This window comes from Streptomyces sp. NBC_00376, from assembly GCF_036077095.1.
Taxonomy (GTDB): domain Bacteria; phylum Actinomycetota; class Actinomycetes; order Streptomycetales; family Streptomycetaceae; genus Streptomyces.
Genome location: NZ_CP107960.1, coordinates 3843611 through 4766356, shown reverse-complemented (window position 1 = coordinate 4766356; position 922746 = coordinate 3843611). Strand labels below are relative to the sequence as shown.

Here is a 922746-nt window from a genome sequence, read left to right as displayed (position 1 = left end):
GCGACCAGGGCGAAGATCCGCGGGTCGCCGACGTGCGAGGTGATCGCACCATCGGTCACGCCGTCCAGTTCAGCGTACGAGGACGGCAGGTAGACGAAGACGGCCACGGCCACCAGTACCAGCGAGATCACCGCGGAGACGAAGAATCCGCGGTTGATCGCGGTCATTCCGCTGCGGTCCGCGCGGCGCGGGGCGACCGCGAAGATCCCGATCATCGCGGTGATCACGCCGATCGCCGGAACGATCAGCGGGAAGGCCAGTCCGGCGTCGCCGAAGGCGGCCTTGCCGAGGATGAGCGCGGCGACGAGCGTCACGGCGTACGACTCGAAGAGGTCGGCCGCCATGCCGGCACAGTCGCCGACGTTGTCGCCCACGTTGTCGGCGATGGTGGCGGCGTTGCGCGGGTCGTCCTCCGGGATGCCCTGCTCGACCTTGCCGACGAGGTCGGCGCCGACGTCCGCGGCCTTGGTGAAGATGCCACCACCGACCCTCATGAACATGGCGATCAGTGCGGCCCCGAGGCCGAAGCCCTCCAGCACCTTCGGGGCGTCGGCGGCATAGACGAGCACGACACAGGACGCACCGAGCAGGCCGAGGCCCACGGTGATCATGCCGACCACGCCACCGGTACGGAAAGCAATCTTCATCGCCTTGTGCGAAACAGCGGTGAGATCTTTCTCCGGCTCGCCCTCCGCGGGAGTCGCCTCTCGCGCAGCAGCGGCCACACGGACATTACTGCGTACCGCGAGCCGCATCCCGATGTATCCGGTGGTCGCCGAGAAAAGCGCACCCACCAGGAAGAACAACGAACGGCCTGCGCGCTGCGACCAGTTGTCGGCCGGTAGCAGCAGAAGCAGGAAGAAGACCACGACGGCAAAGATGCCGACGGTGCGCAGCTGCCGGGCAAGATAGGCGTTCGCGCCTTCCTGGACGGCGGCCGCGATCTCCTTCATGCGGTCGGTGCCCTCGCCGGCCGCCAGCACCTGGCGCACCAGCAGTCTGGCGACGACCAGGGCGGCGACGGCGACGACCGCGACGACGATCACGATGACGCGGTTGTCATCGGTGAGAACGGCGGCCGCCAGAGAAGCGGACCGGCCTGAAGGTGCAGAAAATGCGGAATCTTGTGCGGGTCCTGCCAGTGGGGTGTTGAAGAACTCCGCCATACGTCCTCCTCGACGCTCAGCGCTCAAGACGTGGACGGATTGTAGGGAGCGAGAGCTGATCAAAACAGTGCGCCGTAAATGTAATTGACCTTCACCAGCCGATCGATAAATGATCGGCCTCTCGGAGAGGCCCGAATGCAGTAATGGGGCAGGCACATTTTCTGCAGATCATTGATCACGCATAAATGAAAAAGGCCCTGCTCAGCAGGGCCTCAAAAGACGGATCAAGACATGGACCGGGGAAGAGGTTCAACCGGACCGGGGCGGGCGGATCGGGACGGTGGGCCGCCCGCGAGCGTGCGTCGCCCGTGGCGCCTCAGGGGAGCAGCGTCATGGCAGCGCGGTCACGGGCATCAGGGCAGCACGGTCGTGGGCGTCTTCGGCCAGCTCATGCGGATCACTCCGCCCTTGGCTCCCGATCTGACTTCCACATCATCGACGAGGCCGCTGATGACCGCGAGACCCATCTCGTCCTCGCCATCGGCGTCGCTCTCGTGATCCGGCTCATCGAGCCCACCGCCGGGCGTGGCGTCGCGTGTCGCGGAGGCTCCGACGGGTCCGCCGAGAGCGGGATCGGCCCCGGGGCCGGGCACCTCGTCGGCCACCTCGACGGAGAAGGACTTCTCCTCCTCGATCAGGGCGACGGAGACGGGAGCGATGATGTCATGGCTGCGGTGCAGCCCGACTGCGCGGCTGCAGGCTTCACCGACGGCGAGTCTGACCTCGTCGAGCACGGCTTCGTCGACCCCTGCCCGGCGCGCCACGGCGGCCGCCACGAGGCGGGCCGTCCTGACGTGTTCGGGTTGGGCGCTGAAGCGGAGTTCAACGGTGGCCATGCGATCCCCCTCAGACGTACGGGCGTGCATCCCAGGGGTCCGGGCGCGCTGCCCGGCGTCCCTGCTCTTCTTCGCGCTTCTTCGTTCTATTTCGCGCTTCTTCTCAGAGCCGACGACCCGCGGGTTCGCCGATCTCGCTGATCGCGTCGCCGACCACCGGACGCCGTCGGAAGCGACGTACAGCCGTCGGCCGACGGACCGACAGACATCCGTCCGGCAGCCGGGCCGCCCGCAAACGAGCGGTCACCGAGCGAACCGGAAGAGCCGAACGAACGGCCCCGTCCGGCAGCCGGTCGAACGACAGCCCACCGGCCGACCGCCAAACGGCTCACGCCGACCAGCCCGGTCGTCCGAGCACCCGGCCGACCGGAGCACCGGTCACCCGGCTCCCCGACCGACCACCTGACCGTACGGCCACCGGGCGACAACCCGACCGTGCGATCGGTCTGCCTCGCGGCAGCCGACCGTCAGGCACGCCCGGGTCGCACCGGCCGCCTGGCGGGCCGCCGGTGCGTCGGCTGCGTACCGGACCGGCCTGAGCCGGCCCGACCGGCGGACCGGCCACGGGCCGACCGTCAGTCGGTGGCCGCGACGGCCTCGTCGACCGTGGTGTGAATCGGGAACACCTTGGTCAGACCGGTGATCCGGAAAATCTTGAGAATGCGCTCCTGGTTGCAGACCAGGCGCAGTGAGCCCTCATGGGCCCGGACACGCTTCAGGCCACCCACGAGCACGCCGAGGCCGGTGGAGTCGAGGAAGTCGACGCCTTCCATGTCGACAACCAGGTGGTAGCTGCCGTCATTCACCAACTCGACCAACTGCTCGCGCAGCTTGGGCGCGGTATACACATCAATCTCGCCACCGACCTCGACGACCGTACGGTCGCCACCAGGGCCGGACACATTGCGAGTCGACAAGGACAGGTCCACGGATCCTCCAGCACCTTGCTATCGAGCGGTCGCCCCTCGGTCTCCCCGGCGGAGCCAGGGAACGGATCGCCAGCCGCGATGGCATTCAATCACTTACCAGCAGCCATGCACGACGGCTTGGGGCCATTGTCCGTCACGCCAGTGACACACTCGGTGCCGATGGCCAAGAATCACCGCCCCAGTCGACCACCCGGGAACAGCGACACCAGTCACTCTCCCGCCATGGTCCTCGACCGGCTCGCCGCAGTGGCGGGCCGGTCCGCGCGCATCACTCATACGGAGCACTTGCCCCCGCGTGCGGGAACCCATGCCATCTGGCCCGATCGCATCCGGCCGGAAGTCGTCGCCGCGATCCAGCGTGCCGGAATCGAACATCCGTGGGCGCACCAGGCGGCCGCCGCCGAGCACGCCCTGGACGGCGAATCCGTGGTCATCGCCACAGGAACCGCGTCCGGCAAGTCGCTCGCCTACCTCGCCCCGGTCCTCAGCGCCCTGCTCGACGGCTCCGGGGCCCCGAACGGCCGCGGCGCCACCGCCCTGTACCTGGCGCCCACCAAGGCCCTGGCAGCCGATCAGAGGCGTTCCGTGAAGCAGCTCGCGGCACCGCTCGGCAACGCCGTCAGGCCCGCGGTCTACGACGGCGACACCCCGGTCGAGGAACGCGAGTGGGTGCGTCAGTACGCCAACTACGTCCTGACCAACCCCGACATGCTGCACCGCGGGATACTCCCGTCCCACCCCCGCTGGTCCTCCTTCCTGCGCGCCCTGCGCTTCGTCGTCATCGACGAGTGCCACACCTACCGCGGCGTCTTCGGCTCCCACGTCGCCCAGGTCGTACGCCGGCTCCGCCGCCTGTGCGCCCGTTACGGAGCCGACCCGGTCTTCCTCCTCGCCTCCGCCACCGCGGCGGAACCCTCCGTCGCGGCCGGCCGCCTCACCGGTCTCCCGGTCAAGGAGGTCGCCGACGACTCCTCACCCCGCGGCGAGCTGGTCTTCGCGCTGTGGGAACCGCCCCTGACCGACCTGCACGGCGAGAAGGGCGCCCCTGTCCGCCGCACCGCCACCGCCGAGACCGCCGACCTGCTCACCGATCTCACCGTCCAGGGCGTCCGCTCGGTCGCCTTCGTGCGCTCCCGGCGCGGCGCCGAGCTGATCTCCGTCATCGCGAAGGAGCGCCTCGCCGAGGTGGACCGCTCCCTGCCGGCCCGGGTCGCCGCCTACCGCGGGGGCTACCTCCCCGAGGAACGCCGCGCCCTGGAGCGCGCCCTGCACTCCGGGGAACTGCTCGGACTGGCCGCCACCACCGCCCTCGAACTCGGCATCGACGTCTCCGGCCTGGATGCCGTCGTGATCGCCGGCTATCCCGGCACCAGGGCGTCGCTGTGGCAGCAGGCGGGCCGCGCCGGACGCTCCGGCCAGGGCGCCCTGGCCGTCTTGGTGGCCCGCGACGACCCACTGGACACCTTTCTCGTCCACCATCCCGAGGCGCTGTTCCAGCAGCCCGTGGAGTCGACCGTCCTCGACCCGGACAACCCGTACGTACTCGCCCCCCATCTGTGCGCCGCCGCCGCGGAGCTCCCCCTCACCGGGCCCGACCTGGAACTCTTCGGCCCGGCCGTGCCCGAACTGCTGCCGCAGCTGGAGGCCGCGAAGCTGCTGCGCAAGCGGCCATCGGGCTGGCACTGGACCCGCCGGGAACGAGCCGCGGACCTCACCGACATCCGTGGCGAGGGCGGCCGCCCCGTCCAGATCGTCGAGGAGGGCACCGGCCGGCTGCTGGGCACCGTCGACGAATCGGCCGCACACACCGCCGTCCACGAGGGCGCCGTCCACCTCCACCAGGGCCGCACCTACCTGGTCCGGAAGCTGGACCTGGAGGACTCGGTGGCCCTGGTCGAGGAGGCCGTCCCGCCGTACTCGACCACCGCCCGCGACACCACCTCCATCGCCGTCCTGGAGACCGACACCGAGATCCCGTGGGGTGACGGACGGCTCTGCTACGGCTCCGTGGAGGTCACCAGCCAGGTCGTCTCCTTCCTGCGTCGCAAGCTGATCACCGGCGAGGTCCTCGGCGAGACCAAGCTGGACCTGCCGCCCCGCACCCTGCGGACCCGAGCCGTCTGGTGGACGGTCACCGAGGACCAGCTCGATGCCGCCCGTATCAATCCGGAGATCCTGGGCGGCACCCTGCACGCCGCGGAGCACGCGTCGATCGGGATGCTGCCGCTCTTCGCCACCTGCGACCGGTGGGACATCGGCGGCGTCTCCGTGCCGTTGCACCCGGACACCCTGCTGCCCACGGTCTTCGTGTACGACGGCCACCCGGGCGGTGCCGGATTCGCCGAGCGGGCCTTCCACACCGCCCGTGCCTGGCTGACCGCGACCCGCCAGGCGATCGCGTCCTGCGAGTGCGAGGCCGGCTGCCCGTCCTGCGTCCAGTCCCCCAAGTGCGGCAACGGCAACGAACCGCTGCACAAGCGTGGCGCCGTCCGCCTCCTCACCGAACTCCTGCGATACGCACCCCCGCCCCCCGAGGAACCGGACCCCGAAGAGCCGTCGGAACCGAACCCCGCGCAGCCGCCGGAGCCGGAGTCGGCTCCGGTGCGGGAGGCGGAAGCGCCGGAGATGCGGGAGCAGCCGCCGGAGGACCGGCCCGGGACCTGACCGCCGGTTCGTACGGCCCGAAACTCACCCGGGCCGTCACATCGGCGATCTCCCCGCGCACCGCACACCGGACCACCACGGCCCCCTGCGCCGCAGCCACCTTCTCGGCGGCCCCGCATGCCTCCCCAGGGCCTTGCAGGGCCCGGTCGGCCGCGGCCAGCGCCGCCAGATCCGCCGCACCGCCCGCCCGGTGCCGGACGGCCACCACCTGCCCGAGGGCCAGCACGACCGCGAACACCGCGCACAGCGTGGCCGTGGTCATCGCCACCCACACCGTGGCCAGCCCCCTGTCCTCGCTCCGCCCAGCCCTGCCCAGCCGCGCAGGGTCGGCTGTCCGCAGCCACCCGAGCGCAGCCGCCCGCCACCTCCCTCCCGTCCGGTTCATTGCGTCGCCCCCACCGTGTCCTCGGCCAGTGCGGCCGCCTCCGCATGCAGCGTCAGGGCCAGCGGGCCCGGCCCCGGCATCGGAGCCGCCACCCGTACCCGCCACAGCTCCCCGGACCGTTCCATCGCGACTTCGGCTCCGCCAGGTGCCGCCGAACGGGTGACCTCAAGCACCTGTGCCTCCGGCTCGGAACGGGCGGCCGCCCTCGCCCCGGCCCTCGCCGCGTCCACGCACCGGATCTGGGCGGAGGCCGCCATCAGCGCCCAAACCAGCGCCAGGGCGAACATCGCCAGCACCGGAACCGCCATGGCCGCCTCCGCGGTCACCGCGCCCCGATCCGACGCCCGGACACCCGGTCTCCCGCCCTCGGTACGGGAACGGCCTCCGGCGCACGCTCCGGGACCGCTCTCAGAACTTCGCATCGAGCGCGTCCTTCAGCAGCGACTGCAATGCGGACATCACCGGCTGGCTGGTGACCACCTTGTAGAGCACCGCCGCGAACGCGCAGGCCGCGATCGTCCCCACCGCGTATTCGGATGTCGTCATTCCGCTGTCCGACCGGGCCCGGAATGCCATGCCACGCACCCAGCCCCTGATTCGCTGAATCATTTCAACCCCCGTGAAATCGGTAATTCATATTGAATGGTTTTTTATTGACACTTTTCTGTCACGTGGTCTGAAGCAGTCCGGTCGCCAGGCCGATCACCACGGGCGCCACCCCGACCATCAGGAAAGCGGGCAGAAAGCAGAGCCCGACGGGACCGGTGATCAGCACGCCTGCCCGCTGGGCGCGCGCCACGGCCGCACTCGCACGTTCGGCCCGCATCGCCTCGGCCAGCCGCGCCACCGGCTCCGCTGCCGGAGCCCCGGTCGACCCCGCCCGCTCCAGGCAGCGGGCCAGCGCACTCGCACCCGGTATCTCCCCGAACCGCCCCCAGGCCGCCGCAGGTTCACCACCGAGCCGGATTTCCGCGGCCGTCCGCGCCAGGCACCTGCCGACGGGCCCGCCCAGCGACTCGCCCACCGCCTCGGCCGCCTCCCGGGGCCCGGCCCCGGCGGAGATGCAGGCCGCCAACAGGTCGGCCGCCAACGGGAGCTGACGTGCGGCCTCCGCCATCTCCGCGAGTCCGGCCCCCGGTTCGGTGCTGCGCCGGCCCCGCTGCCACCGCCAGGCGCCGTACGCCCCGAGCAGCCCCGCCGCGCAACCCGGCAGGCCGCCGACCAGGACCCAGCCCACCGCCACAGCGCCCAGCGGCGCGATCCACTCCTTCACCCGGGCTCCGGGCGCCGCATGTCCACGCCCACCCCAGCGCTCGCGCCGGCGTTCCGGCCAGCCGATCGCCAGCAGCGCCGCGCCCCGGCGGCGCACCGCCCGCCTACGCCCGAGCCCTGCCAGGGCAAAGGCCGGACAAGCGACCGCACTCACCACCGCGCACACCGCCGCCACCCGGTGGACGGCTTCGTGGGCGACCCCGCTCACCCCGCCTCCCCCGCCCGTACGATCCGGGCCGCCCAGCAGAGGCCGGCCGCCTCCAGCAGTCCGCCCGCCACCAGACAGACCAGCCCGGCCGGGGTGTGCAGCAGCACCCGCAACGGATCGGCCCCGAGCGCCGCCCCCAGCCCCAGACCCAGCACCGGGAGCAGCGCCAGCACAGCCACCGTCGACCAGGCACCCGCCAGTTGGGCCCGCAGTTCCTCCCGTCTGCGCCGCTCGGCCCGCAACGCGCCCTCCAGGCGGTCCAGCCCCGCCGCGAGCCCGGCCCCGCCGTCGACCGCCACCCGCCAGCAGGCCGCCACCCCGGCGAGTCCGTCCAGCCCCGGCTCCCGCGCAGCCTGAGCGAGCGCCCCCGGCACGTCCCCACCGAATCGCGCCGCAGCGGACACACTCGCCTCAGCCGCCCCCATCACCCCGTTGCCTCGGAGGGCGACGAGCAGCGCCTGCCCTGGTTCGTGTCCGGCCCGCAGTTCACCCACGGTCGCGCCGCACAGCGCCACCACCCCGGCTTCCCGGCGCTCCCGCTCCTTACCCAGGGCCCGCCTGCGCAGCCACCGCCGCACCAGCGGCACAGCCGCCGCCCCGCCCAGCAGCGGCAGCACGGACTCCCCCAGCACGGCGACGACCAGCGCCACCGGGAGGCACAGCCACTCCCGCCGCTCCCTCGACCGCTCCAGCAGCCACGCCACGGCCTGCTCCCGGAGCACTCGCAGCGGCGGCCGGACCTCCCCATCGGCAAACAGCACCCGGACCCTCCGCCGGCCATGGTCCTGCGCCGCCACCAGCCAGGCCGCCGTCCCGACGCACAGGGCCACCGCACCACTCACGCCCACCGACAGCCCCATCGGCGCATCCCCCGTCACAGCGCACCCCCGATCAGCGACCGCAGCCGCTCCCAGCCCCGCTCCCGCACGAATCCATCGGCGCCCCAGCGCAGCGCGGGCACGGTCACCACCAGTCCCGCCGCGTCCCGCTCCAGAACCTGCACCTCGGCGATCCGCCGCTGCCCGGCCCGGTCCCGTACTAGATGGACCACCACCGACAGCGCGGCCGCCAACTGGCTGTGCAGCGCCTTCCGGTCCAGCCCCGCCGCCGTCCCCAACGCCTCAAGACGGGCCGGTACGTGCTCGGCCGCATTGGCGTGGACCGTCCCCGAGCCGCCCTCGTGGCCGGTGTTCAGAGCGGCAAGGAGCTCGGTGACCTCCGCGCCCCGCACCTCTCCGACCACCAGCCGGTCGGGCCGTATCCGCAGGGCCTGCCTCACCAGATCCCGGAGGGTCACCCGGCCCGCCCCCTCCTGGTTGGCGGGGCGCGACTCCAGGCGCACCACATGCGGATGGTCCGGCCGCAGCTCCGCCGAGTCCTCTGCCAGCACGATTCGCTCCCGTTCCCCGACCGCGCCCAGCAGACTCGACAGAAGAGTCGTCTTCCCGGCCCCCGTCCCTCCACTGATCAGATACGAGACCCGGGCCTCCACCAGAGCCCGCAGCACCCGGTCACCGCCCGGCGGCACCGTCCCCGCCTCGACCAGCTCCGCCAGCGAGAAGGCCCTGGGCCGAACCACCCGCAGCGACAGGCACGTCGAGCCGACGGCAACCGGCGGCAGCACGGCATGCATCCGGGTGCCGTCCGGAAGCCTGGCGTCCACCCAGGGGCGGGCGTCGTCCAGCCGCCGCCCCGCCACGGCGGCCAGCCGCTGCGCCAGCCTGCGCACCGCGGCCGCGTCCGTGAAGGTCACCTCGGTGAGTTCGAGACCGCCGCCCCGATCCACCCACACCCGGTCCGGCGCGGAGACCAGCACATCCGTCACCACCGGATCTGCGAGCAGCGGCTCCAGAACCCCGACCCCTACCAACTCGCCCCGCAACTCATCGGCCGCGCCAAGTACTTCGGCGTCCCCGAGCAGCCGCCCCTGGGCCCGCAGCGCCGCCGCGACCCCGGCCGGCGTCGGCGCCGTGCCACTCTGCGCGAGCCTCTGCCGTACGGCATCGAGCAGCGTCTGGGTCATGACGCACCTCCACCGTCTCGTCCTCCCGCGCCTTCCGGGGCGAGCGCCCGCTCCCAGAACGCCGCGCAGAACCGGGCCAGCGGACCGCGCGCACTGCCACCCGGTGGCGCGCCGCCGTCCTGGGCGGCCAGCAGCCCGGTGTCGATGGGGAGTTCACCGGCGAGCGGCAGCCCCAGCGCCTGTGCCACCCACCGCTCGTCGAGGCCCGCCGCGTACGGCCCGCGGGACACCACTCGAAGGTCGTCCAGGATCATCCCGACCATCGACGCCACACGCTTCGCCGCCGCGACCGCGCGAAGTTCCCCCGGGACCACCAACAGCCCGAGGTCCAACTGCGCGAGCGCCTCGGCCACCGATTCGTCGACCCGGCGCGGCAGATCGACGACCACCACCCCGCCGAGCCTGCGCGCGGCGGCCAGCACGGCCTGTATGGCCTGCGGCGGGATGGTCACGCAGTCGTCGCGGCCCCAGCTGAGAACCCGCAGCCCGTGCAGCGCCGGCAGTGACTCCTCCAGCGCACCCCCGCCGACCCGCCCCTTGGAGTGGGCGAAATCCGGCCAGCGCATTCCCTCGGCCCGTTCGCCACCGAGCAGCACGTCGATGCCACCGCCGAGCGGGTCGCCGTCGATCAGCATCGTCCGCCGCCCGGCCCTGGACGCGGTCACCGCCAGGGCGCAGGCCAGTGTGGACGCGCCCGAGCCGCCCCGTCCGCCGATCACCCCCACGGTGAGCGCCGGCCGGCCCACCCCCTCCGCCGCGTTGGCGATCTGGTCGACGAGCCAGCTCTCCGAATCGGGCAGCCTCAGCACATATTCGGCCCCGATCTCCACGGCTCGGCGCCAGACATCCGGGGCGTCCTGTTCCCTGCCGACGAGCATCACGCCCCGCCTGCGAACCGCCCCTCGGCAGCGCTGGGCGGCATCGTCGCCCACGAGAACCATCGGAGCCTGCTCCCAGCTGCCCCTGTCCTCGGGTGGCGAGTGATGAACTTCCGGTTCCGCTCCGGCGGCCGCACACAGCCTCAGCAGATCGTCGAGCAGTTCCACATCCTCGGTCACGATCAGCGGTCCGCCCTGCCGCCCTCCGGCGGCCGGCAGAGGATCCCGCACGATGGACTCGGCCACGATCTCCGCCCCCCTTCTCACTGCACCTTCATCGCGGTTCGCGGTGATCTCGGAGCGTTCCGGGATCGGCGATTCCACAACCCGCGGACTTCGCGGCTGGAATCACCGTGCAGCGCTTCGGAAAATCGTGTGGATCTTGCTCGAAAACTGTGGACAACTCCACCGTTGTGAATATCTCCGTCGCCCATACCGGCGACTTCCGGAGTGCAGCCCTTCCGCTACGCACCGTTACGAGTCATGGTGGTGAGGGCAGCCCGAGAAGCGGGCCGCAACGACCGAAACGGGGGCGGAATGCTTGATTCCGAACGCCAGAAACGCGTCCGGACATGCGACGACCCCCGCCGGGGGGGAGAGCGGGGGTCGTCCCCACGGCCGACTCGGGGGGGGGAGGAGCCGGACCGGGTTAGCACGGTCGCGAACGATCCGTGACTTCCATGGTGTACCCGAGAGCCTTCTCAGGCAAACCCACGCACCGGAGTTTACGCCGAATGATGTCCCCCTATGCTCTGCCTTGTGGAAAACCGCTTCTTGCCGCGCACAGCCGCCTTCTTTGACCTGGACAAGACGGTCATTGCGAAGTCTTCGACGCTGACCTTCAGCAAGTCCTTCTACCAAGGCGGACTGATCAACCGCCGCGCCGTACTGCGCACTGCGTACGCACAGTTCGTGTTCCTTGCCGGGGGTGCAGATCACGACCAGATGGAGCGGATGCGGGAATATCTCTCCGCACTCTGCAAGGGCTGGAACGTCCAGCAAGTGAAGGAAATCGTCGCCGAGACCCTGCACCAGCTGATCGACCCCATCATCTACGACGAAGCGGCGACGCTCATCGAGGAGCATCACACCGCCGGACGCGATGTGGTGATCGTTTCGACCTCGGGCGCCGAGGTCGTCGAACCGATCGGCGAGCTGCTCGGCGCCGACCGGGTCGTCGCCACCCGAATGGTCGTCGGTGACGACGGCTGTTTCACCGGCGAAGTCGAGTACTACGCCTACGGGCCGACGAAGGCCGAGGCGATCAGGGCCCTCTCGGTATCGGAGGGGTACGACCTCTCACGCTGCTACGCGTACAGCGACTCCGCCACGGATGTACCGATGCTGGAGTCGGTCGGCCATCCGCACGCGGTCAATCCGGATCGCGCGCTGCGGCGTGAGGCGACCCTCCGCGAGTGGCCGATTCTCGTCTTCGACCGGCCGGTCCGGCTCAAGCAGCGACTGCCCGCGTTCTCACTGCCGCCACGTCCGGCATTGGTCGCGGCGGCAGCGGTGGGCGCGGCCGCCGTCACGGCGGGACTGGTCTGGTACTCCTCGCGTCGCCGCGCCGCGGCCTCCGCCTGACGCACTGACGCACCCCTGAGCGAAGACCCGGCGCGACCCCTGAGCGACAGCCCGGCGTGCCGACTCGGCGGCCGGCGCGAAATATCCAACTCGCCCGTAATTGAACCTAAAAGTAAAGAAGTGGGGCCAGCACTACCGCTCACCCCGGCTCTGGAGTACAAATGACTCAACGGCCCGCGAGACCAAGGACATCCGAGAGGATTACCTGTAACGCAGAGACGGCCCCACGGACCGAGCATGAAAACCGAGCACCCACGCGACGTCGACCCGTCGATTACGGGCCAGCCGCACCAGGGAACGGGCAAAGCATCCCGACCTGATGGGCATATATCGAGGACGCATGGTAACTGGGTAGACATGCCAGCGGCGGTACCGAGGACGGTACCGCCGCAACCCTTTTGCCAGGCGGTGAAGTCGACTCGACAAGTCGACATGGCGAAGACAATTCGCGAGTTACCGCGATGAAGTTACCTCGGTGGTTTTATCGCGACGCACACCGCGAAACCGGCACCCGACGGGCTCGCAGCCTCGGGCCGAAATCCAGCCGTTTCCCCATTGCGCGATTTCCACGCGACTTGCACGCGACTTCTTGCGCAGCTTCCACGCGACTTCTTGCGGGACCTCTACGCGGCCCCGCGCTGGAGCGCCTCGCACACCGCCGTCGACTCCCTGACGCCCAGTTCCACGGAGCGTCCGCAATGCGCGATCCAGGCCGCCATGCCCTCCGGCGTCCCCGACAGATAGCCCTCGAACGCCGCGACGTACGCCGCCCGCCCCTGCTCGGCGTGACCCACCTCTGCGGGGCAGATCGATTTGGGGTCGAGCCCGCTTCCGATCAGCACGATCCGCTCTGCGGTCCGCGCGACGAGACCGTTGTACGAACCGAAGGGACGCAGGGCCAGCAGTTCACCGTGCACTACCGCCGCCGTGACAAGCGCGGGCGCCGAAGTGCCGGAAAGAATCAGCCCGGAGAGCCCCTCCAGCCGCCCGGCCACCTCGTCGGCATCCGGCAACGGCGCCTCGACCAGCGGCTCGTCCACGGGCTCGCCCGCCAGCCTCGGCCGGCCGACGGCATCGTCGGGTACCGCTCCGCCGGCTGCGACCAGGTGCAGCCGCGCCAGCACCCGCAGCGGTGACTGCCTCCAGATGGAGAGCAGTTGGCCCGCTTCGGCGGTCAGCCGCAGGGCCGCCCCGATCACGTGCGCCTCGCCGTCACCACTGAAGTCGGTACGCCGGCGCACCTCCTCCAGGTTCCAGTCGGCGCCCGACAGCGCCGCCGAACCACGGGCACCACGCAGCGCCGCTTCCGCAGTGACCTCATTGCTGCGGCGCCGCATGACGCGGTGACCGTAGACCCGGTCGACGGCCTTGCGTACGGAGTCCACCGCGTCGGCGACCCCCGGCAGGGTGCCCAGGGCGGCGAGCGGATCAGGGGCAGGCGTACTCATAAGTAGCGAGGCTACGCGTCCACCGTGCCGATACCGCCCGGGAGTGGCCTTCTTCACGAAGTGTGACAACAGAACGCGATTGCACAGCTACCCTAGGTGAACATGAAGATCGCTTTCGTAGGGAAGGGCGGCAGCGGCAAGACGACGCTGTCCTCGCTCTTCATCCGCCACCTCGCCGCCAATGAAGCCCATGTCGTCGCGGTGGACGCCGACATCAACCAGCACCTCGGGGCCGCGCTCGGCCTCGACGACCAGGAGGCCGCAGCGCTGCCCGCCATGGGGGCGCACCTACCTCTGATCAAGGAGTATCTGCGCGGCAGCAACCCCCGCATCACCTCCGGCGAGACGATGATCAAGACGACTCCGCCCGGCGAGGGCTCACGACTGCTGCGGGTCCGCGAGGACAACCCGATCTATGACGCATGCGCGCGTACGGTCCGGCTGGATGACGGGGAGATCCGGCTGATGGCCACCGGGCCGTTCACCGAGTCGGATCTGGGCGTGGCCTGCTACCACTCCAAGGTCGGCGCGGTCGAACTCTGCCTGAACCATCTCGTCGACGGCCCCGACGACTATGTCGTCGTTGACATGACAGCGGGGTCGGACTCCTTCGCCTCCGGGATGTTCACCCGTTTCGACATGACGTTCCTGGTCGCGGAGCCGACCCGTAAGGGCGTCTCGGTCTACCGCCAGTACAAGGAGTACGCGCGGGACTTCGGGGTCTCTCTGAAGGTCATCGGCAACAAGGTGCAGGGCGAGGACGATCTTGAGTTCCTGCGCGCCGAGGTGGGGGACGATCTGCTGGTCAGCGTCGGGCACTCCGACTGGGTACGGGCGATGGAGAAGGGCCGCCCCGCTCGCTTCGAGCTGCTGGAGGCAGACAACCGGATGGCTCTGCAGGCGCTGCAGAACGCCGCCGAGGACTCGTACGAGCAGCGGGACTGGGGGCGCTACACGCGTCAGATGGTCCATTTCCATCTGAAGAACGCGGAGAGCTGGGGCAACGAGAAGACGGGCGCCGATCTGGCCGCCCAGGTCGATCCCGCCTTCGTTCTCGATGAGCGGTACGCCCAGGACGGCGCCGCTCAACCCGCCTGAATCCTCGGCGCCCCGCCGGACGGGTTCGCCCCTCCCGGAGGAAGCCGTCATCTCGACAGAGCGCCGGGCAGGATCGGATCTCCGGCCCGTCCGGCGCTCGACGCACAGCCCCGCCGTCCGGCCGATCCGGCGCTCGACGCACAGCCCCGCCATCCGGCCGGTCCGGCGCACGACGCGTCGGCCACGGCCGGCCGCGCGGCTCAGCGGCTGTTCTCGTCCTCGCCCGGCCCCGCGTGAGCCTTGTCGGCGCCCGCTGCCCGGCCGGCTTCGGAAGTCCCGGTTCCGTCGAGGAACGCGGACCATCCCTCCTCGGGCGCCTGGCCGACATCGAGCCTGCCGAGCTTCGCCAGCGTCGCCGGGTCCTGCGCGTCCAGCCAGTCGGCCAGTTGCCGGAAGGAGACGCAGCGGACGCCTTCCTTGGTGCAGACCGACGCGATGGTGTCCTCGACTGCGCGCATGTAGGTGCCGCCGTTCCAGGACTCGAAGTGGTTACCGATGATCAGCGGGGCGCGGTTCCCGTCGTACGAGCGGTCGAAGGCCTGGAGCAGGCCGTCACGCATCTGGTTGCCCCAGTACTCGTGCATGCCCGGGTCGCCCTGCGTCTCCGCGCCGGACTGGTTGACCATGAAGTTGTAGTCCATCGACAGGGTCTCGAACTTGCGGCCCGGCACGGGGACGAGCTGCAGCGAGAGGTCCCAGACGCCGTCCTTCTTCTTCGGCCAGACCTGGTTGTTGACCCCGCTGGAGTCGTAGCGGAAGCCCATCGTCCTTGCTGCCGCCACCATGTTCTTCTGCCCTTCCAAGCAGGGGGTGCGGCCGCCGATGAGCTCCTTGTCGTAGTCGAAGGGAAGCGGCTTCTCCGCTTCGAGGCCCGGGTCGTTGGTCTTCCAGCTCTTCACGAAGGACTTGGCCTGGCTGATCTCGCTCTTCCACTGATCGACGGACCAGGTCCCGACGCCGCCCTCGGGACCGCAGAAGTGCCCGTTGAAGTGGGTGCCGATCTCATTACCGTCCTCCCAGGCCCCGCCCACCTGGGTGATGGTGTTCCGGATTCCCTCGGTGTCGTTGAAGCCGATGTCGGAGCTGCCGGCGTTGTGCTTCGGTGGGTCGTAGAGCTCCCGCTTGTCCTCCGGCAGCATGTACACGCCGCTGAGGAAGTACGTCATGTTCGCGTGGTACTTCCTGCCGACCTCACGGAAGTAGGAGAAGAGCTTCTGGCTGTCCTCGCCTGCGCCGTCCCACGAGAACACCACGAACTGCGGCGGCTTCTGACCAGGCGCCAGGCGCTTGGCCACAGGCTGCTTCGGCTGGCTGCCGGTGAACGCGGTGGACCCGTCGCCGATGAGCCGGAAAACGCTGTTGGGCGCGGCCGGGGCTTCAGGGGCCTCCTTCTTCGTCTCGGGAGCCGTCTTCACCTCAGGGGCCCTCTTCGCCTCAGGGGCCTTCTCCGCTTCGGGGGCCTTCTCCGCCGCCCCTGGGCCGGCAGCTCCGGTGTCGTCGCCGGAGCCGCCGGAGCACCCGGCCACTCCCGCAGTCAGCGCGACGGCCACGACGCCCAGGGCAACCCGCCCGGCGGCCGCCCTCTCCGTGGCGGCCCTCCGCGAAACGACTCTCGTCGTGGCAGCCATCGTCCGCCCACCTCTTCCTTGCGGGTTATTCGCGTCGAAATGCCGACACGGCGCGGTCAAGTTCGCACGCGGCCGGTCGAGACCAACAGGACATACCGAATGAAAAGATGCTTATTCACTTGATTGGGTGATCGACTTGCCCATTCGATCACAAGTGTGGACACAGATCTTTACTCTCCATTACGATCTGTTTACTGAGAGTTGAGAAATTCCGCCGCTGCACGCCGTGACCCATGGCCGCGTCCCTACATTCCGCGACCGCGCTGCCCGGAGGAGACGGGAACATGTCTGCTTGCGTCCCCACTCGCCACAACCGCACATCCCGTAGTTCGCGTCCCTCACGCGCCTCGGGAGTCAAGCGACCACACAGCCCGCCGCCACCGCGCGGTGGTCGATTCCGTATCGCGGGCGCCGATCTGTCCGCATCGATCACGGTTTTCCTGCTCGCCGTCCCCATGTCGCTCGGCCTTGCCGTCGCCATGGACGCCCCGCTGGAAGCCGGCCTCATCTCCGCCGCGATCGGCGGCATCGTCGCCGGGCTGCTCGGCGGCACCCCGCTCCAGGTCAGCGGCCCGTCCGCCGGACTGACCGTGGTCACAGCCGAGTTGATCCAGATCTACGGCTGGCGCACCACCTGCGCGATCACCATCGGCGCCGGGCTGCTCCAGATCCTGCTCGGCTCGCTGCGAGCGGCGCGCAGCGCCCTCGCCGTCAGCCCCGCCATCGTCCACGGCACCCTCGCCGGGATCGGCGTGGCCATCGCGCTCGCCCAGCTGCACATCGTGCTCGGCGGCTCGCCACAGAGTTCGGCCGTCGCCAACGCCCTCGCGCTCCCCGATCAGTTGGGCCGGGTGAGCCCGGCCGCCCCGCTCATCGGCGTACTGACCATCACCATCCTGATCCTTTGGCCACGGATTCCGGGCAGGGTCGGCAGAGCCGTACGGCGGATTCCGGCCGCCCTCGCCGCGGTGGTGACCGCTACGGCGATGGCCGCGATCGTCGCGCCCGGGATCGCCCGGGTCGATCTGCCGTCCTGGCGCTCGCACGCCCTGCCCGAAATGCCGCACGGCCCCGTACTCGCCCTGGCCACCGCCGTCTTCACGGTGATGCTGGTGGCCAGCCTGGAATCACTTCTCGCTGCGGTGGCCGTGGACAAGCTGTCGGCCGACCGCACCGCCGAGAGAACGGCCGCCAGACCCGGTGCGGGTGCGATGTCGGCACCCGCCCCGGCGGCAACCTCAACCGGGGCACCCGCACCCGCGCTCGGACACGCACCTTCGACGTCCACTCCGGCCACGACCCTCGCACACGCACCTTCGACGTCTGCTCCGGCCGCGCCCCTCATCCTGCCCGCCAGACGCGCCGATCTCGACCGCGAGCTGCGCGCCCAGGGCATCGCCAACACGCTGTCCGGGCTGGTGGGAGGGCTGGCCGTGTCCGGTGGCGCGGTGCGCAGTTCGGCGAACGTACGCGCCGGGGCGACCGGACGCGCCTCCACCGTGCTGCACGGCGTCTGGGTGCTGCTCGCCACCGGACTGCTGGTCACCGTGCTGGAGTGGATCCCGCTGGCCGCGCTCGCCGCGCTGGTGATGATGGTCGGGATCCAGATGGTGAGTTTCGCCCACATCCGCAACGTCCATAAGCACCGCGAATTCCTGGTGTACGGGGCGACGATCACCGGCGTGGTCGTCTTCGGCGTACTGAAGGGCGTGGTGATCGGCATCGCGGTGGCAGTGGCGGTCGCCCTGCACCGGCTGGCCGGGACCCGGATCACGGTCACCGATCAGGGCGGACAGCATCTGGTCGTCGTGCGCGGCCAGTTGACATTCCTCGCGGTGCCCCGGCTCAGCCGTACGCTCGGCCAGCTGCCCCAGGGCGGGGATGCCGTCGTCGAGCTGGACGGCTTCTTCATGGACCATGCGGCGTACGAGGCGATCCAGGACTGGAGCACCGCCCAGACCGCCCATGGCGGCAGGGTCGTGTTCACCGGCAGGTCCGGCAGCCGGATCGCCGAGCCCGCCTCGGCGGAGCACTCCTGCTGCCGCCCCTGGACACCGTGGCGCAACCATCACTGCCACGACGAACCCGGCCGTGCGCCCGAAGCGGGCCACGGCCCCGGCGAACCGTCCGCTGCCGCCCGCCCCGGCAGCGCCCACGACATCGGCAATGTCAGCGATACCGCCGATGTCGGCAGTATCAGCAATGCCGTCACTACCGGCCACATCAGCCCCGGCGACCACCGCACCGCCCACGACACGGCCCCCGGCGCCCCGGACAACACCCACGCCCCAGGTCGTGAGCCGGCCACCGCAGCCCCCCGCCCGACCGGGGGCAACCGGCTGATCAACGGTCTGAGTTCGTTCCAGCGCAACACCGCTCCGCTGGTGCGCGACGAGCTGGCCCGGCTGGCCATCGAGGGGCAGCGCCCGTCCCAGCTCTTCATCACCTGCGCGGACTCCCGCCTCGTCACCAGCATGATCACGGCGAGTGGCCCGGGCGACCTGTTCACCGTGCGGAACATCGGCAATCTGGTGCCCCTGCCGAACGCCGAGTCGGGGGACCACTCGGTGGGTGCGGCGATCGAGTACGCGGTGGACGTGCTGAAGGTGGAGTCCATCACCGTCTGCGGGCACTCCGGCTGCGGAGCGATGCAGGCACTGCTGGGCGCCGAACCGGACCAGGAGACTCCGGCCACGTCCCTGTGGCGGTGGCTGAGACATGGGCTGCCGAGCCTGGAGCGGATGGCGTCCCGGCACCACGCCTGGGCCCGGATCTCCGGACGGCTGCCGACCGACGCGCTCGAGCAGCTCTGCCTCACCAATGTGGTCCAGCAGTTGGACCATCTGCGGGCACACGAATCGGTTGCTCGGCGACTGGCCGAGGGCACGATCCGGCTGCACGGCATGTACTTCCACGTGGGCGAGGCACAGGCCTATCTGCTGACCGAGGCGGCCAGCAGCGGACTGGAGCTCGACGAGGTCTTCGACCGGGTGGACCCCGGCGACGCCCCCGGTTCCGGCCAGTTGGAACGCACGGGCGTCTGAACCGCATTCGCCCCGGGTCCGTGAGACCTTGTGGTCCTGCCTCCGCACCGCTCCGAGTCGCGCCGCGGCGCATTGCACAGCTCCCTCCGCACTGCGCCGTACCGCGTCGCACCGCACGTGGATGCGGGACCGTGTCTCCATACACGAGACACAGGTCTAAACCAATTCCGGGCAGACACTTGTCACCCGGCCTTTGGCCTGATGAGCTATGCCCCGGGACACAACGGACACCCTGGGAATGGGAGATGTCGTGAGCAACGAAAGCTTGGCCAATCTGCTTCGTGAGGAGCGGCGGTTCGCACCGCCTGCCGATCTGGCCGCGAACGCCAACGTCAAGGCGGAGGCGTACGAGCAGGCCGAGGCGGACCGGCTGGGCTTCTGGGCAGAGCAGGCCCGTCGCCTGACCTGGGCCACGGAGCCGACCGAGACGCTCGACTGGAGCAACCCGCCCTTCGCGAAGTGGTTCGCGGACGGCAAGCTCAACGTCGCGTACAACTGCGTGGACCGCCACGTCGAGGCCGGCAATGGCGACCGGGTCGCCATCCACTTCGAGGGCGAGCCCGGCGACAGTCGCGCCATCACCTACGCACAGCTCAAGGACGAGGTCTCCCGCGCCGCCAACGCCCTCACCGAGCTCGGTGTCGGCAAGGGCGACCGGGTCGCCGTCTACCTGCCGATGATCCCCGAGGCCGCCATCGCGATGCTGGCCTGCGCCCGCATCGGCGCCGCCCACTCGGTGGTCTTCGGCGGATTCTCCGCCGACGCCATCGCCGCCCGCATCCAGGACGCGGACGCCAAGGTCGTCATCACCGCCGACGGCGGCTACCGTCGCGGCAAGCCGTCCGCGCTCAAGCCCGCCGTGGACGACGCCGTCTCCCGTATCGACACCGTCGAGCACGTCCTCGTGGTCCGTCGCACCGGGCAGGACACCGCGTGGACCGAGGGCCGCGACGTCTGGTGGCACGAGATCACCGGCCGGCAGTCCGCCGAGCACACCCCCGAGGCCTTCGAGGCGGAGCAGCCGCTCTTCATCCTCTACACCTCCGGCACGACGGGTAAGCCGAAGGGCATCCTGCACACCTCCGGCGGCTACCTCACGCAGGCGGCGTACACCCACCACGCGGTCTTCGACCTCAAGCCGGAGACCGATGTCTTCTGGTGCACCGCCGACATCGGCTGGGTGACCGGCCACTCGTACATCGTCTACGGCCCGCTGGCCAACGGCGCGACGCAGGTCATGTACGAGGGCACGCCCGACTCCCCGCACCAGGGGCGTTTCTGGGAGATCGTGCAGAAGTACGGCGTCACGATCCTCTACACCGCGCCGACCGCGATCCGTACGTTCATGAAGTGGGGTGACGACATCCCCGCCAAGTTCGACCTGAGCAGTCTCCGAGTCCTCGGTTCGGTCGGTGAGCCGATCAACCCCGAGGCGTGGATGTGGTACCGCAAGCACATCGGCGCCGACAAGTGCCCGATCGTGGACACCTGGTGGCAGACCGAAACCGGCGCGATGATGATCGCGCCGCTGCCGGGCGTGACGGAGACCAAGCCGGGCAGCGCCCAGCGTGCCCTGCCCGGCATCTCGGCCACCGTCGTCGACGACGAGGCCAACGAGGTTCCGAACGGCGGGGGCGGCTACCTCGTCCTCACCGAGCCGTGGCCGTCGATGCTCCGCACCATCTGGGGCGACGACCAGCGCTTCATCGACACCTACTGGTCGCGCTTCGAGGGCAAGTACTTCGCGGGCGACGGCGCCAAGAAGGACGAGGACGGCGACATCTGGCTGCTCGGCCGGGTCGACGACGTGATGCTGGTGTCCGGGCACAACATCTCGACCACCGAGGTCGAGTCGGCGCTCGTGTCGCACCCCTCGGTCGCCGAGGCGGCCGTGGTCGGTGCCGCCGACGAGACGACCGGCCAGTCCATCGTCGCGTTCGTGATCCTGCGCGGTACGGCCGACGCCTCCGACGAACTGGTCGCGGAGCTGCGCAACCACGTCGGTGCCACGCTCGGCCCGATCGCCAAGCCGAAGCGGGTCCTGCCGGTCGCCGAGCTGCCGAAGACCCGCTCCGGCAAGATCATGCGGCGCCTGCTGCGTGACGTCGCCGAGAACCGCAAGGTGGGAGACGTCACCACGCTGAGCGACTCCTCGGTGATGGACCTGATCCAGGCCCAGCTGCCGTCGTCCTCCTCCGAGGACTGACCGCGGCAGACGGAACAGAGCTGTACGTCCCCGAGGGGCATCCGGCAACGCGCCGGGTGCCCCTCGGGCATCTAAGGTGAAGATCACCGGATACAACCCCGCACACCACGGGTACAGTGGCAGTTGCGTCAATAAAGCAATAAGAAATCTCCACAGGGTGTGCCGGGAAGTCTGGTCGGCAAGTGCATCAGCCATGCCATCGCTGCCGTACCGACCCGGAGGTCTCCACACGTGGCCGCGCCCACCCCCGCACCCCCTTCGCCCCGCCGCACCCTGCTCGGACGGCTGTCCCTCCCTGAGCGGAACTATCTCGCGGAGGCACTGCGCACCGAGACCGTCGGCGGCATGATCCTGCTGGTCGCCGCGATAGCCGCCCTGGTGTGGGCGAACACCTTCGGTTCCAGCTACGCGTCCGTCAGTGACTTCCACTTCGGCCCCCAGGCGCTGGGCCTCAACCTCTCCGTGGAGCACTGGGCGGCGGACGGGCTGCTCGCGATCTTCTTCTTCGTCGCGGGCGTCGAGCTCAAGCGGGAACTGGTCGCGGGCGAACTGCGCGACCCGAAGGCAGCCGCCCTCCCGGTCGTCGCCGCACTCTGCGGAATGGCGGTCCCGGCCGTCGTCTACACGCTGGTGAACGTGGTCGGCGGAGGTTCGACGGGCGGCTGGGCCGTCCCCACCGCCACCGATATCGCCTTCGCGCTCGCCGTCCTCGCGGTCATCGGCACCTCGCTGCCGAACGCGCTGCGCGCCTTCCTGCTGACCCTCGCCGTCGTCGACGACCTCTTCGCGATCCTGATCATCGCGGTCTTCTTCACCGAGAAGATCGACTTCCTGGCGCTGACCGGCGCCTTCATCGGCCTGGCCGTCTTCTACCTGCTGCTGCGCAGAAACGTACGCGGCTGGTACATCTACGTACCGCTCGCCCTGGTCATCTGGGGCCTGATGTACAACAGCGGCGTGCACGCGACGATCGCCGGGGTCGCGATGGGCCTGATGCTCCGCTGCACCCGGCGGGACGGCGAGACCCACTCGCCCGGCGAGCACATCGAGCACCTGATCCGCCCGCTCTCGGCCGGTCTCGCCGTACCGCTGTTCGCCCTCTTCTCGGCCGGCGTCTCCCTCTCCGGCGACGCGCTGGCGGATGTCTTCACCCGGCCCGAGACCCTCGGCGTCGTCCTGGGTCTCGTCGTCGGCAAGACCGTGGGCATCTTCGGCGGCACATGGCTGGCCACCCGATTCACCAAGGCGGAGCTGAACAAGGATCTGGCCTGGGCGGACGTCTTCGCGGTCGCCTCGCTCGCCGGCATCGGTTTCACCGTCTCGTTGCTCATCGGCGAGCTGGCCTTCGCCGGCGACGAGGGCATGATCAACGAGATCAAGGCCGCCGTGCTGATCGGCTCTCTGACGGCCGCCGTGTTCTCCGGTGTACTGATCAGACTCCGGGTGCGCAGATACCAGGCGCTGCACGAGGCCGAGGAGCTCGACGAGGACGAGGACGGGGTGCCGGACATCTACGAACAGGGCGACCCGGCGTACCACCTGCGGATGGCCGCGATCCACGAGAGGAAGGCGGCCGAGCACCGTCGCCTTGCCCAACTGGCGGGGGCAGCGAGCAACGAGCCGGACAGTCCGGCATGATCTGACACCAGATGTGTTGAGCAGCAGGACTGGAGAGGGAGTCAGGGATGAGCGACCCCGGCAACAACGCGGGCAGCGCCGACCGCAGTCTCGGGCAGTTGGTCGCCGCGGCGACGGCCGAGATGTCCGCACTGGTGCACGACGAGATCGCCCTGGCCAAGGCAGAGGTGCGGCAGGACGTCAAGCGCGGGGCGATCGGCAGCGTGGCGTTGATCGTCGCGGCCGTGCTGCTCCTGTTCATGATGCCGATGCTGAGCTTCGCGGCCGCCTACGGAATCCACAACCTGGGCCTGGGTCTGGCGTGGTCGTTCCTGATCGTGGCCGGCGGATTCTTCCTCCTGGCCCTCCTGCTCGGGCTGATCGGCTGGCTCAAGTTCAGGAAGGTCAAGCCGCCGGAGAAGTCCATCGCTTCGGCGAAGCAGACGGCAGCCGTGCTGCAGGGCGTCAAGCCGCACCCGCGGCCCGCCATCACGGCGAGGACGAGCCTCCCGACCGCCTCGGGCAGCACGCTGACGGGCAAGGCCATGGAGAAGGCTCCGGTCAAGGACAAGGGCTCCTCTGTGGCACGCTCGTCCACATGACGGTCCCCGATTCCAGCGCATTCGACCCGGTAGGCCCCGTAGGCCCGGAAGGTCAGGCAGCCCCTGCGGACAGGGACGGCCGGACAGGCTCGGGCAGCCGGGCAGGCTCGGGCGGCGCCTCAGACACTGCAAGCTCTGCGGGCTCTGCAAGCTCAACGGCCTCGGTCGGCCCGGCCGCCCCAGCCGCTCCGAGCGGCTCACCCGCCCCGTCCGCCCCAACCGCCTCACCCGCCCCGTCCGGCTCCGGCGGGCCCGTGCGGATCGACGGGCCGTGGACCCACCGGGACGTGGCGGCGAACGGCGCGCGTTTCCACATCGCCGAGCTCGGCGAGGGCCCGCTGGTGCTGCTGCTGCACGGCTTCCCGCAGTTCTGGTGGACCTGGCGCCACCAGCTCACCGCGCTGGCCGACGCCGGTTTCCGGGCCGTCGCGATGGACCTGCGCGGGGTCGGCGGCAGCGACCGTACGCCCCGGGGTTACGACCCCGCCAACCTGGCGCTCGACATCACCGGCGTGATCCGCTCGCTCGGCGAACCGGACGCGGCCCTGGTCGGCCACGACATGGGCGGCTACCTCGCCTGGACCGCCGCGGTGATGCGTCCGAAGCTGGTGCGCCGCCTCGTGGTCTCCTCGATGCCGCATCCGCGCCGCTGGCGCTCCTCAATGCTCTCCGACTTCGCGCAGTCCAGGGCCGGCTCGTACATCTGGGGTTTCCAGCGCCCGTGGGTACCGGAGCGTCAGCTCGTCGCGGACGACGCGGCGTTGGTCGGCCGGCTGATCCACGAATGGGCCGGCCCCCGGACGCCGGACTTCCCCGACGACGCGACGGTGGACGTCTACCGCCGCGCGATGTGCATCCCGTCGACGGCGCACTGCTCGATCGAGCCGTACCGCTGGATGGTGCGTTCCCTCGCCCGTCCTGACGGAATCCAGTTCAACCGGCGGATGAAGCTGCCGGTGCGGGTACCGACGCTGCACCTGCACGGTTCACTCGATCCAGCGATCCGCACCCGGAGTGCGGCGGGCTCCGGCGAGTACGTCGAAGCGCCGTACCGTTGGCGACTTTTCGACGGTCTGGGGCACTTCCCCCACGAGGAGGACCCGGCCGGGTTCTCGGCCGAACTCATCAGCTGGCTCAAGGATTCGGAGCCCGATCGGTAGCCGTAGGGGCACGGTTGTCCGCCGAACGGCCAATTGCCCGGCGCATAGGCCAATTGGCTGACGGATGGGCGGTTACCGACCATGAGGCACGGGCAGACGTCCCGGTATGGGCTGGACGCACGACTTCGGTGACACAGCACGCAACCGCCGCTCGACCGCCACGGCGAGTCCGAGCACTCATGAGGGGGACGGCCCCCAGGGCCGGGTGCACGATATGCGGGTTCTGCATGACCCCCGGCTCGGTATTCCGCGCATTCTGCGCCGTCGGGCCCGCTGGGTCTCGGCGCGGCTGCGCCATCCACGCGGATGACGTCCGCCCCGGTCGGCCGGTGAGAGCTCACCGGCCGGGCGGGACTTCATCACACTTCCAAGGTGCTCAGAGCGCGCACGCCTGGCTGTCGACCTGCTGGTTGGCGGAGCGGCCGCGCTCGACGTCCTGGCGGATCTCGTCGGCCGTCAGCGCGTAACCGGTGTCGGGGTCGTCGAGCGACTTGGCGAACACGACGCCGTACACCTCGCCCGCGGGGGTCAGCAGCGGTCCGCCGGAGTTGCCCTGACGGACCGTCGCGTAGAGCGAGTACACATCGCGGTGGACGGTGCCCCGGCGGTAGATGTCCGGGCCGCCGGCGTCGATACGGCCCCGGACCCGCGCCGCTCGTACGTCGTACGAGCCGTTCTCCGGGAACCCCGCGACGATGGCGCTGTTCCCCGTCCGGGCGTCGTGGTCGGTGTCGGCGAACCGCAGCGGCTTCGCGTCGAGGTCCGGTACGTCGAGCACGGCGATGTCGCGCCGCCAGTCGTACAGGACGACCTTCGCGTCGTACAGCCGCCCCTGGCCGCCGATCTGTACGGTCGGCTCGTCGACCCCGCCGACGACATGGGCGTTGGTCATCACCCGGCGGTCGGAGAAGACGAAGCCGGTGCCTTCGAGGACCTTGCCGCAGCTCGGGGCCGTGCCGACGACCTTGACGATGGACTGCTTGGCTCGGGCCGCGACGGGGCTGCCCACCAGCGCCGGGTCCGGAGCCTTGACCTCGGTGATCGGCTCGTTGGCGAACGGGCTGAAGACCTGCGGGAAGCCGTTCTGCGCGAGGACCGAGGAGAAGTCCGTGAACCAGGTGGAGGCCTGTGTGGGCATCACCCGGGAGATGCCGAGCAGAACCGAGGAGCTGCGGACCTCCTTGCCCAGCGTCGGCAGCGTGGTGCCGGCCAGCGCGGAGCCGATCAGCCAGGCGACCAGCAGCATCGCGACGACGTTGACCAGGGCGCCGCCGGTGGCGTCGAGGGCGCGCGCGGGCGACCAGGTGATGTACCGGCGGAGCTTGTTGCCCAGGTGGGTGGTGAAGGCCTGGCCCACCGAGGCGCAGACGATCACGATGACGACGGCGACGACGGCTGCCGTCGACGAGACCTCGGAGCCGTCCGTCAGCTGGTCCCACAGGACCGGCAGGAGGTAGACGGCGACGAGGCCGCCGCCCAGGAATCCGATCACCGACAGGATGCCGACGACGAACCCCTGTCGATAGCCGATGACCGCGAACCACACGGCGGCGACCAGCAGCAGGATGTCCAGCACGTTCACCGTCTATAGCCTCGCAGATTCGTCACCGGGCCCGTTCCTTCTGCTGGGTCCGGGCGGGGCCGGACAGCGCAGCACGGGAGTCAGCCTGTCATGCGCGCCAGTCGAGCGGCACCTGCTTGGCCCTGTCCCAGGGGCGCTCCCAGCCCGCGAAGTGCAGAATTCGGTCGATCACTCCGGCCGTGAAACCCCAGACCAGGGCGGATTCGACCAGAAATGCCGGGCCCCGGTGGCCACTGGGGTGGACCGTGGTCGCGCGGTTGGCCGGATCCGTGAGATCCGCCACGGGAACGGTGAAGACCCGGGCCGTCTCGCCCGGATCGACGACGCCGACCGGACTGGGCGAGCGCCACCAGCCGAGGACCGGTGTCACGACGAAGCCGCTCACGGGGATGTAGAGCCGGGGCAGCACGCCGAAGAGCTGGACCCCGCGGGGATCGAGGCCGGTCTCTTCCCGGGCCTCCCGCAGAGCGGCCCTGAGCGGCCCTGTCGTCGCCTGGTCGCCGTCCTCCGGGTCCAGGGAGCCGCCGGGGAAGGAGGGCTGCCCGGCGTGGGAACGCAGGCTTCCGGATCTCTCCATGAGGAGCAGTTCGGGGCCGCGCTCCCCCTCGCCGAAGAGTACGAGCACGGCGGACTGCCGCCCTGCGCCGCTCTCCGGCGGGAGGAAGCGGCTGAGCTGGTCGGGCTCGATGGTCCGCGCGGCGCGGGCCACGGGGTCGAGCCAGGCGGGCAGCCCCTCGGTCGTGACGGTGATCGTGCCGTCCTCTCCGGTGCCCGCCGCGGCGGCGGCCGCCGCGACCGCCGCGGCGGGGCTGACCACTGCGGGGCCGACCGCTGCCGGGTCTCCCATGGCAGAGGCGGCAGGCGCGGCGGGTCCTGCAGCTGCGGGGCCGGCCGCTGCCGAGCTTTCCGCTGCGGGCGCGGCTGCCGTTTCCGTGCTCTGTTCGTGCGTCTTCATAGGCACCCCTCGTCTCACAACGCCTTTCATCACGCATTTCGTTCCGGCCGTTGCGGTCACCCGTGCCGTTCCGGCCACATCGGCCGTCCGCCAGCCGATGCCGGGTGTCAGCCTGCCCCGAGGGCCGGCGCGGGCTTGCCGGGATAGTCCGCGGGCGGGCTCAGCCGCTGGCCCGGCTGTCCGCCCATCTCGTACTTCAGCAGCTTCCTGGCCTTCTCCGGATCCGTCTCGCCCTCGCCGTACGCCGGGCAGAGCGGGGCGATGGGGCAGGCGCCGCAGGCGGGCTTACGGGCATGGCAGATGCGGCGGCCGTGGAAGACGACCCGGTGCGAGAGCATCGTCCACTCGCTCTTCGGGAAGATCGTGGCGATCTCGGCCTCCACCTTCTCCGGGTCCTCCTGGTCCGTCCACTTCCAACGGCGGACCAGACGGCCGAAATGGGTGTCGACGGTGATCCCGGGGACCCCGAAGGCATTGCCCAGCACGACGTTGGCGGTCTTCCGGCCGACCCCCGGAAGCGTGACGAGATCGGCGAGCCGGCCCGGTACCTCACCGCCGAAGTTGTCCCTGAGCGCCACGGAGAGGCCTATCAGCGACTTGGTCTTGGCCCGGAAGAAGCCGGTCGGCCGGATCAGCTCCTCCATCTCCTCCGGGACGGCGGCGGCCATGTCCTCGGGGGTGGGGTAGGCGGCGAAGAGCGCGGGAGTGGTCTGGTTGACCCTCAGGTCGGTGGTCTGGGCGGAGAGGACCGTGGCGACCAGGAGCTCGAAGGGATTACGGAAATCCAGCTCGGGATGGGCGTACGGATAGAGCTCGGCGAGCTCGCGGTTGATCTTGCGGGCCCGGCGCACCATCGCCAGCCGCGACTCCGGCTTCGTCGTCGCCGAGGACCTCGCCGAGGACTTCGCTGCGGCCGCCGTGGCCTTCACGGCCGACTGCTTCACCGGCTTCCCCACCGACTCGCCGGTGGGGCGTTTTGTCGCTCTTTCCGGGCGAATGGCACCCTGTTCGCCCACAGCGGAATCACGGCCTCCCGACACCCCATCAGCCCCCTTGGCCTGCGCTCTCACCGGCGATTTGGACACCCGGCCAGCCTAGAGCCACGCACCGACATCTGCCCCGCTCACCGTGCATCCGCCACCAATCCGCCCCCTGCCGCACGATTGGGCACGCCCGTGCGTCAAACTGGTTTGTGATTGATCGCACTGTTTTACCGTCCGGCATGATGGGGACCACGGTTCCCTGAACAGGCCGACAAGGAGAGAACTCGTGGACGACGTTCTGCGGCGCGCCCCGCTTTTCGCGGCGCTCGATGATGAGCAGGCCGCGGAGCTCCGCGCCTCGATGAGTGAGGTGACCCTCGCACGCGGCGACGCGCTCTTCCACGAGGGCGACCCGGGCGACCGCCTCTACGTGGTCACCGAGGGCAAGGTGAAGCTCCACCGCACCTCCCCCGACGGGCGCGAGAACATGCTGGCGGTCCTCGGCCCCGGCGAGCTGATCGGTGAGCTGTCGCTCTTCGACCCGGGCCCCCGCACCGCGACCGCGACCGCGCTGACCGAGGTCAAGCTCCTCGGCCTCGGCCACGGCGACCTCCAGCCCTGGCTGAACGCCCGCCCCGAGGTGGCCACGGCCCTGCTGCGCGCCGTCGCCCGCCGCCTGCGCAAGACCAACGACCAGATGTCCGACCTGGTCTTCTCCGACGTGCCGGGCCGCGTCGCCCGCGCCCTCCTCGACCTGTCGCGCCGCTTCGGCGTCCAGTCGGAGGAAGGCATCCACGTCGTCCACGACCTGACCCAGGAAGAGCTGGCCCAGCTGGTCGGCGCCTCCCGCGAGACGGTCAACAAGGCGCTCGCCGACTTCGCCGGACGTGGCTGGCTGCGCCTCGAGGCGCGCGCCGTCATCCTGCTGGACGTGGAGCGCCTGGCGAAGCGGTCCCGCTAGCCGGACCCCTCCTCCGCACGACGTGGAAGGCCCCGCCGCCCGGTGGGGCCTTCCCGCGTTCCGCCGCAGGTCAGATCAGCCCGTGCTCGCCCAGGTACTCCAGCTGGGCCAGCACCGAGAGTTCCGCGGCGGGCCACAGGGACCGGTCCACGTCCGCGTACACCTGAGCCACCACCTCCGAAGCCGTCCGGTACCCGGCCTCGACCGCCGTCTCCACCTGGGCCAGCCGGTGCGCCCGGTGCGCGAGGTAGAACTCGACCGCGCCCTGCGCGTCGTCCAGCACCGGACCGTGCCCCGGCAGCACCGTGTGCACGCCGTCGTCGACGGTCAACGAGCGCAGCCTCCGCAACGAGTCGAGGTAGTCGCCGAGCCGCCCGTCCGGGTGCGCGACGACCGTGGTGCCGCGCCCGAGGATCGTGTCCCCCGTCAGCACCGCCCGGTCGGCGGGCAGATGGAAGGAGAGCGAGTCCGCGGTGTGCCCCGGGGTCGGCACGACCCGGAGTTCCAGGCCGCCGGTGGTGATCACATCGCCCGCGGTCAGACCCTCGTCGCCCAGCCGCAGCGCCGGGTCCAGGGCACGTACCTTCGTACGGGTCAGCTCGGCGAACCGGGCCGCGCCCTCCGCGTGGTCGGGGTGCCCGTGGGTCAGGAGCGTGAGCGCGATCCGGCGGCCGGCCCGCTCGGCGGTGTCCATGACGGCCCGCAGATGTATGTCGTCCAGCGGGCCCGGGTCGATGACGACCGCGAGATCGGAGCCGGGCTCGGCGACGATCCAGGTGTTGGTGCCGTCCAGCGTCATCGGCGAGGCGTTGGGGGCGAGGACGTTGACGGCGCGGGCCGTGGCGGGGCCGGACAGGACCGTGCCTCGCGGCTGTCCGGGCAGCGCTGCCGCATTGCTCATACGGATTCGCCTCCCGCTCCACCGGGACCCTCGCCGGCGCCGCCACCGGGACTCTCACCGGCGCCGCGACCGGGACCGCCACCGGTCGGCCCGCCCGGGATGCGCTTGGTGAACTCGTCGTGTCCCGGCCAGCTCAGTACCAACTCGCCGCCCTCCAGCCTCGCCTGTGCCAGCACCGGCGTGAGGTCCTGGGAATCCGCCGCCTTCAGGGCCTCGGCGGCCGTCCCGTACGGCCTCAGCGCCCGCAGCGTCGACACGGTCGGCGGCATCATCAGCAGCTCGCCCCGGTCGTATCCGTCGGCCGCCTCGCCGGGCCGGATCCATACCGTCCGGTCGGCCTCCGTGGAGGCGTTGCGGGTGCGCTGGCCCTCGGGGAGCGCGGCGACGAAGAACCAGGTGTCGTAGCGGCGGGGCTCGAACTCGGGCGTGATCCAGCGCGCCCACGCGCCCAGCAGGTCCGAACGCAGCACCAGACCTCGCCGGTCCAGGAACTCGGCGAAGGACAGCTCCCGGGCGACCAGTGCCTCGCGGTCGGCCTCCCAGTCGGCACCGGTGATGTCACTGACCACCGTGTCGGCGCTCGGCCCCGCGAGCAGGACGCCGGCCTCCTCGTACGTCTCCCGGACCGCCGCGCAGACGATGGCCTGGGCCTCGGCCGGAGTCCCGACGCCGAGCCGCTCGGCCCAGCTCTCCAGCGCGGGCCCGGCCCAGCCGACGAGCCGGTCGTCGTCGCGCGGGTCGACCCCGCCACCCGGATAGGCGTACGCCCCGCCGGCAAAAGCCATCGAGGTCCGGCGGCGCAGCATGTGGACGGCGGGACCGCCCTCGGTGTCAGCGGCGGAATCCCGGAGCAGCATCACGGTGGCGGCCCGCTTCGGGGTCGCGGCGCTCAGTTCACCTGCGGCAAGTGCCCGGATCCGGTCGGGCCATTCCGGTGGGTACCACTGACCATTGGACATGGCCGGAGGCTATCCGGAACCGCGCCGATGTTCGAGAGGTGCAGTGATCCGTACACGCCCCGTGCATGCCTGCACACCCGTGCACACAGATGATCCCGCCCGGTAGTCGCGACCGGGCGGGATCAAGAAGGAAACGGGATCAAGAAGGAAATGAAGGGAACGTACGGCTCAGGCCCCGGCCAGCTCGACCTGGACCTCGACCTCGACCGGCGCGTCCAGCGGCAGCACCGCGACGCCCACCGCGCTGCGCGCGTGCACGCCCTTGTCGCCGAGCACCGCGCCCAGCAGCTCGCTGGCGCCGTTGATCACGGCGGGCTGCCCGGTGAAGTCGGACGCCGAGGCGACGAAGCCCACGACCTTCACCACACGCGCGATCCGGTCCAGGTCGCCCGCGACGGACTTCACGGCGGCCAGCGCGTTGAGCGCGCAGGTCTTCGCCAGCTCCTTGGCCTCGTCGGGCGTGACCTCCGCGCCGACCTTGCCGGTGACCGCGAGCTTGCCGTCCACCATCGGCAGCTGGCCCGAGGTGTACACGTACACCCCGGACTGCACGGCCGGCTGGTACGAGGCCAGCGGCGGCACGACGTCCGGCAGCGTCAGCCCGAGCTCGGCGAGCTTCGCCTCGATCGCGCCCGCCACTACGCCTTCTCCCGCTTCAGGTAGGCCACGAGCTGCTCGGGGTTGTTCGGGCCGGGAACGACCTGGACCAGCTCCCAGCCGTCCTCGCCCCAGGTGTCCAGAATCTGCTTGGTCGCGTGCACGAGAAGGGGCACGGTCGCGTATTCCCACTTGGTCATGGGCCCGACTGTAACGCCTGTGTAATCCCTGGCACGCGCAGCCTCGTGCGTAGCCTGCGGTGTGACTGGTTAGGCTCGAATACGTGAGCAGGTTCCAGGTCGTCAGCGGCAAGGGCGGTACCGGTAAGACCACGGTTGCCGCCGCCCTCGCGCTCGCCCTCGCGACCGAGGGCAGGCGCACCCTTCTCGTGGAGGTCGAGGGCAGGCAGGGCATCGCCCAGCTCTTCGAGACGGAGTCCCTTCCGTACGAGGAGCGCAAGATCGCCGTCGCGCCGGGCGGCGGCGAGGTGTACGCCCTCGCGATCGACGCCGAGCGCGCCCTGCTCGACTACCTCCAGATGTTCTACAAGCTGGGCAGCGCGGGCCGGGCGCTCAAGAAGCTCGGCGCGATCGACTTCGCCACCACGATCGCGCCCGGTGTGCGGGACGTGCTGCTGACCGGCAAGGCCTGCGAAGCCGTACGCCGCAAGGACAAGCAGAACCGGTACGTCTACGACTACGTGATCATGGATGCCCCGCCCACCGGGCGCATCACGCGCTTCCTCAACGTGAACGACGAGGTGGCGGGGCTGGCCAGGATCGGCCCGATACACAATCAGGCGCAGGCCGTGATGCGGGTGCTGAAGTCCCCCGAGACCGCGGTTCATCTGGTGACGCTGCTGGAGGAGATGCCGGTCCAGGAGACCGCGGACGGCATCGCCGAGCTGCGCGCCGCCGAACTTCCGGTGGGCCGGGTCATCGTGAACATGGTGCGGCCCCATCTGCTGGACGAGGACACCCTGCGCACCGCCGCGGGCGGCCGCCGCAAGGAGATCGCCAAGGCGCTGACCCGGGCGGGAGTGACCGGCTCCGCAGGGCTCGTGCGCCCGCTGGTCGAGCAGGCGGCCGAGCACGCCCAGCGGGTCGAACTGGAGCGTGAACAGCGCGCCGTGCTCGCCGGACTGGAGCTTCCCGGGTACGAACTCCCGCTGATCGGCGAGGGAATGGACCCGGCCGGTCTCTACGACCTGGCGACCGAGCTGCGCAAGCAGGGCGTGGGCGAAGCGGGGGACGAAGGGGCGGGACAAGGGGCGGGACAAGGGGTGGGTGCATGACACAGCGCACGGACGCGGCCACGACCGCAAGAACGGACACGGCCGCGTCAGTGGGCTCGGCCGCGTCGGTGGACACGGCCGGCTCGACGGACGCGTCGGCGGACGCGGTCGATTCCCCCTACCCCGAACCGGCCCCCGCGCTGGACACCGACGCACTGCTCGACGATCCGGACATCCGGATCGTCGTCTGCTGCGGTTCGGGCGGCGTCGGCAAGACCACCACCGCGGCAGCACTGGGCGTACGGGCGGCCGAGCGCGGCCGCAAGGTCGTCGTCCTCACCATCGACCCGGCCCGCAGACTCGCCCAGTCCATGGGCATCGACTCGCTGGACAACGTCCCGCGCCGGGTGCCGGGCATCGACGGCGAGGGCGCCGGGGAACTGCACGCCATGATGCTCGACATGAAGCGGACCTTCGACGAGATCGTCGAGGCGCACGCGGACGCCGAGCGGGCTCGCGCGATCCTGGAGAACCCCTTCTACCAGTCCCTGTCGGCCGGTTTCGCGGGCACGCAGGAGTACATGGCGATGGAGAAACTCGGGCAGCTGCGCGCACGCGACGAGTGGGACCTGATCATCGTCGACACCCCTCCGTCGCGCTCCGCGCTGGACTTCCTGGACGCGCCGAAGCGGCTCGGTTCCTTCCTGGACGGAAAGTTCATCAAGCTGCTGATGGCCCCGGCGAAGATGGGCGGCCGGGCCGGGATGAAGTTCCTGAACGTCGGCATGTCGATGATGACCGGAACGCTCGGCAAACTGCTCGGCGGTCAGTTCCTGCGCGATGTACAGACCTTCGTCGCGGCGATGGACACCATGTTCGGCGGATTCCGCACCCGGGCCGACGCCACGTACAAGCTGCTGCAGGCACCCGGCACGGCGTTCCTCGTCGTCGCGACGCCGGAGCGGGACGCGCTGCGCGAGGCGGCGTACTTCGTGGAACGGCTGGCCGCGGAGGACATGCCGCTGGCCGGCCTGGTGCTCAACCGGGTCCATGGCAGCGATGCCGCCCGGCTCTCCGCCGAGCACGCCCTGGTCGCCGCAGAAAATCTTGACGGGGTCGGCATTGTGGATCAGACGGCCGGGAAGGCTGGACTTCGTGACCGGACCGACCGGTCGGCCACCTCTCCCGAGGCCGTTCCCCCGCCCGACAACTCCGAGTACGAGTGCGAGGACACCGAAGACCGCGAGCCGACGCCGGGACACGTTCCCGATCCACCCGCTCCCGATACGTCCGGGACCGCTTCCGTCGAGGAGCTGACCGCAGGTCTGTTGCGGCTGCATGCCGAACGGATGCAGGTGGTCGCGCGCGAGCAGCACACACGTGACCGCTTCACCGCACTGCACCCCGAGGTCGCCGTGACCGAAGTGGCCGCGCTGCCCGGTGATGTACACGATCTCGAAGGGCTCAGGGCCGTCGGAGACCGGCTCGCGACCGGTTCCGCCCCGGCCGGAGCTGCGTGAACAACCCGCCGGTCCTATCCCACTGCGGCGTACCTCTCGTGCAGTTCGTCGTCGTCCAGTCCGATCGCGACGGGCAGGATGCCCGTCGACTGCTCGTACTCGCTGCGTGCGGTCTCCAGCAGCCGGCGCCAGGACGTGACGGTCGGTCGCCTGCGCAGCAGTGCGCGGCGCTCCCGTTCGGTCATTCCGCCCCACACGCCGAACTCGACGCGATTGTCCAGCGCATCGGCCAGGCACTCGGTCCGCACCGGGCATCCGGTGCACACCGCCTTGGCCCTGTTCTGCGCTGCCCCTTGTACGAACAGTTCATCCGGATCGGTAGTGCGGCAGGCTGCCTGCGCACTCCAGTCGGTTACCCAGCCCATCACGGCGCCGTCCTCTCCCGAATCGAGGCTCCCCCACGGCGACAGCGGCATATTCACCGCTGCCAGTTGAGGACGTTACGGAAGGTGGCGACAGCACAACACCCCCTTCGGGCCCAATCTTGAATGGCCCGAACGGACTATGCGTATGCGGCAGATCACCCAGGGGAGTGAGGCGAGGGCATACGCGACCATCCCGCCAGAATCGGGACAGATCACCTGGATCACAACGGACGTTCAATGACCAACGAGGCGAATTCGGGAGCGCCTGCGGTCGTGGCCGGGACTTGCACGGGGGTTGATGCGGAACCGGACTGCTGTGACAGTTGAGAGCAGCTTAGGCCAAGGCATATACGTGTGTCCGGCGAATGAGAACGTAGGCTGCCCCCATGCCAAAGAAGCGCTCGGGCGGGGGTCTCTCGACGACCCAGCAGGCCGCCAAGTTCCTCGGTGTCGCCGCGCTCTCCGGAGTCGTGCTCGCGGGCATCGCGCTGCCGGCCGCCGGAGCACTGGGCCTCGCCACCAAGGGAACGGTCGAGGGGTTCGACGAGATCCCGGCCAATCTGAAGACTCCGCCGCTGAGCCAGCGCACCACGATCCTGGACAGCAAGGGCGGGCTGATCGCCTCGGTGTACTCGCGCGACCGCACGGTGGTCCCGCTGAAGAACATCTCGCCGTACATGCAGAAGGCGATCGTCGCGATCGAGGACGCCCGGTTCTACGAGCACGGGGCCATCGACCTCAAGGGCATCCTGCGCGCTCTGAACCGCAATGTGCAGACGGGCGGGACCACCGAGGGCGCGTCGACCCTGACCCAGCAGTACGTGAAGAACGTCTTCGTCGAGGAGGCGGGCGACGACCCGGACAAGGTCGCGCAGGCCACCCAGCAGACGATGGGCCGCAAGGTCCAGGAGCTGAAGTACGCGATCCAGGTCGAGGAAGAGCTCGGCAAGAAGAAGATCCTGGAGAACTACCTCAACATCACCTTCTTCGGGCAGCAGGCCTACGGCATCGAGGCCGCCTCCCAGCGCTACTTCTCCAAGTCGGCCAAGGACCTGACGCTGGAGGAGTCCGCGCTGCTGGCCGGCGTCGTGCAGTCGCCGAGCCGCTACGACCCGGTCAACGACACGGCCGAGGCCACCAAGCGCCGCAACATGGTGCTCCAGCGCATGGCGGACGTCGGGGACATCTCGAAGGCCCAGGCCGAGAAGGCGAAGGCGACCCCGATCAAGCTGAAGGTCAAGAAGCCGCAGAACGGCTGCATCACGGCCGTCAGCGGCGCCGGCTTCTTCTGCGACTACGTACGCCATGTCTTCCTCACCGACCCGGTCTTCGGCAAGACCAAGGAGGACCGGGCCAAGATCTGGAACCGGGGCGGCCTGACGATACGGACAACGCTCGACCCGCAGTCCCAGCAGTCGGTGCAGGCCTCGATCAAGAGCCACGTCTACAAGACGGACAAGGTCGCGACGGCCGTGACGCTGGTCCAGCCGGGCACCGGCAAGATCATGGGCATGGGCCAGTCCAAGCCGTACGGCTTCGGGACCAACGAGACCCAGTACAACTACTCGGTCAACAAGTCCATGGGCGGCTCCAACTACGGCTTCCCGACCGGTTCGACGTTCAAGCCCTTCCTCGCCGCCGCGGCCATACAGGGCGGCAAGCCGGCCACGCAGGTCTATCCGTCCCCGTACGAGATGGACTACCCGGACACGGTGCGCTCCTGCGGGAAGCCGTGGGTCAACGACGGGGTGCCGAAGTATCACCTGGAGAACGAGAGCGAGACCGAGAAGGGCCCGTACGCGCTGCGGGAGGCGATGGAGAAGTCGGTCAACACCTACTTCGTCCAGATGCTCCAGGACATCGGCATGTGCCCGGTCTCGCAGATGACCGACAAGCTCGGCGTGGTGCAGGGCGACGGCTCCAAGCTCCCGCAGAACCCGTCGACCCTGACCCTCGGCTCCAACGGCCTGTCGCCGCTGACGATGGCGAGCGCGTACGCCGCCTTCGCCAACCGCGGTACGTACTGCACGCCGATCGCCATGGAGTCGGTCAGCACGGCCGACGGCACCTCGCTGCCCGTGCCCAAGACTTCCTGCTCGCAGGCGATGTCCCCGACCACGGCCGACACCATCAACACCCTGCTGCGCGGAGTGGTCGACTCCGGTACCGGCCAGGAGGCGGGGCTCCAGAACCGCGACAACGCGGGCAAGACCGGTACGACCGACGCCCGCAAGAACGCCTGGTTCGTCGGGTACACGCCGAACATGTCCGGTGCCGTCTGGGTCGGCAGCCCGTCCCAGAGCGTCGAGATGGAGCGCATCACGATCGGTGGCGTGTACCAGGACAAGGTGTACGGCGGACAGGTCCCCGGACCGATCTGGCGTGACGCGATGACGGGCGCCCTCAACGGGGTGGCCGCTCCCCCCTTCAACACCGTCGACATCCCGGACCCGCCTATGCACGACGAGCGGGACAGGGGCAGGGGCCGTGACCGCGGGGACGAAGGACGGCCCGGCGCCGGGGGCAAGAAGCCCGGCGGCAAGAACCCGTTCCCCGGCATCACTGTCCCGCCGAACCTGATCGGCGGGAACAACGGCGGCGGCCACCGCGGTCAGACCGGCGGCACGCAGGGCCCCTGAGCGGCAAGGGCCCCCGAGCCACACGGCTCATACGCGTGAAGGCGGGTGCCCCGGATCGATCCGATCCGGGGCACCCGCCTTCGCGTGTTCCTGCGCTTCCTGCGCCGCTCAGCCCGCGAGGAGCCTCTTCACCGAGGCGGCCACCCGGCCGCCGTCCGCGCGCCCGGCCACCTTCGGGTTCACGATCTTCATGACGGCACCCATCGCGCGCGGCCCCTCGGCCCCGGCGGCCCTGGCCTCCTCGACGGCGGACGCCACGATCGCGCCCAGCTCGTCGTCGCTCAGCTGCTTCGGCAGGTACGCGTCGAGGATCTCGCCCTCCGCCTTCTCACGCTCGGCCTGCTCGGTCCGGCCGCCCTGGGCGAAGGCTTCGGCCGCCTCGCGGCGCTTCTTCGCCTCCTTGGCGATCACCTTCTGCACCTCGTCGTCGGAGAGCTCGCGGGCCGTCTTGCCGCTGACCTCCTCCTTCGTGATGGCGGTGAGTGTCAGCCGGAGCGTGGACGAGGTCAGCTCGTCGCGCGCCTTCATGGCCGTGGTGAGGTCTTCCTTGAGCTTGGACTTGAGCGTGGTCATGTGCTGATTGTGGCAGGTACGGGGCGAGCGGCGCCCGCCGGTTTTCTTCCCGCCGCACGGTTTCTGCGACGATGGGCGCATGCGCGCACGCTACGGAGTACCCCTGAAAGTCACGGCAGTCGGCGCGGCGGTCGGCGCAGCCGGCATCGCCTACGCCGCCGGATTCGAGGCCCGCTCGTTCCGCCTGCGACGGCTCACCATCCCCGTACTCCCGCACGGGGCACGCCCGTTGCGCGTGCTCCAGGTCTCCGACATCCACATGGTGAGCGGCCAGCGCAAGAAGCGGGCCTGGCTCCAGTCGCTGGCCGGCCTGCGCCCGGACTTCGTCGTGAACACCGGCGACAACCTCTCCGACCCCGAGGCCGTGCCCGAGCTGCTCGACGCCCTCGGCCCGCTGATGGAGTTCCCGGGGGTGTACGTCTTCGGCTCCAACGACTACTACGGTCCCAAGCTCCGCAACCCCGCCCGCTACCTCATCGAAAAGGCCCGGGGCAAGCACGGCCTCAACGGGAACGCGCCCGCGGTCGGCGTCGTCCACAACCCCTGGGAGCCGATGCGCGACGCCTTCGACGAGGCGGGCTGGCTGGGCCTGTCCAACACCCGCGGCCGCCTCAAGATCGACGGCCTGGAGCTCGCCTTCACCGGCCTGGACGACCCGCACATCAAGCGCGACCGCTACGCGGAGGTGTCCGGCGGACCCGAGACGGGCGCCGACCTCTCCATCGGTGTGGTCCACGCCCCCTACCTGCGCTCCCTGGACGCCTTCACCCAGGACGGCTACCCCCTGATCCTGGCCGGTCACACCCACGGCGGCCAGCTCTGCATCCCCTTCTACGGGGCCCTGGTCACCAACTGCGACCTGGACACGGACCGGGTCAAGGGCCTCTCCACCCACACCGTCGACGACCGCCGCGCCTACCTCCACGTCTCGGCCGGCTGCGGCACCAACCGCTACACCCCGGTCCGCTTCGCCTGCCCGCCGGAGGCGACCCTGCTGACCCTGACACCCCGGGACTGAGGCCCCTGCCCCGGGGCCCGGCCCTTCCCCGGCCGACGCATCAGAAACCGGATTTCGTCTGCGGGCGCGGGTGGGCTAAAGTAATCGATGTCGCCAGGACATCGGCGGCGATCGGGGTGTAGCGCAGCTTGGCAGCGCGCTTCGTTCGGGACGAAGAGGTCGTGGGTTCAAATCCCGCCACCCCGACAGCTGAAACACCAGGTCAGGCCCGGTACTGAGAAATCAGTACCGGGCCTGACCTGCGTTCTGGAGTCATTTCGGAGGCCATCCGGGAGCCATCGGGGAGCCGGTTTCGGCAGGCGGCTCCCCGGAGGCGCGGGAGCTGATGATGTGCTCGGCCGTCACCGCTGTGCCACGCCCTCGGCCAGTGTCGGCGTCCCCCTGCGCAGGGTCGCCGCCGTATGGCGAAGGGTCGCGGCCGGGCGGGGTAGCTCCATGGCGTCGGCCGGGCCGCTGAGCGAGATGGCCGCCAGTGGTGAGCGGTCGCCCGCGCCGATGACCGGGGTCGCCACGCAGCCGATGGTCGACGCGTGGAGGCGACTCCCGACGAACCGGCGGGACGGGATACCGACCGGCGCCCCACCTGGAGGAGGTACACCACCTTGTCCTCGTCCAGGACGGCCGGCTGCGGGCGACGACCGCACGGCCCCGGCGGCCGGGAAGCGGGACCTGGTGGCCAAGCTGCACGAGGCGGAGATCCCGTTCCCGACGGCCGGGAGCCGGCCCGTGCCTATCTGGACGCCACCGTCGGCGAGCGCGTACCCGCCGCCCGCAAGGAGGCGTACCTCGACCAGGCACCCCGCATGGTGAAGGAGTTCCACGACCGCACCGACGTCCGCTTCGTCTACACGGACGGCTACAGCGACTACTGCCCCGAACGCCCCGGCGGCTTCGCCTGCGCGAGGACGGCTCCCCGATCGCGGGCCTGTACGCGGCGGGGAACGTGGCCGCGGCCGTGATGGGGGAGACGTACCCGGGCCCCGGTGCCACGATCGGCCCCGCGATGGCCTTCGGCTGGATCGCGGTGGAGCATCCGGCGGCCTCGGGTCCGACGGACTGACGGCCTGACAGCCCGTCGGACCGAACCCCCGGTCACCGGCGCCGCCCCGGATCAGCGCAGCGGCTCGGGCAGTTCTTCCCTGTGGACGATGCCCAGCCGCTGTGTCGCCCGGGTGAGCGCCACGTACAGGTCGCTGGTCCCGAACCGCCCCGGCTCCACGACCAGGACATGGTCGAATTCGAGCCCCTTGGCCTCACGCGGGCCGAGCAGCACCACGGTACGGGTGAGGTCGGGTTCGGCGCCGGCCGTGACCCCGTCGATCCCGGACACGATCTCCTCGTGCAGGGCGCGCGGCGCGATCACCGCGAGGCGCCCCTCCTCGGGCGTCAGCTCCGCGACGGCCGCCGCCACCGCGCCCGCCAGATCCGCCCCGGCGTCCCGTGTCCACGGCGTCCGGCCGGTGGACCGTACCGACCTGGGCGGTTCGAACGAGGGGTCCTCGGCACGTACGACACCGGCAGCCAGCTCCATGATCTCGGCGGGCGTGCGGTAGTTGACCCCCAGCCTCACGTGCTCGAAGCGATCGCCCACGTACGGCTCAAGGATCCTTTCCCACGAGCCGACGCCCGCTTCCTCGGAGGTCTGCGCCGGATCGCCGACCAGGGTCATCGAGCGTGTCGGGGACCGGCGCATCAGCAACCGCCATGCCATCGGCGACAGTTCCTGCGCCTCGTCGACGATGATGTGCCCGAACGCCCAGGTCCGGTCGGCGGCGGCCCGCTCGGCCGCGCTCCGGTGGTCGGCCTCCTCGTGCCGCTCGGCCATCCGTTCGGCGTCGATGACATCGTGGGCGGCCAGGACCTCGGACTCCTCGTCCTCGAACTCGTACGTCTCCGAACCCCGGGAAAGGTCCAGAACGCCCTGCGCGTAGGCGACCCGCCGCAGGCGCTCGGCCTCGGCGGCGGCCCGCTCGGCGCTGTCGTCCGCCCCGAGCAGTTCGGCCACCTCGTCCAGGAGCGGCACATCGGCCGGAGTCCACTCCCGGCCGCCGGTAACGCGCCGGATGGTCTCGGCGTCCTCCTGGGGCACGTGGACCGGCTCGGCCAGATAGTCGGCGAGGAAGTCCTCGGGGGTGAGCGCCGGCCACAGCGCTCCGACGGCGGCGTGCACCTCCTCGCTCGCGGCGACGCCCTTGCCGAGCTGGGCGATGTCGTCCGGGCCGAGGAAGTTGGGGCCGCCGTACGGATCCGCGCCGATGCGTTCGGAGAGCTGGGCGGTGAGGGCGTCGATGACGTGGAACGCGAAGTACGGACGGGCGAGGTTGTGCGGCAGCCGGGTCTCGCGGGCCGCCCGGCGGGCCTCGTGGGCGATCTCCCGGTCCAGGACGAGATCCCCGTCGTCGTGCGGGATGACCACCGGCGCGCCTGGCTCGGGCAGCCCCTGCCGGTCGCGTACGGCGAGGGCGAGTGCCTCGGCCATTGCCGCGTCGCCCTTGACGGCTGCCGCGCGGGGGGTGTCGGTGCCGCGGGCGTGGACACCGGGGAAGAGCTCGGCCTGCGTGGCGAGCATGACCCCGGTCTCGCCGAGTGCGGGCAGCACCTCGCCGATGTAGCGCAGGAAGGCCGGGTTGGGGCCCACGACCAGGACCGCGCGCTTGGCCAGCTGCTCACGGTGCTCGTACAGCAGGAAGGCCGCACGGTGCAGGGCGACCGCCGTCTTGCCCGTGCCGGGGCCGCCCTCGACGACGAGGACACCGCGGTACGGGGCACGGATGATGAGGTCCTGCTCCGCCTGGATGGTCCGCACGATGTCGCCCATGCGTCCGGTACGGGCTGCGCCGAGCGCGGCGAGCAGCACGGCGTCGCCGCGCGGGTCCTCGAAGCCGCTGCGTTCACGGTCCCCGAGATCGAGGATCTCGTCGTGCAGCTCGGTGACCGTGCGGCCGTCGGTGGTGATGTGTCTGCGCCTGCGCAGCCCCATGGGCGTATGCCCGGTGGCGAGATAGAAGGGCCGGGCGACCGGTGCCCGCCAGTCGATGAGAAGAGGTGTGTGTTCGGTGTCGTCCTCACGAATTCCGATACGGCCGATATGGTGCGCCGCACCGTCACGAAGATCGATTCGGCCGAAACAGAGTGACCCGTCCACCGCGTTCAGCGCTGCCAGCAGGCCGGAACGTTCGGCGACGAGCACATCGCGTTCGAGGCGGGCCTGCAGCCCGTTCCCCACGGGAGTAAGCGCGTCCTCGACGTGCTGCGCGGCGTCCCCGCGCAGCACGTCGACGCGGTCGTAGAGCCGGTCGATGAATTCCTGCTCCTTCTGCAATTCGACGTTTTCGCGAGTTGACAAAATCGCTCCCTGCCGGATACGGTGATTCTCGTAGGCCCCTTTGAGGGGCCTTTTCCTGTGGCACACAGAACCACTCAATATACGTGAGGAAATCCCCGTTCCGCAATTGCGGAACGGGGATTTCCTGTGCTTATGGCGCGGTCCGCGGGCGCCGCGGGTCCCGGCACGAGCGACCCGCCACCGGACCCGGACCCCAGGGGGAGTCGCACCAGGCACCCGCCACCCGGAATGCACCTTTCGTACCTGCATGCGAGTCTGGTGATGGCCCATCGTCCGAGATCCGCAACAGGAGGCACGATCGTGGGCAAGAAGCAGAGTCGGCAGAACCGGGGTGCCCGCACCGGCGGCCACGAACGCAGCGCTGCTCCGGAGACGAAGGAGCAGACGCGGCCAACGGCCGCCCAGGAGACGGTGCACTCGATCTCAGAACAGGTCTCCCACCGGAAGCAGCGGAGGTTCGGCCACAACTGACCCTCTCAGAACCACGACAACCGCCCTCCGCGGCGGCGCCCCCACCCCTGGGGACGGCCACCGCGGAGGGCGGTTTTTTTATGTCCGCCTGATCCTGTAGGTCCGCGCGCCCGCCGAGCGGGCGCGCGCCGCCGTACCGCCCCCACCGGCGTGCGACCTCCCGCCGACGCGCGAACTCCCTCCGGCAGACCGCCCATTCGGGGCGCTCCCAGAGGTTTATCTACGCGCGGAGCTACCGCACCCGAACGATCATTCGGGCATATCAGACCAGTTCTTCCGCAGCTATTACCGGCCGGTACCAACAGCTGCTAGAAACGTGGCGCTCAACCAACCCCCCACCCACCCCCCACACTTCGGAGGGCTGACAGTCGTGTCAGTACGGAGATTCTGGGCGTCCGCATCCACTCTGGTCCTCGCCGCCGTGGCCGCGCTGGGCGTTGCCCAGCCGGCCTCGGCAAACTCCTCGGCCGCCGCCGACGGGTACGTCGCCCTCGGCGACTCGTACTCCTCCGGCGTCGGTGCGGGGAGCTACCTTTCCGACAGCGGCGACTGCCGTCGCAGCACCAAGTCCTACCCCTACCTCTGGGCGGCCGCCAACTCGCCTTCCTCCTTTGCCTTCGTGGCCTGTTCCGGCGCCACGACCACTTCGGTGGCCGGTTCTCAGCTGGGGGCGTTGAACTCGTCCACCGGCCTGGTCAGCGTCACCGCGGGCGGCAACGACGTCGGGTTCGCCGATGTCATGCAGGACTGCGTGCTCTCCGGCGAGGCCGCCTGCCTCAGCAGCGTCGGCTCGGCCGTCTCGCAGGTCCAGAACTCGCTTCCGTCCAAGCTGAGTTCGCTCTACGGTTCCATCCGGTCGCGGGCCCCGCAGGCCCATGTCGTGGTGCTGGGCTACCCGCGCTTCTACCAGCTGAGCGGCAGTTGCATCGCCGGGCTCTCGGAGAAGGAGCGGGCGGCCATCAACAACGCTTCCGACGTGCTGAACGGGGTCATCGCCAAGCAGGCGGCCGACGCCGGGTTCACGTTCTCCAGCGTGGTCGACGAGTTCACCGGGCACGAGCTGTGCTCCGGTGACGCCTGGCTCCACAGCGTGTCGATCCCGGTCTACAACTCGTACCACCCCAAGGCCGCCGGGCAGTCCGGCGGTTACCTTCCGGCCTTCCGCTCGGCCGCGTAGGACGCGGACGACGGAGGTGCAGAAAGTGCGGCGGGCCGCCGGGGTTCTCCCGGTCGTCCGCCGCACTGCTGCCCCCGGTCAGGCGGGGGCCGACGCGGCGTCCGGCCGGTGCAGGGCCGGGGCGGCGAACGCGGCGAGTACGGCGGTGGCCGCGGCCACCCACCAGCCGTGGCGGAAGGCGTCGAGCGCCTCGCCCGGCCCGTCCGGCGCACCGAGCAGCGTGACCATCAGCGCCACCCCCAGCACCGAACCCGTCTGGCGGGCCATCGTGGTGACGGCCGATCCGGTGGCGAAACGGGTGGGCGGAAGGGCCGCGGCGGCCGCGCCGACCAGGGTGGGGAGAGCGAGGCCCACTCCGATGCCGGTGACCACCATGCCGGGCAGGAAGCCGCTCGCGTAGTGCGGAGCCGCGCCGAGTGCGACGGCCCACCAGGCGAGCCCGCAGGCGAACAGCAGGCAGCCGAGTGCCGCCGTGCGGCCCGCCCCGAGCCGGCGGACGACCGGTCCCGAGAGAACGGCGAGCACGGGCACGACCAACGGCCCCGGCGCGATGGCGAGTCCGGTACGGATCGCCGAGTATCCCCACACCTGCTGGCACCAGAGCACCGACGTCAGCAGCATCGCCGCGAACGCGACGGTGAAGAGCAAAGCCGCGAGGGTGGCCGTCGCGAAGACCCGGGTGCGCAGCATCGGCAGCTCGACGACCGGGGCCGGGTGCCGGGCGGACCGTATCCAGAAGCCCGCGGCGAGAACGGCCGTCGCAAACAGCGGAACCAGGACTTCCGGCGAACTCCAGCCCCAGGCATCGGACTTGACCAGCGCGAGCGCCAGCGCGGCGATCGCGAGGGTGAGCAGCGCCGCCCCGACGAGGTCCGGGAAGGGGCCCTCGCGGTGCGGGCGGGCATCGGGCAGCAGCCGGGCGCCCGCGAGCAGCCCGATCACGCCGACCGGCACATTGACGAGAAAGACCCAGCGCCAGTCGGCCTCCACGAGCACGCCCCCGACCACCGGACCGAGGCCGGCCGCGATGCCGCCGATCGCCGCCCAGCCCCGGATGGCCCGGGGCCGGCGCTCCGCCGGGGTGTCGACCAGCAGGAGGGCGAGGGACGTCGGCATGAGCGCGGCGGCTCCGGCGGCCTGCAGCGCACGGGCGGCCACCAGCCAGCCGACTCCGGGTGCGACGGCGCAGAGCGCGGAGGCGACGGTGAAGACCGCCAGCCCGAGGAGGAAGCCGCGGCGGTGCCCGTACCGGTCGGCGAGCCTGCCCGCGACGACCAGCAGTGCGGCGAAGACGATCGCGTACGCGTTGAGCACCCAGGACAGCGAGGCCAGGGAGCTGCCGTCGAAGGCTTCGTCGAGGGCGGGTACCGCGACATTGACGATGAACAGGTCGAGATTCACGACGAAGACACCGGCCGAAATGATCCAGCCGGAGGCCCGCGAGGAGGGTGCGGAGGCGGGCGGGGCGGAGGACGCGAAGGCGAGTGAGTTTGATTTTCCAACTGTCATGGCGGCAAGGTAGCGCCAGTGAGTTTGAGATGGCAACCTTGTGGTGATGAGTGCTGCACAGGAAACCCACGCCCGCACCGCCCCGACGGTCACGCTGCCCGGCCGGCCCTGCTCGGCCGCCGCCGCGCTGCACGTGGTGGGTGAGAAATGGGCGCTGCTCGCGGTGCGCGAGATCTTCTTCGGCAACCACCGGTTCGAGGCGATCGCCCGGAACACCGGGGCACCCCGCGACCGTCTCGCGGCGCGGCTGCGCTCACTGGAACAGGCAGGAGTGGTCGAGCGGCGGCCCTACAACGAGCGCCCGCCGCGCCACGAGTACCACTTGACCGAATCCGGACGCGATCTCGCGCCGGTCATCCGGGCGCTGCTGGACTGGGGCGACCGGTGGGTGCTGGAGGACCGGCCGGTGGTCATGGTCCACGAGCCGGTCGCGGACGCCGCCGGGCGTGCGGCCGAGGACGCGGGCGGGGACACCCATACGCACGATCTCGACGCGGCGTGGATCTGCCGCACCTGCGGCGAGGAAGTCGCGATGAACACGCTGACGGTCGACGTGCGCGCCCCCGGATGGGACCGCTCGGGTCCCAGGCAGCCGGACCCGTCCGACGGCTGAGGCCGGGAACCGGGCTGCGAGCCGGGGCCGTTCGCTCAGTACCGCTCGACGAGGTGCTCCCGGCCCGCCGGGGGCTCGTACGGCTCGGGCCAGAAGTCGGTGATCCCGCTGATCCGCCCCGTCGCGTCGAACACGAAGAAGTGAATGGCGTGCAACTCCTCGCCGCCGGCCGTGAAGCGCGTGCGGACGGCGGCGTGCTGCTCCTGGCCGTCGGCCACCACGCGCTCGACGCGGACCCGCCAGTCCCCCGGGTACTCCCGGTTGAACCGCACGTACCGCTCCTTCCCGCGAATGCGCTCGCGGGTCTGCGGCAGGTCGTACAGCACCTCGTCGGCCAGCGTCGCGGCGAAGGCGTCCCAGTCGCGAGTGTCGGCCGCGCTCCAGTACGTCTCCACCACGGCGCGCAGATCGGCAGTAGTCGTCATGGGTCCGAGTCTGGACCCCACCACTGACAATCCGCCCTTGTTCAGGAATCGGCCGCCCGCGACGCCTTGATGGAGTACATCAGCGGGATGCGCGGCCGGTCGGCCGGGAAGCGGTAGTAGCCGTCGCTCTGCCGTTCCAGCGTCGGGAAGCGGGCGAAGAGCGAGGCGTCGTGCTCGTGCAGGAACTCGATCCGCAGCCCGGTGGCGGCCAGCGCCGACACCACCTCGCCGATCGGGTGCTGCCACTCGACGCTGCGGTTGTGGACGGTGGGCGCGTCGAAGTCCGCGTACGTGCCCGGCGTCTCGTCCACCCACGCGTCGCGGCTGAAGTAGTCGTGGTCGACCTTCGTCCCGGTGTCGTCGTCGAGGCAGTCCGTCATCGGATGGAACTCCACGAGGTAGAGGAACCCCCCGGGCGCCACGAGCGATGCGGCGGTCTCGGCCCAGCGACGGATGTCGGGCAGCCAGTTCAGCGCGCCGATGCCGGTGTAGACGATGTCGTACGACGAGTCGGGGACGGCCTCCGCGGCGTCGTGGACGTCGGCCGCGACGAACGCCGCCCGGTCCTGGCCGAACCCGAGCTCGCGGGCCAGGACGCGCGCGGTCTCGACGGCCGGCTCGGAGAAGTCCAGGCCGACGACCTGTGCGGCGCCGTGCCGGGCCCAGGAGAGGGTGTCGACGCCTATGTGGCACTGAAGATGCAGCAGGGTCCTGCCCTTGACGTCTCCGACCTCGGCGAGTTCGAAGTCGCGCAGGGCGTCCTTCCCCGCGCGGAACGATTCGAGATCGTAGTAGTCGCTCGTGACGTGGATGGGGACGCGCTCGTCCCAGAGGGCGCGGTTCGCCTCGCGCCAGTCTTCAGGGGTCGGTGCATGCATGCCGGGAGGTTATCCACAGGCTGAGGACGACGCGAACGAATTGTCGGTGTTCCGACGCAGAATGGGGGGCATGACTGAGATCACTGGCTCGACGACGGCCCCTTCCGCTCCGGGCCCCACTGCTGCGGCGGCCGCTTCCGCACCGAAGTGGGAGCAGCGCTTCCGGGCGCCCCGGGTGTCGTTGCCCGACTGGGCGGAGGACGCACCCGACCGTGCGCTGTTCGTCTCCAACGCCACGGGGACGTACGAGCTGTACGCGTGGGACCGCGCCACCGGCGCGCAGCGCCAGGTGACCGACCGGCCGAACGGCACGACGGACGGGTTGCTGACGCCCGGCGGGGAGTCGGTCTGGTGGTTCGACGACACCGATGGCGACGAGTTCGGGGTGTGGATGCACCAGCCGTTCCACGGCGGCGAGGACGGGCAGCCGGGTGACGAGCCGGCGATGCCCGGTCTCGCCCCTTCGTACCCGGCCGGGCTCGCGATCGGGCGGGACGGCACGGCGGTGGCCGGCCGCTCGACCGACGAGGAAGGGACGACGGTCCACGTCGTGCGGCCCGGCGCGGCTCCCGTGGAGATCTACCGGCACCGCGAGTCGGCGGGCGTCGGCGACCTCAGTCATGACGGGACGCTGATCGCCCTGGAGCACACCGAGCACGGCGATGCGATGCACTCCGCGCTGCGCGTGGTGCGCCCGGACGGGACGACGGTCGCCGAGCTGGACGACACCGAGGGCGGCACGAAGGAGCTGGGCCTGTCCGTGCTGGGCTTCGCCCCCGTCGCCGGGGACCCGAGGCTTCTGGTCGGGCACCAGCGGCGGGGCCGCTGGGAGCCGATGATCTGGGACCCGACGACCGGCGTGGAGACGGAGCTCGCGATCGATCTGCCCGGCGATGTGGTCGCCGAGTGGTATCCGGACGCCTCCGCGCTGCTGGTCGTGCACGAATTCGAGGCCCGCAGCGAGCTGTGGCGGTACGAGCCGGAGGCGGGCGGCGCGCTCGTCCGGGTGGAGACGCCTGCGGGTTCGGTGTCAGGTGCCACGGCCCGGCCGGACGGCACGGTGGAGTACCTGTGGTCCTCGGCCGAGCAGCCGCCCGTCGTCCGGTCCACGTCGGGTGCGGTGGTGCTCGACCCGCCCGGCGCGAAGGCCCCGGCTTCCGTTCCGGTGGAGGACGTGTGGGTGGACGGGCCCGGGGGCCGCGTCCACGCTCTCGTCCAGCGGCCCGCCGCCGCGGCTCAGGGGCCGTTCCCCACCGTCTTCGAGATCCACGGCGGCCCGACCTGGCACGACAGCGACGCCTTCGCCTCCGGCCCCGCCGCCTGGGTGGACCACGGCTACGCGGTCGTCCGGGTCAACTACCGCGGTTCCACCGGATACGGCCGCGCCTGGACGGACGCGCTCAAGCACCGGGTCGGCCTGATCGAGCTGGAGGACATCGCCGCGGTACGGGAGTGGGCGGTCAAGTCCGGCCTCGCGGATCCGGAGAAGCTGGTCCTGGCCGGGGGCTCCTGGGGCGGCTATCTGACCCTGCTCGGCCTCGGCACGCAGCCGGACGACTGGGCCCTCGGCCTGGCGGCGGTCCCGGTCGCCGACTACGTCACGGCGTACCACGACGAGATGGAGAACCTGAAGGCGATGGACCGCACGCTGCTGGGCGGTACGCCGGAGGAGGTCCCGGAGCGTTTCGAGGCGTCGTCCCCGCTGACGTACGTCGACGCGGTCCGGGCGCCGGTCTACATCTCGGCGGGCGTCAACGACCCGCGCTGCCCGATCCGCCAGGTCGAGAACTACGTCGAGCGGCTGAAGGACCGGGACGCGGTGCACGAGGTGTACCGGTACGACGCGGGCCACGGCTCGCTCGTCGTGGAGGAGCGGATCAAGCAGGTCCGCCTGGAGCTGGACTTCGCCCGGCGCCACCTGGCCGCGGGGACGGACCCGTCCGGCTCGTAGCGGACAGGCCCGGCCCTCGGTCGGCCCCCCGCTCCGGGCGACCGGAGCGGGGACCGTACGGTGGAGGGGTGTACCGGTTCCTGCTGACCCCGCGATGGTGGGGGATCAACCTCTTCGTCGTGCTGGCCATCCCGTTCTGCGTGTTCATGGGCACCTGGCAGCTCGGCCGCTTCGAGGACCGCGTGCAGACGCACGACGCCGCCGAGAAGCAGCCGGCCCCCGGCACGAGGCCCGCCAAGCCGATCGACGAGCTCCTGCCCGTCGACACGGTGACCTCCGGCCGCCCCGCCACCGCCACCGGCCGGTACGCCGACCAGTTCCTGGTGCCCGGACGGAAGTTGGACGACAAGAGCGGCTTCTACGTCCTGAACATGCTCCGTACGGACAGCGGCAAGGCGCTGCCCGTGGTGCGCGGCTGGCTGCCCGGCGAGCCCGGCAGCACCGCCGTGCCCGCCGCACCGACCGGCGAGGTCACGGTGACCGGCGACCTCCAGGCGTCCGAGAACGCCGGCACCGCGGGTGTCGACACGGCGGGCGGGCTTCCCGACGGCCAGCTGGGCATGATCAGCGCGGCGTCGCTGATCAACCTCGTCCCGTACGACGTCTACGACGCATGGGTGACGCTCCAGGACACGGGCGCCGACTCCGGCACCGGCTCCGGCTCCGGGGACAAGGCGGCTGGCGCGCTGCGTCCCGTGCCCGCCGCCGCGGCGCAGGGCACCGGGCTCGACCTGAAGGCGTTCCAGAATCTCGGCTACACCGGCGAGTGGTTCGTCTTCGCCGGGTTCGTGCTCTTCATGTGGTTCCGGCTGGTCCGCCGCGAGGCCGAAGCCGCGCGCGATCTGCAACTGGGCCTCGTCGAGGAAGAGGAAACGGAAACGGAAGCCGAGTCCGGCAAGGGCAGGAGCAAGGACGCTGTGGGCTCCGGAACGGCCTGAGGCACACGCAGGCACAGACGCAGGCACGTACGACGAGGGGCCCGCCGGATCGATCGTCGATCCGGCGGGCCCCTCGTCGTAAACGTCTACGTCATGGGCCATACCGCGTCACATCGCGGGAGCGAGCACCCCGGTCCGGTAGATCGTGCCCGAGCAGGCGTTGGCGATCTTCGTCTCGGCGACCGGCGCCCCGGGCTCCGGCGTGTGCATCACCGCGACGCTGCCGTCCTGCGTCCCGCCGCCGTCCTCGCTGCCGAACTGCGTCTCCGTCCCCGACGTCCCGTCCGCGCTTCCCGTACCGGCTCCGGCGGCCGCCGCGCCGCTCGCACCGCCCGCGTCGTCGGTCGGCGTCGGGCTCGGCGAGCCTCCGACGGTCGGGCAGGTGTCCCTCGGCACCCAGGCGAACTTCACCTCGTACGCCATGGACGGCTTCAGCAGCACCGTCCCCTGCTCCTGCGAAGGGTCGGGCAGTCCGGCCGCCGCGTCACCCGCGGTGTGCTGGACGACCGCGATCCTCGCCGGATCGGCCGCGCCCATCGCCTGGAACCCCACGCTGCCGCCGCTGCTCACCGAGCATTCCGTGCCGGAGACATTGGCGATCCGGAAGGTGCCGTAGACCGTTCCGTCCGCACCGGCCGCACCGGTCTCGGCCGAGGCGACACCGAGCTGTTCCGGGTTGCACGCCGGCATCGCCGCCATCTGCGAGCCGGACGGATCGGCGACCCCGCCCGACAGGTGGCCGTCGGCGCCCTGGCCGCGGCTGTCGGAGGGGCTGCTCGTGCTGCTGGGCCGGCCCGGACCACCGTCGGCCTGCCCGTCGGTGTTGCCGCTGCCGGCCTCGCCGCCGGACTGCGAGTCGACGTCGGCGCCGTTGCCGCCCTGCGCCTGCTCGCCGTGCCCGGCTATCGCGGGGTTGGCGGCGTTCGAACCGTCGGAGTTCGCGACATGGACGAAGGCGGGTACCGCGGTGCCGATGAGCAGCGCCGCGGCCGCCAGTCCGACTACGGCCTGGCGTCGCTTGGCGCGCCGGACGGGAACCGCGCGTTGCAGATGGTCGAGCGTGCCGTCGCTGGGCTCGATGTTCCGGACGGCCCCGTGCAGCATGCGACGCAGTGCGACCTCGTCGAGATCCCAACCGTCACCGACGTCCGGACCGGCACCCGGGCCGCTGTCCGGGCCGAGTCCCGAGCCGAGCCCCGAGCCGAAGAGGCTGCTCAGACTGCCGAGCTCAGCGGTCTCCGCAGCCTCGGCAGTCTCGGCGGTCCTGGTGGTCTCAGCGGCCTCCGCCGCCCCGTCAGCTCCAGCCGCCTCAGCCGCCCCAGCCGTTCCAGGGTCGTGGTTCACAATTCCGTTTCCAGTCCGGTCATTCCGACGCTCACGCCGATGCTCCCGTTCGGAGCCGCTCGCATCTGCGGGGCCGCTCGCGCCTTCGGGGCCGTTCTCGCCTTCGGGGCCGTTCTCGTAATCGCGCCGGCTCACTTCTGCGCCTCCATCACGACGCGCAGCGCCGCGATCCCGCGGGATCCGTAGGCCTTGACCGAGCCCAGGGATATCCCGAGCGTCTCGGCCACCTGAACCTCCGTCATGTCCGCGAAGTAACGCAGCACCAGCACTTCCCGCTGGCGCCGTTGCAGCCCCCGCATCGCCTTGATCAGCGCGTCCCGCTCCAGCTGGTCGTACGCGCCCTCCTCCGCGCTCGCCATGTCCGGCATGGGCTTGGAGAGCAGCTTCAGCCCGAGGATGCGGCGGCGCAGCGCGGAACGCGAGAGGTTGACGACGGTCTGGCGCAGATACGCGAGCGTCTTCTCCGGGTCCCGTACGCGGTTGCGCGCCGAGTGCACCCGGATGAACGCCTCCTGCACCACGTCCTCGCACGAGGCCGTGTCGTCCAGGAGCAGGGCCGCGAGGCCGAGCAGCGATCGGTAGTGGGCGCGGTAGGTCTCGGTGAGATGGTCGACCGTGGTTCCGGCAGCCACGCTCTCCTCAGCGCCCTCGCGCTGCGCGGGCAGCCGTGCGGAACGCGCAGCGGGCATGGGCGCGATCACCGGCATACCGCCGGGCGCGCGGGGCCGTCGGAGCGGGCGAACCGAAGCGCCGCGCAAGGGGCCCACCACTGTGATTTCGAGAACCTCTGCCACGCCAGTTGGACACGTTTCCCCCCATCAGGGTTGTACGCGCGCGGCACCACGTTCACCGCCGTGCGACATGCCCTCATACGTACCTGCACTTCCCCGAACACCCCGACTGCCCCGAATCGTTCCCCCCGCCGCGCCAGAGGTGACCGCATAGACGCGCAGTCCCCGGTCGGCGGTTGCAGCAGGCCGAAAGTCATCGTCGGATACCCCGACACCCCATCTCAAGAGGTTGAGACCTTCAACTTACTCACAGGACGTTCACAGAGAGTACAAAATCGGTTCGATCAGGACCGGGGGAACTCCGCGGCCACCGATTCGGCGATCTGTGCCACGTTCAACGCCGCCCCCTTGCGGAGGTTGTCGCCGCAGACGAAGAGTTCCAGACCCCGGGGATCGTCCAGTGACCTGCGCACTCGTCCGACCCAGGTCGGATCGGTGCCGACGACGTCGGACGGTGTCGGGAAGTCCCCCGCCGCCGGGCTGTCGTACAGCACCACGCCCGGTGCCGTCGCCAGGATCTCGTTGGCCCGGTCGACCTCGATCTCGTTCTCGAACCGGGCATGCACGGACATCGAGTGCGTCGCGATGACGGGTACGTACACACAGGTCGCCGCGATCCGCAGGCCCGGCAGGTCCAGGATCTTGCGGCACTCCTCGCGGATCGCCATCTCCTCCGAGGACCAGCCGTCCCCGGCCTCGGTCCCGGCCCAGGGCACCACGTTGAGGGCGACCGGGGCGGCGAAGGGGCTGCCTTCCGCATCCCCCAGGGCCCTGCGCACGTCCCCCGGCTTCGTGCCCAGTTCCGTACCGGCGACCATCGACAGCTGTTCGCGCAGCGCGGCGACACCGTCCCGGCCCGCCCCGCTCACCGCCTGGTACGAGGAGACGACCAGTTCCCGTACGCCGAATTCGGCGTGCAGCGCTCCGACCGCGACGATCAGTGCGAGCGTCGTGCAGTTCGGGCTCGCGACGATGCCGCGTGGCCGGATCCGTGCGGCGTGCGGATTGATCTCGGGCACCACCAGCGGAACGTCCGCGTCCAGCCGGAACGCGGCCGAGTCGTCGATGACGACCGTGCCCTTGGCGGCGGCGATCGGCGCCCACTGCGCGGAGACCTCGTCGGGCACCAGGAAGAGCGCCACGTCGACGTCGTCGAAGACCTCCTCGGTGAGCTGGAGGACCTCGCTCTCCTCGCCGCGCACGACCAGCTTGCGGCCGGCCGAGCGCGGCGAGGCGATCAGCTTCACCTCGCCCCAGACATCCGCGTGCTGCGAAAGGATCTGGAGCATGACGCCGCCGATCGCCCCGGTCGCTCCGACGACCGCGAGCGAAGGACGGCGCGCGGTCATCGGCCGGTGCCCCCGTAGACGACGGCTTCGTCGGAGTCGCTGTCCAGACCGAAGGCGGTGTGCACGGCGCGCACGGCCTCCATGACGTCGTCGGCGCGGGTGACCACCGAGATGCGGATCTCGGACGTCGAGATCAGCTCGATGTTCACACCGGCGTCCGACAGCGCCTCGAAGAAGCCCGCCGTGACTCCCGGGTTGGTCTTCATGCCGGCGCCGACCAGGGAGATCTTCGCGATCTGGTCGTCGTAGCGCAGCGACTCGAAGCCGATGGTGCCGCGGTTGCGCTCCAGTGCGTCGATGGCCTTGCGGCCCTCGGCCTTCGGCAGCGTGAACGAGATGTCGGTCAGACCGGTCGACGCGGCGGAGACGTTCTGCACCACCATGTCGATGTTGATCTCCGCGTTCGCGATGGTGCGGAAGATCGCGGCGGCCTCGCCCGGCTTGTCGGGCACGCCGACGACGGTGATCTTGGCCTCGGAGACGTCATGGGCGACTCCGGAGATGATCGCGTGCTCCACCTTCTGGTCCCCTTGCGGCTCGTTGCTGACCCAGGTTCCGCGCAGTCCGGAGAAGGACGAGCGGACGTGGATCGGAATGTTGTAGCGGCGTGCGTACTCCACGCACCGGTGCAGCAGCACCTTGGAGCCGGACGCGGCCAGCTCCAGCATGTCCTCGAAGGAGATCCAGTCGATCTTCCGGGCCTTCTTCACGACCCGCGGGTCGGCGGTGAAGACACCGTCCACATCGGTGTAGATCTCACAGACCTCGGCGTCCAGCGCGGCCGCGAGCGCGACGGCGGTGGTGTCGGACCCGCCGCGGCCGAGGGTGGTGATGTCCTTCTTGTCCTGGGACACACCCTGGAACCCCGCGACGATCGCGATGTTCCCCTCGTCCAGCGCCGTACGGATACGGCCCGGCGTCACATCGATGATGCGCGCTTTGTTGTGGACCGAGTCGGTGATGACGCCTGCCTGGCTACCGGTGAACGACTGGGCCTCGTGGCCCAGGTTTTTGATCGCCATCGCCAGCAGGGCCATGGAGATCCGCTCCCCGGCGGTCAGCAGCATGTCGAACTCACGCCCGGCAGGGATCGGGGATACCTGCTCGGCGAGATCGATCAACTCGTCCGTCGTGTCGCCCATCGCTGACACCACGACAACCACCTGGTTGCCGTTCTTCTTGGCATCGACGATTCGCTTGGCGACGCGCTTGATGCCTTCGGCATCGGCTACGGAGGAGCCTCCGTACTTCTGCACGACAAGGCCCACGTGCGCTCCTCGCTCAGTCCATTACTGCGGTCGGCTCAGTTTAACGAGCAGTCCGGAATCGCCCCGCTGATACCACATGGTGAGATGTCCCGCTCAGCACGTGATCATCGGCGTGTCGCTCCGGACCGCTCGTACGGGGTTGCTGCCCGCCGATCGGCTCACCACTCCATTATGTGGCCCAGCACACACATGAGCGCTGAGCCACATGATGGAACACGGTCAGCAGCCGAGGCAGGGCTCCACGCCGTGCCCGAGCATCGCCACGGCTCGCTCGCTCAACGCCCCGGAGTAGACCTGCACCTCGTCGACCGAACCGTGCAGGTACTCGCCCCACCCGTCGGCCGTGCGGCTGCGCCCCACCTGGAGGCCGCCGGTGCTCGTCCAGGCCGAGTGGAAGGCCGCGCCGGCGCTTGCCTGTCCGTCCACATACAGAGTGATCCGGTCCGAACCGTCGTCGTACACGACCGCGATCTTGTTCCCCCGCGATACAGCGTTGTTGGGCATCTGCTTGCGTCCGGTCACCGTCTCCTCCGCCCCCTGCGCATCCGCATGGCTCATCACGAGCTCGAACGTGTGCGTCGCGGGCACGTACCGCACCTTGAACGCGTCGCCGTGCTCACCGCCCTGCGAGAGCACGGTCATGGGATGCGCGGGCTCCCGGTCCGCGAAGCGGACCACCGCACCGATGGTGAAGCTGTCGCCGGTGTCGACGACCGGGCTGTCCGTCGCGGCGTAACCACCGGCCCCGTCGAGTTCCAGGTGCCCTTCGCCCACGAGCGGGTCCCGGCCCGCGACCGGTTCGCACTCCGGGTCGGCAGCCGGGTCGCAGGCATCGGCCGGCACGTTGTAGATCGAAGCACCCGCCGCGAGCTTCAGCGGCGCACCACCGTGGACCTCCGGGCTCAGGCCTCCGGGCCCGGTCTCCAGGGCCCAGTGCCCCCGCTCCTGCGGGATACGGCGGGCAAGCTGCGCCACCTCCGCGGGAACGACGACCCGGTCGTACGCACGGACGTCACCGATCTCGCCCTGCCAGCGATCCCGGTAGCCGTTCTTGCCGCGAGCCCGGCCGATCTGGAAGTCACCGGTGACCGTCGAAGGCGTGGCCTCGGTGGCGATGCCCGCCTCCTGCCCGTTCACGTACAGGTGCGCCAGCCCCGTCTCGGCGTCGTACAGTCCGAGCACATACGCCCATTCACCGGTCTCCGGGCGGCCCCCCTGGACACGCGCGCCGCCGGTGCCGAACGACCAGACCGGCTCACCGTCGCCGGTCCGGACCCCGAGAGTGAAGCCGGCAGCGGTACCCGCGTCCTGGCTGGTGATCGTCATGTCATGGTCCAACGCCGCGGGCCGGACCCATCCGCCGACCGCGAAGGTCTTTCCCGCCCCGACGACCGGTGCCGCAGGTGTCAGGAAGCCGTACCCCGTCCCGTCCAGCGTCGCCGTGGACGTCACCGAGGTGCCCGAAGGCGCCGGCCCGCCGAAGGCGACCCCCGCTCCGGCACGGGCCGCGGGCCCCGAGGTCGCTTCGGCGGACGTGGAACCGGCCGGGTCGGACAGCTTCCACTGCCCGACCGGGGCGCGCCCCTCCTTCACGAAGAAGTCGTAGGTCGTGCTCGGGCTGCGGCGCCCCGAGCGGTCGCTCGCATACACCTCGACCCTGCCGGACCCCGACGACGTCGGCATGAAGCGGATCTCCGCCGAACCGTCCGGCCCGTCCGCTTTCACCGTCTCGTTCGAACCGCCGAGAAAGCGGTACGTGTAGCCGACGACGTCATCGGACGGCGAATCGAAACGGAACGTCCCGTAGACCCCGACACCGTCCGACCAGAACACATCCTCCGGATACTCGGCCGAGACGACCGTGGGCTTCGCCGGGCTCTCGTCGTCGATCACGAACTCACAGCCCGCTCCGCTGTCGTCGGCCGCGCTCCACGGCGAGACGGCCTTGCCGTCGTCGGCCCGCACCCGCCAGGAGATCACCGTCCACGGCGGAAGGTCGGAGGGCAACTGCCACCCCGCGCGCGCCCCTGAGGGCAGAAGCCCCACGGGGCTGTATCTCCGGCGCTGCTCGGTTCCGCTCGCGTCCTTCCACCACACCTCGAACTCGGCGTCGACGAGGTTCCCCTCCCCAGGAACGTCGTCCTCCACCGGGTCGTTCAGCACTGCGGTCACCCGCGGCGCCGCCGGTACGTATGGGCGGCCCTCCCCCGCGGCACATGGCTCCGACTCGGTGTTCAGATCTGCGGCGACCGGCTGGAGCGGCGGCAGATTGTCCACGGCCACGGCTGCGCCGGGTGCGGCCATCACCGCGGCAACCCCGACCGCCAGCGCTCCGAGCCACCTGGCTCTCCGGGTTCTCGTCCCTCTTGCCATGCTTTCGGTCCCCTCCCCTGCGATACCCGTGGCTGTCACGGGCTGGGGGAGGCTAACAGCAGGCACGGACAATACCGCCGGCATTTTCCACACGCCGCAGGAAGTCCGTCGCCGGGTGGCTCACCGCGCCTACGGTGAACCGGAGCCCCCTGGTCCGCCCCCGGAGGTCCCCCGCCCATGCGCAAGCCGCTCCGTGTGCTCCCGCTGCTCCTGGCGCTGTCCGCCGTACCCCTGACCGCGTCCCCCGCCCACGCGGGCTCCGCCTGCTTCGCCACCCATGCCGACGCCCCGGTCTACGCGGGCGCCAACCCTGTCCCGACACCGTCCGACATCGTCGGCTACCTGGACCCGGGTATTCCGGTGAATGCCACCCGACAGGGCGCGGACGAGCTGTGGCGCGTGTCGCGTACGGACGACGGCGCACCGCTGGGCTACATGCGCGACGGCGACCTGCGGTGCGACGGGGGCTGAGAGAGCCTTGAGGCAGCGACGGCGGCGTCTACTGCACCGGCCGCAGCCCCAGCGGTCCCGCGATCTCCTCGGCCATCACCCGGCCGGCCTCCTCGGCGAGGTCGTCGTCGAGGGTCTCCGTGTCGGTGTCCAGGCCGTCCAGCTCCTGGAGGGGCTGGTTGAGGCGGATGTGGGCGATCAGGGACTGGAGGGCGCGCAGGGTGGCGGAGGCGGTGGAGCCCCAGTTGGAGAAGTAGGAGAACTGCCACCACCACAGCGCCTCGGTGGTGCGGTCCTCCTCGTAGTGGGCCAGGCCGTGGCGCAGGTCGGTGACCAGGTCGGCCAGGTCGTCCGAGATCCGGGCCGGGACCGGGGCCTTGCGGGGCTCGTACGGGTCGAAGACCTCGGAGTAGACGTCGATCGGCTCCAGCAGGGCGGCGAACCGCTCGCGCAGCCCGTCGGCGTCCGGCTCGGCGCCCAGGTCCGGCTCGTAGCGCTCGTCGGGGACGATGTCCTCGTACGCGCCGAGCCGGCCGCCCGCCAGCAGGAGCTGGGAGACCTGGAGCAGCAGGACGGGGACGGCCTCCTCGGGCTCCTCGACCTTGGACACCTCGGTGACCGCGACGATGAACGTCTTGATCTGGTCGGCGATCTGGACGGCGAAGTCGTCAGGGTCCTGCGTGACGGAGTTCAGCGTGGCGTCAGACATCGAGGGGACCTCCCGTGGGCACGGTCGCGAACGGTGAGTAGAACATAGCGTCGCTGAACGTAAAGCCGCCGTGAGTCGCGGGAACGCCCCTCGAAACGGTCACGGGAAGAACATCGGAAGACGTAAAGGCGTCACACATCGAGCAGGCGCCTCCCCTCGAAGGCGCGGCCCAGGGTGACCTCGTCCGCGTACTCCAGGTCGCCGCCGACCGGCAGGCCGCTGGCCAGTCTGGTGACCCGCAGGCCCATCGGCTTGACCATCCGCGCCAGGTACGTCGCGGTGGCCTCGCCCTCCAGGTTGGGGTCGGTCGCCAGGATCAGTTCCGTGATCGAGCCGTCGGCGAGGCGGGCGAGCAGCTCGCGGATGCGCAGATCGTCCGGGCCGACGCCCTCGATCGGGCTGATCGCGCCGCCGAGCACGTGGTACCGGCCCCGGAACTCACGGGTCCGCTCGATCGCGACGACGTCCTTCGGCTCCTCGACCACACAGATCACCGACGGGTCCCGGCGCGCGTCCCGGCAGATGTTGCACTGCTCCTGCTGGGCGACGTTGCCGCAGACCGAACAGAACCGGACCTTGTCCTTGACCTCCAGGAGGGCATGGGCGAGGCGGCGCACATCGGTCGGCTCGGCCTGCAGGATGTGGAAGGCGATCCGCTGCGCGCTCTTGGGACCGACGCCGGGCAGCCTGCCCAACTCGTCGATGAGGTCCTGAACCACGCCTTCGTACAACGGGAACGCCTTCCTTTCCTGTTCTGTTTCTGTTCCTGACCGGTCGGAAGGGACGGGTCAGAAGGGGAGGCCGGGCATGCCGCCCAGGCCCTGGGCCAGCGGGCCCAGCTTCTGCTGCTGGAGCTGCTGCGCGTTCTCGTTCGCCGCCTGGACCGCGGCGACGACGAGGTCGGCGAGCGTCTCGGTGTCCTCCGGGTCGACGGCCTTCGGGTCGATCACCAGATTGCGGAGCTCGCCGGAACCGGTCACGGTCGCCTTCACGAGACCGCCACCCGCCTGGCCCTCGACCTCGGTCCTGGCCAGTTCCTCCTGGGCCGCGGCGAGATCCTGCTGCATCTTCTGGGCCTGCTGCAGCAGTTGCTGCATATTGGGCTGACCACCACCGGGAATCACGGTCACTCCTGGCAATTCGACGACAAAATGTTTCGGTAAGCCGAGCCTACGTGGTCCCCGGGCAGCGCGCCCCACTCACTGGCGCGCAACTCTTTCGAGTGAGTTTCAGGCAGCCCTTGCCGGGCTCCTATACCTGATCACAGGCCCTGCGCACCCGGGAATACCGCGTTTTCTCCTCCGCAGCCCACCATTCGGCGGTAGGAAGGGCACACGCATCAGGACACCCAGGCACACCGATCGTCACGCAAAGTTACCCACTCGGGACAGTCGGCCATGCCGGAGAGCAGTGAGCACCCCACCGTCTCGAAACACATCGCCACATCAGGCGTCGCTACGCAGAATGCAGAGGAGTACCCGGTGAGTCAGCCGGAGAAGCAGCCCGAAGGGCCGCCCCGCAACGAGCCCGGTCCGGCCGGCTCGGACTCCCGCGCACGGGGCCGGGATCTGACCGGTACGCCATTCCCGCTCGGCGACTGGGGCGAACCCGCCGACCGCCTCGACGAGTTGTACCGCTGGGTCGAGGCGGACGCGCTGCGCACCGCCGACTGGTACCTGAACGACCGGGTGCGCAAGCGCCGGGGCGCCAGGGCGCTGCGGATCGGCACCGCGCTCGGGACGGTCGCGGGCACCGCGCTGCCGCTGCTCGATCTGACCGGGGCGCTGCCCGGGGCGGCGGGCTGGGGCTATCTGTCGCTGCTGCTGGGCGCCGCGTGCATGGCGTGCGACCGGTACTTCGGCCTCACCTCGGGCTGGATAAGGGACCTCGCCACCGCCCAGGCCGTGCAGCGGCGCCTCCAAGTGCTGCAGTTCGACTGGGCGTCGGAGTGCGTACGGGAGGTGCTCGGCCCGACCGAGGGGACGGCCAGCGAGGCGGCCGAACGGTGCCTGGGGGTGCTGCGGCGGTTCTCGGAGGACGTCATGGAGCTGGTGCGCACCGAGACCGCGGACTGGATGGTGGAGTTCCGGGCCGGGCCCGCGCCGATGGGGCTGCAGGCGCTGTCGTCGGGCTCGGGGAACGGCGGGCGTCCGGATCAGGGGGTGCTGTCGGGGCGGTTCCCGCTCCAGACGATGACCCGGCCGAACATGCCGCGCCAGCGCCCGCCGGAGTCACCGCGATGACCTCGCGGTGACCCCGGGGGGGCGCCCCAGGGGCCTTGCCGGCCTCAGCTGAAGATGATCATCGAGCCCTGGGCGAGGCTGCGGGTGGCCGCCGCGTGCAGGCCCAGCCAGACGTGCCGCTCGCGGGCGAACGGGCTGTCGTCGTACGGGATCGGCGCCGCCGGTTCCTCCAGGGAGGTCGGCGCGGCGGGCGGCAGCGGGGCGGCCGGCGGGTTCGCAGGGTCGATGCCGATGGAGGGGGCGACGTACTGCAACTCCCGCAGCAGCCCGTGCGATGAGCCGAGCGGGCCGCCGCCCGCCAGCAGGTCGTCGTTGGAGAGCGGGGCGGCGAAGTCCAGCGGGACGTACGCCCCGGCATGGTCGTAGTGCCAGACCAGGTGGGACTGCTGGGCCGACGCCTCGAACATCTCCAGCAACTGCTCGTAGTCCCCGCCCAGTTCGCCGATCGGCGTGACGGCGAGGCCACTTAGCTGGAGCAGGAAGGCGCGGCGCAGGAAGTGCAGGGCGTCGTAGTCGAAGCCCGCGACCGGGGCGACGTCGCCCGTCAGGCCCGGCATGTAGGCGTACACGGGAACGGGCGGCAGTCCGGCCTCGCCCAACGCCTTGTCGTAGACGGCTATCTCTTCGGCGAACGGGTTGTCGGGGCTGTGGCACAGCACATCGACGAGGGGGACCAGCCACAGGTCACAGGCCACGAAGTCTCGCTCTCCCCTTGGGTGCGCATGGAACGTGTGGAACGTTCGGGTTGGTCGGGACAGCGTAATGCTGTGGGTGCGTTGCGCACAGTGGCCGGTACCGACAGGGGCAGGAGGCAGGCCCTACGGCTCCGGCGTACCCGCGACCGGCTCCGGCCCGCCGCGCCCCGGATGCTCGAGCTCACCGGCCGCGAGCCGGTCCGCCCAGTTCAGCGCGTGCGCGCTGTAGTCGTCCATCACCGCGCGCACCGCGTCGTGGTCGCCGAGGGTGATCGCCGCGACCAGGTCCGGATGACCGTGCCAGAGCCAGTCCCGGGCCCTTGCGTCATGGCGCAGGTACGGCACCGCGAACACCCAGGCCTGGACGCGCAGTCGGTGCAGGAAGTCGTTGATGTAGGTGTTGCCCACCAGCACGCCCAGCTCGCGCCAGAACCGCAGGTCGTAGCCGATGAGGATGTCGAGGTCGCCGCCCAGCGCCGCCCGCGCCGCCTCCTGGGCCCTGCGGCGCACGGAGACCAGGCAGTCCCGGTACCCCGCCAGTTGCGTGGGCGAGGGCCCGGGGCCGAAGAAGACCCCGCGGATGACTCCGTCGATGACCAGGCTGCGGGCCTCGACCAGCGACCGGTAGTCGGCGACGGTGAATTCCCGTACCCGGAAGCCCCGGTGCTGGTCCGACTCCAGCAGCCCCTGCGCGGAGAGGTCGAAGAGCGCCTCGCGCACCGGCGTGGCCGAGACGCCGTACTGCTCGGCGATCTGCTTGACCGTGAATTCCCGCCCCGGCTGCAGACGCCCGGCGAGCACTTCGTCACGCAGCGCGTCCGCGATCTGCTGCCGCAACGTGCTGCGGGTCACAGCTCCGCTCGCGCACATGGCGCCCCTCCCCGATCTTTGCTTCCGGTCACCTTAAGCCAGGGCCGCTGTGCCCGGATCCGGGCAGGGGAGGGGCGTCGTACCGCGGGGCGCGTGCTAGGCGGCCCCGCGGGCACGGGTCACGCTGTGTGCTCGTCCGCGACCGAGAGCGCCGCGTCGAGGGCAGCGAGGCCCTCCTTGGCCTCGGCCTCGGTGATGTTGCAGGCCGGAACGGCGTGCGTGCGGTTCATGTTGATGAAGGGCCACAGGCCGTTCTTCTTGGCCGCGGCACCGAAGGCCGCCATCGGCGCGTTGGCCTCGCCCGCCGCGTTGTACGGGACCAGCGGCTCGCGGGTCTCCTTGTTGCGGACCAGGTCCAGCGCCCAGAACGCGCCGAGGCCGCGGACCTCGCCGACCGACGGGTGGCGCTCGGCGAGTTCGCGCAGGCCGGGGCCGAGGACCGTCTCGCCGATGTGGGCGGCGTTCTCGATGACCTTCTCGTCCTCCATCACGTGAATGGTGGCGACGGCGGCCGCGCAGGCCAGCGGGTGACCGGAGTACGTGAGTCCGCCCGGGTAGGCGCGGGTCTCGAAGGTCGCGGCGATCTCGGCGGAGATCGCGACGCCGCCGAGCGGCACATAACCGGAGTTGACGCCCTTGGCGAAGGTCATCAGGTCCGGCACCACGTCGAAGTGGTCGGCGGCGAACCACTTGCCGGTGCGGCCGAAACCGGCCATGACCTCGTCGAGGATGAAGACGATGCCGTACCGGTCGCAGATCTCGCGGACGCCCGCGAGGTAGCCGGGCGGCGGCGTCATGATGCCCGCGGTGCCGGGGATCGTCTCCAGGATGATCGCGGCTATGGTGCCGGGGCCCTCGAAGGCGAGGGTGTCCTCAAGGTGCTGGAGCGCGCGGGCACACTCCTCGGCCTCGGTCTCGGCGTGGAACGGCGAGCGGTAGAGGAACGGCGCCCAGAAGCGGACGACGCCCGCCGAGCCGTTGTCGGACGGCCAGCGGCGCGGGTCACCGGTCAGGTTGATCGCGGTGGAGGTGGCGCCGTGGTACGAGCGGTAGGCGGAGAGCACCTTCGAACGGCCGGTGTGCAGCCGGGCCATCCGGACGGCGTTCTCGACGGCCTCGGCACCGCCGTTGGTGAAGAAGATCTTGTCCAGGTCGCCGGGGGTGCGCTCGGCGATGAGGCGTGCGGCCTCGGAGCGCGCCTCGATCGCGAACGCGGGGGCGAAGGTGGCGAGCTTGCCCGCCTGCTCCTGGATCGCGGCGACGACGGTGGGGTGCTGGTAACCGATGTTGGTGTAGACGAGACCGCTGGTGAAGTCCAGGTAGCGGTTGCCGTCGTAGTCCCAGAAGTACGCCCCCTCGGCGCCGGCGACGGCGAGCGGGTCGATCAGGCCCTGGGCGGACCAGGAGTGGAACACGTGCGCGCGGTCGGCGGCCTTCACGGCCGCACCGGCAGCGGGGTCGACATGCGGTGCATGCGGGGCATGAGGGGTCATGCGGCGAGCGTAGGCGGTACCGGGAGCGGGTCGACATGGCCACCTTGTATGGCGTGGGGCGCTCCGCTGGGCAGGGTGTCGGGTTGCCGCCGTACGGGGCCGGGGCGGAACGGAGGGAGCCCGGATCGCAACCGGCCCGGCCACGCGCTGCGTGGATCCCTATGATCGAGCGAGCCACGCGAGGCATCGCTCAGTTCGAACCCGGGGGAAGGACGTTCAGCGCCATGCAGAGCCTGACGCCACAGGATCCGCGTGCCATCGGCGCGTACCGGCTGCTGGGCCGTCTCGGCGCCGGCGGCATGGGCCAGGTCTATCTGGCCCGGTCCGACCGCGGCCGCACCGTAGCGATCAAGCTGGTACGGGGCGAACTCGCCGAGGAGCAGGAGTTCCGCGACCGCTTCCGCCACGAGGTACGGGCCGCCCGCCAGGTCGGATCCGTCTGGACCGCCCCCGTGCTGGACGCCGACACCGAGGCCGCCGTGCCCTGGGTCGCCACCGGCTACGTCGCCGGCCCCTCCCTGCACGCCACCGTCACCGGCCGTGCGCGCACCCCCGAGGGGGCGGCCTCCGGCGCGTACGGTCCCCTGCCGGAACGTTCGGTCCACATCCTGGGGGCCGGTCTCGCCCACGCCCTCCAGGACATCCACGCCGCCGGGATCGTCCACCGCGACCTCAAGCCCTCCAACATCCTGCTGACGATCGACGGGCCGCGCGTCATCGACTTCGGCATAGCCCGCGCACTGGACACCGTCATCGACGGCGCCGTCACCCGTACCGGGGCCCTGGTCGGATCGCCCGGTTTCATGTCGCCCGAGCAGGTGCGGGGCGAGCGGGTCACCCCGGCGTGCGACGTGTTCTGTCTCGGCTCGGTACTGGCGTACGCCTCGACCGGCCGGCTTCCGTTCGGGCCGTCCGACAGCAACCCGCACGCGCAGATGTTCCGGATCGCGCAGGAGGAACCGGACCTGACCGGCGTTCCCGTGGACCTCGTCGAACTGGTCCGGGACTGCCTGCACAAGGACCCGGCCGCCCGTCCGACGACGGACGCGATCCTGGAGCGCCTGGCCGACGGCGACACGGCGGAACCCTGGCTCCCGGGCGCCCTGATAGCCCAACTCGGCCGTCATGCGGTGGAGTTGCTGGACTCCGAGGACCCGGAGGAGAGCCCGGCGGAGGCCGCGCCCCAGGAGCCACAGACGCCCCCGGCGCCCGCCGCATCCCCGGAGCCCGCGCCGCCCACGCCCGCGCCCATGCCGACGCTCACCCCTCCCACGCACGTCCCCACGCCCACGCCCGCCCCCACGGCTGTCCCCACGCCCGCCCCCGCCTACGGATACCCGCCGCACCCCGGCCAGGGCTTCGGCCCCCAGCAGCCCCCCGCCGGCTACGGATACCCGCCGCAGCAGCAGTACCACCAGCAGCAGCCCGGATTCGGCAGCACGCCCCCCTACGGCCCCGGCCCCGGCTACCCCACCGCTCCGCAGCAGCCCGCCCCCGAACCGGCCCGGCGCCGGAGGGGCTCGACCATCGCGCTCATCGCCGTCGCCCTGCTCGTCGCGGTAGGGGCGGGCGGATCCGTCTACGCGCTCATGAACGGCAAGCCGGTGGGACCCACCCCGGGCCCCACCGGCTCCGCGCCCCCCACGGACACCTCGTCGGACTCCCCCGGGACCGACGACCCGTCCTCGCCGGACCCCTCCCCCAGCGACGGCAAGAAGAACAGCGACGGCTCCATCCCGTCCGGCTACCTCGGCACCTGGTCGGGCTCCATCGAGAACGCGGCCGGCCACTCCACCAGGAAGCTCGTCATCCAGCAGGGAACGGTCGGACAGAGCGTCCTCACCCTCACCGCGGACGGCCCGCTCGACACCGGCGGCACCTACCACTGCGTCTTCCAGGCCGAGCTGACCACGGAGCCGGCCCCGGGCGGCCCCGTCGAGGTCGGCCCCTCCACGGTCACGGTGGGCGAGCCCATGACGTCCTGCACGGCGGGCAAGGCCACCACGCTCACCCTGCTCCCGGACGGTTCGCTGCGCCGCGAGAACAACGACAACGGCGAGCAGCTCACGTACACGAAGGACGACTGATCAGGCCAGACTGCGCACCGTGAGGCCGATTCCCACCGCGAGGACGGCCAGCGCGCTCAGGACGCTCCCGTACGGGGTGTAGCGCCGCAGGGCGGGCAGCCGCCGCTCGCCCAGGACGGCGAGCCGGTTACTGCCGCCGGCCAGCAGCAGCCCGGCGGAGGTGAGGGTGAGCGCCATGCCGACGCCGTAGCCGACGACCAGCAGGACGCCGAAGAACGTACGGCTGAGCGCGACGGCCCCCAGCAGGACGACCAGCGCGGACGGACTGGGCACCAGCCCGCCCGCCAGCCCGACCCCGAGCAGCGCGGGCAGCCCGGTACGACGGGAACGCCCGTGATCAGACCCGTGATCGTGATCGTGGTGATGCCCATGCGCGTGCGCACGCGCATGGCTGTGCCCGTGTCCATGTCCGTGCCCGTGCCCATGCCCATGCCCGTGTCCATGGCTGTGCGAAGCCCGGTGCCCCGTCCGCAGTGCGCGTACCGCCGTCACCACGAGTCCCGTGCCCAGCACCGCGATCACCGCCCCGCTCACCGCCCCCAGCCACCCCAGCAGCCGCTCCCCCAGGAAGCCGCCCCCCGCCGTCAGCACCAGCCCCACCGCCAGCACCCCCGCCGTGTGGGTCACCGTCACCGTCGCACCCACCGCGAACGCGGCCCGCACGCCGCCCTCCTTCCGTGCCAGGCAGGCGGCGACGGCGAGCTTCGCGTGCCCCGGCAACGCCGCGTGCCCCGCACCCAGGAGCATCGTCAGCAGGACCGCGAGCAGGCCCACCGGCACCGTCAGGTCGCGGCCCGACGTCAGACCGGTGAGCCGGTCCTCCAGCGCCGGGAAGAGAATCGCCCCCCGGTCCACGGCCGGGGCCGCGCCGGGCAGCCGGGACCCGCCGGCACCCGCCCCTCCCCCCGTACCCGCCGCACCCGGCTCCGTACGGATCCGCGCATCGACCACGCCCGACGACCGCCCGCCGTCCCCACCCGTCGGGTAGCTTCGCAGCGCATCGCTCGAACTGCGCTCCGGCACCGAGGAGTCGACCAGCCGCACCCCGCTCCCGACCGCCGTGATCTCCTTCCAGCCCGTCCGCGCCGCCTCCGCCCCCGAGGCGAACGTCACGTCGGCGGGCCCCGACAGATCGGCGTCCGCCCGCAGTACACAGGTCAGCCGGGCGATGGGCAGGCCCGCCGCCCCTTTCCCGTACGTCAGGGAGGCGCGCCCGACGTGCCAGTCGAGCGCCTCGCCGCCCACCGAGGCCCGGGTCCGCCCGGCCAGTTCCGCGCACCGGGCCTTCGCGCGGGCGGCGGCCTCCGCCGCCGAGACCCTCCCGTCCCGGTCCCGGTCGGTGGCCTCCTCGTCCTGGGCGGTGGGGATCTCCGCGCTGTCGACGACGGCCGTGTCCTCGATCCCGTCCGGCACGAGCCGCAGCCCGTCGTAATGATTCAGGCTGAAGTTCCCCAGGGGATGGGCGGGTTGGGCGTGCACCTGCGGTGCCGTGGTCAGGCAGAGGAGCAGCGCGGCAGGCACCGCACCGCCGATCCGCTTCGTCATCAACAACAACGCGAGAACTCAGTTCTGTCGGTTCTTCTGCTGGGCCTTCTGCTTCAGCATTCGGGTGGCCAACGGAGCGTGGTACGGCGAGAAGTTCGGGTTCAGGGCGAGCGCCTCCCGCAGGTGGCGGTCGCCCTCGGGCAGCCCGAGAGTGTGCTCGATCGCGCCCCGGTGGTACCGGAACAGCGCGTTGCCCCACCCCGTCCGCGCCGCCTGCCGGGCGTACCCGACGGCCTCCGCGTCGTGCCCCGCGCGGTGCAGCGCCCAGCCCAGCGCATCGGCCACGATCACGCTCCGGGACCGCATCCACTCCCCGCGCATCAGCTCCACCGCGACCTCCGGGTCCCCGTGGTCGGCCACATACAGGGCGAGATGCGGGTCGACCGGCCCGCCGGAGGCGCGCAGCAGCCGCACCTGCGCGTCCAGCGCCGCCTTCTCCCCCCGCATTCGCTCCCCGCCCCCGCCCAGCTCCACGGCCTCCGCCAGGAACTGCGGCAACGGCGTCCGCGCCACCAGCCGCCGGTACATGCCCAGGGCCTTCGCCGTGTCACCGCGCACCGCGTACACCTTGGCCAGCCCGGCCTCCCCGTACGGATGCCCGGGTACGGCGTCCACCGCCCGCCGGAAGCGCCACTCGGCCCGGTCCACCGCGCCCTCGTTCCAGGCCAGGTCACCCAACCGGGCCTCCGCGAAGGCCCGTTCGTCGGCGGTGGCCGCACTTTCCAACGCCCTCCCCAGCGCGATCGCGGCGTCCTCCGGCCGGCCGTTGGTCTCCAGGTCGTACGCCGCCCTGCTGTACGCGGCCCCCGCCGGAGCGATGTCCAGCAGGCGCTGCACGGCCGACCTGGCCGCCTGGTAGTGGCCGAGCTGGATCTCCGCGTCGGCCAGCACCGCGTAGCCGTCCGCCCGGTCCGGCGCCATCCGGGTGGCGCTCAGCCCGAACTTCCGGCCGTCCGCGAACTCGTGGCGGGCGTTGGCCACCAGCCCCTGGCCCGTCACCGCGGCGTAGTTGTCCTTGCGCTTGAGGGCCAGCGAGCGGCGCAGGGCCTCGTCGGCCGCGTCGAGCCGGCCCGCGTCGAGCGTGACGCGGGCCTGTTCGACCTCCGCCCGCGCCAGGCCCGACCAGCCCGTCGGATCGTCCGGGTAGCGCTCCGTGCGCTTGCGGGCCGTGGCGACCGCGCGGGCCACGGCGTCGGGCGCCGCACCGGCCCGCGGGGCGGTGGCTGTCGGGCGGTTTCCCGTGCCGGGACCGAGGTACAGCAGTCCCGCCACGCACCCGGCGACGGCCACCGCCGCGCCCGCCGCGGAGATCGGAAGCCTCACGGGCCCGCGTGCGGGAGGTTGAGGTACGGGAAGGTGCTCTGCGCGTCGGCGACCTCCAGGGCGACCACCGGCTCCGGCAGCAGTCCGGGCGGCGACGGCTGGGCGGGTTCGCCCTCCAGCATCCGCAGCAGCGGCCCGTCGATGTTGTCGTTGAGCCGGCGCCCGTTGGGGAAGCCCTGCCGGTCGCCGTCGAGGACGCCCATGGCACGGGGTGCGGCGGTGATCGGCGTCGTCAGGTTCAGCCGCAGTTCCTCGGCCATCACGATGCGGCTGCGGTCGGCGTCCGCGTTCATGGTGTGGGTGTTCAGGTCGAAGCCGAACTTCGAGCCGTTGTCCGCGCCGAGGCCCTTCAGGAACAGGGCCTGGATGTCGGTGCGCGGGGTCGCCGGTGCCGGGTACCCCTGGGCCGCCTGGATGCGGTGCGGCGGTACCGGGTCCAGGGTGTCGGCGAGGAACTCGTTCTCCAGGTGGTCGTCCTTCGGCGCCCGTGCCTGGAAGCGGTCCTCGGGCCCGCCCGGCCTGGCGAGGCCGATGGTGGAGCCGTACACCGTGAACGCCAGGTGCGGATTGCCCTGCCGCGAGACCTGACGGAACGTCGGGGCCTGCTTCGCCAGGCTGCGGCCCAGGTCCGCGCCCGGCCTGGAGACGCTCGCCCACACCCCGATCACCGGGTTGCGCGCCGGGTCGCCCTTCAGCGCCACCTCGCTCTTGGGCACCTGGATGATCAGGCTGTTCACATTGAGCACCGACAGCGGCTGGGCGTCCGGCAGCCAGCCGGGCACGGGCCCCCGCGTCCCGACCGTGTACAGGCCGAAGACCTGGGTGTCCGCCTTGAACGAGTCCGCGACCTGGCTCGCGAGGGTCTGGCCGCCGCCCGGCAGCCTGCGGATCGCCTGCGCGCGCAGCTTGCCGTAGTCCGGCATCAGGAACCGGCCGGTGTTGGTGGGCGCGGCGATCGCGTCGCTCAGCAGCGTCTGGCCGGCGCCGCCCGCCGTGACCCGCTCCAGGTTGTACTTCTGACGCACCCCGAGCGACCGGTCGTCCAGCGAAGTCACCGGCGCCGGACCGACCTTGGGCCCGAGCCCGAAGGGTCTGCGGTCGTCGTCCCGGAAGGTCCAGCGGTACGTGGTGTCGGGTGCCCCGTCACCGTCGGCGTCCGTGTGGATCTCGTACCGCGCACCCGTCGCGAACGGATAGTCCACCAATGCGTTCAGCGCGGTCCCGGGCATCTCGAACGGCCGGACGTTCGCGATGAGGGTGACCATGTCGGGGTTGTCGGGGCTGCTGAACGCGTACACGTCGGTGAGGTCCGCCGCCGTGTCCAGCACCGACGAGGGAGCGTCGATGTGGCCGCCCGCCTCGCTGCTTCCGGTCAGCGGTCCCCACAGGGACGCGGCGGTCAGTGCGGCGGCGGTGGCGGTCAGTGCGGCGAGACGGCCGGATGGAAAACGGCGTGGCTGTCGGGCAGTTGCGGACATGCGACGCTCCAGTGCTCGGTGGGGGAGTCCGCCCAGACTGGTGCGCTGTTGATCATGATGCGAACTCAGCGCGCCGATCGCCGCCAATCGCGTGGAGCTTTTCCGCCGGGCGGTCTAAGGACCGTTTGACCGCGCGCGTATGTACGCATTGATGGACATGCCCGACGGGCGGTCGAGAACCATGACGCTTCCACGTCAATCGGTCAACTCCACTTTCCATACAAGCTGTTGGGCCGCTCGGACAGCTCCGTCCGGCAACTCCCCCCACGCACCATCAGATCAGGAAGGCCCCATGAGCATGCGCGCAATCCGCCGTCTCACCGCCCTCGCCGCAGTGGCCGCACTCAGCGTGCCGCTCGGCCTGGCATCGGCCGGAGCGGCCGACTCGAAGTCCGCCCCCGCCCCCCACACGGCGATTGCCGACCCGTTCCCCGGCGTGTACATCTCCCCGTGGGGAGACGCCCAGGTGGAGCTCAGCCCGGAACTGCTGACCTGGATGCGGACCGAGGGCATCACGCTGGAGGCCATCAGCCCGTTCGTGATGGACGCGGACGCCCGGGGCTTCTCCATGCCGATCGGTTCGACGGCGGGTGACGGCCTCGACTCCCGGGGCCGCATCTTCTACCCCGGTGGCCTCAACTTCCATCACGCCGCCTCGAACAAGACCATCACGTTGAAGCCGACGTACATCCGTGTGATGCCGACCCCGGGCTACTCCGCCGGGGTGGCGGTGAACGGTGTGCCGATCGCCGACGAGGTGATGATCGCGGACACGACCCCCGCCGAGGTGCTGCTCGGCGCCCGCCCGAGCCCCACGGGCTTCCGGCTGGAGAAGGTGCCGTTCCGCTTCACCGCCGAGGCATCGACGCTGTTCGCCCAGGTGACGGGTCGTCCGGGTCCTCGCGTCGGCAGCCTGCTCGGCACGCTCACGCCGAACTTCGACTACATCCCGGGCCAGACCTCCTCGCCCATCGGTTTCCCGAGCTTCTGACCGGCTCTTCCGTCTCGGTCGACGCCCGTCCGGGTCCCGTTCGCGGGGGCCGGCCGGGCGTCGGCCGTTTCGTGCTGCCCACGCCCGGTCAGCAGAGCAGGGCGGTCGCGGCGTGCAGCAGCAGCATCGTGTGGACGAACCGGTCGGGCGCCATGGGCGGGAAGTGCCAGGCCAGTGGCCAGGTCCGGCCGCTCAGCGCGGGGATCGGTACGTAACTGATCCGGCCCGCAGTCGCGTTGAGCCGGGTCACCCCCGCCGGCCACGGTTTGCTCTCCGTGCTCCCCACCGGGACGAGGAAGTACACCGCCCGCCGCCCGTTCGCCTCGGTGACGACGGGGCCGGGCTCGCCTCCCGTGATCGCCTCCATCAACCCGGCCAGCCGACGCCCTTCTTCCCCGTCCACGCGTACGGCGTCGAATTGCACGCCTGCTCTGCGCAGTTGAAATCCGGAGTACGGAATCCACTGGAGGTTCATTTCACTTTTCGGCCCATTCACAGGACCAGTCTGACCCTGGTTGGCTACCGTTTTACGTGACTGACGAGGGGCGTCGCACACCCGTTGACCTGCGCTAACTCCCCTGAACCTCAGTTGAGTTCGGCTGGGCTGGGTAGTGACCGGTTGAGACCGGTTGAGTCGAAAAGGGATCGCAATGGCGCGAGCGGAAAACAAGGAAACGGCTAGTCCGACAGCCAAGTTGGTGGCCGATGTGGCCAAAAATGCCCGCATGCGGAAGAAGCTGACTCAGGAACAGCTCGGAAAAGAGATCGACTTCTCGGCGGCGGCGGTGAGCGCCATGGAGACGTGTGCACAGCCCGCGAGCGACGACATGTTGGCGGGGGTGGAGCGGGTACTCGGGGACGGCATGGGCGTGTTCGAGCGGGCGCGGCTGTACATGCGGATGGAGGCGTATCCGCCGCAGTTCAAGAACTACCCGCTACTTGAGCAAAGCGCGGTCAGGCTTGAGCTGTACTCCGCATTTGTGGTTCATGGGCTTTTCCAGACGGAGGCGTACGCGCGGGCTCTTATCGGAGGCGGCTACCCAGCACTGTCCGACTCGCGGGTGGAGGAGCTGGTCGAGGCGCGGACCGCTCGCGGGGCACTGTTCGACCGAGAGCCGACGGCCCTGATCGAGCTGATCCTGGAGGAGTCCGTACTGACTCGGGCCATCGGCAGCGAGGAAATCATGCGGGGCCAGATGCGGCACCTCGCGAAATGCGCGCAACGCCGCAACGTCACGCTTCAGGTACTGCCGCTGGACTGCGGACTGAGCGGAGAGCACGCTGGAGACCGAGGGGACATGAACCTGATCGAGACCCCGGATCACGAGCGCCTGCTCTTCTTGGAGGTTCAGGACGAAAGCCTGCTGATCGGCGATCCCGCTGAGGTGAGCACGCGCGCCCGGCGATATGCGAAGATCCGATCACAGGCCCTGGGCCCTCGTGAATCGCTGGGCCTCATCAAGCGGTTGGCAGGAGACGAGGAATGAGCAACACCCTTCGGTGGTTCAAGTCCAGCTACAGCGACAGCGGCGGCGGCAACTGCATCGAGGTGGCCTTCGGCTGGCGCAAGTCCTCGTACAGCGCAGCCAACGGCGGCGAGTGCATCGAGGTCGCCACCTGCCCCCATGCCGTCCACATCCGGGACTCCAAGGTGCCCTGCGGGCCCACCTTCGCGGTCGCTCCCGGCGCCTGGGCGGCGTTCCTCACCTGGGCGGACTGACGTTTCGCGGGGCCGGGGAAGGCGTCCTGCCCCGGCCCCGTAAATGTGTAGGAGTTGTGGACGCCATGGCATACCCTGCGTTCGTGGGCCGCACCCCTCTCATCTCGGGTGCCACGGCCCTCTCTTACCGTGGGGGTAAACAATTTTGCGCACGCGCAGAATCTCGGCCGCGACCTCGCTCGCGGTTCTCTTCAGTTCCGTAGTTCTGATCGGCGGTGCGGCGAATCCGGCCGCTGCCGACTCCACCAAGGTCATTCCCGCCGCTTCGGTCGGCGACATCGTCGCGGACGGTGTGCACAAGCGGGTCTTCATCAGTGACCCGACCGGCGGCAAGGTGCTCGTCACCGACTACAACGGCGCGGTCGTCGGCACCATCGCCTCTCTGCCGGGCGTGACCGGCCTCGAACTCTCCGCCGACTCCGGCACGCTGTACGCCGCCGTGCCGGGTGCCGACGCGATCGTCACCATCGACACGGCCGGGCTCACGGAGTCCGCCCGGTACGCGACCGGCGAGGGCACCGACCCGAAGCACCCGGCGCTGGCGGGCGGCAAGCTCTGGTTCGGCTACGGGGCGGCGGCCGAGGGCAACATCGGGTCGCTCGACCTGTCCGGCGCCGAGCCGGTCGTCACCCTGGACCAGGACCCGGACCGCACCTGGTACTCGGCCCCGACCCTGGCGTCCGCGCCCGGTGCGCCGGACACGCTGGCCGCCGGGATCGAGAGCCAGAGCCCGACGGAGCTGGCCGTGTACGACGTCGCCTCGGGGACGGCCACGCGGACCGCGCACGTGCGCACCGACGGGGGCAACCTGCGCGACCTGGCGCTGAGCCCGGACGGACAGCAGGTCGTGGTGGCCAGCGGGTACCCGTACCACCACCAGGCGTACCGGACCTCGGACCTCACGCCCGGGACCACGTATCCGTCCGACGCGTACCCGAACGCCGTGGACATCGCCCCGGACGGGACGGTCGCCGCGGGCATCGACGGTTCCTACGAGCCGGACGTGTACGTCTACAAGCAGGACACCACCAAGCCGATCCGGACGTACGACTTCCCCAACACCGGTACCAGCAGCGGTTCGGACCTCCTGGTGCCTGCCGGGCTGGCCTGGGCGCCGGACACCAGCCGGCTGTTCGCGGTCACCGCGAGCAGCAATGGCACCCGTTCGCTGCGGGTGCTCACCGACGCCGTGAAGTCCGCGAGCACCGTCACGGTCGACGCCCCGGCGAACTCCGCGCTCGGCAAGAAGCTCACCGTCACCGGCCGGGTGAAGTCCGACGGCGCGTTCCCGGCGGGCGCCAAGGCCACCGTGACGCGTACGGACATCGAGTCGCCCAAGGGCAAGGCGCTGCCCTCGGTGGCGCTGAAGTCCGACGGCAGCTTCTCCTTCACCGACACCCCGACCGCCGGTGGCCAGGTCACGTACAAGGTCTCGTACGCGGGCGACGCCACCCACTCCGCGGCCTCCGGCTCCGACAAGGTCGCCGTGCCCCGGACGGTCACCTCGCTGACCCTGAACCACAACAAGGCGCTGTACTCGTACGGCGCCGACGTGACGTTCACGGCGCACCTCGGCAAGACGTACAAGAACCGCACCGTCGAGCTGTGGGTGGACCCGTTCGGGTCGGACAAGCCGAACAAGCTGGTGAAGACCGGCAAGGTCAACTCCAAGGGCAACCTGTCGACCACGGTCGACATGACCCGGGACACCACCGTCACCGCGGTCTTCAAGGGCGACGGCCGGTACACCTCGAAGAAGGTCACGTCGACCGCGTACGCCAAGGTGAAGGTCTCCACCTCCATCTCGAAGCAGTACAAGACGGCGAAGATCGGCAAGACGTCGTACCGGTACTTCCACAAGAAGACCGACCCGGTCTTCACGACGACGATGACGTACTACAAGAACCGCTCGCACAAGCTGTCGCTGGAGCTGTACTACCAGGGCAGGTGGTACGACGCGGGCTCGCAGTACTTCAAGCTCGGCACCAACGGGAAGACCATCGTGACGCTGAACGGCACCCATGACACGGGCTACCGGATGCGCGTCCGTGCCTCGTACGTCAACGGCACCTCGGGCGACACGGTGAACTCGACCACGCACGGCGCCTGGCAGTACTTCATCTTCACGAAGTGACCAAGCACGAGTGGTCGGCATGAATGCGGGGTCGGGCAGATCGCCCGGCCCCGCATGCGAGACCCTAGAGCAGCGGCTTGGCCGACATCAGCAGATGCTGGTGAGCGGGCCGGGAGCCCTCCGGGTCCGCGCCGGGCGTCCGGCCGGTGACCATCGCGCGCTGGCCGGGGCCCATCAGCTCGAACCTGATCACGGGGGTGCCGAACGAACCCAGCGCGTCCATCAGATACGCGGGGTTGAAGGCGACCGTCAGGTCCTCGGCACCCTCCAGCAAGGCGGGCAGGCGCTGGGAGGCGACGTCGTCCTCGTAGCCCGCCTGGAGCAGCACCGAGCCCTCGGAGAAGACGAGGTGGAGCGGGCTGCCGCCCTCCGCGACCACGGCGACCCGCTTGACGGCCTCGACCAGGGGCGCCCGGTCCGTCTCGGCCGTGACCGCGCCGGTCATCGCGAACAGCTTGTCGTGGCGCGGCAGCCGGCCGTCGAGCAGACGCACCGTCGTACGCATCCCGGCCAGTTCGAACCCGGCCGAACCTCCGTCCAGGGCCAGGCTGACCATGCCGCCCCGGCCGAAGGAGCGGGCGATCTCGGTGAGCCTGCGGGCGGAGACCACGACATCGGCCGAGACCCCGTCCGAGGCGCCGTCCGGGACACCAGCCACGCCAGGCTTCCAGGAGAGGGTGCGCACCGCGAAGCGGTAGCGGTCCGTGGCGGCCAGGGTCATCGTGTCGCCGTCCAGCGCCAGCCGGATGCCGGTCAGCGTCGGCAGCGAGTCGTCCCGGCCCGCCGCCACCGTCACATGGGCGACGGCCGCCGCGAACTCCTCCGCGTCCACCGCACCGAGCACCTCCGGCAGCGACGGCAGCGCCGGGTAGTCGTCGAAGGGCAGCACCGAGAGGCCGAACCGGGCACCGTCACTCGCCAGCGAGAACCGCGAACCCTCGACCGCGCACTCCACCACCTTCTCGGGCAGCACCTTGCAGACATCGAGCAGCCGCCGGCCCATGACCAGCACCTTCCCGGCCCGTACGGTCTCCGCCTCCACCTCGATGCGGGCGGACGCCTCGTAGTCCAGCCCCGAGATGCTCAGCCGGCCATTGGCCGCCTCCAGCAGCAGGCCGCCCAGCACGGGAACGGGCGAGCGCGTGGGCAGCACCCGGGCCGCCCAGGCCACGGCATCGGTCAGTGCGCTGCGCTCAATGCGGAATTCCATGGCGGCGGCCTCTCCCGGTCGGCTTCGATCGCGGACGTGATCGTGAGCCGACACTAGGGGCCGCCACTGACAACGGAAGATGAGGAACGGTTGCGGCCGACGCGACAGCGGCCACCCCCGTGAGCCGCTGCTGTCGCCCCCGTACCCCTCCCCCAAGGGGTGCCGCAACCGTGTTCGGACTCTAGGTCCTCGGGTACGTACCTGAAAGCTTCAATCAGCACTGTGTGGGCCGTGGCAGGTATCAGTCCGCACAATCAAACCGGTAGCCTTTATTCCGGTTTTTGAGCAGGGGTGGAGGACTTGTGCGCGCGCGGGAACGGGCCGATGACGTACTGCGGATGTACCGGCTGGCCCGGTCGGGCGGATCGCGGGAGCTCCTGCGCTGGGTGTCCGGCCGGGCGGCGGGCTGGGCCGGGCTGCTCGACGGGGACGGCACCGTGCTGCACGGCGTGACCCGGAGCCCGGACGGTACGGGCGTGGAGGCGGCCGCGCTGGCACGCGAGTACGCGAGGAACCTGCCCGGTCTCGACGCCCGCTCCTTCTCCTTCGACCGCGGGGCGCACACCGCGCTGCTGTTCCCGCTGGACGGCCGGCCGGACGCCGCCGCCCCCATTCTGGCCGTGGTCGCACCGCGCCCGCTGCCGGACGGGCTCGCCATACTGCTCGCCGACGTGGCGATGCCGCTCGCCATGTGCTGGGCGGCGGAGGCCGTGGAGCGCAAGCGGCGCCGCGTCGACCTCGCGGAGTCCCGCAGCCGGGAAGCGGTGCTGCATCTGCTCATGACGGGTCAGCTGTCCATCGCGCACCAGGTGGCGGGCGCGCTGAAGCCCAACCTGCCCGATCCCGTCCGGGTGTACGTCGTGGAGTGCCCGCCCGGCCGCCGGGACGAGGTGGCGCGGATCTGCACGGAGCTCTCCGGCGGGCGGTCCTGGATCGTCCGGTGCCCGGTCTACGCCCGCCATCTGATCCTCGTAGTGCCGGCCGACGCGGGCACGGCCGAACAGCGGCTCGGCATCCGGGTCGCCGAGGCGGTCACCGAGTGCGTCGCGGGGGTGAGCGAGGACGTGCCGCTGGCGGACACGGCGACCGGTTACCGCCAGGCGTTCCACGCGCTGGCGGTGGCCCGCGGGCTGCCCGCCCGGCACGCCTGTTACGGCTCGGCGCCGGATCCGGCCGTGGCCGCCGGGGCGGCCGGGGCGCTGTGGGCCGACGAGCTGCTGCACCCGTTGCTCACGCACCTGCCCCGGCGCAGCCAGGACCCGGGAAGCCAGGAACTCGCGGCGACGCTCGCCTCCTGGCTGGCGTTCTCCTCGCACGCGACCCAGCATCTGAAGATCCACCGCAACACCCTGGCCGCCCGGCTCCGGCTGATCGGCGAACTGCTCGGCCTGGACCTGAACCGGGTCGGCGACCAGGCGGCCCTCGATCTGGCCCTGCGCATCCGCGCCACCCCCACCGCGCCCGGCAGGGCCCGCCGGGACGAACGCGAGCCCCGGCCGCCGCTCGGCCTGGACGGCATCCTGGGCGTGGTGGCCGTACGGGAGTGGGCGGCCCAGCAACTGCGTCCGCTCGCCGGACCGGGCACCTCGCGGAGTTCCGCCGACCCGCGGGAGACCCTCCGCACCTGGCTGGAGTGCGAGGCCCAACTCGCCGGTACCGCCGAGGTGCTGGGCATCTCGGTGCCGGGCGTCCGCAAGCGCCTCACCCGGCTCGAATCGGTCCTCGGCCGCTCACTGCTCCAGCCGCCCACCGCCCGTTACGACCTGTGGCTCGCCTTCCGGGCCCTGGACCTCGCAGAGGCCGGCACCGCCCGCTGAACCGGAACGGGGGCGTGTCCGGCCGGAGCCGGGCACGCCCCCGCCGGGTGGGGAAGAACAGGAGCCGCTGGTCAGCAGCTCAGGTTGGAGCCGGGAGTGGTGCCGAGGATCTGCACGAACGCCTTGTAGCGGTCGATGCGGCTCTGGACCTGGGCGGGGTTGCCGCCGTTGCACTCCAGGGTGCCGTTGATGGACCGGATGGTCTCGCCGAACCCGGCGCCGTTCACCATGGCGTTGTGGGCGGTCATGGTGCCGGGGCCGTTCTGGGTGTTCCAGTACCAGAGGCCGGTCTGCCAGGCGACCGAGGCGTTCTGCTCGACCAGGTACGGGTTGGCCAGCAGATCGATGCCGAGCGCGTCACCGGCGGCCTTGTAGTTGAAGTTCCAGCTGAGCTGGATCGGGCCGCGGCCGTAGTACGCGGCCTGACCGGCCGGGCAGCCGTAGGGCTGGCTGCTGTCGCAGTAGTGGGGGTAGTTGGACGTGTTCTGCTCGACCACGTACACCAGGCCGCCCGTCTCGTGGCTGACGTTGGCGAGGAACGCCGCCGCCTCCTGGCGCTTGACGGTGTCGCTGCCGGTGTTCGCGAAGGCCGGGTAGGCGCTCAGGGCCGCGGTCAGCCCCTCGTACGTGTAGAACGAATTCCGGTTCGGGAACATCTGGTTGAACTGCGCCTCGCTGACGACGAAGCCGGACGGGTTGCCCGGGTCCGTGCCGCCACCGCCGCAACCCCCCTGGTCCGACCAGACGTCGGAGCTTCCGGGGGTCTCGTTCTGGGTCCACCACTTGGCGGTCCAGTTGTGTCCGTTGTAGGAGGCCGTCCCGCCACCGGTGTACACGGACGAGGAGTTCCAGGGGGCCGCGCAGTCGGCCTCGGCCGCCGCGCCGGACGCGTTGGCCACCGGGAGAAAGACGACCGTTGCGACGACCGCGGCCAGCGCGGCCAGCAGACCCGTGAAGCGCCTGATCATGCGATCACTCCTTCGGCGCGGCGCACCGGACTGGACGGTGCGCCGCCATGGGGGTTGCCCGCCACTCAAGCGGCACTGGTCTGAACCTGTCAAGGTCTAGACCAGAACGGAACTCCTTTCGGGGGTGCATCCGGGGGCGCACCGACGGCGCACCGCATGACCCGGCGTCAGCAGGTCAGCCCGGAGCCGGGTGCCGTGCCGAGGACGGACGTGATCCGCTCGTACTTGGCGACCCGGGCCGCGACCGAGGCGGGGTTGCCGCCGTCGCACTCCAGGGCACCGTTGAGCGACCGGATCGTCTCGCCGAAGCCCGCACCGCCGACCATCGCCTCGTGCGAGGTCATCGTGCCGGGGCCGTTCTGGGTGTTCCAGTACCAGAGCGCGGTCTGCCAGGCGATCGACGGGTCCTGCTCGACGAGCCAGGGGTTGCCCAGCAGATCGAGGCCGAGCGCGTCACCCGCGGCCTTGTAGTTGAAGTTCCAGCTGAACATGATCGGGCCCCGGCCGTAGTACGCCTTCTGCCCCGCCGGGCAGCCGTACGGCCGGCTGTAGTCGCACTTGCGCCAGTAGTTGTCCTCGTTGATCTCCTTCACGTACTGGAGCCCGACCGACTCGAAGTCCGCGTGGGTGAGGAAGGCCGCGGCCTCCTGGGCGCGCGTGGCCGGCGTTCCGGTGTTCGCGAAGCGCGGGTAGGCGTGCAGGGCGTCGATCAGGCCCTGGTACGTGTAGAAGGGGTTGCGGTCCGGGAAGATCTCGTCGAACCGCGCCTCGCTGACGACGAAGTCCGAGACCCCGCCCGTGCAGGCCCCCTGGTCGGCCCAGACTCCCGTGGCACCCGGATTCTCGTTCTGCGTCCACCACTTGGCCGTCCAGTTCCGGCCGTGGTGCGAGACCGCGCCGCCCGCCGCGTAGGCGGTCGACGAACTCCACCCGGGCGCACACCGCGCGGCCGGCCCGGTGGCGGCGGAGGCGGAGGCGGCGGGGACGAGGGTTGCCGCCGCGAGGGCCGAACTCAGCACGATCAGAAGGCTCTTGATCCGTTTCAGCGCCGCTCACTCCTTCGGCAGGGCACGCCGAACACCTCAGCGGGCCGTCTGGATGTCCCGCCACTCAAGCCCCGCCGGTCTGAACCTGTCAAGGTCTGGACCAATCGGCGAACAGCGGGCGAACACCGCCCGACAGGACCCTCCCGTCGCCCCCAACTCCCGTTCCCCGTACTTACGGTGGCCACCGGAGCCCTTGGGGAGGGTGCGAGGACCATGGAGTGGCTCAACGCCGAGAACATCGTGGCCGTGGCAACCGCCGTACTGGGCGTCCTGGCCTCCGTCGGAGTGCTCTGGTACGAACGCCGGGTGCCCCGCCGCAAGCGGATCGGCTACCGCGTCCAGATGGACACCCCGATCGGCGGCGACGTCAGCCGGGGGCGGGCCAATGTGCGGCTCGGCCTCTTCAACGAGACACCGGACATGGCCGATGCCACGCTCGTACTGCTCCGGATCGAGAACGACGGCTCGCAGTCCATCGCCGACAACGACTACACCGGACGTGAACTGCACGGGCTGACAGCCGAGTTCACCGACCGGACGGTCCGCGGCGTCGCGGTCACGCATTCACCCGGCGCCGACCATCTGATGGAGCACTTCACCCCGGCGGCCGGGCTGCGCCAGAGCGGCTCGCTGATCCGGCTGCCGCGCGTACCGCTCAACCGGGGCGAGCACTTCAAACTGCTGGTGCTGCTGACCGGGGCGGCCGTGGGCAGCCGCGTCCGCATCATCGGCGGCATCCGGGACGGCGAGGTCAGCCCGAACCGGGCGCTGCGGCCGGACGACAAGCCCCCGCTGTTCGGCCGGGCCGCCCGGCTGATCACCGTCGCGCTGACCGTCTGCGTCGTCACGCTGGCCTCGATCATCCTGGTGCGCGACGACACCCCGCCCCCGCTGGGCTGCCGCCGCGGCACCCTGACCCTGACCGGGTCCACGGCGTTCCGGCCGGCCCTGCTGGATCTGAAGAAGAAGTACGAGAAGGAGTGCGAGGGCTCCCTCATCCGCGTGGACGTGCACGGCAGCAACGCCGGGATACGGGACCTCGCCGACCGGGGCGCCGGGGCCGGGAAGTCCGGCCCGCCCGCCGTGATCGCCTTCTCCGACGGCCCCAGGCCGGACGGCTTCCCGCAGCTGCGCGAGAACCGGGTCGCCGTCTCGCTCTTCCGCCTCGTCGTCAACGACCGGGTGGGGCTGAAGAACCTGAGCCTCACCGACATCCGGCGGATCTACCGCGGCGAGATCCGCAACTGGAAGGAGCTGGGCGGGACCGACCTGCCCGTGCTCCTGGTCAGCCGGGACGCCAACTCCGGCACCCGCGAGGTCTTCCAGCGCCGCGTGCTCGGCTACAACGAACCGGCCCAGTCCTCCCGCGACTGCACCACCAAGGACGACACGGAGGCCCGGGTGGTCCGCTGCGAACTGGACTCCACCGAACAGGTCCTGGCCATGGTCGGCCGGCGCGACGGCGCGATCGGCTACAGCGAACTGCGCCGGGGCACGCCGCTGCGAGGAGCCCATCAGGTCGCCATCGACTCGGCCACCCCGTCCGTCGAGACGATCGGCTCCAGCACGTACCCGTACCGGGAGGTCGAGTACGCCTACACCTACGGCCGCCCGCCCACCGGCTCTCTGGCCGCGGGCTTCCTCGGCTACCTCACCCGGGGCAACGGCCAGGACGTGATCCGCGCCCACGGCCATCTGCCGTGCGCGACGCCGGAGGGGCTGCGGATCTGCGGCGGGGAGTGAACGGAACACCAAAAGGGCCGGGACTCGCCGTCCCGGCCCTTTTGGTGTTCGCCGCTGGCGGCGGCCGCTCCTAGAGGAAGGAGTTGATCTCGATGGTCTCGGTGCGGCCGGGGCCGACACCGATCGCGGAGATCGGGGCGCCGGACATCTCCTCCAGCGCCTTCACGTACGCCTGCGCGTTCTTCGGCAGGTCACCGAAGGTCTTGGCCTTGGTGATGTCCTCGGACCAGCCCGGCAGCATCTCGTAGATCGGCTTCGCGTGGTGGAAGTCGGTCTGGCTGTACGGGAGTTCCTCGACGCGCTTGCCGTCGATCTCGTACGCCACGCACACCGGGATCTGCTCCCAGCCGGTCAGCACGTCCAGCTTGGTGAGGAAGAAGTCGGTGAGACCGTTGACCCGGGTCGCGTACCGCGCGATGACCGCGTCGAACCAGCCGCAGCGGCGGTCGCGGCCGGTGGTGACACCGCGCTCGCCACCGATCCGGCGCAGCGCCTCGCCGTCCTCGTCGAGCAGCTCCGTCGGGAACGGGCCGGCGCCGACGCGGGTGGTGTACGCCTTGAGGATGCCGATGACCCGGCTGATCTTCGTCGGGCCCACGCCGGCACCGGTGCAGGCGCCGCCCGCGGTCGGGTTCGACGAGGTGACGAAGGGGTACGTGCCGTGGTCGACGTCGAGCAGCGTGCCCTGACCGCCCTCGAAGAGGACGACCTTGCCCGCGTCGATGGCGTCGTTCAGGATCAGCGTCGTGTCGGCGACGTAGGGCTTGATCTGCTCCGCGTACTGGAGCATCTCCTCGACGATCTTGCCGGACTCGATGGCGCGGCGGTTGAAGACCTTGGCCAGGAGCTGGTTCTTCTGCTCCAGGGCCGCGTCGACCTTCTGCTCCAGGATCGACTCGTCGTAGAGGTCCTGGACGCGGATGCCCACCCGGTTGATCTTGTCGGCGTACGTCGGGCCGATACCGCGACCGGTGGTGCCGATCTTGCGCTTCCCGAGGAACCGTTCCGTCACCTTGTCGATCGTGACGTTGTACGGGGTGATCAAATGGGCATTGCCGCTGATCAGCAGCTTGGACGTGTCCACGCCGCGGTCGTTCAGCCCACTCAGCTCGGAGAGCAGGACGGCCGGGTCGACGACGACACCGTTTCCGATGACCGGGGTACAACCCGGCGAAAGGATTCCGGAGGGGAGGAGATGCAGTGCGTACTTCTGGTCACCTACGACCACCGTATGGCCGGCGTTGTTGCCGCCTTGGTAGCGCACCACATAGTCCACGGATCCACCGAGGAGGTCGGTGGCCTTTCCCTTGCCCTCGTCACCCCACTGAGCACCGAGCAGCACAAGTGCGGGCACAGGCGTACACCCCTTCCGGGCGGGGCATGTCCAAGGTCAGGGGGCGTACGTAAACGTCGTACATGCCGTACGACGATGTACGACAAGGCCTGAACCGTCGAACCGGGTGCCCCGGAATAGACGAAGCCCCTGGCGCAATAGCGCAAGGGGCTCTTGCACCAAGATGCTACCCGAGGAAGGACCGAGGTGTCGGCTGCCCAGCCCCCCGGCGACGGTGCGCACCAGCTGCTGGTGGTCATCGACCCGGTCGCCCGCCGGACCGACGGCGAGTCCGTGCGTATCGCGAAGGACGTGCTGAGCGCCGGTTCGCACGCCAAGATCTGCCTGCCCGACGGGCCCGAGGAATTCGCCAGGGCCCTGTCCCGCCGGGGCGGGAGGCGGCCGGTGGTGGTCGGCGACGACCGCGCGCTGCGGCGGGCGGTGGCCCAGCTGCACCGGGAGCGGGAGCCGGACGGGAGCGTGCTCTCACTGATCCCGGTCGGCAGCGCGGCCGCGCTGGAACTGGCCCGTTCGCTCGGCGTGCCCCTGGGCGCGGTGGCGGCGGCGCGCACCGCGCTGGACGGCGCCGCGCGCAAGCTGGACCTGCTGGTGGACGACAGCGACGGCGTGGTCCTGGGCGCGCTGCACATCCCGGCACAGAGCGCGCTGCCGGGTGCGTCGGCCGCGCACACGGGGGTCACGGCGGTGTGGGACACCTGCCGCAACCTGGTCCGCACCCTGGTGCGCCCCGCCCCGCAGACACTCGCCGCCCCGCCGCCCACGCACCGCCTGCGGGTCGAGGCCGACGGCGTCCTGCTGAACGACCTGGACCGCCCGGTCGAATCGGTGACGGTGACCTCGCAGGGCGGCGACGGGGGCCTCGCGGAGGTGGTGATCCGCCCGCCTGCGGCCGATCCGGTGACGGCGGAGGCGAAGGCCGTCACGGTCTCGGGCGCGGACTTCCGCTACCGGGCGGACATACAGGTCGGCGGCCCGGTCCGGACGCGGACGTGGACGGTGCGGGCGGGGGCCTGGGGACTGATGCTGCCGGTGGCGGAGGGCTAGCCTCCGGCCGAGGAATGGGGGAGACGGATGTCGGACGTTTCGGGGAACTCGGACGGTTCGGGAGAGGCTGTCGCTTCGGGGAAATCGGACGGTTCAGGGAAATCGGACGGTTCAGGGAAGTCGGACGCTTCAGGGAAGGCTGACAGACCGGGCCCGGACGGTGGCGCGGCCGTTCGGCCGGCTCCGGTCGCGCTGGATCTGCCGGGGACGGCGGCCGCGCTGGAGTGGTACCGGGCATCGGCCTGGCGCTGGTTCGGTGGCGGCGCCGCGGGGCTGTGCTCGGCGGTGGTCGGCGCGGTGTTCGTCACCGGGTGGTCCGTGATTCCGATGCTCGGTGGACTCGGCGGGGCGCTGCTGATAGGCGGGGCCACGGTGAGGCACCGGGCGCGGCGGATGCTCCGGGTGCTGGGGACACGGCCGTGGACGGCCCATTCCTCGGTCGCCCTCCAGCGCGGGACGAGCGGGGCGGCGGTGGTGCTGGGCGGCCCTGCGGCGGGCGAGCTGCTGCCGCTGACGCCGCACGCCGCGCAGTGGCGTTTCCCGCTGCTGAACGGCCCGACCGGGGTGCTGTGGTGGTGCGGCGACGCCCGTACGGGAGGTGTGCTGGCACCACCCGGCGGCACGGAACTGATCTGGGCCAGGCCGGTACGGGGCCGTCGGGCCCGTACGCTCGCGGCCGGGCCGCAGGCCGCCGGCCTCCACGGCCGCCTGGCTCCGCGGCAGCCGCAGGGCGCGCCGGACGGCACGGCCGGGCCTGCCCGAGCGACGGCGGCCCCGGCGGTGGCGGCGTCGGCGGTGGCGGCGTCGGCGGTGGCGGCGTCGGCGGTGACGGCTCGGTCGACGGCGGCCCGGAGGCGGCGGCCCTGGTGGCGCGGGACGTTCCGCTGGGTGGTCGTCGTCGGCTGCCTCCTGATGGCGCTCGCGACCAGCTGGTCGGTGGCGTCCGAGAACGACCCCCTGGTCGACCTGACGGTGACCGGTGACAGCGCCGACGGCCGCTGCCTCGTGCGGTGGACCGATCCGTTCGACGGGCGGACACGCACGGGGCCGTTCCACTGCGAGGGGCCCAGGGGCCCGGTCGAAGGCTGGGAGACCGGCTTCGTCGTCTCGTACGGGCCGTTCAAGGGCGATCTCTACGACAGCGAGCTGCGCGGCACCTCGGCCGTCACCGCGACGGACACCGCCGGGCTCGGCGGCCTTGCACTCGCCGCGGTCGGGGGCGTCGGTGGCGTGACCAGGCTGGTCGTTTCGGCCCGGAGGCGGCGCGAGAAGCGGGATGCGGCGCTGTACGCACCGGCCGTGGCGGCCGTGGCGGACTCCGGCGACGGGACGGACCGAGAGGCGGGCGACGGGGCAGCCACGAGGTCTTCCGGGGGCTCCCGTGTCGACTACGCCTCGCTGGCCGCCACGGCGGAGCGGCAGGCCGGGCTGCGGGGCCCGGACACGGCGAAACCGCGGGCGACGGGCGACGTACGGGCCGGGCAGACGGTGACCTGGTGGCGGGTGCCCATGCTCCGGCGGGTCGCCGGAATCACGCGGACCTCGGGGCTGCTCGGGTACACGGTCGCCATCGCCGCGCTGTGCTGGTTCCTGGGTACCGACACGGTCCCGGGGGGACCGAGGGCGGCCGCGGTGCTCACCGGGATCGCGGGGGGCTGGTCCGCCTGGCGGATGTTCCGCTCGGGCATCCCGCTGGCGGGCCGGACGGCCCGTGCCGCCACCGCCCCGGAATCCCGGACGCGGCGTTATGTCCTGCTGTTCGACGTGAACGACGCGAATGCCGGGCCCCTGCTCATGCTCTTCCCGGCCGGGGCGGCGGGCGAGGAGCCGGATCCGGGGGTGGTCGCCGATGGCGGCGACGCCTTGCCGGAGGGGCTGCTGCGGATCATGCCGCCGGGGCCTGACAAGTGCCCCTGGGCGGGGCTGCCCGCGGCCACCGGGACGGTCGAGCTGCGTGGGTGGCTCGACGAGGAGCCGGTGGCCGTCGCCTGGATCGGGGGGCGGGCGTACTGGCCGCAGGACCCGTACCAGGCCATCGACCGGTCCGACCCCGAAGCCCTCGAAGCCGTGGCGGAGCTGCTCCCCGGCCCGATGTGACGGGCCCGAGAACGACCCCGCGCGCCCGCCGGGTGCGCACGCCCGCCGGGCCCCGCGCGCCCGCCGGGTGCCGCACGCCCATCAAGGCGGTCGCGTGTCCGTCAGGCGGTCGCGTGCCCGTCGCGGGTCGGGAGGTCGAGCGTCTTGCGGTGCTCGTGCCAGCGGTCCATCATCCCGACCAGCTCCGCCTGCAGGAACTCGAAGAACGCCACCGTCTCGGCGAGCCGGGCGCCGGCCGGGGTGTCCTCGCCCAGGATGCGGACGCCTTCCTTGAGGGTGTTCTCCCAGCGGGTCAGCACCCGGTCGCGGCTGGCGAAGGTGGCGAACCAGACCTCGTCGAGCAGGCGGTAGCGGTCGCGGCGCGAGCCCGGGTCGCGTTCGCGGCTGACCATGCTGACCTGCGTGAGGTAGCTGACCGCGCCGGAGACGGCCGCCGGGCTGATCTGCAGCGCCAGGGCGAGCTCGGCGGAGGTCATGGAGCCGTCGTCGTCCGCGAGGAGCGCGGCGAAGACCCGGGACGCCATCCGCTGCATCCCCGCCTCGGTCATCTCCGACGCGAACCGCTCCACGAACCGCGACACGGCCTCCGCGTCACGCCCGGAGCCCGCGCTCTGCCCGGTTCCACCGCTCTCGGTCCCGTTCCCGGCCCCGGTCTGGGTCTGGGTCTCGCTGGTCATCACCCGATCGTCTCCCCTGTTTTCCCGGCCCCCGCCGCAACGCCAACTTTATACGCTTCCTTAACTTCACAAAATTGTGAAAGTAGCGTACGTTCAGAAACATGACGAAGGCGATCACGGTGGCCGGACTGCACAAGTCCTTCGGCCGGACACACGCGCTGGACGAGCTCGACCTCACCGTCGAGACCGGCGAGGTCCACGGCTTCCTCGGGCCCAACGGCTCCGGGAAGTCCACCACCATCCGGGTGCTGCTGGGCCTGCTGCGGGCCGACTCCGGCGCCGCCCAACTGCTCGGCCGCGACCCGTGGCGCGACGCGGTGGAGCTCCACCGGAAGGTGGCGTACGTCCCGGGTGACGTCACGCTGTGGCGCAACCTCTCAGGCGGCGAGGTGATCGATCTGTACGGGCGCCTGCGCGGCGGCCTCGACCGGGCCCGGCGCGCCGACCTCGTCGACCGGTTCGAGCTCGACCCGACCAAGAAGGGGCGTACGTACTCCAAGGGCAACCGCCAGAAGGTCGCCCTCGTCGCCGCTTTCGCCTCCGATGTGGATCTGCTGATCCTGGACGAACCCACCAGCGGGCTCGACCCGCTGATGGAGGAGGTCTTCCAGGGCTGCGTGGCCGAGGAGCGTGCGCGCGGGCGGACGGTCCTGCTCTCCAGCCACATCCTCAGCGAGGTCGAGACGCTCTGCGACCGGGTCAGCATCATCCGCCAGGGACGGACGGTGGAGACGGGCTCGCTGGCGGACATGCGCCACCTGACGCGTACGAACATCAGCGCCGAGCTGGCCGGCCCGCCCAACGGACTCGCCCGGCTGCCCGGTGTCCACGACCTCGAAGTCCAGGGCCTGCGGGTCACGCTCCAGGTCGACACGGACAAGCTGGACGCCGTCCTCAAGTCGCTCACCGCGTCGGGCGTACGGACGCTGACCAGCACTCCGCCCACGCTGGAGGAGTTGTTCCTGCGCCACTACGCGACAGACACGGCAGACGCACCCGGAAACGACGAGGGCGCGGGGGTGGTGGCGCGATGACTGCCGTGACCATGACCACCCCGGCCGGCGCCCGGCGCCGGACCCGGGCCGCGACCGGGCAGCTCGCCGGCACGTGGACGCTGCTGCGGCTCGCGCTGCGGCGCGACCGGATCATGCTGCCGATCTGGGTGCTCGCCCTCGGCGGCTCCTTCTCCTCCGTCGGCGGTTCCATCGCCTCGATCTACGACACCGCCGCGCAGCGCGCCGAACTCGCCGCGTCGATGAACGGCAACAGCTCCCTCCGCGCCATGTACGGCCCGGTCTTCGACGACTCGGTCGGCGGGCTCGTGAGCTGGCGGATGGCCGCCTTCGGGGCGGTGCTGGCGGCCGTGATGAGCTTGATAGTCGTCGTACGGCACACCCGGGAGGAAGAGGAGACCGGCCGTCAGGAGATGCTCTCCTCCGCGATGGTGGGGCGCCGCGCCCCGCTGACCGCCGCCCTGCTCGCCGCCGTGATCGCCAACGCGGCACTGGCACTGGTGATGGGCGCGGGCCTGGCGGGGTCGGGCGCGGGCGGCACGGGGGCGGTGGCCCTGGCCCTGGCGGTCGCCGGGACCGGTGTGCTGTTCGCCTGCACGGCGGCGATCGCCGCCCAGTTCACCGAGAGCGCCCGGCTCGCCAAGGGGCTCACGGCGGCGGTGATCGGTGCCGCGTTCGTCCTGAAGGCGGCGGGCGACTCGGCTTCGGACGACGGCTCGTCCGTGCTGACCTGGCTCTCCCCCATCGGCTGGGCGGAGAACGTCCGGGCGTACGCGGACGAGCGCTGGTGGGTGCTGCTCGTCCTCACGGCGGCCGTGGTGGTCCAGGCCGCCCTCGCCTACGGGCTGGCCGGGCGGCGCGATGTCGGGATGAGCTTCCTGGCGACGAGACCGGGGCCCGCGCAGGGACGGATCTCCACGGCGTTCGGTCTCGCGCTGCGGCTCCAGCGCGGTGCGCTGACCGGGTGGACGCTCTCCTTCGCCGTGGTCGGTGTCGCCTTCGGCGGGCTGACCGGCGGGGCGGCCGATCTCGTCGGCGACAACGCGAAGACCAGGGAGATCTTCGAGCGGATGGGCGGACAGGCCGGGCTGACCGACGCGTTCCTCGCCGCGATGGTCTCCGTGCTCGGGATGGTCGCGGCGCTGTACATCGTCGCGTCGGTGCTGCGGCTGCACGGCGAGGAGACCGCCGGACGCGCCGAGCCGGTGCTGGCGGGCGGAGTGGGCCGGACCGGGTGGGCGGCCGGTCATCTGGTCATCGCGTTCGGCGGCGCGGCCCTGCTCATGACGGCCGGCGGCCTCGGCCTCGCCGTCGGCTACGGCCACGAACTCCCGGCCGTACTGGGTGCGTCGCTGGTGCAGCTCCCGGCGATCTGGCTGCTGGGCGGGGTGACGGTCCTGCTGTACGGGGCTTTCCCGAAGGCGGCGGTGGCGTCCTGGGGCGTCGCCGGGATCTGTCTGGCGCTGGGGTGGCTCGGGCCCGCCGTCGACATGCCGCAGGCGGTGATGGACGTGTCGCCGTTCACGCATCTGCCGAAGCTGCCGGGCGGCACGGGAATGGAGTGGGGCCCGGTGCTCGCGCTCACCGCCGTCGCGGTGGCACTGGTCGGGGCCGGGGTGGGGGCGTTGCGCAGGCGCGATGTCCTCACGTGATGGGACATGACGGGGCGTTACGGGCCGCGACGGGGTGGTGACTCGCGGGGCAGCGGAGCCCTGGGCAGGGCCTGGGAAACCCGGCGGGTGCAACCCCGCCGGGTTTCCCAGGCGTCACTGCGTTCATGGAGAACCGAAGCGAAGCCGTCCGTGGGGCCGTCGGATGCCTGGTCGTCGCCGCGGGCGCGGCGGCCGGGGTGCTCGCCTGGGCGCCGTACGGCAGGCATGGCGTCTTCGGCGGCTTCGAGGGCGAGTCGGAGTGGAACGTGCTCTGGCTCGGGCTGCCGGTCATGACGCTCGGCGGCATCGCGGCCGGGCTCGTCCTCGTCGCCCTCGCGGGGCGGAAGTGGCGGCGGGCGCTCGGGGCGGCGGTGGCGCTCGCCGCCCTCACCGGTTTCGGGGTGGCCTTCGACGTACTGGAGGGCCCGCCCCTGGCCTGCGGACCGGGGTGCTGAGCGCGGGGGGCGGCCGGACGCCCGGTCCGCGGCCCGCACCCTCGCCCCTGTCCCCGCCCGCGCCCTGGCCCCGCACTCTCGCCCCCGCTGCCGTCACAGCTCCACGCGGAGTTCCTTCAGGCCCCTGATCACATAGCCCGGGTTCCACTCCGGCTCGGCCGCCAGCCGCATCCCCGGGGCGCGGCGCAGCAGTTCACCGAAGGACGCGGCCAGTTCGACCCGGGCCAGCGGGGCGCCCAGGCAGAAGTGGATGCCCGCACCGAAGGTGATGTGCGGGTTGTCCTGCCGGGCCAGGTCCAGGGTGTCCGGGTCGGTGAAGCGGGCCGGGTCGCGGTTGGCCGAGCCGAAGAGCAGGGCCACCTCCGAGCCACGCGGAATGACCGTGCCGTCGATCTCGATGTCGTCCAGGACCCAGCGCTCGAACATCTGCAACGGGGTGTCGTACCGCATCAGCTCCTCGATGGCCGTCGGCAGCAGGCCGTGGTCGGCGCGCAGTGCGGCCAGCTGCTCGGGGTGGCGCAGCAGCGTCCACCAGCCGTTCACAGTGGTGTTGACGGTCGCCTCGTGGCCCGCGTTCAGCAGCAGCACACAGGTGGAGATCATCTCCTGTTCGCTCAGCCGCTCCCCCTCGTCGTGGGCGGCGATGAGCGCGGAGATCAGATCCGTACCGGGGTTCTTGCGCCGCTCCTCGATCAGCTCGCGCAGATACGCGGAGAAGTCGAGCGAGGCGCGGACGGCGGCGTGCGCGGTCTCCTCGGACGGGTTCAGCTCGAACATTCCGCAGATCGCCGCGGACCAGGGCCGCAGCGGGCCCCGGTCGGACTCCGGGATGCCGAGCATCTCGGCGATGACGGCCACCGGCAGCGGCTCGGCGACCGCCGTGAGCAGATCGCCGCCGCCCGCCTCGACGAACGAGTCGACCAGCTCGGCGGCCAGCCGCCGCACGGTCGGGACGAGTTGCTCGACCGTACGCGGAGTGAACGCCTTGGAGACCAGGCGCCGGATCCGGGTGTGGTCGGGGGCCTCCAGGTCGAGGAGCCCCTGTCCGTTGAGGGTGTGGAAGGGCTCGTGCTCGGCGGGCGGCGGCGTGCGGCCGAACTCCTCGTGGGTGAAGCGGTGCAGGTACGTGCGGCCCAGGCGGCGGTCGCGCAGCAGCGCGGACACATCCGCGTGGTGCGGGACGAGCCACTGGTCGGTCGGCTCGAAGCGGTGCACCCGGCCGGTGGCGCGCAGTGCGGCGTAGGCGGGGTACGGGTCGGCGACGAAGGCCGGGGACCAGGGGTCGAAGGGGGCATCGGCCGCGGAACGGGGGGACTGGTGCATAGCCGGACGCTAACCGCACCTCCGGGCCACAGACCACCCCCGGCCACGGACCGACCCCAGCCATCCCCCGGCCACGGACCGACCCGGCCGTCCCCCGGCCGCCGACCGCCCCCATCCGCCTCCCATCCACCACCCCCTCTCAGGAAGGTGTGACCAGGCGGGCCTCGTACGCGAAGACGGCCGCCTGAGTGCGGTCGCGCAGCCCCAGCTTCACCAGGATCCGACTCACATGGGTCTTGATGGTGGACTCGGCCACCACCAGATGCGAGGCGATCTCGGCGTTGGACCGGCCCTGCGCGATGAGGACGAGCACCTCCGTCTCGCGCTCGGTGAGGTCGCCGACCCGTGCCAGCGCGGGTGAGCGCGGGGCCTCCGCGAGCTTCGAGAACTCGTTGATCAGCCGCTTGGTGACGGTCGGCGCGAGCAGCGCCTCGCCCGCGGCCACCACCCGTACCCCGTCCGCGAGCTGGCGTGCGGAGGCGTCCTTGAGGAGGAAGCCGGAAGCCCCGGCGCGCAGCGCCTGGTACACGTACTCGTCGAGGTCGAAGGTGGTCAGCACCAGGACCTTGGCGTCCGCGTCGGCGGCGACGATCTCGCGGGTGGCCTCGATGCCGTTGAGTTCCGGCATCCGGATGTCCATCAGGACCACGTCGGGGCGCAGGGCCGCGACCTGTGCGATGGCCTGCCGGCCGTCGACCGCCTCGCCGACGACCTCGATCCCCGGCATGGCGTTGAGAAGTACCGAAAAGCCCTCACGGACCATCATCTGGTCGTCCACGATCAGCACCCGGATGGACGGGGACGGGGCGGTGGGAGTGCTCATGCCGCTCATGCCCGGTCCGCCTGTTCCAGGGAATCGGAACCGGCCTGTACGGGGATGAACACCGTGATCTCGTACCCGCCGTCGGTGGTCGCGTCGGCCGTCATGTCGCCGTTCAGCATCGCGACCCGCTCCCGCATCCCGGTGATCCCGTGGCCCGCGCCCGGCGAGGGCTTCACCGGACCGGTGGGCGGCCCGTTGACGACACGTACACCGAGCCCGCCCAGCACATAGCCGATCTCCACCCTGGCGGTGGCGCCCGGCGCGTGCCGCAGCGTGTTGCTGAGGGCCTCCTGGATGATCCGGTACGCCGACAGCTCGACCCCCTGCGGCAGTTCGCGCACCGCACCGGTGACGGTCTTCTCCGCCGTCAGGCCCGCCTCGCTCACGTTGGCGAGGAGCCCGTCGAGCTGGGCGAGCGTGGGCTGCGGGGCGTCCGGCGCATGGTAGTCCTCGGCGCGTACGACACCGAGGACCCGGCGCAGTTCGGTGAGGGCGGCGACGGCGTTCTCCCGGATCGTGACGAATGCCTGCTCCAGCTCGGGCGGCGGATTCTCCACCCGGTACGGGGCGGCCTCGGCCTGGATCGCGACGACCGACATGTGGTGCGCGACCACGTCGTGCAGCTCACGGGCGATGGTGGTGCGCTCCTCCAGCAGGGTGCGCCGGTCGCGCTCGACGGCGGTCACGGTCCGCTGCACCGTCACCTCGCGCTCCGCGTCACGGCGGATCTGCACCGTGGAGACCACCAGCAGGGCGAACGCCGAGGTCAGAGCCATCCCGAAGGTGGTGGTCCCGGGCCGCCAGACGAGGTTCTCCATGACCACGCCGAGCAGCACGGTCAGGCCCCACATCCAGGCCGCGGTGCGCCGCCCGGTCCTGGCCGCGACGACGATCAGCACGACCAGGTGCGTGAAGAACGTGACCGGCCCCCACGGCCACCCGCCGTTGCCGAACACCGCGGTCACCGGCGTCAGCAGCAACGACATCCAGAACGCCCCGACCGGCCTGACCAGCGTCATCGCCACACCGATGGCCGGGAACACGGCGAGCACCTCGGCGAGCGGATACTCCGCCTGGGCCACCCCCAGCAGAAAGGCGATGAGCGCGGCCAGCAACACGACCGCGTGCAGCGCCCAGGTGGCGCGCTCCTGCATCCGCTTCGGCAGCCGGCGGATCACCGGCCCGTCGGTCCCCAGCCGCGGCATCGGGCGGTAGGCGAACGCGTCGTTGAAGAGGGCCTGCCGGAGGCCGCCTATCGCCCCCGCCGCCAGCTGGAACTCCGGGCTTCTGCTCTTGGTCTCGGTCACGCTTCCACGTTAGGCGGGCGGGCCCGGCCCGGTCGTCAGCAGTGATACGGATTCCGGGCCGTCCATCGCAAGTACTACGGACTCCGCCGAGCGGCCTGCCCGGCTCTCACCAGGCGACCGGAAACGCCCCTCACCAGGCGAGCTGTGCGAGCTCCTCCGCCACCACCGCGCACGCGTCCGCCGCCGGGTCGATCAGCGGGTAGTGACCCACCTCGGGCAGCAGGGTCAGCCCCACCGTCTCGCCCGCCTTCGCCGCCGCGTCGACGAATGCCTCCGCGACCGCCTGCGGCACATCGATGTCGGTGGTGCCCTGCACCACGGTGGTGGCGATGCCGGTGGGCAGCAGCACGGCCGGGTCGGCGTGCGCGGCACGCTCCGCGAAGTCCTCCTCGCCGCCGAGGAGTTGGCCGACCGCCCCCGAGCACACGTCCAGCTCGACGGCGGTGGCGAAGTCGGCGATGGGAGCGAGGGCGACGACGCCCCGCAGCTGCGGCGGCGCGGGCAGCCGCCACGGCGACCCCTCGGGCAGTACGTGCCGGGCGGCGGCCCACAGCGCCAGCTGCCCGCCGGCCGAGTGCCCGGTGACGACTATCCGCCGGGCGTCGGCCTCCGGGAGCTCCCTGGCCAGCAGCGCCGGCAGCGCGTCCATCGCCGCGGCGACGTCGTCGAAGGTCTCCGGCCAGCGGCCCGCGACCGGTCCGGAGCCCCGCTGCTGCGGGATCTCGCCGCCGCGCCGGTACTCGACGCTGGCTACGGCGAACCCGCGCCGGGCCAGGAAGTCCGCGAACGGCGACACATGCTGCCGGTCGTACGGCGCCCGCCATGCCCCGCCGTGCAGCACGACCACGACCGGCGCCCCGGTCCGCCCGTCGCGCGGGGCGTAGAAGTCGATCAGCTGGTCGGGGTGGCTGCCGTAGGCGGCGGACGCATCGGGGGCGACCGGTGGATGCGAGAGGGCCGACTCGGTCTCGGCTGCGTCCCGATCACGCGCGGCAGAATCCGACATGCTGCTCCAACCGTCCTGTAGCTGTGCCCAACTGGCCTGACCTGCGGGGACGGTACCAGTACGGAAGGTTCCCGTCCCCGCGGAGGATCACGGCCCCGGGGATGCCCGTGGGCTTCCCCTGCTACTGCTGGGCCAGCACCTCGCCCAGCACCCGCGCCGCCCGCTCCACGTCCGCGAACCCGACGTACAGCGGCGTGAATCCGAACCGCAGCACGTCCGGCCGGCGCAGGTCACCGACGACGCCCCGGGCGATGAGTCCACCCATCACCTGTTCCGCGTCCTCGCAGCGCAGCGCGACCTGGCTGCCGCGCTCCGCGCGTGCGGGGGTGATGGAGGGGACCCGGCCCTCGGGCGCGTACCGGGCGACGCACTCCTGGAAGAAGTCCGTCAGCGCCAGGGACTTGGCCCGTACCTCGTCGATGGACACCCCGTCCCACACGTCCAGCGCTGCTTCGAGCGTAAGCATGGAGACGATGTCGGGGGTGCCGACCCGGCCCCGTACCGCGCCGTCGGCCGGGGTGTACTCAGGGGTCACGCCGAACGGGTCGGCGTGCGAGGTCCACCCCGGCAGGGGCGAGTCGAAGGCCGCTTGGTGGCGCTCGGCGATATAGATGTACGCGGGCGAACCGGGGCCGCCGTTCAGGTACTTGTACGTGCAGCCGACCGCCAGGTCCACGCCGTGTTCGTCGAGGCCGACGGGCAGGGCGCCCGCGCTGTGGCACAGGTCCCAGACGGCGATGGCGCCCGCCCCGTGCACGGCGGCGGTGAGTCCGGGCAGGTCGTGGAGCCTGCCGGTGCGGTAGTCGACATGGTTGAGCAGCACGGCCGCGGTACGGGGGCCCAGCGCGTCCGGCACCTCGGCGGGGGCGACCGGGACGATCCGGTGGCCGGTCATCCGGGCGGCGGACCGGGCGATGTACCCGTCCGTGGGAAAGGTCGTCGCGTCGACGAGGATCTCGTCGCGGCCCTCCGGCGCCAGCCGGGTCGCGGCGACGACGGCCTTGAAGACGTTCACGCTGGTGGAGTCGCCCACCACGATCTGCCCGGCGGCGGCGCCGACGAGCGGGGCGATCCGGTCACCGATCCGTTCCGGCGCGGTCCACCAGCCGCTCTCGTCCCAGGACCGGATGCGCAGCTCGCCCCACTCGCGGGTGAGGACCTCCTGCACCCGGGCGGGCACGTGAGCCGGCAGCGCGCCGAGCGAGTTGCCGTCGAGGTAGACGGTGTCGTCGAGGGCGAAGAGCTTGCGCCGGTCCGCGAGCGGGTCGGCGGCGTCGAGTGCCGCGGCCCGCGCGGCAAGGGACTCGGAGGTGGCAACGGAGTTCTCGGGCACGGCAGCGAAGGTCTCAGACATGGCTGCGCGCCGTCCACAGCTCGGGGAAGACGTTCTTCGTGGCCCGCTTCTCCAGCCAGGCGACCCCGGCGGAGCCGCCGGTACCGGTCTTCGAGCCCATGGCGCGCCGGGTGGCGACGAGATGGTCGTTGCGCCAGCGCCACACCAGCTCGCCGACGTCGGTGAGCGCCTCGCCGAGCCGGACCAGCTCGTCGTGGCGCTCGGGGTCCGCGTAGATCTCCGCCCAGACCGCCTCGACCTCGGGCGACGGTTCGTACTTCCGCGTCAGGTCCCGGCCGAGCACGGCCTTCGGTATGGCGAACCCGCGCCGGGCGAGCAGTGCCAGCGTCTCGTCGTACAGCCCCGGCTCGGCGAGCGCCTTCTCCAGCTCGGCGTGGACCCGGGGCGCGCCCCGGTGCGGCACCAGCATGGACGCGGACTTGTCGCCGAGCAGGAACTCCATCCGCCGGTACATCGCCGACTGGAAACCGGAACCCTCGCCGAGCGCGGAGCGGTAGGAGTTGAACTGGGCGGGGGTGAGCTGGGCCAGCGGCGTCCAGGAGGCGTTGAGCGCCTCCAGCTCCCGCACCGACCGCTTCAGCGCGTCGCGGGCGACATTCAGCCGGTCCTGGCGCAGGGCGTGCGCGGCGGTCTCCCACTCATGGACGATGACGGTGAACCACAGCTCCATGACCTGGGTGGTGACCAGGAAGACCATCTCGCCCGGATCGTCGGAGCGAGGGTGCTGGAGATGGGTCAGGACATCCGCCTGGACATAGTCCTCGTACGGAGTCGTACCCGCGAAGTCGAGGTGCGGGGTCTGCGCACCGGTGGCTTCGGGGTCGGGGTGGATCGTCGACATTGCTGTCTCCTCGACACAAGCTTCCGGGTAGCGGTCCGCCCCTTCCGTGAGGTGATGGAGCTCCGGTCCCCTGTCGGCATCCTAAGCGGATGCCGGGAGAACGTGCAGGCCCCGCGGACGACGATACGTCCGCGGGGCCCGGAACACCTTCTCGGAGCCCTTGGAGGGCCCGGCGACCCTAGGGCCTCTCGTTTGGATCATGCCGGGCTCGCGGGGCCTGATCCAAACGAAAGACCCTAACCCAGCGTTTCGGCGGCGGTGGGCGAGGAGTCGCGCAGGAACGTCGAGCAGCGCTCGTACTCCTCCTGCTCGCCGATCGCCCGCGCGGCCCGCGCCAGGGCGTGCAGGGCGCGCAGGAAGCCGCGGTTCGGCTCGTGCTCGAACGGCACGGGGCCGTGGCCCTTCCAGCCGGCCCTGCGCAGCGCGTCGAGGCCGCGGTGGTAGCCGGTGCGGGCGTAGGCGTACGACTCGACGACGCGGCCGGCGTCGTACGCCTCGTCGGCGAGCTGCGCCCAGGCCAGGGACGAGGTCGGGTACTTCGCGGCGACGTCGGCCGGGGCCACGCCGTTCGCCAGCAGTTCGCGCGGCTCCGGGTCGTCGGGCAGGTGGGTCGGGGGCGGGCCCCCGAGCAGGTTCTCGTGGATCGACATGGGTTCAAGTGTGCCTGGCGCCCGCCCGCCGGGGGTACCCGGGCGTCGGCGTGCGCGGTCAGCGTGCGCCCGGATTCTGCTCCTGCTCGTGCGCCGGGTTCTGCTCCTGCTCGTGCGCCGGTTCCAGGGGCGGTGCGGCGATCCCGCAGTGCACGGTGCACTCGGGCCGCGCCTGCTCCTTCTCGTCCGCCGTGGCCAGGGGTCTGCGTACGGTCGCCCAGGCGATCGCCGCCCCCAGCACGAGGAGCCCGGCACACATCGGCATGGCCCGGCGGAAGGTCGCGGCGAACTCGTCGGCGTTCCGGTAGGCCTCCGGTCCCATTCCGGCGAGCAGCGGCAGCGCGGCCACCGCGATCAGCCCGGCGGCGCGGGCGGCCGCGTTGTTGATCCCGCTGGCGAGGCCGGCCCGTGCGGTGTCCACCGAGGCCAGGACGGTCGCGGTGAGCGGTGCGACCAGGGTGACCAGTCCGACGCCGAGGACGGCGACCGCGGGCAGCACGTCGGTGAGGTAGCCGGACACGGTGTTCGACCCGGGCCCGACCCGCAGCATCAGCAGCATTCCCGCGGCGGCGACCAGTGGCCCGACCGTGAGCGGGATACGGGGCCCGATGCGCTGGCCCAGCTCGCCCGAGGCGGCCGAGAAGAGCAGCATCAGGACGGTCGACGGCAGCAGCGCCGTGCCCGCGCCGAGCGCCGAGTACCCGGCCACCACCTGGAGCTGGATCGCGGAGAGGAAGAAGTAACCGCCGAGCGCCGCGTACACGCAGAGGGTGATCACATTGACGGCGGTGAACTGCCGGGACGCGAAGACCGAGGGCGGCAGCATCGGTTCCGCCCGGGTGCGCTCCACCCGTACGAAGAGCGCCCCGAGCAGCACCCCCGCGACGGCCGCCCCGATCACCGCCCCGGACGCCCCCTGCCCCGGCGCCTCGATCAGCGCGTACGTCACCAGGGCGAGGGCGAGCGCCGCGAGCACGGCGCCCAGCACGTCGAAGCGCCCGTGGGCATGCGGGTCACGCGATTCCGGTACGTGGCGCAGCGCCACCGGCACACAGACCGCGGCGAGCGGCACATTGAGCAGGAACACCCACCGCCAGCCCGGCCCGTCGACCAGCCATCCGCCGACGAACGGCCCGATGGCGGCCCCGACCCCGCCCAGCCCCGACCACAGCCCGACCGCGCGGGCCCGGTCGTCGGGGTGGAAGCTGGCCTGGATCAGGGCCAGCGAACCGGGCGTCAGGAGCGCCCCGCCGATGCCCTGGAGGGCGCGGGCGGCGATCAGGACGGCGGCGTTCGGCGCCAGACCGCACAGCACCGACGCGGCGGCGAACCAGACGACGCCGACGACGAAGACCCGCCGCCGCCCGTACCGGTCGCCCAGGGCGCCGCCGAGGAGGATCAGCCCGGCGAGGGTCAGCATGTAGGCGGTGACGGTCCACTGGAGGTCGGCCAGGTCGGTGCCGAGGTCCTTGCCGATACGGGGCAGCGCGACGTTGATGACGGTGGAGTCCAGCATGGCCATGCTGGAGCCGAGGACGGTGGTGAGGACGACCCAGCGTCCGGCGGCGGAGGCGACGCGGATGGCGCCCGGGGTTCCCGTCTCGGCTGCGTCAGGCATACGAGCAGCATCCCCGCTCCGGACCGCGAGGGCCATCGGGCGGCGCCAGGAAACCTGCGACGCCCTACGACGCCCGCCCCGTCACCGCCCGCACGCCCCGGATCAGCGCGTCCACCCCGGCCTCCGCCTTGGCACGCGGGCACCCCACGTTCAGCCGCACGAAGCCCTCCGCGCCGTACACCCCGCCCGGCATCACCGCGACCTTCTCCCGCTCGATCAGTACCCGCTGCAACGCCTCGTCGCCGTCGACACCGGCGGGCCGCAGATCGATCCACGCCAGGTATCCGGCCTGCGGCGGCCGCCACCCCAGCTCCGGGAACGCCTCGCCCAGCCGCTTCGCGACCAGTGCCAGGTTCCCCGCGACGTACTCCCGCGCCGAGTCCAGCCACTGCGCCGACTCCCGGTACGCGGCGATGTGCGCGGTCAGCGACAGCACCGCCGGGGAGGCGAGCCCCTCGGCCGTCTCCATCCGGCGCAGGAACTCCGTCCGGTCGGCGGGATCGCCGATCAGTCCGTAGGAACCGGTCAGCGCCGGGAAGTTGAACGCCTTGGACGCGGAGGTGACCAGCGCCCAGCGCCCGTCGCCCGCGACCCGCGTCCACGGCACATGGGTGTGCCCCTCGTGCACGAAGTCCGCGTGTATCTCGTCGCTGATCACCGCGACCCCGTGCCGCGCGGCGAGCGAGGACATCGCCTCCAGCTCGGCCGTCGTCCATACCCGGCCGGTCGGATTGTGCGGGGAGCACAGGATCAGGACCTTGCTGTCGGGGCGGGCCAGCTCGCGTTCCAGCGCGGCCGGGTCCCCCACCGGCACACCCCGCAGCTCCCGCCCGAGCCCGGTGATCGCCTTGCGGAAACCGTCGTACGTGGGGGTGTGGACGACCACGCCCTCGCCCGGCGCCGTCCACATCTGCAGCAGCTGCGAGAGCTGGCTGAGCACGGAGGGCCCGTACACCAGCTGCCCGGTGTCCACCTCGGTGCCGTACCGGGTCGCGTACCAGTGGGCTATCGCCGAGCGGAAGTCGTCCTGCCGCCAGTCGGTGTAGCCGAACACCCCGTGGTCGAGGCGGGAACGGAGCGCGTCCAGCACCTCCGGGGCCGTCTCGAAGTCCATGTCGGAGATGGTGAACGGCAGCAGCCCGTCCACCCCGAACCGGTCCGCGACCCCGTCCCACTGGACGCACCAGGTGCCCCGGCGGTCGACGACGGTGTCGAAGTCATAGCGCGCACTGGAACCCACAACGACCCCTTACGTATGCATGTGTCGGAAACATGTACCTCGGACATGCCGTGGGCCCGGCACCCCACGGGGTACCGGGCCCACGGCCACACTTCGTACCGGCTGCCGCTACTTCAGCTTGGTGCCGGTGGAACGCAGGTTGGCGCAGGCCTCGGTGACGCGCTTGGCCATGCCCGCCTCGGCGGACTTGCCCCAGCTGCGCGGGTCGTAGACCTTCTTGTTGCCGACCTCGCCGTCGACCTTCAGCACACCGTCGTAGTTGCGGAACATGTGGTCCACGATCGGGCGGGTGAAGGCGTACTGGGTGTCGGTGTCGAGGTTCATCTTCACGACGCCGTTCTCCAGCGCGGTGGCGATCTCCTGCTCGGTGGAACCGGAGCCGCCATGGAAGACGAAGTCGAACGGGGACTTCTTGCCGTACTTGGCGCCGACGCCCTCCTGGAGGTCCTTCAGCAGCTCGGGGCGGAGCACGACGTTGCCCGGCTTGTAGACGCCGTGGACGTTGCCGAAGGAGGCGGCCAGCAGGTAGCGGCCCTTCTCGCCCAGGCCGAGCGCCTCGGCGGTGCGCAGCGCGTCGTCGACGGTGGTGTACAGCTCGTCGTTGATCTCGTGCGTGACACCGTCCTCCTCGCCGCCGGTCGGGGTGATCTCGACCTCAAGAATGATCTTGGCGGCGGCGGCCTTGGCCAGCAGCTCCTGGCCGATGGCCAGGTTGTCGGCCAGCGTCTCGGCCGAACCGTCCCACATGTGGCTCTGGAACAGCGGGTTCTCGCCCCGGGCGACGCGCTCGGCGGAGATGTCGAGCAGCGGACGCACGTAACCGTCCAGCTTGTCCTTGGGGCAGTGGTCGGTGTGCAGCGCGACCGTGATGTCGTACTTGGCGGCGACGATGTGCGCGAACTCGGCCAGGGCGACGGCGCCGGTGACCATGTCCTTGTTGTACTGGCCGCCCAGGAACTCCGCCCCACCGGTGGAGATCTGGACGATGCCGTCGCTCTCCGCCTCCGCGAAGCCGCGCAGTGCAGCGTGCAGGGTCTGGGTCGACGTCACATTGATGGCCGGGTAGGCGAACTTGCCTGCCTTCGCCCGGTCGAGCATCTCGGCGTAGACCTCGGGGGTTGCGATGGGCATCTGACCGCTCCTTGGGATATGCGGGTGTGCGTTGCTGGTTCCCTGACCTGGGGGCGACGTCATCGTCGCCCCTATCTTCCCAGACTCTCGTTCCGGCTCCACCCGGCCCACCACCGGGCCGGTCCGGCAGACGCTCGGCAGACATGCGGAAGGGGCGGACCGTTTCACGTGAAACAGCCCGCCCCCGGAAAAAGCCGCAGGTCAAAGCCGGATGTCAGGCCAGGTCGAGATCGGCCACCGAGTAGACGTGGACGTACGGCAGGCCCGCCTCGGCGATGGCCGGAGCAGCACCCCGCTCCACGATCACGGCCACGGCCACGACCTCGCCACCGGCCTCGCGCACCGCCTCGACGGCCGTCAGCGGCGAACCACCGGTGGTCGAGGTGTCCTCGACCACCAGACAGCGGCGGCCCTTCACGTCCGTGCCCTCGATGCGGCGCTGCATACCGTGCGCCTTCTGGGCCTTGCGGACGACGAACGCGTCCAGCTCCTGCCCGCGCGCGGCGGAGGCGTGCAGCATCGAGGTGGCGACCGGGTCGGCGCCCAGCGTCAGCCCGCCCACGCAGTCGTAGTCCAGCTCGGCGGTGGCGTCGAGCATGACCTGACCGACCATCGGAGCGGCCTTGCCGTCCAGCGTGATGCGGCGCAGGTCGATGTACCAGTCGGCCTCAAGACCCGAGGAGAGGGTCACTTTGCCGTGTACCACGGCCTTGTCCTTGATCTGCTGGAGCAGCTCAGCACGTACGTCACTCATGGCTACGAGCTTAGAGGCTGCCCGGCGGACCGCCGCCGGGGCCGGATCCGGAGCGCGAACCAGTGCCCGGGGCAGAGCCGGGGCCGGAGCCTGAGCGCGAACCGGCGCCCGGGTCAGAGCCGGCGCCAGCTCCACGTCGTCGCGATCTCCAGCGGATCGATCGGGGTGACGTAGCGGGGCGCGGTGTTCAGCCCGTTCGGCGGGCCGGACTGCGGCTCCACGCAGACCGCCTCGTCCTGCTCGTCGTAGATCACGACCCACTCGGTCCGGCTCTTCACGGTCAGCTCCAGCTGCTCCGGCCAGGTGAGCGTCACCTCGACACCGTCCGGCATCCCGAAGCAGTCGTCCCAGGGCCCCTCCAGGGGCGGGATGCGGCGGCCGGTCGGCAGATGGTCCTCGCCCCGCTCCTCCTGCCAGGCCGCGTCGAATGCCACCTCCACGTCCTTGCCACCGCCGCCGAGGTTGCGCAGGAACCAGGGGTGCCAGCCGGCCTGCGCCGGGAACGAGTCCCCGTACGTCTCGATGCCGAAGGCGAGGGTGAGCGAGTCCTCGGCCAGTTCGAAGGTCTGGGTCACCCGGCCCGGGTACGGCCAGGGGTCGGCGAGGTCGTAGTAGAACGACGCCTCCCGTTCGGCCAGCCGGGCGGTGTGCCAGGCGGTGTCCCGGCCGGTGCCGTGGATGGCATGCGGCGGGGCGTTCAGGGGCAACCGGTGCGGGACGTCGCCGTTGTGGAACAGCCCGTTCCCGGTACGCCCGCACCACGGCACCATCGGGAAGCAGCCGTACCGCTCCCCCTGCCGCAACAGTTCGGTGCCACCGATCCGCAGGCTGTCGATGCGACAGCCGTTGGCGGGATTCACGGTCAACTCTGTGTCGCCGACGGACAGCCGGACGTCCTTCTCGCTGCTACTCACCCGCCCGACATTACTGGCGCGACCGCTACCGCCGCCGCCTCAACGCCCTGGTCACCACCACGGCGGACGCCAGAGCCAGCGCGGCGGCCGGGGCGACCCAGCGGAGCGTGGCGCCCGCGGTGGTCGAATCGGGTGACGGGACGGGGGCGTACCGGCCGCGCGGCGGCGCGTGGTCGACCTCCTCGGCGCTGCGGCCGATCATGGTCCGCCTGGCGTGCGCGGCCTCCGCCGGGGGGTTCCCCGGGGCGGTGAACTCCGTCTCGGAAACCGGGTCGAGCGACGGCGGGGGCACGGGCGCGTCGAAGACGGAGCCGGAGCCGGAGCCGGTGCCCGGCGGGTTCCCTGGAGTCCCCGGCTCCCCCGGCTGCCCTGCTGAGGGCGCCTCGTCCGCCGCGGCTTCATGGGTGGGCGGTACGTCATCGGTGTCGTCGGGGCCGACGGCTTCCGGGGTGATGTCGCGGGCGGTGGCCGCACCCGTCGCGTCGGCCTCCTCGGCCGCCTCCTCGATGGCCTGCTCCACGGCTTCGCCGAGCGGCCCGTCGGGCTCACCGGTGGCCGCCAGCGTCTCCGTCACCAGCTGCTGGGCGAAGCGGTCCAGCAGCCGGCGGGCCGCCGCGAGCACCGCCGCCGCGTCCAGTTCCAGGAGCCGGCCGTCACCGCTCGCGGTACCCGTGAACCCGATCGCCGTACCGCCGTCGCGCTCGGTCAGCCCGATCGTCAGGCTCAGCTTCACCGAGCCGCTGCCCCGGGCCTCGGCGCCCTCGCCGGTCACCAGGATCCCGACACCGGCCCCGGCCCCGGCCCCGGGCGAGCCCTGCGGGCCGTCCTGCGGCGCATCGGTGAGCCGCAGCGCGCCGCGGTAAGTGATCGTGTGGCCGTCGACCCGGATCCTGAGCCGGCCGGAGAGCGGGCCCGCGGACGAGTCGGCGTCCTGCTGCAGGCCCGGCACGCATCGCGCGACGCGGGCAGGGTCACCCAGCGTCCGCCTCAGGGACGGGACCGGAACCGGAACGAACACCTCATGCTCCATGGAAACCGAGCCTACTCAGCCCCGACCGTCGCGTCAGCGGTTCCGCCTCCAGAAGCCACCCACCACGATCGCTCCACCCCCGCGCCCGCCCCGATCACGCCACCCGGCCCAGGCCCCCCACGCTCACCGGTCCTCCCAGTACCGCGGGTGCACCAGTGTCGACGGCGGCAGCCCCGGCAGCCGGGCGCTCTCCGTCCGCCGCCCCGTGTCGACCAGTCCGGGCTCCGTCATCGACCGCAGCGCCGGGGCCTTCCGGGCGAGGCCGAGCTCCGGTCCGCGCCCCGCACCGGCGAGGACGAAACCCCAGCCGTGCGCGCGCTGCTCCCGGTGCGTGGCCCGGTCGGGTCCGGCCGCGGAGTCGACGGCCGGGCCGCTGATCCGGTACGGGCGGGTCCCCAGGCCCGCCGCCCTCATCGACGCCTCGACCGTCCAGAACGTACGCGGCCGGGACGCCGGCTGGCCCCCGTGCACCACCACCCGGCCGCCGGGCGCGAGCGCCTGGGCGACCAGGCCGTAGAACTCCGCCGAGTAGAGCTTCGTGCTGGCGGAGATCCCGGGATCGGGCAGATCGGAGATCACCACGTCATAGCTGCCGTACGCCGCCCGCATCCAGTTGAAGGCGTCGGCGGTGACGGCGGTGAGCCGGGGGTCGCGGAACGCGTGGCCGTTCAGCTCCGAGAGCGCCGGGTCGGTACGGGCCAACCGGGTGACGTCCCGGTCGAGCTCGACCACCGTGACGTCACGTACGTCCGGGTAGCGCAGCACCTCCCGGGCGGCGAGGCCGTCGCCACCGCCCAGGATGAGCACGTGGGCGTGCGGCCCGTTCATCGCCGGGTGCACCAGCGCCTCGTGGTAGCGGTACTCGTCGCGCGCGCTGACCCGCAGCCGGCCGTCCAGATACAGATCCAGGGAGTCGCGGCCCGACCCCGTCAGCACCACCTCCTGGACCTCGGTCTGCACCGCGACCCGCACCGCGTCCCCGTACACCGCACGCCGCGCCGCCCGCTCGAAGTCGTCGACCAGCGCGGTGGCGACGGCCAGCAGGGCGATCACCGCCACGTTGAACACGATCAGCAGCCAGCGGGAGCGCGGGGTGAGGTCCTGCCGGAACACCCACAGCACCAGCGCCCCGCCCGCCGCCGCGTTGACCGCGCCGGTGAACAGCGCCCCGGTGAGCTGCCCGAGCATCGGCAGCAGCAGGAACGGGAACGCGAGCCCGCCGACCAGCGCGCCCACGTAGTCGGCGGCGAAGAGATCCGCGACGGCGCCGCCCGCGTCCTGCCGGTCGACGCGCTGGATCAAGGTCATCAGCAGCGGGATCTCCGCACCGATCAGGATCCCGATCGTGAGCGAGAACCCGACCAGGGCGTAGCGCGACTCCCCGATCCAGGCGAACGACGCGTACAGCACCAGCGCCGAGGAGCCGCCGACGAGCGCGAGCGCCGCCTCGATCAGCCCGAAACCCACTGCGGCACGGCTGCGTAAACGTTTCGCGAGAAGCGAGCCGACGCCCATCGCGAAGACCATCACGGAGAGCACGACCGATGCCTGGGTGACCGAATCACCGATCAAGTAGGAGGCGAGCGCCACCAGTTCGAGCTCGTACACCAGTCCGCAGGCGGCACAGACGAAGACCGCGGCCAGTACGAGATACCGGCCGGCCCTCGGCCCTACGGGAAGAAACGCCGCGCCCCCTCGCAGCGACACCTGCTGATCGATCATGATGCGAACGCTACGTCACGATCACGTGGCAGCCTGTCACCCACAAGGGTGTAAGTGGCGCGCACACAACGGAGTTGGGACTACTCAGAGCACTGCCGCCGGCTTCCGCACTCCCACTCGGGTGCGCGTCACCACCAACTGCCCCTCCTGCGGGTACGCGTGCCAGGTGCGCCACCACACCTGGCCCTCGGCCCGCTGGGCGAGCATGGCGGTGAAGGCGTGCGGGCTGCCGGGGAACGTACCGGCGAGACCCTGCGGATGGTCGGCGACCAGCGCGAGGAGTTCCTGCGCGCGGCCCGCGAACGAGCCCTCCGAGAGCGTCTCGACGCGCGCCGCGAATTCGTACTCCCATTCCCCGAGCCGCTTGGAGACCCCGAGCGGGAGCGGGGTGCTGCTCCCGGGAATACAGGCCACGGTTTCGGAACAGGTGCCGCGGTCCTCTTCGAGGAGCACCTGGTGGGAGGCGCCGAGCAGGCGCATCTGAATGCCGGCACCCGCGAGATCGAGGTCGAGCACGGCCAGGGCGGGGAGCGGTTCGCGCCCCAGCGTCCAGGCCAGGTCGGCGGCGCGGGTATCGGAATAAGCCGTCTGGAGGGTCGTGAGCATGAGTCGGCTCCGCAAGCAAGCATGGACACATGGACAGGGGACGCCCCGACGTGGTGCACGTGGGAGGGGTAGCGCCCAATCAGGTCCAACTGGGGTCCGAGGGCTGAATGTTCTCTCAAACCGAGGGAACCACGAATAAGCCGCATCCACAGCATTTTTGCCCAACTTGCCGTGGTTTCCATCCCGTCGGGGGCCTCTCGGATCATCTGTTCACCGGCAACTCGCAAAAAGCCCCAACAAAAAGGTGCCCGGCGGGAGTTCACCCGCCGAGCACCTCCGTAACCAGCTGTCCGGATCAGCTTCCGCCGCCGCATCCGCCCCCGCCGCCACACGAAGAACCGCCACCGCACGAGGAGTGGCCGCCGCCGCACGAATGACCTCCGGAGTGCCCGGAGTGCCCGGAGCTTCCGCTTCCGCAGGACGAACCGCCGCCGCCGTCACCCCCCGCCCACCAGCCGCCCCCCGCGCCGCTGCCCACGGCCCCCCGCCGCGCGCCCCGCCTGCCCGCCTTCGACCGGTTCCCGGCCTTCACCAGGACCGAGACGAGCAGCACGATCAGACCGACCGCGATCACCACACCGACGAATACCTTCACCGACCTCACGCCCTTCCGTCCCCCGAAGCGAGGTCCCCCGCTTCCACGCGCTTCCCGCGTGTGTGGGGGATGCCCCCGGCCCCGAACGGCCAAAGCAGACTTGAGCAACTCCAGAGCTTCCGCGCAGGATGACAGCCATGACACAGGGACGACCGCTGCTCAACCGCCGCCTCGACGGGTTCGGCACGACGATCTTCGCGGAGATGTCGGCGCTCGCCGTACGGACCGGCTCCATCAACCTCGGCCAGGGCTTCCCCGACACCGACGGCCCCGAGCAGATCCGCGAGGCCGCGGTCCGGGCGCTGCGCGACGGGCACGGCAACCAGTACCCGCCGGGCCCCGGCATCCCCGAACTGCGCACCGCGATCGCCGACCACCAGCAGCGGCGCTACGGCATCTCCTACGACCCCGACACCGAGGTCCTGGTCACCGCCGGAGCCACCGAGGCCATCGCCGCAGCCATGCTCGCGCTGCTGGAACCCGGCGACGAGGTCATCGCGTTCGAGCCCTTCTACGACTCGTACGCCGCCTGCATCGCCATGGCGGGCGGCGTCCGCGTACCGCTGACCCTGCGCGCCCCGGGCTTCCGCCCCGACCTCGACGCCCTCCGGGACGCGATCACGCCCCGCACCCGGCTGCTGCTGCTGAACAGCCCGCACAACCCGACGGGCATGGTCCTCACCCGCGAGGAACTGACCGCGATCGCCCGACTGGCGGTGGAGCACGACCTTCTCGTGGTCACCGACGAGGTCTACGAGCACCTGGTCTTCGAGGGCGAACACGTCCCGCCGGCCTCGCTGCCCGGCATGCGCGACCGCACGGTCTCGATCTCGTCCGCCGGCAAGACCTTCTCGTACACCGGCTGGAAGGTCGGCTGGGTCACCGCGAGCGCCCCTCTGACCGCAGCCGTCCGGACGGCCAAGCAGTACCTGACCTATGTCAGCGCGGGCCCGTTCCAGTACGCGATCGCCGAGGCGCTGCGCCTGCCGGACTCCTACTTCGACGACTTCCGCGCCGGCCTCCGCCGCAGGCGCGACCTGCTCGGCGACGGACTGCGCGCGGCCGGGTTCGAGGTCTACCGGCCCCAGGGCACGTACTTCATCACCACCGACATCGCCCCGTTCGGCGAGAAGGACGCCTACGCCTTCTGCCGCGCCCTCCCCGAACGCTGCGGCGTCGTCGCCGTCCCCAACTCCGTCTTCTACGACGACCCGGACGCCGGCCGCGGCCAGGTCCGCTTCACCTTCTGCAAGCAGGACGAGGTCCTGCACGACGCGGTCGGCCGGCTGCGGCGGCTGGCGCCCTGAAACGGCGCCACCCCGGGGCGGCGGTCACGAGGACCGCCGCCCCGGGGTGGGGTGTCACCGCCGTGCGAGGGCTCAGGCGCTCGGGGGGACCGGGTCCCCGCCGTCCGCCTTCTCCTCGGCCGGGGTCAGGCCCAGGCGCTCCTGCAGCCACTTGTCGAACTCGATCGAGGCGCGCACCCAGCTGACCGTCGACGAGACGAAGTGCTCCAGGCTGACGCCCGTACCGATGAGCATCTGCGCCTCACCGATCAGACGGACCGAGACCTCGGTGTCCTCGGAGCCCTCCTCGGGCTCGTGGGTGTGCGTGTAGACCTTGGGCCACAGCGTGCGGCGGTTCCAGTCGTCGATCGCGTCGAGCAGGACCGGGCGCTGGTCCGCGGCGTGCGGGCGGTCGTAGAACGTACGGACGGAGAAGACCTGCTGCTCGTCCTCGCCCCGGAACATGAAGTACGTCCGGAAGTCCTCCCACGGCGCCGCGAGGTCGCCCTCGTCGTCGACGACGAACTTCAGCTCCATCTGTTCGAGGAGCTGCTTGACGAGGTCCTGGTCAGGGACAACGGGGCCCTCGGGTCCTGCCGCCTGCGGTTCGGGCTGGCCCCCGAAGTTCGGAATCGAGGACGGATCGATAGACATCGCTGGGTACTCCTGTGGATCGCTCGTGGTTTCCTGCCGACGACCCTAGCCGCGTTTCGCCGCCAGGGGGGGCCAGGCCCTGCCTATGCCTTCCGCGGAATCATCTGCGCATCCGTTGCCCGCGCCCGTGACCAGGCGGCGGCGGCAAGGATCGCGCACAGCACCCCGAGGAGTCCGGACGCGCCGATGGTGTTCGCCGACGAGCCGGTCAGCTCCGTCGCGACACCCCCGAGGGCGACGCCGATCCCCTGCATGGCGGTCACCCCCGACCTGGCCAGCCCCAGCGCCTGGCCGCGCTGGTCGACCGGTGTCAGGAGTACGAAGGTGGCCCCGGCGGTGATCTGGTAGGCGGAGCACACCCCGGCCACCATCAGCAGGAACATGGCCGCGCCGACACCGGGATCGAGCCAGTAGGCGACCAGCGGCAGATTCGCACCGATCGCCAGCGGCCCGAGCAGACGGCGCCGCGACTCGTCGCCGACCCCGGCCCGCCCCAGCAGGGCCGCCCCCAGCACCATTCCCGCCGGATGCGAGGCCAGCAGGAGTCCCACCGAGTACGCGCCACCGCCGGCCTCGTCCGCGAACGGGGCGGCCAGCCCTTCCGGCAGGACGACGAACCCCGCGAGCCACCCCAGCGCGAGCAGCGACCGGAGTCTGCGGTCCGACCAGATCAGCCCGGCCGCGCCCCCGACCTGTGCGCCGAGCCGCTTCTTGCGGGCGTCGGCACTCGCCGCGGGACGGGCCTTCACGCCGAACCTGACCAGCATCGCCGAGAGGAGGAAGGTCAACGCGTTCACGCCCAGCGAGAGGTTGCTGCCCAGCCACGCGGCCAGCAGACCTCCGCCGGCGAAGCCGACCAGCTGTCCGGTCTGGTGGGTGATCTGCATGACCCGCTGGCCGCGTTCGTACCGCTCGGCACCGAGCACGGTGGGCAGCAGCGCGCCCTGGGCGGCGCCGAAGGGTGCCTCGGCCAGCTGCGCCAGCACCAGCAGCCCCGCGAGCAGCGGCAAGGGCATCCCGGGCAGGGCCATCAGCCCGACCAGCACCATCCGCACGAGGTCGCAGCTGATCATGACGGTACGCCGGGGGAACCGGTCCGCCAGGCCGGACAGGAGCACCCCGGACAGCAGCGCGGGCAAGGTGGTCAGCGCATACGTCGCCGCGGTCCACCCTGGCGAGTCGGTGCGTTCGAACACGAGCAACGACAGGGCCACGCGTGCCAGCTGATCACCCAGGATCGACTGCGCATAAGCGGCCCAAAGGGTACGGAATTCGCCAAGGTGAAAGAGATTGTCAGATCTGGGCTTTTTGGGCCCCGAATTTATCTCATCGCCTATCCGCTCGTTCATGCGGGCACGCTACCGACTGCCGAATTCCGCCCCTAACCGTGCCCGCGAGCAGGCCACGACGGACGCCGCGAGGTGTCCTGATTATTCGCGCGGCACCGGGCGGAGGCCGCCCGCGCCCGAACAGAAGTCCCTTGTCAGGGGCGGGTGGTGCAGCCGGGGGCGGGGGCGGTCCGGGAGATGCCGCCCATCGGTGCGGAGCAAGGCGTTTGGCTCAATATCGATGTTGAACGATGGATCACCGATGGCGGTGGCTATTTTCGACTTTCTCCCGACATCATCGTAATTCCTCGCCCCTTGCCCGGCAGGGGAATGGCGGGGGACCTTCGGAGGACCCACGGAGGACTGACGGCACGAATGACGGGGCCCCGGCCCGAGGACCATGCGGTCCTCGGGCCGGGGCCCCGTCATCGGCAGGCCGTACGCCCTCTACGCGGTCGCGGGCCCGACGAGCAGGTCGTCACCGACCCGGTCCACTCGGACGGTGTCGCCGTCCCTCACCTCGCCGGAGAGGATCTCCTTCGCCAGCCGGTCACCGATCGCCGTCTGGATGAGGCGGCGCAGCGGCCGTGCCCCGTACGCCGGGTCGTTGCCCTCCTCGGCCAGCCAGGCCAGGGCCTCGGGCGTGACGTCGAGCGTGAGCTGCCGGTCGGCCAGCCGCTTGGCGAGCCGGTCGATCTGGAGCTTCGCGATGTGCGCGAGCTCGTCACCGGACAGGGCGGAGAAGACCACCAGGTCGTCGAGCCGGTTGAGGAACTCCGGCTTGAACGAGGCCCGTACGACCTCCAGGACCTGTTCCTTCTTCTCCTCGGGCTTGGTCAGGGGATCGACCAGGAACTGGCTGCCGAGGTTGGAGGTCAGGATCAGGATGGTGTTGCGGAAGTCCACCGTCCGGCCCTGTCCGTCGGTGAGCCGGCCGTCGTCGAGGACCTGGAGCAGGATGTCGAAGACCTCGGGGTGGGCCTTCTCGACCTCGTCCAGCAGTACGACGCTGTACGGGCGGCGGCGGACCGCCTCGGTGAGCTGGCCGCCCTCCTCGTAGCCGACGTATCCGGGCGGGGCGCCGACGAGCCGCGCCACGCTGTGCTTCTCGCCGTACTCGCTCATGTCGATGCGGACCATGGCCCGCTCGTCGTCGAACAGGAAGTCGGCGAGCGCCTTCGCGAGCTCCGTCTTGCCGACACCGGTCGGGCCGAGGAAGAGGAACGAGCCGGTGGGCCGGTCGGGGTCGGCGATTCCGGCGCGGGTGCGGCGTACCGCGTCCGACACCGCCCGCACGGCCTCGCTCTGCCCGATGAGCCGCCTGCCGAGCTCGTCCTCCATGCGCAGCAGCTTCTGGGTCTCGCCCTCCAGCAGACGTCCGGCCGGGATGCCGGTCCAGGAGCCGACGACGTCGGCGATGTCGTCCGGGCCGACCTCCTCCTTGACCATCGTGTCCTTGGCGGCCTCCTGCTCGGCCTCGGACGCCTCCGCCAACTCCCGCTCCAGGCCGGGGATCTCCCCGTACAGCAGCTTGGAAGCGGTGTCGAAGTCGCCGTCGCGCTGGGCGCGTTCGGCCTGGCCGTGCAGCCCGTCGAGACGCTCCTTCAGCTCACCGACGCGGTTGAGTCCCTGCTTCTCCTTCTCCCAGCGGGCGTTGAGGCCGCGCAGCTCCTCCTCCTTGTCGGCGAGGTCGCGGCGGAGCTTCTCCAGGCGCTGCCGGGAGCCGGGGTCGGTCTCGTTCTTGAGGGCCAGCTCCTCCATGTGGAGGCGGTCGACGGCGCGCTGGAGCTCGTCGATCTCGACGGGCGAGGAGTCGATCTCCATGCGCAGCCGGGACGCCGCCTCGTCGACCAGGTCGATCGCCTTGTCGGGGAGGAAGCGGGAGGTGATGTAGCGGTCGGACAGGGTTGCGGCGGCCACCAGCGCGGAGTCCGCGATGGAGACCTTGTGGTGGGCCTCGTACCGGCCCTTGAGCCCGCGCAGGATCGCGATGGTGTCCTCGACGCTCGGCTCGGCCACCAGCACCTGCTGGAAGCGGCGCTCCAGGGCGGGGTCCTTCTCGATCCGCTCGCGGTACTCGTCGAGCGTCGTCGCGCCGACCATGCGGAGCTCGCCGCGGGCCAGCATCGGCTTGAGCATGTTGCCGGCGTCCATGGCGGAGTCGCCGCCGGCGCCCGCGCCCACGACGGTGTGCAGCTCGTCGATGAAGGTGATGATCTGCCCGTCGCTCTCCTTGATCTCGGAGAGGACGGTCTTCAGCCGCTCCTCGAACTCGCCGCGGTACTTGGCGCCCGCGACCATCGCGCCGAGGTCGAGCGAGACGAGCCGCTTGTTCTTCAGGGACTCGGGGACGTCGCCCTTGACGATGCGCTGGGCGAGGCCCTCGACGACGGCCGTCTTGCCGACGCCGGGCTCACCGATGAGCACGGGGTTGTTCTTGGTGCGGCGGGAGAGCACCTGGACGACGCGGCGGATCTCCTGGTCACGGCCGATGACCGGGTCGAGCTTGCCCTCGCGTGCGGCCGCGGTGAAGTCCGTACCGAACTTCTCCAGCGCCTTGTACTGGCCCTCCGGGTCGGGTGTGGTCACCCGGCGCCCTCCCCTGCTCTTCTCGAATGCGTCCAGCAGCCTCTTCGCACTGGCCCCCTGCCCACTGAGGATCTCACCGGCGCGACCGCCCTCGGCCGCGATGCCGATCAGCAGGTGCTCGGTGGAGATGTAGTCGTCGCCGAGCTCCTTCGCGCGCTGCGCGGCGTCGGCGATGACGGCGAGCAGCTCGCGGTTGGGCTGCGGCGGGGCGACGGTGGACCCGGTGACGCTGGGCTGGGCGCCCAGGAGCCGCTCGGTCTCGGTGCGTACGGCGATCTGGTCGGCCTCGACGGCGGCGAGCAGATCGGTGATGTTCTCGTTGTCCTCGCCCGCGAGCAGCGCAAGGAGCAGGTGCCCGGGGGTCAGATCGGGGTGCCCGTCCTTCACGGCCCTGCTGGTGGCCGCGTTGATGGCGTCCCGGCTCTTGTTGGTCAGCTCGGCGTCCACGTGCGCTTTCTCCTCCTTGCGGTGACTGGTCTCTCCACAGCGCTGACTCTGACTATGCCAACGTGCGTAAAGTTGAGTCTACCCCACTCAAGGCAATATTGAGCGACCTCCACTCAACTTGATGACGAGGGGGCCGCCGGCCCGTCCGCCGCCGGGTTGCTTCGAGTGAACCGGCCGCACCGGCCCGCCGCCACCGGGGCGGTGGCGGCGGGCGGGGGCGGCACCGCGGGGCCGCCCCCGTGCTGCCTACGCTGTGCCCATGGCAGTCGACGTGACGAACCCCGGCCCCGAGTACCTCGCCTTCTGGCGGGCACGGCATGTGTGCACCCTGACCACGCCCCGCCCCGACGGCACGCCGCACGTGGTGCCGGTGGGCGTGACGTACGACCCCGAGACGAGGCTGGCGCGGGTCATCACCGGCAAGAACACCAGGAAGGCCGCCAACGTCCTGGCCGCCGGCCCGGACGGGGCACGGGTCGCCGTCTGCCAGATCGACGGGCGCCGCTGGGCGACGCTGGAGGGGCGCGCGACGGTGCGCACGGAGCCGGAGGCGGTGGCCGACGCGGTACGCCGCTACGCGGAGCGCTACGAGCGGACTCCGAAGCCCAACCCGGACCGGATCGTCATCGAGATCGCCGTGGACCGGGCGCTCGGCAGGGCCTGACCGGCCCGCGGGCCGGTCGGGCCGGGCCCGGCCGGGAAAAGCACACCGGCCGGAAAAGGCACAACGGCGCCATCGTGTTCAGGTCACGATGGCGCCGTTGTGTGGGGGAGTGACTGAGCGACATGGAACGACGGGGGATCGCTCAGGCACTGCGGGGGGTGGCGGAAATAGTCTCTGGCTCGAACAGCTGGTGGTCCCGCCGGTCGAGGTTGACGAAGATCATGTCGTACCGGATCGCGCAGCGAACGGGCTGCGGGGCTCCACGCGGCTTGCGGAGGCAGCGGTACGCGCGCACTTCGTCGTCTTCTTCACGTGCGACAACGATGGGGTCGCCGAACAGAGTGACCATCAACGAGTCGCCACAGTGGGGGATGGCAGTGACGAGATCGATGAAATGCCAGCCTGATCGGTAGGCCGTGGCCATCTCTCGCCGGAAGGTCCGGTCGTCCGGCGGGATGGTCATGCGCCTGTGCGGGCCGTGGCGGATCCGGTACCGGTGGGCGAGACCCAGCCGATGTCGGTGGGCGAGACCCAACCGATGTCGGACGACTTGGCGGGCGAGACCCAACCGATGTCGGACGACTTGGAAGGTGCGACCGGCCAGCCGATGTCACCGTCGGCCGAGGCCTGGACGACCCACCCGATGTCGGACGACTTGGCAGGCGCGACCGGCCAGCCGATGTCACCGTCGGCTGCGGCCTGGACGGCCCACCCGATGTCGCCACCGGCAACGCTGTCCTCGCTCCAGCCAATGTCGCTGCCGCCCAGCAGCCCGATCCCCAGGGCCGCGACGAACGAGACGGCAAGCGCCGAGCGATGCATTCGCTTATACATAGTCGGCTTCGTCCTCACTTGTGGATTCTTCTCCCCCGCACCTAAGACGATGTCTCACCTGGGCACGCAAGCACCACCGCGTAGATGCATCATGTTCTTGCATGTTCAGGAACCTGGGGGGTGACGATATGACCACAAGCAACACAAAGCCGACACATTCTCATGGGATCACCGAACTGTGCGACGCGGGAGCACGCCTTTACGCCAGCGCTTTGCGGCTGGGACGCATCGCCCGCGCCGAAGTGGAACCGGCGCCCTGCCTGATGGAGTTCGCGCTACTGCATCCCGATCCGGACGACCCGGCCTGGCTCCGGCCCGTTCCACCGACCACCGCTCTCGCACAACATCTGTATCCCATCGAGCGCGAGATCCTGGAACGGCGCCGGCACTCGGTCGAACTGACTGAATCGTTCGAGCCGTTCATGGACATCAGCACTCTGGGGCCGCCCAGCACCCACGCCATCACCGTGCTGGAGGGCGGGAACCGGATCAACGCGGCCCTCGATCTCGCCACCGCAGAGTGCCGCACCGAAGTGCTCACCGTCCAGCCCGGCGGCGGCCGGACCGAGCATCGTCTCAGCAAGTCACTGGAACGCGGCCTGTCCGTGATCCACCGCGGCGTCGGCATGCGCACCCTCTACCAGCACACCGCGCGCCACAGCCCCAGCACACTCGCGTACGCGGAACGCATGACCGACGGCAACGTGGAGATACGCACGCTCGAAGAGCTCATCGGCCGCCTGATCGTGTTCGACCGGGCCGTCGCCTTCATCCCTGCCAGTGACGACGACCAAGTCGCCCTGGAACTCCGCCACCCCGGGCTCGTGCAGTACCTGGCCAACGTGTTCGAGCAGCTCTGGACCAGAGCGGCTCCGCTGCGGGAGGAGGTCAAGTACGAACCGACCTCCCTGGGCATCAGCGGGGTGCAGCGCTCCATCGCCCAGCTCCTCGTGGAGGGCCATGTGGACGACTCCATCGCCCGCCGCCTCGGCATGAACGTCCGCACCTGCCGGGCCCACGTCGCCAAGCTCGCCGCCGCGCTCGGCAGCAACAGCCGGGCCCAGCTCGGCTATCTGATAGCACGGTCGGGGATGCTGGAGGAGGAACAGCGCTGAGGGCCCCGCCCCGCGAACGGCTTCACCGCTTCGCGGCGGCGTACGGCAAAGGGCCGGGGAACCGGCCCGTAAGCCGCCTCCCCGGCCCTTGAGGCCTGCGCTCAGTCCTTCGGCCGCTTCGGCCGCCAGACCACCAGCGCGCTGGTCTGCTGCACGTCCTGATAGGGCACCAGATCGCGCCGGTACGAGGCGTGCACCTGGGCCTCGCGCTGCTGCATCGCCTGTGCCGCGCCGTCCACCGCCGCCGAGAGCTCGGCGACGCGCTGCTGGAGCGCGGCAACCTGGTTCTCCAGCTCGATGATGCGCTTGATGCCGGCGAGGTTGATGCCCTCGTCCTGCGACAGCTGCTGCACGGTGCGCAACAGCTCGATGTCGCGGGCCGAGTAGCGCCTGCCGCGCCCGGCCGTGCGGTCGGGCGAGACGAGGCCGAGACGGTCGTACTGGCGCAGTGTCTGCGGGTGCAGGCCCGAGAGCTGGGCCGCGATCGAGATCACGTACACCGGGGATTCATCGGTCAGTTCGTACGGATTGCGTCGTCGGCCGTCCACCTCAAGCTCCCTTCGCTGCCTGGAACAGCTCCGCCCGCGGGTCCTGGCCCGCGGTCGCCTTCCGGTAGGCCTCCAGGGCGTCCCTGGCCTCGTTGCTGAGGTCGCCCGGCACCTTCACCTCGACGGTGACCAGCAGGTCGCCCCGGGTGCCGTCCTTGCGTACGGCGCCCTTGCCGCGGGCGCGCATCGTGCGCCCGTTGGGAGTGCCCGGGGGCAGTTTCAGCGTGACCGCCGGGCCGCCGAGCGTGGGCACCTTCACCTCGCCGCCGAGCGCCGCCTCCGTGAAGTCGACGGGCACGGTGACCGTGAGGTTGTCGCCCCTGCGGCCGAAGACCGGGTGGGCGTCGACGTGGACCACGACGTACAGATCGCCGTCCGGTCCGCCGCGCTCGCCCGGACCGCCCTTGCCGCGCAGCCGGATCCGCTGGTTGTCCGAGACGCCCGCCGGAATCCTGACCTGCATGGTCTTGGAGGACTTCGCCCGTCCGCTGCCCTTGCAGACATCGCACGGGTCCTGGGCGATGAGGCCCCGGCCCTTGCAGTCCACGCAGGGGTCGGTGAGCGAGAAGCCGCCGCCGGTGCCGCGCGAGACCTGGCCGGTGCCGAGGCAGGTCTGGCAGACCCTGGGGGTGCCGTTCTTGTCGCCGGTGCCGGAACACGCCTTGCAGGGCGCCTGGCTGGACATCCGCAGCGGGACCGTGGCCCCCTCGACGGCCTCGGTGAAGCTGAGCGTCACCTCGGACTCGATGTCCTGGCCGCGACGCGGCTGCACCCGTGTCCCCGTACCGCCCCGGTTGAACAGGCCGCCGAAGACATCGCCCAGACCGCCGCCGCCGAAACCGCCGGCCGCGCCGCCCTGGCCCCCGCCCTGGGCGCCTCCGAAGAGGTCGCCGAGGTCGAAGTTGAAGTTGCCTCCCGCACCGCCGGGTCCGGCCCGGAAGCCGCCGTTGCCGAAGAGGGCGCGTGCCTCGTCGTACTCCTTGCGCTTCTTGCTGTCACCGAGGACGTCGTTCGCCTCGGAGATCTCCTTGAAGCGCTCCTCGGCCTTGTCGTCGCCCTTGTTGGCGTCCGGGTGGAACTCGCGGGCGAGCTTCCGGTACGCCTTCTTGATCTCGGCGTCGGTGGCGTCCTTGGGGACGCCGAGGACCTTGTAGTAGTCCTTCTCGACGAAGTCCTTCGTGCTCATCGACGTCCCTCCTTCCGGACGATCGGCCATGCGACCGGCCCGCTGGCCGGTCGCATGGCCGGGCGGTGGGCCGCGAGGTGGTCGGACGGAATGTCAGACCTCCTCGGTGCCACCGCTCTCCTCGTCGGTTGCCTTCTCTTCCTTCGTTGCGGCCGGTGTCGCACCCGGCTGGGGTTCGGCCACCGCCACCCGCGCGGGGCGGATGGTGCGCTCGCCGATCCGATACCCCGGCTGCAGGATCGCCACGCAGGTCGTCTCGGTGACATCCGGCGCGTACGAGTGCATCAGGGCTTCGTGGATCGTCGGGTCGAAGGGCTCGCCCTCCTTGCCGAACTGCTGCAGGCCCAGCTTGGCGACGACCGTCTCCAGGGATTCGGCCACCGACTTGAACCCGCCCACGAGCTCGCCGTGGTCCCGGGCCCGGCCGACGTCGTCGAGCACGGGCAGGAGCTCGGACAGGAGACCCGCGACCGCGATCTCCTTGACCGTGGCCCGGTCCCGCTCGACGCGGCGGCGATAGTTCTGGTACTCGGCCTGGAGCCGCTGGAGGTCGCCCGTGCGCTCGTTGAGCGCGGTGCGGACCTGGTCCAGCTGGGCCGTCAGGCCGACTGTCTGTACTGCGTCCCCGGCCGGGGCCGCCCCCTCCTCCGAAGAGGAGGAAGAGGCGTCCTTCGGCTCAGCTCCGTCAGGGGTGGCGCCGGAGGGGACGTCGGGCTTCTCCTCGAAACCCGGGGTCTCCTCGGTCACACCGCACCGCCCTTGGCGTCCTTCTCGTCGTCCACGATCTCGGCGTCGACGACGTCGTCGTCGGCCTTGGCCTGGGCACCCGGCTGCGGGTCGCCCTGCGGGGCGCCGTCGGCCTGGGCGTTGGCGTACATCGCCTGGCCGAGCTTCTGCGAGACGGCCGCGACCTTCTCGGTGGCGGTACGGATCTCGGCGGTGTCCTCGCCCTTGAGCTTCTCCTTCAGCTCGGTGAGCGCGGTCTCCACCTCCGTCTTCACGTCAGCGGGGACCTTGTCCTCGTTGTCCTTGAGGAACTTCTCCGTCTGGTAGACGAGCTGCTCGCCCTGGTTGCGCGACTCGGCGGCCTCGCGGCGGCGGTGGTCCTCCTCCGCGTACTGCTCGGCCTCCTCACGCATCCGGTTGACCTCGTCCTTCGGCAGCGAGGAGCCGCCGGTGACGGTCATCTTCTGCTCCTTGCCGGTGCCGAGGTCCTTGGCGGCGACGTGCATGATGCCGTTCGCGTCGATGTCGAACGCGACCTCGATCTGCGGGACGCCACGCGGGGCCGGCGGCAGGCCGGTCAGCTCGAACATCCCGAGCTTCTTGTTGTACGCCGCGATCTCGCGCTCGCCCTGGTAGACCTGGATCTGCACGGACGGCTGGTTGTCCTCGGCCGTCGTGAAGATCTCGGACCGCTTGGTCGGGATCGTGGTGTTGCGCTCGATGAGCTTGGTCATGATGCCGCCCTTGGTCTCGATACCGAGGGACAGCGGGGTGACGTCGAGGAGCAGTACGTCCTTGACCTCACCCTTGAGGACACCGGCCTGGAGCGAGGCGCCGATGGCGACGACCTCGTCCGGGTTCACACCCTTGTTGGCCTCCTGGCCACCGGTCAGCTCCTTGACGAGCTCGGCGACGGCCGGCATACGGGTGGAGCCACCGACAAGAACGACGTGGTCGATCTCGGAGAGCTGGATGCCCGCGTCCTTGATGACGTTGTGGAACGGGCTCTTGCAGCGGTCCAGGAGGTCGGCCGTGAGCTGCTGGAACTGCGAGCGCGTGAGCTTCTCGTCCAGGTGCAGCGGGCCCTCGGCGGACGCCGTGATGTAGGGCAGGTTGATCGTGGTCTCGGTCGAGGACGAGAGCTCGATCTTCGCCTTCTCCGCGGCCTCGCGCAGACGCTGGAGAGCCATCTTGTCCTTGGACAGGTCCACGCCGTGCCCGTTGGCGAACTGCTTCACCAGGTAGTCGACGACGCGCTGGTCCCAGTCGTCACCACCGAGGTGGTTGTCACCGTTGGTGGCCTTCACCTCGACGACGCCGTCACCGATCTCCAGGAGCGACACGTCGAAGGTGCCGCCACCGAGGTCGAAGACGAGGATCGTCTGGTCGTCCTTGTCGAGCCCGTACGCCAGCGCGGCGGCGGTCGGCTCGTTGACGATACGCAGGACGTTCAGGCCCGCGATCTCGCCGGCCTCCTTGGTCGCCTGACGCTCGGAGTCGTTGAAGTACGCGGGGACGGTGATGACCGCGTCGGTCACCTTCTCACCCAGGTACGACTCGGCGTCACGCTTCAGCTTCTGCAGGATGAAGGCGCTCATCTGCTGCGGGTTGAAGCTCTTGCCGTCCAGGTCGATCTTCCAGTCGGTGCCCATGTGGCGCTTGACCGAGCGGATCGTCCTGTCGACGTTGGTCACTGCCTGGCGCTTGGCGACCTCGCCGACCAGCACCTCGCCGTTCTTCGCGAAGGCGACGACGGACGGCGTGGTCCTGGCGCCCTCTGCGTTGGTGATGACGGTGGGCTCGCCGCCTTCGAGAACGCTGACGACGGAGTTAGTCGTGCCCAGGTCGATGCCGACCGCACGTGCCATTTCAATTCCTCCAGCTTGACTACTTGAGTGGATCTGACTCAAGGATGCACGACCGCCGCCCCACTGTCAACAGACCTGAGTCGTGGCGACTCAACTATCGTGCACAGACCCCGCGCGGCCCACGATTCCCCGGCCGGGCGGCCACCCCGACCACGCACGACACCCCCCGACCCCCGGGCGGCGCAGTCCGCCCCCATCATCGCCTCATGGGATCGTTCTGTCACAAAATGCCGTGAGCCACGCAAAACCGGCATTCGATCCGCCGCGATCCCAGGCAGGTGCGAACGATGCAGACACAGAAACGGGGACGAGCGCGGTCATGGGCACGCGTACGACAGTGGGAGCGCCCGCCGGTCAAGCGCGTACTGGACGTGACCCTCGGCTCGGCCCTCCTGACCCTGGCCTCCCCCCTGCTCGCCGCAGGCACCCTCGCCCTCGCGGCGCGCAGACCCCCCGGCGGCGTGCTGACCCGCTCGCCCCGGATCGGCCTGAACGGCCACGTCTTCGTGCTGCGCTCGCTGCGCACCCGGCACCTGCGGCTGGACCTGCTCTCCCGGCTGCCGTACGTCGTGCGGGGAGACCTCTCCCTGGTCGGCCCGGAGCCCCTGGCCCCGGACGACGCCGACCCCGCCGCGGCACACTGGCGGCAGGAGTTGAAGCCCGGCCTCACCGGCCTGGCACAGGTGCACTCCCGCTCGGGAATGCCGTGGTACGAGCCGGATCTCCTCGACCAGCACTACGCCGAGCACCACGGGATGGGGCTGGACCTGGCCATCCTGGCGAGGGCCGTACACGCTCCGCTGCGCGAGGCGGCCCGCGGGCTCACGCGGCGCGGAAGGGCACGCCTGAGCGACACAGATCACCGCCCGTCCGGCTACAGCACGACGGAAGAAGTGGGTACTGTCAGCACAGACTGATTAAGTTACTGCTTAGTAAGCACTGTGATCACTGATAATCGGCAGTACTCGTCTCATTGACGCTGGATCCGACCCTCCCCACCCTCGCAGGCCCGAGGAGCCCCCAAATGCAACTCGCCGCGATCATCGTGTCGCTGGTTCTGATCGTGGTCGGCGTGGCCCTGTTCCTCCGCGCCCTCCTGCAGATCTACAACTTCATGCGGCTCGGCCAGAACGTGCCCGCCGGCACCCGCACGGACGAACCCGCACAGCGCACCGTCACCGTGGTCAGGGAGTTTCTCGGCCATACCCGGATGAACCGCTGGGGCATCGTCGGTGTCGCGCACTGGTTCGTGGCGGTGGGCTTCTTCTCGCTGCTGCTGACGATCGTCAACGCCATCGGCCAGCTCTTCAAGGCCGACTGGCTCCTGCCGATCATCGGCGACTGGGCACCGTACAACGTCTTCGTCGAGTTCATCGGCACGATGACCGTGCTCGGCATCCTGACCCTGATCGTGATCCGGCAGCTGGCCCACCCGCGCAAGCCGGGCCGCAAGTCCCGCTTCGCCGGGTCCAACTTCGGCCAGGCGTACTTCGTCGAGGCCGTCATCCTCATCGTCGGCGTCTGCATCTTCATGCTGCACGCCCTCGAAGGCGCGCAGCACCACGTCGACGGCTACGAGTCCTCCTTCTTCATCTCGTACCCGGTCGTCAACTGGCTGGAGGGCATGGACGTCTCCACCCTCCAGAACCTCACCTACTTCTTCGCCGGCCTGAAGATCGCGACCTCCTTCATCTGGATGATCACGGTCGCCCTGAAGCAGGACATGGGTGTCGCCTGGCACCGATTCCTGGCCTTCCCGAACATCTGGTTCAAGCGCAACGCCAAGGGCGAGACCTCGCTCGGCGAGCTGCTGCCGATGACGTCGGGCGGCAAGGAGATCGACTTCGAGGACCCGGGCGAGGACGACGTCTACGGCGTCTCGCAGATCGAGCACTTCTCCTGGAAGGGCCTGCTCGACTTCTCCACCTGCACCGAGTGCGGCCGCTGCCAGTCGCAGTGCCCCGCCTGGAACACCGGCAAGCCGCTCTCCCCCAAGCTCCTGATCATGTCCCTGCGCGACCACGCGCACGCCAAGGCCCCGTACCTGCTGGCCGGCGGCGGCAAGGACATGGAAGGCAACGAGAAGGCGTCCGAGGAGCAGCTCAAGGACGTCCCGGCCGCCGCTCTCGCCGAGGCCGAGCGCCCGCTGATCGGCACGGCCGAGGAGAACGGCGTCATCGACCCGGACGTGCTGTGGTCCTGCACCACCTGCGGTGCATGCGTGGAGCAGTGCCCGGTCGACATCGAGCACATCGACCACATCGTCGACATGCGCCGCTACCAGGTGATGATCGAGTCCGCGTTCCCGTCCGAGGCGGGCACGATGCTCAAGAACCTGGAGAAGAAGGGCAACCCCTGGGGCCTGGCGAAGAAGCAGCGCGTCGAGTGGACCAAGGAGGTCGACTTCGAGGTCCCGATCGTCGGCAAGGACGTCGAGGACCTCACGGAGATCGACTACCTGTACTGGGTCGGCTGCGCGGGCGCCCTGGAGGACCGGGCGAAGAAGACCACCAAGGCCTTCGCGGAGCTGCTGCACATCGCGGGCGTCAAGTTCGCGATCATGGGCGGCGACGAGAAGTGCACCGGTGACTCCGCCCGCCGCCTGGGCAACGAGCCGCTGTTCCAGCAGCTCGGCCAGGAGAACGTCGCGATGCTGAACATGGCGTTCGGCGAATCCCTCGACGAGGAAGAGGGGGTCGACTCGACCAAGAAGGCCAAGTCCGCGAAGAAGATCGTCGCGACCTGCCCGCACTGCTTCAACACCATCGCCAACGAGTACCCGCAGCTCGGCGGCGAGTACGAGGTCATCCACCACACCCAGCTGCTCCAGCACCTCATCGACGAGGGCAAGCTGATTCCGGTGACCCCGGTCGAGGGCCTGATCACGTACCACGACCCGTGCTACCTGGGCCGTCACAACAAGATCTACACCCCGCCGCGCGAGATCATCGCGAAGGTCCCGGGCCTCCGGAACGAGGAGATGCACCGCCACAAGGAGCGCGGCTTCTGCTGCGGCGCCGGTGGTGCCCGGATGTGGATGGAGGAGCGGATCGGCAAGCGCATCAACAACGAGCGCGTCGACGAGGCTCTGTCCCTCAACCCCGACATCGTCTCCACCGCCTGCCCGTTCTGCCTGGTCATGCTGACCGACTCGGTCAACGGCAAGAAGAACGACGGCAAGGCCAAGGAGTCGATCCAGGTGGTCGACGTGTCGCAACTGCTGCTGGACTCCGTGAAGACCCCGGCCGACCCGGCCGGTGAGGCGGAGGCGGCGGACGCGCCGGAGCCGGAGCCGGTGAAGTAACCCGGCGAGCCGCACGACGGAAGCGGCCGGACCTGCCCAGGGGGCGGGACCGGCCGCTTCCGCTTTCCGTACCCGGCCGCCCCGCCGCCCTGGGGCTGTCCCCCCGGGGTTCCCCTAGGGGATGTCACAGCTCGGCGGCAATGGCGGGCAGGTTCCCCAGGCCCCCTGACCGCACCGGCCCGGACCAGGTACGTTCGATGACGTGGCTGGATTCAGGATCGGACGCGGCCGGGACAACCGCACCCCGCAGCAAGCGCAACAGCAACCGCGGCAGCAGCCGTACGGCACACAGGCACCGCCGCCGTACGGTCAACAGCCCTGGCCACCGGCAGGAGGCAACGCGGCCCCGCCGCCGTACAACAACGGCGGCTACAACGGCGGCGGTCATGGCGGCTACAACGGCGCCGGCGCCGGCAATGGTGGCAGTCACGGCGGCGGTCACGGCGAACCGGAGTACTTCGGCGACCCGTACAACCAGCCCCAGCACCCCCAGAACCCCCACGGCTCCCCCCAGCACGGCGACCCGTACGCCAACTCCCCGGGCCATACGCAGGCGTTCAGCATCGGCGAGGACCCGTACGGCCCCGGCGACACCTACCGCGCCGGCCAGGCCCCCGCCCAGCCCGCAGGCCCCCGGCTGCCCTGGAAGGAGCTGCTCACCGGCATCGTGCTCCGCCCGGGACCGACGTTCTGGCAGATGCGCGACTACCCCGTCTGGGGTCCGGCGCTCATCGTCACGTTCCTGTACGGCCTGCTCGCGCTCTTCGGCTTCGACCAGGCCCGGGACGACGCGATCCACGCGACGATCTCCACAGCGGTGCCCTACGTCGTCATCACGGGCATCGGTTTCGTCATCGGCGGCCTGGTCCTGGGCGCGGTCACGCACACCCTCGCCCGCCAGCTCGGCGGCGACGGCGCGTGGCAGCCGACGGTGGGCCTGTCCATGTTGATCATGTCGATCACGGACGCGCCCCGCCTGATATTCGCGCTCTTCCTCGGCGGCGAGAACTCCCTGGTCCAGATCCTCGGCTGGGTCACCTGGCTGGCCTCGGCCGCGCTCTTCACCTCGATGGTGAGCAAGTCGCACGACCTGCCGTGGCCGAAGGCGCTGGGCGCGTCAGCGATCCAGCTGATCGCGCTGCTGTCGATCATCAAGCTGGGCACGATCTGACACCCGCCCGCTCCTGTTCGTACGACGAAACCCCCGGCGCATTCCGTCCGCCGGGGGTTTCTTCGTACAGAGGCGGACTCGGATGTCGAAAACCCGTGACCTGCTCCGTCCCAGCGGTGAACGCGACCAGAATGGGTCGCACCGGCACCGAGGAGTACACGATGGCCAAGTACCTGATGCTCAAGCACTACCGCGGCGCTCCGGACGCGGTGAACTGCGTCCCCATGGACCAGTGGACGCCGGAGGAGATCACGGCGCACGTGCAGTACATGAACGACTTCGCGGCCCGGCTGGAGAAGACCGGCGAGTTCGTCGACGCCCAGGCGCTCGCCCCCGAGGGGACGTGGGTCCGGTACGACGGCGAGGGGCGCCCGCCGGTCACCGACGGCCCGTTCGCCGAGACCAAGGACCTCATCGCCGGCTGGATGGTGATCGACGTCGACAGCCACGAGCGCGCCGTGGAGCTGGCCGGGGAGCTGTCGGCCGCCCCCGGGGCGGGCGGGAAGCCGATCCACGAATGGCTGGAGCTGCGCCCGTTCCTGACCGCCGAGCACACCATCACCGAGTGACCGCTCCGGCTCGCCGATGAAGGACCCATCCACGAACGAGGCCCTGCTCCGGAGCCTCACGCCGAGCGTGCTCGGCATCCTCGTCCGCCGAGGAGCCGACTTCGCGGCGGCCGAGGACGCCGTGCAGGACGCGCTGGTCGAGGCGGTTCGCGTCTGGCCGGCCGGCCCACCGCGCGACCCGAAGGCCTGGCTGATCACCGCGGCCTGGCGCAAGTTCCTCGACGCGACCCGGGCGGACACCGCCCGCCGCCGGCGCGAGGACCTGGTCGACGAGGAACCGGCGCCCGGACCGGCACCCGCGGTGGACGACACGCTCCAGCTCTACTTCCTGTGCGCCCACCCCTCGCTGACCCCGTCGTCCGCGGTCGCCCTCACACTGCGCGCCGTCGGCGGGCTGACCACCCGCCAGATCGCGCGGGCCTATCTGGTACCCGAGGCGACCATGGCGCAGCGCATCAGCCGCGCCAAGCGCACCGTCTCCGGCGTCCGGTTCGACCGGCCCGGGGATGTCGCCACCGTGCTGCGCGTCCTGTACCTGGTCTTCAACGAGGGCTACTCCGGCGACGTCGACCTCTCCGCCGAGGCCATCCGGCTCACCCGGCAGCTGGCGGCCGTGATCGACCACCCCGAGGTGTCCGGGCTGCTCGCCCTGATGCTGCTCCACCACGCCCGGCGCGCCGGCCGGACCGCACCGGACGGGAGCCTCGTACCGCTCGCCGAGCAGGACCGCAGCCGTTGGGACACCGCGTTGATCACCGAGGGCATCGGCATCCTCCAGGCGGCCCTCGCCCGCGACCGGCTGGGCGAGTTCCAGGCCCAGGCCGCCATCGCGGCCCTCCACGCCGACGCGCCCACCGCCGGGGAGACCGACTGGCCGCAGATCGTCGAGTGGTACGACGAGCTCGCCCGCCTGACCGGCAACCCGGTCGTCCGCCTCAACCGCGCGGTGGCCATCGGCGAGGCCGACGGACCACGCGCCGGCCTGGCGGCACTCGCGGCGCTGGACGACTCGCTCCCCCGCCACACCGCGGTGGCGGCCTACCTCCACGAACGCGACGGCGACCTGTCGACAGCGGCACGCCTCTACGCCGAGGCGGCCCGGAAGGCACCCAGCCTCCCCGAACGCGACCACCTGACCCGCCAGGCGGCCCGCCTCAACACCCACCACCGCCAATGAACCGACCCTGAGCAGCCCCGCTCCGGGTACGGGGGGTCAGGCGTCGAGAACCTGCCCACTGCGCCGCACGACGGGCTTGTCCACACTCCACGGGAAGTTGATCCAGCGGTCGGTCTTCTTCCACACGTATTCGCACTTCACCAGCGAATGCGACTTCTCGTAGATGACCGCGCTGCGCACCTCGGCGACATGATCGATACAGAAATCACGCACCAGCTTCAGCGTCTTCCCGGTATCGGCGACATCGTCGGCGATCAGGACCTTCTTGTCCGAGAAGTCGATGGCATTGGGAACGGGCGCCAGCATGACCGGCATTTCCAGGGTGGTGCCCACGCCGGTGTAGAACTCCACGTTCACCAGGTGAATGTTCTTGCAGTCCAGCGCGTAGGCGAGCCCGCCGGCGACGAATACCCCGCCCCGCGCGATGCTGAGCACCACATCGGGCTCGAATCCGTCGTCCGCCACGGTCTGCGCCAGCTCACGCACGGCACGGCCGAACCCCTCGTAGGTCAGGTTCTCCCGCACGTCGTCCACGTTCACATCACCGCTCACGGAAATCACACCTGGGTCCGATGGAAATTCATGAAGGAACGCGACGCCGTCGGCCCGCGCTGGCCCTGGTACCGCGACCCGTACCGCTCGGAGCCGTACGGGAACTCCGAGGGCGAGCTCAGCCGGAACATGCACAGCTGCCCGATCTTCATCCCCGGCCACAGCTTTATCGGCAGCGTCGCGAGATTCGACAGCTCCAGCGTCACGTGCCCGGAGAAACCGGGGTCGATGAACCCGGCGGTCGAATGCGTGACGAGCCCGAGCCGCCCCAGCGAACTCTTGCCCTCCAGCCGCGACGCAAGATCGTCGGGCAACGAAATGACTTCGTAAGTCGACGCGAGCACGAACTCACCGGGGTGGAGGATGAACGCCTCGTCCCCGTCCGGCTCGACCATGCGCGTCAGATCGGCCTGCTCGACGGCCGGGTCGATATGCGGATAGCGGTGGTTCTCGAACACCCGGAAGTAGCGGTCGAGCCGCACATCGATGCTCGAGGGCTGCACCATCGACGCATCGAACGGATCAATGCGTACACGTCCGGCGTCGATCTCGGCCCGGATGTCCTTATCTGAGAGAAGCACGCCCCGAGGATACGCAGAACGCGCGGGCCCACCCCAATCCGGGACCACCCGCGCGCCTGCCACCGCCGTTACCGCCGCTCGAACACCACGGGCACGGCATGCCGCAACCGAGCGCAACGCGGACAGCGAATAAGCCGCCCGGGACCGATCCGCCCGGACCCGAGATGCTGCATCGGGAACGAAGCGGTAGCGAAAACGTGCCCTTCGGCACAGCGGACGACGGTGCGCTCCATGGAGTCCATCAAGTCCCTTCCCCAACAAGCCTTGGACGAGAACGCCACATTAGGGGATGAACGGGACGCCACTCCACACGGCACTCCGACCCCCCACGCTACGCCCCCAACTCCCGCCCGCAGCACGCACATCCGCCCTCTCGCCACAGCAAAAAGGCCCCACGGCTCAAACGCCGGGGACCTGGCATGGGGTACAGTGTGCAGCGGTAGAGGCCGCTCAGGCGGCCCGCTTTGCGGGTGTAGTTTAATGGTAGAACATGAGCTTCCCAAGCTCAGAGCGCGAGTTCGATTCTCGTCACCCGCTCTACGACGAAGGCCCAGGTCAATGACCGGGGCCTTTCTTGTTGCCTAGACCATTTGGTGGGGGGGCGTGCCCTCCGCGTGCCCCAAGTCGCAGGACCCCGCGCCCACAGGGCATGAGGCGGCCCTCATCCAGCAGCCGAAAGCCGGAGGTGCCCCCCTGGCCCCCACCGTGGCGCGCATCACACCCGCCGCGTATTGGTGGGCGCGAAGTGGCAGCACCGACAGGCTCCTACTTTCCTACCTCATCCTCTTTTCCGGCACCCTCTTGGGCATCGAACGCGTAGGGGTGGACGTACCTGCCTTCGTTGAAGGGGGTGAACCAACTCTTGATGCCCATCGGCGCGACCCCCAGGGATGCAAGCGCCGGTTCCTCGTCAATCCCGTCCGCCGCATCGTCGTACAGCCACTCGTGGTCCATGTCCTCATAGACCTGGTCGGCAAATGAGTCGAGCGCTGACGAAGTGCCCGAGTCAAGCAGCCCGTATAGGTCCAGGGTGCTCTTCGCCTGTTCCAGCAGCAGTCTCAGTACCAGTTCCTCCGCGACACAGCTGAGCTGCTGGAAAGAGCCACGAGTGAAGCGGGTGGTCAGCGCGATCGCTGTGACGAGGAACCGGCGCGCAAAGGAGACGTTGTACTGAAGCGCGTAGCGGCCCGGAAGCCCTTCGAGGAGCCAGAACGGTCGCTCGCTCTCGGCAACGGTTGTCCGGTGCTGGGTGAGGGTCTGCAGGTCCTGGAAGAGTTCGTCCACGAGCAGATGAGTGCCGTGTACCAGCGCTCCGGCTGCAAGCCCGGCGTCCTCCGCAGAAACGCCGAAGGCACAATCATCCTCCCCGTCGATATCTCCGTCTTCTTCGCCGCCGACCCCGAACGATGCCGCGAGCTGGGGCTGATCTCCGACGCGACTGCCAGCCGGACGTATCAGCGTCTACGCGCTCTCGACGGCCAGCCGGGCTTCACCGCGGAATCCGTCTCGAACTTCCCCGGTGAACGGCCTTCGCTGCTTGGGCAAGCTTTCGACCTGGCTGCCAGGGAAGCGGGCCTATCGGTTTCCCGACTGGCTCATGAGCTGGCGCGGACAAGCGAGAGGGTGCAGAACCTGCTGGACGTTCAGGAACAGAAGCCGGTGCTCCGGCTGGTCCAGTAGCAGCGCCGCTCGACCCGAGGAGACGCGGGCGCGGCTCGTTTTCCGTTACTACGTACAGGGCGTGCGGCATCGAGCCGACGTTAAGCCAGTAGCGCGTACGGACGCCATCAGGGCCGGGTCATCTCAGAGTCGGCCCTGATGGCGTGCTGACGCACTCGAAGGCTCAGAGCGATGCCTCGACTCCGAGGCTTCCGGCCCTGATGGCTCCCCGTAGGACGTGGGCGATCTCCTCGGGCTTTAGGTCGATGCCGTCGAGCCCCTCCATGGTCAGCGGAATCTCCTCCAGCGCGTATTCACCGCGGCCCTCGGCGCTGAACTCGGGACCGGTGCGGTCGTCGAAGGACCAAGTCGCGATACGGGCGAAGTAGAAGAGCTGCCGCTCATCGTCGGACTCCATCGTGTGGAGGAGGCGGATGATGTCGGCCTTCCCCGCGATCTCCTCGTGGATCTCCCGGTGGAGGGCCGCCTCCCGGGACTCGTCGCTGGGTTCGACGCCGCCGCCGGGCAGGACCCAGTATTCGGGGATGCCGGGCCGGGTACGGCGGATGACCAGCATCGTGTCGTCTGCAGTGACGAGGACGGCGCGGACTCGTTCCATCATTTCGGTTTGTCTCCTTGCTTGTTGGTGGTCTCAGTGCAGCAGCCAGCCGCCGTCGACGTGGACGGACTGCCCCGTGATGAACGAGGCGGAGGGGCCCACGAGAAACGCCACCAGGGCCGCGACATCCTCGGGCCGACCACGACGCGGGACACACTGGCGCTTGATCTGATCCTCCGGCCGCGCACGGTGCTGGGCGGGGAGGGTGTTCTCGGCCTCGACCTGGATGGCCCCAGGCATGACGGTGTTGACGCAGATCCCGTACGGACCCAGTTCGCGGGCGAGGGAGCGGGTCAGTCCCAGCAGCCCTGCCTTCGCAGTGCTGTACGCGACGAGGTTCGTCCGGCCGGCGCGGGCGTTGACACTGCCGATGTTCACGATCCGGCCCCAGCGGCGTTCGATCATGTCGGGGGTGAGCACGTGGCAGGTGCGGTAGTGAGCGGTGAGGTTCACGTCGAGGGAGTAGTTCCAAGCGGTCTCGTCGGTGTCCTGCCAGGCAACGCGGGGGTAGGAACCGGCGTTGTTCACCAGGATGTCGACGGGTCCGATCTCGGCCCGGACGAGGCCGGCCATGGTCTGGACGGAGTCTGGATCGGTCAGGTCGGCGTTCACCGCGATCCCGGGGCTGCCCGCGCGCTCGAAGGCGGCGAGGAGGGCGTCGGGGTCCTGGCCGAGGTGGTTGACCGCCACGGTTGCTCCGGCGGCCGCGAGCGCCCGTCCGATCTCGGCGCCGATGCCGGTGGCCCCGCCGGTGACGAGGGCGGTGCGCCCCTGGAGCGGCCGGGTCTGGAGAGGAGTCTCAAGCAGGGGCAGGGACATTGCTGCTCCGTTCGCCGGGGTGGGGGTGAGGGGCCGGTGTGGTGGTGAAGAAGGTGTCGAGCGTCGTGTGCGGGTCCTGGCTCTCGGCGAGTTTGATCAGGACGAGCAGGAGGTCGTGTCCGGTGAGCCGGGAGGGCGGGATGACGCCGAGGACGCGCAGGGCGAGAAAGGCACGGATCTCCTCCAGGCCGCTGCCGTTCTCCCTGCGGAGGCCGTCCAGGGCACGGGTGATGGCCGCAGCGCGGCCGGGGCTGGTGTTCCAGGAGTATCGGACATCGATGTGGCGACTGCTCCGGTGCAGTTCCAGGTGCTCGATGCGCGGGCGGGCCAGGGGCGGCAGGGCGAGGCGGAGGGTGCGGGCGTACACGTCGGGCTGGTAGTGGGGGACGAGCCAGCCGCCCAGGGCCATCAGGTACCAGAGCAGGTTGGCGGCCTCGCCCGCGACGGTGTTGCGCCCGGCGAACTCGAAGTCGAGCCAGCACAGCGGGTCGGCGATGTTGGGTTCCGTGGGGTCGCCCTGCGTCAGGCCGGCGAGCCTGCGGCGGTCGGGAGCCAGGGCATGGCGGAGGTTGTCGATGGTGTCGGCGACGTTCAACGTCAGCGGTCTGCCGTTGGCAGTGAGGGTGAAGTCAGCCAGTTCCCGGAGGGTGAGGGTCGTATCGGTGTGGGGCAGGGTAAGTGGCTGGTCGCGGCGCAGGTACCAGCGGTCCAGTCGGCTACCGGGGCGGATGCGTTCGAGGTAGAGGTCCGGGACGCGCTCGGCCAGCGGCACGCTCCTCCCGGTTTCCTCAGCCGCTGCTCGCAGGTCGGCGCAGACCCCGTCCACGAGGCGGGCCAGGCGGGGCTGGACGGCCGGATCGCGGTCGGCGAGGGCGATCACATCGCCCATCAGCAGCTCGCACCGGCCGGTAGCGAAGACGTCCTCGTAGACGAGGAGCTGCCTGTCCGGTAACGCGATCTGCCCGTGAAGGGCCGGAACTGCTATGCGGGAGGCAAGCCGTGCCCATCCCTTCGCCTCGGCTTCGGCCCGCTCCCGGGTCGCCACCGGCTTGTGGAAGACACCCGTTGTTGCCATGGGCCGTCGGGCGTTCGCGCTCACCGCGTCTCTCCAGGGAGGGTGTCCAGCCAAGCCTGGAGAACGAGGAGCGCGAGCGCTTCGGCCGCGAGCGGCTCGGTGCGGGCGGTGGTGACCAGGCTCGTGTCCTGCCGTGTGGTGTCGAGGAGGACGGTAAGGGCGTCGCTGTCGGAGGGGCACTCGATCCCACTGAAACGGAGCTGAATCTTCGCGAGCAGCGCAGTGACCTTGTAGAGGGCGCGGAGGTCGGGGCTTCCCTTGAGGAACTGGCGGCGGATCTCGATGGCGGCCTGGATGCCGTCGCGCAGGCTTACAGCGACGTCGGTGGCCGCGTCCGGAGCGGGCAGAGCCAGTCCGGGGGTGGACCACAAGGGGACCAGCGACCCGCTTCCGATGAGAGCGAGGACGTGAAAAAAGTCGAGAGGTGATGGCGCCGGCCCGGCACTCGGCGCGGGTCAGTACGGTCATGCCAAGCTTGACCCCGCCGAGTTCGGTCTCCAGATCCGCGAGGATCTGGCGCATCTCGTCGAGGGCGGACGCGTCGGCCACGACAAGGACGTCGAGGTCGCTCCAGCCGTGCTGGTACTTGCCCCGGGCGCCGCTGCCGGTGACGGCCAGCAGATCGATCAACGGGCGCAGGCCGGTGGTGCGGTCGAGAAATTCGGCCAGGTAGGACTCCAGGTTCACGGGGAGTCCTAGCGCCTTGACCGGCATGGTGGAGGGCTGGTGCTCCGGCCGGGGGCGGCGATCGAGCGCGATGCGGTCCAACCGCCGCTCCAGCTTGAGGCGCGGCCCGTCGTTGCCGATGACCTCATGGGCGATCGAGACGATCTTGTCCGCGCCTCGTTCCCTTTTGATGAGGTCTCGGTCGGCGACGTCCTGGGAGCCGGCGGTGCCCCGCCGGGTGCGCGTGGCCTCAGAGGCGTTCAGGTAGGCGACGGTGAGCTGAGGACCGAGCATCCGGGCGAGTTCGGCGGTCGAGTCGAAGTCGTGCAGCGACTCGATGCTGACGGAGTCGAGGAAGTGGTGGGCCTGGCAGAAGCGGTCCAGCGAGTCCACGATCAACTCGGCCTGCACGACGGACCCCAGCCGATACGGGTCATGGATCCCCGCCCGGTCGGCCGCGTCCTCAATGAGGTACCCGATCTTGAGGCGCGCGTGGCTGTGCTGGGTGCGCAGGTACTCGCCGGCCGTGCTCTTGCCGCTCTCCGACATGCCACCCAGCGCGGTCACGTGCACTCCTGCCAGAGCCCTCCCGGGCACGTCCGGGTACAGGGGCGCCAGGAGCTGGCGGACCTCGTCCTGGACGGCGACGGTCGGCCGGTCGCCGATGCGGATCGCCATCGGGAAGCGCCCCTCGTCGACAAGCCGGTTGATCTGCTCGTGGAGGTGACGTTGGTACGTCGCGTAGATCTCGGTGACGGTCACCTCGTGGGCCAGGCTCCGGCGGGTACCTTCCTCCCAGTCGTCGCAGTGCAGGAGGACGAGGGCGTGCTCGCTCTCCTCGGCGGTCCGCAGGTCGGTCTCGTACGGGGCCAGCAGGAGGCGGGCCCGGTCCGCGGCCTGCGCGGCGCCCAAGTCCTATGGCGGCGGCGCCGGTCATCTCGCCACCCTCGATTGAGCCGACAGCCGCCTCCATTACGGAGCCAAAGCCCCCGCAGCCCATCCGCCGTTCGGCAAGCCATCCTCGGCCCGATGGACGAAGGCAGCCGTCACTGCCGGAACCGTTCAGTCTCCGGACGCCACTTTTGCTTGTCGGTGCTGAGGACTCGTCCCAGGCGGGCATTCGTCACTCGGCATACTCCACTGTGCTCGCCACGCGAACTCCCCTTCCCGGAACGACGGTTGACCGGCGAAGGTCGGCGGGCTCGCGGCTACAGGGTCTCCTGCGGGCTGTCGGGAGGGCTCCCCGGGGCGCAGACGCAGGTTCCGATGGGCTGCAGACGTCGCAGCCGATTGGCCACCTTGCTTTCGAAAAACGCTGCACTCGAGGTAAATGAATACCTGTGCCGGCCGCCTCAGAATTTAACGGCCCTTACTGGGAGAGTTTCTGCCGCAGCGCGCACGGGGAAATATTTGTCGCACGCAATCCTCCATGGCGTGCTACTGTCGGACTCGGTTGCAGTTTTGGTACCCAAAAACTTCAAGCGCCTCCGGTCGGCCTCGATGCCGCAGGGTAGCGCTTTGTAATTCCGGTCATTTTCCGGGCGGGGCATCATCGCGGCGACGCGGTTTCCGTGCAGTGCGGATTCCGGTGTACTGCCCAAAGGAGATATGACATGGCTACTGGCACCGTGAAGTGGTTCAACGCGGAAAAGGGTTTCGGCTTCATCGAGCAGGACGGTGGTGGCGCTGACGTGTTTGCCCACTTCTCGAACATCGCCGCCCAGGGCTTCCGCGAACTGCAGGAAGGCCAGAAGGTCAGCTTCGACATCGCGCAGGGCCAGAAGGGCCCGACGGCCGAGAACATCGTTTCCGCCTGACGCTGGCGCGCATTTCGTGGCTGGGGCCCGCATCCCTCGGGGTGCGGGCCCCAGCTGCAGGCATTTCCGCAGCGATTCATCCACGGGAATAAAATATTGAGGCGCACAGGCTCCTCGGAGCCGCGCCCGGCGATGCACCGGATTCTTTTTCGCACGCCATCTCCCATTTTTGCGTACGTCGACACGAATTTCCCGTGGGCCACGTTCGCATTCCATTCGGCCCGTGCCTGTGATTCCCAGCGCTGCTCTTATGCTGCGGAATTCCTTGATACGCGCCGTATCAAGGAAGGTTCTGCATGAACCCCACACGCACGAAAAGCCGTTCCTCCCGTGCCCGCCGCAACGGCGGCCACGGGTACGACTCCGCTGCTGGTTCGATTCGGGGCAGTCGCTTCGGTTCGTCCGCCCCGAACCGTTCGGCAGGTCCGAACCGTTCAGCAGGTCCGAGCCGTTCGGGTGGTCGGCGGCCCGCCGCGATGCAGGGAGAGTTCGCCCTGCCCGAGACGATCACTCCGGCGCTGCCCGCAGTCGAGGTGTTCAGCGACCTCGACATGCCGAGGAGCCTGCTGGCCGCGCTCACCGCGCAAGGCGTGGCCATGCCGTTTCCGATCCAGGGTGCGACGCTGCCGAACTCTCTGGCGGGCCGCGACGTCCTGGGCCGCGGCCGGACCGGCTCCGGCAAGACTCTCGCCTTCGGCCTGGCCCTGCTGGCCCGCACCGCCGGGCAGCGCGCCGAGCCCCGTCAGCCGCTGGCCCTGGTTCTGGTTCCCACCCGGGAACTCGCTCAGCAGGTCACCGATGCCCTCACCCCTTACGCCCGCGCTGTGAAGCTGCGCCTGACCACTGTCGTCGGCGGGATGCCCATCGGCCGGCAGGCGAATGCGCTGCGGGGCGGCACCGAAGTCGTCGTGGCCACCCCCGGTCGCCTCAAGGACCTCATCGACCGCGGTGACTGTCGGCTGGACCAGGTCGCGATCACTGTCCTCGACGAGGCCGACCAGATGGCCGACATGGGCTTCATGCCGCAGGTCACCGCGCTCCTGGACCAGGTCCGCCCCGAGGGCCAGCACATGCTGTTCTCCGCGACCCTGGACCGTAACGTCGACCTTCTGGTCCGTCGCTACCTCACCGACCCCGTCGTCCACTCCGTGGATCCCTCCCAGGGTGCCGTCACCACGATGGAACATCACGTCCTGCACGTGCACGGCGCCGACAAGCACCGGCTGACGACGGAGATCGCGGCGCGCGACGGCCGGGTGATCATGTTCCTGGACACCAAGCACGCCGTGGACCGCCTCACCCAGGACCTCCTCACCAGTGGTGTCCGGGCTGCCGCTCTCCACGGCGGTAAGTCACAGCCGCAGCGCACCCGCACCCTCGCCCAGTTCAAGACAGGGCACGTCACCGTCCTGGTCGCGACGAACGTCGCGGCGCGCGGCATTCACGTCGACCACCTCGACCTCGTCGTGAACGTGGACCCGCCGACCGACCACAAGGACTACCTCCACCGCGGCGGCCGTACCGCGCGGGCCGGCGAGTCCGGCAGTGTCGTCACCCTGGTCACCAACAACCAGCGCCGCGACATGACGCGCCTCATGGCAGCCGCCGGCATCGTGCCCCGGACCACCCAGGTCCGCTCCGGCGAGGAAGCACTCAGCCGGATCACCGGCGCCCGGACCCCCTCCGGCACCCCCGTGACGATCACCGCGCCGACACCCGAGCGGCGCAAGCGCGGCACGGCCTCCCGCGGTCGACGCAGCCCGGCCGCGGCTGCCCGGCGCGTGAGCGGGCGACAGTCCGCCTTCGATGCGGCGGCCTGAGCACCGCGTGGTCCGGAAGCTGACCCATCTCTGCAGGAGGCACGTTGTGACACTGGTCCAGATGCAGCCCCACCCGGCGAACGCCGGCCTCGTGCCCCGGACGGCGCTCAAGGCCATGAACACGGCCGGGCCACAGGTCTGCGACGACATGACCGTCGAGGTGGCCCTGTCCGTCATGGCCAGTGCCAGGACTGGACACCTGAGAGTCTGCGACAACGACAGCCTGTGCACCGGACTGGTCACCCGGGCCCAGCTCACCATCGTCCGCGACGGCCCCGCCTACACGGACCGGCTCCAGCTGCGCGACATCCTCGGCGACCGCGGGCCGCACACCTCGCCCGCCACCATGATGGCCGAGCACGCCACGCACCGCCGCCGGCTCGCTACCCAGTCCGTCGTGGACGAGCAGGACAGCGCCCCGGGCGTCCTCGCCCTGGCCCTCTGAACCCTCTCACCACGGCGGAACAATCCCCTTCTTCTCCCTGTGAGGCATCGTGCGCTGTGTCATCGCCCGCTTCCCGTTCGAACTCACCAAGAGCGGCGTCCTGGAATCCATGAAGGGCATCAAGCCCGAGGAGGTCGTCGGCGAGTCCGTGACCATCGGCCGCCGCGCCTACCCCGTCAAGCAGGTCGGCGAGGTCATCACCCGCCAGGATCGCCGCGACTTCAGCGCCGACGAAGTCCTCCGGGCCATGACCAAGCTCGGCTTCACCTGCCGCAGCCTCCCCCGGACCGCCGCGCCCACCCGCGCCCTCAGCCCACTCCAGCACGCCTCCGCGATGCTCGGCACCCCGGTGGCCGTCTGACCATCTGGCCACCTGGCCGATGGGAAGCGCGAGCTGACACCTGAACAGTCGGGAGGGCCCGACCGGCACACGCCGGTCGGGCCCTCCCGCGTACCGGTGAGTTTCTCTACGCGGCGCGACGTCAGTGATCGGAGTAGCTGAAGTCGCCCATGGTCCAGGCGCTGACATCCGCGATCGAGACGCGGTACATCCCACCCGTCTCCGGAATCCCCACCGTGCCCTGAAGGATCCGCGCCATATGGAAGTGCAGATACGCGGGCGGCCCGTCCCCCCGCGTCGTACCGGTGAACGCGGCGGAGAACTCGCCCAGACGGGACGAGTCCGTCAGGACCTCCGACACCCGTTGCCTCCACACGGCTTCGGGCGCCAGCCGGCCGGTGATGACAGCACCACCGGTGACCACGGTCAGGGACATCTGATTGTTGTGCCCGGACTCCACCAGCGTGGCGACGTCAACGAGCAGCTCGTCAGGCTTCGACATGAGAGCCGATCCTATTCGCGGGTCCGTCCCGTCCGTCCCCTCGACCGGTCGTACTGCCGAGCGAGACGGGCAGTCGCCGTCTTCCCCTCAGAGGCCCGCCGGCTGACCGCGGTCGCTCTGACGGGTCGGTTGACCACGGGCCGGCCGAAGTCTCCGGCGAGGTCGATTACCTCCTCACGAGACACACAAAAATCTCTATTGGCCAGAGTAGACATTGGGTGGTGGCGTGGTTATGGTTTCTCTCGTAACCCAGAGAGACAGCAAGACCTGGCAGAGACGAACTGCCGGTAGTACATGTAGTTGCAGGGCGGTGCGGCAGTGGAGTTTCGAAGCCAGGGTTGTTGAAGGACGGCGACGGGACTGACAGCCGGACCGGGTGGCCCGCAGTGAGGGGCCGCCGGAGCGGGACCGCTGTCATGGCAGTTGCGGTGCCCGTGAGTGCAGTCCGCAGTACCCAGCAGTGAAGTGACTGAGCGGTACCTCGGTGAAGGCGTCGGCTGCGGACGCGCGCACCGGGAAGTTCGGCAGTGGGGTTCCAAGCCAGAGCAGACGCAGGACGGGCAACGGGGCTGGCTGCCGAAGAGTGGCGCTGTCACAGGCCACTGAGCAGTTCGCACACCAGCAGTACGCAGTAGAGCAGTACCAGTAGTACGCAGTACCCCCATGGTAGGTAATTGATCACCGAGGGAAGAACGGAGGAGCCCGCGCCATCAGGATCGCCTGGGCTGGAGTCTTTGGCCCGGGTACCGCAGGACATCGATAGTGAGGTGGTCTCCGGTCAAGCAACCGCGATCCCCGCACTCCCGACAGCAGCCAGGTCGGGGCCGCGGATACAGAATGCCGGTGCAGTATCAGGGCCGGCAGGTGGTGTAGTAGTTCCTTCGGGGCCCTGGTGCCGTACGGCACCAGGGCCCCTCCACGCGTTCCACAAGAGAGGTGCAAGTGACAGCAGACGACTCGTACGGCCGTCTTGACGACGACGACTACCCCGCCTACACGATGGGCCGGGCCGCCGAGATGCTCGGCACCACCCAGGGCTTCCTCCGCGCCATCGGCGAAGCCCGTCTGATCACCCCGCTGCGCTCGGAGGGCGGCCACCGCCGCTACTCCCGCTACCAACTGCGCATCGCCGCCCGCGCCCGCGAACTGGTCGACCAGGGCACGTCCATCGAGGCCGCATGTCGCATCGTCGTCCTGGAAGACCAGCTGGAAGAGGCGCAGCGCATCAACGCCGAGTACCGCCGCGCCGCCGAATCGGCAGAGCCGCCGACCGCGGACTGAGGCGGTGCCCGCCGGACACCGGCGGGCACCCGCACAGGTGCAGGCGATTCCTCTGGTGACGGAGTGTGCGGACGTGTACCGTCCCGGTGAGTTGTCGTGGTTCGGAAGTTCCCTCTGCCCACCCCTTCGGTGTGGGCGTTTTGCTGTGCTGTGCCGCAGGAACCAGGACGATCACCTCCGCCTTCCGCATGGAGCGGGAGGCGTCAGTCGACTGGAAGGCATGAGACATGGCTACGGGAACCGTGAAGTGGTTCAACGCGGAAAAAGGCTTCGGCTTCATCGCTCAGGACGGTGGCGGCCCGGATGTCTTCGCCCACTACTCGGCGATCAACTCCTCGGGCTTCCGTGAGCTCCAGGAGGGTCAGGTCGTGACGTTCGACGTCACCCAGGGCCAGAAGGGCCCCCAGGCGGAGAACATCAACCCGGCCTGACCTTCCCCATCCCTCCGGCGGAACCGGGATCCTCTGGGTCCGGCCGCAGGCTACGGCGGCCCCGGACCGCCCCGGTCCGGGGCTCGCTCACGCAATCATGCGGGTTCTGGATGTATGCGTGTGGGGTGACGGCCGGGAAACGACGGTACTGGGCAGGAGCTTCACCTCCTCCGCCCCTGACAGCACCGCATGCCACAACGTGCCAGTAGCGGCGGTGAACAGCGGTCGACAAGGCATCGGCCAAGGTGGCAAGAACAGTACCTTCAGTGGATGTTCTCGCAGGTCAGCAGCCCTGTGGTCCATCACGTGCAGAGTGATTCCCAAGCTCGGAGCGCGAGTTCGATTCTCGTCACCCGCTCCATGCAGAAGCCCCAGGCCGGCAGCCGGGGGCTTGTTTGTTGGTAGCTTCACCGCTGGTGGGGCGGCGGTCGGTTGGGCCCGTCTCCTGCTCACAGGAGTGTTGCCTGCGGCCCGAGCGGCTCATCGTCGGCTCTTCCTGGATAATCGACGTATGGCATCACAGCCCGGTCTTTCCGATCTCCGTCGTGCCAAGTTCGCCCGGCGCCTGCCCGCAGCGCTCTCCGAGCTTGCCGGTCCCGAGCACGGCCCGGTACGCCTGCCGCTCCACTCACCAAGGTCCGCGCCTTGGCCGACCGTGGACTCGCCAGGGATCTGATCGATGTACAGGCCGCCACGGACCGCTGGAACCCCGTCGAACTCGAGGAGCTCGGTCGGCGCCATGCCCGCGACTCCTTCGACCTCAGCGAGCTTCAAGCTCGGCTGAGCGGAGCCGACTGGATCGACGACACGGAATTCGCCGCCTACGGACTCGACGAGCGGGCAATCGCCGGGCTGCGGCAGTGGGCACAGGCCTGGGCCGACGACATCGGGGAACGGCTCCACGAGCTTGAGGCTCCGCACGAGGACTGATGGCCTCACGGATGCCGACCGCTCGACAAGAATGCGGTTCGCAAGAGAGGCTGCCAGCCCCGCGGTCGCCATGCCCCATCCATGCCCTTCGGGGCGGACAACAGCGGTCAAGCTCGGCGCCCTGGGACCACGCCGGCCTCGCATCTCAGGGTCGAACATGCAGGCCAGAAGCACTTCGAGCGTGCAAGCACCGGTGATTCCCAAGCTCAGAGCGCGAGTTCGATTCTCGTCACCCGCTCCACGAGGAAGGCCCTGGGCGGCGACCAGGGCCTGTTCGTTGTCTAGACCTCTCGGGGCCCGCGCGCCATTCGCGTGCCATCAATGCCATAACGGGGGGGCGGCTACCTGGTCCCTCTTCATCGCCTTGACCTCCCGGATGTCGACGCCCGACAGGCCAGGACCTCGTTCCGCTTCGTCCGGCGCACTCGGCGCCGGTGGCATGCGGCGTGGGAGCGGCCTCCGGCGGCACCCGTGTGGCGTGTCCTGCCTCCGAGGCGCATCCTGGTGGCGAGATCGCCGGCAACGGGCCTGGCTCCCGTGCCCGCCGGGCCGCGGCGCAGGCGCTGCACGGCCCCTCCGTCGCCCTGCGGAAGGGAACGGGATGACAGTCGGATCGCCGCCCGGGGATCCGGATCGCTCGGAGAGCTTCGGAGAGGGGCTGCTGGGCGGGCTCCTGGACCGGGCCCACGAGCTGCCGCCCCATCTGGTCGGGCCGATCCTGGCCGACACGGTGGCGCGGCTGGGGGGACGGGATCCGGAGATCCTGCTCCAGGACTACGGGCAGCAGAGGCTGGTCCCCCTGCCGGGCGAAGGGCTGGCGGGCGGCGAACCGCAGACCATCGACGGCTCCGAGGCCGGGCGGTGTTTCCTCACTTCGCGCCCGGTCGAACTCGCGCTGCCCGACGGCGTACGGGTCCTGCTGCCGTTGCCGGACGGGGGCGACCAGTCGGGTGTCCTGGCCGTCACGCTGGACGCCGTCGATGACGACGACCGCCGCCTCCTGCGCAGGATCGCCGGCCTGATCGCCGACATGATGCAGACCAGGAACGGCCACACCGATCTCTTCTCCCGCACCCGCCGCAGCGAACCGATGAGTGTCGCCGCCGAGATCCAGTGGTCGCTGCTGCCGCCTCTGTCGATGGTGACGCCGCGCGTCGCCCTCGCCGGCGTTCTGGAGCCCGCTTACGACGTGGCGGGCGACAGCTTCGACTACGCCCTGAACAGGGACACCTTCCACCTCGCCGTGATCGACGCCATGGGTCACGGTCTGGACGCGGCCACGATGGCCACGGTGGCCATCGGTGCGTACCGGCACGCCCGCCGGATCAGCGTCGAACTGTCCGAGATCTACCTCTTCATGGACCGGGCCGTGGCCGAGCAGTTCGCGCCCGACCACTTCGTGACCGCGCAGATGATGCGGCTGGACACGAACACCGGCCGCCTCCAGTGGGTCAACGCCGGGCACCCCGCCCCCATGCTGATCCGCCGGCACCGCGTCGTAGGCCGCCTGGACAGCCCCACGACCCTGCCCGTCGGCTTCGGAGGAGCACAGCCGCAGGTCAGCGAGGTGACGCTCGAACCGGGGGATCGCGTCCTCTGCTTCACCGACGGGCTGATCGAGGAACACGAGAGCGGACAGGAAGAGTTCGGCGAGGACCAGCTGATCGACTGGGTGAACCAACTGGAGAAGGCGGAACGGCAGGTCCGCGCGGTGGCACGGGACCTCTCCCACACCCTCAAGCGGGCACGCCGCGACGCCACTTCGGACGACGCCACGCTCGTCCTGGTCGAGTGGCGAGGATGACGGAGGGACGTGTCACGCCGGCTCCTGGCGGTGGGTCACCCGCTCGGGAAGCGTGGCGACGAGGATCTCGGCGGCCCGGGTGACGTTACCCGCGTCGACCGCACGGGCCATGGCGTCACGTGCCGCGTCGGGTGTCGTGTCCGGGGGCACCACCAGGAGGGCGAAGTGGTCGTTGTCGCCACGGGTGATGAGGACGGTGTCGTCGCCGACGGGGAAGGAGTCGAGGTGCACGACCCGGTCGTCGACAACAACACGAGTCGGGACCTCCTCCCAGGCGTCCTTGTCCAGGCCGACCCGCGTGACGGGGCCGAGGTGCGTGGTGAGCGCCTGGATCAGGGCGGGCAGCTCGGCCGCGACGTCCCGGGAGCGGGGCCACCACGCGCCGTCGAGGACGCCCTCGCGGGAGTGCGTCGTCCGCAGCCGGAGCAGGGCCGTGCCGGGATTCACCGCTCGGTGGATCTCGTCCGGAAGGAGCTTGGGAGGGGTCGGGCTGTCGGATTCGGCCATGATGGTCCGCCTGCCTGCGCGGGGGCCGCCGGCACCTCACGGCCGGCGAGACACCGCCGTGGTCACACGGTACTCCGCGTGCCGGTGGTCATGCCCGCGGCTGTCGGCCGGACGGCGTGCCCGGCGGGAAATCGCCTGGTCAGAGCGGCTCGTCCGACCGCTGGGCGGAGTACGCTCAAAATACCGGGAGTACCTCGTACACCCGCTCCCACGCGGACGTCGTTTCCGGCGATCAAGACACTGGGCCGCCCTGCAGGACGGCCCGGAGACGGGTCCGCATCATGACCACGACCGTCGAACGCGGAGTGGCACGGGCGTTTGTTCCCCCGCTCCCGACGCGGCTTTCCCTGACGCCGAAGACCACCCTCGCCGGCCAGTTGGACGGTGCCTGGTGGCCCTACTCACGGGACCTGCCCACCGAGCTTCCGTCCCTGGTCGAAGCGCTGGAAGGGCGCTGGGGACGCATCACGCGCGCCATGGTGAATCCCACCCGCTGGCCCATCGTCCCGCACAAGGTTCCCGCCGCCGGGCACATCGTGCACGTGGGCTGGTTCACCGAACAGGATCCCGACAAGATGATTCTGCTCTCCTACACCGGAGGCCGCTGCGACCTGCTGGTGATCCCGCCCGAGACCGGGCCCGCCGCGGCCGCCCGGCTGATGAGCGCCGCCGCCGTCCCCGGCAGCGTCCTCACCGCCGGTGTGCTGATGTCCGACGAAGCCGCGACCGGCCGCCGTATGCGGGACGCCCGAAGCAGCCAGGAGGCTTGGGAGACCGATGGCGGGACCGTCCTGCTGCCTCTCCGGCACCCGGTCGTCGGCGCGCGGATGATTCCCCTGCCGGGGAACACGCGGAGATGATGACATGGAGACCCTGATCACGCTCGCGGCAGGCGCCCTCCTGATCGCGCTCGGCATGCTCCTGATCCACCGGCTCAACGCCCAGCACGACGCACGCATCGCGGTCTACCACTTCAGCGATCCCTTCCCGGCCATCAGCCGGCCACCCGGCCACAGCCACGGCTACGACAGCTCGACAGGGCAAGCCTCCAGCCGCGGGCTCACGGGCATCCGGCCCTGACCTCAGACCACTCCTCCGACCGAAGGCCGCGGGTGGGGCGCCCGACACCCGGGACAACCCACCCGTCGGCCTCTCGCTTCGCCCCGAAGGGAACACACCGCCTTGTACCCCGTCGAGAACGAGCCCCTGCCGCAGGCAGGACACGCCGAGATCCGGATCGTCGCCGCAACTCCCGAAGCCGCCCGCGCGGTCGCCGAAGTAATCCGCCGCTGCTTCGCCGGAACGGAACAGCGCAGCTACCCCGCTCCCAAAGGCGGCACCCGGCTCCACCTCACCGTGGACACCGAATCCGCCGCAGGACCCGCCCTCTCCTGGCTCACCACCAGCAGACCGTCCGCGCACACCGGCGCCCACGGCAACGAAGTCTGAGAAGCACCGGACCTTCACATGCACGAAAGGACTCGATCATGGCGACCCTCCGCGAGCGGCAGATCTACCGCGAGCGAGTCCTGACCGCCCTCTACGAAGCCACCGAAGGCAACCGTCTCCTCGGAGTCCCTGGGCGGAAGCTGCGGGACGACCTGCGCATCCCGGAGGAAGACCTGGCCGCCGCCTGCACGTACCTCGTCGGCGAGGGCCTGATCACTGTCGACTGGGAACCGGGCAACACACCCGCGATGGTCTCCCTGACCCACCAGGGAATCCGCCGCATGGAGGCCGCAGAAGAAGAACGCGACTGAGCCGGACTGTCCAAGGGCCGAGTCGTCCACCGCTCAGCCCGGCACGTACGGCCTGCACGGCCCCCTGCGCGCACACGAACGAGGGGGACGGGGCCTGCCCGATGACCCGCTCGCCCCCCCGGTCCGTCCGGCCCGCAGTCGTACAATTAAAGGTGGATCGAGCACTCTCACGTGTGACGATCCGGAAGGGCGGCCCCGGCGGAGTGAATGCGCTGGGGCCGTTGCGACGACGCCCGCCATCAGGCCCACGCGCCGGGCGTCATGTGGCCGCCTCACGTCAGCAGCGGCGCAGAGTGTTCCATTCAGATGGTGTCGCCCTGCCGGACTGCAGCCCAGAACTGGTTCGTGCACTTCCGGCACGGACGGCCCTGACAATCGGAGCGGGCTTCTGTTACGAGGTCGCGCAGGGCTCAGTCTGTCCCTCGGCCCCCCAGCGCGTGCTGCCGGGTCAGCCGTGAAATGTCCTTCGCGGTGACGATCCCCACCAGATGGTGCCCGTCCACGACGAGAATGCGCATGCCGGTACCTGGGCGGAGCTTGTCGAGAGCCTCACTCAGAAGATCACTCGGGGCGGCAACCGCGCACTGTGACAGCGGGATCGCCACCTCGCGCACGCGCAACGCCTCCCGGCGCGCTCCCGGTATCCGGGCAAGCTTGCGTATCTGAACGATCCCGCTGGGGCGGCCTTCGAAATCGAGCAGCGGCACGGCGGAATGGCGGGAGCTCGCTGCCACCTCGTCGATGAAATGCCGGATGGTCAGCCAGTCGGCGCCGGTGGTCACCGGGCTGGACATGGCATCGGCGACCTTGATGCCCCGCAGCGCTGTGTGGATCACGGCGCGCTGCCGTTCGGCGCCGGCGACGACCGCGATGAAGAGACCGACGAAGACGAGCCACAGCCCGCCCGGCGCCCCGCGCAGGAAGGAGATCCAGCCGAAGGCCATCAGCAGCCCGCCCACGATCTGACCGCTTCGGGAGGCCGCCCGATCCGCACGTTCCCGGTCTCCGGTACGCCACCACAACAGCGCCTGCACCACCCTTCCGCCGTCGAGCGGCGCAGCGGGAAGGAGATTGAACGCGCCCAGGAACAGGTTCGCCCACCCGAGCCACACCAGAACGGCGGCGGGCACCGCCCAGCCGGACATCGCGTGCAGCCCGATTCCCGCTCCGAGCGCGGCGCTTCCGATGGCCAGGCTGGTGAGCGGCCCGCCGATCGCCACTGCGAAAGCCACCGCGGCCGTCGGCGGTCGCCCCATCCGGGTCATCCCGCCCAGCGCCCACAGCGTCACATCCTGTACCGCGATCTTCTTCCTGCGGGCAATCGCAGCGTGTGCCGTCTCGTGGAGCAGGAGGCTGCCCATGAGCAGCACGGCCCCCACTGCACTGGCGAAGGTGTAAACCGCATCCGAGCGCCCTGGAGTCCATACGGGGAGGGTCTGGCGGCCAAGACCGTACGCGAACAGAACGACCAGCAGCGGCACGCTCCAGTGCATCCGCAGTGGTACCCCGACAACTTGTCCGACACGGACCGAGCCGTTCATCGTCGTCTCCCGCCGGCTCGGCACCCGGTCCACCGGACAGGACCTCGCGACCCGACTCCATGGACCGACCAGCACGGCACCCACCCACAATTGTCGCTCTCGGAATCTCCCGCAGTCGCCCAGGGCCCGGAACGAACTTGCTGACCGGCGAACTGCCCGAAGAGCCCGCCCGCCCATTCCGGATCCGGGTACGCCAGCCGCCCCTCGTCCCCTCCGAACCCAGACGCACGGCTCCAGCCGATCCGACACACCCCGCGTGCCACTACGTGCCATTCGTGTGGGTATAGAGCGGTCACCCCAGGGCACCGTCCGGCCGTCGGCCAGCAACACACCTGTGCAGCGTTTCCGCTGCTCAGGAACATGTCTGGCGATCACGCGCTGGTTGATTCCCGAGCTCAGAGCGCGAGTTCGATTCTCGTCACCCGCTCCACTGCAAAGCCCCAGGTCACATGCCTGAGGCTTGCTTGCTGCCCATACCCCTCGGGGCCCGTGTGCCCTCGTGTGCCACAAGTGCCCTCGTGGCGCGTCGGGTCGGTTCTGGACGCTACTCAAAATTCCGAGTCGCTGCCGTCAGTCGCTCTCTGCTGTGAGGCCGACAGGCGGGGCGTCATCCGTGTGCCTCGCTTCGCAGTCGCCATCATGCGGACCTTCGCTGTGCGTGGCAGCGTGATCCGAGAGGAATCCGTACCCCCACGCATCAAGAGGAGCGCCGTCATGGACGGTACGCAGGACGAGCGTCAGGAGCCGGGCAAGGGCCGGGGCCGCGAGGCGCAGGAACACCATCGCCCCGGAGACCCCGCGCAGCCCCGACCGGGCAGGCAGACCCGTGAACAGGGACGGAAGCCCGGGCAGAAGGAGAGCTCGCGCCGCCGCGAGGACGACCTGCTGCGCGAAGAGGACCTGCACGACGAGGGGCTCTGACCAGGGCACCGCACGCCCGGAGCCCGGCCGGTACGCAACACTTCGGCCGGGCTCTGTCGCATCCCGCCCGACGCCGAAGGAGACCGGGCCGCCCACCACGGTGGCGCCGCACTCTCGGCTCGGCCGCCGTGAATTCGGGGGTCAGCCTTCCGCATCGGCGGCGCTGTCCTGAGGCACCCTCGACCGGACCGCGCCCGGCGACCTCGCCGCAGAGTTCCCGGCCCGCTTGTCCCTCACCCCGAAGGCCACGCTCGCCGGCCAGTTGGACGGGGCCTGGTGGCCCTACTCCCGCGACCTCGAAGCCGAGTTCCCACCGCTCGCCGCCGCCCTGGAGGAACCCTGGGGTCGCGTCACCCGCGTCACCGTGAATCCCACCCGCTGGCTTGTCGTACCGCACACAGTTGCCGTGGACGGGCGCGCGCTGCACGTGGGCTGGTTCACCGAACAGGACCCCGACAAGCGGGCAACACCCCGGCGATGGTCACTCTCACCCCCGAGGGAATCCGGCGCCTGGAGGCCGAGGAGGAAGGGACGGCCTAGATGCGGGCGAACTTCTCGGTCTGGTGGGCGAACTCCTGGGCCATGGCGGCGCTGACCGTGGGCCTGGTTTCGCCGATCGTGCGCAGGTAGTCCTCGGTGGTGGGGCGGGCCCGGGCTCCGGTGTCGAAGGTACGCTCGAATTGGGCTTGGGAAACGGTGCGCGCCACATGGGCGATGTCGGCAGGGGTGAACCCCTCGCTGGCGGACGCCAGCGCCGTGCCGTCGGCCTCCGCGCCCGCTCGGGTCAGATAGCTCTCCCACAGCGCGGTCCTCGCGCGGTCGTCGGGCGGGCCGATCGGCAGCACGTAGTCGAAACGGCCGTGCCGCAGGAACGCGGAGTCGAGCGTGGTCACGTCGTTCGTGGCGCAGACGAGCAGCCGCCCGTCTTGGCCCCGGAACCGGACGATCGCCTTGAGCAGTTCGTTGACGACACCGACCGCGGTCGCGTCCGCACCGCTCCGAGTCCCCGCGATCTCCTCGACCTCGTCGATGAAGACCAGGACGTGGTCGAGCCGGGCGATCTCGTCGAAGCGCCTTGTCAGCCCGCTGGCCAGCCCGTACTCGGCGGCCAGCCGGGCTGGGAACAGTTCGAGGAACGGCCATCCCAGACGGCTGGCTATCGCGTGCGTGAACGTGCTCTTGCCGGTCCCGGGCGGACCGAACAGCATTACCGCCCGCGGCAGCTCCACCCCGTGCTGGGCGGCCATTTCGGGATGGGCCAGTGGCAGGACCAGACGCCGCTCGATGAGCTTCTTCTCCCTCTGCATGCCCGCGACCTTCTGCCACAGTCCCCCTGGCGGCAGCTCCGCTCCGAGCGACGAGAGCATGCTGACCGCCTGAGGGGTCACTCGCCCGCGCTTCTCGAAGAAGACCAGGCCCGGACGGGCGCCGAAGCCGCAGTTACGCAGGGCGGTGGCACCGGTCTCGCCGTCGGGCAGGACCGCGTGCACCGTTCGGACGCCACCGGCGAACAGCCGGTCCTCCAGGGCCGTGATCAGGTCGCTGCCCAGCCCCTGGTGCCGCCAGGCAGGCGCCATGCTGATGCGCAGGATCCACGCCCGGTCACCCTCCACCCTGCTCACCGCGGCGCCGACCACCTCCTCGTCCGCGGTGGCCACCACCGCCGGGTGGAGGGCCTGAAGGGCCGCCACAGCGTCCGAGAGCGGAAAGAGAGGTGCCTCTTCGGCCGTGCCGCTCTCCGCGTCGACTCGGATCACCGCTTCGAGATCTTCCTGGGTGTAGTCCCTGACACGCCAACCCGTCATGCTCAGCTCCGCGCGTTCGGCCGTACTCCCATCATCAGCCGATGTAAGCCGGAACGCGCGCGGCAGCGGCCGCGCGCCGAAGCCCTGGTCAACGGTGACCACCGCGATGCGGTCGCCCGCTCCCACTCCGCCACCCACATACTCCGCCGCACGCTGGCGAGCGACCACGCGCCGGCACGGCTCCCTCGTCGACGCCGGACGCCAAGGATCTGAGGCCGAGGGATCGAGGGAACGAGCCGTTTGGGCATGACTTCACGTACTGGTACCGAAGTTGGCTCTCGAAACCTGGCAGGGGGAGGACCATGCAGTACTGCGAACGCCATGAAATGCACAACTGCGCAGACTGCGCTCCGTGCGCACCCCGCGGCAGCACACCCACCAGCGACTGGGACGGCTGGCCGGTGGCTGCGATCATCATCCATGCCAGCGGCAAGGCCCACCTTCCCGGCTGCACGCACATCGTCCCGGCCGACATCCGGCCACCCGTCTACGGCTGGGTGCTCACCCCCTCACCCGGGGCATGGCGTCGTCTCGCGCCCTCCGGCCCGCTCCGCGCCACCCAGGGCAACATCGAACGGACGGCCGTAAGCCGCTGCCAGGATTGCGACGCGCCGCAATAGGGACGTCGCTCGACTCCTTGATGGGAAGAACCTGCCCATTCAGGCTGGCCGACCGTGCCCTTCGGGGCGATGAACAGCGGTCGGAACGAGTACGACCGGATCACCGCCATGAGCTGCCCATGAGAGCGTTCCAGCAGGTCAGGTAGCGGACGATCCCACCGAGCAAAGATGATTCCCAAGCATGGCCTGGACTGCCATCTCCGCCGTCTTCGCCGTGATCGTCATCCTCGGTGCCACGACCGCCCGGACGCTGTCGCTGCGGAATCCAACTCACGCCCACGCAGAACGCTCGGCTGGGAAACTCCAGCCGAGCGTCTGACTGAACTGCTGACAACAGCCGCTCGACCAGCGGGTCGCTACGCCCTCTTGAATCCGTCACCGGGAGCGGGCCTGCGCATCCGGCGTGGCCTACAGGCTGCCATCAGGTCAGATCGTCGGCGTGTCGTCGACGATCTCCTTGTGCGGTTCGACAATGAACTTCCAGCCCTCACTGGGCTCCAGGAACCGCACTCGGGTCGGGTAGATGTCCAGGGCGCGGCGGTCGCGGTTCTGGCTGTTCGTGTTCTTCCGCGCCCGGGCCGGCTCCTCGTACAGGTCGACCTTGACGTCCGGCACCGCGACGACTTCCTCGCTCCAGCGCTGAACGACCCCCGCACCGAACGCGTCCCGCGCGGCGGAGTAGAGCGACTCCAGGGATTCCTTGTTCCCGCTGGGCACGAAGAGGGCAAGGTTCAGGAGGACACCGGCACTCTGGAGAACCTCGATCTCCTCCCCCTCCTTGTCAGCAATCCAGATCCCGGCCTCTTCGGCATTGTCCGGGAGGACGTGAATCTCCTCACCGAAAACCGTCCTCGCAGCGAAGGACCCTCCATCGAAATTTTTGCCCGGCTCCGTGAGAAAAGCCGGGGCATAGCAGTCGAGAGGAAGGCCACCCATCCCTGCCGAGACGAAGATTCCGTCCTGGGGGCCCAAGCCTGAAATCTCCTCGGCCGTAAGACGTCGAGCCGTAACCTTCTCGGTATTCACGCCATTCCCCTTTTAATCGCGGCGTCCTGTGAATTCATTGAGACTCTACCACGAAAAGGATCACTCACTCCCCATTACGCATGGCCTCGCACTCACAGTGGCACCGGCCAATCTGCGAGTAATTCCTCCCGGGAGAACAGTGGACAAACCCTCCTGCATCATCGAAAAAGCGCAGCACTCATAGAGAAATACGGAGGGGCCCAAGAGGAACCATATAAAAGTTCTGCGATCGCGGATGTCAACAGCGGTCTCTGCCAGTTCCGGGATCGCATTCTCGGCACCGGCATGCAGAGGTGCGGACGAGAAACACAGAAGCCCTCCGCGGAGCACAGCGACTCCACTCATACGCCGGTGTCGGGGCACGTAGGCCCTTCGCGGGAAGCTCGGGCGTGCATCCGGGCATCGTGGCTCCTCAAGGCGTACGAACAGCAACGGAACGCTGCGGGAACGCTAGTACGCGCCACCGACAACCCGTACAGCGACGACCCGTACAGCGACGACCTCGTCCTCGTGGGCCCGCCGCGTCCCGGGGGGGAAGCGCAGCACGGTCACCGGTGCACCGAATCGTTCAGAGACGGCCACCGGGCGGGCGGGTGGTGCCAGGGTGCACGGAACACCGCACCCAGGAGCCTGTGGCATTGATCACAGTGAAAGTGTAGGCGGTGAACACAACTGCACCCTTTTGTCTTTTCTGTCGGTCGCAGTTCTGTGGTATTAGCCGGAACAGGTGAAGAACTCGTGGTGGTGGACCGTTGGCCCGGCCATACGATCCCCTCAAGTCGCATCTGCGTGCCCCCCTCCCGCTGCGACCCCTTCTTCTTTTTCGGACACCGAAGGGCTCTTGTGAAGATTCGCCCGATTCTTGCCACAGCTGTTGCCGCCGCAGTGACCATGCCTGCTCTCCTGCTGTCGGTCACCCCCGCGTTCGCCGACGAAAAGCCGGCAGCACAGACGCAGGACAAGACGCAGGACAAGCCGTCCATCGCGGAACTGGAAAAGGCCGCCGCCGCTGCGAAGGCGGCGTACGACGACGCCGTAAAGGCCGAGAGTGCCGCCGAGGCGGCTCTGGAAGCCATCCTGTCCGACACCAATCCTCTGGCCGTGGCCGCCAAGGCCGCCGAGGCCGCGGCGGCGGACGCCGCCGCCGCGAAGGCGGACGCCGACCAGGCGGTCATCGACGCCCAGGCCGTGGTCGACGCACTCCCGGAGACGGCCACCGAGGAGGAGAAGGCCGCCGCCGCGACCAAGCTCACCGAAGCGAAGGCCGACGCCGAGACCGCCAAGGAGACCAAGGCCGCCGCCGATGCCGCGGTCGTGGAAGCCCTGGACGCGCGGGACGACGAGCGGGTCGCCGCGGTCCGGAAGCTGGACCAGGCGCAGAAGGCCACCAAGGCGGCCCTCGCCGACAAGACCGCCGCCGACGAGGCGCTGGCCAAGGCGAAGGAGGAGGGTGGCGAGGACGGTGAGGACTGCGTCCCGGAGGCCAGGCTCACCACGGTCGTCACGGGTCTGCCGTCCACCGTCGTCGCCGGTACGAAGGTCGACTTCAACCTCCGGGTGACCAACGGCACCGACAAGACGATGGACGAGGTGCTTCCGTTCGCCTACGTCCACGCGACCGACCGGAGCGGGCTCAAGAGCATCGATGACCTGGTGCACCTGCAGTGGTCCTCCGCCTCGTCCTCGAAGTGGAAGACCGTCGACAACAAGCACTACATGGACGCCATCAGCCCGCTGAAGGCCGGTGCCCACGCCGACATCAAGATGCGCCTCAAGATCGACGCCTCGGCCCCCGCAGGCAACGGCGTCACCTTCGTCGCCGGTGACTACTTCAACGACAACGGCACCTGCGGCGGAAACCCGGACCTCGAAGGCTACGAGTTCCTGATCGCCGCCGCGGGCAGCAAGCCCGGCAAGGTCGACGACGCCAAGCCCGGCACCACCAAGCCGAACACCTCGGACGTCAAGACACAGACCAGCGCGTCCCGTCCGGTGAACGGCAGCCTCGCCGCCACGGGCTCGTCCTCCGCGATGCCGCAGCTTGCCCTCGCGAGCGGCACGGCCGTGGCGATCGGCGCAGGCGCGGTGTTCCTCGTACGCCGTCGCAAGGCCGGCACCCACGCCTGATGCATGAGGTGGGGTGCCGACCGGGCACCCCACCCCACGCGCCGGCCGTCCAACGGGCCCGACACCGAGCAGTTCCAAGCCCCTGGCCAGCGACCTGGGACTGCGTTTTCGTCCTGGTCCCGCCAGTGACGCCTTCCCCGAGCCCCACGCTTTTCGACGGCCGATCCCACAGCCCCGTGCGACGCTTCGCAGCGACACCGCGGCCCGTTCTGAGCCGGCCACGTCGGGCAGCCAGTCCTCGTGGGCGCGCGGACCGACCGCGACGAAAAATACCGGTTGCGGTACATCTCCGCTGCCATCTTCCATGTACCGGCATCGGGACCCGGCTGCGGACCGCTCTGCCGGGCGGGCTCGATCTCGCTGTTCATCCGGGCCCTTCTCACCGGGCATCGAGCTGAAAACGACGAACGTGAGTCTCCGAACGGATTCCATGTCGGCGTACGTTGGCTTCAAGCCATGGCAACGGCAATTCCCCCGTCCTCATCAGGCGAAGGCGGTCCTCAGCGCGGACCAGGCGATCCTCGGGTCGGCCAGGCCGTGGTACATCGGCGGGATCTGCTTGTCGACGCCGAAGTGGTGGTAGACGGCGATCATGGCCGCGCGGACGGAGTACTCGACGGTGAAGACGACGTCCTCGGGGATCTCGACGAACTGGCCGAGGAAGGCGAAGTTCTCGGCGCCGTCCGGGACGACGAGGGGGCGGTCGGCCACGACGCGGCGCTGGAACTGGGCGTCGATGTAGGGCATCTGGACGGTGGTGACCTTGGTGGTGGCGCGTACCTCGTCGGCGATGTCGTCGAAGCCGAGGTGGCCGAGGAGCTCGTCGAGGATCTCGGCGCCGGTGCAGTCGTCCATCTTCTTCGGCACGTGGTCGCCGGGGACGTCGCCGAACAACGAGTATCCCCACAGGGTGTACGTGTTCTCCTGCTGGTCGCGGAAGTGCGGCTGGGCCGGGACCACGACGGAGAGCAGCCAGCGCGAGTCCTTCCAGGTCATCAGGGCGCCCTCGCCGGGCACGTTGCCGGTGTACTCCTGGATGCGGTCCAGGAGGGTGCGGCCGGTCATGGTGAGGGTGAAGGATTCCCACTTCGTCTCGTCGATGTTGCCGCAGAAGGCGGTCGGGCGTCCGAAGTCCGGAGCCTTCTTGGCGATCGACTCCCACAGCCGCCAGGAGCCGTCCCGCTTGTCGCGGATCAGCTCGGGGACGGTGGTGCGGTCACCGTAGGTGGTGTCTGCGGTCATGGAGCCGATGGTCAGGAACGCGTAGTCGTCCTTGCCCAGTTCGATCGTCCCGGCTGCGGCACCGTCCCGCTCCAGGTACAGCCGGGAGATCCGGCGCGCGGCGGGATCGGAGAACTCGACGTCGGCGACGGTCACTCCGAAATCGGTGTGGACGCCCTGGGCGGTGAGCCAGTCCTGGATCGGGCGGATGACGGAGTCGTACTGGTTGTACTTGCTGCGCCGCACTCCGGACAGGGTGTGGATGCGGTCGAACTCCTGTACGAAGGCGAGGAAGTACCGCTTCAGCTCGATCGCCGAGTGCCAGGTCTGGAAGGCGAAGGTCGTGCGCCACATGCACCAGAAGTTGGTGGTGAAGAAGTGCGGCTGGAAGAAGTCGTCGATGCGGCGGGCGCCGATGACCCGTTCGGGCAGCGCGAGCAGCCGGGTCATGTCGGCGCGGTCGCGGATGTCCAGGCCGAGCCGGGAGGCGTCGGCGACGGTGCGGTCGCCGTTGATGATCCGGGCCTTGGCGTTCGTGGGGTGCTCGATGTTGAAGGCGAGCATCTCCTGCCGTACCGAGATCGCCGGGTCGTCCAGGGTCGGGATCGTCTCCAGGAGGTTCCACAGGCACACGTAGTGCTCTTCCTCGAACATCCGGCCGCCCCGGGTGACGTACCCGCCCTCGGAGGTGGGGGCGACGGCCCCGTCCATCGATCCGCCGGCGATCGACAGCTGCTCCAGGATGTGGACGTTCTCTCCCGGAACTCCCGCGTCCCGCACGAGGAAGGCTGCGGCGGCGAGCGAGGCGACGCCTCCGCCGACCAGGTGGACCTTGGAGTTCTTCGATACCGGCACGGGCGGACCTCCGGTGCGTCGCGGTGCGGATCGCGGCGCACGTCGGCTCCGGGGCGGGGCCGAGTCATGAGCGCGCGCTCACACGAGCCTGCCCCAGATGCGCTCCCGCCGCGATCGGAGACGTGCGGCCCCGCGGTGCGGCGCTCGTCACCCTCGTCACGTTCCTCGGTGCGTTCAGCTGGAACGGCGTGGAGAACGTGCGCGCCGCCGGCTCGCCCGAGGGCTTCCACTACTGGGTGATGACCGCCTGCTATCTGCCGCTGCCCGCCTGGGGGCCGCTGCTCGCGGTGGTGACGGTGGCCTACTACCGCCGCCGGCGCCGGGCGGCTTTCACGCGGGGTGCGGTGCGGTGCAGCGTGAACCAGGAAGTCGGGACGTCATTCGTGCCGGGTGTCACGTCGGTCAGTTGCCAGTGGGTGAATCCGGTGCGCGGTTCGTCGGCGGTGACGCCGGAGATCGGGTCGTCGAAGGCCTCGGGCCCGTATCCGAACATCAGTAGCCGTGCGCCGGGGGCGGCACGTTTGTGCGGCCGGCCGCGTAGGCGTCGCAACGGTGAGAGATCGCCGCGGAGTGGTCCGTCGGCCCGGACCCTCGCCACACCGTCCAGCACGCCGCGGCGGAGGCACTGACCACCGAGCCCGACGCCCGCCCCGACCGTCGACACCGCCCGCGCCGCCGACCTGCTGCACGGGCTGCTCAGCCCCGAGCTGTACCTGGTCTTCGTCCGCGATCGCGGCTGGTCCCCGGACGCCTGGGAGGAATGGGCCTGCGCGGCTCTGACCGGTCACCTGTGCATCGGCTTCGGGTAGGGCTCGGGGGCAGGGGGGCCGGGCGCGGGGCTTTCGCTGCGTACCGGTGTCCCGGCCCCGCTCGGGCAGTGCTCATCCCGCACCCCGGTGCGGCAGGGTTTTCAAATCGGTTCAAGCCGGTTCGGGTTGCGATTCCGGTTGCCGCGTCGGGGCGGTTCTCGGTTCCCACCGTGCGACGGTTCTTACGTACACGTAGATCACCGAGACCATCGCCAGTACGAGAAGCGGTCCGGCCAGCCACGGGTGCTTCGCCATCTCCAGCGGCAGATAGCGATAGGACACCAGGAGCGCGGCGAACACGGTCGCGCCGTAGGCGACCACCCGTAGCCCCGATCGGTCCCAGCCGCGGTCGAACGTGCGCAGGGCCGCCTCGATGGTGAGCGTGAACACCACGCCGGCGAGGAGGTCCGCGCCGTAGTGGTAACCGAATCCCAACGTGGCGGTCAGCGTGGCGATCAGCCAGAACGTTCCTGCGTACCGCAGGAACCGTGGGCCCTTCCGGGAATGGATGAAGATCGCGGTGGCCCACGCCGTGTGCAGGCTGGGCATGCAGTTCCGCGGGGTGATGCCGTCGAACGGCATGTGGTGCGGGGCACTGACCGGTGGCAGCGTCTCCGGCCACAGGTTGGCCACCGCCCATTGCCCGGTGGGCGGCGATTGCGACCACCACAGGCTGACGGATGTCCAGTGCTCGGTGCCGGTGCCGTACGCGTAGAGCGGTCCGACCACCGGGAAGATCATGTAGAAGGCGGGCCCGAGGAGGCCGATCACCAGGAAGGATCGCACCAGGTGGTGGCCCGGGAAGCGGCGCTCGTTCGCCACGTTGCGGAGTTGGTACAGGGTGACCAGGACCGCGGCCACCGCGAGCTGCCCGTAGACGATGTCGAGGAGGTTGAAGCCGATCGGGCCGGTGGCCGTGACGAGCCGGCCCACCAGCCACGACGGGTTCCCCAGCGCGTGATCGGCGGTCGCCACGTACTGGTCGAGCACTTCCGGGCGGGTCTTGGAGGTGATGAGCAGCCAGGTGTCCCCGGTCTTGCGGCCGGCCACCAGCAGCAGGCCCAGCCCGACGCCCTTCAGCAGCAGGACGCGTTCCGAGCCGGTACGGCGGGTGACGGCGATGACCGCGCAGCCCAGGATCACCCACAACGCGCCGTTCCCGAAGGGGTGGCCGTCGGTCACCTCGGCATCGGCCAGCCACCGGACCACCCAGAAGACGACGTCGATACCGATCGCGGCGCCGAGCGCGATGAACCGTTCCCGCCAGGTGAGCACCAGCATCATCAACGCCATGCCGGCATACAGCAGGGGGCCTGATTTGGGGGCGACCACCACCTCCTTCGCCTGGCTGGCGAGCGGCCCCGGCAGACCGTAGTGATGAGCGGCGATCTCCAGCGCGATGAGGAAACCGAGGGTCACGACACCCGCCACGGCCCAGAGTCGTGCCCGTGGTCGACGCCAGACGGAGAGCGCGGTTCTGTAATTTATTCGCGGAAAAGACCGCGATGTTATGTTTCTCAATTTTCGGCCGATTTTCTATATTTTGGTCAAGCGCAAGGGCGGGTTCGTGCGCCACCTTCCGATCGGGTCGAAAAGATTACCGTCCGGGTTCGAACATGGGCCGAGCCGCCCTGGGTTCCCGAGCAGCCCTTTCCGGCTACGCGCCCGGCGTGTTCGTCGCACATCCGAGTCCGGGCGCGGACCCCGTACTTCTGCGTGGTTCCACGCGGTTCCACCCGGCTTTACGCAGTCGGCCTGCGAGGGGGCGGGACGGCCCGGAGCAGTTCCCACAGCGGGCGTGAGCCGGACGCCCACGCCGCGAGGGTGTGGCGGTCGACCACATGCAGCCGCTGCTGCTCGGCGAAGGCCACGGCGGGTGCGGTCACCCGGCCGTTCGTCACGATCACCGCGACATCGGCGCCGTGGACCTGGCGTGCGGTGCCGTTGAGCACCTGAAAGTCCGGCGTGCCCACCGCGGAGCCGGCGAGGCCGTCGCGCCGGTGCTTGCACTGGATCACCCAGAGCCGCCCGTAGGGATCGGTCGCCTTCACATCCGCGCCCAGGTCCCCGCCACCGCCGACCCGGACCGCGTCCCGGCAGCCGTCGCGGCACATCAGGTCCCGCACCGCGTCCTCGAACCGGGTGTGGTGCAGGGCGTCCAGCTGGGACAGCCCGAACCGCAGGCCCCGGGCCCGTACCGCTTCCCACAGCATCCGCTGCTGCTTCCGGCGCAGCCACACGCCGCCGGCCGCCACCGCGAGCGCGGCCACGACGATCAGGACCCACCAGTGGGCCAGCAGCCAGTCGACGAGGGCCACCACCAGCACCACGGCCACCAGGGCCCCGATCAGCCGACCGTCCGCCCGCTGCCCCGACTTGCCCCGCTTTCGGGGACGCCGCCGCACGGGCGGTCGCCTGGCCGCCCCAGGGCGTCCGGTCGCCCCAGGTCGTCCGGCCCCGCCAGGGCGTCTGCTCGCTCCCGGCCGCCTCTTGCGCGCGCCGGTGCTCATCGGCCGACCTGCGCGACGCAACTCCCGGGCCGGCCCGGGAAGCCCACGGCCAGGACGACGACTGCGAGCAGCAGCACTGCACCCACGTAGTTGCTCAGCAAGCGCTCAGACCTCCCCCGGCGACCGGCCGACCCATCACCACATCGGGAAGGCTGCGCGCCACCCCGGCCCTCCTGTGTAGCCGCACCTCGGCGATACCGGAGGCAGGTTGCCGACGAATGGCACAAAGCGATCGGACCTGGCTGAATTCCTAATGGCCGACTTGCCAGACGTGGCCGGCAAGTCGGCGTCCTTCGCGAGAGGTGAGAGGTGAGAGGCGCGTCATGATGACCGCCATGACCTCCATGACCGATGGAATAGCCTGGCTCGCCGCCCCCGGTCGATCGCCTTCGGGGGCTACAGCGTGCTGCTGGCCCGGGGGCTGGACTCCGCCCCGCCAGGACGCGCACCGCATCGCCCTCGCCGTCCTCGAAGGGCACTTCGCCCTCACACTGCCCCGCACACGGATCCTGGAAGCCCCGCTCCCCACCGTCGTCCTGGAGACCGCCTGATCTGCAGGACTCACGCGGCGCGGGGCACGGAGCCGCGCGGTGTCATGCGTCCGTGTCCTTCATGAAGTCCAGCATCCGGTCGTTGATCAGGTCGGGGTGGTCGATCTGCGGGCCGTGGCCGGTCGCGGCGATGATTTCGGCTCGGGCTCCGGGGATCAGGCGCGGTACCCGTTCCAGTTGCCGTTTCGGGTGCACCAGGAGGCTGCGCTTGCCCATGATCAGGTGGAACGGGGTGCGGATGGTGGCCAGTTGGTCGTCGGACAGGGGCAGGGGCGCGGGGCGGCGGATACGGAAGGCCCTTACGCCCGAGCGGATCATCGCGCGCAACTCCGGGACGATCAGGACCGGTTGTTCCAGCCAGGCCGCCAGACGGGGGCGCAGCGCCTTGGGCGCGGAGGTGGCGAAGAGGCTGGCGAAGATCCAGACGAAGAAGCGCAGGCCGACCTTCTCCAGGCCGCCCGGGTCGAGGGCGGTGACCGAGGCGAGTCGTCCGGGGCGCAGGTGTGCCTGGTTGATGACGAGCCAGCCCCCGTAGGAGGAGCCGACGAGGTGGATCCGGTCCAGGCCCAGCGCGTCCAGGGCCTCGTCCATCCACTGGGCGGCGCGCTCGGGCTGCCACATGGGTTCCCGGTGCACGCTGCGGCCGGGGTCGCCGGGGGTGTCCAGGGCGTAGACGGGGCGCTCGGCGGCGAGCGCTCGGGTGTTGGGGTACCACTGCGCGGAACAGCCGCCGGAGCCGTGGATCAGGACGACCGGGGTGCGGGACTCGGCGGCCGGGTCGGTGGAGCCGTAGCGGTAGACGTGGGTCGTGCCGAAGGCGGTCTCGACGTCCGTCTCGGAACGGGCCGGGGCGCCGAGCGCGTAAACGGCATCGCAGGCGGCGAAGTACCGGTCGCGCAGGGTGTCGTTGGCGTATCGGCCGATGTCACGGCGTACGCGGGTCGTGTTTTCGGGCACGGCGGCACCTCCGGTGAGGATCTCGTTCTTCGCGTTTCGCACTTCGTGCTTCGTTCTCGCCCTTCGTAATACGACCGTATCACTACGTTGGTACAGCGGTACCATGAAGGCGTCCGGGCAGCCGGACCACGCAGGCGCGACCGACGGGTGGAGACACGAGAGCATGCCGAAACGCGTGGACCACGAGGAACGGCGGGGGCAGATCGCCGAGGCGCTCGTCCGGGTAGCCGGGCGGCGCGGACTGCACGCGGTCGGCATGCGGGACGTGGCGGCCGAGGCCGGTGTGTCGCTGCGGCTCGTGCAGTACTACTTCGGGACCAAGGAGAAGCTGCTGCTCTACGGGCTCCAGCACCTGACCGACCGGTTCACCGCACGGGTGGGCGCCCGCCTGCAGGCCGGCGGTACGGCTCCGGGCCCGCGCGCGACCGCCGAGGCGCTGCTGCTGACCTCTCTCCCGACCGACGAGGAGGGCCGGACCTTCCACCTCCTCTACAGCTCGTACGCGATCCTGTCCGTGACCGACGAGGCCTTGGCCGCCCAGCCGTTCATCGCGAACCCGGACGCCGCCGAGGACGCCCTGACCGGCCTGTTGCGACAGGCGCAGGAGGCCGGTCTCGCCGATCCCGGGGTGGACGCCCGCACGGAGGCCATCGGCCTGCTCGCCATGGCGGCCGGCATGGGCACCAGCATCCTGGTGGGCCAGCGGCCGGCGGAATCGGCCGCCGAGGTACTGCGCCACCACCTGGACCGCATCTTCACCCCGCCGACGCCGGCGTGACCGCCCGTCGGGCACCCGCCGGTTCGGACCCGGACGGCGGACGGGACGCGGGCTGTTCCAGGTGGTCGCGGTGGTGCCGGTTCACCCGGCGGAGGGCGGCCAGGGCCGCTGCCCCGGGCCCGTCGGGTGGGTGCCGGTGACGCTCATGACCACCGAATAGAGGCTGGTCTCGGCGGTGATGAAGAGACGGTTGCGCTTGGCGCCGCCCCAGGAGATGTTGGCCACCGCCTCGGGGATGTCCAGCCGCCCGATCAGGGTGCCGTCCGGGTCGTAGCAGTGCACTCCGTCGTTCAGCGCGGCGGCCCAGAGCCGGCCGTCGTCGTCGAAGCGGAGGTTGTCGAAGCGGGCCGCCGGGCGGGCCTTGGCCACGGCGAAGATCTCGCCGTCCGACAGCGTGCCGTCGTCGCGCACGTCGAAGACCCGGATGAGGCCCGCCCTGGTGTCGGAGACGAACAGCCGCTGCTCGTCGGCCGAGAAGACCAGGCCGTTCGGGGCACCGAAACAGTCGGCGACCAGGCGCACTTCACCGGTGGACGGGTCGATGCGGTAGACGTTGTTGGAGCCGATCTCGCTCTCGGCGCGATGGCCCTCGTAGTCGCTGGTGATGCCGAAGTCCGGGTCGGAGAACCAGATCGAGCCGTCGGACTTCACCGTCGCGTCGTTCGGGCTGTTGAGGCGTCTGCCCTGCCAGTGGGAGGCCAGCACGGTGATCGTGCCGTCGTGTTCGGTACGGGTAACCCGGCGGTTGCCCTGCTCGCAGGTGACGAGCCGGCCCTCGCGGTCGAGGGTGTTGCCGTTCGTATGCCCCGCCGAGCGGCGGAAGACACCGACGGCGCCGGTCTCCTCGTCCCAGCGCAGCATCCGGTCGTTGGGGATGTCGCTCCAGACCAGCTGCCGCCAGGCGGGTACGTAGAGCGGCCCCTCGGCCCAACGGCAGCCGGTGTACAGGACCTCAAGACCCGCATCGCCGTTCATGCACCGCCCGGTGCGGAACCGGTCGTCGAGGGCCTCGTACAGCAAGGGGCGTTCGCTGGTCATGGTGTCCATCCCTCCCAGAAGGTGCCGAATAATCTACGGCATCCAGCACCGACCGCAAGATGACATATGGTTCGAGCGAATGTCTGCCGAACACGGATTGGAGAGTCGTGGATCACATCGACCGCGTCCTGCTGGCGCAGCTCCAGCAGGACGCCACCCGGTCCTACGCCGCGCTGAGCAAGTCCGTCGGGCTCTCGGCCGGGGCCACTCATGAACGCGTCCGGAAACTGCGGGAACGCGGCGTGATCCGGCGCACCGCGGTCGAGGTCGATCCGGCGGCGGTGGGGCACGGCGTACTCGCGTACGTGACGGTCGACTCCACGTCCTGGATGGGCGATTCGGCGGAGCACTTCGCCGCGCTCCCCGAGATCGTCGAGGCCCATGTCATCGCCGGCAGCGCATCGGTGCTGGTGAAGGTCAGGACCGCGACCACCGAGCAGTTGCAGGACGTGCTGCGCCGGATACACGCGATCGAAGGAGTCAACGGGACGCGGGCCACGGTGGTCCTGGAGACCCTCTTCGAGCGGCCGGTCTCCCCTTACACCAATGGTGGCGTCGATGGTCAGGAGTGAGTCTTCGGTTCGTTGAGTGCGGGGATCACGAAGCAGGCCGCGACGGCCAGCACTCCGGCCAGCATGAAGCCACGCGCGTACCCGGCCGAGGCGATGAGCCCGCCCAGCAGCGGCGGTGTGAGCGACGCGGCGAGGTTCTGGCCGGTGTTCTGGACGCCCATGGCCCGTCCCGACCAGGCGCTTCCGGCGAGTTCGGCGGTGGCGGTGAAGGCCAGGCCGTTGGTGCTCGCGGTGATGCCACAGGCGACGATCACGGCGAGATCCGTCAGCGGCGAGGGCCGGAGCGCGCCCAGCGCGGTGGCGCCCATGACGACGGCGATGCACACCGACAGCTGCCGCATCGGCCGCACCCGGCTGCCGACCCGGTCGGACCAGCGCCCCGCCACCACCCGCGAGAGGGCTCCCAAAACCTGGGACAGCACCAGGAGTTGACCCGCATGCACGGCGCTCCATCCTCGTACGTCGATCAGGAACACCATCGCGAAGGCGTTCGTCGCGAACTGCGGTACGCACAGCAGCGCACTGGAGGCGTGGATGCGCCACAGGCCGGAGTGGCGGTAGGGACTGGCGGCCGGTTCCCCTCCCGCCGGCCGCGCGGCGCGGGGCGGGTCCGTGGTCAGCGAGCCGACGAGCACGGCGACGACACCGCACAGCGCCGCGCAGAACAGGACGGTCCCCTCGACTCCGTCGTGCGCGGCGAGCGTGGGGACCACCAGGGCGGCGATGCCCATGCCGAGCGGGGTCGACGTCTGCCGTATCCCCATGGCGAGACCGCGCTCCCGGGCGGAGAACCAGCCGACGACGAGCCGGCCGCTGGCCGCGGAGACGGATGCGCTCGCCGCCCCGGCCAGTGCCAGGAACACTCCCAGGGGGACCAGGCCGTTCACCGTGGCTCCCAGGGACAGGAGTACGGCGGTCATGGCCAGGCCGGAGGTGATGACGACCCGTTCGCCGAACCGGTCGGCCAGGGCTCCCCAGGCTATGAGCGTCAGCAGGAGGCCGAAGGTGGGGCAGGCGACCAGCAGTCCGACTTCACCGAGGGTCAGACCGTTGTCCCGCCTCAGCGTCTCCGAGGTGTACGGAAGTCCGTAGAGGAAGGTGCAGGCGACGGTCTGCGCCGCGGTCCCGAGAGCGAGCATCATCCAACGGCGCACGGCAGCCTCCCCGGCAGATGTGTGTGCAGGGTGCAACCATGACATCGCATCCACCATTCAAGACAGCTCGTCTCGCATTGTGACCGAATCCGAGTGGATCCCGGCCTGGCGCCTGCACCGGCGGAGATCTTCGCGAGAGCAACACACCTGCTACGCACAACCTCCCGTGGGAGCCGTTACGTTGTTGCCCGCTCGGTCAGGAGTGCGAACTCGAACAGGTCGCCGGAGTGCCTGGTGGCGCGGTCGGTACAGAAGGATCGCGGATGGACTACTGCTCCTCGTGCCGCCGGACCCTCAACGGGGCCCTGGTGTGCCCCGGCTGCGGCGCGTACGCACCGGACATCGCCCCCTCCGGCCATCACCGCCACAGCGCGGCCCCGGCAACCATCGCTTCGGCGGGGGCGGGCCGGCCCGCGCAGGAGTTCCCGGAGCAGGCTGCCCATCCGGACTCGGCGCACTGTTTCGACTTCGGCTTCGCCGACGACACCCCTGACGCCCCCGACGCCCCGGCCGCGTCCACCACTTCCTCCACATCCGCCATGCCCACCACTCAGGGCCGCGCCGCCCGGCGTCGCCAACTGGCGCGCTGGAAGAAGCACCGGCGCCGTGCCGTGCTCGCGTCGACCGTCGCGCTCGTCGGGGGCGGCCTCACCCTCGCCGTACTGCCGTCCTCCCGGCCGTCCACCGGCCACGACGCACAGGCGGCCGCCACGGCACCCGAGCCGAGGGCCACCGCCCCGGACCGGGCCGACGCCCCCGGTACCGGTACCGACAACGCCACCGAAACCGACTCGTCGTCCACCCGGCCGAGTACCCGCGCCCCGCAGAGCTCCGGTACCGACACCCACCCGGCCACCACGAGCGGCTCGTCGCGGAGGATCACCGTCGCGGTGTCCACCGCCCGCACGAAGCGCACGCGGCTGCCCGTCGTCGCGGCCCGCCCCGCCTCGGCGACGACCCCGAAGCCACGCACCACGCCCGCGACGGCCGAAACGCCCGCCACCAGCGCCCCGGCCCCGGGCACGACCACCCCTCCGGCCGCCCCCGCGGCGGACACGCCGTCCCGGAATCCCGCCCCCGCGGCAACACCGCCGGACCAGCTCTGCCTGCTCGTCATCTGCATCGGCTGACCGCATCTGCATCAGCGCTGTCAGTGGGCGCTGTTAGCTTCCTGCCTGCGTCACCGAGGAGATCGAAGCCGCCCCCCTCCGTCCGGCTTGACCGGCACTGTCATTCGGTGACGCGTGTGCAGCCCCGTTCCGGCTCACCGGGACGGGCAACGCTCCCGCAGGAGGAAGAACCTTGATGAAGAGCAGCACGACCGGACGCAGGGCGGCCCGCGCGGCGGCCGTCCTCACGGCGGCGATGGCCATGGCAGTGGCGGCGGCTCCGCTGTCCGGCACCGCACAGGCCCACGAAGCGGTCTCGGGTTCGCTCGCGTTCAGCGGCGAGGCGGGTGAGTTCGTCTCGGACGGCCGGTCCCAGGAGTTCACGGCCGGCTCGGTCGAGATGTTCGACGTATCGGGGCCCACCGCCCAGAGCGCCGTGGGCGTCACGATCGTCACTCCCGAGGGCAAGCGCTGGTCCCTCCACCTCCAGGCCCCCGAGGGCCAGAAGCTGACCGAGGGCGCCACCTACACCGGGGCCTCCCGCTGGCCCGACGCCCAGCCACAGGACCCGCGGCTGGAGTTCGGGGCCGACGACCGGTGGTGCACCACCAGCACCGGTTCGTTCACCGTCTCCCACATCTCCTACGGCCCCTACGGCTACGTCCGTGAACTCGACGCCACCTTCGAGCAGTACTGCAACGGCTCCGCGCTGCCCCTGCGCGGCGAGGTGCACGCCCGCACCGCCGAGCCTCCGGCCGCGCTGGCCATCGGGCTCGGCCTGAACCCCGAGGGCAAGGTCGACACCAAGACCGGACAGGTCGCCGTCGGCGGTACCGCCACCTGCAACAAGCCGGCCCGCATATCGCTCTCGGGCCTGGTCGCCCAGACCCAGAAGACCGGCGAGGCGGTCGGCAGGTTCGAGGGCGGGGTGGTCGACTGCACTCCCGGCGCCCCGGTCCCGTGGAACGTCACCATTCCCACCACCGCGATGGAGCCCGGGTCGGTCTTCCGCCCCGGCACCACGCTGTTCCGCGGCTTCGGCTCGGCGGACGACCGGGACTACCCGGTGACCGTGAACGCCGTTGACAACACCGCCCAGATCACCCTGGTCAAGGCCTGACCCGTTGACACATGACGCGTCGCATCGCGGGTGGGCCCGCCCGCGATGCGGCGCGTCCCGCCTCCCCTGTCCCAGCACCACGAGCGCCAGGACCTCTGTCGGGACGCCGACAGGACATCGGCCCCGACCGGAGCCCTCCAGGGGTTCGACGCGCACAACCGCATCCCCATCACCCTCGCCATGGACCCCGCCTTCCCCGTGACCACGCGCGCCACCGCCTCGCTGCCGCCGCGAAGCTCACGCGGTGGCGGTCCGCGCGTGGGCGGGCCGTACGGGCCCTGAAGGACGTGTTGGGGGACGGGGCCGCGCCCGCCGCCGCACTCGTCGACGCGGCCCGGCGGCTGATCTCCGTGCCGGAGACGGCCGAGGCCCATCTGGGGTTGCTGCGGCCGGCGGTGGGGCCGGAACCGGACGCCGGGGAGCGTGCCCGCATCCTGTTGCTGCTTCCGGCGGATCTGCGCCGGTTCGCCGAACCCGGCGCGGGGCCGGGGGGCAGATCGACCGGCCCCGTAGCAAGGCGCCACGGCGCCTGCTTGTGAACATTCCGCAGCGGTAGTGCAACTGGCGTGTCGGTCTTGACAATTGCCCGCCTGACCGATGTTAAGATCATCTTACTTCCAGTGGGCTGATGGCGTATGGGGGCATTCCGGGAGGGATGGACTCCTCGGCCCCACATCCGGAGGGGCCTCCCCTGGGTGGCGCAAGCCTGGGCTCGACCGGCCCGGCGCCTGCGGCACATGAGGGAGCGTCAAGCCGTATCCATAGCCATGGCACTTGAAGTGAGTCTCATGACATTTGCACAGGGCCCTCTTCTGTGGGCACTGGTTGTCGTCGCGCTGATCGCCGTAGGTGCCGTTCTGCGGGCTCGCAAGACCAATATCGGGCTTCGCAGACAGAACGCCGAACTACACCAGCAACGCGACATGTTGCAGCGTCAGCGTGACGAACTCCATGTCGCGCACACAGGTCTGACGCATCAGCACTCCACCGAGCTGGCCGACGTCCGCAGGGACGCCGAGGAGGAGACCAAGGCGGTCCTCAAGGCCGCCGTGCGTACCCTCCAGGGGCTCGCGGACGAGCAGCAGGTGGTCATCGAGAACGCCCAGCAGAAGTACGGCGACGACCCCGGCATGCTGGCCGACCTGATGGCCATCGACCACGCCAACAGCCAGTTCGGCCGCCGGGCGCAGGGCATCGCGGTGCTGTGCGGCGGCTGGCTCGGGCGCCGGGAGACCGTCGCCTCCGTCTTCGACGTGGCCCGCAGCGCCCAGGGCCGTATCCGGCAGTTCGACCGGGTGCGGATCAACGGGCAGGTGAACTTCTCGGTCGTCAGCAAGGCCGTGGAGCCCGTCGCGGTCGTCCTGGCCGAGCTGCTGGCCAACGCAACCAACTACTCCGCCCCCGGCACCCCGGTGGAGATCAACATCCAGGCCGTTCCGACGGGCGTCTGCCTCATCGTCGACGACGCCGGCCTCGGCATGGGCCAGGAGGAGAAGGACCGCGCGGCGGCCCTCCTCGCGCCGCAGGCCGCGATCAGCGTCTCCAGCCTGGGCATTCCCCCGCAGTTCGGGTTCGCCGTCTCCGGTGTGCTCGCCGCCCGTTACGGGTTCAGGGTCTCGGTGGACTCCGTATCGCCCTATGGAGGTGTACGCGCGGTGGTCCTTCTGCCCGACGAGCTGCTCACCGGCGATGTGCCCTCGCCGCCCCCGGTCGCCGCCCACCACGAAGCGGAAGTGGCGGCACTCCCCCGGCGTCGGGCGCCCGCACCGTCCCCGACACCGCTGTTCCCTCCGGTCGCGCAGCCGATCGCCGCTCCGCAGCCCAGCGGACCCGTCTCCACCACCGCCGGTGGCCTGCCCAAGCGTCGTCGCAAGAGCCCGGTTTCGGTGGTGCCGTCCACCGAGCCGGAGCCGGTGCGCAGCAACGAGGAGACCGCTTCCCGACTGGGCGCGTTCCAGCGCGGAACACGGTCCGGGCGTGACATGACGACGATGGAAGGACCCGAGTTCCAGTGAACCCCGATCTGTCCTGGGTGCTCAACGATGTGCTCCAGGTACCCGGCGCGCGGCACGCGATCCTCGTCTCCGCCGACGGTCTGCTGCTGGCCAGCTCCAGCGAGATCGGCCGGGACGACGCCGAGACCGTGGCAGCCGCGATGAGTTCCATGCAGTCGCTGAGCCGGGCCGTCGCCCCCTTCATCGGGGCCCAGGCCCCGGGCCGCTGGCGGCAGACGCTGCTGGAGTACGACCACGGCTGGATCTTCCTGATCGCGGCGGGCACCGGCGCCTACCTGGCGGCGGCCGCCGCGGCCGATGTCGACATGGAGGCCATGTCCTTCCGCATGCAGCAGCAGGTCTCCGCGCTGGGGAAGGCGATGACCACACCTCCCCGCCAGGACGTGGGAATGGACGCATGACGACGCCGGGCGAGGAGCAGGCGGTCAACAGCGGGTTCGTCCGGTCCTACGTCATCACCGGCGGGCGCGGCCTGCCCGACGCGGAGGGCCTCTCCCTCGTCACCCTGGTCACCATCGCACCGGACCGGCAGCCGCCCCCGAACCCGAGTCCGGAGGTCCGGGCCATCTGGGAGCTGTGCTCCGGCGGCTATCTGTCGGTGGCCGAGGTGGCGGGCCACCTCGGCCAGCCGGTCGGGGTGGCGAGGCTGCTGCTGAACGATTTAGCGGAACAGGGTCATCTGGTGCGCCGCAAGGCGCCACCGCCGGCTCAGCTCGTTGACAGGAAGATCCTCGAAGAGGTGTTGCATGGACTCCACGTCCGGTTCGGCTGACAGCATCTATGTGCCGGACGCAGTGCGGCGTGCGGCGAAGATTCTCGTCGTCGGGCACTTCGCCGTGGGCAAGACGACGCTCATCGGCACCCTCTCCGAGATCACTCCGCTGCGCACCGAGGAGCGGATGACGCAGGCCGGCGCGCACATCGACGATCTGCGGGGCGCGCCCGACAAGGTGACCACGACGGTCGCGCTGGACTTCGGCCGTCTGACGCTCAGCGACGAACTGGTGCTGTACCTGTTCGGCACGCCGGGCCAGCAGCGCTTTGTCGAGCTGTGGGAGGACATGGCCCGCGGCTCGCTCGGCGCGCTGCTCCTGGTCGACCCGGCCCGTCTCGCCGACACCTTCCCGGTGATCGACCTGGTCGAGACGTACGGGCTGGAGTACGCGGTCGCGGTCAACAGCTTCGATCCGTACTCCCGGCATGCCGAGGAGGAGTTGCGCGAGGCGCTCGATCTGCTGCCGGACACCCCGGTGGTGTACTGCGACGCCCGGGACGAGAAGTCGTCCGCGCAGGCCCTGATCACCCTGGTCCAGCACCTTCTGGCACACGTGGCCTGAGAGGCTGTCACCCGACCGCCGTGCGTACGACCGCCGTACGTACGGGCCGGGTCGGGCCATCGCTTCCGGGCCCCGTTCACCTTCCGCCGTCCGGGCCCTCGGGTCCGCGTTCACACCTAGGAATCACACATGGACTCGTCGCCGGGATCCACCCCGTACAGCGCACCCACCGGGTGCCCGATGCGCGGTGGGCGCCAGACGTCGCTCTACGGGCCGGAGTTCGCCGCCGACCCGCAGCGCGTGTACGACGAATTCCGGGCGCACGGGCTCGCCGCTCCGATCGAGCTGGCCCCCGGCGTGGAGGCCACCCTGATCGTGCAGCACGAGGCCGCGCTCCGGGTGCTGCAGAACCCGTCCTACTTCGCCCGGGACTCGCGGCGGTGGGCGGCACTGCGGGAGGGCCGGGTACCGCTGGACAGCCCGGTGCTGCCGATGATGGCGTACCGGCCCAACTGCCTGTTCACGGACGGCACCGAACACCTCCGGCTGCGCAAGGCGGTCACCGAGAGCCTCGGCCGGCTCAGCACCACCCGGCTCAGCCGGGACGTGGAGCGGATCGCCGACTACCTCATCGACCAGTTCATCGAGCGCGGCAGCGCGGACCTGCTCGGCGACTACGCCAAGCTGCTGCCGCTGCTGCTGTTCAACCAGCTCTTCGGCTGCCCCGGCGACATCGGCGACCGGCTGACCCGCAGCATGTCCGCGATCTTCGACGGCGAGGACGTGCTCCGGGCCAACGCCGAGCTGACCGAGTGCCTGATGGAGCTCGTCGCGCTCAAGCGGCGCCAGCCCGGCGAGGACATCACCTCCTGGCTCATCCAGCACCCGGCGGGGCTGCGGGACGAGGAGCTCAAGGACCAGCTCGTCATGCTGATGGGTGCGGGCGTCGAGCCGGAGCGCAACCTCATCGCCAACGCGCTGCTCCTCATGCTGTCCAACGACACCGGGGTCTCGCACCGGCGGGGTACCGGGATGCTGGTCGAGGACGCCCTCGACGACGTGCTGTGGAACAACCCGCCGATAGCCAACTACGCGACGCACTACCCGGTCCAGGACATCGACCTGGGCGGGGTGACGCTGAAGGCGGACACCCCGGTACTGATCAGTTTCGCCGCCGCGAACAGCGACCCCGCGCTCACCGACGCCCGCCAGACCCTGAGCAAGGGCGCCCATCTGGCCTGGGGCGCGGGCCCGCACGTCTGCCCGGCGAAGTCCCCCGCGCAGCTCATCGCCCTCACCGCGATCGAGAAGATCCTCAACTCGGTGCCCGACCTCGCTCTCGCCGTTTCGCCCTCCGCGGTCGAATGGCGGCCGGGGCCCTTCCACCGTGCCCTGGTGTCACTCCCCGTGCACTTCACCGCCGCCCCGGCCCGCCGGACCACCACGGCATCGGTGGCGCAGTCGCCCGTTCCGTCCCGGAATGCCTTCCCGGACGAGGCGCCGGCCGCGCACCACGACCACACCCACGCGGAGCCGCAGAAGAAGACCAAGGGCTGGTGGAGCTCCTTCCTGGACGTCTTCAGGGTGTGACGCACCGGACATGATCAAGGTGCGCCGGACGACTTGTACGCATAACCCGGCCTATCGCACACGCAACTGGAGTGACACAGGAGGAAGTTGGGGCACGAGGGGCCGATGACAAGGGGCTGAAGCAGGGTTTCTCTGTGATACGGGCAACAAAGATCCACGCATGGCTGGCATATGCGGAGGGGTAGGTTCTGCCGGTAACCATGAGCCCAGGTCAAGGAACTCTGCGTGAGCGCTATATGTGGCACAGACAGGCCCCCCGTAGACCGCCGTGCCCTCATCTCCCTCCTGAGACGTCTCAAATCGCCCGAGGGGCAGGCTGATCCCTACCCCTTGCTGGCCGATCTGAGGAACATGGGCGACGTCGTACGCGCCCCCTGGGACGCGTACTTCGTCACGGGTTTCGACGCGTGCAGCGAGGTGCTGCGCGGGCGCAACTGGCTGGCGCCCGACTTCGCCTGGCAGGAACGCCAGGCGGACACCGAGCGCTGGGAGGCCGTCGCCACGCAGGAGATGACCAAGACGCTCTCCCGGCTCAACGCACCCGAGCACACCTGCCAGCGCCGCAGCCTCGGCAACCTCTTCGACCGGTCGACCATCGAGCGGCTGACCCCGCAGGTCGAGGAGCACGTCACCCGGCTCCTGGACGAACTGGCCGACAAGCTGCGCTGGGGAGAGGCCGACCTCGTCAGCACGGTCAGCGAGCAGCTCCCGATCAGCACCATCGGCGCCTGGCTGGGGATACCGCCCGAGGACTACGCCCACATCCTGCAGATCACCCACAACCAGGTGCACGCCCAGGAGCTGCTGCCCACCAAGAGCCAGCTCGCCGTCTCCGCCGAGGCGACCCTCCACCTGCGCAGCTACTTCACCGAGCTCGTGAAGCAGCGCCGGGCCAGCCCCGGCAACGATGTCCTCACCGACTGGATCCACACCTGGGACGCGCGGGAGCCCGACCGCGACACGGCGGACGAGATCCTCTACCGGCTCACCATGTTCGTCACCATCGCCTCGCTGGAGACGACCGCCACGCTGCTGTCGGCCATGGTGGATCTGCTCCTGCGGGAACCCGGCCGGTGGGCGTGGCTCGCGGAGAACCCCGGGTACATCGACGCAGCCGTCGACGAGGTCCTGCGGTACGACCCGCCGATCCACATCAACACCCGGATCGCGGCCGAGGACACCGTGCTGGCGGGCGTTCCGATCGCCAAGGACAGCATGGTCCACGTGATGTACGGCGCCGCCAACCACGACCCCCGGCGCAACGACGACCCGGACGCCTTCGACGTGCAGCGCACCGGCGGAACGCACCTGACCTTCGGCGGCGGTGTGCACTACTGCCTCGGCGCGGCCCTCGCCCGCCTGGAGGCACGCACCCTCCTGACGCAGCTGCTGAAACGCTTCCCCACCCTGCGCTCCGTCTCGCCGGCCGGTTACGCCTCCCGGCTGGTCTTCCGGCGGATCACCTCGCTGGGCGTGGCGACATGAAGCTCTCGCTCCCGCAGTACCTGACCCCGTTCCGGCGGCCGAGCACGGTACGCGCCGAGCGCGAGGGCGCCGTCCTGCGCGTGGAGCTGGACACCCCGGAGAACGGCAACGCGGTCACCGAGGCGATGCTGGACGATCTGCTGACGGTCCTGGCCGTGCCGGACCCCGACGTCCGGGTGCTGGTGCTCAGCGGGGCCGGTGACGACTTCTGCCTGGGCGGCGACCGGACCGAGTTCGCCGACTGGCTCGACGAGGACCCCACCGGGCGGGGAATCCGGATCGCCGGCGACAAGGCCCGCCGGGTCTGCGAGGCGATCTCCACCAGTCAGGCCGTCACCATCGCCCGGATCCAGGGCAAGGCGATCGGCGCGGGCCTCGCGCTGGCCCTCGCCTGCGATCTGCGCGTGGGCGCCGACACCGCCGGTTTCCGGCTGCCGGAGCTGGCGCTCGGGCTGCCCACCGCCTGGGGCGGCGTACTGCCACGGCTCATCCACGAGGTCGGCGCCGCCCGCGCCCGCGAACTCATCCTCACCGGACGCGCCTTCGACGCCATCGAGGCGCACGAGCTGTCGGTCCTCCAGCGCATCGTGCCCGAGCGCGAACTCGACGCGGCCGTCACCGCCTGGGCCAAGCCCATCGTGCGCCGCCCCGAGGCCGCCCTGCGCGTCACGAAGGCCCTGCTCAACTCGTACGCCGCCCCGACCCGGCTGGCCGACCCGTCCGTACTTGACGCGGAACTCATGGCCACCGTCGCGGCGGCGACCCGGCGGCGGTAGGAGGACGGACAATACTGGGAGCGACGACGGCGGCAGGAGTTCGGACGGCGCGACGGGGACGGCGGCGCCCATCGGCGTCCCGGCCGACGGCTGGGCTCCTCGCCACCGGTGGTGACAACGGAGCCATGCGGCTCCGCGACCCCGGGTAGTGCTCCCCGCTGCCCCGCAACCACGAGCGAGGTCCCATACGTGAGGAAGCACCGCAGGAAGATGCCCTACCGGAAGATGACCGTCGCTGTCGTCGCAGCGGGGGCCGTGAGCATCCCCACCGCCGCCATGGCCGGCAGCCACGCCCCGCCCGAGAAGCCCGCCGCTTCCACGAGCGCCCCGAAGGCGTCCGGCGCCGACGCCCGCGTGCTGAAGCTCGTCAACAGAGAGCGCCGCAAGGTGGGGTGCCCGCCGCTGAAGATGAACGCAGAGCTGAGGAAGGCCGCCCAGGCCCACAGCACGGACATGGCATCGCGCGAGAATATGTCCCACACGGGCTCCGACGGTTCGGCTCCGGACGACCGGATCGCGCGCGCCGGTTACGGCTGGCATGCGTACGGCGAGAACATCGCCCACGGCTACACCACCCCCAAGAGCGTCGTGGCGGGCTGGATGAACAGCCCCGGCCACCGGCGCAACATCCTCAACTGCGCGTTCAAGGAGATCGGCGTGGGCCACGCCCGGCCCGGCAACTACTGGACGCAGGACTTCGGGACGGCCTCGGGCTGAACCCGGCAGTCCCGCGTGCCGCGCGGCACGCCGTCGGGATCAGCCGAGTGCGTCGCGGGAGTCCTCCGCCTGGAGCACGAGCGAGCTCCACCGGACGCTGTCCCGGCCATGGAGATCGGCACGCTCGCTGCTCAGGACCGTCCGCAGGCGGTGCGCAGCACCCAGCTCGACGGTCTCAGCAGCGGACACGTCGAACATGTGGCGGCCTTCGGGCACGGGTCCGTGGCGGAGGTTGACGAAGAACCGGCCGCCGGGCATCAGCAGGGCGGCGATCCTGGCCATCGCCTGCCCGCGTTCCCCGGCGTCCAGATGCATCCACACCGCAGTGGCGAAGATCGCGTCGAACCGGCCCGGATGCTGACGCAGCGCCAGCTCAGGAAGAAGGTCGTCGACCCAGCCGATCGCGCTGCCCGCATGGATGCGCTGTCCGTGCGCCCGCAGCTCCGCCGTCGGCTCGACGGCCACGACGTCGTGGCCCAGGGCTGCCAACGCGGCAGCATCGCGCCCCGTACCCGCGCCGATGTCGAGGATCCGCACAGGCTCGGCGGGTACCAGGCCCAGCACGTCGCGGTGGACCTCGCCGAAGGTGACTTCCTCGTACTGGACCGCCAGCGCGTCCGCCGCCCCGGCATACCCGGTCGTTCCCCTGGCCCGGCGGATGCTGTCTCCGTCAGCGGTCATCCGATCGCTCATGGCGGAAGGCTACTGGCCCGCGGGCCCGCCCTATTCGGGAATGACCGCGACCGCGTCGATCTCCACGAGCGCGCCCGGTCGAGCGTGTCCTGCGGTGGAGACGACCGTGATGGCCGTGCGGTGATCGCCCCACACCGATCGCGACGCCGCGTACGCCACCTGCGCGTCGACTCCGTTGACGAGGTAGATGTTGAGTTTGGCGACATGCTCGGGACCGCTGCCCGCGGCGGCAAGCACGGTCAGCACGTTCCGCATGGCCTGAGTGGACTGCGCCTCGATGCCGTCGAGCAGCTTCCCGGTTCCGTCGGTGCCGAGCTGACCACCGACATGGACCGTGCGGGCGGCGGCGGGTGTGATCACCCCCTGCGTGAAGGCAGGGTTGTTGTGGAGCTCTTCGGGGTCGAGGTGTGTCGTCCTCGCGGCCATGTGTCGCTCCCCAGAGGTGCCGGGCTTCGTGTGCAGGTAGAGGTCGCGCAGCAGGCAGACCTCGGACAGGTGGTGGATCAGTTCGCGGTTGATGTGCAGCACCAGGTCGGCCATGGGCAGCTCGGGGAAGGGCTCCTTCTCGCCGACCGGGACCCGGAGCCCGGCGTCGCCGAGGCCGCGCACCCCTTCCAGCCAGACGTCGAGCTGGGTCTGGAGCTGGTCGAGCGCGGTGGCCGCGTTACCGGCGTACTCCCAGGTCTCGTACGACGCCGCCGGTGCGCCGAAGTGCGCCGCGTTGCGTGCGGCGAGCACGCCGACGATGACGTGGCCGAGGCGCCAGGCGATCGTGGTGAACGCCGCGGGGACCGGCTGCGGGAAGGCGAAGTCGATCGTGAAGTCCCCGGCACCGGCCTGCACGGGCGCCGTCGAGCTGCCGCGCGGCCGCACGCTCCAGGCATCCGGCACCGGCGACCAGAAGTACTCGTCGTCGGTCATGCCCTCCAGCCGGGCTCGGAGCTGGTGGTTCCAGTGGAACTCCAACTGCTCGCGCAGCGTGCGGTTCAAGTCGAGTTCGTTTGCGTCCATGGCGTCACTCTGACACCTCTGGCGGACAGGATCGGTCCGCTATTTCTGGCAGGGTGGGGCGGCATGAATACGGCGAGCGGGGACGAGCGGGGTACGACGGAGCGGGTGCTCACGCTGCTCGGGCTGCTGCAGCAGCGCCAGGTCTGGACGGGCCCCGAGCTCGCCGACCGGCTCGGGGTCACGCCGCGCACGATACGGCGCGATGTCGAGCGGTTGCGCGCTCTCGGCTATCCGGTGCACGCCGCCCAGGGCGTCGGCGGCGGCTACCGGCTCGGCGCGGGGCAGGAGCTGCCGCCGCTGCTTCTCGACGACCAGGAGGCCATCGCCACCGCGGTCTCGCTGCTCGTCGGCGCGGGCGGCGCGGTCACCGGCGCCGGCGACGCCGCGCTCCGGGCGCTCACCAAGCTCGACCAGGTGCTGCCCGCCCGGCTGCGGCACGAGGTGCGCGCGCTCTCCGGCTCGGTGGAGTCCTTCGACACAGGGCGCACGCCGGTCGACCCCGAGGTACTCATGACGCTGGCCAGGGCCTGCCGCGACGAGGTCGAGGCAGGCTTCGACCACCCGTCCGGGGGCGAGGTGCGACGGCGGCGGGTCGAGCCCTACCGCCTGGTCGCCTCCGACCGGCGCTGGTACCTCTTCGCGTACGACCTCGATCGCGCCGACTGGCGCAGCTTCCGCGTCGACCGGATGACCGAAGTCTCCGCACGCACCTGGCACTTCCGCCCGCGCGCGGCGCCCGACGCGGTGACGTACGTGCAGGAGGGCGTGGCGAGCCGGGTCTACCCGCAGCGGGCGCGCTTCCTCGTGCACGCGTCGGCCGACACGGTGCGCGCGCAGATTCCGGCGTCGGCGGCCGTCGTACGACAGCGCGGGAGCGAACGCTGCGAGGTGCTGAGTGGCGCCGAGCGCCTCGACGCCGTGCTCATGCACGTACTCCTGCTGGGACACGACTTCGAGGTACTCGACCCTCCGGAGCTCGGGGCGCGCTGCCGCGAGCTGGCGCAGCGGCTGCTGTCGGCCGGCGCAGCGATCTCCCCGGTGGAGGACGACCGCGCCGGGGATCGCGTCCAGCGATGAATCCCGGTGGCGCGCCTTCCCGTTTCCCGCCACGCGATCTCCCCTCACGCGAACGGAACTTCGCGCGATCGCACCGCCGGCACGGGCGGGACCTCCGCCCCGGAGCCAAAAACCTGTTGGCGGACCACGGCGGCCACCTGCTAGCTTTCCGGAGGCCGTGCGAGAGAACGAGGAGGTGGTACCCGTGAACGCAGTATCGACATGGGTGCTCCCCTCCGGGGTCACGGTCGGGCGATAGGCAGGTCGTCCGGGAGCGCCGTTCAAGCGCACTCCCGAAAGGCACGACCATGCGATTCACTTCCGAACAGCGTCTCGACGACGGCGTCCTCGAACGCGAATTCACCCTCGGCGAGATCCCCGGCATCCTGTGGACGCCCGCATCCGCGTCCTCATCCGCACCGGCACCACTGATCCTGCTCGGCCACCCTCCCCTCGGGCTGCACAAGATGTACCCCCGGCTGGTGGCCCGGGCCCGGCACTCCGCGGCGGACGGCTTCGCCGCGGCCACCATCGAGCTCCCCGGAAGCGGCGACCGGCCCCGTTGGCCCGCCGTCGAGCAGGCCCGCGCCGACCTGCGCCGGGCGCTGGCGGCCGGCGAGCCGGTCAGCGACGAGATCGTCGACGCCCTCGTCCTCCCGCTGGTCGAAAAGGCGGTTCCGGAATGGCAGGCCGCCCTGGACGCCCTCCTTGCCCTGCCCGAGATCGGCGGCCCGGTCGGGTACTCGGGTGGAGTGATCTCCATCGGGACCCGGCTGGCGGTGGTCGAGCCGCGCGTCTCGGCCGCCGTTCTGTTCGCCGGGAGTTTCGTGCCTCGCACCATGTTCGATGAGGCCCGGCAGGTCACCATTCCGCTGCACGTCCTGCTGCAGTGGGACGACGAAGGAAACGACCGGCAGTCGGCCCTGGACCTGTTCGACGCCTTCGGCTCCGAGGAGAAGACGCTGCACGCCAACATGGGCGGACACACCGGCGTCCCGCAGTTCGCGGGGGACGCCGCGGCCCAGTTCTTCACCCGGCACCTGAAGTAAGGCCGGGCGGCCGGCAGCAGGCGGTAGGCGCGTCGGCCAGGCCGCCGCCATCGAGGACAGGCCCCGGCCCTCCTCGATGGCGGCGGCCGACACGACACGCCCGCGGCGTCCTCTTCAGGGGGCAGGGCGGACCGGCCGCGTACTGCAGCGACAGTACGTACGACTCCATGCAGCCGCACGACGACGATGACGCACCCGTTCGCGAAGGATCGAGGCATTCCTTCGAGAGACTGGAGCGCCTCCTCGTGGCTGTTTTCCTTTACCGGCTGGGCCGCTTCTCCTTCCGGAGACGCCGGCTCGTCGCCCTGCTCTGGGTGGTGGTCCTGGCCGCGTGCGCCTTCGCCGCGGCCAAGGCCCCGGCCGCCCCCGAGGACGGGTTCTCGATGCCCGGGACGGAGTCGCAGAAGGCGTTCGACCTGCTGGACCAGCGCTTCCCCGGCGGCAACTCCGACGCCGCCGACGCCCGGATCGTCTTCGTCGCGCCCGAGGGCCAGAAGGTCACGGCGGGCCCGAACAAGGCGGCCATCGAGAGGATCGTCGCGGACGTGGCGGGCGGCGACCAGGTCAAGGGCGCCCTCGACCCGTTCAAGATGGCCGGGGCGGTGAGCAAGGACGGCACCACCGCGTACTCCACCGTCTCGTACGACGTACAGAGCATCGATCTCACCGACGCCACCACCAAGGCGCTGGAGGACGCCGCCGAGAAGGGGCGGGACGCGGGGCTGACCGTCGAGCTCGGCGGATCGGCCCTGGTGCCGGAGGGCGAGCTGGGTGGTACGACGGAACTCGTCGGCGTCGCCGCCGCCGCGGTCGTCCTGCTCATCACCTTCGGTTCGCTCGCCGCGGCGGGCCTCCCGCTGCTCACCGCGATCGTCGGCATCGGCATCGGGGTGGCCTCGATCGTCGCGATCGGGATGTCCACGACGACGACCACGCTCGCGCTGATGCTGGGGCTCGCGGTCGGCATCGACTACGCCCTGTTCATCGTCTCGCGCTACCGGACCGAACGCGCCGAGGGCCACGACGCCGAGGAGGCCGCGGCACGGGCCGTGGGCACGGCGGGCTCCGCGGTCGTCTTCGCCGGTCTCACCGTCGTCATCGCGCTGGCGGGCCTGTCCGTGGTCGGCATCCCGGTCCTGACCAAGATGGGCCTCGCGGCGGCGTCCACCGTCGTGATCGCCGTCCTGGTCGCGATGACCCTGCTGCCCGCGCTGCTCGGCTTCTTCCGCGATGCCGTCCTGCCGCGTACCCGGCGCAAGGGGAGCAAGGGGCGCGGCGGCCAGCGTGCCAGGGACGGCCGGCCCAACCTGGGCACCCGCTGGGCCCGTTTCGTGATCCGCCGGCCGCTCGCGGTCCTAATGCTCGGCATTCTCGGCCTCGGCCTGATCTCCGTACCGACGCTCGATCTCCAGCTCGGCATGCCGGGCGACGAGTCGAAGTCCACCTCGACCACCCAGCGCCGCGCCTACGACGCCCTGGCCGACGGCTTCGGCCCCGGCTTCAACGGACCGCTGACCGTCGTCGTCGACGCGAAGACCGCCGAGGACCCGAAGGCCGCCGCGGCACGGGCCGCGAAGCGGCTCACCGCCACCGACGGCATCGTCGCCACGACTCCTCCCGCCTTCAACGAGGCCGGTGACACCGCGGTGCTCACCGCCGTACCCTCCACCGGGCCGAGCTCCGCGGACACCACGGACCTCGTCCACAGCATCCGCGACGAGGCCCGTGACCTGAAGTCCGAGACCGGCGCGAATGTGCTCGTCACCGGCGCGACCGCGGTGAACATCGACGTGTCGCAGAAGGTCAACGACGCGCTGCTGCCCTATCTCGCGCTCGTCGTCGGCCTGGCGTTCCTGCTCCTGATGGTCGTCTTCCGCTCGCTGCTGGTCCCGCTCAAGGCGGCACTCGGCTTCCTGCTGTCGGTGGCGGCGGCCTTCGGCGTGATCGTCGCGGTCTTCCAGTGGGGCTGGCTCGCCGACACCCTCGGCGTCGAGCAGACCGGGCCGGTGATGAGCATGACGCCGATCTTCCTGATCGGTGTGGTCTTCGGGCTGGCCATGGACTACGAGGTCTTCCTCGTGACCCGGATGCGGGAGGCGTACGTCCACGGGGAGCGGCCCGGCGAGGCGATCGTCACCGGGTTCCGGCACAGCGCCCGGGTCGTCGGCGCCGCGGCCGTCATCATGATCGCGGTGTTCGCCGGGTTCATCGGGATGAGCGAGTCGATGATCAAGATGATGGGTGTCGGCCTCGCCTCGGCCGTCTTCTTCGACGCCTTCGTCGTCCGGATGACGATCGTCCCGGCCGTGCTCGCCCTGCTGGGCGACCGGGCGTGGTGGCTGCCGAAGTGGCTGGCGGGCGTCGTGCCCCAGGTGGACGTCGAGGGCGAGAAGCTGAGCCACGGCGACCCGTCGGCGCCCGCGTCGGCGGCGGAACCCGCCCCCGATCCCGTACGCGCGTGAGTCGCGGTGGAGTGATGTGAGGCGGCCGGAGGCCCGTCCGTCGTGCGTGTGACGGACGGGCCTCCGGTCTCACCGCGCAGGCGGGCGGGCGAGTCGAGGACCATGGATGGTCGGACAGGGACTTTTCGGAAGAGCTGGAAGAGCCGGAAGAGAAGGAGAGACTGCGTGTTCGCCGACTGGTGGCAGTGGGCCCGACGCCACCCACGGGCCGTCGACGTGGCGATTGCCGTGGTGCTGTGGCTCCTCGCGGTCTTCTCCAGCACCCTGACCGGCGCCCGGATCGTCCGCGTTCCGACGCTCGACTTCTCCCTGGTCGCCGTCGTGCCCTCCGCCGTTCTGCTGCTGGGACAGCGCAGGTTCCCGCGCACGGTGGTCGCGGTGACGACGGTGTGCGGCGGCGTCCTGGGCGTCATGGGCGGCCGCATCGGGTTCGACCCCAGCCCCAGCGTCGTCGGCGCCGCCCTGGTCGCCCTCTATCTCCTGGCCCTGCGCACGGACCTGCGCACGACCATCACGTACACGGCCGGGATGGCCGTCGCTCTCGCCCTCGTCTCCGTCGGCTGGGGCCACGGCGCGCTGCTGCGGCCCGACCAGGTCGGCACCCTCTCGTGCGTGCTGCTGGCGGGCGCCGTCGGTGAGTCGGTACGCAACCGGCGCGACCATCTCGCCGCCGTGGAGGCACGGGCCGAACTGGCGGAACACACCCGCGAGGAGGAGGCGCGCCGCCGGGTGAGCGAGGAACGGACCAGGATCGCCCGCGAGCTCCACGACATCGTCGCGCATCACATCGCCCTCGCCCACGCCCAGGCGGCCACCGCCGCGTACCTGCTGCGCAGCCGCCCCGAGCAGGCGCAGGACATGATGGACCAGCTCGCCGGAACCACCTCCTCCGCCCTGCGCGAGCTCAAGGCGACCGTGGGCCTGCTACGCCGCGAGGGCGACCCCGAGACGCCGCTGGAACCCTCCCCCGGGCTGGCCCAGCTCCCGGAGCTGGTCGCCTCGTTCGAGCGGACGGGGCTCGTCGTCTCGGTGTCGGTGGAGGGCGAGGAGCGGGCCCTGTCGTCGGGCACGGACCTGACCGCGTACCGGATCGTGCAGGAGGCACTGACCAATGTCACCAAGCATGCGGGGTCCGCGACGGCGTCGGTCCGGCTCCGCTACACGCGCCGGCTGCTCTCCCTCACCATCACCGACGACGGACACGAACCCCGCACGGCGGGCGAGCCGGGCTACGGCCTCATCGGCATGCGCGAACGGGCCCTGTCCGCGGGCGGCTGGCTGGCCGCCGGGCACCGGGCGAGCGGCGGTTTCGAGGTGACCACCGAACTTCCCCTGGAGGCCCCGGGGCCGGCGGAACCCGACCCCCACCAGGACGACGAGGAGAGGACGGCGCGGTGACCATCCGGGTACTGCTGGCCGATGACCAGGCGCTGCTGGCCGGGACCTTCCGGCTGCTGATCGAGTCGAACGACGACATGGAGGTGGTCGGTGTCGCGGCGGACGGCCGGGAGGCGGTGAAGCAGGCCCGCGCCACCGCGCCGGACGTGGTGGTGATGGACATCCGCATGCCGGGCATGGACGGGCTGGCGGCCACCGAGGAGATCTGCCGCGACGAGGCGCTGCGACAGACCCGCATCCTCATCCTCACCACGTTCGAGATCGACGATTACGTGGCCGGCGCCCTGCGTGCGGGCGCCAGCGGCTTCCTCGGCAAGGACGTCGGCCCCGAGGAGCTCCTGGACGCGATCCGGACGGTGGCCGCGGGCGACACGCTCCTGTCCCCGACCGCCACCCGGGCCCTCATCACCCGTTACCTGGCCCGCCCGGAGGGCGGCGTCGCCGCGCCCGAGTCCCTGGACGTGCTGACCGCCCGCGAGCGCGAGGTCATGGCGCAGGCCGCCGAGGGCCTGTCGAACGACGAGATCGCCGCCCGGATGCACGTCAGCCCGCTGACCGTACGCACCCACGTGGGGCGTGCGATGACGAAGCTGGGCGCCCGGCACCGGGCCCAACTGGTCGCCATGGCCTACCAGTCGGGCCTGGTACGGGTGGACCCGCCGCAGGGCCGGGGCGCGGCCGGGTAGCCCGGGGCCCGCGTGCTCGGCGCGCGGGGAGGCGGTCCGCTGGCTAGCGTGAAAAGCCGGACCACCCCCACCGAGCGCGAAGGAGTCAGGGTCATGGCTGTACAACCGGAGGGCACACCGTGCTGGGCCGACGCGATGTTCGCCGACCTGGAGGGCGCGAAGAGCTTCTACGGTGATGTGCTGGGCTGGACGTTCGGCGAGTCCTCGTCCGAGTTCGGCAACTACACGCAGGCGTACGCCGACGGCAAGGCGGTCGCCGCGGTGGTGCCGCCGATGCCCGGCCAGGAGGGCCACTCGGCCTGGTGTCTGTACCTGGCCTCGCCGGACGCCGAGGCCACGGCCGCGAAGATCCGCGACAACGGTGGCGAGACCCTGATGGACCCCATGCAGGTCGGCGAGTTCGGCACGATGCTGCTGGCCCGCGACCCCAGCGGCGTCGTCTTCGGCGTGTGGCAGGCCGGCACCCACGAGGGCTTCGAGGCGCAGGCGGTGCCCGGCGCGTTCTGCTGGGCCGAGGTCTTCACCCGGGAGCCCGAGAAGTCCGACGCGTTCTTCCCCGCCGTCTTCCCGTACTCGATGGTGGAGATGGCGGACGAGCACGTCGACTTCCGGATGTTCAACCTCGGCGACAAGACCGTCATGGGGCGGATGAAGATGGGCGACGAGTTCCCGCCCGAGGTTCCGCCGCACCTGAACGTGTACTTCACGGTCGCCGACTGCGACGCGGCGGTGGCGAAGGCCACCGAGCGCGGCGGCGTCCTGCGGTTCGGGCCGATGACCATGCCGTTCGGCCGGTTCGCCGCGCTGACGGACCCGCAGGGTGCGGCGTTCTCCGTCATCGACGTCAACACGACCGAGGGCGAGATCCCGAAGACGAAGCCGGTGTCCTGAGCCGTCAGGACCGGGTCTGCCGCTCCAGCAGGTCGGGCAGGTCGGCGAAGGAGTCGATCACGTGGTCCGGGGTGCCCTCGGCCGCGCGGTGCGTCTCGGGGAGGTACTTGCCGGTCCTGACGAGTACGCCGGTGAGCCCGGCGGCCTGGGCCGCCAGCACGTCCGACTCGATGTCGTCGCCCACCATCAGGGCCTCGGACGCGGTGACGCCGAGGTGGGCCAGGGCCGCGGCGAAGAACGATCCGGCCGGTTTGCCGGTGATCTCCGCCTCGGTCCGGGCCGCCCGCTCCAGTCCCAGGAGGAAGGCCCCGGTGTCGAGGTCGAGCCCGGCGGCCGTGCGCCAGTACAGGTTCCGGTGCATGGCCACGAGCCGGGCGCCGCGCTGCAGATGCCGGAAGGCGCGGTTCAGCTCCGCGTAGCCGAAGGCGTCCCCGGCCCCGCCGATGACGACGACATCCGGCGCCTCGCCCTCGCCCTCGTCCTCGCCCCCCTCATCGACCAGGGTCACGCCCGCCAGATCGTCCCGGATGTCCCCCGAGTTGATCAGCAGACAGCGGGCGCCCGGGTGGTGCTCGCGCAGATGCGCCGCGGTGGCGGCCGGGGCGGTGAGGATGTCCTCGGCCGTGACGGGAAAGCCCTGGCCCGCGAGTTTCGCGGCGACCGAGGCACGGGTGCGGGAGGTGGTGTTGGTGACCAGGACCAGCGGGAGGCCCGCCTCGCGCAGGCGCCGCATCGCCGCGACAGTGCCGGGCAGTGGTTTCCACGCCACCGTGAGCACTCCGTCGATATCGATCAGAACCGCTCCGATTCGTCCCATACAACCGACCTTGCCCGAGTTGCGGGGGTGTCGCACATGGGGTTGTTTCGAAGGTAGGGAAGCCTGCTTGGGGGTGAACCACCGTGCTGTTCTCCGACCGCGAGGACGCGGGCCAGCAGCTGGCCGAGGCGCTGCACCACCTCGAACGGGAGAACCCCGTCGTGCTGGGACTGCCCCGCGGCGGAGTCCCGGTGGCCTTCCAGGTGGCCCAGACGCTCGGTGCCGAACTCGATGTGATCGTCGTCCGCAAGCTCGGCGTGCCGCACCACGAGGAGGTGGCGTTCGGCGCCATCGGCGAGGGCGGGGTCCGGGTCATCAACGACGACATCGCCTTCCGGCTGCGGGCCGGGAAGCAGGATCTCGCGGCGGTCGAACGGGTCGAGGAGGCGGAGCTCGTACGGCGGGCACAGGTGTACCGGGCCGGCCGGGTACGTACCCCGCTCGCAGGCCGGACGGTGATCGTCGTGGACGACGGCATCGCGACCGGCGCCACCGCCGAGGCGGCCTGCCAGGTGGTACGGGCACAGCAGCCGGCGCGCGTGGTGGCGGCCGTCCCGGTGGCACCGCCGGACGCGGTCGTGCGGCTGCGCCGGAGCGCGGACGAGGTGGTGTGCCTGTCGGTGCCGCCCCTGTTCTACGCGGTCGGCGAGTGGTACCGGGACTTCACGCAGACCTCCGACGAGGAGGTCGTCTCCCTGCTGGCACAGGCCAGGAACAGCGGACATGTGACACCGGGCTGCGACTGAGCGGGGGCGCCCGCCCGGCCACGGCCCGGCGCCGCGGTCAGCCCGCGCAGTACGCGTCCCGCTCCGGCCGGGTCCCGGTGTTCAGGAACGTGGTGACCACGCCGTCGCCGCAAGCGTTCCCGTTGCCCAGGTACATGCCGTGCCCACCGTGGTCGACGGCGACCATACGGGCCCGGTCCCCGAAGGCCGCCCGCATCTTCAGCGCGCCGGAGTACGGCGTCGACGGGTCGCGCAGGCCCTGGATCATCAGGACGTTGGACGGTCCCTGGTCCGTGATCCTGGTCGGCTGCTCGGCAGGAGCGTCCTTCCAGAAGGCGCACGGGGTGACGTTCACCGGAATCCCCGCGGTCAGCGGATGCTTCGCGCGGTCGGCGGCGACGGCGCGCCGGTACGAGGGGACGGTGCCCCGCCAGCGCACGTCGTTGCAGACCACGGCCATCGAGACCGCCGCGTCCGCGTCCGGCAGCGGCCCGCTCAGTGCGGCAGGCAGCACGGGCTTCACCGAGGCGCTCCGGGCCGCCTGGACGAGCCTCGCGAACTCGGCAAAGGCGTCGTCGCCGTACATGGCCATCTGGAGCGCCTGACGCAGCCGGTTGCCGGTCAGCGGAACGCCCGGCGTGGTGGACTCCCTCGGTTCCCGGTCCAGCCGCGCCGCCAGCCCCAGCACCAGCGGCCGCACGTCCTCGGCCCGCTGCGCGAGCCGCAGCCCCTCCTCGTCCCTGGCCGGGTCGGAGGCCCACCGCGCGAAGTCGGGGAACCGGTCCTCCGCCGCCACCGCCATGTTCGCCATCCAGCCCTGCGCGACGCGCGACGGGTCCGGGTCGCCGCTGCTGTCCAGCACCCAACGGTCCGTGTGCTGCGGGTACTTCTGCGCGTACACGGCGCCGACGTAGGTGCCGTACGAGATCCCCCAGGCCGACAGCTTCTCCTCACCGAGCGCCTGCCGGAAGCGGTCGATGTCCCGCACCTCGTTGGCCGTGGTGAGGCTCCGCAGCACCGCTCCGCCGTTGCGCGCACAGGCCTCGGCAATGCGCCGGGAGCGCGTCACGTTCCCGGTGATCGAGCCGTCGGCGGCGGGCCAGGACCGCATGTTCACCAGCTCCCGGTCCTCCGGGTCGAGTCCGCAGCTCGCCTTCGTGCTGCCGCCGACCCCGCGAGGGTCGAGGCTCACGATGTCGTACCGCCCCTCCGTCGCCTGCCGCAGCCGCTCCCCCTTCTCCGTCACCCGCTGCACCCCGGAGGTACCCGGACCACCGGCGATCACCACCAGCGTCCCGCGCCGCGCGGCGGGCCGGTCGCTGCGGACCCGGGTCACCGCGAGCGAGAGCTGCGGGCCGTCCGGGTCCCGGTAGTCCAGCGGTACGGGCAACTCGGCGCACTCCCGCCCGACGGGCCCGCCGGCCGTGTCGCAGGGACGCCAGGAGAGCGCGGGCGCGGTGTTGGCCGAGGCGACGGCTCGCGGGGTCGCGGCCCCGGTGAGAACGGTGGCGACGGCGGTGACGGACAGGGCGACGAACGCGGCGGATTTTCCGTAAGTCCTCATGCCACAAGGCTGGTTGAGCGCGACCGCTCAACCCAGCCGGGAGGCATGACGGTGTGCGGTGGGGTTAGCCCCCGGCGAACTCTCCGGCTTTCACGCCCGCCACGAAGGAGGAGAACGAGGAGGCGGAGGCGTTCAGAACCGGGCCGCCGGGGTTCTTGGAGTCGCGGACGGGGACCAGGCCGCGCGAGGCGACGAGGTTGGCGGCGACCTCGATGCAGTTGCCGCCGTTGTCGCTGTATGAGGATTTGAACCAGCGTGGGGACTCGGTCGTGGTCGTCACGGGGTGCCCTTTCGTACCTCATTGATCATGGCCACCGATGCCGCCTGGGACAGCGCTTCGGCCTGTAGTTGATGGTAGGCCGTCAGCAGCGGGAACACGGAGGTCGTATCGCGCTCCAGATGTCCCCGCATCTGGGATTCCGCATAGGCGATCACGGACATGTCCGACAGCGTCAGCAGATTCATTGGAAGGTTGAACGTGCGACGCTCCCCCATGTCGAACGGAGCAATCTGGAGCACGGTGTTCGGCAGCGTGGCGAACTCCACCAACCGGTCGAGCTGGGCGGCCATGACCTCGCCCCCGCCGACCCGCCTGCGGATGCAGCTCTCGTCCATCACCACCATCATCATGGGAGGGCGGGGACGCACCAGAGCAGCCTGGCGCTCCGCCAGGAAGGAGACTCGCTCGGCCGCTTGCTCCGGAGCGATCGCCCCTCTCCGCAGCGCGCTGTCCGCCAGTACCCCCGCGTACTCCTGCGTCTGCAACAGCCCTGGGATGATGCCGATTTCGTACAGCCGGATCTCCACCGCGCGGCCCTCGTGCCCCACGTACTGCGGGAAGCCCTCCAGCAGCGAACCGTGCCGGATCTCGCGGTACTGGCGTTCGAACGTGTCGGCTGTTTCACCGGTGCCGAAAACCTGGTCCGCGTTGCGCGAGAACCGAAGAGTCGGCATCTTGCGACCGGTTTCGACGGCGGAGATGTGTGTGCCGGAGTAGCCCATCCGATCGGCTAACTCCTCCTGCTTCCAGCCGTGTTCCTCTCGCAATCTGCGGATGCGCGCACCGAAGGCCGCCTCCGGACTGCTCTCGGGGTCCAACTCCTTGCGGTTCAACGGCTTCACCTGACTTTTCGCTCGCACCCAACAAGTTGAAGCACCCCTGACTCTAGGCCAATCTGAGCTCGCTCAGTAGCGGAATGACTACGGAGAGGAGCTATTCGTGTTAGCCGAGAACAGGCGTGAGAGAGAAAGCTGTTGTCCCGAGTGCCAGCAGCTCCGGCTGGCCGTGGCCCTCGCCAATGATCAGTACGACTACAGCGGGGCGACCGACTGCCGGGTGCTGCTCCGGCGCCACCGCGACACGGCGGACTGCACGGAACGGGGGTCGGCATGAGCGAGCAAGTTCCCGCACCCGAGCCCGACCTGCCCGAGCTCAACCCGCTGCGGTGGCCCCCCTGCGAGTGCGCGAGGTGCCGCTCCGGCGGGGGCGGCGAGCCTGCGGACTCCACGCTGATACGGCAGCTCCGGGCCAAGGTCACCGAGGAGAACGGGCTGCGCAGCTCGCTCCGGCGGGCGCGGTGAGAATTCCGGACGCCGCTCTCGTCACACTTCCGCTCCGCCGTCCGTCAGTGCAGTGAGGGCGCGGCGAGAACGCCGCCGCGGCCGTGACGGACAGCGAAGGAGAGACATCATGCAGGCACGTATCGAGAACCCGGCCGAGATCCTTCCCGAGGCCCTGCCGCCCGTACTGGGCCTGGTCAAGGCCATCAGCAAGGGCGGGCTGCCGGAGACCACGCTCGAACTGGTCGGTCTGCGGGTCAGCCAGATCAACGGCTGCACCTTCTGCGTCGACGGGCACGTACGCAACGCCAGGAAGGCCGGGGAGAGCGACGAGCGGCTGTTCGCCGTGTCGGCCTGGAGCGACGCGCCGTACTTCACCGAGGCCGAGCGGGCCGCGCTGGCGCTCGCGGAGCACGCGACCCGGCTCAGCGACCGCTCCGATCCGGTGCCGGACGCCGTCTGGGACGAGGCCGCCCGCCACTTCAGCGAGAAGCAGCTCTCCGCGCTGGTCCTCGCGATCGGTCTGACGAACCTGTTCAACCGCATCACCGTCACCACCAAGCAGCCCCCGGGCAAGACCTGGTAGAGGTCACGCGCCGGGGACTGCGGAGGCGACTGTGCCGGGGCCGTCAGTTCGACGGCTTCTGGGCGGTCTCCTTGATGAAGAAGCCGGCCAGTGCGCCGATCACCAGCAGGATCGGCATCATCAGCAGGGCGGTTCCGTAGTCGGACAGGCCCGGGTCGTCCGGGAGGAGCCGGCCGGGCACGGCCTGGAGCACACCGCCGACGATGAAGCAGATGCCGTTGACGATGGCCGCGGAGCTGCCGACCAGGGCACCGCCGACGGACTCCCCGGCCACGGTGAAGCCCAGCATGTGCGCACCGGCGAACAGCCCGATGGCGAACATGACGACCATGGAGACGCTGTTGGTCTCCTCGGGCAGATAGATCAGCAGGGCGATGGCCACCGCCTGGAGCAGTACGCCGACGATCGCCGGGGTGCGGCGGTCGTGCCAGTGGTCGGAGAGCAGGTTGAACAGCGGCGCGCCGACCGCGAGGCCCAGCCAGGACATGGCGGTCAGCGTCGCGGCGAACCCCGGGTCGGCGCCGCGCGCCTCCATCACCCGGGGCCCCCACAGCACGCCGACGGCCAGCATCGAGCCGAAGGAGACCCCGGCGAGCACGGACGACAGCACCACGTTGCGGTTGGCGAAGCACTTGCCGAGGTCCTTGAAGATGCTGGCGAACAGCGGCGGCCTGGATGTGGCCTGCCTGAGCGTTTCCGACCCCGGCGCCGGATTGCGTACGAGCAGGAGGAACAGCACGATCAGCAGCACGCCCATCGCGCCGAAGCCGTTGAGCAGCTGCTGCCAGGTCATGTGGTCGAGCTGCCAGGAGATGGCCGGCTGCCCCACCGCGGAGCCCAGCGACGCCAGCGTCTGCACCAGGCCGAACATCAGCCCGTAGCGGGCCGCCGGGAACCACTGGCCGCCGACGTAGCCCGCGCCGACGAAGCCGAAGGACGAGCCGATGGCCAGCACGATCTGGGCGATGATGAGCGTGGCCATGTTCGTCGTCTGCGCGTACAGGAAGGCGCCCACGGTGACGAACGCGACGCCGATCGCGAGCAGCGGACGCGTGCCGAAGCGGTCCAGCAGCGCCCCGCTGAAGAACTGGCACAGCGCGAACGCCCAGGTGTAGACCGAGCTCGCCAGGCTGATCTGGGCGACGGTGAGGGACGCGGTCTTCTGGATCTCCGGGGAGACGACGGCGTACCCGGTCTGGATGGCGAACAGCCAGACGACGAAGAGCGCGCAGAGCCCCCAGACGATCCAGGCCTCGGCCCCGCCGATGGTGCGGTGCGGGCCGTGCAGGATGCGGGCGCCGGGATGGTGCCGGTACTCTGCGGCGGGCCGGTCGGTGCCCGAGCCCGAGCCCGTGCCCGTGTCCGTGGTCGTCGACATGGCTCAGGCCTCCCGGTCGTGGGCGAGCGCGCCGGCCACGTAGGTCGCGCGTACGGTCCGGTCGTCGCCCATCACGGCGAGCACGAAGAGCAGTTCCTCGATGTCCTCGACCCTCGCGGTGCGCTGCGCGAGCAGCGGGGTGGCCTCGGGGTCCAGGACCACGAAGTCCGCCTCCTGGCCGGGTTCGAGGGAGCCGATGGTGTCCTGGAGGCCGAGGGCCTCGGCGCCGCCGCGGGTGGCGAGGTAGAACGCCTTGACCGAGTCCAGCGGGTAGTTGGTCAGCTCGGCGACCTTGTACGCCTCGTTCATCGTGGACAGCAGCGAGAAGCTGGTGCCGGCGCCGATGTCCGTACCCAGTCCGACCTTCATCGGGCGCATGGGGTCCTTGGCGTCGTGGACGTGGAAGAGGCCGCTGCCCAGGAAGAGGTTGGAGGTCGGGCAGTGCGAGACGGCGGTGCCGGTCTCGGCGCAGCGGGCGCGCTCGCGGCCGGTCAGATGGACCCCGTGGGCGAGGACCGCGCCGTCGCCGAGGAGCCCGTAGTGGTCGTACACGTCGAGGTAGCCGCTGCGTTCGGGGAACAGGGACCGCACCCAGGAGATCTCGCCGGTGTTCTCCGAGACATGGGTGTGGACGAGGGTGCCGGGGTGTTCCTTCCACAACTGCCCGGCCGCTTCCAGCTGTTCGGGGGTACTGGTGGGCGCGAATCGCGGTGTGATGGCGTAGAGGTTGCGGCCCTTGCCGTGCCATCGCTCGATGAGCTTCTTGGAGTCGTCGTAGGCGGACTGCGCGGTGTCCAGGAGGGCGTCGGGGGCGTTGCGGTCCATCAGGACCTTGCCGCCCACCATGCGCATGTCGCGCCTGGACGCCTCCTCGAAGAGGGCGTCGGCCGAGTCCGGGTAGACGGCGGCGAAGGTGAGCGCGGTCGTGGTGCCGTTGCGCAGCAGTTCGTCGCAGAAGGCGGAGGCGACCTCGCGGGCGTACACGCCGTCGTCGAAACGCTGCTCCTCGACGAAGGTGTAGTGGTTCAGCCAGTCGATGAGCTGCGAGCCGAACGCGGCAATGATGCCGGTCTGCACGTAGTGGATGTGCGTGTCGATGAATCCGGCGCTGATGACGTGGCCCGGGTAGTGCACGGGGGTGACGCCGGGGGGTATTCGGTCGCGCAGCGCCGTGTAGTCACCGGCCGCGGTGATCTTCCCGTTCTCGCAGATCAGCAGGCCGTCCGGTTCATGGACGAAGGCGTCCTCCCGGCTCGTCAGGAATGGGTCGTTCCGGTAGCGGATGAGGGTGCCTCGTACGGCGGTGGCGGTGGCGGTGGCGGTCTGAGGGGAGCCGGGCGTCATCTCGGGCGTACCTCCGGGTGCGGCAGCGTGTCCGTCGTGCTGACAGCCGTGCTGGCAGTCGTCCTGACAGTTGAGCCGTCGGAGTCACTCCCCGCCGGGTGGGCGGGGCCGATCGGGTGACGGGGCAGGGGCCCGGGGCGGTGCCGTCTCCCCTACGAAGAGCCCGGCGAAGGCCCCCAGGCCGGGCAAACCCCCGGGCGATAGCCTGGTGCGTACGGCAGGCAGGAGAACGTGCCCATGGGAACCCCGAACCCACAAGGTTCCGTCGTCGCGGTGGTCGCGCTCGGCGGTGCGATCGGGGCGTCCGCCCGCTACGGGGCCGCGCTGGTCTGGCCCACCGCCCCGGGCGGCTTCCCGTGGACGACGCTGGTCGTGAACGCCGTCGGATGTGCGGTGATCGGCGTCTTCATGGTGGTGATCAGCGAGGTGTGGACGGCACACCGGCTGGTGCGGCCGTTCTTCGGTACGGGGGTGCTCGGCGGGTTCACCACGTTCTCGACGTACGCGGTGGACATCCAGCGCCTGCTCGACGGCGGCCGGCTCCGTGCCGGTCTGGGGTATCTGGGACTGACGCTGTTCGCGGCTCTCGCGGCGGTGTGGAGTGCGGTGTGGGCGACCCGCCGCGTGCTGGCCTGGAGGCAGTCATGACGACGCCGGGGACGGAACGGGGCCTGCGCCTCACGGTTCTCGTGGGCGAGTCCGACGGGTGGCACCACCGGCCGGTCTTCACGGAGATCGTGCACCGGGCGCACCTGGCCGGGCTGTCCGGCGCCAGTGTGTTCCGGGGCATCGAGGGCTTCGGCACCTCGTCGATGATCCACACGCAGCGGCTGCTCTCGCTGAGCGAGGACCTGCCGGTGGCGGTCGTGATCGTGGACACCGAGGCAAGGATCAGGGCGTTCCTGCCGCTCATCGGGGAACTGATCGCGGGCGGCGGAGTGGCCTTCCTGGACGAGTGCGAGATCGTGCGCTTCGGCGACGAACGGGAGCGGGAGCGGGGCCGTTGAACTGGCTGCTGGTGATCGTCGGGGCGGCGGTCGGGGCGCCGCTGCGGTATCTGACCGACCGGGCGGTGCAGTCCCGGCACGACAGCGTCTTCCCATGGGGGACGTTCACGATCAATGTGTCGGGTTCGCTGATCCTGGGTCTGCTGACCGGCGCGGTGGCGGCCGGCGCCGCCTCCTCGCATCTGCAACTGCTGATCGGCACGGGGCTGTGCGGGGCGCTCACCACGTACTCGACGTTCAGCTACGAGACGCTGCGGCTCGCGGAGGACGGTGCGAAGTCCTACGCGGTGGCCAATGTCGTGGGAAGTGTGGCGGCGGGGCTGGGCGCGGCGTTCGCCGGGGTCGCACTGGCGCGGGCGCTCTGGCCGTAGGGCTGTGGCCTGCGGTCGGCGTCCCCTGCCACCGCAATGCGAGACGGTGGCAGGGGAACGCCGTTGGGGAGGAACCGTCACCGAGCGCCGGGCGATTCAACCCGTCTCGCGCCGACAGCGGTCCGTCAGATGCCGACGCTAGGCAACCGCCGGCGCCCCGTGCAGGGCACCACGCCGGTGCCGTCACCCGGCGCCACTCCAACAGCAGGCACCGCGCCGGGATACGGGCGCCGGCGGCCTTGATCCACCGGCGCCCGCAGTGATTCGCTGCGTAGCCGAATACCGGATGAAGCACGGCGTGAAGTACCGCGTGATCCGCGAGCGAAGTGAGAGGCCCTCCAGTGCCGGACAACAGCACCACCGTTCCGTCTCGCCCCGTCACCGTCGTCACCGGCGGCAGCCGGGGGATCGGCGCCGCGACCTGTATCCGTCTGGCGAGGGACGGGCATGACCTCGCCCTGGGCTTCGTGAGCAACGCCGAGGCCGCCGAGCGGACCGCGGCGGCGGTACGGGCCGCGGGGGCGCGCTGCGTCACGGTGCGGGTGGACACCGCCGAGGAGGCCGAGGTGGAACGGCTCTTCGACACGGCGGCCGAGCAGCTCGGGCCCGTGACCGGGCTGGTCAACAACGCGGGGGTGACGGGCCCGCTCGGGCGTCTCGCCGACACCTCCGCCGAGACGCTGCGCCGCGTCGTGGACGTGAACCTCCTCGGCTACCTGCTGTGCTGCCGCCGGGCCGCGAAGGACATGGCGGCCGGCGGGGCGGGCGCGATCGTCAATGTCTCCTCGGCCGCCGCCACCCTCGGCAGCCCCGGGGACTTCGTCCACTACGCCGCCACGAAGGCGGCGACGGACGCGCTGACGATCGGGCTCTCCAAGGAACTGGGGCCCGACGGCATCCGGGTCAACGCGGTCGCCCCCGGCATGATCGACACCGATATGCACGCCACGGCGGGCGATCCCGGCCGCGCGGACGCGGCCGTCCCCGGGATCCCGCTCGGCCGCGTCGGCTCCGCCCCGGAGATCGCGGCCGCCATCGCCTGGCTGCTGTCGGGCGAGGCGTCCTACGTGACCGGGACGGTCCTGCGGGTCGCGGGCGGCCGGTAGCGGGGCGCGGACCGGGCCTGCGGGGTGGCGTGGACGCCGCGCTACCCGCCGCGGTTCGCGCGGCGCTGCTTCGCGGCGGCGAGTGCCTCCGCGGTGGGCAGGTCGGAGCGGCGTGACCGGCCCGCCTTCGTGGGGGCGCTGCCCCGGCCCCTGAAGGGCACACTCCGCGGGCGCTCCGTCGCCGCCGGCGCGCTGCCGTCGACGGGCACCCCCGAGGGCTTCCGCGCGCCGGTGATCCGGCTCAGCTCGGCCTCGCCCGAGCGGACCTGGGCGATCTTCGGGGTGATCCCGGCGTCGGCCATCAGCCGGGTCATCTCCCGGCGCTGTCCCGGCAGCACCAGCGTGACGACGCTGCCGGACTCCCCGGCACGGGCGGTACGGCCGCCGCGGTGCAGGTAGTCCTTGTGGTCGCTCGGCGGATCGACGTTGACGACCAGGTCCAGGTTGTCGATGTGGATGCCGCGCGCCGCTACGTTCGTCGCGACCAACACCGTGACCTGCCCGTTCTTGAACCGGTCCAGGGTGCGGGTGCGCTGCGGCTGGGACTTTCCGCCGTGCAGCGCGGCGGCCCGCACCCCGCTGCCGAGCAGATGGTCGGTGAGCTTGTCCACGGCGTGCTTGGTGTCCAGGAACATGAGCACCCGGCCGTCGCGGGCCGCGATCTCGGTCGTGGTGGCGTACTTGTCCGCGCCCTGCACGTAGAGGACGTGGTGCTCCATCGTCGTCACGGCACCGGCCGCCGGGTCGACCGAGTGGACCACCGGGTCGTGCAGGTAGTTCCGTACGAGCAGGTCGACGTTACGGTCCAGGGTCGCCGAGAACAGCATCCGCTGGCCCTGCGGCAGCACCTGGTCGAGCAGTTCGGTGACCTGCGGCATGAACCCCATGTCGCACATCTGGTCGGCCTCGTCGAGAACGGTGACGGAGACCCGGTCCAGCCGGCAGTCGCGGCGCTCGACGAGATCCTTGAGCCGGCCCGGTGTGGCGACGACGACCTCGGCGCCGCCGCGCAGCGCGGTGGCCTGCCGGCCGATCGACATGCCGCCGACGACGGTGGCCATCCGCAGCTTCAGCGCGCGGGCGTACGGGGTGAGCGCGTCGGTGACCTGCTGGGCCAGTTCCCGGGTGGGGACGAGGACCAGGGCCAGCGGGCGGCGGGCGTCGGCCCGGTTGCCCGCGATCCGGGCCAGCAGGGCCAGGCCGAAGGCGAGCGTCTTGCCGGAGCCGGTCCGGCCGCGGCCCAGCACGTCGCGCCCCGCGAGCGAATTCGGCAGGGTGGCCGCCTGGATCGGGAACGGCGTGGTGACGCCCTCGGCGGTGAGCGCCGACCGCAGCGCCTCGGGCAGGTCCAGCTCGGCGAAGGCCGAAATTGCGGGCAGCGCCGGGGTGATGGTCTTCGGCGCCGCGAACTCCCCCTGCACGGGGGCGGGCCTGCGGCTGCCGGAACGGGGACGGGAATATCGGTCGTTCGAACGTGCTGTGCGGTCGCGGTCCATACGGAACCCTTCCTCGACAGGGCGCGTATCGAGGAATTCGCTGCGGCGGCGGGCGGCGCAGGAATCGCAAGAACGGGCCATTGACAAGCCTGGACGGAGCCCGGCTGCGAAAAACGAGCCGCGCCGGAGTGGCTCGGGCGGGCGCCGGACGGCGCGGACGACAGCGAACCGGGGCCCGCACCCTCAGGTGCGGGCCCCGGTCGTGCAAGTCGTCACAGCGCGTCGGCGCCGGAGCGGCGGGATCAGGCCGGGGTGATGTTCTCCGCCTGCGGGCCCTTCTGGCCCTGCGTGACATCGAAGTTGACCCGCTGGCCTTCCTGGAGCTCACGAAAGCCGGTGGCCGCGATGTTCGAGTAGTGGGCGAAGACATCGGGGCCGCCGCCGTCCTGCTCGATGAAACCGAAGCCCTTTTCCGCGTTGAACCACTTGACGGTGCCAGTAGCCATATTTTGTCTCCTTCATGGGGGGGCAGTTCTCGGGGATCCGCGTGGTGCGGACCCCACGTCGCCGCGATGATTACCCCATCCGGAAAAGCACCGGAAAACACAGCAGGGCAACCCTCGGCACATTGAGCCGAGGGGCGCACTTGGAGTCTTCGGGAACCACAACTGCAACTGCTTCCAGAATAACACGGCGGCAGCAAGTGCGCAGGAAATCTAATTCCGGTCCGCCGGATTCGAATTAAAATCGCGCAGAATTCCCTTCCGCCGTAAATCGAAATTCACGCGACCGGTCAGGACGCCCGCGATCCGGCCGCCGGACACCCCGCACCGACCCCTCTTCCGGCCCCTCTTCCGACCCTTGTCCCGGACACGCCGCTCCGGAGGGCAGTTGATGACGGCCTGACCAGCAGTCATAATGCATGCGTAGCCCTTCACGCATCCCCCGTCGTGAAGGGCTACACCCATGTCCGCACATCATGCATGTGCGTCATGCACCTTTTGTCCGTGGCGAATTCACACGGAACCCGTTGATTTCACGAGCAGGGGACTCCCCTCGTGGTCCCCTGCTCGTGTTTTTTCGAGTTAACAGTGACGTTGCGTGTTTACGCAAGCCCGTTCCCGTACCGCGCCCACCGCACTGAGAACGAGGCGTCAGGGTTCGTTACAGTACGAGCCCGTTGACCGAATCAACGACCGTGAAGAACCTCGATCGCCGGGAGCGGATACGTGGGGGGCCGGATGGACAGCGCCGAGGAACGCACGCCGGAGCTGCGGACGTTGCAGCAGAAGGTCGAGTACATGGTGGAGAAGACCTTCCCCGGCCAGAAGATCTCGGGGCGCTTCTTCGCCGATCTGGTCAAGGAACGCGGCGGCTCCCTCTCCCACAGCTACTTCTCCAACATCCTGGCCGGCAAGGTCACTCAGCCCTCCGAGGACATCCTCAAGGCGCTCGGTCTGGGCTTCGGTGTGGACTGGCGGTTCTTCAAGGAGGAGTCCGAGGTGGTCGACGACGTGGTCGCCGGGCTCCAGTTCCTCGCGATGCGGCGTACGGGGGAGATCAGCGGAGTGGCCGGGCGCGGCCTCGACGAGGACGGTCTCCCGCCGGAGCTGCTGCAGTTCGCGCTCTCGCTGCTGGAGGACGCCAAGGGCCGGCAGGGCGCGGCCGAAGGCGGCCTCGTCCACGGCGAGCCGGAGAAGTAGATCTCCATGTCGCTGCGCGAACTACGGAAGGAGTGCGAGGCCGGGCTGGCCGACCTGCCCATTCCCGCGCCCTTCTCCATCGACGCCCTGGTGGCGAACATGGAAGCGGCCCGCGGCCGCACCATCGTGCTGCACGAGATGCCCGACCGGCTGGCCCGCGTCAACGCCGCCTGCGGGCTGCGGCTGAAGACCGGCGGGACCAGCTTCGTGCTCTACCGCCGCCGGCCGACCGCGTACCAGACCCAGCACGTCATCCTGCACGAGCTGTGCCACGAGTGGTTCGACCACGGCACCTCCCTCGACGCGGAGCAACTGCGGCGCCTGCTGCCGGTCTTCGACACCTCGCTGATCAGCCGGGTCCTCGGGACCGAGCCCCCGCCGTCCCCGCCGTCACCGGTCGCCGCCGAGATCGTGGACGCGCTCCGGTCAGGGGACGGCACCGTGCAGGCCCGCGCGCAGTACGACACCCACGACGAGCGCATGGCCGAGTTCGGCGCCTCGCTCATCCCCCGCATGGCCATGGACGTGACGAGCGACGACATGGTGGGCCGGCTGGCCAACTCCCTGTCCCGCCCGGTCGCCACCAACCGCCGTCGCGGCCTGTTCCGCCGCTCCTGAACACCGCACGCTCCCCCGTCCCTCTCCCCCATCCCGAGGACTCCGCCGTGACCCCGCTCGACCTCGCCGGCTATCTGGTGGCCGTCCTGATGACGGCCGTCGCCCTGTGGCGCATGCCCGCCGCCCTGTGGGGCGACGAAGAAGACAAGCGTCGCCGGGCCCTGTGGGGCTGCTACGCGGGCTTCGCCGCCGCCCTGTGGACCAAGACCCGGGCCGTACGCATCGCGCTCAACGACAGCGCCGTCACCGACCTCGCCGTCCTGATCAAGCACTACACGGCGACGATCGCGATCCTGGCGATCCTCAGCTACATCGTCGCGATCTACGGCCAGTACCCCGACGGCGGGACCGTCCCGCGCCACGTACGGTTCGCCCGCGTCATCCAGCAGGTGGCGGCCAAGGCGTCGATCGCCACGCTGATCCTGCTGACGGTGCTGTTCTTCACGGTCGTCGACCGCTCCGTCCCCTCGGACCGCTTCGTCGCCGACCACGCGGGACAGTGGGGGGCCACGCTGTACATGAGCGTGTTCTACCTCTACCTCGGTGCCGCGTCCGCCGTCTGCGCGTACCAGTGGGCGCTGGCCACCGCCGGTGCCGGGCTGCGTCATCTGCGGGTGGGCCTCGGGATGATGACGTTCGCCATGTTCATCGGCGTCGGCTACACCGTCAGCCGGACCCTGTTCCTGTGGGTCAGCGTGATCGACACCCCGAGCGAGTCCTTCGCGCTCCGCTTCGACGAGATCACCGAGGCCGCGCAGGTGGTGCTGTTCGCCTTCTTCGCCGTGGGTGCCTCCATCCCCGCCCTCAGCAAGGGGCAGCGCCGCGCGAAGCTCTGGCGGGCCCAGGTCAAGCTGCACGGCCTCTGGCGCGAGTTGATGACCGCGTTCCCCGAGCAGCCCTTCGACCCCCCGGCCTCGCTGGCCCGCGAGCTCACCCGCTTCGACACCCCCGCGGACCTGCGCATCGACCGCTGGGCCGCCGACATCGCGGACGCGGTGGAGAAGCTGCGCCACTACGTGCCCGACACCCTGCTCCCGGCCGCGAAGGACGCCGCCGCCGCGGACGGCGTCACGGACGCGGAGCGGACGGGCCCGCTCGCCGAGGCGTACTGGATCAAGGCGGCACTCACCGCGAAGAACGGCGGGGCGTCCGCCTCCACCGCCGCGGCGGTCGAGACCCAGCACGCCACCGACCAGGACGGCGAGGTGGCCTGGCTGGTCCGGGTCGCCACCGCCTACCGGACGGTCCCGCAGGACCGGGCCGCGCAAGTACTTGCGGCCGCCCTGCCCGCCGCCGTACCCGGCCCGTCCACCGCGACCGCAGCACCCCGCACGGCCTCCACCGAGGAGACAGCATGACCTCCACCGAAACCCCCGGCCCCACCGACACCCCCGCGGCACCGGACAACGCCGCCGCGCGCACCGTCACCGACGTCTTCCAGCCCCGCAACGTCCTGCTGATCGGCATGCTCGGCATCGGCCTGGCCGCCGCCGGACACTGGACCGGCCTGCTCTGGGGATTCCTCGGCGCCCTGTGCGCGGGCCTCATACCCGCCGGGTACATCGAATGGGAGCGCGGACGCGGCACCTGGGGCGACCGCCATGTCGTCGACCGCACCAAGCGGGCGCCGATCTTCTTCGTCATCCTCGGCTCCATCGGCACCGGTTCGGTGGTGATGGTGCTGGGCCACGCCCCCACCGGCATCCTCGCGGCGATGCTCGCGCTCTGGGCGATGACCGTGGTCCTGCTGGCCGTCAACACGGTCTGGAAGATCTCGGTGGACGCCGCGGTCGCCTCGGCGGTCGTCGCCCTGCTCGCCGCGGTCCACTCGCCGTGGTGGCTGCTCGGATACGTGATGACGGTCGCCGTGTGCTGGTCGCGGGTGGCGCTCGGGTACCACTCGGTGGCCCAGACGGTCGCCGGAGGGGCGCTGGGGGCCGCGACGGCGGGCGCGTTCCTGTTTGTCTGATTCCTCCGTTGGAACGGTGGATCAGGCGGGTACAGGTGCCCCGTGCCGAACTTCGAGATCACCAACGCAAGCGCCGACGACCTCACGATGCTGGCCGAGTGGGCCCACGAGGAGAGCTGGAACCCCGGGCTGACCGACCGTCACGCCTTCTTCGCCGCCGATCCGCGCGGCTTCCTGATCGGCCGGCTCGACGGGGAACCGGTCTCCTGCGTCTCCGTGGTCCGTTACGGCACCGGCTTCGGCTTCCTCGGCTTCTACCTCACCCGCCCGCGCCTGCGCGGCCAGGGGTACGGCATCCAGCTCTGGCGGGCCGGCATGGCACGGCTGGACGGGCGCAACGTCGGCCTCGACGGGGTGGTGGCCCAGCAGCCCAACTACCGCAAGTCCGGCTTCCGTTCCGTGTGGAAGAACATGCGCTACGAGGGCCTGCCGCCCGCCGGTCTGCCCGCCCCGGCCGGTACGGAGCTCGTCGACGGCCGCTCCGTACCCTTCGACCGGCTCGCCGCCTACGACCGCCGCTTCTTCCCGGCCGACCGCGACAGCTTCCTCGCGCCGTGGATCGCCCACCCCACCCGTACCTCGCTCGCCGCCGTCCGCGACGGGGAGTTGTGCGGCCTGGCCGTGCTGCGGCCCTGCCGTACGTCGTCCCGGATCGGCCCCGTGTACGCCAAATCGCCCGAGGTGGCCGGAGCCCTGGTCAGTGCGCTGGCGGCGGCCGATCCCGGTGTGCCGGTCGCGATCGACGTGCCGGACGTCAACCCGGCGGCCGTGCGCCTGGCCGAACAGCTGGGCCTCACCCCGTCGTTCGAGACCGCCCGGATGTACACGGGCCCGGCGCCGGACATCGACCACGGCGGACTTTTCGGCATCACCAGCCTGGAACTGGGCTGACGAGCCGCGTCCGAACGGCGTCAGGAGGTACCGAGCAGATCCGGCTCCGGCCCCGGTTCCGGCTTCCGGCCCGGGGCGGTGCCGGACGCTTCCCGCTCCGGCTTCCGGTCCGGGTCCGGCTGCGGCTTCAGGGGCCGGGAGCGGGAGGCCAGCACCGCTATGTCGTCCTCGGCCCCCGGACCGAACCTTTCGAGGACGTCGTCCAGCAGGTCCTCCAGGCTGCCGTCGGCCGACAGGGTCAGCTCCTTGAGCCGGCCGACCGAGGCGTCTATGTCCTCACCGCGCCGCTCGACCAGCCCGTCCGTGTAGAGGAACAGCACCGTGCCCGGGTCGAACTCCACCCGCGTCGTCCGGTACCCGCCGAACCCGGTGCCGAGCGGCGGCCCCACCGCCATCTCGTCGCACACCCTGGTGCCCGCCCGCGGATCGATCAGTACAGGCGGCAGATGCCCGGCGCTGGCCACCTCGCACGCCCCGCCGAAGCGGTCGACGACGGCCAGCAGACAGGTCGCCGCCCGGTCGAGACCGGACCGCTCGACCAGCCGGTCCAGGCGTTCCAGGATGCGGTGCGGGGGCAGATCGTCGTCGGCGAACATCCGCAGCAGGGAGCGGTAGTGGCTCATGGCGACCGCCGCCTCCACCCCATGCCCCATCACGTCGCCCATCGCCTTGAGATGCCGCCCGTCCCGCAGCGGGATGACGTCGAACCAGTCGCCGCCGACCATCACGCTCCGGTCGGCCGGCAGGTAGCGGGTGGCGATCTCGATGTGCGGGTGCGGCGGGCGCGGCTCGGACAGCAGGGAGCGCTGGAGCTCCAGGGCGATGGTGTGCTCGTGGGCGTACCGGCGGGCGTGGTCGAGATCGACGGCGGCCCGGGCGGCGAGCTCCCGGGCGACCACCACGTCCTCGTCCGTGAAGACCGGTGAGTCGCCCGCCCGGATCAGGCCGAGGACGCCGAGCGGGCCGCTGCGCACGGTGACGGGCACGATGACCGCCGAGTGCATCCCGAGGGCCCGGTAGGCGGCGAGCCGTTCCGGGCCGGGGGCCGAGCGGACGAGCTGTTCGTCGGTGGTGAGGTTCTCCACCACGGGCTGGTTGGCCGCCAGGCAGCGCTGTACGGCCGCGCCCTCCTGGTAGTCGATGTACTCGCCGCTCAGCCCGAAACCGGCCAGCTCGTCGCGGAGCGCGGGCACGGACCGCTGCGCCGCCCGCCGCAGCCTCAGCACACCGGGCGGTGCGGGCCGGACCGGCGCGGCGACGTCGGGCGGGAACACCTCGACCGTCGCGATGTCCGCCAGCCCCGGCACGACGAGTTCGGCCAGTTCGGCACAGGTGGTGTCCATGTCGAGCGTGGTGCCGATCCGGCCGGCGGCGGTGTCGAGCAGCGTCAGATGGCGCCGGGCCTGCTCCAGCTCGCGCTGCCCCTGGTCCGAGGCCATGACCTCCAGCACGATCCCGGCCAGCCCCACGATCCGCCCGTCGATCTCCAGCCGGTGGTACGCCCCGTGCCAGTACCGCCGGACCGTGGCGGCCGCGGCGGTGAATCCGCTGGACGTGATCTCGCGGGACTTCCCGTCGGCGAGCACCGCCCGCATCATGTCCTCGCGCGCGTCGACCCCGGGCAGCACCTCGGAGACGGTGCGCCCTAGGTGCTCGGCGGCCGGGATGCCGTTGAGCCGTTCGAGGGCGGGGTTGACGTACAGATAACGCAGCGCGGTGTCGAGCACGCCCACCCCGGCCATCGTGCCGTCGACCAGGGCGGCCATGGCGCGGGGGTCGAACGGCGCGGGGCCGTCGGCGTACGTATCGGCCTGCACGTCAACCTCCTGGACGGGCGCGGAACACCCGCGGCCCGGCCCTCAATCGTCAGCCGCCCGGCCCTGCCGCGCATCCGCAGTCCGGGCCGGGGTCACATACGCCCCGGCCCCGCGCCACGCGCCGCCCCGCGTCAGCTGAGCGGGTGCGAGGTCCGGCCGGAAACCTCGTCGATCTCGTCGTGCGCCTTCGTCAGCATCTTCATCGCCAGTTCGTTGAGCGCTCTGGCTCCCGCGATCTCCTCGCCCACTCTCGGCTGGTTCTTGTCGGAAGGATGGCGGCTCGCGTATCCGTGGGCCCGCACCTCGGTCCCGTCCGGAAGCCGCACCATGGCGGCCGCGCGGGTGCGGTGGGTGTCCTCGTCGAATTCGAGCTCGATGTGCCATCCGACGGTTGTCATCACCATGACGATCACCTCCCTACCAGGGTGCGCCCGTTCCCCCGCCCCTGCACCACGGCGCCAGGGGAGTGTCCGCGGGCGCGCCGCGTCACGGGCGTGTCCGTGGGCCCGCGCCCCGTCACGCCCCCAGCAGGTCCAGGTCGAGGGTGCCGTCGACCGCCGGGGCGTCCGGCGGCAGCGCGAGGGCGGCCCCGACCGGCCCGGGGAGCGGGCCCAGCCCCAGCAGCCCGGCGACGATCCGGGCCGTCAGCGCGTGCCACTGTCCGGCGCGCCGGAGCATCGCGTGGTCGCTGCCCCGGATCGCGACCAGGCAGGAGCGGGCACCGGCCGGCCGGGCACGGGCGGTGAGGCGCTGGGAGGCGCGGGGGCTGGTGATCCGGTCCCGGGTGCTGTGCAGCAGGACGATGTCGCGGCCCGCCAGCTGGTCGACCGGGTCGTCGTCCGGACACCACGCGGCGAGGCCCACCACCCCGCACACCAGCGGATGACCGGCCGCGCGGAGGGCGGCGCGGGCGCCCATCGAGTGGCCGACCAGGACCACCGGGATCTCCCCCGCCTCGCGGCGCAGCGCGTCCAGGGCGCGTACGGCGTCGTGCAGCGGGTCCTCGCGGGGGCCGTTCCAGCCTCGGTGGGCGTAGCGGGCGGTGCGTACGAGAACGCCTCCGGGGCCGCCTCCCGTCGCCCCGGCGATGGACCGGGCGAACGGGCGCATCCGTACGGCGGGCAGGTTCAGCGGACCGGGCGGCGGCGCGGCCAGGCCGGTCTCCGCCCCGCCGTGCAGCAGGAGCACGGCCGCGGACGGGCGGCGTGCGGACGGCGGTCGTGCCATTGCCTACCTCCTGGTGCGGGAGCCGGACCCGTACCGAGCATGCTGTACGGACACACTTCACGGAAAACCCGGCAGCGCCGGACCACGGAGGAATCGACATGGGATCGTCACCGCAACTCGGCCTGCCCGCCCCGGACTTCACCCTGCCGGGCGGTCTGCTCACCGGCGAGGAGGGCGAGGAGTTCGAACGCCGCGACTACACCCTCTCCGAGGCGCGCGGCCGGTCCGTGGTCCTCGCGTTCTACCCGGGCGACAACACGGCCGTCTGCACCAAGCAGCTCTGCTCGTACTCCTCGGGCCTGGAGGCCTTCGGCGAGCTCGACGCGGAGGTCTGGGCGATCAGTCCACAGGGTGTGGACAGTCATGAGTCGTTCGCCCGCGCCCACGGCCTGCGGATGCCGCTGCTCGCGGACGCCGGACGGGAGACCGCCCGCGCGTACGGCGTCGCGGCGCCCGGGATCGGGGTGCGTCGCTCGGTGTTCCTCATCGGGCCCGACGGGGTGCTGCGCTGGAAGCACGTCGCGCTGCTCGGCGCCACGTTCCAGTCGGCGGCCAAACTGACCGAGCAGCTCTCCGGCATCAAGAACGCGTAAAAGATTGCCGGAACCCGGCAGTGCCCATGAGCCGGTACGTATGGGATCATCCAGCCAGTTCGACGGAAATGTTCGGGGCATTTCGAGCATCGGGGAGGGTGACCAGGTGACCTTGTTTCTTGGTCTCGGCATTGCGGGAATCGTTCTGCTCGTCCTGTCCCTGATCTTCGACGGCGTCCTCGAAGGCCTCTTCGGCGGCGTGCTGGACGGCCTCTTCGACGGCCTCCTGTCCCTCCCGGTCATCGCCGGGTTCCTCTCGATGCTCGGCTTCGGCGGAGCGATCGTGCTCGGCACCACCGGCGCCGGAACGGTCGTCGCGACCGCCGCAGGAGTACTGGCCGGACTCGTCGCGGCCTTGCTGACCTGGAAGTTCAGCCGGGCCCTGATGCGGGACCAGACCAGCGTCACCCCGCGCAGCGACGACCTCGTCGGCACCTCCGGGTCGGTCGTCACGGCCATCCCGGCCGACGGATACGGCGAGGTCCTGCTGCAACTGGCGGGCCAGCACGTGAAGTTGGCGGCGAAGAGCGCGGCGCCGGTCGAACGCGGCACCGAGATCTGGGTGGAGGCCGCACTCTCGGCCACCTCGGTCGCGGTCCGCCCCGTCGAACGCTGACCACCGCCCGAGCCAAGACGCCGTGCCGCGCGGCGACACGGTGCCCGAAACCAAACTGCCGTCCCCGCAGGGAGGCAGGGGGGACACCACATGAGCCCAGTCGTGACCGCAGTCGCCGGAGTAGTCGTACTCCTGGTGCTGCTCGCACTCGTCGTCATCACCCGCTACAAGGTCGCCGGGCCCAGCGAGGCGTTCATCATCACCGGCCGCCGCGGCAAGAAGTCCACCGACCCGGTGACCGGTCGCACCAGCATCGACAACAGCGGCCAGAAGGTCGTGGTCGGCGGCGGCGTCTTCGTCGTCCCGTTCGTCCAGCAGAAGTTCACCCTTGACCTCTCCAGCCGGCACATCCCGATCGCGGTGCGCGGCGCCGTCACCCTGCGCGGCGTGAAGTCCAACCTGGAGGGCGTCGCGATCGTCAAGGTCGGCGGCAGCGAGGAAGCGATCCGGGCCGCGGCCCAGCGGTTCCTCCAGCAGCAGGACGGCATCGTCGGCTTCACCCAGGAAGTGCTCTCCGGCGCACTGCGCGCCATCGTCGGCCGGATGTCGGTCGAGGACATCATCCGGGACCGGGCCGCGTTCGCCGGCCAGGTCGCGGAGGAGGCGGAGGCCAGCCTCTCCGGCCAGGGCCTGATCCTGGACGCCTTCCAGATCCAGGACATCACCACCGAGGGCTCCTACCTGGAGGACCTCGGCCGCCCGGAGGCCGCGCGCGCCAAGCAGGAGGCGGACATCGCCGAGGCGATCGCCAAGCGGGCCTCCGAGCAGGCCCGGCTGAAGGCCGCCGAGGAGATCGCCATCGCCGAGCGGACCTTCTACCTCAAGCAGGCGGAGATCAAGGCCGAGACGGAAGCCGCCGCGGCCAAGGCCAACGCGGCGGGCCCGCTCGCCGAGGCGGCCCGCCAGCAGGAAGTCCTCGCCGAGCAGGAGAAGGTCGCCCAGCGCCAGGCCGCGCTGACCGACCGCGAGCTCGACACCAAGGTCCGCAAGCCCGCCGACGCCGCCCGCTACCAGGCCGAGCAGGAGGCCGAGGCCCGCCGGATCGCCCAGGTCAAGGAGGCCGAGGCGGACGCCGAGCGCTCCCGGCTGACCGGTCAGGGCGAGAAGCTGCACCGCTCGGCGCTCGCCGACGCCGTACGCATCGAGGGCGAGGCGGAGGCCGCGGCCATCGCGGCGAAGGGTGCGGCCGAGGCCGAGGCCATGCAGAAGAAGGCGGACGCCTTCGCGCAGTACGGCGACGCGGCCGTGCTCCAGATGCTGGTCGAGGTGCTGCCGCAGGTCGTCGCCAAGGCGTCCGAGCCGCTGAGCGCCGTCGACAAGATGACCGTGATCTCGACGGACGGCGCGAGCCGGCTGTCACGTACGGTCACCGACAACGTCGCCCAGGGCATGGAACTCCTCAGCTCCACCACGGGCGTCGACCTCGCCGCCCTGCTGAAGAACCTGAAGGGCGCGGGCCCCAGGGCGGAGGTCCCGGCCCAGCCGGAGCCCACCGCCGCGAACGCCACCGCGAACAGCGACCAGAACGGCAAGATCGAGATCACCGACTGATCCGATGGACCGCCTTCACGTGCCCGGGTGGTTTGTGGCCCCCGGGCATGTGCAGGGGTCAGCCCTCAAGATCCACCCGCACCGTCAGCAGCTCCGCACCCACCGCCCGCACGACAGCACTGTTGTAACGAGGCAGCGTCCTGAGCCGGGCGCGGGCGTCGTCCTGGGGCAGCGGATGCGCGATCCCGTCGTACCAGCGTCCCGCGAGACGAACCCGGACCCGGGGGTCGGCCCGGATGTTGCGGATGTACTGCGACTTCTCGCCGAACTCCGAGACCAGCCAGAACTCCTGACCCACCCGCCGACCGCCGACCGGGGTACGGCGCGGCAGCCCGGAGGTCCGCCCCGTCGTCTCCAGCAGGATCTGCGACCTCGACCGTCTCGCGAGCGGGTTCACGACATGCCGCTGGAGCGACGTGACCGCCCGGAACTTCAGATCTTGAAAGCCCGCCACCGCGCGCCCCTTCCGCCCGTAGCCGCTGACGACTATGCCCGCGACCCTACGAAGCTACGAAGCTACGCCCCCGCTGCCACCCCTGGCCCTCGTTCCCGCCCCTGCTCGCTCTCGATGATCGCCGCGATCCGCTCCCGCCACGGCAGCGGATCGGGTTCGTTCTCCATCTCGACCCGCCGGGCGGCCCAGTAGGCCGAGCTGGCCTCACGGGCACACGGCCCGCACATGGTCTCGTCCCCGACAGGACGGAAGACGTGCTCATCGCCCTCCCCTTCGCAGACGACGAAGTCCCGCAGAGGCGGGGGCGCGGGCGCCACAGGCGGAACCGGAGCGGCGGCGACCGGCGCCGGAAGCTTCTGGACGAGCCGGTGACGCAGGAACCCGACGGCGGACCGTACGCCGTCCCTGGGCAGCTCACTGCTCAATGCCCGCCGCAGATCCGCAGCACTCACACCACGCCGAATCCACTCCCCGGCGGCCTCGGCCAGCCCCCGAGCCTCCCGGACCCCGAGGTGCAGCTGCGGATTCGCATGCCGCAACGAGAGCAACACCCGCTCCCCTTCAGCGAATTCGGGCGCTTCGGAGGCTTCGCGCTCTTCGGCCTCTTCGGTCCTTTCGGAGGGCGGGTGGGAGTAGTTCTCCCCAAGTTCTTCATCTACCGGTTCACAGCCACCGACCGCCCGACCCCCCGGCCGACCGACGGCCCGATACTGCGCACCCGGACGGGAAACCGGGCCCGCAGGAGCAGACGGGGCACCATCCCCGCCGACCCTTTCGTTCCGCACCGCGTAAGCCTGTTCAGCCGTCAGGGGCACATTCGCGAAGAGCTGGTCGGTCACCCAGAATCCACGCTCCCCCTGCCGCTTCCACTCGTGCACGAACCCGTTCTCGATCAGCTGCCCCTTGGCCTTCTGATACGCCCGCCCGGTGATCCCGAAATTCTTCGCGTGCTCACTGAGCGCCTTGTCGGCCTGATCTTCGGGAAGCCCCTGCACGTACAGGAGAAGCATCTTCGCGTCACTGTTCAGACGCGGATGGCGCACGACGTCGTGCGAGGCCTTCGTGAAGCGCCGAGACGGCGCGATAGCATGCCAAAGCATCCCGGTGGACTCTCTTTCCACTCGTGGTGAAGGCCCTCGGAATGGTGCTGCTAACACCGCCGGGGGCCGCTCCATGCGCACAGGGGCACACGGAGCGTGATGACGCGATCACGGTACCGCATGGATTCAACCCGCCGCGCCACAACCAAGAATTCACATACAGGGCATCCCACCCCCAACTCCGGCACCTTCTCACGACCGTTGGGCCTCCCCCATCTGTCGCCGATCCCCTGCGGATTCGTCCGCGATCGGTAACAGAGGGATCCCCTGCGGGCGTTCGTATGTCTTCATGGATGCACGGCATCGGCGGAGACAGCAAAAGGGGCGGGCGGACATGGCGAAGCACAAGGGAAGGGGATGGCACAGCCGGCTTCTGGGGGCGGCGCTCGGAGTGACGGCGTTGGCCGCTGCCACCTCGGTGTGGACCGCGCAGGCCGACACCGCCGCAGGGCAGCAGCCGGAGGCATCCGTCTCGGTGCCGGACGCCCGGCATCAGGACCGGCCCGTGACCAAGGTGGCGGAGGAGATCGCACACGCCTCGGACCGCGGCGCCCGCGGCGTCAACATCACCATCGACGACGGACCGGACCCGAACTGGACGCCGCAGGTGCTGCAACTGCTGAAGGACAACGGCGTGAAGGCCACGTTCTGCATGGTGGGCACGCAGGCCCAGGCGCACCCGGACCTCGTCAAGGCGGTCGTGGCGGACGGGCACCGGCTGTGCAACCACACGGTCTCGCACGACACCGCGATGGACTCCAAGTCCGAGGCGTACCAGTCCAAGCAGATCCTGGACGCCGAACGCATGATCACCAAGGCCTCCGGCGGCGTCCGCCCCCAGTACTACCGAGCCCCGGGCGGCGCCTTCACCCCGTACAGCCGCCACCTCGCCGCGTCCCGCGGGATGCGTCCGCTGGGCTGGAACGTCGACTCCAAGGACTTCGAGCGCCCCGGCGTGGACACCATGGTGGCCACCGTCAAGCGCGAGATCGCCAACGGCCCGACCGTCCTCTTCCACGACGCGGGCGGCGACCGCTCCCAGACCCTGGCCGCCCTGCGCGAGATCCTGCCCTGGCTGAAGCAGCAGGGATACTCCTACGGCTTCCCGGTGCGGTGAGCGGGGCGACCCGCAGGTAGTCGACTTCTCTTCGAATGAACGGTGTGCATTGTGAAAATGCCGCACCGGAACAAGGGGCATTCATGGCGTACCCCCGCAGCCCCCCAGCGGCAGTTGAGTTTGTCGGCGGAGATGTCCGCTGCCCTTGGTACGCTCCGCGGATCCCACGCACCCTCACCCCTAGGAGCACTTCTGTGAGCAGGACCTCCCGCACCTTCGCCACCCTGGCGATCGCCACCATGGCGCTCGGCGCCACCACCCTCGGCACCGCGGGCACGGCCTCCGCCGACACCAACTATCACTGCAAGACCAGCAGCCACTCCGTCGACAATCCCGTCTACGGCGGCATATACGGCGACAACTTCGACTTCGATGTCAAGCTGTGCGCCAAGCGATCCGGTGGCTACATCTCGACCTACGCCTACGTGAAGTGGGACGGGCCCGCCTGGTTCGTGGACGGGCCGTCGGAGTTCGATGCCGCTCGCTTCCACCTCCAGGTGAAGAAGTCCGTGAGTGGCACCGACCCGGTTGTGAAGTGGGCCAACTACACGGGCATCAAGAACAAGCTCGAACACGGCGACACCAACGGCAACGGCAGCTACACCACCGGAGTCCTCAAGTACAAGGCGGGCAGCGGCCGATACCTCGCCGACGGCTTCATCCAGTTGGACTGGGACCGGGACGGCAAGGGCTACCGGAACACCCACTTCTCCGCCTCCCCGACGGTCTGACCCGATCCGCCGGTCCACGCGCGGCGCGGCGGCCGCATGACCGCCCAGGCACCCGGACCCCGATGGCGCACGCCGCATGACCAACGACTGACGCCGGTACCCGGAGCGCTCCGGGTACCGGCGTCGGTGCGCAAGGGCGGTGGTTGTGCCGGCGACGGACGTTCATCGTCCGCTTTTCGCCCGGAGCACTGCTGCCCGTGACACCTCGAGGACGGCGCATCCCGCCTGGCTCTCCCCCGACCGAAGCGGCATGTGAGACGAGGCAGCGCCCGCTCCACCGCACTCCCGTGACGTCCTAGCAGCGAGCTGCACTCGCCGGCAGGGCAGAGCGGAAGGCACCTCCGAGTCGCTTGAGTCCCTCATTGGGCTGGACGATCACCTTGGTGCCCATGTAGTCGTCCTCGCTCCACACACACCAGTACTCGTTGGTGCGGTTCCATGCCGAGCGAACGGCAGGGATGTTCTGCCGCTTCACGTCGTCCGTTCCCTTCGTGTAACTGCCTCGGAGGCCAGAGCCGTCCGAGTACTCGTAGAGACAGAAGTGGTCGATCTCGCAGACCGCCCCGGCCGACGACGGAGGCTGGGAGCGGGGGGCCGCCGTTCCAGCGGGCAACAGAGCGGCGGCAGCAGCCGCGGTCGCCACAGCCGCGACAGACAGAAACTTACGCATGGCATCCCTTTCGAAGCACGTTCCGGGCACGAAAAGGATCACCAATCAATCGCAGCGCCGACAATTCCCCAAAAGTGTGGATTGCTCAGACTTGTCCCGTAAGTGATGGTCAGAGGTCATGTCCCCCGGTAGCAGCGTGGCGCGCAACCCAGGTCGGCGAAGCGGGCCCGGCAGCCCGCGCACCGGAGGCGGCGGAACCCTCCGGATAGGGTAATGCGCAGATAAAGAGATCACCAAGTGCGTCAAGAGCCGCCGCACACTCGGGAGGAAGCCATGGGAACCCACCGCACCACGCTGCCCGGAGTCGGTGTGCAGTACGACTACACGACCGAGTCGGGACAGCACATCTCCGTCGTCGTCCACCACGACGGGCGGCGGTTCATCGGCTTCTACGACCAGGACGACCCTGATTCGTGCCGGCTCTCGGTACCCCTGACACCGCAGGAGGCCACCGGCCTCGCACACCTCATCGACTCGGCGCCCATCGACGCCGTACGCACCGAGGGCATCGACCTGGTCACCGAGCACATCCCGCTCGGGAGCCGCTCCCCGTACGGCGGACGGCTGCTCGGGGACACGAAGGCGCGGACCCGGACGGGGGCCTCGATCGTGGCGGTGCTGCGGACGCACAGTGCGCATCCGTCCCCGGGGCCGGACTTCCGGCTGGCCATCGGCGACACCCTGGTCGCCGTCGGAACGCGTGAGGGCGTCGACGCGCTCTCCGAGATCATCGCGGAGGGCTGACCGTGCACGACACGACCGCACTGCTGGTGGAGCTCGGCTCCGTCATTCTGGGACTGGGCATCATCGGCCGCTTCGCCGGGCGGATTGGGCTCTCGCCGATCCCGCTGTATCTGCTGGCCGGGCTCGCGTTCGGCGAGGGCGGGCTGCTGCCGCTCGGGGCCAGTGAGGAGTTCACCGCCGTCGGCGCCGAGATCGGCGTCATCCTGCTGCTGCTCCTGCTCGGCCTGGAGTACAGCGCCTCGGAACTGGTGACCAGTCTCAAGACCCAATACCCTTCCGGGGCCGTGGACTTCGTACTCAACGCGACCCCGGGAGCCGTCGCCGCGCTGCTGCTCGGCTGGGGGCCCGTGGGAGCGGTCGCACTGGCCGGGGTCACCTGGATCTCCTCGTCCGGGGTCATCGCGAAGGTGCTCACCGACCTCGGACGGCTGGGCAACCGGGAGACACCCGTCATCCTCGGCGTGCTCGTCATCGAGGACCTGTCGATGGCCGTATACCTGCCGCTGCTCACCGCGATGCTCGCGGGAGTCGGCCTCGCCGGGGGCAGCATCGCCCTGCTCATCGCGCTCGGCACCGTCGGGTTCGTCCTCTATCTGGCGCTGCGGCACGGGCGGCTGATCAGCCGGGCCGTGTCCTCGGACAACCCTGAGATGCTGCTCCTGGTCGTCCTCGGGCTGACCGTACTGGTGGCGGGCGTTGCCCAGCAGTTGCAGGTCTCCGCCGCCGTCGGCGCGTTCCTGGTGGGGATCGCACTCTCGGGCGAGGTCGCCGAGGGTGCGCGCAAGCTGCTGACGCCGCTGCGGGACCTGTTCGCAGCCGTCTTCTTCGTGTTCTTCGGGCTCTCCACCAACCCGGCCGAGATCCCGCCGGTGCTGCTCCCCGCGGCGCTGCTGGCGATCGTCACCGTCTTCACCAAGATTGCCACCGGCTGGTACGCGGCCCGGCGCGCCGGAATCGGTTCGCGCGGGCGGTGGCGGGCCGGCGGGACGCTCGTCGCACGCGGTGAGTTCTCCATCGTCATCGCCGGACTGGCCGTGGCGACCGAGCCCCGGATCGGGCCGATCGCCACCGCGTACGTCCTCATCCTCGTCATCGTCGGACCGCTCACCGCCCGCTGGACCCAGCCCGTCGTCGCCAAGATCCAGGCGTGGCGCGGCCGGGACGGCAGTGGCAGCAGTAGCGGCAAGGGTGGCAGCGGTGAGGTGCCTGCGGTGCGTACGGCGTCCGCCGAGCCCGCAGCGCCCGCCGCTCAGGAGGAGTTCGCCGCCTCCGCCGACTGAGGCGAAATCAGGGGACGTCCGGCTTCCAGGCCAGCGGGTACGCGTCCGTGCCGTCCTCCGGCACGGACGGCTCATAGCGGGGTCGTCGCGCGCAGGATCCCCACCAGCGTCACGGCCGCGTTGAGCGACGACAGCGCCGAGGCCGCCGTGCCCACCGTCGCGACCAGCGCCGCGAAGGCGACGTGGGCCGACGACGGCGGCCACAGCCGGACCGCGGGCACCGGGGCGAGCAGCGCCGCGACCCTGCGCGGGACGGGGCCCGCCGGGGCCGCGAAGGCCGCGAGACCGGCCGAGACGTCCGGCGCCCGGTGCGAGTACAGCGCCGCCTTGCCCACCGCGATCGCCACCACCCTCCGGTCGCCGACCGCGCACGCGGCTTCCTCGTCCGCCCACCGCTCGGTGCTGAACGACACCGCGGTACGCAGCGGCAGCAGGAACGGGTTGGCGCGCGCCGCGAGTTGGGCGACCAGCAGGTAGCGGTGGTGCCGGCCGGCCAGATGGGCCCGCTCATGGGCGATCAGGGCCCGCCGCTCGCGGGCGTCCAGACACTCGGTCATCGCGGTCGAGACGACGACCCGGCCCGGACTTCCGGGCAGCGCGTAGGCGTACGGCTCCGGGTCCGGGAGCAACGCGACGTCGCCGGAGACGACGGAGGGCGCGGCAGCCAGCGCACGGCTCGCGCGGATACGCAGCCGGACATGGCGGAACACCGTCCACCCGCACGCCCCGAGCACCGCCGCCAGCGCCCCGATCGCGACGATGCCCGCCTTCACCTCGTACGGCACCGCGTCCCGCACCTCGGGGTCCGACCAGCTGTCCGGCAGCGGGTTGCCCGGGAGTTGCGCGGTGCCCACCACCATCAGCAGGCCCAGGCAGAGCGTGCTGCACAGGGCGAGCAGCGCGCCGACGACGGCGAGCAGCCGGGTCGCGCTGCGGGGGTGCAGATGCTGTTCGGCCAGGCGCGCGATCGGCAGCGCGGTCAGCGGCAGCACGAGCGGCAGGCAGACGAAGACACCCATCGGTGGGCTACAGGCCTTCCGTGTCACGGGGGTTGACCGGATCATCCGGGTCGCCCTGGTGATCCGGGGCGTCCGCCCTCGCCAGCAGGGCGCGCAGGCGTTCCTCGTCACCGGGGGAGAGGGCCGAGATGAAGCGGGCGAGCACGGCGTCCCGGTCACGTTCGCCGTCCAGCACCCGGCGCATCCGCAGGGCGGCGAGACCGGCCTCGTCGGAGGCCGAGGTCCAGGTGTAGGAGCGGCCTTCGCGGGAGCGGGTCACGGCCTTCTTCGCGTAGAGGCGGGAGAGGATCGTGATGACGGTGGTGTACGCGAGGTCGCCTTCGAGGTGCTCCTGGACCCAGCCGGCCGTCGCGGGGCCGTTCGCCGAGTGCAGCACGGCGAGGACCTGGGCCTCCAGTTCGCCCTGCCCGCGCCTGCGCAGCCGCGGACTTTCCGCAGGGGCGGGCACTCCGTCGCACGGTGGTTCGTTGTCCGGGTGGTGGCCGGGCCTGGCCGAGTCCATCGGGGGTCCGCCCTTCTGCGATGCCGCGTCGGCTGCGGCGTCGCAGCATCCTACTTACCGCCGTTTCCGGAACACAGCGGGCGCCCCTGCTGCTAACTTCTACACGCCTGTAGAGTTGGACTTCATCCGGCAACGCAACGCAAGCAACGTATGGAGACGTCATGGCACTGTGGGATCGGATCAAGGAATCCGCCTCGTCGATGCAGTCGCAGCTGGAAGCCAAGAAGAACGACCTGAAGAGCGGGGCGTTCCGCGACGCGAGCATGGCGATGTGTGCCCTTGTCGCCGCTGCCGACGGTTCCATCGACCCGTCCGAGCGCCAGCGCGTCGCCTCGCTGATCGCCTCCAACGAGGTCCTGCAGAACTTCCCGGCGGACGACCTCCAGCGCCGCTTCAACGACTACGTGAACAAGCTCACCGCCGACTTCGCCTTCGGCAAGGTCAGCGTGCTCCAGGAGATCGGCAAGGCGAAGAAGAAGCCCGCCGAGGCTCGTGCCGTCATCCAGATCGGCATCGTCATCGGCGGCGCCGACGGCGACTTCGACAAGTCGGAGCAGGCCGTCGTGCGCGAGGCGTGCTTCGCGCTCGACCTCCCGCCGCACGAGTTCGACCTGTAGGACCGCCCGACACGTAGGGCCGTACAACACGTAGAACCGTTCGAGCTGTGAAACCGTTCGAGCGTCCGCCGCACCGGCTGCCCGGCACGGCGCCCCGAACCGCCGGAACAAGCGCTGCCGACTGACCACCGGCCGGCGCCCGGCAGGCCGGGGGTGCGCGATCCCCCTTGCGCACCCCCGGCCACCTTTTTCTCCGGACCCCGCAGCTTTCACGGGACCCCGCAGCTTTCTCCGGACCCCGCAGCCGGGTCAGATCTCCTTGGCCGGCCAGTCGAGCAGCTGTGCGCCTATGACCGCCGTCTGCAGGGTGTAGCGGTGCATCGGGTCGGACGGGTCGGAACCGGTCAACTGATGGATCCGCTCCAGCCGGTAGGTCAGCGCCCGCACGCTCAGCGACAGCCGGCGGGCCGTCTCCGCGGCCACACAGCCCGCGTCGAAGTAGGCGGCGAGCGTCTTCAGCAGGGGTTCGGCGCCACCACGGGCCTGCTGGAGCGGGCCCAGCTGACTGCGGACCAGATCGGCCATCGCCTGCCGGTCACGGGTCAGCACCGGATAGACCAGCAGATCGGCCGCGTACAGCACCGGATCGTCCAGATCCATCCGCTCCGCCAGGTCCAGCGCTTCCAGCGCCTCGTCGTAGGAGTGGACCACGCCGCCGGGCCCGTGGTGCGGTCGGCCCACCGCGACCCGGCCGCCGTCCGTCGCCGCGTGCGACTGCTTGGCGAAGTACCGCAGGACGTCGGGCTGACTGCCGGGGGCGATGCAGACCAGCCGCCCGTCCTTCGTCGTGAGCAGGATCTTCCGGCCGCTGAACCGGGCGAGCAGCGCCGCCTCGACCGTGCGCGGCACGGAGTCGGTCTCCGTGTACGCCTCCGGGCCCGTCGCCACCGCGACCGCGTGCGCGCGGGAGAGCCGCAGCCCGAACCGGGTGGCCCGCTCGGCGAGCCGGCCCAGATCGCTGCGCCCGTACAGCAGGTCGTCGATGAACTCGCGGCGCGCCGCCTCCTCCCGCCGCACGGTCATCCGCTGGGCCCTTTCGAAGCCGTCCGCGAAGGCGTCCACGGCCTGCTGGACCGCGGCCAGCACCGAATCCGTGGCCGCGCCGTCGGCCGTGGCGCCGAGCGGCCAGGCGGCGCGGGTCTCCGCGATATGCCGGACGACCAGGGCGCGCAGCTGGAACCCGGACTCGGCGGCCTCCCGGCCCAGGAGGCGGCGGTCATCCAGCTCGTCACGGGTGAGCCGGCGGCCGGTGGCGGCCACATCGGTCAGGATGCGGTCATATCCCGCCAGAAGCTCATCGGGGATCTCCGGCTCCGGCACGCGTTCTCCTCACAGTCCTGACGCGACGTTGACACTCACCCAACGCTTACCGGCCGATGCCGGTGCCCGGCATCAAGGACGGGTAAAGATTGCCGGATTCCGGCAGTGCGGCGTCATACCCCTTAATGACACGATCCGGGCAGCACCAACCGGGGGAAACACGGGGGGACACGGGGGAACGACCCGGCTGCTGCGGCACCGCGCCACGCGGTGCCGCAGCAGCGGAGTCACCACCGGCCGCCCAGCAGGAGAAGGGCTGGACGGATGCAGGAGTTCCTGAGCGCAGCGACCGCCTTTCCCGCAGTTCTCTTCGGCGCGGCGCTGGCCGTCGTCGTCCTCTTCTGGCTCCTGGTGCTGGTCGGTGCGGCCGACCACCACTCCTTCGACGGCGACCTCGACACCGACCTGGCCGGGATCGGCGGGGTGCCGGTCACCGTCTCGGTTTCCGTGATGGTCGTCGTCGGCTGGTTCATCAGCCTCACCGGTACGGTCCTGGTGCACCGAAGCGGCACCACCGGCCTGACCCGGGCCGCGTTGGCCTGCGGCGTGTTCGCCGGGGCGCTGCTGCTCGGCTGGGCCGTGCTGCGGGTCCTGGTGCGCTGCTTCCGCCGGCGCTTCCCGGACGAGCCGCCTCCGTCGCGGCAGGACTTCCTGGGCCGGGTCTGCACGGTCCGTACCGGCTCCGTCAGCTCCGACTTCGGCCAGGCCGAGGTCACCGCGGACGACGGCTCCACCGCGATCGTCCAGGTCAGGCTGCTCGCTCCGGCGGACGGCCCGGTCCTCACCGCGGGCAGTGCGGGGCTCCTGTACGCGTACGACGACGAGGGCGAGTTCTTCTGGGTCTCGCCCTACGACAAGGCGCTGGACCCGGGCCCGCCGACGCCACGACCACGCACGGGTGCGCGCCGCACCCCACGCCGCACCGGCTGACCGCCCGGACCACCCGGACAGCGCGGGCCACTCGAATCGCCCGGTCCGCGTGGGCCGGCCGGACCGGCCGCCGCGTCGCCGCCCTGTGATCGGTCGCCCGCCGTCGGGCCGCCCGCTGCCGCACCCCTCCTCTTCCTTCACCATCTTCCTCACCAGCCGCAAGGACTGTCATGGATGCCATCACCCTGGGCTTCGGTGTGCTCGTAGCCGTTGTTCTGCTCATCGCCGTCGCCCTGCTCCTCGTCATCAGCCGGCTCTTCCGCAAGGTCGAGCAGGGCAAGGCGCTGATCATCTCCAAGACCAAGAAGGTCGATGTCACCTTCACCGGGGCCGTCGTCCTGCCGGTCCTGCACAAGGCCGAGACCATGGACATCTCGGTGAAGACCATCGAGATCCGCCGTACCGGGCGCGAGGGCCTGATCTGCCAGGACAACATCCGCGCCGACATCCACATCAATTTCTTCGTGCGGGTCAACAAGACCGTCGAGGACGTCATCAAGGTCGCCCAGTCCATCGGGACCGAGCGGGCCAGCGACAAGGTGGCGATCCAGGAGTTCTTCGGCGCGAAGTTCGCCGAGGCGCTCAAGACCGTCGGCAAGCAGCTGGACTTCGTCGATCTGTACACCAAGCGCGAGGAGTTCCGGGACCGGATCATCCGGGTCATCGGCACCGACCTGAACGGCTACCACCTCGACGACGCCGCGATCGACTTCCTCGAGCAGACGCCGATGACGCAGCTCGACGGCGCCAACATCCTGGACGCGCAGGGCATCCGCAAGATCACCGAGCTGACGGCGATCGAGCACGTACGCACCAACGAGTTCCAGCGCACCGAGCAGAAGGAGATCACCCGGCAGGACGTCGACGCCCGGGAGACCATCCTGGAGCTGGAGCGCCGGCAGGCCGAGGCCGAGATCAAGCAGCGCCGCGAGGTCGAGACGCTGCGGGCCCGCGAGGAGGCCGCCACCGCCAAGGTCCAGGAGGAGGAACGGCTCGGCGCCCAGGCCGCGTTCATCCGTACCGAGGAGCAGCTCGGCATCCAGCGCGAGAACCAGGCCCGGGAGATCGCCGTCGCGCAGAAGAACCGTGAGCGGGTCATCGCGGTGGAGAACGAGCGCATCGAGAAGGACCGGCTGATCGAGGTCATCGGGCGCGAGCGGCAGACCGAGCTGAACCGGATCGCCGCGACGAAGGAGGTCGAGGCCGAGCGCCGCGAGGTCGCCGATGTGATCCGGGAGCGGATCGCGGTGGACCGTACGGTCGCCGAGCAGGAGGAGTCGATCAAGACGCTGCGGGCCGTCGAGGAGTCGGAGCGCACCCGCAGGTCGGTCATCATCGCCGCCGAGGCGGAGGCCCAGGAGAAGCTGGTCAAGGACATCAAGGCCGCCGAGGCGGCGGAGGCCGCGGCCACCCACCTGGCCGCCGAGCAGCTGACGCTCGCCGAGGCCCGGCTGAAGACCGCGGACCTGGACGCCCAGGCGAAGCTGCGGCTGGCCGAGGGCATCCAGGCGGAGTCCGCGGCGCCCGGCCTCGCCGAGATCCAGGTCCGTGAGGCGGAGGCGGATGTCATCGAGAAGGCCGGTCTCGCCGAGGCCGAGGCCACGTCCGCCCGGCTCAGGGCCGAGGCGGAGGGGGCCAGGCTCAAGGCACTCGCGGCAGCCGAGGGCACCCAGGCCCAGGCGACGGCCGACGCGGCGATGATCGGCGAGAAGCTGAAGGCCGAAGCGGCGGGCCTCACCGAGAAGGCGGCCGCGATGGCGGCGCTGGACGACGCCTCGCGCGGACACGAGGAGTACCGGCTGCGGCTCGCCGCGGAGAAGGAGATCCGGCTGGCCGGCCTCGACGTGCAGCGGCAGGTCGCCGAGGCGCAGGCCACGGTGCTGGCCACCGGCCTGGAGAACGCCGACATCGACATCGTCGGCGGGGAGTCGGTCTTCTTCGACCGGCTGGTCTCGGCCGTCTCGATGGGCAAGAGCTTCGACGGGTTCGTGAAGAACTCGGACACCGCGCAGGCCCTCGCGGGTCCGTGGCTGAACGGCACCTCGTCGTTCACGGACGACCTGACCCGGGTGCTCGGGTCGGTGTCCACGGGCGATGTGCAGAACCTGACGGTGTCCGCGCTGCTGATGCGGATGATGAAGGCGCCGGGAGCGGGTGTCTCCTCGGGGCAGATCCAGCAGCTGCTGGCCGCCGCGAAGGAACTGGGCCTCGCCGACCAGCCGGTCTCCGTACTGACCGGGCCGGATGTCCCCGCGGCGACGGGGGCGGCGGACGCCACCGCCGTACCCGTCTCGCGGAACGGGTCCGCGCCGGTCGCGTAGGGCACACAGGGCGAACCTCGATCGCCGGACGGGCGGGCAGATCAAGCCCGTCGAGGGGTCCCCCCATGCCTTTCGGGCTATGGGGGAGATCGAGGACAGAGCGCGGCCGGAGGCCGCGCGACCCGACAGCCCGACGCGCCCCCGCACCACCCGCGCCCCGGCACCACCCGCCCCGTAACACCTCGCAGGGAGAGTCGTACGCATGGACACCGACACCACGACCGCAGCGCCCACCGGCGGCCCCGTGGACGCGGGGACGTACGACGTGCTGCGCCGCCGGCTCGGCGACCGGGCCGCCGAACTCGCACGCCGCGCCGAGGAACTGAACGCGCGCCGCACCGCGGAGTTCGGCTCGACCGAGCTCCGGCTCGCCGGCACCGAGCAGATCCGCACCGGCCACGCGGCGGTCCCCCGCGACCTGGTGGCCGTCGGCGGGCAGCTGCTGTTCGGCTTCGAGCGGGGCCCGGGAGCGGCGGACCCGGCCGACCTGTCCGACGTACTCGCCCTGTACGGATCGGAGTTGGGGTCGCCCGCCGCGGGCGGCCTACTGGCCGACGAGGACTTCGTACGCGAGTTCACCGCGCTGCACCGCTACTACCGCGACGCCCGGCTGCTGCGGCTGCGCCTGGTGGACGGAAAGCTGCTCGCCGTCTTCCGCACCGGCGAGAGCGCGGACGGCATCCGGGTGCTGCGCTGGGCGCTCGCCCCGGACGGGTCGCCGGGCGCGTTCCTCGACGCGCGCGGCGACCGCGACCACGTCTTCCCGCCCTCGCACGACTTCACCTGGACCGCCGCCGGGCGCGAGTCGCACGTTCTGGGCCGGCACCCGCACATCGCGGTCGGCGGGGACGGCCCGGACAGCGCCGCGCTCTACGTCGACACGCTCGGCGGGACCCTCACCGTCAAGACGGTCAACGACACCGACACCCCGGACGGGATCTACCGGGAGCCGGTCGCCGAACCCCTCCAGTCGCTCGCCGACGCGGAGGTCGAGCACGCCACGATCGGACCGCTGGTCCTGCTCCGTATCCGCCCGTACAACGAGGAGTCCTGGCGGTACCTGGTCTTCAACTCGCTGCTCGGCACCGTGCTGCGGCTCGACGGCATCGGGCCGGCCTGCCACCGGCTCCCGGAGGACCAGGGGATCATCTTCCCCGGCGGCTACTACCTCACCACCGGCACCGCCAAGACCTTCGACATCGCCGAACCCCTCACCGGCCCGGTCTTCGAGGGCGCGGTCCGCTCCCCGAACGGCGAGGACGTCCTCTACGTCTTCCGCTCCCCCGACGACGGCCGCGCACTGCTCCTGCCCTACAACCTGATCCGGCAGGAGGTCGCCACCCCGCTCCAGGGCCGGGGCCACGCCCTGCTCGACGACGGCACCCTCGTCCTGCTGCGCACCACCGCCACCGGCGACGAACCGGCCCGGGTCCACCCCTTGCAGCGCTGGCGGACCCCGTACGTCTCCGACACCCACGCGGCCTCCCGCCCCGCCGGAACCGGCCCGCTGGCCCGGGTCGGCAACGCCGATCTGGTGCGCGGGATCTCCGACTGCCTGGCGCTCGCGCACAGCGCCGCCGAGACCACCCCGACCGCCGCCGTGTACGCGCAGCTGGTCGCGGACTGCACCCGGGCCACCGACCGCTACCACTGGCTCACCGACGCCGAACTCGGCGAACTCGCCGCCCCGTTGGCGGAGCTGAAGGCCACCGCCGAGCAGGTCCTGACCGAGTTCGAGACCGTGCGGGAGCTGACCCGGCAGGCCGCCGACGCGCTCGACGAGACGGCCGACCGGCTCACCGCGCTCGTCCGCCGCATCCGTGGCGAGGCCCCCCGCTCGGCCGCCGCCTGGGTGGACCAGCTCACCGAACTGCGCCGCGCCCATGGCCACTTGGCGACGCTGGCCGAGATGCGGTACGCGGACACCGAGCGGATCGCCGAACTCTCCGCCGCGACCGCCGCCGACCTCGAATCGGCCGCACAGCGCGCCGTCGCCTTCCTCGGCCGGGACGACGCCTTCACCGGCTACCACGAGTCGATCGCCGCTCTCACCGCCGAGGCGTCCGAACTCGCCACCGTCGCGGACGCGGCGGCGCTCGGCGAGCGACTGAACGGAATGACGGACGGGCTGAGCACCGTCACGGACGTCGTCGCCGGTCTCGACATCGGGGACACGACGGTCCGCACCTCGATCCTGGAGCGGATCGCCGAGGTGCTCGGCGGGGTCAACCGCGCCCGCGCCACGCTCGAAGCCCGCCGCCGCGAACTCCTCGACCACGAGGGACGCGCCGAGTTCGCCGCCGAGTTCGCGCTGCTCGGGCAGGCCGTCACCGGGGCGATCGCCGCCGCGGACACCCCGGACGCCTGTGACGATCAACTTTCCAGGTTGTTGCTCCAGCTGGAAAACCTGGAGTCGCGGTTCGCTGAGTTCGACGACTTCCTCGCCGAGCTGGCCGAGCGCCGGACGGAGGTGTACGAGGCGTTCTCGGCCCGCAAGCAGACCCTCCAGGACGCCCGCGCCCGGCGCGCCGAGCGGCTGGCCCAGTCGGCGGCCCGGGTCCTGGAGACGGTCTCCCGGCGGTTGACCGCGCTGCCGGACCTGGATTCCGTGAACACCTTCCTGGCCTCCGACCCGATGGCCGCCAAGATCCGCCGCACCGCCGATGAGCTGCGCGAACTCGGCGATCCGGTGCGGGCCGAGGAGCTCGACGGGCAGCTGCTGGCCGCCCGCCAGGAGGCCGGACGCGCCCTGCGCGACCGCAGCGAGCTGTACGCGGACGGCGGTGCTGTGATCCGGCTGGGCCGGCACCGGTTCGCGGTGAACACCCAGCCCTTCGACCTGACGCTCGTCCCGCACGGCGACCGCCTCGCCTTCGCGCTCACCGGTACGGACTACCGGGCGCCGGTCACCGACCCGGAGTTCGAGGCGACCCGCCCGTACTGGGAGCAGACCCTCCCCTCCGAGTCCCCGCGGGTCTACCGGGCCGAGCACCTGGCCGCCCGGCTCCTCGACGAGCGGGGCGCGGACACCCTCGCCGCCCTGACTCCGGCCGAACTCACCTCCCTGGTGCGGGAGTCGGCCGCCGCCGCATACGACGAGGGCTATCAGCGCGGCGTCCACGACGAGGACGCCACCGCGATCCTCACCGCCCTGCTGCGGCTGCACGCCGGGGCCGGCCTGCTGCGCTGCCCGCCCGCCGTCCGGGCAACCGCTCAACTCTTCTGGGCGTACAACACGGACGAGGCGCGGCGCACCTCATGGACCCGGCGGGCCCGCTCACTGGCCCGCGCCCGCGAGACCTTCGGCCTCGCCCCGGCCGTCGACGCCCTCCAGGAGGAGTGGGCGGCCGTCATCGGCGGCGAGGGCGCGGCGGACGCGCCCGAGGACCCGTCCGCCGTCGCCGCGTACCTCTTCGAGGAGCTGACGAGCGGCCCGGCCGGCTTCGTGACCAGCGCCGCCGTCCGCACGTTTCTGGACAAGTTCCGCCGTACGACGGGCACTTCGGCGTACGACGAGGATCTCGCCGCACTGGGCGACGACCTGCCGGCCCGCCGCCAGCTCGTCGAGGGCTGGCTCACCTCGTACGCCACCGCGAGCGGCACCGCGATCGACGCGGGCGATCTCGCGGAGGCCGTCGCCGTGGAGCTCTGCCCCGAGCCGGTGCTCGACCGGTACGACTGCGAGGCCCCGCTGACCGCACGGGTGGAGGGCCTGCTCGGCACACACCCGCGCGTCGAGAGGGGCGCACTGACCGTCCGGATCGACGAACTCCTCGCCCGTACGGCCGAGTTCCGCACCGCGACCGTCCCCGGCTTCCGCGCCTACCAGCGCCGGCGAACGGCACTGGTGAACACCGAACGGGCCCGGCTGCGGCTGGACGACCACCGGCCGCGCGTCATGTCGGCGTTCGTCCGCAACCGGCTGCTCGACGAGGTGTACCTGCCGCTGATCGGGGACAGCCTCGCCAAGCAGCTCGGCACCGCCGACGCCGACCGGCGCACCGACTCACAGGGCCTGCTGCTGCTCGTGTCGCCGCCCGGCTACGGCAAGACGACGCTGATGGAGTACGTCGCCGACCGGCTCGGCCTGGTCCTCGTCAAGATCAGCGGCCCGAACCTCGGTCACGACGTGACCTCGCTCGACCCGGCCCAGGCCCGCACGGCGACCGCCCGCCAGGAGATCGAAAAGATCAACTTCGCGCTGGAGTCCGGCAACAACACGCTCCTCTACCTCGACGACATCCAGCACACCTCGCCCGAACTGCTCCAGAAGTTCATCCCGCTCTGCGACGCCACCCGCCGCATCGAGGGCGTGCGGGACGGCGAGCCGCGCAGCCACGACCTGCGGGGCAAGCGGTTCGCGGTGTGCATGGCGGGCAATCCGTACACGGAGTCGGGCGAGCGGTTCCGGATCCCCGACATGCTCGCCAACCGGGCCGACGTGTGGAACCTCGGCGAGGTGCTGAGCGGCCGCGAGGACGTCTTCGCGCTGAGCTTCGTCGAGAACGCGCTGACCGCCAACCCGGTGCTGGCACCGCTCGCCGGGCGCTCCCGCGACGACCTCGCCCTGTTCGTACGGCTCGCCTCCGGCGACAGCGCGGCGCGCGCGGACCGGCTGGAGCACCCGTACGCCCCCGCCGAGGTGGACCGGATCGTCGCGGTCCTGCGCCATCTGCTGACCGCCCGAGACACCGTCCTGGCCGTGAACGCCACGTACATCGCGTCGGCCGCGCAGACCGACGCGACGCGCACCGAGCCGCCGTTCCGGCTCCAGGGCTCGTACCGCAACATGAACAAGATCGCCGAGCGGATCGTGCCGGTGATGAACGAGGCGGAGCTGTCCGACGTCGTCGACGACCACTACACGGGCGAGGCCCAGACGCTGACCACCGGCGCGGAGTCGAACCTGCTCAAGCTCGCCGCGCTGCGCGGCCGGCTCACCCCCGAACAGTCCGCGCGCTGGTCCGCGATCACCGCCTCCTACGTCCGCACCCAGGCACTCGGCGGCCCGGACGGCGACCCGATGACCCGGGCCGTCGCCGCGCTGGGGCTGCTCGCGGACCGGATCGCGGCGGTCGAGACGGCGATCGTCCGGGTCGCGGACCCGCGCCATCTGCTCACCAACCCGCAGGCCCGCCACGCGGCACCCCCTCCCGCCGGACCGACAGAAGATCACTGAGCCGCCGGATATACGGGAGAGGAACAAGGCATGCTGAGTCACGTGCCCCCACTTCCCCAGCAGCCCCAACGTTCCCCGTTCAGCGGACACATGGTCGTCTGCGGCGACGACGCCCTGGCCCGGCGCCTCGCCGTCGAACTGCGCTACGTGTACGGGGAGCGGGTAACCCTTCTGCTGCCGCCCGGCCGTGACGCCCGCCGCCCCGAACTCCCCCTGACCGGACGCGGGCTGGCATCCGCACTGTTCGGCCGCATGTCCTCGGCGATGAACCGCAACGGCGGCAACGGCGGAGGCGGTGGGGCCGACGCGCTCGGGGACGACACCAACGCCGGGGTCGACCCGGTCCGCATCCTGGAGGCGGCGGAGCCCTCCGACGAGGCGTTCGACGAGGCGGGCGTCGCCTCGGCCGCCGCCCTGGCCCTGGTGTACGACGACGACGAGCGCAACATCCGCGCCGCGCTGACCGCCCGCCGCCTCAACCCCCGCCTCCGGCTGGTCATCCGGCTCTACAACCGCAAGCTGGGCCAGCACCTGGAGACGCTGCTCGACCAGGCCGCCGCCCTCGCCACCCCCGGCCTGGACCGGGCCGCCCTGGACGCCTCCACCACCGTCCTCTCCGACGCCGACACCGCGGCCCCCGCCCTCGCGGCCACCGTCCTCACCGGCTCCAGCAAGGTCATCCAGGCGGAGGGCCTGCTGCTGCGCGCCGCCGAACGCACCCCGCCCGGGGGCGGCCAGATCGCCGACCCCGGCCTGTGCACCCTCGCCCTGCTCTCCTCCACCACCCATGACCCGGCGGGCACCGAGGGCTCCGACAGCAGCGGCGACGAAGGCCCCCGGCTGCTGCCCGACGAACGGCAGGTGGCCGCCGCGACGGGCCGGGGCACGGTGGTCCTGGAGGCGGTCAGCCAGGCCGGCCCGCCCGGACCACCGCCCCGGATGGGCGGCCGGGGCGCACCGCTCGGCCAGGTCTTCTCGCGGCGGCTGCGCTGGTCGGCGCTGGGCGTCGGCCTGGCCGTGCTGGGCCTCGCCATCGCCTCCACGCTCACCACCGGCGACGACCCCCTGCACGCCACCTACCTGACCCTGCTCGACCTCTTCGCAATGGGCGACCCGGCGACCGGGGACCCGCTGGCCCGCCAGATCATTCAACTCCTCTCCGGCATAGCCGGGTTGATGCTGCTGCCGCTCCTCGTCGCGGGTGTCCTGGAGGCCTTCGGCTCGCTCCGCACGGCCTCCTCGCTGCGCCGCCCGCCACGCGGCCTGTCCGGCCATGTGGTGCTGCTCGGCCTCGGCAAGATCGGCACCCGGGTCCTGGTCCGGCTGCGTGAACTCGGCATACCGGTGGTGTGCGTGGAGGACGACCCGGACGCGCGCGGCATCGCGGTCGCCCGCCGGCTGCACGTACCGGTGGTCCTCGGCGATGTCACCCAGGAAGGCGTCCTGGAAGCGGCGAAGATCCAGCGCTCCCGCGCCCTCCTCGCCCTGACCAGCGCCGACACCACCAACCTGGAGGCGGCCCTCTACGCCCGCTCGGTCAAGCCGGACCTGCGGGTGGCACTGCGGCTGTACGACGACGAGTTCGCCACCGCCGTCTACCGCACCCTGCGCACCGCCCACCCCCAGGCCGTCACCCGCTCCCGCTCCGTCTCCCATCTGGCCGCCCCCGCCTTCGCGGTCGCCATGATGGGCCGCCAGATCCTGGGCGCGATCCCCGTCGAGCGCAAGGTGATGCTCTTCGCCGCGGTCGAGGTGGCGGGCCACCGGCAGCTGGAGGGCCACACGGTGGAGCAGGCGTTCCGGGCGGGCGCCTGGCGGGTCCTCGCCCTGGACGCCACCCCACCCGGCGACCGCCGCCCGGATCTGGCCCCTGTCTCCCCGGACAATCCGTCCGGCCTGGTCTGGGACCTGCACCCCGGGTACGTACTGCGCCCCGAGGACCGCGTGGTCATCGCCGCGACCCGCCGAGGCCTGGCCGAACTGCTGCGGGGAGGGCGCCGGGTGACCCCGGGGACGTGAGGCCCACGCACGGGCTCACCGGAAGGAGACGGCACTCCAGCCATGTGCGGGCAGGACAAAACCGACCCCACCCACGAGTTCCGGCGCCTCCGACGCCTCATGGCCGTACAGCTGCTCGAACTCCTCGTTCGACATGATGACGGTGTGCTGCGGCTCTTCTCCGGTGTCGTCGCCCACCGCCTGCGCGGAGGGCGCAAGGAGCAGAATGCCGCCGGCCGCGAGGCAGGCACCGGCAAGAAGAACGTGACGCATGGGGAATCTCCAAGTCTCGTCGGAGCCAGGCACGCTAGGCCCTCGCCCCGCCCTCGGCGCCGCGCCGCACCACAGCCTGTCCGCCCTTCACCCGACCGTGCCGGCACAGGTCCGGCCGACGACCGAAATCCACATGCCCCGCGCTCCCCTCCGCCCCTAGCCTGCCCCCATGGACACCGACGCCCCCGACCTCCTCAACGTGATCGACATCGAGGCGACCTGCTGGGACGGGCAGCCGCCCCCGGGGGCGGTGAGCGAGATCATCGAGATCGGCCTGACGGTCGTCGACCTGCGCGCGGCCGATGGGGTCTCCCCTGCTCGAAAGGAGTTGAGAGCTCGGGGAAGGCTCGCCCGCCACCGGATCCTCGTCCGGCCCGCCCGGTCCACGGTCAGCGCCTTCTGCACCGAGCTGACCGGCCTCACCCAGGCCGAGGTGAACACCGGAGTGTCCTTCGCCGAGGCCTGCCGCCTGCTGGCTTCCGAGCACCGGTCGGGCACCCGGCCCTGGGCCAGCTGGGGCGACTACGACCGCAACCAGTTCACCCGCCAGTGCCGGGCCACCGGCACCCGGTACCCCTTCGGCCACCGCCACACCAACGCCAAGCTCCCCTTCACCGCCGCGCACGGCCTGCGCAAACGCCCCGGCATGGCCCAGGCCCTGGAGGTGGCGGGCCTCCCCCTGGAGGGCCGCCACCACAGCGGCGCGGACGACGCCTGGAACATCGCGGCGCTGATCCTGGACGTGGCGGCCCGGGGCGCCTGGCCGGAGGCCACCGCCTGACGGGCTAGAACAGCGAGAGCCCGCCGCCCATCACCCCCCGCACCTCCTCCAGCGTCGCCGTCGCGATCTCGTTGGCGCGCTCGTTCCCGGCGCGGAGCACCGACCGTACGTACCCCATGTCCCGCGCGTACTCCGCCCGCCGGGCCCGGATCGGCGCCATCCGGCTGTTGACGGCCTCGGTCACGGTCCGCTTGAGCGCGGCCGCACCGCCCCCGCCGATCTCCTCCGCCACGGCGTGTGGTTCCCGTCCCAGGCAGAGCGCCGCCAGCAGCACCAGCGAGGACACCCCGGGCCGGTTCTCCGGGTCGTACGTGATGTGCCGCTCGGCATCCGTCTTCGCACCCTTGATCAGCCGGGCGGTCTCGTCCGCGTCGGCGCCCAGCGCGATGGAGTTCCCCCGGCTCTTGCTCATCTTGGTGCCGTCGGTGCCGAGGAGGAGCGGCGCGTCGGAGAGCAGCGCTTCCGGTTCCGGGAAGACCGTCCCGTACCGCTCGTTGAAGCGCCGGGCGACGGTCCGCGTGACTTCGAGGTGCGGCAGCTGGTCCTGCCCGACCGGCACCAGGTTCCCCTTGCAGAACAGGATGTCGGCGGCCTGGTGCACGGGGTACGTGAACATCAGCCCGCTGACGGCCGACTGCCGGGAGTGCGCGATCTCGTCCTTCACTGTGGGATTGCGGTTCAGCTCGGCGACGGAGACCAGGCTCAGGAACGGCAGCATCAGCTGATTGAGCGCGGGCACGGCGCTGTGGTTGAAGACCGTCGAACGTGCCGGGTCGATCCCGACGGCCAGGTAGTCCAGCAGCATCCCCTCCATGTGCTCGCCGAGCCGGTCGGCGACGTCCCGGTCGGTGAGCACCTGGTAGTCGGCGATGATCACGAACACGTCCACCCCCAGCTCCTGGAGCCGGACGCGGTTGTGGAGAGTGCCGAAGTAGTGCCCGAGGTGCAGGGGCCCGGTGGGCCGGTCCCCGGTCATCACCCGGAACTCCTGCGGGGCCTGCCGGATCCGCGTCTCCAGCTCGGCGGTGGTTGCGGCGATTGCGGCTGTGGCTGTGGCTGTGCTCATTGGTCTTCTCTCCTCGCGAGTGCTGGTTGCGTGGAGGACGGCCCGCCGTGATCACCGGCATCCGTACCCGTACGAGGGCAGAGAAAAGGGCCGTCCATATCGAACGGCCCTGATTCCGTGCAGAGGGGAGGCGGCCGCTCCTAGAAGGAGCGCCACCAGTTTCGGCACGGTACGGAGGTCATGACCCGAGCGTAACCGAACCGTTCTCCGCCCACACGGCCTTTCCGGCTCCGCGCCGCGCCGCGTACCCCCAGCGGGCGAACTCGGCTTTCTGACACTTCAGTGGTTGGGCGACGCCCTGACGCCCCGCCTCGCCCCTTCTCCAGCAGCGTCCCGCGGCTCAGGCGGCGGAGGCCGGCGCGAGTTCCGCCGGCAGTCGCGGCGGCGAGCCCTGGGTCCACACCACACGCAGCGCCGAGGCGGAGATCCTCCAGCCGTCGGCCGTCCGGACCAGTTCGGTGTCGGCATGGCCGGCGGAGACGAAGAGGCCGCCCGAGCCGTCCGCCAGGACATGGGTGCTCAACTGGGCACCCCGGGCGGTGGCCCGGTCCCCGTCGACCTCGATGACGGCGTTGGTGCCCAGGTGCACCGTTCGGTCGAACAACGCCATACCTCGCCGGATGTGCGCGAGCAGGGCGTCACGGCCGTGGACGGTGCCGATGGGCATCTCCGCGGTGACATCCTCGGTGTGGAACGCGCGCGCCCACTCCTCGTCGAAGACGCCCTCGTCCAGGGAACGCAGATAGCGGTCCATCAGGTCGGCGATCTCGGCCCGGTCGGTCAGTGCGCGCAACTGCCGCCGCATCTCTACGGTGTTCATGGCAGAAGACTTCTGCCTCAAGCGCACTTGAGGTCAAGGCGCTTGGCCCTACGCGTCCGGGTCCCAGGCCAGGAGCCGATCGAAGATGCGCCGGTCGCCGTCGAGCTTCAGGGAGTCCACCGGGACGCGGCCGTACAAAGCTCTGGCTGGCCAACAACTGGTCCAGGCTCGTCCCGCCAACCGGCGGCACCGGCCTGGTCGAACTCATCGGAGCCGCCACCCCCGTCTGCACCCCCTTGCAGCCTCTGCCGACCCGCCCGGCATCCACCGGCGCAACCGCCTGCCCCACCCAGACCGGCACGCAGAGCAAGTGACGGAGGTCCAGGCAGCCGCCGCTGCTCCGTCAGGCGTTGCTCCACCCGCGCCGGCACAGGACGAGGCGGTACCCGTCCGGGTCCTCCACGGTGACGCCCCACTCGTTCCAGTACGGATTCGGCGACGGGACCCGCTTTCCGCCGTGCTCCTCCAGGCGGTCCACCATCTCCTCCGGTACCGGACCGTCGAGATAGAGGACGAGCAGGTCCTCGTCGGTGGGGCGGGGGTCGGTGGGGTGGTCGCCGCCGTGGACGAGTTCGAGGTGCCAGGGGGCGTCCGGGTGGCCCAGCATCAGGAGGTCGTGCGTGCCGGGTTCCCGTTCCGCGTCGGCGCGGTACAGGACGTTCAGCCCGAGGCCGTCCGCCCAGAAGCGTTCGGCGGCGGCCAGGTCCCGGGACGGGCGGGCGATGCGGATGTGGGTCTGTCCGGTGAACGGCACGGCGGGGCTCCTGCCTGGCGGCGGCACGCCCTGCGCGTGCCCGGCCCGCAGCGTAGGCGGACGGGGGGCCGGGCCGCATCGGTCCGGGGGCGGGCCGCGCCTCCGCCGACTGTCCTACATCGGTCCGTCCCGGGATGCGCCGCGCCTCTGCCCGCCGTCCTGCAACTGCCCCAGCACCTCGTCGAACGCCTTGCTCCAGCCCGTCTCCGGGCCCCAGTTGTCCTCCGCCCTCGACAGGAGCAGGACCCTGGCGGGTACGCCGGCCACCGCGTAGGCGGCGAGCTTGTGGTGGCCGTCCAGGACGGCGGCCGCCAAGAAGCGTTCGGGGTACTCGGCCTCTACGTAAATGTCCTCGACCCAGGCGAGGGCCAGGGCGGCGGGGCGGTGGCCCGCCGTGATGGCCGAGGCATACCGGGTCACCGTGGCCGCGTCGAGTGCGTCCAGCGGCTGGGACGGGAGCAGCGCGCCGTACGTCGGGACCTCGCCGGGGATGCGGTCGCGCAGCTGGAAGTGGGCGGTGCCCGGCCAGCCGTCGAGGGGGTCCTCGGTGTACGGCTCGTCCTCGCGCTCGCGCAGTTCGCGGCGCCGGACCCACCACGACGCCGCCGGGTCGGTCACCCGCTCCAGGGCGAGGTCGGCCAGGTGGGCGCGGTAGTGGCCGGTCGGGAGCTCCGCGATGAGGGGAGCGGCCGCGTCGAGGACGCCGGAGCCCAGGTCGTCCACGTCGGCGAGTGCGGTGCGCAGGCGGTCCGCGCCCTCCCGGGCCGTCCGGGGCGGCCAGCCGAGGAGGGTCATCGTCGTCTCGCACGTACCGCAGTCCGAGCCGACGTGATAGACGCGCTCGCCGTCGATCCGGAGGGACTTGTCCCAGCGGGGCCAGGACGTGCCGGGCGCGGGCGGGTCGTAGTCGATACGGATCCTGCCCCGGCCGTCCTCGACGGTGAAGCGCGCGTGGCGCGGGGAGTCGAGTGCGAACGGGCCCACCGACGGCGGGACCGGGCCGTCCAGCCGGCGCTCGGACCAGATGCCGTGCAACAGCCTGCCGTGGTCGCCGTCAGGAGGATCCAGGGGGAGCAGCGGGTGCCTGCCGGTCAGGGCGACCAGGGCGTGGTGCACGTCGCCCGCGGGCTCCCGGTTCGTCTCCAGCTCCCGCAGGAGGTGGGGTATCGCCGCCGGGTCGTCCAGCAGTTCCAGGGCCACGACGAAGGCGCCGTGCTGCAGTCCGGTCAGGCCGGGGAGTCGTTCCGCGACCGGCAGCGTCCACTCCCGGGCGCCGAGCCGCCCCAGCGCCATGGCCGCGCGCCCGCTCAGGCGCTCGTGGTCCAGCAGCCCGCCGAGGAACGGTGCGAAGCCCGCGTCCTCGGAGAGCCCCATCGCGTCCACCAGCGGTTCCACCGCGCCGAGCTCCTCGGCGAGCCGGTGCAGCTCGGCCGCCGGAATGCGCAGCCTCCGCTGCACCGCCGTGCCCAGCAGCTCCTTCGCGCCGTCGCCGTCACCACCGCTCTCGGCCAGCAGGCGCAGGAACACCGGGACGGCCGGTTCGCCGAGGGCCCCGAGCAGCCAGGTGAGGTGGCGCCGCTCGTCCTGCGCCGCCCGGCCGTAGCGGACCCCGATCGCGTCGGGCAGGCCCGCCGGGGCGTCCTCGGCCAGTGCGAACAGCGCGCTCCAGATGTCGTCCGCCGCGAGCACCGCCGCCAAGCGCTCCGGTGCCGTGCCGTCCATGCCGGCCGTGCCGTCCATGTCTCCCGCCCCCACCCCTGCCCCGCTCACTTCACTACTTCTTCGCGTGCTCGCCGACGTAGAACAGGATCCAGATGAAGCCCGCGAAGAGATGCGTGGCGAATACGTAGACGAAGACGCGCAGGGCCACGCCGCGCTCCTTCCAGCGCTCGCTCTCGCCGCCGCTCCCGCTCACGGTCCCGCTCTCCGTCCGGGCGCGGTCCGTGCCTGGTCCACGCGTCCCGCCCAGGGTACGCACCGGTCCGGAGCCCCCTCGGGGACCACGGAATAGGTCAGGGGGGTGCTCCGTTGTAGGGTGTGTTCACATAGTTCAATGTTCAACAAATCTAGTTCTGGAGGCGGGCGCCATGCAGTTCGGGATCTTCACCGTCGGAGACGTCACCACCGACCCCACGACCGGCCGGACGCCGAGCGAGAACGAGCGGATCAAGGCGACCCTCGCCATCGCGCAGAAGGCGGAAGAGGTCGGCCTGGACGTCTTCGCGACCGGCGAGCACCACAACCCGCCGTTCGTCCCGTCCTCGCCGACGACCACGCTCGGCTACATCGCCGCCCGCACCGAGAACCTGATCCTGTCCACGTCCACGACGCTGATCACCACCAACGACCCGGTGAAGATCGCAGAGGACTACTCGACGCTCCAGCACCTCGCGGACGGCCGCGTAGACCTGATGATGGGCCGCGGCAACACCGGTCCGGTCTACCCGTGGTTCGGCAAGGACATCCGGCAGGGCATCCCGCTCGCCATCGAGAACTACGCCCTGCTGCACAAGCTGTGGCGCGAGGACGTCGTCGACTGGGAGGGCAAGTTCCGTACGCCGCTGCAGTCCTTCACCGCGACCCCGCGCCCGCTGGACGGCGTCCCGCCGTTCGTCTGGCACGGCTCGATCCGCTCGCCGGAGATCGCCGAGCAGGCCGCGTACTACGGCGACGGCTTCTTCCACAACAACATCTTCTGGCCCATCGAGCACACCGCGAAGATGGTGAACCTGTACCGGCAGCGGTACGCGCACTACGGGCACGGCACCGCCGAGCAGGCCATCGTCGGCCTCGGCGGCCAGGTGTTCATGCGGAAGAACTCGCAGGACGCGGTACGGGAGTTCCGCCCGTACTTCGACAACGCGCCGGTCTACGGACACGGGCCCTCGATGGAGGACTTCACCCGGCAGACCCCGCTGACCGTCGGCTCCCCGCAGGAGGTCATCGAGCGGACCCTGTCCTTCCGGGACGCCGTCGGTGACTACCAGCGCCAGCTGTTCCTGATGGACCACGCGGGGCTGCCGCTGAAGACGGTCCTGGAGCAGCTCGACATCCTCGGCGAGGAGGTCGTCCCGGTGCTGCGCAAGGAGTTCGCCGCGCTGCGCCCGGCCGGGGTCCCGGACTCCGCGCCAGTCCACCCGGCCGTCGCCGCCCGCGCCGCCGATGCCACCACTTCTGCCACTGCCGCCACCGCCACCACGAAGGAGGCCTGACCACCGTGTCCAACACGTCCAACGCCTTCGTCACCGAGCCCCTGCGCATCGTCGCCGTATCGGCCGGGCTGAGCAGCCCGTCCTCGACCCGGCTGCTGGCCGAGCGGCTGGCCGGCGCCGCCCGTGAGCGGCTGCTGACCGAGCAGGACCGCACGGTCGAGGTCCGGGTGATCGAGCTGCGCGACCTGGCCGTCGACATCGCCAACCACCTGGTCACCGGCTTCCCGCCGGCCGCCCTGGACGAGGCGATCAAGGAGGTGACGGAGGCGGACGGACTGATCGCCGTCTCGCCCGTGTTCACCGCCTCGTACAGCGGGCTGTTCAAGTCGTTCTTCGACCTGATCGACAACACGGCGCTGACCGGCAAGCCCGTCGTCGTCGCGGCGACCGGCGGCACCGCCCGCCACTCTCTGGTCCTGGAGCACGCGATGCGCCCGCTCTTCTCCTATCTGCGGGCCACCGTCGTACCGACGTCCGTGTACGCGGCGTCGGAGGACTGGGGCTCGTCCGGCGACGAGTACACCGACGGGCTGCCGTCCCGCATCCGGCGGGCGGGCGGCGAGCTCGCGGCCATGATCACGGGCGGCCGGGCGGCGTCCGGGGCGCGGAGGACCCTCGGGCTGGACGACGAAGTCGTGCCGTTCGAGCAGCAGCTCGCCGACCTCCGCCTGGACTGAGGCCCCACCTCCTGCACCTCTGCCTGGTTTGACTAGAGTTGGCACGAAAGATGCGCCGTGCGGGGTTTCCGGTACGTACGGCGCCTCTGCGCACTGAGCCGAACCGAGCTGGAGGCAGAGATGGGCAGGATCGTGGTGGGCGTGGACGGCTCCGAGTCGTCGGTCAAGGCGCTGCACTGGGCCGTACGCCAGGCGGAGCTGACCGGCGACACGGTGGAGGCGGTCAACAGCTGGGAGTACCCCGCGACGAGCTGGGCGTCGATGATGCCCGGCATGCCGGAGGACTTCGACCCGCAGGCCGTGGCGACCGTGGCCCTCAACGAGACACTGGAGGAGGCCCTGGGCGCCGAGGGTGCGGCGGCGGTCAGCAAGATCGTGGTGATCGGCAACCCGGCCCAGTCCCTGCTGGACCGCGCCAAGGGCGCGAACCTGCTGGTCGTCGGGGCCCGCGGCTACAGCGGCTTCAAGGCGACCCTGCTCGGCTCGGTCAGCCTCCATGTCACCCAGCACGCACCGTGCCCGGTGACGGTCGTACGTGACGCGTGACCGTCGTGCGTGACGCGTGACCGTCATGCGGTGACGCGTGACCGTCATGCGGTGACGCGTGACCGTCGCCGGTCGGGCATGAGAACGCGAAAGGGCGGGCCCGCACGAACGTGTGCGGGCCCGCCCTCGTGTCCGTACGGGACCGTACGGACTCACGTCTTCTCGTGCGTGTAGTAGATGTAGAAGGTGCTGATGAACATCCCGAGGCCGACCGCCAGCCCCAGCGCCGCGGACCGCAGCACGCTCGAATCGGTCAGTCCGACCAGCAGGCCGATCGCCGCCGCGGTCAGCGCGCCGTAGGCCACCGCCCGCACCAGGGGCAGCATGGTGTGCTGGATCCGGCCCAGCACGAAGCACAGGGCGGCGAGTACCACCGCGGTGGCGAGGCCGTACCAGAACTGCCGGCCGGCGCTCGCGCCGTTGTTGCGGAGGATGAACGAGGCGTAGAGGCCGTACGCCGCGCCCAGCGTGACGGGGACGGCCCAGGAGCTCCTGCTGTGCCCGCGTGCGTGTGACCTCGGCCGGGTCCGTCCGCCGGCCGGCATTGCCGCGTGTGTGGACATGCGGGGTTCTCCTTCCGTGGCTCCGTTTCCTTCCAGGGCACACCCGGCCGCGCCACCCGGCAACTCGGATGGCGTACGGCCCGGGGCGCGCCGCCCCGGCACGGGATTCCCTGGACGGGTGCGGACGTATCTCTCGGCGGCTCTCTCGGTGGTACTGGTGGTGCTGCTCGCCGTCCTGGTGCCGGTCGCCGCGCTGTCCGCCTGGGTGGACCTGGAGATCGACAACACGGACCGCTACGTCGACGCGGTGGCCCCGCTCGCCTCCGACCCCGATGTGCAGAGCACCGTCACCGACCTCATCACCGACGGGGCGATGAAACAGATCGACGCCGGGCCGCTCCAGGACACCGTGCGGGAGTTCCTGCGCCAGGCGGTGCTGTCCTTCACCACCACCGACGCCTTCCAGGACGCCTGGAACGCCGCCAACCGCACCGCCCACGAGGCCGTCACCGCCGCCCTGAACGGCAACACCGGCGAGGCCGTGACCATCGATCTGGCCCCCGTGACCGAGCGGGTCAAGCAGAACCTGGAGGAGAACGGGGTGCCGTTCGCCGACCGGATCCCGGTCCAGCACACCGACATCACGCTCATCTCCGCCGACCGCGCCGACCAGCTGCGCCAGACCTTCCGCCTGCTGCGGACCGGCAGCATCTGGCCGGCCGTGGCCACGCTCGTGGTCGCCGTCCTGGCCGTGGCCGTGGCCTGGCTGCGCGGCGGCGGACCGGGGCACAGACGCTCCTGGCCCGCCGCGCTCTCGGCCACCGCCGTGGCCGGGCTCGGCTTCGCGCTCGGGGCACTGGTGCTGCGCGCGGTGCTCGCGTACACCCGCGACCGGGTGCTGTCCGAGGTGCCGGACAGCGAGACGGCGGGGGCGGCGGCGGTGTACGACGCGCTGACGGGCTCGCTGCGCACGACGGTCTGGGCGGTGTTCGCCGTGGGACTGGCGGTGGCCCTGTGCGCGGGGCTGGTGCGGGGGTGGGTGCGGATGCGGGGACGGAAGCGGGTGGGCCGGGGTGAGGTGGGACGGCCGGGAAAGCCGGGGCGGCCGGGTCCGGAATGACCCGGTCCGCAGAGCTCCGCACGGCCTTTTCCTCTCGACATGCGGCAGCGGGCGGGCCGGGGAAGAGTGGTTCTCGTGACTGCCGGATCGGGGGCGACTGAGAGGTCTTCCGCATGCGAGCCATAGCCGTCGGCGCGTTCCGGGCCGACCCCGCACTGGTGGAGATGCCCAAGCCCGAACCGGAGGCCGGAGAGGTACGGGTCAGGATCGAGTACGCCGCGCTCAACCCGTCCGACTGGCAGGCCGCGCAGGGCTCCCCGGACGACGGACCGGCACCGCGCGTGTTCCCGATGGTCGTCGGGGTGGACTTCGCGGGCCGGGTCGACATGATCGGCAGCGGCGCGAACCGGTTCCGGGTCGGCGACCAGGTCTTCGGCCGGGTCGCCCGGCCGAACGCGGCGGGCAGCGGCACGTACTGCGACTACGTGTCCGTGCCGCAGGACTCCGCCATCACCGTCGTACCGCCCGGCCTCCCCCTGCGGGCCGCGGCCGCGCTTCCCTCCGCCGGAATTGCGGCCGCCCAGATCCTGGAGATCGCGGTGTTCCGGGGCCACGAGACCCTGCTGGTCATCGGTGCGGCGGGCGGCGTCGGCAGCTATCTGACCCAGCTCGCCTCCGCCCGCGACATACGGGTGATCGCCGCCGTGCGCGGCCACGAGCACACCCGGATGACGGAGCTGGGCGCCGCCGTCACGATCGACATCACCGACCGGCCGCTGGAGGCGGCGGTACGGGAGAGCTGCCCGGACGGTGTCGACGCACTGGTCGACCTGGTCTCCACCACCCCGGAATCCTTCGCCGGACACGCCGCCCTGGTACGCGGCGGCGGCATCGCCCTCACCACGCGCGGCATCGCCTCCGGGGCCGCCCTGCCCCCCGGCGTGACCGGTATCGACTTCCGGCTCGAACCCACCCCGGTCCTGCTGGACGTCCTGGCCGCGGGCGCCGCCGAAGGCGTACTGCGGGTGCCCGTCGACATCGAACTCCCACTGGAGAAGGCCCCGCAGGCCCTCGACCGGAACCGGACGGGCGGCGCACGCGGGAAGACCGTCATCGTGCTCTGACCCCCTGCGCCCCCTCTCCCCCGCCACGAAGGAGACGTCATGGACGACCGGGAACACGACATCATCGACGAGATCGGCGGACTCATCTCCGAGGAACGGAGCCTGCGCGACCGCTCCACCCGCGAAATGGGCCTCAGCGAGGAAGAGAAAGCACGGCTGCGTACCGTTGAAGTGCGGCTCGACCAGTGCTGGGATCTGATGCGACAGCGCCGGGCGCTGAGCGAGTACGGCGAAGATCCGTCCGAGGCGCGGGTCCGGCCCGCCGACGAGGTCGAGGGCTACCGGAGCTGAACGCACGACCGAGGGGGGACGCGTTGACCGACACGGAGACCGGATCCGGACGGCGGCGGACGGCGCCACCCCCCTGGCTGGCGCCACCCCCCTGGCTGCTGAGCGGACTGCGCCCGAAGCCGTCCACGCCCATCGCCTGGGCGGGCGTCGCCCGCGCCTCCGTCTCCCTGGCCACACCGCTGGCCGTCGGCTTCGCGCTGGACCGCCCGGCGTACGGCGCGCTCGTCTCGATGGGCGCGCTCTCCGGCGTCATCGGCGACACCGCCGACGCGTACCGGATGCGGATACTCAACATCGCCGTGCCGCAGCTCTTCGGCGCGCTCGGCATCATGCTCGGCACGCTGGTGTACGGAACCGGCTGGGGGGCCGTCGCCGCGCTGACGCTGGTCGGCCTGGTCTCCGGGATGATGTCGACGATCGGCGCGGTCGCCTCGGTCTCCGGGCTGCTGCTCCTGCTCAACGCGGTGGTCGGGGCCGGGCTCCCGATGCCGCAGCCCTGGTGGGTGGCGCCGCTGCTGCTCACGGTCGGCGGCCTGTTCGTACTCACCCTGACCCTGCTGGCCTGGCCGCTGCGCCGGAAGCTCCCGGAGCGGGTCGCGGTCGCGGACACCTACCTCGCGGTCGCCGACCTGCTCGCCGCCGCGGGCACCGACGCGTACGAGGAACGCCGCCAGGCCGTCACCCAGTCCCTCAACACGTCCTACGACCTGATCCTGGCCCGCCGGGCCCGCTACCACGGCCGCAGCAACGCCATGGTGCGGCTGCTCGCCCAGCTCAACGTCGTCATCCCGCTCGTCGAGGCGGCCCCCGCCGTCCATGTGCGCCGTCTCAGGCTCCCGGACGAGATCCCGGCGGCGGTGCGCGAACTTGCCGTCGCCGTCGAGGAGAGCCGCACCGGCCGCCCCGAACTCACCCTGCCCGCACCGGACTCACCCGCCACCCGTGCGGTGGACAGCGCCCTGCGGCACGCGGCGGTCGTGGTGCACAAGGCCGACCCCGACCCGTACAACGTCGACGACCGGCTCGGCCGCCCCGCCGTGCTCGGGGTACGGATCCGGCGGGCCACCCGCGACGTGCTGTTCTCCGGGGCCTCCTGGCGGTACGGGCTGCGCCTCGCCCTCTGCATCGGCCTGGCCCAGGCGCTGACCTCACTGATCCCGGTGCCGCGCTCGTACTGGGTGGCGCTGACCGTCACGTTCGTCCTCAAGCCGGACTTCGGCTCGGTGTTCTCGCGGGCCGTGCTGCGTTCGGTGGGCACGGCGGCCGGGCTCGTGATCGCCGCACCGGTGCTCGCCGCGGTGCCGGTGGGCTGGTGGGACGTGCCGGTGATGGTGGTGCTCGCCGCGCTGATCCCGGCGCTCACCGCGAAGGGCTACGCCTTCCAGACCGCGGCCATCACCCCGGTCATCCTGCTCCTGTCCGACCTGCTGAACCATCAGGGCTTCCACCTGGTCTGGCCGCGCTTCCTGGACAGCCTGATCGGCTGCGCGATCGTGCTGGTGGCGGGCTATCTGCTGTGGCCGGAGAGCTGGCACGTACGGGTCGGCCACCGGCTCGCGGACGCGGTGGCGGACATCGCCGACTACGTGGCGTGCGCGTTCGAGCCGGGCGGCTCCGGCGACCGGGCGGAGCGGGTGCGGGCCCGGCGCCGGATCTACCGCGACCTGTCGGTCGTACGTTCCGAATTCCAGCGGGCCCTGACCGAACCGCCCCCGGTCGGCACCCGGGCCGCCGCCTGGTGGCCGCTGGTCGTCGCGGTCGAACGCATCGTGGACGCGGCGACGGCGGCCCGGGTCCGGGTCAATCACGGAGCACCCGAGCCGCCACCGGCCGAGGTCGCCGAGGTCCAGCGGCAGCTGCGGGAGCTGGCCGAGGGGATACGGGCCAGCGAGGTCCTGGTGGAGGTGCGCACCGAACTTCCGGGCGACAAGGAAGGCGTACTCGCTCCGCTGCGCCAGGAGGTGGCGGCGGCACGGGCGATCGCCTCGCCCCAGCCGTAGGGGCTGCTCCACGGCGGGACGGTCGCCCGGTGGGGCCGGCCCGGTGGTGGGGCGGTCGCCCGGTGGGGCGGTCAGCCCGTGGGGCCGGCCCCCCGCAGCCGTTCCATCTCGCGCCGGTCCCGCTTCGTCGGCCGGCCCGCGCCCCGGTCCCGTACCGGAACCTGGATCGCCGCCTCGCGCGGCGGCGGGGGCGGGCTGTTGTCGATGAAGCACTCCGCCGCCACCGGAGGGCCGACCCGCTTCTTGACGATCTTCGACACGACCACGATCCGGTCGCGTCCGGCGTGCCGGAGCCGTACCTCGTCGCCGACGCGCAGCGCCTGGGCGGGCTTGGCGCGCTCGCCGGCGACCTTCACATGACCCGCGCGGCAGGCGGCAGCGGCCTGCGAACGGGTCTTCGTCAGCCGGACCGACCAGATCCAGACGTCGACCCGAACGCTGCCCTCCGCCTGCGGCGCCTCACCGGAAACCATGTGTCCGACTGTAGGGCCTGTCGTGGGGTCGTAGGGGTTGTCGGGGTCGTGGGAATCAGCCGAAGTCGCTGATCACTTCACCCATGTTGTAGCTGTACACCTCGCGCTTGCACGCCCCGCACTTGCTCGGCGCGTGCTCGCTCAGCGACCACAGCTGCGGTGCGAAGCCGTCACCGCGCCCGTGCGCGAGGTAGAGGTCCTCGGGCCCGAACGCCGACTCCAGCGTCTTCGCGTTGCCGACGAGCTGGGACGTCCCGTCTACGGTGCCCGGCGTGGCCTGGAGCAGCCGGCCGTTGTCGTCCGACGCGGAGTCCTGGAGGCAGTTGTCGCGGTCCTTGGCGTAGTTGCTGCGGCCAGGGTTCTCCGCGTCGTAACCGGCCACGGCGATCGGCTCGGCGTTGGACGTGCCCCAGTCCTCGTCCTCCTGCGCGTCCGAGACACCGGTGATGGCCTGCGGCACCCACTCCGAGGAGGTGGCGTCGTCGCTCTGCCAGCAGACACGGTGGTTGACCGCCAGATCGGAACCGTAGATTCCGGCGGTTCCGCAGGCGCCTTCCCACTTGGAGGGCCGATTGGCCTGCTCCATCAACTCGGTGAGGCCCTGCTTGGGCAGCGCGGCGTCTAATTTCGTGACGAGACCGGAGACATCGGTGCTCTTCGCCAGCTTGAAGTCGGCGGCCCGGCCGGGGACGGGGGCGGCGAGAGCGGAGACGCCCGGGGCGGCCGAAGCCGAGGACGAATCCGAGGCCGCTGCGGTTCCGGTTCCGGTTCCGGTTCCGGCGAAATCGTCCTGCTCACCCTCGGATTCGTTGTCGAACCCGTCGTCCGGCATTCCCTCGTTGCCCGGCGGTGGGTCGTCGGCGGCCCGCACCGAGGAGGGCGGGGCGGACGCCGGAGCGGCGGCGGCACCGACCGCCGGGACGAGGCCGGAAAGCATCGCACCCGCCGCAACGGCACAGGCGGCAAAACGTGTTCTACGGGTTGGTTTCCCCATGTGGGAGCCCTTCTTGAGCAACGCTGTCGACAACGGACAACGGTGCGCCTGACTTCGCGTCAGGAACACCGTCCGTTCACGCCAACAAGGCAACTCGGGACCGGGTGCGCACATTTGAACGACGTACATGAGGCCCGCACGGCATCGGCACAGGACTCGTTCGGGGCTCGGTTGCAGCTCAGTTCCCACACGGGCGGGCCGCACCACCGAAGGGCCGGATCCGGCCGCTAACCTTACGTATCCGTCCTGGCCAGGGATCAATTCCCACAGGTCGGACATTTCTCGCACCCAACTCACGCGAAAGGCCTCGCCCATGGGCATTCGGAGCTTGCTGCGCAAGGTGTTCGGCCGCGACCGCGCGGAGCAGGACGCGCCGACGGCCACGGTCCCGCCCCAGACCGAGCGCACCGCGCCCACGGAGTCGGAGCCGGCCGCGACGACGGAGACCACGTCCACCACGGCGGACGAGCGGGTCGCGGAGTCGGCCCCGGTCCTCGAAACCACCCCGCCCACCAAGGCTTCGGTACCGGCGCCCGCCTCTCCCCGGTCCGCCGGGGAGGACAGCGGTCTGGCCTCGGACCTGGTGGCCGCCGCCTTCGACAAGGCGTCCCTCCCCACGGTCCCGGCGCAGAGCCCGGCCCCGAAGTCGGAGTCGACGGAGCCGAAGGTGGAGGTGGAGCCGGAACCGGAGCCGGTCAAGGCGGAGGCGAAGGCGGAGGAGCCGGAGCCGGAGCCGGTCAAGGCCGAGGCGGAGGTCAAGGCCGAGGCGGAGGTCAAGGCCAAGGCGGAGGTCAAGGCCGAGGCGGAGGTCAAGGCCGAGGCGGAGGTCAAGGCCAAGGCGGAGGTCAAGGCCGAGGCGGAGGTCAAGGCCGAGGTCGCCATCGAGCCGGAAGTCGAACCGGAGGCAGAGCCCACCGTCGAGGCCGAGGTCGAGCCCGCCATCGAGGTCAAGGCCGAGGCGGAGGTCGAGACGGAGCCGAAGGTGGAGGCGGAGCCGGAGCTCACCGCCGCCGAGCCCAAGGCGCACGCCGAGCCGGAGGCGCAGGCCGAGCCCGCCCCCGCCCCGGTGGCCGAGCCCGCCCCCGTAGCCGAGGCCGAGCCCGCAGCCGAGGCCGAGCCCGCAGCCGCCCCCGTGGCCGAGACGGCCCCCGCAGCCGCCCCCGCTGCCACACCCGCCCCCGCCCCCAAGCCCGCGCTCACCCTCGCCAAGGTCAAGTCGCGGGCCCCGGGGCTCGTCGACCCGTACAAGGCGGCCCAGGCCGGGCTGAAGGCGCACGGGCTGACCGGGCTGCGCGCCACCGTCTACCTGGTCCTCGACCGCTCCGGCTCCATGCGGCCGTTCTACAAGGACGGCAGCGCCCAGCACCTGGGCGACCGCACCGTCGCGCTCGCCGCGCACCTGGACGAGAACGCGACCGTCCCCGTGGTCTTCTTCTCGACGGAGATCGACGGCACCGGCACGGTCGGCCTCGCCGACCACGAGGGCCGGATCGACGAGCTGAACGCGGGCCTCGGCCGCCTCGGCCGTACGAACTACCAGAGCGCCGTCGAAGAGGTCGTCGCGCACTACGAGAAGTCGGAGGCGACCGGCCCCGCCCTGGTGATCTTCCAGACGGACGGCCCGCCGGACGCCAAGCAGGCCGCCAAGCAGGCGCTGGCCGACGCGGCGCGACTGCCGCTGTTCTTCCAGTTCGTCGCGTTCGGCGAGGAAGACGCCAAGGGCTTCGACTTCCTGCGCAAGCTGGACGCCCCGAACGCCGGGTTCTTCCACGCGGGCCCCGCGCCCCGGGAGGTCGCGGACACCACGTTCTACCGCGAGGTCCTCGCCGCGCTCCCCGCCTGGATCGCGGCCCGCGAGACGGTGACCGCCGACTGATCCACCGGCAGCCGTACGGTCACGGCGAGCCCGCCCCCGGGCCCCGGCACCGCCGTGACCGTACCGCCGTGCGCCACCGCTATGGAGCGCACGATCGACAGGCCGAGGCCCGACCCGCGCCCCATCCGGTCCTTGCCCTCGCCCCGCCGGAACGGCTCGAACAGCCCGGGGATGTCCGCCGCGTCCACCACCGGCCCGGTGTTGCGGACCTCCAGCCGTGCCCCGCCGCCGGCCGTCACCAGTGACACCTCCACCGTCCCGTCCGGCACGTTGTACGTGACGGCGTTGGCCAGCAGATTCGCCACCAGCTGCGCGAGCAGCATCCGGTTCCCCCGCACCGTGCAGAAGTGGGTGTCGGCCCGCACGCCGGGATGCCGGGCCGTCTCCTCCGCCACCACCTGCGCGAGATCCACCGGCTCCCGCTCGCCCTCGGCCAGCCCGCGCTCACTGCGCGCCAGGACCAGCAGCCCCTCTATGAGCCGCTCGCTGCGCCGGTTGTTGTCCAGGAGCGTCTGCCTGGTCCGTACGAGATCCTCCGGGGTCGGGTCGTCCAGGCCGATCTGGATCGCGGCCCGCTGGGTGGCGAGCGGGGTCCGCAGCTCGTGGGAGGCGTTGGCGATGAACCGCCGCTGACTGTCGAAGGCCTTCTCCAGCCGGGCCAGCAGCGCGTCGAGCGTGTCGCCGAGCTCCTTGAGCTCGTCGTCGGGGCCGCTGGACGCGATCCGCTCGTGCAGATTGTGCTCGGAGAGCCGGCGCGCCTTCTCCGTCATGGCGTGGACCGGGCGCAGCACCCGCCCCGCGGTCCACCAGCCGACACCGACCGCGCAGGCCGTCATGACGAGCAGCGCGGCCACGGACCAGATCAGCAGCTGATGGCCGGCCGCGTCACTGACGTTGTCGGTGAGGTCGTAGACGGTGGGCGGCCCGAGGCTCCGCCGGGTGATGAGCGGACCGTTCACCGCGTAGCCGGGCTGCGCGACGGCCGCCGTGCGGGCGATGTCGCGCGCCTGGGAGTCCGTACCGGCGCGGGAGGCGAGGTTGACGGTGGCGAGCAGCGCCGTACCGAGTACCAGGAACACGCCGCCGTACACGAGCGCGATCCGGGCCCGGATCCTGGAGTGCGGCACACCGGACAGCCGCCTCACAGTGCGTACCCCACGCCCTGCACCGTACGGATCAGCGCCGGCTCGCCAAGCTTCCCGCGCAGCTTGCTCATGCAGACGCGCACGGCGCCGGTGAACGGGTCGGCGTTGGCGTCCCAGGCCCGCTCCAGCAGCTCCTCCGCGCTGACGGTCCCGCCGTCCGCCTCCAGCAGCAGCTGGAGCACCGAGAACTCCTTCGGCGAGAGGTCCAGCCCCCGACCGTCCCGCGAGGCCGTGCGCCGTACGGTGTCGAGCCGTATGCCGTGCCGTTCCAGCTGCGGCGGCACGGGGCGGGCGCTGCGGCGGCGCAGTGCCCGTACCCGCGACACCAGCTCGGGGAACTCGAACGGCTTGCCCAGGTAGTCGTCGGCGCCGAGGTCGAGCCCGGCGACCCGGTCCTCCATGGAACCGGCGGCGGTGAGCATCAGGATCCTGGTCCGGGAGCCGGAGGCGACGAGGCCGCGCGCCACGTCGTCGCCGTGCACCCGGGGCAGGTCGCGGTCCAGGACGACGACGTCGTAGTCGTGCAGACCCAGGTAGGCGAGGGCGGCGTCACCGCTGTACACCGTGTCGACGGCGAAGCCGGCCCGCCGCAGCCCCGTGGCGACCAGCTCCGCCAGGATCTCCTCGTCCTCCGCGACCAGTACCCGCATCGTGATGTCCCCTGCCTCGTACACGCGTGTCCACTCCCTCCCAGGATGCGCTTTTGCTACCGGAAGGGATGTTTCGCAAAGGTCTCCACGCCCCCGGTCCGGGGGTGACCGGCCGTAATCGGTGTGAGTCGGTCGCCCGCGGGCCGTTAGGATTTCGACCATGGCGGCCACTGGATCCGAGAAGCAAGGGGGCGACGGCGTGAAGAATTTCTACGTATCGACCCCCATCTACTACGTCAACGACGCTCCTCACCTGGGCCACGCCTACACGACCGTCGCAGGCGACGTGCTCACCCGCTGGCACCGCCAGCGCGGCGAGAAGGTGTGGTACCTCACCGGCACGGACGAGCACGGTCAGAAGATCATGCGCACTGCCCAGGCGAACGACGTCACCCCGCAGGAGTGGTGCGACAAGCTCGTGGAGGAGGCGTGGAAGCCCCTCTGGAAGCACCTGAACATCGCGAACGACGACTTCATCCGTACGACGGAGAAGCGCCACACCGACCGGGTGCAGGAGTTCGTCCAGGACCTGTACGACAAGGGTGAGATCTACAAGGGCGGCTACGAGGGCCCCTACTGCGTGGGCTGCGAGGAGTACAAGCTCCCCGGCGACCTCATCGAGGACGAGGCCGGCGTCAAGCTGTGCCCGATCCACAAGAAGCCGGTGGAGATCCTCAAGGAGGAGAACTACTTCTTCAAGCTGAGCGCCTACGGCCCGAAGCTGATGGAGTTCTACGCGAACAACCCGGGCTTCATCCAGCCCGAGTCCGCCCGCAACGAGGTCGTGAACTTCGTCAAGCAGGGCCTCCAGGACCTCTCCATCTCCCGCTCGACCTTCGACTGGGGCGTCCCGGTGCCGTGGGACGAGAAGCACGTCATCTACGTGTGGGTCGACGCCCTGCTGAACTACGCCACGGCGGTCGGCTACGGCGCCAACCAGGAGAAGTTCGACGGGACGTTCCCCGCCAATGTCCACCTGGTCGGCAAGGACATCCTGCGCTTCCACGCGGTGATCTGGCCCGCGATGCTGATGGCGCAGGGTCTGCCGCTGCCCGGAAAGGTCGCGGCCAACGGCTGGCTGATGGTCGGCGGCGAGAAGATGTCGAAGTCGAACCTGACGGGCATCAAGCCGCAGGACCTGACCTCGCACTTCGGCGTGGACGCGTACCGCTGGTACTTCCTGCGGGCGATCGCGTTCGGCAGCGACGGCTCGTTCTCCTGGGAGGACTTCTCAGCCCGCTACACCTCCGAGCTCGCCAACGACTACGGCAACCTCGCCTCGCGCGTCGCGGCCATGGTCGGCAAGTACTTCGGCGGCGCGCTCCCCGAGGCCACCGCCCCGGGTGACGCCGAGAAGGCGGTCCAGGAGGGCCTGGCCAAGGCCGTCGCCACGGCCGACGAGAAGATCGGCGAGGAGCTGGACTTCCAGGCCGGCATCCTGGCGATCTTCGACTTCGTGAAGCAGGTCAACGGCTACATCACGGAGCAGGAGCCCTGGAAGGTCGCCAAGGACGACTCCCCCGAGGGCCAGGCCCGCCTCGCGACGATCCTCTACACGGCCGCCGAGTCGCTGCGCGGTGTCGCGGTGCTGCTGAACGCCGTGATGCCGGAGACCTCGCAGAAGCTGTGGGAGTCACTCGGCGCCGAGGAGTCCCTGGGCGCGCTGGCCGACCAGCGCGTGCAGGACGCGGGCACCTGGGGCCGGCTCCCGGCGGGCGCCACGGTCACGAAGGGCGCGGTGCTGTTCCCGCGCCTGGAGGAGAAGCCGGCGTAACGGGAGTACGTGCACGGCGAAGGGCGGGACCGGCAGCAAGCGGTCCCGCCCTTCGCCGTACTGTCGCTCGTACGCTCCGCCCCGGGTCAGCGGACCCAGTTCTTCAGCGGCTCGGTGTCCAGTTCGATGCCCACGGGGTCGGGCAGTTCGACGGTCTTCCCGTACGGAACCGTCACCACCTGCTCGTACCGCACTCCGTCGGGCTGCGAGTGCACCTTGACCTCACAGGTTTCGCGGTCGATGAGCAGGTAGACGGGAATCCCGGTCTCGGCGTAGGCGCGCGGCTTCTCGACCCGGTCCCGGCGGTCGGTGTCCTCGTCGTACGAGGTGACCTCGACGACCATCAGGACGCCGCTGGGGTCGGCCCATTCGCCCTGGCCGACGAAGTTCTCCAGCGGGGCGAGCACAGCGTCCGGGCGGGCGTTGCCCTTGCGGTATGTCTCGACTCGCAGACCTTGTTCGGCGAAGAGCCAATTGCCAGGTCCCGACTGCATGCAGATCTGTGTGAGCCAGGCGATGATCCGCCCGTGATCCCCGTCCGGCACAGCCTTGACCCCCATTTTCCCGTTCACGAACTCCAGACGCAGTGCTTCCTCGGCACGTATGGCGTGACGGGCAAGGTCCTCGAAGACCTCCTGTGTCAGCACACTCTCGCCAGTCACGGCCATCACTGCCTCCTGGTAAGGAAACGGGCTTCCTCCAGCCTACGGGCCCCCTCCCGGCCCGTCCCCCGTTCACTCCTCCAGTGCCTCCGCGTCACCCATCACGACGACCGGCTTCTTCGCCGGGTCGAGGGTGCTCAGGAGTTCCCGCATCCGGTCCAGGGGGAGCGAGATGCAGCCCTGGGTCGGGCCGCCGTGGTCGACGTGGATCCAGATGCCGCCGCCGCGCTCCTGGCCGAGGGGGCGTTCCGGGTCCAGCGGGGTGACGCCGGGGGTGCGGTTGTAGTCGATGGCGACGACGTAGTCGAAGGACCCTTCGAGCTGCTCCCCGTCGAAGCCCTCGCCGCTCACCACGAACGCCGGGTTCCGGTCGTAGGGGAACGCCGTGTCGGGAGGGTCGAACAGGCCGCCCGCGTACGTCAGACCGTAGACGCCGACCGGGGAGCGCAGGTCGCCCTCCCAGTGCTCGTCGGTCCAGCCGTTCAGCGCGTTGTGGGCCGGCCAGCGGGTCGTGACGGGCAGCCAGCCGAGGGCCGGGTTGTCGCGGGCGTAGAGGACCGCGGTGGACAGGCTGGAGTCGTAGTCGTCGCCGGTGACGACGAAGACCTGTTTGGAGGACGCCGGGATCGCGGCCCGGGTCTTCGGTCCCAGCGCGGGGATCTCGCGCGGCCGGACGACCGGCGCGTGCGGCCCGGGGGCGGCCCGTTTTCGTGGCCCGTCGGCCTGTGGGCCCGCGACACCGGTGGAGGCCGTGGCGCCCGTCCGGACGGAGGGGGACTTGGGAGCGGCGGTCCCGGAGGTGTTGCCGCATGCGGTGAGCAGCAGCAGCGCGGCGGCGCAGGCACCGGCAGGTACGGCGTACGGGGGACGCCGGAGGGCCGACGGACGGAACACGGACACGGGAACTCCTCAGCGCTCGTGGGGTGACGGCGGCACAGACGGGCTCCCCGTCACGTCTCCTGCCGCCGCACCCAGTTAACGCCGCGTCGCGCGAGGGCGAATCCGTACAGGGGCCATACGGCTGTATCCCCGCCGGACATGCACGCCGAAGGCCACGGAACCGTTTCGTGCGTGTAGGTCCGGGACCTTCCGTCCGGTGCTGAGCGGGGAGGTCTGATTGCCGGTCAGTCAGCCGTTGAGGAACTCAGGGCACCGGTACGGGCCCAGCGCTTCGCCCTCGGACGGTCGCAGGGTGACCTCGACGTCGTCGGTCCTGACCTTCGGTTCGAGCACGGACTGGGCGCGCGCCAGCGTGCACACCAGCTGGCCGGTGGCCTGGTCGCGTCCCGACTCCCCGTAGAGGCCCTCCAGCCGCACCGTGACCCGGGTGCCCGAGCCGGTCGCCGAGTAGCCGCCGAGGTGGACGAGGGAGGTGAGTCCGCCCTGGTCGGCGGGTGGCGTCCGCGCGCCGAGCAGCTTCAGCACGCCGTTGAGATCCTTGACCTCCTGGTCGATCAGCGGCACCGCGCGCAGCCCGGCGGCGGAGGCGTAGTACAGCCGCATCCCGCGCGTCGGACCGGACGCGGGCTCGCCCGCGCCTATCACCCCGGTCGGCTGGACGCCGCAGCCCACGAGGGCGAACCCCAGCGCGGCGACCGTGATCGCGATGCCCTTTCGGATCCTCACTCCGTGTCCTCTCCGGTACGCCGCAGGGGCAGCCGCAGCGTGAACACCGCGCCGCGCGCCGGTCCGTCCGCCGTGTCCGCCGCGTCGGCCACCTCGATCGTGCCGCCGTGCAGCCGGGCGTTCTCCAGCGCGATCGCCGTGCCGAGGCCGCTGCCCTGTCCGCTGTCGTCGGCCGCGCCGCGTGTGCGGGCCGCGTCCGCCTTGTAGAACCGGTCGAAGACCCGCTCCCGTGCCTCCGGCGGCAGCCCCGGTCCGTGGTCGGCGACGGACAGGACCACCCACTCGCCGTCCGCCGCTTCGGCCGTTGCGAGCGTCACGGTGACCGGCGGGGCGCCGTGCCGCAACGCGTTGCCCACCAGGTTCGCGACGATCACGTCGATCCGGCGCCGGTCGACCACCGCCCGCAGCCCCTCGGGGAGGTCGGTCCGCACCCGGTCCGTCCAGCCGCGCAGCGCCAGCGAGGCCCGTACGGTGTCGGCGAGATCCGCCTCGGCCGCGTTCAGCCGTACCGCCTTCGCGTCGAAGCGGGAGATCTCCATCAGGTCCTCGACCAGCCGGGAAAGCCGTGCCGTCTCCGCGCCGACGGTACGGGCCGCCCGTGCCGCGTCCGGCGGCAGCTGGTCGGCGTCCTCCTCCAGGACGGTCGCCACCATCGTCATCGCCGCGAGGGGCGTGCGCAGCTCGTGCGACACGTCCGCCACGAAGCGGCGCGCCTTCGCCTCCTGCTCGCGCAGCTCCGTGTCGGAGGACTGGAGCGCGTCCGCGGTCTCGTTGAACGTCCGGGCCAGGTCGGCGAGTTCGTCGTGCCCGGAGACGGCGACCCGGGTGCCGAGGTCTCCGGCCGCCAGCTCACGGGTGGCCCGGCCCAGCTTCCGCACCGGCCGCAGCACCGTGCCCGCGGCCAGCAGTGCCAGGACGGCGGCCAGCACCACCACCGGCACCATGCCGGCCCGTACGGAGTCCAGCAGGGCGGCGGTGTCGTCGCGCTCGGCCCGCAGATCGGTGATCGCGTAGACCTCCAGGCCGGAGGTGCGGCGATCCCCGTCGTCGAACCGGACGGGCGTGCCTACGACCAGATAGGGATCGCCCCGCCACCGCACCCGCTGGAACCGGGCCTGGTCGCCGGTCGTGACGGCGGTGCGCAGCTCGGTGGTGATCCTGGACGTGGTGTCGGCGAGCGAGTCGGAGACGGCGGAGAGGTCCTGGTAGCGGGCGACGACGATGTTCCCGCCGAGACCCTCCGACACCTTCGCCGCGAACCGGGACAGCGACTGCTGGTCGGGCGGTACGTCGAAGTCGGCGGCGACCGCGGTGACCCGCTCCCGCAGGTCGTCCACGGCGGCGTTCTGGGTGCGCTGGAGGACTGCGGTGCGGGCGTCCCGGTAGGCGAGGGCGGTCGCGGTCACCGCGCTGACGAGCGCGACGACGACGAAGGTGACGACGAGCCGGACGCGCAGCCCGCCGACAAGGCGTCGCGAGCGCCGCGTCGGGGCGGCGCCGCGCCTGCCCTTGTCCGTACGGTTCAAAGCGACGTCCCTACGCCTACGGTTCACAACGGCGTCACTACGGTTCGCAACGGCATCCGTACGGTTCACAGCGGACCGAATCGGTAGCCGAAGCCCCGCACCGTCTGGACGTACCGCGGCTTGGCCGGCACGTCCTCCAGCTTGGCCCGCAGCCGCCCGACTGCCGCGTCCACCAACCGGGAGTCGCCCAGGAAGGTGTGGTCCCAGACGGATTCGAGGAGCTGCTCGCGGCTGAGCACCCGGCCCGGGGCGGCCGACAGCTCCAGCAGCAGCCGCAGTTCGGTGGGCGGCAGCGGGACCGGTGTGCCGTGCTTGGTGACGGTCAGCCCGGCGCGGTCGATCACCAGCCCGGCGAGGTCGGCGGCGGCCCCGCGCACCGGCCCGGACGGTTCCGCCCGCCGCAGCGCGGCCCGGATACGGGCCTCCAGGACGGGCGCGGTGACCGGTTTGACGACGTAGTCGTCGGCGCCCGCCTCCAGGCCGGTCACGATGTCCTGGTCGTCGCCGCGTGCGGTCAGCATGATGACGGGCAGGACCGCCGAGCGGGCGCGGATACGGCGGCACACCTCGAAGCCGTCCATGCCGGGCAGCATCAGGTCCAGGACGGCCAGTTCCACCCGTGCGCCCCGTTCCCCGTCCAGCAGGGCGAGGGCCTGCTCGCCGGTGGCGGCGGTCTCCACGCCGTACCCGTGCCGGCGCAGCACGAGCTCCATTCCGTCCCGTACGGACGCGTCGTCCTCGATGAGCAACACATGCGGCATGGATCCGATTATGTGCATGCCCGGACCGCCCGCGTCTGCCCCGGACGGGGGTGGAGGCGCAGGCCGGGGGCATTGTTACGTTCCCATCATGTGGCCATGGAGGGGCCATCATCCGGGGCGGCGAACGTACAGCGCATGACTTTTCCCAGGACGAACCCCCGCGCCACCGCCCGGCTGCGCATGACCGCGCTCGTGGCCCTGCCCGTGCTCGCCCTCTCCGTCGCCTGCGGAGGCGGGAGCGGTGACGGTGACGGCGGCGGCACGAAGAAGAGCGACGTGATCGCCGACGTACCGGACACACGGGACACGCCGACCACGCCGGCCAAGTCGGGCGCGAGCGCCGCGCCCACTGCCAAGAGCGCCTTCTACGACGCCCAGCTGAAGTACGTCCGGTGCATGCGCGTCAAGGGCGGCTACAAGGACTTCCCCGACCCGAAGCTCAGCGGCTACCTCGACTGGGACAAGGTCAACGAGATCGGCTCCCAGCCGGGCCGCAACGAGGGCATCAAGGGCGGCAAGGACGGGGCCTGCGTCGCCGAACTGCAGGCCGCCATGGACGCCGAGCCCGAGCGCGACCAGCAGAAGTCCTACGAGTCGATGCTCGCGCACGCCAAATGCATGCGGGACAACGGCGTCTCCCGGTTCACCAACCCGACCATGAGCGGCGGCAACGCCCAGCCGGGCGGCGACCCCAACCCGGCGTCCCCGTCCATCGACACCGACTCACCGGCGTACAAGAAGGCCCGCGAGGCGTGCGAGCCGAAGCTGCTCGACGGTCTGGACGGCATGCAGTGAGGCGCCGTGCCACCCTCCTCGCGCTCGGTACGGCGGCCCTCGCCGCCGTCACCGGGGGCGTCCTGCTCCTCGGCGACGGCGGCTTCCTCCGCGACGGCGGCGACGCGGGCGCCGCCGCGCGGGGCGGCGGCCCGCCGCCCGCCACCGCGACCGTCGTACGCACCGACCTCGTGCGGTCCACGACGGTCGACGGCAGGCTCGACTTCTCGCAGCGCCGCGCCGTCAAGGCCGCCGTCGAGGGAACCGTCACGGTCGCCGCCCCCGAAGGGAGGACACTGACCATGGGGCAGGCGCTGTACGAGCTGAACGACAAGCCCGTCACCCTCCTCTACGGGCCGGTCCCTATGTTCCGCGAGATGAAGCCAGGCGACCGGGGCAGTGACGTGCTCCAGCTGGAGCGCAGTCTGCGTGACCTGGGGTACGGATCGCGGCTCTACGTCGACGTCCGGTACGACGAGGACACCGCGGCCGCCGTCGAACAGTGGCAGAAGTCCCTCAACCGCGAGCCCACCGGCAGGGTCGGCAAGGGCGATGTCGTCTTCCAGCCCGGCCCGGTCAAGGTGGTCTCCGCCGACGCGGCACTCGCCGACCAGGTCGGCCCGGACGAGCCGGTCCTGACGATCGCCTCCACCCGGCCCGTCGTACGGGCGGAACTGGAGCAGACCGACGGCGCGCTCACCTCGAAGGGAACCAAGGTCGAGGTCACCCTGCCGAGCGGGAAGACCGTGGCCGGCCACGTCGCCGGTACGGTGCGCCCCGAGGAGCAGGCCTCCGGCGGCGACGCGGGCACCGGGGACGGCATCACCGTCGAGGTCGTCCTGGACGGCGGGGCGGGCGCCGCGTCCGGCGAGGACACCGGGAAACCGGTGAGCGTGAAGTTCGTCAGCGAGGCACGCAAGGGGGTCCTCGCGGTCCCCGTCGAGGCGGTCGTCGCCCTGCGCGGCGAGAACGGCGGCTACGGCCTCCAGGTCGTCCGGGGAGCCACCTCGAAGATGATCCGGGTGGAGACGGGCATGACCGCCGACGGGCGGATCGAGGTCAGCGGCCCCGACGTGCGCGAGGGCCTGAAGGTCGGAGCGGCCGCGTCATGACACCGGCCCCGGTGATCGCACTGCGCGACGCCACCAAGTCGTACCCCGGCGGCGTCCACGCCCTGCGCGGAGTGAACCTCACCGTCGAGGCGGGCGAACTGCTCGCCGTCGTCGGCCCGTCCGGCTCGGGCAAGTCCACGATGCTCAACATCATGGGCACCCTCGACAAGCCCACCACGGGCACCGTCGAGGTCGCCGGGTACGACGTGTCCGGGCTCTCCGACTCCCGGCTCTCCGCACTGCGCGCCCGCCACATCGGCTTCGTCTTCCAGCACTTCCACCTGGCGGCCGGGCGCGACGCGGTGGACAACGTCGCCGACGGACTGCTGTACGCGGGCGTCGCGCCGAAGGAACGGCGCAGGCGTGCCCGGGAGGCGCTCGCCAGGGTGCGGCTGGACCATCGCGGCTCGCACACCCCGAACGAGCTGTCCGGCGGCGAGAAGCAGCGGGTGGCCATCGCCCGTGCCCTGGTGGGCAGCCCCCGGCTGCTGCTGGCCGACGAGCCGACCGGGGCGCTGGACACCGCGTCCGGCGAGATCGTCATGGAGCTGCTGCACGAGCTGAACGCGTCCGGCACCACCGTCTGCGTGATCACCCACGACAACGGGATCGCGGACTCACTGCCGCGCCGGGTCCGCTTCCGGGACGGCGAGATCGTCTCGGACTCGCGCTCCGGCACACCCCTCGGCCCACGTACCGCGCTTCTCGGCCCACGTACACGGAAGGCCGGTTCATGAAGAACGGTCTCAGGCCCGCCCGTCTCTCCCCCCGCGACGTCCTGCGCGTCGGCGCGGTCGGTCTCCGCGCCCGTCGCGCACGCGTGGTGCTCTCGGCGCTCGGCATCGCCATCGGCATCGCGACGATGGTCGCGGTCGTCGGCCTGTCCGAGTCGAGCCGCGCGGACCTGATGGCCCGGCTCGACCGCCTCGGCACCAACCTCCTGACCGCCGAGGCGGGCCGCGACGCCATGGGGCAGCCGGTCCGGCTGCCGAAGAACGCGGTCGCGATGGTCGAGCGCATCGGCCCGGTGCGGCACGCCACGGCCACCGCCGACATCGACGCCCGCATCCGCCGCAGCGACGTGGTCCCCGAGGAGCGCACCGCGGGCGTCACCGCCCAGGCGGTCCGCGCCGACCTGCTCTCCGCGCTCGGCGGTGAGGTCGGCGAGGGCACCTGGCTGACCCCGGCCGGTGAACGCCTCCCGACGACGGTGCTCGGCGCGGTGGCGGCGGAGCGGCTGGGCATCACCCGCACCGGCGAGACGATCATGATGAACGACATCCGCGTGGCCGTCGTCGGCATCCTCGAACCGCTCGAACTGGTCCCCAACCTGGACCGGGTGGCCATGGTCGGATTCCCCGCCGCCGAGCGCCACTTCGGCTTCGACGGCCACCCGACCACCGTCTTCGAGCGCTCCACCGACGCCTCGGTCGAGGACGTACGGGCGGTCCTGGCCCGCACCATCAGCCCCGGCAGCGAGGCGGGCATCAAGGTCTCCCGTCCCTCGGACGCGCTGGCCGCCAAGGCCGCCACCGACGAGGGGCTGACGAACCTGATGCTCGGCCTGGGCGCGGTGGCGCTGCTGGTCGGCGGGGTGGGCGTCGCCAACACGATGGTCATCTCCGTCCTGGAGCGCCGTCAGGAGATCGGCCTGCGGCGCTCGCTGGGTGCGACCCGGGGCGCGATCCGGCTCCAGTTCCTGACCGAGTCGCTGCTGCTGTCGGCGCTGGGCGGGGCGACGGGCGCGCTGCTGGGCGCGGCGGCGACGTACGGTTTCGCGCGGGTCCAGGGGTGGACGGCGGTGGTCCCGCCGTGGTCCCTGGCGGGCGGTCTGGCCGCCACCCTCCTGATCGGTGTGGTCGCGGGCCTCTACCCGGCGATCCGCGCCTCCCGGCTCCACCCGACGGTGGCCCTGAACGCGACGTGAGACAGGCCACCGGAAACGTGAAACATCCCCCGGCCGGGGTCGGCCGGGGGATGTTTCACGTGGAACCGGATCAGAACGCGAGCGGCACCGGTGCGGAAACGGACCGAACCGGAGCGGAACCGCCGGCGCCTACTTCGCGCCGGTGTCCCTCGCCACGGAGTCCTTGGGGTCCGCCTTCTCCTTCGCCGTCGCCGCCGGCTTGCGGAGCTGGATGTTCAGCTCGCGCAGCCGGGTCTCGTCCAGCTCCGTCGGGGCGCCCATCATCAGGTCCTGGGCGTTGCCGTTGAGCGGGAAGGCGATCGTCTCGCGGATGTTGGGCTCGTCGGCCAGCAGCATCACGATGCGGTCGACGCCCGGGGCGATGCCACCGTGCGGCGGGGCGCCGAGGCGGAAGGCGCGGAGCATGCCCGCGAACTCGTGCTCGACGGTCTCGCGGTCGTAACCGGCGATCTCGAAGGCCTTGAGCATCAGCTCGGGCTCGTGGTTACGGATGGCGCCGGAGGACAGCTCGATGCCGTTGCAGACGATGTCGTACTGCCAGGCGAGGATGTCCAGCGGGTCCTTCTCCTCCAGGTCCTTCAGCCCGCCCTGGGGCATCGAGAAGGGGTTGTGGGAGAAGTCGATCTTCCCGGTGTCCTCGTCCTTCTCGTACATCGGGAAGTCGACGATCCAGCAGAACCGGAAGACGCCCTCCTCGAAGTGGCCGGCGCGCTTGGCGGCCTCGACGCGGACGACGGACATGATCTTGGAGACCTCGTCGAACTCGCCCGCGCCGAAGAAGACCGCGTGGCCGGGGACGAGGGAGAGACGCTCGGTGAGGGTCTTCACGTCGGTCTCGGTGAGGAACTTGGCGATCGGTCCCGCCAGGGTGCCGTCCTCGCCGACGCGGACCCAGGCCAGGCCCTTGGCGCCGTGCTGGACGGCGTAGTCGCCGAGGCCGTCGAAGAACTTCCGGGACTGACCGGCGGTGTCCGGGACCGGGAGGGCGCGGACGTGCTTGCCGGCGAACGCCTTGAACTCCGAGTCGGCGAAGACGTCGGAGATGTCGACCAGTTCCAGCTTGGCGCGCAGGTCGGGCTTGTCGTTGCCGTACTTCAGCATCGACTCGCGGAACGGGATGCGCGGGAACGGCGAGGTGACGTGGCGGCCGTTGCCGAACTCCTCGAAGAGCTCGGTCATCAGCTTCTCGATCGGCCGGAAGACGTCCTCCTGCTCGACGAACGACATCTCGACGTCGAGCTGGTAGAACTCGCCGGGCGAACGGTCCGCGCGGGCGTCCTCGTCGCGGAAGCACGGCGCGATCTGGAAGTAGCGGTCGAAGCCGGAGATCATCAGCAGCTGCTTGAACTGCTGCGGGGCCTGCGGCAGGGCGTAGAACTTGCCCGGGTTCAGACGGGACGGGACGACGAAGTCACGGGCGCCCTCGGGGGAGGTCGCGGTGAGGATCGGGGTCGCCATCTCGTTGAAGCCGAGGGCCACCATCTTGGCGCGGATCGAGGCGATGACCGCCGAGCGCAGCATGATGTTGCGGTGCATGCGCTCGCGGCGCAGGTCGAGGAAGCGGTACTCCAGGCGCCGCTCCTCGTTGACCCCGTCCTCGGTGTTGATCGTGAAGGGCAGCGGGGCGGCCTCGCCCAGCACCTCGACCTCGGTGACCTCGATCTCGATCTCGCCGGTCGGGAGCTCCGGGTTGACGTTGTCGGCGCCGCGCGCGGAGACCTTGCCGTCGATCCGTACGACGGTCTCCTTGGTGAGCTTCGCCAGCGCCTCGTTGCCCGGGGTGCCGGGGCGGGCGACCAGCTGCACCAGACCGTAGTGGTCGCGCAGATCGATGAAGAGGATGCCACCCAGGTCTCGGCGATTGTGCAGCCAGCCGCTCAGTCGGACGTCGGTGCCGACGTCAGAGGCGCGGAGCTCGCCGCAGGTGTGGGACCTGTACCGATGCATCGTCGTTCATCCAGTCTTCGCGGTTCGGGGTGGATTCAGCCACCCCAGGCTACCGCCCGCACCCGCACCGAATCATTGACATTGACATTTCAAGATCATCCGGGGCTCGCCGAGGCCCTGTGGAGGCCACCCCTCGGTGGCGTCCACCGGGCAGATCTTCTTAAAGTAGGGCAATGCGCACCGAGGACGTCCTGGCCGCGACCGCGACCGGTCTGTGGCGCTGGGACAACGCAGCCGGGACCGTCACGCTCGATGCGGAGGCGGCCCGGCTCCTGGAGCTGCCGGCCGCGGCCGGTGTCTTCCGCGAGTCCGCGGTGCGCTCCCGGTTCCACCCCGTCGACTGGAACGAGATCTACGGAGTGGTGAGCCTCGCCCGCGCCGAGGGCACCCTCGCCGAGGCCCGGCTGCGGATCGTGGACGAGAGCGGCCGGGTGCTGCGCATCGTCCGCAGCCGCTCCAAGCCGATCCCGCCAGGGACGCCCGACGGCACCGACTACGTACTGGTCGGCACCCTCCAGGAGGTCGCCGAGCCGCAGCCCGGCACCACCGGGGCGCACACCCCCATCACCGGGGACTGGCGCCGCTCCCGCGAGGCCTTCCTGCTGGACGCGGGCCGGGCGCTGGCCGAGGCCAGGTCGACCGCGGAGGTGCTTCGGGTCGCCGCCTCGCTCTCCATGCCGGGCTTCTCGCCGGACGGCCTGGCGGTCTTCGGCGTCGCGGGCGACCGGCTGACGATCATCGGGCACCACGGGCACAGCGTGGGCGACGAGGACCCGTTCACCGACATGCCGCTGGACACCGACTACCCGGCCGCCGAGGTGGTACGGACGGGGCGGGCCATCTATCTGCCGTCGCCCGAGGACTACAGCCGCCGCTACCCGGTCACCTGGCCGCTCGCCCGCCGTTTCGGGCGCCGGTCCTGGGCCTTCCTGCCGCTGATCGTCGCGGGGCACACCATGGGTGCCTGGATGGCGGGGTTCAAGCACCCGGTGTCCTTCTCGCCGGACGAGCGGTCCGTGCTGACGACCGTGGCCCGGATGCTGGCGCAGGCGCTGGCCCGGGCCGGGGTCGCCGAGACCGAGCGGGAACTGTCGCTGGGGCTCCAGCGCTCGATGATGCCGACTCTCGGCCCCGACATCCCGGGGATGACGGTCTCCGCCCGCTACATCCCGACCGGCGGCGGCCTCCAGGTCGGCGGCGACTGGTACGACATGATCTCGCTGCCCAACGGCCGCATCGCCCTGGTCATCGGCGATGTCCAGGGCCACGACGTGCGGGCCGCCGGGCTGATGGGGCAGCTGCGGATCGCCCTGCGCGCGTATGCCTCCGAGGGGCACCGTCCGGACGCGGTGCTCTCGCGGGCGTCGCGCTTCCTCGCCGGGCTCACGGACGCCTACGAGGACGGGGAGGAGACCGGGCCGCGCTTCGCCACCTGCCTGTACGCGGAGACCGATCCGAAGACCGGCACGCTCGACATCGCGCGGGCCGGCCACCCCGACCCGGTGGTGATCACCGCCGACGGGACGGCGATGATCCACCAGACCGAGGGCGGAATGCCGCTCGGCATCGACACGGACGCCGACTATCCGACGAGCCGGCTCACCCTGGGGCCCGGAGAAACGGTCATGTTCTGCACGGACGGGCTGATCGAGACCGGCGGCCACGACATGTTCTCCGGCTGGGAACGGCTTCGGCCGGTCCTGGAGCAGCAGACCGCCGACCTGGAGAAGCTCGCCGACGCCCTCGTGCAGGCCGTGCACGGGCCTACTTCGCACTACACGACGGGCCCGCTGGCGGACCGCCGGGAGGACGACATCGCGCTGCTGCTGCTCCGGTACGACGGAGGGGCGCGGCGGCAGCCGGTGCCCCGGCGCACTGCGCTGACCATCGCGCAGGCCGAGCCGGAGCGGGTCGCGGCGGCCCGGCAGCAGATGCGGGACCTGCTGCACGACTGGGCGGATCCGGAGCAGGTCGACGCGGCGGTCCTGATGATCTCCGAGATGGCCACCAACGTCCTCGTCCACACGGACGGGGACGCGCTGATGCTCGCGCAGGCGACGGGGGAGCACGGCGAGCGGCGGCTGCGGGTGGAGGTGTCCGACGGCAGCGACGAGCTGCCGCACAAGCGGCGCCCCGGGGAGATGGCCTCCAGCGGCCGCGGGCTGGTGCTGATGGAGATGCTCGCCGACGCGTGGGGGGTGGACCCGCAGGGGGCGGGGAAGTCGATCTGGTTCGAGCTGTACGAGTCGGGGCCGGCGAACTGAGCCGGGGTCGGCGAACCGGGGCGCCCCCGTTCGCCGGCCGGTCCGGGTCAGGCGCCTTCCGGGGCCGGGCCGGGCTGCGGACCCTGGCCGGACGGCGGGCCCGTGCGGTCCCGGCGCAGTTCGCCGAGGACGCCGAAGGCCGCCGCGCAGACCGGCACCGCGAGCAGCATGCCCAGCAGACCCGCCACGCTGGCGCCCGCGGTGAGCGCGATCATGATCATGGCGGGGTGCATCTGCACCGTACGGCTCTGGATCACCGGCTGCAGGACGTGCCCCTCCAGCACCTGCACTGCGAGCACGACGCCCAGCGCCCAGAGCGCGATCACGAACCCCCGGTCGGCGAGCGCGACCAGGACCGCGACGGCGCCCGAGAGGAACGCCCCGAGGTAGGGGATGTAGGCCCCGACGAAGACCAGAGCCCCGAGCCCCACCGCGCCGGGAACGCGCAGGATCAGCAGGCCGATGGTGATGCAGAAGGCGTCGATCAGCGCGATGAACGTGGTGCCGCGCATGAAGCCCTCCACGGCCTCGAAGGCCCGCCGCCCCATCGCCTCTACCAGCTCCCCGGTGCCGCGCGGCGCGATCGAGTGGGCGAGCTGCGCGGCCCGGTCGGAGTCGCGGAGGAAGAAGAAGGTAAGCAGCAGGGCCAGGACGCTGGTGGCGATGAGCGAGCCGACCAGGCTGAGCCCGGAGAGCAGCCCGCCCGCGGCGCTCGCGCCGAACTTCTCGACGAGCTTCCGGGCGTTGGCCACCAGGTCGTCCACGCTGGTGTTCCTGCCGATCCCGAAGTGGTCGACGACCCACTGCGCGGTGTCCTTCAGCGACCGGACGATCTGGTCACCGGTGTCGACGAGCGCGGTGACGACGATGTACCCGGCGCCGCCGACCACCGCGACGAGCAGCACACAGGTGAGCCCCGCGGCGAGCGAGCGCTTCAGCCCGCGGTCCGTCAGCCAGCGGTGCACCGGCCCGAGCAGCGCCGTACCGAGCAGCGCGAGCAGCACGGGAGTGACCGCGGTCTTGAAGACGATGCACAGCCAGATGGCGACTGCGGCGACCCCGGTGACGAGGAGGACCACGCCGCACCACGCCGCTGTGCGCCGCGCGGCATCGGGCAGGAGGGGCTTATGGTTCTGCACCCTCCCACCCAATCACGGCCGGGGTGTGATGTCCCGCTTGTGGGGCCTTATGAATGACGGACTGTCACACTCCGGCTGGAAGTGTCACATTCCGTGGACCGCGGGCACGGTACCGAGGCGGCCGGCCTGGAAGTCCTCGAAGGCCTGCTTCAGTTCGGCCTGGCTGTTCATCACGAACGGCCCGTAGTGCGCCATCGGCTCACGGATCGGACGGCCGCCGAGCAGCACGACCTCCAGGTCCGGGGCGTTGCCGTCCTGCTTCTCGTCCGCGCGGACGGTCAGCGAGGAACCGGTGCCGAAGACCGCGGTCTGCCCCATGTGGACGGGGCGGCGCTCCGCACCGACGGTGCCGCGGCCGGCCAGCACGTAGGCGAGTCCGTTGAAGTCCTCGCGCCACGGCAGGGTCACCTCGGCGCCGGGGCGCACGGTGGCGTGGATCATCGTGATCGGGGTGTGCGTGATGCCGGGGCCCTCGTGCCCGTCGAGCTCACCGGCGATGACGCGGAGCAGCGCGCCGCCGTCCGGGGAGGCGAGGAGCTGGACCTGGCCGCCGCGGATGTCCTGGTAGCGGGGGTTCATCATCTTGTCGGCCTTGGGCAGGTTCACCCAGAGCTGGAGGCCGTGGAAGAGGCCGCCCGACATCACCAGGGACTCCGGCGGGGCCTCGATGTGCAGCAGCCCGGAGCCGGCGGTCATCCACTGGGTGTCGCCGTTCTGGATGGTGCCGCCGCCACCGTTGGAGTCCTGGTGGACGAAGGTTCCGTCGATCAGGTACGTGACGGTCTCGAAGCCGCGGTGCGGGTGCCAGGGGGTGCCCTTCGGCTCGCCGGCCGCGTACTCCACCTCGCCCATCTGGTCCATCATGATGAACGGGTCGAGGTGCTTGTAGTTGATCCCGGCGAACGCGCGGCGAACCGGGAAGCCCTCGCCCTCGAATCCGCTCGGCGCCGTGGTGACGGCGAGCACGGGACGGGGCGTCGCATCGCCGGAAGCGGCGACCTTGGGCAGGGCCAGCGGGTTTTCAACAGTCACTGCGGGCATGGGAGCCACCTCCGGGATCGTCGTGCCTTCAATTTAGTTGAATGGTGAACATCTCGCAAGGCGCACTTCATTCCCCAGCCGTCCGGAGCAACGCAAAAGGCCCGCACCGAGCGGTGCGGGCCCCTTGCGAAGGATGCGGTCTCAGCCGTACATGCGGCGCATCGCGAAGTCGACCATCTGCTCCACGGCCTTCGCGTCGAAGACCATGCGGTGCTCACCCTCCATGTCGAGGACGAAGCCGTAGCCGGTCGGCAGCAGGTCGATCACCTCGGCGCCGGTGATCACGAAGTACTTGGACTCCTTGCCCGCGTAGCGCCGCAACTCCTTGAGCGTGGTGAACATCGGGATCACCGGCTGCTGGGTGTTGTGCAGCGCCAGGAAGCCGGGGTTGTCGCCGCGCGGGCAGTAGACCTTCGACGTCGCGAAGATCTGCTGGAAGTCCTCGGCGGACAGCGAGCCGGTGGTGAAGGCCCGTACCGCGTCACCCAGGGACGGCGGCGAGGGCTCGGGATACAGCGGCTGCTCGCCGTAGCCGCCGCCCATCTGCTGCTGTGCACCCGGGTTCTGGTCGTAGCCGTACATGCCGCAAAGAGTAATCGGACACATCGGGGCCTTGAGGGGTTGCGTCTTATTACTGACGGGTAGCATCATCGTAGAGGTCAGCTGATATACGCACCGCCACCTCGTCGCCCGCCCGGCCGACACCCCGTCCCGGGGCATTGCGCGCCACTGCTATTGATTACGGAGCCTTCCATGGGGCACTACAAGTCGAATCTCCGCGACATCGAGTTCAACCTCTTCGAGGTGCTCGGGCGCGACAAGACGTACGGCACCGGCCCGTTCGCCGAGATGGACGTCGAGACGGCGAAGAGCATCCTCGACGAGGTCAACCGCCTCGCGGAGAACGAGCTGGCCGACTCCTTCGCCGACGCCGACCGCAACCCGCCGGTCTTCGACCCGGAGACCAACACCGCACCGGTCCCGGCGACCTTCAAGAAGTCGTACCAGGCGTTCATGGACTCCGAGTACTGGCGCCTGGGCCTGCCCGAGGAGATCGGCGGCACCACCTCGCCGCGCTCCCTGATCTGGGGCTACGCGGAGCTGCTGCTCGGCGCGAACCCGGCCGTGTGGATGTACTCCTCCGGCCCGGCGTTCGCCGGCATCCTCTTCGACGAGGGCAACGAGGCGCAGAAGAAGATCGCCGAGATCGCCGTCGAGAAGCAGTGGGGCTCGACGATGGTGCTGACCGAGCCGGACGCGGGCTCCGACGTCGGCGCGGGCCGCACGAAGGCCGTCGAGCAGGAGGACGGCTCCTGGCACATCGAGGGCGTGAAGCGCTTCATCACCTCGGGCGAGCACGACATGTCCGAGAACATCATCCACTACGTGCTGGCCCGCCCCGAGGGCGCCGGCCCCGGCACGAAGGGCCTCTCGCTCTTCATGGTCCCGAAGTTCCACTTCGACTGGACCACCGGCGAGCTGGGCGAGCGCAACGGCGTGTACGCGACCAACGTCGAGCACAAGATGGGTCTCAAGGCGTCCAACACCTGCGAGATGACCTTCGGCGACCAGCACCCCGCCAAGGGCTGGCTGATCGGCGACAGGCACGACGGCATCCGGCAGATGTTCCGCATCATCGAGTTCGCCCGCATGATGGTCGGCACGAAGGCCATCGCCACCCTGTCGACCGGCTACCTGAACGCGCTGGAGTACGCCAAGGAGCGCGTCCAGGGCACGGACCTGTCGCAGTTCATGGACAAGACCGCCCCCAAGGTCACCATCACGCACCACCCCGACGTGCGCCGCTCCCTCATGACCCAGAAGGCATACGCGGAGGGCATGCGCTCCCTGGTGCTGTACACCGCCGCCGTCCAGGACTCGATCCAGGAGAAGGAGGCCGCGGGCGAGGAGGCCAAGGCGCTGCACGGCCTCAACGACCTGCTGCTCCCGATCGTGAAGGGCTACGGCTCCGAGAAGTCCTACGAGCAGCTGGCGCAGTCGCTCCAGACCTTCGGCGGCTCCGGGTACCTCCAGGAGTACCCGATCGAGCAGTACATCCGTGACGCCAAGATCGACACGCTGTACGAGGGCACCACGGCGATCCAGGGCCAGGACTTCTTCTTCCGGAAGATCGTCCGCGACCAGGGTGCCTCGCTGAACGCCCTCTCCGAGGAGATCAAGAAGTTCCTCGCCGGTGCCCAGGGCAACGAGGAGCTGTCCGGTGCGCTGGACTCGCTCGCCAAGGCGGCCGTGGACCTGGAGGCGATCGTCGGCACGATGATCACCGACCTCACCGCGACCGGCGAGGACGTCAAGAACATCTACAAGGTGGGCCTCAACACCACCCGCCTGCTGATGGCCTCCGGCGACGTCGTCGTCGGCTACCTGCTCCTCAAGGGCGCGGCCGTCGCGGCGGAGAAGCTGCCGACCGCCAACGCGAAGGACGTCGCCTTCTACCAGGGCAAGATCGCCGCCGCGAAGTTCTTCGCCGCGAACGTCCTGCCGGGCGTCTCGGCCGAGCGCGCGCTCGCCGAGTCCGTCGACAACTCGCTGATGGAGCTGGACGAGGCCGCGTTCTAGCCCCTCCTGTTTCAGGATCGCCAACACGCACCGTCACCCGGACACGCTTTCGGGTGGCGGTGCTGTCGTATCGGCTACGGCAGCGACCTGACCGCCATCGACCGTCTGTGGACCTGGCCCGACCCCACCGCACCGGCCCTCTCTAAGATCGGACGTCAGGTAGCCGGAGGGGGCGGGTTCATCATGGGCGGCAAGGGTTTCGTGGGTACGCGACGGGGTCGGGGGCTCCTGGCGGTCGGGGCGGCGGCACTGCTGCTCGCGGGGTGCGGGGGCGGGGGCGGTGACGCCGAGGCGGCCGCGCTCGGCAAGAAGCAGGCCACCTCGGTGCTGCCGAACGCGAAGGCCGTGCCGGGCTGGCGGATGTACATGAAGCCGGACGCCCAGGAGCCGGTCCCCGAGTACCCGCCGTCGACCTGCGTGGCCAGGACGAAGGAGCAGCGGAAGACCGCCTGCGACCCGGTCACGTTCTGGGGCGCCTCGGCCTTCTCCCGCAAGTCGGACAAGACCACGCTCAATTTCTGGGTCCTCGCCTACAAGGACGAGAAGACCGCGGACGCCGCGTACGACGTCCTGGCCGAGTGGTACGGCGGGGACCGGGTCGGCCAGAACGCCGAGAAGGTGGAGATCGGCGATCCGGGCGCCGAGCACGTGGCCAACCGGGCCGCGGTCGGCACCATGGCCGGACCGGGCACGATCACGCAGATCCGGGTGGGCACGACCGTCCTCGGCATCAGCACCGGCACCACGGGCAAGGCGGCGGTTCCCGACAAGGAGGTCGAGGCGTTCGCGGCCATGTTCGCCGAGCGGGCGCAGCAGGCCCAGAACGGCGAGAAGCCCTCGGCCGCGATCCTGGGCAGCTGAGCGGATTCCCCCGCGCGACGGGGGTGAGGCCGTCCGGCCCGCTCTCGTTACAGTGAGGAACATGAGTTCCTCCCTCCGCTTCGACCGCGGGCACACCGACGACCTGATGGCCTTCCTGATGGCCTCCCCCTCCCAGTACCACGCCGTGGCCACCGCGGCCGGCCGGCTGGAGAAGGCCGGGTTCCGGCAGGTCGAGGAGACCGCGGCCTGGGACGGGACCAGCGGGGGGAAGTACGTCCTGCGCGGCGGCGCGATCGTGGCCTGGTACGTGCCGGAGGGCGCCTCGGCGCACACCCCGTTCCGGATCGTCGGGGCGCACACCGACTCACCGAACCTGCGGGTCAAGCCGCGGCCCGACACCGGGGCGTACGGCTGGCGGCAGGTCGCCGTGGAGGTCTACGGCGGAACGCTCCTGAACACCTGGCTCGACCGGGACCTCGGCCTCGCGGGCCGGATCTCGCTGCGCGACGGCACGCACCGGCTGGTGAACATCGACCGGCCGCTGCTGCGCGTACCGCAGCTGGCCGTGCACCTGGACCGTTCGGCCAACCCCGACGGTCTCAAGCTCGACCGGCAGAAGCACATGCAGCCGATCTGGGGACTCGGGGACGTCGAGGAGGGCGACCTGATCCGGTTCGTCGCCGAGGAGGCGGGCGTCGACGCCGAGGACGTGACCGGCTGGGACCTGATGCCGCACGCCGTCGAGCCGCCCGCCTACCTGGGCCGGGACCGCGAGCTGCTGGCCGGGCCCAGGATGGACAACCTGCTCTCCGTGCACGCGGCGACCGCCGCGCTCGGTGCCGTCGCCGGGCAGCCGGACGAGGAGCTTGCGTACATCCCGGTCATGGCCGCCTTCGACCACGAGGAGAACGGCTCGCAGTCCGACACCGGCGCCGACGGACCGCTGCTCGGCACGGTCCTGGAGCGTTCGGTCTTCGCGCGCGGCGGTACGTACGAGGACCGCGCCCGTGCCTTCGCCGGGACCGTCTGCCTCTCCTCCGACACCGGTCACGCGATCCACCCCAACTACGCCGAGCGCCACGACCCGACCCACCACCCGGTGGTCAACGGCGGACCGATCCTCAAGGTCAACGTCAACATGCGGTACGCGACCGACGGCAGCGGCCGGGCCGTGTTCGCGGAGGCGTGCCGGAAGGCGGACGTGCCGTGGCAGACGTTCGTCTCCAACAACTCGATGCCGTGCGGCACCACGATCGGCCCGATCACCGCCGCCCGGCACGGCATCCAGACCGTGGACATCGGCGTCGCGATCCTTTCGATGCACAGCGCCCGTGAGCTGTGCGGGGCGGACGACCCGTACCTGCTGGCCAACGCTCTGACGTCGTTCCTGGCGGGCTGAGCCCGGCCACCGCGAGGCCGTCGACGGGCCCGTGCGCAGGACGCTCCGGCCCGTCGGCCCGCCGTCGCGCAGCGCCCGTCGTGGGCGCACCCCGCCGATCGGGCACGACCCGTCGTCGGCTCCTGGGCACCCCCGATACCCTGGGACTTTTCCGTGCCCGACCCCGGGCGCATCCTGCCCGGAAGGGAAGCCCCCAGTGGAGTTCCGGCTGCTCGGCACCGTCTCCGTCGACACGTTCACCGGGCCGCTGCCGCTCGGTCCCGCCAAGCGCCGCAGCCTGCTCGCCGCGCTGCTGCTGTCCGCCAACACCCCCGTCTCCATCGCGCGGCTGACGGACTCCCTGTGGGACGACACACCTCCGCTGCACGCCCGCAGCGTCATCCAGGGACATGTGTCCCGGCTGCGCGCCCTCCTGGTGGGTGCGGACGCGGAGGCGTACGGGGTGGAGCTGGTCACTCTCGGCGACGCCTATGTGCTGCGGCTGCCGGAGACCCTGCTGGACTCGCAGCGGTTCGAGGAACTGCTGACGCTGGCGCGGGGTCAGCGCAGCCCCGCCGACATGGTGCTGATGCTCAAGGAGGCGCTGTCCCTGTGGCAGGGCCCGGCGCTCAGCGGCGCGTTCGCCGGGCGGCCGCTCCAGGCCGCCGCGCACTCGCTGGAGGAGTCCCGGCTGGCGACGGTCGAGCAGCTGGCGCACGCCTACGCGGCGCTGGGGGAGCACAACCGGGCAGCGGCGGTGCTCCGGGCGGAGGCCGTCGCGCACCCGATGCGGGAGTCGCTGGCGGCGGCCCTGATGGCGGCGCTGTACCGGGCGGGGCGTCAGTCGGAGGCGCTGGACTGGTTCCACCGCACGCGGCGGCTGCTCGCCGACGAGCTGGGGATCGATCCGGGACACGAACTCGCCGACGCGTACGCGCTGATCCTGCGCGGCGACCCCGGGCCGGACGCCGGCCGCGAAGGCGGACGGAACGCGCCCGACCGGCAGGGGACGGCGGCACGCGGTCCGGTCCGGGCGGGCGGCAGCGGTGACGGCGGCGGCCCCGGCAGCGGTGCCGGTCCCATGCCCGCGGCCCGTCCGGCGGCGGACCGGCGGACCGGACCGGACGGCGGGGCCGCGGCCGAACCGGCCGCCCGGTCGGACGAGTCGCCCGGCGGAACGGGCGGCGGTACGGGCAGCGCCCCCAGCCCCGTGCCGCCCCGGCCGCTCCCCGTGCCGTCCCTCGCGAGCGGGCCGCACCCCACCGATCTGCTGCCCCGCGCACCCCGCGGCTTCCAGGGGCGGACCGCCGAACTTGCCGCGCTGACCCGGGCCGCGGCGGGCGAGGCGCCCGTCTGCCTGGTCACCGGACCGGCCGGGGTGGGCAAGACCGCGCTGGCCCTCCACTGGGCGCACCGCAACCCGGCCGCCTTCCCGGACGGGCGGCTCTTCGCCGATCTGCGCGGGTTCAGCGACACCGGTGAGCCCGCGCTCATCGAAGTGCTGCGCGAGTTCCTGCTGGCGCTCGGCGTGGCACCGCGCCGCGTCCCGGAGTCCGTCGCGGCCGCCGCCGCGCTCTTCCGTTCGCTGACCGACCGGCGCCGGCTGCTCGTCGTACTCGACAACGCCCGTCACTCCGCCACCGTCCGGCCGCTGCTGCCGGGCGGCACCGACTGCGTCACGCTGGTCACCAGCCGCCACCGGCTGGAGGGCCTCATCGCCTCGGACGCGGCCCGCCCCGTACCGCTCGACGTGCTCGAACCGCCGGACGGCACGGCCCTGCTGGCCGGTGTGCTCGGTGAGGACCGGGTGCTCGCGGAGCCGGTCGCGGCCCGTCGGCTCGCCGAACTCTGCGGCGGGCTGCCGCTCGCGCTGCGGGTGACCGCGGCCCGGCTGGCCGGGCGTCCGTCGTGGACGCTGGCCGGTCTCGCCGACGAACTGGCCGACGAGCGCAGCCGGCTGACGTTCCTCGACGTGGACGACACCGGTGTCTCGGCCGCGCTGCGGCTGACCGTGCAGCAGCTGCCGCAGGACGCCGTGCACCAGCTCGCCCGGCTCGGCCACCACCCCGGCAGCCACTTCGACCCGTACACGGCGGCCGCGCTGGCCGGCACCGACCCGGTCGTCGCCACGGCGGCGCTGGAACGGCTCGCCGCCGCCCATCTCGTCACCGAGACGGCGCCCGGACGCTGGGTGCTGCACGACCTGATACGCCTCTACGCCCGCGGCATGGACCCCGAGGGCGGGGCCGAGGCGTTCATCGGGGTCCTCGACCACTACATCGCCACCGCGCTGGCCGCCGCCGACACGGCCGAGCCCGGCGGCGAGCCCTGCTTCGTCCTGCCGGAGGACTACCACCGCCCGGCCGCCGTACGGGACTTCGTCGACCGGGCGGCGGCGATGCACTGGCTGGCGGCCGAGCGCGACGATCTGGCGCTGGCCGCCGTCGCGGCCAGGACCGCCGGGTTCCACGACCGGGCGTGGCGGATCATCCTGCTCCAGTGGCCCCAGATGGTGTGGCGGGTGCGGGACAGCTGGTCCCCGCTGCTGGAACTGGCGCTGGACTCCGCCCGCGCCCACGACGACGCGTACGCCGAGTCGCGGGTGCTCAACCTGCTGGGCTGGGTGCTGACCGAGGAGGGCCGGAGCACCGAGGCCGTCGCCCTGCTGGAGCGCTCGCCGATACTGGCCCGGCAGGCCGGCGACCGGCTCGGCGAGGCGACCGCGCTGATCAATCTCGCCGTCGTCCAGGCCGAGCAGGGGGAGCTCGACACGGCGCTGGAGGGCTGCGGACGGGCCGTCGAGCTGGCCCGTGAGGAAGGGGACGCGCACACCGAGATGCTGGCGCTCCAGCACCTCGCGCGGATGCAGCTCACCGCGAACCGGCCGCACGAGGCCCTCGAATCCGTCCGGACCGCGCTCGACCTGGGGCCCGAGCACGAGGAGGTCGCCCGCAGGGTGCTGCTGCTGACCACCAGCGGCGAGGCCCGGCTGGCGCTCGGCGAGGAGAGCGAAGGGATCCGGCTGCTGGACCTGGCGGCCGGCGAGGCGGAACACGCCGGCTACGACGAGGGCGCGGTGCGGGCCCTCCAGGCACTGCTGCGGGTGACGGCGGAGCCGGAGTACCTCAAGCGGTACGAGCAGGCGGTACGACGGCTCACCGACGACGGGTGAGCCGCTCCGGGCCCGGTTTCACCGCCGGGCCCGACAGCCTCTCAGCCCTGCTCGTCCATTCCCGCCAGCACCAGCGGCAGCCGGGCCGTTCCCGTGGCGCTCACCCGGACGGGGACGCCCCAGTCCTGCTGGTGGACGTGGCAGGCCGGGTACTCGTTCGCGGGGTCGTCGTCGCAGGACGCCGCCATCGCCGACACGTGCAGGACGCCCTCGGTGACGTCGTCGGCCAGGACCAGGTCGCGGAACAGATCCGTGCCCGGCCCCGCGCCCTGTGCCAGCAGCTCGGGCGGGGTCGCCGAGACCAGCAGCCGGGTCGAGGGACCGTACCGGGTGTCCAGCTTCTGCCCGGCAGGCGCCTGGAAGACCACATCGAGCCGGAGCGTGCCCGGGGCGATGTCGGTGGCCGCCCGCTGCGTGCGGTGCGCCTGGTCGGCGACGCGCACGGCCTCCTCGGGCAGCCGAAGCCGGGTCAGCCGGTGCCGGGCGGACTCGACGACCACGAGATCGCCGTCGACCAGCACGGCGTCGCTGGGCTCGCGCAGATCCGTGGCCAGGGTGGTGACCTCGCCGCTCGCGGGGTCGTAGCGCCGCAGCGCGTGGTTGTACGTGTCGCAGACGGCGACGGACCCGTCGGGCAGCGCGGTCACCCCCAGCGGGTGCTGGAGCAGGGCCTGTCCGGCGGCGCCGTCGCGGTGCCCGAAGTCGAAGAGCCCGGTGCCGACGGCCGTACGGACGGCGAAGCCGTCCCCGTCGCGCTCGACGTACCGCAGGGCGGACGTCTCCGAGTCGGCGACCCAGAGCCGCTCGCCGTCGGCGGAGGCGGCCAGCCCGGACGGCTGGGCGAACCAGGCCTCGCCGGCCGGTCCGTCGACCAGGCCCTCGTTGGTGGTGCCCGCCGCGACCTGGACGGTCCGCGTCGCGGAGTCGTACGTCCACAGCTGGTGCACGCCCGCCATGGCGATCCACAGCCGGTCCGCGAACCAGGCGACGTCCCAGGGGGAGGAGAGGTCGACCTCCCGGGCCGGTCCCGAGGTCGGCGAGCCCTGCCACCACTGGCGGCCGGTCCCGGCGAGCGTCGTCGTCTCCCCGGTGGCGAGGTCGAGGGCGCGGATGGCGTGGTTGACCGTGTCGGCGACGGCGATCCGGCCGTCCGGCAGCACGGCGAGCCCCTGCGGCTCGGAGAACCGGGCCTCGTCCGGCCCTCCGTCGAGGAACCCCCTGCCCCCTGTACCGACGTGACGGCGAACCGTTTCACTGTCACGTTCGATCTCGACCAGGCGGTGGCGGGTGGTGTCGGAGACGAGGAAGCCGCCGTCGGGCAGGAGCAGCGCCTTGCCGGGGAAGCGCAGATGCGTGGCGACCGGTTCGGGCGCGACGTAGGGGCCGTCGCCGCGGCGCAGCGTGCCCTTCGCCCCGTGCTCGGCCTCCAACTCCTCGACCAGCTTCGCGATGGCGTGCGCATGGCCCTCACCGGCGTGCTGGGCGACGACATAGCCCTCGGGGTCGATGACGACCAGCGTGGGCCAGGCCCGTACGGCGTACTGCTTCCAGGTCGCCAGTTCCGGATCGTCGAGGACCGGGTGGTGGACCTCGTACCGCTCGACGGCGTCGACGACCGCCTGGTGCTCGGCCTCGTGGACGAACTTCGGCGAGTGCACCCCGATGATGACCAGGGTGTCGCGGTGCTTCTCCTCCAGCTCGCGCAGCTCATCGAGGACATGCAGACAGTTCACACAGCAGAAGGTCCAGAAATCCAGGATCACAATGCGTCCTCGCAGGTCAGCGAGGGTGTACTGCTGGTCGCCTGTATTGAGCCAGCCACCCTTGCCGACCAGCTCGGGGGCCCTGACGCGCGCACGTGTTGCCATGTGAACAGTCAACATCACCGTGGCGTCCACACATTCCTCAGGTACTCGGGGAACCTGTGAGCCATGAGATTCCTGGTGCGTGAACGGCTCTTCGCCGTCGGTGACGACTACTGGATCGAGGACGCGGACGGCCGCAAGGTGTTCCTCGTCGACGGCAAGGCCATGCGGGTGCGGGACACCTTCGAGCTGAAGGACGCGCAGGGCCGGATCCTGGTCGAGATCCGGCAGAAGCTGCTCAGCCTGCGCGACACGATGCTCATCGAGCGGGACGGCGAGCAGCTCGCCAGGATCAAGCGCAAGCGGCTGTCGCTGCTGCGCAACCACTACCGGGTCACACTGGTCGACGGCACCGAACTCGACGTCAGCGGCAAGATCCTGGACCGCGAGTTCGCCATCGACTACGACGGGGAGCTGCTGGCCCAGATCTCCCGGCGTTGGCTGACCGTCCGGGACACCTACGGTATCGACGTCGTACGGGAGGACGCCGACGCGGCGCTGCTCATCGCCGTATCGGTCTGCGTCATCGTGCTCGCGGAGAAGGAGCACGAGGGCTGAGGACCCACGAGGCCGAGCGCTGTTTCACGTGAAACAGCGCTCGCCGCGCCCTAGGAGGGCGCGTTCAGCCCCAGACGACGGTCCTTGAGGGCCGGGAACTGCTCTCGGGTCTCCGCCACCCTCGCCGGGTCGAACTCCACGTCGAGCACCTCCTCGGCCGCACCCGCCTCCGCGAGCACCTCGCCCCACGGGTCGACGACGATGCTGTGCCCGGCCTGCTCGACGCCGGCATGGGTGCCCGCGGTGGCGACGGCCAGGACGTACGACTGGTTCTCGACCGCGCGGGCCTGGGCCAGCAGCGTCCAGTGGGCGCGGCGCCGCTCGGGCCAGCCCGCCGCGACGATCAGCGTCTGGGCACCCGCGTCGACCAGGCCGCGGAACATCTCCGGGAAGCGCAGGTCGTAACAGGTGGCGAGGCCGAGGGTGGTCTGCGGCAGGGCGACCGTGACCAGTTCCTCGCCGGCGCCCATCATGACCGCCTCGCCCTTGTCGAAGCCGAAGCGGTGGATCTTGCGGTACGCGGCGGCCCGCTCGCCCTCGGGCGTGAAGACGAGCGAGGTGTTGTAGAGGGTGCCGTCGGCGGCGCGCTCGACGAAGGAGCCCGCGTGCAGCCAGACCCCGGCGTCGGCGGCGGCCTTCGCCATGATGTCGTGGGTGGGCCCCTGAAGCGGTTCGGCCTCGTCCTCGAAGGCGGTGTACGCGAAGGCGCCGACCGGCCAGAGCTCGGGAAGGACCACCAGATCCGCCCCGCGTCGGCCCGCGACCAGCGAAGCCGCGCGTTGCCTGCGGGAATCGACGGATTCGTCCGGGTCTACTGCGATCTGGATGAGGGAGGCGCGCACACTACCACCGTCCTGGCATTAGAGCCGTCAACACGGGCCTACGATCGTCACACGAAAGCACTGCCGGGGTGCCTGCTCGCAGCGTAACTTAGCGATCGAACCTCCCACGCAGACCGCCGCCCGCAGACCGCCGCCCGCGCCCGCCGCCCAGCTTCTCCAGCCCATGCACCGCAGAACCGCACGAGGGGTCCCGTGACCGTCCATCCCAGCCTCCAGACCTACGCCGATGCCTGGACCCACTCCATCGAGTCGATAGCCGAGCTGGTGAAGCCGCTCGCCGAGGGAGAGTGGAACCGCCGTACGCCGTGCCCCGCCTGGTCGGTGCGTGACATCGTCTCGCACGTCATCGGCATGGAGTGCGAGCAGCTCGGCGACCCGCGCCCGATCCACTCCCTGCCCCGCGACCTCTACCACGTACAGAGCGACTTCGCCCGCTACATGGAGATGCAGGTCGATGTGCGGCGGCACCACACCGCGCCGGAGATGACCTCCGAGCTGGAGTACACGATCATCCGCCGGGCGCGTCAGCTGCGCAACGAGACACGTGACCCCGAGACCATGGTCCGCGCGCCGCTCGGCGCCGAGCAGACCCTCGAACTGGCGCTGCGGATGCGCGTCTTCGACGTCTGGGTGCACGAGCAGGACCTGCGCGCGACGCTCGGCCGGCCCGGCAATCTGGACTCCCCCGGCGCGAGCGTCGTCCGGGACACGCTGCTGGAGGCGCTGCCGAAGGTGGTCGCGAAGGACGCGGGAGCGCCGGCGAATTCGGCGGTCGTGCTCGATGTGCACGGGCCGCTGGAGTTCCTGCGCACCGTCAGGGTCGACGCGGAGGGCCGGGGTTCGGTGGACGGTTCGCCGTCGCTCGGGCCCGTGGTGACGCTGGCGATGGACTGGGAGACGTACTACCGCCTCGCCTGCGGGCGGGTGCGCGCGGCCGCGGTCGCCGAGCAGATCAAGGTCGAGGGCGACCAGGAGTTGGCGACGGCGATCCTGCAGAACTTCGCCGTGACGCCGTGACCGCGTGACGCCATGACCGGCGGCGCCCGTCGCAGGTGAGGACGGGCGCGCCGCCGGTCCGGCGCGGTCAGCGGTCACACGGGGACGTGCACGGCCTCCACCCGACTGACCACGTGGTGGTCCCGCTCGCGGTGCGTGGCCCTGGAGTACAGCCGCAGGATCTGTACGACGCCGAGCGCCTCCAGCACGAAGACCGAGGCGAACGCGATCCGGTAGTTGTCGCCGGTGGCGTCCAGCAGCACACCGACGGCGAACAGCGTGGTCATCGAGGCGATGAAGCCACCCATGTTGACGATGCCCGAGGCGGTGCCCTGGCGCTCCGGCGGGTTGGCCGGGCGGGCGAAGTCGAAGCCGATCATCGAGGCCGGACCGCACGCACCGAGCACCACGCACAGCACGATCAGCAGCCACATCGGGGCGTGGTCGCCCGGGTAGAAGATGGCCGACGCCCAGAGCAGCGCCGTCATCGCGACCGTGCCGAGGGCCAGCGGGGCGCGGGCCGCGTGGTGGCGGGCGATGATCTGCCCGTAGACCATCCCGAACGCCATGTTGGAGAGCACCACCAGGGTGAGCAGCTCACCGGCGGTGGACCGGCTGAGCCCCTGCGCCTCCACCAGGAACGGCAGCCCCCACAGGAGCAGGAACACCATGGCCGGGAACTGCGTGGTGAAGTGCACCCACATACCGAGCCGGGTGCCGGGCTCCCTCCAGGAGGCGGCGATCTGCTTGCGCACATAGGCGGCGCCCGCGTGCTCCACGGGCGGCGGCTCATGGCCCTCGGGGTGGTCCTTCAGGAACAGCAGCAGCAGGACGAGGACGACGACCCCGGCGACGGAGCTGCCGACGAACGTGGTCGTCCAGCCGAATCCGTGCAGGGCCCGCGCGATGAAGAGCGTCGAGACGAGGTTGCCCGCCATCCCGAAGAGCGCGGCGACCTGACCGATCAGCGGACCGCGCCGGGCCGGGAACCAGCGGGCGCCGAGCCGCAGCACGCTGATGAACGTCATCGCGTCGCCGCAGCCGAGCAGCGCCCGGGACGCCAGCGCCATGCCGTACGAGGGGGAGAGCGCGAAGCCGAGCTGTCCGAGGGTGAACAGGACGGCCCCGAGGGTGAGGACCTTCTTGGTGCCGAGCCGGTCGACCATCAGGCCGACGGGTATCTGCATGCCCGCGTAGATGAGCAGCTGAAGGATGGAGAACGTGGAGAGCGCGGAGGCGTTGACGTCGAACCGGTCGGCGGCGTCGAGCCCGGCGACGCCCAGGCTGGTACGGAAGATGATGGCGACGAAGTAGACGGCGACACCGATGCCCCAGACCCACGCGGCACGCCGGCCGCCGGGTGGATCGCCGGGCAGGGACAGGGTGGGAGCGGCGGCAGAACTCACCGGTCCTCACCCCTGACCAGCACCTTGACCCGGCCGACATGGCGCCGCACGACCTGCGCGGCACCGTCCGCGTCCCCGGCCCTGATCGCCTCCAGCAGCTCACCGTGCTCGGTGATGTTGGCGGCGATCCTCCCCGGGTGCGCCTCCATCACGGCGACGCCCATCCGCAACTGCCGGTCGCGCAGCTGGTCGTAGAGGCGCGAGAGGATTTCGTTTCCCGCGTTGCGCACGATCTCGGCGTGAAAGCAGCGGTCCTTCACGGACACCGCCGCCAGGTCCCCGGCCTCGGCCAGCTGCCGCTGCTCCTCCAGGAGTTCTTCGAGCCGGCCGATCAGCTGCGCGGAGGCGGGCACGGCCTTGCGGGCCGCGAACTCCTCGACCAGCAGCCGGGTCTCCACCACATCGGCGATCTCCTGCGCGGAGACGGCGAGCACGAGGGCGCCCTTCTTCGGATACAGCTTGATCAGCCCCTCGACCTCCAGCCGCAGCAGCGCCTCGCGCACAGGCGTACGGGAGACCCCGACGGCCTCTGCGAGATCGCCTTCGGTCAGGAGCGTGCCGCCCTCGTAACGGCGGTCCAGGACCGCCTCCTTGATGTGGGCGTACACGCGCTCGGCGGCGGGCGGCTGCTTCACAGCCGACTTCGCAGCGGACTTCACGGACGACTTCGCGACAGGCTTCACGGCTGGGGGTGCGGCAGGCATGCACACAGCATAGATACAAGATGTGTGCATGGGAAACGAGTCCGCGATACGGACGGACGCTCACCGGCACCACCCCGCCCCCACCCCCTGGCCGGAATCACCCGTAGCCCCGAAATTGCCCCAGGAATCAGTACATCCATCCCCCGCTCTCATTAGTCTCACCACCGAGCGGCACCTTCATGTGGCCGCATTCCAGGGGCATTTGGAGCATTCACGTTGAAAATCGGCATTAAGGGCATAAGACGCGCCACCGCCACTGCCACCGTGGCGCTGACGGCAGGCGCCGTCATCGCGGGCAGCGCGTTCGCCTCCACCGCGCAGGCCGCCACGCTGCCCAACCCCAAGATCACCGCCGCGGGCGGTTACACGATGAACAACGGCACGGCGAAGTCCCTGTTCGCCAAGGCCGCGGACACGCGCCGTTCCACCGGCTCCACCACCAAGATCATGACGGCCAAGGTGGTGCTGTCGCAGAAGAACCTGAACCTGGATTCCAAGGTCACGATCCAGAAGGCGTACAGCGACTACATCGTCTCCAAGGGCGCCTCCTCGGCCCGCCTCATCGTGGGCGACAAGGTCACCGTCCGCCAGCTGCTGTACGGCCTGATGCTGCCGTCCGGCTGCGACGCCGCCTACGCGCTGGCCGACAAGTTCGGCTCCGGCACCACCCGCGCGGCCCGCGTGAAGTCGTTCGTCGGCAAGATGAACGCCCAGGCCAAGGCCCTCGGGTTGAAGAACACCCACTTCGACTCGTTCGACGGCATAGGGAACGGCTCCAACTACTCGACGCCGCGCGACCTGACCAAGCTCGCCAGCAGCGCCATGAAGAGCTCCACCTTCCGCACCGTCGTCAAGACCAAGTCGACCAAGCAGAAGGTCACCACGAAGTCCGGCGGCTACCGGTACATGTCGTGGTCCAACACCAACACCATGCTCAGCAGCTACAGCGGCGCCATCGGCATCAAGACCGGCTCCGGCCCGACGGCCAAGTACTGCCTGGTCTTCGCCGCGACCCGCGGCAGCAAGACGATCGTCGGCACGGTGCTCGCCTCCACCAACGCGACCAACCGCTCGGCGGACATGAAGAAGATCATGGACTACTCCTTCAAGAAGTAGCCCGCCAGGCAAGCACGCAAAGAGGGGGCCCGCGCCATGCGGCCCCCTCTCGCCGTACCGGAGGGTGCTCAGTCGAGACAGAACTCGTTGCCCTCGACGTCCTGCATGTTGATGCACGACTCGTTGTCCTCGTCGGCATACAGCACCTGCGTGCACACCGCGCCGAGCGCCACCAGCCGATCGCGTTCGGCCTCCAGCACGGCCAGCCGCTCCGCACCCACGAGCCCGGTACCGGCCCGCACGTCGACGTGCACCCGGTTCTTGGCGACCTTCCCTTCGGGAACGCGCTGGAAGTACAGGCGCGGGCCCTCGCCCGTGGGATCGGAGCAGGCGAACCACGCACCCCGCTCCTCGGGCGGCAGTGAGCCGTTGTAGGCGTCCCAGGAGTCGAACCCCTCCGGCGGCGGAGGTGCGACGTACCCCAGCACCTCGCACCAGAAACGGGCGACACGCTCGGGGTCCGCACAGTCGAAAGTGATCTGGATCTTCCTCACCGATGCCATTCGGCCACCCTAACAGCGGTCCTACGCACGCCAGTTCCCCTTTTTTGAGCCCGGGATTCCAAGCGCCGTTCCAGACGCTGACGGCGTCTCCCCGCTCAGCGAAGACCGCGCTTCTCGCGTTCGGCTTCGATCAGCTCCTCCATGAGTTTCTCCGGGTTCACCGTGTACTCGGTGTCAGCGAGGGCGCCGTAGTCCCGGGTGCTCAGCGGCAGGCCGAGCTCGGCGAGTTCGGCGGCCAGTTGCGTGAACGCGATTCGCTCGTCGGGCTCGTCCTGGTAGCTTGCCCGCTCGGCGGCGACCCCCTCGGTCAGGGTGCGGCCGACCAGGCCCCAGAAGGTGAACTCGGTGTCCAGCTCCATGAGGTGCCAGGCACGATCCGTGGGTTCGTCGGGGTGCAGCCAGTAGCCGATCCACCCCTTTCCGCCCTTCGCCACGAGCTTGACGTACTTGGCCATCTCCGCGGCTGCGGCGTTGACGGCCTGCATCTCCGGGTCCGCGAGTTCCTTTTCGCTCAGATAACTGGTGTCCAGGAGCGGGTGGACCTCTCCCGCCTCGAAGAAGTCGAGGTCGAGAAGGTGAGTGAAGTCGGTGCGGCCTTCCCACTGCGCCACCAGCAGCACGCGCAGATCGTCGGGTATCGGACGGCCGTCCAGCCGCTCCCGGGAAAACCCTGCGAGCCGTTCGTCGTACATGCGCCCTCTCCAGAGGTCGAAGCGAGATCCTCGCGTCAACGTAACAACGGTGTCTGACAAGAGGCTGGACCCAGGGCGAGAGAGGGGCCGCCGTACCGCGCTGATGAGGTTCTGGGGCGATCCCGCGGCCGGCCTTGACCTCAAGTCCGCTTGAGATCCCAGAGTGATCTGCATGAACACCGAAACCGCAGACATCAAAGCCATCGAACAGGTCGTCGCCACCGTCGAACGCGCTCAGCGTGCCAAGGACGTCGAGGGCTTCCTCGCACTCTTCCACCCCGACGCACTCTGGACGACCGGCCACGGCAAGGTCCTGATCGGCTTCGACGCGATCGCCGAGTTCACCCGCACCGTGCTGCCCGCGGCCAACTGGGAGGGTGAGATCACCTACGAGGCAGTGCACACGCAATTCCTGCGGCCCGACGTGGCGGCCGTCAAGGTCCGGCAGGTCTACCACTCACCGGAGGGCGAAACGGAAGGCGCTCCGCTCTACGTCATGACGAAGCAGGATGACGGAAGGTGGCTGCTGCACGCCTGCCAGAACACGGCAGTGTGGGTGGAATAGACAGCTCGAAGTCACGGACGGCGACGGCGCGGGGGATATTGCAGGCACCCTCCTCGCCCTCGCCGTTCCACCGCCGCGCCTACGGTTGCCGACGCAGGCCCGCCGTGAAGCTGTCCCACGCGGCGGGAGCGAGGACGAGAAGCGGGCCGTCGGGCCGCTTGGAGTCGCGGACGGCGACGGTACGAGCGATGTTGCGGGCCACTTCGACACACTCCTGGCCCGCGTTGCCGCCGCTGTAGCTGGACTTGACGAACTCGTACCCGGGCACGCGGTTCACAGCTCCCTGAGGATGGTGTTGATGAGTCTGACCGAGGTGTGCTGCGCAAGCCCCAGACGCGAGATGCGGTCGAAAAGGCTGCTGTGGCGCTCGGCATCAGTATCGCTCTCCAGCCAGAGAGTGGTCGAGGTCGTATCCATGTGAACCACATCGAGCGCCCCCGGTTCAGCGAAGGACACGATGGTGAAGGCGCTTGTCATGCCGGGGTGAGCACCGGCGATGTACGGCATCACCTGAAGCTTCACGTTCGGCTGCCGCGCCACGTCCAGCAGCCTGCCGAGCTGTTCCCTCATCACCTCGCGTCCGCCCACCAGCTGACGCAGGGCGCCTTCGTGCACCACCACCCGCAGCTCAAGCGGGCGGTCGCCACTCAACCGCGCCTGCCGCGCCATCCTGGACTCGACGAAGGGTTCGATCTCGTCGGGGTCCTCCCAGGACCCGTTTCCCACGGCGAGCGCTCTGGCGTAGTCCGGGGTCTGCAACAGTCCAGGCACGATGGCGACTTGCCAGGTGCGAAGACTGGTGGCAATGTCCTCCAGCGCCACGTACTCGGCCATGGACTGGAGTCCCGGGTACTGATTCCACCAACCACTTGCCTTGCGACGTTCGCGGTCGGTCTTGGCGAGTGCCAGCAACCTGTCGATGAAATCGGCGTCGACCTCGCCGTACAGGTGGCACAGGGCCCTGATGTCGGGATCCCGTATCGGTACGAGGCCCCGCTCGATCTTCGCGACCTTGGCCACCGATGCCGTCAGCGCCTCCGCAGCGTGCGATTGCCGCAGGGAGCGCCCCTCGCGCATGCGCAGCAACTCCCCGCCGAGACGGCGCCCGAGCACAGTCGAAACCGTCCGGCCCCGATCAGGGCTGTTACCTGCCACGTCGCATCCCTCCGCCGAGTCGCCCAAGTCTCGGACTCATTCTCCTCGAACACCAACTAGGGCAGAGAACTTTCTGCCCAAACTTATTGCTGCACACGCGATCACACCGCTACCGTCGGTGCTCCACCGCTCGCACAGCGGAGCCGAATCCGGCGGAAGTGCACCGCCCTGCCCGCAGGCGCGACATCGCCACCGCCACCTCACCGAGAGGTACGCGCCCATGACCGCAGCTCAAGAGGTTCCGACACCCGAACCCGTCCTCCGCGAGGACCGGCTCGACTTCGCCCCCACCGCTCGCAGCGTCTCCTTCTCCCGGCGCCGTACCGCGCGTCTCGTACGAGAGTGGGGGTATCCGGGGCTGGCCGGCGACGCGGCCTTGCTGGTCAGCGAGTTGGCGACCAACGCGTTACTGCACGGCGCCATCCGGGGGCGGCTCTTCCGCGTGCACCTCACGCTCAGCGCGGCCACGCTGCGCATCGCGGTCAGTGACCCGCGAGGCGAACGGCTGCCCGGGCTGCGCGAGGCCGCGGACGACGAGTGCTACGGGCGGGGGCTCCTGATCGTCGCGGGGATCGCGGACCACTGGGGCGTCGAGCCGCGCACCGTCGGGAAGACCGTGTTCGCCGAACTCGCCCTGCGGCGGAAGCCGGACATGCCGATGGGCCCGCGCGAAGCCGTTCGCGCGGGCCCATCTCGTACAGCTACGCCCAGGTGATCAGGCGCTTCGGCTGTTCCAGGATCGCGGCGACGTCCGCCAGGACCTTGGAGCCGAGCTCGCCGTCGACCAGGCGGTGGTCGAACGACAGGGCCAACGTGGTGACCTGACGGGGCTTCACCTTGCCCTTGTGGACCCACGGCTGGAGCTTGATCGCACCGACCGCGAGGATCGCGGACTCGCCCGGGTTCAGGATCGGCGTGCCCGTGTCGACGCCGAAGACGCCGACGTTGGTGATGGTCACCGTGCCGCCCGCCATCGCGGCCGGGGACGTCTTGCCCTCGCGGGCCGTGGAGACCAGCTCGCCCAGGGACGCGGCCAGTTGCGGGAGCGTCTGCTCGTGCGCGTCCTTGATGTTCGGGACGATCAGTCCGCGCGGGGTCGCGGCGGCGATGCCCAGGTTGACGTAGTGCTTCTGCACGATCTCCTGGTTCGCCTCGTCCCAGGCGGCGTTGACCTCCGGGTTCCGCTTGATCGCGACCAGGAGCGCCTTGGCGATGATCAGGAGCGGGTTGACCCGCACCCCCGCCATCTCCTTGTCCTCCTTGAGCTCCGCCACCAGCTTCATCGTGCGCGTCACGTCGACGGTGACGAACTCGGTGACGTGCGGAGCCGTGAACGCGCTGCCGACCATCGCCTGGGCGATGGCCTTCCGTACGCCCTTGACCGGGATGCGGGTCTCGCGGGCGCCCACCGTGGTGACCACGGCCGGAGCCGGGGCCTCGGGAACGGGGAGGGCCTCCGCGGCGACGGGCGCGGTGGCCTGTGCCGGTACGGGCTTGGCCGCCGCGTGCACGTCCTCGCGGGTGATGATGCCGCCCTCGCCGGTCGGGACGACCGTCGCCAGGTCGATGCCCAGGTCCTTGGCCAGCTTGCGGACCGGCGGCTTGGCCAGCGGCCGGCTCTCCGGGACGACGGTGGCGTGGCCGTTCATCTCGCTCTGGATCGCCGTCGCGGCAGCCGACGCGGCAGCGGCCGTGCCCTTGCGGGCCCGTCGCTTGGTCGAGCTCTCGGAGACGCCGTAGCCGACCAGGACCGGCTGGCGGCCCTTCGGAGCCTCGGGCTCCGGTTCGGGCTGAGCAACCGGGGCAGGTTCGGCCGCCGGGGCCGGGGTCGCGTCACCGCTGCCCGGGGCCACGTCCACCGCGATGATCACCTGGCCGACGTCGACCGTCGTGCCCTCGGGGAAGCGCAGCTCGTGCACCACGCCGTCGAACGGGATCGGCAGCTCCACGGCCGCCTTCGCCGTCTCGACCTCGCAGACGACCTGGCCGTCGGTGACGGTGTCGCCGGGCTGGACGTACCACTTGAGGATCTCGGCCTCGGTCAGTCCCTCGCCCACGTCGGGCATCTTGAACTCACGGAAGCGAGCAGCGTTGGAAGTGTCGGTCATCGTTGTCACGTCCCAGTCCTCAGTACGCCAGCGAGCGGTCGACGGCGTCGAGCACGCGGTCGAGACCCGGCAGGTACTCGTCCTCCAGCCGCGCCGGCGGGTACGGGGCGTGGTAGCCGCCGACCCGCAGCACCGGTGCTTCCAGGTGGTAGAAGCAGCGCTCGGTGATCCGGGCGGCGATCTCGGCCCCGGAGCCGTAGAACACCGGCGCCTCGTGGACCACGACGAGCCGGCCGGTCTTCTCGACCGAGGTCTGGATGGCGTCGAAGTCGATCGGGGACATCGAGCGCAGGTCCAGGACCTCGATCGACTTGCCCTCCTCCTGGGCGGCCGCGGCCGCCTCCAGGCAGACCTTCACCATCGGGCCGTACGCGACGAGCGTGAGGTCGGTACCGGTGCGGGCCACCGAGGCCTTGTGCAGCGGGCCCGGGATGGTGTCGGTCTCGACCTCGCCCTTGTCCCAGTAACGGCGCTTGGGCTCGAAGAAGATGATCGGGTCGTCGCTCTGGACGGCCTGCTGCATCATCCAGTAGGCGTCGCTCGCGTTCGACGGCGAGACCACCTTCAACCCCGCGACGTGCGCGAACAGGGCCTCGGGCGACTCGCTGTGGTGCTCGACCGCGCCGATGCCGCCGCCGTACGGGATACGAATGACGACCGGCAGCTTGATCTTGCCGAGCGCGCGGGCGTGCATCTTGGCGAGCTGGGTGACGATCTGGTCGTACGCGGGGAAGACGAAGCCGTCGAACTGGATCTCCACGACGGGCCGGTAACCGCGCAGGGCCAGGCCGATCGCGGTGCCGACGATGCCGGACTCGGCGAGCGGGGTGTCGATCACCCGGTCCTCGCCGAAGTCCTTCTGGAGTCCGTCGGTGATCCGGAAGACCCCGCCCAGCTTGCCGACGTCCTCACCCATGATGAGGACCTTGGGGTCGTTGTCGAGGGCCTTGCGGAGCGACTCGTTGAGAGCCTTCGCAATGGACATCTTTTCCATGGCCATGGCTACTTGCCCTCCTCGGCGGTGTCTGCGAACGATGCCTGGTAGGCGGCGAACTGGGCGCGCTCCTCGTCGACGAGGGGGTTCCCGTCGGCGTAGACGTTGTCGAAGATCGCGATCGGGTCGGGGTCGGGCATCGCCCGTACCGCCTCGCGGACCCGCTTGCCGAGGGCCTCGCTCTCCTCGTCCAGCGCGGTGAAGAACGCCTCGTCGGCGGCGCCCTCCTTCTCCAGGTACGTGCGCAGCCGCAGGATCGGGTCCTTGGCCTCCCAGGCGGCCCGCTCCTCGTCGGCCCGGTACTTCGTCGGGTCGTCGGAGGTGGTGTGCGCGCCCATCCGGTAGGTGAACGCCTCGACGAGGGTGGGCCCTTCACCCCGGCGGGCCCGCTCCAGCGCCGACCTGGTCACGGCCAGGCAGGCGAGTACGTCGTTGCCGTCGACCCGGACGCCGGGGAAGCCGAAGCCCTGCGCGCGCTGGTAGAGCGGGACACGGGTCTGCTTCTCGGTCGGCTCCGAGATCGCCCACTGGTTGTTCTGGCAGAAGAAGACGACCGGGGCGTTGTAGACCGCGGAGAAGGTGAAGGACTCGGCGACGTCCCCCTGGCTGGAGGCGCCGTCACCGAAGTACGCGATCACGGCCGAGTCCGCGCCGTCCTTGGCCACGCCCATGGCGTAACCGGTGGCGTGCAGGGTCTGCGAGCCGATGACGATCGTGTACAGGTGGAAGTTGTTGGTGTTCGGGTCCCAGCCGCCGTGGTTCACGCCGCGGAACATTCCGAGCAGATTGGTCGGGTCGACCCCACGGCACCAGGCGACGCCGTGCTCCCGGTAGGTCGGGAAGACGTAGTCGTCGTCGCGCAGGGCCCGGCCGGAGCCGATCTGGGCGGCCTCCTGGCCGAGCAGCGAGGCCCACAGGCCCAGCTCGCCCTGGCGCTGGAGGGCGGTGGCCTCGGCGTCGAAGCGGCGGGTCAGGACCATGTCCCGGTACAGGCCGCGCAGCTCTTCTGCGGTCAGGTCGATCGAATAGTCCGGGTGCTCAAGCCGCTCGCCCTCGGGCGTCAGCAGCTGTACGAGCTCGGGCTCGGAACTCTGTGGCGTCTTCGCGGACGTCTTCGCGGTCGTTTTCACGGCGCTGGTCCGCTTGCTGCTGCGTCGCGGTTTGCGCGCGGCAGTGCTCTCCACGGTCACGTGCGTGCTCCTCCGTCGGTCCGGCCCCCGGGGTCTGCCGGGAAGCCAGTGCGGCTCGCCTGTGTCCGTACCCGTGCACGGGGTGGGTGCCGCTCGGTCCGGGAACAGGCGTGACAGGTGCCCCGGCGAGCGCCCTGCCGAAAGCACGTTACCCAGTACGCCGCATAACTGCGAAACCCTATCTGACCTGCGATTTTGCTTGGATTTCCAAGTAAATCGAAAAAGTCGGGAACTCTCGCTGGTCACAGCACTGGTAACAGCCTCGCAGGCCGCCGGAACAACGGCACGTTATCCCGCCGTTCGGCGGCAGGGAAGGGGTGAGTGTGTGAGACTGCGTTTTGTGCGCGAACAAGGAAAAATCACCGTTTTTCTGCTGGACGACCATGAAGTCGTGCGACGCGGAGTCCACGAATTGCTCTCGTCCGAGGACGACATCGAGGTCGTGGGCGAGGCCGGCACCGCGGCGGACGCGCTGGTCCGCATCCCCGCGACCCGGCCCGATGTGGCGGTGCTCGACGTACGGCTGCCGGACGGCAGCGGGGTGGAGGTCTGCCGGGAGGTCCGCTCCCAGGACGCGGACATCAAGTGCCTGATGCTCACCTCGTACGCCGACGACGAGGCACTGTTCGACGCGATCATGGCGGGTGCGTCGGGATATGTACTGAAGGCGATCCGGGGCAGCGAACTGCTGAACGCGGTGCGTGAAGTGGCCGCCGGGAAGTCGCTGCTGGACCCGGTGGCGACCGCGCGGGTGCTGGAGCGGCTGCGCGACGGCAAGAAGGGCCGGGGCGAGGACAAGCTCGCCGGCCTCACCGAACAGGAACGCAAGATCCTCGACCTGATCGGCGAGGGGCTGACGAACCGGGTGATCGGCGAGCGGCTGCACCTCGCCGAGAAGACGATCAAGAACTATGTCTCCAGCCTGCTCTCCAAGCTGGGCATGGAACGGCGCTCGCAGGCCGCCGCGTACGTGGCCAGGATCCAGGCGGAGAAGCGCTGAGGAGCACCAGGGGGTGCCGGGAAGCGGGTGATCTTCGGGACTTTGGTCCCTGATCAACCGGGGCCGCAGCCTCTTTCTGCGGCTTCCGCGGTGGCGGAGAGTGGAGGTCATGTCCTTCGAGGAACTCCAGGCGATCGAACTGCTCGGCCGCGTCCGGTACGGCCGGCTGGCGACGAGCATGCGGGCCCTTCCCTTTCTGTCGGTGGCCCGCCACGTCGTGATCGAGGGTCGCGTGGTCCTGCGGATGCACAGCGGCTTCGGGTACCACAACGCGTGCGACGGCACGGTCGTGGCGTACGGCGCGGACAACTTCGGCGCCGCTTGCCCGGGAGGCGGTGGCGTTCCGGGAAGCGGAGGTGGGGGCGACCTGTGGGCCGTGCAGTTCACCGGCACCGCCGAGATCGTGCACCCGACGCCCGGCCAGCGCGAGCTGTTCGGCGACGGTCCCGCCCTGGTGAACGGCGAGCCCTTCGCCCCTGCGTACCTCAGGCTCGAACCGCACTTCGCCTCTGTGCACACTCTGGACTTCGACGCAAGTCAGCCGATCGGCAACACAGCGTGATCTAACATTTGGTGAGTGCTGCGCTCATTTGTCACCCTTCCGTCCGCTCCGTCGGACGGCGAGGTCCGGTTCCCGTCCGCACCTCCTGCGCCCATGTCCCCGGTGGACCGGGCTCTCTTCCCGTCCGTGCCACGGCGGCCACCGGTGCCTCCGGTGAACGAGGTGCTGCGCCGCTACCCGGACGCCGGTGAACCCCTGAGCTGCAAGCCCATCACCAAGGGCCTGCTCAACCACGGCTACCGCGTCTCCACCACCCGCGGCTCCTACTTCCTCAAGCACCACCTCGACGACTCCACCGGCGACCGCGCCACGATCGTCCGCCAGCACCGCGCCACCCAGCGGCTCCAGTCGCTGGGCGTGCCCGTCGCCCCGCCCGTGCAGGACACCGAGGGTGAAACGGTCACGGAGATCGGCGGACGGTGCTACGCCCTGCACCCCTGGGTGGACGGGCTGCACCGGGCGGGCGACCAGCTCACCACCGCGCAGTCGGAACGGCTCGGGGCGCTGCTCGGGGCGGTGCACACCGGGCTCGAACAGGTCATGGGCTCGGGCACCGTGCCCGAACAGGCCATGGGCTCGGGCACCGGGCTCGCGCACCGGTCCTGCGGGTACCGGAGCGCCGATCCCGGCGACACCTTCGCGCTCATCGACGACCTGCTGACGGCCGCGCGCGGACGCCACCGGCGGGACTGCTTCGACGAGCTGGCCGAGCACCGCCTGCTGGAGCGGCGCACCCTGCTGGAACGTCACGCCGACCGCAGGCCCCCGACGCCCGGCGCCCCGGCCACCGGCTGGGTGCACGGCGATTTCCACCCGCTGAACGTCCTGTACCGGGGCGCGGACCCGGTCGCGATCCTCGACTGGGACCGGCTGGGGGTCCAGCCGAGGGCGGAGGAGGCGGTACGGGCCGCGGCGATCTTCTTCGTACGGCCTGCCGGGGAGCTGGAGCTGAAGAAGGTACAGGCGTACGCGCGGGCCTACCGGCGGGCGGCCGGGGCGGGGGCGGCGGAACTGGCCGCCGCGGTGCACCGGGTGTGGTGGGAGCGGCTCAACGACTTCTGGATACTGCGCTGGCGGTACTGCCTGGACGACCGGAGGGCCGACCCGCAGTTCCCTGCGGTGTCGGCCCTGGCGGTCTGGTGGACGCGCGAGTACGAGACGGTGCGCGAGGCGTTCACGGGCTGATTCCCCCCGTGAACGGCCGGGTCAGCGGGTGTTCACGGGGTGGTGGTCACTGGGTAGTGCCCGTACCTGTCGACGCGGACGTACCGGTGGCGGCGCCGCTGTCGGCCGCACCGGTGCCACCGTCGGCCGCACCGCTACTACCGTCCGTCGCTCCCGTACCACCGTCGGCCGCACCGCTACCACCGTCTGCCGCTCCCGTACCACCGTCGGCCGCACCGCTACCGCCGTCCGCCGCTCCCGTACCACCGTCGGCCGTGCCTCCGGTCGTCGGGGTGGTCGGTTGGGTCGTCGGCGGTTCGGAGGGCTGGGTCGGGGTGGTCGACGGGGAGTAGGTCCGCGGCGGAGGCGTGTCGTGCTGGTTGCCGGTGGAATTCTCCGGCACCTGGGTCTGGTCGCTCTCCTCGTCGGTCGGCCCGGACGAACTCTTCTCCGGGGACGGCGAACTGGAGACCTTGTCGGGCTGCTTCTTGTGCTTCGAGCCGGTGTCCTGCGCGGCGTTGACCGCGATGGCGACACCCGCCCCGATCGCGATCAGCGCGAGCACGACGAACAGCCACAGCTTGCCGCGGCCGCCGCCACCGCCGTTGTGCCCGCCGTCGTAACCGCCGTCGTCGGGGTTCATCGGCGGCAGGATCGGCCCCTGCGAGGTGTCCCCGTGCGGCGGGTGGCCCATCGCCATCGTGCCCCCGGCCATGCCCATGGCCGGGGTGTGCCCGCCCTCGTGCATCGCGACCGGGCCGGTGTTCCACGTACCCGTGTGGCCGCCCTGCACCTGAAGCATCTGGAGGCTGTACTGGACCAGGCCGCGCATCTCCTCGGCGCTCTGGAACCGGTCGTCCGGGTCCTTCGCCAGGGAACGCATGACCAGTCCGTCCAGCTCCGGCGGCACCGAGCCCAGGACCTCGGACGGCGGGACCGGGATGTCCTGGACGTGCTGGTACACGACGGACAGCGGCGTCTCGCCCGTGAACGGGGGCCGCATGGCCAGGAGTTCGTACAGCAGGCAGCCGGTGGCGTAGAGGTCGGAGCGGTGGTCGACGGCCTTGCCGAGCGCCTGCTCCGGGGAGAGGTACTGCGGCGTGCCCATGACCATGCCGGTCTGCGTCATCGTCGACTGCGCGCCGTGCAGCGCACGGGCGATGCCGAAGTCCATCACCTTGACCGCGCCGGAGTTGGTGATGATCACGTTGGCCGGCTTGATGTCACGGTGCACGATGCCGTGCTGGTGCGAGTACGCGAGCGCTTCCAGTACGCCCGAGACGATGATCAGGGCCTGCTCGGGCGGCGGCGCCTCGGCGCTGATCAGCAGGTCGCGGATGGTCCGCCCCTCGACCAGCTCCATCACGATGTAGGGGACGGTCGCCCCGCCCACGACGTCCTCGCCGGAGTCGTACACGGCGACGATCGCGTGGTGGTTGAGCCCGGCGACCGACTGCGCTTCGCGCGTGAACCGGGCCTTGGAGACCGGGTCCTCGGCGAGATCGGAGCGCAGCAGCTTCACCGCGACCGTCCGTCCGAGCCTCACGTCCTCGGCCGCGAAGACCTCCGCCATACCGCCCCGGCCGAGGCGGTGGGTCATCCGGTAACGTCCGTCACCGACGACACCGTCAATGCCCCAGGCGTCGGTGCCATCCGATACTCCGCCGCCGTTTGCTTCGGAATCGGGTGCCATCAGTCCTCGCCGTCGTATCTGTCCGCGCGTCCGCGGGTTCTCACGGTGTCTAGCTGCATTGCCACGTCACGCTACAGCCTCTTCCGGACACACCGTTTCCGAGAGGGACCGGTTATCCAACCGCCCGGCGTGCCGTCCACGCAAATTTCATGCGGTTCCTGTAACGCTTCCGAGACGCTTCTTGTGCGTAGGGTCACGGAACGGGCACCCGGCTTGACGTGTCGTACCCCTCGGGCAGACTTGGCGCGTAATGGATGATCGCGTGAGTCGCGCGCCGAGGGGGAGCAAGTCATGAGCCAGGACGGCGCACACGGCGCTCAGGGTCGCTATGCGGGCGGTTCGGTCGCCGGCGGCCGGTACCAGCTTCGCGACCTGCTCGGCGAAGGCGGGATGGCGTCCGTATACCTGGCGTACGACACCGCCCTGGACCGCCAGGTCGCGATCAAGACACTCCACACGGAGCTGGGCCGCGAGCAGTCCTTCCGCGAGCGGTTCCGGCGCGAGGCGCAGGCCGTCGCCAAACTGCAGCACACCAACATCGTCTCGGTCTTCGACACCGGTGAGGACGAGCTCGGCGGCGCGCTGATGCCGTACATCGTCATGGAGTACGTGGAGGGGCAGCCGCTCGGCTCCGTGCTCCAGGCGGACATCCAGAGCCACGGCGCGATGCCGGCCGACCGGGCGCTGAAGGTGACGGCCGACGTGCTGGCCGCGCTGGACACCAGCCACGAGATGGGCCTGGTCCACCGCGACATCAAGCCCGGCAACGTGATGGTGACCAAGCGCGGCATCGTGAAGGTCATGGACTTCGGAATCGCCCGCGCCATGCAGTCGGGCGTCACGTCGATGACGCAGACCGGCATGGTCGTCGGCACCCCGCAGTACCTCTCCCCCGAGCAGGCCCTCGGCCGCGGCGTGGACGCCCGCTCCGACCTGTACTCGGTCGGCATCATGCTGTTCCAGCTGCTGACCGGGCGGATCCCGTTCGACGCGGACTCCCCGCTGGCCATCGCGTACGCGCACGTGCAGGAGGAGCCGGTCGCGCCCTCCACGATCAACCGCGCGGTCACCCCGGCGATGGACGCGCTGGTCGCCCGCGCGCTGAAGAAGAACCCGAACGAGCGCTTCCCGAGCGCGGCGGCGATGCAGGACGAGATCGCCCGGGTGCTGGCCGCGAGCGGCCCCACGGGCGCGCCGGTGATCGTCGCGGGCGGCGGCGCCCCGGCGAACAGCGGCTCGGGCGTCGGCTCGGCGGTCTTCCCGCCGGTCGACCAGTCCGGCGCGACGCCCCAGAGCGTCCAGACCCCGTACCAGCCGGGCCCGTACCAGTCGGGTCCGTACCAGTCGGGCCCGTACGGTCCGGCGACCCCGGCCCCCACGCCGGCACCGTCGTACGGCTACCCGCAGTCGGCCCAGCCGTACCAGAGCCAGGCCCCGGTGCCGCAGCAGACCCCGCCGCCGTACTCGACCTCACCGCAGACACAGACGCAGTCGCACTCCGGCTCGGGCGGGAGCGGCTCCAAGCGGAACATGCCGGTGATCGTGGGCTCGATCGTGGTCGCCCTGATCGCGATAGGCGGGCTGATCACGGTCCTCGCCCTGAAGGACGACGACAAGGGCGGCACGACCGCGAACGAGTCGCCGGCCGCGAGCGAGCACAAGGATCCGGAGCGGAACCGGACGATGGACACCGAGAAGTGCACGGACGCGATGGAGGACAGCGACGACCCGAACAAGGTCGACGCCCCCAACTTCCTGTACAAGGACATCCTCTCCGCGAGGACGTGCGCGGACGAGGCCGGCTGGACCATCAAGGTGATCAAGGTGCCGGGGAACACCTACGCGGAGGACCAGGTCATCGACCAGTTCCCCACGACGGGCACCGCCGTGCCGAAGACCGGCGCCCACTTCGAGCTGCGCGTCGCGACGGGCGACCCGGCCTGATCCTGACCGCTCCGGGCCCGAGGGGGCTCGTGCAGCCGCTTGCCAGGGTGCCGCGCGCCGCGCGCCGGGTACCGCGCGCTGGGCACCTCATAACCGAGATGCCGGACATACCGTCACATGTGACGCTGAGCCCATGGCTTCAGGACTTCTCCCCTCACGGCCCACGAGGTGCGTGGCCTGCCTCGTCCTGACGGCGGGTGCGGCGCTGGGGGCCGCGGCGGGAGAGGCGCCGACGGGCCAGGGTTCATCCGGCCGGCCGACGGGGCCGCGCAGCTCCCCGGCGCCGCCGCCCGCGCACGCCTCGGCCGGAACCCCCGCCCGGCCTTCCGGCGTCCCCGGTACCGGTCCGTCGGCCGAGGAACCGGCCGGCCCCGCGCCCGCACCGACGGCCGTTCACCCGGACGGCGGGCCGGCCGCCCCCGCACCTCCGGGCCCTCCGCCGTCGCCCGCCCCGGCTTCCGGCTCCCCCGCCGGCTCCGCGACGGCCACTCCGTCCGCCTCGCCCTCGTCGACCGACGACTCCGCCTCCGGTTCCGATTCCGATTCCGATCCCGCCTCCGGCTCCAGCTCCGATCCCGGCTCGGGCCCCAACTCCGATCCCGGCTCGGGCCCCAACTCCGATCCTGGCTCGGGTTCCAGCTCCGGCTCCGCCTCCGCCTCCTCCGACGGGGAGCCGCCGGCCGACGATGCGCAGTCGCCGCTGGCCGGACGTGAGGCCGGGGAAGGGCGGCTGCGGCCCGGGCGGCAGCTCTCGCCGTGGGAGTTCGCGCACCCGGACGGTCCGCTCCAGAACCCCTACGCGCCTCCGGCGGCCACCGCTCCGGGGCCGACACCGACGCCCGGGGTGAGTACGTCCGCCGGGGCCGACCAGCTCTCGCGGCAGGCCCTGGACTCGCCGGCCGTGCGGCAGGTGAAGCAGCTGTCGCTGGGCGCGGGAATCGCGCTGGTCGGGTTGGGGCTGGGCTTCCTGGCGTACCGCATGCGCCGTACGGACTAGGGACCGACCGACCCTGATCCGCTGTACAGGCCCTGGAGCCTGCCCAGCCCCCGAGCAGCCCCGAGCAGCCCCGGGCAGCCCCGGGAGGGATTTGCATCGCGCAACATACTCGGTATACATACTGGGTATGTCGATCCGCCACGGGCTGCTGGCCCTACTGGAACGGGGGCCCCGATACGGCTCCCAGCTCCGTACCGAATTCGAGTCGCGCACCGGCTCCACCTGGCCGCTCAATGTCGGCCAGGTGTACACGACGCTCAGCCGACTGGAGCGCGACGGCCTGGTCGTCCAGGACGACGAGGACGACCAGGGCCATGCCCTCTACGCGATCACCGACGACGGACGCACCGAGCTGCGGAACTGGTTCGAGACGCCCGTCGACCGCAACAACCCGCCCCGCGACGAGCTGGCCATCAAGCTCGCCATGGCGGTCGGCGCGCCCGGGGTCGACATCCGCGCCGTCATCCAGTCCCAGCGCCACCACACCCTGAAGGCGATGCAGGACTACACCCGCCTCAAGGCGCAGTCGCTCAGCGACGTCCCGGCCAACCGCGACGAGGTCGCCTGGCTGCTCGTACTGGAACAGCTGATCTTCCAGGCGGAGGCCGAGGCGCGCTGGCTGGACCACTGCGAGACCCGGCTCGTCCGCCTCGCCGAGGCCGCCGCCACGGAGCCGGACCCGGAGATCCGTACGACCGGCCGCACCGCGCCCTGTGCCGCCCTCCCGCGCAGCCGACGCTGACGCACACCACGAACCGCGCACCACGAAACGCACACCGCACGCCGCACACCACGAACCGCGAGCTGCAGACCACGGCCCGCAGACCGGACCGCGAACCGCGGGACCTCGTCACCCACACCCGTTCCGAGGGGGGAACCACTCACCATGTCCTCGCACGTCCCGCCCCGATCCACGCCACCGGCCGGCACACCGGTACCGGCCGACGCACCGATACCTTCCGGCGCTCCGGTGCTCGAACTCCGGGCGCTCACCCGCACCCACGGCTCCGGCGTCGCCGAGGTGCACGCCCTGCGCGGCATCGACCTCTCCGTGTACGCCGGTGAACTCGTCGCCGTGATGGGGCCGTCCGGCTCCGGCAAGTCGACCCTGCTGACCATCGCGGGCGGTCTCGACACCGCGACCAGCGGCCAGGTCGTCATCGAAGGCCAGGACATCGCCGGGCTCGGCCGCAAGGGCATCGCCGCCCTGCGCCGCCGCAGCGTCGGCTACGTCTTCCAGGACTACAACCTGATCCCCGCGCTCACCGCCGCCGAGAACATCGCCCTGCCGCGCGAGCTCGACGGCGTCTCCGTCCGCAAGGCCCGCAAGGAGGCCCGTGCGGCGCTGGAGGAGATGAAGCTGCTGGAGATCGCCGACCGGTTCCCGGACGAGATGTCCGGCGGCCAGCAGCAGCGGGTCGCGATCGCCCGTGCGCTGGTGGGGGACCGGCGCCTGGTGCTCGCCGACGAGCCGACCGGGGCGCTCGACTCCGAGACCGGCGAGCAGGTCCTCGCGCTGCTGCGCAACCGCTGCGACCAGGGCGCGGCCGGCGTGATGGTGACGCACGAGCCGCGGTACGCGGCCTGGGCGGACCGGGTCGTGTTCCTCCGGGACGGTTCGGTCGTCGACCAGACACTCACCGCCGACGCCGACTCGCTCCTCGCCTCCGAGGCCGCCAAGTGAGCGTCTTCACCGGCTGGCGCGCCGCCCTGCGGATAGCCCGGCGCGACGCGGTGCGGTCCAAGGGCCGCAGCGCACTGGTGGTCGCGATGATCGCCGTACCCGTCCTCGGCGTCACCGCCCTCGACGTGACGTACCGCAGCGTGACACCGACCACGGCCGAGCAGCTGACGGCCTCGATGGGCTCCGCCGACGCGCTCTTCAGCGACGAGGGCATCGGCCCCATCCTGCAGCTGCCCGACGCGGAGAGGTACGAGCAGGTCGACGAGAAAGCGCTGGTGGACGAGGACGGCCCGTCGATCGACGTCACCACCACGTTCCCCAAGGGCTCACGGGCGATCAGCATCCAGTCCGTCCCGGCCGGCATCACCACCGGTTATGGCATCGCCACCACCGAGATCTACGAGTTCCGGACCTCGGACCAGCTGGCCCGCGGCAAGATCGACCTCGTACGCGGTGCGTTCCCGCACGGCAAGGACCAGGTGGCGGCCACCGAGCCGTTCCTGAAGTCGACCGGCCTGCACGTCGGTTCGACCACCACCGTGCGCAACTTCGGCAAGAAGTACACGATCACCGGCGTGGTCGAGCAGCCGGACCAGCTGAATGCCGAGGCGCTGTACGCCGATCCGGGAGCGGTCATCGCCCCGTGGCAGGCCAGGGCCGACCATGACAAGAAGGTGCTGCCGCCGAACGTCGGCTCCAAGACGTGGCTGGTCAAGGGCCCCGAAGGGGTGGGGGTGACTTGGCCTGACGTCATGGCGGCCAATAAGTCGGGCGTCCTCGTCAAGTCCCGTCAGGTCGTCCTGGACCCGCCGCCGGACTCCGAGGTTCCGCTGGCCAGGAAGGGTGTCGAGGCGTACCCGGAGAGCTCCGAGGTGAGCGCGGCGCTGGTCACCGTGGTCGCCATGGCGGTCCTGGAGATCGTGCTGCTCGCCGGACCGGCCTTCGCCGTCGGTGCGCGCCGCTCCCGCCGCCAGCTCGGCCTTCTCGGCACCTGCGGCGGGGACCGGCGTCATGTCCGGGCCGTGGTGCTCGGCGGCGGCCTGGTGCTCGGCGGCGTCGGGGCCGCGGCCGGTGTGGGGGTCGGGCTGGCAGCCACCGCGGTGTTCCGCCCCATGATCGAGGAGTGGGCCGGGAACCGCTTCGTCTCGATCTCCCTCAATCCGATGGAGCTGCTGGTCATCGCGGTGATCGGTCTGATCACGGGTCTGCTGGCGGCGTTCGCCCCGGCGATCGTGGCGAGCCGGCAGTCCGTGCTGGAGTCGCTCACCGGACGCCGCGGCGTCCGCCGCTCCTCCCGGGTGCTGCCCGTTCTGGGCGCCTGCGTACTGGCCGTCGGATGCGCCGTCGCCGTCTACGGCGGCACCGACGGGAACTCGACGCTGGTCGCCGGCGGCTCGGTGACCGCCGAGCTCGGGCTGCTCGCCTGCATCCCGGTGATCGTCGGCTTCCTCGGACGGCTCGGCAGCAGGCTGCCGCTCTCGCCCCGGCTGGCGCTGCGCGACGCGGCCCGCAACCGCGGCCGTACCGCTCCCGCGGTCGCGGCCGTGATGGCGGCCGTCGCCGGTTCGGTCGCCATCGCCACGTACATGTCCAGCACCATGGCCGAGGCGAAGTACAACTACGTTCCCTCGCTGAACGAGGGCACCGTCGTCATCTCCGCCTTCGACGACAAGACTGTCGCCCGGCTCCCGCAGGCACGGGCCGCCGTCGAACGGAACATGGCCGTCACCGGCGGGCACGCCGACTTCCGGCACGTGTGGGCGGGCAGCGACTGCAATGTCTACGGCGATGCGGAGAACGCCTGCGGCTCGGTTGAGCTGGTCAAGCCCGCCGGCAAGGCCTCCTCCTGCCCGCTCACCGGCAAGGGTGCCAAGGAGCTCGCCGCGCGGCTCACCGCCGACGAGCACAAGAAGCTGATGCGTTCCCCCGCCTGTCTCGTCGGCATCATGACGTCGGGCGTCTTCAACGCCGGTGAGCACGGCATCGTCGTGGCGGACGAAGCCATGCTCAGCACCTATGTGAAGCTCGACGACCCCGCCGCCGCCAAGGCACTGGCGGCGGGCACACCGGTACTGCTCAACCCGGTGTTCGCGAAGAACGGCGAAGTCACCATCAAGGCCGTCCACGCCTACAGCGACAAGGACAAGCAGGGCCGGAAGCTGCACCCGGGCAAGGCGCGGACCACCACGGACAAACTGAAGGTGTACGTGGCACCCGAGAAGTACGCCGCCACCCCCGGGATCAACATGATCCTGCCGCGCCAGACCGCGGAACGGATCGGCCTGCGCACCCAGGTGAGCGGAAGCGTGTACGCGGTCGCCCACCCGCCCACGGACGCCGAGGAGCAGCGGACCTACGGCGCGATCGAGCAGTCCGGCGGTGGCATCTGGACGCAGTCCGAGTCCGGCCCCGGCGGGATCGACAACTCCATGCTGCTGATCCTGACCCTGTTCGCCGGAATGGTGACACTGGGCGCCGCCGCGATCACGACGGGCCTCGCCAAGGCGGACGCCGAAGCCGATCTCAACACGCTCAGCGCGGTCGGCGCGCCCCCGGGCGTGCGGCGGAAACTGTCCGGCTTCCAGTGCGTGGTGGTGGCGCTCACGGGTGTGGTGCTCGGCACGCTGGCCGGACTGGTGCCGGCGGTGGCCCTGCGGATGGTCGATCTGCGCCAGGCGCTGCAAACGATGCGGATGCAGCCCACGGAGTCGGCGTACACGCCGATCGTGCTGCCCTGGGCCACCCTCGGCCTGCTCGTCGTGGGCGTGCCGCTGCTGGCCGGCCTGCTCGCCTCGGCGCTCACCCGCTCCCGCCTCGCCCTGGCACGGAGGGCCGGGTGATGCCGGAGGCCGCGGTGGTGGCGTGGCCGGTGGTGCGGCCGATGGCGCGGCTGGTGGGCTGACCGGCTGACTCGGTGCCCCCGTGGACGGTGGATCAACCGTTTACGGGGGCACCACAGTGTCGTACGGCAGGTGTGCGAGACAATGGCGCCATGGAGATGCCGAGGAATGAACGGTCGCAGGAGCACCCCCAAGTCCTCGTGGTGGGGCAGGACGGCATGGCGATCGGCGGCGGTGGCACTGACGACGAGTCGCGTGAGGTCCCGGTGACGGAGATGGTCGAGCAGCCCGCGAAAGTCATGCGCATCGGAAGCATGATCAAGCAGCTCCTGGAGGAGGTCAGGGCGGCTCCTCTCGACGAGGCGAGCCGGGTCAGGCTCAAGGAGATCCACGCCAGCTCCGTGAAGGAGCTGGAGGACGGCCTCGCGCCGGAACTGGTGGAGGAGCTGGAGCGGCTCTCCCTGCCGTTCACCGAGGAGTCGGTGCCCTCCGAGGCGGAACTCCGAATTGCCCAGGCACAGTTGGTGGGCTGGCTGGAGGGCCTGTTCCACGGCATCCAGACGGCTCTGTTCGCTCAGCAGATGGCGGCTCGGGCCCAGTTGGAGCAGATGCGCCGCGCACTTCCGCCGGGCAGCGCGCACGAGGACGAGGACGGCAGCGGGGACCCGCACGGGGCGATCCGCTCGGGCCCGTACCTGTAGCCCTCGGCCCCTGCACCTCCGATATCCCTGACCCCTGACCCCTGACCCCTGACCCCTGATCCCTGATCGCTGATCCCCGATCCCCGATCCCTGATCGCTGATCCCTGATCCCCGATCCCCGATCCCTGATCGCTGATCCCTGATCGCTGATCCCTGATATGTCCCCCGGCAGCGGGCGACACCGAGGCCCGGCGCACATGGTCCACGACCTGTGCGCCGGGCCGGTTTCAGGCCGTCGGGGCCTGCAGCAGTACCTTCCCGATGTGCGCGCTGGACTCCAGCACCCGGTGGGCCTCGGCGGCGTCCGGCATCGGCACGATGCGGTCCACGACCGGCCGTACGACCCCGTCCGCGATCAGCGGCCAGACGTGCTCACGCACGGCGGCGACAATGGCAGCCTTCTCCGCGAGCGGGCGGCCGCGCAGCGAGGTCGCGGTGACGGCGGCCCGCTTGTTCAGCAGGGCGCCGAGATTCAGCTCGCCCTTGATACCGCCCTGGAGGCCGATGATGGCCAGCCTGCCGTTGACGGCGAGCGCCTGCACGTTCCGGTCCAGGTACTTCGCACCGACGATGTCGAGGATGACGTCCGCACCGGCCCCGTCGGTCGCCTTGTGCAGCTCCTCCACGAAGTCCTGCTCCCGGTAGTCGATCAGGATGTCGGCCCCGAGCTCCGCGCAGCGCGCCAGCTTCTCCGGTCCCCCGGCGGTGACCGCGACCCGCGCGCCCACGGCCTTGGCGAGCTGGATCGCCATCGTGCCGATGCCGCTGGAGCCGCCGTGCACCAACAGGGTCTCGCCGGGGCGCAGATGGGCCACCATGAAGACGTTGGACCAGACCGTGGCCGTCACCTCGGGCAGCGCCGCGGCCAGAGCCGGTTCGACGCCGTCCGGCACGGGCAGCAGCTGCCCGGCGGGCACCGCGACCTTCTCCGCGTATCCGCCGCCCGAGAGCAGCGCACACACCTCGTCGCCGACCGACCAGCCCGTCACGCCGGGCCCGATCGCCGAGATGCGGCCCGAACACTCCAGGCCGGGATACGGGGACGCACCGGGCGGCGGGTTGTAGAACCCCTGCCGCTGCAACACATCGGCGCGATTGACCGCGCTGGACACGACATCGACGAGGACCTCGCCCTCGCCGGCAACCGGATCGGGCACCTCGGCCCAGACGAGTGCCTCGGGGCCGCCCGGTTCAGGGATCGTGATCGCATACATGGCGGCGAGGCTACTCCGTCGCAGATGAAGGACCACGAAGGACGCCGCACGGGGCCGGTCCGGTCATCCGCAGACGGGAGCGAAGCCTGCCGTACGCAGGGGGCGAAACCAGCCGCACGCAGGGGGCCGCCTGCCGTACGCAGGTGGCGAAACCAGCCGCACGCAAAGGGCCGGACCGGTCAGTCGCGTGGGCGCGGCAGTCCGGTGGGCGTGCCGTCCGACGGCGACTCGTTCGAGGCACGCACGATGGTGATCAGCCGGTCGGTCAACTGCAAAGGGCTGGCCGCCGGATCGTCGTAACCCAGCAGCCGATGCCCCCGCAACACGCTGACCACGAGGTCCTCGGTCTCCCGGACGCTCTTGCCCACCTCGGCCTTTATCACCGGCCGTTCGACGAGATCGAGTCCGCTGCCCTGCTGGATCAGATCCTCCATCACCGTGCCCGCGCTGGGGCTGAGGACGGAGAGGCCCAGCAGCCGGCCCGCCGCACTGGCACTGGTGATCACCGCGTCGGCACCGGACTGCCGGAGCAACGGGGCGTTCTCCTCCTCGCGCACCGCCGCGACGATCTTCGCGCCACGGTTGAGCTGCCGGGCCGTCAGCGCCACCAGCACCGCCGTGTCGTCGCGCTGGGTGGCGATGATGATCTGACGCGCCTTCTGGAGCTCGGCCCGCAACAGCACCTCGCTGCGCGTCGCGTCGCCGACCACCCCGACGAACCCTTCGGCGTTGGCGATCTCGATCACCTTGGTCGCCGGGTCGACGATGACGATCTGTTCCTTCTTCAGGCCGGTGGCACACAGGGTCTGGATGGCCGAACGGCCCTTCGTCCCGAAGCCGACGACAACGGTGTGATCACGCAAGTTGGTTCTCCAACGCTTCAGCCGGAAATCCTCCCGGGTCCGCTCCGTGAGGACCTCAAGAGTGGTGCCGACCAGGATGATCAGGAAGAGCACCCGCAGTGGCGTCACGAGCACCACATTGGTGAGCCGGGCGCCGTCCCCGTACGGGGTGATGTCGCCGTAGCCGGTGGTGGAGAGGGTGACCGTCGCGTAGTACACCGCGTCCAGCAGATCGACCTTGTCGTCAGCTGCGTCGTGATATCCGCCGCGGTCCAGCCAGACGATCAGCACCGTTGTGGCAAGCACCAGCAGCGCCATCATCAGCCGCTTGGCAACCTGCCTCGCCGGTCCGTCGACAACCCTGCGTGGCAACAGCACCCGTGTGGGTACGGCATGCTCGTCAGCGCGCCTGGCCATCGCATCGTGGCCGGGAAGTTTCACGTGAAACACCCTTCCGTCCACGGCATCGCCGAGGCCCACGGTAGATCGAGGATCTCCACCTCGGTGCCGGACCGTACCCCGCCCGGCGGTACGACGGCCAGCCCGTCGGCGGCAGCGATCCCACGAAGCATCGCCGGACCGTTGTAGTGCAGCGGTACGACGTACTCGGCACCGCTCCCGGTTCCCGCGCCGCCGCTGTCGTACCCGCCGCCCGACCGCCCGTCGGCGGCGCTGCCCGCTCGGTGCACGACGGGCACCAGGCGGGTGTCATGCGGGTGCCCCTGCACCTCGTCACGCACGACGACCCGGTACGGCGCCTCCGCCTCCCGTCCCGCCAGCCCGCGAAGGAGGGGCTCGGCGAGGGTGAGAAGCCCGGAGACGGCTGCCAGGGGATTGCCCGGCAACCCAACGAGATACGGACCGTCGTTCTTCTTGAGTTCCTCGCCCTTCTTGAGGCGGGCCAGCAGCATCGGGTGGCCGGGGCGGACGGCGACCCCGTCGACCAGCAGCTCGGCCCCGATATCGGCAAGGACCGGGTGGACGTGGTCGACGGGGCCCGCGGCCGTACCGCCAGTGGTGATGACCAGATCCGCGTCGGACGTGGTGAGGGCGCGCCGCAGGGCGGCCGCGTCGTCGCCGAGCCGCTGCGGGGCCGAGACCTCAGCACCCAGCGCACGCAGCCAAGGGCCGATCATCGGGCCGAGCGCGTCACGGATCAGCCCGTCGTGAGGCAGACCGCCGGTCAGTAGTTCGTCGCCGAGAACGAGCACGTCGACGCGAGGCCGGGGCACCACGACGAGCGCGTCGTACCCGGCAGCGGCGGCCAGGCCGAGGACGGCGGGCGTCACCAGCGCTCCGGAGGGCATGAGCTGATCGCCGGCACGGCATTCCTGGCCACGGGGCCTGATGTCCTGTCCGGGGAGCACCTGATGTTTCGCGTGGAGCAGCCCCGTGGCCTCGTCCACGCGAGCGTGTTCGCTGCGGATCACGGCGTTGGCATCCGCCGGGATGCGGGCGCCGGTGGCGATCCGTACGGCGTCCCCGTCGGGAAGCGTGGCGGGGGCGCTCCGCCCGGCGAGGATGCCCAGATCCCGGTTCGATCCGGCATCGGCCCCGGCGGTCTTGCGGACGTTCCAGGGACCCGGCCCGGAGACGACCCAGCCGTCCATGGCCGAGGTGTCGAAGGGCGGCAGGTCGGTGAGCGCGACGAGCGGCTCGGCGAGTACGTGTCCGAGCGCCCGGCCAAGGGGAAGCCGGCCGGCTCGGACCGCCCCGGCCCGCCCGGACTGCCCGGACCTCCCGGACCGGGCGGCCAGCGCACGCGCCTCCCGCCAGGAGGTCGTGGGCCCGTGCCCGTGCTTCCGGCCGTGCCGGTTACGGTCCTGCCCGGGGGCAGCGTCGGTGCTCGGGTCCAGGGCCGGCGAACGGGGCGCTGCCTCGGCTTCGTCAGCGGAGCGGGGCGGCGCGGAGCAGCGCGACTGCACCGAGGAACCGGGTTCGGGTTCGGGTTCCGTTTCCGTCGGCCGCGGACGACCCGCGGTGCCGGGCCTATCCGCGACGCCGGGCCTATCCGCGGCACTGGAGCGAACCGCGACGCCGGACCTATCCGCGGCATGATGCCGACCCGTTGGGCGGGGCTCACTTGACGACCGGCTGCCGACCAGGGCGAGGGCCTGCTCGACGGCCCGTTCCTCCTCGGCCGCCCGCGCCGCAAGTCCGCTGCTCACCACGGGCCCGCCGCCCGCCGACGGAACGCCCGCGGCCGGAGGCCGGTCGGACCCGCCGCTGCCGGTGGTCATTGCGTCCCGTTCTCGTCCGCCCAGCGCAGGGCGAGCGCGGCAGCCTTCCGGGCGGCCTCGGCCACCGCCGTGGCGCCGTCGCCGTCAGCTTCGCTGCTCGCCATGGCCGCCGCGTACCCGACGAGGAAGGTCGTCAGCGGTGCGGCGGGCCGGGCGACGCCGTGGGCGGCGTCACGGGCGAGATCGAGCAGGACGTCGGTGTCGACGTCCAGTTCGATGCCGAGTTCGTTCTTGACTGCGGTGATCCATTCGTCCAGCACGGTCCCATGCTCTCTGATGCGGGCCCGAGCCGATGCGATGTCCTCCCAGGTGTCGCAGTCGAAGGAGGCGAGGGGATCGGCCTCCACCCGGGCAAGGTCGAGCTCAGGCGTCAGCAGACGCAGGGGAAGCCCGGACAGACTGCCGTGCTCGGTGGCGAGCAGAGCGAGTTCACGGCGCAGTGGCTCGGCGCGGTAGACGGCGACGAGAGGCTGGTCGCGCCCCTCCTCATCAATGCACAGGGCCCCGTCCCGCTGCCCTTCTCCGGCAGCGGCCAGGAGCGCTCCGACCGTCCCCGCTCCGAGGAACGGCAGGTCGGCGGAGAGCACGAGAACCCGCTCCGTCGTGGTCCGCCGAACCCCCGCGTCGAGCGCGGCCAACGGACCTCCCCCCGAGGGCACTTCGCGCGTCCAGACCACCGGCCGCACGGTGGACCGGCGCCCGCCCACCACCACCGTCGTCGACGCGCCTGCGCAGGCCGCGAGCACCCGGTCGAGCAGCGCACGGCCCCCGACCCGGATCCCGGGCTTGTCGGCGCCGCCGAGCCGCTTGGCGGCCCCTCCGGCAAGAACGATGGCGTCATACGCGGTCATGCATCCGAGTATGCGTGCCGCAGGCTTCCGTCGATCCGCCCGGTCGGCGATCGAGCCGATCAGCCGGACCGAGCGAGGGGAGGAAACGGAAGCCTGCGGCTGTTCTCGTCTACAACGTGCGCAGCAGCACCGCCGGTTGTTCCACGCAGTCGGCTATGTAGCGCAGGAAGCCGCCCGCCGTGCCGCCGTCGCAGACCCGGTGGTCGAAGGTCAGCGAGAGCTGGACCACCTGTCGTACGGCCAGCTCGCCCTGGTGCACCCAGGGCTTGGGCACTATCCGGCCGACGCCCAGCATCGCCGCCTCGGGGTGGTTGATGATCGGGGTCGACCCGTCGACTCCGAACACCCCGTAGTTGTTCAGCGTGAACGTGCCGCCGGTCAGCTCGGCCGGGGTCAGCCGCCCGGCCCGCGCCGCCTCGGTCAGCCGGGCGATCTCGGCCCCGATCGACTCGGCATTCCTGGCCTGCGCATCCCGCACCACGGGAACGACCAGGCCCCGCTCGGTCTGAGCAGCGAACCCGAGATGGACCTCCGGCAGGCGCACGATCTCCCGCGCTTCCAGGTCCACCGTGGAATTGAGCTCGGGGAACCGGGCCAGCGCCGCGGTGCAGATCCGCGCCAGCAGCGCCAGCACCGACACCTTGGGCCCGGCAGCCGGACCGGCGGCGCTGTTCATCGCGGCTCGGGCCGCCATCAGCTCGGTGGCGTCGGCATCGACCCAGCACGTGGCGTCGGGGATCTCCCGCCGGCTGCGCGACAATTTGTCGGCGACCGCGCCCCGTACACCGCGCAACGGAACCCGCTGTGCGGCTGGGCCCGCCACTGCACCGGAAACCGACTCCATCACCACCTCCGGCGTCGGCACCGAGGCCGGCCGGGGAGCCGCCGTCCCCTCCGCCAGCGCCCTGATCGCGGATTCGACGTCGGCCCGCAGGATCAGCCCGTCCGGACCGGATCCCACCAGCTGCCGCAAGTCAAGATCATTCTGCCGCGCCAGCTTCCGTACCAGCGGGGAGACCACCGCCACCGGACCCGGCACCGGACCCGGCCCGGGATCGGGAGCCGACACCGGAGCCACCGGCACCCGCGTCGGAACAGCCGCAGCCGGAACAGCCGCAGCCACGGCAGCGGGACGGACCCGACGACGGCGCGCCACCGGTGCACCCGTCCCGTACCCGACCAGCACATTGCCGGACGACTCCGCCTCGGCCCCGGAACCAATCCCCGAGCCCGAACCGGAACCGGCCCCGGAACCATCCCCCGAGCCCGAACCGGACCCCGCTCCCTCCTCATCCGCCCCCACCGAGACCGCCACTGTCAGCAGAGGTGCCCCGACCGGCAGTTCCGAGCCCTCCTCGCCGAACCGCGCGGTCACCACGCCCCCGTACGGACACGGCACCTCCACCATCGCCTTGGCCGTCTCGACCTCGACGACCGGCTGGTCGATGGCGACGACATCGCCGACCTCCACCAGCCAGCGCACGATCTCCGCCTCGGTGAGCCCCTCGCCGAGGTCCGGCAGCTTGAATTCGAGTACCTGGGGCATCAGCTCTCCGCCTCCCACTGCAAGCGGGCGACCGCGTCCAGTACCCGGTCCACGCCCGGGAGATGGTGCTTCTCCTGCATCGGCGGCGGATACGGAATGTCGAACCCGGCGACCCGCAGCACCGGCGCCTCCAGGTGGTGGAAGCAGCGCTCGGTCACCCGGGCCGCGATCTCACCGCCCGGACCGCCGAATCCGGAGGACTCGTGGACGACGACCGCACGCCCCGTACGCCGGACCGAAGCGGCGACGGTCTCGTCGTCGAACGGCACCAGCGAGCGCAGGTCCACGACCTCCAGGTCCCAGCCCTCCTCGACGGCCGCTTCCGCCGCCTCCATGCAGACGGGCAGCGACGGCCCGTACGTGATCAGCGTCGCGCTGCGGCCCGGCCGACGGACCACGGCCCGGCCGATCGGCTCCACCGCCACCGGCGCCTCCGGCGACCAGTCCGCCTTCGACCAGTAGAGCCGCTTCGGCTCCAGGAACACCACCGGATCGTCCGAGGCGATCGAAGCCCTCAGCAGCCCGTACGCGTCCTCGACCGTGGCGGGCGTGACGACATGGAGACCGGGCGTCGCCATGTAGTACGCCTCCGAGGAGTCGCTGTGGTGCTCGACCCCGCCGATCCCGCCGCCGTACGGCACCCGGACCGTTATCGGCAGCGGCATGGCGCCGGCCGTCCGGTTCCGCATCTTCGCGACATGGCTGATGAGCTGCTCGAACGCCGGATAGGCGAAGGCGTCGAACTGCATCTCCACCACGGGCCGCAGCCCGTACATCGCCATGCCCACGGCCGCCCCGAGAATGCCCGCCTCGGCCAGCGGGGTGTCCGTGCAACGGTCGTCCCCGAACTCCTTCGCCAGACCGTCGGTGATCCGGAAGACCCCGCCGAGCGTGCCGACGTCCTCACCGAGTACGTGCACGGCCGGGTCCTGCGCCATCGCGTCGCGCAGTGCCCGCCCGAGTGCCTGCGCCATCGTGGCGGGCTTGGCCTTCGCCGTCCGCTCTCCGGCCGTCGCCGCTGCGGTGGTCATCGTCCTTCCTCCATGTCGTCCTGGCCGTGCTCGGCGTCCAGCTCGACGCGCAGCCGGGCCGCCTGCTCCCGCAGTTGTGCGGTCTGTTCCGCGTAGACATGGGCGAACAGATCCATCGGGTCCAGCACCGGATCGGCGTTCATCCGCTCGCGCAGAGCGGCCGCCATCCGCTCCGCGGCCGCGCGCGCCTCCTCGATCCCCTCGTCACCGAGCAGCCCCCGCCCGGTCAGCTCCCGCTCCAGAATCTGGATCGGGTCGTGCGCACGCCATGCCTCCACCTCGCTGTCGACGCGGTAGCGGGTGGCGTCGTCGGCGTTCGTATGGGCGTCCATGCGGTACGTCACCGCCTCGACGAGCGTCGGCCCGCCGCCGCTCCGGGCCCGCGCCACCGCCTCACCGAGAACCTGGTGCACCGCGGCCGCGTCGTTCCCGTCCACCAGTCGGCCCGGCATCCCGTACCCCACGGCCTTGTGCGCCAGGGACGGGGCGGCGGTCTGCTTCGCCAGCGGTACGGAAATCGCGAAGCCGTTGTTCTGCACGAGAAAAACGACCGGGGCCCGCCAGACAGCCGCGAAATTCAGCGCCTCGTGGAAATCGCCCTCACTGGTACCGCCGTCGCCGACCATCGCGAGCGCCACCACGTCGTCGCCCTTGAGGCGCGCCGCGTGCGCCAGCCCGACCGCGTGCGGCAGCTGGGTGGCTAGGGGGGTGCAGAGCGGTGCGATGCGGTGCTCACGCGGGTCGTATCCGGTGTGCCGGTCGCCGCGCAACAGTGTCAGGGCCTCGACCGGGTCCAGGCCGCGGGCCACTGCCGCAAGGGTGTCCCGGTAGCTGGGAAAGAGCCAGTCCCGCTCCTCCAGCACCAGAGCGGCCGCTATCTCGCAGGCCTCCTGCCCCGTGCTCGACGGGTAGACGGCGAGCCGGCCCTGCTTGGTGAGGGCGGTGGCCTGCGCGTTGTACCTCCGGCCTCGGACCAGCTCCGCGTAGAGCCGCAGCAGCAGCTCGGGGTCGGCATCGGCCACGGCGTCCGTACCGAGCACGCGATACGGCTCGGGGTCCGGGAGCAGCGGCGCGGGATCGGTGAGCGGCTTCCAGGCCGGGGGCGGCGTGGGCCGGTAAGCAGCCGCGCCGGGCAGCTCTTGGACCGTCATGACAAGCACCTCCTGGCATCGAGGGTTTTCGAGCGGCGTGTGTCGGCATCAGGGGATCGTCCGATACCGAGGGGTGTCGAAATGCATCGAAATGTCGAGCGCTGTCCGAGGCACGGATGTGGGGCGCCTCACCTACCGATTGTTCGGTCGCGAGCGCATTTTGGCTACAGGCACCTTCAGCCTGTGGACAAACGGTTCTCCACAGCCTGGGATAGAGACAGGTCGTCCAGGACGGAGAGGCGGGGGCACATGTCAGCTGAACAAATGGCCGACGGGGGCGAGGACATCGGCCAGGTTCCGCCCGCGCGGCCGCTCGATGCCATCGACCGCGGCATCCTGCGACTGCTCCAGACGGACGGCCGCGCCTCGATACGGTCGGTGGCCGATCGCGTCCACGTGTCCCGGGCCAACGCCTACGCCCGGATCAGCCGGCTCATCGACGACGGCGTGATCCGGGGCTTCACCGCGCGCGTGGACCACGAGCGGGCGGGGCAGGGCGCCTCCGCATACATCACTCTCAAGATCGTCCAGAATTCCTGGCGCACGGTGCGCGAGGAGCTCCAGGCGCTGCCGGGGGCGACTCATATCGCACTGGTCAGCGGCGACTTCGACGTCCTGCTGCTGGTCCACACCCAGGACAACAGGTCATTGCGCGAACTGGTCCTGACAAAGATCCAGGCCATCCCGGAGGTGCTCTCCACCCGCACACTCCTGGTGTTCGAGGAGACGGACCTGACCCCCGGCACGGACAGACCCCCCGAGCTCACCTGACCGAGGCCTGCCGGACGCCCCGCGTCCGTCAACGGTTCAACGGTTCAACCCCTCAACGGCTGGACCGCATCCCCTCGAAGGCCACACGGACGAGCGTGTCCGCCAGCCGCTCCCCGTCGGCCCCGCCGTCGGGCAGCGGCCGGTACCACTCCACCAGGGAGTTGACCATTCCGAAGAGCAGCCGGGTCACCAGTCGTATGTCCACGTCCGAGCGGAGGTCGCCGTCCGCGACCGCGGCCCTGAGCAGATCGGTCACCCGGTGGTCGAACTCGCGCCGCCGCTCCATGGCCCAGCGCTCCGTCTTCGTGTTGCCCCGCACCCGCAGCAGCAGCGTGACGTAGGGCAGTTCGGCTATCAGCACATCGACGGTGCGACGGGTGACGTACTCGACCCGCTCGATCGCACGCCCCTGCGTCGCTCCCGGCTCGTCGAGAATTCCGAAGAGTCCGTCCAGCGCACGGCTGACCGCGCGGCGCAGGAGCTCCTCCTTGCCCGCGACGTGGTGGTAGATGGAGGACTTGGAGATGCCCGCCGCCTTGGAGAGGTGCTCCATGGACGTGCCGTCGTAGCCGCGCTCGTTGAAGACACGGACGGCAACGGTGAGCAGAGTCTCGGGGGTGTACGTGTCCCGCTTGGCCGTGGTCATGTCCGCGATCCTCCCCTACGAGTTGTCCACAGGTTTGGCGGGCCCCCTTGTCCCGACCGATCGTTCGGTTACTCTAACTCTGTCCACCCGTCCCTGCCCAGCTCGATGAGGAGTTGGTCCGTCATGGCCGCCGAGCTCTCCCCGCACCTGCTCTCCGAGAAGCACCGCCCCACGCTCGACCAGGCCCTCGACGCGATCCGTACGCGCGCCTACTGGTCCCCACACCCCGAGCATCCGAAGGCATACGGCGAGGGCGGCGCCCCCGGCAGCCTCGGCGCCGCCGAGGGCAAGGCCGCTTTCGACGCCGTGCTGAACACCCGGCTCGACCTCGGCCAGCCCGGCACCGACGGCTGGACGGGCGGAGAGATCTCTCCGTACGGGCCGGAGCTCGGCGTCGAATACCCTCACGCCGACCTGGACGTCCTGCTTCCGGCGATGCGTGCGGCCATGCCCGCCTGGCGTGCGGCCGGCCCCGAGACCAGGGCCCTGGTCTGTCTGGAGATCCTCGCCCGGATCAGCGCCAGGACCCACGAATTCGCCCACGCCGTGATGCACACCAGCGGCCAGGCCTTCATGATGGCGCTCCAGGCCGGTGGCCCGCACGCCCAGGACCGCGGCCTGGAAGCTGTGGCGTACGCGTACGAGGAGCAGATCCGCACCCCCGCGAGCGCCGACTGGTCCAAGCCGCAGGGCAAGCGCGACCCGCTCCAGCTGCAGAAGTCCTTCACCGCGGCACCGCGCGGCATCTCGCTCCTGATCGGCTGCAACACCTTCCCCACGTGGAACGGCTATCCCGGCCTCTTCGCCTCCCTGTCCACCGGTAATCCCGTCCTGGTGAAGCCGCACCCCCGCGCCGTGCTCCCGCTCGCGCTCACGGTGCACCTGGCCCGCGAGGTGCTCGCCGAGGCGGGCTTCGATCCCAACCTGGTCGCCCTTGCCGCCGAACGGCCGGGCGAAGGCATCGCGAAGACCCTGGCCCTCCGCCCCGAGATCAAGATCATCGACTACACCGGGTCGACCGCCTTCGGCGACTGGCTGGAGACCAACGCCCGCCAGGCCCAGGTGTACACGGAGAAGGCCGGGGTCAACACGATGGTCCTCGACTCCACGGACGACTACCGCGGCATGCTGTCCAACCTGGCGTTCTCCCTCTCCCTCTACAGCGGCCAGATGTGCACGACCCCGCAGAACCTGCTGATCCCCCGGGACGGCATCACCACCGACGCCGGCGACAAGACGTATGACGAAGTGGTCGCCGACATCGCTGCCGCGGTCACCGGCCTGCTGGGCGACGACGCCCGGGCGAACGCCCTGCTCGGTGCCCTGGTCAACCCCGATGTGAAGGCCCGCCTGGAGGCGGCCGCAGATCTCGGCGAAGTCGCCCTGCCCTCCCGCGAGGTGGCCAACCCGGAGTTCCCCGACGCCGTGGTCCGCACCCCCGTCGTCGTCAAGCTGGACGCCACCAAGCCGGACGACGAGCAGCACTACCTGTCGGAGTGCTTCGGCCCGGTCGCCTTCGCGGTAGCGGTCGACTCGACGGCCGACGCCGTGGAGCTGCTCCGCCGCACGGTCCGCGACAAGGGCGCGATGACGGTCGGCGCGTACACCACCTCACCGGAGGTGGAACGCGCGGTGGAAGACGTCTGCCTGGACGAGTCGGCCCAGCTGTCGCTGAATCTGACCGGCGGGGTGTACGTCAACCAGACCGCGGCCTTCTCCGACTTCCACGGCTCGGGCGGCAACCCGGCAGCGAACGCGGCGCTGTGCGACGGAGCCTTCGTCTCCAACCGCTTCCGCATGGTGGAGGTCCGCCGCCAGGCATGACCGCGGCCTCCGTCGCCCCCGCTCCCCCTCAGCCCTTCCGGCGCCCGGGGAGCAGGGGCCCGGGGCCCCGGGCCCCGGGCCCCGGGCCGACCATGATCCACCGGACCGGCCCCGGACCACAGGCCCTAGCCGAGTTCTCCCGCCTCAGCGATCTCCGCGTAGCGCTGCACCCAGGCATGCATGGCAATGGCGGCCGCGGCCCCCGCGTTGATCGACCGCGTCGACCCGAACTGCGCGATGGAGCACACCATCGCCGCGTGCTTACGGGCCTCCTCGGTGAGCCCGGGCCCTTCCTGCCCGAAGAGCAGTACGCAGCGCCGGGGCAACTCGGTCCGCTCCAGCGGCACCGCCCCCGGCAGATTGTCGATCCCGATGATCGGCAGGCCCTCGGCCTGCGCCCACGCGGTCAGCGACTCCGTATCGGGGTGGTGCCGCACATGCTGGTACCGGTCGGTGACCATCGCACCGCGCCGGTTCCAGCGCCGCCGCCCCACGATATGGATCTCCTTGGCGAGAAAGGCGTTCGCGGTGCGCACCACGGAACCGATATTGAAGTCGTGGCCCCAGTTCTCGACCGCGACGTGGAAGTCGTGCCGCCGCAGATCCAGATCGGCGACGATCGCCTCCCGGGTCCAGTACCGGTAGTCATCGCCCACATTGCGCCGGTCGCCGTGGGCGAGCAGCTCGGGGTCGTACCGCTCGTCCACGGGCCAGGGCAGCGGGTGCGGCCCGACGCCGATCTCCGTCCCGAACCCGTCGTCGTACTGCATCGGTTCCGCGGACGCACCGGGCTCCGCCGACGCCGCGGACGCGACGGACGCATCGGGCCCGACGGCCTCCTCGGTCGACGATTCCCCACCGCTGGTACCCGCGCTGCCCGTACTGCCGCTCTCACTACTCACCCGACGAGCGTATGGCCCCCGTCGCCGCTGTGCTGCCGGGCCTCCTCGTCGTCGCCGCCACGCCGCTGACCGGGAATCTTGGTCCTGACCGGGAACAGCCGCTCGCGGGCCAGCGTCACCCGGCCGCCGAGCCAGACCAGGAAGACGGTCGGCAGGAAGACGGAGTCGGCGGCGATCATCGCCATGGAGAAGAAGGGCAGCCCGAGCAGCAGAGCGATGCCTGCGTGCTCAAGAATCATGGCGACGAGCAGGACGTTCTTGACCCGCCGGTTGAAAAGGGTGAAGGGAAACGCGACCTGGACGATGACCGTGCCGTAGGTGAGCACCATCACCATCACGGAGTTGGAGGCGAGGATGTCCGACAGTCCGGGCCAGGGCGTGAAGTAGTCGAGCTTGAGCGGGTAGTACAGCGCCGTGCCGTCCTGCCACCGCGAGCCCTGGATCTTGTACCAGCCCGCGGTGGCGTAGATCAGACAGACCTCGGCCATGATCACGACGAGGGTCGCGTTGTGGGCGAGATTGGCGACGACATCGAGCAGCGTGCGTGACTGGCTCTGCGGTGCGTAACGGTTCACGGCCCACCAGGCGCCTTCGCCGACCCACAGGAACCAGAGCAGAGTCGGCAGCCACCAGGTACCGCCGAGCCCGTCCGTCACACTGGCCACGATCAGCACGAGGCCGAGCACCACCCAGAGCACCGGGCCGGCCAGATTGCCGAGCACCGGGCTCCGCGTCCCGTCCGCTTCCGCGCGCGCCTGCCGCGCCGCCCGCCGGGCGTCCAGCGACCAGACCCGCCCGCAGCGCGTGAGCACCAGATAGATCGCCATGAGGTGGATGACGTTGTCGCCGCCGTCGCCCATGAAGATGCTGCGGTTCTGCAGGGAGAGCACCCCGGCCATGAAGAGGACCGACGTGGCCCGGGTGTGCCAGCCGACCATCAGCAACGCCGCGGAGATCAGCGCGACCGCGTACACGACCTCGAACCAGACGGTGCTGTCCGACCACATGAGCGCGGTGAACGACTGGTTGCCGGATATGAGCTGCTGCGCCATGTCCCAGCGCCACGGGGCGTCGGGGCCGTACATCTCGTGGCGGTGCGGCAGCTCGCGCAGCAGGAAGAGTAGATAGGTGGCCGAGAAGCCGATCCGGATGACGGCACTCTGATACTGGCCGAGGGCCGTGGAGGTGATGCGCTGGATACCGCGGGCGAGCTTGTTGTCGGCCTTGCGGTCGAGAATGACCGTACTCACTTGTCCGCCCCCTCGGTGCCCTTGGGAAGGTCCTCGGGAGTTACCGTCCACCACGGCAGTACCCGGTAGGACGGCCGTGTGCTGATCTTCTCCTCGCTCCACGCGGGCGCCGCGACGGACCGCACCTCGGAACGGACCTGGATGCGCTCGACGGTGCCGCCGTAGTCGTGTTCGCCGAGGCGCAGCATCACGATGCGGCGGATGTAGCGCTCGGAGAGCTGGCCGCGAAGGCCGTTGGCGCGGTTCTGGTTGTCGTGGGAACTGATGTAGAAGTCCCAGCCGCGGCGGAGTTCGTTCTGCTGGACGTGGCTGGGGAGGAGATTGCCGCGTATCGCCTTGCCGTCCTCGCCGGAAAGGCTCATCCAGGGTGTGGTGCGGCGCCCGTCGGGGCCGGCTATCTCGGCTCGGACGTGGACGGCGACGTTCTGCTGGAGCGGATTCGGGGCGAAGAGCTTCCAGTTCTGCTCGAACTCGGGATAGACCCACTCGTCGACCGCTTCGCCGTGCTGCTTGGTCAGGGTGTTGGAGGGTGCGACGTGCAGAAACACCATGACCAGTTGTCCACAGGCGACCAGGCCGATGACCGACAGTGCTATCGCGGCAACGATCTGGTACGGAAGAGACAGCGCGGCCATACCCTCACGAGGAGCTGCCTCCAGGATCTGACCAGCACCGGAAGGCTCGTCCGCCCGCTGATCCGGCCCCGGCTCGGCCCTCCAGCCCCCGCCTTCGGCACTCCCGTTCCCGCTCTCGGAGCCCCTGTCGTCGTACGAATCCATCCCGCCCCGATCCCCGTCGATCCCCGGTCAGTTATCCACAGGGTTGACACCCTACGGGCCACCGACTCACCATTGAAGACATTGAACCGAACGATCGGTCGGTAGGGAGTCCGGGATGGCGGCAGTGACTGCGGACCAGACAGCGCAGGCGAGAGCGGACAGGCCCGAAGGGGCGGACGAGGCCCTGGAGGCGGCATTCGACGCCGCGGTGGCGGCGGACGAGCGCATCGAGCCACGCGACTGGATGCCCGATGCGTACCGCGCCTCGCTGGTCAGGCAAATGGCCCAGCATGCCCACTCCGAAATCATCGGCATGCAGCCGGAGGCCAACTGGATCTCGCGCGCGCCCTCGCTGCGCCGCAAGGCGATCCTCATGGCCAAGGTGCAGGACGAGGCGGGCCACGGCCTTTATCTGTACAGCGCGGCGGAGACCCTCGGCACCGGCCGCGAGGAGCTGCTCGACAAGCTCCACGCGGGCCGCCAGAGGTATTCATCGATCTTCAACTACCCGACGCTGACCTGGGCGGACGTCGGCGCGATCGGCTGGCTCGTGGACGGTGCCGCGATCACCAACCAGGTGCCGCTGTGCCGCTGCTCCTACGGCCCGTACGCCCGGGCGATGGTCCGCATCTGCAAGGAGGAGTCCTTCCACCAGCGCCAGGGGTACGAGCTGCTGCTCACCCTCAGCGGCGGCACCCCGGCGCAGCACGAGATGGCGCAGGACGCGGTGAACCGCTGGTGGTGGCCGTCCCTGATGATGTTCGGCCCGCCGGACGACGCCTCGGCCCACTCGGCACAGTCGATGACCTGGAAGATCAAGCGTCACTCCAACGACGAGCTGCGGCAGCGCTTCGTGGACATCTGCGTCCCGCAGGCCGAGGCGCTGGGGCTCACTCTCCCGGACCCGGACCTCCGGTGGAACGAGGAACGCGGACAGCACGACTTCGGGGCGATCGACTGGAAGGAGTTCCAGGAGGTCCTCAAGGGCAACGGCCCGTGCAACGAGCAGCGCCTCACCCAGCGCCGCCGGGCACACGAGGAGGGCGCCTGGGTCCGGGACGCGGCGGTTGCCTACGCCGAGAAGCACACATCGACGCACACAGCGACGCAAACAGCAGCGAGGAACGGGGAGGCGACAGCATGAGCAGCTCGACCGAATGGCCACTGTGGGAGGTGTTCGTGCGTTCCCGCCGCGGCCTTTCCCACACCCACGCGGGCAGCCTGCACGCCCCGGACGCGGAGATGGCCCTGCGCAACGCGCGCGATCTGTACACCCGCCGTTCCGAGGGCGTCTCGATCTGGGTGGTCCCGTCCGCACAGGTCACGGCCTCGTCCCCGGACGAGAAGGACTCCTTCTTCGAGCCGGCCGCTGACAAGCCGTACCGGCATCCGACGTTCTACGAGATCCCGGAAGGGGTGAAGCACCTGTGACCGCGGCCCTCGCCCTGGGCGACGACGCGCTGGTGCTCTCGCACCGGCTGGGGGAGTGGGCGGGCCATGCGCCCGTGCTGGAAGAAGAAGTGGCCCTGGCCAACATCGCCCTGGACCTGCTGGGCCAGGCCCGGGTGCTCCTCACCATGGCCGGCGACGAGGACGAGCTGGCGTATCTGCGCGAGGAGCGCGCCTTCCGCAACGTCCAGCTGGTCGAGCAGCCGAACGGCGACTTCGCCCACACCATCGCCCGCCAGCTCTACTTCTCCACCTATCAGCGGCTGCTGTACGAGCAGCTGGCCTCGGGCGAGAGCGCGTTCGCCGGTCTGGCGGCGAAGGCCGTCAAGGAGGTCGCGTACCACCAGGACCACGCGGAGCACTGGACGCTGCGGCTCGGCGACGGCACGGACGAGAGCCATGACCGGATGCAGCGCGCGGTGGACGCCCTCTGGCGGTTCACCGGCGAGTTGTTCGAGCCCGTCGAGGGCGTGGAGATCGACTGGCAGTCGCTGCGGGGCGGCTGGCTGGAGTCCGTCTCCGCGGTGCTGGACCGGGCCACTCTGACGCTGCCGGCCGGTCCGCAGTCCGGGGCGTGGACGGCGGGCGCGGGGCGCCAGGGCATCCACACGGAACCCTTCGGCCGCATGATCGCCGAGATGCAGCACCTACATCGCAGCCATCCGGGGGCGTCATGGTGACCGAGACACTCCTGGAGGAGGAGCTGCACCGCCTCGCAGGCTCCGTGCCCGACCCCGAGCTGCCCGTGCTCACCCTGGACGAGCTGGGCGTGCTCCGGGGCGTGGACGTCCTCGCCCCCGGCAAGGTCACCGTGCGTCTCACCCCGACCTACACGGGCTGCCCCGCGATCGAGGCCATGTCCGCGGACATCGAGCGGGTTCTGCACGACCACGGCATACCGGAGGTCTCCGTGGTCACCGTGCTCTCCCCGGCCTGGTCAACGGACGACATCAGCGCGGAAGGGCGGCGCAAGCTGGCGGAGTTCGGCATAGCGCCCCCGCGCCCGCACGATGTCACGGCCCCCGCGGGCGGCCCGGTCCCGCTCACGCTCTCGGTGCGCTGCCCGCACTGCGGCTCGACCGATACGGAGCTGCTGAGCCGGTTCTCCTCGACCGCGTGCAAGGCGCTGCGCCGCTGCGTGACGTGCCGCGAACCGTTCGACCACTTCAAGGAGTTGTAGATGTTCCATCCGCTCCGGGTCCGCGCCATCGAACGGCTCACGGACGATTCGGTGGCCGTCACCCTCGCCGTGCCGCCCGAGTTGCGCGAGACCTTCCGCCACAAGCCCGGCCAGCATCTCAACGTGCGGTACACGGTCGACGGCGAGGAGATCCGCCGCTCGTACTCGATCTGCTCCCCGGCCGTCGAGGAGCCGCACGACCCGGTACTGCGGGTGGGCATCCGGCTCGTCGACGGCGGCGCGTTCTCCACGTACGCCCTGAAGGAACTCGCTGTCGGTGACGTGGTCGAGGCAATGTCCCCGATGGGCCGCTTCGTGCTGGCGCCCCGCGCCGGGCACTTCGCGGCGATCGTCGGGGGCAGCGGAATCACACCGGTGCTGTCGATCGCGGCCACGCTGCTGGCGCGGGAACCCGACGCCCATTTCTGCCTGATCCGCAGTGACCGGACAGCGCTCTCGACGATGTTCCTGGACGAGGTCGCCGACCTCAAGGACCGCTACCCGGACCGGTTCCAGCTGGTCACGGTGCTCTCCCGGGAAGAGCAGCAGGCCGGCCTTCCCTCCGGACGGCTGGACCAGGACCGTCTCACCGAGCTGCTGCCCGCGCTGCTGCCGATGGCCGAGGTGGATGGCTGGTACCTCTGCGGGCCGTTCGGGCTGGTCCTGGCCGCGGACCGGGCGTTGCGCGGCCTGGGCGTCGACCGGACCCGCATCCACCAGGAGATCTTCCATGTGGACGAGGGCCCGAGCGCATCCGCCCGCCCCCGGATCGAGTCGCCCGCTCACAGCCGTCTCACCGCGACCCTGGACGGCCGCTCCGGCACCTGGCCCGTGGAGGAGGGCGAATCGCTGCTGGAAACGGTGCTGCGCAGCCGTGCCGACGCACCGTACGCCTGCAAGGGCGGGGTATGCGGGACCTGCCGGGCGTTCCTGGTCTCGGGCGAGGTGAGGATGGACCGCAACTTCGCGCTGGAGCCCGAGGAGACGGGCGCGGGCTATGTGCTGGCTTGCCAGTCGCATCCGGTCACACCGGAGGTGGAGCTCGACTTCGACCGTTGAGCGACCCCGTCGCTGCTCCTCCTCTGTTCCCTTCTCATAGAACCTGTTCTATCTTGACGATCCGTCAGATTCAGGCGGTCATCGGTCAACGGGAGGCCAGGACAGTGGACTTCACCTTCACCGAGGAACAGCAGGCAGCCGCGGAGGCAGCGCGAGCGGTCTTCTCGGGAGTCGCACCGGACGGGGTTCCCAGCCCCGCTCTCGTGCCGGGCGCGGTGGCCGAGGACATCGACCGCCCCCTGTGGGCCGGGCTGGCGTCGAGCGATCTGCTGAGCCTGACGCTTCTGCCGGAGCACGGCGGGGCCGGACTCGATCTCGTGGCGCTCTGCGTGGTGTTGCGCGAGTCCGCCAAGGTGCTCGCGAGAGTGCCGTTGCTGGAGACCTGCGCGGTCGCGATGGCGCTCCAGCGGTACGGGGACCCGGGGCTGGCCGGCGAGTTGCTGCCTCGGGTCGGCCGGGGCGAACTGGTCCTCACCGCCGGGTCCAACGGCCGCTCCGGCCACGATCCGGCCGAACTCGCCGTCAAGGCCCGCCGGAAGGCGACAGCCGGCTGGGTGCTCGACGGAATGCAGTCGGCGGTGCCGTGGGCACAGGCAGCGGACTGGATCGCGCTCCCGGCCCGCACGGACGAGGGCCGGGCGGTCGTCGCCCTGGTCCAGCCCGCCCAGGACGGTGTCACCCTGGCCGAGCAGGTCTCCACCAACGGTGAACGGTTCGCCGAGGTCCGGCTGGAGTCGGTACGGATCGACGACCGCGCGCTGATCGACGGCGCCGGGGCCTGGGAGTGGCTGCGCGCCCTCCTCACCACCGGAACGTGCGCGCTGGCACTGGGCCTGGGAGAGGCCGTGCTCGCCATGACGAGCCAATACACCGGCAAGCGCGAGCAGTTCGGTTTCCCGGTGGCGACGTTCCAGTCCGTCGCCGTACAGGCCGCGGACCGGTACATCGACCTGCGGGCCATGGAAGTGACACTCTGGCAAGCGGCCTGGCGGATCTCCACCGGGGCCGACGGGGCGCTTCCTGCCGAGGGCGACATCGCCGTGGCGAAGATCTGGGCGTCGGACGGCGTACGCCGCGTCGTGCAGACGGCACAGCATCTGCACGGCGGTTTCGGTGCGGACACGGACTACCCGCTGCACCGCTTTCATGCCTGGGCCAAGCAGATCGAGCTGTCCCTCGGCCCGGCGGCGGCACACGAGGAGGCGCTGGGCAGCCTGCTGGCCGCACACCTCCTCGGCTGACACCGGCCGAACGAAGATCAGACCGGCCGACAGCCGGCCGACAGCCGACGGCCGACGGCCGACCGACAACAGAGCCGCCCCGGCCAGGGGAGCCGTTCCGCCTTGGGCTCCCCGGCCCGGAACGGCTATCCGGCCCGGAACGGCTATCCGGCTCAGAGCACGAAGGCCGGGGTGCCGCTGTCCGTGACCATCGGGCGTCCGGCGCCGTCCCAGGCGAGCATCCCGCCGTCGATGTTCACGGCGTCGATGCCCTGCTGCACCAGGTACTGGGTGACCTGGGCCGACCGGCCACCGACCCGGCACATGACGTGCACGCGTCGGCCGTCCTCGGCGGCCTGGGTCAGCTCCCCGAAGCGGGCCACGAAGTCACTCATCGGGATGTGCAGGGCGCCCTCGACGTGCCCGGCCGCCCACTCGTTGTCCTCCCGGACGTCCAGCACGAAGCCGTCCGACGGAACCGCCGCGACGTCCACCGAGGGCAGCGGGGCGAAATTCATGGGTCATGCCTTCTCTCGTACGTACGCGCCAGAGTCACCTGGAACGCTACTGCACCAATCCCGCCAGCTCCGCCTCGCGCTGCGCGACCTCGCCCAGCAGCTGCTCGGCGATCTCTTCGAGCAGCCGGTCCGGATCGTCCGGCGCCATCCGCAGCATGGCCCCGATCGCGCCCTCCTCCAGCTCCTGGGCGAGCACCGTCAGGAGCTCCTTGCGCTGAGTCAGCCAGTTCAGCCGGGCGTAGAGCTCCTCGCTCTCGCTGAGCTCCGCCTCCGGGGCCACCGGACCTGCCGCCCATTCCTGCGCCAGCTCCATCAGGAGCGCCTCGTCCCCCCGCCCGTATGCGGCGTTCACACGGGCGATGAACTCGTCCCGGCGGGCCCGCTCCGTCTCGTCCTGCGCCAGGTCCGGGTGGGCCTGGCGTGCCAGGTCGCGGTAGAGCTTGCGCGCCTCCTCGGTCGGCCGGACCCTCTTGGGCGGCCGGACCGGCTGCTCGGTCAACATCGCCGCGGCCTCGGGGGACAGCCCGTCGGAGTCGATCCAGTCGTGGAACAGCTCGTCGACACCCGGCATCGGCATGACGACCGACCGGGCCTCCTGCGCCTTGCGGATGTCCTCCGGGTCGCCCGTCCTGGCGGCCCGGGCCTCCGCGATCTGCGCATCGAGCTCGTCGAGGCGGGCGTACATGGGCCCAAGCCTCTGGTGATGCAGCCGGGAGAAGTTCTCGACCTCGACCCGGAAGGTCTCCACCGCGATCTCGAACTCGATCAGCGCCTGCTCAGCCACCCGGACCGCCCTCGCGAGCCGGGCCTCGGGCCGCTCGTCCCCAGCACGACCATCCGTCCCGCCACCGTCGGCACCGGCGCCTCCCGCAGCAGCGCCGGAACCGCCGTCGGCACCGGTCTCCGGACCGGCATCGTCCGACCGGCCGACCGGCTCAAGCGGCTCGCCCTGGCCGTGCTGCTCAAGCGGCTCGTTCCGGGCGTGCTGCTCGCGCCACCGGTCGTTGTCCTGCCGGTCGTTGTCCTGCCGGTCATCGTCGTTCCGGGTGGTCGGCACCCCGGCGGCTTCGTGGGTCACCCGTCCAGCGTATGGCCACCGCTCACGTCCCGAGGACGCGCGGTCGACCCGATGCCCCTCAGACGCCCAGTTCGGCGGTTATTCGCCCCGACCCGACGGCCCGCACCAACTCCGCGTGGTCCGCCTCCGTACGGTCCGCGTAGGTCACCGCGAACGCCGCCACCGCCTCGTCCAGTTCCTCGTTCTTGCCGCAGTAGCCCGCGATCAGCCGCGGATCCGCGCTGTGCGCATGGGCCCGCGCCAACAGCGCACCGGTCATCCGGCCGTAGTCATCGACCTGATCGGCCGCCAGCGCCGCCGGATCCACGCTCCCCTTGCGGTTCCTGAACTGCCGCACCTGGAACGCACGCCCGTCCACCGTCGCCCAGCCCAGCAGGATGTCGCTGACGACCTGCATCCGCTTCTGCCCGAGCACCACCCTGCGCCCCTCGTGCGCCACCTCCGGCACATCGAAGCCGACCGCCGGCAAGTACGGCGCCAGCACGGAGGGCCGCGCCTCCTTCACCTGGAGCACCAGGGGCTCGCCGCGGTGATCGAGCAGAAGCACCACGTACGAGCGGGTGCCGACGCTCCCGGTGCCGACCACCCGGAACGCCACGTCATGGATCGCGTACCGGGCCAGAAGCGGAACCCGGTCCTCCGAGAGCGTGCCCAGATAGTCACCGAGCCCCGCAGCGACCGCTGCGGCCTCCTCGTCCGGCACCCGCCGCAGCACCGGCGGCGCATCGACGAAGCGGCGTCCGCCGTCCCCGGAATCCTCGGTGGACTTGGCCGCGAAGCGGGCGCTGGTGTTGTTACGGGCCTTCTCAGAGACCCGCTCCAGGGTTCCGAGAAGATCCCGCGCGTCCGTGTGCGAGACCAACTCCTCGTCCGCGATGGCGTTCCAGGCGTCGAGCGCGGACAACTTGGCCAGCAGCCGCATCGTCCGCCGATACGCGCCCACCGTGTCGTACGCGCCCTGCCGGCAGGTGTCCTCGTCCGCCCCGGCCTCGCGCCCCGCGAGCACCAGCGAGGTGGCCAGGCGCTTGAGGTCCCACTCCCACGGGCCGTACACGGTCTCGTCGAAGTCGTTGAGATCGATGACCAGGCTGCCCCTCGCATCGCCGTACAGCCCGAAATTGGCCGCGTGCGCATCGCCGCAGAGCTGGGCGCCCACCCCGCTGACCGGTGTACCAACGAGGTCATGGGCCATCAGCCCGGCCGAACCGCGCAGAAAGGCAAAGGGCGTGGCCGCCATCCGCCCCACCCGTATCGGGGCGAGCGCGGGCACCCTGCCCCGGCTCGACTCCTCGACCGCCCGCACCGCATCGGGCCGCCCGGCCGGAAGGTCCAGGCGCGAGTGCGAGGCCCTGGGCACCCGCTCCCGCAGCGCCTTGCCCGCCGCCCTCGGCGACCGTGCCGCGCCCCCGCCCGCCGCGGACACCCGCCGCGCGAATCCGGGCACGACCGGAATCCGCAGATCACCTGTCGCAGCCCGCTGAACCAGCACTGTCGCTTCGATGTCACCCATGGCGCGCAGCCTCCCCCGCTCTCGCCCTGCGCTTCTGGCCCGACGCCCTGTCGCACAGCAGATCAATTGCGACGAAGGTACCGCCGTCGACCGAAAGCCGTCTGCCCCTGTGGAAAACCCACCTTGCGGCCTGTGGACAACGATCCGTCCTGGTCAGACACCGACGGTCTCTTCCATCTCTTCCTCGACCTCCTCCGCGTCGCCCGCCTCGGTCCGGGTCCCGGCCCCGGTCCTGGCGGCGTGCTTGGGCCCGTGCGCTCCGTCGGCCTCGACGGAGCCGGCGACGGCACCGGCTCCGGTGTCGGCCGCTGCCGCCTCCGCCGCGGCCTTCCGCCGCTTCGACTCGGCCAGCCCAGCCAGACCTATCAGGGCCAGGCCCACCACGAACCAGAGCGCGAGCACCAGCACATGCCCGCCGAGCCCGTGCCCGCCGAAGTACACATGGCTGCGTACGCCCTCGACGAAGCCCGCACCGTTCCAGAAGGAGTGCAGCGAGGCGAAGAAGCCGGGCTGGAGTTCGGGCCGGAAGATACCGCCGGAGCTGGTGAAGTTGAGCATCACGAACAGCACCATCAGACCGAGCGTCGTCCAGCGCTTGAGGAAGGTGTGCAGTCCGACACCGATCAGCAGGATGCCCGCGGAGTACAGCCAGGCCATCGCCCACAGACCGCCGAGCCCGTGGTCCACGAGGCCGAACAGCGGCCCCGCGAACACCACGCCGATCACGCTCACCACCAGCGACGCGGCAACGGCCAGCGCGGCCCTGATCCGCAGCGCCAGCACGGCGCCCGCACCGCCGATGACGGCGACCGATGCGTACGAACCGATGCTCACCGCGACCAGCAGGAAGAAGATGCCCTGGCCGGTCGGGTCACCGTCCGCGGTCGGCGCCGTGTCCGTCACCTTCAGCGGGTCGCCCTGTCCGGCGGCCACCTTGGTGAACACCTTCTCGACCACCGTGGCACTGGTGTCCGAGGACGCGCTGGCCACGAGCAGCTCGGGGTGCTTTCCCGGCAGGTAGGCGCCGTAACTCGCCTGTGTCTTCAGGTGGTCCACCGCCGCGGCACGGTCAGGAACCGTACGTACGCTCAGCGCCCCGTCACTCTTGTCCTGCAGCGTCTGCGCGAGCACCTGCGCGCTCGGCCCCGAACCGACCACATCCACCCGGAGATCGTGCGGCTCCGGGGCGTGGAAGGCCCCGAGGTAGGCGAGCCCCATACCGATGCACATCAGCAGCGGCGTGACGAAATGGCTCAGCACATGGCGGAGAGCGGCGGCGGTCGAGCCGGTGGCGGCACTCGAGCCTGTCGACATGCGGAACTCCAATAGTTGGCTTTTACAACTCTTAATTCGTTGTACTATACAACTGAAATTCGGAAACCGCGAGACGGAAGGCGGAACAGTGCCAGGCACCCCCGAAGAACGCGAGGAGTCGCTGGACGTCATCCAGCGAGAACTGACCGCCTTCGCGCGCCGCGCGCGAGCTGCAGCGGCCCGCCTCCACCCGGAGCTCCCCCTGGTCTCGTACACGCTGCTGGCGCACATCGAAGACCGGCACGGCTGCCGCGCGACAGATCTGGCCACGCACTACATGCTGGACAAATCGACGGTCAGCCGACAGATCGCCACCCTGGAGAAAATGGGACTGGTCGAGCGCCACCCGGACCCCGATGACCACCGAATCCAGGTACTGCACCCCACTGCGGCCGGAACCCAGGCCCTCGCCTCCACCCAGGCCAGCCGCCGCACGGCCTACCGGGAGCGCCTCGCTGACTGGACAGAGGAAGATCTCGCCCGGTTCGCGGAGTACCTGCTGCGTTACAACTCGGCCGGCAACGCCCCCACGCCCGCCCCGCAGACACCGCGAGCCTGACCCGGCAATCCAGCAGCCCGACAGCCCAGCAACTCGGCAGCCCAGCCGGACCGCAGGGTGCCCCGAACCAGACGTTTCACGTGAAACCAGAATCCGCGACGGAAACGGGGCGCAAGAAAAAACGCGCGACCGACCCGAACCGGAACCCGATGAAACCCGAGCCAGACCCCGAATCAGACCCTGAACCGAATCCCGGGAACGAAGAAGCCCCACAGACCGTTGGCCTGTGGGGCTTCTCTCTTGTGCGCGAGGGGGGATTTGAACCCCCACGTCCCTAAGGACACTGGCACCTGAAGCCAGCGCGTCTGCCGTTCCGCCACTCGCGCAAGAGTGGTGTTTCCAGACTCTCTCACCGTTTGGTGCGATCGCCTGGCGACATCCGGAAGATTAGCACGCTGGACAGGGTGGATTCACATCCGTTGTTTCACCGGCCGACTGGAGGGAAGCGGGAACGCCGAGCAGTCGGCCCCACTCCTCCTTTGTGCACCCCGGGTGCGGGACACTGTGAGGAGGCCGCCTCTACGATCCGTGTGAGAGGTGACACTCATCCACAGGGCAGACAAGGGGAACCAGCCGATTTCCCGACGCGTGGATACGATCAGTAAGCAGTACAGGGACGACTACAACGGAGGAGGTGCCCCATGGGAGTCATGAAGCGTTTCGAGCAGCGTCTCGAAGGTCTGGTCAACGGCACCTTCGCCAAGGTCTTCAAGTCCGAGGTCCAGCCGGTCGAGATCGCGGGAGCCCTCCAGCGCGAGTGCGACAACAACGCGACGATCTGGAACCGCGAGCGGACCGTCGTCCCCAACGACTTCATCGTCGAGCTCAGCACCCCTGACTACGAGCGGCTCAGCCCGTACTCCGGCCAGCTGGGCGACGAACTCTCCGGGCTGGTCCGCGACTACGCCAAGCAGCAGCGGTACACCTTCATGGGCCCCATCAAGGTCCACCTGGAGAAGGCCGACGACCTCGACACCGGGCTCTACCGGGTACGCAGCCGCACCCTGGCGTCGAGTTCGTCACAGCAGGACCCCCAGGGCCGCCAGGGACCGCAGGGCCAGCCTCCCTACCCGGGTCCGGGCCGGTCCGCGCAGCCCACCGGCGGCTACGGATACCCGCCCAGCTCCGGCCCGCCCATGCCCGCGGCCCCGCCGCCGGGCGCCGGCCGGGCCGGAGCCCCCAGCACCGACCGGCACCCGCCGGCCGGGCCCAGCCCCCTGCCGAACGCGCAGGTGCGACGCTGGATCGAGATCAACGGCACCCGCCATCAGATCTCCCGCCCGACGCTGGTGCTGGGACGCAGCACCGACGCCGACGTGCGGATCGACGACCCCGGCGTATCGCGCCGGCACTGTGAGATCCGGACCGGAACGCCCTCGACGATCCAGGATCTCGGGTCTACCAACGGCATCGTGGTAGACGGGCAGCACACCACCCGCGCTACGCTCCGCGACGGCTCGCGGATCGTCGTGGGCAGCACCACCATCGTTTACCGGCAAGCCGAAGGGTGAAGCGGGGGCAATGTCAGAGCTGACCCTGACGGTCATGCGGCTAGGTTTCCTGGCTGTTCTGTGGCTGTTCGTGATCGTGGCCGTCCAGGTCATTCGTAGTGACCTGTTCGGAACGCGTGTCACGCAGCGCGGCTCACGCCGCACTGCGAACGACGCGCGGCCTCCACAGGCACGCCAGAATGCTGCGGCGCCGCCGCAGCAACGCCAGCAGCCGCCGGGCCGCCAGCGCCGGGGGGCACCCACAAAGCTGGTCGTCTCCGAGGGCAGCCTCACCGGCACCACGGTGGCGCTCCAGGGGCAGACCATCACCCTGGGCCGGGCGCACGATTCAACGATCGTGCTGGACGACGACTACGCGTCCAGCAGGCATGCCAGGATCTACCCCGACCGTGACGGCCAGTGGATCGTCGAGGATCTCGGGTCCACCAACGGCACGTATCTCGACCGGACCCGACTCACCACCCCGACACCCGTTCCGCTGGGCGCGCCGATCCGGATCGGCAAGACCGTCATCGAGCTGCGGAAGTAATACGACAATGAGCGAGCGGAGCGAGCGAGCCGCGGCAGTCCGGGCAACGGACCCCGCCCGGCTCCCGACCGGAGGGTGGGCAGTGTGGCTCGAGACCGGCTGTACCCCGAGCCGACGGGCGAGGTGCGCATGAGTCTTTCCTTGCGCTTCGCCGCCGGATCGCACAAGGGCATGATCCGGGAGGGCAACGAGGACTCCGGCTACGCCGGCCCACGCCTTCTCGCCATCGCCGACGGCATGGGTGGCCAGGCAGCCGGCGAGGTCGCCAGCTCCGAGGTGATCTCCACGCTCGTCCAGCTCGACGACGACGTCCCGGGCTCGGACATCCTCACCTCGCTCGGTACCGCGGTCCAGCGGGCCAACGACCAACTGCGCATGATGGTCGAGGAGGACCCCCAGCTGGAGGGCATGGGCACCACGCTCACCGCCCTGCTCTGGACCGGCCAGCGCCTCGGCCTCGTCCACGTCGGCGACTCCCGCGCGTACCTGCTGCGCGACGGCGTGCTCACCCAGATCACCCAGGACCACACCTGGGTGCAGCGGCTCGTCGACGAGGGCCGGATCACCGAGGAAGAGGCGACCACCCACCCGCAGCGCGCCCTGCTGATGCGGGCACTGGGCAGTGGCGACCACGTCGAACCCGATCTCTCCATCCGTGAGGTCCGGGTCGGCGACCGCTATCTGATCTGTTCCGACGGCCTGTCCGGCGTCGTCTCGCACCAGACGATGGAAGAGACGCTCGCCAGCTACCAGGGTCCGCAGGAGACCATCCAGGAGCTGATCCAGCTCGCCCTGCGCGGCGGCGGCCCCGACAACATCACCTGCATCGTCGCCGACGTCCTCGACGTCGACAGCAACGACACCCTGGCCGCACAGTTCAACGACACCCCGGTCATCGTCGGCGCGGTCGCCGAGAACCAGGCGGCGCAGATGAGCGACGCCGAGAGCACGGCCGCCATGCAGACCCCCGCCGGACGGGCGGCCGGCCTAGGCCGCCCCGTACCACCGCCCCCGGGAGGTTTCGGCCCGCCCGGAAGCGGCGACGCTGTCGACGGCGGCTACGGCGGGATGCCCGACGGCTCCTTCGACGCGTACACCGACGAGGACTTCGTGAAGCCCGGCGGCGGCCGTAAGTGGCTGAAGAGGTCCCTGTACACCGTGCTGGCGCTCGCCGTCGTCGGCGGCGGCCTCTACGGCGGCTACCGCTGGACCCAGAACCAGTTCTACATCGGCGCGAAGAACGAACACGTCACGCTGTTCCGCGGCATCAACCAGGACCTGGCCTGGGTCTCGCTCTCGAAGGTCGAGAAGGACCACCCCGAGATCGAACTCAAGTACCTCCCGGTCTACCAGCGCAAGAAGGTCGAGGCGACCATCCCCGAGGGCGACCTCAACGCCGCCCGCGCGAAGATCGAGGAACTCTCCGTCCAGGCGTCCGCCTGCAAGAAGAACGCCGAACGACGTGCCGCCGAGAAGGCCAGCGCCGACGAGGGCCAGGCACCGGGTACGGACGCCGCCAAGACATCCAGTGGCGCCAAGACGTCCGATGCCGCCAAGACCAAGCCGACCAAAACTCCCACTCCTGGTCCCAGCCTCTCGGAGGAAGAGAAAAAGCTGGTCCCGCAGTGCGGTAAGCAGTAAGCCGTAGGGGGCCTTCAGCACCATGAGCGTTGTCACCAACACGACCACGATCGGCGCGATCGACGCACCGAGCCGTCGCAACACCGAGCTGATGATGATGGCCTTCGCCATCGCCATCTCGGTGTTCGCCTACGCCAATGTCGGGCTCGCCATCGACGGCAAGCTCCCGTCCGGCATGTTCGGATACGGCGCGGGACTCATCCTCCTCGGCGGCGTCGCCCACCTCGTGGTGCGCAAGTTCGCGCCGTACGCGGACCCGCTGCTGCTCCCGCTCGCCACCTTGCTCAACGGCCTGGGGCTGGTGCTGATCTGGCGGCTGGACCAGTCGGAACGGCTGATCCAGCGTGCGGAGACCCTGTATGGGTCATACAGTCCCGACGCCCCCAAGCAGCTGCTGTACTCGGCGATCGGTGTCGCCTTCTTCGTCGCCGTGTTGGTGATCCTCAAGGACCATCGCATCCTCCAGCGCTACACCTACATCTCGATGGCCGTTGCGCTGGTCCTGCTGATCCTGCCGGTGTTCTTCCCCGCAGTGAACGGCGCGAAGATCTGGATCAGCCTTGGCCCTCTCTCGATCCAGCCAGGAGAGTTCGCCAAGATCCTGATCGCGGTGTTCTTCTCCGGCTATCTCATGGTGAAGCGTGACGCACTGGCGCTGGCCAGCCGCCGCTTCATGGGTCTGTACCTGCCGCGCGGACGCGACCTCGGACCGATCATCACCATCTGGGCCCTGTCGATCCTGATCCTGGTCTTCGAGACGGACCTCGGCACCTCGCTGCTGTTCTTCGGCCTCTTCGTCGTGATGCTGTACGTCGCCACCGAGCGGACCAGCTGGATCGTCTTCGGTCTGCTGATGTCCGCGGCGGGCGCGGTGGGTGTGGCGTCCTTCGAGTCTCATGTCCAGGCCCGTGTGAGCGCCTGGAAGGACCCGTTCTCCTGCTACACGACCAATGGCGCCTGCGAGCAGATCTCCAACGCCATCATGTCGTTCGGTTCGGGCGGCACGCTGGGCACCGGCTGGGGCCAGGGCCACTCCGACCTGATCGGCTTCGCCGCCAACGCCGACTTCATCCTCGCCACCGTCGGCGAGGAACTGGGGCTGGCCGGAATGATGGCCATCCTGCTGATCTACGGTCTCATCATCGAGCGGGGCGTACGCACCGCGCTCGCCGCCCGTGACCCCTTCGGCAAGCTGCTCGCCATCGGGCTGTCCGGAGCCTTCGCGATCCAGATCTTCGTGGTCGCCGGCGGTGTCATGGGGCTCATCCCGCTCAGCGGTATGACCATGCCGTTCCTCGCGTACGGCGGTTCGTCCGTGTTGGCCAACTGGGCACTGATCGCCATCCTGATCCGGATCAGCGACACCGCCCGCCGTCCCGCACCTGCGCCCGCACCGTCCCCCGACGCCGAGATGACCCAGGTGGTCCGACCGTGAACAAGCCCCTGCGCCGGATCGCGATCTTCTGCGGAATCCTCATCCTCGCCCTGCTCGTACGGACCAACTACCTCCAGTACGTCCGCGCCGACGAACTGAACAGCCGCGACGAGAACCGTCGCGTCCGCATCGAGCGCTACGCCCACGAGCGCGGCAACATCATCGTCGACGGCAACCCCGTCACCGGGTCCGTCGAGACCAAGGGCAGCGACTTCAAGTACAAGCGGGTCTGGAAGAACGGCCCCATGTGGGCGCCCGTCACCGGATACTCCTCGCAGGCCTTCGACGCCTCGCAGCTGGAGAGCCTGGAGGACGGCATCCTCACGGGCAACGACGACCAGCTCTTCTTCGACCGCACCCTCTCGATGTTCACCAACGACAAGCAGCAGGGTGGCAACGTCGTCACCACCCTGAACGGCGCCGCGCAGAAGGCCGCGTTCAAGGGGCTCGGCAAGAAGAAGGGCGCCGTGGCCGCGCTCGACCCGCAGACCGGCGCCATCCTGGCTCTGGTGAGCACCCCGTCGTACGACCCGTCGGTCTTCGCGGGCAACTCCGACAAGGACAGCAAGGCCCGGCAGCAGCTCCTGAAGGACAAGAACAAGCCGATGCTCAACCGGGCATTGCGCGAGACCTACCCGCCCGGCTCGACCTTCAAGGTCGTCACCGCCGCCGCGGCCCTGGAGAACGGGCTGTACACCGGCATCGACGAGCCCACCAAGTCCCCGCTGCCCTGGCGGCTCCCGCTGACCACCGGCAACCTGGCGAACGAGGGCAACATCCCCTGCGAGAACGCCACGCTCCGGGAAGCGCTGCGGTGGTCCTGCAACACCGTCTTCGGCAAGATCAGCGACGATCTCGGCAACCAGAAGATGATCGACGAAGCCGGCAAGTTCGGCTTCAACAAGGAAATCTTCACCCCGGTCCGCGCCGACGCCAGCGTCTACCCCAAGGACAACCGTCCTCAGAACGCCATGGCCGGCATCGGCCAGGCGTCCAACCGCGCGACCCCGCTCCAGATGGCCATGGTCGCCGCAGCCGTGGCCAACGACGGCAAGCTGATGCAGCCGTACATGGTCGCCGAGCGCCAGGCCCCCAACCTGGACACGATCTACACCCACGAGAAGGAGCAGTTCAGCCAGCCCCTCTCGGGTGAGAACGCGCAGAAGCTCCAGCAGATGATGGAGACCGTCGTCAAGAACGGCACGGGAACCAACGCCCTCATCGATGGCGTCACCGTCGGCGGCAAGACCGGTACCGCGCAGCACGGCCTGAACAACAGTGAGAACCCGTACGCCTGGTTCATCTCGTACGCCAAGACCGACAGCGGCTCCCCGGTCGCCGTCGCCGTGGTCGTCGAGGACAGCCAGGCCAACCGCGACGACATCTCCGGTGGCGGCCTGGCCGCCCCGATCGCACGGGACGTGATGAAGGCGGTCATCGACAGCAAGAAGTGATGCCCATCACATCGGGTGCCCTACCTGCACATCGGGATACCGGTCAGGTATCAGGTCCGGACTCCGGGCCGATCAGGTAGTGCGCGGCCGGTAGCGTATGCGCGAGCAGCACACCGCCGGACCACACACCGGTGCGGTCGGGACTGACGGAGAGGGCTGGAACTGTTATGGAAGAGCCGCGTCGCCTCGGCGGCCGGTACGAGCTGGGCTCGGTGCTCGGCCGTGGTGGCATGGCCGAGGTCTACCTCGCACACGACACCCGGCTCGGCCGCACCGTAGCCGTGAAGACGCTCCGGGCCGATCTGGCCCGCGATCCGTCCTTCCAGGCCCGGTTCCGCCGTGAGGCCCAGTCCGCCGCCTCGCTCAACCACCCGGCGATCGTCGCCGTCTACGACACCGGCGAGGACTACGTCGACGGGGTCTCCATCCCGTACATCGTGATGGAGTACGTCGACGGGTCGACGCTCAGAGAGCTCCTGCACTCCGGCCGCAAGCTGCTGCCCGAGCGCACCCTCGAAATGACCGTCGGCATCCTCCAGGCGCTGGAGTACTCGCACCGCGCCGGCATCGTCCACCGCGACATCAAGCCGGCGAACGTCATGCTGACGCGCACCGGCCAGGTCAAGGTCATGGACTTCGGCATCGCCCGCGCCATGGGCGACTCCGGAATGACGATGACCCAGACCGCCGCCGTCATCGGCACCGCCCAGTACCTCTCCCCGGAGCAGGCCAAGGGCGAGCAGGTCGACGCACGCTCCGACCTCTACTCGACCGGCTGTCTGCTCTACGAGCTGCTGACGGTACGGCCGCCCTTCATCGGTGACTCACCGGTCGCGGTCGCCTACCAGCACGTACGGGAAGAGCCGCAGAAGCCCAGCAACTTCGACCCCGAGATCACGCCCGAGATGGACGCGATCGTGTTGAAGGCCCTGGTCAAGGACCCCGACTACCGCTACCAGTCGGCCGACGAGATGCGCGCCGACATCGAGGCGTGCCTCGACGGCCAGCCGGTCGCCGCCACCGCGGCGATGGGTGCGGCCGGTTACGGCGGATACGGCAACGACCAGCCGACCACCGCGCTGCGCGCCGCGGACCAGAACGGCGCGCCCACGTCCATGCTGCCCCCGGTCAACCCGGACGACGGCGGCTACGGCTACGACGACCGCCCGGACCGCCGCCGCCAGAAGAAGAGCAACACCTCGACGATCCTGCTGATCGTCGCGGGTGTCCTGGTGCTGATCGGCGCGATCCTGATCGGCCAGGCGGTGTTCAGCGACCGCAACAGCGGCGGCGACAAGTTCGATGCGCCGAACATGGTCGGCTCGACGGTGAAGGAAGCGGAGAAACTCGCAGAGAACGCCGAGATCGTCCTGAAGATCGGCTCGCGCGAACCGTGCGAGGAGCAGCCCAAGGGCAAGATCTGCAGCCAGACCCCGACGCCCGACGAGCAGATGGCGAAGAACGACACCGTCACGGTCGTCGTCTCCACCGGGGCGCCGAAGGTCGATGTCCCGGACGTCGTGGAGAAGACCGAGGCGACGGCCCGCAAGGAGCTGGAGGCCAAGGGCTTCACGGTGAACGTCACCGCGGTCGAGTCCGAGAAGACCGCGGGCACGGTCATCAAGCAGAACCCCGACGGCAACTCGAAGGCCGAGAAGAACTCCGAAGTCACGATCACGGTCGCCAAGCAGGCCACCCAGAAGGTGCCCAACGTCGCCGACCGGGACTACAACGCCGCCGTGGCCCAGCTCAACGGCCTGGGCTTCACCAACATCTCCAGGACCGACGTCGATTCGGAGAAGCCGGCGAACCAGGTGATCAGCCAGACACCACTCCCCGACTCGGCGCAGCCGCTGACCGCCCAGATCGTGCTGACGGTCTCCAAGGGCCCGCAGCAGCCGGAGCAGACCTCGGTTCCCGATCTCCAGGGCAAGACGCTCGGTGAGGCGAAGGCCCTGCTCGCCGCAGCGGGTCTGCAGCTCGGCCAGGTGCAGGGGCCGAATGACGACAAGGCGAGGATCGTCGGCTTCCAGCCCAACTCGGGCCAGCAGGTCGACAAGAACAGCGCGGTCAACGTCCAGACCATGCCGGGCGGCGGAGACGGAAACATCTTCGGCGGCCCGTCCGGCAGACGAGGCTGACCCGGACACACCATGACGAAGGGCCCCGGCCGCCGTATGGCGGCCGGGGCCCTTCGTCATGGTCGTCGGGCGTCCGCGCCGGGGACGTGGTCCGCCGTGCGCCCGTTGCATGCCTGTCGGGCGTCCGCCGAGGTCTGCGGCGGGACATCCGGTCAGCGGCGCAGCTCCGCCGGCTTCGTACGGTCCTTGTCCACCTTCTCCGTACGCACCAGCTCGCCCCACACGATGTAGCGGTACTTCGACGTGTAGACCGGCGTGCAGGTCGTCAGCGTGATGTAGCGGCCGGGCTTCTTCGCACCCGAGCCCTTCGGGACCGCCTGCAACACGTCGACGTTGTACTTCGACGTCTCGGGAAGCTCCTCGAAGACCTTGTAGACGTACCAGGTGTCCCTGGTCTCGAAGACGACCGCGTCCCCGGTCTTCACCTTGTCGATGTTGTGGAACTTGGCGCCGTGCCCGTCGCGGTGGGCGGCCAGGGTGAAGTTGCCCTTCTCGTCCCACGGGAGAGCCGACTTCACCGGGTCCGTGTAGTAGCCCGCGATGCCGTTGTTGAGGTTCTCGGTGTCGGTGCCCTTCTTGACCAGCACCTCGCCGTTCTTCATCGACGGGACGTGCAGGAAGCCGATGCCGTCCTTCGTGTCCAGCGCGCCCGGTCCGCCCGCCCAGCGGTCGCGGACGGTGTGTCCCTGCTTGGTGGCCTCGCGGTCGGCGAGCACGTTCGTCCACCAGAGGGAGTAGACGACGAAGAGGCCGAGCACCAGGCCCGCGGTGATCAGGAGTTCACCGAAGAAGCTGACCGCGGTCGCGACGGGATGGCGGCCCCTGCGCCGGGGCGGGGGCGCGGACTCACCGGTTCGCTCTTCGTGCTCGGTCCTCGCTGTCACCGCACCCGTCCCCTGTCGTGATGATGATTCAGCCCACGAGCGCGTCGGGCTTCCCCTCGCTGCGCGGTCGTTCGTCGACCATCTTGCCCCAGACGATCAAACGGTACGTACTCGTGAATTCCGGCGTACAGGTCGTCAGAGTGATGTACCGACCGGGCCCGTCGAACCCGGAACCGCGCGGCACCGGATCGATCACCGAGATGTTGGACGGCGATGTCTGCGGCAGCGTCCTGGCCGTCTCGTAGGTGTAGTACGCGTCCTGCGTCTCAACCACGATCAGGTCGCCGGGGCTCAGCCGGTTGATGTAGCGGAACGGCTCGCCGTGCGTGTTCCGGTGACCGGCGAGGGCGAAGTTGCCTCGCTTGGCCGAAGGCATCGCGGTGCGGAGCGTGCCCTCGCTGTAGTGGCCGACCATGCCCCGGTCGAGGACCTTCTCCTTGCTGATGCCCTCGGCGATCGGAGCGACCACATCCAGCTTGGGGATGTGGATGATGGCGAACCCCTGCCCCGCTTCGAACACGCCGGGGTTGCGGTCGCCCTTCGCCCAGTCGTCCTGGATCTTGTGCGTCTCCTTGCCTGCGTACTGATCGGCCCGCACATTCGTCCACCACAGCTGATAGGTGACGAACAACAGCATCAGCACGCCGAGCGTGATGAACAGCTCACCGGTGACGCGGCTGGCCACCACGGCCGGGCTGTCCTTGGCCGCACGTGCCGCACGCCGTGCCTCCACGCGCGACATCGGCTTGTCGGCCTGTGTGGCGGCCGTCGCCACGGCCTCCGGCCGCTGATCGGTACGGCGGCGGCCCCGCCCCTTGGCGGCGCGACGGCGCTCGGCACGGCCTCCGGTGCGCGGCTCCGCAGCGGAGGCGTCGGAGTCCCGGGCAGGGTCCGACGAGGGGTCTGTCGCGGGGTCTGTCGTGGGGTCTTCGAAGCGATCCGCGTCGCTCGCGAGATCGAAGTCCGGGGACGGGTCAGCATCCGGCCCCGGACCCGGACCCGGCCGCCGGGTCGGCGTCACGCGGCCGGCCGGGCGGCGGGTGTCGGCCGTCCGCAGACCGATCGTCTCGTCATGGACCGGGAAGGGAACGGCGAGAGGCTGCGTCAACTGTTCCGGAACAGACTGCTCCGGAACAGGACCCGGCATGGGCGTCGGCATGGACGCCGGTATGGGGGTCGGCATGGGTGCCGGTGCCGGCGTCGGTACGGCCGCCTGCTGCCCGTACCAGTCCCGTTCGAACCCCTCGGGGTCGTACCACTCCTGCGGAGCACCCTGGCGCCCCTGCGCCCCGTATACCGCCTGTGACTGGGACGCCCCCGGCTGCGTCTGCGCCGGCAAGTCCGGGGCGCGGTGCTGTCCTTGCCCCGCCACCGGTGCCTCGGCCGCCCCGTCCGGGCCACTCCCTGCCCTGAACCACGGCGAGGAGTGCGGCAGCGGATCGTTCAACGGGTCCGCCAGCCGGTCGACCGCCGCCTCGAACGCGCCTGCGGCCCCGTACGCCCCTTGCTCGTACGGGCCGTCCTGATCGGCGTCGTGCTCGGGGCGGAGCTCGGTCACGCGACGGCCTTGCCCACCACCGGCGCGAGCCCCGCCGACCTCGCGACGGCTCCCGTGTCGCCGCACTGCGCCAGCCAGTTGGCCAGCATCAGATGCCCGTGCTCGGTCAGCACCGACTCCGGATGGAACTGCACGCCCTCCACCGGCAGGTCACGGTGGCGCAGCCCCATGATGATCCCGTCGGCAGTCCGCGCCGTCACCTCCAACTCCGCCGGGACGGTGTCCGGTTCGGCCGCCAGCGAGTGGTAGCGGGTCGCGGTGAAGGGGGACGGCAGGCCGGCGAAGACCCCCACGCCCTCATGGGTCACCGGCGAGGTCTTGCCGTGCAGCAGCTCCGGGGCACGGTCCACCACGCCGCCGTACGCCACCGCCATCGACTGCATCCCCAGGCAGACCCCGAAGACCGGAACGCCCGTCGCCGCGCAGTGGCGCACCATCTCGACGCAGACGCCCGCCTGCTCCGGGGTGCCGGGACCGGGCGACAGCAGGACGCCGTCGAAGCCGTCCTGGGCGTGTGCCGTGGTCACCTCGTCGTTGCGCAGCACCTCGCATTCGGCGCCGAGCTGATAGAGGTACTGGACGAGGTTGAAGACAAAGCTGTCGTAGTTGTCCACGACGAGAATGCGGGCACTCACTGGCCGCCCTCCGTCCCGGTCGAGCCGTCGACCGTCACGTCACCGAACGGAAGCAGCGGCTCCGCCCAGGGGAAGACGTACTGGAAAAGCACGTAGACAACGGCCAGTGCCAACACGAGCGAGATGAGCGCACGCACCCATGCGTTGCCCGGCAGATGCCGCCAGATCCAGCCGTACATGTTGTCCCCTCCATTCGGTACGAGACCAGACTAAAGGGCTGGGGCAGAAGCGTGGGTCAGCTGTGGAAAGCTGCCAGCTTGCCTTCGGACACGGGCCGGGTGGCATCGAGGTGGGCCCAGGCGATCAGCCGGTGGCTGCTGCCCCACTCGGGGTCGCAGGTGGTCAGCGTCAGATAGCGGCCGGGCCCGTCGAAGCCGGACTTGCGGGGAACCGGGTCGATGACCCCGATGTCGCTCGGCACGGTCCGGTAGGGCCGTTTGTCGACGCGGTACGTGAACCACGTCGTCCCGTCGGTCAGCACCACCGCGTCGCCCGGACGCAGCTTCGGGAAGTCCTTGAACGGGTCCCCGTACGTACGGCGGTGTCCGGCCACCGCGAAATTGCCCGTCGCGCCGAGGCGGGCGGTCCCCGAGTAATGACCGAGACCCTTCTGCAAGGTTCTGACCTCGGTGTTCTCCAGGACGGGCCACTCCCAGCCCTTGCCGAAGCGGGGTATGTACATCATCGCGAACGGCTTGCCGTCCCGGTACGCGGCAGGGGCGGGGGACTCCTTCGGCGCCTTCGGCTTCCCCGGCGCCGGGGAGGACTGCGGCGCGGATGCGGACACCGGTCCCTGCGCCCACCGGCTGTGCAGGGCGTCGATCTGCCCCTCGGTCGCGTCGGCCGCCTTCACCCCGGTCCAGAACAGCACGTACACCACAAAGAGCACGATCAGGGCTCCGACGGTGATGCAGAGTTCGCTGAACGTCCTGACGATCAGTCGCACCGACAACTGGCCGGCCTCCCCACAGCCGCTCGCTACTCCACGGGCTCCGCATAGTGGAGGTCCACTGTGCCCGAGTAGCCGGGAAGAGTCACCGCCTCGTGCTCGTCGACTTTCCAGCCGAGCCCGTACGCCTTCACGTACAGCAGGTAGTTGCTGATCGCCGGGGAGTCGTTGAGCGCCTGCTTGAGCTTGCCCGGGTCCCCGACCGCGGTGATCTTGTACGGCGGTGAGTAGACCCGGCCCTGGAGGATCAGGGTGTTGCCGACGCAGCGCACCGCGCTGGTGGAGATCAGCCGCTGGTCCATGACCTGGATGCCGCGGGCACCGCCCTGCCAGAGAGCGTTGACGACCGCCTGGAGGTCCTGCTGGTGGATGACCAGGTCATTGGGTTGCGGGTCGGGGTAGCCGGGGTTGGCGGTGGCGTTGGGCGGGGCGTCGTTGAGGGTGACGGACACCGAGCGGCCGGTGAGCTTCGTGGTGCCCCCGGCCCGCTCCAGCTCCTTGAGCCGGGCTTCCTCCGCCTTGGTGCTGCCGTCGTCCCGCCCGACGAGGGCGTCGATGTCGTCGCGCACGGCCGCGGTGGTCTCGTCCAGCTGGGCGTTCTTGTTGCTGCGCTGCTGGATGAGATCGGAGAGCTTCAGCAGTGAGGAATCGGTGCGGATGTTGGTGCCCTTGGCCGTGTTGGCGCTGGTGACGAAGATCAGTCCGGCGAGGGCGAAGACGGCAGCGGTGAGCACGCGGGCCGGGTTCCGGAAGGTGCGCCGGACCGGCCCTTGGGGGGAGTCGGCAGAATTGCTCAACGTACCCTTATCTCCTTCGACGCCAGGGAAGCACTACGCTAACGGACGCCTGAGGGAGGCAGTATTCCCCTCGGGCTCCGCCCCGGCGCCAGCCACAGTTCCCTGCGCGGTCACGCAGCGCATCGACAGGAGAGTTCCTCGTGCCGAAGTCACGTATCCGCAAGAAGGCCGACTTCACGCCCCCTCCGGCGAAGCAGGCAACCAACATAAAGCTGACCAGCCGCAGCTGGGTGGCGCCCGTGATGCTGGCGCTCTTCCTGATCGGTCTGGCCTGGATCGTCGTCTTCTACGTGACCGACGGCGATCTGCCGATCAAGGACCTGGGGAACTGGAACATCGTCGTCGGCTTCGGCTTCATCGCCGGCGGCTTCGGCGTCTCCACACAGTGGAAGTAGCCCCCACAGCGGAAGCAGCACCGCAGCGCTCGTAGTTGCACAGCGGGGCCCTGTCCCGCAACCCTTGCCCCGAGTTACCCACAGCGTTATCCACAGGCAGGGGAAAAGGTCAGACGATCTGTGGATAACTTGCCGGCTGTTGACGCCGATGTGACTGCAGTCTCCCCCATCGGGGAGCGGCACGCCCCTTGTCCCTGCTGGAAAAACCCAGCTCAGCGACAAGGGGCACAGCTGTTCCCACAGAATGCACAAGATCCGGTACCCGCTGTGGACAACCACAGCTGTGGACAAGCACTCCGGGGACGATGAGCGCTCAGGTGAGCGCGGCCGTTCTGGCGACGACGATGAGGATCACGGCCGCCAGCACCAGGGCGCAGGTGCCGTACTGCACCAGCGCACGCCGCTCTCGGGGGGCGTGCACCATGCCGATCGCCATCAGCGTGCCCGCGACCAGACCGCCGACATGCGCCTGCCAGGCGATCCCGCCCCAGGGGTTGAAGGTGATGACCAGGTTCACCGCGAGCAGCGCGAGGACCGGGCGCATGTCGTAGTTGAGCCGGCGCATGAGCACGGCGGTGGCGCCCAGCAGTCCGAAGATCGCCCCGGAGGCTCCGAGCGAACCCTGCTCGGGCGCGGAGAGCCAGTAGGTGAGAGCACTGCCGGCCAGGCCGGAGACCATGTACAGCGTGAGGTAGCGGGCGCGGCCGAGCGCCGCTTCCAGCGGCCCGCCGAGCCACCACAGCCCCAGCATGTTGAACGCGATGTGCCACACCTCCTGGTGCAGGAACATCGACGTCACCAGTCGGTACCACTCGCCCGCCGCGACGCCTTCGAGCGGACCGCCGTAGTGGGTCGGGGCCCGGCCGAGCAGCATCAGCTCGTCCACCAGCGCGGTGCCCCTCGCCAGCACCGCGAGGTACACGGCGACATTGATGGCGAGCAGGATCTTGGTGACGAGGCGGGGATCGGCGGTAATGCCGCCGCCCGCGACGGTACGCGGCCGTCCGGCGGCCGGTCCGTGCCCCGTACCCGAACCGTGGCGTACACAGTCCGGGCACTGGAAGCCGACCGAGGCGTCGATCATGCACTCGGGGCAGATCGGGCGCTCGCAGCGGGTGCAGCGGATGTTCGCCTCGCGACCGGAGTGGCGGTAGCAGCTGAGCGAGCCGTCCGCGGCGGCGGACTGGTCACCGCCTCCCGGCGGCTGCTGGTCCATCGGTCCCATCGCTTCCCGGTCCCTTCGGTCCTGGTCATGACGGGCACGGCACGCACGACGCCGCCCTGCTCGTCCGCTATTTATCAGTACGGACGGGCAGGGCGGTTGGTTCCCGAACGGGCCATCAGCGTGTGATCAGCCGATGACCACAGGTGATCAACGGGTCTCGATGACGACCGACTCGATCACGACGTCCTGCACCGGGCGGTCGGTGCGGGCGTTGGTCGGGGTGGCGGCGATGGCGTCCACGACCTTCTTGCTGGCGTCGTTGGTGACCTCGCCGAAGATGGTGTGCTTGCCGGTCAGCCAGGCGGTCGGCGAAACGGTCACGAAGAACTGCGAGCCGTTGGTGCCCGGACCGGCGTTGGCCATGGCCAGCAGGTACGGCTTGTTGAAGGCGAGGTCGGGGTGGAACTCGTCCGCGAACTCGTACCCCGGGCCACCGGTGCCGTTGCCGAGCGGGTCACCGCCCTGGATCATGAAGCCGCTGATGACACGGTGGAAGACGGTGCCGTCGTACAGCTTGTCCGTCGACTTCTGACCGGTCTCGGGGTGCACCCACTCGCGCTCGCCCTTGGCGAGCTCGACGAAGTTCTTGACCGTCTTGGGCGCGTGGTTCGGCAGGAGCCGGACTTCGATGTCGCCCTGGTTGGTCTTCAAGGTGGCGTAAAGCTGCTCAGCCACGATCTGCCTTCCGTAAGTCTTCGGTGACGTTGAGTCTTCTTCGGTGACGTTGGGTCGTCGGTGACGTCCACCGATCCTCGCACGGACCGTACGTTCCGGCGCCCGGCCGCGACCGGAGGGCGCGTGACGCTCACCTACCTGCCCCATTTCCGCATGCGGCAGCCCACGGCCCACAGCCCGCCGCAACAAATGCGGCCAAGTGCGTGACGAAGCGGCGCGATCCGGGACGAACCGTGGCATTGTCATCGACAAGCTCCCCTTGCACCGCGTTGCCCAAGGCGTCACTCACGACCTGAATGACCCGGATGCCCGCCCCGCATGCCAGACAGGAATTCAGCGGGCATGATCTCGAAATGGGTGGAAAGGCGGAGTGTCTACCCGCCACCAAGGAGGAGGATCCCGTGACCCGCATCGACAGCGTGCGCGCCGCAACCGACTCGGCGAAGGACAGCGTGCAGCACGCCGCGGAAGTGGTGGCGCCCTACGCCGACACGGCCAAGGACCAGGCCGCACATCTCGCGCACGAGGCCCGCACGCGGCTCGCGCCGAAGGTGTCCAAGGCGGCCCAGCAGGCCCGCGTCCAGTACGACGCGCATCTGGCACCGCGTATCGAACTCGCCCTGACTCATGTGCCGCCCAAGGTCGACGAGGTCGGCCGGCGCGCCGCACTCCGTACCCGCCAGGCGGCCCGGACCGCAGCGGACTACACGGTGCCGCGCGTCGAGCACGCGATGGCCGTCGCCCAGCCGGTGGCCGAGGAGGCCACGGCCCGCAGCGCCGCCGCACTGGCCGCACTGCGCAGCCAGGTCACGGCCGAGGAGATCCGGCAGCTGGCCCGGAAGCATGAGCGGCGGGCGCGGGCCGGCCGGCTGTTCAAGGGGCTCGTCGTGGCCGGCCTCGTAGCGGGCGGCGTCTATGCCGTCTGGCGGTGGTGGGACAAGCAGGCCAACCCCGACTGGCTGGTCGAACCGCCCGCCGCCACCGAGGTCTCCGACCGTGCACCGCTGACCTCGGTCGACGGCAGCGGCCCGAGCTCGCTCGACTCCGAGGTCCGGGCCAGGCAGGCCGAGGCGGAGGCGGACGGGACGGACGGCTCGGAGGGCCCGGACGGCACCAACCCGGACGACCGCCACTGAGCCGGCACCCGGACCAAGCCCCCGGACCAGCCCCCGTTATCTTTTTCGCGGTCCTGCAAGAGGGCCGCTGGCCTCCGGGCCCGGCATGACTGTGTCCCCCTGTCGACGGGATGACCTGGGGGGTGGTGTCACCGAGTCCGGGGGTGTTCGTCGGAGACGCTGATCAGAGGTCCGGCCACCGCCCGGTCCGGCGCAACGCCGGACGGTTCGCGGGCGGCAGGTCTGCATAACGTGGATGCGCGAGCACGACACCCGAGCCGAGGCCGGCACCGCCAACACCCCCGAAAGGGCACGATGTTCGAGATCGAAGACGTGGGTGTGTTCCTCGGCCTGGACGTCGGAAAGTCCGCTCACCACGGCCACGGGCTGACCCCAGCCGGGAAGAAGGTCTTCGACAAGCCGCTGCCCAACAGCGAGCCGAAGCTGCGGGCCGTGTTCGAGAAGCTGACCGCGAAGTTCGGCACCGTCCTGGTCATCGTGGACCAGCCCGCCTCCATCGGCGCCCTGCCGTTGACCGTCGCCCGCGACGCCGGCTGCCGCGTCGCCTACCTGCCCGGCCTGGCCATGCGCCGGATCGCCGACCTCTACCCCGGCGAGGCCAAGACCGACGCGAAGGACGCGGCCGTGATCGCGGACGCCGCACGGACGATGCCGCACACCCTGCGCTCGCTGGAACTCACCGACGAGATCACCGCAGAGCTGACCGTGCTGACCGGCTTCGACCAGGACCTCGCCGCCGAGGCCACCCGCACCTCCAACCGGATACGCGGCCTGCTCACCCAGTTCCACCCCAGCCTGGAACGCGTCCTCGGCCCCCGCCTCGACCACCAGGCCGTGACCTGGCTGCTGGAACGCTACGGATCCCCGGCCGCCCTGCGCAAAGCCGGACGCCGCAGACTCGTGGAGCTGATCCGCCCGAAGGCCCCGCGCATGGCCACCCGGCTGATCGACGAGGTCTTCGACGCCCTGGACGAGCAGACCGTCGTCGTCCCCGGGACCGGCACCCTGGACATCGTGATCCCTTCCCTGGCCGGCCAGCTCACCGCCGTCCACACCCAGCGCCGGGCGATGGAAGCCCAGATCAACAGCCTGCTGGAGGCCCACCCTCTTTCCAAGGTCCTGACGTCGATGCCCGGCGTCGGTGTCAGGACCGCCGCAGTCCTGCTGGTCACCGTCGGCGACGGCACCAGCTTCCCGAGCGCCGCCCACCTGGCCTCCTACGCCGGACTCGCCCCGACCACGAAGTCGTCGGGCACCTCGATCCACGGCGAACACGCGCCCCGAGGCGGCAACCGCCAGCTCAAACGCGCCATGTTCCTCTCCGCCTTCGCCTGCATGAACGCCGACCCCGCCTCCCGCACCTACTACGACAAGCAACGCGCCCGCGGCAAAACCCACACCCAGGCCCTCCTCCGCCTCGCCCGCCAACGCATCAGCGTTCTGTTCGCCATGCTCCGCGACGGCACCTTCTACGAGTCACGAGTCCCCGAAACAGCTACCGCATGACCGGCCTCGGACTTGCGTAGCTGAACCAAACGGCCTCACAGGCAGTCGCATCCTGTGGAGTAGAGCAGCAGGAAGAGGGCCGTCATGGCGGTCACGGTGAACCCGACAGCGGTCAGGGCGGCGAGGCCCCGACGGCGCCCCTTCGCGGGGGTGCGGAAGGTCTGCCAGGCGCCGTGGGCGAGGAGGAGACTGAGCAGCCCAGCCCCCGCGATGGTGAAGCGCGGGCTGAGGGACCAGCTCAGGTAGGCGATCAGAGCCAGGCAGCCGAGCAGGGCACAGGCGAGCAGGCTGAGGATCACCTCGGCGACGGCTTCTCCCACCGTCTCGACCAGGAACTCGCCGACGCCTTTCGCTGCCCTGCGGACCCCCATGACGCTCCTCCCCCTTGCGTCGATGGCCCCGAGCGGGGCCTGGTATGGAGGACCCCCGCCGAGCCGGAATGGTTGCCGGGGTGCTCAAGAGTCGCCGACTGCGGCACACGGTCACACCTTGACGAAGGACATAGAGGCACCCCCCCGAGCCCGTGCCTGAAACCCGTTCCTGGGCCGGCTCCCGTACGACGAACCCGCGCCGGAAGACCTCGATCACGTGGTCTCCGGCGCGGGTTCGGTTTTCCGTGCCGCTGGGCAGGTTCAGTGGCGCAGGCCCCTGGAGCCGTGCGGCGTGCCCGACGCGTCACCCGCCGACGCGGAGGCAGTGGCCCCCAGAACCCCGGGCTTCGCCGCACCGTCCGCCTTCGCCCGGCACGGCCTCCGTGAGGGTGAAGGGCAGCGGGTCCTGCCCCTCGGGCGTCATCGTCCCCGTCGTACCCGCCGCGAACGGCCCGTCCAGGGTCACCTGCACGATCCCCGTGCCCCACTCGGGCCAGGTCGAGAACGGCTCAGCGGCGGGAGACGGGGCCGGGCATGCCCCCGACAGATACGAAAATGCCCTCCGATGCTGCGTTTTCGCAGATCGGAGGGCATTTATCACGTGGAGCCTAGGAGATTCGAACTCCTGACATCTGCCTTGCAAAGGCAGCGCTCTACCAACTGAGCTAAGGCCCCGAACAACAGGCAGCCCCGGACGCTCCGGCGTCTTGGCCACCGCTGCGGACAACAGTACCGGGTACCCCCCGGAAACCTGCAAAAATATGGGGGCTCCCGGTCGGCGACCACTCTCCGTAGGATGCTCGACAAGGTTCGCAGCAGCGAAGCCGCAGCGAAGGGGAGACGCCATGGACGCAGCGCAGCAAGAGGCAACGGCCAGAGCCAGAGAGCTTCAGCGCAGTTGGTACGGAGAGCCTCTCGGCGCGCTCTTCCGCCGCCTGATCGATGATCTCGGCCTGAACCAGGCCAGGCTCGCCGCCGTCCTCGGGCTGTCCGCCCCCATGCTCTCCCAGCTGATGAGCGGCCAGCGGGCGAAGATCGGCAACCCCGCGGTCGTCCAGCGGGTCCAGGCGCTCCAGGAGCTGGCCGGTCAGGTCGCGGACGGCAGCGTCAGCGCGGGCGAGGCCACCGACCGCATGGAAGAGATCAAGAAGTCCCAGGGCGGCTCCGTCCTGACCAGCACCGGCCAGACCTCCCAGACCGGCGGTGCCCCCACCGTCCGGCGCGTGGTCCGCGAGATCCAGTCGCTGATGCGGTCGGTCGCTGCCGCCGGTGACATCATCGATGCCGCCGACTCCCTCGCCCCGACCCACCCGGAACTGGCAGAGTTCCTCAGGGTGTACGGCGCCGGGCGCACCGCGGACGCGGTGGCGCACTACGAGGGGCACCAGAGCTAGGGGCACCGGAGCCAAGGGCCTGCCCGGCGGATCAGGGCCGGGCACTGTCCCCGAGAAGCCGGCCACGGGCCGAAACAGGAACTGGGAGCGGGCACAGCGCAATGGGTGAGGTCTTCGCCGGTCGGTACGAACTGATCGATCCGATCGGACGTGGTGGGGTCGGCGCCGTCTGGCGGGCCTGGGACCACCGGCGCCGCCGCTATGTGGCGGCCAAGGTCCTCCAGCAGAGCGACGCGCACACACTGCTGCGCTTCGTCCGCGAGCAGGCGCTGCGGATCGAGCATCCGCATGTGCTCGCCCCGGCCAGCTGGGCGGCGGACGACGACAAGGTCCTGTTCACCATGGATCTGGTGAGCGGCGGTTCGCTGGCGCACGTCATAGGCGACTACGGGCCGCTGCCGCCCCGGTTCGTCTGCACGCTCCTCGACCAGCTGCTGTCCGGGCTGTCCACGGTGCATGCGGAGGGCGTCGTGCACCGGGACATCAAGCCGGCCAACATCCTGATGGAGGCGACCGGTACCGGACGGCCGCATCTGCGGCTGTCCGACTTCGGCATCTCCATGCGCAAGGGAGAGCCGCGCCTCACCGAGACCAACTATGTGGTGGGTACGCCGGGTTACTTCGCGCCCGAGCAAATGATGGGCGCGGAACCCGATTTCCCCGCGGACCTGTTCGCGGTCGGTCTTGTCGCGCTCTATCTGCTCCAGGGCAGGAAGCCCGACGCGCAGGCGCTCGTCGAGCACTTCGCCTTGCACGGCACGCCCTCCGCCCCGGAGGGGATTCCCGAGCCGTTGTGGCAGGTCCTCGCGGGGCTGTTGCAGCCGGATCCGCAGGCCCGCTTCCGTACGGCCACGGGTGCGCGCAAGGCGCTGACGGCGGCGGTCGAGATGCTGGCGGAGCCCGGGGCCGAGGACGAACCGGTCGAGGTCTTCGACCAACTCGGGCCGCTGCCCGCCGGTTTCGGCCCCGACGGACCGGCCCCGGCCCCCGTCCAACAGGAACAGCAGGCCCAACAGGCCCAGCACGCGCAAGCCGCCCAGCAGCCCTACGCCCAGCCGCCGGTCCCGATGTCGGAGACGGGCAGCTTCCACCTCCCGCCGCCTCCGCAGCAGCCCACACCGCCCCCCCAGCAGGCGCATCCGGTCACGCCTCACACCCCGCTCCCGGCGCAGGCGGCGCCCCCGTACGCCACTCCCGCCCCGGAGCCCTCGCAGGCGCCCACGGCCGCCGTGCAGCACGAACCGGCGCTCACCCGTGCGTACACCGTCGGACAGCCGCAGGCAGTGGCGCAGGCGCACCCACCGGCGCCTGCTCCGGCGCACACCCCGCAAAGGCGTCCGGGACCGTCCCCGAAGGTGGCGGTCCCGGTACTGCTGGTGGCATTGCTCTGTTTCGCGGTGGGCATCTGGGCGCTGACCCAGAGCTGAGCCCGACGGCCCCAACCCGACGGCTCGAGCCCTGCGGCCCGAGCCCCGCCGTACGGGGGTCGGGCCCGGCAGTCGCGGCTACCAGGTCTGCGGCGGACCCCCGTACGGCTGACCGCCGTCGACCGGGGCTGCCGGGGCGGTGGCAGCGCGGCGCCGGGCCAGCAGCGTCCACACCCCGAGCCCGAGCACCAGCACCGAACCCGCGCCGATCCCGGCCACGGCAACCATCGTCATCCGGTCGCTCTTGGCGGCCTGCGGGCCGCTCCTGCCATTCCTCGCGTCGTCCCTGTCGTCCTGCGTGACCGAGAAGTCCCCGGCGTCCCCCGCGTACGGCGACTGCCCGGCCTTCCCTTCGACCTTGACCCTGAGGGTCAGCGGAATCCCGTTCCTGCCGTACGACTTCGCGATCTGCGGGCTGAGCGTCACCGACAGGTAGTACCAGCCGGCGAACCGCATGGCGCTGACGCTGCTGTTGGAGTCGTACCGGTTCTCGTAGGCCACCGGGGGCAGCGGGTCCAGCGAGACGGACGTGGGCTTGCCGGAGTACGAGAGCGGCATCGCGGAGTCGACGTGGCCGTGCGCCGGGTTGTCCAGGGACAGCGCGAGCGCGTTGCCGACGTATTCGTCCGAGGCGTTGTCGTTGCTCAGGGTGGCGGTGGCGAAGACCTGCTGCCCCCAGTCCACCGGCACCCGGTAGAAGAGGGTCTGTCCCGGCTTGATGCCGCCCTCCTCCTTCCACTCGCCGGTCTCCAGACCCGTCGCGTCGTAGTAACTGGTGCCGCCCGACCGCTTCTGCGGGGCGGTGGTGGGCGGCACGGGCGAGGCCGACGGCCAGTTCTCCGGCGCGTCGGTCGGCATCGAACCGGCCGACTTCAGCTGCGGCTCCGACTCGTAGCGCAGCTCCAGGTCCCACTCGTCGGGGGCGGAGGTCTCCTTGCTCTCCCGCTCGATCAGGACGTTGTACGTGCCGGCGTCCTGGCAGATGCTGGCGTCCTTCTCCACGGTCCGGTAGGCGTACGCCGCGATCGGGCGCGGGAACTCCGCCGACTCGAACCGCGCGTCCTCCGAGCTGCACTGCAGGTCCGTGCTGTCTCGGATGCTGACCGTGATCCCGTCCCCGTAGGCGACCCGGCCGTCGCCCCTGGGCACGGCCACCGCCGAGACGTACCCGTTCGTCTTCGCGTCGAGGTTCAGGCGGTAGTAGAGCTTCTGGCCGGGCTTGATCGAGCTCCGGTAGACCGATCCCGGCGTAAGCGCCGACGCATCGGTGCTGGCCTCCGCACCGTCGACCTTCTCCGCCCCGGGAGCGAAGGTGTACGCGGCGGGCTCCCCGGCCGCGTACGCCTGCCCCGGCAGCGCCGCCGCCGCGCACATCGCCGCGACCGCGGCCAGCGCGACCCGGCCCCTGTTGCGCTGCCTCATCACGCGCTTCCCCTCGTCGTCTGTGCGGCCCGCCCGCGATGCCCGCGTACGAACACGAGCCCTGCGATCACCACCACCACGGCGCCCGCCCCGGCAGCGGCCGCAATGCCGGTCCATCCTGCCCCGCCCGTACCGCCGCTGTCTCCGGCGCTGATCGGATTGCCCTTCTTGTCCGCCTTCTTCGCTGCGACGGGAGCGTTGTGCTGGGGGCCGGCCAGCTCGTCGCCGAGGACCGACACCCGCAGCACCACACCGACCCGCGGGTTCCACGCGATGTCCGCGGCCCGCGCCCCCAGCGTCACCGAGATGTAGAAGTCGCCTCCGGCGTGCACCGGCCGGACCTGGGCGCCGTTCTCGTAGCGGTTGGTCCAGGCGACCGGCACACCGCCCATCCCGATCGCCGCCGGGCGGCCGCTGTACAGGGTCGTCGGGTTGAACTCGCCGCCCCCGGTGAGCGGGAACCGAGCGGGTGTGAACAGCCGCGTCGCCCCGTACGAGTAGGTGGCGGAGCCGCCCCGCTCCACCGTGGGCTCGTTCGCGAACTCCACTTCGTAGCGCACCTGCTGGCCCCAGCCGGCCGGGACCTTGTACCAGAGGGTCTGCGCCGGAAGGATGCGGTCGCGCCACACACCCCGGCCGATCTCCTCGGCATCGTTGAAGCCGGTGCCGCCCCGTACGTCGCGCGGGTCCCCGGACGGCAGCACGGCGTCCTCGCCGCCCTTGCCGTACTCCGGCTGCGACTGCGCGGGCGTGACGCCCTTCTTCAGGGGCTCCTCCACCCCATATACGAGTTCGAGCGGCCAACGCGCGGCGTCGGAGCCCTTCTTGGTCTCCCGTTCGACCACCAACCAGTACCGTCCCTCCCGGTCGCAGCGGCTCGTGCCCCGCGCCGAGGGGATACGGGCGATCGCCGAGGTCAGCGGGGTCGCACCCTCCTTCTGGGAGAAGTTCGCGGTCTCCGAACCACAGGAACTGTCAGTGCCGTACGCGATGCTGGTACGCATCGCGTCGAAGGTGTCGACGGCCGCCCCGGGCTGCGGCGCCACCGTCGCGGAGAAGTCCGCCGTCGAGGCGGCGTCCAGGTCGACGGCGTAGTACCGCTTCTCGCCCGGCCCGATGGTGTCGAGGTACTGCCCCGGCGCGAGCACGGGCGCCCCCGCGCCCGCCGCCGTGCCCGTGACCCGCTCGCCCCGGAACCGGTAGCCGTCCACGGAGAGTTGCGACGCCCGCTGGAGCTGCCTGGCCAGCGAATCGGCGTCCGGTGCGTCGTAGTAGCGGCCGTTGCCCGCCGCCGCGATGCATTCGAGCTGTCCGCGGGCCGCGCCCTTCACCGGAAGCCCACGGTGTCGATCCGCAGCCCGACGCCACGCCCTCCTTGCCGAGCCGCTCTGCGACCTCACAGGGCCGTGGCGCACCGCAGTTGTCCTCGCCGTCGGAGACCAGCAGGATCGTGCGTGTACCGATGGCGCCGCCCGAGGGCCGCGGGAGGTCCTCGGCGGCCTTCCGCAGCGACAGACCGATGGGGGTGTCGCCCCTGGGCCGCACGGCCGCCACGGCCTGTTTCAGGGCCGCCCGGTCGAGCCCGCGCACCGGCTTCACGAGCCTGGTGTCCATGCAGCCCCGGGCGCGGTCGGCGCCGTACACCCGCAGTCCGGTCGGATACCCGTCGGGAAGCCCGTCTACGACGGTCCCGACGGCCGTACGGGCGCTCTCCATCCGGGAACGCCCCGTACCGTCGTCGTCGGCCATGGAGCCGGACGAGTCGAGGACCATGACCAGGCTGCCGTTCCCGCCGGCTCCGGACGGCTCGGGCCCGGCGGGCGCACCGCCCGGGGGCGCCGCCACGGCCGGCGTCGCGCCCGCCACCAGGGCGAGCAGCACCCCGCCGGTCCATGCCCCCGCGACTGCGGTACGACGGTGTCCCCGTGCCTTCACCCGTGCCCCCTCGACCCACCCGATTTTTTGCTCACGCAACGTATTGATTTGCTCGGGTGAACTCAAGAGCACAGGTGTCACGGTCCCGCAACAGCACGAAGCCCCGGCCGCTCAGCGACCGGGGCCCGCAATCAGGCTGTTCTGTCTCACACACCCGAACCTGCGGGCACGGAGTCAGTCGCCTCCGTCCACAGATCCTGCTCGGCGCGATCCGCCTGGATCTGGCGGTACACGAGGAGCCCGCCGATGGCGGCCAGTGCGACCAGGAGAAGCTTCTTCACCGCGCGACCTCGTCTTTCCTTGACGTAGGGGACTTCTGCCGCCCGACTATACACACCGGCCGATATCAACCGGTGACCTGCCCGCAACCCAACTGGCGCCCGGGGAAGAGCGACCATCCGAGGGCCGCTCCGCCCGGAGGATCCGACCCTGTTCCACGACCGGGTCCGCAGCCCGGTCCGCAGCGCGATCCACAGCCTCCGCATAAGCCCGTCAACTCCGGTTGAACCATACGAGTGGTGTTCATCCGAAGATCGGCGCATCGGTGGCGTCGGTCCGTGAAATCGCGAGCCAGATCCACATCATCGGAAAGGTAAGCAAACCGGACCACCCGAAAGCGAGGGGCCATGAGCACCGTCAAGCCCAAGAACATCTGGACCGCCTTCGTCACCGCCCTCTTCGCACTGCTCGCCGCACTGGGATTCATGAGCACCCCGGCGGCGGCCACGGAGCAGAGCGCCCCGGAGCCGACCACCACGAACCAGGAGCACACGGGTGCGACCGCGGCAACCGCGACCACCCCGTCGGTGCGATGGACCCTTCCGCGTGACAGGGCGCTGCCACCCACGATGAAGCAGCGCATCCGCGCCGAGGCACACGGCTCCTCGCCCGCCGCCCGACATATGTCCGTCGACGCCACGGGCGCCACGGAGACCAGGAACGTCGCCCGCACCGCCCACGGCGCCCCGGCGGGGGACACGTCCCTGCTGCCGCCCTGAGAGCCGCTCCGCTGACGTACAGAGCCCCCGGGCCGGTTCACACCGGACGGGGGCTTCTCCGTGCCTTCCAGCGGCCTTCCCGGCCACCGGAGCCGGAGCCGGAGCCGGAGCCGGCTCCGGTGGCCGGTGACGAACACGGGGGCGGCCTGCGGCACATGGCGGCGGATCAGATGCACGACCGCGGTCCGCTCGAAGCAATGGCAGCAACTGCTCGGCTGCTCGGCCTTGCGCTCGGTCGCACGGACCCCGATCCCGACGACCGCCATGCCCGTCAGCCACAAACGCCGCACAACCACAGACCCACAGCCGCCGCAATTCAGCCGCAACGCCGAAGGCCCCTCACCGATACCGGTGAGGGGCCTTCGTAACTGTGGGGCTAACAGGATTTGAACCTGTGGCCTCATCCTTATCAGGGATGCGCTCTAACCAACTGAGCTATAGCCCCGCCGCGCTGCTGCGCTGACTTCTGAAGATTAGCGCACGTCGGGGCCAGTCCCAAAATCGATACCCGGCGCTCTACTCGTCCTCGGCCAGCGTGAGCTCGATACCGCCCACGAATCCCGCCGACAAGTTGTAGATGAAGGAGCCCAGCGTCGCCAGGGCGGTCGCCAGGACGACGTCGATCACCGCGATGACCGAGGTGAAGATGAGGACCCTCGGCAGCGACAGGAACGACTGGAGATCGAAACCGTTGCCCTCGTTCGAACCGCTGGCCTCGCTGATCGTGCCGCCCACGGTGGAGAAGACGCCCATCGCGTCCATCACCATCCACAGCACCGCGGACGCCACCACCGTGCAGATGCCGAGCGCGATGGAGAGCAGGAAGCTGACCTTCATCACCGACCACGGATCGGCCTTGGCCACCCGCAGCCGCGCCTTGCGGGTACGCGGAGTCGTCCGCGCCCCCGTCCGCGGCCGCCGGGCCGCCTGAGCGGCGGCCTGCGCACCGCCCTGCGTGCCGTGCGGCCGGCCGCCCTGGGTCCCGCCCGCGGGCGAGGGGTACGCCTGCGGCGGGTGGTACGGCCCACTCGCCTGCCCCGGCGCGGGCTCGCGCTCACCCGGCAACGGCCCGGTCGCATAGCCCTCGTACTGGGGCTGAGGCCCCCGGGTATCCGTCACAATGCCCCCTTGGGAGTCCGTGGCAGGGCCACGGGCACCGTTCGCTCCTGCTCCGGAAGCGGCCGAACCGGCGCCCGTGGCTCCACTCACGCTCTACTCCTCGTGCTCCCCGGCCGAAGGCGACGTGCCTTCGACATTGCCCTCGACCGTGCTCTCGGCACCCTCCGCCGTCGCGGCCTCGGAGTCCTCGGACCCCTCGACTTCTTCGGCCTCACGACCGGCTTCGGCGTTACGGGCAATACCGACGACGGCATCGCGCTTGCCCAGATTGATCAGTTGGACGCCCATGGTGTCACGGCCCGTCTCCCTGACTTCATTGACTCGCGTACGAATCACACCACCGCCGAGCGTGATGGCGAGGATCTCGTCCGTCTCCTCGACCACCAGCGCGCCGACCAGCGAGCCCCGGTCCTCGACGATCTTGGCAGCCTTGATGCCCAGACCGCCACGGCCCTGAACCCGGTACTCGTCGACGGGGGTCCGCTTCGCGTACCCGCCGTCGGTGGCAGTGAACACGAACGTACCCGGCCGGACAACATTCATCGAGAGCAGTTCGTCGCCCTCGCGGAAGCTCATGCCCTTGACGCCCGAGGTCGCACGGCCCATCGGGCGCAGCGCGTCGTCCGTCGCGGTGAACCTGATCGACTGGGCCTTCTTGCTGATGAGCAGCAGATCGTCCTCGGCCGAGACCAGCTCCGCACCGATCAGTTCGTCAGCGGTGCCTTCGGCGCCATCCGCCATCTCGCGCAGGTTGATCGCGATGACACCACCGGAACGCGGCGAGTCGTAGTCCTTCAGCGCGGTCTTCTTCACCAGACCGCCCTTCGTGGCCAGGATCAGATAGGGCGCGGCCTCGTAGTCGCGGATCGCCAGGATCTGGGCGATCCGCTCGTCCGGCTGGAAGGCCAGCAGGTTGGCCACGTGCTGACCGCGGGCGTCGCGGCCGGCGTCCGGGAGCTCGTACGCCTTCGCCCGGTACACCCGGCCCTTGTTCGTGAAGAACAGCAGCCAGTGGTGGGTCGTCGACACGAAGAAGTGGTCGACGATGTCGTCTTCCTTGAGCTTCGTGCCGCGCACGCCCTTGCCGCCGCGCTTCTGCGAGCGGTAGTCGTCCGTCTTGGTGCGCTTCACATAGCCGCCGCGCGAGATCGTGACGACGATGTCCTCCTCGGCGATCAGGTCCTCGATGGACATGTCACCGTCGAAGGGCACCAGCTTGGAACGCCGGTCGTCGCCGAACTTCTCGACGATCGCCGCCAGCTCCTCGCTGACGATCTTCCGCTGCCGCTCCGGCGACACCAGGATCGCGTTGTACTCGTTGATCTTCGCCTGGAGCTCGTCGTGCTCGGCCGTGATCTTCTGGTGCTCCAGCGCGGCCAGCCGGCGCAGCTGCATCTCCAGGATCGCGTTCGCCTGGATCTCGTCGATCTCCAGCAGGCCCATCAGGCCCTCGCGCGCCACCTCGACCGTCTGGCTGCGCCGGATGAGCGCAATGACCTCGTCGATCGCGTCCAGCGCCTTGAGCAGGCCGCGCAGGATGTGGGCCCGCTCCTCCGCCTTGCGCAGCCGGAACTTCGTACGCCGGACGATGACCTCGATCTGGTGCGTCACCCAGTGCCGGATGAACGCGTCGATCGAGAGGGTGCGCGGCACCCCGTCGACCAGCGCCAGCATGTTGGCGCCGAAGTTGGTCTGGAGGTCGGTGTGCTTGTACAGGTTGTTCAGCACGACCTTGGCGACCGCGTCCCGCTTCAGCACGACGACCAGGCGCTGACCGGTGCGCGACGAGGTCTCGTCACGGACGTCCGCGATCCCGCCGATCTTGCCGTCCTTCACCAGGTCGGCGATCTTCTGGGCCAGGTTGTCGGGGTTGGTCTGGTACGGAAGCTCCGTGACGACCAGGCACTGCCGGTTCTGGATCTCCTCGACCGCGACGACCGCGCGCATCGTGATCGAGCCGCGGCCGGTGCGGTACGCCTCCTCGATGCCCTTGCGGCCCACGACGAGCGCGCCGGTCGGGAAGTCCGGGCCCTTGATCCGCTCGATCAGCGCCTCCAGGAGTTCCTCCTGCGAGGCCTCCGGGTGCTCCAGGTACCACTGCGCACCGGCGGCGACCTCGCGCAGGTTGTGCGGCGGGATGTTGGTCGCCATGCCGACCGCGATCCCCGCCGAACCGTTGACCAGCAGGTTCGGGAAGCGCGCCGGCAGGACCGTCGGCTCCTGGTTGCGGCCGTCGTAGTTGTCCTGGAAGTCGACGGTCTCCTCGTCGATGTCCCGGACCATCTCCATGGACAGCGGCATCATCTTGCACTCGGTGTACCGCATGGCGGCGGCCGGGTCGTTGCCCGGGGAACCGAAGTTGCCGTTGGAGTCCACCAGCGGCATGCGCATCGACCACGGCTGCGCCAGACGCACCAGGGCGTCGTAGATCGACGAGTCACCGTGCGGGTGGTACGTACCCATGACGTCACCGACGACACGGGCGCACTTGTAGAAGCCCTTCTCGGGCCGGTAGCCGCCGTCGTACATCGCGTACAGCACCCGGCGGTGGACGGGCTTGAGACCGTCCCGTACGTCCGGCAGCGCACGCGAGACGATGACGGACATCGCGTAGTCGAGGTAGGAGCGCTGCATCTCCGTCTCGAGCCCCACGGGCTCGACACGCATGCCCACCGCGGCGGCGGACTCCTCTTCGGGTGTCACAGGGGTGTTCTCGTCGGCCATTGCTGGTCAAAGTCCTTTCGGGCGGCGTCTTGCTGGTACGGCCGACTCAGATGTCGAGGAAGCGGACGTCCTTGGCGTTGCGCTGGATGAACGAGCGCCGCGCCTCGACGTCCTCGCCCATCAGCACCGAGAAGAGGTCGTCGGCCTGCGCCGCGTCGTCCAGCGTGACCTGACCGAGGACCCGGTGGTCGACATCCATCGTGGTGACGCGCAGCTCCTCGGCGTTCATCTCGCCGAGACCCTTGAAGCGCTGGATCGAGTCTTCCTTGATCCGCTTGCCGTTCTGCTTGCCCAGCTCGACCAGGGCGTCGCGCTCACGGTCCGAATACGCGTACTCGAAGTCGTCCCGCCCCCACTTGATCTTGTAGAGCGGCGGGCGGGAGAGGTACACGTGTCCGGCCTCGACCAGCGGACGCATGAAGCGGAAGAGGAACGTCAGCAGCAGGGTGTTGATGTGCTGACCGTCGACGTCGGCGTCCGCCATCAGGATGATCTTGTGATAGCGCAGCTTCTCGATGTCGAAGTCCTCGTGGACCCCGGTACCGAAGGCCGAGATCAGCGCCTGGACCTCGGTGTTCTGCAGGATCTTGTCGACCCGGGCCTTCTCGACGTTCAGGATCTTGCCCCGGATCGGCAGGATCGCCTGGTACATCGGGTTGCGGCCGGACTTCGCCGAACCACCGGCGGAGTCACCCTCGACGATGAAGATCTCGCACTTCGTCGGGTCGTTGGACTGGCAGTCGCTCAGCTTGCCCGGCAGCGAGGCGCTCTCCAGGAGCCCCTTGCGACGGGTCAGATCGCGCGCCTTGCGGGCCGCGACGCGCGCCGTGGCCGCCGAGATGCCCTTGCGGATGATGTCGACAGCCTCGTTCGGATTGCGGTCGAACCAGTCCGTGAGCTGCTCGTGGACGACCTTCTGGACGAAGGTCTTCGCCTCCGTGTTGCCCAGCTTGGTCTTTGTCTGGCCCTCGAACTGCGGCTCGCCCAGCTTCACCGAGATGATCGCCGTCAGACCCTCGCGGATGTCGTCACCCGTGAGGTTGTCGTCCTTCTCGCGCAGCAGCTTCTTCTCGCGCGCGTACTTGTTGACCAGCGTGGTCAGCGCGGCACGGAAGCCTTCCTCGTGGGTACCGCCCTCGTGCGTGTGGATCGTGTTCGCGAAGGAGTAGACGCCCTCGCTGTACTGCGTGTTCCACTGCATGGCGATCTCGGCCGAGAGGAGGCGCTCCTTGTCCTCGGCCTCGATGTCGATCACCGACTGGTGGATGACATCGCCCTTGCGGGAGTTCAGGTACTTCACGAAGTCGACGATGCCGCCCTCGTAGTGGTACTTGACCGTGCGGGCCTGCTCCGCCTCGGCGGCCTCGGCCACCTCGGCGACCTCCGCGCCCAGCGTCGCCTTCGCCGACTCGCGCTCGTCGGTGAGCTTGATCGTCAGACCCTTGTTGAGGAACGCCATCTCCTGAAAGCGGCGCGACAGGGTCTCGAAGGAGTACTCGGTCGTCTCGAAGATGTCCCCGTCGGCCCAGAAGGTGACGGACGTCCCCGTCTCGTCGGTGGCCTCGTTGCGGGCCAGCGGAGCGGTGGGCACACCGAGCTTGTAGTCCTGGGTCCAGCGGTAACCGTCGGTCCGGACCTCGACCGAGACCCGCGACGACAGCGCGTTGACCACGGAGACACCGACACCGTGCAGACCGCCGGAGACGGCGTAACCGCCGCCGCCGAACTTGCCGCCGGCGTGCAGCACCGTCAGTACGACCTCGACCGCGGGCTTCTTCTCCGACGGCACGATGCCGACCGGGATGCCACGGCCGTTGTCGATCACGCGGACCCCGCCGTCGGCGAGGATCGTGACGTCGATCGTGTCCGCGTGCCCGGCCATCGCCTCGTCGACCGAGTTGTCCACGACCTCTTGCACGAGGTGGTGGAGACCGCGCTCACCGGTCGAACCGATGTACATGCCAGGTCGCTTGCGGACCGCGTCCAGACCCTCGAGGACGGTGATCGCGCTGGCGTCGTACGAGGCCTTTGCCTCGCCGCCGCCGGCTGACTCGCCTGCGGCGACAGCCTCGGCGCTCTCACCGGGTGTGGACGGAATGTTCTCGTTGGGGTTGCCGGAATCGGCCACGAAGCGCCCTTTCTGGCACAGCACAGGCCGTTCTCCGGGCAAACGGGAGCGGCTGCGTCGTTCGGCTTGTATCGACGACTCCCGCCACGATGCGGGATTGTCCACCAGTCTACCGGTAGCGCTGACATGAATGGGGGTTTGCCGGTACCTGAGTACGCATGTGCCGCCCTGAATGAGCGGCTGACGACTCCCCATATTCAGGAAGGGCCCTCAGGAGGCTCACACCGGCCTTGAGCGCTTCGGCCTGTCAACCTCTCGCTACCGTGAGGGACGCCCCACTCTCGCCGCGTGGTTTCAACCACCGCAGACCGCACGACACGGACCCGAAGGACAGCCGCCCCGCGCGGACAGCAAGGGGTCCCGGCAGAGCCGGGAGCGGGGTCCGCAGAGCACCCGGGAACAGCTCGGACGTCGGCAGAAAATGAGAAAAGGCCAGGTCAGCCGTATGTATCGCCGGGGCCGGTACTCCCCGGCGCCCGCAGCGGACCGAACCTGCGCTGCGGGCCACCGGGCCCCAGCACCTTGATCAACCTGACCGTGCCCTGCCCCAGGTCCGCGTTCAGCCGGGCCACCAGCTGGGGCGCCAGCAGCCGCAGCTGAGTCGCCCACGCCGTGGAGTCGCACTGCACCGTCAGCACCCGCTCGTCCGGATCCTCGTCGTACCGCAGCGGCACACAATGTTTGGCCAGATCTTCACCCACGATCTGCGGCCAGCGCCCCATGACCCCGCCCACCGCCGCCGGAGTCTCCCAGCCGCGCTCGGTGATCAGACGGTTGATCGCGGAGCCCAGCGGAAGCGGATCACGACCGTCCGCCCGCGCGCCCGAGCGCAGCCCGCCGCCCCGCCTGGCCTGCTTCTTCTGCTGCGCGGCCGCGCCACGCGCCCGCGCCTGCTCCTTCGCCGCGCGCAGGGCCACCCGCGCCAGGTCGACACCCGAGGGCTCCGGAGCCCTGCCCCCGCCGGAACGCCCCTGCGACGGCTCGCCGGATCCCTCGCCGCGGCCGCTCACAGCCGCTCCACCTCACCCGCGGACACCGCGAACCGGGTCCCCGCCAGCACCCCCGGGACGTCGTCGTCCACCGCGGCCGTCACCAGCACCTGCTCGGCCGGGGCCACCAGCTCCGCCAGCCGCTCCCGGCGCCGTGCGTCCAGCTCCGCGAAGACGTCGTCGAGGACCAGCACCGGCTCATTGCCCTCACTGCGCAGCAGGTCGTACGAGGCCAGCCGCAGCGCCAACGCGTACGACCAGGACTCGCCATGGCTCGCGTACCCCTTGGCCGGCATGCCCCGCAGCCCCAGCAGCAGATCGTCGCGGTGCGGTCCGACCAGCGTCACGCCCCGCTCGATCTCCTGCTTGCGGACATCCGCCAGGGCGGCGATCAGCTGCTCGTACAGCTCCTCGCGGGTACGCGCGGGCTCCGCGCCCGCCCCGACCGAGCTGCGGTACTCCAGCGCCAGCGGGCCGCCGCCCGGCGCGACATCCGCGTACGCCTTGTCCGCCAGCGGCTGCAGGGTGGCGATCAGATCCAGCCGCTGCGCCAGCAGCTCCGCGCCCACCCGGCCCAGGTGCTGGTCCCACACGTCGAGCGTGGACAGGTCCATAGACCGGCCACCGTGCCGACGCGCCATCGCCGCCGACTTCAGCAGGGTGTTGCGCTGCTTCAGCACCCGCTCGTAGTCCGAGCGGACCCCCGCCATCCGCGGCGAACGGGCCGTGACCAGCTCGTCGAGGAAGCGCCGACGCTCCCCGGGATCCCCCTTGACCAGCGCCAGGTCCTCCGGCGCGAACAGCACCGTACGCACTATCCCCAGCACGTCACGGGGCCTGACCTGCGACGATCTATTGATACGCGCCCGGTTGGCCTTGCCGGGATTGAGCTCCAGCTCGATCAGCTGCGAACGCTCCCCCTGCGTCACGGCAGCGCGGATGACGGCCCGGTCCGCGCCCATCCGCACCAGCGGCGCATCGGAGGAAACCCGGTGGCTGCCGAGCGTCGCGAGATAGCCGACCGCTTCGACCAGATTCGTCTTGCCCTGGCCGTTGGCCCCCACGAAAGCGGTGACGCCCGGATCGAGAGGCACCTCGACCCGGGCGTACGAGCGGAAGTCGGCCAGCGAGAGATGCGTGACATGCATGGTGTACGCCGACCTTCCCGGCTTCCTGCTCCGTGCTTCGTGGAGCGGACCGGACGTTTTGGACCAGCCCGCTTCCCGTTGCGGTTACTTCTTGTTCTCGACCGCGTGGCCACCGAACTGGTTGCGCAGCGCGGCGATCATCTTCATCTGCGGGGAGTCCTCCTGGCGCGAGGCGAAACGCGCGAAGAGCGACGCGGTGATCGCGGGCAGCGGCACCGCGTTGTCGATCGCGGCCTCCACCGTCCACCGGCCCTCGCCGGAGTCGGCGGCGTAGCCGCGGAGCTTGTCGAGGTGCTCGTCGTCGTCCAGCGCGTTGACCGCCAGGTCGAGCAGCCAGGAACGGATGACCGTGCCCTCCTGCCAGGAGCGGAAGACCTCGCGCACATCGGTGACGGAGTCGACCTTCTCCAGGAGCTCCCAGCCCTCGGCGTAGGCCTGCATCATGGCGTACTCGATGCCGTTGTGGACCATCTTCGCGAAGTGGCCGGCGCCGACCTTGCCCGCGTGGACGGAACCGAAGTCGCCCTCGGGCTTCAGTGCGTCGAAGATCGGCTGGACCTTCGCCACGTTCTCGGCGTCGCCGCCGTACATCAGCGCGTAGCCGTTCTCCAGGCCCCAGACGCCGCCGGAGACGCCGCAGTCCACGAAGCCGATGCCCTTGATGCCCAGCTCGACCGCGTGCTTCTCGTCGTCGGTCCAGCGGGAGTTCCCGCCGTCCACGACGATGTCGCCGGGCGAGAGGAGACCGGCGAGCTCGTCGATCGTGGCCTGGGTCGGGGCACCGGCCGGAACCATCACCCAGACGACCCGGGGGCCCTTCAGCTTGCCCACAAGCTCTTCGAGGCTGTGGACATCGGAGACGTCCGGGTTGCGGTCGTAACCGATGACGGTGTGGCCTGCGCGGCGGATGCGCTCGCGCATGTTGCCGCCCATCTTGCCGAGGCCGACGAGACCGAGCTCCATCAGAGATTCCTTAAGCGTTGTGCCGATTCGTACCCGAGGACGAGCCTACGCCCGGCCGGGGACGGAGCGACGGGCATGCTCGGCGTCGAGCGTGCCCGTCGGGAACCGCCGTGACAGGACCTATGACCGGATCAGCCGGAGAGGCGGACCGGCATGATCAGGTACTTGTACGCGTCGTCCGCCTCGGCGTCCACGGCCGGGCGGCCGCTGAGCAGCGCGGGCTTGGTGGACGTCGTGAACGAGAGCTGGGCGACCGGGGAGTCGATCGCACTCAGCCCGTCCAGCAGGAAGGTCGGGTTGAAGGCGATGGAGATGTCGTCGCCCTCCAGCACCGCGTCGACCCGCTCCACAGCCTGTGCGTCGTCGCTGGAACCGGCCTCCAGGATCAGCACGCCCTGCTCGAAGCTGAGCCGCACCGGAGTGTTGCGCTCGGCGACGAGGGCCACACGCTTGACGGCCTCGACGAACGGCGCCGTCTCGATGACCGCGACCGAGTTGAACTCGGTGGGGAAGAGCGTGCGGTACTTCGGCAGATCGCCTTCGAGCAGCCGCGTGGTCGTACGACGGCCGGCACCCTCGAAGCCGATCAGGCCCTCACCGGCGCCCGAGCCGGAGAGCGCCAGGGTCACCGTGTCACCGCTGGTCAGGGCCTTGGCGGTGTCCAGCAGCGTCTTGGCGGGCACCAGGGCGACGGCGGAGGCGTCCGGGTTCTCCGGCTTCCAGAGGAACTCGCGGACCGCAAAGCGGTAGCGGTCGGTCGAGGCCAGGGTGACGGTGTCGCCCTCGATCTCGATCCGCACACCGGTCAGCACCGGCAGCGTGTCGTCGCGGCCCGCGGCGATGGCGACCTGGGCGGCGGCCGAGGCGAAGACCTCGCCGGGGACCGTGCCGGTCGCGGTCGGCATCTCGGGAAGTGCCGGGTACTCCTCCACAGGAAGGGTGTGGAGTGTGAATCGCGAGGAGCCGCAGACCACGGTCGCCCGTACACCGTCTGTGGAAATCTCCACCGGCCGGTTGGGGAGGGCGCGGCAGATGTCGGCGAGCAGCCGGCCGGAGACCAGCACCGTGCCGTCCTCCTCGACCTCGGCGTCCACCGAGACCCGGGCCGAGACCTCGTAGTCGAAGCTGGAGAAGCTGAGGGCGCCGTCCTCAGCCTTCAGCAGAAGGCCCGCAAGAACGGGCGCCGGCGGACGGGCCGGGAGGCTACGGGCCACCCAGGCCACAGCCTCCGCGAGTACATCGCGCTCCACCCGGATCTTCACCGGAACCGCCTCCTGCTGTTGCTCGCTCGCCCTGCTGGCCTTCGTCGTCTGATCGCGTCTTCCGCCGCTGAGGCAGCGAGGACGCCGGGGACCAGTCTGACGTACGGCACCGACACTCGGTGCTGCTCGGGGTCAAGTCGCGACAAGAGGTTCGGAGAGCTCCGGCGCCGAGTTGTGCACAGGCCCCACTTCGAAGCGGATTCCGGGCTAACTCTATGTGGCAGTAGTAGTAGGGCCTGTGGAAACCGTGGATAACGTTGTTTCCGCAGGTCAAGCCCCGTTTTTTATCCACTGCCCCTGTGGGGGGCACCGGTGGACAACACGGTGCTTCTGTGGACACAGGAAAGTTCTGCACACCCGATGCACAGGGCAGGGGGGTTTCTCCCCAGGGCTGTCCCCAGCTTTACCCAGGTTCCCCACAGCCCAACCGACCCTCTTGGTGTGACGCCTTTCACTCGGCGCGGTGAAAGGCGGTGCAGCGTTGCCGAACAGTGGACAGAGGTGTGGAGAAGCAGCAGGGAGCTGGGGACAAGACGGCTCGGTCTGTGGGTCGCCGGTGGACAACTTCATCCACGCCCTGTGGACGAATATTTTGTCCACAGGCTGTGGATCACCGTTGACCACAAATCCCCAACCCCTTGACCTGGCCTGATGGAGTATCGGCAGTCGCCCCTGTGGAAGCAATATGGACAACTTCCGGATTCCCAGGCTGTGGAAGGGGAAAACTCCCCAGATCTGTGGAGAACAGGCGGTCAGCTGCGGGTATTCGAACAGCGCGACGGCGCCGGAGCGGCGGCAGCGGGTTCTGGAACGGGTCCGGGGAGGGTCTCGGGGCGGCTGCGGACGGTTCCCGAGCGCCGTCCGGGCGGTCTCCGGACCCGTTTCCGGGCGGTCCCCGGACCGTTCTCCGGCGCTCCCCAGGACGCTGCCGGGCGTGCCGCGGACGTTCCCCCGGTGCTGCCCAGCCGCTCCCCGGGCGTTTCTCAGACGTTCGCCGGGCGCTGCCCAGCCGCTCCCCGGACGCTCTCCAGGCAACGAAAAGGGCGCCCGAAGCCCCCTGTTGAGGGTTCCTCGGGCGCCCTTCCGGCGCGTACGGAGCGTCTGCCGACGGCGGTGCGTCAGCCGTTCTTGATGCGGTTGGTGAGCTCGGTGACCTGGTTGTAGATGGAGCGCCGCTCAGCCATCAGCGCGCGGATCTTGCGGTCCGCGTGCATCACCGTCGTATGGTCGCGGCCACCGAACTGCGCACCGATCTTGGGCAGCGAGAGATCGGTGAGCTCCCGGCAGAGGTACATGGCGATCTGGCGGGCCGTCACCAGTACCCGGCTGCGGGAGGTTCCGCAGAGATCGTCCACCGTGAGACCGAAGTAGTCCGCGGTCGAGGCCATGATGGCCGTCGCCGTGATCTCCGGAGCCGAGTCCTCGCCCCCCGGGATCAGGTCCTTCAGCACGTGCTCGGTCAGTCCGAGGTCCACCGGCTGCCGGTTGAGGCTGGCGAAGGCCGTGACCCGGATCAGCGCCCCCTCCAGCTCCCTGATGTTGCGGGAGATCCGGGAGGCGATGAACTCCAGTACCTCCGGCGGGGCGTTGAGCTGCTCCTGCACCGCCTTCTTACGGAGGATCGCGATTCGCGTCTCCAGCTCCGGCGGCTGCACATCGGTGGTCAGGCCCCACTCGAAACGGTTCCGCAACCGGTCCTCCAGGGTCACCAGCTGCTTGGGCGGCCGGTCGGAGGACAGCACGATCTGCTTGTTGGCGTTGTGGAGCGTATTGAAGGTGTGGAAGAACTCCTCCTGCGTCGACTCCTTGCTCGCCAGGAACTGGATGTCGTCGACGAGCAGGATGTCCACGTCCCGGTAGCGCTTGCGGAAGGTGTCGCCCTTCCCGTCGCGGATCGAGTTGATGAACTCGTTGGTGAACTCCTCGGAGCTCACGTACCGCACCCGGGTGCCCGGGTAGAGGCTGCGGGCGTAGTGACCGATGGCGTGCAGCAGGTGGGTCTTGCCGAGCCCGGACTCCCCGTAGATGAAGAGCGGGTTGTACGCCTTGGCCGGGGCCTCGGCGACCGCGACCGCCGCGGCGTGCGCGAACCGGTTGGACGCGCCGATCACGAAGGTGTCGAAGAGGTACTTCGGATTCAGCCGGGCCGCCGGCTCGCCGGGACCGGGCGTGGGGGCGGGCTGCGAGCCCATCGGCCCGGTGGCGCCACCGGGCCGTCCGGTGCCGGCGCCGCCCTGCCGGTGCTGCGGCTCCTGCATGTCGTGGTGCTCGGGGCGCTGCTGCTCGTAACCCTGGCGCTCGGGCGGCTGCGGACGGTAGTCGTGCTGCGGCTGCTGGGGGCGGCCGCCGCCGTACGGCTCGCGCCACTGCTCCGCGGGCGCTTCCCGGTCCTGGAACCCGCCGAGCCGGGGCTGCTGCCAGGAGAGGTCCTCCTGGGTGCGCGGCCACGCGCCGGGTTCGGGGCGCTGCTGCTGGTAGTCGGGGTAGGCCGGCCGGGCGGTCGGCATGCCGTCGTCGGTGGGCCGGTGTCCGTACCCGTCGTACGCGTCGTTGTGCTGCCGCTCGTCGTGCTGCGGTCCCTGGTACCGGTGCGGCTGGGGCTGCTGGGGCTGGTGCATCGGCGGCGCGGGCGGGCTCGGCGGTTCGCCCGCGGAGTCGTCGACGGTGATCGCGATGCGGATCGGGCGGCCGCATTCGCGGCTCAGCGTCTCGCTGATGAGCGGCGCGAGCCGGCCCTCCAGGACGCGCTTGCCCCATTCATTGGGCACCGCGAGCAGCGCCGTGTCGGCGACCAGGGCGAGCGGCTGGCAGCGCTCGATCCACTGCTTGTCCTTCGGCTCGATCCCTTGCTGGCCCTCCCCGAGGAGTTGCTCCAGCACTCGTGGCCACACTGCGGCAAGATCGGCAGGTACGTCAGCCACGGGGCACGCTCTCTCGCTGGTCCCACGAATGTGTGGTTCTCGGGACGGTATGGGTCGGTATGGGTGAGGACCGGCAGGCAGGAAGAAAAGAACCGGAGCTAAGCCACGGTAGTCAGGGCGACCCGCGTGGTTCAAGTTGTTGTCCACAGCCTGTGCACAGCGGGGGGTGCTGGGGAGCCGGTTTGACCGGATGGCGTAGCCGCGCGTACCGTGACCAGGTCGAGTTGTCGATGGCTGCTGCCGCCTGCCTCCGATGGGCAAAGATCACGATCTGTGATTGTGAAGCGGTGCACTAGAGCGTTTACGCGAGTCTCTCGTGGGCGCACGGTGACAGCCAGGCGATGTCCCGCCAACACACGAGTCATTTCTGGAGCCCCCTAGTGAGCAAGCGCACCTTCCAGCCGAACAACCGTCGTCGCGCGAAGACCCACGGCTTCCGGCTGCGCATGCGCACCCGTGCCGGCCGCGCGATTCTCGCGTCCCGCCGTGGCAAGGGTCGCGCCAACCTGTCCGCCTGATCGCTTACAGGTCATGACGTGCTGCCTACCGAGAATCGGCTGAGGCGGCGCGAGGACTTCGCGACCGCAGTACGTCGAGGACGCCGGGCCGGTCGCCCGCTACTCGTCGTTCATCTACGCAGCGGTGCAACGGACCCGCACGTGACTGGGGAGAATGTTCCCCCGCCGCGTGCGGGTTTCGTTGTCAGCAAAGCTGTGGGTGGAGCGGTTGTGCGCACAGCAGTGAAGCGGAAGCTTCGCCACCTGGTCCGCGAACGGCTTGCCCTGCTGCCCCCCGGTAGCCTGGTTGTCGTACGAGCGTTGCCCGGAGCGGGCGACGCCGACCATGAACAGCTGGCCCGAGACCTGGACGCCGCTCTCCAGCGGCTGCTGGGAGGGGGCGCGCGATGAAGTACCCGCTGCTGGCTCTTATCAAGCTGTATCAGTGGACGATCAGCCCACTCCTCGGGCCTGTCTGCCGTTACTACCCGTCGTGTTCCCACTACGGATATACGGCGATCGACCGGCACGGAGCGATCAAGGGAACCGCGCTGACGGCTTGGCGCATCCTGCGGTGCAATCCGTGGTCACCCGGTGGCGTGGACCACGTTCCACCACGCAAACGTCCGCGTTGGCATGAACTCCTTCGTAATGCCATGCGCGGTGGCAAGGGCGGGGACTCCGCCGCTGATGCGCCTGTCCGGGGACCGGTCTCCGAACCCCCGAGTCAGGCCGCAGAGACTTCGCCCAATGCTCAAGGAGCCTGATTAGTGGACACGATTGCCAGTCTGTTCAGCTTCATCACCTGGCCCGTCTCATGGGTCATCGTCCAGTTCCACACGATGTACGGGGCGATCTTCGGACCCGACACCGGCTGGGCCTGGGGCCTGTCCATCGTGTCCCTGGTGGTGCTGATCCGGATCTGCCTGATCCCGCTTTTCGTCAAGCAGATCAAGTCGACCCGCAACATGCAGGTGCTCCAGCCGAAGATGAAGGCGATCCAGGAGCGCTACAAGAGCGACAAACAGCGTCAGTCCGAAGAGATGATGAAGCTGTACAAGGAGACGGGCACCAACCCGCTCTCCTCGTGCCTTCCCATCCTGGCGCAGTCGCCGTTCTTCTTCGCCCTGTATCACGTGCTGTCGGCCATCGCCTCGAACAAGAAGATCGGTGTCATCGACCAGTCGCTGCTCGACAGCGCTCGTCAGGCACACATCTTCGGTGCTCCGCTCGCTGCCAAGTTCATGGACAGCGAGGAGAAGGTCCAGGCTCTCGGCGCCTCTCTGATGGATGTCCGGGTCGTCACCGCGGTCATGATCGTGATGATGTCGGCCTCGCAGTTCTTCACCCAGCGCCAGCTGATGACGAAGAACGTCGACCTGACGGTCAAGACGCCGTACATGCAGCAGCAGAAGATGCTGATGTACATCTTCCCGGTGATCTTCGCCGTCATGGGTATCAACTTCCCCGTCGGTGTCCTCGTCTACTGGCTGACCACCAACGTCTGGACCATGGGTCAGCAGATGTACGTGATCAACCAGAACCCGACCCCGGGCAGCAAGGCGCAGGACCAGTACCTGACACGTCTGCTGAAGAGCGTCACCGCGCACGGCGAGGTCCGCGGCAGGACCCGGCGCAACACCGTCAAGCGGATCGTGGCCAAGGGCCCGGACCGCAATGACATCGAGCGGAAGTTCGTCACGGGGCTGGCCAAGATGGGCCTCGCCGCCCAGGAGGACGGCACCGTGATCAAGAGCGAGACCGCTGTCGCCGAGGCCGAGGGCGGAGCCGCGCAGCGGCGTCAGCAGCCCAAGCGCCAGACCAAGGCCCAGCGCCAGACCGGTACCGCGCAGGCGGGGACCAAGGACGCCGACTCCACCGAGTCGGGTTCCAAGACCTCCCTGCAGAAGCGGGACGCCGCGCAGGACGAAAAGCCCAAGCCGGCGGGCAAGCCCGTGTCCGGCTCCTCACGCCAAGCCAAGTCCGGACAGCGCAAGGGCCCGCAGCGGCCCAAGCACCCGTCCAAGAAGTAAGAAGGAGTCCATCCGTGACGGAAGGCACCACCTCCACGGCCGCTGAGGGCAGCGACACCTTGACCCGCCTTGAGCAGGAGGGCGAGATCGCAGCGGACTACCTCGAGGGTCTGCTCGACATCGCCGACCTCGACGGCGACATCGACATGGATGTCGAGGCGGACCGGGCCGCGGTCTCGATCATCAGCGACTCGGCACGTGATCTGCAGAAGCTCGTGGGCCGCGACGGTGAGGTGCTGGAGGCGCTCCAGGAGCTGACGCGGCTCGCCGTTCACCGGGAGACCGGGGACCGCAGCCGGCTGATGCTGGACATCGCGGGCTTCCGGGCCAAGAAGCGGGCGGAGCTCGCCGCGCTGGGTGCCAAGGCCGCGGACGAGGTCAAGAGCACCGGCGAGCCGGTGAAGCTGGACCCCATGACGCCGTTCGAGCGCAAGGTCGTCCACGACGCGGTCGCGGCCGCCGGTCTGCGCAGCGAGTCCGAGGGCGAGGAGCCGGAGCGCTTCGTCGTCGTCCTCCCGGCCTGACTGGACCCTAGTTCTGTCGGCCCCGTCTGTTCGCAGGCGGGGCCGATCTTTGTCAGCCTGATAGATCAGCCACCCACAGTGCGGTAGTGCGGTATGGAAGGACGGTTCCCGTGACGGCGGAAGTAGAGCTTCCCCAGGCGCCCGAAGGGGCGCGGGCGGTTTTCGGCGAGTTCTTCCCGGAGGCTGTCCGGTACGCGGAACTGCTGGCGGACGCCGGGGTGAAGCGGGGGCTGATCGGCCCGCGTGAGGTGCCGCGGCTGTGGGAGCGGCATTTGCTGAACTGCGCGGTGCTCTCCGAGGTCGTGCCCGAGGGCGTCACCGTCTGCGATGTGGGCTCGGGGGCCGGCCTTCCCGGTATCCCGCTGGCGCTGGTGCGCCCCGACCTCAAGATCACCTTGCTGGAGCCCCTGCTCCGGCGCACGAATTTCCTTCAGGAAGTAGTGGAGCTGCTGGGCCTGGACCATGTGACGGTCGTGCGTGGCCGGGCCGAGGAGGTTCTGGGCTCGCTCCAGCCGGTGCACGTGGTGACGGCTCGTGCCGTGGCACCGCTGGACCGGCTGGCCGGCTGGGGCGTTCCGCTGCTGCGTCCGTACGGGGAGATGCTGGCGCTCAAGGGGGACACCGCAGAGGAGGAGATCGCCGGGGCACGCGCGGCCCTGAGCAAGCTCGGCGTGGTGGAGACCGAGGTGCTGCATGTCGGGGATGGCGTGGTCGACCCGATGTCCACGGTGGTGCGTGTGGTGGTCGGTGAGAGTCCCGGCGGTGTGAGGTTCGCCGCAAAGAGGGCCAAGGCCGCCAGGACGAGCCGCACGAGGCGCCGCCGCTGACGTCTCCGGTCGCTCCGCGGGATCAAGTGCCGCGTGCTGTTCATGCCGTCTGCCGGCGGCGGGTCCGGTACGTAGCCTTATGACCCATACGGAGTGTCGTGCCCCTGTAGCTAAGCTGCGGGGGCATCGTGTTTCACGTGAAACGTCGCTCTCTGCTGCATGGAATCATCAGCCGCGGTCGCGCGGCTGCCGCGCCGCGGCATCGCAGGCCCGTTAGGGCTACGGAGTTGTCCACAGAAGTGGATTCATCCACAGAAGAGCGGGCCTCGCTGGTTCACGACCCCGAAAGCATGGCAGGCTCTGCTCATTGCGAGCCTGAAGTCGAGGAGAGTGAATCCTTGCGGTCCGACGCCAACATCGCGGGACCGATGACCGATCCGGTCCCCGGTCCCCGAACCGAATCGGCGGGGGACGGTGTTTCACGTGAAACACCGCCGCCGATGGACGACACACCCATCGGTCGCGCGGCCCAGCTGGCGGTCGAGGCCCTTGGCCGCGCCGGTGAGGGCCTGCCCCGTCCTGACCGGACGCGCGTCATGGTGGTGGCCAACCAGAAGGGCGGAGTGGGCAAGACGACCACGACGGTCAACCTTGCTGCCTCGCTCGCGCTTCACGGCGCCCGTGTTCTGGTGGTCGACCTCGACCCGCAGGGGAACGCCTCTACGGCTCTGGGTATCGATCACCACGCCGAAGTCCCCTCCATCTATGACGTCCTGGTGGAGAGCAGGCCGCTCTCCGAGGTGGTTCAGCCCGTACCGGACGTCGAAGGCCTCTTCTGCGCCCCCGCCACCATCGATCTCGCCGGTGCGGAGATCGAACTGGTGTCGCTGGTGGCGCGGGAGAGTCGACTGCAGCGAGCGATCCAGGCGTACGAGCAGCCGTTGGACTACATCCTCATCGACTGCCCGCCTTCGCTCGGTCTGTTGACGGTCAATGCCCTGGTCGCCGGGGCCGAGGTGCTGATCCCCATCCAGTGCGAGTACTACGCGCTGGAAGGGCTGGGTCAGCTGCTGCGCAATGTGGACCTGGTGCGGGGGCATCTCAACCCCGATCTCCATGTGTCGACGATCCTGCTCACCATGTACGACGGCAGGACCAGGCTCGCTTCGCAGGTTGCGGAGGAGGTGCGCAGCCACTTCGGCAAGGAGGTGTTGCGGACGAACATTCCGCGATCGGTGCGGATCTCGGAGGCGCCCAGCTACGGGCAGACCGTGTTGACCTATGACCCGGGTTCCAGTGGGTCGCTGTCGTACCTTGAAGCGGCGCGTGAGATCGCCCTGCGGGGCGTCGGGATCCACTACGAGCCCCAGCATGCCCGGACGGGCATGGGGAACAGCCAGCAGAGCATTTCGGAGGGGATTCAGTGAGCGAGCGTCGAAGAGGGTTGGGGCGTGGGCTGGGTGCCCTGATCCCCGCCGCTCCGCAGGAGAAGCAGGTGCCGTCAGCGGGGATGGGATCGACCTCTGCCGGGGCGAATCCTGTCCTGACCGCGGAGCGAGGGGTGGCTGCGGCAAAGGTGGCCGCTCGCGCGGGCGCTCCGATCGTGCCGGAGCCGAGCGCGCCGTTGTCGGAGTCCGGAGCGGCTGCCGGGCCGGCGGAACCTACCGGGGCGTACTTCGCCGAGATTCCTATCGGCGACATCACTCCGAACCCCCGCCAGCCCCGTGAGGTGTTCGACGAGGACGCGCTTGCGGAGCTGGTGACCTCCATCAAGGAGGTGGGTCTCCTTCAGCCTGTCGTCGTGCGGAAGGTGGGGCCGGAGCGCTACGAGCTCATCATGGGCGAGCGGCGCTGGAGGGCCTGCCGTAAGGCGGAGCTGAAGCAGATTCCGGCCATCGTCCGGGCCACGGACGACGAGAAGCTGCTCCTGGACGCGCTCCTGGAGAACCTCCACCGGGCTCAGCTGAATCCGCTGGAGGAGGCAGCCGCGTACGACCAGCTGCTCAAGGACTTCAAGTGCACGCATGACCAGCTGGCCGACCGGATCGGGCGTTCGCGGCCGCAGGTGTCCAACACACTGCGTCTGCTGAAGCTGTCGGCTCCGGTACAGCGGAGGGTGGCGGTCGGGGTGCTGTCGGCCGGTCATGCGCGGGCCCTGCTGTCCGTGGACGACTCGGAGGAGCAGGACCGGCTGGCCCATCGCATTGTGGCCGAGGGGCTGTCGGTGCGTGCGGTCGAGGAGATCGTGACGCTCATGGGCTCCAGTTCCACGAGCCCTGCCAAGGCCAGGGGGCCGCGGGCCGGCGGCCGGGTGTCGCCCGCCCTGTCCGATCTCGCCACCCGCCTCTCGGACCGCTTCGAGACCAGGGTGAAGGTCGACCTCGGTCAGAAGAAGGGGAAGATCGTCGTCGAGTTCGCGTCGATGGAGGATCTGGACCGCATTCTCGACAGCCTGGCACCGGGCGAGGGGCGCGTGCTGGATCGGGCATCCGCAGAGGAGCCCACAGAGGAATCCTCCGAGGGCGACGAGGGCTGACCCTGCCGATGGGGATGTCGGGCGGGCTGTGTTCCGGTGGTTACCGGAACACAGCCCGCCCTTTGCTTTCTCTCGGTGTCGGCTTCATCCCTGGGTCGATACGATGCGTTCTGGTATGGCACATCCGGGTTGAGCCACCTCGGTACAAGGGGCCATACGGTCAGTGAACGGAGTGCACTGACCGTCGCACGCGATGCGGCGGGCGAAGGAAGCGAGGAACAGCCTTCATGGGGCGTCGGCTCGTACCGCTCACACTGGACAACCTTTCCGATCTCCCCAGACGATGCCGCTCATGTGTCTTCTGGGAGCTTGATCCGGTCAGTGGGGAAGCTGCGGTAAAGGCAGGGACGCCCGAGCTGGAGAAGGAGGCATGGATCTCGGCCGTTCTCCTGGAATGGGGGTCGTGCGGCCGCGTTGTCCATGTCGACGATGTCCCGGTGGGCTACGTGCTCTATGCGCCGCCCGCCTATGTACCGCGCTCGACCGCTTTTCCCACCAGCCCCGTCTCCTCCGATGCCGTGCAGTTGATCACTGGCTGGATCATGCCGGGCTACCAGGGGCAGGGGCTGGGCCGGGTCATGGTGCAGACCGTCGCCAAGGATCTGCTGCGCCGGGGGTTCAAGGCGATCGAGGCTTTCGGCGACGCCCGGTGGAAGGAGCCGGCCTGTGTGCTTCCCGCGGACCATCTGCTCGCAGTCGGCTTCAAGACCGTACGACCGCATCCCGTTCATCCTCGGCTGAGGCTGGAACTGCGCACGACGCTGTCCTGGAAGGAAGACGTCGAACTGGCGCTGGACCGGCTGCTGGGCGCGGTACAGAAGGAGCCGGCGCTGAGGCCGCTGTGATCCGAGAGCCCATGGCGATCCGAGCTCCCATGACAACGTGAAACGGGTCCATCCCCCCGAGGGACGGACCCGTTTCACGTGAAACAGTGGCGTGCGGTACGCCTAGCCGAGGAAGGCTTCGAGGTCGCGGACGATCGCGGCCTTCGGCTTCGCGCCGACGATGGTCTTCGCGACCTCGCCGCCCTGGTAGACGTTCAGGGTCGGGATGGACATGACGCCGTACTTGGCAGCCGTGGCCGGGTTCTCGTCGATGTTGAGCTTGACGACCTCGATCTGGTCACCGTGCTCGGCGGCGATGGCCTCCAGGGACGGAGCGATCTGGCGGCACGGGCCGCACCAGGCTGCCCAGAAGTCCACCAGCACAGGCTTCTCGCTCTTCAGGACGACCTCGTCGAAGGAGTCGTCGGTCACGTTCTTCAGGGCGCCGGCCACGGCGGCCTCCTTAACTTCTTGGGGTGTAGTGGGGTGCGAGGCGTGAGTCAGACGGTGGCCGCTGCGGCCTTTTCCTCGTCGGCGAGCGCGGAGAGGAAGCGCTCGGCGTCGAGGGCGGCAGAGCAGCCCGTGCCGGCAGCCGTGATGGCCTGCCGGTAGGTGTGGTCGACGACGTCACCGGCGCCGAAGACGCCGGTCACGTTGGTACGGGTCGAGGGGGCTTCGACCTTGAGGTAGCCCTCCTCGTCGAGGTCGAGCTGGCCCTTGAAGAGCTCGGTGCGCGGGTCGTGGCCCACCGCGATGAACAGGCCGGTCACCGCGAGCTCGGACGTCTCGCCGGTCTTGGTGTTCCGCAGGGTCAGACCGGAGAGCTTCTGCTCGCCGTGCACTCCGGCAACCTCGCTGTCCCAGGCGAACTTGATCTTCGGGTCCGCGAAGGCTCGTTCCTGCATGGCCTTGGAGGCACGCAGCGTGTCCCGGCGGTGGACGATGGTGACCGACTTGGCGAAGCGGGAGAGGAAGGTCGCCTCCTCCATCGCGGTGTCGCCGCCGCCGACCACGGCGATGTCCTGGTCCTTGAAGAAGAAGCCGTCACAGGTGGCGCACCAGGAGACGCCGCGTCCGGAGAGGGCGTCCTCGTTGGGCAGGCCGAGCTTGCGGTGCTGCGAGCCGGTCGTCACGATGACGGCCTTGGCGCGGTGCACCGTGCCGGCCGTGTCCGTCACCGTCTTGATGTCTCCGGCGAGGTCCACGGAGACGACGTCGTCGGGGACCAGCTCGGCGCCGAAGCGCTCGGCCTGGGCGCGCATGTTGTCCATGAGCTCGGGGCCCATGATCCCGTCCTGGAAGCCCGGGAAGTTCTCCACGTCGGTGGTGTTCATCAGCGCGCCACCAGCGGTGACGGCGCCCTCGAACACCAGCGGCTTCAGAGAGGCGCGTGCGGTGTAAAGGGCGGCCGTGTAGCCCGCGGGGCCGGAGCCGATGATGATCACATTACGGACGTCGCTCACGGGTTTCTTCCTCGTCTCTGCAGACTGCCTACTGTCCACGCCTACTGGGGCCGGTTCAACGACTCTCACCCCACCCAACGGATCCTACGGGGGATGCATTCCCCGACGTGCCGAGGCGGCATCCGGCCGGATTCTCAGGGGCGCGGGTAGGAGTGGGTCAGCAGGAGTTCACCCTTGCCCGCGGGCGCGGTCCGGACGCAGGCCGCATCGACGACGTACGCCTGTACACGGGTCGCGTCGGACGGGTGCGGAAGGACGACGAGGAACGCATCCGTGCCCTTGTAGGTGCCTTGTTCCACGGCGAGGGCGGCAGCATCGCGTCCGGTGCCCTGCTGCACACACGGCGGGACGGGCACGGTGGGTGCGCGCAATGGCGTCTGAGGGGACTCGGATCCGGCGGAGCTGCCCTTGGGCGTCGACTGCGCCCCGACGGACGGCGCCTGCTTCTCGGCCTCCATACCGTCCGCCGACTTCGACGGCTTCGAGCCGGCACTCAGAAGAAGCGTGTGCACCCGGTCCCCGAGGGTGGACTCCGAGAACGCTCCTCCGCTGTTCTCCCCGGCGGTGGAGCTGCGGTCCGCTGCCTTGAGGCTCCCGGACTCCTGGGACGGCTGGAGGCTCTGCAGCATGAAGACACTCACGCCGACCACGGCCGCACCGAGAGCGGCTCCGAGCACGGCTTTGCGACGGCGGCGCCGGACCGACCGGCGGCCGGGGCCGGTGGTCGCCCGGGGACGTCCTGCGGGACGGTCCGAGGGACTGGGTTCCGTGTTCGGCTTCTCTGCTGCCGGCCGCTCTGTTTCACGTGAAACATGCGCCGAGCCGGATGGCTTCGTGATGCCGAGAGCCGCCTCGGCGAGGAGTGCCGCATCGATGCGGTCCGCGATGTCGTCAGGCATGCGCTGCGGCATGGGCACGGTGCCGAGCAGCTCGCGGATCTCTACGAGAGAGGCATGAACCTCACCACAGAGTTCGCAGCCGTCCACATGGTCACGTACCTCTGCCGCACGTGACGGTGGGAGCAGCTCCTCCGCCAGCTCGGAGATCTCCGTGACATCCGGATGCTGGGTCGTGCCGGTCGTTGATGTCATGTGCGCCCACCTCCGCCCTTCACTGCAGCGGGATCGCTTGTGCCCGCATCTCTCGGCCCCGATGCCGGTGGGACGGATGCACGCGGCGTCCGGTTCCTTCCGGCCCTCTCGTCGACTCCTGCGACCTCGCCGCGCAGGTGGAGGAGAAGCGGTGCCAGCCGGGACCGTCCCCGCGCACAGCGGCTCTTCACGGTGCCTGTCGGTACGTCGAGGATGCGTGCCGCCTCGGCCACCGGGTAGCCCTGCATGTCCACGAGGACGAGTGCGGCCCGCTGCTCGGCGGGCAGAGTGGCGAGGGCGGCCAGGAGCTCGCGGTGGAGGTCCTGGCGCTCCGCCGGTGCCTCCGCGGATTCGTGCGGTTCCAGGAGCTGCTCGAACCGTTCGGTGTCGTCGACCGGAGCGGTCCTGCGGGTGGCCGCCTTGCGGACGCGGTCTAGGCAGGCGTTGACCGTGATGCGATGCAGCCAGGTGGTGACGGCGGACTGACCGCGGAAGGTATGGGCGGCCCTGAAGGCGGAGACAAGGGCGTCCTGGACGGCGTCCGCGGCTTCCTCGCGGTCTCCCAGGGTCCGTATCGCCACGGCCCACAGCCGGTCGCGGTGGCGCCGTACGAGCTCACCGAAGGCGTCCGGGTCACCGGCCACATGGCGAGCGAGGAGGTCTGAGTCGCTGAGTGGTTCCGACGGCTCGGCGGCCACCTCCCCCTCCCTCCCTTTCGCTGCGTCAAGGTGCGTCTGTCTATCACGATTCGAGCGGACGGGGCAGGGGCGCAGGAGGCACCGGCCTGGACCGGACGCGTCCACCGGTGCGAGGCGTACCGGTGGACGCGGGAGGCAGATGGGGGCGCCCCCACCTGCCTCGCGGTCACTTGAGTACGGAGATCTCCGAGATCCCGCCCCGGTAGCCACCCGTTCCGTCCGAAGGCAGTTCCGCGAGACGGACCAGGACGTAGCGCGTCCTTACCGGCTTGGAGAAGGTCTTCTTCAGGTCGCTTCCCACCGTTGCGAGCTCTGTGAGGCGCTGGGGGAAGTCCGAGAGGGACGACGGGGCGGAAGCGCTCGGATCGGCAGCCAGCACCTCGGCCTTCTGCCCACTGCGGTACATCTTGGCAGCGATGCCCGCGACGTCCTGAACGCTGCCCAGGTCCACGACTATGCCGCTGCCGTCCCTGCGGTTCGGGTAGTTGCCGAAGTTCGCGAAGCCCAGGTACCGCGGCGTGACCCAGGCCGTGCCCGCATCGCCGTCGACGGAGTTCGGCACCTGATCAGTCTGGATCCCCGAGCCACCGGGCATGAACTCCGTCGCTCCGGCGATGCGCAGCGGCTCGGTCGCGGGCTGAGGCTTGTTGTCGCTGTTCTCCGGGTCGGTCTGTGTGCTGTCGCCGGGGTCGGAACTCTTGTTGTGGTCGATGAGTGTCTCGGCGAGCTGCCAGCTGCCGAGGCCCAGCGCGGCGATGAGCAGCGCGGACACGGCCCACTTGAGGGCCTTGCCGGTGCGGCTCTGGAGCGGTGCCGGGGGCGCCACGATCTTGGGCTGAGCGGCGACGGGCCGGGCCGACGGGCGCCCGTAGGAACCCTGCTGGTAGGTGGTGCGCTGGTACTCGGGAGGCGCGGTGAAGGCGGGCTCCGGAGGGCGGATGCGGGGCATCGCGGCAACGGCCTTGGCCAGCTCGTCCGGCGTGGTGCACGGCTGCTCCTGCCTGGAGGCAGTGGCGCCGTCGTTGGCGAGTGCGCGCATGGCGAGCTCGGAAAGGCCCCGGTGGACGCCGGCGCGCACCTGGTCGGGGGCGATCAGCCCCACGCCCTTGGGCAGCCCGGCCAGGCCGTACGCGTCGCTCTCGTACGGCCAGCGCTGGGTCAGCGCGGCGTAGAGCAGGGCGCCGATCGCCTCGGTGTCCGCACGCTGGGGACCGTCGGCGGTGATGCCCCGCAGGGCGGCGTTCACCGCGAGGCCGCGGATCCGGTACTGCCCGGTCGAGCTCCGCAGCACCGCCCCCGGGGTGAGCCTCAGATGTGCGAGGCCTTCCCGGTGGGCTGCCGCCATGGCCTGGGAGACCTGGCTGACGAGCTGGTAGGCATCGTGCGCGTCCATCGGCCCCGAGGCCAGCAGTGAGGTGAGCTCGGTGGCGTCGGGGAGCCATTCGTGGACGACGTAGACGACGTCGTCCTCCTCCACCGCGTCGAGGACCTGCACGAAACGTGGGTCACCGAGCAGTGCGGAGGAACGGGCCGCCGCCAGCACGGAGCGGGCACGCGGGTGGTCGGCCGGAAGCAGATGAACGCCCACCGCGCGCCGCAGTTTCTCGTCGACGGCGCGCCAGCTGCTGAAGCCGTCCAGACGGGTGACGCACTCCTCCAGCCGGTAGCGTCTGGCCAGTTTGTGCCCGCTGTGCAGATCGAGGGTCGGCAGAGAGGCCTCGGAACCGATGCGCTCACCATCCGTGTCCTGCGGCTTCGTGCCCTTGGTGTCCTGAGCTTCTGCCGTCCCGTCGGCCGTGGTCTCGTCCGCCTTGGCGGTCAGCGGCTCATCACCGCTGTTGTCGGCCACGTCGACGGCAGCCGTGCTACGTTCCGCCACCGTCGTTCCTGCCTCCCCATCCGTTGCGCGATGCCAGCCAGCTCTGCACAGTCACGCCAATTGTGCCCACACTCCGGCGCTATGCACGACACGCAAGGGGTGGTGATGGTTGTGCGGCGGTTGATCCTCAGCGACCGAGACGCCCTCGGACCATGCCGACCATGCCGTTGATTTCCTCGATCCGCATCCGCTTGGCGGCGACGAAGAAGACGCCCAGCAGTACGGCTCCACCGCAGATCAGCGCAGCGAGCGAACCGAAGGCACCCTCGCCGAGGCCCTGGAGCACGGCAAAGCCCACGCCCCCGCCGAGTACCGCTGCGGGGATCGCAGCCAGGCACAGCCGGGCATAGGTACGTACGACATGGGCACCGTCCAGATCTCCGCCCAGGCGGTTGCGGAGCCGCCGCCAGGCGATGCCCACGCCGACGGCGTAGGCGAGCCCGTACGAGGCGGCCATGCCGACCACGGCCCACCGGGCGGGCAGAACCACGTAGCAGAGGGCCGAGGCGGCCGCGTTGACCGCGGCGACGATGACCGTGTTGTAGAAGGGCGTGCGGGTGTCCTCGTACGCGTAGAAGCCGCGCAGCACGACGTACTGCACGGAGTACGGGATCAGGCCGAGACCGAAAGCCATGAGGATGAAGCCCATGGAGCGGGCGGCCTCGGTGCCCGCGGAGGCGTACAGCAGGGTGCACATCGGCAGGCCGAGCGCGAGGAAGGCGAAGGCCACCGGCACGATCGCGACGGCCGAGTTCCGCAGCCCCTGGGAGATGTCGTCACGGACGGCGCCCGGGTCGTCGTCGTGGGCGGCGCGGGAGATGCGGGGCAGCAGCGCCGCCATGACGGAGACGGTGATGATCGCCTGCGGCATGCCCCAGATGAGCTGGGCGTTGGAGTAGGCGAGGAAGCCGGTGCCGTCCTTGCCGGACAGCTTGCCCGCGGACGTCGCGAGCTGTGTCACGACGATCACGCCCGCCTGGTTGGCCAGCACGAACAGGACGGTCCACTTGGCGAGCTTGATCGTCTTGCCGAGCCCATGTCCCTTCCAGTCGAAGCGCGGGCGGAAACGGAACCCGGCCTCGCGCAGATACGGGACCATTGCCAGGGCCTGTACGACCAGGCCGAGCAGCGTGCCGATGCCCAGGAGCCGGACGCCCTCCGGCGGAATGGTCTGGACGCCCATCTGGGACTCGGCGGACGTGCCGTAGACCCAGATGAACATGCCGAACGTGAAGATCATGACGATGTTGTTGAGGACCGGCGTCCACATCATCGCGCCGAACTTGCCGCGGGCGTTGAGGATCTGGCCCATCACGACGTGCACGCCCATGAAGAAGATGGTCGGCAGGCAGTACCGGGCGAAGGTCACGGCGACGCTGTTGGCAGCGGTGTCCTGGGCGATCGTCGGCGACATCATGTGGATCAGCCAGGGAGCGGCGAAGACCGCGATCGCGACGATCACGCCGAGCGCGACCATGACGAGGGTCAGCAGCCGGTTGGCGTAGGCCTCGCCGCCGTCCTCGTCGTCCTTCATGGAGCGGACGAGCTGGGGTACGAAGACCGAGTTCAGGCCGCCGCCCACGGTGAGGATGTAGATCATCGTGGGCAGGGTGTAGGCGATGGTGAAGCTGTCGCCGAGCAGCGCCGCGCCGAGCGCGGCGGTGATCACCAGGCTGCGGACGAATCCGGTGAGGCGGGACACGAGCGTGCCGGCCGCCATCAGCGCGCTGGACTTCAGCAGGCCGGAGGCCCGTCCGCCGGACTTCGGCGGGGCGGGCGCCGGGGCCGGCTCGGGCTCCGGAGGTACGGGGGCGGACCCGGCCGGGCCCTCCTGGTCCCGGAAGAGGTGTGCGAAGGCATCCGGCTGCTCGTCGTCCCGGGAAGCCTGGCTGACGAGGTCGTCCACCCCGACGAACTGGGTGGTCGCCGGATTGTCGCCGTACGGCAGGTGCCGCGACGGACCGTCGGGCTCGGGCGGCGGGGTCTGCGCCCAGATGCGTGGGTCGGGCGGGTACTGGGCCGCAGGCGGCTGCTGGTAGAGCGGCTGGGGCTGCTGGTAGGTGCCCGGGGGCGGCGGCGGGTGCGCGGCACGGTCGTACAGCGCCTCGGTCACCGGGTCCTGGACGGACAGATCCTGGGCGCGGTAGGGATCGCGGTCATAGGCGTCCTGCAGGTACGGATCGGGCGTCGGCGGAACCTGGCCAGGGCCCGGGGGCATCGGAGGCCCGCCGGAAGACCCGGCTCCGCCCGCACCCTGACCGCGGTCACCGTCGTACGGCGCGTTCATCGAAACCCCACCTCATCGTCCCCGGCCGACCGGCCACGACAGACATCGCTCAACGTTCCACTTTCTCACCCGAGCCCGACGGCTCCCCGCTTTCCGGACCGGTGTCCGGAGTCGGGTCACTCGGCTGCTCGGGTTCACCGCCGTCTTCGCCGGGCGCGCCGCCCGCGTTGGCGCGCTTGCGGTGGGTGTACATCCTGATGCCCGCGAGGACCAGGAGCAGCAGCCCGCCGGCGATGACCAGCAGCACGGTCGGGGTGAGCTCGGAGACCTTCACGGTGAAGTTCATCTCTTCGCCGTACGGCGTGCCGTCCTCGGTGTAGAGCTGCGCCGTCATCTGCACCTGGCCGTTGACGTTGGCCGCCGCGTCGAACTTCACGGACTGGCTGTGGCCGGGGCCGATCCGGATCGGCTGCTCCGCCACGGCCCCGCCGTTGTTCAGCTTGAGGCGTGTCGCGTTCTCCGACTTCAGCCGGAGGACGAGATGGTCCACGCCCTGCAACAGCCTGTTCTGCACGGTCACCGGGATGGTGGCGCTGCGGCCGGACAGGGTGACGTCGGACTTCGAGATGAGCTGGACCTCACCGACGAGGTCCTGCAGATAGCCGCGGACCGAGTCCCGGTACTGCTGGGCCTCCAGCGGCCTGCCGCGCCATGACGTCGACATGGACCGGTTGAGCGCGTTGCCGAAGGGGGTCACCACCCGCTCGGGCTGGGTGAGGATGACCTGGAAATTGTTCAGCGAGACCTGGGTGGACTTGATGTCCTGGAAGGCCTGGGTGGGCAGCTCCTGGCTGCGGAGCTTCTTCGGGTACTGGGAGGCACTGGGGACGCTGGTCGTCGCGCCGGCGTCGGGCTTCGCCGCGGCTGCGTCCACCAGCCCGAGGGGCTGGGTCCAGCGCCCGTCGTCGAGCCCGTGCAGGGCCTGGGCCATCGACTGGGCCTGGGCCACGGTGGGCATCCGCTGCGGTGCGACGACGATGCTCCGCTCGGTGTCCGTGTCCTGTTCGGCCAGAGCGAGAGTCAGAGCGAGGAATTTCTGGACGGCGAGGGTGGAGTTCCCCGCCTTCGACATGTCGCCCTGGAAGGCCGTGGAGAGCCGGGCGTCGGCGACGACCGCGGTGGTGCCGCCACCGATCGGCCGGGCCGCGGTCGGCGTGTACGTCAGACCGCCGGTCTCCTGGAGGCTGTCGCTGCGGGCGATCACCTTGTGGGCCCCGGCCGAAGTGGCGACATCGACGACCGACGGGTCGATGGCCCCGTCGACGGGCCATGCGAAGTCGGTCGACGGTTTCACGTGGAGGATCGTCTGTACCGTCGTCCCGGCCGCTTCGGTGGCGGTCTGCAGATGGCCGAGTGTGCCGGAGACGTTCTTGCCGCGGTGCGCGATGGACGCCAGATCGGGGTCGGCGAACGGCAGCGCGACGACCTTCCCGTCCGACACGGCGGCTTCGAGCGAGGTGAGCCACTGCTTGGCGACGGCCTGGTTCTTCCCCGCGACGGTGGTGTCGCCGGACTTGACGCGGTAGTTCCCCGCCATCGCGTCGACGCTGGCCAGCAGATCCGGGTCGATCACCCAGGTCACGGGCAGCTGGCTGCCCAGCGAGACCAGCTGTTCGAGCCGTCCGCCCGGAGCCAGCTCAGCGGCCAGGTCGTCGTCCGCGAACACGGGCGTCCGCTGATCGTCGGTGCCCGTCTCGGCGGTGACATGGGCCGATGCGATGAGCGGCCAGAGATAGGTGACGTTCGTCCTGGAATCACGCTCCTCCTCCTGCCAGGGCAGGAAGGTGCGCTCGATCCCCAGCACCTGCTCGTACCGGGCCTGGGAGGTCTGCCCCGACAGCGAGACGCCGAGCTGGTAGACGCCGTCGTCGCCGAGTCCCAACTTGCCGACCGGAATGGAGAGCGTGAAGTCCTGGCTGATCCCGGAGGGGAGCTTCGCGAACTTCACCGTGTACTTGCCGCCGACCGGGGCGGGGTCGCCGCCGGGCACGTACCCGGTGCGCTTGGCAGCGGTGTCGATCTCCGTCCGGCCGAGGAGCTTCGGGCCCACCCGCAGGTCGACCACGGCCTGCGTGATCGTGTCCTTGCCCCGATTGGTCACGGTGCCGGAGACGGTCAGGGTGTCCCCCTTGACCGGCGCGCTGGGAGCCAGGGTGTCCAGGGACACGTCGACCGTTCTGGACCCGGTGTGGGCCTTGCCGGTCCCGCCGGCCTGCGCCACGGGTGCGGTCGGGCCGGCCAGCAGCGCCGCGACGAGCGGTGCCCCGATGACCAGGGCGGCTGTGCGGCGCAGCCACCGGCGGGCAGGAGAGGGACCGATCCCCTGAATGTCTGCCGCCTCGGCCACGCGCCTACCCGTCCCTCGTCGTCGTCAGCTGGTGTCGATGGTTGTCGGTTCTTGCGTCCACGCATGGTAACGATGTGCGCGGGTGCCAAGTGCTGGGGAGTTCGCTACATGATCGGAAGAGTCTTGCAGGGCGGACCGAAACCAGGACGACCGGGCCGGTCCGGGCACGTACCCTTTTCTGTTGTGTCGAACGCCAATGAAGACAGCTCCCGTGCCCTGACCCAGGTGCAGCACCGCGCAGTCAGCGAACTGCTGCGGGTGTCCCCGGTCGCCGACGACCTCGCTCGCCGTTTCCAGGACGCCGGGTTCAGTCTCGCCCTGGTCGGCGGATCGGTCCGGGACGCGCTTCTCGGCAGGCTCGGGAACGATCTGGACTTCACGACCGACGCCCGCCCCGAGGCCGTGCTGAAGATCGTCCGGCCGTGGGCCGACTCGGTCTGGGAGGTCGGGATCGCCTTCGGCACGGTGGGTGCCCAGAAGGACGGCTACCAGATCGAGGTCACCACCTACAGGTCGGAGGCGTACGACAGGACCTCGCGCAAGCCCGAGGTGTCCTACGGTGACTCCATCGAGGAAGACCTCGTCCGCCGTGACTTCACGGTCAACGCGATGGCCGTCGCCCTTCCGCAGAAGGAGTTCATCGACCCTCACGGCGGCCTCAAGGACCTGGCGGAGCGCGTTCTGCGTACTCCCGGAACACCCGAGGAGTCGTTCTCCGACGATCCGCTGCGGATGCTGCGCGCTGCCCGCTTCGCGGCTCAGCTGGACTTCGATGTCGCTCCCGATGTGGTCACCGCGATGACGGAGATGGCCGGGCGCATCGAGATCGTCTCCGCCGAGCGGGTCCGGGAGGAGCTCAACAAGCTGCTGCTCTCCACCCACCCCCGCAAGGGACTGGCGTTGCTCGTCGACACGGGGCTGGCGCAGCAGGTGCTGCCGGAGCTCCCCGCACTGCGTCTGGAAAGTGACGAGCATCACCGTCACAAGGATGTCTACGAGCATTCGCTGACCGTTCTGGAGCAGGCCATGGACCTGGAGCAGGACGGCCCCGATCTGGTCCTGCGCCTTGCCGCTCTTCTCCATGACATCGGGAAGCCGAGGACGCGACGCTTCGAGAAGGACGGCCGGGTCTCGTTCCATCACCACGAGGTGGTGGGGGCGAAGATGGTCAAGAAGCGGATGACCGAGCTCAAGTACTCCAACGACATGGTCAAGGACGTCTCGAAGCTGGTGGAGCTTCATCTGCGCTTCCACGGATACGGCGACGGCGAGTGGACGGACTCCGCGGTCCGCCGCTACGTGCGGGACGCCGGCCCCCTTTTGGAGCGGCTGCACAAGCTGACCCGCTCGGACTGCACCACGCGCAACAAGCGCAAGGCCGCCGCCCTCTCGCGGACCTATGACGGTCTTGAGGAGCGCATCGCGCAGTTGCAGGAGCAGGAGGAGTTGGATGCCATCCGCCCCGACCTGGACGGCAACGAGATCATGAAGACCCTGGGCGTCGGCCCCGGGCCGGTGATCGGCAAGGCGTACGCGTTCCTGCTGGAGCTGCGCCTGGAGCACGGACCGATGGAGCATGACGTGGCAGTCGGGAAGCTCAAGGAGTGGTGGGCCGCGCAGGGCTGAGACCGCGGGAGCGGTGGGTCATGTTTCACGTGAAACATGACCCACCGCTCTGGTGCCCGAGGGGCGCTGTTTCACGTGAAACAGCGCCCCTCGCTCGGCTCCGCCTCGGTCACTGGGCGGCTTCTCCGGTGCGGCTCCACCGGAACATCAGCACCGCGACGACCGCGTAGAGAACGGCCACCCCGACCACCACCACGGCCGATCGCCCATCAGGAGGCAGCATCAGTGCGGAGACCGCGGCGGCTCCCACAAAAGCAACGTTGAACAGCACGTCGTAGAGGGAGAAGACCCGGCCGCGGAAGGAGTCCTCCACCGCGGTCTGCACCACGGTGTCGGTCGCGATCTTCGCCCCCTGGGTGGCCAGCCCGAGGATGAACGCTGCGACCAGCATGGGTACGGGGACGAACCACAGCCCCAGCGCGGGTTCGAGGACGGCGGCCCCTGCCGCGCACACCGTCAGCCAGCGGACCCGGCCGAGCCGTCCCGCCGCCCAGGGGGTTAGTACGGCCGCCGCGAAGAACCCCGCACCGGAGGCCCCCACGGCCAGCCCCAGAAGAGCCAGGCCCTCGGATTCGCTGTCGGTCCAGGCGTACCGGCACAGCATCAGCACCGTGACGGTCAGCGCTCCGTAGCAGAAACGCATCACGGTCATGGCGGCCAGTACCCGGGTGGCCTGCTTCCGCTGCGCCAGATGACGCAAGCCGTCGACCAGCCCCTGGGCGGTGTCGCTCAGGGCCTCCCCCAGCCCGATCCGGTGTCCGTCCCGATCCGGTCCGAGGAGCCCGGTGGCAAGGGTCAGGGAGGCCAGTGCCGACGTGAGGTAGAGCGCCGCGCCCAGCAGTACCACCGCGGCATCGGAGTCCGAGGCCAGCAGCCTCACGGCGAAGGCGAGGCCGCCGCCCGCCGTGGCCGCGAGCGTCCCGGCGGTCGGCGAGAGAGAGTTGGCCAGCACCAGCCGGTCGCTGTCGACGACGCGCGGCAGCGCCGCCGAGAGCCCGGCCAGGACGAAGCGGTTGACCGCGGTGACGCACAGCGCCGAGGCGTAGAAGAGCCAGTCGGGCGCGGAGCCGAGGATGAGGAGCGCTGTGCAGCAGGCGAGCGCGGCACGCAGCAGGTTTCCGTACAGAAAGACCTGGCGGCGCGGCCAGCGGTCCAGCAGAACGCCGGCGAAGGGGCCGATGAGCGAGTACGGCAGCAGCAGCACCGCCATGGCGGACGCGATTGCGCCCGCCGAAGCCTGTTTCTCCGGCGAGAAGACGACATGAGCCGCCAGTGCCACCTGGAAGACGCCGTCGGCCGACTGGGAGAGAAGTCGTACGGCCAGCAGACGACGGAAGTTCCGAAGGCGCAGAAGAACGCGCAGATCACCCACGACGGCCATGTGATCAAGAGTCACATACGTTGAGGGTCCCCGGGCAGATTGCCCGGGGACCCTCAACAGCACGGAACGGAATGAGCGTTGCCGCTCAGCACCCGGCCGTGTGGACGTGCCGTGTCCGGCTGCGTCAGTTGGAGACCTCGCCGCGGATGAACTTCTCGACGTTCTCGCGGGCCTCGTCGTCGAAGTACTGGACCGGCGGGGACTTCATGAAGTAGGAGGACGCGGAGAGGATCGGGCCGCCGATGCCGCGGTCCTTGGCGATCTTCGCGGCGCGGACGGCGTCGATGATGACACCGGCGGAGTTCGGGGAGTCCCAGACCTCGAGCTTGTACTCCAGGTTCAGCGGAACGTCACCGAAGGCACGGCCCTCGAGGCGCACGTACGCCCACTTGCGGTCGTCCAGCCAGGCCACGTAGTCCGACGGGCCGATGTGGACGTTGTCCGCACCGAGCTCGCGGTCCCGGATCTGGGAGGTGACGGCCTGCGTCTTGGAGATCTTCTTGGACTCCAGGCGCTCACGCTCGAGCATGTTCTTGAAGTCCATGTTGCCGCCGACGTTCAGCTGCATCGTGCGGTCCAGGATGACGCCCCGGTCCTCGAAGAGCTTTGCCATCACGCGGTGCGTGATGGTGGCGCCGACCTGCGACTTGATGTCGTCGCCGACGATCGGGACACCGGCCTCGGTGAACTTGTCCGCCCACTCCTTGGTGCCGGCGATGAAGACCGGGAGAGCGTTGACGAACGCGACCTTGGCGTCGATGGCGCACTGCGCGTAGAACTTCGCAGCGACCTCGGAGCCGACGGGCAGGTAGCAGACGAGGACGTCGACCTTGCGGTCCTTGAGGACCTGGACGATGTCGACCGGGGCCTCGGCCGACTCCTCGATGGTCTGGCGGTAGTACTTGCCGAGACCGTCGTGGGTGTGGCCGCGCTGGACGGTGACGCCGGCGTTCGGCACGTCGCAGAGCTTGATGGTGTTGTTCTCGCTGGCACCGATGGCGTCCGCGAGGTCGAGACCGACCTTCTTCGCGTCGACGTCGAAGGCGGCGACGAACTCGACGTCCCGCACGTGGTAGTCGCCGAACTGGACGTGCATCAGACCGGGCACCTTGCCGGCCGGATCGGCGTCCTTGTAGTACTCGACGCCCTGGACCAGCGAGGCGGCGCAGTTGCCCACGCCGACGATGGCTACGCGAACCGAACCCATTCCGGTTGCTCCCTGTGTGTTTTGGATGTTTCCGATGAAGGCCCCGCGGATCTGCGGGGGACCTCACTCTGCGGTGTCGTCGGACGGATCCGGCGGGGTGTCACCCCGGCGCCGGGGCAGGCCGCCCGTCTCTCCTGCGGTGTTCTGCTGAGCTTCGCTCCCGGGCGAGGATCGTCGCTGATCCCGTCCCGACCGCTCGCTCTCGATGAGCTCGTTCAGCCAGCGCACTTCGCGCTCCACGGACTCCATGCCGTGTCGCTGCAGCTCAAGTGTGTAGTCGTCGAGGCGCTCCCGGGTGCGGGCCAGTGAGGCCCGCATCTTCTCCAGCCGCTCCTCGAGCCGGCTGCGCCGGCCTTCCAGCACGCGCATCCGCACCTCGTGCTCCGTCTGTCCGAAGAAGGCGAAGCGGGCTGCGAAATGCTCGTCCTCCCAGGAGTCGGGGCCGGTGTGCGAGAGCAGCTCCTCGAAGTGCTCCTTACCTTCCGCCGTCAGCCGGTAGACGATCTTGGCGCGGCGTCCGGCCAGTGAGGAGGAGGGGGCGACCGCACGGCCGGTTGCGGGCGGCTGGTCGACGGGGGCGGCACCCGGCTCCTCGATCAACCAGCCGTTGGCGACCAGCGTCTTGAGGCAGGGGTAGAGGGTGCCGTAGCTGAAGGCACGGAAGATCCCCAACGAGGTGTTGAGGCGCTTGCGCAGCTCGTAGCCGTGCATCGGGGACTCGCGGAGCAGGCCGAGAACGGCGAATTCGAGGATGCCGGAGCGTCTGCTCAACTTCGCCTCCTCCTTCTCCGAGTGCGCCCGGGTGTGTCCGAGTGCTTTGAGTGCGTCCGAGTGCTTCTGCGGAGCCCGATGCCGGGCCGATGTACCGAGCTGATGTATCGACTCGATACATCCCGACGATAGATCGGGAGTCGCGATGCGACAAGGGGAGTCATCGTGAACGGCGTCACATCGTGAATTCATAGGCACCGACTTGCGTTGTTTGGGGTGAAGTTCGGCCCTAGGGGGGTTTTGGCCGTGCGTAGTCTGTGCGGCATGCAGACCACCGGTAACCGCGCGACGCGCCCGCGCGTCACTCTCCGTGGGCCAGCCGGACGCATGGCGGACGAGCCCGTCTCAGGGCTTGTCCGTAATTCGGGGGACCGGATCTCAACTGCCGCTTCCAGGCGCTCTCGCCTGCCCGAGGAGTAGTCGTTCGATGAGCGAGCACCGTCGCAAAACGCCGCAACCGCAAGGTGGCGGGCGTGCAGCGGCCAGACGAGCCGCCCAGCAGTCCTCATCAGGACGCCGCGCCGCTCCGTCACGTGGAGTAACTTCCGAGTCACCTTCCGGTTCGAGCGGCGGTGACAGCCCGTACGGCGGACGCGCCGAGGCCAGACGTGCCGCCCAGCGGGGCGGCGGGAGCCGTCGTGCCGCCGAGGGCGGCGGAGCAGGTCGCGGCGGCGGCGGACGCCGTCGTGGTGGCGGTGACGGCGGGCACGAGGGGCCGGGCAGGGGGCGGGGCCGAGGCCCCCAGCGCCCTGCCAAGAAGCGGTTCATCGACTACCCGCGCGCCGGCAAGTACGGCTTCCGACGCTGGGTTCCGTCCTGGAAGCTGGTCTCCAGTCTCTGCGTCGGCTTCCTCGGCCTGCTCATGGGCGTCGCCGGTATCGCATACGCGATGGTCGAGAAGCCCAAGGTGAACGAGGCCGCGGAGGCGCAGAACAACGTCTACCTCTGGGACGACGGCTCGCAGATGGTCGCCACGGGCGGTGCGGTCAACCGCCAGATCATCGGCTACGAGCAGATTCCCGAAGCGATGCGGGACGCCGTCATCTCGGCCGAGAACAAGTCCTTCGAGCATGACCGGGGCATCGACCCCATGGGCATCGCGAGGGCCCTGTTCAACATGGCCACGGGCGGTGAGACGCAGGGTGGATCGACCATCACCCAGCAGTACGTGAAGAACTCGCGTCTGTCCCAGGAGCAGACCCTGAGCCGGAAGTTCCAGGAACTATTCATCACGCTCAAGGTCAGCAACGACATGAAGAAGAACCAGATCATGGCGGGCTACCTCAACGTCTCGTACTACGGACGAGGTGCTTCGGGGATCCAGGCGGCGGCCCGTACGTACTACGGCAAGGACGCCGTCGACCTGGATCCGAGCGAGTGCGCGTTCCTGGCCACGCTGCTCAAGGGCGCGTCCTACTACGACCCGGCGGGTGCCACCGACGTCGACCCTGTGCAGGCGACGGAGAAGCTGAACACCGAACGGGCCAAGAAGCGCTGGAAGTGGATCCTCGACGAAGAGGTGAAGGACGGGCGTCTTTCGAAGGCGGAGCGCGCCAAGTACACCGAGTTCCCGATGCCGGACCTGCCGAAGAAGAACGCCCAGCTGGAAGGCCAGACCGGTTACCTGGTCGAACTCGCCAGGCAGTACTTCCTCAGCAACAACAAGCATGGCGTCACGGCGGAGATGCTGTCCCGCGGCGGCTACCAGATCAAAACGACCTTCAACAAGAAGAAGGTCAACGAGCTCAAGAACGCGGTTCAGAAGGTCTACGACAGCAAGATCAAGCCGAAGCAGCGCCCGAAGACGGACACCCACGTCCAGTTCGGCGGCGGCTCGGTGGACCCCGAGACCGGGGCCATCGTGGCGATCTACGGCGGTCAGGACGCGACCAAGCACTTCACCAACAACGCCAACCCCACCGGTGCGCAGGTCGGTTCGACCTTCAAGCCGTTCGTGCTGGCGGCGGCGATGGAGTACGGCAAGCGGAACCCCGCGCTCTCCGAGGACCAGGACGACTCGGAGCGCACCAAGGTCTCGCCGCTCAGCATCTACAACGCCGATAACAAGCTGAAGATCAAGAAGTACAACGGCGAGATCTGGACCGACGAGAACGGCAAGGAGTGGCTGCAGGCCAACGACGGCGGTGAGTCGAAGGGCAACATCACCCTTCGCGAGGCGATGCAGTGGTCGGCCAACTCCCCGTACGTGCAGCTCGGCATGGACGTCGGCACCGACAAGGTGAAGAACGTCGCCATGGCCGCGGGGCTCAAGGACGACGAACAGATGGCGGATTCGCACGTGCCGTCGTTCTCCATCGGTACGTCCTCGCCCAGTGCGATCCGGATGGCCGGTGCGTACGCGACCTTCGCCGCCAGTGGCCAGCAGCGCGAGCCCTTCTCGGTCTCCGAGGCGAAGTTCGACGGCAAGACCATCTACCGGCACAAGGACGCCCCCAAGCGTGCCTTCGACGCCGCGATCGCCGACAACGTCACCGATGTCCTGAAGAACGTCGTCGAGAAGGGCACCGGTACTCCCGCGCAGATCCCCGGCCGGGACGTGGCGGGCAAGACGGGTACGACGGACGACAACAAGTCGGCCTGGTTCGTCGGTTACACGCCGCAGCTGTCCACAGCCATCAGCATGTACCGGCTCGACGACGACGCGACGAACAAGAACCGCAAGTTCGAGAAGATGTACGGCACGGGTGGCGAGCGGACGATCCACGGTGCTTCGTTCCCGGCCCAGATCTGGCACGACTACATGGTGGGTGCGCTGAAGGGGAAGCCGGTCCTGACCTTCCCGGAGCCGGGTCCGATCGGTGACAAGGTCTACGGCGGCGGTGCGCAGAGCCCCACGCCGACGCCCACGGCGCCGACGACGCCCTCGCCGACCATGTCGGTGACGGAGTCGCCCTCGATGACCGAGTCCCCGTCGGAGCCCGACCCCACCGAGACCTGCGGAACGTTCGACTGGGACTGCCAGCACAACAACGGCGGGACCAACAGCGGCGCGAACGGCGGCGGCCCCGGTGGCGGCAGCACCAGTCCGACGACGACACCCGATCCGCCGACCGGCGGGAACGGGAACGGCGGCGGAAACGGCAACGGCGGGAACGGCAACGGCGGATTCTTCGGCGGGCCGACCGGATAGCGTTCGCGCGGCCGATGGGCCGACCCGGTCATGAGGGCCGCCGCACCACATGGTGCGGCGGCCCTCGTCGTTTCCACAGTCCGGTACGGCAGGATGAGCGGCATGCCAAGCGCAGAAGACACGAGTGTGCACCAGCCCGAGGAACGGTCGGTCGTACGGCCCACCCACCAGGACGAGGTGGCTGCGGCCGGAAGCGAGCTGATCGGCGGGAGGTCGGGGCGCTGGACACGGCTCGGCAGCACGGCGCTCACGCCCGTGGGCGCCATCGCGCTGGTGGCTCTCGGGATGTTCGCGCTGGGCATGGTGCAGAAGCTGCCCTGTTACAACTGGGCGTGGTTCCGGGGCGCGGGTTCGCAGTACACGCACGCCTGTTACTCGGACATCCCGCATCTCTTCGCCGCCCGGGGCTTCTCCGACGGGCTGGTGCCGTACTTCGACCGGCTGCCCGGTGACATGCAGTTCCTGGAGTACCCCGTCCTGACAGGTGTGTTCATGCAGGTAGCCGCCTGGCTGACACCGGGCGGATCCATTCAGCACCGTGAGCAGATGTACTGGATGGTCAACGCGGGCATGCTGATGATCTGCGCCGTGATCATCGCCGTCTGCGTCGCCCGTACGCACCGGCGCCGCCCCTGGGACGGGCTGCTGGTCGCTCTTGCGCCGGCCTTCGCGCTCACCGCGACGATCAACTGGGACCTGCTGGCCGTCGCGCTGACGGCCGCGGCGATGCTCATGTGGTCCCGGGGACGGGTGCTGGCGTTCGGCATCCTCATCGGGCTCGCCACGGCCGCCAAGCTCTATCCCGTGTTCCTGCTGGGGCCGGTGTTCGTCCTGTGCTGGCGGGCGGGCAAGTGGCGGGAGTTCGGCATGGCGACGCTCGGGGCGGCGGTGTCCTGGCTGGTGGTGAACCTGCCGGTGATGGCCCTCGCGCCGGAGGGCTGGAAGAAGTTCTACACGTTCAGCGAGGAACGGGGCATCGACTTCGGTTCCTTCTGGCTGATCATCACCCAGCGGACCGGCGAGAGCATCGAGGTCTCGACCGTCAACACCGTCTCGACCCTGACGACGGTCCTGCTGTGCGCGGCGATCGGTGCACTGACCCTGATGGCGCCGCGGCGGCCGCGCTTCGCGCAGCTCGCCTTTCTCGTCGTCGCGGCGTTCATCCTCGTCAACAAGGTCTACTCGCCGCAGTACGTGCTGTGGCTGATCCCCCTGGCCGCCCTGGCCCGGCCGCGCTGGCGTGACTTCCTGATCTGGCAGGCGTGCGAGGTCATGTACTTCCTGGGGATCTGGATGTACCTCGCGTACACGACGAGCGGGGACAAGCACCAGGGGCTGCCCACGGAGGGGTACCAGCTGGCGATCGCCCTGCATCTGCTGGGCACGTTGTACCTCTGCGCCGTGGTCGTACGGGACATCCTCATGCCGGAGCGGGACGTCGTACGGCGCGACGGGTCGGACGATCCGTCCGGCGGGGTGCTCGACGGGGCCCCGGACGCGTTCGTGCTGGGGCGGGCGGCGCATCCGGAGCGCCATGCCCACCCGGCGGTGGAAGGGCCACGGGTGGAATGGGGCGCGGCGCGCGGACCGGTCGCCGACTGAGAGCCTGTCGCCCGACAGGCTCCGAGAGCCGGGTCTCTCCCGTCCGGAGGGACCCGGCTGCTTCCTAACGGTCGACGAGGCGGTCGAACTGGGTGGTCGTGTGGCGCAGATGGGCCACCAGCTCGTCGCCGACCTTCGGCTCCTGGGCGTCCGACGGGACGAACAGGATCGAGACCTGCATGTGCGGCGGCTCGGCGAACCAGCGCTGCTTGCCCGCCCAGACGAACGGCGACAGGTTGCGGTTGACCGTGGCCAGGCCAGCGCGGGCGACGCCCTTGGCGCGCGGCATCACACCGTGCAGGGCCTTCGGGGCCTCCAGGCCCACGCCGTGCGACGTACCGCCGGCGACGACCACCAGCCAGCCGTCCGAGGCGGCCTTCTGCTGGCGGTAGCCGAAGCGGTCCCCCTTGGCGACGCGCGTGACGTCCAGGACGGCACCCCGGTACTCCGTCGCCTCGTGGTCGCCGAGCCACAGCCGGGTACCGATGCGGGCGCGGAAACGGGTCTGCGGGAACTGCTGCTGGAGCCGGCCCAGCTCCTCGGCGCGCAGATGGCTGACGAACATGGTGTGCAGCGGCAGCCGGGCCGCGCGCAGCCGGTCCATCCAGCCGATGACCTCCTCGACCGCGTCCGAGCCGTCCGTGCGGTCCAGCGGCAGGTGCAGGGCGAAGCCTTCGAGCCGTACGTCCTCGATGGCGGCGTGCAGCTGCCCGAGCTCCTCCTCCTTGACGCCGTGGCGCTTCATCGAGCTCATGCACTCGATGACGACCCGTGCGCCCACCAGGGCGTGCACGCCGTCCACGGAGGACACGGACCGGATCACGCGGTCGGGCAGCGGCACCGGCTCCTCGCCCCGGCGGAACGGAGTGAGGACCAGGAGGTCGCCGCTGAACCAGTCCTTGATGCGGGCCGCCTCGTAGGTGGTTCCGACGGCGAGCATGTCGGAGCCGAAGCGGATGGCCTCGTCGGCCAGCCGTTCGTGGCCGAAGCCGTATCCGTTGCCCTTGCAGACCGGTACGAGGCCGGGGAACTGGTCGAGGACGGATTTCTGGTGCGCCCGCCAGCGCGCGGTGTCGACGTAGAGGGAGAGCGCCATGGCCGGTCCGGAACCCTTCTGGTGACTGCTGTGTGGGAGGTGTGTGAAGCCGAAGCCCCATTCAAACCAATGAAGCCGGATTCGTCAGCGGGGCGACGCGTATCGGCGGGGCGTCGTGTACGGCGCGACGCGGGCCGGCGGCGTGGGTCAGCGGCGCGACATGTAGATGTCGAGCGCCTTGTGCAGCAGCTTGTTGAGCGGGAAGTCCCATTCGCCGAGGTACTCGGCCGCCTGGCCGCCGGTGCCCACCTTGAACTGGATCAGACCGAAGAGGTGGTCGGTTTCGTCCAGCGAGTCGGAGATGCCGCGCAGGTCGTAGACGGTGGCACCCATGGCGTACGCGTCGCGCAGCATCCGCCATTGCATCGCGTTCGAGGGCCGGACCTCGCGCTTGTGGTTGGCGGACGCACCGTAGGAGTACCAGACGTGCCCGCCGACGATCAGCATGGTCGCGGCCGCGACGTTCTCGCCCTCGTGCCGGGCGAAGTACAGCCGCATCCGGTTGGGGTCCTCGTTGTTGAGGGCCGTCCACATACGCTGGAAGTAGCCCAGCGGACGCGGCCGGAAGTGGTCGCGCTCCGCCGTGATCTCGTACAGCCGCTGCCACTCGTCGAGCTCGGCGTAGCTGCCCTGGACGACCTCGACGCCGGCCTTCTCGGCCTTCTTGATGTTGCGTCGCCACAGCTGGTTGAAGCCCTTGTGGACGTCTTCGAGCGAGCGGTTGGCCAGCGGCACCTGGAAGACGTAGCGGGGCTGTACGTCACCGAATCCGGCGCCGCCGTCCTCGCCCTGCTGCCAGCCCATCTTCCGCAGCCGGTCCGCCACTTCGAAGGCGCGCGGCTCGATGTGGGTGGCCTCGACGTCGCGCAGACGCTTCACTTCCGGGTCCTGGATGCCCGACTTGATGGCGGCCGCGTCCCAGCGGCGGATGATGACCGGCGGGCCCATCTTCACGGAGAAGGCACCCTGCTGCTTGAGGTGCGCCAGCATCGGACGCAGCCAGTCGTCCAGGTTCGGGGCGTACCAGTTGATGACCGGGCCCTCGGGCAGATAGGCGAGGTAGCGCTTGATCTTGGGCAGCTGCCGGTAGAGCACCAGTCCGGCGCCGACGAGCTGTCCGGTCTTGTCGAACCAGCCGAGGCTCTCCGAGCGCCACTCGGCCTTCACGTCCGCCCATGCCGGGACCTGCATGTGACTCGCCGCAGGCAGGCTCTGGATGTATGCCAGATGCTGCTCTCGGCTGATGGTCCTCAGGGTCAGGCTCATGCGGGGCGCTCCTCGGCAGGTGTGTCCCCATCGGTCAGGGGCTCCGGCTCTCGCGCCGAAGCCTACTGTGGCCGACGAGTACGCCGACTGGCCCTATGGGGACCAGCCGTTCCGCCGCCGTCGCGACCCGGGTTGCGGGGGTTTCTTGTACGGGGAACGGCGCGGGGACCCTGTGTGGTTCCCACGCCGTTCCGCCTTCCGGTTGCGACTGTGCCGGGTCAGCCCACCACGCCGCCGAAGAGGCCGCCGTGTGCCATGCCCAGGAAGAAGCCGATGGCGGCCGCGCCCATGCCGATGATCAGCGGGAACCGCTCGCGCGTGGTCACCGAGATGTACTGGCCGTACGCGCCTGTGAGGATCCCGATGAGTCCGGCCCACGAACTGATCAGATGCAGGTTGTGGAACATCGCCGTCACGAAGGCGAGTAGGCCGAGGACCAGCGTCACCGCCACAAAGGTCTGCTGGAGCGGATGGGGCTTGCCGTCCGTGGCGAGCAGTGAGACGGGGGGACGGGGTCGTATTGCCTGTGCCATGGAGTACCTCCTGGCCGAATGGGGCGCGTGGTGGCGCCGCTCACACCCGATGTGTCCAGATTGCGTCTCCTGACCACCGGATTTCAACCGGAGGCCGGTCTGCGGGTACTCTGTACGGTCTGCACCGGTGTCTGCCCAGGCCAGCACGGCAGCCCCTCTCCATGGAGGGTGTTGTCAGTGGCGGCTGTTTTACTCGGAGACATCGATGCTCACGCATCACGACCCTCCTGCCACGGAACGACCGTGGCCGCTGAGTCCAAAGGAGGTGGGTTCCACATGCGTCACTACGAGGTGATGGTCATCCTCGACCCCGATCTCGAGGAGCGCGCTGTCTCCCCGCTGATCGAGAACTTCCTCTCCGTCGTCCGTGAGGGCAACGGAAAGGTCGAGAAGGTCGACACCTGGGGCCGTCGTCGTCTCGCTTACGAGATCAAGAAGAAGCCCGAGGGCATCTACTCGGTCATCGACCTGCAGGCCGAGCCTGCGGTCGTCAAGGAGCTCGACCGCCAGATGAACCTGAACGAGTCGGTCCTCCGGACCAAGGTCCTCCGTCCCGAGTCCCACTGAGCGTCTAGCTCAGTGGTCATCGGGTTCGAGTAGCAGCAAGCAGCCAGAAGCAATCCCCGCCGAGAGGTTCATCCATGGCAGGCGAGACCGTCATCACGGTCGTCGGCAATCTCGTCGACGACCCCGAGCTGCGCTTCACCCCGTCCGGTGCGGCGGTCGCGAAGTTCCGTGTCGCGTCCACTCCCCGCATCTTCGACCGGCAGACCAATGAGTGGAAGGACGGCGAAGGCCTGTTCCTCACCTGCTCGGTCTGGCGGCAGGCGGCGGAGAACGTCGCCGAGTCGCTCCAGCGAGGCATGCGCGTTGTCGTGCAGGGCCGGCTGAAGCAGCGGTCGTACGAAGACCGCGAGGGCGTCAAGCGCACGGTCTACGAGCTGGATGTCGAGGAAGTCGGCCCCAGCCTGAAGAACGCCACGGCCAAGGTCACCAAGACCACCGGTCGCGGTGGTCAGGGCGGCCAGGGTGGATACGGCGGCGGCCAGCAGGGCGGCGGCAACTGGGGCGGCGGTCCCGGTGGTGGCCAGCAGGGTGGTGGCGGCGCTCCCGCCGACGACCCGTGGGCCACGAGCGCGCCCTCCGGCGGCCAGCAGGGCGGGGGCCAGCAGGGCGGCGGAGGCGGCTGGGGCGGAAGCTCCGGCGGCTCCGGCGGCTCCGGCGGCGGCTACTCGGACGAGCCTCCCTTCTAGGGCAGCTCGTACCCCCACTTCTTGATCACACAGGAGAAACACCATGGCGAAGCCGCCTGTGCGCAAGCCTAAGAAGAAGGTCTGCGCTTTCTGCAAGGACAAGACCCAGTACGTGGACTACAAGGACACGAACATGCTGCGGAAGTTCATTTCCGACCGCGGCAAGATCCGTGCCCGCCGCGTCACCGGCAACTGCACGCAGCACCAGCGTGACGTCGCCACGGCAGTCAAGAACAGCCGTGAGATGGCGCTGCTGCCCTACACGTCCACCGCGCGATAAGGGAAGGGTGACCGAATCATGAAGATCATCCTCACCCACGAGGTCTCCGGCCTCGGTGCTGCGGGCGACGTCGTCGACGTCAAGGACGGGTACGCCCGTAACTACCTGGTTCCGCGTGGCTTTGCCATCCGCTGGACCAAGGGTGGCGAGAAGGACGTGGCGCAGATCCGCCGCGCCCGCAAGATCCACGAGATCGCCACGATCGAGCAGGCCAACGAGATCAAGGCCAAGCTCGAGGCCGTGAAGGTCCGTCTGGCCGTTCGCTCCGGCGACGCCGGCCGTCTCTTCGGCTCCGTGACGCCGGCCGACATCGCCTCGGCGATCAAGGCCGCCGGTGGCCCCGACGTCGACAAGCGTCGCGTCGAGCTCGGCTCGCCGATCAAGACGCTCGGCGGACACCAGGTGTCCGTGCGTCTGCACCCCGAGGTCGCTGCGAACCTCGGCGTCGAGGTCGTTGCTGCCTAAGGGCACAGCTCACCTGAGCAGCTGAAGGGCCGCACCCCCCGGGGTGCGGCCCTTCGTCGTGCTTTCGGCCTTTCGGTCCTTCGGCCTGGCGGTTCCCCGGTCTCGCGGTCTCACGACCTCGCGGTTTCACGGTTTCACGTGAAACGGGACCATGGCCGGTGGCTCAGCGGGTGGCCCCGGTGACGACCCACTTGCCGGAGCGGGTGCGCAGCCAGAGCGTCACCATGCGGACGGTCATCATCAGCGCCATCGCCCACCACAGCGCCGTCAGGCCGCCCCCGATCACCGGGACCAGCAAGGCGACCGGAGCGAAGACCGCGAGCGTGACGAGCATGGCCCACGCCAGGTATCGCCCGTCACCGGCGCCCATCAGTACTCCGTCCAGGACGAAGACCACACCCGCGATCGGCTGGGACAGCGCTACCACCAGCAGCGCCGGGAGCAGGGTTTCCTGCACGGCCCGGTCGCTGGTGAACAGGGGCACGAACAGCGGCCGGGCAAGGATGATCAATGCCCCGAACACCACCCCGGAGACGATGCCCCACTGCACCATGCGACGGCATGCCTCGCGTGCGCCCTTTGTGTCGTCGGCTCCCAGGTAGCGGCCGATGATCGCCTGACCGGCAATGGCGATCGCGTCGAGAGCGAAGGCCATCAGGCTCCAGAGGGAAAGGATGATCTGGTGCGCGGCGATCTCGGTGTCGCCGAGACGGGCGGCGACGGCGGTGGCGATCAGCAGTACGGCACGGAGTGACAGCGTACGGACCAGCAGTGGAACGCCGGCCTGGGCGCTGGCCCTGATGCCTGCCGCGTCGGGGCGCAGCGAGGCGCCGTGCCTTCGGGCTCCCCGTACCACCACGACCAGATAGGCGACGGCCATCGCGACCTGTGCGATCACGGTGCCCCAGGCCGATCCGGCGATCCCGAGTCCGGCGCCGTAGACCAGTCCCGCGTTGAGGGCTCCGTTGGCCGCGAAGCCTCCTATGGCGACGTAGAGCGGGGTTCTGGTGTCCTGCAGGCCGCGGAGAACGCCGGTCGCGGCCATCACCACGAGCATGGCCGGGATGCCGAGGCTGGAGATCCGCAGATACGTGGTCGCATAGGGGGCTGCCGTGTCGGAGGCGCCGAATACCTCCACCAGCCAGGGGGCCGTGGGGAGAGCGATGGCGATGACGGCGACGCCCAGCAGGACCGCCAGCCAGATGCCGTCCATGCCCTGCCGGATCGCGGAGGCCAGATCGCCCGCTCCGACCCGTCGTGCCACTGCCGCGGTGGTGGCGTAGGCGAGAAAGACGAAGATGCTGACGGCGGTGGTCAGCAGGGCGGCGGCGACGGCCAGGCCGGCCAGCTGCGGGGTGCCGAGATGGCCGACGATGGCACTGTCGACCATCACGAAGAGCGGCTCGGCGACGAGCGCGCCGAAGGCAGGAACGGCGAGCGAGATGATCTCGCGGTCGTGCCGTCGACGACTGGGCGGCGGGGACGCCGGGGCCTGGATCATGGGGGCCAATCTAATCTTCCACAGGTAATGGATGCAATGGCATAGCATCCCTTACATTTGCTCACGCCCGGCGTTCTCCTGTGTGCCGTTTGTCGTGATCTTGTGCTGACTCGGAAAGTTTTTCTCCCCCACAGGCCGTGGATGGGGAAACGCCAGGTCAGGGCGCTGTTGATGCGGGTGCTATGAGTTTGTCCACAGTGCTGTCCCCCGCTCCGTGCACAGGTTCCGCAGAGTTCTCCACAGCATCTGATCGGTCGTCCACATGCCCTGTGGATAACCAGATTGGCTGACGGTGCCGAGCGGCCTACCGTGGACCGGCGCCCGCACCCCGTTCCGGACTCGGAACCACTCAGAACTCGACGCGCCGGAACCGGAGTCGGGCGTCTTGTTTGTCGGTGCTGTGCCGTAAGAAAGAGTGGCATGGCGAGGTCCGCGGAGCGGACGGGAGGAGGTGGCCCGGTGAGCATTCCCGAGCCTTTGGACGACCCCTGGGCCGAGACCGGTCCCAGCGACCGTCTGCCCGTTTCCCGGCAGCGCCGCGGTGAAGGCAGGGACCGCGGCGAGCAGCACGAACGCGGCAGGGAGAGCGGCGGCTGGGAGGGTGGCTCACCCGGTTTCGAGCGGGTTCCGCCCCAGGACCTCGATGCCGAGCAGTCGGTCCTCGGTGGCATGCTCCTGTCCAAGGATGCCATCGCCGATGTCGTGGAGATCATCAAGGGCCACGACTTCTACCGGCCCGCGCACGAGACCGTCTACCAGGCGATCCTCGACCTCTACGCGAAGGGCGAGCCGGCCGACCCGATCACGGTGGCGGCCGAGCTGGTCAAGCGCGGCGAGATCACCAAGGTGGGCGGGGCGCCGTATCTGCACACCCTCGTCCAGTCCGTGCCGACCGCGGCCAACGCTTCGTACTACGCGGAGATCGTCCATGAGCGGGCGGTCCTGAGGCGGCTCGTCGAAGCCGGCACGAAGATCACGCAGATGGGATACGCGGCGGACGGCGATGTCGATGACATCGTGAACTCCGCGCAGGCCGAGATCTACGCGGTCACCGAGCAACGCACCAGCGAGGACTATCTGCCGCTCGGCGACATCATGGAGGGCGCGCTCGACGAGATCGAGGCGATCGGTTCGCGCAGCGGCGAGATGACCGGTGTGCCGACCGGTTTCACCGACCTCGATGCCCTGACGAACGGTCTGCACCCGGGGCAGATGGTCGTCATCGCGGCCCGTCCCGCCATGGGTAAGTCCACGCTGGCCCTCGACTTCGCACGGGCTTGTTCGATCAAGAGCAATCTGCCCAGCGTGATCTTCTCCCTCGAAATGGGACGCAACGAGATCGCGATGCGTCTGCTCTCCGCCGAGGCCCGGGTGGCGCTGCACCACATGCGTTCCGGCACCATGACCGACGAGGACTGGACGCGGCTGGCCCGCCGGATGCCCGATGTCTCGGCCGCCCCGCTCTACATCGACGACTCCCCGAACCTCTCCATGATGGAGATCCGGGCCAAGTGCCGCCGTCTCAAGCAGCGCAACGACCTCAAGCTCGTGGTCATCGACTATCTGCAGCTGATGCAGTCCGGCGGCTCCAAGCGTGCCGAGAGCCGCCAGCAGGAAGTTTCGGACATGTCCCGAAACCTCAAGCTGCTTGCCAAGGAGCTTCAGCTTCCGGTCATCGCGCTCTCCCAGCTGAACCGTGGTCCCGAACAGCGCACCGACAAGAAGCCGATGGTCTCCGACCTGCGTGAATCCGGATCCATCGAGCAGGACGCCGACATGGTGATCCTGCTGCACCGCGAGGACGCGTACGAGAAGGAGTCCCCCCGCGCCGGTGAGGCCGACCTGATCGTGGCCAAGCACCGTAACGGTCCGACGGCAACGATCACAGTGGCCTTCCAGGGCCACTACTCGCGCTTCGTGGACATGGCACAGACCTGACCGGCGCCGTCGGAGGCCCCGGGCGCGGTCCGGCGCGGTCCGGGTGCCGGTAAATGGGCTCGCCACCGCTTGGTTCTGCGGGTAGTTGTTTGAGCATGACCTACTCACCCGAACAGTTGCTACCGGGGACACAGCGTGCCCTCCTGCACCGCATCGCCACCGCTCAGTCGGAGGGCCGGGCGCCCTCTCTCGTCGCCGCGGTGCGGAGGCAGGGGCGGACCGTCTGGAGCGGTGCCCGCAGTTGTGTGGACGGCCACGCCCCCGACGGCGACACGCAGTTCAGGATCGGCTCCCTCACCAAGACCTTCACCGCGGTGCTGGTGCTGCGCCTGCGCGACGAGGGCCTCCTGGACCTGGAGGATCCGCTGGAGAAGCATCTGCCCGGCACCGGCGTCGGCGACGTAACGATCCATCAATTGCTGGGGCACAGTGCGGGACTCGGTGCCGAGGCGCCCGCGCCCTGGTGGGAGAGGACCCCGGGCACGCTGCGGCCCGAGTTGGCCGATGTGCTCGGCGAGCAGACCCGGATGCACAGCCCGGGTCAACGTCACCACTACTCGAACCCTGGCTACACACTGCTGGGTGCGCTGGTCGAGAAGGTGCGCGGGGCGAGCTGGGCGGAGGTGCTGCGGCGCGAGATCCTGGAGCCGCTCTCCATGCACCGCACCGGCCCCCACCCGCAGTCGCCACACGCGGGCGGCTGGGCCGTGCATCCCTGGGCCGACGTCATGCTGCCCGAACCGGCGGAGGATCTCGGGCTGATGGCCCCGGCCGGCCAGCTCTGGTCCACGACCGATGACCTCCTGCGCTTCGCGGCCTTCCTGGCCGAGGGGGACGACAGGGTGCTCCGTGCCACCTCCGTGAAGCAGATGCGCGTACCGTCCGCACCGGCCGAGCCCGGTGAGTGGCAGGTCAACTACGGTCTGGGTCTTCAGGTGGTGCGGAGCGGCAGCCGCACCCTCATCGGTCATACGGGCTCGCTGCCCGGATTCCTGGCTGCCCTGTGGATCAGCGTCGAGGACGATGTGGCGGCCGTAGCGCTCACCAACACGACGGCGGGGCTGATGGTCGGCGGTGTCGCAGCCGACCTCGTGGACATCGTGGCCGAGTCCGAGCCCCGTATTCCGGAGCCCTGGCGCCCGTTGCCGGAGGCGGATGCCGAACTGCTGGCGCTGACCGGTCCCTGGTACTGGGGCACGCGCTCGAACGTCCTGCGGATGGCCGCGGACGGCGGGCTGGAGCTTGGACCCCTGCAGGGCGCCGGTCGTGGCGCCAGGTTCACCGCACAGCCCGATGGCACCTGGATCGGTCTCGATGGCTACTACGCGGGGGAGACGCTGCGCGTGGTCCGTAACAGCGACGGCAGTGTGAACCACCTCGATCTGGGGTCGTTCGTCTTCACGCGGGAGCCGTACGACCCTGCGGCAGCCGTTCCCGGTGGAGTGGACGAGGGCGGATGGCGGGGCCTGGAAGGCTGAGCGTCACGTTTCACGTGAAACAGCGGGAGGGAGTGGGCCGGCTCAGGCCGTCAACTCCCGTTCCAGCGGGGTGCGGAAGCGCGGAGTGATCCGTGCCTGGCCCACCCATTGCGAGAACCGGGATGCTTCTGCCTCAATCGCGGCGGAGGCATCCCGGCCCGTGTCGGACAGCAGCCGCCAGACCGGCTCACCATCGGCTCGCTGGGCCCAGCCGCCCACGATCCGGCCGTTCCACCACACGGTCGGGCCGATGTTGCCGGACCGGTCGAAGAGGGCCTCCCGATGCCCGGCCGGGAGATGGAAGCCACGATCGGCCCACCCCATGGCGCTGGGGTCAAGGGCCGGAAGCAGCGCCGCCCAGGGTTCCGGAGCGGGTTCCGGTGCCATGTCCTCTGGCAGTACCCACCCCGTGGCGCCGCCGTCGAGCCGGACCGGCTCGGCCCCGACGGCCGCGAGTGCCCTACGGACCTGGCCCACTCCCCAGCCCGTCCACCACTTGAGGTCGGCTTCGGTCGCCGGGCCGTAGGAACGGAGCCAGCGCCGGGCCAGCTCGGCCTGCGCCTGAGCGGGCTCCTCGAACGGCCAGGGCTCGGACGTCGTCCAGCGGAACTGGCTGGAGGTCCAGGAACCGCGTGGCCGGTCCCGGCGGATGCGGTTCTCGGCGGCCAGGATCCGGATGACCCGGGAGGCGACGCCCTGCACGGTCTCGGCCCTCTTGCCGGGGAAGAGGGTGATCTTTGTACGCAGAGCAGCCACGGCGGCGGAGAGCTCGGTGCCGGTCGCGGTGCCGCGGTCGGCCAGAGCGGCGAGTGTCTGCCGTTCCGCGTCGGCGAGCCAGCACTCGTCCAGGCCGTTGCCGTCGTCCGCCAAGTGTTTGAGGAAGGCCCGGCGCTCCTTGGCAGCCACGGTCCGCGCGTTCGACGCGTCGACACAGGGGGCGAGATCCCGCGACACGACGAAGAGGGTGTTCCGCATGGAGAGTTGCCGGACCAGCGAGACCTCCCCGTAGAGAGCCTCTTCCACCGGGGCGACGTCCGCCTCGGTCATGCGGGCACACGCCGAGAGGAAGACGGTGGCGGCGTCGGTGGCGTGCAGTGCGACGAGCGCGTCGGCCACGGAGACCGGGGAGGCGGTCCGTACCGACGGGGCCAGGAGATGACGTCGTCCGAGCCTGATCCTGCGCTGTTCGTCACTGATGCGGTGCATGGACGACCCCTCTCCCGGATTCCGAAGCGCGATCAGAGTGCGAGCTTGAAGCCCACATGGCTGGCGGTGAATCCGAGCCGCTCGTAGAAGCGATGGGCATCGGTCCGGGTCGCATCCGACGTCAGCTGGACCAACTGGCAGTCCTGCCGCCGCGATTCGTCCACGGCCCACTCGATCAACAGGGTGCCGAGGCCGCTGCCGCGCTCGTCGGCGTGGATGCGTACGCCCTCGATGACCGAGCGGGTCGAGCCGCGCCGGGAAAGCCCGGGAATCACGGTCAGTTGCAGGGTTCCGACGACGCGGCCTTCGCGTACGGCGACCACCAGGTGCTGGTTCGGATCGTCCGCGAGCCGTTGGAACGCGGCGCGGTACGGGGCGAGGTCGTCCGGCGACTCACGCCGGGCACCCAGCGGATCGTCGGCGAGCATGGCCACGATCGCCTGGATGTCGGCGAGGGCGGCGGGGCGTATCTCCAGATCGCTCATGATCGGCAGGGTACGCAGCCCGGCCGGGCGGCGCACGGCGTCGGTCCGTCCCGGGCAGGCCGGACCCACGCGACCGGCCAGGCCGGCTTCCGTGACATGGCGCAGATGCCGCGGCGACCAGGATCACGGCTTTGCGACGGCCGTCGTGCAGTCGCTCGTCCGAAGTGTTCCACCGGCCCGCAGCCGATGGCGGCTCCGGGCCGTGCGGGCGTCGGCGGTCAGCCCATGGCAACGGTCAGCGGGGCGTAGCGACGGGTCCAGTCGCCCGGCACATCCGCGGCTCCATGTGTCATCACCGCCGTCGTGGAGCCGGGCCGCAGACCGTGCTCCTCGAACCAGTCGAGCAGCTGGGTATGGCGCGTGTCGATGTCCGCGCGCAGCGGCAGATCCGTCGCCTCCGCGAGCGAGGCGACAAGGGTCTCAGCCGTGGCGGTGTCGCGCGCGACCAACGGGCCGATCGCATGGGTCCGGTCGCTGGGCCAGACCGCCGCGTAACCGATGAGACGCCCCCCGTCCTCCGCGACCCGGATGTGGTCGGCGTACGCGGGGAGCCGGGCGAGGACATGGGTCCGGTCGGCGCCGAAGACATCCGCGTCCAGCAGGACCATGGCTCGCAGGTCCTCCGCCGTGGCCGGGCGGACGGAGACAGCAGGGGGCCTGCCGTCGGTCGGCCGGAAGAAACCGGCGACCCGCTGGGAGTGGCCCACGACCGAGAAGCCGAGCTGTTCGTAGAGCGGTTGCCCCGCAGCCGTCGCGTAGAGGCTGAGCGGGATGTCCCCGGACTCGGCGATCACATGGTGCATCAGCTGCCGCGCGATTCCCTGCCGCGCATACCGCTCCGCGACGAGCACCATGCCGATGGCTGCCAGCCCGGTGCCGTACGAGGTCACCACGCAGCTGGCCATCAGGCCCTTGCCGTCGGGGTCATCCACGCCGTAGCCAGTTCCGGCGGCGAGGAGCAGGCCCCACCTGTGCTCATCGCGTGGCCAGCCACGGTCTTCGCTGAGATCGGCGCAGGCGACCAGGTCGCCCGGGGTGAGGCGCCGGACATGCAGTTCGGTGATCGGACGGGGCAGTGAGCTAGGCATGAAGGTCAGGCTGTCCGACCCGATGTCCGCCCGTCCACCCCTTTACCTGTTCCGGACGAGTGACGCAGCCGACGGCCGCGCCGGGTCGGTCCCCAGGGCTTCAGCACCGATATCGCGGTGACGAAGAGGTACGTCGCCGTTGCCACCGACGGCGCGACCACCAGGTCGATGTCGACGGCCCCACGTGCCGCGGCCTCGTCGATGCCGGGACGCAGGGAGAAGACGGACAGTGCCACGGTGATCAGGGTGAGCCAGAACTTCGTCCAGACCCACCGGTGCCTGGCCAGCCCCCATGGGGTGCCGAGCGCCAGAACGAGGCCGCTGAAGAGGGAGAACAGGGCGACCGGCACGATCAGCCAGTCCCCGAAGATTTTCATGGCACGGGTGGCGGCCTGCGCGGTGGCGGGGTCCTTGGTGGAGAATGCCGCGATTCCGAGCGCCAGCAGTCCGACGGTCAGTCCCAGCCAGCTCACGGATACCGCGACATGTGCCACCAGGAGGCTGCGACGGGCGGGGCGTTTGAGTGGTTTCACGTGAAACACGGTGCCGGGAGCGGGGCGATCGGGCGTCTGACAGCGGGAGTAATCGCGCGTACTAGCCTCGGCGTACGGCACGCGTTCTGCGGGCTCCACACGTTCCTCCGCGGGCTTCTCTGTCAGGGGAGTCGCCGTCCTGCCTGGTGCTGATGCGTTCTTGGGCGGCTGTCATGGGTCCACGACCCGTCCGTGTCCGTCACAAGGCATGCTGGGCCAGGGGATCGCGGACAGTGGCCGAACGACGGCCGTCAGCGGGGCCCGACTGTGTCTGCAGACCAGGGGCTTGCGGGCCGTGCTGGTGCTTAAGGCGACCACGAGACGTACGAGGCGAGGCACAGTATGGATGCTCCGGCCACCGGGTGGACCGACGACGGAACGGGCAGATCCACCGACGCGACCCTGATCCACCGCACCCTGGCCGAGATATCGCCCGTCGCGGATCAGGCGACCTCGTACTTCTACGCGCTGCTCTTCGTACGCCACCCGGAACTGAGGAACCTGTTCCCGGTCGCGATGGACGTCCAGCGCGACCGGCTCCTCCGTGCGATCCTCACCGCGGCCGACCGGCTGGACGACGCACACGCACTGGCCGAGTACCTCGGCGAACTGGGGCGGGGGCACCGCAAGTACGGCACGTTGCCCATGCACTATCCCGCGGTGGGGGAGGCGCTCATGGGCGCCCTGAGCCGCTACGCGACCACCACCTGGGACGGGGAGACCGAAGCGGCGTGGGTGCGTGCCTACACCGCGATATCGCAGATCATGATCGACGCGGCCGCCGCGGACGAGCAGCGGGCCCCCGCCTGGTGGCACGCGGAGGTCGTGGCGCACGACCTCAGGACCCGTGACATAGCGGTGCTCACGCTCCGGCCCGACCAGGCCTACCCTTTCATCGCCGGCCAGTACACGGCCGTGGAGACCCCGTGGTGGCCCCGGAACTGGCGGCACTATTCCTTCGCTTCGGCACCCCGCCCCGATGGCCTGCTCACCTTCCATATCAAGGCGGTCCCGGCCGGCTGGGTCTCCAACGCCCTGGTGCACCGGGCCCGGCCCGGGGACATCCTGCGCCTCGGCCCGCCCACGGGCTCGATGACGGTCGACCACTCCACCCACAACGGTCTGCTCTGCCTGGGCGGAGGCACGGGCATCGCGCCCATCAAGGCGCTCGTGGAGGATGTCGCGGAGCACGGCGACCGGCGTCCGGTGGAGGTCTTCTACGGGGCACGCAGCGATCACGACCTGTACGACATCGACACGATGATGCGGCTCCAGAACACCTTTCCCTGGCTCGAAGTGCGGCCTGTGGTCGCCATCGGTCCGGGAAGGGGAAGCGGCCTGATGAGGGGACTGCTGCCCGAGGCGGTGCGGCAGCACGGCCCGTGGCACGAGTACGACGCCTATCTCTCGGGCCCGCCCGGCATGATCCGCAGCGGCGTGGACGTGCTCCGGGGCATCGGGATGCCGGCCGGGCGTATCCGCCACGACTTCCTCGACGAACCGGCCGACACCGGCCCCGCCTGACCGCGACAGCCGCCGTCACACCGGAGCACCGGCCGCCGCCTCTCCTCCCGGATCGGTGGCGGTCAGCCCAGATCGGGCGCGTGCATCGCGCGTACGCCCTCGATGTTCCCGTCCAGATAGTGCCGCAGCGACAGCGGTACGAGGTGGACGGCGGCGATCCCCATTCGGCTGAACGGAACCCGTACGACGTCGTACTCCCCGCAGGGATCGTCGATCTCGGGGCCGTGCCGCCGGGACAGGTCCATCGAGTCCAGTCGGCAGACGAAGAAGTGCTGGACCTTCACGCCCTTCACTCCGCCGCCCTCGATGTGCTCCACGGTGTCGACGAAGCAGGGGACCACATCGGTGATCTTGGCGCCGAGCTCCTCGTCCACCTCGCGGTGCAGGGCGTCGACCACGGTCGCGTCCTCGGGCTCGACCCCGCCGCCGGGCGTGAGCCAGTAGGGATCCACTCCGGGCTTGGTGCGCTTGATGAGGATCAGGTCGTTGCCGTCGAGCAGAATGGCGCGTGCGGTGCGCTTGACCACGGGACGTTCGGTCATGGCAAGAGAGTGGCCCGCAGAACCGGTTCTGAAACACCGGACCGGTGCTGGGCGGCCCTGAGGTCACCAGTCGGCGGCAGCACGCAGCAGCCACTCGTGCGCCCGCGCGATGTGGGGCAGCGCGAGTGTGCCGGTCCGCACCGCCAGGAAATAGGTGCGCAGGGGAGGAACCGGAGGGTCCAGGAGGGCCACGACCTCGCCCCGCTCCAGCGCCCTCTCGCACAGGTAGCGCGGCAGCACGGCGAGTCCGGCGCCCGCTGCGGTGCACTCCAGGACCGCCCGGAGGTCGGGCACGATGACGGTTCCCGCGAGGGCGGGCCGACTGTCGAAGACGGCGGCCCAGTACCGGGAGACGAGCGGCAGGCTCTCATGGACCTCCACGACGGGCAGCTGCTCCAGGACCACGGGCCCCTTGTGGCGCAGGGTCCCGGGGCCGAGGCGCCCGGCCCAGCGCGGCGCGGCGACCAGGACGTGTTCTTCGTCGCAGAGCGCGGACGCGGTGAGCAGCCCACCGCGCGGACGGGCGGTCGCGATGGCCAGGTCATGATGTCCGGCGGCCAGCCCTTCCAGTGCTTCTTCCGCCCCGGTGAAGAAGGAGCTGCGCAGGGCCAGGCCCTGGGCGACGAGTGGGGTGAGCGCGGGCAGGGCGCGCATCGACGAGAATTCGGGCGGCCCGGCCAGATGCAGCGTCCTTACGCCCGACTCCTCGTCGAGCTCCGCCTCGGCGATCTCGATCAGAGCGTCCAGATGGGGCGCCGCCCGGTGCGCGAGTTCGTCGCCGATGGTCGTCGGGGTCACGCCGCGGGCCCTGCGCAGGAAGAGCGGGCGGCCGAGCTGCCGCTCCAGGGTCCGGATCTGCGAGGTGACCGCGGGCTGGGAGAGGCCGAGCAGGGCGGCGGCCCTGGTGAAGGAACCGGCCCGGTGCACCGTGACGAACGTGCGCAGCAGGGTCAGGTCCATGTCCTGTCCTTCCTACCTTCGCGATGCTTCGGACCCGTACAACTATAAATATGTCGATAGGTCGCTGTCGCTACTGTGATTGGACACTGACGGAGAGTCAACTAGCCTTGTTCGGGCGGTTCTTCGCAGGAGGAACCGGGGGCGGTCCGAGCCACGAGGGGGGAGGCTCGGACCGTCCATCTTTCGTACGGCGACCAGCTGCGGGTTCCTTGCCGGGGTACGCCTTCCAGATGGGTGCTGGGGGAGTTTCAGCGTGAGGGGAGCCGTGAGGCGGTTGCCCGCGGCGATAGGTGGTGTCAGCAGGCGGTTCACGGCTGCCGCGCCCTTGGCCCCGGATTTCGGCATGAAGTGGGCGTAGTGCTCAAGCGTGATGGTCGGCGTCTCGTGGCCGAGCCAGTGCGAGAGCGTAACGATGTCCTCCCCTTCGGGGAGCGTCACGGAGGCGTACGCATGGCGGGTCATGTGGAAACCTCGTTGGGCGACTCAGCGTGCGCTCCCCTACGCGCGCCCGGCTCGGGCTTCGGGATCACTCCGGCCGCGGCGAGCGCGGGCCTCCAGGTCGTACGTTCCAGCTCTTGAAGTTGTTCGAGTTACCGGCGGCGTTCGTGAGAACGAGGGCGTGGGCCTGCTTCTTCTCCGAGTCGGCTTCGGCCCAAGGCAGTTCGATCGCGGCAGGCGCGTACGTGCGCATGTGGAGCAGTAGCTCCGCCGCGACGGATGCGGACATCGGGACTACGCAGGCTTTCTCGTCCTTCGGGAGCTTGTAGAACATCGTGTTGCCGTCGAGTTGGACCTGGCGGCATACGTGGATCTCTTTGGCGTCGAAGTCGATGTCCGTGGTCACCGCACCGAAGACCTCGCCCTGGCGGAGGCCGCAGCCGACGCCTAGGACGACCGCGATGCGGTGGCTGGGGTTGATGGCGTCGGGGACGGCCCGGACTACCTCGGTCGCCCATGCCTCCCGCTTCTTCTCCGGCAGTCCCTCCGGCCGCATCGACATCGCACCACCCCCACGGTCGCACGACGGGAGCCGTCCGCACAGACGATCACCCGCGCCCGCCATCACCCGCACGGAATTGCGCAGCAGAGTCCTCGATGGCCGCCCGGCCGACTACAGCCCGAGCCGATGTCCCCCAGGCCTTCCGCTCATCGCGGAGGCGATCACCACGCAGTCGTCGATCCAAGCGTCCGCCGATCTCGACCTCGGGCGCACCGAGGACCGCCTCGCGGATTACCTCGATGGCTCGGAGGGCGCGGTGTTCTTGTCGGGGATCACACTGCTGCACACCGACTGGACTTCGGACAACGTCCTTGTCGTCGCTGGCGCGTCCCGAGTCGTCGACTGGGCCTGGCCGACGCGCAGCGCCGTCTGGATCGACGCGGCGTGCTGGGTCGTCTGGCTCATCTCCGCCGGCCACACACCAGAGGCCGCCGAGCAGTGGGCGGCGAAGATCCCAGCCTGGCCCACGGCGACGTCGCGCGCACTCGACGTGTTCGCCACCGCGCAGGCCCGCCTGTGGGAGGGCATCGCCAAGGACGACCGGAATGGAAACGGAACCTGTCCATGGCGGCGACGGCTTCATCGCCCACTACCAGGGCTACGCCCTGCTGAAAATGCCGCGCCCAGATTCCCTGAGCCTGGTCACTCCGCTCGCTGCGACGCCGAACTTCGGCCGTCGCGTCACCCGGCGTTGGCAACCGGGTTCGTGGCGCATGGGCCATCGGCGCCTGGCAGCACGGCGTCAGAAGGCCTGGAGATATACCCGGACCTGATCGTCCTTGAGCGCCTGAACGTAGACATCGATCCACTGCACTTTCTTGCGGCGGTCATCGTTTACGCACGGAGGGCACACTCCCGCCCAGCGTGTCCCTGCCAGCGTCTGTGGCTCGGCCAGCCCGAGGTGCTTGAAGCGCTCTCTATCCGGGACGAAGTTCTTCTTCTGCGCCTTCAGGGGATCCCCGGAGTGCAGGTCCTCCGCGATGCCCTCGGCGTTCTTCTCGCTGGTGACGAAGGACAGGAGGTAGATGTCCTCCTGCGGATTGATCTGGACGGCGCCCTTGGTCTGTGTGGCGTCCTTGGGCACGGTGACGTTCATGAACGCGGATGCCTGGGGCGCGCCCGCGTTTTTGTCCCAGTGCCAGTCACGTCCCTCGGTCACGCGGCGATCGTCCCCATCCGATCCGGAGCACGAGGCCAGAAGAACGACGGCGGCGAGCGCCGCGAGGAAGTGGGCGCCACGTCGGATCTTCAACGATTCTCCTCGTCACCGCGGGACACGTCTCCGCGGGTACCTTCGCGGCCCTGGTCCGGTGGGTTCACCGTAGAGGGTGTGGGACTGTTCAGGTCGTACGTGTAGGTGGAGCTGCTTCCCCTCATATCGAATTCCTGGGCGAGGCCCGTCTTGTGCAGACGGCCCATTTCGGAGTCTGGGACCTCACCGATGACGGGAAAATTGGCCGACTTGCCTGCGTCCCAGTTGTACCGGTCCCAGACGTTGGCCTGGTAGTCGAGCGAGACCTTCGGTTTGCCGTCCGCCCCGGGACTGACGGTGACCATGCCTGAGACGTTCTGCTGGTGCGAGCCGACTGCGTGGAACCACTCGTCGCTGTTGAAGGTCCGACCGACCGCCTTGCTCTCCACCGGGACGACGACAGTCTGGTCGCCGCCGGCCTTCTTGAATGCGTCGGGCCCTTGCTGCTTCCACGCGTCCTGGTTCTGGGCGATGTGGACGTTGACGTCGTCGCGGAACCCGGAGTCGTCCTGCAAGATCCGGTCCACGTCGAGATCCAGCGGCTCGCCGGTCTTGCCCAGGTAGTGCTCCATGTTGCGCGATGCCGCGTTCTCTCCGGTGAAGTCGCCGCCGGCTGCGATGGCCTGAGCACGGGACAGGTACCAGAGGTCTTTGGCCGTGGGGTCCTCGGTGTTGAACGCTCCGGAGCCCTCGTCCGCCGCATGCCACTTGTACAGCGGGCTCATGATGCCGGCCTTGCGCAGCTCGTCTCCCCTTTTCTGGAGCAGGATGGCGCGGGTGACGGGAGCCAGGTCGTGCCACCACTCGGCGACCGCGCGCTTGCTCTTGGGGATGTGCTGAGCCTTTGCCGCCTCTTCCAGGGACGGGTACGGGTTACCCTTCGGGTCCCGGTTGAAGCCGCCCACCGTGCCGTCCAGAAGATTCGAGTCCTGCGTCAGTGATGCCAGGGCGAGCTTGAACCCCTCGTCGGCGTCGTTCACCGCCTTTACGGCGACATCGATCTGTTCGTTCCAGCTGCCGGCCGCCGTACGGGCGCTCTCCTGATAACCAGGGTCATGCATGTAGGCGACGTACGCTCCGCGGTCGAGCTTGGACGTATCGAAGGCGACCACACCGCGCTCCGACACCCGCATGCCCGCCTTCACAGCGTCATCGCGGACGCCCTCGATCTTCTTCCTCAGCCGGGTGAACTGAGGGGGGAGGCTCGGACCTGCACATACCTCTGGCCGGTCGCCACCCGTGCCACCGGTCGGTCAGCGCTCGCTCATCGCCGCGTCGAGCGCCCGTTCCACATCCGCCACCAGGTCCGCCGGGCTCTCCGCGCCGACCGAGAAGCGGATGAAGCCCTCGGGCACGGCGTCACCGCCCCAGCGCGCCCGGCGCTCGGCGGTGGAGCGCACTCCGCCGAAGCTCGTCGCGTCGTCGACCAGCCGCAGCCCGGTCAGGAAGCGCTCGGCCCGTTCGCGGTCGGGCAGCACGAACGACACCACGGAGCCGAAGCGCCGCATCTGCCGCACGGCCTTGGGATACGACGGATCGGAGGGGAGTCCGGGATAGCGCAGCCCGGTCACCTCGGGCCGCTTGCCGAGCGCCTGCGCCAGCGTCAGTGCGGTGGCGCACTGCCGGTCGATCCGCAGCTCCAGCGTGGCCAGCGACCGGTGAGCGAGCCAGGCCTCCATGGGGCCGGGGATGGCTCCGACCACCTTGCGCCAGCGCCGTACTCCCGCTGCCAGCTCGGGATCACGGCAGGTCACATGGCCGAGCAGGATGTCCCCGTGTCCGGTCATGCCCTTGGTGTCACTGGCCACCGAGAAGTCGGCCCCCAGCTCCAGCGGGCGCTGGCCGAGCGGTGTGGCGAGGGTGTTGTCGACGGCCACCAGCGTGCCGGCCGAGTGCGCTGCCTCGACGAGCCGGCGCACATCGCAGACGTCGAGCCCCGGATTGGACGGGGTCTCGATCCACAGCAGCTTGGCGCCTTCGAGGACCGCCGGCTGGGCATCGCCACCGGTCGGCGCGGTCCGCACCTCGACGCCGTACGCCTCCAGCTGCTCGCGCACCAGCGGCAGGGCCTGGTAGCCGTCGTCGGGCAGCACGACCACATCGCCGGTGCGTACCTGGGACAGCAGCACGGCCGAGATCGCCGCCATCCCGGAGGCGAAGACCGTGGTCTCGACGGGCTCCCCCGGTGCCTCCAGCTCACCGATGGCCCGTTCCAGATGGGTCCAGGTCGGATTGGTGTCCCGGCCGTAGGTGTACGGACCGGTCGGCTCACCGGAGAGATGGAAGTGCGCGGCGAAGACCGGCCCGGGGAGGGTGGGCTCGAACTGCTCCGGTTCGGGCAGCCCGGCCCGTACCGCTCGTGTTCCGTCACCCAGGGTGCTCATACCGCTTCCTCGCTTCTCTCACCGGCGCTTCTCTCTCCGGTATGCCATGGACCTGAACTGCACTGTCTCAGGAGGCTTCGGGTCAGTCCTCGTCGGGCAGGATCACGTTCAGTGCCCACGACACGATGGAGATGATCAGTCCGCCGAGCACGGCGGTCCAGAAACCGTCGACATGGAAGCTCAGATCGAACAGGCCCGCGAGCCACGAGGTCAGCAGCAGCATGAGCGCGTTGACCACCAACGTGATCAGCCCGAGCGTGAGGATGAAGAGCGGCAGGGTGAGCAGCTTCACGACCGGCTTGACGACGAAGTTCACCAGACCGAAGAGCAGGGCCACCACGATCAGGGTGAGCGCCTTGCGACCGGTGCTGCCGCCGGTCAGCGTGATGTCCTGGATCAACCAGATGGCCACGGCCAGCGCACCTGCGTTGGCGATCGTCTTGACTACGAAATTCTTCATGTGTCTGATCGTGGCAGACCTGATCGGTGGCGGACACCGGCAGCGCAGAGGCAAGGGGCGGACAGGGCATGAAGGCGTTCAGACTGGACGAACTGGAGGCGGAACGGGCCGCCAACGACGGCGCGTATCTGCAGTTCGTGAAGGAACGGAACATGTCCGTCGGCCTGTACGCACTGGATGCCGGTGAGCTCGACCCGCAGCAGCCGCACAATCAGGACGAGGTCTACTTCGTCGTCAGCGGCCGCGCAGCCATCACGGTCGGCATGGAAACCACGCAGGTGGGCAGAGGGAGCGTGGTGTACGTACCGGCCGGTGTCGCCCACAAGTTCCACCACATCACCGAGGACCTGCGGGTGATGGTGGTCTTCTCACCCCCGGAGAGCTGAGCCCCGGGGCTGAGGCGCCCGAGAGCTGAGCCCCGGAGGGCTGTGGCACCCGAGGGCTGGGCCCCGGAGGGCGGGGGTCCGGTCTCAGGGATCCCTCAGGGGTCGATCAGGGGACTTCAAGGGCTGCGGACCCACCGCTGGCCCCCTCCGCGCCTCTAGCATCGAAGCAGGAACTCATGGAGACGAGGTAAGGACGATGGCGGTGCGGGAGATATTCGCGGGGATGCCCTGGTGGGTGAAGTGGATCGCGGTGCCGGTCATCGCGATCGTCGTGTTCGGCGGTCTCATCGCCAGCGTGATCGGGTTCGTGATCGGACTGCTCTTCAAGGTCCTGATCTTCGTGATCCTGGTCGGCGGGCTCATCTTCGTCGTACGCAAGTTCATGTCGTCGTCCTCGTCGCGCGGCGACTGGTAGGACGATCGGAAGCCGGCCGGGGCATTAGCCCAGCTGAGCTAAGCGGAAGACGAAACGACACCCCTCGCGGACCCGGCGGATAGGGTGGCAGTTCGCTGCCACCACCTGGGAATCAACAGTCCGTCACCACGCTGACCAGTGGCCAGTACGGCGTTCGTCGTCCGGACCCCAGCCATGCGGCAGTGCGTGGGGGCGGCCCCCACAGGCGGGCTGACTACCCGTCACCATGCCTGGGGGTGACTGTTGACCACGGCATCGAGCACTGCTGCCCCGACGCTGATCGGTTCGGTTCAGCGAGCGCTGAGGCTGCTGGAAGCCGTGGTGACCCATCGCGACGGGGCACCCGCGAAACAACTGGCCAGGGAAGCGGGTCTTCCCCTTCCCACGGCCTACCATCTGCTGCGCACCCTGACTCATGAGGGTTATCTGCGCCGGGAGAACGGCGTCTTCCTCATCGGGACCGCGGCCGAACGCCTGGTCGACGAAGGGGCGTTGCAGAATCGTCGCGGCAGAATGGCCGAGTCGCTGGGCCGCTGGCGCGACATCATCGGCGCACCCGTGTACTGCGCCGTCTACCGCGAGGGCGAGATCGAACTCATCGCGGTCGCCGACACCCCCGCCATCCCCGCCGTCGACGAATGGGCCTCCTTCCGGGAGACCGGGCATGCCCACGCGATCGGTCAGTGTCTGCTGAGCCAGCTCGACGAGAAGGCCCGCGAGGACCACCTCGACCGTCACCCTGTGCGTCCGCTGACCCGCTACTCGGTCAAGGACCGGGCCACGCTCCTTGAGCGACTGCGGTCGATGGAGCGGACGGAACCTGTCATCGAGCGACAGGAGTACGCCCTGGGGACGGTCTGTGCGGCCATCCCGATCACGGCCGGATTCACCGCTGCCGCGATGGCGATTTCCGTACCCCTGGAGCAGGAAAGTCGGTTGCTCCCCGCAGTCGAACAACTACGTGGCGAAGTGGCCAACCTCTTGCGTTCGTTCGTGTTCTCTATCAGTATCTGAAAAATCACTCCTTGTGATCTGCTATCGCGTGCACCACGATGGCGTCAATAGGGCCACGGGGGATCATTCCTGGCCAGATTCATCTACTGCGGGGTTGAACGATGCGCGAGTCGGTTCAAGCTGAGGTCATGATGAGCTTCCTCGTCTCCGAGGAGCTCTCTTTCCGGATCCCGGTGGAGCTCCGGTACGAGGTCTGCGATCCGTATGCGATCCGGATGACCTTCCATCTGCCCGGTGACGCCCCCGTCACCTGGGCATTCGGCCGTGAGCTGCTGCTCGACGGCCTCAACAGCCCCAGTGGCGACGGCGATGTGCATATCGGTCCCACTGAACCCGAGGGGTTGTCCGACGTACATATCCGGCTCCAGGTCGGCGAGGACCGGGCTCTCTTCAGGGCCGGTACGGCACCACTTGTGGCGTTTCTCGACCGGACCGACAAGCTCGTGCCACTCGGGCAGGAGTGCACGCTGGGTGACTTCGAGGGCAACCTGGAAGACGCCCTGGGCCGAATTCTCGCCGAGGAACAGAACGCAGGCTGAGCGGAAACGGCGCCGCCGACCGGCTCGCCGGTCGAACACGGTACCTGCCGAATGGGTGAATTGCTCAGCGTGGAGAAGCTCAAGGCCTTGCCCTGCGACGACGGCCCTTCCCGGTCCGTACGGGTGCCGAAGCTCCGGCTTCCGCGCCGGGCCCTGTGCGGTCCGCGGAGACGACCAGCGCAGCGAGCACCGTCGTCACCGGCACCGAGGCGACCAGTCCGATCGAGCCGACCAGCGTTCGTACGATCTCCTCCGCCACCAGCTCGCTGTTGGCCACCGTCCCCACGCTGCTCTGGGCGATGGAGAACAGCAGCAGCAACGGCAGTGCGGCGCCCGCGTAGGCGAGCACCAGCGTATTGACGACCGAGGCGATGTGGTCGCGTCCGATCCTGATCCCTGCCCGGTAGAGCCCCCGCACACCCAACGTCGGGTTCGCCTGGTGGAGTTCCCAGACCGCCGACGTCTGGGTCACGGTCACATCGTCGAGGACCCCGAGCGAACCGATGATGACACCGGCCAGAAGTAGACCGCTCATGTCGATGTGCGGGTACAGACCATGGATGAGGCCGGTGTTGTCGTCGGTGTTGCCGGTCAGGCTCGCCCAGCCGATGAAGAGCGATCCGAGCAGTCCGATCAGCAGCAGCGAGATCAGTGTGCCGATCACCGCCACCGAGGTGCGGGCGCTCAGGCCGTGGCACATGTAGAGCGCGATCAGCATGATCGCACTGGCCCCGACCACCGCGACGAGCAGCGGGTTGGAGCCCTGGAGTATGGCCGGGAGGATGAACAGGGTCAGCACGGCGAACGAGACGGCGAGCGCGACCAGCGCCATCACCCCGCGCATGCGGCCCACCGCGACCACGACCAGGGCGAAGATCCCGGCCAGCAGGGTCAGCGGGAACTTCCGGTTCACATCCGTCACCGAGTACTGCAGGTCACGGGGCGCGTCGGGGGCGTACGCCACGACCACGCCCTGACCGTCGCGCAGCTGACGCGTCGCGTCGGGCTGGACGATCTCGGTGAAGGTCCGGCCCTTGTCGTGACCGGTCGCCACCTCGATCGTGGCCTTCTTGCACAGCCCCCTCGCGCTTCCCGAGGGCGGTGTGGCGGCCCCGTCCATGGGCGTCTGGACCGCGTTCACCTCCTTGCAGTCCACCATGTCGACATTCACCACCTTTCCCTGCTGGGTCTGCCGGTCGAATCCGACGCCGGTCCGCTCGTGCGACGGCGCACCGCCCGGCCAGAGCGCCACCAGACCGACGAGGACGGCGGTGGCGAACGGGATCAGTACGGCCGCGATGACTTTGCGCAGATGTCTGGAGACGGGTGCGGCGGGGCCATGGCTGTGCGAGTGACCGTGCTGATGGCCCTGCGTTTCGAGGTCGATAGGGGGGGACGTCACCGGCCGATCATCGCAAGAAGAGACGGGCCCACTGTTCATCAGGCCGGACGGGGCGCTAGCGTGGGGGAACCTTTGCACACGCGGGAGCTCGGAGCACCGGGCTGAGAGGGCGCTGATCTCCGTACGTCCGTACGGGACAGGCTGCGCCGACCGCCGAACCTGTTACCGGGTAATGCCGGCGTAGGGAGTAGGTCTCATGACCACATCGGACGCACGCACGCCTGCCTCGAACCAGAGCGACGAGGCCGGGAAGTCCATCGGTTGGCACAAGGGGTACGTCCGGGGCTCGCGTCCGGACCTCCGGGTGCCGGTCCGTCAGGTGCACCTCACCAACGGCAAGGACGTGACGCTGTACGACACGTCGGGTCCGTACACCGATCCCACCGTCGAGACGGATGTCCGCCGCGGGCTCGCACCGCTGCGGGAGAACTGGATCACCGCCCGCGGCGACACCGAGGAGTACCCGGGCCGCCCCGCCCGCCCCGAGGACGACGGGCTCAAGCACACCTCGCCGCGCGGCGGACTGCGCAACCTCGACGCGGTCTTCCCCGGTCGTCCGCGGCTGCCGCGCCGCAGCCGGGACGGGCAGCCGGTGACCCAGCTCGCGTACGCCCGCCGGGGCGAGATCACCCCGGAGATGGAGTACGTGGCGATCCGGGAGAACGTCGAGCCCGAGGTGGTGCGCGAGGAGATCGCGGCCGGCCGGGCCGTGCTGCCGGCCAACGTCAACCACCCCGAGATCGAGCCGATGATCATCGGCAAGCGATTCCTGGTGAAGGTCAATGCCAACATCGGCAACTCCGCGGTGACGTCCTCCATCGAGGAGGAGGTGGAGAAGATGACGTGGGCGACGCGCTGGGGCGCCGACACCGTCATGGATCTGTCCACCGGCCGCAACATTCACACCACCCGTGAGTGGGTTCTGCGCAATTCACCCGTTCCGATCGGAACCGTCCCGCTCTACCAGGCCCTCGAAAAGGTCGACGGCCGGGCGGAGGAACTGACCTGGGAGATCTACAAGGACACCGTCATCGAGCAGGCCGAGCAGGGCGTCGACTACATGACGGTCCACGCCGGCGTGCGCCTGCCGTACGTACCGCTGACCGCCCGCCGCAAGACCGGCATCGTCTCGCGCGGCGGCTCGATCATGGCGGCGTGGTGCCTCGCGCACCACAAGGAGTCGTTCCTGTACGAGCACTTCGAGGAGCTCTGCGAGATCCTCGCGAGCTACGACGTGACGTACTCGCTGGGCGACGGGCTGCGACCCGGCTCGATCGCCGACGCCAATGACGAGGCGCAGTTCGCCGAACTGCGCACGCTCGGCGAGCTGAACACGGTCGCCAAGAGGTTCGGCGTCCAGACCATGATCGAGGGGCCGGGACATGTCCCGATGCACAAGATCAAGGAGAACATCGACCTCCAGCAGGAGATCTGCGAGGAGGCGCCGTTCTACACGCTCGGCCCGCTGACCACCGATGTCGCGCCGGCGTACGACCACATCACCTCCGGCATCGGCGCGGCGATGATCGCGTGGTGGGGGACGGCGATGCTCTGCTACGTCACGCCGAAGGAGCACCTCGGCCTGCCCAACCGGGACGATGTGAAGACCGGCGTCATCACCTACAAGATCGCGGCGCACGCGGCGGACCTCGCCAAGGGGCACCCGGGGGCGCAGGACTGGGACGACGCGCTCTCCGACGCCCGGTTCGAGTTCCGCTGGGAGGACCAGTTCAACCTGGCCCTCGACCCTGACACCGCACGGGAGTTCCACGACGAGACGCTGCCCGCCGAGCCGGCCAAGACGGCGCACTTCTGCTCGATGTGCGGCCCGAAGTTCTGCTCGATGAAGATCTCCCAGGACATCCGGCGCGAGCACGGCGGTTCGCAGTCGGAGATCGAGGCGGGCATGGCGGAGAAGTCCAAGGAGTTCGCGGCGGCGGGCAACCGGGTCTATCTGCCGATCGCGGACTGATCCGGACCCGGGACGAGGTATCGCCCCGGAGGCTTCCGCCTTCGGGGCGACCGCTCCTGCCGTCCGGCAGGTATGAGGAGATGGTCAGTGCGCTCCTGCCGGACGGCAGGTGTGCGGACCCGGTCAGTCCAGTTCGTGTTCGGGGCCGCCGAAGTCGGGGCTGGTGAAGTCCGGTGAGGTGAACGTCGGCCGGGGGCCCGCCGCCGGGCCGTCGCCCGGACTGGAGAAGTCCGGCGGGCTGTAGCCGACCTTCGGGATGCGGTTCGCCGAGCGGACCGGTGTGCGCGAGGCGGGCCCGGCCTCGGGATCGGCGAGCGCGTCCCGCAGGAACGGCAGGATGCCGCGCTCCAGCAGGGCGTGACGCCAGGCCTCCCTGGCCCGTGCCACGTCCTCCGGCAACTCCTCCTCGTCGTCCTCGACGGGCTGCGGCTCCGAGCCGTTGCGCAGTGCCGTGATGAGCAGCCCGACGGCGGCGGCCAGGATGGCGGCGGCCGTGACCGCGGCGAAGAACCAGCCCGCGGAGACCATGGTCGAGGCGAAGGACGGCGCCGGGTCGAGCAGCCTCAGCAGGTAGCCCGCCAGCAGGAATATGAACGCGGCGGTACCGGCGAGCACCGGCGCCAGGACCGTGACGACGGCTCCTATGCCGGCGCCCGACTGGTGCGGACGGCCCGTGCCGGAGCCGGGGAGCGCGTCCTGGTCCGTCCCGTCGGCAGGGCCGCGAAGTTCCTCGCGGGCCTGCACGTAGTGCTTGTACTCGGTGGCGGCGGTCGCGGTGATCAGCTCCGTGGCGTCCAGCGCCATCGTGCGCAGCTGGACGGCGTTGAGCCGTTCGCCGACCGCGGCCAGATCCGGCCGTTCATGGGCATGACGCAGTGCGTCATCGAGGATCCGCTCGTACTCGGGGCGGTCCTCGGCCAGCAGGTGCGGAGCGCTGTTCATGTGCATCCCCCGATGCTCCGTCGGGCCTGAGTGCCCGTTGGAGACGGGCAGTTGGGCGGAAACGGAGGAGAGCCTGCTACTGATACGCCGATGGTAGAGCGCCCACGGCACGGGGTGACAGGGGGTTTCCGGAAATAGGCCCAGTGGTCGGCGTGGTCAGGTCGTGGAGCGTCTTCCCGGAAGAGCGTCAGTCATGCAGAGGCAGCTGGACGACCAGTAGCTTTCCGGCCATGGTCACTCCGCCGTCCATGGCGATGGCGAGCCCGTCCGCGTACACGTGCGGACCGTTGACCACGGGGCCGGAGCCGTCCTCGCCGTCCTCCGAGCCGACCTCGCCGAGGAGGTACGGAATGGGGCTGTGACCATGGACGATGCGCTGTCCGCCGTAGGCCGACATCAGTTCCCGGACGGCCTGCGGACCCGACTCGTCGCGGAAGGCGAACCGCTTGGTGAGCTTGCGGAAGAGGTCCCAGCACTCGTCGGCGTCGTTACGCGTGAGAATGGCGTGCACGGTGTCGTTGACGTCCTCGATGGTGGTGCCGTATTCGAGGTACGCCGTCGTGTCGGAGTGCATCAGCAGATGCCCGTCCTCCTCGACGATCGCGTCGAGCCGGGACATCCACTGGAGGTGGACGTCCTGGAGGCGCTCCATGTCGTTCTTCTGGCCGCCGTTGAGCAGCCAGGCCGCCTGGAAGGTGGCGGTGCCCGCGCCGGAGTTGACCGGGGTGTCGCTGAACCGCTTGGCGCCCAGGAGCAGCAGCTCGTGATTGCCCATCAGGGCCTTGCAGTAGCCGCCGGCGGCCGCGGCCTCGGCGGACAGGCGCATCACGAGGTCGATGACCCCGATGCCGTCCGGGCCCCGGTCGGTGAAGTCGCCGAGGAACCAGAGCCGGGCGTTGCCCGCCGACCATTTGCCGTCGGCGTCGATGAGGCCCTGCTCGGCGAGGGCGGCGTGGAGCTCGTCCAGATAGCCGTGGACGTCGCCGACGACGTACAGCGGTCCGCGACCCTGCTCCGGAACGGGGCGCGGGTCGGGGACGGTCGGTACCTGCAGGGTGTCACCGCGGTTGATCACGGGAAGATCGCGCGCGGTGGGGGTGTAACCGTCCGGCGGCATGTCACCGGGGACGGCGTTGCCCGGGTGCGGTGATGCAGGCGGCACCGGGCTCTGGGCATAGGGCGGTACGCGGAAGTCGCGCAACGTCGCCGTCCGCACCACGGGTTCCTGACCGGCCCCCTGTGTCATCGACCCCTCCACCACCGTCGCGCCGCCGTACACCTGACGGGCCCTGCTGGTCGGGGCGGTCCGCGGTGTCGTGCGCCCATCATAGGAATGCGGATCGTGCTGTGTGACGCACCAGGGGTGGTGAATCCGGACGCACGTCGGGTTCACCGGCCGATTGGTCCGAAATCGCCTGATCAATCCCCTGCCGGAGAGCGGGGTGCGCTGACCGTGGTGCGGGGTGGACGGCGTTGCGAGGAGGTCCGGACGATGAGTTCGGTCGGTATGACCTGCTCCACCGGCCGGTCCTGGTCCACACCCTCGATGGCGTCGATCAGGAGCTGGACGACCGCGGTGCCGATCCTGCGCGGCTTGAGCGAGAGGGTGGTGATGGGCGGCTCGGTCGTCGCGTACACGGTGGACTCGCTGCAGCAGACCAGCAGCAGGTCCTCGGGGACGCGTAAGCCGTACCGGCGGGCCGCCGCCAGCAGATCGGTGCCGTTGGGGTCGAAGAGCCCGTAGACGGCGTCCGGCCGGTCGGGGCGGGCGAGCAGCCGGTCGGCGGCGACCGCGCCCGCGCACGGGTCGTGGGCGGGGTACGACTCGTACACCGGGTCCTGGCCCACGCGCTCGCACCAGTGGAGGTACGCGGTGGTGGAGAGGCGGGTGTACGTGTCGGTGGTGGTGCCGGTGAGCAGGCCGATGCGGCGGGCGCCGGCGGCGGCGAGATGGTCGAGCAGGTCGAGGACGGCGGCCCGGTGGTCGTTGTCGACCCAGGCGGTGACCGGGAGCGTCCCGGCCGGGCGCCCGTCCGAGACGACGGGCAGCCCCTGGCGCACGAGTTCCGTGACGACCGGGTCCTGGTCGGAGGGGTCGATCACGACGGTGCCGTCGAGTGCGACGTTCGACCAGACGTCGTGTCGCGAGGTGGCGGGCAGGATGACGAGGGCGTAGCCGCGGGCGAGCGCGGCCGAGGTGGCGGCTCTGGCCATCTCCGCGAAGTACGCGAATTCGGTGAAGGTGAAGGGTTCGTCCCCGTAGGTCGTCACGGTCAGGCCGATGAGGCCGGACTTGCCGGTACGGAGGGTTCGGGCCGCGGCGGAAGGGCGGTAGCCCAGGCGCTCTGCGACCTCGCGGACATGGCGGCGGGTGGCGTCCGGGAGCCTGCCCTTGCCGTTGAGCGCGTCGGAGACGGTCGTGATGGAGACTCCGGCGGCGGCGGCCACGTCCCGGATTCCCGCTCGTCCCTGCCGGCCGCCGCGCCGGGGTGTGTCCGTCCGGCTCACCTGGTGCTTCCCTGCTGCTGTCATGGCGAGCCGATAGTAGGGCTCGGAGGGGTGGTTGGCCTGGTCGCATATTCACTCGTTGACAGGCACGTTTCTGCATGATCATTGAAGATCAAATGCCTTGTAAAACAAGGGTGTTGAAGGGTTTGACCGTAGTGTGTCATGCGTCGAACCCGATGGGCCTGCTAAATGGTCGATGTCTCGAAGAGGTCTCATCTCACCTCTTCGGGGGACGCGCGCCACGGAGTGAGCCACCGGCGCGCGACGGGGCGACGAGCGCTCCCCCCATTCCTGGTCGCACCGGACGATTGGACGCTCCGGCCATTCGCAGCGGCGCCCAATCCTCATAAGGTGAGCAGTATTGATGTGTACAGACGATCGAGGAGGACCTGCGGTGAGCGAGACGAGCCCCAAGCTGCGTGCCGAGCTGGACGGCGTCCCCGCCTATGTACCGGGCAAGCCGGCCGCCGCCGGTGGACCGGTCGCGTTCAAGCTGTCCTCCAACGAGAATCCGTATCCGCCGCTGCCCGGAGTGATGGAGTCCGTCCTGGCGGCGGCCGCGAACTTCAACCGCTACCCGGACATGGCCTGTACCGGTCTGATGAACGAGCTGGCCGACCGTTTCGGTGTGCCCCTCTCGCACCTCGCCACCGGAACCGGCTCGGTCGGGGTGGCGCAGCAGCTGCTCCAGGCCACGTCGGGCCCGGGTGACGAGGTCATCTACGCCTGGCGCTCCTTCGAGGCGTACCCGATCATCACGCAGGTCAGCGGTGCGACCTCGGTGAAGGTTCCGCTGGACGAGGGTGAGGTGCACGACCTCGACGCGATGGCGGACGCGATCACGGACCGCACTCGGCTGATCTTCGTCTGCAATCCGAACAACCCGACCGGCACCGTGGTGCGCCGGGCCGAGCTGGAGCGGTTCCTGGACCGGGTGCCGGGCGATGTCCTGGTGGTGCTCGACGAGGCGTACCGGGAGTTCATCCGCGACGTCGAGGTGCCGGACGGCATCGAGATCTACCGGGACCGGCCCAATGTGGCGGTGCTGCGGACCTTCTCCAAGGCGTACGGCCTGGCGGGCCTGCGGGTCGGTTTCGCCGTGGCCCACGAGCCGGTGGCGGCCGCGCTGCGCAAGACGGCGGTGCCTTTCGGGGTCAGCCAGCTCGCGCAGGACGCGGCGGTCGCCTCGCTGCGCGCCGAGGACGAACTCCTGGGGCGGGTGGGCTCCTTGGTGTCCGAGCGACAGCGGGTGCAGCGGGCGCTGGCCGGGCAGGGGTGGACCGTGCCGGATTCCCAGGCGAACTTCGTCTGGATACGGCTCGGGGACCGTACCGCCGACTTCGCCGCGGCGTGCGAGCGGGCCGGAGTGGTGGTCAGGCCGTTCGTGGGCGAGGGCGTGCGGGTCACGATCGGGGAGGACGAGGCGAACGACCTGTTCCTGAAGGTGGCGGAGTCGTTCCGCGAGCAGCTGTAGGGCGGCGGCGCAGGCCGCCCGCGCGACGAAGGGCCCCGGCCCCGTACCTCGTTTCGACGAGGTACGGGGCCTTCTCGCCATTGAGGGCCGGAGCGTCTGGTTCGGGCTGATTGATCGGAACGTCCCAAGACGGGTACCCCGCCCGAACGTCCCGAAAGTCTGTGCGCCATAATGCTTGTGAATGTGAACGCGTTCACAAGCGCGTCCTGTTCCTCCCGTGATTAGTCGGATTTAAAGGGCAAACTGCCGGTGTGATTACGGCGACGTAAGGAGAAGACGACGTGGAGCTAGCTCTGGCGCCGGAGACGCTGGCGCGATGGCAGTTCGGTATTACCACCGTCTATCACTTCCTGTTCGTCCCTCTGACGATCTCGCTCGCCGCGCTCACCGCCGGCCTGCAGACCGCCTGGGTCCGGACGAACAACGAGAAGTACCTCAGGGCGACGAAGTTCTGGGGCAAGCTCTTCCTGATCAACATCGCCATGGGCGTAGTCACCGGCATCGTCCAGGAGTTCCAGTTCGGCATGAACTGGTCCGACTACTCGCGGTTCGTCGGTGACATCTTCGGCGCCCCGCTCGCGTTCGAGGCGTTGATCGCGTTCTTCTTCGAGTCCACCTTCATCGGGCTGTGGATCTTCGGCTGGGACAAGCTGCCGAAGAAGATCCACCTCGCCTGCATCTGGATGGTCTCCATCGGGACGATCCTGTCCGCGTACTTCATCCTGGCGGCCAACTCCTGGATGCAGCACCCGGTCGGCTACCGGATCAACAAGGAACGCGGCCGGGCCGAGCTCACCGACTTCTGGCACGTGCTCACCCAGAACACCGCGCTCGCCCAGTTCTTCCACACCATCACCGCGGCCTTCCTGGTCGGCGGCGCGTTCATGGTCGGCATCGCCGCCTTCCACCTGGCGCGCAAGAAGCACATCCCGGTGATGCGGACCTCGCTGCGGCTCGGCCTGGTCACCGTGGTCGTCGCCGGACTGCTCACCGCCATCAGCGGCGACACGCTCGGCAAGGTCATGTTCAAGCAGCAGCCGATGAAGATGGCCGCCGCCGAGGCCCTCTGGGAGGGCGAGAAGGGTGCGCCGTTCTCGGTCTTCGCCGTCGGTGACGTGGCCAAGGGCCACAACACCGTGGAGATCTCCATCCCGGGGATACTGTCCTTCCTCGCGGACGACAGCTTCACCTCGTACGTCCCCGGCATCAACGACGTCAACAAGGCGGAGCAGGAGAAGTTCGGCCCCGGCGACTACCGGCCAAACATCCCGGTCGCGTTCTGGAGCTTCCGCTGGATGATCGGCTTCGGGATGGCGTCCTTCGGCCTCGGCATCCTCGGACTGTGGCTGACCCGGAAGAAGTTCATGCTGCCGCCGGCACTGCGGACCGGTGAGGACGAAGTGCCGAACCTGGTCCTCTTCAAGAGCAAGGCACTCAGCCCGAAGCTCACCAGGTGCTACTGGATCGTCGCGCTCTGGACGCTGCTCTTCCCGCTGATCGCCAACTCCTGGGGCTGGATCTTCACCGAGATGGGCCGCCAGCCCTGGGTCGTCTACGGCGTGTTCCAGACCCGCGACGCGGTCTCCCCCGGCGTCTCGCAGGGCGAGGTGCTCACCTCGATGATCGGCTTCACCCTGCTCTACGCCGTGCTCGCGGTCGTCGAGGTCAAGCTGCTCGTGAAGTACATCAAGGCAGGCCCGCCGGAGCTCACGGAGGCCGACCTCAACCCGCCCACCAGGATCGGCGGCGACCACGACGACGCCGACCGGCCGATGGCCTTCTCCTACTGAGAGCAGAGGAGCTGAGAGATGGAACTCCACGACGTCTGGTTCGTGCTCATCGCCGTCCTCTGGACCGGCTACTTCTTCCTGGAGGGATTCGACTTCGGGATCGGCGTCCTCACCAAGCTGCTGGCCCGCGACCGCAAGGAACGACGGGTCCTGATCAACACGATCGGGCCCGTCTGGGACGGCAACGAGGTGTGGCTGCTCACCGCGGGCGGCGCGACCTTCGCCGCCTTCCCCGAGTGGTACGCCACGCTGTTCTCCGGCTTCTACCTGCCGCTGCTGATCATCCTGGTCTGTCTGATCGTGCGCGGGGTCGCCTTCGAGTACCGGGCCAAGCGGTCCGGCGAGAAGTGGCAGACCAACTGGGAACACGCCATCTTCTGGACCTCGTTGATCCCGGCCGTGCTCTGGGGCGTGGCCTTCGGGAACATCGTGCGCGGCGTGAAGATCGACGCCGACATGGAGTACGTGGGCAACTTCTGGGACCTGCTCAACCCGTACGCCATTCTCGGCGGACTGGTCACGCTCTTCCTCTTCACCTTCCACGGCGCCGTGTTCGCGGGGCTCAAGACGGTCGGGGACATCCGGGAGCGGGCGGGCAGGCTGGCGCTGAAGCTGGGGATCGTCACCGCGGTGCTCGCGCTCGGCTTCCTGATCTGGACCCAGCTCGACAACGGGGACGGCTGGAGCCTGCTGGCGATGATCGTCGCCGCGGTGGCGCTGGTCGCCGCGGTCGCCCTGATCGCGGCGGGACGAGAGGGCTGGGCGTTCGCGTTCTCCGGCGTAACCGTCGCGGCCGTGGTCGCGATGCTCTTCCTGACGCTCTTCCCGAACGTCATGCCGTCCTCACTGGACGACGCCTGGAGCCTCACGGTCACCAACGCCTCGTCCACCCCGTACACGCTGAAGATCATGACCTGGTGTGCCGGGATCGCCACCCCCGTCGTCCTGCTGTACCAGGGCTGGACGTACTGGGTGTTCCGCAAGCGCATCGGTACGCAGCACATCGCCGAAGCGCACTGAACGCAGCTGGGGCCCGACCGGCGGATCACGGCCGGGGTCGCGACGCCGACCCCGATCCGCCGGGCGGACCCCGATCGAACGACCGAGACCGCTAGGGGCTGTTTCACGTGAAACCGATCGACCCGCGTCTGCTCCGCCACGCCCGCGCCACCCGCTTCTTCCTGGCAGCCGTGGTGGCGCTCGGAGTTGTCGGGGCGGCCCTGGTCATCGCCCAGGCCATGCTCGTCGCCGAAGTGGTGGTGGGCGGGTTCGAGGACGGACTGACGGTCTCCGGGCTGCGGACCCCGCTGATCCTGCTCGCCGCGGTCGCGCTCGGCCGGGGCCTGGTCTCCTGGCTGACCGAACTGGCCGCGTACCGGGCCAGCGCGGCGGTCAAGTCCGAACTCCGCGGCCGGCTGCTGGCACGGGCGGCTTCGCTCGGTCCCGGCTGGCTGAGCGGCCAGCGCACCGGTTCCCTGGTGGCGCTCGCCACCCGTGGTGTCGACGCGCTCGACGACTACTTCGCGCGCTATCTGCCGCAGCTCGGACTCGCCGTGGTCGTGCCGGTGGCGGTCCTGGCCCGGATCGTCACCGAGGACTGGGTCTCGGCGGCGATCATCGTGGTCACGCTGCCCCTCATCCCGCTCTTCATGATCCTGATCGGCTGGGCCACCCAGTCACGGATGGACCGCCAGTGGCGACTGCTGTCCCGGCTCTCCGGACACTTCCTCGACGTGGTCGCCGGGCTGCCGACGCTGAAGGTCTTCGGCCGCGCCAAGGCGCAGGCCGAGTCCATCCGTACGATCACCTCGCAGTACCGCCGGGCCACGCTGCGGACCCTGCGGATCGCGTTCCTGTCGTCCTTCGCCCTGGAGCTGCTGGCGACGCTGTCGGTGGCCCTGGTGGCCGTCACCATCGGCATGCGGCTGGTGCACGGCGGACTCGACCTCTACACCGGCCTGGTGGTGCTGATCCTGGCGCCCGAGGCCTATCTGCCGATCCGCCAGGTCGGCGCGCAGTACCACGCGGCCGCCGAGGGGCTCTCCGCCGCCGAGGAGATCTTCGCGGTCCTGGAGACCGAGCCCCGGCAGGCCGGCACGGCGGACGTTCCCGGTTCCCTCCGGCTGGAGCTGGAGGGGGTGACCGTACGGCACGAGGGGCGTACCGAACCCTCGCTGAACGCGGCCTCACTGGTTGTGGACGAGGGGGAGACCGTGGCCCTGGTCGGCCCCAGCGGCGTCGGGAAGTCCACCCTGCTCGACGTGGTCCTCGGTTTCACGGCACCCGACGAGGGGCGGGTACGGATCGGCGGCGCCGATCTGGCGACGCTCTCGCCCGAGCGGTGGCGGGAACGGATCGCCTGGGTGCCGCAGCGTCCCCATCTCTTCGCGGGCACCATCGCGGAGAACGTACGGCTGGCCCGGCCGGATGCCGACGACCGGGCGGTGACGGCCGCCTTGCGGGACGCCGGGGCGTACGACTTCGTTTCGGAACTGCCGGACGGTGCACAGACGCTCATCGGCGAGGACGGCACGGGCCTCTCCGCCGGACAGCGCCAGCGGCTCGCCCTCGCGCGGGCCTTCCTCGCCGACCGCCCGCTGCTGCTGCTCGACGAGCCGACCGCGAGCCTGGACGGCGAGACGGAGGCGGGGATCGTCGAGGCGGTACGGCGACTGGCCGTGGGCCGGACCGTGCTGCTGGTCGTGCACCGCCCGGCGCTGCTCCCGGTGGCCGACCGGGTGGTGACCCTGGACCCGGGGGCGACCGAACGGCCGGCGAGGACCGGGGCGGCTGTGACGGCCGTGACGACCACGGACTCCATGACGTCCGGGGCGGCCGTGCCGTCCGTGGCCGTGCCGCGGCCGACGAGCGCGCCCTTTGCCCACGAGGGGCGCGAGGAAGAGACGCCGGAGCCCGAGGTGCTGCGGGAGACCGCGGCCCGCTCCGGACGGGTCCTGGCCCGGGTGAGAGAGGCCGCCGGTGCACAGCGCGGCCGGCTGGCGCTCGCGCTGCTGCTGGGCAGCCTCGCCCTGGCCTCGGCCGTCGGGCTCATGGCCGTCTCCGGCTGGCTGATCTCCCGCGCCTCCGAACAGCCCCCGGTGCTCTATCTGATGGTCGCCGTGACCGCGACCCGCGCCTTCGGACTCGGCCGGGCGGTCTTCCGCTACGCCGAGCGCCTGGTGTCGCACGACGCGGTGCTCAAGATGCTCGCCGAACTGCGCGTCTCGGTCTACCGGGGGCTGGAGCGCATCGCGCCCGCCGGACTCCGCCGCACCCGGCGCGGGGACCTGCTCTCCCGGCTCGTCGCCGATGTCGACGCCCTGCAGGACTACTGGCTGCGCTGGCTGCTGCCCGCCGGGACCGCCGTGGTCGTCGGCACGGCGGCCGCCGGGTTCATCGGCTGGCTGCTGCCCGCGGCAGGCGTCGTGCTGGCCGCCGGACTGCTGCTGGCCGGGGTGGGCGTGCCGCTGGTCAGCAGCGCCTGCTCCCGTCACACGGAACGCCGGCTCGCCCCCGCACGCGCCGATCTGGCCACCCGGATCACGGACCTGCTCGGCGGGACCGCCGAACTGACCGTCGCGGGTGCCCTGCCCGCCCGTGCGGAACGGACCCGGGACGCCGACGGCGTGCTGACCCGGATCGCCGCCCGCGCGGCGACCGCCAACGCGCTCGGCGGCGGACTCATCGCCCTGGTCACCGGCCTCACCGTCGTCGCCACCGCACTCGTCGCCCTTCCCGCCGTGCACGACGGCCGGCTCGCGGGCGTGGAACTCGCGGTGGTGGTGCTCACCCCGCTGGCCGCCTTCGAGGCCGTGGCCGGCCTGCCGCTCGCCGTGCAGTACCGCCGGAGGGTCGAGCGCAGCGCGGAGCGGGTGTACGAGGTGCTGGACGCCCCGCTGCCCGTACACGAACCCGAGAGCCCGGCCGAGGCGCCCGCGTCGCCCTTCCCGCTGGAGGTACGGGGTCTGTCGGCGCGGTACGCCGGAGCGGCTCGGGACGCCCTCGACGGCGTCGACCTGACGTTGACGGCCGGCAGGCGGATCGCCGTCGTCGGGCCCTCCGGCTCCGGGAAGACGACCCTTGCACAGGTCCTCGTCCGCTTCCTGGACGCACGGGCGGGGACGTACCGGATCGGCGGCGTCGAGGCCGGTGCGCTGGAGGGGGACGCCGTCCGGCGGTTCGTCGGGCTGTGCGCCCAGGACGCCCATGTCTTCGACAGCACCATCCGGGAGAACCTGCGGCTGGCCCGGACCGGTGCGACGGACGAGGAGCTGCGGGACGCCCTCGGCCGGGCGCGGCTGCTCGACTGGGCCGACGCGCTGCCCGACGGGCTCGACACCCTGGTCGGCGAACACGGCGCACGCCTCTCCGGCGGCCAGCGCCAACGCCTCGCCCTGGCCAGGGCGATCCTCGCCGACTTCCCCGTACTGGTCCTGGACGAACCCGCCGAGCATCTCGACCTGGCGACCGCGGACGCCCTGACCGCCGACCTGCTGGCCGCCACCGAGGGGCGCACGACCGTCCTGATCACCCATCGCCTGGAGGGACTCGAAGCCGTCGACGAGGTGCTGGTGCTCGACGGGGGCAGGGTCGTGCAGCGCGGCCCGTACGCCGATCTCGCCGCCGGGGAAGGCCCCCTGCGCCGGATGCTGGAGCGCGAGCGGGAGACCGCACGGGTACCCGGCGGAGCCGCGGGTGTACGGGAGGAAGCACGGGCGGCGTCCGGGGAAGCAGTGGGCGCGCACGCGTGAGCCGGGCGGTGTGACGAAGCCGTGGGCGCGCACGCGTGAGCCGGGCGGCACGACACCCGACTTTCCTCACCAATCGGGACTAACTACTCTCGGGGTATGCCGGAGCAGGACCCGAAGGACTCACTCGAAGCGGCTACTCGGGCGACTCGCAGCCTGCAGGGCCTGTCCACCGAGATCACCGCCCGCATCCCGCAGCTGCTGGAGGCCATGCGCTCCGTCGGCGCGGGCCTGGAACTGCACTCCACCCTCGACCGGATCTGCGAGACGGCCGCCGAACTCGCCCGCTCCCGCTACGCCGCCATCGGCGTCGTCGATGCGGAGGGCGAGGGGCTCTCCGACTTCGTCACCTACGGAGTACCGGACGAGGTGGCGGACGAGATCGGTCACCGCCCCGACGGGCACCGGGGGCTGCTGGGCGCACTGATCCACGACCCGGCACCGGTGCGGCTCGCCGATCTGACGGCCGATCCGAGGTTCGCCGGCTTCCCGCCCGGCCACCCCCCGATGCGGACCTTCCTAGGCGTCCCGATCCGCGTGCAGGGGGAGATCTTCGGAAATCTCTACCTGGCCGAGAAGGATGGCGGCGAGTTCAACGACTACGACCTGCACATGGTGCGGGTGCTCGCCACCGAGGCCGGGATCGCCATCGGCAACGCCCGGCTGTACGAGGCGGCACGCCAGCGCGAGCGCTGGATCGACGGATCGGTGGCCGTGACCACCGCGCTGCTCTCCGGCGGGGACGCCGACGACGCGCTCTCCGTCGTCGCCGAACAGGCCCGCCGCCTCGCCGACTCCGCCGCCGGGGTCGTGCTGCTGCCCACCGAGGACGGCGGTCTGGAGATCGTCGCCGTCTCCTCGGACGACCCCACCTCCTCGCTCGGGGTGATCATCGGGCCCGAGAGCCCGGTGGCGGCGAAGCTGCTGGGCGGCGAGGCGGTCTTCGTGGACGATTCCGCCAGTGACGCCCGCATGGTCACCAGGCTGGCCCACCAGTACGGCCCGAGCATGCTGCTGCCGCTGCACAGCGGCGGGCGGGTGCTCGGCGCGCTCGCCACGCCCCGCGCCCGGGACGGCCGGCCGTTCACGGAGACGGAGCGGACCCTTGCCACCCAGTTCGCCTCGCAGGCCGCGCTCGCGCTGATGATGGCCGAGGCACAGCGGGACCGGGAGCGGCTGGCGGTCTACGAGGACCGGGACCGGATCGCCCGCGATCTGCACGATCTGGTCATCCAGCGGCTGTTCGCCACCGGGATGATGCTGGAGAGCGCCCAGCGCAGGTCGGACGTGCCCGAGGTGCAGACCGGGGTCGGCCGGGCGGTCGACGAACTGGACGTGACCATCCAGGAGATCCGTACCGCGATCTTCGCGCTCCAGCAGGAACCCGCCGAGGCGCCGTCGGGGCTGCGTACCCGGGTCCTGCGCGAGATCAACATGGCGGCGGTCCCGCTGGGCTTCAAGCCCTCGCACCGGTTCCTGGGTCCGGTCGACGCGCTGGTCGGCGAGCTCACCGGCAAGAACCTGATCGCGGCACTGCGGGAGGCGCTGTCCAATGCCTTCCGGCACGCCGAGGCGTCGTTGATCGACGTGGTCGTCGACGCGACCGCCACGCTGCCCGACGGGAGGAACGCGGTACGGCTGTCGGTCGCCGACGACGGGGTGGGCATCCCCGGGGGCGGTCGGCGCAGCGGACTGCGGAACCTGGCGCGCCGGGCGGAGTCGCTCGGCGGTGCGAGCTGGTTCGGACCCGGGATCGGGGAGGACGGGGGCGGCACGACGGTGGTGTGGGAGGTGCCCCTCTGAGGCGCCTGTCCGAGGCGCCTGTCCACGCATGCGGGGCCGGCTGTCCGGGCTCAGCGCCCGATGTCGGCTGCCCGGCGCTCGGCGATGATCCGCTCGATGACGACCGCGACGCCGTCCTCGCCGTTGGTGACGGTCCGGCCGGTGGCGGCGGCGAGCGCGGCGGGGTGGGCGTTGCCCATCGCGTACGAGGTGCCCGCCCAGCTCAGCATCTCCACGTCGTTGGGCATGTCCCCGAAGGCGACGACCTCGGCGGGCGAGATGCCGCGCTCGGCGCAGCAGAGCTCCAGCGTGCTGGCCTTGGAGACCCCCGGACCGCTGACCTCCAGCAGGGCCGTAGGGCTGGACCGGGTGAAGGAGGCCCGGTCGCCGGCCGTCGTACGGGCCAGGGCGAGGAAGTCGTCCGGGGTCAGCGTGGCGTGGTGGGCGAGGAGCTTCAGCACGGGGACACCGGTGCCGGGCGTCTCCTCGTGCAGCAGTTTCTCGGCGACGGCGACCGTGGCGCCCGGGTCCAGGTGGAACGGCGGATAGTCCGGCTCGTAGTGGATTCCGGTGGCCAGCTCGACGGCGAAGGTGGTGCCGGGCGCGGCTGCGCGCATCGAGCGGACGACATCGAGGGCGATGGCGCGCTCCAGCGGCCGGACCTTGACCAGCTCGCCGCCGGCGTGCAGATCGGCGACCGCCGCGCCGTTGGCGCAGATCGCCAGGCCGTGGCCGTGCACGTGGTCGCTGACGACATCCATCCAGCGGGCCGGGCGTCCGGTGACGAAGAAGACCTCGATACCGGCCTCCTCGGCAGCGGCCAGCGCGGCGACGGTGCGGTCGGAGACCGTCTTGTCGTCGCGGAGCAGGGTGCCGTCCAGGTCGGTGGCGATCAGCCGGATTACGGCAGGCGAAGGCGAGTCGGTAGCTGAGGTCACCCGTCCATTCTCACGTACGAGGGTGCACGGGCGTGCGGAGGGGCGCACATCTGAGGATGCGCGCCCCTGACCAGGCGAACATGCCCGGCACATATGCCAGCGGTTCTGTGGGCCGCTTCTGTGGGCCGGCTCCGGCGGCCGGGTCAGCGGCCGAGCTGGGCCAGGCCCTCGGTGGCGATGCGCTCGAAGACCTTCTCGTCCGCCGCGAAGTCGGAGTCGGGGATCGGGTTGTGGATGACGATCTCGGTGAAACCGAGCGCGAAGTGGGTGCCCGCGAAGTCCACGAAGGCATCGAGCGACTGGAGCGGGCGGTCCGGGGTGAAACCGGTGAGAAGGATCTTGTCCAGCTCTGCGGCGTCCCGGCCGATCGAATCGCAGGCGGTACCCAGCCTGGTGAGCTGCCCGCGGATGGCCTCCACGGACTGCTCCGGGGTGCCCGTCTCGTAGAGCTTCGGGTCGCCCGTGGTGACCCAGGCCTGGCCGTACCGGGCGGCGAGCTTCATTCCGCGCGGGCCGGTGGCGGCCACCGCGAACGGCAGCCGGGGCCGCTGCACACAGCCGGGGATGTTCCGGGCCTCGTTCGCCGCGTAGAACGTGCCCTCGTACGTCACCGTGGGCTCACGCAGCAGCTGGTCGAGCAGCGGTACGAACTCGTCGAAGTGGTCGGCCCGTTCGCGCGGCGTCCACGGCTCCTCGTCGCTCCGACGCAGTGTCGTGGCGTCGAAGCCGTTGCCGCCGGCGCCGATGCCGAGGGTGAGGCGCCCGTCGGAGACGTCGTCGAGCGTGATGAGGTCCTTGGCGAGCGTGACGGGGTGCCGGAAGTTGGGGGAGGTGACCAGGGTGCCCAGGCGGAGCCGGTCGGTGGCGGCGGCCGCGGCGGTGAGAGTCGGCACCGCGCCGAACCAGGGGCCGTCGCGGAAGGTCCGCCAGGCCAGGTGGTCGTAGGTATAGGCGGCGTGGAACCCCAGGTCTTCGGCCCGCCGCCAGATCTTCTGTCCCTCGCTCCACCTGTGGATGGGGAGGATCACCGTGCTCAGACGCATGGATACGACCATACGGGCCCGGAAACGGACGGTCCGCTCCGTACAGGGGCTCGGCTGTGCGGGCGGTACCGGGCGCCGGGCAGTCAGGAACGGGCGGCCTGGCAGACGGGACCGGGCGGTCGCGATGCCGGGTGGCCGGGCCGCTGCCGCTGGTCAGTCGCAAAACCGCAGGAACTCGGGCGGTACGGAAGCGGTGAGCCAGACGCCGTTGGCGCTGACGTGGAAGGTGTGGCCCGCGCGGTGCATCGCGCCCGCGTCCACGGACAGGACGACGGGCCGGCCCCGCCGGGCGCCGACCCTGGTCGCCGTCTCGCGGTCGGGCGAGAGGTGGACGTGCGTGCGGGCCATGGGCCGCAGGCCCTCGTTCCGGATCGAGTCCAGCGCATGGCCCACCGTGCCGTGGTACAGGTACGCGGGCGGCTCGGCCGGTGGCAGGTCGAGGTCCACCGGGACGGTATGGCCCTGGCTCGCGCGGATCCGGCCGTTCTCCACGGCAAAGCGCTGCTTGTCGTTCGCGGCTACGACATGGTCGAGCTCGGCCCGGGTGAGGGGGACGTTGTTGCGGGCCATGGCACGCAGCAGCGTGTCGATCGGCACCCAGCCGTTCGCGTCGAGCGTGATGCCGATCCGCTCCGGCTGATGGCGCAGGTGCTTCGAGAGGTACTTGGACACCTTGACGGTGCGTCTTTCATCCATGTCGCCAGAGTGCCGGGGATCGTTTCGTCGGCGCATCCGGGTTTCGCTCACGATGTGCTGGAGCAATTCTCAGCCGCGCTGAGGAAAGTTTCGTCCACAGGTTTGATCCACAGTCAACTTGAGTTATCCACAAGCTAATTGGCGATTCTGTGGACAAGTGAAAGTGAAATCAACCGCTTTGGTTAATTAGCTCCGGTTTGGTGACAGGTGGAGCAAGTGCGTCCAATCTCCTTGATTGCACCTCGCGTTCCGTGGAGGCCGTGACGAAGGCGGAGACGTTCTCCGCGCCAACCAGCTCTTGGACGGCCCGGATTGTCTCGGAGGGGAGATCCACGCGATGCGTCGCGAGCGACGAGGGATCGGATCCGAGCGGTGTGTCCGAGGCGAGGTGATGATGCAGATGGCGGGTCGCGAACGTCCGCATCGCACGGGCGAGTTCGGCGTCGACCGTCTGCTGGGCGAGCGGACGCAGCCTGCGTACCATGGCGGCCGCCTCGGCCGCGTCCGCGTCGGTCGGGGGCCGATGGCCGAGATAACGGGCGAAGACGTGCTCGGTGGTGAACTCCAGGAAGCGTGAGGCGATCTGCTCGACCTGGCCGCGAAGTTCCCTCAAATGCCTGGAGATTGCGCTGAGCGGCACACCAGCCGCGTGCAACTCGACCGCGACGGCGAGCTCTTGGGGGCTGGGCACCAGGAACTCGTCTTCCCTGCCCGGGATCGGTTCGAGCACGCCGAGCTCCACCGCTTCGGCGACCGCCTCGTCGTCCGGAGCGCCGCCGAACTTTCGGATCAGCTCGTCCCGGGTGATCCGGTCGGCCTGTTCGTCCGTCCAGGGGCCGTGCACCTCGGCCACGAGCCCGAGCACCCCGCCCAGACCGCGGCCGGTGTCCCAGGCGTCCAGGAGCTCCTTGATGCTGGCCAGCGTGTAACCGCGGTCCAGCAGATCGGCGATCTGCCGGAGCCGGGCGAGATGGGTGTCCCGGTACACATTGGCCCGGCCGCGCCGCTCCGGTGTCGGCAGCAGGCCGCGGTCCTGGTAGGCGCGGATCGTGCGGACCGTGGCCCCGCTCGCGTGCGCCAGGTCCTCGATCCGGTACTCGGCGGCGGACTGCCGGTCCGCCACCGACGGCCGTCCGGGGCCGCTCACAGCGGCGGCTTCAGCCGGGCGATCCCGCGCAGCGCGCCGGGGCTGAACCGGGACAGGAGGCGGGCGCCGCGGGCCTCCGGGGTCACCGGCACGACGGCCTGGTTGCGCACCACCGCCTTGAGGATCGCGTCGGCCACCCGCTCCGGCGGGTAGTTGCGGAGCCCGTACAGCCGGCTGGTCCGCTTCCGCAGCCGCTTCTCCTCCGCCGCGTCGGCACCGGCGAAGTGCGTCGTCGCGGTGATGTTCGTGTTGACGATGCCGGGACAGATGGCGCTGACCCCGATCGACCGCTCGGCGAGCTCGGCCCGCAGGCATTCGCTGAGCATCAGCACGGCGGCCTTGGAGGTGCTGTACGCGGGCAGCGCCCGGGACGGCTGATAGGCGGCGGCGGAAGCCGTGTTGACGATATGGCCGCCCTGGCCCCGCTCGGCCATCTGCCTGCCGAAGATCCGGCAGCCATGGATGACGCCCCACAGATTGACGTCCAGGACGTTCTTCCAGTCCTCGCTCGTGGTGTCCAGGAAGGAGCCGGAGAGACCGATCCCGGCGTTGTTGACCAGGACGTCGACGATTCCGTACTCGGCGGCGACCTTCTCGGCGAGCTTCTCCATCGCCTGCTCGTCGCTGACGTCGACCGCTTCGCCCCAGGCCGCCGGGGCTCCTATGAGCCGGGCCATCTCGGCCGTCCTGGCCGCACCTTCCGCGTCCCGGTCCACGGCCACCACCCGGGCGCCCGCCTCGGCGAACGCGAAAGCCGTGGCCCTTCCGATGCCGCCCGCCGCGCCCGTCACGAGAACCAGCCGGCCGCCGAACCGGTCCGCGTACGCCCCGGTCGGCGCGGTGTCCTGCACCGGACGGCCGTCCTCCTTGGCGGCCTCGTTCGCGGCGACGAACTCGCTGATCCAGGCGGCGAGCTGGTCCGGCCTGGTGCGCGGCACCCAGTGCTTGGCGTCGAGGGTCCTGCGTACCAACTGCGGCGCCCACAGCTCCAGTTGGTCGTACAGCTTCTCCGAGAGGAAAATGTCGCCGGTCGGGGTGATCAGCTGGACCGGTACATGGGCGTAGGCGTCGGTGCGCGGCCGGCTCAGCCGGGCGCGGACGTTGTCGCGGTAGAGCCAGGCGCCGTGTGCCGCGTCGTCGGGCAGCGAGGGGGTCGGGTAGTCGCCCGCCGGGATCTTCTCCAGGCGCTCGAGCATCTTCGGCCACCGCTTGCTGAGCGGGCCGCGCCAGGCGAGCTCCGGCAGGACCGGCGTATGCAGCATGTAGACGTACCAGGACTTGGCGCCCTGGCCGAGCAGCTGGCCGACCCTGCGCGGGGTGGGCCTGGTCATCCGCTGCTTGATCCAGTGCCCGAAGTGGTCCAGCGAAGGGCCGGACATCGAGGTGAACGAGGCGATCCGGCCCTCGGTCCGCTTGACCGTGACGAACTCCCAGGACTGGACCGACCCCCAGTCGTGCCCGACCAGATGCACCGGCCGGTCGGGGCTCACCGCATCGGCGACGGCCAGGAAGTCATCGGTGAGCTTCTCCAGCGTGAAGCCGCCGCGCAGTGGCTTCGGGGCCGTGGACCGGCCGTGCCCGCGCACGTCGTACAGCACGACATGCCACTGGTCGGCCAGCTGCTTCGCCACCTCCGTCCAGACTTCCTTGCTGTCCGGGTAGCCGTGCACGAGGACGACCGTGGGCCGCTGCTCGTCGCCCAACTCGACCACGCACAGCTCGATTCCGCCCGTACGCACCCTGCGCTCGCGCGCTCCCGGCAGGCTCCCGAGATTCATGCCGCCACCCTTTCCTCGGCCCAGCGCCGCACATGCGGCAGATCGTCGTCCAGCCAGAAGGCGCTCTGCTCGGGGTCCTTGGAGTCGGTGACCACCAGGATCTCCTCGAACTTGGCGCCCGTACCGCGGAATCCGAGATGCGGCTCAACCGCCCACAGACCGGGCTGCGGTGGATGGTCGGAGAAGCGGTAAGGACTCCACAGCGGCGACCAGCCGTCCCGGTGCCCGTGCAGTGCGTCGCTCATCAGCCCCTTGAGGGACTGGGTGCCGAAGCCGAACACATTCGGGGACCAGCGACGCTCGGCGACGCGGTCGACCTTGTGGGCTATGACACCGAAGGGGTAGGCGCGATGCCGGTTGGCATACCCCTGCTTGATCATGAGGCGTTCGACGTCCTCGTATATCTCGCGCAGCGAACGCCGCTCACGCGCCTCGCGCAGTATCAGCTCGCGGTGGACCTCCAGATCGGCCAGCAGCTTGTCGTGCAAGGGGTTGAGCCCGAGACAGCCGGAATAGCCGATGTCGGCCGTGTAGCCCTTGTACACCGGGGCCATGTCGAGGATGAAGGGCATCCCCGGCTCCAGCTTCCGGTTGGTCGGGAAGAACTGCAGGGGCACCTTGAAGCCGGCGAACGCCGTACGGTCCCCGAACCAGGCGAAGGGGAGGTGGAACCAGTCGCGCACCCCGCGCTCGCGCAGCCAGTCGCGCTGCATGCGAGCCGCCTCGCGCTCGGTCACCCCCGGCTCGAGCCGGGCCGCGACCGCCTCCGCGCAGGCGTACGCAAGGCTTTGGACTTCTCTGAACCCCCGCAGCTCCGGGGCCTTTTCGTCCTTCACTGCCGAGGTCATGCCACCGTCCGTTCCCTGCCGTGTGCGGTACGTGCCCGTAACGTGACACTGATGAATGTGACAATGTCCGGCGACTACGTCAAGGGGTGTGCGGAGACCTGTGGACAACTCGGCCGGGCCGCCGCTCTGGACCGGGCCGAGACCTGTGGACAACTCGGCCGGGCCGCCGCTCCCGACCGGGCCCCTCCTCCTCCGTGGTGGCCCCCTACGGGTCCGTACGTCTGGAGTCGGATGCCGATCCAGCCGCCAGGGCTGACGACCGGTGTGGCCCGCGCCACTACCTTCGGAATGTGACTGTGATCGCGACCGAAAGCCTCAGCATGCGGTTCCCCCGGGTGACCGCGCTTGACCGGCTCTCCTTGGACATCGGCCCCGGTGTGACCGGCCTGGTGGGTTCCAACGGAGCCGGCAAGTCCACATTGATCAAGATCCTGCTGGGTCTGTCCCCCGCCACCGAAGGCCGGGCCACGGTGCTCGGGCTCGACGTCGCCACCAGTGGCGCCGCCATCCGGGAACGGGTCGGCTACATGCCCGAGCACGACTGCCTGCCACCGGACGTCTCGGCCACCGAGTTCGTCGTCCACATGGCACGGATGTCCGGACTGCCGCCGACGGCGGCCCGTGAGCGCACTGCCGACACGCTCCGGCACGTGGGCCTGTACGAGGAGCGCTACCGCCCCATCGGCGGCTACTCGACCGGCATGAAGCAGCGGGTGAAGCTGGCGCAGGCGCTGGTCCACGACCCGCAGCTGGTCCTGCTCGACGAGCCGACCAACGGCCTCGACCCGGTCGGCCGCGACGAGATGCTCGGACTGATCCGCCGCGTCCACACCGACTTCGGCATCTCGGTCCTGGTCACCTCGCACCTCCTGGGCGAGCTGGAACGCACCTGCGACCACGTCGTCGTCATCGACGGCGGCAAGCTCCTGCGCTCCAGCTCCACCAGCGACTTCACCCAGACCACCGCGACCCTCGCGGTCGAGGTCACCGACAGCGACACCCACCCGGACGGCACCGACGCGCTGCGCCAGGTCCTCACCCGGGCCGGCGTGAAGCTCATCGGCCAGGACGGTCTCGACGCGCAGGGTCTGCCCGGTGCGGGCCACATCCTGCTGGTCGAGGCGGTCGGCGAGGAGACCTACGACATCGTGCGCGACAGCGTCGCCGGGCTCGGACTCGGCCTCGTACGGATGGAGCAGCGACGCCACCACATCGCCGAGGTCTTCCGTACCGAAGGGGCGCCTGCGTCCGTATCCGAGTCCGCACCCGCGACCGCCGGAGCCGTACAGCAGCCCGCCGTACAGCAGCACGCCGCACAGCAGAAGGGGAGCGGTCGCGATGAGCACTGAGACCGGGACCGTGGCCGGGAGCGATACCTCCCGCATCCACAACATCGGGTACCGCTCCTACGACGGCCCACGGCTGGGCCGTGGCTATGCGCGGCGCTCGCTCTACTCGCAGTCGCTGCGCGGTGCGTTCGGACTCGGCCGTTCCGCCAAGTCCAAGGTGCTGCCGATGCTGCTCTTCGGCGTGATGTGCATGATCGCGGCGATCATCGACGCCGTCGCCATCGCCAACCCGACGGCGACCGCCCTGCCGATCAAGTACACCGCGTTCGCGATCTATCTCCAGGCCGTGATCGGCCTCTTCCTCGCCGCACAGGCGCCCCAGTCGGTCTCCAGGGACCTGCGCTTCAAGAGCGTGCCGCTGTACTTCTCGCGGCCGATCGAACGGGTCGACTACGTCGTGGCCAAGCTGGCCGCCATGGCTTCCGCGCTCTTCATCCTCACCGGCGCACCGCTCGTCATCCTCTATGCGGGCGCGCTGCTCGGGAAGTTCGACTTCGCCGACCAGACCAAGGGATTCGGGCAGGGGCTGGTCTCGGTGGGGCTGCTCTCCGTGCTCTTCGCCGCGCTGGGCCTGGTGATGGCCGCGCTGACACCGCGCCGCGGCTTCGGCGTCGCCGCGGTGATCGCCGTGCTGACCATCACCTACGGCGCGGTCTCCACGGTCCAGGCCATCGCCTGGCAGACGGGCTCCACCGGGGCCGTCGAGTGGCTGGGGCTCTTCTCCCCCATCACGCTGATCGGCGGCGTGCAGACCGCGTTCCTCGGAGCGAGCTCGGCCTTCCCCGGCGGGTCGGGCCCGGACGCCGGGGTCGGCGTGGTCTATCTGATCGTTGTTCTCGCGCTCGTCGCCGGCTCGTACGCCGTACTGATGCGCCGCTACCGGAGGGTCGGGCTGTGACCACCATCGAGATCGACCACACCTCGCGCTGGTTCGGCAATGTGGTCGCCGTCAACGACGTGAGCATGACGGTGGGACCGGGCGTCACCGGGCTGCTCGGGCCGAACGGCGCGGGAAAGTCCACGCTGATCAACATGATGGCCGGATTTCTCGCCCCGTCGACCGGCAAGGTCACGCTGGACGGCAAGCCGATCTGGCGGAACGAAGCCGTGTACAAGGAGATCGGCATCGTGCCGGAGCGGGAGGCCATGTACGACTTCCTGACCGGCCGCGAGTTCGTCGTCGCCAACGCGGAGCTCCAGGGGCTCGGCGACGCGGAGGCGCAGAAGGCGCTGGCCACGGTCGAGATGGAGTACGCGCAGGACCGCAAGATCTCGACGTACAGCAAGGGCATGCGCCAGCGCGTGAAGATGGCGTCCGCCCTGGTCCACGAGCCTTCGGTGCTGCTGCTCGACGAGCCGTTCAACGGCATGGACCCGCGCCAGCGGATGCAGCTGATGGAACTGCTGCGACGGACGGGGGAAGAGGGTCGTACGGTGCTCTTCTCCTCCCACATCCTCGAAGAGGTCGAGCAACTCGCCTCCCACATCGAGGTGATCGTGGCCGGACGGCACGCGGCGTCCGGCGACTTCCGCAAGATCCGCCGGCTGATGACGGACCGCCCGCACCGCTATCTCGTACGTTCCAGCGACGACCGCGCCCTCGCCGCCGCGCTGATCGCCGACCCGTCGACGGCCGGTATCGAGGTGGACCTGGGCGAACGGGCCCTGCGGATCCAGGCGGTCGACTTCGGGCGCTTCACCGAGCTGCTGCCGAAGGTCGCGCGGGAACACGGGATCCGTCTGCTGACCGTTTCGCCGTCCGACGAGTCCCTCGAATCGGTCTTTTCCTATCTCGTAGCGGCCTGAGTAGTGGCCTGAAAGGAGCTGTGAATCGTCATGTACGACCCCACAGTCGCCCGGCTCACCTACCGGGCCCTGCTCGGCCGGCGCCGGGCCGCCATCCTGTTCGTCCTGCCGGCGCTGCTGGTGGTCATCGCCGTGGCGGTACGGACGTTCGCCGGGTCCGACGACCAGGTGGCCTCGGACGTGCTGGGCGGCTTCGCCATCGCCACGATGGTGCCGCTGATCGGCGTGATCGCCGGAACCGGGGCCATCGGTCCCGAGATCGACGACGGATCCATCGTCTATCTGCTGTCCAAGCCGGTGAAGCGGCCGACGATCATCTTCACCAAGCTGATCGTGGCCATCGCCGTGACCATGGTCTTCTCCGCGCTGCCGACGATGATCGCGGGCCTGATCCTCAACGGCAACGGCCAGCAGATCGCGGTGGCCTACACCATCGCGGCACTGGTCGCCTCGATCGCGTACAGCGCGCTGTTCCTGCTGCTGGGCACCGTCAGCCGGCACGCGGTCGTCTTCGGCCTCGTCTACGCGCTGGTGTGGGAGGCCCTGTTCGGTTCCCTGGTGCCGGGGGCGCGCACGCTCAGCGTCCAGCAGTGGTCCCTGGCGGTCGCCGAGAAGGTCGGCGGTTCGGGCGCGATCACCTCCGACGTCGGACTGACGACCGCGACGGTCCTGCTGGCGGCGGTCACGGTCGTGGCGACCTGGTACGCGGGCCAGAAACTGCGCACGCTGAAGCTGGCCGGCGAGGAGTGACTCGCCCCACCCGTCAACCCTCGCCTTCCGGGCGGGGGTTGACGCATTTCGGACAGTCGTACGCGTAACTGTACGGTTATCGGTTCGTTGAACAGGCTGCGTGGAGGCAACTGGAATCCGTGGCGTCGTGGCTTTCGTGAAACAGGGATTGCCGATGCCGGCGAGGCAGTGCCCGCCGGATCGGTCATTGAGTGAGTGGCAACCGTGAGCGTCCTCCGCCCCTCAGGCCCGGGACAGGGCTGCCCGTCGACGGTTTCGCGAATCGTCGTTCCTTGATCGGAAGGCATGCCCATGCCCACAGAAGTCGCCCTGCTCGAATCGCGTGCGCTGCGCGTGGAGCAGATGGAGCGTGTCGATGTCCTCGACAAGGTCAAGAGCCTTGTCATGCTCCCGGACGGAATTCACCTTCGCACAGAGGATGTGGCTCGGTACTTCGAAGTATCCACAGCCGCTGTGAAGAGGCTCACCGACCGGCACCAGGCCGAGCTGATGCAGAACGGGATGCGTGTTCTGCGCGGCGCTGATCTGCGCTCCTTCCATGGCGACATGTTGTCGCTATGGGGCGGGGAGGTGCCGGAAAGTTATCCACAGGCGGCGACCCAGCTCAGGGTCCACACCCGCAGGACCGTCCTCAACGTCGCGATGCTTCTTCGCGACAGCGACATCGCCCGATGCGTCCGTACGTATCTGCTCGACGCCGAGCAGGACCTGCGGGCGGGCTACGCCTCGCTCGAACACCGCGTCACCCGGGTGGAGAGCTGCCTGGCCGGAGTCGGTACCGCGCTCCAGGAGCTCGGGCCCGTCCTCAACCGGATGTCGCACCGGCTCGACAGCCTCGACCGGCGGCTGGACGTCACCCATCAGGTCGTCGGCGCCATGAGCGTGCGGCTGGGCCACATGTCCGAGGACCTCGTCCGTATCGACGGCAGGATGGATGCACTCGCCCGCAACCTGAAGGATCTGAGCCGCCGCAGCAACAAGCAGCGCTGATCCGGCAGGAGTTCGCGGCCCTTCGGCCCGCCCGGAAAACGGGTGGCGTCGAAGGGCCGTACCCGGCACAGTGGTTGGTACGGCACGCGCCGCTACGAACGGCACACGCCGATATGAGCAACACGCGCGGTCAGAACAGCACTACGCCGACAAGCACGTCACAGGCCGGGAGAGGAGCGCGATGATGACCGAGAGTCCGAGTCCGTCGAGTTCCCCGCAGGGCGGACCCGAGCCGGCACCGGAGTAGTCACCGACGACTCCGCCGCGCCGCTCGGAGCAGAACGCCCGGGGCGGCCTTGTCTGCGCATCGCGCGGCCGCCCACCCGGAGGATTGGCCGAGTGGTAAGGCAGCGGCTTGCTAAGCCGTCGTCGGGGCTGTGAACCCCGCGCGCGTTCGATCCGCGCATCCTCCGCCGCAGCAGGGCCGCGCACCCGCGCGCGACCCTGAGCCCGTACCCGTACGCGAAGCCTGCGCCCGCACACCTACGACTGGAGCAGGCGTTCCAGCACCACGGCGATGCCGTCGTCCTCGTTGGACGCGGTGATCTCCTGGGCCACGGCCTTCAGGTCCTCGTGCGCGTTGGCCATCGCCACGCCCCGCCGCGCCCACGCGAACATCGGGATGTCGTTCGGCATGTCGCCGAAGGCCAGGGTGTCCGCGGCCTTCACGCCCAGCCGGCGCGCGGCCAGCGAGAGCCCGGTCGCCTTGCTCAGCCCCAGCGGCAGGATCTCCACCACTCCCGGACCGGCCATGACCACGTCGACGAGGTTGCCGACGGCCGCGCGTGCGGCCTTCGCCAGCTCGTCGTCGTCCAGCTCGGGATGCTGTATGTAGACCTTGTTCAGGGGCGCGGACCACAGCTCGGCGGGGTCCTTCACGAAGACCGCCGGAAGCGGCCCTTCCTGTACCCGGTAGCCGGGACCGACCATGACTTCGCCGTCGAGCCCGTCACGGCTCGCCGCCAGTGCCAGCGGACCGACCTCGGCCTCGACCTTGGACAGCGCGAGCCCGGCGAGCTGCCGGTCCAGCGTCAGCGAGGTCAGCAGCTTGCGTTCGCCCGCGTGGTAGACCTGCGCGCCCTGGCCGCAGACGGCGAGACCCTCGTAGCCCAGGTCGTCCAGGATGTGACGCGTCCAAGGGACCGCGCGGCCGGTGACGATGATGTGCGCGGCACCGGCCGCGGCGACCGCGGCCAGTGCCTCACGGGTGCGCCCGGAGACCGTGTCGTCGTCACGCAGCAGCGTGCCGTCGAGATCGGTCGCGACGAGCTTGTACGGGAAGGTCACTTGGCGACCGGCTCCAGGACCTCGCGCCCGCCCAGATACGGCCGGAGCACCTCGGGCACCCGGACCGAACCGTCCGCCAGCTGGTGGTTCTCCAGGATCGCCACGATCGTGCGCGGTACGGCGCAGAGCGTGCCGTTCAGCGTGGCGAGCGGCTGGAGGACCTTCTTGCCGTCGCGGGTGTCGCGCATCCGGACGGACAGGCGGCGGGCCTGGAAGCCGTTGCAGTTCGACGCGGACGTCAGCTCGCGGTACTTGCCCTGCGTCGGGATCCACGCCTCGCAGTCGAACTTCCGGGAGGCCGAGGCGCCCAGGTCGCCGGTGGCGACGTCGATCACCTGGAAGGGCAGCTCAAGAGCGGTGAGCCACTGCTTCTCCCAGTCGAGGAGCCTGCGGTGCTCCGCCTCGGCGTCCTCCGGGTCGACGTACGAGAACATCTCGACCTTGTCGAACTGGTGCACCCGGAAGATGCCCCGGGTGTCCTTGCCGTACGTACCGGCCTCGCGGCGGTAGCACGGCGAGAAGCCCGCGTAGCGCAGCGGCAGCTTCTCGGCGTCGATGATCTCGTCCATGTGGTACGCGGCGAGCGGGACCTCGGAGGTGCCGACCAGGTAGTAGTCGTCCTTCTCCAGGTGGTACACGTTCTCCGCGGCCTGGCCGAGGAATCCGGTGCCTTCCATGGCGCGCGGACGGACCAGCGCCGGCGTCAGCATCGGCACGAAACCGGCCTCGGTGGCCTGCGCGATCGCGGCGTTGACGAGGGCTAGCTCCAGCAGCGCGCCGACGCCCGTCAGGTAGTAGAAGCGCGAACCGGAGACCTTGGCGCCACGCTCCATGTCGATGGCACCGAGCTTCTCGCCGAGCTCCAGGTGGTCCTTGGGCTCGAAGCCCTCGGCCCCGAAGTCACGGATCGTGCCGTGCGTCTCCAGTACGACGAAGTCTTCTTCGCCGCCGACCGGCACGTCCTCGTGGACGATGTTGCCGATCTTGAGCATCAGGCTCTTGGCCTCGGCATCGGCCTCGTCCTGTGCGGCGTCGGCGGCCTTGACGTCGGCCTTCAGCTGCTCGGCCTTCTTGAGCAGCTCGGCGCGCTCGTCGGGCGAAGCCTTGGGGATGAGTTTGCCGAGCGCTTTCTGCTCGGAGCGGAGTTCGTCGAAGCGGACACCGGACGACCTGCGCCGCTCGTCGGCGGAGAGAAGAGCGTCGACGAGTTCGACGTCCTCTCCACGGGCGCGCTGGGAGGCGCGAACACGGTCGGGGTCCTCACGGAGCAGGCGAAGGTCAATCACCCCTCCAGGCTACCGGCCTGTACTTGCCCTGCTCGAACCGATATTGCCGAGCGTGTCACTTTGCCCTAATTGCCTGAATTGGTAATGCTGGGGGAGATTGTGCGGCTGAAGTCGATCTCGACCGTCAATAAAAAGAGCCTACTCCCCTAAATGGTGCAGAAGGCTTCACTCGTCTTGACGTATCCCCCTTGCCTGGAAGGGTAGTTGATCGTTGCTTGTCCACAGGTTCCCGACCTTCCGAAAGTTATCCACAGGCTGTGAGGAAGGTCTGTGGATGCCGGAGGTTGGCATTCCGGGAGCTGTGTGATGGCTCGCGGATTCCCCGTTCAAACCCACTTCAGACGCTCGTTCGGGTGGGAATTCCCCCTTCTGATGAGTTGATCAACGGAATTGAGGCGACAGGGGATGACACGGGGCGACCCGGGTGGTCCGGCGGCCTGTGGATGCATCTGGGGCGACTGGAGCGATATGTCGACCATGTCGCATTGAGGTGTCGACTTATCCCCAGGTCGAGAGCCGACCCTGTGGATAACTCTGTGGATGCCGAAAATCGACAGATAGCACCGAGGTGGAGGCGAGGGTGGAGGCGTGTCGAAGCCTGGGAGCCCGCTGCGGGCCCGGTCTCCCCGGTCTCGTCCGTCAGCCCGTTCGTCAGCCCGTCCGCCGGCTCCGGCCCTCAGCGCCGGCCTTCAGCCCCGGCCGTCGAGGTTTCTGGTCAGCCAGTCGGAGGCTTCCGTGAATTCCGCGTCCGACGTCCCCGCCCGCAACGGCCGTACGTCCTGCACCGCCACACCGGCCCGCGGGTACGAACCCAGGAACCGCACCTTCGGGCAGATCCGCTTCAGCCCCATCAGTGCCTCGCCGACCCGGCGGTCCGCGATGTGCCCCTCGGCGTCCACCGCGAAGCAGTAGTTCCCGATGCCCGCCCCCGTCGGCCGCGACTGGATCAGCATCAGGTTCACCCCGCGCACCGCGAACTCCTGGAGCAGTTCGAGCAGCGCACCGGGGTGGTCCTCGCCCAGCCAGATGACCACCGACGTCTTGTCCGCGCCCGTCGGCGCCGCAGGCCGGGCCGGGCGGCCCACCAGGACGAAGCGGGTCTGCGCGTTCTCCGCGTCGTGGATCTCGGTCACCAGCGGTTCCAGACCGTAGGTCGCCGCCGCGAACTCACCGGCGAAGGCGGCGTCGTACCGGCCCTCCTGCACCAGCCGGGCACCGTCCGCGTTGGACGCCGCCGACTCCCACACGGCGTCCGGGAGGTGGGCGGCCATCCAGTTGCGCACCTGCGGCTGGGCGGCCGGGTGCGCGGTGACCGACTTGATGTCGGACAGCTTGGTACCCGGCCGCACCAGCAGGGCGAAGGTGATGGAGAGCAGCACCTCGCGGTAGATCATCAGCGGTTCGCCGGTGGTCAGCTCGTCGAGCGTCGCGGTGATGCCGCCCTCGACGGAGTTCTCGATCGGTACGAGCGCCGCCGCTGCGGCCCCGCTGCGCACCGCGTCCAGGGCCGCCGGTACGGAGACCATCGGGACGAGTTCGCGGGTGGCGGCTTCCGGGAGCGTACGGAGGGCAACCTCGGTGAAGGTGCCTTCGGGGCCGAGATATGCGTAGCGCGTGGCGGACATACCGTCACCCTAATGCGCCCCGGTGGCTCAGGACTCCAGCAGTCGCTGCCCCACGTACTCGCCGTCCGCCGCACCGCCCGGCACCGCGAACAGGCCGCTCGCCTCGTGCCGGATGAACGGCGACAGGGCATCGCCCCGGTCCAGCTTCCGCTGCACCGGGACGAACCCGCGCAGCGGATCCGCCTGCCAGCAGATGAAGAGCAGACCGGCGTCCGGAGTGCCGTCCGCCGAGATGCCATCGTGGTACGAGAAGGGGCGTCGCAGCATGGCCGCGCCGCTGTTCTTCTCGGGGGTGGAGATCCGGGCGTGGGCGTTCTCCGGGATCAGGAGCTTGCCGTCGGGGCCCGCCCGGTCGAGGTCCATCGCGCTGGTCTCGGTGCCGCCGCTCAGCGGGGCGCCGTCCTTCTTCCGGCGCCCTATGACCTGCTCCTGCCGTTCCACCGGGAGTTTCTCCCAGTCGTCGAGCAGCATCCTGATCCGGCGCACGACCACGTACGAGCCGCCCGCGAGCCAGTCGTACTTCGCATCGCTTCCGTCCCGGGCGGCCGGGACGAAGATGCGGCGGTCGAAGTCGCTGTCGGCCGGTTTCGGGTTGTTGGTGCCGTCGACCTGGCCCATCAGATTGCGGGCGGTCATCGGCCGGGCCGTGGCACCGGGGGCGCGGTTGAAACCGTTCATCTGCCAGCGGACCCTGGCGGCCGGGGCGGCCTCCTTGTGCACGGCCCGCAGTGCGTGGAAGGCGACCAGCGCGTCGTCCGCGCCGATCTGGACCCAGAGGTCACCGTTGGAGCGCGCGGTGTCGATGTGGTCGGAGGAGAAGGGCGGCAGCGGGTCGAGCCCCGGCGGGCGGCGGTCGGCCAGGCCCGTGCGTTCGAAGAAGGTCCGGCCGAAGCCGAAGGTGACGGTCAGCGAGGACGGTCCGGCGTCCAGCGCGATCCCGGTGTCGTGGTCCGGTCCGTCCGCCGCGCCGCTCCCGGCGGGCTCGCCGGCCATCAGGCGTTCGGCTGTCGCCGACCACCGGCGCATCAGGGCGGCGGCCTCCTTCCGGCCGGCACCGGGCACCAGGTCGAAGGCGACGAGATGGCCGCTCGCCTGAAGCGGAGTGGTGATCCCCGGTTGATGTTTCCCGTGAAACATCACCTGGGTGGAGCCGACCGCGGTCAGTGCGGTGGGTTCGTCGGGGCGGGTCGCGGCATAGCCGGTGGCACCGCCCGCCGCGCCCAGCACCAGCCCGGCCGCACCGGCCGCGCCCGCGCTGCCGATCAGCCGACGCCGGGAGATACCACTGCCGTCACGGGCACTGCTGCCACGGGCACTGCCGTCACGGGCGCCGTCGTCCACGCTGCGGGATGCTTTCCTGCTGTTGTCTACGCTCACGATCCCGCTCAGCCGATCTTCACGTTCTTGTCGATGGTCGTCTGATCGATGTCCGACGTACGCACGGTCACGGCGACCTTCCAGTTGCCCGCCATCGGGATCTGGACGTCGCCGGCGGTCCAGTGGCCCTCTGTCAGCCGGGCGGGGACGACGGGGAGCGGGCCGATGTCCTTGGACTTCAGGGTGAGGGCGACCTTCACCTCGGGGACGTCCATGGGCTTTCCGTCGCTGCCGTCGATCCAGAGGTGGAGCTCATTGGCGCCGGTACCGGCCGGAGTGATCTCCATCCGCACCGTTCCCTTGCCATTGGTGCCGCCCGTGTCGAAGGGCAGCTTCATCTCGACCGGGCCCGCGGCCGCCGGGGCGGCCGCCGCAGTCGATGCGCGGGCCGCCTCTTCCTCGGTACGCGCCGGCTCGGTCGAGGTCAGCACGGTCGTCACCGCCAGCAGCGCCACGGCGACGCCCACTTCGGCCAGCACCGACCGGCGCAGCCCGGACCGGTCGGGGTCGGCGTCGCGGATGCGCTTCTTCTCGGCGGTGGCCACGGCGGCCTGCTGCCGGGCGAGCTGAGCCGCCCGCGCGGGGTCCTCGGCCGTGGTCCCAGAAGCGCCCGTGGCCCCGGAAGCGTCCGCGGTTCCGGAGGCGTTCGGGTCCTCGGCGCTTTCGGACGCCTGGGCCGGAGAGGACTTCCCAGCCTCCGTCGCAGTCGTCGCCTCCGCCGCCGCGCCGCCCCCGCCCGTGATCAGGCGGGCCGTCCACCGCCGCGAGATCCAGGCGATCCCGACGAGGAGGGCGACGAGCCCCACCTTCACGAGCAGCAGCTGCCCGTATGCGGTGCCGGTGAGCGCGGACCAGGTACCGACCTGGCGCCAGGACTGGTAGATCCCGGTCGCGGTGAGCACGATGACGCTGCCGAACGCGATGCGGGAGAAGCGCCGTACGGCCGCCGCACCGATGTCGGGGGTCCGGTAGAGCGCGACCAGCAGGGCCGTGAGACCGCCGAGCCAGGCGGCGACGGCCAGCAGGTGGAGCACATCGACCGGCATGGCGATGCCGGGCTGGAGCCCGGTCGAGGCGTGCTCGGCGAGCGCCCACGTACCGGCGATCCCGGCGGCGATCACCGTGCCGCCGATGGCCAGACCGAAGGTGAGGTCCTTCTTCTCGCGCTCGTCCTCGCGCTTGGCGTAGGCGCCGAAGAGCACAGCGATGAAGAGCGCGGAGGCGCCGAGCAGCAGCAGCCGGGAGACGAGTGCGGCGCCGGGCTTGGTGTCGAGCACGGCCTTCAGGCCGTCGAGGTCGAAGGCGTCCGCGAGCTTCCCGGACCCGGTGTACGGGTTGCGCAGGAGCAGCATCGCCAGGGTGGCGACGGTGAGGGTCATCCAGCCGCGTACGACCAGGCGCTGCAACGACCGGGCCCCCGCACCGCGTTGCCAGCAGGCCAGCACGAAGGCGGAGCCGCCGGCCAGCAGGATGAAGCCGGCGTACGCGGCGTAGCGCGCGATGCCGTAGAGGGTGCCGACGAGGCCGCCCCCGGCCTGGTCCGTCGGGAGTGCCACGGTGGTCTTCGAGGGGGCTCCGACGGAGAAGGTGAAGGCGCCTGACACGGGGTGGCTGTCCGCGGACACGGCCTGCCAGGCGACGGTGTACGTGCCGTCGGGCAGTCCGCTGTGCAGTGAGACGCCGTACTTCGTGAGGGCACCGCCCCCCAGATCGCGCGGGACGGCAGCGGTGTCGGCGCGTTTGCCGTCGGGGTCCAGGATCCGGATGGAGTCCTCGTCGACGGCGACCTGCTCGGAGAAGGTGAGCGTGACCTCCTTGGGGGCGGTGGCGACCACCGCCCCGTCCTGCGGATCGCTCCCGGTCAGTGCGGCATGCGCGGACGCGGGACCCGCGCCTCCCAGCAACAGGGCGAACACCATGCCGACGAGGGCGGCGAGGAGTGCGGCCGCGGCCAGTGGCCGGCGCATCGCGGGGGTGGACGGGGTCGGTCCGAAGTGCGGGGCGGTGGCTGTCATGACGAGTCAGTCCCTCACGGCTTCTTCGGGTTGTAGGTGGTCTCCTTCACGGGAAGGGTGACCTTTATCGGGTCGGCCTTCTCGAAGTGCAGCTCCACGGACACCTTGTCGCCCTGTGTGGGCCGCTGCTTGAGTTTCATGAACATGATGTGGTTTCCGCCGCGCTGCAGATCCAGCTCGCCGCCCGCGGGCACGTCGAAGGACGTCACCATGCGCATGGTCTGGTTCTTCGTCTCGTGGATCGTGATGTCGTCGGAGAGCGAGCTGGTGACCGAGGTGAGCCGGTCGGACTCCCCGCCGCTGTTCTTCACGACGAGGAATCCGGCCGCCATGTCGCTGACGGGCTGCGGCATGAACGCGCCGGTCACCTTCAGCTCCGGCTTGCCGTCCGAGGACGAGCAACCCGCCAGCGTCAGCCCCGCGGTGAGGGCGGCGACGCCGACGAGGGCGGTGCGGCGGTTCACGGGGTCTCCCCCTTGACGATCTTGGGGAGGTCCTTGGTGTAGTCGTCGGGCGAGGTGTCCTCGCTGTAGACGAGGTAACCCTTGTCGGTCTTCGGCGAGAACGCGATGACCTGGGACCCGTGCATCGAGACGACCGTGCCGTCCTTCTCCTTCTTCGGGGCGTCGATGCCGATGCCGATCTGGCGTGCGCCCGCCTGGATGGTCGGGAAGTCGCCGGTGAGGCCGATGAAGGAGGCGTCCTGGGACTTGAGCCAGGTGCCGAGCGAGGACGGGGTGTCCCGCTCGGGGTCGGTGGTCACGAAGATGACCTGGAGCTTGTCCTGGTCGGCCTTGGGCAGCGCCTTCTTGGCGATGGCGATGTTGCTCATGATGAGCGGGCAGACGTCGGGGCAGTTGGTGTAGCCGAAGTAGATCAGGGTCGGCTTGCCCTTGGTCTGCTCCCGGAGGTCGTACTTCTTGCCGTGGGTGTCGGTGAGGACCAGGTTCGGCTTGGTGAACGGCTGGTCCAGGACGGTCGCGGCCTTGGTCTTGGCCTCGACCGATACGTCGGCGATGGGCTTCTTGGCGTTGTCGTCGTTGCTGCCGCAGGCGGACAGGGTGAGCGCGGCCGCGGCGACGAACGCCGCGGCCAGCACCGTTTTCTTAGTCATGGAGCACTGGTTCCTGAGGGTCGGTGATACGAGTGGTGCGGTGGATCAGGCGGTGCGGCGGCGGCCGGCGAGGAGCCCGAAGGCCACTCCGGCCACGCCGATGACGATGCCGACGATGCCGAGGACACGGGCCGTGGTGTCGCTGTCGGACGCGTCCGAAGCGGCCGTCGTCTCCTTGTCCGCAGCCTGAGCACCGGCGTCGGCGCTCTTGGCGTCGGCGGCCGCGCCGTGCTCGCCGGTGGCGGGTGCGGTCAGGGCGAGGACCGGCGCCGGGCTCTCGGGCTCCTCGGCGCCCTTCTTCTGCTCCTCGATCCAGCGGACGACTTCCTTGTTGTCGTACGTCTGGATGGCCTTGAACACCAGCTGGTCGGCGTCCTCGGGGAGCTGGCCGATGGAGAGCGGGAACTGCTGGAACCGGCCGGGGCGGATGCCGCGCTCGTCCTTGTCGCCCGTGGCGGTCCAGGTGACCTTGGAGACGGCCTCGTTGATCTTCTGGCCGTGCATCTCCATCGGCTTGGCCAGCTTGCTCCGGGTGACCTCGATGTCCCAGCCGGGGACGGCCTGCGGCTGGACGGAGGCCAGCGGGTGGTCGGTCGGGAAGTTGACCTCGACCTTGGTCGTCGCGGCGTCGTCGCGCTCGTTGGGGACCTTGAAGTTGACGGTGGCGTAACCGCCCTTGGCGGCTTCGCCCTGCGGCTGCACGCTGACGTGCGCGGAGGCGGTCCCGGCGAGGATCAGGACGGTGGAAGCGGCGACGCCGCCGGCGAGGGCGATGCGGGAAACGTTCATGGCAGGTATCACTCCACGGAAGCACGAAGGAAGGTGGTGCGGCGCGCGGGTGCGCGCCGGCATCACGACACCTCTCCCATTCGAACGGCGGGCATGCGCCGACCGGGTACGGAACCGAGTGGTCCGTGTGCCGGGTGGAGGTGTCGCGTCAGGCTGCGAGTGCGTACGCGAGTGGCGGACCGCGCCTGATCACCAGGTGCTGCAACGGGTCCCCGGTGGCGGGGGCCGGGGCGTCGACCGCCGTACGGAAGGTGCGCGGCCCGGTCGTCGGGCCGCCGGGAAGCCCGGCGCGCAGGGCGGCGACCAGGGCGAGCGCGGCGCGCAGCGCGCGCAGCCGGGCCCCGGCCGCGATCTGCTGGGCGCCGTGCGCGGACAGCCGGACCAGCCGGAACAGGGCGATCTCGCCGCGGCGCAGCAGCCAGCCCGTGGCCACCGCGGCCAGCAAGTGGCCGAGCAGCATGGGCAGGTCGGGCAGCAGGGCGGCGAGCGTGGTCGGATCCGCACCGGACGAGGCGGCCAGGTGCTGATGGCCGCCGCCCGCCACCGTTGCCGGGTCGATGCCCGCGGTGGTGACGATGCGGTGCGCCTCGGCGGCGCTCAGCTGCGCCGGACCGGCTCCGCACACGAGGCTTGCCGCGAACCGGATCAACGAGTCGTCGCCCGCCGCGGCGTTCGCCGGGGTGCCGTGCGTGCCCATGCCGAACAGGGCGTGCAGGGCGATCTGTCCACCCGCCAGCGCGGCGGCGATGGACGGCAGTGAACGCTCGCGTCCGGCGAGCGGTGCCGCCACCGCGGACATCCCCAGGAATCCGGCGAGCAGGGTCCACCAGGGGACGGGCGCACAGGAGGCCAGCGTGTGACCGGCCGCGGACAGCGCGACACAGACCGCGGCGAACACCGCGGTCCTCAGGAGCCGCAGACCGGCTCCGGCGCGTGCGACCGGCATAGACATGGCGGGGTCATCATCGCACCGGGCCCCCGGGTTCCGTACGGCAGGTCCGGAAGGTCGCCTTCCGTCCGATTGGAACGAGCCGGTGGGTACGTACCGGTGGAACGTGCCAGGCGGAACGTTCCACGTGGAACATGCCGGGTGGAGCATGTCTGCCGGATCGGACTCGCGCGGTGTACGGCGGGCATACACGGGCGCACGTGGAGCTGGTATCCGCCGAATGAGCGGTCTCACATCCGGTCTGCGCTTACGAACGGCGCTGCGCGGCAATAGGTATCGGTATGTCGAGCCGCAGCCAGGAGGCTGGAGCATGAGCATCTGGTGGTCCCTCCATCTGCGGCGCGAGGCTGCGAGCGTTCCGCTCGCCCGCCGCTTCCTGCTGGGCACCATGGAGACCGCGGGCGTGGACCCGGACATCTCCTTCGACCTGTCGCTCGCACTCAGCGAGGCCTGCGCGAACGCCGTCGAGCACGGCGGTGACCACGGCGTCCATGAGGACCGGGAGGGCCAGGGCGACCAGTTCGGCAGCCGGGATCCGTGGGACGTGTGGGACGAGCTGCCCGGCGCCGACTCGGCGCAGTACCGGGTCACCGCCTATCTGGACGGCGAGAAGTGCCGTATCGAGGTCACCGATTCGGGGCCCGGCTTCCCCGCCCGGAGCCCCCTTCGTACGACGGCGCAGAACTACGGACCCCGGCAGTACCCGCCGCTCGGCGCCGAGGACGGCCGGGGGCTGTGTCTGATCGAGCAGCTCGCCGACCACGTGCACTTCGGCAACCGCCCCGGCCGCGGCGCCGTCGTCAGCTTCGACAAGGTCCTGAAATGGCGGAAGGACGCCCTGCTCATGGTGTCCTGAGCAGGGCGTCCTTCGCCGGGTTCTGCGGCCTGTCGGCCCGGAAGGCCGGGCCGGATGTTCCGGATCAGCCCTTGAGCCGGGCCATCCACTCCTCGACCTCGTCGGACCGGCGCGGCAGCTTGTCGGAGAGGTTCCGGTTGCCGTCCTCGGTGACGAGGATGTCGTCCTCGATCCGGACGCCGATGCCCCGGTACTCCTCCGGCACGGTCAGGTCGTCGGTCTGGAAGTACAGACCGGGCTCGACCGTGAGGCAGACGCCCGGCTCCAGCGTTCCGTCGACGTACGCCTCGGTGCGCGCGGCGGCGCAGTCGTGGACGTCCATGCCGAGCATGTGACCGGTGCCGTGCAGCGTCCAGCGGCGCTGGAGCCCCAGCTCCAGGACCTTGTCCACGGTCAGGTCGCCCAGCAGGCCCCACTCGACGAGCTTCTCGGTGAGCACCCGCTGCGCGGCGTCGTGGAAGTCGCGGTAGGCGGCGCCGGGCTTGACGGCGGCGATGCCCGCCTCCTGCGCCTCGTACACCGCGTCGTAGATCTTCCGCTGCACCGGCGTGAACGTGCCGTTGATCGGAAGGGTGCGGGTCACGTCGGCGGTGTAGAGGTCGTTGGTCTCCACGCCGGCGTCGAGCAGCAGCAGCTCGCCGGAGCGCACCGGTCCGTCGTTGCGCACCCAGTGCAGGGTGGTGGCGTGCGGGCCGGCCGCGCAGATCGAGCCGTAGCCGATGTCGTTGCCCTCGATGCGGGCACGCAGGAAGAAGGTGCCCTCGATGTAGCGCTCGCTCGTCGCCTCGGCCTTGTCGAGGACCTTGACGACGTCCTCGAAGCCGCGCGCGGTGGCGTCGCAGGCCTTCTCCAGCTCGGCGATCTCGAAGGCGTCCTTGACCAGCCGGGCCTCGGACAGGAAGACGCGCAGCTCCTCGTCGCGCTCCGCGGTGACCTTGTCGGTCAGCGCGGCCTCGATGCCGGCGTCGTGGCCGCGGACGTTGCGGACCGGGCCGGTGGCCTCGGTCAGCGCTGCGGGGAGCTTGCGCACGTCCTTCGCCGGGATGCCCAGCAGCTGCTCGGCCTCGGCGAGGGAGTGGCGGCGGCCGACCCACAGCTCGCCCTGGCCGTCGAGCCAGAACTCGCCGTTCTCGCGGTCGGAGCGCGGCAGCAGGTGGATGGTCGCCTCGTGACCGTCCTCGGTCGGCTCCAGGACGAGGACGCCGTCCTGGGTCTGGTCGCCGGTGAGGTACGCGTACTCGGTGGAGGCGCGGAAGGCGTACTCGGTGTCATTGGAGCGGGTCTTCAGGTTGCCCGCGGGAATGACCAGCCGCTCACCGGGGAAGCGCGCGGAGAGCGCGGCGCGGCGGGCGGCCGTGTGCACGGCCTGGGCGATCGGTTCGAGGCCGTGCAGTTCGGTATCGGCCCAACCGGACTTCATGTTCGCGGCGAGTTCATCGGAGACGCCCGGGTACAGGCCGTTCTTCCGCTGCTTGACCGTCTCTTCTTCCTCGGTCTCCGGGTTCTCCGGGGTGAGCTCCTCAGCCACGATTTGTCTCTCCTTGATACGACACTGGACCCCGTCCATCGTACGGGCGTACGGAAGGGGCACAGGGCCGGAAGACCTGTTACATGGCCGGACCGGGGCAGGCGGACGGGGCGGGGAACCCCGCGAGACCTGGTGTCGCTCAGTCGAAATGCGCGGCCAGTACGACCACGTCCTCGGCGCTGTCACCGGGATCGGGAGCGTGGTCGCTCCGGTCGAGCCCGTCCGGCAGCACGGTGCGCAGCACATGGTCGGCGACGGCTCCGGCGTCGTGGCGCATCGCCTTCGGTACGGACGCGGCCGCCGAGTGGAGCCGCGCGAACGCCCGGTCCGTCGAGACGCCGGTGCGGCGCAGCAGCCCGTCGGTGTAGAGCAGTACGGTCTCGCCGGGCGCCGGGACGATCTCCACGCTGGGCGCCTCCCAGCAGGCGAGCATGCCCAGCGGCGCGGAGACCGAGGTCTCGATGAATTCGGTGCGCCGGTCGCCGATCAGGAGCGGCGGGGCGTGGCCCGCGCCGGCCAGCAGGATCTTGCGCTCGGCCGGTTCGCAGTACGCGAACAGCGCGGTCGCCGTACGGGCCGGTTCGGTCAGCCGCAGCAGCAGTTCCAGGTCCGAGAGCACGGCGACCGGATCCTCGCCCTCCATCACCGCGTACGCCCGCAGACCCGCCCGCAGCCGCCCCATGGCAGCCAGGGCGCTCGGCCCGGAGCCGTTCACCGAGCCCACCGCGAGACCGAGCGCGTCCTCCGGAAGGGCCAGCGCGTCGTACCAGTCGCCGCCGCCCTGCGCCGCCCTGCGGTGGCGGGCGGCCAGTTGTACGCCGGGGACCCGGGGCAGCCGGCCGGGCAGCAGCTCCTCCATGACGGTCGAGACATCGGCCCTGGCCCGCTCCAGCTCCAGCAGCCTGGCCAGGTGTTCACCGGCGTGTCCGGCGTAGAGGCCGACGAGATGGCGCTGGCGCTCCAGCGGTTCGGCGGGTTCGTCGTACAGCCAGACGGCGGCACCGAGCCTGCCGGTCGCCTCGGCGGTGATCGGTACGGCGTAGCTGGCGGCGTATCCGAGCCGGGCGGCGACTTCGCGGCGGCGGGGGTCCAGACCGGGGTCGCCCAGCAGGTCGGGGGTGGTCAGCGCTCCTTCGGTGTCCGGGAGGCCTTCCAGGATCCGGCCGTAGGAGGTGGCGGTGCGCGGAACCGTCTCGATCTGCCCGAGCTCGGCATGGGCGAGCCCGAGGCCGATGGTGGACACGGGGCCGCGGCGGTCGGACGGTTCGAAGACGACCAGGCCGCGGCGGGCGCCGACCAGGGCTGCCCCGGCGTCCAGGAGTTCGTGGAGCGCGTCGTCGAGCGTGCTGGTTCTGGCCAGCCGCTCGGTGAGTTCGTGCAGCGTGGTCAGGTCGGAGATCCAGCCGGCGAGCCGGTCCTGGATGAAGGCCCCGGGGGCGGAGGGCACTTCGGACAGAGACCCGGCAGTGTGCGCTGAAACCGGAACTGTTGGATCGATTCCAGCCACTTTCGGGAGGTGTGGGGCGCTCATGGCTGCCGACTTTCCGACCAGTGCGTTTCGTCGAATAGCATCGCAAACCCCCATGTCATTCTGCGTCGCTATCAGGGCATCCGCATGTACACGTGCACCACATGTACACGCACAAGTGAGGCGATGTCCAGCATTGTCACCACGGGATTTATGGTGTCAGAGTGGCCGTCAAGTTGGCCAAAAAACGCACCCGTGGGTAACTATTTACGGTCGACTGGGTGTGCTCGAACAGGGGGTGTTCTCGGGGTGAAGTCCCGGAGGAGCGTCATTTCGGGCATGCTGGGTACGTAATCGATGAAGGCCAGGGGCAGTTCCGATCGCCCCGGAACCCGGCAGCGGGCCCGGACGTCCTCTCCAGTGACGGCCACGCACCCACCCCCGAGTGGCGGGGTTTGCACCTTGGTTCGGCAGGCGCGACATGCGCGCTGCCCCTCGCCGCGCTTGTCCGGACCTGTCGGTCCGGACCCGTCTCGCACCTGCTCGACTCGGCTCGGCCCATGCTCGGTACCGACGACCCACCCGTACCGCAGATTCGAAGAGCATGTACGCACAGTGAAGTGATGATCACGTACAGCAACTCGCACGTGGTGTGATGTGGACCCTCGGCGTTCAACGGAAAGGAACGAGCGCTCATGCGCGAGATCCTCGGAAGGCGACGCAGGCTCCGGCTCCGGCGCAGGGGAAGGCCCGCCCAGCTCGACGCGGCCCTGACCTGTGCCACCGCATGGCAGTGGCCCGTGCTTCCCGGAGTGGGACTGCAGGCGGCCGGTGCCCGCGGAGACCGTGGCCGCGGCTGTGCCTGTCCCGATCCCGAGTGCGCCGTGCCCGGCGCACACCCCTTCGATCCCGGTCTCCTCGCGGCGACCACCGACGAGCGCATGGTGCGCTGGTGGTGGACCAACCGGCCCACCGCCCCGATCCTCCTGGCCACCGGCGGGCGCGCCCCGTGCGCGCTGAGCCTGCCGGCCGTGGCCGCCGCCCGCGCGCTGGTGGAGCTGGACGGGATGCATGTGCGGCTCGGCCCCGTGGTGGCGACGCCGACGCGGTGGTCGTTGCTGGTCGCCCCGTACAGCCTCGAACGGCTCGGTGAGCTGCTGCACGCCCAGGACTGGGTGCCCAGTTCGCTGCGTTTCCATGGCGAGGGCGGCTATCTCGTCCTCCCGCCGTCCGAGGCGGGGACGGGGCAGGTGCGCTGGGAGCGGGCCCCGGCGCCGGACGCGCCGTGGCTGCCGGACGTGGGGGCGGTGCTGGACGCGCTGGTCGAGGCGAGCAGCGGCGCACCGGACGGCGGCAGCCGGCTCGCGTACTGACGGGTACCGGCGGAGTGCCGGGGTGAATCGCGTCGGCCCGGTATTCCGCCGGGATATCCGGCGGACCGTCAGATACTCATGTGAAGCCGACTAATGAGGCTCGTCAATATCCGGTGATCGGTTTCCGCATGTCGTATACGGCTCCGGTTCCGATCTCGGCTCATGCCGCGCAAATGCAAAGTCCTCTGCTTCCGCCGCTGCAAAGTGCGGCGGCGGAAGGCTTTCTGATGAACTTTCCGGAACGCCGCGAACGGACTACTCGAATGTTTATTCGAGTAGCGAAGATCGTCCAGCCCCTGGAATCCGGAACCCGGCATCTGGAACCCGGCATCCGGCGCCCGGCCAGGTATCTGTCCGAGACCGATCGGTCCGTACGTGGTTCGGGGCGTCGCGGGCAAGGTGAGGGCCCAGGGCGGAACATAGGAGTGCTGGGGGCGCGATCTGTCGTGCGCGATGAGCCGGGGCGTATCGACAAGAGGTTTGCGCGCGGGCTCGTGCGCCGTGTCGCGCGCTGTGCGCCGCATCCGGAAATGAGGATGCCCGATCGCTGGCGACGGGGGATGCACCAGCGACCGGGCTTCTAGAACGGTAACAAGAGATCTGCCGTTCGCAAATTCGATCTCGCGTATTCGGACAGGGATTTACCTGCGAGTACGGCGAGTTGTGACGCGAGTCACCTGACGGGCCCGGTGGGGCCCGGGGTTCGTCACTGTCAGCTGAGCGTCACCTGGCGGTTGGTGAGCCCGCCGCGGGCCCGCCTCTCCTCCGCGGTGAGCGGCGCGTCCGAGGCGAGCGCCTCGGTCAGTCGCTCCGCGAACTCCGCCGCGGGCTTCTCGCACTCCTCGGCACCCATCGCGCTCGGCAGGTCCCAGACCGGGACCATCAGCCCGTGCGCCCGGAAGGAGCCGACCAGTCTGGTGCCCTCGCCCAGCGAGGAGGTGCCGGCGGCGTGCAGCCGGGCGAGCGCGTCGAGCAGCCGCTCCTCGGCGTGCGGCATGACCCAGCGAAGGTGGTTCTTCTCCGGGGTCTCGCACCAGTAGGCGGCGTCCACGCCGGCGAGCCGCGTCGTCGGGATCGCCGCCTCGTTCGCGCGCTCCAGCGAGGCGGACACCTCGGGCGTGGCGTTCTCCGCGTCCGGCACCCAGAATTCGAAGCCGGAGTGGACGGCGGGCTCGAACGCCGCATCCGGGTCGAGCACGTCCTGCAGCCGGGGACCGTCGGCCGGCACGCGCTGCGCCGCCACGGGCGAACCGGGCTCGGCGGCCAGCGCCCGCAGCAGGATGTCCGCGAGGTCACGGCTGAGGTCGCCGGACGGGGTGTCGTTCTGCAGGGCGAGCAGCACCGAACCGTCGTCGCGGCGGAGCGCCGGCCAGGCCATCGGCAGCACGGTCGCGAGCGTCACCGAGGGCACGCCCTCGGGCAGCCCGTCCTTCAGCGTCAGCGCCACCGTGGCGGCCGGCACCAGTTCGCGCAGTGCGACCCAGTCGCACTCCCCGGCCAGACCCTCGAAGGGACGGTGGACGAGCTCGGTCACGGCCTGGGCGGCGGCGCGGCCGTGACACGCCTTGTAGCGGCGGCCCGAACCGCACGGGCAGGGCTCGCGAGCCCCGACCACCGGGATCTCGCCGTCCTTGAGTTGCTGCTTCCCGGCCTTGGTCTGAGGGCGCTTCTTGGCCATGGTGGGCTTTCTCCCGATTGCGACAGTGCGGTCTGGGCCGCGAGCCTAGCCGTCCCCGTCGCGTCCGGGACACACGTGCCACGCGCCCACGCGTGCGCCGGTACCGGTATGCGTGCCGGAACGTCAGCTCACGTCGTCGAAGGCGTCCGCGAAACCAAGCGTGTCGAGCCCCGGGATGCCCGCCCCCGAAACGCCGGTCCCCGCAGCGCCGGGCCCCGGCATGCCCGGCCCTGCCGCACCCGGACCCGTCGCACCCGGCACCCCGGACTCCTGCCCGTGTCCCTCGTTGACCAGGACCCAGACGGTCACTTCACCGGACGAGCTGTCGCGTACGCCCCACTCGTCGGCCAGTGCGCTGATGATGTTGAGCCCGCGGCCGCCTCGCGCCGTCACCGAAGGGGTGGCCGGAACCGGGCGGGTAGGACCGCCGCCGTCCGTCACTTCGACGGTCAACCCGCCCGTTCTGTCGACGCGCCACGCGGCGCGGACGTCGCCGTCACCCACATCCGTGTGCCGGCCCAGTGGCCTGCCGTGCCGACAGGCATTGCTGAGCAGTTCGGAAAGAATCAGTACTGCATCGTCGACGACCGAATCCGACACCCCGTGACTGCGCAACTGCTCGCGCATCCGGTGCCGCGCCTGGCCCACGCCCGCAGGGCCATGGGGTACGGCCATGCTCGACGACGTGGGCACTTCCTGTGCCACCACCAACGCCACCCCCGAGACCTCCTTTGCCCCACGCCACGGAGTGGATGCCCCCCTGGGCTGGACCGGAAACCGGCCAATGGACTGCCAGTGACGCACTCGTAACGATCAAATACGGTTCGAATGCGCCGGTGCACTCCGTGTAACTGATGTTAAGAGCGTCCCAGTTGTGACAGAACCTGTTTCGGGCGGTTCGTGATGATTGCCTCGATGCCGAGACCGACGCAGAGTTCGACGTCCGCCGGCTCGTTCACCGTCCAGACGTGCACGCGGTGCCCCGCGCGGTGCAGCCGGTCGATGTATCCGGGGTGGTTGCGTACGATCCGCATGCCCGGACCGGCGATACGGGCCCCGGCCGGCAGCCGCCCGTCGCGCAGCCGCGGCGAGACGAACTGCATCAGGTACACGGTGGGCAGCGTGGGGGCCGCAGCCTGGATGCGGTGCAGCGAGCGCGCCGAGAAACTCATGATGCGCACCGGGGACGGGCCGTCGGCCGGGGGCGCGTCGAGTTCGAAGTGCTTCAGCAACTGCAGCAGCCGCTCCTCGACCTGGCCCGCCCAGCGGGTGGGGTGCTTGGTCTCGATGGCCAGCTGGAGCGGACGGCCGGCGGCCCGGGTCTCGACGACGAGTTCGAGCAGCCGTTCCAGGGTGAGTACGGAGGTGAGCTCCCCGGGCACCGGATCCCAGTCCGGGGACTCCGACTCCTCGCGGTCCTTCCAGGAGCCGAAGTCGAGGGCGGCGAGTTCGGCGAGCTCCAGGGCGGAGACGGCGCCGCGCCCGTTGGACGTGCGGTTCACCCGGCGGTCGTGCACGCACACGAGGTGGCCGTCGGCGGTGAGCCGCACGTCGCACTCCAGGGCGTCGGCGCCGTCCTCGATCGCCTTCCGGTACGCGGCCAGGGTGTGCTCGGGGGCGTCGTCGGACGCGCCCCGGTGTGCGATGACCTGGATGGGGTGGTGCGTGGATTGCTGCCGTGCGTGGGTCACGGCGTCATCGTGTCACCGTCGGGCGACCGCTGGGAGCACGTTGCACGGCGCAAGCGCGCAGCTACGCGGCGCGGCCGAGGCGCACCCTGCGGTGCGTCTTGCACCGGGGGACCGTTTTGACCGATGTAAAGATTGGTGTGCGGATGCACAGGTCCTGCTTACAGTGGCCTGACGTGCCTTGGGAAAAGCTGTTACCGGACACGTACACAGCGGATCTCTTGCCGAAATTGATGTGGAACCCGAGGAGTAAAGAGCTGTGAGCACAGAGAACGAGGGCAACGAGGGCACTGCGGGCGAGGCCGTTCCGTCCGTTCCGTCCGTACCTCCAGTGCCGGCCGATGCTCCTCAGGGGGCGCCCGGGAGCCAGCCCGAGTCCACCCCCGCCCAGGCGGCCGAGCCGCCGACCGCACCTCCCCACGCGCCCCAGCCCCACACCACCCCTTACGCACCGCAGGCGCAGTCGGCCGCCGAAGCCAACTGGCCGCCCCCGGCCCCGCCCGCCGTGCCCGCGTACGCCTCCCACGGTGCAGGCGGCGGCGGTCCGGTCTGGGGCGCGCAGTCCCAGCCGTACGCCCCCGAAGGCCCGCGCAAGCGCGGCATGGGCGGCCTGGTGGCGGCGGTGGCAGCCGCGGCGCTGATCGCCGGCGGCATCGGCGGCGCCTTCGGCTACTGGGCGGCCGACCGCAACGGCTCCGGCTCGACCACGGTCTCGGCCTCCGCCAATCCGCAGGACCTCAAGCGCGATCCCGGCACGGTCGCGGGTGTGGCAGCCAAGGCGCTGCCCAGTGTGGTCACCATCGACGCGCAGGGCGGCGACGGCGAGGGCGGTACGGGCACCGGCTTCGTGTACGACAAGGAGGGCCACATCCTCACGAACAACCACGTGGTGGCCTCCGCGGCGGACACCGGCCAGCTCACGGCGACGTTCTCCAACGGCAAGAAGTACGGTGCCGAGGTGGTCGGCCGGGCGCAGGGCTACGACGTCGCCGTGCTGAAGCTGAAGAACCCGCCGTCCGGGCTCACCCCGCTCTCCCTCGGCAATTCGGACCAGGTCGCGGTCGGCGATTCCACGATCGCGATCGGCGCCCCGTTCGGCCTGTCCAACACGGTCACCACGGGCATCATCAGCGCCAAGAACCGCCCGGTCGCCTCCGGTGACGGCTCCGGTGGCAGCAACTCGTACATGAGCGCCCTGCAGACCGACGCCTCGATCAACCCGGGCAACTCCGGTGGCCCGTTGCTCGATGCCCGCGGCGCGGTCATCGGCATCAACTCGGCGATCCAGTCGACCGGCAGCAGCGTCGGCCAGACCCAGGCGGGCTCCATCGGCCTCGGCTTCGCGATCCCGATCAACCAGGCGACCAACGTCGCCCAGCAGCTGATCAAGACCGGCAAGCCGGTCTACCCGGTGATCGGTGCCACGGTCACCATGGACGAGAAGAGCGGCGGCGCGGTCATCTCCGACCAGGGGGCGGGCGGCACGGAGGCCGTGTCCAAGGACGGCCCCGCGGACCGGGCGGGCCTTGAGGCGGGCGATGTCATCACGAAGTTCAACGACACCCCGATCGACAGCGGCCCGACCCTGATCGGCGAGATCTGGACCCACAAGCCCGGCGACCACGTGACGCTGACCTACGAGCGCGACGGCCGGACGGCGACGGCCGAGGTCACCCTCGGGGAGCGCAGCGGCGACAGCTGACCCGGCCGGTCGGCCACAGCGCCCGACGCCAGGAGGGCCCCGCACCCGCGGGGCCCTCCCGCGCATCCGGACGACGGCCGACTACCGGTACGCTGTAGGCGCTCCGTCACAGGCGGGCGGAGCAGGGGTGGGTTGCCCGAGCGGCCTAAGGGAACGGTCTTGAAAACCGTCGTGGCGCGAGTCACCGTGGGTTCAAATCCCACACCCACCGCAGCAGTTCGGCGAACACGCCGATGAGAAGGGGCGTCCCGGGAACGGGGCGCCCCTTCGTCGTGGACCACGGTCCTCCTGTGTGTTGTCAGTGGCCGCTGTTAGCGTCCGGCCGTTCTGGCAGAGCTGTGTGGGGAGGGGACGGCGGATGGGTGCTTCGGGGTGGGACTACTCCGTGCCGCATCAGGAAGATCTCGTCGGGGCGTTCGAGGGGTTGCGACGGAAGGTCTTCGAGGAGCGGGAGTACTACTGGGGTCCGGGCGCCGACTGGTGGCCCGAGGGCGAGCGGCTGCCGTGGCCCGAGACCGAGGAGGAGCTGTGGGAGCACGAGCTCGTGCAGCACGACGGGACGCACTCGATCCTCGACATCTTCCGGATCATCGGGCCCGACGAGAAGCCGGACTACGGGACGGTCAAGCAGGTGACCGAGGAGGAGGCGCTGCGGGTCCTGGGCGCGCGGAAGCTCACCCGGGCGCACGTGCCGAGGTTCGAGGAGTTCGACCACTGGCGTTGGTACGGGCGGTGCGCCGTGCTCCATGACGACCGGGGGGAGCCGCAGGAGATCTACTTCTGGGGCTACTCCGGCGACTGAGCCGGCCAGGGCTCCCGCGGGCTGACTGCCTGCGGGGGCCAGAGTGCCGGGGCAGGGGCGAATTGAGTACGGCTACTCACGCCGGTGTCATGGTCGCGTCAGGAGCATGGGCAGCACCACATCTTCTGGGGGGAATCGATGAGTGCGCGCACCCTGCTGCGTCTGACCTTCGCCAATGCTGCTTCCGCTGTCTATCTGGGGCTCGTCGGTGCGACCGTCGTGTTCGAAGTGGCTGCCGCGCTGTTCGAGGATCCCGGAATCGTCGGGATATGGACGTTCCTTCTCACCGCCCCCACTTCCTTGCTGGCGGCAGGGGCGGTTGGGGCGGTCTGGGGTATGGAGGCGCCCGTCGGGTACCTGGTCGGCGGGGTCGTCATCAGCGCTCTGGTCCAGTCGTTCGCCCTGGGAGCGCTCCTGGCGGCTCTGCGCGGCCGTCGCCAGGAGCTCCCCCGTCCGAGCCGCGGCTGAACTGTTCCGTTCCTTGCTCGGCAGGCCACTGCTGGAGCACGCGCGGCGGGGATAGCCTCCAGCCATGGCGAGCTTCGAGATCACACCGATAGGTACGGTCCGGAACGACCGGACGGATGTCCAGCACACGGACAACTGGGGTGCAGTCCGCAGCACGATCACCATCGACGAGCGCTTCGGCGAGGCAGCACTCCAGGGCCTGGAGGAGTTCTCACACGTGGAGGTCCTCTTCGTCTTCGACCAGTTCCCGGAGCGCGACGACTACCGCGAGCCCCGCCCCTACCGAGGCCGTTCCGACCTCCCGCCCGTCGGCGTGTTCGCCGGTCGCGGACCCCGCAGGCCGAACCGCATCGGGGTGACGTGCTGCGCCGTCGAATCCGTCGACGGCCGCGAACTGACGGTGGTGGGCCTCGACGCCGTCTCGGGCACCCCGGTCATCGACCTGAAGCCGGCGATGGTGGAGTTCAGCCCTGTGGACATCAAGCAGCCGGAATGGGTCGGCAGTCTGATGTCGGAGTACTTCCAGCCGTAGGTGGGACCGTCGGGCCGGGTGGGGCAAGTGGTGTTTGTCCGCAGAGTGTTCGCTGATCAGGGGCGTAGCCGCGGTGGCCGGGGCGGGTGGTGGGGCGGCACGGTTGGATACCAGCCATTTACGTCTGTGGCACCGGCTGCGGGTGAAGATTTTTGTCGCATGATGTGCCACCACACAGCGGTGCGTACTACTAGATTGTCAACGCACCACGAGGCCGATCATGGTCTGCCTTTCATCGTTCATCAGCTGTCATTCGGCAGTCGGTCACCACGAAGAACCCTGGTGAACACCATGTCCAGGCAGGCTTTCGGTCCGCACCACCGCGCACGGCCGGGCTGACAGTGCTGGACGGTCGCGACGTTCGCAGTAGTTCCTGACCTGATCCGGTTGTCCGGGGAGCCCCACTTTCCCGGCCGAGAGTATGAGGCGCGTTCTGTGAAGGTTCGTACGAGGCGGTCGGCCACTCTGATCTCGGGGGGAGTGGCGGTGGTGCTGCTACTGGCGGGTTGTGGCTCGGAGGACCAGATCTGGCCGTTCGAGAGCAAGGACACGATGGTCGTCGGCATGTCCGACGACATCCTGGCGACCGATCCGGCCGCGGGGTACGACCCCGGGTCCTGGCTGCTGTTCAACAACGTCTTCCAGTCACTGCTGAGTTTCCCGCCCGGGAGCTCCATACCGGTGCCCGAGGCCGCCGACGAGTGCGCCTTCTCGGACGGCAGCAGGACCTACACCTGCACCATGCGCGACGACCTGAAGTTCAGCAACGGCCACAGCCTCACCTCGGCGGACGTCAAGTACTCCTTCGACCGGGCGATCAAGATCAACGACCCGGCGGGACCGGCACCGCTGCTCTCCGGCATCTCGTCGATCAGGACCCCGGACGACAAGACCGTCGTATTCCGCCTCAAGGTGCCCGACGCCACGTTCCCGAGCAAGATCGCATCGGGTGCCGGCTCCATCGTCGACCGCCGGGTCTATCCCGAGGACAAGCTGCTCGAAGGCGGCGAGACGGTCGGTTCCGGTCCTTACAAGCTGGACTCCATAGACAAGACGAAGGCCGAATTCTCGGTCTATTCCGGCTATCACGGAACCGCCGAGGTGAAGAACTCCGGCGTGACGATGAAGCTCTTCCAGGGTGACCAGAACGCGCTCAAGACCGCGCTGGAGGAGGACGAGGTCGACATCGCGTACCGCGGTCTCACCGCCAAGACGGTTGCCGCTCTGGACACTTCGCCCAGCGCGGAGAAGGACAGCATCGACGTCGTCCAGGGAAGCAGCGCGGAAGTCCAGCACATGGTCTTCAACGTCTCCGACCCGGTGGTCGGCAAGCTCGCCGTACGCAAGGCCATCGCCTATCTCGTCGACCGATACGCACTGGTCAGCCAGGTCTACCAGTCCACGGCGACGCCGCTCTACTCGATCGTCCCGGTCGGTATCACCGGGCACGGCAACTCCTTCTTCAACACCTACGGCGACAGCCCGCAGCCGCAGAAGGCGAAGGATGTGCTGAGGGAATCCGGGATCACCGAGAAGGTGAAACTCACCCTCTGGTCCACGCCGAGCCGTTACGGACCGGCCACCGACGACGAACTCCGGACCATCGCCGATCAGTTGAACAAGAGTGGACTGTTCGAGGCCGAGATGAAGTCCGTTCCGTTCGACCAGTACGAAAAGGGCATCGCCGAGGGCAAGTTCGGCGTCTACGTCAAGGGCTGGGTTCCTGACTATCCCGACCCCGACAACTTCACCCAGCCGTTCTTCGGCGACGGAAACGTCCTGTCGAACAATTACGAGAACAGCGAGATCACCAAGAAGATCATCCCGGAGACCTCGTCCATGACCGACCGCTCGAACACCCGGTCGGCGTTCATCAAGCTCCAGGACATCGTGGCGCGTCAGCTGCCGCTCCTGCCGCTCTGGCAGGGAAAGCAGTACGCGGTCGCCAACGAGAACGTCCGGGGCCTGCAGAACTGTCTGGACACGTCCACCGTCTTCCGGTTCTGGGAACTCAGCATGGCGCCCTGACGCTCTGCTAGTCGTCCGTCGCTCCGGGCGCGGCCGTGGTGAGGCGGGCCGCCGATTCGATGGTGGCGCGGGCCTCGCGTTCGGTGAGGCCGGTGAGGACGGCGGCGTGGGTGAGGGCGTCCGCCAGGGCGTCGCCGTAGCCGTGTTCGTAGGCGCGGCAGGCTGCCCAGAAGAGCCGTGTGTTGCGCTGGCCCTCGCGTGCCGCGAGCACGAAGCGGACCAGTCCCCGGCCCCGGTCCGGGGACTTCGCCCCGGTCCGGCGGCGCGCCGGGGGCATGAGCAGGCGCAGCAGTGCGCGGGGGCAGGGGGCCGGAGGCAGGCCGGCGGTGCCCGGGGCCAGTCGGTAGCGGCCGTGCGGAGTGACCGAGCCGGGGCCCACCAGGTAGCCGCCGGTGCCCCGGATGTCGATGCCGGGGGCCAGCCGGCTCGCGGAGTTCGGTACGGGGATGCCGGGCGGGCCGGTCAGCCAGAGGTGCCGCCCGCCGCTCGGGGTGAGGACCGTGACGGTCGGCGGGATCGTGAACAGGTGGTGCAGGGCCAGCCGCCGGAGCGATACGGCGGAGTCCTCGCCGCCCGGGGTGTCGACGTCCAGGTCGATGCCGATGAGGTGGTGCGGGGGCCGGCCGCAGGCGATGCCGTAGCCGGTGGCCCACGGGGCGGCGGCGAAGAGGGCCCGTACGGCGGCCGGGTCCGTGGTGGCGTCGTGGACACCGTGCCCGGGGAGGCCGCACGCGCCCCGGCAGGTGGACCGGCGGTCGTCGTTCCGGTGCGGAGAGGGCAGCGCGGGGAGCTTGCGGGCGGTCAGCGGGATGACGGGGAGCCCGCGCTCGGCGGCGGAGAGCGCGTGGGCGAGGGCCAGGGTGGCGGTCTGCCGGTCGGTGATGGCCATGGCTCTATTTTCGTTCAGGTGTTCGAAAAAGGGAAGGGAGTGTGGCGTCGGCGGCCCGGCTGCCGGAACGCTTCTCCCCTTGGGGGGTACGGGGCCGGGCCGCCCGGCAGCTTCCCGGTGATCCCCCGGCGGGGCGCGGGCAGGGGTGACCTGGGGCTTTTGGGGCGCACAAAGGTTTATCGGAGCTTCCTCACGCCTGCGGGGGAATCGGCGAGCACGGGCGGTTCGCCGGGGATCCGGTGGGCAACTCTGGTCTCGCGACGTCGTGACCAAGACCGGGGCGGTCGACCAACTGCCTCGGAACAAGCCGTACTTCCGGTTCCTGGAGGAATTGAAATGGCAAGCATCCGTACCGCTCGTGCCCTCGCCGCTGTTGCCGCCCTGCCCCTTGCCGCCGCGCTCTTCGGCGGTGTGGCCCAGGCCGACAGCGGCTCGTTCGCGAACGACGGATCCAATGCGGCCGTTGCGACGGTCGTCGGCAGCGGTGTCGGCGGCAACAACTCCGGCAACTCGTCCACGTCCCAGCAGCAGGCCGTCGGCTCCGGAGCGTCGAACTCGAGCAACTCCGCGCAGGTCAACGGCTCCGGGTTCACCGTGGTCGACCAGGACAACGACAACATCGCGGTGAACTTCACCAACCTCTGGTGAGCCATGGCCGGTCATGGCCGGTCGGGGGGTCGGGCCAAGGTCGGCCGCACATGCAACACGGTCTGCGCGAGGGTGCTTCGGTGCCCTCGCGCGGGCCGTTTCGCGTTGCCGGAGAAAGTGGACCACCGGGGCGGGCGCGCCCCCGAGGGGCGTCGTCGACCTTGACAGCGGACCTGGATCTGACGGACAGTCAGAAACCCTGATCCGTACGCCCCGTGTCCGGGAGGCAGCCCGCCGTGCACCTCGCCCAGACGGAACGCCAGCAACAGCTGCGCGCCGAACTCCGCACGTACTTTCGTGAGGTGATGCCCGGGAGGGACGCGGGTACGGCCCCGGGGGCCGAGGACCCGGCCGAACAGCGGCGGGTGCTGCGCAGGATCGGCGCCGACGGGATGCTCGGGCTCGGCTGGCCCGTCGAGTACGGCGGCCAGGGGCGCGGCGCCGACGAGCAGTTCGTCTTCTTCGACGAGGCGTACCGGGCCGGGGCACCCGTCTCGATGGTCACCCTCAACACCGTCGGCCCGACGCTGATGAAGTACGGGACCGATGAGCAGAAGGCGTACTTCCTGCCCAGGATCCTCAGCGGCGACCTCGTCTTCGCCATCGGCTACAGCGAGCCCGAGGCCGGTACGGACCTCGCCTCGATGCGCACCAGGGCTGTGCGGGACCGCGGGGAGGCCGCCGGTACGGACGGTGCCGGGGGCGACGCCGGCCACTGGGTGATCGACGGGCAGAAGATCTTCACCAGCAACGCCCAGAACGCGGACTGGATCTGGCTCGCCTGCCGTACGGATCCCGACGCGCCCAAGCATCAGGGCATCTCGATCATCCTCGTGCCGACCGACTCCCCCGGGTTCTCCTGGACACCGATCGAGACCGTGGGCGGGCTCACCACGACGGCCACCTACTACGACGGGATACGGGTGCCGGCCGCCAACCTGGTGGGCCCGGAGAACGGCGGCTGGGGGCTGATCACCAATCAGCTGAACCATGAACGGGTGGCCCTCGCCGCGATCGGGATGCAGGCCGAGGACTTCTACGAGGCGGCCCTCGCGCACGCCCGCACCCCCGACCCCGTGACGGGCGGGCGCCCGGCCGACGAGCCGTGGGTGCGCGCCCGGCTGGCCGAGGCGTATGCCCGGCTGGCGGCGACGCGGCTGCTCAACTGGCGTCTGGTGGGGGACGTCGGGGCGGGTTCGCCGGCCCCGGGCGAGGCGAGCGGCGTGAAGTTCGCGGGGACCGAGAGCGCCGTCGAGGTGTACCGGATGTGCCAGGAGATCACCGGGGAGACGGGCATGGTGCGGGGCGGTTCGCCCGGCGCCTTCGGGGACGGGGAGCTGGAGCGGATGAACCGGGCGGCGCAGATCAACACCTTCGGGGGCGGGGTGAGCGAGGTGCAGAGGGAGATCGTCGCGACGATGCGGCTCGGCATGAAGCGGGGCAGGCGGTGACGGCCGGGACGGGAGTGCCCGAGGGGCCGGACGAGCTCCACGGGCGGCTCAAGAAGTTCGAGGGGCGGGCGGCCGCGACCGCGGGCACGGGCAAGGACCCGGTCAACGAGGCGATGATCAGGCACTGGTGCGAGGCGATGGGGGACACGAACCCGGCGTACTCGGGACCGGACGCGGTCGCTCCGCCGACGATGCTCCAGGCGTGGACGATGGGCGGCCTGTCGGGGCACACCGACCGCTCCGCGGCGTACGAGGAACTCTTCGGGCTGCTCGACGGCGCGGGATACACCTCGGTGGTCGCGACCGACTGCGAGCAGGAGTACCTGCGGCCGCTGCGGCCCGGGGACCGGATCACCTTCGACGCGGTCATCGAATCGGTCTCCGAGCGCAAGACCACCAAGCTCGGGACGGGGTACTTCGTCACCACGCGCATGGACGTCCGGGCGGACGGTGAACCCGCCGGTACGCACCGCTTCCGGATCCTCAAGTACACCCCGGCGACGGCGAAGCGGGCGGCGCGCGGCGACGCGAGGAGCCGACGCCCGAGGCCGGTGATCAACCGGGACAACGCCGGGTTCTGGCAGGGCGTCGCCGAGCACCGGCTGCTGATCCAGCGGTGCGGCGAGTGCGCCACGCTGCGCTTCCCCTGGCTGCCCGGCTGCAACGCGTGCGGCTGCCAGGAGTGGGACACGGTCGAGGCGAGCGGCGAGGGCACCGTCTTCAGCCATGTGGTGATGCACCACCCGCCCTTCCCCGCGTTCGCCGCCGACGGGGCGGGCGGACCGTACGCGGTGGCGCTGATCGAGCTGGTCGAGGGGGTACGGATGGTCAGCAATGTCGTCGGCGTGCCGTACGACAAGGTGCGGCCGGGAATGCCGGTGCGGCTGGAATTCCTGCGTACGGACCCCGAGTTGGAGCTTCCGGTATTCCGGGGAGGCGAGGGCTGAGATGGATTTCGCACCCACCGAGGAGCAGTCGGCGGCACAGGGGCTCGCGGCGCGGATCTTCGGCGATCTGTCGACGCCCGAGCGGCTGGCCGTGGCCGGCCCGGCGACCGACGCCGAGCTGTGGAAGGAGCTCTGCGCGGCAGGGCTGACCGCGGCCGTCGAGGAGACCGGGCTGCTCGGCCTGGTGCTCCTGCTGGAGGAGCAGGGGCGCACGACGGCGCAGGTGCCGTTCGCGGCGAGCTGTGTGTACGGGCTGCTGTCCGTCGCCCGGCACGGCACGGACGAGCAGCGGGAGCGGCTGCTGCCCGCGCTGAGGGACGGCACGGCCGTTGCCACCGGGGCCTTCCCGGCACGCGGCCGGATACGGGCGGACGGTACCGGCACCGATGACGCCGGGCGGCTGAGCGGCAGCGTGCCGTACGTGCCGTGGCTGCGGGACGCCGACCTCGTCCTCGTAGCGGACCGGGAGCACCGGCTGTGGATCGTCCGGACGGGTGATCCCGGTGTGCTGACCGAGCCGGTGGAGACCACGGCGCCGTGGTCGGCGGCGCGGCTCGTCCTGGACGGGGCGCGCGGGGAGCGGCTCGGCGGCGCCGGAGCGTACGAGGCGGTGCTGGCGGCGGCCCGGACGGCGTTCGCGGGACTGCAGGCCGGGGTGTGCGCCGGTTCGCTGGCCCGTGCCGTCGCGCACGTCAACACCCGGGAGCAGTTCGGGCGCCCCCTCTCCACCAAGCAGGGGGTGCTGCTGCGCGCCGCCGACGCCCATATGGACACCGAGGCGATCCGGGTCACCGCGTACGAGGCGGCCTGGCGGTACGACACGGGTCTGCCGTACGGACCGCAGGCGCTCACCGCCGCCTGGTGGGCCTCGGAGGCCGGAAAGCGCGTGGTGCACGCCGGGCAGCACCTGCACGGCGGCACCGGCGCGGACCTCGACCACCCCGTGCACCGCCACTTCCTCTGGGGCCGGCAGCTCGACGCCTACCTGGGATGCGGCGGCGAAGTGCTTCAGGAGCTCGGCGATTCGCTGGTGAAGGAGGGCACGGAGTGAAGGTGAAGGCCGGTGACGAACTGGCGCCGCTGGAGATCGCGGTGACCCGCACCCTGATCGTGGCGGGCGCGATCGCCTCCCGCGACTACCAGGACGTGCACCATGACGCGGAGGTCGCCCGGGAGAAGGGCTCCCCGGACATCTTCATGAACATCCTGACGACCAACGGCCTGGTCGGCAGGTACGTCACCGACCGCCTCGGCCCGTCGGCCGTGCTCCGCAAGGTCGCGATCCGGCTGGGCGCGCCCAACTACCCCGGGGACACCATGGTCCTGAGCGGCACCGTCACCTCCGTCGCGGACGACGGGACGGCCGAGGTGAAGATCATCGGCTCCAACGGCCTGGGCAGACACGTCACCGGCACGGTGACCGTCGGCGTACCGCGGGGGGCGGCATGAGCGTGCGCAGGGCCGATTCGCTCGGCGGCAGGGCGGCGGTCGTGGGGATCGGCGCGACCGAGTTCTCCAAGGACTCCGGGCGCAGCGAGCTGAAGCTGGCCGTCGAGGCGGTGCGGGCCGCCCTCGACGACGCCGGGCTGACCCCCGACGACGTGGACGGGCTGGTCACCTTCACCATGGACACCAGCCCCGAGATCACCGTCGCCCAGGCGGCCGGGATCGGTGAGCTGTCGTTCTTCTCCCGCATCCACTACGGCGGCGGGGCGGCCTGCGCCACCGTCCAGCAGGCGGCGATGGCGGTGGCGACCGGGGTGGCCGACGTGGTGGTCTGCTACCGCGCGTTCAACGAGCGCTCGGGGCGCAGATTCGGCTCCGGCGTGCAGCAGCGGGAGCCCACCGCTGAAGGCACGGCGCTCGGCTGGAACCTGCCCTTCGGGCTGCTCACCCCGGCCTCCTGGGTCGCCATGGCCGCCCAGCGCTATCTGCACGCCTACGGGCTGACGCCGGACGTCTTCGGCCATGTCGCGGTGACCGACCGCCGACATGCCGCCCGGAACCCGGCGGCGTACTTCTACGGGAAGCCGATCACCCTGGCCGACCATGCGGCGTCGCGGTGGATCGTCGAACCGCTGCGGCTGCTCGACTGCTGCCAGGAGACCGACGGCGGGCAGGCGATCGTCGTCACCAGCGCCGAGCGGGCCCGGGACCTGCGGCGGCCGCCCGCCGTGATCGTGGCCGCGGCGCAGGGCGCCGGGCGGGCGCAGGAGCAGATGACGAGCTTCTACCGCGACGGTCTGACCGGCCTGCCGGAGATGGGAGTGGTCGCCCGGCAGCTCTGGCGCAGCTCCGGCCTCTCCCCCTCCGACATCGACGTGGGCATCCTCTACGACCACTTCACCCCCTTCGTCCTGATGCAGCTGGAGGAGTTCGGCTTCTGCGCGCCGGGCGAGGCGGCCGGCTTCGTCGAGGCGGACGCGCTGCCCCTGAACACGCACGGGGGCCAGCTGGGGGAGGCGTATCTGCACGGCATGAACGGCATCGCGGAGGCGGTCCGGCAGATCCGCGGCTCGTCGGTGAACCAGGTCTCCGGGGCGGCCAGGACCCTGGTCACGGCAGGCACCGGCGTACCCACCTCGGGGCTGATCCTCGGCACGGACGACTGAGCGCGTCCGGCCCCGGGCGGGCGCCCGCGGCCGGGCGGGCGTCAGGGGCCGCCTCAGGGGCGCGCCCCTGATCCCCGGGGACGACGACTCCACCTACAGGAGGTGGAGGAGGCCCTACCCCTACACCCTGAGGCGGACGCGCTTTCGGGACCTGGGGCCGATCCCCCGGTGCGGTGCCCGCTTCTAGCGTGGAGCCATGACCACGCCAGTCTGCACGGGCAGCTCCGGGGGAGCCGCCACCACCGGACATGCGCCGTACCCGGGACACATGTCGCACACCCCGCACATCACCAAACACGGCGCACCCAGCCAGCACGGAGCGCGCACCGCACGCCCCGCGTACCCCTCGCGGACTCCGTACGCCCCGCACACCCCGAACGCGCCGTACGCCCCGTACCCATCGTTCTCCTCCTTCGTCCGGGCGAGGGGGCCCGTGCTGCTGCGGGCCGCGCGCTCGCTCACCGCCAACCCGAGCGACGCCGAGGACCTGCTGCAGACCGCGCTCACCAAGACGTACGTGGCCTGGGAGCGGATCGAGGACCACCGGGCGCTCGACGGCTACGTCCGCCGGGCCCTGCTGAACACCCGGACCTCGCAGTGGCGCAAACGCAAGGTCGACGAGTTCGCCTGCGACGAGCTGCCCGAGCAGGAGGCCGCCCCGGCCCCCGACCCGGCCGAGCAGCAGACGCTGCACGACGCCATGTGGCGTGCCGTGATGAAGCTGCCGGACCGGCAGCGGGCGATGGTGGTCCTGCGCTACTACGAGGACCTGAGCGAAGCCCAGACGGCCGAGGTGCTCGGGGTCTCCGTCGGCACCGTGAAGAGCGCGGTGTCGCGGGCGCTCGGCAAGCTCAGGCAGGACCCGGAACTCGCTCCGGTGCGGTGACTCCGGGGGCGGCGGTGCACCGGCGACCGCGCCTGATTCTGCCGAACGACACCGATTCGTACTCTCGGGACTAGTGACATACCGCGCGGTATGTGGGCAGAATCAGGCCAACCTTACTGCCGCGTAGCGCCCACCGGGAGGACGCCGTGCTGAGCACCATGCAGGACGTACCGCTGACTGTCACCCGCATCCTGAACCACGGGATGACCATTCACGGGAAGTCACAGGTCACGACCTGGACCGGCGAACCCGAGCCGCAGCGGCGCAGCTTCGCCGAGATCGGCCGACGGGCCACGCAGCTCGCCGGCGCGCTGCGCGACGAACTCGGCGTCGAGGGCGACCAGCGGGTGGCCACCCTCATGTGGAACAACGCCGAGCACTTGGAGGCGTATCTCGCGGTCCCCTCGATGGGCGCGGTCCTCCACACGCTCAACCTCCGGCTCCCGGCCGAACAGCTGGTCTGGATCGTCGGGCACGCCGAGGACAGGGTCCTCATCGTCAACGGCTCCCTGCTGCCGCTGCTCGCGCCCCTCCTCCCCCAGCTGACGTCGGTCGAGCACGTGATCGTCACCGGTCCGGGCGACCGTTCGCTCCTCGACGGGGCGACGCCCCGGGTGCACGAGTACGAGGAGCTGATCGCCGGCCGCCCCACCCACTACGACTGGCCCGAGCTGGACGAACGCCAGGCCGCCGTCATGTGCTACACCTCCGGCACCACCGGCGACCCCAAGGGCGTCGTCTACTCCCACCGCTCCGTCTACCTGCACTCCATGCAGGTCAACATGGCCGAGTCGATGGGCCTGACCGACAAGGACACCACGCTGGTGGTCGTCCCCCAGTTCCATGTGAACGCCTGGGGGCTGCCGCACGCGACGTTCATGTCCGGCATCAACGTGCTCATGCCCGATCGGTTCCTGCAGCCCGCCCCGCTCGCCGAGATGATCGAGCGCGAGAGGCCGACCCACGCCGCCGCAGTCCCCACCATCTGGCAGGGACTGCTCGCCGAGGTCACCGCCAACCCGCGCGACCTCAGCTCCATGGCCCGCGTCACCATCGGCGGCGCCGCCTGTCCGCCCTCCCTCATGGCCGCGTACGACAAGCTCGGCGTCCGCCTCTGCCAGGCCTGGGGCATGACGGAGACCTCGCCGCTCGGCACCATGGCCAACCCGCCCGCCGGACTGACCGAGGAGGAGGCATGGCCCTACCGCATAACGCAGGGCCGCTTCCCGGCCGGGGTGGAGGCACGGCTGGTCGGCCCCGGCGGCGAGCACCTGCCGTGGGACAACGAGTCGGCCGGTGAGCTGGAGGTGCGCGGCCCCTGGATCGCCGGGGCCTACTACGGAGGTGCGGACGGTGAGCCGCTGCGCCCCGAGGACAAGTTCAGCGAGGACGGCTGGCTGAAGACCGGTGACGTCGGAGTGATCAGCGAGGACGGCTTCCTCACGCTCACCGACCGGGCCAAGGACGTCATCAAGTCCGGCGGCGAGTGGATCTCCAGCGTCGAACTGGAGAACGCCCTGATGGCGCACCCCGATGTGGCCGAGGCGGCGGTCGTCGCCGTCCCGGACGAGAGGTGGGGCGAGCGCCCGCTGGCGACCGTGGTCCTCAAGAACGGCGCGAGCGTCGGCTACGAGGTGCTGAAGGACTTCCTCGCCACGTCCGGCATCGCCAAGTGGCAGCTGCCGGAGCGCTGGACGGTCATCGCGGCCGTGCCGAAGACCAGCGTCGGCAAGTTCGACAAGAAGGTGATCCGCAGGCAGTACGCGGCGGGCGAGCTGGACATCACCCAGCTCTGATCCGGGCGCCGCGGAAACGCCGAGGGCGGTACGGGAACGACTCCCGCACCGCCCTCGGCGTGTCCCACTTCCCGCGTCTCAGTTCGTACCGATCTTCGCGAGCAGATCGACGATGCGTGCCTGGACCTCTTCGCTCGTGGACCGCTCGGCCAGGAAGAGCACGGTCTCGCCCGAGCCGAGCTTCGGCAGCTCCGAACCGGTCATGTCGGCGGAGGTGTAGACGACCAGCGGGGTCCGGTTCAACTGGCCGTTGGCGCGCAGCCAGTCGACGATGCCGGCCCGGCGGCGGCGCACCTGCATCAGGTCCATCACCACCAGGTTGGGCCGCATCCGGGTGGCGAGCGACACCGCCTCGCTGTCGGTGGAGGCCCGCGCCACCTGCATGCCGCGGCGCTCCAGGGTCTCCGTCAGCGCCAGCGCGATCTCCTCGTGCTCCTCGATCAACAGCACCCGGGGCGGATGCTGTTCGCTGTCGCGCGGGGCGAGCGCCTTGAGGAGCACGGCGGGGTCGGCACCGTACGCCGCGTCCCGCGAGGCCTGTCCCAGGCCTGCCGTCACCAGCACCGGAACCTCGGCCGCCACCGCCGCCTGACGCAGCGACTGGAGGGCCTTGCGGGTGATGGGGCCGGTCAGCGGATCGACGAAGAGCGCGGCGGGGAACGCCGCGATCTGGGCGTCGACCTCCTCGCGCGAGTGCACGATCACCGGCCGGTAGCCGCGGTCGCTCAGCGCCTGCTGGGTGGAGACGTCGGGCGCCGGCCAGACGAGCAGCCGGCGCGGGTTGTCCAGCGGCTCCGGGGGCAGCTCGTCGTCGACCGGCTGCGGCGACGGGCGGTTGGCGACCTCGACCGCGCCACCCGGACCGTCCAGCGGCTCCGGACCCTCGGCGCCCTCGTCGGGGGCGCCTATCGCGTACGAGCGCCCCTCGGCCTCCGGGGCCGGGCGCAGCGGGCCCTGCCCCGGACCCGAGCCCGGTGCGGGGACGGACGGGGACGGCGCCGGCGCGGCGGCCTGCGGGGTGCGCTCGCCCTCCGGCGGCGCGGCGAGCTTGCGGCGCCGTCCGGCACCGCCGAGCGTCTGGTTCTGCTGGTGCGCGATGTGCTGGGCGAAGGGCACGCCCTGCCCGAGCGTCCGCACGCTGAACGCGCGCCCCTGCGTCGAGTCCGACGAATCGCCCGGCATCGGAGCCTCCGCGGGCAGCGGCTGCCTGCGCGCGTCCGGTACGGGCGAGATGCCCTGCGGGCCCTCCGCGGAGCCCGCTGCGGGAGCCGTGACGGCCGTGGTGCCCGTGGCATGCGTGGTCTGCCCGGCCGCGGGCGGCTCCGTTCCTTCGCCGGGCAGCCCGTCACCCTGCTCGCCCTGTTCGGCCTGGAGCGGGGCCTCGGAGGGGCGGGCGCGGCGACGGCCGGTCGGTACGGGATGCGGCTGGGGCGGGGTGTGGTCGTCGCCCGGCGCGATGTGTACGGCGTCATGGCGCCCCGGCAGCCAGGCGTCCGCGTCGGCGGCCGTGGCCGGGGACCGGTCGGCCTCCGCCGGCGGCAGCGCGAACGCGGTACGGGGCCCTGCGGGCTCGGCCTGGGCGGTCCGCTCCTGGGCGGCCGCCAGCGCCCGCCGGGCCCGCCGCCCGGCCGGCTGCGGCGCCTGCGACGGCACGGCCGAAGCGGGGACGGCAGCCGAGTCCGGAGCAGCGTCCGAATCCGAAGCGGAGGCGGGCAGAGCCAGCTGCCCCTGCCCCTGGTTCTCGGCACCCTGACGCGCACGGTGCCCACCCGCGGGCACCGGCACCGCCATCTGCCCCTCGGCCGGCACGCCCTGCGGCGGCACGGTCTGACCGAGCTGCGGCCGGCTGCCGCCGCCCTGCGCACCCTCGGCCGCCGTCACCACGGAACCCTCGGACGGGGCGGGCGGGGCCGCGGAGGCCGCGGGCAGCGCCAACGCCTGCCCGGCCCCCTGCCCCTGCTCAGGCGTCTCCGGCGACCCGGGTGATCCAGGCGACCCGGGCAGCTCGGGCAGCGGGTGCTGAGCACCGGTCTCGGCCGGGCTCGGCCGCCCCCGCCTGCGCCCCGAACCCTCGGTGCGCGCGCTCTCCGCGCCGGGCGCGTCCTGCGCCACGGGCTCACGACGCGCCCGGCGCCGCCCCGTCGGCTCGGCCGCCGCCGTGTCACCGTCGGACCCGGCACCCGCCCCGGAGCCGCCCACGGGGCTCTCCAGGAACGCGTCCGTGGACGACCGCCGCGCGCGTCGCCGCCCGCCGCCCGGCTGCTGCGCCGCCTCGGGCCCGGGAGCGGGCTGCGCACCGGCCTCGGGCTCCGGCTCGGACGCGGGCGCCGTCACCGTCCCCGAACCGGCGCCCAACGGCACTTCGAGCACATACGCGCTGCCGCTCATCCCCGGCACCTCGTGCGTCTGGAGCACACCGCCGTGCGCCCGCACGATCCCGCGCACGATCGGCTCGTGCACCGGGTCTCCCCCGGCGAACGGTCCGCGCACCTCGATCCGTACGACCTCACCGCGCTGCGCCGCCGCGACGACGACCGTCGAGTCGACGTACCCGCCGCCCGGCACCACCCGGGTCTTGCCGGTCGAGTCGACCCCGGCGACATCCGCGACCAGATGGGCCAGCGCGGTCACCAGCCGGGCCGCGTCCACCTCGGCCTCGATCGGCGGCGCGTGCACGGCGAACTGGGCGCGCCCAGGACCGATCAGCTCGACGGCCGCGTCGATGCCGGCCGTCACGACCGAGTCGAGCAGCACGTTCGTCTTGGCCAGCTTCTCGGCGCCGGCGTCCAGGAGCTGGTAGCCGAGGACGTTGTCGACGAGGGTGGTCATCCGGGCGTAGCCCGCCGCCAGGTGGTGCAGGATCTGGTTGGCCTCGGGCCACAGCTGCCCTGCCGGGTCGGCGGCGAGCGTCGAGAGTTCGCCGCGCAGCTCCTCCAGCGGGCCGCGCAGCGATTCGCCGAGCACGGCGGTGAGCTGGGTGTGCCGGGCGGTCAGCGCCGCCAGCAGATCGGCCTGCGCCTCCAGCTCGGCCGCGTACCGCTCGGTCCGGTCGGCAAGCTCCGTGCTGTGCCGCTCCGTCAGCTCGGCGACCTCGGCGGTGTGGCTGCCGGTCAGTTCGGCTAGCTCGGCCCGGTGCTGCTCGCCGAGCTCCTCGTACGGCCTGCGGTCGGTGAACGTCATGACGGCGCCGACCAGCTGGTCACCGTCCCGGACCGGCGCGGTGGTCAGGTCGACCGGCACCTGCGCGCCGCTCTTGGACCACAGGACCTGCCCGCGCACCCGGTGCTTGCGCCCGGACCTGAGGGTGTCGGCGAGCGGCGACTCCTCGTACGGGAACGGCTCGCCCTCCGCCCGCGAGTGCAGGATCAGCGGATGCAGCTCCTGGCCGCCCAGGTCGCTGGCGCGGAAGCCGAGGATCTGCGCGGCGGCGGGGTTGACCAGGACGACCCGACCGTCGGTGTCCGTACCGACGACGCCCTCGGCCGCGGCCCGCAGGATCATCTCCGTCTGCCGCTGCGAACGGGCCAGTTCGGCCTCGGTGTCGACGGTGCCCGACAGGTCCCGCACGACGAGCATCAGCAGCTCGTCTCCCGTGTAACTGCCGCTGTAGGTGCTCTGGAAGTCGTTGTACGCGGCCTGCCCGTCCTCCAGGCTGGCGCTGGTGACCTCGACCGGGTACTCGGTGCCGTCGGTCCGCCGGGCGGTCATCCGGGTCGGCTTCGTGCGGCTGCGGTCGTCGGCGGCGTCGGCGCGGCGCATCGACCCCGGGATCAGCTTGGAGTCGAACTCGGGCAGCAGGTCCAGGAGCCCGCGCCCGACGAGCGCGGTGCCCGGCGTCTCGAACATTTCGAGCGCGATGGTGTTGGCGTTGACGACCGTGCCGTTGCAGTTGACGAGCAGCAGCCCGTCGGGGAGTGCATCGAGTATGGCTGCGAGGCGAGCAGCGCCTCGGGATGGCCTGCTGCTCACGACGACGCTTCCTCCCTGGTTACCGCACCTTGCCGACAGCGGGCCCCATCTTGCCCCTCGGGCCGCGGGCTGTCACTGGAGGAGTCTAAAGGCAGCGGAGGGGCGAGGGGCTGCGGATGAGGGGGAGCTCTCACCAAGGTTCTGTGCATACGGTGTACGACTCCGTCCGGGCCGGGCCGGTCAGCCGACGTTCGGGAGCACCGGTCCGAGGGTGTTCCAGCGGGAGATCTCGCAGCCGTCGGTCCGGCTGAAGACCGTGCCGATGCGCCGCCCCTGCCAGGTCCCGGTGATCCGGGCGGTGGCCGGACCCCCGTGCTGCAGGGTGCACAGCGCGTCCCCGGGCACCGGGGCGAACGGGTCCTTCCCCTCGCCCGCCAGCTCGTCCAGCCGGCCGCAGGCCTGCTCCGCCACCGGGTGGCTGCCGCCCGCCGGCGCGCACCGAAGCTCGAAGGTCCCGTCGGCGGCGGCGTTCCCCGCGCCCGAGACGGTGATCGTCAGCCGGGCAGGGGCTTCGCCCTGGAGCACGGGCAGGGGCAGCGGCCGGGGCAGCGGCAGCGGAAGGGTGCCGCTGTCCGCGGTCGCGGCCGGCGCGACGGCGGACAGTGCGGCGAGGGAGACGAGGGCGGTGAGGGCGAGGCGGCGCAACATTGCGGGCTCCTGTGCTCGTGCACTGCGGCGGAAGTGCCGGTGGAACGGACGGAAGGACGGGAGGTGATGCCTCCGTCTTCACTAACGCTCCGCACGCCACGGCGTTGCGCAACCGCAGACGCTTTGCCCTCGCGGCCGACTGCCTAGTACCGTAGGCATCGATTGGTGACGCACCGCTCAACTGTGTCATCATCTGCACGCACCACTCGCGCTCGCGCGGGGTGTGCTGGAGGCGTCGCCTAGTCCGGTCTATGGCGCCGCACTGCTAATGCGGTTTGGGTCTTAAAGCCCATCGAGGGTTCAAATCCCTCCGCCTCCGCTTCATCACCGAAGCCCCGTGCCATTGGCACGGGGCTTCGGTCGTATCCGGGCTTCGGCTGCACCCGGCTTCGTCGTATCCGGACCTGGACGCTCCGCCGGTGCCGCCCCGAACAGCCCCGGCAGTACCTGCGCGACACCGTCGCGCAGGGCATTTCCGCAGGTCAGGACTGGTGGAGCTAAAGGATTTCGCGTCACGGCGCAGGTCATGTAATGTTGTTCTCGCAACGCCGACCGGGGAGAAAAAAACCGGGAAGCACAAGCACTCGTAGCTTAACGGATAGAGCATCTGACTACGGATCAGAAGGTTGCAGGTTCGAATCCTGCCGAGTGCACAGCAAGCCGAAGGCCCTCAGGAGAAATCCTGAGGGCCTTCGGCGTTATCCGTGTTGTCCGTACAGCAGCGGCCGGCCGGGGCGGCACGGCAACGAGCCGTGCCGCCCCGGCGTCCGGTCAGCGGGTGGCGAGGAGTTCCAGCGTGTCGATGACGCGGTTCGAGAAGCCCCACTCGTTGTCGTACCAGGCGACCACCTTGATGTGGCGGCCTTCGACGCGGGTGAGGGCCGAGTCGAAGATCGACGAGGCGGGGTTGCCCGTGATGTCGGACGACACGAGCGGGTCGTCCGAGTACTCCAGGACGCCGGCGAGCGGCCCCTCTGCCGCGGTGCGGTATGCCGCCAGCACGTCGTCGCGCGTCACGTCGCGGGCGACGGTCGTGTTGAGTTCGACGATCGAGCCCACCGGCACCGGTACGCGGATCGAGTCGCCCGACAGCTTGCCTTCGAGGTTCGGCAGGACCAGGCCGATCGCCTTGGCGGCGCCGGTCGTGGTCGGCACGATGTTGACGCCGGCGGCCCGCGCGCGACGGGCGTCGCGGTGCGGACCGTCCTGCAGGTTCTGCTCCTGCGTGTAGGCGTGCACCGTCGTCATGAACCCGTGCTCGATACCGGCGAGTTCGTCGAGGACCGCGGCCAGCGGCGCGAGCGCGTTGGTGGTGCAGGAGGCGTTCGAGACGATCGTGTGCACGGCCGGGTCGTAGGCGTCGGTGTTGACCCCGAACGCGAGCGTGACGTCGGCGCCGTCCGACGGCGCGCTGACGAGCACCTTCTTCGCACCCGCGTCGAGGTGGGCGCGGGCGGCCTTGGCCGAGGTGAAGCGGCCGGTGGCCTCCAGGACGATGTCGACGCCGAGTTCGGCCCACGGCAGCTGCGCCGGTTCGCGCTCGGCCAGCACCTTGATCCGGTGGCCGTCCACGACGAGTACGTCCCCGTCGACGGACACCGGGCGTCCGAGCCGGCCGGACGTGCTGTCGTAGGCGAGCAGCCGGGCGAGAGTGGCGGGCTCCGTCAGGTCGTTGACGGCGACGATCTCGAGGGCGCTGTCGCGCTCCAGGAGTGCGCGCAGCACATTGCGTCCGATGCGGCCGAATCCGTTGATGGCGATGCGAGTCATGAGTGATGTCCCTTTCCTTCGCCACCAGGCTCGCCCGAGGCGCGCGCCGCTGACAGTGGCGGGATCGCCATGGTTCAAAAGGATCCCGCCATGCGGTGCCGGGCGGGTCACTCGCCCCGGGTGAAGGTGCGCCGGTACTCGCTCGGTGTGGTGCCGAGGATGCGCTGGAAGTGCAGGCGCAGGTTCGCGCCGGTGCCGAGCCCGACGTCGGCGGCGATCTGTTCGACGCTGCGCTGCGAGCGCTCCAGCAGCTCGCGGGCCAGGTCGATGCGGGCGCGCATCACCCACTGCATCGGCGTGTAGCCGGTCTCCTCGACGAAGCGCCGGGAGAACGTGCGCGGCGAGACCTCGGCCTGCCGCGCCAGTGTGTCCAGGGTGAGGGGCTCGCCGAGCCGGTGCAGCGCCCACTCTCGGGTGGCGGCGAACCGCTCGCCGAGTGGCTCGGGGACGCTGCGCGGCACGTACTGGGCCTGGCCGCCGCTGCGGTAGGGGGCGGCGACCAGACGCCGGGCCGCGTGGTTGGACGCGGCCACTCCGAGGTCGCCGCGCAGGATGTGCAGGCACAGGTCGATGCCGGAGGCGGCGCCGGCCGAGGTGAGCACGCTGCCCTCGTCGACGAACAGCACGTTCTCGTCGACCTGGACGAGCGGATGCCTGGCCATGAGCGCCCGCGTGTAGTGCCAGTGCGTCGTGGCGCGCCTGCCGTCGAGCAGGCCCGTGGCGGCGAGCGCGAAGGCGCCCGTCGAGATGGCGGCGAGCCGCGCGCCCCGGTCGTGGGCGGCGATCAGTGCGTCGACGACGGCCTGCGGCGGGTCTTCGCGGTCCGGGTACCGGTAGCCGGGGACGAAGACGATGTCGGCCCACGCGAGCGCGTCGAGGCCGTGGGCGACGTAGTACGCGAGACCTTCGCCGCCGGCCACGGGACCGGGTGTCGCCCCGCACACCCGCACCTCGTACGGCATGCTCGCGCGGGTCGTGAAGACCTGCGCGGGAATTCCGACATCGAGCGGCTTCGCGCCTTCGAGTACGAGGACGGCGACGCGATGCAGGCGGGAGGACACAGTAAGAGGTTACGTGGGGCGTGACTTCGGTACGCCCCACGCGCGGACGGAGTGGGACTTTCCGGACACGGCTCAGCCCGTGATGTGGAAGGGGGTGTCGGCGCGCTCGTCGCTGTCCAGGCCGCGGACTTCGAACGACTGCTGCTGGTCCGAATCGACGCTGTCCTCCGGGACCGTGACCTCTGCGGCGAAGCCGCCGTCCGGTCCGGCCGTGACGTCGCGGAGGTCGAGTGTGGAGCCGTACGTTCCGTTGAACGTGATGCGCACCTGTTCCTCGGCCGTGAAACCGGAGCCCGTGATCGTGACGGTGGCTCCTATGGCGGCCGAGTCCGGTGCGGCCATGATGCGGGCGGCCGTGGGGGAAGGGGCCGGGGGCGGTGGTGTGGACGGAAGGCTCTGCACGGGGCGCGGGGTGGCCGAGGCGTGCTGCGAGGCCGGGGGCGCCGTGATGGCGGCGGGTGCCTTCGGGGAGTGGTCGCCCGCCACCGTGGTCGCGATCACGGCGGCGATGACGGTGGCCGAGCCGGTGATGACAGCCGCGATGATCACCGTTCGGTGGCTGCGATCGGTCCTTCCGGCCGGGTCGCCGGTGGTGCGGGTGTCGCCGGAGTCGGACACGTGGATTCTCCAACCGGTCATGTTTCAAAAGCAGTTGATCAGAATACTTGGCGCGGCGCTGCGGCGACCTCCGGTTTTTCCGTCCCGGCGCGAGGCTGCCGCGGCTGTCCATTAACGTCGCCTGACGTCGCTCAATGTCTTTTCGGGAGTCGTTCATGGCTGTGGCGTGGCAGTGCACCGGGCTGCGGTGGCCGGACGCGCAGGGGCCGCCCGTGCTGGGCTGGCGGCGGGGCGGGGCCGTACGGGGGAGTGCGCAGGCGTACGGGACGGAGTTCGGGTTCCGCGCCGAGGGGGAGCGGCGGTGCGTCGGGGCGCGCGGGAACGCGTGTCCGGTGGGGGCCGTGGTGTCGGGGCGGAGCACGGGGGCGCGGTGCCCGGAGTGCGCGCGGCTGGACCGGGCGCATTCGGTGGCCGCCGACACGATCGCCGATGACCCGAGGACGTACCGCGTTTATCTCGCCTGGTTCGGGCCGGGGACGGTGAAGGTCGGGATCACCGCCGAGCAGCGGGAGGCGGCGCGGCTGCGCGAGCAGGGGGCCGTGGTGTTCAGCTGGCTGGGGCGGGGGCCGTTGATGGCGTGCCGGCGGACCGAGGAGGTGCTGCGGTCGGCGCTCGGGGTGCCGGACCGGATTCCGTACGCGAGGAAGCGGGCCGTGCGCGGGGAGCTGCCGGGGGCGGCGGAGCGCCGTGCCGAGGTGGCGGAGCTCTACGGGCGGGCCGTGGCGCTGGAGGGGGCCGGGTGGCCGGATTCGCTGGCGCGGCTGCCGTTCGAGGCCGTCGACCACGCCGGGCTGTTCGGGCTCGACGGTGTGGTGGAGGTGGCGTGGGCCGTCACCGAGTTGGTGGCCGGGGGCGTGGTCGCGGGGCGGCTGGTGGCGGCGGCCGGGCCCGATCTGCATCTGGTGACGGCGACGGACGGGGTCGTGGTGCTGGACACCCGGCTGATGACCGGGTGGGAGCTGGTGGCGGCGGACCCGCGGGCCGGGGTGGGGGTGCCGGTGGCGGACATCGGGGGCAGTGGCGTGCAGGGCGGGCTGTTCTGAGATCGTCGGACCGGTCGGGTCCGGACGGTGAGGAATGGACCGTTACAGGCGGTTGGGAACGGTGGGAGGGGCGCGGGATGAGTGGTGACGCCGACGACGTCGTGCGGTTCCGGGAGCGGCTGGGGCTGCCCGGGATCATCGATGTCCATACGCATTTCATGCCGGAGCGGGTGCTGGCCAAGGTCTGGGCGTACTTCGACTCGGCGGGGCCGCTGACCGGGATGGAGTGGCCGATCGAGTACCGCCGTGACGAGGACGAACGCCTCGCGCTGCTGCGTTCGTTCGGCGTGCTCCGGTTCACCTCGATGCTCTACCCGCACAAGCCGGGGATGGCCGCCTGGCTGAACGGCTGGGCGGCCGACTTCGCCCGCCGGGTGCCGGACTGCCTGCACACCGCGACCTTCTACCCGGAGGAGGGCGTGGAGCGGTATGTGCGCGAGGCCGTCGAGGCGGGGGCGCGGATCTTCAAGTCGCACCTCCAGGTCGGCGCGTACGACGCCAACGACCCGCTGCTCGATCCGGTCTGGGGGCTGCTCGCGGAGGCCGGGATCCCGGTGGTGATGCACTGCGGTTCGGGGCCGGCGCCCGGCAAGCACACCGGCCCGGAGCCGGTCGGCCGGCTGCTCGCCCGGCATCCGCGGCTGCCGTTGATCGTGGCGCACATGGGGATGCCGGAGTACGAGGAGTTCCTGGCGCTGGCGGAGACGTACCCGCAGGTGCGGCTCGACACGACGATGGCGTTCACGGACTTCACGGAGGACTTCAGCCCGTTCCCGCCCACTGAGCGGGGGCGGCTCGCCGCGCTCGGGGACCGGATCCTGCTGGGCACGGACTTCCCGAACATCCCGTACCCGTACGCCCATCAACTGCACGCGCTGGAACGGCTGGAGCTGGGGGACGACTGGCTTCGGGCGGTCTGTCACGGGAACGCGAGCGCCTTGTTCGGGGTCGGCTGACGGCCCGGCGGCGGCGCTGCCGCTTTCTCAGGGAATTCACAGATTCGGGTAAGAGCCCTTTCAGAGGAGACCCACAGGGTTTGGGGCATGACGACGACGACCTCGCCCCAGGGGCGCACGGAACTGCTCAGGGCGGACCGCACCCCGGTCCGTGTGCTGGTGGTGGACGACGAGGCTCCGCTTGCCGAGCTGCTGTCCATGGCCCTGCGTTACGAGGGCTGGGAGGTGCGCAGCGCCGGGGACGGTGCCGGGGCCGTCCGGATGGCGCGCGACTTCCGGCCCGACGCGGTGATCCTCGACGTGATGCTGCCCGACACGGACGGCTTCGCCGTGCTCGGCCGGCTGCGACGGGAGCTCGCCGAGGTCCCCGTGCTGTTCCTGACCGCGCGCGACGCGGTGGAGGACCGGATCGCCGGTCTCACGGCGGGCGGCGACGACTACGTCACCAAGCCGTTCAGCCTGGAGGAGGTCGTGGCGCGGCTGCGCGGGCTGATCCGGCGTTCGGGGACGGCGGCGGTGCGCAGCGAGTCGACGCTCGTCGTCGGCGATCTGATGCTCGACGAGGACAGCCACGAGGTCAGCCGGGGCGGGATATCCATCCATCTCACCGCGACCGAGTTCGAGCTGCTGCGCTTCCTGATGCGCAATCCGCGACGGGTGCTGAGCAAGGCGCAGATCCTCGACCGGGTCTGGAACTACGACTTCGGCGGGCAGGCGAACGTCGTCGAGCTCTACATCTCGTACCTGCGCAAGAAGATCGACGCGGGACGGTCATCGATGATCCACACCCGGCGCGGGGCGGGGTACCTCATCAGGCCCGGTGAGTAGGCACCCCCGCAGGTGGCGGGGGCCGTGGACGCTGCGGACCCGGCTGGTGGTCTCGGCGGTCACGCTGATCGCGGTCGTCGCCGCGGTCATCGGGACGGTCACCACCATCGCCTTCCACAGCTACATGTACGGCAAGCTCGACGACCAGCTGGACGCCATCGCCGTGCGGGCCGCGAAACCGCCCGGCGGGGGCCCCATGCCCGGCGGCGGTGTGCCGCAGAGCCGCGACCCGCTGGCCTTCGTGGACGCGCGCGGGCTGCCCGTCGGCGTCTTCGGCGCCGTGGTGGCGGACGGCGTGGTCACTTCGTCGCGGGTGGTCGTGGAGACCACCACCCCGGGGTCCGGGGCCGAGGACGTCGGGCAGCCGATGACCGCGGCCCAGAGCAGGGCGCTGGCGGCGGCGGACATCTCCGTCGGACAGGACCCGCGCACCGTCGACCTGCCGGGGCTCGGCGCCAGCCGGGTGGAGGCGGTCACGGACCCGCACGGGACGACCGTCCTCGTCGGCATCCCCGCCGACGAGGTGGGCTCGGCGCTCACCGCCCTGATCGTCGTCGAGGTCTGCGTCACCGGCGCCGGCCTGATCGCGGCCGGGCTCGCGGGCGCCACCATCGTCGGCGTCGCGCTGCGTCCGCTGCGCCGGGTCGCCGCGACCGCGACCCTGGTCTCCGAACTCCCGTTGCACAGCGGCGAGGTGGCCCTCCTGGAGCGGGTCCCGCAGGCCCAGGCCGATCCGCGTACCGAGGTCGGCCAGGTGGGCGCGGCCCTCAACCGGATGCTGGGCCACGTCGGTTCGGCGCTGGAGGCCCGGCAGGAGAGCGAGACACGGGTACGCCAGTTCGTCGCGGACGCCAGCCACGAGCTGCGCACCCCGCTCGCCTCGATCCGCGGCTACGCCGAACTGACCCGGCGCGGCCGCGAGGAGACCGGCCCCGACACCCGGCACGCCCTGGGGCGGATCGAGTCCGAGGCGGAGCGGATGACGGGCATGGTGGAGGATCTGCTGCTGCTCGCCCGGCTGGACGCCGGACGCCCGCTCGGCCTGGAGAGCACCGACCTCTCGCCCGTCGTCGTCGACGCGGTGAGCGATGCCCGCGCCGCCGGGGAGAGCGGCCACCACTGGCGCCTGGAACTGCCGGACGAGCCCGCGACCGTGCACGGCGATCCGACCCGGCTCCATCAGGTGCTGGTCAACCTGCTGGCGAACGCCCGTACCCACACCCCGCCCGGCACGACCGTCGCGGTCCGGGTGCGGGGCGCGGCCGGGCGGCCGTGGGTGACGCTGGAGGTCGAGGACGACGGGCCCGGCATTCCGCCCGAGCTGCTGCCGCACGTCTTCGAGCGGTTCGCGCGCGGTGACGCCTCGCGCTCCCGCAGCGCGGGCTCCACCGGCCTCGGGCTCGCCATCGTGCAGGCCGTGGTCGCCGCGCACGGCGGGCGGGCCGAGGTGGACTCGGTGCCGGGACGCACGGTGTTCGCCGTCCACCTGCCCGCAGAACCTGTGAAACCCGCAGCCGGTCCGTACTCACAGCGGGGGGACAGGCTCAGCACACCGTCGTGACAGCGGCGTTGGTGAGTGTCGGTCCCATGCGAACCGACACTCCCCGGGGCACTCTGCCGACCCGGGACCACCTCCTCGCCGGAGCGGTCGATGCGGCGGGCGCACCCGTACTCGATGTGGTGGTACCCGTCCACAACGAGGAGAAGGACCTCGAACCGTGCGTACTGCGCCTGCACGACCATCTGGCACGCACCTTCCCGTACAGCTTCCGGATCACCGTCGCGGACAACGCCAGCACCGACCGGACACCGCAGGTGGCGGCCCGGCTCGCGGCGGCGCTGCCCCGGGTGCGGTCGTACCGGCTGGAGGAGAAGGGCCGGGGGCGGGCGCTGCGCACCGTCTGGTCCGGCTCGGACGCCCCGGTCCTGGCCTACATGGACGTCGATCTGTCCACCGACCTCAACGCGCTGCTGCCGCTGGTCGCGCCGCTGATCTCGGGCCACTCCGACCTGGCCATCGGCTCCCGGCTTGCCCGTAGTTCGCGGGTGGTGCGCGGATCGAAGCGGGAGTTCATCTCGCGCGCCTACAACCTCATCCTCCGCTCGTCGCTGGCCGCCCGGTTCAGCGACGCGCAGTGCGGGTTCAAGGCCATCCGGCGCGATGTCGCGGAGCGGCTGCTGCCGATGGTGGAGGACTCGGGGTGGTTCTTCGACACCGAGCTGCTGGTGCTCGCCGAACGCGCCGGGCTGCGCATCCACGAGGTGCCGGTCGACTGGGTCGACGACCCCGACTCCACCGTCCACATCGTCCGGACGGCGACCGAGGACCTGAAGGGCGTGTGGCGGGTGGGGCGGGCGCTGGCGGTCGGCGCGCTGCCGCTGGACCGGCTGGCCCGGCCCTTCGGGGACGATCCGCGCGACCGTGCGCTGAGCGGGGTGCCGGGTGGACTGGCCCGGCAGCTCGTCGGGTTCTGCATCGTCGGCGCGCTCTCCACGCTCGTCTACCTCGCCCTGTACTCGCTGTTCCGGCTGGGCGTCGGCCCGCAGTTCGCCAACGGCGGCGCGCTGCTGCTGTCGGCCGTCGCCAATACGGCGGCCAACCGGAGGCTCACCTTCGGCGTACGGGGCAGGGGCGGGGCCGTACGCCACCAGGCGCAGGGCCTGGTCGTCTTCGCCATCGGCCTCGCGCTGACCAGCGGATCGCTGGCCGCACTGGGGGCGGCCTCCGGATCCCCGTCGCACGGTACGGAACTCGCCGTGCTGATCGCGGCCAACCTCGCGGCGACGGTGCTGCGGTTCCTGCTCTTCCGCGCCTGGGTCTTCCCGGAACGGGCCGCCACCGCAGTGGAGGGCCATCCGGCGGCAGGGGCCGCCTCCGCGGCCCCTGCCGCCGGGCCCGGCGATGACACTCACCACGAACTGGGGAACGTCCGATGACCACGCTGCATCCCGACCGCCTTCCGGCCCCGCCGGGCGCGCAGGCGCCCGCGCCGTCCGCCGCACCGGCCCACGGCCGCCCGAACAGGCCCCTGGCGCACCGCGTCCGGCGGGGCAGGCCCGAGGACCCGCGCTGGGCGCGGCCGGCCTTTCTCGCGCTGCTGCTGGTCATCGCGGGCGCGTATCTGTGGAACCTCAGCGCCTCCGGCTACGCCAACTCCTTCTACTCCGCCGCCGCGCAGGCGGGCAGCCGGAGCTGGAAGGCCTTCTTCTTCGGTTCGCTGGACGCGGCCAACGCCATCACCGTCGACAAGCCCCCGGCCGCCCTCTGGCCGATGGCCCTGTCGGTGCGGGTCCTCGGCCTCAACTCCTGGGCGATCCTGCTCCCGCAGGTGCTGATGGGGGTGGCCACGGCCGGGGTGCTGTACGCGGGCGTACGCCGCCGTTTCAACGCCGTGGCCGGGCTCATCGCCATGGTGGTCCTCGCGCTCACGCCGGTGACCGCGCTGATGTTCCGCTTCAACAACCCGGACGCGCTGCTGGCGCTGCTGATGACCGTCACGGTCTACTGCGTGCTGCGCGCGATGGAGCGCGGCCGCACCAAGTGGCTGGTGTGGGCGGGGGTGGCGGTCGGGTTCGCGTTCCTGACGAAGACCCTGCAGGCGTTCTTGATCCTGCCGCCGCTGGCCGTGCTGTACGCGGTGTTCGCGCCCGTCTCCGTACGCAAGCGGCTCGGCCAGCTCGGGCTCTCGGCCCTCGTGATGGTCGTCGCGGGCGGCTGGTGGGTCGCGATCGTCGAACTGTGGCCCGCCTCGTCCCGCCCGTACATCGGCGGCTCGCAGAACAACTCCTTCCTCGAACTGACCTTCGGCTACAACGGCCTGGGCCGGATCAACGGCGACGAGACCGGCAGCGTCGGCGGCGGTGGCGGTCCGGGCGGCGGGTCCGGCGGCCGGTGGGGCGAGACCGGTATCGGCCGGATGTTCAACTCCGAGATCGGCGGCCAGATCTCCTGGCTGCTGCCCGCCGCGCTGATCCTGCTGGTCGCGGGCGTCTGGCTGACCTGGCGGGCGAAGCGGACCGACACGGCCCGTGCGGCGTTCCTCGCCTGGGGCGGCTCGCTGCTGATGACGGCGGTCGTCTTCAGCTTCATGGCCGGCATCTTCCACCAGTACTACACGGTGGCCCTCGCCCCGTACCTCGCGGCGCTGATCGGCATGGGCGCCACGGTCCTGTGGGAGGAGCGGTCCCGCTGGTGGGCGGGTGCCGTGCTCGGCGGAACGGTCGCCGTGACGGCGTACTGGGCGTACGTGCTGCTGGGGCGGACCCCGGACTACCTGCCGTGGCTGCGCACGGCCGTGCTCGTCGCCGGGATCGCCGGTGCGCTGGGGCTGCTGCTCGTGTCGCGGACGGGGCGGCGGCTGGCGCTCGTCGCCGTGGGGCTGGGCTTCGCCGCGTCGCTGGCCGGGCCGACCGCGTACGCCGTGAGCACGCTGAACACCGGGCACCAGGGCTCGATCGTCACGGCCGGCCCGTCGGGCGGCGGCATGGGCGGCCCCGGCGGCATGGGCGGGGGCGGACGCGGCGGCGGGATGCGGCCCCCGGGGCAGGCGAGCCAGCAGGGCAATCAGCAAGGCAATCAGCAGGGCGGCGGCATGGGGCAGCCCACGACCGGTGCCATGCCCGGCCAGGGCCGGATGCAGGGCGGCCCCGGCACCTCGCAGAACGGGCAGCAGCCCGGTGCCATGCCCGCCATGCCCGGCATGGGCGAAGGCTTCGGGGGCGGCGGCGAGCAGGGTGGCGGCATGGGCGGGCTGCTCAACGGCGCGTCCGTCGGCACCGAGGCCAAGAAGCTCCTGGAGGAGAACGCCGGGGACTACATCTGGGCCGCCGCGGCCATCGGCTCGCAGAACGCCGCCGGCTACCAACTCGCCACCGGCGAACCCGTGATGGCGATCGGCGGCTTCAACGGGAGCGACCCGTCCCCGACGCTCGCCCAGTTCAAGCAGTACGTCGAGGACGGGAGGATCCACTACTTCATCGCGGGCGGCATGGGCGGGGGAGGCGGCGGCAACGGCACCTCCTCGCAGATCTCCTCCTGGGTGGAGGAGAACTTCAAGGAGGTCACGGCCGGCAGCGCCACCTTCTACGACCTGACCCGGCCGAAGGAGAACAGCTGAGGCTCAGCGCCGCAGCGACAGGTCGGCGACGACGGGGCGGTGGTCCGAGGCAAGCGTCTCGGCCACCGCCGCGTCGCGTACCCGCACCGTGTCCTTCGACACCGCCACGTAGTCGATCCGCTGCACCGGATCCTGTGCCGGGTACGTGGGACCGCCGGGCTCCACGTCCGTGAGCTCCTGCCACAGCGGGGCGAGCTCCGGCGCCGCCGGTGCCGCGTTGAGGTCGCCGAGCAGGATCTGCCGCACCGGCTTCCGTTCCGCCGCCCGGTCCTCGGCCATGATCCGGCGGGTGTCGGCCACCTGGGCGATCCGGACGGACGGGTCGCCGCGGTAGTCGAGGTGCGTCGCGTACACGTGCACGGGCAGCCCCTTCACCCGCAGCACCACCTCACCGAAGCCGGGCGAGGGGGCCGGGACCGGGTTCGGGTCCTGGGTGGAGAGCCGGGTGATGTCGTGGTTCTCGGCGCTCACGATCGGGTACCGGGACAGCACCGCGACGCCGAACTCCCGCATCGGCGCACCCGGCGCCGCGGGATCGAGGCGGTAGATCGGGGCGAACGACACCGCCATGCCCAGCCGTTCGGCCAGCTCGCCCGCCAGGTCGCGCCACTGACTGCGATCGCCCCAATGGACGTCGACCTCCTGGAGTCCGATCACATCGGCGTCCAGCGAGCGCAGCTCGGCGGCCTGCCGGTCGAGATCGAAGACGTTGTCCATGCCGGCGCCCGCATGGATGTTGTACGTGGCCACCCGCAGCGGCACCGACTGCCCGTGCCCCTGGCCCGCCGCCGTCGCGGGCGGCACGAGGACGCCCCCCAACAGCCCTGCCGCGACCAGCACTTCCACCGTACGGCGACGCAGTGTCATACCACTCCAGCCCTTGTCGGATCAGCGGCGAGCACCGTATCGCGGCCGCGCCACGGCCGTACGAGTGGAAAGCGAAATTGTGCTGTACACCGTATAGGGTCAGCTATACGGTGTACAGCACTTGCTACTCGTACACCGCATAAGGGATCAGGAGTCCGTATGACGGCGACCGCCGCCGAGCAGAACCACCTCTCGTCGCCGAGCCATCCGCAACGCTGGCTGATCCTCGGCGTCATCTGTCTGGCACAGCTCACCGTGCTGCTCGACAACACCGTTCTCAACGTCGCGATCCCCTCCCTCACCCGGGAGCTGGACGCCTCCACCGCCGATGTGCAGTGGATGATCAACGCCTATTCGCTGGTCCAGTCGGGCCTGCTGCTCACGGCCGGCAGCTCCGCCGACCGCTACGGCCGCAAGAAGATGCTGATCGCCGGGCTCGCCCTGTTCGGCATCGGCTCGCTGGTGGCCGGGCTGGCCCAGACGTCCGTACAGCTGATCGCCGCCCGCGCGGGCATGGGCATCGGCGGCGCGCTGCTGATGACCACGACGCTCGCCGTCGTCGTGCAGATCTTCGACGAGACCGAGCGCGTCAAGGCGATCGGCATCTGGTCGACCGTCAGCTCGCTCGGCTTCGCCGTCGGACCGCTGATCGGCGGAGTGATGCTCGACCACTTCTGGTGGGGCGCGATCTTCCTGATCAATATCCCGGTCGCGGTCATCGGACTGGTCGCCGTGGCCCGGCTCGTCCCGGAGTCCAGGAGCGCCGGCGGCGAGCGCCCCGACCTGTTCGGCGCGCTGCTCTCCACCATCGGCATGGCATCCGTCGTGTACGCGATCATCTCCGGCCCGGGACACGGCTGGACGTCGGGGCAGGTGCTGCTGACCGCCTTCGTCGGGGTCGCCGTACTCACCGGATTCGTGCTGTGGGAGCTGCACATCCCGTACCCGATGCTCGACATGCACTTCTTCCGGAACCAGAAGTTCATCGGGGCGGTCGCGGGCGCGATCCTGGTCGCCTTCGGGATGGGCGGCTCGCTCTTCCTGCTCACCCAGCAGCTCCAGTTCGTGCTCGGTTACGGGGCGCTGGAGGCCGGTCTGCGCACGGCTCCGCTGGCGCTGAGCGTCGTCGCGCTCAACCTCACCGGACTGGGCGCCAGGCTCGTGCCCAAGCTGGGAACGCCGGTCACCATCGCGTCCGGGATGAGCCTGCTGGCCGCGGGCCTGGCCGCGATCGCGCTGCTCGGCGGCGACGGCTACGGCGGCATGCTGCTCGGCCTGGTCGTGATGGGCGCGGGCATCGCGCTCGCCATGCCCGCCATGGCCAACGCGATCATGAGTGCCATTCCGCCGGAGAAGGCGGGGGTGGGCGCCGGGGTCAACGGCACCCTCGCAGAGTTCGGCAACGGCCTGGGGGTCGCCGTCCTCGGCGCGGTGCTCAACTCGCGGTTCGCGGCGCTGGTGCCGGCGGCGGTCGGGGCGGCTTCGCTGCCCGCCGCGCTCGCCTCGGCGGCCGACGCCGGGGAGCGGGCCCGGATCACCGACGCCTTCGCCTCGGGGCTGGAGACCAGCCAGCTCTTCGGAGCGGTCGCGGTGCTGGTCGGCGGCCTGCTCGCCGCCGTGCTGCTGCGCCGCGCGGAGCGGACGGAATCCGCCCGTGCGGGCTCCACCGGCACCGCCGCGGCGGCATAGCATCGGGGAGGGGCGCGCCGGACCGTAACGGATCCGTTCCGCGCGCGGTTCACGCGGACGCGGCCGGTCCGCCCCGCCGGCAAGACGAGGAGAGTGCGCCATGGTGTCCGCGGCCGACCGTGTGAAGAACCCCGCCAGGACCAGCGTGTGGCTGGATCAGCGGACACCGTCGCGCACCCGCAAACCGGACCAGGCGGCGGGCCTGGACCGGGAGAGGATCACCGCGACCTCGGTCCGGCTGCTGGACGCCGAGGGGCTCGCCAAGTTCTCCATGCGCAGGCTCGCCGCCGAGCTCGACGTCACCGCGATGTCCCTGTACTGGTACGTGGACACCAAGGACGACCTGCTGGAACTGGCCCTGGACTCGGTCTACAGCGAGTTCACGCCTCCGAAGGAGGACGCGCACTGGCACGATCGGCTGCGCGGGCTGGCCACCGAGTACCGGGAACTGCTCGTCCGGCATGTCTGGGTGTCGATGCTCGCCGGGCACTTCCTCAACATCGGCCCGCACGCGATGCTGATGTCGTACGCCGTCCAGGACGTGATCCGGGCGACCGGCCTGCCGCTGGAACACCAGACCGGCGCGCTCTCCGCGGTCTTCCAGTTCGTGTACGGATTCGGCACGGTCGAGGGCCACTTCGCGCAGCGCAGCGCGGCTGCGGGACTGAGCCAGGAGCAGTACTACCAGCAGGCGATGGCCACGATCCGCGACCAGCCGCATCTCAGCGACATCATGGAGTCCTCGCAGGAAGTGATGGACGCCCGCGGCGGCGACACGGTCGAGGAGATGCGCGACCGGGACTTCGCCTTCGCCCTGGACCTGCTGATCGCGGGCATCGAGGCGATGCGGGACCGCTGAGGGACGGCGCGGGACGGCCCGGGGGCGACGCGGGACAGCCGAGGGGCGATGCGGGATCGGTGAGATCCCGCATCGCCCCTTCTTCTTGATGTCCTGCCCACGTGGTCAGCCGTCGGACGCCAGACGGGCCGGGAAGCCGCCGGTGGCGATCGGCCCCCACCGCTCCGGAGTGATCCGGATGATCGACTTCCCCTGCTTCACCATCGCCGCCCGGTACTCGTCCCAGTCCGGGTGCTCACCCGAGATGTTCCGGAAGTACTCGACGAGCGGTTCGACCGACTCCGGCGAGTCGATCACCTCGGCCGACCCGTCGACCTGGACCCACGGCCCGTTCCAGTCGTCCGACAGCACGATCACGCTGACCCGCGCGTCCCGCTTCGCGTTGCGGGTCTTGGCCCGCTCGGGGTACGTCGAGACGACGATCCGGCCCGCGTCGTCCACCCCGCAGGTCAGCGGGGAGCCCTGGGGGCGGCCGTCGGACCGGGTGGTCAGCAGGATCGCCCGGTGCCTGGGCCGTACGAAGGCCAGCAACTCGTCGAGTTCCACAGCCATGTTCGTCGCGATATTGGGTGCCATGTCCGCAGACTATGACGGCAGTCATTCATCCCGCACGCCGACCAGGACGGCAGGGAATCAACCCGCGCGGCGAGCGCAGCGGCCGGGACTCGCCCCGCACGCCCGACTACGACGGCAGGGACTCGCCCTGCACGGCCTGGATGTCGAGCTCCACCCGCAGCGTCGTACCGATCGCCGAGATGCCCGCCTGCACCACCTGGTTGTAGTTCATGGCGAAGTCCTCGCGGCGCAGCTCCGCCGTGGCGCTGAAGGCCGCACGCACCCCGCCCCACGGGTCCGGGCCCGTCCCGAGGTAGCTCAGGTTCAGGTCGACCGGGCGTTCGACCCCGCGCATCGACAGCTGGCCGTGGACGGTCCATCGGTCGGGGCCGGCGGGGGTGATCCCGATGGAGCGGTACGTGATCTCGGGGAAGCGGTCCGAGTCGAGGAAGTCGGGCGACCGCAGGTGCTTGTCGCGCATGCCGTTGCCGGTGTCGATGCTCGCCGCGCTGATGACGGCGTCGACCCGGGACCGGTGGATCTCCTCCGAGATCTCGATCCGGCCGCTGAACTCGGTGAACCGGCCGTGCACGCTGGAGATGCCCAGGTGCTGCGCGACCGCGGCCACCGAGGAGTGCGCCGGGTCCAGCGACCAGGCGCCCGGCGGCGGCAGCTCCACGCCGCCCTGGCGGGCCAGCACCACCGTGCCGGCCTCGACCCGCCCGCTCGCCGTGACGAGGGCGGTGGAGGCGGCGGGTGCGTACCCGACCGCCGTGACGATCACCGTGTAGGCGCCGGCCTGGAGCGGAGCTTCGGTCCGCACCGCCCCGTCCTCGCCGGCACTGGCCCGCAGCACCTGCGTGCCGGTCATGTCGGTGACCGTCACGACGGCGTGCTGGACCGCCCAGCCGTCCCGCGTTCGTACCTGTGCGCGAAGTCCCATCCCGTTTTCTCTCCTTGCTCAATGACTCAATGAGTCGGGCCCCGGGGCGGGGACGGCAGGCCGTCCCCTGCCTGCCATCCGCGCCACCGGGGCCCATTTCCACCGGCCGGTACAGCGTCTCCGCTCGAAACGCCGACCCGCCAGGGGTCTGTGATTACTCGCTGATCACTCGCCTGGGTGAGCGAGTTCGATGTCGTGCCCGTCGGCCCCGCGACCGGCGACGGTCAGCGCGCTCGCCACCGGCGGGTAGCCGGTCGCGATGACCGAGTACTCGCCCGCGTCCAGGTCGGTGAAGGCGTACGCCCCGTCCTCCCCGGTCGTCGAGGTGGCGACCACATTGCCCGCCGCGTCGACCAGCGTGACCCGGGCGTCCGGCAGCGGCCGCCGCGCGGAACCGGCCCGCACGACACCCTGGACCAGCGCACCGGAGTGCAGCGCGGCCTCGACCCGGGTGACGCCCTGGCCGCCGATCTCCACCGGCAGAGCCAGCGGACGGAAGCCGGCGGCGTTCACCGCGACGGTCACCGAACCGGGGACCAGCTCACCGAAGGTGAACTCGCCCGCCTCGCCGGACTTGCCGGTGGCCAGCACATCGCCGCGCACATCGGTCACGATGACCACGGCGCCGTCCACCGGGGCGGCGGTCTCCGCGGCGCGCACGACGCCGGCCAGTCCGCTCGTACCGGAGAGCAGGATGTCGTACACGAGCGGCTCGTCGCCGACTACCACCGTGGACGCCTGCGGCTGGAAGCCGTCGGCGGAGGCGATCAGGACGTAGGAGCCGGAGCCCGGCGCGTCCAGACCGTAGCTGCCGTCGGCCTGGGCGACGGAGCGCCCCAGCTGCCGCCCGGCCAGCGAGATCAGCGTGACGGCGGCCCGTGCGACGGGCGCGCCCTCGGCGCCGCGCACCACACCGCGCACGGACGTGCCGTGCAGGGTGGCGACCGGGGCCTCCAGGGTGTCGACCGAGGTGGCCGTGGCGGTGGCGGTGGCGGCCGCCCGGGAGACCGGCGCGTCGGCGACGGCGGCCGGAGCCTCGACCGCCTCGGTGGCCGGGGCCTCGGTGGCCGTGGCCGGGGCCTCGCTCGAAGCGTTGGTCTTCAGGGCGACCTCCTTGATGAAGATCGTGATCAGGAAGGCGATCAGCGCGGCCGGAGCGGCGTACAGGAAGACATCGCCGACACCGTGCCCGTAGGCGCTCTCCACGACCGTACGGAACGGCGCGGGCAGCTTGTCCAGGTCGGGGATGCCCCCGCCGCCGGTACCGCCGTGGCCCATGGCCGCACCCTTGGGGCCGAGCTCCGCGAGACCGTCCTTGACGTAGTGGGTGACGCGGTTCGCCATGACGGCGCCCAGCGCCGAGACGCCGATCGCACCACCGAGGGAACGGAAGAAGGTCACGACGGAGCTGGCCGAACCGAGGTCGGACGGGGCGACCTGGTTCTGCGTGGCGAGCACCAGGTTCTGCATCATCATGCCGATGCCGAGACCCATGACGGCCATGAAGACCGCGATGTGCCAGTACTCCGTGTCGTACCGGATGGTGCCCAGCAGCCCGAGCCCGGCGGTGACCAGGAAGCCACCGCTGACCAGCCAGGCCTTCCAGCGGCCGGTCTTGGTGATGATCTGGCCGGAGACGGTCGAGGAGACGAACAGACCCGCGATCATGGGGATCGTCATGACGCCCGACATCGTCGGCGACTTGCCGCGCGCCAGCTGGAAGTACTGGCTGAAGAAGACGGTGCCCGCGAACATCGCGATACCGACGAACAGCGAGGCCAGCGAGGCCAGGGTGATGGTGCGGTTACGGAAGAGGCGCAGCGGGATGATCGGCTCGCTGGCCTTGCTCTCGACGGCGACGAAGATCCCGGTGAGCGCGAGGGAACCGACGACCATCGCGGCGGTCTGCCAGGACAGCCAGTCGTACTTGTCACCCGCGAAGGTCACCCAGACGAGCAGCAGCGACACGGCGGCGCTGATGAAGAAAGCGCCCCACCAGTCGACCTTGACCTGACGCTTCACGACCGGGAGCTTCAGCGTCTTCTGGAGCACGATCAGCGCGATGACGGCGAACGGGACGCCGACGTAGAAGCACCAGCGCCAGCCCATCCAGCTGGTGTCGGTGATGACACCGCCGAGCAGCGGTCCACCGACGGTGGCGACGGCGAACACCGCACCGATGTATCCGCTGTAGCGACCGCGCTCACGCGGGGCGATCATCGCCGCCATCACGATCTGCGCGAGGGCGGAGAGACCGCCGACGCCGATGCCCTGGACGACACGGCAGGCGATCAGCATGCCGCTGCTGGTCGACATACCGGCGACGACCGAGCCAGCGACGTAGATGATCAGGGCTATCTGGACCAGCAGCTTCTTGCTGAACAGGTCGGAGAGCTTGCCCCACAGGGGGGTGGTGGCGGTCATCGCCAGCAGCGAGGCCGTGACCACCCAGGTGTAGGCGCTCTGGCCGCCGCCGAGGTCGGAGATGATCTCGGGCAGTGCGTTCGAGACGACGGTCGACGACAGGATCGCGACGAACATGCCGAGCATGAGCCCGGCCAGCGCTTCCATGATCTGCCGGTGTGTCATCGGCGCGCCGGACGAGGGATCGGAGGATCCCCCGTGCTTGGCGTGGCCGCCCCGCACACCGGTTGGTGTGGTCGTAGCCATTTAAGTCCTTGTCTTTGCTTCTGTTACACAGGTGTACGGGTGTGTGCGGCGTTGTCACTGTGGGGGTGCCGGGAACGGCAGTCGCCGCTGTGCTTTCCGGGGCCGCACCCGCTGGGCGCGCGACAGACGAAGCTGTCGCGCAGCCGGGCCAACAGCGCGTTGAGCTGGCCGACATCGTCGTCCGACCAGTCGGAGAGGTTGTGGGCGAACATCTCGGTGGTCCGCCGGTTCAGGTCGCCGAGCACGTCCTGTCCGTCGGGGGTCAGCCGCAGGATGCGGGACCGCTTGTCCGCCGGATCCGGGGACCGTTCGATCCAGCCACGCTCTGCGACATGGGCGACATGACGGCTGGTCACCGACATGTCGACGTCCATCAGCTCGGCCAGTCGGGTGATCCGCATCTCGCCGTGCTGCCTGAGAAGAGCCAGCACGGCGGCGGAGCCACCCGGACATTCGGCGGGCAGGATACGGGCGAGACCCCTTTTGACAGCCCCTACGGCACTCAGCTGCCGGGCCAGTTCTTCGTACTGACTCCGTGCGGCCATGGGGACCCCCAGACATCTCACCGGTTCATCTTGTTGCTTAGGGCAACCATAGAAGCCGTTGGTTGCTGCAGGCAAACGAAAAGGGGCTTGCAGAAGTAAAGGAAAGCAAAAGGCTACGTACGGCTCGGGTCAAAGCCCCAGCGTGTGGGGTGCGGGTGATGCGGGGTGTGTGTCATGCCACAGGCGGGGCGGACGGGGCACGCTCCGGACGGGGCCGCTGTGTGAAGGAACGGGCACTCCGTGTGCGCGGTGGGCATGGGGACGCGCCCCGCCCGGGGACGGCGCGCACCGCAAGTGCCGCACAGAAAAGGCGAGTTGCCGCAAGCCGCCCGCGCCGGATCCCACAACTGACCTGTGTACGTGGCTGGATCCGCCCCGGCACACCCTCGCGACCCACTGCGCAGGACCCCGCTCGGCAGTGGCGTACCGGCCGCTTCCTCCGCGGCTCCCGGCCCTGGCCTCGGCCCTTCCCCGACCCGGGGGTTGGGCCGCAACGCCGAGTTCGCTAGGGTCCTGGCCCATGGCACATAACCCCCACGCCCCGCAGGGCCCCGAGGGCAACCACGACCCGGCCGGCAGCACCCAGATGTTCCGCGCCTTCGTCGACGAGGGCGAGCCGCAGCGCCGTCAGCAGCCGGCCGCCACCTCGTCCGGACCGCGCGTCGGGGTGATCGCCGCCGTCGTCGTGGTGATCGTCGCCCTCGCGGCGGTCGCCTGGCTCGCGCTCGGCTGACCGGCGCCGCCGGTCACCGCACCCCGCCCCCATCCACCCGTCACTTCAATACGGCGGTCACGTCCCGGGTCTCGACATGCATCCCCAGGGGCACCCGCCAGGCGTCCACACAGACGGTGTACGTCCCCGTCCGCGCCGCTCCCGCGCCGATCGGCGCGGGCAGTGGCCCGGTCGACTCGATGGTCGCCCAGTCGACCCCCAGCGCGCCGATCACATGCGTGGCGAAGGTGACGGTCCCCGCCCGCGCCGGTGATCCTCCGGTGTTCCGGAACTCCACGGTCACCTTCTCGCACCAGCGCTCGTCCGCAGCCGCCCGCACGGGGTCGCCCACCGCCAGTACGGCGGGCCCCGCGGGTGTGCCGGATCCGGGCGCCGAAGGCGTCACGGGCCCGGTGGATCCGCCTCCGGGGCCGGATGTGCCGGGTGCGGAGGGTCTGCCGGGTGTGGCAGGCGAGCCGGACGGCCCGGGAGTCGCACCGCCCGTGCCCCCGGAACCACGGGCCGGGCCGCCATCACCACCCCCGCCACCGCCATCACCGCTGCCGGGATCACGGCTCTCACCGGGTCGGCGCCCCGCGCCGGAATCGAGGCCGCGGTCACCACCCGGGTCGCGGCCCTTCCCGTCCCGGTCCAGCGGGACCAGCGTCACCTTCCCCGACGGCGCCACCGCCCCGCCCGGCGTTCTTCCGGTGTCCGTTCCCGCCGCGCCGAGCGCCACGTAGCCCTCGTCCGCCGCGTCTCCGCCGCAGGCGGCCAGTAGGCCACCCAGACACAGCACAGCCGCCGAGGCGGCGATCACGGTGCCCCGGCGGCCGTTCGAGCCGAGCATCTGACGTCGCATCGCGCCAGTGTGGCTGACGGTCCGTCAAATCGGAACCCTTGTGCTCCGGTACGGGAGTCCACGGCGTCAGTCGGCGATGAGTCCTTCCCTGAGCTGGGCGAGCGTACGGGTCAGCAGGCGCGAGACGTGCATCTGCGAGATGCCGACCTCCTCGCCGATCTGGGACTGGGTCATGTTGGCGAAGAACCGCAGCATGATGATCTGGCGCTCGCGCGGCGGGAGCTTGGCCAGCAGCGGCTTGAGCGATTCGCGGTACTCGACGCCTTCCAGGGCCGAGTCCTCGTAGCCGAGCCGGTCCACGAGGGAGCCCTCGCCGCCGTCGTCCTCGGGCGAGGGCGAGTCCAGCGAGGAGGCGGTGTACGCGTTGCCGACGGCCAGCCCGTCGACCACGTCCTCCTCGGAGACCCCGAGCGCCTTGGCCAGCTCGGGCACGGTCGGCGAGCGGTCGAGCTTCTGCGCGAGCTCGTCGCTGGTCTTGGTCAGCGCGAGCCGCAGCTCCTGGAGCCGGCGCGGGACGCGCACCGACCACGAGGTGTCGCGGAAGAACCGCTTGATCTCCCCGACGACGGTCGGCATCGCGAACGTCGGGAACTCCACGCCCCGCTCGCAGTCGAACCGGTCGATCGCCTTGATCAGGCCGATCGTGCCGACCTGGACGATGTCCTCCATCGGTTCGTTGCGGCTGCGGAACCGCGCCGCGGCGTACCGCACCAGCGGGAGGTTGAGCTCGATGAGTGTGTCCCGTACGTAGGCACGCTCCGGGCTGTCCGTTCCATCCGGGCCGGGTGCGGGCCCCAGCGCGGCGAGCCGCAGGAACAGGGAGCGGGACAGAGTGCGGGTGTCGATGGCTTCCGGCGAGCTGGTGAGCACAACGGGTGCGGGTTCGCTCTTCGTGAGCGTGAGCACCTTCGAGCTGCCCTGTTCTGCGGACATGCCACCCCCTTGAGGTCGCGGACGGTCGCGTCGAGCCGCGACCATCGGAGGAACGCAGCCTCCACCTGAATACCGGAGGCGAGGCCACGGCAAACGCGGTTCCCGCAGAATGTCACATGTCGGCAACACGCTGTAGTGACATGTCGACAAGTCTTTGTGACGTCTGCGCAGTTAACAGGGGGTGTGGGCCATTCGGGCCGCTGGGAACGGGACTTCTGGTGTTCTACCCGATCCGGTTAGGCCTCGATCCTGTTTGCGGATCGAAGTCGGGCGAAGCTTCGGGCCAACAGTCTTGACACATGCATCTGGGAGACACCCAGTTCGGCACTGATCTGGGACTGCGTCAGATTGCTGTAGTAGCGCAGCAGAAGGATGCGCTGTTCGCGCTCGGGCAGCTGTACGAGCAGATGCCGGACGAGGTCGCGGTGCTCGACCCCGGCGAGCGCCGGGTCCTCGTAGCCGAGCCGGTCCAGCAGCCCGGGCAGCCCGTCGCCCTCCTGGGCGGCCTCCAGCGATGTCGCGTGGTAGGAGCGGCCGGCCTCGATGCAGGCGAGCACCTCGTCCTCGGAGATCCTCAGCCGCTCGGCGATCTCCGCGGTGGTGGGCGAGCGGCCGTGAGCGGTCGTCAGGTCCTCGGTGGCGCCGGTGACCTGGACCCACAGCTCGTGCAGGCGCCGGGGGACGTGGACGGTCCGTACGTTGTCCCGGAAGTACCGCTTGATCTCACCGACGACGGTCGGCATCGCGAACGTCGGGAACTGGACGCCGCGTTCGGGGTCGAACCGGTCGATGGCGTTGATCAGGCCGATCGTGCCGACCTGGACGACGTCCTCCATCGGCTCGTTGCGGCTGCGGAACCGCGCCGCGGCGTACCGGACCAGCGGGAGGTTCGCCTCGATGAGGGCCGCCCGCACCCGGCCGTGCTCCGGGGTTCCCGGCTCCAGGTCCTTGAGCTGGCCGAAGAGCACCTGGGTGAGCGCCCGGGTGTCCGCGCCGCGGGTCCTGGCGGGCGTCGTCGTACTGTCGGGCGCCTCGGTCTGGACGGACTGGGGAGGCACTTGAGGCGCTGTACTGGCCGGCACGATGGGGCCACCCCTTTGCAGTCAACTTCGGTCAACTCATCTGTCAAAAGCGGTCATAGCATCACAAGACATGTCCACTGTGTGCAAGCACCGTATAGCGTCGTGTTGGGTTCAACTTGGTTTAAACACCAAAAAAGCCCCTCACCGCAATGGTGAGGGGCTCAGTGGCGGTACGGTCCGGCCCGTATGGCGGGCCGGGCCGGATCAGAACGGGTAGTCGGCGATCACCCAGGTGGCGAACTCGCGCCACTGCCCGGCGGCGGCCTGATGCGCGGGATGCTCGATGTACCGCTTCAGGGCGTCCTGGTCGGCGACCGCGGAGTTGATGGCGAAGTCGTACGCGATCGGCCGGTCGGTGATGTTCCAGGCGCACTCCCAGAACGCGAGCTCGGGGATCTGCCCCTCCAGCTCCTGGAAGGCCTTCACCCCGGCGACGACCCGCGGGTCGTCCCGCTCGACGCCGTCGTTCAGCTTGAACAGGACCAGATGGCGGATCACGGTGTACTCCTACTTCACGAGCTCGGACATGAAGTCGCCGACGCTCTGTGCGGCACTCGAAACGCCCTCGAACCCTACCTGGACGAGCTCGGCCGCCCGTTCCGGAGAGGCGATGATCGTGTACGCCACGAAGACGACTACCACGTAGAGAGCTATCTTCTTCGCTTGCACCATCAGCCCCCGCGTCCCCTTCGATCCCCTGGTTCGATCCTTTGTGCAGTCGGGCGAGTCTATCCACACGAATGACCGCCTCCCGGGGAGGTTGTCCGACCCCTCACACAGCCTTTAAGGACCAAGGACCCGGCGATCAAGGCCCTTTGCCCGCCCGCACGGCCACTGAGCTGGAGCAGGATGGACGGTGAGCCCGGCGGACACGGCAGGAATCCGAAGGGCTCGGAACGGGCCCCACTGTGGGATCCCCGCCGCAGGTCACCCCCCTGACCGCGACGAGGGCCGGAGGCCCGTTCTCACCGGGGGAAGCGGTTTGTCCCCCCGATGCCGCTTCCCCCGACCTGAGCGCGGAGGAACCGGGGGAACCGTGGCCCCGACACGACATCCGTCGTGCGGGGCCACAGTCGTGTGCAAGGGTCCGGGGCGCGCATCGTCCACGCGGCAGCCGATGGGGCGGTCTCGTCGTCCCCGTAACGCGCGAACGCCCTCCCGTGCTGCGTTTCCGCAGTTCGGGAGGGCGTCGATGGCGGTAGCGGAGGGATTTGAACCCTCGGTGAGTTTCCCCACACTCGCTTTCGAGGCGAGCTCCTTCGGCCGCTCGGACACGCTACCGAGAGAGAGCTTAGACCATGGCGGGCCGTGGACAGAAATCGGTTCTCAGGGGGTGCGGAAGAAGGACGTCAGGAGGCTCGCGCACTCCTGCTCCAGGACGCCGTGGATGACCTCGGGGCGGTGGTTGAGGCGGCGGTCGCGTACGACGTCCCAGAGGGAGCCCGCCGCGCCCGCCTTCTCGTCGCGGGCTCCGTAGACGACCCGGTCCACGCGGGACTGGACCAGGGCGCCCGCGCACATCGTGCAGGGCTCCAGGGTGACGACCAGGGTGCAGCCGGTCAGGCGCCACTGTCCGAGGGCAGCCGCTGCCCTGCGGACGGCGAGGACCTCGGCGTGGGCGGTCGGGTCGCCGGTGGCCTCGCGTTCGTTGTGGCCCGTGGCGAGCAGTGCGCCGTCCGGGCCGAGCACGACGGCGCCGACCGGCACATCGCCGGCCGCCGCCGCCAGCTCGGCCTCGGCCAGGGCGCGGCGCATGTGCGCCCGCCACGGGTCTCTCACGGGGTCGTGCGGTGGTTCGCTCACCCGCGGACCCTAACGGACGGTCTCCAGGACCTCGGCCGCGCCCAGCGCGTCCGCGATCTCCACCATGGCGTCCGTGCGCAGCATCAGCAGTTCCGCCTCGGGGAGTCCGAGGTCGGCCAGGATCCGGGTGTCGCCGAGCGGGCCCGCCGGTACGGCGTCGGCGTCGAAGCCGTCGTCATCGTTGTCGTTGTCGGTGTCGTCGTTGTCGGTGTCGTCGGTGTCGGTGTCGTTGTTGTCGGGGGTGGTGTCCGGGTCACCGTCCTCCGGGTCGTCGAGGCCGACGAGCTCTTCGAGGGCGGCGATCGTGTCCTCGGCCCCGGGTTCGCGGCCGAGCAGTTCGTCGGTGAGCAGGATCTCCCCGTACGAGGAGCGTGCGGCGGCGGTGGCGTCGGAGACGAAGATCCGGGGATCGTCCTCGCCGTCCACCCGGACGACGCCGAACCAGGCGTCCTCCTGTTCGATGAAGACGAGCACCGTGTCCTCGTCCACCGAGGCCTCACGGGCCAGATCCGTCAGGTCGGACAGGGTCTCCACATCGTCGAGCTCCGTGTCGCTCGCTTCCCACCCGTCTTCGGTGCGCGCGAGCAGTGCGGCGAAGTACACCGTGACTCTCCCACTGGTCTTAGGGGTGTCGGTCCGGCGGGAGGGCAGTCGGTGGTCCGGCTGTCCTGGGTCCCGCCCATCGGAATCGTGGCAGAAACAAGGGCTTCGCGAGAGGAGTTCGGCCGCTGAGTCGGCCATCAGTTCTGCCGGACGCCGCCACCAGGGGGATGCCGGGCGCTGTCGCCGGGGGTGCCGGGGGCTGTCACCGGGGAATGCCGGGTGCCGTCGCCGGGGGTGTCGGAGGACGGTCGCCGGCTACCAGCGGAAGGTGCGCATGCGCATGGCCTGGCGCATCCGGGCCGCCCTGGCGCGGCGGGGCTGCACCCGGTCGCGGAGGGCTTTCGCCTCGTGGAGCTCGCGCAGGAACTGGGCGCGCCGCCTGCGGCGTGCCGCGTCGCTCTCCTCCGGGTCCTGCTGGGCCTGTGCGTCCTGCCGGTCCCGCGGGTCCGGCGCGTCCTGCCGGTCCCGCTTCCGCTTTTCCCCGTCCGGCATCGGCTCATCACCCCAAGGCTGGGTCCGTATGCCCCCACCTTCCCCCCGAACATGCGGTTGATGCCAGCGCACGGGTGCGGGAGGCACGGTTACTGTTGAGCCCATGCGGATCCACGTCGTCGACCACCCACTGGTCGCGCACAAGCTCACCACCCTGCGCGACAAGCGCACCGACTCCCCGACTTTCCGGCGGCTCGCCGACGAGCTGGTCACCCTGCTCGCCTACGAGGCAACCCGGGACGTGCGCACCGAACAGGTCGACATCGAGACCCCGGTCACACCGACGACCGGTGTGAAGCTGTCGCACCCGCGGCCGCTGGTCGTGCCGATCCTGCGGGCCGGCCTCGGCATGCTCGACGGCATGGTGCGGCTGCTGCCGACCGCCGAGGTGGGCTTCCTGGGCATGATCCGCAATGAGGAGACGCTCCAGGCGGAGACGTACGCCACCCGGATGCCGGAGGACCTCTCGGGCCGCCAGGTGTACGTCCTGGACCCGATGCTGGCCACCGGCGGCACGCTGGTCGCGGCCATCCAGGAGCTGATCAAGCGCGGCGCCGACGACGTCACCGCGGTCGTGCTGCTCGCCGCGCCCGAGGGCGTCGAGGTGATGGAGCGCGAGCTGGCCGGTACGCCGGTGACCGTGGTCACCGCCTCGGTCGACGAGCGGCTCAACGAGAACGGCTACATCGTCCCCGGCCTCGGCGACGCGGGCGACCGGATGTACGGCACGGCCGACTAGGGCCGGAGTGGTTCGTGCTGACGGCAGCCGGGTCGCCCCGGCGGCCGTCAGCAGGACGACGGTGCGGGGGCCGGCTTCGTCAGGGCGGCGAGGGCCGCGGCCGCCGACTGGGGCGTGTTGAACGTCTTGAACTTCGTACCGAGAATCAGATCGACGTCCGCCGTCCTGCGGGCGTCGGTCTTCGGCGTGGCGCCCACCAGTTGCGTGCCGAGGACCGGGAACGGGCCGTTCGTGGCCGAGGGGGCGCCCAGCAGCACCCCGGGGCCCGGGACCTTCTTGTCGTACGCGGCCGGGGCGTTGCCCACCTTGCCGATGGTGAAGCCGCGCTTCTTCAGCTCTTCGGCCGCCTTCTTGGCGAGCCCGCTGCGCGGTGTCGCGTTGTAGACGTTGACGGTGATCTTCGCGGGCTTCGGCAGCGCCTTCGCGGGTGCGGACGGTCTGGCGGTGGGGCAGTCCGTCTTGTGGTCGGCGGCGCTGGCCTTCCGGTCGCCGCCGGTGAAGACGTCGATGAGCTGCATCGTGCCCCATCCGGCCAGCCCGAGGGCGACCACGGAGGCGGTGGCAGCGAGGATCAGTTTGCCGCGACGCCGGGGGCGGCGCATCCGCGGGTACTTGTCGCCCGTGATGCGGTACTTTCCGCCCATGCCGGGGGGAGTGAGCATGCTCATGGGCGCAGCGTAGTGCGGCCCGGTGATGATGCCTACTAAATGATCAATGGATCGCACCCGTCCGGGTGCGAAAGCACCCGAACGAACCCCGGAGCGGCCCGTGGGTCGCACAGGGACGGGACGGTCCATGGGCGGGACGGTCCGTTGACGGGACGGCCGGGGCCGTGGACGGGACTCGCTCCGGTCAGCCGAGTTCGAGCACGCGGGCGTGGAGTACCTGGCGCTGCTGAAGCGCGGCGCGGACCGCGCGGTGCAGTCCGTCCTCCAGATAGAGGTCGCCCTGCCACTTCACGACGTGCGCGAACAGGTCACCGTAGAACGTCGAATCCTCGGCGAGGAGGGTTTCGAGGTCCAGGTTGCCCTTGGTGGTCACCAGCTGATCGAGGCGGACCGGGCGCGGCGCGACATCCGCCCACTGCCGGGTGCTTTCCCGGCCGTGGTCGGGATAAGGCCGCCCATTTCCGATGCGCTTGAAGATCACACGGAAAGCCTACCGGGCAAGAGCCTCCGGGCGCAGCCATGGGGCAGTACTGCGATCCTGGGAAGAACGCCGCAAATCCAGGCATTTCGGAATGGGGCCCTGATGAGTGACAGCGAGAACACGGCCGAAAGCGCCGGTGTGCTGCCGGAGCCGGCCCGGGAGATCGCCGCCGGGTACGCCGTTTCCGGGGCTTCCCTCGATCTGGGCGCTCTGCTCTGGGACGGAACCTGCCTGCCGGACGCGCAGATCCGGATCCCGCTGGCGATGCTCAACCGGCACGGACTGGTCGCGGGCGCCACCGGAACCGGAAAGACCAAGACGCTCCAGCTGATCGCCGAGCAGCTCTCTGCGGGCGGTGTCCCCGTCTTCCTCGCCGACATCAAGGGCGACGTCTCGGGCATCGCAGCCCCCGGCGCCCCGGGCGACCGGGTCACCGAACGGGCCGGGCAGGTGGGGCAGGTGTGGGAGGCCGAGGGCTTCCCGTGCGAGTTCTACGCACTCGGCGGCATCGGCCCCGGCATCCCGCTGCGCGCGACGGTCACCAGCTTCGGCCCCGTACTCCTGTCCAAGGTGCTGGAGCTCAACCGGACACAGGAGCAGTCGCTCGGCCTGATCTTCCATTACGCCGACGCCAAGGGCCTGGAGTTGATCGATCTCAAGGACCTGCGGGCCGTGGTCGCCTTCCTCGTCTCGGACACCGGAAAGGCCGAGCTCAAGGGGATCGGGGGCCTGTCCACGGCCACCGCCGGGGTGATCCTGCGGTCGGTCACCGCCTTCGAGCAGCAGGGCGCGGGCGACTTCTTCGGTGAACCGGAGTTCGACACCGCCGAGTTGCTGCGCCGGGCGCCGGACGGGCGCGGGCTCGTCTCCGTACTGGAGCCGGCGGCGGTGCAGGACAAGCCCCAGCTCTTCTCCACCTTCCTGATGTGGCTGCTCGCCGACCTCTTCCACGACCTGCCGGAGGTCGGCGACCTCGAAAAGCCGAAGCTCGTCTTCTTCTTCGACGAGGCACACCTGCTCTTCGACGGGGCCTCGAAGGCGTTCCTGGAGTCGATCACCCGGACGGTGCGGCTGATCCGGTCCAAGGGCGTCGGCATCTTCTTCGTCACGCAGACGCCCCGCGACGTTCCGGCGGAGGTGCTGGCGCAGCTCGGGAACCGGGTGCAGCACGCGCTGCGCGCTTTTACCCCGGACGATGCGAAGGCGCTGCGGTCGACGGTGAAGACATTCCCTCATTCGCAGTACGACCTGGAGGAGTTGTTGACGCGGCTGGGCATCGGTGAGGCCGTGATCACGGTGCTGAGCGAGAACGGTGCGCCGACGCCGGTCGCCGCGACCCGGCTGCGGGCGCCGCGGTCGCTGATGGGGCCGTGGCCGGCGGCGGAGCTCGAAGCTGCCGTGAAGGGGTCGTCGTTGTACGGGCGTTATGCGCAGGCGGTGGACCGGGAGTCGGCGTACGAGAAGCTGAGCGCCGGTCAGGAGGCCGAGGCGGAGGCGGCCGGGGCCGCGGACCGGGCCGCTGTGGAGGGGGCGGTCCGCGGTGAGGGGGCGCGCGGGGCCGGGAAGGCGGCCGAGGAGGATGCCTCGCTGGTCGAGCAGGTGGTGGCGAGCGGGATGTTCCGGTCGCTGGCCAGGACCGTCGGTACGCAGCTGGGCCGGGAGATCTCGCGGTCCCTCTTCGGCACGGCCCGCCGCAGGCGGTAGGAGGGGGGTTACTTTTCGGCGGCGCGTTTGGCGGCCTTGGCCGCCTGCTTCGCGTGCTGCTTGTACGCGCGGACCTCGGCGAGCGATTCCGGGCCGGTGATGTCGGCGACCGACCGGTGCGAGCCGGCCTCGCCGTACGGTCCCGCCGCCTCCCGCCAGCCCTTCGGTCGGACCCCGAACTGCTTGCCCAGCAACGCCAGGAAGATCTGGGCCTTCTGGGTACCGAACCCGGGCAGCGCGTTCAGTCGTTTCCGCAGCTCGGCCCCGTCGGAGACATCGGTCCACACCGCGCTCGCGTCGCCGTCGTACTCCGCCACCAGGTACTGGCACAGCTGCTGGACCCGCTTGGCCATGGCGCCGGGATAGCGGTGCAGCGCGGGCTTCGTGGTGAAGAGCTCGGCGAACGCCTCCGGGTCGTGGACGGCGATCTCATGGGCGTCCAGATCGTCGCCGCCCATCCGCTGCGCCAGCGAGTACGGGCCGGAGAAGGCCCATTCCATCGGCACCTGCTGGTCCAGCAGCATGCCCACCAGCGCGGCGAGCGGGCTGCGCGCGAGGAGTTCGTCCGCCTTCGGCTCCTGGGCGATCCGCAGGGTGATGCCCTGGCCCTTGTCGCTGTCCTTGTCGCTCTTGGCCACGTCGCTCTTGGTCATGCCACCGATCATCCCGACGGCGGTGCGGCCCGGCCACTCCACTGCCCGCCGGTGCAGCCGTTTGCCGTACGGACGGAGCGGCTGCCCGAAGGGGCAGCACCGGCTGCCCCCGGCCGGCGGGGTCCGGGCTGGACGGGGCAGTGGGGCTTCGTGAAGGTGGAGTGGTGAGGCCATCACGACGCGCCTTCGACCGGGGCGCGGTCAGGGGAGATGACGATGCACGCACCGGAATGGGACCAGGAACACGACCACGACCACGAGCGGGATCACGGGCACGGGCATGAACACGACGAGCCGGTGCACGCGTCGCGGGCGTCCGAGGGCCGGGAGCCGGCGGGCACCCCGCACCTCTACCGTGCGGCGGCGGCCGGGCGGCCCGATGTGGTCGGGGCCGGCGGCATGAGCGTGCTCCAACGGGCGGTCGGCAACAGCGCCGTGGGGTCGATGCTCCAGCGCAAGGAGGAGGAAGAGCGCTCCCCCGTGCACGACGTGGTCTCGTCGGGCGGCGGGCAGCCGCTGGACACCGACACCCGCGCCGACCTGGAGGGGCGGATGGGGGCGGACTTCTCCGACGTACGCATCCACACGGACTCCGCCGCCCACGAGTCCGCGAAGGGCGTGGGCGCCCACGCGTACACCGTCGGCAACAACGTGGTCTTCCAGCGGGACGCCTACGACCCGTCCTCGCCGCAGGGCCGCACCACGTTGGCCCATGAGCTGACCCATGTGATCCAGCAGCGCAACGGCCCGGTGGACGGTACGGAGGCGGCGGGCGGGATCCGGGTGAGCGACCCCTCCGACCGGTTCGAGCGGGAGGCCGTCGCGAATGCCGACCGGGTGCTGTCGGACCCGGCTCCGGCGTCGGCCCCCGTTTCGGATTCGGCTCCCGCTTCGGCGCCGGCTTCGGCGGCGTCCGTGCAGCGGGCCGCGACGGAGGACGAGGACGAGCAACCGGCCGATGTGCAGGGCTCGTTCGTGCAGCGTGCGAAGGAAGGGGCCGAGGAGGAGGAAGAGGCTCCGCCGGAGTGAGGGAGGAGCGGGGCGGCGCCCCGGTGGGCCGGGCTTCGGTGGACGGCGCCCCGGTGGGCAGCGCCTGCTGCTGCGGGCCGCGCTGCCCCGCCTGTCCCATCCGGTTCCGCCCCGCCCAGCCCCGTCAGTCCGCAGCCTCCGTCTTCATCGTGCCGCCGAGGAACAGCGACTCCGAGCACCGCGAAGGCGTCGGCGCGTTCACCGGCTTGCCGATCTTCCGGCAGTCCACGGTCATCGTGACCTTGCCTCCGGCGGGCACCAGGATCGGCGTGACGAAGTGGTAGTCCGAGTCCCGGAAGTTCTCCAGCGCCAGCCGGAGCACGGGCGCGTCCCGGCCCGAGGAGACCACGAGCGTCCCCGCGTCGCCCTGCGGGTTCTGGACCACGATGTCGGTCAGCTGGAACGTGTGCCCGGCGGGCACCTGGAGGGCCGTCGAGGTGTTCGACCCGCCACCCACCGAGTCCCTGACCTGCACCTGAGCACTGGTCGGGGCGGCGGCCGACGCGTCGGATTCCGCACCGGGGCTCGGTGAGGGGCTGGGCTTCGGCGAGCCCCCGTTCGCCCCGGAGGAGTCGCCCGAGTCGCCCCCGCCCGACGCCGCACCGGCCGAGGACCCCTTCTCGGGTGCCTTGCTCTTGTCGGCCGCGGCGGCGGACCGTACCGCGTCCGGAGTGATCGCCTCGCGGGCCGCCGACTTCACGGCCGGGCGCAGCAGCGCGTACCAGAGCCCCACCAGCGCGATCAGCAGAACGGCCGCGGTGATCAGCGCCCGGGGGAGCCAGCGCGGCAGGATCGGTTCCTGCTGGTACGAGCCGTCGACGAGCACGGGTGCGACCGGGGCCTCGCCCTCGGCCACCTCCGGGGTGGCGACCAGCTGGAAGGGATGCGTGACCGGGATGCCGCGCCACACGCGCTTGGCGGGCCGGATCCGTACCTTCCCGAACTCCGCCCGGCCGGGCGCGATCACCAGTGTGTCCGCCGCGAACGAGACCCGTGCCCGCTCCGTGCCCGACTGGGCTCCCAGCCGCACGGTGAGGGGGGCGTTCCCCCGGTTGTCGACGGCGAACTGATGCCTGCCGCGCCAGGCGCCGTGCGAGCTGCGCGGTACCAGTTCGGCGGTCGTCTCGGTGAAGGGGAGTACGGTCACCCGCCCTTCGGGCACCACCGTGTCGCCCTGCTCGCTGGTGGGCACCACCCGTATCCCGAAGGGCGTCTCTCCCGCCGGTACGGTCGAGTCCCGGGGCGGGCGCAGTACGAGGGAGACCGTCTGCGAGTCGCCCGGATAGAGGGAGAGCGTCGCCGGCTCGACCGTCGACCAGGCGGCACAGGCGCCGACCACCTCGAAGCGGTACTCCTCGACGGTGCTCCCGGAGTTGAGGATCCGCAGGGGGAGAGCCGTCTCCTCGCCCGGTGCGGCAGTGACGGACGAATCGTCGAGGCTTGCCGTGAGACTCATAGGCGGCACCGTAGGTTCGCCGTTGAACGCCGACATCGGCCGTGAAGGAACACTTCCGGGCAGATTCTGTGCCCGGATCGGCCTTTTTGTTTCCCTGTAGGGATACGCGGGCATCTTTTGACCGCCTCAGACGATTGAGGCATACGAAAACAGCCGTGCTGGTTGTGATCGACGTGACGCCATCGGCTGTTGCCCAGGGGGAGCATTGCCATGGAGCGCATCACTGTTGCATTACGGGCCCAGGATCCGATCTCGCAAGCTGGCGTGGCCAGCCAGTTACGGACCCGGCCCGAGGTCAGCGTGACGGAGTGGGGGGAGGGCGAGGCCTCTCCCCGGATCGTGGTCGTCGTCGTGGACGCGGTCGACGAGGCGGTGTTGACGATGCTGCGCCACATCCAGCGCACCAGCACCTCACGTACCGTTCTGGTCACCACGGACATCGACGAGCAGAAACTGGTGAGCGCCGCCGAGTGCGGCGTCGCCGGTGTTGTCAGGCGCTCCGAAGCGACCCCGGAGCATCTGGTGCAGGTCATCGGGACGGTGGCGCGGGGCGAGGGCCATCTCCCGTCCGACCTGCTGGGACGGCTGCTGGAGGAGGTGGGCCGTCTCCAGGGGCAGGTGCTCGGCCCGCGCGGCCTGCACTTCACCGGTCTCGCGGCACGCGAGGTGGATGTGCTGAGGCTGGTCGCGGAGGGGTACGACACCGCGGACATCGCGACGAAGCTGGCCTACTCCGAGCGCACCATAAAGAACGTGCTGCACTCGGTGATGACCAGGCTGCAGTTGCGGAACCGGTCGCATGCGGTGGCGTACGCGATGCGGCAGGGGCTGATCTGAGCCGACCCGCAGCTCCGGCAGATCCCCCCGGTGCCCTTTCGGGCAGCGGGGGCTTCCCGAGGGTGTGACTCCCGCACCGCTGCGCGTCCGCCGCCGGTACAGGACCCTGACGTCCGGTGTGCCGGATCGGGCGAGGGTGGGGGAGGACTTCCGTGCGCTGGTACCAGCCGCTTCGGCGGGCGCCGCGGTCGCGGCGGGACGGATCGGTCCGGGCCCGGCCGTCCGCCTCGCGCCGCACCCTCACCGCGCTCCGGATCCCGGCCCTCGCCCTGCTGCTCGTGGTCAGCGGCATCGCCCCCGGCTCGGCCGTCACATCCGGTGCGCCGGCGGTGGCGGTGCCCGAACCCTGGGTAACGCCCGCCGAGTTCACCGACACGGTGGACCCGGGCGGCTCCACGGGCGTGGACAAGCAGGTGCGTACGCCGGCGATCCCGCCGAGACCCGATGTGATCCTGCTGGTGGACGGTACGGGCAGCATGGAGACGCCGATCCGGCGGGTGAGGGAGCGGATCCCCGAGATCACGAAGGCGATCCGTGACGAGCAGCCGGACTCGCGTTTCGCCGTGGCCACCTTCGGCGACCAGCAGGTGGACCCCGACGCCGGTTTCAAGGTGCTGCAAGGGCTGACGTACGACCTGAACGAGGTGCAGACGGGCGTCAACCAGCTCAAGGCCGACATGGGCAGCTTCAGCATCGGCCCGCCGGAGGACTGGATCTACGCGCTGTGGAAGCTGGCCAACGGGGGTGACGGGAAAACCGTGTTCCGCCCCGACTCCAGCCCCGTCGTGGTGCTGGTCGGTGACGCGTCCAGCCATGAACCCAGCAACAACCGGACATTCAGCGAAACCGAGTTCGCCCTGCAGGACGCGGGGGTGCGGCTGATCGCGGTCGGCCTGACCAGCGACCGGGGCGACGGTCTCAACGGCAACGGCCAGATACCCAAGTACCCCAACGACAAGAAGCATGATCCGGACCAGGCACTGCGACTGGCGACCGCCGCCAACGGCCGGATGATCGAAGGCATCGAGGGCAATGACGTCGTGGACGCCATCATCGACGGATTCAGCAACCTCCCCACCAACGTGAGCTATCGCCTGGACAACTGCGATCCGCATCTGTCCGTCAGCCTTGACCCGCCCACCCAGCAGCTCACCAGCGGGGAGACCGCGCACTTCGCGGAGAACATCGACGTCTCCGCGGACGCCCCCCAGGGCACCCGGCTGAGCTGCACCGTCCAGTTCCTGATGGGCACCCAGGCCCCGGGCGCGGAGACGATCGGGCCGGCCGCGGCGGCCGATCCCGACTTCCAGGAGCAGATCAACATCGATGTGAACGACATCGACGCGCCGGTCGTCACCGTGGACGATCTGACCGTCCGGGCCAAGGACAAGGAGGGCGCGCGCGTGACGTACGCCGCCACCGCCCAGGACGCCACCGACGGCACGCTCCCGGTGACCTGCACCCCTGCCTCCGGTTCGCTCTTCCCGGTCGGCCGCACCACGGTGACCTGCTCGGCGACGGACTCGGCGGGCAACACGGGGACGGACACGGCGAAGATCGAGGTCCTGGAGGCCCCCGTCCCGCCCTCGGCGGATGTGGCGATGAAGGTCGACGTCAGCCCCGACCGTACGTACACCGGCCGCCCGGCCCGTGCCCGCTTCGTCGTCACCAATGCCGGTCCGGACCCGGCGACCGGCGTGGTCATCGGCTCCACCTGGCCCGAAACGTCCAAGGGGAAGGACCGCAGCCTGCCCGCCCTGACCCGGTGCACAGCGGCGAACCCGTGCACCATCCCGGCAGGCGGCCGCATCGAGGTGACCCAGACCGGTACGTACCGCGCGGCGGTCACCGGGGACGTACGGGCCACCGTGCGCGGCACGCTGCCGGACCGCCGCAAGGCCAACAACCAGGACACCGACCGGCTGCGCGTCCTGAAACCCTCGCTGACCGTCACCCCGCAGGTCGCCAAGCCGGGCCAGCCGGTGCTGGCCCGGGGCAAGGACTACCCGCCGGGCGCGACCGTACGTTTCACGTGGAACACCGGGATCACCCCCGGAGGAGCGACGGCCACGGTGGGCCGCGACGGCACCTTCGAGGTCCAGGTCCTGGTCCTGCGCAAGGACAAGCTCGGCCCGCGCGAGCTGAGGGCGGACTCGCGCGACCTCGCCCGGCTGAAGAAACCGGTCCTGGTGGTGCAGCGGAATCTCCAGCCACCGGACTTCGCGGGCCGCGCATGAGCGCCGGTGACCGCAGGGCCGGTGAATGCAGGACCGGTATCCGCATGGCCGGCGACCGCACGGCTGATGACCGCACGGGAGTGATCGGGTGATCCACGAGGTCGACGACGTACTGCGGGCGCTGATCAGGGCGGAGGTACTCGAAGGCGGCCAGATCGCGGTGGTCTTCGACGCCCCGACCCGGGAATGGGCGGCGAAGGTCAACGCGCCCATGGTCAACCTGTATCTCTACGACATCCGCGAGGACATGCGCAGGCGCGAGCGGGGTCTGCACAACGACTACGACGAGCGCGGCACGATCATCGCCCGCCGCCGCCCGCCCCGGTTCTTCAAGCTGTCGTACCTGATCACGGCATGGACGAAGCGCCCGGAGGACGAACACCGGCTGCTCTCCTCGCTGCTCGGCTGCCTGCTCCGTTACGAGGCGCTGCCCCCGGAGCGGCTGACGGGCACCCTGGCCGAGATCGGGGCGCCGGTACCGATGTCGATCGCGCTGCCGCCGCCGGAGGACCGCTCGTTCGCCGACGTGTGGAGCGCGCTGGGCGGCGAGTTGAAGCCCTCGCTCGACCTGGTGATCAGCGTGCCGGTGACTGCGTCGCCGAGCTATGTGGTGGGTCCGCCGGTGGGGGACGAGGGGCTCCGGACCCGCTTCGGGGACGTACCCGAGCCGACCGAGCCCGTATCGGAGCCGGTGCCGGGCCGCGGGGGTCTCCCGGTGTACGGCGGACGCCCGGGGCGGCCGGGCGGGGGCGCCGCCTCGCGCATCCCCGACGCGGAACGACGACGCGGCCTGTCCCTCCGGATCGTGGAGACCCGGGGAGCCGGCGGGGACCCACGCGAGTCCGGTACTGGTACGGGGCCCCGCGAGTCCGGTACGAAGTCCCGCAAGGCCGTTACGGAGGACAGCACCGAATGACCACCGCGGGCGATCCGAACCTGCGCCACCTCCTCGCCCGCGCGGTAGCGGTGGAGCAGCGCATCCGACGGGCGGTCGAGGCCCGGCAGCTCACCGATCCGGACCCGGACGACGCCTTCCGCGGCCTCTACCTCACGGACGAGAACATCGCCCGCCTGCTGGACGAGGACGAGGCCCGCGCCTTCCCGTACCCCGTACCGGACCCCGTCGAGGCGCCGGCGGAACAGACCGGACTCACCTCCCTGGCCGCCGAGTTCGGCCTCACCGCCCTCGACGTCGAGATCCTCCTCATCGCGCTCGTACCGGACCTCGACGACCGCTTCGAGGCGTTCTACGGCTACCTGAACGACGACGTCACCCGCCGCCGCCCGTCCATCGGCCTGGCGCTCGGCCTGTGCGGGCTCTCCCCCGCCGACCAGGTGGCGCGCGGCCGGCTCGCGGCCCGCGCCCCGCTCCGCGAGGGCCGCCTCCTCCTGGTCGAGGACCTGGACCGTCCGTTCCTGAGCCGGGCACTGCGCGTCCCCGACAGGGTCACCGCCCACCTCCTGGGTGACGACACCCCCGACCCCCGGCTGGCCGACCTCCTCGCCCCCTGGCACGCCGTACCGGGCGTCGGAGACCCGGCGCCGCTCGCCGGGGCCCTCGCCCACGGCGCCTCGCTGGCCTACCTCCGCGAGGACCAGGGCGGTGCGGGCACCGCTCTCGCGGCCTCCGCGCTGACCCGTGCGGGCCACCGGGTCCTGGGGCTGGACCTGGCGCACCTCGCCGAGGACCCGTCACCGGCCGAGGCGGTCCGCTCCTTGGTCCGCGAGGCCAGGCTGACCGGTGCGGGCGTGGTCTGCGCCCCGATCGACGCCGTCTGCCGCGAACACCCGGAGCTCCTCCGGCTGCTCACCGGCACCCCGGTCCCCACGATCCTGGTGGGCCGGGCCCCCTGGGACGCGGCCTGGTCCGCCGCCCCGCCCCTGCTCCTGCACGCCCCACGCGTGGAACCCTCGACCAGAGCGGCCCTCTGGACCGACGCGTACGACGCCCCCGTACCCGGGACCATCGACGTGGACCGGCTGCTCGCACCGTTCCTCCTCACCCCGGAACAGATCACCCGTGCGGCCCGGGGCGCCGCCCAGACCACCCATCTGGACGGCGGCACCCTCACCCCCGACCACGTCCGCCAGGGCGCCCGCGCCCAGAACGCGGCGGGCCTGGACCGCCTGGCCCGCCGCATCGAACCCACCGTCACCTGGGACGACCTGGTCCTCCCGCCCGACACCCACGCCCAGCTGCGCGAACTCACCGCCCGCGCGAGACATCGCGACCGGGTTCTGGGGGAGTGGGGCATGCGCCCCGGCGGTGGTCGGGGACGGGGCGTGTCCGCCCTCTTCGCGGGCGATTCCGGCACCGGCAAGACGATGTCGGCGGAGGTCATCGCCGCGGACCTGGGCCTGGACCTGTACACGGTGGATCTGGCGACGGTGATCGACAAATACGTGGGCGAGACGGAGAAGAACCTGGAACGCATCTTCTCGGAGGCGGCGGGCGTGAACGGAGTCCTCCTCTTCGACGAGGCGGACGCGATCTTCGGCAAACGCTCCGACGTGAAGGACGCCCACGACCGCTACGCGAACGTCGAGAGCGCGTACCTCCTCCAGCGCATGGAGTCCTTCGACGGCCTGGCGATCCTCGCCACCAACCTCCGGGCCAATCTGGACGACGCGTTCACCCGCCGCCTGGACCTGGTCATCGACTTCCCGGTCCCGGACCCCGAACAGCGCCTGGTCCTCTGGGAGCGCTGCCTGGGCCCCGTACTCCCCCGGGGCAAGGACCTGGACCTCGCCTTCTGCGCGGAGAACTTCGAGCTGGCGGGCGGCAACATCCGCTCGATCGCGGTGACGTCCGCGTACCTGGCGGCGGACACGGGCGAGCCGGTGACGATGCCGACGCTGATCCACGCGATCCAGCGCGAGTACCAGAAACTGGGCCGGCTGACCCTGGCGTCTGAGTTCGGGCCGTATCTGGGGCTGCTGACCTGAGCGCCCTGGAATCGCGCCTGCCCGTAGAGAGCCTTGCGCGAAGTCGGGGTTGCCGTCACCGTGGTCAGGGCCGGTCGGTGATCGCCCGGTTCCTCTCCGTACGGCGACGGGAGTCAGCGTGACCGCACTGCCTGTTCTGCCCCATGAACTGCACGGTGACGGCCCGCACAAGGTGATCGCGGTGCACGGCTGGCTCGCCGACCGGTCCGCGTATGCCCCCGTGCTGGCGGATCTCGACCGCGATTCGTTCCAGTACGCGGTGGTGGACCTGCGGGGATACGGAGAGGCGCGGGACGTGGCCGGCTCGTACACCACGGCCGAGGGGGCCGAGGACGTGCTCGCGCTGGCCGACCGGCTCGGCTGGGAGCGGTTCTCGCTGATCGGTCACTCGATGGGCGGCTCCGTCATCCAGCGGACGCTGGCCGCCGCGCCGCAGCGGGTGCGCAGGATCGTCGGGGTGTCGCCGGTCCCCGCGTCCGGCCTCCCTCTCCCGCCCGAGCAGTGGGAACTCTTCTCCGCGGCGGCGCACACCCCGCAGAACCGCCGGATCATCCTCGACACCACCACCGGAGGCCGGCGCCCGGCGGGCTGGCTGGACCGCATGGTCCGCCGCTCGGTCGCATGCAGTGACGTCAAGGCGTTCCGGGCCTGGCTGGACTCCTGGGCGGGCGAGGACTTCCACGACCAGGTCGAAGGCACACCCGTGCCCGCCCTCGCCGTCGTGGGCGCGCTGGACCCGGCCCTGTCCGCCGAGTTGCAGCGCGCCACCTGGATGCGTTGGTTCCCGCGGGCCGAACTGGTGGAGCTGCCGTCGTGCGGCCACTACGCGATGGACGAGGCCCCGCTCGACCTGATCCGCGTGATGGAGGACTTCCTGCGGGCGGACGCGGAGGCATGAGCGGTCCCGCCCCCGCCGAAACGCCCGTCCCGGACGTTTTCGACCCCAGGCAGTACGGGCAGGGCATCCCCCACGACAGCTACCGCCACCTGCGCGACCACCACCCAGTCTCCTGGCAGGACGAACCGGAGGTGCTCGGCTGGCCGGCGGGCCCCGGCTTCTGGGCGGTCACCCGGCACGAGGACGTGGTCCGGGTCCTGAAGGACTCCGCGACGTACTCCTCGTACGTGGGCGCCACCCAGATCCGCGACCCGGACCCCGCCGACCTGCCGTTCATCCGCCGCATGATGCTCAACCAGGACCCGCCGCACCACCGACGCCTGCGCGTACTCGTCAGCCGCGCCTTCACCCCGAAGCGCATCGACCGCTTCGAGACGGTCGTCCGCGAACGCGCCCGCTCCCTGCTCACCCGCGCGGTCGCCGAGGCGCGGGCCGGCGACGGAACCTGCGACCTCGTCACCCAGGTCACCGACGACTACGCCCTGCTCAACCTCACCGACCTGCTCGGCGTACCGGACACCGACCGCGCGCTCCTCCTCCACTGGACCCGACGCGTCATCGGCTACCAGGACCCCGACGAGGCCGGAACCCCGGAGCTCGGCCCGGACGGCAAACCGCTCAACCCGCGTTCCCCGTCCGCCCTGCGCGACATGTTCGACTACGCCCACGCCCTGGCCGCCCACAAGCGCCGCCACCCCGCCGACGACGTCATGACGTCCCTGGCCACGGACCCCGAACTGACCGCCCCCGAGCTGGAGATGTTCTTCTTCCTGCTGGTGATCGCCGGAAACGACACCGTACGCAGCGCGGCCCCCGGCGGCCTGCACCTCCTGGCGGAGCACCCCGAGGAGTACCGCCGACTGTGCAACGGCGAGGTGGGGTTCGCGACGGCCGTGGACGAACTCCTCCGCCGCCACCCCCCGGTCCTCACCTTTCGCCGCACGGCCCGCGAGGACACGGTGCTGGCGGGGACCCGTATCCGCACCGGCGACAAGGTGGTCGTCTTCCACGCCTCCGCCAACCACGACGAACGCGTCTTCCCGGCTCCGTTCACCCTGAACCTCACCCGCACCCCGAACCCCCACGTCTCCTTCGGCGACGGCCCGCACGTCTGCCTCGGCGCGCACTTCGCGCGATTGCAGCTACGGGTGTTGTACGAGGAGACGTGCCGCGCTCTTCCGGCATCGTTTGAACCTGCGGGTTCACCGAGGCGCCTGGTGTCGAACTTCATCAACGGTCTGAAGTCGCTGCCCGTGCATGTGGCTGGCACCTGACAGCCGGTCCGAGTCCCGGGTCGGCATCGTGGAACCAGCTGCGCATCGGGCGATCGCCACCCGGTTCAGGAAGACGGTCTTCCGACCCCAGGGGCAGCGCCCCGCGGAGAGGAACCTTCCGTCAGTCGCCCTGCAGTGCCCACCGAGGTGCAGCATTTCCTTCTTCATTCTCATTCCCTCACGAAATTTGTAGTCGAGCGGCGGCAAACGGGTAGACGTGGTCACTCGTCTGAATTGGCGGCATCCGGCCCCGAGACGTTTGTGCAGCAGGTGAGTGCAGTGCGCCCCCGAGCCTGAGCACGGGGTTTGCGATCACGCTGCATTTCACTCAAGGAGTCCAGGACCAGCGGTGCCTGAAACCACAGAACCAGGTGCTTGCCGATGCCGGGCAACTGAATCCACGTCCGGTGCAAGTCCGGGACAGCAGGCGGTCGCAGGGCCGCTGAGGCCAGCGCCGGTGTGCCGGCGGCGTAGGCACAGATGTTCCTGCGCGCTCCTGCGGTCCGGCCCGGCGCTTGAGGGGCTCGACCGTGGGGCGGGCGCTCGGCGCTCGCTCGGGGCAGGTTCGGACTTCGTGTCAGCCCTGAAGGGGGCCGCAGTGGGGGAACTGTCGGCCCGGTATCCCCTGCTCTGTTCCGGAGGGACAGTATCTGACTACACTCAAATCGGGCCGCCGAGCAGTCGGCGTGCCGTGGTGGTGATGGAGCACAGGACTACCCGTACGCCGCTTTATCTCTTCCTTTCACTCCGAGTTCGACGGAATGCATCAGAAGGGCGGAAATGGTATCCCGCGAACGTCTCGTAGAAGTTTTCGGAGAAGATACGGTCCTCCTTCTCGAGGAAGCGGTCCCGGAGGAACTCCGGCGGCAGCCTGCCGGTCAAACCCTTATGCACACCGGACTTCCCGGAAACTTGCTGGATGCGATTTCTTCCGTGCCTGGCCTGGAAGAGGGAGTAAAAACGTACAGCGAACATTGCGAAGAAGTCGGCATCGAATCGGATGAGCGAATTCGAGCAATGTATCGGATCGGCTTCGCGGGCAACGGAGACATCCTTGTCGAGCCTGCCACCGGAGATGTCTACTACGCAGTCCCCGAAGCCGACATCATCCGCCGGATCAACACGTCGGTCGACAAGTATGTCGAGGATCTTTGCACGCTAGAGGCGGAACGTGGACGTTTCGATTTTCTCGACGAAGAGGATGTAGCAATCCAGCGCGAGGAGCTTTCCGATGTGCTGCGGGAATCTGATGAGGCTGCCTGGGGCACCGCTTCCTCGTTCTGGCGCTGGATCATCGAGCAGATCAGCGCCGACGACTATCGCGTATTCTGATGTGCAGGTTCACCCGCCTGACATCAAATCCTCTGCCGCCTTTTGTTCCGCTTCCTTGCGCTCCTGGGCCTGTTTCCGGATTTCCTGAATCCGCTCGTCGGCCACCAGGTCGTTCACCTGTTTTGCGCGATCCTTGAGATGCTTGCGGAGGATTTTCATCTGCTGCTCCGTTTTATCGACCCCGCCGTTCGTGTCCAGGGACTGATAGTCCGGCCGTCGAGCCGCGAGCTCTGCGATCTCCGCTGCAGAGGAGTCGGCACTGCTGTCGAAGGAGGAAATCTCTTGATCGCTGAAGTTGGTTGAGCGTATCGAATCAAGGGTTATTGCGTGCACTTGCACGCCCGCCTTTTCTAGGATGGCCACGCCCAACTTCTGCGTATCATTCGTCCCACGCAGTTGATGCCACCGCAGTTCGTCCGGGACCGGCGGCGGGGTGGCGGCACCGGAGCTCCCTCCGGTCTGCTCGGCTATATCCTTCTGTGCTTTCTTGTATTCCTTCTGAACCTCCTCGATGCGCTTCCGCGTGTCCTCCTCGCTGGTTCCCCAGAAACGCCTGACCTTCGGCTCCGGCGGCGGCTTGGACGGATTCTTCTTCTGTGCCTCAGCACGGGCGTTCTCAAGCTGTTCGTGAGTGACAAGTGATTTGCTGGCAAACTGTTTGATGAGGTCACCGTTCCGCTTCCTCACCTCTTCGCTGATGACTGACCCGCCCCTGTATGGAGCTGTTACATTGGCCTTGGCGGTGACAGTGGCCCCGCGCTTCTCAAGTTTCCTGACAAACTCTGCGATAAAGTCTGCGCAGTTCACGCAGGAGCTTCTGTTGATGAACAGGTCCATATTGATTACGACGCCTTCAAGGCTGCCCTCTCCGTAGTCTCCCCAGAGCAGCCGGTCGAACGCCTGAATAACTTTCTCCTCTCCATGTGCTTCGGAATAACTTCGCATGAACTTCTTGTCCGAAGCCTCCATGTTGCTGCTCTCGAATGTCTTTGTGTTCCTGCTCTGTGACGCACTCTTTCCGCTCCAGGAAATTATGCCTCGTGCATAGGTGGGAGGCGCCCACTCCTTCTTTTTGTCAGTGCCTCCGGCGGGATTAATTTCCATCTTTGCCGAATCCTGGTTCAGTGTCGCCCAGCCTCTTATCTCATGGATCCACGGGATTTCTGCGAACTTGTCCCCAGGTTGCGAAACGGTGTCCACGTCGTCGGCAGAGTATTCCGGGTTCACCTTCGCTCGAATGCGAACGGAAGTTTTACCGTGGGTTCCGGTGACAAACGAAAGACTGGTCAGTCCCTGGCGCTTGTAGTGGCTCTCTATCTCGCGCAGTATGGACTTCGCCTGGGTCGGTGAAACTCCGCCCGCGACCCGGCGGGTGGCCTCCTCTGCCGCCTTGCGGGCCAGTTGTGCAAGCTCTTTCTGGGACTTCCCGGCCTTGGGATCGTGAGGATCCCCCTTCTTGCCTTTGAGTTTGTTCCAGAGGGCTTTGCCTTTTTTGGTGATGAAGTTGACGATTTTGTCGATGGCGCGGTTGACGGGGCGGGATACGGCGTAGAAGACGGATTTGACCTTGTTGGCGAGGGATCCGATGCCGAGGAGCGAGGCGAGGAAGCCGATGAGGAGGGGGACGCTGGCGGCGAGGGCGGTTTCGACCATCTTGGGGACGCCTGCCGAGCCGCCGTTGGCGATGGCGATGACCGCGTCCAGGACGGCGTTGACGAATTCCACGATCTGGGCGCCCTGGTTCACGATGAACGTGACGATGTCGATGATTCCCTTGACCGCGCGGACGAAGGCGGAGGCGGGGTTGAGGAGGGAGATGATCCAGGTGATCCCGGCGATGATGACGGTGGGGATCAGGTAGCTGGTGAGTTTTTCGAGGATGGTGGCCTTGAGGTCGCCGGCCTCGGACTCGATTTCCTTGACGGCGCCTGCGGGGCCTTCCGTCGCGAGTTTCTTTGCGACGGGGACGGAGGACTCGACGGCGGTCATGGCCTGGTCGGGGATGCCCTTGCGGGTGATGCGGGCGCGGATGTTGGCCCAGGTCAGGCCGAGGAGGGAGCCGATGAGCTGGATGATGCCCTTGAGGTCGAACTTCTGGGGGAGTTCCAGGCCGGCCTTGACCGCGGTGCCCAGCAGCCAGGAGACGACGCCGGTCTTGAGGTGCTCGGCGATGTTGGTGATGAAGAGGTTGAGGCCGGCGCCTACTGCCTTGACGAGGTTGCCGAGGAACCCGATGGGGTCCTTGATGATCTTCATGATGGCGGAGGCGGCCTTGGCGAGGATGCCGAGGAGGAGGTTCTTCAGTTCGTTGATCGTCTTGATGACGCCGACGATCGCGTCCTTCGCCTTGTCGACCAGGCCCTTGTTGGCCTCCTGGAGCTTCTTGATCTCCTCGTCGACCTTGTTCAGGGCAGCGGTGTATTTCTGGGCGAGGTCCTGGACGAGCTGTTCGGACTTCTCGTTGACCGTGGCTTCCAGGTCGTCGAACTTGCCCGCGAAGTCGGTGGCGGCTTCCTGGCCGAACTCGCGTAGGTTTGCGGGGAGTTTGTCGACCTCGGCCTTCAGCTCGGTGCGGCCCTTGGCTATGCGGGCCTTGGCCTTGCCCAGTTCGGTGCCGATGATGTCGGCGACGGACGAGATGACCGTCTGCATCTGGGAGACGTAGAGCTTGCGGGCTTCCTGGAAGAGGTCGTTGGCCTCCTTCGGCATGCCCATCAGCTTGTCCTTGGCCCACTTCGCGGGGCCGAACATGCCTGAGTAGCGCTTGTCCTTGTACTTCTTCATGCGGCGCTTGTGGTCGGCGGTGAACGCGTCGCGGGCCGCCTCCTCGCCTGAGGTGAACGCTTCGTCGACCTTCTTGTCCAGGCCGGACAGGGTGGCCTCGACGTCCTTCTTCGTGCCGTCGTAGACCTTCTGGAGCTTGGCGGTGACCTCGGCGCGCTTCTTCTCGTCCTTGGACTTCGTCTCGCCCTTGCCGCCGTCGACCTGTTTGCCCGCCGAGGTCCTGGTCGCGGTGAGGGCGTTCATGGCCTGGGCGCCGGAGGCCGCCGCTCCGGCCTTGGCGGTGCTCAGTTGCTGGGCCTCGGCGGCCTTGCCCTTGGCGGGGGCCTTCGCGGAGTCTGCTTCCGCGGTCTTCTTCGTGGACAGGGCCTGATCGAACTCGGGCTCGTTGCCCTTGGCCAGCTGGTCCTCGGTGACCTCGGCGTCCGCCATCGCCTGGTCGTTGGCGGCCGGGCCCTCGGAGAAGTCCGTGACCGAGGCCGGCTGATGGGCGGGGATGGCGTCTGCGGCGGAGGGGGCGCCGGGGTTGGCGGGGGGCTGGTCGGGGGTCATCGGGGTGACGGGTTTGTCCTTGGCCGCCGAGGTGTCCGGTGGGGCCTTGGTGGCCGTGTCGATGTCCTTGGCCGAGGAGTCCTTCCCGTCCTTGACCTTCCCGTCGACCTCGTCCTTGATCTGGTCGGCCTTGCCGGACTTGGAGAACTTGTCGGCCTGGTCGAGGTTCTTCGGGGCCTGGGCGTCGATGGCCTTGTTCACCGCGTCGATGAACGCCTGCTTGTCGAACTCGCCGGGCTTCGCGGCGTTCATCTTCTCGGCGTTCGCGGCCTTGCCCTGGGCCTCCTTGTCGTCGGGGGGTGCGACGGCCGCGTCCTGTGCTGACTTGGACTCGGCGGCGGCGGGGGCGTGTGCGGCCAGGTGGACCTTCTTGGCCGCCACGTCCGCCTTGACCTTGCGGAAGCCGGGGGCCTGGGCGGGGGACGGTTTCACCGGGGTCGTGTAGCGCTGGGCGACCAGGCGGGAGACGGCCCTGTTGCCCGCCGCGCGTTGCAGGCGTTGCACGCTGCGGGGGTCGGGGGCCGGGCGGTCGGCCGGCGGGCGGTGGGATGGGGGCGTTTGGGAACGTGACACTTCGGGCTTGAGTGTCACGTTCTCGCGATGGGGGGTACCTCTGCCGTCGGAAGCGGAGGCGGGGTCCTTCTCCGGAACCGCCTTCATCCGCCCTCCCGGCCGCGCATGTGCCCTGTCGGTGTCCCAGGGTGTGCGCAGTGCTCGCGGGGTACGCAGGACAGGCGCACCGCGGTCCGGGGCAGCGCCCGGCAGCACGTACAGCACGACGGCGTTGCCTGATCGGGCAGGGGCCGGTGCACGGGCGGGCGGCCGTGTGTCCGTTCCCGGTGATCGCCGGTGTCGCGAGAATTGCGGGCGTTCCCGGCCAAGGAGAGACTCACATGCCGTCGTACCTGTCCCCGGGCGTCTACGTCGAAGAGATCGAGTCCGGATCCCGGCCGATCGAAGGGGTGGGCACCTCGGTCGCCGCTTTCGTCGGCTTCGCCCGCAAGGGCCCGTTCGACGAGCCGACGCTGATCACCAACTGGAGCCAGTTCGCCGGCACGTTCGGTGACTTCGTCGACGGTACGTATCTGGCGTCCGCCGTGTACGGGTTCTTCGCCAACGGTGGCGGCGTCTGTTATGTGGTGCGTATTGATGACGGCACTGAACTCCCCGCCGAGGGCGAGGGTGAGGGCGGCGAGGCCGTCGGGCAGCTGCCCGCGGGGGCGGAGACGCAGCTCGGGCCGTACGCGGTGAGGCCCCGCCCCGGCGTGGCCGGAGAGATCACCGTAGAGGTGGCCGAGGTGGAGGGGGACGATCCGCCCTCCGACGTCTTCCAGCTGGTCGTGAAGCGGGACGGTCAGGTCGCGGAGACGTACGCGAGCGTCACGACCAAGCGCAGCAAGGAGAACGTCGCCACCCGGGTCAACGCCAAGTCGGAGCTCATCGAGATCCGTGAGACCGGGCGCGGTGCCGCCCCGGCCAGGCCCGCGACGCAGAGCGTGACACTGGCTCCGGCGGCACCCGCATCGCCCGCCGCCGGGGCGCTGACCCCCGAGCTGTACGTCGGCGATCCCGACCGGCGGACCGGGCTCGGCGGGCTCGAAGCGGTCGAAGAGGTCACGACCATCGCCGTGCCGGACCTGATGAGCGCGTACGAACGCGGTCTGCTGGACCTGGAGTCGGTCATCGCCGTTCAGCAAGGGCTCATCAGCCACTGTGAGTTGATGGGTGACCGGGTCGCCATCCTCGACCCGCCGCCGGGACTGAGCCCGCAGCAGATCCGTGCCTGGCGCACCGACCGCGCCAACTTCGACTCCAAGTACGCCACGCTCTACTACCCCTGGATCCGGGTCGCCGACCCCTCGTCCGGGCGCGCCCGGCTCGTACCGCCGAGCGGCCACATCGCCGGGGTCTGGGCCCGCAACGACGAGTCGCGCGGGGTGCACAAGGCCCCCGCCAACGAGGTCGTACGCGGTGCGGTCGCCCTGCAGACCCAGCTGACCAAGGGCGAACACGATCTGCTCAACCCGATCGGCCTGAACTGCATCCGGTCCTTCCCCGGGCGCGGCATCCGGGTCTGGGGCGCGCGCACGCTGGCCTCCGACCCGGCCTGGCGCTATCTGAACGTCCGGCGCCTCTTCAACTACCTGGAGGAGTCGATCCTCGCCGGTACGCAGTGGGTCGTCTTCGAGCCGAACGACGACGCGCTGTGGGCCCGTATCCGGCGCACGGTGTCGGCGTTCCTGGTCAACGAGTGGCGCAAGGGGGCGCTGTTCGGGCTCACCCCGGAAGAGGCGTTCTACGTCAAGTGTGACCGCGAGACCAACCCGCCGGAGAGCATCGACGCAGGTCAGGTCATCTGCGAGATCGGGGTGGCACCGGTCAGGCCGGCCGAGTTCGTGGTCTTCCGCCTCTCCCAGCTGACCGGGGGCACCGGCGGCGTCGACGAGTAGCGAGGCCTGGTCCCCCTAGGTCCACCAAGCGGTAAGAGCCGTAAAGGAGCCTGTTGTGCCACTTCCCGATCTCGACAGCACCGTCGGGGCCTCCTTCGGCCTCGAATTCGACAGCGTCGTCATCAAGCAGATCACCGAGGTCAGCGGTCTGAAGATGGAGCAGGACGTCATCGAGCTGAAGCAGAACACCGCCGACGGCCGCTACGCCATCAAGAAGCTTCCCGGCAGGCCGAAGGCCGGTGAGGTGACCGTGACCCGCGGTCTCACCGAGGACAACAGCTTCGAACGGTGGATCAAGGACTCCCGGTTCGGCCGGATGACCGCGGCCCGCCGCAACGGTGCGGTCATCGTGTACGACCACGAGGGCATCGCCATCAAGCGCTACAAGCTCATCAACGCCTGGCCGAAGTCCCTGGAGATCGGGACCCTCAAGGCCGGTGACACCTCGGTCCTGACGGAGAAGCTCGCGATCACGTACGAAAGCATGGAACTCGACTGATGCGACGTACGACAGAGACGCCCGCGCCGGCCCCGGCCCCGGCCGGGGGGACGGAACGACGGTCCGGTCAACGGGAGCCGCTCCGTACGGAGTTCACCTTCGAGCTGCCGCGCGGGTACGTCGACGAGACGGGCGCCGTGCACCACACGGGCGTCATGCGGCTCGCGACCGCGCGCGACGAACTCGTGCCGTTGCGGGACGACCGGGTGCGGGAGAACTCCGCGTACCTCTCGGTCGTACTCATCGCCAGGGTCGTCACCCGGATCGGCACGATCGACGACATCCACCCCGGCATCATCGAGGACCTCTTCGCCTCCGACCTGGCCTTCCTCCAGGACTTCTACCGGCGGATCAACGCCGAGGGACACACCCGTGCCGCCGTCTCCTGCCCGGCCTGCAAGGAGGAGTTCGCGGTGAATCTCGCCGGTGGCCGCCTGGGGGAATCGTGACGTACGCGGCCGACCTGCTCTACGAGGAGGTCGCGTACCTCGCCTATCACTTCCACTGGCCGCTCGATGAGCTGCTGGACCTGGAACACCCGGAACGACTGAGGTTCGTCGCACAGGTCGCTCGCCTCAACGGGCAGTAGCGAACAGCGCAGGGAGGGCGGGAAAATCCATGGGCCTGATGTCCTGGCTGCGCGGCGGCGGGCGTACGGAGACGGGTGCGGGGACGGGTTCGGCGACGGGCAGTGCGGGCGCCGGTCCGGTGGCCGCGCCGCGCGAGCGGGTCGATCCGGCCGAACTGCCGCCCATTCAGCGGACCTTGAGGGCTCAGGATCTGGTCATCGATCCTTCCGGGTTCCAGGGCTCGCTCTCCACCCGGCAGGACACCTCGCTCGGTACGCCCCTCGGGCACCTGGTCAGCCCGGACGCGCCCACCGGACTGGTGCACGGGATCACCGCCCCGGCCGCCCCGGTCACCGTGGAGCGCCCGTCGCCGGTGCAGCGGTCCGCGGAGCGCCCGGGGGAGCCGCCGGTCCGGACCGGGTACGTACCCCTGTCCGTGTCCATGCCCGTTCCCATGGCTGTGCAGCGTGCTGTCGCGGGGGGTGCGCCCGCGATGACATCGGCCGGGGAGTCGGCCGTGGCGGAGTTGCCGGTGCGGAGGCTGGTGGGCGAGCAGCCGCTCGTACCGGCCGTGGCTCCTGAGCCGGCGCCGGAGTCCGCTGCCCCGCCGCCGTCCACGGCCCCGCCCGTTCAGCGTTCGGTGCTGCCTGCGGCCCCGGACCGGCCCCGGCGGGCGCCCGGTCTCGGTGCGCCGATGTCCGCGCTGCCGCCCACGGCGCAGCGGCAGGCCGCCCACGACGGTCCGGAGACGGCGGGGGCGGGCGGGGGAGCCGGTGAGGTGACCGGGGGTGTCGAGGCAGCTGGGAACGCTGAGGCCGCTGGGACCGCTGGGACCGCTGTGTTCTCCGGGGCGTCCGGGGTACCGGAGCCGGCCGCAGACACCGGTGGGCCCACTGCGCCGTTGCTCGGTGACTCGCCTCTGCTGCCTGCCGCGTCGGAGTCCGTACCGGCGGCTCCCGCACCGGCGGTGCAGCGGACGTCCGCCGTGCCCGCGTGGGCGCCCCTCTCGCCGCCTCCGCCCACCGGCCCGGTCGCGCCCCTGCTTGCCGACCGGCCCGTGACGCTCCAGTCCGGGCCGGGCGGCGGTGCCGGCGGCGGCACCGTACAGCGTTCGGCCGTGGACGGGGCTGCAGGGGGGCCTCCGGCCGGTTCGGGGCCGATGTCCGGGGCGCCGGTCTCGCCACCGATCCCTGCGGCGTCGTCCGCGCCGGACTCCGTTCCGGTGCGCTGGACGTCCGACCGGGAGGGCGTGCCCTCGGTGACGCCGGCCGCGTCCCTTCCGGCGGCGTTGCAACGTACCGCCGTGCCTCCGCCCGCCCCGTCGCCTCCCGCCCTGCAACGTCAGGCAGTTGGCGGGCCGCCGGTGCCGCGTTCATTGCCGGGTTCCGGTAGCCGGGCCGCGCCGTCCACCGCCCCCGTGCCGGAGCCGACCTCCTTCACCACGGCCGGTTCGGCCGCCGTGGCCGCCGGAGTCGCCCAGCGGATGGCGGACGGCAGCGTCGTCTTCGGGTCGCCACCGCCGTCGTACTCGGCGCCCGTCGTGCAGCGCGAGACGGAGAGCGAGGAACCACCACCTCCGGATCCGCCCCAGGAGGCGGCGGCCGAAGCCGATTCCCAGCCGGAACCGGAACCCGGGCCCACGGCCGACGCCCACGGTGCGCCGGGCACTTCCGCGGCCCCCTCCGCCTCCGGTTCCGCCACTGGTGGAGCGCCCGTCGTCACCGACGAGCTGGTGCGCGCCCTGTACGCGCCGCTCAGCAGGCTCTTCAAGGCCGATCTGCGGCTGGAACGCGAACGAGCGGGATTCCTCATCAACACCAGGCACTGAGATCCACACCAGGCACCGGGATTCACACCAGGCACTGAGATCGAGAGGTACGGACCATGGCCACCGCCCAGGAGAACGACCCCGCCGTCAGTGTCTGCTTCGTCGTCACGATCGACGACATCGAGCTCGGATCGTTCAACACATGCGACGGGCTGGGCTGTGAAGTGGTGCTCGAAACACGTGAGGAGGGCGGCAACAACGGGCATCTGTGGCAGCTGCCGACCCGTCTGAAGTACTCGAACGTCAAGCTGTCCAGGCCGCTCACCAAGGAGACCGAGAAGGTCGCGCGCTGGTTCGCCACCATGACCACCGGTTTCAGCCGCAAGACGGCGCACATCGAGGCGCGGACCGGCGACGGGCAGAAGGTGGCCCAGTGGGGGCTGCTGGAGGTCGTGCCGGTCCGCTGGACCGGGCCCTCCTTCTCCCCCGAATCGCCCAAGGTCGCGATGGAGACGATCGAGATCGCCCATCACGGCTATGTGATGGAGGGCTGAGCGTCGTGAGCGGTGCCGGTCCCATCGCCTTCAGTGCCGCCGGTACGTCGGGGGCATCGGCCGCGAAGTCGGGCAGGGGAGGTTCGGCCCGGCCCAAGCTGGAGCACGCCTATCTGGAACTGCGGACCCCGCCGACCGGCGGCGGCCTCACCCCCGGCGGCCCGTGCGGGCGGATCGACTTCCAGTTCAACCCCAAGGAGCTCAGCCTCACCAAGGCCGCTTCCTGGAAACGGAGTCCGGCCAAGGGCGCGAAGAGCTCCGGGCCGCCGGAGTACCAGGGCTCGCAGCCCAGCAAGCTCACCGTGGAGATGTTCTTCGACGCCAGCGACACCCAGGACACCCGGGTGGTGACCTCCGTGGAGCAGCTCTTCGCCTGCTGCGTGCCGACCAACGAGACCCGGCAGCAACAGCGGTCCTCGCCGCCGTGGGTGGTCTTCCACTGGGGCGGGCTGACCGGGTTCCCCGGCTACGTCAGCCAAGTACAGGCGAAATACACCCTGTTCACCACGTCGGGCGTGCCGATCCGGGCCGTCTGCCAGGTGACGATGGAGGAGATCAGCGGCGACACTCCGGGCCAGAACCCGACCTCGGGTGCGCTCGCGGCCCGCCGGGTGCACCGGCTGGGCGCCGGGGACTCGCTGCCCTCGCTCGCCCAGCGCGAGTACGGCGACCCGGCGGCCTGGCGGGTGATCGCGGAGGCGAACGGGATCGACGACCCGCTGCGGCTGGCCCCCGGACGGCAGCTGCTGCTCCCCGCGCTGGACGAGCTGAACCGGCTCGAAGAGGCCAGGGACGGAGGGCGGTCCTGATGGCGCAGCCGGGCGTCGCGACGGCGCTGGTGGTGGAGTTCGGCGGCAGCCCGCTGCCGCCGAAGTTCGTGAACACACTGGTCGAGGGGTACGTCGACGACAGCCGGACGCTGCCCGACCTGTTCCTCCTGCGGTTCCGCGACCCGGACCGGGTGCTGCTGGAGCAGACCGGGCTGAAGATCGGCAGCGAGGCCCGGCTGCTGGCCCGCGCGGGTGGCGACTCGGCACCGAAACCGCTGCTCAAGGGCGTCGTCACCGCCCTGGAGGTGGAGCTCGACGAGACCGGCACGTTCACCGTCGTACGCGGGCTCGACGAGTCGCACCGGCTGTTCCGCGGACGCCGGGTGGCCAGCTACCAGAACATGACGCTCGCCGACATCTGCGCCCAGGTCGCCCAGCGCGCCGGACTCAAGCCGGGCACGGTCGACGTGGCAGGTCCGGTGCTCGAACACATCGCCCAGCCCAACGTCACGGACTGGGAGTTCATCCGGGACCTGGCCGAGGAGGCGGGCGCCCAGGCGTATGTGCTCGACGGCCGGCTGCACATCACCCGGCCCGCGGAGGCGAGCGGCGCACCGGACGGTTCGGCGCGCGCCGACCGCGATCCGCTGGTCCTGGAGATGGGCAGCAACCTGCTGCGCTGCCGGGCCGGGGTGTCCTGTGCCGAGCAGGTCTCCGAGGTCGAGGTGCGCGGCTGGGACGTCAAGGCCAAGCAGCCGCTCGTCGGGCGGGCGCCCGCCGGGAAGTCGGCGACGCTGGAGCTGGGAGTGAGCGCGGCCGAGGTGACCGCCCCGTTCGGCGAGGCGCGCTTCGTGGTCACGGACGCGGCGTACGGGGCCCAGGCGCAGGTGGACCAGGCGGCGAAGGCCCTGGCGGAACGGATCGCCGGGTCGTTCGCGGAGCTGGAGGCGGTGATCCGGGGGAACCCGGAGGTGCGGGCCGGCAGCGCGGTGGCGCTCAACGCGGTGGGGGCGCCGTTCGAGGGGCGGTACACGGTCACGTCGTCCCGGCACGTCTTCGACCCGGTGCGCGGGTACGAGACCTGGCTCACCGTCTCCGGTCAGCAGGAGCGTTCGCTGTTCGGGCTGACCGGCGGCGGGCCGGGCTCCGGCGGGGCCGGTGGCGGGGGCGGGTCGCGGTGCGCGGGGCTGGTCAGCGGGACGGTCACGGACACCCACGACCCGGAGGGCTCGGGCCGGGTCAAGGTGCGGTTCCCCTGGCTGTCGGACGAGTACGCGAGCGACTGGGCGCGCACGGCGCAGTCCGGCGGGACGAGCGGCGGCGAGGCGTTCATCCCCGAGGTGGGCGACGAGGTGCTGGTGGGGTTCGAGCACGGGCACCTGGACCGCCCGTACGTCCTCGCAGGTCTGTACAACGGGAAGGACCGGCCGTCCCAGGGAAGCGGCAGCGGGGGCGGAGGCGGTGGCGGGGGACCGGCCGGCGGTGGGCCGGGGGGTGCGGCCGGGGCCGTGACCGGCGAGTCGTCCGCCTCGGGACCCGCTTCGGAATCGGCCCCGGGAGCCCCGCTCGTCGACCCGACCAGCGGGGCCGTCAACCGTCGCTCGGTCGCCTCCAAGGGCGGCAACCAGCTGGAGATCCTGGACGACGCCAACGGCCCGCAGGGCGTACGCCTGCTCACCGGCGACGGAAAGCTGAAGATCGACCTGGACCGCAAGGGCACCGTGATCGTGATCAACAGCGACGGCAGCGTGAACATCGAGGCCAAGCAGCAGGTGTCCATCAAGGCGGCCCGCGGGGTCGCGCTGGACGGCGGGCAGGGAACCCTCGAACTGAGCGGCGACAGCGTCACGTTGAAGTCCCGCAGCGGAGTGAGCGTCGACGGCGGGAACGGCGAGGTCAAGCTCGCCACCGGCGGCACGGTGGCGGTCCGGGGCGCCCAGGTCGCGGTCGACGGAACGCAGCGCACCGACATCAAGGGCGGCTCGTCCCTGTCCATCAACGCACCCATGGTGAAGATCAATTGACCGCGCGGACGCGCCGATCGAGAGGAACGCACTGCCATGTCAGCAGCCGCGGCGGCAGCCGCACGGGTCGGTGACCCCACCGGACACCCCGGCACGGTCGGGCCTCCCGGCGTCCCGTCCGTGCTGATCGGCGGGCTCCCCGCCGCCACGGTCGGCACCCCGCACCTGTGCGCGTCGCCGCCGCCGGCGGTGCACGCCCCGTCCGCGATCGTCCCGCCCGGCAGCACCACGGTGCTGATCGGCGGGCGGCCCGCCGCCCGGGTCGGTGACCGGGCCGCCTGCGGCGCACCGATCGTGTCCGGGTGCCCGACGGTGCTGATCGGAGGCTGAGCGGCCATGGGACAGGAGTTCATCGGCGCGGGCTGGGCCTTCCCGCCGCGCACCGACGCCACCGGGTCCATCGCCCTGGTGCGCGGCGAGCACGAGCTGGAGGAGTCGATCCGGCTGATCCTGGCGACGTCACCGGGCGAGCGGCCGATGCGGCCCGAGTTCGGCTGCGCCGTCAACGACTACGTGTTCGCCCCGGCGGACGCGGGCACGGCCGGGCAGCTCGCGTACGAGGTGCGGCTCGCGCTGGACCGGTGGGAGCCCCGGATCGAGGTCACCGAGGTCGTCGTCCGCTTCGACGAGGCGGACAACGGCGTCCTGTACATCGACATCGGCTACACCGTGCGGGGCGCCAACGACCCCCGGAACCTGGTCTTCCCGTTCTATGTGATCCCGCAGCACGAGGAGGTGGACGGCGCGTGACGCTGCCCAGCCCGTATCTGGACGACCGCCGCTTCCAGGGCCTGGTCGACGAGGCGAAACGGCTCGTCCAGCAGCGCTGCCCGGAGTGGACCGACCACAACGTGTCGGACCCCGGGGTGACCCTCATCGAGGCCTTCGCGACCATGGTCGACCAGCTCGTCTACCGGGTGAACCGGGTCCCGGAGAAGAGCTATCTGACCTTCCTCGACCTGATCGGGGTCCGCCTCCACCCGCCCACGGCCGCTCACACCGATGTGACGTTCCGGCTCTCCGCGCCACAGCCCGAGCCGGTACGGGTGCGGGCCGGCACGGAGGTCGCGACCGTACGCACCGAGACCGAGGAGGCGGTCGTCTTCACGACCGTCGGCGAACTGTCCATCGTGCCCTGCGAGTTCGCGCACCTCGCCACCTGGCCGACGTCCGGCGACGCCCTGGACCGTACCGAGGAGCTCGCGCTCGGCCGGTCCGTACCCTGCTTCGGCACCACGCCCGCGCCCGGCGACGCGCTCTACGTGGGCCTGTCCGCGGCCGTCCCCTCGGGGGTCGTCGTGCTCCGGCTGGACTGCGCCGTCGAGGGCGTCGGCGTGGACCCGCTGCGGCCGCCGCTGGTCTGGGAGGCGTGGGACGGCAGCGCCTGGGCGGCCTGCGAGGTCGAGAAGGACGACACCGGCGGCTTCAACCGGTCCGGTGAGCTGATCCTGCATCTGCCCCAGGGCCACACGCCCGCCGTCGTCGTGCGCCGGACCGGCGGGTGGCTGCGCTGCCGCCTGGTGGAGGCGGAACCGGGGCAGCCCACGTACATGGCGCCCCCGGTGGTCCGCCGGATCACCGCGTTCACGATCGGTGCGACCGTCGGCGCGGTGCACGCCGAGACCGTCACCGACGAGGTGCTCGGCCCGGCCGAGGGCGTACCCGGCCAGACCTTCACGATCAGCCGCCCGCCCGTCGTACCCGGCGAGTTCGTCGTCGAGGTGGCGGACCCGGCGGGAGGCGGCCCGCAGGACACGGAATGGACCCGGGTCGACGACTTCGCGCACTCCGGCCCCGAGGACCGGCACATCACGCTCGACCCCAACTCGGGGCGGGTCGAGTTCGGTCCGGCGGTACGGGAGCGGGACGGCTCGATCCGCTACTACGGGAAGGTGCCGCCGAAGGGCGCCACCGTACGCGTCCGCTCGTACCGCACCGGCGGGGGCGTGCGCGGCAATGTCGCCCGCTCCACCCTCCGGGTGCTGCGCAGCGCCATCCCGTACGTGGCCCGGGTGGAGAACCGCAGCCCGGCGCTGGGCGGGGTCGACGGCGAGACGGTGGAGAGCGCCCGGGTGCGCGGACCGATGACGCTGCGGACCCTGCACCGGGCCGTCGTACCGCACGACTACGAACTGCTGGCCCGAGAGGTCGCACCCGACGCGGCCCGGGTGCAGTGCATCCCGGCCGGCGAGGACTCGGCCGTCGAGGCGGGCGGGGTGCGGCTGCTCGTCGTACCGGCCGGGCGCAGCGACGAGCAGGGCCGGATCCGGTTCGACGAACTCGTCCCGCCGCAGCACACCCTCGCCCTTATCGCGGGCCATCTGGACGAACGGAGGCCGATCGGGGCCCGGTTGGTGGTCGAGCGGCCCTTCTACCAGGGGGTCACGGTGGTCGCCACGGTCCAGGCCCGCAGGGGTGTCGTGCTGGAGCGGGTGCGCGAGGAGGCGCTGACCGCCCTCTACAGCTACTTCAACCCGCTGAGCGGCGGACCGGGCCGCGACGGCTGGCCGTTCGGGCGGCCCATCCAGTCGGGCGAGGCGTTCGCCGTACTGCAACAGGTGGCGGGCGTGGACCTGGTGGAGGACGTACGCCTCTTCCCCGCCGACCCGGTGAACGGGCAGCGCGGCGAGCCCACCACCAAGATCGCGCTGGACCGGCACGCGCTGGTCTTCAGCTACGAGCACCAGCTCCGGGTACGGGAGGCCTGACCGCCATGCGCACAGCCGTGACCGGCCTGCCGACACCGCACCCGCTGATCGAACAGCTCCCGGCGGTCTACCTGGAGCAGGACTTCCTCCAGCGGTTCCTCGCGGCGCTCGACGACGTGCTCGCCCCGGTCCTGCTCTCCATCGACAACCTGCCCGCCCACCTCGACCCCCGCAGCGCGCCCGAGGACTTCCTTGCCTGGCTGGCCCAGTGGGTGGCCGTCGACACCCGCTCGGACCATCCGGTCGAGCAGCGGCGTGCGACGGTGCGCGGCGCGGTCGAGCGGCACAGCAGGCGGGGCACCCGGCGCGGTCTCGCGGAGGCGGTGTTCCTGGAGACGGGGATCGAGCCGGAGATCGTGGAGAGCGGCGGTACGGCGTGGTCGACGACGCCGCACACCCGGTTCCCGGGCGGCCCGCGGCCGTGGGTGACGGTCCGGGTCCGGGCCGCGCAGCCGTACCAGGTCGACCGGGTGCGGCTGGAGGAGCTGATCCGTACGGAGATCCCGGCACATGTGGGCTTCGACCTGGAGGTCCTGTGATCTGCGAGTCGTGCGGCCAGAACAACGCGCCGGGGACGCAGTTCTGTACGTCGTGCCAGGCGTTCCTGGAGTGGGAGGAACCGGAGAGCGGGACCCCGGCGCCTTCCACCGCTCGGCCGCCCCGGGCACATTGGGCTCCCCACGTTCCTCCGGTCGCCCCCGTGACACAGCCTCAGCCGTCCTCTCAGCCTCAGCCGTCCCCTCAGTCTCAGCCGCAACAGTCCCCGCAGCCCTCATCCCAGCCCCCACCCCAGCCCCCCGTTGCCGCGACCGCCGCCCCGCGTCGCCCCGGTGACGAGACGAGCGATCCCGTGCCGGGGCCCGAGGCGCTGCCCGACGTACCGCCCGAAACCGCGAACACACCCCCGGGCCCGTCACCCGTCGTGCCCGTCCGCTGCCCCAACTGCCGTACGGAGAACGCCCCGGACCGCACCCTGTGCATCCGCTGCGCGCTGCTCCTGGACCCGGGCCCGCCACCCGATGTGCGGCCGCCCTGGTGGCGCCGGATCTTCCGGCGGCGACCGCGTCAGGCGCCCACCGCGGGCACCCGGCCGAGGCGCCGGCTGTGGCGCCGCCCCGGTCTGGCCCTGCCGATCGTGCTGATCGTGCTGGCGTGCGGCGTCTGGTTCGCCCTTCCGCGCCTGTCCGCCTGGTTCGGCTTCGCCAAGGACGAGACCGGGACACCGGAGGCGGTGCCGCCGACCCGGTTCCGGGCCTCCAGCACGGCTCCGGGGCACCCGGCGGGGGCGGCGTTCGACGGCTTCAACAACCGTTACTGGGCGCCCTCGGCCGCCGGACCCGACACCGGGGCGGGCCAGTACGTGGAGTGCGACTTCGAGCAACCGGTACGCGTACTGAAGCTGGTGGTCTTCTCGGGCACCTCCGCAAAGATGGACGAGTTCCTCACCCAGGCCCGTCCGGCCAAGGTCACCGTTGTGCTCACCTCCGCCGACGGAACCAGCGTCAGCAGGAGACTGCGGGTCAAGGACCAGCCGGGCCAGCAGACCTTCGACCTGCGCGGTTCGGAGATCGTCAGGGCCCGGCTCACGACCGACACCACGTACGGAGCGGGCCCCGGCCGGCGGCTCGCCGTCGCCGAGATCGAGTTCTTCGGCCGGAGGCCCTGAGACCGGAGGCCCTGACGCGGGCTCATCCAGCCGACAGCGCAACCAGGTTGTCCGCCTGCGCGAGACCGCTCTCCTCGACGACCTCGCGCACGCTCTGCGCCTCGCGCACCAGCGCGAACCGCACCCGCCCCTCGGCGTCGGTGCGGTAGCCGTACACCGCGGGCCGGGGCAGCGAGTTGTACGAGAAGTGCGAGGAGAAGTAGTACGCCCCGGTGTCGTACAGCGCCACCACGTCGCCGGGTTCGACGGCGGGGAGTTCGCGCGCGGTCGCGGTGAGGTCCCCGGCGAAGCAGCAGGGGCCCGCGATGTCGACGGTCTCGGCCGGACCCTGCTTGGGGCGGCCCGAGGCGTCGAAGACCCCGACGCGCAGCGGCCAGGAGCCGGGCATGAACACGGTACGGGTGGCGACCTGGGCGCCCGCGTGCGTGACCGCGATCCGCCGGCCGCCCGCGGACTTGGTGTACTCGACGACGGTCCCGATCGTTCCGCTCTTGGCGAGCAGCGAGCGGCCGAACTCGGTGACGAGGGTGTAGCGGCCGTCGAAGAGCCCCGGTACGGCCTCGCGGAGTCCGGCGACGTAATCGGCGTACGTGGGCCGGTCCTCCTCGCCGTCGAAGTTGACGGGCAGGCCGCCGCCGATGTCGATCCCGGTGATCCGGGCCCGGCCCAGCCGGGTGTTGATCCGCTCGGCCAGCTCGTACGCCGTACGGATGCCCTCGGCGACGAGCGGCAGCGGACAGCCCTGTGAACCGACGTGCGCGTGCAGCCGGTTGAGCCAGGGGCGGCGCTCGAACGCCTCGATCACCGAGTCCTCGGCCCCCGCGTCACGCAGCGCGACGCCGAACTTCGAGGTCGCGGTCGCGGTGCTCATCGCGCCGATGGACCCGGCTCCGACCTGCGGGTTCACCCGGAGGCCGATGGGTCCGGCGGCTTCCCGGCCGGCCAGCAGGCGGTCCACCCGGGCCAGTTCCTGGAAGTTGTCCAGGTTGACCGCGATGCCATGGGCGAGCGCGAACTCCAGCTCCTCGACCGTCTTCGCGGGGCTGTCGAAGACCAGCCGCTCGTACGGGAACCCGGCGGCGAGGGCCTGCTCCAGCTCACCGGGCGAGGCCACCTCGCACCCCATCCCCGCCTCCGCGAGCAGCCGCAGCACCGGCACGAGGCCGCACGCCTTGGCCGCGAACGTGTGCTGCACCGGGGCGGGCCCATCGAACGGCCCCTCGAACGCCTTGTTCAGCGCGTCCACCGTGGCGAGCACACCGTCCACGTCGAGCAGACCGACCACGGGCGAGTGCGGACCGAGCAGCCCGTCCTCGACGGCGCGCGCCAGCGCCGCCGTGCGGCGGTCACCGCGCCGCCCGGCCACCGAGCCTGAAGTCATGCCAACCATCACAACGCCCCTCCGTCTGTCTCGCCGTCATCTACGGACAGCTTCGGCGCGCGGGGCCCGGCACGTCTTCGACCGACACGACGACGCCTGCCCGGATCCTTTGCCCTGCCGGACAACCGAACGATCAACGGCGGCGCGTACGGTCCGTACCGGGCGGCCGGCGGGCCGAGAGCCGCAGCCCGATCTCCGCCAGCAGCCGCACGGCGGGGTCGGCCGGATCGACGCCGAACAGCTCCCGGGCCCGGCGCAGCCGGTACCGGAGGGTGTTGGGGTGCACATTGAGGCGCCGCGCCGCCGCGCCCGTGTCGCAGGACGCGTCGAGGTACGCGGTGACCGAGTCGCCGTACGCCGAACCGTGCGCCCGGTCGTGCTCCACCATCGCGTGCACCGGCCCCGACAGCGACCCCCACAACGGCTCCACCCGGTCGAGCAGCCGGAGCACCCCCGCCTCGGGGACCACCTCGTCGTACGCCGCCACCGCCGACACCACCTCCCCGGCCGGCCGCCTCGCGGCCCGCTCCCGCAGCACCCGCACCACCAGCTCCGCGGCCTCCCGCGAGGCGGGCAGCCCCGACAGTCCGGCCGCCACCGGCCCGGCACCCGCGAGGACCACGTCGCGCGGCACCGACCGCACGGTCGCCAGCAAGGAACGCGACGGGTCGGCCTCCCCGTCCCCGGCCGGGACCAGCACGTACAGCTGCCGCCCGGACCGTGCGGTCACACACCCCGGCCGGTACGCGGCGGCCTGGAGCGCGAGCACATCCAGCACCCGCTGCCCGGTGGTGACGGTGGAGAGGGCCTGCTCTTCGCGCACGTCGTACGCCTCCGCGACCACCACCGCGTACGGCCGGTCCGCCGTGATTCCGGCCTCGTGCGCGGCCCGGACGTTCCCCTTCAGCAGCGCGTGCGCAGCCCCTTCCCGGGCCCTGGCCGCCGCCCGGCCCCAGGTCTGGTGGTGGGACAGATGGGGCACGGCGGCCCGCGCCGCGGTGCGCAACGCCGCCACCGCGTCCCCGGCGAGCGGCCGTCCGTCGGCGGCGGCCCAGATGGACCCGAGCACCTCGGGCCCGTGGCGGACCGCGATGGCCAGCCGTTCGGCGTACCGCGCGTCGGCGGGCAGCCGCACCACGTCCTCGGTGCTCCACAGCGCCTGGAAGAAGCCGCTCTCGCGGAGTTCGACGACCCGCCAGCGCGGGACCTCCTGCCCGAGGATCGTCAGCCGGCGCATCGGATCGGGTTCGTGGTCCATCCGCGAATAGGCCAGCACCCGCGACTGCGGGTCCTCGATGGTGATGGCCCCGCCGACCAGGTCCGCCACCGTATTGGCCAGCCCGGACAGGTCGCCGAGCCGCAGCGCCCCCACCCCGGCACCTCCGGCGGCCCCGGCCGGGGCACTGTGCACCAGGGCGGTCCGCAGTCGGCCGAGCACCTCCGTCCAGCCCTGCCCCGGTCGCCGGGCCAGCAACGCCGTACGCCCCCGGCCCGCGGCCTCCAGCAGCGCGGCCCGCGGCCCCCGGGCGCCCCGCCGCATCACCACGGCCGCCGCCCCGGCCCGGTCGGCGGCGCGCAGCACGTCGATCGCCTCGGGCGAGGCGACCTCCACACCGACCGCGAGCAGGACCGGACCGGCCGCCGCCCACGCGTCGTCGAGCCGTTCCGGGGCACCGTCCTCGCACTCCGCGCCGCCTTCGTCCTCCCGCACCTCGCCCGGGTCGAGCAGCACCACATCGGTCACCGGCACACCGGTACCGCGCGGCGCCACGACGACATCGAGCATTCCGGGGTCGATCAGCCCGAGGATCTGCTCCAGCGAGGGCCCGGTCTCGCGCCGGTCCGGTTCGTGCGTCGGCATCCGCCCATCATCGTCCGGACGGCCGGCTTCAGGAACGGAGCCCGTCGGGCCGGCTTCAGGAACGGAGCCCGTCGAACGAGACGTTCAGATGACGGGGCCCGCGCAGCACGGCGTTCTGCCGGTACGGGGGCGGGTCCTCCACCAGCCGTGGGGCGTCGAGCCGCTGGGCGAGGGCGGTCAGGGCGAGTTGGGCCTCCAGCCGGGCGAGGGGCGCGCCGAAGCAGTTGTGGATGCCGCTGCCGAAGCCGAGGTGCTGGATGTCCGGCCGGTCGGGGTCGAAGCGGTCGGGGTCGGGGAACCGTTTCGGGTCCCGGTTTCCGGCGGCCAGGACGAGCCAGACGGAGGCGCCCTTGGGGATGGTGGTGCCGCCGATGTCGATGTCCGCGAGCGTGGTGCGCTGCGGGAGCAACTGCACGGGCGGCTCGAAGCGCAGCAGCTCCTCCACGAGCGGGACGGCCAACCGCGAGTCGTCGCGGAGCCGTTCGAGGACATCGGGGTTGCGCAGCAGGGTGAGCGTCCCGTTGGTGATGAGGTTGACGGTGGTCTCGTGACCGGCGATCAGGAGCAGCGCGGCGGTGCTGAGCACCTCCATCCGGGTCATCCGCCCGTCCGGGCCGTGCTGGGTGACCAGCGCGGAGAGCATGTCGTCACCGGGGGCGCCGCTGCGTTCGTCGATGAGCCCGGAGAGGTACATCCCCAGTTCGGTGCGGGCCTCGTGGGTGGCGCGGCGCTGCTCACCGGGGTCCCCGCCCGGGTCCGGGTCGAGTCCGGCGGCGATGGTGTCGGCCCAGGCGTGGAAGCGGGCCTCGTCCTCGCGCGGAATGCCCAGCAGTCGGCAGATCACGGTGACGGGGAAGGGGTACGAGAAGTCGTCGACGATGTCGACCTGCTTCCGGTCCCCGAACCCGTCGATGAGGCCGTCGACGATCCGGGCCAGTTCGCCGCGCATGCCGTTCACGCGCCGGGGCGTCTCCGGCGGCCCGAACGGGCGCATCGTCATCCGGCGCAGCCGGTCGTGCTCGGGAGGGTCCAGCCGCAGGAAGGCGGGCGGCAGCGGTGAGGCCTCCTCCTCCTGGAGCAGGGTGCCCGCGGCGCCGGGGGAGAGGTTGCGGGCGTCCGAGCTGATCCGGGGGTCGTGCAGCAGACTCTTGATCTCCCAGTAGGTGCTGACGACGAACAGCTCGTCCCCCTCCTGCCGTACCGGCTTCTTGCGCAGCTCGGTGTAGAGCGGGTACGGGTCGGCACGGTTGGCGTAGTCGGTGATCTGCCGCAGGAGCGTGTCTTGCGTCATGGTGGCGGGGTCCTTGCTGGGGTCAGGCCCGGGCGGGGGTGAAGGTGATCCGCTGGTCGGTCGGTGAGTAGCCGCTGACGGTGACGGAAGGCCCGTGGGTGGGCAGGGAGGGGTCCGGGAAGTCGGCCGGGACCGGCCGGAGGCCTTCGGGGCGGCGGTCCACCGAGGAGTACTCCGGCGGGAACGGAGCGGCCGTTTCGATCTGCCGCTGGTAGAACTCCAGCCACTTCGTCTGGTCGAACGAGACCGCGGCGATGACCCGGCCCTGGTACCCGTACACGCCGGTGAAGCGGTGGTCGGCGAGCGAGCCCTGGGCGACGATGACCTCCTCGCCCAGCGAGGGGACGCCGACCGACTTGATGTTGACGCCGAACTGGGAGGACCAGAAGGCCGGTACCCACAGATGGGGGCGGCGTTCGGAACTGCTGCTGATCATGTTGTGCGCGGCGGTCTCGGCCTGTGCGACGGCGTTGCCCCAGTGCTCCAGGGAGAGGAACTGGTACCCGAAGATCGCGTGCGGGGACCGGGCGACATCACCGGCGACGAAGATGTCGTCGGTCACGATGCCCCGGATGTCGAAGGCCCGGCACCCCGCGTCGCAGGCGATCCCGCGCGGACCGGCGCCGACCCCGGATCCGGCCAGCCACTCGGTGTTCCGGGTCGCGCCGAGCGAGACGACGGCGACATCCGTGTCGAGGGTGGTGCCGTCGGACAGGTGGGCGCGCCGCAGCCGGCCCGCCGAGTCGCCCTCAAGACCGGTGACCATGATTCCGCAGCGCAGGTCCACCCCGTGCGCGCGCTGGAGTTCCGCTGCCACCTGGCCGATCACCCCGCCGAGCGCGCCCACCAGGGGCGCCGCCCCGCGTTCGGCGACGGTCACCGGCAGCCCGCGCTCGCGGCAGGCCGAAGCGATCTCCGAACCGGTGAAGCCCGCGCCGATGACGAGCACCCGGCGCGGCGACGCGGCCAGCCGCCGATGGAGCCGGGCCGCGTCGTCGCGGGTGCGCAGCACGAAGACCCCGTCCAGCTCGGCCTCCGCCGGATGCGGCCAGGGCCGGGCCCGTACACCGGTGGTGATCAGCAGCCGGTCGTACTCCACCTCGTCGCCGTCGGCCAGCCGCACCCGCCTGGCCGCCATGTCCAGCCCGGTGGCGGCGACCCCGAGCCGCCACTGCGCGTCGAGCCCGCGCCGCCGGGGCAGCTCGGTGTGATCGGCGGACGCGTGGCCCAGCAGCACCTGTTTGGAGAGCGGCGGACGGTCGTACGGCTCGTGGGGTTCGTCGCCGATCAGTGTGAGCGAACCGGCGAAGCCCTCCTTCCGCAGTGTCTCCGCGGCCCGGAGACCGGCCAGGGAGGCGCCGACGATCACGATCCGCCCCTCGCGCCTCAGCCACTCCAGGGCGTGGTCACCGGACACCGGACAGCCCCTCTTCCACCGCGGCCGGTGCTTCCTGCGGGTACTCCACCAGGATGGCCTGCACCGGACACGCGGTGGCGGCACGCCGCACCTGTTCGCGCTGCGCCTCGTCGGCGTGGGGGTTGTACAGGAGGGATTCCTCGCCGTGCATGGCGAAGACATCGGGCGCCAGGAAGGCGCACTGCGCGTACCCCTGGCACCGGTTGAGATCGACGACAAGCCGCATCAAGGGGCCGCCCTTCCAGTAGTACTCCGAGCACTCCCGCCTCAGCGTGCGAGGGCCGTTCCGGATCCGCGAGCACAGGCGGACCGATGGAGTTATCGCCGGACCGGTGGAGTTACGGCTGGACCGGCGGAGTCATCGGCGGACCGACGGGGTCACCGCCCGACCGGCGGACTCGCGGTACCCGCCACGAGGATGTGGAGGCCGACGCCCAGTGCCCACAGGGGGAAGACCAGCTCGGACCAGGCGACGCTGTTCGTCACGAAGAGCAGGGTCAGACCGGTGAGGGCGCCGAGGACCGTGAGCGGGCGCGGCAGGACGCCGAGCCGGTGCCCGATGGCGGAGGTCGAGAAGATGAAGACCGCGGCCATGCGCATCGAGTAGGTGGTCAGCAGGCCGTACGTGAAGTGCCCGCCGAACACCCACAGTTGACCCCCGCGTTCGGCCCCGGGCGAGCCGGCCGTCGCCAGCAGGCTGCCGGCCGCCGCCGCGGCCCCGAAGAGGGTCGCCACGAAGACCAGGCCGCTGCCCAGGAAGACGGTGGCGAGGAACTTGTCCTCGGCGTCCCCGATGCGTGAGCGCACGGCCCCCATGAACCACAGGAAGGAGATGCCTGCGAACGGGACGAGTTCGAGCGCCGCCTGCACCGTGCGCCGGCGCGAGGGATCGGTGAGCCACTCGCCGGAGCCCTTGCCCGGTTCGAGCGGAATCGCCAGCCGGATCATGACGATGGCGGCGGCGAGCAGCAGGGCGAAGACGATCCCGGCCGTTCCCGCGGCCCGCGGAGTGCGCAGAGCCCGGCCCCGGCCGTCCGATCGTGTCTCCGGTCGCGGCTCCATGGGCGTCCGCTCGCCTCCTCCGGCTCCGGGGCCGTCACCGGCCCGACACCCCCGGGACCAGCAAGCCCCCTAGCGGGCTTCGGTGCCACCTGGGCCGGGCGGGAGGGTGAGCAAGGTGATCAGCACCTGGGCGGGCTTCGCCGAGTCCGGCCGGACGGACCGGCCCGGCTTCCGCGGCGCGGACGGACATGTGCAGACCCTGGCCTCGGACACCTGGCAGCGCGCGGACTTCGCACGGGACCACCACGACCGGTTCTGGAAGAGCCTCGGCCGACCTCGGGGGCGGGCCGGTTCAGCCGGCCCACCGCCCGGAGAGGAAGGTGACGGCGACGATCGTCGTCAGGGGCGCCGCGACGGTGAGGTAGACGGTCCTGACACGCGGACTCCGCAGGCTCCAGGCGGCGAGCCCGGTCCACAGGGGCCACCACAGCAGGGTCGCCCGGGGCATGGAGGTGTACCAGTAGGACGTGCCCAGCGCCCACAGGCTGAGCGCGATGTACGCCGCCTCCGCCCAGCGCCGCCGCCGGAGCAGCAGGCCGCACAGCACCAGGCCGACGACCATGGTGAGGAGTTCGGCCTGGCACATCAGGGCGTACCCGGTGGCCTGGGAGTGCCCGAAGGCGGCGTGCCAGGTGTTCCGCCACGCTTCCCACGGGGCGTGGAAGTCGCGGTACCAGCCGCGTTCCTCGGCGTGCTTCCAGGCCATCCAGTCGCCGGTGTGCGCGTGGAGGTACCAGCTGTGGAGCAGCGGCGGCAGGGCGGGCAGCGCCAGCCAGGGGAGACGGCGCCAGTGGGCGGGGGTGCGGGCGGTCACCAGGAAGTGGACCGCGAGGGCCGCCGCGAGGAAGAGCCCGCTGACCCGGACGGTGGTGGCCAGACACGTGAGTACGGCCGCCAGCGGCCAGTTGAGCCGCTGGGCGGCCAGCCAGGCCGGGAGGGCGAAGGCGAGGAAGAGCGCCTCGGTGTAGCCGGCGGCGAGGAAGACCGCGCACGGGGACAGCAGGAAGAACATGGCCGCGCGCGGCCCCGCACCGTCCTGCGGCAGGTGCAGCCGGGCGATCCGGCCCAGGGCCAGTACGGCGGCTCCTCCGGCGACGAACGAGATCAGCGCACCGGCGGCCGCCCAGCTCGGCACGACGGTGTGCACGGCCCGCAGCAGGAACGGGAAGCCGGGGAAGAAGGCCTCCCTGTTGTCCCAGTCGGCCGTCCAGGGACCGGTCCCGTCCGGGAAGTAACCGGACTGGGCTATGTGCAGGTAGTGCCACCAGTCCCACCGCTGCCACGACGAGAGGAGGGAACCGGCGTGATGCGTCCCTTCCCGGTCGGGAAACAGCAAACGGGTGCAGTAGGCGGTGGTCCAGATGCCCACCCGGGTCAGCAGGTAGAGCCACAGCACCTCACGGTCGGCGGGCCCGATCCGCAGCACCGGCCGGGCCGAGGGCTTCCTGCCCGGTGCCGGGGCGTCGCGGGGCGCGCCGGGAGCGGCCTCGGCCCCGCGGGGCGGATGCTCGCGCGGCGGCCGTGGCCGTCGGGCGGTGGAAAGGCTCACAGCACAATCTCCAGCGTCGGTTCAGCGCACACCGAATGGCCCGGTCGGGAACGGGCAGCAGGTCGGTCGGTCAGGTTCAGGAGGGCGGGAATGTGACGCTCCGGCTGGGCGCCGCCGGCGACGTCGACGCGCTCTCAGGAGGGGGGCTCGTCGGCGGCAGACTGGTCCGCGGCGAGGAGGGCGTGGAGCTCGTGGAACTCGGCGAGGCCGGCGGGCTCGGCGAGGGCGAGAGCCGGGGCGAGGGAACGGGCGAGGGAGTGGTGGCGGGGACGGTCGTGCCCGTGCCGTCCGGCAACAGCGAGGCCACGGCCGCGCCCGTACCCGAGAAGGCCAGGCAGGCCCCCACGGTCAGCGCGACGACCCGGCGCCTGCGTACGCGTTCGCCCCGCTCGGTGATGTACGGCGGAGGCGCCGAACGCGCCCGCGACTGACCGGCGGCGGCAGCTTCCTTGAACAGGGACCTCAACGGGTCATGGGCTTCAGACACAGGGCCCCTCCTCGGTACGCGGATCCAGCAGACGATGAGAGAGCGTGGCCCGGCCCCGGGTCAGGTGCGTCTTGACGGTGCCGGCCGCCAGACCGGTCTCCGAGGCGATCTGTTCGACGGTCAGATCGCAGACGTAGTGCAGCGCCAGCGTGCGTCGCTGCTTGGACGGCAGCTCCCGCAACGCCTCCACCAGGGCCACCGTCTCCGGCCCGGGCGGCTCCGTATGGGGAGGCGCACCACTGCGCTGCCAGGCATCCGCCGCCCGCCGCCGCCCCCGCCACCGGCTCACCGCCAGCCGCCAGGCGACCGTGCGGATCCATGCCTCGGGCTGCCCGTCACGATCGAGCTGACGCCGCCGGCTCCACCCCTTGACGAAGGCTTCCTGCACCACGTCCTGCGCTTCGTGCTGGTCGCCGAGCATCACGAACAACTGCCCCGTCAGCCGGGCGGCCGTCTGCGCGTAGAACTCTTCGAACTCCTCGACGGTCAACAAACAACTCCTGGATCTCCTCGGTCTCACCCGGCATACGCCTGGCACCCCTCATCCGGATGACACGAAACCCGAAGAAATCGGGTGACGGTGATCACATGACCCCGGACCGTGGCACGCCCGGACGCCCTGACCACCGGCGTCCGGGCGTGCGAGAGAAATAGGCAGCAAACCCTTGACCAGTGAGAAATTAGGAGGAAAATCATCAATACACCAGAAAACCAGAGCGAGCCGCACCGTCGGCAGAGACGTCCGCCGACCCGAGTGACCCACTCGTTGGCTCTGGCCAGGCCCCCGGCAGATCCTCCGGATCCGGAGCTTCCAGCGACGGTTGAAAGTCCCGGCACCGAGAAGGACTACCGGGGACTGCATGTGTGCAGCCACGCCGTGGAAGAGGGGCGGAAGCCGGTCAGCCGGTGAAGCCCGGGACCATCAGGCCGGATTCGTACGCGATCACCACCGCATGGGTGCGATTCTGAGCGCCGAGCTTGGTCAGTACGTTCCCGACGTGGGTCTTGACCGTCTCCAGGCTCACCGTGAGGGACCCCGCGATCTCCGGATTGGAGAGGCCGGTGGCCATCAGGCGCAGCACTTCCTCCTCCCGGCCGGTCAGGTCGGCCTGCGGCAGGGCCTCGGCGGAGCCCAGCGGGCGGGCGGCGACCATGCGGCCCAGTGCGGCCGGGAAGAGGACCGCCTCGCCCGCCGCCACCACCCGGACCGCCTCGGCGATCCGGCGGACCGGGAGGCGCTTGAGGACGAAGCCGCTGGCGCCCGCGCTGAGGGCGGCGGTGACGTAGCCGTCGTTCTCGAAGGTGGTGATCACCACGACCTTCGGCGGGTCGGCCGCCTCGGCCAGCAGCTGGCGGGTGGCCTCGATCCCGTTGCGGCGCGGCATCCGGACGTCCATCAGGACCACGTCCGGCCGCAGGCTCCGCGCCCGTTCGACCGCCTCGACGCCGTCGGCGGCCTCGCCGACCACCGTGATCCCCGGCTGTGCGGCGAGCAGCATGCCCAGGCCGCTGCGGGTCACCTCGTCGTCGTCGGCGATCAGAAGGCTGACGGCGGGAAGGGCCGTGGCATCGCCCGTGTCGGATCCGCTCACGCCGACATCCGTACCGGCAGCCGGACGGCCAGCCGCCAGTGCTCCGTCCCGTCCGGGCCGGACCGGAACTCACCGTGCAGCAGCCGGACGCGCTCGGCCAGCCCGGACAGGCCGTGGCCGGAGGTCGGGAAGGCCCCCGGACCCGCGCCCGGGTCCGTACGTGCCCCGGTCCGGTTGACCACCGTGAGGTCCAGTGCGTCCGGCCCGGCCGCCACCTCGATGCCGATCGGGCCGCCCGCCCCGTGACGCAGCGCGTTCGTCAGCCCTTCCTGGAGGATCCGGTACGCCGCCCGGGAGAGCGTCCCCTGTACCTGTGCCAGCTCGCCCGACAGCTCCGGCTCCACCACTGCCCCCGCGTGCCGCAGACGGTCCAGCAGCCCGGGGAGGTCGGCCAGGGTCCGCGTCGGCGCCGTCCCCGACTGCTCCTCGCGCAGCACTCCGAGTACGTAGTCCAGGTCCTCCAGCGCCGCCCGCGTCGACTCCTCGATGCTGCGCATCGCGGCCCGCGCCGCCGCCGGGTCGGCGGAGAGCATCTCGCCCGCCACCGCCGCCTGGATGGTGGCCGCCGTCAGTGTGTGGCCGATCGAGTCGTGCAACTCGTGGGCGATCCGGTTGCGTTCGGCCAGCAGCATTTCCCGCTCGGCGGCCAGCGCGAGCCGTTCGGCCGCCGACGGCCCCAGCAGCCGCGGCGCCGACCACCGCAGGGTCTTCGCCACCAGTACGCAGATGGCCACCGCCAGCACGATGGACACGGCCGCCGCCACCCAGCTCCACCCGCCCGACGCCTGGACCGACGTACCGAACAGGATCAGCCGCGCCTCGCCGCCGATCCAGTTCCCCGGCAGCGTGATGCCCATGACGAACAGCACCCCGCTCGCCAGCGCCCCCATCCACCCGACGGCCACGTGCAGCACCAGCCAGAGCGGGGTCCGCCAGCGGTCGAGGCCGGGTGAACCGGAGGTCCGGCGACCGGCCACCGGATCCGGCAGCGGCACCCGCAGCAGCCGACGGGCGGCCACGACCAGCGCCCGCCGTACGGGGCGCACCAGCCCGGCCGAGCCGACCAGCGCCGCCCAGACCAGCAGGACCAGGACGATCTGCACGCTCTCGGGTGCGGACCGCCACAACGCCGCGGGCAACAGGGCGAAGGGCAGCAGCGGAAGGCTCACCAGCGCGCCGCAATAGGCGAACAGCACACCCGTGTACGTGGAGCCGCGCAGCAGCGGCCGGATTCCCCAGGTCATGGGCGCCAGTATCACCGGGCAGCCCACCGGCAGCCTCCCCCGATCGGGGGAGCGTTTTCTCCCGCCTTGCCGCGATGCGGTCGAGGGTCCCCGGAAACCAGGATCGTGCCCTGACCGAACGATTCCCGGGAGTTGACTCATGCGTGCTCGGACCCAGCAGGCCCTTCGTACCTCGACCAGGCAGCGCGGCGGCGGGCGGCGACGAACCGTGTCGGCCGCGGCCGCGATGGCCATCGGCGCCATGACACTGGCCGCCTTCGCCCCACCCGCCTCCTCCACCTCTGTCGCCACCACCACCGCCACCGTCACCGCCAGGCCGGACGCCGTCCAGCAGGCCCTGAACACGCTGGTGCGCGGCGACGGGATGCCGGCCGCGCTGGCGAGCGTCGAGGACCGGAACGGCCGGACTCGCACCTACACCGCAGGAGTCGCCGATCTGGCCACCGGCTCGAAGGTCCCCAGGGACGGTCAGGTACGCATCGGCAGCAATACCAAGGCGTTCACCGCGGTGGTGGTCCTGCAGCTGGTCGGCGAAGGGAAGATCGGCCTCGACGCGTACGTCGACACCTACCTGCCCGGCCTCGTCCGCGGGGAGGGGATCGACGGGCGCCGCATCACCGTCCGCCAGCTCCTCCAGCACACCAGCGGACTCCCCGAGTACGGCATGCACATCGACGACGACGAGCTCAGGCACCGGTACTTCGAGCCGCGCGAACTGATCGACATCGCCCTCCGGTACAAGGCCGACGCGGAGCCGGGCGAGACATGGGGGTACAGCAACACCAACTACGTCCTGGCCGGCCTGATCGTCCAGAAGGTCACCGGCCGCCCCCTGGCCGAGGAGATCGACCGGCGCGTCATCAAGCGCATCGGGCTGCGCCACACGTACTTCCCCACCCCCGGCGACATGACCATCCGGGAGCCGCACCCCCACGGCTACCACCGCAAGCCGGCGGACGGACCACTGCGCGACTTCACGGAGATCGACCCCTCGGCAGGCTGGGCGGCAGGCCAGTTGATCTCCACCAACTCCGACCTCAACCGCTTCTTCACCGCGCTCCTGGCCGGCCGCCTCCTCCCGGCGGCCCAGCTCGCCGAGATGCGCACGACCGTTCCCGCCGGGACCTCCGGCCTCCGCTACGGGCTGGGGCTCACGAGCCGTCCGCTGCCGTGCGGCGGCGTCTACTGGGGCCACGGCGGCGACATCCCGGGGTACGAGACCCGGGGCGGCGTCACCGACGACGGCCGCGCCGCCAACGTCACGGTCACCAGCATCCCGACGGACGAGGCGGCCGTGCAGCACGTGAAGGACGCCGTGGACCGCGCGTTGTGCGGATGAACCACGCACGGGCAACCCGCAACCCGCGCCCGCAACCCGAACAACGCCCCAGCGATCCAACGATCCAGCGATTCCTCAGGAGTTGACTCATGCGTGCGCAGACACGGCAAGGACTTCGCCCGCCCGGCCGCCGACAGGGCACCCGGCGACGTGCCTTGACCACCGCGGCCGCGATGGCCATCGGCGCCATGACGCTGGCCGCCTTCGCCCCACCCGCATCCGCATCCGCCTCTGTATCCGCCTCCGCCTCCGCCAGGCCGGATGCCGTCCAGCAGCCCCTGGACGCGCTGGTGCGAGACGGCGGGATGCCGGCCGCGCTGGCGAGCGTCAAGGACCGCAACGGCCACACCCGCACCTACACCGCAGGAGTCGCCGACCTGGCCACCGGCTCGAAGGTGCCCAGGGACGGGCAGGTACGCATCGGCAGCAACACCAAGACCTTCGTCGCGGTCGTCGTCCTCCAGCTCGTCGCGGAGCGGAGGATGGCCCTGGACGCCAAGGTCGACACCTACCTGCCCGGCCTCGTCCGCGGGAAGGGGATCGACGGGCGCCGCATCACCGTCCGCCAGCTCCTCCAGCAGACCAGCGGACTCCCGAACTACAGCAACTACCTCGGGGACGACGTCCGGTACTACGCCCCCCGCGAACTGCTCGCCACAGCCCTCCGGCAGCCCGCCGACTTCGCCCCCGGGACGAGTTGGAAGTACAGCAACACCAATTACGTGCTCGCCGGCCTGATCGTCCAGAAGGTCACCGGCCGCCCCCTGGCCGAGGAGATCGACCGGCGCGTCATCAAGCGCATCGGGCTGCGCCACACGTACTTCCCCGCCCCCGGCGACGTGACCATCCGGGAGCCGCACCCCCACGGTTACTACCGGGAATCGGCGGACGGACCGCTGCGCGACATCACGGAGATCGACCCCTCCTGGGGCTGGGCCGCAGGCCAGATGATCTCCACCGGCTCCGACCTCAACCGCTTCTTCAGCGCACTCCTGGCCGGCCGCCTCCTGCCCCCGGCCCAGCTCGCCCGGATGCGCTCCACCGTCCCCGCCGAAGCGACCTTCGGCCCCGGCGCCCGCTACGGACTCGGCCTGGTCAGCAGGCCGCTGCCGTGCGGCGGCCTCTCCTGGGGCCACGGCGGCAGCTTCCCGGGCTACGAGACCCGGGGCGGCGCCACCGACGACGGCCGAGCCGCCAATGTCACCGTCACCACGCAGCTCACCGACGAGCCGGGCCGGCGAACCCTCGAACGCGTCGTGGACACCGCCCTGTGCCGCTGAACCCGCCGCGCGGAGCACGAACGTCGAAGGGCCCCGCAGCGAGCTGCGGGGCCCTTCGACGTATTGCCCGGTGAGAGCAATGGCGGAGGATACGAGATTCGAACTCGTGAGGGGTTGCCCCCAACACGCTTTCCAAGGGTTCGTCCGGCCGACTCCAGCGCGCTCACCGCGCAGGCGCGGCTCATCTTCGCCACGAATGCCTCCTGGCTTCCCGCGTCCCAACGGGCCAGCAGCCGGGCGACGTTGTCGCCGCCTCGGAGACCGGCGCGGAGCCGTTGCCCCGGCCTCCATCGGTGAGCCCCAGCCAGCCGCCGGCACCGACCACGGCAAGCACCGCGGCCGAAGCCCACACCGCGCCACGACGGGCCCGCCCGGCCAGTTCCTCCCCGCCCGGCGCAGCAGCACGCATCCGACGAGCATCCACCGACAACCACCTCTCACAGCCCGACTGCACGAGGAACCGCGTACGTGTCCCAGCCCGCGAGAAGACCGCATCCAGCTGATCAGGACCGTGCATCCAGCGCCGCGCGGATTTGTGTCGGCCGGGTATCAGGACCCGCATCGGCAGAAGCCGTCGGCAGTTCCGCGGAACTCGACCGGGACGGAAACCGGCCCGGAGAACGTCGAAGGCCCCTACCGCTCGCGGTAACGGCCTTCGACGCATTGCCCGGCTTGCCCGGGCACCCGATTCCGGTCAAGGCGCGACCACGAGGTCGTTAAAGCGGACTGACGTACTACAGGTGAATATGTGGAGATTGCGATGTGTCCGGGGCCGGGCACCGGCACTCTGCTGAGTGTCGATCCGAGTGGCGCTGCGGCGGAGGATCCCCCGGGACCGTCCGGTGGAGCAGGCCGGTCCGCCGTCTGCGGGAGCGAAACCCGTCCGGCAGCCTCGACGGGCTTCCGGCGGATGCGCAACGCGCTCAGCGGAGTCCGGACACAACGGGGCGCTGTCCGGGCGCACCGCGGCAGGGCCTTGCGGCCAGGAGGCGCTGCGACCAGCGGGTGGGTGCGAGGCGGAGGGGGACTATGTTGCGGCAGCCGGGGGAGCACGGATGACGGTTGAACGAGTGGGCGGCACTTCTGCCTCGTCGTCGGCCCATACACCTCCGCGACGCCCGACCGGTGAGGACCGGCACAGGGGGGTGCCGCGCCATGTCGCGTGCGTGATGGACGGGAACGGCCGGTGGGCGGCACGGCGCTCCTTACCCCGCACATCGGGTCACCGGGCAGCGGAAACAACGGTGATCGACGTCATCGAGGCGGCGCGGACGTCGGGAGTGGAGTGGCTGAGCCTGTACGCGTTCTCCACCGAGAACTGGCGACGCCCGAGCAGCGAGATCGACTTCCTGATGCAACTGGTGCGCCGCGTAGTGCGCAAACACGCCCCGTTGCTGCACGCGCGCGGCATCCGCTGCCGGTTCCTCGGAGTGGCGGACCCGAGGATCCCCGGGCCACTGGCCCGGGACTTCGCCGACCTGATGACGCTGACCAACACGAACCGAGGCATGACGCTGACCGTGGCGTTCGACCACGGCGGACGCAGGGACATCGTCGAGGCGGCACGGTCCCTCATCCGCAGCGGGGTACCGGCCGATGCCGTCGACGAGCAGCATTTCGCCGCTCACCTGCCCTTTTCCGACACGCCCGATGTGGACCTCGTCATCCGGACGTCCGGCGAACAGCGGATCTCCAACTTCATGCTCTGGCAGGTGGCCTACGCCGAGTGGACCTTCCCGCCGGTGCTCTGGCCCGACTTCCGTGCGCCGCACTTCTTGGAGTGCCTGCAGGCCTACCAGCAACGCAATCGCCGCTTCGGCGGTGTGACGCCGCACTCGAACGGAGAACCTCACCCGTGACGGACACAGGCAGCAGCCGCCCCAGGGGTACGCGTCCCGGAGCCACCGGTCACCACGGTGACCGCGCGCGGCCGACCCCCGAAGCACAGTCCGGATCTCCGTTCGGTCCCGACTCGCAGTTCCACCGGTTCTTCAACGATCCGCGCTGGGCACTGGCCATGGTCAGAGCCACGGTACTGGAGGCCGCCCACCCGCAGATCGGCGCGGCCCTGATCGACAACTCGACGTTCGTCGCCCACCCGTGGCGACGGCTGCGCAACACCCTCGTGAGCCTGCAGCGCATGTTCGGCACCGACGACAACGAGCGGCAAAGGGAGGCGGCGCGGCTCAACCGCCTGCACGCGCGGCTGAGCGGCACCGACACACAGGACCGGCCCTACGACGCGATGGACCCCCAGGTCCGCGCCTGGGTGGTCGCGACCCTCTTCGAGAGCTCCGTCACCATGTGCCGACTGAGCGGGCAGCCGCTCGACCAGACCTCCATGGAACGGCTCTACGCCGAATACCAGGCATTCCTCGCGGCCTTGGGGGACGGGGTCGGCCATCTGCCGCCCACGTTGCAGGAGTTCTGGCAGTACTACGACCACATGGTCCAGGAGGAACTGGAGGACACGGAGGCGCTGCGCATCATTCTCTACAAGCTCTTCGACCATCTCCCGGCACCGCCCCTGCTGGACGGCCTGCCCACCGTATGGGCGGCGGGCCGCGCGCTCGCAGGCCCGGTGATCGGCACGATCACGGTGGCGTCCCTCCCCGAGCCTTTCCGCCGACGGGCGGGTCTGCCCGAAATCCCTGGCGCCCAGACGCTGATGCAAAGCGTCTACGTGGCCGTCGGCCTGGCGCGCTTCCTGCCCGACAACTGGCTCCGGGCCGAGGGCCTCACCAGCCTGCTCTACCTGTCCTCGGACAGCGACGTCCCTCAAGCCGCGACGCTCACCGCGCTGCGCGGCCGGATGAAACAGGCCGGCGCCCTGTTCCGGCTGGTGACGCCGTTTGGCGTGCAGCACGGTCCCGCCGAGGGAACCGGATCGCAGCGGAGCGCCGACGAATTCTTCACCGCGGTGCTGGACCAGACCGGCGACGGCTACCTGGACTGGCCCGATCTCGCCGCCATGGCCCGGGAGCTGTCCTCCCGCCTCGATCTGGACGAACCGGAGGAGACCAGGCTCTACCACGCGTATGCCGAGTGGTGGAGGGAACTCCAGGCGGCCCTCGACATCGACGGCGACGGCCGGATCAGCAAGGAGGAGTACGCCGCCGCTGTCCCCTCCCTCGCCGGGCCCGCGCTGATCAGGGTCGCCGAAGTGCTCTTCGACGTCACCGACGCGGACGGCAACCAGTTCATCGACGCGGACGAGTACCGGGCCCTGTTCCGGACCGGGTTCCGGCGCACGGTGGCCGACGCCGACGCAAGGTACTCACGCAGCGCGTTCGTGAAGGACTTCCTCTCCTTCATGTCGGGCCGCCGGCGCTCGACCGCCTATGACCCACTGCTCGCCGACGCGTAGGACCCCCGGACACGACAGGGGCCGCCGGGAGAACAGGATGACGGGAGGAGCTTCACCACCCCGATCCGGTTCGGCAGTCCCCGCGTGTCCCCCTCACGCCGATGGCACCGGTCCCCGTGGCGGGGGCCGGTGCCATCGTTCAGGTGGTGCGCTCAGGCACCGTCAGCGCGGGACGTGGCCCCCGGGCGTCAGCCCTGGCGCGCGTCCGTGACCTTCCCCGTGAGGAGAGGGCCCTCCAACCACTCGTTCTCCTTGAGGATGTTCACCTGCATCCGCAGGGACTCCTCCGACTCGGTCAGCGCGTCGGTGACCGTGGGCACGGACACTTCGGTGCTCGTCTCGCCCTTGGGGACGGACACCCAGAGGGAGGGGCTGTTCGTGGACAGGGGCCGCTCCGGGTCGGCGTCCTCGCCGAGGCTGGAGAGCCACTCCTCGTCGACGTCCTTCGTGGACAGCTCCGTGCCCTCGCGCACCGGCAGGAGGTCGAACCTCGTCTCGATGCTGATGTCGGCGGGCTGGGAGAGCTCCACCTTCCAGGTGAGCTTCTGGCCCTCGGTGACCGAGTCGGCGACCGGGGTCACGCTGACCGTGGGCATGGGGTCGTCGTTCTCGACGAGCACGCCCCCGAAGGCGCCGCCGACCGCTGTGCCGCGCACGGCCTTGGCCGCGACCTCGTGGCTGAGGTCGTAGTTGAAGCGGGAATTGCCCTTGACCGTGATCGGCACGTCCACGGAGCCACCGGCCTTCACCGTCACGGTGCGGACGGTGGACTCGTGGGTCTCCGGGTCGCGGACGGCGAGCTTGATCACGCCGGTGCCCTTGCCGGTGACCTGGACGGGCACGTTGTAGGTGCGGGTGCCGGAGTCGCCCTCCTTGACCGTCAGCCTGCCGATGTCGACACGCGAGAGTGCGACGGGGCGTACCGCCAGGGTGCCGGGGCGCCAGCCCCAGGCGTCCATGAGCCAGAGCTCGCCGGAGCCGCTGCGCGGGGTGAGCTCCAGCGACTGCGTCCGCTTCAGGTCGACTCCGGCGCTGACGGCGGCCTTCAGCGGGACGCGGACCTCACGCGCCCAGTACGCGGCCGTCGAGTCGGAGCCGGGGAGGCCGTCGACGGTGACCTGACCGAGCCCCACCCGCTTGCCGGAGGTGTCGGTGAGGGCGACGTCGAGCCGGGTGCCCCGGGTGTTCGGCGGCACCATCACCCGCAGGGCGAGCGCGTCGGAGCCCGCCAGCGAGAAGGCGCGCTCCGGCGTCAGCCGGACCGGGGTGCCCGGCGTGGTCCAGCGGGCCGTGACCGCGTTGCGGCCCGGTTCATTGGTGGTGTCCGCCCAGGACGCGAAGTGCGGCGACGCACCGGGGGCGGAGTCCGGCCGGCAGGCCCGGGTGGCGCTCGTCGTGACCTGCTGGCACACGCGCCCGTTCGTCACCGAGAGCGGGTCGTCGGGCCGGATCGCCGGGGTGCGGTTGCCGCCGACGGCGTGGGTCAGCACCCGGGCGGGGTCGGCCGAGGGCGCGCGCCGGTCTGAGCCGTCGAGCAGCGGGCGGACCCGGTCGTCGCCTGCGAGGAAGAGCCGCGCGGCGGCGGCGATATAGGTGGCGCCCGCCGTCTGCTGCTGCTTGGCGCTCAGCCGGGTCTCGGCCCGTGCCGAGCAGACCGGGTCCGGGTTGTTCTTGTCGTCCCAGAAGTCGTCGGCGGCCGGGGCCTCGGCCTGGCCGGGCGTCCACTCCGTGTTGAAGAAGTTGTGGTTGGCGCCGACCATGTACACCGCGCTGTGCAGCGCCGTGCCCTGGCCGATGCCCCGTGTGCCGTCGAGGTAGATCTGGCCCTGGAGGTTGCTCACATCGCCGTCACAGCCCGGCAGGAGGGTCATGGAGGGCACGTCGGGCGTGGGGTTCTGGCCGAAGTTGGTGGGGCCGATCAGGACGGTGCCGCGGATCCGCCAGCCCACCGGCCCCCGGTAGCCGTCCTCGGCGGGCGGCGGCGGGGAGACGCTGTCGAGTGCCGCCCGGTTGACGCCCTCGCCGCCTCGGGAGTGGCCGACCAGGAGCACCTTCGAGAGGTCCGCGGGCTTTGTCGCGCGCACGGCCTCGGGGGCCTTCGCGGGGCTCGCACCCCACTCCGCCCAGCGGGCGAGGTGCTGGCGCACCAGGGACGAACGGGCCTGCGCCCCGAAGTCGGCCGCGCGGCCGTCCTGCGCGTTGACACCGTTCGCGGAGATGGAGACCGTCACATAGCCCTGGGATGCCAGGAGCTTCTGGTCGTGCAGAAAGCCGCGGTAGCTCGGGATCTCCTTGTTGCCCGGCTTGCACGGCCACTCCATGCCCGCGCTGTTCTTGCCGGGCTCGTAGCAGGTGGCGCCGCGGCCGTGGACGAAGAGCGCCAGCGGCCGCTTCCCCGGCGCGTCCGTCGGGCCGACGACCGTGGCGCGCATCTCCACGGGCTCGGCGTAGCCCGGCAACCTCACCGACTTCAGGGAGTACTCACCACTGATGGTGTGGTACTTACCGGCGACACCGGGGTCGACCGGGTTGGCGGGGAACGGCTCCTGGGGTGCCTCCGCAGCCGACGAGCGCCGCTGACGGGGTGCCTGGTCGGCCTTTGCGGCGTCCAGCCGCCGCGAACCGGCGACCACCTGGAGTTCGCTCACCGGTCCGACCCTGGCCCCGTCGAGGCGGAGCCGGAAGGTGCGTTGGTCGGGGGAGGGCTCCGGGACGCCGAGGGTCCGCTCCCCAGAGCGGAACTCGACCAGGGCGCCGCCCATGCCCACGGGCTCGGGCGAGCTCCAGATCAGCTCCCCGCCCTCGATACGCCAGCCCTCCGGCAGCCGCTCCCCGGCGGCGCCCGGCGGCGCGCCGGGTATGGACTCGGCGGCCGGTTGTGCATGCGCCGGCCCTGGCACACCCGCCGCCAGCGTCACGGCCGCCAAGGCAGCCGTCAGCGCGCGTGAGACCTGTCTCACGATGGTGTCTCCTCGTTGTTGGTTGTGCTTCAGCGCCCCAGGAATCCCAGGAGCACCCCCCGCACCGGGGAGAGGGTGACGTGTCATCACCGGTTGTCCCACCTCGGGGAACCTGACAGGAATCTGACAGGAGTCGAACAGGAGCCGAACAGGAGCGCCAAAGAGGAGCCGGACGGGAGTCATGGGGCCGGTCGCTGACCGAAGGATCCTGACCCGGAGCGGCGGTCCGATGTCCGTGCGGCGATCGGGGCCCGGCGCCCTGTGTTCGCCGACGCTCGGCGCGACCGGGCCGGTGGGATGAGCGGGATCTCCGTGATGGAGCGTTCGGCGCGCCGGATCAACGCCCCTGCCTTCCTGTCCCTTCCGGGAGTACAGGCATGGATCAAAGACCGAGCAGAGATGACCATCGTCGCCTCGATCAAGACAAAGGCGATGCAGCAGCTTCCCGTACCGCTGCCATCCATCGAGGAGCAGCGCCGCATGGGTGATCTCCTGTGCGCACTCGACAGCCAGATCGAGGCCCACCACCAGGTAGTGGCGGGCGGCGGAACGCGCGCACGGCGAACTCGCGACCCTGCTGATGGGGAGTGCTCTCTTGTCCGATGAACGGACGCCCGCACCTGACGCGAGGGCGGCGGAGCCACGTGAAAAGGGGCTCAGGGACAGGACAACCCGAGGCTGTCTTCATAGCCGGCACGGCGTTCGCCGGCTGCATGGTCCTGTGCCTCGGGGTGCTGACAGCGGCCTAACGCCGTCCGGGCCGGAGACGGTTCGAACCCATCACCCACGACTACGAACGTCGAAGGGCCCCACCGCAAGCGGTGGGGCCCTTCGACGTATTGCCCGGTGAGAGCAATGGCGGAGGATACGAGATTCGAACTCGTGAGGGGTTGCCCCCAACACGCTTTCCAAGCGTGCGCCCTAGGCCACTAGGCGAATCCTCCGCGGCAAACAATACAAGACGTTGAGGAGTGCTCGCGAACCCGTTCCCCCTGAGATCGGTTCGGGCTCGCTCCGCGGTCGTCCTGGGTGGTTCCTGAGGTGGGGGGAGTGGACCGGCAGGGGTGGGGATCGGCTAAGGTGGGCGTCAGCCCCTCACGTGGCGCTATCTGACTGAACTCCCCCAGGGCCGGAAGGCAGCAAGGGTAGGTCGGCTCTGGCGGGTGCGTGGGGGGCCCTTGTGTTTCCGGGGGGGTCCGGGGCCTGCGGTCCGGCCTCGCGATTCCCGGGCCCTGCGATTCCCGAGCGTGCGGGGCGGGGGCTTCGACCGGTCCGGGGCCGGTTGTCGGTCCGCCCGGATAACCTCGTATGTGTGTCGTCCCTTGCGCTGTACCGCCGCTACCGCCCCGAGTCGTTCGCCGAGGTCATCGGGCAGGAGCATGTCACTGACCCGCTGCAGCAGGCGCTGCGGAACAACCGGGTCAATCACGCGTACCTGTTCAGCGGTCCGCGTGGTTGTGGCAAGACGACCAGCGCGCGCATCCTGGCCCGCTGTCTGAACTGCGAGCAGGGGCCGACGCCCACGCCGTGCGGGGAGTGCCAGTCCTGCCGGGACCTCGCGCGCAACGGACCGGGTTCGATCGACGTGATCGAGATCGACGCCGCATCGCACGGTGGCGTGGACGACGCCCGTGATCTGCGGGAGAAGGCGTTCTTCGGGCCCGCGTCGAGTCGTTACAAGATCTACATCATCGACGAGGCGCACATGGTCACCCCGGCGGGGTTCAACGCCCTGCTGAAGGTGGTCGAGGAGCCGCCGGAGCACCTCAAGTTCATCTTCGCGACCACCGAGCCCGAGAAGGTCATCGGCACGATCCGGTCGCGTACGCACCACTACCCGTTCCGTCTCGTGCCGCCGGGGACGCTGCGCGATTACCTCGCCGAGGTCTGCGGCAGGGAGAACAGCCCTGTCGAGGACGGTGTGCTGCCGCTCGTCGTGCGGGCCGGGGCCGGATCCGTGCGTGACTCGATGTCGGTGATGGACCAGCTCCTGGCCGGCGCGGGCGACGACGGTGTGACATACGCCATGGCGACCTCGCTGCTCGGCTATACGGACGGCTCGCTGCTCGACTCGATCGTGGACGCCTTCGCGGCGGGCGACGGGGCCGCGGCGTTCGAGGTCGTGGACCGGGTGATCGAGGGCGGCAACGACCCGCGCCGTTTCGTCGCGGACCTCCTGGAGAGGCTGCGCGACCTGGTGATCCTGGCCGCCGTGCCGGACGCCGGGGAGAAGGGGCTGATCGACGCCCCCGCCGATGTCGTCGAGCGGATGCAGGCCCAGGCATCCGTCTTCGGCGCCGCCGAGCTGAGCCGCGCCGCCGACCTGGTCAACGAGGGGCTCACGGAGATGCGCGGGGCGAGTTCGCCGCGGCTCCAGGTCGAGCTGATCTGTGCCCGGGTGCTGCTGCCCGCCGCCTTCGACGACGAACGTTCGCTGCAGGCCCGGCTCGACCGGCTGGAGCGGGGCGCCTCCTTCGCGACCACGGGCCCGGGGCCCGCCATGGGATACGTACCCGGTCCGGAGGCGCTGGCCCACGCACCCGTGCCCACGGCGCCCGCGGCCCCCGTCGTGCAGCCCGGCACGGGCCCGGCCGTCGCGCGTGCGGCGGTACGGGGCGAAGCCCCGGCCCCGGCTCCCGCGCCGGTCCAGGCGGCGCCGCCCGCCCCCGCCCCGGCACCGCAGGCGGCCTCCGTGGCACCGCAGCCGCCCGCCGAGGCGGCCCCGGCTGCCGCGGGCGGTCAGCGCCCCGGTGCCTGGCCCACCGCCGCCGCCCCGGAATCGGGACGGCGCCCCGGCGGCTGGCCGACCGCTTCCGCCCCGGGCCAGTCGCCCGTCCCGCAGTCCACCCCGGCCGCCGCGCCGGCCCAGGCCGCGCCCTCGGCGCCGGTGCCCGCCGCCGAGCCGGGCCCGGGAATGACCCAGGGCGCCGGCCAGGTGCGGAACATGTGGCCGGACATCCTGGAGGCGGTGAAGAACCGCCGCCGCTTCACCTGGATCCTGCTCAGTCAGAACGCCCAGGTCACCGGCTTCGACGGCACCACCCTCCAGATCGGCTTCCTCAACGCGGGCGCGCGTGACAACTTCGCCAGCAGCGGCAGCGAGGAAGTGCTGAGGCAGGCACTCGCCGAGCGGTTCAACGCGCAGTGGAAGATCGAGGCCGTCGTCGACCCGTCGGGCGGCGCCGGCGCACCTGTGCAGGCGGGCGGGGGCCGCCCCGCCGCCCCGCCCGCGCAGCAGTACCAGGCCCCTGCGCCCCAGCAGAGTCACGAGTCCCGGTCGGCCGCGTCTCCGCACCAGCAGCACCAGCCTCAGCAGGGCCACCCGCAGCAGCCGGGTTCCGCGCCTGCCGCGGAGCCCGCACCGCAGTCGTACTCCGCACCACCGCAGCAGCAGTACTCCGCGCCCGAGCCCCCGCGTGCGGTCGCCCCCGAGGACGACACCCCCGAGGCCGACGACCCGGACCTCGTCGACTCGGCGCTCTCCGGGCACGACCTGATCGTCCGCGAGCTGGGCGCCACGGTCGTCGAGGAGTTCACCAACGAATAGCGGCGAACGGCGGGGGCGCGCTCCGGCGGGCCGTGGCTCCCGCGACGGCGGCCCGGGGTGTCCACGTAGCGGCGTCCGTCAAGGGCGCCGCGCCCCGGCGGCTAGGCTGCACCCCGTGAAGGTCCTCGTCATCGGCGGCGGCGCCCGCGAACACGCCCTGTGCCGCTCTCTGTCCCTCGACCCCGACGTCACCGCTCTGTACTGCGCTCCCGGCAACGCCGGTATCGCGGAGGTGGCCGAACTGCACCCGGTCGACGCCCTCGACGGCGACGCCGTCGCGCGCCTCGCCACCGACCTGGGCGCCGAGCTGGTGGTCGTCGGCCCGGAGGCGCCGCTCGTCGCCGGGGTCGCCGACGCCGTGCGCGCCGCGGGCATCCCCTGCTTCGGTCCCTCCGGCGAGGCGGCCCGGCTGGAGGGCTCCAAGGCGTTCGCCAAGGACGTGATGGCCGGGGCAGGCGTCCCGACCGCCCGTAGCTACGTCTGCACCACCCCCGCCGAGATCGACGCCGCCCTCGACGCCTTCGGCGCCCCGTACGTCGTCAAGGACGACGGTCTCGCCGCCGGCAAGGGCGTCGTCGTCACCGACGACGTCGAGGCAGCCCGCGCCCACGCCCTGGCCTGCGACCGCGTGGTCATCGAGGAGTTCCTCGACGGCCCCGAGGTGAGCCTCTTCGCGATCACGGACGGCACCACCGTGCTGCCGCTCCAGCCCGCGCAGGACTTCAAGCGCGCCCTGGACGGCGACGAGGGCCCGAACACCGGCGGAATGGGCGCGTACTCCCCGCTCCCGTGGGCCGACCCCAAGCTGGTCGACGAGGTCATGGAGTCGGTGCTCCAGCCGACCGTCGACGAACTCCGCCGCCGCGGCACCCCGTTCTCCGGGCTGCTGTACGCGGGCCTCGCGATCACCTCGCGCGGCGTCCGGGTGATCGAGTTCAACGCCCGCTTCGGCGACCCCGAGACCCAGGTGGTCCTGGCCCGCCTGAAGACCCCGCTGGCCGGTGTCCTGCTCGGCTCCGCCAACGGCACGCTCGACGAGCTGCCCCCGCTCAAGTGGCGCGACGACGCCGCCGTCACCGTGGTCATCGCCTCGCACAACTACCCGGGCACGCCGCGCACGGGCGACCCGATCGAGGGGCTCGACGACGTGGTGGCGCAGGACGCCCCGCACGCGTACGTCCTGCACGCGGGCACCAGGCGGGAGGGCGACACGATCGTCAGCGCGGGCGGCCGGGTGCTGTCCGTGACCGCGACCGGCAAGGACCTCGCGGGCGCCCGGGAGCGCGCCTACACGGCGGCGGCCCGCATCCGTCTCGACGGCTCGCACCTCCGTACGGACATTGCCCGGAAGGCCGCAGAGGGCTGAGCCCGCCCTCCGGTGCTCCGGAGGGACCGGGAGCCGACCGTACGCCTCTCCGCGTCGCACGCACCGACGTGCCTGCGACGCGCTGACAAGCACCGACGCGCCGCTGCCCCATGGACAGCGGCGCGTCAGCACCTTTACCCAAAGCCATTCCATCGAGTGACGGCTGCGCCATCCGGATGACGCCCGCCGAGGCCCCAACTAGGGTGCGGCGCAAGCATTCCGGCACTTGGCCCACTGGCATTGCGATGTCAGTGACGGGTGCCACAGTGGGGGAGTGAACAACACCGCCGCGGGGGCAGAGGGGGTGACGTCCGGACGTGTCCGGTACCGGTACAAGTGAGGAGCTGGGTGCGCTGAGTGCGCGTGCCCGAGCTCACGCCGTGCTGCGCATCCGCGGCAGGGCAGCAGCCGTGGCGATCCTGCCGGCGGCGGTGGCCGTCGTGCTGCTCGTGGCGGGTGCCCAGGGCCTCGCCGTGGGCAGCGGCTGGGACACGGCGCGCTGGGCCGTGACGGCCTTCGCGGTCGCCGTGCTGCTCATCGCCGCAGCGGTCGCGGTCGCGATCGTACGGGCGAGGCCGGCGGTCAGCCCGACCGTCCCGCTCCCGGAGAAGGCCGCCCCCGATCTCTACCGCCTGGTCAGGGACCTGGCCGACCGGCTCGGGGTTCCCGCGCCCTCGGCGATAGCCCTGACGCCCGACTGCGACAGCTGGCTGGAGGACCGCACCCACCCCTCGGCGCAGCTTCTGGCGGGCACCGGCCCCGATCCGGCCGCGCATTCCGCGGCCCGGTCCCGACGCCGGGTCCAGGCGGCTCCGGTGCTGGTCATCGGTTCGCCGTTCCTGTGGTGGATGCGGGTCGCCGAGCTACGGGCGGTGCTCGCCCCGGTCGTCGCGGGCACCGGCCCGTCCGCGCATCCCGACATAGCCGCCGCCCGCCGTTTCCTACGGGGACTCGACGGCGCGGTCGCCGACGCGGCCGCGCCCGTGCCGGGTCCGCTGGCCGGGCTGCGCAGAGTGCCCCGCGCCTTCGTCGGCCGGATCGCCAGGCTGCTGCTGCGCAGCTGCCGAGACCACGCCGCCGAGATGGAGCGGAGCGTCGCCGTCGCGGCGTCGGTCCGTGCACAGGGTGTGGATTACGGTCTGCGGATCGTCGCCCAGGAGCAGGTCGGCCTCGCCTACGCGGGCTGGGACCGGCTGCTCACCCGGGTCGCCCTGCCCGCCTGGCGGATGGGCCGCTGGCCGTCCCGGCTGGACGCGGGCGTGGTGTCCGCCCTCACCGAGCTGTCCCGGCGCGACCGGCTTGCCGACGGATTCGCCTCACGGCTCGGCGAGCGCCCCGCCTGCGACCTTCTAGAGGAGCCGGGCGCGGCCGACGAGGCGGCATCGCTGCTGGCGGCCCGCCTGTTCCACGGCGGTCCGGCCTGTACGGGGCCGGACTGGTCGCCGGTCGACTGGCAGCAGTACCCGGAAGAGGTCGTCGACCGTAAGTGGCGTACAGAGGCCGCCCGCCTGCACCGCGTCCTCGACGCGATGACTTCCGCACCCACCCCGCCCGGCGCACCTACCCCGCCCGGCGCACCTACCCCGGCCGACACTCCCACCCCGGCCGACACCCCCACCCCGCCCGGCGCACCCACCGCGCCCACGACAGGTCCCACCCCCGAGCGCCCTGGCACCCCTGAGCGCCCTGGCACCCCCGAGCTCCCCGGCCGACCCGACGGCCCCGGCAGCTTCCATGGCTCCAACGCCCCGCGTGACGACCGTCACCCCTCCACCAACACCCCCGGCACCCCCGCCGCCCCCGACGACCCCTCCCGCCCCGTCACCTGCTCCATCGACGCCGGGATGCCCACGCTGGCCCGCGTCGTCGAGCATCTGGCAGGCCGGGCCGGAAGCGGCGAGGAGCTTGCCGCGGGGATCAGCGCCGCGGTGGCCCGTGAGGAGGCAGCGGCCCAGCGGCACCGGGCCGCTGCCGCCTCCGGCCGGGCAGGCGCCCCGGCCGCCGCCGGTCCCGACGGGGACGCCCTGGACCTCTGGGGCCCCGACCCCCTCCCGCTCTTCCCGCTCCAGCCGCCCCGCACGGGTACGGAGCTGCTCGCCGACCACGTCGCGGCCATGGTCTGCTGCGCCGCGGTGGACACGGCGGGCGCGGCGCCCGGTCTCGACTGGCTCGACGGCCCCGCACTGCTGATCGACGGCGAGCGCCGGGCGGACCTGGGCAGTCCGGTCCTGAGCCTGGTCGAGGACGGGGACGCGGAACCGCTGCGGTCCTGGCTCGCTTCCATCGGTGTACGCACCGACAAGCCCGTCCGCCTCGTCTGAACCACAGGCCCCGGCTGTCACACCACAAGCACCACAGACACCCCAACGTCCGGAATAGAACGTTCCGTTCACGTCAATTCGCGACGAACGGTGACGGAGTGCGTGCGTTATGTGATGTGCTGGGGATCGACGCTGACGGTCGGCGCATCGCTGTTGGCGCACTGATGACGCATGACCACGGGCGATCGACCGCCGGAGACCGCCCGTCGGCCACCGACCATCCACTGTTGTCTCGGGGGACTTGAGGGAGGGAAACGGTATGGGGACGGAGCAGATTCGACGATGGGAGTCGGGTGCCCTCGCGCATGCCGTCTCCGACCCCTTCGGCCAGGGCCCCCTGCCCTGGCTGCGCGGCAGCGAGAACTACTTCGACGACACCGGGCACGTCGTCCCCTGGTACGCCGACCCCGCCCTGGCCCGCTCGCCCGACGGCGGCACGCGCACGGCCGACGACGTGCACCGTCAGATCAAGGGCTTCATCTCCACGGGTGCCGCGGCCCCCGGCGAGGCGATCGACTTCCACATCACCGTGGACCCGCCCCAGCAGTTCTCCGTGGACATCTACCGCATCGGTCACTACGGCGGCGACGGCGCCGCCCAGATCACCACGAGCCCCCGGCTCTCCGGCATCGTCCAGCCCGCGCCGCTCACCGCCGACCGCACGGTCTCCTGCCACCACTGGTGGCAGTCCTGGCGGCTCCAGATCCCCACGTACTGGTCGATCGGCGCGTACGTCGCCGTGCTCACCACCGTGGACGGATACCGCTCCCACATCCCGTTCACGGTCCGCGACGACCAGCCGGCCGATCTGCTGCTGGTCCTGCCGGACATCACCTGGCAGGCGTACAACCTCTATCCGGAGGACGGCCGCACCGGCGCCAGCCTCTACCACGCCTGGGACGAGCAGGGCCGTCTCCTGGGCGAGGAGGACGCCGCGGTCACCGTCTCCTTCGACCGCCCCTACGCGGGCGCCGGCCTGCCGCTCCACGTCGGTCATGCCTACGACTTCATCCGCTGGGCCGAGCGGTACGGCTACGACCTCGCGTACGCCGACACCCGGGATCTGCACGCGGGCCGCGTCGATCCGGCCCGCTACCGGGGCCTGGTCTTCCCCGGCCACGACGAGTACTGGTCGGTGCCCATGCGCCGTACGGTCGAAAGCGCCCGCGACGGCGGCACCTCGCTGGTGTTCCTCTCCGCCAACACCATGTACTGGCAGGTCAGCCTCTCCCCGTCGCCTTCCGGCGTCCCGGACCGCCTGCTCACCTGCCGCAAGCGCCGCGGCCCCGGGAAACCCGCCCTGTGGCGCGAGATCGACCGCCCCGAGCAGCAGCTCCTCGGGATCCAGTACGCGGGCCGGGTACCCGATCCGCACCCCCTGGTCGTACGGAACGCCGAGCACTGGCTCTGGGAGGCGACGGGCGCGGGCGAGGGCGACGAGCTCGACGGCATGGTCGCCGGCGAGGCCGACCGCTATTTCCCGCGCACCGCGCTCCCCGAACACGAGAACCGCATCCTGCTCGCCCACTCCCCGTACCTGGACAGCGAAGGCGTCAAACGCCACCAGGAGACGTCCGTGTACCGCGCCCCGTCCGGGGCGATCGTGTTCGCCTCGGGCACCTTCGCCTGGTCCCCGGCGCTGGACCGCCCCGGCCATGTGGACGCCCGCATCCAGCGGGCCACCGCCAACCTCCTCGACCGCATCTGCAAGCGCGACTGAACCCGGCTCGCCACAACGCGGGCCGGGGCCACGGAAGTCGGCGCCACGGACGCCCCCGCCCCATCCCACCGCACCCCGATACGGGAGAATCGGAACGACTCCTGGATCAACCTACGCGGAGGCAGCGTGTCCGGATTTGTAGAAAAGCCCGAGCCGGTGCAGGTCCCGGGCCTCACCCACCTGCACACCGGCAAGGTGCGCGACCTGTACCGGAACGAGGCGGGCGACCTCGTCATGGTCGCCAGCGACCGCATGTCCGCGTACGACTGGGTCCTGCCGACCGACATCCCGGACAAGGGCCGAGTGCTCACCCGGCTCTCGCTCTGGTGGTTCGATCAGCTCGCCGATCTCGTACCGAACCACGTCCTGTCCACGGAGCTCCCCGCCGGGGCGCCCGCGGACTGGGCCGGTCGCACCCTGATCTGCAAGTCGCTGCGGATGGTCCCGGTCGAGTGCGTCGCCCGCGGCTATCTCACCGGCTCCGGCCTCGTCGAGTACAACGAGTCCCGCACGGTCTGCGGTCTCGCGCTGCCCGAGGGACTCGTCGACGGCTCAGAGCTCCCGGCACCGATCTTCACCCCCGCCACCAAGGCGGCCGTCGGTGACCACGACGAGAACGTGAGCTTCGAGGAAGTGGCCCGCCAGATCGGCGAGGAGACCGCCGACCGGCTGCGCAGCGCCACGCTGGACGTCTACGGCAGGGCACGCGACATTGCGCGCGAGCGCGGCATCATCCTCGCCGACACGAAGTTCGAGTTCGGTTTCGCGCCCACCGCCGACGGCGGCGAGGAGCTGATCATCGCGGACGAGGTGCTGACCCCGGACTCCTCGCGCTTCTGGCCCGCGGCCACCTGGCAGCCGGGCCGGGCCCAGCCCAGCTACGACAAGCAGTTCGTACGCGACTGGCTGACCTCGCCGGCCTCCGGCTGGGACCGCAGGAGCGAGCAGCCGCCGCCGGCGCTGCCCCCGGAGATCGTGGACGCGACCCGGGCGAAGTACCTGGAGGCGTACGAACTCCTCACCGGTACGCCCTGGCAGTAGGACTGCCCGACGAACACGAAGAAGCCCCCGGCCGGAAGGCCGGGGGCTTCTTGCTGAACCGAGCGGACGACCAGGTTCGAACTGGCGACCTCAACCTTGGCAAGGTTGCGCTCTACCAACTGAGCTACGTCCGCAAGCGCCGAAGCGCGAGAACCACTATACCCATCCGCGCTGCCGTGCGAGACGCACCGCGGCATGGCGATTCTCCGCTCCGAGCTTCGAGGCGGCCGCGGAGAGGTAATTCCGTACGGTTCCCTGCGACAGCGAAGCCCGCTCCGCGATCTCCGCGACGGGCGCCCCGTCGGCCGCCAGCTCCAGTACCTCGGTCTCCCGCGCGGTCAGCGGAGAGTCCCCGGCGGAGATCGCGTCGGCCGCCAACTCCGGGTCCACGTAACGGTTTCCGGCATGCACGGTGCGGATGATCCCGGCCAGCTGCCGGGCGCTGACGGTCTTCGGCACGAAGGCCCGCACGCCCGCCGCGAGCGCCCGCTTGAGGTGTCCGGGCAGGCCGTGACTGGTCACGATCATCGTCCGGCAGCCGGGCAGTTCGGCCCGCAGAGATGTGGCGACACTCACACCGTCGGCGCCCGGCATCTCCAGATCGAGGACCGCCACATCGGGCCGGTGGGCCCGAGCCATGGCCAGCGCCTCCGGGCCGGTCGCGGCCTCCGCGACCACCACGAGGTCGTCCTCCAGAGCCAGCAGCGCGGCCAGTGCGCCCCGGATCAGGTGCTCGTCGTCGGCGAGCAGCACCCGTACGGTCGTCATCGTCGTTCCTCCTGAAGGGCGGGTGCCTCCCGGGCGGCAGGCGGCTTGTCGAGGCGGGCCGAAGACGCCGTCCCCGGGCCGAGCTGAGCGGCCTCCGCGCCGAGCGGAGACACCGCCCCCGGGCCGAGCGGAGATGCCGCCGGACCGAGCGGGATCGTAGCCGTGAGCCGGAACAGGCCGTTCCCCGCCGGGCCCGCGTCCAGCGAACCGTCGACCACCCGCAACCGCTCCCGCAGTCCCGCGAGCCCGGAACCGCCCGGTCCGGAGCCGTCGCCCGCCACGGAGCTCCCGCCCTGCCCCGCGTCGGCCACCGCCGCCCCGTCGTTCTCCACCAGCAGCACGACCGCGTCCGCCGAGGCTCTGAGCCGGATCGTGCAGTGGCGCGGATCGCCGTGCCGCAGCACATTGGTCGCCGCCTCCCGCACGACCCAGCCGAGCGCCGACTGCACGGGTGCGGGCAGCCGGTCGCCGGCGTCGCCCGTCACCTCGCACCCGATCCCGGCCGCACTCAGCACCCCTTGGGCGCCGGCCAGTTCCGTACTCAGATCGGCCTCCCGGTAGCCCCGTACGACATCGCGCACCTCCTGCTGCGAGGTGCGGGCTATCCGCTGCACCTCGACCATCTGGTCCACCGCCTCCGGCCTGCCGCGCTGGGCCAGCTCCACGGCCAGCTCGCTCTTCAGCGCGATCACGGCGAGATTGCGGCCCAGTACGTCGTGCAGGTCCCGCCCGAACCGCAGCCGCTCCTCGGCGACCGCGAGCCGGGCCTGAAGATCCCGGGCTTCCTCGGCCTGCCACATCACACTCAGGCTCCAGGCGCTGGGCCGTACGGAGATCAGGACGAGCACGCAGCCGAAGAGCGAGGCCGGCACCACCCCGGCCAGTGTCCCGCCCCGCACCCCGACCGCGGCGAGGACGCCGACGCCCAGTGCGGTGACGGCGAGCGACTGGATCAGGAAGGTGCGGACCGGCACCAGCAGGGTCTGCGTTATCGCGAACGCCACCGGCGCGTTCGAGATCATGATGAGCAGCCCGGCATCGTCGATCCCGTCCACCCTTGCCATCGTCGCCAGCAGTCCCAGGCTCACCATCAGCAGTACCAGGGGCGGCAGCTGCCGGCGCCGGGGAAAGACGGCGGTGCCGAGATAGTGCGCGAACGACAGCTGGACGTTGCGGTTGCTCAGCAGGCACTGCACCAGGCTCACGAGCAGCAGTGCCACGCCCAGGGCGATCGGCAGCGGCGCATGGCGGATGTCCGACCCGAAGGGGGGCAGCTGCCACGCAAGGGTGAAGAGCCAGGGCATCACCGAGAGGGTCACCCGTGAGTAGAGGTCGATCCGCTCCAGCTTGCTGCGCTTCTGCCACCTGCGGCGCCATCCCCGCACGAGCACCGACACGGCACGTCCCCCCTCAGCGTCGCGGATCCCACCGGAACCACCGCTGCACAGCAAACACGGCGAACCCGGTCCAGGCCAGCCCGGTCACAGCGGCCACGAGCAGGTCGGAGCCGCCGGTCCCGCCCAGCCAGCCCGTCCGCACGAGCGTCATCACCCCGGTGACCGGCAGCAGTTCGCACACGGACGCCATCGGGCCGGGCATGATCTCCAGCGGCACGAAGAGCCCCGAGCCCATCATCGAGATGAAGAACAGCGGGAGGGTGGTGAGCTGCGAGGTCTGCACGGTGCGGGTCACCGCGGAGGTGGCCGCGGCCAGTGCCGCCAGCAGCACCACGCCCAGCAGCAGGCCTGCCAGGAGCAGTTCGGGCCGCTGCGGCGCGGCGAGGCCGAAGAAGGCCGTCCCCGCCACCACGATCACCACGGTCTGGGCCAGGGCCAGCGCGACCGACGGCAGGGCGGTCCCGATGAGGATCTCCCGGTCGGTGACCTCGCCGGTACGCAGCCGCTTCAGGACGAGGTCCTCGCGCCGCGCCACATAGGACGAGACCAGGTTCATGTAGACGGCCTGGATCAGCACGATGCCGATGCCGCCGCTGAGCGCAGCCGCGGCGACGGACAGGCCGGTCCCGTCGAGAACGGACGACTTCAGCGTCGACTTCATCGCAAGGACCATGGCGGCGGGCATCAGCAGCGAGACGAACACCGCCGTCCGGTTGCGGGCGAGCAGGGCGACCTCGGCGCGCCCGAGAGCGGTCAGCCGGCCCCGGAGCGTCGTGCCGGCCGCCGCGCTCGTTCCTGTCGTGCCGGTCGTCGCACCGGTCGTGCTGGTCGTACCAGTCGTCGTGCCGGTCGTCGTGGTCGTCATCAGGCAGCCACCTTTTCGGATTCCGACGCGCTCTGCGCGATGTCGAGGAACGCCTCTTCGAGCGAGGCCGAGCGGGCATCGAGGCCGAGCAGCCGGACGTCCGACTCCCTTGCCCAGGTCAGCAGTTCGTCCAGGGACTCCTGCAAACGGTGGGTACGGATCTCGATCCGGTGGCCCTCGGCGGCGGCCCGCAGCCCCAGCGGAAGCCGGGCCGCCGGCACGCCCTCCGGCAGCTCGAACCGGATGCGGGCGGGGCGGGCGGCCGTCACCTCGGCGGTGGTGCCCGCCGTCACTATCCGTCCCCGGTGCATGATCGCCAGCCGGTCGGCGAGCGTCTCGGCCTCTTCCAGGTAATGCGTGGTGAGCAGGACGGTGGTGCCGCCGTCCCGCAGCTCGCGCACCAACTCCCAGGTGTCCCGCCGCCCTTCGGCGTCGAGCCCGGTGGTCGGCTCGTCCAGGAACAGCACCTCGGGCCGGCCCAGCAGGGCCAGCGCCAGGTCGAGACGGCGCCGCTCGCCGCCGGAGAGCTGCTTGACCCGCACCCGCGCCCGGTGGCCGAGCCCGACCAGCTCCAGCGCCTCACCGGTCGGACGCGCGCCGCTGGTGCACCCCGCCCACATCCGTACCGTCTCGGTGACCGTCAGCTCGGACGGGAAGCCGCCTTCCTGGAGCATCACCCCGATCCGCGGCCGGACGGCGGCGCGCTCGCGGAACGGGTCGTGTCCGAGCACCCGGACCGTGCCGGCGTCGGGCGCGGCCAGGCCCTCCAGCAGCTCGACGGTGGAGGTCTTCCCGGCGCCGTTCGTACCGAGCAGGGCGAAGAGCTCGCCGCGAGCCACCGAGAAGGAGACACCGGCCACGGCCTCGAAGCCGCCCGCATAACGCCGCCGCACACCGGCCGCCTCGATCACCGCACCGGAGGCGGTCGCGGCGGACGCGGAAGCGGATGCGAATGCAGAGACGGAAGCGGAGACGGAAGCGGATGAGGATGCGGTGGGTGCCACAGTCCGGTCCGCGCGGTTGCCTGGGATGTCGTCGCTGGTCATGACTACAGATTTCCGCGGGACCGGCGACGGGATCAGTGCGAGCTGTCATCACTGCTCATGACAAACGTCATGTGAGGGCAGACACGACGAAGGCCCTGGTCGATATCGACCAGGGCCTTCAATTCGATCAAGAGCGGACGACGAGATTCGAACTCGCGACCCTCACCTTGGCAAGGTGATGCTCTACCAACTGAGCCACGTCCGCATTGCTGCCGCTCATTGTACTCCTCGAAAGGAGTTCTTCGGGCGGTGCGAGCATCACTCTACCCGATCCACCGGAGTGGTCGATAGGAACGATGCAGAGCGGGTGACAGGAATTGCACACTGCGCCTTCCCCCTGGAAGGGGGATGTTCTGCTACTGAACTACACCCGCACGCTGCGTGAGGTTCGGCTTTGCGGCCTTGCCCCTCGGCGTGCTCCAGACTTTAGCCGACCTGCGGGGGTGTAGCGCAAGTCGGTGCCCGCAGGGTGTCGCCGACGGGGGTGCCGGGGGCCCTGCCGGCCGGTCAACTCGCTTCGCGGAACGCCTCGTAGACCTTCTTGGGGATCCGGCCGCGGGCCGGTACTTCCATCTGGTGCGAGCGCGCCCAGGCGCGCACGGCCGCCGGGTCGGGAGCGAGGGAAGTGTGCCGGTACGACACGGGGGTCCTGCCGTGCTTGCCGGCGTTTGTCTGCTTCCGGCCCGCCGCCATGTACGGCGCGAGGGCCTTGCGCAGTTTCTTTGCATTGGACGTATTGAGGTCGATCTCGTACGACTTCCCGTCCAGGGCGAAGGTGACCGTTTCCGCCGCTGCTCCCCCGTCGATGTCGTCGGAGAGCGTGACCACTACGCGCTGAGCCACGGATGTCGGTCCTTTCCTACGGTATCGGCGCGTCCGGTGTGCGCTGATACCGGCCTTCCGGCTGGTAGGCGGATACGGCGTCGACGGTTGCCGACTGTTTAGGGACGATGCTGCATTCCCCGGTAATCATTTGTACAGCGGTGGGTGCCGCATTGTGAAGTCCACGCAATTACCTCCGCGTGTCAGCCTTCTATGTGTGCTGGTGGTGAGGATTTTTTTTTGCAGGACTTTCCCCATGTGTTGTCGCGTCCGATATCTGGGCGTGATCAAGGTTCTTGATATCTACCCGCGTAGAATTTCTGGCCAGGTAGGCTGAGGGGACCTGCGGGGGTCTGGGGAGCCCCCCGGAGAAACAGCCGCACCACACCACCACCGGGAGTGCCAGTGGCACGCGTCGTAGTCGACGTCATGCTCAAGCCCGAGATCCTCGACCCGCAGGGACAGGCGGTGCAGCGTGCACTGCCCCGTCTCGGCTTCGAGGGAATCGCGGACGTACGTCAGGGAAAGCGTTTCGAGCTCGAGGTAGAGGGGCCGGTCGACGACGCCGCCCTCGGCCGTATTCACGAGATGGCCGAGACTTTCCTCGCCAACACCGTCATCGAGGACTTCACCGTGAAGGTGGAGAAGGCCGAGGAGTCGAAGTGACTGCTCGTATCGGAGTCGTCACCTTTCCCGGCACGCTCGACGACAAGGACAGCCTGAGGGCCGTGCGGGTCGCGGGCGCCGAACCCGTATCGCTGTGGCACCGCGACAAGGACCTGCACCAGGTCGACGCGGTCATCCTGGCGGGCGGCTTCTCCTACGGCGACTACCTGCGGGCCGGAGCCATCTCCCGCTTCTCGCCGGTCATGGAGACCGTCATCGAGCAGGCGAAGGCGGGGATGCCGGTTCTCGGCATCTGCAACGGATTCCAGATCCTGACCGAGGCGCATCTGCTGCCCGGCGCGATGCTGCGCAACAACCACCTGCACTTCATCTGCCGCGACCAGAAGCTGCGCGTCGAGAACGCGGAGACCGCCTGGACCTCGGACTACTCCGCGGGCCAGGAGATCTCCGTACCGCTCAAGAACATGGACGGGCGCTACGTCGCCGACGAGCGGGTGCTCGACGAGCTGGAGGCGGAGGGCCGGGTCGCCTTCCGCTACCTGGACATGAACCCCAACGGCTCGCTGCGGGACATCGCCGGCATCACCAACGCCGCGGGCAATGTCGTCGGCCTGATGCCGCACCCGGAGCACGCCGTCGAGCCGCTGATCGGAACCGGCCGCACCGACGGTCTCGGTTTCTTCACCTCGATCATCAAGAAGCTGGTCAACGCATGAGCCTGGATACGGTCAAGCACGCGGCCGAGACCCCGGACGCCGCGCAGCCCTGGAAGGAGCTCGGCCTCAAGGAGGACGAGTACGCCCGGATCCGCGAGATCCTGGGCCGCCGTCCCACCGGCGCCGAGCTCGCCATGTACTCCGTGATGTGGTCCGAGCACTGCTCGTACAAGAGCAGCAAGGTCCACCTCAAGCAGTTCGGCGAGAAGGTCCCCGTCAACGACGCGATGCTCGTCGGCATCGGCGAGAACGCCGGTGTGGTCGACGTCGGTCAGGGGTACGCGGTCACCTTCAAGGTCGAGTCGCACAACCACCCCTCGTACATCGAGCCCTACCAGGGCGCGGCCACCGGTGTCGGCGGCATCGTCCGCGACATCCTCGCCATGGGCGCCCGCCCGGTGGCCGTCGTCGACCCGCTGCGGTTCGGCGCGGCCGACCACCCCGACACCAAGCGCGTCCTGCCGGGCGTCGTCGCGGGCATCGGCGGCTACGGCAACTGCCTGGGTCTGCCGAACATCGGCGGCGAGGTCGTCTTCGACGCCTGCTACCAGGGCAACCCGCTCGTCAATGCCGGCTGCATCGGCGTGATGAAGCACGAGGACATCCACCTGGCGAAGGCCTCGGGCCCCGGCAACAAGGTGATCCTCTACGGCGCCCGCACCGGCGGCGACGGCATCGGCGGCGTCTCCGTGCTGGCCTCGGAGACCTTCGAGTCGACCGGCCCGGCCAAGCGCCCGGCCGTCCAGGTCGGCGACCCGTTCCAGGAGAAGCTCCTCATCGAGTGCACCCTGGAGATCTTCAAGGAGAAGCTCGTCGCGGGCATCCAGGACCTCGGCGGCGCCGGGCTCTCCTGCGCCACGTCCGAGCTGGCCTCCGCCGGATCCGGCGGCATGCGCGTCGAGCTGGACACCGTGCCGCTGCGCGACTCCTCCCTCTCGCCCGAGGAAATCCTCATGAGCGAGTCGCAGGAGCGCATGTGCGCGATCGTCGAGCCGCAGCACGTCGAGCGCTTCCTGGAGATCTGCGAGAAGTGGGACGTCATCGCCACCGTCATCGGTGAGGTGACCGAGGGCTCCCAGCTGGAGATCTTCTGGCACGGCGAGCAGATCGTCGACGTGCCGCCGCGGTCCGTCGCCCACGAGGGCCCGACGTACCACCGTCCGTTCGCCCGCCCGTCCTGGCAGGACGCGCTCCAGGCCGACGACGCGGGCAAGCTGGCCCGGCCGGCGAACGGCGCGGAGCTGCGCGAGCAGGTCCTCAAGCTGGTCGCCTCGCCGAACCAGGCGTCGAAGTCCTGGATCACGGACCAGTACGACCGGTTCGTGCAGGGCAACACCGTGCTCGCGATGCCCGAGGACGCCGGCATGGTCCGGATCGACGAGAAGTCGAACCTGGGCGTGGCCATGGCGACCGACGGCAACGGCCGGTACGCCAAGCTCGACCCCTACACCGGCGCGCAGCTCGCGCTGGCGGAGTCGTACCGCAATGTCGCCGCCTCCGGCGCCAAGCCGCTGGCCATCTCGGACTGCCTGAACTTCGGCTCGCCCGAGGACCCGGACGTCATGTGGCAGTTCGCCGAGGCCACCCGTGGTCTCGCGGACGGCTGCCTGGAGCTGGGCACCCCGGTCACCGGCGGCAACGTCTCGCTGTACAACCAGACCGGCGAGACGGCGATCCACCCGACGCCGGTCGTGGCCGTGCTCGGTGTGATCGACGACGTCAACCGGCGTACGCCGGTCGCCTTCGCGGAAGAGGGCCAGCTCCTCTACCTGCTGGGCGACACGCGTGAGGAGTTCGGCGGCTCGGCCTGGTCCGAGGTCATTCACAACCACCTCGGCGGCATGCCGCCCGAGGTCGACCTGGGCCGCGAGAAGCTGCTCGGCGAGATCCTGATCTCGGCCTCCCGCGACGGCATGATCGACGCGGCGCACGACCTCTCCGACGGCGGTCTGATCCAGGCGGTCACCGAGTCCTGCCTGCGCGGCGGGAAGGGTGCCCGGCTGGTCGTGCCGGACGGTCTGGACGCGTTCACGTTCCTCTTCTCCGAGTCGGCGGGGCGCGCGGTCGTCTCGGTGCCGCGGAGCGAGGAGCTCCGCTTCAACGACATGTGCGGTGCGCGGGGTCTGCCCGTCGCCCGGATCGGTGTCGTGGACGGCGCGGAGATCGAGGTCCAGGGTGAGTTCAGCATTCCGCTGGACGAGCTGCGCACGGCACACGAGGCGACCATTCCGGCTCTGCTCGCCTGACGTACCCCGTTCCTGACGAGGACGGCCCCGCCCTGTTCATGGGCGGGGCCGTCCCCGTATCGTCAGGTGCGGAAATTCCGGCGGAATTCCGTTTCATCGGTGGAGCGGCGTGAGTGGCTCCGTCGGTTGCTGCGGCGTGGTGAATTCGGCGGTATTGGCGTCCGCCGCTTCCGGTTCCGGTTTCGGTTCCGGTTCGCGCCGGGACGGCAGCCGGGTCGCCAGAACGGTCGCCAGGAGCATCACTCCGGTCGCGGCCCAGAAGACCACATTCGTCGAGGCGACAAAGGCGTCCAGCGCCTGCTGGTGGGCGTGGCCGGTCAGCCGGCCCATGGTGCTGGTCGTGCCGCCGGGGCCGCGGGCCGCGTAGACCCTGCTGAGTACGGTGCCGAAGAGCGCGGCACCCAGTGCGCCGCCGAGGGTCTGGAAGAACCGGACGCCCGTCGTGGCCACGCCCAACTGCTCGGCCGGCGCGGTGTCCTGGACCAGTTGGATCAGCTGGCCGATGAGCTGTCCGAAGCCGATGCCCATCAGCAGCAGGGCGGCGCGGACCGTCCAGAGGCTGGTGTCGGTGGAGAGCGTGGCGAGCAGTGCCAGGGCGGCGGACGCGCAGGCGGTGCCGCTGAGGACGAAGGCCTTCTGTGACCAGCCGGCCGCGGCAAGCCTGTCGGAGAGCAGTCCGACAGCCGTCATCCCGATCGCCATCGGGATCAGATAGAGCCCGGCCGACGAGGCGGCGATCCCCCGCACGGCCTGGAGATAGATCATCACATAGACCATCGAGCCCATCATGGCCGCGCCGACCAGGCCCTGGATGGCGAAGCCGTACCGGAGCTCGCGGATCCTGAACAGGCCGAGCGGCAGGACAGGTTCGGCCGCGGTGGCCTGGCGGCGTACGAAGAGGACGAGCGCGGCGACGGTCGCCACGAGGAGGCCGACGATCAGCGGGGACGACCAGGCGTGGTCCTTGCCTCCCCACTCGGTGACCAGCAGCAGCATGGTGGAGAAGGCGGCCGCGAGCCCGGCGCCCAGGAAGTCGATCGTGCGGCGGGCGGTCCGCACGGGCAGCTTCAGCACCTTGACCGCCGCGACCAGGACGGCGAGGCCGATCGGCAGATTGACGTAGAAGATCCACCGCCAGTCGGCATGGTCGGCGAGTGCTCCGCCGAGCCACGGCCCGAGCGCCATCCCCGCCCCCGCGATGATCCCTCCGACGCTGCCGCCCTTGCCGCCGTCCTTCTCCTCGGGGCCCTTGAGCTCACGCAGCACGACCATGGTGACGCTCATCAGTCCGCCGCCGCCGACGCCCTGGAGCGCACGGGCGGCGATCAGCCAGCCCATCGAACCGGCCATTCCGCACAGCGCCGAACCGGCGAGGAAGGTGGCGACGGCCCCGACGAAGACCTTCTTGGCGCCGATCACGTCGCAGAGCTTCCCGTAGAGCGGCAGCGCGGCGGTCGCGGCGAGCTGATAGGCGGCGATCAGCCAGGGGATCTTGTCGACGCCGTGCACCGGGTCGAGATCGCTGACGATCGGCACGGTGGCCGCCGAGACGATGTTCGTGTCGAGCACGGCCAGCAGGATCGTGGCGACGCAGAGCACGAACCCGATGACGCGCTGACGGTGGGTCATGGCTGCTGATCTGACTGTGGGCATGACGGGCTCCCCCTCCGGAGCGGCGTGACGCCGCTGTGGCCGGGCACCACCATGGCCCATGAAAATGTATCCAGTCAAAAATTGATCCGGGATCAACATTCATCCTGGTACAGTGACGCCATGACCGAGGGGATGAGCCTGCGCGAGCGCAAGAAGCTCCAGACGCGGCACCGCTTGCTGGCCGCGGCCACCGAACTCTTCGCCGAGCGCGGCTTCGACAGGGTCTCGGTCGCCGAGATCGCGGAGGCGGCCGAGGTGTCGAAGATGACCGTCTTCAACTACTTCGCCGGCAAGGAGGACTTGGTCCTCGCTCCCATGGAGGAGCACGTCGGCGATGTCGCGCGCACGGTACGGGACCGGGCCCCCGGCGAATCCGCCCTGGCCGCCGTGCGCGGACAGTTCCTGGCCGCCGTCGAGCGGCGCGATCCCTCGGTCGGGATGAGCGACCTGCCGGTGGTACTCGGAGTGCGCCGGCTGATCCAGGAGACCCCGGCGCTGCTCACCCGGGCCCACGCGTTCTCCATGCGCTCCTTCGACCTGCTCGCCGAAGTGCTGGTCGAGGAGGGGGAGGAGCCGGCCATCGCGCGGGTCGCGGGCGCCCAGCTGATCGGCACCCGCAACGCCCTCATCCACGCGAACCAGCAGCGGCTGCTGGCAGGGGAATCGGCGGACGCGATCGCCGCGGACGCCGCCGCGCTCGCCGAGCGCGGTTTCGCCCTGCTCGCCGGCGGCCTGGGCGACTTCGCGATCCGGCGCTGAGGCCGCCCGCCCGGCTCGGCAGCCCTTAGGCTCGCGGACATGCCGCCGTCCCAGAAACGTGCCCGCCGCTACGACCCGGTCAAGACCCGTGCCGCGGTGCTCGCCCAGTTCGCCCATGTCCGGGAAGCCGTCCGCACCCTGACGCCCGAACAGCTCGCGCGGCCGACCCGGCTCGGCGACTGGACCGTGCGCGAACTGGCCGTACACCTGACCATGGCGCTCTCCGGCCTCACCCGGCATCTGGAGCTGCCGGAACCCGCCGCGGCGAAAGCCGGCCTCACGCTCGTCCAGTGGCCGCTCGCGACCGCGGACCGGGCGGCCGGCATCGCCGACGACACCAGGACGCTCGCCGTGGACAGCCCCGACCTGGAGGCGCTGTACGAGGAGGTCGCGGGGCGGTTCGAGGAGCTGGTGCCCGGGGCCGACGACGAGCGGCTGGTGGCGACGCGGGTCGGGGTGATGCGGCTGGCCGACTTCCTCGTCACCCGTACCGTCGAACTCGTCGTGCACACCGACGACCTGAACGAGGCGGCCGGCCTCGACATCCCGTACGACCGGCAGGCACTCGCCGCCTGCACCCGGCTGCTCGCCGACGCCCTCGCGGAGAAGGCGCCGGGCGGCTCGGTCGAGGTGCGGGTCCCGCCGTTCGCCGTCGTCCAGTGCGTGCCGGGCCCCAAACACACCCGGGGTACGCCGCCCAACGTCGTCGAGACCGATCCGCTCACCTGGATCCGGCTCGCCACCGGGCGTACGGAGTGGGCGCGGGCGCTCGACGAGGCGAAGGTCGGCGCCAGCGGGGAGCGGGCCGACCTCGCCGCCCTGCTGCCCCTGATGGGGTGAGGGCGTACGGGATCGGCCACCGCACGCTGTCTCTCTCAGGACCCCGTCGGATACGGCAGCAGTCCGGCGTCGGTCCGCTCCCAGGACGCCCGCAGCTCGGCCAGCAACTCCGGCTCCGCGGCCGCCCGGTCGGCCTGTTCGCGCTGGTCGTGGGCGAGGTGGAACAACTGGTCCTTCCCGCTCCTGCCCCGGTAGTACTTCCAGTCGCCCCGCCGCAGCGCCCGCTCCCCGCGCACCCGCCAGAACAGATCGCGCTCCCGGGGCTGCTCGCCCCGCAGCAGATATCCGGCGAGGCTGACGCCGTCCAGCGGATAGGCCGGGTCCGGCCGGGCGCCGCCGAGCTCCAGCAGCGTCGCCGTCCAGTCGGGCGAGAACACCGGCAGATCGCTCACCTGGTGCGGATCGATCCTGGCGGGCCAGCGCAGCACCGCCGGAACCCGGATGCCGCCCTCCTGGAGCGAGCTCTTGTTGCCGGAGAGCGGCCACTGGTACGAGAAGCGCTCGCCGCCGTTGTCGCTGGCGAAGAAGACGAGCGTGTCCTCCTCCTGCCCGGACCTCTTCAGCGCCTTCAGCACCTCGCCGACCGAACGGTCCAGGTCCTCCACCATCTGCTTGTACTTCTCGATCGAGCCGCCGTCGGCGTGGAAGAGCCCCCCGAGCCCGCCCTCCTTGATCCTGCGGACGATCTCCGCGCTCTCGGCCGTGTCGCCCTCCGCGATCCACGGCCAGTGCGGGGTGGTGAAGTTCAGGTTGAGCAGCCACGGCCGCTCGTGGTCGCGCTGTACGTACTCGCTCGCCCGCTCGGTCAGGATCCGGGTGTAGTAGCGCAGGTCCTTGTATTCGGCGTCGCCCTCGTACAGGTCGTACTCGCCGCCGAGGCCGAGCTTGGAGTAGTACTCCAGCGCCCCGCCGAAGTTCCCGAAGAACTCGTCCCAGCCCGACCTGGTGGGGCTGTAGTCGGGCAGATGGCCGCAGTGCCACTTGCCGACCAGCGCGGTGGCGTACCCGGCGCCGCGCAGCAGCGAGGCGAGCGTGGGATGGGTGGGTTCGAGCCCCACCGACCGGTCCGCGATGGGCTCGGCGAGCCCGCCCTTCGTACGGCCCGGATAGCGCCCGGTGTAGAGGCTGAACCGGGTGGGGGAGCAGGTGGCGGACCCGGAGTAGGCGTCGGTGAACCGCACGCCCTGGCGCCCGAGCCGGTCCAGGTCGGGGGTGTGGATGTTCGGCGACCCGTACGAGGACAGATCGGCCCAGCCGAGGTCGTCGCCGAGGATGAACAGGATGTTGGGCCGCCGGGCGTGCTTGCCGCGGGCCGCCCGGAAGGGCCGCTCCGGTATCCGGCCGGCCACGGATTCGGCTGCTGCTGCGGGGGCGGCTGCCGGGAGGCCGACGGCGGCGGTGGCGGCGGTCGCGCCGACAGCGGTCCCGAAGGCCCGCCTGGTCAGAGAACGATCGGAACCGCTGGGCTGGTTGTTCGCATGGCGAGAAGGCATGACTGCTCCGGTGCAGGACTCGGCCGCGCGCGGCGGCGAAGGTGGGCAGGGCGGCGCGCGGCGGAGAGGTGAAAGCCGTGAAAGCCGTGTCGAACCACCGCGAAAGCGGGGAAACACGGAGGCCAGAGGCAGCCGAGAGCGCGCCGGCGGAGTCAGGCGCAGCGACAGATGGCGCTCGCGACACGTCCCAGATCGACGTGGCGGCGCTCCACGAGTGTGACCGAGCGGTCACCGGGGGGCCGGGTCTGCATGGTGCTGGAGCCTGCCAACCGGGCATGCGCCTGTCAACGGCGGTCTCGCACTGCGGACCTCGTGGACCGGCAGACCGTACCCGTGGGCCCGGAGGGTCGCATAGTGGGCATAGAAGACCGCATCCCGGGCATCGCGGTGTGAGGCTCGCCACGAAACGCGCGTTCGGTCGGGCTTCCCGCCGGACCGCCGACCACCTCACCGAGCGCCACCATCCGGCCCGGTGGACCCCGTGGCCCGAGTGGCCGGAACTCGACGGTAACCGGGCGCTGATCCGGGCGACCGCCGCGCCGTGGCCCGATCCGTACTCAACCGAACCCCGCGGATGATCACTCCGCGTGACCGGCCGGAACCCCCCTCGGACCGTTCCCGGGAACGCTTCCCCGGTGGTCCGGCCCGGTATCTCGAATTCGGACCAGTGGTCGATCTCGCCTACACTCGGTGGTGTGCCTCGTGGTGATGGACGACTCAACCACGACCTGCTCCCCGGAGAGAAAGGCCCCCAGGACGCTTGCGGCGTCTTCGGTGTCTGGGCTCCGGGCGAAGAGGTCGCCAAGCTCACCTATTTCGGACTGTATGCCCTGCAGCACCGTGGACAGGAGTCCGCGGGCATCGCAGTGAGCAACGGGTCCCAGATCCTGGTCTTCAAGGACATGGGACTGGTCTCGCAGGTCTTCGACGAAACGTCTCTGGGATCTCTCCAGGGCCATATCGCGGTCGGCCATGCCCGCTACTCCACCACCGGTGCCTCGGTGTGGGAGAACGCGCAGCCGACGTTCCGTGCGACCGCGCACGGCTCGATCGCCCTGGGTCACAACGGCAACCTGGTCAATACGGCCAAGCTCGCCGAGATGGTCGCCGCCCTTCCCCGCAAGGACGGCCGCGCCACCCAGGTCGCCGCGACGAACGACACCGATCTGGTGACCGCGCTGCTCGCCGGCCAGACCGACGAGGACGGCAAGCCGCTCACCATCGAGGAGGCCGCCGCCAAGGTGCTTCCCGAGGTGAAGGGCGCCTTCTCGCTGGTCTTCATGGACGAGCACACCCTCTACGCCGCCCGCGACCCGCAGGGCATCCGCCCGCTGGTCCTCGGCCGGCTGGAGCGCGGCTGGGTGGTGGCCTCCGAGTCCGCCGCCCTCGACATCTGCGGTGCCAGCTTCGTACGCGAGATCGAGCCGGGCGAGCTCGTCGCCATCGACGAGAACGGCCTGCGCACCTCGCGGTTCGCGGAAGCGAAGCCCAAGGGCTGCGTCTTCGAGTACGTCTACCTGGCCCGCCCCGATACCGACATCGCGGGGCGCAACGTCTACCTCTCCCGGGTGGAGATGGGCCGCAAGCTGGCCGCCGAGGCCCCGGTCGAGGCCGATCTGGTCATAGCGACGCCGGAGTCCGGAACCCCCGCCGCCATCGGTTACGCGGAGGCCAGCGGCATCCCGTTCGGCGCCGGACTGGTGAAGAACGCCTACGTCGGCCGGACCTTCATCCAGCCCTCCCAGACCATCCGGCAGCTGGGCATCCGCCTCAAGCTGAACCCGCTCAAGGAAGTCATCAAGGGCAAGCGCCTGGTGGTCGTCGACGACTCGATCGTCCGCGGCAACACCCAGCGCGCACTGGTCCGGATGCTCCGCGAGGCCGGTGCCGCCGAGATCCACATCCGGATCTCGTCCCCGCCGGTGAAATGGCCCTGCTTCTTCGGCATCGACTTCGCGACCCGCGCCGAGCTGATCGCCAACGGCATGACGGTCGACGAGATCTCCACGTCGATGGGCGCGGACTCGCTCGCGTACATCTCGCTCGACGCCATGGTCGAGGCGACGACGATCGCCAAGCCCAACCTGTGCCGCGCCTGCTTCGACGGTGAGTACCCCATGGAGCTCCCGGACCCGGAGCTGCTCGGCAAGCAGCTGCTGGAGACCGAGCTGGCAGCAGGCCCTGCGGCGACCGCCGCGGCCGACGCACTGCGTCGTCCGTGACGGCCCAGCCGCACACCTCCGGCCACCAGCCCCGTATTTCCACACGAAAGATCCCAGGCAATGTCTGAGACAACAGGTGCTTCCTACGCGGCAGCGGGCGTCGACATCGAGGCCGGCGACCGTGCCGTCGAGCTGATGAAGGAGTGGGTGAAGAAGACGCAGCGCCCCGAGGTCGCGGGCCTCGGCGGCCTCGGCGGCTTCGCCGGACTCTTCGACGCCTCGGCCCTCAAGCGCTACGAGCGTCCGCTGCTCGCCTCCGCCACCGACGGCGTCGGCACCAAGGTCGACCTCGCCCGCAAGATGGGCGTGTACGACACCATCGGCCACGACCTCGTCGGCATGGTCGTCGACGACCTGGTCGTCTGCGGCGCCGAGCCGCTCTTCATGACCGACTACATCTGCGTCGGCAAGGTGCACCCCGAGCGTGTCGCGGCCATCGTGAAGGGCATCGCCGAGGGCTGCGTCCTCGCGGGCTGCGCCCTGGTCGGCGGCGAGACGGCCGAGCACCCCGGGCTCCTCGGCCCGGACGACTTCGACGTCGCCGGCGCCGGAACGGGCGTGGTCGAGGCCGACCGGCTGCTGGGCCCGGACCGTATCCGTAAGGGGGACGCCGTGATCGCCATGGCGTCGTCCGGTCTTCACTCCAACGGGTACTCGCTCGTCCGGCACGTGTTCTTCGACCGGGCCGGCTGGTCGCTGGACCGCCAGGTCGAGGAGTTCGGCCGCACGCTCGGCGAGGAGCTCCTGGAGCCCACCAAGATCTACTCGCTGGACTGCCTGGCGCTCACCCGTACCACCGAGGTGCACGGCTTCAGCCACGTCACCGGCGGCGGCCTGGCCAACAACCTGGCCCGGGTCATCCCGGACGGACTGCACGCCACGGTCGACCGCTCCACCTGGACCCCCGGCGCGGTCTTCGACCTGGTCGGCAAGGCCGGACAGGTCGAGCAGCTGGAGCTGGAGAAGACGCTGAACATGGGCGTCGGCATGATCGCGATCGTCCCGGCCGAGTCCGTGGACGCGGCACTGACGACCCTCGCCGACCGCGGGATCGAGTCCTGGGTCGCGGGCGAGATCACCGAGCGCGGGGCACACACCTCGGGCGCGGAGCTCGTCGGCGGATACGCGCGATAGACACGGAGCGGGCACACCGGGGCGACCCGATGGCCGCTACCTCCCTGGTCGCCGGGGCTCCAGCAGTTCCGGCGGCCGGGGAGAAGACTCGGGGAACCGGATTCCGCGTGAGCGGCCGGACCGGGCCGGGACAGCACAGAACCCGGTCCGGGGCGGGCCCGGACCGGGTTGATGTGTCAGCGCGAGGTCAAGCGCCGCGGCGCTGTGACGACGGACCGGACTTGTCGTCCTCGTCCTCGTCCTCGTCGTCGTTGTACAGATCCGCGTACTGTGCGTACGGGTCATCTTCCTCGTCGTCGTCCTCGAACGGCTCTGCGTTCGGTGGTTGACTCGAAGGCGATGCGCCCAGCTCATTGGCCAGACGCGACAGGTCAGTCCCGCCGCTGCTGTACTTCAGCTGGCGGGCGACCTTTGTCTGCTTGGCCTTTGCCCGGCCGCGCCCCATGGCTCGACCCCCTCGGTGACGGGGCTCGACGGCCCCAGAGTCTTGACACGCGTTCATGTTTCAGGACGGACCCTCGGATGAGAGACCGTGCCCGTAGGGCTTTAACGGTACCTGCTTCCGCGGCCATACGGTACGCCGCCCGCATCACGCGCCCCGGAAGGAGACCGGCGAGAAGCCCCGTCCTCGCTGGTCAACTGCGATTTTAACCTCTTCTTGGCACGCGACCCGCCGACCGGCGTGAGTCTTGTCTCGCCGGTCGACGGGTCGGGGGGACCACAGGGCGGTACGGACGCGTGGTGACGCGTCCGTCACCGTCAGCGGCGGCGCGCTTCGGCCATCCGCTGCTCGGCGATCCGGTCGGCCGCGGCGGCCGGCGGAATGCCGTCAGCCTTCGCACGTGCGAATATGGCCAGCGTGGTGTCGAAGATCTTCGACGCCTTGGCCTTGCACCGGTCGAAGTCGAAGCCGTGCAGCTCGTCGGCGACCTGGATGACCCCGCCCGCGTTCACCACGTAGTCGGGTGCGTACAGGATCGCGCGGTCCAGGAGGTCCTTCTCGACGCCGGGGTGCGCGAGCTGGTTGTTGGCCGCGCCGCACACCACCTTGGCCGTGAGCACCGCGACGCTGTCGTCGTTCAGCGCACCGCCGAGCGCGCACGGGGCGTAGATGTCGAGGCCCTCGGTACGGATCAGCGCCTCGGTGTCCGCGGCGACGGCGACGCCGGGGTGCTTCTCGGTGATCCGGCGTACGGATTCCTCCCGCACATCCGTGATCACGACCTCCGCGCCGTCCGAGAGCAGATGCTCGACCAGGTGGTGCCCGACCTTGCCGACGCCGGCGACCCCCACTTTTCGGCCACGCAGCGTCGGGTCGCCCCAGAGGTGCTGTGCCGAGGCCCGCATGCCCTGGAAGACACCGAACGCGGTGAGGACGGAGGAGTCGCCGGCGCCGCCGTTCTCCGGGGAGCGGCCGGTGGTCCAGCGGCACTCGCGGGCGATGACGTCCATGTCGGTGACGTAGGTGCCGACGTCGCAGGCGGTCACGTAGCGCCCGCCGAGCGAGGCCACGAACCGGCCGTAGGCCAGCAGCAGTTCCTCCGACTTGATCTGCTCGGGGTCGCCGATGATGACGGCCTTGCCGCCGCCGAGGTCGAGACCGGCCATGGCGTTCTTGTAGGACATGCCGCGCGCGAGGTTCAGTGCGTCCGCGACGGCCTCCTCCTCGGAGGCGTACGGATAGAAGCGGGTGCCGCCGAGGGCCGGGCCCAGAGCGGTGGAGTGGATGGCGATGACGGCCTTGAGGCCGCTGGCACGGTCCTGGCAGAGCACGACTTGCTCGTGGCCACCCTGTTCGGACTGGAACAGGGTGTGCAGGACGCCGTCGGTCAGATCGGTCACTGTGGTGACTCCCAAGTACGAAGCGGCGAAGACCCTCCTGAAGGTGGGGAGGGCCGCGGACCGGCCGACATGGCTGGTCCGACTGGGCAAGAGCGTAAGTCCTACCTGGACGTAGATCTGTTTCCGTGCCCAGGATCACCCCCCTGCGGAGTACGGGCGTGACACGATCTGCTGCATGTCGGTGGTGTCTTCGGTGCTCGTCCCTTATGCGTCCTACCTCCGGGTGTACGAGCCCCTGGCCGCCTTCCCGGAGCCCGAACGTGCCCACTGGGCCCGGTACGCCGGGCGGACCCGGACCCCCACGGCCCAGGACGAACTGCGCCGCTCGCTCGCCGACTTGGCCGCCACGCCGCCGGTCGCCGTGCCTGTGCACGAGAGCGCGGACGCCTTCGTCGCCGAGGTCGACGGGGTGGTGTGCGTCTGTCCGTGGCGGACCAGGCTGCGCGGCTGGCTGGCGCTGGAGGAGCTGGCGGAGATGTTCCCCGGGCCGGTGCTCGACGCGGTGCTGCCGCCGGTGGTGCGGGGGCAGGCGGTCGCGGACCACGAGCGGTGGGCGGAGCGGAATCCGGACGCCAGGCCGTGGATCCGTACTTCGGTGTGGCAGGTGCCGGTGCGGTGGTTCGTGCTCTTCTCCGACGAGGAGCGGGAGTACGCGGCGGCGGGCGAGGACGGTGCGGGGCCCGTGCTGCGCTACCGGACGCCGATGGTGCAGGCCCGTCGCCGGCTGGCCCGCGCGCTGAGGGCGCTGCGGGACTCGGTGGACGAGGGGCCGCTGACCGAGGGGCTCGTGGACGTGGGCCGCTGGCTGGAGGAGTTCCATCCCCGGGCGCTGGTCGAGCTGGACTACGCGGGCCTGGTGCACGCGCTGCCGGCGAAGGAGCTCGCCGGGGACCGGTCGGCCGCCGACGTGGCCGAGGGCATCGCGGCGCTGCAGGCCGGTGACCCGGAGGGGGCGAGCGAGGCGTACGGCCGGCTGGCGGAGCGCTGGCGGGCCGTGAGAGATCGTCAGTTCGCGAACTGACCGGGCGGTTTCTGCGTCTGTCCCTGTGTGCTGTGTGACGCGTGGGAGCAAAGAGGCGGAACGGTACTTCTGTGGTCCTAGGACCTACGTCCCGAACCGGGCCTTTGCCTCAAGCGTGATGGATAGCACTAACTGGGCTCTTGCGCCCTTCCCTACTCCTCATGCCAAAATAGGACAAGGAGCCCGGGGAGGGCTCCGTCCGTCCAACTAAGGGCGGAATGCTCTGCATTGCACTCTATGGGGGGTCTGATGGCTCCTGATCGCTCTGTGACTGATCGTCACGGCGGAGTGACTGTCCGCTATGGCATGGTCCATCGGCTTCCGTCGCTGATGAACACCTGGGAGGGCAATTCCATCGGTTTGGCCGACGTGGCTGGACGGATGGTGTAGTTGTAGTGCCGAGGACAAGCCGTTCGTCCTATAACCGACTCGGCCCGCGTCCGCCATTTCGGGCAACGCGGGTCAAGGTGCAGAATTTAGAGGAAAGAACCGAGATGGTTCGGTTCTCCCGAGGAGGCCGCTCATGACCGCTCGCACCCCTGATGCCGAGCCGCTGCTGACCCCGGCTGAGGTTGCCACGATGTTCCGCGTGGACCCGAAGACGGTTACCCGCTGGGCCAAGGCCGGCAAGCTCACGTCCATCCGCACGCTCGGTGGACATCGCCGGTACCGCGAGGCAGAGGTCCGCGCACTGCTTGCGGGTATTCCGCAGCAGCGCAGCGAGGCCTGACACACCCCCTGTCGCCGCAGAACAACCGGGCTTCCGGGTCCCCCAACCCGTACAGGCCCACCCATAGCTCCAAATGACGGGCGCCCGCCCCAACGGGCGCCATACCTGTGCAATACGGGTGCGTCGTTCGATCGCGCTGGACTCCGCCGGGTCCAGCGCGATCTTTTTTGTGCCCGCGCGACCCCGCCCCGGGGCCGCGCGGGGCCCTTGTTCGGGGGCGCCGGAAACCGCGCGTCCGGTCGGGTCCGGCCGGGGTGCCGTGCGGGCTTGAGCGGGTCTGTGCGGGACTGTTCCGGACTGCCCGGGGAGGCCGGGCGGGCCCGGTTCGCATGGTCCCGCGGCACTCCCGTCCGGGTGGTGCAATTGCACATATTAAATTCGCCAGTTGTAGGAAGGGTGTAAAGTCACCCCTTCTCAAAACTCTTTCGGTGACTCCCGTCACACTGCGAGAGTCTTGCCAAGTACGAGCCTGCCACCGTCGGGAAGCGAAAAGCCCCGCCATTGGTCACTCGCCCGAGGGACTTTCGTCCTCGGCCCCGGGGGCGCCCTCCAGGCGCTCTGTGCGCGGGGCCGGCGGTTCGGGGGCGGAATAGGTCCGGCGGGCCGTCGCGGGCTCCATGGCGAGCCGCAGGAGCCGATGGCAGACCGCGCAGTGGCGGGTGAGGTGGGGGCGGCCGGAAGAGGCGGCCAGATGGGCGCGCAGGAGCGCGCGGGTCTCGTGCGTGGCGGACGTCGTCATGCGCGCCACCTCCCGGTGGACCGCCGCCCCGCGCCGGGAAATCAGGGGCGGCCTCTGCTGTTTGAGTACTCGTCGACGGTTGCCCGAGTCAAGACGCGCGAAAGCCCGGATCCAGAAGGATCCGGGCTTTCGTTACTGCGGTCCTGACGGGATTTGAACCCGCGGCCTCCACCTTGACAGGGTGGCGAGCACTCCAAACTGCTCCACAGGACCAGGTTTTCGCTGCCTTCCTTGCGGCTGGCTGCGAAACCAGACTGTACAGCAGGTCAGAGGGTGCGGTCGAACTCACTGTGGGTGGCGGCTCCGTCACGGTTGTGGAAGCCGCCCGTCCGGGGCCGTCTCACGGCGCCGCCGCGTCGATCGCCTTCACGATCCGCTTGTCGGAGACGGGGTAGGCCGTCCCCAGCGCGTGGGCGAAATAGCTGACCCGGAGCTCCTCGATCATCCAGCGGATGTCCAGGACCTCCTGCGGTACGGGCCTGCCCTGCGGCATCTGTTCGAGCAGCCAGGCGTACTCGTCCTGCATCTCGTGGACCTTCTCCATGCGCGTGGTGTCGCGCTGGACGGCCGTCGGCATCTGCTGGAGCCGGCGGTCCACGGCGACCAGATAGCGCATCAGGTCGGGCAGCCTGCGCAGCCCGGTCTTCGTGACGAACCCCGGTGGCATCAGGGCCGCGAGCTGGTCCCGGGCGTCGGTGACGTTGTTGACCAGGACCAGGCTGCTGGTGGCCTTCAGGCGCCGCTCGCAGGCCTGCCAGGCGGCCAGCACCTGCTGGACCTGCTTGACCGTGTGCTCGGTCAGGGCGACGAGGTCGGTGCGCACCTTGTCGTACAGCTTCCGGAACGACTCCTCGTCCCAGGCCGGCCCGCCGTGCGCGCCGATCAGCCGGTCGGCGGCCGCCGTCGCGCAGTCCTCGAAGAGGGCCTGGATGGAGCCGTGCGGATTGCGGGACAGGGCCAGCTTCTGCTGGTTCGTCAGCTTGTCGGAGGCGAACTTCGCCGGGTTCACCGGGACGTTCAGCATGATCAGCTTCCGGGTGCCCAGCCACATCGCCTGCAACTGCTCGGCCTCGGTGTCGAAGAGCCGTACGGCGACGGTTTCGCCCTGGTCCACCAGCGCCGGATACGCCTTCACCGGCTGACCGGCCCGCCGGGTCTCGAAGACGCGGTTCAGCGTGCCGATCGTCCAGTCCGTGAGGCCCGAACGCTCGATGGACTCGCCCGAGGGCCCCGCGGTCGCCGCGGCGGCCTTGGAGAGCGCCTGACGGGCCTTCGGGCGCAGCTGGAGCTTCAGGGCCTCCAGGTCCTTGTCCTCGGACACCTTGCGGCGCCGCTCGTCGACGATCCGGAACGTGATCTTCAGGTGGTCCGGGACGCGGCTCAGGTCGAAGTCGTCGGCCGAGACCGGGACGCCGACCATCCGCTGGAGCTCCCGGGCCAGCGTGACCGGCAGCGGCTCCTGCAGCGGTACCGCCCTGTCCAGGAACTTGTCCGCGTAGTTCGGCGCGGGGACGTAGTGCCGGCGGATCGGCTTGGGCAGCGAGCGGATCAGCTCGGTGACCACTTCCTCCCGCAGGCCGGGGATCTGCCAGTCGAAGCCCTCGGCGGTGACCTGGTTGAGCACCTGGAGCGGGATGTGGACGGTCACACCGTCGGCGTCCGCGCCGGGCTCGAACTGGTACGTGACCTTGAACTTCAGCTTCCCCTGGCGCCAGGAGTCCGGGTAGTCGTCCTTGGTGACGGCCCCGGCCTTCTCGTTGATGAGCATCGAGCGCTCGAAGTCCAGCGCGTCCGGCTCGTCCCGGCGCTTGTGCTTCCACCAGGAGTCGAAGTGCGCCCCGGAGACCACGTGCTCGGGGATCCGCTGGTCGTAGAAGTCGAAGAGCGTCTCGTCGTCCACGAGGATGTCGCGGCGCCGGGCGCGGTGCTCCAGCTCCTCGACCTCGCCGAGGAGCTTGCGGTTATCGTGGAAGAACTGGTGGTGGGTCCGCCAGTCGCCCTCGACCAGGGCGTTGCGGATGAACAGATCACGGGAGGTCTCGGCGTCGATCCGGCCGAAATTGATCTTGCGCTGGGCGACGATCGGCACCCCGTAGAGCGTGACCCGCTCGTACGCCATCACCGCCGCCTGGTCCTTCTCCCAGTGCGGCTCGCTGTAGGTGCGCTTCAGCAGGTGCTGGGCCAGCGGTTCGATCCACTCCGGCTCGACCTTGGCGTTGACCCGCGCCCACAGCCGGGACGTCTCGACCAGCTCGGCCGACATCACGAACCGAGGCTGCTTCTTGAAGAGCGCCGAACCGGGGAAGATCGCGAACTTGGCGCTGCGGGCGCCCAGGTACTCGTTCTTCTCGGTGTCCTTCAGCCCGATGTGCGAGAGCAGCCCGGCCAGCAGCGAGGTGTGCACCGACTGCTCGGGGGCGTCTGTGCCCGCCGAGGGCTCCTCGATCTGCATGCCCATCTGCTTGGCGACCGTACGCAGCTGCGCGTAGATGTCCTGCCATTCGCGGATGCGCAGGAAGTTCAGGTACTCCTGCTTGCACATCCGGCGGAAGCTGGACGAGCCGCGTTCCTTCTGCTGCTCGCGGATGTACCGCCACAGGTTCAGGAACGCCAGGAAGTCGGACGTCTCGTCCTTGAAGCGGGCGTGCTGCTGATCGGCCTGGGTCTGCTTCTCCGAGGGCCGCTCGCGCGGGTCCTGGATGGAGAGCGCGGAGGCGATGACCATGACCTCGCGGACGCAGCCGTTGCGGTCGGCCTCGATGACCATGCGGGCCAGGCGCGGGTCGACGGGCAGCTGGGAGAGCTTGCGCCCCAGCGGGGTGAGCCGCTTCTTCGGATCCTTCTCCTCCGGATCCAGTGCGCCCAGCTCCTGGAGGAGCTGCACGCCGTCACGGATGTTGCGGTGGTCCGGCGGGTCGATGAAGGGGAACTTCTCGATGTCGCCGAGACCGGCCGCGGTCATCTGGAGGATGACGGAGGCCAGGTTCGTACGCAGGATCTCCGGGTCGGTGAACTCCGGACGGGTCAGGAAGTCGTCCTCGGAGTACAGCCGGATACAGATGCCGTCCGACGTACGCCCGCAGCGGCCCTTGCGCTGATTGGCGCTGGCCTGCGAGATCCGCTCGATCGGCAGCCGCTGGACCTTGGTGCGGTGGCTGTAGCGGGAGATCCGGGCGTTGCCCGGGTCGATCACGTACTTGATGCCGGGGACGGTCAGCGAGGTCTCGGCGACGTTGGTCGCCAGGACGATCCGGCGCCCCGTGTGGCGCTGGAAGACGCGGTGCTGCTCGGCGTGCGAGAGGCGGGCGTAGAGGGGGAGCACCTCGGTGTGGCGGAGGTTCTTCTTGTTCAGCGCGTCCGCGGTGTCGCGGATCTCGCGCTCGCCGGAGAGGAAGACCAGGACATCGCCGGGGCCCTCCGACTGGAGCTCGTCGACGGCGTCGCAGATCGCGGTGATCTGGTCGCGGTCGGCGTCGTCGCCCTCCTCCTCCAGGAGGGGCCGATAACGCACCTCGACCGGGTACGTACGCCCGCTGACCTCGACGATCGGCGCCTCGCCGAAGTGGCGCGCGAACCGCTCGGGGTCGATCGTCGCCGAGGTGATGACGACCTTCAGGTCCGGGCGCTTGGGCAGCAGCCTGGCCAGGTAGCCGAGCAGGAAGTCGATGTTCAGCGACCGCTCGTGGGCCTCGTCGATGATGATCGTGTCGTACGCGCGCAGTTCGCGGTCCGTCTGGATCTCGGCGAGCAGGATGCCGTCGGTCATCAGCTTGACGAACGTCGCGTCGGGGTTCACCTGGTCGGTGAAGCGGACCTTCCAGCCGACCGCCTCGCCCAGCGGGGTCTTCAGCTCGTCGGCGACACGCTCGGCGACCGTACGGGCCGCGATCCGGCGCGGCTGGGTGTGTCCGATCATGCCCCGGACACCGCGCCCCAGCTCCATACAGATCTTCGGGATCTGCGTGGTCTTGCCGGAGCCGGTCTCCCCGGCGACGATCACGACCTGGTGGTCGCGTATCGCCTCCAGGATCTCGTCCTTCTTCTGACTGACCGGGAGCTGTTCCGGGTACGACAGGGCGGGCATCCGCGCGGCACGCAGCGAGAGCCGCTCGGCCGCCTTTGCGGCCTCGGCGGCGATCTCGTCGAGCACGGACTGCCTGGCCTCGGGCTTACGGATGCGGCGCGCCCCTTCGAGACGGCGGCCGAGCCGGTGCGCATCGCGGAGCGAGATCTCTCCGAGCCGGGTCTGGAGATCAGCGAAGGAAGTAGACATACGGAGCCCAGGATCTCACCCGGGCCCGACGAACGGCGAACATATTTCGTGCGGTCCGGGTCACCACCCGGGCACCGCGCGGAGCCGCGGGATCACAGCACGTACCATTTCGGGCAGCTGACCACCCGTTGCCCCTGTCCGGAAAGGCCGGTCGCCGTGTCCCGTACGCAGTGGTGCTGCCTGACGGCGGTGCTCGCGGTGATGCTGGGGCTGTTCTGCGGACCGGCGACTGCGGTGACCGGCGGCGCCTCACCCGCTGCCATGGTCGTGACCGCCACCACGGTCGGCCCGGACGGCCCTGCGGACACGGACGCCCCGGTGGTGGCGACGGACTCCGACCAGCACCCGACGCCGGGATGCGGCAGGACCAGGAAGCCCGACGACGCACCTGCGCTCCCGGGCCGGGCCCGTGCCGCGTACGACCAGGCCCCCGGCCTCGCCGAGTGGGGCCTGCCCGCCGCCACCGGGCACGGACCGGTCCACCCACCCGTGCGGCTGAAGCTGCGCACCCCCCCGCCCGCCGCCCCCACTCCCGTCGAACTCTCCGTGCTGAGGGTGTAGCCGGCCCGCCCGGCCCGGCAACCCTCTTCCCTTCCGCCTCACCAGCACGGAGTTCCGCATGCCCAAGTCCCCGTCCACGTCCGCACGCAAGCCCGCTTCCAGAAAGCCGGTGATCTACGGCGCCGGAGTCGTCCTCGCCGCCGCGCTGCTCGGCTTCGTCTCCTACAAGGCCACCGCCCCCGACCACTCGGGTTCCGGTTCCTCCTCGGTCGCCGATGTCACCGCCGACCCGGACGCCGGCGTCTACCCGGAGCTGGCGAAGCTCGCCCGCCGCGACGCCGGTGACAAACTCGCGCAGGGCCGCGCCGACGCACCCGTGGTCCTCATCGAGTACGCCGACTTCAAGTGCGGCTACTGCGGCAAGTTCGCCCGCGACACCGAACCCGCGCTGGTCAAGAAGTACGTGGACAACGGCACCCTGCGCATCGAATGGCGCAACTTCCCGATCTTCGGCGCCGAGTCCGAGGCCGCCGCCCGCGCCGCCTGGGCCGCCGGGCAGCAGGACCGCTTCTGGCAGTTCCACGCTGCTGCGTACGCCGAGGGGGCCAAGGAGAAGGGGTTCGGCAAGGACCGCCTGAAGGAGCTCGCCCGGCAGGCCGGAGTCGCGGACCTCGACCGGTTCGCCCGCGACGCGGACAGCGCCGCCGCCTCCGCCGCCGTCGGCAAGGACCAGGAACAGGGGTACGGAATCGGCGCGACGTCCACCCCGTCGTTCCTGATCAACGGCCGCCCGATCGCCGGGGCCCAGCCCATGGAGACCTTCACCTCGGCCATCGAGGCGGCGGCCGAGCAGGCCCGCAACACCGATGACGCCAAGAGCAGCAAGGACTCCGAGACCGGCAAGGGCTCCCAGCACTCCGGGGACGATGCGAAGTGACCGCTGACATCGGCTACTTCGCGGCCTTCCTCGGCGGGCTGCTCGCCCTGGTCAGCCCGTGCAGCGCGCTGCTGCTGCCCGCCTTCTTCGCCTACTCCATCGATTCCGCCTCGCGCCTGCTGGCCCGTACCGGCATCTTCTACGCCGGTCTGGCCACCACCCTGGTGCCGCTCGGCGCCGCCGGCTCGTACGCCGGACGGCTCTTCTACCGCCACCGCGACGCGCTGGTCCTCGGCGCGGGCTGGCTGATCATCGCGCTCGGCATCGCGCAGATCATCGGCCTGGGCTTCGCCTCGCGCCGGATCGCCGCCCTCAGCGGCCGGATCCGCCCGACCACCGCCGTATCGGTCTACGCGCTGGGCGCCGTCTACGGACTGGCCGGCTTCTGCGCGGGTCCGATCCTCGGCAGCGTCCTGACCGTGGCGGCGGTCAGCGGCAGCCCGGTCTACGGCGGGCTGCTGCTCGCGGTCTACGCCCTGGGCATGGCGGTCCCGCTCTTCCTGCTCGCACTGCTCTGGGAACGTTTCGACCTGGGCCGACGGGCCTGGCTGCGCGGCCGCGCCTTCCGGCTGGGCCGTTTCGAGCTGCACACCACGACCCTGCTGTCGGGGCTCTTCTTCATCGCGCTCGGCGCGCTGTTCCTCGCGTACGACGGGACGACGGCGCTGCCCGGACTGCTGGACGTGGACGATTCGTTCGCCGTGGAGCAGTGGGCCCAGCGCATCGGCGAGCACGTGCCGGACGCCATGGCGCTGGTGGCCGTGGTCGCGGTGGTGCTGCTGGTTCTGGCGGTACGGGCGTGGCGCGCCCGTGAGAGCGTGAACCCGGCGGACCGGGAAGAGGTCTGACACGGCGAAGGCCCCGTCCGGTGGACGGGGCCTTCGGGTGGTGGCTGGGGCCGGGATCGAACCGGCGACCTATCGCTTTTCAGGCGATCGCTCGTACCAACTGAGCTACCCAGCCACGCAGCTCATAAGGGCTGCAGCGGTCCTGACGGGATTTGAACCCGCGGCCTCCACCTTGACAGGGTGGCGAGCACTCCAAACTGCTCCACAGGACCAAGCTAATGTGCGAGACAAGTCTCGCACACGGTTAAGCGTGCCCCCAACGGGATTCGAACCCGTGCTACCGCCTTGAAAGGGCGGCGTCCTGGGCCACTAGACGATGAGGGCTAAGGGCCCACCTGCGCGCTTTCCAGCGCGTCGGGGACGTGAGAAGCATATGGGATGGCGGCGGCTATCGCCAAAACGGTTTACGCGAGCACCCGGCAGGGGCGCTCGCTCCGTCGCGGAGACGTTCGTACGGGCCGTCCGGACCAGGGCGCCGGGACCGTCGGTACGGGACAATGGCGGGGTGCTGGAGATGACGCGCGAAGAGTTCGAAGAACTGGTCGCCGAGGCGCTGGACCGGATCCCGCCGGAGCTGACGCGGCTGATGGACAACGTCGCGGTGTTCGTCGAGGACGAGCCCGACCCGGGGGATCCCGAGCTGCTCGGCCTGTACGAGGGGACGCCGCTGACCGATCGCGGCGAGTGGTACGCGGGGGTGCTGCCGGACCGGATCACCATCTACCGCGGGCCGACCCTCCGGATGTGCGAGTCCCGCGAGGACGTCGTCGCCGAGACCGAGATCACGGTCGTCCACGAGATCGCCCACCACTTCGGTATCGACGACGCGAGGCTGCACGCGCTCGGCTACGGGTGAGCGGACCGCTCCCCGCCGGAGCCGCAGCCCGCTCGGTGGTGTGCGTGCGGAAACGCCGTGGGAGGCGTGCGGGTGGTGTGCGGGACGGGAGTGGGGCGTGTCCCCGGTGGGGCAAAGGGAGTTGGGCACGGAGCCCCCCTCTTCTCCCGTACCGCTCCGCCCCCTCTTCGTACCCCCCCGGAGGTGCCTCTCGTGCGCCAGTTGCCCGTCCCCGTCCGATGGGCGGCCGTCGTCGCCGCGACGGTCGCCGCGTCCACCGGCTGCATGAGCGTCGGCGACGACGGGGGGAAACCGGCACCGTCGCCCTCTCCGTCGCCCGAGCACGCAGGGAGCGCCGCCCGGCCGGACGGCGGCACCGTGGCGGGTACCGGCAGGGTCCGTGGCGGTGGCGGCCGGGCCGAGGCGCACTCCGAGCGGGAGGCCGCCGAGTCGCCGGAGCCGAGCGGCTCGGCCGGGGCCCCGGCCACCCCCGGTGACGTGCGGCCAGGCGGGGAGCAGGGCGGGGACGCCGAGCCGGGCCGGGGCGGTCCGGTGCCGACGCCCTCCGCCTCGCAGTCCGGCCCCGGGGTGCCGGAGCAGCCCGATCCGCCCGCGCCGTCCGGGCCGGCGACCCCCGAGCCGCCGGACCCGCCCGAGCCGGAGCCCTCCGAGGCGTCGCCGCAGCCCTCCGCCTCGCCGGCCGCGCAGCTCCGCAACGAGGTGATGGGGGCGTCGGGGGTGTCGCGTCCGCTGCGGACTCCCGAGGTATCGCCGCAGGTGGGGCCGGTCTAGCGGGGGGCGGGAGAGGGCCGGTTTGCGCGATGTGGGGTGGAGTGCGTATGGTAGTAGATCGTTTGATCCCATTGCCCGGCGCCGAAACAGAAGCGCGCCGTGTGGCGCGTACTCTCCCTTGCCGTGGCTGGACCGCATTGAGGCGGTCGAAATTGCGAATCACGGAGTTACGGGCGCGTGCCGAGACTCCGGAAGGTTTCGCATTTCGCATGTCAATTTCCAGTTCTGACCACACCGTCATGCCCGAGAACATCGAGAACGACGAGCTCGTCGAGGCCGCAGAGGCCGTGGTCGCCGAGTCCGCCGGTTCCATCGAGGCCGACGTCCCCCAGGCCGAGCAGGCCGACATCGACTCCGCCGAGGCCGAGGCCGACGCGGACGCCGAGCCGACCATCACCTTCGCCGACCTGGGCCTGCCCGAGGGCATCGTCCGCAAGCTCGCGCAGAACGGTGTGACGGCGCCCTTCCCGATCCAGGCCGCGACCATCCCGGACGCCCTGGCCGGCAAGGACATCCTGGGCCGCGGCCGTACCGGCTCCGGCAAGACCCTCTCCTTCGGTCTGCCGACCCTGGCCACGCTGGCCGGCGGTCACACCGAGAAGAAGAAGCCCCGCGCGGTCATCCTCACCCCGACCCGTGAGCTCGCGATGCAGGTCGCGGACGCGCTTCAGCCGTACGGCGACGTGCTCGGCCTGAAGATGAAGGTCGTCTGCGGCGGTACGTCGATGGGCAACCAGATCTACGCGCTGGAGCGCGGTGTCGACATCCTCGTCGCCACCCCGGGCCGGCTGCGCGACATCATCAACCGGGGCGCCTGCTCCCTGGAGAACGTCCAGGTCGCCGTCCTCGACGAGGCCGACCAGATGTCCGACCTGGGCTTCCTGCCCGAGGTCACCGAGCTGCTCGACCAGGTTCCGGTCGGCGGTCAGCGCATGCTCTTCTCCGCCACGATGGAGAACGAGATCGGCACGCTGGTCAAGCGCTACCTGGACAACCCGGTGAGCCACGAGGTCGACAGCGCCCAGGGCAACGTCACGACCATGACGCACCACGTCCTCGTCGTGAAGCCGAAGGACAAGGCGCCGGTCACCTCCGCCATCGCCGCCCGCAAGGGCCGCACCATCATCTTCGTCCGGACCCAGCTGGGCGCCGACCGCATCGCCGAGCAGCTCGTCGAGGCGGGCGTCAAGGCGGATGCGCTGCACGGCGGCATGACGCAGGGCGCCCGTACCCGGGTGCTCGCGGACTTCAAGGACGGCTACGTCAACGCGCTCGTCGCGACCGACGTCGCCGCCCGCGGCATCCACGTGGACGGCATCGACCTGGTGCTGAACGTGGACCCGGCCGGTGACCACAAGGACTACCTGCACCGCTCGGGCCGTACCGCCCGCGCCGGCAAGTCCGGTGTCGTCGTCTCGCTGGCGCTGCCGCACCAGCGCCGTCAGATCTTCCGCCTGATGGAGGACGCGGGCGTCGACGCCTCGCGCCACATCGTCGGCGGCGCGGGCGCCTTCGACCCGGAGGTCGCCGAGATCACCGGTGCCCGTTCGCTGACCGAGGTCCAGGCCGACTCCGCGAACAACGCCGCCAAGCAGGCCGAGCGCGAGGTCGCCGACCTGACCAAGCAGCTGGAGCGCGTCCAGCGCCGCGCCGGTGAGCTGCGCGAGGAGGCCGACCGCCTCGTCGCCCGTGCCGCCCGCGAGCGGGGCGACGACCCCGAGGCCGCCGTGGCCGAGGTCGCCGCCGAGGCGGAGGCCGCGATCGAGGCCGCCGTCTCCGTGCCGGAGCAGCCCGCCGCCCGTGACGACCGTCGCGACGACCGGGGCAACTTCGACCGCCGGGACAGCCGTGGCGGCGACCGCGGTGGCTACCGCTCCAACGACCGCCGGGACGACCGCGGTGGCGACCGTGGTGGCTTCCAGCGTCGTGACGACCGTTCGTCCGGTGGCTTCCGCCGCGACAACGACCGTCCGTCGTTCAACCGGGACCGTCGTGACGACCGTCCGTCGGGTGGCTTCCGCTCCAACGACCGTCGTGACGACCGTGGTGGCCGCTCCTTCGACCGCCGCGACAACGACCGTCCGTCGTTCAACCGCGACCGTCGTGACGACCGTCCGTCGGGTGGCTTCCGCTCCAACGACCGTCGTGACGACCGTGGTGGCCGCTCCTTCGACCGCCGCGACAACGACCGTCCGTCGTTCAACCGCGACCGTCGTGACGACCGCCCCTCCGGTGGCTTCCGCTCCGGCGGCAGCGACCGTCCGTTCAACCGTGACCGTCGTGACGACCGTCCCTCCGGTGGCTTCCGCTCCGGTGGCGGCGACCGTCCGACCGGCCGCCGCGACGACCACCGGGGCACCGGCACCAACACCGGTTCCTTCGGCCGCCGCGACGACAAGCCGCGCTGGAAGCGCAACGGCTGAACGCGGTAACGCGGTGAGGACCTGCTGAAGGTCCGCTGAAAGGTCTGCGGAAAGCGGGCCCGCTCTTCACGAGCGGGCCCGCTTTTCTTTTCACTTCCCTCACATGGGTGACCGCTGCTAGCATCCGGCCACTTGCACAGGGGCGGGGCCGGGGGGCTTTGCGAGCTTTACGTGATTCCTTTGCGGCGGGCCGCCGTTGATGACCTGTGCCCTTCATGCCTTCGGGTATTTCGGGGAGGACTGACCCTTTTGGCTCGCCTTGCTTCTCCACGCGGTCGTGGCGCCCGGCGCCGTGTCGCCGCACTGGCCGCTCTCACCGTGGCCGCCACCGGTCTCGGTTCGGTGCAGAGCGCTGTCGCGGCGGATACGCCGACCCCGGTGCAGACCGGTGGGGTCTGGGGCATCGACTTCGCCGGTGGAGTGCTGAACACCGTGGAAATCGCCCCGAGCGGACCGCAGTTCGTGTTCGCCCGGCGGGTCGCCGCGGACGGGTCGACAGTGAGCGCTCCCACCTCGATGGGATACGCCGACACCTACGCGGACGGTGCGCATGCCCAGCGTGTGCCGTGCGACGCCGGTTCCTGCGTACCGCTGCGCGCCACCGGCAACGGCCATGTGGGCCGCTTCTTCGTCGAGAACGGCCAGGAGCGTGCCCAGATCTGGCTGACGGCGGGCACTCTCCACAGCTTCGGCGAACCCGCTGTGACCGGCGGCCGGTTCGTGGACGCGACCGGACGCTATTTCGTCTACAACGCGGCGTCGACGGGCAAGCAGTACGTCGACGCCGTCGGCGAATACCGCGGCGCGGATGTCCGGATGACCCGTTCCGCCACCGCCGCCTCGGTATGGGGATCGGCGCTGTGGACGGCGAGTTCCACCGCCGGAGCGATCACCGCCACCGACCTCGAACAGAAGAAGGTCGTCGCCACCGCCGCCACCGGTGCCCCGTGCGTGATCAAGGAACTCCAGACCGTCGGCCGCTGGATCTACTGGAACTGCGGCACGAACGGCGTCGCCGGGGTCTACGACCGTACGGCGAAGAAGAGCTTCACCGTGCCGTCCGGCGACGCGCTCGTCGGCGACGGCTATCTCGTCCGGCACGACCGCACCGCCGGGAAGCTGGTGCTCACCGACTTCCACAACGGGACGGCCGCACCGCCCCGGGAGATCGCGGACCTGCCCGCGGGCACCACCACCGACCAGCGCCGACTGACCTGGGCCGTGGACAAGTTCGGCGGCGACATCGCGTACGTCGGCCCGGACAAGGCGATCCGGATCGTGCCGAGCGAGGTGCCCGCGCAGCCCCTGGCGAAGATCGAGTCGGATCTCAACGCCGGGTACATCGATCTCAAGAACACCAGCGGCGGCCAGAGGTGGGAGAGCACCTGGCAGCTGAACAGGCCCGTGACCTGGACCTTCGTGGTGAAGGACGCGCACGGTCGTACGGTGCGCACCTTGACCGGGGGGCCGGGTGCCGAGGTCGACGTCGCCTGGGACGGCAGGACCGACGCGGGCGGCTATCCGTCCAACGAGAACCACACCTGGACGCTGACCGCCAGGGCGACCGAGGGCGAAGACACCTACACCACCGGCGGAAAGATCTCGGTCGGCGGCGGCCTCCAGGGCCACCACGACCAGGGCGGCCTCGACTTCGGCGAGCTGGTCACGCTCAACTCGGTCGGCGAGCTGACCCTGCACTACACCGAGGGCAGGGGGAAGTTCGACTGGAAGCGCTCCGGCGCCGGCTGGCCCAAGGGCACGGTGGCGGTGCCGTTCGGGGACATGGGCAGCGACCGGTGCGCCGAGATGCTCGTACGGATGCCGGGCGGGGAGCTGCGCCGGTACGCCGGGAAGTGCGGCTCCCCGTACACGCCGAGCAGCAGCCACACCTCCCTGGGCACGGGGTGGAACGCGTACAACGTGCTGACCGTGCCCGGTGATCTGACCGGTGACGGCCGGCCCGACCTGCTCGCGCGCAAGGCGTCGACCAGCGACGTCCACCTCTTCGCCGATGACGGTCACGGCAAGCTGAAGGCCGGGGTGAAGATCCGCTCGTCCTGGACCGGCTACTCGAAGGTCGTGGGCGCCGGTGATCTCAACGGCGACGGGTACGGCGATGTGCTGGCCCACCACAAGGACGGCACGCTCTACCGCTACGACGGCACCGCCACCGGGAAGCTGAAGGAGCGCGTGAAGGTCTTCGGCGCGTGGGGGACCTCGTACGACACCATCGTCGGGGTGGGCGACATCACCGGCGACGGGAAGGCCGACATCGTCGAGCGGGACCGCTCGGGCAACCTCTTCCGCAACAACGGCGACGGCAAGGGATCGTTCGGCTCGCGCACGAAGATCGCCACCGGCTGGCAGGGCTACAAGGGGGTCTTCTGATGACTCTGATGACCGAAGGACGTTCGGTGCGGGGCCGGTTCGCGGTGCCGGGGGCGGGCAGGGCGCTCACCACCCTGGCCGCGGCCGGAGCCGTGCTCGCCGGGCTGCTGGGTTCCGCGCCGCAGGCACGGGCGGCCACGACGGTCCCGTCGTGGCTCATCCCGCTCCACTACGCCGACGACGCGGACGGCTCCCACCGGGCCTGCACCGGCATCACGCTGTCCAGGACCCGGACCCTGGCCACGCCCGACTGTTTCACCGGCCGCAGCCACGCCGACATGGAGTGGGAGTACGACCTGTCGAGCGGTCAGCTGTCGAGCGGCGGCAGCGATCCGCGCTATCGCAGCCACCCCACGTACGACGCGGCCACCCGCCGGGGGGCCGTCTCGGTGGCGATCCGGGCGACGCCGGCCTCGTACGGCAAGCCGGTGCTCGCTTCGTCGGCCGACACGGCGCTGTACGCGGCGGGCGCCAAGGCGACGTTCTACTCGTGGGCGGGGCTGGATCTGACGGACGCCCCGCGGGTCCGCCACAGCGAGCAGGCGGTGCTCAAGTCGGCGGCGTCCTGCGCCGCACTGCTCGGCCGTACGCTGCCGAGCGGCACGCTCTGCACCGTTCCGGCCCCGGGCGCGCCGCCCGTCGCGGACGAGGACCAGTGCTTCGGCGACGCGGGCGGGGCGCTCGTCGGCGGCGGCAAGCTCATCGCCATTTCGGCCACCAGGGCCACCGGTTGTGTGACGGGCGGGGTACGGCTCTACACCCGGATCTCCTCCTACCGGTCCACGGTCATCGACTGGACCCGCGACGTCGACCTCGACGAGCGGATCAGCGGCTCGGTCCTGGCGCGGGAGCCCGGCGACCTCATCGACCTCTGCACGACGGACCAGCAGGGCAGGCTCAGCGACTGCTACGTCGACAGCATCGGCTCGATGATCGACTGGCGCGACCAGTTCGACTTCATGACCGAGCTGGGCGACCTGGGAGGCGACGGCAAGGGCGACCTGCTCGCCCGTACGCCGGGCGGCACGCTCTATCGCATTCCCAGCGCCCTGAGCCACAGCGATCTCGGCAAGGCCGGGAAGGTGAAACTGGGCACCGGCTGGTCCAAGTACAACCGGATCGTGGCCACCCGGGACCTCAGCGGGGACGGCCTCCCCGACATCCTCGCCCGGGACGCCTCGGGCGTGATCTGGCTCTACCGCGGCAAGAGCGACGGCTCCCTGGCGGGCCGTACGAAGGTCACCACCTGGAAGAGCTACACCGCCATCGCCGGACGCGGCGACCTGTCGGGCGACGGGCGTGCGGACGTCGTGGCGCGGGACAGTGCCGGGGTGCTCTGGCTCTACCGGGGCAACGGCAAGGGCGGCTTCGCGCCACGTACGAAGATCGGCTCGGGCTGGGGCAAGTACAACGTGATCGTCGGCAGCGGGGACATGGACCACAACGGGCGGCAGGACATCCTCGCGCGGACGCCGGCGGGTGCGGTGTACCTCTACAACGCGAACCACACCGGGGGTTTCTCGGCGCCGAGGAAGCTGGCCGACACGCGCTGGAAGAAGTACACGAAGATCAGCTGAGCGACGCCGGGGTACGGGGGGCTGCGTCCCACCCCCGTACCCCGGCACGTTTTCCCAGTCGTGACCCCGGCGGCCGCATGTGTGCCCCGTCACACGGGAATCGCTGGGTGCATGACAATCGACACAGGCGAGGACCGGCCACCACCACCGGGCGTCTCCGACGAGGAGCGCCTCGCACAGCTCGGGTACACGCAGACGCTGGCCCGGCGCATGTCGGCATTCTCCAACTACGCCGTCTCGTTCACGATCATCTCGGTGCTCTCCGGCTGCCTCACGCTCTACCTCTTCGGCATGAACACCGGCGGCCCCGCCGTCATCACCTGGGGCTGGGTCGGAGTCGGCCTGATGACGCTGTTCGTCGGCCTGGCGATGGCCGAGATCTGTTCGGCGTACCCGACCTCCGCCGGCCTCTACTTCTGGGCCCACCGGCTGGCCCCGCCGCGCTCGGCCGCGGCCTGGGCCTGGTTCACGGGCTGGTTCAACGTCCTGGGCCAGGTCGCCGTCACCGCCGGGATCGACTTCGGGGCGGCGTCCTTCCTGGGCGCGTACCTGAACCTCCAGTTCGGTTTCGGCGTCACCCCCACCCGTACGATCCTGCTCTTCGCCGCGATCCTGCTGCTGCACGGCCTGCTCAACACCTTCGGGGTGCGGATCGTCGCGATCCTGAACAGTGTGAGCGTCTGGTGGCACGTCATCGGCGTCGCCGTCATCGTCGGCGCCCTGACCTTCGTACCGGACTCGCACCAGTCGGCGTCCTTCGTCTTCACCGAGTTCGTCAACAACACCGGCTGGGGCAGCGGCTTCTACGTCGTGATGATCGGGCTGCTGATGGCGCAGTACACCTTCACCGGCTACGACGCCTCCGCCCATATGACGGAGGAGACCCACGACGCGGCGACGGCCGGCCCGAAGGGCATCGTCCAGTCGATCTGGACCTCCTGGATCGCGGGCTTCGTCCTGCTCCTCGGCTTCACCTTCGCCATCCAGTCGTACGACGGGGCGCTGAACTCGCCGACCGGTGCCCCGCCCGCCCAGATCCTCCTGGACGCCCTCGGCGCCACCACCGGCAAGCTCCTGCTGCTGATCGTGATCGGCGCCCAGCTCTTCTGCGGCATGGCGTCCGTGACCGCCAACAGCCGCATGATCTACGCCTTCTCGCGCGACGGGGCCCTGCCCTTCTCCCGCGTCTGGCACACGGTCAGCCCCCGCACCCGCACCCCCGTCGCCGCGGTCTGGCTCGCCGCGGCCGGCGCGCTCGCGCTGGGACTTCCGTACCTGATCAACGTCACGGCGTACGCGGCGGTGACCTCGATCGCGGTGATCGGCCTCTACATCGCCTACGTCATCCCCACGTTGCTCCGCCTGCTCCGGGGCGGCGACTTCACCCCGGGCCCCTGGCACCTGGGCCGCTGGTCCCGCCCGATCGGCATCGTGGCGGTGGTCTGGGTCCTGATCATCACGGTGCTCTTCATGCTGCCGCAGCTCTCGCCGGTCACTTGGGAGACGTTCAACTACGCGCCCGTCGCGGTGCTGGTGGTCCTGGGCTTCGCGGCGACCTGGTGGCTGGCATCGGCGAGGCACTGGTTCCTCAAACCGGATCACAAGGGCACGATCACCCCGGACGACCCCGTCTGACGGACCGGGAATCCACTGTGACGGGGCCCGGTAACCGATACCCGATCGGCGGCCGGGCCCCGGCGGGCTATGCTCAGGGGTGATTCGCCGAGGGCCGTTAGCTCAATTGGCAGAGCAGCGGACTTTTAATCCGTTGGTTGTGGGTTCGAGTCCCACACGGCCTACGCGTCATCACGACAGCGCCCCGACCGCTCCTTGCGGTCGGGGCGCTGCGTCGTTCTCGCGCGGGTGCGGCCGGTTCAGGTGCATGGGCCGTCGCCGCGCGGCAAGGTGTCGATGATGCGGGCGGCGAGGGTGTCGGGGTCGGCGCCGACCGCGCGGGCCTCTTCGCCGGTCTCGTCCCCGTGGGCGCACTGCTCACCACCGTCGCACTCGGTTTCGGCCGGGCGGGCCCCGCCGGTGTCATCGGTGCCCTGCTGGTCGCAGCAGGCGTCGTCATCGGCTTCCGGCAGCCGGGCCGCGACGACCGGGACGACCGGGACGACCGGAACGACCGAGGAGCATGCCGCTCCCGGGCGAGTGCCCACGAGCCGGTCTGATCGGGATGAAATGCGTCAGGCCGCCGCTGCCGGTCGGATGTTCTGGTTGGCGTGGAAGAAGTTGTGCGGGTCGTAGGTGCGCTTGATCGCGGCCAGGCGGTCGTAGTGGTCGCGGTAGGTGGCCCGTATCCGGTCCGGGGTCTCGCCCGCGCCGATGAAGTTCACGTACGTACCGCCCATGGAGTGCGGGTGCAGCTCCTCCCAGTAGTCGACGCACCACTGCCTGAGCTGCTCGGCGTTGTCCGGATCCGGGTCGATGCCCGCGATCACACCGGACCAGACCGCGTCCCGGTAGGCCCAGGCCGTGTCGTCGGGGCCGAGCCGGTGGGCGGCCGCGTCGACCGGGTACAGGTGTGTGGTCGACAGGGCGGTGGGGAGGTTCTCGGCGTACTTGGCGTGTACGTCGACGGCGTCGTCGGTGATCCGGTCGAAGAAGTTGCCGCGCCAGTACCACTGCAGACCCGGGGGAAACAGTTCGTCGAACATGGCCTGCAGGACGGTGTACGGCATCGGGGCCATGAAGTGGAACGCGGGCCGGCCGGGGTCCTCGACGGGCTCGAGGACGGTTTCGAGGAGTTCGGGGTCGCCGGTCCAGCACCACACCACGCCGCACATCTTCTGACCGTGGATCTCCTCCGGGAACGGGGGCCCCGGCGGCACGGTGAGCGCGGCGAAGAAGCCGTTGAGGTCCTCGGGGGCCTGCGGCAGGAAGTCGCGGTACCAGCGCAGTACGTCATGGATCCGGTCGACCGGCCAGAGCGTGATGGCGACGCCCACCGTGTCCACCGGATGCAGCCGGAAGGTGAAGGAGGTGACGACGCCGAAGTTCCCGCCACCGCCGCGCAGCGCCCAGAACAGGTCGGGGTGGGTGATGCTGTCCGCCCGCACCGACGTGCCGTCCGCCAGGACCACGTCCGCGGCCAGCAGATTGTCGATCGTCAGGCCGTACTTGCGGGTGAGGTAGCCGTGGCCGCCGCCGAGGGCGAGGCCGCCGATGCCGGTGGACGACAGGATTCCGGAGGGGGTGGCCAGCCCGAACGCGTGGGTGGCGTGGTCGAGGTCGCCGAGCGTGGTGCCGCCGCCGACCGTGGCCGTCCGCGCGGCGGGGTCGACGTGCGTCCAGCGCATGGGCGAGAGGTCGACGGTGACGCCGTCGTCCACCAGGCACAGGCCCGCACCGCTGTGGCCGCCGCCGCGGACCGCGAGCGTGAGGCCCGCGTCCCGTACGAAGCCGACGGCGGCCATGACGTCCGCCGCGTCGGCGCACCGCACCACCGCCGCCGGCCGTTTGTCGATCATGGCGTTGTGGACGGTGCGGGCCTCGCGGTACTCCGGGTCCCGCGGGCCGACGACGGGACCGCGCAGCGCCGTCCGCATCGCGTCCAGGGTTTCGAGCGTGACGCCGTTCATGGCCGGGCCATCTCCTCTTACATCGAGATGGGGACCGTCCCCGCTCGGCCTCCCGCCGTCGCTGATGTCTCAAGCCTCCCCGCGGTCCTGGCGCGTTGCCAGTCCGCCGGACCGCGTGGAGGGAGACATACGCGCCGGGGCGCGGGCGGAGCGGGCGTCAGACCAGGAGCTTCGTCTTCGCCCGCTGGTACTCCTCGTCCGTGATGGCGCCCCGGTCCCTCAGCTCGGCGAGCTTCGCCAGGTCGTCGACGTGGGTCTTCTGTTTCGCGGCGTCGGCACCGCCCGTTTCGGAGGTGCCGGCGGCCTCCCGTACGTACGCCTTGAAGGCCGCGTCACGTTCCTGGGCTTCCTTGATTTCCCGCTTGCTCATGGACTTGCCGCGCACGATCACGTAGATCAGCACGCCGATGAACGGCAGCAGCAGCGTGAGGACCAGCCAGCCTGCCTTGCCCCAGCCGCCGAGGTCGTGGCTGCGGAAGATGTCCGTGATGACCTTGAACAGCAGGAACAGCCACATGACCCAGAGGAAGAACCAGAGCATGGTCCAGAAGAGGTCGAGCAAGGAGTAGTCGTCCATGGGTCGCTCCCAGATCAGCGCGAGTTCGTCGCGTCGGAGATCAAAAGATAAAACAGTCATACCACCGCATACTTCACTCCGCTCGCCGGTCGCCGGACGCTCGCGGGCACCGTTCCACCGGGGTGGGCGCGGAGTACCGTGGAGATGTCGAGGGAGGCTCGGGCCTCCAGGAGGCGGGGTCGCCTCGTGTCCATGAAGCGGTGCGGGACACCGCACGAGAAGCGGCGTGAGCGGGCGTACGCGGGGATGCTCGCGAGGGCGACGCATGCACAGGGCAGATGAGTCCGCCCGGAGCCCGGTCGGGGCGGTCGGCCGTGTGACCGTGCCGATTCCGCCCGATGGGCCGGGCGAAGTACTGGTGGCCGTACGGGGTGGGTCCGAGGCCTACACCGCATGGTCGGCGACGTCGATCGACAGGGACGCGCGCGTGGTGGTCGTCGACACGGTCTCGGCGCGCGGCGTGATCGTGGAACGTCTGCCGCCCTGAGCCGGAACAGCCGAAACCGTTGCGGACACCATCGACGCAGTGACGTACGGACAGGAGTCTTCACATGTTCTTCTGGCACGTTCCCGCCCCCAACGAGGCGATGCTCATCTCCGGTTCCAAGGGCAGGCAGACGCTGGACACCCAGTTCCGGATCGTCACCGGGCACGGCAGTTTCGTGCTCCCGGTGAAGCAGAAGGCGCGCATGCTCTCGCTGGCGCTGCGTGAGGCGGAGATCACCGAGGACTGCGTGACGCAGCAGGGCATCCGCCTCAACGTCCGGGCCGTGGCCGTCTTCAAGGTCGGCGACGACTCCGTGTCCATCGCCAACGCGGCCCGCCGCTTCCTGACCGAGCAGGAGCAGATGGAGGAGCTCGTCGGGCGGATCTTCGCCGGGCATCTGCGTTCCATCGTCGGCGGACTGACCGTGGAGCAGATCATCCGTGAACGCAACCGGGTCTCCCAGGAGGTCATCGCGGGCAGCCACGGCGAGATGGAGAAGCTCGGCATCGTCGTGGACGCCCTCCAGATCCAGGAGATCGACGACGCCACCGGCTACATCAAGAACCTCGCGGCCCCGCACGCCGCCGCGGTCGCCAGTCAGGCCCGGATCGCCGAGGCCAAGGCCGACCAGGAGGCCAGCCAGCGCGAGCAGCAGGCCGCCGCGCTCAAGGCGGAGTACGAACGTGACACCGCGATCAAGCGGGCCGGCTTCCTCGCCGAGACCGAGCAGTACAACGCCCGCGCCGCCCAGGCCGGGCCGCTCGCCCAGGCAAGGGCCTCACACGAGGTCATCGAGGAGCAGACCGCACTCGCCGAGCGGCAGGCCGCGCTCGCCGCCCAACGGCTGGAGGCGGAGGTCCGGCGCCCGGCGGACGCCGAGGCGTACCGGCAGCGCACCCTGGCGGAGGCGGCCCGGGACCGGGTGAAGTTCGAGGCGGACGGCAACGCGTACACCGAGCGGGCCCTCGCTCAGGCGCAGGCCGACGCCAACAGTGTGCGCGCGGCGTCGCTGCGTGACGGCAACCAGGAGCTCATCGCCGCCAACCGCATCGTGGAGAACCTGCCCGCCCTGGCCGACGCCGCCGCCCGGGGCATGTCCGGCGCCGACCTCACCGTTCTCAACGGCACCAATGGCGTCAACGAGTTGGCGGCGGGCGTCGTCGGCCAGGGGCTGGCGATCCTCCACTCGCTGCAACGGGGCGTGGACCCGGTGAAGCGGCAGGAGGACGGAATGAAGGGCGGGCGGACCCGAGTGGTCAAAAGGGCGCCGGAGATGCCGTAGAGTTGTGTTCATCGACGCGGGGTGGAGCAGCTCGGTAGCTCGCTGGGCTCATAACCCAGAGGTCGCAGGTTCAAATCCTGTCCCCGCTACTGAAGGAATCAGGCCCGGCACGCATACAGCGTGCCGGGCCTGATTCGTTTCGCCGTGCACATTCCCCCCATCGGCCGAAGAGGAGTCGCCGCTCCGTTCCGGTCCGGCGAGCCTGGGGGTGGGGCGCGGTACCGTCCGCAGCCGCGCGCGTACCGGGCAGGAGACCACAGGTGTGGAAGCGGGAGAGGCGGCGCGGCAAGCCTGTCGGGGGTGGTGCCCGCACCCGGCGGTTCGTACGGATGCTGCCCGCCCTGATGATTCTCGGCGGGCTGGTGTTCGACGCCCTCACCCCGCCGGCCTTCACCGCCATCCCGCTGTTCGTGGCCGCTCCGCTGATCGCCGCCCCGTTCTTCTCGCTGGCCAGCACCATCCGCATCGCTGTCGCCTCGATGCTCGCCGTCATCGCGCTGCGGCTGTACACCAGCTCGTTGCCGGAGGCCGTGCCGTTGATCGAGCTGCTCACCCTGGCCACCGTCTCGGTCCTCGCGGTGGTGATCAACGGGGTCGTGCGGCGCGGCAACGAGCAGCTGGCCTCCGCTCGGTACATCGCGGAGACGGCCATGCGCGCGGTACTGCCGCAGCCGTCCGACCGGATCGGCGGACTGCATGTCGCGGCGCGGTACGAGGCGGCGCAGGCGGACGAGTTCGTCGGCGGTGACCTGTTCGCCGTGGCGGACACCCCGCAGGGGGTGCGGCTGGTGGTCGGTGACGTACGGGGGAAGGGGCTCGACGCCGTCGAGACGGTGGCGGTGGTCATCGGGGCGTTCCGCGAGGCGGCCGAGCAGGAATCCTCGCTGGAGGCGGTGGCGGGGCGGCTGGAGCGGGCGCTGGCGCGGGAGGAGGCGCGGCGGGGCGGGCTCGATGTGCTGGAGGGCTTCATCACCGCCGTGCTGGCCGAGATCCCGTACGGGTTGCCCCTGGTGCGGATCGTCAACCGCGGGCACCCCGAGCCGATCCTGCTGCATCCGGACGGGGCGCTGGAGGTGCTGAAGCCCTCCGTGCCCGCGCTGCCGATCGGGATGGGGCTGGGGACGTGGCCGGAGTGCACGGACGAGTGGGATCTGCCGGCCGGGACGACCCTGCTCCTCTACACGGACGGCCTCTCCGAGGCGCGGGATGCCGAGGGGGTCTTCTACGATCCGGCGGCCCGGCTGCGCGGGCGGATCTTCCCGGGGCCCGAGGAGCTGCTGTCCGCCCTGACCGATGACGTGCGCCTGCACACGGGCGGCGAGACGACCGACGACATGGCGTTGCTCGCGGTCGCACGCCCGGCCGAGGGGCAGCCGGACCGGCGAAGGACCGTGCGGATCGTCGGTGCTGAGGAGACGCGAAAAGACGTAAGGGATGGGCGGGGACGGTGACGTGGAGGGGCGATGCCACCGTGTGTGATCGAAAGGCACCACTCCGCATAACGTTTGACGCAACGTCAGAAACGGGGTAGTGACTGAGGGTCGGTCAACTCGCCCGATTTCACCCACTTGTGTCCCGTAAAGTCCAGGCCAAAGAAGTGAACGATCAGTGGGAACAGCTTGGAATACGGCCCCGGTGTCTATTAACGTTCGATAACGCAGCGCGGTCGTCCCAGCCGTCATCAGTGGCGGCGCCGTGCGCGAGCGCCGAATTCCGCAAGGGAACCGGGGAACCACCTACATGGGGTGAATCGGACACCTGTGTCTCGTGAGAGACAGAGGGGCCCGTAGGAGACCTTCCTGCTCCGAACCCGTCAGCTAACCCGGTAGGCGAGAAGGAAGGAAAGGAGTGCGCCCCCGTGGCGTCCAACAAGCCTGCCCCCGAGGCCCCGTCCCGGTTCGATCACGACTATGGCACCGGGCCCGAAGGCGACTTCACCGGCAATTTCACGGGTGAGTTCACCAGTGAGCCCGACCGCGGCTGGGACGAGTGGAACCCCACCGAGGAGTCCGTCCGCCCCGTGCGCGGCAGGCACCGCGTCGCCAAGCAGCGCAACGGTCTCGCCCGCAGCTCCACGGTGCTGGGTGTCGGTGTCATAGCGGCGGTCGGCGCGGGCGGCATGGCCTCCGCGCAGAGCAAGCCGCCGGTCTCCATCTCCATGCCCGACGCCATCACGGACAACCTCCCCGACGCCAAGTCCCTTCCCGGCGTGGGCGCCCTGTTCTCCGACGATTCCGAGGCGGACAGGACCGAGGCCGCGGCCGCCACCGCCCCGCTCACCACCGCCGGCATCACCACCGCCGAGGCCGAGCAGGGCGCGACGGACGCGGGCGAGGCGCTCCGCGCCCGCATCCTCCAGCAGGCCGAGCAGCAGCAGGACGCCGCCGACGCCGAGGCCAAGGCGGCCGAGGAGAAGAAGGCCGCGGAGAAGGCGGCCGCCGAGGCCCAGAAGCAGCAGGACGAGGCCAAGGCCAAGGCCGCCGCCGAGAAGAAGAAGGCGGAGGAGGAGGCCAAGAAGAAGGCGGAGGCGCTGCGGCTGGCCAAGCTCGCCGCCAGCTACGCCATCCCGACCTTCTCGTACACGATCACCTCGACCTACGGCCAGGCCGGTTCGATGTGGTCCTCCGGCTACCACACCGGCCTCGACTTCGCCGCTCCGACCGGCACCCCGATCAAGGCCGTCCACGGCGGCACGATCAAGTCGGCGGGCCTGGCCGGCTCGTACGGCTACCGCACCGTGCTGGAGCTGGAGGACGGTACGGAGATCTGGTACTGCCACCAGTCCTCGATCGGCGTCGGCGTCGGCCAGAAGGTCAGCACAGGTGACACCATCGGCCGGGTCGGCGCGACCGGCAACGTGACGGGACCCCACCTCCACCTGGAGGTCCACACCGCCGACGGTACGGGCATCGACCCGATGGCCTGGCTCCGCGGCAAGGGCCTCAACCCCTGAGAACCCCGGCAGTCCTGACGCTCACCCCCCGACGTCAGGGCTGCCGGTCTGTTGTGGGCGGTCGGTTGCGGGCGGCCTGTCATGAGCGATTCGGAATAGCGAGCCATCCGGAATCCGTTGATTCACTTATGACTTCTCTTCGTAAGCTGGGCCCTTCCGACCTCCAGGTCTTCCCGCTCGCTCTCGGCGGCAACGTCTTCGGCTGGACCGCCGACGAGGCGCAGTCGTTCGCGGTGCTGGACGCGTACGCCGCGGCCGGCGGCAACTTCGTCGACACCGCCGACGGGTACTCCGCCTGGGTCCCGGGCAACGAGGGCGGCGAGTCCGAGACCGTCATCGGTAAGTGGCTTGCCGCGCGCGGCAACCGCTCCGACATCGTCGTCGCCACGAAGGTCAGTACCCACCCCCGGTACCAGGGGCTCGCGCCCGCCAACATCAAGGCCGCGGCCGAGGAATCCCTGCGCCGGCTCGGCACCGAGTACATCGACCTCTATTACACGCACTTCGACGACGAGACCGTGCCGGTCGAGGACATCATCACCGCCCTGGACCAGCTGGTGAAGGAGGGCAAGGTCCGGGAGATCGCCGCCTCCAACATCGGCCCCGCGCGGCTCCGGGCGTCCCTGGACTTCTCGGAGCGCGAGGGGCTGGCCCGTTACGTCGCCCTTCAGCCGCACTACAACCTGGTCTCCCGCGACACGTACGAGGGCGAGCTCCAGGACACGGTGGCCCGGGCCGGGCTCGGCGCTGTGCCGTACTTCGCGCTGGCCTCCGGTTTCCTCACGGGTAAGTACCGTCCGGGCACGTCGGTGGAGAGCGCGCGGGCGGAGGGCGCCCGCCGGCACCTGGAGTCGGAGCGCGGGCAGAAGGTCCTGGCCGCGCTGGACAAGGTCGCCCAGGAGCGCGGCGCGGAGATCGCGACCGTCGCTCTGGCCTGGCTCGCCTCCCGGCCGACCGTGGCCGCGCCGATCGCCTCGGCCCGTACGGTCGAGCAGCTGCCCGCGCTGCTGGCCGTCGCGGACCTCACCCTGACCGAGCAGGAACTGGCCGAACTCACCGAGGCATCCGCCTGATTGTGCCCGCTTGACCGCGTCCGGCCGCTGCTGTCCCAGGGCCTCTCGTTTGGATCATGCCGGGCTCGTGTGCCCCCGGCACCGCGCCTCGCCGCGTTGTCGTCGGTCGCCGGCGCCCCGCGTCGACTCGCTCCTCCGCCTTGCGATGCACGGCACCGGACCCCGCTCCCTGATCCGGCCTGAGCCAAACGAAAGACCCTAGTGCGGTGGCTGCTGCGGCAACAGGTAGGGGTTGTAGCCGGGGCCGGGGCCGGGGCCGGGCGCGGGGGCGTTGCGGTAGGCGCCGTACTGCGCGTGCGGAGGGAACGGCCGGGCGTACGGGGGTGACGGCAGACGGTGGGGGCGCAGGAGCCCCGCCGCCTGTGCCGCGTACGCCAGGGCGGGGGCGGCCACCTCCCTGCGCTGCCAGAGGTGGTGCAGCAGCTCCAGCTCGCGATCGGTGAAGTCCGGGCCGGCCGCCCCGCGGCGGGCCTGAAGACGGAGCGAGGCCAGTGAGGTCGCGAACGATTCGTACTCGGCGACGGCCTGGGCGGCCGCCTTCCCGTGGGCCTTCGCCGTGGCTTCCACCTGCGCCGCTGTCAGCGCCACTGCCTGGGGCGCCGTCTGCGCAGAGGGCCAGGGGGCGGGTCCGGGCACGGGTCCGGGCGCGGCTCCGGTGGACCATCCGGGCCCGTACGGGATCGCCCGGCTCCCCCGGGCGGCGACGGCGTACTGGCGGCGTGCCGCGTCGCGGGCCAGGCCGCGGGCCCGCATCGAGGAGAGGGCGAGCGGCTCCGCCGGGCTCAGCCAGCCCGCCGCGGCGTAGGCGGGCAGCTCGGCGGCGAGCGTGCGCAGCTCCCGCCGCCGCGACCAGATCGCCAGCCAGGTCACCAGGCCGAATACCGGGACCATGAACACCGCGTACACGGCGTAGAAACCGTACGGGCTGAAGACCGCCGACCCGTTCCACAGCGAGTGCATGCCCATGGCGAGGACGAGCCCCAGCAGCGGCAGCAGGACGCGGCGGACCCGCCGGCGCCGGGCGCTCGCCGCGGCGAGGCCGAAACCTATGCCGGTCAGCACCGTGAAGAGCGGGTGTGCGAACGGCGACATCACCGCCCGTACGAAGAACGTCGCGGCCGTCACCGATACGACGCCCGAGGTGCCGATCTGCTGGTCCTGCCCGAAGGCGTTGCCGAGGTAGAGGATGTTCTCCGTGAAGGCGAAGCCGCTCGCGGTGATGCCGGCGATCACGACGCCGTCGACGATTCCGTTGAACTCCCGTCTTCGGAACAGGAAGATCAGCAGGACCGCGGCGGCCTTGGCGCTCTCCTCGACGACCGGGGCTATGACCGTGGCGCCGAGGGTGTCGGCGTTCGACGGGTCTGCGGTGGTCGTGGCTATCCAGCGGGTCGCGAAGGAATTCGCCAGGATCGCCACCAGGGCGGCGGCGAACGCACCCCAGGCGAAGGCGAACAGCACATTCCGCCAGGGGCCCGGATCGACCCGGTCGAGCCAGCGGAACGCCGCCAGCAGGAGCGGCACGGGCAGCACGGCGAGGCCGAGGCCGACGAGGAAACCCTGAGTGCCCGTCTGATCGCGGACCAGGGCCAGGATCGCCAGACCGCAGAGCGCGAGCACCGTGAACACCGCCGCGAGGCGGAACGTCCGGCTGCGCCACACCGTGCCCACCCGGCGCGGCCGGTAGCGCCAGTGCCTGCGCTCCGGCACGGCAGCCAGGATCTCGCCGACCCGCTGCTCCTCGAGGAGCGGGACGGCCGGCTGCGACTGCCCCTGCTGGACAGACCCGTCGGACACCACGCAATGACCCTAACCAGCAGCACTGACACCTGGCCATGGGGCGCTCGCGCCCACGGCCCCGTCTCAGCTGCGGGCGAAGAGCAGGTCGTGCACGACATGGCCCTTGTCCAGGCCCTGCCCCTCGAACCGGGTCAGCGGCCGGAACGCGGGCCGGGGCGCGTAGCCGCCGTCCGCCACGGTGTTCTCGAAGAGGGGGTGCGCGGTGAGCACCTCCAGCATCTGCTCGGCGTACGGCTCCCAGTCGGTCGCACAGTGGATCACCGCCCCCGGCTTCAGCCGCTGCGCCACCAGGTCGAGGAACTCCGGCTGGATCAGCCGCCGCTTGTGATGGCGCTTCTTGGGCCAGGGGTCGGGGAAGTACACCCGCAGCCCGTCCAGCGAGTCCGGCTTGAGCATCTCGCGCAGCAGGATGATCGCGTCGCCGTTGGCCACCCGGATGTTGGACAGGCCGTTCCGGTCCGCGAGGCCGAGCAGATTGCCCTGGCCCGGGGTGTGCACATCGACGGCGAGGATGCCCGTGCCGGGGTCGTCGGCGGCCATCTGCGCGGTGGCCTCGCCCATCCCGAAGCCGATCTCCAGCACCACCGGGAGCCCGTCGAACAGCTCGGGCAGGTCGAGGACGCGCTGCCCGTCGATGTCCAGGCCCCACTTCGGCCAGAGCCGCAGCAGGGCGTCCTCCTGGCCGGGCGTGACGCGGCTGCGGCGCGGCTGGAAGCTGCGGATCCGGCGCTCGTGGTGCGAGCCGGCCGGGTCGATGGCGGGCCCGCCCGGGAAGCGCGGCTCCTGGCGCAGCCTGCGCTGCCGCTCGAAGGAGGCGGCGCGCAGATCGTCCGGAATTCCGGCAGCGGACGGAGTCCCGGCAGCGGACGAGGAGAGCTGCTCGGAGGAGCTCTCGGGGGAGTCCTCGGGGAGGATCTCGGAGGGGTTCTCGGAGACGTTCATGGGCTCAGACACAATGCCCCGATTCTACGGCGGGCGGTCTCCACCCCGTCTCCCGCGCCCGGAGCAGCGCCCTGCGTGCCACCTCCCGCCCGATGGGCAGCGAGGCCGTCGCGGCGGGCGACGGCGCGTTCAGCACATGGACGGTGTGCAGGGCCTCGCGGATGAGGAAATCGTCCACCAGGGTGCCGTCCCGCAGCACGGCCTGGGCCCTGACCCCGGCCGGGGCCGGTCTCAGGTCGTCCTCCGTCACCTCCGGCAGCAGCCGCCGCACGGCCTCGGTGAAGGCGTGCTTCGACAGCGAACGGCGCACCTCGCCCGCCCCGTACCGCCAGTGCCTGCGGGCGATCTGCCAGGTGCCGGGCCAGGCCAGGGTGTCCGCCAGCTCGCGCGGGCGCACGACCGGCCAGCCGTACCCCTCGCGGGCCAGCGCCGGCACCGCGTTCGGCCCGACGTGGACGCTGCCGTCGTGGCCCCGGGTCAGATGGACCCCGAGGAACGGGAACGCCGGGTCGGGCACCGGATAGACCAGCCCGCGCACCAGCTCCGGCCGCGCCAGCTCGTAGTACTCACCCCGGAAGGGCACGATCCGCATGCCCGGGTCGTCGCCCGCGAGCCGGGCCACCCGGTCGCAGTGCAGCCCCGCGCAGTTGACCAGGACCCGGGCCCGCACCACCGGGCCGTCCGCCGTACGCACCGCCACGCCCCAGGGGCGCCGGTCGATCGCGGTGACCTCCGCCCCGTAACGGATCACCCCGCCGGCCCCGCTCACCTCGGCGGCGAACCGGGCCGCGACCGCGCCGAAGTCGCACACCCCGGTCGAACCGACCCGGATCGCGGCGAGGCCGCTCACCTGCGGCTCGTACTCCGTGATCTGGGCGGGGCCCAGCTCGCGCACCGGCAGTCCGTGCTGCCGGCCGCGCTGGACCAGGGCGTGCAGCCGGGGCAGCTCGGACCGCTCGGTCGCGACGATCAGCTTGCCGGTCACCGCGTGGGCGATGCCGTGCTCGGCACAGAAGTCGACCATCTCGGCGGCGCCGCGCACCGCGTAGCGAGCCTTGAGCGAGCCGGGACGGTAATAGATGCCGCTGTGGATCACTCCGCTGTTGCGCCCGGTCTGGTGCCGGGCCGGGCCCCACTCCTTCTCCAGGACCGTCACCCGGGTGCCCGGAGCGGTGCGTGTGATCGCATACGCCGTCGACAGCCCGACGATCCCGCCGCCGATCACCAGCACATCGCAGTCGTACGCCGCGCGCGTCATCATCACGCCACCTCCCACCCCGATAGTGCACTGACCCACTGACAACGCACTCAAACCAGCGTGGCCCAGCGTGGCGCCGAATCTCTACGGCCCGGCTCCTGGAGCGTGAGATTCCGTTTACGCGGGCGCCACCAGCAGGGGCCTGGCCCGCTCGCGCAGCTCGGCGACGCGCGGCTCGTGACCGTACGGTTCGAGCCGGTGCAGCAGGTCCCGTACGTACTCCGTGGTCCGGGCCGAGGAGATGCGGCCCGCCACCTCCACCGCCCGGGTACCCGCGGCGCAGGCCGCGTCCAGGTTGCCCGACTCCAGCTCGGCCACGGCCGACACCACGAGCCGCAGCCCGTGCGAGCGGACGAATTCCTCGGTGGGCCTGGAGAGAGCCTGCTCGGTGAAGCGCCGCACCTGCCGGGGCGCCTTCAGGTCGAGGTGGCACTCCGCGGCATCGGCCGCGAACCTGTCGTACGAGTAGAAGCCGAGCCAGGACGGGTCCGCGTCACCGTCCCTGGAGCGCTCCAGCCAGCTCTCGGCGGCCTTCAGCGCGGATCCCGCGGCCGACGCGTCGTTCGCCTTGGCATGGGCACGCGCCTCCACCAGGCGGAAGAAACTCATGGTGCGGGCCGTGGCGAGCCCCCGGTTGCGCTCGACGGCGGCCTGCGCGAGGTCGACCCCTTCGTCGGCGAAGCCGCGGTAGGTCGCCTGGAGCGACATGGACGCGAGAACGTAGCCGCCCAGGGGCACGTCGGCTGCGGCCCGTGCGAGTCTCAGTGCCTGGATGTAGTAGCGCTGCGCGGCCTCCTGCTGGCCGGTGTCGAAGGCCATCCACCCGGCGAGCCTGGTCAGTTCGGCCGCTGCGCCGAAGAGCGCCCGGCCCACCTCGTCGCTGTACGTACCGAGCAGCAGCGGTGCGGCGTCGACCCGTAAGCACTCGGGGACCATGGAGGAGCGCCAGTCCCCGCCGCCGTACTTGGAGTCCCAGCGGCGGGCGTCCTGGGCCGCCTCGCGAAGCTTGGAGACATCGCTGTGGCCGACCCGCAGCGGGGAGATGTCGCTGGTGGGGCCGACGGTGGCGGTGATGGTGGTGGATACGGTTGCCGGTGCCGACGCTGATACCGATGCCGGTGCGGCTTCCGGGCGGGGCTGGGCGGGGATGGCGGGTGCCTGCCGCGTGCCCAGTGCGCCCAGCGTTCCGAGCGCTGTCCGGGCCGCCTGTGCGTTCAGCGCGGCCGGGGCGCCGGGCGGCACCGCCACCGCATTCTGCGCCGCCTTGCCCGGCGGGCTCTGCGCCTCCGCGCCGCTGTGTGCGCCCCGTGCGCCCTGGGTGTCGAAGGCGGGCGCCCCGGCTGCCGTCGCGTCGCGTTCCACCGTCGCGTCGGCGGGGGATATCAGCCAGCGGGACGCGGGCGTCGCGTACGCGCTCACCGAGAACGAGCCCGCGAGCGACTGCCAGATCCCGCCGCTGCCCGCCCGCCGCCCGGCCAGATCCAGCCGGTACAGCTCGGTCGCCGAACGGACCGCCTCGCCCACGTCGCGCGGGAAGGCCAGGCCGACCTCCGGCGCCGGGTCGGCGTCCGCGAGCCCGATCTCGTGCAGCGGGACCGGCCGGCCGAGCTTGGCGCCGATCGCCGCAGCGATGAGATGGGGCGCGGCGCCCTGCGGCACCATGCCCTTGGAGACCCATCGGGCCACCGAGGTCTTGTCGTACCGAAGTGTCAGACCGCGCTGCGCCCCGAGGTCATTGACCCGCCGGGCGAGCCCGGCGTTGCTGATTCCCGCGAGGGCGAGAACGGTTCCGAGCTTCTCGTTCGGTCCGCGTTGCTCCCTGGACATGCGCCACCCCTCGACACACAGACGGCCGCCGCGTCACCGTTGCGGCGCGCGGCATTCGTACCGTGTCCTCCCCAGCGACGGCCCCCGGCACTCCGGCCGCACACGCATATGGCCGAGCCCCGAGGAATATGCCTCCTGCAGAGAACCTCAGTAAACCCAGCGTAGTTCGCCGCATCCCTACCGTTAAGGGGCAGACGTCCGTATGGCGGGATTGTTGTCCGTGGAGAGGCGGGCGGCGGATCGAGCGCGGCCCGGACGGGGATCGGACGCGGATCGGACGCGGACCGGGCGGGTCCCGGAGGCGGTCCCGGCGCCGGGTCGGCGGGGCCCGCAACGCCGCTCGGCGGCGCACGGGAACTGCACGTGGGGGCGCCGTCCGTGCGTGCTTGCCGGCGTCGTGCGGCGAGTCGCGGACGTGCTCCTGGTGTGTGGCCGTGCGCCCGGCCGTGCGCTCTCGTCCGGCTGTTTCGGAAGCGTTTCCATGGGTGCTGCGTGGGTCGGCCCACTGCACAGGACTCAGTGGGCTGGGGGACACTGCCGCCTCATTCCCCGCAGGCGGCGGACCGGTCCGGGAGGTGAACGACACCTCCCGGACTGTGCGTCGGCGGCCCCGGCGGAGATCCTTCGCGGCTGCCGCGCGGTTTCGCGAGGCACTGGAGGACACCGGAGGACACCCGGGAACGATCGTGGAATGAAGTGGGGCGAAAGGGGACTTCTGATGCGGCGAGCGCCTCATCGCAAGGTTCCAACCCGCTCCGAGAATGGCCGAATGTCGTCGGTCCTCCTAGGTTGGTCCGCCCGTTTCGCGGACATCTCGCCGACTGTCGGAGGGTTGTCCGCCGACGGCCCGCGAGCGGCCCGAGGTGGCTCGGGCGCGGCTTGAGCGTGGCCGGATTTCGGCTGGTGGATTCTGCTCGTACGGGGAAGGCAATGCGCCTGTTCCGTAAGCCAGTTGGTGACTGAGGTGCGTGGCGGCGGCCGAACGAGGCGCCCCGCCGTCGAAGCGGCGTCCGCTTCCCGGCGGGTGTGTACACGCCGGAGGCCGGCCTGGATTTCCGCCCGGCCTCCGGCCCGGCCCGGCCTTTGCCAGGGGCGCATGCCCTTCCGACGTGCGCCGTCCGTAGCCCCTCCTGCGCGCCGTTGTCGTGGCAGCATGTTCGCAACGGCGCCGCGCGTTACCGGTGTTCACCCGATACTTTCCTGCTGCGCCGTTTTGTCCACAGCCTGTGGAGGCGGCGATGCGTTGGTTGGTGGGGTGGAGCAGTATCGCCGCGAGCTTCGGCACGGCAGGGGCGGTCGGACCCAGCGACGAGGGGCGCACGATGCACCCCGTGGGCTCCCAGCTCCTGTGGGGCGACCCGGACCCGCTCTGGGCCGTGGGGGACTGGCGCCCCGACGAGATCCGGATCACCACGGCCGAGACCGCCGAGGGTGCGCCCACCGCCAGGATGGCCGTCCTCGGCTGCTGCAGCGCCACCGACGAACAGCTGCGCTCCGGCCTCCTCGCCGCCCGCGGCGGCGCCCTGCGCCACCTCACCTCCTGGCCCGGCAGCTACACGACCGTCGTCCAGATCGGCCGCCGGATCACCGTCATCGGCGACCTCGCCGGTGCCCGCCCGGTCTTCTACACGCCCTGGGCGGGCGGCACGGCGTACGCCACCGCCGCGCTCCCGCTCGCCGACCTCATCGAGGCCCAGTTGGACATCGGCCACCTGGCCGCCCTGCTCGCCTGCCCCGAAACACCGGAGGCGCTGCGCGACGGCACCCCGTACGCCGGAGTGAAGCGCATCCCGCCGGGCCACGCGCTCATCCTCCGCGAGGGCTCGCGCGAGATCACCGGTTACGAGGCGGTGGCCTCGCTCGCCGTGGCCGCGCCCCAACTCGACCCGGTCAGCGCCGTCGAAGGCGTACGCGACTCACTGGTCGAAGCCGTACGCGCCAGGCTCCTGGCCCCGCGCCACGCGCCCGAGACCCTGCCGCCCGACCCCGGCCCGGTCCCCGGCATGGGCCCCGCCGACCGGCGCGCCGCCCGCGGCGCACCGGTCCCCGGCATCGGCGCCGACCTGTCCGGAGGCAGCGCCTCCGCCACCCTCGCCCTGCTCGCCGCCGGACTGCCGGGCCTGCCCGGCACCCTCCTCGGCCACGGCACGGGCGCAGGGGAGCGGCTGCTCGCCGTCACCCTGAACGACCTCACCGCGCGCGGACACGAGGACGAACTGGAACGCGCCCGCGTCATCGCCGCCAACCCGCGCCTGCACCATGTGGTCGTCGCGGCCGGGGAGGAGGCCCTGCCCTACGCCGACCTGGGCAGCGGCCCGCTCACCGACGAACCCGCCCCGTCCCTCGTCGTCGCCGAGCGCCACCGCCGGCGCCTCGCCTCGGGCAGCGCCGACCACTTCGTCGGCGGCGGCGCCCGCCAGGTGCTCGACGCCCACCCGGCCCGCCTCGCCGACCTGCTGATGGACCGTCGCCGACGCCATCTGCTGCGCCCGGTCGCCGCGCTCGCCAGGGCGGAGGGCCCGAGCGCGCACTCCCTGTTCGTCCCGCTCACCGTCTACCGGGCGGCCCGCCGCCTGTCCCGCACGTCGTACCGCACCGGCCTGGAAGCGGCGGCCGGCCGGCTGCCGGACGCCAACCGGAACGCCCCCGACCTCGACACCCCCGCCGACGCCTCGCTGGCCGCCCTCGCCTGGTCGCGGCCCGGCCCCGCCGCCCGCTGGCTCACCGGGGAGGCGCTCGCCGAGGTGTCGGTCCGGCTCCAGGAGGCGGCCATCCGTCCCGTCTCCGTCCAGCGCCCCGGCGAGGCACGCGCAAGGGCCGCCCTGGCCCGGTACGCCGCCGACCACCGGATCCTGGAGCAGGCCGCCGAGAACCGCAGCCAGCGGCTGCACGCCCCGTACCTCGACAACCAGGTCGTACGCGCCGCCCGCGCGCTCCCCGAATCGCTCCGGGTCCAGCCGGGCGCCCGCGCCGCGATCCTGCGCCGGGTGCTCGCGGGCGCGGGCATCCACGATCTGCCGCCGGGCTGGGGCACCCCCTCCCTCGCCACCTCGAACGCGACCGCCCGCACCGGCCTGCGCGCCGCCCTCCCGGAGCTGATCGCCCTCTTCGACGCCCCGCTGCTCGCCGACGCGGGCCTGGTCGAGGCCCGTGTCGTACGGAAGGCCCTGCGTGCGGCCTCCGAGGGCGAACCGCTCCCGCTGGACGGCCTCGCGCACCTGGCGTCCACGGAGCTCTGGCTCCGCCGCCTGGTGTCGCGGCGCGGCACCTGCTGGACGGGCACGGCGGCGCCCCGCCAGCGCGCGGTCGCGGGCGGCGTCGTCCCGGCCAGGCGGACGCTGCAGCGGTAGGCGCGGAGGCGCGGGCGCGGGTACGGCCGCCGCGTCGAGGGGACGAGGGACGGGGCGCTCACCGGGCTCGCGGGACACAATGGCTCGGTGCGGTATCTGATCCTGGGCGTCACCGAGGCGCGAGACGCGAACGGCAGTGCCCTGCCCGTGAGCGGTACGCGGCTGCGCGCTCTCCTCGCCGCCCTCGCACTGCGCGCCGGACGCCCCGTCCCCGTCGCCGATCTGGTCGACGACGTATGGGCCGCCGACCCCCCGCACGACGCTCCCGCCGCGCTCCAGGCCCTGGTGGGCAGGTTGCGCCGGGTGCTGGGCAGGGACGCGATCACGAGCGCCCACGGGGGCTACCGTCTGGCGGCCGGGCCCGACGAGGTCGACCTGCACGTGTTCGAGAGGCTCTCCCGCCAGGGGGCCGAGGAGCTCGACGCGGGCGACCCCGTGACGGCCGCGCGCACGCTCCGTACCGCGCTCGCCCTGTGGCGCGGCCCCGCACTGGCCGACCTGCCGGAACGGGACCACGGCCACGCCCTGCGCCCCGAGGCCCACCGTCTGGCCGCGCTGGAACGCCGTATCGAGGCCGATCTGCGGTGCGCGGCGACGGGCCCGGCCGGCGGCGCGGAGCCGGGCGCGGGACTGGGTGCGGGACCGGGGCCGGGCGCGGAGCAACGCGCGCTGGTGCCCGAGCTCATGGAGCTGACGGCCGCCCACCCGTACGACGAACGCTTCCGGGCCCAGTTGATCCGCGCCCTGCGCGCCGAGGGCCGCCAGGCCGATGCGCTGGTCGCCTACGAGGACGCCCGCCGCGCCCTCGCCGACGGTCTCGGGGCCGATCCCGGGCCGGAACTGATCGCGCTGCACCGGGAGCTGCTGACCCCGCCACAGGTGCCGTCCGCGACGGCGGCGCGACCGGTGGCGATGCGCCGGCAGCATCCGCCCGACGAGTCCGGCCCCGCCGTCGTGCACGGCAATCTGCGGCCCCGGCTGACCTCGTTCGTCGGGCGCGAGCCCGAACTGCGGTCCATCCGCGCCGATCTGGCCCGTTCCCGCCTGGTCACCCTCACCGGCCCCGGCGGTTCCGGCAAGACCCGGCTCGCCGAGGAGGCCGCGGCACACGGCGGGCAACCGGCACTCAAGGCCGGACCGTCCGACGCATCGGGCTCATCCGCAACATTCAACGCATCCGACACGGACGCCTGGATCGCCGAGCTCGCCTCCGTGGACGACCCCGCCGACGTACCCGGAGCGGTACTCTCCGCTCTCGGGCTGCGCGAGACGGCCCTCCTCCGCGACAACAACCGCGACGGACAGCTGCCGCGCACCGACCCGGCCGACCTCCTCGTCGAGCACCTGGCGCACTGCTCCCGCATCCGCCCCTTCCTGCTCATCCTGGACAACTGCGAACACGTCATCGAAGCGGCCGCCACCCTCGCCGAGACCCTGCTCACCCACTGCCCGCAGCTGCGCATCCTCGCCACCAGCCGCGAACCCCTGGGCGTGCCCGGCGAATCCGTACGCCCGGTCGGTCCGCTCCCGCCCGACCCCGCCCACCGGCTGTTCGCCGAGCGCGCCCGCACCGTACGCCCCGGATTCGCCCCCGATTCCGACCCCGGGCACGATGCGGACGCCGTGGCCGAGATCTGCCGACGGCTCGACGGGCAGCCGCTCGCCATCGAGCTCGCCGCGGCCCGGCTGCGGATGCTGAGCCCGCGCCAGATCGCGGACCGGCTCGACGACCGGTTCATGCTTCTGACCGGCGGGAGCCGGACCGTACTGCCGCGCCAGCAGACCCTGCGTGCCGTCGTCGACTGGTCCTGGGACCTCCTGGACGAGGACGAACGCACGGCGCTGCGGCAGATCTCCGTCTTCGCGGGCGGCTGGGACCTGCAGGCCGCGGAAGCCGTCGTCACACCTGGGGTCTCCGCACCCGGGGCCTCCGCACCCGGGCCGATCCCCGCCGGAACCGTGCCCCCCGGGCCCGTCCCCGCCCGGCTCTCCACCGCCGACCTGATCGGCGCTCTCGTCGACAAGTCCCTCGTCGTCGCGGCCCCGACCGCCACCGGCGAGATGCGCTACCGCCTCCTGGAGACCATCCACGAGTACGCCACCGAACGTGCCGCCGAGGTCCCGGAGATACGCGCCGCCGCCGCGAACGCGCACACCGCGTACTTCCTCGCGCTCGTCGAGCGGGCCGAGCCTCGCATCCGCTCCGGCGACCAGCTGCTCTGGATCGAACACCTGGAGACGGAACTCGACAACATCCGGGCAGCCCTCCACCGGACCGTCGTCACCTGCCCGTCCGAAGCGGAAGCCGTACGACTGGTTCTCGGCATGGGGTGGTTCTGGTGGCTGCGCAACTTCCGTTCCGAGGGCCTCACCTGGGCCGAGCGTGCCGTGGCGCTGGGGCCGGAGCCGGACGATCCCGGCGACCCCCGTTACTGGCCGCGCATGCATCTGGAGATGCTGCGGTACTTCCTCGCCGTGGAGGCCGGGCCAGCCGAGGCCGTCCACGGTGACGATCGCTTCCGGGCGGTGATGGACCGGGTGACCGAGGCGTTCAGGCCCTCGGGCCCGCAGTCCGCCCGCTTCCCCGGAATGCTCTGGCCGATGGCCCTGTTCGCGACCCGGACGACCACCGAGACCCACGCGCTGATCGACTCGGTGGTCGACAACGCCCGGACCCACGGCGGCGCCTGGGAGTACTGCCTCGCCCTGATGTTCCGTACCCACATGGTCGTCGACATGCCGGGCGGCATGCCCGGGGTCGACGCCGATCTCGCGGAGCTGCGCGAGCTGAGCCGCCGCGTCGGCGACCGCTGGATCCGCGCGCAGGTGGCGAGCGCGGCCGCGGAGGCGGGCGTGATGCGCGGACGGTTCACGCAGGCCCGGACGGCGTACGAGGAGGCACTGCTGCTGTCCCGCGAGGTCGGGGCGTACGCCGAGGCGCCGTTCCTTCTCGCCCGCGTCGCGGAACTCGCCTACCGGACCGGGGACATGGCGGACTTCGAGCGGAGCCTGAGCGAGGCGGAGCGCGAGGCGGACCGTTACCAGGTGCACGACGCCCACGCCTACATCCATTTCCTGCGCGCCACCGCGGCCCTGGAGCGGGGCGAGATCGCTCGGGCACGGCAGCTGGTCACCGAGGCGGCGTCCGCGATCGGGCGGGGCAGCCCGCCGTCGCACTTCAGCGCCGTGGTCGAGGGGCTGGCAGCCCGGATCGTGGTGCACGAACCGGGACCCGGCCGTGGCCCGGCGGCGGGCGTACGAGGCCTGACGGCGGCGCTGCGCGGGGCGCGGGACGCCCAGTGCGCCGAGCTCGTCACCGGGCATCTGGCGGACTGCGTGGCGACCGTGCTGCCGAAGGTGGGCCACCACCGGGCCGCCGTACGGATCCTGGCGGCGGCGGACGGCTGGCGACTGTTCGGCCCCAGGACCGAGGTGCAACAGGCCGAGGTGGACGAGGCCGAGCGGCAGGCCCGCGAGGAGCTGGGCCCTCAGCTGTACGAGTCCGAGCGCGCCGCCGGCCGCGCGCTGACGCTCGACGACGTCATCGAACTCCTGACCCGCATCACCGAGGAGCTCCCGGGGGCGCCTGGGTGCGTGGACGTCCTGGAGCGCGGGGACGCTCCGGGGCACGTGGAAGCGCCGGGTTTCACCTCCGGCCTCGTCCCGGACCGGCTCACCGGCAACTGATTCTCGAATCCGCCCAGTCGGCGAGGGCCATGACTCCACCGGGGCGGGCGCGCTCGACGACGAGCCGGATGCTCTTCTGACCGTCGATACCGACGCCCACCGGCACGGCCGGGGCGTCGCCGTTCATCACGGGTGACTGCCAGAGCCGCGCCCCGTCGCCGTTGAAGACGGAGAAGCGCACCGAACCGAGCCCCATCGTCATGTCGTCGATCCCGACCATCGCCTCGTACCGCGTGCACTGCCTGTTCAGCTGGATGGTGACCGAGGAACTGCTGTGGACGGTGACCCCGTGCGCGTACGTCGTGCCGCCGATCGACACGTTGGAGCGCTGCCAGACCCAGCTGCTCTCGCCGAGCACCACCTCCGGTTCGGTGTGGTCGCCCAGGAGCGAGTAGCTGAGTTCGCTGACCTGATAGACGGTCGGCGCGGGGGGCGGCGGGGGCGGGGTCCTGGTGGGCGTGGGCGTGGGCGTGGGTGTCGGCTCGGGCTTCGGCGCGGGTGGCTTCGGCTCGGGAGCGGGCTTCGGAGGTGGTGTCGGTTTCGGCTTGGGCTCGGGCGGCGGTGTCGGCGCCGGGGGCGCGGGCGGAGCGGGCTTCGGGGGCGGTGTCGGTTTCGGCTCGGGCCTGGGCGGCGGTGTCGGCGCCGGGGGTGCCACGACAGCCGGCTTCGTCGCGGGCCTGGCCTCGGGCTTCGGCTGGTCGTCGCCGACCAGCGCCCAGACCAGCCCGGCCGTGGCGGCCACGACGACCGCCGCCGCGATGCCGGCCTTCGCCGGAGCACCGAGCCCCTCCGAGGCGGTGGCGCCACCGGTCGCGCCACCGGTGGAGCTTCCTCCGGTGGCCGCCGCGGCGGCACCGGCACCCGCGGCTCCCGCCGCGCCGCCGGCGACGATCCCGGCGGCCTTGAGGCTGTACCCGGCGGCGAACCAGCCGATGACCGCGACCGGCAGCAGCGCGGGAATACCGGCGTTGACATGGGCCAGTTCGCCTGCGGCGAGTCGGCACTTCGAGCATTCCTCCAGGTGTCCGCGCAGGCCGCGTTCGGCCCGCATACGGAGACCGCCACGGGCGTACGCGCCCAGCCGGTCGGCGTAACGCGCACAGTCGCCGCCCGAGGTCAGGGCCTGGCTCACATGCGCCTGGAGATAGGCCTGCTTGAGGCCCTCGCGGGCCCTGCTGGCCAGCACCGCCGTGGCATTGGCGGTCAGCCCGAAGAGCGGGGCGATCTCACTGGGCGACTCCTCCTCGACGGTGGTGTGCCACAGCACCGCCTGCCAGCGCTCCGGCAGACTGCGGAACGCCTGCATGGCCATCGACTGCTCGGCCTCGTGCATCGCCAGCACATCGGCACCGAGATCGAGCGTGTCCGCGTCCGACACCTGGGAGGCCTGGGACGACTGCGCGGCGAACACCGCGAAGTCGTCGACCAGATGCTCCCGCTTCGCGGTCTTGGTCCAGGCGGCGCCGACATGGCGGACGGCCGTCATGAGATAGGCCCGTACGGCCTCCTCGGGCCCCTTGCCCCGCCGTACCGCCTGCAGTGTGCGGGCGAAGACCTCGGCCGTCAGGTCGTCGGCCGTGTGGGCGTCCCGGCAGCAGCTGCGCGCGTAGCGCCGTACCGCGTCGGAGTGCCGTCGGAAGAGTTCCTCGTACGCGAGGTCGTCGCCGTCCCGCATCTGCCGGATCAGATCGGCGTCGGAGGGCGCGGTGCCGGAGGCGTCGGTGGCGCCACTGCCGCCCTCCCGCTGCATGGGCACCGCGACGTCGGCCTCGGGGCCGGGATCGGCCGGTGTCGGCCACGGACCCGGCAGGACGGTGCCGCCCTCGCTGTCACTGCTCGTCCACCCGGGTCCGGCCTGACTCGGTACCTGCCTGGCGGCCGGCCCACCGGTCTCCGTGACACCGCCCACGACGGAGACGTCGTCGAAAGACTCTTCCTGCTGCCCGTCACCGCTCATCGCGGTAGCCCCCGTATGCGCTGTCGGACCCGAATATCGGGCAAGGGTGCCACATGGCGCAATCACGTCGGCCTCTCAGCCTCCGCAACCACTCATCCGGGGCGTTTTTCCGAATGTGAGTACTGGCAGCCATTCATTCGGGGAAAGCTGGGTAATCGCTTTCTGCGTGTGTGAGTTGCCGCCGCAGTCCGCGATTCGACAGCGCCGGGCGTGCCGGGGTGCGCTGAGGTGGGAAGAGGTGGGGGCGGGGCACACATTCCGGCGGTGGGGGAGACGGCCGCGCACGCCGGTGCGACAAACTTCGGGCGATGACGGACCATCGAGCAAGAACCCATCAAAACGGGCCACATCAACCACTCGAGCCGCCCGCCTCCACCGCCCGGGCCGCAGCAGCAGCCTGACGCAGCACGCAGCACGCAGCACGCAGCACGCAGCACGCCGGGCACAGCTCGCGGTTGGCGGCACGCCGGGGCGCCGGGCGCAGCAGCACTGGCCACCGCGCCCGCGCACCACAAGCGCTGTGGGCTCACCGCCCCCACACACGCTCCGATCAGGCGACTAAGGCGACTCGGGCGACTCAGGTGACCGGCCGGGAGCGCAGCCCCTCGAGCAGGATGTCCAGGAGCCGGCTGGAAGCGGCGGCCTGCTGTGCCGCGTCAGGCAGCGAAGGCGCCGCCGTCGCGATCACCAGCAGCACATCCGCGACCGTCACGTCACGACGCAGTTCACCGGCTGCCCGTGCCCGGTCCACCAGGCGGCCGACCACCTCCAGCAGCTCGCCGGCTCCCGTGTCGTCGTCCGCGATGCCGGTCTCCGCGGCGGAAGGTTCGTCGGCCGCCCGGAGGTCGGCCTGGCCGGCGCCCTGCCGTTGCTGAGGAACCCGGGCTTCCTCCCGATCGGCGCCCGATCCCGAACCCGATGCCGAACCCGGTATGGTCACCGACTCCCCGGCCACCGCCAGGTCATTGCCACCGGAGCCGTCGGAGTCGCCATCGACGCCGACCCGCAGCACCTGCGGCGGCAGCAGCCGCCCCGCACCCGAGGCCACGGACGTACGCAGGAAGCGCGACAGCGCCGACCACGGTTCGTCCTCCTGGCCGAGTGCGGTCCGGGCCTGGTCCGTCAGCCGGGAGGTCTCCTCCTCGGCTATCCGCCTGACCAGCACGTCCTTGCTCGGGAAGCGCCGGTACACCGTGCCGACTCCGACCCTGGCGCGGCGCGCCACGTCTTCCATCGGAGCCCCGTACCCCAGCTCGCCGAACACCTCGCGCGCGGCCCGCAGGACATGTTCCAGATTCCGCTGCGCATCCACGCGCAGCGGAGCCGAGCGGCCATTCGCCCCGGAGCCCCCGGCAGCCCCGGTCGCACCGGCTGCCCCATTGGCTCCGCCGGTTCCGACCGTGCCGACCGAACTGGCCGTCACTGTCCCGACCGCTCCCACCGCTCCGTTTCCCACCGCTCCGTTTCGCCCTGTTCCATCGGACGAATGGGACGAAACCGCAGCCGAAGCCTGCCAAGAATCCTGAATATGCATAACTGTTCCCCCGGTTATGACGTCTCCCCCCGGAGACTTCCCGCCGTTTGAGCCGGGGAGCGGATCATCGTCCCCATCCGACACCCCGACGACATACGAACATAGTTGAGCCCGGCTCAATTCAGAAGGGGGTAGTTCCGCACGGAGCGCCCCCCGATCGGCGCAAGGACCGGTTGGTCACTGATTCGGCCCCCGTCCGGAACCACCGCCTCAACCCCTGACCTGCGCGGCTTGCGCATCCCCGCCGAGCCCTGCGGCCACCGCCCATCCGGAACCTCCGGTCACACAATTTGTCGAGCCTGTGGACAAACCCTTGAGCACGTTGCGTCATGGGGTGGTGATGGCTTCAGATTCCGGGGGAACACCCCCCGGCCCCCCACCGGGTGTGCGCATTCTCGTCGTCGGTGGCGGCTACGTCGGGATGTACACAGCGCTGCGTCTCCAGCGGAAGCTGAAGCAGAGACTCAGAAGCGGTGAGGCCGAGATCGTGGTCGTCACCCCCGAGCCTTATATGACGTATCAGCCGTTCCTGCCCGAGGCGGCCGCCGGTTCGATCTCACCGCGCCATGTCGTCGTGCCGCTCCGCCGTGTCCTCGCGGACTGCAAGATCGTGATCGGTGAGGCGCAGTCCATCGACCACGCCAAGCGCACGGCCACCGTCACCACCCTCGCCACGGGGGAGGACGGCACCGGCGCGGTCGAGATCCCGTACGACGAACTCGTCCTCGCCCCCGGCTCCGTCTCGCGCACCCTCCCGGTCCCAGGCCTCGCCGACCACGGCATCGGCTTCAAGACCGTCGAGGAGGCCATCGGACTGCGCAACCACGTCATCGAGCAGATGGACATCGCCTCCGCCACCCGCGACCCCGCCATCCGTGACGCCGCGCTCACCTTCGTCGTCGTCGGCGGCGGATACGCGGGCGTCGAGGCCCTCGCCGAGCTGGAGGACATGGCCCGCTACACCTCGCGGTACTACCACAACATCAAGGCCGAGGACCTGAAGTGGATCCTCGTCGAGGCGTCCGGCCGCATCCTCCCGGAGGTCGGCGAGACGATGGGCACGTACGCGATCCGTGAGCTGCGCGGCCGCAACATCGACGTACGCCTCGACACCCGGCTGGAGTCCTGCGAAGGCCGGATCGCCGTCCTGAGCGACGGTTCCCGGTTCCCGACCCGCACCCTCGTGTGGACCGCGGGAGTCAAACCCGCGCCGGTCCTGGCCGCGACCGATCTGCCGCTCGACGAACGGGGCAGGCTCAGGTGCACGGCGGAACTCGCCGTCGAGGGCGTCGAGCACGCCTGGGCCGCCGGGGACGCCGCGGCCGTACCCGACCTGACCGCCGAGGAAGCGGGCAAGCAGACCGCGCCCAACGCCCAGCACGCGGTGCGCCAGGCCAAGGTCCTCGCCGAGAACATCCTCGCGTCCCTCGCCCGACAGCCCCTGAAGGAGTACCGGCACAGCTACGCGGGCTCCGTCGCCTCGCTCGGCCTCCACAAGGGCGTCGCCCATGTCTACGGCCGTAAGTTCAAGGGCTATCCGGCCTGGCTGATGCACCGTACGTACCACCTCAGCCGTGTCCCCACGTTCAACCGGAAGGCACGAGTCCTTGCCGAATGGACCCTCGCCGGGCTCTTCAAGCGCGAGATCGTCTCCCTCGGCTCGCTGGAACACCCACGCGCCGAGTTCGAGCTCGCCGCAGGCGGCGGACGCCCCGGTCCGGACGGCCCGCCGGGCCGGGACACCCCGCCGGGCCCCGGCAACTCGCCGGGGCCGGATGCCGGCTCCGGGCCCGACGGCCCGACGGGGAACGGCGGCTGACGGACCGTCGACCCGCCCGTCCACCCGCCGGGCGGCGGACCGTACCGACAACTGTCAGTACGGTCCGTCACACTGGACGTGTGACCATAGGTGGGCCCACATCTGCACAGAGTGACCCGGCCGGCAGTGACCGACAGTGAGCAGCCCGCGAGAGCGGACCAGACCGACACACGAGGCCAGAAATTCCGTGAACTTCACGCGCTGGAGCGCCCGCCTACCTGGAACGCAGCGCCGCGCCGCCGCACGGGACGACCGCAGTTCCGTGCCCTCGGCCCGCGCCGAGTACGCACGGCCCGAGACCGGCCCCCGCCCGCCGGACGGTGACCCGCAGGCCGGTACGGGCCCCGATCCGCTGGACGACTCGCAGGGTGCGGCTCCGCGGCCGGCCGGCCCCGCCCTGGAGGACCTCTCCGCCCGGGACATCCTCGGCCAGCTGCCCGCCCTGGTGGCCCTGGTGTACGGCCCCGACCACCGGATCGCGTACGTCAACGACGCCTACGCAGCCGCCTTCGGGCCCCGCCCGGCCGGTGCCACCGCCGCCGAGGCGATGCCCGAGCTCGACGAGCTGAGCCTGCTGCCCCTCATGGACCAGGTCCTGCGCAGCGGCACTCCCCGTACGGTCAAGTCCCGCAAGGTCCGCAGCGGCAATTCGTACACCGTGACCTGCACCCCGGTACGCCGGGACAGCGACGACGACGGAACCCCGCCGAACAAGGCCGGTACGAGCAACAAGAACAGCAAGAACAACAGGGGCCGAGGCAGAGGGGGCGAGAGCGGTGTGCTCGTGTACGCCGCCGATGTCACCGACCACGCCGAGGCCGCCGAACGGCTCCGCGCCAGCGAGCGCCGCCACCGCGAAACGGCCGTCACCCTCCAGCGTTCCCTGCTCCCGCAGGAGCTGGAGCAGCCCGACGACCTCCGGATCGCCGCCACCTACCAGCCCGGCGGCACGGACGCCGCGGTCGGCGGCGACTGGTACGACGTCATCACCCTCGGCGCGGGCCGCACCGCCCTGGTCATCGGGGACGTGATGGGCCGCGGGGTGCGGGCCGCCGCGGTCATGGGCCAGCTCCGTACGGCCGTACGCGCCTACGCCCGGCTCGACCTCCCGCCGCACGAGGTGCTTCAGCTGCTGGACGGCCTCGCCGCCGAGATCGACGCCAGCCAGATCGCCACCTGCGCCTACGCGGTCCACGACCCCAACGAGGGCCGGCTCGTCTACTCCTCCGCCGGCCACCTCCCGATCCTGGTGTGCCACGAGGACGGCACGGTCCACCGGGCCGAGGACCCGACGGGACCGCCGCTCGGCACCGGCGGCTGGATCCACACCTCGGGCACGATCGCGCTGCCGCCCGGTTCCACCGCCGTCCTCTATACGGACGGCCTGGTGGAGCGCCGGAGCGAGGACATCGACGAGGGCGTCGCCGCGCTGGAACGTGCCCTCTCCGGGGCCAAGGGGTCACCACAGGTGGTCTGCGACCGGCTGATCCGCTCACTCGGCGTGACCGCGGAGCACGACGACGACGTGGCGGTGCTGGTGGTCCAGCACCCCGCCCGCACGGGGGCGAGCGCGGAGCTGTTCCACAACGCCTCGCTCGATCTGCTCGGCGGCATCGAGGCGGCCCCGCGCGCCCGCGCCTTCGCGACGGGGGTCCTCACCTCGTGGCGGTTCCCGGTCGAACTCTGCGACCTGGGCGTCCTGGCCGCCGGCGAACTCGTCGCGAACTCCCTCAAGCACGGCACCCCGCCGATGCGGCTGGGCCTGCGGCGCACCGACCGCCGCCTGATCATCGAGGTGACCGACGGCGACGACCACCTGCCGCGCCGCCGCCGGGCCGACCCGGCGGACGAAGCGGGCCGCGGCATCTCGATCGTCGCGACGATCGCCTCGTCCTGGGGCAGCCGCCGCACACCGGGCGGCGGCAAAGCGGTCTGGTGCGAATTCGCCCTGCCGCAGTGAGGGCCCTGTCACCGGCAGGGCCCGGCCGCTCAGCGAGCAGCGGCCGCCGCGGAGGCGGAAGCAGGAGCAGGGGCGGAAGCGGAGCCGGGCTCGGCATCCGGCAGTGACACGGCCACCACCCTGGAGGGCACCGTCTCCAGCGAAGGCTGGTCCTGTACGGGAGTGAGCTGCCGGCCGAGCCGCAGCGCCAGCGCCGTGATGCCCAGCGAGAACAGCACGAACGTCACGATGTACGGCCCGTGCAGCGTCGCCCCCATCGGCCCGCCGACAGCCGGACCGACCGCCAGCGCGAGCTGCTTGCACAGGGCGAACGCGGAGTTGTACTGACCGACCATCGACTCCGGCGCCAGATCGGCCACCAGCGGGGCCACGGTCGGCGACAGCATCGACTCACCGAGCCCGAACAGTGCGTACGTGGAGATCATCGCGGCCGTCGCCATGGTCTGGCTGCCGTGCCCCAGCCCCGCGTAACCGGCCACGATCCAGGCGAACGCCCAGATCAGACCGACCGAGGCGATGACCCGGCTGCGCCTGCGGCGCTCGACGAGCCGCAGCACGACGAACTGCGCCACGACGATGACGGCGGTGTTGGCGGCCAGCGCGATGCCGAGCGTCGAGGGCTGCATCCCGGCGGCCTCGGTGCCGTACGCCGCGAGCCCGGACTCGAACTGTCCGTAGCAGGCGAAGAACAGCACGAAGCCCAGCACGCACAGCTGCACCATGGCCCGGTGCGAGAGCAGCGCCCGCAGCCCGCCCGTCGCCCTGGACCCGTCGGTCGCCCTGGCGTCCGCGTTGGCGGGCGAACGGGACAGCCGCACCGTGCAGGCGATGACGCCGAGCACGACGAACATCGCGGCTTCGATGAGGAACAGCAGGGTGAAGGTCTCCGGCCGGTTCGTGTCGACGATCTGCCCGCCGACCAGTCCGCCGATGCCGAGCCCGAGGTTCTGCAGGAAGAACTGCATGGCGAAGGCGCGCGTACGGGTGGCGGTGCTGGAGCACCACACGAGCATGGTCGCGAGCGCCGGCTGCATGACCGCCGTACCCGCGCCGAGCACCGCGGCGGACAGCACGGACGCGGTCACGCCCGACGAAAGACCGAGGGCGACGGCGCCCAGGGTGGCGATGCCGGAGGCGACGACGAGTACGGGCAGCGGCCCGCGCCGGTCGATCGCACGCCCGGTGAACGGCAGAACGGCCAGCGCCGCCATGGCGAAGACCGCCAGTACGACTCCCGCGGTGCCAGCACCAAGATCACGTACCTGTGCCACATAGACGTACAGATACGGAACGGTGAACCCCAGCCCGAACGCGCTCAGCGCGCTCCCCAGCTGGATCCGCCGCAGTGCTGCACCCATCTCCCTGGTCACACTCACCTACCTCAAGGTCTCGAAGCGATACGCCGAGCCATTTGAACGACTCGAACCCGAAGACTTTAGCACTAAAGTTAGAACCTCAACAATACAGATCGAAGGACTTCGACGGCTATGGGAGGCGTGCCATACTTCCCGCCATGCCTGACACCCCCGAGCAGCCCGGACCACAGGAGCCGAGCCTCGACGAGCAGATCGCCGCCTACCAGCGCGAATTCCGCGACCTCGACCCGCAGGTCGAACAGGTCGTCTCGGCCCTGGGCCGCCTGAACCGCCGGATGAACGTGGCGTACGGACGCCAGCTCGCCGCGCTCGGCATCAGCAACGCCGAGTGGGAGGTCCTCAAGACCCTGGTCCTGGCCGGCTCCCCGTACCGCCTGGGCCCGGGAGAGCTGGCGAAGCGCTTGGGCCTCACCCCGGCGGCGATGACCCACCGCATCGACCGCATGGCGGGTGAGGGCCTGGTCACCCGCGACCGGGACGAGAACAACCGGGTCCGCGTGATCGTCGAGCTGACCGACGAGGGGCGTACGAAGTGGCTGGAGGCGATGCGGATGGCCACCGACTTCGAGGAGGACCTGCTCCAGGACCTCACGGCCGACGAGCGCGGCGGCCTCGGCGACATGCTGATCCGCCTCCTGCGCCGCGTGGAGCACGCCCAGCCGGACGCCGGCGGCCGCCTCACCGACCTGGGCTGAACCCGCGTCCGACACGTGGGAAAAGGGCTTGACCTGGCGGGGTTGACACACCCTCCGCCGGTCCGTAAGGTTCTTCGAGTTGTCACGGAGCCGGTACGGTTCTGCGACAGCCGATCCCGCCGCGAATGCGGCAACCAAACTCAGCACGATCTCCCACTCGGGACAATTTCGGCATGCCGAAATTGATTTCGATGACCCGATTATGAGTCGCCGGGAAAATCCGCTAGAGTTCGGAACGTCGGAACGGCCCAACGGCCGGGAAGACAAACCCCGCTGACTGGGAATCAGGCCCGAAAGGATCTGATAGAGTCGGACTCGCCGGAAAGGGAAACGCGAAAGCGAAGAACTGGAAAGCGAAAAGCAGGATCCCGCTTCGACCGGGAATCGGACACGAAAGAGTCTGATAGAGTCGGAAACGCAAGACCGAAGGGAAAAGCCCGGAGGAAAGCCCGAGAGGGTGAGTACAAAGGAAGCGTCCGTTCCTTGAGAACTCAACAGCGTGCCAAAAGTCAACGCCAGATATGTTGATACCCCGGCCTGCTTCGGCAGGTTGGAGGTTCCTTTGAAAGTCCCACGAGGTCACTGACCTGGTGGGCAATTTACACAGCGAGGACGCTGTGAACGACCGGTCTTATTCCGTCCGGTCGTTCCGCTCTCGTGTTGTGTTGTCCCGATCACGGGAAAACATTCACGGAGAGTTTGATCCTGGCTCAGGACGAACGCTGGCGGCGTGCTTAACACATGCAAGTCGAACGATGAAGCCCTTCGGGGTGGATTAGTGGCGAACGGGTGAGTAACACGTGGGCAATCTGCCCTTCACTCTGGGACAAGCCCTGGAAACGGGGTCTAATACCGGATAACACTCTGTCCCGCATGGGACGGGGTTGAAAGCTCCGGCGGTGAAGGATGAGCCCGCGGCCTATCAGCTTGTTGGTGGGGTGATGGCCTACCAAGGCGACGACGGGTAGCCGGCCTGAGAGGGCGACCGGCCACACTGGGACTGAGACACGGCCCAGACTCCTACGGGAGGCAGCAGTGGGGAATATTGCACAATGGGCGAAAGCCTGATGCAGCGACGCCGCGTGAGGGATGACGGCCTTCGGGTTGTAAACCTCTTTCAGCAGGGAAGAAGCGAGAGTGACGGTACCTGCAGAAGAAGCGCCGGCTAACTACGTGCCAGCAGCCGCGGTAATACGTAGGGCGCAAGCGTTGTCCGGAATTATTGGGCGTAAAGAGCTCGTAGGCGGCTTGTTGCGTCGGTTGTGAAAGCCCGGGGCTTAACCCCGGGTCTGCAGTCGATACGGGCAGGCTAGAGTGTGGTAGGGGAGATCGGAATTCCTGGTGTAGCGGTGAAATGCGCAGATATCAGGAGGAACACCGGTGGCGAAGGCGGATCTCTGGGCCATTACTGACGCTGAGGAGCGAAAGCGTGGGGAGCGAACAGGATTAGATACCCTGGTAGTCCACGCCGTAAACGTTGGGAACTAGGTGTTGGCGACATTCCACGTCGTCGGTGCCGCAGCTAACGCATTAAGTTCCCCGCCTGGGGAGTACGGCCGCAAGGCTAAAACTCAAAGGAATTGACGGGGGCCCGCACAAGCAGCGGAGCATGTGGCTTAATTCGACGCAACGCGAAGAACCTTACCAAGGCTTGACATACACCGGAAAGCATCAGAGATGGTGCCCCCCTTGTGGTCGGTGTACAGGTGGTGCATGGCTGTCGTCAGCTCGTGTCGTGAGATGTTGGGTTAAGTCCCGCAACGAGCGCAACCCTTGTTCTGTGTTGCCAGCATGCCCTTCGGGGTGATGGGGACTCACAGGAGACTGCCGGGGTCAACTCGGAGGAAGGTGGGGACGACGTCAAGTCATCATGCCCCTTATGTCTTGGGCTGCACACGTGCTACAATGGCCGGTACAATGAGCTGCGATGCCGCGAGGCGGAGCGAATCTCAAAAAGCCGGTCTCAGTTCGGATTGGGGTCTGCAACTCGACCCCATGAAGTCGGAGTTGCTAGTAATCGCAGATCAGCATTGCTGCGGTGAATACGTTCCCGGGCCTTGTACACACCGCCCGTCACGTCACGAAAGTCGGTAACACCCGAAGCCGGTGGCCCAACCCCTTGTGGGAGGGAGCTGTCGAAGGTGGGACTGGCGATTGGGACGAAGTCGTAACAAGGTAGCCGTACCGGAAGGTGCGGCTGGATCACCTCCTTTCTAAGGAGCATTTCTTACCGGGCTTGCCTGGTCAGAGGCCACTACGTCGGCAAATGTTCGACGGTGGTTGCTCATGGGTGGAACGTTGACTATTCGGCACGACAGGTTGTTTTTCACTAGTACTGCTTCGGCGTGGAACGTGGGGGACGGCAGGTCGGGTCGGGCACGTTGTTGGGTATCTGAGGGTACGGCCGTGATGGTCGCCTTCAGTTGCCGGCCCCAGTGAACCTGTTCTTCGGAGCGGGGTGATGGGTGGCTGGTCGTTGTTTGAGAACTGCACAGTGGACGCGAGCATCTGTGGCCAAGTTTTTAAGGGCGCACGGTGGATGCCTTGGCACCAGGAACCGATGAAGGACGTGGGAGGCCACGATAGGCCCCGGGGAGCTGTCAACCGAGCTTTGATCCGGGGGTGTCCGAATGGGGAAACCCGGCAGTCGTCATGGGCTGTCACCCGCTGCTGAACACATAGGCAGTGTGGAGGGAACGAGGGGAAGTGAAACATCTCAGTACCCTCAGGAAGAGAAAACAACCGTGATTCCGGGAGTAGTGGCGAGCGAAACCGGATGAGGCCAAACCGTATGCGTGTGATACCCGGCAGGGGTTGCGCATGCGGGGTTGTGGGATCTCTCTTCCACGGTCTGCCGGCCGTGGGACGAGTCAGAAACCGTTGATGTAGGCGAAGGACATGCGAAAGGTCCGGCGTAGAGGGTAAGACCCCCGTAGCTGAAACATTGACGGCTCGTTTGAGAGACACCCAAGTAGCACGGGGCCCGAGAAATCCCGTGTGAATCTGGCGGGACCACCCGCTAAGCCTAAATATTCCCTGGTGACCGATAGCGGATAGTACCGTGAGGGAATGGTGAAAAGTACCGCGGGAGCGGAGTGAAATAGTACCTGAAACCGTGTGCCTACAAGCCGTGGGAGCGTCGCTGTTGTTCTTCGGAGCAACAGTCGTGACTGCGTGCCTTTTGAAGAATGAGCCTGCGAGTTTGCGGTGTGTTGCGAGGTTAACCCGTGTGGGGAAGCCGTAGCGAAAGCGAGTCCGAATAGGGCGTTTCAGTAGCACGCTCAAGACCCGAAGCGGAGTGATCTAGCCATGGGCAGGTTGAAGCGGAGGTAAGACTTCGTGGAGGACCGAACCCACCAGGGTTGAAAACCTGGGGGATGACCTGTGGTTAGGGGTGAAAGGCCAATCAAACTCCGTGATAGCTGGTTCTCCCCGAAATGCATTTAGGTGCAGCGTCGTGTGTTTCTTGCCGGAGGTAGAGCACTGGATAGGCGATGGGCCCTACCGGGTTACTGACCTTAGCCAAACTCCGAATGCCGGTAAGTGAGAGCACGGCAGTGAGACTGTGGGGGATAAGCTCCATGGTCGAGAGGGAAACAGCCCAGAGCATCGACTAAGGCCCCTAAGCGTACGCTAAGTGGGAAAGGATGTGGAGTCGCAGAGACAACCAGGAGGTTGGCTTAGAAGCAGCCACCCTTGAAAGAGTGCGTAATAGCTCACTGGTCAAGTGATTCCGCGCCGACAATGTAGCGGGGCTCAAGCGTACCGCCGAAGTCGTGTCATTCACACGTGAAGGGCCAACGCCTGTGTGGATGGGTAGGGGAGCGTCGTGTGCCGGGTGAAGCAGCCGCGGAAGCGAGTTGTGGACGGTTCACGAGTGAGAATGCAGGCATGAGTAGCGATACACACGTGAGAAACGTGTGCGCCGATTGACTAAGGGTTCCTGGGTCAAGCTGATCTGCCCAGGGTAAGTCGGGACCTAAGGCGAGGCCGACAGGCGTAGTCGATGGACAACCGGTTGATATTCCGGTACCCGCTTTGAAACGCCCAATACTGAGCCCATTAATGCTAAGTCCGTGAAGCCGGCCCGATCTCTTCGGAGTTGAGGGTAGTGGTGGAGCCGATGAACCAAGGTGGTAGTAGGTAAGCGATGGGGTGACGCAGGAAGGTAGTCCAGCCCGGGCGGTGGTTGTCCCGGGGTAAGGGTGTAGGACGCACGGTAGGTAAATCCGTCGTGCATATAAGTCTGAGACCTGATGCCGAGCCGATTGTGGTGAAGTGGATGATCCTATGCTGTCGAGAAAAGCCTCTAGCGAGTTTCATGGCGGCCCGTACCCTAAACCGACTCAGGTGGTCAGGTAGAGAATACCGAGGCGTTCGGGTGAACTATGGTTAAGGAACTCGGCAAAATGCCCCCGTAACTTCGGGAGAAGGGGGGCCATCACTGGTGAGGAGACTTGCTCTCCGAGCTGGGGGTGGCCGCAGAGACCAGCGAGAAGCGACTGTTTACTAAAAACACAGGTCCGTGCGAAGCCGTAAGGCGATGTATACGGACTGACGCCTGCCCGGTGCTGGAACGTTAAGGGGACCGGTTAGCTGACTTTCGGGTCGGCGAAGCTGAGAACTTAAGCGCCAGTAAACGGCGGTGGTAACTATAACCATCCTAAGGTAGCGAAATTCCTTGTCGGGTAAGTTCCGACCTGCACGAATGGCGTAACGACTTCTCGACTGTCTCAACCATAGGCCCGGTGAAATTGCACTACGAGTAAAGATGCTCGTTTCGCGCAGCAGGACGGAAAGACCCCGGGACCTTTACTACAGTTTGATATTGGTGTTCGGTTCGGCTTGTGTAGGATAGGTGGGAGACTTTGAAGCAGCCACGCCAGTGGTTGTGGAGTCGCCGTTGAAATACCACTCTGGTCGTGCTGGATGTCTAACCTGGGTCCGTGATCCGGATCAGGGACAGTGTCTGATGGGTAGTTTAACTGGGGCGGTTGCCTCCTAAAGAGTAACGGAGGCGCCCAAAGGTTCCCTCAGCCTGGTTGGCAATCAGGTGTTGAGTGTAAGTGCACAAGGGAGCTTGACTGTGAGACCGACGGGTCGAGCAGGGACGAAAGTCGGGACTAGTGATCCGGCAGTGGCTTGTGGAAGCGCTGTCGCTCAACGGATAAAAGGTACCCCGGGGATAACAGGCTGATCTTCCCCAAGAGTCCATATCGACGGGATGGTTTGGCACCTCGATGTCGGCTCGTCGCATCCTGGGGCTGGAGTCGGTCCCAAGGGTTGGGCTGTTCGCCCATTAAAGCGGTACGCGAGCTGGGTTTAGAACGTCGTGAGACAGTTCGGTCCCTATCCGCTGTGCGCGTAGGAATATTGAGAAGGGCTGTCCCTAGTACGAGAGGACCGGGACGGACGAACCTCTGGTGTGCCAGTTGTTCTGCCAAGGGCATGGCTGGTTGGCTACGTTCGGAAAGGATAACCGCTGAAAGCATCTAAGCGGGAAGCCTGCTTCGAGATGAGTATTCCCACCAACTTGATTGGTTAAGGCTCCCAGTAGACGACTGGGTTGATAGGCCAGATGTGGAAGCCCGGTAACGGGTGGAGCTGACTGGTACTAATAGGCCGAGGGCTTGTCCTCAGTTGCTCGCGTCCACTGTGTTAGTTCTGAAATAACGAACGGCCGTGTTGTTCCGGTGTTGTTTATTTCATAGTGTTTCGGTGGTCATTGCGTTAGGGAAACGCCCGGTTACATTCCGAACCCGGAAGCTAAGCCTTTCAGCGCCGATGGTACTGCAGGGGGGACCCTGTGGGAGAGTAGGACGCCGCCGAACTCCTTTTACGGGAAAGCCCCGTGTCCTTGTGGACACGGGGCTTTTCTGCGTTCTACGGCCTTTTCCATTGTCAGTGCGGCTTGGGGAAGACGGCACCCTGGAGATCGCCGGCCCGGCAGGCGGTCCGACCCGCGCGAGGATAGTGGTGCCATGCGGATCGTTGTAGCCGAGGATCTCTACCTTCTGCGGGACGGGATGGTCCGTCTCATCGAGGCGTACGGGCACCAGGTGGTGGCGACGGCGACCACCGGACCCGAGACGCTGGACGCGCTGCTGAAGTGGCGGCCGGACGTCGCCGTTGTCGACATCCGTATGCCGCCGACCCAGTCGGACGAGGGCTTGCGGGCGGCCCTCGCCGCGCGCCGCGAACTGCCCGGACTGCCGGTCCTGATCCTCTCCCAGTACGTCGAACAGCTCTATGCCCGCGAGCTGTTGGCCGACGGTGCCGGTGGCATCGGCTACTTCCTCAAGGAGAGTGTGTTCGACGCCGACCAGTTCGTCGACGCCCTGGAACGCGTAGCCGGTGGCGGGACCGCGATGGACCCCGCCGTCATCGCCAAGCTGCTCTCCAGCGGGCCTTCGAACCGACGGCTGGAAGGGCTCACCGAACGAGAACACTCCGTGCTCGGTCTCATGGCCGAAGGACTGTCCAACCAGGCCATCGGCAGGCGGCTCTTCCTCAGCGAGAGTGCCATCGGCAAGTACACCACCTCCATGTTCGGCAAGCTCGGCATCACCGACGACGACGACAGCAACCGTCGCGTCCTGGCGGTCCTCACCTATCTGAACAATCCCTGACCTGCCTGAACAGTCCCTTGCCTGCCTGAACAACCCCTGGCGGGCCTCACGAGGAGTCATACCCCCTGGGGCCAGCGGGCGCGGGCCTGTTCCCGGGAGCGGAGGAGGGCCAGGGTCGGCAGTCCCATGTCCCGGCCGTTCGCCAGCAGTTCCGGGAGCCGGGGGAGGGGTGCCACCGCGGCGATGTCGTCGAGCACGAGCGTCATTGGTGGGTCGAGCCGACCGTCGGATGACCGTGCGGCCATGCGGCGGCCGTGCTCGACCACGTGCGAGGCGAGCGCCGTGAGCAGGGGCATTGCTCCCGGCCCCGAGCGGGGGTCCTCGATCGGCTCACCCACCACATAGAGGGTGCCCCCCTCGCCCGCGAATGATTCCAGCGCGAGTGAATCGGACCGGTTCGGTGTGCAGGCCTCGCGGATGTGCACCGACGAGAGCGCGCCGAACGCCCGCACCGTCAACGCCTGTGCCATCTCGCGCCGTTCGGGGTGGGCGGTCAGTGCCGACTCCAGTAGACCGGCGAGTCCGGACGCCGCTTTGGGGTGGGTACGGAGCAGGCGCACCGGTTCGTGGGCGCTGCCGCCGAGGGCCCAGCGGTGGACCTGGCGGAAGGGCCGGCCGTCTATGGCGGCGGCGTGCAGCCAGCACTGCAGGAGCGTTTCCGCGGTGTCGGCGGTCGCCGCGTCTATACGGGCCTGCGGCCGGACCGGGGCCAGTAGCGCGGCGGAGCGGGCGGCGGCCGTCTCGGGCTGTTCGCAGCCTGCGGTGGGGGACCAGTGCAGGCGGGCCGGGGTGTCGCAGAGGTGGCCCGGGTCGTAGACGAGGACCGGGCCGAGCTTGGCGCGGGCGTCCTTCGTCTCGGCCCAGACGCTGGGGTCGGAGGTGACGACGAGCGCGGGGCCGTCGGCTTCGTTGATGGCCTGGACGGCGGTGGGACGACGCGTCGCGGCCGGTCCGTAGACGACGGGGGCGCGGGGGGAGGGGAGCGGAGGGAGGCCGGGGGCGGGGGTTCCTGGTTCGGTTCCAGCACCGGTTTCGGCTCCGGAACCGGTGCCGGCTTCGGTACTGGCACCTGCTTCGACTCCGGCTCCGGCGAGAAGGGTGGTGTCGGCCAGGGCGTGTTCCACGGGGTCGGCAGCGGGGGCAGGGACAGGGACGGAGGCAGAAGCGGCCGTGGGTGGCTGTGCCCGGCTGCGGGCTTTCTGCTGCTGCCGCGACCGTACGGGCTCGTCCCCGTACTCGTTCTCGTACTCGTCCCTGTACTCGTGCCTCTCGCCGCCCCCGTACCGCTCGCTCCGCTGCCGCGCCCGTACCACCCGCCAGCGGGCCACCACGCCCAGCACGAACACCGTCAGTACCAGCAGCACCATCAGTTCGCCGATGAACAGGCCCCAGAAGAGCCCGTACCCGGAGAGCTCGCCCGCCGGGGTGTTCGGCCAGGCGGCCGGGAGGTCGTGCGGTGCGGTGACGAGCCGGCGCATCGACAAGGGGGTCTCGGCGAGCGTGACGCCCTCCGGCCAGGCGCCGTGCGCGAACAGTCCGGCCAGCCCGGTGGCCGTCCACGCCAGTAGCGTCAGCCCGAGCAGGAAGGCCAGCAGACCTATCAGCAGGCCGTCCGGGATGCCGCCGCCGCTGCTTCCACTGCCGCTGCTGCCGTTACGTTGCTCAGCGCGCCCCGCCATGTCATGCCACCGTTGACTCGGACGAATCGTTCAGCCGTTGCTGGTGCTCGATCCGTGCCGCACGCTTCTCCGCCTCCAGGTCCGCGGCGCGTACGTCCTCGGGGAGGAGTTCGGCGGCGGAGGACTCGGTCATCGCGCGGTCGGTGAAGACCAGGGGTCGTTCCGCCTCGGTGATCAGGTGTTTGACCACCTGGACGTTGCCGTTGACGTCCCAGACGGCGATGCCGGGGGTGAGGGTCGGGATGATCTCGACCGCCCACCGGGGCAGACCGAGCACGCGTCCCGTCGCTCTGGCCTCGTCGGCCTTCTGGGCGTAGATCGTGCGGGTCGACGCCATCTTGAGGATCGCCGCGGCCTCGCGGGCCGCCGCTCCGTCGACGACGTCGCTGAGGTGGTGGACGACGGCCACGAACGACAGGCCGAGGCGCCGCCCGAACTTCAGCAGGCGCTGGAAGAGCTGGGCCACGAAGGGCGAGTTGATGATGTGCCAGGCTTCTTCCACCAGGAAGATGCGCTTCTTCCGGTCGGGCCTGATCCAGGTGTGCTCCAGCCAGACGCCGACGATCGCCATCAGGATCGGCATCGCGATCGAGTTCCGGTCGATGTGCGAGAGGTCGAAGACGATCAGCGGGGCGTCGAGGTCGATGCCGACGCTCGTCGGCCCGTCGAACATGCCGCGCAGGTCACCGTCGACCAGCCGGTCCAGGACGAGGGCGACGTCCAGGCCCCAGGCCCGTACATCGTCTATGTCGACGTTCATCGCCTCGGCGGACTCGGGCTCCGGGTGACGGAGCTGGTCGACGATGTCGGTCAGGACCGGCTGCCGGTCGGTGATCGTCTCGTTGACGTAGGCGTGGGCGACCTTCAGTGCGAAGCCGGACCGCTCGTCCAGGCCGTGCCCCATCGCGACCTCGATGATCGTACGGAGCAGGGCGAGCTGGCCGGTGGTGGTGATCGAGGGGTCGAGCGGGTTGAGCCGGATGCCGCCGTTGAGGGCGGCGGTCGGGTCGAGGCGGATCGGGGTGAGGCCGAGCTCCTGGGCGATGAGGTTCCACTCGCCGACGCCGTCCTCGCCCTGGGCGTCCAGGACGACGACCTGGCGGTCGCGGAAGCGGAGCTGGCGGAGCACGTACGTCTTCTCCAGCGCGGACTTCCCGTTGCCGGACTCGCCGAGCACCAGCCAGTGCGGGGCGGGCAGCTGCTGTCCGTACAGCTGGAAGGGGTCGTAGATGTAGCCCTTGCCGGAGTAGACCTCGCGGCCGATGATCACGCCGGAGTCGCCGAGGCCGGGGGCCGCGGTGGGCAGATAGACGGCCTGGGCCTGTCCGGTCGATGTGCGGACGGGCAGCCTGGTCGTCTCCACCTTCCCGAAGAGGAAGGCGGTGAAGGCGTCCGACAGCGCGGACAGCGGATCTCGCATGGCGTGACCGACCTCCCTTTCGTTTCTCTCGGTTGTCCCGGTTGCTGTGCGGGTTGTTGTACGAGGTGCTTACGGGGCGTTGTACGGCTAGCGGCGGATGCCGGTGGCGAACGGCAGGGTGTTCACGAAGGCGCGGTGGTGCTCGCGGTCGCACCACTCCAGCTTGAGATACGACTTGCCGGCCGAGGCCCGGATCGTGCGCTTGTCGCGGGCCAGGGCCTCGGGCGAGCGTGACGACACGGTGATGTACCCCACCAGGTTCACCCCGGCCGCGCCGCTCGCGAGATCTTCACCCCGCTGGTCGAGGCGGCCGTGCGCGGCGATGTCGCGGGGGTCGACGGTGCGGTTCATCTTGGCCTGGCGGCTGGCTTCCGCCTCGTCGTTCGTCTTCTCGGTGAGCATCCGCTCGATGGCGACCTCGGTGGGTTCCAGGTCCATGCAGACCGCGACCGTACGGATCACATCGGGTGTGTGGACGAGGAGCGGGGCCAGGAAGTTGACGCCGACGGGGGTCATCGGCCACTCCTTCACCCAGGCCGTGGAGTGGCACCAGGGGGCGCGGGTGACCGACTCGCGGGTCTTGGCCTGGAGGAACGTCGGTTCGACCGCGTCCAGTTCGGCCGGCCAGGCGTTGCGCTTGGTCATGGCCTGGATGTGGTCGATGGGGTGGTCGGGGTCGTACATCGAGTGCACCAGGGAGGCGAGCCGGCTCTGGCCGAGCGGCTGGCGGACCCGGATGTCGGCCTCGGCGAGGCGGGCGCAGATGTCGGTGAGCTCGCGGGCCATGACGACGGCGAGGCCCGCGTCCCTGTCGAGCCTGCGGCCGGCCTGGGGGCGGGCGGCGCGGGCCATGGCGTTGGCCTCGGCGGCCAGCTCGCGGGTGTAGTGCATGCAGGCCACGAGGTAGGCGCGGTGCTGCTCGCTGGAGGTGGAGACCATGGACTGGAGCTGGTCGTAGGAGTCCTGGAGCCAGCCCGGGGACGCCTTGTCGCCGCGCTGGGCGACGTCCTTGGCGTGCGCGTCGGGGTCGGCGGGGAGCGTACGGGCCAGCATCTGGATGCGGGTCACGAAGCCGTCCCCGTTGGCGACGTGCTTCAGCAGGGTGCCGAAGCGGTCGACGAGCGCTTCCTGGTCCTCGCTGTCGCGGAGCCCGACGCCGGGGCCCTCGATCTCGATCGCGGCGGTGACGGTGCGGCGGTCGGCGTGCAGGAGTACGGCGATCTCGTCCGGGCCGAAGGGGGCGGCGAGCCAGTTGATCCGGCCGATGCCGGGGGGCGGTCCGATCTCGACCTCACGCCCGTCGGCGCCGATGCCCGCCTCCATGGCGGCGGAGCGGTAGGCCGTACCGCGGCGCAGGGAGCGCTTGTAGCTGCGGTTGATCTCGAACCATTTGTAGAAGGTGCGGTGCTTGTACGGGAGGTACACGATCGCCAGGGCGAGGAGGGGGAAGCCCGTGAGCAGCACGATCCGCAGGGACAGGATCGGGACGATCAGCCCGCTCATCATGCCGAGGAACGCGCCGGCGATGATCAGGGCGATCTCGCCGGTCTCGCGGTTCTTGCCGACGATCGCGTTCGGCCGGGCCCGGCCGATGAGATACGTACGGCGGGGCGCGATCGTATGGGACGGAGTCGTCAACGCCCTCCACCTCCCGTGCTGTTGTTACCTGAACTGCCTGATCCGCCACCTCGGTGGGAGCGGCTGCCGTGCGGGGTGCCGGAGGTCGGTCCGGATCCGCTGCGCGGCGGAGGTGTGGCGCCGCCGACTCCGCTTCCGCCGGAGTTGCGGGAGCTGTGCGCGGCGACTCCGCCGCTGACCGAGTTGGCGGGCCGGCCGCCACCGCTGCCGCTGTCGCCGCTGTTCTGGCCGCTGCGGCTGCTGTGGGTCTTGATGCCCTGGGAGACGAGGGCGGCGGGGGAGCTGATCAGCGCGGCGGCCTGGGAGCCGTCGGTGGCCTGCTTGCGGTTGGTGCGGGCGCCCTGGATCTCGTCGCCGAAGCCGGGGACGAAGCGGTAGATCATCGCGGAGGCGAAGATCGCCAGCAGGATGATGGCGAGACCGGACACGACGGCGGAGAACGCGTTCGGCCCGTCGTTCTGGGAGAGCGCACCGGCGAGCCCGAGCACGACGACGATGACCGGCTTCACCATGATCACCGCGACCATGATGCCCGCCCAGCGCCGGACATGGCCCCACATGTTCTTGTCGACGAGCCCGGCGTAGACGACGGTGCCGAGCAGGGCGCCTACGTAGAGCAGGGCGGCCCGGATCACCAGCTCCAGCCAGAGGACCCCCGCGGCGAGGATCGAGACGAGCGAGACGACGATCAGCATGATCGGCCCGCCGCCGATGTCGGAGCCCTTCTTGAGCGCCTCGGCGAACGACCCGAAGAAGACGTCGGTCTGCCCGCCGGAGGACGAGGCGATGACATCGGTGACGCCGTCGGTCGCGGAGACGACCGTGTAGAGGATCAGCGGGGTGAACGCGGAGGCGAGCACCGTCAGCCACAGGAACCCGATGGCCTCGGAGATCGCGGTGGTCAGCGGCACGCCACGGATCGCCCGCTTGGCGACGGCGAGCAGCCACAGGACGAGGGTCAGGACGGTGGAGGCGGCGAAGACGATCGCGTACTGCTGGAGGAACTTGGTGTTCGTGAAGTCGACGTTGGCGGTGCCCTCCACGGCCTCGCTGAGCTTGCCGACGATCCACGCGGCGGCGTCGGCGCAGCCGCGGGCCAGGGAGGAGAGGGGGTCGAGGGAGTTGTCTACGGCGGGGGAGACGTTGGTCTTGGGGGCTGCGTCGCCGTCCTCGCAGTATTGCTTCGCGGGCCCGATCAGCAGGTCGCAGGCCTTGTTGCCCGTACTCGGGCTGGGGCTCGGCGCCGTCGGAGTGGGCGAGGGCTCGGCGAATGCACGAGCCGAGAAGAGGATGACGGCGGTTTGAACCGCTGCCAGTGCGGTGACGATGGAGCGGGCTCGAAGACGCGGGCTACCGGGCATATGTGAAGCCTCCGTACTCCTCAACAGCCTTACTGATTTCGTCCGAGGTGGAGGCCGCGACATCTCCGGGGACCGGAGCCGGTCCGTCCTTCTGAGTGTCGCTGACGGCCTTCCAACCGTCGCCCGTCCAGCTGAGTTGCACGGTCCAGGTCTTCCACGAGGTCCTGACAGGGTCGGTGGATCCTGCTCCGGACATACCGATCAGCCCCGTGTACCAGACCGACACCTTGGCCGTATCGCCCTCGAAGGCTTCGATCTTCGTCCCGACGGGGATTGTTCGTGATACGAACGTGCTGCCCTGCGGGGCGTTCCCGGAGGGATCCAGTCCCAGCTTTCCGAGAAAGTCCGCGGAGTACGCGGCGTCCTGCGGTCCTTTGAGCTTCGCCGCTGCCTCAGCCGTGTAGATGGTGTTCACGATCTCGTGGCGGCTGTCCTTCTTGAACATCCCGACGGAACCCAGCGCCACCGCATAGTTGGACGCAGCGCTCTGCGCCCCCTGCTCGTCATGCGCGAACCCCGACGGAATCGTGCCGTTCTTCCCCGTGACCGGCTTGGTCCCCGTGGCAGCTGTGGACGCCGTCTCCGGCTTGCCCCCCGCGCTTCCCGAATCGCCGTCGTTGCCGTCCCCGCGGCCCCCGCCCATGTTGGCGAAGGCGATGGCCGCGATCAGGAGGACCACCACGCCGGCCATCGTGATGAGCGAGCGGGAAGCGCGTGCGGGGCGGCGGGGGGCGCTGTAGCCGTCGCCGCCCTCGCCGTCGGGCAGGCGGGTACGGGTCTGGCGTGTCCCGCCGATGGTGCTGTATGCATCATCCGTACGGCCCGAGTCGTAGCCGTTCTCGTCGCCGTGGCTCATGCCGCGTACGCCCCCTCAACCGTTGCCTGAACCGGGTAGTACGACGGTAGCCGTGCGGGATGCCGCGCGGACGCGGTGTGGTGACTCGACATCAGGGGACGCAACCTCTGCCGGTGGGCACGACGGACGGGTGGTGTGGGGGTGGGCGGGACTGCCCCTGGCGTGGAATGGCAGCCGGTCAGACGGCCATTCCGTAGACGATGGTGAACAGGGTTCCGAGCGATCCGATGATGAACACACCGGTCAGACCGGCGACGATCAGCCCCTTGCCCTGCTCGGCGCTGAACGTGTCGCGCAGTGCCGTCGCACCGATGCGCTGTTTCGCCGCACCCCAGACCGCGATGCCGAGGCAGAGCAGGATGGCGATGGCCATCACGACCTCGATCATTACGCGGGCCTCGTTGCCCAAGGTCCCGAACGGCCCCCAGTTCGGGGCGATTCCGCCGATGATGGTGGTGATGTCGCCCTTTTCAGCTGCCAGGATCATGTAAGTCACCGCCCCTGTTGGGTAGTTCATTGCCCCTGCCACACGGCACGGGTCGCTCTCTATCTTCGCTGATGAAACTGCTCTCGTACGACGGCTTGGCGGCTCTCTTTACCCGGATCCCGCACATTTGACCGGTCCGACCGCCCTGACCTGCGGATCGAATCGATGTATGACCGAATACGTATGGTTACTCTGTGTATCACGGGGTGTGACCCCGGGCAATGATTGCCATCCCGCCACCCTGGCCGAGAATTTTGCACATGCCCTGGTCAGCGCCCCTGATCCGGTCGGAGCAGGGGCCGGTCAGAGAAGCGGATGGCGTGGGACGGGCGGCCGAGGCGGCGTGGTCCAAGAGGGCGGCGGCCGGAAATCGCACCAGGTGCCGTCGAAGGGAAACGTTCCGGCCTCGGCGAGCCGGGCCACCGAGGCGCCCTCGTCCCGGATCGCCGAGGCCTCGTCCGCCGACCAGTAGACGGGGTGACCGGTCTTCTCGGCGAAGGACTCCTCGTCCTTCCACCGCCAGCTCCGGTCCGGCGCGACGTTGATGTCGAGTTCGTGGTCGGTGATGTCGATGTCGTCACCGTGATGGATCCGGCGCTCCAGGTTCACGTACCAGCCACGGAACTTCCGTCTGCGGCCGAACAGCCAGAGCACCGAGTGCGCCGCGCCGGCCGGCTGGTAGAAGAGCGCGCTGCCCATCGGCCAGCGGTCGGCGACCACCGGGTAGCCGCCGGGCGGGCGGTCGTCCGGCGCGATGTCCCGCAGATGCGCCCCGTTCGGAAGTTCCGTACGCCACATAGGGGTGCCGGTCTCCATCCACACCAGCTGGCCCCGGTCGGTGCGCTCGACGAGGCGTACGGGGACCGACGCACTCAGGTGGCCGCCGATGAAGAAGTTCCAGCGGAGGATCCGGCCCGGCTCGTCGTTCATGCCGTCGTTCATGCCGTTGATCATGCCCGCGCCACGGGCACCGAACACGTGGTCCGATTACCTGATGCCATGCCATTGAGAGTGAGTACACCGCCCCGAGACTGTGCGTCAGTCGGAGGCGATGCCCCGGGCGGCGAGGATCTCCTCCTTGAACGGGTCGCCCAGCCCGCAGTCCCGGGCGCCGCTGATCCGCCGCAGGTTCGGCAGGAGGTCGAGGTCGTCGAGCGAGCCCACGTCGAACAGGTCGTCCTCGCCGTCCCACACCGGGGAGCACTCGTAGCACACCTGGTGCCCGCCGTCGATGAGGAGGGTCTCCACCGTCGCGAGCAGCTCCTCGCTGATCTCCAGCGCCTCGAAGTAGGCACGGGACTCGTCGAGCACCGTGTAGGCGAGATCGTTGTCGAACGCGTAGAGCTGCGCGTCCGCTATCCCCTTCGCGCGCAGGCATTCGTCGATGCTGAACGCCGGGGTCAGCATCTCGTCCTCGTACATGAGTTTCTCGATGACCAGCAGCTTGAAGTTGAAGTCGCGGAAGGCAGGCATGGCGGGACCCTATACAAGGCCCGTGTTCCCGGTGCCCGGGGCAGGCGCCGGGGGCCGTTGTCAGTGCCGCCTGCCAGACTCGTACACATGACCAGCAGCACCGGAACTCCCGTCCCGCGCCCGGCCAATCACCGCATCTCCGAGACGTACGCCGACTGGGCGCGCGCCCGGGTTCCCGGTGCCGAGGCCGGTGCCCGTGAAGTGCTGGAGCGGGTGGGCAGCGGCCGGCACCGGGCCTGGGAGAAGCCCGGGCGGTTCATGGACGAGACGGAGCGCCTGGCCCGGGGCCTGCCGGCCGCCCATCTGCCCTGGTTCTGGGACACCATCGGGCACTGGATGCTGGAGACGCACCGCCGGTCCGCCGCGCGTGCGTACGGGAACGCGCGCACCGCGGAGCGCACCCACGGGCTGCCCGTCGACCCGGACTGGCGGCTGGCGAACCTTCAGTTGTTCGCCCGCTTCGGCGCGCTTCCCGCCACCGAACTCAGCGGAGCCCCGGCCTGGCTGGCCGAGGTGTTCGAGCCGGGCGATGCCCACCGCGAGTTCATGCGGCTGCTGACCACCTGGGCGGCGTCACCGGGCGAGCTGCCCGCCGATCTGGCCCGCCGGGTCCGGGATTCCGTGCGCGCGGCGGGGCTCGGAGCCGACGAGGAGGCGCGGGTGCTGGGCGAGGTGCTCGCGTCCGCTACCGGCAAGGCCGTGCCGGACCGGCTGCTCGACGCGGCGCTCGGCCCGCTCTCCGCCCACCCGCCGGCCGACGACCGGGCCGCCGCCCTGCTCGATCTGTTCCCCGAGTCGAAGAACGACGCGGCCGCCTGGCTGCGGCTGCTCATCGGCTGCGGGGCCGCCGACGCCGCCGCGGCCGGCCGGATCACCCCGGAGGGCGGCCTAGGCGAGTGGCTGCGGCGGTACGCCACCCGGTACTCCCACCGGACCGTGGCCGGTGGCGGGGTGACCCGCCAGGCCATGCCCGCCGAACTATTCGAGCTGGTGGCCCGGTTCGCGCCGCGGCTGAAGGAGGACGGAACTCCGGTCCGGCTCCACGAGGACCGCTACCAGTGGCCGCACCTGGATGCCGACCTGCTCGACGTCTGCCTCGCCGAGGGCATCCCCGTCCACGACCCCGGCCCCACGATTTCCCTGGAGTTCTGGGACGAGGACGCGCGGCGCGATCTCAGGGCCCTCGCCGCCGACCCCGTGTTCGGCTCCCGGCTCGAAGGCACGGTGCACGCCGGGCTCCGGTCCCGGGGAGGCACCGCCATCAGCCGGCTCCCGCACAATCCGGGCATCGCGGCCGAGGTGCACGGCCGGGTCGAGAAGCTGCTCGACAGCCTGCGCGGCGGTGGGCTCGCCGCGGCCGACGAAGCCGTGGACGAGCTGCACGGTCTTCTCGACCGGCCCACCGCCATCGCCCTGGACGGCATCGAGGAGGCGCTCGATGCGCTGGACCTCACCGGCCCGCTGGCCCGTGCCCTGCGCGCCGGGCTGCCCGAGGAGCTGGGCTGGACCGCCCTGGAGGAGGCCCTCGCCGAATTCCGGCCGGACGAGACGGTGCACGTCACCTCCACCTGGCCGGTGCTCACGCTGTACGGGGAGACCCGCGCGTTCGCCGTCGACCACGCGGGCCGGCGCGGCGAGCACACCCTTGAGCTGCCGGAAGGCGCCCACCACCCCACGGTGCACTGGGTCGGCGGCCAGTTCCTCGTCGCCTGGACCGGCTCGGGCGACGAGCACGGCATCTGCGCGGCGTACTGGTCGGGCAGCCCCGCCGACACGTTCGTACCGGAAGACTCCTACGGGCTGCGCCCCTACGGCGGCAGCATCCGGGGCGGCCTCGGCTACCAGTTCCAGACCCCGGACGGCGGCGGCCGGTTCGACGGCGAGAAGATCCTGCGGCCCGGCGACACCACGGGCGTCGGCCACCACGACTACCAGATGTACGACGGCCAGCACTTCTGGAGCACCGAGGTGTTCAGCGAGGACCGCCGCGGCGGATGGCTCCGGACGGACCCCGCCACCGGCGAGCCCACCGCCGACCGCATCCTGCCCGGCTTCCACACGCCCGACTCGCTCCCGGACGGCACCAGGCCCTTCCCCGACCACCGCATCCTCGCCGAACTGCCGCCCGGCGCACCGCAGTCCCCCCTCGGCCAGGACGGCCGGCTCACCGGCTGCCGGGTCAACTACCGCACGCCGTACGCCGGTCCCTCGCCGCGCGAGTTCGAGCTGGAGTCCATCGACGGCCGCACCGCGTCCTACCGCACCACCACCTGGGGCCGCCGCCCGTGGGGCATCCTCGGCCTCCCGGCCGGCGGTGAGGACGCCGTCGTGGTCGGCAGCACCACCGTTCGATGCCACGCCGCCGAGGACAACTCGCTGCTCTGGCAGGTCCGGGGCTTCCCCGGCAGCCACCGCACCGGGCGCATCCGGCCCACCCTCGGCGAACAGGCCGGTCCCGTACCGCCGCCCGCCTTCTGGCACTTCCTCACCCCGCGCGACGAGCCCTCCTCCCGTGCGCTGCGCGCGGTCACCGAGGAGGCCGTCCGCGAACTGCTGTCGTCGTCCGGCTCCGGGGACGCACCGGCCGGGGTGACCGACCCCCGGATCCGGCAGGGCGTGGCCCGCGCGGTGCGGCTCGCCGCCGATGTGCTGCGCCGCCGCCGCGAGCTGTCGCACCGGGTGGCCGTCATGCGTTCCGGACCGGTCGTCGAACTGCCCGATCCGGAGCCCGACACCCGGCTCGTCCCGGCCCTGCACGGCCTGCTGGCCCAGTTCCGGGGGTACGAGGAACGGCCGCCGCAGCCGCAGCCCGCCCTCCTCACCGCGATCGCCGCCGACGGCCGGTATCTGCGCGGCGAGATCGACGACGAGGTACGGGTGCTGGCCCTGCCCGCCCCTCCGACCGAATGGGCGGTACTGACCGGCCGGATCGACGCCGTGGCCTGGCGGGCCGCTGTCGCCGCCACCCCCGACGAGCACCGGCGGGCACTGACCGCGCTGCTCGGCGTGTGGAGCCGCCAGCCGTTCGCGGAGCCGGGCACCACCTGGCGTACCGGCCGGGCCCCGGAGTCCGAGATCGCCGAACTCCGCTCGTCCGGCGCCCCGGTGGCCTCCGGCCCGGTCCGCAGCGACCTCGCCCCCTTCATCCAGCGGTCCGCCGACCCGGCGCCCGCCGGCGCCGAGGAGTGCGAGACCCGCACCATCGCGGGCGACGACACCACGAGGCTGCCCCGCCTGCTGGCCCTGCTCGCCGAACGCGGCCCGCTGCCGGTGCCCGAGGAAGCCGTGGACCTGTTCCGGTGGCGTACGGGGGTGCCGCGCGCGATCGCCGCCCTGGTCCTCGACGGCTTCGCCGGCAGCGACGACTACGCGGTCCACCTCAAGCTCTGCCGCGCCAAGCCGTACAAGGCCGACCGGACCCTGGTGCACGCGTACGACGTCGCGCGGATGAACCTCGGCCCGGAGGGCCGGCGCGCCGTGCTCGCTGCCGCCGTCCCCGCCGACCCGGCGGACCTCTGGGCGCCCGGCGGGATGACCGCCGCCGCGGACCGGATGGCCACTGAGTGGTCCGAACGGGTCGCGGTCACCCCGTACGCCGATGACGGCAGCCATGCCGCCGCGCTGGCCAAGGACCACGACCTGCCCGCGCCCTGGGCCACCGCCCTGCTCACCGGCCGCCTGGAGCACGCGGCGGAGCCCCCGTTGGACGCCGACGGGATACGGGCCGTCGTCACCGCCCTGACCTGGGCATTCACCGAGCGGCCGGTCGGCGACCCGGCCGCGGAGGGCGCCCGCGCCCTGCTCGACCACCTCACAACCGCCGGGACCGACCACCTCGCCGCCCTGCGCGCCCTGGCGGACCGCTCGGCGGACACCCCGGTCCCGCCCGGCCAGTACGAGGCCAACCCGCTCTTCAGCGTCCCGGAGCTGGTGGACGAAGTGGCCGCGTCCCTCGGCGTCGGCCGCGACGCGGCGGCCCTCCACCTCCAGCTGCACGCCTTCGACCGCCCGGCCGACCGCACCGTACGCCGCTGGAACACCTGGACCCTCGACCACCACCGCGCCGTCCGAAAGGAACTCACCGCCGCGAAGGCCCCGCGCCCGGCACCCCTCTCCGCCCCGACGACCCCGCTCGCCCCGACGACTCCGTCCGCCGCCGTCCCACCGCCCGCGCACGAACGGTTCGCCCGCGCGTGGGCGAACGTCGGTTCTTCTCGGCGGTGAGGCCCGCCCGGCGCCGTCACCGTCAGATGTCGCCGGGCAACTCGTCGTGGCCGGTGGTGGGGGCTGTGCCTGGTGTGCCGGTGGGGCCGTTGCCGTTCGATCTGCCGCTTGACGGGGTGTTGTCCAGGTGGTTGGTGGGTGGGGTGTGGCCAGGGCTGCCGCCGGGTGTGTGGTTGGCGGTGTGGGTGGTTACGCCGGTCAGGGCGGGTTCGCGTACCTGGTCGGGGGTTTGTGCGTGGGGGTGGGGTTCCTGGCGGGCCTGGTTGGCGCGTTGGGCGAGGGTGCCGTCTTCGTTGTAGAGGTTGCCGTCGCGGTCGAGGTAGGGGGCGCCTTCGTCGAAGGGGGATCTGACCGTGCCTTCCGGGAGTGCGACGGCGCCTTCGGGGAGTTCGACGGTGCCGTTGGGGAGGGTGGTCGCCCCTTCGGGGACGGCGGCGCCTTCGGGGAGGTGGAGGGTGCCGTCGGGGAGGCGGAGGGTGCCTTCGGGGAAGGTGATGACGTGGTCGGGAAGGGGCGGGTATTCGACGCCTCCCAGGCCCTTGAGGCCGGCCATCACGTCGCCGATGCGGGTCAGCCCGGCGCTCGCGCCCTTGAAGACGTAGGTCATGGGGTCCACGGCGCGGGCGGTTTTGGTGGTGAGGGAGAGGGCCTTGGCTGCCAGGCCGGCTTTGCCCGCGCCTGCTGCCGCGCCGCCGGAACCGCCGGTGAAGACGGTGGTCAGGACGTTGAAGGTGACCGCTCCGGCGGTGCGGGAAGGGTTGCTGCCCCACTGGTCCCAGGCCACCAGGGCCTTGCCGGTCTCCCTCACCGCCTTGCGGGAGTCCTGTATCCAGGCCGAGTATTTGTCGCCGGGCAGGGTGTGCAGGACGAGCTGGGCGACGGGGGAGAGCCCGGTGGCGAGTTTGGCCAGACCCGTCCAGGCCTCTCCAGCTGCGTCCCCGTCCTCGAAGCCGGCCAGGGTCCCCAGGCCCTTGACGGTGCCCCAGACCCCGTCGACGAGGAAGCCTTGCCGAAGTCGTAGGCGTGCTCCCACACCTGCCACCAGGGTGTCGACTCCTCGACGGCTTCTCCCCAGGGCAGGCTCTCCGCTTGCTCGAGGGCCTCGGCGTCGTACCCGTAGGTGCCCCGCTTCCCGGAGCCGTCGCCGGTTTTGGCGTGACAGGCCCGTTCCACCTCCTGGAAGGCGGCCCAGACCTCGGCTATCTCATTGCGGCGTTGGTTGTTCTCCTCGACCAGGTCGCCGTCCTCGCGCCACTTGTCGTCGCCGTCGACCTTCACCCGGAAGGCGACCGCGTCCCGCTTCAGCTCCTTGAGCTTCTCCACCAAAGGGAACGCGTCGTCCGAGTACGTGCCCAGCGCACCGGCGATGACGCACAGGTCCGAACTCAGAGACAGCCCGGTCGCCGCGACCGGGGCGGTCGTCGCGAACAACTGCTCCGCTTCGGGGCCTTGTAGAAGGCACTCAGCCCGCCGAAACTGCGGTGCACGTCACCGGCAGCCGTCGCGATCGCGGTGCCGTGGCCGGACAGCGCCGTCACCTTCGTGTCGAGCAGCGCCAGATCACCGGTGAAGACCGGTATGCCGACCGGATCGACCGGACCGGGTCCGCTCACCGCCGGTTCCCGGCGTGGCGCAGGAGATCCAGAAGCACGGCCCTGGCCGCGTTCTGGGCGTGCTCGGCGGCCTCCAGATCACCTCGGCAGTACGCGTTCGTGGCGTCCACCGCACCCAGAACCGAGGCCTCGGTGCGCTCGGACATCGACCGGAAGTCCTTTTCGTGCTCCTTCAGATACTCACCCAGCGCCGCGGCCACCGGCCCCATCGCCGTACGCGACAGTGGAGCCTGCCCCGGAGCCACCGGGCCCTGCAAAGGCGTGACCGCCTGCGCACCCGGCACCGCCGTACCCGCCGCCTGCGCAGCCTCCGACGCCGTCGCCGTGAGCGCCGTCAGGGCCTTCGCCAGATCACCGGCATGCGTACCGACCACCCTCAACTGCCCCTGCACACCCTGCGGCCTGATATCCCACCCCACCATGGGGAGGCCCCTCTTTGTTGCGTCCTGCTGAATCCGGCCGATGGCCCGCTCCAAGGACGCATGCAGCTGACCCTGGGCGGTGCGAACGGTTGTTCGCTTGATCATCCCTATCAACCAGGGCGTCGCTAGCGCAATCAGCAAATCGGCAATTGGCCAACACTGGCTCACTCATGACTTGGTGATGCGCGCTGATCGCAGCCTTGCCAGTATCGGGAGAGGTGTTTGCAACTATGGATGTGCGCGGAGTCTTCTGCCCGCCCGCGAGCGGTTCGCCCGTGCTTGGGCAGAGGCCGGATCTCCGCTTCGGCGGTGAGGGCCCGGCTCTAACCGGCGGGTTCGGCGAAGTGGTCGAACTCGCCCGCCACGACGCCCTTGGTGAAGGCCACCCATTTCGTTCGGGTGGTCGTGACGATGTTGGCGGGGTCGCTGGTCTCGCGGAGGTAGACGAGCTCATTCGGCCCGAAGGCGATCTCGATCCAGGGGCCCGGCCCCTCCTCGCCTTCGGGAGCGGCGCGGACCCAGGTCAGGTCGGCCGGGATGCGGGGGGCGTCAGTCACGGGTGCGGCTCTCCTTGATCGTGCGTACGAGGGCGGACCAGGCGGCGGGGGTGGTGTGGAGTATCGCTCCCGTGGGGTCGCCGGATTCGATGAGGTCGACTGTGCCGGGCGTGGGGATGGCTACGTGTATGCAGGACTCGCCCTCGCCGCAGTACGAGGACTTCTGCCACATGTGAGTCGGCAACTCGGATCCCTTCATAGGTTCTGGGCGATGTTGTGCATCAGGTCCCGCGACTCGGCAGCACCCAGGGCAAGGGACTCCAGACGGGCCAGGACCTGGCGGTATTTGTGGAGTTGGGCTTCGGCGTCGAGGAGGGCGATGCCGTGTGACTGATCCAGTTGAACGGTGTCCAACTGTGGAACGGGGCCGTGAACGTAATAGATGGGCTGGCCCGCTCCTGGATACCCGCCCGCCTTGAACGGGATCACTTGGATTGTGATGTGCCCGCGCTCGCTCATGGTCAGGAGATGTGCCAGCTGTTGCCTGGCCACGGTTGACCCGCCGAATTCCATGTGCAGGGCAGCTTCGTGGATGACCGCGTGGTACGGGAGCGGGTTTTCTCGGAAAACGATGCTCTGACGCTTGATACGAAAGGACAGGCGGTGCTCGATCTCCGGAGGAGGCAGGGCGGGAACGACCTGACGGAAGACCTCGCGCGCGTGGTCCGCGGTCTGGAGCAGTCCGGGCAGTCCGGCTGTGTGCGAGGTGCGTAGCGCGGTCCCGTGGTGTTCCAGTTCCGCCAGGTCCAACAGGCTGCTGGAGAGGATCTCGCGGTACTCCTCCCACCAGCCGCGCTTGCGGTCACCGGTCATGGCGGCCAGCGCGTTGACCAGCTCGTGGTCCGAGCAGTCGTAGTGGCAGGACAGTGCGCGCACCCGCTCGGCGCTGACGCCGTAGCGGCCGGCTTCGATGTTGCTGATGCGAGCCTGGTTGCCGCCGATGAGTTTGGCGGCCTCGGTCGCGGTGACTCCGGCACGCTCGCGCAACTTTCGAAGCTCCGCTCCCAGTCGTTGACGGCGGGCTGTTGGCCTGGCGCCGGCTGACATCACTTGCTCCCCGGCTCGGTCACCCACACGAGGGTATCTGTAATGCATTCCGTGAACTTCGTGGAATGTATTCCATGTCGAGCCCTGGTCTGTGTCTCAGGCCACCCGCCCGGAAGTACCCCGCTCGACGGAGCGGCCTCGTCACCGGGCAATCCGAAGCGCACCATCCGACTTCCCTCCGTGAACGGAGACTTCCATGGTCAGTGCCACGGTATCCCCACCCTGGACATACACCCTCCAACTCCCGCAGGATCCCCGCGCCCCCGGCGTCGCCCGTGCCACCCTCCGCAACGTCCTGCGCGTGCACGGCATGCGAGAACTCACCGAGACAGCCGAGCTGTTGGCGAGCGAGCTGGTCACCAACGCCTACCTGTACTCATCGGGGCCGTACTCCCTGCGCCTGCGCGACGCCGGGCGCAGCCGCGTACGGATGAGCGTGTGGGACACCGATCCGCACATCCCCGCCCCGTTCCGGTGGGGCGCTCCTGCGCCGGAGGAACTGGCCGAATAGGGACGGGGGTTGTACCTCATCACGCTGTACGCGGAGTGCTGGGGCGCGTACCCCATGCGGGGCGGTGGGCTGCCGGGGCAGGGCGGGAAGCTGCTCTGGGTGGAATGCGCGGCGAAGGCGTAGCGGGCGGAGGCGGCACATGGCGCGGGGCGTCACCGTGGTGCTTGGTGACGCCCCGATGTGCCTGTCGAGCTGGTGTGGCCGTTACGTGCGCGGCGCCCTGCCCGTCAGGGCCGGATGCCGTCGTACTGGAGGACGCGGTACGGCGTCTTGCCGTGGTTCACGGACTGCCACTGCGAGGCGATCAGGGTCAGGGATGTGGCGCTCGCGCTGCCGGGGTGGATGTATCCGCCGTAGAGGAACGGGAGTTGGGGCTTGCCCCAGTGGTGGGGCGGGAGGCCGTCGCCGACGATCTGGGGCTTGGGGGCGGTCCACACGGCGTCCGGGCGGGACGCGGTGCGCGTGCAGATCGCGTAGTCGTCCACGTCGAAGTAGCTCATGCAGTACGTGTTGCCGATCCGCTTGACGGAGAACTCGCCGATCTTGTTCCCGGACAGCATGACCGACGGGCCCACCGCCCTTGTCCACTGCCAACGGCCGTCCAGGAAGGCCCAGTTCTCCTGGGCCCCGAAGTTGCCCGCGCGGAACTCGTCGGGCCGGATGCGGAACAACTGGATCGCTCCGCCGTCGGCGGTGTTCGCGTGTGTGCCGTTCCAGCGCTTGGAGAAGATGTACAGCCAGCCGTCGGGGTCGATGCCCGCGAACGACCACATCCCATACATGGACTGGTTGGTCCCCTGGGTGTCGCCGGCCCAGTGGTACGGGTAGTCCTGCCAGGTCACGCCGTAGTCGTCCGAGTACGCGACGCCCGACATCAGCGAGCCGTCGTACCCGGCCGGGATGTTCTCCCACAGGGCCACGGACGTGTACTGGATGTAGGTGCGGCCCCCGAATTCGATGCAGTCGTTGGGGATGCGGGAGATCTCGAAGCCGTGCCCGTTGTCCGCCCAGTGCGCGTAGTCGAAGCACTGATCGGCGGCGCCCCCGGTCGGCATCGCCCAGGAGAACGAGATCGGGGACGCGCCGGAGGCGTCGAAGTCCGCCTGGTTCAGGATCACCGGGGAACCCAGGTAGGGGTCGGCCTGGGCGATCCCGCCGAACGCGTCGCCGAACACGTAGCCCCAGGTGTTGTCGTGCTCCCGGTAGTACGGGATCGCCAGGTCCCCCGAGCCGAGCCCCTGCGCGCTCGCCGAGTCACCGGGCTGCTCGCACAGCGGGGTGCCGGTCTGGAGCAGTCGCGCGGCCGGGCGCCCGGCGGCCGTCCGGGCGTACCGGTCGTCGGCGGCCGCCACGCCGGGGGCGGCCCCCAGCAGGCCGGCGCCCAGGGCGAAGCCCATGCCTGCCTTGAGCGCCGACCGGCGGGTGGCGGCGGCTCGGTGGGCCGGCTGCGAGGGCTGTGGGGGCTGTGAAGGGGTGGGCATGTTCGGCTCTCCGTGTGTCTGAGGGTGAGGGCGGGGCGAAGAGTGAGGTACGGGGGGTATGGGGGTACGGCAGTCTTCCGTGTCAGGCCTTGCGGAGGCGCCCGATGATGCCGTCGAGGTCGCGGAGGAACAGCGGTACGCGGAACTCATGGCTGCCGGGCTCCTCGTGCGCCTCGTACGGGATGCCGGCCCCGTCGAGGAGGCCGCGGAACTCCCGCTGGCCCTGGAGCACGTTGTCCTCGGTGATCTGGCTGAACCAGGGCACGGCCTGGCCACCGGTTCCGGCGACCAGGAAGATCCGCTTGTTGCGGTAGCTCCCGATGCGCTCGACCGGGTTGTCGGCGCTGACCCGGGCCTCGTCCCACAGCGGAGCTCCGTAGACCGTGCCGCCCGCCAGGTCCGCGGCGGCGGAGGACACATTGGCCCAGTGCGTGACCGCGCCGAGATTGCGGCGCAGGCTGGCCGGGCCGGAGTGGGCGCTGACCGAGGCGAAGTGGCCGTAGTACTTCGCGGCGTACTTCAGCGCGCCGAAGCCGCCCATCGAGAACCCGGCGACGGCGCGGCCGTCGTACTCGGCGTACGTACGGAAGTTCGCGTCGATCCACGGGAGCAGCTGGGCGATGTGGAAGGTCTCCCAGTTCCGGGGGCCGGTGTTGGAGCTGACCGGGTTGGAGTACCAGCCGGCGTGGCCGCCGTCGGGCATCACGACGATGATCGGCTTCACGGCGGTCCAGTCTCGGACGCCCGCGCGGTCGAACTCGATGAAGTCCGAGGTGAGGCCGCCGCCGTGGAAGAGGTAGAGCACCGGGTAGGTGCGGCCGCTGGTGTCGTAGTCGTCGGGGAGCAGGACGTTGACGCCGGGGTTCCAGCCGATCGCGCCGGTCTGGAACCGGTAGTACTTCATGCGCCGGTCGCGCTCGTCGTGGTCCACGATGTGCAGCCCGAAGCCGTCACCGGCCGCGCTCGCCGTCGTGGCCGCGGCCAGGACGCCCCCGGCGCCGAGCGCCAGTGCCGCGGAGAGCCCGCCGGCGGTCTTCAGGACGTTCCGGCGGGTGGGGTGCTGCTCGCTCAACGCGATCTCCTAGTTCTCGCTCAGCTGTCGGTCAGTTGGTTCTCGGTCAGCTGTCGGTCAGCTGTCGGTCAGTTGTTGGTGATCCAGGTGCCCTTGTCGGCGGTCCAGTGGATGGTGGCTTTCTGGAATTTCTGGGCTTTGCCGCCGCCTGCTTCGTCGGTTTCGTCGGTGAGGGGGTAGCCGAGTGCGGTTTCGTGTCCGGCGGCGTGGAAGGCGTCGTAGATGGCGCCGTGGACGGCGTGGGCGCCGGTCCGGGGGGACCAGAGGAAGAGTCCTCGTTCGAAGAACTGGTAGCGGCCCTTGGTGCCGTCGGGTGCTTGTGCGGCGTCGGCTTCGTCGGTGGTCGGGAAGCCCCAGCGGCGTTCGGCGTCGGTGTCCCAGAACTTCGTGAGGATGTCCCCGTAGATCGCGTGGGCCTCGTCGGGGTGCCAGATGACGATCCCGTTCTGGAACTGCTGGAAGCGCCCGCCCAGCGAGGAGTCGCGCTCCCCCGTGATCGGCCGGCCCAGCGGACCATTGGGGCCGCCCGTGCTGTCGTACTTCGTCGCGATGGTGCCGTACGGGATCAGGTCGTCCAGGTTGTTGTAACGGCGGGGCGTGAAGCCCCTGAGCCCGTCGCCCCACACCCGCTCCTCGGCGACGTGCCCGAAGTCGTACTCCTCGCGCACCACCGGCTGGGTGTGGGCGGGGTCCGCCCAGCGGAGGAACAGCGCCACGTGGTCCGTGCCGCCCGAGTCGCGCAGCAGGGCGTCACCGGGTTGCAGGTCGCTCGCCGGGATGTCGAAGGTGACGTCCCACAGACCCCATGTGGTCAGGGACGTACCGAGGTTCCAGGCCATCGACACATAGCCCGAGCAGTCCGGCCGGTAGCAGCCGAACCGGTTCTGGTGGCAGCCGCTCTGGCTGTACGGCACCTGCTCGGCGATCCACGACCACGCGCGGTCCATCGCCTCGCCGCGCCCGATCGGCCCGCCCGGCTCCGACGCGGTCGCGGCCGGTGCCGTGGTGAACATGACCGCGAGGGCCGCCATGACCAGCGTCACCGCACCGAGCGCACGCCGGAGAGTCAGTCGGAAGTTCAGCGATCCGGGCCATCCCACGGAGCTGATCGATCTCATTACTGCCTCCCCGTCAGTTGTTGGTGATCCAGGTGCCCTTGTCGGCGGTCCAGTGGATGGTGGCTTTCTGGAATTTCTGGGCTTTGCCGCCGCCTGCTTCGTCGGTTTCGTCGGTGAGGGGGTAGCCGAGTGCGGTTTCATGTCCGGCGGCGTGGAAGGCGTCGTAGATGGCGCCGTGGACGGTGTGGGCGCCGGTCCGGGGGGACCAGAGGAAGAGGCCTCGTTCGAAGAACTGGTAGCGGCCCTTGGTGCCGTCGGGTGCTTGTGCGGCGTCGGCTTCGTCGGTGGTCGGGAAGCCCCAGCGGCGTTCGGCGTCGGTGTCCCAGAACTTCGTGAGGATGTCCCCGTAGATCGCGTGGGCCTCGTCCGGGTGCCAGATGACGATCCCGTTCTGGAAGAGCTGGAACCGCCCGCCCAGCGAGGAGTCCTCCTCGGCTCGGACCGGCCGGCCGAGCGGCCCGTCGTGGCCGCCGAGGCCGGCGTACTTCGCGCCGATCGTGCCGTACGGCTGGAACGCCTCGGCCATCAACTCCCGCGCGTAGCCCTCCGCCTGCGGGTAGCGCTCGGGGTACGCGGAGCGCTGTACGGCCTGGGCCAGCTCGCCCGCGGTGTCCCAGTCGGGCTCCATCTGCTGGGCCACCTCGAAGAACTTGTTCGCCGCGTAGTCGACGTCGAGGCACTGGGCGGGTTCGCACCAGCCCATCGAGGGCCGCTGCTGGAAGACACCGAGCGAATCCCGGTCACCGCACGCCAGGTTGTTCATCCGGGACTCGACCCAGCCCGTCTCGAAGCCGGCGAGCATCACCTTGTCGGACACGCCGCGGCGCTGCCCGACCTCGTACACCTTGCGGGTCACGGCGATGTCCCGGTCCGCCGGGATGTCGCAGTACAGCGTGGCCGGTGCGGCGTGCCCGAGGGGGCCCGGCACATCGCTCGCGCTCTGCGCGAATGCCGGGTTGCCGAGGCCGGTCACGGCGGCCAGTGCGATCAGCAGGACCGCTGATCTCCGTATCGCGCGTCGTTCGGTAGAGCCACGCACGTGCCTGCTCCTTCGTTTCGGAAAAGCCTGGAGGAGAACGGGAGGGACAGAGGGGATCCAGGAACTCGTGGAGTTCCGGGCACCGGTGTCAGGACCAGCTCTGGTACGGGGTGTCGTTGCACGCCCAGGTGCGGAAGCCCAGGGAGCTGTCGTCGATGCACCGCAGGGTGGCCTGGTTCTGGAAGCGGACGGTGCCGTCGGCCCAGACCTTGACCCACCAGCTCTGCTCCGGGCTGGAGCTGCACGTGCCGATGGTACGGAACCCGTTGTCCGTGTCCTCGATGCAGCGGCCCGTGTTGATGTTGCGCAGCTGGCGTGTTCCGTCGTCCCAGGTGTGTACGGTCCACAGCTGCGGGTTGCTTCCGTTGCAGCTCCACGTGCGGAAGCCGTTGTCGGTGTCGTCCATGCAACGGCCCGTGGCCTGATTGCGGAAACTCTGGATGGCGTCGTCGGCCCGCGCGGGGGACGGCGAGCCGTTCTCGGCGGCCAGGGCGCCGGAAGGCGCGGCCAGGGAGGCGAGGGCGAGGACCCCGCCGAGCAGGAGCGAGCGCGTGCCACGCATGGGCTGTTTCCTCTTCCGTCCGTTGGTTCTCGGCCGAGTTGGCGACGGTCCGCAAAGTAGTGGCGGGGTGCCGGGCCGCACATCCGGAACGATCCGGAGTGACAGCCCGCGACGCGATCGCCGAAACTCAGCGAACAGGCACGGACGCGGGTACGGAGGTGGGTACTTGCGCGGGTGCGGGCGTGGGCACGGGTGTGCCCGTGGGGCGCGGGCAGTCGGGGACCTGGGGGTGGTCCGCCGTACGCACGGCCGGCAGCCAGGCGGTGGTTGCGGCGGAGGCGGCGGAGGAGGCGGAGGCCGACGAAGCGGTCGAGCCGGCCGGCAGGCGGACGCGGTACCACTCGGTGGAGCTCGCGTCCGACTCGTCGATGATGGGGATCCCCCGGGCGAGGCGGCAGTCGACGGCGAGGACGTCGCCGTGCCACACCCGTACCGGTACAACGTTGTCGACGGTGTACGGCTGAAGCGGGTCGATCGCCAGGCCGAGGCTGCACTGCGGGTTCCGGTCCGTGCGTACCCGGCACCCGTCGTCGGCGTTGAACACCCTGAGCCGGGCCGGTGGTCCACTCCTCGCACCCGAGGCGCCGTCGCCGACGGCCCCGACGGCGTGTGACCAGACCGTCGCGGCCACCGAGCACACGGCGACGGTCACCAGGGCGGCGCGGGACATCCACCGGCGGCGTGCGGGACGGGGCACCGGCGACCGGGCGGTGATGCGCGCGAGGAGGCTCTCGGCGCTGTGCTCGGCGCGGTCGGCGTGGGTCGGGGCCAGGCAGTCGGCGGCCAGGGCGCGCCAGAACGGCGGCAGCGCAGCGGCGAGCCGCAGCGGTGCGCGCCCGTCGGCGTACTCCTGTACCGCCGCACCGCGCGCCACCGGCGTCGCGCCGGGGAACGGCGAGGCACCGGACGCGAACACCTCGTGGACCATGATGCCCAGGGCCCAGATGTCGGCACTGGGCCGGACCTCCACGCCGTGCTCGCCGAGCGGGGCCTGCCAGCGTTCGGGCGGGAGGTAGTCCAGGGTGCCCATCGGCGGCGCGTACCCGTGGGTGCCGTGGGTGCCGGTCAGTTCGGTGGCGAGCCCGAAGTCCGACAGCTTGAGCGCACCGTCGGCCATCAGCAGGATGTTCTCCGGCTTGAGGTCGCCGTGCACCCAGCCGCTGCCGTGCAGATGGGCCAGGCCCTCGCAGATCCCGGCGAACAGCCGGGCGGCGTCCGCTTCCGCGCCCCCGGCATCGAACAGGTCACGCAGACTGCGCTCGGCCCGCTCCATCACCAGCACGATCGCACCGTCCAGGAACGGCCGGTCCGGGTCGCTGATCACGAGGGAGTCCAGCAGACGGATCAGCCTCGGATGGCAGGCCCGGTGGCCGAGTTCGACCTCCCGCCGGGCGGTCTCCGCGACCTTGCGGGCCTGGCGCGGTGCGAGCCCCGCAGTCGGCAGGAACTTGAGCGCGACCTCCGCCGGCCGCGATTCCGGCCCCGACCCGGGGTTCAGGCGTGGTTCCGGCCCCGGTCCCGCCTCCGGCCGCTGTGGTGAGCGGTCGACCGGGCGGCCCGCGTACACCGTTGCCCAGCCGCCGGACGCGATCGGCTCGGTGACCTCCCAGCCGCCGACCCGGTAGCCGCGCGGAAGCAGCTCCGTACGTTCACTTCCCGCCCGGGGGCCGCGGCCCCCGGTGGGCCTGCCGCTCAACTGTCCGTCTCCCGCCCCCGGACGCGCGTGGTGGTACGGGGAGGCAGTAGCGCCAGGTGTTCCTCCCGTACGAGCCCGAACCGCAGCGCGACCCCGACGAGGGCCTCCCGCTTTCCGTTGCGGCGCGCCCCTCCGGATCCCTGCTCGGCCGGAGCGCTGATCCGCATCTTCTCCTCGGCGAGGTAGTCGATGTGCGAGCTGACCGCCCGCGCCTTCAACTGGCCGCACGAGGCGTGCCCCTTGAGCCGTTCGACGATCTGCGGAGTGGTCGGCACCGCGACCGGCGACTCGTCGCGCAGCCGGGGTTCGCAGAGTGCGACCAGGATCAGGAAGTAGAGGGCCGTCTCGTCCAGCGAGTACGCCATGACGGTGCGGCTGCCCCACTGGCCCGCCGCGCCGTCGGGGCCCGGGCAGGGGTCCAGATAGACGTGGTCGGGCGCGAACACCTGGAAGGAGACGGTGGTGTTGCGGCGGGTGGGCAGCACGACCCGGGAGAACTCGAAGGGGATGGGGGCGCCGGCCCGCCGGGGCGGGACCCGCAGATACTCTCCCGCGCCCTCCGGGTTCTCCACCAGGTAGCTCTGGGTCGTGCTGTGGTTGCTCAGCTGCCAGTGGTCGTCCGTCACCCGGATCTCGCCGGCCAGCCGGGAGATGGCCTCGTCGTCGAGGCGCAGTTCGACCGGGGTCGTCGCGGAGCCCCGCCCGAAACGCGCCACTTCCCCCGGACCCAGCCGCAACGTCACCGGGTCGGCCGGGGCACCGGAAGGTACCCCTCCGACGTCGTCGCTCCTTCGCGGCAGATAGACCACGATCCCGCTCAGTGCACCCACCTCGCCCCCGTGTCGGTGACTCCCACTCCGGCCGAACGTTACCCATCCGGCTCAGCCGTCCCGGCCCGGATTCTGGTCGTTTTCGGACTGCTTCCGGACGGCCGCGGAGCCGCCTCCGGACCGTCCGCCGCGAGGCGGTGCCGGCCCGGGAACGGGTGTCGGCGGGGCTCGTGCCGGGCGCCCAGCTTCAGGTTCTCGCGAAGGGGTGAGCGCCCGAGACCGGTGGTCTTCACGTTCAACTAGGCGTGAGGGAAGGGGTACTCACCGTGGAACACGACCTTGCCCGCTCTGACGAACTGGCTGGATTTGGCGCATCCGTTGAGTGGATCGACTAGTCCGGTGGAGTCGCCGGTCGTCCCCGGCGCGGGGAGGGGACGAGAGCGCCGCAGAGGGCCCGGATCCAGGATGATCCAGGCCCTCTGCGGCGTATGTGGCGTGTGCGGTGCGTATGACGAGGGGGAGGGGAGGAACCGCGTCCCGCGGAGCTCGTCGTACGCCCTCGTGCAGCAGGTCAGTTGCCCGCCGTCTTCATGGAGCTCACCGCGTCGGCGACCGTGCTCCGGTACAGGCCGAGCTTCGGGTCGCCGACCTTGACGTCCGGGCCGAGCTCGAAGTTCTGCGTGTCCGCGTTGGGCATGTGGTCGCCGTCGGCCAGCACGTTCATCTCGTTGACCCAGGTCACGCCGCCCTTGCCGCCCGGGTTGAGGTCGATCACCGCGATGGCGGCCGTCTTGGGCTTGACCGGGTACGCGGGCGCGCCGCCCAGGCCGCCGGGAACCGCCGGCGTGATGTCGCCGCTGTGGTCCGAGGCCTTCGAGGCGCCCAGGCTGACACGCGGGAAGTAGCTCAGGCCGCAGGAGTTCGCGCCGGTGTTGTTGACCTCGATCACGTGCTGGGTGGCCGAACCCTCCAGGGGGTACACGCGCACCGACAGGTCCCCGCTCTGGCACGGGTGCTTGTAGGCGTAGCTGTCGCTGGTGTTGCCGCCCGAGGTGCTGCCGCCGCCGGAGGTGCCGGTCTTCGAGGTGCCCGTCTTCGTGGCGCCGGTGTTCTGCGCGGCGGCGCCGGCCTTCTTGTCGTCCGTGGTCGTGGCGTCGGTGGAGGGCTGGGAGGAGGAGACCGACGCGGTGTTGTCGGCCGGGCCGGCGGACTTCGTACCGGTCTCGTCGCCGCTGCAGGCGGTGAGGGCCAGAGCCAGGACCGCGGTGACGGCGCCGAGGGTAGCGGTGTGCTTGCGGCTGCGGAACGTACGCATCGAAATCTCCCAGGATGAGGGTGAGGCAAGGCCCGGATCCTGCGGCGAACCGCTCTCTCTGACCTCTTGACAACATAAGCATCCTGTGGGTCGCTCACGTTCCGCTGACGCCTCACTGACGTCCTGCTGACGTCCTCGAATGGGCGTCCACGAAAGGCGGACAAGGAAATCTGGTGGTCCGTGGCCGGGGTGCCTGCCAGACTCCGCGCATGACTCATGGAATCGAGAACCACCCCGCCCGTTGAGCACCCCGGAAGAGCGCGGCGCGCTCACTCCCACGTCCGCTCCAGCTCCCACGTCGGCTCCCGCTCTCTCGCTGTACGCCCACGCCCTGCGCCTTCACCGCGCGGAGCCCGGCGGCAGGCTCCCCGAAGGGGGATACGCGCTGCCGGACCCGCCGGAGCGCCGCCGCCGGACCCGAACTCCCTGGAAGGCGGTCTGCGCGGCCCTGACCGAGGTGCTGGCCCCTCTGACGGCCGCCTCGGACACGGCCAGGACCGAGGCGGACGCGGCTCGGGCCGCTCGGGAGATTCATCTGCGCCTCGCCGAACTGAGTGTTCGGGGCGGGCACGTCCAGTTCGTGGTCGCCGAGTTGCCGTTGGAGGACGAGGACTGGGCGCGTGCGCTCGGCCGGTGCCTGACCCGTACGGGATCCGGTCCCATGGCGGTCTGCGTCGGCCTCGCTCTCCTCACCCGCCTCGGCGAACCGGAGGATGTCCCCTGCCTCAGGACCCTCGGGCAGCTCCAGGACCTCGCGAGCCACGTCGTGCGGGCGCTCGACGCCATCGACAGGCCGACCGCGGCCCTGGTGTGGCTGGGCCACTACGCCAGGGGCCCGGAGCTGCGCGCCCTGGTCGATGCCCTCGCCGTCGGCGACGAGCCCTCCGTCCGGGGACGGCTGGGCACTGTGCTGCGGGAAGCGGGCGTCGTGCAGCCCGAGACCGCTCGCAGAGTCGCCGAGGCCGTCCGGCTGGACGGCCTCCTGAGGGAGGCCGGCGCCCGGGACCGGAGGCTGGTGGCCGGGGCGGGACGGCTGCTGCGCCGGATGTCGAGCATGAACGACGACCGGGCCGAGATCCTCACCTGTCCAATGGCGGTCCGCCTCTTCGAAGCATTCGCCGTACGCGCTGCCGAACTGCCGCCCACCCTCGATCATTACGCGATCCTGCTGTCCGTCGCGCTCGAACTGCACAGCGGCCCGAGCCGCCTGCTGGAGTGGGGGACGGGCCGGCGCGAGGCACTGCTCGACGGACTGGACTCCTTGCTGAGCCGGCCGGCCTGGCGGGCGCTTCTGGCCGGCGAACCCGCGGAGGGCTCGGACTCCGACTCCGACTCCGACTCGGGCTCCGACTCGGGCTCCGGCCCCGGCCCCGGCTCCGCCTCCGTCGAACGGAGGCGGGTGGAGTGGGCCCGGCGCACGGCCCGTCAGCCGTTCCGCCGCGATGTCGAACACGCGGCTTCGGCGGGGCGGGCCTCGGCGGGCCGGTTGAGGATCGAGGCCACCGTGCTCGATCCCGTGGATCCGGACGTCGTCGAGACGCGCATTCTGATCGACGGGCTCCCCCTGGTGCCGGCGGCCTTCGGCCGGGGCCCCGCGCACGCCCCGGAGTACCTGCTGGACAGCGGCCGCCTGCGGGCCACCGGCGAACCACGGGAAGTACAGCTCGCGGAGGCGTACTGCACCGAGGGCTGCTGCGGTGCGCTGCACGTCACCATCCGCCGCGACGGGAACCACGTCGTCTGGTCCGACTGGCGCCGCCCGGCCCCGCCGCCCTCCCTGCTGCCCGCGCGCGAGCTTCCCGAGTACCGCTTCGAGGCCGCCGCGTACGACGCGGAGATCGAGCGCGCCGAGAACGACCACTCGTGGACGTGGCCGGCCCGCAGGACCGCCCGGCTCATCGCGGCGGGCCTGCGCGACCGGCCGGAGCTGCTCACCCGTTGGGACGCGGAGCCGTGGTGGGTCGGTACCGACTTCAGGAACCGTGACCTCATCGCCGTATCCCTCAGATGCCGCACGAGGCCGGCCCCCGGGCAGGACGGGGAGGAGGCCCCCTGGCAGTACGTCATGTGGCACATCCCGGAGGACGGGGCCGCCCCCGAGGACCTGGCCGCCGCCGCGCTCCAGCGCCTCGCCACGGTGGACCCGAGGACGTACGGCGGGGGCGTCGGCGGTCGCCAGCAGGGCGCGTAACCGTCCACCGTTCGGGTGATCCGCTCGGCGGGCAGCGCGTCGGGAGGGCCGGTAACCACGGGCCGCTCCGCCCACCCGTGTCCGGGCGTGTGGCGTGTCGCCTCCGTCGGATTTGGCACAGTGCCGCTCCGCGATCGAGGAACGGGCGGGTGGGTGCAGTGGCAGTGGTGGGACAACCGGGAGACCGGCAGGAGCCGAACGCCAGTGGGGGCGTACTGAAGCACAGTGGCGGTGTCTGGTTGAGGGCGGCCGGTGGCGTGGAAGGGATGTGTACGCACCTCGGCCCGGTGAAGCCGGAGCTGGAGACCGCGCACGAGGGCCTCCTCGCCGGGACCGGCGGACTGACCGCGATGGCGGAACTGGGTGCCGTACGGGAGTCGTGGACGCGGAGGTTCGAGGCGGCGCGTGGGGAGTGCCGGGCGCTGGCCGGGAAACTACGGGCCGTCGCGCGGATCCAGGGCGGGACGGACGAGACCGTGAGGTCTGCCTTGGCTTCGGTGTCGCCGGAGCCGGAGCCGGAGCCGGAGCCGGAGCCGTCGCCGTCGGGTCGGGACGAGGCGCGATGACTCTGACCTGGGCACAGTTACGGGATCTGCAGTGCGGCGAACTGGAGGGCGCGGCCGACGGGTGGGGGAAGGCGAGCAACCGTGCCGACGCGGGCCGGGACCGGATCGAGACGCAGCTGCTGAACGGGTTGCGCGACACGCAGCGCGGCGAGGCGGCGAAGGCGGCGGTCGGACGGCTGCGGCAGATGAGCCGGAACCTGGGATACCTCTACACGGAGTGCGGCCTGCTCCGCACGACGCTGAATAGCCTGGCCCACGAACTGCGCACCCAGCAAAGGGCCTTGCGGGACGCGCTGGATGACGCGGAGGCCCTGAAGTTCACCGTGCACGGGGACGGTTCGGTGACCTATCCGGCGGCGGGCGAGGGACTGATCGACGGCAGGCCGCTGCCGGGCGGCACGGCGACGGCCGGGGGCGTGGCGCCCGGCCTGCACGCGCCTTCGGGCCTGGTCGCCCCCAACCCGAACGTGGCGAAGGCGCAGGACATCGCGGACCGGGTCGCGAAGGCCGTGCGGACGGCGGCCGAGATCGACTGGCGGTACGCCCGGATCCTGCGGAGGCTGAAGGCCGAAGAGGGCCTGAGGGTCCCGCACTCGACGTGGAAGGACGCGGCGGGCGACGCGGCAGCGGTACGTGACGCGGCACGCGGCTACCTGAAGGACGCGATCCCGTACGACGCGTCCCCGGCCGAGCGGAAGTCCTGGTGGTCCGCCCTGACGGACGAACAGCGCGAGGAGTACCTCGCGGTGTACCCGGACCGGATCGGCAACCTGGACGGCATTCCGGCGCTGGTACGGGATGCGGCGAACCGGGACAACCTCCAGCTGCTGATGGGGAAGCTGGAGGGGCGGGACGATGCGAAGTCGCAGACGCAGCTGGCGGCGCTGCGGGAGATCGACCGGCAGCTGCAGGCGGGCAGTCGCCCTCCGATGTACCTGCTCGGCATCGGGGACGAGGGGAACGGGCGGGCGATCGTCTCCTTCGGGAATCCGGATACGGCGAAGAACGTGGCGGCGTACGTGCCCGGGCTGGGGACCTCTCTGGACAAGGAATTCGCGAAAGGCGACTTGAAGCGGGCGAGGGACACCGCGATCGGCGCAAACGAGATGAATCCGGGTTCTTCGACCGCCTCGATCGTCTGGCTCGGATATGACGCACCGCAAGCTTCGGTGAGCGATCTCGCGGGGAGTCTGGACGTTGCAGGTGAGAGCACGGCCTCGGCGGGCGCTCCGGCGTACAACCAGTTCATGGCGGGAATTTCGGCAACACATCAGGGCGGAGATCCGCATGTCACGGCGATCGGGCATTCCTATGGCTCCTTGACGGTCGGTCTGGCGGCCCAGGAGGAAGGCGGCATCCCGGGCGCTGATGAAATCGTTCTGGTGGGCAGCCCCGGGACCGGTGCGCGATCTGCCGACGAGTTGGGTGTCGGCAGGGAGCACGTGTTCGTGGGGGCTGCGGAGAACGATCCGGTTACCAAGCTGCCCAACAGCGAGGAAGCGAGTGGAATCGGGACCGGTGTCGTCGGCGGGGCGTCGACCGGTTTTGTGCTGGGGGCAGGCGCTGGACCGATGGGCGCTGCGATCGGCGGAGCAGTGGGTGGCGTTGCGGGAGGCTTTGCCGGCTACTCAGCGCAGGACGCGCAGACCGACAAGAGCGAAGCCTGGTTCGGAACGGACCCGGCACACCGCGAATTTGGCGCGAATCGATTCGCGGTGAGCGATGGGCCGCGAACCTTCGAACGGGGACATGACGTGGCGGAAGCCCACTCCAACTACTTCGATCCCTCCAAGGATCAGATGTCGGCGGACAACATCGCACGGATCGTCTCAGGGAGATCTTCCGAAATTCAGAAGGAGCGTCCCAGGTGAATCCGCGTACTGCTCTGCTGGTTGCGGCGGCGCTCCTCCTGCTCGCAGGTTGTGAGGCCGGGGACGGCCGGTCTGGTTCCGGAAATGGTGGAGGTGGCGCAGAGATGAACATGCAAGAGGCGGCGGACAGGGCGGACGAGATCCTCGACAGCACTTTCTCCCGTATCAGGCCGGAAGTTCGTTGGGTGCACGGAGAATCCACGGAAGGGAGCTGCGACGTATCCCGACGACGCGCCGTGGTGACCGTGATCTCCGCAGCGCGCAGGGGCAGTTTCCTCGGAGTCGTGGAGAGAGCGTGGAAGGGCTCCGGCTACCGCCGCCTCGGGGTGAACGCCAACTCGGAAAGTCCTGCCACCTACTTCGAGACTCCCGACGGGTTTCGAGTACGGCTTCTCATCGGAGGGGGCGGCCAGGCGTTCTTCGAAGTGGCAACACCCTGCGTCGATGAGTCCCCGGTCACGCCGCCGACCCTGGCCCCCGGCCAGGAAGGCCATGTGGGCGAGCCGGTGCCCACCCCCAACGTCCGCTCCGCCTTCTGGTCCGCCGGAGCGCCCTGACGCCCCATCACTGCCCCCAATGAACCGTAACGGACCGGTCGGTGGCAGTACGGGACAGGTCGCGGGTGCGACGTTGAGCCCGGTATTGGGTCCTGGGGCCCATGCCGGGTCTGCGCTGCTGTGGTCGCATACGGATACCGGGGGAACTGTCGCTGCGCCCACTCACAAAGCTGGGGAGACTCGCCGTGTCTGGCATACGAGAACTAGCGGTACCGGGCGGTGCTGACGTGAGCACCGCCGAGGTCCCTCCGGGCAGGCAGCCACTGTCGCGCCCCTTGCAGGCGGTACTGATTCTCGTCCGATTGCTCTTCGTTCTCACGGTCGTGGGCGCGTTCGACGCATTGGTCGTGGCCTCGTCCGTCGATGCGGTGGACGGCCGGCTGCTGGGGATGGTGCTGTACGCGTCGCTGCCCGGCATCGCCGGGTTCGTGCTGTCGCTGTACCTGCGGACGGGTGGCGTCTGGATCCGGCGCGGGCTCCTGGCCGTGAGCGCCTGGCTCCTGCTCGGTGCGCTGGCGACGCTGAACGACGCGGAGAACGGCCGGGGCGTGACGCAGCTGGTGCTGCCCGTCGTCATCCTCGTCCTGCTGTTCCGGTCCAGCTCCCGCGCATGGTTCAGGCTCGCTCCCGAACAGCGCGTCGAGCACCGGCCGTTCAGTGTCGTACGACGGATGCTCAAGGCGCGTCGGGACAACGGTCAGACCGCGATGGAGTACCTGGGCATGATCCTCGTGGTCGTGGCCCTCATCGGCGGGCTGGTGGCCACGGGAATCGGCGGGCAGGTGTCCGGTCAACTCCGCAACGCCATCTGCCAGCTGACCGGAAGCGCCTGCCCGCCGCCTGGCGCCATCGCCGACGGCAGCAACGGGAACGGCAACGGGGGCGGGAACGGCAGCGGCGGTGGTGCCGGGTCCGAAGGCGCGACCGTGACCGGTGGAACGGGCTCCGGCGGGTCGGACGCGACCGGGGGCAGCGGCTCGGGGGGCAGTGGCTCCGGCGGTAGTGGTTCCGGTGGGGGCGATGCCTCGGGTGGTGCCGGTGGTGCCGGTGGCGCTGGTGGTTCGGATGGAAACGGTGGTTCTTCTACAGAAGTCAACGCGGGTAGACAAACCCCGGTCCCCGGTTCCACCGACGAATCGAAGGGCGGCTTCCTCACCGGAGTCGTGGGCGACGGTCTGCTGGGCGACGTCACCGGGGCCATCGACACGATCGCGCACCCCGTCGACACCGCCAAGGGCGTCGTCGACCAGTACGCGCAGGCCGCGAACAAGGCCGGCGACAAGTGGGACAAGGGCAAGTACATCCAGGCCGCCTGGGACGTGACCAAGGGCTCCGGCGGAGGCGGCAGCGCGCTCACCGGGCTGCCCGGGTCCGGTACCCGCGTCGAGTCCGCGGTACGGGACGGGGAGCGGCAGTACCTCAACGACCGCATCCCGCGCGGCGGCAGCGCGGCCGGCCGCGAGTACTGGTGGAACGGGCTGACGCAGGAACAGCGCGACCGCTACCTGGAGCTCCTCCCGGACCAGATCGGCAGCCTGGACGGGATTCCGGTGGCGGACCGGGACACGGCCAACCGCCGCAACCTGCCGAACCTGATCTCGAAGCTGGAGGGCAGGACCGACAAGAAGTCGCAGGAGCAGCTGGCCGGGTTGCGGGAGATCGACCGGCAGTTGAAGGAGGGCAGCCAGCCCCCGATGTACCTCATCGGCATCAGCGACGAGGGCAACGGCCGGGCGATCGTCTCCTACGGGAACCCCGACACCTCGAAGAACGTGTCGGCCTACGTGCCGGGGCTGAACACCGCCCTCGACGAGGAGTTCGCGAAGAGCGGCCTCAAGCGGGCCCGTGACACGGCGATCGGCGCCCAGGGCTACGACCCGTCCAGCGCGGCGATCATCTGGCTCGGGTACGACGCCCCGCAGACGCCGGACGGGCTGCAGAGCCTGGCGGTCGCCGGTACCGCGCGGGCGGAGAAGGGCGGCGCGGCGTACAACGACTTCATGAGCGGCATCGTCGCGACCAACCAGAACAAGGACCCGCACATCACGGCCATCGGGCACTCCTACGGTTCGCGCACCGTCGGCGCCGCGACCCAGAAGCTCGGGGGGATCCCGGGGGTGGACGACATCATCCTGGTCGGCAGCCCCGGGGTGGGCGTGGACCGTGCCGTGGACCTCGGCGTCGGCGCCGGGCACGTCTTCGTCGGCGCCGCGGCCAACGACCCGGTGACCAAGCTCCCGTCCAAGACACAGGTCATCGTGGGTGGGATCGGGATGATCCTGGGCGGACCGGCCGGGGCGTACGCCGCAGGGGACCTCGCGGACCCGGGCGACGACGACCTCTGGTTCGGCAAGGACCCGGCGAGCGCGGCGTTCGGGGCCAGGCGGTTCCCGGTGGATCCGGGCAAGCCCATGAGCTTCGACTCGCACTCCAATTACTTCACCCCGTCACGGGACGCCGTGTCCGCCGACAGCATCGCCCTTATCGTGTCGGGACACGCCGACCGGCTCAAGATTGAGGAGTACCGATGAGCCGAAGGTTCCAGATCGTCGCGGTGGCTCTGGCCGTAGGTTTCGCGCTGTCCGCCTGCGGCAGCGAGAAGGCGCAGCCGGGTGCGGACACGAGCACCACGGCCACCAAGAGCGCAAAGAGCGACAAGAGCACCAAGGGGAACGGCATGGACATGCAGGAGGCCGCCGACCGGGCCGACGGCATGCTCGACGACGTACTGAAGGCGATCGACCCCGAGGTGCAGTGGGCCCACGGCCCGACGACGAAGGGCAGCTGCGATGTGACGCGCAGGCGCACCGTGATGACCATCGTCTCCGCGGAGCGGCGGCAGGGCTTCCTGGACCAGATCGAGAAGTTCTGGCGCGCCGGCGACTACCGCATCAAGGCGAAGAACAAGGACGAGCAGTTCCCTGCGGTCTACGCGGTGTCGAAGGACGGCTTCGGCATCAGTGTGAGCATCCGGGCCAAGGGGCAGGCCTTCTTCGAGGCGGACAGCCCCTGTGTGAAGGAGTCGAAGGTCGCCGACTCCACGTCGAAGCCGAACGGGCCGGCCTACAAGGGCGTCTACCCGCTGCCGAGCCCCAACGTGCGCTCCGACTTCTGGTCCGCCGGAGCCTCCTGACGGTCACTCGGCGTTCGGTGGGTGCGCCGGCCGATCCGGCCGGTGCACCCGGTGCGCCGGGCGGACGGTTCCGTGCGCCGGATTGGCCGGCCTGTGAGCCCCGATGACCCGGAAGACTCGCACACACCCTCGAAAACGGCCATGAACACGGCCCCGATGGGGGATGGTTGAGGGGTGCGGAAATTCTGGGTGGTCGGTGGCATCGGTGTAGGCATGGCCATGTGCTTCGTGGCGTTGCTCGTCGTCGGTACGTACTCCGCCGCCGCCGGACTCGCAGGTTCCGGTGGCGGCGGGGCCGTTGCGCTGGCCAAGGGGGCCGTGCCCGCGAAGTACCAGTCGCTGGTGCAGAAGTGGGGCAACCTCTGCTCCGCCATCAACCCGGCCCTGCTCGCCGCCCAGCTCTACCAGGAGAGCGGGTGGAACCCCCGGGCCGAGAGTCCCGCCGCCGCGCAGGGCATCGCCCAGTTCATCCCCGGCACCTGGGCCGGTCACGGGATCGACGGGGACAAGGACGGCGACCGGGACGTATGGGATCCGGCCGACGCGATCCCGTCCGCCGCCTCGTACGACTGCGAACTGGCCGGGTACGTGAAGAAGGTGCCGGGGGACCAGACGGACAACATGCTGGCCGCGTACAACGCCGGCGCGTACCGGGTGATCCGGGCCGGTGGGATCCCGGACATCTCGGAGACCCAGAACTACGTCACCATCATCCGTTCCCTGGAGAAGAGCTTCGCCAGGCCCGTCGGGCGCGTACAGCCCTCGGAGCAGGCGGCCGGGGCGATCTACTTCGCGCAGAAGAAGCTCGGTACGCCGTACCTCTGGGGCGGGAACGGCACGCCCGAGCAGAACGGGCGGTTCGACTGCTCGGGGCTGACCCAGGCCGCGTACCGGACCGTGGACATCGAGCTGCCCCGGGTGGCGAACGATCAGTACAACGCCGGGCCGCACCCATCCCGGGACGAGCTGCTCCCCGGCGACCTGGTGTTCTTCTCGAACGACCTGGGCAACTCGCGGGCCATCCACCACGTGGGGATCTACGTCGGCGGCGGATACATGATCAACGCTCCGTACACCGGGGCCGTGATCCGGTTCGACAAGATCGACGCGCCCGACTACTTCGGCGCGACGCGCGTGACCAAGGACGGGGCCGCCGCCCTTCCGACGGCCCGGCCGGCGGCATGACGCAGCGGCGGCGGTGGCCGGAACTCTCTGTGAAGCCTGGGCCCTGAGCTGCGACGACGAGTCACTCTTCGATAACGTCATGGTGATCATTCGGTGGAGAGCGGAACGCGGGCACAGGGGGCGTCGTTCCCTGGGTGGACCGGAGCGACTGCGCACCGGTTTATGAAGCACTGAATTACGCAGTGATCGAACCGACACGGGGGTTCGTCATAGCGGTGCACACGGGTGTGCCCGCGGCAGCAGACAAGGCAAGGGGCCGCAGCAGATGGCTGGACTCGCACTGGATGGGTCGAACCCCGACGTCAGCCTGCTCTACGACATCAACGGACTCGCGAAGTCCGCTCCCACCTGGTTCGACCGGGTCATGGAGTTCGTCGGTGAGTACGGAATCATGCTCGGCATGGTCCTCGTGGTCCTGTGGTGCTGGTGGAGCGTGCGCCGCCGCGGCACGGCCGACGACTCGGCGGCCGCGGTCTCCGGGCTCGTCTGGGCGCCGCTCGCCGCCGGGATCGCGCTCCTGATCAACATCCCGATCCGCGGATTCGTGCACCGGCCCCGCCCGTTCAGGGACCACCAGGGGCTGGACGTCCTGGTGGCGGGGAAGAACGACTTCTCCTTCGTGAGCGACCACGCCACGATGGCGATGGCCCTGGCCGTCGGGATCTTCGTGGCCAACCGGAAGTTCGGCATCGCCGCGATCGCGCTGGCCCTCCTGGAGGGCTTCTGCCGGATCTACATGGGCGTCCACTACCCGACCGACGTCATCGGCGGATTCGCGCTCGGCACCGCGGTCGCCCTGCTGCTCGCCCCGCTGGCGATGATGCTGCTGACCCCGCTGGTGGCGGCGGTCTCGCGGTCGGACCGGTTCGGGTGGCTCGTACGGTCGCGCCGGCCGGTGGCGGCGGCCGGAGGCCCGGCCGGGGCGTTCGGAATCCCCGAGCCGCGGCCGGGCACGGGCGGTGGCGACGGCGAGAAGGACCTCGCGGCATAAGGGCCGGCGCCCTCAGAGCGCCTGCGGGAAGGCGAAGAGGCGGTCGGGGTCGTACTGCTTCCTCAGACCGGCGAGGCGGTCGGCCGCCGAGCCGTAGTAGGCCCGGCGCCAGTTGGTCAGCGTCGGGTCGGTGTAGTTCTGGTACGCCGCTCCCGACGCGTGCCGGCGCATCGCCGCATGAGTGTTTTTCAGCCAGTCCTGCTGGGCGGTGCCCGTCGTACCGGGGCTCCAGGAACCGATGTACTGCGCGAGCACCCGCGAGCCCCGGTGGACGAAGGCCGTCGACTGCGGGGAGACCCGGTTGATCGCCCCGCCGAGCGCGGTGAGCGCGATGGAGCCGCCGCCCCCGGACTGTGTCACCGGAATCCGGGTGAACGCCTCGGTCCGGTCGAGCAGGGCCTGCACGCCCGCCGGGGACAGCGAGCGGTCGTAGAAGTCGGACGCGGCGGCGTACGTCTCGCGCCGGAGCGTGCCCTGCGTGGTGCGGCCGGGCGTCGTCCCCGGCAGATGGCACTGGGCGTCGGTGATGCCCGAGCAGCCCGCGTACACGAGCATCGACTCCTGGTAGCTGCGGCGGCGCAGCGACACGGAGGAGGCCGGGGCGCCGATCCGGTCGGCGAGGCGGTCGACGGCGTTCTGCAGGTCGCCGTACGTACCGAGGCTGAACGCGGCGACCGAGACGGTCGGGTTGCCGCCCCCGGGTCCGGCGGCGAGGTGTGCGGAGGACCAGATCTCGTCGGGCTGGTCCGGGCCCCACTCCTGCCAGGCCGAGACGACGGACCGGGCGCGTGACCACGGCCACGACATGTAGGCGGTGACGGTCCGCGGGACCGGGCGGGTGCGGAACGTCAGCTCGGTGACCACGCCGAAGTTGCCGTTGCCCGCGCCGCGCAGCGCCCAGAAGAGGTCCGGGTGGTGCCCGGCGTCCACGGTGAGGGTCTTGCCGTCGGCCGTGACGAGCGTCGCCGCGGTCAGGCTGTCGCAGGTCAGGCCGTATGCGCGGGAGGCGACGCCGTGGCCGCCGCCGAGGGTGAGGCCGGAGATGCCGACGGTGGGGCAGGAGCCGCCGGGGATCGTCAGGCCGCTGCGGGCGAGGCGCTGGTAGACGCCGATGAGCTTGGCGCCCGCGCCGATCGTGCCGTCCGTCCCGACACGGGACAGCGACGAGACGTCGATGACGAGCCGTCCGTTCCCGCTCGACCAGCCCGCGTACGAGTGGCCGCCGCTGCGGATGGAGACGGGGGTGCCCGTGCGGCGGGCGAAGGCCAGGCACTCGCGGATGTCCGCCGCGTGCCGGACATAGGCGACGGCGGCGGGCTTCAGGCCGTCGAAGCGGGTGTTGTACAGCTGACGGGCGGTCGGATAGGAGGCGTCCTGGGGTCGTACGAGGCCACCGTCGAGGCTCTTGGCCAGGGCGGAGAAGTCCGCCGGTCCGGTGGGGGTGGATTTCGACGGGGCCGGTGGGGCGGACGAGGCACCCGTGCTGCCCGAGGTACCGGAGCCGTCGGAGGTGCCGGCGGCGTCGGACGGGGCCGTGGAGCCGCCGGAAGTGCCGCTGCAGGCGGTGGCGGTGACGCCGGCGAGCGCGGCGGCGCCCGCGGTGAGGAGGGTGCGCCGGGCGGGCAGGGGCGGCAGGTTCATCGGATCTCCGAGTCTTGGCGCTCATGGGCCGGCCGGCGGTGGCTGGGGGAGGCCGGGCGTGGGGGGATCGGCTGCAGAGATGGAGGTCGGGGACGGCGGAAGGACCGGGGGAAGAGGTCAGGGTGCCGCGCGGTGCTCCGCGGCATCCGTACGTGCCCGGTCCCTGGAGCGGCGGGCCGGGCCGGACCAGCCGCAGGCGCAGCGCGCGGTGCAGAAGGAACCGCGCTCCACGGTCGTGGGTTCGTGCCCGGCGGACGTGGCGGTGGGGGCGGTCGGCGGGACCTCGTCGGTGCGTCGGTCATACACCCGTCCACGGTACTGGCCACGGCCACCCGGCGGTGTGCCCGGTGGGGGCGGCGTGACGGGGGACACGGGTCGTCGTTATGCGGAACGGACGGGCCTCTCGGGCAGGCGTTACGGCGTTGGGGGTTGGCAGGCGATGGTGGTGCGGCAGCACAGGTCCAAAGGCGGCGTGCGCGCTGTCTGCGCCCTTGCCGTGGTGGGCGTGATGGCGGCGACCGCCGGATGCTCGGCGGGCGGAGGCGGTGGCCCGGCCGTGGCCGACGAACGGGGCGGGGCCGACTCCCTCGACGCGGTCCGCCGCGCGGCCGCGGTGCTCGCGGGGACGGTGAGCGGGACGGGAACGGCGTCGGTGGCTTCCCCCGGTTCCTCGGCCTCCCCCGGTTCCTCGGCCTCCCCTGGTTCGTCGGCCTCTCCTGGTTCCTCGGCAGCCCCCGCCTCCGACTCCTCGGCCGTCGCCGGGACCGCCGAGGTGCTGACGTCGATGGAGACCGCGGCGGGCGGGACGAGGGTGACCATCCGGGGCCGGGGCACGTACGACTTCCGCAACCGGACCGGCCGGCTCACCGTCGTGCTGCCCGAGGACGCCGCCGGTGAGGACGAGCACCGCCCCATCACCGAACTGCTGGCCCCCGGCGCGCTCTACATGATGAACCGCGGCGCCGGAGTGCCCGCCGACAAATGGGTCAGGGTGGACACGACGACCCTGGAGGACGGCAACCTCGTCACCGGCGGGGTGACCGATCCGATGGCCGCCGCCGAACTGCTGCTCGGGGCGCGGCAGGTGACGTACGTGGAGAAGACCGTGCTCGCCGGAGTCCCCGTGCGGCACTACCGGGGGACGGCGGACATCGGGCTGGCCGCGCGCGAGGCCGGGCCCGGGTCGCGCGGGGCGCTGGCCGCGGCAGCGAAAGGGTTCAGCAAGGTCACGGTGCCGTTCGACGCGTACCTCGACGAGCAGGGGCGGCTGCGCAAGGTGCGCCACCGGTTCAGCTTCGCCAACAAGGGGCCGGCGGTGGAGGTGGTGTCGACCACACTGCTGTACGGGTTCGGGGTGCCGGTCTCCGTACGGCTGCCGGACGGCCGTGACATCTACACCGGGCAGATCCGGCAGGAATAGCCGAGCGGTGGACGGGCGGGGGCGCGAGCCAGGATGCGGGCGTGACGACGTAGGCATGCCGGCACCGGTGAAATGGTCCGTCCGTGCCATGCGCGGCGGGTGGTCCGCTCCCTACGCTAGGAAGCCGGTGACGGCAGTGAGAGGCGAGTGACGTGGTGACGCTCAGCGCGCGGACCGTATCCGACCATGTGGCCCTCGCCGAGATCGAGCTCTGCGGTGAGCTGATGATCGCCGCGTCGGCCGCGATCGGGGAACGGCTCAGCGCGGACCGTATCGACGAGGTGCTCGACGTCCGCGTGATCAGCGAGCGGGCCACCGTCCCCCGGCAGGGATAGCGCCGGGGGTGAGCGCGGCGCCTGCGGCCCGAGCCCCCGCCATCAGGTGCGGAGCAGCCGGGCGATCGCCTTCGTGGCTTCCTCGACCTTGGCGTCGATCTCCTCGCCGCCCTTGACCGCCGCGTCCGCGACGCAGTGCCGCAGGTGCTCCTCCAGCAGCTGGAGCGCGAACGACTGGAGCGCCTTCGTGGACGCCGATACCTGGGTCAGTATGTCGATGCAGTAGACGTCCTCGTCGACCATGCGCTGGAGGCCGCGGATCTGGCCCTCGATCCGGCGCAGCCGCTTGAGGTGCTCGGCCTTCTGGTGGTGATAACCGTGTATGCCCCGGTCGTGATCGGTGATCGCGGATTCCGTCTCCGTGGCGGTCCCGGCGGCCTCGGTGGTGGTCATTACTGCCTCCCGTTTTCCCTTTACCCTGCCGTTTATATACCCCTGGTGGGTATATCCTAACGAATTCATCTGAAACGTGACCGGGGGCCCGTGCTGATCACAGTGCCTGATGCGCGACACTGAAGAACGCCGGTTAGCCGTGGCCGGATGATGCGCCTAGCATCAGCCTGACCGAATCCAAAGCACCCCGAGGACCCCACGTGCGCTTTCGTCTGACCCCCAGGGAGACGAGCTTCTACGACATGTTCTCCGCGTCCGCGGACAACATCGTCACGGGCTCGAAACTCCTGATGGAACTGCTCGGGGCGGACTCTGCCTCCCGAGTCGAGATCGCGGAGCGCATGCGGGCAGCGGAGCACGCGGGGGACGATGCCACCCACGCGATCTTCCACCAGCTGAACTCCTCTTTCATTACGCCGTTCGACCGCGAGGACATTTACAACCTCGCGTCGTCGCTCGACGACATCATGGACTTCATGGAGGAGGCCGTCGACCTGGTCGTGCTCTATCAGGTCGAGGAACTCCCCAACGGCATTGCCCAGCAGATCGAGGTGCTGGCCCGCGCGGCCGAGCTGACCGCCGAGGCGATGCCGGGGCTGCGCACGATGGACAATCTCACCGAGTACTGGATCGAGGTCAACCGTCTGGAGAACCAGGCCGACCAGATCCACCGCAAACTGCTCGCTCATCTCTTCAACGGCAAGTACGACGCCATCGAGGTGCTGAAGCTCAAGCAGATCGTGGACGTGCTGGAAGAGGCGGCCGACGCGTTCGAGCACGTCGCCAACACGGTGGAGACCATCGCGGTCAAGGAGTCCTGAACCACGTGGACACCTTTGCGCTGATCGTGACCATCGGTGTCGCGCTCGGCTTCACGTATACGAACGGCTTCCACGACTCGGCGAACGCCATCGCCACGTCCGTCTCCACCCGTGCGCTCACCCCACGCGCGGCGCTCGCGATGGCGGCGGTGATGAACCTGGCCGGTGCGTTCCTCGGCAGCGGTGTCGCCAAGACCGTCAGCGAGGGCCTGATCGCGACGCCCGAGGGCGCCAAGGGGATGGGAATCCTCTTCGCCGCGCTCGTCGGCGCCATCATCTGGAACCTCGTCACCTGGTACTTCGGCCTGCCGTCCTCGTCCTCGCACGCCCTGTTCGGCGGCATGGTCGGCGCCGCGCTGGCCGGCGGGACGCTGGTGCACTGGGACGGGGTGCTCGACAAGGTCGTCATCCCGATGTTCGTCTCGCCGGTCATCGGTCTGGTCGTCGGCTATCTGGTGATGGTCGCGATCATGTGGATGTTCCGGAAGTCCAACCCGCACAAGGCCAAGCGCGGCTTCCGGATCGCGCAGACGGTCTCGGCCGCGGGCATGGCGCTCGGCCACGGTCTCCAGGACGCGCAGAAGACCATGGGCATCGTGGTGATGGCCCTGGTCATCGCCGATGTCGAGAGCCCGAGCGACCCGATCCCGGTCTGGGTGAAGCTGGTCTGCGCGCTGATGCTCTCGCTGGGTACGTACGCGGGTGGCTGGCGCATCATGCGGACGCTCGGCCGGAAGATCATCGAGCTGGACCCGCCGCAGGGGTTCGCGGCGGAGACCACGGGCGCCTCGATCATGTTCGGCTCGGCGTTCCTGTTCCACGCGCCGATCTCCACGACGCATGTGATCACCTCCGCGATCATGGGTGTGGGCGCCACGAAGCGGGTGAACGCAGTCCGCTGGGGCGTCGCCAAGAACATCATCCTGGGCTGGTTCATCACGATGCCGGCCGCGGGACTGGTCGCCGCGGCGAGCTACGGGGTCGTGGTCCTGCTCTTCGGCTGACGGCTGACGGCTGATGGCCGTCGGCCGGCCGCTGACGGCCGTCGGCTGCTGAGCCGCGGCGGTACGTACGGAAACGGGGCCGCCCCCACTCCCGCAGAGGGAGTGGGGGCGGCCCCTTCGCCTTGTGGTGGCACCGCCATGCAGCACCCCAAGGCAGTCTGGGGACGAGGCCGGTTCGCGGGACGGGTGAGGCGGTTCGCCGGTGGAGACCCACCACCGGGCGCAACCACCCACGCCCCCCGGCCCACGCCGGCTCCGTTGCCGGGTGACCTGTCTATCCGAAGCGTCCCGAGATGTAGTCCTCGGTGGCCTGGACGGACGGGTTGGAGAAGATGCGTTCCGTCTCGTCGATCTCGACGAGCTTGCCGGGCTTGCCGACCGCCGCGAGGTTGAAGAACGCCGTGCGGTCCGAGACGCGGGCCGCCTGCTGCATGTTGTGCGTCACGATGACGATCGTGAAGCGCTCCTTCAGCTCGCCGATCAGGTCCTCGATGGCGAGGGTGGAGATCGGGTCCAGGGCGGAGCACGGCTCGTCCATCAGCAGCACGTCCGGCTCGACCGCGATCGCGCGGGCGATGCACAGACGCTGCTGCTGACCGCCGGAGAGACCGGAGCCGGGCTTGTTCAGCCGGTCCTTGACCTCGTTCCAGAGGTTGGCGCCGCGCAGCGACTTCTCGACGATCTCGGGCAGCTGGCTCTTCTTGTACGAGCCGTTCAGCCTGAGGCCGGCCGCGACGTTGTCGAAGATCGACATCGTCGGGAACGGGTTCGGGCGCTGGAAGACCATGCCGACCGTGCGGCGCACGGTGACCGGGTCGACGTTCGCCCCGTACAGGTTCTCGTCGTCCAGCAGCACCTTGCCCTCGACGCGGCCACCGGGGGTGACCTCGTGCATGCGGTTCAGGGTGCGCAGGAAGGTGGACTTGCCGCAGCCGGACGGGCCGATGAAGGCGGTCACGGAGCGGGGCTCCACGGTCATCGAGATGTCCTCGATGGCGAGGTGGGAGCCGTAGTAGGCGGACAGACCGCTGACGTCGATGCGCTTGGCCATCTGAATCACTGCTTCTTTCGTGCCGCGTCAGCGGCCGGTCTTCGGGGCCTTCCAGCGGGCGATGCCGCGGGCCACCAGGTTGAGGATCATGACGAAGGCGATCAGGACCAGCGCGGCGGCCCAGGCACGGTCGTACGACTGGTCGGTACCGACCCGGTACTGCTCCCAGATGTAGAAGGGGAGCGAGGACTGTGCACCCTGGAACGGGTTGGGGTTGATCAGCTGGCTGCCGAAGACCAGCAGCATGATCGGCGCGGTCTCACCGGCGATGCGGGCGATCGCGAGCATCACACCGGTGGTGATGCCGCCGATCGCGGTCGGCAGGACCACCTTCAGGATCGTGCGCCACTTCGGGACGCCGAGGGCGAGCGATGCCTCGCGGAGCTCGTTCGGGACGAGCTTGAGCATCTCCTCGGTGGAGCGGACCACGACCGGGATCATCAGGATCGTGAGGGCCAGCGCGCCCATCAGACCGGACGGCTGGGTCTTCGTCATCAGCATGATCGAGAGGATGAAGAGACCGGCGACGATGGACGGGATGCCCGTCATGACGTCGACGAAGAAGGTCACGGCCCTGGCCAGGGCGCCCCTGCCGTACTCCACCAGGTAGACGGCGGTCAGCATGCCGATCGGGGCGGAGATCACGGTGGCGATGCCGACCTGCTCCAGCGTCCCGATCAGCGCGTGGTAGACACCGCCGGTCGGCTCGGAGCCGAGCACGCCGGCCATCGAGTGGGTCAGGAAGTACCCGTCCAGGCGCTCCGCGCCCCGGCTGATCGTCGTCCACAGCAGCGAGGCGAGCGGCACGACGGCCAGCAGGAAGCACACCCAGACGATGCTGGTGGCGAGCCGGTCCTTGGCCTGGCGCCGGTTCTCCACGACCGAGGTCGCGATGTACGAGATGACGACGAAGAGGAGGGCGGAGAACAGCCCCCACTGGGTGCGGCTCTGCCAGCCGGCCGCGACGCCGGTGCCCACGCCCAGCGCGAGTGCCACGGCGGCGAAGGCGAACGGGGCCCAGCGGGGCAGTGCCCGGCTGCTCAGGCTCGTCGAGCGCTTGGGCGCCGTCGCGGCGGGGCGCTCCTGTATGCCGGTGTTGGCTGCCTGGCTCATGCGTTGGCCCCCGAGTATTCCTTGCGGCGGGCGATGATCAGCCGGGCCGCGCCGTTGACCAGCAGGGTGAGGACGAAGAGCACGAGGCCCGAGGCGATCAGGGCGTCGCGCCCGAACTCGTCGGCCTCGTCGAACTTCGCGGCGATGTTCTGGGCGAAGGTGCCGCCGCCGGGGTTGAGCAGGTGCCCGGAGATGATGAAGCTCGGCGACAGGACCGTGGCGACGGCCATCGTCTCGCCGAGCGCACGGCCAAGGCCCAGCATCGAGGCGGAGATCACGCCGGAGCGGCCGAAGGGGAGCACCGAGAGGCGGATGACTTCCCAGCGGGTGGCGCCGAGCGCGAGGGCGGCCTCCTCGTTCATCTTCGGGACCTGGAGGAAGACCTCGCGGCTGACGCTGGTCACGATCGGCAGGATCATGATCGCGAGCAGGATGCCGACGGTGAAGAGCGAGCGGGCGACGCCGACCTCGGTCTTCTCGAAGATGTACGTCCAGCCGAAGAACTGGTCGAGCCAGAGGTTCAGGCCCTCCAGGTACGGGACCAGGACGAGGGCGCCCCAGATGCCGTACACGATGCTCGGCACTGCGGCGAGCAGGTCGACGACGTACGCGAGGGGCGCGGCCAGCTTGCGCGGCGCGTAGTGCGAGATGAACAGGGCGATGCCGACAGCGACCGGGACGGCGATGGCCATCGCGATGATCGAGCTGACGACCGTGCCGAAGAGGAGGACCGCGATGCCGAACACCGGCGGGTCGCCGGCCGGGTTCCAGTCGAAGGTGGTGAAGAAGTTGCCTTCGTCCTTGGAGACGGCGATCGAGGCGCGGTAGGTCAGGAACACGGCGATCGACGCCATGATCACGAGCAGCAGAATGCCCGATCCCCTGGAGAGGCCCAGGAAGACCTTGTCGCCGATGCGGCCGGAGCCGGCGCGCTTGCGCACCACCGGCGGCGCCGGCGGGGTTTCTGTCGGTGTGGTGGAAGCCATGGTCTTTCCGGTCTGTGTGGGGGAGCGGTCTGGCTCCCCTGGCGGCGGTGCACCGGATGGGTGGTGGCGGACCGGTCCGGAGGGGTGCACCGGACCGGTCCGCCGGATGTTTCTGGTGTTGCTGGTTCTGCTGAAGGTGTTACGGGCGTTGCCTGCCCGTCCCGGTTACGAGAGGGAGGCGATGGTCTCGCGGACCTTGCTGTTGATCTCGGCCGGGATCGGCGCGTAGCCGGCCTCGGTGAGGAGCTTCTGGCCCTCGTCACCGGCGGTGTAGTTGAGGAAGGACTTGACCGTGGAGAGGGTCTCGGGCTTGTTGCCCTTGTCGCAGACGATCTCGTACGTCACCAGGACGATCGGGTAGGCGCCCTCGGCCTTGGTGGTGTAGTCGAGGTCCAGCGCCAGGTCCTTGCCGGTGCCCTTGATCTTGGCGGCGGCGATGGCCTTGGAGGCGTTCTCCGAGGTGGCCTTGACCGGGGCGGAGCCACCGGTGTCGATGTCCACGGTGGAGATCGACTGCGAGGTGGCGTAGCTGAGCTCGAAGTAGCCGATCGAGCCGTCGACCTGCTTCACCTGGGCGGCGACGCCGGAGGAGCCGGACGCGGCCTGGCCACCGGGGGCCGGCCACTTCTTCTCGGCCTCGTACTTCCAGTCGCTCGGGGCGGCCGCGCCGAGGTACTTGCCGAGGTTCTGCGTGGTGCCGGAGTCCTCGGAGCGGTGGAAGGCCTGGATCGGCTTGTCCGGGAGCTTCGCGCCGGTGTTGAGCTTGGCGATCGCCTCGTCGTTCCACTTCTTGATCTTGCCGTCGAAGATCTTGGCGAGGGTGGGGGCGTCCAGCGTGAGGCTGTCGACACCCTCCAGGTGGAAGCCGATGGCGATCGGGCCGCCGACCATCGGGAGGTTGATGCCCTGGCCGCCCTTGCAGATCTTCTTCGATTCGGCGACCTCTTCGGGCTTCAGCGCCGAGTCGGAACCGGCGAAGCCGACGGTGCCCTGGTTGAAGGCGACGATGCCCTCGCCGGAGGAGGAGGACTTGTAGTTGATCTCGACGCCGGAGCAGCCGGCCATGTAGTTCTTGGCCCAGAGGTCCATGGCGTTCTTCTGCGCGCTGGAGCCGGAGGCGGGCAGCTGGCCCTTGGCGTCGTCGCACTTGATGTTCGACGCGGCGCTCGTCTTCCCGCCGTTGCCGCCGGTCGTGCCGCTGTTGTCGTCCGAACCGCACGCCGTGAGGACCAGGGCGCCGGAGACGGCGAGGGCACCGAGCGCGGTGGCACGAAGCAGGTTCTTGCGCTGAAGCTTCACTTTCGGGTGTTCCTTCCAGGAGCCGCCGAGGGTTTTCGTTCTACGACGGCGTGCGATGTGGTGGGTGCTCCGGCCGTGCGCCGTGCCCCGTGCACTGCCGAAGTTAGGCAGAACAGGTGAAGCGGCCTACGGGGGAGAGTGAACGGAAGGTGAACCGTGTCGGACGGTGCGGTTCTGGCCCTTGTGCGGGGGCGCGGCGGAGTCCTCGGCCGGGGGAGACCCGGCGGATTCTCTTGACCGGGAGAGGGCCCGGCGGCGTCAGCGTCCCGGCAGCGTCGCGAGCAGGGCGTCCAGCAGCTCCCGGTCGCGGTCCTGGGTGAGGCGGGTACGGGCCGCCGCCGGGGAGAGCCAGCTCACCCGGTCGACCTCGGTGCCGGGCACGAAGGAGCCGCCGGTCGCCTCGGCCGCCCAGTAGGCGACCTCCTTGGGCCGGCCGTTCGCGAGATAGCGGATCGTGGGGAGCGCGGCGCCGGGGGCGCAGTGGTGGCCGGTCTCCTCCAGGACCTCGCGCCGGGCGGCGTCCAGCGCGGGCTCGCCGCGCTTCAGCTTCCCCTTGGGGTGCGACCAGTCGTCGTAACGGGGGCGGTGGACCAGGCAGATCTCCAGCGTGCCGGATTGCTCCGACCGCCGCCACAGCACGCACCCGGCGGCGAGCACCGGCCCGTTCCCGGTGCGCTCGGCACCGCGGTTCGCGGTGGGCCCGGCACCGGGGATCCCGCTGCGCTGCCCACCGGGGCTCCCGGTGGGCCCGGCACCGCGGGCGCCCACCGCCCCGCTCATGGCGCGATCACGGCCGCGGCGTACGGCCAGCTCGCCCGGAACACGCCGCGGGCGGCCTCCACCTCATGGCGCTGGTCGGCGTGGAGCACCCCCAGGGCGTACGCGGTCGCGGGCGCGATGCGGGGCGTACGGGCCGCCGACGCCGCCGCCGCGGCCGCCTCCGAGGCGTCCCGGTGCAGATCGAGCGCGCGCCCCGGCGCGGCCAGGACCGGATCGGGGGCGCCCCGCACCACCTCGTGGGCGTACCGATGCAGCCGCAGCAGCAGCCGGGCCCGGTGCCAGGGCGCGTCCTGCGCCTCGTTGTACGGCTCGACCGCCTGGCCGGAGGGGAGCGCCGCCACCGCGCCGAGCAGCTGCTGTTCGGCCCGGTCGGCGGGCCCGTGCAGCATCTCCTCGGCCGGGGCCGCGGCCGCCGGGGCGAGCGGGACCTCCGAGGCGAGCAGCGCGACGGAGTCGGCCACCGCGTGGAAGCGGGAGGAGCCGAGCGCCTGGAGGGCGGCGGAGTGGGCGCGGGTTCTGGCGAGGGTCAGCTGCCGGTCGAGGAGCGCTCCGGCGCGGGCCGCGCCGACACCGAGGGCGGCGCGCTCCTTGTCGGCGGCGCTGTCGGAGCCGGACCCGTTGCGGGCGGTGGGCAGTGAGGTGCCGGACAGGGCGTGCAGGGCTTCGAGGAGCCGGTGCAGCCGGGTCGCGTAGGCGTGTTCCCTGGCCAGGGTGCCCGACAGCCAGGCCAGTTCGGTACGGAGCTGCTCGGCCCAGGTGGCGTCCAGCGCCGCCCGGAAGGTGTGCAGCGTGCCGCCGATCCGGCGCGAGGAGCGGCGCAGTGCGCCGGCGGCCTCCTCGGCTCCGTGGGTCCCGGCGTCCGTGGGGGCGCTGTTCTCGCGGTGCAGGCGCAGGCTGCGGAGGAATTCGGCGGCCTGTTCCTGAAGGTAGGGCGCGAGTACCGCGCCCGCCGTAAGGTCCGCGAGGTCCGCTTGCGTCGTCTGGTGGTCATGGCGTCGCACGCCGGCGCCTCCGGGCGTCAATGAGCATTTCCTGTACGTGCCGCAGCGGCTGGCCGTCCACGTCCGTGGAGTGCCGGGTCCAGTTCCCGTCGGGACCCAGGTGCCAGGAGGAGGTGGTGTCGGCCATGCCGGTCTCCAGGAGACGGCTGAGCGCGGCGCGGTGGGCGGGGTCGGTGACCCGGACCAGTGCTTCGATCCGGCGGTCGAGGTTGCGGTGCATCATGTCGGCGCTGCCGAACCACACTTCGGGTTCGCCGCCGTTGCCGAAGGCGAAGACCCGGGAGTGTTCGAGGAAGCGGCCCAGTATCGAGCGGACCCGGATGTTCTCGGAGAGACCGGCGACGCCGGGGCGGATCGCGCAGATGCCGCGTACCCAGATGTCGACCGGTACGCCGGCCGCCGCGGCCCGGTAGCAGGCGTCGATGATCGCCTCGTCGACCATCGAGTTGACCTTGATGCGGACGTAGGCGGTCCGCCCGGCCCGCTGGTGGGTGATCTCCTTGTTGATCCGGGTGATCAGCCCGTCCCGCAGGGATTTCGGGGCGACCAGGAGACGGCGGTAGGTCTCGCGGCGGGAGTAGCCGGAGAGCCGGTTGAAGAGGTCGGAGAGGTCCGCGCCGACCTGCGGGTCCGCCGTCAGCAGGCCGAGGTCCTCGTACAGCCGTGCCGTCTTGGGGTGGTAGTTGCCGGTCCCGACGTGCGAGTAGCGGCGCAGCGTGTCGCCCTCCTGGCGGACCACGAGCGACAGCTTGCAGTGGGTCTTCAGTCCGACGAGGCCGTAGACGACGTGGCAGCCGGACTCCTCCAGCTTCCGCGCCCACTTGATGTTGGCCTGCTCGTCGAAGCGGGCCTTGATCTCCACGAGCACCAGGACCTGCTTGCCGGACTCGGCGGCGTCGATCAGGGCTTCCACTATCGGGGATTCGCCCGAGGTCCGGTACAGGGTCTGCTTGATGGCGAGGACGTCGGGGTCGGCGGCGGCCTGCTCCAGGAACGCCTGTACGGAGGTGGAGAAGGAGTCGTACGGGTGGTGCAGGAGCACGTCGCGTTCGCGCAGCGCGGCGAAGACGTCGGGCGCGGACGCGGATTCGACCTCGGAGAGGTCGCGGTGGGTGCCGGCGATGAACTTGGGGAACTTCAGCTCGGGCCGGTCCAGGGAGGCTATGCCGAAGAGCCCGGTCAGATCGAGCGGTCCGGGCAGCGGGTAGACCTCGGCGTCGGACACCTTCAGCTCGCGCACCAGCAGGTCCAGCACGTACGGGTCGATGGACTCCTCGACCTCCAGCCGGACCGGCGGGCCGAACCTGCGCCGCATGAGCTCCTTCTCCAGGGCCTTGAGGAGGTTCTCGGCGTCGTCCTCCTCGACCTCCAGGTCCTCGTTCCTGGTGACCCGGAACATGTGGTGGGCGAGGACCTCCATGCCCGGGAAGAGCTCTTCGAGGTGGGCCGCGATGACGTCCTCTATGGGCACGTACCGCTGCGGCGACGCCTCCAGGAAGCGGGTCAGCAGCGGTGGCACCTTGACCCGGGCGAAGTGGCGGTGACCACTGACCGGGTTGCGTACGACGACGGCGAGGTTGAGCGAGAGCCCCGAGATGTACGGGAAGGGGTGCGCCGGGTCGACGGCGAGCGGGGTCAGCACGGGGAAGACGCGCTGCCGGAAGAAGGTGAACAGGCGGGCCTGCTCCTTCTCGGTCAGCTCGGGCCAGCGGATCAGCTGGATGCCCTCGTCGGACAGGGCGGGGGCGACGTCCTGCTGGTAGCAGGCGGCGTGCCGGGCCATGAGCTCGCGCGAGCGGGTCCAGATCAGGTCCAGGACCTCGCGGGGCTGGAGCCCGGAGGCGGAACGGGTGGCGACGCCGGTGGCGATACGGCGCTTCAGCCCGGCCACCCGGACCATGAAGAACTCGTCCAGGTTCGAGGCGAAGATGGCGAGGAAATTAGCCCGTTCGAGGAGGGGGGTCGCGGGGTCCTCGGCCAGTTCGAGCACCCGTTCGTTGAACGCGAGCCAACTGCGCTCGCGGTCCAGGAAACGGCCCTGGGGCAGCTCGTTGCCGTCGACATCGGGTTCGTACGCGTCGACGTCGGCGTCGATGTCGGGATCCAGATCGGCGGCGGTGGACAGCGCGGCGCCGTTGGAGGCGGCGGTGGCGACGGCGTGCGGCCGGTGCGCGGCGAGTGAGCCGACCGACGGCTGCACGGTGGCCTGGACCGGTACCTCGGAGCTGGGCTGCTGGCTCATGGCCCTATTCTTCCGCGCGGATGGCTCAGTAGGCGCGCCGGAGGGTGCGGAGATCGCGGGGAACGCGCGGTTGACGTCGTTCGTGCGGTCTCCGCCGGGTTTTCTCCCGTTGCGGGGGGTCGGCACGGCTGGCTGCATCCTGAAAGGGTGGCAAGCGCTTCTGAATGGCTGGTAACGGCGACATGACGTGCAGGAAGCGGTGTCGCGTGCGCGGATTGGTCATACGAACCGGTTCCGGGCCCGGGGAGGGGCCCGGAACCGGTTCGGACGTCAGCCGTGCCGGCGGCGCAGCACCCGGAAGGCGAGGGCGACGGCCAGGGCGGCCAGGGCGAGCAGGATGCCGGTCTCGACGAGCTGGAGGGGCCAGAAGTGCGAGGCGGGGTGGTAGTCGAGGTAGCGGAGGGTGATGTCCTTGTCGGCCAGGCACTGCTTGAGGTCGTTGTGCCAGCTCAGGCATGCATCGGCGGGCAGCCGTTCGCCGCTGCTGGTCACCCAGCCTTCTCCGGTGTCGACGGCTCCGTCGGGGAACCGGTATTCGCTGAACGGCTTGAACGTGTGCGTCAGCGAGGGCCACAGACCGTTGCGCACGGTGTTCAGGGCCACCACCAGCGCGCCGTATCCGATCACGGTCACGACCATCGCGGCGACGGTGCGCCGCAGCAGCAGCCCGGCGAGTGCGCCGAGGGCCAGCATGCACAGGGCGTAGCCGACGGGGACGGTCCCGATCGAGCCGTACACCTCACGGGAGTACCGCTCGGACGGGTGGTGTATCGCGTTCTCCCGTGTCTGCGCCCAGGCGCAGGCGGCCGACAGCACGGAGACGGAGGCCAGCGTCGCGACGGCGGGTACTGCGAGTTTGGCGGCGAGCCAGCGTGTGGGTGTCACGGACTGGGACCACGCAAGCTTGTATGTGCCGCTCTCCATCTCGCGGGCGATCACCGGGCCGGCCACGAAGATGCCGACGAACGCGGGGAGGACCATCATCAGCAGGCCGGACCAGTCGAGGACATCCTTCATCCAGTTCTGGCGGTCGAGGTATTCGTTGACCGTGTCGACACAGCCGGGCAGGGTGTGCCGGACCGAGCAGCCCGTCGCGGCGAAGGCGTTCGCGACATGGTCGGTCCACAGCCAGGTGCCGACCAGCGCGACGACGGCCAGGAAGGGGAGCGCGCCCAGGAGCTGAAGGGCCTGCCGGTGCTGAGCCAGGACGACGCGGTTCGGGCCGCGCAGGGCGATCGCGCTCATACGGCGGCCACCTCCTGGCCGGCCTCGACGGCCGCCGCGCTCGGCGTCAGCAGCGCCGGGGCCTCCGGCGACCGCAGATGCGCCAGCAGCAGTTCCTCCAGCGAGGGCTCGGTGGCCTGCCAGATGTCTGTGTCCACGGGTCCCTGCCTCCGTACGAGTGCGGTCTGCAGCCGTCCCGCGGTGCGGGACTCGACGACGGTGTGCGGTGCGGTGTCCCGTACCGGGCCGGTGAGCAGGGTGTGCGCGGCGAGGAGGTCCTCCGTCTCGCCGCCGAGGCGGACCCGGCCGCCGTCGACGAGCAGGAGGTAGTCGCAGGCGCCCTCCAGCTCGGTGAGGATGTGCGAGGACATCACGATCGTGGTGGAGTGCTCGGCGGCCTCCGCCATCAGGGCGCCCATCAGCTGATGGCGGGCGAGCGGGTCGAGGTCGGCCATCGGCTCGTCCAGCAGCAGCAGTTCGGGCCGCTTGCCCAGCGCGAGGGCCAGGGCGAGCCGGGTGCGCTGGCCGCCGGAGAGGTCCCGGACCCGGGCGTCGCGCGGGAGCTCCCCGGCGATGCGCTCGGCGGTGTCCTGGTCCCAGGTGGCGGGGTTCAGCTCGGCGCCCGCCCAGAGCGTCGCGGCGACCGTCAACTGCGGGTACAGCGGCTTGTCCTGGGCCACGAAGGCCATCCGGGCACGGGCCTGGCCGGGGGCCGTGCCCAGTACCTGCACCGTCCCCTCCGACGGCCGCAGGAAGCCGGCCGCGAGGGCCAGCAGGGTGGACTTGCCCGCGCCGTTGGGCCCGACGAGGGCGCACACCCGCCCGGCGGGCAGCCGGAAGGAGCAGTCGCGCAGCGCCCACCCCCTACCTCTGCCCCGGTACTTCATGCCGAGGCCGATGGCCTCGATCGCAGCGCCTGTCATCCGGCCTGATCCCCCTCGAAAGTCCTGTCCAGTACGGCGGTGAAGAGCGCGCTCACGTCGTCCTTCTCCAGCCCGGCCGCGCGGGCCCGGCGGGTCCAGTCGGCGAGTTCGGCGCGCAGCGGTGCGTCGTCGGCGGCCGCCGCGCCGCCGAGGGTCCGGGTGACGAAGGTGCCGAGCCCGCGCCGGGCCTCGACCAGGCCCTCGCGCTCCAGCTCCCGGTAGGCCTTGAGCACGGTGTTCGGGTTGATGGCGGTGGCTTCGACGACCTCGCGCGCGGTGGGCAGCCGGTCGCCGGGCTCCAGCAGGCCGAGGCGGAGCGCCTGCTTGGTCTGCTGGACGATCTGGAGGTACGTGGCGACGCCGCTGCGCCGGTCGATGCGGTACTCGACTGCTGCGGACTCTGCCATGTTCACCCCTTTCACTAATTGAGTAGTGAAAGAGTGGCGTAAGAAAGGGGCGGCGTCAAGCGACGCCGCCCCCGGGGAAGTTGACCCGCTCCCGGCCCTGGCTCAGGACTCCGTACGCAGAACTCCGTGCGCAGAACTCCGCGCTCAGGACTCCGTGCGGTACATCAGGTCCACCTCGTGCGTCGCGAAGCCCATCCGCTCGTAGACGGCCAGCGCCGCCTTGTTGTCCGCGTCCACGTAGAGCATCGCGGTCGGCAGTGCCTCGGCGGCCAGGTGGCGCAGCCCGATCGCGGTGAGCGCCTTGCCGAGCCCGCCGCCCTGCGCGTCGGGCCGGATGCCGACGACGTACACCTCACCGAGCTGTTCCTCGGCATGCACCTTCGTCCAGTGGAAGCCGATCAGCTCGCCGTCGCGCTCGGCCAGGAAGAACCCCTTCGGGTCGAACCACGGCTCCGCCTTGCGGTCGTCCAGGTCGCGCTGGGTCAGCGAGCCCTGCTCCGGGTGGTGGGCGAAGGCGGCACGGTTCACCGCGAGCCAGGCGGCGTCGTCCTCGCCGGGTACGAAGGTGCGGATGGTGACGCCGGGCGGCAGCACCGGCTCCGCGATGTCCAGCGGGGCCAACGGACGGCGCAGCTGACGCAGTTCGCGGAAGAGCGAGAGGCCGAGGACCTGCGCGAGATGCCGCGCCGCGGACTTCCCGCCGTGCGCCCACACCCGCAGCCGCTTCCCGGTCGCGGCGAGCAGCGCCGCGCCCAGCGCCCGCCCGTGCCCCTGCCCCCGGTACGCCGGATGCACGACCAGCTCGGCGGCCGGAGCCTCGACGGGGTCGGTGTCCTCCAGCTGCGCGTACCCGACCAGGACCAGGCCGCTGGTCAGCAGCAGGTGCCGGACCCCCGCCCGCTGCCCGCCCCGAAGCTGCAACCGCCCCTGCTCGGAGACGGCCTGCCTGCCGTCGGACCGGGCCGCCTCGGCGAGCAGATCGGACACGGCGTCCGCCTGCTCGGGGGAGAGCTCGTCGAGCGTCCGGATCTCACGTCCGGGAGCGGGGAGGGGTGCGTCAGTCGTCATGTCTACGAGCCTAAGGGGGCGGGGAGCGTACCGGGGCGGTGCGCGGGCGCTTCGGGACTCAGTCGGCGGTCTGCGGTGTGTTCAGCACACCGTCGGCGATACGGGAGAGATCTTCGGCGCCGGGCAGCGGCTCGCGCACCCGGTCGGGCAGCCCGCGTAGGTTCCGACGGCCGGCGGCGACCTCGGTGCCTCACCGCATGGCAACCAGTTCGTAACCCCGGACACCTGTCGCGCTACGCGCGTTGACCCTAGGCTGCGCACGAAGTCTCCAGACTCGTCACCACTTTCGACCTCCCGCTGAACTCACAAGGGGACCGATGTCAGCGACACCGCAGAAGAACCGCGCATCCCGGCGGGTGCTCGCCGCCGCGGCCGGGCTCGCCACCATGGGCGCGCTCGTCGCCGCGATGCCGGCCGGCGCCCAGGACCGCCACGGCCACGGGCACGGCCACCACAAGCCGGGCCGTACCGTCGACGTACAGCTGCTGTCCTTCAACGACCTGCACGGGAACCTGGAGCCGCCGGACGGCACGGCGGGCAAGGTCTTCGAGACGCAGCCCGACGGCTCGACCAAGGAGATTTGGGCCGGTGGCGTCGAGTACCTCGCGACCTCGCTGCGCACCGCGCGCAAGGGCCACCCGTACTCGATCACCGCGGCCGGTGGTGACATGGTGGGCGCGAGCCCGCTGCTGTCCGGCCTCTTCCACGACGAGCCGACCATCGAGGCGCTCAACAAGATCGACCTCGATGTGACGAGCGTCGGCAACCACGAGTTCGACGAGGGCGCCACCGAGCTGGCCCGCCTCCAGAACGGCGGCTGCCACCCGGTCGAGGGGTGCTACGAGAAGAACAAGAAGTTCGAGGGTGCCGACTTCCCCTACCTCGCCGCCAATGTGACGAACGAGAAGTCCGGCAAGCCGATCCTCAAGCCGTACACGGTGTGGAAGAAGAACGGCGTCAGGATCGGCTTCATCGGGGTGACCCTGGAGGGCACGCCGAACGTGGTCACGGCCAACGGCGTCAAGGGCCTGAAGTTCCACGACGAGATCGAGACGATCAACAAGTACGCCAAGGAGCTGGACCGGCAGGGCGTCAAGTCCATCGTCGCGCTCATCCACGAGGGCGGGGCCCCGGCCTCCAGCTCGTACAACTACGACTGCGACAGCTCCGGCGCCGGTGACGGCATCTCCGGGCCGATCACCGACATCGCCAAGGGCATCACGCCCAAGGTCGACGCCCTGGTCACGGGCCACACCCACCAGGCGTACGTGTGCACGATCCCGGACCCGGCGGGCAACCCGCGCCTGGTCACCTCGGCGTCGTCGTTCGGCAAGGTCTACACGGACACGACCCTCACCTACGACCGCCGCACCAAGGACATCGTCCGTACGTCGGTGGAGTCGGCCGGTGCCTCGAACCCGAAGTCGGCGAACCACATCGTCAGCCGGGACCAGCACGGGGCCTCTGACATGAAGTCCCTGATCGCCCGCTGGAACGCCCTCGCGGCGCCCATTGCGAACAAGCCGCAGGGCTACATCTCCGCCGACATCGGCGGCCGCGGCTCCAAGGCCCTTGAGAAGCCGCTCGGTGACGTGATCGCCGACGCCCAGCTGGAGGGCCTGGCCCCGGCGGACAAGGGCGGGGCGGTCGTCGCCCTCATGAACCCGGGCGGCATCCGGGGGGACCTGGTGTACGCGTCGGCCGACGGCAAGTCCGACGGGGTGGTGACGTACGGGGAGGCGTTCACCGTGCAGCCCTTCACCAACATGATGAACGTCGTCGACCTGACCGGCGCCCAGCTGGTCGCCGCGCTCCAGCAGCAGGTCAGCGGTTCCAACGAGGCCAGCCCGAAGATCCTCCAGGTCTCCAAGGGCCTCACGTACACCCTGGACATGACGAAGACGGGCGCGGCCCGCGTGGTCACCGACACCATCAAGCTCAACGGTGAGGTGATCGACCCGGCCAAGACCTACCGCGTCGCGATGAACGAGTTCCTGGCAGGCGGCGGGGACGGCTTCGCGGCCCTCGGACAGGGCACGAACAAGCTGGTCGGCGCCTCCGACCTGGACCTGTTCAACGCCTACCTGGCGGCCCACTCCACGGCCGAGACCCCGCTGGCCCCGCCGGCGGCGGACCGGATCACGGTCATCCAGTAGCGACTCCCGTACGCGGGTGAGCGGGGCGGTGGGCCGGCGGGCCCACCGCCCTTCCGCGTTCTGCCGGTCCCCGTGCGGATTGACGGCCACCGGACCGCGGCGGCGCGATGGCCACGGCGTGGCCTACGCCCCACCTCCCCCGACCGTCCCCAGCACGGTCTCCCACGGAGGCAAAGGGACTTGTGTCTCAGGCCGTCGTCGAGGTCCTGACCGTCTCGGGCGTGGTCGCTGGGGGGCTCCCGTTCGGGGCGCGAAAGGCCGGACGATGACGACCAACAGGAACTTCAAGCGCCGGGTCCGCGCCCGTGCGGCCAGGACCGGCCAGTCCTGGCCCTCTGCGTTGGACGGCCCCGGCGGCGGCAGGCCGTCAGGGCTTCCTGAACGTCACCCCGCGCCACGTCCAGCCCGCTGTGAGCATCGCGTCGCGCACCGGGTCCTTCAGGTCCGAGGTGTCGACGCCGAACGTCTGCGTCGGGCCGTCCTCCCCGCGCCCGAGCATCCAGCTCTTCGTGCTCACGCTCACCTGGCCGCGCGCCGCCTCGGCGGAGAGCGCCAGGCGGGGGGGTGCCTCTATGTCCTTCGTCAAGGTGTGACCGTGTGCCGCAGTCGGCGACTCTTGAGCACCCCGGCAACCATTCCGGCTCGGCGGGGGTCCTCCATACCAGGCCCCGCTCGGGGCCATCGACGCAAGGGGGAGGAGCGTCATGGGGGTCCGCAGGGCAGCGAAAGGCGTCGGCGAGTTCCTGGTCGAGACGGTGGGAGAAGCCGTCGCCGAGGTGATCCTCAGCCTGCTCGCCTGTGCCCTGCTCGGCTGCCTGGCTCTGATCGCCTACCTGAGCTGGTCCCTCAGCCCGCGCTTCACCATCGCGGGGGCTGGGCTGCTCAGTCTCCTCCTCGCCCACGGCGCCTGGCAGACCTTCCGCACCCCCGCGAAGGGGCGCCGTCGGGGCCTCGCCGCCCTGACCGCTGTCGGGTTCACCGTGACCGCCATGACGGCCCTCTTCCTGCTGCTCTACTCCACAGGATGCGACTGCCTGTGAGGCCGTTTGGTTCAGCTACGCAAGTCCGAGGCCGGTCATGCGGTAGCTGTTTCGGGGACTCGTGACTCGTAGAAGGTGCCGTCGCGGAGCATGGCGAACAGAACGCTGATGCGTTGGCGGGCGAGGCGGAGGAGGGCCTGGGTGTGGGTTTTGCCGCGGGCGCGTTGCTTGTCGTAGTAGGTGCGGGAGGCGGGGTCGGCGTTCATGCAGGCGAAGGCGGAGAGGAACATGGCGCGTTTGAGCTGGCGGTTGCCGCCTCGGGGCGCGTGTTCGCCGTGGATCGAGGTGCCCGACGACTTCGTGGTCGGGGCGAGTCCGGCGTAGGAGGCCAGGTGGGCGGCGCTCGGGAAGCTGGTGCCGTCGCCGACGGTGACCAGCAGGACTGCGGCGGTCCTGACACCGACGCCGGGCATCGACGTCAGGACCTTGGAAAGAGGGTGGGCCTCCAGCAGGCTGTTGATCTGGGCTTCCATCGCCCGGCGCTGGGTGTGGACGGCGGTGAGCTGGCCGGCCAGGGAAGGGATCACGATGTCCAGGGTGCCGGTCCCGGGGACGACGACGGTCTGCTCGTCCAGGGCGTCGAAGACCTCGTCGATCAGCCGGGTGGCCATGCGCGGGGCCTTCGGGCGGATCAGCTCCACGAGTCTGCGGCGTCCGGCTTTGCGCAGGGCGGCCGGGGATCCGTAGCGTTCCAGCAGCCAGGTCACGGCCTGGTGGTCGAGGCGGGGGCCGAGGACGCGTTCCAGGCTGGGGTGGAACTGGGTGAGCAGGCCGCGTATCCGGTTGGAGGTGCGGGTGGCCTCGGCGGCGAGGTCCTGGTCGAAGCCGGTCAGCACGGTCAGCTCTGCGGTGATCTCGTCGGTGAGTTCCAGCGAGCGCAGGGTGTGCGGCATCGTCCGTGCGGCGTCCGCGATCACGGCCGCGTCCTTCGCGTCGGTCTTGGCCTCGCCGGGGTAGAGGTCGGCGATCCGGCGCATGGCCAGGCCGGGCAGGTAGGCGACGCGGCAGCCGGCGTCGCGGGCGACGGTCAACGGCAGGGCGCCGATGGAGGCGGGCTGGTCCACGATGACCAGGACGGTGCCGAACTTCGCGGTCAGCTTCTCGAACACGGCCCGCAGCTTCGGCTCGCTGTTGGGCAGCGGCTTGTCGAAGACCTTCTTCCCGGCTGGGGTCAGCCCGTGGCCGTGGTGAGCGGACTTTCCGACGTCCAGGCCGAGGAACACACCCACGTCTTCGATCTCGAACATCGTGCCCTTTCGGGGGTGTTGGCGGTGCCGGCCTCGGCTCGGGTGTCGTGCTCGCGCATCCACGTTATGCAGACCTGCCGCCCGCGAACCGTCCGGCGTTGCGCCGGACCGGGCGGTGGCCGGACCTCTGATCAGCGTCTCCGACGAACACCCCCGGACTCGGTGACACCACCCCCCAGGTCATCCCGTCGACAGGGGGACACAGTCATGCCGGGCCCGGAGGCCAGCGGCCCTCTTGCAGGACCGCGAAAAAGATAACGGGGGGTGCCTCTATGTCCTTCGTCAAGGTGTGACCGTGTGCCGCAGTCGGCGACTCTTGAGCACCCCGGCAACCATTCCGGCTCGGCGGGGGTCCTCCATACCAGGCCCCGCTCGGGGCCATCGACGCAAGGGGGAGGAGCGTCATGGGGGTCCGCAGGGCAGCGAAAGGCGTCGGCGAGTTCCTGGTCGAGACGGTGGGAGAAGCCGTCGCCGAGGTGATCCTCAGCCTGCTCGCCTGTGCCCTGCTCGGCTGCCTGGCTCTGATCGCCTACCTGAGCTGGTCCCTCAGCCCGCGCTTCACCATCGCGGGGGCTGGGCTGCTCAGTCTCCTCCTCGCCCACGGCGCCTGGCAGACCTTCCGCACCCCCGCGAAGGGGCGCCGTCGGGGCCTCGCCGCCCTGACCGCTGTCGGGTTCACCGTGACCGCCATGACGGCCCTCTTCCTGCTGCTCTACTCCACAGGATGCGACTGCCTGTGAGGCCGTTTGGTTCAGCTACGCAAGTCCGAGGCCGGTCATGCGGTAGCTGTTTCGGGGACTCGTGACTCGTAGAAGGTGCCGTCGCGGAGCATGGCGAACAGAACGCTGATGCGTTGGCGGGCGAGGCGGAGGAGGGCCTGGGTGTGGGTTTTGCCGCGGGCGCGTTGCTTGTCGTAGTAGGTGCGGGAGGCGGGGTCGGCGTTCATGCAGGCGAAGGCGGAGAGGAACATGGCGCGTTTGAGCTGGCGGTTGCCGCCTCGGGGCGCGTGTTCGCCGTGGATCGAGGTGCCCGACGACTTCGTGGTCGGGGCGAGTCCGGCGTAGGAGGCCAGGTGGGCGGCGCTCGGGAAGCTGGTGCCGTCGCCGACGGTGACCAGCAGGACTGCGGCGGTCCTGACACCGACGCCGGGCATCGACGTCAGGACCTTGGAAAGAGGGTGGGCCTCCAGCAGGCTGTTGATCTGGGCTTCCATCGCCCGGCGCTGGGTGTGGACGGCGGTGAGCTGGCCGGCCAGGGAAGGGATCACGATGTCCAGGGTGCCGGTCCCGGGGACGACGACGGTCTGCTCGTCCAGGGCGTCGAAGACCTCGTCGATCAGCCGGGTGGCCATGCGCGGGGCCTTCGGGCGGATCAGCTCCACGAGTCTGCGGCGTCCGGCTTTGCGCAGGGCGGCCGGGGATCCGTAGCGTTCCAGCAGCCAGGTCACGGCCTGGTGGTCGAGGCGGGGGCCGAGGACGCGTTCCAGGCTGGGGTGGAACTGGGTGAGCAGGCCGCGTATCCGGTTGGAGGTGCGGGTGGCCTCGGCGGCGAGGTCCTGGTCGAAGCCGGTCAGCACGGTCAGCTCTGCGGTGATCTCGTCGGTGAGTTCCAGCGAGCGCAGGGTGTGCGGCATCGTCCGTGCGGCGTCCGCGATCACGGCCGCGTCCTTCGCGTCGGTCTTGGCCTCGCCGGGGTAGAGGTCGGCGATCCGGCGCATGGCCAGGCCGGGCAGGTAGGCGACGCGGCAGCCGGCGTCGCGGGCGACGGTCAACGGCAGGGCGCCGATGGAGGCGGGCTGGTCCACGATGACCAGGACGGTGCCGAACTTCGCGGTCAGCTTCTCGAACACGGCCCGCAGCTTCGGCTCGCTGTTGGGCAGCGGCTTGTCGAAGACCTTCTTCCCGGCTGGGGTCAGCCCGTGGCCGTGGTGAGCGGACTTTCCGACGTCCAGGCCGAGGAACACACCCACGTCTTCGATCTCGAACATCGTGCCCTTTCGGGGGTGTTGGCGGTGCCGGCCTCGGCTCGGGTGTCGTGCTCGCGCATCCACGTTATGCAGACCTGCCGCCCGCGAACCGTCCGGCGTTGCGCCGGACCGGGCGGTGGCCGGACCTCTGATCAGCGTCTCCGACGAACACCCCCGGACTCGGTGACACCACCCCCCAGGTCATCCCGTCGACAGGGGGACACAGTCATGCCGGGCCCGGAGGCCAGCGGCCCTCTTGCAGGACCGCGAAAAAGATAACGGGGGTGTCTCCCGCCCAGGTGACCTGCCACATCCGGTCCACGGCGCGGACCTCGTGCCTGTCGGGGGCCAACCGCAGGCGGACCTGGAGGAGTTCACGCACCTGCGTGCGCAGGAAGAAGGTCCGCCACGCGGGTTCCAGGATCCGCCACTCCGCCACTCCGCCACCAGGTCGGCGTCCTCCGCCGAGCCGTCCCGCACCAGCCAGGGCACCTCCGGCCCGCCGAGCGCGAGCAGCGCCGTCCGGCTCGACCCTCGCCCGAGCCCACGGTGCCGGATCGCACACGTCGTCCGCTGACACCCCCCTGCAAAAGAACGTGACACATCAGGGGCCAACCGTCACGTTCGAACTTCCTGGTACTGCTGGAAGGGGCATGGTGATCGCTGCCACCCCTGTAGCCCTATGGACCTGCCGGTCCCGGGACGGCCGTCGGACCTGTTCCCGTCGTGACGTGCACCCGCCATAATCCCTGGGTTGACCCCCCACGGCAGACGGAGGCACTTCCCGCATGAGCCCGTACACCGCCACTCGCCGGAACTTCCTGGCCGGCGCGCTCGCCGCCACCGCCACCGTCCTGATCGGTGCGGGATCCGCAGGTGCAGCCGACCGCCAAGTCCTCAGTACCCAGGACTGGATGGGCGCCGTCCCCGACGCCACCGGGCTGCAGCGCCTCACGATCCCCGGCTCGCACGACTCCGGCGCCCGCTACGGCGGACCCTGGACCGAGTGCCAGAACACCACGATCGCTGAGCAGCTGAACAGCGGCATCCGTTTCCTGGACGTGCGGTGCCGGGCCACCGGCGGCTCGTTCGCGATCCATCACGGGGCCTCGTACCAGAACCTGATGTTCGGCGATGTGCTGGGCGCCTGCTGGGACTTCCTGGCGGCCCACCCCACCGAGACCGTGCTGATGCGGGTCAAGCAGGAGTACTCGGAGGAGAGCGACGCGACGTTCCGGGCGATCTTCGACGACTACCTCGACAACCGGGGCTGGCGGCCGCTGTTCCGTATCGATCCGGCGCTGCCCTCGCTGGGTCAGGCGCGCGGCAAGGTCGTGCTGCTGGCCGACAACGGCGGGCTGCCCGGTGTCCGGTACGCCGACTCGGGGCTCTTCGACATCCAGGACGACTACATGGCGGAGCCGTTCGCCAAGTACTCCAAGATCGAGGCCCAGTTCCGCAAGGCAGCCCAGCAGCCCGGGAAGCTGTACATGAACTACGTCAGCACCGCCGCCCTGATGCCGCCGCGCTGGAACGCGGACCGGCTCAACCCGCAGGTGCAGTCGTTCCTGGACGGCTCGGAGGCGGCGGGCTGGACCGGGCTCGGGATCGTCCCGCTGGACTTCCCCGCCACCCGGTCGGGCCTGGTGGAATCGCTGATCCGGCACAATCCGGGGGTCTGAGGGCCCCGTCGCGGGCCCCGCCGTGGCCTGGTCGGCCTCCGCGGCCGCCGGCCTCGGGCCCGTTTGTAGTAGTAGCCGGCGCCGGCGGAATTCACGTAGTGCTTGATACCGCTGCCGTTGATGACGAAGTACGACGGGTCGAGACTCGGGTAGCAGTAGGGGACGCCGGGGCCGACGAGCTTGGCGGTGCCCACGTTGATACGGTTTCCGCCACTCGCCGTGGAGGTCACCTTTCCCTCGTACGGGCACTGGTTGTAGAGGTAGTCGGACAGGCACCACACCGGCCCGGGAGATGGTGATGGTGTTCGGCTGTCCGGAGTTGTACATGTCGCCGTACTTCCGCTTCGCCCAGCTCCACCCGGACGCGGCACGGCTGATGCACTCCGTCACCGCGGACCGCGAGATCGCCGCACACGCCCGTCGACTCCGGGGCGCCCAGGAAGCCCGGCTGGCCCCGATCGCGGCCTGGCTGCACGCCCATCAGGCGTCGGGGCAGCTCGTCGACCTCCTCCTGCCCTGATTATGCGCAAGCTGGGGGGCTGGGCCCGGGGGCTGAGTCCTGACTGGCACGGCGCTTGCGTTTCTTTCGAATTGCGCGATGTTGGGTCTACTCTCAAAGGAGACAGAGCCATGCACGGCACTACTGAAGACCGCACTCTGCTGCCCGAGCATCGCGCGGAGATCGCTGAGCTCTGCGCCTTCCTGGACCGGACCCCGCAAGCTGTGGAGCCGGCCCTGCTGCGCGGCCCCGACGGCGCCACGCGCACGCTGCCCCCGGAGGTCTACGAGGCGCTGATGGTGGTGGTGCGGGCCCTCTCGGAGGGCAAGGCCGTGACGGTCGCACCGGTGAACACCACACTGACCACGCAAGAGGCCGCCGATCTCCTGGGGGTCAGTCGGCCGACGTTCGTCAAGATCCTCGATGAGGGCGGGATCCCCTTCTCGCGGCCGGGAAGGCACCGCAGAGTGCTCTTGGCCGACGTTCTCGACTACAAGGAGAAGAGATGCTCGCAGCGTCGCCGAGGACTGGTCGAACCGGTCGGACTGACCGAGGACGCCGGTCTCTACGACAACTGATCAGTTGAATCCGCCCGAGCCGACTGGAGCGATGTGCAGCGCGTCGTCCTGGACACCTGTGTCCTCTTCCCGAACTACCTCAGGGGACACATTGCTGAGACTCGCCGAGGCCGAGCTCTACGAACCGCTCTGGTCCACCGACATCCTGGACGAACTGACCAGGAACGTCGGCGAGCGTATCGGGGCCTTGAAGGCCAAGGGAATCGTCGAAGCGATGACGGGCCCCGACAGCCTTGTGTCGGGGCACGAGGCACTCATACCCGCCATGGCGAACGACCCCAAGGACCGTCATGTGCTGGCGGCAGCGGTCCGGGTCAGGCGCTTGCCGTCGTCACGCTGAACGTGAAGGACTTCCCGGCCGAGGCTTCGAATCCGTACGAGATCGAGGTGATGCGCCCCGACGACTTTCTGTTGGACATGCTCGATCTCGCCCCGGTGGAGATGAACTCCGTGCTGCGCTCACAGGCCGGCTCCTACCGGCGGGAGCCCCGCGATCTGCACGGGCTGCTGGACTGGTTGGACGCGGGAGGCGCCCCGCAGTTCGCTGCCGAGTTCCGGCGCCGCCTCTGACTCCGCGCGGCCCCTCGACGCGCCCCGCGCTCACAGCCCCGGCGGTGGTTGCGGCGCCCCCGGCAGCCGGATCGAGGCGATCGTGCCCGGGCCGTCCGTCGCCGGGCTGAGGGTGATCTCGCCGCCCGACTGCTGGACCGTGCGGGCGACGATCGACAGGCCCAGGCCCGAGCCGGGGAGCTGGCGGGCGGACGGGGAGCGCCAGAAGCGTTCGAAGACGTGGGGGAGTTCGTCGGCGGGGATGCCGGGGCCCTGGTCCCGTACGGTCAGCTCGCCGTCGCGCAGGGCGACCTCGATCGCGCCGCGGGACGGGCTGAACTTGACCGCGTTGTCCAGGACGTTGACCACCGCCCTCTCCAGTGCGGCGGGCTCGGCCCGTACGTACCAGGGGGTCAGGTCCGCCCGGATGGTCAGCTCGGGGCCGCGCAGCCGGGCGCGTTCCAGGGCGGTGTCCGCGATGTCGTGCAGCGCGACGACCTGGAGCGGGCCAGGGGTGGGGGCGTCGGGGCGGGCCAGTTCCTGGAGGTCGCCGATGAGCGAGGCCAGCTCGGTCATCTGGGCCTTGACCGACTTCATCAGGGCCTTGCGGTCGTCGGGCGGGATGGGGCGGCCGGTGTCCTCGCTGCGGGCGAGGAGTTCGACGTTGGTGCGCAGCGACGTCAGCGGGGTCCGCAGCTCGTGGCCGGCATCCGCGATCAGCTGGGCCTGGCGGTCGCGGGAGCTGGCCAGGGACGCGGTCATCGAGTTGAAGGAGCGGGACAGCCGGGCGATCTCGTCCTCGCCGTCGACCGGGATACGGACGGTGAGGTCCTCGGTGCGGGCGACGTGCTCGACGGCCTCGGTGAGCTCGTCGACGGGGCGCAGTCCGGTGCGGGCGACCCAGAGACCGGCCGCGCCCGCACCGATGACGCCGATGCCGGAGACGGCCAGGAGCATCCAGGCGAGGGTGGAGAGCGGGTCGTCGATCTCGCTCATCGGACGGGCGACGGAGACCGCGAAGCTTCCCGGGACCAGGCCGGGCGCCGGGTTGTGGGTCTCGTACGCGTAGGTGTGCACGCGCATCTTCTTGCCGCTCTTCGTGCTGGCCGTGTGCAGGACGTCGTCCCGCACACCGGCGGCCACGGCGATGTCGGCGGCCGTCACGTCGATCGGCGAGGCCCCGGCGGAGGTGCAGGTGCTCCCGGACACGGTGACGAGCTGCACGGTGTACCCCCCGATCGGCGGGACGGTCGCCCGGTCGGGACGGGTGCAGGCGATGAACAGCTTCTGCATGTATTCGTCGCTGACCTTGACATTGCGCAGTGAGGAATCCATCTGGCTCTCCAGCTGCGCCTTCGTCGCGAACCAGCAGCCCGCCGCGACCGCCGCGACCGCGATCGCCACCGCCGTCGCCACCAACAGCGCGAGCCGGGACCGCAGCGGCAGGGCGCGGAGCCGGCGCAGGGGGCCGGTCATCCGTCACCGCCGCCGGAGCGGAGCGCGTAGCCGACACCCCGCACGGTGTGTACGAGGCGCGGCTCGCCGCCCGCCTCCGTCTTGCGGCGCAGGTACATCACGTACACGTCCAGTGAGTTGGAACTCGGCTCGAAGTCGAAGCCCCACACCGCCTTGAGGATCTGCTCGCGGGTCAGCACCTGGCGCGGGTGGGCCAGGAACATCTCCAGCAGGGTGAACTCGGTACGGGTCAGCTCGACCCGGCGGGTGCCCCGGGTGACCTCGCGGGTGGCGAGGTTCATCCGCAGGTCCGCGAAGGCCAGCTCGTCGTCGGCGGGGACCGCGCCGCCCGCCGAGGCCGCGTACGAGCTGCGGCGCAGCAGGGCCCGGATGCGGGCGAACAGCTCGTCCAGCTCGAAGGGCTTGACCAGGTAGTCGTCGGCGCCCGCGTCGAGGCCGGTGACCCGGTCGCCGACGGTGTCGCGGGCGGTGAGCATCAGGATCGGCGTGGTGGTGCCCGCGGAGCGGAGCCGGCGGGCGGCGGTCAGGCCGTCCATCCGGGGCATCTGGATGTCGAGGACGATGAGGTCGGGGGCGTACGAATCCGCCTTGGCGAGGGCGTCGAGGCCGTCGACGGCCACCTCGGTGCCGTAGCCCTCGAACGCGAGGCTGCGCTGCAGGGCCTCGCGCACGGCGGGCTCGTCGTCGACGATCAGGATGCGCTGCGGATCGTCTTCGGCGGGGCTCATCGCTCGTCGTCCTCTTCTCGTGCCGTGCGTCCCCGGGCGTTCCGGGGCGTTGTGCTCTCAGCCTCGCACGGCCGCGGCGCGTCGTCGTGCGGCCCGGCGCTTGCGGGCAGCGGTGGTACCGACCTCCGGAGCGCGGTCCGTACCGTGCGTGGCCTGTTCGCTCACGAGCGCGAGGGGCAGGGCCAGGTCGGCCGGGCCGGTGGGGGTGTGGGAGGGGTGGTGCATGTGTCGGTCTCCTCTGGAGTTTCAGGAGTCTCAGGAGCCGTTGCCGGCCCGCAGGGTGTCGAGGTCGGCCTTGAGCGTGTTGACCGGGATGGCGAAGCCGAGGCCCACGCTGCCGGCGCTCGAACTGCTGGATCCGCCGGACGAACTCGCCGAGTACATCGCGGAGTTGATGCCGATGATCTCGCCGTTCATGTTGATGAGCGCGCCGCCGGAGTTGCCGGGGTTGAGCGAGGCGTCGGTCTGGATGGCCTTGTACGTGGTGGTGGATTCACCGGTGTCGCCGTTGAACTGCCGGCCGCCGAACTCGAACGGCCACTGCTCGGCGCCGCCCTGTCCGCCCTGCCCGTTCTGGCCCTGGCCGTTGCCGTCCTCCTTGGCGACGGTGACATCGCGGTCGAGGGCGGAGACGATGCCGCTGGTGACGGTGCCGGTGAGGCCCTCGGGCGAGCCGATCGCCACGACCTGGTCGCCGACCGCGACCTGCGAGGAGTCGCCCAGCGTGGCCGTCTTCAGCCCGCTCGCGCCCCGGAGCTTGATCAGCGCGAGGTCCTTGTCGGGGTCGGTGCCGACGACGTCGGCGGTGTACGTCTTGCCGGTGCTGAGCGTCACCTTGATCGACGAGGCGCCGGAGATGACGTGGTTGTTGGTGACGACCTCGCCGTCGGACGTGATGACCACGCCGGAGCCGGTGGACTCGCCCGCCGTCGAGGTCGCGTTGATCTCGACGATCATCGGCGAGACGGCCTTGGCGACACCGGAGACGGTGCCCTTGCTGCTCTGCGAGACGGTGGTCCCGGGGATGACGCTGCTCGCGCTGTTCGAGCTGTCGCCGGTGAGCTGCTCGATGACGGTGGCGGTGCCGCCGCCGACGATCGCCGCCGCGATCGCCACGGCCGCGAGGAGGGCGACCGGCCGCCTGGCCCGGTTCCGGGGCGCGGCCGGTTCCTGGGGGGCGGGCGGCGGGAAGTCCGGTCCGCCGACCCCGTTGCCGTCGTTGCCGCTGCCGCCGTTCCCGCTGGGCCACACGGTGGTTCCGGGACCCGTCGCGATCGGCTGCGCGGGCTGGTATGACGGCGGCGGCGGGTAGGCCGCGTCGCCGTTGCCGTACGAGGGGTACATCGGGTACTCGCCGCTCGGGCGCTGGCTCTCTGTCATGCATATGAGCGTGTCGGGCGAAGATGAGAGAAGCCTGAGCACGCGCTGAGAAGCCGGGCAGAAGCTCGTATGCCCGATATAAGGAGGCGGCCCCGGTCCGGTGGGGGCGCGGCCCGGCGGCCGGTCCGGGGGGTGGTCCGCCCGCTACCTGACCGTCGGCTCCCCGCAGCCGCACGAGCGCCGCACCACCAGCGCCGACGGGAACTGCTTCAGCCGCTCCCGCCGCGACCCCGACACCCGCAACGAGTCGTCGAGCACCAGGTCCACCGCGGCCCGCGCCATCGCCGGGCGGTCGGAGGAGACCGTCGTCAGCGGCGGATCGGTCAGCCCGGCTTCCTTCACGTCGTCGAAGCCCGCCACCGCGAGCTCCCCGGGCACATCGATGCGCAGCTCGCGCGCGGCCCGCAGCACCCCGATCGCCTGGTCGTCCGTAGAGCAGAAGATCGCCGGCGGCCGGTCCGGCCCGGCGAGCAGCTTCAGCGCCACCTGGTAGGCGTCGTAACGGTTGTACGGGGCCTGGAAGAGCCGGCCCTCCGTCGAGCGCCCCGACTCGTGCATCGCCCGGCGCCAGCCCTCGACGTGGTCGGCGACCGGGTCACCGACCGCCGGGGTGGACTCCACGCCGCCCAGACACGCCACGTACTCGTTGCCGTGCTCCAGCAGGTGCCGGGTGGCGAGCTGGGCGCCGCCGACGTCGTCGGTGACGACCGCGACGTCGTCGATCGCCTCCGGCCGCTCGTGCAGCAGCACGACCCGCGCGTCCCACGCCTCTATCTCGGCCGCCGCCCGCTCACTGGGGCCCTGACTGACCAGGATCAGGCCGGAGACCCGCATGCCGAGGAAGGCCCGCAGATAGTGGACCTCGCGCTCGTCGCGGTAGTCGGAGTTGCCGACGAGCACCATTTTTCCGCGCTCGGCGGCGGCCTGTTCGACCGCGTGCGCCATCTCGGCGAAGAACGGCTGCCGGGCGTCCGGCACGATCATCCCTATGAGATCGGTCCGCCGCGACGCCATCGCCTGGGCAACCCGGTCCGGCCGGTAGCCCAGCTCCTTGATCGCGGCGAGCACCCGCTCGCGCGTGGCCGGGGCGACCGGCCTCGGTCCGTTGTTGATGACGTAGCTGACGACCGCGGTCGACGTCCCCGCCAGTCTCGCCACATCGTCCCGCGTCACCTTGGCCACGCGCGGCAGTCTACGCGGATATACCTACCTCCCGGCAGGCCGGACCGGGGCTTCTTCCTTCATCGCGGCAGCCCGCGACTGCTCCGAACGGGTCAGGGGTTCTGCGGCCGCCTTCGTCGCGGCCCGGTCCTTGGCCTCCTCGGCCGCGCGCTCCACCTTCTCGGGCACCACGAAGCGGTAGCCGACATTGCGGACCGTGCCGATCAGCGACTCGTGCTCGGGGCCGAGCTTGGCGCGCAGCCGCCGCACATGGACGTCGACCGTCCGCGTACCGCCGAAGTAGTCGTAGCCCCAGACCTCCTGGAGCAGCTGGGCGCGGGTGAAGACCCGTCCCGGGTGCTGCGCCAGGTACTTGAGCAGTTCGAATTCCTTGAAGGTCAGGTCCAGGACCCGGCCCTTCAATTTCGCGCTGTAAGTGGCCTCGTCGACCGAGAGGTCGCCGTTGCGGATCTCCATCGGGGAGTCGTCGGAGCTGATCTGCTGCCGTCCGGTGGCCAGCCGCAGCCGGGCCTCCACCTCGGCCGGTCCCGCCGTGTCCAGCAGCACGTCGTCGATGCCCCAGTCGGCGGTGACGGCCGCGAGGCCGCCCTCCGTCACGACGAGGATCAGCGGACAGCCCGGTCCGGTGGACCGCAGCAGCTGGCAGAGCGACCGCACCTGGGGGAGGTCGCGGCGGCCGTCGATCAGGATGACGTCGGCACCGGGGGTGTCGACGAGAGCGGGGCCTTCGGCCGGTGCCACCCGCACGCTGTGGAGCAGGAGTCCGAGGGCGGGGAGCACCTCCGTCGACGGTTGAAGGGCATTCGTCAGGAGCAGCAGTGAACTCATCGCCGCCCACCTGCCTGGGTCGTCGGTCGATGATCGTGCACGGTTCGCTCGCCCATTACGTCGGTCCTCCTCGTTCCCTGCGAGAGGGGCACTCCCGGGCCGGGCCCGGGGGAGTATGCGGCACTTCTTCGTACGTTTTCGTGCTGGTCCCACGGCTGCGGTCCCGCGCCCCGGGGCCGCTGAGCTTGTGGAAACGTCGCCGTAACAACGCCTGGAAAGCACAAAAGGACCCGGGGGCTGCTCTGCCCGGATCCTCTTCCCAGCACAATAGCCCACATGAGTTCTGTGTCCGAGGGGCGAATTCGGAGTTCCACTGTTCCCTCGATCACGCCCGGTTCCCTGCGCACGACATTGCGTGCCGATGACGGGGTGCGTATCGAGGCGGTGTACGAGCCGTGCACGGCAGGTGCCGGGGTCGTTGCGGAATCATCCTTCGACGGTACTGCGATCGTGCTCGCGCACGGTTTCACCGGTTCGGTGGACCGGCCCGCGGTGCGGCGTGCCGCCGCGGTGTTCGCCGGGCGTGCGGCCGTGGTCACCTTCTCGTTCCGGGGGCACGGCGGCTCCGGCGGGCGGTCGACGGTGGGTGACCGCGAGGTGCTGGATCTGGCGGCGGCGGTGGAGTGGGCGCGGTCGCTCGGACACCGCCGGGTGGTGACCGTCGGGTTCTCCATGGGCGGTTCGGTGGTGCTGCGGCACGGTGCGCTGTACGCGGGCCGGCCGGACGGCGACGCGGGAGCCGGTGACGTCCTGGAGCGCGAGGGGCGCACCGGAGCGCGTGCGGGGGCGCACGCGGATGCGGTGGTGGCCGTGAGCGCCCCCGCCCGCTGGTACTACCGGGGCACGGCCCCGATGCGTCGGCTGCACTGGGTGGTCACCCGGCCCCTGGGCCGGCTGGTCGGCCGCTACGGCCTGCACACCCGGATCGACCGCGAGGAATGGGACCCCGTGCCGCTCCCGCCGGTCGAGGCCGCCGCTCTGATCGCCCCGGCGCCGCTGCTGATCGTGCACGGCGACCGGGACCCGTACTTCCCGCTGGACCACCCGCGCGCGCTGGCCGACGCGGCGGGCGAGGGCGCCGAGCTGTGGCTGGAGCGCGGGATGGGGCACGCGGAGAACGCCGCGGACGAGACCTTGCTCACCCGCATCGCCGACTGGGCGGTGGCGCGGTGACCGATGATGGACAGCTGACGAGAGACGAGAGGAGTGGCGCCATGCCTGCGGTAACCATCCGCTACTGGGCCGCCGCCAAGGCCGCGGCCGGGACCGCGGAGGAGCCGTACATGGCTGCGACCCTCGCCGAGGCGCTCGACGCGGTGCGTGAACGGCACCCCGGAGAGCTCACCCGAGTGCTGCAAAGGTGCTCGTTCCTCATCGACGGTGACCCCGTGGGCACCCGCGGCCATGAGACCGTACGCCTTGCCGAGGGCGGCACGGTCGAGGTGCTCCCGCCGTTCGCAGGAGGGTGAACCGCAGAACATGAGCAGCAACGATCAGCAGCATCCGTACGGACAGGACCAGGGTTACGGGCACGTCCCCGGCCACGACCCGTCGCACGGCCGGCACCCGCAGCCACAGCCGCAGTCGTACGGCGATCAGTCCTACGGCGATCAGGCGTACGGTGCGCAGTCCTACGGCGATCAGGCGTACGGTGCGCAGTCCTACGGTGATCAGGCGTACGGCGGCCAGGCGTACGGCGGTCAGTCGTACGGTGATCAGGGCTACGGCCACCAGTCCTACGGCGCGCAGCAGCCGTACGGCCAGCAGCCGCAGCCGCAGCCGCAGGCGGAGAACCAGTACGACCCGAACCAGGCGCCCCGGGCGAACCCCGGGCAGGCGTGGTCGGCCGGGTATCCGCAGGAGCCCGCCGCACCTGCCGCGCACGGTCCGCAGGACCCCGGCGTCGCGCAGACGTGGGAGGGCCAGACCTGGGACACCCAGTACCAGCCGGTGATCCACTCCGCCCAGCCGGCCCAGCCTGTGCAGCAGGAGCCCGTGCAGCAGCCCGTTCCGGCCGCCGCCGAGACCACCTATCTGCCGCCGCTGGGCGCCACGGGCGGGCATCCGCTCCCGCCCGAGGCACCGGCCGAAGCCGCGCCCGCCCCTGCTTCCGCTCCCGCCGCCGGGCACGACGCGGCCGGCTACAGCGCCCCCACCACCCTGGGCAACAGCCGCGTCACCGGTGCCCAGCGAGCCCGTGCCGAGGGCCGCTCGCCCATCATCGCGCCGGGCATGCAGCCGGCCGCGCTCACCGCCGGGCTCGGGCTGCTGCTCGCCCTGGGCGCCGCGATCGGGCAGTACGCCCTCGTCGTACCGCTGGTGCTGCTCCAGGCCGTGACCGCGGCCGGCTGGTTCCGGCTCAACGGCATGTGGCCGGCCCGGCAGGGCATCGCGCTCGCGTTCGCGGGCGGCCTGGTCGCCGACATCGCGCTGCTCGCCGCGGGCCGGGAGAACGGACCGGCCGCCATCCTCGGCACCCTCGGCGTCTGGGTGCTGCTCACCGTGGTCCTCCAGCTGCGCAGCCACGCGAGCGCCGACGAGCGGATGCAGGGCCTGATGGCCACGATCGCCTCGGCCGCGCTCTCGGTCCTGGCCGCCGGACACCTCGCGGCGGTCCCGGACGCGGTGACGGTGGGCGCGGTGGCCGTCGCGGTCGCCGCGCTCGTCCGGGCGCTGCCGCTGCCCGGACCGGCCTCGGTCGCGGTGGCGCTGCTGGCCGCCGCGGGCGGTGGCGCCGTGGCCGGGGTGCTGACCGATCTGGGCGCGAAGGGTGCGCTGCTCGGCCTCGTGGCGGGAGTCTGCGCCCTGATCGGGCTGCGGGTGGCGAGCTACGACTATCCGTCGCGCTTCGTCCACATGACCGCCGGTGTGGCGCTGCCGCTCACCGCCGCCGCGCCCGCCGTGTACCTGCTCGGCCGCGCGCTCTCGTAGCGCCGGACCGGCCGCCCCGGGAACCGAAGAGGGGTGCCCGCTCGTCGATCACCCGGGGCGCCGTGCATGTCCGACGGACGTGCGGGGCGCCAGGGGTCCGGCCGGATTGCAGGGTGGGGGAAAGAGCGGGCATGCGTGCACTGCGAATACTGCTGGTCATCGTGGTGGTTCTGGGCGGGATCTTCGTCGCCGTGGACCGGGCAGCGGTGTACTTCGCCGAGTCGGAGGCCGAGGGACGGATCCGGGTCACCGGTGCCACGATCGGTTCGACGGACGTCTCCATCAAGGGATTCCCGTTCCTGACGCAGGTCGCCGGGGATCAGCTCGACGAGGTCGACGTGGAGATCACCGGCATCGAGACCGACGCCAACGGCCGCAGGCTCCGGATCAGCAGGATGGACGCCGCGCTGCACGAGGTGAAGCTGTCCGAGGGCTACTCCAGCGCCACCGCCGCCCGCGCCACGGGCACTGCCGTCATCTCGTACGAAGACCTCACCAAGGCCGCCAGCGACGGCGTCGTCGTCGAGTACGGCGGCAAGAACAAGGTGAAGGTGACCGGCACGGTCGATGTCCTCGGCCGCCCGATCTCGCGCAGCGTGCTCTCCACCGTCACCCTGGTCGACGGCCACACCGTCCGGGTGCGTGCGGACCAGGTACCGGGTGAGGACATCCCCGGGCTGGAGGGGCTGGTGCGCAAGAAGACCGACTTCGACCGGGAGGTCGGCGGCCTGCCGAGCGGCCTGAAGCTCCAGAAGATCCAGCCGACCGCGGACGGCCTGGAGATCTCGGTCACCGGCACGGACGTACAGCTCGCCGGCTAGGGCCTCTCGGGCCCGCAGCCCGCGCCGCCCGAGCCCCGTGCCGTCCTCCCCGTCCGGCCCGGCGCTCCCGCACGCCCGGATGCGCAACAGTGCGCCACATATTGAGACGGCCCTGTCCGATCCATAGATGGCCGAGGCCCGGCGACGATGCGGGGGCGGTGCGAGGGGCGCTTCGCCCTCGGTTCCGTCCCACATCGTGGACGATCGCGTATCAAAATACGAAACAGCGGTGACATGGCCGCCGGTACGTCCCTACGATCGGTCCCATGCAGTGCTCTATTGGCGGTCTCCCGCAGCGGGGACGGGCGGATCTCACGAAGCGGCGGGCAGTGGACCTGTGCCGCGTCGCCGCCATGCTCTGTCGCACTGTCTGAGCGGGAGCCTTCGGCACCCCGCATTTCCCCGGCCCTTCGACCGAAGTCAGGGCCCATCCCGATCGCCGTTGTACGTGTGCCGCACGCCGCGCCGCCGTACACCCGCATCACGCACCGTCTCGCATCATCTCGCCGCAGACTGCCCCGGAGGAGAACAGAATGAGCCGCAGTGACGTCCTGGTAGACGCCGACTGGGTCGAGGCCCACATCGACGACCCGAAGGTCGCTCTCGTCGAGGTCGACGAGGACACCTCGGCGTACGAGAAGAACCACATCAAGAATGCGATCCGGATCGACTGGACCAAGGACCTCCAGGACCCGGTCCGTCGTGACTTCATCGACCAGGCCGGGTTCGAGAAGCTGCTGTCCGAGAAGGGCATCGGCAACGACACCACGGTCGTCCTGTACGGCGGCAACAACAACTGGTTCGCGTCCTACGCGTTCTGGTACTTCAAGCTCTACGGCCACCAGGACGTCCGCCTGCTCGACGGCGGCCGCAAGAAGTGGGAGCTCGACTCCCGCGACCTGGTCGACGGCGACGACATCCCGTCCCGCCCGGTCACCGAGTACAAGGCCCAGCCGCAGGACGAGTCGATCCGCGCCCACCGCGACGACGTCGTGAAGGCGATCGGCAGCCAGAACCTGGTCGACGTGCGTTCGCCCGACGAGTTCAGCGGCAAGCTGCTCGCCCCGGCGCACCTCCCGCAGGAGCAGTCCCAGCGCCCCGGCCACGTGCCGAGCGCCCGCAACATCCCGTGGTCGAAGAACGCCAACGACGACGGCACCTTCAAGTCGGACGACGAGCTCAAGGCCCTGTACGAGGCCGAGCAGGTCGACCTGGCGAAGGACACCATCGCGTACTGCCGCATCGGCGAGCGCTCCGCGCTCACCTGGTTCGTGCTGCACGAGCTGCTCGGCCAGGAGAACGTCAAGAACTACGACGGTTCGTGGACCGAGTACGGCTCCCTCGTGGGCGTGCCGATCGAGCTCGGCGCCAACAAGTAACTCCGCACTACCCGGACCAGCACGACCCCCGACCCAGAAGGACGAAACACATGTGTGGAGCAAAGGCCGGCGGCCCCGACGCTTCGACCATCAAGCCCGGTGAGACCACCATCCAGGGCAGCGTGACCCGCGACGGCGAGCCCGTCACCGGCTACGTCCGACTGCTGGACTCGACCGGCGAGTTCACCGCCGAGGTCCCGACCTCGGCGACCGGACAGTTCCGCTTCTACGCGGCCGAGGGCACGTGGACGCTGCGCGCCCTCGTCCCCGGCGGCAGCGCCGACCGCACGGTCGTCGCGCAGACCGGTGGCCTCTCCGAGGTCGCGATCGCCGTCTAGGGCGCCCCGCGCCGCGACACAGATCGGCCGAAGGGCCGTACCCCAGGGGGTTGGACGCCTTCCTGAAACGGGGTACGGCCCTTCGAGCCATTCGTACGGGCACGGGCACGGAAGGCCATTCCGTAGGGGCATGAACCGGGGCCTGCCCCACCGGCGGGGGCGGGCCTACGCTGGAGGTATGTACGCCCGACGCCGTCGCGGCTATTTCCTGATGATGGGCGGTTGCATCGTCCTGTTCGTATCGGCCTGGGCCTTTGTCCGGCTGTGGTCGATGCCCGCCGCGATAGCGATGTGCCTCGTCGCGATGGTGATCCCGCCCATCGCGGCCATGGTCGCCAACCGGCGGGGGCCGGACGACCGCTGGTGGGACGACCCGTCCGGCGACCCGAAGTCCGACGAGTGGTGGGACGAACTCGACGGCAAGAAGCGGCGATAACGCTCCCCGTCGTTCTCGCGTCAGTAGACGAGGGCCTGCACGCCGTCGGCCATGATCTCGCTGACGAAGACCTGGGCACCGGCGATCCGTACGCCCTCCAGGACGTCCTGCTCGGTGATGTCACGACGGGCCGCGCACTGCGTGCACAGGGTGATCCGGCCACCCGCCTGGATCGACGCGATCAGATCGGGCAGCGGCGCGGCATGCGGCAGTTCGAACTCGGCGGCGCGCCCGGGCAGCGCGAACCACGAGGACTCCCCGGTCAGCCAGAGCGAGACCTCCACGCCGCTGGCGACGGCGACCGCGGCCACCGTGAACGCCTGCGAGCAGCGCTCGGCGGAGTCGGCACCTGCGGTCACCTTGATCACGAGCTTCTTCTGCATATGCCGAACTGTAATCGGCGGGCGGGCAACCTCATCTCCTCGGCGGCGGTCAGGTGTGTGCGCGGATAACGGAATCAGCGCTTCTCTCGTGGGGGGATCCCGATTGGAACCGAACACTATTTCTGACGGGTCGGCGCCACCGGTCGCCGCGCCCGTCGCAAGGCGCCCGCGCGGGCGTACGGCGCTGCTTCTCGCCGCTGCCGCGGTGCTCGGCATCGCGGGCGGCACCGCCGTGGGCTACGACGTGCAGGCCGGACGCGCCCCGACCCCGCTGCCCGCCCTGTCGCAGCCCGATCTGGCGTACCCGGCGAAGGCACTGCCCCCGGGCAAGGCCCCCGATCCGCTGCCCGCGTCCCAGGACCGCCGGGTCAGGACGGACGGCGACCTGCGAAAGCTGATCGTGGACAGGCCCGCGGGCTGGAGCGACGACGACATCTCGGTGCCGGGCCTGAGCGACGGCTATCTGGACCCGGACGTCTACGCCCGCTCCTCGTACAAGGAGGAGGGCTCCATGTACGAGTACTTCCTGGAATACGACGTACGACGGATCGCGGCCGCCGCCTGGAAGCGCGGGCAGTACCGCACCGCTGAGATCCATCTCGTGCAGTTCGGCTCGGGAACCGTCCAGGGGGCCCAGGACTTCGCCGAGGGCCAGCTCGCGTACATGCCCGGATCCGCGAACGGCGCGGGCAACAGCGGCGATGCGATCAAGGGCAGCGGCAACGGCCGCTACTACCTCTACGAGGCCGACCGGAAGCCGGGCTATCTGCCGTCCTACCACGCCAGGGCCACCGTGTACCGGGGCGACATCGCGGCCGACATCCACATCTACGACACCGTGCCGATCAGCAAGAAGGACATCCGGACGTTGGCCGAGAGACAGCTGGAGCGCCTGTGAACGACGTGACCGCACAGGCGCCCACGCCCGACGAGAGCGTCGACGAGAACGCCGACGAGAACGGCGGCGCTTCCGGGACCGTCGCATCCGGCCGCCCGCGCCGGGTGATCCTCATGGCGCTTCCCGTCGTGCTGGTGGCCGCCGCGGTCGCGGGTGCGGCCGTGCACACCAAGAACTCGGTGGACGCCGCCGACCGCAGCGCCGGAACGCGCCTCTGGGAGGAGCCCGCGCACAAGCCGGGCAAGGACCCGGCCGGTGACGTGGCCCGGGGCCGGGTCTCAACCGAGCTCAGCAAGCTGCTGCTGCCGGTCCCGGCCGGCTACCGGCTCGGCCCCGACAACGGGGAGCTGGGCAACGACGGCGAGCTGAGCGGCAGGAAGGCGACCGCCGCCATGAAGCTGAACGCCCGCGGTCTCGCGGGCAAGGAGCGCCGGGCCCACGAGAAGCGGATCGACAAGCTCCGTATCGAGGGCATCGCCACCCGTTCCTACACCGGGGACGACAACACCCTGGCGATCAGCACCGAGATTATGCGGATGAAGGACAAGAAGGCCGTCCGGAACTTCTACGCCTTCAAGACGGGCCTCTTCGAGGCCATCGGCATCTTCCGCACGGAGCCGAAGATCAAGGGGCACACGAGGAACGCCAGGTGCTACGTCCTGCGCAAGGGCGAGGACTCCATCAAGTCGATGAACTGCCTGGCGTACGACGGCGAGCTGAGCGTCAGCCTCTCGGCGTCCGGCACCAAGCCGTTCGACCGCAAGGCCGTCGCCGAACTCCTGAAGGACCAGCTCGACCACATCGCGTCCCCGGGGGAGTACATATGACCGAGCAGACGACGGCGACACCCGACGGGACCGTGCCCGCCGCGCCGGCCGAGGCCACCTCCGTACCGCAGGCGCCCGAGCCCTTTCCAGACCCGGCCCCGTCGCCGGCGCCGAAGCCGCCGCGGCGGGTGTTGCGGGCCGTCGCCCGGTGGACCGCCGCCGCCCTGGTCCTCGGGGGGCTCGGTGCCGGTACGGCCTTCGGTATCACCTCGATGGAGCGCACCGACGTGCCCGGTCTGGCCACCGAGAGCGACGGCCGCTGGGACTATCCCGAGCTCAGCCTGCCCGCGCTCCCGGCCGGCTCGCCCCGCCCGTACAGCGACAGCAACGTCGCCGAGATCCACCACGCCGACCTGCGGCGTCTGCTGCTGCCCGCCCCGGCCGGGGCGGTCGTGGACAAGAAGCTCGACGGCGGCTGGGTGAGCACGGAGCGGTACCTCTCCGAGTACGCGAAGAGCAGTCGCTCCGATCTCGCGCAGACGCTGAAGGACTCGGCTCCGCGCCACGTCGCCGCCCGCGGCTGGACCATGCCGGACGGCACGTCGACCCGGATCTATCTCGTCCGGTTCAACTCGACGGCCTTCGCCCAGGCCTTCATGGACTCGATCGCCGGCAGCGGATCCGAGGCGTCGCTCGTCGGGGCGCCCGAGACGGTTCTCGACGAGGGCTGGAGCGGTGCCGGCAAGGTGGCGGGCACCTCGTCCTACGCGTACGACGAGGCGAAGCCGTACGGCGAGGCGCGGGTCCGCCACGGCTACGTGGTGGCCGGGGACACGCTCGCCCTCGTCGTCCAGTCCCGCAAGGGCGAGGAGAGCACCCGGAGCGTTCCGTTCCACCAGACGGTGATCCTGCAGAACCAGCTGCTGGGCTGACCTGCCCCCGGGCGGTCCCCGGGCAAACCCCGAACCGGCGGGCCGGGCCCCAACCCATTAGGCTGGGGCCCGGCCCCGTACTGCTGCCATAACGCTCGTTGCAAGGAGTTCCCGTGCTTGAGGCATTCTTCTCCGCCCTGCTGGTCCTGGTCTGCGTCGGCGTGCTCGCCTTCGCCGGGCTGACCGTGAAGAAGCTGTACCAGGGTCAGCGCTGACCCTGCGCGCAGCCTCCGTCCGCGCGGGTACCCCGTCACGACAACGTGACACCTCGCACCCGATGTGTCACGTCCGCAGCCACCCCCACCTCACAGATCGTCTGAGCCGCTCATGATCGAGATTCCGTCCGACCTCCACCCGGACCTCGTCCCGCTGGCCTTCCTCCTCGGCAACTGGGCGGGCGCCGGTGTTTCCGACTTCCCCGGCGCCGAGCAGTGCAACTTCGGCCAGGAGGTCTCCTTCAGCCACGACGGCCGGGACTTCCTGGAGTACGTCTCGCACAGCTGGGTGCTCGACGCCGAGGGCGAGAAGGTCCGGCCGCTGGAGACCGAGTCCGGCTACTGGCGCATCGACAAGGACCGCAAGGTCGAGGTCGTCATGTCCCGCGACCAGGGCGTCATCGAGATCTGGTACGGCGAGCTGGCCGACAAGAAGCCGCAGATCGACCTGGTCACCGACGCGGTGGCCCGCACCGCGGCCTCCGGCCCGTACAGCGGTGGCAAGCGTCTGTACGGCTATGTGAAGAGCGACCTCATGTGGGTCGGCGAGAAGGCCACCCCCGAGGTGGAGCTGCGCCCGTACATGTCGGCGCACCTGAAGAAGGTCGTCACCCCGGAAGAGGTCGAGGCGATGGCGAAGAGCCTCGGCGACCTCCCGGACGACGGCATCGCCTTCTTCAAGTAGTCCGTCTTCGAGCAGTCCTTCCTCGAACGCTCCGCGGGCAGGTGCTCACCCGGTCCTACACTGGGCGTGTGGTGAGCACCGACTGGAAGACCGATCTCCGGCAGCGCGGCTATCGGCTGACGCCGCAGCGGCAGCTTGTCCTGGAAGCCGTCGACACGCTGGAACACGCGACACCCGACGACATCCTCTCCGAGGTGCGCAGGACCGCGTCCGGCGTGAACATCTCCACCGTCTACCGGACGCTCGAACTCCTGGAGGAGCTCGGGCTGGTCAGCCACGCGCACCTGGGGCACGGGGCACCCACGTACCACCTGGCCGACCGTCACCACCACATCCATCTGGTCTGCCGCGACTGCACCGACGTCATCGAGGCCGATGTCGCCGTCGTCGCCGAGTTCACCGCGAAACTCCGGGACGGCTTCGGTTTCGAGACGGACATGAAGCACTTCGCGATCTTCGGCCGCTGCGCCGGGTGCACGGCGAAGGCGGCGGAGAACCCCGAGAACACCGAGAACCCCGAGGGCGCGGTCTAGGACAGCGGCCTCTCCGGTCGTACCGTTCATGCCGCGTCGTACGCTGGTCGCATGAAGAGCCCCCTGCTGTCCCTGCCCGGCGCCGTCCCCGCCGAAGGCCGCGACGAAGGCGTCGCCGCGCACTACGGCGACCTGTTCCGCGAGCAGCGAGCCCTCGCCGACGGCTCCGGCCTCGTCGACCTCTCGCACCGCGCCGTCGTCACGGTCACCGGCAGCGACCGGCTGGCCTGGCTGCACCTGCTGCTCACCCAGCACGTCAGCGAACTCGCCCCGGGCCAGGCCACCGAGGCCCTGATCCTCACCGCCAACGGGCACATCGAGCACGCCCTCTACCTCGTCGACGACGGCGAGACCGTGTGGATGCACGCCGAACCGGGCACCCAGGGCGATCTCATCGCCTACCTGGAGTCCATGAAGTTCTTCTACCGCGTCGAAGTCGCCGACCGCACCGAGGACTTCGCCGTGGTGTACCTGCCGGCCGGCTCCATCGCGGAGGTCCCGGACGGCGTGACGGTACGGGAGACGGCGTACGGCCGGGACCTGTTCCTGCCCCGCGCCGACCTGGAGGAGTACGCGGCGGCGCACGGCCCGGTCGCCGGCATCCTGGCGTACGAGGCGCTGCGCGTGGAGGCGCACCGCCCGCGCCTCGGCTTCGAGACCGACCACCGCACCATCCCGCACGAGCTGGGCTGGATCGGCACCGCCGTACACCTCCAGAAGGGCTGCTACCGCGGCCAGGAGACCGTGGCCCGGGTGCAGAACCTGGGCAAGCCGCCGCGTCGGCTGGTCTTCCTGCACCTCGACGGCAGCGAGGTGCTGCTGCCCGGACACGGCACCCCGGTACGGCTCGCCGCGGACGGCGCCGAGGGGCGCCAGCTGGGCTTCATCACCACGTCCGCCCGCCACCACGAGCTGGGGCCGATCGCGCTGGCCCTGGTGAAGCGGAACGTCGCGGTGGACGCCGAGCTGCTCGCCGGGGACACGGCCGCGGCCCAGGAGACGGTCGTCGAGCCGTAGGGCCCCGGTTCTGACCTCGAAGGTTCAGACCTCGACGACGACGGTGAACGGGCCGTGGTTCGTGAGCGAGACCCGCATGTCCGCCCCGAACCGGCCCGTCTCCACCTGCGCGCCCAGCGCCCGCAGCTGCTTCACCACCTCGTCGACCAGCGGTTCGGCGACCTCGCCGGGAGCCGCCGCGTTCCAGGTGGGCCTGCGGCCCTTCCGGGCGTCCCCGTAGAGAGTGAACTGCGAAATCACCAGAAGTGGTGCATTCACATCGGAGCAGGACTTCTCGCCCTCCAGGATGCGCAGCGACCAGAGCTTGCGGGCGAGCTGTGCCGCCTTCTCCGGGGTGTCCCCATGGGTGACTCCCACCAGCACGCACAGCCCTTCGCCGACGATTTCGCCGACCACCTCGGGCCCGCCGGCCCCGTCCGCGCCGTCGGTCACCGTGACGCTCGCGCCGTCCACCCTCTGTATCACTGCACGCATACAGACCAACCTATCTTGGGCTGAACGGGTACAGAGCATCCACATAGGCACCACCCAAGTGGCACCATGCTCGGGAGGCGGTGTGCCGACGCACCGGTCGAGGGGATGGACACAAGCATGAGTACCTATGGAACCGGGCAGTCCCCCGGCGCCGTACCGGTCACACGAACCGGCGCCAGTACCAGCACCAGCACCAGCACCATGCGGCCACCCGTTCAGCGAACCGGTCACGGCCTGGAGGACGGCCTGTCCGCCGGGCCGCAGCCCGAGCTGGTCACCCTGCGGCTGCCGGAGCTGCGCACGCTGCGCCGCGACGCGCAGCGCGACGAGGCCGACCTCAGCTATGTGCGCCGGCTCGTCCAGGGCCGGATCGACATCCTGCGGGCCGAGCTGGCCCGGCGGCTGGATCCGGAGAAACCGGTGGTGGACCGGCTCTCGGAGATCCTCGCCGACACTCCGTCCCAGCACCGCTCCTCCGCCCGGCACGTCACGCTGACCACGCCCCGCAGCGACGAGTACCGCCGGCTGGCCGCCGAGACACTGGCCGAGGTCGAGCTGTCCGATCTCGACGCCCGTACGGACGAAGAGCTGCACACCGCGATGGGGCGCCTGGTCCGCTACGAGCAGCAGGTCTCCCGCCGCCGTCACCAGCTGCAACGCACCACTGACGATTGCAGCGCGGAGATCGCCCGCAGGTACCGTGATGGTGAAGCACAAGTAGACGACCTGCTCGCCTGAAGCGATCCTTCCGGGGGGCGGGCCCCGCTCGTCCCCGGAAGGCCACCATGACCTCCAGCGCCGCCCCCGCTGCACCGTCCGCCATATCCCCCGCTCTCCCCGTCCTGGCCGAGGTCGTACGGTCCGGCTTCGTGGAGGGCCACCATCGGGGCTCGCTGGTCGTGCTGGCCGCCGACGGCAGCGTGGAACGGGTCCTGGGCGATCCGACGGTGCCGGTCTTCCCGCGCTCCTCCAACAAGCCGATGCAGGCCGCGGCCGTGCTGCGGGCCGGGCTGGACCTGTCCGGGGAGCGGCTGGCCCTGGCCGCCGCGAGCCACTCCGGCGAGGACTTCCACCTCGAACTCGTCCGCACGATGCTCGCCGAGCACGGACTGACGCCCGCCGATCTGCAGACCCCGCCCGATCTGCCGCTGGACCCGGTCGAGGCGGAGACGTATCTCGCCGCCGGCCACGTCCGGGAGCCGATCACCATGAACTGCTCCGGCAAGCACGCGGCGATGCTCGCGGTGTGCGCGCTGAACGGCTGGGACCGGGCGTCCTACCTCGACCCGTCGCACCCGCTCCAGCAGCTGGTCCTCCGGGTCGTCGAGGAGGCGGCCGGCGAGCCGGTCACGGCGGTCGGCACGGACGGGTGCGGGGCGCCGCTGATGGCGATCAGCCTGGTGGGCCTGGCGCGGGCCTTCCGTACGTTCGTGATGGCGGAGCCGGGGACGGCGGAGCGCCGGGTCGGTGACGCGATGCGGGCCCACCCCGAGTACGTGGCCGGGACCCGCCGCCCCGACACCTGGCTGATGCGGGAGGTGCCGGGCACGCTCTCCAAGATGGGTGCCGAGGCGGTGCAGGCGGTGGCGCTGGCGGACGGCCGGGCGCTGGCCTTCAAGGTCGACGACGGTGCGACGCGGGCCCTCGGGCCGGTGCTGGCCCGTTCGCTGCGGCTGCTCGGCATCGATGCCCCGGTGGTCGCCAGGATCGGACACGCGCCGCTGCTGGGCGGCGGCGGGGAGGTCGGCGAGATCCGGGCGGCCTTCTGACACGGCCCGTCCCACGGCGGCTCCACGGCGGCGGAAAACCAGGAGACATCCCGTGAGCCCTGTGCCTAGCGTGGCTCGCATGGCTCTCGACATCCGCACGGTCACCGCTGCCGAATTCCCCGACTGGCTGCGCGCCAAGCACACCGGCTTCCTGCAACCGACGACGGACACGGCCACGGAGCAGGAGGCGGAAAGGCGCCTTCCGCACACGGATCTCTCCCGCACGCAGGGCGCGTTCGACGGCGGACGGTGCGTGGCCACGTTCCGTTCGTTCGCGCAGGAACTCACGGCCGTCGGCGGCGCCGCGGTGCCGGCCGACGCGATCTCCAACGTCACGGTGTCGCCCACGCACCGCCGTCGAGGGCTGCTCAGCCGGATGATGGCCACGGACCTGGCGGCGGCGAAGGAGCGCGGCGAGGTGGTCGCCACGCTGATCGCCGCCGAGTACCCGATCTACGGGCGGTACGGCTTCGGCCCGGCGACCTGGACCACCGAGTGGGAGATCGACGTACCGAGGGCGGGCCTCGACCCGCGCTGGTCGGGCCCGTCCGAGCGGGACGGCGGCCGGATCGACCTGGTGAGCGGCGCGGACGTACGCAAACTGGGCCCGGCCCTCCACGACCGGCTGCGCGCCCGGCAGCACGGCGTGGTCGACCGCGACGCGCGCTGGTGGTCCGTGAACACCGGAGAGATCCAGCCGGGTCCCGGGACCTGGACGGAGCCCTTCTACGCGGTCCACAGCAACGCCGCCGGCGAGGTGGACGGCCTGATCGTCTACCGGGCCGACGACAACTGGGGCGACGCCAAGCAGCCGCTGAACCGGGCCACGGTGCTCGGACAGATCGCCGTCACCCCGGCCGCCGAGCGCGCGCTCTGGCACTTCGTCTGCTCGATCGACTGGATCACCACGGTCCGCTCCGGCTACCGCGCCCCCGACGACCTGCTGCCGCTGCTCCTCCCGGACCCGCGCGCGGCCCGCATCGTCACTCAGGCGGACTGGCTGTGGGTACGGCTGCTGGACGTCGTACGCGCCCTGGAGGCCCGCACCTACGCGGCACCCGGCACGCTCACCCTCGACGTCCACGACGCCTCGGGCCTGACCCCCGGCCGCTACCGCCTGGAGGCCACCGCCTCCGGCACGAACTGCACCCGCACCACGGCCGATGCCGATCTCGCCCTGGATATACGGGAGTTGGGCACCCTCTACCTGGGCGACGAATCACCGACCCGGCTGGCGGCCCTGGGCCGCATCGAGGAACTCACACCCGGCGCGGTGGCGACGGCGGAGGCGATGTTCCGGGCGGGACGGCGGGCGTGGTGCCCGGATGTGTTCTGAGTGCTCCGCACCCGTCAGGGCCTGCGTCTAGTCGTCGGTGGGGATGACGAGCAGGGCCAGGATCACGGCCCCCGCACCGGCGCAGTTGGGGCTGCCCGCCTTGAGTCCGAAGGTGAGCAGCGCCAGGCCCAGCGTGCCCATGAACCCGTACTTCCACTGAACGATCTGTTCGAGTCCAAGTGTGATGAATGGCATGGCGATCACTCCTCCGACGGGGAAGGGGCGTCGGTGCACGCACTCCGTTGTGCCGCTCGGACGCTACTGCCCGGCTGTCTTGATGCTCGTGACTCCTGGCAACCAATCAACTCGCTCTGTAATTTGACCGGTTGACTTGATGTGATTCTTCCCTACGAGTGAGTAGTCGTAAACTTGTCTGGTTGTACAGGTGAGTTGATGTCGACAGCGTGACGATTGGGTTGGCAGTTGGATGCATCTCCTTTGGTGCGGCGGTGAGTTGTATGGTTGACAGGTGACAAGTCGTGAGTCTGTGGCACCTGACGGTAAGCGGCAGTACCAACGGATCGCCGATGAGCTGCTCAAGGGGATCAACAGCGAGGTCTGGCGTCCCGGTGACCGGCTGCCGACGCAGGAGCAGCTGGCCGACCGGTTCGGCGTCTCCCGCGCCACGATCAACGAAGCGCTGCGGTTGCTCCGCGACAAGCACCTGATCGTCACCCGGCAGGGCAGCGGGACGTTCGTCAGCGAGTCCGAGGCGGGTGTTCCCTCGCCCCGGCCGGGTGTTCCCGCGGATGCCGGTCACGAGGACGGCGACGTCTGGGCGGTCGTCTCGGAGAGCATCCCTCCGGTGCTGCTGAAGCCCTATCTGGAGGAGGCGTTCGAGGCGACCGAGGTGCGGCTCGACGTCTTCTCGATGACCACGGAGTCGCTGGCCGCGCGGGTGTCCGACCAGAAGAACCGCATCATGACCGGTGTCATCGCGCCGCCCCGGTCCATCAGGGCCCGGCTGATGCTCCCCGACTGCGACTCCCCGCACCTGGCCATCCCGCGCCCGGTGGACGGTCCGGACGATCCCCGGGTGCGGCGGCGGCTGAAGGGCATCCTGCAGAGCCACGCGACGATGCTCAGGGAAGCCTTGTACGAACTGCGCTACCAGGGGTTCGTGCAGGAGGTGGAGGTCGAGGTGCGGTTGGTGCCGTTCTCGCCCCAGATGAAGCTGTACATTCTGAACCGCCGACTGGCGCTCCAGGGCCTCTATGTGACGGAAGAGGGCACCATCCCGCTCCCTCCGGACCAAGAGGAAGTCGAGATCTACGACGCCTACGGCACGGGAGCGACCCTCTTCCCGTACCGTGCCTCGGCCGACGCCACACCCGATCAGGTCGGCATTGTGCGCACGTTTCAGGCGTTCTTCGATTCGAACTGGGACAACCTAGCCACAAGGGCGGACTTCTGATCGTGTCTCAAGCCACGGCCACCCCCACTTCACCGGACACCGCATCACCGGACACCGCGCCCTCGGACACCGCGTCCGTTCCGGAAGTGCGGGACATGCTCTCCCGCGCCCGATGCGTCGTGCTCGATTTCGACGGCCCCGTCGCCAGGCTCTTCGCCGGCGGCCACCGGAGCCAGGAGAGCGTGGCGGGCGACATCGCCGACGAGCTGCTGCGGATCGCGGCATCGCACGGTATCGAGCTGGCCGGGGTGAGGGGGAGCAAGGACCCCCACGAGGTGTTCGGCGCGTACGCGAGGGGTGCGGCGGAACGCGACGGCATGCACCCCTGGCGTATCGCCGCCGATGAGATGCACGGCGCCCTGACCACCTGGGAGCTCAAGTCGGCGGAGCACGCGGAGCCGACCCCCGGAGCCGCGGCCTTCATCCGGGCCTGGAGCCGGAAGGCCGGCCCGCGGACGACGGGGGTTCCCTCATCGGCGCAGGGGCGGTTGGCGGTGGCGTCCAACAACCACCACGGAGCCATCACCCGCTATCTCGAACGTGAGTCGCTGCTGGAGTTCTTCGACGGTCCGGTCATCGGCCGGAACGAGGGTGACGTGGGGCTCATGAAGCCGAACCCCTGGATTCTGCACGAGGTCGTCCGGGCGACGGGGGCCGATGCGGCGGAGCACCTGATGATCGGGGACTCCCTCTCGGACCAGCAGGCGGCGCGGAGCGCGGGGATGCCGTTCCTCGGCTATCACCGCAAGGCCGGGAAGCGGCAGTTGCTACGGGCTCCGGGGCCGGACGGCCGACGGCTCCCCGTGATCGCGACCATGCAGGTGCTGGCCGATGCCGCGAGCGCCCTCTGAAGGCACAAGTGCGGTGGAACGGCCGGAAGTTGTACCTTCCTTGGTATGGATCGCGACGAGGTGGCCGTACCGGCCGGTGAGGCCGGTCGCCGCCCGGAGGGCCGGGTTCACGCGAAGCGCGGCCGGGCCTGCCGGTGACCGTGGTCCGGGCGCCCGCCGCCGTGGGGTCCTCGGCCGGAGCGGGATGCCGGGTGGCGGCGGCCGTGGCGGCGCGGGCGGGCGTGGCGGCGCTGGTGCCGGACGAGAGTCTGCTGGTGGGGCCGCTGAACGGGTACCACCACGAGACGTACGCCTTTCCGCTGCCGGCCGATGACGGTTCCGGGGCGCAGACCTGGTGGAAGTGCCGGTACCCGCGGGCGGGGCTGCTCCGGTTCGACCTGCGCTGGTTCACCTCGGAGCAGGCGCTCCTGGCGGCGCTGCAGGGGCGGGTCACCCGGATACCCGTGGTGGCCGAACGGGCCGGGGTCCCCCTCTATTCGTTCATAGAGGGCCGGACGCTCGGCGAGACCTGCCCTCCCGGGACCCCGCTCACGGAGCGCCATCTGGGCCAGCTCGGCGTTCTCTTCGGGGAGCTGGTCTCGATCGGTGCGGACGGCATCGGAATCGACGGCACCGAGGGCGTCCGGGGAGGCGATTCGGCGGCCTTCCTGTCGCGGCTGATCGGCTTCACCGAACACCATGTGCGCCGCCGCCACCTTCCCCGCTACGGCGCCCTCTTCGCGGAACTCGGCGTACCCGGTGGCGGTCTGGACCGGCTGCGGGGCGAGGCCAGGGGGCTGACGCCTCGTCCGTTCACCCTGGTCCATGGCGATCTGCACCGCGAGAACCTCGTGGTCGACGCCCGGGGCGACCTGTGGACCATCGACTGGGAGCTCGCCATGGCCGGAGATCCGCTCTACGACCTGGCGACCCATCTCCATCTGATGCGCTATCCCCGGCGGGAGGGGGAGCGGGTCGCCGAAGTCTGGCGCGATGCGGTCGAGGGCGTCCGCAGCGGCAGCTCCGCGGGGTGGGAACGGGATCTGCCGGTGCTGCTGAAGTACAAGCGGGTGCAGTCCGTCTACACGGATGTGATCCGCGCGGCCCTCGCGCTGGGTCCCGGGGGCCCGGGTACGGAGAAAGGGGCGGAGCGGCGGCTGCCGGCCCGGGAGTCCGGGCGGATCCGGGAGGTTCTGGCAGCGGCGGCGGTACCGCTGGGAATGGCGCGGGTGCCGACGTCCAGGCAGATACGTACCGCCTACGAGAACTGGTTCGAGTCGCACCCGCACATCGCCGCGGCCTCCTGATCCGCTCCTCATACGTGCGCAATACGCAGAAATGTGTACGCACTACGCAAATCTAGGATGGGATCGAGGGAAGGTGGGGTTCAGTGACTGAGGAGAAGGGCTCGCCGGGCGGTACGGGCCTGCCGGCCAGTATCGAGGCCGCCTGGGGGCTGCGGGCACGGCCGGTCAAGGGGCCGAAGCCGGGGCTGAGTCTGGCGCGCATCGTGGATGCCGCGGTGGCGGTGGCGGCGTCCGAGGGACTCGGCGGGGTGTCGATGGGGCGGGTCGCCAAGGACCTGGGGGCCTCGACGATGTCGCTCTACCGGTATGTGTCCGCCAAGGGGGAGCTGTACGTCCTGATGCAGGAGGCGGCCATGGGCCCGCCGCCCCCGCTGTCCGCGCTGGAGAGCGGGGCCGACTGGCGGGAGGCGCTCACGCAGTGGGCCCGGGCGCAGCGCCGGGTGTTCCACCGCAATCTGTGGATGCTCCGCATCCCGGTCTCGGGCCCGCCCGCCAGCCCGAACTCGGTCGCCTGGTGGGAGCAGGGCCTGCGGGCCCTCGAAGGCGCCGGTCTGGACGCGCGCGACGAGGTCTCCGTCATCCTGCTCGTCAACGGGTTCGTACGGAACGAGGCGCTGCTGATGGGGGATCTCGCGGCCGCCGTGGAAGCGCGCGGCATTCCGGCGCAGGAGGTGGCGGACGGGTACACCCGCACCCTGAACCGGCTCGTCGACCCCGTACGCCATCCGTCGCTCTCCCGGGTGCTGGACTCCGAGGTGCTGAGGGCGCCGCGCGGGCCCGACGAGGAATTCGAGTTCGGGCTGGCACGGGTGCTGGACGGGATCGAGGCGCTGGTGGAGGCGCGGGCGAGTTCCCGGGCCTGACGGTGGGCGGCGTACGGGGGTTTCGTGGGCGTACGCGCGCGGATCGGGGCTCCGTGAAGCCGACGTCAACGTGACTCGCCCCGGTCACCACCCCACCCGGAAGCCGGGCGGACCCGCCGCCGGGTCGGTCAGCCCCGCCATGGGCCCGTGCGGCCGCCCGCGGGCGCCCTCGGACGTCAAGTCCGCTTGAGGTCAAGGGCGTACGCTTCGGAGTCATGGACGGAGAGAAGCCCGGACCCGGGACGGCGGGAGCGGCCCACGAGCAGATGAGCCTGCGGGAGCGGAAGAAGCAGCTGACCTACCAGGCGGTCTCCGAGGCCGCGATCGCGATGTTCCTGGAGCGGGGCTTCGACAAGGTCTCGGTGGCGGAGGTGGCGGCGGCGGCCGACATCTCGAAGCCGACCCTGTTCCGGTACTTCCCGGCCAAGGAGGACCTGGTCCTGCACCGGTTCGCCGACCACGAGGACGAGGCGGCCCGTGTGGTCGCCACCCGTGCGGAGACCGAATCCCCGCTGGACGCGCTGCGCCGCAACTTCCTGGACGGGCTGGAGCGGGGCGACCCGGTGACCGGGCTCTGCGATGTGCCGCAGGTGCTGGCGTACCAGCGGCTGCTGTACGGGACGCCGTCCCTGGTGGCCCGTTTGTACGGCTACCAGAGCCGCTCGGAGGCGGCACTCGCCCGTGCGCTGGGCGACCGGGTGGCGGACCGGCTGGCGGCGGGCCAGATCATCGCCGTACAGCGCATCCTCGCCCTGGAGAACTGGCGGCGGATCGACGCGGGGGAGAGCGCGCGGCAGGTGTACGCGGACGCGGTCGAGGCGGCCGAGCTCGCCTTCGCGCAGTTGCGGACGGGGCTCGAGGAGCAGCGGTAGCTCAGGAGGGCCGCTCGTCCTCGGAGTGCAGCACCGCTTCGGCGATCTCCCGCACCCGGTCCCGGGTGATGCCGGTGCGCTGTTCCACGGCGAGCGGGTGATCGGTGGGCTCCAGCTCGATGCTGGGGCGCCGGCCGATCGGGCGGGTGTGGGCGTTGGTCCTGAGGTTGGTCGTGCGGGGCGTGTACAGCCCCAGTTCGGTGCTCAGCCAGCCGAAGTAAGGCTGCTCGGACTCGCGGCCCGGGGTCTCCCACACATCGAGGGCGCGGGCGAAGTTCTCCCGGCTGAGGGAGACCCAGACGCCCCAGGAGAAGGGCTCCTCGCTGCCGAACACGGGTATCTCGATCAGGCCCTTGATGAAGTAGTGCTCGTGTCTGACGATGCACTGGTCGGAGGAGAGCATGCTGTCGGGGTCGCTCTCCAGACCCGCGTCCCAGACGTCGGGTGCCATGGTCGAGTACCCCATCGGGAGTTCCGCGTGGTGTTCGCCGCAGCGGGAGCAGATGTAGCCGGGGTCGATAGCCATGGGCGGATCCTAGGTCCTGCGGCCGGACCTCTGTCCGCCGCTTGCCGTCACTGCCGGCCGTCGCGTGGAGGACGCCGGGAGCGATCCCGGCGTCCTCCAAGGCGGACGCGACCGTGCTGCCCATGTATCCCGGATCCCGGGCCTCCGGCGATCGGTGCCTTCATGCGGTATCCGACTCCCCGGCCTCTCCGCCGCTTCGACGCGGTGGACCGGGGGCCGTATCGGTCGCGTCCGCGTGTGCGGTCAGCCGCGGCGGCCGAGCAGCGCCATGTCGTCCTCGTCGAGGACCAGGCGTCCCGCGGCCATGTTCTCCTCCAGGTGGGCGAGCGAGGCGGTGCCGGGGATCTGCACGATCGAGGGCGAGCGGGCCAGGCCTCATGCGATGGCCACCTGGTGCACCGTCGCGCCGTGCCGCTCGCTCACCTTCCGGAGGTTCCGTTCGGAGAGATCGGTGTTACCACCGCCGAGCGCGAAGAACGGCATGTACGCGATACCGGCGTCCGCGCACTCGTCGACGAGCGCGGCGTCGGCCTGGTCGAGCACACCGAAACGGTTCTGGACGGCGGCGACCGGCGCGATCGAACGGGCCTCCGCGAGCTGCCCGCTCGTCACGTTGCTGACGCCCAGCTGCCGGATCAGCCCTTCCTCGCGCAGCGCGGCCAGCACGGCGAACCGTTCACCGATCGGCTCCACGACGCCGCCGCTCAGCCGCCCGACCCGCAGATGCACCAGGTCGAGGGTGTCGACCCCGAGGTCCTCCAGATTCCGCTCCACCTCCCCGCGCAGCTGATCGGGGCGGGCCTCGGCGTACATCTCACCGGTCTCGTCCCGCAGCGGGCCGACCTTGGTGGCGATGGTGACGTCCGGGGGGTACGGGAACAGCGCCTCGCGCAGCAGGTCGTTGGCCCGGTGGGTGGGGGAGAAGTAGAAGGCGGCGGTGTCGATGTACCGCGCTCCGAGCTCGACGGCGCGCCGCGCCACGGCCACGGCCTTCGCCGTGTCGCCGGCCGGTCCGCTCCACCGTCCCGGGAGCTGCATCGCGCCGAAGCCGAGCCGCGGGATGGTGACGGTGCCGCCCAGTTCGAAGACGCCGGGGCCCGAGGTGGCGCCGGTGGTGGTGGACGGGGAACCGGAATCGGGGGTCGGAAAGATCTCTGAGGAGGTCATGGGGGGCAGCATCGCGCGCGGAGGGCCGTCCCGTCACCTCCGTACAGCCGTGCCTCCGCCTCGCACAGCCGTGTCTCCGTTCCGTGCTCGCGGGTCAGCCGAGCGGCGAGGGGTGGCCCGGCCTGCAGCCGGAGGGGACGCTGTTGCCGCTGATGTCGAAGTCCCCGCAGGTGAGGAAGACACCGTTGAACTCGCCGAGCAGGAAGGCCAGTACGCCGACGAGCGCGACGGCACCGATGACCGTCCGGCGCTGGTGCACGGAGAGTTCCGACTCCCCGAACAACAGGAGTTGGAGGAGCACCCAGGTCAACAGCGGGGTGCCGACGACGCTGATGATGCCGCCGATCAGGAAGAGCGCCTCGCCCTGCCAGTTGCCGCTGTGCCGCGGCACGACGGCGGCGAGGACGATCCAGGCGCTGGGCAGTGCCAGACAGGCCCAGTACAGCCAGCCGTGACGCGGCCCGCGCTCGCGCATCACGAAGCCGGCCAGCAGCACGGCCGTCGACACCGCCCAGAGGGTGAGCATCTGGTAGTAGAAGATGACGTTGTAGGCGCCGAGTGTGAACGCGGGCTCCCAGACGGCCAGCGCGCCGCCGCCCGCGATGACGGCGGTCCTCGGCACCACCGAGGCACTGTCGCGAGCGAGCCCGCTCCTGAGGCCGCGCCCGTGTCCGCTCCCGATTCCGTGTCCCCGCCCCTGCCCGTGCCTGGGTCCCCGCGCTGCGGGGCCAGTGGCCGCGTTCTCGTCGTCCCTGTCGTCAGCCATGAGGATCCGTCTCCGGCATGGGGATATTTCCGGATACGTTACCCAGGATCGGGCCTCTTCCCGGGCCCGATCGGGCCGCCGACAGGGGGAACCCTCACGGCGTTCTCCCCGCGGAGTTCTCTCTGCGTTCTCTACGCGGCGTTCGCTCGGCGGCGGCTCAGCAGCTCGGTGATCCGGAGGAATCCGTCGGTGCCGTGACCACGGCTGATGGCCCGGCGGGCCAGGTCATCGGCAGCGCGCATCATGGCGGCGTCGATGCCGTGGGCCTCGGAGGCGTGAACGATATGGGCGATGGAGGACGCCGCCGAGGTGAGCGGGTTGTCGTCGCCGGGGAACCTTCCGCCGTCCACGTCCGCCGCGGTCTCCTCGAAGATCGGCGGGAGGATGGTGCCGATGCCCTTGGCGAACGGGGCCAGCTCCCGCGCGGTGATTCCTTCCGCCCGTGCGACCGCCAGGGCATGGGCGTAACCCGCCATCGCGGTCCAGAAGATGTCGAGCAGTGCGATGTCGTACGCGGCGGCCCGGCCGATCTCCTCGCCCAGGTGGGTATGGGTGCCGCCCAGCGCGTCCAGCGCCGGCCGGTGCCGGCGGTAGAGCTCCTGCGGGCCGCTGTGGAGGAGGACCGCGGCCGGCGTTCCGATGGTCGTGGTCGGCGTCATGATCGCACCGTCCAGATAGCCGATGCCGTGCTCCGCCGCCCACACCGCGAGGTCCCGGGCGCGGGCCGGGGTGTCGGCGGTCAGGCTGATCACCGTACGGCCCTTGAGCGCGTCGGCGACCGCGTCGCGTCGCAGAACGGCGTCCACGGCGTCGTGGTTCACCACGCAGACCACGGTCAGCGGGCTCGCGGCGACCGCCTCCTCGGCCGACCGGGCACCGACGGCGCCCCGCTCGACGAGTTCCCGGTCCCGGTCGGGTGTCCGGTTCCAGACCGTGGTCCGCAGGCCGGCGTCGAGGAACGCGCCTGCCAGGGCCCGGCCCATCGGCCCCAGGCCGAGTACGGTGACGGCGGACTGCTCGGTGTGCGAGGACATGGCTCAACTCCCGTATGGATATGGGTAATCAGTAGGAAAGGGGGCAGGAATGGTGCGCAGTCGTGCCCAGGACCCGAATGTGTGCGGGGTGACCGCGGCGGTCGCCGTGATCGACGGAAAGTGGAAGACGGCCCTGCTCTGGCTGCTGGAATCCGGCCCGCACCGTCCGGGCGAGCTGCGTCGGCAGCTGCCGGGGCTCAGCGAGAAGGTGCTGACTCAGGCGCTCCGCGAGATGGAGGCCGACGAGCTGGTGCACCGGGAGGTGTACGACGAGCTCCCGTTGCGGACCGAGTACTCCCTGACCGCGTTCGGCCGGGATCTCTCCGAGGCGCTGGCGCCCCTCTCCGACTGGGGCCACCGCCGTCTGGAGAAGCTCACCGAGGACCGGCCGCCCTCCTGAATCATCGCCTCGCCACCCCCGCTTCCGGCCCGGATGGGGCCGCCCTCCGGCCGCCCCTCACCAGGTTCGCCCGGTTGCCGGCCGCCGCCAAGTACCCACAAAAAAGTGGCTACTGGAGGTGGTGCGCCGGGGCCTAGGGTGTGGTGTTCGTCGCGTAGGTCCGAAGTCCACAGGCCGGCCGGAGGCGCCATGTCCCTGCAGATGAAGTTGGTCGCGATAACGCTCGACTGCCCTGATCCGCCGGCCCTGGCGGCGTTCTACCAGCAGGCCACCGGCCTCGAATCCCACCCGAAGTCGGACGCCGACTTCGCGGGTCTCAACCGTGCGGACGGACTCTTCATCGGCTTTCAGCGGGTCGACGACTACCGGGCTCCGCGCTGGCCCGACCAGACCGTCCCGCAGCAACTGCACCTCTGCTTCGACGTCGCGGACCTGGAAGAGGCCGAGGCGCGGCTGCTGGAGCTGGGCGCGGCCAAACCGGATCACCAGCCTCATGAGGCCGGCAGGGCGCGGGTCCTCACCGATCCGGCCGGTCACCCCTTCTGCATCTGCCAAGCCTGACCGGCGGGTTCGGCAGGGCCGGGGCCAGTCCGGCGGATCAGGGCCGGGCAGGCCCCAGCAGCGCGGCGAACGCGAGGGGCGCGGCCGTCTGGTACCCGATCCACACCTCACCCCCGGCGCCGTTGCCCTGCCACGCCAACAGGAGGCCGACGGCGGCCGTCAGCACCCAGCCGGTGTCGTAGGCGACCATGAGCCGCAGGTAGGTGCGCAACGGTCGCCGGCGCGCGTACCGGATCTCGATCCCACCGCCGACCAGCAGGGCCAGGCCGGATGCGGCCATCAGCCAGCCGGGCACGCCGAGCAGCCGGCCGAGCGGGGCGGCGCCGGCGGTGCAAACGGCGGCGAGCAGCACCTTGAAGACGCCATCGGCGACGATCCCCACCGTCCAACGGGTCCACGGCGGTGTCGCGACCTGGGTCGTGAGCATGAGCGTTCCTCCCCAAAACTCGTGCCTCGTACCGGAGCTCGTACCTGGTACCGAAACCCGTGCCGAAGCTCGTACCGACTGGTTCCATAATGAGATTACGGTAATAATGAAACTATGAGAATGACGAGAGCGGAGGCCAAGGAGCGCAACCGCCGCGCCTTGCTGGATGCCGCCTTCCAGGTCGTCTCCCGGGACGGGTACCGGGCCAGACTCGACGAGATCGCCGACCGGGCCGACCTGACCACCGGCGCGATCTACTCGCTGTTCGGGAGCAAGAGCGGCCTGGTGGTCGCCCTGGTCGCCGACCATCTGCGGCCGTACTACGAAGAGATCGAGCGGGCGGTGCCCGCTGAACTGGATCTGCTCGAAGCGGTCGACGCCTTCGCCCGGCACTACCGGCGCGGTTGTGACGCCCCGGACGCGCGGTCAGGCCTGTCGCTCCAGATCACCTTGCTGGACATGGCCCTGCACGACCCGGAGCTCGGGGCCCGGCTCGCCACGTCCGTCCGGTCGCAGGAGGAGCACCTGATCGCACTGTTCGCCGGGCGGCCGTACGACGGGGGCGTCGTGACGCCGGATCAGGCGCAACGCCTGACCACCGCGCTCAGGGCGCTGTTCGTCGGCCTCACTCAGGGCGTCGCCCTCGGCCTCGCCCCCGGCGCCGACGAGCAGTACTTCGCCGACACCGCCCGCTCTCTGGTGTCCGGCATGTCCCTCATCGATCACGACGCGGACCCTTCGTGACACCCTTTCGTGACGACCCGTTAGTGACGACCTCTTCGTGACCACCCCTTCACGACGGCCACCGCAACTCCTCAGCCCAGCACGGGGTTTCCCGGGAGATTCGCGTTCCCGCACGGCCAGGGGCCTTCTGCCAGGGGGCCCAGCGGGCTGTGGAAGGCGACAACTTCACTGTCCAGTGACACGACGACACGGCCCTCGCCCAGCAGCAGGGTGCGGCCCATGACGTTCCGGCTGTCATCCATGGCGAACAACTCGTGCGAAACCAGGTCCGCGTCGACGGCGAGGAGCTTGCCGTCGCGCCAGAACACGACGGTGCCCTCGCGGTCCATCGCGGGACAGGAGGTGTAATAGCCCGTCAGCGCGGGTCCGTCCACGAGTGTGTTGTCCGGCGCGAGCCGCCGGAACCGCGACCTGGACGGCAGGCGGTTCTCCAGCTCGGGCCCGCAGATGGTGCCCCGGCCGTCGACGAGCATCGCGCCATGACTGGCCCACCGGGCTGTTGTGCTGCCGTCGCGGTCGTAACGGCCCGTGGTGAATTCCCCGTATCCCTGGGACCCGATCAAGAATTCGCCCGGACCCGCTATCGCCTTCCGGCCCGAGGGGGTGGGTGAGGTGGCCGAGACGATCGCGCCACCGGCCAGGTCCAGGAAGAAGGTCCTCCCGAGCCCGCCACGGGCGTCGATGAAACTGGCCGCGACCCTGTCGCCCGATACCAGCAACGGCTCCCAATAATCGACATCCACCTCTTCCGGCACCCAGGGCCGAAGCGGGCGCACCTCCCAGCCGGTCTCCACGCTCACCCCCACAACGCCCGGATGGGATACGGCGCCGAGCACGATCGGCGTCGACCACACGCAGTCCCCCTCCCATGTGTACCTGGCGACGCGAGGGCGAGGGCGGGGAAGGGCAGGTTGCCCCTCCTGCGGCATCCGCAGGACGCGGGACGCACCGGCCCAGGCGATGCAGAACCCGTCGTCGAGCAGGACGAACGCGCCGATCTCCTCGCCGGCCTCGCACTCCGGGACGACGGTCCGGTCCGTGGATCCGTCCGGGAGCACGCCCTCCAGAGCCCGGCCGGCCCGATTCGGGTACGCGACCCAGAGCGTGCCGTTCGCCGACAGACGGGTCCGCGGTCGTCCCGTCCCCGCGTACGTCCGCTGCCAGGCCGCCGAGCCCGCGGAGTCGACCATCGTCACGATCGTCTCCAGCGGGCTCGTCCCGTAGCTGGTCACATACAGCGGACCGGACGCATCCTGTGCGGCCACGGACCGGACCTGGCCCGGCATGGCGATGCGGGACGAGAGTGTCATGCGTCCGCATCCTGCCGTACGCGGGTCTCGCTCGCCCGGTTCACCGGCGGAGCCGGGCCGGCAGGCGCCGTGGCGCCGGGCGCCATGTGCCGGCCGGTACGGACCGGGGAACCGATCCGGCCTTCCTGCTTTGGCGGGCGAGTCGGTATTCGTCCGCCTCGCGGATGAGCTCCCGGGAGCGGATCCGGTGCAACTCGAAGCGCATGCCGGCCGTTCCTACTGCTGGAGCTCCACGACGTCGGCGACGACGCAGCTGACGTTGTCGGGGCCGCCGGATCCGTTGGCGAGGGCGATGAGTTCGCGGACCGCCCGCTCGGGCTCCGGGACCTCGCGGAGCACCCGGCGGATCTCTTCGCTCCGCACGACGGCCGACAGGCCGTCGGAGCAGAGCAGGTACCGGTCTCCCCGCCGAGCGTCGTGGAGGCGCATGTCGGGGGTGCCGTCGGCTCCTTGGCCCAAGGCCCGTATCAGCAGCGACCGCTGGGGGTGGGAGACGGCCTCTTCCGCGCTGATGCGTCCCTCGTCGACCATCGACTGCACCAGGGTGTGATCGTGGGTGATCTGGAACAGCTCTCCGTCCCGCAGGAGTTGGGCGCGGGAGTCGCCGATGTGGACGAGGGCCAGTTGCGATCCGGTCCAGAGCATCGCGGTGAGAGTGGTGCCGGCCTCCTCGGGCGACGAGCCGGGCCCGGAGACGCCGTTGACGGCCTGCTTGGCCTGCTCGACGGCGTCTTCGAGGACGTTGAGGAGATCGCCCGCCGGGACGCTGCCGGTCTCCAGGTGCTTGAGCGCGTCGACGGCGGCGGCGCTGGCCGGGGCTCCCGTGCTGCCGTAGCCGTCGGCGACGGCGAGCAGGCGGGACCCGGCGTAGGCGGTGTCCTGGTTGTTCTCGCGGACAAGTCCCGTGTCGGAAAGGGCGGCGTAACGGATCCCCAGGGGGCTGGTGGTCGAAGACATGGCGGGGTCCTTCCAGGAAAGGTGGTCGATGAGGAAGGAAGCGAGGTCCCGCCGTGCGGCGGTGTCGGCCTCGACCTGCGCCCAGAACGCGCGGATCTCCTGCGCCGCCGCGGCCGGCTCCAGCGTGCGGACCTGCCGGATTCGGGCCAGCGGCATCCCCAGGCGCCGGAGCCAGGCGACCAGTCGGGCCTGCTCCAGCAGTTGCGGTGCGTAGAGGCGGTAGCCGGTCACCGGGTCGACGCGGGTGGGGTTCAGCAGACCGAGCTCGTCGTAGAGACGCAGCGCCTTCGGCGACAGCCGGGACGCCTTCGCGAACGCCCCGATGGTCAGCAACTCCATGCCCGCTCTCCTCCTCGGGCCGGGCACGTCGCCCGGCACCACCGATGCTGTGGCTTCCCCCAAGGTGAAGGTCAACCGGAGTCCCGCGCCGGTTCGGTCAGATGGTCTCCCACTCGCCCGGCCGCCGGGTGAGCGGCCGATCGAAGCCTCAGCAGGAGGCGGATGCGCCGGCCCAAGGTCGGCCAACAAATTCTCCGCTCGCCACCCTCATTTCGGGTTCAAGCGATTTGGCGGCGCGGATAAAGGTCATCGAAGACGCGCCCGAGGGGCGGAGCCTCGACCTATATCGAAATGACGGTGAACGCAGAAGGAAACGTTGAACTGTCTTCCGCGTCGACTCCCCCCTGCTATCCGGCCACACCCGAGGGATTTTCCGCGCTGCTCGAAGCGTGCTTCAAGTGAGCAAGTAAGCCCGTGAGCACGCCGTCGAGCCCGTGAGCGCGCCGTCGTGGAGGTGTTCGCCCCGGCGGTCGATGGGCTCTCGGCAGGGGCTGGGCGTCACGCCGGCGGCCGGGTGAGTTTGGCGGCCACGGCATCGAGTACCCAGTCCAGGCCGGTCGCGAAGGATGCCTCGGCGTCCACGTCCGTGCCGTCGTACACGGCCTTGGCCAGCGCCGGGAAGCGTCCGGTGGCCAGCATTCTCGTCAGATGCGGGCCGGAGGCCCGCTGCCAGTCGTGCTTGGACAGGCCCGTGGCGCGCTCGGCCCGCAGGTTCGTGATCTCGCGCCTGATCGCGCCGATGAAGTAGGCGCTGACAGTCTCCACGGCGCGCATGACGGTGTCGATGTCCGCGAGGCCGTCGAAGGCGGCCAGCGTGGCCTCGGTGACGGCAAGGCGGTTCGGACCCAGGGCCGGGCGACCGCCGAGGAGGTCGGCCAGCCATTCGTGACGGAGGGCGGCCTGCCTGGTGCGCTGGGCGAGGACGCGCAACGCCTCCCGCCAGTCACCGGGCGGCTCCTCGGCGCGGATCTCGGCGTGGACCTCGTCCACCATGAGGTCGAACAGCTCCTCCTTGGTGGAGATGTATCTGTACAGGCGCATGGGGCCGGCGTCCAGGCGGGCGGCGATCTTGCGCAAGGACACCGCCTCCAGCCCGCCCTCGTCGGCCAGCGCGATGGCGGCGGCGACGATCCGCTCCCGGTCGAGCGGCACGGGTTGAGTCGGCGGCTCCGGCCGGTCCCACACAGTCATGACGACATCGTACCGTTGCGATACATCGTAATGACCTAATACAGTGTATCGGCATGAGACATCGCATCGCAGTGGTCGGGGGCGGTCCTGCCGGCCTTACCTTCGCCCGTGTCCTGCACCGTCATGGCTACCCCGTCGCCGTCCTCGAACGCGATTCCGCCCCCGACGCCCGCCCCCAGGGCGGCACGCTGGACCTGCGCGAAGGGCTGGGTCAGCTCGCACTGGACAAGGCGGGGCTGCTGGCGGAGTTCCAGGCGCTGTCCCGTCCCGAGGGGCAGGCCATGCGCATCCTGGACGTGGACGGGACCGTCCTGCGCGACTGGCGACCCCGTCCGGATGAACAGGCCAACCCCGAGATCGACCGCGGGCAACTCCGTGACCTGCTGCTCGGCCCTCTCGACGTCCGGTGGGGGCGGAGCGTGACGCAGGTGGTGCCGGGAACCCGGGATGGCGTGCTGGTCCATTTCGCGGACGGGCGACAGGAAACGTTCGACCTCGTGGTCGGCGCGGACGGCGCCTGGTCCCGGATCCGCCCGGCAGTCTCGTCGGTGACGCCGCACTACGCCGGTGTCACCTCGGTCGAGGCCTCCCTGGGCGACGTCGATACCCGCCACCCTGACCTCGCCCGGCTGATCGGCGACGGTTCCGTGGCTGTGTACGGCGTGAACCGAGCTCTCGTCGCCCAGCGCAACAGCGGTGGCCACGTCAAGGTGTACGTCCAGTTCCGCGCGCCGCTGGACTGGCACACGAACCTGGACCTGGCCGATGTCGAGGTCGCGCGATCGAGCCTGCTGGCTCTGTTCGACGGCTGGGCCGCTCCCGTCCTCGACCTCCTCCGCCGCAGCACCGCTTTCGTCCACCGTCCCCTCTATGCCCTGCCCGTGTCCCACACCTGGACCCATGTCTTCGGGGTGACGCTGCTGGGCGACGCCGCCCATCTGATGCCCCCATTGGGGGTGGGCGCGAACCTCGCGATGCTGGAAGGTGCCGAACTCGCCGAGTCCATCGCCACCGGCCCTGGAGATCTGGACGAGACCGTCCGCGCCTTCGAGGAACGGATGTGGGCACGGGCCGGCAGGTGGGCGAAGATCACGACGGCCGGTCTGGACCGCCTCGTGAGCCCGAACCCCTCCGAAGCCCTCGCCCTCTTCGACCAAGTCCAGCCGTCCTGACTGCCCAGCGCCGGAGCGCCGGCACCACCCGACAGCTCGCCACGGCTTCACGGGACAGCAAGGCACCGCCGCGGTCCCTTCCGGCAGGGCGACCGTCAACGGACAGCCCTCCCGGCTCAACGGGGCCGGACGAGTGGTATGGCGCACTTTTGCAAGCGGCTGCTTGCAAAAGTTAGCAGGGGTGGCGCACCATCGGGGCATGGCATCCCTCAACGTCGGCAGTCTCGGTGAGTATCTGCGCGAGCAGCGGCGCAACGCGCAGCTGTCGCTGCGGCAGCTCGCCGATGCCGCCGGGGTGTCCAATCCCTACCTCAGCCAGATCGAGCGCGGGCTGCGCAAGCCGAGCGCCGAGGTGTTGCAGCAGGTCGCCAAGGCGCTGCGGATCTCCGCCGAGACCCTTTACGTACGGGCCGGGATTCTGGACGAGCGGGAGCGGGAGGAGCTGGAGACACGGGCGGTGATTCTGGCCGACCCGTCCATAAACGAGCGGCAGAAGAGTGTTCTGCTGCAGATCTACGACTCCTTCCGCAAGGAGAACGGGTTCGAGCCCGGACCGGAATCCGGCGTCGCCGCCGGATCGGAGACCGGCGACGAGCCAGCGCCCTCCGCGCATTCAAAGCCTGAGAAACCCTCACAGCCCGAGAAACCCTCACACTGAGTCTGATGATCCGGGAGGACCACAGTCATGGCCATCACCGATGACCTGCGCAAGACCCTCACCGACCCGACCCCCCTCTACTTCGCCGCCGGTACGGCCGATCTCGCCGTCGAGCAGGCGCGCAAGGTCCCGGCGCTGATCGAGCAGCTGCGTGCCGAGGCGCCGGAGCGTATCGAGGCCGTGCGCAACACCGACCCCAAGGTCGTGCAGGAGAAGGTGGCCTCGCAGGCCAAGGAGGCGCAGGCCACCGTGCAGGCCAAGGTCACCGAGGTGATCGGGTCGTTCGACAGCGACCTGCGGAAGCTGGGCGAGAGCGCGCAGGACCTGGCGCTGCGGAGCCTGGGCGTGGCCGCGGAGTACGCGGTGCGGGCCCGGGAGACGTACGAGAAGGTTGCCGAGCGCGGCGAGCAGACCGTGAGGAACTGGCGGGGCGAGACGGCCGAGGAGATCGTCGAGATCGCCGTCGTCGTCGAGCCGCGCAAGGAGTCCAAGCCGACGGGCACCGCGAGGACCACGCCGGTCGCCAAGCCCGGTCCGGCGAAGGCCGCACCGGCGCCCAAGCCCGCGCCGAAGACCGTCAGGCCGGAGAGCAAGGCCCAGGCCGCGCCCGCCAAGAAGGCGCCCGTGCGCAAGCCCGTCGCGAAGAAGACGACTCCGCCGAGCGCGAAGTAGCGGAGCGGGGGATCCCCGCCCGTGCCACGGCATCTACGACGGTGCTGTGGCACCGAAGTGTGTGGCGGGGTGCGGGCCGGGCACCATCAGGGGTGCCCGGCTCGTTGTCCCGGTACCTTGGCCGCGAGGCGCTCATCCATTTATTAGGCGGTGCAAACCATGTTGCTCACAGGCTTCAGCACATTCGTCCTGCTGCTCCACGTGGCCATGATGGTGCTGGCGGTGGTCGCGCTGGTCATGGCCGCGATGGCCCGTGAGGACGCCTACCCGGCCGCGGACAAGCAGAAGAAGTCCTTCTGGCTGATCATTCTCGGCATCGCTGTCGCCGTGAACCTGTTGAGCCTCTACATGTCGGTGCTGTTCCTGCAGCTCGCGGGCGTGGTCGCGTCCATCGTCTTCCTGGTGGACGTGCGGCCCGCGCTGCGGGCGGTCTCGGGCGGAGGCCGGCGCGGCGGATCGAGCAGCGACGGGCCGTACGGGCCCTACAACGGCGGGCGCTGAGCGTTCGCGGGGTTCGCGTTGCGGGGCCGGGGGATGCTCCGGCCCCGTCCGCAGTCCGGGGTCCGGCGGCGGACGCTCTCCCGGTCGCGGTCGAGCAGGAGGACCGCGACGTCGTCGGTCAGTTCACCGCCGTTCAGCTCCCGCACCCGGGCGACCGCGGCCTCCAGGAGATCCTCGCCGGTGAGCCCCTGCGCCAGCTGCTGGTTGATCATCGCGACCATGCCGTCCTGGCCCAGCCGCTGAGTGCCGACCGGGCCCACGCGCCCCTCGATCAGCCCGTCCGTGTACATCATCAGGCTCCAGGTGGAGCCGAGATCCACGTGTCGGCGTGGCCAGCGTGCGCGCGGCAGCAGCCCCAGGGCCGGGCCGCCGTCCTCGTACGGGAGCAGGCGCGCGGCCTGTCCCTGCCGGGCGATCAGCGGGGCGGGGTGGCCGGCCAGGCAGAGTCCGGCGCGCCGGCCGTCGGGGGCGATGTCGACGGTGCAGAGCGTCGCGAAGATCTCCTCGCTCTCCCGCTCGTGCTCCAGGACCTGCTGGAGGGTGGAGAGCAGTTCGTCGCCGCAGAGCCCGGCCAGGGTCAACGCCCGCCACGCGATGCGCAGTTCCACGCCGAGCGCCGCCTCGTCGGGGCCGTGCCCGCAGACGTCGCCGATCATCGCGTGGACGGTGCCGTCGGGTGTACGGACCGTGTCGTAGAAGTCCCCGCCGAGCAGCGCGCGGCTGCGGCCGGGGCGGTAGCGGGCCGCGAAGCGCAGATCGGAGCCTTCGAGCAGCGGCGTCGGGAGCAGGCCGCGTTCGAGGCGGGCGTTCTCCTGGGCGCGCAGCGTGGACTCGGTGAGCCGGCGCTGGGCGACGTCGGCGCGCTTGCGCTCGACGGCGTACCGGATGGCGCGGCTGAGCAGCCGGCCGTCGAGTTCGTCGCGGAAGAGGTAGTCCTGGGCGCCGACGCGTACCGCCTCGGCGGCCAGCGCGGTGTCGTCCTGTGCCGTGAGGGCGAGGACGGCGTGGCGCGGGGCGAGCCGCAGGACGTGTTCGAGGGTGGCGAGCCCGTCGGGTCCGGCCGTGTCACCGGCCCCGGAGGCGCGGGTCTCGCCGCCGGTGGGCAGGGCCAGGTCCAGCAGTATGCAGTCGACGTCGTCCGTGAGGAGCCGGCCCGCCTCGGTCAGGTTGCGGGCGGTGCGGATACGCACCCTCGTGCCGGCCGCGGCCGGGAGCTCGGGGACGGTGAAGGTGCCCGCCGGGTCGTCCTCGATCACCAGGAGCGTGAGGACGGCGTCGTGGGAGGCATCCGCAGCGGCATCGGAGTGTTGCTGCGGTACGGGTACGGGCATCGGTTCGGGTTTCCTTCCCTCCCCCCGAGGGCGCGGCGGACCGACGATCGACGATCCGCCAGACGGGGACGATAGCGGGCTGTGGCGGTGGAACGGAATGGCGTTCCGCGATTGGCCTCCGGCATATGCGCAGTCATAAGCCGCGTCAGGTCACGGATCCGGCGAGATCTGCCGGGCCCGGGGCGGGTATCGGGACATGACAAAGGTCACGCGGGTGGTGGACGGCGGGTGGCGTGGGTCACGCCCGTGCGGGTACGGGCGATCCGGGCCGCTCGCGCGGAGGTGCGGGGCACCTCCGCGGAGGCGCTCCGGCGCTCCGGACGGCGCCTCGGCGGACGCGGCGTGGAGCCCTCCGCGCGGAGGGGTGCGGAGGGGGGCGCGCCTACTTGTCCGGGCGTACGACCCCGAGTATCTGCATCGAGCCCGCGCCCGCCAGCGTGACGTTGCGGCCGGGGCGGGGGGCGTGGACGATGGCGCCGTCGCCGATGTACATGCCCACGTGGCTGGCGTCACTGTGGTAGATGATCAGGTCGCCGGGGCGCATGTCCTTGATCGCTATGTGCGGCAGCAGCCGCCACTGCTCCTGCGAGGTGCGGGGGATCGGCCGGCCCGCCGCCAGCCAGGCCTGGGACGTGAGCCCCGAGCAGTCGTACGACTTGGGGCCCTCGGCGCCCCAGACGTACGGCTTGCCGATCTGGTCGGTCGCGAAGGCCACCGCCTTCTTGCCGCGCGCGCTCGCCTCGCGGTTGATTTCCTTGAGGGCGCCGGAGCTGAGCCAGGCCGTCTGCTGCTTGTACTCGGCCTCCTGCTCCAGCTTGAGCAGGCGGGCCCGCTCCTCCTTCTTGAGCTGTGACTCCAGCTTCTTCGCCGCGGCGATCTGCGCGTTGATCTTCTTCTTGGCCTTGGCCTGCTTGACCCGGTTGGCTTCGAGCTTCTTCCAGTTGGTGCTCGCGTCCTTGGTGTACGTCTCCAGGTCCTGCTGGGTCCTGGTCAGTTCACCGAGAACGCCCTGGGCGGCCTGCTGGCCCTCCCTGACCCGGTTCACGCCGTCCAGGAACAGCTGCGGGTCGTCGCTGAGCATGAACTGGGCGCCGGGCGGCAGCCCGCCGGTGCGGTACTGCTCACGGGCCTGGGCGCCCGCCTGGCTCTTGAGCTCGGCGATCTTCGACTGGCCCACCACTATGGCGCGGGCCAGCTTCACGATCTCGCCGGACTGTTTCTCGGCCTTCTCCTCGGCGAGGTTGTACGCGTCGGTGGCCGCCCCCGCCTTGCGGTAGAGGGCGTCGATCTCCTTGCGCACCTCTTCGAGGCTCTTCTTCGGCGCCCCGGAGCCGGTATCGGAGGGGGATGGTGGCACGGGCTTGGCGAAGGCCTGGACCGGCGTGATGAGCACGGACAGCGCGCAGACCAGAGTGATCGCGGCTGAGGCACAGTGACGTCGGTTCACGAGATCCCCCCGAATGAATCTGATTTACCGTCAGTAACTTTTCGCCGATGTCGAGATCGTGCCATGCCGTACCGAAAAGCAACAGAGGCGCACGGTCGCAGTCCTGACGGTCGCTCTCCCCTCTCTCTGGACGAACGATGCCCCGTCCGCGTTCCCGTCCGCCTCCCCGGATCCGGCCCCGCCGCGTCCGTTCAGCGGGAGTCGGGTCATGGGTTGGGCTGCAGGGCGGCCCATTTCACCGTGACTTCGCCCTGGCGCCACCGCCGTACCCCGTCGGCCAGCGGCCAGTCGCCGGACAGCGACCGCACCGCCGTGATCCAGCGCTGCCGGGCGCCCAGCGAGGCGTACGGGGCCGCCGCGGCCCACGCCCGGTCGAAGTCCCGCAGGAACGCGTGGACCGGTTCGCCCGGCACATTGCGGTGGATCAGCGCCTTGGGCAGGCGCTCCGCCAGGTCGGAGGGGCGGTCCAGGGAGGCGAGCCGGGTCGCGAACGTGACCGTGCGCGGCCCCTCCGGGCCGAGCGCCACCCACACGTGCCGGCGCCCGATCTCGTCGCAGGTGCCCTCCACCAGGAGCCCGCCCGGCGCGAGACGGGCGCACAGCCGGCGCCAGACCGCGGCGACCTCGCCCTCGTCGTACTGGCGCAGCACGTTCGCCGCCCGGATCAGGTCGGGGCGCTCGGGGAGCGGGATCTCGAACCCGCCGTGCAGGAAGGTCAGGCCCTCGCGTTCGTACGGCTTCGCCGCCGCGACCCGCTCCGGATCGATCTCGACGCCGACCACGGCCGTGCGCGGCTCGGCGGTACGCAGCCGGTGCAGCAGTTCGACGGCGGTCCAGGGCGCGGCGCCGTACCCGAGGTCGACGGCGACGGGGTGGCCGGCGCGGCGCAGGGCCGGGCCGTGGGTGGCGGCGATCCAGCGGTCCATGCGGCGGAGCCGGTTCGGGTTGGTGGTCCCGCGGGTCGCGGTGCCGATGGGGCGCATGAAGCGAGCGTAACGATCTCGCGGGGGGCGGCAGGCGGCGCGGGGGGCGGTCCGGTGGCGGTTCGGCGGGCAGGTGGCGCACGCCGGTGCACGCGCCCCGGGTGCGACGCATGCACCGTAATGATTTGGTAAAGCGGAAATGAAAGGAGAGATTCCGCTGTTGCAGCCGTTCGCAGGGGCTCGGGTCCCTCAGCCGTCATGCCCTGAGTGAGGAGGACCGGACGACGTGAGCCAGTACGTCTCCCGGCTCGGCAGCAGCCGGGTCGCACCGCGCCTCAGGTTCCCCGCCGCGTTCCCCGGCGGCCACCGCAAACCCCGCCGCATCGCGATGCTCTCCGTGCACACCTCACCGCTGCACCAGCCCGGCACCGGCGACGCGGGCGGCATGAACGTCTACATCGTGGAGCTGGCCAGGCGGCTCGCCGAGATCGGCATCGAGGTCGAGATCTTCACCCGGTCCACCACCGGCGGGCTGCCCCCGGTGGTCGAACTGGCCCCCGGCGTCCTGGTCCGGCACGTCGACGCCGGACCGTACGAGGGGCTGGCCAAGGAGGAGCTGCCCGCCCAGCTCTGCGCCTTCACGCACGGCGTGATGCAGGCGTGGGCCGGTCAGCGCCCCGGCTACTACGACCTCGTCCACTCCCACTACTGGCTCTCCGGCCATGTCGGCTGGCTCGCCGCCCAGCGCTGGGGCGTCCCGCTCGTCCACGCCATGCACACCATGGCGAAGGTCAAGAACGCGGCGCTCGCGGAGGGCGACACCCCCGAGCCGGCGGCCCGCGTCATCGGCGAGACCCAGATCGTCAGCGCCGCGGACCGGCTGATCGCCAACACCACCGAGGAGGCGGACGAGCTGGTCCGCTTCTACGACGCCGATCCCGGGTCCGTCGCCGTCGTCCACCCCGGGGTCAACCTGGACCGCTTCAGCCCCGCCGACGGGCGGGCCGCGGCACGGGCGCGCCTCGGGCTGCCCGGGGACGCCCTGATCCCGCTCTTCGCGGGCCGCATCCAGCCGCTGAAGGCCCCGGACGTGCTGCTGCGGGCGGTCGCCGTCCTGCTGGACCGCGATCCCACGCTGCGCTCCCGGATGGTCGTACCGGTCGTCGGCGGCCCGAGCGGCAGCGGCCTCGCCAAGCCGGAGGGGCTGCAGAAGCTGGCGGCGCGGCTGGGCATCGCCGACGTCGTACGGTTCCAGCCGCCGGTCGGCCAGGAGCAGCTCGCCGACTGGTTCCGGGCCGCCTCCGTGCTGGTCATGCCCTCGCACAGCGAGTCCTTCGGCCTGGTCGCCATAGAGGCGCAGGCGGCGGGCACCCCCGTCGTCGCGGCGGCCGTGGGCGGTCTCCCGGTGGCGGTACGGGACGGGGTCAGCGGCTTCCTGATACCCGGGCACGACCCGCAGGCGTACGCGCAGGCGCTGGCCCGGTTCGCCGACGCACCGGAACTCGTCGCCCGGATGGGCGCCGCGGCCGCCGCGCACGCCCAGCGTTTCGGCTGGGACACCGCCGCGTCCGCGACGGCCGACGTCTACACGGCCGCGATGCACGAACATCGCCGTCGCGTACGCTCGCACCATGGCTGACGCACCCGACGACGCACCCGACGGAGCGGCACCGGCCCAAGCGGCGACGGCACCGGCCGAAGCGGCTACGGCGCGGGCCGCGCAGGTCATCGAGGCGACTCTGAAGGACGCCGGGCTCGAATGGGAGAGCCCCGCGCCGGGCGATTACGTGGTCAAGCTGCCCGGCACGCGCAAGCTGTCCACCACCTGCTCGCTGCGGGTGGGCAGGCACTCGCTCTCCCTCAACGCCTTCGTCGTCCGCCACCCGGACGAGAACGACGCCGCGGTCCACCGCTGGCTGCTGGAGCGCAACCTCCGCCTCTTCGGCGTGAGTTACGCGATCGACGGGCTCGGCGACATCTACCTGGTCGGCAAGCTGCCGCTCTCCGTGGTCACCCCGCAGGAGCTGGACCGGCTGCTCGGCACGGTCCTCGAAGCGGCCGACGGTTCCTTCAACACCCTGCTGGAGCTGGGTTTCGCGAGCGCGATCCGCAAGGAGTACGAGTGGCGGGTGTCGCGCGGCGAATCGACGCGCAACCTCGACGCGTTCACTCATCTGACCCAGCGCCCGGCTGGATGACCCGTGGGCCGGGCTCCGGCCGCCCGGCTCCAACTGGCCTGCTCCGCCTGAAGATCCGCGCTGAACACGCCTGAAGATTCTCCGGTGCACGCCCCTTTCGGTGCGCCGGAGAGGCGTGGCATGCTCACCGCCGACGCAGATATGAACGTCGTTCACATGGATGAAAGGCGGCTCGGATTCATGGCGATCGGATTCATCGAGAACAACGGGAGCAAGGGGAGCAAGGGAAACATCGGCAGGCGCGGGTTGCTGGCCGGCGCCGTGGCCGTCGCCGCGACGGCGGTGACCGGCACCACCGGCAGCGGCAGGGCGGCCGCCGCGGGCCGGGGGACGACGGCCGGCGCCACCCGGGCGGCCGGAGGCGGGCCCCGTGCGGCCACCCCGCTGTGGCGGGAGTTCACCGCCGCCCCGTTCACCCACCCGCAGATCCCGTTCGTCGGCCGGGCCGGCTACCGCGGCGGCTCCCACCCGCCCCGCCGCACCGGCCGGGGCTTCACCGCCGATGTCCGGCGCTACGGCGCGAAGCCCGACGGCTCCGCCGACGCCGCCCCCGCGATCAACCGTGCCATCGCCGCCGCCGGAGAGCGCGGAGGCGGCACGGTGCTCATCCCCGAGGGCACGTACCGCATCGACGACATCATCCGGATCGGCCACAGCGACGTGGTGGTGCGCGGCGCGGGCAGTGGGCGCACCAAGCTGTACGCGACCAGGAACCTCACCGAGCTGATCGGGGCGTACGGCAGCCGGTACGGCGGCGACAAGTCCAGCTGGTCCTGGGCCGGCGGCCTCATCTGGCTCTGCCCGAAGGACCGTTGGGCCTCGCTCACCGAAGCGATCCGGGCGAAGAACTGGCCCTTCGAGGGCTGGACCGGCAACCGCCGCGACGAGTGGCGGACCCTGACCGCCGTCACCCCCGCCCGCCGCGGCGACCGCTCGATCACCGTCGACGACCCGACGGGGCTGCGGCGCGGCGGACTCGTCCTGCTCCGCCTCGCCGACGACGCCGGCCACACCCTCCTGGAGCACATGGCGGGCGGCGGCCCCGGCCCCGAGGCGTACCGCTGGGACGACAAGACCAAGCTGACCTCGTACGTCCCCTACGAGTGGCCGGTCCGAGTCGCCTCCGCGCACGGTCGCCGGGTCACCCTGGAGCGCCCGCTCCCGCTCGACGTCCGCCCCGAGTGGGATCCGCGGCTGACCACCCTCGTCACCCCGCTCACCGGTTCCGGCGTCGCGGGCCTCACGCTGGAAGCGGTCGAGACCCCGCAGTCGCCGCATCTGCTCGACAAGGGGTACAACGGCGTCGCGTTCCAGTGCGCGTACGACTGCTGGGCCGACGACATCACCGTCCGCCACGTCGACAACGGCTTCGGACTGGTCGCCGCCTCCGCCTGCACCCTGCGCCGTACGAAGGTCGCGGGCCGGGGCTCGCACCATCCGTACTACTGCCGCGAGGGCTCGCACGACAACCTGATCGAGGACTTCACCGTCGAGCGGCGCACCGTACCGGCGCCCGCCGGCACCCAGCTGCACGGCATCAACGTGGAGGGCCTGTCCAGCCACAACGTCTGGTCGCGCGGCGTGATGGAGATGGGCACCTTCGACTCGCACCGGGGGATGCCGTTCGCCGACGTCCGCACCGACATCACGGTCGAGAACAACGGGCGGCACGGCGGCGACGCCAGCGCCGGGCCGCTCTTCGGCGCCCGCTTCACGCACTGGAACATCCGGGTCACCAACGGCCGGGCGGGCCTGATGCGGATCGACGGACTCGCCCCGTACAGCGCGACGGTCGGCATCAGCGAGGTGACGGAGTTCGACCAGATCGACGTCCCCGACTTCACCGGCGACCTGCACACCCGGCTGGAGGCGTACGGCACCCCGGAGGCGGTGTGGCCGCCCAATCTGTACGAGGCGCAGCGGGCCCTGGACGGCTGAGGTCCGAAGCGGGCGAAGGGTGTCGGCGCGGTGGCTCAGTTCCCGGTCCGCAGCGCCGACTCCACGTCCGCCAGGGCCGATTCGAGCTGCGGGGCGACATGCTTCCACGCCCAGTCCAGGTCCTCCTGGGGAGCGCGGCGCGGGACGGTCTCCACCAGCATGATCAGGTAGAGACAGCAGCGGTAGAGCGCGAGCCGCAGCCGCACCGACGCGTCGAACACCACCGGTCGCCCGCTGCCCTCCGCGTATCCGGCGAGGAAGTCCTCGTCCTTCTCCATGTCCTCGAACAGGGCGAGCGATACGAAGTCGGCGACCGGGTCGCCCCAGAACATCCGCTCGCCGTCAACGATCCCGCCGATGCTCCGCGCTCCCGGCCCGCCGTCGACGAGGAGGTTGCCCTGCCACAGGTCGAAGTGGACCAGGGCGGGCCGTGCGACGTCGTCGAGCACCGGCGACGCGGCGGCGAGCAGGGCCCGGATCGCGGACGTCGGACGCGGCAGCCGGGCCCGGTAGGTGTCCGCGTCGGCGAGGACGGCATCGGTCATCGTGGTGAACGCCTGCCGCCAGGTCGGGGCCAACGGGCCCAGGGCCAGGGAGGGATGGCCGAAGCCGTCCGGGCGGGTGACGGCGTGCAGCCGGGCGACGATCCGCCCGAGGTCACCGCGGAGTCGGCGCTCCTCCGCAGTGGACAGCGAGCCGGGGGCGAACTCGCTCCAGGGGCGGCCCGGACAGGCCGACATGATCACGTACGGGCCGGTGGGCGCGGCCGGGTCGAGCTCGCTGTGCAGGATGCGGGGGACCGGAGCCGAACCGTCCGCCAAGGCGTGGAACGTGGCCTCGTTGACCAGCAGATCGCGCTCGTAGCCCATCAGCGTTCCGGGTGTCGTGGGCGGCGGTATCTTCACCACCCAGTCGCTGCCGTCCGTGAGCGTCACCCGGGAGACCGTGTTGAACGTGCCTCCGGTGAGCGGTTCACACGCGGCGATCCGGTCCTCCGTCAGGCCGACGGAGCGGAGGACGGCATGGGTTGTTCCGTCAGCCTGCATGGGTTGATCGCACCTCTGTGTCGGATTCCGGTTTCGGTGTGAACTCACCTCGCGGGACAGCGCATTCACAGGATGATCACAGCGCCGTCACGATCAGATCCCGTGCCCGACTTGATTGATCATCAAACCATTTTCCGCTCATAGAGTGAGCAAAACCGAACACCCTGCTCATAGAGACGGACTGGACCATGCGTTCCACCGCCATACGCCGTACCGCTGTTGCCGCCACCGCGGTGTCCCTGGCCCTGTTCGCCACCGCATGCGGCGGTTCGGACTCCGGTTCCGGTGACAAGGGGGCGGATGCCAAGGCCAAGGAGTCCGCGTCCGCCGCGCCCGCGGTCAAGGCGCTGAGCGCCGCCGAGCTGGAGAAGGCCGCGCTGGCCCAGGGCGACGTCAAGGACCACGAGATCTCCAAGGCCGCGGCCAAGGACACGATCTCCGTCGACGACATCAAGACCGAGAAGGAGGTCTGTGCCCCGCTCACCAACGCGCTGATGGGCGCGCAGGTCGGCGAGCCGGCCGCGTTCACCAAGCGCACGGTCGTCAGCAAGCCGAAGAAGGGCGACCTGGCGAAGCAGGACAGCGGGGACGCCGAGAAGGCGTTCAAGGCGGCGTTCGACATCACGACGACGCAGCTGGCCCTCGGTTCGTACGACGGCAAGGGCGCGCAGGAGTCGGTGGCCGCGCTGCGCACCGCGGCCACCGAGTGCGCCGGCGGCTTCGGGTTCACGGCGGCCGGTGAGAAGCAGAAGGTCACCAAGATCACCGAGGAGCAGGTCAAGGGCGGCGAGGAGGCGGCGGCCTGGACCGTGCAGCTGGAACAGGACGGGGAGAAGGCCGAGCTCAAGCTCGTGGCCATGCGCCAGGGCGCCTCGTTCGCCTCGTTCTCCTCGATGAACATGGCCGTGCTCGCCGGTGAGGTCGAGGACTTCGAGCTGCCGGCCGCGGTGGTCGAGGCGCAGGCCGCGAAGCTGGCGTAGCGGCCCGGGGCGGACGAGTACGTGATGCACCATGGGTGAGTATTCGTACTCATGATCGGTGTTTCGCGCCCCGGGCAGGCTGGTAGTACCAGTCCGGCAAACGAGGAGCGAACATGTACGGGATCAGCCGAATCGGCCGGGTGGCGTCCGCGAGGAGCGGGCGCCGCCCGAGCCGCTCCGCAGTCGGGCTCGCCCTGGCCGCCGCGACCGTGGCGGCGCTGACCACAGGCTGCTCGATGCAGGACGCGATCTGCGGCGGCGGCGAGTACCCGGTCATGACGATCGGGGGCACCGGATCGGCCTGCGTGCCCGACGACGAGGACTCGCCGAAGGGGTATGTCCGCTACCCGAAGGGCAAGGTCCCCGAGCACGTGGACGACAAGTGGGACGTGTACTGGCGGACCCACAGCGTGGACAAGGACGGCCGGATCATCGAAGTCCCGGCCGGTTCCTAGGAGTCGGGCCGCCATCGGTTCAGGGCAGCGGGACGAGCCTCACCACGGTGACGATCAGGACGGTCCCGGAGACGTAATAGAGCACGATCGCCCCGGCGACCGTCGCCTCGCGGCGGTCGCGCTCGCTCTTGACGGCCGACGACCCGTGTCCGTACGGGTCGAGGCCCAGGGTGCGTGCCATCTCGGCGCGGAAGGTCTCCCCGTCGCGCATCTTGGCCAGGGAGTCGTCGGCGGGCGGTGCGTAGGAAATGCGGTAGCTCAAGCTACGCTCCGCCTCTCGGCCTCGTCCTGTGCCAGCCGGTCCAGGATCCGCTCGGCCTCCGGATCGGGTACGGCCTCCAGCATCCAGTGCCGCATCACGGCCTGGATCTCGTGCACACCCGCCTCGTTGATGGCGCGGTCGAACTCCGCGCGTCTCTCCTCGGGCAGCGTGGCGCGGATGGCCGGAATGCTGTTGGGCACGTCGACCTCGGCACCGCCGACGAAGGTCTTCAGGGGCTCGCCCATGGTTGCTCTCCCCGCTCTCCTTGCTTCCTCCGCACGGCCCGTCCGGCCGATTCCGGTCGGTCCCGTCCCTGCGCGGGCCGGTGCTCGGGCCACGGTAGCGCCAGCGCCGACGGCGGACACGGAACCCACGCGATACGTTCGCCCCGTGACAGCGACAACATGGGACATATTGCTGATCGGTGGAGCTTCGGGCGTCGGCAAGAGCCGGGTGGCAGCCCAACTGGCCGGTGGATCGGAGGAGTCGAAGGGGTTCCTGGTCGAGTTCGACGACGTGGTCAGCGCCGTCGAGGCCATGACGACGCCCGAACACCACCCCGAACTCCACCACTTCGGCGGCGCCCCCGACACGGAACGGCTCACCGTCGACCAGGTGCTGGACCTCCAGATCGCCACCGCCAGGGCCCTCGAACCCGCGGTGCTCGGGGTGGTCCGCAACCGCCTGACCGTCGATGTCCCCGCCGTGATCGAGGGCGACTACCTCACCCCGGCCGCCGCGGCTGAGGCGATCCGCGAGGGGAAGGCGGCCGGCCGCCGGGTGCGGGCGGTGTTCCTGCACGAACAGGACCCGGAACAGATCCTCGCCAACTACGCGGCCAGGGAGCCCGGCAGCGGCGAACAGCGGCACCGGGCGCAGGTCAGCGCCGCGTACTCGCACTGGCTCGCCCGGCAGGCCTCCCGGCACGGACTGCCGGTGGTCGAATGCCGCCCCTGGGACGGCCTCGCGGGACGGGTGGAGGAGGCGTCGGGGCAGGACGGGGCGGTGTTGTCACACCCCGGACCTACGCTCGGACCATGAGCGTTTCCATCTACTACAGCGCCCGCCGGGCGCAGCCGCTGACGGGCGCCGAGGCGGCCGCCGTCGAGCGTGTGGTCGCCACGCGCGCTCAGTCGTTCCCGTACGACGACGAGGAGAGCCTGTATCTGTACGACGTCGACGGCCGGATCGTCACCGGGTCCACGAAACTGCCGATCGACCCCGACCGGTGGCTGCCGGTCATCGTCCATGTGCTCGACTCCGTAACCGAGTTGCGCCGCGCGGTCGGTGGAGCCGAGTGGCACGTCCACATGGACGACGTCGACGTCCCGTGGGACGAGACGGAGGGGTACGCACTGCCGGGCATGCGGGACCCGGCACTCGCCGCCGAGCTGGGCGGCCTCTGCGGGACCCCGGACGAGCAGGGCGGGTGAGGGCGAGGGGGAGCGAAGAAGCCGGGAGCCCCCTGCTCGCGGTGGAACCGCGTGCAGGGGGCTCCCGGCGCTGTACTACTTCTTGCCCTGGTTCTTCACGGCCTCGATGGCGGCCTTCGCCGCGTCCGGGTCGAGGTACGTGCCGCCCGGCTTCAGGGGGCGGAAGTCGGCGTCCAGCTCGTAGACGAGCGGGATGCCGGTCGGGATGTTCAGGCCCGCGATGTCGGCGTCGGAGATGCCGTCGAGGTGCTTGACCAGGGCCCGGAGGCTGTTGCCGTGGGCGGCGACCAGGACGGTCCGGCCGTCGAGCAGGTCCGGCACGATGTCGTCGTACCAGTACGGCAGCATGCGGGTGACGACGTCCTTGAGGCACTCGGTGCGCGGGCGCAGCTCCGGCGGGATCGTCGCGTAGCGCGGGTCGTCGCTCTGCGAGAACTCGGTGCCGTCCTCGAGGGCGGGCGGCGGGGTGTCGTAGGAGCGGCGCCAGAGCATGAACTGCTCCTCGCCGAACTCGGCGAGCGTCTGGGCCTTGTCCTTGCCCTGCAGGGCGCCGTAGTGGCGCTCGTTCAGCCGCCAGGAGCGGTGGACCGGGATCCAGTGGCGGTCCGCGGACTCCAGCGCGAGCTGCGCGGTGCGGATGGCGCGCTTCTGGAGGGAGGTGTGCAGGACATCGGGGAGCAGGCCGGCGTCCTTGAGCAGCTCACCGCCGCGGACTGCCTCCTTCTCGCCCTTCTCCGTGAGATTGACGTCCACCCAGCCGGTGAACAGGTTCTTCGCGTTCCATTCGCTCTCGCCATGGCGGAGGAGGATCAGCTTGTACGGTGCGTCGGCCATGGGTCCGAGCGTAATCGAACCCGTACGAGCCCCGCGCGGCCGGTCACAGGGCGGACAGGGGGAGCGGATGGCAGGCGGGGCGGGGCGGGACGATTGACGGTCGGCGTCAATTGACTGGCGTACCGGAATCCGGGATTCGTAATGTTCGGACGGTCGTCGGGACTCTTACCGACGGTGTCCGTTCCGTACGTCCCTGGGGGGATGCCGCATGTCTGTCGCCGGTCTCAGACGGGCCGCACACGAATCCGTGTCCGGGCTCCCCAGGCAGTTCTGGTGGCTGTGGACGAGCACGCTGGTCAACCGGCTCGGAGCGTTCGTCGCCACGTTCATGGCGCTGTACCTGACCCTGGACCGGGGCTACTCGGCCTCGTACGCCGGTCTGGTCGCCGCGCTGCACGGGCTCGGCGGGGTGGTTTCCTCGCTCGGGGCGGGGGTGATGACCGACCGGCTCGGCCGGCGGCCCACCATGCTCATCGCGCAGACCTCGACGGCCGTGTCCGTGGCCGTGCTCGGCTTCATGGTCCACCCGGTGGCGATCGCGGCGGTCGCCTTCTTCGTCGGCATGGCCAGCAACGCGTCGCGGCCCGCCGTGCAGGCGATGATGGCCGACATCGTCCGGCCCGAGGACCGGGTGCGGGCCTTCTCGCTCAACTACTGGGCCATCAACCTGGGCTTCGCCGTCTCGTCGGCCGGGGCCGGGTTCGTCGCCGAGTACAGCTATCTCGCCGGGTTCCTCGGCGAGGCCGCGATGACGCTGATCTGCGCCGTCGTCGTCTTCCTGAAGGTGCCGGAGTCGCGGCCGGACAAGCCGGTGGTGGCCGGGCTCCCGGTCGAGGACGGCGCGGACGAGGTCCGGCTCTCCACCGTGCTGCGCGACGGCCGGTTCATGAGCGTCGTCGGGCTGTCCTTCGTCATCGCGCTGATCTTCCAGCAGGGGTACGTGGGGCTGCCGGTGGCCATGGGGACGGACGGGTTCTCCAGCTCCGACTTCGGTACCGCGGTCGCCGTCAACGGGGTGCTGATCGTGGTGCTCCAGATCCCCGTCACCCGCTTCATCCAGCACCGCGACCCGCGCCGGCTGCTCGTCGTGTCGTCGCTGCTGGCGGGGTACGGATTCGGGCTGACCGCGTTCGCCGGGTCGGTCGCCGTCTACGCGCTGACCATCTGCGTCTGGACGGTCGCCGAGATCGTCAACTCGCCGATCCAGAGCAGCCTGGTCGTCCGGCTGTCGCCGGCCCGGGGCCGGGGCCGCTACCAGGGCATGTACACGATGTCGTGGTCCGCGGCCGCACTGATCGCGCCGCTGATGTCGGGCCTGGTGATCGACCGCTTCGGGGCGCAGTGGCTGTGGGGCGCGTGCGCGGTCCTGGGGACCGGGGCCGCGCTGGGCTACTGGCTGCTGATGCGGAACCTGCCGGGGGCGGAAGGGGCGGCCCCGGTGCCCGAGGGCGGCAGCCGGGTGGCGGGGAGCGGCGGGGGCTCCTCGACGGGTACGAAGGCCGAGCCCGCCGTGGAGCGGACGGGCTGAGGCGGTTTCACTCCGGGCGGCACCCGGCCCGACCTGATCAACCGCCCCGTCGCCGCGTCCGCGCACGGCAGCGCCCCGCGCGGAGCGTTCCGTCTCCGCGCGGGGCGTACCCGGCATCGCGTGGCAGCAGGTCAGCCGCTGCAGCCACCGCACTGGCACGGGGCTCCGGACTGGCAGCCGCAGCCGCAGCCCGAGCCGCAGCCGCAGGCGCCGAGCAGGGTCAGGTGCACCACTTCGGCGGGTGCCTCCTGCTGAGGGTCGGTCGTGGGGGAATCGGCCATGGTTCCTCCTCAATGCGTACGACAGGGCCGTACGCCACGAGGACGCGCGTACGACCGGGGCGTACGGACAAGGCGTGCCGCCCCACCCCATTGGATGCCCAACCCGGCGGGCGCATCAACGGCGCACACATGCAGAAACATTTGTGCGACCCGATGCGCCCACGCACGCCCGTACGCGCCCTGGCTGCGCGCTCCGGTCAGGCGTCCCGGTCACGCGCTCCGGCCGGCCACCCCGGTCACGCGCCCTCCACCGCCGTCTGCTGCTGGATCTCGTCGGCGTGCTCGCCCGTCACCAGGTACACGACCCGCTTGGCGACCGACACCGCGTGGTCCGCGAAGCGCTCGTAGTAGCGGCCGAGCAGCGTCACGTCCACGGCCGTCTCGATGCCGTGCTTCCAGCGGTCGTCCATCAGGTGCTGGAACAGCGTGCGGTGCAGCAGGTCCATCTCGTCGTCGTCCTGCTCCAGCTGGAGCGCGAGGTCGACGTCCTTGGTGATGATCACCTCGGCGGCCTTGGCCATCAGGCGCTGCGCCAGCTGCCCCATCTCCAGGATGGTGGCGTGCAGGTCGTTCGGGACCGCAGAGTGCGGGAACCGCAGCCGGGCAAGCTTGGCGACGTGCTGGGCGAGGTCGCCGGAGCGCTCCAGGTCGGCGCTCATCCGCAGGGAGGTGACCACGATGCGCAGGTCCGTCGCCACGGGCTGCTGCCGCGCGAGCAGGGCGATGGCCCGCGCCTCCAGGTCGTGCTGAAGGTCGTCGACCTTCTGGTCCGCGGCGATCACGCTCTCCGCGAGCTTGAGATCGGCATCGAGCATGGACGTCGTCGCCCGGCCGATCGCCGACCCGACGAGGCGGGCCATCTCGACCAGCCCTTCTCCGATCGAGTCGAGTTCCTCGTGGTACGCGTCACGCATGGAAGTCCCTCTCCAGTCCTCTGTGTAAGGCCGGGGCACGGTTCGAACCCCACGCTGCCACCCTGAGTGGCGTACGCGTCGGCTTCCGGCCGCCCAAGTGAACCAACCCTTGCTCCTCGGTGAACTCTGGGCGACGAGTGTTCGGACAGGCACTCGGATGGCTGGGAGAGTGCTCCGACACCCGCATAACCTTGACGTATGGACGTGAACGCGGCAGTCGCCGCAGCTGCGGCGATCGGCGGTGCGTGTACCGGCGTGATCGCCATGCTTGCGTTCCGCTGGAGCGAGCGCGACCAGAAGAAGCCGACGCGGACCTCCATGCGGCCCGACAGCAACGCACCCCTGCCGCCCGGGGTGGACACGGTCCTGTCCGTGCTCAGCTCCTCGGCGGTCGTGCTCGACGAGAGCGACAGCGTGGTCAAGGCCAGCTCCGCCGCCTATGCGCTGGGGCTGGTCAGGGGCGGGCGGCTCGCCGTCGACGCGATGCTGAACATGGCCAGGGACACCCGCCGCGACGGCGAGATACGGCAGGTGGAACTGGACCTTCCGCGGCGCGGTACGGGCCGCGGCGAGGCCCTCGCGGTCTCCGCCCGGGTTGCCCCGCTCGGCTCCCGGCTGGTGCTCCTGCTGGTCGAGGACCTCACCGAGGCCCGCCGGATAGAGGCGGTACGGCGCGACTTCGTCGCCAACGTCAGCCATGAGCTCAAGACCCCGGTCGGCGCGCTCTCGCTGCTCTCCGAGGCCGTGATGGACGCCTCCGACGACCCGGAGGCGGTGGAACGCTTCGCGGGCCGGATGCAGATCGAGGCGACCCGGCTGACCAACCTCGTCCAGGAGATCATCGACCTCTCGCGGGTGCAGAACGACGACCCGCTGGAGGACGCCGAACCGGTCCGGGTGGACGAACTGGTGGCCGAGGCCATCGACCGCTGCCGCCAGCAGGCCGACTCCAAGCAGATCACCATGGCTGCGGGCGGCACCGCGGAGCTCCGTATCTGGGGCAACCGCGGCCAGCTCGCCGCGGCGCTCGGCAACCTCGTCGAGAACGCCGTCAACTACAGTCCCGCCCGCACCCGAGTGGGCATCGCCGCCAGGCGACTGTCCGTGCCCGGCGGGGACCAGATCGAGATAGCCGTGACCGACCAGGGCATCGGCATCTCGGAGAAGGACCGCGAGCGGGTCTTCGAACGCTTCTACCGCGTCGACCCGGCCCGCTCACGGGCCACCGGTGGCACCGGCCTCGGCCTCGCCATCGTCAAGCACGTGGCCGCCTCGCACGGCGGGGAGGTCACGGTCTGGAGCTCGGAGGGCCAGGGCTCCACCTTCACCCTGCGGCTGCCCGAAGCGGGCTCCGTACGGGAACGGGACCGCAGCTCGGGCGGAACGCCCGTCGTCAACGGCGACGAGGGCGGCCCCCATGGACCCGCCCACCCCGACACCCTTGAACCATTCCCTGCCCCGGAGGTCCTTCCGTGACCCGAGTGCTCGTCGTCGAGGATGAGGAATCCTTCAGCGACGCCCTGTCCTACATGCTCCGCAAGGAAGGCTTCGAGGTCGCCATCGCGGCCACGGGCCCGGACGGGCTTGACGAGTTCGAGCGCAACGGCGCCGACCTCGTCCTGCTCGACCTGATGCTGCCGGGCCTGCCCGGCACGGAGGTCTGCCGCCAGCTGCGCAGCAGGTCCAATGTCCCCGTGATCATGGTCACGGCGAAGGACAGCGAGATCGACAAGGTGGTCGGCCTGGAAATAGGAGCCGACGACTACGTGACCAAGCCGTTCTCCTCGCGGGAGCTGGTCGCCCGCATCCGCGCGGTGCTGCGCCGTCGCGGCGAGCCGGAGGAGGTCACCCCGGCCGCCCTGGAGGCGGGCCCGGTGCGGATGGACGTGGACCGTCACGTCGTCACCGTCGCCGGTGGCAAGGTCGACCTCCCGCTCAAGGAGTTCGACCTGCTGGAGATGCTGCTGCGCAACGCGGGCCGGGTGCTGACCCGCATGCAGCTGATCGACCGGGTGTGGGGCGCGGACTACGTGGGTGACACCAAGACCCTCGACGTCCACGTCAAGCGCCTGCGCGCCAAGATCGAGCCCGACCCGGGCGCACCACGCTTCCTGGTGACGGTGCGCGGCCTGGGGTACAAGTTCGAGCCGTAGACCGCCTGATGTGCCGACGGCGGAGGGCGCCCCCCATCCGGGGGGCGCCCTCCGCCGTCAGCGGGCTTGCGTCATGGAGCTGCAGGCCAGTCGGTCTGCGGTCGGCAGGTCAGTCGGTCTGCGTGTCCGCGCCGCTCTCCGAATCCGAGGCGCTGTCGCCCTCCGACCCGGCGGCGGGGGCCGTGGCGGAACCGGTCGGCGTGGCCTCCGCCGACTTCTCCGGGGTCTCGGGCAGCGTGCTCGGGCCGTAGCCCGTGAAGTAGCTCTTCGCCGGCACGACGAACGCGCCGAGCGGGACCTCGCCCGCCGAGCTGAACTTGAAGACGACCTGCTGCACATTGCCCGCCTGGGCGGCCTCGCTGCCGTTCTCGATGACGGCGGAGGCGTTGCCCTCGCCGCCCAGGAGCACCGAGCCGCCGGCCGGGACGACGACCGGTCCGGCGCCCTTGGCGGCGTGCAGCTGGACCGAGGCGCTCGAACCCGGCAGCGTGATGGCTTCCAGGGTCTGCGGCTTCGTGCCGTTGTTGAACAGCGTCGCGGCGACGACGGCCGGGCCCTGGGCGGTGAGCTCGGGCTGGGTGACGACGTTCGCGTTCTGGATGCTGATGTCACCGATGGTGGTGGCAGCAGTGTCCGGCCTGACCTTGAGCGTCGCGGCGTCATTGCCCGCGCCGCACGCGGCGAGCGAGGCGATCGAGAACACGATGGCTGTGGCGGCGAGAGCGCCGTGTCGAAGGCTGCGGCTCACGGCGGCGGCAACTCCTTGAACGTTCGGACTGCGGACGGGTGGGGAGCGACGTAAAGCCGCCCTAAGGGTGTGTCAGCGGCCTTAGGCTACCGAGCCGCCCGCCCGGCCCCGCACCCGACCCGCCCCTGAGGACGATCTCGGTCGCCCCGGCGCTCGCGGGCACTTCCCGCGGTCATACCGTTCGGCGGCCCGCTTCCGGCAAAGGTTTGCGGGCCCGGCAGCCGCCGAAACGGCCCGTCACATGCCGTTCACATATCGCCGGTGATCAATTCATGGAGCGTGGCGCATTCCGTGCGCATAACCGATCGCGCCGCGCCGTTGATCAATTCCATTGATCAACGGTACTTACCTCCGTACGGGTGATCGATCTCCGAACGGAGTACGGAAAGTTCATCATCTGGAACCCGACAAAACAGGACGTTCATCCCCTTCGGAGGGTGGTTCGGATGCGTGCAAGGTGTGCGTTTCGTCCCACCCGCACAACGGCTCCGACCTGCGAATTCCGCCCCCGGTGAACCTTCCGCAGCACGTGCGTGTCGCTGTTGTCAAGCCCCGAGATATGCCCTGACCTGCGAAAACGCCATTCAGGAGAAGCAGTTCTCGTGTTACTCTTGATAGCCACGGAAGGGGTACCTGTCACATGACGTTCAAGGTTGGCGACACCGTGGTCTATCCCCATCACGGGGCCGCGCTGATCGAGGCTATCGAAACTCGCCAGATCAAAGGCGTGGACAAGACCTACTTGGTGCTCAAGGTCGCCCAGGGCGACTTGACGGTTCGTGTGCCGGCGGACAATGCGGAGTTCGTGGGTGTGCGCGACGTGGTCGGGCAGGAGGGGCTGGACCGGGTCTTCGAGGTGCTTCGCGCGCCGTACGCAGAAGAGCCGACGAACTGGTCCCGGCGCTACAAGGCAAATCTCGAGAAGCTCGCCTCCGGCGATGTCATCAAGGTCGCCGAAGTGGTTCGCGACCTGTGGCGTCGTGAGCGCGAGCGTGGACTCTCCGCAGGTGAGAAGCGCATGCTCGCCAAGGCTCGCCAGATTCTGGTGAGCGAGCTCGCTCTCGCGGAGAACACGAACGAAGACAAGGCCGAGGCTCTGCTCGACGAGGTTCTCGCGTCCTGAACCGGCTCGCTCCGGTCGTAATCAATGTGCCGCGGTGCCCGCTGACAACCGTATTCACGGTATGTCGTCGGGCGCCGCGGCATGTCCGGTTTCAGTCATGGCGTGGCTGGATACGGCCGCCGTGTGGCCGAATTTCTGGCGCAGCCTGTCCGGATTACGTCCCGACGCACCGATGCGTTGGCTTCATCGGTGATACCCCCGATACGTTGCTCGCGATCTTGCGCAGCCGATCCCGAGCGCCGGTGCGGCTTGTCCGACTTCGACCGGGTGTCACGGAAAGGGCCCCGTCGAGTCAGGGCACGGCGCCCGGCTCGCTTGTGGCCATACCCACGTCGGCTGTGGAAACAAACATGCCGAAGCTCCGGAGTGCAATCGATGTCTGATCAATCGCGTCCGTACCGCACGGCCGCCGTGATTCCCGCAGCCGGCCGCGGTGTACGGCTCGGTCCGGGCGCCCCCAAGGCGCTCCGCGCGCTGGGCGGGACACCCATGCTGATCCACGCGGTACGGGCCATGGCGGCGTCCCGTGCCGTCTCCCTGGTCGTGGTCGTCGCGCCGCCGGACGGCGCCCACGAGGTCAAGAACCTGCTCGACGAGCACGCCCTGCCCGAGCGCACCGACTACCTCGTGGTGCCCGGCGGCGACACCCGCCAGGAGTCGGTGCGGCTCGGCGTCGACGCGCTGCCCGAGGACATCTCCGTCGTCCTCGTCCACGACGCGGCGCGCCCGCTGGTGCCCGTCGACACGGTGGACGCGGTGATCGAGGCGGTACGGGACGGGGCGCCCGCCGTCGTCCCCGCGCTGCCGCTGGCCGACACAGTCAAGGAGGTCGAGCCCGGTGCGCCGGGGGAGCCGGAGCCGGTGCTCGGGACGCCCGTGCGGGCCAGGCTGCGTGCCGTGCAGACCCCGCAGGGCTTCGACCGCGACACGCTCGTGCGGGCGCACGGGACCGTCGCCGTCAGCGGCGAGGGCGCGACGGACGACGCGGGCATGGTGGAGCAGCTCGGGGCGCCCGTGGTGGTCGTACCCGGGCACGAAGAGGCGTTCAAGGTGACGCGGCCGCTGGATCTGGTGCTGGCCGAGGCGGTACTCGCACGCAGGAGGGCGAACGATGGCTTCTGAGGAAACGTTGGGGCGCGAGGGGGCCGAGGCGGCTTCCGCGGAACGGGCCGGGCCCGTGATCCCGCAGGTCGGGATCGGCACCGACATCCACGCCTTCGAGGAGGGCCGCGAGCTGTGGTGCGCGGGGCTGCTCTGGGAGGGCGAGGGGCCGGGGCTCGCCGGGCACTCCGACGCCGATGTCGTCGCGCACGCCGCGTGCAACGCGCTCTTCTCGGCCGCCGGGCTCGGCGACCTCGGGCAGCACTTCGGCACCGGGCGGCCCGAGTGGTCCGGCGCCGCCGGGGTGACCCTGCTGACCGAGGCGGCCCGGATCGTGCGGGCCGGGGGCTTCGAGATCGGCAATGTCGCCGTCCAGGTCGTCGGCGTACGGCCGAAGATCGGCAAGCGGCGCGACGAGGCGCAGAAGGTGCTGTCGGCCGCCGTCGGGGCGCCCGTCTCGCTCTCCGCGGCCACCTCCGACGGGCTCGGCTTCACCGGCCGGGGTGAGGGCATCGCCGGGATCGCGACCGCGCTGGTCTACCGCACCGGCTGAGCCCGCACGGCCCTGACCTGCCGGGACCTCCGGGCCCCGGCCTTGTTGCACATCGCTTGCACGTACGCTGGAGCGGCAAGCGATGTGTCGTACGAGGACGGTGGGCTCGCGGATGAGCACGACGACGGTGGCGCCGGTAAGGGCCGGAGCCGACGGGTACGCACTGCGCACCGCCACCCCTGCCGATCTCGGCGGTGCGCGGGCCGTGATGCTCGACACCGTCTACCGCGACCTGAAGTCCGGCTACGTACCGCGCTGGCACGCCGACATCATCGACCCCGATGCCGCCTACCTGCGCCCGGACCGCTGCACCCTGCTGGTCGTCGAGCGCGACGGCGAGATCGTCGCCACCGGCGCGGTGCGCGACCGCGGGCCCCAGGCGCCGCCCAATCCGCGGTGGGTCGCGGACCGCTTCCCGTCCGGCACCACCGCCCAGCTCTGCCGGATCTACGTCGCGCCCGGCCACCGCAGGCACGGCCTGGCCCGGCGGCTGGTGCGCGAGCTGTGCGACTTCGTCGCGGCGGCCGGCGGCTACGCGGCGATCTACCTGCACACCGACCCGGCCGTGCCCGGCGCCGAGCCGTTCTGGCGGTCGCTGGCGGACGAGGTGTGCGACGAGCGCGCGCTGCCGGGCGGCGGCCAGGGCATCGTCCACTTCGAGCTGCCGGTGCCGGTGCCCGCCACCCCCACCCGGTAAGTGATAATCGTTTTCATATAAGGTCACCGTCATGCCCTCTCCCCGACGCCGTCGCCGCGCGCTGCCGCTCTCCGCGGCCGCCCTCCTCGTCCCCCTCGCCACCGCCTGCTCGTCCTCCGACGGCTCCGGCTCCTCGGCGGACGGGCAGCGGCTCCGGGTCGTCATGGCCTTCCCGCCCGCCCAGGCCATGTCCCCGTACGGCGACGACGCCGTCACCCTCAGCCGCCTCGCCGTGATCGAGGGCCTCACCACGCTCGACAAGAACGGCGACGCCGCGCCCGCGCTCGCCACCTCCTGGAAGCGCGACAACGACCGCACCTGGAGCTTCACCCTGCGCGACGCCGTCTTCCAGGACGGCCGGAAACTGGAGTCGCCCGCCGTCGCGCGCTCGCTGCGCGCCGCCGAGGAGGCGTCCCCCAGGCCCCGGGTCCTCAGCGACACCCGCCTCACCGTCACCACGCCGGACGCGAGGACCGTACGGATATCCACCCGGACCCCCGACCCGCTGCTGCCCCAGCGGCTGGCCAACCCGTCGCTCACGATCCTGTCCGAGGGCGCGTACGAGGGCGGCAAGGTGAACCCCGCCGGGCACGCCACCGGCCCCTTCACCCTGACCGAGGTCAACGGCGCGGTCAGCGCGACCCTCCAGCGCAACGACAGCTACTGGGGCGCCAGGGCCAAGGCCCCCGGCGTCGACGTGAAGTTCGTCGCCGACGGCACCGCACGCGCCAACGCGCTGCGCACCGAGGCCGTCGACGTCGCCGAGTACGTCCCCATCTCGCAGGCCTCCCTCCTCGGCGACGGGCTCGTCCACGAATTCCCCTCCGCCCGCACCAACGGCCTCTCCCTCAACACCCGCCACGGAGTCTTCGCCGACCCGGCGATGCGCGCCGCCGCCCGCGAGGCCATCGACTCCAAGGCCCTCGTCAAGGCCGTCTACGAAGGCCGCGCCGACACCGCGAAGGGCCTCCTCGGTCCCGGCGTGCCCTGGGCGGCCGCCGACCGCACCGCCCCCACGAACCGGGCGAAGGCCGCCGACAAGGCGGAGGTCGCGAAGACGAAGCAGATCGTCCTCGCCACGTACACCAACCGGCCCGAGCTGCCCGAGGTCGCCACCGTCGTCCAGCAGCAGCTCACCGCGCGCGGCTTCACCGTCAAGCAGGTCGTACGCGACTACGCCCAGCTGGAGGCCGACGCCCTGGCGGGCAAGTACGACGCGTTCATCCAGGCCCGCAACACCCTCCTGGACACCGCGGACCCGGTCTCCTACCTCGCGTCCGACTTCACCTGCGACGGCAGCTTCAACATCTCCCAGCTCTGCGACGAGCGCGTCGACGCCGCCGTGGACAAGGCCGTCGGCCTCGCCGGCACCGATGCCCGCCACCGCGCCGAGATGAACGCCGAGGCCGGCATCCTCGGCACCGACGCCCTCGTACCGCTGCTCCACGAACGCTTCGTCCAGGGCTACGACGACAGCCGCGTCCACGGCGTCTCGCTCGACCCGATGGAACGCACCCTGATCACCGCCGACACCCGCGTCGGGTGACCGGGTGAAGCACCTGGCGGGGCGGCTCGGCACGCTCCTCGCGGTCCTCGCCGTCATCGGGCTGCTGCCCCGGCTGACCCGGACCGACCCGGCGCTCACGATCCTGCACGCCCGGTACGCCGACCGGCCGCCCACCCCCGAGACCCTCGACGCGATCCGCGCCGAGACCGGGCTCGACGGCGGGGCCGGGCACGTCCTGGGCGGCTGGCTGGGCGGGCTGCTCCACGGCGACCTCGGCACCTCCTGGGTCTCCGGGCAGCCCGTCGCCCCCGACGTGACGGCCGCGCTCGGCGTCTCCCTGACCCTGATGGGCCTCTCGCTCGCCGTCGCCCTGCTGCTGGCCGCCGCGCTCTGCGCGGGCACGCTGCGGCGCGGGGCGAGGCGCCGGATCGTCACCGCGCGGGCCGGGGTGGGCGCCGCCGTCCTCGCCGCGCTGCCGGAGTTCCTGCTCGCCGCAGTCCTGGCCGCCGTCGTCGCCGTACAGCTGGGCTGGCTCCCGGCGCTCGGCTGGGGCGCGCCCGAGCAGATGGTGCTGCCCGCGCTCGCCATGGGCGTCCCGGCGGGCGCCCTGCTCGGCCGGCTGCTGGACGACGCGCTGCCCGCCGCGTTCGCCGAACCGTGGGCGCGGGCCGCCGCGTCGGGCGGGCTGCCCGGACGGCGCATCGCGGGGCACGCCCTGCGCCGCACCCTGCCCGGACTGCTGCCGCAGCTCGGCCTGGTCGTCGTCGGCCTCACCGGCGGCGCCGTCGCCGTCGAGACGCTGTACGCCGTGCCGGGGCTCGGCGGTACGGCGCTGGCCGCGGCCCTCGCGCAGGACCTCCCGGTCCTCCAGGCCTGCGTGCTGCTCCTGCTGCTCCTCGGCGTCGTCGCGGGAATCGCGGCCCGCCTCGCCGACCGCGCCCTGCTCGGGCCCGCCCTGTCCGACGGGGCCCTCCCGGCGCTGGTGCCCCCGGTCCTGCCCGCCCGCCGGCTGCTCACCGCCGGTGCGGTGGCGCTCGCCCTGCTCTTCGCCGCCGTGACCGTCGCCGGGCTGCTGCGCGACCCGCTGCACGTCGACGCCGCGGCCCGCCTCGCCGGTCCGTCCGCCGCGCACCCCTTCGGCACGGACTCCCTGGGCCGCGACGTGCTGGCCCGCCTCGGCCACGGAGCGGCCCGTACGGTGCTGACCGCGACCGCCGTCTCCGCCGTGACGCTGCTGCTCGGCCTGGCCCTCGGAGCGGTACGGGCCGGGGCGCTCACCGAGACCGCCAACGCGCTCCCGGCGATCCTGAGCGGCCTGGTCGTCGCGGGCATCGCGGGCCCCGGCCCCCTGGGCGCCGCCGTCGCCGTGGCGGCCGTCGCCTGGGCTCCGCTCGCCGCCCACACCTCGGCCCTGTACGCCCAGGAGCGCGCCGCACCGCACATCGCGGCGGCCCGCTCGATGGGCGCCGGGCGGTGGCACGTGGCCCGGCGCCACCTGCTGCCCGCCGTCGTGCCCCCGGTCCTGCGCCACGCGGTCCTGCGGATCCCGGCCGTCGCGCTGGCCCTCGCCTCCCTCGGCTTCCTCGGCCTGGGTGCCCAGGCACCGGCGCCGGAGTGGGGCCGGATGCTGTCGGAGAACCTGCCGTACGCGGAACGGGCCCCCTGGTCCGTACTGGCCCCCGCCGCCGCGCTCGCCGCCCTGGGCGCGCTGGCCGTCCTCACGTCGGCGGCGGTCCGGGGCCGCGCGGGCAAACCGGCGGAGTGACCCCGTGACCACCGGACCCACCACGAGAAGCACCCCCTACCTCCGCCTCCTCACCGCCACCCAGTTCGCCTTCAACATCGGCTTCTACGCCGTACTGCCCTACCTCGCCAGCCACCTCGGCACCGGCCTGGGCATGGCCGGCTGGCTCGTCGGGCTCGTCCTCGGCCTGCGCACCTTCAGCCAGCAGGGTCTCTTCGTCGTCGGCGGCGCCCTCACAGACCGGTACGGGCCCCGCCCCGTCGTCCTCACCGGCTGCGTCCTGCGGATCGCCGGCTTCGGCTGGCTCGCCTTCGCCGGGTCCACCGCGAGCGTCATCGCCGCGGTGGTCCTGATCGGATTCGCCGCCGCGCTGTTCTCGCCCGCCGTGGAGTCCGAGACCGCCCGCGAGTCCGTCCGGTACGAGCAGGACACCGGAACCCCGCGCGCCCAGGTGCTCGCCGTGTTCTCCGCCGCCGGACAGGCCGGTGCGTTCATCGGGCCGCTGCTCGGTCCGCTGCTCCTGCTGCTCGGTGCCGGATTCCGGGCGGCCTGCCTCGCCGGTGCGCTGGTCTTCGTCGGCGTCCTTGCCGGACACGCCCGGCTGATGCCGCGCCGGGCCCCCGTCACCCGGACGGCCGAGTCCCGGCACTCCCTTCGCGAGGTGTTCGGCAACCGCCCCTTCCTCCTGCTCTGCCTCGCGTACAGCAGCTACCTGATCGCGTACAACCAGCTCTACCTCTCGCTGCCGGCCGAGGTGGAGGAAGCCACCGGCGGGCAGACCGCGCTCGGCTGGCTGTTCGCGCTCTCCTCGCTCCTGGTCGTCTGCGCCCAGCTGCCCCTGACCCGCTGGTCCGCCCGCCGCATCGCCCCGCGCACCGCGCTCGTCACCGGCCTGGTGACCGTCGCCGCCGGGTTCGCCGCCGTACCGCTCACCCCCGGCGGCCCCGCCGGACTGCTGCCCGCCGCCACCCTCGTCGTCACCCTGACCCTCGGACAGATGCTGCTGGTCCCGGCCGCGCGCGGCCTCGTCCCGGACCTCGTCGACGACCGGCGGCTCGGGCTCGCCACCGGGGCGCTCTCGTCCGTCTCCGGGCTCGCCGTGCTCGGCGGCAGCGCCGCCACCGGGGCGCTGCTCCAGGCGCCGGGCCCGGTCCGCTGGGCGGTGCTCGCCGCCGTGCCGTTGGCGGGCGGAGCACTGGCCCTGACCCTTCCGGTGGGCAGGAGCGGGAAGCGGGAGCGCCGGGACGCGGTTGGGGTACGGGTAGAGACACCCACCGATCCCACTGGAGGACGTACGCCATGACCGCCGAACTCTCCGAAGAACTCAAGGCGCTTCTCGACACCCCCGTCTTCGTCACCGTCGCCACCATCCAGCCCGACGGCAGCCCCCAGGTCTCCCCGGTCTGGGTCAGGCGCGACGGCGACGACGTGCTCATCTCGACGACGGTCGGCCGCCGCAAGGAGAAGAACCTGCGCCGCGACCCGCGGGTCACCGTCGTCGTGCAGCCCTTCGCCGCCCCGTACACGTACGCCGAGATCCGCGGCACCGCCGCTCTGACCACCGAGGGCGGTCAGGAGCTCATCGACGAGCTGTCCCGGAAGTACACCGGCAAGGAGTACGCGGACTTCAACCCCGCCTCCGTCGACGACGCCGAGCGCGTGGTCGTCCGGATCACCCCGCGCAAGGTCATCGGAAGCATCTGACGGACCCCCGCCGCGACAAACTTGTTCCCCCGCGATCCCCAAGGGGTCGCGGGGCACTGGTGCGCGCCCACTACCCTTGAGGCGTGACTATTCGCCTGTACGACACCAGCGCCCGGCAGATCCGTGACTTCGTACCGCTCACAGCGGGCTGTGTCTCGATCTACCTCTGTGGCGCGACCGTCCAGGCCGCCCCGCACATCGGGCACATCCGGTCGGGGCTGAACTTCGACATCATGCGCCGCTGGTTCCAGTACCGCGGCTACGACGTCACGTTCATCCGGAACGTCACCGACATCGACGACAAGATCATCACGAAGTCGGCGGAGCAGGGCCGGCCGTGGTGGGCCATCGGCTACGAGAACGAGCGGGCGTTCAACGCCGGTTACGACGCGCTCGGCTGCCTCCCGGTCACCTACGAGCCCCGCGCCACCGGCCACGTCCCCGAGATGATCGAGATGATGCGGGGCCTGATCGAACGCGGTCACGCCTACGCGGCCGACGGCAACGTCTACTTCGACGTGCGCTCGTTCCCCGGCTACCTGGAGCTCTCCAACCAGGACCTGGACGACCTGCGCCAGCCGTCCGGCGACGGCGAGACCGGCAAGCGCGACCAGCGCGACTTCGCCATGTGGAAGGCGACCAAGCCGGGCGAGCCCAGCTGGGAGACCCCGTGGGGCCGCGGCCGCCCCGGCTGGCACCTGGAGTGCTCCGCCATGGCGCACAAGTACCTCGGCGCCGCCTTCGACATCCACGGCGGCGGCATCGACCTGATCTTCCCGCACCACGAGAACGAGATCGCCCAGGCCAAGGCGTACGGCGACGAGTTCGCGAAGTACTGGGTGCACAACGGCTGGGTCACCATGTCCGGCGAGAAGATGTCGAAGTCGCTGGGCAACTCCGTGCTGGTCAGCGAGATGGTCAAGGCGTGGCGCCCGATCGTGCTGCGCTACTACCTCGGCACCCCGCACTACCGGTCGATGATCGAGTACAGCGAGGAGGCCCTGCGCGAGGCCGAGTCCGCGTTCGCGCGGATCGAGGGCTTCGTCCAGCGCGTCACCGAGAAGGCGGGCGAGACGGTCGAGCCCGCCGCCGAGGTGCCGCCGGCCTTCGCCGAGGCGATGGACGACGACCTGGGCGTCCCGCAGGCGCTCGCGATCGTCCACACCACGGTCCGCCAGGGCAACTCCGCGCTGGCCGCAGACGACAAGGAAGCCGCCGTCGCCCGGCTCGCGGAGGTCCGCGCGATGCTCGGCGTCCTCGGCCTCGACCCGCTCGACGAGCACTGGGCGGGCGAGAGCGACCGCGGCGACGATCTGCACGGGGTCGTCGACACGCTCGTACGGCTCGTCCTGGACCAGCGCCAGTCGGCCCGCGAGCGCAAGGACTGGCCCGCCGCCGACGCCATCCGCGACCAGCTCAACCAGTCCGGACTCGTCATCGAGGACAGTCCCACCGGACCGCGGTGGACACTCGGCCCGCGCCAGTAGTCCCCACCGTGTGCCGCCCGGCGTTCCGGGCGGCACACTTCACTTATACGTACGCATGTCTGAGAAGCAACGAAACAGGTAGGTCATGGCCGGGAACAGCCAGCGCAGGAACCGCCGCACGTCCAACAAGAAGGGCATGCAGGTCGGCAGCGGCGGGCAGCGACGCCGTGGCCTCGAAGGCAAGGGCCCGACGCCGCCCGCCTCCGCCCGCAAGGGACACAAGAAGAACCGCGTCGCCAACGCCCAGGCCAAGCAGGCCGCGGCCCGCCGCCCCGCGCCCCGGCGCGGCGGCGTCAAGGGCACGTCCGAGATGGTCGTCGGCCGCAACCCCGTCTACGAGGCCCTGCGCGACGGCGTCCCGGCGACGACCCTGTACGTCCAGCAGTACATCGACAACGACGAGCGGGTCCGCGAGGCCCTCCAGCTCGCCGGCGCGCGCGGCAACATCAACCTGATGGAGGCCCCGCGCCCCGAGCTGGACCGGATGACGAACGGCCTGAACCACCAGGGCCTCGTCCTCCAGGTCCCGCCGTACGAGTACGCGCACCCGGAGGACCTTACCGCCGCCGCGTACGACAACGGCGAGGACCCGCTGATCGTCGCCCTCGACGGCGTCACCGACCCGCGCAACCTGGGCGCGATCGTCCGCTCCGTCTCCGCGTTCGGCGGCCACGGCGTGGTCGTGCCCGAGCGGCGCGCGGCCGGGATGACGGCGGGTGCCTGGAAGTCCTCGGCGGGCACGGCGGCGCGTACGCCGGTCTCCCGGGTGACCAACCTGACCCGCGCCCTGGAGGGCTACCAGAAGGCCGGCCTCACGGTCGTGGGCCTCGCCGCCGACGGCGAGCACACCGTCGAGGACCTGGAGGAGCTCGCCGGGCCCGTCGTCATCGTCATCGGCAGCGAGGGCAAGGGCCTCGGCCGCCTCGTCGGCGAGACCTGCGACTACCGGGTCCGCATCTCGATGCCGGGCGGCGCGGAGTCGCTGAACGCGGGCGTCGCGGCCGGGATCGTGCTGTACGAGGTCGCGCGGCGCCGGGCCTGAGAAGTCCACCCGGCCGGGGGGCGGCCAGGCGGAGCCTCCCCCCGCCGGACCCCATTGACGGGCCTCGGACACATCGGGCCCGTCAAGGCAGTGTCCTAAACACAGATCACTCGGTTAGATGAGTGTGGACACCAGAACGCCTCGGTTCGACGAACAACCCGCCCTGAGCATGACCAAGGTGGACTGCGACCCTGCGCAGGTCATCGTCAACCACGCCAGCTTCCGGGTGCAGCTCGCCCCCGGCCAGCGCCCGCGGCTGCGCGGTCCGGCCCCCGTCGGCGCGCCCAGGATCCCCGCCATGAGCGGCGCAGGAGCGGCCCGCGGCAGGCGCTCGCCCGTCGTGTGGAGCGGCAGGTCCGCCCCCGGCGACCCCGGCGCCACCGGGCTCCTCCAGGCCGTACGGAACTCCACCGCGGGCCGCCCGGCCCCGGCCACCGGCTACGACGCGTACGACCCCTACGCGGCCCCGGAGCGCGACGGCGGACCCGGCACGGCCGGCACCCGGGTCATCGACCTCCTCGAAGAGACCCAGCCCAACCCCGTCGTCACCGCCCCCCACCAGCCGGGCGGCTACGGCAACGGGCCGCTGCTGCCGCCCATGCGCCGGGCGGTCGGCGCCTACGACACCGACTACGGCGCGCCGTACGCCGCGTCGTACGCACAGGACGCGTACGACGACGAGGACGGGTTCGACGAGGAGGCCGGCACCCGGAGCGGGCGGCGGAGCAGCGACCCGGTCCGGCACGCCTACTACCCCGACCGCCGGATGAACCTGGGCGTCGTCCTCCTCCCGCTCCGGGTCTTCCTCGGCTTCATCTCCATCTACGCCGGCATGGGCAAGCTCTGCGACCCCGTCTACTTCGACGGCGGCGACCGCGGCTCCATGGTCAAGTGGCTGACCTCGCTGCACCCCTGGGAGCTGGCCGGGCCGCTGCGCGACTTCGCGCTCTCCCACCCCGTCGGCGCCGGACTCACCGTCGCCTTCCTTCAGGTCGTCGTCGGCGTCCTCACCGTCCTGGGCCTCTGGCAGCGCGTCGCCGCCTCCTTCGGCGCGCTGCTGTCCGCCGCCCTGCTGGTCACGGTGAGCTGGCGCACCGTCGCCGCGTACGACGCGCCCGACATCATCTACCTCGCCGCCTGGAGCCCGCTGATCATCGCGGGTGCGCCCGTCTACTCCGTCGACGCACGGCTCGCCGGGGAGGCCTGGCGCAGGCTCGGCCCGCGCTCGGAGATCTGGGACCTGCGCCGCCGGGTGCTGCGCCGGGGCGCCGTCGTCGCCTCCGTGGTCGTCGGTCTCACCCTGCTGGTGGGCTCCGTGCTCGGCGGCGCGGTCCGCTCCTCCGGGGTCGTCACCGTGCCCGGCCCGAACACCGACCCGACCAACCAGCTCCCCGGCTCCCCGCTCCCGGAGGAGTCCCGCAGCGGCCGGGCCTCGCACAGCCCGGACGGCCGGCGCCCCGTCCCCTCCCGGAGCAGCGCCGCCACGACGCCCTCCACCGCACCGTCCACGCCCGCCGCGGGCACCGTCCGCGAGTCCGGCCAGGCGGCCGGTGCCGGCCAGCCCAGCCAGACGCAGGGCACCGGGCAGCAGACCCCGCAGCAGACGGCCCCGCAGCCGCCTCCGTCCAGCAGCTCCGGCCCGTCGTCCTCCGGCTCCACCGGTACGGGCGGCGGCTCGGCCGGCGGCTCGGACAGCGGCGGCTCCTCCACCGGCGGCACGTCCGGCGGCGGGAAGAACCCCATCGGCGGCCTGCTCGGCTGAGCCACCGCCCCGGCACACGGCGAAAGGGGCGGCCACCGGCTTCGCACCGGTGACCGCCCCTTCGCCATGCGCCGGTGGTCAGCCTCCGTCGAGCTCCTTGGCGGCCTCGGTGAGGTCCTTCGCCGTGTCGATGGCCCGCCAGTACGCCCCGTGCGGCAGCGGGTACCCGGCGAGCCTGCGCTCGCGGGCCAGCCGGGGGAACGTCGTCCGCTCGTGGTCGCCCCGGTCCGGCAGCAGCGTCGTGAACTCCGGGGAGAAGACGTACACCCCGGCATTGATCAGATACGGCGAGGGCGGCGACTCGATGAAGTCGGTGATGTGCCCGAACGCGTCCGTCTCCACGGCACCCCACGGGATGCGGGGACGGGCCAGGGCCAGCGTGGCGGTCGCATCGCGCTCGGTGTGGAACGCGGCCATCTCGCGCAGGGAGAAGCGCGTCCAGATGTCGCCGTTGGTGGCGTACCAGGGCTGCTCGGGTTCGGGCAGCCGGGTGGCGGCGTACTTGAGCCCGCCGCCGCGGCCCAGCGGCTCGGACTCCACGACGGTCGTCACGCGCAGCGGCAGCACCGCCGAGTCCAGCCACTCCTGCAGCACCTCGGCCAGATGACCGCACGACACCACGGCGTCGGTCACGCCTTCGGCGGCCAGCCAGGAAAGCTGATGGCCGATGATCGGAGTCCCGGTGCCCGGGATCTCGACCATCGGCTTGGGGCGGTCGTCGGTGTACGGGCGCAGCCGCGATCCCTGGCCACCCGCCAGGACCACGGCCTGCGTCGGATACGTATGCATGCCAGGCACGATATGCGGTGCCCGGAGCGGCCGGTCAGCTGAACCGGGCGACGCCCGAGGCGAAGGACGTGTCGCAGACGGGGCGCGAGAACCGGTGGGCGTGGGTGGGGCCGTACTTCTCGACGGCGGCGCGGCCCAGTGCCTTGGCGATCGACATGCAGTGCCGGGCGAGCGAGGGGCGGCCCTCGACGGAGCGCTGGAGGTCGGTGAGCGCGACCGCCGGGTCCTTCTCCCGGAGCTCCACGAGCAGCCGGTCGCGGAGGGCGTCCTGCGGAGTGCGCGCCTCGGCGCGCTTGGAGATGTCGTGGGCCGACGCGGTCAGGACCTGCGGCTCGGAGCCGTGCGCTGCCCACGGCACGCTGGTGACGGCGAGGGTCCCGGAGAGGACCATCACGACGGGCAGTACGAAGGCGAGGGATCGGCCGATGCGGCGCGCAGTGTGGGTCACGCAGCGAGCGTAGCGGGCAGTGATGATATGGCGACAATTCGTCACCCTTGAGGGGGATGGTTCGAGGGTGCTTTTCGAATCCGGTGTTGACGAACGGGGCCGAAATGACCGGTGTGCCGGGCAATCCGGCTCCGTACGGACCCAAACCCCGTCCGGACCCCGTCCGAACTCTGCAGCGCCCCGCGAGGCGCGAACGGCCCCGCACGCGATACGTGCGGGGCCGCTGTGGTGCGGGTGTGCGGGGCGTCAGTCGGTGAGACGGGCACCCGTCGAGGTCGAGAAGACGTGCAGCTCGTCCGGGCGCGGCACGACGTGCAGCTTGGTGCCCTTCTCCGGAACGGCACGGCCGCCGACGCGGACGACGAGGTCCTTGTCCTGGCCGCCGACCCGCGCGGAGCCGTAGACGAAGCCGTCGGCGCCGAGCTCCTCGACGACGTTGACCGAGACGGCCAGGCCGGCCGGGGCGTCGGCGCTGTCCTTCGAGAGGGACTTCGCGGCGGCGCCACCGTGCTCGACGATGTCGAAGTGCTCCGGGCGGATGCCGACCGTGACGGTCGTGTCGCCCTTGTCCGCGGCGGCGGAGAGCGCCTCGCGGGAGACCGGGACGACGCTGTTGCCGAACTTCACACCGCCGTCGGTGATCGGGACCTCGACCAGGTTCATGGCCGGGGAGCCGATGAAGCCGGCCACGAAGAGGTTCGCCGGCTTGTCGTACATGTTGCGCGGCGAGTCGACCTGCTGGAGCAGACCGTCCTTGAGGACCGCGACCCGGTCGCCCATGGTCAGGGCCTCGACCTGGTCGTGGGTGACGTACACGGTCGTGATGCCCAGGCGGCGCTGGAGCGAGGCGATCTGCGTACGGGTGGAGACGCGGAGCTTGGCGTCGAGGTTCGACAGCGGCTCGTCCATGAGGAAGACCTGCGGCTCACGCACGATGGCCCGGCCCATCGCGACACGCTGCCGCTGACCACCGGAGAGCGCCTTCGGCTTGCGGTCCAGGTACTCGGTGAGGTCGAGCATCTTGGCGGCCTCTTCGACCTTCGCCCGGATCTCGGTCTTGTTGACCCCGGCGATCTTGAGCGCGAAGCCCATGTTGTCCGCGACGGTCATGTGCGGGTACAGCGCGTAGTTCTGGAACACCATCGCGATGTCCCGGTCCTTCGGGGGCAGGTGCGTGACGTCGCGGTCACCGATGCGGATCGCGCCGCCGTTGACGTCCTCAAGACCCGCGAGCATGCGCAGGGAGGTCGACTTGCCACAACCGGAAGGACCGACGAGGACGAGGAACTCACCGTCCGCGATGTCGATCTCGAGCTGGTCCACGGCCGGCTTCGTGGAGCCGGGGTAGACGCGGGACGCCTTGTCGAACGTGACACTGGCCATGCTGAATCTTCTCCTCCACCGGCAGGAACGTGCCGGACGATCCGAGTGCGGGAGTGGTCTGGTCCACTTGGGCGAACCTTCAGCGACGCTACCTGGCCATTTGGAATCTGTCAGTAGTTCGATGCCCGCGAAATTCGGGGACCGCGCGGGGTGCGACGTTGGTTACACTGCTCCGGCACGCCTCCTTAGCTCAGCTGGCCAGAGCAACGCACTTGTAATGCGTAGGTCGTCGGTTCGAATCCGACAGGGGGCTCCGCGAAGACCCAGGCCGGATGCCCTCCGGCCTGGGTCTTTTTCTGTCCTGTGGCCGAACGGCGACCGATCGGTACGGGTGTGAGCCGGATCACCGTTGAGGTTGACCTTGGGTCAGGGTGGACGCTCGTCGCATCGGCAGGCCGCGACGGGCGCCGATCCGGGCACAGCGGACTCAGGGGAGCCAACCACCATGGACATCAATCTTTCCGACCAGGACAAGAGCACGTCCGACGCCGCCGCCGGGCAGGACCGGCCGGAACTCCGCGAGGTCCTGGAGGGGATCGTCGATTCCGGTATCACCGGGATCACGCTGCGCGTGCACGACGAGCGGGGCGAGTGGGTCGGCAGTGCCGGGGTGAGCAGGCTGGGGGAGGCCGCGAAGCCGCCGGTGGACGGGCACGTCCGGATCGGCAGCAACACCAAGACCTTCACCGCGACCCTGGTCCTGCAACTGGTGGCCGAGGGCAGGATCGGGCTGGACACCCCGGTGGCCGACTGCCTGCCGGAGTTCGGGCTGGACCGGCGGATCACCGTGCGGATGCTGCTGCAGCACACCAGCGGGATCTTCAACTTCACCGGCGAGTACTACGAGGACGGGACGGTGGTGCCGGGTATCCCCGCCACCACCGCGGGCAAGGAGTGGGTGGACAACCGCTTCAAGACCTATCCGCCGGCGGAGCTGGTGCGGCTGGCGCTGTCCAAGCCGGCGCGGTTCGAGCCGGGGACGGACTGGAGCTACTCCAACACCAACTACGTGCTGGCCAGGCTGCTGATCGAGCAGATCACCGGCCGCTCGGTCACCGAGGAGATGCAGCGGCTGATCCTGGAGCCGCTCGGGCTGTCGGGCACCGTGGCACCCACCACCCAGGTGGAGATCGCCGAGCCGCACGCACATGCCTACTACCGCTACGAGGACGCCGGCGAGGAGAAGACGGTCGACGTCACCAGGCTGAACCCGTCCTGGATCTCCAGCGGTGGTGACATGATCTCGACCTCCCAGGACCTGCACACGTTCATCTCCGCGCTGGTGAGCGGCAGGCTCCTGCCGGCCGAGCTGCTGGCCGAGATGTGCACGCCGCGCCCGACGCCCGCTCCGGGCATGGGTTACGGCCTGGGGGTGTTCGTGCAGGACATCGGCAGCGGTGGCACCGTCATCACCCACAACGGCGGCGCCGCCGGTCATGCGGCGCTGATGTACAGCACGCCCGACGGCAGCAGGACCCTGACCGCCACACTGAACTACGTGGACGACGCCGCGCTGTCCCAGGCCGTGGCGTTCCAGCAGGCGACGCAGCGGCTCGTCGGCGAAGTGTTCTGCAAATGAGGTGTTCTGCGGCGGCCGGGCCGGTCCGGCCCGGCCCGTGAGGCAGGCTTGGCGGATGAGCAACGGGGTCACGATCGGGCAGGCGGCGGCATTCGTCGGCATCACGGTGAAGACGGTGCGGCACTACCACAAGCTCGGCCTGGCCGAGGAGCCCGTGCGTGACAGCTCCGGCTACCGACGTTACGGATCGGCCGACTTGTTGCGGCTGGTGCAGGTCCGCACGCTGGCCGTCGCCGGGGTTCCGCTGGCGGAGATCGGGCCCCTGCTCGATGCCGACGCCGCGCAGTTCGCCACCGCACTGGCCGATGTCGAGCGGCAGCTCACCGAGCGGATCAGGGAATTGACCGCCCGGCGGGACACGCTGCACCGGCTCTCCGACGGCAACCGGGCCCTGCTGCCCGACCGCGCCGTGGCGTTGCTGGAGCGGATGGCGGGCCTCGGCTTCACCGCGGACGAGGTGGCGGCCGCCCGGGAGGGCCTGGTGCTCGCCAAGGCCCTGGTCCCCGAAGGCTTCGACGACCACCTCGCCCATGTCGAACACGCCCTGCGGGACTCCCGGTTCGTCGCGCTGAGCAGGCGCGCCGCCGAATCCGCGGCCTGGGAACCCGACGACCCCCGCATCGCCGAACTCGCCACCGCCCTGGCCGACCACTACCTCGCCAGCCCCGAACAGCTCAGGATAGTGACCGGCCTGCAGGCCCGTACCGAGGCCGCGACCCGGTACGAGCTGATCGCCCGTCACGGTGAGGAGGAGGCACCGGCCGCCGCCCGGCTGGCCGCGCTCGTCGAGAGCAGGCTCCGTGCCGCCGGCGTCCGTCTCCCCGGCGTCCGTCCCTCCGGCGTCCGTCCCTCCGGCGTCCGTCTTCCCGGACCGGACTCCCGTCGACCGTGAATCCCCGCAAGCCCTTCGACGCGGCTGTCAGCGGAACGTGCCGAAGCGTTCGGTGACGATCGGGAGCCGGTCCGCGGCCAGGGCGTGTGCGGCGGCCCGGGGGGTGGTGTTCTCGGATTCGGCGCGGGTCAGTATCCGGTCGACCAGGGCGCGCATCGAGCGGCGGGTGTACGTGAACGCCTCGTCGGCGTCGGCGCCGATGTCGCCGAACAGGGTCCACCACCACCAGGCGTTCGTACCGGAGTTGACGACCACGTCCGGCAGTACGGTGATGCCGCGGGCGGCCAGCAGTGCCTCCGCCTCCGGCACCACCGGCATGTTGGCGGCCTCGACGATCCAACGGGCGGTGATGCCCGCCTGGTTGGCGGTGTCCACGGCGTACGAGACGGCGGCCGGGACCAGTACCTCGGCGTCGGCGGCCAGCCAGGCGTCGGCCGGCAGTTCGCGGTCCTCGGCGCGGAGTGCGGTGCGGTCCACGGTGCCGTGGCCGTCGCGGGCGGCGAGCAGCGCCTCGACGTCCAGGCCGGCGGGGTTGGCGATGGTGCCCTTGATGTCGGCGACCGCGACGACGCGCAGCCCGGCGCGGGCCAGGAAGCGGGCGGTGGCGCCGCCCATGGTGCCGAGGCCCTGCACCGCGACACGGGTCTCCCGGTGGGCGACGCCGGCCCGGTCCAGGGCCGTGAGCACCGATTCGGCGACGCCGCAGCCGCCCACCAGCTCGTCCAGGCCGATGCCGTCCACGTCGATGGCGAACGCGTCGGCGAGGCGCCGCCGGGCGGCCTCCTCGTCGTCCAGGAGCGGGTAGACGGCCTGGATGGAGGAGACCAGGCCCGCCTCGGCGGCGGCCCGGTCGACCAGGTCCTGGGTGAGGCCGAGGTCCTCGCCGGTGGTCCAGAAGTTTTCGATGTAGGGGCGTACGGCGCGCAGATAGCGGACGAGGACGCCGTAGGCGGCGGGGTCGCGCGGGTCGCAGTCGATGCCGCCCTTGGCGCCGCCCAGCGGGATGTAGCGGCCCTGCGGGTTGTAGTGCAGAGCCTCCTTCATCGTCATGCCCCGGGCCAGGCCGGTGACTTCCGCCAGCGTGCAGCCGGAGCGCATCCGCAGACCGCCGCTGGAGACGCCGCGCACCAGGCGGTCGATGACCAGGTGGCCCTGGTGCCCGGTCTCCTGGTCGGTCCAGGTGAGGGAGATCAGGGGAGGGGCGGGGGCGGGGATGGGGTCGGTGGCGGCAGCGGTGGTCATCGGGGGAGCTCCCTGGGGGCGGTCGCGAGGGGGACGGTGATGAGGGTGGGGCCGGGGGTGTTCAGGGCGTGGTGCAGTGCCTCGGCCAGTGCCTCGGGCGAGTCGGCTCGTACGCCGTGGCCGCCGTAGGCGCGGGCCAGGGCGGGCAGGTCGACCGGCGGCAGGTCGACCGCGGTGGGGCGGTCGCCGCGGGAGACCATTTCGTCGCGGATCTCGCCGTAGCCGCCGTTGTCGAAGACCACGACGGGCAGCGGGAGCCGCAGCTGTACGGCGGTGGCCAGCTCCTGTACGGAGAACTGGAGGCCGCCGTCGCCGCTCAGGGCGACGACCGGCCGGGTGGGGTCCGCGGTCTTGGCACCGATGGCGGCGGGCAGCGCGTAGCCGAGCGTGCCGAAGCCCGTCGGGTGCAGGTAGCGGCCCTCCGGGGCGACGGGCAGGTGCGGGATCGCGCCGTAGTAGCAGCACTGGGCGCTGTCGGAGGTGAGCACCGTGTCCGCCGGGAGCACCGACCTGATGGCCGCCAGGTAGGGCAGGAGGGGGGTGTCCTCGCTCCGGGTCTCGGCGTTGCGCGCCTCGCGCAGTGCGGCGACGGCCCGGTAGGCCCCGGGGTGCGCGCCGGCGGCCGGGGGGAGGGCGGCGAGTAGGGCGCGCAGGGTGTGGCGGGCGTCGCCGACCAGGGGGATGCCGGCGGGCAGCCCCGCGTACATCTGTGCCGGATCGATGTCGGCCCGGACGAGCGTGCCGCCGAGCGTGGGCAGGGGCTCCCACAGGTCGGACTCGGCGAGTTCGGTGCCGACGGCGAGCACCACGTCGCGCTCCGCCAGCCAGTGCCGGACGGCCCGGCTGTGCAGGGAGACGCCGAGCGACAGCGGGTGGGTCTCGGCGACGATCCCCTTGCCGTTGGCGGTGGTCACCACGGGGGCACCCAGCTCCTCGGCCAGCCGCAGGCACTCGGCGGCGGCTGCGCGCGCTCCGCCGCCGAGCACGATCGCGGGCCGGGCGGCCGAGCGCAGTGCCTCGCCGGCCGCCGAGAGCGCGTCCGGATCAGCCGTCGCGGGGGAGGACGGCGGGGCGGTCCGTACCGGCCCGGCCGGTTCCACGGCGGTGAGCAGGTCCAGTGGTATCTCGATGTGTACGGGGCGGGGGCGCCGCGTACGGAAGAGGGTGAAGGCGCGGGCGACCGCCACGCCGATCTCCTCGGCCGAGGACACCCGGTGGCTGACGGCCGCGACGCCCCGCAGCGCCTCGGTCTGGCTGCGCATCTCGTGCAGCAGGCCGGTGGGCTGCCGGGGGTGGCGCAGCGGCATGCCGGGTGAGACGACGAGGAGCGGGACGCTGTCGGAGTACGCCTGGCCGACGGCGGCCGCGATGTTCAGCAGGGCCGGTCCGGTGGTGGTGATCGCCACGCCGGGCTGCCCGCAGACCCGGGCGTAGGCGTCGGCGGCGTAGCCCGCGCCCTGTTCGTGGCGGGGGTTGAGGTGGTCGATCCGGTAGGCGGCCAGGTGCCGGTAGATCTCCAGGTTGTGGGTGCCGGGGATGCCGAAGGCCCGGGTCACCCCGTGTGCGGCCAGCGCCCGGACCAGGGCTTCCCCGCCGGTGACCGGGGTGGGGACGGCGGGGGGATCCGGCATGGGGTGTCCAGGCACTGCACAGGCTCCTTACTGAATGAGTAGTCAGTATTTGGAGTGCGGATCGCCCGTGTCAATGCGTGCGGGTGCTGAACGTTTGTTCAGTTGTCGGGTGGCGGCGGCCGCTGGGGCGGCGGGAGCTACCGGGACGGGGGGAGCCGCATCGCCAGTCCGTCGAGGACGACCTCCAGGCCGTACGTGAACTTCGCGTCGCGGATCTCCTCGGGGGCGGTCTCCATGGCGGCGCCGAAGGCGCCGGCGAGGTGGTCGTGTTCGGCCGCGGCCCGCTGGGCGGCCGGCAGGAGGCGGGCGATGAAGCCGGCCTCGGTCTCGCCGGAGCGGGCGACGGTGGTGAGCCAGGCCGCCTCGGTGGTGCCGGCGCCGATGACGTAGGTCATCACGGTGTCGATCGCGCGGCTCGGCTCGGGGAAGCCGATGGCGGCGAACAGGGCGGCCAGCCGTTCCGAGAACGACATCAGGTTGGGGCCCAGGTAGGCGAGGCCCGCCTGGCCGAGGACCGAGGCCAGCCAGGGGTGGCGCAGGGCCGTCGAGCGGAAGGACCGGGCCGCCTCGGTGGCGGCGGCGCGCCAGTCCGGGCTGTCGGCGGCGGGGACCGTGATCTCGCCGAAGACCTCGTCCACCGCGAGTTCCATCAGCTCGTCCTTGGTCGCGACGTGCCGGTAGAGCGAGGTCGCGCCGGCGTTCAGCCGGGCGCCGAGCTTGCGCATGCTGAGCGCCTCGATGCCGTCGGCGTCCAGCATCACGATCGCCTCGCGGACGATCGCGGCCCGGCTGAGCGCGGGCTGATCGGGCTCGCGCTGCTGTCGGGTCCACACGGACGGGATCGGGTTGGTCCTGGCTGCCATGACGGCTCCTCCTCAGGTGCGTACACCGTTCGCGTCGAGCGTACATGAGGGGCTGTTGCGCACGCCGTACTCGTCTGCGTACAGTGTTCGCAACGAAGGAACGGCGTTCGCGCCGAAGGAACGATGTGCGCATCCAGGGAATGGTGTGCGCGGCCAAGTCGAAGGGGGAGCCTCATGGAAACCGTCGCGGAGACCCGTGATCCACGCCGCTGGTGGATCCTGATCGTGCTGTGCCTCAGCTCGCTGGTGCTGGTGGTCGACAGCATGGCGCTGACCGTCGGGGTGCCGTCGATGACCGAGGACATCGGCGCGAGCGCCCAGGACACGCAGTGGATCCTCGACTCGTACATCCTGGTCTTCGCCGGTCTCCTGCTCACCTCGGGCAGCCTCGGTGACCGGTTCGGCCGCCGGAAGGTCATGATCATCGGCCTGCTGCTCTTCGGGGCGGCGTCGCTGGCCGCGACCTTCTGCGCGAACCCCGGTGAGGTGATCGCCGCGCGGATCGCGATGGGTGTCGGCGGGGCCCTGATCATGCCGTCGACGCTGTCGATCCTCATCACCGTCTTCGACGAGCAGGAGCGCGGCAGGGCGATGGCGGTGTGGAGTTCGGTGGCGATGCTCGGCCTGGTCGGCAGCCCGGTGCTCGGCGGTGTGCTGATCGACCACTTCTCCTGGCACTCGATCTTCTTCATCAACGTCCCGGTCGTGGTGCTCGCCGTCATCGCGGGCCTCACCCTCATGCCGGAGTCGAAGGGGCCGTGGCAGAAGGCCGACCCGCTCGGCGCGGTGCTCTCCGCGGCCGGCATGACCGCCCTGGTCTGGTGGATCATCGAGATCCCGCAGCACGGTGCCTTCGGCGGCCGGTCCGCGATCACCCTGGCCGTCGCGGTCGTCGCCCTCGTCGGATTCGTGGTCTGGGAGAACGTCACCTCCGCGCCGATGGTGCCGCTGGTCCTGTTCAAGCACCGCAACTTCAGCGGCGGTTCGCTCTCGCTGACCCTGGTGCAGATCGGCAACGGCGGCCTGCTGCTGGTGTTCACCCAGTACCTGCAGTTCGTGCTCGGCTACTCGCCGGTCAAGGCGGGCCTGGCGTTCGTGCCGCTGGCCGTCGCCGCGTTGATCGGCAACACCGTCGGCGCCGGGCTCGCCGCAAGGACCGGCAACCGGCCGCTGGTGCTGGCCGGGATGATCGTGATGGCCGGCGCCTTCGCGCTGCTGACCTCCGTCTCGCCGGACACCGGCTTCACGCTTCCGGCGGTCGCGCTCGGTCTGCTCGGCCTCGGCGCGGGGGTGGCGATGCCGGCCGCGATCGGCGCGCTGATGGGCACCATCCCGGCGGAGCAGGCGGGCGTCGGCTCGGCCCTGAACGACACCATCCAGCAGGCCGGCACCGCGCTCGGCATCGCGATCCTCGGCTCGCTCCTGTCCAGCGGCTACGCCCGCGAGATGCCCGCCGGCGCCCCTGAGCAGGCGAAGCGCTCGATCACCGACGCGCTGTCCCTGGCCCACGGCGACGCCGGCCCGATCCGGGCCGCCCGGGACGCCTTCACCTCCTCGATGTCGACCACCTTCACCATCAGCGCGATCGGCGTCCTGGCCGCCGCGGTCCTGGCCGCCCTGGTCATGCGCGACACCAGGCCCGAGCCCGCCGAGGCGGCGGACGCCGAGCTCGTCGCCTGATCCCCGCGAGGAAGGCCGGTGTCCCTGGAGGGGCACCGGCCTTCCGCCGTTCCCGGCTGCCGGCTTCGGCTGCCGGAGCCGGTCGCGCTCGGCCGGAGCCGTTCGGGCGCCCCGTTGCAGGCGGCCGTAGTCCGGATGCGTACGGCGGAAGAAGTGAGGACGGCGGTCGCGGGGCGTGTTGGGTCCGGCTGCCGGGACGAGTCCATACCTTGCGCGGCATGACGCTGAGACACAGGCGGACGGCACGGCCGGTTCGGTCACCAACACCGCCGTCGCACACGGGCGTGACAACGGCACCCCGGTCCAGTCGCCGCCCGACGGCGTCACCCTGGAGGTCCGGTCCGGGCCCGAGCCCGGGTTGCGGCTGACGAAGAGAAGAAGCCGTGCGACGACAAGCACTGCAAGCCGAAGCCCAAGCCGTGCCGCGGCAAGCAAGACAAGAAGTCCAAGCCCGAGCCGAAGCCGTGCCACGGCAAGAACATCTGCCACGTGAAGTGACACGCTCTCCGCAGAGCTGACCGAACGAACCACGGGCACCCGCCACCACCCGGTGGCGGGTGCCCGTCCGTTCTCCGGTCAGTGCCGCCCGGCCAGCCGGTCCGCTGCCTTCGCGACGGGGTCCGTGCCGGCCCGCGGCGAGGTGAGTTCGCGGCGGTCGGCGGCGCGGTAGGCGGCGTACATGCCGTGGACGCCGATCCAGCGGAAGGGTTCCGGCTCCCAGCGGCGGACCTTGTGGCCGACCCAGGGGAGGGTGGTCAGATCGGTGGGGCCCGACTGGCCGGAGTCCTGCTGGATCAGGTCGCGCAGGGTGCGGGCGGCGAGGTTGGTGGTGGCGACGCCGGAGCCGACGTAGCCGCCCGCCCAGCCGAGCCCGGTGGAACGGTCCAGGGTGACCGTGGCACACCAGTCGCGCGGGACGCCGAGGACGCCGGACCAGGCGTGGTCGATGCGGGCCCCCGCGGTGCTGGGGAAGAAGCGGACCAGGATGTCGCGGAGGGCCTCGATGGTGGCGGGCTGGGTGCGACCGTCGTTGTCCGTGCCCGAGCCGAAGCGGTAAGGGACGCCGCGGCCGCCGAGCGCGATGCGGTCGTCGGCGGTGCGCTGGGCGTACATGTAGGCGTGGGCCATGTCGCCGAGGGTCTCGCGGCCGTCCCAGCCGATGTTGTCCCAGACCGATCGGGGGAGCGGCTCGGTGGCGATCATCGAGGAGTTCATGGGGAGCCAGGTGCGCCGCTGGCCCTTGAGATTCGCGGTGAAGCCCTCGGTGCAGCGCAGGATGTACGGGGCGCGGACGGTGCCGTACGGGGTGTGCGCGTGCTTGGGCTTGATCTCGGTGACCGGCGTCGACTCGTGGATGGTGACGCCGAGCGCCTCGACGGTCGCGGCGAGGCCCTGGACGAGCTTGACCGGGTGCAGCCGGGCGCCGTGCGGGGTCCAGGAGGAGCCGACGGCCCCGGTGACGTTGACGCGTTCGCAGGTCTCGCGGGCGCCGCGCAGCACACGGTCGGTCTCGCCGAAGGCGATCTCGACGGAGTGGAAGTCCTTGAGCCTGGCCAGCTGCGCGGGTGTGTAGGCGACTTCGAGGACGCCGCCCTGATGGATGTCGGCGTCGATGCCCTCCTCGGCGGCCACCCGTACGACCTCGTCGACCGTCTCGTTCATCGCCTGCTGGAGTCGGACGGCGGCCTCGTGGCCGTGGAGCTTCGCGTAGCGGTCGCGGCCCGCGATGCCGTTGTAGAGCCAGCCGCCGTTGCGCCCGGAGGCGCCGTAGCCGCAGAACTTGGCTTCGAGGACGGTGATGTTGAGGAAGGGGACGGCCTTCTTGAGGTAGTAGGCGGTCCACAGCCCGGTGTACCCGCCCCCGACGATGCAGATGTCGGCGGTGGCGTCGCCGGGCAGAGGCTCCCGGGCGAGGGGGGTGCCTTGGTCCGCGTACCAGAACGATATGCCGCCGTTGACGGTGCTGACGGTGCTCATGTTGCCCCTGATTTGTCCGGTGTGAAGCCCTGTTGGCTCTCGGGCGGGACGTTACTGCGCGACAGGCGTTCCCGTCCCGTGCCGGGACCGGGTCAATGGGTAGCAGGCCAGGCCGATGAGCACGGCGGTGAAGTGGCCGAGGTCGGTGAAGGAGCGGCCGGCGACGAGGGGGATGCCGTAGAAGACGAGGACGGCGAAGAGGTACACGCACCGCCAGGGCTGCGGGGTGCGGTACGTGAGCACGGCGATGACCCCCGCGAGCGCGTAACTGACGCCGATGTCGAGGGTGTTCGCGGCCGACCAGGGCACGTGTCCGTGCCGGATCGCCCAGGCCAGGACGCCTTCGCTGGCGAGCGAGGCGAGGACGTGTGCCAGGAGGGCGACGGCGAGCCAGCGCAGGGTGCCGAGCCAGCGCTCGGCGGGGGCGTGGAAGACGGTGTACAGGACGGCGTAGGGGAGCCAGTGGCCGCCGTCGATCCAGAAGGCGCTGGCGAACAGGACGCGCAGGGGGTCCTCGGTGAGTTCGTGGATATTGGTCGAGCGCTGGCGCAGGAAGTCCTCTTCGAAGTCCGGTGACATCTGGTGGACGATCACCGTGGTGACGAAGAGCGCGGCCAGCCAGATGTAGGTGCCGGGTGCGCTGCGGATCCAGGAGCCGGCGCTGCGGAGCCACGAGCCGGCGGTGGTGCGCCGGGTGGGCGGTGCGGGGCTGCTCGAGGTCATATCCGATTGACGCACGGCCCCGGGACCGGTGGCGTGATCGACATTCCGGAAGGGGCGGAGCCGAGCGGCGCGGAGCGAGGGGGAGCGGCGCGAGGGGGAACGAGGGGGTGGAGCGAGCGGGGCCGGGGGCTCTGCTTACTCTGCCCCCATGATTCGTACCGCTGTCCCAGCCGATGTCCCCGTCATCCACGCCATGGTCCGTGAGCTGGCCGAATACGAGAAGGCCCTGCACGAGGCGAAGGCCACCGAGGAGCAGTTGCACGAGGCGCTGTTCGGTGAGCGGCCCGCCGCGTACGCGCACATCGCCGAGTCGGACGACGGCGAAGTGGCCGGCTTCGCGCTGTGGTTCCTGAACTTCTCCACCTGGCGCGGGGTGCACGGCATCTACCTGGAGGACCTGTACGTACGCCCGGAGCGGCGCGGCGGCGGTCACGGCAAGGCGCTGCTGACGGAGCTGGCGCGGATCTGCGTGGAGCGCGGTTACGAACGCCTGGAGTGGTCGGTGCTGGACTGGAACGCCCCGTCCATCGCGTTCTACGAGTCGCTGGGCGCGCGCCCGCAGGACGAGTGGACGGTGTACCGGCTGACGGACGAGGCGCTGGCCGGGCTCGGCGGGCAGCGGTAGGAGGGCGGCCGGGCCCTCCGTCCTGGTCCGGGCGCGTCCGTGGCATCGGCCCCGGGGGCGTTGTCAGTGGCATGGGTCACGATGGAGGGCATGGCACGCAGCAACAGCAGGAAGACGGACACCGTCCCGGCGGCCCGGCGCCCGGAAGTACGGCTCCCACCCCTCGTTCCGTACGACGGGGGAGGCCTGGAGCCGGACGGGGACTACGACGGTGTGCGGTTCGACGGGGCGGATCTCGCCGACCAGTCGGGCCCGGGGGCCCGGTTCATGGACTGCGCGCTGGAGGGCTGCGCGCTGGACCGTACGGAGCTGGTCAGGGCCCGTTTCATCGATTCGGTGCTGACGGGCGTACGGGGTGTGGGCACCGATCTCGCGGGGGCGTCGCTGCGCGACGTGGAGGTGGTGGACGCACGGCTGGGCGGGGTGCAGCTGCACGGCGGGGTGCTGGAGCGGGTGCTGGTGCGCGGCGGGAAGATCGACTACCTGAATCTACGCAAGGCGCGGCTCAAGGACGTGGTCTTCGAGGGCTGTGTGCTGTCCGAGCCGGATTTCGGGGACGCGCAGCTGGTGCGGGTGGAGTTCCGCGACTGCGTGCTGAAGCGGGCCGACTTCAGCTCCGCACGGATGGAGTCGGTGGACCTGCGTACGGTCGCGGAGCTGGACATCGCGCGTGGGGTGGAGCGGCTGGCGGGTGCGGTGATCAGCCCGGCCCAGCTGATGGAGCTGGCGCCGGCGTTCGCGGCGCAGATCGGGGTGCGGGTGGAGGCGTAGAGGAGCGGAGGAGAGGGGTCAGATACGGGGGAAGCGAGCCTGGAGGTCCCAGATCGCGGGGTTGTCGGCGAGGCCCTCGTGCATGTCGGCGAGGTCGGCGATCAGGTCGTGCAGGAAGTCGCGGGCCTCGCGGCGCAGCAGGGAGTGGCTGAAGGTGAGCGGGGGCTCGTCGCCGGGCATCCAGTCGGCCTCGATGTCGACCCAGCCGAAGCGGCGCGCGAAGAGCATCCGGTCGGACGACTCGGTGAAGTCCAGCTCGGCGAACTGCTCCCGGTGCGAGCGGTTGCCGCGCGGGTCCTGGTCGATCTGCTCGACGATGTCGCACAGCGCCCACGCGAAGTCGAGCACCGGAACCCATCCCCAGGCGGTGGATACCTCGCGGTCCTCCTTGGTGTCCGCGAGGTAGACGTCCCCGGAGAACAGGTCGTGCCGCAGGGCATGGACGTCCGCGCGGCGGTAGTCGGTCTGCGGGGGATCGGGGAAGCGCCGGGAGAGGGAGTAGCCGATGTCGAGCACGCTTCGATGGTGTCATGCCCGGCGGGGCGCCGGTGCCGGGAGACCGTCTGCCGGGCTCCGGGGCCCGGTTCGTGCAGGCCTGGAGTCCGGTCAGGCCCGGGGCTCCCGGGCCGCCGGGCAGTGGTTCCTATGACATTCCTATGACAGCAGTCGCTGTTCCTTCGCGACGGCGACCGCCCCGGCGCGGGTGTCGACGCCGAGCTTGTCGTAGATCCGGCCCAGGTGGGTCTTGACCGTGGCCTCGCTGATGAACAGGGCGCGGGCGATGTCGCGGTTGCCCAGGCCCTGGGAGAGCTGGGCCAGGATGTCGAGCTCGCGGTCGGTGAGCGTGGGCAGGGGCTTGCGCATCCGGGCCATGACGCGGCTGGCCACCGGCGGGGAGAGCGTCGTGCGGCCCTGGGCGGCCGAGCGGATCGCGGCGAAGAGCTCCTCGGGGCGCTCGGCCTTCAGCAGATAGCCGGTGGCGCCCGCCTCGATGGCCCGGGTGATGTCGGCGTCCGTGTCGTACGTGGTGAGGACCAGCACATGGACACCGGTGGTGGCGATGCGGCGGGTGGCCTCGACGCCGTCGATGCCCTCGCCGAGCTGGAGGTCCATCAGGACGACGTCCGGGGTGAGCTTGGCGGCCAGGGCGACCGCCTCCTCGCCGCTGCCGGCCTCGCCGACGACGTCGATGTCCGGTTCGCTGCCGAGGAGGGCGAGCAGACCGGCGCGTACGACGACGTGGTCGTCGCAGAGCAGGATGCGTACGGGCGGCGTCGCGGTCATGCGAGGTCCTCCGGGGCGGTCGGCGGGGCGGCGGTGAGAGGGACGGCGGCGGACAGCACCGTACCCTCGCCCGGTGCCGACTCGATGGTCAGCGTGCCGCCGAGCTGCTGGAGCCGGGCCCGGATCGCGGGCAGCCCGTGACCGCGCACGCTGCCGGTGGCCGTGGTGCGCCCGTCGGGGACGAAGCCCTGCCCGTTGTCGGCGATGTCCAGGACGACCCGGTCGTCGAGGTGGGTCAGCGTCAGCGCCGCCTCCGTCGCGTTGGCGTGCTCCTTCACATTGGCCAGCGCGCCCTGGGCGATGCGCAGCAGCGCGGACTGCACCCGGTCCGGCAGTGCGGTGTGCCGTTCGCCCTCCACATGGCAGTGGACGGTCAGCCGCCCCTGCTCCTGCACCGTCTCGCGGGTGGCCAGTGCGTGCAGGGCCGCCTCCAGGCCGCCGCCCTCCGCGAGGTCGGCCGGCGCGAGGTCGTGGACGAAGCGGCGGGCCTCGGCGAGGTTGTGTTCCGCGATGCCGGTGGCCGTACGGACGTGGCTGCGGGCGGTCGCCGGATCGGCGTCCCAGGTGCGGTCGGCGGCCTGGAGCAGCATCTGCTGGCTGGAGAGGCCCTGCGCGAGGGTGTCGTGGATCTCCATGGAGAGCCGCTGGCGTTCGGCCAGGGTTCCTTCGCGCCGTTCGGTGGCGGCCAGTTCGCGGCGGGTGCGCAGCAGGTCGTTGATGAGTTCGCCCTGCCGCTCGGACAGCTCGCGCTGGCGCACGGCCTGACGCTGCATATGGACGAAGACCGCCGTCGCGACCGCCGCCACGGCGGGCGGGGCGAGCACCAGATTCGGGTCGAAGCCCTTGGCCAGCCGTAGTTGCGCGGCGACGACGAACAAGGTGAGCAGGGCGACGAGCGCGAGTGCGGCGCGCGGCGGGAGGATGCGCAGCCCGGTGAAGAAGAGCGGCACCGCGCACCACGCGAAGCTCGGCGCGAGGACCACCAGCACCATCCACACGGCGACCAGCACCCCCAGCCACAGCAGGGAGCGCGGCGTCGGACGCGAGCCCAGCACCGGCCCGACCACGTACAGCACGGCGGCGGCGACGGAGAGCGCGATGATCCACGGGGTGCGGGCCTCGCCGGGGTGGCGCAGCAGGAAGCGGGTGAGCGAGGCGCCGAGCAGCAGGAAGAACGCGGCGTGCATCAGGAACGTGAGCCACCGGGCATCCGGGTCACCGGACCGGTCCCGGGCGGCGTTCCCGGTCCCGGGCGTCCTGCCCGTTCCCGCGCCCAAGTCCGTGTCCATGTCCACGTCCACGTCTGTGTCCAGGTCGGTTCCCGGGCCCGTGCGGGGTGCAGATCGGCTTCGGTGCTTCACGTCGTACCTCTCGCTCCTCACCGTCAGCGGCGCCGCTGAGCTGCACGGATACACCCATGGTCACCCCGGACGACCCCCCTCGCATCAACCGATCGGCTGATGGGGCCGTCGACCGTCCCGCGTGCGGCGACGAGCCGGTCCGTCGACTGTGCGGGGCGGGTTGCGGCCGGAGGATTGATCCCGGAGCCGAACAGCTCATCCACCGCTTCACCGGCCCACCGCCCCGCACATGCTCATCCACCACTGCTGAGGAGTCCACCATGAAGAAGCTGTCGCTGCGCACCCGCGTCCTGACCGGTGCCGTCGCCGTCGCCGCCCTCGGCGCAGGCACCTTCGGCGCCGTGTCCGCCAGCGCCTCCACCCCGGCCGCCGCCCCCGCGGTCGCCCTCAAGGCCGACGCCTCGAACGGCAACCTCCAGCAGACCACCCACCTGACCATCGCCGCCGCAACCAAGGCCGCGCAGGCGACCCTCGACGCCGCGGAGAAGGAGAACCAGCGCGTCTCCGTCGCTGTCGTCGACCGCAACGGCAACACCATCGTCACCCTGCGCGGCGACGGCGCCGGCCCGCAGTCCTACGAGGCCGCGCAGAAGAAGGCGTTCACCGCTGTCTCCTGGAACGCCCCCACCTCCGTGCTCGCCCAGCGTCTGACCAACGCCCCGACCCTGAAGGACATCCCCGGCACCCTCTTCCTCGCCGGTGGCGCCCCGGTCGCGGCCAAGGGTGCGCCGATCGCCGGCATCGGCGTGGCCGGCGCCCCGTCGGGCGACCTGGACGAGAAGTTCGCCCAGGCCGGCGTCGCCGAGCTCGCCAAGTAGCAGGCAGCCCGACCCGTCGAGCACGCTCAGCAACAGGAGTACGAGATGAACGCCCTCGATCGACAACTGCTCGACGCCGCACGCACCGGCGACACCTACCGCGTGCGGGCCGCGATCGAGGGCGGCGCCAGGGTCGACTGCCGCGACGAGGAGCTGCGCACCCCGCGAGGGCGAACGCCTCGTCGTCCTCGATCCGCGCACCGGGCGGAGCGCCATCGAGCGCATGACCGCCGACACCCACCAGCACCGGCGCGACGCTCGCCCCCGACAGCACCCTGCTCGTCGTCGGCACCGGCCCGATCCTCTCCGACGACAAGGGCCCGTCCCTGACCGTCCGTACCCCCGGGGGTTCCGAGCGGGTCGTGCCGCTGGACGGGCCGCACGAGGACGTGACGGTCTCCGCCGACAGCCGCACGGCGTACGTCACCGAGGGCTTCACCCGCGACGGGTACGGCAACGGCATCACCGTCGTCGACCTCACGGGCAGGAAGCGGCCGTTCGAACTGGTCGCGGGCGTCCGTCCCCTGGGCATCGCGATCCTCTGAATCCGCTGACCGACATCCCACGAATCGGACATTCCACGCTTAGGATCGCCGTTGTGGATCAGCGAACACCCGTACGCCGCACGGCACGCGCCGCCGCGCTCGTCCTGCTGGTGCTGACGACGTCCACCGGCTGTTCGGGCGGCGTCGAGGGCAGGCCCGGCGCCGCCGGGCTGCGCGACCCGTACTTCCCGAAGCTCGGCAACGGCGGCTACGACGTCACGCACTACGACCTCGTGCTGGACGCCGACCCGGCCGCCCACCGGCTGCGCGGCACCGCCACGATCACCGCACGCGCCACCCAGGACCTCAGCGCCTTCAACCTCGACCTCGCCGGGCTCACCGTGGACTCCGTGACCGTCGAGGGCCGCCCCGCCGCCGTCAACCGGGCGGGGAACGAGCTGACGCTGCGCCCCGACGCGGAGGTCGCCGACCGTCTGCGCAAGGGCAGGACCTTCCGTACGGTCGTCCGCTACTCGGGCTCCCCGCTCACCATCACCGATCCCGACGGGGCGAAGGAGGGCTGGCTGAGGACGGCGGACGGCTCGGTCGCGCTCGGTGAACCGACCGGTTCGATGGCCTGGTTCCCCGGCAACAACTATCCCAGCGACAAGGCGTCGTACGACATCGCAGTCACCGTTCCCAAGGGGCTGACGGCGGTTTCCAACGGCGAGCTGGTCTCCCGGCGCGGCTCGGGCACCACCACCACGTTCCGCTGGCACGCCCCCGAACCGATGGCGAGTTATCTCGCGACCGTGGCCATCGGCCGCTTCGAAACGAAGTCCTCGACGACCGCGGACGGCATCGAGGTGTTCACCGCCGCGGACACGACGGTGGCGAAGGACAGCGCGCGGATTCTCGCCAGGGTTCCCGAGGTCGTGAAGTGGGAGGCGGAGCGGTTCGGCCCGTACCCCTTCTCCGCCACGGGCGCGGTCGTCGAGCGTCACGGGGACGCCGGCTACGCCCTGGAGACCCAGACCCGGCCCTTCTTCCCCGGGCCGCCGGATGCCGGGCTGCTCGTCCACGAGATGGCCCACCAGTGGTTCGGGGACTCCGTGACGCCCCGGAGCTGGCGCGACATGTGGCTCAACGAGGGCTTCGCGACCTACGCGGAGTGGCTGTGGGAGGCCGACAAGGAGGGCGTCCCGATCCAGGACCTGTTCGACGCCGCCTTCGCGGACGACGACAACTGGGCCTTCCCGCCGGCCGATCCCCCGACGGCGGCGGACATCTCGCAGCCGCCGGTCTACGGGCGCGGGGCGATGGTCGTCCACAAGGTCCGGCAGGCTGTGGACGACGACAAGCGGTTCTTCGCGCTCGTCAAGGGCTGGACGAAGGCCCACCGGCACGGCAACGCGTCGACCGCCGACTTCACCGCCTACGTGGAGAAGACGACCGGTCAGGACCTGACGGAGCTGTGGGACACCTGGCTGTACGGCAGGAGCCGGCCCGCCTCGAAGGGCTGACCGGCTCCCGGAGTACCGCGCTGTTCGGGCTACTTCACGTTGACGCCGCTCCAGGCGGCCTGGACGGAGGTGAGCTCGGCGCTGTCCGCCCCGTACAGGTCGGTCGCCGCCTTCTCGGTCGCCTCACGGGCGCCCGCGTAGTCGGTGGACGAGGTCATGTACTCGGCGAGGGCCTTGTACCAGATCTGGACGGCCTTGTCCCGGCCGATGCCGGTGACGGTCGAGCCGTCGGCGGTCGGGGAGTCGTAGTCGACCCCGTTGATGGTCTTCGCGCCGCTGCCCTCGGACAGCAGGTAGAAGAAGTGGTTGGCGACGCCGGAGGAGTAGTGCACGTCGAGGTCGCCGACGCTGCTGTTCCAGTAGTCGGCCGAGCCGCCGTCCTTGCTCGGCTCGTCCATGTAGCGCAGCGGGGTGCCGTCGCCGTTGATGTCGATCTTCTCGCCGATGAGGTAGTCGCCGACGTCGGTGCTGTTGTCGGCGGCGAACTCGACCGAGGTGCCGAGGATGTCGCTGGTCGCCTCGTTCAGGCCGCCGGACTCACCGAAGTAGTCGAGGTTGGCGGTGGACGCGGTCAGGCCGTGGCTCATCTCGTGGCCCGCGACGTCCAGGGCGGTCAGCGCGCTCTTGTTGTCGGCGCCGTCGCCGTACGTCATGCAGAAGCAGCTGTCGTCCCAGAACGCGTTGACGTACGCGTCGCCGTAGTGGACCCGCGAGTACGCGGCCTTGCCGTCACCGGCGATGCCGTCGCGGCCGAACGCCGACTTGTAGAAGTCCCAGGTCTGGGCGGCGCCGTAGGCGGCGTCGACGGCGGCGGTCTGGCGGTCGCCACCGGTGCCGTCGCCCCAGGTGTCGTCGTCGTCCGTGACGAGGTCACCGGTGCCGCTCTCGCCCTGGTTGAGGTCGTACGTCTTGTGGCCGCCGCGGTCGCCGTCGGTCAGCTCGAAGCCGGAGCCGGACTCGGTGGTCGTCAGGTCGACGTCGCCGCTGTACTGGCTGTGGCCGACGCCGGTCTCGACCGCCTCGTAGCTCTGGAGCTTCTTGCCGGTGATCGCGTCGGTGATGGTGTGCATCCGGCTCGGCGTGCCGTCCTTCTGCACGCCGGTCTTCACCGTCTCCAGGGCGAGGACGGGCTTGCCGGAGCCGGCCCAGATCACCTTGCGGGCGGCGGCCGCGGTCTTGATCTTCGGGGTGGTGGACGGCACCGAGATCCGGGCCTTGGTCGCCTTCGTGACGCCCTTGAGCTTTCCGCCCGGGGCGGTGTGGGTGACGAGGTCGCCGCCGAGGACGGGCAGGCCGTCGTAGGTGCGCTCGTAGCGGGTGTGGACGGTGCCGTCGGCGTCCTTGATCACGTCGCGGACGATCAGCTTCTCCTTGGCGCCGAGACCGAGCGAGTCGGCGGTCGAAGAGGCTTCGCCCTGTGCGGACCTGATGGCTGCGGTGCGCACCGAGGCCTTGTTCGCGCCGAAGGGGACGACGCTGCGAGTGGCGGAGGGGGCGTCATTTCCGTTGTCCGGCACGGCGTTCGCCGCACCGGTCTGCATGCCTACGACGACCATCGCGGCCACGGCGGCCAGGGCTGCGGCGCGACGGGTGTTCATGTGGGGGGTCATGCGTTCTCCGTTGCTCGTTCCGTGGGGGGTTACGAGCGGAGAGCGTGCCACCGAATGAGCAACATTGACGGTGCACTAACAAATACCTCACATTTATTTGACCACTTCTTGTCCGAATGGAATACACATGTGTTCGTTAATCGGCGGGAGTTGGGCATGGATGTCCGGTGACGCCGCATACAGGACGCTGTGCACCTGCTCCGGCCGCGCGCACGGTAGAGGCCGGCGCGCACGCGACCGGGCCGCGCGCACGCGAAAGCCCCCGGCCCAACGGCCGGGGGCTTTCGCGATGGTGCCTGTGCGTCAGAGGTTGACGCCGAAGTCCTGGGCGATGCCGCGCAGGCCGGAGGCGTAACCCTGGCCGACGGCGCGGAACTTCCACTCGGCGCCGTTGCGGTACAGCTCGCCGAAGACCATGGCGGTCTCGGTGGCGGCGTCCTCGCTCAGGTCGTAGCGGGCGATCTCGGTGCCGCCGGCCTGGTTGATGATGCGGATGAACGCGTTGCGCACCTGGCCGAAGTTCTGGCTGCGGGTCTCGGCGTCGTAGATCGAGACCGGGAAGACGATCTTGTCGACGTCGGCCGGCAGACCCGCCAGGTTGACGTTGATCTGCTCGTCGTCGCCCTCGCCCTGGCCCGTGACGTTGTCACCGGTGTGCACGATGGTCTGGTCGGGCGTCGACTTGTTGTTGAAGAAGACGAAGTGGCCGTCCGAGACGACCTTGCCGGCCGGGTTGACCGCGATCGCCGAGGCGTCGAGGTCGAAGTCGGTGCCGGTGGTGGTGCGGACGTCCCAGCCGAGGCCGACCGTGACGGCGGTCAGGCCCGGGGCCTCCTTGGTGAGGGAGACGTTGCCGCCCTTGGACAGGCTTACAGCCATGGGAAGTCCCTTTCATCGTCGATCGCGGGCTTCGTGCCATCACGAAGCTACCGTCACAGGCCATAACGCGGGGAAGGGGTCAGGAGGTTCCTGACCCCTTTACTTTCTTTACCGAAATCCCCCGGTCGGCCCGACCGCCGGTACCGCAAAAGAAGGTGACGAACACCCCTCGGTCCAGGGAACATGGGTGCCATGTCCGGGCCCTATGTCATCCGCGGTTCGGTCTCCCTGCCGGAGGCCGAGCTCATGTGGCGTTTCTCGCGGTCCTCGGGGCCCGGCGGGCAGCACGTCAACACCAGCGACTCCCAGGTGGAGCTCCGCTTCGACCTCGCGGCGACCGAGTCGCTCCCCGAGGTGTGGAAGGAGCGGGCGCTCCAGCGCCTGGAGAGCCGGCTCGTGGGCGGGGTGCTCTCGGTGCGCGCCTCCGAGCACCGCTCCCAGTGGCGCAACCGCGAGACCGCTCTCGTACGGCTCGCCTCGCTGCTCGCCGAGGCGACGGCGCCGCCCCCGAGGCCGCGCCGCAAGACGCGCATCCCCCGGGGCATCAACGAACGCCGGCTGCGCGAGAAGAAGCAGCGCGGCGAGACCAAGCGCGGCCGCTCCGGCCGCGACTGGTGACGGCCCGGACTCCTGCGCCGACGCCCGCCCCCGCCCCCGTCCTCACCCCAGCTGCCGGTACCGCCCCCGGAAGTACGTCAGCGGCGCCCCTTCCCCGCTGGGAAGCGCCGCGCTCAGCACCCGGCCGATCACCAGCGTGTGGTCACCGGCCACGACCCGCTGCTCGGTCCGGCACTCCAGCGTGGCCAGTGCCCCTGAGATCAACGGAGCGGCGGTGACCTCCCCCCGCTTGTAGGGGATGTCCTCGAACAGCAGCCGGTCGCTGATCCGGCCCTTCATCGCGAACCGTCCGGCGACGTGCCGCTGGCTCTCGGCGAGCACCGACACCGCCCACAGCGGCTGCTCCGACAGCAGGTCGTCCATCCGGGAGTCGTTGCGCAGGCTGACCATCACCAGGGGCGGGTCCAGCGAGACCGACATGAAGGCGGTCGCCGTCATGCCGACGTCCTCGCCGCGCCCGTTCTCGTCAAGCGGCGGCTCCTGGGCGGTGATCAGCACGACGCCGGCGGCCAGCCGGGCGAGGGCGCCTCGGAACTCATCGTTGCTCACCCCCTCAGCATGGGGGATGGGCCGGGGGTGCGGGGCGGGGGTCTTCGTCTGCAACACATCGGGCACGCTAATCGCGCGGCGCGTGCCTCCGCATCGGGCCAGGGGACCAGCCGGGTCCTAGGACCCGTGGTCGGGGAGAGCCGGGATCCGCGTTCAAGGAACGTACGGGGCGGATCCGTACGGCACTCGCGACCCTTTACCATCTGTTGTGACTTGAGTCACAGAGCGCAATATTTGTTGACCCTGTGTACCGACTGCACAGCTCACTGTGATTCAGTTGCGGTGACACTGCAGTAAGTACGTCGATATGAAACCTGGAGTGCTGTCGAGGTCTCGGGGAGTGCGAGCAATGGAGGCCGAGTCGGAGCCGTACGTCCGCCTTGCGACGATGCGGCAGCTGCACCAGGCCGTCGCCGATCTCAATACGGCGCGGAGCCTGGCCGACACGCTGCAGACCGTGGCCGACGGAATCGTCAACGGTCTCGGCTACGAGCTGGCCTGTGTGAACCTGGTCCGCGCCGACGGTGATCTCGTCGTCGCCGCCTTCGCGGGCAACAGCGCGGCCGAGGCCCTGATCACCGGCCGGGTCGGCTCGCGCACCTCCTGGGAGCGCCGGCTGTCGATGGGGCGGGCCTGGGACGAGCTCCGCTTCATACCGCACACCGACGGCTGGGTCCTCCTCGACGACGACGTACCGCAGTGGCACACCGACGGGCCCGACCCCCGGTTCGAGGACGAGTGGCACCCCCAGGACCGCCTCTACGCCCCGATGTACGCGTCCGGCGGCGATGCCGATCTGCTGGGCGTCATCTCCGTGGACCGCCCGCGCAACGGCCGCCGCCCCGGCGCCTGGGGCCGCGAGGCCCTCCAGATGTACGCGTCGCAGGCCGCCATCGCGATCAGCAACGCCCGGCTGAGGGCCAACATGCAGCGGGCGCTCGTCCGGCTCGAACGGGAGCAGCAGGCGCTGCGGGCCAGCGAGGAGTCCTTCCGCCAGGCCTTCGAGTACGCCCCCAGCGGCATGGCCATCGCCGAGATGGGCGGCGACCAGCACGGCCGGCTGCTGCGCACCAACGACGCGCTGTGCCGGCTCCTCGGCCGTCCCGCGTCCGTCCTGCGCCGCTACTCCTTCGCCGACCTCGTCCACCCCGAGGACATCGGCACGCTGCTGCGCACCTCCGCCGAGGGCGGTCGCGCCGAGCTGCGGCTCGGGCGGCGGGACGGCACCTACCTCTGGGTCTCGCTGCGCAACTCCGTCGTCGCCGACACCGCGGACGGCCCGCGCTTCCTGCTCACCCACGTCGAGGACATAGAGGAGCGCAAGCGCCACGAGCTGCATCTGGCGCACCGCGCCTCGCACGACGCGCTCACCGGCCTGCCCAACAGCGCCGAGCTGCGCTCCCGGCTGGGCGCCCGGCTCTGCGAACGCCCGGACTCCACGGCCACCACCCCGGTGGAGGCGCTGGACGCGGCCTACGGCGACGTCGACGACCCGGACGCGCGGATGGCGCACGGCTACGAGGTGGACCCGGCGCCCGGCGGCCCGTACGACCACCATGTGCACTCCGTCGCACCCGACACCGAGCACGACGACGGGGCGAAGGGGCTCGCGGTCCTCTTCTGCGACCTCGACGGCTTCAAGTCGATCAACGACCGCTTCGGCCACCACACCGGTGACGCCGTGCTGATCGAGGTCGCCCGCCGGCTCACCACCTGTGTCCGCGACGGCGACACCGTGGCCCGGCTCGGGGGTGACGAATTCGTCGTCCTGGCCGACGGGCTCGGCAACGCGGACGCGGCGGACCTGGCGGTACGCCTCCGTAACGCCATCATTCCGCCGATCCGGGTCGACGGCCGGGCGGTGCGCGTGGGGGCGAGCTTCGGCATCGGCTGGGCCGCCTGCGGCATGACCGCCGAAGAGGTGCTGCGCTCCGCCGACCAGCGGATGTACGTGGAGAAGCGGTCGCGGTCGAAGGTTCACCGCAGGGCCGGCTGACGTTCACGGGGGCGCGGCCCCCGTGCTCCGCCGCACTTCCGGTACGGCCGACGGTAATTCTCGGTGCCGTCCGTTCGGGGTAGGCTCGGCCGGTCGGCCACGGCTGGCGAAATCCGGCGACGGCTGGCGACATGGTGAGGAGTGACCCAGGGATGACGGCCGGTAACAACGGCGCAAACAAGCCCGAGGACGACGATCCGTTCGGCTACCTGTACGAGGACGGACAGGCGGCGGGTGCCCAGCCGCCGCGGCAGGGCGGATACGGCTACCCGGGACCGGCGGCCCCGCAGCCGGGTGTGCCCCGGACCTCGTACAACCAGGTGCGCACCGTCGGCGAGCGCCAGTACGGCCAGCAGGTGCCGCAGCAGCAGGCGTACGGCCAGCAGCAGGGCTACCACCAGCCGAACGCGCAGTACGCCGCACCCGAGACGTACCCCGGCGCCTCCACCGCGCAGGTTCCGCAGCAGGGCGGCCGCGGCCGGTCCGGCGGTTCCTCCGGCAGCGGCGGGCCGAACACCAAGGGCCTGCTGATCGCCGCGGTCGCGGTGGTCCTGGTCGTGCTCATCGGGATCGGCGCCGCGCTGCTCACCGGTGACCCGGACAAGGACAAGAAGAAGGACGAGCCCACCTCCTCGGCGGGCCCCGGCAGCCAGGTCGACGAGTCCCCGAAGCCGCAGCAGTCGCCGAGCTCCGAGGCCCCGGTCGAGCTGCCCGAGCAGGACGCGGCGACGCTGAAGCTCGGCGGGACGGCCCAGCTGGACAACACGGTCAAGGGCGCCGAGAGCTCCAACGGCCAGTACATCAACCTCAACGAGGTCGGCAGGTCCGCGACCTGGTCGGTCGAGGTGCCGAAGGCCGGTCCGTACACGCTGTTCGTGACGTACGGAGTGCCGGGCAAGGACGCCAAGACGTCCCTCACGGTCAACTCCGAGGCCCCGCGCGGCATCAACATGAAGAACTACGCGAACGCCCCCGAGGGCGATCTTGAGAAGGGCTGGACGAACACGTTCGCCTACGTCAACCTCAACAAGGGTGCGAACACCCTGATGATCTCCTGCAACGAGGGCGACCAGTGCGACGCCAATCTGGACCAGCTGTCGCTGAAGGCCGGTCACGTGAAGCGCTGAGTGTGTGACGAGAACGGTCCGGCCCCATCGCCCGAGCGAGGCGATGGGGCCGGACCGTTTTCCACTGCGTGTTGCCCGGTCGGTCAGCCCATCAGGGCCAGGAAGCCGGCCACCGTCGCGGCCATCGCCTCGCGCCCAGGGGCGATGTACTTCCGCGGGTCGACGCCCGTGGTGTTCTCGACCAGGTACGCCCGTACCGCACCGGTGAACGCGGTGTTCAGCGCCGTGCCCACGTTGATCTTGACCATGCCGGAGGCGGCGACGGCCCGGCGGATCTCCTCGTCCGGGACGCCGCTGGAGCCGTGCAGCACCAGCGGGACCGGGACGGCGTCGCGGAGCCGGCCGATCAGCTCGTGGTCCAGGGCGGCGGTGCGCTCGGTCATGGCGTGCGAGGAGCCGACCGCGACGGCCAGGGCGTCCACCCCGGTGTCGCGGACGTACGCGGCGGCCTCGGCCGGGTCGGTACGGACGCCGGGGGCGTGGGCGTCGAGCGGGGCCTCGCCCTCCTTGCCGCCGACCTTGCCGAGCTCGGCCTCGATCCAGATGCCGTGCTCGTGGCCCCAGGCCACCGCGGCGGCCGTGGCCCGCACGTTCTCCTCGTACGGCAGCTTGGAGGCGTCGAACATGACGGAGCCGAAGCCCTCCGTGTGCGCCTGGTGCAGCAGCTCCACGGACTCGACGTGGTCGAGGTGGAGGGCGAGCGGGGCGCCGGAGGTGCGGGCGACGGCGGCGGCCGCGGCGGCGATCGCGGAGAGCCGTCCGCCGTGGAACTTCACGGCGTTCTCGGAGATCTGGAGGATGGCGGGGGCGCCGGCGCGCTCCGCGCCGGCCGCGATGGCCTCCGCGTGCTCCAGCGTGATGACATTGAAGGCGGCGATCCCGCGTCCCTCGGCCTGGGCGGCGGAGACGAGTTCACCGGTGCTGACGAGCGGCATGCTGACCTCTTGCTACTTCTTTCGAACCAGCGGTCGGGCCGGTTCGGGACGGGCGCGGCCTATCGGGCCGCCGGTGTGTGTTCCTCGACTCCGACGCGCGGCAGCAGCTCCTCGTAGGCCGCGCGGTCGAAATCACCGGCCGTCGGGGAGAGCACGGTCGCCGTCGACAGTGCCACCGCCCGCCGCAGCCGGTCCGGCCAGCTCAGCCCCTCGACGAGTCCGGAGAGCAGCCCGGCCACCGCGGAGTCGCCCGCGCCGGTCGGATTGCCCAGGACCCTGGCGGGCGGCGCTGCCTGCCAGATTCCGTCGGGGGTGACCGCCAGCATGCCGTCCGGGCCCAGCGAGGCGATGACCCCGTGCGCGCCGCGGCGGCGGGCGTCGCGGGTGGCGCGCATCGGTTCCCGGGAGCCGGTGAGCTGGGCGAGCTCGTCGGCGTTCGGCTTGATCAGGTCGGGGCGGGCGGCGATGCCGCGGCGCAGCGGTTCGCCGCTGGTGTCCAGCAGCACGGGGACACCGGCGGCGCGGGCCGCACGGACCAGTTCGGCGTAGGCCCCGACGTGTATGCCGGGCGGCAGGCTGCCGCAGAGCGCGACGGCGTCGGCCCCGGCGAGGAGCTCCTCGTACCGGCCGAGGAGGGCGGTCCACTCGTCGGCGGTGACGAGCGGTCCGGGTTCGTTGAGCTGGGTGGTGTCGCCGGTGGCCCGGTCCACGACGGCGATGGTGCGGCGGGTGTTCCCGGCGACGGTGACGAGAGCGTCGGTGATCGGTGCGGGGGCGATGGGTGCGGGGGTGGTCGGCGCGGGGGCGGTGCCGGGTGCGTCCGTGGCGGGCAGGCCGGCCAGCAGTTCGCGGAGCACCGTCCCGGTGAAGCCTCCGGCGAAGCCGGTGACCACCGTCTCGTGGCCGAGCGCGGAGAGCACCCGGGCCACGTTCAGTCCCTTGCCGCCGGGTCGCTCGGACATCTCGCTGACGCGGTGACTGGCGTGCGGGACGAGTTCCGGGACGCCGTACGTCAGGTCGAGTGCCGTATTCAGTGTGACCGTGAGGATCACCGCGGCCGCTCCCTCGATCCCTGCTCCGAAGCGCGAGACCTTGGACGGAATGCGCTTTCTCCAGCTGTTTTCCAGGCGATCATGCCAAAGAGGTGGCGGTCGGCCCAGAGCTGTGGACCAACCGCCGTCTCTTCGTTACTTATTCGACCCGTCGTCAATATTGGGACGGATCAGCCGATTTGAGGCTCCTTGATCCATTCGCCCTTGCGCATGACGCCCTTGAGCCCGAAGTCCGCGTCCAGGACCACCAGGTCCGCGTCCTTGCCGGGCTCCAGCGAGCCGACCTTGTCGTACACGCCGAGCAGCCGGGCCGGGTTGGCGGAGATGGACTGCACGACGTCGCCGACCGGGATCCGGTCGATGGTCACGGCCCGGTGGAAGGCGGTGTCCAGGGTGAGCGTGGAGCCGGCGATCGATCCGCCCTCGACCAGCCGTGCGACGCCGTCCTTGACCTCGACCGCGAGCGGGCCGAGCTGGTAGAGGCCGTCGCCGAAGCCGGCCGCGTCCATGGCGTCGGTGATCAGCGCGACGCGGTGGGCGCCCGCGTGGTGGTAGGCCAGCTCCAGGGCCGCGGGGTGCAGATGGGTGCCGTCGTTGATCAGCTCGACGGTGATCCGCTCGTCCTCCAGCAGCGCCGCGATCGGGCCGGGCTCGCGGTGGGCGAGCGGCGGCATCGCGTTGAAGAGGTGCGTGGCGACGGTGGCGCCCGCGTCGATCGCCTCGACGGTCTGCTCGTACGTGGCGTCGGTGTGCCCGATCGCGGCGATGACGCCGTGCTCGGCGAGCAGCCGCACCGAGTCGATGCCGCCCGGCAGTTCGGTGGCGAGCGTGAACATCTTCGCGGTGCCGCGCGCCGCGTCCATCAGCTTGCGGACCTCGGCCGGGTCCGGGTCGCGCAGCAGCTCCTCGCTGTGCGCGCCCTTGCGGCACGGCGAGATGAACGGTCCCTCGAAGTGGATGCCGGCCAGGTCGCCCTGCTCCACCAGCTCGGACAGGACGCCGGCCCGGTGGGCGAGGAAGTCCATCTCGCCGGTGACCGTGGAGGCGACCAGTGTGGTGGTGCCGTGCTCGCGGTGGGTCCGGATGCCGGTGAGGACCTCGTCCACGGTGCCGGAGGTGAAGGACGCGCCGCCACCGCCGTGGTTGTGCATGTCGACGAAGCCGGGGACCACCCAGTGGCCGCTCAGGTCGAGGGTCCGGGTGTCCTCGGCCGCGCTGCCCGCGATCCGGGTGCCTTCGACGATCACCCGGCCGTTCTCGACCGTCCCGGTGGGAAGCACCACCCGGGCGCCTGCGAGAACTGTGCTGTCTGCGCGTCCGGCCATCAGGCGGATACCTCCGTGGAGAGAAGATCCCAGGCGAGCAGCCCTGCGCCCAGGCATCCGGCGGTGTCCCCGAGGGCCGCCGGGACGATGTGGGGCAGCTTCTGGAACGTGACGCGTTCCTCGACGGCCGCACGGAGTGGTGTGAACAAGGTTTCCCCGGCCTCGGCGAGACCGCCACCGATGACGAGCGTGCTCGGGTCGAGCAGCGTCAGCGCGGTGACCAGCCCGGCGGCGAGCGCGTCCACCGCGTTCCGCCAGACCTCCAGCGCCGCCGGGTCGCCGGACTCGACGGCCTTCGCGCAGTCCGCCGCGTCCGCCTCGGGGTCGCCGGACGCGGCGGCCCAGGCGCGGCTGACGGCGGAGGCGGAGGCCAGGGTCTCCAGACAGCCGCGCTGTCCGCAGCTGCAGTCCGGCCCGTCCGGCCGGACCACGATGTGCCCGATCTCGCCCGCGTACCCGTGCGCGCCCGCCTCGATCCTGCCCGCGATGCCGATGGCCCCGGCGATGCCGGTGCCCAGCGGTACGAAGAGGAAGCGGTCGGCGCCCTTGCCCGCGCCGATCCGGCCCTCGGCGAGCCCGCCGGTGCGTACGTCGTGGCCGAGCGCGACGGGGACGCCGCCGAGCCGCTCGCCGAGCAGCTGCCGCATGGGCACGTCGCGCCAGCCCAGGTTCGCGGCGTATACGGCGACCCCGTTCTCGGCGTCGACGATGCCGGGCACGACGACACCGGCCGCGACCGCGCTCTCGCCGAGGTGCTCCTCGCCGTACGCCCGCAGATCGGAGGCGAAGGCGAGGATCGACTCCACGACGGCTTCGGCACCGCGCTCTCTGCCGGTGGCCCGCCGCGCCTCGTACAGCAGGGTGCCGTCGGCCCCGACCAGTGCGGCCTTCATTCCGGTGCCGCCCACATCGAGGGCGATGACGTGTTTCACGGGAAACAGTTTCGCCCGAGGATCCAAAAAGGTCTAGTCCACTATCCCGGTTTGTTGCGGATCCATACAAAATCGCTGCCAAGATCGCGCGGCACGGGACCCGGGCCCTTCCGGTCGGTCTCAGGAGGAAAGGATCACGCTGCGCGACAGGTTGCGCGGCCGGTCCGGGTCGTACCCCTTCGACTCCGCCAGCTCCACCGCGAGGCGCTGCACCCGGATCAGATCCGCCATCGGATCCGCCGTGGCGTGCGCGACCAGCGTGCCGCCCACCCGTGCCACATCCCCGGCCAGCCCCTCCGGCAGCCGGCCGAACACCCACGCCACCCGGTGCGGCCCGGTGATCGAGATCGGGCCGTGGCGGTACTCCATCGCCGGGTACGACTCCGTCCAGGCACCCGCCGCCTCGCGCATCTTCAGCCCGGCCTCCTGCGCCAGCCCGTACGTCCAGCCGCGCCCCAGGAACGTCCACTGCTCGGCCGCGACCACCGCCTCGTCCAGCGGCTCCGTCACCGCCAGCTCCGCGTCCACCGTGGCGGCGGCCACCGTCTTCACCCCGGCCGGCAGGGAGCCCGACGCCTCCAGGCCGGCTCGCAGGAAGGCCAGCGCGGTGGTGGCGAACCGGGTCTGGACGACCGACTCCTCGTCCGCCCAGTCCAGTACGGCCACCGCGTCGGCGGCCGCCATGACCGGCGTCCCCGGGTCGGCGGTCAGCGCGACGGTGGCGACCCTGCCGCGCAGCTCGCCCAGCAGCTCCAGCACCTCGGTGGTGGTGCCGGAACGGGTGATCGCCACGACCCGGTCGTACGGGCGCCCGGCCGGGAACTCCGAGGAGGGGTACGCGTCCGTCTCGCCCTGCCCGGCCGCCTCGCGCAGCGCCGCGTACGCGATGGCCATGAACCAGGAGGTGCCGCAGCCGGTGACCGCGACCCGCTCGCCGGGCCGGGGCAGCCCGTCGAACGCCGCCGCCGCCCGAGCGGCACGCCGCCAGCAGCCGGGCTGGGTGGCAATTTCTGATGCGGTACGCGACATGCGGGACGGCTCCTTGCGGTGTGGGACGTAACGGTGCGGGCGGTACGGCACAGCGGTGGGGCGGGGTCCGGACCCCTCGGGGTCCGCGCCGAAGCCTACTCAGCGGTAGGCGCCGGGTGTCGGCCATGTCCCCAGTCCCCAGGCCCAATACGGCAGTCCCCAGGCCCAATACGACCTGGTGCAGGCCCGGTTACGTTGCGAAAGCGAGATCGCTTTGGTGTAGACCATCGGCAACGGCCTGGGGGAGGATCGCACCTCGTCCGGAGCACCCCACGACGGCGTGGCCGGCACGGACGACGCCATGGACGAGGACGGACTGGGCTGTGCATTTGCGCCACCGGGTACTGATCGCGGCAGTGACCGCTCTGGGCATGACAGCGACGTTGTCGGGTTGCGGCAGCGTGGGCGGCGGCCCGGAGGACATCACCCTGGAGCTCGTAGCGGCCGACTACGGCACCGGCCCGGCCAACAGCTCCGAGAAGTACTGGAACAGACTGGTCAAGGGCTTCGAGGCCACCCACCCCGGCATCAAGGTCGACGTCACCGTCCACTCGTGGAAGAAGGTCGACCGCGAGGTCGCCGCGATGGTGAAGAAGGGGCAGGCCCCCGACATCGCCCAGATCGGCGCGTACGCCGAATACGCCAGGGCCGACAAGCTCTACCGGGCCGACCGGATGCTCTCCATCCGCACCCAGGCCAACTTCCTGCCGCCCCTGGCCGAGGCGGGCAGCGTGGACCGCACCCAGTACGGGCTGCCGTTCGTCGCCAGCACCCGGCTGCTCTTCTACAACAAGCAGCTCTTCGCGCAGGCGGGCCTCGACGCCCCGAAGACCTGGGACGACATACGCGACGACGCGACGGTGCTCAGGCAGCGCGGGGTGGTCTACCCGTACGCGCTGCCGCTCGGCCCGGAGGAGCCGCAGGCCGAGACCGCGATGTGGCTGCTCGGCGGAGGCGGCGGCTTCACCGACGACAGCGGCTCGTACGCGATCGACTCGGCAGAGAACATCCGGACCTTCGACTGGCTGAAATCGAACCTGGTAGACAAGGGCCTCGTCGGCCCCGTCGCCCCCGGGAAGCTCGACCGCCAGAAGGCGTTCGACGCGTTCACCGACGGCAAGGTCGGCATGCTGAACGGCCATCCCACGCTGATGCAGGAGGCCGAGCGGAAGGGCATCTCCGTCGGCATGGTGCCGCTGCCCGGCATCGACGGCCCGAGCAAGGGCTCGCTGGGCGTGGCCGACTGGATCATGGGCTTCAAGCAGAACGGCCACCGGGTGCCGCTGGGCAAGTTCTTCGACTACATGTTCAGCGACAAGAACGTCATCGACTTCGCCGACGAGTACGACCTGCTGCCGGTCACCGACAGCGCCTCCGCGGCGATGGAGACCGACGCCAGGTTCAAGCCGCTGTGGAAGTTCCTGGCCGCGCTGCCGGACTCGCAGTTCTACCCGTTCGGCAAGACGTCCTGGGCCCGGTCCAGCGAGTCGATCAAGGAGAACATCGGCAAGGCGGTCGCGCCGGGCGGCAGCCCCCGGAGCGTGCTGGGGAAGATCGCGCGCGACTCGGCGGCGGCGGAGCGCACGGAGTAGCGGGTGGCGGCCCTCCGGACGGGCGATATGTTGGCTGATATGACCGCCCCCACGCATGGCCCCGACGACACGGACGGCCTCTCCGACCGGGACCGTGCCGTGCTCGCAGTGGAACGGCAGTCATGGTCCGGCCCCGGGGCCAAGGAGCGGGCGATCCGCGAACAGCTGGGCATCTCGCCCACGCGCTACTACCAGCTCCTGAACGCCCTGCTGGACGACCGCCGCGCACTGGAGGAGGACCCGGTCACGGTGAACCGCCTGCGCCGGGTGCGGGACGCGAAACGCGAACGGCGCTGAGGCAGAAGTACGGGGCGGGACGGCGCTGGGACCGGCGTCCGCTCAGTAGGAGACGGTGATCAGGACGGGCTCCGCGGTGCCGGTGGCACGGAGCGCCTCGACGAAGACCTCCGTGGTCCAGGCCGCCGCGTCCAGGGACCACACCGGCACCCGGCAGCGGAAGGCCAGGGCCCGGCGCATCCCTTCGGTCTGCACCTTCCCGGTCGGCGACCGGGACAGACCCGGGAGGTTCACGGCGGTGCTCTCCGGCTCGACGGTCATCCGGCCGTAGGTGCACGCCAGCGCCTCGTCGCGGACGCGCCCGCCCCGGCCCGGAAGCCCCGCATCGCGGCCCGAAACGGTCACGGTGATGTCCCTGGCCGCGCCCGGATCGGCCAGCTCGTACCAATGCGCGGCGTACAGCAGAGCCGCGGCGGGATCCGGCGCCAGATGCACCGGTGCCACGGTGTGCACTCCGGTGACCCGGACATCGCCCACTTGCCGCAGCACATCGCCGAGGACCGTCGCCACCGGCAGCACGGGCAGTCGCTGCCGGTTCAGGCAGGAGGACACGTCCACCTGGAGCCAGCCGATCTCCCGGACGCGCCCGTCCTGCGTCCAGTCCTCCCCCGCGTCGTTGTGCCCCCACCGGCTTCCGCCGAGCTCCATGCCGGCGCCCAGCAGGGTGCTGCTCCACCCGTAGGCCTCGGCCCGGTTCACCGCCAGGCCGAAGACGTCGACGTCTTCGGCTTCCGAGGCGTCCTCGGCCACGTCGGAATCGAAATCCGAGGCGTCCTCGGCCACGTCGGAATCGGAATCCGAGGTGTCCTCGGGCGGGCCGGACGCCGAAGCGCCCTCGGGCGGTGTGAGCCAGGGATGCCGGGTGAGGACTCCGTGCACGCCCATGAGCAGGGTCGCGTCCCGCACCGCATCACCCATTGCCTCTCCCTACACACCCGCGCCGCAGTTGAAGGTCATCGTGGCAGTGACGGCCTTCTCCGGGGAGTCGGCCTCGCCGATGACGTCCACGTCGATCAGGCTCCGCCACTGCGTCTTCTTCCGGCCCTCGCACGTCTTACGGGCGTTGGCCCGATGGGTGCTGCTCGCCTTGCCCTTGGTCGGCTTCACCTTCTTCGACCCGCTGGCCACGGACTTCCACTTGCCGTGCCGGTCCTTCGCCTGGAGCCAGATGGTGACCTTGGCCTTCTCGCCGGGCTTCCCACCCTTCACCCGCACCCACCAGCCGTGTCCGGACGCCGTCGCCGGGGGCGTACTGGAGACGTGGACGTGGTCGCCGTTGGTGTAGAAGAGACCGGCGTCCGCCGCGTGCCGGGCTTTCGGCCCGGCCGGCCGGGCCTGAGCCGGGGCGGGGGAGAGGGAGGCACCCGCGAGGAGAGCCGCCAGTACCGTGGAAAGGACAAGAGACCTGCGCATCAGGGCCGCTCCCGGTCGTGGGGGACTGGTCGCCCTGATCGCTGTCCGCACCCCACGGGCACCACACGCCAGGCCGGTGTCGTTCATCCGTTCGATGCCTCATGCTCGCGTGGCGGTCGGCTGCGCCTCACCCGTCACGCCGCAGGAGAGCCGGCTCCGGGCCCGCCGCTATAGGCTCGCCCCATGGGCAGCAACCCGGAAGCACCCGCACCCGAACCCGCACCCACACACGCATCCGCGCAGGCACCCGCACCCGCGTCGAGCGAAACCCCGTCCGAGCTCCCGACCCCCGCCACCCCACCCGGCCGCGAAGCCCTCGCCGCGATCCTCGCGCGCCCCGACCGCGCCGTCATCGCGCTCGATTTCGACGGCACCCTCGCCGACATCGTCCCGGACCCGGAACAGGCCCGCGCCCACCCCGGCGCCGTCGAGGCCCTCGCCGCGCTCGCCCCGAAAGTGGCCTCCGTCGCCGTGATCACCGGCCGCCCGGCCGGCGTCGCGGTCCGCCACGGCGGCTTCGCCGGGGTCCCGGGCCTCGACCACCTCGTCGTCCTCGGCCACTACGGCGCCGAACGCTGGGACGCCGTGTCCGGCACCGTCCACGCCCCCGCCCCGCACCCCGGCATCGCCTCGGTCCGCGCCGAACTGCCCGGCGTGCTCGACCGGTCCGGCTCCTGGCACGGCACCTGGATAGAGGAGAAGGGCCGGGCGATCGCCGTACACACCCGCCGGGCCGCCGACCCGCAGGCCGCGTTCGAGGCGCTGGGCGGTCCGCTCGGCGAACTCGCCGCCCGGCACGGACTGATCGTCGAGCCGGGCCGGCTGGTCCTGGAGCTGCGCCCGCCGGGCATGGACAAGGGCGTGGCGCTCGCCCAGTACGTACGGGAGACGGACGCCGAGTCGGTGCTGTACGCGGGCGACGACCTCGGCGACCTCGCCGCGTACTCGGCGGTGGAGAAGCTCCGCACCGAGGGCCCCGACGGCATCCCCGGCCTGCTGGTGTGCAGCGGCAGCGCGGAGGTGCCCGAACTGGCCGAGCGGGCCGATCTGCTGCTGGCCGGACCGGGTGACGTGGTCGCCTTCCTGGCGACACTGGCCCAGCAGCTCTGACAGCCCCGACGGATCCGGCCGCCCCGGCCACTGTCAGCCCCGCCGCAACGCGTCCAGCTGGTCCAGGAACCACTGCTGCGGCGGCAGCGCGACCGCCGCCGCGGCCAGACGTTCCGTACGCGCGGCCCGTTCGTCCTCCGCCATCGTCAGCGCCTCGTGCAGCGCCGCCGCCGTGGCGGAGACGTCGTACGGATTCACCACCACCGCGTCGCTGCCCAGCTCCTCGTACGCCCCCGCCTCCCGCGACAGCACCAGCGCGCAGCCGTGGTCGGAGACGACCGGGATCTCCTTGGCGACCAGGTTCATGCCGTCACGGATCGGGTTGACGAGCGCCACGTCGGCCAGCCGGTACGCGGCGAGCGAGCGGGCGAAGTCGTCCTTGACGTGCAGGACCACCGGAGTCCAGCCCTCCGTGCCGTACACGGCGTTGATCTCGTCGGCGACCCGCCGCACCTCGGCCGTGTAGTCCCGGTACACCGCCAGGTCCTGCCGCGAGGGGTAGGCGAAGGCGACGTGGACGACGCGTTCGCGCCACTCGGGCCGTTCGTCCAGGAGCGCGCGGTACGCGAGCAGGCCGCGCACGATGTTCTTGGACAGTTCCGTTCGGTCCACCCGTACGATCGTCCTCCGGCCGGGGCCGGTCTGCTCGCGCAGTGCCGCCATCCGCTCGTCCACATCCGCCTCGTGGGCCCGGCGGCGCAGGAAGTCCGCGTCCGCGCCGAGCCCGTGCACCCCGATCCTGGTCCGCCCGGTGCCGCCCAGGATCTGGGTGCAGCAGCCGATGAACGCGTCCGCCCAGCGCCGGGTCAGGAACGCCGCCCGGTCCGCGCCCAGGATGCCGTGCAGCAACTGCTCGGCGATGTCGTCGGGGAGCAGCCGGAAGTAGTCGACGGGCGCCCACGGGGTGTGCGAGAAGTGGCCGATCCGCAGGTCGGGGCGGAGTTCGCGGAGCATGCCCGGCACCAGCGCCAGGTGGTAGTCCTGCACCAACACCGCCGCACCCGGCCCCGCCTCCTCTGCGAGCGCCTCGGCGAAGGCCCGGTTGTAGGTCTCGAACGACGCCCACTGCCGCCGGAACTCCGCGTCGAAGACCGGCTCCAGCGGCGTCTGGTACAGCATGTGGTGGACGAACCAGAGCACCGAGTTCGCGATCCCGTTGTACGCGTCGGCGTGCACCCGAGCGTCGATGTCGAGCATCCGTACGCCCTGCTCGGCGACCCCGCGCCGGACCGCCTCCCGGTCCCCGTCACCGAGCGCGGCGCACACCCACAGCTTGTCGTCCACGGCGCTCAGCCCGGAGACGAGACCGCCGCCGCCCCGTTTCGCGTCGAGCGATCCGTCCGTGCCCAGGGTGTACGAGACCGGGCCGCGGTTGGACGCGACGAGGACCTGGGCATCGGGCTGGGCATCGTGCGCGGAGACCATGTTGCGGAATCTAGCCCGATCACGAACCGCCCAAACGTGCGAAGTCAGACCACATCACGCCATGTGGCCGGACCACATCAGGCGGCGTGGCCGGACCACGTCAGGCCGCGCGGCGCGAAACGTACTCCTCGATCTCGCACATCGGCGGCCGTTCCTCGGTGTCCACGGCATGGGTGCGCGGCACGAAGCCGTTCTCGCCGCGTTCGAACTGGGTGATCGCCGGGCGGGTCAGATGGCCGCGGGAGAGCCGCAGCTGCGCGGTCCGGTAGATCGCCGCCGCCATCCGGCCGAGCGCCTGCCCGTCCTGGTGCCGGTGCTTGCGCACCCCCACGTCGACCTGGGCCAGCGCGTCCAGCCCCACCGTGTGCAGCGCGTCGACCAGCAGGCCCAGTTCCACGCCGTAGCCGACGGGGAAGGGCAGCCGTTCGAGCAGCGAGCGGCGTACGGCGTATTCACCGCCCAGCGGCTGCACGAAACCGGCCAGTTGCGGCCAGTGCAGATTGAGCAGCGGGCGGGCCACGAGTTCGGTCACCCGGCCGCCCTGCCCCGTCGTGTCACCGAACGGGCGGTCGTACATCGCCTTCACGAACTGCACGTCCGGGTCGGTCAGCAGCGGGCCGACGATGCCGGAGACGAAGTCCGCCGAGAAGTCCTTCAGATCGGCGTCGATGAAGCAGACGATGTCGCCACCGGTCACCAGGAGCGACCGCCACAGCACCTCGCCCTTGCCGGGCACGGCCGGTATCCGGGGGAGTATCGCGTCGCGGTGCACCACCCGGGCACCGGCCTCCCGGGCCACCTCCGCGGTGGCGTCGGTGGAACCGGAATCGATCACCACGAGCTCGTCGACCAGCCGGACCTTCTCCATCAGCTCGCGCCGGATCGTCGCGACGATCTCGCCGACCGTCGCCTCCTCGTTCAGCGCCGGCAGTACGACACTGACGCTCCCGCGGCTCAATTCCCCGGCCCTGGCCCTGGCGGCCAGCAGGCTGTCCAGCGGGCGGTCGGCGGCCGACCAGGAACGCCTGGCCAGCCAGCATTCGACCTCTTCCAGCACGGTCGATACTCCCTGTATGTGATCCATCTCGCGGTTCGGACGACTATCTCAAGAGTCCGATGCTTCGGTTACAGTCTTGAACAACGCGGACGACCATCGCATGCCGGGGTCCGTCCGCCGATAAATGCCCGGATCGAAGATCCGGTGCCACAGCGCTCATCCAGAGGGACTGAGGGAACGGCCCGTTGAAGTCCCGGCAACCCCCCCACCGACCGTGAGGTCCGGTGAGGAAGGTGCCAATTCCGTCTCGTGGCGAAACGCGCCGCGAGGAAGATGAGGAGAAAGGGCCTCGCCACCATGGCTGCGCAGACCGTTGCAGTAAGCACCGATTCTTCCGTCGACGCCGAAGCCGTCAGCACCGGAGCCGTCGACCTCGGCCCCGCCTCGGGCCTTTCCTGCCGCGAGTGCGGCGAGCGTTTCGAACTCGGCCCCATTTTCGCCTGCGCGTCCTGTTTCGGGCCGCTCGAAGTCGCGTACGACCTGCCGAGCGGCTCTCCCGAGGAGCTGAAGAAGCGCATCGAGGCCGGCCCGGCCAACATCTGGCGCTACGCGCCGCTGCTGCCGGTCCCCGCCGATGTCGCCGAGAAGCCGAACCTGAACCCCGGCTGGACCAAGCTCGTCCAGGCCGACAACCTCGCCCGTGAGTTCGGCGTCGAGCAGGGCAAGCTCTTCGTCAAGGACGACTCCGGCAACCCCACGCACTCCTTCAAGGACCGCGTCGTCGCCCAGGCCATCGAGGCCGCCCGCGCCTTCGGCTTCACCACCCTCTCCTGCTCCTCCACCGGCAACCTCGCCGGTGCCGTCGGCGCCGCCGCCGCCCGCGCCGGCTTCCGCTCCTGCGTGTTCATCCCGCACGACCTGGAGCAGGGCAAGGTCGTCATGGCCGCGGTGTACGGCGGAGAACTCGTCGGCATCGAGGGCAACTACGACGACGTCAACCGCTTCTGCTCCGAGCTCATCGGCGACCCGCTCGGCGAGGGCTGGGGCTTCGTCAACGTCAACCTGCGTCCGTACTACGGCGAGGGCTCCAAGACCCTGGCGTACGAGATCTGCGAACAGCTGGGCTGGCAGCTCCCGGACCAGCTGGTCATCCCGATCGCGTCCGGCTCGCAGTTCACGAAGATCGACAAGGGCCTCCAGGAGCTGATCAAGCTCGGCCTGGTCGAGGACAAGCCGTACAAGCTCTTCGGCGCCCAGGCCGAGGGCTGCTCGCCGGTCTCGGTCGCGTACAAGGGCGGCCACGACGTCGTCCGGCCGCAGAAGCCGAACACGATCGCCAAGTCCCTCGCCATCGGCAACCCGGCCGACGGCCCGTACGTCCTGGACATCGCCCGCCGCACCGGCGGCGCCGTGGAGGACGTGAACGACGAGCAGGTCGTCGACGCGATCAAGCTGCTGGCGCGCACCGAAGGCATCTTCGCGGAGACGGCGGGCGGTGTGACGGTCGGCGTGACGAAGAAGCTCATCGAGGCCGGTCTGATCGACCCGTCGCTGACCACCGTCGTACTCAACACGGGTGACGGCCTCAAGACCCTCGACGCGGTGGCCGAAACCTCTCAGGCGACCGCGACGATCCGTCCCAGCCTGGACGCGTTCCGCGCCGCCGGCCTCGCCACCAGCTGACCACCCGAGACTCCAGGAAGGGCACCCACCATGAGCGTCAAGGTCCGCATCCCCACCATCCTCCGCACCTACACGGGCGGCCAGGCCGAGGTCCCGGCCGAGGGCTCGACCCTCTCCCAGGTCATCGAGTCCCTGGAGCAGAACCACCCGGGCATCGCCGCCCGCGTCCTGGACGACCAGGGCAAGCTGCGCCGCTTCGTGAACGTGTACGTCAACGACGACGACGTGCGCTTTGAGGGCGGTCTGGAGACGGCCACGCCGGACGGCGCCGGTATCTCGATCATCCCGGCCGTGGCCGGCGGCTGCTGACGCCCCGTCCGACCCCACCGCGTTATCGAATTGCCCCCTCCGCTTCAATCGCGGAGGGGGCAATTCTGCATGGTTGAGCGCGGTAGAGTGTGGGAAGTCCCCCCAGCTGCCCGTGCCGCCCGCATATGAGAATGCGCCCGGCCGCGACAAGATGCAGCCAAAGTGTGCGATGTGCTTGCGGCATAAGTCGCCTTTGCCTGGCCCGACTTGCCCAGGAATCTTATGAATTCCCCATATTCGGGCGTTCGGTGCGGCCGAGAATTCTCGTCCGATTGACCTGTTGCAGAGGGCAGTTGGGCAGATACATTCAGCCGCGGTCGACGCGTTCCGGCGCACACACCCTCTCCTGTCGGAGGGTGAGTTCTGACCCGGGTCCGCGAAGTGCGGTCCTGCGCAAGGGCCAGTAATAGGGGAGTTAGGCATGGCTCAGGGCACCGTCAAGTGGTTCAACGCGGAGAAGGGGTACGGCTTCATCGCGGTCGACGGTGGTGCGGATGTTTTCGTCCACTACAGCGCGATCCAGATGGACGGGTACCGCACCCTCGAAGAGGGTCAGCGAGTTGAATTCGAGATCTCGCAGGGCCAGAAGGGGCCGCAGGCAGACATGGTCAAGCTCGCCGTCGGCTGAGTTCGAACGGTCGGCCAACGACACCATTCACGCACTGCACTCACGCGCTGAGGGCCCGTACCCAGGGGGTACGGGCCCTCGGTGCGTCGCGGCCGCCCTGCGCGCGCCGGGTGCGCGCCCGCGCATGCAAGGCGGCGCATGCCGTCCCGGCCTGCGCCGCCGGACGTTTTCCACAGCCCTCCACACCCCTCCGCGACCCTCCGGGGTTGTCCACATCCCGAGGGGGACGCTTGCACTCGAGGGGGTCGAGTGCTAATCATTGGCGTTAGCACTCTCCAGGTGAGAGTGACAGAACTTGGACCGGGCCGGTGAGGCCCGCGGGCCGGTGGGGCAAGGAACCACCGGCTCACGCAGGCCGTCCGTCGCGGGCGCCACTCGGTCCGGAGAAATCCACCCCTGTCCGGGAGGACCACTTCACATGGCCAAGATCATCGCGTTCGACGAGGAGGCCCGGCGCGGTCTCGAGCGCGGCATGAACCAGCTCGCCGACGCCGTCAAGGTCACCCTTGGCCCCAAGGGTCGCAACGTCGTCCTTGAGAAGAAGTGGGGCGCCCCCACGATCACCAACGATGGTGTTTCCATCGCCAAGGAGATCGAGCTGGAGGACCCGTACGAGAAGATCGGTGCGGAGCTGGTCAAGGAGGTCGCCAAGAAGACGGACGACGTCGCCGGCGACGGTACGACCACCGCCACCGTTCTCGCCCAGGCTCTCGTCCGCGAGGGCCTGCGCAACGTCGCCGCGGGTGCCAACCCGATGGCCCTCAAGCGGGGTATCGAGAAGGCCGTCGAGGCCGTCTCCGCCGCCCTCCTGGAGCAGGCCAAGGACGTGGAGACCAAGGAGCAGATCGCTTCGACGGCCTCCATCTCCGCCGCCGACACCCAGATCGGCGAGCTCATCGCCGAGGCCATGGACAAGGTCGGCAAGGAAGGCGTCATCACCGTCGAGGAGTCCCAGACCTTCGGTCTGGAGCTGGAGCTCACCGAGGGTATGCGCTTCGACAAGGGCTACATCTCGGCGTACTTCGCCACCGACATGGAGCGCATGGAGTCGTCCCTGGACGACCCGTACATCCTGATCGTCAACTCGAAGATCAGCAACGTGAAGGACCTCCTTCCGCTGCTGGAGAAGGTCATGCAGTCCGGCAAGCCGCTGCTGATCATCGCCGAGGACGTCGAGGGCGAGGCCCTGTCGACCCTGGTCGTCAACAAGATCCGTGGCACCTTCAAGTCCGTCGCCGTCAAGGCCCCGGGCTTCGGTGACCGCCGCAAGGCCATGCTCGGCGACATCGCCATCCTCACCGGTGGCACCGTCATCTCCGAGGAGGTCGGCCTCAAGCTGGAGAACGCCGGTCTCGACCTGCTCGGCCGCGCCCGCAAGGTCGTCATCACCAAGGACGAGACGACCATCGTCGACGGCGCCGGTGACAGCGACCAGGTCCAGGGCCGGGTCAACCAGATCCGCGCCGAGATCGAGAACTCCGACTCGGACTACGACCGCGAGAAGCTCCAGGAGCGCCTCGCGAAGCTGGCCGGCGGCGTGGCCGTCATCAAGGCCGGTGCCGCGACCGAGGTCGAGCTCAAGGAGCGCAAGCACCGCATCGAGGACGCGGTGCGCAACGCCAAGGCCGCCGTCGAGGAGGGCATCGTCGCCGGTGGTGGCGTGGCTCTGCTCCAGGCCTCGGCCGTCTTCGAGAAGCTGGAGCTCTCGGGTGACGAGGCGACCGGCGCCAACGCCGTCAAGCTGGCGCTGGAGGCCCCGCTCAAGCAGATCGCCGTCAACGGTGGTCTTGAGGGCGGCGTCGTCGTCGAGAAGGTGCGCAACCTGGCCGTCGGCCACGGTCTGAACGCCGCGACCGGCGAGTACGTCGACATGATCGCCGAGGGCATCCTCGACCCGGCGAAGGTCACGCGCTCCGCCCTGCAGAACGCCGCGTCCATCGCCGCGCTCTTCCTCACCACCGAGGCCGTCATCGCCGACAAGCCGGAGAAGGCCGCCGCGGCCGCTCCGGGCGGCATGCCGGGCGGTGACATGGACTTCTGATCCTGACGGATCGGTAGTTCCTGTACAGCTTCACGGTGTCGGCCCCCTGGACCATCTGGTCCAGGGGGCCGACGCTTTTTGTGCTGACCCTCTTGGGGCCAGCTCTTTGGCGCTGCCGCCTTACCGGGCGAACACCATCTCCGGGAAGCGGTCCGAGGGTCCGTCCAGCAGATGGTCGTCGTGCCCGCGCAGCCACCGGCCGAAGAACGACGCGACGTACGCCCGGTTCGCGGCCAGCGCGCGGTGCGGCGGCACCGTCCCGACCGCCCCGGCGAGCCCGCCCTCCGGCACCGCGCCCTGCCGCGCCAGCCGGGGCAGCAGCACCCCGGCGTCCGTGTACGAGGCATGCCGTGACCCGGTCAGTGTCACATCGGCCTTCCAGCCACGGGTGTTCGCCCAGAACGCCGCCCAGGACGGCTGCTGCCGGTAGTCGCCCGAGCCCTCGCTCCCGCTACCCATCAGCAGCAACGGCCGGTCGAGCCCGTCCAGGGCCACGCCGCTCAGGTGGGTGCCGTCCGGCTCCCGCCCGCCGACGTAGTCCATCTGGCCGTCCATGTTGATGCCCGCCAGGAAGCGCCGGTCGTCGTGCATCGTCTGCGCGGCGGTGAACCCGCCCGCGGACTGGCCGAACATGCCGACCCGGCGAAGATCGAGCGCACCGCCGAACCGGGTCCGGTTCAGCCGTGCCAACTCGTCGAGCACGAACCGGCTGTCGGCGACCCGGACCGCCACGACCTTCTCCAGCAGGGCGGTGACCGCCTCCGGGGCGGTGGGCGGCGCCCCGTCGAAGATCCGCATGGTGGCCAGCCGGCCGTCCGGGAACGCGACCTCGGTCGCCTCGTGGGTGTGGTCGATCGTGACGACGGCGTACCCCCGGCTCGCCAGGTCCTCCACGAGCGCGGTGTTCCAGGTGCGCGGGTCGCCGAGCCCGGGGGAGTACAACACCACGGGGAGTTGCCCGGCCCGGCGGTCGACGGGCGCGGCCTCGTGCGCGTGGGTGAGCGTCGCACCCCAGTCGACACTCCCGGGCGGCATCTTCAGGTTCATGGCAGCGGCCCCCTCCGCACTCCCGAAGTGGGCCGCGGCCCCCGCCGTCATCTGCGGCACGGGACGCGCCGACGCGCCCGGCCGGGCCGGGTACCAGAGGCTGACCATCAGCTCCCGGCGGGCGGAGGTGCCCGGCACCCAGGGCTCGGCCCGCGAGCGGTCGACGAGGTGGAGTGCGACGGTGCCGACGGCGTACGGACCGGTGGGGCGCGGGAGCCGGGCCGTCGGCAGCGAGGCGCGGCGGTCGGTGGTTTCGGCGGCCGGCCCGTCAGCCCGCCCGGCTGCTGCTGCGGCGGCGGGGGACGGTACGGCGGTCGTGGCCAGGAGCGCCGAGGCCGCCAGCCCGGCGACGAGGACCTGACGGCGGTCGAGGCTGCGGCGGCTGCGGTCGCGGCTCGGATCGTGCGGGGCAACGGTCATCACGTCGAACTCCCTGGAGGTCTGCGATGGACGCGCCCACGATGCCCGCCGGAGCATCGTGAGCGCGTGATACCGCAGTGCCCATTCCGTCCTGGCGTTCTGGCTCCCTGGTATGAGGGCTCCTTGGTATGGGACGGAGCACCGTACGCCGCGCCGCCGCCCCGCTCTGCGGACCTTCCTACGGCAGGCGGTCGAGCAGCCAGGTGCAGAGTTCCTCCGTCACGAGGGTGTGGCCCTCGTTCCGGGAAGCGAGCTTGAACTCGTCCAGTCCGCCGGTGCCCTCCGGGAGCGAGGAGATGTCCTTGTACAGCTCGTCGTCCGTGTCCAGGTCGGCGACGTCGACCGCGCTGACGGACGGTACGAAGCAGTGCGACCGGATACGTACATCGGTCTTGAAGCCGAGGAACGGGTTCAGGGCGTTGAAGGCGTCCGCGAGGATGCCGAAGCCCTCCAAAGAGCCGCCGGGCGCGCCGTCGATCGACGGGAGCCCCTTCGTACGGACCTCGTTGGTCTTCAGCGTCACCACCCGCAGCTTCGCGCCGAGCTCGTCGAGCCCAGGTGCCTGGGTGTAGAGCTTGGTCCCCACAACCGTCAGGCCCTTTCCCTCCAGGGCCAGTTCGCCCGCCCGCACATCGGTGCCGGTCCCGTCGGCCGTCCCGTTGGCGACACCGATCAGCCGGGGCCTGCGCGGCCATTCGCCGACCGCCTGCATCTCGGCCAGGAACGCGCCGCGCTCGTCGCTCTGGTCAGGGGTGCTGTCCCACTTCTCGATGTGCCGCCACAGCAGCTGGCGGGCGGCCGGGCTGTTGATCTGGTCGGAGAAGCGGCTGTCGAGGTCCTTGATGTAGTGCGCGAACGCCTGGAGCGCGATCGGGATCCAGGCGCCCCGGTGCGGGCTGTCGTACGAGAAGTACAGCGAGGTCTGGTGGTCGATGCCCTGGCTCTCCATCTTGGCCAGCGCGTGCCGGGTGACGAGCCCGCCCATGCTGAACCCGCCGACCGCCAGCGGCGTGTCGCCCAGTCGCTCCGCGACGGCCCGCGCGATCGCGGCCTGCGCGGTACGGGAGTTGTCCAGAATCGACGCACTGCGTTCGTGATAGCCGAGCAGGACGACATCGTGGCCACGGCGGCGCAGCTCGCTGATCAGCGCGTAGTCGCCGAACTCCATGATCTGCCAGGAGAATTCCAGCTCGCTCGGCCCCGTGCTGAAGCCGTCGGAGAAGATCACCGGCCGGACGAGACCGGGGTTCCCCTCGCCGTAGTAGACCCAGGCGGTGCCGCCCGGCAGCTCCCACACATCGCTGGGCGGCAACGGAAGGGAGCTGGGCCTCTCGGCGTCCAGGCGGGGGCCGGGGGCCAGCGCGATGGGGGGCCGGTCGTGGAGCCCGGAGACGATCTGCTCATGGGTGGGTTCGGACATGGTTCGTTCCCCTTTGGGGCGGTTGATTACGATGCGCGCCTAGAGGAACACGGAACGTAGCGATCGGTCGGTGAAGGCGCTTCAAACCACTCCCAGGTGGGAGCCGCTTTCGGACACCGGGCGACGGCTCGGCCTCACGGCCTCACGGCCTCATGGGCTCCCGGGGCGCCGCGGCCTGACGGACCGTCGCGCGAGCCCGGCCCGTACGTCGTTCATCCGATTCCGTACGCCGTCCGCCGGTACGGCCCCGCTGGGCCCGGCGGGTGCGGGGGCCGCATCGCCCCGGCAGGGCCTGCACCGGCCGCCGATCAGGGCCTCCGCGCTGCCCGGTGAGCGGCACTCGCTGCATTCGAGGGTGCGCAACACCGTTCGCCGTTGCGCCGGAGCGACCCGTTCGGGCGGCATCTTGTCGGCGAGTCGCCTGCGGACCAGGGCCGCCGCATGGCGGACGGGCGAGGGCAGCCCGTCGGTGAGGGCGTGCAGCAGCTCCGCCTCGGTGGCCCCGCGCTCGAACCACTCGCCGACCTGTGGCTCCAGCGCCGCGCAGTCGGCCGCAGACAGTGTGAGCGTGGGCGCGGTACGACCCAGCGCGGCGAGCAGCGCGAACGCGCGGGACCGGGTGGGGCGCTGGGGCTGCTCGACCGGTACGTCACCCCGGGTGAACGCCGCCCACCAGTCGTCGTCCCGCGCGGTCCGGGAGAAGAACGTACGGGTCACCCAGAGCAGCACCTCGTCGTTGGCGACGCACTCGCTGCCGCGCCGCAGGTGCCCGGCGTCCTGGAGCCGGTTGAGTGCGGTACGCAGCGCGCACTGGCCGTACGGGAGGTGCTTGGCCAGCGTCTTCACGGAGATGTCGGAGCCTTCGGGCAGCCGGTCGAGATACGTGGCGATGGACGCCTCGCGAGCCGGAAGGTGAGCGAAATCGCGCTCGGTGCGAGGGTGTTGGTCGGGCGCGGACCGCTTGCCGTACCCCGGATTGGCCATCGGGTGCGGGCGCGGGGGTGCTGGCAGGGGTACGTGCGGGGCGCACGGGGCAGCACTAAGCTGGCCGACAGCCATCAGATCGCTCCTCTTAAGCGGTCGAAGTGGTCAGGCCCCTGTTTGGTGTTCCACCACCGGCAGGGGCCGATCTGCGTCACGGAGCATCGCTCCGCATTCGGCACGCTAGAGCGTCACCACTGTCGGTGGCAAGTCGGTCACAAAATGTCAACTCGCCGCTCGGGGTGGGTGGGTGGGAAGTGGCCCACCTCCCATTCCGCTGAAAGAGCGCTCGGACTTCGCGGCTTGAGCCCCGGGCGGAACGCCCCTGGTCAGAGGGGGCGCGCGCCCCACTCCGAATGCGCCGAGCGCGCTCCAAATGCGCCGCTGCTGACGGGGTGGACCGGCGGGGGCGCGACGCGGGGCACGGGAGGGGGGCGGCGGGCCCCTGTGATCTTGGGTGCCGGGCCGGTCGGCATCGGCCCGCACCGGGCGGATTGGCCCGGAATCCCCCCACTCAAGTCGTACGAGGAGTCCCGTGCGTATCCGATCCATCCTGTCGCTGGCCGCGTCCGCCGTCGCGGTCGTGGCACTCTCCACCCCCGCCCAGGCCGTCGGCAACGGCTACTACCTGATCCGGAACGCCGAGAGCGGTCAGTGCCTGAACTCCGGCGGGGGTGTGTTCGCCGGTGAGCTCGGCGACTGCGGCCGCTACTCCGCCTGGCATGCGATCAACCTGCCGGGCGGGTCCGTGCAGTTCCGCGAGGCGAACGACGAGAACCGCTGCCTTGCCCTGTCGCCGCTGAAGATCTACCCGCCCGCCGTGGCCGAGAGGGAGTGCGACACCTCTCCGGACCGGTGGCTGATCGACGGCCCGTCCAACGGCGTGGGCGTCGCCCTCAGCCTCGATGGCGCCTCGAACCTGGGCACGCTCACCCCGCGGGACGACCGCGCGAGGCTGGGCGGCCAGGGCGAGCGCGAATGGGTCCTGGTACGGGTCGGCTAGTCCGCCTCGCCTTCGTGACCGGGTCCGGGGCATGAGCTCCGGGCCCGGTCACGTATCTGTGGGGGCGCAGCGGTGGCCACGCTCCGGAACCACTCAATGCGGTGAATGTCACCGAGAGTGATGGCCATGCCGTGCGTGATGCCGTTACGTTCTGTAATCACGGGCTGCGGTGGGGCGGCCCGGCGAGAAGCGAACGTGGACCCGGGCAAAGGTGCCTGGATCCGCTCTCCGAGGGGGTTCGGATGAATGAGGTCAGTGGTTCGGGGATTCTGTCGGCCGATGGTGTCGACCTCGCCTGCGGCAGCACGCTCGCGGTCAGAAGTGCTCGGCTCTCCGTCAGTCGGGGTGATCTTCGATGCCTCCTGCTGCATTCATTCCGAGTGCGTGCGGGCACGCGGCTCTGGAAGGGTCGGTTCATGTCCAACGATTCGTTGCTGATCAGGGCCCGAGGCCTGTGGCAGGAGCTGGCGTCGGCGCCGGTCTCGTTCGGGGCGGTGGGCGAGGCCGGCGTCGTCTCCTCTCCTGATTCGGGGTTCTGCCCACCCGGGTGGGTGGGCATCGTGCTCCTGGGCGGAGCAGCCGTCGTTACCGCTCCGAGCGTGAAGTCCGCTGCCCGGGTCCGTGGGGCCGTGGCTGAGCTGCCTGCTGACAGGCTGACGGACCCGGAAGCGGTGGGGAAGGTTCTCCCGATCGGTGAGGTTCTCGGGCCCGCCGCACTCGCCTATGCAGCGGCCGATGGCTTCCGGCCAGTGGCACTCGCAGAGCCACGCGTGGAGGTACTGCCCTCCGACCATGCGGAGGTGAGGGCCCTTGAGCAGGCGGCGGGGGCGGAGGACGCCGGAGAGGCGTCCCTCGCCGAGATCACCTCACCCGCGTTCGTTCTGCGGACCGACGGTGAGGTCGTCGCTGCTTCCGGATATCGCATATGGCCGAACTCGACGGCTCACGTGAGCGTGCTGACCTCGCCCGCCTGGCGCGGAAAGGGCTTTGCCCGCGCGACCGGATCCGCCTCGGTCCGGCATGCGCTCGCGCAGGACCTGCTGCCGCAATGGCGGGCCCGCGTCCCCGCGTCGAGGAAGGTGGCGGTCGCACTGGGGTTCAGCGAGCTCGGTTCCCAGCTCAGCATTCGGTTGGCCTGATCGGGACGGCCTCGTGGACGCTCTGCCGCTCTGCCGCGCCGCCGATCACCGGCGGCCGGCAGGGGAGGTCCGGAGGGCCGTGCCGCGGTCCAGCTCCTCGAACAGTGTCGCCGTTCGGGTGGCGGTGTCCATGGCCCAGCGCCCGGTGCTGAGCAGGCCCAGGGCCGCGATGCCGAGGCCCAGCCCGAGCACCAGCCACCACACGGCGTGCTCCGCGTCAGTGAACGCCGGTCCGCCGCGGGGCAGGGCCGAGGCCACGATCGTTCCGGAGATGGCGACGCCCAGAGTGGTGCCGGTCTGCCGGCCGGCGGAGGCCAGGGAGGCCGCCACCCCGGCCATCGAGCGGGGCATTCCGGAGACGGCGGTGTTGGTGATCGGCGGGTTCACGGTGCTCAGGAAGACGCCGAACAGCAGGTGGACCGCGAGCATGGCCGGCAGTGGGGTGGCCGGTGTGAGCCAGAGCGATGCGCCGCCGCCCAGCGCCAGCGCGCACCCGGCGACCACCAGCGGCACTCTGGGACCGCGCGCACCGACCAGCCTGCCGGTGAACGGAGAGAGCGCGACGACCAGCCCCCCGACCGGGAGCAGGCACAGCCCGGCCGTCAACGCCGACATGCCGCGTACGTTCTGCAGGTACTGGGTGGTGACGAAGAGGAACGCGCTGAACCCGCACAGAGCGAAGAGCGCCATCAGGATCGCCGAGCTGAACGGCACGCTGCGGAACAGACGCAGCTCCAACAGCGGGTCCACCCGGCGTGATTCGTGGCCGAGTATGCCCAGCACGCCGAGGACGGACACGGAGAGCAGGCCCAGGATGACCGGAGAGGTCCAGCCCAAGGCCCTGGATTCGGTGATCGCGAAGACGACGCCACCCAGTACGAGGATCACCAGAGCCTGGCCCACCGGGTCGAAGCGGCGCACTCGCGGGGCGCGGGACTCGGGTACGAACAGCGCGGTGCACACGATCGCGGCGGCGACGATCGGCACGTTGACCCAGAAGACGGAGTGCCAGCCGAGGCCGTCGACCAGGGCGCCGCCGAGGACCGGCCCCAGTGCCAGCGACAGGCCGGTCATCGAGCCGAACACACCGATGGCCCTGGCCCGCGCGGCCGGTTCGGGGAACGTGGTGGCGACGATCGCCATCGCCACCGGATTGAGCATCGAGCCGCCGACGGCCTGCAGCACACGCGCCGCGACCAGCCAGCCGATGCCCGGCGCCAGTCCGCACAGCAGCGAGCCGAGCCCGAAGGCGGTGAGGCCGGCCCGGAAGACGCGCCGACGGCCGAACCGGTCCGCGGTGGACCCGGCCAGCACCAGGAACCCGGCCAGCACCAGGGTGTACGCGTCGACCGTCCACTGCAGGCCGGACACCGAGGCCCGCAGGTCGTGGCGGATCGACGGCAGGGCGACGTTGACGACAGAGATGTCCATCACCACGACGATCACGCTCGCGCAGCAGATCGTGAGCACCAGGAGCCGACGGCGAGGACTGAGCACGGGCACGGATTCGGGCATGTCCGGGACGCTAGGTTCTAGAGCGTGGTCGAAGTCAACCAACAACTGCCCGAGCCCGTCCCCGAGTCGGGGCTGAGCATCGCCGAGGCCGCCCGCCGTACCGGGGTGAGCGCACACACCCTGCGCTACTACGAACGCGCAGGTCTGGTCGTCACCCCCGTGGACCGGACCCACGGCGGCCGGCGCCGCTACCGCGCGTTCGACCTGGAGTGGATCACCATCTGCACCAGGCTCCGGGCGACCGGCATGCCCATCAGAGGAATCCGCCGTTACGCCGAACTCGTCGCGGCGGGCCGGGGCAACGAGGAGCAGCGACTGGAGCTGCTCGAATCGCACCATGACCAGGTGCTCGCCCAGATCGCCGAACTCCAGGAGAACCTGAAGCTCATCGCCCACAAGGTCGACGTCTACCGGGGCAGACTCGCCGCCGGTGACGCCGACCAGCTGTGGGCGCCCAACCGCACACCGTCCGACCGCACACCGTCCGACCGCTGAGCGACGCGACCCCGCCGGGCAGGCGGGGGACGGGTCAGTCGCGGCGGGGGCCGATGACGGTGTTCCCGTCGTGCACGGTGATCGCCAGGGCCGGGCAGATGTCGGCGGCGTCCAGGACCCGTTCGTCCGGCTCGGTCCCGTCGGACCGGACACGGGCGCGCTCACCGTCCAGGACGAACACCTCGGGGACCGTCCCGGCGCACATGCCCGAGCCCTGGCAGAGCTGGGGATCGACGCGTACGTTCCAGGCCATGGCGCTCACCACTCCACCGGCATGACGCGCGGGCCGCGCACCAGCATCTCGGACTTCCAGGTCACATCGCCGGCCAGCCGCAGCTCCGGGAAGCGGGTGATGAGGGCGGCCAGCGCCTCCTGGAGTTCGAGCCGGGCCAGCGGGGCGCCCAGGCAGTGGTGGACGCCGTGGCCGAATCCGAGGTGCTGGTTGCCCTCGCGTGCGATGTCGAGGACGCCCGGGGCGGTGAACCGCAGTGCGTCGCGGTTGGCGGCGCCGACGGCGACCAGGACCGGGCTGCCCGCCCGGACGAGGGTCCCGCCGACCTCGATGTCCTCGGTGGCGTACCGGGGCTGACCGGCACCGCTGCCCAGGGGGACGAAGCGCAGCAGCTCCTCCACCGCGTTCGGGACGAGTTCGGGTTCGGCCCTGAGCCTGGCCAGCTGGTCCGGGTGGTCGAGCAGGGTGAGGACGAAGTTGGGGATCTGGGACGCGGTGGTCTCGTGCCCCGCGACCAGGATGCCCACGCACAGATCGACGAGTTCGAGCTCGGAGAGCCGGTCGCCGCCGTCGCGGGCCTCGATGAGCGCCGTCATCAGGTCGTCCTGCGGTGCGCGGCGGTGCTGGTCGATCAACCCGGCCATGTAGGCGCGCAGTTCCTCGCGGCTCGCGTCGAACTCCTCGGCGCTGAGGGAGCTGGTCGACAGCGCGTCGTCGCTCCACACCCGGAAGCGCGGCCGGTCCTCGGTGGGTACGCCCAGCATCCGGCAGATCACGGCGACCGGCAGGGGCAGTGCGAACAGGTCGACCAGGTCGGCGGGCGGCCCCGCGGTCTCCAGCTCGTCGAGCAGACCGGCGGTCAGCTCCCGGACCTGGGGACGCAGCTTCTCGACCTGGCGGACGGTGAACGCCTTGGCGACCAGGGAGCGCAGCCGGGTGTGGTCCGGCGGGTCCATGCCGAGGATGCCCCCGTCGCGCTGCCCCTCGGACTGCCGGGGCTCGTCGTGCGAGGCGGCGGCGGCCCGGCTGAAGCGCTGGTCGCCGAGGACGAGCCGGGCGTCGGCGTAGCGGGTGACGAGCCAGGCCGGTTCGCCGTACGGCATCTGGACCCGTAAGAGCCCCGGCCGTTCGCGTACGTGCTCGTAGGCCTCGGCCAGCTGGAGCCCGTCGGGGGTGTTGAAGGGGTAGGCGAGGGGTTCGGCATCTGCTGTGGTCACTGCGGCCTCCCAGATGTAAGCAGCTGCTTACAACGGTAGAAGTGGTCTTCCCGAGCAGTCAACGACGCTTTAAGGCCGTTATCCTGACGGGCCGTTCGAGAGGAAAGCCGCCATGGAGACCGCTTCCGCCCCGCAGCCCGAAGAGCGCCGCAGGGACGCCGCGGCCACCCGTCGCCGCTTGCTGGAGGCGGCCCGGGACCTGTTCGCGGAGCGGGGTTACGAGGGGGCGACGGTCCGGGAGATCGCGGCGCGGGCCGGGGTCAACCAGGCCCTGTTGTTCAGGTACTTCGGCTCGAAGCGGGGGCTGCTGACGGAGGTCGTCGCGCTCGGCGGACTGGAGCAGCTGCGGGCGACGCCGCCGGAGGAACTCTTCGAGACCGCCCTGCGCTCGATGCTGACCCGGAGCGCGGAGGGGCCGGAAGACCGTTCCCTGGAGGTCTATCTGCGGTCGGTCGGGCGGGGCGACGAGGCGGCCGGAACCCTGCGGGAGCTGGGCGAGGCGTACCAGAGCGCGTTGGCCGGGCTGTCCGGGGCCGAGGACGGCGCGCTGCGTGCGGATCTCGCCATGGCCTGGCTGCTGGGAATCGGCCTGATGCGGACGGTCGTCGCCCGGGAGCCCCTGGCCGGGGCCGATCCGGACGACGTCTGTCGTCTGGTCCTCGGGACGCTCGGCCATCTGTGGGCGGCGGAGCAGGACGGTCGAGGCGAGTAACGCATGACGCCCGTACGAAGAGCGCGGCGCGCCCGGGGCTCAAGCCCCCGTACCGGGCCCGGGGCTCAAGCCCCCGTACCGGGCCCGGGGCTCAAGCCCCGTACCCGGCCCGGGACGCTCGGGTCAGCGGTTGTCGCGCTCGAAGACGGCGAATGCCGCCTCCTGGCGCCACTCGGTCGCCGCCTTCGGATTGTCGGCGAGGTAGCGGGCGCAGCGGGAGCTCGGGCGGTCGGTGCCCGGCCGGTTGCCCTGGCAGGCGGAGACCGGGCGGTAGCCGGACGGGGCGGAGCCGGTGGCCCACAGGCTGCGGCCCTCGCGGAACGCGTACTCCAGCGAGGCGCGGGCCAGGTCCTTCAGCTCGACGTAGCTGAGGCCGTACGTCTTGGCCGCGTACTGGTACTCGTGGCTGATGTCGATCCGGGAGACGCCCGGGTCGTCGGTGGCCAGGACGATCGGGACGCCGTAGCGGCGGTAGGCGTTGAACGGGTGGTCGTCGCCCGCGATGCCGAGGATCTGCTTGTTGCTGGAGAACGGCACCTCGACGGCCACGTTGCGCCGCGCCATCGTGCGGGCCAGCTGCCGCCAGTCGTCCTCGTGGACCAGGTCCACGCCGTGGCCGATGCGCTCGGCTCCTGCCACGAGCACCGCTTCACGGATGTGGAAGGTCAGGTCCTCGGGCTTGACCAGGCCGGGGGCCAGCTCACCGGCGTGCAGGGTGAGGTGGGAGTCCGGGTACTGGCCGCGCAGGTACTTCAGCATCCGCATCTGGAGGCTGTAGTTGGCCAGCGCGCTCTCGCCGTCCTCCGGCTGTACGAGGTTGACCGCGAGGAACCTCGGGTCGCGCTCGGCCAGTCGCATGCCGACCGCCATCTGTGTGAACACCCGTACCGGGGAGCTGCCCCGGGACACCTGGGAGATCCACCTGACGGGGAGCTTGCAGCCCGGGTCGGGGCGGGGCGTGTCGCAGTGCGCGGCCTCGCGGAACTGCACGTCGGTGTCGTCGGCCTCCTGGACCGCCTCGTCCACCACCCGGTCGAGCCGGCCACCGGCCACGAGCTTGGCGTGGAGGGCGGCCAGGTCGGCGTCGTAGCCCACCTTGTCGGCGAGCGCCCTGCTGGCGTCCGAAGCGGGGGTGACCAGGGTCTCCAGGTAGAACTGGTTCTGCTCGACCACGGTGTTGGCCACGTTCGCGAGCATCTTGCCGCGGGTGTACCAGGTGGCCATGCCGAACTTGCCGAACGTGTCGAAGAAGTGGTCGTGCCCGGACTGGTCGGCCGGGAAGTCCTGCATGGACCAGGCCCGGATGATCCGCTGCCGGAACGCGGCGTCGTGCTGCGCGTCGGCCGCCGGCCTCGTACCCGGCCCGCACGGCGGCGCCACGGCCGTGTCCGTCCCGTCGATGCACAGCCCGGCCTCGCTCGCGAGCTGGATCAGGTACTCGGTGGTGACCGCACCCGACAGGTGGTTGTGCAGGTCACCGCCCTTGGGCAGGGCCTTGAAGAACGCCTTCAGCCGCTCCGGCCTGCCCTGCAACGAGTCGAGGCGCGCGGAGGTCCTGGCCTCGGCCCGGGTGACGGGGCGGTGCATCGCCTGCGCCGCGGGCCGCGGTGACGCTTCCTTCGCGGTGGAGGCGGCGGCCGGGATCGCCGGAAGCAGGGTCAGTACGGCGAGCGCGCCGAACCCGGCCGCACGCAGTGACTTGGGACGGTGGGTCGTCCGGAATGTTGAGTTCACCGCCGAATGATTGCGTCCGTCGGCGCCGCTTCTCTCCTAAATCGCATATATGGCCTGAAACGTCTACACGATCGGGTGGCAGGGTGGAAGGTCAACAGGAAAGTACTTTCCTGCCAGGAAAGTAAATGTCAGAATGATCAGGCGGGCCGCAGACGTAGCGGTGAAGCGATGGGCATACCGGGAGGAACACACATGAACGCCGACTTGGCAGCCGAAGCTCTGCAAGGCATCGAGGCGTCCAGGGAGCGGGCCCGCCTCACGGCCGGGCTGACTCCCGCGTGGTATGGCCCCGCGGCGGCCGTGGCTCTGATCGTTCCCGCCCTCGTCGATGCCTGGGCCCAGGGGCGGGGCGGATGGGCGGTGCCCCTGTCCCTGCTGGTCGCGTTCGCGGGCCTGGCCGTACTGGTGGCGCTCGTCAATGTTGTCAGGCGCAGGTCGGGAGTGATGGTGACGCTGCCCTGGTCCGCGCGCCTGCGCAGGGCCGGGGTCCCGCTCCTGATCCTTCTCGCCGCGGGCGGCGCGACGTACGGGCTGTGCCGGCAGTTCGGTGCCGATCAGGCAGTCGGCAAGATCGCGATGTTCGCCGTCCTGGGGCTGGGCGCCTGGGCGGTGTTCGTCGCACGGAACGCGTCGATCAGGCAGAAGCTCCAGGTGGCCGGATGACCGCCGCCTCCCAGCCGGGCGAGCCCGCGATCGACGCGGCGATCAACCACCCCACCCGGCTGACGGTCGTCGCCTTCCTCTCGGCGTGCGACGAGGCCGAGTTCGCCACCGTGCGCAGCAGCTGCCAGGTGTCCGACTCGATGCTCAGCAAGATCGCCTCCGCCCTGGAGGTGATCGGGTACCTCGCCGTCCGCAAGGGCTACGTCGGCAAGCGCCCCCGCACCTGGCTGTCGCTCACCCCGGCCGGGCGGCAAGCCCTGGCGCTGCACATCGCGGCACTCCAGGGCATCGCCGCCACGGCTCGGAAGGCGGGCGCGGAGGCTAGTCGTTCTTGAGGTCCGCGACGAACGACGTCCACGCGGCGGCCCGGAACACGAGCGTCGGGCCGTCGGTCACCTTGGAGTCGCGGACGGGGACGATGCCGGGGTGGCCGTCGGCGACTTCGAGGCAGTCGCCGCCGCTGCCCCCGCTGTAGGAGGACTTGTGCCAAGTCGCGGCGGAAAGGTCGTAGTCAGAACTGCTGATCTTCATGGGCGTAATCCTCCGCCACCGACTCGATCAGGGCCAGGGACGCCTGGGGTGACAATGCGCTGGCCGCCACCAGATCGTAGGTCAGTTCGTGGTGCCTGACGGTCGCCGGGTCGTCGTGCAACGTCCCCGAGCCGAGGCTCTGGAGGTAGGCGAGTGGCGGTGCGTCCCGGAAGGACATCAGCTTGAGCTGGCCTTCCATGGCCATGTGGGCGCCTGCGCTGAACGGCAGCACCTGCACGATGATCCGGTGTTCGCGGGCCAGCTTCAGGATGCGGCGGAGCGCCTCCGCCATCACTGCCGGGCCGCCGACCACTCGGCGTAACACCGTCTCGTCGAGAACTGCCCAGAACAAGGGCGTTGTTGGGTCGGCCAGGACCTGTGCTCGCTCCAGCCGTGCCACGACCAGGTCGTTGATGTCGTCCTCCGGAGCCGTCGGCTGGTAGGCACGGATCACTGCGTGCGCGTACGCCTCTGTCTGCAACAGCCCGGGGATCAGCTGCGGCGCGTACTCCCTGATCGTCTTCGCGAGGGCCTCCGCATCAGCCGCTTCCGCGAAGTGATCCGGGTACTTCGACTTCTTCAGGGCCGCGCAGTTGCGAACGAAGAAGCCTTCCGACTTCAGGATCCCGTCCAGCTTCTCGGCCTGGTCCAACTGCATCCGACGCGTACCGGCCTCCAACTGCCCGATGAAGGAACCGCTTACGAACAGCGGGATGCCCAGCGCCTCCTGCGAGAGGCCCGCGCCCTCTCTTCGGTGGCGGAGTTCCGCGCCGAGCAGGGCGCGTGGCGAGGAGGAGGGGTCGAGCTTCTTGGGCCCCGGCATGACAACTCCCTGTGACACATGTGCGGTTGTTGGTTCTGCGCCTCTTCCAGGTTAGCGACGCGTTGGACACGCTGGGTATGCATTGTCATCACTCAGCGTGGAAAGGAATGGATCATGACGATCAAGGAACGGCGCAGGGCGGCGGAGGGCAGAGTGCGGGCAGCGGAGGACGCGGTGACGCGGTTGAAGGAGGGGTTCTCGGGTGTCGGGATCACGCTGCCATCGCTGCGGATCGACCCGGTGTCATGTGCGGGGAGCGACCCGGGGACGCCGCTGGTGGACCTCGGCCGGTGCAATCTCGACACGGCGCTGAGGCTGAGTGTGGTGCTGGAGGCGCAGGGACTGGCCGGTCATGAACGGTGAAGGGATTGAGGCGTGTGGGCCGGAGCCGGGTTCGTTCGCGGTGGACACCCGGGACGGGCGGGTGGGGCGCGTGATGGGGCGCGTCGGGCCGTACGTACAACTGCGGGCGCCGGGTGGTGGGGCGGAGTGGGACTGCCCGCCGGAGTCGGTGCGCCCGGCGCCGCTGGGGGAGGTGTTGCGGGCCCGGGTCCGGGAGGTCAACAGGGAGGGGAGGCTGCCGTGAAGGCGTCGTTGCGCCGGGCGTGACTCGGCTTTGGATACAGGGAAGGGCGACACCCGGGCCGGGTGCCGCCCTTCGATCGGGGCGATGAGGCCCGGCGGAACGCAGTCAGGAAAATTTCAGGGAGCCCCTGCCAGCGTGCCGTTCCATGACAACCGACACGACGGACACGTACGCACCCGGCGGACGCACGCGGGCGCGGCAGATGTTCAACAAGGTCCCGGAAGTGACCCTCTACTTCTGGGTGATCAAGGTGCTGTGCACCACCGTGGGCGAGACCGCGGCCGATCTGCTCAACGACAACCTCGGCATGGGGCTGACCAACACCTCATACCTGATGAGTGCCCTGCTGGTCGTCACCCTGGTCTTCCAGTTCCGGGCGCGTTCCTACGTACCGGGGCTGTACTGGCTGTCCGTGGTCCTGATCAGCGTGGTCGGCACGCTGATCAGCGACAACCTGACCGACAACCTGGGCGTTCCGCTCCAGACCACGACCGTGGTGTTCGCGGTGGCGCTCGCCGTCACGTTCTTCGCCTGGTACGCGAGTGAGCGGACGCTGTCGATCCACTCGATCCGTACGACACGGCGCGAGGCCTTCTACTGGCTGGCGATTCTGTTCACCTTCGCCCTGGGCACGTCCGCCGGAGACCTGACGGCGGAGAAGCTGAACCTCGGGTACTGGCTCTCCGCGATCGTGTTCGCGGCGCTGATCGCGGCCGTCGCCCTCGCTCACCGCACGCTCGACTTCAACGCGGTGTGGTCGTTCTGGATCGCGTACGTGCTGACCCGGCCGCTCGGTGCCTCGCTGGGCGACTACCTGTCGCAGCCCACGGCGGACGGCGGTCTCGGGCTGGGCACGGTCGGTACCAGTGTCCTGTTCCTCGTCGTCATCCTCGCCCTCGTCCTCTTTCTGACCCGGACCCGGCGCGATGTGGCGCAGGACGACCCCCTGGAGGCGTCCGGCGCACGGAAGCTCAGCCCGTCGGAAGGGTGACGACGAAGCGTGCGCCGGGGGCGGTGGCGTCCAGCGTGATGTCGCCGCCCGCGGCCCTGGCCAGTCGGCGGGCCAGGGCCAGACCGAGTCCCGCGCCGTCGTGTCCGTCCTCGGGGCGGGCGCGGCGGCCGGGTTCGAAGAGCGAGGCGACGAAGTCCGGCGGGACGCCGGGGCCGTCGTCGGACACGTACACCGTGATCTCTCCGGCGCCCGGTGCGCAGGTGAGGGCGACCGACCGGGTCGCGTAGCGGCGGGCGTTGTCCAGGAGTGGCGTCAGGATGCGTTCGGCGACGTCCTCCGAGACGCCGATGGTCACGTCCTGCGTGCCGTCCGTCGTGACGGTCACGGGCGGGGCGTCGGGGAACTGGGCCGCGTTGCGCTGTGCCAGGCGATGCGCGACGTCGGCGAAACGGGAGCGGCCGGGGGTTCGCGTGTTGCGGGTACGGACCTCGGAGAGCAGCGAGTCGCAGATCTGCTGCATGATCGAGGCGGCGCCCGCGATGGCCGCCAGGGAGGTCTGCTGCTGTTCCGCGGTACGGGGCCGTCCGGTGAGCCACTCGGTTTCGGCGGTGATCCGGGCGAGCGGGGTGCGCAGTTCGTGGGACAGCTCGGCGGCCTGCTGCTGCTCGTGGCGCAGGACCGCGGCCAGCCGGTCCAGCAGTGTGTCCAGGCTGGTGGCGAACGCGGCGAGTTCGGCGGGCCTGCCCTCGGCGCCGAACCGTTCCGGGGCGCCCGCGGCGCTCCATCGGGTGGCCTGCTCGCTCATCGCGGTCACGGGGCGCAGGGCCCGCCGTACGACGAGGCGGGTCAGGAGATAGATGGTGGCGAGCAGGAGCAGGGCCAGGGCGATCGAGCCGGCCAGGGCGGTGTCCGCCGTGCTGCGGTAGGGGTCGAGGCTCACCGAGCTGACGACGGTACCGGCCCGTGCGGGCGGGTGTCCCTGCCGGGCGGGGGCGTCGACGGGGAAGGCGTACAGCCGCCATGACCCGGCGCCCCCGGCGTCGGCGAAGGTCCCGGGCCGGCCGGCCAGGTGGGCCGCCCGCGCCTCCAGGCCGGGGGGTGCGGTGGGGGGTTTCTCGATGACCGTGCCGCCCTGGAAGATCCAGACCCCGGCGTCCAGGGCCTGGTCCTCGGCCGGCTCCCGGACGACGAGCCGACCGTCCGGGCGTACGTCCACGGTCGCCGCCACGGCCTCGGCACGGGTGCGCAGGATGTCGTCGGCCTGGCCGTGCAGCCGCTTGTCGAGGGCGAGGTTGAAGACGGTGGTCAGGACGCCGATCCACAGCGCGCCGGTGGCGAGGGCCATCAGGGCGAGGCGGCCGCGGAGGGTCCGGGGGGTGAGGTGGCGCTTCATCGGCTCATCGGTTGTCGGCTCGTCGGCTCATCGGTTGTCGGTTCATGGGGGTCTCAGCTGAAGCGGTAGCCGACGCCCCGGACCGTGCCGATGCCCCGGGGGCTGTCCGACTCGCGGAGCTTGCGGCGCAGGCGGGTCAGGTACTGGTCCAGGGTGTTGTCGCTGACCTGCGCCCCCTCGGGCCAGCCCGCCCGCAGCAGCGTCCGGCGGCGTACCACGGAGCCGGGGTCCGCCATCAGGCACGCCAGCAGGCGGAACTCGGTGGGGGTGAGGGACACGGGCCGGTCGTGGACCGTCAGCTCATGCCGTATCGGGTTCAGCCGCACCGCGCCCGCGTCGTCGGCGAGGGTGCTGCCACGGTGCCCGGCACGGTTCAGGACCGCGCGGACGCGGGCCGCGAGCTCGCTGAGGTGGAACGGCTTGACCAGGTAGTCGTCGCCGCCGGAGGCGAAGCCGGAGAGCCGGTCCGTGAGATTGCCGCGGGCCGTCAGGAAGATCACCGGAACGGTGTGGCCCGCACCGCGCATCGCCTGGCAGACATCGCGCCCGTCGGAGTCCGGCAGCCCCACATCGAGCACGACCGCGTGCACCGACGTGTCGACGGCCTTCAGCGCGGTGGCGCCGTCGGCGGCGGTCACGACGTCGAAGCCCTCGTCACGCAGGCCACGGGCCAGGACATCGCGCAGGCCGTGGTCGTCCTCGACGACAAGAATGCGTGCTGCGGTCACTGGGCCAGTATTACCCGGCCGGAAAAACCGGTACAGAAAGTCGGCGGCGAGGCGGTGGCCCGCGGCGGGCGGAGGGCGCTGCCTTTCTCACGCGATCGTGGGACGCTGATGGGAGCGGCGAACGGCCGTGGCACCGCCGATCTACGCTCCTCCGACAGGCCACAGGAGGAGAGGTCGGCGACGGCCGAGAGCGATCAGGTCTCCGGAGAGCGCCCATGGGGCTATCTGCTGCAGACATGGCGTGAGCTGGACGTGCCCGAGGGGTGGCGCGCCGAGATCGACGGAGGGCGGATCGTCCTGGTGCCGCCGCCGCGCGCACATCACCACGCCATCGTCGACCAAGTGCAGCGCAGGCTTTACGAAGGCATTCCCGAAGCGTGGGGGATCTACCAGGTTCTCGCCGTTCACGTGGCTGCGCTCGGCAAGCTCTACGTGCCGCACCTCGTGGTCATGCCCTCGAAGCTCATCGACGCCGCCGACCCGGAGGTCAACGACCCGATGGATGTGGCGGACGCGCTGCTCATCGTCGAGGTCACCTCGAAGGGCAATGCCCGGGACGACCGGACGAAGAAGTACCGCGCCTATGCGCGGGCGGGCGTGCCGATGTATCTGCTCATCGACCGGTTCGACACGCGTGGGGCGATGGTCACGCTGTTCACGGAGCCCAATGAGGACGGGACGTACGAGCATTCCGACCCGGTGCCGTTCGGGAAGCCGCTCACCCTGCCCGAGCCGTTCGGTACGACGCTGCTCACGGATGAGTTCCCGGTCTGAGCGGTCTGAGCGGACACGGATGAGGGCGACACCCAGGTCGGGTGCCGCCCTCGGTCATGTCCGGGTGCCCGGGGTCAGACCCCGGCCGGTTCCTTCGACGCAGGGGACGCCGGGGACGCCGGGGCGCCCGTTGCGGTGACCGTGGACCCGGCGGGTTCCTGTGAGACGTTGAACTCCGCCAGCAGGTCCTTGCTGAAGCCGAAGAAGTACGTCGCGAGGAACCCGGCGAGGTAGCCGACCAGCAGGCCGCCCCCGTAGATCGCGGCCGTGGTGCCCAGGCCGTGGTTGCCGTCGAGCAGGGGGAACAGGGCCCAGCCGGACGGGCCGATGGCCGTGGAGCCGACCTTGTCGCCGAGCTGGTTGAACAGGCCGATGAAGCCGCCGCCGAACGCGCCGCCCACGCACGCCGTGATGAACGGGCGGCCGAGCGGGAGGCTGACGCCGTAGATCAGGGGCTCACCGACGCCCAGCAGACCGGCCGGGAGGGCGGACTTGATGGTGCGGCGGATCGACTCGTTGCGCGGGAGGCGGAAGTAGACCGCCGCGGCCGCGCCGACCTGGCCGGCGCCCGCCATCGCGAGGATCGGGAGCAGCACGGTGTAGCCCTGCTGCTCGATCAGGGTGGTGTGGATCGGGATGAGCGCCTGGTGCAGGCCCAGCATCACCAGGGGCAGGAAGAGACCGCCGAGCACGAAGCCCGCGCCCGCACCGCCGTTGGAGAGCAGCCAGTCGGCGAACGTACCGATGGCGGTGGAGACCTCGCCGGCCACGTACATCAGGCCGAAGATCGTCACCAGGCCGGAGACCAGGACCGTGAGGGTCGGGGTGACCAGTACGTCCAGTGCCTCGGGCACCCAGCGGCGGCACCACTTCTCCACGTACACCGCGAGCACCGCCGCACCGAGCGCGCCCAGCACACCGCCCTGCCCGGGGGAGAGCTTCTGGCCGAACGCCTCGATGTTCGCGACGCCCGGGAAGACGATGATCGCGGCGACCGCACCGCCCAGGATCGCCGTACCGCCGAACTCCTTCGCCGTGTTGTAGCCGACGAAGACGGCGATCAGCGCCATGAAACCGGACGCCATCGCGGCCAGGGCGGGGGTGACCGAGGTCAGCCAGCCCAGGTTCACCAGCAGGCCGTTGAGGCCGGCGATGATGCCGCAGCCGATGAGCGCCGGGATCAGCGGGACGAAGATGTTCGCGATCCGGCGAAGGAACAGCTTGAACGGGGTGGCGTTCTTCGCCTTCCGGTCCGCCTTCATCGCGGCACCATGGGCGGCCAGCTCGTCCGCCGAGGCGGATGCGGAGGGTTCGGCTTCGCCCGGTTCAGGGGCTGCTGCCCGGCCCTCCGCGCCCTCCTCGACCAGTCGCTCGAACTCCGGCGTGACCCGGGCGACGGTCCCCGGGCCGAGGACGATCTGGTACGTGTCGTCCTCGACCACACCCATGACGGCGGGGACCGCCTTCAGGGCCTCGTCGTCGACGAGGGAGCGGTCGTGCAGACCCAGCCGGAGTCGGGTCATGCAGTGGGCGACGGTGCTGACGTTCGCGGCGCCACCGACGAGCGGAAGGATCGCGGCGGCGGTGGCGCGGTTCTTGTCTTCTGTTGCCATGGTGCGTGGTGCCTTGCTGTGCGGGGGTGCGGGGATGGAGCCGGTGGTTCAGGTGGTGCGGGGGGCGGCGGCGAGGGCGGCGCGGAGATGGCCGCCGGACGCGGTCAGGAGCTCGGCGGCGGTGGGGCCGTCGACCTGGCCGAGGATGGTGAGGATGGCGTTCTTCACCTCGCCGTCGGTCGCGGCGAGGGCGGCCTCGATCTCCTCGTCGGACGCTCCGGTGGCGAGCGAGACGATCCGGCGGGAGCGGGCGCGCAGCTTCTCGTTGGAGGCGCGGACGTCGACCATCAGGTTCCCGTACGTCTTGCCGAGCCGGATCATCGTGATCGTCGAGAGCATGTTGAGGACGAGCTTCTGGGCCGTGCCCGCCTTGAGCCGGGTGGAGCCGGTGAGCAGCTCCGGGCCGACGACGACCTCGATGGCGTGCTCCGCCGCGGCGCCCAGCGCGGAGTCCGCGTTGCAGGAGAGGCCGATGGTCAGCGCGCCCTTGCCACGGGCGTGCTCGACGGCCCCGATCGCGTACGGCGTGCGGCCGGAGGCGGAGATGCCGACCACGGTGTCGTCGGCGGTGAGGTCCAGGGCGTCGAGGTCGGCGGCGGCCAGCTCCTTGCTGTCCTCGGCGCCCTCGACGGCCTTGACCATGGCGCTCGGGCCGCCCGCGATCAGGCCGATGACCTCGGTGGGGTCGGTGTTGAAGGTGGGCGGGCACTCGCTGGCGTCGAGCACGCCGAGCCGGCCGGCGGTGCCCGCGCCCGCGTAGATCAGCCGGCCGCCGCGCGCCATGCGCTCCGCCGTGCCATCGATGGCGGCGGCTATCTCGGGCAGCCGGGCGCCGACGGCGGACGGGACGGACTGGTCCTCGCCGTTCATGATGCGGGCGATCTCAAGTGTGCCGAGCCGGTCGATCTCGGCGAGCTCGGGCCGGAACGCCTCGGTGGTGAGCGTCGCGAGCTGGGCGCGCAGCTCCCCGTAGCCGTCGGAGGCGGTGGGGTCGGCGTCGGTGGTGGAGGTCATGGAGGGCGGCTCTGCTTTCTCGGTCTCGTGCGGTTCAGCGGGTGCGGGGGGTTCGCGGACCGGCGGGCCGGTCAGCGGGTGCGGAGGGATCGCGGATCGGCGGGCCGGTCAGCGCGGGCGTGGGGTGTGGCGGTGGGCCAGGGCTTCGTAGGAGGCGGCGAGGGCCGGTGCGGCCGTCTCGTACGTACGCTGCGCGACGCCTATGAACAGGCAGTCGACGACGAGGAGCTGGCTCGTACGGCTCGACATGGCGGCGGGCCGCAGCTCGCTCTCCCGGGCGGTGGACGTGGTCAGCACGTGGTCGGCGTACTGCGTGACCGGGCCGTCGGGGCGGCCGGTGATCGCGACCGTCGTCGCGCCCCGGTCGAAGGCGACCCGCAGCGGCTCGATCACGTCGACCGTGGAGCCGGAGTGCGTGATCGCGATGGCGACGTCGCCGGAGCGGAGCTGCACGGCGTTGGTCACCGCGAGGTGCGGGTCCGTGTGGGAGTGCGCGATCAGGCCGATGCGGGCCAGCTTCTGCGCGAGGTCCTGGCCGACGAGGGAGGAGGCGCCCACGCCGTAGATGTCGATGCGCCGGGCGGTGGCGGCGGCGGCCACGGCGGCACCGAGCTGGACGGTGTCGAGCCCGGCGGCCGTGTCGGCGAGGGTCTGCTGCTCGTCGTAGGCCAGCTTGGCGACCACGTCGGCGATCGGGTCGTCGACCGCTATGTCGGCCGTGACGGAAGGGGCCCGGCCGGACTGCTGGTGCGCGGCGAGCCCGGCGAGGGCCAGGCGCAGATCGCGATAGCCGGGGTAGCCGAGCAGGCGGGCCGTGCGGACCACGGTCGCCTCGCTGGTGCCGGTGAGCTCGGCGAGACCGGTGACCGTGAGGGCTGCGCAGCCGGCCGGATCACCGGCGACGGCCTCGGCGACGCGCTGCATGGAACGGGTCATGGACGGCGCGAGCGTACGAACCTTGGCCGCGAGGGCCGCCGGGGCGGGCGGGGAGTCGGCGTTGAAACTTTCCTTCAGGTCATGGGTCACATTTGAAAGATATTTTCAACCGGGTTGGCCGTCAACCCCCCCTTCGTCCCGTCTTCACCGGTCCGCGGCCACTCCTTCCGACAGCGCGGAAACGGTGATGGCGGGCGGGCGAGGCGAATTCGCGGGCAGGCGACAATGGGCCCATGGAGATGAACCCCTTGGAACAGGCGCTGCATACGGCCCGTGCGCTGGTCATGGCCGATATCGCCGCAGGTGACGTCGCCGAGGCCGGGATCGTCTCGCTGGTCGAGGACGCGGTGACGCACCGCCGCTGGTGGGTCGAGCAGTGGCCCGACGGTGCCGCGTTCGTGGTGGGCCTCGTCGCCCAGGACGTGCAGGACGCGCTGCTCGAACGGTACGGCCGGTGGCCGCTCTGCCCGGTCTGTGACGCGGGCGACCCGCACGCCCTCGACGTCGAACCCGAACTGGGCCCGGACCCGCACTGGGTGTGCACCAAGGCCGCGGTGGCCGTGGCGCCGGTCGGTTCGCTGAGCGGGATACTGCGGCGGTGACCGTCTACATCGACCCGCCCGAGTGGCCGGGGCACGGGCGGCTCTGGTCGCACCTGGTCAGCGATGTCTCGTTCGAGGAGCTGCACGCCTTCGCGGCGTCCATCGGCTGCCCTCCGCGCGCGTTCGAGCGGGACCACTACGACGTACCGGAGACGCGGTACGAGGACGCGGTGCGGGCCGGGGCCCGGCAGATCGGCTCGAAGGAGCTCGTCCGCCGGATCACGCAGGCAGGGCTGCGGCGGCCCAAGGGGCGGCCCGCACCGGGGCTTCCCGTGCCGGAAAGCCTCGCGCAGGGGCGTCCCGCGCAGGGCTGAGACCGCTCAGGCGGTCGTCGACGGCGCGCACTCCTGAGCCGCGTCCTGAGCAGCGTCCTGCGGCGCGGCGGCCGGGGCGCCCGCCACCAGCCGGGACGACGAGGCGCGGCTGCGCTGCAGCCGCAGCGAGAACACCACGGCCACCAGCGCCAGTACCGTCATCGCCGCCCCGGCCCAGGCGGTCGCCGCGAAACCGAAGTCCGCGTCGATCACCGTGCCGCCCAGCCAGGGGCCGCCGGTGTTGCCCAGGTTGAACGCGGCCGTGGTCGTCGCACCGGCCAGCGTCGGGGCGGCGCCCGCCACGTTGAACATCCGGGCGTTCAGCGCCGGGGCCGTGTAGAACGCCGACAGGCCCAGCAGGAACGAGAGCCCGACCGCCGCGACCTGGTTCGACGCGAACAGGGCCAGCGCGGCCAGGAAGACCGTCGAGGCCGCGATACCGCTCATCAGCACCCCGAAGAGATGCGCGTCCGCGACCCGGCCGCCGATCGTCGTACCGACCAGCGCCCCGATCCCGAACAGCGCCAGCACCGTCGGCACCCAGCCCGAGTCCAGCCCGGCGACATCCGTCAGCAGCGGCGCCAGATAGCTGAACGCGCAGAACACCCCGCCCGCGGCGAGCGCCGTGATCACGATCGACAGCCACACCTGGCGGTCCCGGTAGATGCTCATCTCCTGCTTCAGCCGGGGCTTCTGCTCCGGCAGCGGGATGCGCGGGATCAGCGTCGTCACCCCGACCAGCGCCACGGCGGACGCCGCGCCCACGGCCCAGAACGCCGACCGCCAGCCGAAGTTCTCACCGAGGAACGCGCCCAGCGGCACGCCCAGCACATTGGCGATCGAAAGACCGCCGATCATCACGGCCATCGCACGGGCCCGCGAGTTCACCGGCACCATCGCGATGGCGACGGCCGCCCCCACCGCCCAGAACCCGGCACAGGCGAACGCGCTCACCACCCGCGACGCGAAGAGCACCTCGTACGTCGGGGCCAGCGCGCCCGCGACCTGACCGAGGCCGAAGACGGAGATCAGGGCGATCAGCGTGGTGCGGCGCGGCAGCCGGAGCGTGGCCACGGCGAGCAGCGGGGCGCCGATCACCATGCCGATCGCGAAGGCGGATATGAGGAGTCCGGCACGGGGTATCGACACGTTCATGTCGTCGGCGATGGGCGGCAGCAGCCCGGAGAGCATGAATTCGCTGGTTCCCAGGGCGAAGACCGAGAGACCCAGGATGTACACGGCCAGGGGCATGCGGGAGCGGCGAGCGGCAGAGTCGGGCATGACAGCTGCCAACAGCGGCCACGTCCCCGGCATTCCCCGGCCGCCGCGGGTCAGTGGCTGAGCAGCTCCAGTTCGGTCATCAGGTTCTGCCGGGCCCGCGGCTCCCAGTGCTCCGCCCCGTACGGCGTACGGAACAGCCGCGGCAGCCCGAGCAGCTGGCGCAGTACCGTCGCCCGCCCCTCCTGGAACGCGTCGTCGGGCACGAAGCCGTACTCCTCGCGCACCTGCGCCGCGTAAGCCGCGTACTGGCCCGGGGGCGCCGCGAGAATGGCCAGATCCGCGTCGCAGAGCACCTCGCCGTCGCTGTCGCCGTCCGCCGGGTCGTGGGTGACGGTGAGCCGTACGAGCCGGGCCACCTCAGCCGTGACCCCGTCCGGCACACCGGCCTCCGCGAGGGCGCGCTCGGCCAGCGCGGCGCTGCGCTCCTCGTTCTCGGACCGGTCGGGCCGGTACACCGCGTCGTGGAACCAGGCGGCGAGGCGCACCGCGTCCGGGTCGGCCGCGTACCCGGCGAGCGTGTCGACGTGATCGAGCACCGCGACCAGGTGCGCGGTGGTGTGGTATCGGCGCTGCGGCTCGGCCCAGCGCGCCAGGAGGTTGTCGGCGTACGGCAGCGGGTCGGGGCCGGGGGCGCCGGCCCGCGCACCGACGAGCGCCGTCCGCCAGCGCTCGCGGAGGGAGTCGTCGTGCCCCGCGCCGAGGGCACCGTTCGCACGCGAGCTGTCGGTCATGGGACCGACCCTAAGGGCTCGCCCCGCGCTACGTCCTGAGCGCGGCGGCGACGGGACGGTGGTCGCTGCCGGTGGCGGGGAGGGTCCAGGCGTCGGTGGGGGTGACATCCCGGACGAGGATGTGGTCGACCCGGGCGATCGGGAAGGCCGCGGGCCAGCTGAAGCCGAAGCCGCTGCCCGCCTCGTCCTCGACCGAGGTCAGCCGGGACATCAACGGGGCGAGGCGGCGGTCGGTGGTGGCGCCGTTGAGGTCGCCCAGCAGGAGGACCTTCTTCTGCCGCTCGTGGTCGAGCATGCGGTCGAGGGCGGTGAGGGCCGCGTCGCGCCGCCCGATCGTGAAGCCGGCGGCGCCGACGCGTACCGAGGGCAGGTGGACCACGTAGACGGCGAGCGGGCCGTCCGGCGCCTGGACCCGGGCGCGCAGGGAGCGGCTCCAGCCGGGGTCGATGGTGACGCGGCGGGATTCGGCGAGGGGGTAGCGGCTCCACAGGGCGACGGTGCCGATGTGCACGGAGTGGGGGAGCCGGCGGTCCAGTACCTCGCGGTAGGCAGGCAGGGCGTCGTCGGTGATCTCTTCCAGGGCGACCAGGTCGGGGTCGGCGGCCAGCAGCGTACGGGCGGTCGCGGTGGGGTCGGGGTTGGTGGCGCCGACGTTGTGGGTGACCACGGTCAGGTTCGGCTTCGTGTCGCTCTCTCCGCCGAGGAACAGGGGTCCGAACACGCCGATCCACACGGCCCCCAAGAGAAGGGCGGCGATGACGGCCGGTACCGACCTGCGGAGCAGGGCGGTCAGGAGCAGCGCCGGTACGACCAGGCCGGTCCAGGGCAGCAGGGTTTCGAGCAGGCTGCCGATGTTGCCCGGCCGGTTGGGCACGAGCGGGTGGCCGACCATCAGGAGCGCCGCCCCCGCCGCGACGGCGCTCGTGGTCCAGCCCGTACGGAGCACCGGGCCGCACCGGCGCAGGAGCCGCCCCGGCCGGTCCGGTTCGCGCGGTGGCCGGTCCGGTTCCTGCCGTGCCGGGGCGTGCGGGGGATCGGCCGTCGGCCCGGGGCCGGCGGCCGGCGGTCCGGTCGGTCGGGGGTGGGCGGGGTCGGAGCAGCCGGCCGGGCCGGAGAGATCTGTGGGGTCGGAGAATCCGCCTCCGATGTACACATCCGGATAGGGGTCCTCGCGCAGATCGGCCATGACATGTCCTTCGGAAGCAGGGAGGGGGGAGGGGCGCGGCAAGGGCCCACGGGCTTGAAACGCGCGCCGCCGGCGCAGCGCCGGTCAGCCGGCGGCGTCGGTCCGTGGCGTCGGGCAGTGGCCGCCAGGGCTGGTCAGCAGCTCGAAATGCCACATCTCGTTGTTGTAGACCTGGCACAGGCCGTAGTCGGCGCCGTTGCGGATGAGCCAGTCGTCGGCATCGGTGGGGCCGATGTCGACGGCCTTCCCGGACACGTGGGTCGACTTCTCCGGGGTGTTCACGAACTGCCGCGCCTTCTTTGCGCTTCCGTACTTCTGGATGCCCTCGTCCAGCAGGCGCTGCTGGTGTTCCTTGCTGCGCCACCCCGAGGTGACCCGGAATTCGATGCCGTCCCCGCGGGCGTCCCGGGCCGCCTTCTGCACGGCCTTCAGCAGGTTCTTGTCCAGCCGGTCGATGGCCGGGTACCGGGTGTCGAAGGGCGTGAGGTGACGGTCCTGCGGGATGTCGCCGCCGTCGGTGCTCTCCGGTGCGACCCGCGCCGTTGCCGCGCCGCGCAGCCCCCGGTCCGCCGTCGCGACGGCCCGCGCGGCCGGTTCGCTCCGGGCCGTCATGCCCCATGCCGCCGCGAGCCCCAGCACCGCGACCGCGCACACCCCTGCCGCCGTCCGGACGGGGAAGCGGCGCGCCGCCGTGACGGAAGGGTTCGCTGCCGGGTCGTCGTGCATGGTGGCCTCCGGAAATCTCGGTCGGGGCGGGCGGCGGGTGCCGCGGGCCGATGCACCGAGTGAAGAGCGGGCCGTGTTGTGGGACCGTCTCGATTTCCCCATACGTTTTCGATAGGCCCGGAGCGCTACGTTTTCGATGGGCCCGGCCTGATCCACGCGAGAGGTCCGGGGTGAAAAGCAGAGCAGGAGAGGCCGTATGCGGGTGCTGATTGTCGAGGACGAGCCGTATCTCGCCGAGGCGGTGCAGGCGGGTCTGAGGCTCGAAGCCATCGCCTCCGACATCGCCGGGGACGGCGATACCGCCCTGGAGCGTCTGGAGGTGAACGAGTACGACGTCGTCGTGCTCGACCGCGACATCCCCGGGACGCACGGCGACGACGTGTGCCGGGCCATCGTGGAACGGCGCCTGGGCTGCCGGGTGCTCATGCTGACCGCGGCGGGTCTCCTCGACCAGAAGGTCACCGGCTTCGAGATCGGTGCCGACGACTACCTGACGAAGCCCTTCGACCTGAAGGAGCTGGTCGCACGGCTGCGCTCACTGGCCCGCCGGCCCAAGGACAGCACGCCCCCGGTCATCGAGTGCGCCGGAATCCGGCTGGACCCGTTCCGGCGCGAGGTCTTCCGCGACGGGCGGTACGTGGCGCTCACCCGGAAGCAGTTCGCCGTCCTGGAGGTCCTCATGACCGCGCGCGGCGGCGTCGTCAGCGCGGAGACGCTGCTGGAGCGGGCCTGGGACGAGAACGCCGACCCGTTCACCAACGCCGTCCGCATCACCATCTCCACCCTCCGTAAACGGCTCGGTGAACCCTCCGCCATACACACCGTGCCGGGCGTCGGCTACCGCCTCGACGGGCCGACCGGGACCGTACGGTGAACCGCCGCACGGCACCCGGCCAGGAAGCCGCGGACACGGAGCGGGGCGCGGCGCGGACCGCGCGGCCGCGGCGGCTGACCGCCCGGATGAAACTCACCCTGACCTACGCCCTGTTCGTCCTCGGCTCGGGGGCACTCAGCCTGATCGTGGTCTACCTGGCCATGCGCTTCCTGCCCAACTACCCGCTGACCGCGGTGAACCCGCAGGCCGCGGCCCTCGCCGCCCGGCCGGACATCCTTCAGGCCCTGTTCGCGGCCGCCGGCGTCACCCTGCTGCTCCTGGCGCTGCTCGGGCTCGGCGGCGGGTGGCTCATCGCGGGCCGCGTCCTGCGCCCACTCCAGGAGATCACCCGGGCGGCCGGGCGGGCCGCCGACGGCTCCCTGGACCACCGCATCGGACTCACCGGCCCGCGAGACGAGTTCACCGAACTCTCCGACACCTTCGACGACATGCTCGCCCGCCTCCAGCGGTCCTTCGAGGCCCAGCAGCGTTTCGCCGCCAACGCCTCGCACGAGCTGCGCACCCCGCTCGCCGTCAGCCGCACCATGCTCGACGTGGCCGTCGCCGACCCCGACGGCCAGGACTACCGGCAGCTCGTCTCCCGGCTCAGCGAGACCAACCGACGCGGCATCGAGATCACCGATGCCCTGCTGGAACTCTCCGCGCTCGACCACACTTCGCCCGCCACCCAGCGCCTCGACCTCGCCGACACCGCCCGGGGAGCCGTCGACGCCGTCCGCGAGGAGGCGGGTGCGCGGGGCGTCACCCTGACCACCGACATCCGCCCGGCCCCGGCCACCGGCAACGACGTCCTGCTGCGCCAGCTCGTCGTGAACCTGCTCCACAACGCCGTACGGCACAACCTGCCCACGGACGGAACGCTCACCCTGACCACCGGCCCCGACCCGGCGCGCCCCGGCCGCGCGCTCCTGACCGTCGCCAACGCCGGACCGCTGGTGTCCGGCACCGTCGACCGGCTCACCGAACCGTTCCTGAGGGGCGGTGGGCGGCTGGCCGGGCCGGACCCGGCACGGCGCGGCCACGGCCTCGGACTGGCGATCGTCGCCAGCATCGTCCGCGCCCACCACGCGGACCTGGCGCTGACCCCCAACCCCGAGGGGGGACTCACCGTCCGGGTGTCGCTGCAGGGCCCGGCGCCCGACGACGAGCGCCTGTCCGGCCGTGCTCGGCCGGACGGGCCCTGAGGGGTGCGGCGCACGGCAGCGGGTCGCGCCCGGGGGCGCCGCCCCGGGCGCGGGTGAGCGCCTCCCGTCGGCGCTCACGGAGGGAGTCGTCGTTACGGTCTGCCCCGTCGGGGGGCACCGTTCGCACGCGAGCTGTCGGTCATGGGACGACCCTGGCGAAAGGTCCTGGCCCGGGATGGGACGGTGCCGATGGGCTCAGCGACATGCTTGTACGGTCGGCCGAACGGCCAGTCCCCGTACGGTCGTTCCTGCTCCGGTTCGAGCGGGATCAGCCATTGTTGGATTATCAGGTAATCGCTAGTGTGCGCCCGTGATGGATCTGACGAGTCCAACCCATTCGATGGATCTCGACGCGGACCTCGGTGAAGGGTTCGGGAACTGCGTTCTCCCCGTCGACGCGTGAGCGGAGACGGATTCGGTGCCGAGGTGCTGGTGCTGCCCGTCGGACGGGAGGCGCTGCTCGTCGAGCTGTCCTCCGCCGAGCATGCCGAGGCCTTCCACGTCGAGCTGTTGCGCCGCCGCGCGCGCGGCGAACTGCCCGTCATGAGGGAGGTCGTGCCTGGCGCGCGAAGCGTGCTGCTCGACGGCATCGCGGACCATACGCGTCAGGCCCGGGTGCGGTTCGCCCGCGAAATCGCTTCCTGGCGGATACCGCCGATGCGGTGTGGGGCCGGGGACGCGGTCGAGATCCCTGTCGTCTACGACGGGCCGGATCTCGACGAGGTCGCCACGGTGTGGGGCGTCGGCGCCGACGAGGTGCCGGGCGTTCATGCCGGTACGGAGTTCCGGGTGGCGTTCTGTGGGTTCGCGCCGGGCTTCGGCTATCTGACCGGTCTGCCAGGTCACCTTCATGTGCCGCGGCGGGCGACTCCGCGCACGAAGGTTCCGGCGGGGGCGGTGGGTCTTGCGGGGCCGTACGCCGGGGTGTATCCGCGCGCGTCGCCCGGAGGGTGGCAGCTCATCGGGCGGATGCCGGACCCCGAGGAGCTGTGGAACCCGGCACGGGAACCGGCGGCGTTGCTGAGGCCGGGCGTGCGGGTGCGGTTCGTGGCGGTGGGGGCGACAAGGGTGGCCGGGGCGGCAGGGGCGGCGGAGTGATCGAGACGGCGGACGCTCTCGACGTGGTCCGGGCCGGGGCGCTGACCACCGTGCAGGACGAGGGGCGGGTCGGCTGGGCACACCTCGGGGTGCCGAGGGCCGGCGCACTGGACGCACCGGCCCTCCGCCTCGCCAACCGGCTGGTCGGCAATACGGAGGACGCGGCGGTACTGGAGACCACGGTCACCGGGTGCGGGGTACGGCCCAGACGTTCCACGGTGGTCGTGGTGGGGGGTGCCGCGTGCCGCGTCACGGTGGACGGGCGACCGGTGGCATGGGGCGTCCCCGTTCCCGTACCGGCGGGAGCGGTGCTGGACGCCGGTCCGGCTGAGGACGGTCTGCGGAGCTATCTGGCGTTCCGTGGCGGCCTGGCGCCGGAACCGGTGCTCGGCAGTCGCTCGGCGGATCTGCTGTCCGGGCTGGGACCGGCGCCGCTGCGGGACGGGGACGTGGAGCCGCTGGGGACGCCTGCGGGACCCGTTCCGCCGGTGCCGGACGCCGTGCCGTGGCCGGGGGCGCCGACCGAACTCGTCCTGCCGGTCCGGCTGGGGCCACGCCATGCCTGGTTCACGGACGACGCGCTGCGGACTCTCGCCACCGCCGCGTACAGGGTGTCGCCGCGCAGCAACCGCATCGGGCTGCGGACGGAGGGGCCCGCGCTGGAACGTGCGCGGGAGGGGGAGCTGCCGAGCGAGGGCATGGTGCTGGGGGCCGTCCAGATACCGCCGGACGGGCGGCCGGTGGTGTTCCTCAACGACCATCCGACGACGGGGGGATACCCGGTGGTGGGGGTGGTGCCGGAGGCCGCGCTGGCGGGGGCGGCACAGGCAGTGCCGGGGGTGCGCATGCGGTTCGTGGTGATGGGGTAGGGGACCTCCCGTGTTCGGGAGGTCCCCTACCCCATGGTTGCCCGACCGCCTGCAGGGCCGGGCCCCGCCCCTACGCCGCAGCCTTGAATCCCCGCAGCCGCAGCGAGTTGCCGACCACGAAGACCGACGAGAAGGCCATCGCGGCGCCCGCGATCATCGGGTTGAGCAGCCCGGCCGCGGCGAGCGGCAGAGCGGCCACGTTGTAGGCGAAGGCCCAGAACAGGTTCGTACGGATGGTGCCGAGGGTCTTGCGCGACAGCCGGATGGCGTCCGCCGCGGCCCGCAGGTCGCCGCGTACCAGCGTCAGGTCGCCGGCCTCGATCGCGGCGTCCGTTCCGGTCCCCATCGCCAGGCCCAGATCGGCCTGGGCGAGGGCGGCCGCGTCGTTGACCCCGTCACCGACCATGGCGACCGAACGGCCCTCGGCCTGGAGCTTCTTGACTACGTCGACCTTGTCCTCCGGCATGACCTCCGCGTACACCTCCTCGATCCCGACCTCGGCCGCGACCGCCTCGGCCACCGCCCGGTTGTCGCCGGTCAGCAGGATCGGGGTGAGGCCCAGGGCCCGCAGCCGCTCGATGGCCTCCGCGCTGGTGTCCTTCACCGCGTCGGCGACTTCGAGCACTGCCCGCGCCTCGCCGTCCCAGGCCACCGCGATGGCCGTCCGGCCCGCGGCCTCCGCCTCGGCCTTGCGCCGGGCCAGCTCCACGGGGAGGTGGATCTCCCACTCGGCGAGCAGCTGCTCGCGGCCGACGAGGACGGCGTGGCCCTCGACGATGCCCTGGACGCCGAGTCCGGCGATGTTGGCGAAGTCCTCGGGGGTGGGGAGGGCGGTGCCGGTGCGTTCGGCGGCTCCGGCGGCGACGGCCTGGGCGATGGGGTGTTCGGAGGCGTGCTCCAGGGCGCCGGCGAGGCGCAGTACGTCGGTCTCGGTGGTGTTGTCGGCGGTGTGGACGCCGAGGAGGGTCATGCGGCCGGTGGTGACGGTGCCGGTCTTGTCGAGGACGATCGTGTCGACGCGGCGGGTGGTCTCCAGGACCTCGGGGCCCTTGATCAGGATGCCGAGCTGGGCGCCGCGTCCGGTGCCGACCATGAGGGCGGTGGGGGTGGCCAGGCCCAGGGCGCAGGGGCAGGCGATGATCAGTACGGCCACGGCGGCGGTGAACGCGGCGGTCAGGCCCCCGCCGTTGCCGAGCCAGAAGCCGAGCGTGCCGAGCGCCAGGGCTATGACGACGGGTACGAAGACGGCGGAGATCCGGTCCGCGAGGCGCTGGGCCGCCGCCTTGCCGTTCTGGGCGTCCTCGACGAGCTTCGCCATCCTGGCCAGCTGGGTGTCGGCGCCGATCCGGGTGGCCTCCACGACGAGCCGGCCGCCCGCGTTGAGCGTCGCCCCGGTGACGGAGTCGCCGACGCCGACCTCCACGGGCACGGACTCGCCGGTCAGCATCGACGCGTCCACGGCCGAGGCACCCTCGACGACGGTGCCGTCGGTGGCGATCTTCTCGCCGGGACGGACCAGGAAACGGTCCCCGACCTGGAGGTCGGAGGTCGGTACGGTCACCTCGCGGCCATCGCGCAACACGGTGACCTCCTTGGCGCCGAGTTCGAGCAGTGCCTTGAGGGCCGCGCCCGCCTTCCGCTTGGACCGGGCCTCGAAGTAGCGCCCGGCCAGGATGAAGGCGGTGACTCCGGCGGCGGCCTCCAGATAGATGTTGCCCGCGCCGTCGCTCCGCCCGATGGTCAGCTCGAACGGGTGCGTCATGCCGACCATGCCCGCCGTGCCGAAGAACAGCGCCCACAGCGACCAGAGGAACGCGGCCGTGGTGCCGACCGAGATCAGCGTGTCCATCGTCGCCGCGCCGTGCCGGGCGTTGGTGAACGCGGCCTTGTGGAACGGCCAGGCGGCGTACGTGACGACCGGGGCCGTCAGCGTCAGCGAGAGCCACTGCCAGTAGTCGAACTGGAGCGCCGGGATCATCGACATCGCGATCACCGGCACGGCGAGCGCGACGGCCGTCAGCAGCCGCTGCCGCAGGGGCCGCAGCTCGTCGGCCTCGCCGGCACCGGCGGCGGCGCCCTCCTCGGCGGTGCGCGCCGGGGGAGCGGGCTCGTGCGCGGTGTAGCCGGTCTTCTCGACGGTGGCGATCAGGTCCTGTACGGAGATGTCCTCGCCCCGGTAGCTGACCTTGGCCTTCTCGGTGGCGTAATTGACGGTGGCCTCGACGCCGTCCATCCGGTTGAGCTTCTTCTCGATACGGGCCGCGCAGGAGGCGCAGGTCATGCCGCCGATCGCGAGCTCGACCTCTGCGGCGGTGCCGGTGGCGGTACCGGTGCCGGTTGTGGCGGTGTGCGCGGACACGATGTCCTCCCTGGCGGTGAGTTGATACCCCTGGGGGGTATGTATTGCTGGTTCAGGTATACCCCCCTCCCCTATGAAACGCAAGGGCGGATGTGCCGCCGGATCCGCGTCGTGATCGTTCGATCACCCGATGTGCGGCTGACCTCACGTATCTTCGGCTGGCATTGAGGCTGCATCCTCGGTGTACCGACCCGTAGGCTGGCCATTGGACTAGACCTATTGATGCTTCCTGGAGGATGGGGCCCATGAGCAACCGTGCAGTCCTGGAGGTGATCGCTCTCGATGCCGAGGACGCGATCGCCGCCCAGGCGGGTGGTGCGGACCGGCTTGAGCTGGTCACCGACATGGCGTCGGACGGCCTGACCCCGTCCTGTGCGACCTTCGCGGAGATCCGGGCGGCGGTGGACATTCCGCTGCGGGTGATGCTCAGGGTGGCCGACGGCTTCGCGGCCGGCGACATCGAGGTGCTGGTGGCGAAGGCGCGCGAGCTGCGCGCGGCGGGCGCCGAGGAATTCGTGCTCGGCTTCCTCGACGCAGAGGGCCACCCGGACCTGGTCGCCGTCGAACGGCTCGTCGCCGAGCTGGACGGCTGCCGCTGGACCTTCCACCGCGCGATCGACCGGGCCGTCGACCGGGACGCCCTGCGCAAGCAGCTGGCGGACCTGCCCGGCCTGGACACGTACCTCACCGCCGGCTCGCCCAAGGGTGTCGACGACGGCATCCCGACGCTGCTGGTGGAGGCGGCGCGCCAGGGCGAGCCCGGTTACGAGCCGCAGATCCTGGTGGGCGGCGGGCTGCGGCTCGAACACCTGCCGGAGCTGCTGGCCGCGGGCATCGACGCGGTGCACATCGGCGGTGCGGCGCGTCCGCACGGGTGGTCGGGGCCGGTGGACGCGGCGGCGGTGCGGGAGTGGCGAGCGGTGCTCGACGCGTAGCGGAGGTGGGGCGGGGGTGCGAGGGGCTCTGCCCCCGGACCCCCGCCCCACTGGCGCCGGAGGGGATTACGGGCGCAGCTCGTCCGGCAACTCCGCCGCGTGCACCACCGTCAGCCCCGACACCGCTCGCGTCAGCGCCACGTACAACCGGCGCAGGCCCGTGCGTTCGTCCGGTTCGCCGTCGACCACCGCGGCCGGCTCGTCCAGTACCACGTAGTCGTACTCCAGGCCCTTCGCCAGCGACGCCGGGACCAGGGTCAGCCGGGACTCGGCGGTCGTCTCCTCGCCGGGGGAGAGGTACGCGTGGCCCGCCGCGGTCAGCGCCGCGGCCAGCGCGGGGATCCGGGCGTCGGCCGCGATCAGGCCGATCGAACCCTCCCGCTTCAGGGACTCCTCGCACTCCGCCAGCACCGCCGCGTCCAGCTCCGCCGGACCGGCCACCGCCCGTACCTCCAGCGAACCCGGCGACTCTCGCACCGACTCCACCGCCGCGAGGCCCGGCGAGATCACCGGCAGCAGCCGCGAGGCGTACGCGATCACCTCGCGCGGCACACGGAAGCCCGCCGTCAGCTCCTCCACCACCGCGTCCGACTTGCCGAGATGGTGCAGCGCCTGAGCCCAGCTCTCCGTCGACCACGGCGTCGTGCCCTGCGCCAGGTCGCCGAGGACCGTCGCCGAACCGGTCGTGCAGCGGCGGCCCACCGCCCGGTACTGCATGGGGGACAAGTCCTGCGCCTCGTCGAGCACCACATGGCCGAGCGAGTGCGTCCGCGCCACCAGGTCGTTCGCCTCGTCGATCAGCACCGCGTCCGCCGCCGACCACTTCGCCGACTTCACGCTCCGGGCAGGCTTCGTCCACAGGATCGCCTTCTGCTCGTCCTCGGTGAGCAGCCCCTGGGCATGAGCGGCCAGGAACTCCGCGTCGGACAGCAGCCGCAGCACCAGCTTCGCCGGGTCGACGGCCGGCCAGATCGCCTTCACGGCAGCCTTCACCGCGGGGTTGCGGGCCACCGCGTTCTGCACCCGGTCGTCCGGGGCCTCGCCCGCCTCCTCCATCCGGACCAGGACGGCGTGCGCGATGCGCTGCGGAAGCGCTTCGTGGGCGGAGCCGTACCGCATGTCGCGGGCCAGCAGCTCGTCGACCATCTCCGCGACCTCGTACGCGGGCACCCGCCAGCGCCGCGAACCGCGCACCACCACGACCGGCTCCACCGGGGGCGTCACATGCGAACGGATCGCCCGCCGCAGCACCTCGGCCATCCGGGCGTCGCCCTTGACGACGGCGGCGGCCGCCGGGTCCGTGCCGCGCACCTCGATGCCGGCCGTCACCAGATCGTCGACGGTCGCCTGCTGCACCGCCAGCTCGCCGAGGGCCGGCAGCACCTGCTCGATGTACTGGAGGAAGGACCGGTTCGGCCCGATGACCAGCGTGCCGGTACGGGCCAGCCGCTCGCGGTGCGCGTACAGCAGATATGCCACCCGGTGCAGGCCCACGGCCGTCTTGCCGGTGCCGGGACCACCCTGCACACAGACCGTTCCGCCGAGCTCGCTGCGGACGATCTCGTCCTGTTCCGGCTGGATCGTCGCGACGATGTCCCGCATAGGACCGACGCGCGGCCGCTCGATCTCCGCCTGGAGGAGCTTGCTCGTCTGCTCGGCCTCGGCGGGATCGGTGAGGTGCTCGTCCTCGTACGCGGTCAGCTCGCCGCCGGTGTAGCCGAACCGGCGGCGCTGCCCCACGTCCTGGGGGTCCTTCTTGGAGGCCCGGTAGAACGGCTGCGAGACGGGTGCGCGCCAGTCGATGACCATCGGGTCGCCGTCGGCATCGTGGACATGGCGGCGCCCGATGTAGAACTGCTCGCCCTCCGCCCCTTCGGCCTGATCGGCACCGACCCGGTGCAGATAGTCCAGGCGCCCGAAGAAGAGCGGGGTGTGGGCGAGATCGGCGAGCGACTTGATGCGCTCGTCGATCTGGGCCTGAAGTACTGCCGCGTTGACCCAGTTCGCGGTGACATCGCGGATGTCCAGGGCCTGGGCGTCCTCGCGCATGGCGCGCAGCGCGGCGCGGGACGCGGTGAGATGGGCGCGTTCGCGAGCCAGCGGGTCGTTGGTGGTGTCGCTCTCGTGTTCGTGCGCGGGCACGGTGTTGCCTCCGGCTGTTCAACGCAGGACGGCGGACCGCATCCGGCCCCCGGACGGTGCTCGGGGCGATGCGGTCCGCTCGGGGATCGATCACGGGTACGCGCAGCAGGTGCGCGTACGGCTGTCGGCCGGTTTCCGTCCGGTCGGCGGCGCTCCCCCGGCTGCCGGCGGGCCCTCGCGGGCCGCTGCCGGTACCACGGTGCGGGAGGCGGGCAGACCGGCGATTGTATAGACTGAGGCCGCCGAGGGCGAACGAATTACCACCGGGAACATTGATCCCGCCGCCGGGTCCATCGCCGGGTCCATCCCGTAGGGGACGGCATGCGACCGCAGACCTACCCGGACCACCGCGGGTTCGCCCGTGGGTCCACCCGCGCCCCCGCCTGATTCAGCCCGCGGGCCGATGCCCGTACCGGCCGGGCGCAGGACCATGGAAGACATGAGCACAGTCCTTCTGAACCGCCGCAGGACCGGCCCCGCGCACGGCGCGACCGCGGCCACCGGTCACCACCGCCCCCACCGTCTCGGCGACGCGGTCCGCGCCGTCAAGGTCTTCGCCCGCGCCGCGTTCGGCGTGCTCGTGCTCGGCGAGTACGCGGAGGAGGCGGGCGTCCGCCGCCACGAGCACTGAGTACCCGGAACCTTGCCGGTGTGAGTATCCGACCGGAGGTGGACCGGGCCTGCCCCGCGGTTGGGTAGCGGCATGGAGAACAGCCACGTCCACGTGATGCGTCCCACCCTCGTCGGCCCCGCCGGTACCGTCGTCCCCGCGCACAGCCCGAACGCCTGGGTCGCCCCCACGATCGCGACGGTCCTTTCCTTCTACCTGACCTGCTTCGGCATGTTCGCCATCGGCTTCGCGGCGATGGCCACCGACAGCTGCGGCCCGGACGACTGCTCCTCGGGCATCACGGTTCCGCTGAGCCTCATGGGCTACGGGCTGTACGCGGCCCCGTTCATCACGCCCCTCGCCCTGGTCATCGCCTGGGTGCTGCCGTGGCGTCCCCGCTGGACCACCGCCCGCCGGTGTGCGGCGGCGATCGCCGTGCTGCCGGGGTTGACGGCGGTGGGCGGCCTGGCCCTGCTCCTGACGCTCGGCGGCTGACCCGGTCAGGACGTGGCCGGTCCGCGTGCGCGGACCGGCCATCGGCCTCAGCTGTCCGTCAGCAGCTCGTCCGCGTCCACGATCCGGTACGCGTACCCCTGCTCGGCCAGGAAGCGCTGGCGGTGCGCCGCGAAGTCCTGGTCGATCGTGTCGCGCGCGACCACCGAGTAGAACCGCGCCTCGTGCCCGTCCGCCTTCGGCCGCAGCACCCGGCCCAGGCGCTGCGCCTCCTCCTGGCGCGAGCCGAACGTCCCCGACACCTGGATGGCGACGGTCGCCTCCGGCAGGTCGATGGAGAAGTTCGCGACCTTCGAGACGACCAGGACGCTGAGCTCGCCCTCCCGGAACGCGTCGAAGAGCTTCTCGCGCTGGGCGTTGCTCGTCTCGCCCTTGATCACCGGGGCGTTCAGGTGCTCACCCAGCTCGTCGAGCTGGTCGATGTACTGCCCGATGACCAGGGTCTGCTCGCCGCGGTGCTTGCGCACCAGCGCCTCCGTCACCTTCCGCTTCGTCGCGGTCGTCGCGCAGAACCGGTACTTCTCCTCGGCCTCGGCGGTCGCGTACGCGAGGCGCTCCGAGTCCGTCAGATTGACCCGCACCTCGACGCAGTCGGCCGGCGCGATGTAGCCCTGCGCCTCGATCTCCTTCCACGGCGCGTCGAACCGCTTGGGCCCGATCAGCGAGAAGACGTCCGACTCGCGGCCGTCCTCACGCACCAGCGTCGCCGTGAGGCCGAGCCGCCGCCGGGCCTGGAGATCGGCGGTGAACTTGAAGACGGGCGCGGGCAGCAGATGCACCTCGTCATAGATCACCAGCCCCCAGTCGCGGGAGTCGAACAGCTCCAGGTGCGGGTAGACGCCCTTGCGACGGGTCGTCAGCACCTGGTACGTGGCGATGGTGACCGGCCGGATCTCCTTGCGGGTACCGCTGTACTCGCCGATCTCGTCCTCGGTCAGCGAGGTCCGCTTCACCAGCTCGTGCTTCCACTGCCGGGCCGAGACGGTGTTCGTCACCAGGATCAGCGTGGTCGCCTTGGCCTGGGCCATCGCTCCGGCCCCGACCAGCGTCTTGCCCGCACCGCAGGGCAGTACGACGACACCCGAGCCGCCGTGCCAGAACCCCTCGACGGCCTGCTTCTGGTACGGCCGCAGCGCCCAGCCGTCCTCGGCGAGATCGATGGGGTGCGCCTCGCCGTCCACGTAACCGGCGAGGTCCTCGGCCGGCCAGCCCAGCTTCAGCAGTGTCTGCTTGATCTGACCGCGCTCGGACGGGTGCACCGCCACGGTGTCCGGGTCGATCCGCGCCCCGACCAGCGGCTGCACCTTCTTCGAGCGGAGGATCTCCTCCAGCACGGGCCGGTCGGTGGAGGTCAGCACCAGGCCGTGGACCGGGTGCTTGGACAGGGTGAGACGGCCGTACCGGGCCATCGTCTCGGCGATGTCGACGAGCAGCGCGTGCGGAACGGGATAGCGCGAGTACTGCACGAGCGCGTCGACGACCTGCTCGGCGTCGTGCCCGGCGGCCCGCGCGTTCCACAGCCCGAGCGGGGTCAGCCGGTAGGTGTGGATGTGCTCGGGCGCTCGCTCCAGCTCGGCGAAGGGCGCGATGGCACGACGGCAGGCGTCGGCCTGGTCGTGGTCGACTTCGAGGAGCAGCGTCTTGTCGCTCTGGACGATGAGGGGTCCGGTCACGCGCGTCGGCCCTTTCTGCGGGGTGCGGCCACGGATGCGGCCAAACGTCCAGTGTGCCGCATGCGGGCGCGGTCGTGCCGGGTACGGGCTCGGTCGTGCCGAGTACGGACCCGTCTGCCAGTCAGTCCGTCCGGCGGTGGCCGCGTCCTTCGGGGAACTGGCCCAGGTGTACGGCGCGGTGGGCGGTCACCGCCAGTTGTTTGGCGTCCTCGGTGAAGGTGTCGACGCGGATCGTGCGTCCGTCGGTCAGCGTGATGTTGCAGGTGAAGCCCATGCCACGGGCCTCGGCCAGCGGCCGGCCGTCGTCGCCGTGCGCGCCGACGGACGCGATGTCCTGCCACGGGATCAGGGTGGCGGTGCCCGCCACCCGGTGGGTCAGCCCCCGCTCGTGGACGTCGAAGCTCTGCTCACGGGTACGGAAGCCCTGGACCAGCCGCCAGATCCCCAGGCCCAGCCCCACCAGCCCGACGCCGAGCAGCAGTCCGGCCAGCTGCGGAGCCCCGTCGGTGGTGCCGATCGACGCGATGGTCACCGGTATCCCGAAGGCCATGCCCGCCGCTCCGACGACGAGCAGGATTCCGGCCTGCCGCAGCCTTCTTCCCCCGTCGGTACGGTGCTCACGGACGAATCCCCCCAGCTGCCTGGCCGCATCGGTGCGTCGCATGACATCCCCCTCCAGCGTCGTGGACACGCCAGAGTCTGCCCGTCGAACAGCCGGCCCGCCCCCGATTCGCACGCACTGCCGCGACGGGACGGGGGCGGGGACGCGCCCCGGCCTCACGCCGTCTGGTCGTCCGCCAGTTCCGCGACGCCGGTGATGCGGTGCAGCGGGTACGTGCGGACCTCGTCCGCCGTGTGGTCGTACGCCGTGACGAAGCCGCCCTCGACCCGGACCGGGGCGATGACGCGCTGGCTGGCGGCCCCGTCCGCGTTCACGTAGCCGATCCAGAGCGCCGAACCGGTCATCGCGGCGGCCTGGACGGTGGCGAGGGTCTCGGCGGAGGTCGTACGGGGCAGGGCGCCGGACGTGGCCGCGGGGGCGTCGGGGGACTCCGGGGCGTCCTTGCGGACCACCGTGGCGGCCGTGTCCCCGGCCCGGATCGCCCGGACCGCCGCACCGAGCAGGGTGGCGTCCGGCACCGGAGGGCCCTCGGGAACGGGGACCGGTGCGGTGCGGGGCGGGGTGCGGCGGGCGCCCGCGCGGGTGATCAGGACGTCGCCCTCGGCGGACTCGGCGGCCGGGGCGTACCCCATGTCGCGCAGCCCCTCCAGCAGGGACGCCGGGTCGACCTGGGCGGCCAGGACGGTCGGTGCGAGGCGGCGCAGCCGCAGGGTGGCCGAGCGCTTGTCGGCCAGGATCTCGTTCAGCACGGCCTCGTCGTCGCAGCGCACGTACGAGGAGGCGGCACCGATCCGGAGGTGGCCGTGGCGGCGGGCGATGTCGTCGATGAGGTAGCTGAGCGGCTGCGGGACGGGTGTGCGGCTGTGGGCGGCGAGGAAGGCGTGCAGGTCGGCCGCGGACTGCCCGGCATCCAGGGCACGGCGCACGGAGCCGGGGGTGAAGCGGTAGACCGTCGCGCCGCCCTTCGACTCGATGTCCGCGAGGGCGGAGAGCATGTCGGCCAGGGGGCGTTCCAGCGGGCCGGGGGCGACGGCCGTCAGGTCGGCCTGGAGCAGCACGTGGTCCAGCGGCTCGGGGATGAGCGGCGCGAGCAGCGCGGCGGCCTCGGCCGGTCCGGCGTCGAGGAGGGCGCGGGTGTGCGCGGCGAGCGCGCCGCGGCCGGTGATGCCGAGGAGCTCGGACTCGTTGAGCGTCCACAGGGCGATCCGGGACCGCAGATCCGTGGTGTCCCCGGCCGCGGCGCGCTCGCCGCGCAGGGGGCGTTCCCAGCGCAGCCGGGCCAGGACGGTCTCCGGGTCGGGGGCGGTGCCGGGTTCCAGGCCGGCGAGGAGGGCGAGGACCCGGTGGCGTACCTCCGGGGCGGCGGAGCGGTCGAGTTCGGGGCCCAGAGCGGACAGGGCCCGGCCCTTGGCGTCCTGGCCGCCGACCAGGCCCGGGGTGCGGGTGGCGGCGAGCCAGGCGGTGGCGAGGTGCGTCCAGCGTTCCTGGGCGGGGAGGTCGGCCCAGTCGTCGTACGCGGGCGTCGGCGCGTACCGCTCGTCGGCCTCCCCGTCGGAGGCCAGCAGCCCGGCCGCGTAGGCGAGTTCGACCCAGAACGCCGCGACCGGCTCGGGGACCTCCAGTGCGGTGGCGGCCTTCTTCAGCTCGCGGACGCTGAGCCCGCCGGCCCGCAGTATCGGGGGCCCGCCGCCGTTCCAGCTCTTCAGCAGCTCCTCGACGGTGTTCACGGCCAGCAGCGCCTGACCGGCCGCGGCGCTGTCCACAGCCTGTGGATCGCGGTTGGCGACCGCCTCCACGGCCGGTGGCCGCGGCTCCGGCACGCGGTGGGCGCGTCCCGCCCGCAGATGCAGGGCGGCCTCGCGGGGCAGCACCACGGTGCGGGTCGACACCGGCAGCAGCAGCCCGTGGTCGCGCAGCCACTTCACGGGCGGAGTGGGGTTCGGGGTCACCTCCCCGTACGGCGGCCCCCACACCAGCCGGTCCAGCACGGACAGGGCCTCGGCCGGGGCGGAGTCCAGCAGCTCGCCCATCCTGGCCCGGTCGGTGAAGAGCGCGGACAGGGCGGTCACGGCGGAGACCGGGTCGTGCGTGGCGGGCAGCCCGGCCGAGGCCAGGATCTCCTGGAGTCGTCCCGGGGACATGCCGGAGGTCGCCTCGGCGACGGTCGGCCCGAGACCGGTGGGGGAGGCGTGCTGCGGGGACGGCGCGAGGATCTCGCGCGCCGTGCGCACCAGCCGCAGCCGCTCGTCCTCGCCCCAGACCAGGGCCTGTTCGCGCAGCGTGGCCAGGGCGCCGGGCAGCGCGTCGGTGATCGCCGACCCCGCGTCGCCGCGGTGCTCGCCGTCGTCCCGGCCGTCGCCGGTGAGCAGGCCGAGCAGAGTTCCGTACGGGGCGGGGTCGGCGGCCACCGCGAGCGCCTCGGCGGTCTGCAGGGCGAACTTGTCGAGGTGCTCCAGCGCGCGTACGACGGAGGCGCGGGTGCCGGCCCTCGTCGCGAGCTGGGTGATGTCGCCGGGCACCGGGTTGAGGAGATCGGGGCGGGCGCTCAGCAGCCCGGCCAACGACTCGTCGTCCCGGGCCCGGAGCGCTTCGGCGAGCGTCCGCGGTGGTGTGGTCATCCCCATCCGTCCCACGGTAGTCGCTCCGGGCAGGCCTGAGAGGCTCTCAGGGCGCTACCGTCGGTGCAGGGCGGTAGAGGGGAACGATCGCGTGGGGATCGAGAGCGACCAGCTGGTCTACGACTATCTGAGCCGGGTCGGGGACCTGGCACAGCAGCAACAACTGTCCTCGGCCGCCCGGATGAGGCTGGTCTCGACGCTCCGGGGCGAGATCGACCGGCAGCGCGGAAAGCAGTCCGGGGACAGTCCGGCGGCGGTCCGCCGCATCATCGGGAGGCTCGGCGAACCCGACGAACTGGTGGCCGCCGCGGCCGCGTCGGGCGACGGGACGGTGGAGCTCGCGGGGCGGCCGGAGCCCGCGGCGGACGAAGGGCGCGGCATTCCCCGCCCGCGCAAGGGGATGCTCCGGAAGGACGGCAAAGACAGTTCCGGCAAGGGCGCGTCGCGGCCGCAGGAGCCCGGACCCGCCGCGCCGGAAGCGCCCGCCGCGCCGGCCGGCCGGGTGCCGTCGCCGCCGCACATGGCCGGTACGGACGAACTGGGGCCGTCCGGGAGCGAGGCCGACTGGTGGCGGGTCGAACCGGGGCCGTTCGGTGCCGGAGTCGATGTGCCCGGGTTCGTCGGCGGCGTCGAGATCCCGGACATGATGAAGCCGCCGCCGCCCCGGGACACGGTGCCGCGCCCGCGCGCGGCGCAGGACGAGGAGCGGGACGAGCAGGACGCGGCGGACGCGGAGGAAGAGGGAGCAGCGGGGGAAGCGGAGGAGGAGGCGCCGCGCCGCCGCCGGCTTCTGCGGCTCGGCCGCCGTGCGCCGCGCGAGCGCGGGGCGGGCGGCCACGGCGTTTCCCACCCGCTGCTGCTGCTCGCCGCCGTGCTGCTGGTGGCGGGCGCCGTGACGGGGTCCTGGCCGGCCCTGGCGGGCGGCTGGCTCCTCGCGTACAGCTCGCGCACGCTGTCCCGCGCGGAGGCGAAGTGGGCCGCGATGGGGCTGCCGGGCGTGGTCGCGGCGGGTGCGCTGGTCTGGCTGTGGGGCAGGACCGACGGCCGGTGGGGCGAGCCCATCGGGGCCGGGCAGATGAGCGACGCGATCGGCGAGATGTGGCCGTGGGTGGTGCGCGGGGCGGCCGTCGCCTCCGCGCTCTACCTGGTGTGGCGGTCGCGGAGGCCACGGACGTGACGGCCGGGCGGCGGTGCTCGAAATGAGCGGACGTCAGCCGAAATGAATGAACGTCAGCCGGTCATCTTCGCCTGGAACTCGTCGAGGATTTTGTCGGCGGCGGTGTAGCCGATGCCCGCGATCCACAGCCGGTCGTCGACCTTGAAGACCTTGCCGTCCTTGGACGCCTTCAGCCCCTTCCACAGGCCGCTGTTCATCGTCTTCGTCGTCCCCGCCTTCGCCGGGTCGCCGTACGTCGACGTGAAGACGACGTCCGCGTCAGCGAGGTCGATCTTCTCGGGCGACACGTCGTACGAGAAGCCGTCCTTGGCCTTGTCGGTGATCGCGGGACGGCCCATGCCCAGGTCGGCGAGGATCGAGCCGATGTAGTTCTGCTTGCCGTAGATGCGGATGTCGGCACCCTCGACGAAGCGGACGAAGTTGACCTCGGTGGCGGCGGCCTTCTCCTTGCCGCCTACCGCCTCGGTCACCTTCGCGACGTGGGCGTCGTACTCGGCGACGGCCTTCTTCGCCTCGGCCTGCTTGCCGAGCGCCTCCGCGTGCAGCTGGAAGTTCTCCTTCCAGGCCGTTCCGGTGGACTCCGTCATCACGGTCGGGGCGATCGCCTTCAGCTGCTCGTAACGGTCGCCGTCACGGACCTTGGAGGTGAGGATCAGGTCCGGCTTCAGCGAGGCGACGGTCTCCAGGTCGGGGTTGGCGATCTCGCCCACCTCCTTGATGCCCTTGGTCCGGTCCGCCGGCAGGTACGAGGGGAAGCCGTCCTCCGACGCCGAGTGCGTCGCGCCGACCGGCTGCACGCCGAGGGTCAGCGCGGAGTCGAGCTCACCGGTGTCCAGCACCACGACGCGCTTGGGGTCCACCGGGACCTCGACATCGCCCATGGCCGTCTTGACGGTGTGGGTCTTCGCGGCGGCGGAACCGCCGTCCTCGGAGGCGGAGCCGGAGTCGGACGAACCGCAGGCGGCGAGCGTGAGCGCGCCGGCCAGCGAGAGGGCGCCGAGAGCGAGACCGCGGCGGCGGACGGGACCACGGACGGAGAGGGCCATGGGATGCCTTTCGTAGGAGTCAGGAGTCAGGAGTCAGGAGTCAGGAGCCGGCAGTTGGAAGTGGGGACGCGCGCGGGCTCACGAACCCGTATCGGCCTGCCACGGCGCACCCGGCACCACGAGCGGCGAACCCGTCACCGGGCACGGGACGATCACCGCCTCCAGGCCGAAGACCTCGCGTACGAGATCGGCCGTGACGATGTCCTTCGGGTCGCCCTCGGCGACGATCCGGCCCGCCTTCATGGCGACCAGGTGGTCCGCGTACCGGGCGGCCTGGTTCAGGTCGTGGAGCACGGTGACGACGGTCCGGCCGCGGGTGCCGTCCGCCGCCGGGGCGGTGAACCGGCGCACCAGGTCCAGGACCTCCACCTGATGGGCGATGTCGAGGTACGTGGTCGGCTCGTCGAGCAGCAGCAGATCGGTCTCCTGGGCGAGCGCCATCGCGATCCAGACCCGCTGGCGCTGACCGCCGGACAGCTCGTCCACGGACCGGTCGCCGAGCGCGGTGACATCCGTACGCTCCATCGCTTCCGTCACCGCCCGCTCGTCCTCGTCCGACCACTGCTGCCACCAGTGCTGGTGCGGCTGGCGCCCGCGGGCGACGAGGTCGCTGACGGTGATCGCCTCCGGGGCCACCGGGGTCTGCGGCAGCAGCCCGATCGACTGGGCGATCTTCCGGGTGGGGATCTTCGACAGCTCGGTGCCGTCGAGGAGCACGGCCCCGCCGCGCGGCTTCAGGAGCCGGCCGAGCGCGCGCAGGGTGGTCGACTTGCCGCAGGCGTTCGGGCCGACGATGACCGTGACCCGTCCGTCCGGGATGTCGAGGTCCAGTGCCTCGACGACGGTGCGGTCCTCGTACGCGAGCGTCAGCTCCCGCGCGCCGAGCCGGCCGGCCGTCGCCGCGGCGGAGCCGGTCGATGCCGTCCCGGCAACCGTGGTGCCGGACATCGGGGTCGAACTCATGCTGTGCCTCCACTACGGCCGCGACCGCCACGCTGACCGCGGATGATCAGCCAGATCAGATACGGGGCGCCGACCGCCGCCGTCAGTACGCCCACCGGCAGCTCGGTGGGCGAGAAGAGCCTGCGCGCCAGCAGGTCCGCGAACACCACGATCACCGCGCCGAGCAGCGCCGAGCAGAGCAGCGGGATCTGCGCGGTGCGGGTCAACCGGCGGGCGATCTGCGGGGCGAGCAGCGCCACGAAGTCGACCGGCCCGGCCGTGCCGGTCGCCACGGACGCCAGGATCACGCCGAGCGCGACCAGACCCAGCCGTACCCGCCCCAGCCGCACCCCGAGCGCGGTCGCGGTGTCGTCGTCCATCGAGACGGAGCGCTGGGCGCGGGCGGCCCACAGCACGGCGGGCAGCAGGAGCAGCAGCGTCCAGCCGATCGGCGCCGCCTCGGCCCAGCCGCGCCCGTTGAGCGAGCCGGTCATCCAGATCTGGGCCTGCTGGGCGACGAGGTAGTCGCCCTTCGTCAGGAACAGCGTGGTGACCGAGCGCAGCGCGATGGCGAAGCCGATGCCGATGAGGACGAAGCGGGTGGCGTGCAGCCCGCCGCGCCAGGCGAAGACGTACACCAGCGCAGCCGCGGCCACCCCGCCGATGACGGAGAGGTACGGCAGCACGGTGTACGAGGTGATGCCGAAGGTCATCGCGCCGACCGTGAGCGCGCTCGCGCCCTGGCTGATGCCGATGATGTCGGGGCTGGCGAGGGGGTTGCGGGCGACGGTCTGGATCAGCGCACCGGCGATCCCGAAGGCCACGCCGACCAGCAGCCCCACGGTCATCCGCGGCAGCCGCAGCGTGCCGACGACCAGCTCGTCCGGGGACGGCTGCCCCAGCACCACCTTCACGACCTCGCCGGGCGCGACGAAGCTCTCGCCGACGCAGAGGTACGCGACACAGACGGCGGCCAGCAGCACGACGAGCGCGGCGGCGACCAGGCTCGCCCGCCGGTGCAGCAGGAACCGGCCCCGCGCCCCGATCCGTACGACCTGGTACCCGGAGGGCCGCACCCGGACCTCCGCCCGGACCTTCGTACCGGCACTCATGCGGGCACCGCCTTCCGGCGTACGAGGGCGACCAGGAACGGCACCCCGATCAGCGCCGTCATCACACCCGCCGGGACCTCGCTCGGCGGGAAGAGGACGCGGCCGATCACATCCGACACCAGCAGCATCACGGGCCCGATCAGCGCCGCCATCGGCAGCACCCAGCGGTGGTCGGAGCCGACGACCGCGCGGGCGATGTGCGGTACGGCCAGCCCGATGAACGCGATCGGCCCGGCCGCCGCGACTCCGGCACCGGTCAGCACCGTGGCCCCGATTCCGCCGACGACCCGGACCGCCGCGACGTTCTGCCCGAGCCCCTTCGCGACGTCCTCGCCGAGCGCCAGCGCGTCGAGCCCCCGCGCGACGGAAAGCACGAGCAGGATCCCCACCAGCAGGAACGGCCAGATCTGCTGCGCCACCTCGGCCTCGCGCCCGGCGATCGAGCCGACCTGCCAGAAGCGGAACTCGTCCAGCGCGGACGCCTTGGTCGTCAGCACCGCCGAGACCACCGACACCAGCAGCGCGTTGATGGCGGCGCCGCCCAGCGCGAGCTTCACGGGCGTGGCACCGCCGCGCCCGCTCGACGCGATCGCGTACACGGCGACGGAGGCGATCGCCGCCCCCGCGAAGCCGAACCACACGTACCCCGTAAGGCTGTGGACCCCGGCGTACGCGATGGCCAGCACCACACCCACCGAGGCGCCCTGGCTGATGCCGAGGATGCCGGGGTCGGCGATGGGGTTACGGGTGATGCCCTGGAGCACCGTGCCCGCGATGGCCAGCGCGGCGCCGACCATCAGCCCGATCAGGGTGCGCGGCACGCGCATGTTCCGGATGACTTCGGCGTTGTCGGAGTGCCCGCCGTGCAGCAGGACGTCGAACACTTCGGACGGGGGTATGGAGCGGGCCCCCACGGCCAGGCTGAGGAGTACCGCCACGAGCAGCGCCACGACGGCCGCCGCCGTCGCGAGTGCGCGTCTGGAGCGGCGAGGTGCGGCGGCTGACATCGGACCCAATCGAGTGGTGACGAGCAAGTGGCCAAGAACAAGTGGCGCGAACGGTGCAAAGGTAAGGCTTGGCTAAGTCTAAGCACCGCCCTTTCGGGCCCGAAGGCCGCACCGGCGCCGGAGCGACGAACGCCCCCACGGACAATGGACGTCATGTCCTCACACCCCCTGACGGTCGGCTTCGACCTCGACATGACGCTCCTCGACACCCGGCCCGGCATCAAGGCCGCCTACCTGGCGCTTTCCGCCGAAACGGGGACGCCGATCGACGCCGATCTGGTGGTGAGCAGGCTCGGCCCGCCGGTCGACGAGGAGCTGCGGAACTGGTTCCCCGCCGACAAGGTGGCGGCGACCGCCGACCGCTACCGCGAGATCTACCCCACATACGCCATCGCCCCCAGCCCCGCGCTCCCGGGCGCCCGGGAGTCGCTCGCGGCGATCCGTGAACGGGGCGGCCGGACGATAGTCGTCACCGCCAAGTACCAGCCGAGCGCGGAACTCCACATGGCCCACCTCGGCATCGACCCCGACGCGGTCATCGGCGGCCTGTGGGCCGAGGCGAAGGGCCACGCCCTGCGCGAGCACGGCGCCCACATCTACGTCGGCGACCACACCGGGGACGTACGCGGCGCCCGCACCGCCGGCGCCCTGTCGGTCGCGGTCACCACGGGCCCGTGCGACGCGGCAGAACTCCGCGAGGCGGGCGCGGACGTCGTCCTGTCGTCCCTGACGGAGTTCCCGGCGTGGCTGGAGACGTACGCGGCCCAGCACTAGGTTGATCGTCCATGGGGGAATCCGAACATCCGGCAAGCACCGACAACGATCGCGCCCCGCGCGCCAAGCGGCTCTGGGCGGCCGTCGCCCTGGGAACGGCCGCGCTGCTCGTCGCCGTCTGGGCCACGGTGGGCGACAAGTGGCCCTGGAGCAGTGGCCTGCCGGACCGCGCGTGCTGGGGCTCCATCGACCAGTCGCTCCTGACCGGGGCGGCCCCGTCGGGCGACGGCTCCTGGAAGGTCACGGAGAGCAAGGACCACTGGGGCGACCCGGAGTGCACGGTGAGCAGGGGCGACTGGCAGCTCAGCACCACCGTGATGAAGACCCCTCTCAAGTCGCATCTGTGGTGGGACCTCGGCAGATTTCCGCTGCCCCACGACCTGCCCGGGATGATCAAGGCGAACGGCGACCGGGTGGACGGCTGGCTCCATCTCCCGCAGTGCCCGGACAAGCTGGTGAACGTCGACGTCCCCGGCGCGAAGGCCGACCCGCGCGCCGCCGTGGACCTCGCCGCCAGGACCCTGCTCGCCGTCGGCAACGCCCGGATCGCCGAGTGCGGCGGCAAGCCCTTCCCCGTACCCAAGAGCTTCGACTGGCCCGCGCTGAAGCCGGTACGCCCTGCCGCAGGGGAGTCGCCCTGCGGTGTGGCGGACGCCGAAACCGTACGGAAATGGGCCGACGGCGAGGTGACCCAGCTCGGTGCGTTCGATGACGCCCCGGTCAGCAGGTGCTCGGTGCTCCAGGACGGCGAGGACGAGCTCGACCTGGGCCTCTTCTCGGCGGTCGTCCTGCGTGACAGGGCGACAGTGGACGCCTTCTCACCGACCGGCGTACGCGCCGAAGTACCGGTGTCACCGGGCAAACCCCTGAACCTGACGGCCGAGGCCCTCCGCTACGACCGCGACGCCGTCACGGCTCTGACGTGCGCCGAAGGCTCCGGAACCAGGTACGTGCACGTGTACGCCTCGGGCACGGACGCCCAGTACGCGGCGATCAAACGCGCCGTCCTGACCGCGGTCGCCGCCACCATGAACTGCCCCTGACGCAGCAGCCGAACCCCCTACACCTTCGCCGCGCACTCCACCCAGAGCAGCTTCCCGCCCTGCCCCGGCAGCCCGCCCCGCATGGGGTACGCGCCCCAGCACTCCGCGTACAACGTGACGAGGTACAACCCCCGCCCCCGCTCGGCCAGTTCCTCCGGCTTCCCGGCACCCCACCGGAACATACCGGACCCTGTTCTGCAGGATTGAGGGCGCCGCACTGTCGCCCCAGAACACCAGGGATCTGATCCACCACATCAGTCAGCAGCTATGAGAGGAATGCCGATGCCCACGCACGACCATTGGCAGAAGTCGTCCTACTGCGCCCAGGGCGACTCGTGCGTACACGTCGCCACGGATGTCGGCGGCGTCAAGCTCACTGAGAGCAGCGACCCCACCGGAGCGATACTCCGCACCACACCCGCTGCCTGGGCCGCCCTTGTGCGCACCCTCAAGCAGGGCCACGCAAGGACTGACTCCCGCAGCCTTCTCGATTCCCCCGGTGTGAGCACTATGCCGACCTGGTGCCAGGAGACAGTTCATTCCTGCTCGTTTGATGAGATGAGCTCAATGAGCGACACGACGAGGGACTTCATCCACGACCTGTGAAGGAATCCGAGATGTGCTCTCCCGTATGGCAGAAGTCGTGCTACTGCGCCCAGGGCAATTCCTGCGTGCACGTGGCCGCCCCCGCCCCCGGCACGGTCGCCCTCACCGAGTCCGGCGACCCCAGCGGTGCGACACTCCGCACCACACCACGGGTGTGGGCCGCCTTCGTACGCACCCTCAAAGGGGGAAACCGCCAGGACTGACTTCCGAGGTGGGCGGCGTGGGGACAGGTTGTTCGCGGACGATTTCGGGGAGCTGCATGGCGCGAATGCCGGGAAGTTGAGGGACGGCAGCCTCCGCAGCATCGATGGAGTACTCGGGTCGCTGATCGTCCGATGACAGGAGGCGTGCGCGAGTCACCAAGCCGGTTGGAGTCACCAGCCAATATGCGCTGGGAGGGTGATCCTCGGCGGGATGCAGGACCACGGTCTGTGCCGCAACGGCGAAGCGTGCAGCGAATTCCGGCTCGGTCGGCTGCTGGGAGACGGCATCCTGGACAAAGATGTCCAGCATCAGTGACACGTCGCCGAGGACATCCGAGTAGTCGCACAGGACAGCAGCATCCCAATTGCGGTTGTCCTGAACTCCGTCGATGTCGGCGACATCGACGGAGTTCGCCTCAACGCGCAGGCATGATGCCAGGGCATCAACGACTCGGGCTGGCGGCAGGCGATTGGTGGTGAAGAGGTTGTATGTCATCGGCAGGTCCCGCTGTAGAGGCCCAGGTCTGCTCGGTCTTGCGGGGGCTCAGGCCCCACTGCTGTTGGCTGCCAAGTGGTCGTTGATCTGCCGCAGGCGCTGCCAGGCGGCGGGGTCGGCGCCGTCGCCGAGCGTGAAGTGCAGGGCGGGCCGGGCGGCCGGGCCGAGGTGGACGGGAGTGGTGTCGGCGAGGGCCCGACGGGCGTGGTCGAGGCCGAGGTCGGCTACGGCGTCGGGGCCGAGGGTGAAGCTGAGCGGCACCGGAGGCGGCTCGTGGTGGGCGGGGGTGGTCAGATCCGCGCGTGCGGTGCGCAGTTGGCCGATCATCGTGGCGAGGTTGTGCCTGGCGACCAGGGATTCGGCCAGCTCGGGCATGGCGTCCACCGGAGTGTGCTGATCGGCGCGGTAGCCGATGGCCAGCGTGATGTGCTCTTCGACGCCGAGGCGGGTGCGGGCGGTGCGCATGGTGGCGATCGCCGGGCGGTCGGGGGTTCCGATCGCGACGGCCCAGGTGGGCAGGGACTGCTGGGCGCGGGTGCGGGTCAGGTCGGTCAACTGCCTTGGTGACCAGCGGGCGCTGATGGGCTCGGAGGTTGCCCATCCGGCGGGCGGGGCTCCGGTGAGCGTGCGCCATGCCTGTTCCAGGGCACCACCCAGGACGAGATGCTCGTCGGCGGGGTGGACCGTACGGATGGAGAGCAGCAGTTGCCGTTCGTCTTCGGTGCCGGGGCGGGGCCGGAAGGCGTCCGCAACCTGGGGTCTGTCGCCGGTGGCGTGGGTGAATCGCCCCTCGTGCCAGCGCAGTACGGCTCCGGAGAGGCCGTCGTAGTAACCGCACCCGGGGTCGCTCACGACCCAGCGAGAGGGCAGCCCGTCCAGCAGTGTGCGGGCGGGGAACGTGAGCCGGGTGCCGGGCGGGGTGACGATCTGCAGTTCGCGTTCGGTGCGGGCCGCGTTGCGCACCACGTCGGTCAGCCAGGTCGTGGCAGCGATCATGGGGCGGCCCTGGATGACGACGGCGGCCTTCTCGGTGAGCAGGTCGACGCCCAGGGGGACGGCGTCCGCGGCGGTGTCGGCGAGATCGGCCACGACATCGGTATGACCGGCCTCGCGTGGCCAGACGTCGCCCCCGTACACGGCGACCAGCCGCCCGGCGACGGACCCGGCCAACTGCGCGGCCGCCTCCACAGAACTGGTCGCCCGCGCCTCGGTCCACCACACGGGCGACTCCGCTTGCACGTCCGACCCGAGCAACCGGGCTACCTCGCCCGGCACTTGGACGTACCGGGGTGCTTCGAGCGACACCAGCGCCTGCCCGGCGGCCGTGCACAGCTGAGCGACGGAGCCGTCGCCCGCTCGGTTCACGAGCAGATCGGGACCGCCGGCAAGGAGCCCTGCCAGCAGCGTTCTTGTATCCGGCATCTGCGGGGTCAGGGCTATGACGTCCTGAGCCATTGGCTGCTCCTGAGGTGCGACTCGGTAGGACCACAGATGCTCCTGTCGTCCGTGGCGTGGGACGGAACCGCTTCTTGGCGGTCAGAGTCTGCTGGTCAGGTCGGGACCCAAGCCATCCTCGTATGCGTCTGGCGTTGAAAGCCCCTCGGAGATCGCTGCTCCGAAATACGTTGGCTCGCCGGGCTCGGGAGGCATGCCGAGTAGAGTACCGAGTTCTCTCAGGGCGGATGCAAGCCGTGGTGCGTTTCGGTTGTGCACCTCGGGGTGCGGGCGTCCCGCGAAGTCGTACCACCCCCAGATGTCGTGGTGTACCGACAGTTCGGCTGACAGGCCGGTGGGTGCTGTAGAGAGGGACAGATCGACCAGCTGTAGCTCTTTCCGGGGTTGCCCGGTCGCATCGATCCACGTACCTGGGCCGATTACTTCGATATCCGCGATGTCGGCGGAGGGGTATGCAGAGGGGCGGCTGCCTCGTACCCGCCCCGGGATGCTCGGATCCCCCAGTGGCTTGGTTAGCTCAAGAGCGCTTGTGACACCGGTAGGTCCGACGTCCAGGACATACCAGCTGTACTTGAGCTGGATGGGGGCGAGGAGTTCCAGTCGGGCCAACACGCCACACATCCGCGCCGCGACCGAGAGGGCCGAGTCCAGCCCCGGCGCAGCGGTTTCATAGAGGTCCCAGTACCAGGATCCGCATTCGCGCGGGGCACGCATCAATGTTGTCATGGTCTTTCCCTACGGAAATGTGGAGCTGTTCGGCGGAACGACTATTGAACCATCGGCGAAGCGCAGGTGGACTGCCCCACCCATTCTCCGTGCCTGGAACGATGCCTCATCGAACATGCGTTGTGTGAGGCCAGTCATCGACTGATGTATGTCCAGCAAGACAACGCGATGGCTGATGCCGTCGTAAGTCAGTTGTTTTGCTGCCTTCTTTACAGCGGAGCTGATGCCGTCAAAATTTCTGACGTCTTTGAGTTGATAGCCGTAGTCGATCGATCCGTCGAGGTGGCGGGTGTAAACATCGAGATCGAACGTTGACGTATCGAGTTCCACTCCGATGCGTCCTACTCCGTGCTCCTGCAGCTCGGTTGCGAGCCTCATGGCCATGTAGGCGGCTGGAACCATGCCAGGTTCCTTGTAGGTGGGTGGAACCGTGCCAGGTTCCTTCTTGCTCGGACCCTGCTTACACATGTCGAGCAGCTTGTCGTAACCGTCTATGTTCCGTAGATGCCCGCGCGAGATCATTTCCGCGGCACCTGCCCCGAAAGGCCCCTTGCGCAGGGAGCTGAGCAAGGACTGCTGATCGCGCGGGGCCATCCTGGCACGGTTCAGCTCCGCGACGACTCCGGCTTCCTGGTCCGGCTTCATTTGCCCTGTGTGGGGCTGCGCGAGGTCGTTGATGTCTTTGGTGTATTTGGCCGGGTCGATGTCGGGAGGGCCGACATGCACCGGATGCGTCTCGGCCGGCAGGGGCGGCTCGCCGTGGTCATTCGTACCATGTGAAGGATTCGTCTGGTGCCGGTCGGGAAGCTCATGGGAAGGCGGGCCTGAAGAGGAGTCGCCGGAGCCGTGCCCATTGGCAGGCGTGTCTGGGCTGGTGCTGGACTCTGCATCCCCTCGGTCATAGTGGCCTGCACTACCCCCACCACCCGCGTCATGGCCGCCGCGCGGAGGCGGTCCGTCGCCCGCGTGGGCGGTCGCCTCGGGCGCGCGGCCTCCGACACTGACCGGTTCGCGATCGCCGTGCGGCTGGCCGGCGCCCCGTTCGGCGGCGGAGGGTTCGTGTCTGGCCGGGGCCAGGTTGGGCGTGCCGTCCCTGCCGAGCGGGATGAAGTTGCCGTCCTTGTCGACCCGGAAGCGGTCGCTCAGGTCGAGGGCGCCGTCGGGGAACTTGGTCTTCGGTAGCTGGAGGTGCTCGCTGACGTTGGCCAGGACCTGGGAGACCTTGGGCAGGTCCGAAAGGGCCTTGGCGGCCTTGAAGGTGCCGGAGAGGGGGTCGAGGGCGTCGCCGATCTTCGCCATGGTGCCGGCGGCCTTCGCGATCGTGCCGCCCTTGCCCAGCCTGGCGGCACCGGCGAGGGGGCCGGCGGCGAGGGTGAGGATGTTGAAGGAGACGGCGGCGTGGGCGCGAGCGGGGTCCTCCTCCCACATGTCGTACGCGATGAACTGCTTGCCGAACTCCTTCGCGTACGCCTTGCTGTCGCGCTGCCAGCCGGAGAGGTGCTCGTCCTGGCCGAACAGGTCCATGCCGTAGGCGTAGCCACCGACGGCCGTCCGTCGCAGACCGTCCCATGCCTGGTCGCGGGCCTCGCCGCCGTGGAAGCCGATCAGGGTGCCCAGGCCGTCGATGCCGCCCCAGATGCTGTCCTTGGCTAGGCCGTCCCACGCCCAGCTCTTGGCCCCGTGCCCCCACCACTCCAGGCTCCACCGCTCGTAGGTGCGTCCCTCCGGACTGCCCCACGGCAGGTCCTTCATGTCCTTGAGCGTGTCGGCGCTCTGGCCGTACATGCCGAGTCCATGGGTGCCGTCGTCCACGATCCATGCGGGGCGGCAGGCTCCCGGACCGAGTGTGTTGATCTTGTTGGCCGCGTTGCGTTCGGCTTCCTGGAAGCCCTCGCGAGCCGCGGCCACGCCGTCCATCAGCGCCTGGTGCTTGTCGGTCTTGTTCTTGTCCTCGGTCCAGTCGTCATCGCCCCGGACGCTGTCGACGAAGGCGATCGCGTCCAGCCTCAGCTGCTTGAGCTGGTCGGCGTGGGGTTTGGCCTCGAAGACGAACGTGTCCAGGGCGTCGGCGAGCGACTCGATGTTCCCCGCGAATTCGTCGGCCGTGTCCATGACCGGCTGGGTGGAGGAGAACAGCTTCTCGGCCTCGGGCGCCTTGTAGTACGCGGCCGTCGCCTGGAACCGGGAGTGGACGTCCTTCCCGCCGTTCCGGATGCCTGTGGCATGCGTACGCAGACCGGACGCGGCCTTCTCCAACTGGCCGAAGTCACCGGTGTACTGGGGTATCCCGCCCGGTTCGATCACGTCGGCTACTCCCCGCCCCGGTGGCCGGGCTTCTGGCCGACCGCCCTGATCTCGGCGGGGGTCGGGGCCTTCGACGCCTCGCGCTGGGCGCGGGCGGCCATGGCCAGATCACCCTCGATGTACTCGGTGGTGGCCTTGACCGTTCCGTCCATCGACTTCTTCGTGCGGGCGGCCATGAACCTGATCTGCTGCTGGGTGTCCGAGATGAAGTTCGCGACCGCGGCGCCGACCGGTCCCGCCGGTGCCTCGCCGCAGTACGGCCCGCTGATCGTCCCCGCGTGCAGCGCGGCGTCCTCCACGTTCTCGCCGTAGCCCCTGACGCCCTTGCTCAGGTCCTCGGCGGCCAGACCCACCAACGACAGAACGGACTCCACCCCGCTCGGCCTGATGTCCCACCCCGTCATGCGTCCCCCTGCATCCCCCGGCCGATACGTTGCGTCAACTGCGTCCGGCGATACGCGCGTCGCCGACGACAGGATCTTCATCTGTATCAAGGGGCCCGTAGCAGTGGCAACGCACTTCAGGCCAAACACGTGTTGGATTGAACACGTAACGTGGTGTCGGGGTGCCGTGATGTCCGGGCGGCATTGCCTCGCGAGCAGCTCAAAGCGACTTCGCCGCCTCCTGCCGCCGCCCTGCGGGTCTGCGGCCGGACAGCTGAGTAGAACGATCGGTGCCGTTTGCGCTAGGGAAGAAGAGGTGCCCTACCGCTTCGCCGCCCCCGCGCGCACCGACCGGATCACGCCCGCCGCGGCGATCAGGAAGCCGACACCCATCAGCATGCACAGCGACCAGGCGATGGACGGGAGTGGATGGGTGCCGAGGAAGAGGGGGGCCATGGTGGCCAGGGTGGACAGTGCGCCGATGAAGAAGACGATCGCGCCGATCCGGACCAGCCGGTCACCCGCGCCAGAAGGTGTAGTACTCACCGGGCCAGGGTAGTTCCCGTCGGCGGAGAACCGCCCCGCGGTCAACCCCGCGGCCACCGGCGCGTAAAGCAGGCGCCGTTTCCGGACAGCGTCCGGATGACCAGGCTTGACGAGGGGTACTCCCCCTGGGGAGGCTGCTGCCAGCAGGGGAGCACCACCACTGGATAGCCTGACCTGCTGAGGATTTGTTCCAAGTTCCGGCATACAGGTTGCATACGGGTTGAGATGGGGTGCGTGCTTTGCCGACTGGCAAGGTCAAGTGGTTCAACAGCGAGAAGGGCTTCGGCTTCCTCTCCCGCGACGACGGCGGCGACGTCTTCGTGCACTCCTCCGTGCTCCCCGACGGCGTCGACGCACTCAAGCCCGGCCAGCGGGTCGAGTTCGGGGTCGTCGCAGGTCAGCGCGGTGACCAGGCGCTCTCGGTGGCGGTCTTGGACCCGACCCCGTCCGTCGCGGCCGCGCAGCGCCGCAAGCCGGACGAGCTGGCGTCCATCGTGCAGGACCTGACCACCCTGCTGGAGAACATCACGCCGATGCTGGAGCGCGGCCGCTACCCCGACAAGGCGGCCGGGAAGAAGATCGGCGGCCTGCTGCGCGCGGTCGCCGACCAGCTCGACGTCTGAGGACCGACAAAAGAAGCGCGGATCAGACGAACGACAGTGCGTCGGGGCCGAGGGGTGGTACCAGTCCCTCGGCCGCCGCGCGGGTCAGCAGTCCGCGGATCGCCGCGTAGCCGTCCTCGCCCAGGTCGGCGGTGAATTCGTTGACGTACAGCCCGATGTGCTGATCCGCCACCGCCGGGTCCATCTCCTGGGCGTGGGTCAGCACGTAGGGCCGGGACGCCTCCGGGTCGTCCCAGGCCATCCGTACCGAGGTGCGCACCGAGTCGGCGAGCAGCTTCAGCGTGTCCGCGCCCAGCGAGCGCTTGGCGATGATCGCGCCGAGCGGGATCGGCAGCCCGGTCGTCTCCTCCCAGTGCCGGCCCATGTCGGCGAGGTTGTGGAGCCCGTAGTTCTGGTACGTGAACCGGGCCTCGTGGATGACGAGACCGGCGTCCACCTTGCCGTCGCGTACGGCCGGCATGATCTCGTCGAACGGCATCACGACGATCTCGCCGACCCCGCCCGGCACCACCTCGGCCGCCCAGAGGCGGAACAGCAGATACGCGGTGGAGCGCTCGCTCGGCACGGCCACGGTCCGGCCGGTCAGGTCCGGGTCCGCGCCCTCCCTCGTGAGGACGAGCGGGCCGCAGCCCCTGCCCAGCGCCCCGCCGCACGGCAGCAGCGCGTACTCGTCGAGCACCCACGGCAGCACCGCGTACGACACCTTGAGGACGTCGAGCTCGCCGCGCTCGGCCATTCCGTTGGTGATGTCGATGTCCGCGAAGGTGACATCGAGGGCGGGCGCGCCGGGGACCCTTCCGTGCGCCCAGGCGTCGAAGACGAAGGTGTCGTTCGGGCAGGGCGAGAAAGCGATCCGCAGCGGGTCAGGATTCGTGTCGGTCATGGTGGGTCCAACCTTCCAGTACGGGTACGAGCTTCCCGAACGCCTCGGTGAGCGCGGCCAGCGCGTCGCCGATGCGCCAGGCGTCCCGGTCGCGCGGGCCCACGGCGTTCGAGACCGCCCTGATCTCCAGGACGGGCAGGCCGACGCGCTCGGCGGCCTCCGCGACCCCGAAGCCCTCCATGGCCTCGGCAGCGGCCCGCGGGTGCGCGGCGAGCAGGGCGGCGGCGCGGTCGGCGGAGCCGGTCACGGTGGAGACGGTGAGGACGGCGCCGGTGACCGCGCCGGTGGCGGCGGCCACCTCCCGTACCAGCGACCGGGGCGGGAAATGCCAGGCGCGGCCGAAGCCGAGCTCGGTGACCGGCACGAAGCCCGTCGCGGTCTCGGCGCCCAGATCCGCCGCGCCGATGCGGTCGGCCACCACCAGGGAGCCGACCGGTGCGACGCCGGCGAACCCGCCGCCGATGCCGGCCGAGATCACCAGGCCGTAGCGGTCCGAGGCCAGACCGAAGGCGGCCGAGGCCGCCGCGGCGCCGGGCCCGGCACCGCCCGCCAGGACGTCGAAGGGGCCCGCGCGGTGGATCTCCGCGCCCGGGACGTAGGAGACCGACGCCCCGGAAACGTCCCCGAACGCGCGCGTGACCGCGTCCCGTTCTGCTGGGACAGCGGTCACGACGAGCACACGCACGGGGAGAGCCTCCGAGGTCAGGAGGGGATCAGGAGGTCTTCTTCAGCTCGAAGTGCCAGATGCCGACGAGCTTCTTGCCCTTCGTCTCCACGATGCTGATCTGCGTCTTGTTCGTGGTCTCGCCGGTCTGGCTGGAGAAGAAGGCGCTGCCCGGGATGGACCGGTAGGTCTTCTTGTACGGCTCCTGCTCGGCCTGCTGACCGTTGATGAACAGGGTCCAGCCGTTATCCGCGACCTCGGGGTCGACGCCGAAGCGGACCTTGTCGTCCATCGCGACCTCGACGGACTTCTCCGCCTTCTTGTTCAGGCAGCTCTGGTACTCGGACGGCTTGAGCGCCTTGCCGTCGTTGTAGCAGGACGCCTCGGCGCTCACCGAGTTGCCGCCGACCGTTACGGTCGCGAGCGGCGTCGGCTTGTCGCAGGCGGAGAGGACAAGGAGTCCCGCGGACACGGCACCAAGAGCGACGCCGATTCGGCGGCCCTTACCGGAGAAGAACGCAACGGTCATGGGCCGAAGGCTATCGGTCGCTCCGGTTCATGCCACGCGGGGGTGCGGCGAGCCGCGGCGCGCCGCGCCCAGCAGACCCCGTACGGACGTTGCGGCGCCGAGGGCGAGGATGCCCGCGGCGACCGACATGCCCAGTACGCCGTTGAGGGGGAGGGCGATGCCGATGCCGCCGCCGATCACCCAGGCCATCTGGAGCACGGTCTCGGACCGGGCGAACGCGGAGCTGCGCACCTCCTCGGGTACGTCGCGCTGGATCATCGCGTCCAGCGAGAGCTTCGACAGGGCCAGTGTGAAGCCCGCGGTGGCGCTGAGCGCGGCGACCATGACCGTGCCGAAGAGGAGCGCGGCGAGCATCGCGACCCCCAGTGCCAGGGCCAGCACCGAGACGACGATCGCCTCGGGGGCGCGGGCCCGCAGCCAGGAGCCGACCGCCGTACCGGACGCGTTGCCCACGCCGGCCGCGACGCCGACGATGCCGAGCGAGACGGCGGCGCTCTGCCCGGCGAGCGGGTGCTCTCGCAGCAGGAACGCCAGGAAGAAGATCAGGAAGCCGGAGAGCGCGCGGTGCGCGCAGTTGGCCTGGAGCCCGTTCAGCACGGACGGGCCCACGGACCGCAGACCGGGCCGCTTCTCGCCGTTCCGGTCCCGGTCCCGGCGCCGCGCCCGCCCGCCCGCGCCGCGCCCCGGGTCGCTCCGGGAGACCGCCACGCCGTGCGGCGGCACCAGCTGGGCCTTCCGCTCGCCCTTCGCGGAGTCGACCTTCGGCGGCAGCGTGAAGGCCAGCACGGTCCCGCCGAGGAAGATCGCGCACGCGCCGTACAGCGGCCAGCCGGGCCCGATGGTCTGCAGCCCCGCCCCGACCGGGGCCGCCACCCCGGTCGCCAGGAGCCCGGCCAGGGTGACCCGGGAGTTCGCCTTCACCAGGGAGAAACGGGGCGGCAGCAGACGCGGTACGACGGCGCTGCGCACCACCCCGTACGCCTTCGAGCAGACCAGGACGCCCAGCGCGGCCGGATACAGCTCCAGGCCGCCGGTGGCGACCGCGCCCGACATGGTGATCGCCAGCACCGCCCGGGCCAGCATCGCGCCGGCCATCGCGGCGCGGCGGCCGTGCGGCAGCCGGTCCAGGAGCGGGCCGATCACGGGGGCGAGGAGCGTGAAGGGCGCCATGGTCACGGCGAGGTAGAGGGCGACGCGGCCGCGGGCCTCGTCCGTCGGCACGGAGAAGAACACCGTCGAGGCGAGCGCGACCGTGATCATCACGTCGCCCGCGCCGTTCACGGCGTGCAGCTCGATCAGTTTGCCGAGCCCGGACTCCCCGGCGCCGTGGGCGTGCGTCGCCTTCCGGATGCCTTTGGCGGTTCCGGTGAACGGTTTGTGGAGGGCATGACCAACCGCCCGGCCCGCCCTGCGGAGCGGGCCGGATTCTCTGTGCGACCTGGCGGAAGTCACTTCGTCATAGTGCCCCAGCCGCGGTGGCGGCGAACCGGCGACGGGGCGGGGCAGGGGCGCACTCTGCCCCGTCGGGCCAGTGATCCGCCCCGCCCGGACGGGGACTCCCCGGGCGGCCCGCGCGGGCCGCACGGCACCGGATACGGCGATGTCGCGACACCGGATACGACGACGTCACAGCACCGGATACGGAGATGTTCGGCAGAGGATCCGGTGCTGTTTGGGACGGGCAGGTGGGCGGGGGGCGGCGGAGAGGGTAGCGTGCGTAGCGCGCCACCGGCGGTTGTTCTCGGCCGCGCGCCTCTCGGCGATCCCGCAGAATGGGTTGCAGAAGGTGTGCCCGAGGCAGGCAGTAACGGGTGTGGACGTCGACGCGGCCCCCAGGTCCGCTCCGCCCTCACCCGTCATGGCCGAAACCGATGGATGTGCTGGCGCGCTCGTGAGACTGGCGTAGGAGAGAAGCGAGACCTGTGAGTGCTGCGACGACGCGAAGCCGTACGGCCCGTACCCCTGTTCCCGACCGTCTGTGCGCCGAGGCGGTAGACCTGGCCCGCGCGGCGGCCGAGGAGGCAGCCGCGCCGGGGGTCGTCGGTGAGCATGTGGCCGTGGTCTCCGAGGGGGACCGGGTCGTCACGCACTTCTTCGAGTGCCAGGAGCCCGGCTACCGGGGCTGGCGCTGGGCGGTGACGGTCGCCCGCGCCTCCCGCGCGAAGAACGTCACCCTCGACGAAACGGTGCTGCTGCCCGGCAGCGACGCGCTCCTCGCCCCGGAGTGGGTGCCGTGGAGCGAGCGGCTGCGCCCCGGCGACATGGGGCCGGGCGATCTGCTGCCCACCGAGGCGGACGACATCCGCCTGGAGCCCGGCTACACCGGTGAGGACGAGCCGCCGCCGAACTCCGCGGTCTCCGAGATGTCGCAGGAGATGGCCGACCTCGTCGACGCGGAGGACGCGGAGCTGACGACCCGCCCCGCGACGACGAGCCGGGGCTCGATCGCGGCGGTCGCGGACGAGCTCGGCATGCGGCGGGCGCGGGTGCTGTCCCGGTACGGGCTGCACGCGGCGGCCGACCGGTGGGACGAGGCGTTCGGCGCGAAGACGCCGATGGCGCAGGCGGCTCCGGCCTCGTGTGTCACCTGTGCGTTCCTGGTGCCCCTGGCGGGCTCGCTCAAGCAGGCGTTCGGGGTGTGCGCGAACGAGTTCGGTCCGGCGGACGGGCGGGTCGTGTCGCTGTCGTACGGGTGCGGTGGGCACTCGGAGGCGGCGGTGATGCCGAAGCCGCCGAAGCCGGCGCCGCACGCGCTGGACACGATGCAGGTGGACGAGTACCCGTTGCGGCCGGCCCGGGACTCCGGCTCCGTCCCGGCGGAGGCGGACGAGCCGACGGAGGACCTCGGCCACTCCTAGGCGGTGGCCGGGGGCGGGGGCTTTCCGCGGGGCGCGGGTGTTCCGGCGGGCAGGTTCCGTCCTCGATCGCCGGACGGGCTTGATGTTCCCGCCCGTCCGGGCAGACCCAGCCCGTCCGGTGATGCTCACCGCCCGGTCACCTCGGCCACGGGCCCGAACCGGCCGAAGCGCTGTTCGGCGGCGCCCGTCCGGCGCGAGGACCCGGTACCTTCGGGCGCACACTTGGCGGCATGGGCCGTGCGTAACCGGAAAGAGCGGAGTCAGAGCGTGAGCATGAATGCGACCGAGGGGGCCGATCCGTTCGGGACCGCACGGCTCCGGCGCGGTGTGCTCGACGCCTGGGGCGCCGGACCCGCCAGATTCCGCGAGGACGCCAACGCCGAGGAGGACCTCGCGCTCGGCGGCTACCGCGACCGCCTCGTCGTCGAGCTGGCCCAGAACGCCGCCGACGCCGCCGCCCGCGCCCAGGTACCCGGCCGGCTCCGCCTCACCCTGCACCCGGCGACCCCGGACACGCCCGCGCTCCTCGCCGCCGCCAACACCGGCGCACCGCTCGACGCCACCGGCGTGGAGTCGCTCTCCACGCTGCGCGCCTCCGCCAAGCGCGAAGGGCACGAAGGCGCCGTCGGCAGGTTCGGCGTCGGGTTCGCCGCCGTGCTCGCGGTGAGCGACGAACCCGCCGTCGTCGGCCGGCACGGCGGTGTCCGCTGGTCCCTCGCCGAGGCCCGCGACCTCGCCGCGCGGGCGGCCGTCGCCAGCCCCGGCCTCGGCGACGAACTGCGCCGCCGCGACGGCCACGTACCGCTGCTCCGGCTCCCGCTGCCCGCCGAGGGCACCGCACCCGAGGGGTACGACACCGTCGTGGTCCTCCCGCTGCGCGACGGCGGCGCCGAGGACCTCGTGGTCCGGCTGCTCGACGCGGTCGACGACGCCCTGCTGCTCACCCTGCGCGGCCTCGACGAGATCGTGATCGAGACCCCGGACACCGTACGGACGCTGCGCCGCTCGCAGCACGGCCCGTACACCCACGTCGAGGACTCCGCGCACGGCACGAACCGCTGGCGCACCGTCACCCACCACGGCCCCGTCGAGCCCGCCCTGCTCGCCGACCGCCCCCGCGAGGAACGGCTGCGCCCGCACTGGTCGGTCACCTGGGCGGTCCCGGTCGACACGGAGGGCGCCCCGGTCCGCCCCCGCACCCTCCCCGTCGTCCACGCCCCGACCCCCACCGACGAACCCCTCGGCATCCCCGCGCTGCTCATCGCCTCGCTGCCGCTCGACACCGCCCGCCGCCACTTCGCGCCGGGACCGCTCACCGACTTCCTGGTGCAGCGCGCCGCCGACGCGTACGCCGAACTGCTCGCCGGCTGGCAGCCGGTGTCCGTCGACACCATCGACCTCGTACCGGGACCGCTCGGCAAGGGCGAACTGGACGGGGCGCTGCGCGGCGCGATCCTGGAGCGGCTGCCGCGCGTCGCGTTCCTGGCGCCCGCCGCCCCGCGCGACGCCACCGCCGAGGCGGACCGGTGGGACACCTGGGACGTGCAGGCGGAGGGCGTCCCCCAGACGGCCACCACGGCGCTGCGGCCCATCGAGGCCGAGGTGCTGGAAGGCGTCGGCGCCGAGACGGTACGGGTGCTCGCCGAGGTCCTGCCCTGTCTGCTGCCCGCCGGGCTGGAACGCCGCAGCGAGCTGCGTACGCTCCAGGTCGCCCGGGTCCCGCTGACCGAGGCGATCGACCGCCTCGCCGGTCTTGAGCGCGACCCCGGCTGGTGGCGGCGGCTGTACGACAGCCTGTCCGGCATCGACCCGGACCGCCTCTCCGGCCTGCCCGTACCACTGGCCGGAACACCGGAGGCCGCGGACTCCGCGACCGGTACCCCGGCCGTGCCCCGCACCACCATCGGCCCCCGCCAGGTCCTCCTCCCGCTCCCCGGCGCGACTGCCGGACCGGTGCTGGAACGCCTCGCCCGGCTCGGGCTGAAGGTCGCCCACCCGGACGCCGCCCACCCGCTGCTGGAGAAGCTGGGCGCCCTGCCCGCCACCCCGCGCGCCGTGCTGACGACCCCGCAGGTGCGGGCCGCCGTCGCCGGATCGCTGGACGCGGGCGAGATCTGGGACGAGGACGCGCTGGACGCCGACGAGCTCGCCGAGACCGTCCTCACCCTCGTCCGGGACGCCGAACTGGCACCCGGCGACGAGCCCTGGCTCGGCGCGCTCGCCCTCCCCGACGAGGACGGCGAACCGGCCCCCGCCGGAGAACTCGTGCTGCCCGCCAGCCCGTTCGCGGCCGTCATGCGGGAGGGTGAACTCGCCCTCTGCGACCAGGAGCTGGCCGACCACTGGGGCGAGCAGCCGCTCACCGCCTGCGGCGTGCTCGCCACCTTCGCCCTCGTACGGGCCGCCGATGTCGTACTGGACCCGGACGAACTGGAGCCGCGCGAGGGCGACTTCGCCGAGCCCGACGACGCCGGTCTGCTGGACGCCGTGGACGTGTGGTGTGAGGACATCCTCGACCAGCTGCCCGACACCCCCGTACCGCCGGTCGCCACCGAGATCGTCGCCGTCCGCGATCTGGACCTGGTCGACGACGACGCCTGGCCGCAGGCGCTCGCCATGCTCGCCCAGCCACCGTTGCGCGACGCGCTGACCCAGCCGGTGCGGGTGCTGCTGCCGGACGGCACCACCCAGTCGGTACGCCCGTACACCGCCTGGTGGCTGCGCGACCATCCGGTGCTCGACGGCCGCCGCCCCGCCGGGCTGCGGGCCGCGGGCGGCGACCCCCGGCTGGCCGGGCTGTACGACTCCGCCGACGCGACCGGGTTCGACGACGCGCAGGTGCTGCGCGCCCTCGGCGTACGGACCTCCGTCGCCGCCCTGCTCGACGAGCCGGGCGGCGCCGCCGAACTCCTCGGTCGGCTCGCGGACGAGGACCGCCCGGTCGGCCCCGTACAACTGCACTCGCTGTACACGGCCCTGGCCGACCTCGACCCGGAACAGGTCACGCTCCCGGACGAGTTGCGGGCCGTGGTCGACGGCGAGGTACGGGTCGTCGACGCGGCGGACGCCGTGATCGCGGACGCCCCCGATCTGCTGCCGCTCACCGAAGGGCTCCCGCTGCTCCCGGTCGCCCCGACGCGCGCGGCGGACCTGGCCGAGCTGTTCCAGGTGCGCCGGCTCGGCGAGAGCGTCGAGGCGGAGGTGTCGACGGAGGGCGAGGAGCATCAAGTGCCGGACGCGGTACGGGTGCTGCTCGGCGCCGGGACCCCGGACGTGTACGTCGAGCACGGCGAACTGCGCGCGGGCGGCGCGGAACTGGACTGGCGCCGCACCCCCGACGGCACGGTGCACGCCGCCACGCTGGAGGGCGTCGCGGCGGGCCTGGCCTGGGCGGCGGGGCAGTGGCCGCGCCGCTTCGAGGTCGCGGCGCTGCTGGAGGACCCGTCCCGTACGGAGGAGCTCGCCCGGGACCGCTGGTTCGACTGACGGACAGTCACGGGGGACAGATCGCGGTGGCCCGGACGAGAGCGGGCCGGTCGTCGCGGGGCGGTCGCGGGCGGGCGGGGCATCGGTGCTCGCGGGCGTCCGGGATGCACCCTCCGAGGGATCTTCGCAAGAAGTTCATCTCGGGGTACAACCCTTCACATGTGTCGCGGGTCTGGTATCTCGAGTCAGCAGACTCACAGTCCGAACCAGCCCCGCCCGTGGCGCGTCACGTGCCCGCGGGGCCTTTCTCCACTGGGGAAACACATGCGAATTCGTGCCACCGTGGCCGCCGTCTCCGGCGCCCTGGCCCTGTCTGCTCTGGCTGTCCCGGCCGCCCTCGCAGGCGACCACTCCGTTCCGAACCTGAACAAGCCGACGTCGGGCGCCGAGGTCTTCGGCACCGCCGCCGCGCGGGGTGCCTCGAAGGCCGCCGCGGCCACCGCCGCCGACGCCTCGGAACCCGTCATCTCCAAGGTCGTCGTCAACGGCGGCAAGGACGTCGTCCTGGGCACCACCGCCCTGAAGACGATCTCCATCTCCGTCACCGCCTCGCACGCCTCCGGTGTCGTCGACGCCTACGCCGACCTGTGGCACGGCACCAACCCGGACTCGCCGGACACCATCGACGGCGCGATCCTGCCGAACGAGGACGTGTCGACGTGCACCAAGGTCAACGCGACGACCTCGACCTGCAAGCTGACGTTCACGATCGACCCGCGCTACGACCTGTACAAGAACGCCCTGGCCGGCACCTGGCACGTCTCCGCGGGCGCGCTCGCCGGTAACCAGACCGACATCGCCTACACCGACTACTACAGCACCGCCCGGGTGCAGCGGCTGTCGAAGCTGACGGTCAACGCCGCTCCGGAGCCGGTGAAGAAGGGCGGGACCATCACGGTCACCGGGAAGCTGTCGCGGGCGAACTGGGAGGACCACGCGTACCACGGTTACGCGACGCAGTCCGTGAAGCTCCAGTTCCGCAAGAAGACCAGCTCCACGTACACCACCATCAAGACGATCAAGTCGAGCAGCGTCGGCAACCTGAAGACCACCGTCAAGGCCTCGGTCGACGGTTACTGGCGCTACAGCTTCGCGGGGACGTCCTCCACCCCGGCCGTCACCACCGCCGGTGACTTCGTCGACGTGAAGTAGTCCCACCCGGGCCCCACCCGGACACATCAAGGCCACCCGTGGCCGCCGTGAGCAGCGGGATCCCTCCACGAGGGGTCCCGCTGCTCACGCATCCGCCCTGTGCATCCTCATCCGGCCACCAAGGCCTTTCTCCACGGAGAAATCCATGCGCATTCGTGCCACTGTCGCCGCAGCCTCCGGCGCCCTGGTCCTGTCCGCCCTCGCCGTTCCGGCGGCGCACGCGGCAACGGCCGATCCCGTCATATCCAAGATCACCGTCAACGGTGGCAAGGACATCGTCCTGGGCACCACCGCCAAGAAGACCGTCACCGTCTCGGTGACCGCCTCGCACGCCTCCGGCATCGAGACCGGCTGGCTGCTCCTGTGGCACGGCAAGGACCAGGACGAGGGCATGGACGGCGCGCTGCTGCCCAACGAGGACGACGCGACCTGCAAGGCCGCGAGCGCGACCACCAGCACCTGCTCCCTCACCATCACCATCGACCCCAGGGTCGACCTGTACAAGAACGCGCTGGCGGGCTCCTGGCACGTGCTCGCGGGTGCGGAGGCCAAAGACGGCTCCAGCTACTACTCGGACTACGCCGCCACGGCGAAGATCCAGCGGCTGTCGCAGCTGACCGTCAACGCCTCGCCCGAGCCGGTGAAGAAGGGCAAGACCATCACGGTCACCGGGAAGCTGTCGCGGGCGAACTGGGAGGACCACGCGTACCACGGTTACGCGACGCAGTCCGTGAAGCTCCAGTTCCGCAAGAAGACCAGCTCCACGTACACCACCATCAAGACGATCAAGTCGAGCAGCGTCGGCAACCTGAAGACCACCGTCAAGGCCTCGGTCGACGGCTACTGGCGCTACAGCTTCGCGGGGACGTCCACCACCCCGGCCGTCACCACCGCCGGCGACTTCGTCGACGTGAAGTAACGGCCGGGATCGCGCGCTACACCGGGAAGCGTCGGCCGACCAGCCGCCAGGCGTACTCCAGGCCGGCCGACGCCACCACCGCGATGCCCACCGCCGCCCAGGGCATCGTCGTCCCGACGAGCTTCAGCGCGAAGAACTCCTGGAGCCACGGCACCACCAGCACGATCAGGAACGCCAGCCCCATCGCCGCCACCAGGGCGATCCGCCACCAGGTGTACGGGCGGGCGATGATCGCCAGCACCCACATCGAGACCAGGAACAGCGTGAGCGTGGCCGCGCTGGTCTCCGCGTCGAGGGCGCCCGGACCCGAGTAGTGGTCCCGGGCGAGCAGATACGTCGTGAAGGTGGCCGCGGCGGCGATGACGCCCGACGGGATCGCGTACCGCATGACCCGGCGCACGAAGTGCGGATGGGCCCGTTCCTTGTTGGGGGCGAGGGCCAGGAAGAAGGCCGGGACGCCGATCGTCAGCGTCGACAGCAGGGTCAGGTGGCGCGGCAGGAACGGGTAGTCGACCTGTGTGCAGACCACCAGGACCGCCAGCAGCACCGAGTAGACGGTCTTGGTCAGGAACAGGGTGGCGACCCGGGTGATGTTGCCGATCACCCGGCGGCCCTCGGCGACCACGGACGGCAGCGTCGCGAAGCTGTTGTTCAGCAGCACGATCTGGGCGACGGCCCGGGTCGCCTCGGAACCCGATCCCATGGAGACGCCGATGTCGGCGTCCTTCAGCGCCAGTACGTCGTTGACGCCGTCGCCGGTCATGGCGACCGTGTGGCCGCGGGACTGGAGGGCGGCGACCATGTCCCGCTTCTGCTGCGGGGTGACCCGGCCGAAGACCGCGTTCTCCTCCATGGCCGTGGCCATGTCGTCCGGGTCGGTGGGCAGCTTGCGGGCGTCCAGGGTGTGCTCGGCGCCCGGCAGGCCCAGCTTTCCGGCGACCGCGCCGACCGAGACCGCGTTGTCGCCGGAGATGACCTTCGTGGCGACCCGCTGGTCGGCGAAGTAGGACAGGGCCTCCGCGGCGTCCGGCCGCAGCCGCTGCTCCAGCACGACCAGCGCGCTCGGTACGGCCCCGGCCGCGATGTCCGGCCCGTCGAGCTCGCCCTCGGCACGGGCCAGCAGCAGCACCCGCAGGCCCTGCTCGTTGAGCTGCTCGATCTCGGCGAGCGCCGGGTCGTGCTCGGGCAGCAGCACATCGGGGGCGCCGAGCAGCCAGGACGACTCCCGGCCGCCGCCCTCGTCGAACGCGGCGCCGCTGTACTTGCGGGCCGAGGAGAACGGCAGCGTCTGCGTGCACAGCCACTTCTCGCCGTCCGGGTAGGCGTCCACGATGGCCTGGAGGCTGGCGTTGGGGCGCGGGTCGGACGAGCCGAGGGCGCCCAGCACGCTCCGTACGTAGGTGCCGTCCGTACCGCCCAGCGTCCGCACCTCGGTGACGTCCATGCCGCCCTCGGTGAGGGTGCCGGTCTTGTCCAGGCAGACGACGTCGACCCGGGCGAGCCCCTCGATGGCGGGGAGCTCCTGCACCAGGCACTGCTTGCGGCCGAGCCGTACGACGCCGATCGCGAACGCGACCGAGGTGAGCAGCACCAGGCCCTCGGGGATCATCGGGACGATCCCGCCGACGGTCCGGGCGATCGACCCCTTGAGGTCGTTGTTGTTGACCACGAGCTGGCTGATGACGAGGCCGATCGCGGTCGGCACCATCATCCAGGTGACGTACTTGAGGATCGTGGAGATGCCGGTGCGCAGCTCGGACTGGACGAGGGTGAAGCGGGACGCCTCCTCGGCGAGCTGGGCGGCGTAGGCCTCGCGGCCGACCTTGGTGGCGGTGAAGGCGCCGCCGCCGGCGACCACGAAGCTGCCGGACATCACGGGGTCGCCGGGCTGTTTCAGTACCGGGTCGGCCTCACCGGTGAGCAGCGACTCGTCGATCTCCAGACTGTCGGCCTCGGCGACCGTGCCGTCCACGACGGCCTTGTCGCCGGGGCCCAGCTCGATGAGGTCGCCGAGGACGATCTCGGAGGTGGAGATCTCGGCCGCGACCCCGTCGCGCCGGACCATGGGTTTCGCCTCGCCGATGACCGCGAGGCTGTCCAGGGTCTTCTTGGCCCGCCACTCCTGGACGATGCCGATGCCGGTGTTGGCGATGATCACGAAGCCGAAGAGGCTGTCCTGGATCGGCGCGACGAACAGCATGATCACCCAGAGCACGCCGATGATCAGGTTGAACCGGGTGAAGACGTTGGCCCGGACGATCTCGCGCACGGAGCGGGACGAGCGGACGGGTACGTCGTTGACCTCACCGCGGGCGATCCGCTCGGCCACCTCGGCGGCCGTCAGTCCGCGTGGGTCCACGGCCGGGGCGGGCAGCTTCACCGGGTGGACAGGGTCGAGCTCGGCCCCGGCGTCGATCATGGCCGAACCCGGATGGCCGGGGGTGCCGGTCGTCCCGGGGATCTGCTCACCGGTCTCTTCGCCGGCCTCTTCGCCGAAGGAATGGGATGCCCGCTGCGTCATGGTTCCGACGGTACGGGTGGATGGTCCGATTCACCCACTGGGTGGTCGGAAGATCAGACCGGGGGAGGAGGGGCAGTGGTCCTGTGGTGCCACTCGGCCGGTGACGGACCCTAAGGGCTGTCCAGGGCTGTTGGGCCCTCAGGTGGTGGCGCCCTTCGCGGTGTCACCCGGAGCCTCGGCGGCGGCAGCGGCCGCCCGCTTGATCGCGGCGTCACGCCCCCGTACGTACCAGATGCCGATCAGGCCGAGCCCCGCACCGGCGAGACAGGTCCACACCCACCACAGGTGGCCATGGTCGTCGAACCAGTTGTAGAACGGGAGCTGGACCAGGAAGAGGACGAACCAGAGGATCGTGCCGCCGGTGATGGTGGCGACGACGGGCCCCTCCAGGGGCTCGGGTGCCTCGTGCTTGGGTGTCCACTTCGCCATGACCTCAGTGTATGGGGCCCTTGTACGGCCCCGTGAGGACGGCGGTCCCGAAGCCTGCGCCGCCCAGGCGGCCCAAGGGTCTACGCGCGGAGATAGCGATCTTCGTCTTATGTATTCATACTGAATCTGCTTAAGACTGACTCGAATTATTCGTGTAAAAGTCCAAAGCTGACCACTTTCTTCCCCCTCTACGTACGACTGAGGTCATACATGTCCCCCTCGGCCACCGCTCCGGTCGACGCCGAGCAGCCCCCGGCTTCCCAGCCGCAGGGCCGCCTGGATCGTTTCTTCAAGATCTCCGAGCGGGGGTCGTCGATCGCACGCGAAATCCGTGGCGGATTCGCCACGTTCTTCGCGATGGCGTACATCATCGTGCTGAACCCGATCATCCTCGGCAGCGCGCACGACATCAATGATCACTACCTCAACCATGGCCAGCTGGTCACGGCGACCGTGATCACGGCGGCGTTCTCCACGCTCCTCATGGGTGTCATCGGCAACGTGCCGATCGCACTGGCCGCCGGTCTCGGCGTCAACACCGTCGTCGCGCTCCAGCTCGCCCCCCGGATGACCTGGCCCGACGCGATGGGCATGGTCGTCCTCGCGGGCATCGTGGTGATGCTGATGGTCGCGACGGGCCTGCGGGAACGCGTGATGCACGCCGTGCCGATGTCGCTCCGCAAGGGCATCGCGATCGGTATCGGCCTCTTCATCCTGCTGATCGGCCTGGTCGACTCGGGCTTCGTCTCCCGCATCAAGGACAAGGCGGAGACCACTGTCCCGCTCCAGCTCGGCAGCGACGGCCACCTCAACGGCTGGCCCGTCCTCATCTTCGTCATCGGTGTGCTGCTCACCCTGGCGCTGATCGTCCGCAAGGTGCCGGGCGCGATCCTGATCTCCATCGTGGCGATGACGGTCCTCGCGCTGATCGTCAACGCGGTCGCGGACCTGCCGGACGGCGCCTGGGGGCTGACCGTCCCGAAGTGGCCGGGCAACCCGGTCGCGACCCCGGACTTCGGGCTGCTGGGCCATGTCAGTCTGTTCGGAGGCTTCCAGAAGGTCGGCGTCCTGACCGGCATCCTGTTCGTCTTCACCGTGCTGCTGTCCTGCTTCTTCGACGCGATGGGCACCATCCTCGGCGTCGGCGACGAGGCGAAGCTGACGGACAAGGACGGCAACTTCCCCGGCATCAACAAGGTGCTGTTCGTGGACGGCATCGCAGTCGCCGCGGGCGGTGCGAGCTCCGCCTCGGCGGGCACCTGCTTCGTGGAGTCCACGGCGGGTGTCGGCGAGGGCGCCCGCACCGGCTTCGCGAGCATCGTGACGGGCCTGCTGTTCACGGTGGCGCTGTTCCTGACGCCGCTGGCGACCATGGTCCCGTCGCAGGCGGCCACCCCCGCGCTGCTGGCGGTGGGCTTCCTGATCATCTCGGGCTCGGTGCGGGACATCGACTGGAACGACTACACGCTCGCCATCCCGGCCTTCCTGGCCATGGTGATGATGCCGTTCACGTACTCGATCACCAACGGCATCGGCATCGGCTTCATCGCCTTCTCCGTGCTGCGGGTGGCCGCCGGGCGCTGGCGCGAGGTTCCGGTGCCCATGTACGTGGTGTCGGCCGTCTTCGTCTTCTACTACGCGATGCCGGCCCTCGGCCTCACGTGACCTCTTCGGCCCTGATCCCAGCGGTCCCTTCCGGGCCGTAGAACCTCTCCGTCTCGTCGACGGCCGCCTTGAAGCGCTCGTCGAAATCATCGCGAATGAGCGTCCGGACCACATAGTCCTGGACGCTCATTCCGCGTTTGGCGGCATGCTGCCGGAGCCGGTCGAGCAGCTCACCGTCTATCCGCAGGCTGAGCACAGTCGATCCCATGGCAAGCAGGGTTACGGCCCACCGGGTCGTTTCGCGTTACTTTCCGGAGCCGACTCACTCGTTCGGGTGATCGATTGGGCGAAGCGCCACTTGCCCGTGTAACACGAATGGTCTTTAGGGCGACTAATGAGTTACGCTAATAAACATGCCTGACCTGATCCACGACGGCGACAGTGCGGCCGCCGTGAGCTCCCTTCGCTCCGCCGTGATGCTGCTCAGCCGGCGCCTCAAGCACCAGCGCGTCGACGAGTCGCTGAGCCCCACCGAGATGTCGGTGCTCGGCACGCTCGCCAGGTGCGGCTCGGCCACGCCGGGCGAGCTGGCCCGCAAGGAGCATGTGCAGCCTCCGTCGATGACCCGCATCGTCGCGCTGCTGGAAGCTAAGGGGCTGGTCAGACTGGAACCGCACCCCGATGACCGTCGCCAGAAGGTGGTCAGCCAGACCGAGCAGGCCGAGGCCATGCTCGAAGAGAGCCGCTCCAAGCGGAACGCCTGGCTGACCGCCCTCGCCGAGGGCCTGGACGAGGACGAGTGGGAGACGCTGCGCAAGGCGGCACCCGTGCTGGAGAAGCTCGCCCACCTGTAGCGGAACGGGCCGCACCGGACCACAGCCGGCGCACCGCCCGCACCGCCGCACCCCGTCAGTCAGCGAAACGTATACGCCCGAGGAGGCGAACCCTTTTGAGTACGGGATCCGGAGCAGACTCCGCCCCCGCACCGACTTCCACCCACGAGAGCAAGCCCGGCGGGACCTTCTCGTCGCTGAAGATCCGTAACTACCGCCTGTTCGCCACGGGCGCCGTGATCTCCAACACCGGTACCTGGATGTCCCGCATCACGCAGGACTGGCTCGTCCTGAGCCTCACCGGGTCCGCCGCCGCCGTCGGTATCACCACGGCCCTCCAGTTCCTCCCCATGCTTCTGTTCGGCCTCTACGGCGGCGTCATCGCGGACCGCCTCCCGAAGCGGAAGCTGCTCCTCGTCAGCCAGGCGGCGCTCGGCCTCTGCGGGATCGCCCTCGCGGTGCTCACGCTCTCCGGTGTCGTCCAGGTGTGGCACGTCTACCTCATCGCGTTCCTGCTCGGCATGGTGACGGTGGTCGACAACCCGGCCCGCCAGTCCTTCGTGTCCGAGATGGTCGGACCCGCCCAGCTGCGCAACGCGGTCAGCCTCAACTCGGCGAACTTCCAGTCCGCCCGGCTCATCGGCCCGGCCGTCGCCGGTGTCCTGATCACCACGGTCGGCAGCGGCTGGGCCTTCATGTTCAACGGCCTGTCCTTCGCCGCCCCGCTCATCGGCCTGCTGATGATGCGTACGAGCGAGCTGCACAAGACCACCGTCGTGCCCCGCGCCAAGGGCCAGCTGCGGGAGGGCCTGCGTTACGTCTCCGGCCGCCCCGAGCTGATCTGGCCGATCGTCCTGGTCGGCTTCGTCGGCACGTTCGGGTTCAACTTCCCGATCTGGCTGACGGCCTTCGCGGACGAGATCTTCCACGGCGGCGCCGGGATGTACTCCTTCTTCAACATCCTCATGGCGGCCGGCTCCCTCGCCGGCGCCCTGCTCGCCGCCCGCCGCCGCTCCTCCCGGCTGCGGATGCTGGTGGCCGCGGGAACGGCGTTCGGTCTGCTGGAGATCATCGCGTCCCTGTCGCCGTCCGTCTGGCTCTTCGCGATCCTGCTGGTCCCGATCGGCATGATCGGCCTGACGACCAACATCAGCGCGAACACGAGCGTCCAGATGGCCGCCGACCCGGCCATGCGCGGCCGGGTCATGAGCCTGTACATGATGGTCTTCGCCGGCGGTACGCCGGTGGGCGCCCCGATCGTCGGCTGGATCAGCGACGCCTACGGGGTCCGTACGGGCATGGCGGTCGGTGGCGCGTTCTCGCTGGTGGCCGCACTCGGCGTCGGCTTCATGCTGGCCCGCGTGGGCGGCCTGCGCCTCCGCGTGGACCTGCGCCCCGGCCGCCCGCACGTCCGGTTCGTCCCCCGGGAGGAGCTGGCCGCGGCGGCGTGAACGCCGTCCGGCAAGGACCATGGCACGGTCCCGACCGGTGAGCACCGGCCGGGGCCGCCGTGTGTCCGGTGGCGTCAGTCGCGGGGGAAGTCGGCGGTCTCCAGGGTGAGGCCCACGACGGTCGAGGTGAGGTCGACCGGGGTGCCGAAGTCGAGGCTGAGCACGCTGCGGTACTCGTCCTCCTTCGGAAGCGTGTGGAGGTGCCACGTGCCGGTGTACGGGTCGACGATGAGGTACACGGGTACACCGGCGGTGGCGTAGGTGGCCTTCTTCGATCCGTATTCGTTGGCGGCGGTGCTCTTCGAGATCACCTCGGCCACGAACTCGATGTCCTGGTAGTGGCACTGGCCGTCGGCGTCCTCGGTGGCACCTTCGGTCAGTGCAACGACATCGGAGGCGAAGCCGTTGAGCAGGCCCGGGAAGTCAATGCGCACATCGGACAGCAAGCGCTCGCGGGGGTACCTTGCGCGCAACTGCTCGATGATGTCGAGAATGATCCGCCAGTGTGTGCGCCGTTGCGGCGACATGTAGATGATCCCCTCGACGATCTCGACCTTGAATCCCTCGGGGGCGGGCTCGAGCCACTCGAACATCATGTCCAGAGTGCGCTTGTCGCTGCTGTCGGCCATGTCGATCCTGTCGGTCTCTACGACGGTCACCGTGGCGCTCCTCCCCGCTGCCGCGCGGGCGCGGGCAGCCGCGCAGTACAACGATACGTACGGAGGCCTGGACACGCCGGTACGGTGCGACACTCGGCGCATGAGCCGTCTCAGACTCTTCGTCGCCGTGCTGCCGCCCGCCCCCGCCGTCGAGGAACTGCGCCGCGCCGTCGCCCCGCTGCACGCGTTGCCCGAGGCCGAGCGGCTTCGCTGGACCGGGGTGTCCGGCTGGCACTTCACGCTGGCGTTTCTCGGGCCCGTTGACGAGGAGCTGCTGCCCGAGCTGGAGGAGCGCCTCGCACGGGCCGCCCGCCGCACCGAGCCCTTCCCGCTCCGCATCCACGGCGCCGGCCGGTTCGGCGGGCGGGCCCTGTGGGTGGGGGCCGCGGGCGCACTCGACACGCTGCGGCTGCTCGCCGAGCGCGCGGACGCCGCCGCCCGCCGCTCCGGCATCCCGATGGACCAGCACCGCGCCTACCACCCCCACCTCACCCTCGCCCGCAGCCGCCGCGCCGACGTCGACCTGCGGCCCTGCGTCGAGGCGCTCGGAAGCTTCGAGGGCACCGGGTGGGAGGTCGGTGAGGTGGCCCTCGTGCAGAGCAATCTGCCGGACTCCGGGGTGCCGGGCGAGCGGCCGAGGTACGAGGTGGTCGCATCCTGGTCGCTGGGGCACTGAGACCTGCGGTTAGGCTCGAAGGGTGGATCCGAAGACCAGAAACCGCATCATGGCGGCCGTGCTCGTGCTGATGTTCGTCGTCGTCGCCGTGGCGGCCGCCGTCGGGGCGTGACCCGGCCGACCCGTTCGCGCACCCCCTCCGCGCGTCCCCTCCTCAGGCCGCGAGGGCCCGCGCGGTCTCCTCGGCGAACGCCTGCGGGTTGTCCAGCATGATGTTGTGCCCGCAGTTCGGGACCGCCACGACCCGCACCCCGTGCCCGACGAGCCTCTCCTCGCCCGGCAGCGGGCCGTCGGCCGACGGGCGCAGGAACGTGCGCGGGATCTTCAGCTCCAGCAGGAGTTCCCGCATCGTCGGCGTCGTCCCGGCGGCGAGGTGCACCGCGCTGCGGTGCAGCGCCTCGTGGCCCGCCAGGCGCATGGTCGCCCACCAGTGCGGCCCCACCCGCTCGCGCACCTCGGAGCGGCCGTACGACAGGAACTCCTCCTCCGAGTAGGCCGCGATGCCGCTGCTGCCCGGCCGGGCGGGGCCGGGAGCGACCGGGTCCAGATTGGCGTCGACCAGGACCAGCCGGGCCACCAGGTGCGGATGGCGCGCCGCGAGCACAATGGCCACCGCCCCGCCCATGCTGTGCGCGATCACGTCCGCGCCGTACGCCCCGGCCGCCTCCAGCGCCGCGGCCACCGCGTCGGCGTGCTCCTCCAGCGTGTAGCCGAACTCCGTGGGGCGGTCGCTGATCCCGAAGCCGAGCAGGTCCATGAGCAGCGAGCGGCTGTCCGCCAGCAGCGGATGGGCGGCGCTCGCGGTGAAGTACGGGCCGGACGAGGCCCCGAGTCCGTGCAGGTAGACCCGGGTCCGTGAACTTCCGGACGGGCCGGGGAGCTCCACCCACCTGATACGTGCGCCGCCGTCGGTCACCCGGGCGTTGTGCATGTCGTCCTCCTCCTCGTCGGCGCTGCGGCCATCGCCACCGCCACCACCATCGCCATCGCCGTCACTGCCGTTAAGCATCGGGGAGACTATACATAGATGTCGATGTATAAAGTACGTCGGAGAGGATACGCACATGCTGGAACTGGCCATCCTTGGATTTCTGTACGAGCAACCGCTGCACGGCTACGAGCTGAAGCGCCGGGTCGCCCACCTCACCGGACACGTCCGCCCCATCGCCGACGGCACGCTGTACCCGGCGATCAAGCGCCTGGAGCGCGCCGGATGGCTGGAGCGCCGCACCGAGCCCGGCAGCAGGGCCGCCCCCCGGCACACCCTCACCCTGACCGGCGCGGGGCGCGAGGAGCTGCGGCGCCGGCTGCGGGAGGCCGACGAGGTGGACATCAGCGACGAGAACCGCTGGTTCACCGTCCTCGCCTTTCTGCGCCACCTCTCGTCCCCGGCCGAGCAGGCGGACGTACTGCGGCGCAGGCTCGCGTTCCTGGAGGAGCCGAGCAGCTTCTTCTACGAGGGGGAACGGCCGCTGGGCGCCGAGTCGTTCGACGACCCGTTCCGGCGCGGGCTGCTGAGGATCGCCCGCGCGACCAGCGAGGCGGAGCTGGACTGGCTGGCGGCGACCCTGAAGGAACTGGACGCGTCCTGAACCGGGTACGGAAACGGGCCGCCGCCCGCCCCGCCGGAGGCGGGGACGGCGGCGGCCCGTCGGAGGGGCCTCACGAGGAGGCCCTCACCAGGCGAACGCCTCCGGCGAAGGCCCCGGACCCGGGAAGATCTCGTCCAGCGAAGCCAGCAGCTCCGCCGGGAGGTCGAGCTCCAGCGCCCGCAGCGCCGAGTCCAGCTGCTCCTGGTTGCGCGGCCCGACGATCGGCCCCGTCACCCCCGGCCGGGTGAGCAGCCAGGCCAGGCCGACCTCGCCCGGCTCCAGACCGTGCTTGTCGATCAGGTCCTCGTACGCCTGGATCTTCGCGCGCTGCGCCGCGTCCTTCAGCGCGTCCGCGCTGCGGCCCGAGGCCGAGCGTCCGGCCGTGCCCTCGCGCTCCTTCTTCAGCACACCGCCCAGCAGCCCGCCGTGCAGCGGGGACCACGGGATGACGCCGAGGCCGTACTCCTGCGCGGCCGGAATGACCTCCATCTCGGCACGGCGCTCGATCAGGTTGTAGATGCACTGCTCGCTGACCAGGCCCAGCGAGCCCCGCCGGGCGGCCAGTTCATTGGCCTGGGCGATCTTGTAACCGGCGAAGTTCGACGAACCGGCGTACAGGATCTTGCCCTGCTGCACCAGGACGTCGATCGCCTGCCAGAACTCCTCGAAGGGGGTGTTCCGGTCGACGTGGTGGAACTGGTAGAGGTCGATGTAGTCCGTCTGGAGCCGCTTCAGCGAAGCGTCGACGGAGCGCCGGATGTTCACGGCCGAGAGCTTGTCGTGGTTGGGCCAGGCCTCGCCGTCGGCGCCCATGTTCCCGTACATCTTGGTGGCCAGGACCACCTTGTCGCGGCGTTCGCCGCCCTTGGCGAACCAGGTGCCGATGATCTCCTCGGTGCGGCCCTTGTTCTCGCCCCAGCCGTACACGTTCGCGGTGTCGAAGAAGTTCAGTCCCGTGTCCAGCGCCGCGTCCATGATGGCGTGGCTGTCCACCTCGTTGGTCTGCGGGCCGAAGTTCATGGTGCCGAGGACGAGACGGCTGACCTTGAGCCCGGTGCGTCCGAGCTGTGTGTACTCCATGGGGATCAAGCCAACGCCTTCGAGTCCGCTCGAAGCAAGGGTGGCCGTACGGGACTGCCCCCGGAGAAGGAGCCGGGGGCAGTCCCGTGGTGCGGGCTACTTCAGGTACACGATGCCGTCCGTGGTGACCGTCGGCCGGCCCGAGGTGGCGACCACGACGATCTTGACGGTGTGCTTGGCACTGGACGACCAGCTCTTCGTCCACAGCGCGTCGCGGTACTTGGTGGTGCTGGACTTCAGATCCACCGTGGACACCTTCACCCCGTCCACATAGACGTACGCCTGGCCGGAGGTGGTCGCCCGGGACGCCACCAGGCCGATCGAGCGGCCGGTGAACGTCCAGCTCAGCGAGGCACCCTTCGACGAGCTGGAGTACGACTTGCCGCCGAGGTAGCTCGACGAGGACCGCGTCGTCCACGTACCGGACTTCGTTGCCGAGCTCTCCTGCACGATGACCGGCGTACCGGCGACCGAGGCGGTGGCGGTGTTGCCCGCCTGGTCGTACGCCTTCATGGACCAGGTGGTCGACACGCCGGACTTGGCGGTGTGCGAGGCGCTGGTGGTCGTCGGGCCGTAGGTCCTGGCCACCGGTGCGGTGAGCCGGACCTCCTTGAGCGAAGCGGCGTCGGTGGCCTTCCACTTCAGGGTGAGCGGGACGGCCGTGGTGTTGACCGTGCCGGTGCGCAGCGCCAGGTTCGGCTTGGTGGAGAACGTGGGCGCCGTCTGCTCGGCGACCACGGTGGCCGCCGCCGACGTGGTGACCTTGCCCGACTGGTGGGTGGCGCGGACCTGCACCTGGTGGGTGCCGACGGCGAGGGTGGCCGGCGCGGAGGTGGCGGTGCCCGCGGTGGTGGCCACGGACTTGCCGTCGACCAGCAGCTCGTACTTGGAGATGAACGCGCTCGGGGTGCTCGCCGACCAGCCCACGGTGATCGCGGACCTGGTGTAGTACGTCGTGCCCGAGAGCCCGGCGCCGGTCACCGACTTGACGGCCAGCCCGGTGACGGGGCCCGCGGCGAGATCACGGATCGACTTCAGCTGCCCGTACAGCATGTTGCCGGGGCACTGGGTGTTGAAGCCGTCGCGGTGCCCGGAGATCTGCTTGAAGGAGTACTTCGTACCGGCGGTGAACTTCGTGCCGAAGTAGTTGCTGCCGGTGGCACCCGCGGTGAGCGTGGTGCTGCCCGCCGGGTCACCCTTGTACTGGCCGAGCTTCCACGCGGCGACCCGGGCCACCGCCGTGGTCACCGCGCTGGGCGCGTTCGCGTCCGTGTAGGTGCCGATGACCGCGATGCCGGCCGACTCCCGGTTGAAACCGTAGGTGTGCGCACCGAACACCGGCCGGTCCACACCGCCCTTACGGCCCTCGAAGACCGTCCCGCACTTGTCGACCAGGAAGTTGTAGCCGATGTCCTTCCACTTCTCGCTCAGGACGTGGTACGCGTACAGGCTGCGCACCACCGCCGCGGAGTCGGCGCAGGAGTAGGTGTTGCTCCCCGCGGTGTGGTGGACGAACACGGCCTTGACGCCGTCCAGGTACTCCGGCGCCTCCGGGCTGATCGACTCGTCGGCGCCCCAGCCGGCCCGCGAGACGATCGGCGGCTTCGGCACGGTCGACGGCGGCGCGGGCGGCAGGGTCTCGGCCGGGGAGGAGCTCGGCGACGCCGAGGGGCTCGGGCTCGCCGGGGGAGTGGGCTCCTCGGTGGCCGGTGCGGACGGGGCCGGCGACTCCGGTTCGGACGGCGTGGGCTCGGCAGGCGTTTCCGTGCCGTCGCCCGGCGCGGCCGGGTCGGACGGGACCGGCTCCACCGGGTCGGTGGCGGGCGTGGCCGACGGGTCCTCGGCGGGCAGGTCGGCCGCGAAGGCGGCCGGTTCCGCGGCGGTCGAGCCGCCCCGGCCCGGGTCCACGGTGTCCAGCCGCAGCCCCGCGGGCAGCTTGGCGGAGACCTTGCCGCCCGCGTTGATCCGTACCTCCACACCGTTGGAGGGCCCCACCCAGCGGGGCTCGGTGCTTCCTCGTACGCCGGCCCGGCCGGTCTCCGTGCGCCCGTCCAGGTCGGTTTCGAGCGGCACCCAGGACGTCCAGTTCCCGCTGGCCGCGGACTTGGTGCGGACCTCCACGGCTCCGGTGACCTTGGCCGCCGGGTCGGTCCAGGTGATGCCCAGCATGCTGAACGGTGCGGTGTCCCGCTTGCCCAGGACGGCGGACGTGCCGTCGTCGCCGACCTTCAGCGAGGTGGCGCGCACATCGGCCTTCGGCGGGCCGGACTTGGCGTCGGTGTCCACCGAGGAGTTGCCCGTCACCCCCTCGAAGACCAGGACACCGGCGACGGCCGAGGTCGCCACGGCGGCCGTGACCCAGATTCTTCGCTTCGAGAAGGGCTGATCGGTGATTCTGCGCTTCGATCTCAAGTCGTACCCCAAGGATCGTCTTCGATGTTCGTTCCATGAACCGCCGGGGCAGGCGACGGCACAGGTCACAGGTGACCGGTGGGGGGTACGAGTACCGGCGCGCGCATACAGCGGAAGCTCAGCTTCCCATGCCCGTACGACAGCCCGGCACCGCCCCCGGGCCAGGCGTAGCCTGCTTGCCGTGATCTCTGTGCCGCGCGTTCTTGCCGTACTCGACGAGCTGCTCCGCGAAGCGACCCCCGACCGGCGCGGGGCCCTGTGGCAACTGGCCGAACAGGGCCGTGAATTGGACGCCAACCTGGTACGCCTTCCGCCCGGCGGCGAGGTCGGTGAGCACCAGGAGGACGTACTGGACGTCCTCCTGGTCGTCGTCGCGGGCGACGGCCGGATCGACGCCGGGGACGTTTCGCTGGAGTTGACTCCGACCACCGTCGCCTGGCTGCCCCGCACCTCCCGCCGCGCCCTCGCGGCCGGTCCGGACGGCCTCACCTACCTGACCGTCCACCGCCGCCGCCCCGGCCTCACCATCAGGTCCGCGGCCCCGGCCGCCCCCGCCCTCTCGTACGAAGGGGGCGAGGCGCCCTGCATGCTGGACCTGGTCTGCCCGGGGTGCGGCCGGCTCTCGCCGGACCCGGAACCGGTGTTCTGCAGCCGGTGCGGGGAGCGGTTCACGGACGGAGGATGAGCGCGGCCGACGGGGGCGGCGGCGGTCCGGAAGGCGCCTCGAAGTGACCGAATCACAAGTGCTGCGAGCCGCTTCGGGGTATGACCGAGCGTCTAGTCTGTTGCCTCCATGTAGTCCACAGGGGGTCGCATGCACAGCGAGGGTACGGCCGGTCGCGATTCGGACCGCGGGCAGTCGTGGCCGGAGACCGAGCCTGCGTCGGAGCCGTCCCGGTCGCCGGAACGGGCGGCGGCCCCCGCGCCGCACCATGTGATCGACGGACGTTACGAGTTGCTGCACAGCCTCGGGCGCGGTGGCATGGGCGAGGTCTGGGAGGCCCTGGACACCCGCCTGGACCGGCACGTCGCGGTGAAGGGGCTGCTCGGCCGGGACGCCGTCGGGGCGGCCACGCAGGAGCAGATGATGCAGCGGGCCCGGCGGGAGGCCGCGGCCATCGCCAAGATCAAGCATCCCAACGTGGTGGCGGTGCACGACCGGGTCGAGTCCGGCAACCAGGTCTGGATCGTGATGGACCTGCTCGACGCGCGTTCGCTGGCGGACCTGATGCGCGCCGAGCATCGGCTGCCGGTGCGGCGGACGGCCGCGATCGGCCTCCAGGTGCTGAGCGGGCTGCGGGCGGTCCACGAGGCACGGGTGGTCCACCGCGATGTGAAGCCGGCCAACATCCTGTTCGCCAAGGAGGACTTCGCGATCCTGGCGGACTTCGGGATCGCGACCTTCGCCGGTGCCGCCCCGCTCACGAGGGCCGGTGAGCTCATCGGCACGTTCAAGTACCTGGCGCCCGAGCTGCTCGCCCAGACGGCGCAGGAGAGCACCGCGACACCCGCCTCCGACCTGTGGTCGCTGGGCGTCACGCTGTACGAGATGGTCGAGGGCAGGCACCCCTTCGACCGGCCGAACGAGTACGAGGTCCTGGTCGCCGCCTGCCAGTCCGACCCCCTGCCGATGGAACACGGCGGGGACCTGGCCGAGGTCGTGGGCCGGCTGATGCACAAGGATCCGCGCCGCCGGCTGAGCGCCGGGAGCGCGGAGGAGATGCTCCGGAAGATCCTCCACGACTCCGCCGCGAAGCCCGACCCCGTGCCGGTACCCGTCCCCGCCCCTGTCCCCGCCCCGGTACCCGCCCCCGCACCCGAGCCCGTTCCCGTACCCCCTCAGGCATCGCCCGCGCCGCCCCGGCGGCCGAAGAAGGGCGTCCCGGGATGGCAGAAGCTCTCGGCGGTCGCGGTGTGCGCGGCGTTGGTGGCCGGTCTCGGATGGTTCGCCGTGGAGCGGATGCAGGGGGACGGTACGTCGGAGGCGGGCAGCCGTCCGCGCGGCGGCTCCCGGGCCGCCCCGTACATCAAGACGCACCCGGTCCTGAAGGTGGGCGTCAAGGCCGATCAGCCCGGACTGAGCGAGAAGACCAGGAACGGCACGTACCGCGGGTACGAGATCGACGTGGCCTATGCCATCGCGCGAGACATGGGCTACAGCCGCGACCGGGTCACCTTCGAGCCCGTGAGCAGCGAGAACCGGAGCACGATACTGCAGAAGGGCGATGTGGATCTGGTCATCGCCACCTACAGCATCACGGAGGAGCGCAAGCACGCGAAGGCGCCCGACTACAGCGTCGCGTTCGCCGGGCCGTACTACGTGGCCAGCCGGAGCTTCATGGTCCGCAGGAAGGCGAAGGCGGGGGCGATCGACGACTCCAGGATGCTGCGGAACAAGCAGTTCGAAGTGTGTACCGCCAGGAGCTCGACGTACGAGTCATGGCTGCCCAAGGCGGGCTACAACATGACGGAGTCGCTGCCGAACGGCTACGACCGTTGCGTGCGCGACCTGTTGGACCCGACGTCGTCGGTCTACGCGGTGAGTACGGACGACGTCATCCTCGCCGGCTTCGTCAAGGACAAGCCCGCCGAGCTGAAGCGGCTGGACAGCGGTCCGGGCGCGGAGGGCTACGGCGTCGCGATGAAGCCGGACGAGAAGGGGCTGAAGGGGGAGGTGTGTTCGGCACTGAAGAAGATCATGACCGACGGTGTCTGGGAGCAGCTGTACGCCGACCACCTCGCCCCGCTGCTGAACCGGAAGAGCCCGCCGAACAAGCCGAAGCTGGCGGAATGCCCGTCCTGACGCCCTGATCCACGGACCGGCTCAGCGGTCGACCGCCCACGCCGCGTCGGCCGGGGGCCGGCCGGTGGCGAGGATGTGGCGGACGATCCGAAGGGCCTCGGCGAGCGGCACGGTGTCCGCGTCGGGGTACTCGTCGGCCTGCCCGTTCGAGAGGACGAACCCGTCGCTCCAGTCCTCCGCCCCGGGATCCGTGGCGTGCTCGCCCGGGTCGCCGGGGTGATCGAGCAGCATCACCATCGCCCGCTCGGCGTTGCTCACGACGAACAGCGTCCGCCCCGACGAACTCTCCAGCAGCGATTCGAGCTTCCCGCCCGCGATCCTCGCCCGGAGCGCCTCCGCCACCGAGCCGGCGGACACGGCGACGGTGTCACCGGCAAGGCTCCACGACTCCACAGCCCCGACCGTCCCCGTCTCCGTCCCGTCTCCGGCTCCGCCGGATCCGCCATGTGCGGGACGATGCCACACCGCGGCCCGGGGCGCGGTCCGCGGTGTCCTTCGAGGGCCGTCGGCTGCTGCTACCGACCGCGGTAGACCTCGCGGCGGTGTCCGACCGTCAGTACCCAGAGGATCAGCCGGCCGTCCTCGATCGTGTAGACGGCGCGGTAGTCGCCGATTCTCAGCTGCCGGCGATCGGAATGACCCTGGAGCACCTTCATGTCGAAGGCCGTGGTGTCGCCTGCGTCCAGCGCTTTCTGAAGCTCGCTGAGCCGGATGAGGATGCGCAGCGCGTCCTGGCGGGGAATTTTCAGCAGGTCCCGTTGTGCGTGCGAGGTGAATCGCGCGACGTGTCCCATGCGGTCAGGGCACCGATCGGAGGAGTGCGGCCATTTCCTCCATGGAGGCCGAACCGTCCAGACCCTCGGACTCGGCTTCGTCGGCCAGTCGGTTCAGCCACTCGTCCTCTTGCTGTTCGGCGGCCTGCTTCAGGCGCAGGTACTCGTCGATATCGACCAGCACGGCTTCGCGCCTGCCACGGCGCGTGATGATCGTCGGGGTGTCGTCCCGGCGTGCACGGTCTATGGCATCGGCGAGGTGACGGCGAACCTCCGCCATGGATTCGATGACAGGCTCACTCGTGTTGCGAATGTATACATCTGTTACGCGACGGATAGGCGCAAGCGCGTCGGCGACCCGACCGTGGCCGGTAGCCTCGCGCCATGGGGGTCGACATAACGGTGCTGATCACCGACTGGTCATGGCTGGGCGAAGTGCCGCCGCGCGAGCGGCTGTCCCGGCTGGAGAACGCCTGGGACGCCGACGAGACGGGGCTGTGGGACCACGACGCCCCGGAGGTCGATGGCGACTGGAAGTGGCCGCAGGGTCCGAACAGCGGCCGCTTCGCCGTCTACGAATTCCTGCACACCCTGGGCTCGTACAAGCCGCACTTCTGGGCCACGCACCGCTGGGAACACGTGCGGGACCACGCCGATCCGCTGTTGCGGGCCGGGCTGGACAGCTTCCTGCTCGGGTTGATCTGGGACGGCGTGGACGGCGAGTCGGGGCGGACGGACCTGGACTTCTTCGCCGACGACCCGGGAGGCACGTACGGCCTGATGGTCGCCCGGTCACCGCGGAGCGTCCGGGAGCTGGTCGCGACCTGGGAGGGCGTACGGCCACGGCTCGAAGGCCTGCGCGAGGCGTTCGACGAGCACGCCGCGGTACCCGACGGCTGGATCGCCGACTTCGACGAGTTCGCCCGGCTGCTGGCGGAGTGGGGACACGTCCTCACCGAAGCGGCCGGGCGGGGCTGGGGCGTCGTGGGGCTGAGGGCTTAGGGTCTTTCGTTTGGATCAGGCCGGATCAGGGAGCGGCGTCTGGTGCGTGCGATCGCAAGGCGGAGGAGGGAGTCAGGGCGGCGCCCTGGCGACCGACGACAACGCGGCGAGTGTGCGTGCCATACCTCGCGAGCCCGGCATGATCCAAACGAGAGGCCCTGGGGCGGGGCGGCGGGCGGCCCTGGGGCAGGGCTCCAAAACGGGTGGAGGCGCACCGGTGCCGCCGGACATGATGACGGCATGAGCGATCGCGCACTTCCCGTACAGGCACTGCTCGTTGTGGACGTCCAGGCGGACGCGGTCGTCGGTGAACGGGCGGTGCCCGGGGCGGACCGGCTCGTGGACCGGACGGCGGGGCTGATCGCGCGGGCGCGGAAGGGCGGGGCGCTCGTCGTCCATGTGCAGAACGACGGGCGGCCCGGGACGGGGGACGAACCGGGCACGCCCGGCTGGGAGCTTCACCACCGCGTCGACGCCTCGGACACGGAGGTCGTGATCCGCAAGCTCAGGGACGACGGCTTCCACGGGACGCCGCTGGACGGCCTGTTGAGGGACGCGGGGGTGCGGGCGCTCGCCGTCTGCGGGGTGATGTCCGAGATGTGCGTACAGGCGACGGCCCGTACGGCGCTGGAGCTGGGGTACCGGGTCGTCATGCCGCACGACGCGCACGCGACGCACGACATCCCGGCCGCGCCGGGGATCAGTGGCCCCGTCCCGGCCGCCGCGGTCTCGCGGGTCGCCGAATGGGCCCTCGGCAGCGATCTGGAGGTCGTGGCGCGCGCCGCCGACGTGGAGTTCGCCGCTCCGGTCCCGCAGGGAAGCTGAATCCGCCGGAGCGGGAACCGTGGCGCCCGGTCCTGTCGTCATCACGCGCGCGCCACCATGCGCGGGCCACGCCGAGTGCTTGTGCGGGCCGCGCCACATACCCGAACTTCAAGGAGCAGCATGAGAGTCAACGGCAGCACGCACCCCCACGGCGGCAGCCGAAACAGCACCGTTCCCCCCGCGCGACGCGGCTCTCGCAAGGCTCTCCTGAACGGCTCGAAGGCGGTGCTGGCCGTCGCACTCGTCCTGGGGGCGGCCACCGCCTGCAACAAGTCGTCGAGCGACGGGACCCATGAGGCCAAGGACTGGAAGGTCGGCGACTGCGCCGGTCCCGACAGCAGCAAGAAGGACGCCTACCAGCCGCTGGACTGCGACGACTCCAATGCGACGCTCAAGGCCCTGGAGATCAAGGACGGCGCCATGTTCGCCGACTCGATCCAGTGCCCGGCCGGCACGGACGCGATCATCTCGGTGAAGGTCTCCTTCGGTTCCGGCGACGCAAGCACCGGCATACCCAGCAAGACCATCTGCGGCCGCAACCTGAGCGGCGACCACCCCGGTGACGCCGGTGCGGGCGGCGGGCAGCTGGTGAAGGGCGACTGCGTGAACGACCAGGCCAAGGAGGTCGCCTGCGCCGGTGGCGGCAGCAATGTGAGCAAGGTGCTCGACCTGACGAAGACCGCCGAGCTGTGCCCGGCCGGCAGCAAGCCGCTGGAGCTGTTCCCGAGCCCGGGACGGCCGTACGACGCCATCTGCACCGGCAAGGTTTGACCGTACGGAACAACGCCGCGGCCGGTGAAGCACGCGCTTCACCGGCCGCGGTGCGTCGCGGTGCATGAGGGCCTAGACCGGCGCAGGGAACGTGAACCGGACGCCGGTCAGCCGCTCCGACAGTTCCCACAGGCGGCGGCCGGTCCCGGCATCCGCCGCCTCGGGGGACAGCCGCACCCTGGTCGGCCCGCCGCGCAGCTCGGCCGGGCCGTCCGGCCCGATGAACTCGCCGCCCCGCACGTCCGGGTGGGTCGCCGCGTACAGCTGCGGCAGGGCGCCGCGCGCGGGGGTCTGGGCGAGCGGGGTGAGCAGGCGGCCGTACAGCAGCTTCACCAGGCCGACCGGTGCGCTCGTCTGCAGGCTGGTGGAGGTGTAGCCGGGGTGGGCGAGCAGGCTGAGCACCGGGCTGCCGGACGCGGTCAGCCGCAGGTGGAGCTCCCGGCCGAAGACCGCGTTGGCGAACTTCGACTGGTTGTAGAAGCCCATCGGCGAGTACCTGCGCTCGCCCGAGAGGTCGTCGAGGAAGAGCCGCCCCTGCCGGTGGTTGGCCGAACTCACCGTGACCACGCGGGGGTCGCGCCCGGCGGACAGCAGGCCCAGCAGCCGCCCGGTGAGCGCGAAGTGGCCCAAGTGGTTGCAGGCGAACTGGAGTTCATGGCCCTGCGCGCTCAGTGACCGGGGCGGCGCCATCACTCCCGCGTTGTTGACGAGCACGTCCAGCCGTGGGTGTTCGGCGTGCAGGCGGTCGGCGAAGGCCCGGACCGATTCCAGGTCCGCCAGGTCGAGCCGGCGTACCTCCAGGCGGGCGTCCGGCTGTCCGGCGGTGATCTCCCCGGCCGCCCGGCGGCCCTTCTCCTCGTCGCGTACGGCGAGGATCACGTGCCCGCCCCGGAGGGCGAGCGCCCGCGCGGTCGCCAGGCCCAGGCCGCTGTTGGCTCCGGTGACGACGGAGACCCGGCCGGTCTGGTCCGGGATCTGCTCGGTGGTCCACTGCTGTTGCCGTGTCATGTGACACACGTTGCCCCTGCTGGCACTCGGTGTCAAGATGCGTCTGGGTGTCATGAAGGGCATGGGGTTACCATTGGTGGGTGAGCTCTCGCCCCGAAGTGACCATGGCCCAGCGCAAGCGCCTGCTCGTCTCGGGCGAGCTGACCGAAGCCGCGCTGCAACTGCTGGCGTCGAAGGGGTTCGACGCGGTCACCGTCGACGAGATCGTCACCGCCGCCGGTGTGTCCAAGCGGACGTTCTTCCGGTACTTCGCGTCCAAGGAGGACGTGGTCGTCCAGTTCCTGGCCGACATGGGCGCCGGTATGTGCGAGGAGCTGGCGGCCCGCCCCGCCGGGGAGCGCCCGTCCGTGGCGCTGCTGCGCGCCGTCTCGGTCTCCTTCGCCGCCTGCTCCCACCCCGACCACGCGGAGCGGGCGCTGCGCGTGGTCCAGCTGATCCTGCGTACGCCCGCCCTGCGGGCACGCTTCATGGAGCGTCAGGCGCAGTGGCGCGATGATCTGACGGCGGAGCTGACGGACCGTACGGGGCTCGGGCCCGACACTGATCTGTACCCGCAGCTGGCCGCCGGAATGGCGCTGGCCGCCTTCGACGCCGTGCTGCGGCGGTGGAGCGACAGCGATGGCGCCGAGGACCCGGCCGCGTTGCTGGACCGGGCCTTCGCCGTGATCGCCCCGGCGCTGGACGCGGGCGGTGCTGCGGCTTCCTGATGCCGGGGCCGGGCGGGCCCAGGCAGGTCAGGTGGTCTCTGCGGCGGGCCGGCGGAACAGGGCCGTCCAGAGGAACGGTTCGCCGAAGAGCGGGGAGTCGGACGGCTCGTCGTGCATCCGGCGGAGCTCGATCTCCGTCAGACCGGAGAAGATCCGGCGCAACGACTCCGGCGTGTAGGCGAGTCCGCCCTGGAGCCCGCCCCGAAGTCCCTCCCGGTCGTAGAAGGCATCGTCGGGGAGTTCGGAGCCCATGCCGCCCTCGCCGGACGCGAAGCAGGTGAGGGCGAAACCGCCGCCGGGGGCGAGGGCCCGGTCGAGCAGGGCGAGGTAGCTGATGCGGCGGTGCGGCGGCAGGTGGTGGAAGCAGCCGGAGTCGTGGACCAGGTCGTACGGGCCGGACAGCGTCGGCTCCGTCGCCGCGAGTTCGAAGACGTCGCCGTGGTGGAACCGGACGTCCGCCCCCGCCTCGCGGGCACGGTCCTCTGCCCAGGCTAGGGCCGACGGGGAAAGGTCCACCGCGTCGACCTCGAAGCCCAGGGACGCCAGATGGATGGCGTTGCGACCGGGCCCGCAGCCGAGATCCAGGACGCGGCCGGGGGCGATCAGCCCGCGCTCGACGTACGAGACGAGGTTCTCGTCCGGCTTCGCCACGAAGAACGGCACGGGCTTCTCCCGGTCCGCGTAGAAGCCGTCCCACCAGGAGCCCGCGTCGGCCGTCCACCGGTCGGCGCCCCGTGCGAACAGGCCGTCCATGAGCCGCAGTACGTCATCCGTCGAGCGTATGTTCCGGTCCATGTGGACCCCCTTTCCACCTGGGGAAATCGTAGATTCACAAGGCGGCGCGGCCCAGTTGGGCAGAGCCCGGCGAACCCGCCCGGCGCCGGCCTGGCAGGTGGGAGGGACGGGGCCGACAACCCCGCCCGTACGGTCCCGTCACGGGGGCGGGGGCGCCTGCGCCGAGGCGTGAAGGGGCAGTTCTCGCGCCCCCCGAGGGTTGTTTCTCGGGGAGTTCCGGAGGCGGGGGAACCTGGGAAGTGATGGAGTCCTCAGTGCGTGGCGGACCCACCACCGACCGAGAGGAGCGGGAAGAGTGGGGGCAGCGGTACGGACGACGAAGGAGGACCGATGACGGGTGTCGTGGTGAGCCGACGGAACGGGGTCAAGCAGCCCATGGAGCTCCTGGGATCCCGGGACCGACTCCTGCGGGCGGGGCGCGAGTTGTTCGGTGCGTACGGGTACGCGCGCACCGGCGTCGAGGAGTTGTGCGCCCGCGCGAAGGTGCCCTCCCATGTCTTCCATCAGGAGTTCCTCTCCCGGGAGGTGCTGCTGATGGCGCTCTACGACGAGGTGGCGACGCACGGGCTGCGCGCGGCCGAGAACGCCCTGATGGCGGAGGGCATGGAGGACTGCCCGACGACGGAACGGGTCCGGCGGCTCTTCGAGGCCTACGTGAAGGCGGTCACCGAGGACAAGTGCGCGGCGCGGGTGGCCTTCGTCGAGGTGCTCGGGGTGAGCCGGGAGGTGGACAACCACCTCGCGACCTGGCGGGCGATGTGGATCGAGTTCCTGACGTCCGAGGCCGAGCGGGCCGTGCGCCGGGGCGAGGCGGTGGCCAGGGACCACAAGGTCACCGTCACGGTGCTGAACCACGCGGTGGACGAACTCATGGCCCACCACGGCCGACGGCCCCGCCAGGTCGACGCCGAATGGCTGACCGACGAACTGACCCGGCTCTCGCTGGCCATGATCCTGTCCTCCTGACGCGCCCGGTTGCCACGTCGGCAAACAGTGGGGACATGATGGGGCCCATGGCAGACGGCGCGGAGCACGCGGAACGACCGGACGACGAGATCACGACCGTCCTGACAGGCGTCGGGCCGCGCCTGCGTGCCCTGCGCCAGGAACGCGGCACGACCCTGGCCCAGCTCAGCGAGACGACCGGGATCTCGCTGAGCACCCTCTCGCGCCTGGAGTCCGGCGGCCGCAAGCCCACGCTCGAACTGCTGTTGCCGCTGGCCAAGGCGTACGGGGTCCAGCTGGACGAACTGGTCGGCGCCCCGGCCACCGGTGACCCGCGCATCCACTTCCGCCCCTTCACCCGCGACGGCATGACGTTCGTGCCGCTCACCCGGCACCTGGGCGGGCTGCACGCGTACAAGCAGATCCTGCCGGGCGGCCGAGGGTCCACGGGGCCGCTGGAGCAGCGGGTGCACGAGGGGTACGAGTGGCTGTACGTGCTGGCGGGGCGGCTGCGGCTGCTGCTGGGCGAGCACGATCTGGTGCTCACGGCCGGTGAGGTCGCCGAGTTCGACACGCGTACGCCGCACGCGTGGGCGAGTGCCGGGCCCGATCCGGTCGAGTTCCTCAGCCTGTTCGGGCAGCAGGGGGAGCGGATGCACGTGCGGGCCCGGCCCTCCTCGAACGACGGTTAGGGCATGTCCCGGGGAGGCCCCGGCTCAGACCCGCAGTTCCGGCGGGAAACCCGTCCAGCACAGCTCGTCGGGCAGATGCCGCATGTCGTTGGAGACCAGGACCGAAGCCGGGCGGCCCGGGGCGTAGCGGATCACCGTCAGTGAGGCATTGCCGTGGTTGAGGCCGAGCCAGCGCCACTTCGGTGCGTCCATGGCGTCCCGCATCAGCCAGGACACCAGGAAGCTGTGGGTGACGACGAGTTCGTGGACGTCCTCGTCGCCCTCCGGCGGACCGGTGAGCTCCGTCAGGGCGCGGCGCGCCAACTCCGGTCCCCGCAGCCGCTCTTCGGCGGTGCACGGTTCCAGGAACCGCATGAAGCGGTCGGCGCTGTCGGCGGGCAGCTCCGCCCGGTCCGGGAAGTGCGGCACGTAGTCGTCGGCCGTCTCGGTGACCCGGACGGGGACGCCGTCGAGCTGTCCGCCGATCAGCTTCGCCGTCTCGGCGGCCCGGGTCAGCGGGCCGTGCCGCACCACCGAGATCGGGTGCTCGCGCAGCCGCCGGCCGAGCAGCTGGGCCTGGCGGCGGCCGGCCTCCGTCAGCGCGCTGCCGTCGTCCTCCCCCGCCGCCTCGCCGTGCCGGACGAGATAGAGGTGCCGGGTGGCCGTTCCTGTCATGTCGGTTCCCTTTCGTGACGGCTCACGGCCGGGCCGTGTACGGGCCGCCCAGCCCCCACGCCTGATGCATCGCGTCGGCGAACGCGCCCGCCAGCGCGTGCTCGCCGGTCGGGCCGGGATGCGTACCGTCGTAGGTGTCGTCGTGGATGTCGTAACCCGGGGGGCGGGAGGCCAGCAGGACCGGGGACATCGGGTCGTCCAGGTCGGCGACGGCCTTCGCCAGGAGTTCGTTGAAGCGGTCGCACTCGGCGGCGAACGGGGCGTCCGACTCGGCCCGGATGTTCGGTATCACGGGCATGAGGACCATCTTGACGTGCGGGTTGGCGGTGCGCGCCGCCGTGATGAACGCCCGCGCGTTCAGGGCGGTCCGGTCGCTGTCCGTGTAGAACCCGAGATCTATCAGGCCGAGCGAGACGAGCAGGACGTCCGTGCCGTGCCCGGCCACCGTGTCGGCGATCACCGGGGCCATGTGCAGCCAGCCCTCGCCCCAGCCGGCCAGATGGGCGCGGGCCCCGGCGGGGAAGTCCGGCGCGCCGTACTCGTGACTGACGGGGGCGCCCGCCACCGTGTCGTAAAGCGCGCTGCGCGGCCCGACGATCGCGAACGGCGCACCGAGGGTGGAGGTGAGGTGCTGCCACATCCGGTAGCGCCAGGTGAAGTCGCCGGCGCAGCCGATGGTCATGGAATCGCCGACAAACGTGAACCGCATGGCGTCATCATCGCGGATCACTCCTGCCGCCTGCGACGTGACGATGGACACTTGTGCCATGCGTTCGTACCTGACTGTGCCCGGAGCCGCCGCGCTGCTCCTCCTGTTCGCCGGGGCGGCCCCGGCCGTGGCCGACGACGGGGCCGACCGGAGCTTCACGATCGAGGACCCCCGGATCACCGAGTCCAGCGGCCTCGCCGCGAGCCGTGCCCACCCCGGCATCTACTGGACGCACAACGACAGCGACGACGGGCCGTACGTCTACGCCGTCGACTCCCGGACCGGGAAGACCGTCGCGACCATCACCATGAAGGGGGTGGGCGAACCCCGCGACGTGGAGGCCATCTCGCTGGGACCGGACGGCGATCTGTACGTCGGTGACATCGGCGACAACCTGAACGGCAGCTGGGACCACGTCTGGATCTACCGCTTCCCGGAGCCGAAGGAACTGAAGGACGCGACGGTCCGGGCCACCCAGTTCGACGTGAAGTACGCGGACGGCCCGCGCAACGCGGAGGCGCTGATGGTCCACCCGAAGACCGGACGCGTCTACATCGCGTCGAAGAACGAGGACGGCGGCGGGCTGTACGAGGGCCCCGAGAGACTGACCACCGGCGCCGCCAATGTCTTCCGGCGGGTGGGCGAGGTGCCGTGGGTGACGGACGGTGCGTTCTCGCCGGACGGCAAGGAGCTGGTGCTGCGCTCCTACTTCAGCGCCCGGGGCTACGCCTTCGAGAACGGCAGGCTCGGCGCCGACCACGCGGTCTCGGCCCCGCTCCAGCGGCAGGCGGAGTCCGTGACGTACACGGCGGACGGCTCGGCGCTGATGTTCGGCTCGGAGGGGCAGCAGAGCGATGTGGAGCGGGTGGACGTGGAGAACGGCGGGGGCAGTGGCGGCGGGCAGTCGCCGTCCGGGGGCGGCGACTCGTCGGCCTCGTCCGCCGGGGCGGGGAACGGGGGCTCGGGGGACGTGAAGGGGACGACCCTGACCGGGGTGCTCGTGCTCGCCGGGATCGGATTCCTGGTCTTCAGGGGGCGGCGCCGGAAGGGAAACTGAGCGAATGAACCTCGAACCCGAGCCGTTCGGCACCGCGCGGCTGGACGCCCTGCCGCTGCGGGTCGCGTACGCGGACGAAATGGCGGCGGTGCTGGGCGACCCGGCCCTGCACACGTACACCGGAGGCGCCCCGGAGACCGCCGACGGGCTGCGGGCCCGCTACCGACGCCAGACCGCCGGCTCGCCGGACCCCGGGGTGCGGTGGTGGAACTGGGTGCTGCGGGTACGCGATGAGGGCCGGCTGGCCGGATACGTCCAGGCGACGGTGGACGTGCCGGGCGCGGAGGCGGAGATCGCCTGGGTGGTCGGGACACGGTGGCAGGGGCGCGGGTACGCGAGTGAGGCCGCGGCGGGGCTGGTGGCCCACCTGCTGGGCACGGCGACGGGGTCGGGGTCGGGGCCGGTGCGTACCGTCCTCGCCCATATCCATCCGGACCACGATGCCTCCGCCGCCGTGGCCGGCGCGGCGGGACTGGTGCCGACGGAGGAGTGGTGCGACGGCGAACGGCGCTGGCAGCGAACCGCCGTTGTCAGTGGTGGATGTGAGAGTGGCCCACGTACGGACAGCACTTGCGGAGGGAACCTCATGGGCACCTGGGACACCGGCCATTTCGACAACGACAGCGCCGCCGACTTCTCCGGGAAGATCGACGACAAGCCGGCGGCGGAGCGGGAAGCGGTGATCCGTGACGCGTTGACCGCCGCGATCGAGGCGGACTACCTGGACAGCGACGAGGGCGCTCCCGCCGTCGCGGCGGCCGCGCTGGTCGCCTCCCAGTGCCCTGGCGGTGAGCCGGTGACCACCCCGTACGGCCCCGACAATCCCCTGCCCGTCCTCGCGACGGACCTGCGCCCCCTCGCGGTGAAGGCCCTCGACGCGGTGCTGGGCGAGAATTCGGAGCTGCGCGAGCTGTGGGACGACGCGGGGGACAAGGAGTGGGCCCCGGGCATAGCCCGGCTCCGGGAGGTGCTGGTGGCGGCGGCCGGGTGATCAGGCGCGGGGGCGGCCGGCCCGGACGAGCTCGTCGACGTCGAGGGTCACCGGGGCGCCGATCGACTCGGGGAGGGTGACGGTCTGCCCGGGGGCGTACATCTGGTGGCTGTCGTAGCCGCCGCCGATGGGCTCGGTCAGGGCGTGCACCCGCCCGTGCCTGCGGTCGGTGATCACGTACACCGGGATCTTTGCCTCGGCGTAGGCAGCGACCTTGTTGCGCAGGTCGTTGTTGTAGTTGCTGGAGGTGACCTCCAGCACGAGGCGGAAGACGGCGGGGTCGTAGCAGTTGTTCTCGACCAGATGCTCGTCGAGATCGGCGTCGACGATCGCCGGGTCGGGGATGGCGTAGTCCTCGAGGCCGCCTGGGAGCCACAGGCCGATCTTCTGGAGTACGTCGGTTTCCTCACCATCGAGGCCTGCGGCAAACAGATGAACCATGACATCGGTCAGCACCTTGGCGTGCCGGGCGTCCGCGAGCGGGGCGATGGTGATGATGCCTCCGACCCGGGCGCCCGCGCCCCTGCGGCACTCCGCCACCCGACCGAGTGAACGAGGAAGGGCCCCGCGCAAACGGCGCGGAGCCCTTCCTCGTACGGGTACTCGTTACAGCTTCTCGATCACGTAGTCGATGCAGGCGGTCAGCGCCTGGACGTCCGACGGGTCGATCGCCGGGAACATCGCCACGCGCAGCTGGTTGCGGCCCAGCTTGCGGTACGGCTCGGTGTCGACGATGCCGTTGGCGCGCAGGGCCTTGGCGACGGCGGTGGCGTCGATCTCGTCCGCGAAGTCGATCGTGCCGATGACCTGCGAGCGCTTCGCCGGGTCGGTGACGAACGGGGTCGCGTACTTCGACTCCTCGGCCCAGCCGTACAGGTTCTGCGCCGAGGCGGCCGTGCGGGCGGTGGTGAAGTCCAGGCCGCCCTGGGTGTTCATCCAGGTCAGCTGCTCGTTCAGGAGGAACAGCGTGGCCAGGGCCGGGGTGTTGTACGTCTGGTTCTTCAGGGAGTTGTCGATCGCCGTGGGCAGCGAGAAGAACTCCGGGATGTGCCGGCCCGAGGCGTGGACGCGCGCGGCGCGCTCCAGGGCCGCCGGGGAGAAGACGCCGATCCACAGGCCGCCGTCGGAGGCGAAGGACTTCTGCGGGGCGAAGTAGTAGACGTCCGACTCGGTGATGTCGACCGGCAGGCCGCCCGCGCCGGAGGTGGCGTCCACCAGGACCAGGGAGCCCTCGTCGGCGCCCGCGACGCGCTTCACCGGAGCGGCGACACCGGTCGAGGTCTCGTTGTGCGTGAAGGCGTACACGTCGACGCCCGCCTCGGCCCGCGGGTCCGGGTGGGTGCCCGGGTCGGAGGCGATCACGGTCGGGTCGGCCAGCCATGGGGCGAGCTTGGCGGCCTTCGCGAACTTCGACGAGAACTCGCCGAAGTTGAGGTGCTGGGACTTCGTCTCGATGAGTCCGTGCGTCGCGATGTCCCAGAAGGCGGTGGAGCCGCCGTTGCCCAGGATCACCTCGTAGCCCTCGGGGAGGGAGAAGAGGTCGCGCACGCCCTGACGCACCGCGCCGACCAGGTTCTTGACCGGGGCCTGGCGGTGGGACGTACCGAGAAGAGACGTGCCGGTGGCGGCGAGCGCGTCGAGCGCCTCCGTCCGCACCTTGGAAGGACCGGCGCCGAAGCGTCCGTCGGCGGGCTTGATGTCAGCGGGAATCTGGATATCGGCCACGAACCGGAGCGTAGTGCCTCCCGGACACGGCCGAGCACCGTGTCCGTCGGATGAGACACCCGCGCCGGTCCGTGGACGGCGTACGGGGAGTGCCGGTCAGCCCAGATCCACCGGCAGGTCATGCAGGTCGTTCTGGGTGACGATCGGCTTGTTCCGCAGCTCGGACGCGGGCACGGCGAGCTCCAGCTCCGGGAACCGCTCGTACAGCGCGGGCAGTGCCACGCCCGCCTCCAGCCTGGAGAGCGCCGCACCCGGGCAGACGTGCGGGCCGTGGCCGAACGCGATGTGCCGGTTGGGGGAGCGGGTGACGTCGAAGTCACCGGCCGTCGGACCGTGGTGCGCCTCGTCGCGGCCGAGCGCGCCGAAGGAGACGATCAGCGCCTCGCCCTTGGGCAGGACCTTGTCGCCGACCTCGACGTCCTCGGTGGCGAACCGGATCAGGACGTGCGACGTGGGGGTGTTCCAGCGCAGGGTCTCCTCGATCACGTTCTCCCACGGCACCTGACCGCCGAGCACCTGCTCGCGCTGCTCGGGGTGGGTCTGGAGCGCGACGACCGCGTTCACGATCAGGCTGATCGTGGTCTCGTGACCGGCCGCGATGATCAGCTGGAGGGTGTTGACGATCTCCTCGTCGGTGAGCTGGTCACCGTTCTCGGAGGCCTCGATCAGGGCGCTGGTGAGGTCGTCGCCCGGGTTCTTCCGCTTGCCGTCGACGATCTTCGTGAAGAGCTCGCCGAGGTCCGCCATCATCTGCGGGACCTCCGCCGGCGGGGTCTGCGTCGAGAAGAACTTCTCGAACAGCTCCTTCAGCCGCGGGTGGTCCGCGCTGTCCACGCCCATCAGCTCGCTGATCACGTTCATCGGCAGCGGGTAGGCGAACTCCGCCTTCAGGTCGACCGGCTCGCCCTTCGGCAGCGCGGCCAGCCGGTCCAGGCTCGCCGTGGTCAGCGCCTCGATGCCGTCCCGCAGCCGCTCCACCCGCTTCACGGTCAGCGCCTGCGCGACCAGGGTGCGCAGCCGGCGGTGGTCGGCGCCGTCGACCGTCAGCATGGAGCGGCCCGGGTTGGCGAGGCCGATCAGCGGCCAGTCCATCGGTATCTCGCCGCGCTGCCAGGCGTTCCAGACATTGATGTCCTTCACGATCCGGCTGTCGGTGAGCAGCTGCCGCGCCTCGGCGTGGTGGGTGACCGCGTAGCAGTGCACCCCGCCGGGCAGTTCCACCTCGGCGAGCGGGCCCGCGGCGCGCAGCCGGGCGCTCTCGCCGTCGAGGTCGGTGACGAAGGGGTCGAGCGCGATCCGGGTCATCTCTGGCCTCCGGTGGCGGATTCCGTGGTGGGGCCCAGGGCGAGCGTGGGCGTGAAGGTCAACGGCAGGTCGGTCAGGCCCCGCAGCCACGGTGAGGGGCGCCGGGTGAGCTGCTCGGCGGGGACGGCGAGGTCGATGTCCGGGAGCCGGTCGAGCAGTACCTCGATGCCGGTACGGGCGATGACCTCGGCGGTCTCCTGGGCGGTGAACGGGCAGCGGTGCTCGCCGTGGCCGAAGGAGAGGAACGCGTTGTTGCCGCCGGTCATCTCGGAGCCGTCGGTGCGGACCTGCGGGTCGGCGTTGGCGGCGGCGATGCCCAGCACCAGCAGGTCGCCCGCCTGGATGTGGCGGCCGCCCAGGCGGGTGTCGCGCGAGGCCCAGCGGCCCGCGATGTTCTGCGACGGGGTGTCCTCCCACAGGACCTCGTTCATGGCCTCGGCGACGCTGTGCCGGCCGCCCGAAAGGGAGGCGGCGAACCGGTCGTCGGTGAGCATCAGCCGCAGCGAGTTGCCGATCCAGTCGGCGGTGGGCTGGTGGCCCGCGGCCATCATGACCATCAGGTCCTGGGCGATCTCCTCGTCGGTGAAGTGGCCGCGGTCGGCGATCATCCGCGAGGCGACGTCGTCGCCGGGCTCGGCGTGCTTGTCGGCCAGCAGCTGGAACATGGACGAGGCGAGGTGCTGCTGACCGGCCAGCGCCCGCTCCCGGCCGTCGATCATGTCGTTGAGCGAGCCGACGAGCGCGTGGGCGACGGTGTTGTCGAAGCCGTAGATCTTCGCCAGGACGAGGGCGGGCAGCAGCATCGCGTAGTCGGCGATGATCTCGGAGCTGCCGGTGGCGCAGAACCGGTCGATGAGACCGTCGGCGAACTCCTCCGCGTACCTCTTCAGCGCGAACGGGTCGACGGCCTCCAGCGCGTCGCTGATCATCGCGGCGCGTTCGGTGTGCCGGGGGCCGACCGTGTACAGGATCGACGGCTGCTTGCGGCCGATCATCGGCAGCAGCGGCCAGTCGTCGGGGATGCGGTCCCACTGGTTCCACAGCTCGGAGTCGCGGCTGAACAGCACCGGGTCGCCGGTGACCTGGTGCAGTTCGCGGTAGCCGATCACGAGCCAGGCCGGGATGTCGCCGTCGAGGACGATCGGGGCCACGGCCCCGTGGTCGCGGCGCATCTCCCGGTAGAGCCCGATCGGATCGGTCTGGAACCGGGAGCCGGAGAGCGGCAGGCGGCCCTGGGAGACGGGGCAGCCGGAGGATGGTGCCGGGGGCTGGGTCACGGGGTGGGCTCCGGGGTCATCTCCGGCGCGATCTCCGGACGGGCGGCGCCGGAGCGGGCGGCGGCCCCGCCCCGGGAGAGGGTGTGGAGGTACTCGACCAGCGTGATCAGTACGTACTTGCTGGACGAACGGTCCCGGGCGTCGCACTCCACCAGCGGCACGTCGTCCGAGAGGGCGAGCGCCTCCCGTATCTGCTGCTCGGTGTGGAGCGGGCCGCCGAAGTCGTTGCAGGCCACGATGAACGGCGTGCCGTGGTGCTCCAGCCGGTCGATCGCGTACCAGGAGTCGGCGAGCCTGCGGGTGTCGACGAGCACGACGGCGCCGAGCGTGCCGGAGAACAGCCGGTCCCACAGGAACCAGAAGCGCTCCTGGCCGGGGGCGCCGAAGAGGTACAGCACGGAGCGTTCGTCGAGCGAGATCCGGCCGAAGTCGAAGGCGACGGTCGTGGACGTCTTCGACTGCACGCCGTCGAGGTGGTCGACGGCCTCGCCCGCGCGGGTCATGGTCTCTTCCGTGTTCAGCGGACGGATCTCGCTGACGGAGCGGACCATGGTGGTCTTGCCGACGCCGAAGCCGCCGACGACGACGATCTTCAGTCCGTTGTCGGCCGTCGCCCGCAGGGCGGCACGGTCAGAGGTTGCGGAGTCCAACGAGCACCTGTTCCAGGATGTCGGGGTCGGGGAGCCGGTCCGCGACACGGGCGGTTCGGGGGTGGCGGGCGCTGATCCGTCCGGTGTCCAGCAGATCGGACAGCATGATCCGGACGATGCTGACGGGCAGGCCGAGGCCCGCCGCGATCTCCACGACCGCGGTGGGCAGCCGGCACATCTGCAGGATCGTGACGTGCTCCGACTGCATGCCGGGGGCCGGCTCGCACTCGGAGACCACCAGCGTCACCAGGTCGAACGCGTCCGAGTCGGACCGGCTGCGCCCTCCGGTGAGGGTGTACAGCCGGTCCGGATCGTCGTCCCGGCCGGGGCGGCGGGGGCGGGTCATCCGGCCGCGTCGGCGTCGGTGACCTCGGAGGCCGAGGGGGAGCGGGGCGGGGCGCTGAGGTGCTCGCCGAGCTGCTCGACGAGCTCGCTCATGTTGTGGCCGATGAGGCCGACGTCGGAGTCCTCGGAGGCGACGACCGCGAGATGGGCGCCCGCGCCCGCCTCGACGATGAACAGCACGCCGCCGTAGAACTCGGCCATCGCGGACCGTACGCCGCCGGTGCCGTCACCGAATTCGACGGACGCGCCGTGCGACAGGCTCTGGATACCGGCCGAGATCGCGGCCAGCTGGTCGGCCTGGTCGACGGAGAGCTCGGGGGTGCGGCACAGCTTGAGGCCGTCCCGGGACAGGACGAGGGCGTGACGAGTGCCGGGGGTGCGCTCCAGGAGCCCCTCCAGCAGCCAGTTGAGCTTCTCGTCGGTGGTGGCGGTCATCGGGTGTTGCCTTCTTCCGGGAGCGGGGAGTTGGCCCGAACAGCCTGGCGGAAGCTGCTGAAGCGGGCTGCTTGTTCCTTGGGGTCGGAGGTGCGGGGCCGGGAGGACGCGGCGCCGTCGGTGTGGGCGTTCGCGCGGGCCTCGGCGGCGGCGAGGGTACGGCCGCGGGGGCGCTTGGGCAGTCCGCTCTCGCCGAACCGGGGGAGGTTGCCGGTGGTCTCGGAGGAGGGGTCGGCCTGGGCGGGGTCCACCGGGGCGGGGGTGGCCGGTTCGGTGGGGGCCGGGGTGTGCCGGGCGTGCTGCGGGTCCCGGGCGTCGGCCGCGGCGGTCGCCGTCGTGGTTGTCGCGACCACCGACGCGGTGCCGTGCGAGGGCTCCGGTTCGGGTACCGGCCGGGTCGCCGGTTCCGCGGCCGGAGCGGGGACGGGGGTTCGGGTGAGGAGCTCCTGCGGGAGCATCATCAGGGCGCCCGTGCCGCCGCGCGCGGAGGGCCGGAACGAGACGGTCAGACCGTGCTTGCGGGCCAGCCGGCCGACGACGGCGAGGCCGAGCCGGGTGCCGGACAGCCCCGTCAGGTCCTGTTCGGTGGCCGACACCGCACGCTCGGCGCGGCGCAGTTGCACATCGCTCATGACCAGGCCGCTGTCCTCGACGGTCAGGACGATGCCGGCCGGCACCTCCTCGACGTACACATGGACCTCGGCCGTGGGCGGCGAGAAGTTGGCGGCGTTGTCGAGGAGTTCGGCGAGCGCGTGCATGACGCCCTCGGCGGCGTGCCCGGCGACCGCGACATCGCTGGTCGAGTGGAGCCGCACCCGCTGGTAGCCGCTGATCCGGCCCATCGCGCCGCGCAGGATCGACTCCATCACGATCGGCTTTGCCCAGCGCCGCCCGGAGCGGGCGCCGGTCAGCACGGCGATGGAGTCGGCGAGCCGGCCCGCCTGGGCGGTGCGGTGGTCGAGGTGGAGAAGATCGCCGAGCACGTCCTCGGCGGCGTGCCGGTGTTCCATCTCGCGCAGGTCGGCGAGCATGCTGGTGGCCAGGGCCTGCATCCGGCCCGCGGCGTTGGCGCAGGCGGCGACCGCGGCGGAGCGCTCGGTCTCGCTGTGGGTCGCACGGGCGGTGAGCCGCTGGTTCGCGGCGGTGAGCCGCTCGCTCTCGGCGGCGGCCTGCGCGGTGATCCGGGCGGTCTCGGCCTCGGCCGCGGACCTGAGCCGCGCCGTCTCGGCCGCCGCGGCGGACTTGATCCGGGCGGTCTCGGCGGTGAACCGCTGGCCCTCGGCCGCCGAGGCGGAGACGAGGCGGCTGATCTCACCGGTGAACCGCTGGGTCTCCGAGGCGAGCCGGGCGCGCAGGCGGCCGGCGTTGGCGCGGGCCTGTACGGCGACGGCCACGGCGGCCGACAGCAGCACGGCGGCTGCACCCGCCCCCCAGGCCAGCTCGGTCCGTACCGAGTCGGGGGCGGCGACGACCGCCCACAGACACAGGGATCCGGTGACGGCCAGCGATATCAGCAGGGCCACTGCGGTCGGCCGGGATGAGGGGCTCAAAGGGGAGTCCTTGGGGCGGACGGGAACGGACGGATCGGACAAGCGGGACGAACTGAATCGCCCGGATCGGGGCAGTTCAGGACATCGGGACTGGATGCGGAAACTGGAGCTGACAATTCCAAGGTAAGTCCTGGTCACTATATGAGAATTGACGCTCTCTTTGGGAAGAGCTTGTGGCGTTCTTTGTTACGTATGTGACTACGCGTCCGACGTATTCCGACGTATTGACGTATTCAGGGGAAACGTGCGGCGCCGGACGGCCGAGTGGCCCGATCAACGGCATCCTGGGCCGCATGGCCGCACATCAGAATCCGACGGAACGCGCCGAACTCGCACAGGCCCTGCGCACCGCGGTCCGCGGCGAGGCCGACTTCGGCACCACCGCCCGCGCGTTGACGACGATGGACGCCTCCAACTACCGCCGCGTACCGCTCGGCGTCGTCTCCCCGCGCGACGCCGACGACGTGGCCGCCGCCCTCGCGGTCTGCCGCGCGTACGGGGTGCCCGTGGTGCCGCGCGGCGGCGGCACCTCCATCGCCGGGCAGGCCACCGGCACCGGCGTCGTACTCGATCTCACCCGTCACCTGCGCCGGATCGTCGAACTGGACCCCGCATCCCGCACCGCCGTCGTCCAGCCGGGCGTGATCCTGGACGACCTGCGCGCCGCCGCCGCCCCGCACGGCCTCACCTTCGGCCCCGACCCGTCCACCCACAGCCGCTGCACGCTGGGCGGCATGATCGGCAACAACTCCTGCGGCGCGCACTCGGTCGCCTGGGGCACCACCGCCGACAACACGCACGCCCTGACCGTGACCCGCTACGGCGGCGACACCCTGCGCCTGGACCGGGGAACGCTCCCCGAGGCCCTGCCCGGCCTCCCCGAACTCATCCGCACCCACCTCGCCCCGCTCCGCACCGGCTTCCCCGAACTCCCGCGCCGCATCTCCGGATACGCCCTGGACGCCCTCCTGCCCGAGCGCGGCACCGACCCCGTCCGCGCCTTCTGCGGCAGCGAGGGAACGCTCGGCGTGGTGACGGAGGCGACCGTACGACTGGTCGAGGCGCCGGCCGCCCGCGCCCTCGCGGTCCTCGGCTACGCCGACGAGGCGGCAGCCGCCGAAGCCGCCCCCGGCCTGCTCCCGCACCACCCGCTCACCGTCGAGGGCATGGCCGCCGACCTCGTACGGGAACCGGCCGGGCTGCCACGCGGCGGAGCCTGGCTCTTCGTCGAGACGGGCGGCGCCACCCCGGCCGAGGCGCGGGCGCACGCCGAGCGCGTCCTGCGGGCGGCCGACGCCCTGGACGGCACCGTCGTCACCGACCCCGCCGGGCAACGGGCCCTGTGGCGCATCCGCGAGGACGCCGCGGGCACCGCGACCCGGATGCCGGACGGCACCGAGGCCTGGCCCGGCTGGGAGGACTGCGCCGTACCGCCCGCCCGCCTCGGCCCGTACCTCCGCGACTTCCGCGCCCTGCTCGCCGAGCACGGACTGCGCGGCACCCCGTACGGCCACTTCGGCGACGGCTGCATCCACGTCCGGATCGACTTCGACCTGCTGAGCCCGCCGGGCGTCGCCCGCTTCCGCCGCTTCTCCGAGGAGCTCGCGGACCTGGTCGTCGCGCACGGCGGCTCACTGAGCGGCGAACACGGCGACGGCCAGGCCCGCGCCGAACTGCTCCCGCGCATGTACGGCGACGAACTGGTGGCCCTCTTCTCCCGCTTCAAGGACATCTGGGACCCGGACGGCGGCATGAACCCCGGCATCCTCGCCCGCCCCGCCCGGCTCGACGAGAACCTCCGGTTCGAAGTGCTGCCGAGGCGCCCGGTGGACGTCGCGTTCGGCTACCCGCACGACGGCGGCGACTTCTCGGCGGCGGTACGCCGCTGCGTGGGCGTCGCCAAATGCCGTACGGCCCGGCCTGCGGGCACCGGCGTGATGTGCCCGTCGTTCCGGGCGACCGGAGAGGAGGCCCACTCCACCCGGGGCCGGGCCCGGCTGCTGCACGAGATGCTCGCGGGCGAGGCGGGCGAGGCGGGCGAGGCGGGCGAGGCGGGCGAGGCGGGCGGCGTGATCACGGACGGCTGGCGCTCGACGGAGGTACGGGACGCCCTCGATCTCTGCCTGTCCTGCAAGGGCTGCCGCAGCGACTGCCCGGTGGGCGTCGACATGGCCACGTACAAGGCCGAGTTCCTCCACCACCACTACCGGCGGCGACTGCGCCCGGCCGCGCACTACTCGATGGGCCGGCTGCCGCTGTGGCTGCGCCTGGCCGCCCCGTTCGCCCCCGTCCTCAACACCCTCGCCCGGATGCGCCCGCTCGCCGCCCTGGTCAAGCGGCTGGCGGGGATCGCCCCGCAGCGCACGATCCCGGTCCTGGCGCGGCAGACGTTCACCCGGTGGCTCGGAAGGCACCGGGGCAAGGGGACGGTGATCCCCTCCGACGACCACGTGGTCACCGTCTGGCCCGACACCTTCACCAACCACTTCTCGCCCGAGGTGGGCCGGGCGGCGGTCCGGGTCCTGGAGTCGGCGGGCCGCCGGACGCTGCTGCCCGGCCGAGGGGTCTGCTGCGGCCTCACCTACGTATCCACAGGTCAGCTGGACAAGGCCCGCAAGGTCATGCGCCGCACCCTGGACCGGCTGGGCAGTACGCTCGGCGCCCCCCTGGTCGTCCTCGAACCGAGCTGCGCCGCCACCCTCCGCACCGACCTGCCCGAACTCCTCCCCGACGACCTGAGGGCCGCCGAACTGGCCGCATCGGTAAGAACACTGGCCCAGTACCTGGAGGAGTACGCCCCCGACTGGCAGCCACCCCGCCTGAACCGCCCGGTCACCGGCCAGACCCACTGCCACCAGCACGCGGTCCTGGGCGACGCGGCGGAACGCCGACTGCGCGAACGGGCGGGACTGGCCGGCGAGTTGAGCGGCGGCTGCTGTGGCCTGGCCGGAAACTTCGGCTTCGAACGCGGCCACTGGGACGTGTCGGCGGCCTGCGCGGAGGAGAGCCTGCTGCCCTCGGTACGGGCATCGGAACCGGGAACGGCCTTCCTGGCGGACGGCTTCTCCTGCCGGACCCAGCTGGAACAACTGGGCGGCGTACGGGCACGGCACCTGGCGGAACTTCTGGCGGAGGGCCTGGACGAGGACCTGATGGAGGGAGCCGGGGAGGGGAGCGGGCCGGTGGCCGAGTGACTAGGAGGCGCGGCGCGACGCGAACCTCTCGACGGCCTCCGGAGTGACGGGCGTGAAGAAGTTGACGAGGTTTCCGTCGGGGTCGCGGAACAGCAGCGCGCGGTTGCCCCACGGCATCGTCGTCGGCTCCTTGACGAAGCCGGTGACGAACCCGGTCAGGTTCCGGTGGATGCGGTCCACGTCGTCGACGAGGAACTCGATGATGACGCTGCTGTTCGCCGCCGGCCGGGCCGACCCCGGGGCGAACAGCGGGACGGTGCGGTCGCTGCCGATCGCGAGCGTGGCGTGGGGCAGGCGCAGCTCCGCGAAGTCCTCGGTGGCCCGGTCGGCCGGCACCCCGGTGGTCCGCTCGTAGAAATCCACGAGGCGTGCGACGTCGGCGGTGATGATGCGGATCGAAACGAAATCCATGAAGTCTTCCTTGGTCTGCTCGATCGAAGGCGTCGTTGCCCTCACAACGTAGGACCAATAGAGGACAGAATCCGCCCGCTTTCGGCCGTAGGCTGGGGCCATGCCCCGCCCCACCGGCCGCGTCCTCACCCTGCTGGAGCTGCTCCAGTCCGGCGGCACCCGCACCGTGGCCGAACTGGCCGACCGGCTCGGCGTCGACGGCCGCACCGTGCGGCGGTACGTCGAGCACCTGATCGACCTCGACGTGCCCGTGGAATCGATCCGTGGCCGCTACGGCGGCTACCGGCTCGGCCCCGGCTACCGTCTGCCCCCGCTCATGCTCGCCGAGGACGAGGCGCTGGCCGTGCTGCTCGGCCTGGCCGCCGGCCGCCGGGCGGGGTTGCCCGGGGCGGGGAGCACGGCGGGTGAGACGGCGTCGGCCAAGATCCGGCGGGTGCTGCCCAAGCACGTGGCCGGCCGGCTCGCCGCGCTCCTCGATTCGCTCGCCTTCACCGACCCGTCCCGCCCCGCCGCGGCGCCCGCGCCGGTACCGGACGCGGAGGTCCTGCTCACCCTCGCCGACGCGGTGCGCCACCGCCGGCCGGTTCTCCTCCGGTACACCGATCGCTCCGGCCACCGCAGCGAACGCACGCTGCACGCCTACGGCATCGTCGCCCACGAGGGCCGGTGGTACGTCACCGGCGCGGACCCCGGAATGGGCGCGGACCCCGGAACCGGTGAGCAGCGGACCTTCCGGCTGGACCGCATCACGGACGCCAGGCCCCTGCCCGGCTCCTTCGAGGCGCCGACGGACCACGAC

The 922746-nt window shown here is 70.6% G+C and carries 842 protein-coding genes, 21 tRNA genes, 3 rRNA genes, 1 other RNA gene, 11 pseudogenes and 2 riboswitches (2 of these 880 only partly in view); of the genes and pseudogenes, 434 read left to right on the top strand and 444 right to left on the bottom strand.

Annotation, left to right across the window (positions count from 1 at the left end):
- The 3 genes from OG842_RS21605 to OG842_RS21595 form a co-directional block, all read right to left on the bottom strand.
- On the bottom strand, positions 1–1166 hold the 5' portion of the coding sequence (locus tag OG842_RS21605) for a sodium-translocating pyrophosphatase (RefSeq protein WP_266731802.1). 1294 nt of this gene lie to the left of the window's left edge; 1166 of the gene's 2460 nt are visible here — the first part of the coding sequence; its start codon is at positions 1164–1166; its stop codon lies off the left edge, out of view.
- A 353-nt stretch (positions 1167–1519) separates the two neighbouring features.
- A complete protein-coding gene (locus OG842_RS21600; RefSeq protein ID WP_266731801.1) occupies positions 1520–2002 on the bottom strand; it encodes an ATP-binding protein in 483 nt (160 codons plus the stop codon).
- A 575-nt stretch (positions 2003–2577) separates the two neighbouring features.
- Positions 2578–2931 carry an STAS domain-containing protein gene (locus OG842_RS21595; protein WP_003967428.1) on the bottom strand — a complete coding sequence of 118 codons (354 nt, stop codon included), beginning with the start codon at positions 2929–2931 and terminating at the stop codon, positions 2578–2580.
- A 78-nt stretch (positions 2932–3009) separates the two neighbouring features.
- Between OG842_RS21595 and OG842_RS21590 the strand changes: the two genes are divergently transcribed.
- Complete coding sequence (locus OG842_RS21590) at positions 3010–5595, top strand: DEAD/DEAH box helicase (protein WP_328512442.1); 2586 nt, start codon at positions 3010–3012, stop codon at positions 5593–5595.
- A gap of 40 nt (positions 5596–5635) precedes the next feature.
- Here OG842_RS21590 and OG842_RS45240 read toward each other — a convergent pair.
- The 7 genes and pseudogenes from OG842_RS45240 to ssd form a co-directional block, all read right to left on the bottom strand.
- Positions 5636–5857: pseudogene (locus tag OG842_RS45240) on the bottom strand (Rv3654c family TadE-like protein); the annotation flags it as partial.
- A 119-nt stretch (positions 5858–5976) separates the two neighbouring features.
- Positions 5977–6402, bottom strand: a complete 426-nt coding sequence (locus tag OG842_RS21580; protein WP_328512441.1) for a TadE family type IV pilus minor pilin — start codon at positions 6400–6402, stop codon at positions 5977–5979.
- On the bottom strand, positions 6389–6589 hold the full coding sequence (locus tag OG842_RS21575) for a DUF4244 domain-containing protein (RefSeq protein WP_266731795.1): 201 nt from the start codon (positions 6587–6589) through the stop codon (positions 6389–6391). Before OG842_RS21575 ends, OG842_RS21580 begins: the two co-directional genes overlap by 14 nt.
- 58 nt (positions 6590–6647) lie before the next feature.
- Positions 6648–7460 carry a type II secretion system F family protein gene (locus OG842_RS21570; protein ID WP_328512440.1) on the bottom strand — a complete coding sequence of 271 codons (813 nt, stop codon included), beginning with the start codon at positions 7458–7460 and terminating at the stop codon, positions 6648–6650.
- Positions 7457–8320 (bottom strand): type II secretion system F family protein, encoded by an 864-nt coding sequence (locus OG842_RS21565; protein ID WP_266731793.1) that lies wholly within the window; start codon positions 8318–8320, stop codon positions 7457–7459. Before OG842_RS21565 ends, OG842_RS21570 begins: the two co-directional genes overlap by 4 nt.
- Positions 8321–8334: 14 nt before the next feature.
- The gene (locus OG842_RS21560; RefSeq protein ID WP_328512439.1) at positions 8335–9483 is read right to left on the bottom strand and encodes a TadA family conjugal transfer-associated ATPase; all 1149 of its coding nucleotides are present in this window, start codon (positions 9481–9483) and stop codon (positions 8335–8337) included.
- Positions 9480–10541 (bottom strand): septum site-determining protein Ssd, encoded by a 1062-nt coding sequence (ssd, locus tag OG842_RS21555; RefSeq protein ID WP_266733733.1) that lies wholly within the window; start codon positions 10539–10541, stop codon positions 9480–9482. The genes OG842_RS21560 and ssd overlap by 4 nt, the downstream gene beginning before the upstream one ends.
- A 567-nt stretch (positions 10542–11108) precedes the next feature.
- Between ssd and OG842_RS21550 the strand changes: the two genes are divergently transcribed.
- Complete coding sequence (locus tag OG842_RS21550; RefSeq protein WP_266731790.1) at positions 11109–11945, top strand: HAD family hydrolase; 837 nt, start codon at positions 11109–11111, stop codon at positions 11943–11945.
- Positions 11946–12568: 623 nt separating this feature from the next.
- On the opposite strand, the gene OG842_RS21545 is transcribed toward OG842_RS21550, so the two are convergent.
- Positions 12569–13393, bottom strand: a complete 825-nt coding sequence (locus tag OG842_RS21545; RefSeq protein ID WP_266731788.1) for an oxidoreductase — start codon at positions 13391–13393, stop codon at positions 12569–12571.
- A gap of 102 nt (positions 13394–13495) precedes the next feature.
- Between OG842_RS21545 and OG842_RS21540 the strand changes: the two genes are divergently transcribed.
- Positions 13496–14491: an ATP-binding protein gene (locus OG842_RS21540; RefSeq protein WP_266731787.1), complete on the top strand. Its 996-nt coding sequence runs from the start codon at positions 13496–13498 to the stop codon at positions 14489–14491.
- A gap of 200 nt (positions 14492–14691) precedes the next feature.
- On the opposite strand, the gene OG842_RS21535 is transcribed toward OG842_RS21540, so the two are convergent.
- Complete coding sequence (locus OG842_RS21535; protein WP_328512438.1) at positions 14692–16119, bottom strand: hypothetical protein; 1428 nt, start codon at positions 16117–16119, stop codon at positions 14692–14694.
- Positions 16120–16403: 284 nt separating this feature from the next.
- Here OG842_RS21535 and OG842_RS21530 point away from each other — a divergent pair, with 284 nt between their 5' ends.
- The 6 genes from OG842_RS21530 (at position 16404) to OG842_RS21505 (ending at position 25058) form a co-directional block, all read left to right on the top strand.
- Positions 16404–19163, top strand: coding sequence for a SulP family inorganic anion transporter (locus tag OG842_RS21530; protein WP_266731783.1), 2760 nt, complete (start codon positions 16404–16406; stop codon positions 19161–19163).
- Between the two features lie 208 nt (positions 19164–19371).
- Positions 19372–21369, top strand: a complete 1998-nt coding sequence (acs, locus tag OG842_RS21525) for an acetate--CoA ligase (protein WP_266731782.1) — start codon at positions 19372–19374, stop codon at positions 21367–21369.
- Between the two features lie 231 nt (positions 21370–21600).
- Positions 21601–23007, top strand: coding sequence for a Na+/H+ antiporter NhaA (gene nhaA, locus OG842_RS21520; protein WP_266731780.1), 1407 nt, complete (start codon positions 21601–21603; stop codon positions 23005–23007).
- 47 nt (positions 23008–23054) lie between these two features.
- Entirely contained in the window at positions 23055–23588 is a 534-nt protein-coding gene (locus OG842_RS21515; RefSeq protein ID WP_266731779.1) for a phage holin family protein, read from the top strand.
- Positions 23585–24748, top strand: a complete 1164-nt coding sequence (locus tag OG842_RS21510; RefSeq protein WP_266731777.1) for an alpha/beta fold hydrolase — start codon at positions 23585–23587, stop codon at positions 24746–24748. Before OG842_RS21515 ends, OG842_RS21510 begins: the two co-directional genes overlap by 4 nt.
- A gap of 106 nt (positions 24749–24854) precedes the next feature.
- Positions 24855–25058 (top strand): hypothetical protein, encoded by a 204-nt coding sequence (locus OG842_RS21505; RefSeq protein ID WP_266731775.1) that lies wholly within the window; start codon positions 24855–24857, stop codon positions 25056–25058.
- A gap of 66 nt (positions 25059–25124) precedes the next feature.
- Here OG842_RS21505 and OG842_RS21500 read toward each other — a convergent pair whose 3' ends face one another.
- From OG842_RS21500 to nth, 3 genes are all read right to left on the bottom strand, one after another.
- Positions 25125–26330, bottom strand: coding sequence for a MarP family serine protease (locus OG842_RS21500; RefSeq protein WP_266731773.1), 1206 nt, complete (start codon positions 26328–26330; stop codon positions 25125–25127).
- Between the two features lie 88 nt (positions 26331–26418).
- The gene (locus OG842_RS21495) at positions 26419–27177 is read right to left on the bottom strand and encodes an NUDIX hydrolase (protein ID WP_266731771.1); all 759 of its coding nucleotides are present in this window, start codon (positions 27175–27177) and stop codon (positions 26419–26421) included.
- Between the two features lie 215 nt (positions 27178–27392).
- Entirely contained in the window at positions 27393–28214 is an 822-nt protein-coding gene (gene nth / locus OG842_RS21490; RefSeq protein WP_266733732.1) for an endonuclease III, read from the bottom strand.
- 340 nt (positions 28215–28554) lie between these two features.
- Here nth and OG842_RS21485 point away from each other — a divergent pair, with 340 nt between their 5' ends.
- Positions 28555–29229, top strand: coding sequence for a Crp/Fnr family transcriptional regulator (locus OG842_RS21485; RefSeq protein WP_014046869.1), 675 nt, complete (start codon positions 28555–28557; stop codon positions 29227–29229).
- Between the two features lie 70 nt (positions 29230–29299).
- Here the strand turns inward: OG842_RS21485 and OG842_RS21480 are convergent, their stop codons facing one another.
- From OG842_RS21480 to OG842_RS21465, 4 genes are all read right to left on the bottom strand, one after another.
- Complete coding sequence (locus tag OG842_RS21480; RefSeq protein ID WP_266731769.1) at positions 29300–30130, bottom strand: MBL fold metallo-hydrolase; 831 nt, start codon at positions 30128–30130, stop codon at positions 29300–29302.
- Complete coding sequence (locus tag OG842_RS21475) at positions 30127–31089, bottom strand: NUDIX hydrolase (protein WP_266731767.1); 963 nt, start codon at positions 31087–31089, stop codon at positions 30127–30129. The genes OG842_RS21480 and OG842_RS21475 overlap by 4 nt, the downstream gene beginning before the upstream one ends.
- A gap of 168 nt (positions 31090–31257) precedes the next feature.
- Positions 31258–31728, bottom strand: coding sequence for a RidA family protein (locus OG842_RS21470; protein WP_266731766.1), 471 nt, complete (start codon positions 31726–31728; stop codon positions 31258–31260).
- Complete coding sequence (locus tag OG842_RS21465; RefSeq protein ID WP_003967454.1) at positions 31728–31886, bottom strand: DUF4177 domain-containing protein; 159 nt, start codon at positions 31884–31886, stop codon at positions 31728–31730. Before OG842_RS21465 ends, OG842_RS21470 begins: the two co-directional genes overlap by 1 nt.
- An 83-nt stretch (positions 31887–31969) precedes the next feature.
- Between OG842_RS21465 and OG842_RS21460 the strand changes: the two genes are divergently transcribed.
- Both OG842_RS21460 and OG842_RS21455 read left to right on the top strand, forming a co-directional pair.
- Complete coding sequence (locus OG842_RS21460) at positions 31970–32980, top strand: ArsA family ATPase (protein ID WP_266731764.1); 1011 nt, start codon at positions 31970–31972, stop codon at positions 32978–32980.
- Positions 32977–34440, top strand: coding sequence for an ArsA family ATPase (locus tag OG842_RS21455; protein WP_266731762.1), 1464 nt, complete (start codon positions 32977–32979; stop codon positions 34438–34440). Before OG842_RS21460 ends, OG842_RS21455 begins: the two co-directional genes overlap by 4 nt.
- 14 nt (positions 34441–34454) lie before the next feature.
- Here the strand turns inward: OG842_RS21455 and OG842_RS21450 are convergent, their stop codons facing one another.
- On the bottom strand, positions 34455–34805 hold the full coding sequence (locus tag OG842_RS21450; RefSeq protein ID WP_176740522.1) for a WhiB family transcriptional regulator: 351 nt from the start codon (positions 34803–34805) through the stop codon (positions 34455–34457).
- Between the two features lie 386 nt (positions 34806–35191).
- Between OG842_RS21450 and OG842_RS21445 the strand changes: the two genes are divergently transcribed.
- Positions 35192–37444, top strand: coding sequence for a transglycosylase domain-containing protein (locus OG842_RS21445; protein ID WP_266731760.1), 2253 nt, complete (start codon positions 35192–35194; stop codon positions 37442–37444).
- 108 nt (positions 37445–37552) lie between these two features.
- Here the strand turns inward: OG842_RS21445 and OG842_RS21440 are convergent, their stop codons facing one another.
- On the bottom strand, positions 37553–38017 hold the full coding sequence (locus OG842_RS21440) for a GatB/YqeY domain-containing protein (RefSeq protein ID WP_266731758.1): 465 nt from the start codon (positions 38015–38017) through the stop codon (positions 37553–37555).
- Positions 38018–38096: 79 nt separating this feature from the next.
- Between OG842_RS21440 and OG842_RS21435 the strand changes: the two genes are divergently transcribed.
- Both OG842_RS21435 and OG842_RS21430 read left to right on the top strand, forming a co-directional pair.
- Positions 38097–39035 (top strand): metallophosphoesterase, encoded by a 939-nt coding sequence (locus OG842_RS21435; protein ID WP_266731756.1) that lies wholly within the window; start codon positions 38097–38099, stop codon positions 39033–39035.
- Between the two features lie 112 nt (positions 39036–39147).
- Positions 39148–39221 (top strand) — tRNA-Pro (locus tag OG842_RS21430).
- A gap of 155 nt (positions 39222–39376) precedes the next feature.
- Here OG842_RS21430 and OG842_RS21425 read toward each other — a convergent pair.
- Positions 39377–39547: a hypothetical protein gene (locus OG842_RS21425; RefSeq protein ID WP_266731755.1), complete on the bottom strand. Its 171-nt coding sequence runs from the start codon at positions 39545–39547 to the stop codon at positions 39377–39379.
- Between the two features lie 90 nt (positions 39548–39637).
- Between OG842_RS21425 and OG842_RS21420 the strand changes: the two genes are divergently transcribed.
- Together OG842_RS21420 and OG842_RS21415 are read left to right on the top strand one after the other, a co-directional pair.
- A complete protein-coding gene (locus OG842_RS21420) occupies positions 39638–39994 on the top strand; it encodes a hypothetical protein (RefSeq protein WP_266731753.1) in 357 nt (118 codons plus the stop codon).
- A complete protein-coding gene (locus OG842_RS21415) occupies positions 39904–40095 on the top strand; it encodes an FAD-binding protein (protein ID WP_443064067.1) in 192 nt (63 codons plus the stop codon). Before OG842_RS21420 ends, OG842_RS21415 begins: the two co-directional genes overlap by 91 nt.
- Positions 40096–40146: 51 nt before the next feature.
- Here OG842_RS21415 and OG842_RS21410 read toward each other — a convergent pair whose 3' ends face one another.
- The gene (locus OG842_RS21410; protein WP_266733730.1) at positions 40147–42357 is read right to left on the bottom strand and encodes a HelD family protein; all 2211 of its coding nucleotides are present in this window, start codon (positions 42355–42357) and stop codon (positions 40147–40149) included.
- 324 nt (positions 42358–42681) lie between these two features.
- On the opposite strand from OG842_RS21410, the gene OG842_RS21405 reads away from it, so the two are divergent.
- On the top strand, positions 42682–42852 hold the full coding sequence (locus OG842_RS21405; RefSeq protein WP_266731752.1) for a hypothetical protein: 171 nt from the start codon (positions 42682–42684) through the stop codon (positions 42850–42852).
- Between the two features lie 370 nt (positions 42853–43222).
- Entirely contained in the window at positions 43223–44029 is an 807-nt protein-coding gene (locus OG842_RS21400) for an SGNH/GDSL hydrolase family protein (protein WP_266731750.1), read from the top strand.
- Positions 44030–44107: 78 nt separating this feature from the next.
- On the opposite strand, the gene OG842_RS21395 is transcribed toward OG842_RS21400, so the two are convergent.
- On the bottom strand, positions 44108–45538 hold the full coding sequence (locus OG842_RS21395) for an MFS transporter (protein ID WP_266731748.1): 1431 nt from the start codon (positions 45536–45538) through the stop codon (positions 44108–44110).
- A 46-nt stretch (positions 45539–45584) separates the two neighbouring features.
- Between OG842_RS21395 and OG842_RS21390 the strand changes: the two genes are divergently transcribed.
- A complete protein-coding gene (locus OG842_RS21390) occupies positions 45585–46151 on the top strand; it encodes a winged helix-turn-helix transcriptional regulator (RefSeq protein ID WP_266731746.1) in 567 nt (188 codons plus the stop codon).
- 35 nt (positions 46152–46186) lie between these two features.
- Here OG842_RS21390 and OG842_RS21385 read toward each other — a convergent pair whose 3' ends face one another.
- Together OG842_RS21385 and OG842_RS21380 are read right to left on the bottom strand one after the other, a co-directional pair.
- Positions 46187–46576: a nuclear transport factor 2 family protein gene (locus OG842_RS21385; RefSeq protein WP_266731745.1), complete on the bottom strand. Its 390-nt coding sequence runs from the start codon at positions 46574–46576 to the stop codon at positions 46187–46189.
- Between the two features lie 41 nt (positions 46577–46617).
- On the bottom strand, positions 46618–47454 hold the full coding sequence (locus OG842_RS21380) for a class I SAM-dependent methyltransferase (protein WP_266731744.1): 837 nt from the start codon (positions 47452–47454) through the stop codon (positions 46618–46620).
- Positions 47455–47524: 70 nt separating this feature from the next.
- Between OG842_RS21380 and OG842_RS21375 the strand changes: the two genes are divergently transcribed.
- On the top strand, positions 47525–49405 hold the full coding sequence (locus OG842_RS21375) for a S9 family peptidase (protein ID WP_266731743.1): 1881 nt from the start codon (positions 47525–47527) through the stop codon (positions 49403–49405).
- 68 nt (positions 49406–49473) lie between these two features.
- Complete coding sequence (locus tag OG842_RS21370) at positions 49474–50343, top strand: SURF1 family protein (protein ID WP_266731741.1); 870 nt, start codon at positions 49474–49476, stop codon at positions 50341–50343.
- Positions 50344–50451: 108 nt separating this feature from the next.
- Here OG842_RS21370 and OG842_RS21365 read toward each other — a convergent pair whose 3' ends face one another.
- The 5 genes from OG842_RS21365 to OG842_RS21345 all read right to left on the bottom strand — a co-directional run bounded on the left by OG842_RS21365 (position 50452) and on the right by OG842_RS21345 (position 57399).
- On the bottom strand, positions 50452–51687 hold the full coding sequence (locus OG842_RS21365) for a hypothetical protein (RefSeq protein ID WP_323185769.1): 1236 nt from the start codon (positions 51685–51687) through the stop codon (positions 50452–50454).
- A gap of 131 nt (positions 51688–51818) precedes the next feature.
- On the bottom strand, positions 51819–52394 hold the full coding sequence (locus tag OG842_RS21360) for a SigE family RNA polymerase sigma factor (RefSeq protein WP_266731739.1): 576 nt from the start codon (positions 52392–52394) through the stop codon (positions 51819–51821).
- A gap of 368 nt (positions 52395–52762) precedes the next feature.
- Positions 52763–53827 (bottom strand): aspartate-semialdehyde dehydrogenase, encoded by a 1065-nt coding sequence (locus tag OG842_RS21355; protein WP_266731737.1) that lies wholly within the window; start codon positions 53825–53827, stop codon positions 52763–52765.
- A complete protein-coding gene (locus tag OG842_RS21350) occupies positions 53824–55095 on the bottom strand; it encodes an aspartate kinase (protein ID WP_266731735.1) in 1272 nt (423 codons plus the stop codon). Before OG842_RS21350 ends, OG842_RS21355 begins: the two co-directional genes overlap by 4 nt.
- 219 nt (positions 55096–55314) lie before the next feature.
- Positions 55315–57399, bottom strand: coding sequence for a LamG domain-containing protein (locus OG842_RS21345; RefSeq protein ID WP_266731734.1), 2085 nt, complete (start codon positions 57397–57399; stop codon positions 55315–55317).
- Positions 57400–57645: 246 nt separating this feature from the next.
- On the opposite strand from OG842_RS21345, the gene OG842_RS21340 reads away from it, so the two are divergent.
- Positions 57646–57939, top strand: a complete 294-nt coding sequence (locus tag OG842_RS21340) for a hypothetical protein (protein ID WP_266731733.1) — start codon at positions 57646–57648, stop codon at positions 57937–57939.
- 28 nt (positions 57940–57967) lie between these two features.
- Here OG842_RS21340 and OG842_RS21335 read toward each other — a convergent pair whose 3' ends face one another.
- The 3 genes from OG842_RS21335 to OG842_RS21325 form a co-directional block, all read right to left on the bottom strand.
- Positions 57968–58627, bottom strand: coding sequence for a DUF5063 domain-containing protein (locus tag OG842_RS21335; protein WP_266731732.1), 660 nt, complete (start codon positions 58625–58627; stop codon positions 57968–57970).
- 131 nt (positions 58628–58758) lie between these two features.
- On the bottom strand, positions 58759–59358 hold the full coding sequence (recR, locus tag OG842_RS21330; RefSeq protein WP_266417409.1) for a recombination mediator RecR: 600 nt from the start codon (positions 59356–59358) through the stop codon (positions 58759–58761).
- 57 nt (positions 59359–59415) lie between these two features.
- Entirely contained in the window at positions 59416–59751 is a 336-nt protein-coding gene (locus OG842_RS21325; protein ID WP_072487886.1) for a YbaB/EbfC family nucleoid-associated protein, read from the bottom strand.
- A gap of 357 nt (positions 59752–60108) precedes the next feature.
- On the opposite strand from OG842_RS21325, the gene OG842_RS21320 reads away from it, so the two are divergent.
- A complete protein-coding gene (locus OG842_RS21320) occupies positions 60109–60870 on the top strand; it encodes an SLATT domain-containing protein (protein WP_266731731.1) in 762 nt (253 codons plus the stop codon).
- 44 nt (positions 60871–60914) lie between these two features.
- Here OG842_RS21320 and OG842_RS21315 read toward each other — a convergent pair whose 3' ends face one another.
- The 3 genes from OG842_RS21315 to OG842_RS21305 all read right to left on the bottom strand — a co-directional run bounded on the left by OG842_RS21315 (position 60915) and on the right by OG842_RS21305 (position 63928).
- Positions 60915–61565 carry a hypothetical protein gene (locus tag OG842_RS21315; protein WP_266731729.1) on the bottom strand — a complete coding sequence of 217 codons (651 nt, stop codon included), beginning with the start codon at positions 61563–61565 and terminating at the stop codon, positions 60915–60917.
- Between the two features lie 123 nt (positions 61566–61688).
- On the bottom strand, positions 61689–62435 hold the full coding sequence (locus OG842_RS21310) for a GntR family transcriptional regulator (RefSeq protein ID WP_266731727.1): 747 nt from the start codon (positions 62433–62435) through the stop codon (positions 61689–61691).
- A gap of 119 nt (positions 62436–62554) precedes the next feature.
- Complete coding sequence (locus OG842_RS21305; protein ID WP_266731725.1) at positions 62555–63928, bottom strand: aspartate aminotransferase family protein; 1374 nt, start codon at positions 63926–63928, stop codon at positions 62555–62557.
- Positions 63929–64152: 224 nt separating this feature from the next.
- Here OG842_RS21305 and OG842_RS21300 point away from each other — a divergent pair, with 224 nt between their 5' ends.
- A complete protein-coding gene (locus tag OG842_RS21300) occupies positions 64153–66015 on the top strand; it encodes a serine/threonine-protein kinase (RefSeq protein ID WP_266731723.1) in 1863 nt (620 codons plus the stop codon).
- On the opposite strand, the gene OG842_RS21295 is transcribed toward OG842_RS21300, so the two are convergent.
- Genes OG842_RS21295 through OG842_RS21285 form a run of 3 tightly spaced genes read right to left on the bottom strand, consistent with a single transcriptional unit; the run spans position 66016 to position 70361 of the window.
- On the bottom strand, positions 66016–67560 hold the full coding sequence (locus tag OG842_RS21295) for a nickel transporter (RefSeq protein WP_266731721.1): 1545 nt from the start codon (positions 67558–67560) through the stop codon (positions 66016–66018). It lies immediately after the preceding gene.
- A gap of 18 nt (positions 67561–67578) precedes the next feature.
- Positions 67579–68883, bottom strand: coding sequence for a tetratricopeptide repeat protein (locus OG842_RS21290; RefSeq protein WP_266731720.1), 1305 nt, complete (start codon positions 68881–68883; stop codon positions 67579–67581).
- On the bottom strand, positions 68880–70361 hold the full coding sequence (locus tag OG842_RS21285) for a DUF4331 domain-containing protein (RefSeq protein WP_266731718.1): 1482 nt from the start codon (positions 70359–70361) through the stop codon (positions 68880–68882). The genes OG842_RS21290 and OG842_RS21285 overlap by 4 nt, the downstream gene beginning before the upstream one ends.
- Before the next feature lie 292 nt (positions 70362–70653).
- Here OG842_RS21285 and OG842_RS21280 point away from each other — a divergent pair, with 292 nt between their 5' ends.
- Positions 70654–71352, top strand: coding sequence for a hypothetical protein (locus OG842_RS21280; protein ID WP_266731716.1), 699 nt, complete (start codon positions 70654–70656; stop codon positions 71350–71352).
- An 88-nt stretch (positions 71353–71440) separates the two neighbouring features.
- Here OG842_RS21280 and OG842_RS21275 read toward each other — a convergent pair whose 3' ends face one another.
- The gene (locus tag OG842_RS21275) at positions 71441–71827 is read right to left on the bottom strand and encodes a hypothetical protein (RefSeq protein ID WP_266731714.1); all 387 of its coding nucleotides are present in this window, start codon (positions 71825–71827) and stop codon (positions 71441–71443) included.
- Between the two features lie 175 nt (positions 71828–72002).
- Here OG842_RS21275 and OG842_RS21270 point away from each other — a divergent pair, with 175 nt between their 5' ends.
- The 3 genes from OG842_RS21270 (at position 72003) to OG842_RS21260 (ending at position 75206) form a co-directional block, all read left to right on the top strand.
- Positions 72003–72839: a helix-turn-helix domain-containing protein gene (locus OG842_RS21270; protein ID WP_266731713.1), complete on the top strand. Its 837-nt coding sequence runs from the start codon at positions 72003–72005 to the stop codon at positions 72837–72839.
- A complete protein-coding gene (locus tag OG842_RS21265; RefSeq protein WP_266731712.1) occupies positions 72836–73072 on the top strand; it encodes a DUF397 domain-containing protein in 237 nt (78 codons plus the stop codon). The genes OG842_RS21270 and OG842_RS21265 overlap by 4 nt, the downstream gene beginning before the upstream one ends.
- A 145-nt stretch (positions 73073–73217) precedes the next feature.
- Complete coding sequence (locus OG842_RS21260) at positions 73218–75206, top strand: Ig-like domain repeat protein (protein WP_266731711.1); 1989 nt, start codon at positions 73218–73220, stop codon at positions 75204–75206.
- 64 nt (positions 75207–75270) lie between these two features.
- Here OG842_RS21260 and dnaN (OG842_RS21255) read toward each other — a convergent pair whose 3' ends face one another.
- Entirely contained in the window at positions 75271–76416 is a 1146-nt protein-coding gene (gene dnaN, locus OG842_RS21255) for a DNA polymerase III subunit beta (protein ID WP_266731709.1), read from the bottom strand.
- 338 nt (positions 76417–76754) lie between these two features.
- On the opposite strand from dnaN (OG842_RS21255), the gene OG842_RS21250 reads away from it, so the two are divergent.
- Positions 76755–78233 (top strand): helix-turn-helix domain-containing protein, encoded by a 1479-nt coding sequence (locus OG842_RS21250; RefSeq protein ID WP_328512674.1) that lies wholly within the window; start codon positions 76755–76757, stop codon positions 78231–78233.
- Positions 78234–78304: 71 nt separating this feature from the next.
- Here the strand turns inward: OG842_RS21250 and OG842_RS21245 are convergent, their stop codons facing one another.
- Positions 78305–79201 (bottom strand): glycoside hydrolase family 19 protein, encoded by an 897-nt coding sequence (locus OG842_RS21245; protein ID WP_328512437.1) that lies wholly within the window; start codon positions 79199–79201, stop codon positions 78305–78307.
- A gap of 167 nt (positions 79202–79368) precedes the next feature.
- Positions 79369–80217: a glycoside hydrolase family 19 protein gene (locus OG842_RS21240; RefSeq protein WP_328512673.1), complete on the bottom strand. Its 849-nt coding sequence runs from the start codon at positions 80215–80217 to the stop codon at positions 79369–79371.
- Positions 80218–80460: 243 nt separating this feature from the next.
- Here OG842_RS21240 and OG842_RS21235 point away from each other — a divergent pair, with 243 nt between their 5' ends.
- The gene (locus tag OG842_RS21235) at positions 80461–81990 is read left to right on the top strand and encodes a substrate-binding domain-containing protein (protein WP_328512436.1); all 1530 of its coding nucleotides are present in this window, start codon (positions 80461–80463) and stop codon (positions 81988–81990) included.
- Between the two features lie 70 nt (positions 81991–82060).
- Here the strand turns inward: OG842_RS21235 and OG842_RS21230 are convergent, their stop codons facing one another.
- Entirely contained in the window at positions 82061–83344 is a 1284-nt protein-coding gene (locus tag OG842_RS21230; protein ID WP_266731703.1) for an adenylosuccinate synthase, read from the bottom strand.
- 186 nt (positions 83345–83530) lie between these two features.
- Between OG842_RS21230 and OG842_RS21225 the strand changes: the two genes are divergently transcribed.
- Positions 83531–84388 carry a diacylglycerol kinase family protein gene (locus tag OG842_RS21225; RefSeq protein ID WP_266731701.1) on the top strand — a complete coding sequence of 286 codons (858 nt, stop codon included), beginning with the start codon at positions 83531–83533 and terminating at the stop codon, positions 84386–84388.
- Between the two features lie 327 nt (positions 84389–84715).
- A complete protein-coding gene (locus tag OG842_RS21220; RefSeq protein ID WP_328512435.1) occupies positions 84716–86485 on the top strand; it encodes a hypothetical protein in 1770 nt (589 codons plus the stop codon).
- 101 nt (positions 86486–86586) lie between these two features.
- On the opposite strand, the gene OG842_RS21215 is transcribed toward OG842_RS21220, so the two are convergent.
- A complete protein-coding gene (locus OG842_RS21215; RefSeq protein ID WP_401875137.1) occupies positions 86587–87162 on the bottom strand; it encodes a GbsR/MarR family transcriptional regulator in 576 nt (191 codons plus the stop codon).
- 101 nt (positions 87163–87263) lie between these two features.
- Here OG842_RS21215 and OG842_RS21210 point away from each other — a divergent pair, with 101 nt between their 5' ends.
- The 3 genes from OG842_RS21210 to OG842_RS21200 all read left to right on the top strand — a co-directional run bounded on the left by OG842_RS21210 (position 87264) and on the right by OG842_RS21200 (position 90282).
- The gene (locus OG842_RS21210; RefSeq protein WP_328512434.1) at positions 87264–88196 is read left to right on the top strand and encodes an ABC transporter ATP-binding protein; all 933 of its coding nucleotides are present in this window, start codon (positions 87264–87266) and stop codon (positions 88194–88196) included.
- Positions 88193–89827: an ABC transporter permease gene (locus OG842_RS21205; protein WP_328512433.1), complete on the top strand. Its 1635-nt coding sequence runs from the start codon at positions 88193–88195 to the stop codon at positions 89825–89827. The genes OG842_RS21210 and OG842_RS21205 overlap by 4 nt, the downstream gene beginning before the upstream one ends.
- Before the next feature lie 125 nt (positions 89828–89952).
- On the top strand, positions 89953–90282 hold the full coding sequence (locus tag OG842_RS21200) for a hypothetical protein (protein ID WP_266731693.1): 330 nt from the start codon (positions 89953–89955) through the stop codon (positions 90280–90282).
- A 93-nt stretch (positions 90283–90375) separates the two neighbouring features.
- Here the strand turns inward: OG842_RS21200 and OG842_RS21195 are convergent, their stop codons facing one another.
- The 15 genes from OG842_RS21195 to OG842_RS21125 form a co-directional block, all read right to left on the bottom strand.
- Positions 90376–91605, bottom strand: coding sequence for a cytochrome P450 (locus tag OG842_RS21195; RefSeq protein ID WP_266731691.1), 1230 nt, complete (start codon positions 91603–91605; stop codon positions 90376–90378).
- A gap of 139 nt (positions 91606–91744) precedes the next feature.
- On the bottom strand, positions 91745–92428 hold the full coding sequence (locus tag OG842_RS21190) for a response regulator (RefSeq protein ID WP_266731689.1): 684 nt from the start codon (positions 92426–92428) through the stop codon (positions 91745–91747).
- A 5-nt stretch (positions 92429–92433) separates the two neighbouring features.
- Positions 92434–93735, bottom strand: a complete 1302-nt coding sequence (locus tag OG842_RS21185; protein ID WP_328512432.1) for a sensor histidine kinase — start codon at positions 93733–93735, stop codon at positions 92434–92436.
- Positions 93736–93865: 130 nt separating this feature from the next.
- Entirely contained in the window at positions 93866–94741 is an 876-nt protein-coding gene (locus OG842_RS21180) for an alpha/beta hydrolase family protein (RefSeq protein ID WP_266731685.1), read from the bottom strand.
- A 121-nt stretch (positions 94742–94862) separates the two neighbouring features.
- On the bottom strand, positions 94863–96095 hold the full coding sequence (gene kynU / locus OG842_RS21175; RefSeq protein WP_266731683.1) for a kynureninase: 1233 nt from the start codon (positions 96093–96095) through the stop codon (positions 94863–94865).
- A complete protein-coding gene (locus OG842_RS21170) occupies positions 96088–96936 on the bottom strand; it encodes a tryptophan 2,3-dioxygenase family protein (RefSeq protein ID WP_266731682.1) in 849 nt (282 codons plus the stop codon). Before OG842_RS21170 ends, kynU begins: the two co-directional genes overlap by 8 nt.
- Positions 96937–97172: 236 nt before the next feature.
- A complete protein-coding gene (locus OG842_RS21165; protein ID WP_328512431.1) occupies positions 97173–97586 on the bottom strand; it encodes a DUF3151 domain-containing protein in 414 nt (137 codons plus the stop codon).
- Between the two features lie 58 nt (positions 97587–97644).
- Positions 97645–99204, bottom strand: a complete 1560-nt coding sequence (locus OG842_RS21160; RefSeq protein ID WP_328512430.1) for an MFS transporter — start codon at positions 99202–99204, stop codon at positions 97645–97647.
- Positions 99205–99268: 64 nt separating this feature from the next.
- Entirely contained in the window at positions 99269–100444 is a 1176-nt protein-coding gene (locus tag OG842_RS21155; RefSeq protein ID WP_328512429.1) for a MalY/PatB family protein, read from the bottom strand.
- A 108-nt stretch (positions 100445–100552) separates the two neighbouring features.
- Positions 100553–101575 carry a class II fructose-bisphosphate aldolase gene (gene fbaA, locus OG842_RS21150; RefSeq protein WP_266417350.1) on the bottom strand — a complete coding sequence of 341 codons (1023 nt, stop codon included), beginning with the start codon at positions 101573–101575 and terminating at the stop codon, positions 100553–100555.
- A gap of 214 nt (positions 101576–101789) precedes the next feature.
- Positions 101790–102329, bottom strand: a complete 540-nt coding sequence (gene pyrE / locus OG842_RS21145) for an orotate phosphoribosyltransferase (RefSeq protein WP_266731675.1) — start codon at positions 102327–102329, stop codon at positions 101790–101792.
- A 113-nt stretch (positions 102330–102442) separates the two neighbouring features.
- Positions 102443–103243, bottom strand: a complete 801-nt coding sequence (locus tag OG842_RS21140) for an aldose epimerase family protein (protein ID WP_266731674.1) — start codon at positions 103241–103243, stop codon at positions 102443–102445.
- A 25-nt stretch (positions 103244–103268) separates the two neighbouring features.
- On the bottom strand, positions 103269–104273 hold the full coding sequence (locus tag OG842_RS21135; protein WP_328512428.1) for a carbon monoxide dehydrogenase: 1005 nt from the start codon (positions 104271–104273) through the stop codon (positions 103269–103271).
- A 123-nt stretch (positions 104274–104396) separates the two neighbouring features.
- Positions 104397–105995, bottom strand: a complete 1599-nt coding sequence (locus OG842_RS21130) for a polyamine aminopropyltransferase (RefSeq protein ID WP_266731670.1) — start codon at positions 105993–105995, stop codon at positions 104397–104399.
- Between the two features lie 84 nt (positions 105996–106079).
- The gene (locus OG842_RS21125; RefSeq protein WP_266731669.1) at positions 106080–106601 is read right to left on the bottom strand and encodes a DUF2617 family protein; all 522 of its coding nucleotides are present in this window, start codon (positions 106599–106601) and stop codon (positions 106080–106082) included.
- A 732-nt stretch (positions 106602–107333) separates the two neighbouring features.
- On the opposite strand from OG842_RS21125, the gene OG842_RS21120 reads away from it, so the two are divergent.
- A complete protein-coding gene (locus tag OG842_RS21120; protein ID WP_266731668.1) occupies positions 107334–108503 on the top strand; it encodes a pyridoxal phosphate-dependent aminotransferase in 1170 nt (389 codons plus the stop codon).
- A gap of 72 nt (positions 108504–108575) precedes the next feature.
- Here OG842_RS21120 and OG842_RS21115 read toward each other — a convergent pair whose 3' ends face one another.
- The 3 genes from OG842_RS21115 to clpB form a co-directional block, all read right to left on the bottom strand.
- Positions 108576–109136: a YbjN domain-containing protein gene (locus OG842_RS21115; RefSeq protein ID WP_266731667.1), complete on the bottom strand. Its 561-nt coding sequence runs from the start codon at positions 109134–109136 to the stop codon at positions 108576–108578.
- An 83-nt stretch (positions 109137–109219) separates the two neighbouring features.
- Positions 109220–110485: an MFS transporter gene (locus OG842_RS21110; RefSeq protein ID WP_328512427.1), complete on the bottom strand. Its 1266-nt coding sequence runs from the start codon at positions 110483–110485 to the stop codon at positions 109220–109222.
- A gap of 426 nt (positions 110486–110911) precedes the next feature.
- Positions 110912–113500 carry an ATP-dependent chaperone ClpB gene (gene clpB / locus OG842_RS21105; protein WP_328512426.1) on the bottom strand — a complete coding sequence of 863 codons (2589 nt, stop codon included), beginning with the start codon at positions 113498–113500 and terminating at the stop codon, positions 110912–110914.
- Between the two features lie 259 nt (positions 113501–113759).
- Between clpB and OG842_RS21100 the strand changes: the two genes are divergently transcribed.
- A complete protein-coding gene (locus OG842_RS21100) occupies positions 113760–114164 on the top strand; it encodes a pyridoxamine 5'-phosphate oxidase family protein (protein ID WP_266417325.1) in 405 nt (134 codons plus the stop codon).
- 142 nt (positions 114165–114306) lie between these two features.
- Here the strand turns inward: OG842_RS21100 and OG842_RS21095 are convergent, their stop codons facing one another.
- A complete protein-coding gene (locus OG842_RS21095; protein WP_072487853.1) occupies positions 114307–114627 on the bottom strand; it encodes a (2Fe-2S)-binding protein in 321 nt (106 codons plus the stop codon).
- The gene (locus OG842_RS21090) at positions 114624–114998 is read right to left on the bottom strand and encodes a hypothetical protein (protein WP_328512425.1); all 375 of its coding nucleotides are present in this window, start codon (positions 114996–114998) and stop codon (positions 114624–114626) included. Before OG842_RS21090 ends, OG842_RS21095 begins: the two co-directional genes overlap by 4 nt.
- A gap of 128 nt (positions 114999–115126) precedes the next feature.
- Between OG842_RS21090 and OG842_RS21085 the strand changes: the two genes are divergently transcribed.
- Complete coding sequence (locus OG842_RS21085) at positions 115127–116113, top strand: helix-turn-helix transcriptional regulator (protein ID WP_401875150.1); 987 nt, start codon at positions 115127–115129, stop codon at positions 116111–116113.
- Between the two features lie 101 nt (positions 116114–116214).
- Here OG842_RS21085 and OG842_RS21080 read toward each other — a convergent pair whose 3' ends face one another.
- The 4 genes from OG842_RS21080 to dnaK all read right to left on the bottom strand — a co-directional run bounded on the left by OG842_RS21080 (position 116215) and on the right by dnaK (position 120441).
- Positions 116215–116661 (bottom strand): heat shock protein transcriptional repressor HspR, encoded by a 447-nt coding sequence (locus OG842_RS21080; protein ID WP_072487850.1) that lies wholly within the window; start codon positions 116659–116661, stop codon positions 116215–116217.
- A 1-nt stretch (position 116662) separates the two neighbouring features.
- Positions 116663–117847: a molecular chaperone DnaJ gene (gene dnaJ / locus OG842_RS21075; RefSeq protein WP_266731659.1), complete on the bottom strand. Its 1185-nt coding sequence runs from the start codon at positions 117845–117847 to the stop codon at positions 116663–116665.
- Between the two features lie 93 nt (positions 117848–117940).
- Complete coding sequence (grpE, locus tag OG842_RS21070; protein ID WP_266731657.1) at positions 117941–118594, bottom strand: nucleotide exchange factor GrpE; 654 nt, start codon at positions 118592–118594, stop codon at positions 117941–117943.
- Positions 118591–120441 carry a molecular chaperone DnaK gene (gene dnaK, locus OG842_RS21065; protein WP_266731656.1) on the bottom strand — a complete coding sequence of 617 codons (1851 nt, stop codon included), beginning with the start codon at positions 120439–120441 and terminating at the stop codon, positions 118591–118593. The genes grpE and dnaK overlap by 4 nt, the downstream gene beginning before the upstream one ends.
- Before the next feature lie 287 nt (positions 120442–120728).
- On the opposite strand from dnaK, the gene OG842_RS21060 reads away from it, so the two are divergent.
- From OG842_RS21060 to OG842_RS21040, 5 genes are all read left to right on the top strand, one after another.
- Complete coding sequence (locus OG842_RS21060) at positions 120729–121358, top strand: sugar transferase (protein ID WP_266731655.1); 630 nt, start codon at positions 120729–120731, stop codon at positions 121356–121358.
- Positions 121359–121465: 107 nt separating this feature from the next.
- The gene (locus tag OG842_RS21055; RefSeq protein WP_266731653.1) at positions 121466–123745 is read left to right on the top strand and encodes a (Fe-S)-binding protein; all 2280 of its coding nucleotides are present in this window, start codon (positions 121466–121468) and stop codon (positions 123743–123745) included.
- Between the two features lie 202 nt (positions 123746–123947).
- Positions 123948–124916, top strand: a complete 969-nt coding sequence (locus OG842_RS21050; RefSeq protein ID WP_266731651.1) for a Yip1 family protein — start codon at positions 123948–123950, stop codon at positions 124914–124916.
- A gap of 161 nt (positions 124917–125077) precedes the next feature.
- Positions 125078–125485 (top strand): YciI family protein, encoded by a 408-nt coding sequence (locus OG842_RS21045; RefSeq protein WP_266733724.1) that lies wholly within the window; start codon positions 125078–125080, stop codon positions 125483–125485.
- A 16-nt stretch (positions 125486–125501) separates the two neighbouring features.
- A complete protein-coding gene (locus OG842_RS21040) occupies positions 125502–126662 on the top strand; it encodes an RNA polymerase sigma factor (protein ID WP_266731649.1) in 1161 nt (386 codons plus the stop codon).
- Between the two features lie 36 nt (positions 126663–126698).
- On the opposite strand, the gene OG842_RS21035 is transcribed toward OG842_RS21040, so the two are convergent.
- Complete coding sequence (locus tag OG842_RS21035) at positions 126699–127196, bottom strand: phosphoribosyltransferase (protein ID WP_266733722.1); 498 nt, start codon at positions 127194–127196, stop codon at positions 126699–126701.
- A gap of 23 nt (positions 127197–127219) precedes the next feature.
- Complete coding sequence (gene dcd, locus OG842_RS21030) at positions 127220–127795, bottom strand: dCTP deaminase (RefSeq protein ID WP_072487843.1); 576 nt, start codon at positions 127793–127795, stop codon at positions 127220–127222.
- Between the two features lie 466 nt (positions 127796–128261).
- Here dcd and OG842_RS21025 point away from each other — a divergent pair.
- Positions 128262–128332 (top strand) — tRNA-Gly (locus OG842_RS21025).
- A gap of 228 nt (positions 128333–128560) precedes the next feature.
- Here the strand turns inward: OG842_RS21025 and OG842_RS21020 are convergent.
- Positions 128561–129079, bottom strand: a complete 519-nt coding sequence (locus tag OG842_RS21020; RefSeq protein ID WP_328512423.1) for a hypothetical protein — start codon at positions 129077–129079, stop codon at positions 128561–128563.
- Between the two features lie 15 nt (positions 129080–129094).
- Between OG842_RS21020 and OG842_RS21015 the strand changes: the two genes are divergently transcribed.
- The gene (locus OG842_RS21015; RefSeq protein ID WP_328512422.1) at positions 129095–129475 is read left to right on the top strand and encodes a hypothetical protein; all 381 of its coding nucleotides are present in this window, start codon (positions 129095–129097) and stop codon (positions 129473–129475) included.
- A gap of 163 nt (positions 129476–129638) precedes the next feature.
- Here the strand turns inward: OG842_RS21015 and OG842_RS21010 are convergent, their stop codons facing one another.
- The 3 genes from OG842_RS21010 to OG842_RS21000 are packed head-to-tail and all read right to left on the bottom strand — an operon-like array spanning position 129639 to position 133545.
- On the bottom strand, positions 129639–130076 hold the full coding sequence (locus tag OG842_RS21010) for an NUDIX hydrolase (RefSeq protein ID WP_069171779.1): 438 nt from the start codon (positions 130074–130076) through the stop codon (positions 129639–129641).
- A gap of 30 nt (positions 130077–130106) precedes the next feature.
- Positions 130107–130892, bottom strand: coding sequence for an SDR family NAD(P)-dependent oxidoreductase (locus tag OG842_RS21005; RefSeq protein WP_328512421.1), 786 nt, complete (start codon positions 130890–130892; stop codon positions 130107–130109).
- A complete protein-coding gene (locus OG842_RS21000; RefSeq protein WP_328512420.1) occupies positions 130873–133545 on the bottom strand; it encodes a nucleotidyltransferase domain-containing protein in 2673 nt (890 codons plus the stop codon). Before OG842_RS21000 ends, OG842_RS21005 begins: the two co-directional genes overlap by 20 nt.
- 701 nt (positions 133546–134246) lie before the next feature.
- On the opposite strand from OG842_RS21000, the gene OG842_RS20995 reads away from it, so the two are divergent.
- The 4 genes from OG842_RS20995 (at position 134247) to OG842_RS20980 (ending at position 137076) form a co-directional block, all read left to right on the top strand.
- Positions 134247–134450, top strand: coding sequence for a cold-shock protein (locus OG842_RS20995; RefSeq protein WP_072489439.1), 204 nt, complete (start codon positions 134247–134249; stop codon positions 134448–134450).
- Positions 134451–134746: 296 nt separating this feature from the next.
- Positions 134747–136270, top strand: a complete 1524-nt coding sequence (locus OG842_RS20990) for a DEAD/DEAH box helicase (RefSeq protein ID WP_266731614.1) — start codon at positions 134747–134749, stop codon at positions 136268–136270.
- Between the two features lie 46 nt (positions 136271–136316).
- A complete protein-coding gene (locus tag OG842_RS20985) occupies positions 136317–136715 on the top strand; it encodes a hypothetical protein (RefSeq protein WP_266731613.1) in 399 nt (132 codons plus the stop codon).
- A 49-nt stretch (positions 136716–136764) separates the two neighbouring features.
- Complete coding sequence (locus OG842_RS20980) at positions 136765–137076, top strand: SCO5918 family protein (protein WP_266417282.1); 312 nt, start codon at positions 136765–136767, stop codon at positions 137074–137076.
- Between the two features lie 121 nt (positions 137077–137197).
- Here OG842_RS20980 and OG842_RS20975 read toward each other — a convergent pair whose 3' ends face one another.
- On the bottom strand, positions 137198–137557 hold the full coding sequence (locus OG842_RS20975; RefSeq protein ID WP_266731611.1) for a hypothetical protein: 360 nt from the start codon (positions 137555–137557) through the stop codon (positions 137198–137200).
- A gap of 942 nt (positions 137558–138499) precedes the next feature.
- Here OG842_RS20975 and OG842_RS20970 point away from each other — a divergent pair.
- The 5 genes and pseudogenes from OG842_RS20970 to OG842_RS20950 all read left to right on the top strand — a co-directional run bounded on the left by OG842_RS20970 (position 138500) and on the right by OG842_RS20950 (position 142003).
- Positions 138500–138838, top strand: a complete 339-nt coding sequence (locus OG842_RS20970; RefSeq protein WP_259927793.1) for a helix-turn-helix domain-containing protein — start codon at positions 138500–138502, stop codon at positions 138836–138838.
- A 227-nt stretch (positions 138839–139065) separates the two neighbouring features.
- On the top strand, positions 139066–139269 hold the full coding sequence (locus OG842_RS20965; protein ID WP_008735947.1) for a cold-shock protein: 204 nt from the start codon (positions 139066–139068) through the stop codon (positions 139267–139269).
- Between the two features lie 511 nt (positions 139270–139780).
- Positions 139781–139897 (top strand): annotated as a pseudogene (locus OG842_RS20960) (transcriptional regulator); the annotation flags it as partial.
- Positions 139898–139899: 2 nt separating this feature from the next.
- Positions 139900–140199 (top strand): annotated as a pseudogene (locus OG842_RS20955) (hypothetical protein); the annotation flags it as partial.
- Positions 140200–140800: 601 nt separating this feature from the next.
- A complete protein-coding gene (locus OG842_RS20950) occupies positions 140801–142003 on the top strand; it encodes a PP2C family protein-serine/threonine phosphatase (protein WP_266731609.1) in 1203 nt (400 codons plus the stop codon).
- Positions 142004–142015: 12 nt separating this feature from the next.
- On the opposite strand, the gene OG842_RS20945 is transcribed toward OG842_RS20950, so the two are convergent.
- Positions 142016–142510: a DUF5994 family protein gene (locus tag OG842_RS20945; protein ID WP_266731607.1), complete on the bottom strand. Its 495-nt coding sequence runs from the start codon at positions 142508–142510 to the stop codon at positions 142016–142018.
- Between the two features lie 281 nt (positions 142511–142791).
- Between OG842_RS20945 and OG842_RS20940 the strand changes: the two genes are divergently transcribed.
- The 4 genes from OG842_RS20940 (at position 142792) to OG842_RS20925 (ending at position 144270) form a co-directional block, all read left to right on the top strand.
- Complete coding sequence (locus tag OG842_RS20940) at positions 142792–143370, top strand: DUF5994 family protein (RefSeq protein WP_266731606.1); 579 nt, start codon at positions 142792–142794, stop codon at positions 143368–143370.
- A 4-nt stretch (positions 143371–143374) separates the two neighbouring features.
- On the top strand, positions 143375–143590 hold the full coding sequence (locus OG842_RS20935; RefSeq protein WP_266731605.1) for a hypothetical protein: 216 nt from the start codon (positions 143375–143377) through the stop codon (positions 143588–143590).
- 102 nt (positions 143591–143692) lie between these two features.
- A complete protein-coding gene (locus OG842_RS20930; RefSeq protein WP_266731603.1) occupies positions 143693–143959 on the top strand; it encodes a hypothetical protein in 267 nt (88 codons plus the stop codon).
- 38 nt (positions 143960–143997) lie between these two features.
- Positions 143998–144270: a hypothetical protein gene (locus OG842_RS20925; RefSeq protein ID WP_266731602.1), complete on the top strand. Its 273-nt coding sequence runs from the start codon at positions 143998–144000 to the stop codon at positions 144268–144270.
- Positions 144271–144680: 410 nt separating this feature from the next.
- On the opposite strand, the gene OG842_RS20920 is transcribed toward OG842_RS20925, so the two are convergent.
- Entirely contained in the window at positions 144681–145811 is a 1131-nt protein-coding gene (locus tag OG842_RS20920) for a site-2 protease family protein (RefSeq protein ID WP_266731600.1), read from the bottom strand.
- Between the two features lie 714 nt (positions 145812–146525).
- On the opposite strand from OG842_RS20920, the gene OG842_RS20915 reads away from it, so the two are divergent.
- Together OG842_RS20915 and OG842_RS20910 are read left to right on the top strand one after the other, a co-directional pair.
- A complete protein-coding gene (locus tag OG842_RS20915) occupies positions 146526–146732 on the top strand; it encodes a hypothetical protein (protein ID WP_266731598.1) in 207 nt (68 codons plus the stop codon).
- A gap of 226 nt (positions 146733–146958) precedes the next feature.
- A pseudogene (locus tag OG842_RS20910) lies at positions 146959–147192 on the top strand (DUF5994 family protein); the annotation flags it as partial.
- Between the two features lie 76 nt (positions 147193–147268).
- On the opposite strand, the gene OG842_RS20905 reads toward OG842_RS20910, so the two are convergent.
- Entirely contained in the window at positions 147269–148537 is a 1269-nt protein-coding gene (locus OG842_RS20905; protein ID WP_266731596.1) for an ATP-binding protein, read from the bottom strand.
- Positions 148538–148839: 302 nt separating this feature from the next.
- Here OG842_RS20905 and OG842_RS20900 point away from each other — a divergent pair, with 302 nt between their 5' ends.
- The gene (locus OG842_RS20900) at positions 148840–149157 is read left to right on the top strand and encodes a hypothetical protein (protein WP_266731594.1); all 318 of its coding nucleotides are present in this window, start codon (positions 148840–148842) and stop codon (positions 149155–149157) included.
- A gap of 181 nt (positions 149158–149338) precedes the next feature.
- Positions 149339–149476 (top strand): hypothetical protein, encoded by a 138-nt coding sequence (locus OG842_RS20895; protein WP_266731593.1) that lies wholly within the window; start codon positions 149339–149341, stop codon positions 149474–149476.
- 107 nt (positions 149477–149583) lie between these two features.
- Here OG842_RS20895 and OG842_RS20890 read toward each other — a convergent pair whose 3' ends face one another.
- A complete protein-coding gene (locus OG842_RS20890) occupies positions 149584–150183 on the bottom strand; it encodes a hypothetical protein (RefSeq protein WP_266731592.1) in 600 nt (199 codons plus the stop codon).
- Between the two features lie 843 nt (positions 150184–151026).
- Here OG842_RS20890 and OG842_RS20885 point away from each other — a divergent pair.
- Positions 151027–152310, top strand: coding sequence for an LAETG motif-containing sortase-dependent surface protein (locus OG842_RS20885; protein ID WP_266731591.1), 1284 nt, complete (start codon positions 151027–151029; stop codon positions 152308–152310).
- A gap of 483 nt (positions 152311–152793) precedes the next feature.
- Here the strand turns inward: OG842_RS20885 and OG842_RS20880 are convergent, their stop codons facing one another.
- From OG842_RS20880 to OG842_RS20865, 4 genes are all read right to left on the bottom strand, one after another.
- Positions 152794–154386 (bottom strand): oleate hydratase, encoded by a 1593-nt coding sequence (locus tag OG842_RS20880; RefSeq protein ID WP_266731589.1) that lies wholly within the window; start codon positions 154384–154386, stop codon positions 152794–152796.
- A 304-nt stretch (positions 154387–154690) separates the two neighbouring features.
- Complete coding sequence (locus OG842_RS20875; RefSeq protein WP_266731587.1) at positions 154691–154879, bottom strand: hypothetical protein; 189 nt, start codon at positions 154877–154879, stop codon at positions 154691–154693.
- A gap of 427 nt (positions 154880–155306) precedes the next feature.
- Positions 155307–156626 carry a phosphatase PAP2 family protein gene (locus OG842_RS20870; protein WP_266731585.1) on the bottom strand — a complete coding sequence of 440 codons (1320 nt, stop codon included), beginning with the start codon at positions 156624–156626 and terminating at the stop codon, positions 155307–155309.
- 311 nt (positions 156627–156937) lie between these two features.
- Complete coding sequence (locus OG842_RS20865) at positions 156938–157600, bottom strand: restriction endonuclease (RefSeq protein WP_266731584.1); 663 nt, start codon at positions 157598–157600, stop codon at positions 156938–156940.
- A gap of 449 nt (positions 157601–158049) precedes the next feature.
- Here OG842_RS20865 and OG842_RS20860 point away from each other — a divergent pair, with 449 nt between their 5' ends.
- Positions 158050–158256, top strand: a complete 207-nt coding sequence (locus tag OG842_RS20860; protein WP_266731582.1) for a hypothetical protein — start codon at positions 158050–158052, stop codon at positions 158254–158256.
- A 42-nt stretch (positions 158257–158298) separates the two neighbouring features.
- Here OG842_RS20860 and OG842_RS20855 read toward each other — a convergent pair whose 3' ends face one another.
- On the bottom strand, positions 158299–159213 hold the full coding sequence (locus OG842_RS20855; protein ID WP_266731580.1) for an alpha/beta fold hydrolase: 915 nt from the start codon (positions 159211–159213) through the stop codon (positions 158299–158301).
- A 163-nt stretch (positions 159214–159376) separates the two neighbouring features.
- On the opposite strand from OG842_RS20855, the gene OG842_RS20850 reads away from it, so the two are divergent.
- Positions 159377–159991 carry a TetR/AcrR family transcriptional regulator gene (locus OG842_RS20850; protein ID WP_266731579.1) on the top strand — a complete coding sequence of 205 codons (615 nt, stop codon included), beginning with the start codon at positions 159377–159379 and terminating at the stop codon, positions 159989–159991.
- Positions 159992–160072: 81 nt separating this feature from the next.
- On the opposite strand, the gene OG842_RS20845 is transcribed toward OG842_RS20850, so the two are convergent.
- On the bottom strand, positions 160073–161029 hold the full coding sequence (locus tag OG842_RS20845) for an SMP-30/gluconolactonase/LRE family protein (RefSeq protein ID WP_266731577.1): 957 nt from the start codon (positions 161027–161029) through the stop codon (positions 160073–160075).
- 107 nt (positions 161030–161136) lie between these two features.
- Here OG842_RS20845 and OG842_RS20840 point away from each other — a divergent pair, with 107 nt between their 5' ends.
- Positions 161137–161601, top strand: a complete 465-nt coding sequence (locus OG842_RS20840; protein WP_266731575.1) for an Lrp/AsnC family transcriptional regulator — start codon at positions 161137–161139, stop codon at positions 161599–161601.
- On the opposite strand, the gene OG842_RS20835 is transcribed toward OG842_RS20840, so the two are convergent.
- On the bottom strand, positions 161592–162755 hold the full coding sequence (locus OG842_RS20835; protein WP_266731573.1) for an MFS transporter: 1164 nt from the start codon (positions 162753–162755) through the stop codon (positions 161592–161594). The genes OG842_RS20840 and OG842_RS20835 overlap by 10 nt on opposite strands.
- Before the next feature lie 263 nt (positions 162756–163018).
- On the opposite strand from OG842_RS20835, the gene OG842_RS20830 reads away from it, so the two are divergent.
- The 12 genes from OG842_RS20830 to OG842_RS20775 all read left to right on the top strand — a co-directional run bounded on the left by OG842_RS20830 (position 163019) and on the right by OG842_RS20775 (position 172844).
- Complete coding sequence (locus OG842_RS20830) at positions 163019–163885, top strand: SCO2400 family protein (protein ID WP_266731572.1); 867 nt, start codon at positions 163019–163021, stop codon at positions 163883–163885.
- A gap of 175 nt (positions 163886–164060) precedes the next feature.
- Positions 164061–164984, top strand: a complete 924-nt coding sequence (locus OG842_RS20825) for a hypothetical protein (RefSeq protein ID WP_266731571.1) — start codon at positions 164061–164063, stop codon at positions 164982–164984.
- 45 nt (positions 164985–165029) lie between these two features.
- Positions 165030–165266, top strand: a complete 237-nt coding sequence (locus OG842_RS20820; protein ID WP_266731570.1) for a hypothetical protein — start codon at positions 165030–165032, stop codon at positions 165264–165266.
- A gap of 5 nt (positions 165267–165271) precedes the next feature.
- On the top strand, positions 165272–165523 hold the full coding sequence (locus tag OG842_RS20815; RefSeq protein ID WP_266731568.1) for a hypothetical protein: 252 nt from the start codon (positions 165272–165274) through the stop codon (positions 165521–165523).
- Between the two features lie 249 nt (positions 165524–165772).
- The gene (locus tag OG842_RS20810; protein WP_266731566.1) at positions 165773–166999 is read left to right on the top strand and encodes an ATP-binding protein; all 1227 of its coding nucleotides are present in this window, start codon (positions 165773–165775) and stop codon (positions 166997–166999) included.
- Positions 166996–167400, top strand: a complete 405-nt coding sequence (locus OG842_RS20805; protein ID WP_266731564.1) for a roadblock/LC7 domain-containing protein — start codon at positions 166996–166998, stop codon at positions 167398–167400. The genes OG842_RS20810 and OG842_RS20805 overlap by 4 nt, the downstream gene beginning before the upstream one ends.
- Positions 167397–167771 (top strand): DUF742 domain-containing protein, encoded by a 375-nt coding sequence (locus tag OG842_RS20800; protein ID WP_266731562.1) that lies wholly within the window; start codon positions 167397–167399, stop codon positions 167769–167771. Before OG842_RS20805 ends, OG842_RS20800 begins: the two co-directional genes overlap by 4 nt.
- The gene (locus OG842_RS20795; RefSeq protein ID WP_072487819.1) at positions 167746–168336 is read left to right on the top strand and encodes a GTP-binding protein; all 591 of its coding nucleotides are present in this window, start codon (positions 167746–167748) and stop codon (positions 168334–168336) included. The genes OG842_RS20800 and OG842_RS20795 overlap by 26 nt, the downstream gene beginning before the upstream one ends.
- Positions 168337–168465: 129 nt before the next feature.
- On the top strand, positions 168466–169866 hold the full coding sequence (locus tag OG842_RS20790) for a cytochrome P450 (RefSeq protein ID WP_266731560.1): 1401 nt from the start codon (positions 168466–168468) through the stop codon (positions 169864–169866).
- A gap of 351 nt (positions 169867–170217) precedes the next feature.
- Entirely contained in the window at positions 170218–171351 is a 1134-nt protein-coding gene (locus tag OG842_RS20785) for a cytochrome P450 (protein ID WP_266731558.1), read from the top strand.
- A complete protein-coding gene (locus tag OG842_RS20780) occupies positions 171348–172127 on the top strand; it encodes an enoyl-CoA hydratase/isomerase family protein (protein ID WP_266731557.1) in 780 nt (259 codons plus the stop codon). Before OG842_RS20785 ends, OG842_RS20780 begins: the two co-directional genes overlap by 4 nt.
- Positions 172128–172352: 225 nt before the next feature.
- On the top strand, positions 172353–172844 hold the full coding sequence (locus tag OG842_RS20775) for a CAP domain-containing protein (protein ID WP_323185768.1): 492 nt from the start codon (positions 172353–172355) through the stop codon (positions 172842–172844).
- 39 nt (positions 172845–172883) lie between these two features.
- Here the strand turns inward: OG842_RS20775 and OG842_RS20770 are convergent, their stop codons facing one another.
- Positions 172884–173537 (bottom strand): class I SAM-dependent methyltransferase, encoded by a 654-nt coding sequence (locus OG842_RS20770; protein ID WP_266731555.1) that lies wholly within the window; start codon positions 173535–173537, stop codon positions 172884–172886.
- Between the two features lie 30 nt (positions 173538–173567).
- Complete coding sequence (locus tag OG842_RS20765; RefSeq protein WP_323185767.1) at positions 173568–174548, bottom strand: DinB family protein; 981 nt, start codon at positions 174546–174548, stop codon at positions 173568–173570.
- A 63-nt stretch (positions 174549–174611) separates the two neighbouring features.
- On the opposite strand from OG842_RS20765, the gene OG842_RS20760 reads away from it, so the two are divergent.
- The 6 genes from OG842_RS20760 (at position 174612) to OG842_RS20735 (ending at position 182090) form a co-directional block, all read left to right on the top strand.
- The gene (locus OG842_RS20760) at positions 174612–175625 is read left to right on the top strand and encodes a helix-turn-helix transcriptional regulator (RefSeq protein WP_266731553.1); all 1014 of its coding nucleotides are present in this window, start codon (positions 174612–174614) and stop codon (positions 175623–175625) included.
- Positions 175626–175912: 287 nt separating this feature from the next.
- Positions 175913–176653, top strand: a complete 741-nt coding sequence (locus tag OG842_RS20755; protein ID WP_266731551.1) for an alpha/beta hydrolase — start codon at positions 175913–175915, stop codon at positions 176651–176653.
- A gap of 245 nt (positions 176654–176898) precedes the next feature.
- A complete protein-coding gene (locus OG842_RS20750) occupies positions 176899–179115 on the top strand; it encodes an MMPL family transporter (RefSeq protein ID WP_266731549.1) in 2217 nt (738 codons plus the stop codon).
- A gap of 165 nt (positions 179116–179280) precedes the next feature.
- Positions 179281–180513, top strand: a complete 1233-nt coding sequence (locus OG842_RS20745) for a sensor histidine kinase (protein ID WP_266731547.1) — start codon at positions 179281–179283, stop codon at positions 180511–180513.
- Entirely contained in the window at positions 180510–181199 is a 690-nt protein-coding gene (locus OG842_RS20740; protein ID WP_266731545.1) for a response regulator transcription factor, read from the top strand. Before OG842_RS20745 ends, OG842_RS20740 begins: the two co-directional genes overlap by 4 nt.
- 93 nt (positions 181200–181292) lie before the next feature.
- A complete protein-coding gene (locus tag OG842_RS20735) occupies positions 181293–182090 on the top strand; it encodes a VOC family protein (protein WP_266731544.1) in 798 nt (265 codons plus the stop codon).
- 4 nt (positions 182091–182094) lie between these two features.
- Here OG842_RS20735 and OG842_RS20730 read toward each other — a convergent pair whose 3' ends face one another.
- Positions 182095–182907, bottom strand: coding sequence for an HAD-IIA family hydrolase (locus OG842_RS20730; RefSeq protein WP_266731543.1), 813 nt, complete (start codon positions 182905–182907; stop codon positions 182095–182097).
- An 83-nt stretch (positions 182908–182990) separates the two neighbouring features.
- Here OG842_RS20730 and OG842_RS20725 point away from each other — a divergent pair.
- Positions 182991–183617 (top strand): annotated as a pseudogene (locus OG842_RS20725) (phosphoribosyltransferase); the annotation flags it as partial.
- A 73-nt stretch (positions 183618–183690) separates the two neighbouring features.
- On the opposite strand, the gene OG842_RS20720 reads toward OG842_RS20725, so the two are convergent.
- The 3 genes from OG842_RS20720 to OG842_RS20710 form a co-directional block, all read right to left on the bottom strand.
- Positions 183691–185196, bottom strand: a complete 1506-nt coding sequence (locus OG842_RS20720; protein WP_266731541.1) for an alpha/beta hydrolase — start codon at positions 185194–185196, stop codon at positions 183691–183693.
- Positions 185197–185260: 64 nt separating this feature from the next.
- Positions 185261–185476 (bottom strand): DUF397 domain-containing protein, encoded by a 216-nt coding sequence (locus tag OG842_RS20715; RefSeq protein ID WP_266731539.1) that lies wholly within the window; start codon positions 185474–185476, stop codon positions 185261–185263.
- A complete protein-coding gene (locus tag OG842_RS20710) occupies positions 185473–186309 on the bottom strand; it encodes a helix-turn-helix domain-containing protein (protein ID WP_266731537.1) in 837 nt (278 codons plus the stop codon). The genes OG842_RS20715 and OG842_RS20710 overlap by 4 nt, the downstream gene beginning before the upstream one ends.
- Before the next feature lie 106 nt (positions 186310–186415).
- On the opposite strand from OG842_RS20710, the gene OG842_RS20705 reads away from it, so the two are divergent.
- From OG842_RS20705 to OG842_RS20695, 3 genes are all read left to right on the top strand, one after another.
- Positions 186416–186589 (top strand): hypothetical protein, encoded by a 174-nt coding sequence (locus OG842_RS20705; RefSeq protein ID WP_266731536.1) that lies wholly within the window; start codon positions 186416–186418, stop codon positions 186587–186589.
- Complete coding sequence (locus OG842_RS20700) at positions 186586–186777, top strand: hypothetical protein (protein ID WP_266731534.1); 192 nt, start codon at positions 186586–186588, stop codon at positions 186775–186777. Before OG842_RS20705 ends, OG842_RS20700 begins: the two co-directional genes overlap by 4 nt.
- Positions 186778–186886: 109 nt before the next feature.
- Positions 186887–187342 carry a carboxymuconolactone decarboxylase family protein gene (locus OG842_RS20695; RefSeq protein WP_266731532.1) on the top strand — a complete coding sequence of 152 codons (456 nt, stop codon included), beginning with the start codon at positions 186887–186889 and terminating at the stop codon, positions 187340–187342.
- 43 nt (positions 187343–187385) lie between these two features.
- Here the strand turns inward: OG842_RS20695 and OG842_RS20690 are convergent, their stop codons facing one another.
- Both OG842_RS20690 and guaD read right to left on the bottom strand, forming a co-directional pair.
- Positions 187386–188720: an MFS transporter gene (locus tag OG842_RS20690; RefSeq protein WP_266731530.1), complete on the bottom strand. Its 1335-nt coding sequence runs from the start codon at positions 188718–188720 to the stop codon at positions 187386–187388.
- 3 nt (positions 188721–188723) lie between these two features.
- On the bottom strand, positions 188724–190064 hold the full coding sequence (guaD, locus tag OG842_RS20685) for a guanine deaminase (protein ID WP_266731528.1): 1341 nt from the start codon (positions 190062–190064) through the stop codon (positions 188724–188726).
- 237 nt (positions 190065–190301) lie between these two features.
- On the opposite strand from guaD, the gene crcB (OG842_RS20680) reads away from it, so the two are divergent.
- The 4 genes from crcB (OG842_RS20680) (at position 190302) to OG842_RS20665 (ending at position 192548) form a co-directional block, all read left to right on the top strand.
- On the top strand, positions 190302–190712 hold the full coding sequence (gene crcB, locus OG842_RS20680) for a fluoride efflux transporter CrcB (RefSeq protein ID WP_266731527.1): 411 nt from the start codon (positions 190302–190304) through the stop codon (positions 190710–190712).
- Complete coding sequence (locus tag OG842_RS20675; protein WP_266731526.1) at positions 190709–191071, top strand: DUF190 domain-containing protein; 363 nt, start codon at positions 190709–190711, stop codon at positions 191069–191071. The genes crcB (OG842_RS20680) and OG842_RS20675 overlap by 4 nt, the downstream gene beginning before the upstream one ends.
- Positions 191068–191442: a fluoride efflux transporter CrcB gene (crcB, locus tag OG842_RS20670; protein WP_266731525.1), complete on the top strand. Its 375-nt coding sequence runs from the start codon at positions 191068–191070 to the stop codon at positions 191440–191442. Before OG842_RS20675 ends, crcB (OG842_RS20670) begins: the two co-directional genes overlap by 4 nt.
- A gap of 341 nt (positions 191443–191783) precedes the next feature.
- On the top strand, positions 191784–192548 hold the full coding sequence (locus OG842_RS20665; RefSeq protein ID WP_266731524.1) for an SDR family oxidoreductase: 765 nt from the start codon (positions 191784–191786) through the stop codon (positions 192546–192548).
- A gap of 41 nt (positions 192549–192589) precedes the next feature.
- Here OG842_RS20665 and OG842_RS20660 read toward each other — a convergent pair whose 3' ends face one another.
- Positions 192590–194044 carry a DEAD/DEAH box helicase gene (locus tag OG842_RS20660; protein WP_266731523.1) on the bottom strand — a complete coding sequence of 485 codons (1455 nt, stop codon included), beginning with the start codon at positions 194042–194044 and terminating at the stop codon, positions 192590–192592.
- A 242-nt stretch (positions 194045–194286) separates the two neighbouring features.
- Entirely contained in the window at positions 194287–194490 is a 204-nt protein-coding gene (locus OG842_RS20655) for a cold-shock protein (protein ID WP_093547863.1), read from the bottom strand.
- Positions 194491–195225: 735 nt separating this feature from the next.
- Between OG842_RS20655 and OG842_RS20650 the strand changes: the two genes are divergently transcribed.
- Genes OG842_RS20650 through OG842_RS20630 form a run of 5 tightly spaced genes read left to right on the top strand, consistent with a single transcriptional unit; the run spans position 195226 to position 199165 of the window.
- Positions 195226–195687, top strand: a complete 462-nt coding sequence (locus OG842_RS20650) for a hypothetical protein (RefSeq protein ID WP_266731522.1) — start codon at positions 195226–195228, stop codon at positions 195685–195687.
- A 6-nt stretch (positions 195688–195693) separates the two neighbouring features.
- Positions 195694–196305, top strand: a complete 612-nt coding sequence (locus tag OG842_RS20645) for a toxin (RefSeq protein ID WP_266731521.1) — start codon at positions 195694–195696, stop codon at positions 196303–196305.
- 47 nt (positions 196306–196352) lie between these two features.
- Entirely contained in the window at positions 196353–197663 is a 1311-nt protein-coding gene (locus tag OG842_RS20640; protein WP_266731520.1) for an MAB_1171c family putative transporter, read from the top strand.
- Positions 197660–198274 (top strand): hypothetical protein, encoded by a 615-nt coding sequence (locus OG842_RS20635; RefSeq protein ID WP_266731519.1) that lies wholly within the window; start codon positions 197660–197662, stop codon positions 198272–198274. Before OG842_RS20640 ends, OG842_RS20635 begins: the two co-directional genes overlap by 4 nt.
- Positions 198275–198316: 42 nt before the next feature.
- Entirely contained in the window at positions 198317–199165 is an 849-nt protein-coding gene (locus OG842_RS20630) for a GNAT family N-acetyltransferase (RefSeq protein WP_266731518.1), read from the top strand.
- Positions 199166–199185: 20 nt separating this feature from the next.
- Here the strand turns inward: OG842_RS20630 and OG842_RS20625 are convergent, their stop codons facing one another.
- The 3 genes from OG842_RS20625 to OG842_RS20615 form a co-directional block, all read right to left on the bottom strand.
- Positions 199186–200931, bottom strand: coding sequence for a SpoIIE family protein phosphatase (locus OG842_RS20625; RefSeq protein WP_266733714.1), 1746 nt, complete (start codon positions 200929–200931; stop codon positions 199186–199188).
- A gap of 182 nt (positions 200932–201113) precedes the next feature.
- A complete protein-coding gene (locus OG842_RS20620) occupies positions 201114–201386 on the bottom strand; it encodes a DUF1876 domain-containing protein (RefSeq protein ID WP_266731517.1) in 273 nt (90 codons plus the stop codon).
- A 112-nt stretch (positions 201387–201498) separates the two neighbouring features.
- Positions 201499–202209: an alpha/beta hydrolase gene (locus OG842_RS20615; protein WP_266731516.1), complete on the bottom strand. Its 711-nt coding sequence runs from the start codon at positions 202207–202209 to the stop codon at positions 201499–201501.
- Positions 202210–202307: 98 nt separating this feature from the next.
- Between OG842_RS20615 and OG842_RS20610 the strand changes: the two genes are divergently transcribed.
- The 3 genes from OG842_RS20610 to OG842_RS20600 all read left to right on the top strand — a co-directional run bounded on the left by OG842_RS20610 (position 202308) and on the right by OG842_RS20600 (position 204969).
- Positions 202308–202802 carry a peroxiredoxin family protein gene (locus OG842_RS20610; RefSeq protein ID WP_266731515.1) on the top strand — a complete coding sequence of 165 codons (495 nt, stop codon included), beginning with the start codon at positions 202308–202310 and terminating at the stop codon, positions 202800–202802.
- 106 nt (positions 202803–202908) lie between these two features.
- The gene (locus tag OG842_RS20605; protein ID WP_266731514.1) at positions 202909–203418 is read left to right on the top strand and encodes a hypothetical protein; all 510 of its coding nucleotides are present in this window, start codon (positions 202909–202911) and stop codon (positions 203416–203418) included.
- Positions 203419–203508: 90 nt separating this feature from the next.
- On the top strand, positions 203509–204969 hold the full coding sequence (locus OG842_RS20600) for a flotillin family protein (RefSeq protein ID WP_266731513.1): 1461 nt from the start codon (positions 203509–203511) through the stop codon (positions 204967–204969).
- A 58-nt stretch (positions 204970–205027) separates the two neighbouring features.
- Here OG842_RS20600 and OG842_RS20595 read toward each other — a convergent pair whose 3' ends face one another.
- Entirely contained in the window at positions 205028–205423 is a 396-nt protein-coding gene (locus OG842_RS20595) for a nitroreductase/quinone reductase family protein (protein WP_266731512.1), read from the bottom strand.
- A 62-nt stretch (positions 205424–205485) separates the two neighbouring features.
- Complete coding sequence (locus OG842_RS20590) at positions 205486–206523, bottom strand: hypothetical protein (protein WP_266731511.1); 1038 nt, start codon at positions 206521–206523, stop codon at positions 205486–205488.
- Between the two features lie 334 nt (positions 206524–206857).
- On the opposite strand from OG842_RS20590, the gene OG842_RS20585 reads away from it, so the two are divergent.
- Together OG842_RS20585 and OG842_RS20580 are read left to right on the top strand one after the other, a co-directional pair.
- A complete protein-coding gene (locus OG842_RS20585) occupies positions 206858–207640 on the top strand; it encodes a polysaccharide deacetylase family protein (RefSeq protein WP_266731510.1) in 783 nt (260 codons plus the stop codon).
- Between the two features lie 194 nt (positions 207641–207834).
- Positions 207835–208371, top strand: coding sequence for a hypothetical protein (locus tag OG842_RS20580; RefSeq protein ID WP_323185764.1), 537 nt, complete (start codon positions 207835–207837; stop codon positions 208369–208371).
- 295 nt (positions 208372–208666) lie between these two features.
- Here the strand turns inward: OG842_RS20580 and OG842_RS20575 are convergent, their stop codons facing one another.
- Positions 208667–209041 (bottom strand): peptidase inhibitor family I36 protein, encoded by a 375-nt coding sequence (locus OG842_RS20575; RefSeq protein WP_266731509.1) that lies wholly within the window; start codon positions 209039–209041, stop codon positions 208667–208669.
- A 273-nt stretch (positions 209042–209314) separates the two neighbouring features.
- Here OG842_RS20575 and OG842_RS20570 point away from each other — a divergent pair, with 273 nt between their 5' ends.
- Together OG842_RS20570 and OG842_RS20565 are read left to right on the top strand one after the other, a co-directional pair.
- On the top strand, positions 209315–209785 hold the full coding sequence (locus OG842_RS20570) for a cation:proton antiporter regulatory subunit (protein ID WP_266731508.1): 471 nt from the start codon (positions 209315–209317) through the stop codon (positions 209783–209785).
- A 2-nt stretch (positions 209786–209787) separates the two neighbouring features.
- A complete protein-coding gene (locus tag OG842_RS20565; protein ID WP_266731506.1) occupies positions 209788–211065 on the top strand; it encodes a cation:proton antiporter in 1278 nt (425 codons plus the stop codon).
- A gap of 71 nt (positions 211066–211136) precedes the next feature.
- Here the strand turns inward: OG842_RS20565 and OG842_RS20560 are convergent, their stop codons facing one another.
- Together OG842_RS20560 and OG842_RS20555 are read right to left on the bottom strand one after the other, a co-directional pair.
- Entirely contained in the window at positions 211137–212084 is a 948-nt protein-coding gene (locus OG842_RS20560) for a M56 family metallopeptidase (RefSeq protein ID WP_266731505.1), read from the bottom strand.
- Positions 212085–212091: 7 nt separating this feature from the next.
- Positions 212092–212586, bottom strand: a complete 495-nt coding sequence (locus OG842_RS20555) for a BlaI/MecI/CopY family transcriptional regulator (protein ID WP_266731503.1) — start codon at positions 212584–212586, stop codon at positions 212092–212094.
- A 161-nt stretch (positions 212587–212747) separates the two neighbouring features.
- Here OG842_RS20555 and OG842_RS20550 point away from each other — a divergent pair, with 161 nt between their 5' ends.
- The gene (locus tag OG842_RS20550; protein ID WP_093899464.1) at positions 212748–213203 is read left to right on the top strand and encodes a tellurite resistance TerB family protein; all 456 of its coding nucleotides are present in this window, start codon (positions 212748–212750) and stop codon (positions 213201–213203) included.
- A gap of 249 nt (positions 213204–213452) precedes the next feature.
- Here the strand turns inward: OG842_RS20550 and OG842_RS20545 are convergent, their stop codons facing one another.
- Positions 213453–214523 (bottom strand): PucR family transcriptional regulator, encoded by a 1071-nt coding sequence (locus tag OG842_RS20545; RefSeq protein WP_266731502.1) that lies wholly within the window; start codon positions 214521–214523, stop codon positions 213453–213455.
- Between the two features lie 264 nt (positions 214524–214787).
- Here OG842_RS20545 and OG842_RS20540 point away from each other — a divergent pair, with 264 nt between their 5' ends.
- The 4 genes from OG842_RS20540 (at position 214788) to OG842_RS20525 (ending at position 224972) form a co-directional block, all read left to right on the top strand.
- Complete coding sequence (locus OG842_RS20540) at positions 214788–215453, top strand: hypothetical protein (RefSeq protein ID WP_266731501.1); 666 nt, start codon at positions 214788–214790, stop codon at positions 215451–215453.
- 170 nt (positions 215454–215623) lie between these two features.
- A complete protein-coding gene (locus OG842_RS20535) occupies positions 215624–217774 on the top strand; it encodes a flotillin family protein (protein WP_266731499.1) in 2151 nt (716 codons plus the stop codon).
- 202 nt (positions 217775–217976) lie between these two features.
- Positions 217977–222953: a DNA repair ATPase gene (locus OG842_RS20530; RefSeq protein WP_266731497.1), complete on the top strand. Its 4977-nt coding sequence runs from the start codon at positions 217977–217979 to the stop codon at positions 222951–222953.
- A gap of 30 nt (positions 222954–222983) precedes the next feature.
- Positions 222984–224972 carry a potassium channel protein gene (locus OG842_RS20525; protein ID WP_266731496.1) on the top strand — a complete coding sequence of 663 codons (1989 nt, stop codon included), beginning with the start codon at positions 222984–222986 and terminating at the stop codon, positions 224970–224972.
- 15 nt (positions 224973–224987) lie between these two features.
- Here OG842_RS20525 and OG842_RS20520 read toward each other — a convergent pair whose 3' ends face one another.
- The gene (locus OG842_RS20520) at positions 224988–225224 is read right to left on the bottom strand and encodes a hypothetical protein (protein WP_266731495.1); all 237 of its coding nucleotides are present in this window, start codon (positions 225222–225224) and stop codon (positions 224988–224990) included.
- Positions 225225–225393: 169 nt separating this feature from the next.
- On the opposite strand from OG842_RS20520, the gene OG842_RS20515 reads away from it, so the two are divergent.
- Positions 225394–226005 carry a 3'-5' exonuclease gene (locus OG842_RS20515; RefSeq protein ID WP_266731493.1) on the top strand — a complete coding sequence of 204 codons (612 nt, stop codon included), beginning with the start codon at positions 225394–225396 and terminating at the stop codon, positions 226003–226005.
- Positions 226006–226009: 4 nt separating this feature from the next.
- Here the strand turns inward: OG842_RS20515 and trpS are convergent, their stop codons facing one another.
- The 5 genes from trpS to OG842_RS20490 all read right to left on the bottom strand — a co-directional run bounded on the left by trpS (position 226010) and on the right by OG842_RS20490 (position 230560).
- On the bottom strand, positions 226010–227071 hold the full coding sequence (gene trpS, locus OG842_RS20510; protein ID WP_266731492.1) for a tryptophan--tRNA ligase: 1062 nt from the start codon (positions 227069–227071) through the stop codon (positions 226010–226012).
- A gap of 340 nt (positions 227072–227411) precedes the next feature.
- Entirely contained in the window at positions 227412–227891 is a 480-nt protein-coding gene (locus OG842_RS20505) for a nuclear transport factor 2 family protein (RefSeq protein ID WP_266731490.1), read from the bottom strand.
- A gap of 343 nt (positions 227892–228234) precedes the next feature.
- Complete coding sequence (locus tag OG842_RS20500) at positions 228235–228645, bottom strand: VOC family protein (RefSeq protein WP_266731488.1); 411 nt, start codon at positions 228643–228645, stop codon at positions 228235–228237.
- A 114-nt stretch (positions 228646–228759) separates the two neighbouring features.
- The gene (locus OG842_RS20495) at positions 228760–230415 is read right to left on the bottom strand and encodes a hypothetical protein (protein WP_266731486.1); all 1656 of its coding nucleotides are present in this window, start codon (positions 230413–230415) and stop codon (positions 228760–228762) included.
- Positions 230416–230419: 4 nt separating this feature from the next.
- Entirely contained in the window at positions 230420–230560 is a 141-nt protein-coding gene (locus OG842_RS20490) for a DUF6126 family protein (RefSeq protein ID WP_256260242.1), read from the bottom strand.
- Positions 230561–230732: 172 nt separating this feature from the next.
- Here OG842_RS20490 and OG842_RS20485 point away from each other — a divergent pair, with 172 nt between their 5' ends.
- From OG842_RS20485 to OG842_RS20475, 3 genes are all read left to right on the top strand, one after another.
- Complete coding sequence (locus OG842_RS20485) at positions 230733–231857, top strand: LLM class flavin-dependent oxidoreductase (protein ID WP_266731484.1); 1125 nt, start codon at positions 230733–230735, stop codon at positions 231855–231857.
- 5 nt (positions 231858–231862) lie between these two features.
- The gene (locus OG842_RS20480) at positions 231863–232534 is read left to right on the top strand and encodes an FMN reductase (protein WP_266731482.1); all 672 of its coding nucleotides are present in this window, start codon (positions 231863–231865) and stop codon (positions 232532–232534) included.
- 120 nt (positions 232535–232654) lie between these two features.
- Positions 232655–233080, top strand: coding sequence for a universal stress protein (locus OG842_RS20475; protein ID WP_266731481.1), 426 nt, complete (start codon positions 232655–232657; stop codon positions 233078–233080).
- A 152-nt stretch (positions 233081–233232) separates the two neighbouring features.
- Here the strand turns inward: OG842_RS20475 and OG842_RS20470 are convergent, their stop codons facing one another.
- Positions 233233–233643, bottom strand: coding sequence for a hypothetical protein (locus OG842_RS20470; protein WP_266731479.1), 411 nt, complete (start codon positions 233641–233643; stop codon positions 233233–233235).
- 118 nt (positions 233644–233761) lie between these two features.
- Between OG842_RS20470 and OG842_RS20465 the strand changes: the two genes are divergently transcribed.
- From OG842_RS20465 to OG842_RS20450, 4 genes are all read left to right on the top strand, one after another.
- Positions 233762–234703: a hypothetical protein gene (locus OG842_RS20465; protein WP_266731477.1), complete on the top strand. Its 942-nt coding sequence runs from the start codon at positions 233762–233764 to the stop codon at positions 234701–234703.
- 113 nt (positions 234704–234816) lie between these two features.
- Entirely contained in the window at positions 234817–235767 is a 951-nt protein-coding gene (locus tag OG842_RS20460) for an NADP-dependent oxidoreductase (RefSeq protein WP_328512419.1), read from the top strand.
- A 39-nt stretch (positions 235768–235806) separates the two neighbouring features.
- Positions 235807–236058 carry a DUF2630 family protein gene (locus tag OG842_RS20455; RefSeq protein WP_266731475.1) on the top strand — a complete coding sequence of 84 codons (252 nt, stop codon included), beginning with the start codon at positions 235807–235809 and terminating at the stop codon, positions 236056–236058.
- Between the two features lie 23 nt (positions 236059–236081).
- Complete coding sequence (locus OG842_RS20450) at positions 236082–238058, top strand: FUSC family protein (protein WP_443063993.1); 1977 nt, start codon at positions 236082–236084, stop codon at positions 238056–238058.
- A gap of 71 nt (positions 238059–238129) precedes the next feature.
- Here OG842_RS20450 and OG842_RS20445 read toward each other — a convergent pair whose 3' ends face one another.
- Together OG842_RS20445 and OG842_RS20440 are read right to left on the bottom strand one after the other, a co-directional pair.
- Entirely contained in the window at positions 238130–238531 is a 402-nt protein-coding gene (locus tag OG842_RS20445) for an RNA-binding S4 domain-containing protein (RefSeq protein WP_266731474.1), read from the bottom strand.
- A 55-nt stretch (positions 238532–238586) separates the two neighbouring features.
- Complete coding sequence (locus OG842_RS20440) at positions 238587–239468, bottom strand: hypothetical protein (RefSeq protein ID WP_266731473.1); 882 nt, start codon at positions 239466–239468, stop codon at positions 238587–238589.
- Positions 239469–239838: 370 nt separating this feature from the next.
- Here OG842_RS20440 and OG842_RS20435 point away from each other — a divergent pair, with 370 nt between their 5' ends.
- Positions 239839–241401, top strand: coding sequence for a VWA domain-containing protein (locus OG842_RS20435; protein ID WP_266731472.1), 1563 nt, complete (start codon positions 239839–239841; stop codon positions 241399–241401).
- Here the strand turns inward: OG842_RS20435 and OG842_RS20430 are convergent.
- Together OG842_RS20430 and OG842_RS20425 are read right to left on the bottom strand one after the other, a co-directional pair.
- Entirely contained in the window at positions 241335–242537 is a 1203-nt protein-coding gene (locus tag OG842_RS20430) for a sensor histidine kinase (protein ID WP_443064066.1), read from the bottom strand. The two genes, OG842_RS20435 and OG842_RS20430, sit on opposite strands and share 67 nt — an antisense overlap.
- A 5-nt stretch (positions 242538–242542) precedes the next feature.
- Positions 242543–243196, bottom strand: coding sequence for a response regulator transcription factor (locus OG842_RS20425; RefSeq protein ID WP_266733708.1), 654 nt, complete (start codon positions 243194–243196; stop codon positions 242543–242545).
- A gap of 160 nt (positions 243197–243356) precedes the next feature.
- Between OG842_RS20425 and metG the strand changes: the two genes are divergently transcribed.
- A complete protein-coding gene (gene metG, locus OG842_RS20420; RefSeq protein WP_266731469.1) occupies positions 243357–244970 on the top strand; it encodes a methionine--tRNA ligase in 1614 nt (537 codons plus the stop codon).
- Between the two features lie 86 nt (positions 244971–245056).
- On the opposite strand, the gene OG842_RS20415 is transcribed toward metG, so the two are convergent.
- The 5 genes from OG842_RS20415 to OG842_RS20395 form a co-directional block, all read right to left on the bottom strand.
- Positions 245057–245638 (bottom strand): Uma2 family endonuclease, encoded by a 582-nt coding sequence (locus OG842_RS20415; RefSeq protein WP_266731467.1) that lies wholly within the window; start codon positions 245636–245638, stop codon positions 245057–245059.
- A gap of 66 nt (positions 245639–245704) precedes the next feature.
- Positions 245705–246532 (bottom strand): L,D-transpeptidase family protein, encoded by an 828-nt coding sequence (locus OG842_RS20410; RefSeq protein WP_401875248.1) that lies wholly within the window; start codon positions 246530–246532, stop codon positions 245705–245707.
- Positions 246533–246760: 228 nt separating this feature from the next.
- Positions 246761–247258 carry a hypothetical protein gene (locus tag OG842_RS20405; RefSeq protein WP_266731465.1) on the bottom strand — a complete coding sequence of 166 codons (498 nt, stop codon included), beginning with the start codon at positions 247256–247258 and terminating at the stop codon, positions 246761–246763.
- On the bottom strand, positions 247255–248784 hold the full coding sequence (locus OG842_RS20400) for a sensor histidine kinase (RefSeq protein WP_266731463.1): 1530 nt from the start codon (positions 248782–248784) through the stop codon (positions 247255–247257). The genes OG842_RS20405 and OG842_RS20400 overlap by 4 nt, the downstream gene beginning before the upstream one ends.
- A 65-nt stretch (positions 248785–248849) precedes the next feature.
- Positions 248850–249545, bottom strand: coding sequence for a response regulator transcription factor (locus OG842_RS20395; protein ID WP_266731462.1), 696 nt, complete (start codon positions 249543–249545; stop codon positions 248850–248852).
- 135 nt (positions 249546–249680) lie between these two features.
- Here OG842_RS20395 and OG842_RS20390 point away from each other — a divergent pair, with 135 nt between their 5' ends.
- From OG842_RS20390 to OG842_RS20375, 4 genes are read left to right on the top strand one after another with little or no spacing between them, the layout of a single operon-like run.
- Positions 249681–250340: a hypothetical protein gene (locus OG842_RS20390; protein ID WP_266731461.1), complete on the top strand. Its 660-nt coding sequence runs from the start codon at positions 249681–249683 to the stop codon at positions 250338–250340.
- Positions 250337–251431 (top strand): peptidoglycan-binding domain-containing protein, encoded by a 1095-nt coding sequence (locus OG842_RS20385; protein ID WP_266731459.1) that lies wholly within the window; start codon positions 250337–250339, stop codon positions 251429–251431. Before OG842_RS20390 ends, OG842_RS20385 begins: the two co-directional genes overlap by 4 nt.
- Positions 251428–252168 carry an ABC transporter ATP-binding protein gene (locus OG842_RS20380; RefSeq protein ID WP_266731458.1) on the top strand — a complete coding sequence of 247 codons (741 nt, stop codon included), beginning with the start codon at positions 251428–251430 and terminating at the stop codon, positions 252166–252168. The genes OG842_RS20385 and OG842_RS20380 overlap by 4 nt, the downstream gene beginning before the upstream one ends.
- The gene (locus OG842_RS20375; RefSeq protein WP_266731457.1) at positions 252165–253358 is read left to right on the top strand and encodes an ABC transporter permease; all 1194 of its coding nucleotides are present in this window, start codon (positions 252165–252167) and stop codon (positions 253356–253358) included. The genes OG842_RS20380 and OG842_RS20375 overlap by 4 nt, the downstream gene beginning before the upstream one ends.
- A 129-nt stretch (positions 253359–253487) precedes the next feature.
- On the opposite strand, the gene aspS is transcribed toward OG842_RS20375, so the two are convergent.
- The gene (aspS, locus tag OG842_RS20370; protein WP_266731456.1) at positions 253488–255305 is read right to left on the bottom strand and encodes an aspartate--tRNA ligase; all 1818 of its coding nucleotides are present in this window, start codon (positions 255303–255305) and stop codon (positions 253488–253490) included.
- A 173-nt stretch (positions 255306–255478) separates the two neighbouring features.
- Here aspS and OG842_RS20365 point away from each other — a divergent pair, with 173 nt between their 5' ends.
- Positions 255479–257569: an ATP-binding SpoIIE family protein phosphatase gene (locus tag OG842_RS20365; RefSeq protein ID WP_266731454.1), complete on the top strand. Its 2091-nt coding sequence runs from the start codon at positions 255479–255481 to the stop codon at positions 257567–257569.
- Positions 257570–257616: 47 nt separating this feature from the next.
- Here the strand turns inward: OG842_RS20365 and OG842_RS20360 are convergent, their stop codons facing one another.
- The 3 genes from OG842_RS20360 to OG842_RS20350 form a co-directional block, all read right to left on the bottom strand.
- Positions 257617–258708: an AI-2E family transporter gene (locus tag OG842_RS20360; RefSeq protein WP_266731453.1), complete on the bottom strand. Its 1092-nt coding sequence runs from the start codon at positions 258706–258708 to the stop codon at positions 257617–257619.
- A gap of 84 nt (positions 258709–258792) precedes the next feature.
- Positions 258793–259749 (bottom strand): pirin family protein, encoded by a 957-nt coding sequence (locus OG842_RS20355; RefSeq protein WP_266731452.1) that lies wholly within the window; start codon positions 259747–259749, stop codon positions 258793–258795.
- A gap of 141 nt (positions 259750–259890) precedes the next feature.
- Entirely contained in the window at positions 259891–260331 is a 441-nt protein-coding gene (locus OG842_RS20350) for an SseB family protein (protein WP_148836880.1), read from the bottom strand.
- A gap of 171 nt (positions 260332–260502) precedes the next feature.
- On the opposite strand from OG842_RS20350, the gene OG842_RS20345 reads away from it, so the two are divergent.
- From OG842_RS20345 to OG842_RS20330, 4 genes are all read left to right on the top strand, one after another.
- Complete coding sequence (locus OG842_RS20345) at positions 260503–262329, top strand: acyl-CoA dehydrogenase (RefSeq protein WP_266731448.1); 1827 nt, start codon at positions 260503–260505, stop codon at positions 262327–262329.
- 183 nt (positions 262330–262512) lie between these two features.
- Entirely contained in the window at positions 262513–263190 is a 678-nt protein-coding gene (locus OG842_RS20340; protein ID WP_266731446.1) for a hypothetical protein, read from the top strand.
- A 61-nt stretch (positions 263191–263251) separates the two neighbouring features.
- A complete protein-coding gene (locus OG842_RS20335; protein WP_266731444.1) occupies positions 263252–264550 on the top strand; it encodes a M18 family aminopeptidase in 1299 nt (432 codons plus the stop codon).
- Between the two features lie 196 nt (positions 264551–264746).
- Positions 264747–267701 carry an AfsR/SARP family transcriptional regulator gene (locus tag OG842_RS20330; protein WP_266731443.1) on the top strand — a complete coding sequence of 985 codons (2955 nt, stop codon included), beginning with the start codon at positions 264747–264749 and terminating at the stop codon, positions 267699–267701.
- A 41-nt stretch (positions 267702–267742) separates the two neighbouring features.
- Here OG842_RS20330 and OG842_RS20325 read toward each other — a convergent pair whose 3' ends face one another.
- Entirely contained in the window at positions 267743–269569 is a 1827-nt protein-coding gene (locus tag OG842_RS20325) for an NHL domain-containing thioredoxin family protein (protein ID WP_266731442.1), read from the bottom strand.
- Between the two features lie 63 nt (positions 269570–269632).
- Here OG842_RS20325 and OG842_RS20320 point away from each other — a divergent pair, with 63 nt between their 5' ends.
- Entirely contained in the window at positions 269633–270124 is a 492-nt protein-coding gene (locus tag OG842_RS20320; RefSeq protein ID WP_266731440.1) for an LURP-one-related/scramblase family protein, read from the top strand.
- 50 nt (positions 270125–270174) lie between these two features.
- On the opposite strand, the gene OG842_RS20315 is transcribed toward OG842_RS20320, so the two are convergent.
- Entirely contained in the window at positions 270175–270966 is a 792-nt protein-coding gene (locus OG842_RS20315; protein WP_266731439.1) for a carbon-nitrogen family hydrolase, read from the bottom strand.
- Positions 270967–271158: 192 nt separating this feature from the next.
- On the opposite strand from OG842_RS20315, the gene OG842_RS20310 reads away from it, so the two are divergent.
- A complete protein-coding gene (locus OG842_RS20310; RefSeq protein WP_266731438.1) occupies positions 271159–271983 on the top strand; it encodes a maleylpyruvate isomerase family mycothiol-dependent enzyme in 825 nt (274 codons plus the stop codon).
- A gap of 74 nt (positions 271984–272057) precedes the next feature.
- Here the strand turns inward: OG842_RS20310 and OG842_RS20305 are convergent, their stop codons facing one another.
- Together OG842_RS20305 and OG842_RS20300 are read right to left on the bottom strand one after the other, a co-directional pair.
- A complete protein-coding gene (locus OG842_RS20305; RefSeq protein WP_266731436.1) occupies positions 272058–273368 on the bottom strand; it encodes an MFS transporter in 1311 nt (436 codons plus the stop codon).
- Positions 273365–274072: a GntR family transcriptional regulator gene (locus tag OG842_RS20300; protein ID WP_266731434.1), complete on the bottom strand. Its 708-nt coding sequence runs from the start codon at positions 274070–274072 to the stop codon at positions 273365–273367. Before OG842_RS20300 ends, OG842_RS20305 begins: the two co-directional genes overlap by 4 nt.
- 216 nt (positions 274073–274288) lie before the next feature.
- Here OG842_RS20300 and OG842_RS20295 point away from each other — a divergent pair, with 216 nt between their 5' ends.
- Positions 274289–275188, top strand: a complete 900-nt coding sequence (locus OG842_RS20295) for a D-alanyl-D-alanine carboxypeptidase family protein (RefSeq protein WP_266731433.1) — start codon at positions 274289–274291, stop codon at positions 275186–275188.
- Positions 275189–275256: 68 nt separating this feature from the next.
- On the opposite strand, the gene OG842_RS20290 is transcribed toward OG842_RS20295, so the two are convergent.
- Entirely contained in the window at positions 275257–275691 is a 435-nt protein-coding gene (locus tag OG842_RS20290; RefSeq protein ID WP_266731432.1) for a VOC family protein, read from the bottom strand.
- 95 nt (positions 275692–275786) lie between these two features.
- Positions 275787–276383: a hypothetical protein gene (locus OG842_RS20285; RefSeq protein ID WP_266731431.1), complete on the bottom strand. Its 597-nt coding sequence runs from the start codon at positions 276381–276383 to the stop codon at positions 275787–275789.
- A gap of 172 nt (positions 276384–276555) precedes the next feature.
- On the opposite strand from OG842_RS20285, the gene OG842_RS20280 reads away from it, so the two are divergent.
- On the top strand, positions 276556–276948 hold the full coding sequence (locus OG842_RS20280) for an SgcJ/EcaC family oxidoreductase (protein WP_266731429.1): 393 nt from the start codon (positions 276556–276558) through the stop codon (positions 276946–276948).
- 79 nt (positions 276949–277027) lie between these two features.
- Here the strand turns inward: OG842_RS20280 and OG842_RS20275 are convergent, their stop codons facing one another.
- Both OG842_RS20275 and OG842_RS20270 read right to left on the bottom strand, forming a co-directional pair.
- Positions 277028–277216 carry a DUF397 domain-containing protein gene (locus tag OG842_RS20275; protein ID WP_266731427.1) on the bottom strand — a complete coding sequence of 63 codons (189 nt, stop codon included), beginning with the start codon at positions 277214–277216 and terminating at the stop codon, positions 277028–277030.
- A gap of 5 nt (positions 277217–277221) precedes the next feature.
- Entirely contained in the window at positions 277222–278103 is an 882-nt protein-coding gene (locus tag OG842_RS20270; RefSeq protein ID WP_266731426.1) for a helix-turn-helix domain-containing protein, read from the bottom strand.
- Positions 278104–278323: 220 nt separating this feature from the next.
- On the opposite strand from OG842_RS20270, the gene OG842_RS20265 reads away from it, so the two are divergent.
- On the top strand, positions 278324–278818 hold the full coding sequence (locus OG842_RS20265; RefSeq protein ID WP_266731425.1) for an ATP-binding protein: 495 nt from the start codon (positions 278324–278326) through the stop codon (positions 278816–278818).
- Here the strand turns inward: OG842_RS20265 and OG842_RS20260 are convergent.
- The 3 genes from OG842_RS20260 to pdhA (OG842_RS20250) are packed head-to-tail and all read right to left on the bottom strand — an operon-like array spanning position 278805 to position 282395.
- Complete coding sequence (locus OG842_RS20260; protein WP_266731424.1) at positions 278805–280220, bottom strand: dihydrolipoamide acetyltransferase family protein; 1416 nt, start codon at positions 280218–280220, stop codon at positions 278805–278807. The genes OG842_RS20265 and OG842_RS20260 overlap by 14 nt on opposite strands.
- Positions 280221–280230: 10 nt before the next feature.
- Positions 280231–281211, bottom strand: coding sequence for an alpha-ketoacid dehydrogenase subunit beta (locus tag OG842_RS20255; RefSeq protein WP_266731423.1), 981 nt, complete (start codon positions 281209–281211; stop codon positions 280231–280233).
- A 2-nt stretch (positions 281212–281213) separates the two neighbouring features.
- The gene (gene pdhA / locus OG842_RS20250; RefSeq protein ID WP_266731421.1) at positions 281214–282395 is read right to left on the bottom strand and encodes a pyruvate dehydrogenase (acetyl-transferring) E1 component subunit alpha; all 1182 of its coding nucleotides are present in this window, start codon (positions 282393–282395) and stop codon (positions 281214–281216) included.
- Positions 282396–282735: 340 nt separating this feature from the next.
- Here pdhA (OG842_RS20250) and OG842_RS20245 point away from each other — a divergent pair, with 340 nt between their 5' ends.
- The 3 genes from OG842_RS20245 (at position 282736) to OG842_RS20235 (ending at position 285142) form a co-directional block, all read left to right on the top strand.
- Entirely contained in the window at positions 282736–283395 is a 660-nt protein-coding gene (locus OG842_RS20245; RefSeq protein WP_266733705.1) for a response regulator, read from the top strand.
- A gap of 109 nt (positions 283396–283504) precedes the next feature.
- Entirely contained in the window at positions 283505–283957 is a 453-nt protein-coding gene (locus OG842_RS20240; RefSeq protein WP_266731419.1) for a pyridoxamine 5'-phosphate oxidase family protein, read from the top strand.
- Positions 283958–284119: 162 nt separating this feature from the next.
- Positions 284120–285142, top strand: coding sequence for a phosphotransferase (locus OG842_RS20235; protein ID WP_266733703.1), 1023 nt, complete (start codon positions 284120–284122; stop codon positions 285140–285142).
- 46 nt (positions 285143–285188) lie between these two features.
- Here OG842_RS20235 and OG842_RS20230 read toward each other — a convergent pair whose 3' ends face one another.
- Positions 285189–286814 carry a protein kinase domain-containing protein gene (locus OG842_RS20230; RefSeq protein WP_266731418.1) on the bottom strand — a complete coding sequence of 542 codons (1626 nt, stop codon included), beginning with the start codon at positions 286812–286814 and terminating at the stop codon, positions 285189–285191.
- A 291-nt stretch (positions 286815–287105) separates the two neighbouring features.
- Between OG842_RS20230 and OG842_RS20225 the strand changes: the two genes are divergently transcribed.
- From OG842_RS20225 to OG842_RS20200, 6 genes are all read left to right on the top strand, one after another.
- A complete protein-coding gene (locus OG842_RS20225) occupies positions 287106–288758 on the top strand; it encodes a protein kinase domain-containing protein (protein WP_266731416.1) in 1653 nt (550 codons plus the stop codon).
- 133 nt (positions 288759–288891) lie between these two features.
- A complete protein-coding gene (locus OG842_RS20220) occupies positions 288892–289755 on the top strand; it encodes a hypothetical protein (RefSeq protein ID WP_266731415.1) in 864 nt (287 codons plus the stop codon).
- 127 nt (positions 289756–289882) lie between these two features.
- Positions 289883–290497, top strand: a complete 615-nt coding sequence (locus OG842_RS20215) for a PadR family transcriptional regulator (RefSeq protein WP_266731413.1) — start codon at positions 289883–289885, stop codon at positions 290495–290497.
- A 144-nt stretch (positions 290498–290641) separates the two neighbouring features.
- A complete protein-coding gene (locus OG842_RS20210) occupies positions 290642–291439 on the top strand; it encodes an ABC transporter ATP-binding protein (RefSeq protein ID WP_266731411.1) in 798 nt (265 codons plus the stop codon).
- On the top strand, positions 291436–294279 hold the full coding sequence (locus tag OG842_RS20205; RefSeq protein WP_266731410.1) for an FtsX-like permease family protein: 2844 nt from the start codon (positions 291436–291438) through the stop codon (positions 294277–294279). The genes OG842_RS20210 and OG842_RS20205 overlap by 4 nt, the downstream gene beginning before the upstream one ends.
- A gap of 152 nt (positions 294280–294431) precedes the next feature.
- Complete coding sequence (locus OG842_RS20200; protein WP_323180131.1) at positions 294432–294980, top strand: bacterial proteasome activator family protein; 549 nt, start codon at positions 294432–294434, stop codon at positions 294978–294980.
- Between the two features lie 227 nt (positions 294981–295207).
- Here OG842_RS20200 and OG842_RS20195 read toward each other — a convergent pair whose 3' ends face one another.
- The 7 genes from OG842_RS20195 to pdhA (OG842_RS20165) all read right to left on the bottom strand — a co-directional run bounded on the left by OG842_RS20195 (position 295208) and on the right by pdhA (OG842_RS20165) (position 303855).
- Positions 295208–296194 carry an NAD(P)H-quinone oxidoreductase gene (locus OG842_RS20195; RefSeq protein ID WP_266731409.1) on the bottom strand — a complete coding sequence of 329 codons (987 nt, stop codon included), beginning with the start codon at positions 296192–296194 and terminating at the stop codon, positions 295208–295210.
- Positions 296195–296373: 179 nt separating this feature from the next.
- Positions 296374–297516 (bottom strand): potassium channel family protein, encoded by a 1143-nt coding sequence (locus OG842_RS20190; protein ID WP_266731407.1) that lies wholly within the window; start codon positions 297514–297516, stop codon positions 296374–296376.
- Complete coding sequence (locus OG842_RS20185; RefSeq protein WP_266731405.1) at positions 297474–299276, bottom strand: molybdopterin molybdotransferase MoeA; 1803 nt, start codon at positions 299274–299276, stop codon at positions 297474–297476. Before OG842_RS20185 ends, OG842_RS20190 begins: the two co-directional genes overlap by 43 nt.
- Positions 299273–300127, bottom strand: coding sequence for a DUF6457 domain-containing protein (locus tag OG842_RS20180; protein ID WP_266731404.1), 855 nt, complete (start codon positions 300125–300127; stop codon positions 299273–299275). The genes OG842_RS20185 and OG842_RS20180 overlap by 4 nt, the downstream gene beginning before the upstream one ends.
- A gap of 109 nt (positions 300128–300236) precedes the next feature.
- Positions 300237–301673: a dihydrolipoamide acetyltransferase family protein gene (locus OG842_RS20175; RefSeq protein WP_266731402.1), complete on the bottom strand. Its 1437-nt coding sequence runs from the start codon at positions 301671–301673 to the stop codon at positions 300237–300239.
- The gene (locus OG842_RS20170) at positions 301673–302704 is read right to left on the bottom strand and encodes an alpha-ketoacid dehydrogenase subunit beta (protein WP_266731401.1); all 1032 of its coding nucleotides are present in this window, start codon (positions 302702–302704) and stop codon (positions 301673–301675) included. Before OG842_RS20170 ends, OG842_RS20175 begins: the two co-directional genes overlap by 1 nt.
- Positions 302701–303855, bottom strand: a complete 1155-nt coding sequence (gene pdhA / locus OG842_RS20165) for a pyruvate dehydrogenase (acetyl-transferring) E1 component subunit alpha (protein ID WP_266731400.1) — start codon at positions 303853–303855, stop codon at positions 302701–302703. The genes OG842_RS20170 and pdhA (OG842_RS20165) overlap by 4 nt, the downstream gene beginning before the upstream one ends.
- Before the next feature lie 264 nt (positions 303856–304119).
- Between pdhA (OG842_RS20165) and OG842_RS20160 the strand changes: the two genes are divergently transcribed.
- Complete coding sequence (locus tag OG842_RS20160) at positions 304120–304626, top strand: Lrp/AsnC family transcriptional regulator (RefSeq protein ID WP_401875466.1); 507 nt, start codon at positions 304120–304122, stop codon at positions 304624–304626.
- A gap of 52 nt (positions 304627–304678) precedes the next feature.
- Here the strand turns inward: OG842_RS20160 and OG842_RS20155 are convergent, their stop codons facing one another.
- Positions 304679–305272, bottom strand: coding sequence for a TetR/AcrR family transcriptional regulator (locus OG842_RS20155; protein ID WP_259930212.1), 594 nt, complete (start codon positions 305270–305272; stop codon positions 304679–304681).
- Between the two features lie 123 nt (positions 305273–305395).
- Between OG842_RS20155 and paaN the strand changes: the two genes are divergently transcribed.
- The gene (gene paaN / locus OG842_RS20150; RefSeq protein WP_266731397.1) at positions 305396–307096 is read left to right on the top strand and encodes a phenylacetic acid degradation protein PaaN; all 1701 of its coding nucleotides are present in this window, start codon (positions 305396–305398) and stop codon (positions 307094–307096) included.
- A 125-nt stretch (positions 307097–307221) separates the two neighbouring features.
- On the opposite strand, the gene OG842_RS20145 is transcribed toward paaN, so the two are convergent.
- The 3 genes from OG842_RS20145 to OG842_RS20135 form a co-directional block, all read right to left on the bottom strand.
- Positions 307222–307866, bottom strand: a complete 645-nt coding sequence (locus OG842_RS20145; protein WP_401875468.1) for a TrmH family RNA methyltransferase — start codon at positions 307864–307866, stop codon at positions 307222–307224.
- A 128-nt stretch (positions 307867–307994) separates the two neighbouring features.
- On the bottom strand, positions 307995–309248 hold the full coding sequence (locus OG842_RS20140) for an HTTM domain-containing protein (protein ID WP_266731394.1): 1254 nt from the start codon (positions 309246–309248) through the stop codon (positions 307995–307997).
- Entirely contained in the window at positions 309245–310027 is a 783-nt protein-coding gene (locus OG842_RS20135; protein WP_266731393.1) for a DUF5819 family protein, read from the bottom strand. Before OG842_RS20135 ends, OG842_RS20140 begins: the two co-directional genes overlap by 4 nt.
- 115 nt (positions 310028–310142) lie before the next feature.
- Between OG842_RS20135 and paaA the strand changes: the two genes are divergently transcribed.
- From paaA to OG842_RS20105, 6 genes are all read left to right on the top strand, one after another.
- Positions 310143–311171, top strand: a complete 1029-nt coding sequence (gene paaA / locus OG842_RS20130; RefSeq protein WP_266731392.1) for a 1,2-phenylacetyl-CoA epoxidase subunit PaaA — start codon at positions 310143–310145, stop codon at positions 311169–311171.
- The gene (paaB, locus tag OG842_RS20125; RefSeq protein WP_266731391.1) at positions 311168–311458 is read left to right on the top strand and encodes a 1,2-phenylacetyl-CoA epoxidase subunit PaaB; all 291 of its coding nucleotides are present in this window, start codon (positions 311168–311170) and stop codon (positions 311456–311458) included. The genes paaA and paaB overlap by 4 nt, the downstream gene beginning before the upstream one ends.
- Entirely contained in the window at positions 311455–312156 is a 702-nt protein-coding gene (gene paaC / locus OG842_RS20120) for a 1,2-phenylacetyl-CoA epoxidase subunit PaaC (protein WP_266731390.1), read from the top strand. Before paaB ends, paaC begins: the two co-directional genes overlap by 4 nt.
- The gene (gene paaD / locus OG842_RS20115) at positions 312150–312656 is read left to right on the top strand and encodes a 1,2-phenylacetyl-CoA epoxidase subunit PaaD (RefSeq protein ID WP_266731389.1); all 507 of its coding nucleotides are present in this window, start codon (positions 312150–312152) and stop codon (positions 312654–312656) included. Before paaC ends, paaD begins: the two co-directional genes overlap by 7 nt.
- The gene (locus OG842_RS20110; protein WP_266731388.1) at positions 312657–313715 is read left to right on the top strand and encodes a 2Fe-2S iron-sulfur cluster-binding protein; all 1059 of its coding nucleotides are present in this window, start codon (positions 312657–312659) and stop codon (positions 313713–313715) included. It abuts the gene before it with no gap.
- A gap of 104 nt (positions 313716–313819) precedes the next feature.
- On the top strand, positions 313820–314956 hold the full coding sequence (locus OG842_RS20105) for an acyl-CoA dehydrogenase family protein (protein ID WP_266733702.1): 1137 nt from the start codon (positions 313820–313822) through the stop codon (positions 314954–314956).
- Positions 314957–315108: 152 nt separating this feature from the next.
- Here OG842_RS20105 and OG842_RS20100 read toward each other — a convergent pair whose 3' ends face one another.
- The 4 genes from OG842_RS20100 to OG842_RS20085 all read right to left on the bottom strand — a co-directional run bounded on the left by OG842_RS20100 (position 315109) and on the right by OG842_RS20085 (position 319355).
- Positions 315109–315453 carry a rhodanese-like domain-containing protein gene (locus OG842_RS20100; RefSeq protein ID WP_266731386.1) on the bottom strand — a complete coding sequence of 115 codons (345 nt, stop codon included), beginning with the start codon at positions 315451–315453 and terminating at the stop codon, positions 315109–315111.
- Between the two features lie 46 nt (positions 315454–315499).
- Positions 315500–316531, bottom strand: coding sequence for a J domain-containing protein (locus OG842_RS20095; RefSeq protein WP_266731385.1), 1032 nt, complete (start codon positions 316529–316531; stop codon positions 315500–315502).
- 58 nt (positions 316532–316589) lie between these two features.
- Positions 316590–318041 carry a DUF2252 domain-containing protein gene (locus tag OG842_RS20090; RefSeq protein ID WP_266731384.1) on the bottom strand — a complete coding sequence of 484 codons (1452 nt, stop codon included), beginning with the start codon at positions 318039–318041 and terminating at the stop codon, positions 316590–316592.
- A gap of 153 nt (positions 318042–318194) precedes the next feature.
- On the bottom strand, positions 318195–319355 hold the full coding sequence (locus tag OG842_RS20085) for a hypothetical protein (protein WP_266731383.1): 1161 nt from the start codon (positions 319353–319355) through the stop codon (positions 318195–318197).
- 88 nt (positions 319356–319443) lie between these two features.
- Here OG842_RS20085 and OG842_RS20080 point away from each other — a divergent pair, with 88 nt between their 5' ends.
- Positions 319444–319914 (top strand): MarR family winged helix-turn-helix transcriptional regulator, encoded by a 471-nt coding sequence (locus OG842_RS20080; protein ID WP_266731381.1) that lies wholly within the window; start codon positions 319444–319446, stop codon positions 319912–319914.
- A 243-nt stretch (positions 319915–320157) separates the two neighbouring features.
- Here OG842_RS20080 and OG842_RS20075 read toward each other — a convergent pair.
- Positions 320158–320240 (bottom strand) — tRNA-Leu (locus OG842_RS20075).
- A gap of 315 nt (positions 320241–320555) precedes the next feature.
- On the opposite strand from OG842_RS20075, the gene OG842_RS20070 reads away from it, so the two are divergent.
- The 6 genes from OG842_RS20070 (at position 320556) to pknB (ending at position 328625) form a co-directional block, all read left to right on the top strand.
- Positions 320556–321425, top strand: a complete 870-nt coding sequence (locus OG842_RS20070) for an FhaA domain-containing protein (RefSeq protein WP_266731380.1) — start codon at positions 320556–320558, stop codon at positions 321423–321425.
- Positions 321426–321435: 10 nt separating this feature from the next.
- Positions 321436–321954 (top strand): FHA domain-containing protein FhaB/FipA, encoded by a 519-nt coding sequence (locus OG842_RS20065; protein WP_266731379.1) that lies wholly within the window; start codon positions 321436–321438, stop codon positions 321952–321954.
- A 129-nt stretch (positions 321955–322083) separates the two neighbouring features.
- Entirely contained in the window at positions 322084–323595 is a 1512-nt protein-coding gene (locus OG842_RS20060; RefSeq protein WP_266731377.1) for a Stp1/IreP family PP2C-type Ser/Thr phosphatase, read from the top strand.
- A 22-nt stretch (positions 323596–323617) separates the two neighbouring features.
- The gene (locus tag OG842_RS20055) at positions 323618–325030 is read left to right on the top strand and encodes an FtsW/RodA/SpoVE family cell cycle protein (protein ID WP_266731375.1); all 1413 of its coding nucleotides are present in this window, start codon (positions 323618–323620) and stop codon (positions 325028–325030) included.
- On the top strand, positions 325027–326484 hold the full coding sequence (locus OG842_RS20050) for a penicillin-binding transpeptidase domain-containing protein (RefSeq protein ID WP_266731373.1): 1458 nt from the start codon (positions 325027–325029) through the stop codon (positions 326482–326484). Before OG842_RS20055 ends, OG842_RS20050 begins: the two co-directional genes overlap by 4 nt.
- A 167-nt stretch (positions 326485–326651) precedes the next feature.
- Positions 326652–328625: a Stk1 family PASTA domain-containing Ser/Thr kinase gene (gene pknB / locus OG842_RS20045; protein ID WP_266731372.1), complete on the top strand. Its 1974-nt coding sequence runs from the start codon at positions 326652–326654 to the stop codon at positions 328623–328625.
- 152 nt (positions 328626–328777) lie between these two features.
- Here the strand turns inward: pknB and OG842_RS20040 are convergent, their stop codons facing one another.
- The 6 genes from OG842_RS20040 to OG842_RS20015 form a co-directional block, all read right to left on the bottom strand.
- Positions 328778–329509, bottom strand: a complete 732-nt coding sequence (locus tag OG842_RS20040) for a class E sortase (RefSeq protein ID WP_266731371.1) — start codon at positions 329507–329509, stop codon at positions 328778–328780.
- 28 nt (positions 329510–329537) lie between these two features.
- Positions 329538–330848 (bottom strand): class E sortase, encoded by a 1311-nt coding sequence (locus OG842_RS20035; protein WP_443064065.1) that lies wholly within the window; start codon positions 330846–330848, stop codon positions 329538–329540.
- 215 nt (positions 330849–331063) lie between these two features.
- Positions 331064–331702: an aminodeoxychorismate/anthranilate synthase component II gene (locus tag OG842_RS20030; RefSeq protein ID WP_266731369.1), complete on the bottom strand. Its 639-nt coding sequence runs from the start codon at positions 331700–331702 to the stop codon at positions 331064–331066.
- Positions 331699–331881, bottom strand: a complete 183-nt coding sequence (locus tag OG842_RS20025; protein WP_266731367.1) for a hypothetical protein — start codon at positions 331879–331881, stop codon at positions 331699–331701. The genes OG842_RS20030 and OG842_RS20025 overlap by 4 nt, the downstream gene beginning before the upstream one ends.
- Positions 331882–331937: 56 nt before the next feature.
- The gene (locus tag OG842_RS20020; protein ID WP_328512418.1) at positions 331938–332654 is read right to left on the bottom strand and encodes a class E sortase; all 717 of its coding nucleotides are present in this window, start codon (positions 332652–332654) and stop codon (positions 331938–331940) included.
- 26 nt (positions 332655–332680) lie between these two features.
- Complete coding sequence (locus tag OG842_RS20015; RefSeq protein WP_266731364.1) at positions 332681–333448, bottom strand: DUF881 domain-containing protein; 768 nt, start codon at positions 333446–333448, stop codon at positions 332681–332683.
- Positions 333449–333588: 140 nt separating this feature from the next.
- Here OG842_RS20015 and crgA point away from each other — a divergent pair, with 140 nt between their 5' ends.
- Positions 333589–333843, top strand: coding sequence for a cell division protein CrgA (gene crgA, locus OG842_RS20010; protein WP_093548084.1), 255 nt, complete (start codon positions 333589–333591; stop codon positions 333841–333843).
- Between the two features lie 313 nt (positions 333844–334156).
- Here the strand turns inward: crgA and OG842_RS20005 are convergent, their stop codons facing one another.
- Together OG842_RS20005 and OG842_RS20000 are read right to left on the bottom strand one after the other, a co-directional pair.
- Positions 334157–335059, bottom strand: coding sequence for a rhomboid family intramembrane serine protease (locus tag OG842_RS20005; protein WP_266733700.1), 903 nt, complete (start codon positions 335057–335059; stop codon positions 334157–334159).
- Between the two features lie 156 nt (positions 335060–335215).
- Positions 335216–335743: a peptidylprolyl isomerase gene (locus OG842_RS20000; RefSeq protein WP_266731362.1), complete on the bottom strand. Its 528-nt coding sequence runs from the start codon at positions 335741–335743 to the stop codon at positions 335216–335218.
- A 401-nt stretch (positions 335744–336144) separates the two neighbouring features.
- On the opposite strand from OG842_RS20000, the gene OG842_RS19995 reads away from it, so the two are divergent.
- Positions 336145–336879 carry a DUF5324 family protein gene (locus tag OG842_RS19995; protein ID WP_266731360.1) on the top strand — a complete coding sequence of 245 codons (735 nt, stop codon included), beginning with the start codon at positions 336145–336147 and terminating at the stop codon, positions 336877–336879.
- 294 nt (positions 336880–337173) lie between these two features.
- A complete protein-coding gene (locus tag OG842_RS19990) occupies positions 337174–338385 on the top strand; it encodes an IS110 family transposase (protein WP_266731358.1) in 1212 nt (403 codons plus the stop codon).
- Between the two features lie 35 nt (positions 338386–338420).
- Here the strand turns inward: OG842_RS19990 and OG842_RS19985 are convergent, their stop codons facing one another.
- Positions 338421–338756: a hypothetical protein gene (locus tag OG842_RS19985; RefSeq protein ID WP_053639247.1), complete on the bottom strand. Its 336-nt coding sequence runs from the start codon at positions 338754–338756 to the stop codon at positions 338421–338423.
- Between the two features lie 602 nt (positions 338757–339358).
- Positions 339359–339431 (bottom strand) — tRNA-Ala (locus OG842_RS19980).
- A gap of 170 nt (positions 339432–339601) precedes the next feature.
- Here OG842_RS19980 and OG842_RS19975 point away from each other — a divergent pair.
- Positions 339602–340150: a helix-turn-helix domain-containing protein gene (locus OG842_RS19975; protein ID WP_266731355.1), complete on the top strand. Its 549-nt coding sequence runs from the start codon at positions 339602–339604 to the stop codon at positions 340148–340150.
- Between the two features lie 101 nt (positions 340151–340251).
- The gene (locus OG842_RS19970) at positions 340252–341577 is read left to right on the top strand and encodes a serine/threonine-protein kinase (protein ID WP_266731354.1); all 1326 of its coding nucleotides are present in this window, start codon (positions 340252–340254) and stop codon (positions 341575–341577) included.
- 78 nt (positions 341578–341655) lie between these two features.
- Here the strand turns inward: OG842_RS19970 and OG842_RS19965 are convergent, their stop codons facing one another.
- The 3 genes and pseudogenes from OG842_RS19965 to OG842_RS19950 form a co-directional block, all read right to left on the bottom strand.
- The gene (locus OG842_RS19965; RefSeq protein ID WP_266731353.1) at positions 341656–342999 is read right to left on the bottom strand and encodes a hypothetical protein; all 1344 of its coding nucleotides are present in this window, start codon (positions 342997–342999) and stop codon (positions 341656–341658) included.
- Positions 342999–344877: pseudogene (locus OG842_RS19960) on the bottom strand (vWA domain-containing protein). Before OG842_RS19960 ends, OG842_RS19965 begins: the two are co-directional and overlap by 1 nt.
- A gap of 203 nt (positions 344878–345080) precedes the next feature.
- Positions 345081–345215, bottom strand: coding sequence for a DLW-39 family protein (locus tag OG842_RS19950; RefSeq protein ID WP_003958712.1), 135 nt, complete (start codon positions 345213–345215; stop codon positions 345081–345083).
- Between the two features lie 345 nt (positions 345216–345560).
- Here OG842_RS19950 and OG842_RS19945 point away from each other — a divergent pair, with 345 nt between their 5' ends.
- Positions 345561–345932, top strand: a complete 372-nt coding sequence (locus OG842_RS19945; protein ID WP_266731352.1) for a DUF6344 domain-containing protein — start codon at positions 345561–345563, stop codon at positions 345930–345932.
- 371 nt (positions 345933–346303) lie between these two features.
- Here the strand turns inward: OG842_RS19945 and OG842_RS19940 are convergent.
- The 9 genes from OG842_RS19940 to dnaA all read right to left on the bottom strand — a co-directional run bounded on the left by OG842_RS19940 (position 346304) and on the right by dnaA (position 359186).
- Positions 346304–346377 (bottom strand) — tRNA-Ile (locus OG842_RS19940).
- Between the two features lie 71 nt (positions 346378–346448).
- Positions 346449–347051, bottom strand: coding sequence for a DUF3566 domain-containing protein (locus tag OG842_RS19935; RefSeq protein ID WP_328512417.1), 603 nt, complete (start codon positions 347049–347051; stop codon positions 346449–346451).
- A gap of 93 nt (positions 347052–347144) precedes the next feature.
- Complete coding sequence (gene gyrA, locus OG842_RS19930; protein WP_266731349.1) at positions 347145–349775, bottom strand: DNA gyrase subunit A; 2631 nt, start codon at positions 349773–349775, stop codon at positions 347145–347147.
- A gap of 46 nt (positions 349776–349821) precedes the next feature.
- Complete coding sequence (gene gyrB / locus OG842_RS19925; RefSeq protein ID WP_266731348.1) at positions 349822–351927, bottom strand: DNA topoisomerase (ATP-hydrolyzing) subunit B; 2106 nt, start codon at positions 351925–351927, stop codon at positions 349822–349824.
- Between the two features lie 413 nt (positions 351928–352340).
- The gene (locus OG842_RS19920) at positions 352341–352913 is read right to left on the bottom strand and encodes a DUF721 domain-containing protein (protein ID WP_266731347.1); all 573 of its coding nucleotides are present in this window, start codon (positions 352911–352913) and stop codon (positions 352341–352343) included.
- On the bottom strand, positions 352910–354040 hold the full coding sequence (recF, locus tag OG842_RS19915) for a DNA replication/repair protein RecF (RefSeq protein ID WP_266731346.1): 1131 nt from the start codon (positions 354038–354040) through the stop codon (positions 352910–352912). Before recF ends, OG842_RS19920 begins: the two co-directional genes overlap by 4 nt.
- Before the next feature lie 84 nt (positions 354041–354124).
- Positions 354125–355003, bottom strand: a complete 879-nt coding sequence (gene gnd, locus OG842_RS19910; RefSeq protein ID WP_266731345.1) for a phosphogluconate dehydrogenase (NAD(+)-dependent, decarboxylating) — start codon at positions 355001–355003, stop codon at positions 354125–354127.
- A 131-nt stretch (positions 355004–355134) separates the two neighbouring features.
- A complete protein-coding gene (gene dnaN / locus OG842_RS19905) occupies positions 355135–356265 on the bottom strand; it encodes a DNA polymerase III subunit beta (RefSeq protein WP_072487582.1) in 1131 nt (376 codons plus the stop codon).
- 1118 nt (positions 356266–357383) lie between these two features.
- Positions 357384–359186: a chromosomal replication initiator protein DnaA gene (dnaA, locus tag OG842_RS19900; protein WP_323185761.1), complete on the bottom strand. Its 1803-nt coding sequence runs from the start codon at positions 359184–359186 to the stop codon at positions 357384–357386.
- 380 nt (positions 359187–359566) lie between these two features.
- Between dnaA and rpmH the strand changes: the two genes are divergently transcribed.
- From rpmH to OG842_RS19855, 9 genes are all read left to right on the top strand, one after another.
- Complete coding sequence (rpmH, locus tag OG842_RS19895; protein WP_030930485.1) at positions 359567–359704, top strand: 50S ribosomal protein L34; 138 nt, start codon at positions 359567–359569, stop codon at positions 359702–359704.
- 18 nt (positions 359705–359722) lie between these two features.
- A complete protein-coding gene (gene rnpA / locus OG842_RS19890; RefSeq protein ID WP_266731343.1) occupies positions 359723–360094 on the top strand; it encodes a ribonuclease P protein component in 372 nt (123 codons plus the stop codon).
- Entirely contained in the window at positions 360091–360450 is a 360-nt protein-coding gene (gene yidD, locus OG842_RS19885) for a membrane protein insertion efficiency factor YidD (protein WP_266731341.1), read from the top strand. The genes rnpA and yidD overlap by 4 nt, the downstream gene beginning before the upstream one ends.
- Positions 360451–360453: 3 nt before the next feature.
- Entirely contained in the window at positions 360454–361716 is a 1263-nt protein-coding gene (gene yidC, locus OG842_RS19880; protein WP_266731339.1) for a membrane protein insertase YidC, read from the top strand.
- Between the two features lie 14 nt (positions 361717–361730).
- A complete protein-coding gene (locus tag OG842_RS19875) occupies positions 361731–362240 on the top strand; it encodes a Jag family protein (protein ID WP_266731337.1) in 510 nt (169 codons plus the stop codon).
- 110 nt (positions 362241–362350) lie between these two features.
- A complete protein-coding gene (gene rsmG / locus OG842_RS19870; RefSeq protein WP_266731335.1) occupies positions 362351–363067 on the top strand; it encodes a 16S rRNA (guanine(527)-N(7))-methyltransferase RsmG in 717 nt (238 codons plus the stop codon).
- Between the two features lie 290 nt (positions 363068–363357).
- Positions 363358–364434, top strand: a complete 1077-nt coding sequence (locus OG842_RS19865) for a ParA family protein (RefSeq protein ID WP_323185812.1) — start codon at positions 363358–363360, stop codon at positions 364432–364434.
- Complete coding sequence (locus OG842_RS19860; RefSeq protein WP_266731333.1) at positions 364431–365543, top strand: ParB/RepB/Spo0J family partition protein; 1113 nt, start codon at positions 364431–364433, stop codon at positions 365541–365543. Before OG842_RS19865 ends, OG842_RS19860 begins: the two co-directional genes overlap by 4 nt.
- A 227-nt stretch (positions 365544–365770) precedes the next feature.
- Entirely contained in the window at positions 365771–366388 is a 618-nt protein-coding gene (locus OG842_RS19855) for a GNAT family N-acetyltransferase (RefSeq protein WP_266731332.1), read from the top strand.
- 102 nt (positions 366389–366490) lie between these two features.
- On the opposite strand, the gene trxA is transcribed toward OG842_RS19855, so the two are convergent.
- From trxA to OG842_RS19820, 7 genes are all read right to left on the bottom strand, one after another.
- A complete protein-coding gene (trxA, locus tag OG842_RS19850; RefSeq protein ID WP_266731331.1) occupies positions 366491–366820 on the bottom strand; it encodes a thioredoxin in 330 nt (109 codons plus the stop codon).
- Positions 366821–366867: 47 nt separating this feature from the next.
- A complete protein-coding gene (trxB, locus tag OG842_RS19845) occupies positions 366868–367830 on the bottom strand; it encodes a thioredoxin-disulfide reductase (protein ID WP_266731329.1) in 963 nt (320 codons plus the stop codon).
- A gap of 134 nt (positions 367831–367964) precedes the next feature.
- The gene (locus OG842_RS19840; protein WP_266731328.1) at positions 367965–368921 is read right to left on the bottom strand and encodes a hypothetical protein; all 957 of its coding nucleotides are present in this window, start codon (positions 368919–368921) and stop codon (positions 367965–367967) included.
- A complete protein-coding gene (gene sigM / locus OG842_RS19835) occupies positions 368918–369619 on the bottom strand; it encodes an RNA polymerase sigma factor SigM (protein ID WP_266731327.1) in 702 nt (233 codons plus the stop codon). The genes OG842_RS19840 and sigM overlap by 4 nt, the downstream gene beginning before the upstream one ends.
- 166 nt (positions 369620–369785) lie before the next feature.
- A complete protein-coding gene (locus OG842_RS19830) occupies positions 369786–371498 on the bottom strand; it encodes a serine/threonine protein kinase (RefSeq protein ID WP_266731326.1) in 1713 nt (570 codons plus the stop codon).
- Between the two features lie 127 nt (positions 371499–371625).
- Positions 371626–373785, bottom strand: a complete 2160-nt coding sequence (murJ, locus tag OG842_RS19825; RefSeq protein ID WP_266731325.1) for a murein biosynthesis integral membrane protein MurJ — start codon at positions 373783–373785, stop codon at positions 371626–371628.
- Between the two features lie 49 nt (positions 373786–373834).
- Positions 373835–376132 carry a DUF6049 family protein gene (locus OG842_RS19820; RefSeq protein WP_266731323.1) on the bottom strand — a complete coding sequence of 766 codons (2298 nt, stop codon included), beginning with the start codon at positions 376130–376132 and terminating at the stop codon, positions 373835–373837.
- Positions 376133–376315: 183 nt separating this feature from the next.
- Here OG842_RS19820 and OG842_RS19815 point away from each other — a divergent pair, with 183 nt between their 5' ends.
- On the top strand, positions 376316–377758 hold the full coding sequence (locus tag OG842_RS19815) for a CCA tRNA nucleotidyltransferase (protein ID WP_266731322.1): 1443 nt from the start codon (positions 376316–376318) through the stop codon (positions 377756–377758).
- 109 nt (positions 377759–377867) lie between these two features.
- On the opposite strand, the gene OG842_RS19810 is transcribed toward OG842_RS19815, so the two are convergent.
- The 4 genes from OG842_RS19810 to OG842_RS19795 all read right to left on the bottom strand — a co-directional run bounded on the left by OG842_RS19810 (position 377868) and on the right by OG842_RS19795 (position 381826).
- Positions 377868–379139, bottom strand: a complete 1272-nt coding sequence (locus tag OG842_RS19810) for an MFS transporter (protein WP_266731320.1) — start codon at positions 379137–379139, stop codon at positions 377868–377870.
- 124 nt (positions 379140–379263) lie between these two features.
- A complete protein-coding gene (locus OG842_RS19805) occupies positions 379264–380346 on the bottom strand; it encodes an inositol-3-phosphate synthase (protein WP_266731319.1) in 1083 nt (360 codons plus the stop codon).
- Between the two features lie 63 nt (positions 380347–380409).
- Positions 380410–381117 carry a PadR family transcriptional regulator gene (locus OG842_RS19800; protein WP_266731318.1) on the bottom strand — a complete coding sequence of 236 codons (708 nt, stop codon included), beginning with the start codon at positions 381115–381117 and terminating at the stop codon, positions 380410–380412.
- A 550-nt stretch (positions 381118–381667) separates the two neighbouring features.
- The gene (locus OG842_RS19795; protein WP_266731317.1) at positions 381668–381826 is read right to left on the bottom strand and encodes a hypothetical protein; all 159 of its coding nucleotides are present in this window, start codon (positions 381824–381826) and stop codon (positions 381668–381670) included.
- Between the two features lie 180 nt (positions 381827–382006).
- Between OG842_RS19795 and OG842_RS19790 the strand changes: the two genes are divergently transcribed.
- Together OG842_RS19790 and OG842_RS19785 are read left to right on the top strand one after the other, a co-directional pair.
- The gene (locus tag OG842_RS19790) at positions 382007–384268 is read left to right on the top strand and encodes a transglycosylase domain-containing protein (protein ID WP_266731316.1); all 2262 of its coding nucleotides are present in this window, start codon (positions 382007–382009) and stop codon (positions 384266–384268) included.
- Positions 384269–384370: 102 nt separating this feature from the next.
- The gene (locus tag OG842_RS19785) at positions 384371–385870 is read left to right on the top strand and encodes a glycosyltransferase family 87 protein (RefSeq protein WP_266731315.1); all 1500 of its coding nucleotides are present in this window, start codon (positions 384371–384373) and stop codon (positions 385868–385870) included.
- Between the two features lie 64 nt (positions 385871–385934).
- Here OG842_RS19785 and OG842_RS19780 read toward each other — a convergent pair whose 3' ends face one another.
- The 3 genes from OG842_RS19780 to OG842_RS19770 form a co-directional block, all read right to left on the bottom strand.
- Complete coding sequence (locus tag OG842_RS19780) at positions 385935–386966, bottom strand: alanine racemase (RefSeq protein WP_124719891.1); 1032 nt, start codon at positions 386964–386966, stop codon at positions 385935–385937.
- A gap of 147 nt (positions 386967–387113) precedes the next feature.
- On the bottom strand, positions 387114–388232 hold the full coding sequence (locus tag OG842_RS19775) for a lipid II:glycine glycyltransferase FemX (protein ID WP_266731313.1): 1119 nt from the start codon (positions 388230–388232) through the stop codon (positions 387114–387116).
- A 218-nt stretch (positions 388233–388450) separates the two neighbouring features.
- The gene (locus tag OG842_RS19770; RefSeq protein WP_266731312.1) at positions 388451–388765 is read right to left on the bottom strand and encodes a hypothetical protein; all 315 of its coding nucleotides are present in this window, start codon (positions 388763–388765) and stop codon (positions 388451–388453) included.
- A 276-nt stretch (positions 388766–389041) separates the two neighbouring features.
- On the opposite strand from OG842_RS19770, the gene rpsF reads away from it, so the two are divergent.
- The 4 genes from rpsF (at position 389042) to rplI (ending at position 390763) form a co-directional block, all read left to right on the top strand.
- Entirely contained in the window at positions 389042–389332 is a 291-nt protein-coding gene (gene rpsF / locus OG842_RS19765; protein WP_072487610.1) for a 30S ribosomal protein S6, read from the top strand.
- 74 nt (positions 389333–389406) lie between these two features.
- The gene (locus tag OG842_RS19760) at positions 389407–390018 is read left to right on the top strand and encodes a single-stranded DNA-binding protein (protein ID WP_072487611.1); all 612 of its coding nucleotides are present in this window, start codon (positions 389407–389409) and stop codon (positions 390016–390018) included.
- 43 nt (positions 390019–390061) lie between these two features.
- Positions 390062–390298: a 30S ribosomal protein S18 gene (rpsR, locus tag OG842_RS19755; RefSeq protein ID WP_003967857.1), complete on the top strand. Its 237-nt coding sequence runs from the start codon at positions 390062–390064 to the stop codon at positions 390296–390298.
- Between the two features lie 18 nt (positions 390299–390316).
- Positions 390317–390763 (top strand): 50S ribosomal protein L9, encoded by a 447-nt coding sequence (gene rplI, locus OG842_RS19750; RefSeq protein WP_266731309.1) that lies wholly within the window; start codon positions 390317–390319, stop codon positions 390761–390763.
- Positions 390764–390926: 163 nt separating this feature from the next.
- Here rplI and OG842_RS19745 read toward each other — a convergent pair whose 3' ends face one another.
- Entirely contained in the window at positions 390927–392264 is a 1338-nt protein-coding gene (locus OG842_RS19745) for an MATE family efflux transporter (protein ID WP_266731307.1), read from the bottom strand.
- 477 nt (positions 392265–392741) lie between these two features.
- Here OG842_RS19745 and dnaB point away from each other — a divergent pair, with 477 nt between their 5' ends.
- Both dnaB and OG842_RS19735 read left to right on the top strand, forming a co-directional pair.
- A complete protein-coding gene (dnaB, locus tag OG842_RS19740) occupies positions 392742–394202 on the top strand; it encodes a replicative DNA helicase (protein ID WP_206433546.1) in 1461 nt (486 codons plus the stop codon).
- A 95-nt stretch (positions 394203–394297) separates the two neighbouring features.
- Positions 394298–395680, top strand: a complete 1383-nt coding sequence (locus OG842_RS19735; protein WP_266731305.1) for a serine hydrolase domain-containing protein — start codon at positions 394298–394300, stop codon at positions 395678–395680.
- Between the two features lie 42 nt (positions 395681–395722).
- Here the strand turns inward: OG842_RS19735 and OG842_RS19730 are convergent, their stop codons facing one another.
- The 4 genes from OG842_RS19730 to OG842_RS19715 form a co-directional block, all read right to left on the bottom strand.
- Entirely contained in the window at positions 395723–396886 is a 1164-nt protein-coding gene (locus OG842_RS19730) for a winged helix DNA-binding domain-containing protein (RefSeq protein ID WP_266731304.1), read from the bottom strand.
- 32 nt (positions 396887–396918) lie between these two features.
- Positions 396919–397371 (bottom strand): GNAT family N-acetyltransferase, encoded by a 453-nt coding sequence (locus tag OG842_RS19725; RefSeq protein WP_266731302.1) that lies wholly within the window; start codon positions 397369–397371, stop codon positions 396919–396921.
- 218 nt (positions 397372–397589) lie between these two features.
- Positions 397590–398459: a GNAT family N-acetyltransferase gene (locus OG842_RS19720; protein ID WP_266731301.1), complete on the bottom strand. Its 870-nt coding sequence runs from the start codon at positions 398457–398459 to the stop codon at positions 397590–397592.
- A 5-nt stretch (positions 398460–398464) separates the two neighbouring features.
- Entirely contained in the window at positions 398465–398992 is a 528-nt protein-coding gene (locus OG842_RS19715) for a DUF2269 domain-containing protein (protein WP_266731300.1), read from the bottom strand.
- A 342-nt stretch (positions 398993–399334) separates the two neighbouring features.
- On the opposite strand from OG842_RS19715, the gene OG842_RS19710 reads away from it, so the two are divergent.
- Positions 399335–400516: a globin domain-containing protein gene (locus tag OG842_RS19710; RefSeq protein ID WP_266731298.1), complete on the top strand. Its 1182-nt coding sequence runs from the start codon at positions 399335–399337 to the stop codon at positions 400514–400516.
- A gap of 62 nt (positions 400517–400578) precedes the next feature.
- On the opposite strand, the gene OG842_RS19705 is transcribed toward OG842_RS19710, so the two are convergent.
- The 7 genes from OG842_RS19705 to OG842_RS19675 form a co-directional block, all read right to left on the bottom strand.
- Positions 400579–401058 carry an NUDIX domain-containing protein gene (locus tag OG842_RS19705; RefSeq protein ID WP_266731296.1) on the bottom strand — a complete coding sequence of 160 codons (480 nt, stop codon included), beginning with the start codon at positions 401056–401058 and terminating at the stop codon, positions 400579–400581.
- A gap of 63 nt (positions 401059–401121) precedes the next feature.
- Positions 401122–402018, bottom strand: a complete 897-nt coding sequence (locus OG842_RS19700; protein WP_266731294.1) for a LysR family transcriptional regulator — start codon at positions 402016–402018, stop codon at positions 401122–401124.
- 526 nt (positions 402019–402544) lie between these two features.
- Positions 402545–403018 (bottom strand): hypothetical protein, encoded by a 474-nt coding sequence (locus tag OG842_RS19695; protein WP_266731293.1) that lies wholly within the window; start codon positions 403016–403018, stop codon positions 402545–402547.
- A gap of 742 nt (positions 403019–403760) precedes the next feature.
- The gene (locus OG842_RS19690; protein WP_266731292.1) at positions 403761–404177 is read right to left on the bottom strand and encodes a hypothetical protein; all 417 of its coding nucleotides are present in this window, start codon (positions 404175–404177) and stop codon (positions 403761–403763) included.
- A gap of 89 nt (positions 404178–404266) precedes the next feature.
- Positions 404267–405403, bottom strand: a complete 1137-nt coding sequence (locus tag OG842_RS19685; RefSeq protein WP_266731291.1) for a hypothetical protein — start codon at positions 405401–405403, stop codon at positions 404267–404269.
- 120 nt (positions 405404–405523) lie between these two features.
- Positions 405524–406654 carry a cystathionine gamma-lyase gene (locus OG842_RS19680; RefSeq protein ID WP_266731289.1) on the bottom strand — a complete coding sequence of 377 codons (1131 nt, stop codon included), beginning with the start codon at positions 406652–406654 and terminating at the stop codon, positions 405524–405526.
- An 82-nt stretch (positions 406655–406736) separates the two neighbouring features.
- Positions 406737–407114, bottom strand: a complete 378-nt coding sequence (locus tag OG842_RS19675) for a phage holin family protein (RefSeq protein ID WP_266731287.1) — start codon at positions 407112–407114, stop codon at positions 406737–406739.
- Positions 407115–407182: 68 nt separating this feature from the next.
- Here OG842_RS19675 and OG842_RS19670 point away from each other — a divergent pair, with 68 nt between their 5' ends.
- The 4 genes from OG842_RS19670 to OG842_RS19655 all read left to right on the top strand — a co-directional run bounded on the left by OG842_RS19670 (position 407183) and on the right by OG842_RS19655 (position 409468).
- The gene (locus OG842_RS19670) at positions 407183–407500 is read left to right on the top strand and encodes a cupin domain-containing protein (RefSeq protein ID WP_266731285.1); all 318 of its coding nucleotides are present in this window, start codon (positions 407183–407185) and stop codon (positions 407498–407500) included.
- 202 nt (positions 407501–407702) lie between these two features.
- Positions 407703–407915, top strand: coding sequence for a DUF5326 family protein (locus tag OG842_RS19665; protein ID WP_266731284.1), 213 nt, complete (start codon positions 407703–407705; stop codon positions 407913–407915).
- A gap of 243 nt (positions 407916–408158) precedes the next feature.
- On the top strand, positions 408159–408929 hold the full coding sequence (locus OG842_RS19660) for an IclR family transcriptional regulator (protein WP_323185760.1): 771 nt from the start codon (positions 408159–408161) through the stop codon (positions 408927–408929).
- Positions 408930–409030: 101 nt separating this feature from the next.
- A complete protein-coding gene (locus tag OG842_RS19655) occupies positions 409031–409468 on the top strand; it encodes an SsgA family sporulation/cell division regulator (RefSeq protein WP_072488197.1) in 438 nt (145 codons plus the stop codon).
- Positions 409469–409547: 79 nt separating this feature from the next.
- On the opposite strand, the gene OG842_RS19650 is transcribed toward OG842_RS19655, so the two are convergent.
- Positions 409548–410909, bottom strand: a complete 1362-nt coding sequence (locus tag OG842_RS19650) for a YibE/F family protein (RefSeq protein ID WP_443063992.1) — start codon at positions 410907–410909, stop codon at positions 409548–409550.
- Positions 410910–411066: 157 nt separating this feature from the next.
- On the opposite strand from OG842_RS19650, the gene thiC reads away from it, so the two are divergent.
- Complete coding sequence (gene thiC, locus OG842_RS19645; RefSeq protein ID WP_266731281.1) at positions 411067–412842, top strand: phosphomethylpyrimidine synthase ThiC; 1776 nt, start codon at positions 411067–411069, stop codon at positions 412840–412842.
- Positions 412843–412965: 123 nt separating this feature from the next.
- On the opposite strand, the gene OG842_RS19640 is transcribed toward thiC, so the two are convergent.
- The 3 genes from OG842_RS19640 to OG842_RS19630 all read right to left on the bottom strand — a co-directional run bounded on the left by OG842_RS19640 (position 412966) and on the right by OG842_RS19630 (position 416316).
- A complete protein-coding gene (locus OG842_RS19640; protein WP_328512416.1) occupies positions 412966–413790 on the bottom strand; it encodes a hypothetical protein in 825 nt (274 codons plus the stop codon).
- A gap of 181 nt (positions 413791–413971) precedes the next feature.
- Complete coding sequence (locus OG842_RS19635; protein WP_328512415.1) at positions 413972–415030, bottom strand: metallophosphoesterase; 1059 nt, start codon at positions 415028–415030, stop codon at positions 413972–413974.
- A gap of 173 nt (positions 415031–415203) precedes the next feature.
- Positions 415204–416316, bottom strand: coding sequence for a LacI family DNA-binding transcriptional regulator (locus OG842_RS19630; RefSeq protein ID WP_266731277.1), 1113 nt, complete (start codon positions 416314–416316; stop codon positions 415204–415206).
- Between the two features lie 370 nt (positions 416317–416686).
- Here OG842_RS19630 and hisC point away from each other — a divergent pair, with 370 nt between their 5' ends.
- The 5 genes from hisC to OG842_RS19605 all read left to right on the top strand — a co-directional run bounded on the left by hisC (position 416687) and on the right by OG842_RS19605 (position 426107).
- Complete coding sequence (gene hisC / locus OG842_RS19625) at positions 416687–417766, top strand: histidinol-phosphate transaminase (RefSeq protein ID WP_266731275.1); 1080 nt, start codon at positions 416687–416689, stop codon at positions 417764–417766.
- 281 nt (positions 417767–418047) lie between these two features.
- The gene (locus tag OG842_RS19620; protein ID WP_266731274.1) at positions 418048–419556 is read left to right on the top strand and encodes a cytochrome ubiquinol oxidase subunit I; all 1509 of its coding nucleotides are present in this window, start codon (positions 418048–418050) and stop codon (positions 419554–419556) included.
- 18 nt (positions 419557–419574) lie between these two features.
- Entirely contained in the window at positions 419575–420576 is a 1002-nt protein-coding gene (gene cydB / locus OG842_RS19615; protein ID WP_266731272.1) for a cytochrome d ubiquinol oxidase subunit II, read from the top strand.
- A 107-nt stretch (positions 420577–420683) separates the two neighbouring features.
- On the top strand, positions 420684–424307 hold the full coding sequence (cydD, locus tag OG842_RS19610; protein ID WP_328512414.1) for a thiol reductant ABC exporter subunit CydD: 3624 nt from the start codon (positions 420684–420686) through the stop codon (positions 424305–424307).
- A gap of 96 nt (positions 424308–424403) precedes the next feature.
- The gene (locus OG842_RS19605) at positions 424404–426107 is read left to right on the top strand and encodes a GAF domain-containing sensor histidine kinase (protein WP_266731270.1); all 1704 of its coding nucleotides are present in this window, start codon (positions 424404–424406) and stop codon (positions 426105–426107) included.
- A gap of 50 nt (positions 426108–426157) precedes the next feature.
- Here OG842_RS19605 and OG842_RS19600 read toward each other — a convergent pair whose 3' ends face one another.
- From OG842_RS19600 to OG842_RS19575, 6 genes are all read right to left on the bottom strand, one after another.
- Positions 426158–427024: a Cof-type HAD-IIB family hydrolase gene (locus OG842_RS19600; RefSeq protein ID WP_266731268.1), complete on the bottom strand. Its 867-nt coding sequence runs from the start codon at positions 427022–427024 to the stop codon at positions 426158–426160.
- 143 nt (positions 427025–427167) lie between these two features.
- A complete protein-coding gene (locus tag OG842_RS19595) occupies positions 427168–428079 on the bottom strand; it encodes an LLM class flavin-dependent oxidoreductase (RefSeq protein ID WP_328512413.1) in 912 nt (303 codons plus the stop codon).
- Positions 428080–428220: 141 nt separating this feature from the next.
- Positions 428221–428763 carry an RNA 2'-phosphotransferase gene (locus OG842_RS19590; RefSeq protein WP_266731266.1) on the bottom strand — a complete coding sequence of 181 codons (543 nt, stop codon included), beginning with the start codon at positions 428761–428763 and terminating at the stop codon, positions 428221–428223.
- A gap of 169 nt (positions 428764–428932) precedes the next feature.
- Positions 428933–429910 carry a MerR family transcriptional regulator gene (locus OG842_RS19585; protein WP_328512412.1) on the bottom strand — a complete coding sequence of 326 codons (978 nt, stop codon included), beginning with the start codon at positions 429908–429910 and terminating at the stop codon, positions 428933–428935.
- The gene (locus tag OG842_RS19580; RefSeq protein ID WP_266731264.1) at positions 429907–431688 is read right to left on the bottom strand and encodes an SDR family oxidoreductase; all 1782 of its coding nucleotides are present in this window, start codon (positions 431686–431688) and stop codon (positions 429907–429909) included. Before OG842_RS19580 ends, OG842_RS19585 begins: the two co-directional genes overlap by 4 nt.
- Positions 431685–432536: a M24 family metallopeptidase gene (locus tag OG842_RS19575; RefSeq protein WP_328512411.1), complete on the bottom strand. Its 852-nt coding sequence runs from the start codon at positions 432534–432536 to the stop codon at positions 431685–431687. The genes OG842_RS19580 and OG842_RS19575 overlap by 4 nt, the downstream gene beginning before the upstream one ends.
- Before the next feature lie 320 nt (positions 432537–432856).
- Here OG842_RS19575 and OG842_RS19570 point away from each other — a divergent pair, with 320 nt between their 5' ends.
- The 6 genes from OG842_RS19570 to OG842_RS19545 all read left to right on the top strand — a co-directional run bounded on the left by OG842_RS19570 (position 432857) and on the right by OG842_RS19545 (position 437844).
- Entirely contained in the window at positions 432857–433885 is a 1029-nt protein-coding gene (locus OG842_RS19570; RefSeq protein ID WP_266733693.1) for an ABC transporter ATP-binding protein, read from the top strand.
- Positions 433875–434783: an ABC transporter permease gene (locus OG842_RS19565; RefSeq protein ID WP_266731262.1), complete on the top strand. Its 909-nt coding sequence runs from the start codon at positions 433875–433877 to the stop codon at positions 434781–434783. The genes OG842_RS19570 and OG842_RS19565 overlap by 11 nt, the downstream gene beginning before the upstream one ends.
- The gene (locus OG842_RS19560; protein ID WP_266731261.1) at positions 434780–435691 is read left to right on the top strand and encodes an ABC transporter ATP-binding protein; all 912 of its coding nucleotides are present in this window, start codon (positions 434780–434782) and stop codon (positions 435689–435691) included. Before OG842_RS19565 ends, OG842_RS19560 begins: the two co-directional genes overlap by 4 nt.
- Positions 435692–435721: 30 nt before the next feature.
- Positions 435722–436441: an ABC transporter permease gene (locus tag OG842_RS19555; RefSeq protein ID WP_266731260.1), complete on the top strand. Its 720-nt coding sequence runs from the start codon at positions 435722–435724 to the stop codon at positions 436439–436441.
- Positions 436442–436732: 291 nt separating this feature from the next.
- Positions 436733–437431 (top strand): hypothetical protein, encoded by a 699-nt coding sequence (locus OG842_RS19550; protein ID WP_266731259.1) that lies wholly within the window; start codon positions 436733–436735, stop codon positions 437429–437431.
- 325 nt (positions 437432–437756) lie between these two features.
- Positions 437757–437844: transfer RNA gene (locus tag OG842_RS19545), tRNA-Ser, on the top strand.
- 70 nt (positions 437845–437914) lie between these two features.
- Here the strand turns inward: OG842_RS19545 and OG842_RS19540 are convergent.
- From OG842_RS19540 to OG842_RS19500, 9 genes are all read right to left on the bottom strand, one after another.
- Positions 437915–438718 (bottom strand): HAD family hydrolase, encoded by an 804-nt coding sequence (locus tag OG842_RS19540; protein ID WP_266731258.1) that lies wholly within the window; start codon positions 438716–438718, stop codon positions 437915–437917.
- Positions 438715–440004 (bottom strand): serine--tRNA ligase, encoded by a 1290-nt coding sequence (serS, locus tag OG842_RS19535; RefSeq protein ID WP_266731257.1) that lies wholly within the window; start codon positions 440002–440004, stop codon positions 438715–438717. The genes OG842_RS19540 and serS overlap by 4 nt, the downstream gene beginning before the upstream one ends.
- Positions 440005–440693: 689 nt before the next feature.
- Entirely contained in the window at positions 440694–441629 is a 936-nt protein-coding gene (gene pheA, locus OG842_RS19530) for a prephenate dehydratase (RefSeq protein WP_266731255.1), read from the bottom strand.
- A gap of 27 nt (positions 441630–441656) precedes the next feature.
- A complete protein-coding gene (gene efeB, locus OG842_RS19525; RefSeq protein WP_266733692.1) occupies positions 441657–442970 on the bottom strand; it encodes an iron uptake transporter deferrochelatase/peroxidase subunit in 1314 nt (437 codons plus the stop codon).
- Between the two features lie 44 nt (positions 442971–443014).
- The gene (locus OG842_RS19520; protein WP_266731253.1) at positions 443015–445021 is read right to left on the bottom strand and encodes a copper resistance CopC/CopD family protein; all 2007 of its coding nucleotides are present in this window, start codon (positions 445019–445021) and stop codon (positions 443015–443017) included.
- Between the two features lie 14 nt (positions 445022–445035).
- Entirely contained in the window at positions 445036–445485 is a 450-nt protein-coding gene (locus OG842_RS19515) for a copper chaperone PCu(A)C (protein WP_266731251.1), read from the bottom strand.
- Positions 445482–446135 (bottom strand): SCO family protein, encoded by a 654-nt coding sequence (locus tag OG842_RS19510; protein WP_266731249.1) that lies wholly within the window; start codon positions 446133–446135, stop codon positions 445482–445484. Before OG842_RS19510 ends, OG842_RS19515 begins: the two co-directional genes overlap by 4 nt.
- A 45-nt stretch (positions 446136–446180) precedes the next feature.
- Positions 446181–446924 carry a YcnI family copper-binding membrane protein gene (locus OG842_RS19505; protein WP_266731248.1) on the bottom strand — a complete coding sequence of 248 codons (744 nt, stop codon included), beginning with the start codon at positions 446922–446924 and terminating at the stop codon, positions 446181–446183.
- A gap of 148 nt (positions 446925–447072) precedes the next feature.
- Entirely contained in the window at positions 447073–447876 is an 804-nt protein-coding gene (locus OG842_RS19500) for a hypothetical protein (RefSeq protein WP_328512410.1), read from the bottom strand.
- 307 nt (positions 447877–448183) lie between these two features.
- On the opposite strand from OG842_RS19500, the gene OG842_RS19495 reads away from it, so the two are divergent.
- Positions 448184–448729: an ATP-binding protein gene (locus OG842_RS19495; protein WP_266731246.1), complete on the top strand. Its 546-nt coding sequence runs from the start codon at positions 448184–448186 to the stop codon at positions 448727–448729.
- Between the two features lie 64 nt (positions 448730–448793).
- On the opposite strand, the gene OG842_RS19490 is transcribed toward OG842_RS19495, so the two are convergent.
- Together OG842_RS19490 and OG842_RS19485 are read right to left on the bottom strand one after the other, a co-directional pair.
- Positions 448794–450257 (bottom strand): aminopeptidase P family protein, encoded by a 1464-nt coding sequence (locus tag OG842_RS19490; RefSeq protein ID WP_328512409.1) that lies wholly within the window; start codon positions 450255–450257, stop codon positions 448794–448796.
- Positions 450258–450396: 139 nt separating this feature from the next.
- Complete coding sequence (locus OG842_RS19485; RefSeq protein WP_266731242.1) at positions 450397–451788, bottom strand: PP2C family protein-serine/threonine phosphatase; 1392 nt, start codon at positions 451786–451788, stop codon at positions 450397–450399.
- A gap of 632 nt (positions 451789–452420) precedes the next feature.
- Here OG842_RS19485 and OG842_RS19480 point away from each other — a divergent pair.
- Entirely contained in the window at positions 452421–453098 is a 678-nt protein-coding gene (locus OG842_RS19480; protein WP_266731241.1) for a bifunctional DNA primase/polymerase, read from the top strand.
- 712 nt (positions 453099–453810) lie between these two features.
- Here OG842_RS19480 and OG842_RS19475 read toward each other — a convergent pair.
- The 3 genes from OG842_RS19475 to OG842_RS19465 all read right to left on the bottom strand — a co-directional run bounded on the left by OG842_RS19475 (position 453811) and on the right by OG842_RS19465 (position 456467).
- A complete protein-coding gene (locus OG842_RS19475; protein ID WP_266731240.1) occupies positions 453811–454776 on the bottom strand; it encodes a DUF5926 family protein in 966 nt (321 codons plus the stop codon).
- 123 nt (positions 454777–454899) lie between these two features.
- The gene (locus OG842_RS19470; protein WP_266731239.1) at positions 454900–455580 is read right to left on the bottom strand and encodes an ATP-binding protein; all 681 of its coding nucleotides are present in this window, start codon (positions 455578–455580) and stop codon (positions 454900–454902) included.
- A 53-nt stretch (positions 455581–455633) separates the two neighbouring features.
- Positions 455634–456467, bottom strand: coding sequence for a glycerophosphodiester phosphodiesterase (locus OG842_RS19465; RefSeq protein ID WP_266731237.1), 834 nt, complete (start codon positions 456465–456467; stop codon positions 455634–455636).
- Positions 456468–456723: 256 nt separating this feature from the next.
- Here OG842_RS19465 and OG842_RS19460 point away from each other — a divergent pair, with 256 nt between their 5' ends.
- The 6 genes from OG842_RS19460 to OG842_RS19435 all read left to right on the top strand — a co-directional run bounded on the left by OG842_RS19460 (position 456724) and on the right by OG842_RS19435 (position 461996).
- Complete coding sequence (locus tag OG842_RS19460) at positions 456724–458166, top strand: S1C family serine protease (RefSeq protein WP_266731235.1); 1443 nt, start codon at positions 456724–456726, stop codon at positions 458164–458166.
- A 126-nt stretch (positions 458167–458292) separates the two neighbouring features.
- Positions 458293–458377 (top strand) — tRNA-Ser (locus OG842_RS19455).
- Positions 458378–458524: 147 nt separating this feature from the next.
- On the top strand, positions 458525–458968 hold the full coding sequence (locus OG842_RS19450) for a hypothetical protein (RefSeq protein WP_266731207.1): 444 nt from the start codon (positions 458525–458527) through the stop codon (positions 458966–458968).
- A 138-nt stretch (positions 458969–459106) separates the two neighbouring features.
- Positions 459107–459436 (top strand): SCO4225 family membrane protein, encoded by a 330-nt coding sequence (locus OG842_RS19445; protein WP_266731206.1) that lies wholly within the window; start codon positions 459107–459109, stop codon positions 459434–459436.
- Between the two features lie 64 nt (positions 459437–459500).
- Positions 459501–459968, top strand: a complete 468-nt coding sequence (locus OG842_RS19440; protein ID WP_266731204.1) for an SAM-dependent methyltransferase — start codon at positions 459501–459503, stop codon at positions 459966–459968.
- Positions 459969–460403: 435 nt separating this feature from the next.
- Positions 460404–461996 (top strand): ABC transporter substrate-binding protein, encoded by a 1593-nt coding sequence (locus OG842_RS19435; protein WP_266731203.1) that lies wholly within the window; start codon positions 460404–460406, stop codon positions 461994–461996.
- A gap of 7 nt (positions 461997–462003) precedes the next feature.
- Here the strand turns inward: OG842_RS19435 and OG842_RS19430 are convergent, their stop codons facing one another.
- On the bottom strand, positions 462004–462885 hold the full coding sequence (locus tag OG842_RS19430; RefSeq protein WP_266731202.1) for a bifunctional DNA primase/polymerase: 882 nt from the start codon (positions 462883–462885) through the stop codon (positions 462004–462006).
- Between the two features lie 336 nt (positions 462886–463221).
- Here OG842_RS19430 and OG842_RS19425 point away from each other — a divergent pair, with 336 nt between their 5' ends.
- The 8 genes from OG842_RS19425 (at position 463222) to OG842_RS19390 (ending at position 471225) form a co-directional block, all read left to right on the top strand.
- A complete protein-coding gene (locus tag OG842_RS19425; protein ID WP_266731201.1) occupies positions 463222–463533 on the top strand; it encodes a hypothetical protein in 312 nt (103 codons plus the stop codon).
- A 236-nt stretch (positions 463534–463769) separates the two neighbouring features.
- Positions 463770–464984: an acyl-CoA dehydrogenase family protein gene (locus tag OG842_RS19420; protein ID WP_266731199.1), complete on the top strand. Its 1215-nt coding sequence runs from the start codon at positions 463770–463772 to the stop codon at positions 464982–464984.
- Positions 464981–465931, top strand: coding sequence for a bifunctional MaoC family dehydratase N-terminal/OB-fold nucleic acid binding domain-containing protein (locus OG842_RS19415; RefSeq protein ID WP_266731198.1), 951 nt, complete (start codon positions 464981–464983; stop codon positions 465929–465931). Before OG842_RS19420 ends, OG842_RS19415 begins: the two co-directional genes overlap by 4 nt.
- Position 465932: 1 nt before the next feature.
- Complete coding sequence (locus OG842_RS19410; protein WP_266731197.1) at positions 465933–466982, top strand: acyl-CoA dehydrogenase family protein; 1050 nt, start codon at positions 465933–465935, stop codon at positions 466980–466982.
- Positions 466983–466984: 2 nt separating this feature from the next.
- Positions 466985–467380 carry a MaoC family dehydratase gene (locus OG842_RS19405; RefSeq protein WP_266733689.1) on the top strand — a complete coding sequence of 132 codons (396 nt, stop codon included), beginning with the start codon at positions 466985–466987 and terminating at the stop codon, positions 467378–467380.
- Complete coding sequence (locus OG842_RS19400) at positions 467377–468543, top strand: lipid-transfer protein (protein ID WP_266731196.1); 1167 nt, start codon at positions 467377–467379, stop codon at positions 468541–468543. Before OG842_RS19405 ends, OG842_RS19400 begins: the two co-directional genes overlap by 4 nt.
- Positions 468544–468739: 196 nt before the next feature.
- Positions 468740–469429, top strand: coding sequence for a SigE family RNA polymerase sigma factor (locus OG842_RS19395; RefSeq protein WP_266731195.1), 690 nt, complete (start codon positions 468740–468742; stop codon positions 469427–469429).
- 146 nt (positions 469430–469575) lie between these two features.
- A complete protein-coding gene (locus tag OG842_RS19390) occupies positions 469576–471225 on the top strand; it encodes a long-chain fatty acid--CoA ligase (protein ID WP_266731194.1) in 1650 nt (549 codons plus the stop codon).
- A 78-nt stretch (positions 471226–471303) separates the two neighbouring features.
- Here OG842_RS19390 and OG842_RS19385 read toward each other — a convergent pair whose 3' ends face one another.
- Together OG842_RS19385 and OG842_RS19380 are read right to left on the bottom strand one after the other, a co-directional pair.
- Positions 471304–475194: a PAS domain-containing protein gene (locus OG842_RS19385; RefSeq protein ID WP_266731193.1), complete on the bottom strand. Its 3891-nt coding sequence runs from the start codon at positions 475192–475194 to the stop codon at positions 471304–471306.
- Positions 475195–475374: 180 nt separating this feature from the next.
- A complete protein-coding gene (locus OG842_RS19380) occupies positions 475375–475842 on the bottom strand; it encodes an SSI family serine proteinase inhibitor (protein WP_266731192.1) in 468 nt (155 codons plus the stop codon).
- 228 nt (positions 475843–476070) lie between these two features.
- Between OG842_RS19380 and OG842_RS19375 the strand changes: the two genes are divergently transcribed.
- Positions 476071–476161: transfer RNA gene (locus tag OG842_RS19375), tRNA-Ser, on the top strand.
- A gap of 261 nt (positions 476162–476422) precedes the next feature.
- Positions 476423–476495, top strand: a tRNA-Arg gene (locus OG842_RS19370).
- A 118-nt stretch (positions 476496–476613) separates the two neighbouring features.
- Here OG842_RS19370 and gap read toward each other — a convergent pair.
- The 3 genes from gap to OG842_RS19355 form a co-directional block, all read right to left on the bottom strand.
- The gene (gene gap, locus OG842_RS19365) at positions 476614–477612 is read right to left on the bottom strand and encodes a type I glyceraldehyde-3-phosphate dehydrogenase (protein WP_266731190.1); all 999 of its coding nucleotides are present in this window, start codon (positions 477610–477612) and stop codon (positions 476614–476616) included.
- A 107-nt stretch (positions 477613–477719) separates the two neighbouring features.
- Positions 477720–478673 carry a GlxA family transcriptional regulator gene (locus OG842_RS19360; protein ID WP_266731189.1) on the bottom strand — a complete coding sequence of 318 codons (954 nt, stop codon included), beginning with the start codon at positions 478671–478673 and terminating at the stop codon, positions 477720–477722.
- 72 nt (positions 478674–478745) lie between these two features.
- The gene (locus OG842_RS19355; protein ID WP_266731188.1) at positions 478746–479312 is read right to left on the bottom strand and encodes an IPT/TIG domain-containing protein; all 567 of its coding nucleotides are present in this window, start codon (positions 479310–479312) and stop codon (positions 478746–478748) included.
- A gap of 134 nt (positions 479313–479446) precedes the next feature.
- Between OG842_RS19355 and OG842_RS19350 the strand changes: the two genes are divergently transcribed.
- The 6 genes from OG842_RS19350 (at position 479447) to OG842_RS19325 (ending at position 487235) form a co-directional block, all read left to right on the top strand.
- Positions 479447–480334, top strand: coding sequence for a DUF2797 domain-containing protein (locus OG842_RS19350; protein WP_266731186.1), 888 nt, complete (start codon positions 479447–479449; stop codon positions 480332–480334).
- A gap of 77 nt (positions 480335–480411) precedes the next feature.
- Positions 480412–481290 carry an amidohydrolase family protein gene (locus OG842_RS19345; RefSeq protein ID WP_266731184.1) on the top strand — a complete coding sequence of 293 codons (879 nt, stop codon included), beginning with the start codon at positions 480412–480414 and terminating at the stop codon, positions 481288–481290.
- 87 nt (positions 481291–481377) lie between these two features.
- Positions 481378–482118, top strand: coding sequence for a response regulator transcription factor (locus tag OG842_RS19340; protein WP_266731182.1), 741 nt, complete (start codon positions 481378–481380; stop codon positions 482116–482118).
- On the top strand, positions 482111–483679 hold the full coding sequence (locus tag OG842_RS19335; RefSeq protein WP_266731181.1) for a sensor histidine kinase: 1569 nt from the start codon (positions 482111–482113) through the stop codon (positions 483677–483679). Before OG842_RS19340 ends, OG842_RS19335 begins: the two co-directional genes overlap by 8 nt.
- A gap of 26 nt (positions 483680–483705) precedes the next feature.
- Positions 483706–485055, top strand: a complete 1350-nt coding sequence (locus OG842_RS19330; RefSeq protein WP_266731179.1) for a bifunctional glycosyltransferase family 2/GtrA family protein — start codon at positions 483706–483708, stop codon at positions 485053–485055.
- Positions 485052–487235, top strand: coding sequence for an ArnT family glycosyltransferase (locus tag OG842_RS19325; RefSeq protein WP_328512408.1), 2184 nt, complete (start codon positions 485052–485054; stop codon positions 487233–487235). Before OG842_RS19330 ends, OG842_RS19325 begins: the two co-directional genes overlap by 4 nt.
- 3 nt (positions 487236–487238) lie before the next feature.
- Here OG842_RS19325 and OG842_RS19320 read toward each other — a convergent pair whose 3' ends face one another.
- Entirely contained in the window at positions 487239–488102 is an 864-nt protein-coding gene (locus OG842_RS19320; protein WP_266731175.1) for an endonuclease/exonuclease/phosphatase family protein, read from the bottom strand.
- A 159-nt stretch (positions 488103–488261) separates the two neighbouring features.
- Here OG842_RS19320 and OG842_RS19315 point away from each other — a divergent pair, with 159 nt between their 5' ends.
- The gene (locus OG842_RS19315) at positions 488262–489791 is read left to right on the top strand and encodes an MFS transporter (protein WP_266731173.1); all 1530 of its coding nucleotides are present in this window, start codon (positions 488262–488264) and stop codon (positions 489789–489791) included.
- Positions 489792–489891: 100 nt separating this feature from the next.
- Positions 489892–490650 carry a TetR/AcrR family transcriptional regulator gene (locus tag OG842_RS19310; protein ID WP_266731172.1) on the top strand — a complete coding sequence of 253 codons (759 nt, stop codon included), beginning with the start codon at positions 489892–489894 and terminating at the stop codon, positions 490648–490650.
- Positions 490651–490755: 105 nt separating this feature from the next.
- Here the strand turns inward: OG842_RS19310 and OG842_RS19305 are convergent, their stop codons facing one another.
- From OG842_RS19305 to OG842_RS19290, 4 genes are all read right to left on the bottom strand, one after another.
- A complete protein-coding gene (locus tag OG842_RS19305; protein WP_266731170.1) occupies positions 490756–491226 on the bottom strand; it encodes a PPOX class F420-dependent oxidoreductase in 471 nt (156 codons plus the stop codon).
- A gap of 106 nt (positions 491227–491332) precedes the next feature.
- A complete protein-coding gene (locus OG842_RS19300; RefSeq protein ID WP_266731168.1) occupies positions 491333–492148 on the bottom strand; it encodes a YceI family protein in 816 nt (271 codons plus the stop codon).
- Between the two features lie 165 nt (positions 492149–492313).
- Complete coding sequence (locus tag OG842_RS19295; RefSeq protein ID WP_328512407.1) at positions 492314–494818, bottom strand: MFS transporter; 2505 nt, start codon at positions 494816–494818, stop codon at positions 492314–492316.
- A gap of 23 nt (positions 494819–494841) precedes the next feature.
- Positions 494842–495363, bottom strand: coding sequence for a MarR family winged helix-turn-helix transcriptional regulator (locus tag OG842_RS19290; RefSeq protein ID WP_266731165.1), 522 nt, complete (start codon positions 495361–495363; stop codon positions 494842–494844).
- A 520-nt stretch (positions 495364–495883) separates the two neighbouring features.
- Here OG842_RS19290 and OG842_RS19285 point away from each other — a divergent pair.
- Positions 495884–496096, top strand: coding sequence for a hypothetical protein (locus OG842_RS19285; protein ID WP_266731163.1), 213 nt, complete (start codon positions 495884–495886; stop codon positions 496094–496096).
- Between the two features lie 40 nt (positions 496097–496136).
- On the opposite strand, the gene OG842_RS19280 is transcribed toward OG842_RS19285, so the two are convergent.
- The 9 genes from OG842_RS19280 to OG842_RS19240 all read right to left on the bottom strand — a co-directional run bounded on the left by OG842_RS19280 (position 496137) and on the right by OG842_RS19240 (position 501850).
- The gene (locus tag OG842_RS19280; RefSeq protein ID WP_328512406.1) at positions 496137–496937 is read right to left on the bottom strand and encodes a hypothetical protein; all 801 of its coding nucleotides are present in this window, start codon (positions 496935–496937) and stop codon (positions 496137–496139) included.
- A gap of 66 nt (positions 496938–497003) precedes the next feature.
- Positions 497004–497870 carry an RNA polymerase sigma factor SigF gene (locus OG842_RS19275; RefSeq protein WP_266731161.1) on the bottom strand — a complete coding sequence of 289 codons (867 nt, stop codon included), beginning with the start codon at positions 497868–497870 and terminating at the stop codon, positions 497004–497006.
- Positions 497871–498106: 236 nt separating this feature from the next.
- Entirely contained in the window at positions 498107–498952 is an 846-nt protein-coding gene (locus OG842_RS19270) for an RNA polymerase sigma factor SigF (protein WP_266731159.1), read from the bottom strand.
- 204 nt (positions 498953–499156) lie between these two features.
- Positions 499157–499450, bottom strand: a complete 294-nt coding sequence (locus OG842_RS19265; protein ID WP_266731157.1) for a Dabb family protein — start codon at positions 499448–499450, stop codon at positions 499157–499159.
- 9 nt (positions 499451–499459) lie between these two features.
- Positions 499460–499624, bottom strand: coding sequence for a hypothetical protein (locus OG842_RS19260; protein ID WP_266731156.1), 165 nt, complete (start codon positions 499622–499624; stop codon positions 499460–499462).
- Positions 499625–500145: 521 nt separating this feature from the next.
- Positions 500146–500233, bottom strand: a tRNA-Ser gene (locus OG842_RS19255).
- Between the two features lie 45 nt (positions 500234–500278).
- Positions 500279–500707, bottom strand: a complete 429-nt coding sequence (gene tadA, locus OG842_RS19250; protein WP_328512672.1) for a tRNA adenosine(34) deaminase TadA — start codon at positions 500705–500707, stop codon at positions 500279–500281.
- A 57-nt stretch (positions 500708–500764) separates the two neighbouring features.
- The gene (locus OG842_RS19245) at positions 500765–501358 is read right to left on the bottom strand and encodes a tRNA adenosine deaminase-associated protein (RefSeq protein WP_328512405.1); all 594 of its coding nucleotides are present in this window, start codon (positions 501356–501358) and stop codon (positions 500765–500767) included.
- Positions 501359–501613: 255 nt separating this feature from the next.
- The gene (locus tag OG842_RS19240; protein ID WP_266731153.1) at positions 501614–501850 is read right to left on the bottom strand and encodes a hypothetical protein; all 237 of its coding nucleotides are present in this window, start codon (positions 501848–501850) and stop codon (positions 501614–501616) included.
- 103 nt (positions 501851–501953) lie between these two features.
- Between OG842_RS19240 and upp the strand changes: the two genes are divergently transcribed.
- Positions 501954–502589 (top strand): uracil phosphoribosyltransferase, encoded by a 636-nt coding sequence (gene upp, locus OG842_RS19235; RefSeq protein ID WP_266731152.1) that lies wholly within the window; start codon positions 501954–501956, stop codon positions 502587–502589.
- Between the two features lie 47 nt (positions 502590–502636).
- Here the strand turns inward: upp and OG842_RS19230 are convergent, their stop codons facing one another.
- Both OG842_RS19230 and OG842_RS19225 read right to left on the bottom strand, forming a co-directional pair.
- The gene (locus OG842_RS19230; RefSeq protein WP_266733687.1) at positions 502637–503233 is read right to left on the bottom strand and encodes a LytR C-terminal domain-containing protein; all 597 of its coding nucleotides are present in this window, start codon (positions 503231–503233) and stop codon (positions 502637–502639) included.
- Between the two features lie 208 nt (positions 503234–503441).
- On the bottom strand, positions 503442–503738 hold the full coding sequence (locus OG842_RS19225; protein WP_072488263.1) for a type II toxin-antitoxin system VapB family antitoxin: 297 nt from the start codon (positions 503736–503738) through the stop codon (positions 503442–503444).
- 102 nt (positions 503739–503840) lie between these two features.
- Here OG842_RS19225 and OG842_RS19220 point away from each other — a divergent pair, with 102 nt between their 5' ends.
- A complete protein-coding gene (locus tag OG842_RS19220; protein WP_328512404.1) occupies positions 503841–505442 on the top strand; it encodes a helicase HerA-like domain-containing protein in 1602 nt (533 codons plus the stop codon).
- 8 nt (positions 505443–505450) lie between these two features.
- On the opposite strand, the gene OG842_RS19215 is transcribed toward OG842_RS19220, so the two are convergent.
- Positions 505451–506095 (bottom strand): HhH-GPD-type base excision DNA repair protein, encoded by a 645-nt coding sequence (locus tag OG842_RS19215; RefSeq protein ID WP_266731148.1) that lies wholly within the window; start codon positions 506093–506095, stop codon positions 505451–505453.
- 210 nt (positions 506096–506305) lie between these two features.
- On the opposite strand from OG842_RS19215, the gene OG842_RS19210 reads away from it, so the two are divergent.
- Positions 506306–507124: an eCIS core domain-containing protein gene (locus OG842_RS19210; RefSeq protein WP_328512403.1), complete on the top strand. Its 819-nt coding sequence runs from the start codon at positions 506306–506308 to the stop codon at positions 507122–507124.
- A gap of 124 nt (positions 507125–507248) precedes the next feature.
- Here OG842_RS19210 and OG842_RS19205 read toward each other — a convergent pair whose 3' ends face one another.
- Positions 507249–508580, bottom strand: coding sequence for a COG1470 family protein (locus tag OG842_RS19205; RefSeq protein ID WP_328512402.1), 1332 nt, complete (start codon positions 508578–508580; stop codon positions 507249–507251).
- Positions 508581–508790: 210 nt separating this feature from the next.
- Between OG842_RS19205 and OG842_RS19200 the strand changes: the two genes are divergently transcribed.
- The 7 genes from OG842_RS19200 to OG842_RS19170 all read left to right on the top strand — a co-directional run bounded on the left by OG842_RS19200 (position 508791) and on the right by OG842_RS19170 (position 518104).
- Positions 508791–509417 carry a helix-turn-helix transcriptional regulator gene (locus OG842_RS19200; RefSeq protein ID WP_266731142.1) on the top strand — a complete coding sequence of 209 codons (627 nt, stop codon included), beginning with the start codon at positions 508791–508793 and terminating at the stop codon, positions 509415–509417.
- Between the two features lie 152 nt (positions 509418–509569).
- Positions 509570–511654 (top strand): HYR domain-containing protein, encoded by a 2085-nt coding sequence (locus OG842_RS19195; RefSeq protein WP_328512401.1) that lies wholly within the window; start codon positions 509570–509572, stop codon positions 511652–511654.
- 88 nt (positions 511655–511742) lie between these two features.
- Complete coding sequence (locus OG842_RS19190) at positions 511743–512570, top strand: DUF4255 domain-containing protein (protein ID WP_328512400.1); 828 nt, start codon at positions 511743–511745, stop codon at positions 512568–512570.
- A complete protein-coding gene (locus tag OG842_RS19185; protein ID WP_266731137.1) occupies positions 512567–514600 on the top strand; it encodes an ATP-binding protein in 2034 nt (677 codons plus the stop codon). Before OG842_RS19190 ends, OG842_RS19185 begins: the two co-directional genes overlap by 4 nt.
- Before the next feature lie 118 nt (positions 514601–514718).
- The gene (locus OG842_RS19180; protein WP_328512399.1) at positions 514719–515498 is read left to right on the top strand and encodes an alpha/beta fold hydrolase; all 780 of its coding nucleotides are present in this window, start codon (positions 514719–514721) and stop codon (positions 515496–515498) included.
- Positions 515495–516772 (top strand): cytochrome P450, encoded by a 1278-nt coding sequence (locus OG842_RS19175; protein WP_266731133.1) that lies wholly within the window; start codon positions 515495–515497, stop codon positions 516770–516772. Before OG842_RS19180 ends, OG842_RS19175 begins: the two co-directional genes overlap by 4 nt.
- Before the next feature lie 780 nt (positions 516773–517552).
- Positions 517553–518104: an SUKH-4 family immunity protein gene (locus tag OG842_RS19170; RefSeq protein WP_266731132.1), complete on the top strand. Its 552-nt coding sequence runs from the start codon at positions 517553–517555 to the stop codon at positions 518102–518104.
- Positions 518105–518113: 9 nt separating this feature from the next.
- Here the strand turns inward: OG842_RS19170 and OG842_RS19165 are convergent, their stop codons facing one another.
- A complete protein-coding gene (locus OG842_RS19165; RefSeq protein ID WP_266731130.1) occupies positions 518114–521941 on the bottom strand; it encodes a phage tail protein in 3828 nt (1275 codons plus the stop codon).
- Positions 521942–522330: 389 nt separating this feature from the next.
- Here OG842_RS19165 and OG842_RS19160 point away from each other — a divergent pair, with 389 nt between their 5' ends.
- From OG842_RS19160 to OG842_RS19100, 13 genes are all read left to right on the top strand, one after another.
- Complete coding sequence (locus OG842_RS19160; RefSeq protein ID WP_266731128.1) at positions 522331–523887, top strand: phage tail sheath family protein; 1557 nt, start codon at positions 522331–522333, stop codon at positions 523885–523887.
- Positions 523888–523942: 55 nt separating this feature from the next.
- Positions 523943–524386: a phage tail protein gene (locus OG842_RS19155; RefSeq protein ID WP_072488539.1), complete on the top strand. Its 444-nt coding sequence runs from the start codon at positions 523943–523945 to the stop codon at positions 524384–524386.
- Positions 524386–524835 carry a hypothetical protein gene (locus OG842_RS19150; protein ID WP_266731126.1) on the top strand — a complete coding sequence of 150 codons (450 nt, stop codon included), beginning with the start codon at positions 524386–524388 and terminating at the stop codon, positions 524833–524835. The genes OG842_RS19155 and OG842_RS19150 overlap by 1 nt, the downstream gene beginning before the upstream one ends.
- Positions 524832–524975, top strand: coding sequence for a DUF6760 family protein (locus OG842_RS19145; protein ID WP_093549683.1), 144 nt, complete (start codon positions 524832–524834; stop codon positions 524973–524975). The genes OG842_RS19150 and OG842_RS19145 overlap by 4 nt, the downstream gene beginning before the upstream one ends.
- Before the next feature lie 29 nt (positions 524976–525004).
- Complete coding sequence (locus tag OG842_RS19140) at positions 525005–526783, top strand: hypothetical protein (protein WP_266731123.1); 1779 nt, start codon at positions 525005–525007, stop codon at positions 526781–526783.
- A 56-nt stretch (positions 526784–526839) separates the two neighbouring features.
- A complete protein-coding gene (locus OG842_RS19135; protein WP_266731122.1) occupies positions 526840–527277 on the top strand; it encodes a phage tail protein in 438 nt (145 codons plus the stop codon).
- Positions 527278–527282: 5 nt separating this feature from the next.
- On the top strand, positions 527283–528086 hold the full coding sequence (locus tag OG842_RS19130; RefSeq protein WP_266731121.1) for a CIS tube protein: 804 nt from the start codon (positions 527283–527285) through the stop codon (positions 528084–528086).
- Positions 528086–530071, top strand: coding sequence for a VgrG-related protein (locus tag OG842_RS19125; protein ID WP_266731120.1), 1986 nt, complete (start codon positions 528086–528088; stop codon positions 530069–530071). Before OG842_RS19130 ends, OG842_RS19125 begins: the two co-directional genes overlap by 1 nt.
- 36 nt (positions 530072–530107) lie before the next feature.
- On the top strand, positions 530108–530401 hold the full coding sequence (locus OG842_RS19120) for a PAAR domain-containing protein (RefSeq protein ID WP_266731118.1): 294 nt from the start codon (positions 530108–530110) through the stop codon (positions 530399–530401).
- A gap of 6 nt (positions 530402–530407) precedes the next feature.
- Positions 530408–530821 carry a GPW/gp25 family protein gene (locus tag OG842_RS19115; protein WP_124720016.1) on the top strand — a complete coding sequence of 138 codons (414 nt, stop codon included), beginning with the start codon at positions 530408–530410 and terminating at the stop codon, positions 530819–530821.
- A complete protein-coding gene (locus tag OG842_RS19110; RefSeq protein ID WP_266731117.1) occupies positions 530818–532779 on the top strand; it encodes a putative baseplate assembly protein in 1962 nt (653 codons plus the stop codon). The genes OG842_RS19115 and OG842_RS19110 overlap by 4 nt, the downstream gene beginning before the upstream one ends.
- A 5-nt stretch (positions 532780–532784) precedes the next feature.
- Positions 532785–533318, top strand: coding sequence for a phage tail protein (locus OG842_RS19105; RefSeq protein WP_266731116.1), 534 nt, complete (start codon positions 532785–532787; stop codon positions 533316–533318).
- A 311-nt stretch (positions 533319–533629) separates the two neighbouring features.
- Positions 533630–534445 carry a discoidin domain-containing protein gene (locus OG842_RS19100; RefSeq protein WP_266731115.1) on the top strand — a complete coding sequence of 272 codons (816 nt, stop codon included), beginning with the start codon at positions 533630–533632 and terminating at the stop codon, positions 534443–534445.
- Positions 534446–534467: 22 nt separating this feature from the next.
- Here the strand turns inward: OG842_RS19100 and OG842_RS19095 are convergent, their stop codons facing one another.
- From OG842_RS19095 to OG842_RS19065, 7 genes are all read right to left on the bottom strand, one after another.
- A complete protein-coding gene (locus OG842_RS19095) occupies positions 534468–535826 on the bottom strand; it encodes a diaminopimelate decarboxylase (RefSeq protein WP_266731114.1) in 1359 nt (452 codons plus the stop codon).
- A gap of 133 nt (positions 535827–535959) precedes the next feature.
- A complete protein-coding gene (locus tag OG842_RS19090; protein WP_266731112.1) occupies positions 535960–537687 on the bottom strand; it encodes a PucR family transcriptional regulator in 1728 nt (575 codons plus the stop codon).
- Between the two features lie 55 nt (positions 537688–537742).
- Positions 537743–538978: a cytochrome P450 gene (locus OG842_RS19085; protein ID WP_266731111.1), complete on the bottom strand. Its 1236-nt coding sequence runs from the start codon at positions 538976–538978 to the stop codon at positions 537743–537745.
- Between the two features lie 22 nt (positions 538979–539000).
- Entirely contained in the window at positions 539001–540395 is a 1395-nt protein-coding gene (locus tag OG842_RS19080; protein ID WP_266731109.1) for an NAD(P)/FAD-dependent oxidoreductase, read from the bottom strand.
- A complete protein-coding gene (locus tag OG842_RS19075) occupies positions 540385–540621 on the bottom strand; it encodes a ferredoxin (protein ID WP_266731107.1) in 237 nt (78 codons plus the stop codon). The genes OG842_RS19080 and OG842_RS19075 overlap by 11 nt, the downstream gene beginning before the upstream one ends.
- 152 nt (positions 540622–540773) lie before the next feature.
- Complete coding sequence (locus OG842_RS19070; RefSeq protein ID WP_266731105.1) at positions 540774–541457, bottom strand: hypothetical protein; 684 nt, start codon at positions 541455–541457, stop codon at positions 540774–540776.
- Between the two features lie 292 nt (positions 541458–541749).
- A complete protein-coding gene (locus OG842_RS19065; RefSeq protein ID WP_443063991.1) occupies positions 541750–543006 on the bottom strand; it encodes a mannosyltransferase family protein in 1257 nt (418 codons plus the stop codon).
- 92 nt (positions 543007–543098) lie between these two features.
- Here OG842_RS19065 and OG842_RS19060 point away from each other — a divergent pair, with 92 nt between their 5' ends.
- On the top strand, positions 543099–543437 hold the full coding sequence (locus OG842_RS19060) for a hypothetical protein (RefSeq protein WP_266731103.1): 339 nt from the start codon (positions 543099–543101) through the stop codon (positions 543435–543437).
- Positions 543438–543485: 48 nt separating this feature from the next.
- Here OG842_RS19060 and OG842_RS19055 read toward each other — a convergent pair whose 3' ends face one another.
- From OG842_RS19055 to OG842_RS19045, 3 genes are all read right to left on the bottom strand, one after another.
- On the bottom strand, positions 543486–543983 hold the full coding sequence (locus OG842_RS19055) for a SigE family RNA polymerase sigma factor (protein WP_266731101.1): 498 nt from the start codon (positions 543981–543983) through the stop codon (positions 543486–543488).
- Between the two features lie 409 nt (positions 543984–544392).
- Positions 544393–544992, bottom strand: coding sequence for a response regulator (locus tag OG842_RS19050; protein WP_376307350.1), 600 nt, complete (start codon positions 544990–544992; stop codon positions 544393–544395).
- 89 nt (positions 544993–545081) lie between these two features.
- Positions 545082–546329, bottom strand: a complete 1248-nt coding sequence (locus OG842_RS19045) for a sensor histidine kinase (RefSeq protein ID WP_266731097.1) — start codon at positions 546327–546329, stop codon at positions 545082–545084.
- 139 nt (positions 546330–546468) lie between these two features.
- On the opposite strand from OG842_RS19045, the gene OG842_RS19040 reads away from it, so the two are divergent.
- From OG842_RS19040 to OG842_RS19025, 4 genes are all read left to right on the top strand, one after another.
- A complete protein-coding gene (locus OG842_RS19040) occupies positions 546469–547668 on the top strand; it encodes a serine hydrolase domain-containing protein (RefSeq protein ID WP_266731096.1) in 1200 nt (399 codons plus the stop codon).
- An 89-nt stretch (positions 547669–547757) separates the two neighbouring features.
- Complete coding sequence (locus OG842_RS19035) at positions 547758–548948, top strand: serine hydrolase domain-containing protein (RefSeq protein ID WP_266731095.1); 1191 nt, start codon at positions 547758–547760, stop codon at positions 548946–548948.
- Between the two features lie 1055 nt (positions 548949–550003).
- Positions 550004–550807, top strand: a complete 804-nt coding sequence (gene uppS / locus OG842_RS19030) for a polyprenyl diphosphate synthase (RefSeq protein WP_266731094.1) — start codon at positions 550004–550006, stop codon at positions 550805–550807.
- A complete protein-coding gene (locus tag OG842_RS19025; RefSeq protein WP_328512398.1) occupies positions 550804–552315 on the top strand; it encodes an oxygenase MpaB family protein in 1512 nt (503 codons plus the stop codon). The genes uppS and OG842_RS19025 overlap by 4 nt, the downstream gene beginning before the upstream one ends.
- A 188-nt stretch (positions 552316–552503) precedes the next feature.
- On the opposite strand, the gene OG842_RS19020 is transcribed toward OG842_RS19025, so the two are convergent.
- Complete coding sequence (locus tag OG842_RS19020; protein WP_328512397.1) at positions 552504–555275, bottom strand: hypothetical protein; 2772 nt, start codon at positions 555273–555275, stop codon at positions 552504–552506.
- A gap of 312 nt (positions 555276–555587) precedes the next feature.
- Between OG842_RS19020 and OG842_RS19015 the strand changes: the two genes are divergently transcribed.
- The gene (locus OG842_RS19015; protein ID WP_328512396.1) at positions 555588–555881 is read left to right on the top strand and encodes a restriction endonuclease subunit S; all 294 of its coding nucleotides are present in this window, start codon (positions 555588–555590) and stop codon (positions 555879–555881) included.
- A gap of 250 nt (positions 555882–556131) precedes the next feature.
- On the opposite strand, the gene OG842_RS19010 is transcribed toward OG842_RS19015, so the two are convergent.
- Positions 556132–556219: transfer RNA gene (locus OG842_RS19010), tRNA-Ser, on the bottom strand.
- A gap of 143 nt (positions 556220–556362) precedes the next feature.
- On the opposite strand from OG842_RS19010, the gene ffs reads away from it, so the two are divergent.
- The 6 genes from ffs to OG842_RS18980 all read left to right on the top strand — a co-directional run bounded on the left by ffs (position 556363) and on the right by OG842_RS18980 (position 565270).
- Positions 556363–556457: signal recognition particle sRNA small type (gene ffs, locus OG842_RS19005), an RNA gene on the top strand.
- A gap of 130 nt (positions 556458–556587) precedes the next feature.
- Positions 556588–558822 carry a DNA polymerase III subunit gamma and tau gene (locus OG842_RS19000; protein WP_328512395.1) on the top strand — a complete coding sequence of 745 codons (2235 nt, stop codon included), beginning with the start codon at positions 556588–556590 and terminating at the stop codon, positions 558820–558822.
- Positions 558823–558937: 115 nt separating this feature from the next.
- Entirely contained in the window at positions 558938–560188 is a 1251-nt protein-coding gene (gene purD / locus OG842_RS18995; protein WP_266731089.1) for a phosphoribosylamine--glycine ligase, read from the top strand.
- A gap of 380 nt (positions 560189–560568) precedes the next feature.
- Complete coding sequence (locus tag OG842_RS18990) at positions 560569–562509, top strand: hypothetical protein (RefSeq protein ID WP_401875415.1); 1941 nt, start codon at positions 560569–560571, stop codon at positions 562507–562509.
- A 259-nt stretch (positions 562510–562768) separates the two neighbouring features.
- Positions 562769–564229, top strand: a complete 1461-nt coding sequence (locus OG842_RS18985) for a N,N-dimethylformamidase beta subunit family domain-containing protein (RefSeq protein ID WP_266731085.1) — start codon at positions 562769–562771, stop codon at positions 564227–564229.
- Between the two features lie 126 nt (positions 564230–564355).
- A complete protein-coding gene (locus tag OG842_RS18980) occupies positions 564356–565270 on the top strand; it encodes a phosphoribosylaminoimidazolesuccinocarboxamide synthase (protein ID WP_328512393.1) in 915 nt (304 codons plus the stop codon).
- A 61-nt stretch (positions 565271–565331) separates the two neighbouring features.
- On the opposite strand, the gene OG842_RS18975 is transcribed toward OG842_RS18980, so the two are convergent.
- The 8 genes from OG842_RS18975 to OG842_RS18940 all read right to left on the bottom strand — a co-directional run bounded on the left by OG842_RS18975 (position 565332) and on the right by OG842_RS18940 (position 570189).
- Positions 565332–565404, bottom strand: a tRNA-Gly gene (locus tag OG842_RS18975).
- 22 nt (positions 565405–565426) lie between these two features.
- The gene (locus tag OG842_RS18970) at positions 565427–566038 is read right to left on the bottom strand and encodes a response regulator transcription factor (RefSeq protein ID WP_072488568.1); all 612 of its coding nucleotides are present in this window, start codon (positions 566036–566038) and stop codon (positions 565427–565429) included.
- Positions 566035–567429, bottom strand: a complete 1395-nt coding sequence (locus tag OG842_RS18965; RefSeq protein WP_328512671.1) for a sensor histidine kinase — start codon at positions 567427–567429, stop codon at positions 566035–566037. The genes OG842_RS18970 and OG842_RS18965 overlap by 4 nt, the downstream gene beginning before the upstream one ends.
- A 19-nt stretch (positions 567430–567448) precedes the next feature.
- The gene (locus OG842_RS18960; RefSeq protein ID WP_328512392.1) at positions 567449–568300 is read right to left on the bottom strand and encodes an ABC transporter permease; all 852 of its coding nucleotides are present in this window, start codon (positions 568298–568300) and stop codon (positions 567449–567451) included.
- On the bottom strand, positions 568300–569346 hold the full coding sequence (locus tag OG842_RS18955) for an ABC transporter ATP-binding protein (protein ID WP_328512391.1): 1047 nt from the start codon (positions 569344–569346) through the stop codon (positions 568300–568302). The genes OG842_RS18960 and OG842_RS18955 overlap by 1 nt, the downstream gene beginning before the upstream one ends.
- A gap of 132 nt (positions 569347–569478) precedes the next feature.
- A tRNA-Gly gene (locus OG842_RS18950) sits at positions 569479–569551 on the bottom strand.
- Between the two features lie 97 nt (positions 569552–569648).
- Positions 569649–569720 (bottom strand) — tRNA-Gly (locus OG842_RS18945).
- Positions 569721–569853: 133 nt separating this feature from the next.
- Positions 569854–570189 carry a histone-like nucleoid-structuring protein Lsr2 gene (locus OG842_RS18940; protein ID WP_266731079.1) on the bottom strand — a complete coding sequence of 112 codons (336 nt, stop codon included), beginning with the start codon at positions 570187–570189 and terminating at the stop codon, positions 569854–569856.
- Between the two features lie 384 nt (positions 570190–570573).
- On the opposite strand from OG842_RS18940, the gene purS reads away from it, so the two are divergent.
- The 3 genes from purS to purL are packed head-to-tail and all read left to right on the top strand — an operon-like array spanning position 570574 to position 573757.
- A complete protein-coding gene (gene purS / locus OG842_RS18935) occupies positions 570574–570834 on the top strand; it encodes a phosphoribosylformylglycinamidine synthase subunit PurS (protein WP_037695153.1) in 261 nt (86 codons plus the stop codon).
- The gene (gene purQ, locus OG842_RS18930) at positions 570831–571511 is read left to right on the top strand and encodes a phosphoribosylformylglycinamidine synthase subunit PurQ (protein ID WP_072488574.1); all 681 of its coding nucleotides are present in this window, start codon (positions 570831–570833) and stop codon (positions 571509–571511) included. The genes purS and purQ overlap by 4 nt, the downstream gene beginning before the upstream one ends.
- Positions 571508–573757: a phosphoribosylformylglycinamidine synthase subunit PurL gene (gene purL / locus OG842_RS18925; protein ID WP_328512390.1), complete on the top strand. Its 2250-nt coding sequence runs from the start codon at positions 571508–571510 to the stop codon at positions 573755–573757. The genes purQ and purL overlap by 4 nt, the downstream gene beginning before the upstream one ends.
- Before the next feature lie 93 nt (positions 573758–573850).
- On the opposite strand, the gene OG842_RS18920 is transcribed toward purL, so the two are convergent.
- Positions 573851–575410 carry an MFS transporter gene (locus OG842_RS18920; protein ID WP_266731074.1) on the bottom strand — a complete coding sequence of 520 codons (1560 nt, stop codon included), beginning with the start codon at positions 575408–575410 and terminating at the stop codon, positions 573851–573853.
- A 120-nt stretch (positions 575411–575530) separates the two neighbouring features.
- Here OG842_RS18920 and OG842_RS18915 point away from each other — a divergent pair, with 120 nt between their 5' ends.
- Together OG842_RS18915 and OG842_RS18910 are read left to right on the top strand one after the other, a co-directional pair.
- Positions 575531–576169, top strand: coding sequence for a TetR/AcrR family transcriptional regulator (locus OG842_RS18915; protein WP_323185755.1), 639 nt, complete (start codon positions 575531–575533; stop codon positions 576167–576169).
- 39 nt (positions 576170–576208) lie between these two features.
- A complete protein-coding gene (locus tag OG842_RS18910) occupies positions 576209–577009 on the top strand; it encodes a maleylpyruvate isomerase family mycothiol-dependent enzyme (RefSeq protein WP_266731073.1) in 801 nt (266 codons plus the stop codon).
- A gap of 35 nt (positions 577010–577044) precedes the next feature.
- On the opposite strand, the gene OG842_RS18905 is transcribed toward OG842_RS18910, so the two are convergent.
- The gene (locus OG842_RS18905; RefSeq protein ID WP_266731072.1) at positions 577045–578502 is read right to left on the bottom strand and encodes a sulfatase family protein; all 1458 of its coding nucleotides are present in this window, start codon (positions 578500–578502) and stop codon (positions 577045–577047) included.
- Positions 578503–578654: 152 nt separating this feature from the next.
- Positions 578655–578753, bottom strand: coding sequence for a putative leader peptide (locus tag OG842_RS45235; RefSeq protein ID WP_353962596.1), 99 nt, complete (start codon positions 578751–578753; stop codon positions 578655–578657).
- Between the two features lie 444 nt (positions 578754–579197).
- On the opposite strand from OG842_RS45235, the gene purF reads away from it, so the two are divergent.
- Positions 579198–580724, top strand: a complete 1527-nt coding sequence (purF, locus tag OG842_RS18900) for an amidophosphoribosyltransferase (protein ID WP_266731070.1) — start codon at positions 579198–579200, stop codon at positions 580722–580724.
- A 60-nt stretch (positions 580725–580784) separates the two neighbouring features.
- On the top strand, positions 580785–581858 hold the full coding sequence (gene purM / locus OG842_RS18895; protein WP_266731068.1) for a phosphoribosylformylglycinamidine cyclo-ligase: 1074 nt from the start codon (positions 580785–580787) through the stop codon (positions 581856–581858).
- Between the two features lie 187 nt (positions 581859–582045).
- Here purM and OG842_RS18890 read toward each other — a convergent pair whose 3' ends face one another.
- A complete protein-coding gene (locus OG842_RS18890) occupies positions 582046–582303 on the bottom strand; it encodes a DUF3073 domain-containing protein (protein ID WP_072488579.1) in 258 nt (85 codons plus the stop codon).
- A gap of 314 nt (positions 582304–582617) precedes the next feature.
- Positions 582618–583700 carry a Leu/Phe/Val dehydrogenase gene (locus OG842_RS18885; RefSeq protein ID WP_266731067.1) on the bottom strand — a complete coding sequence of 361 codons (1083 nt, stop codon included), beginning with the start codon at positions 583698–583700 and terminating at the stop codon, positions 582618–582620.
- 175 nt (positions 583701–583875) lie between these two features.
- On the opposite strand from OG842_RS18885, the gene OG842_RS18880 reads away from it, so the two are divergent.
- Both OG842_RS18880 and bldC read left to right on the top strand, forming a co-directional pair.
- Positions 583876–584721 (top strand): hypothetical protein, encoded by an 846-nt coding sequence (locus OG842_RS18880; protein ID WP_266731065.1) that lies wholly within the window; start codon positions 583876–583878, stop codon positions 584719–584721.
- A gap of 523 nt (positions 584722–585244) precedes the next feature.
- Positions 585245–585451: a developmental transcriptional regulator BldC gene (bldC, locus tag OG842_RS18875; protein ID WP_003949541.1), complete on the top strand. Its 207-nt coding sequence runs from the start codon at positions 585245–585247 to the stop codon at positions 585449–585451.
- A 505-nt stretch (positions 585452–585956) separates the two neighbouring features.
- On the opposite strand, the gene OG842_RS18870 is transcribed toward bldC, so the two are convergent.
- The 3 genes from OG842_RS18870 to hrpA form a co-directional block, all read right to left on the bottom strand.
- Positions 585957–586190: a DUF6274 family protein gene (locus OG842_RS18870; protein ID WP_266731063.1), complete on the bottom strand. Its 234-nt coding sequence runs from the start codon at positions 586188–586190 to the stop codon at positions 585957–585959.
- Positions 586191–586328: 138 nt separating this feature from the next.
- Positions 586329–586403, bottom strand: a tRNA-Asp gene (locus OG842_RS18865).
- Between the two features lie 127 nt (positions 586404–586530).
- Positions 586531–590463, bottom strand: coding sequence for an ATP-dependent RNA helicase HrpA (gene hrpA, locus OG842_RS18860; RefSeq protein WP_266731061.1), 3933 nt, complete (start codon positions 590461–590463; stop codon positions 586531–586533).
- A gap of 156 nt (positions 590464–590619) precedes the next feature.
- Between hrpA and OG842_RS18855 the strand changes: the two genes are divergently transcribed.
- Genes OG842_RS18855 through OG842_RS18845 form a run of 3 tightly spaced genes read left to right on the top strand, consistent with a single transcriptional unit; the run spans position 590620 to position 592749 of the window.
- A complete protein-coding gene (locus OG842_RS18855) occupies positions 590620–591024 on the top strand; it encodes a hypothetical protein (RefSeq protein WP_266731059.1) in 405 nt (134 codons plus the stop codon).
- A 58-nt stretch (positions 591025–591082) separates the two neighbouring features.
- Complete coding sequence (locus OG842_RS18850; protein WP_266731058.1) at positions 591083–591901, top strand: DsbA family protein; 819 nt, start codon at positions 591083–591085, stop codon at positions 591899–591901.
- Positions 591898–592749 (top strand): cytochrome c biogenesis CcdA family protein, encoded by an 852-nt coding sequence (locus OG842_RS18845; RefSeq protein ID WP_266731056.1) that lies wholly within the window; start codon positions 591898–591900, stop codon positions 592747–592749. The genes OG842_RS18850 and OG842_RS18845 overlap by 4 nt, the downstream gene beginning before the upstream one ends.
- 38 nt (positions 592750–592787) lie before the next feature.
- On the opposite strand, the gene OG842_RS18840 is transcribed toward OG842_RS18845, so the two are convergent.
- The 3 genes from OG842_RS18840 to OG842_RS18830 form a co-directional block, all read right to left on the bottom strand.
- Positions 592788–592864, bottom strand: a tRNA-Phe gene (locus tag OG842_RS18840).
- A gap of 22 nt (positions 592865–592886) precedes the next feature.
- Positions 592887–592961, bottom strand: a tRNA-Asp gene (locus OG842_RS18835).
- Positions 592962–593000: 39 nt separating this feature from the next.
- Positions 593001–593073, bottom strand: a tRNA-Glu gene (locus OG842_RS18830).
- Between the two features lie 181 nt (positions 593074–593254).
- Here OG842_RS18830 and OG842_RS18825 point away from each other — a divergent pair.
- From OG842_RS18825 to OG842_RS18795, 7 genes are all read left to right on the top strand, one after another.
- Positions 593255–593605, top strand: coding sequence for a metallopeptidase family protein (locus tag OG842_RS18825; protein WP_206433537.1), 351 nt, complete (start codon positions 593255–593257; stop codon positions 593603–593605).
- A gap of 192 nt (positions 593606–593797) precedes the next feature.
- Positions 593798–594376: a hypothetical protein gene (locus OG842_RS18820; protein WP_266731054.1), complete on the top strand. Its 579-nt coding sequence runs from the start codon at positions 593798–593800 to the stop codon at positions 594374–594376.
- A 239-nt stretch (positions 594377–594615) separates the two neighbouring features.
- Positions 594616–596799, top strand: a complete 2184-nt coding sequence (locus OG842_RS18815; protein WP_266731052.1) for a DEAD/DEAH box helicase — start codon at positions 594616–594618, stop codon at positions 596797–596799.
- A 318-nt stretch (positions 596800–597117) separates the two neighbouring features.
- A complete protein-coding gene (locus OG842_RS18810; protein WP_266731050.1) occupies positions 597118–599187 on the top strand; it encodes an FG-GAP-like repeat-containing protein in 2070 nt (689 codons plus the stop codon).
- Positions 599187–600764 (top strand): FG-GAP-like repeat-containing protein, encoded by a 1578-nt coding sequence (locus tag OG842_RS18805; RefSeq protein ID WP_328512389.1) that lies wholly within the window; start codon positions 599187–599189, stop codon positions 600762–600764. Before OG842_RS18810 ends, OG842_RS18805 begins: the two co-directional genes overlap by 1 nt.
- Before the next feature lie 111 nt (positions 600765–600875).
- The gene (locus OG842_RS18800) at positions 600876–602399 is read left to right on the top strand and encodes an amino acid permease (protein ID WP_266731046.1); all 1524 of its coding nucleotides are present in this window, start codon (positions 600876–600878) and stop codon (positions 602397–602399) included.
- A 91-nt stretch (positions 602400–602490) separates the two neighbouring features.
- Positions 602491–602563: transfer RNA gene (locus OG842_RS18795), tRNA-Lys, on the top strand.
- 75 nt (positions 602564–602638) lie between these two features.
- On the opposite strand, the gene OG842_RS18790 is transcribed toward OG842_RS18795, so the two are convergent.
- From OG842_RS18790 to OG842_RS18780, 3 genes are all read right to left on the bottom strand, one after another.
- Positions 602639–602926 carry a hypothetical protein gene (locus OG842_RS18790; RefSeq protein ID WP_266731044.1) on the bottom strand — a complete coding sequence of 96 codons (288 nt, stop codon included), beginning with the start codon at positions 602924–602926 and terminating at the stop codon, positions 602639–602641.
- Positions 602927–602953: 27 nt separating this feature from the next.
- Complete coding sequence (locus OG842_RS18785) at positions 602954–604348, bottom strand: FAD-binding oxidoreductase (protein ID WP_266731042.1); 1395 nt, start codon at positions 604346–604348, stop codon at positions 602954–602956.
- Positions 604349–604505: 157 nt separating this feature from the next.
- Positions 604506–604925 carry an SHOCT domain-containing protein gene (locus tag OG842_RS18780; RefSeq protein ID WP_266731040.1) on the bottom strand — a complete coding sequence of 140 codons (420 nt, stop codon included), beginning with the start codon at positions 604923–604925 and terminating at the stop codon, positions 604506–604508.
- 316 nt (positions 604926–605241) lie between these two features.
- Between OG842_RS18780 and OG842_RS18775 the strand changes: the two genes are divergently transcribed.
- The 6 genes from OG842_RS18775 (at position 605242) to OG842_RS18750 (ending at position 610720) form a co-directional block, all read left to right on the top strand.
- Positions 605242–605412, top strand: coding sequence for a hypothetical protein (locus OG842_RS18775; RefSeq protein WP_266731039.1), 171 nt, complete (start codon positions 605242–605244; stop codon positions 605410–605412).
- A gap of 64 nt (positions 605413–605476) precedes the next feature.
- Positions 605477–606694, top strand: coding sequence for an SPFH domain-containing protein (locus OG842_RS18770; protein ID WP_266731038.1), 1218 nt, complete (start codon positions 605477–605479; stop codon positions 606692–606694).
- Between the two features lie 15 nt (positions 606695–606709).
- A tRNA-Met gene (locus OG842_RS18765) sits at positions 606710–606783 on the top strand.
- 171 nt (positions 606784–606954) lie between these two features.
- Entirely contained in the window at positions 606955–608145 is a 1191-nt protein-coding gene (locus OG842_RS18760; protein WP_266731037.1) for a PP2C family protein-serine/threonine phosphatase, read from the top strand.
- Positions 608146–608388: 243 nt separating this feature from the next.
- A riboswitch (cyclic di-AMP (ydaO/yuaA leader) is annotated at positions 608389–608541 on the top strand.
- An 11-nt stretch (positions 608542–608552) separates the two neighbouring features.
- On the top strand, positions 608553–609647 hold the full coding sequence (locus OG842_RS18755) for a M23 family metallopeptidase (RefSeq protein WP_266731036.1): 1095 nt from the start codon (positions 608553–608555) through the stop codon (positions 609645–609647).
- Between the two features lie 128 nt (positions 609648–609775).
- Positions 609776–610720 (top strand): aldo/keto reductase, encoded by a 945-nt coding sequence (locus OG842_RS18750; RefSeq protein WP_266731035.1) that lies wholly within the window; start codon positions 609776–609778, stop codon positions 610718–610720.
- A gap of 198 nt (positions 610721–610918) precedes the next feature.
- On the opposite strand, the gene OG842_RS18745 is transcribed toward OG842_RS18750, so the two are convergent.
- The 4 genes from OG842_RS18745 to OG842_RS18730 form a co-directional block, all read right to left on the bottom strand.
- Entirely contained in the window at positions 610919–612517 is a 1599-nt protein-coding gene (locus tag OG842_RS18745) for a PrsW family intramembrane metalloprotease (RefSeq protein WP_266733677.1), read from the bottom strand.
- Positions 612518–612583: 66 nt separating this feature from the next.
- Positions 612584–613462 carry a tRNA (guanosine(46)-N7)-methyltransferase TrmB gene (gene trmB / locus OG842_RS18740; protein WP_266733675.1) on the bottom strand — a complete coding sequence of 293 codons (879 nt, stop codon included), beginning with the start codon at positions 613460–613462 and terminating at the stop codon, positions 612584–612586.
- A 4-nt stretch (positions 613463–613466) separates the two neighbouring features.
- On the bottom strand, positions 613467–614723 hold the full coding sequence (lhgO, locus tag OG842_RS18735) for an L-2-hydroxyglutarate oxidase (protein ID WP_266731034.1): 1257 nt from the start codon (positions 614721–614723) through the stop codon (positions 613467–613469).
- A 114-nt stretch (positions 614724–614837) separates the two neighbouring features.
- Positions 614838–616547, bottom strand: coding sequence for a sporulation protein (locus OG842_RS18730; protein ID WP_266731033.1), 1710 nt, complete (start codon positions 616545–616547; stop codon positions 614838–614840).
- A 1238-nt stretch (positions 616548–617785) separates the two neighbouring features.
- On the opposite strand from OG842_RS18730, the gene OG842_RS18725 reads away from it, so the two are divergent.
- Positions 617786–619897: an asparagine synthase-related protein gene (locus tag OG842_RS18725; protein WP_266731032.1), complete on the top strand. Its 2112-nt coding sequence runs from the start codon at positions 617786–617788 to the stop codon at positions 619895–619897.
- Between the two features lie 87 nt (positions 619898–619984).
- Positions 619985–623584 carry an ATP-binding protein gene (locus OG842_RS18720; RefSeq protein ID WP_266731030.1) on the top strand — a complete coding sequence of 1200 codons (3600 nt, stop codon included), beginning with the start codon at positions 619985–619987 and terminating at the stop codon, positions 623582–623584.
- Here the strand turns inward: OG842_RS18720 and OG842_RS18715 are convergent.
- Both OG842_RS18715 and OG842_RS18710 read right to left on the bottom strand, forming a co-directional pair.
- Positions 623571–625541, bottom strand: coding sequence for a sigma-70 family RNA polymerase sigma factor (locus tag OG842_RS18715; RefSeq protein WP_266731029.1), 1971 nt, complete (start codon positions 625539–625541; stop codon positions 623571–623573). The genes OG842_RS18720 and OG842_RS18715 overlap by 14 nt on opposite strands.
- Positions 625542–626118: 577 nt before the next feature.
- On the bottom strand, positions 626119–627075 hold the full coding sequence (locus OG842_RS18710; protein WP_266731027.1) for a TetR/AcrR family transcriptional regulator: 957 nt from the start codon (positions 627073–627075) through the stop codon (positions 626119–626121).
- Between the two features lie 340 nt (positions 627076–627415).
- On the opposite strand from OG842_RS18710, the gene OG842_RS18705 reads away from it, so the two are divergent.
- On the top strand, positions 627416–628894 hold the full coding sequence (locus tag OG842_RS18705; protein ID WP_266731026.1) for an NAD(P)/FAD-dependent oxidoreductase: 1479 nt from the start codon (positions 627416–627418) through the stop codon (positions 628892–628894).
- 187 nt (positions 628895–629081) lie between these two features.
- A complete protein-coding gene (locus OG842_RS18700) occupies positions 629082–630854 on the top strand; it encodes an ATP-binding SpoIIE family protein phosphatase (RefSeq protein ID WP_266731024.1) in 1773 nt (590 codons plus the stop codon).
- A 29-nt stretch (positions 630855–630883) separates the two neighbouring features.
- Here the strand turns inward: OG842_RS18700 and OG842_RS18695 are convergent, their stop codons facing one another.
- On the bottom strand, positions 630884–632212 hold the full coding sequence (locus OG842_RS18695; protein ID WP_266733673.1) for an MFS transporter: 1329 nt from the start codon (positions 632210–632212) through the stop codon (positions 630884–630886).
- 155 nt (positions 632213–632367) lie between these two features.
- Here OG842_RS18695 and OG842_RS18690 point away from each other — a divergent pair, with 155 nt between their 5' ends.
- From OG842_RS18690 to OG842_RS18670, 5 genes are all read left to right on the top strand, one after another.
- Complete coding sequence (locus OG842_RS18690; RefSeq protein WP_266731022.1) at positions 632368–632925, top strand: MarR family winged helix-turn-helix transcriptional regulator; 558 nt, start codon at positions 632368–632370, stop codon at positions 632923–632925.
- A gap of 687 nt (positions 632926–633612) precedes the next feature.
- Positions 633613–635138: ribosomal RNA gene (locus OG842_RS18685) — 16S ribosomal RNA — on the top strand.
- A gap of 299 nt (positions 635139–635437) precedes the next feature.
- A 23S ribosomal RNA gene (locus tag OG842_RS18680) occupies positions 635438–638563 on the top strand.
- Between the two features lie 76 nt (positions 638564–638639).
- A 5S ribosomal RNA gene (rrf, locus tag OG842_RS18675) occupies positions 638640–638756 on the top strand.
- Together the 16S, 23S and 5S rRNA genes form the textbook arrangement of a ribosomal RNA operon.
- A 150-nt stretch (positions 638757–638906) precedes the next feature.
- Positions 638907–639554 carry a response regulator transcription factor gene (locus OG842_RS18670; RefSeq protein WP_266731021.1) on the top strand — a complete coding sequence of 216 codons (648 nt, stop codon included), beginning with the start codon at positions 638907–638909 and terminating at the stop codon, positions 639552–639554.
- A 56-nt stretch (positions 639555–639610) separates the two neighbouring features.
- Here the strand turns inward: OG842_RS18670 and OG842_RS18665 are convergent, their stop codons facing one another.
- The 8 genes from OG842_RS18665 to OG842_RS18630 all read right to left on the bottom strand — a co-directional run bounded on the left by OG842_RS18665 (position 639611) and on the right by OG842_RS18630 (position 648468).
- A complete protein-coding gene (locus OG842_RS18665) occupies positions 639611–641233 on the bottom strand; it encodes a type VI secretion protein (protein ID WP_266731019.1) in 1623 nt (540 codons plus the stop codon).
- 1 nt (position 641234) lies between these two features.
- A complete protein-coding gene (locus OG842_RS18660; protein WP_266731018.1) occupies positions 641235–642653 on the bottom strand; it encodes an ATP-binding protein in 1419 nt (472 codons plus the stop codon).
- A gap of 87 nt (positions 642654–642740) precedes the next feature.
- Positions 642741–644291: an SCO6880 family protein gene (locus OG842_RS18655; RefSeq protein WP_266731016.1), complete on the bottom strand. Its 1551-nt coding sequence runs from the start codon at positions 644289–644291 to the stop codon at positions 642741–642743.
- Positions 644288–645652 carry a hypothetical protein gene (locus OG842_RS18650; protein ID WP_328512388.1) on the bottom strand — a complete coding sequence of 455 codons (1365 nt, stop codon included), beginning with the start codon at positions 645650–645652 and terminating at the stop codon, positions 644288–644290. Before OG842_RS18650 ends, OG842_RS18655 begins: the two co-directional genes overlap by 4 nt.
- A complete protein-coding gene (locus OG842_RS18645) occupies positions 645642–646508 on the bottom strand; it encodes a hypothetical protein (protein WP_328512387.1) in 867 nt (288 codons plus the stop codon). Before OG842_RS18645 ends, OG842_RS18650 begins: the two co-directional genes overlap by 11 nt.
- Positions 646509–646686: 178 nt before the next feature.
- Positions 646687–646995 (bottom strand): hypothetical protein, encoded by a 309-nt coding sequence (locus OG842_RS18640; RefSeq protein WP_018101695.1) that lies wholly within the window; start codon positions 646993–646995, stop codon positions 646687–646689.
- Positions 646996–647298: 303 nt separating this feature from the next.
- On the bottom strand, positions 647299–647937 hold the full coding sequence (locus OG842_RS18635; RefSeq protein ID WP_328512386.1) for a DUF402 domain-containing protein: 639 nt from the start codon (positions 647935–647937) through the stop codon (positions 647299–647301).
- Between the two features lie 96 nt (positions 647938–648033).
- Complete coding sequence (locus OG842_RS18630) at positions 648034–648468, bottom strand: DUF6892 domain-containing protein (RefSeq protein WP_328512385.1); 435 nt, start codon at positions 648466–648468, stop codon at positions 648034–648036.
- A gap of 87 nt (positions 648469–648555) precedes the next feature.
- Here OG842_RS18630 and OG842_RS18625 point away from each other — a divergent pair, with 87 nt between their 5' ends.
- A complete protein-coding gene (locus OG842_RS18625; protein WP_328512384.1) occupies positions 648556–652692 on the top strand; it encodes a hypothetical protein in 4137 nt (1378 codons plus the stop codon).
- 22 nt (positions 652693–652714) lie between these two features.
- Here the strand turns inward: OG842_RS18625 and OG842_RS18620 are convergent, their stop codons facing one another.
- From OG842_RS18620 to OG842_RS18595, 6 genes are all read right to left on the bottom strand, one after another.
- Positions 652715–653734, bottom strand: coding sequence for a hypothetical protein (locus OG842_RS18620; protein ID WP_266731008.1), 1020 nt, complete (start codon positions 653732–653734; stop codon positions 652715–652717).
- 343 nt (positions 653735–654077) lie between these two features.
- A complete protein-coding gene (locus OG842_RS18615; protein WP_328512383.1) occupies positions 654078–654305 on the bottom strand; it encodes a hypothetical protein in 228 nt (75 codons plus the stop codon).
- The gene (locus OG842_RS18610; protein ID WP_328512382.1) at positions 654302–654727 is read right to left on the bottom strand and encodes a DUF6507 family protein; all 426 of its coding nucleotides are present in this window, start codon (positions 654725–654727) and stop codon (positions 654302–654304) included. The genes OG842_RS18615 and OG842_RS18610 overlap by 4 nt, the downstream gene beginning before the upstream one ends.
- Before the next feature lie 323 nt (positions 654728–655050).
- Positions 655051–655284 carry a DUF397 domain-containing protein gene (locus OG842_RS18605; protein WP_328512381.1) on the bottom strand — a complete coding sequence of 78 codons (234 nt, stop codon included), beginning with the start codon at positions 655282–655284 and terminating at the stop codon, positions 655051–655053.
- On the bottom strand, positions 655277–655468 hold the full coding sequence (locus OG842_RS18600) for a DUF397 domain-containing protein (RefSeq protein WP_266731004.1): 192 nt from the start codon (positions 655466–655468) through the stop codon (positions 655277–655279). The genes OG842_RS18605 and OG842_RS18600 overlap by 8 nt, the downstream gene beginning before the upstream one ends.
- Positions 655469–655479: 11 nt before the next feature.
- Positions 655480–656331, bottom strand: coding sequence for a helix-turn-helix domain-containing protein (locus tag OG842_RS18595; RefSeq protein WP_266731003.1), 852 nt, complete (start codon positions 656329–656331; stop codon positions 655480–655482).
- Between the two features lie 196 nt (positions 656332–656527).
- On the opposite strand from OG842_RS18595, the pseudogene OG842_RS18590 reads away from it, so the two are divergent.
- Positions 656528–656965 (top strand): annotated as a pseudogene (locus tag OG842_RS18590) (ATP-binding protein).
- A gap of 104 nt (positions 656966–657069) precedes the next feature.
- Here the strand turns inward: OG842_RS18590 and OG842_RS18585 are convergent.
- The 8 genes from OG842_RS18585 to OG842_RS18550 all read right to left on the bottom strand — a co-directional run bounded on the left by OG842_RS18585 (position 657070) and on the right by OG842_RS18550 (position 665895).
- Positions 657070–658323, bottom strand: a complete 1254-nt coding sequence (locus OG842_RS18585; RefSeq protein WP_328512380.1) for a DUF4185 domain-containing protein — start codon at positions 658321–658323, stop codon at positions 657070–657072.
- Between the two features lie 82 nt (positions 658324–658405).
- Positions 658406–659395 carry an alpha/beta hydrolase gene (locus OG842_RS18580; RefSeq protein WP_328512379.1) on the bottom strand — a complete coding sequence of 330 codons (990 nt, stop codon included), beginning with the start codon at positions 659393–659395 and terminating at the stop codon, positions 658406–658408.
- A 68-nt stretch (positions 659396–659463) separates the two neighbouring features.
- Positions 659464–660426 carry a hypothetical protein gene (locus OG842_RS18575; protein ID WP_328512670.1) on the bottom strand — a complete coding sequence of 321 codons (963 nt, stop codon included), beginning with the start codon at positions 660424–660426 and terminating at the stop codon, positions 659464–659466.
- A 100-nt stretch (positions 660427–660526) separates the two neighbouring features.
- Positions 660527–661552 carry an LGFP repeat-containing protein gene (locus OG842_RS18570; RefSeq protein ID WP_328512378.1) on the bottom strand — a complete coding sequence of 342 codons (1026 nt, stop codon included), beginning with the start codon at positions 661550–661552 and terminating at the stop codon, positions 660527–660529.
- An 88-nt stretch (positions 661553–661640) separates the two neighbouring features.
- Positions 661641–662114 carry an RICIN domain-containing protein gene (locus OG842_RS18565; protein ID WP_328512377.1) on the bottom strand — a complete coding sequence of 158 codons (474 nt, stop codon included), beginning with the start codon at positions 662112–662114 and terminating at the stop codon, positions 661641–661643.
- 127 nt (positions 662115–662241) lie between these two features.
- A complete protein-coding gene (locus OG842_RS18560) occupies positions 662242–663810 on the bottom strand; it encodes a serine/threonine-protein kinase (protein ID WP_328512376.1) in 1569 nt (522 codons plus the stop codon).
- On the bottom strand, positions 663807–664631 hold the full coding sequence (locus OG842_RS18555; RefSeq protein WP_266733671.1) for a serine/threonine protein kinase: 825 nt from the start codon (positions 664629–664631) through the stop codon (positions 663807–663809). Before OG842_RS18555 ends, OG842_RS18560 begins: the two co-directional genes overlap by 4 nt.
- 520 nt (positions 664632–665151) lie before the next feature.
- Positions 665152–665895, bottom strand: coding sequence for a DUF4232 domain-containing protein (locus OG842_RS18550; RefSeq protein WP_266730997.1), 744 nt, complete (start codon positions 665893–665895; stop codon positions 665152–665154).
- A 241-nt stretch (positions 665896–666136) separates the two neighbouring features.
- On the opposite strand from OG842_RS18550, the gene OG842_RS18545 reads away from it, so the two are divergent.
- The 8 genes from OG842_RS18545 (at position 666137) to OG842_RS18510 (ending at position 676389) form a co-directional block, all read left to right on the top strand.
- Positions 666137–668086, top strand: coding sequence for a hypothetical protein (locus OG842_RS18545; protein ID WP_328512375.1), 1950 nt, complete (start codon positions 666137–666139; stop codon positions 668084–668086).
- A 266-nt stretch (positions 668087–668352) separates the two neighbouring features.
- The gene (locus OG842_RS18540) at positions 668353–668652 is read left to right on the top strand and encodes a hypothetical protein (protein ID WP_328512374.1); all 300 of its coding nucleotides are present in this window, start codon (positions 668353–668355) and stop codon (positions 668650–668652) included.
- Positions 668649–670523: an alpha/beta hydrolase gene (locus OG842_RS18535; protein ID WP_266730994.1), complete on the top strand. Its 1875-nt coding sequence runs from the start codon at positions 668649–668651 to the stop codon at positions 670521–670523. Before OG842_RS18540 ends, OG842_RS18535 begins: the two co-directional genes overlap by 4 nt.
- A 104-nt stretch (positions 670524–670627) precedes the next feature.
- The gene (locus OG842_RS18530) at positions 670628–671080 is read left to right on the top strand and encodes a hypothetical protein (RefSeq protein ID WP_266730993.1); all 453 of its coding nucleotides are present in this window, start codon (positions 670628–670630) and stop codon (positions 671078–671080) included.
- Between the two features lie 263 nt (positions 671081–671343).
- Positions 671344–673611 (top strand): alpha/beta hydrolase, encoded by a 2268-nt coding sequence (locus OG842_RS18525; RefSeq protein WP_266733669.1) that lies wholly within the window; start codon positions 671344–671346, stop codon positions 673609–673611.
- Positions 673608–674213: a hypothetical protein gene (locus OG842_RS18520; RefSeq protein ID WP_266730992.1), complete on the top strand. Its 606-nt coding sequence runs from the start codon at positions 673608–673610 to the stop codon at positions 674211–674213. The genes OG842_RS18525 and OG842_RS18520 overlap by 4 nt, the downstream gene beginning before the upstream one ends.
- Before the next feature lie 189 nt (positions 674214–674402).
- Positions 674403–675398 carry a C40 family peptidase gene (locus OG842_RS18515; RefSeq protein WP_323185810.1) on the top strand — a complete coding sequence of 332 codons (996 nt, stop codon included), beginning with the start codon at positions 674403–674405 and terminating at the stop codon, positions 675396–675398.
- Positions 675399–675663: 265 nt separating this feature from the next.
- Complete coding sequence (locus OG842_RS18510) at positions 675664–676389, top strand: phosphatase PAP2 family protein (protein ID WP_266730991.1); 726 nt, start codon at positions 675664–675666, stop codon at positions 676387–676389.
- A 12-nt stretch (positions 676390–676401) separates the two neighbouring features.
- Here OG842_RS18510 and OG842_RS18505 read toward each other — a convergent pair whose 3' ends face one another.
- The gene (locus OG842_RS18505) at positions 676402–678030 is read right to left on the bottom strand and encodes an FAD-binding oxidoreductase (RefSeq protein ID WP_266730990.1); all 1629 of its coding nucleotides are present in this window, start codon (positions 678028–678030) and stop codon (positions 676402–676404) included.
- 117 nt (positions 678031–678147) lie between these two features.
- A complete protein-coding gene (locus tag OG842_RS18500) occupies positions 678148–678336 on the bottom strand; it encodes a hypothetical protein (protein WP_266730989.1) in 189 nt (62 codons plus the stop codon).
- 133 nt (positions 678337–678469) lie between these two features.
- Between OG842_RS18500 and OG842_RS18495 the strand changes: the two genes are divergently transcribed.
- Positions 678470–679450 carry a hypothetical protein gene (locus OG842_RS18495; RefSeq protein WP_266730988.1) on the top strand — a complete coding sequence of 327 codons (981 nt, stop codon included), beginning with the start codon at positions 678470–678472 and terminating at the stop codon, positions 679448–679450.
- Positions 679451–679602: 152 nt separating this feature from the next.
- Entirely contained in the window at positions 679603–679785 is a 183-nt protein-coding gene (locus OG842_RS18490; RefSeq protein WP_266730987.1) for a hypothetical protein, read from the top strand.
- A 42-nt stretch (positions 679786–679827) separates the two neighbouring features.
- Here the strand turns inward: OG842_RS18490 and OG842_RS18485 are convergent, their stop codons facing one another.
- Positions 679828–680178 carry a metal-sensitive transcriptional regulator gene (locus tag OG842_RS18485; RefSeq protein ID WP_266730986.1) on the bottom strand — a complete coding sequence of 117 codons (351 nt, stop codon included), beginning with the start codon at positions 680176–680178 and terminating at the stop codon, positions 679828–679830.
- 200 nt (positions 680179–680378) lie between these two features.
- Between OG842_RS18485 and OG842_RS18480 the strand changes: the two genes are divergently transcribed.
- Both OG842_RS18480 and OG842_RS18475 read left to right on the top strand, forming a co-directional pair.
- Positions 680379–680999, top strand: coding sequence for a DUF47 domain-containing protein (locus OG842_RS18480; protein WP_072488031.1), 621 nt, complete (start codon positions 680379–680381; stop codon positions 680997–680999).
- A 5-nt stretch (positions 681000–681004) separates the two neighbouring features.
- Positions 681005–682003: an inorganic phosphate transporter gene (locus tag OG842_RS18475; protein ID WP_266730985.1), complete on the top strand. Its 999-nt coding sequence runs from the start codon at positions 681005–681007 to the stop codon at positions 682001–682003.
- A 274-nt stretch (positions 682004–682277) separates the two neighbouring features.
- Here the strand turns inward: OG842_RS18475 and pstB are convergent, their stop codons facing one another.
- The 11 genes from pstB to mshD all read right to left on the bottom strand — a co-directional run bounded on the left by pstB (position 682278) and on the right by mshD (position 694097).
- Positions 682278–683054 (bottom strand): phosphate ABC transporter ATP-binding protein PstB, encoded by a 777-nt coding sequence (gene pstB / locus OG842_RS18470; RefSeq protein WP_266730983.1) that lies wholly within the window; start codon positions 683052–683054, stop codon positions 682278–682280.
- 27 nt (positions 683055–683081) lie between these two features.
- Complete coding sequence (pstA, locus tag OG842_RS18465; protein WP_266730981.1) at positions 683082–684167, bottom strand: phosphate ABC transporter permease PstA; 1086 nt, start codon at positions 684165–684167, stop codon at positions 683082–683084.
- The gene (gene pstC / locus OG842_RS18460) at positions 684164–685153 is read right to left on the bottom strand and encodes a phosphate ABC transporter permease subunit PstC (RefSeq protein WP_266730980.1); all 990 of its coding nucleotides are present in this window, start codon (positions 685151–685153) and stop codon (positions 684164–684166) included. The genes pstA and pstC overlap by 4 nt, the downstream gene beginning before the upstream one ends.
- Before the next feature lie 165 nt (positions 685154–685318).
- Positions 685319–686452 (bottom strand): phosphate ABC transporter substrate-binding protein PstS, encoded by a 1134-nt coding sequence (gene pstS, locus OG842_RS18455; protein ID WP_266730979.1) that lies wholly within the window; start codon positions 686450–686452, stop codon positions 685319–685321.
- Between the two features lie 258 nt (positions 686453–686710).
- On the bottom strand, positions 686711–687232 hold the full coding sequence (locus OG842_RS18450) for an NUDIX hydrolase (RefSeq protein WP_443063990.1): 522 nt from the start codon (positions 687230–687232) through the stop codon (positions 686711–686713).
- Complete coding sequence (locus tag OG842_RS18445) at positions 687229–688233, bottom strand: CHAD domain-containing protein (RefSeq protein ID WP_328512373.1); 1005 nt, start codon at positions 688231–688233, stop codon at positions 687229–687231. The genes OG842_RS18450 and OG842_RS18445 overlap by 4 nt, the downstream gene beginning before the upstream one ends.
- Positions 688220–690475: an RNA degradosome polyphosphate kinase gene (locus OG842_RS18440; RefSeq protein WP_266730976.1), complete on the bottom strand. Its 2256-nt coding sequence runs from the start codon at positions 690473–690475 to the stop codon at positions 688220–688222. The genes OG842_RS18445 and OG842_RS18440 overlap by 14 nt, the downstream gene beginning before the upstream one ends.
- Before the next feature lie 270 nt (positions 690476–690745).
- Positions 690746–691720, bottom strand: coding sequence for an ABC transporter permease subunit (locus OG842_RS18435; RefSeq protein WP_266730975.1), 975 nt, complete (start codon positions 691718–691720; stop codon positions 690746–690748).
- Positions 691717–692622 (bottom strand): ABC transporter ATP-binding protein, encoded by a 906-nt coding sequence (locus OG842_RS18430; RefSeq protein ID WP_328512372.1) that lies wholly within the window; start codon positions 692620–692622, stop codon positions 691717–691719. The genes OG842_RS18435 and OG842_RS18430 overlap by 4 nt, the downstream gene beginning before the upstream one ends.
- Positions 692619–693029 carry a GntR family transcriptional regulator gene (locus OG842_RS18425; protein WP_266416296.1) on the bottom strand — a complete coding sequence of 137 codons (411 nt, stop codon included), beginning with the start codon at positions 693027–693029 and terminating at the stop codon, positions 692619–692621. Before OG842_RS18425 ends, OG842_RS18430 begins: the two co-directional genes overlap by 4 nt.
- Positions 693030–693173: 144 nt before the next feature.
- Positions 693174–694097: a mycothiol synthase gene (gene mshD, locus OG842_RS18420; RefSeq protein WP_266730972.1), complete on the bottom strand. Its 924-nt coding sequence runs from the start codon at positions 694095–694097 to the stop codon at positions 693174–693176.
- A gap of 317 nt (positions 694098–694414) precedes the next feature.
- Between mshD and OG842_RS18415 the strand changes: the two genes are divergently transcribed.
- Positions 694415–696253, top strand: a complete 1839-nt coding sequence (locus tag OG842_RS18415; protein WP_266730970.1) for a bifunctional metallophosphatase/5'-nucleotidase — start codon at positions 694415–694417, stop codon at positions 696251–696253.
- 367 nt (positions 696254–696620) lie between these two features.
- On the opposite strand, the gene OG842_RS18410 is transcribed toward OG842_RS18415, so the two are convergent.
- Entirely contained in the window at positions 696621–696839 is a 219-nt protein-coding gene (locus OG842_RS18410) for a hypothetical protein (protein ID WP_328512371.1), read from the bottom strand.
- A gap of 118 nt (positions 696840–696957) precedes the next feature.
- Here OG842_RS18410 and OG842_RS18405 point away from each other — a divergent pair, with 118 nt between their 5' ends.
- A complete protein-coding gene (locus OG842_RS18405; RefSeq protein WP_053639247.1) occupies positions 696958–697293 on the top strand; it encodes a hypothetical protein in 336 nt (111 codons plus the stop codon).
- Positions 697294–697328: 35 nt separating this feature from the next.
- Here OG842_RS18405 and OG842_RS18400 read toward each other — a convergent pair whose 3' ends face one another.
- A complete protein-coding gene (locus OG842_RS18400) occupies positions 697329–698540 on the bottom strand; it encodes an IS110 family transposase (protein ID WP_266731358.1) in 1212 nt (403 codons plus the stop codon).
- Between the two features lie 404 nt (positions 698541–698944).
- Between OG842_RS18400 and OG842_RS18395 the strand changes: the two genes are divergently transcribed.
- Entirely contained in the window at positions 698945–699280 is a 336-nt protein-coding gene (locus tag OG842_RS18395; RefSeq protein WP_053639247.1) for a hypothetical protein, read from the top strand.
- Between the two features lie 35 nt (positions 699281–699315).
- On the opposite strand, the gene OG842_RS18390 is transcribed toward OG842_RS18395, so the two are convergent.
- Both OG842_RS18390 and OG842_RS18385 read right to left on the bottom strand, forming a co-directional pair.
- The gene (locus OG842_RS18390) at positions 699316–700527 is read right to left on the bottom strand and encodes an IS110 family transposase (protein WP_266731358.1); all 1212 of its coding nucleotides are present in this window, start codon (positions 700525–700527) and stop codon (positions 699316–699318) included.
- 205 nt (positions 700528–700732) lie between these two features.
- Positions 700733–700945, bottom strand: coding sequence for a hypothetical protein (locus OG842_RS18385; RefSeq protein ID WP_328512370.1), 213 nt, complete (start codon positions 700943–700945; stop codon positions 700733–700735).
- Between the two features lie 349 nt (positions 700946–701294).
- Between OG842_RS18385 and OG842_RS18380 the strand changes: the two genes are divergently transcribed.
- The 5 genes from OG842_RS18380 (at position 701295) to OG842_RS18360 (ending at position 703835) form a co-directional block, all read left to right on the top strand.
- On the top strand, positions 701295–702188 hold the full coding sequence (locus tag OG842_RS18380; protein ID WP_328512369.1) for a phosphatidylinositol-specific phospholipase C: 894 nt from the start codon (positions 701295–701297) through the stop codon (positions 702186–702188).
- Positions 702189–702513: 325 nt separating this feature from the next.
- Complete coding sequence (locus OG842_RS18375; protein WP_328512368.1) at positions 702514–702708, top strand: hypothetical protein; 195 nt, start codon at positions 702514–702516, stop codon at positions 702706–702708.
- A 110-nt stretch (positions 702709–702818) separates the two neighbouring features.
- Positions 702819–703265, top strand: a complete 447-nt coding sequence (locus OG842_RS18370) for a helix-turn-helix domain-containing protein (RefSeq protein ID WP_266730964.1) — start codon at positions 702819–702821, stop codon at positions 703263–703265.
- A 91-nt stretch (positions 703266–703356) separates the two neighbouring features.
- Positions 703357–703605, top strand: a complete 249-nt coding sequence (locus OG842_RS18365; RefSeq protein WP_328512367.1) for a hypothetical protein — start codon at positions 703357–703359, stop codon at positions 703603–703605.
- Between the two features lie 2 nt (positions 703606–703607).
- On the top strand, positions 703608–703835 hold the full coding sequence (locus OG842_RS18360; RefSeq protein ID WP_266730961.1) for a hypothetical protein: 228 nt from the start codon (positions 703608–703610) through the stop codon (positions 703833–703835).
- 30 nt (positions 703836–703865) lie between these two features.
- Here OG842_RS18360 and OG842_RS18355 read toward each other — a convergent pair whose 3' ends face one another.
- The 6 genes from OG842_RS18355 to OG842_RS18330 all read right to left on the bottom strand — a co-directional run bounded on the left by OG842_RS18355 (position 703866) and on the right by OG842_RS18330 (position 709408).
- On the bottom strand, positions 703866–705290 hold the full coding sequence (locus OG842_RS18355; protein WP_266730959.1) for a sensor histidine kinase: 1425 nt from the start codon (positions 705288–705290) through the stop codon (positions 703866–703868).
- Positions 705287–706018 carry a response regulator transcription factor gene (locus OG842_RS18350; protein ID WP_266730957.1) on the bottom strand — a complete coding sequence of 244 codons (732 nt, stop codon included), beginning with the start codon at positions 706016–706018 and terminating at the stop codon, positions 705287–705289. The genes OG842_RS18355 and OG842_RS18350 overlap by 4 nt, the downstream gene beginning before the upstream one ends.
- A 57-nt stretch (positions 706019–706075) precedes the next feature.
- Positions 706076–706243: a hypothetical protein gene (locus OG842_RS18345; protein ID WP_266730956.1), complete on the bottom strand. Its 168-nt coding sequence runs from the start codon at positions 706241–706243 to the stop codon at positions 706076–706078.
- A 30-nt stretch (positions 706244–706273) separates the two neighbouring features.
- Entirely contained in the window at positions 706274–707398 is a 1125-nt protein-coding gene (locus OG842_RS18340; protein WP_266730954.1) for a S1C family serine protease, read from the bottom strand.
- 144 nt (positions 707399–707542) lie between these two features.
- A complete protein-coding gene (locus tag OG842_RS18335; protein ID WP_266730953.1) occupies positions 707543–708580 on the bottom strand; it encodes a LacI family DNA-binding transcriptional regulator in 1038 nt (345 codons plus the stop codon).
- 24 nt (positions 708581–708604) lie between these two features.
- Complete coding sequence (locus OG842_RS18330) at positions 708605–709408, bottom strand: winged helix-turn-helix transcriptional regulator (RefSeq protein WP_266730952.1); 804 nt, start codon at positions 709406–709408, stop codon at positions 708605–708607.
- A 276-nt stretch (positions 709409–709684) separates the two neighbouring features.
- Here OG842_RS18330 and OG842_RS18325 point away from each other — a divergent pair, with 276 nt between their 5' ends.
- From OG842_RS18325 to OG842_RS18295, 8 genes are all read left to right on the top strand, one after another.
- Positions 709685–710581, top strand: a complete 897-nt coding sequence (locus OG842_RS18325) for an alpha/beta hydrolase family protein (protein ID WP_266730951.1) — start codon at positions 709685–709687, stop codon at positions 710579–710581.
- A gap of 41 nt (positions 710582–710622) precedes the next feature.
- Positions 710623–710877: a MoaD/ThiS family protein gene (locus OG842_RS18320; protein WP_266730949.1), complete on the top strand. Its 255-nt coding sequence runs from the start codon at positions 710623–710625 to the stop codon at positions 710875–710877.
- A 10-nt stretch (positions 710878–710887) separates the two neighbouring features.
- Complete coding sequence (locus OG842_RS18315; protein WP_328512366.1) at positions 710888–712339, top strand: hypothetical protein; 1452 nt, start codon at positions 710888–710890, stop codon at positions 712337–712339.
- A gap of 131 nt (positions 712340–712470) precedes the next feature.
- The gene (locus tag OG842_RS18310; RefSeq protein WP_266730947.1) at positions 712471–713160 is read left to right on the top strand and encodes an LmeA family phospholipid-binding protein; all 690 of its coding nucleotides are present in this window, start codon (positions 712471–712473) and stop codon (positions 713158–713160) included.
- A 266-nt stretch (positions 713161–713426) separates the two neighbouring features.
- Positions 713427–713534, top strand: a complete 108-nt coding sequence (locus OG842_RS45230; RefSeq protein ID WP_350983699.1) for a putative leader peptide — start codon at positions 713427–713429, stop codon at positions 713532–713534.
- Between the two features lie 159 nt (positions 713535–713693).
- Positions 713694–714539, top strand: a complete 846-nt coding sequence (locus OG842_RS18305) for a sulfurtransferase (RefSeq protein WP_328512365.1) — start codon at positions 713694–713696, stop codon at positions 714537–714539.
- A 50-nt stretch (positions 714540–714589) separates the two neighbouring features.
- Positions 714590–714877, top strand: coding sequence for a DUF1416 domain-containing protein (locus OG842_RS18300; protein ID WP_018490348.1), 288 nt, complete (start codon positions 714590–714592; stop codon positions 714875–714877).
- A 178-nt stretch (positions 714878–715055) separates the two neighbouring features.
- On the top strand, positions 715056–715313 hold the full coding sequence (locus tag OG842_RS18295; RefSeq protein ID WP_266730944.1) for a DUF3099 domain-containing protein: 258 nt from the start codon (positions 715056–715058) through the stop codon (positions 715311–715313).
- Positions 715314–715333: 20 nt separating this feature from the next.
- Here OG842_RS18295 and OG842_RS18290 read toward each other — a convergent pair whose 3' ends face one another.
- On the bottom strand, positions 715334–715696 hold the full coding sequence (locus tag OG842_RS18290; RefSeq protein ID WP_266730943.1) for a DsrE family protein: 363 nt from the start codon (positions 715694–715696) through the stop codon (positions 715334–715336).
- 103 nt (positions 715697–715799) lie between these two features.
- Here OG842_RS18290 and OG842_RS18285 point away from each other — a divergent pair, with 103 nt between their 5' ends.
- From OG842_RS18285 to ygfZ, 6 genes are all read left to right on the top strand, one after another.
- Complete coding sequence (locus tag OG842_RS18285; protein WP_266730941.1) at positions 715800–716594, top strand: hypothetical protein; 795 nt, start codon at positions 715800–715802, stop codon at positions 716592–716594.
- Positions 716591–717421 (top strand): hypothetical protein, encoded by an 831-nt coding sequence (locus OG842_RS18280; protein ID WP_266730940.1) that lies wholly within the window; start codon positions 716591–716593, stop codon positions 717419–717421. The genes OG842_RS18285 and OG842_RS18280 overlap by 4 nt, the downstream gene beginning before the upstream one ends.
- The gene (locus OG842_RS18275; protein ID WP_328512364.1) at positions 717418–718293 is read left to right on the top strand and encodes a hypothetical protein; all 876 of its coding nucleotides are present in this window, start codon (positions 717418–717420) and stop codon (positions 718291–718293) included. The genes OG842_RS18280 and OG842_RS18275 overlap by 4 nt, the downstream gene beginning before the upstream one ends.
- A gap of 327 nt (positions 718294–718620) precedes the next feature.
- Complete coding sequence (locus OG842_RS18270; protein WP_266730937.1) at positions 718621–719193, top strand: FABP family protein; 573 nt, start codon at positions 718621–718623, stop codon at positions 719191–719193.
- A 68-nt stretch (positions 719194–719261) separates the two neighbouring features.
- Complete coding sequence (locus OG842_RS18265) at positions 719262–719726, top strand: Fur family transcriptional regulator (RefSeq protein ID WP_266730935.1); 465 nt, start codon at positions 719262–719264, stop codon at positions 719724–719726.
- A gap of 51 nt (positions 719727–719777) precedes the next feature.
- The gene (gene ygfZ, locus OG842_RS18260) at positions 719778–720743 is read left to right on the top strand and encodes a CAF17-like 4Fe-4S cluster assembly/insertion protein YgfZ (RefSeq protein WP_266730933.1); all 966 of its coding nucleotides are present in this window, start codon (positions 719778–719780) and stop codon (positions 720741–720743) included.
- Between the two features lie 24 nt (positions 720744–720767).
- Here the strand turns inward: ygfZ and dtd are convergent, their stop codons facing one another.
- Positions 720768–721217 carry a D-aminoacyl-tRNA deacylase gene (gene dtd, locus OG842_RS18255; protein ID WP_328512363.1) on the bottom strand — a complete coding sequence of 150 codons (450 nt, stop codon included), beginning with the start codon at positions 721215–721217 and terminating at the stop codon, positions 720768–720770.
- Positions 721218–721334: 117 nt separating this feature from the next.
- Between dtd and OG842_RS18250 the strand changes: the two genes are divergently transcribed.
- The 3 genes from OG842_RS18250 to OG842_RS18240 all read left to right on the top strand — a co-directional run bounded on the left by OG842_RS18250 (position 721335) and on the right by OG842_RS18240 (position 724322).
- Positions 721335–721955, top strand: a complete 621-nt coding sequence (locus tag OG842_RS18250; protein WP_266730930.1) for an RsiG family protein — start codon at positions 721335–721337, stop codon at positions 721953–721955.
- Positions 721956–722002: 47 nt separating this feature from the next.
- Positions 722003–722986, top strand: a complete 984-nt coding sequence (locus OG842_RS18245) for an asparaginase (RefSeq protein ID WP_328512362.1) — start codon at positions 722003–722005, stop codon at positions 722984–722986.
- A 79-nt stretch (positions 722987–723065) separates the two neighbouring features.
- Positions 723066–724322, top strand: coding sequence for a GNAT family N-acetyltransferase (locus tag OG842_RS18240; RefSeq protein WP_266730927.1), 1257 nt, complete (start codon positions 723066–723068; stop codon positions 724320–724322).
- 27 nt (positions 724323–724349) lie between these two features.
- On the opposite strand, the gene OG842_RS18235 is transcribed toward OG842_RS18240, so the two are convergent.
- Entirely contained in the window at positions 724350–724517 is a 168-nt protein-coding gene (locus tag OG842_RS18235; protein ID WP_266730926.1) for a hypothetical protein, read from the bottom strand.
- Positions 724518–724809: 292 nt separating this feature from the next.
- On the opposite strand from OG842_RS18235, the gene OG842_RS18230 reads away from it, so the two are divergent.
- The 5 genes from OG842_RS18230 to OG842_RS18210 all read left to right on the top strand — a co-directional run bounded on the left by OG842_RS18230 (position 724810) and on the right by OG842_RS18210 (position 729608).
- On the top strand, positions 724810–725736 hold the full coding sequence (locus OG842_RS18230; RefSeq protein ID WP_328512361.1) for a GntR family transcriptional regulator: 927 nt from the start codon (positions 724810–724812) through the stop codon (positions 725734–725736).
- 2 nt (positions 725737–725738) lie between these two features.
- Complete coding sequence (locus tag OG842_RS18225; RefSeq protein WP_266730923.1) at positions 725739–726587, top strand: HAD family hydrolase; 849 nt, start codon at positions 725739–725741, stop codon at positions 726585–726587.
- A gap of 134 nt (positions 726588–726721) precedes the next feature.
- Positions 726722–727873, top strand: a complete 1152-nt coding sequence (locus OG842_RS18220; protein ID WP_328512360.1) for an aminoglycoside phosphotransferase family protein — start codon at positions 726722–726724, stop codon at positions 727871–727873.
- Positions 727874–727956: 83 nt separating this feature from the next.
- Positions 727957–728736, top strand: coding sequence for a TetR/AcrR family transcriptional regulator (locus OG842_RS18215; RefSeq protein ID WP_328512359.1), 780 nt, complete (start codon positions 727957–727959; stop codon positions 728734–728736).
- Positions 728737–728951: 215 nt separating this feature from the next.
- Positions 728952–729608, top strand: coding sequence for a TetR family transcriptional regulator (locus OG842_RS18210; RefSeq protein ID WP_266730919.1), 657 nt, complete (start codon positions 728952–728954; stop codon positions 729606–729608).
- Between the two features lies 1 nt (position 729609).
- On the opposite strand, the gene OG842_RS18205 is transcribed toward OG842_RS18210, so the two are convergent.
- The 4 genes and pseudogenes from OG842_RS18205 to OG842_RS18190 all read right to left on the bottom strand — a co-directional run bounded on the left by OG842_RS18205 (position 729610) and on the right by OG842_RS18190 (position 733101).
- Positions 729610–730134 (bottom strand): DUF2199 domain-containing protein, encoded by a 525-nt coding sequence (locus OG842_RS18205; protein ID WP_266730918.1) that lies wholly within the window; start codon positions 730132–730134, stop codon positions 729610–729612.
- Positions 730135–730377: 243 nt separating this feature from the next.
- Positions 730378–731214 (bottom strand): annotated as a pseudogene (locus OG842_RS18200) (aldo/keto reductase).
- Between the two features lie 181 nt (positions 731215–731395).
- On the bottom strand, positions 731396–731926 hold the full coding sequence (locus OG842_RS18195; RefSeq protein ID WP_266730915.1) for a hypothetical protein: 531 nt from the start codon (positions 731924–731926) through the stop codon (positions 731396–731398).
- Between the two features lie 272 nt (positions 731927–732198).
- Positions 732199–733101 (bottom strand): NAD(P)-dependent oxidoreductase, encoded by a 903-nt coding sequence (locus OG842_RS18190; RefSeq protein WP_266730914.1) that lies wholly within the window; start codon positions 733099–733101, stop codon positions 732199–732201.
- 49 nt (positions 733102–733150) lie between these two features.
- On the opposite strand from OG842_RS18190, the gene OG842_RS18185 reads away from it, so the two are divergent.
- Both OG842_RS18185 and OG842_RS18180 read left to right on the top strand, forming a co-directional pair.
- Entirely contained in the window at positions 733151–733501 is a 351-nt protein-coding gene (locus tag OG842_RS18185; RefSeq protein WP_328512358.1) for a winged helix-turn-helix transcriptional regulator, read from the top strand.
- A 189-nt stretch (positions 733502–733690) separates the two neighbouring features.
- Complete coding sequence (locus OG842_RS18180) at positions 733691–734062, top strand: VOC family protein (RefSeq protein WP_266730911.1); 372 nt, start codon at positions 733691–733693, stop codon at positions 734060–734062.
- Between the two features lie 37 nt (positions 734063–734099).
- Here the strand turns inward: OG842_RS18180 and OG842_RS18175 are convergent, their stop codons facing one another.
- Positions 734100–734489 (bottom strand): hypothetical protein, encoded by a 390-nt coding sequence (locus tag OG842_RS18175; RefSeq protein WP_266730910.1) that lies wholly within the window; start codon positions 734487–734489, stop codon positions 734100–734102.
- A 120-nt stretch (positions 734490–734609) separates the two neighbouring features.
- Here OG842_RS18175 and OG842_RS18170 point away from each other — a divergent pair, with 120 nt between their 5' ends.
- Positions 734610–735233, top strand: a complete 624-nt coding sequence (locus tag OG842_RS18170; protein WP_266733663.1) for a TetR/AcrR family transcriptional regulator — start codon at positions 734610–734612, stop codon at positions 735231–735233.
- A 71-nt stretch (positions 735234–735304) separates the two neighbouring features.
- Here the strand turns inward: OG842_RS18170 and OG842_RS18165 are convergent, their stop codons facing one another.
- The 3 genes from OG842_RS18165 to OG842_RS18155 form a co-directional block, all read right to left on the bottom strand.
- Positions 735305–736543, bottom strand: a complete 1239-nt coding sequence (locus OG842_RS18165) for a hypothetical protein (RefSeq protein WP_328512357.1) — start codon at positions 736541–736543, stop codon at positions 735305–735307.
- Between the two features lie 216 nt (positions 736544–736759).
- Entirely contained in the window at positions 736760–737839 is a 1080-nt protein-coding gene (locus OG842_RS18160) for a protein phosphatase 2C domain-containing protein (RefSeq protein WP_266730907.1), read from the bottom strand.
- Positions 737840–738337: 498 nt separating this feature from the next.
- Positions 738338–739030: a TetR/AcrR family transcriptional regulator gene (locus OG842_RS18155; protein WP_266730905.1), complete on the bottom strand. Its 693-nt coding sequence runs from the start codon at positions 739028–739030 to the stop codon at positions 738338–738340.
- Positions 739031–739083: 53 nt separating this feature from the next.
- Here OG842_RS18155 and OG842_RS18150 point away from each other — a divergent pair, with 53 nt between their 5' ends.
- The 4 genes from OG842_RS18150 (at position 739084) to OG842_RS18135 (ending at position 742033) form a co-directional block, all read left to right on the top strand.
- Entirely contained in the window at positions 739084–740202 is a 1119-nt protein-coding gene (locus tag OG842_RS18150; RefSeq protein ID WP_328512356.1) for an FAD-dependent oxidoreductase, read from the top strand.
- A 199-nt stretch (positions 740203–740401) separates the two neighbouring features.
- Positions 740402–740860: a helix-turn-helix domain-containing protein gene (locus OG842_RS18145; protein ID WP_266730903.1), complete on the top strand. Its 459-nt coding sequence runs from the start codon at positions 740402–740404 to the stop codon at positions 740858–740860.
- Positions 740861–740887: 27 nt separating this feature from the next.
- Positions 740888–741532 carry a hypothetical protein gene (locus tag OG842_RS18140; RefSeq protein ID WP_266730902.1) on the top strand — a complete coding sequence of 215 codons (645 nt, stop codon included), beginning with the start codon at positions 740888–740890 and terminating at the stop codon, positions 741530–741532.
- A gap of 159 nt (positions 741533–741691) precedes the next feature.
- Positions 741692–742033, top strand: a complete 342-nt coding sequence (locus OG842_RS18135; RefSeq protein ID WP_266730901.1) for a DUF2516 family protein — start codon at positions 741692–741694, stop codon at positions 742031–742033.
- Here the strand turns inward: OG842_RS18135 and OG842_RS18130 are convergent.
- The 3 genes from OG842_RS18130 to OG842_RS18120 form a co-directional block, all read right to left on the bottom strand.
- Positions 742015–743364 (bottom strand): PP2C family protein-serine/threonine phosphatase, encoded by a 1350-nt coding sequence (locus OG842_RS18130; RefSeq protein ID WP_328512355.1) that lies wholly within the window; start codon positions 743362–743364, stop codon positions 742015–742017. The two genes, OG842_RS18135 and OG842_RS18130, sit on opposite strands and share 19 nt — an antisense overlap.
- A 382-nt stretch (positions 743365–743746) precedes the next feature.
- Positions 743747–744811 (bottom strand): C40 family peptidase, encoded by a 1065-nt coding sequence (locus OG842_RS18125; protein ID WP_328512354.1) that lies wholly within the window; start codon positions 744809–744811, stop codon positions 743747–743749.
- A gap of 206 nt (positions 744812–745017) precedes the next feature.
- Positions 745018–745794, bottom strand: coding sequence for a class I SAM-dependent methyltransferase (locus tag OG842_RS18120; protein ID WP_266730897.1), 777 nt, complete (start codon positions 745792–745794; stop codon positions 745018–745020).
- A 226-nt stretch (positions 745795–746020) separates the two neighbouring features.
- Between OG842_RS18120 and mshA the strand changes: the two genes are divergently transcribed.
- The 3 genes from mshA (at position 746021) to OG842_RS18105 (ending at position 749870) form a co-directional block, all read left to right on the top strand.
- A complete protein-coding gene (gene mshA / locus OG842_RS18115) occupies positions 746021–747373 on the top strand; it encodes a D-inositol-3-phosphate glycosyltransferase (RefSeq protein WP_266730896.1) in 1353 nt (450 codons plus the stop codon).
- Entirely contained in the window at positions 747366–747932 is a 567-nt protein-coding gene (locus OG842_RS18110; protein WP_266730895.1) for a YbjN domain-containing protein, read from the top strand. The genes mshA and OG842_RS18110 overlap by 8 nt, the downstream gene beginning before the upstream one ends.
- 180 nt (positions 747933–748112) lie before the next feature.
- On the top strand, positions 748113–749870 hold the full coding sequence (locus tag OG842_RS18105) for a glycosyl hydrolase family 28-related protein (protein ID WP_266733662.1): 1758 nt from the start codon (positions 748113–748115) through the stop codon (positions 749868–749870).
- A gap of 35 nt (positions 749871–749905) precedes the next feature.
- On the opposite strand, the gene OG842_RS18100 is transcribed toward OG842_RS18105, so the two are convergent.
- The gene (locus tag OG842_RS18100; RefSeq protein WP_328512353.1) at positions 749906–750916 is read right to left on the bottom strand and encodes a phosphotransferase family protein; all 1011 of its coding nucleotides are present in this window, start codon (positions 750914–750916) and stop codon (positions 749906–749908) included.
- Positions 750917–751104: 188 nt separating this feature from the next.
- On the opposite strand from OG842_RS18100, the gene OG842_RS18095 reads away from it, so the two are divergent.
- On the top strand, positions 751105–751896 hold the full coding sequence (locus tag OG842_RS18095; protein WP_328512352.1) for a hypothetical protein: 792 nt from the start codon (positions 751105–751107) through the stop codon (positions 751894–751896).
- A 113-nt stretch (positions 751897–752009) separates the two neighbouring features.
- Positions 752010–752351 (top strand): SCO0607 family lipoprotein, encoded by a 342-nt coding sequence (locus OG842_RS18090; protein ID WP_328512351.1) that lies wholly within the window; start codon positions 752010–752012, stop codon positions 752349–752351.
- Positions 752352–752370: 19 nt separating this feature from the next.
- On the opposite strand, the gene OG842_RS18085 is transcribed toward OG842_RS18090, so the two are convergent.
- Positions 752371–752613 carry a hypothetical protein gene (locus OG842_RS18085; protein WP_189545666.1) on the bottom strand — a complete coding sequence of 81 codons (243 nt, stop codon included), beginning with the start codon at positions 752611–752613 and terminating at the stop codon, positions 752371–752373.
- Entirely contained in the window at positions 752610–752858 is a 249-nt protein-coding gene (locus OG842_RS18080) for a hypothetical protein (protein ID WP_093540260.1), read from the bottom strand. The genes OG842_RS18085 and OG842_RS18080 overlap by 4 nt, the downstream gene beginning before the upstream one ends.
- Before the next feature lie 145 nt (positions 752859–753003).
- On the opposite strand from OG842_RS18080, the gene OG842_RS18075 reads away from it, so the two are divergent.
- Together OG842_RS18075 and OG842_RS18070 are read left to right on the top strand one after the other, a co-directional pair.
- The gene (locus OG842_RS18075) at positions 753004–753654 is read left to right on the top strand and encodes a hypothetical protein (RefSeq protein WP_266730872.1); all 651 of its coding nucleotides are present in this window, start codon (positions 753004–753006) and stop codon (positions 753652–753654) included.
- Entirely contained in the window at positions 753651–754046 is a 396-nt protein-coding gene (locus OG842_RS18070; RefSeq protein WP_328512350.1) for a hypothetical protein, read from the top strand. Before OG842_RS18075 ends, OG842_RS18070 begins: the two co-directional genes overlap by 4 nt.
- A gap of 75 nt (positions 754047–754121) precedes the next feature.
- Here the strand turns inward: OG842_RS18070 and OG842_RS18065 are convergent, their stop codons facing one another.
- Positions 754122–754880: a phosphoglyceromutase gene (locus OG842_RS18065; protein ID WP_266730870.1), complete on the bottom strand. Its 759-nt coding sequence runs from the start codon at positions 754878–754880 to the stop codon at positions 754122–754124.
- 208 nt (positions 754881–755088) lie between these two features.
- On the opposite strand from OG842_RS18065, the gene OG842_RS18060 reads away from it, so the two are divergent.
- A complete protein-coding gene (locus tag OG842_RS18060) occupies positions 755089–756408 on the top strand; it encodes an MDR family MFS transporter (protein ID WP_266730869.1) in 1320 nt (439 codons plus the stop codon).
- A gap of 131 nt (positions 756409–756539) precedes the next feature.
- Here the strand turns inward: OG842_RS18060 and OG842_RS18055 are convergent, their stop codons facing one another.
- Both OG842_RS18055 and phoU read right to left on the bottom strand, forming a co-directional pair.
- Entirely contained in the window at positions 756540–756689 is a 150-nt protein-coding gene (locus OG842_RS18055; protein ID WP_164495177.1) for a hypothetical protein, read from the bottom strand.
- A gap of 236 nt (positions 756690–756925) precedes the next feature.
- Positions 756926–757603, bottom strand: a complete 678-nt coding sequence (gene phoU, locus OG842_RS18050) for a phosphate signaling complex protein PhoU (RefSeq protein WP_266730868.1) — start codon at positions 757601–757603, stop codon at positions 756926–756928.
- 198 nt (positions 757604–757801) lie between these two features.
- Here phoU and OG842_RS18045 point away from each other — a divergent pair, with 198 nt between their 5' ends.
- Positions 757802–759079 (top strand): sensor histidine kinase, encoded by a 1278-nt coding sequence (locus OG842_RS18045; protein WP_328512349.1) that lies wholly within the window; start codon positions 757802–757804, stop codon positions 759077–759079.
- The gene (locus OG842_RS18040) at positions 759076–759756 is read left to right on the top strand and encodes a response regulator transcription factor (RefSeq protein ID WP_072487966.1); all 681 of its coding nucleotides are present in this window, start codon (positions 759076–759078) and stop codon (positions 759754–759756) included. Before OG842_RS18045 ends, OG842_RS18040 begins: the two co-directional genes overlap by 4 nt.
- A gap of 109 nt (positions 759757–759865) precedes the next feature.
- Here OG842_RS18040 and OG842_RS18035 read toward each other — a convergent pair whose 3' ends face one another.
- Complete coding sequence (locus OG842_RS18035) at positions 759866–760504, bottom strand: DUF461 domain-containing protein (protein WP_266730864.1); 639 nt, start codon at positions 760502–760504, stop codon at positions 759866–759868.
- Positions 760505–761144: 640 nt separating this feature from the next.
- Between OG842_RS18035 and OG842_RS18030 the strand changes: the two genes are divergently transcribed.
- The 11 genes from OG842_RS18030 to OG842_RS17980 all read left to right on the top strand — a co-directional run bounded on the left by OG842_RS18030 (position 761145) and on the right by OG842_RS17980 (position 773224).
- On the top strand, positions 761145–761627 hold the full coding sequence (locus OG842_RS18030; protein ID WP_006380568.1) for a CarD family transcriptional regulator: 483 nt from the start codon (positions 761145–761147) through the stop codon (positions 761625–761627).
- Between the two features lie 375 nt (positions 761628–762002).
- Positions 762003–762749, top strand: coding sequence for a 2-C-methyl-D-erythritol 4-phosphate cytidylyltransferase (gene ispD, locus OG842_RS18025; protein WP_266730862.1), 747 nt, complete (start codon positions 762003–762005; stop codon positions 762747–762749).
- A complete protein-coding gene (gene ispF / locus OG842_RS18020) occupies positions 762739–763281 on the top strand; it encodes a 2-C-methyl-D-erythritol 2,4-cyclodiphosphate synthase (RefSeq protein WP_266730860.1) in 543 nt (180 codons plus the stop codon). The genes ispD and ispF overlap by 11 nt, the downstream gene beginning before the upstream one ends.
- Before the next feature lie 112 nt (positions 763282–763393).
- On the top strand, positions 763394–763978 hold the full coding sequence (locus tag OG842_RS18015) for a GNAT family N-acetyltransferase (protein WP_328512348.1): 585 nt from the start codon (positions 763394–763396) through the stop codon (positions 763976–763978).
- Between the two features lie 31 nt (positions 763979–764009).
- A complete protein-coding gene (locus OG842_RS18010) occupies positions 764010–765524 on the top strand; it encodes an ABC transporter substrate-binding protein (RefSeq protein WP_328512347.1) in 1515 nt (504 codons plus the stop codon).
- A gap of 4 nt (positions 765525–765528) precedes the next feature.
- On the top strand, positions 765529–767250 hold the full coding sequence (locus OG842_RS18005; RefSeq protein WP_266730855.1) for an ABC transporter permease subunit: 1722 nt from the start codon (positions 765529–765531) through the stop codon (positions 767248–767250).
- Positions 767251–767254: 4 nt separating this feature from the next.
- The gene (locus tag OG842_RS18000) at positions 767255–768532 is read left to right on the top strand and encodes an MDR family MFS transporter (RefSeq protein WP_328512346.1); all 1278 of its coding nucleotides are present in this window, start codon (positions 767255–767257) and stop codon (positions 768530–768532) included.
- Complete coding sequence (locus OG842_RS17995) at positions 768529–768933, top strand: PPOX class F420-dependent oxidoreductase (RefSeq protein ID WP_266730852.1); 405 nt, start codon at positions 768529–768531, stop codon at positions 768931–768933. Before OG842_RS18000 ends, OG842_RS17995 begins: the two co-directional genes overlap by 4 nt.
- Before the next feature lie 83 nt (positions 768934–769016).
- The gene (gene cysS, locus OG842_RS17990) at positions 769017–770420 is read left to right on the top strand and encodes a cysteine--tRNA ligase (RefSeq protein WP_266730850.1); all 1404 of its coding nucleotides are present in this window, start codon (positions 769017–769019) and stop codon (positions 770418–770420) included.
- Between the two features lie 85 nt (positions 770421–770505).
- Positions 770506–771462, top strand: a complete 957-nt coding sequence (gene rlmB, locus OG842_RS17985) for a 23S rRNA (guanosine(2251)-2'-O)-methyltransferase RlmB (protein WP_266730848.1) — start codon at positions 770506–770508, stop codon at positions 771460–771462.
- Between the two features lie 118 nt (positions 771463–771580).
- Entirely contained in the window at positions 771581–773224 is a 1644-nt protein-coding gene (locus OG842_RS17980; protein ID WP_266730847.1) for a DoxX family membrane protein, read from the top strand.
- A gap of 78 nt (positions 773225–773302) precedes the next feature.
- On the opposite strand, the gene OG842_RS17975 is transcribed toward OG842_RS17980, so the two are convergent.
- The 3 genes from OG842_RS17975 to OG842_RS17965 form a co-directional block, all read right to left on the bottom strand.
- Complete coding sequence (locus OG842_RS17975; RefSeq protein WP_266730846.1) at positions 773303–774013, bottom strand: nucleotidyltransferase family protein; 711 nt, start codon at positions 774011–774013, stop codon at positions 773303–773305.
- Between the two features lie 34 nt (positions 774014–774047).
- Positions 774048–774461: a hypothetical protein gene (locus OG842_RS17970; RefSeq protein WP_266730845.1), complete on the bottom strand. Its 414-nt coding sequence runs from the start codon at positions 774459–774461 to the stop codon at positions 774048–774050.
- A 246-nt stretch (positions 774462–774707) separates the two neighbouring features.
- Complete coding sequence (locus tag OG842_RS17965; protein WP_266730843.1) at positions 774708–775844, bottom strand: ABC transporter ATP-binding protein; 1137 nt, start codon at positions 775842–775844, stop codon at positions 774708–774710.
- Positions 775845–776023: 179 nt separating this feature from the next.
- Between OG842_RS17965 and OG842_RS17960 the strand changes: the two genes are divergently transcribed.
- The 3 genes from OG842_RS17960 (at position 776024) to OG842_RS17950 (ending at position 778315) form a co-directional block, all read left to right on the top strand.
- A tRNA-Thr gene (locus tag OG842_RS17960) sits at positions 776024–776097 on the top strand.
- A 192-nt stretch (positions 776098–776289) separates the two neighbouring features.
- Positions 776290–777423 carry a serine hydrolase domain-containing protein gene (locus OG842_RS17955; protein WP_266730842.1) on the top strand — a complete coding sequence of 378 codons (1134 nt, stop codon included), beginning with the start codon at positions 776290–776292 and terminating at the stop codon, positions 777421–777423.
- A gap of 55 nt (positions 777424–777478) precedes the next feature.
- Positions 777479–778315 (top strand): MerR family transcriptional regulator, encoded by an 837-nt coding sequence (locus OG842_RS17950; protein WP_328512345.1) that lies wholly within the window; start codon positions 777479–777481, stop codon positions 778313–778315.
- A 27-nt stretch (positions 778316–778342) separates the two neighbouring features.
- Here the strand turns inward: OG842_RS17950 and OG842_RS17945 are convergent, their stop codons facing one another.
- From OG842_RS17945 to OG842_RS17935, 3 genes are all read right to left on the bottom strand, one after another.
- On the bottom strand, positions 778343–779557 hold the full coding sequence (locus OG842_RS17945) for a Glu/Leu/Phe/Val dehydrogenase dimerization domain-containing protein (RefSeq protein ID WP_266730840.1): 1215 nt from the start codon (positions 779555–779557) through the stop codon (positions 778343–778345).
- Positions 779554–781188: a thiamine pyrophosphate-binding protein gene (locus OG842_RS17940; RefSeq protein ID WP_328512344.1), complete on the bottom strand. Its 1635-nt coding sequence runs from the start codon at positions 781186–781188 to the stop codon at positions 779554–779556. Before OG842_RS17940 ends, OG842_RS17945 begins: the two co-directional genes overlap by 4 nt.
- Before the next feature lie 137 nt (positions 781189–781325).
- The gene (locus OG842_RS17935; RefSeq protein WP_328512343.1) at positions 781326–782051 is read right to left on the bottom strand and encodes a TetR/AcrR family transcriptional regulator C-terminal domain-containing protein; all 726 of its coding nucleotides are present in this window, start codon (positions 782049–782051) and stop codon (positions 781326–781328) included.
- Between the two features lie 174 nt (positions 782052–782225).
- Here OG842_RS17935 and OG842_RS17930 point away from each other — a divergent pair, with 174 nt between their 5' ends.
- Positions 782226–783731, top strand: a complete 1506-nt coding sequence (locus OG842_RS17930; protein ID WP_328512342.1) for an MFS transporter — start codon at positions 782226–782228, stop codon at positions 783729–783731.
- A gap of 576 nt (positions 783732–784307) precedes the next feature.
- Here the strand turns inward: OG842_RS17930 and OG842_RS17925 are convergent.
- Together OG842_RS17925 and OG842_RS17920 are read right to left on the bottom strand one after the other, a co-directional pair.
- Positions 784308–785708: an NAD(P)/FAD-dependent oxidoreductase gene (locus OG842_RS17925; RefSeq protein WP_328512341.1), complete on the bottom strand. Its 1401-nt coding sequence runs from the start codon at positions 785706–785708 to the stop codon at positions 784308–784310.
- A 51-nt stretch (positions 785709–785759) separates the two neighbouring features.
- Positions 785760–786431: a rhomboid-like protein gene (locus tag OG842_RS17920; RefSeq protein WP_328512340.1), complete on the bottom strand. Its 672-nt coding sequence runs from the start codon at positions 786429–786431 to the stop codon at positions 785760–785762.
- A 148-nt stretch (positions 786432–786579) separates the two neighbouring features.
- Between OG842_RS17920 and OG842_RS17915 the strand changes: the two genes are divergently transcribed.
- A complete protein-coding gene (locus OG842_RS17915; protein ID WP_266730829.1) occupies positions 786580–787056 on the top strand; it encodes a GNAT family N-acetyltransferase in 477 nt (158 codons plus the stop codon).
- An 81-nt stretch (positions 787057–787137) separates the two neighbouring features.
- Entirely contained in the window at positions 787138–787827 is a 690-nt protein-coding gene (locus OG842_RS17910; protein ID WP_266730827.1) for a pentapeptide repeat-containing protein, read from the top strand.
- 18 nt (positions 787828–787845) lie between these two features.
- Here the strand turns inward: OG842_RS17910 and OG842_RS17905 are convergent, their stop codons facing one another.
- The 3 genes from OG842_RS17905 to OG842_RS17895 form a co-directional block, all read right to left on the bottom strand.
- A complete protein-coding gene (locus OG842_RS17905; protein ID WP_328512339.1) occupies positions 787846–788343 on the bottom strand; it encodes a hypothetical protein in 498 nt (165 codons plus the stop codon).
- 138 nt (positions 788344–788481) lie between these two features.
- Positions 788482–789111, bottom strand: coding sequence for a response regulator (locus tag OG842_RS17900; protein WP_266730825.1), 630 nt, complete (start codon positions 789109–789111; stop codon positions 788482–788484).
- Entirely contained in the window at positions 789108–790400 is a 1293-nt protein-coding gene (locus OG842_RS17895) for a sensor histidine kinase (RefSeq protein WP_328512338.1), read from the bottom strand. The genes OG842_RS17900 and OG842_RS17895 overlap by 4 nt, the downstream gene beginning before the upstream one ends.
- 332 nt (positions 790401–790732) lie before the next feature.
- Between OG842_RS17895 and OG842_RS17890 the strand changes: the two genes are divergently transcribed.
- The 4 genes and pseudogenes from OG842_RS17890 (at position 790733) to OG842_RS17880 (ending at position 793298) form a co-directional block, all read left to right on the top strand.
- Positions 790733–791290 (top strand): GlcG/HbpS family heme-binding protein, encoded by a 558-nt coding sequence (locus OG842_RS17890; protein WP_266730823.1) that lies wholly within the window; start codon positions 790733–790735, stop codon positions 791288–791290.
- Between the two features lie 45 nt (positions 791291–791335).
- A pseudogene (locus OG842_RS45225) lies at positions 791336–791455 on the top strand (ankyrin repeat domain-containing protein); the annotation flags it as partial.
- Positions 791451–791835: pseudogene (locus OG842_RS17885) on the top strand (hypothetical protein); the annotation flags it as partial. The pseudogenes OG842_RS45225 and OG842_RS17885, both read left to right, overlap by 5 nt.
- A 53-nt stretch (positions 791836–791888) precedes the next feature.
- On the top strand, positions 791889–793298 hold the full coding sequence (locus tag OG842_RS17880; protein WP_266733659.1) for a M1 family metallopeptidase: 1410 nt from the start codon (positions 791889–791891) through the stop codon (positions 793296–793298).
- 29 nt (positions 793299–793327) lie between these two features.
- On the opposite strand, the gene OG842_RS17875 is transcribed toward OG842_RS17880, so the two are convergent.
- Both OG842_RS17875 and OG842_RS17870 read right to left on the bottom strand, forming a co-directional pair.
- Positions 793328–794908, bottom strand: coding sequence for a M4 family metallopeptidase (locus OG842_RS17875; protein WP_328512337.1), 1581 nt, complete (start codon positions 794906–794908; stop codon positions 793328–793330).
- Between the two features lie 303 nt (positions 794909–795211).
- A complete protein-coding gene (locus OG842_RS17870; RefSeq protein WP_072487943.1) occupies positions 795212–795787 on the bottom strand; it encodes a TerD family protein in 576 nt (191 codons plus the stop codon).
- A 183-nt stretch (positions 795788–795970) separates the two neighbouring features.
- On the opposite strand from OG842_RS17870, the gene arfB reads away from it, so the two are divergent.
- The gene (arfB, locus tag OG842_RS17865) at positions 795971–796405 is read left to right on the top strand and encodes an alternative ribosome rescue aminoacyl-tRNA hydrolase ArfB (protein ID WP_266730820.1); all 435 of its coding nucleotides are present in this window, start codon (positions 795971–795973) and stop codon (positions 796403–796405) included.
- Between the two features lie 42 nt (positions 796406–796447).
- On the opposite strand, the gene OG842_RS17860 is transcribed toward arfB, so the two are convergent.
- Positions 796448–796954 (bottom strand): flavin reductase family protein, encoded by a 507-nt coding sequence (locus OG842_RS17860; RefSeq protein ID WP_266730819.1) that lies wholly within the window; start codon positions 796952–796954, stop codon positions 796448–796450.
- A 349-nt stretch (positions 796955–797303) separates the two neighbouring features.
- Between OG842_RS17860 and cdgB the strand changes: the two genes are divergently transcribed.
- Positions 797304–798950, top strand: a complete 1647-nt coding sequence (gene cdgB / locus OG842_RS17855) for a diguanylate cyclase CdgB (RefSeq protein WP_266730817.1) — start codon at positions 797304–797306, stop codon at positions 798948–798950.
- A gap of 152 nt (positions 798951–799102) precedes the next feature.
- Positions 799103–800077 carry a carbohydrate-binding protein gene (locus OG842_RS17850; RefSeq protein WP_266730815.1) on the top strand — a complete coding sequence of 325 codons (975 nt, stop codon included), beginning with the start codon at positions 799103–799105 and terminating at the stop codon, positions 800075–800077.
- Between the two features lie 83 nt (positions 800078–800160).
- On the opposite strand, the gene OG842_RS17845 is transcribed toward OG842_RS17850, so the two are convergent.
- The 5 genes from OG842_RS17845 to OG842_RS17825 form a co-directional block, all read right to left on the bottom strand.
- Positions 800161–801012: a class II fructose-bisphosphate aldolase gene (locus OG842_RS17845; protein ID WP_266730813.1), complete on the bottom strand. Its 852-nt coding sequence runs from the start codon at positions 801010–801012 to the stop codon at positions 800161–800163.
- Positions 801013–801071: 59 nt separating this feature from the next.
- Complete coding sequence (locus OG842_RS17840) at positions 801072–802064, bottom strand: 1-phosphofructokinase family hexose kinase (RefSeq protein ID WP_266730811.1); 993 nt, start codon at positions 802062–802064, stop codon at positions 801072–801074.
- A gap of 170 nt (positions 802065–802234) precedes the next feature.
- The gene (nagA, locus tag OG842_RS17835; protein WP_266730809.1) at positions 802235–803389 is read right to left on the bottom strand and encodes an N-acetylglucosamine-6-phosphate deacetylase; all 1155 of its coding nucleotides are present in this window, start codon (positions 803387–803389) and stop codon (positions 802235–802237) included.
- Entirely contained in the window at positions 803389–804321 is a 933-nt protein-coding gene (locus tag OG842_RS17830; protein ID WP_266730807.1) for an ROK family protein, read from the bottom strand. Before OG842_RS17830 ends, nagA begins: the two co-directional genes overlap by 1 nt.
- A gap of 120 nt (positions 804322–804441) precedes the next feature.
- A complete protein-coding gene (locus OG842_RS17825) occupies positions 804442–805350 on the bottom strand; it encodes an SIS domain-containing protein (protein ID WP_266730805.1) in 909 nt (302 codons plus the stop codon).
- Positions 805351–805721: 371 nt separating this feature from the next.
- On the opposite strand from OG842_RS17825, the gene OG842_RS17820 reads away from it, so the two are divergent.
- Together OG842_RS17820 and OG842_RS17815 are read left to right on the top strand one after the other, a co-directional pair.
- A complete protein-coding gene (locus OG842_RS17820; RefSeq protein WP_328512336.1) occupies positions 805722–806942 on the top strand; it encodes an extracellular solute-binding protein in 1221 nt (406 codons plus the stop codon).
- Between the two features lie 39 nt (positions 806943–806981).
- Positions 806982–807239 carry a DUF3263 domain-containing protein gene (locus tag OG842_RS17815; RefSeq protein ID WP_266730802.1) on the top strand — a complete coding sequence of 86 codons (258 nt, stop codon included), beginning with the start codon at positions 806982–806984 and terminating at the stop codon, positions 807237–807239.
- 42 nt (positions 807240–807281) lie between these two features.
- Here the strand turns inward: OG842_RS17815 and OG842_RS17810 are convergent, their stop codons facing one another.
- Together OG842_RS17810 and OG842_RS17805 are read right to left on the bottom strand one after the other, a co-directional pair.
- Positions 807282–808157 carry a hypothetical protein gene (locus OG842_RS17810; RefSeq protein WP_328512335.1) on the bottom strand — a complete coding sequence of 292 codons (876 nt, stop codon included), beginning with the start codon at positions 808155–808157 and terminating at the stop codon, positions 807282–807284.
- 9 nt (positions 808158–808166) lie between these two features.
- Positions 808167–808652, bottom strand: coding sequence for a hypothetical protein (locus OG842_RS17805; protein WP_266730798.1), 486 nt, complete (start codon positions 808650–808652; stop codon positions 808167–808169).
- A gap of 183 nt (positions 808653–808835) precedes the next feature.
- Here OG842_RS17805 and otsB point away from each other — a divergent pair, with 183 nt between their 5' ends.
- Positions 808836–809762 (top strand): trehalose-phosphatase, encoded by a 927-nt coding sequence (otsB, locus tag OG842_RS17800; RefSeq protein ID WP_266730796.1) that lies wholly within the window; start codon positions 808836–808838, stop codon positions 809760–809762.
- A gap of 33 nt (positions 809763–809795) precedes the next feature.
- Here the strand turns inward: otsB and OG842_RS17795 are convergent, their stop codons facing one another.
- Positions 809796–811187, bottom strand: a complete 1392-nt coding sequence (locus OG842_RS17795; protein ID WP_328512334.1) for an alpha,alpha-trehalose-phosphate synthase (UDP-forming) — start codon at positions 811185–811187, stop codon at positions 809796–809798.
- A gap of 100 nt (positions 811188–811287) precedes the next feature.
- Positions 811288–812244, bottom strand: coding sequence for a glucosyl-3-phosphoglycerate synthase (locus tag OG842_RS17790; protein ID WP_328512333.1), 957 nt, complete (start codon positions 812242–812244; stop codon positions 811288–811290).
- A gap of 153 nt (positions 812245–812397) precedes the next feature.
- A riboswitch (SAM riboswitch) is annotated at positions 812398–812524 on the top strand.
- A 17-nt stretch (positions 812525–812541) separates the two neighbouring features.
- On the opposite strand from OG842_RS17790, the gene thrC reads away from it, so the two are divergent.
- The 4 genes from thrC (at position 812542) to groL (ending at position 816845) form a co-directional block, all read left to right on the top strand.
- Complete coding sequence (gene thrC / locus OG842_RS17785) at positions 812542–813867, top strand: threonine synthase (RefSeq protein WP_266730792.1); 1326 nt, start codon at positions 812542–812544, stop codon at positions 813865–813867.
- Between the two features lie 30 nt (positions 813868–813897).
- The gene (locus tag OG842_RS17780) at positions 813898–814176 is read left to right on the top strand and encodes a MoaD/ThiS family protein (RefSeq protein WP_072487929.1); all 279 of its coding nucleotides are present in this window, start codon (positions 813898–813900) and stop codon (positions 814174–814176) included.
- 421 nt (positions 814177–814597) lie between these two features.
- Positions 814598–814804 (top strand): cold-shock protein, encoded by a 207-nt coding sequence (locus OG842_RS17775; RefSeq protein ID WP_003967346.1) that lies wholly within the window; start codon positions 814598–814600, stop codon positions 814802–814804.
- 418 nt (positions 814805–815222) lie between these two features.
- On the top strand, positions 815223–816845 hold the full coding sequence (gene groL / locus OG842_RS17770) for a chaperonin GroEL (protein WP_124717206.1): 1623 nt from the start codon (positions 815223–815225) through the stop codon (positions 816843–816845).
- Positions 816846–816965: 120 nt separating this feature from the next.
- Here groL and OG842_RS17765 read toward each other — a convergent pair whose 3' ends face one another.
- The 3 genes from OG842_RS17765 to OG842_RS17755 form a co-directional block, all read right to left on the bottom strand.
- Positions 816966–818312: an alpha/beta hydrolase family protein gene (locus OG842_RS17765; protein ID WP_328512332.1), complete on the bottom strand. Its 1347-nt coding sequence runs from the start codon at positions 818310–818312 to the stop codon at positions 816966–816968.
- Positions 818313–818490: 178 nt separating this feature from the next.
- Positions 818491–819732, bottom strand: coding sequence for a hypothetical protein (locus tag OG842_RS17760; RefSeq protein WP_266730787.1), 1242 nt, complete (start codon positions 819730–819732; stop codon positions 818491–818493).
- A 150-nt stretch (positions 819733–819882) separates the two neighbouring features.
- On the bottom strand, positions 819883–820791 hold the full coding sequence (locus OG842_RS17755; RefSeq protein ID WP_443063989.1) for a hypothetical protein: 909 nt from the start codon (positions 820789–820791) through the stop codon (positions 819883–819885).
- Positions 820792–821248: 457 nt separating this feature from the next.
- Here OG842_RS17755 and OG842_RS17750 point away from each other — a divergent pair, with 457 nt between their 5' ends.
- Both OG842_RS17750 and OG842_RS17745 read left to right on the top strand, forming a co-directional pair.
- Positions 821249–821716 carry an RICIN domain-containing protein gene (locus OG842_RS17750; protein WP_266730786.1) on the top strand — a complete coding sequence of 156 codons (468 nt, stop codon included), beginning with the start codon at positions 821249–821251 and terminating at the stop codon, positions 821714–821716.
- Positions 821717–822132: 416 nt separating this feature from the next.
- Positions 822133–822855: a GNAT family N-acetyltransferase gene (locus OG842_RS17745; protein WP_328512331.1), complete on the top strand. Its 723-nt coding sequence runs from the start codon at positions 822133–822135 to the stop codon at positions 822853–822855.
- A 45-nt stretch (positions 822856–822900) separates the two neighbouring features.
- On the opposite strand, the gene OG842_RS17740 is transcribed toward OG842_RS17745, so the two are convergent.
- Positions 822901–824370, bottom strand: coding sequence for an MFS transporter (locus OG842_RS17740; protein ID WP_328512330.1), 1470 nt, complete (start codon positions 824368–824370; stop codon positions 822901–822903).
- A gap of 24 nt (positions 824371–824394) precedes the next feature.
- On the opposite strand from OG842_RS17740, the gene OG842_RS17735 reads away from it, so the two are divergent.
- Positions 824395–824865: a MerR family transcriptional regulator gene (locus tag OG842_RS17735; RefSeq protein ID WP_266730781.1), complete on the top strand. Its 471-nt coding sequence runs from the start codon at positions 824395–824397 to the stop codon at positions 824863–824865.
- Positions 824866–824899: 34 nt separating this feature from the next.
- Here OG842_RS17735 and OG842_RS17730 read toward each other — a convergent pair whose 3' ends face one another.
- Both OG842_RS17730 and OG842_RS17725 read right to left on the bottom strand, forming a co-directional pair.
- Positions 824900–825118, bottom strand: coding sequence for a ferredoxin (locus OG842_RS17730; protein WP_266730780.1), 219 nt, complete (start codon positions 825116–825118; stop codon positions 824900–824902).
- Positions 825119–825123: 5 nt separating this feature from the next.
- A complete protein-coding gene (locus OG842_RS17725) occupies positions 825124–826314 on the bottom strand; it encodes a cytochrome P450 (protein ID WP_328512329.1) in 1191 nt (396 codons plus the stop codon).
- 112 nt (positions 826315–826426) lie between these two features.
- Between OG842_RS17725 and OG842_RS17720 the strand changes: the two genes are divergently transcribed.
- Positions 826427–827026 carry a TetR/AcrR family transcriptional regulator gene (locus OG842_RS17720; RefSeq protein WP_266730776.1) on the top strand — a complete coding sequence of 200 codons (600 nt, stop codon included), beginning with the start codon at positions 826427–826429 and terminating at the stop codon, positions 827024–827026.
- 123 nt (positions 827027–827149) lie between these two features.
- Here the strand turns inward: OG842_RS17720 and OG842_RS17715 are convergent, their stop codons facing one another.
- The gene (locus tag OG842_RS17715) at positions 827150–828760 is read right to left on the bottom strand and encodes an adenosine deaminase family protein (RefSeq protein WP_328512328.1); all 1611 of its coding nucleotides are present in this window, start codon (positions 828758–828760) and stop codon (positions 827150–827152) included.
- A gap of 192 nt (positions 828761–828952) precedes the next feature.
- On the opposite strand from OG842_RS17715, the gene OG842_RS17710 reads away from it, so the two are divergent.
- Both OG842_RS17710 and OG842_RS17705 read left to right on the top strand, forming a co-directional pair.
- Positions 828953–829423: a hypothetical protein gene (locus OG842_RS17710; protein ID WP_266730774.1), complete on the top strand. Its 471-nt coding sequence runs from the start codon at positions 828953–828955 to the stop codon at positions 829421–829423.
- The gene (locus OG842_RS17705; protein ID WP_266730773.1) at positions 829420–829758 is read left to right on the top strand and encodes a winged helix-turn-helix domain-containing protein; all 339 of its coding nucleotides are present in this window, start codon (positions 829420–829422) and stop codon (positions 829756–829758) included. The genes OG842_RS17710 and OG842_RS17705 overlap by 4 nt, the downstream gene beginning before the upstream one ends.
- Here the strand turns inward: OG842_RS17705 and OG842_RS17700 are convergent.
- Together OG842_RS17700 and OG842_RS17695 are read right to left on the bottom strand one after the other, a co-directional pair.
- Positions 829745–829954 (bottom strand): DUF397 domain-containing protein, encoded by a 210-nt coding sequence (locus tag OG842_RS17700; protein WP_266730772.1) that lies wholly within the window; start codon positions 829952–829954, stop codon positions 829745–829747. The genes OG842_RS17705 and OG842_RS17700 overlap by 14 nt on opposite strands.
- Positions 829935–830777, bottom strand: coding sequence for a helix-turn-helix domain-containing protein (locus OG842_RS17695; protein WP_328512327.1), 843 nt, complete (start codon positions 830775–830777; stop codon positions 829935–829937). The genes OG842_RS17700 and OG842_RS17695 overlap by 20 nt, the downstream gene beginning before the upstream one ends.
- Positions 830778–830891: 114 nt before the next feature.
- Here OG842_RS17695 and OG842_RS17690 point away from each other — a divergent pair, with 114 nt between their 5' ends.
- The 3 genes from OG842_RS17690 (at position 830892) to OG842_RS17680 (ending at position 832354) form a co-directional block, all read left to right on the top strand.
- Positions 830892–831140: a hypothetical protein gene (locus tag OG842_RS17690; RefSeq protein ID WP_401873616.1), complete on the top strand. Its 249-nt coding sequence runs from the start codon at positions 830892–830894 to the stop codon at positions 831138–831140.
- Positions 831130–831363 carry a hypothetical protein gene (locus OG842_RS17685; protein ID WP_266730768.1) on the top strand — a complete coding sequence of 78 codons (234 nt, stop codon included), beginning with the start codon at positions 831130–831132 and terminating at the stop codon, positions 831361–831363. The genes OG842_RS17690 and OG842_RS17685 overlap by 11 nt, the downstream gene beginning before the upstream one ends.
- A gap of 145 nt (positions 831364–831508) precedes the next feature.
- The gene (locus OG842_RS17680; protein ID WP_328512326.1) at positions 831509–832354 is read left to right on the top strand and encodes a COG4705 family protein; all 846 of its coding nucleotides are present in this window, start codon (positions 831509–831511) and stop codon (positions 832352–832354) included.
- On the opposite strand, the gene OG842_RS17675 is transcribed toward OG842_RS17680, so the two are convergent.
- Together OG842_RS17675 and OG842_RS17670 are read right to left on the bottom strand one after the other, a co-directional pair.
- A complete protein-coding gene (locus OG842_RS17675) occupies positions 832335–833708 on the bottom strand; it encodes a HAMP domain-containing sensor histidine kinase (protein ID WP_328512325.1) in 1374 nt (457 codons plus the stop codon). The genes OG842_RS17680 and OG842_RS17675 overlap by 20 nt on opposite strands.
- Positions 833709–833761: 53 nt before the next feature.
- On the bottom strand, positions 833762–834436 hold the full coding sequence (locus OG842_RS17670; protein WP_266730764.1) for a response regulator transcription factor: 675 nt from the start codon (positions 834434–834436) through the stop codon (positions 833762–833764).
- Between the two features lie 225 nt (positions 834437–834661).
- Between OG842_RS17670 and OG842_RS17665 the strand changes: the two genes are divergently transcribed.
- Positions 834662–835210: a Uma2 family endonuclease gene (locus OG842_RS17665; RefSeq protein WP_328512667.1), complete on the top strand. Its 549-nt coding sequence runs from the start codon at positions 834662–834664 to the stop codon at positions 835208–835210.
- Between the two features lie 74 nt (positions 835211–835284).
- Here OG842_RS17665 and OG842_RS17660 read toward each other — a convergent pair whose 3' ends face one another.
- The 3 genes from OG842_RS17660 to OG842_RS17650 all read right to left on the bottom strand — a co-directional run bounded on the left by OG842_RS17660 (position 835285) and on the right by OG842_RS17650 (position 838863).
- Entirely contained in the window at positions 835285–836823 is a 1539-nt protein-coding gene (locus tag OG842_RS17660; RefSeq protein WP_266730763.1) for a PTS transporter subunit EIIC, read from the bottom strand.
- Positions 836824–836871: 48 nt separating this feature from the next.
- Complete coding sequence (murQ, locus tag OG842_RS17655; RefSeq protein WP_266730762.1) at positions 836872–837837, bottom strand: N-acetylmuramic acid 6-phosphate etherase; 966 nt, start codon at positions 837835–837837, stop codon at positions 836872–836874.
- Between the two features lie 108 nt (positions 837838–837945).
- Positions 837946–838863: a MurR/RpiR family transcriptional regulator gene (locus tag OG842_RS17650; protein ID WP_266730761.1), complete on the bottom strand. Its 918-nt coding sequence runs from the start codon at positions 838861–838863 to the stop codon at positions 837946–837948.
- A 143-nt stretch (positions 838864–839006) separates the two neighbouring features.
- On the opposite strand from OG842_RS17650, the gene OG842_RS17645 reads away from it, so the two are divergent.
- Entirely contained in the window at positions 839007–839375 is a 369-nt protein-coding gene (locus tag OG842_RS17645; protein WP_266730760.1) for a hypothetical protein, read from the top strand.
- A complete protein-coding gene (locus OG842_RS17640; RefSeq protein WP_328512324.1) occupies positions 839372–839689 on the top strand; it encodes a DUF4031 domain-containing protein in 318 nt (105 codons plus the stop codon). The genes OG842_RS17645 and OG842_RS17640 overlap by 4 nt, the downstream gene beginning before the upstream one ends.
- A 6-nt stretch (positions 839690–839695) precedes the next feature.
- Here the strand turns inward: OG842_RS17640 and OG842_RS17635 are convergent, their stop codons facing one another.
- From OG842_RS17635 to OG842_RS17620, 4 genes are all read right to left on the bottom strand, one after another.
- Complete coding sequence (locus OG842_RS17635) at positions 839696–840940, bottom strand: Cmx/CmrA family chloramphenicol efflux MFS transporter (RefSeq protein ID WP_328512666.1); 1245 nt, start codon at positions 840938–840940, stop codon at positions 839696–839698.
- Positions 840941–841020: 80 nt separating this feature from the next.
- Positions 841021–841701 carry an HD domain-containing protein gene (locus OG842_RS17630; RefSeq protein WP_266730756.1) on the bottom strand — a complete coding sequence of 227 codons (681 nt, stop codon included), beginning with the start codon at positions 841699–841701 and terminating at the stop codon, positions 841021–841023.
- A gap of 28 nt (positions 841702–841729) precedes the next feature.
- A complete protein-coding gene (locus OG842_RS17625) occupies positions 841730–842887 on the bottom strand; it encodes an endonuclease/exonuclease/phosphatase family protein (protein WP_328512323.1) in 1158 nt (385 codons plus the stop codon).
- An 84-nt stretch (positions 842888–842971) separates the two neighbouring features.
- Positions 842972–843613 (bottom strand): M15 family metallopeptidase, encoded by a 642-nt coding sequence (locus OG842_RS17620; protein WP_328512322.1) that lies wholly within the window; start codon positions 843611–843613, stop codon positions 842972–842974.
- A gap of 196 nt (positions 843614–843809) precedes the next feature.
- Here OG842_RS17620 and OG842_RS17615 point away from each other — a divergent pair, with 196 nt between their 5' ends.
- The 4 genes from OG842_RS17615 to OG842_RS17600 all read left to right on the top strand — a co-directional run bounded on the left by OG842_RS17615 (position 843810) and on the right by OG842_RS17600 (position 847659).
- A complete protein-coding gene (locus tag OG842_RS17615) occupies positions 843810–844487 on the top strand; it encodes a response regulator transcription factor (protein ID WP_328512321.1) in 678 nt (225 codons plus the stop codon).
- Complete coding sequence (locus OG842_RS17610) at positions 844484–845692, top strand: sensor histidine kinase (protein ID WP_266730751.1); 1209 nt, start codon at positions 844484–844486, stop codon at positions 845690–845692. Before OG842_RS17615 ends, OG842_RS17610 begins: the two co-directional genes overlap by 4 nt.
- A 399-nt stretch (positions 845693–846091) precedes the next feature.
- Entirely contained in the window at positions 846092–846790 is a 699-nt protein-coding gene (locus OG842_RS17605; RefSeq protein WP_266730750.1) for a 5-oxoprolinase subunit B family protein, read from the top strand.
- A complete protein-coding gene (locus OG842_RS17600; protein WP_266730749.1) occupies positions 846787–847659 on the top strand; it encodes a biotin-dependent carboxyltransferase family protein in 873 nt (290 codons plus the stop codon). The genes OG842_RS17605 and OG842_RS17600 overlap by 4 nt, the downstream gene beginning before the upstream one ends.
- A 70-nt stretch (positions 847660–847729) precedes the next feature.
- Here the strand turns inward: OG842_RS17600 and OG842_RS17595 are convergent, their stop codons facing one another.
- Positions 847730–850018, bottom strand: a complete 2289-nt coding sequence (locus OG842_RS17595; protein WP_266730747.1) for a heavy metal translocating P-type ATPase — start codon at positions 850016–850018, stop codon at positions 847730–847732.
- Between the two features lie 245 nt (positions 850019–850263).
- Between OG842_RS17595 and OG842_RS17590 the strand changes: the two genes are divergently transcribed.
- A complete protein-coding gene (locus OG842_RS17590) occupies positions 850264–850953 on the top strand; it encodes a copper homeostasis protein CutC (RefSeq protein ID WP_266730746.1) in 690 nt (229 codons plus the stop codon).
- A 66-nt stretch (positions 850954–851019) separates the two neighbouring features.
- Here OG842_RS17590 and OG842_RS17585 read toward each other — a convergent pair whose 3' ends face one another.
- A complete protein-coding gene (locus OG842_RS17585; protein ID WP_266730744.1) occupies positions 851020–853095 on the bottom strand; it encodes a HelD family protein in 2076 nt (691 codons plus the stop codon).
- Positions 853096–853534: 439 nt separating this feature from the next.
- Between OG842_RS17585 and OG842_RS17580 the strand changes: the two genes are divergently transcribed.
- A complete protein-coding gene (locus tag OG842_RS17580; RefSeq protein WP_266730742.1) occupies positions 853535–853726 on the top strand; it encodes a hypothetical protein in 192 nt (63 codons plus the stop codon).
- Positions 853727–853798: 72 nt separating this feature from the next.
- A complete protein-coding gene (locus OG842_RS17575; RefSeq protein WP_266730740.1) occupies positions 853799–854200 on the top strand; it encodes a hypothetical protein in 402 nt (133 codons plus the stop codon).
- A gap of 47 nt (positions 854201–854247) precedes the next feature.
- Here the strand turns inward: OG842_RS17575 and OG842_RS17570 are convergent, their stop codons facing one another.
- The 3 genes from OG842_RS17570 to OG842_RS17560 all read right to left on the bottom strand — a co-directional run bounded on the left by OG842_RS17570 (position 854248) and on the right by OG842_RS17560 (position 859137).
- Positions 854248–855891: a DNA repair helicase XPB gene (locus tag OG842_RS17570; protein ID WP_266730739.1), complete on the bottom strand. Its 1644-nt coding sequence runs from the start codon at positions 855889–855891 to the stop codon at positions 854248–854250.
- Positions 855892–856012: 121 nt separating this feature from the next.
- Positions 856013–856555 carry a hypothetical protein gene (locus OG842_RS17565; RefSeq protein WP_266730737.1) on the bottom strand — a complete coding sequence of 181 codons (543 nt, stop codon included), beginning with the start codon at positions 856553–856555 and terminating at the stop codon, positions 856013–856015.
- 113 nt (positions 856556–856668) lie between these two features.
- On the bottom strand, positions 856669–859137 hold the full coding sequence (locus tag OG842_RS17560; RefSeq protein WP_266730736.1) for a helicase C-terminal domain-containing protein: 2469 nt from the start codon (positions 859135–859137) through the stop codon (positions 856669–856671).
- A gap of 85 nt (positions 859138–859222) precedes the next feature.
- On the opposite strand from OG842_RS17560, the gene OG842_RS17555 reads away from it, so the two are divergent.
- On the top strand, positions 859223–860308 hold the full coding sequence (locus tag OG842_RS17555) for a hypothetical protein (RefSeq protein ID WP_266730735.1): 1086 nt from the start codon (positions 859223–859225) through the stop codon (positions 860306–860308).
- A 53-nt stretch (positions 860309–860361) separates the two neighbouring features.
- Here OG842_RS17555 and OG842_RS17550 read toward each other — a convergent pair whose 3' ends face one another.
- The 4 genes from OG842_RS17550 to OG842_RS17535 all read right to left on the bottom strand — a co-directional run bounded on the left by OG842_RS17550 (position 860362) and on the right by OG842_RS17535 (position 864415).
- Positions 860362–861354: an ABC transporter substrate-binding protein gene (locus OG842_RS17550; RefSeq protein WP_266730734.1), complete on the bottom strand. Its 993-nt coding sequence runs from the start codon at positions 861352–861354 to the stop codon at positions 860362–860364.
- 78 nt (positions 861355–861432) lie between these two features.
- A complete protein-coding gene (locus tag OG842_RS17545; protein ID WP_266733651.1) occupies positions 861433–862302 on the bottom strand; it encodes an ABC transporter ATP-binding protein in 870 nt (289 codons plus the stop codon).
- A gap of 11 nt (positions 862303–862313) precedes the next feature.
- Positions 862314–863408: a FecCD family ABC transporter permease gene (locus OG842_RS17540; RefSeq protein ID WP_266730733.1), complete on the bottom strand. Its 1095-nt coding sequence runs from the start codon at positions 863406–863408 to the stop codon at positions 862314–862316.
- Entirely contained in the window at positions 863405–864415 is a 1011-nt protein-coding gene (locus OG842_RS17535) for a FecCD family ABC transporter permease (RefSeq protein WP_266730732.1), read from the bottom strand. The genes OG842_RS17540 and OG842_RS17535 overlap by 4 nt, the downstream gene beginning before the upstream one ends.
- A gap of 153 nt (positions 864416–864568) precedes the next feature.
- On the opposite strand from OG842_RS17535, the gene OG842_RS17530 reads away from it, so the two are divergent.
- Together OG842_RS17530 and OG842_RS17525 are read left to right on the top strand one after the other, a co-directional pair.
- Entirely contained in the window at positions 864569–865189 is a 621-nt protein-coding gene (locus OG842_RS17530) for an HAD family hydrolase (protein ID WP_266730731.1), read from the top strand.
- Positions 865190–865200: 11 nt separating this feature from the next.
- Positions 865201–866232 carry a hypothetical protein gene (locus OG842_RS17525; protein WP_266730729.1) on the top strand — a complete coding sequence of 344 codons (1032 nt, stop codon included), beginning with the start codon at positions 865201–865203 and terminating at the stop codon, positions 866230–866232.
- Between the two features lie 17 nt (positions 866233–866249).
- Here the strand turns inward: OG842_RS17525 and OG842_RS17520 are convergent, their stop codons facing one another.
- Entirely contained in the window at positions 866250–866414 is a 165-nt protein-coding gene (locus tag OG842_RS17520; RefSeq protein WP_266730728.1) for a hypothetical protein, read from the bottom strand.
- An 85-nt stretch (positions 866415–866499) separates the two neighbouring features.
- Here OG842_RS17520 and OG842_RS17515 point away from each other — a divergent pair, with 85 nt between their 5' ends.
- On the top strand, positions 866500–866838 hold the full coding sequence (locus tag OG842_RS17515; protein ID WP_323185753.1) for a DUF397 domain-containing protein: 339 nt from the start codon (positions 866500–866502) through the stop codon (positions 866836–866838).
- A gap of 11 nt (positions 866839–866849) precedes the next feature.
- A complete protein-coding gene (locus tag OG842_RS17510) occupies positions 866850–867041 on the top strand; it encodes a DUF397 domain-containing protein (protein ID WP_266730724.1) in 192 nt (63 codons plus the stop codon).
- Here the strand turns inward: OG842_RS17510 and OG842_RS17505 are convergent.
- From OG842_RS17505 to OG842_RS17480, 6 genes are all read right to left on the bottom strand, one after another.
- Entirely contained in the window at positions 867016–867537 is a 522-nt protein-coding gene (locus tag OG842_RS17505) for a hypothetical protein (RefSeq protein WP_266730723.1), read from the bottom strand. The two genes, OG842_RS17510 and OG842_RS17505, sit on opposite strands and share 26 nt — an antisense overlap.
- A 48-nt stretch (positions 867538–867585) precedes the next feature.
- Positions 867586–868992 carry a DUF6177 family protein gene (locus tag OG842_RS17500; RefSeq protein WP_266730721.1) on the bottom strand — a complete coding sequence of 469 codons (1407 nt, stop codon included), beginning with the start codon at positions 868990–868992 and terminating at the stop codon, positions 867586–867588.
- An 81-nt stretch (positions 868993–869073) separates the two neighbouring features.
- Complete coding sequence (locus OG842_RS17495) at positions 869074–869718, bottom strand: hypothetical protein (RefSeq protein WP_328512320.1); 645 nt, start codon at positions 869716–869718, stop codon at positions 869074–869076.
- Between the two features lie 9 nt (positions 869719–869727).
- Positions 869728–872022, bottom strand: coding sequence for a hypothetical protein (locus OG842_RS17490; protein ID WP_266730719.1), 2295 nt, complete (start codon positions 872020–872022; stop codon positions 869728–869730).
- A gap of 5 nt (positions 872023–872027) precedes the next feature.
- Positions 872028–872426: a DUF6507 family protein gene (locus OG842_RS17485; RefSeq protein ID WP_124717165.1), complete on the bottom strand. Its 399-nt coding sequence runs from the start codon at positions 872424–872426 to the stop codon at positions 872028–872030.
- Between the two features lie 300 nt (positions 872427–872726).
- On the bottom strand, positions 872727–872951 hold the full coding sequence (locus OG842_RS17480; protein ID WP_266730718.1) for a hypothetical protein: 225 nt from the start codon (positions 872949–872951) through the stop codon (positions 872727–872729).
- A gap of 239 nt (positions 872952–873190) precedes the next feature.
- Between OG842_RS17480 and OG842_RS17475 the strand changes: the two genes are divergently transcribed.
- Positions 873191–873574: a cold-shock protein gene (locus OG842_RS17475; RefSeq protein WP_093540351.1), complete on the top strand. Its 384-nt coding sequence runs from the start codon at positions 873191–873193 to the stop codon at positions 873572–873574.
- 22 nt (positions 873575–873596) lie between these two features.
- On the opposite strand, the gene OG842_RS17470 is transcribed toward OG842_RS17475, so the two are convergent.
- From OG842_RS17470 to OG842_RS17455, 4 genes are read right to left on the bottom strand one after another with little or no spacing between them, the layout of a single operon-like run.
- A complete protein-coding gene (locus OG842_RS17470) occupies positions 873597–874457 on the bottom strand; it encodes a 1,4-dihydroxy-6-naphthoate synthase (protein WP_266730716.1) in 861 nt (286 codons plus the stop codon).
- On the bottom strand, positions 874438–875142 hold the full coding sequence (locus OG842_RS17465) for a futalosine hydrolase (RefSeq protein WP_266730714.1): 705 nt from the start codon (positions 875140–875142) through the stop codon (positions 874438–874440). Before OG842_RS17465 ends, OG842_RS17470 begins: the two co-directional genes overlap by 20 nt.
- A 28-nt stretch (positions 875143–875170) precedes the next feature.
- Complete coding sequence (locus OG842_RS17460; RefSeq protein ID WP_266730713.1) at positions 875171–875650, bottom strand: DUF2771 domain-containing protein; 480 nt, start codon at positions 875648–875650, stop codon at positions 875171–875173.
- A gap of 27 nt (positions 875651–875677) precedes the next feature.
- Positions 875678–877102, bottom strand: a complete 1425-nt coding sequence (locus tag OG842_RS17455) for an MFS transporter (protein WP_266730711.1) — start codon at positions 877100–877102, stop codon at positions 875678–875680.
- Positions 877103–877572: 470 nt separating this feature from the next.
- Between OG842_RS17455 and OG842_RS17450 the strand changes: the two genes are divergently transcribed.
- From OG842_RS17450 to OG842_RS17435, 4 genes are all read left to right on the top strand, one after another.
- Positions 877573–878508, top strand: coding sequence for a DUF3027 domain-containing protein (locus OG842_RS17450; protein WP_266730709.1), 936 nt, complete (start codon positions 877573–877575; stop codon positions 878506–878508).
- A gap of 273 nt (positions 878509–878781) precedes the next feature.
- Positions 878782–881994, top strand: coding sequence for a sacsin N-terminal ATP-binding-like domain-containing protein (locus OG842_RS17445; protein WP_328512665.1), 3213 nt, complete (start codon positions 878782–878784; stop codon positions 881992–881994).
- A gap of 264 nt (positions 881995–882258) precedes the next feature.
- Positions 882259–883146, top strand: a complete 888-nt coding sequence (locus tag OG842_RS17440; RefSeq protein WP_266730707.1) for a calcium-binding protein — start codon at positions 882259–882261, stop codon at positions 883144–883146.
- A 145-nt stretch (positions 883147–883291) separates the two neighbouring features.
- Positions 883292–884065, top strand: coding sequence for a DUF5707 domain-containing protein (locus OG842_RS17435; RefSeq protein ID WP_328512319.1), 774 nt, complete (start codon positions 883292–883294; stop codon positions 884063–884065).
- A 16-nt stretch (positions 884066–884081) separates the two neighbouring features.
- Here OG842_RS17435 and OG842_RS17430 read toward each other — a convergent pair whose 3' ends face one another.
- A complete protein-coding gene (locus OG842_RS17430) occupies positions 884082–886586 on the bottom strand; it encodes an HAD-IC family P-type ATPase (RefSeq protein WP_328512318.1) in 2505 nt (834 codons plus the stop codon).
- Between the two features lie 138 nt (positions 886587–886724).
- Positions 886725–887015: a DUF2530 domain-containing protein gene (locus tag OG842_RS17425; RefSeq protein WP_328512317.1), complete on the bottom strand. Its 291-nt coding sequence runs from the start codon at positions 887013–887015 to the stop codon at positions 886725–886727.
- A gap of 210 nt (positions 887016–887225) precedes the next feature.
- Between OG842_RS17425 and OG842_RS17420 the strand changes: the two genes are divergently transcribed.
- A complete protein-coding gene (locus OG842_RS17420; protein ID WP_266730700.1) occupies positions 887226–888680 on the top strand; it encodes an NCS2 family permease in 1455 nt (484 codons plus the stop codon).
- Here the strand turns inward: OG842_RS17420 and OG842_RS17415 are convergent.
- Positions 888673–888888, bottom strand: a complete 216-nt coding sequence (locus tag OG842_RS17415; RefSeq protein ID WP_072485765.1) for a ribbon-helix-helix protein, CopG family — start codon at positions 888886–888888, stop codon at positions 888673–888675. The two genes, OG842_RS17420 and OG842_RS17415, sit on opposite strands and share 8 nt — an antisense overlap.
- A 145-nt stretch (positions 888889–889033) precedes the next feature.
- Between OG842_RS17415 and OG842_RS17410 the strand changes: the two genes are divergently transcribed.
- Positions 889034–889474, top strand: a complete 441-nt coding sequence (locus OG842_RS17410) for a MarR family winged helix-turn-helix transcriptional regulator (RefSeq protein WP_072485764.1) — start codon at positions 889034–889036, stop codon at positions 889472–889474.
- Positions 889475–889569: 95 nt separating this feature from the next.
- Positions 889570–890904: an MFS transporter gene (locus OG842_RS17405; RefSeq protein ID WP_328512316.1), complete on the top strand. Its 1335-nt coding sequence runs from the start codon at positions 889570–889572 to the stop codon at positions 890902–890904.
- A gap of 74 nt (positions 890905–890978) precedes the next feature.
- Here OG842_RS17405 and OG842_RS17400 read toward each other — a convergent pair whose 3' ends face one another.
- Positions 890979–891563 carry a Uma2 family endonuclease gene (locus OG842_RS17400; protein WP_328512315.1) on the bottom strand — a complete coding sequence of 195 codons (585 nt, stop codon included), beginning with the start codon at positions 891561–891563 and terminating at the stop codon, positions 890979–890981.
- A 100-nt stretch (positions 891564–891663) separates the two neighbouring features.
- Between OG842_RS17400 and thpR the strand changes: the two genes are divergently transcribed.
- Entirely contained in the window at positions 891664–892239 is a 576-nt protein-coding gene (gene thpR / locus OG842_RS17395; RefSeq protein ID WP_266730694.1) for an RNA 2',3'-cyclic phosphodiesterase, read from the top strand.
- A gap of 154 nt (positions 892240–892393) precedes the next feature.
- On the opposite strand, the gene OG842_RS17390 is transcribed toward thpR, so the two are convergent.
- Positions 892394–893170 carry an alpha/beta fold hydrolase gene (locus OG842_RS17390; RefSeq protein ID WP_266733648.1) on the bottom strand — a complete coding sequence of 259 codons (777 nt, stop codon included), beginning with the start codon at positions 893168–893170 and terminating at the stop codon, positions 892394–892396.
- 133 nt (positions 893171–893303) lie between these two features.
- On the opposite strand from OG842_RS17390, the gene OG842_RS17385 reads away from it, so the two are divergent.
- Positions 893304–893831, top strand: a complete 528-nt coding sequence (locus tag OG842_RS17385; RefSeq protein ID WP_266730693.1) for a PadR family transcriptional regulator — start codon at positions 893304–893306, stop codon at positions 893829–893831.
- A gap of 84 nt (positions 893832–893915) precedes the next feature.
- Here the strand turns inward: OG842_RS17385 and OG842_RS17380 are convergent, their stop codons facing one another.
- Together OG842_RS17380 and OG842_RS17375 are read right to left on the bottom strand one after the other, a co-directional pair.
- Positions 893916–894911, bottom strand: coding sequence for an aldo/keto reductase (locus OG842_RS17380; RefSeq protein ID WP_328512314.1), 996 nt, complete (start codon positions 894909–894911; stop codon positions 893916–893918).
- A 96-nt stretch (positions 894912–895007) separates the two neighbouring features.
- On the bottom strand, positions 895008–897080 hold the full coding sequence (locus OG842_RS17375; RefSeq protein WP_266733646.1) for a peptidoglycan recognition protein family protein: 2073 nt from the start codon (positions 897078–897080) through the stop codon (positions 895008–895010).
- A gap of 424 nt (positions 897081–897504) precedes the next feature.
- On the opposite strand from OG842_RS17375, the gene OG842_RS17370 reads away from it, so the two are divergent.
- Both OG842_RS17370 and OG842_RS17365 read left to right on the top strand, forming a co-directional pair.
- The gene (locus tag OG842_RS17370) at positions 897505–898008 is read left to right on the top strand and encodes a hypothetical protein (protein ID WP_266730689.1); all 504 of its coding nucleotides are present in this window, start codon (positions 897505–897507) and stop codon (positions 898006–898008) included.
- A gap of 129 nt (positions 898009–898137) precedes the next feature.
- Positions 898138–900126 carry a serine/threonine-protein kinase gene (locus tag OG842_RS17365; protein WP_328512313.1) on the top strand — a complete coding sequence of 663 codons (1989 nt, stop codon included), beginning with the start codon at positions 898138–898140 and terminating at the stop codon, positions 900124–900126.
- Positions 900127–900147: 21 nt separating this feature from the next.
- On the opposite strand, the gene OG842_RS17360 is transcribed toward OG842_RS17365, so the two are convergent.
- From OG842_RS17360 to OG842_RS17350, 3 genes are all read right to left on the bottom strand, one after another.
- Entirely contained in the window at positions 900148–900519 is a 372-nt protein-coding gene (locus tag OG842_RS17360) for a hypothetical protein (protein ID WP_328512312.1), read from the bottom strand.
- A 122-nt stretch (positions 900520–900641) separates the two neighbouring features.
- The gene (locus OG842_RS17355) at positions 900642–900920 is read right to left on the bottom strand and encodes a type II toxin-antitoxin system RelE family toxin (protein WP_266730686.1); all 279 of its coding nucleotides are present in this window, start codon (positions 900918–900920) and stop codon (positions 900642–900644) included.
- Between the two features lie 4 nt (positions 900921–900924).
- On the bottom strand, positions 900925–901179 hold the full coding sequence (locus OG842_RS17350) for a type II toxin-antitoxin system Phd/YefM family antitoxin (RefSeq protein ID WP_328512311.1): 255 nt from the start codon (positions 901177–901179) through the stop codon (positions 900925–900927).
- 104 nt (positions 901180–901283) lie between these two features.
- Between OG842_RS17350 and OG842_RS17345 the strand changes: the two genes are divergently transcribed.
- The 3 genes from OG842_RS17345 to OG842_RS17335 all read left to right on the top strand — a co-directional run bounded on the left by OG842_RS17345 (position 901284) and on the right by OG842_RS17335 (position 903497).
- Positions 901284–901901, top strand: a complete 618-nt coding sequence (locus OG842_RS17345; protein WP_328512310.1) for a hypothetical protein — start codon at positions 901284–901286, stop codon at positions 901899–901901.
- Between the two features lie 240 nt (positions 901902–902141).
- Positions 902142–902726 (top strand): isochorismatase family protein, encoded by a 585-nt coding sequence (locus OG842_RS17340; protein ID WP_266730682.1) that lies wholly within the window; start codon positions 902142–902144, stop codon positions 902724–902726.
- Positions 902727–902846: 120 nt separating this feature from the next.
- Positions 902847–903497 (top strand): hypothetical protein, encoded by a 651-nt coding sequence (locus tag OG842_RS17335; protein ID WP_266730681.1) that lies wholly within the window; start codon positions 902847–902849, stop codon positions 903495–903497.
- Positions 903498–903569: 72 nt separating this feature from the next.
- Here OG842_RS17335 and OG842_RS17330 read toward each other — a convergent pair whose 3' ends face one another.
- Positions 903570–904505: an oxidoreductase gene (locus OG842_RS17330; protein WP_266730679.1), complete on the bottom strand. Its 936-nt coding sequence runs from the start codon at positions 904503–904505 to the stop codon at positions 903570–903572.
- Between the two features lie 104 nt (positions 904506–904609).
- Here OG842_RS17330 and OG842_RS17325 point away from each other — a divergent pair, with 104 nt between their 5' ends.
- Positions 904610–905212, top strand: coding sequence for an acyl-CoA-like ligand-binding transcription factor (locus OG842_RS17325; protein ID WP_266733645.1), 603 nt, complete (start codon positions 904610–904612; stop codon positions 905210–905212).
- Positions 905213–905239: 27 nt separating this feature from the next.
- Here OG842_RS17325 and OG842_RS17320 read toward each other — a convergent pair whose 3' ends face one another.
- A complete protein-coding gene (locus OG842_RS17320; RefSeq protein ID WP_328512309.1) occupies positions 905240–906007 on the bottom strand; it encodes a class I SAM-dependent methyltransferase in 768 nt (255 codons plus the stop codon).
- 330 nt (positions 906008–906337) lie between these two features.
- Here OG842_RS17320 and OG842_RS17315 point away from each other — a divergent pair, with 330 nt between their 5' ends.
- Positions 906338–906973, top strand: a complete 636-nt coding sequence (locus tag OG842_RS17315; protein ID WP_266730676.1) for a TetR/AcrR family transcriptional regulator — start codon at positions 906338–906340, stop codon at positions 906971–906973.
- A gap of 47 nt (positions 906974–907020) precedes the next feature.
- Positions 907021–907644, top strand: a complete 624-nt coding sequence (locus tag OG842_RS17310; protein ID WP_266730675.1) for a helix-turn-helix domain-containing protein — start codon at positions 907021–907023, stop codon at positions 907642–907644.
- A gap of 24 nt (positions 907645–907668) precedes the next feature.
- On the opposite strand, the gene OG842_RS17305 is transcribed toward OG842_RS17310, so the two are convergent.
- Both OG842_RS17305 and OG842_RS17300 read right to left on the bottom strand, forming a co-directional pair.
- Complete coding sequence (locus OG842_RS17305; protein WP_328512308.1) at positions 907669–908298, bottom strand: histidine phosphatase family protein; 630 nt, start codon at positions 908296–908298, stop codon at positions 907669–907671.
- 22 nt (positions 908299–908320) lie between these two features.
- Entirely contained in the window at positions 908321–909007 is a 687-nt protein-coding gene (locus tag OG842_RS17300) for a GDSL-type esterase/lipase family protein (protein ID WP_266730673.1), read from the bottom strand.
- A gap of 58 nt (positions 909008–909065) precedes the next feature.
- On the opposite strand from OG842_RS17300, the gene OG842_RS17295 reads away from it, so the two are divergent.
- The 3 genes and pseudogenes from OG842_RS17295 to OG842_RS17285 all read left to right on the top strand — a co-directional run bounded on the left by OG842_RS17295 (position 909066) and on the right by OG842_RS17285 (position 911055).
- Entirely contained in the window at positions 909066–910064 is a 999-nt protein-coding gene (locus OG842_RS17295) for a WD40 repeat domain-containing protein (protein WP_266730672.1), read from the top strand.
- A gap of 4 nt (positions 910065–910068) precedes the next feature.
- Positions 910069–910587 (top strand): annotated as a pseudogene (locus tag OG842_RS17290) (GNAT family N-acetyltransferase); the annotation flags it as partial.
- A gap of 63 nt (positions 910588–910650) precedes the next feature.
- Complete coding sequence (locus OG842_RS17285) at positions 910651–911055, top strand: DUF4259 domain-containing protein (RefSeq protein ID WP_266733644.1); 405 nt, start codon at positions 910651–910653, stop codon at positions 911053–911055.
- Here OG842_RS17285 and OG842_RS17280 read toward each other — a convergent pair whose 3' ends face one another.
- The 8 genes from OG842_RS17280 to OG842_RS17245 form a co-directional block, all read right to left on the bottom strand.
- Positions 911056–911595, bottom strand: a complete 540-nt coding sequence (locus OG842_RS17280) for a Uma2 family endonuclease (protein WP_266730671.1) — start codon at positions 911593–911595, stop codon at positions 911056–911058.
- Positions 911596–911661: 66 nt separating this feature from the next.
- On the bottom strand, positions 911662–912780 hold the full coding sequence (gene serC / locus OG842_RS17275) for a phosphoserine transaminase (protein WP_266730669.1): 1119 nt from the start codon (positions 912778–912780) through the stop codon (positions 911662–911664).
- Between the two features lie 96 nt (positions 912781–912876).
- The gene (locus OG842_RS17270) at positions 912877–914085 is read right to left on the bottom strand and encodes a cytochrome P450 family protein (protein ID WP_266730668.1); all 1209 of its coding nucleotides are present in this window, start codon (positions 914083–914085) and stop codon (positions 912877–912879) included.
- Positions 914082–915362 (bottom strand): cytochrome P450, encoded by a 1281-nt coding sequence (locus OG842_RS17265; protein ID WP_266730667.1) that lies wholly within the window; start codon positions 915360–915362, stop codon positions 914082–914084. The genes OG842_RS17270 and OG842_RS17265 overlap by 4 nt, the downstream gene beginning before the upstream one ends.
- A complete protein-coding gene (locus tag OG842_RS17260; protein ID WP_266730665.1) occupies positions 915359–916012 on the bottom strand; it encodes a GTP-binding protein in 654 nt (217 codons plus the stop codon). Before OG842_RS17260 ends, OG842_RS17265 begins: the two co-directional genes overlap by 4 nt.
- Positions 915993–916358 (bottom strand): DUF742 domain-containing protein, encoded by a 366-nt coding sequence (locus OG842_RS17255; RefSeq protein ID WP_266730663.1) that lies wholly within the window; start codon positions 916356–916358, stop codon positions 915993–915995. Before OG842_RS17255 ends, OG842_RS17260 begins: the two co-directional genes overlap by 20 nt.
- Positions 916355–916792, bottom strand: coding sequence for a roadblock/LC7 domain-containing protein (locus tag OG842_RS17250; RefSeq protein WP_266730661.1), 438 nt, complete (start codon positions 916790–916792; stop codon positions 916355–916357). Before OG842_RS17250 ends, OG842_RS17255 begins: the two co-directional genes overlap by 4 nt.
- Entirely contained in the window at positions 916789–918342 is a 1554-nt protein-coding gene (locus tag OG842_RS17245) for a sensor histidine kinase (protein WP_266730659.1), read from the bottom strand. Before OG842_RS17245 ends, OG842_RS17250 begins: the two co-directional genes overlap by 4 nt.
- 293 nt (positions 918343–918635) lie before the next feature.
- Between OG842_RS17245 and OG842_RS17240 the strand changes: the two genes are divergently transcribed.
- Entirely contained in the window at positions 918636–921536 is a 2901-nt protein-coding gene (locus OG842_RS17240; protein ID WP_266730657.1) for an FAD-binding and (Fe-S)-binding domain-containing protein, read from the top strand.
- On the opposite strand, the gene OG842_RS17235 is transcribed toward OG842_RS17240, so the two are convergent.
- Positions 921537–921947, bottom strand: a complete 411-nt coding sequence (locus tag OG842_RS17235; protein ID WP_266730655.1) for a VOC family protein — start codon at positions 921945–921947, stop codon at positions 921537–921539.
- Positions 921948–922047: 100 nt separating this feature from the next.
- On the opposite strand from OG842_RS17235, the gene OG842_RS17230 reads away from it, so the two are divergent.
- Positions 922048–922746, top strand: partial view of a helix-turn-helix transcriptional regulator gene (locus OG842_RS17230; RefSeq protein WP_266730654.1) — the 5' portion only. 330 nt of this gene lie beyond the right edge of the window; 699 of the gene's 1029 nt are visible here — the first part of the coding sequence; the start codon lies at positions 922048–922050; its stop codon lies off the right edge, out of view.

Coding starts and splice junctions, on each gene's coding strand:
- OG842_RS19075 (WP_266731107.1), bottom strand. CDS start 540,621: ATGCGGCTTGTCGTCGATCTCAACCGGTGCCAGGGGTACGCGCAGTGC.
- OG842_RS45235 (WP_353962596.1), bottom strand. CDS start 578,753: ATGCAGACCCGGCCCCCCGGTGACCGCTCGGTCACACTCGTGGAGCGC.
- gnd (WP_266731345.1), bottom strand. CDS start 355,003: ATGGAGCTCGGTCTCGTCGGCCTCGGCAAGATGGGCGGCAACATGCGC.
- rpsF (WP_072487610.1), top strand. CDS start 389,042: ATGCGTCACTACGAGGTGATGGTCATCCTCGACCCCGATCTCGAGGAG.
- OG842_RS18245 (WP_328512362.1), top strand. CDS start 722,003: ATGACCTCCAGCGCCGCCCCCGCTGCACCGTCCGCCATATCCCCCGCT.
- OG842_RS20170 (WP_266731401.1), bottom strand. CDS start 302,704: ATGACCACCGCAGCGGCGACGGCCGGAGAGCGGACGGCGAAGGCCAAG.
- OG842_RS21495 (WP_266731771.1), bottom strand. CDS start 27,177: ATGGGAGACCCGGCAGCGGTCGGCCCCGCAGTGGTCAGCCCCGCCGCG.
- OG842_RS20265 (WP_266731425.1), top strand. CDS start 278,324: ATGACCGCAGCTCAAGAGGTTCCGACACCCGAACCCGTCCTCCGCGAG.
- OG842_RS19410 (WP_266731197.1), top strand. CDS start 465,933: ATGGATTTCGCACCCACCGAGGAGCAGTCGGCGGCACAGGGGCTCGCG.
- OG842_RS18270 (WP_266730937.1), top strand. CDS start 718,621: ATGATCGAGATTCCGTCCGACCTCCACCCGGACCTCGTCCCGCTGGCC.
- OG842_RS18505 (WP_266730990.1), bottom strand. CDS start 678,030: ATGAACCTGCCGCCCCTGCCCGCCCGGCGCACCCTCCTCACCGCGGGC.
- OG842_RS19520 (WP_266731253.1), bottom strand. CDS start 445,021: ATGACAGCCACCGCCCCGCACTTCGGACCGACCCCGTCCACCCCCGCG.
- pknB (WP_266731372.1), top strand. CDS start 326,652: ATGGAAGAGCCGCGTCGCCTCGGCGGCCGGTACGAGCTGGGCTCGGTG.
- OG842_RS19400 (WP_266731196.1), top strand. CDS start 467,377: ATGAGCGTGCGCAGGGCCGATTCGCTCGGCGGCAGGGCGGCGGTCGTG.
- OG842_RS19685 (WP_266731291.1), bottom strand. CDS start 405,403: ATGCGGGTGTCGGAGCGCGGTGTGGTCGCCTTCGATACGTCCAAGCTC.
- OG842_RS17365 (WP_328512313.1), top strand. CDS start 898,138: ATGCACAGCGAGGGTACGGCCGGTCGCGATTCGGACCGCGGGCAGTCG.
- OG842_RS20110 (WP_266731388.1), top strand. CDS start 312,657: ATGTTCCATCCGCTCCGGGTCCGCGCCATCGAACGGCTCACGGACGAT.
- OG842_RS17320 (WP_328512309.1), bottom strand. CDS start 906,007: ATGGACCGGAACATACGCTCGACGGATGACGTACTGCGGCTCATGGAC.
- OG842_RS17560 (WP_266730736.1), bottom strand. CDS start 859,137: ATGGGGATGACCACACCACCGCGGACGCTCGCCGAAGCGCTCCGGGCC.
- OG842_RS17470 (WP_266730716.1), bottom strand. CDS start 874,457: ATGACCGACACGAATCCTGACCCGCTGCGGATCGCTTTCTCGCCCTGC.
- OG842_RS20905 (WP_266731596.1), bottom strand. CDS start 148,537: ATGACGGGTTGGCGTGTCAGGGACTACACCCAGGAAGATCTCGAAGCG.
- OG842_RS17690 (WP_401873616.1), top strand. CDS start 830,892: ATGACGATCAAGGAACGGCGCAGGGCGGCGGAGGGCAGAGTGCGGGCA.
- OG842_RS20280 (WP_266731429.1), top strand. CDS start 276,556: ATGAACACCGAAACCGCAGACATCAAAGCCATCGAACAGGTCGTCGCC.
- pstC (WP_266730980.1), bottom strand. CDS start 685,153: ATGGCTTCCACCACACCGACAGAAACCCCGCCGGCGCCGCCGGTGGTG.
- rplI (WP_266731309.1), top strand. CDS start 390,317: ATGAAGATCATCCTCACCCACGAGGTCTCCGGCCTCGGTGCTGCGGGC.
- rpsR (WP_003967857.1), top strand. CDS start 390,062: ATGGCGAAGCCGCCTGTGCGCAAGCCTAAGAAGAAGGTCTGCGCTTTC.
- hrpA (WP_266731061.1), bottom strand. CDS start 590,463: ATGTCTACTTCCTTCGCTGATCTCCAGACCCGGCTCGGAGAGATCTCG.
- OG842_RS17520 (WP_266730728.1), bottom strand. CDS start 866,414: ATGTTCCGGTGGGGTGCCGGGAAGCCGGAGGAACTGGCCGAGCGGGGG.
- OG842_RS21125 (WP_266731669.1), bottom strand. CDS start 106,601: ATGCTCACGACCCTCCAGACGGCTTATTCCGATACCCGCGCCGCCGAC.
- OG842_RS20925 (WP_266731602.1), top strand. CDS start 143,998: ATGGCGACCCTCCGCGAGCGGCAGATCTACCGCGAGCGAGTCCTGACC.
- pstA (WP_266730981.1), bottom strand. CDS start 684,167: ATGAGCCAGGCAGCCAACACCGGCATACAGGAGCGCCCCGCCGCGACG.
- OG842_RS19945 (WP_266731352.1), top strand. CDS start 345,561: ATGAGCACCGTCAAGCCCAAGAACATCTGGACCGCCTTCGTCACCGCC.
- OG842_RS18110 (WP_266730895.1), top strand. CDS start 747,366: ATGGCTGACGCACCCGACGACGCACCCGACGGAGCGGCACCGGCCCAA.
- OG842_RS18400 (WP_266731358.1), bottom strand. CDS start 698,540: ATGTTCGAGATCGAAGACGTGGGTGTGTTCCTCGGCCTGGACGTCGGA.
- OG842_RS17810 (WP_328512335.1), bottom strand. CDS start 808,157: ATGGGTGATGCGGTGCGGGACGCGACCCTGCTCATGGGCGTGCACGGA.
- pdhA (WP_266731400.1), bottom strand. CDS start 303,855: ATGACGGTCCAAGAGCTGCCCGGCGCGGCTGCTTACCGGCCCACGCCG.
- OG842_RS17345 (WP_328512310.1), top strand. CDS start 901,284: ATGGGGGTCGACATAACGGTGCTGATCACCGACTGGTCATGGCTGGGC.
- OG842_RS18070 (WP_328512350.1), top strand. CDS start 753,651: ATGAGCGTTTCCATCTACTACAGCGCCCGCCGGGCGCAGCCGCTGACG.
- OG842_RS21165 (WP_328512431.1), bottom strand. CDS start 97,586: ATGTCGATCCACGAGAACCTGCTCGGGGGCCCGCCCCCGACCCACCTG.
- OG842_RS20210 (WP_266731411.1), top strand. CDS start 290,642: ATGTCCTCGCACGTCCCGCCCCGATCCACGCCACCGGCCGGCACACCG.
- OG842_RS21390 (WP_266731746.1), top strand. CDS start 45,585: ATGAGTGCTGCACAGGAAACCCACGCCCGCACCGCCCCGACGGTCACG.
- OG842_RS17795 (WP_328512334.1), bottom strand. CDS start 811,187: ATGGTCTCCGCGCACGATGCCCAGCCCGATGCCCAGGTCCTCGTCGCG.
- OG842_RS18325 (WP_266730951.1), top strand. CDS start 709,685: ATGAGTTCTGTGTCCGAGGGGCGAATTCGGAGTTCCACTGTTCCCTCG.
- OG842_RS19090 (WP_266731112.1), bottom strand. CDS start 537,687: ATGCCGACGCACGAACCGGACCGGCGCGAGACCGGGCCCTCGCTGGAG.
- OG842_RS20825 (WP_266731571.1), top strand. CDS start 164,061: ATGAAGAGCAGCACGACCGGACGCAGGGCGGCCCGCGCGGCGGCCGTC.
- OG842_RS21275 (WP_266731714.1), bottom strand. CDS start 71,827: ATGAACCTCCAGTGGATTCCGTACTCCGGATTTCAACTGCGCAGAGCA.
- OG842_RS20070 (WP_266731380.1), top strand. CDS start 320,556: ATGGGAGTCATGAAGCGTTTCGAGCAGCGTCTCGAAGGTCTGGTCAAC.
- aspS (WP_266731456.1), bottom strand. CDS start 255,305: ATGCATCGGTACAGGTCCCACACCTGCGGCGAGCTCCGCGCCTCTGAC.
- OG842_RS17285 (WP_266733644.1), top strand. CDS start 910,651: ATGGGCACCTGGGACACCGGCCATTTCGACAACGACAGCGCCGCCGAC.
- OG842_RS21160 (WP_328512430.1), bottom strand. CDS start 99,204: ATGCCTGACGCAGCCGAGACGGGAACCCCGGGCGCCATCCGCGTCGCC.
- OG842_RS19345 (WP_266731184.1), top strand. CDS start 480,412: ATGAGTGGTGACGCCGACGACGTCGTGCGGTTCCGGGAGCGGCTGGGG.
- OG842_RS21095 (WP_072487853.1), bottom strand. CDS start 114,627: ATGACCATCCCGCCGGACGACCGGACCTTCCGGCGAGAGATGGCCACG.
- OG842_RS18850 (WP_266731058.1), top strand. CDS start 591,083: ATGCCCAAGTCCCCGTCCACGTCCGCACGCAAGCCCGCTTCCAGAAAG.
- OG842_RS17385 (WP_266730693.1), top strand. CDS start 893,304: ATGCTGGAACTGGCCATCCTTGGATTTCTGTACGAGCAACCGCTGCAC.
- OG842_RS20425 (WP_266733708.1), bottom strand. CDS start 243,196: ATGCGGGTACTGGTCGCGGAGGACGAGGAGATCCTGGCGGAGCTGGTC.
- OG842_RS20180 (WP_266731404.1), bottom strand. CDS start 300,127: ATGACCGCGTATGACGCCATCGTTCTTGCCGGAGGGGCCGCCAAGCGG.
- OG842_RS21045 (WP_266733724.1), top strand. CDS start 125,078: ATGGCCAAGTACCTGATGCTCAAGCACTACCGCGGCGCTCCGGACGCG.
- OG842_RS20770 (WP_266731555.1), bottom strand. CDS start 173,537: ATGAGCGATCGGATGACCGCTGACGGAGACAGCATCCGCCGGGCCAGG.
- OG842_RS18170 (WP_266733663.1), top strand. CDS start 734,610: ATGACGAGAGCGGAGGCCAAGGAGCGCAACCGCCGCGCCTTGCTGGAT.
- OG842_RS20615 (WP_266731516.1), bottom strand. CDS start 202,209: ATGGCACGACCGCCGTCCGCACGCCGCCCGTCCGCGGCCGTGCTCCTG.
- OG842_RS19580 (WP_266731264.1), bottom strand. CDS start 431,688: ATGAATCTCGGGAGCCTGCCGGGAGCGCGCGAGCGCAGGGTGCGTACG.
- OG842_RS21005 (WP_328512421.1), bottom strand. CDS start 130,892: ATGTCCCTGCCCCTGCTTGAGACTCCTCTCCAGACCCGGCCGCTCCAG.
- OG842_RS19200 (WP_266731142.1), top strand. CDS start 508,791: ATGGAGCGCATCACTGTTGCATTACGGGCCCAGGATCCGATCTCGCAA.
- OG842_RS19735 (WP_266731305.1), top strand. CDS start 394,298: ATGACCTACTCACCCGAACAGTTGCTACCGGGGACACAGCGTGCCCTC.
- OG842_RS17460 (WP_266730713.1), bottom strand. CDS start 875,650: ATGACCGTTGCGTTCTTCTCCGGTAAGGGCCGCCGAATCGGCGTCGCT.
- OG842_RS18160 (WP_266730907.1), bottom strand. CDS start 737,839: ATGGAGTTGCTGACCATCGGGGCGTTCGCGAAGGCGTCCCGGCTGTCG.
- OG842_RS19700 (WP_266731294.1), bottom strand. CDS start 402,018: ATGGACCTGACCCTGCTGCGCACGTTCGTCACGGTGCACCGGGCCGGT.
- OG842_RS21510 (WP_266731777.1), top strand. CDS start 23,585: ATGACGGTCCCCGATTCCAGCGCATTCGACCCGGTAGGCCCCGTAGGC.
- OG842_RS17940 (WP_328512344.1), bottom strand. CDS start 781,188: ATGCCGGATCCCCCCGCCGTCCCCACCCCGGTCACCGGCGGGGAAGCC.
- OG842_RS18625 (WP_328512384.1), top strand. CDS start 648,556: ATGACCAGCAGCACCGGAACTCCCGTCCCGCGCCCGGCCAATCACCGC.
- OG842_RS45230 (WP_350983699.1), top strand. CDS start 713,427: ATGCAGTGCTCTATTGGCGGTCTCCCGCAGCGGGGACGGGCGGATCTC.
- OG842_RS19445 (WP_266731206.1), top strand. CDS start 459,107: ATGAGTGCGCGCACCCTGCTGCGTCTGACCTTCGCCAATGCTGCTTCC.
- thiC (WP_266731281.1), top strand. CDS start 411,067: ATGACCACATCGGACGCACGCACGCCTGCCTCGAACCAGAGCGACGAG.
- OG842_RS18290 (WP_266730943.1), bottom strand. CDS start 715,696: ATGCAGAAGAAGCTCGTGATCAAGGTGACCGCAGGTGCCGACTCCGCC.
- OG842_RS21040 (WP_266731649.1), top strand. CDS start 125,502: ATGAAGGACCCATCCACGAACGAGGCCCTGCTCCGGAGCCTCACGCCG.
- OG842_RS19170 (WP_266731132.1), top strand. CDS start 517,553: ATGGTATCCCGCGAACGTCTCGTAGAAGTTTTCGGAGAAGATACGGTC.
- OG842_RS19035 (WP_266731095.1), top strand. CDS start 547,758: ATGCGTGCGCAGACACGGCAAGGACTTCGCCCGCCCGGCCGCCGACAG.
- OG842_RS21120 (WP_266731668.1), top strand. CDS start 107,334: ATGACACAGGGACGACCGCTGCTCAACCGCCGCCTCGACGGGTTCGGC.
- OG842_RS19695 (WP_266731293.1), bottom strand. CDS start 403,018: ATGTCGATGCGGCCGGAGGGACTGCCGGAGAAGAAGCGGGAGGCATGG.
- OG842_RS18535 (WP_266730994.1), top strand. CDS start 668,649: ATGACTCTGACCTGGGCACAGTTACGGGATCTGCAGTGCGGCGAACTG.
- OG842_RS17745 (WP_328512331.1), top strand. CDS start 822,133: ATGTCCAACGATTCGTTGCTGATCAGGGCCCGAGGCCTGTGGCAGGAG.
- OG842_RS17590 (WP_266730746.1), top strand. CDS start 850,264: ATGAGCAACCGTGCAGTCCTGGAGGTGATCGCTCTCGATGCCGAGGAC.
- OG842_RS20135 (WP_266731393.1), bottom strand. CDS start 310,027: ATGGATTCGTACGACGACAGGGGCTCCGAGAGCGGGAACGGGAGTGCC.
- OG842_RS19260 (WP_266731156.1), bottom strand. CDS start 499,624: ATGGTGCAAGCGAAGAAGATAGCTCTCTACGTGGTAGTCGTCTTCGTG.
- OG842_RS21395 (WP_266731748.1), bottom strand. CDS start 45,538: ATGACAGTTGGAAAATCAAACTCACTCGCCTTCGCGTCCTCCGCCCCG.
- mshD (WP_266730972.1), bottom strand. CDS start 694,097: ATGACGACTGACGCACCCCTCCCCGCTCCCGGACGTGAGATCCGGACG.
- OG842_RS17875 (WP_328512337.1), bottom strand. CDS start 794,908: ATGACCCCCCACATGAACACCCGTCGCGCCGCAGCCCTGGCCGCCGTG.
- OG842_RS20525 (WP_266731496.1), top strand. CDS start 222,984: ATGCTGAGTCACGTGCCCCCACTTCCCCAGCAGCCCCAACGTTCCCCG.
- OG842_RS18650 (WP_328512388.1), bottom strand. CDS start 645,652: ATGCCCGGTAGCCCGCGTCTTCGAGCCCGCTCCATCGTCACCGCACTG.
- OG842_RS18340 (WP_266730954.1), bottom strand. CDS start 707,398: ATGACAGAGAGCCAGCGCCCGAGCGGCGAGTACCCGATGTACCCCTCG.
- OG842_RS20455 (WP_266731475.1), top strand. CDS start 235,807: ATGGACGACCGGGAACACGACATCATCGACGAGATCGGCGGACTCATC.
- OG842_RS18635 (WP_328512386.1), bottom strand. CDS start 647,937: ATGAACGACGGCATGAACGACGAGCCGGGCCGGATCCTCCGCTGGAAC.
- OG842_RS17700 (WP_266730772.1), bottom strand. CDS start 829,954: ATGAAGATCAGCAGTTCTGACTACGACCTTTCCGCCGCGACTTGGCAC.
- OG842_RS19070 (WP_266731105.1), bottom strand. CDS start 541,457: ATGGAGCCGCGACCGGAGACACGATCGGACGGCCGGGGCCGGGCTCTG.
- OG842_RS18565 (WP_328512377.1), bottom strand. CDS start 662,114: ATGCGTGGCACGCGCTCGCTCCTGCTCGGCGGGGTCCTCGCCCTCGCC.
- OG842_RS18250 (WP_266730930.1), top strand. CDS start 721,335: ATGAGTACCTATGGAACCGGGCAGTCCCCCGGCGCCGTACCGGTCACA.
- OG842_RS18370 (WP_266730964.1), top strand. CDS start 702,819: ATGCACGGCACTACTGAAGACCGCACTCTGCTGCCCGAGCATCGCGCG.
- OG842_RS20220 (WP_266731415.1), top strand. CDS start 288,892: ATGGCTTCAGGACTTCTCCCCTCACGGCCCACGAGGTGCGTGGCCTGC.
- OG842_RS18095 (WP_328512352.1), top strand. CDS start 751,105: ATGCGTTCCACCGCCATACGCCGTACCGCTGTTGCCGCCACCGCGGTG.
- kynU (WP_266731683.1), bottom strand. CDS start 96,095: ATGTCTGAGACCTTCGCTGCCGTGCCCGAGAACTCCGTTGCCACCTCC.
- OG842_RS19760 (WP_072487611.1), top strand. CDS start 389,407: ATGGCAGGCGAGACCGTCATCACGGTCGTCGGCAATCTCGTCGACGAC.
- OG842_RS18150 (WP_328512356.1), top strand. CDS start 739,084: ATGAGACATCGCATCGCAGTGGTCGGGGGCGGTCCTGCCGGCCTTACC.
- OG842_RS21115 (WP_266731667.1), bottom strand. CDS start 109,136: ATGTCTATCGATCCGTCCTCGATTCCGAACTTCGGGGGCCAGCCCGAA.
- OG842_RS20320 (WP_266731440.1), top strand. CDS start 269,633: ATGAGATTCCTGGTGCGTGAACGGCTCTTCGCCGTCGGTGACGACTAC.
- OG842_RS18610 (WP_328512382.1), bottom strand. CDS start 654,727: ATGGTGGGGTGGGATATCAGGCCGCAGGGTGTGCAGGGGCAGTTGAGG.
- OG842_RS21385 (WP_266731745.1), bottom strand. CDS start 46,576: ATGACGACTACTGCCGATCTGCGCGCCGTGGTGGAGACGTACTGGAGC.
- OG842_RS21575 (WP_266731795.1), bottom strand. CDS start 6,589: ATGATTCAGCGAATCAGGGGCTGGGTGCGTGGCATGGCATTCCGGGCC.
- OG842_RS21480 (WP_266731769.1), bottom strand. CDS start 30,130: ATGAGCAATGCGGCAGCGCTGCCCGGACAGCCGCGAGGCACGGTCCTG.
- OG842_RS18715 (WP_266731029.1), bottom strand. CDS start 625,541: ATGAGCGGTGACGGGCAGCAGGAAGAGTCTTTCGACGACGTCTCCGTC.
- bldC (WP_003949541.1), top strand. CDS start 585,245: ATGACCGCTCGCACCCCTGATGCCGAGCCGCTGCTGACCCCGGCTGAG.
- OG842_RS20675 (WP_266731526.1), top strand. CDS start 190,709: ATGACGACGCCGGGGACGGAACGGGGCCTGCGCCTCACGGTTCTCGTG.
- OG842_RS18180 (WP_266730911.1), top strand. CDS start 733,691: ATGTCCCTGCAGATGAAGTTGGTCGCGATAACGCTCGACTGCCCTGAT.
- OG842_RS18190 (WP_266730914.1), bottom strand. CDS start 733,101: ATGTCCTCGCACACCGAGCAGTCCGCCGTCACCGTACTCGGCCTGGGG.
- OG842_RS17510 (WP_266730724.1), top strand. CDS start 866,850: ATGTGCTCTCCCGTATGGCAGAAGTCGTGCTACTGCGCCCAGGGCAAT.
- OG842_RS20650 (WP_266731522.1), top strand. CDS start 195,226: ATGGACAGCGCCGAGGAACGCACGCCGGAGCTGCGGACGTTGCAGCAG.
- OG842_RS18640 (WP_018101695.1), bottom strand. CDS start 646,995: ATGATCCTGGCAGCTGAAAAGGGCGACATCACCACCATCATCGGCGGA.
- OG842_RS19350 (WP_266731186.1), top strand. CDS start 479,447: ATGGCTGTGGCGTGGCAGTGCACCGGGCTGCGGTGGCCGGACGCGCAG.
- OG842_RS17235 (WP_266730655.1), bottom strand. CDS start 921,947: ATGGATTTCGTTTCGATCCGCATCATCACCGCCGACGTCGCACGCCTC.
- OG842_RS17950 (WP_328512345.1), top strand. CDS start 777,479: ATGAGCAACGGGGTCACGATCGGGCAGGCGGCGGCATTCGTCGGCATC.
- OG842_RS18010 (WP_328512347.1), top strand. CDS start 764,010: ATGCCCTCTCCCCGACGCCGTCGCCGCGCGCTGCCGCTCTCCGCGGCC.
- OG842_RS21530 (WP_266731783.1), top strand. CDS start 16,404: ATGTCTGCTTGCGTCCCCACTCGCCACAACCGCACATCCCGTAGTTCG.
- fbaA (WP_266417350.1), bottom strand. CDS start 101,575: ATGCCCATCGCAACCCCCGAGGTCTACGCCGAGATGCTCGACCGGGCG.
- OG842_RS19210 (WP_328512403.1), top strand. CDS start 506,306: ATGACGATGCACGCACCGGAATGGGACCAGGAACACGACCACGACCAC.
- OG842_RS17545 (WP_266733651.1), bottom strand. CDS start 862,302: ATGTCCGGCACCACGGTTGCCGGGACGGCATCGACCGGCTCCGCCGCG.
- OG842_RS20645 (WP_266731521.1), top strand. CDS start 195,694: ATGTCGCTGCGCGAACTACGGAAGGAGTGCGAGGCCGGGCTGGCCGAC.
- OG842_RS18100 (WP_328512353.1), bottom strand. CDS start 750,916: ATGCAGGCTGACGGAACAACCCATGCCGTCCTCCGCTCCGTCGGCCTG.
- OG842_RS21090 (WP_328512425.1), bottom strand. CDS start 114,998: ATGTATAAGCGAATGCATCGCTCGGCGCTTGCCGTCTCGTTCGTCGCG.
- OG842_RS21085 (WP_401875150.1), top strand. CDS start 115,127: ATGACCACAAGCAACACAAAGCCGACACATTCTCATGGGATCACCGAA.
- OG842_RS20505 (WP_266731490.1), bottom strand. CDS start 227,891: ATGAACACCGTAGAGATGCGGCGGCAGTTGCGCGCACTGACCGACCGG.
- OG842_RS19805 (WP_266731319.1), bottom strand. CDS start 380,346: ATGGGTTCGGTTCGCGTAGCCATCGTCGGCGTGGGCAACTGCGCCGCC.
- OG842_RS21340 (WP_266731733.1), top strand. CDS start 57,646: ATGCGCAAGCCGCTCCGTGTGCTCCCGCTGCTCCTGGCGCTGTCCGCC.
- OG842_RS18880 (WP_266731065.1), top strand. CDS start 583,876: ATGTCGGTGGTGTCTTCGGTGCTCGTCCCTTATGCGTCCTACCTCCGG.
- OG842_RS19770 (WP_266731312.1), bottom strand. CDS start 388,765: ATGGCACAGGCAATACGACCCCGTCCCCCCGTCTCACTGCTCGCCACG.
- OG842_RS21465 (WP_003967454.1), bottom strand. CDS start 31,886: ATGACCAAGTGGGAATACGCGACCGTGCCCCTTCTCGTGCACGCGACC.
- OG842_RS18415 (WP_266730970.1), top strand. CDS start 694,415: ATGTCAGCGACACCGCAGAAGAACCGCGCATCCCGGCGGGTGCTCGCC.
- OG842_RS19495 (WP_266731246.1), top strand. CDS start 448,184: ATGAGCATCTGGTGGTCCCTCCATCTGCGGCGCGAGGCTGCGAGCGTT.
- OG842_RS19990 (WP_266731358.1), top strand. CDS start 337,174: ATGTTCGAGATCGAAGACGTGGGTGTGTTCCTCGGCCTGGACGTCGGA.
- OG842_RS19505 (WP_266731248.1), bottom strand. CDS start 446,924: ATGAACGTTTCCCGCATCGCCCTCGCCGGCGGCGTCGCCGCTTCCACC.
- OG842_RS18920 (WP_266731074.1), bottom strand. CDS start 575,410: ATGCCCACAGTCAGATCAGCAGCCATGACCCACCGTCAGCGCGTCATC.
- OG842_RS17410 (WP_072485764.1), top strand. CDS start 889,034: ATGCCTGACCTGATCCACGACGGCGACAGTGCGGCCGCCGTGAGCTCC.
- OG842_RS18550 (WP_266730997.1), bottom strand. CDS start 665,895: ATGCGTACGTTCCGCAGCCGCAAGCACACCGCTACCCTCGGCGCCGTC.
- OG842_RS18355 (WP_266730959.1), bottom strand. CDS start 705,290: ATGACCGGCCCCCTGCGCCGGCTCCGCGCCCTGCCGCTGCGGTCCCGG.
- OG842_RS18520 (WP_266730992.1), top strand. CDS start 673,608: ATGAGCCGAAGGTTCCAGATCGTCGCGGTGGCTCTGGCCGTAGGTTTC.
- OG842_RS20230 (WP_266731418.1), bottom strand. CDS start 286,814: ATGGCACCCGATTCCGAAGCAAACGGCGGCGGAGTATCGGATGGCACC.
- OG842_RS18485 (WP_266730986.1), bottom strand. CDS start 680,178: ATGACCACCACCGAGGCCGCCGGGACCGCCACGGAGACGGAATCCGCG.
- OG842_RS17325 (WP_266733645.1), top strand. CDS start 904,610: ATGGCCCAGCGCAAGCGCCTGCTCGTCTCGGGCGAGCTGACCGAAGCC.
- OG842_RS20535 (WP_266731499.1), top strand. CDS start 215,624: ATGGATGCCATCACCCTGGGCTTCGGTGTGCTCGTAGCCGTTGTTCTG.
- OG842_RS18665 (WP_266731019.1), bottom strand. CDS start 641,233: ATGGCGGGGCGCGCTGAGCAACGTAACGGCAGCAGCGGCAGTGGAAGC.
- OG842_RS20005 (WP_266733700.1), bottom strand. CDS start 335,059: ATGGACCAGCAGCCGCCGGGAGGCGGTGACCAGTCCGCCGCCGCGGAC.
- OG842_RS19325 (WP_328512408.1), top strand. CDS start 485,052: ATGACCACGCTGCATCCCGACCGCCTTCCGGCCCCGCCGGGCGCGCAG.
- OG842_RS19395 (WP_266731195.1), top strand. CDS start 468,740: ATGACCACGCCAGTCTGCACGGGCAGCTCCGGGGGAGCCGCCACCACC.
- OG842_RS18315 (WP_328512366.1), top strand. CDS start 710,888: ATGAGCAGCAACGATCAGCAGCATCCGTACGGACAGGACCAGGGTTAC.
- OG842_RS17335 (WP_266730681.1), top strand. CDS start 902,847: ATGAGAGTCAACGGCAGCACGCACCCCCACGGCGGCAGCCGAAACAGC.
- OG842_RS17255 (WP_266730663.1), bottom strand. CDS start 916,358: ATGACCCGCCCCCGCCGCCCCGGCCGGGACGACGATCCGGACCGGCTG.
- OG842_RS21265 (WP_266731712.1), top strand. CDS start 72,836: ATGAGCAACACCCTTCGGTGGTTCAAGTCCAGCTACAGCGACAGCGGC.
- OG842_RS21195 (WP_266731691.1), bottom strand. CDS start 91,605: ATGCACCAGTCCCCCCGTTCCGCGGCCGATGCCCCCTTCGACCCCTGG.
- OG842_RS17415 (WP_072485765.1), bottom strand. CDS start 888,888: ATGGGATCGACTGTGCTCAGCCTGCGGATAGACGGTGAGCTGCTCGAC.
- OG842_RS17310 (WP_266730675.1), top strand. CDS start 907,021: ATGGCAGACGGCGCGGAGCACGCGGAACGACCGGACGACGAGATCACG.
- OG842_RS17485 (WP_124717165.1), bottom strand. CDS start 872,426: ATGACGGGGTGGGACATCAGGCCGAGCGGGGTGGAGTCCGTTCTGTCG.
- OG842_RS21010 (WP_069171779.1), bottom strand. CDS start 130,076: ATGATGGAACGAGTCCGCGCCGTCCTCGTCACTGCAGACGACACGATG.
- OG842_RS19590 (WP_266731266.1), bottom strand. CDS start 428,763: ATGGATGAAAGACGCACCGTCAAGGTGTCCAAGTACCTCTCGAAGCAC.
- OG842_RS17575 (WP_266730740.1), top strand. CDS start 853,799: ATGGAGAACAGCCACGTCCACGTGATGCGTCCCACCCTCGTCGGCCCC.
- OG842_RS18595 (WP_266731003.1), bottom strand. CDS start 656,331: ATGTCAGCCGGCGCCAGGCCAACAGCCCGCCGTCAACGACTGGGAGCG.
- OG842_RS20475 (WP_266731481.1), top strand. CDS start 232,655: ATGGGCAGGATCGTGGTGGGCGTGGACGGCTCCGAGTCGTCGGTCAAG.
- OG842_RS20090 (WP_266731384.1), bottom strand. CDS start 318,041: ATGGGTGACATCGAAGCGACAGTGCTGGTTCAGCGGGCTGCGACAGGT.
- OG842_RS17695 (WP_328512327.1), bottom strand. CDS start 830,777: ATGCCGGGGCCCAAGAAGCTCGACCCCTCCTCCTCGCCACGCGCCCTG.
- OG842_RS20590 (WP_266731511.1), bottom strand. CDS start 206,523: ATGCTTTGGCATGCTATCGCGCCGTCTCGGCGCTTCACGAAGGCCTCG.
- OG842_RS18080 (WP_093540260.1), bottom strand. CDS start 752,858: ATGGGCGAGCCCCTGAAGACCTTCGTCGGCGGTGCCGAGGTCGACGTG.
- OG842_RS21110 (WP_328512427.1), bottom strand. CDS start 110,485: ATGAACGAGCGGATAGGCGATGAGATAAATTCGGGGCCCAAAAAGCCC.
- OG842_RS21475 (WP_266731767.1), bottom strand. CDS start 31,089: ATGTCCAATGGTCAGTGGTACCCACCGGAATGGCCCGACCGGATCCGG.
- OG842_RS20795 (WP_072487819.1), top strand. CDS start 167,746: ATGGACTCCACGTCCGGTTCGGCTGACAGCATCTATGTGCCGGACGCA.
- OG842_RS17505 (WP_266730723.1), bottom strand. CDS start 867,537: ATGACATACAACCTCTTCACCACCAATCGCCTGCCGCCAGCCCGAGTC.
- OG842_RS20550 (WP_093899464.1), top strand. CDS start 212,748: ATGGCACTGTGGGATCGGATCAAGGAATCCGCCTCGTCGATGCAGTCG.
- gap (WP_266731190.1), bottom strand. CDS start 477,612: ATGACTCGCATCGCCATCAACGGATTCGGCCGCATCGGACGCAATGTG.
- OG842_RS18045 (WP_328512349.1), top strand. CDS start 757,802: ATGGACGTGAACGCGGCAGTCGCCGCAGCTGCGGCGATCGGCGGTGCG.
- OG842_RS21540 (WP_266731787.1), top strand. CDS start 13,496: ATGAAGATCGCTTTCGTAGGGAAGGGCGGCAGCGGCAAGACGACGCTG.
- OG842_RS20530 (WP_266731497.1), top strand. CDS start 217,977: ATGGACACCGACACCACGACCGCAGCGCCCACCGGCGGCCCCGTGGAC.
- OG842_RS20555 (WP_266731503.1), bottom strand. CDS start 212,586: ATGGACTCGGCCAGGCCCGGCCACCACCCGGACAACGAACCACCGTGC.
- ygfZ (WP_266730933.1), top strand. CDS start 719,778: ATGAAGAGCCCCCTGCTGTCCCTGCCCGGCGCCGTCCCCGCCGAAGGC.
- OG842_RS17850 (WP_266730815.1), top strand. CDS start 799,103: ATGACGGCCGGTAACAACGGCGCAAACAAGCCCGAGGACGACGATCCG.
- arfB (WP_266730820.1), top strand. CDS start 795,971: ATGGGTGCCATGTCCGGGCCCTATGTCATCCGCGGTTCGGTCTCCCTG.
- dtd (WP_328512363.1), bottom strand. CDS start 721,217: ATGCGTGCAGTGATACAGAGGGTGGACGGCGCGAGCGTCACGGTGACC.
- OG842_RS19500 (WP_328512410.1), bottom strand. CDS start 447,876: ATGTCTATGCCGGTCGCACGCGCCGGAGCCGGTCTGCGGCTCCTGAGG.
- OG842_RS18305 (WP_328512365.1), top strand. CDS start 713,694: ATGAGCCGCAGTGACGTCCTGGTAGACGCCGACTGGGTCGAGGCCCAC.
- pstB (WP_266730983.1), bottom strand. CDS start 683,054: ATGGCCAAGCGCATCGACGTCAGCGGTCTGTCCGCCTACTACGGCTCC.
- OG842_RS21210 (WP_328512434.1), top strand. CDS start 87,264: ATGACGAAGGCGATCACGGTGGCCGGACTGCACAAGTCCTTCGGCCGG.
- OG842_RS19295 (WP_328512407.1), bottom strand. CDS start 494,818: ATGGCTACGACCACACCAACCGGTGTGCGGGGCGGCCACGCCAAGCAC.
- upp (WP_266731152.1), top strand. CDS start 501,954: ATGCGGATCCACGTCGTCGACCACCCACTGGTCGCGCACAAGCTCACC.
- OG842_RS17775 (WP_003967346.1), top strand. CDS start 814,598: ATGGCTCAGGGCACCGTCAAGTGGTTCAACGCGGAGAAGGGGTACGGC.
- OG842_RS20145 (WP_401875468.1), bottom strand. CDS start 307,866: ATGCAGTACGACGACGGGTTCGGGACGGAGATCGGCGTCGGGCCGCAC.
- OG842_RS21180 (WP_266731685.1), bottom strand. CDS start 94,741: ATGTCGGATTCTGCCGCGCGTGATCGGGACGCAGCCGAGACCGAGTCG.
- OG842_RS18055 (WP_164495177.1), bottom strand. CDS start 756,689: ATGGCCGATTCCCCCACGACCGACCCTCAGCAGGAGGCACCCGCCGAA.
- OG842_RS18695 (WP_266733673.1), bottom strand. CDS start 632,212: ATGGGTGCAGCACTGCGGCGGATCCAGCTGGGGAGCGCGCTGAGCGCG.
- OG842_RS19655 (WP_072488197.1), top strand. CDS start 409,031: ATGCGCGAGTCGGTTCAAGCTGAGGTCATGATGAGCTTCCTCGTCTCC.
- OG842_RS20690 (WP_266731530.1), bottom strand. CDS start 188,720: ATGTCGACGACCACGGACACGGGCACGGGCTCGGGCTCGGGCACCGAC.
- OG842_RS19355 (WP_266731188.1), bottom strand. CDS start 479,312: ATGACCGGTTGGAGAATCCACGTGTCCGACTCCGGCGACACCCGCACC.
- OG842_RS21130 (WP_266731670.1), bottom strand. CDS start 105,995: ATGATCGATCAGCAGGTGTCGCTGCGAGGGGGCGCGGCGTTTCTTCCC.
- guaD (WP_266731528.1), bottom strand. CDS start 190,064: ATGACGCCCGGCTCCCCTCAGACCGCCACCGCCACCGCCACCGCCGTA.
- OG842_RS17910 (WP_266730827.1), top strand. CDS start 787,138: ATGGAGGGCATGGCACGCAGCAACAGCAGGAAGACGGACACCGTCCCG.
- OG842_RS20845 (WP_266731577.1), bottom strand. CDS start 161,029: ATGACCAGCGAACGCCCCTTGCTGTACGAGGCCCTCGACGACCGGTTC.
- OG842_RS19865 (WP_323185812.1), top strand. CDS start 363,358: ATGGCAGGCTCTGCTCATTGCGAGCCTGAAGTCGAGGAGAGTGAATCC.
- acs (WP_266731782.1), top strand. CDS start 19,372: ATGCCCCGGGACACAACGGACACCCTGGGAATGGGAGATGTCGTGAGC.
- OG842_RS21235 (WP_328512436.1), top strand. CDS start 80,461: ATGGAGTGGCTCAACGCCGAGAACATCGTGGCCGTGGCAACCGCCGTA.
- ispD (WP_266730862.1), top strand. CDS start 762,003: ATGTCTGATCAATCGCGTCCGTACCGCACGGCCGCCGTGATTCCCGCA.
- OG842_RS19775 (WP_266731313.1), bottom strand. CDS start 388,232: ATGAGCCTGACCCTGAGGACCATCAGCCGAGAGCAGCATCTGGCATAC.
- phoU (WP_266730868.1), bottom strand. CDS start 757,603: ATGCGTGACGCGTACCACGAGGAACTCGACTCGATCGGAGAAGGGCTG.
- OG842_RS20585 (WP_266731510.1), top strand. CDS start 206,858: ATGGCGAAGCACAAGGGAAGGGGATGGCACAGCCGGCTTCTGGGGGCG.
- OG842_RS17515 (WP_323185753.1), top strand. CDS start 866,500: ATGAGAGGAATGCCGATGCCCACGCACGACCATTGGCAGAAGTCGTCC.
- OG842_RS21200 (WP_266731693.1), top strand. CDS start 89,953: ATGGAGAACCGAAGCGAAGCCGTCCGTGGGGCCGTCGGATGCCTGGTC.
- OG842_RS19140 (WP_266731123.1), top strand. CDS start 525,005: ATGGGCCTGATGTCCTGGCTGCGCGGCGGCGGGCGTACGGAGACGGGT.
- OG842_RS20520 (WP_266731495.1), bottom strand. CDS start 225,224: ATGCGTCACGTTCTTCTTGCCGGTGCCTGCCTCGCGGCCGGCGGCATT.
- OG842_RS19730 (WP_266731304.1), bottom strand. CDS start 396,886: ATGCACCGCATCAGTGACGAACAGCGCAGGATCAGGCTCGGACGACGT.
- OG842_RS18275 (WP_328512364.1), top strand. CDS start 717,418: ATGACCGAGCAGACGACGGCGACACCCGACGGGACCGTGCCCGCCGCG.
- OG842_RS18805 (WP_328512389.1), top strand. CDS start 599,187: ATGACTCTGATGACCGAAGGACGTTCGGTGCGGGGCCGGTTCGCGGTG.
- OG842_RS17780 (WP_072487929.1), top strand. CDS start 813,898: ATGAGCGTCAAGGTCCGCATCCCCACCATCCTCCGCACCTACACGGGC.
- OG842_RS20445 (WP_266731474.1), bottom strand. CDS start 238,531: ATGGTTTCCGGTGAGGCGCCGCAGGCGGAGGGCAGCGTTCGGGTCGAC.
- OG842_RS20285 (WP_266731431.1), bottom strand. CDS start 276,383: ATGTACGACGAACGGCTCGCAGGGTTTTCCCGGGAGCGGCTGGACGGC.
- OG842_RS17720 (WP_266730776.1), top strand. CDS start 826,427: ATGGAGACCGCTTCCGCCCCGCAGCCCGAAGAGCGCCGCAGGGACGCC.
- OG842_RS21455 (WP_266731762.1), top strand. CDS start 32,977: ATGACACAGCGCACGGACGCGGCCACGACCGCAAGAACGGACACGGCC.
- OG842_RS18785 (WP_266731042.1), bottom strand. CDS start 604,348: ATGAACGGCGTCACGCTCGAAACCCTGGACGCGATGCGGACGGCGCTG.
- OG842_RS21245 (WP_328512437.1), bottom strand. CDS start 79,201: ATGATCAGGCGCTTCACGGGTCTGCTGGCCGCGCTGGCCGCGGTCGTC.
- OG842_RS17730 (WP_266730780.1), bottom strand. CDS start 825,118: ATGGCCTGGAACGTACGCGTCGATCCCCAGCTCTGCCAGGGCTCGGGC.
- OG842_RS20390 (WP_266731461.1), top strand. CDS start 249,681: ATGACTTTTCCCAGGACGAACCCCCGCGCCACCGCCCGGCTGCGCATG.
- OG842_RS17820 (WP_328512336.1), top strand. CDS start 805,722: ATGACAGCGACGTTGTCGGGTTGCGGCAGCGTGGGCGGCGGCCCGGAG.
- OG842_RS18390 (WP_266731358.1), bottom strand. CDS start 700,527: ATGTTCGAGATCGAAGACGTGGGTGTGTTCCTCGGCCTGGACGTCGGA.
- OG842_RS19115 (WP_124720016.1), top strand. CDS start 530,408: ATGGGACAGGAGTTCATCGGCGCGGGCTGGGCCTTCCCGCCGCGCACC.
- OG842_RS18800 (WP_266731046.1), top strand. CDS start 600,876: ATGACAATCGACACAGGCGAGGACCGGCCACCACCACCGGGCGTCTCC.
- OG842_RS21355 (WP_266731737.1), bottom strand. CDS start 53,827: ATGACCGCGCGCCGTCCTTCGCTCGCGGTCGTCGGAGCGACCGGGGCG.
- OG842_RS19330 (WP_266731179.1), top strand. CDS start 483,706: ATGCGAACCGACACTCCCCGGGGCACTCTGCCGACCCGGGACCACCTC.
- metG (WP_266731469.1), top strand. CDS start 243,357: ATGGCGGCCACTGGATCCGAGAAGCAAGGGGGCGACGGCGTGAAGAAT.
- OG842_RS21220 (WP_328512435.1), top strand. CDS start 84,716: ATGCTCGGTGGACTCGGCGGGGCGCTGCTGATAGGCGGGGCCACGGTG.
- OG842_RS20365 (WP_266731454.1), top strand. CDS start 255,479: ATGCGCACCGAGGACGTCCTGGCCGCGACCGCGACCGGTCTGTGGCGC.
- OG842_RS20765 (WP_323185767.1), bottom strand. CDS start 174,548: ATGGACGCAAACGAACTCGACTTGAACCGCACGCTGCGCGAGCAGTTG.
- OG842_RS19045 (WP_266731097.1), bottom strand. CDS start 546,329: ATGACCTGGGGAATCCGGCCGCTGCTGCGCGGCTCCACGTACACGGGT.
- OG842_RS20730 (WP_266731543.1), bottom strand. CDS start 182,907: ATGGGACGAATCGGAGCGGTTCTGATCGATATCGACGGAGTGCTCACG.
- OG842_RS20065 (WP_266731379.1), top strand. CDS start 321,436: ATGTCAGAGCTGACCCTGACGGTCATGCGGCTAGGTTTCCTGGCTGTT.
- OG842_RS21505 (WP_266731775.1), top strand. CDS start 24,855: ATGGGCTGGACGCACGACTTCGGTGACACAGCACGCAACCGCCGCTCG.
- OG842_RS17975 (WP_266730846.1), bottom strand. CDS start 774,013: ATGCATACGTATCCGACGCAGGCCGTGGTCCTGGCGGGTGGCCAGGGA.
- OG842_RS20470 (WP_266731479.1), bottom strand. CDS start 233,643: ATGTCCACACACGCGGCAATGCCGGCCGGCGGACGGACCCGGCCGAGG.
- OG842_RS19220 (WP_328512404.1), top strand. CDS start 503,841: ATGAGTGACAGCGAGAACACGGCCGAAAGCGCCGGTGTGCTGCCGGAG.
- paaB (WP_266731391.1), top strand. CDS start 311,168: ATGAGCAGCTCGACCGAATGGCCACTGTGGGAGGTGTTCGTGCGTTCC.
- groL (WP_124717206.1), top strand. CDS start 815,223: ATGGCCAAGATCATCGCGTTCGACGAGGAGGCCCGGCGCGGTCTCGAG.
- OG842_RS21375 (WP_266731743.1), top strand. CDS start 47,525: ATGACTGAGATCACTGGCTCGACGACGGCCCCTTCCGCTCCGGGCCCC.
- OG842_RS17315 (WP_266730676.1), top strand. CDS start 906,338: ATGACGGGTGTCGTGGTGAGCCGACGGAACGGGGTCAAGCAGCCCATG.
- OG842_RS19680 (WP_266731289.1), bottom strand. CDS start 406,654: ATGAGCACCCTGGGTGACGGAACACGAGCGGTACGGGCCGGGCTGCCC.
- OG842_RS21590 (WP_328512442.1), top strand. CDS start 3,010: ATGGCATTCAATCACTTACCAGCAGCCATGCACGACGGCTTGGGGCCA.
- OG842_RS18575 (WP_328512670.1), bottom strand. CDS start 660,426: ATGGCGGCCCTCGCGGTCATGTTCACCACGGCACCGGCCGCGACCGCG.
- OG842_RS20935 (WP_266731605.1), top strand. CDS start 143,375: ATGGAGACCCTGATCACGCTCGCGGCAGGCGCCCTCCTGATCGCGCTC.
- OG842_RS19790 (WP_266731316.1), top strand. CDS start 382,007: ATGGTCGAGAAGCCCAAGGTGAACGAGGCCGCGGAGGCGCAGAACAAC.
- OG842_RS17920 (WP_328512340.1), bottom strand. CDS start 786,431: ATGACCTCGAGCAGCCCCGCACCGCCCACCCGGCGCACCACCGCCGGC.
- OG842_RS19290 (WP_266731165.1), bottom strand. CDS start 495,363: ATGGCCGCACGGAGTCAGTACGAAGAACTGGCCCGGCAGCTGAGTGCC.
- OG842_RS19720 (WP_266731301.1), bottom strand. CDS start 398,459: ATGCCTAGCTCACTGCCCCGTCCGATCACCGAACTGCATGTCCGGCGC.
- OG842_RS19275 (WP_266731161.1), bottom strand. CDS start 497,870: ATGTCCGCAGAACAGGGCAGCTCGAAGGTGCTCACGCTCACGAAGAGC.
- OG842_RS18425 (WP_266416296.1), bottom strand. CDS start 693,029: ATGGCAGAGTCCGCAGCAGTCGAGTACCGCATCGACCGGCGCAGCGGC.
- OG842_RS18630 (WP_328512385.1), bottom strand. CDS start 648,468: ATGCCTGCCTTCCGCGACTTCAACTTCAAGCTGCTGGTCATCGAGAAA.
- OG842_RS19120 (WP_266731118.1), top strand. CDS start 530,108: ATGTCAGCAGCCGCGGCGGCAGCCGCACGGGTCGGTGACCCCACCGGA.
- OG842_RS17270 (WP_266730668.1), bottom strand. CDS start 914,085: ATGACCCGGATCGCGCTCGACCCCTTCGTCACCGACCTCGACGGCGAG.
- OG842_RS20055 (WP_266731375.1), top strand. CDS start 323,618: ATGAGCGTTGTCACCAACACGACCACGATCGGCGCGATCGACGCACCG.
- OG842_RS21345 (WP_266731734.1), bottom strand. CDS start 57,399: ATGGCCGCACCCGGCGCAGCCGTGGCCGTGGACAATCTGCCGCCGCTC.
- OG842_RS17330 (WP_266730679.1), bottom strand. CDS start 904,505: ATGACACGGCAACAGCAGTGGACCACCGAGCAGATCCCGGACCAGACC.
- OG842_RS20435 (WP_266731472.1), top strand. CDS start 239,839: ATGGGCATTCGGAGCTTGCTGCGCAAGGTGTTCGGCCGCGACCGCGCG.
- OG842_RS19575 (WP_328512411.1), bottom strand. CDS start 432,536: ATGACCTCGGCAGTGAAGGACGAAAAGGCCCCGGAGCTGCGGGGGTTC.
- OG842_RS19050 (WP_376307350.1), bottom strand. CDS start 544,992: ATGCTGCTCGCCGCACAGCCGGGGATCACGGTGGTCGGCGAGGCCGCC.
- OG842_RS17355 (WP_266730686.1), bottom strand. CDS start 900,920: ATGGGACACGTCGCGCGATTCACCTCGCACGCACAACGGGACCTGCTG.
- OG842_RS18890 (WP_072488579.1), bottom strand. CDS start 582,303: ATGGGGCGCGGCCGGGCAAAGGCCAAGCAGACAAAGGTCGCCCGCCAG.
- OG842_RS17530 (WP_266730731.1), top strand. CDS start 864,569: ATGTCCTCACACCCCCTGACGGTCGGCTTCGACCTCGACATGACGCTC.
- OG842_RS18705 (WP_266731026.1), top strand. CDS start 627,416: ATGGCTTCAGATTCCGGGGGAACACCCCCCGGCCCCCCACCGGGTGTG.
- OG842_RS18175 (WP_266730910.1), bottom strand. CDS start 734,489: ATGCTCACGACCCAGGTCGCGACACCGCCGTGGACCCGTTGGACGGTG.
- OG842_RS17845 (WP_266730813.1), bottom strand. CDS start 801,012: ATGCCGCTCGTCAGCACCGGTGAACTCGTCTCCGCCGCCCAGGCCGAG.
- OG842_RS20335 (WP_266731444.1), top strand. CDS start 263,252: ATGAGTTCCTCCCTCCGCTTCGACCGCGGGCACACCGACGACCTGATG.
- OG842_RS17965 (WP_266730843.1), bottom strand. CDS start 775,844: ATGGCCAGTGTCACGTTCGACAAGGCGTCCCGCGTCTACCCCGGCTCC.
- OG842_RS20100 (WP_266731386.1), bottom strand. CDS start 315,453: ATGAATTTCGCCCCGCTGCCCTCGGTGGACGTCGCGGCGGTTCCGTCG.
- OG842_RS20540 (WP_266731501.1), top strand. CDS start 214,788: ATGCAGGAGTTCCTGAGCGCAGCGACCGCCTTTCCCGCAGTTCTCTTC.
- OG842_RS17740 (WP_328512330.1), bottom strand. CDS start 824,370: ATGCCCGAATCCGTGCCCGTGCTCAGTCCTCGCCGTCGGCTCCTGGTG.
- OG842_RS20995 (WP_072489439.1), top strand. CDS start 134,247: ATGGCTACTGGCACCGTGAAGTGGTTCAACGCGGAAAAGGGTTTCGGC.
- trmB (WP_266733675.1), bottom strand. CDS start 613,462: ATGAACGTCTCCGAGAACCCCTCCGAGATCCTCCCCGAGGACTCCCCC.
- OG842_RS20810 (WP_266731566.1), top strand. CDS start 165,773: ATGACATTTGCACAGGGCCCTCTTCTGTGGGCACTGGTTGTCGTCGCG.
- recF (WP_266731346.1), bottom strand. CDS start 354,040: ATGCATGTCACGCATCTCTCGCTGGCCGACTTCCGCTCGTACGCCCGG.
- OG842_RS20990 (WP_266731614.1), top strand. CDS start 134,747: ATGAACCCCACACGCACGAAAAGCCGTTCCTCCCGTGCCCGCCGCAAC.
- OG842_RS17900 (WP_266730825.1), bottom strand. CDS start 789,111: ATGACCGCGACGCCGCCCGTACGCATCCTGCTCTGCGACGACCACGTC.
- OG842_RS19315 (WP_266731173.1), top strand. CDS start 488,262: ATGACGGCGACCGCCGCCGAGCAGAACCACCTCTCGTCGCCGAGCCAT.
- OG842_RS19280 (WP_328512406.1), bottom strand. CDS start 496,937: ATGCGACGTCAGATGCTCGGCTCGAACGGCCGCCGGGGCACCGTGATC.
- OG842_RS18660 (WP_266731018.1), bottom strand. CDS start 642,653: ATGCGAGATCCGCTGTCCGCGCTGTCGGACGCCTTCACCGCCTTCCTC.
- OG842_RS18380 (WP_328512369.1), top strand. CDS start 701,295: ATGAGCCCGTACACCGCCACTCGCCGGAACTTCCTGGCCGGCGCGCTC.
- nagA (WP_266730809.1), bottom strand. CDS start 803,389: ATGGCCGGACGCGCAGACAGCACAGTTCTCGCAGGCGCCCGGGTGGTG.
- OG842_RS20600 (WP_266731513.1), top strand. CDS start 203,509: ATGAGCCCAGTCGTGACCGCAGTCGCCGGAGTAGTCGTACTCCTGGTG.
- OG842_RS19550 (WP_266731259.1), top strand. CDS start 436,733: ATGCCCACAGAAGTCGCCCTGCTCGAATCGCGTGCGCTGCGCGTGGAG.
- OG842_RS18540 (WP_328512374.1), top strand. CDS start 668,353: ATGTGTACGCACCTCGGCCCGGTGAAGCCGGAGCTGGAGACCGCGCAC.
- OG842_RS17430 (WP_328512318.1), bottom strand. CDS start 886,586: ATGACGCAGCGGGCATCCCATTCCTTCGGCGAAGAGGCCGGCGAAGAG.
- otsB (WP_266730796.1), top strand. CDS start 808,836: ATGGGCAGCAACCCGGAAGCACCCGCACCCGAACCCGCACCCACACAC.
- OG842_RS18530 (WP_266730993.1), top strand. CDS start 670,628: ATGAACATGCAAGAGGCGGCGGACAGGGCGGACGAGATCCTCGACAGC.
- tadA (WP_328512672.1), bottom strand. CDS start 500,707: ATGCGCCGCGCCCTGGCCGAGGCCGAGCTGGCGGCGGCGGCCGGCGAT.
- OG842_RS18235 (WP_266730926.1), bottom strand. CDS start 724,517: ATGCCATTCATCACACTTGGACTCGAACAGATCGTTCAGTGGAAGTAC.
- uppS (WP_266731094.1), top strand. CDS start 550,004: ATGACGGTTGAACGAGTGGGCGGCACTTCTGCCTCGTCGTCGGCCCAT.
- OG842_RS18730 (WP_266731033.1), bottom strand. CDS start 616,547: ATGTCCAGGGAGCAACGCGGACCGAACGAGAAGCTCGGAACCGTTCTC.
- OG842_RS17295 (WP_266730672.1), top strand. CDS start 909,066: ATGCGTTCGTACCTGACTGTGCCCGGAGCCGCCGCGCTGCTCCTCCTG.
- OG842_RS19975 (WP_266731355.1), top strand. CDS start 339,602: ATGGACGCAGCGCAGCAAGAGGCAACGGCCAGAGCCAGAGAGCTTCAG.
- OG842_RS19840 (WP_266731328.1), bottom strand. CDS start 368,921: ATGACATCAACGACCGGCACGACCCAGCATCCGGATGTCACGGAGATC.
- OG842_RS20485 (WP_266731484.1), top strand. CDS start 230,733: ATGCAGTTCGGGATCTTCACCGTCGGAGACGTCACCACCGACCCCACG.
- OG842_RS19480 (WP_266731241.1), top strand. CDS start 452,421: ATGCGCGAGATCCTCGGAAGGCGACGCAGGCTCCGGCTCCGGCGCAGG.
- OG842_RS21335 (WP_266731732.1), bottom strand. CDS start 58,627: ATGTCTGACGCCACGCTGAACTCCGTCACGCAGGACCCTGACGACTTC.
- OG842_RS19635 (WP_328512415.1), bottom strand. CDS start 415,030: ATGACACAGGGGGCCGGTCAGGAACCCGTGGTGCGGACGGCGACGTTG.
- OG842_RS19965 (WP_266731353.1), bottom strand. CDS start 342,999: ATGAGGCAGCGCAACAGGGGCCGGGTCGCGCTGGCCGCGGTCGCGGCG.
- OG842_RS19240 (WP_266731153.1), bottom strand. CDS start 501,850: ATGCCGGACGGGGAAAAGCGGAAGCGGGACCGGCAGGACGCGCCGGAC.
- OG842_RS18375 (WP_328512368.1), top strand. CDS start 702,514: ATGTCGCCGTACTTCCGCTTCGCCCAGCTCCACCCGGACGCGGCACGG.
- OG842_RS17495 (WP_328512320.1), bottom strand. CDS start 869,718: ATGACAACATTGATGCGTGCCCCGCGCGAATGCGGATCCTGGTACTGG.
- lhgO (WP_266731034.1), bottom strand. CDS start 614,723: ATGATGACGCGCGCGGCGTACGACTGCGATGTGCTGGTGATCGGCGGC.
- crcB (WP_266731527.1), top strand. CDS start 190,302: ATGGGAACCCCGAACCCACAAGGTTCCGTCGTCGCGGTGGTCGCGCTC.
- OG842_RS20875 (WP_266731587.1), bottom strand. CDS start 154,879: ATGTTCGGATACGGGCCCGAGGCCTTCGACGACCCGATCTCCGGCGTC.
- OG842_RS20570 (WP_266731508.1), top strand. CDS start 209,315: ATGGGAACCCACCGCACCACGCTGCCCGGAGTCGGTGTGCAGTACGAC.
- OG842_RS21560 (WP_328512439.1), bottom strand. CDS start 9,483: ATGACCCAGACGCTGCTCGATGCCGTACGGCAGAGGCTCGCGCAGAGT.
- OG842_RS19300 (WP_266731168.1), bottom strand. CDS start 492,148: ATGGGACTTCGCGCACAGGTACGAACGCGGGACGGCTGGGCGGTCCAG.
- OG842_RS17425 (WP_328512317.1), bottom strand. CDS start 887,015: ATGGCGAAGTGGACACCCAAGCACGAGGCACCCGAGCCCCTGGAGGGG.
- OG842_RS20290 (WP_266731432.1), bottom strand. CDS start 275,691: ATGGCATCGGTGAGGAAGATCCAGATCACTTTCGACTGTGCGGACCCC.
- OG842_RS17675 (WP_328512325.1), bottom strand. CDS start 833,708: ATGAAGCGCCACCTCACCCCCCGGACCCTCCGCGGCCGCCTCGCCCTG.
- OG842_RS18750 (WP_266731035.1), top strand. CDS start 609,776: ATGACTTCTCTTCGTAAGCTGGGCCCTTCCGACCTCCAGGTCTTCCCG.
- OG842_RS17635 (WP_328512666.1), bottom strand. CDS start 840,940: ATGCCCCTGGCCGTGTACATCCTGGGTCTCTCGGTCTTCGCCCTGGGA.
- OG842_RS19150 (WP_266731126.1), top strand. CDS start 524,386: ATGCGACGTACGACAGAGACGCCCGCGCCGGCCCCGGCCCCGGCCGGG.
- OG842_RS19640 (WP_328512416.1), bottom strand. CDS start 413,790: ATGCACATGAACAGCGCTCCGCACCTGCTGGCCGAGGACCGCCCCGAG.
- paaA (WP_266731392.1), top strand. CDS start 310,143: ATGGCGGCAGTGACTGCGGACCAGACAGCGCAGGCGAGAGCGGACAGG.
- OG842_RS20755 (WP_266731551.1), top strand. CDS start 175,913: ATGCGATTCACTTCCGAACAGCGTCTCGACGACGGCGTCCTCGAACGC.
- OG842_RS19440 (WP_266731204.1), top strand. CDS start 459,501: ATGGCGAGCTTCGAGATCACACCGATAGGTACGGTCCGGAACGACCGG.
- OG842_RS20695 (WP_266731532.1), top strand. CDS start 186,887: ATGCAGGCACGTATCGAGAACCCGGCCGAGATCCTTCCCGAGGCCCTG.
- OG842_RS19705 (WP_266731296.1), bottom strand. CDS start 401,058: ATGACCGAACGTCCCGTGGTCAAGCGCACCGCACGCGCCATTCTGCTC.
- OG842_RS20775 (WP_323185768.1), top strand. CDS start 172,353: ATGACCGTCGCTGTCGTCGCAGCGGGGGCCGTGAGCATCCCCACCGCC.
- OG842_RS20380 (WP_266731458.1), top strand. CDS start 251,428: ATGACACCGGCCCCGGTGATCGCACTGCGCGACGCCACCAAGTCGTAC.
- OG842_RS18870 (WP_266731063.1), bottom strand. CDS start 586,190: ATGACGACGTCCGCCACGCACGAGACCCGCGCGCTCCTGCGCGCCCAT.
- OG842_RS20460 (WP_328512419.1), top strand. CDS start 234,817: ATGCGAGCCATAGCCGTCGGCGCGTTCCGGGCCGACCCCGCACTGGTG.
- OG842_RS19085 (WP_266731111.1), bottom strand. CDS start 538,978: ATGACGCAAGACACGCTCCTGCGGCAGATCACCGACTACGCCAACCGT.
- OG842_RS21440 (WP_266731758.1), bottom strand. CDS start 38,017: ATGACCACGCTCAAGTCCAAGCTCAAGGAAGACCTCACCACGGCCATG.
- OG842_RS21305 (WP_266731725.1), bottom strand. CDS start 63,928: ATGACCCCTCATGCCCCGCATGCACCGCATGTCGACCCCGCTGCCGGT.
- OG842_RS20920 (WP_266731600.1), bottom strand. CDS start 145,811: ATGAACGGCTCGGTCCGTGTCGGACAAGTTGTCGGGGTACCACTGCGG.
- OG842_RS20780 (WP_266731557.1), top strand. CDS start 171,348: ATGAAGCTCTCGCTCCCGCAGTACCTGACCCCGTTCCGGCGGCCGAGC.
- OG842_RS21135 (WP_328512428.1), bottom strand. CDS start 104,273: ATGGAGCATGAGGTGTTCGTTCCGGTTCCGGTCCCGTCCCTGAGGCGG.
- OG842_RS17660 (WP_266730763.1), bottom strand. CDS start 836,823: ATGGCAACAGAAGACAAGAACCGCGCCACCGCCGCCGCGATCCTTCCG.
- murQ (WP_266730762.1), bottom strand. CDS start 837,837: ATGACCTCCACCACCGACGCCGACCCCACCGCCTCCGACGGCTACGGG.
- OG842_RS17685 (WP_266730768.1), top strand. CDS start 831,130: ATGAACGGTGAAGGGATTGAGGCGTGTGGGCCGGAGCCGGGTTCGTTC.
- OG842_RS21580 (WP_328512441.1), bottom strand. CDS start 6,402: ATGCGAAGTTCTGAGAGCGGTCCCGGAGCGTGCGCCGGAGGCCGTTCC.
- OG842_RS21435 (WP_266731756.1), top strand. CDS start 38,097: ATGCGCGCACGCTACGGAGTACCCCTGAAAGTCACGGCAGTCGGCGCG.
- OG842_RS17620 (WP_328512322.1), bottom strand. CDS start 843,613: ATGCACGACGACCCGGCAGCGAACCCTTCCGTCACGGCGGCGCGCCGC.
- OG842_RS21205 (WP_328512433.1), top strand. CDS start 88,193: ATGACTGCCGTGACCATGACCACCCCGGCCGGCGCCCGGCGCCGGACC.
- OG842_RS21380 (WP_266731744.1), bottom strand. CDS start 47,454: ATGCATGCACCGACCCCTGAAGACTGGCGCGAGGCGAACCGCGCCCTC.
- OG842_RS18060 (WP_266730869.1), top strand. CDS start 755,089: ATGTCTGTCGCCGGTCTCAGACGGGCCGCACACGAATCCGTGTCCGGG.
- OG842_RS17440 (WP_266730707.1), top strand. CDS start 882,259: ATGCGAATTCGTGCCACCGTGGCCGCCGTCTCCGGCGCCCTGGCCCTG.
- OG842_RS17755 (WP_443063989.1), bottom strand. CDS start 820,791: ATGGCTGTCGGCCAGCTTAGTGCTGCCCCGTGCGCCCCGCACGTACCC.
- OG842_RS19785 (WP_266731315.1), top strand. CDS start 384,371: ATGCCAAGCGCAGAAGACACGAGTGTGCACCAGCCCGAGGAACGGTCG.
- OG842_RS20610 (WP_266731515.1), top strand. CDS start 202,308: ATGGGATCGTCACCGCAACTCGGCCTGCCCGCCCCGGACTTCACCCTG.
- OG842_RS20155 (WP_259930212.1), bottom strand. CDS start 305,272: ATGACCACGGCCAAGCGGGACACGTACACCCCCGAGACTCTGCTCACC.
- OG842_RS20790 (WP_266731560.1), top strand. CDS start 168,466: ATGGACTCGTCGCCGGGATCCACCCCGTACAGCGCACCCACCGGGTGC.
- OG842_RS21565 (WP_266731793.1), bottom strand. CDS start 8,320: ATGGGGCTGTCGGTGGGCGTGAGTGGTGCGGTGGCCCTGTGCGTCGGG.
- OG842_RS18140 (WP_266730902.1), top strand. CDS start 740,888: ATGGCCATCACCGATGACCTGCGCAAGACCCTCACCGACCCGACCCCC.
- OG842_RS18345 (WP_266730956.1), bottom strand. CDS start 706,243: ATGCACCACCCCTCCCACACCCCCACCGGCCCGGCCGACCTGGCCCTG.
- OG842_RS19970 (WP_266731354.1), top strand. CDS start 340,252: ATGGGTGAGGTCTTCGCCGGTCGGTACGAACTGATCGATCCGATCGGA.
- OG842_RS20820 (WP_266731570.1), top strand. CDS start 165,030: ATGCGGCGCGTCCCGCCTCCCCTGTCCCAGCACCACGAGCGCCAGGAC.
- OG842_RS17955 (WP_266730842.1), top strand. CDS start 776,290: ATGGACATCAATCTTTCCGACCAGGACAAGAGCACGTCCGACGCCGCC.
- OG842_RS21600 (WP_266731801.1), bottom strand. CDS start 2,002: ATGGCCACCGTTGAACTCCGCTTCAGCGCCCAACCCGAACACGTCAGG.
- OG842_RS17615 (WP_328512321.1), top strand. CDS start 843,810: ATGCGGGTGCTGATTGTCGAGGACGAGCCGTATCTCGCCGAGGCGGTG.
- OG842_RS21535 (WP_328512438.1), bottom strand. CDS start 16,119: ATGGCTGCCACGACGAGAGTCGTTTCGCGGAGGGCCGCCACGGAGAGG.
- OG842_RS18135 (WP_266730901.1), top strand. CDS start 741,692: ATGTTGCTCACAGGCTTCAGCACATTCGTCCTGCTGCTCCACGTGGCC.
- OG842_RS18955 (WP_328512391.1), bottom strand. CDS start 569,346: ATGACCAGCGACGACATCCCAGGCAACCGCGCGGACCGGACTGTGGCA.
- OG842_RS17340 (WP_266730682.1), top strand. CDS start 902,142: ATGAGCGATCGCGCACTTCCCGTACAGGCACTGCTCGTTGTGGACGTC.
- OG842_RS19340 (WP_266731182.1), top strand. CDS start 481,378: ATGACGACGACGACCTCGCCCCAGGGGCGCACGGAACTGCTCAGGGCG.
- OG842_RS20700 (WP_266731534.1), top strand. CDS start 186,586: ATGAGCGAGCAAGTTCCCGCACCCGAGCCCGACCTGCCCGAGCTCAAC.
- pheA (WP_266731255.1), bottom strand. CDS start 441,629: ATGTCCGCCACGCGCTACGCATATCTCGGCCCCGAAGGCACCTTCACC.
- OG842_RS17870 (WP_072487943.1), bottom strand. CDS start 795,787: ATGGCTGTAAGCCTGTCCAAGGGCGGCAACGTCTCCCTCACCAAGGAG.
- OG842_RS20325 (WP_266731442.1), bottom strand. CDS start 269,569: ATGGCAACACGTGCGCGCGTCAGGGCCCCCGAGCTGGTCGGCAAGGGT.
- OG842_RS17680 (WP_328512326.1), top strand. CDS start 831,509: ATGACAACCGACACGACGGACACGTACGCACCCGGCGGACGCACGCGG.
- OG842_RS19725 (WP_266731302.1), bottom strand. CDS start 397,371: ATGAGCGATCTGGAGATACGCCCCGCCGCCCTCGCCGACATCCAGGCG.
- pyrE (WP_266731675.1), bottom strand. CDS start 102,329: ATGAGTGACGTACGTGCTGAGCTGCTCCAGCAGATCAAGGACAAGGCC.
- murJ (WP_266731325.1), bottom strand. CDS start 373,785: ATGAACGCGCCGTACGACGGTGACCGCGGTCAGGGTGCGGGCGGAGCC.
- OG842_RS19555 (WP_266731260.1), top strand. CDS start 435,722: ATGTACGACCCCACAGTCGCCCGGCTCACCTACCGGGCCCTGCTCGGC.
- OG842_RS17895 (WP_328512338.1), bottom strand. CDS start 790,400: ATGGACACGGACTTGGGCGCGGGAACGGGCAGGACGCCCGGGACCGGG.
- OG842_RS17625 (WP_328512323.1), bottom strand. CDS start 842,887: ATGGCCGATCTGCGCGAGGACCCCTATCCGGATGTGTACATCGGAGGC.
- dnaN (WP_266731709.1), bottom strand. CDS start 76,416: ATGGAATTCCGCATTGAGCGCAGCGCACTGACCGATGCCGTGGCCTGG.
- OG842_RS21295 (WP_266731721.1), bottom strand. CDS start 67,560: ATGACGAAGCGGATCGGCGGTGCGGTGCCTGCCGCGCTGCTCCTCTGC.
- OG842_RS20395 (WP_266731462.1), bottom strand. CDS start 249,545: ATGCCGCATGTGTTGCTCATCGAGGACGACGCGTCCGTACGGGACGGA.
- OG842_RS17435 (WP_328512319.1), top strand. CDS start 883,292: ATGCGCATTCGTGCCACTGTCGCCGCAGCCTCCGGCGCCCTGGTCCTG.
- OG842_RS20350 (WP_148836880.1), bottom strand. CDS start 260,331: ATGTACGGCTACGACCAGAACCCGGGTGCACAGCAGCAGATGGGCGGC.
- OG842_RS21310 (WP_266731727.1), bottom strand. CDS start 62,435: ATGTGCGCGAGCGGAGCTGTGACCCGCAGCACGTTGCGGCAGCAGATC.
- OG842_RS17420 (WP_266730700.1), top strand. CDS start 887,226: ATGTCCCCCTCGGCCACCGCTCCGGTCGACGCCGAGCAGCCCCCGGCT.
- OG842_RS19125 (WP_266731120.1), top strand. CDS start 528,086: ATGGCGCAGCCGGGCGTCGCGACGGCGCTGGTGGTGGAGTTCGGCGGC.
- OG842_RS17645 (WP_266730760.1), top strand. CDS start 839,007: ATGGAGATGAACCCCTTGGAACAGGCGCTGCATACGGCCCGTGCGCTG.
- OG842_RS18985 (WP_266731085.1), top strand. CDS start 562,769: ATGGGGACGGAGCAGATTCGACGATGGGAGTCGGGTGCCCTCGCGCAT.
- OG842_RS19630 (WP_266731277.1), bottom strand. CDS start 416,316: ATGACAGCAGCAGGGAAGCACCAGGTGAGCCGGACGGACACACCCCGG.
- cydB (WP_266731272.1), top strand. CDS start 419,575: ATGGAACTCCACGACGTCTGGTTCGTGCTCATCGCCGTCCTCTGGACC.
- OG842_RS18510 (WP_266730991.1), top strand. CDS start 675,664: ATGGCTGGACTCGCACTGGATGGGTCGAACCCCGACGTCAGCCTGCTC.
- OG842_RS20195 (WP_266731409.1), bottom strand. CDS start 296,194: ATGTATGCGATCACGATCCCTGAACCGGGCGGCCCCGAGGCACTCGTC.
- OG842_RS17995 (WP_266730852.1), top strand. CDS start 768,529: ATGACCGCCGAACTCTCCGAAGAACTCAAGGCGCTTCTCGACACCCCC.
- OG842_RS21100 (WP_266417325.1), top strand. CDS start 113,760: ATGGCAGTCGACGTGACGAACCCCGGCCCCGAGTACCTCGCCTTCTGG.
- thrC (WP_266730792.1), top strand. CDS start 812,542: ATGGCTGCGCAGACCGTTGCAGTAAGCACCGATTCTTCCGTCGACGCC.
- OG842_RS18105 (WP_266733662.1), top strand. CDS start 748,113: ATGGCGATCGGATTCATCGAGAACAACGGGAGCAAGGGGAGCAAGGGA.
- OG842_RS17925 (WP_328512341.1), bottom strand. CDS start 785,708: ATGAGCACCGTCAGCACCGTCAACGGCGGCATATCGTTCTGGTACGCG.
- OG842_RS20720 (WP_266731541.1), bottom strand. CDS start 185,196: ATGAGGACTTACGGAAAATCCGCCGCGTTCGTCGCCCTGTCCGTCACC.
- OG842_RS17380 (WP_328512314.1), bottom strand. CDS start 894,911: ATGGAGTACACACAGCTCGGACGCACCGGGCTCAAGGTCAGCCGTCTC.
- OG842_RS20085 (WP_266731383.1), bottom strand. CDS start 319,355: ATGTCGACAGGCTCGAGTGCCGCCACCGGCTCGACCGCCGCCGCTCTC.
- OG842_RS18585 (WP_328512380.1), bottom strand. CDS start 658,323: ATGCCCACCCCTTCACAGCCCCCACAGCCCTCGCAGCCGGCCCACCGA.
- OG842_RS21285 (WP_266731718.1), bottom strand. CDS start 70,361: ATGTCCGCAACTGCCCGACAGCCACGCCGTTTTCCATCCGGCCGTCTC.
- OG842_RS17890 (WP_266730823.1), top strand. CDS start 790,733: ATGAAGAAGCTGTCGCTGCGCACCCGCGTCCTGACCGGTGCCGTCGCC.
- OG842_RS20655 (WP_093547863.1), bottom strand. CDS start 194,490: ATGGCTACTGGCACCGTCAAGTGGTTCAACGCGGAAAAGGGCTTCGGT.
- OG842_RS20185 (WP_266731405.1), bottom strand. CDS start 299,276: ATGACCACCGGCAGCGGCGGGTCCGACCGGCCTCCGGCCGCGGGCGTT.
- OG842_RS19855 (WP_266731332.1), top strand. CDS start 365,771: ATGGGGCGTCGGCTCGTACCGCTCACACTGGACAACCTTTCCGATCTC.
- OG842_RS18185 (WP_328512358.1), top strand. CDS start 733,151: ATGGTGCGCAGTCGTGCCCAGGACCCGAATGTGTGCGGGGTGACCGCG.
- OG842_RS20440 (WP_266731473.1), bottom strand. CDS start 239,468: ATGCTTTCCGGCCTCGTCCCGGCGGTCGGTGCCGCCGCCGCTCCGGCG.
- OG842_RS18155 (WP_266730905.1), bottom strand. CDS start 739,030: ATGACTGTGTGGGACCGGCCGGAGCCGCCGACTCAACCCGTGCCGCTC.
- OG842_RS19205 (WP_328512402.1), bottom strand. CDS start 508,580: ATGAGTCTCACGGCAAGCCTCGACGATTCGTCCGTCACTGCCGCACCG.
- OG842_RS18435 (WP_266730975.1), bottom strand. CDS start 691,720: ATGAGCGCGATCGCCCTGCGCGGCCCGAACCGCGTCGTCCTGGCTCAG.
- OG842_RS20850 (WP_266731579.1), top strand. CDS start 159,377: ATGCCGAAACGCGTGGACCACGAGGAACGGCGGGGGCAGATCGCCGAG.
- OG842_RS20215 (WP_266731413.1), top strand. CDS start 289,883: ATGTCGATCCGCCACGGGCTGCTGGCCCTACTGGAACGGGGGCCCCGA.
- OG842_RS17705 (WP_266730773.1), top strand. CDS start 829,420: ATGACCGCCGCCTCCCAGCCGGGCGAGCCCGCGATCGACGCGGCGATC.
- OG842_RS20760 (WP_266731553.1), top strand. CDS start 174,612: ATGAATACGGCGAGCGGGGACGAGCGGGGTACGACGGAGCGGGTGCTC.
- OG842_RS18430 (WP_328512372.1), bottom strand. CDS start 692,622: ATGACAGGCGCTGCGATCGAGGCCATCGGCCTCGGCATGAAGTACCGG.
- OG842_RS19745 (WP_266731307.1), bottom strand. CDS start 392,264: ATGATCCAGGCCCCGGCGTCCCCGCCGCCCAGTCGTCGACGGCACGAC.
- OG842_RS19175 (WP_266731133.1), top strand. CDS start 515,495: ATGAGCGGTCCCGCCCCCGCCGAAACGCCCGTCCCGGACGTTTTCGAC.
- OG842_RS17915 (WP_266730829.1), top strand. CDS start 786,580: ATGATTCGTACCGCTGTCCCAGCCGATGTCCCCGTCATCCACGCCATG.
- OG842_RS21550 (WP_266731790.1), top strand. CDS start 11,109: ATGCTCTGCCTTGTGGAAAACCGCTTCTTGCCGCGCACAGCCGCCTTC.
- OG842_RS19215 (WP_266731148.1), bottom strand. CDS start 506,095: ATGACCAAGAGCGACGTGGCCAAGAGCGACAAGGACAGCGACAAGGGC.
- OG842_RS19160 (WP_266731128.1), top strand. CDS start 522,331: ATGCCGTCGTACCTGTCCCCGGGCGTCTACGTCGAAGAGATCGAGTCC.
- OG842_RS18295 (WP_266730944.1), top strand. CDS start 715,056: ATGTACGCCCGACGCCGTCGCGGCTATTTCCTGATGATGGGCGGTTGC.
- OG842_RS19105 (WP_266731116.1), top strand. CDS start 532,785: ATGCGCACAGCCGTGACCGGCCTGCCGACACCGCACCCGCTGATCGAA.
- OG842_RS18120 (WP_266730897.1), bottom strand. CDS start 745,794: ATGCGCCCCATCGGCACCGCGACCCGCGGGACCACCAACCCGAACCGG.
- OG842_RS19810 (WP_266731320.1), bottom strand. CDS start 379,139: ATGGCCGTCGTGGGTGATCTGCGCGTTCTTCTGCGCCTTCGGAACTTC.
- OG842_RS20830 (WP_266731572.1), top strand. CDS start 163,019: ATGGACTACTGCTCCTCGTGCCGCCGGACCCTCAACGGGGCCCTGGTG.
- OG842_RS19425 (WP_266731201.1), top strand. CDS start 463,222: ATGGCAAGCATCCGTACCGCTCGTGCCCTCGCCGCTGTTGCCGCCCTG.
- OG842_RS17445 (WP_328512665.1), top strand. CDS start 878,782: ATGAATGCGACCGAGGGGGCCGATCCGTTCGGGACCGCACGGCTCCGG.
- OG842_RS19380 (WP_266731192.1), bottom strand. CDS start 475,842: ATGTTGCGCCGCCTCGCCCTCACCGCCCTCGTCTCCCTCGCCGCACTG.
- rlmB (WP_266730848.1), top strand. CDS start 770,506: ATGGCCGGGAACAGCCAGCGCAGGAACCGCCGCACGTCCAACAAGAAG.
- OG842_RS20975 (WP_266731611.1), bottom strand. CDS start 137,557: ATGTCGAAGCCTGACGAGCTGCTCGTTGACGTCGCCACGCTGGTGGAG.
- OG842_RS18310 (WP_266730947.1), top strand. CDS start 712,471: ATGCGTGCACTGCGAATACTGCTGGTCATCGTGGTGGTTCTGGGCGGG.
- OG842_RS17550 (WP_266730734.1), bottom strand. CDS start 861,354: ATGGCCCTCTCCGTCCGTGGTCCCGTCCGCCGCCGCGGTCTCGCTCTC.
- OG842_RS18320 (WP_266730949.1), top strand. CDS start 710,623: ATGCCTGCGGTAACCATCCGCTACTGGGCCGCCGCCAAGGCCGCGGCC.
- OG842_RS18330 (WP_266730952.1), bottom strand. CDS start 709,408: ATGAGTTCACTGCTGCTCCTGACGAATGCCCTTCAACCGTCGACGGAG.
- OG842_RS20625 (WP_266733714.1), bottom strand. CDS start 200,931: ATGGCCGCCCTGGTCGACGGCACGATGGCCGGGGTGGGCGTGCTCGAC.
- OG842_RS17980 (WP_266730847.1), top strand. CDS start 771,581: ATGAGTGTGGACACCAGAACGCCTCGGTTCGACGAACAACCCGCCCTG.
- OG842_RS19675 (WP_266731287.1), bottom strand. CDS start 407,114: ATGAAGAATTTCGTAGTCAAGACGATCGCCAACGCAGGTGCGCTGGCC.
- OG842_RS19475 (WP_266731240.1), bottom strand. CDS start 454,776: ATGGCCAAGAAGCGCCCTCAGACCAAGGCCGGGAAGCAGCAACTCAAG.
- OG842_RS20375 (WP_266731457.1), top strand. CDS start 252,165: ATGAAGAACGGTCTCAGGCCCGCCCGTCTCTCCCCCCGCGACGTCCTG.
- OG842_RS20950 (WP_266731609.1), top strand. CDS start 140,801: ATGACAGTCGGATCGCCGCCCGGGGATCCGGATCGCTCGGAGAGCTTC.
- OG842_RS18065 (WP_266730870.1), bottom strand. CDS start 754,880: ATGGCCGACGCACCGTACAAGCTGATCCTCCTCCGCCATGGCGAGAGC.
- OG842_RS18395 (WP_053639247.1), top strand. CDS start 698,945: ATGGGGGTCCGCAGGGCAGCGAAAGGCGTCGGCGAGTTCCTGGTCGAG.
- OG842_RS20560 (WP_266731505.1), bottom strand. CDS start 212,084: ATGGGTGTCTTCGTCTGCCTGCCGCTCGTGCTGCCGCTGACCGCGCTG.
- OG842_RS20575 (WP_266731509.1), bottom strand. CDS start 209,041: ATGCGTAAGTTTCTGTCTGTCGCGGCTGTGGCGACCGCGGCTGCTGCC.
- OG842_RS17240 (WP_266730657.1), top strand. CDS start 918,636: ATGGCCGCACATCAGAATCCGACGGAACGCGCCGAACTCGCACAGGCC.
- OG842_RS19595 (WP_328512413.1), bottom strand. CDS start 428,079: ATGGTCGTATCCATGCGTCTGAGCACGGTGATCCTCCCCATCCACAGG.
- OG842_RS21545 (WP_266731788.1), bottom strand. CDS start 13,393: ATGAGTACGCCTGCCCCTGATCCGCTCGCCGCCCTGGGCACCCTGCCG.
- OG842_RS19450 (WP_266731207.1), top strand. CDS start 458,525: ATGGGTGCTTCGGGGTGGGACTACTCCGTGCCGCATCAGGAAGATCTC.
- OG842_RS19040 (WP_266731096.1), top strand. CDS start 546,469: ATGCGTGCTCGGACCCAGCAGGCCCTTCGTACCTCGACCAGGCAGCGC.
- OG842_RS17630 (WP_266730756.1), bottom strand. CDS start 841,701: ATGACCGACAGCTCGCGTGCGAACGGTGCCCTCGGCGCGGGGCACGAC.
- OG842_RS20225 (WP_266731416.1), top strand. CDS start 287,106: ATGAGCCAGGACGGCGCACACGGCGCTCAGGGTCGCTATGCGGGCGGT.
- OG842_RS21445 (WP_266731760.1), top strand. CDS start 35,192: ATGCCAAAGAAGCGCTCGGGCGGGGGTCTCTCGACGACCCAGCAGGCC.
- OG842_RS21250 (WP_328512674.1), top strand. CDS start 76,755: ATGTACCGGCTGGCCCGGTCGGGCGGATCGCGGGAGCTCCTGCGCTGG.
- OG842_RS17930 (WP_328512342.1), top strand. CDS start 782,226: ATGGAAACCGTCGCGGAGACCCGTGATCCACGCCGCTGGTGGATCCTG.
- OG842_RS19485 (WP_266731242.1), bottom strand. CDS start 451,788: ATGAGCGCCCCACACCTCCCGAAAGTGGCTGGAATCGATCCAACAGTT.
- OG842_RS19985 (WP_053639247.1), bottom strand. CDS start 338,756: ATGGGGGTCCGCAGGGCAGCGAAAGGCGTCGGCGAGTTCCTGGTCGAG.
- OG842_RS20915 (WP_266731598.1), top strand. CDS start 146,526: ATGGACGGTACGCAGGACGAGCGTCAGGAGCCGGGCAAGGGCCGGGGC.
- OG842_RS20255 (WP_266731423.1), bottom strand. CDS start 281,211: ATGGCCATGGAAAAGATGTCCATTGCGAAGGCTCTCAACGAGTCGCTC.
- OG842_RS19670 (WP_266731285.1), top strand. CDS start 407,183: ATGAAGGCGTTCAGACTGGACGAACTGGAGGCGGAACGGGCCGCCAAC.
- OG842_RS21170 (WP_266731682.1), bottom strand. CDS start 96,936: ATGTCGACGATCCACCCCGACCCCGAAGCCACCGGTGCGCAGACCCCG.
- OG842_RS19605 (WP_266731270.1), top strand. CDS start 424,404: ATGCCGGAGCAGGACCCGAAGGACTCACTCGAAGCGGCTACTCGGGCG.
- OG842_RS17535 (WP_266730732.1), bottom strand. CDS start 864,415: ATGTCAGCCGCCGCACCTCGCCGCTCCAGACGCGCACTCGCGACGGCG.
- OG842_RS17390 (WP_266733648.1), bottom strand. CDS start 893,170: ATGCACAACGCCCGGGTGACCGACGGCGGCGCACGTATCAGGTGGGTG.
- OG842_RS18450 (WP_443063990.1), bottom strand. CDS start 687,232: ATGAGCGGGGCGGTGGGCGCCCGCGGTGCCGGGCCCACCGGGAGCCCC.
- OG842_RS17710 (WP_266730774.1), top strand. CDS start 828,953: ATGAACGCCGACTTGGCAGCCGAAGCTCTGCAAGGCATCGAGGCGTCC.
- OG842_RS20160 (WP_401875466.1), top strand. CDS start 304,120: ATGGCCGACGGGGGCGAGGACATCGGCCAGGTTCCGCCCGCGCGGCCG.
- OG842_RS21270 (WP_266731713.1), top strand. CDS start 72,003: ATGGCGCGAGCGGAAAACAAGGAAACGGCTAGTCCGACAGCCAAGTTG.
- OG842_RS17375 (WP_266733646.1), bottom strand. CDS start 897,080: ATGCTGGGCATCACCTGGACCGACCCGGCGGCCAAGGTCACCGGAGCC.
- OG842_RS18405 (WP_053639247.1), top strand. CDS start 696,958: ATGGGGGTCCGCAGGGCAGCGAAAGGCGTCGGCGAGTTCCTGGTCGAG.
- OG842_RS17350 (WP_328512311.1), bottom strand. CDS start 901,179: ATGGCGGAGGTTCGCCGTCACCTCGCCGATGCCATAGACCGTGCACGC.
- OG842_RS21450 (WP_176740522.1), bottom strand. CDS start 34,805: ATGGGCTGGGTAACCGACTGGAGTGCGCAGGCAGCCTGCCGCACTACC.
- yidD (WP_266731341.1), top strand. CDS start 360,091: ATGAAGTACCCGCTGCTGGCTCTTATCAAGCTGTATCAGTGGACGATC.
- OG842_RS20660 (WP_266731523.1), bottom strand. CDS start 194,044: ATGGACCGCGACCGCACAGCACGTTCGAACGACCGATATTCCCGTCCC.
- OG842_RS18905 (WP_266731072.1), bottom strand. CDS start 578,502: ATGCCTTCTCGCCATGCGAACAACCAGCCCAGCGGTTCCGATCGTTCT.
- OG842_RS20635 (WP_266731519.1), top strand. CDS start 197,660: ATGACCTCCACCGAAACCCCCGGCCCCACCGACACCCCCGCGGCACCG.
- OG842_RS19320 (WP_266731175.1), bottom strand. CDS start 488,102: ATGACACTGCGTCGCCGTACGGTGGAAGTGCTGGTCGCGGCAGGGCTG.
- OG842_RS19570 (WP_266733693.1), top strand. CDS start 432,857: ATGCGGTTCCCCCGGGTGACCGCGCTTGACCGGCTCTCCTTGGACATC.
- OG842_RS19135 (WP_266731122.1), top strand. CDS start 526,840: ATGGCCACCGCCCAGGAGAACGACCCCGCCGTCAGTGTCTGCTTCGTC.
- OG842_RS20240 (WP_266731419.1), top strand. CDS start 283,505: ATGTCCTTCGAGGAACTCCAGGCGATCGAACTGCTCGGCCGCGTCCGG.
- OG842_RS18645 (WP_328512387.1), bottom strand. CDS start 646,508: ATGAGCCACGGCGACGAGAACGGCTACGACTCGGGCCGTACGGATGAT.
- OG842_RS17300 (WP_266730673.1), bottom strand. CDS start 909,007: ATGCGGTTCACGTTTGTCGGCGATTCCATGACCATCGGCTGCGCCGGC.
- OG842_RS20415 (WP_266731467.1), bottom strand. CDS start 245,638: ATGGCCGTGACTGGCGAGAGTGTGCTGACACAGGAGGTCTTCGAGGAC.
- OG842_RS18960 (WP_328512392.1), bottom strand. CDS start 568,300: ATGACGACCACGACGACCGGCACGACGACTGGTACGACCAGCACGACC.
- purM (WP_266731068.1), top strand. CDS start 580,785: ATGTCTGAGACAACAGGTGCTTCCTACGCGGCAGCGGGCGTCGACATC.
- OG842_RS18710 (WP_266731027.1), bottom strand. CDS start 627,075: ATGCATATTCAGGATTCTTGGCAGGCTTCGGCTGCGGTTTCGTCCCAT.
- cdgB (WP_266730817.1), top strand. CDS start 797,304: ATGGAGGCCGAGTCGGAGCCGTACGTCCGCCTTGCGACGATGCGGCAG.
- OG842_RS17765 (WP_328512332.1), bottom strand. CDS start 818,312: ATGACCGTTGCCCCGCACGATCCGAGCCGCGACCGCAGCCGCCGCAGC.
- OG842_RS19710 (WP_266731298.1), top strand. CDS start 399,335: ATGGATGCTCCGGCCACCGGGTGGACCGACGACGGAACGGGCAGATCC.
- OG842_RS17305 (WP_328512308.1), bottom strand. CDS start 908,298: ATGACAGGAACGGCCACCCGGCACCTCTATCTCGTCCGGCACGGCGAG.
- OG842_RS21060 (WP_266731655.1), top strand. CDS start 120,729: ATGCAGACACAGAAACGGGGACGAGCGCGGTCATGGGCACGCGTACGA.
- OG842_RS17945 (WP_266730840.1), bottom strand. CDS start 779,557: ATGACCACCGCTGCCGCCACCGACCCCATCCCCGCCCCCGCCCCTCCC.
- OG842_RS19510 (WP_266731249.1), bottom strand. CDS start 446,135: ATGACTAAGAAAACGGTGCTGGCCGCGGCGTTCGTCGCCGCGGCCGCG.
- OG842_RS19305 (WP_266731170.1), bottom strand. CDS start 491,226: ATGGCACCCAATATCGCGACGAACATGGCTGTGGAACTCGACGAGTTG.
- OG842_RS20940 (WP_266731606.1), top strand. CDS start 142,792: ATGACCACGACCGTCGAACGCGGAGTGGCACGGGCGTTTGTTCCCCCG.
- OG842_RS18815 (WP_266731052.1), top strand. CDS start 594,616: ATGCCCGAGAACATCGAGAACGACGAGCTCGTCGAGGCCGCAGAGGCC.
- OG842_RS20355 (WP_266731452.1), bottom strand. CDS start 259,749: ATGCCCGCAGTGACTGTTGAAAACCCGCTGGCCCTGCCCAAGGTCGCC.
- OG842_RS18210 (WP_266730919.1), top strand. CDS start 728,952: ATGGACGGAGAGAAGCCCGGACCCGGGACGGCGGGAGCGGCCCACGAG.
- OG842_RS17580 (WP_266730742.1), top strand. CDS start 853,535: ATGAGCACAGTCCTTCTGAACCGCCGCAGGACCGGCCCCGCGCACGGC.
- OG842_RS19095 (WP_266731114.1), bottom strand. CDS start 535,826: ATGACTTCAGGCTCGGTGGCCGGGCGGCGCGGTGACCGCCGCACGGCG.
- OG842_RS17935 (WP_328512343.1), bottom strand. CDS start 782,051: ATGGCAGCCAGGACCAACCCGATCCCGTCCGTGTGGACCCGACAGCAG.
- OG842_RS21360 (WP_266731739.1), bottom strand. CDS start 52,394: ATGCCGGTGATCGCGCCCATGCCCGCTGCGCGTTCCGCACGGCTGCCC.
- OG842_RS21190 (WP_266731689.1), bottom strand. CDS start 92,428: ATGAGCACTCCCACCGCCCCGTCCCCGTCCATCCGGGTGCTGATCGTG.
- paaN (WP_266731397.1), top strand. CDS start 305,396: ATGGCCGCCGAGCTCTCCCCGCACCTGCTCTCCGAGAAGCACCGCCCC.
- OG842_RS17805 (WP_266730798.1), bottom strand. CDS start 808,652: ATGCGCAGGTCTCTTGTCCTTTCCACGGTACTGGCGGCTCTCCTCGCG.
- OG842_RS20175 (WP_266731402.1), bottom strand. CDS start 301,673: ATGCCCCAGGTACTCGAATTCAAGCTGCCGGACCTCGGCGAGGGGCTC.
- OG842_RS17250 (WP_266730661.1), bottom strand. CDS start 916,792: ATGACCGCCACCACCGACGAGAAGCTCAACTGGCTGCTGGAGGGGCTC.
- OG842_RS18780 (WP_266731040.1), bottom strand. CDS start 604,925: ATGGACGACTACTCCTTGCTCGACCTCTTCTGGACCATGCTCTGGTTC.
- paaD (WP_266731389.1), top strand. CDS start 312,150: ATGGTGACCGAGACACTCCTGGAGGAGGAGCTGCACCGCCTCGCAGGC.
- OG842_RS19565 (WP_266731262.1), top strand. CDS start 433,875: ATGAGCACTGAGACCGGGACCGTGGCCGGGAGCGATACCTCCCGCATC.
- OG842_RS17500 (WP_266730721.1), bottom strand. CDS start 868,992: ATGGCTCAGGACGTCATAGCCCTGACCCCGCAGATGCCGGATACAAGA.
- OG842_RS18910 (WP_266731073.1), top strand. CDS start 576,209: ATGCCGCCGTCCCAGAAACGTGCCCGCCGCTACGACCCGGTCAAGACC.
- OG842_RS18690 (WP_266731022.1), top strand. CDS start 632,368: ATGCCTGACACCCCCGAGCAGCCCGGACCACAGGAGCCGAGCCTCGAC.
- gyrA (WP_266731349.1), bottom strand. CDS start 349,775: ATGGCCGACGAGAACACCCCTGTGACACCCGAAGAGGAGTCCGCCGCC.
- OG842_RS19650 (WP_443063992.1), bottom strand. CDS start 410,909: ATGAACAGTGGGCCCGTCTCTTCTTGCGATGATCGGCCGGTGACGTCC.
- OG842_RS19430 (WP_266731202.1), bottom strand. CDS start 462,885: ATGGCCATCACCGACCGGCAGACCGCCACCCTGGCCCTCGCCCACGCG.
- OG842_RS17540 (WP_266730733.1), bottom strand. CDS start 863,408: ATGAGTGCCGGTACGAAGGTCCGGGCGGAGGTCCGGGTGCGGCCCTCC.
- ispF (WP_266730860.1), top strand. CDS start 762,739: ATGGCTTCTGAGGAAACGTTGGGGCGCGAGGGGGCCGAGGCGGCTTCC.
- OG842_RS19285 (WP_266731163.1), top strand. CDS start 495,884: ATGGCACATAACCCCCACGCCCCGCAGGGCCCCGAGGGCAACCACGAC.
- OG842_RS20900 (WP_266731594.1), top strand. CDS start 148,840: ATGCAGTACTGCGAACGCCATGAAATGCACAACTGCGCAGACTGCGCT.
- trpS (WP_266731492.1), bottom strand. CDS start 227,071: ATGAGCACAGCCACAGCCACAGCCGCAATCGCCGCAACCACCGCCGAG.
- OG842_RS17825 (WP_266730805.1), bottom strand. CDS start 805,350: ATGTCGCGTACCGCATCAGAAATTGCCACCCAGCCCGGCTGCTGGCGG.
- dnaJ (WP_266731659.1), bottom strand. CDS start 117,847: ATGAGCACGAAGGACTTCGTCGAGAAGGACTACTACAAGGTCCTCGGC.
- OG842_RS17760 (WP_266730787.1), bottom strand. CDS start 819,732: ATGTCCGAACCCACCCATGAGCAGATCGTCTCCGGGCTCCACGACCGG.
- OG842_RS18300 (WP_018490348.1), top strand. CDS start 714,590: ATGTGTGGAGCAAAGGCCGGCGGCCCCGACGCTTCGACCATCAAGCCC.
- OG842_RS18240 (WP_266730927.1), top strand. CDS start 723,066: ATGGCTCTCGACATCCGCACGGTCACCGCTGCCGAATTCCCCGACTGG.
- OG842_RS18145 (WP_266730903.1), top strand. CDS start 740,402: ATGGCATCCCTCAACGTCGGCAGTCTCGGTGAGTATCTGCGCGAGCAG.
- OG842_RS20300 (WP_266731434.1), bottom strand. CDS start 274,072: ATGCCTGCCGCACCCCCAGCCGTGAAGCCTGTCGCGAAGTCGTCCGTG.
- thpR (WP_266730694.1), top strand. CDS start 891,664: ATGAGCCGTCTCAGACTCTTCGTCGCCGTGCTGCCGCCCGCCCCCGCC.
- OG842_RS18205 (WP_266730918.1), bottom strand. CDS start 730,134: ATGGCTATCGACCCCGGCTACATCTGCTCCCGCTGCGGCGAACACCAC.
- OG842_RS19230 (WP_266733687.1), bottom strand. CDS start 503,233: ATGGGCGGAAAGTACCGCATCACGGGCGACAAGTACCCGCGGATGCGC.
- OG842_RS20860 (WP_266731582.1), top strand. CDS start 158,050: ATGACCGATGGAATAGCCTGGCTCGCCGCCCCCGGTCGATCGCCTTCG.
- OG842_RS17525 (WP_266730729.1), top strand. CDS start 865,201: ATGGGGGAATCCGAACATCCGGCAAGCACCGACAACGATCGCGCCCCG.
- OG842_RS21055 (WP_266731653.1), top strand. CDS start 121,466: ATGCAACTCGCCGCGATCATCGTGTCGCTGGTTCTGATCGTGGTCGGC.
- OG842_RS20340 (WP_266731446.1), top strand. CDS start 262,513: ATGGGCGGCAAGGGTTTCGTGGGTACGCGACGGGGTCGGGGGCTCCTG.
- OG842_RS20895 (WP_266731593.1), top strand. CDS start 149,339: ATGGCCTGGACTGCCATCTCCGCCGTCTTCGCCGTGATCGTCATCCTC.
- OG842_RS18015 (WP_328512348.1), top strand. CDS start 763,394: ATGAGCACGACGACGGTGGCGCCGGTAAGGGCCGGAGCCGACGGGTAC.
- OG842_RS19310 (WP_266731172.1), top strand. CDS start 489,892: ATGGTGTCCGCGGCCGACCGTGTGAAGAACCCCGCCAGGACCAGCGTG.
- OG842_RS19185 (WP_266731137.1), top strand. CDS start 512,567: ATGACCACCGCGGGCGATCCGAACCTGCGCCACCTCCTCGCCCGCGCG.
- OG842_RS17565 (WP_266730737.1), bottom strand. CDS start 856,555: ATGCGACGCACCGATGCGGCCAGGCAGCTGGGGGGATTCGTCCGTGAG.
- OG842_RS21300 (WP_266731723.1), top strand. CDS start 64,153: ATGCAGAGCCTGACGCCACAGGATCCGCGTGCCATCGGCGCGTACCGG.
- OG842_RS18670 (WP_266731021.1), top strand. CDS start 638,907: ATGCGGATCGTTGTAGCCGAGGATCTCTACCTTCTGCGGGACGGGATG.
- OG842_RS17815 (WP_266730802.1), top strand. CDS start 806,982: ATGACCGCCCCCACGCATGGCCCCGACGACACGGACGGCCTCTCCGAC.
- OG842_RS20965 (WP_008735947.1), top strand. CDS start 139,066: ATGGCTACGGGAACCGTGAAGTGGTTCAACGCGGAAAAAGGCTTCGGC.
- OG842_RS20785 (WP_266731558.1), top strand. CDS start 170,218: ATGGGCGACGTCGTACGCGCCCCCTGGGACGCGTACTTCGTCACGGGT.
- OG842_RS18090 (WP_328512351.1), top strand. CDS start 752,010: ATGTACGGGATCAGCCGAATCGGCCGGGTGGCGTCCGCGAGGAGCGGG.
- OG842_RS20620 (WP_266731517.1), bottom strand. CDS start 201,386: ATGGTGATGACAACCGTCGGATGGCACATCGAGCTCGAATTCGACGAG.
- OG842_RS18970 (WP_072488568.1), bottom strand. CDS start 566,038: ATGACGACCGTACGGGTGCTGCTCGCCGACGACGAGCACCTGATCCGG.
- OG842_RS19780 (WP_124719891.1), bottom strand. CDS start 386,966: ATGGCGCTCTCCCTCTACGTCGACACCGCGCGCTGGCGGGCGCACCAG.
- OG842_RS20060 (WP_266731377.1), top strand. CDS start 322,084: ATGAGTCTTTCCTTGCGCTTCGCCGCCGGATCGCACAAGGGCATGATC.
- OG842_RS21280 (WP_266731716.1), top strand. CDS start 70,654: ATGAGCATGCGCGCAATCCGCCGTCTCACCGCCCTCGCCGCAGTGGCC.
- OG842_RS18030 (WP_006380568.1), top strand. CDS start 761,145: ATGACGTTCAAGGTTGGCGACACCGTGGTCTATCCCCATCACGGGGCC.
- OG842_RS20345 (WP_266731448.1), top strand. CDS start 260,503: ATGGGGCACTACAAGTCGAATCTCCGCGACATCGAGTTCAACCTCTTC.
- OG842_RS20800 (WP_266731562.1), top strand. CDS start 167,397: ATGACGACGCCGGGCGAGGAGCAGGCGGTCAACAGCGGGTTCGTCCGG.
- OG842_RS20735 (WP_266731544.1), top strand. CDS start 181,293: ATGGCTGTACAACCGGAGGGCACACCGTGCTGGGCCGACGCGATGTTC.
- OG842_RS18440 (WP_266730976.1), bottom strand. CDS start 690,475: ATGAGCCAGCAGCCCAGCTCCGAGGTACCGGTCCAGGCCACCGTGCAG.
- OG842_RS18350 (WP_266730957.1), bottom strand. CDS start 706,018: ATGAGCCCCGCCGAAGACGATCCGCAGCGCATCCTGATCGTCGACGAC.
- OG842_RS18725 (WP_266731032.1), top strand. CDS start 617,786: ATGCGTTGGTTGGTGGGGTGGAGCAGTATCGCCGCGAGCTTCGGCACG.
- OG842_RS18165 (WP_328512357.1), bottom strand. CDS start 736,543: ATGACACTCTCGTCCCGCATCGCCATGCCGGGCCAGGTCCGGTCCGTG.
- OG842_RS18130 (WP_328512355.1), bottom strand. CDS start 743,364: ATGCCCGTACCCGTACCGCAGCAACACTCCGATGCCGCTGCGGATGCC.
- OG842_RS21215 (WP_401875137.1), bottom strand. CDS start 87,162: ATGACCAGCGAGACCCAGACCCAGACCGGGGCCGGGAACGGGACCGAG.
- dnaK (WP_266731656.1), bottom strand. CDS start 120,441: ATGGCACGTGCGGTCGGCATCGACCTGGGCACGACTAACTCCGTCGTC.
- OG842_RS20200 (WP_323180131.1), top strand. CDS start 294,432: ATGGAGATGCCGAGGAATGAACGGTCGCAGGAGCACCCCCAAGTCCTC.
- OG842_RS18770 (WP_266731038.1), top strand. CDS start 605,477: ATGTTCTTCTGGCACGTTCCCGCCCCCAACGAGGCGATGCTCATCTCC.
- OG842_RS20025 (WP_266731367.1), bottom strand. CDS start 331,881: ATGTACGGCTGGATCTGGCGGCATCTGCCGGGCAACGCATGGGTGCGT.
- OG842_RS18495 (WP_266730988.1), top strand. CDS start 678,470: ATGGTGGTGCGGCAGCACAGGTCCAAAGGCGGCGTGCGCGCTGTCTGC.
- OG842_RS21515 (WP_266731779.1), top strand. CDS start 23,055: ATGAGCGACCCCGGCAACAACGCGGGCAGCGCCGACCGCAGTCTCGGG.
- OG842_RS20515 (WP_266731493.1), top strand. CDS start 225,394: ATGGACACCGACGCCCCCGACCTCCTCAACGTGATCGACATCGAGGCG.
- purL (WP_328512390.1), top strand. CDS start 571,508: ATGAGCCTGGATACGGTCAAGCACGCGGCCGAGACCCCGGACGCCGCG.
- OG842_RS20945 (WP_266731607.1), bottom strand. CDS start 142,510: ATGGCCGAATCCGACAGCCCGACCCCTCCCAAGCTCCTTCCGGACGAG.
- OG842_RS18915 (WP_323185755.1), top strand. CDS start 575,531: ATGACCGAGGGGATGAGCCTGCGCGAGCGCAAGAAGCTCCAGACGCGG.